Genomic DNA, 905,718 nt, shown 5'->3' on the forward strand with positions numbered 1-905,718 from the left:
TGCACATCGGTGCGCCAGGACGGGATCGCGATCTTCACGACAGGGCCGTTGCCGGCCAGCATGAAGCCGAGCCGGGTGAGGATCAGCTTAACTTCGACCAGCGGCACCTCGATGCCGGCGAGACGCTTGACCTCGCTGAGCGGGAAGTCGACCACGCGATCCTCGCCGAACTGCTTGCCGACCACGACGTTCTCGGACGGCGTGCCGCCGCACAGCTCCAGCACCAGTCTGGTCGCGAGCTCGAGCCCGGGCACCATGAAGGCCGGATCGACGCCGCGCTCGAAGCGGTAGCGCGCATCCGAATTGATGCCGAGCTTGCGGCCGGTCTGCGCGATGTTGATCTCGTTCCACAGCGCCGATTCGATCAGCACGTCAGTCGTGTTGTCGTCGCAGCCCGAGGCCTCGCCGCCCATGATGCCGGCGAGCGACTCGACGCCGTGCTCGTCCGCGATCACGCAGACATTGCTGTCGAGCGTGTAGGTGCGGCCGTCGAGCGCGAGCAGGGTCTCGCCGTCCTTGGCGCGGCGGACGCTGAGGTTGCCCGTCACCTTGCTGGCGTCGAACACGTGCAGCGGACGCGCGCAGTCGTAGGTCATGAAGTTGGTGATGTCGACCAGCGCGTTGATCGGGCGCAGGCCGATCGAGATCAGCCGCTTCTGCAGCCATTCCGGCGACGGACCGTTCTTGACGCCGCGCACCAGCCGCAGCGCGAAGCCTGGACACAGCGCGGCATCTTCCACCTTCACCTGGACGGGGCAGGGGAATTCGCCCTTGATCGGCCTGATGCCGGGATCCTTGAACTTGCCCATGTCGGCGGCGGACAGATCGCGCGCGATGCCGTGCACGCCGGTGCAGTCCTGCCGGTTCGGCGTCAAATTGATCTCGATGACGGGATCGCCGAGCCCGGCCCAGTCGGCATAGCCCTTGCCGAGCGGCGCGTCGGCCGGCAGCTCCATGATGCCGTCGTGGTCTTCGGAGATCTGCAGTTCGGCGGCCGAGCACAGCATGCCGCGGCTCTCGACGCCGCGGATGGTGCCGACGCCCAGCGTGATGTCTTTGCCCGGGATGTAGGTGCCGGGCGGCGAGAATACGCTGATCAGCCCGGCACGCGCATTCGGCGCACCGCACACCACCTGCACCGGCGCACCGCCGTCGCCGGTGTCGACCATGCAGACGCGCAGCCGGTCGGCATTCGGATGCTGCTCGGCCGAGATCACGCGCGCGATGGTGAACGGCGCGAGCGCCTTCGCCTTGTCCTCGATGTTCTCGACCTCAAGCCCGATCATGGTGAGCTTGTCGGCGAGCTTGTCGAGCGGCTCGTCGGTCTCGAGATGTTCCTTCAGCCAGGAGAGGGTGAACTTCACGGCTGCATGCCTCGGTTCTTGTTGGTGTTGACTAGATTAACTTGGTCGCTCGTTTCGCAATGTCGCGCTCACGCGCGGACATCACGTGCTGAGCCCGCCAGCGATCGTCGGGATGTCGAGCGGCTTGAAGCCGTAGTGGTTGAGCCAGCGGATGTCGTTCTCGAACAGCTGGCGGAGATCGGCGATGCCGTATTTCAGCATCGCGATGCGGTCGATGCCCATGCCCCAGGCAAAACCCTGGTAGATGTCGGGATCGATGCCGCAGGCGCGCAGCACGTTCGGGTGCACCATGCCGCAGCCGAGAATCTCCATCCAGTCCTCGCCCTCGCCGAAGCGGATCTCGCCCTTGTCGCGGCGGCACTGGATGTCGACCTCGAGCGACGGCTCGGTGAACGGGAAGAACGACGGCCGGAACCGCATGTTGATGTGGTCGACCTCGAAGAACGCCTTGCAGAACTCGTGCAGGATCCATTTGAGGTGGCCGAGATGCGAGCCCTTGTCGATCACGAGGCCCTCGACCTGGTGGAATTGCGGCGTGTGGGTCGCATCCGAGTCGATGCGATAGGTGCGGCCCGGGCAGATCACGCGGATCGGCGGCTTCTGGCTCAGCATGGTGCGCACCTGCACCGGCGAGGTGTGGGTGCGCAACAGCATGCGCGTGCCGTCCTCCTTCGGATTGAAGAAGAAGGTGTCGTGCATTTCGCGCGCCGGATGGCCGATCGGGAAGTTCAGTTTTGTAAAGTTGTAGTCGTCGGTCTCGATGTCGGGACCTTCGGCGACCGCAAAGCCCATATCGGCGAAGATCGTGGTGAGCTCGTCCCAGACCTGGCTCAGCGGATGGATGCGGCCGGTCTCCGCCGGCGTCTCGCGCAGCGGCAGCGTGACGTCGATGGTCTCGGCGGCGAGGCGCGCATCGAGCGCGGCCGCTTTCAACACGTCGCGCCTGGCAGCGAACGCCTGCGTCACCGCATCCTTGGCAAGGTTGATCCTCGCGCCCTCGGTCTTGCGCTCCTCCGGCGACATTTTTCCAAGGGTCGCAAGGAGCGCCGAGATCGAGCCCTTCTTGCCGAGCGCCGAGACGCGCACCGCCTCGAGGGCGGCCTCGTCAGCGGCCGAGGCGATCTGGTCGAGGATGGAAGTTTCGAGGGTTGCGAGGTCGGACACGGTCAATTCCTGCGCTGAGCATGATCCGGCGGGAAGAGCCGGCTTCCGAACCATGCGCCAAAATTCGGCTGGGTTGTCGCCGCCCGAAGGCCGTAACGTCAAGCAAAAAGCCGGTCATTTCGGGCTTGTGGCCGACTGCATTGAACCCCGCGCGGAGGTCGGGCTACCCAAGGGGAGTTCAAGGAGACCCACGCGATGTTGCTGCGATCTTGCCTGGCCGTGCCGGCGGTCCTGTTCATGCTCGGCACGGCGTATGCCGCGACCGAGGAATGTCCCGCCAAATCCACCCAGATGGACGACATCATCGCGGTGCTGGAGAAGGCGCCGAGCTGCAACCGCGCGATGAAGATCTTCGAGGCGTGCGAATACGGCGCCAGCGGAGACGTCCAGTTCGGTGCCGTGGTCGAGAAGAAATGCGAGGTGGACTTCCTGTCCGGCCTCAAGGGTGCGCCGAAGCGGGCGTATCAGCACGAGATGCAGGTCTGCGACCGCAAGTACCGGAATGAATCCGGCACCATGTACATCTCGTTTACGGCGTTCTGCCGGGCGCAGGTCGCCCAGCGCTATTCGCAGAAGGCGCTGAAAGCGGTCCAGAAGGCCCGCTAGGATCAGGCAGCCAGCGCGGCCTTGGCCTTCTCGGCGATCGCCTGGAACGCAACCGGCTCGTGGATCGCGAGATCCGACAACACCTTGCGGTCGACGACGACGCCCGACTTGGAGAGGCCGTTGATAAACACGCTGTAGGTCATGCCGAACGGACGGACCGCAGCGTTGATGCGCTGGATCCAGAGCGCGCGGAAGGTGCGCTTCTTGCGCTTGCGGTCGCGGAAGGCGTACTGGCCGGCCTTTTCGACGGCCTGCTTGGCAGTGCGGATGGTGTTCTTGCGGCGGCCGTAATAGCCCTTGGCGGCCTTGAAAACTTTCTTGTGCTTGGCGTGAGAGGTCACACCGCGTTTGACGCGAGACATGACGGAAATCCTTGAGATCTAGAAGAAGTGACGGGGCGCCGCGCCAGGCGCGGCCGGGTTCAAGCAGATGAGCGCGATCAGGCGTTCGGCAAGAAGTACTTCTTGACGTTGTCGCCGTCGGTCTTGAACAGCACGCGGGTGCCGCGGAGCTGACGGATCTGCTTCTTCGTCCGCTTGATCATGCCGTGGCGCTTGCCGCGCTGGGCGTGCATGACTTTGCCAGTGGCAGTCACCTTGAAGCGCTTTTTAGCGCCCGACTTGGTCTTCAACTTGGGCATTTAGCTCTCCTGTCGCCCAACACGAATATCGCCCAAAGAGGCGTTCGGCCGGCTAAAATGCTCGTTAGAGCGTTGAAAGTGCTATGGTTTTTTCCGAATTGAAAGAACCTGCACTGAACGTCGCCACGGCAGCCCTTGATCAGCCGGGCGGCGAAGGCCCGGCTTATGACAGAGGATCGGCGATTTTGCAACGTTTCAGGTAGCCAAACTACGGAGCCGTAGCCCGGATGGAGCGGAGCGAAATCCGGGGCCGGTCGAGCCGCGGACGCACCGTCCCGGATTACGCTGGCGCTCCATCCGGGCTACGGGAGCCCCTATCCGGGCTACGAAAAGAAACGGCCCGCCAGAGGGTCTGACGAGCTGCTCCATTTTCAGCAAAGCGACGAATTCGAATTAGCGCGGCGCCAGCACCATCACGACCTGGCGGCCTTCGAACCTCGCGTCCTGCTCGACCTTGGCGAACTCGGCAACGTCGGCCTTCACCTTGTCCAAGAGCTTGGTGCCGATCTCCTGGTGCGCCATCTCACGACCGCGGTAGCGCAAGGTGATCTTGACCTTGTCGCCTTCCTCGAAGAAGCGCTGCATCGCGCGCATCTTCACGTCATAGTCGTGATCGTCGATCATCGGGCGGAGCTTGATCTCCTTGATCTCGACGACCTTCTGCTTCTTGCGAGCTTCGGCGGCCTTCTTCTGCGCGGAATATTTGTACTTGCCGTAGTCCATGATCTTGCAGACCGGGGGACTGACGTTCGGCGAAATCTCGACGAGATCCATGCCGGCTTCCATGGCCATCTTGATGGCCACCATGGTTTCGACGGTGCCCTGGTTGACACCATCTGAATCAATCAGCTGGATCTGCGCGTTGCGAATCTCATCATTGGTGCGCGGCCCGTCTTTTGCGACTGTGGGCGGGGCTCTATTGGGACGGCGAATGGGTAACTCTCCAAAGTTGTGAAAGGGAAGGCGGATATTTTGAAGCAAGACGCTGCGACGGGCAAGCGAACTCGCTCTTTTACGCGGCAAAACCGTCAATTGCGAGGCATTTTAGCCACGCCCGGCACATATAGCGGGCGCGCCTGCTCTGCAAGGCGGGCCTGCTGCCGTTGACCGCTGCCGCGCGACGATTGAAAAGCAGGTCTCTGACACGCGAGTGACCAAACCATGAGCCAAACCGCCACATCCGAGCAGGAACCCGCCTTCATCGAGGTCGGCGAGGGCCTTGGGGCGCGTCGGATCGCGGTGCGCGCCCGTCCAGGCGGCGGCCCCGGCAGCGCAAGTGGCGCGCCCGGCAGCACAAGTGGCGCGCCGGGGTTGTTCTGGCTCGGCGGCTTCAAATCCGACATGACCGGCACCAAGGCGATCGCGCTCGATGCATGGGCGGCCCAGCATGGCCGCAGCTCGGTCAGGTTCGACTATTCCGGCCACGGCGAATCCGGCGGCGACTTCGCCGACGGCACGATCGGCCGCTGGCTCGAGGAGAGCGTCGCGGTGTTCTCGCAGTTCTGCCGCGGGCCGCAGGTCGTGATCGGGTCCTCGATGGGCGGCTGGATGGCACTGCTGTTGGCGCGCGAGATCGCCAGACGTGGCAATGCGGGCGGCGGCGGCAAAGCCCAGCTCGCCGGCCTCGTGCTGATCGCGCCGGCGCCCGACTTCACCGAGGAGTTGATGTGGAAGGGCTTCTCGCCGGAGATCCGCGCCGAGATCGAGACCAAGGGCGTCTGGCTCAGGCCCTCCGACTATGGCGACGGCTCGCCCTATCCGATCACCCGCAATCTGATCGAGGAGGGCCGCAACCACCTCTTGCTCGGAAGCAAGATCGACGTCGGCTGCCCGGTGCGCATCCTGCAGGGCGCGCAGGATCCAGACGTGCCATGGAAGCATGCGTTCGCGCTGGTGCATCGGCTGCCGGCCGAGGACGTGGTGCTGACCATGATCCAGGACGGCGATCACCGCCTGTCGCGGCCGCAGGACATCGCGCGGATCATCGCCGCAGTGGCGGAGATTTAGCCACGCCGCCGCCCTTCGAGGGCCGCTGAAGAAGCGGCCACCTCCAGCGACAACGGCTTCGCCGTTGCGCGGGGGTGACGGCTACGGATAGGGACGTCATCCTGAGGTGCGAGCCTTGCAGCGCACTTGCGCTGCTGGGCGAGCCTCGAAGGATGGCCACACGCACCGGGGAGAAACGCAATGGATACAACAAGCATGCTGCGCGCGTTCTGCGACGCGGTCGAACAGCGCAACGGCAAGGCCTTCGCGAGCCTCTTCACCGAGGACGGCGTCTACCACGACGTGTTCTACGGTGCGTTCGAGGGCCACGCCAAAATCGCCGAGATGATCGACGACTGGTTCTACCGGACCGCGACCGATTTCCGCTGGGTGATGCACGACCCCGTCACTGACGGCAAAACGCTCTACGCGCGCTACACGTTCAGCTACCGCTCGACCTTGCCGGAAGCCAAGGGGGCGCGTGCGATGTTCGAGGGTGTCGCGATCATGCGGCTGCGCGATGGCAAGATCACGGAGTACCACGAGGTCGCCAACACCGCGCCCGCCTTCGTCGACCTGAACTTCGCGCCGGAACGGATCGCCAAGATCGTCGGCAAGCAGGGCGCCGCGCTGCGGGCCCGGCCGGAGATGAAGCGGCATTTGGATTGATCGAAGCCGCAATTTCTCTGTCGTCATTCCGGGGCGCGCGAAGCGCGAGCCCGGAATCCATCGGGCCGCATGCCCTGGCCGAGAAATGGATTCCGGGTTCATCGCTGCGCGATGCCCCGGAATGACGATCAGGGCGGCGGCGGATTGGTCATCGGCTTGCGCTGGGCGAGCGCCGCGACGGTGGAGGTGCCGATCGGGCCCTGCTCGTCATAGAGCCAGCATTCGCCGATCGCGATGCCGTCGGTGGCGTGATGGTTGACGACTTCGAAGCCGATCCAGTTGCTCACCGGCAAACGGTGCAGATAGATCGTGACGTCGCTGTTGATGTAGCCGAGGCCCTGGTCGCCGGCATTGGCGAAGGGACTGGCGAAATCCGCGCCGGTCGCGACATGGACGAACGGCGTCATCCTCACGCCCGCGACGAGCTCGCGGACTTCGCTCATCCAGAGCCTGCGCTCGCCGAGCGAGCCCATGTGGCCTGCGATCGGCCGCGTTTCCCATTTGCCGTTCATGCCGAGCCTCGGATCGGCCGGCTTCGGAATCTCCGCGGGCGCCGGCACGTTCCAGTTCGGCGGCGACCACACATTGCCGGGCGCATTTTCCGTCCTGCGCAACAACTGGCAGGAGGCGCGCGCCATGCTGGTGCCGCCGGAGACAAACTCGGCCTCGATCACCTTGATGCGGAGCCCATCGCGCACGAGCTTCGTCGTCACCTCGACCGGCGTCGTGATGTTGGGCAACCGGAACATGTCGACGGTGAGCCGTGCCGGGACGAAATCGTCGGAGCCGTGACGCTCCTCGATGACGAAGCCGAGCAGGCCGATTACGACGCGGCCGTGCATCGATTCCGGGCTCCACGGACCGTTGGCAACTGACGTCGGCATGAAGCCGTCGCCATCTCTGGTGAAGAAGGGCTGGTTTGTCATGGTCTGCGACCATGACGGGAACGGCGCGACGAAATCAAGAGGCGGCTGCCGCACGCCACTCCTGCTGCACGCTGATGTCAGGCTCGCCGCCGGCGCGTGACGCCAGCGCTGCGAACGCGTCGCGGGCGATCAGTTGCGACAGCGCCCACACCGCCGCGCCGCGCACCAGCGGGCTTGCATCGTCGAGCAGGCGCCGCGCCTCGCCGGCAAGGCTTGCGTCGCCGGAGTTGCCGATCGCGATCAGCACATTGCGGATGAAGCGGTCGCGGCCGATGCGCTTGACCGGCGATTTCGTGAACAGCGCGCGAAACGCGGCATCGTCGAGCCGCGCGAGATCGGCGAGCGCGGGCGCGCGCAACGTGTCGCGTGCGGCGAGCTTCTGCTCGCGGCCCGCCATCGCGAACTTGTTCCACGGACACACCGCGAGGCAATCGTCGCAGCCATAGATGCGGTTGCCGATGGCCTTGCGGAATTCGTGCGGGATCGGACCCTTGTTCTCGATCGTCAGATACGAGATGCAGCGCCGCGCATCGAGCTTGTAGGCGGAAGGAAACGCCGCGGTCGGGCAGATGTCCTGGCAGGCGCGGCAACTGCCGCAATGATCGGCTTCGCCCTCATCGCGCGGCAGCTCGGTCGCGGAATAGATCGCGCCGAGAAACAGCCACGAGCCGAATTCGCGCGACACCAGATTGGTGTGCTTGCCCTGCCAGCCGATGCCGGCGGCTTGTGCGAGCGGCTTCTCCATGACCGCGGCGGTGTCGACGAACACCTTCACTTCGTCGCCGGTCGCAGCAGCGAGCCAGCGCGCCAGAATTTTCAGCCGCTTCTTGATCACGTCGTGATAGTCGTCGCCCTGTGCATAGACCGAGATCGCGCCATGCGACCGGCGCGCGAGAATTTCGAGCGGATCATCGTCGGGCCCGTAATTGACGCCGAGCATGATGATCGAGCGCACGCCGCTCCACAGCACGCGTGGGTCCGTGCGCCGCTCCGGATTGGCCGCAAGCCAGTCCATCTCGCCATGGCCGCCGGAGCCGAGGAATTCCAAAAAATATTGTCCGGCCTCGCGCGTCGCATCAGGATCGGTGAAGCCGATGGCATCGAAGCCGAGTGCGCGCGCCTCGCGCTGAAGGGCGGCCTTGAGATCGGACGGAGAGAGCCGGACCGCCTGGTTCAGAAGTCGAGGTCCACATAGGTGCGCGACGCCGGCACCCCCGCCAGCCACTCGCTGAGCAGCGGACGGAACGACGGGCGGGATTTCACCCGCGCGTACCACGCCTTTGCCGCGTCGTCCTCGCTCCATGGCACGTCGCCCAGATAGTCGATCGCCGAGAGATGCGCCGCGGCGGCGAGATCCGCGTAGGTGAGGCGGTCACCGGCGAGATAGTTCCGCGTCTTCGCCAGCCAGCCGATATAGCTCAGATGATAGCGCACATTGACCTTGGCGGCGCGCATGATGTCGGGCGCCGGCGGACCGCCGCCATTGTCCTCGCTCATGAAGCGCTTGTAGATCCGCTCGGTCACCAGCGGATTGGAGGCTTCCTCGAAGAATTTCTCGTTGAACCACGCCATCAGCCGGCGCACCTCGACGCGCTCGGCCGTCGAGGTCGGCAGCAGCCGCCGCTCGCCGGCATCGAGGCCGTGCGTCTCGTCGACATATTCGGCGATCACAGGCGCCCCCGGAATCGGCGGAAAACCCTCGGCGATCAGAACCGGCGTGTTTGCCGCCGGATTGAGCGCCAGGAACGCCTCGCGCCGCTCCCAGACCCGTTCCTCCACCAGGCGCAGATCGAGGCCATACTCGCCGAGCACGAGGCGAATGAAGCGCGAATGCGGACAGAACGGATGGTGATACAGCGTATACATGAAGCCCTTGGTAGTGTCGTGGCGCTTAAGAAACCATCAACCTGTGTGACCTGACCTGTGAATTGGCCGGACCAGTTCCGCTCGTCTCTATGTCGCGTCGGCACGCAAACCGGTAGCCACCCCCGCCGATGGTGCGGGTCACAAAAACGCTATAGCCCAGCAAATCGGCCGGGTAACCCATTGTTTGACGATTCTTTGCGATTGCGGCCTATGTGCGAATAAGCGAGAAGAATTCGGTTTTCCACACAGGGCAGATCAGATCATGATGACGGATATGCTGCGGGCGGTGATTCTCGGCATCGTCGAGGGCGTCACCGAGTTCCTGCCGGTTTCTTCGACAGGCCACCTGCTGCTCGCGGAACGCTTCTTCAATCTCGGCGAAGGCAATTTCTGGAAGAGCTTCGCGATCCTGATTCAGCTCGGTGCGATCCTCGCGATCCTCGTACTCTACTTCACCAGATTGTGGCGCGTCGCGCTCGGCATGTTCTCCAATCCCGACGACCGTCGCTTCGTGATCGGCGTGCTGGTGGCGTTCCTGCCCGCCGTCGTGATCGGCCTGATCGCCGGCAAATACATCAAGGAATTCCTGTTCAATCCGTGGGTGGTCTGCTTCACGCTGATCGTCGGCGGCGCCGTCCTGCTCTGGGTCGATCAGCTCGATCTCAAGGTGTACGAGGACGACGCGACCCGGTTCCCGCTGTTGATGTATTTCTGGATCGGTGTCGCGCAGTGCATGGCGATGATCCCCGGCGTGTCGCGCTCCGGCGCCAGCATCGTGGCTGCGATGCTGCTCGGCGCCGACAAGCGCTCGGCAGCGGAGTTCTCGTTCTTCCTCGCGATCCCGACCATGGTCGGCGCGTTCGCCTATGATTTCTACAAGAACCGCGCCGACTTCTCGTCGGACAACCTCAGCGTCATCGCGGTCGGCTTCGTGGTCTCCTTCATCGTTGCAATGGTCGTGGTGAAGACGTTCCTCAACTACGTCACCCGCCACGGCTTCACGTTCTTCGCCTGGTGGCGCGTGATCGTCGGCACGCTCGGCCTGATCGCGCTGGCGATGGGACGGTAAAGGCGCGCTCCGCTGTCGTCCCTGCGAAAGCAGGGACCCATAACCACTGCTATTTCAGTCGCGAAGAGCTGTGGCCCCAGCGCTCTACACCCGCAGCATTTGTGGTTATGGGTCCCGGCTCGCGCGGAGCCTGTCATCGGGCGCGCGTTCGCGCGACCCGTTGGCTTGGCCGGGACGACGAATGAGAGCGCCTACGCGCTCTTCTTCTGGAACTGCCCCGTCGCGCGGAAGCGCCAGAGATATTGCGGGGCGATCGCTTCCATCGAATCGGGCGTGATGCCGAGACCCGCGAAAGTGAGACCGGCGGCCTTGGCGGCGTCGGATACCACATTGTCCGAGCGCAGCATCGCGACCTGATCCGGGGTCAGCGTGAACGGCCCCGGCGCGAATTGCAGGACATACGACTGCAGCTTGGCGAGGCCGAACGGCAGCGGCGCCAGCATGCGGTCGCGCTGGGTGATCTGAAGGATGATCTGCATCACCTCGCGCATGGTCAGCACTTCCGGGCCGCCGAGCTCGTAGGTCCCGCCCGGCTTCGCCTTGCCGTCCACGGCATCGGCCACGGCGTCCGCGACGTCGGCGACATAGGCCGGCTGCACCTTGTTGATGCCGCCGCCGACCAGCGGCAGCACCGGCGACATCCGCGCCAGCGCCGCAAAGCGGTTGGTGAACTGATCCTCGGGCCCGAACAGCAGCGACGGCCGCATGATGGTGGCCTGCGGCAGGGCCGCCTGCACCGCCTGCTCGCCTTCCGCCTTGGCGCGGTAATAGCCCGACAGCGAATCCCTATCGGCCCCGATCGCCGAGACGTGGACCATCCGCCCGCCCACGGCGGCCGCCGCCCTGGCGATGGTCTCGGCGCCCTTTACCTGCACGGCGTCAAAACTCTGCCCGCCGCCCTCGGCCAGGATGCCGACCAAATTGATGGCGATATGCGAATCACGCATCGCCGCCTCGACCGAGGCCGGGTAGCGCACATTGGCCTGGACGGCATGAATCTGCCCGACGCGGCCGAGCGGCTGCAGATGGCCGGCCAGTTCAGGCCGCCGCACCGCGACTCGCACGCGGTATTCGCGCTTGCAGAGCGCCCGGACCACGTTCCGTCCCAGAAAACCCGATCCGCCGAATACCGTGACGAGCGTTTCCAGGTTCGATGCCATGAGGTCCATTCCTGCCGGATTCGAGAGCGATTGGGCGTGTTTAGAGCCTCTCGCGATACGCCATCAGCCCAATCCTGTACAGGCTATTTGAATTTCCAATCGCGAATTTGACAAGCGCGTAACCGATCCTTACTAAGCCGCTCCACATGCCCAGGTGGCGGAATTGGTAGACGCGCTGGCTTCAGGTGCCAGTGGCTTAACGGCCGTGAAGGTTCGAGTCCTTTCCTGGGCACCACCCCCTTTTTAAGCGATTGAAATCGCTCAGCATCCGGAGGGTGGGTGCGGCGAAGCCGTGACCCGCCGGGGGGCGCGGCGCGACAGCGATCATTCGCTTCGTTCTGTGCGCCGAATCCCCGATTTGGAGTGACTGGTTTCCCGCCTGGCGTTGAGGAAAATCAGACTATGCCTCGATCAGGGGCAGGCACACCTTGAAGCCTTTCCCGTTGGGCTTCGAGCCACACCAAGCGTTTCATTGCCGACTTCTTTAGCGAGGCAGAAAGCTCAAGGTGCAATGCCCGAAATTCGGCGCGGCTGATCCAGCTATTCAGTTCGCGCAAGCTGAGTTCGGCCGCATCGGCCTCAGTTTGCGGTGATCGCGACCGTTTGCGCATTTTCCAGCGTCAGGCGAGACGGACGTGATCTCGTTCGATCCAAACGGAGTGCATGTAGCTTGGCTCCTGGACGACCTCGCCGACTTCGAGCTCGACCAGGCGTCCCTTGAGATCGACAATCGGAAAATGACGGCCGAGGCACCTCATGAATAGTACCCGCGTTTCGATGTCTTCCGGCAGCGCCTCCGGAACTGCCACGACTTCAACCCTATCCCCAATCTTCATTCCAGCGACCGCCCCTCACACCACCCGCCGCCCCGCACGCCGCGCGATCGGCCGCTGCACGAAATACATCGCGATCATCGAGATCATCGAGCTCGCCACGACGACATAGCCGATCCGGTCGAAATGCAGCAGCGAGCCGTCCGCATTCTCGGCGACGATCGCGGCTGCAGCCACCGAGCCCAACCCGCCCGACAGCTGCTGCACCGACGCGCTGATCGCGCTGAACGAGCCGCGCTGGCTGGCGTCGGGGATCGCCGACATCAGCGTCTGCGACGGGATCATGCGCGAGAAGATGCCGACGAACATCAGCACATTGACGATGATCGCGGTCAGCAGCGAGACGCGGCCGAGATGGGTGTAGATCAGCACCATGATGGCCGACACCACGCAGCCGAAGATGAAGGTCGGATATTTGCCGAACGCATCGCTGGCGCGGCCGACCAGCGGTCCCATCAGGATGCTGAACAGGCCGGAGACCAGGTAGATCGTCGGCAGATGGACGATGTCGATGCCGAGATTGTGCACGGTGAAGGCGCTGCCGAACGGCATCAGCATGAAGCCGCCGGTCGCCAGCAGCGTCGTCACCAGGAAGGCCAGCGTGTAGCGCGGCTGCGCGACGGTTGCGATCAAATGCTGGAACGGGTTGCTGTCGTGCTGCAGCTTGAGATGCCCGTCGACCGGCTCCATCACCAGCGCGATGGTGGCGATTGCCGCGATCGACAGGCCGACGATGGCCACGAAGCAGACGTGCCAGTTCCAGTGATTGGCGAGGAATAGTCCGGCGGGCACGCCGAGCACCTGGCTCGCGGCGAACGCAGTCTGGATGAAGCCCATCACGCGGCCGCGCAGATGCAGCGGAAACAGGTCGGTGACGATGGCGAGCACGACGGAGCCGATCACGCCGCCGAACAGGCCGGTGACGATGCGGCCGAGCAGCAGGACGTGGAAATTCTGCGCCAGTGCGCACAGCACGGTGCCGAAGGTGAAGCCGACATAGAAGAACAGCAACAGCCGCTTGCGGTCGAAGCGATCGGCAAAGCCGGCGGCGAGGATGCCGGAAATGCCCGCCGCGAACGCGTAGGCCGAGACCGCGACGCCGAACTGCCCTGCCGTGATGTTGAGCGACGGCATCAGGATGGCGCCGAGCGGCGACATGATGATGAAGTCGAGGATCAGGGTGAATTGCGTGAAGGCAAGCAGCGCGATCAGGAAGGCTTGATAGCGCGAAAAGCCGCGTTCCTGCGGCTCGTCGATCGGCGCGGCGATGGTCTGTTCCGACATAAGGCTCATTTCATTGCGAAGCGGGTCCGGGCCGGCAACAGATAGGGTGGGTACGGCCGGATTTCATGGGGCGCGCCGGCAACAGTTCCATCGAAATTGAACGCGTAGCGACAATGACTTGGCCGCGCACCCCACGTTGAGTGCTGCGAGAAATATGGGGGCTGCGGCGCACCCGGCCCGCACGGCAATTGTTTCTGGTTGTGTCGAGCGATAACTGCAACGGGTGAGTGCTGTACTTCACAACCTCGAAAGCGTACGCACGTCAAGGATGTGAATCGTGATGATACAGCTCATGGTTCCGCCTGTGGCGATCGCGCAACAGATCGCTGCAAATCGTCTCAAGCTTGAACGGAGCAGATCAGCCGACGCTGAGAGCGGGGCAGGGGGTCACAGGTGGCGTGAGGCCGGGGGGTCGGGTTCGCGCCGAGGTTGGAGTAAGGGCATGGTTTCATCGCGGCTCGCGGCGATCCTGTCGTGCACTTTGGGTGGCGGCTATCTTCTATCGGTATCGCAGGCGTTTGCCGCCTGCGATAGTCTTGCGCCGGCGAGCGGTCAGACGGTGACCTGCTCGACCGCAGCGCCGAATCCCTCGCCCGCTGGCGTGCAGGCCGCAGCCGGCAGCTCGAACGTCACCGTGAACGTGCTGCAGGGCGCCGGCATCACGCCGGGCGCCGGTGCGACCGCGATCGGCCTTGTCTCCCGCAGCACCGCCACCAACAACGGCACGCTGACCATCAGCGGCGGCGGCACCGGAATCTTCGGCAGCGGCGACGGCAATGTCTTCACCAATGCTACGTCGGGCGTGATCACGACCACCGGCGCCGGCAGCAATGCCATCGCTGCCAGCAGCAATGGCAACACGCTGATCAACAACGGCACGATCACGACCCAGAACGGCACCTCGCGCGGGCTTGCCATCACCGGTCTCACACAGCACAACAACAATACGCTGATCAATACCGGGACCATCACCACCCAGGGCCCGCAGTCGCACGGCCTCTATGTGCAGACCGGCGACAGCAACACCTTCACCAATAGCGGCACCATCACCACGGCCGGCGCCGGTGCGCGTGCGATCTTCTCCGCCGGACAATTCATGACCATCACCAACACCGGCACGCTGCTGACGACCGGCGGCGATGCCGGCGGCACCGCCAACAACACCGTCTTCATGCAAGGCAATGCCGCCGTCCTGCGCAACAGCGGCACTATCGAGGCGCGTGGCGTCAACGCCGACGGCGTGTTCTCCAACACGGCCGGTTCGTCGTTCACCGCCCGAATCGAGAACCTCGCCGGCGGCAAGATCATCAGCCAGAACGGGCCCGCGATCCGCACGCTCAACGGCGCCACCACCATCGTCAATGCCGGCCTGATCGCCGGCAACAGCGGCACGGCGCTCGCGGGCGGCGGCGGCGCGGTGACGATGATCCTGCAAACCGGCTCGCAGATATCAGGCCTTGCCGATGGCGGCGGCGGCAACAACCAGGTGCGGCTGCAAGGCAGCGGCACGGCCGACAATGCGTTCGCGCGATTCCAGACGCTGACGATGGAAGGCAGTGACTGGACCTGGGCCGGCACCGGCACCTTCGCCAACACCTTCATCAACAGCGGTTCGCTGACGCTGCAGACCTCGCTGACCGGCAATGTGTCGATTGCGGCGGGCACCAGCCTGCTGGCCGGTAACGGCGCGAACCCGTCGATCACGTCGTTTCCGGGCGGGCCGCCGATCACCGTCACCAACGCCGGCGTCATCAATCTCACCAATGGCGGCGCCACCGCAGCGAACAGCCTGACGATCGCGGGCAACTATGTCGGCGCTGGCGGCGGGCTCTATCTGCGCACCGTGCTCGGCGGCGACGGTTCGCCGTCGGATCGCCTCGTCATCTCCGGCGGCAATGCGTCGGGCTCGACCGCGGTGACCGTTACCAATGCCGGCGGCGCGGGCGCGCTGACCACCGCTGATGGCATCATGGTGGTGCAAGCTGTCAACGGCGGCAGCACGGCCGCCGGCGCATTCGGCCTCTCCAACGCCGTCGTGGCCGGTGCGCACGAATATCTGCTGTTTCGCGGTGGCGTCTCCGCCGGCAGCGCCGACAATTGGTATCTGCGCTCGCAGCTGTTGCCCGGCACATCGTCGCCGGCGCCGCCGGCTGCACCCGCACCAACGCCGCCGGCATCGCCCAATGTGGTGCCGCCGCCCGCGATGCTGCCCGCCGAGGATCTGTCGTCGCTGACGCCGCCGCCGGCAGGCGCCGCGCCGGTCGAGCTCTACCGCGAGGAAGTCGCGGTCTATTCGGCATTGCCGCAGGTCGCGCAGAAGCTCGGGCTCGCAACGCTCGGCACCTTCCATCAGCGCCAAGGCGATCAGGCCATGCTGACCATTGGCGGCGAACAGCCGGCGGCGTGGGCGCGCGCGTACGGTTCGCACAGCGCGCAGAGCTGGGCCGGCACGGTCAGTCCGTCCTTCGACGGCACCATGGCCGGCGTACAAGTCGGGGTCGACATCCTGCGCTTTGAGCCCGCGCCCGGGCATCATGATCGCGCGGGCTTGTTCTACGCGTATGGCTGGGCCAGCGGCACCATCAACGGCTTCGCGCTCGGCATGAACAACGTCCGCACCGGCACGCTCTCGATCGATAGCCAGAATGTCGGCGGCTACTGGACCCATATCGGCCCCTCAGGCTGGTACGTCGACGCCGTGCTGATGGGCAGCTTCTACGGTGCAAGCCCGCAGTCGGATCGTCAGGTCGGCGCGCTTGTGTCGGGCACTGGCGTCGCCGCGTCGCTGGAGGCCGGCGTGCCGCTACAGCTGAACCGCTTTCTCGCGATCGAGCCGCAGGCGCAACTGATCTGGCAGCGCCAGTCGTTCGACAGCTTCAACGACATCTTCTCGAGCGTCGCGCCCGGCAGCGCCGATACGCTGACCGGCCGGCTCGGCGTGCGCGTTCCCGCGACCTTCAGCGTCGGCACCGCCGAACTGCGCCCCTATCTCGAGGCCAATCTCTGGCACACGGCCGCGAACGACCGCAGCATCGCCTTTGCGACCACCGACCTGATCGGCGTGCAGAGCCGCGGCACCGCCGTCGAGATTGGCGCCGGCGTTATCGCGCAGCTCAATCGCACGATCAGCGCCTATGCGAGCGCGGGCTACACGACGTCGGTGGACAGCACCCGCCGTGACGACATCACCGGCCGGTTCGGGCTGCGCGTCAGCTGGCAATAATGGCGCGCCTGCGTGAGCGCTGTGGACTGCCCAAGCCATTGTCTCCGCTGCACAATGGCGCTAAACCCTGAACCATCTGTGCGTGCACGATGAGGTTCGCGTTGCCGGCGCTCCGCCCTTGATGGGCTTTGACGCCGAGACGCAAGCCAAAGGCTTGGACAACGAGGCTTGATGCACGCTCGCCTGTCGGGGAATTGAACGATAGCTTGTCCCGAGAGCGATTCGACGAGGTTTTTGACAGCATGACCATCCGCCTGCATCGCGGCGACCTGCCTGATCTGTCCCGCTATACCGATTCCGTGGCAATCGACACCGAGACCATGGGACTGCATCCGCACCGTGACCGGCTCTGCGTGGTGCAGATGTCGAACGGTGACGGCACCGCCGACGTGATCCAGATTCCGAAGGGGCACACCGACTCGCCGAACCTGAAGGCGCTGCTCGCGAATCCTGCGATCACCAAGATCTTCCATTTCGCGCGGTTCGACGTCGCGGTGCTCTACAACACGTTCGGCGTGATGCCGGCGCCGGTCTATTGCACCAAGATCGCCTCGCGCCTGTCGCGCACCTATACCGATCGTCATGGCCTGAAGGATCTGGTGCGCGAAGTGCTGAACGTCGAATTGTCGAAGCAGCAGCAGTCGAGCGACTGGGGTGCGCAAAGCCTGAGCGAGGCCCAGCTCGCCTATGCCGCTTCCGACGTGCTGCATTTGCATGCGTTGCGCGACAAGTTGAATGTGATGCTGGCGCGCGAGGGACGGACCGATCTCGCGAAGGCTTGCTTCGATTTCCTGCCGACGCGCGCCAGGCTCGATCTCGACGGCTGGGAGGCCGAGGACATCTTCGCCCATTCCTGATTTCGCCCGTTCATGATGGGCGCCGAATTCGTCGCGGCAGGGCCGGTTCCGCCCCGTTTCGGCCAAACTGTTCACGCGTGGTCCGCCTTGAAGTCGGCTTGGGGGGCGCGACGCGAGGTCCGGGCTGCATATTCGGGCGGCTCCGGCTAGAATAGGGGCAATTCCGCGCCTCTGGAGCTCAGGTGAACTCGGTTCAGAATCCAGCCCAGCATCCCGGCTATGTCACGGGCCTCGAGGCGCGCTTTGCCGCCGCCGCGCGGCACAGCCGCATGGTGCGGATCCTGCGCATCGCGGTGCCTGCGGTGGTCGGGCTGTCGATGGCCTCGATCATCTTCGTCTCGGTCTACAATCCATTCCGCGAGATGATCCCCAAGCTGCCGGTCGAGATGGATAACCTCGTCGTGTCCGGCACCAAGATCACGATGGAATCGCCGCATATCGCCGGCTTCTCGGCCGACGGCCGGCCCTATGAAATGTGGGCCAAGGCGGCGATCCAGGACGTCACCGATCCCGATCATGTCGAGCTGAAGACGATCCGCGCCAAGGTGGCGCAGCAGGATCAGTCGACGGTGACGATGGATGCGCGCACCGGCTTCTTCGACAACAAGAAGCAGCTGCTCGACCTGCGCCAGGATATCTTCCTGCAGTCGTCCACCGGTTATGAGGCCAAGCTGACGCAGGCCTTTGTCGACATCAACAAGGGCAACGTGTCGTCGGACGAGCATGTCGACGTCAAGCTGCTCGAAGGCACGCTGACCGCCGACCGCCTCAGGATCTACAACAGCGGCGAGCTCGTGCGGTTCGAAGGCAATGTCGTGATGAATCTGGACAAGCTCGGCGACAACAATCCGAGCCCGCCCGCCGAGCCCGCGCCACCTCCGCCGCCACCGAAGCCGCGCAAGTCCGCCAACCCGAAATGAATTTGATGATGAGACGTTTTCCGCACGGCATCGCAATTGCGGCCTTTCTGCTCACGCTGTTCGCAGCCGGCGCTGCGTCCGCGCAGGGCTCGATGAGTGGCGTTCCCAACGCCATGCAGGGCTTTTCGCAGAACCGCGACCAGCCGATCCAGATCGAGGCCGCCTCGCTCGAAATGCGCGACAAGAAGAAAGAGGCGACCTTCGCCGGCAATGTGAAGGTCGTGCAGGGCGACACCACCATGACCTCGAAGGTGCTGGTGGTGTTCTACGAGGACAAGTCGACGCCGGCGCCGGCGCCGACCACGGGCAGCACCAAGGCTGCCGCCACGTCAAAGGGCGCGCCGATCCAATCGGCGACCCCGGGACCCGGCGGCGCGTCCTCGATCAAGCGGCTGGAGGCGAAGGGCAATGTCGTCGTCACCCAGAAGGATCAGGTCGTCACCGGCGAGACCGCGATCTTCGACACCAAGACCAACCTGATCACCATGCTCGGCGGTGGCGGCGGCCAGGTGGTGCTGACCCAGTGCCAGAACGTGCTGCGCGGCGACCGCCTGCTGGTCGACATGACCACCGGTGTCTCGCGGGTGGAATCCGACAGCGGCAAGGTGCAGGGCCTGTTCATCCAGTCGCAGGGCGGACAGAACGGCAAGGGCGGCTGCGGCACGCCGGCGGCCCCCGGCGCGGCCCCTGCAGCCCCGTCGCCGCTTCAACTGCTTCCGGGCAGCAAGTCGAAATAGGCCTCCCAAAGTAAGCTTCACGTAAGGTGAAGTAGAATCAATAAGTTAGATAATATTTTGCGGCCGCGAGGTTGAAGCGCGCGGGGCGAGACTGTATCTACTCCAGCGGCCCGGCCGGACGATGTGCCTTTGAGGGGGAGTTATGTTGGCCGGGACAGGGGCATCCATTCATTCAAGGCGCGGGTGATCGCGCTTTGCCGTGTTGTTTGAGCATGATCTCCGCGCAGGCGCGTCCGCTTTTGTCGCGAAGGAATGTCGGTATCCAGTTTTCCGGCTCATGCTGGCGCCTTGGCGTGCGAATCGATCGGTCCGCAGGCAAGGTCGCGGGATCACCGTGAAAGGCTGAAGCGAAGCGGGGATGGTGGATTTTCTCGGCATGTTCCGGCGGCGCCCTGCGAAACGCAGTTCCGGATTTGCGCGCGCGCATAACGATATCACGGCGCTCGGCGACCAGTTCGGCGAGATGCTGACGTCACCGGTGCGCGACGCGCCGCCGATGGCGCGCGCCGCTCCGGTTCCCGCCGTCGAGCTGCCGCGATCCCAGCCCGCAGCCGCACCCGCCCCGGCGCGGGCGAGGCCGGCCAGGCACAACGCCGCTTCTGCGCCGCAGCTCATCAAGCGGCCGGGCTATCTGGCTGTGCATAGCGTGGAAAAGAGTTTTGGCAGCCGCCAGGTCGTGCGCGGCGTCAGCATCTATGTGCGCCGCGGCGAGGCGGTCGGCCTGCTCGGGCCGAACGGCGCCGGCAAGACCACCGTGTTCTACATGATCACCGGCCTGATCAAGGCCGATCGCGGCGCGATCGAGCTCGACGGCCACGACGTCACCAAGCTGCCGATGTATCAGCGCGCGCGGCTCGGCATCGGCTATCTGCCGCAGGAAGCCTCGATCTTCCGCGGCCTGACGGTCGAGCAGAACATCCGCGCGGTGCTCGAGGTCGTCGAGCCCTCGAAGAAGAAGCGCGAGCACGAGCTGGATTCGCTGCTCGACGAGTTCAACATCACGCGGCTGCGCAAGAGCCCGTCGATCGCGCTGTCCGGCGGCGAGCGCCGCCGCGTCGAGATCGCGCGCGCGCTGGCGACGCGCCCGAACTACATGCTGCTCGACGAGCCGTTCGCCGGCATCGACCCGATCGCGGTCGGCGACATCCAGGACCTCGTCCGCCATCTCACCAACCGCGGCATCGGCGTGCTCATCACCGACCACAACGTCCGCGAGACGCTCGGCCTGACCGACCGCGCCTATATCGTCTATGCCGGTGAGATCTTGACTGAGGGAAGCCCGGAGGAGATCGTTAATGATCCGGATGTACGCCGGCTTTACCTTGGCGAGGAATTCCGCCTCTAGCCCAAATTTTGCATCCGTCAAGCCGTGTACATCCCAAGCGGACTAAGATAAGCAAGAATCGAGCCAATTTTTGGGATCGATCTTGCCTCCATGGCGCTAACGCAAAGACTAGAGTTCCGCCAGTCGCAGTCGCTGGTGATGACGCCGCAGCTGATGCAGGCGATCAAGCTGCTGCAACTGTCGAACCTGGATCTGTCGGCCTTTGTCGAGGAAGAGCTGGAGCGCAACCCGCTGCTCGAGCGGGCCGCCGACGGGCCGGAACCGCCGGTGGCGGGCGAGCCGGCGATGGAGCGGCCGGACTACGGCGATTCCGACGGTTCCTCAAGCTACGGAGACGAGGGCGAGGCGTCCGACATGGCCGCGAGCTCAGGCGGCGAAACCGCCTTTGAGCCCGGCCAGGAGGAATGGCTGAACCGCGACCTCGGCACCCGCGCCGAGATCGAGCAGACGCTCGATACCGGGCTCGACAACGTGTTCTCCGAAGAGCCGGCCGAAGCCGCCGCGCGCGCCGCGCAGGACGCAGCCCCGTCGGTCTACACCGAATGGGGCGGTGGCGCCTCCAGCGACGACGAATACAATCTCGAAGCCTTCGTGGCCGCCGAGCTGACGCTCGCCGACCACCTCGCCGAACAGCTCGCGGTGGCGTTCTCGGCGCCCGCGCAGCGCATGATCGGGCAGTATCTGATCGACCTGGTCGACGACGCCGGCTACCTGCCGGCCGATCTCGGCCAGGCCGCCGAGCGCCTCGGAGCGTCGCAGCAGGCGGTCGACGAGGTCGTCGCGGTGCTCCAGAAGTTCGATCCGCCGGGCGTCTGCGCGCGAAATCTGAGCGAGTGCCTGGCGATCCAGCTGCGCGAGCTCGATCGCTACGATCCGGCGATGCAGGCGCTGGTCGAGCATCTCGATCTGCTCGCCAAGCGCGACATCGCGGCCTTGCGAAAGCTGTGCGGCGTCGACGACGAAGACATCACCGACATGATCGCGGAGATCCGCCGGCTCGATCCGAAGCCGGGGCTGAAGTTCGGCACGGCGCGGACGCAGACCATGGTGCCCGACGTCTATGTGCGTCCGGGTCCCGACGGCGGCTGGCATGTCGAGCTCAACAGCGACACTCTGCCGCGCGTCCTGGTCAACCAGACCTATTACTCTGAGCTGTCGAAGACGATCCGCAAGGACGGTGACAAGTCGTATTTCACCGACTGCCTGCAGAACGCGACCTGGCTGGTCCGCGCGCTCGATCAGCGCGCCCGCACCATCCTGAAGGTCGCAACCGAAATCGTCCGCCAGCAGGACGGATTCTTCACCTATGGCGTCGCGCACTTGCGGCCGCTCAATCTGAAGGCGGTGGCGGATGCGATCCAGATGCATGAATCGACGGTGTCGCGCGTCACCGCCAACAAATACATGGCGACCAATCGCGGCAGTTTTGAATTGAAGTATTTTTTCACCGCGTCGATCGCCTCCGCCGACGGCGGCGAGGCGCATTCGGCCGAAGCGGTGCGTCACCACATCAAGCAGTTGATCGACGGCGAGGCGCCGTCGGCGATCCTGTCCGACGACACGATCGTGGAACGTTTGCGCGCTTCAGGCATTGATATCGCCCGCCGCACCGTCGCGAAGTACCGCGAGGCGATGCGGATACCATCCTCGGTGCAGCGCCGCCGTGACAAACAGAGCATGCTCGGTAATGCCCTTTCGGCTCCTGCCTCCTCGCCCGACCGCTCGCGCGATACAGCCCCCGTTTAGGTTACTTCTTGAGTACGACCCCGTCCGAGTACGGGCAGGATCATGCCCTCGTTGCGTTCGCGTCAAATCGCGATAGTCTCAATCTTTCCTGGCGACGCGTCGTCCAGCAAGGGAGGTGACCGGAAGCCCAGCAAACATCATGCTCCTGCAAGAGTGATCGAGGCATCCAGCAATTGAGGCATCAAATGACCCTTCGAATCTCGGGAAAGAGCATCAGCATCGGCGAGGCGCTTCGCGCGCGCGTCAGCGAGCGCACCGACGAGGTCCTGCGAAAGTATTTTGATGGCAACTATTCCGGTCACATCACGCTGAGCAAGGATGGCTTCGGCTTCCGAACTGACTGCTCGCTGCATCTGGATTCCGGCATCATGCTGGAAGCCGAATCCAACGCCGCCGATGCCTATGCCAGCGCCGATGCCGCGCTCCTGATGATCGAGAAGCGCCTGCGCCGCTACAAGAGCCGGCTCAAGGACCGCTCGGCCCGCAAGACCTACACCGCGAACGCTGCGTTTGCCGAATTGAACGGCGTCGGGCTCGACGCGCCGAGCTACGTCATCGAGGCGCCCGAGAACGAGGACGAGGTCACCGAATACAGCCCGGTGATCATTGCCGAGGCAACCACCGCGCTGAAGCGGCTGTCGGTCAGCGAAGCCGTCATGGAGCTCGATCTGACCGGCGCCTCCTGCCTGGTATTCCAGCATGGCGGCAGTGGCCGGTTGAACATCATATACCGCCGTACGGACGGCAATGTCGGCTGGGTCGATCCGCCGGCGGTGAGCCCCTGAGGATAGTTGGCCCATGGCATTGACGTCCGAAGCCAGCCCTGCTTATGGTCCGCCGCCTCCAGGAATAAGGGGGCGGAACAGGGTTCGCAGGTGTTGGCACCGCCGATACGTTGGAGTAGAAGCCCTGCCAGCTGGACCCGGGCTAAGCCCGCATCCCACCTCAACTTCTTGACGCCGCCGCTGTAAAGCCTATTTCGCAACCTGACGGTTCATTCACCTCGGAACGTCCCAATGCCGATTACCGATTTGGTCGCACCCGAGGCGATTCTCCCGGCTTTGAAAGTCATCAGCAAGAAGCAGGCGCTGCAGGAACTCGCCGCGCGCGCTTCGGCTTTGACCGGGCAGAACGAACGCGCGGTGTTCGAAGTGCTGCTGCAGCGCGAGAAGCTCGGCACCACGGCCGTCGGCTATGGCGTCGCCATTCCGCACGGCAAGCTGCCCAAGCTGGAAAAGCTGTTCGGCTTCTTCGCTCGCCTCGAGCGCCCGATCGATTTCGAGGCGATGGATGGCCAGCCGGTCGATCTGATCTTCCTGCTGCTGGCACCGGAAGGTGCCGGCGCCGATCACCTCAAGGCGCTGGCGCGCATCGCCCGCCTGCTGCGCGACCAGGACGTCGCCAAGAAGCTGCGTGCCTCGCGCGACGCGCAGGCGATCTACTCGGTGCTCGCGCTGCCGCCGGCGAGCGCGGCGTAATCACTCGGCGCGCGATTATCTTCTGAGCAGTTGTCGGCTGTTGCGCGCTTGCGCATCGGCAATATGCGTCGCAATCAGGTCCGTAGCCCGGATGAAGCGAAGCGCAATCCGGGAATCTCGCCGTCGGTACGGATCCCGGATTTCGCTGCGCTCCATCCGGGCTACGAAACGCTTGCAGCGTCTCAGCAGATCGTCGGCAGCAGACGGCGGACTTCGTCGAGCAGATCGGGGATCGCCTTCTCGTCGCTGGCGAGGTGCCTGAGCAGCGCGCTCTGGAACAGGCCGTCGAATAGCGCGTAGAGCGCAGCCGGAGACGATGCCGGCTTCCTGTTGCCCAACTCTGCGTAGCGCGTGGCGATGCGCCAGATCATCGCCTCCAGGCTCTTGTCGATCTCGAGCACGTCCTTGCGAAACGCGGGCTCGAACATCGCCTGCGAGCGCAGATCGTACCAGAGCCGGTGCATGCGGGCTTCGTCCTGCAACGTCGCCGCGAGCTTGGCGAGGAAGCCTTCGGTCAATTCGTCGCGGCTTCGTGCCATCGTCACCACCTCGTCGTAGCGCGTGACGCATTTCGCCTTGTAGTGACGGACGCAGCAGCAGATCAGATCGAGCTTGTCGCTGAAGTAGTAGTGAAACACGCCGTGCGTGAAGGCGGAGTTCTGCGCGATCTCGCGCAGGCTGGTGCGCGCGAAGCCGAGTTCGCCGAGCGTTTCCAGCGCGGCCTCCGCAAGCTCGACGCGTCGTGCGTTGAACTTCTCGTCGCGCAGCGTCTCGGCCGCCACCGCCACGCGTTGGGCCGCTCCCGTCGCTTGCCGCGCCATCTCGTGCCTTTCCTGTCTCTTCCCTGCAGCAACTTATACCGCGCGAACCGCAGCGCGCTCCATCTCTTCACAATCATCCTCTTTGACACTTGTCAAATTCAGGCTTGACAAGTGTCAAGTTCCTGGACGAGGGTTGGCCCAATAATTTGGACAACCGTCAAGACGGCTGACCTAACGACATCAGGAGGAAATGCACTGCCGGGCGCGCCATCGCTGCGCCCTGCTGACGCCGGCCGTGACCACCAATGCGCACAGAATGCGCAAGGCCGCCGGGCGTGCTGTCGATCGCCAAAGCACCGATCAATCACAAGCAAAGGGAGGACTACGTCATGAGTGCGAAGAGCCTTGAAGGCAGGAAAGCCCTGGTCACCGGCGGCGCCCGGGGGATTGGCGCGGCGATCGCGCAGGCGCTGGCGCGCTCCGGCGCCGCGGTCATGATCGGTGATATTCTCGACGATGCCGGCAAGGCCAGCGCCGCCGAGATCGCCAAGGCCGGGGTGAAGACCGGCTTCGTCAAGCTCGACGTCACCGACGATGCGCAATGGGAGCGGGCCGTCGCCGCAACGGTCGAAACCCTCGGCGGTTACGACATCCTGATCAACAATGCCGGCATCGAGATCACCTCGCTGGTCGCCGACATCAAGGCTGAGGACGCGCGCCGCATGTGCGACGTCAACATCGTCGGCACCGTGCTCGGCATGAAGCACGCCTTCCGTGCGATGCGGCCGGGCGGAGCCGCGGGCAAGGGCGGCGCAGTCGTCAACATCGCCTCGGTCGCAGCGACGATCGCCTTTCCGAGCATCGCCGTCTACTCCGGCACGAAATCCGCCGTCGATCGCATGACGCGGGTCGGCGCGATGGAAGCCGGCAAGCTCGGCTATGGGGTGCGGGTGAATTGCATCTATCCCGGCCTGATCCCGACCGACATGGGCCTGCAGCTCGCCAATGACATCGTGAAGATCGGTCTCGCGCCCGACGTCAATGCCGCCGTCGGCTCCGTGGTGGAGCAGACGCCGCTCGGCAAGCTCGCCGAGGTCTCCGACATCGCCGACGCCGCGGTGTTCCTGTGCTCGAACGAGGCCCGCTTCATCACCGGCATCGGCCTGCCGGTCGATGGCGGCATGGGCATGTAGCAACGAAGCCGACAACAAGCATTTCGGAGGATCGCAATGAGCGAGAAGAAGCCCGTCATCGTCTATGGCGCTTCCGGCTACACCGGCCGGCTGGTCTGCGAATATCTGCGCGAGTACAACATCCCCTTCATCGCCGCCGGTCGCAGCGGCGAGAAGCTCAATGCCGCGATGAAGTCGAACGTGGCCGGCATCGAGACCGCCGACTACGAGGTGGTGACGGTGCCGCACACCGCGGCGGCGCTGACCGAATTGTTCAAGGGCGCCTCGGTCGTGCTCAACACCGTGGGTCCGTTCGCCAAGTTCGGCAACGAGGTGGTGCAGGCCTGCCTGGCTGCCAAGTGTCACTACACCGACACGACAGGCGAGCAGGACTGGCTGATCACGCTCGAACAGGAGTTTGGCACGAAGTTCGCCAGTGCCGGCCTGCTGCTGGCGCCGGGCATCGCGCAGATGTACACCACCGGCGAGATCGCCGCGCAGCTGTGCCTGGAGACGCCCGGCCTCGACACCCTGGACATCGCCGTGTTCTGGGGCGGCAGCCCGACCATCGCCTCGACGCAGACCATCCTGGTCAACGCCGCGATGGCCAAGGCCTACTACCTGGAGCAGAACAAGTACGTCGAGCATCAGCCGGATGCCGGCCTCTACAACCTCGCCATCCCCGGCCAGCACGAGCTGGCGCTGGCGCTGCCCTGGGGCGGCACCTCGCACCCGGTGTGGTTCAAGCGCGATCCGCGCGTGGCCAACGTGAAGGTGCTGGGCGGCGTGTTCAACCGCGCGCTGATGCTGGGCGTGCCGCAAATCGTCGCCGCGGCGCTGGAGGCGACCAAGGACATGAAGCCCGACGAGCGCTACGCCGCGCTGGCGCAGACCGCGGCCGGCGTGATGAACACCATGCCGCCGCGCGAGAACCCGCGCGTCAACAAGTCGTTGGATTCGGTGTATGCCTCCGGCCCGCTGGGGCGCGCGCACTGCGTCATCTACGGCAACAGCAACTACAAGCAGACCGGCATGCTGCAGGCCTTTGCCGCGGCGTACCTGCTGCAGCAGCCGCCCAAGCGCGTGGGCTTCGCCTCCGCCTGCCAGGCGTTCGGCCATCACGAGCTGCTCGGGCAATTGCGCAGTTTCGGCCTGGTCGGCAAGCCGGTCCTGACCGTGCACGATTGAGCTTGGGCCCCGATTGGCTCGGGGCCCAACACTCCGTTCCCTGAAGCGTTTTCGTCAGGCGGACCGATATCCAATCTGCTCGAAAACGCCGCCTCCGCGGGTGACGCAGTAGCGCGTCACCCGCCTCTTGCGCGAGACCTGCCATGCGCTTCATCGATTATCTCGACAAGGGTGCCTCGCTCGGCGCCGACGCGCCGTGCCTTACCATGGACGGGCGCGACCTCAGCTATGGCGAGGTGCAGCGGCTGAGCTACCGGATCGCGCGCGGGCTCGAGCGGTCGGGCATCGCGCCCGGCGAGAAGGTCGCGATCCTGTCCGGCAACGATCCGCTCGCGTTCGCCTGCGTGTTCGGCATCTCGCGCGCCGCCGCGGTGTGGTGCCCGATCAATCCGCGCAACGAGGCGACCGAGAACAAGTTCATCCTCGACCAGTTCGATTGCAGCCTGCTGCTGTTTCATTCGAGCTTCGCGCCGATGGTCGAAGCCGTCAGGCAGGATCTGCCCAAGCTGCGCGCGCTGGTCTGCCTCGATACCGAGCTGCCATTCGCGCCGTCATTCGACCGCTGGCTCGGCGAGCTCGCCGATGATGTCTATCAGCGAGAGACGATCGACGATCTCGCGATGATCCCGGGCACCGGTGGCACCACCGGGAAGCCGAAGGGCGTGATGCTTTCGGGGCGCAACATCGAGGCGATGACCGCGTTGACCCTGATGGGTTACCCGTTCAAGGGCCGTCCGATCTATCTGGCGCTGGCGCCGCTGACCCATGCCGCCGGCGTGCTTTGTTTTCCGATCATGACGTTGGGCGGCCGCGTCGTGATCATGCATCACCCTGACATCGGCGAGTTCCTCGCGCTGATCGAGCGTTATCGCGTCACGCATACCTTCCTGCCGCCTACCGTGATCTACATGCTGCTCGACCATCCCGGGCTCGATGCGGCCGATCGAAGCTCGCTGCAATGCTTCTGGTACGGCGCGGCACCGATCTCGGCGACGCGGCTCGCCGAGGCCCTGAAACGGATCGGGCCGATGGCCCAGCTGTTCGGCCAGACCGAGGCGCCGATGATGATCTCGATGATGGCGCCCGCCGATCACTACAATGCAGACGGCACCATCGCGATGGAGCGCCTTGCCTCCGCCGGGCGGATCGGTCCGCTGGTGCAGGCCGGCATCATGGATGGCGACGGCAAGCTGTTGCCCGCCGGATCGCGCGGCGAGATCGTGGTGCGCGGTTCGCTTGTCATGGAGGGCTACTACAAGAACCCGGAGGCCACGCGTGAGGCCTCGGCGCATGGTTGGCACCACACCGGCGATATCGGCTACATCGACGGCGACGGTTATCTCTACATCGTCGACCGCGCCAAGGACATGATCATCACCGGCGGCTTCAACGTCTACTCGATCGAGGTCGAGAACGCGTTGCGCGCCCACGAGGCGGTGCAGGATTGTGCCGTGATCGGGCTGCCCGACGACAAATGGGGCGAGCGCATCGTCGCGGTGGTGCAGCCGCGCGCCGGCCAGACCGTCGATGCGACGGCGCTGGCCGCGTTCGTCAAGCAGCAGGTCGGCAGCATCAAGACGCCGAAGCAGATTGAGGTCTGGGACGATCTGCCGCGTTCCAAGGTCGGCAAGGTGCTGAAGCCGGACATCCGCGCGCGCTTGACGGAGCGTTCAGGCGGCTAGAGCCTATCCCGTTCCGATTGAATCGGAACGGGGCTCTAGATTCTTGTTTTGACGCGTTTTCTTCACGCGAACCGGTATCCACTTCGCTCGAAAACGCTCTAGGCGGCGCTTGATGGTGACGCTGTGGACCTGACGCTGTTGCCGCATCAGGTTTTAAACGCTCGCTATTCGCCGGCTTTGAGCGTAGAGTCGCGTCATCACCGCCCATCCACGGCATCCACCGGTGACTGAGGGTAACGTAGGGCTCCCGCCAACAGATGAGGAGCATACGTGTCTGGGTTTCGTCTGGCCGATTGGATCGTGCCGCCGGTGATCGTTCCCCTGTTTCTTTTGCTCCTGGTGGCCGCTGCCGCCGTCTTGCATGGATAAGGCACCTCAACGATGAATTCGTCAGTGCCGGCGTTTGGCCACGCCAGGCCGACGCTTGATGCGACCGGCAACGCGCAAGCGCGCAGTCGGCGCACAACCAAAATCACGAAATGCTCAGTGTGATGATCGCCCGGAAAGGCACCTGTATGAGAACGCTGCTATTCGCCGCGGTTGCGGCCGGCCTGCTTGCACAAGGCGCGCTCGCCGCAGAACCGGCCTGCCACAAGATCGAAGGCACGGTCGGTCGTCTCGCCTGCTACGATGCCGCGTTCCCTCCGACGGTCAAGAAGCCTCCGGCCATCGATAGCAACGCGCCGCGATCCGAATACAAGGACCCGTTGATCGCGGAAGATGCCCGCGTTGCGGCGAAGCTGAAGAATATCTGCCGCGGCTGCTGAGATCTGCGACCACGCGCACGGGAGCGGGAGACAGCGAGGGCGATCGATGGTTTCGTCATATGCCCTGTCCGACGCGTTTCCAGCTTCGGCGCGATCAAGATTTCCGCGCCCGTTGTGACGACAAACGCTGCGTGCGGCGTTCGCCGCCGGCGTCAACCGCGTCTCTTGGCAGCACAAAGGAGCCTTCATGGCCCGCGAAACGACCTACGTCGTGCAGGCATTCAACGCCGGCAAGGGTGGGCATCTGAAGCCCGACTCTCCAATCGTCTGCAAGACGGCAAATGGCGCGCTGCGAACGGCAGAGCGCCTGGCGTTGAGCAAGCTCGCCGTCGTCGCATTCTCGTCCACCGGCGACCCCGAAATGGGCGACTATGATGATGAGCCCATGGTCTTCTTCCGGAAGGGTGAGCTTCCGGCCAATTTCGGCTGAATCCCTGGTTGCGAGTGAGCAGGTACGTACGGGAGGACCTAGATGAGCGAGCGACTTGAAACACTGAAGAAGGCCCGCGATCGCATGATCGAGGACAGGGACGCACACGCGAAAGTGCTGGCCGCTCCGTTCGATCGTGACAAGGCGGAGCGGGCCCGCAGCAAGTTCGTCGAAGTGCAGGCGCTGGTTGAAGCCTTGGACCGCGCCATCAGCGCGGAGGACTCCGCTACAGCAAGGGACTAAAGCCGGAAACCGCACGCGGCTGACGGAGCGCCAGCTCGCGATCGGCGTTCACCTCTTGCCGTATTCGGTGAAAACGTAATCGCGGTTTTGCACCACGGTGTGGCAGGCATAGCCGCACTTCGCGTCGTTCTCCTGTGGCGGATTGTCCGTCGTGGTGGCCGGCCTGAACACATCCGACGCCGCATCATACTCGAACGCGCCGTATCCCCATCCGCCGCTGTCTGCGAACCGCTTGCTGTCCTTCACCATGAAGTCGACGTCGTGCTGCGTACCCGGCACCGTCGGCTGACCGGGATACGCCTCCTGCTTTTTCGGGATCCAATGGATCTTCGCCATCCTGGCGCCGTCCGGAAACGGCTTGCTATTGCCGGGCACGCCCTCGCGGTAGGCACCGATCATCGCCGGATTGCCCAGGATCACGGCGATGACGCCTTCGTTCTCGCTGATCGCGATCACCGACCAGTCCTCGTATCCCCTGAACTCGGAGAACGCGAGCCCACCGGGCACTTGCAGACTGTATTTGTCCTGCGCGGAAATCGCGACACCGGTCGCGAGGACGGAAATCGAAACCGAAGCAACGAGATTGATCAGCGAGCTCTTCCGCATGGTCGTATCTCCCTCAATCGATTTGGCGGCGGATATTCTCTTGCTGGAAATTCCTCTTATCGCGTTGCCTTCTCCGAGGCCCAAGGCTGCGCGGACCGTTGGTCGCGGGAACGAATTACAGCATGGAATGGCGCGGAGCGAAATGGGGCCGCTGCCATGGTCCGCGGCCCGAAGCCACGGCGTGAGCACCTATTGACAACCGTCCCATCGCGCCAGAAGACTCAAGGGTCATCGTCGTGCATCCGACCCCAGGGGATTCCGATGTCCCTCGACTTTCGCTTCCATCGCACTCCCGTCGACGTTCTCGCTTACGAGCTCGCCGAGGAGAAGGCCTCCGCGCTCGGACGCATGGGCCGCGCGCTGGAGCAGGCTCTCGCTAGATTGCGCGAGTTCGATGCCGCTCATCCGCGCGCTGAAGCACCGACATCCGCCCAACAGGCGCGGCGCATCCTGGTGCGGGAAGCTGGCCATGCGCTCTGGATGTTCGTGGTGCAGCGGGAAGCGTGCGGCATGCGCGACAGCCGCGCGATCATGCGCACCTACAGCGTGCCCGGCGAAGTGCAGCACTGCATGGGGCCGATGCTCGCCACATCGACCGCATCGCCATAAAGGCGCGGACTGCCACCGCGCTGCAGCAGTCGTCGACGAGCATGTTCGACGGCCAGTGCCACAGACCAAGGTCGAATTTACCGGGCGGACCAAAGGACTAGATTTCGGATTGCAAGACCGTGTCATGAAGGGATGTCGTACTCCCGCGATGGCGATCGGTTAGGCCGCGCGCGATCCAGGACCGGCTTCCTTGAGGCCTGCATGGGCACGCCCCGCGATTTGCGGCCCTGCCCCAACCAAACAAATAACCGGGCATCGATACCACCGTCCACTGCCGTGGACGGGGGACGAAACGCATTCCAGATGGCCCGAACATGTCGGGCCAGGGAGATGTACAATGACGACATTGGACATTGTAGTCGCCCCGCTCCCGGAAGCCGAGCATCAGGCGCAATTGCGGCGCGCATTGATTGCCAGCACGGTAGGCACCACCATCGAATGGTACGACTTTCTGCTTTACAGCACGGTGACCGGCCTGGTCTTCGGCAAGCTGTTCTTTCCCAAGTCCGATCCTTTGGTCGGCGTGCTGGAGGCCTTCGCCATCTACACGGTGGGCTTCATCGCGCGGCCGATCGGTGCCGCGATCTTCGGCCACTTCGGCGATCGCATCGGCCGCAAGGCGACGCTGATCGCCACGCTGCTGTTGACCGGGATCGCCACCGCGGCGGTCGGCCTCGTCCCCACCTATGACCAGATCGGCATCTGGGGCGCCGTCATCCTGACCGTCATCCGTTTCCTCCAGGGTGTCGGCGTCGGCGGCGAGTGGGGTGGTTCGGTGCTGCTCTCGATGGAGTGGGCGCGAACCAACAAGCACCGTGGCTTCATCACCTCGTGGCCGCAGCTCGGCGGCCCCGCCGGGTTGCTGCTGGCAAATATCGCGGTGCTGGTGTTCAGCCGAATCTCCGGCGACCAGTTTCTGGTCTGGGGCTGGCGCATTCCGTTCCTGCTCAGCCTCGTGATGATCGCGATCGGGCTCTACATCCGGCTCGGCATCATGGAGACGCCGACGTTCCGGCGGATCGTGGCCGAGAATCGCGTCGCGCGCGTTCCGGTGATCGAGGTGATCAGGAGGCAGCCGCGGTCGATCATTCTCGCAGCGCTGGCGCGGATGGCCGAACAGGCGCCGGCCTACATCTATCTCGCCTTTGTGTTCGCCTACGGCACCCAGGTCATCCACCAAGACCGCGACTTCCTGCTGATCTGCCTGATCTGTGCCGGTCTCGTTTCACTCGTCACCATCCCGCTGGCCGGGCACCTGTCGGATCGCATCGGGCGCAAGCGGATGTATCTGATCGGCTCGGTCCTGACCGGGTTGTTCGGCTTCGTCTATTTCGGCCTGCTGAACACCGCAGCGCCGGCGCTGATCTTCATCGCCATCGTGCTGTCATTCGTGCCGCACGACCTGATGTATGGTCCGCAAGCGGCGCTGATCGCCGAATGCTTCACGCCGCGGCTGCGCTACAGCGGCTGCTCGATCGGCTACCAGCTCTCCTCGGTCATCTCAGGCGGACCGGCACCGTTGATCGCCACTGCGCTGCTGGCCGCCACCGGCTCCGGCTACGTGATCGCGCTCTACATTCTGTTCTGCGCGGTGGTCAGCATTGTCGCGACCGCGATGATGCCCGACTACACCAACAAGGACATTTCGGAGGAGCACGACAGGCCCTGATGGAGTGATCCAAACGACGTCCGCAAAAAAATGCGCGGGCCGCCTCGATCGGTGTCGAGGCGTGCCCGCGCATTGAACTCGCGGATGCTGAATTAGCCGTGCGCTAGTGCACGCTGACGGCCTGCAGCTCGTTGCTCCAGGCGTTCGCGATCGCGGCTTCGCGGCTGTCGGTCAGCATGATCGGCGTGCCGTCGGCGGCATGCAATGCGAACAGCTTGAGGCCCGGCGCGATCTTCGGCGCCTGCGGAAAGAGATCCGGCACGTCCTCGGAACGGACCTGCTTCACATAGGCGATATGGCCCTCGCCCAGATGGGCCAGCGCTTCCGGCGTGACGCTCTCGGATTGGAAGATGATATTCGCTTCACTCATGGTCTCGACTCCTCAGTCAGATAAGCGGTCGAGTCCGCTCGTTGTTTCTATTATTCGTGTTCATTGATAGCGATTGTCTTAACGACCCGTTCAGGTTCCGGCCTGGCCAGGTCGATCGACAACAACCCGTTCTTCAGATCCGCGCCCAGCACCTGCATCCCCTCCGCCAGCACGAAGGTGCGCTGGAAGTGGCGCGCGGCGATGCCGCGATGGATGTATTGCCGAGCCTTGTCGTCCTGCTGGCGGCCGCGGATGACGAGCTGATTTTCCTCAATAGTTACATCGAGTTGGTCGCGGGTGAAGCCCGCCACCGCCAACGTGATGCGCAACCGCTCGGGCTGCCCGTTGGTACGGTCGCACCGCTCGATATTGTACGGAGGATAGCCGTCAGCGCCCTTCACGACGCGGTCGAGCGCACGCTCGATCTCGTCGAATCCCAGAAGGAACGGACTGGACAACGATGGAACACGAGACATTACAAAGTCCTCTCGAAGCGACTTTGAGGGGCCCTTGCGGCACCCCATGCAACCGGCGGGCCGCTTGCCCGTCGGTCATAAGCCAATATGGGAGTGATCTGGATAGCGTTCAAGCGCTTCTGAAACCAGCGTAAATGCCGCCCGACGCATATCGGTTCTGATCAAATCAGGACCGATATATTCCACTTTTTGTTTTTGGGCGCGTTTTCTTCATGCGAACCGGTGTCCACTTCGCTCGAAAACGCGCCAGGATGGCCCCCGATCGTTCCTGATCGGTTACGGGCCGACGCGCTTGCGGCCGTCAGCGGTAAAAAGATGCAGTTTGTCGCGCGGCGCGACCGCCCGGATCTGCTCGCCGATCGCAGGCCCCGTGGCGCCGGGAACCCGGACGATCACCTCGCCCGGCGGCAGCTCGCCCGGATTGGCGGCGATGGCCCGTTCCTCGCGCTGGCGGCTGCCATAGACGAAGGTCTCGGCGCCGACATGCTCGATCGCCTCGACCGTCAGGCCGAGCGCGACGCCGCCGGATGCGGTCTCGCCGGTGATCACGAAATCCTCCGGCCGGATGCCGACGATGCCGGCACCATCGGCGCCCGCGATCTGGGATTGCAGCTCGTCCGAGCGCAGCGGCATCAGGTTCATCGGCGGGGCGCCGATGAAGGAGGCGACGAAGGTGGTCGCCGGCTTTTGATAAATCTCCAGCGGATTGCCGATCTGCTCGACCTGGCCGCCATTCATGACCACGAGGATGTCGGCGAGCGTCATCGCCTCGAGCTGGTCGTGGGTGACGTAGATCGAGGTGGTGTTGAGCCGGCGCTGCAGTTTGCGGATCTCGACCCGCATCGCGATGCGCAGCTTGGCGTCGAGGTTCGACAGCGGCTCGTCGAACAGGAAGACTTTCGGCTGCCGCACGATGGCGCGGCCCATCGCGACGCGCTGGCGCTGGCCGCCGGACAGCTGCCGCGGCTTGCGCTCCAGCATCGGCGAGAGCTCGAGCACGCGCGCGGCCTCCTCGACGCGGGTCTTGACCTCGGCTTCGGCCATGCCGCGGTTGCGCAGGCCGTAGGCCATGTTGTTGTAGACGCTCATATGCGGATAAAGCGCGTAGTTCTGGAACACCATCGCGATGTCGCGATCGGCGGGCTCGATCTGGTTGACGATGCGGCCGCCGATGTCGATCTCGCCGCCGGTGATGGTCTCGAGCCCCGCGACCATGCGCAGCAGCGTGGACTTGCCGCAGCCGCTTGGGCCGACCAGCACGCAGAACTGGCCGTCGCCGACGTCGACATCGACGCCCTTGATGGCCTCGAAGCCGCCGGGATAGGTCTTGCGGACGCTGCGCAGCGTGACGTTAGCCATTACTTTTCCGTCTCCACCAATCCGCGCACGAACAGTTTCTGCATCACGACGACGACGAACACCGGCGGCAGCATCGCGAGCAGCGCGGTCGCCATCACGACGGGCCATTCGGTCAGCGCGTCGGTCGTGGTGATCATCTTGCGGATGCCGACCTGGATGGTCTGCATGTCGTCGCGCGTGGTGATCAAAAGCGGCCAGAGATACTGATTCCAGCCGAGGATGAACAGGATCACGAACAGCGCGGCCATGTTGGTGCGCGACAGCGGCAGCAGCGTATCCCAGAAGAAGCGGAACGGGCCCGCGCCGTCGATGCGCGAGGCCTCCAGCAATTCATCCGGCACGGTCATGAAGAACTGCCGGAACAGCAGCGTTGCGGTGGCCGAGGCGATCAGCGGCAGCGACAGGCCGGCATAGCTGTCGAGCAGATGCAGGTCGGCGACGATCTTGTAGGTCGGATAGATGCGCACCTCGACCGGCAGCATCAAGGTGATGAAGATGATCCAGAAGATCGCCATCCGGAACGGAAATCGGAAATAGACGATCGCGTAGGCCGAGATGATCGAGATCGCAATTTTGCCGACCGCGATCAAGAGCGCCATGATCAGCGAGTTCAGCATCATGTTGAGCACCGGCTCGCGGGTCGAGCCGCTCGTGCCGACAAACAGCGTCTGGTAGTAGGTCTCGAAGAAGTGGCCGCCGGGCAACAGCGACATCTGGCCGTTGGCGATGACGGCGTTGTCCTGGGTCGAGGCGACGATCGCCAGATAGACCGGGAAGGCGACGATCGCGATCCCGATCCACAGGATGGCGTGAGCCAGATAGCGCTGGAAACCCTCCTCCTCGACCATCAGTAGGTCACCTTGCGTTCGACGAAGCGGAACTGGATGCCGGTCAGCACGATGACGATGACCATCAGGATGACCGACTGTGCCGCGGAGGAGCCGAGATTGCCGCCGAGCAGGCCATCGGTATAGACCTTGTAGACCAGCGTCTCGGTCGCCTTGCCGGGGCCGCCGCGGGTCATCGTGTCGATGATGCCGAAGGTGTCGAAGAAGGCGTATACGATGTTGATCACCAGCAGGAAGAAGATGGTCGGCGACAGCAGCGGGAAGATCACGGTCCAGAACCGCCGCATCGGGCGGGCGCCGTCGATCGCGGCGGCCTCGATCACGCTCTTCGGGATGCTCTGCAGCCCGGCGAGGAAGAACAGGAAATTGTAGGAGATCTGCTTCCAGGCCGCGGCGAGGATGATCAGGGCTGCGGCCTGGTCGCCGTCGAGCAGCGGATTCCAGTCAACGCCCATGGCGCGCAGATAGCGCGACAGCACACCGAGCGAGGGGTGCAGCATGAACACCCAGAGCACGCCGACCACCGGCGGGGCGACGGCGTACGGCCAGATCAGCAGCGTGCGGTACAGCGTCGAGCCGCGCAGCGGCTTGTCGGCCATCACCGCGAGCAGCAGCGCGAACGACAACGAGGACACCGCGATCGCAAGCGAGAACGCGAAGGTTCGGACGATGGCGGCGAAATAGGCCGGGTCCTTGAACAATTCGAGATAGTTCTCGAACCACACGAAGGTGGTCGAAAGGCCGAAGGCGTCCTGCAGCAGGAAGGATTGGATCACCGCCTGCGCGGCCGGCCAGTAGAAAAAGATCAGGACGATTGCGAGTTGCGGGGCAACCAGCGCGTAAGGCAACAGCTTTGACTGGAAAATCGCTTGCTTTTGCATGATCTCGGCAAAATGGCAGGCCGCGTTTGCGGCCTGCCGGTTGATGGTCTCAAGACATCATGTCAGTGGACGGCGGTCTTTTCAAACTGCCGCAGCATCTGGTTGCCACGTTCGACGGCCGAGTCCAGCGCCTGCTTGGCGGTCTTCTTGCCGGCCAGCGCCTGCTCGATCTCTTCCGACCACATGTCCCGCAGCTGCACCATGTTGCCGAGGCGCAGACCGCGGGAATTCTCGGTCGGCTCCTTGTTGGTGAGCTCGAGCAGCGGGGTCTCGAGATAGGGCTGGTCCTTGTAGAAGCCCTCTTCCTTGGCCTTGGCGTAGGCTGCCTTCGTGATCGGCAGATAGCCCGAGGCCTTGTGGATCCAGATCTGGCGATCGGTGTCGGAGAGGAAGGTCAGGAACTTGGCCACGCCCTTGTATTCTTCGGCCGACTTGCCGCCCATCACCCACAGCGAGGCGCCGCCGATGATCGAGTTCTGCGGCGCGCCCTTGACGTCGGGATAATACGGCATCGGCGCGGCGGTGAAGTTGAACTTGGCCTGCGCCTTGACGTTGCCGAAGAAGGCCGACGAGGTCAGGTAGATCGGGCACTCGCCCGCGGTGAAGCGGCCTTCGCCGGTGTTGGTGCGGCCGGCATAGTCGTAGGTCTTGTCCTTTTGCAGCTCGACCAGGTTCTCGAGATGCTTGACCTGCAGCGGACCGTTGAATTCGAGCACGGTGTCGAAGCCGTCGAGGCCGTTGGCCTTGCTGGCGAGCGGCACGTTGTGCCAGGCCGAGAGCTGCTCGAGATTGACCCAGGTGACCCACGAGCCGGAGAAGCCGCAGGTGGTGTAGCCGGCCGCCTTCAGCTTCTTGGCGTCCTCGAACACTTGCGGCCAGGTCTTCGGAATCTCCGCGATGTTGGCCTTCTTCAGCGCATCGAGATTGACCCACATCACGGTCGACGACGAGTTGAAGGGGAACGACAGCATCTCGCCCTTTGAGGTCGAGTAATAGCCGGTGATCGCGGGCAGATAGACGCTCGGATCGAACTTCTCGCCGGCGTCGGCCATCAGCTTGTAGACCGGTTTGACGGCGCCGGTGGCGGCCATCATCGTTGCGGTGCCGACCTCGAACACCTGCATGATGTGCGGCGCGTTGCCGGCGCGGAACGCAGCGATGCCGGCGTTCATGGTGTCGGCGTAGCCGCCCTTGTAGGTCGGGATCACCTTGTAGTCGGACTGCGAGGCGTTGAAATCGTTGGCCAGCTTGACGATGACGTCGTTGTTGGCGCCGGTCATCGCGTGCCACCACTGAATCTCCGTCACTGCAAACGCAGGCGACGCGAATACAAGCGTGGCAGCAGCTGCCGCAGCAGCGCCGAGTCGTCTGAAAATCATCAAAAGCCCCTCCCGGTTGGAACGTCATCTTTCGTTGCGCGCGTTAACAGCGCCGGATGACGTTCAAATGACCGTATAAACGAAAGCCATGGTACGGGGGAAGCCGAAGCAAAGGGAAGCGCTAAAAAAGGCGGAGAACGCAGCCGCGTGCGTGCGGTGCAACGCCGGACGCGACGTTGCACCGCAGGGGCTGACGGTTCTCGAAGACACGGACTCCGCATCACCTCGCCCCGCGTGCGGGGAGAGGTCGGAACGCATCGTTAGATGCGTTCCGGGTGAGGGGGATTCTCCGCAAACGCCGCTACTGTCGTATGCGCGGAGACAGCCCCTCACCCCAACCCTCTTCCCGTAAGAACGGGGCGAGGGAGTGCACCGCCATCGCGGTCGCTATTCGACGTGATCTCCTGACGCGTCAGCGCTGGCGCTGGGGACCGCAGACCACGCCCTTGTCGACCAGGCCGTTGATCTCGTCCTTGGAGTAGCCGAACTCGCCGAGCACTTCCGCAGCGTGCTGGCTGAACTTCGGTGGCGTGCGGCGCAGGCTCGGCTTGGTGCGTTCGAGGCGGATCGGCGAGGCGACGCCCCTGTACCAATCCTTCTCGATGACGTCGCCGCGATGGATCGTGTGCGGGTTAGTCAGCGCCTGGTCGATCTTCTGCACCGGGCCGGCCGGCAAGCCGGCGGCGAGCAGCCGGTTGCACAGCGGTTCGGCCTCGTGCTGGCTGAACACCGCGGCAAGCTCGGCCCGCAGCGCATCGCGGTTGGCGATGCGGTCCTTGTTGCGGGCAAAGCGCGGATCGGTGCCGAGCTCGGGCTTGCCGATCTCCTTGGCGAGCTTGCGGAAGGTGCCGTCATTGCCGACGCCGATGAAGATGTTGTCGGTCTTGGTCGGGAAGATCGCGTAAGGCACGAGGTTGGGATGCTCGTTGCCGGTGAGCGATGGCGGCTTGCCATGCATGAAATAGTTCGCGGTGTGCGGATGCATGATCGCAAGCCCGGTCTCGTACAGCGTGGTCTCGATGAACTGGCCGAGCCCCGAGCGCTGCCGCTCCGACAGCGCCATCAGGATGCCGATCGCCGCATAGAGCCCGGTCGTGATGTCGACCAGCGGCACACCGATGCGCATCGGGCCGCTCTCGGGCGAACCGGTCGCCGCGATCATGCCGGTCATCGCCTGGATGATCGCGTCATAGCCGGGATTGCCGCCGCGCGGGCCGTCGGCGCCGAAGCCGGAGATCCGGCAATGCACGAGGCGCGGAAATTTCGCGCGCAGCACGTCGTTGCCGATGCCCCATTTGTCGAGCGTGCCCGGCTTGAAGTTCTCGATCAGCACGTCGGCGGTTTCGAGCATCTTCATCAGCACCGCGCGTCCACCCTCGGAGGCGAGGTCGAGGCCGATCGAGCGCTTGTTGCGGTTGATGCCGACGAAATAGGCCGCGTCTTCCTCATGGAAGGGAGGGCCCCAGTCGCGCACCTCGTCGCCGGCGGGCGGCTCGACCTTGATCACGTCGGCGCCGTGGTCGGCAAGGATCTGGGTGCAATACGGGCCGCCGAGCACGCGCGTCAGATCGATCACGCGCAGTCCGGTCATCGCGCCCGTAGCCGCTGGGGTATTCATGGAAACAACCTTCGCTCAGTTGGGACTAGAAGACGAGGTCCCAGAGCTAACGGTCTTCAGGCGAGGCAGCAATGCTTCCGTCGGCGCAGGCCCATGCAGCAGGCGGCGCGTGCGTTCGCCAAGCGAACTGAAAAGAGCGAACTGGCATCCGCAATGCAATGCTCTCTTGAAATGCAATAGTCCGCCACGCGGGACGTGGCGGACTATCGGCAGTCGGTGAACTAGACGACGCTCAGCTTGACGTCGACATTGCCGCGGGTCGCGTTGGAATAGGGGCACACATGGTGGGCCTTCTCGACCAGCGCTTCGGCATCAGCGCGGGAGAGGCCGGGCAGCGAGACGGCGAGATCGACGGCAAGGCCGAAGCCGCCTTCCGAACGCGGGCCGATGCCGACCGTCGAGGTCACCGAGGCGTCGGCGGGAACCTTGGGGCCGCCCTGGGAGGCCACGAACTTCATGGCGCCGATGAAGCAGGCGGCATAGCCGGCTGCGAACAGCTGCTCCGGATTGTTGCCGGCGCCACCCCCGCCACCGAGCTCCTTCGGGGTCGTGAGCTTGACGTCGAGTGCGCCGTCGAGCGTTGCTGCATGGCCGTCGCGGCCGCCGGTTGCCTTGGCGCTGGTCTTGTAGAGCACGTTCACAGACATTGTGGTCTCCCTTGGGTTTGGACTTCAGTTCGAATTCGATGTGACATGTGTTGCATCCAATTAGATTGTGCGCAATATAAATTATGCGGCCTCACATTTAATTGTTCGCAATTGAATCCGCGGTCCTGTGAGCCCAGAATGACCCGGAAACGAGATGGATTCGATGGGAATCATGGTCAGGAAACAGACGGCGGCGGATCAGGCGCTGCGGCTCGATAACCAGATCTGCTTTGCGGTCTATTCGACCGCGCACGCCTTCAACCGCGTCTACAAGCCGCTGCTCGACCGGCTCGGGCTGACCTATCCGCAGTATCTCGTGATGCTGGCGCTGTGGGAGCGCGACAACGTGCCGGTGAAGGACCTCGGCGAGCGGCTGTTCCTGGATTCCGGCACGCTGACGCCGCTGCTGAAACGGCTGGAAGCGGCGGAACTGATCAGGCGAACCCGCAGCACCGAAGACGAGCGGGTGGTGCTGATCGCGCTGACGCCGCAGGGCCACGCGCTGCGTGAAAAGGCCAAGGCCGTTCCGCAGTCGATCCTCGCGGCCTCGGACTGTACGGTTGGCGAGTTGATGGCGATGAAGAACGAGATCGTCGCGCTGCGCGACCGGCTCAATGCGGTGCTGGGGGAGTAGCGGCCGCGAAACGGGGCGCGCTTGTTAGGGCTGCGCCGGCACTCTGCAAGTCGCGCACTGGAAATCACTGCCGCGCTCGTCGTGACGAATCTCGAAGCCCTCCGGGACCAGTTCGATCCGATTTCGGAAGGGCGTGATCTCCGAAAGCCGGGCATGGCCCGTGCGCTGGCACCTCGGGCACCGCAAGAATTCGGTCCAGCTGGAATCGCGCATGGCTTGGCGTCCGTTGGCACCGGAGAAGATAGCAACCAATGGACGCTCGAGCTTTGTTCTGGATCAAAAATGCGGCGCGGAGGTTGCTAGAGGCGCTTCTTGGCGAAGGCGCGGCCGCTATGGGACTTGAGGTATTTCTCGAACGCCAGGGCTTTGTACTTGTCGGGAAATGCGCAGTACCAGACGAGCTGCCACGGCTTGAATTTTGAGGTTTGCGCGGACTTGCCGGCGTTATGCTCGGGAATCCGCCGTTTCAGATCCTCGGTGGCGCCAATGTATTCTTGCTCAGGGAAGTTGATGCTGCGGATGATGTAGACGCACCACATTCGCTTCCACTGAGGCCGGACGGGAGTAGAACCCTTGGCAGTCCGTCTTCGCCCTTCGGGCTACGCCGGACACCACGCTTCGCCCTTCAGGCAACTCGTGGCTGCGCCACGCGTAGCCCGAAGGGCGGAGCGTGGTGGAGCCAGGCGGGATCGAACCGCCGACCTCTTGCATGCCATGCAAGCGCTCTCCCAGCTGAGCTATGGCCCCTTATCCAGTTGGGATGATCCTGGGGGATCGATCCCGGCCCGCGCGGCCTGGATGACTCGCGCGGCAGCACCGTTGATCATAGATCGGCGCCGATCTCAAGTCTCTTCGTCACCGCCGACGTCACCAATAATATCGGTCACGTCCTCATCGCCCTCTTCCTCGTCGGCGATGAAGGTCGAATCGTCGTCGTCATCGTCGTCGATGGTCTCATCGACCTCGATATCGTCCTCGGATTCGGGAACCACGGCCTTGACCTTGCCGGTGTTCTCCTCGGCATCGGCCTCCTCGAGCGAGACCAACTCTTCGGTCTCGGCCGCCTCGGGCATCTCGGCGGCGGTCGCAGGTGAACTGACGGTGGCGCCACGGCCGCCCCGCGGCGGGGCTACGGGCGCGATCGGCACGACCTCGCCGGTGTAGGGCGAAATCACCGGATTCTTGTTGAGGTCGTAGAACTTCTTGCCCGTGGTCGGGCAAATGCGCTTGGTTCCGAGCTCGGACTTGGCCAACGTGGTCATCCCAGAATTTTGCTGAAAAACGGTGCTTCACTTGGCTAGTTGAGGAGCCGCTGTCAATAGCGGTTTGCGCGCAAGTGACGGGCGCGTGACGCGGTGTTGCCTATGTGATACCTGCCGCGGCGCGAGAGGACACAATCTTGGCCCATTCCGACACCCCGACCCCGCTGGAATCGCGCGTTTGCGGCCCCCTGGCCGGCAAGGTCCGCGTTCCCGGCGACAAATCGATTTCCCACCGTGCCCTGATCCTCGGGGCGCTTTCGGTCGGCGAAACCCGCATTTCCGGCCTTCTGGAGGGCGAGGACGTCCTCAATACCGCCAAATCCATGCGCGCGCTGGGCGCCAAGGTGGAGCGGACAGCGCCCTTTGCCTGGTCGGTCTCGGGCGTCGGCGTCGGGGGCTTCGCCCAGCCCTCGGCGCCGCTCGATTTCGGCAATTCCGGCACCGGCTGCCGGCTGGTGATGGGTGCGGTGGCCGGCTGCCCGATCGCGGCCATTTTCGACGGCGACGCCTCGCTGCGTACGCGGCCGATGCGCCGGATTCTCGATCCCTTGGAGCTGATGGGCGCCCGGACCAGCGACGTCAGGGAGGGCGGCCGGCTGCCGCTCACCCTGCATGGCGCCCGCTATCCGGTGCCGATCGTCTACAAGACCCCGGTCGCCTCGGCCCAGATCAAGTCCGCGGTGCTGCTGGCGGGCCTGTCCGCGCCCGGCATCACCACGGTCATCGAGCAGGAGGCGAGCCGCGACCACACCGAGCTGATGCTGAAGCATTTCGGCGCCGAGATCTCCACGGAGAAGGAAGGCAGCCACGGCCGCAGGATCTCGCTGAACGGTGAGCCCGAGCTGCACGGCGCGGAGGTCGTGGTGCCCGCCGATCCGTCCTCGGCCTCGTTCCCGATCGTCGCGGCGCTGATCGTCGAAGGGTCCGACGTCGTGTTCTCCGACGTGATGACCAATCCGCTGCGCACCGGCCTGTTCACCACATTGCGCGAAATGGGCGCCTCGATCGAGGAGAGCGATCCGCGCGGCGATGCCGGCGAGCCGATGGCGCAATTGCGCGTGCGGGCCTCGAAGTTGAAGGGCGTCGAGGTGCCGCCGGAGCGCGCGCCGTCGATGATCGATGAATATCTGGTGCTGGCGGTTGCGGCGGCGTTTGCCGAGGGCACCACGATCATGCGCGGCCTGCAGGAGCTGCGCGTCAAGGAGTCCGACCGTCTCGAAGCCACCGCCGACATGCTGCGCGTCAACGGCGTCAAGGTCGAGGTTTCCGGCGATGACCTGATCGTCGAGGGCCGCGGCCACGTTCCGGGCGGCGGCCTTGTTGCCACCCATATGGATCATCGCATCGCGATGTCGGCGCTGGTGATGGGTTGTGCTTCGGATCGGCCGGTGAAGATCGATGACACCGCCTTCATCGCCACCAGTTTCCCGGATTTCATACCGATGATGCGCGCGCTCGGAGCTGACTTCGCATGATCATTGCCATCGATGGACCCGCCGCCTCCGGCAAGGGCACGCTCGGCAAGCGGCTCGCCCACCACTACGGCTACCGCCATCTCGACACCGGCGTGATCTACCGCGCGGTGGCCTATGCGATGATGGCGCAGGGCGCCGATCTCAACGATGAGGCGCTGGCGGTGGCCGTCGCGCTCGAGCTCGATCCCGAGAAGTTCGGCAATCCGATCCTGAAGACCCAGAAGGTCGGCGAGGGCGCATCTGTCGTCTCGGCCTTTCCCAAGGTGCGCGAGGCGCTGGTCAACTTCCAGCGCCAGTTCGCCGCCGATCCGCCCGGTGCGGTGCTGGATGGACGCGACATCGGCACCGTGATCTGCCCGGACGCCGACGTGAAGATCTTCGTAGTGGCCGATCCCCGCGTGCGGGCGCGGCGGCGCACCCTGGAGGCCCGCGCCCGCGGCGAGGACGCCGACGAGGAGGCGGTGCTGGCTGACATCCTCAAGCGCGACGAGCGGGACAAGAACCGTGCCGTTGCGCCGTTGCGGCCGGCGGCGGACGCCCACACGCTGGACAATTCCAATCTCGACATCGAGGCCGGCGTCCGCGCCGCCATCGCCATCGTCGAGGCGGCGCGCGCCCGGCGCTGATCCCGCCGCCAAGCCCCGGAAAAGAAAAAGCGCGATGACGAGGTCACCGCGCCAGGCGCACCTAGATCGTGTGGTTTTGGAGCCATTGGATCAGTTCTTCGACCAGTAGCGGTCGAACGGCAATTCCTGCTCGGCCATGCTGAGCAGCGGCTGCGCCACCGCGGCAGACGTGCCGTGTGCGGCCGGAGCAGCGCCGGGCATCCCGGCAATCGCATTTCCAATCGTCAGGACGGCAATCGCCGCCAGCACCATAAAGCTTTTCATTGGTAATCCCCCTGTTTTGAACGGTGCTATCGTATGGGGTGCTGCTTAAGGGTGGGTTCCGCGGCGTTCTCCTGCGGGGGCATTTCACGCGACTCGGTCAACAGCGCGTTGCGACGCCGGATCTGGAGCGCCGTCGGGGCGCGATTAGCCTTAAGCGCCCGCAAATCGGGCATTTCCGGCTTGCTCAAAATGGGCCCCGGAGCTATATCAGCGCCGTTCGGAGCGCCATCGACCGTGTCGAGGCCGTGTCTGAGCGGGCCGGCGCCGGGTTTGAGCCCTCGCCGCATCTGGAGGAACGCCCGCTCCCAGGTCTTGAAGGCGATATTTTCGTTTCAGGCTCCCGACAATTCAAACGTACCGAACGTGCAGTTTTACTGCCGGCCCGCTGTTGCACCTCCTGCAATGAGCGGTCGTCAGGGTTTGCGGAACCCTGACACTTCGCGCGCGGTGCGCCCATCAACCCGAACGGCCGGCATGATCCCGCATTTGGAGAACAAATGGCTTCGAATACTGTGTCTTCCTATACCCCCACCCGCGACGATTTCGCGGCGATGCTTGATGAATCCTTTGCCGGCGGCAATTTGCAGGAAAGCTCGGTCATCAAGGGCAAGGTGGTTGCAATTGAGAAGGACATGGCCGTCATCGACGTCGGCCTGAAGACCGAAGGCCGCGTGGCGCTGCGCGAATTCGCCGGCCCCGGCCGTGAAAGCGATCTGAAAGTCGGCGACGAAGTCGAGGTGTTCCTCGACCGGATCGAGAATGCGCTCGGCGAAGCCGTGCTGTCGCGCGACAAGGCGCGCCGCGAGGAAAGCTGGGGCAAGCTCGAGAAGGCGTTCCAGAACAACGAAAAGGTCAACGGCGTCATCTTCAACCAGGTCAAGGGCGGCTTCACGGTCGACCTCGACGGTGCGGTGGCCTTCCTGCCGCGCTCGCAGGTCGACATTCGTCCGATCCGCGACGTTGCGCCGCTGATGAACAACTCGCAGCCGTTCCAGATCCTCAAGATGGACCGCCGCCGCGGCAACATCGTGGTGTCGCGCCGCACGGTTCTCGAAGAGACCCGCGCCGAGCAGCGCCAGGAGCTGGTGCAGAACCTCGAAGAGGGTCAGGTGATCGACGGCGTGGTCAAGAACATCACCGATTACGGTGCGTTCGTTGATCTCGGCGGCATCGACGGCCTGCTCCACGTGACCGATATCGCCTGGCGTCGCGTCAACCACCCGACCGAGGTGCTGACCATCGGCCAGACCGTGAAGGTCAAGATCATCAAGATCAACCACGAGACGCACCGCATCTCGCTCGGTATGAAGCAGCTGCTGGATGATCCGTGGCAGGGCATTGAAGCCAAGTACCCGCTGGGTGCCCGCTTCACCGGCCGCGTCACCAACATCACCGACTACGGCGCGTTCGTCGAGCTCGAGCCGGGCATCGAAGGCCTGATCCACGTCTCCGAGATGTCGTGGACCAAGAAGAACATGCACCCCGGCAAGATCGTTTCGACCTCGCAGGAAGTCGAAGTGCAGGTGCTCGAAGTGGATTCGGTCAAGCGCCGCATCTCACTCGGTCTCAAGCAGACCATGCGCAATCCCTGGGAAGTCTTCGTCGAGAAGTTCCCGGTCGGTTCGGTGGTCGAGGGCGAGGTCAAGAACAAGACCGAGTTCGGTCTGTTCCTCGGTCTCGAGGGCGACGTCGACGGCATGGTTCACCTCTCCGACCTCGACTGGAAGCTTCCGGGCGAGCAGGTCATCGACAACTTCAAGAAGGGCGACATGGTCAAGGCCGTGGTGCTCGATGTCGATGTCGAGAAGGAGCGTATCTCGCTCGGCGTCAAGCAGCTCGAAGGCGATCCCTTCGCCGAGCCGGGCGACGTCAAGAAGGGCGCGGTCGTGACCTGCGAAGTGCTCGAAGTGAAGGAGAGCGGCATCGAGGTCCGGATTTCGGGCACCGAGTTCACCACCTTCATCAAGCGGTCCGAGCTGGCCCGCGATCGCAACGACCAGCGCGCCGAACGCTTTGCCGTCGGCGAGAAGGTCGATGCCCGCGTCATCCAGTTCGACAAGAAGGCCCGCAAGGTGCAGGTCTCGATCAAGGCGCTGGAAGTTGCTGAAGAGAAGGAAGCCATCGCGCAGTACGGCTCCTCCGATTCGGGAGCGACGCTTGGCGACATCCTCGGCACCGCGCTGAAGAACCGCGGCACCGACAAGTAAGCCTTCGTCTCGTTGAGGCGAACAATCGGGGCCCCGGCGCAAGCCGGGGCCCTTTTTGTTATCCCGTAATCCGTAGCCCGGATGAAGCGCAGCGAAATCCGGGGCTCTGTCCCCGCGACGATTCTTCCCGGATTACGCTGCGCTTCATCCGGGCTACGATGCAGGCAACATGACGGGCCTTGTTTTCTTCATATTGCGTCGCAATTGATGTATTTGGCTAAGCTGATAGTGACGCTGCGACGGCAAAACGCGCGGATTGCGCGCTGACTATTTCGGGAGAGATCGGATGTCGCTGGATTCAGACGTGATCGTCGACCGCCGCCGGATCAGGCGCAAGCTGACGTTCTGGCGCGTCGCCGCTGCGGTCATTGCAATCGCGGCCATCGTCGGCGTGGGCGTGATCGCCGCCGGCGGACGCGGCACCTTTTCGACGTCGAACACGATCGCGCGGATCAATATCGACGGCCTGATCCGCAGCGACCAGGAGCGCGTCGAAGCGCTGGAGCGGCTCGGCAAGTCAAGCTATGCGGCCGTGGTCGTGCACATCAATTCGCCCGGCGGCACCACTGCGGGCTCCGAGCAGCTTTACGACTCGCTGATGCAGCTGAAGGCGAAGAAGCCGCTCGTCGTCGTGGTCGAGGGACTGGCGGCCTCGGGCGGCTACATCACGGCGATCGCCTCGGACCATATCGTCGCCCAGCAGACCTCGCTGGTCGGCTCGATCGGCGTGCTGTTCCAGTTTCCCAACGTGTCCGAATTGCTCAAGACCGTCGGCGTGAAGATGGAGGAGATCAAGTCTTCCCCGCTGAAGGCGGCGCCCAACGGCTTCGAGCCGACCAGTCCGGAGGCCCGCGCTGCGATCGACGGCCTGGTCAAGGATTCCTATGCGTGGTTCCGTGGATTGGTGAAGGAACGGCGCGGCATGGACGACGCCCTGCTGGAGAAGGTCGCGGATGGCCGCGTCTTCACTGGCCGGCAGGCGGTCGATCTCAAGCTGATCGATCAGCTCGGGGATGAGAAGACCGCGATCGCCTGGCTGGTTGCGGAGAAGAAGGTCAAAAGCGACCTGCCGGTGCGCAATTACAAGCTCAATCCGCGATTCAGCGACCTGACCTTCCTGCGCACCGCGGCGTCGATGACGCTCGATGCGTTCGGCCTTGGCGGCATCGCGCGGCGGATCGAGCAGGGTGGCGTTGCCCAGGCGGTCGACCGGTTCGGGCTCGACGGCATGCTGGCGTTGTGGACTCCCGGAGGAACCGACTAGTCGAGAGCGAAAGGCGTACTGATCAGGGTATTCTCGCTCTGCGGGAATCGCCGCATGCCCCAATTGGGCTATTTGTCACGCGATTTCACGGCGTCCTAAATCGATTTAGCGTCTTGACAGTGCACGGCATTTTCACGGAAATGGGTTTCCGCAAGAGCCCGGATCCCATTTTCGATGATCAAATCCGAACTTGTTCAGCGTATCGCCGAGCACAACCCGCACCTCTATCAGCGGGACGTCGAGAATATTGTGAATGCGATTCTCGATGAAATCGTCGCGGCGCTGGCGCGTGGCGACCGCGTCGAGCTGCGCGGTTTTGGCGCTTTCTCGGTGAAGCATCGCCCGGCCCGTGCCGGCCGCAATCCGCGTACCGGCGAGCATGTGCCGGTCGACCAGAAGAGCGTGCCGTTCTTCAAGACCGGCAAGGAAATGCGCGAGCGCCTCAATCGCGACGAGGCTGAGGCGGGAGCCTCCAAGATCGACGCGCCCAAGGCTGATGCTTAAGGCTGACGCTTAGCGCGACGCCCGGCGTTGTCGTTGCTGCGAGCGATGGGCCCGCACTTTCTCCATCGCTGCGAGAGATGGTCATGCGAAAGTTCTTCACGGCAGTGGTCGTCGTTCCGCTCGGACTGATCTTCATCATCTTCGCCGTCGCCAACCGTCACTGGGTGACGGTGTCGTTTGATCCCTTCAACTCTGTGACGCCGACGGTTGCGGTCACACTGCCGCTGTTCGTCGTCATCATCGCGTCCGCCATTCTCGGCGTAATCGCCGGTGGTATTGGAACCTGGTTCAAGCAAGGGCGCTGGCGCCGCGCCGCCCGGCAGCATGAGGCCGACGCCCGCCACGTCCGCGCCGAGCTCGCCGACCTCAGGGCCACGGCCTCCCGGGACGACGCGCAGCGTCGTTCGGCCCCGGCCCAGCTGGGCTTTTACGGGCCCAATGGGCGAGACAAGCAGGGCGCGACGTTGTAGAACCCGCCCCGTCGGACCCGGGGCAACCCCTGTTCCGGCCGCCCGAAAACCCGTTTTTGAGACCCGTTTCGAGACCATGCCCCTGCTCGTCAAAATCTGCGGCCTGTCCACGCGCGAGACGCTCGACGTCGCGCTTGAGGGCGGCGCGGACATGGTCGGGTTCGTGTTCTTCTCCCCGTCGCCGCGCCATATCAGCCTCGAGACCGCGCGCGAGCTTGGCAGCCGCGCCAAGGGCCGCGCTGTCAAGGTCGCGCTGACGGTCGATGCCGACGACGCCACGCTCGAAAACATCGTCGAGACGCTGCGCCCGGATATCCTGCAATTGCACGGCAAGGAAACCACCGCGCGGCTGCGCGACATCAAGCAGAAGTTCGGCCTGCCGCTGATGAAGGCGCTGCCGGTCGAGACCGCGGCCGACCTCGCCCCGCTGCCGGGCTATGCCGGCGTCGCCGACCGTATCCTGTTCGATGCCCGCGCGCCGAAGGATGCCACCCGGCCCGGCGGTCTCGGCGCGCCGTTCGATTGGCACCTGCTGGAAAATCTCGATCTCGCGCTGCCCTACATGGTCTCCGGCGGGCTCAACGCCGCCAACGTCGCTGAAGCTGTCCGCGTCACCCGCGCCGGCGGGGTCGACGTGTCGTCGGGCGTCGAGCGCACGCCGGGCGTCAAGGATCCCGAGCTGATCCGCGCCTTCATCCGCGCCGCACGCGCAACCCAAGAACTGATGGTTCGATGAATCAAAACCTGCCCAATTCCTTCCGCAGCGGCCCCGACGAGCGCGGGCATTTCGGCATTTTCGGCGGACGCTTCGTCGCGGAAACGCTGATGCCGCTGATCCTCGATCTCGAAAAGGCCTATGCCGACGCCAAGGCCGATCCGGCGTTCCAGGCCGAGATGAATGTCTATCTAAAGGACTATGTCGGCCGGCCCTCGCCGCTCTATTTCGCCGAACGGCTCACCGAGCATCTCGGCGGCGCCAAGATCTATCTGAAGCGCGAGGAGCTCAACCACACCGGTTCGCACAAGGTCAACAACGTGCTCGGCCAGATCATGGTCGCGCGCCGCATGGGCAAGAAGCGCATCATCGCCGAGACCGGCGCCGGCCAGCATGGCGTGGCGACGGCGACGCTGTGCGCGCGGTTCGGGCTCGAATGCGTGGTCTATATGGGCGCGATCGACGTCGAGCGGCAGCAGCCCAACGTGATCCGCATGGAGATGCTGGGTGCCAAGGTCGTCCCGGTGCAGTCGGGCGCGCGCACGCTGAAGGACGCGATGAACGACGCGCTGCGCGACTGGGTCACCAACGTGCACAACACCTTCTATTGCATCGGCACGGTGGCGGGTCCGCACCCCTATCCGATGATGGTGCGTGATTTCCAGTCGATCATCGGCCACGAGACGCGCACGCAGATGCAGGAGGCCGAGGGCCGGCTGCCGGACTCGCTGATCGCCTGCATCGGCGGCGGCTCCAATGCGATGGGTCTGTTCCATCCGTTCCTCGACGATCCCTCGGTCGAGATATTCGGTGTCGAAGCGGCTGGTCACGGGCTGACGCAGCTGCATGCGGCCTCGCTCGCCGGCGGGCGCCCCGGCGTGCTGCACGGCAACCGCACCTATCTGTTGATGGACGCCGACGGTCAGATCGAGGAAGCGCATTCGATCTCGGCCGGCCTCGATTATCCCGGCATCGGCCCCGAGCACGCCTGGCTGCATGAGACCGGCCGCGTGAAATATCTCTCGGCGACCGACGAGGAAGCGTTGGCCGCGTTCCAGCTGCTGTCGCGCCTCGAGGGCATCATCCCCGCGCTGGAATCGGCACACGCCATCGCGAAACTGTCCGAACTCGCGCCGCAACGGCCGAGGGATCACCTGATGGTGGTCAATCTCTCGGGCCGTGGCGACAAGGACGTGCCGCAGGTCGGCGACATCTTGAAGGCGAGGAAGAAGTGACCACCCGTATCGACGCACGTTTCGCCGAGCTGAAGCAGCAGGGCCGCTCCGCTTTCGTCACCTTCGTGATGGCCGGCGACCCCGACGCAAAAACCTCGCTCGACATCCTCAAGGCGCTGCCGAAGGCCGGCGCCGACGTCATCGAGATCGGCATGCCCTTCACCGATCCGATGGCCGATGGCCCGTCGATCCAGGCCGCCGGCCTGCGCGCGCTCAAGGGCGGCATGACGCTGCGCAAGACGCTGGCGATGGTCCGCGACTTCCGCAAGGACGACAACACGACGCCGATCGTGCTGATGGGCTACTACAATCCGATCTACATCTACGGCGTCGAGAGCTTCCTGGCCGATGCCAAGACCGCCGGCGTCGACGGCCTGATCATCGTCGACCTGCCGCCGGAGGAAGATACCGAGCTCTGCATCCCCGCGTTGAAGGCCGGGCTGAACTTCATCCGGCTGGCGACGCCGACCACCGACGACAAGCGCCTGCCGGCGGTGCTCGCGAACACCTCGGGCTTTGTCTATTACGTCTCGATCACCGGCATCACCGGCGCTGCGACGGCCGATTCGAACGCGGTTGCGGAAGCCGTTGCCCGCATCAAGCGGCACACCAAGCTGCCGGTCTGTGTCGGCTTCGGCATCCGCACTCCGGAAACGGCGCGCGCGATCGCCGAGAACGCCAACGGCGCCGTGGTCGGCACCGCGATCGTCGACGTGGTGCGCGCCAATCTCGATGCCGAGGGCCGCGCGACGCCGAAGACCGTGAGCGCGGTGGCGGACCTGGTGTCCGCGCTGGCGCAGGGGGTCCGGGGCGCCAAGCAGGCCGCTGAATAAGCCACATTTTGCGGCAACAAGGCCGCAGACGGCGGCTTGCCGGGTTCGCCCGGCCCGCCATATATCCAGCTGGTGCGGGACCGACCCGCATTTCGGAGCGAACCATGAACTGGCTCACCAACGTCGTCCGGCCGAAGATCCGCAACATCCTGCGGCGCGAGACGCCGGAAAACCTCTGGATCAAGTGCCCGGATTCCGGGCAGCTGGTGTTCTACAAGGACGTCGAGGCCAACCAGTTCGTGATCCCCGGCTCGAACTACCACATGCGCATGGGCGCGGTGGCGCGGTTGAAGTCGATCTTCGACAACGAGACCTGGTTCGACGTCGCGTTGCCCGAGGTGACGGCGGATCCGCTGAAATTCCGCGACGAGCGCAAATATGTCGACAAGATCAGGGATGCGCGGGCCAAGACCGGCCTGAACGACGCGGTCAAGGTCGGCTACGGCAAGCTCGAAGGCACCGGCGTCGTGGTCGCGGTGCAGGATTTCGATTTCATGGGCGGTTCGCTCGGCATGGCCGCCGGTGAAGCGATCGTGCGCGGGCTCGAGCTCGCGGTCGAGAAGAAGTCGCCCTTCATTGTGTTCGCCGCGTCCGGCGGCGCGCGGATGCAGGAAGGCATCCTGTCGCTGATGCAGATGCCGCGCACCACGGTCGGCGTGCAGATGCTGCGCGAGGCGAAGCAGCCCTACATCGTGGTGCTGACCAATCCGACCACCGGCGGCGTCACCGCCTCCTATGCGATGCTCGGCGACGTCCAGATTGCCGAACCCGGTGCGCTGATCGGCTTTGCCGGCGCCCGCGTGATCGAGCAGACCATTCGCGAGAAGCTGCCGGAAGGTTTCCAGCGCGCCGAGTATCTGCGCGAGCACGGCATGGTCGACATGGTCGTGCACCGCCATGAGATGAAGGCCATGCTGGCGCGGCTGTGCCGCCTGCTGACCAAGGCGCCGGCGCTTGAAACCGCGTCCAAGCCCACGGTTGCCGTCACCGAGCCGGCCCAGATCGTCACGGCACCGGAGACGGTGCCGGCCGCGCCGCACGCGTGACCGCAAGCGCCGCCCCATCGCAACCCTCGTTCGAGGCGTTGATCGCGCGGATATCGGCGCTGCATCCGAAGCGCATCGATCTCAGCCTCGATCGCATGCGCGGCCTGATGGAGCGGCTCGATCATCCCGAGCGCAAGCTGCCGCCGGTGATCCATGTCGCCGGCACCAATGGCAAGGGCTCGACCATTGCCTATCTGCGCGCGATCCTCGAAGCCGCCGGCCTGCGCGTGCACGTCTTCACCTCGCCCTATCTGGTCCGGCTCAACGAATGCTACCGGCTGGGTGCCACGGGCGGCGGCAAGCTCGTCGCTGACGACGAGCTGCGCACGACGTTCGAGCATTGCGAGCGCATCAACGCCGGCAACCCCATCACCATCTTCGAGATGGAAACCGCAGTCGCGTTCTGCCTGTTCGCAAAGTATCCGGCCGACGTGACGCTGCTCGAGGTCGGCCTCGGCGGCCGGCTGGATTCCACCAATGTGGTCGAGACGCCGCTGGCCTCGGTGATTACGCCGGTCAGCATGGATCACATGGAATTCCTCGGCGATACGCTGACTTTGATCGCCGGCGAGAAGGCCGCGATCATCAAGCGCAAGGTGCCGGTGATCTCTGCCGAGCAGGCGCCGGACGCGATGGCCGTGATCGAGGCGGAGGCGAACCGCATGCGCGCGCCGCTGCATGCGGCCGGCCAGCAATGGCATGTCGGCGTCGAGCGCGGCCGGCTGGTCTATCAGGATGAGCGCGGCTTGATGGACCTCGCCGCGCCAAAGCTGTTCGGCCGGCACCAGTTCGACAACGCGGGCCTCGCGATCGCGACCTTGCGTGCGATCGACACCTTCAAGCTCAACATCGCGGCCTATGAGGCCGGCATCGTCAATGCGGAATGGCCGGCGCGGATGCAGCGGCTGGTCTCAGGTAGCCTGGTCTGCCAGGGGCCGCAGGGCTCCGAGGTCTGGCTCGATGGCGGCCACAATGCCGAGGGCGGCCGCGTTGCGGCGGCGGCACTCGGCGACCTCGAGGAGCGCGTGTCGCGGCCGCTGGTCGTGATCGCAGGCATGATGGCCAACAAGGATGCCAATGCCTTCCTCGCCAATTTCGCCGGGCTGACGCGCCACATCATCGCGGTCCCGGTGCCCGGCCGCGACAACGGCATGGCGCCGGACAAGCTCGCAGATGCCGCGCGTGCGCTCGGCATGCGGGTCGAGATCGTATCCGGCGTCGACGCCGCGTTGCAACGGCTCGCCAGGCTGGCCTACGAGGTGCCGCCGCGCATCCTGATCACCGGCTCGCTGTACCTCGCGGGTCCCGTGCTTGCGGCCAACGGCACGCCTCCTGCATAAATGGTCCCGCGTCCCGGATGCGGTGCGCATGTGGGAGGACGAGACACCATGCGTTTTGCTGCGATCGCCGACATCCACGGCAACCACCTCGCGCTTGAAGCGGTGCTGTCGGATATCCGCGCGCAGGGCATTTCCGACATCGTCGATCTCGGCGACATGGTGAGCGGGCCGCTCGACGCCCGGCCGACCATCGACATGCTGATGGCGCTCGATGCGGTCCATCTGCTCGGCAATCACGACCGCTATCTGATCGACCGCCCGCACGAGAAGATGGGTTCCTGGGAGCGGCTGACCTACACCCAGCTCGAGCCGCGGCATCTCGACTGGCTGCGCACGCTGCCGCCGAATGCGGTCTATCGCGACGAGGTGTTCCTGTGTCACGCGACGCCGCAGGACGACGAGACCTACTGGCTCGAGACGGTGCTGCCGGGCGGCGAAGTCTGCATGTCCACGCTGGAATCGATCGAGGCGCGGGCGGCCGGCGTGACGCAATCGCTGATCCTGTGCGCGCACACCCATACCGCGCGCGCCGTGCGGTTTCGCGATGGGCGGCTGATCGTCAATCCCGGCAGCGTCGGCTCACCCGGCTATCGCGCCGGCAAGCCATATCCGCATGTCGTGGAGGCCGGTTCGCCCGATGCGCGCTACGCGATTCTTGAACAGGTCGGTCGCGACTGGGACGTCACCTTCCGCCACATCCCCTACGATCACGCCGCGATGGCGGCGCTGGCGCGGCGCAATGGTCAAGCCGAGCTCGCCTCGGCGCTGGCGACGGGATGGATCAGGTAATCTGCCTGCGTGCAATCTTCGTCACACGCGGGCTTGACCCGCGTGTCCATCAATCTTCGTAAGTACCTCTTTTCCAAAGCGGATGGATGGCCGGGTCAAGCCCGGCCATGACGAGCGAGGATTCATCTCGCTCAAAACAAAACGGCCGGCATGACGCCGGCCGTGTCGCAATTCGGCTAATTCGAAACAGATCAGACCGCAGCGGTGATCCACTGCTGCAGCTTGGCCTTCGGCGCGGCGCCGACCTGACGGGACGCCATCTCGCCGCCCTTGAAGATCATCAGGGTCGGGATCGACATCACGCCATACTTCGACGCGGTCTTCGGGCTCTCGTCGACGTTGAGCTTCACGATCTTGACCTTGTCGCCCATCGCGCCGGAAATCTCATCGAGAGCGGGCGCGATCATGCGGCAGGGTCCGCACCACTCGGCCCAGAAGTCGACGACCACCGGCCCGGTCGCCTTGAGCACTTCGGCTTCGAAATCGGCGTCAGAAACCTTGCCAACGGCCATGTGAGTACCTCGTACGGTTGAGAAAAGGGCGCGGCGGAGAATCGCGCCCGGGGAGCATGGGTCAAACCTATGAACGCCCCCTTGCCGGGTCAAGCTCGCTCACGCCGACATGAACTTATGCCAGCCCGGCGTCCAGCGCGGGGGCGGAAATCTCCATGATTTCAGGTGTTTCGGTCCAAAGCAGCGCGGCCCGGACGGGCAGCTGGGGATAAAGCTTCGCCAGCACGGCCCGATAGAGCGCGAGCTGCCGCACATAGCCCCGTGGCGCCTCCGCGGCGGTCTTCGGCGGGGCGTGGTTGGTCTTGAAATCGACGATCAGGACGTCGGTCGGCGTCACCACCAGCCGGTCGATCTGGCCCGAGACCAGCGCCTTCGGCTGGCCTGGCCGCTCCAGCCGTCCGACGATCGAGACCTCCGCGCGGCTGCCGGGCGCGAACACCGCGGCGAAACGGGGATCGGCAATCAAGTCCAGCACCTGGTCAGCGAGCGCGGCTTGCTCCTTGTCGCTCCAGCCGTCGGCGTTGCGCGCGAGGTAGCCGAGCGCGGCGGTGCGCCGCCGCTCGGCGGCAATTCCGGGCAACGATTGCAGCAGGCGATGTACCAGCGTGCCGCGTTGCAGGGCGCGGGCGCGCAGCAGCACCGATTCGCCGGTTCGTATCGGATGGCTGTCGCCATCGGCCGGATCGGACGGGCGCAGTACGCCCGCGGCGAAAGCTTCAGGTGCGGCCGCGGTCCGCAGCCAGGACGGCAGTGCGATCGACGCTACGGCCGTTGACGCAACAGCGCCGGTGAGATCGGCAACGTCGTCGGGCCGCGAATAGCGCATCACCTTGCCGGCCGGCGTCTCGAGCTCTTCGAGCTTCAGCCCGGAATTGGCGAGCCCCTTGGTGATCAGATCGTACCAGGAGGATTTCCGCACCGTGTTCATGTTGCCGGGCATGCAGCCGCCGACGATCAGCCGGTCGGCCGCACGCGTCATCGCGACATAGAGCAGGCGGCGATACTCGTCCTCGGTGTCGCCGAGCATCGCCTTGCGCGCATCGGCGACATTGGGTGGATCCTCGGCCTTCTTGCCGGCCCACACCACGACGCCGGGCGCGTTCGGCGCGGCATTGCCCTGCGGTAGATGGATCAGCCGCAGCCGCTGCGTGTCCGACGGCGAGGTCGTGGTGTCGACCAGGAACACGACCGATGCCTCGAGGCCCTTGGCGCCGTGCACGGTCATGACGCGAACCTCGTCGCGCGAAATCTCCATGTCGCGCTTCACCTCGGTGTCGGCGGCGCGCAGCCAGGCGATAAAGCCCTGCAGCGAGGCCGGCGCCTTGCGCTCATAGCCCAGCGCGAGCTCGAGGAATTCGTCGAGCGCATCATTGGCCTCGTGGCCAAGCCGGCGCAGGATGCGCGCCCGTCCGCCGTCGCCGCCGAGCAGCCAGGCATAGAACGCGAACGGCGTCTCCTCGGTGAAGCGGCGCTCGCATTGTTCGAGGCGGCGCAGCGCGGCCGACAAGCGCTCATCGCTCGGCGCCTGTGCGGCCAACGCCTCGCGCAGCGCGCCGCGGCGCTGGTACGCCAGCTTGAACAGATCGTCGTCGGTGAGGCCGAACAGCGGGCTCTTCAGCGCCACCGCCAGCGCGAGGTCGTCCTGCGGCAGCAGCAGCGCGTCGGCGAGGTTCATCAGGTCGATGATCGCGATGTGCTCGGTCAGCTTCAGCCGGTCGGCGCCGGCAACCGGAATGTTGGCGTGCTTGAGCGCCTGGATCACCGCGTCGAACGCGTTGCCGCGCCGCCGCACCAGGATCAGCATGTCGCCATAGCGTAGCGGCTGTCGTCCGCCTTCACTGCCGGTCATGGTGCCGCTAGAGACGAGGCGCTTGATCTCGGCCTGGATGCGCCGTGCGAGCTTTACTTCGGGGCTGGTCACCGAGACGCCGTCGAACGGCGCGCGCCAGCCCTCGATGTCCTGGCGGTCGTCGGCTACGGCGAGATCCCAGAGCTCGATCAGGCTGGGGCCGGCGTCGGCCATCGCATTGTGGATCGGATAGCCGTTCTCCACCGCGTGGATGCTGCGGAAGATCTCCTGCTCGCGGAATACATGGTCGACCGAATGCAGGATCACCGGCCCCGAGCGGAACGAATAGGTGAACGACACCGGATCGAATTTCAGCCCGGCTTCCTCGAACCGCCGCTTCAGCTCGCGCCGCCGCAGATCGAACTCGCGGGGTGCTGCGCCCTGGAACGAGAAGATCGACTGCTTCTCGTCGCCGACCGCGAACACGGTACGCACCAGGCCGTCGCGCGCGCCGGCGCCGGAGGTGAATTCCGAGATGATATGCGCGACGATGTCCCATTGCCGCGGGCTGGTGTCCTGCGCCTCGTCGATCAGCACGTGATCGACGCCGCGGTCGAGCTTGTAATGCACCCAGCCTGAGGAGACGCGGTCGAGCATCGCCAGCGTCTTGTCGATCAGATCGTCATAATCGAGCAGGCCGCGCTCCAGCTTCTCGCGCCGGTAGTGCGCGGCCGCCGCGGTCGCGATGTGGATCAGCGCCTCGGTGCGGTCGCGCGCCACCACGGCGCGGCGGCGCTCGATCAGGGGACTAAGACGATCGACCTCCGCCTCGAACCGGTGGCCCGCGACGGCATTCTTCTTGATGAAGTTGTTGGTGATGACAGACGCGCGCGGCGCACGGTCATCGGTCAGGAAGACGCCGAGATATTCCTCGACCTGGGCTGCTCCGGTAAAGGTCAGCGCGCTCCGCAGCCGCTCGGCCTGCTTCTGGTCCGCCTTGCTGCTGGTGTCGAGGAGCGTCGCCAGCTCCTTCCAGCTCGACCGCGGCAGGTTCGGTCCATCGACGATCTCGCGCTCGACATCCTCGATGCGAATATCGGCCGGGACGCCGAGCGCGGCCGACATCTGCGCGGCGGCGGCTGCGGCGTTGCCGGCGGCATCGGTCCAGGCCATGAAATGGTCGCGGCTCAGACAAGCCTCGCGGACCACCTCCTTGAAGGTGACGTCGGCGGCATTCGCCATCGCCGTCCGCAGCGCGCGGCCGATGGGACTGTCGGGAATCCGCGACGCCTCGAGGAACACCGCGAGATTGGCGCGTTCCATCATTTCGTTCTGGTCGCGGTCGTCCAGCACGGCGAAGCGCGCCGGCACGTTGGCCTCGAACGGAAACTGTTGCAGCAGACGGGTGCACAGCGCGTGGATGGTCTGCACCTTCAAGCCGCCGGGCGTTTCCAGCGCGCAGGCAAACAGCTTGCGCGCCTCGCGCCGCAGCGAAGCGCTCGGATGTGCAATGCCGGCCTCGCGGATCGCGACGTTGAGCGCCTCGTCGTCGAGCGTCACCCAGTGGCCGAGCGTCGTGAACACGCGTTCGGCCATGTTGGCCGCGGCAGCCTTGGTGAAGGTGATGCAGAGGATCTTCTCTGGCGGCACGCCGGACAGCAGCAGGCGGATCACGCGCTGGACCAGCACGTGGGTCTTGCCGGAACCGGCATTGGCCGACACGAACGTCGACACCTTCGGATCGGACGCGCGCGCCTGCGCGTCGCGCACCGCTGGCGGGATGGGTCTGATAGCCTTCACCATTCCTCGATCCCCAGGCCGCCGGCCGCGGACCATTCCTTGATGCGCGCGAGATCGTCATAGGCGCCGTAACGGTTCGCCCACATCGAGAGGTTCAGCGAGGTGTAGGCCTGCTGCTCGTCGTCGAAGGCGCGGATCAAGGCTTCCAGCTTGCGCCGCGCGCTGTCGGCGGCCTCATCGGGCGGCTGCGGCGTGTCGTTGGTCTTGATCTTCAGTTCCAGCGAACGTTGCTCGCCCGGTGGGTTGTTGCCGCTCAGCCTGACATAGACGAGGTCGCCGACCGAAGAGTCCGCCGGAATGTCGGCGAAGCCGCCCTCGCGCAGGATCGCGGCTTCCAGCGTGAGCTGCGGCGACAGGCCCATGCGCACCTGCTTGCCGGTCGGCGGCTGGCCGGTCTTGTAGTCGAGGATCGCAAAGCTGCCGTCGTCGCGCCGCTCGATGCGGTCGGCGCGCGCCGAGAGCACGAATGTCCTGGCATCGTCGAGCGGAATGCCGATCTCGCCGCGAATCTCGGCCTTGATCGAATCAATATTGCCGCGCCGGGCTCGCTCCCATTCGGCAAACCATGCCGCGATACGCTGGAAGCGCGGCCACCACAGCGCGCGCGCTTCGGGCCGCTCCATCAGCGGCGCGAAATGCTTGGCCCCGATGTCGCGCAGCGCGCTCTTGATGTCGTCAGGCAGCGCGTCGGCGTAAGTTTGTGTGAACTCGCCGAGGGATTCGTGGATTGCGGAGCCGCGATCGGCCGCCGACAGCGGCATGTCGACGGGATCGAGCGGATCGAGCTTCAGGATGTAGCGCGCATAGATCGTGTAGGGATCGCGCAGCCAGTCCTCGATCGCGGTGACCGACATTTTCAGCGGCCGTGCCTCGCGCGGTGGCCGCGGCTCCGGCTGCGGGATCGGCTGGACTGTATCGGGTCGGTCGAGCTCGGCGGCGTATTGCACGTAAGCTTCGCCGGCCGATGTCGCAGCCTTCCAGCGCGCTTCGCCCGCCACCGCCTCTAACCGATGCAGGAAGCGCGAGGCGACCGCCGGCGCGCCGCCGACCTTGGCCGCATGGGTAAGGATCACCTCGTCATGGCCGAGCAGTTGGGTAAAGTCGTGCGCAGAGAGGCCGATGCGCCGTTCGGGAAGATCGAGCCCGAGCTCGTGCCGCATCGGCCGGCTCAGCCACGGATCGATCCGCGGCGCCGGCGGCCAGACGCCCTCGACCAGACCGCCGAGGATGACGCGATCCGACTCGGTCAGACGCGCCTCGAGCTGGCCGAAGATGTTGAGTTGCGCGCGCGCCGATTCCGGCCGCCGCACCATGCGGTCAGCGAATGCGGTCTGGAACACCTCGGGATAGTCTGACAGCGGCGTCATCAGCCCGCTCGGCTGCTGCTTGGCGAGCAGCTCGTCGAAGGCGGACGCGAGCGACGCGCCGGCGCGCTCCTCGAACACGATGGCGACGCCGTTCTGGTCGGCCGACAGCGCGATCAGCGCCTCGCGATGACGCGCGGCCAGCTCGGCGAAATCATAGGGCTTTGACGAGGCCATGCCTTCCAGCGGCGCCAGCGCCGCCTGCAATCTGGCGATCAGGTCCTGGGCCTGGTTGAGCTCGTTGTCGCGCAGCCGGGCGCGCGGCTCCATGGCGTGCAGCGACGAGGTCTCGCCGCCATGCAGCTTGACGAGCTCGGCGCGGAAACGCACAAAATCGCGCGCGAGGCCGTTGGTCGCAGCTTGCGGCCGTGTGCCGCGGAGCAGCGCGATCTCCAGCACCTCGATCGCGCGCTTCAGGGCGCCATGGGCGCCGCCGAGCCGGAACAGCGGATGCTTGAGCAGAGCGAGCAATGTCGGCGGTTCCAGCCCCTTGGCCGCGGCCCCCGCGGTGAGGCGGGCGAACACGCCGGGTGGCGTTTCCATCAGCGCATCGCCACCGGAATCGTCGAACTCCAGCTTCCAGCGCGTCAGCGAGGCCATCACGCGGCGTGCCAGCGCGCGATCAGGCGTCACCAGCGCTGCCGATTTGCCGAGATGCCGTGCCTCGCGCATCGCAACCGCGATCGCCAGCGCCTCCATTTCCGGATTGGGGGCTTCGACCACGGTGAGGTTGGTCATCCCGGCGGAAATCCGCGCCACGATCTCGGGCCGCTCCAGCCGGTCGTGCCACTGCGCGGTCGCGGTCGAGGGGCGCATCGTCTCCGACACCAGCACCTCGCGGCCGAGCGGCGCAGGCTCAGCAAGGCTCTCGACGTCGCGGCGCTTGATCCCGAAGCGGTCGAGCAAGGCGTGCATCGCGAATTGCGGGTGGTTGGACGAGGGCGGCGTGGTGAACCTGCCGTCGTCGCCGCGTTCGCCGCCGATCGTGTCCCAGGAGTCCTCGTCGAGATCGGTGTCGAGCCCGGGCAGCACCACGGCGCCGTTCGGAAGCTTCGCCACCGCGTGGAGGAATTTTGCGGTGGCCGGCATCGAGCCGGTCGAACCAGCCGCAATCACCGGGCCCGTGGGATGCGCGGTCAGCCGCGTCGCCTCTGCCTCGATCAGGAGATCGCGTCGCGCGGCCGGCTCGATCCGGCCGATCTCCTTGAGGTAGTTCGGCCAGGCGTCGCGCGCGATGCGCAGGAAGTCGAGCGAATGCTGCCAGTATTTGTCGAGCTGGTCCGGCACCAGGCGGTCGAGCGCGCGCCAGTCGACGCCGCGCGTTACCATGTCGTCCATCAGCCGCGCCAGGTCGCCGGCGAGCTGCAGCGTCGAGGCCGGGCCGCCGACCACCAGCGGCGCCGACACCGGCGTCTTCGCCCAGGCCGCGACCAGATGCGCCAGCGTCAGCCGGCGCTCGAGCTCGCCGAGTCTCGGCGGGATCTCCAGCGGCGCGGCGCCGCCGACGTCGTCGCCCTGGTCGGCGAAAGCGAGCTCGTCCTCATCGATCTCGCCGAGCGCGACGATGCGCGGCAGCACCGCGGCGTCGGAATCGAGCACATCGAGGAAGATCTCGCGCGCCAGCCGTCCGGCGCGGCGGGTCGGCAGATAGAGCGTGGCGCCGGCGAGTTTCGCCGGATCGTTGCGTGCCTCGAATCCCGCGACCAGCCGGCCATCGACCAGCGCCGAAATGACGGTGCGCAGGAACGGCGCAGAGACGGGAACGCTGAAAACGCGCATGGGCTGCCTGGTTCGAATCAGGCGCCAATATAGGGAGCGGCGGCCGTCGTTAGCCACCCCTGCGGGTCAGCCATCACCGCTGATTATCGCAGCCGGGCGGCGCAGCGATCGACGGCATCCAGGAACCAGCGCAGCGCCGGATCCTCAGCCGCGCGGACTGTATGGATCAGATCGATCGCGAAGGCAGGGATGTCGATCGGCGGCATCACGACGGCGATCTCGGCGAGATGCGTGAAGCGGCGGGCGACGCGCTCGGCCATCGTAGCGATCAGATCGGTGCCGGCCACGGCGAAGGGAACGGCCACCACATGGGCAAGCGTCACGGCCACCCGTCGCTTCAGCCGATGGCGCGCCAGCAGCGCGTCGATCACGCTCGGCAGCCCGTCGCCGCCGGCCGCGGAGAACAGTACATGCGGCAGGGTCGCATAATCTTCCAGGCTGAGCGCCTCTGATCGGCTTGCGCGCGTGCCATCACGGATGCAGACGAAGCGTTCCTCGAACAGCCGGTGCCGGACACAGCGTGGCGAGCCCGGCAGATGGCCGCCGATCAGCGCATCGAGTTCGGCGCGCTCGAGCTTGACCAGGGCCGCCGTCGTGTCAGTCAGCGGGCGCACGGCAAGGTCGATGCCCGGGGCTTCCAAGCGCAACAAGCGGCTCAGTTCCGGCACCAGAACGAGGTCGCCGTAGTCGGTCGCCGCGATGGTGAAGCGCCTTCGCGCGGTGGCCGGATCGAAGCCCCGATCGGGCGCCAGCGCGCCCCTGATTTGCCGCAACGCCTCTCCGATCGGCCCGGCCAGTGCCAGTGCCTTTTCGGTCGGCTGCATGCCGGCGCCGGCGCGCAGGAACAGTTCGTCCGCAAACAGCGCGCGCAGCCTTCGTAGAGCGCTGCTCATCGAGGGCTGGGCGAGGCCAATGCGCTCGGCCGCGCGGGTGACGTGGCGCTCCTCGATCAGCGCCTCGAAGGCGACCAGCAGGTTGAGATCGACGGCAGCTAAATTCATCATAACAATAATGCTTATAAGAACAATCGATTTCAACAATGATTTGCGTGCGCCTACGGTCGCGACCGACACGACCACGAGGCGAAAAGACTTGGGACGATCATTCGCGAAGCTGATGCCGCGCGGGCCGACCTTGCTGGTCATCGGCGTGCTGGCCGGGCTGGCTTTCCCGCCCCTCGCGGACGGCGCACGCCCGCTGATGGCGGCGGCGATCTTCGTTCTGGTTCTCGGTACCTTTCTCCAGGTCGACGGCGCGGCGTTCCGGCGCGCGCTGGGGCGTCCGCTGGTTTCGCTGCTGTTGCCGGCGCTGGCGATGCTGGCCTGTCCGCTTGCGGTCGGCTTCGCGGCGCGCGGCGCCGGATTTCGGCCGGAGCTGATCGTTGCGCTGGTGCTGTCGGTGTGCGCGCCGCCATCGACCGGCACGGCGGCGGTCGCGCGCATGCTCGGATTCGACGCGACCGTTCCGCTGGCCGTGACGTTGCTGTCGATGGCGCTGGCGCCGGTCACGGTTCCGCTGATCGCAGCGGGATTTGCCGGTCTTGCGCTCGATCCGCTGGCGCTCGCCGCGCGGCTGGCGCTGCTGGTTGTCGGTGCCGGCGCGCTGGCGTTGCTGCTGCGCCGTCAGGCCGCTGCACAATTGGCGCGGCATTCGCGCATCATCGACGCGCTTGTGCTCGCCTCGCTGCTCGTGTTCGCGATTTCCACCATGGCGGGGGTGCGCACGCAGATCGCAGCGCAGCCGGCCACCGCGCTGACTTTGGTGGGCCTTGCCTTCGCCTGCAATCTCGCGCTGCAAGCGCTTGGCGCGCTGCTGACGCCGGGTCCGCTGGCCGAGCGATTGACCACGGGCCTCATTCTGAGCAACCGCAACGTCGGATTGGTCTGGTCGGCGATGGGCGCGGCGGTGTCGCCGATGACGGCGCTGTTCTTCGCGGCCACACAGTTTCCGATCTATATGATGCCGCGCCTGATCGAGATGCTGGTTCGGCGCGAGCGCAAGGAGAACGCCCCATCATGAGCGCGACCATCCTGACCGAAGACCTCGCCGTCCGTTTCGCCCGCATCGCGCTCGGCCATGTCACACGCGAATATCCGAACAAGCCGGATCATGTGCTGGCGGGTCCGCAGGATGCACGCACGCCGCGCGAGCTGCATCCGGTGTTCTTCGGCAGCTACGATTGGCACTCCTGCGTCCATAGCTACTGGATGCTCGCCCGGCTGCTGCGCCGCTATCCGGCGTCCGAAGCGGCGGACGAGATCCGCGCCTTGTTCGACGCGCAGTTCGTCACGGAGAAGATCGCGGCCGAATGCGCCTATCTCGCAGCCCCGACCGCGCGCGGGTTCAAGCGGCCTTACGGTTGGGGCTGGCTCTTGAAGCTTGCGGCAGAGCTCGCGCTGCTCGATGAAACGCAGTGGCGCGAGCAAATCACGCCGCTTGCCGCAATCTTCGCGCAGCGCTTCCGCGATTTCCTGCCGCTCGCCACCTATCCGGTGCGGGTCGGCACGCACTTCAACACTGCGTTCGGGTTGCGCATGGCCGCCGACTACGCCGCAGTGACGCAGGACGATGCGCTCAGTGCGCTGTTCCGCGAGACGGCGCTGCGTTGGTACGGAGCCGATCACGATTGCCCCGCCTGGGGTGAGCCCAGCGGCGATGATTTCCAGTCGTCGGCGCTGATCGAAGCCGAATGCATGCGTCGGCTGCTGGCGCCCGGCGACTTCCTACCCTGGTTCGACCGCTTCCTGCCTCAGCTCGCGCAACGCGAACCCGCAACCCTGTTCCGGCCGGCAGCGGTCACCGATCGGTCGGACGGCAAGCTTGCGCATCTCGACGGGCTCAATCTCAGCCGGGCATGGTGCTGGCGCGCGCTGGCCGGCGCATTGCCGGAGGGCGATGCGCGGCGCCCGATCCTGCAGGATACGGCGCGAGGCCATCTCGACGCCGGCCTGCCGCATATCGCCAGCGACTATATGGGCGAACACTGGCTCGCGAGTTTTGCGGTGCTCGCCATCGACAGCGAAGGCTGAGGGGGTGGTCGCTTACGCGACGCTTTCCAGGAAAGCTTCTTCCGCGGCCAGGATCGCGTCGGGTGTCCCGACATGCATCCAGACGCCGTCGAGGCGCAGGCCGAACAGCCGCTCCTGCTCGTTGGCGCGGTCGAACATCTTGGTCAGCGAGAATTCACCGGCGGGGGCGTCGGCGAACAGCGCAGGCGATATGATCGCGGCGCCGGCATAGACGAACGGCACCACCTGGTTCTCCCGCCGCTTGCGCAGCGCGCCGTCCGGCAACATCGAATAGTCGCCGCGGCCGCTATAGCCGATGCTCGAGGCGGTCGGCGCCATCAGCAGCAGAATATCCATCCGCGCGGGATCGAAGGTCTCCGCCAGCCGCGCCAGATTGGAGCGCACGCCGTCGATCCACATCGTGTCGGCATTGAGATGGAAGAACGGCGCATCGCCGAGCAGCGGCAGCGCCTTCACCACCGCGCCGCCGGTGCCGAGCAACTGGTCGCGCTCATCCGAGATGATCACGCGCGGACTGCTGCGGGTCTTGACGTGCTCGATGATCTGGTCGGGCAGATAATGCACGTTCACGACCGCTTCGCTGACGCCGGCGCCGGCGAGCTTGTCGAGCACATGGTCGAGCAGCGGTTGACCGGCGACGCTCACCAGCGGCTTCGGCATCGTGTCGGTCAGGGGGCGCATGCGCACGCCGAGGCCCGCAGCGAGCACCATAGCCTTATGGGGAGTGACGGGCATTTTCCTGATGTTCTCGGTCATCATCTCTCGGTGCCGATCATATCACGGCGATTCGGCAAGCGCATCGATCAGACGCCATAGTCACAGGACATGACGGCCGTAAGACGGCAATGGCGACGATAGCCTAGACGTCGGCAGCCTGCGCGCCGCGTTTGGCAGTTTTCTTCTTCTTGTCGCCTTGTTTGAGGAAGTTGACGCCGATCTGGTCGCCATTGACCCACGCCAGTTCGCAGCGGCGATAAGCCAATCCTGTTGACGACAGCAGCAGAAAGAACTCCTTCAGGTTCAGGCCCTCGACCGAGCCGTCGACGGAGAGCTTGGCACCCGTCTCCGACACGTCTTCCATGGTGCAGTCGCGCCGCCAGGTGCCGTCAATGCCCATCATGTGCGCGGCTATGCCGCGCTCAAACGTGACACGATCGCCCTTGCGTCGTTCCGTCCCCATCGTGTGGTCCTGCTCCCGATCCGGCCGCGCCCTGGATCACATGCGGCCTCCGCAACCTTAGGAGACCCAAGGCTAACAACCCGTAAACTACGGTACTGGGGGAGGGACGTTGGCTGTGTACCAGATGCGGAAGGTGGCCAGTGCCGGATGGGCCAGCGACCGCTCGAGGTAGGTCCAGATCCGCGGCTGGTGCTTCAGATATTGCGGCTTGCCGTCGCGGCGGTTGAGCCGCGCAAAGGTGCCGAGCAGGCGGGTGTTGCGCTGCGCCGACATGATCGCATAGAGCTCGGCGAAGCCTGCGGGATCGAAGCTCTCGTCGGTGGCGCGCCGCGCCTTGATGTAGCGGGTCAGGAGCGACAGTTCGAGCTGCTCGGGCACGTCGATCCGCGCATCCTGCAGCAGCGACACCACGTCATAGGCCGCAGGGCCGAGCAGTGCGTCCTGGAAGTCGATGATGCCGACGCGCAGGATGCCGGTGCGCTCGGCAAGCCAGATGATGTTGGGCGAATGGAAGTCGCGGATCACCCAGGTCTGCGGCGCCGCGGCGGGCTTCTGCAGAAGGCCGCGCCACATCCCGAGGAAGTCGGTGCGGAGCTCATCGTCCGGCTGCACGCCGCGGTCGGGCAGGTACCATTCCAGCATCAGCCCGATCTCGATCAGCCAGGCGTCGATATCGAACACGGGGATGTCGTAGCTCTCGTCTGGTGTCACCGGCAGCGTATCGGGCAGCGCCTCGCGATGCAGCGCCGCCAGCATGTCGACGGCGGCCTCGTAACGCTCGGCGATCGGCTGCGGCGGATCGCCCTCGATCACGCCTTCGGCGCCGAGATCCTCGGTGATCAGGAAGCCGGATTCGAGATCGATGTGGCGGATCGCGGGAGCGGAGAAGCCGTGCTTGCGCAGGCCGTTTCCGATGGCGACGAACGGCCTGACGTCTTCGGCGAGATGCACCGCTGCACTGTAGGACCGGCCGTTGTAGATCGCCGGGCCGTCGGGGCGGCGCGGCGAGTTCATCAGGATGACGCTGCCGTCGTCGTTGCGCAGCCGCGCATAGGAGCGCGTCGAGGCGTCGCCCGGCATGCGCTCGCGCCGGGCGTTGAGGAAGCCGCCGTGCTCGAGGAACTGGCGCAGCTCGTTGAGCCGCGCAACCTTCGCAGCGCCTTTGCCATGGCCGGTGATCTCGGCGGCGCGTGCAGCCGACCCGAGCGCCGGGCGGTGGCTGAACGCGATGTCGATGCGGTCGGAGGGCATGGCGTCCGGCGCGCGTTCCGGCCACTCGATCAGCGCCACGATGTCGTCGGGCAATGGCGACAGCCCGATCTCCTCGAGCTCGCTGGCATCGTTGATGCGGTAGAGGTCGGCATGAACCAGCGGAAACGACGGCAGTTCGTAAGTCTGCGCCAGCGTGAAGGTCGGGCTCGGCACTTCCAGCGTCTCGTCCGTGGCGAGATAGCGGATCAGCGCGCGGGCGGCCGCGGTCTTGCCGGCGCCGAGGTCACCCGACAGCGTGATGACGTCGCCGGCGCCGATCAGGAGCGCGAGGTCGGCCATCAGCTCGGCCGTCGCGGTTTCGTTCGCGAGCGCCACCGAGAATGTCGAGGTCGCCGTCATTCCGCGGCGTTGCGATGTGCGGTCTGGTCGATCGGGAAGTCGCAGGTCACGGTCGTGCCGCGGCCTACGGTCGAATCGACGCGCACCCGTCCGCCATGCAGTTCGACAAAGGAGCGGACCAGCGACAGGCCGAGCCCGGCGCCGCGATGCCGCGAGCCGTGGGAATGGCTCTCGAACCAGTTGAACACCTTGTCGCGCATCTCGGCCGGAATGCCGGGACCGGCGTCGGTCACCGAAAACACCACGCTATGCTCGGTGCGGTGCGCGCTGATCGCGACGGTGGCGTCATGCGGCGAGAAGCCGACCGCATTGGCGAGCAGATTGTAGAGCACCTGCACCACGCGCCGCTCGTCGCCGACGAAGGCGCCGATGTTGGGCTCGATATCGACCTTCAGCGTGATGCGGTCGGTTGCAAGGCGGTCCTGGATGCCTTCGGCGGCGGCCTCGATCGCCTGGCCGATATTGACCGGGCCGAGCTCGAGCTTCATCGCGCCGGCGTCGATGGTGGCGAGATCGAGAATGTTGTTGGTCAGCGCCAGCAGTGCGTTGGTCGATTTGGTGACGTAGTCGAGATATTCGGCCTGCTTCGGCGTCAGCGGTCCGGTCGAGGGATCGCTGAGGAAATGCGCGAAGCCGATGATGGTGGTGAGCGGCGCGCGCAGCTCGTAGGAGACGTGGTGGACGAAATCCACCTTCATCTGGTCGGCGGCTTCCAGCGCCTCGTTGCGCTCGCGCAGCGCCCGCTCGACATTCTCGGTGTCGGTGATGTCCTGGAAGGCCAGCAAGGTCTTGCCGTCGGGCAGCGGGATGGTCATGCAATTCAGCACGCTGCCGTCCTTCCGCTCCAGCTTGAGCGCGACCTGGGCGCGGTTCTCGATCGCGGTGATCTGCTCGCGCAGCGTCCGCCAGGTCAGCGCATCGTCGAACAGCGGCCGGCACAGCGCTTCCACCGCCTCGATATGCGGTTCGCCCTGCAGCGCGTCGGCCGGCAGCTTCCACATCTTGGCGAAGGGCGGGTTGAACAGCTCGGCGCGGCCGTTGCTGCCGAACACCGCGACCGCCTCGCCGAGATTGTCGAGGGTCTCGCGCTGCACCCGCGTCAGGCGGTCGTAGCGGCGCGCGAGGTCGAGGCTCTCGGTGACGTTGTCGAACAGATAGGTGACGCCGCCCTCGAGGTTCGGCGTGGTGACGACGCTGATGGCGCGGCCGTCGGGCAGGAACCAGGTGTAGGTCTCGGATTCGACCGCGCGATAGGCCTCGTGCAGCTTGGCCTTCCAGGCGCGGAAGTCCGGCTGCTCGGGCAGCTTGCGGTTGGCGCGCAGCCGGTCCAGGACGCTGGAATCGTCGGGATTGCTGTCGAGGAAGGCCTGGTCGAGGCCCCACAGTCGCCGATAGGACTCGTTGTAGAAGGTGAGCCGCCGGTCGGCATCGAACACCGCGACGCCCGAGGATAGCTGATCGAGGGTGCGCCGGTGCGCTTCGACCATCCGCGCGATCGCCGCGCGCAGCGCCGCGGCTTCGCTGGCGTCGATCGCGATACCGGCGCTGCCGCCGGAGAGCTTGAGCGCCTGCACGTCGTAGATCCGCCGCTCGCCGCTGACCACGATCGGCAGCCGTGCGGCATAATTGGCATTGTCGTTCAGCGCGCGGGTCAGTTCGGTGCGCTGGTCGCTTTCGAGCAGTTCGAGGTTGCGCTGCAGCGCATCCGACACGCTCTTGCCCTCGGTGGCGCGGACATAGGCCGCGTTGGCATAGCGCAGATTGCCCTCGAGGCTCTTGGCCCAGATCGGCCATGGCGCGGCGGCGGCGAAATCGCGCAGCAGCTCGGTCTCCTCCTGCAGCGTCTTGTAGCGCAGGTTGGATTCGGCGAGCTCGCGGCGCAAGCCGCCGAGCTCGCGGATACGCAGGATGGCCTGGCCGCCGATCGCGCGGCCCATCGCCTCGATGGCGCGGCCGGCCGAGGTCGAGAGGTTGAGCAGGAACGCCTCGCCCTTCTCGCGCAACGCGTCGACCGCGTGGTCCATCTGCAGCGCCGGCTCGGGCGGCAGCCAGGTTCCGAAGGCGAGGATGCGCTGCGGCGCGCTTTCCTGCGACATCACCAGCGAGACGTCGCCCGAGATCTGCGGCCGGTTGTCACCCGCGGCCCAGGAGATCAGGACCTGCGGTTCGACGAACAACAGGGCACGCAGCCGGTCCGATTGCGCCTGCAGGTCCGTGATCTCGGACTGCAGCTGCTCCTCGTTCCGCGTCGCGCGCTGGCGGGTGCGCATTAAGAGGATCGCGGCGACGGCGGAGAAGCCGACCAGCGCGAACGACGTCGCGAGAACCGCGACCTCCTGATGATTGAAGCCGAAATGATCCGACAGCGCCTGGGTCACCAGGCTCTCGGCGGCAAACGAGGCGCGGGCCGGCAGCAATGCGGTGATGGCGAGCCCAAGCATGCCGTCGCGCGCCAGTGAGGTGCATGACAGCAGGGTTCGACGCATTGCCGCGACTACGCCCGACATATGTTGCCCCAGAACGCACAAACCTTAAGGCATGATCCGGAAAACAGGAGACCGGTATTCCCCCACGGCAAACGTATAACGTTTGTCCGGGGATCATGCCCAAGCAGGACCCAACAGCCCGACGAAGACCCCCCGTCGCGCTCGAATCAATCCAGAATAGTCCCAACCGGACTCGGCGAGTAAGAGTCCAGACCGTGAACGCAGAATCCGCTGTGAAAAAATGCGGCGGCTGACGTGGATTTTATGCGAATTGACTCCGTATTCACGCGGAGAGCGCGCCCGAAGCGTGATCTCCCGGAGACGGCCGCACACTTCTCCGGTCGCGTTCTAGCGTCCGGTCGAGCCGAAGCCGCCGCTGCCGCGATCGGTCGGCGACAGCACGTCGACCGGAACCAGCTCGGCCCGGGTGACCGGCGCGATCACCATTTGCGCGATGCGCTCGCCACGCCGGATCGAAAACACCTCCTGGCCGTGATTGATCAGGAGCACATTGATCTCGCCGCGATAGTCGGCGTCGATCGTGCCGGGCGAGTTCAGCACCGTGACGCCGTATTTGGCGGCGAGGCCGGAACGCGGCCGCACCTGCGCCTCGTAGCCCGGCGGCAGCGCGATCGTCAGCCCGGTCGGAACCATCTCGTAGCGGCCCGGCAGCAGCAGCAGCGGCGCCGACCGCGGCACCGCGGCCAGGAGGTCGAGCCCCGCTGCGTCGGCGGTCTGGTAGATCGGCAGCAGAAGATCTGCGCCATGCGGCAATTGGTGGACTTCAACCTTGATGGTGGCGCTCACGATGCGGTTCCTACGGCTCTCGCGATGCGCGACACCAGCGCGCTCGCGACTTCTTCCTTGGTCATGACCGGCCAGGAGTCGACGGTGACGTCCTTGCCCTCGCGCGAGAGCAGGTGAACGGTGTTGCGATCGCCGCCCATCACGCCGGTCGCCGGCGAGACGTCGTTGGCGACGATCCAGTCGCAGCCCTTGCGCGCGAACTTCGCCTTGGCGTTCTCGATCAGATGCTCGGTCTCGGCGGCAAAGCCGATCACCAGCGGCGGCCGCTTCTCCTTCAGCTTGGAGATCGTCGCGAGGATGTCGGGGTTCTCGACGAGCTGCAGCGGCGGCATCCCGGCCGCCGTCTTTTTCAGTTTCTGGCTGCCTTCGGTTGCGACCCGCCAGTCGGCGACTGCGGCGGCAAAGATCGCGACGTCGACCGGCAGCGCGGCCTCGACCCGGTGCAGCATGTCGCGCGCGGACTCTACCCGCATGACGGAGATGCCCTGGGGATCGCCGAGCTCGACCGGGCCGGTCACCAGCACGACCTCGGCGCCGGCGGCGCGCGCGGCGGCGGCAATGGCAAAGCCCTGCTTGCCCGACGAGCGGTTGGCGATGTAGCGGACCGGATCGATCGCCTCATGGGTCGGGCCGGCGGTGATCAGCACGCGCTTGCCGGCGAGCGGGCGCGGCTGCGGCGGCCGCAGCATGCGGTCGGCGGCGGCGGCGATCTCGGTCGGCTCGGCCATCCGCCCGACGCCGGCCTCGCCGGCTTCCGCCATCTCGCCTGCATTCGGACCGACGGTGTGGACGCCGTCGCGGCGCAGCTGCAGCACGTTGCGGCGGGTCGCCGGATTGTTCCACATCAGCGGATTCATCGCCGGCGCCAGCAAGATCGGCCGGTTGGCCGCAAGCAGCGTGGCGGTGGCGAGGTCGTCGGCATGGCCCTGCGCCATCTTGGCCATCAGGTCGGCAGTCGCCGGCGCCACCACGATCAGATCGCAGTCCCGCGCCAGGCGGATATGGCCGGCGTCGAACTCGCTCTCGGCGTCGAACAGGTCGGTGTAGACCCGCTCATGCGACAGGGCGCTGGCGGCGAGCGGCGTAACGAACTGCTGCGCCGCCTTGGTCAGCACGCAGCGGACCTGGATGTGCCGCTCCTTGAGCCGCCGGATCAAATCCAGCGCCTTGTAGGCCGCGATCCCGCCACCGATGATCAGGGTCACGCGGGGCTCGCCGGCCACGCTGGCGACCCGTGGAGCAGCGGCTGCAACCGTCAGGGAACCCGGACTGGGCGCCTCCGCGGGCGCCGTACCGCCCTCTGCGAGCTCCCGGAGGATCACCCGGATCTCTTCCTCGACCGAGCGCCCGTTTTTGGCGGAGCGGAGCCGCAGATAGGCCTTCAGCGTGTCGTCGAGTTTGCGGATGGTCAGGCTGGCCATGGCGTGCCCCCAGCATCATGCTCAAGAATGATAGCGATGCTATCACATAGTGCATGCATTGCAATCAGTGGGCTCGAATGGCGAAAAAGATTGCGATCAGGGCGGCGGCAATGACCCAGAGGCCGACGGTCTGCACCCGCGCCTTGCGGGCCTCGGCGCGGGCCATTTCGTCGATCGAGTCCGACGACAGCATGTGGCCCTCCCGCGTCATGGTCTCGAGCTGCTCGAGCACCGTCACGGCGCGGCTGGCGATCGATGGCAGGTTGGCGATGACGCGGCCGAGCTCGCCCACACCCGATATCGCGCCCTGGATGCGTCCGGCCGGACCGAGATTGTGCGTGATCCATTCGCGCACCACCGGGTCTGCGACCTTCCAGATGTCGAGCTTGGGATCGAAGCCGCGCGCCACGCCCTCGACCACCACCATGGTCTTCTGCAGCAGGATCAGTTCGGGCCGTGTCTGCATGTCGAACAGTCCGGTGACCTCGAGCAGAAGCGTCAACAGCTTCGCCATCGAGATTTCCTCGGCAGTGCGGTTGTGGATCGGCTCGCCGATGGCGCGGATCGCCTGCGCGAAATTCTCCACCGAATGATGGCTCGGCACATAGCCGGCCTCGAAATGCACCTCGGCGACGCGGCGATAGTCGCGGGTGATGAAGCCGAGCAGGATCTCGGCAAGGAAGCGCCGCTCCTTCAGCCCGAGCCGTCCCATGATGCCGAAATCGACCGCGACCAGCCGGCCGGCCTCGTCGAGGAACAGATTGCCCGGATGCATGTCGGCATGGAAGAAGCCGTCGCGCAGCGCGTGGCGCAGGAAGCTCTGGATCACCTTGCGGCCGAGATCGGGCAGGTCGACCTGGGCCTCCGCCAGCCGGGCGTGGTCGTTCAGCGCGATGCCGTCGATCCATTCCATCGTCAGCACGCTGTGGGCGGTGCGATCCCAATCCACCGCGGGCACGCGGAAATCCGGATCGTCGCGGATGTTCTCGGCCATCTCGGACAGCGCGGCCGCCTCGAGCCGCAGGTCCATCTCCATCGCTACCGAGCGCGACATCGTGTTGATGACCTCGATCAGCCGCAGACGTCGCGCCTCGGCGGAATGCGCTTCGGCCTTGTGCGCGACAAAGAAGAAGTCGCCGAGGTCACGGCGGAAGCGCGCCGCGACGTTGGGCCGGAGCACCTTGACCGCAACCTGATGCCGGACGCCGTCGCGCTCGACCTCGGCGCGGTGCACCTGCGCGATCGAGGCTGCGGCAACCGCCGGACCTAGATGCACAAAGGCCTGCGACAGCGGCCGTTCCAGCGATTGCGTGAGGACAGCTTCGGCCTCTTCCTGCGCGAATGGCGGCAGCCGGTCCTGCAGGGCTTCGAGATCGCGCGCCATCGCCACGCCGACCACGTCGGGCCGGGTGGCGAGGAATTGCCCGAGCTTGAGATAGGCGGGCCCGAGCCGGGTCAGCGCGCGCGACAGCCGCGGACCTGACTTGGCGGAGCGGCGCTCGATCAGCCGCGCCAGCTTCAGCGCGAGCTGCCCGGGCGGCGGCACCAGCGAGGGATCGACGACGCCGAACACGCCCTCGCGCGCAAACACGAAACCGGCGCGGGCAAGGCGCGCGATGTGGGTCAGTGCAGAGATCACAAACGCCAGCCCGAATGCAGCGCCACGATGCCGCCGGAGAGGCTCTGCCACTTCACGCGCGCAAAGCCGGCGGCGCCGATCATCTCGGCGAACGCGTTCGGCCGCGGGAATTTGCGGATCGACTCGACGAGATATTGATAGGACTCGGCATCACCGGTGACGGCGCGGCCGAGCGGCGGGATCACCTTGAAGGAGAACAGGTCGTAGATCCGGTCGAGGCCGGGCACATCGACAGTGGAGAATTCCAGGCACAGGAAGCGGCTGCCGGGCTTGAGCACCCGGTAGGCTTCGCGCAGCGCGAGCTCGATCTGCGGCACATTGCGGATGCCGAACGCGATGGTGTAGGCGTCGAACGAACGGTCGGCAAAGCCCAATGCCTCGGCATTGCCCTCGACGAACGACACGCGGTCATCGAGGTGCTGTTTGGCGGCGCGTTCGCGGCCGACGGCGAGCATGTCGGTATTGATGTCGCAGACCGTGGCATGGAAGCCGGTGCCCGCGGTCTTGGCCGCCCGGAACGCGATGTCGCCGGTGCCGCCGGCGACATCGAGCAGCGCGAACGGCCGGTCGCCCTTCGGCGGGTCGAGTGTCGTGATCATGACGTCCTTCCATGCCCGGTGCAGGCCTACCGACATCAGATCGTTCATCAGGTCGTAGCGCGACGCCACGCTGTGAAACACCTCGTTCACCAGCGTCTGCTTCTCGCCCAGGGGCACGTCCCTGAAGCCGAAATGGGTGGTTTGATCCGGCCGATCCATCACTCAGAACTCTTACCTTTTGGTCGCGTTTTCTTCACGCGAACCGGTGCCCGCTTCGCTCGAAAACGCTCCAGCCAGACCATAGCGCGGCGGCCGCAATGGCGCTATCACGTCACTTCCAAAAGGTGAATGCCTCCTATGCCGGAATTACCCGAAGTCGAGACCGTCCGCCGCGGCCTGCAACCGGCCATGGAAGGGTCCAAAATCCTCAAGGCCGAGGCCCGCCGCAAGGATTTGCGGTTTCCGTTCCAGAAAGACTTCATCGCCCGGCTCGAGGGCCAGACCATCACCGGGCTCGGCCGCCGTGCCAAATATCTGATGGCGGACCTGAACTCCGGCGACGTGCTGCTGATGCATCTGGGCATGTCGGGCTCGTTCCGCGTGCTGAAGCAGGACGGCGCGGCGGCGCCGGGGCAATTCCATCATCCGCGCAGCGAGGATCGCGCGCATGATCACGTCGTGTTCCACATGTCGTCCGGCGCGGCCGTCGTCTTCAACGATCCGCGGCGCTTCGGCTACATGAAGATCATTGCCCGCAACGCGATCGAGGATGAACCGCTGTTGAAGGGGCTCGGTCCCGAGCCGCTCGGCAATGAGTTCGACGCGGCGATGCTGGCGCGCTCCTGCCACAACAAGAAGACCAGCCTGAAGGCCGCACTGCTCGATCAGCGCGTGGTGGCAGGACTTGGCAACATCTATGTCTGCGAGGCGCTGTTTCGCTCGCATCTGTCGCCGCGGCGATTGGCCGCGACGCTTGCAACCAAGAAGGCCGAGCCCACCGACCACGCCAAACGGCTGGTCGACGCGATTCATTCGGTGCTCAACCAGGCGATCAAGGCCGGCGGCTCCTCGATCAGCGACCATCGATTGACCAACGGCGATCTCGGCTACTTCCAGCATTCCTTCCAGGTCTACGACCGCGAAGGCGAGACATGCCGCACGTCGGGCTGCGCGGGCATCGTCAGGCGCTTCACCCAGAACGGCCGCTCCACGTTCTGGTGCCCGAAGTGCCAGAAGTAACATGTTCGAGACGCCACGCATCGAGACGCGACGCCTGATCCTGCGGCCGCTTGCGCTGTCGGATGCCGCGGCGATCCAGCGTCACTTCAACAATTGGAACGTGATCAAGACGCTCGCCACGGTGGTGCCGTGGCCGTATCCCGACGACGGCGCGGAAAGTTTCATCAAGCGCGAGTTGGACAAGATCGCGGCCGGCGAGGAAAGCTATCAATGGGTGCTGGTGCTGCGCGCCGGTGATGGCGAGGCGATCGGCAACATCAACTTCCGGCCGCGTGCCGACGGCCGCAAAGGCAATCGCGGGTTCTGGCTTGCCGAGCCTTACTGGAATTGCGGCCTCATGACCGAGGCGATCGCCGCGGTGAATGACTTCGCCTTCCTGACGCTCGGCCTCGATCACTTCCACGTCTGCAACGCGCAGTCCAACGTCGCCTCGCGCCGGGTCAAGCAGAAGACCGGAGCCGAATTCGTCGGCTTCGTCGAACTTGCACACCACAATGGCGAGTCCCGAGCGGAGAAGTGGAAGGTCACGCGCGAAACCTGGCTGCGCGATCGCCCGGCGACGTGACGCCGTTTGCGAATGCCGCCGTGGGGAAATTCGCGGCGGCTTGACCGCGGATGCGAGGCCGCAGAACATGGGTCCCATCGCTCCATCAACAACGAGAACACAATGGCGATGAACGGCAACTGGCGCGATCGCGCCGCGACAAGCTTTCAGTGCGAGAAACAGCCGGCCACCAGCAGCCGCGGCATGGTGGTGAGCAATCATCCGCTGGCATCGAGCGCAGGCGCCGAGATGCTGGCTGCCGGCGGCAATGCGATCGATGCGGCGATTGCGACCCTGTTCACGCTGACCGTGGTCGAGCCGATGATGGTCGGCATCATTGGCGGCGGCATGGCGCATATCCGCCTCGCCGACGGCAGCCATCGCTTCATCGACGGCCAGAGCACGGTGCCGAAAGCGGTGCGGCCGGATACCTATACCTCGAAGCCCGGTTCGGCGCATGACGTGTTCGACACCGTCGGCAACGAGAATTTGAACGGGCCGAAGGCGGTCGCAGTGCCGGGCTCGCTGAAGGCGTGGTGCGAAACGCTGCGCCGTTTCGGCACCATGAGCCTCGCCGACGTGATGCAGCCCGCGATCAAGCATGCCGCACGCGGCTATGCGGCGACGCCCTACTTACACGAATGCATCACCGATGGCGCCGAGGAGATGCTGAAGGACAAGCCGATCGCGGCGATCTATCTGCCTGGCGGCACCCCGCTGAAGCCGGGCGAGCGCGTGGTGCAGGCCGAATATGCCGAGACACTGAAATACATCGCCGACCATGGCGACAACGCGCTCTACCAGGGACCGCTCGGCGACATCCTGGTCGACTACATGAAGAAGCATGGCGGCTTCGTCGCGCAGGAGGATCTCGCGGCCTACAAGACCGTCGAGCGGCAGCCGATCCGCTGCGACTACCGCGGTTGGGAAATTCTCGGGCCGCCGCCGCCAGCAGCATCGGGCGTGCACATCACGCAGATGCTGAACATCCTCGAAGGCTACGACGTCGCGCGCCTCGGCTTCGGCACGACCGAGACGATCCATTATCTCGCCGAGGTGCTGAAGATCGCCTTTGCCGATCGCGCGGCGGCGAGCGGCGATCCCGCCTATATCAACGTGCCGGTGGAGCGGCTGACCTCGAAGGCCTATGCCGACGAGCGCCGCCGCGCGATCGATCCCGACCGCGCGCAGGCCTGGGGCGCCGGCGTCAGCCAGCTCGAGAGCGCGCACACCACGCACATGACCTCGGCGGATGCGATGGGCAATGTGGTCGCGACCACCCAGACCATCAACAATCTGTTCGGGGCCAAGATCCTGATCCCGGGCCTCGGCGCCGTGCCGAACAATTACATGAACCTGTTCGATCCGCGGCCGGGACACGCGCTGTCGCTCGCCGCGGGCAAGCGCGTCACCACCTCGATGTCGCCGATGATGGCGCTGCGCGACGGCAGGCTGGTTTACGCGCTCGGCCTGCCGGGCGGGAAGCGCATCTTCCCGAGCGCGATGCAGGCGCTGATCAACCTGATCGACCACGGCATGGACCTGCAGGAGGCGGTCGAGGCGCCACGGGTGTGGACCGAGGGCAACGCCCTGGAGGTCGAGCAGGCAGTCCCGGAGAGTATCCGCGCCGCGCTGTCGGCGAAGGGCCACAAGGTGCAAGCGGTGCCGACGGTTGCCGGCGGCATGAACGCGATCCAGTTCCACGCTGATGGCACGATGTCGGGCGCGGCCTGCTGGCGCGCCGACGGCACCCCGGTCGGCATCGCCGGCGGTCTGGCCCGCGCCGGAGTGCGGTTTGCGTTGAGGTGACGCCGACTACGCTGTTTGATAGGTTGAACCGAGAGCCATCCTCAACGTCGTCCTGGCGAAAGCCAGGACCCATTACCCCAAATCTCATTGTTGTGCGACGCCGGGGCCGCGATCCAATTTCATTGCTGAATGCGGTGGTTATGGGTCCTGGCTTTCGCCAGGACGACGTGTGGGAAGAGTCGTGGCTGAATCACCGGAGTGTCTGGAATACCCGATCGCCCGCATGCGCGGGCGACGACCGCATTCTACTTCCTCACGCAGATCACGCGGACGACGGCGGCCTTGGCGTCGGCCGATTCGCCTGACGCGTTGACGCCGTGCGCTTTCAGGAAGTTGCGCACCGTGTCGGCCGGCACCAAAGCCGCCTGCGCCGGCGGTGCCGCGTTTGCTGGGCCTGCAACGATGACCGGTTTCAGCACCGCGATGCCGGCAAATTTGCCGCCGCCGTCGAGTGCCGCCGCGCCGGAGAATCCGATCGCGGGCGGCGGTGACAGCGCCTGATCGCCGCCGCCGAGTTGCGCCACCGAGGCCTTGACGCTGCTCGCGGCCGCGCCGCCGCCCTGGTTCTGCGGATCGGCGATGCCGGTGATGTCGAGCGCGGTCTGCGTCGCCTGGCCTGCGATGTTGAGCGCCTTCAGCCCGCGTGCGCCGTAGATGCGCAGCAGTGCGAGATCGTGCTCCTTGTCCGCCGCGACCCGATCGGCATTGCCGTAGCCCGGGATCGTCAGTGCGATGCAGTCGTCGGTCGCCACGCGGTCGGTGACAACAGCACCATCGTCGCTGACCACGACGCCGGTGGCATATTCGACGGTCTTGCGCGGCGGCGGGCCGGCCTGCACGCCGGACGGAAATGCGTTGAAGGCGCTCGACATCGCGATCACCACCGGCTCGACGGTGGTCTGCATCGCCTGATCATAGAGAATGGTGAGGATGCGGACTTCGTCACCCTTCAAGGTGCCGCGCAGATAGAACTTCTTCAGCCCCTGCATGCCCGACAGCACGAAGAAATCCGGCTTCACCACGGTGTAGTCGATGGTGCGGCCGGCCGGCTCCTTCTTTTCCTGCTCGGCAAGCTTTGCGGTGGTCGGGCTCGCTTCCTTGCGCCGGGTCAACAGCACCTGGACGGTACCGGTCGGCGAAGTCCATTTGGCGCCGGAGGCGTCGCTGGTGAGCTGTGGCACCAGCTTGGTGGGAATGCCGAGCCGCGCTCCGGTGGCAGGCTCGGTGACGACCCTCCAGCCGACGCTCTCCTGCTTCCGCCGCGCGGTGTCGGCGAGCACGCCGCGCTCCTGCGGATTCAGCACGCCGGTCGGCTTGCCGCCGCGGTTCTTCTGGAATTCCTTGATCGCATTGACCATGCGCTCGCTGACGTCGCCTGTGATCGCGCCGTTATATTCGCCGACCCAGGCGAGGTCGGATTGCAACGCCAGCCGCTCGGCCTGCGCCATCGCATTGGCGGTATCCTCAGGCTTCTGCAAAGCGGGGCGAACCGGCACCGTCGTCACGGTCTTCGGCTTGGCCCCGGCCGTCGTCGGCGGCGTCAACTGGGCGTTCGCGGCGCCTATGCCTGCGGCCGTCACGGACGCGACCATCAATGTTGCCGAAAGCACCAATCTCATGACAAATCCGGGGGAAATGACTGATACCATTGACGTCCACGCAATTAAGCACATCTGCTTGGTCGGCAACAACCGCGCTCCGGTTCAGGGAACAGCGCGCAGGACATAAAGATGCTGAGTGCCGACGAACTTGAACGCTATGCCCGCCACATCGTGCTGCGCGAGGTGGGCGGCCCCGGTCAGAATGCGCTGAAAGAGGCGTCGGTACTGGTGATCGGCGCCGGCGGTCTTGGCGCGCCGGTGCTGATGTATCTGGCCGCCGCCGGCGTCGGCCGGCTCGGCGTGATCGATGATGACATCGTCTCGCTCTCCAACCTGCAGCGCCAGATCATCCATACGACGTCGGATATCGGTCAGCGCAAGGTCGACAGCGCGGCGGCGCAGATTGGTGCGCTCAACCCGCATGTGGCGTTCGAGGCGCATCCAGTGCGGCTCACCGCCGACAATGCGATGGCGCTGATTGCGAATTACGATCTTGTGCTCGACGGCTCCGACAATTTCGAAACGCGATACCTCGTCGGCGATGCCTGCTTCCTCGCAAAAAGGCCGCTGATCACCGCGGCGCTCGGGCAGTTCGACGGTTCGCTGACCACGATCCGCGCGCATGAGAAAAATGCGGACGGCGTGTTCAACCCGACCTATCGCTGCTTGTTCCCGGAGGCGCCGCCGCCCGGCACGGTGCCGGCCTGCGCCGAGGCCGGGGTGATGGGCGCGCTCGCAGGCGTCCTGGGATCGATGATGGCGCTGGAGGCGATCCGCGAGATCGTCGGCTTCGGCGAGGGCCTGGTCGGTCGCCTCCTGATGGTGGACGCGCGCGCGATGCGGTTCGAAACCCTGCGCTACGCGCGCGATCCGCAGAACCCGCTCAACGGTGATGCACCAGGGATCACCGATCTGAGCGGGCATCTGTAGAGGTCAGGACGCAGTCACGGACTTCTCGCTGTCCATGTGCCGGAGGTGCTCCTCCGGATAGCGCCCGCCGGCGGCAGCACCAGGCGGAAACGCTTCGGCGAGTGCGGCGAGATGCGCCGCGGTCAGTTTCACATCGCGCGCGCCGAGTGCCTCGGTCAGCCGCTCGCGCCGCCGCGCGCCGACCAGCGGCACGATGTCCTTGCCTTGCGCCGCGACCCAGGCAATCGCGACCTGGGCCGGGGAGGCGCCGATCTCGCCGGCGATGCCGCGCAGCCGATCGGCGAGAGCGAGGTTGGTGTCGATGTTGCCGGCCTGGAAGCGCGGGCTCATCAGGCGGAAATCTTTTTCGCCTGCCTGGTTCTTCGACCAGTGCCCGCTGATCAGCCCGCGTGCCAGCACGCCATAGGCGGTGACGCCGATGCCGAGCTCGCGGCAGGTCTTCAGGATGTCGGTCTCGATGCCACGCGAGATCAGCGAATACTCGATCTGCAGATCGGTGATCGGATGCACCTTGTGGGCGCGGCGAATGGTGTCGGAGCCCACTTCGGAGAGGCCGATATGCCTGATCCAGCCGGCCTTGATCATGTCCGCCATCGCGCCGACAGTGTCCTCGATCGGCACGTTGGGGTCGAGCCGCGCCGGGCGATAGATGTCGATGTGGTCGACGCCGAGCCGCTGCAGCGAATAGGCGACGAAATTCTTCAGCGCATTGGGCCGGCAGTCATAGCCGAGAAAGCCGTAGTTGCGATCGCGCAGCGCGCCGAACTTGACGCTGATCACGAGATTGTCGCGGCTGCGGCTCTTCAGCGCCTCGCTGATCAGCATCTCGTTGTGGCCCATGCCGTAGAAGTCGCCGGTGTCGAGCAGCGTGATGCCGGCCTCGAGCGCGGCATGGATAGTCGCGATGCTCTCGCCGCGGTCGGTCGGACCGTAGAAGTCGGACATGCCCATGCAGCCGAGGCCGATCAGCGAAACCGTCGGGCCGGTGGAACCGAGTTTACGTGTGTCCATGATGGTGTTCCCAAAACATTGCAGCGGATGATCCGCTGCCGCTGATATGGGCCGGTTCGGTTTTTGGGATAAGCTGGACAATCCCGAATGGGTTGTTCACTATATCGAACAATGCAGGATTTCGACCTTCGCGACCTCGATGCCTTCGTGGCGGTGGCGCGCACGCGCAACTTCCGGCGTGCCGCGCTGGAGAGCCGCGTCTCGGTCTCGAGCCTCAGCCAGCGCCTGCGCGACATGGAGGAGCGGCTCGGCGTCCGCCTGATGAACCGCACCACCCGCAGCGTTGCATTGACCGAGGCCGGCGAGTTGCTGCTCGCCCGTGTCGCGCCGGCAATGGTCAACGTTGCCGACGCGATCACCGAGGTGCGCGGCCTGCGCACCGAGCCGTCGGGCCGCCTGCGCATCAACGCGCCGCCGCCCGCGGTCGATCTCGTGCTGGCGCCGATGGTCGCGCCGTTCCTCGCCAGATATCCGCAAGTCGATCTCGACATCGTCGCCGAAAGTGCGTTCGTGGACATCGTCGCGCAGGGCTTCGACGCCGGCGTGCGCTATGGCGAGCATCTTGCGCAGGACATGGTCGCGGTTCCGCTCGGCGCACAGCAGCGCTACGCGGTGGTGGCGTCGAGCGATCATGTCGCAAAGCACGGCCGACCGATGCATCCGAAGGATCTGCTGAAGCACGCCTGCATCCGCACCCGCTTCGGCAGCGGCGCGATCTTCGATTGGGAGTTCGAGAAGAACGGTCGCGTCGTGAAGGTTTCGCCACCAGCCAGGCTGATCGCGACCTATCTCGGCCTCGCGCTGCGTGCGGTCCATGACGGCGTCGGCTATTGGGCGACGTTCGAGGGCTATGTGCGTTATGGCGTCAAATCCGGCGCGCTGGTCAGCGTGCTCGACGATTGGTGTCCGCCGTTTGACGGGCCGTTTTTGTACTATCCGAGCCGCCGCCAGCCGCCGCCGGCGCTCGCCGCGTTCGTGTCGTTCGTTGCCGACTGGCGCAAGCAGGCGCGGCGGAAGACGAAGTCGAGCTAGACCCACATCGTCGTCCCGGCCTTGAGCCGGGACCCGTAACCACAGCTCTTACAATTACGAACGCTGGAGCTCCAGCTCGGTGCAACCATGAACATCGGTGGTAATGGGTCCCTGCTTTCGCAGGGATGACACCGAATGTTGGTCGGCCGCACCGGCTACTTTGCATGGGGTTGTTTTCGATATTTTGGCGGCTAGCCCTGCGACGGCAGGGCTAGCCACGTCCCGTAGCCCGGATGAAGCGAAGCGCAATCCGGGGGCGGTCCTGACGCGGCGATGCTGTCCCGGATTTCGCTGCGCTCCATCCGGGCTACGAACCCTACAACATGCTCGGCAGCACGCGATCCGGCGGCTTGTGGGCGTCGAGGAAGGTTCGGATGTTGATGATCACCTTCTCGCCCATTTCGACGCGGCCTTCGATCGTGGCCGAGCCCATATGCGGCAACAGCGTCACCTTGCCGGCTCTGGCGAGCCGCACCAGCTTCGGGTTTACCGCGGGCTCGTGCTCATAGACGTCAAGGCCTGCGCCGCCGACATCGCCGGCTTCGATCAGCTTGATCAACGTGTCCTCGTCGATCACCTCGCCGCGCGCGGTGTTGACGATATAGGCTTCCTTCCGGATCAGCTTGAGCCGCCGCGCCGAGAGCAGATGATAGGTCGCCGGCGTGTGCGGGCAGTTCACCGAGATGATGTCCATCCGCGCCAGCATCTGGTCGAGGCTTTCCCAATAGGTCGCCCCCAACTCCTCGGCGATGACGGGCGCGACCGGCCGGCGGTTGTGATAGTGGATCTGGAGGCCGAAAGCGCGGGCGCGGCGCGCCACGGCCTGGCCGATGCGGCCCATGCCGATGATGCCGAGCCGCTTGCCGCCGATGCGGTGGCCCAGCATCCAGGTCGGCGACCAGCCGGCCCAGTGCTGCTTGCCTTCGGTCAGGATCGCGGCGCCTTCAATCATGCGCCTCGGCACCGCAAGGATCAGCGCCATGGTCATGTCGGCGGTGTCCTCGGTCAGCACCTTCGGCGTATTGGTCACCGTGATGCCGCGGGCATGCGCGGCGGTGACGTCGATATTGTCGACGCCATTGCCGAAATTGGCAATCAGCTTCAGCTTGCAGTCGGGCTGATTGATCACGTCCTCGCGGATCATGTCGGTCACGGTCGGCACCAGCACGTCGGCGGTCCTCGCCGCCTCCGCGATCTGCTCCGGCGTCATCGGCGTGTCGTCGAGATTCAGTCTGGCATCGAACAGCTCGCGCATCCGGGTCTCGATCGAGTCCGGCAGCTTGCGGGTGACGACGACGAGAGGCTTTTTCTTCACCGACATGTCCTGCTTTCATGAGGCGCGCGGCCCGTCAAAAACCGAGCCGTTGAGGCCTCATTAACCCGGTTGTTCGACACTGCTGATAGCCGCGCTGTCCCGGCGTTTCCTTCGCGTTTCCTAGGGTTCCCCGATACTTGCCCCGGCTGTCGCCAAGGGGAGACAACGGGAAATTCGGGTGTTCTGGCTCTCAGGCGTTCCGTCCTCTCTAGCAGAAGGCCGGGCCAAGACAAGAACCCCTCGGATCGATGCGGGCAGGGACGCGCAGGGGCCTTCGGGCACGGGTTTGAATTTGGGTTCGGGTTGCAGCTCGCCGAATGCGGGTTGGGCATCTCGGCAGGAGACGAGTTGATGGTCTGGCGTTTGGGTTCATTGGTGGCTTTGGTCGGGAGCATGCTGAGTGCGTCGGTCATGCCCGGACATACCGCCAAGGATCTGAGCCCCACCACCAGCGGCCTGCCGATTCCGCGCTATGTCAGCCTGAAATCCGATCACGTGAACGTCCGGGCCGGCCCGACCAAGGACAATGACGTCGCCTGGGTCTACACGCGGTCGGGGCTGCCGGTCGAGATCACCGCCGAGTTCGAGAACTGGCGCCGGGTGCGCGATTCCGAGGGCGCCGAAGGCTGGGTCTATCACTCCCTGCTGTCCGGCCGCCGCACCGCGGTCGTCACGATGAAGAACAAGGACGATTTGGCCTCGCTGTACGATCGTCCCGACGCCACCAGCGCAATCGCGGCGCGCCTGCAGGCCGGCGTCGTCGCGCAGGTCAAAAAATGCGCCAATAACTGGTGCCGGGTCACCGGTAACGGGTTCGACGGCTGGATCGAGCAGCAACGCCTGTGGGGCGTCTACGCCGACGAGAAGGTGGACTGACGTCTGTTGTCGTCCCGGCCAAGGCCGGGACCCATACCGCGTGATTTCTCGATAGCGCGCGCTGGGAGTCGCCTTAGTAGACAACGAAGATTTGTGGTTATGGGTCCCGGCTTTCGCCGGGACGACGAGTTAGCGCTTCTTGCGCAGCCGTACGACCATGTCGACGCGGGAAATCTCGTAGCCATCAGGCACGTTGGGCATCTTCGACAGCACGAGGTTCGGGTCGGGAATGTCGACCAGCTCGTGGTTGTGCTCGAGATAGAAGTGGTGATGCGTCGACACGTTGGTGTCGAAATAGGTCTTGGTGCCATCGACGCTGACCTGGCGCAGCAGGCCGGCATCGGTCAGCTGGTTGAGCGTGTTGTAGACGGTCGCCAGCGACACCGGAACCTTGGCCAGCGTGGCTTCCTCGTACAGCATTTCAGCGGTCAGGTGGCGGGCTCCCTTGCCGAACAGCAGCCAGCCCAGCGCCATGCGCTGACGGGTCGGCCGGAGGCCGGCAGACTGCAGCATCTCGTTGACGTCATGCCACGGACAACCGGTCAGGGCAGGGTGGTGCCCAGCGCCCCGGGCAGCCGGGTGCACGGCATCATCGTTCACAGCCGGTACTTCGTCGTTCATATCCACTCTATGCACCCAACTCAGGCAATATTCCTCATAAATATAAAAAGGATGCCCATCAGATGCAAGTTTTTCGCAACTAGAACGAATCCAAGCTGCGGTAGAAACCTAAGGAGAAACGGCAATTTATCATCGGAATGCCGCTTTGCCGCCCAGTTAGCCCTATGTTAGAGAGCGCGCGGACCACATATGCGCTTTCGGCAGGGATAACAGGCCGGTAGCGTACCCAGGTAGCGCCAAGATGCGGGACGGGATATTCCGGTTCCCGTGGGTAGATTAAGGTCCGACCAAGCAAAGCGCTTCATCGGGACATCAGAGGTGGAAAGAGGATGCTGGATCGGCGCGGCGGTTACGAATACGAGGATTTGCTGGCTTGCGGGCGGGGCGAGCTTTTCGGTCCCGGCAACGCCCAGTTGCCGCTGCCACCGATGCTGATGTTCGATCGCATCAGTGAGATCTCGCAAACCGGCGGCGAGTACGGCAAGGGGCTGGTGCGCGCCGAGCTCGAAGTGAAACCGGATCTCTGGTTCTTCGGCTGCCATTTCAAGAACGATCCGGTAATGCCGGGCTGCCTCGGCCTCGATGCCATGTGGCAAATGGTCGGCTTTTACCTCGGCTGGATCGGTGGCGAAGGTCGCGGCCGCGCGCTCGGCCTCGGCGAACTGAAGTTCTCCGGACAGGTGCTGCCGCACGCGCGCAAGGTTGTGTACAACATCGATATCAAGCGCGTGATGCGGTCAAAGCTCGTGCTTGGAATTGCCGACGGGTGGCTTTCCATGGACGACGAGATTATCTATCGCGCCAAGGACTTGAAGGTCGGATTGTTCAAGCAGGGCACAGCGCCATCTTGAGCAGGATCATCATGCGGCAACATAAAGGCAGGGCGAGGCGAACATGAGGCGGGTTGTCATCACGGGGATGGGGATTGTCTCGTCCATCGGTAACAACACCCAGGAAGTGCTTGCGAGCCTCTACGAGGCGAAGTCGGGCATTTCGCGCGCGGAGAAGGCTGCTGAGCTCGGCTTCCGTTCGCAGGTGCACGGTGCGCCGACACTCAATCCCGCCGAGGTGATCGATCGCCGCGCGATGCGGTTCCTTGCCGAAGGTGCTGCGTGGAATCACGTCGCCATGGAGCAGGCGATCCGCGACTCCGGCCTCGAGGAAAATGAAGTCTCGAATATTCGCACCGGCATCATCATGGGATCCGGCGGACCGTCGACGCGCACGCTGGTGGAGGCCGCCGACATCGCGCGCGCCAAGGGCCCGAAGCGTGTTGGCCCGTTCGCTGTCCCGAAGGGAATGTCCTCGACCGCGTCGGCAACGCTCGCGACTTGGTTCAAGATTAAGGGCGTGAACTACTCGATCTCCTCGGCTTGCGCGACGTCGAACCATTGCATCGGCAATGCCTACGAGACGATCCAGATCGGCAAGCAGGACATCATCTTCGCCGGCGGCTGCGAGGAACTCGACTGGACGCTGTCGGTGCTGTTCGACGCCATGGGCGCCATGTCGTCGAAGTATAACGACACGCCGGCGACCGCCTCGCGTCCCTACGACATCAGCCGCGACGGTTTCGTGATCGCCGGCGGCGCAGGTGTCGTGGTGCTCGAAGAGCTCGAGCATGCCAAGGCACGCGGCGCCAGGATCTACGGTGAGGTCGTCGGCTACGGCGCGACCTCGGACGGTTACGACATGGTGGCGCCGTCGGGCGAGGGCGCTGAGCGCTGCATGCGCATGGCGATCTCGACGGTGGACACGCCGGTCGATTACATCAATCCGCACGCCACTTCGACGCCGGCCGGTGATCCACCGGAGATCGAGGCGATCCGCAAGGTGTTCGGCACCGGCGACAAGTGCCCGCCGATCTCGGCGACCAAGGCGCTGACCGGCCACTCGCTCGGCGCCACCGGCGTGCAGGAGGCGATCTACTCGCTGCTGATGCTGAACAACGGCTTCATCTGCGAAAGCGCGCATATCACCGAGCTCGATCCGGTGTTCGCCGACATGCCGATCGTGCGCAAGCGCATCGACAACGCCAAGCTCACGACCGTGCTGTCAAACTCGTTCGGCTTCGGCGGCACCAACGCCACGCTGGTATTCAGGCGGCTTGATGCCTGATTTCGCCTCTCCTCGCTTGCTGAGGGAGGTCCGCAGGCAGCGAATGGGGATATTGCAACGATCCGGAATGGGGTGGGAATGATTATTGAACCGCGCGTGCGAGGCTTCATCTGCACGACGGCACATCCCGTCGGCTGCGCCACGAATGTCCGCGAACAGATCGCCTACGTTCTCAAGCAGGGTCCGGTCGCGGACTGTCCGAAACGCGTTGCCGTGCTCGGCTGCTCGACGGGCTACGGCCTCGCGAGCCGCATCGTGGCGACCTTCGCCGGCGGCGCCGACACGATCGGCGTGTCGCTGGAGCGCGAGCCGTCGGAAAAGAGAAGCGCCAGCGCCGGCTGGTACAACAACCGTGCCTTCGAGATCGAGGCCGAGAAGATCGGACGCTCGCCGCTCACACTGGAGGGCGATGCCTTCTCCGACGAGATGAAGAAAGACTTCATCGAGCGCGTGCGCGAAAAATTCGGGCAGCTCGACTTGCTGGTCTACAGCATGGCGGCGCCGGTCCGCACCGATCCGGACACGGGCAAGACCTACCGCTCGGTCATCAAGCCGCTCGGTGCGCCGGTCGAGATCAAGACGCTCGACACCGAGACCGGCGAGGTGTTCCAGACCACCCTTGAACCGGCGAACGAGGAGCAAACCGCGGCCACGGTCGCGGTGATGGGCGGCGACGACTGGAAGCGCTGGATCGACCAGCTGGCTGACGCCGGCGTGCTGGCGCCGGGCTTCCGGACCCTCAACTACACCTATATCGGCAGCGAGCTGACCTGGCCGATCTACTGGAACGGCACGCTCGGCCGCGCCAAGGTCGATCTCGACAGCAAGGCGGAGGCAATTCGGGGCCGGCTCGGTGCGGACGCCGCCCGCGTGGTCGCGCTGAAGGCCGTGGTCACCCAGGCGAGCTCGGCCATTCCGGTGGTGCCGCTCTATGGCACGGTGCTGTTCAAGGTGATGAAGCAGCTCGGACTCCATGAGGGCTGCATCGAGCAGATCGACCGCCTGTTCCGCACCCGCCTCGGCAAGGGCGTCGAACTGGACGATGCGCAGCGCATCCGGGTCGACGATTGGGAGCTTTCGCCCGAAGTGCAGACGGAAGTGTCGCGGCGCTGGCCGCTGCTCACCACCGAGACGCTCGGCGAATTGGCGGACCTCGGCGAATACAAGAGCCAGTTCCTCCGCCTGTTCGGCTTCGGCATCGACGGCGTCGACTACACGCAGGACGTCGATCCTCGCGTCGTCCCGGGCTAGGCCGTTCGAAATTCGTTACTTCGTAGCCCGGATGGAGCGGAGCGCAATCCGGGACAGACGTTGACGTGGAGATAGTTTCCCGGATTTCGCTTCGCTGCATCCGGGCTACATCGCGTTACCCCGCCGCGATCTTCTCTGCGCGCTGGAACGCGGGCCGCGCCACGCAGCGGTCGATATAGGCCTCGAATGACGGCCGCGACGGCACCATCTTGAACACGCGCACCGCAAAGTTCAGTCCCGCCCCGATCGCGATGTCGGCGGCCGAGAACTGATCGCCGAGAATCCATGGCCCCTTCTGCAACTCGGCATCGAGCACGTCGAACACCTGTGCCGCGCTGCCCCATGCTGCGGTGCTGGTCGGCACCTCGAGCTTGGTGAAGAGCTGGATCAGCGCCGGCTCAATGCAGCTCGGCGAGAAGAACAGCCATTGCAGATAGCGTGCGCGTTTCGGATCGTTGGTGGCCGGTGCGAGCTTGGTTTCGGGATAGCGGTCGGCGATATAGGCGCAGATCGCGGCGGCCTCGGCGAGCTTGGCATCGCCGTCGGTCAACGCCGGCACCTTGCCCATCGGGTTGATCTTGAGGAAGTCCGGCGACTTCTGCGCGCCGGTGCTGATATCGGTCAGCACCCGCTCGTAAGCCAGGCCGGATTCTTCCAGCAGCCAGATGGCGGAGAACGAGCGCGAGCGCGGCGACCAGTACAGCTTGATCATGGTGCGGTCCCTTTCTTCGGCATGGACGAAGAGTAGGCGAATTTCGCTCTCTTCCACCGGTAGTGCTTCATCATGAAGCCGGTGACCGGATTGGGCGCTTCCTTCTCGAACACAAAGCCTTCGCGCTCGTACCAGCGCCAGGCCTTCTCGTTCTCGCGGACGCATTTCAACCAGATCTCGTCGGGCATCTGCTGGCGCGTGAAGGCGAGCAGATGGCGTCCGAGGCTCTGGCCCTGATGGGTGGGCACGACCATCAGCTGGTCGAGCAAAAAGGTCGGCAGGTGCAGCGCCAGCATGGCGGCGATGGTGCCGTGATCGTCGGCGACAAACAGGCTCCAGCCGCCCGCGATCTCGCGCGGCAGACGGGCGCGCAGATCGTTCAGCAGACCTTCACTTGCCTGCGAGAGCCCGGTCGAGACCCAGCTGTCCATCCAGGCGCGCGCGATCGCATCAAGTTCGTCAGGACGGGCAGGGCGGATGATCGGCAGCGTCATCGTCGATCCCCTTGGCGTTCGGCACCGGCGGTGCGAAGCTGCGGACGTATAAAGGTGGAAGCCCCGCGAAGCGATCGCGGGGCTTCCAAGCCTAGAGCATCTTCGGTTCTGATTGAATCAGAACCGAAGCTCTAGATTCTTGTTTTGACGCGTTTTCTTCACGCGGACCGGCGTCCACTTCGCTCGAAAACGCTCTAACGCAGTTCGTTGCGACCGGCGAGCCCGCGGCTCACACGCCGAGCGTGCCGGCCTTGGCTGCGGCATAACGCTCGGCCACGGCCTTCCAGTTCACCGTATTCCACCACGCCTTGAGGTAATCGGGCCGCCGGTTCTGGTAGGTCAGGTAATAGGCGTGCTCCCAGACGTCGTTGCCGAGCAGCGCGCGTTTACCGTCCATGATCGGATTGTCCTGGTTCGGCCGCGTCTCGATCGCGAGCTTGCCGTCCCTGGTCACGGTGACGAACACCCAGCCGGAGCCGAACACGCGCCCGCCGGCGGCGTTGAAATCGGCCTGGAGTTTTTCCAAGCCGCCGAGGTCGCGGTCGATCGCGGCGAGCACGTCGTCGTCGGGCTTGCCGCCGTTCGGTCCCATGATCTGCCAGAACATCGTGTGGTTGGCGTGGCCACCCATGTTGTTACGAACGCCGGTACGGATCGCGTCCGGCACGCTGCCGAGATTGGCGAGCACCTCGGTGACCGGCTTCTCCGCGATCTGCGGATTGTCCTTGGCGAATGTGTTGAGGTTGGTGACATAGGCTTGGTGATGCCGGTCGTGATGGATTTCCATCGTCTTGGCATCGATATGCGGCTCCAGCGCATTGGCGGGATAGGCCAGCGGTTCGATCTTGAACGGTCCGGCCGGGGCCTGTGTCGTGGCCTGCGCGAACGCGAAACGTGGCGCTGCCGCGGCCGCGGCGGTCGTAGTTGCCGCGAGCACGAGATGGCGGCGGGATATAAGTGACATCGATTCCTCCTGGCCTGTAGCTCCAGTGTCCCCGTCGACAGAGCATAGCGAGATACGCGCGAGCCACCGTATGCCGTTTCGAAGACGGTCATTGTGACGCTGCGTCGGAATCTCGCATTGTCTGACAGGGCGCTGGCCCGTTCGAACATCCCATCAAACAAAAAGGGCGGCCTTTCGGCCGCCCTTCGTCGTTTCATTTCAAACAAGCTTACTCGCCGGCAGCTTCGCGCGGGGCCGGGGCGTCGGTCTTCTGCTTGGCCTCGAGGTCCTCGCCGGTCTCCTGGTCGACCGCCTTCATCGACAGGCGGGTCTTGCCGCGATCGTCGAAGCCGAGCAGCTTGACCTTGACCTTGTCGCCTTCCTTGACGACGTCGGAGGTCTTCTGCACGCGGCTGGCCGCGAGCTGGCTGATGTGGACGAGGCCGTCCTTGGCGCCGAAGAAGTTCACGAACGCGCCGAACTCCATCACCTTGACGACGGTGCCCTCGTAGATCTGGCCGATCTCCGGATCGGAGGCGATCGACTTGATCCACTTGATCGCAGCCTTCATCGCCTCGCCGTCGTTGGAGGCGACCTTCACGGTGCCGTCGTCCTCGATGTTGACCTTGGCGCCGGTCTTCTCGACGATCTCGCGGATCACCTTGCCGCCGGTGCCGATCACTTCGCGGATCTTGTCGGTGGCGATCTTGAAGGTCTCGATGCGCGGCGCGTATTCGCCGAGCTCGGCACGCGCCGCGGTCAGGGCCTTGGACATCTCACCCAGGATGTGGATGCGTCCTTCCTTGGCCTGGCCGAGCGCCACCTTCATGATCTCCTCGGTGATGCCCTCGATCTTGATGTCCATCTGGAGCGAGGTGATGCCCTGGTCGGTGCCGGCGACCTTGAAGTCCATGTCGCCGAGATGATCCTCGTCGCCGAGGATGTCCGACAGCACCGCGAAGCGCTGACCTTCGAGGATCAGGCCCATGGCGATACCGGCGGTCGGCCGCTTCAGCGGCACGCCGGCGTCCATCAGCGACAGCGAGGCGCCGCAGACCGAGGCCATCGAGGACGAGCCGTTCGACTCGGTGATCTCGGAGACCACGCGGATCGTGTACGGGAACTCGTGATGCGGCGGCAGCACCGGGTGGATCGCGCGCCAGGCGAGCTTGCCGTGGCCGATCTCGCGGCGCTTGGTGCCGCCGAGGCGGCCGGTCTCACCGACCGAGTAGGGCGGGAAGTTGTAGTGCAGCAGGAACGTTTCCTTGTACGTCCCCGACAGCGCGTCGATGTACTGCTCGTCCTCGCCGGTGCCGAGCGTGGTCACCACCACCGCCTGGGTCTCGCCGCGAGTGAACAGCGCCGAGCCGTGGGCGCGCGGCAGCACGCCGGCTTCGGCGACGATGTTGCGCACGGTCTTCGCGTCACGGCCGTCGATGCGCTTGCCGGTGTCGAGGATGTTCCAGCGAACGATCTTGGCTTCCAGTTCCTTGAACACGCCGGCGACGCGGAGCTTGTCGTATTTCGGCTCCTGGCCTTCCGGGAAGAAGTGCGCGAGCACCTTCTCCTTGACGGCACCGACCGCGGCATAGCGTTCCTGCTTGACCGGGATCGCGTAGGCCTTGCGGAGATCCTGCTCGGCAATGCCAAGCATCTCCTTCTCGATCTCCGAATTGTCGATCGTGGTGACTTCGCGCGGCTCCTTGGCAGCCTTCTCGGCGAGCTCGATGATCGCGTTGATGACCGGCTGGAAGTGGCGGTGGCCGAACATGACCGCGCCGAGCATCACGTCTTCGTTGAGCTCCTTGGCTTCCGATTCCACCATCAGCACGGCGTCGGCCGTGCCGGCGACGACGAGATCGAGCTGGGTCTCGGTCATCTCGTCGAGCGTCGGGTTGAGCACGTATTCATCATTGGCGAAGCCGACGCGCGCGGCGCCGATCGGGCCCTTGAACGGCGCGCCCGACAGCGTCAGGGCGGCGGAGGCGGCGACCAGCGACACGATGTCCGGATCGTTCTCCATGTCGTGCGACAGGACGGTGACGATCACCTGGGTCTCGTTGCGCCAGCCGTCGACGAACAGCGGACGGATCGGGCGGTCGATCAGACGGGAGACCAGCGTCTCCTTCTCGGTCGGACGGCCTTCGCGCTTGAAATAGCCGCCGGGAATGCGGCCCGCGGCATAGGTCTTCTCCTGGTAGTCGACCGTGAGCGGCAGGAAGTCGACGCCTTCGCGCGGCGTCTTCGCGGCGACGACGGTGGCGAGCACCACGGTCTCGCCGTAGGTGGCCATCACGGCGCCGTCGGCCTGGCGGGCGATCTTGCCGGTTTCAAGTTTGAGGGGACGTCCACCCCAGTCGATCTCGACGGAATGCGAATTGAACATTTCGGTTTTCTTTCATGGTTTCACGAAAGCACGGCGCCCTGAAACACAAAGACCATGCCAAGACGGCGAGACACTGATGCGCTGCTGCGGTCAGCATCCGGCGATCCTGCCATGGTCCCTGGATTTCGGATGGCGTCCATCCTTTCGGTCATCTGGGCATCTTGCCCGGTCCAGCGGCCGGATTGCTGCTGGACGCTAGTGTGCATGGCGCGATGGCCATGCTGTTGCGCATGATCATCTTTCGACAATTCGAAAGCCCGATTTCACGGACGACCATACGAAAACGCGCGCGAACCTCGCGCGCGTGCTTCTCAAATCAACGACGGATGTTGTGCTTCTCGAGCAGCGCCTTGTAGCGCGCCTCGTCCTTGCGCTTGATGTAGTCAAGCAGGGAGCGACGCGTCGACACCAGCTTCAGGAGGCCGCGGCGTGAATGGTTGTCCTTCACATGGCTCTTGAAGTGCTCGGTGAGGTTATTGATGCGTTCCGACAGGATCGCGACCTGAACCTCGGGCGAGCCGGTGTCGCCGGCTTTGTTGGCATTCGTCTTGATGACTTCCGCTTTGCGTTCGGCGGTAATCGACATCGTCAGTTACTTTCGTTGTTGCGAGCCGGACTGGCAGTCAGTCCGTTCAGGTTGAACACGCGCTTGGGGATGAGTTCGCCATTGCCAATCTCGGCAAGCGCGAGAAGTCGGCCTGCCACCGTGACATAGACTGTGCCGCTGGTATTGGGCGCATCCCGTCCGCGCAACAAAACGGCCTGGCCCCGGTGGAGCCTTGCCGCATCAGCCCGTGTGACGGCCAGTGCCGGGATGTCGTCCAGCGCGGTCTCAACGGGCAAAAGCGCGTCGGCGAGGCTGCCCTCGCCAGACGCGGCTCTATTGCATAAAGCCTCCAACTGTTCCAGCGGAATCATGTCCCGCTCGGTAAACGGACCGACCAGGGTCCGCCGCAGGGCGCAGATATGGCCGAAACAGCCCAGAATCCGGCCCATATCGCGGGCCAGGGCTCGGACATAGGTTCCCTTGCCGCACTCGGCCTCGAACACGGATTGTCCGTTATCTCCGTGTTCTACAAGGGTTAATTCGTGAATCTCGACCGGACGGGGCTTCAATTCCACGGTCTCGCCGTCGCGTGCCAGATCATAGGCCCGCTCACCCTGCACCTTGATGGCCGAATATTGCGGCGGGATCTGCTCGATCACCCCGGTGAAGCGCGGCAGCAATTGGCGGATCGAATCGGCGGTCGGCCTATTCTCGCTGGTCCTGACCGGCCGTCCCTCGGTGTCGTCGGTGTCGCGCTCCTCGCCCCAGCTGACCGTGAAGCGGTAGCGCTTGCGGCCGTCCATCACGAACGGCACCGTCTTGGTGGCCTCGCCCAGCGCGATCGGCAGGCCGCCGGAGGCGAGCGGATCGAGCGTGCCCGCATGGCCGGCGCGCTTGGCCTGGAACAGGCGCTTGAGCACGGCAACGGCCTGTGTCGAGGTCATCCCGATCGGCTTGTCGAGCACCACCCAGCCATGGACGTCGCGCTTGTCGCGGCGCGGCTGCTGGTTCTGCCTGCCGTGCTTCTGGCGCGGGTCGTTGTTGGTGCGGCGCGTATCGTCGGTGCGCGGCCCGGCAAAAGCATCCCGCTCAGCGTCGCGCGCATCGGCATCCTTCGCGTCGATCACGCTGTTGGTCGTCATCACAGTCATCACTCGTCGTCCGAATCGGGTGCAAGGTCTCGCTGCACCGCAGGTGTCCGCAGTAGTTTCTCGATGCGCTCCGCCTCGTCGAATCGCTCATCGACGCGGAAGCGAATGTCGGGTGCAAATTTCAGGTTGACGCGATGCGCGATCTCGCCGCGAAGGAACTTCTTGTTGCGCTCGAGCGCTGATATCACCGCGCCGGTGTCGCGTCCGCCGAGCGGCATCACGTAGACCGTGGCGAGCTTCAGGTCCGGCGACATGCGCACCTCGGGAACGGTGATGATGTGGCCTTCCAGATCGGGATCGTGAACCTGACCCTGTGACAGAATCTCGGCAACCGCATGGCGAACCGTTTCGCCGACGCGCAGCTGACGTTGCGATCCGCCGGGGCTGGAACTCTTCTTTTGACGGGGCATGACCTTCTTCCAAAACCGTCGCGCCCGCCGGCCTTGGCCGCGGGCATCAATGTCTAGCTTTGCTTTCAATCGGACGATGCGCCGGTGGCCGGACTAAAAGTCCGGCCACGTCGTCGCATTTTCAGTTAAATGGACCCAACGCTTAGTAAGATCTGCGCTTCGTAAGATTTGGACTTACAGAGAGCGCTGGATCGTCTCGATGCGGTAACATTCGATCACGTCGCCGACACGCATGTCGCCGTAGTTCTCGAATGCCATGCCACACTCCTGGCCGGCGACCACTTCCTTCACTTCATCCTTGAAGCGCTTCAGCGTCGACAGCTTGCCTTCGTGCACCACGACGTTGTCGCGGATCAGGCGAACATTGGCGCCGCGTTCCACGGTGCCGTCGGTGACGCGGCAACCCGCGACCTTGCCGACCTTGGAAATGTTGAACACTTCCAGGATCTGCGCGTTGCCCAGCATGGTTTCGCGCAGCGTGGGCGCGAGCAGGCCGGACATCGCCTTTTTGATGTCATCCACGAGGTCGTAGATGATGTTGTAGTAGCGGATCTCGATGCCGTTGCGCTTGGCTGCGGCCGCCGCTTCCTTGTTGGCGCGGACCGAGAAGCCGATGATCGCGGCGTTGAAGCCTTCCGCGAGCGTGACGTCGGACTCCGAGATGCCGCCGACGCCGGCATGCAGGATGCGGGCGGCGACTTCGTCGGTGCCGAGCTTCTCGAGCGAACCCAGGATCGCTTCCAGCGAGCCCTGCACGTCGGCCTTGACGATCAGCGGGAACTCCTTGCGGCCCGCGGTCTTGAGCTGCGACATCATCTGCTCGAGCGAGCCGCGCATGCCGGAGATCGAGGCAGCCGCGTTCTCGCGCTTCTGGTGCGCACGGTAGCTCGTGACCTGGCGGGCGCGGGCTTCGTTCTCGACGACAGCGAGACGGTCGCCGGCTTCCGGCGGACCGTTGAAGCCGAGCACCTCGACCGGCACCGACGGGCCGGCCTCGTCGAGATTCTCGCCCTGGTCGGAGATCAAGGCGCGGACGCGGCCCATCTCGGCACCGGCCACGATGATGTCGCCGATCCGCAGCGTGCCGCGCTGCACCAGCACGGTCGCGACCGGACCGCGGCCACGATCGAGCTTGGCTTCGATCACGGTGCCTTCCGCCGGACGCTGCGAATTGGTCTTCAGGTCGAGGATTTCAGCCTGCAGCGCGATCATCTCGAGCAGCCGGTCGAGATTGGTCTTGTTCTTGGCCGAGACCTCGACGTCGACGACGTCGCCGCCGAGCGATTCGACCTGCACCTCGTACTGCAGCAATTCGGTGCGCACGCGCTCCGGCCGCGCATCGGGCTTGTCGATCTTGTTGATCGCCACGATCATCGGCACCTTGGCCGCCTTGGCGTGGTTGATCGCCTCGATCGTCTGCGGCATCACGCCGTCATCGGCCGCGACCACCAGCACGACGATGTCGGTGACCTTGGCGCCGCGGGCGCGCATCGCGGTGAACGCGGCGTGGCCTGGCGTATCGATGAAGGTGATCTTCTTGCCGCTTTCCGGCGAAGTCACCTGATAGGCACCGATGTGCTGGGTGATACCGCCGGCTTCGCCCGACACCACGTTGGCGTGGCGCAGCGCGTCGAGCAGCGAGGTCTTGCCGTGGTCGACGTGACCCATGACGGTGACCACGGGCGAACGCGGCTCGGTGTCGGTGGAATTGTCGACGACGTCGAACAGGCCTTCCTCAACGTCGGATGCGGCGACGCGCTTGACGCTATGGCCGAGTTCTTCGGCGATCAGTTGCGCCGTGTCGGCATCGATCACGTCGGTGATCTTGTGCATCGCGCCCTGCTTCATCAGCATGCGGATGACGTCGACCGCGCGCTCCGACATGCGGTTCGCGAGTTCCTGGATCGTGATCGCTTCCGGAATGACGACTTCGCGGATCAGCTTTTCCTTCTGCTCGTTCGCGGCGTGACCCTTCAGACGCTGGGTACGGCGGCGGAACGAGGCGATCGAGCGCTCGCGGACGTCGTCGGCGGTGAGCGCCGTGACGACCGTGAGTCGTCCGCGCTGCTTCTGCGGGCCGGGCTTCTGGGTGGTCTTCGGGGCCGCGACGGGACGCACGGCGCCGCCGGGACGGCGCACCAGGCGCGGACCTTCGTCTTCGTCCGTCGCATCTGCGGCAACCCCCGGGGGCCTCGGCGCGACGACCGGTGTGCGCGCAGGCGTTGTGGTCGTGGTGCGGGCTGCCGGCGCCCGGGCCGCCGGAGCAGACGCGGGTGCGGCCGTGGCAGGCCTGGCCGGTGCAGCGGCAGGCGCTGCGCCGGGCTTGGCTTCGCCCTCGCCGAAGCGGCGCTTGGCCTCGACTTCGGCCTTGCGCTTGGCCTCTTCCTCGTGGCGGTGGCGTTCCTCTTCCGCCTTGCGGCGGGCCTCGGCGGCCTCGCGCTCGACCTTCTCGGCAGCCTCGCGGACGGCGCGACGCTTGGCTTCCTCTTCGGCTTGACGACGCTCCTCGATGTCGCGCTGACGGGCGTCGGCAAGCGCGCTGGCGCGCGCGGAACGCTCGTCTTCAGTCAGGGTCGGCAGCACCACGCCGGAGCGGGTGTTGCGCTGTTGCTGGCCGGGAGGCGGACCCGAGGGGCGGCCCTGCGGCGGCCTCGGGGCGGGCGCCACCGGCTTTGCAACCACGGGTTCCGGCGCATGCGCCTCGCCGGGGCCATCGCCACCGACGCGACGCTTGCCGCGTTTCTCGACCACGACCTGCTTGGTCCGGCCGTGGCTGAAGCTCTGGCGCACGGTGCCCGTCTCGACGCGCGGCTTCAGCGACAACGTCTTGCTCGGGACACTCAGAGTCTTGTCGCCAGGGGTCTTGGTATCAACCATTCAGCAGTCCTAATCTCGTTTCGCTGTGCGTATGCCGCACAAATCCTTCAACTGTCGTCGTTTGCTGAGCATGATCCGGTCGGAATGACGGCGTCCGCCTTCCTGGATCAGGCTCTGGAATTTCTGGCCGCTTCGGCGGTCTTGTCGTCGTCGGCCATCCGGTATCGGACCAGCAACTGGCAGCGCGACAGGAACGTCTTGCTCGCCGGGCCCGCGAGCAGCGCAGCATGTATCACATTTGACCGCCCAAGTGCCAAATCCAATTCTTCCGACGTCAAAACATTGACGACGGCGATTACCGGCGATTCACCACGTTTTTCGCCCCTTTGCCTGACGATCGCGTCCAATTTGCGGATTCCGTCCGCTGCGCCGTCCGAAGCGTGGATCAGGGCTGCGGTTTCGTTCCGGTTGAGTGCGTCCTCGACCTTGCCGAAGCCCGCGACGACCTGCCCGGCCTTGGCGGTCATCGCCAGGGCCTCGGTGACGCTGCGGACCAGGAGGGCGTCGGTGTCGGCGGGAAGGGTCGGCGCGACGCGGACATCGCGCTTGAATCCCTTGCTAAATTGGTGACGACGGACCGCTTCCGCAACGCTGCGCCGCGATGCGGAAACCCACATTCCGCGGCCCGGCAGCTTGCGCTTGAGATCCGGGATCACCTCGCCCGTGGGCGCGATGACGAACCGGATCAGTTCGTCGATCGGACGCACCTCGCGGCTGACCGCGCACATCCGCGTGGTCGCGGACTTCTGTGTCCGCGGCCCATCGTCGAGATCGGGGTCAGCCTGAGCGAGCATCCGTGGGGCATCTCCCTACGACGCCGTTTCTGCTTCGGCGGCCTCGGCCTCCTCAGCAGGCTTGGCAAGGTCGGCCTCGGTGATCCAGCCGGCCTTCAGACGGGCCTGCATGATCAAGGCCTCGGCCTCGTCGCGCGAGACCTCGATGCCATCGAGGAACCCGGCATGCTTGGTCGGCTCGCCGCCTTCCTTGCGCTCGGTCCAGCCGACCAGATCGTCGGTGGCACAGCCGGCCAGATCCTCGACGGTCTTCACGTCGTTCTCGCCGAGCTTCACCAGCATCTTGCCGGTGACGCCGGGCACGTCCTTCATGGCGTCCTCGACGCCGAGTTCCTTGCGCTTGGCCTCGAGTTCAGCCTCAAGCTGCTCCAGATATTCGCGGGCGCGGGTCTGCAGCTCGGTGGCGGTCTCCTCGTCGAAACCTTCGATACCGGCGAGTTCCTTGACATCGACCAGCGCGAGTTCCTCGACCGAGGTGAAGCCTTCGGAGGCGAGCAGCTGGCCGACCACCTCGTCGACATTGAGCGCTTCCATGAACACGCGGGTCGAGTTCTCGAAGTCGGCCTGGCGGCGCTCCGACTCTTCCTGCTCGGTCAGGATGTCGATGTCCCAGCCGGTCAGCTGCGAAGCGAGGCGGACGTTCTGGCCGCGGCGGCCGATCGCCAGCGAGAGCTGGTTGTTGGTGTCGGGAACCACGACCTCGATGCGCTCGCGGTCTTCGTCGATCACGACCTTGGCGACTTCAGCCGGCGCCAGCGCGTTGACGACGAAGGTCGCAATGTCGGGCGACCACGGGATGATGTCGATCTTCTCGCCCTGCAGCTCGTTCACCACGGCCTGCACGCGCGAGCCGCGCATGCCGACGCAGGCGCCGACCGGATCGACCGAGGAATCGCGCGAGATCACGCCGATCTTGGCGCGCGAGCCCGGATCGCGGGCGACCGCCTTGATCTCGACGATGCCGTCGTAGATCTCGGGCACTTCCTGCGCGAACAGCTTCGCCATGAACTGCGGATGGGTGCGCGACAGGAAGATCTGCGGACCGCGCGTCTCGCGGCGGACGTCGAAGATATAGGCGCGGACGCGGTCGCCGTTGCGGAACACTTCGCGCGGCAGCATCTCGTCGCGGCGCACGATCGCTTCGCCACGGCCGAGATCGACGATCACGCTGCCGTATTCGACGCGCTTGACGATGCCGTTGACGATGTCGCCGATGCGGTCCTTGAATTCCTGGTACTGCCGGTCGCGTTCGGCCTCGCGCACCTTCTGCACGATCACCTGCTTGGCGGATTGCGCGGCGATACGGCCATATTCCAGCGGCGGCAGCGTGTCGGCGATGGTGTCGCCGACCTGGGCGCCCGGATTGGCGCGCTGCGCATCATGCAGCGAAATCTGGTTCGACGAGTTCTCGACGACATCGACCACCAGCATGTGGCGGGTCAATCGCAGCTCGCCCTTCTTGGCGTCGATCTCGGCATGGACGTCGGTCTCGCTGCCGTAGCGGGCACGTGCCGCCTTGGCGATGGCGTCTTCCATCGCCGCGATCACGATGGAGCGGTCGATCGACTTTTCGCGCGCAACTGCGTCTGCGATCTGCAGCAGTTCGAGTTTGTTGGCGCTGACTGCCATGGCTTAGTCTCCTTCGAATGGATCGATCTCGCCACGGCGCGCGCGTTCGGCGGCCAGGCGGTGCTTTTTGGTGTTGGTCGGGGCCGGCTTGATGCCGGGCTTCTGAGCAGGCTTGGGTTTCGGCTTCTGACTCTTCGCAGGATCGCCCTTCTTGGCGTGGGCCGGCTGCGGCGGCGCGAGGCCGAGCTCGCGGCGCAGCTCGCGCTCGGCGGCCTTGCCGCGGCGCATCGATTCCTCGATCAGTTCGTCGGTTAGCACCAGCCGCGCGTCCGAAATGTCCTCCATCACCAGGAGAACTTCAGCGTCCTCGGTGGGACGTGAATCATCGCGCTTGATGCGCACCGCGTTGCCTTCGACGCCGTCGAGCAGGCCGCGGAACCGCTTGCGGCCCTGATGCGCCACCGCCATCTCGATCTTCACCAGATGCCCGGTGTAGCGCTCGAAGTCGGAGCGGCGCACCAGCGGCCGGTCGATGCCGGGCGACGAGATTTCCAGCCGGTAGGCGCGCTCGATCGGGTCGGCGACATCGAGCACCGGCGACAGCGCGCGCGAGATCGCCTCGCAATCCTCGAGCTGCATCGAGCCGTCGGGACGCTCCGCCATGATCTGCACGGTGCAGCCGGCGTCGCCCGAGACCTTGATGCGCACCAGGCGATAGCCCATGCCCTGCAGCACCGGGACCGCGACGGCGGCGACGCGTGCCGCAACCCCGGGCTCGACGACAAGCCGCGGCTCGGCGAGCAGTTCGGTGTCCACTGACGTGGCGGTCGGATCGGTCATATCCAGTGTCAAAGGCTGTCTAAGGTCTATGGGTTGTCTGAGGTCTGTTGTGTTGTTCAGGTGGCCTTAAGGGGCCGCTAACGCTACCTAAACTGGACCCGGCCTCGCTGGGTCCCGTCAGGTAATAAAAAAGAGCGGGTCCCGGGGGGCCCACTCTCCTACGCGATCGTATGAGATACCATAAGTTGCGGTGGATATAGCCCTTTTGCCGGGGTCCGGCAAGGCCTCCGGGCCCGGCGGAGGGCGATTTTGCGGGCTCCGGGGTGCGGGTTTGACCTAACCCTCCGTTTACGAACGGGGTCATAGATTGCCGAAAATCGGCAGAAGTCGCCGGTTGGACAAGGCTCATGACGACAGCCCCCGCGCTGATCCCCGAACTCGACGACATCGTTCGCCGCGGCGACCCCAAGCGCCGCGCCGAGGCCGCGCGGCGGCTCGGCGAGCTGTTCCTGCAGGGCGCCGCGAGCTTTCGTCCCGATCATATCGACCTGTTCGACGGGGTGCTGACCAGTCTGGTCCCGCATGCCGACCTTGCTGCGCGGATCGATCTCGCCGAACGGCTTGCGCCGCTCGCCAACGCGCCGCGGCATCTGCTCGGGCAACTCGCCCGCGAGGACGAGGTCGCGATCGCGGGGCCGGTGCTGCGCCAGTCGCCGGTGATTGACGACAAGGTGCTGGTCGAGATCGCCAATGCCAAGGGCCAGGGCCATCTGCTGGCGATGGCCGAGCGCTCCAGGCTCTCGACCGCGCTGACCGATGTCATCGTCCGTCGCGGCGATCGTGATGTCATCCGATCCGCGGCCGGCAATGCGGGTGCCGCATTCTCGGACGCCTCCTTCACGACGCTGGTGCGGCGCGCCGGTCAGGATGGCGTGCTGACGCTGCGGATCGGCCGCCGTGACGATCTTCCGCCCGTGCATCTGAAGAGCCTGCTGGCCGGCTCGATCGACGTGATCCGCCGCCGGTTGCAGGTCGTCGCCAAGCCGGAGCGGCAGGCCGAGATCAAGCTGGCGCTGAACGAGATCGAAGGCGTCGTCGCGCAGGTCGAGGGCCGCGACTTCGCAGCTGCGCAGCGCGCGATCCTGGCATTGCATCGCGCCGGCGAATTGAACGAGGCCGCGGTGGCAGGCTTCGCCAAGGCCTTCAAATATGAGGAATGCGTGGCGGCGCTCGCGGCGCTGACCGGCGTGAAGATCGTCACGCTCGATCGCCTGATCTCCGGCGATCGCTACGATCCGATCCTGATCGCCAGCAAGACGATCGGTTTCGAATGGCCGACCGTGCGCGCCCTGATCCTGATGCGGCTCGGGCCCAACCGCGTGCCGTCGCCGGCCGATATCGAAGGCGCGCGGGTGAACTTCGTCCGCCTGATGCCGTCCACCGCGCAGCGTGTCGTGGATTTCTGGAAGTCGCGCTAGGGTCGAGCGCCAACGTTCAAACCCGCCATCCTGAGGAGCGCCGCAGGCGCGTCTCGAAGGGTGTACGGCCCGGCTGGTGGCCGTCGACCCTTCGAGACGCGCGCAAGAGCGCGCTCCTCAGGGTGACGGGACCATCAAATGCCTCCCAATTTCAAAATGAGCCGCTATGCTTTCCGCAAGGCGCGACACAGCGCAAACGGGGAGATCGCCATGCTGACGGACGCCGACATCCAATCGCACGCCGAGCGGATCCGCGACGACGGATATACCGTGATCGGGCGCGCCGCCTCGCCGGACCTGGTCGAGGGATTGAAGGACGCGGTGCAAAGAATCGAGAGCGAACACAATCTCGCACCTGCCAGGACGTCGTTCGAGGGCTTCAAGACGCTGCGTATCAACAACCTCCTGACCTATGACGATCTGTTCTGGGAGGTGCCGCTGCATGAGAACGTGCTGCCGGTGGTCGAACGCGTGCTGGACAAAGAATGCCTGCTGTCGTCGTTCTGCTCGCTGGTGCTCGGTCCCGGCCAGGAGGCGCAGCCGATCCACGAGGACACCCAATTGATCCCGCTGCCGCGGCCGCATATCCCGATCACGATCAATGCGATCTGGGCGCTGTCCGATTTCCGCGACGACAACGGCGCGACGCGCATCATTCCGCGCAGCCACACATTCGATTCGTCGCCGGAATACGGCAAGGATTACGACGCGGTCACCGCGACCATGCCGGCAGGCAGCGTGATGCTGTTCGACAGCGCGCTGTGGCATGGCGGCGGCGCCAACACCAGCGACGCCAGGCGCTTTGCCTTCTCCTGCGCCTATTGCTGGGGCTGGATGCGGCAACAGGAAAACCTGCAGCTCGGCATTCCGCGCGAGACCGCGGCCCGCTTTCCGCGCCGCCTGCAGGAATTGTGCGGCTACAGCGTCTACAAGGGCCAGTTCGGCCACATCGACAATCACGATCCGATCGAGCTGCTCGGTCGCGAACGTGGCAAACGCATGGTCTGGGAAGCGACCGACGTCAGGAAGGCGCGGATGGCGGGGCAGGGGTAACCGGTCGTCATTCCGGGGCTCGCGACTGCGTCGCGCCCCGGAATGACGATTAGGGCAAGCGCTTGAATCGCAGATATGCCGCCTTGCGCCCTTCGCGCTCGGCCTTGGCGCCGTAGCGCGTCATGGTGTAGTCCGGCCACGGCTGCTGCCAGTCGATCGCACGCTCGGCGAGCCAGGCGAAGTCGGGCGAGCGCATCAGATGTGCGAGCGTCCAGGCGCAGTAATCGTCGATATCGCTGACGAAGCGGAATTCACCGCCCGGCGGCAGCAGCCGGGTCATCGCCGCGACCGTTGCATCCTGCACGAAGCGCCGTTTCCAGTGCCGCCGCTTCGGCCAGGGATCGGGATGGATCAGGTCGATGCGCGCCAGCGAGCGCGCTGGCGCCCAGGCCAGCAGCTCGGCGGCGTCGCCGGCGAACAGGCGGATATTGCCGATATTGTGCGCCTCGATCTGGGTCAGGATCTTGGCCATTCCGTTGACATAGGGCTCGCAGCCGATGAAGCCGGCCGCCGGAAATGCCTGCGCTTCCGCGATCAGATGCTCGCCACCGCCGAAGCCGATCTCGAGCCTGACATCCGCAGTGCCGTCATCGAACAGTTCGGTCAGCGCCTCGGGCGCGGGCGCCGAGATGTCGAGCGAAAGATGCGGCAGCAGATTGTCGATCAGGTCGGCCTGATGCGCGCGCAGTTTGTGGCCCTTGCGCCGCCCGAAGAACGAGCCGCGCGAATGGGCCATCGCGCCATCGTCGGACGAATCGCGATCGCCGCCGTCGTTCGGAGCCGGGGTCATCGCAGCGTCTGGTAGAGACGGTAGAGCAGGCGCGCGCGGGGCTCGATCGACGAGATGTAGAGCTGCTCGTAGTGGGTATGCGCGCCCTTGCCGTCGACGCCGAGGCCGTCGAGCGTTGCAGTATGCGGTGCGGTGAAATTGCCGTCGGAGCCGCCGCCGGTGAACACATCGATCAGCTCAAAGCCGAGTTCGCCTGCAAGCTCCCTGGCGTGTTCGTAGAGCGCGGCGCCGGCATTGCTCTTCTCATAGGGCGGACGATTCAATTCCCCGGTCACCGTCACGCTGACGCCGTCGGTGCGCGAGGTGATGCCGAGGATCTTCGGCACCAGCTCGTCGGCATCGGCCATGGTCGGCACGCGCATGTCGACTTCGGCGTAGGCCTCTTCGGCGATCACGTTCGGCTTGGTGCCGCCGCGGACCACGCCGACATTGACGGTGACGCCGCGCTTGAGATCGTTCATCGCCTCCAGCGCCAGGATCACATGGCCGAGCTCCCGGATCGCGCTGCGGCCATCCTCGGGGCGGGTGCCGGCATGTGCCGGCGCGCCCTTGATATGCACGTCGAAGCGCGCGACGCCCTTGCGCCCGGTGACGATCTTGCCGCCGTCGCGCGCCGGCTCGGTCACCAGCACGTATTTGGCCTTGCGGCCTTCGGCCTCGATCAGCGCCCGCGAGGTCGGGCTGCCGATCTCCTCGTCCGAGACGTAGAGCTGGGTGATGCCAAGCGGCGGGCGCGTGTCATCGGCGCAGATCTGCCGGAACGCGTGATAGGCGAGATAGGCGCCGCCCTTCATGTCGTAGATGCCCGGGCCGAACGCACTGTCGCCTTCGATCTTGAATGGTAACCGTTCGATGAATCCCATCGGATGAACTGTGTCGAGATGGCTCAACACCAGAATGCCCGGCGCGTCCTGCCCCCAGGACGAGCGCGTCACCAGGTGATCGCCGCAGCCGTCGCGTCCCGCAACGCGGTCGACGGTGGCCGGCAGGTCGCGATAGCCTGACGCGACGAGATCAGCCAGTCTGTTGACCTGATCCGGACGCTCCGTCGGAGATTCGATCTCGACCCAGCGGCGAATGCCGTCGAGGATATCAGCGGTTTCGAACGGGTTGCTGGCCATGTTGTTGTCGTCGCCTGTGAATTCGCTTTGTCATTCAGCGCACGCTAGAGCCGTTTCCGTTCCGATGAATCGGAACGGGGCTCTAGATTCTTGTTTTGACGCGTTTTCTTCACGCGAACCGGTGTCCACTTCGCTCGAAAACGCTTTAGGGCATGATCCGGAAAAGTGTGACCCGGTTTTCCGAAAGATCATGCTCGATCAAGGAGCTAGAGCGCGACGAGATTCCATCGGAGCCCGTCACGCCTGAACGCGCGCCGGAATGACATATTCCAGATTTGACGATCTCTCAAACGGATATGGCCGGATCAGACCTGCTCGGCCGCCTCGCGCGCCGCGATCTGCTCGACCAGTTCGACGATGCTGCGGCGAAGCTTGGCGTCCGCGATCCGCGTGAACGCACGGGTCAGGGCCAGGCCTTCGGCGGTTGCCAGAAAATCGGACACATAGGCCGGCGAGGAGCCCTCGCTGAAGCCGTCGGCGGTCTTGACCCCGCTCGGGCCGCCGTCGAACAGGAAAGAGACCGGCACCTGCAGGATTTCGGAGATCTGCTGCAGCCGGCTGGCGCCGACACGGTTGGTGCCCTTCTCGTATTTCTGCACCTGCTGGAACGTCAGGCCTAACGCCTCGCCCAGTTTTTCCTGGCTCATGCCGAGCATGATGCGTCGCATACGGACGCGGCTGCCGACATATTTGTCAACAGGATTGGGCGCTTTGGTGGACATTTCCAACTCTCCTAAGGGATTGCGCGCCCGGGGGGTGAGGCAAGTTGGACGTGGAGTATGCCTCAGGCGCCGGTGCCGTCAAATCCTGCAAGGAGGATCGGGACGAAATGCGGACAATTTGCGCAAAGGGGCTGACTTGGCTTGTGATTTCGCGTGGACCCGTACAATGCGAAGTGCACGGTCGATCTGTCAACAGGTGGAATCACGCTGAGGTAAATTTCGACACTTTTTCGGGTTCGTGTGACAACCGGCGATAAGGCCGTCAGGCCTTTCGCCTGACAAAACGCCTCCGCAATACGATTGCGAGGGCAACTAACACAATCACAGCGGCGGGGATGTTGCCGACACGCGCATAGATCGTCGGCGCGATCGCCGCCGGCAGGCCGGCATCGAGCACGCCTTCGATGCCGAGCCCGAGTCGGGCGACAATCCGCCCGAGCGGGTCGATGATGGCCGAGATGCCCGTATTCGCGGCGCGCACCATCGGCAGGCCTTCCTCGATCGAGCGCAGCCGGGCCTGCTGCAGATGCTGATAGGGGCCGGTCGAGATTCCGAACCAGCCGTCATTGGTGACGTTGATGATCCAGCCGGGGCGGTCGTCGCGGCTCACGACGTTGCCGGGGAAGATCGCCTCGTAGCAGATCAAGGGCAGCGCGCGCGGCGCGTTCGGAATATCGAGCGTCCGGCGGATCGTGCCGGGAATGAAGCCGCCCTGCACCTTGGTGAGCTGCACGAAGCCGAGCTTCTCCATCCAGTCCTGGAACGGCAGATATTCTCCGAACGGGACAAGGTGAAGCTTGTCGTAGACCGCAAGCACGCTGCCGTCATGGTCGATGACGTAGATCGAATTATACGCGCGCGTGACGCGGACGCCGGGCGGCAGATCGGGCGCGCGCACCGAACCGGTGATCAGCACCGTTCCCTTCGGCAGCAAGTCGGCGATCTGCGCCATCGCGTCGGCTTCCTTGGTCAGGAAGAACGGAAACGCGGATTCCGGCCAGATCAGGATGGTGGAGTCGCTCACGCCGGTGGAGTGCGGTCCGGACGCACGATCCGACAGAGTGAGATATTTCTGCATCACCGCCGCCTTGGCGGAGTAGTTGAACTTGGCGTCCTGCTGCAAATCGGGCTGCATGATGCGCAACTTGACGCCGTTGACCATGCTGGTCGGCTGCTGCGAGAGGCGCACCGCACCGAACGCCAGCATCGCGGCGAGAACCAGCACCGCGGCCACCGGCGCGCGCCACGGCTTGCGGCCGCGCGAGGCGCTGTCGATCAGCACGGCGGGACTTGCGAAGATCGCGACTGCCAGGAACGTCATGCCCCACAGCCCGATCAGCGATGCGGTCTGGGCCAGTGCCAGGGGTTCGGTCAGTGCGTAGCCGAACGCGTTCCACGGAAAGCCGCTGAGGAGATGGCCGCGCAGCCATTCCGAAATCGTCAGCCCGACAGCCAGCGCCAGCACGCGCGAAGCGTCGCGCGGCCAGATCAGCCGTGCCAGCGCGAAGCCGAAGGCGGTGAACAGCGCGAGATAGGCCGGCAGGCCGAGCACCGCGAACGGCGTCAGCCAGGCGAAAGTGTCTGCATCGACGAAGAAGGCGTAGCCGATCCAGTACAGTCCCGGCACGAAATAGCCGAGGCCGAACCAGAAGCCGGACAGCGCTGCGGCGGGTACGCCGCGCCAGCGTCCCGCAGCGCTGCCGTCGATCAGCCAGACCGCAATCGAAAACGTCAGAAACAGCACCGGCCAGGCGTTGAACGGCGCCATCGCCAGCGAGGACAAGGCGCCGGCTGTGAGCGCGAGCACGACGCGCTTCCATCCCCAGGTCAGGATGACGGCGAGACCGATCGATCGGAGCTTGTCGGAAAGCCTCACTGCGGACCGGCTCCCTCGCCGGGCGGCGGCATGTTGTCGTTCGCCTGCGGGTTGCCGGAGTCCGGTGCCTGCTCGCGGCGCCGCTCGCGCTCCTTGCGCGGCGCCGGCCGTTCCTTGCGCGTCGTGATCCGCACGCGCTTGACCCGCCGCGGATCGGCGTCGAGCACCTCGACCTCGTAATTGCCCGGACCGGAAATCACCTCGCCGCGCACCGGCAGGCGGCCGACGAACGACACGAGATAGCCGCCCAGCGTCTCGACCTCCTCGCCGGCCTCGCCGGTGACGAAGTCTTCGCCGATCACCGAACGGACATCGTCGAGGCTGGCGCGCGCGTCGGCGATAAAGGAGTTGTCCGGCTGGCGGACGATGGACGGCGGCTCGTCGGAATCATGCTCGTCGTCGATCTCGCCGACGATCTGCTCGACAATATCCTCGATCGACACCAGCCCATCGGTGCCGCCATATTCGTCGACCACCAGCGCGAGATGGATGCGCGAGGCCTGCATCTGCGCCAACAGGTCGATCGCGCGCATCGACGGCGGGATGTAGAGCAGCTTGCGGATGATGTGGGCGTCCGCCAGCGGGAGCGCGAGATCGACGCTGCGCAGATCGAGCCCGGCCGGGAACGGCTTCTTGCGCTTCGTCTTGGTCGCGTCGGTGACGCGCGCCTTCGCGGTCATGAAGGCGAGCAGGTCGCGGATGTGCACCATGCCCTCGGGGTCGTCGAGGGTTTCGTTGTAGACGACGAGCCGCGAATGCGCCGCGCTCTCGAACAGGCTCATCAATTCGCCGAGCGGGATGTCGCGCTTGACCGCGACGATGTCGGCGCGATGGATCATGACGTCGGCGATCCGCCGCTCGTTCAGCGACAGGATGTTGCGCAGCATGGTGCGCTCGATCGCCGAGAAGCCGACGTCGTCGGGCGTCGAGGCGTCGAGCACCACCTGCAAATCGTCGCGCACCGAGCCGGCCTTCCAGCCGAACAGCGTGCGGATCGCGCGGACCAGCCAGCCTTCGGCCGCCGGGCGCTGCACCTCGCCTTCATGCACGACGGCAGGCAGGTTGCTCACATTGCGCGGATTGTCATGGGTCGGGTCGGAATCCGGCATGTCAGGCGATCCGATCCGCATAGGGGTCGGGAATGCCGAGGGAGGAGAGGATTTCGCGCTCGAGCGCTTCCATGTCCTCGGCTTCGTCGTCGTTCTCGTGGTCGTAACCGATCAGATGCAGGAAGCCATGCACTGCGAGATGGCTCAAATGATGGTCGAACGGCTTCTGTTCCTCATCGGCTTCCCGGCGCGTCGTCTGATAGGCGATCGCGATATCGCCGAGCATGCGCGGGGCATCGTCGGCTCCGCCGGCGCCTTCCGGCTGCAGCGCCGGAAACGACAGCACGTTGGTCGGCTTGTCGATGCTGCGCCAGTTGGCGTTGAGGGTGCGGATCCCGGCGTCGTCGGTCAGCATCACTGCAAGCTCGGCATCCGCGACATCGGCATCGGCGATTGCGGCGGCGGCCTCGATGGCGCGGTGAATCACCGCGTCGGCATCGGGCTCGGCCTGCCAGCATTCGGCGGTGACGAGAACCTCGGTTGCAGGAAAAGCAGACACGTTGGTTTCAAAATCTGCGTTAGGGCCGGAACCCGCATCGCGCGGGCTCGCGGCCGAAGCTATTGGTCTCAAGATCTGGCGTTTGCCGGCTTTTGCGGCAATCCCTCATAGGCGGCCACAATGCGCGCCACCAATTCATGGCGGATGACGTCCTCGGCCTTGAAATGCACCTGCGCGATGCCTTCGACGCCGTCGAGCAGCTTCACGGCTTCGGTGAGCCCCGAAGCCTGGCCGTGCGGCAGGTCGACCTGCGACGGGTCGCCGGTGACGATCATCCGGCTGTTCTCGCCGAGACGCGTCAGGAACATCTTCATCTGCATCGTCGTGGTGTTCTGCGCCTCGTCGAGGATGATGGCGGCATTGGTCAGGGTGCGGCCGCGCATGAAGGCGAGCGGCGCGATCTCGATCTCGTTACCCTGCAGCGCGCGCTCGACGACGCGGGCATCCATCAGATCGTACAGCGCATCGTAGATCGGGCGCAGATACGGATCGACCTTCTCCTTGAGGTCGCCGGGCAGGAAGCCGAGCCGCTCGCCGGCCTCGACCGCAGGCCGCGTCAGGATGATGCGATCGACTTCCTTGCGCTCGAACAACTGTGCCGCGTGGGCGACCGCGAGCCAGGTCTTGCCAGTGCCGGCCGGGCCGATGCCGAATACCAGCTCGTGCCGCTTCAGTGCGCGGATGTAGGAATCCTGTGCCGCGGTGCGGGCGCGCACCGGGCGCTTGCGCAGATTGATCGTTTCGAACGTCGGCTTGGCGGTCTTGTTGTCGAATTCGAACAGCGAGCCCTGCGCGATCACGGCGCGGATCGCGCCTTCGACTTCGCCCTGATCGAGGTCGTGGCCTTCGACAGCCTGCGCATACAGGGTTTCGAGCACGCGCCGCGCCGCATCGCAGCCGTCGCGGGAGCCCGCGATGGTGAGATGATTGCCGCGGGAATCGACCACGACGCCGAGCCGCCGCTCGATCAGCGCCAGATTCTGTCCGTAGGGGCCGACCAGCGCCGATGCGGCACGGTTGTCATCGAAATCGATGACGACCTGAGTTTCAGGGGGCCGGGTCTCAGGTGGCATTTGCATGTCGCGGTCAGGTTTGCGGCTGGGAGCGAGCGAAGATGAATCCGATGCGCTTTTGGGCAAGGATTTCAGGCTCCAATGGTCTGCGAAATGAGGCCGGGTGCGGATTGGGACGCGAGCTCGCCGATCAGGCTGTAGCGCTCGAGGCTGCCGATCCTCACCGGGAGGACCTTGCCGATGATGTCAGGCGACGCCATCACATGGGCGGGCTGCAGATAGGCGGTCCGGCCGACGATCTGGCCCGGATTGCGTGCGGCGCGCTCGAACAGCACATCGACCGTTGTGCCAATCGCAGCCCGGTTGAAGGCCGATTGCTGGCTGTCGATCAATTCCTGAAGCCGCCCCAAGCGCTCGTCCATCTCGGCTGCTGACACCGTCTCCCGCATCTCCGCCGCCGGCGTGCCTGGCCGAGGCGAATACTTGAATGAATACGCCGCAGCGTACCCGATTTGCGTGACAAGCGCGAGAGTGGCGGAAAATTCTTCCGCGGTCTCGCCGGGGAAGCCCACGATAAAATCTGATGAAAAAGCAATGTCTTGCCGCGCGGCCCGGAACCGGTCGATGACGCGCCGGTAGTCATCGGCGGTATGCTTGCGGTTCATGGCGGCCAGGATCCGGTCCGCCCCCGATTGCACCGGCAGGTGCACGAACGGCATCAGCTGCGGCAAATCGCGATGCGCCGCGATCAGGTCGTCGTCGACGTCGCGCGGATGGCTGGTGGAATAGCGCAGCCGCGTGACGCCGGGGATTTCGGCGAGCCGCTGCAGTAATTTGCCGAGCGGCCAGGCGCGGCCGTCGGGGCCTTCGCCGTGATAGGCGTTGACGTTCTGTCCGATCAGCGTGAATTCGCGCACGCCATTGTCGGCGAGCTGCTTGACGTCGTCGATGATCTTCGCAACTGGACGCGAGACCTCCGTGCCGCGCGTATAGGGCACCACGCAGAAGGTGCAGAACTTGTCGCAACCTTCCTGCACTGTGACGAAGGCGGAGATGCCGCGGGCGCGGATCGCAGCCGGCTTCGGCTGCGGCAGGAAGCTGAACTTGTCCTCGACCGGAAACTCGGTTTCGAGCGCGCGGCCGCTTTCCTGGGCGCGCTTCAGCAGCGCAGGCAGATGATGATAGCTCTGCGGTCCGACCACGATGTCGACCGTCGGCGCACGATGGATGATCTCCGCGCCTTCCGCCTGCGCGACGCAGCCGGCGACCGCGATCTTCATCTCGCGGCCCTGGCGCGCGGCCTCGTCCTTGGCGACGCGCAGCCGTCCGAGTTCGGAATAGACCTTCTCCGACGCCTTCTCGCGGATGTGGCAGGTGTTGAGGATCACGAGGTCGGCGTCTTCGGCGCTCGCGGTCTCGACAAAGCCCTCGCCGGCCAGCGTGTCCACCATGCGCTGCGCATCGTAGACGTTCATCTGGCAGCCATAGGACTTGATGTGCAGCTTGCGCGGCGTCGTCATGGAACCCTGAGTGCGGAAATGGAAACGGCGCCATCAGGGCGCCGTTGCTCAAATATAGCTTAAACGGGGGAAAATCCAGCGTCCTACGACGTCATTCCGGGGCGATGCGGCAGCATCGAACCCGGAATCTCGAGATTCCGGGTCTGTCCTTCGGACCATCCCGGAATGACAGCGTTTGTTTGCTCACGTCGCCGGGGCCACGGCACCCACCTGGGCGATCAAATCAGACAATTGGCGCATATCTGCAAAGGTTATGGCCGCGCCGGCCTGGCGCAGCAGGTCCTCATGTCCCGCCGTGCAGTGGCTGCCGCCGTAAAAGCCGAGCACCGTCATCCCGGCCGCGCGGGCGCCGGTGACGCCGGCCACGCTGTCCTCGATCACGATACACCGCGCAGGGCTGGCGCCCATTTGCCCGGCCGCGAACAGGAAGAGATCGGGCGCCGGCTTGCCGCGCTTGACCTGGGTGGCGGAGAAAATATGCGGCGTGAGCTGGTCGTAGAGCCCGGCACAGGTCAGGCCGTGATGGATCTTTTCCGGCGTGCCGCTCGACGCCACGCATTTCGGCAGATCGAGCGCGGCGATCGCCTCGCCGACATGCGCGATCGCATTGAGATCGTCGGCATAGAGACTGAGCGTCGCGTGCTTGATCTCGGCCTCGAAGCTCTCGGGCAGCGCGCGGCCGATCTCGCTCTCGACGATCCGCCGCGCCTCGCGGTCGGACACGCCGAGGAAACGCTTCAGCACGCCGTCGGGTGTGATCGGAAAGCCGTGCCGTGTCAGCGTGTCCGCATGCGCGCGACAGGAGATCACCTCGCTGTCAACAAGCACGCCGTCGCAATCGAAGATGACGAGTTCGAAGCTCACCCGGCTTACGACTTGCTGTCGTCGTCGAGCGGAACGCAATAGAGCTCGAGACGGTGATCGACCAGCTTGTAGCCGAGCTTGCGCGCGATCTCGGCCTGCAGCTTCTCGATTTCCTCGGAGGTGAACTCGATCACCTTGCCGTCGCGCAGATTGATCAGATGGTCGTGATGGCTCTCGGGCATCTGCTCGTAGCGCGCGCGGCCCTCGCGGAAGTCGTGACGCTCGATGATGCCGGCATCCTCGAACAGCTTGACGGTGCGATAGACCGTCGAGATCGAGATCTTGTCGTCGACCGCCACGCAGCGGCGGTACAGTTCCTCGACATCGGGATGATCCATGGCTTCCGCCAGCACCCGCGCGATCACGCGGCGCTGTTCGGTCATGCGCATGCCGGTCGCGGCGCAGCGCGCCTCGATGCCAGTATTTTTATGCGCAGGCGGGATTTTCACCGTGGTCATGGGTTTCGGGCCGTATTCTTCAAACCTTGGGTGGCAGAGCGGGGGGTGTTCTGCCATCGCGCCGATGTTACGACAAGTCGCGCCGCATCAGAAGCGCGTTCAAATGTTCCCCACCGGGCTGCTTGTAATAGCGTTCGCGGCGGCCGATCACGCCGAATCCGGCCCTTTCATAGAGCCGTCGCGCCGGCTGATTGTTCTCTTCCACCTCGAGGAAGATGGTGCGGATGCCGCGGCCGGCAAGGTGGCCGAGATGGGTCAGCAGCAGGTCGCGCGACAGGCCGCGCCCGCGCTGACTGGAATCGATCGCGATCGACAGGATTTCCGCCTCATCCGCCGCCATCCGCGAGACCGCAAAGCCGATCACCCTGCGTCCCTGGCGCAGCCGGTGCACCAGCGTGTTGCGCTCGGTCAGCATCGCCTCGAATTCGCCTTCGCCCCAGCCGCGATGAAACGAGGCGCCGTGCAATTGGGCGAGCCGCGCCGCATCGCGCAAGGATGCGGGCTCGACCGCGGGCGTGCCGCCGCCCCACCATCGCGACAGCCAGCCGATCATGTCGATGGCGGCGCGCTGATGACCAGGCGATCCTTCGGCGGCTTCGCGTCGGGTGCGCGAAGATAGAACGGACGCGGCGGTGCAGTGTCGGGATCCACCGCGGCGCCGACCCAGGCGACCCATATAATGTCGGGTGCGGGCTGCCTATCGACCTTGACCGGCGGAGCTGCATCCGCAGGCCAGCGCTCGGCGAGGATGTTGGCGGCGTTGCCGACCAGATGCAGCGCGCCGAACTGCGCGGCCTCGAGCGCTTCTGCGATCGGCGCAACCTTCGGCTTGAGCATCAAGCTGCCGTCGCCGCCGACGAGCTGGAAATAGACGTGATCATGCCGCGCATCGATCGCCGACAGGATCGGGTGCGCGCCATTCTCGGCAACCACAGGCGCGGCGTAGGCGGCGAGCGTCGACAGTCCGACCACCGGCTTTTCCGCAGAGAGTGCGAGGCCGCGCGCTGCCGAGAGCCCGACGCGCAGGCCGGTGAAACTGCCGGGGCCGGTGGTGACGGCAATGCGGTCAAGCCCGGCAAAGCCGATGCCGCTCTCCTTCATCACGCGCGCGATCAGCGGCATCAGCGCCTCGGCATGGCCGCGCTGCATCGCCTGGGATTCGATGGCGATGGTGTTGCCGGAGTTGGTGTCGAGCACCGCTGCGGAGCAGGCGTCGAGCGCCGTATCGATCGCGAGAATGATCATGGGAGGGCGAATGGCGAATACGAAATGGCGAACCGGGAATTCGAGGAGAACGCTGTTCGCGATCCGCCATGCGCCATTCGCCGCTCCATCACATCGGCCGGACTTCCTGCACGTCGGGCACGAAGTGCCGCAGCAGGTTCTGGATGCCGTGTTGCAGGGTCGCGGTCGATGACGGGCAGCCGGCGCAGGAGCCCTTCATGTTGAGATAGACGATGCCGTCCTTGAAGCCGCGGAAGGTGATGTCGCCGCCGTCATTGGCGACCGCCGGACGAACCCGGGTCTCGATCAGGTCCTTGATCTGCTCGACCGTCTCGGCGTCGGCCTCGTCGAAGAACTCGTCTTCCTCATCGCGGGCGTCGTCGCTGCCAGCGGTCCCATCGGCGAGCAGCGGCGCGCCGGACATGTAGTGCTCCATGATGGCGCCGAGGATCGCGGGCTTGAGGTGCTGCCAGTCGCCGTCCGCTTTGGTCACGGTGACGAAGTCGGCGCCGTAGAACACGCCGGTGACGCCTGACACGGCGAACAGCCGTTCGGCGAGCGGCGAGCGCGCGGCGGATTCGGGCGAGGAGAATTCCATCGTGCCGCTGTCGAGCACCGTGCGGCCCGGGATGAATTTCAGGGTGGCAGGATTGGGCGTGGCTTCGGTCTGAATGAACATTTGCTGTCTCCGGCGTCGCCGGTTCAAGGCCGGCGCGTTGAGGTTCCCCTACCAGATGGCAATTAAAAAGCCTGCGATCAAGCTGCAAAACCGCGGTTCCAGGCCCGCAACGGCGGATTCTGAGTGACAGGGCGGCGATGAAGCCGGGCCTTACGCCTCATACTCGTCATGCCCGGCCTTGTGCCGGGCATCCACGTCTTCGGTGCCACTTGCGAGAAAGACGTGGATGGCCGGGACAAGCCCGGCCATGACGGAAGGTTGTGCATCTTCCCTAGGACAGGGCGTCGATCTCGGCGTCGGTCAGGCCGCCGGGCACGATCGTCACCGGGATCGGGAACGCCCCCATGGTCCTGGCCATGGTGGTGATGATCGGTCCGGGCCCCTCGGCGCCCGGATTGGCGGCCAGCACCAGCATGGCGATATCGACGTCCTTGTCGATCACGTCGAGGATCTGCTCGGTCGGGTCGCCCTCCCGAATCACCCGCTCCGGGGTGATCGCGGCGATCCCGTTGGCGCGCCCGGCGGCGCGGTCGAGCGCCTCATTGGCGGCCTCCTCGGCCTCCGCGCGCATGATGTCGGCGACCCCCAGCCATTGCTGGTTCTGGTCCTCGGTTTCGATCACTCGCAGCATCAGAACGCCGCCGCCGACCCGGATCGCCCACCGGCTGGCGTAATAGACCGCGCGGTCCCATTCCGCGGTGTCGTCAACGATGACGAGGCATTTCGGCTTGTGACCTGTCTCGTAGCTTCGTCGCTGGGCGGTCATGCATGTCCCGGTGCTGAACCAACGGCATGATCCGGAAAAGTGCGCAGCGGTTTTCCGAAAAGATCATGCTCAAACCTGGCCCATGCTGCCACACTCCCTCCCTGTTGGGGAGAGGGCGCGCGCAGGTCTGCCGGTGATGTCAGCGCGGGCGGATGAAGCCGACGATGTCCTTGGTCATGCGCATGGTCTCATCGGCGATGCCGCGGGCGCGGTTGGCGCCGTCGACCAGGATCGAATCGACATGGCCAGGATCGGCAACCAGCTTCTTCATCTCGGAGGCGATCGGCGCCAGTTTTGCGACGCAAACCTCGACCAGCGCGTTCTTGAAGCTGGAGAACTGCCCGCCGCCGAACTGCGTCAGCACCTCCTGCTTGGAGACGCCGGCGAGCGCCGCGTAGATGCCGACCAGATTGTCGGCCTCGGGGCGGGTCTCAAGGCCCTTTTCCTCCGACGGCAGCGGCTCCGGATCGGTCTTCGCCTTGCGGATCTTCTGCGCGATGGTGTCGGCGTCGTCGGTGAGGTTGATGCGCGAATTGTCCGAGGCGTCCGACTTCGACATCTTCTTGGTGCCGTCGCGCAGGCTCATCACCCGCGTCGCCGGCCCCGTGATCAGCGGTTCCGGCTGCGGGAAGAACAGGCCGTCCGCAAAGCCGTGGCCACGGATTGAATCGCCGAAGTCGTTGTTGAACTTCTGCGCGATGTCGCGGGACAGCTCCAGATGCTGCTTCTGGTCCTCGCCGACCGGCACATGGGTGGCGCGGTACAACAGAATGTCGGCGGCCATCAGCACCGGATAGTCGTAGAGACCGACGGAGGCGTTCTCGCGGTCCTTGCCGGCCTTCTCCTTGAACTGCGTCATGCGGTTCAGCCAGCCGATGCGCGCGACGCAGTTGAAGATCCAGGTCAGCTCGGCGTGGCCGGCGATCTGGCTCTGGTTGAACACGATGTGCTTCTTGGCGTCGATGCCGGAGGCGATGAAGGCCGCGGTCACCTCGCGGGTGTTGCGCGCGAGCTCGGCCGGGCCGCCCCAGACCTCGACGCCCTGCGTGATCGCGTGCATGTCGACGACGCAATAGATGCAGTTGTGGGTCTGCTGCATCTTCACGAAGTTGACGATGGCGCCGAGATAGTTGCCGAGGTGCAGATTGCCCGTCGGCTGGACGCCTGAGAAAACCCGTTCAACGAACGCCATGGTCTCGATTCCCGGAAATAGGGCTGCTTTTGCCGGGTCGTTTGCCACTTAAGCCCTGCGCGCGCAAGTCAGGCGGGGCGCCTTTGCCTGACGGCGTTAACCGCCTGTCGCCAGCCGGTGACGCCGAAAGCCGACAAAAGCAGTCCGTAGCAAGCGATACCGGCGCAGATCAGCACAAGCAGGCAGGCCGCCTGCACGAAACCGTGGCTGCGGGCCGCCGGCAGCGCGCCTGCCGCGAGCCAGAGCAGGGCGCCCATCGCGAGCGCTGCGGCCAGGATGCGCGGCAGCCGGCGGCGCGCCTCGGCGTCGATCGAAAAGCCGAAGGTCGCAGCGCCCTTGCGGATCAGCGCCAGCGCGTTGCTCCAGGCGCCGAGCGCAATACCGGCGGCGATTCCGCTCGCGCCGAACATACGGCCGAGCAGGAAGGCCGCCGCGATCGCCACCACGATGGCCTTCAGCGTCGCAAACAGCGGCGTCAGCGTGTCCTCGCGCGCGAAGAACGCCGGCGACAGTGCCTTCACCAGCACGTGTGCCGGTAGAGCCAGCGTCAGCCAGATCAGGGCTTGCGCGGTTGCCGCGGAATCCTCCGCAGTGAACGCGCCATGCTCGAACAGCATCCGTACGATCGGCTCGCTCAGCACCATCAGGCCGAGCGTTGCGGGCAGCGCCAGCCCGACCGCGAGTTCGAGCCCACGCGATTCCGCATGCGCGATCGCGGCATGCTCGCCGCTACGCACCGCGCGCGTCATCTCCGGGATCAGCACCGTGCCCATTGCGACGCCGACAATGCCGAGCGGCAGCTCGAGCAGGCGGTTGGCGAAATAGAGCCAGGACACCGCCGATGGCGAGGTCGACGCGATCACCGCGCCCGCCACCATGAGCCATTGCGGCGCGCTGCTCGCGACCATGCCGGGGACAGCCCGGCCGAGAAAGCCGCACATCTCGGGATCGAAGGCGATGCGGAGCGGCGCGGCGCGTTTTGCGCCGCGCAGCGCCAGCATCGAGAGTTGCAGGAAGCCGGCGATGCCGATCGTCGCCGCCATGACCAGCGCGGCCTGCACCGGCTCCTGCTGCCGCACCAGCAGCACGGCCATCACTGATATCAGCGCGATGTTGAACAGCAGCGGCGAGAACGCCGTCAGCGCAAAGCGTCCCTGCGCGTTGAGCAGCGCCATCATCACGGTGACGGGGCCGGCGAAGGCAAGATAGGGCAGCATCAGCCTTGCGTCGTCGACGGCGAATTGCAGCGTGTCGCGGCCGACGAAGCCCGGCGCGATCGCCGCGATCACCAGCGGCATCAGCACGCCGATCACGAGCGCGGCCACAATGACCGCGGCGCTGACGGTGCCGAGCACGCGGCCGGCAAAGGCTCGCGCCGCCGCTTCACCATCGCTATCGCGAACCTTCAGCCAGGCCGGCACCAGGGCGGCATTCAATCCACCCTCGGACAGCAGCCGTCGCACCACATTCACGAGCTGGAATGCCGCCAGGAACGCATCCGCCACCGGCCCCGCGCCGAGCAGCGCCGCGATCACGGAATCGCGCACGAAACCGAGCAGTCGCGAGGCCAGCGTTCCCGAGGAGACCGTGAGGAAGGAGCGGAACATGGAGCCTGTATAGCAGCCGCGCGCATTGCCGCCACCGCCACGGTACCAAACCCGTCATCCTGAGGTGCGAGCGGAGCGAGCCTCGAAGGATGAATCGGCCCGTACTGTGGCCGTCCATCCTTCGAGGCTCGCCGAAGAGGCTCGCACCTCAGGATGACGGGCTAACAGGCGAGAGGATGACGGAACAACGAGCGCGGCTTGCTGCCCCGAGGCGTAACGTGATAGGTCGCGGCTCTTGTTGGGTGGCGTTAACACAGGGCAGGTCTATGGCTGACGCAAAATACGACGTTCTCGGGATCGGCAATGCGATCTTCGACGTGCTGGTGCAGACCGACGAGGCATTCCTTGCCCGTCACGGCATGACCAAGGGCTCGATGCAGCTGATCGACGAAGCGCGCGCCACCGCGATCTACAGCGACATGGGCGTGGCGACCGAGATGTCGGGCGGCTCGGCTGCCAACACCATCGTCGGCGTCGGCAATCTCGGCGCCCGCGCGGCCTATGTCGGCAAGGTCAAGGACGACCAGATCGGCAAGCTCTACGTCCACGACATCCGCGCCGCCGGCGTGGCCTTCGACACCGCGCCGGCCAAGGTCGGCCCGGCCACCGGCTGCTCCTACATCCTGGTGACGCCGGATGGCGAGCGCACCATGAACACCTATCTCGGCGCCGCGCAGGACCTGACGCCCGATGACATCGATCCGGCCCAGATCGCAGCCGCCGGCATCATCTATCTCGAGGGCTATCTCTGGGATCCGAAGAACGCCAAGGACGCCTTCGTGAAAGCGGCCGATATCGCGCATGGCGCGGGCCGCCAGGTCGCGCTGACGCTGTCGGATTCGTTCTGCGTCGATCGCTACCGCGACGAATTCCTCGCTTTGATGCGGAAGGGCACGGTCGACCTCGTTTTCTCTAACGAGTCCGAGCTGCACTCATTGTACCAGACCTCGGATTTCGACACCGCGCTGAAGCAGTTCGGCAAGGATACCAAACTCGGCGTCGTCACCCGCAGCGAGAAGGGCTGCGTGGTGATCTCAGGCGATGGCGTCGTATCGGCGCCCGCCTCTCCGATCGACAAGCTCGTCGACACCACCGGCGCCGGCGATCTGTTCGCGGCCGGCTTCCTGGTCGGTCTCGTGCGCAATGTCGGCCATGAGAACGCCGGCCGCCTCGGCGCGCTCGCCGCCGCCGAAGTGATCCAGCACATCGGCGCCCGGCCGCTGGTGTCGCTGAAGGATCTGGCGAAGGCGAAGGGGCTGTTGGTGTAAGCGGCTGTCTGCCGGGCTTAACTCGGTCATCTCCGCTCGGACCGAATGCACCGGATCTTCATGCCGGGGCAGTGCCGGTCCGCCTGCCTTTGCGCTCGTGTGGGAAGGTTCTTTGGGCCCGAATTCGGTCCAGCAGAACGATCGCCGGCTCGTCTTGTGGGTCCTGAGGCACCAACTCGCCTTTGAACGCCTTGGTGAGGATGGAGGCTTCCATTCGATCGAGAAGCACGCGGGCGCGCGCACTTTCCGCTTCAAGGTGATCCGCGTGGGCGAACACGGTACTTAGGCGTTGCAATATCTCGGCTTGTTCATCGAATGGCGGAAGTGGAATGCCCAGCGCCTTGAGCTTCGATCCATTAACGTTCGCCTGGCCAACCTGTTGGTTTGCCACACGTTCGATCCATGATCGCGCGAATGGCGAATTAAGATAAGCGGAGAGCAATTCAGGCAATACGCCGGAAGGTCGAATCCTGATCAGGTAGGAAGCAAACGACGTCGGTTTGTCCAGTCTCTTGTAAACAGCTGTTTTGCCCACGAGCTCCAAGCTGTTCGTTCGATTGAACAGCACATCACCTTCATTGAGCAAAAGATCAGGAAACTCATCATGATCTCTGGGGAGATATTTCAGATCGGTGAGATCAAGTTTTCCCCGCTGAATATTCCCCATCCGTAGAACCGGAACACCGCTCGAGTCGGACGTTGTCTTGGCCGACGATCCGTACTGGACTTGAGCGACGACCTGATCAATTGAAACCCAGCGCCACGAGGACGGGATATCGAAGCTAGGGCGCCAATCGATCTCGGCTGGAGGTTTTCTGCGAAGCGAGCCTGCCTCGATCCGGTAGGCCTGATCCAGTGCGTCGTCCGTAACGATTTTGGAATCGCCCCTCGCCATACGCCAATCAGCTGTGAGGGATCCATCGAAAGCTCGGCTTACGGACCGCTTCCGGAGTTGCTTGGTGAGCGCTGGAATGCGATCCAGCTGGCCGCGCGCATCGGCGAGGCGAGCTGTTAGTACGTCCAACTTCGCCACAATGCGACGTTGCTCCGCAAGCGGAGGCAACGGGAGAGGTATCTCAGCGAGCGTACGCGAAGAGAGGTGTTTAACCGTAACTGAACTCGTATTGTCGTTTATCAGCCTTAGATACGGCGGCAATATGTACTCTAAGAATTCCGATGAATAGGCGTCAGGGTCGGTAGTAATCTTGCAAACGCGCTGATTCAATAATCCGCGATCAGAGTTCCATCGGCGCAAGTTAAAGTCGCCGTCCATTCCCACGAGTAGGTCGCCCTGCTCGATCCAAAATCCGTCAACGGTCGGTCCGTTGTAGAACGTTTCAGTCATTCCGGTCGTTACGTCGCGAATTCGGATCAGTGCCACACCAGTGGTGTTGTCAAAATATTTCGATTTCCACGGGTAGCCATTTAAGATAGTCGCAACCTGCCCAAGAGGTATTCGCGCCCAAGAACCGGCCTTAGATAGCGCGGGATCAAGTGCCTCATTCACGAGCGAGCGTATATCTTCGCCAAAGCTCATGATGCAGTCTCTTCAAGTTGGACATCTTCTGCGCCTAGATCTTCAACAATCGCACGAACTTCCACCAGCGCAGATAGGAGATGTCCTTCGATTGCGGCAGCGATCTCTTCTGGAGCTTCAAGGCTGTCCTCGACATCGTCGCCTAGGTCCTTCAACCAAGTGATGTCGAGATTATCGTCGCGAGCGGCGATTTCCTCTCGAGTGAATCGGCGAAAACGACCAGTTTCACCTTCGTCTTTTCGCCTCGCCCGGCCGAACGGGTCACTGCCAAAAGCACGGATAAAACCCTCAAAGTCAGTCTGCTTCAGCGGATTAGTCTTGCCATACGCGGGCGCATTGGTGCGCATGTCGTAGATCCAGACCGCTTTTGTGGCATCCTTGGTCGGAGCTTCTTCATCGGCTCGGGCGAAGTACAGGACGTTGGTCTTCACCCCCTGGGCATAAAAAATACCCGTCGGCAGCCTCAAGATGGTGTGCAGGTCGCACCAGTTCATCAGCCGTTGGCGCAACTGCTTTCCGCGCCCGTCATCGAACAACACGTTGTCAGGCACGACGACCGCGGCGCGGCCGCCCAGCTTGAGCGCGCGAATGCAGTGCTCGACGAATGGCAGTTGGTAGGACGACACTCGGTCGGTGATGGTCAGGTCGTCGCGGGTCGGCGGCCCGCCGGCCGGGCCGAATGGCGGATTGGTGAGGATCAGATCAGCATCCTTGAACTTGGACTGCGCGCCGCTCGGCGAAAGCGTGTCGGCAAGATCAAGGTGATCCGGGTCGATCTTGTGCAGATGCAGGTTCATCAACAGCAGGCGGAACGTGTCCTGCACGTTCTCCAGGCCACGCAATGCCAATTGAAGTTGGAATGTTTGCTGCTTGGGTGAAAGCTCGAAATAGTCATCGGTCGCCGCACGCATGGCGCGGTCGGCCGCGATCAGGAATCCACCGGTGCCGGCGGCCGGATCCTGGATCACTTCCCCTGGCTTCGGCTGCATCAGGCGAACCATGACCTCGATCAGCACGCGGGGAGTAAAATACTGGCCGGCGCCGCGCTTGGTCTCCTCGGCCATCTTCTGCAACAGGCCTTCGTAGGTGTCGCCGAAGGCATCGCGTTCCTCACTGAACCAGTGCAGGCCGTCGATGGCGTCGATCAGCTTGCGCAGGTTGGCTGGCTCGCGGACGATCGTGGCGGCGTTCTGGAAGATGGCGACCACCGAGCGATCGGCGATCTTGGTGCCGTCGCCGAGGTCGATCAGCGCCTGGCGATAGCGTTGCAGCACCTCGGTCTCGCTGGCCGACTTGAGCGCGCCCCAGCGATACTGTTCCGGAATGCGGCTCTCATCCTTCTGCTCCGAGGCCATTTTCAGGAACAGCAGGTACGTCAGTTCGGTGACGTATTGCTGGTAGGTGACGCCATCCTTGCGCAGTAATGCGCAGAGCCGCCACAGGCGATTGACGAGATCGATTGATGGATTCATTGATTCTCTGGCCTATGCAGCGGGATGATCCCAGATCGCGGAATTGAGGTCCTTCAGCACGTCACCTAATCCATGATCGAACTCGCGGTCCACCATTTCGAAGCCGCCAGCCTGTGCAAACAGGGGGTCGGCAAGGATTTCAGGATCGCCCACGGGCTGTTCCCTCAGGGCGCGACCGATACGATTGAGCCATTGCCGTTGCTTGGCAGTCCAGTTTCTGCTGGCAATAATCTGTTGCACGCCGTTCTCGACCCGCGTCGCATATGGCACCAGCGGATCGCCGATCGCCGCCTGGCGCACGAAACCAATGATATGGGCCGCGATGTCGGCATTGCGGGCACGGCCGTACGCCTGCCGCAAGTTGGCCTCCGAGAATCCGTTCTCGTCGAGCAGGACGGCAAGCGCCTTCAGTTCCTTGCGGGTCAGTTCGCGTGGCCGCTGGGTCGCTGCGATCAGTGCCGGCGCCGCGTTCATGTTGGCGCGCACGAAGGTCTCAAAGCTCTCGATGTAGTCGCCCGGGCTGGCATTGCCGCCGTAGTCGTCCTCGACGCCGACCAGCTCGTCTTCATGTTCCGAAATATAAACGCCATCGCCCTTTCGGGCCGGATTGGCGGCATCAAGGATCGACGCCAGCAACGGATGTTGTTCAAACAGGGCGAGCGTCTCCGCAGGTGGCGCAGCCTTGAGCTTGTCCGCAAGGTCTGCCAGCGGGCCGAGTACAGTCTCCAGCGCCTCGCGCCGGGTGCTGTCGATATGCTTGATGCGCTGGCGCAGCTTGACGACGATCTGGTCGCGGACCAAGGCGCGATCTTCATCCGTTGACGCGCGTTGGAGGTCGCCCACGAGCGTGGCGAACGACAGGGCCGGGTCGACCACCACGGGCCGCATGTCGGTGACGTCCTGAAGATTGGCGTAGATGTCGACCGCGTCGAAGATGCGGAAAAATTCCTTCCCGATCTCATCGCAGCGGCGCGTGGCGCGGCCGATCATCTGGTCATAGAGGATGCGGCTGTTGACCCGGCGGACGAAGACGAGGTTGGCGATCGCCGGCACGTCAATACCGGTGGTGAGCAGGTCGACCGTCACAATATATTTCGGGCGTGGATCGTTCTTGAAGGCTTTGATCCGATCGAGCGGCTTGTCGACCGACCCGGTGATCTTCTCGACCAGGTCATGCGGCTGCGGGCCATATTCCTCGATCAGTGCCGCGCGCAGTTCCTCCACCAGAATGTCGGCATGGTCGTCGCGCGCGGCGAACAGCAGCGTCTTGCCGCGCTCCGTCGGGGGGCATTCCCGTGCGACGGCGTCAGCTACGGCGCGATTGAAGGCGCGGGTGTAGACTTTCTTGTTGAACTCGGCGACTTCGAAATCGACCTGATCTTCCAGGTTGAACAGGTCGACCTGGCCGGTGCGCGGGTCAATGATATTGACCTCTTCTCCCTGCTCGAAACTGATGCCGGTCTGGCTCAGCGCCGTTGTGATGCGACGCGGCGGCCGGTGATCAATCAGATAGCCATCGATGACCGCCTGCCTGTAGCCGTAGCGGAACACGGGGGCGCCAAAGATTTCTCGGGTGTGCAACGCCGGGGTTGCGGTCAATGCGATCTGCGTTGCGTCGAAATAGTCGAGCACCCGCCGGTAGGCCGACAGGTAGTCGTCGAGGTTGCGAAAGCCGAGATCATCCTCACGCAATTCGGCATCCAGCGTGTAGCCGCGGTGTGCCTCGTCAACGATGATGAGATCATAGGTTCCGGGCGTCGGCCGGCTTGTGTCCGGATCATCGAAGATGCGCCGGATCATGGCCTGGACGGTAGCCACCTGGACCCGATCGGTCGCCTCCGGAAACTTGCGCGCGAGGTCGGCGACAGGGAATACCTGATCGAACTTCAGGAAGCCTGCGGTATCCGTTGTGCTCATCGCATCGAGGGTTTGGCGGCCGAGCGCGTTGCGGTCAACGAGAAACAGGATTCTACGGAACCGCTTGCGACGAAGTAGCTCGTACATCAGCGCGATGGCCAAGCGGGTCTTGCCGGTGCCTGTCGCCATCGCGAGGAGGATATGCCTCTGGCCAGCCGAGATCGCCGTTTCCACGGCGGAGATGGCTTCATCCTGATATGGCCGCAAGCCAGTGACGCCCAGTTCGCGGTCGGCAATCTCGCGCAGCTCGCCGGTCTCCTGATCGAGCCGCTCCGACAGGTCGCGTGGCGAAAACCACTCGGAAAGCGCGCGAGGCTCTCCGCCAGCAGGTCGCGCATCCCAAAACCAGATACCGGACTTGGTCGCGAGTTGCTTCACGTAGGGGCGACCGTTGGTCACAAACATGAACGGCACGCGGAATTGGTCGAGACCCTGAATCCATGGGCCACCAACGCTGGTTTCGTCGGGCGTGAGCTTGATGTCTCGCGCGTAGCGTTTTGCCTGCCCGAGCCGGCCGGGGACGTCCTTGACGCCGCGCTTGGCCTCGATCACACCGACACAGCGCTCCTCGATGAAGAGAGCATAGTCCACGGGACCGCTCTCGGTTGGCCATTCCGAGATTGCGATCGATTGTCCGGGCTGCGGCCTTGTCCCGGCCGAATAGCGGAGTTTGGCGCTATCGACATCCCATCCGGCCGCGCGAAGCTGATCGTCGATCAGGATGCGGGTTGTCGCTTCATCCAGTTCGACCTTCTCTGCCTGCTTGTTGGCAAGCTGGGTCAGCAGATCAAGTTGCAGCGGCGGGGTGGCTTCGGCGGTGGCTTGGGCCTTCTTGAGAGCCGCTTCGGTCTTCCGAAGACCGGCGTCCGTCTCGGCCGCGTATTTCTCCCAGAATTCGCGTTCTTTCTGATGAGCTTCAGCGGTTGATAACGCCTCAAGACGAGCGGTCTCGGACTCCTGATAAGCCAAAAGTGCCTTGGCCTCATTGTCCGAGCTGACGCGCGCCTGCTTGCGAAGCTCCTCGATGTCCGCTTTCAGCGCTTTGGTTGCGTCGACGGGTGCGGCCGGCGGCACGAAGGGCCCCGGCTTGAAGCCAGGAGATCCGCCATAGCTTTGGTGGAACCAAATCGCGGCTGCGCGTGCAATCTTGAGCGCGGAGAATGCCTCGGCCGTTGTACCAGCGTTCTCGTGGACCGCTGCATTGCCCAAACGCTTGATATGAAAGAAAAGGTCTGCGATCTCGCGTGGGAGGATCGACCTGACTTTCAAGCTGCGCAACACTTCATCGAATGTCGCGGAGCTTGTCGGCAAAAGCCCATGACGAGCTGCCACGTCCTTTGCGATGAACTCGGCAAGTTGTCGCAGCTTGATCAGGGTCGACGGCGCATCGTCGAAAAAATACCGTTCGGCAAGGGCACCCAAGCGCGCAAGACGCTCATCCTGCGCGGCAAGAAAGGTAAAATTGCTAGAGACCCCCATGTCCGCAAAACTATACGGTCTGCCAGCAAGCTCAAGCGGTGGTTGCGTCGCAGTGGGTTGGCACTTCTGCTAATCTTACTCCATTCTGGCGAATTTTTCTCAGAAGAATCCTATGATATTTCAAGGCGTTACCTTCCGATCGTGCGTCTCGGCGCCCGTGGCGGCGATTCTGCCAGACGAGCCCGATCGTGACAACGCGGAAACGTCGGTTGTAAGAGTCCGCGCGTGCCATACGCGGCGGCCTGGGGCGAAGAAGCGATTTCGGGATAATCGAATAATGCCGCTGAGTTGCCCGACATGTCAAGTCGTCGTGTCGAACGCCGGCAGCCGCCGGCTACTGCGCATGGGGTTGTTTTCGATATTTTGACCGTGTGCCCCTGCGGAGGCGGCCCCTCACCCCGCCTTCGCCCGAAGGCGGGCTTCGGCGGACAAGAGGGCGGGGCGAGGGAGGAGAGTTACGCCGTCTTTGCCGCCTTCAGCCCGAGTCGCTGCTCGACCGCGTCGCGCATCACGAATTTCTGGATCTTCCCGGTCACCGTCATCGGGAATTCGTCGACGAATTCGATATAGCGCGGGATCTTGTTGTGGGCGATCTGGCCCTGGCAGAAGGCGCGGACTTCGTCGGCGGTCAGCGTCTCGCCTTGGCGGACCCTGACCCAGGCGCACAGCTCCTCGCCATAGCGCGCGTCGGCGACGCCGAAGATCTGCACGTCCTGGATCTTGGGATGGCGATAGAGGAATTCCTCGATTTCCCGCGGATAGAGATTTTCGCCGCCGCGGATCACCAGGTCCTTGATGCGGCCGACGATGTTGCAATAGCCCTCGTCGTCGATCACGGCGAGATCGCCGGTGTGCATCCAGCCATTGGCGTCGAGCACCTCGCCTGTCTTTTCCTTCTCGTCCCAATAGCCTGACATCACGCTGTAGCCGCGGGTGCAGAGCTCGCCGCGTTCGCCGCGCGGCACCACCTTGCCGTCGAGGTCGACGACCTTGACCTCGACATGCGGATGGATGCGGCCGACAGTCGAGACGCGGCGCTCCAGCGGATCGTCGGTCGCGCTCTGAAAACTCACCGGGCTGGTTTCGGTCATGCCGTAGGCGATCGTCACCTCGCGCATGTTCATCTCGGTGTTGACGCGCTTCATCACCTCGATCGGGCAGGGCGCGCCGGCCATGATGCCGGTGCGCAGCGACGACAGATCGAAGCGCTTGAACTCGGGATGGTCGAGCTCGGCGATGAACATGGTCGGCACGCCGTACAGCGTCGTGCACTTCTCCTGCGCGACGGTCGCAAGCGTCGCCAGCGGATCAAAACCTTCGCCGGGATACACCATGGTGGTGCCGAGCGTGACCGATGCGAGGTTGCCCATCACCATGCCGAAGCAGTGATAGAGCGGCACCGGAATGCAGATGCGGTCCTGTTCGGTCAGGCGCATGGCGCGGCCGGTGAAGTAGCCGTTGTTGAGGATGTTGTGATGCGTCAGCGTCACGCCCTTCGGGGAGCCGGTGGTGCCGCTGGTGAACTGGATGTTGACGGGATCGTCGAACTGCAGGCTTGCGCCGAGCGCCGCAAGCTGCTCGCGATGGCGCTCTCCGCCCATCCGCGCGACCGCATCGAACGGAATTGTGCCCGGCGCCGCCGGTCCGCCGATCTGGATCACGGCGCGCAGTTGCGGCAGCCGCGCCGCGCGCAGATGGCCGGGCTCCGAGCTCGCAAGCTCGGGCAGCAGCGTGTTCAGCATCTCCATATAGGCCGAGGTCTTGAACGCGGTCGCGGTCACGATCGCGGCGCAGCCAACCTTGCCGAGCGCGAATTCGAGCTCGCTCAGCCGGTAGGCCGGATTGATGGTGACGAGGATCAGGCCGGCCTTCGCGGCGGCGAATTGCGTCAGCGTCCATTCCGGCCGGTTCAGCGACCAGATGCCGATCCGCTCGCCGCGCTGCAGCCCGAGTGCGAGGAAGCCGGCCGCCAGGGCCTCGACGTGACAGGCGAATTCGTTCCAGGTCCAGCGCACGTTGTGGCTGGGCGAGACCAGCGCCTCGCGATCGCCCCAGCGCGCGCGTGCGCGGTCGAGGCTGCGGCCGATGGTTTCACCGAGCAGCGGCGTATCGGAAATGCCGCAGACATAGCTGTCTGCCTTGGGTGTGGGTGCCAAGATCGTCCTCCTCCTGGTCGTGTTTGTGTCGTCACGCTTTTTTGCGCGATCTTAGTCGTTTGGCGCCGACAGGACAGGCCCGACCTATGGCGGGTATGAAAAATCCCTCCCCGTGAGGGGGAGGGATGAAGCGCCGAAATGGAACAGCAGTCTCCGCTTCACCTCGCCCCGCTTGCGGGGAGAGGCATAGGCCGCCTTCGGCGGCCGTCATTAAGAACGCCGGAGCTAAGCTCCGGCTATGCCGCATCGTTAGATGCGTTCCGGGTGAGGGGGTACAGGCCTTACAGCGATCACAACTCGCGGAAGCAGCCCCTCACCGCAACCCTCTCCCCGTAAGAACGGGGAGAGGGAGTCGATCGTGCTGGCGTCCCTCAGGCCGCTCGCTGTCCGCTGCCGGCATCGAGGCCGGCATAGATGCCCTTCTCGAAGCCTGCGAAGGCCTCCAGGCTGTGCTTGTCGGCGAACGGCAACAGCTGGGTCAGGATCACGCCGCAGACGTCGCGCGACGGATCGATCCAGTAATAGGTGTTGGCGAGGCCCGCCCAGGCGAGGCTGCCGGCGCTGCGGCCTTCCGGCGTCTTGGCGGTGTTGATCAGGAAGCTCAGGCCCCACTTCTTGACGATGTCGGGCCAGAGATCGACGTCATTGGTATACATCGGTGCCGCCGTCGTCATCTTGCCGACGGTGAGATCGCCGATGTGGTTCTGCCCCATCGTTGCGACGGTCTCGGCCTTCAGCACCTGATTGCCGTTGCCTTTGCCCTTGTTGAGGATCATCTGACAGAACTTGATGTAGTCGGCGGCGGTCGAATAGAGGCCGCCGCCACCCATGTGGAATTCAGGGTTCTGCTCGAGCTCGAACGGGATCGCCGCAAGCGCTCCGTCCTCGCCGCGCGCGTGCATGGCGACCAGCCGCTTGCGCATGTTGTCCGTGATCTTGAAGCCGGTATCGCTCATGCCGAGCGGCGCGAACATGTTGTCGCGCAAGTACGCATCGAGCTTCTTGCCGGATGCTGCCTCCACGGCCTTGCCGACGAAGTCGATATTGATACCGTATTCCCAGCGCGTGCCGGGATCGCTCGCCAGCGGCGTCTTCAGTGCGGCATTCGAGCAGGAGATGATCCCGGGCGTACCGGTCTTCTCCATATATTTCCCCATGTCGGCATTCCACAGGTCGTAGCAGAAGCCGGCAGTATGGGTCATGAGCTTGCGCAGTGTGATCGGCCCCTTGGCAGGCCGCAGCTTCGGCTCGCCTTTGGCATCGAAGCCGTCGAGCACCTGCACGGCGGCGAGATCGGGCAGCAGCTTGCCGATCGGCTCATCGAGCGAGAGCTTGCCCTGCTCGACGAGCTGCATCGCGCCCGCGGAGGTCACTGCCTTGGTCATCGAGGCGATCCAGAACACGCTGTCCGCCGTCATGGGATCGCTCTTGGAAAGGTCGCGCTTGCCGAACGCGCCCTCGTAGATCACGTCCTTGCCGGTGGCCGCGATGGCGACCACGCCGGGAATCTCCTTTGCCTCGCTCTTCTGCCGCAATACCTGATCGATCTGAGCCTTGCTCTGCATTGGGGGCGTCCTCCGGTGGGTTTATTGTTTTGAAGTGGGCGGATCATCCTCCCGCTTTTCCGCTCCCGCAAGGCGGGTGCGATGCGATGGTGTCGCGATGTCGTGACAGCCGGGCCATTAGGAACGGCCGTGCTCAACAGATGTTCACCACGCGCGCAGATTTTGCGGTGGACTCCGCGCAAGTCCCGGTGACCTCCGACGACGGCCACGGTAACGTGATCAAGGAATGATTTTCGTACCTGATTATTTGCATTAACGCATTCAGATCGCTGCATAAACGGTGCGGCGAATTGGGATGGATTTGACGAAAAGATTCGTCATTTCGCGCCTCGCGGGGACGCAGCAATGATTTCGACATGGAGTGAATGGAAGCGCTATCCGCGGCCAGGCCGCGGCGAGAATATCGAGGCGCCGATCAGCCCTGGTCTCTATGAAGTTCGCTACGCGGGTACCGGTGCGCTGCACTCGTTTGAGGCAGTCGAGAATGTCGCCCAGGCGCTGGCGCTGCTGCAGACCGGCGCCAAGTCCTGGTTCGGCCGCCGCGATGCGCGGGCGCAGGCCGACCTCGAATACCGGACCTGCGCGACCTCGACCAAGGCGGATGCCAAGGCCGCGGCCGAACGCATGATCGGCCGCCGCGAAGCCTACATGTCGGGCGGCGCGATCTGACACGCTGCTGTCATTCCGGGGCGATGCGCAGCATCGAACCTCGGATGCACAAGGGCGCACCTGAGGTCTGGTCCTCCGGGCCATCCTGGAATGACGGTCTTCCGCAACGGCGCCGCGTTTGCGTCCAAGCAGGGTCGCGCTGGCCGCCAGTGCATCGCCGCGGCTTTCCGCCTATATAGGCGGCGAATACCCCTCCAAAGAAATTCCAGGAGTAACGCCATGACCCCGCCCGTTGCCGCACGCGCCACGCAATCCGCAGCCACCTCCCTGCAAAGCCGCCTGAAGGACCCGTCGCTGCTGCGCGATCGCTGCTACATCGACGGCGCCTGGGTCGGCACGCCGGAATTCGCCGTCAACAATCCGGCGACCGGCGTCGAACTGATCAGGATTCCGCAACTGGGCGCTGACGACACCACCGGGGCCGTCGAAGCCGCCCAGCGGGCGTTTCCGGCCTGGGCCAAGCTGACCGCCAAGCAGCGCTCCAATATCCTACGCAAATGGTTCGACCTGATCATTGCCAATCGCGAGGATCTCGCGCTGATCCTGACCTCCGAGCAGGGCAAGCCGCTGGCGGAAGCGCTCGGCGAAGTCGATATCGGCGCGGCCTATGTCGAGTTCTTCGCGGAAGAAGCGCGCCGCGTCTATGGCGAGACGATTCCGACCCAGCGTCCGGATGCCCGCCTGCTCGCGATCCGGCAGCCGATCGGCGTCTGCGGCGCCATCACGCCGTGGAATTTCCCGAACTCGATGATCACGCGAAAAGTGTCGCCGGCGCTGGCCGCCGGCTGCACGGTGGTGCTGAAGCCCGCCAACGAGACGCCGCTGTCCGCGCTCGCGCTCGCGGTACTGGCTGAGAAGGCTGGCGTGCCGAAGGGCGTGCTCAACATCGTCACCGGTGATGCGCCGCCGATCGGCAAGGTGCTGTGCGAGCATCCGGCGGTGCGGTTCGTCGGCTTCACGGGTTCGACCAATGTCGGCAAGATCCTGTACCGGCAAGCATCGGTCGGCGTGAAAAAGCTCGGCCTCGAGCTCGGCGGCAACGCGCCCTTCGTGGTGTTCGACGATGCCGACATCGACGCCGCGGTCGAAGGCGCCATCGTCTCCAAGTATCGCAACATGGGCCAGACCTGCGTGTGCGCCAATCGTCTCTACGCGCAGGACAAGATCTACGACCAGTTCGTCGAGAAGCTGTCGAAGAAGGTCGCCGAGATGAAGATCGGCGACGGCACCGAGCAAGGCGTGACCCAGGGACCGCTGATCAACATGAAGGCGATCGAGAAGGTCGAGCGGCACATTGCCGACGCCGTAAAGGGCGGCGCCAAGGTCGTGACCGGCGGCAAGCGCTCGGCGCTGGGCCGCAGCTTCTTCGAGCCGACCGTGCTGTCGGACGTGAGACCCGACGCGCTCGTCGCGCAGGAGGAGACCTTCGGCCCGCTCGCGCCGGTGATCCGCTTCAAGGACGAGGCCGATGTGATCGCGATGTGCAACGCCTCGCCGTTCGGTCTCGCCTCCTACTTCTATTCGCGTGACATCGGCCGCGTCTGGCGCGTCGCCGAAGCGCTGGAGTCGGGCATGGTCGGCGTCAACTCCGGCCTGATCACGACCGAGGTCGCACCGTTCGGCGGCGTCAAGGAATCGGGTCTGGGCCGCGAAGGCTCGCGCCACGGCATGGATGAGTATGTCGAGATCAAATACGTCATGATGGCCGGCGTCTGATCGCGGAGTACCGTGTCCCTTCGCCCTTGCGGCGAGGGGACGCATGCCGGCGAACCCATCGATCGTCCTTGTCGATCGCTCCATCTGCCGGCGTGCGACAATTCACCGCGTCCGCCGAACGATGGCGGTCCGATCGCGACGGCGATCGCATCAAGAATCTTTCTAATCTCGAAGCGAGCTTTCAGAATCTAGCTGCGTACGCGCGGTGCCACGCAACGGAAGCATATTCGAATCTTGGAATCTGCCGCGTCGATATCGCCTCGCGCAGCAGGCTTCATCCCCGTTTCCTAGATACGTTCTAGTTGGCGTCGCAGCGCATGCTGCTTATGCCCCGGTGGTCGCGCTCGAACTCTGACGATGTTCGAGCCGAAACCAAGAACAAGAATCCGGGGACCTTATGCTCGTCACTTCAAACGTTCCGTGCGCATTCCGACTCGTGTGCGCGTCTCTCCTCCTGACCACGGTCCCTTCGCTCGCGCAGTCGCCGGAGCAACCACCCGCAAGCGGTGCTGCGCCGCTTCCGCCGGTCGTCGTGGCCGCGCCACAGCATCGCGCCACGCCGGTCCGGAGGCCGTCATCGTCACGAGCGGCGCGCTCGTCGGCATCGCATCAGGCGAGCCGGCGTGAGCACGCGCCAGCACCCGCGGCCACGCCCACCGCCGGTGCGCAGCAGGCGGCGTTGCCCGTGCCCTATATCGGCGGCCAGGTCGCGCGCGGCGGGCAACTCGGCCTGCTCGGCAACAAGGACTATATGGATACGCCATATAGCCTGACGAGTTATACTGAGAAGACGATCCGCGATCAGCAGGCAACCAGCGTCGCGGAAGTGCTGACGAATTCCGATCCGTCGGTGCGTGCTGCGATCGGCAGCAGCAACCGTTACGACGCGCTGACCATCCGCGGCTTCCGGGTCGAGAACAGCGAAATCGCGTTGAATGGGCTTTACGGCCTCGTTCCGGCCTATCGCGTCAACCCGGCTCCCATCGAGCGCATTGAGCTGCTCAAGGGGCCGGGTGCCTTCCTCAATGGTATGGCCCCGCAAGGCAGCATCGGCGGTACGGTCAATGTCGTGACCAAGCGGGCGGCGGAGGACCTCACGCGCCTGACCGCGGGCTACATTTCCGACGGACGTTTCGGAACGGAGCTCGACCTCGCACGCCGCTACGGCGAACAGAAGGAGTGGGGCGTTCGCTTCAACGGCGGGATCGATGGCGGCAACACCTCGATCGATCGGCAGTCCACGCGCAACGGCGTGGGTTCGCTCGGCGTCGACTATCATGGCGAACGCTTTCGCTGGTCCGCGGACATCATCTCCCAGGACGACTGGATGAAGGCGGCCCAGCGTGGCTACACGCCGGTGCCCGGCATCGCCATGCCGAAGGCCCCCGATCCGCGCATCAATCTCGCGCAGCCGTTTGACCGTGCGCGGTCGCAGAGCCTGACCGGCTTGACCAGGGCCGAATACGATCTCAGCAACAGCGTCACCGTGTTCGGCGCGATCGGCGCCAACCAGTTCCGCTACGACAAGCAGGAAGATCCGGGCGCGACGATTCTCAACACCGCGGGCGATGCCCGGGGCACGTCCCGATTCCAGACCGGCAAGTCGGAGGGCGTCTCCGGCGAGGCGGGCGTCCGTGCGCGTTTCGACACGGGACCCGTCGGCCATGAGGTCGTGGTCAGCGGCAGCGCGCTCGACCGGACCGATTGGCTCGGGCAGACCAACTACGCGACTTACCTCACCAACATCTACCGGCCGACCTTGTTGGCGAGTCCGGGAACTCCGGTATCGACGTTCCCGGAGGGCAAGTCGGGATTCCTCGGGCTGCGCAGTGTCGGCGTTGCCGATACCATCACGACCATGGGCGGCATGCTGCAAGTGATCGTGGGCGCGCGCCAACAGCAGGTGATCGCGAGCAGCTTCGATCCCGTCAGCGGCCTGGAGACCACGCACTACGACGCAAGCGCAACGTCGCCTTCGATCGCGCTGGTGGTGCGGCCGATCAAGGAGTTTTCGCTCTATGCCAACTACATTGAAGGCCTGACGCCAGGGCCGACGCCGCCTTCCGGCGCGGTGAATACCAATGCGGTGTTCGCACCCTTCAAGACCCGGCAGGTCGAAGTCGGCACAAAGCTCGATCTCGGAGGCTTCGGCGCGAGCCTCTCGGCGTTCCAGATCAGCCTGCCGAGCGGTGTGATCGATCCCATCACCAAGATCTACAGCCTCGATGGCGAACAGAGAAACCGCGGCGTCGAGCTCAATACATTTGGCGAGGTCGCGCCCGGCGTCCGCGTGCTCGGCGGCGTGACCTGGCTCGATGCCCGGCTCACCCAGACGCAGGGCCACCTCTACGACGGCAATCGCGCGATCGGCGCGCCCGACCTGCAGGGCAATCTCGGCGTCGAATGGGATACGCCCTTCGTGCCCGGCCTCACCGCGACGGCACGAGCCATCTACACCAGCCGGGCCTATGTCAGCGCCGACAACATCCAGAGCGTCCCCGCTTGGGCGACCTTTGACATCGGTGCGCGTTACGCGACGAGCCTCGCGGGGCGCCCGACCACGTTCAGGGCGTCACTGACCAATCTGTTCGACAAGCACTACTGGATCGGCAATCCAACCGGCTATGTGATCAGCGGCATGCCGCGGACGCTGTGGCTTTCGATGACGGTCGACTTCTAGGGGAGCGTCGAAAGGCCCTCGCGCGCCGCAAGCTGATGCGCGGTGGCCATTCAACCGTCGCGGTTAAGTCTGCGAAACATCCGTCGCGATCCGGTGATTACCGGTCACACGCCCTTGTCGTTCGGATTGGCCACCGCGTCCTTCAGCGGCGCCGTCATCGGGAAATTCAGGTTCACGTTCTTCGGCGGGATCGGCCGCGTGAACCATTTTGCGTAGAGCTCCTGGAATTCATTGCTCTTCATCATGGCGACCAGCGTCCGGTCGACCAGCGCCTTGAATTCCGGATCGCCCTTGCGGATGATCAGCCCGTAAGGCTCGGTACGCAGGCTATCGTCGATGATGCGCCAGTCCGCGGGATTGGTGCTGCCCGCGATCAGGCTGGCGAGCAGAATGTCGTCCATCACGAAGGCGTCGCTGCGCCCGGTGGTCAGCGCCAGGAACGACGCGGCATGGTCCGGGGTCAGGATGTTCTTGGTCTGAAAGTTCTTCGCCTGGGCGCGCGCGCTCAACAGTCCGATCGAGGTCGAGCCCGAGGTCAGCGAGACCGGCCTTCCGCCGAGATCTTCGAAGGTCTTGATCGGGGCGTCCTTCTGCACCACCGCGCGGATGCTTGACACGAAGATCGTGGTGCTGAAGGCGACGACTTTCTGCCGCTCCAGCGTGTTGGTCGCGGGACCGCAGACGATGTCGATGGTGCCGTTCTCGATCAGCGGTATCTGGGTGGAGAGCTGGATCGGCTGCAGTTTGGTCTGCAGCGCCGGCAGCTTGAGCTCGGTCTTCACCGCGTCGACGATCCGCGCGCAGAGGTCCATCGCGAAGCCGACCGGCGTCTGGTTGTCGTCGAGATAGGAGAACGGGACCGAGACGTCGCGGTGCCCGAGCCGGATTTCGCCGGCGTCGCGGATCTTGGCAAGCGTGCCGCCGGGCGATTGGGCCTGCGCCGGTGTCGCTATCGCCGTCGCGAGAAAGGCTAGGTAAGTCAATTGCTTGAGTGCTTTATTCATCAGGTGCTCGCGAACGCAGGCTGAATTGGATACGATAGATCAAGATTTTATACACAGGATTGCATAATCTGCAATCCGATTTTATACAATCGTGGCCAAGTCGGATACCATGGCATGGCACCAGCGAGAGAGAAGCCGGATGGAACCAGCGACCGCCGCCAACCATCGAGGGGCCGGACCTCACGGTTCCGCGCCGGACGCCGTGCGCGAGGCGCTGCGGGCCGCGATCAGTTCCGGCGAGCTCGCGCCCGGGCTGCAACTCCGTCAGGACGAGCTTGCTGCCCGGTTCGGCACCAGCCGCATCCCGGTGCGCGAGGCGCTGCGCCAGCTCGAGGCCGAGGGTTTTGTCACGTTCTTGCCCAACCGCGGAGCGGTGGTTTCGGATCTCTCGATCGACGAGGTGATCGAGCTGCTCGAGATCCGCATCGCACTCGAATGCCACGCGTTGCGATTGGCGATCCCCGCAATGGGTGAGATCGATCTCGAGGCGGCGACGAAAATCCTCCGCGCCTACGACGCCGAACCTGATCCGGCGCAATGGGGCGCCTTCAATTGGAAATTCCACGCCACGCTCTACGCGCCGTGCAATCGCCCGCGTCTGCTCAGCATGATCGAGGCGAATTACGGCCACGTTGGCCGCTTCACACGGGCGCTGGTGTCGCAGGCGACCGGCAAGGAGCGTCCGCAGCGCGAGCACTACCGGCTGCTCGAATTCTGCCGCGACGGCGAGGTCAAGAAGGCCGTCCGCCTGTTGCGCGATCACATCGAGGAGACGCAGAAGACGCTGCGCTCGGCGCAGCGCCAGGCGTTGCGCGATGCGGGCCTGGAACGTCCGATCTGATCGCTGAGACAATTCAAATCATCGCAGGCCCCGCTGCGGGCCTTTGGGAGACCACGCGTGAAGACCAATGACGTCGAAATCCTGGTGATCGGTGCGGGCATCGTCGGCATCGCCACGGCCTACTACCTCGCCGTCCAGCACAAGCGTGCGCGTCTGTTGATCGTCGACGAAGGCCAGCCGATGGCGCTGACCTCGGCGCAGTCCGGCGAGAACTACCGCAACTGGTGGCCGCATCCGACGATGACCGATTTCACCGATCATTCCACCGACCTGATGGAGGAGATCGCGCGCCGCAGCGACAACCGCATCCACATGACGCGGCGCGGATATCTTCTGGTCACCCGCGAGGAGAAGCCTGAGGAATTGCTGCAGCAGCTCTACGCCGGCTATGGCGAGCACGCTGCGAAGCTGATCCGCCTGCATGAAGGATCGGGCCGCGGCTACGTGCCGCCGCATTCGGCGGACTGGCAGAGCGCACCTGACGGCGTCGACGTTCTGCTCGGCCGCGATCTGATTGCGGCGCATTACCCGACCTTCGACAAGGAGGTCGCAACCGCGCTGCACATCCGCCGGGCGGGCGACATCAGCGGTCAGCAGCTCGGCCAGTACATGCTGGAGACCATGCGGCCGCTGGGTGTGCAGTTTCAGCGGGCGAAGGTGGCCGGCATCGCAAAGACCGATCGCTTTACCGTCGACGTGCTGGCCGATGGCGCACGGCAGACCATCAAGGCAGATATCATCGTCAATGCCGCGGGGCCGTTCGCCGCGCATGTCGCGGCGATGCACGGCGAAGCGCTTCCGATCGTCAATGTGCTGCAGCAGAAGATTGCGTTCGCCGATCGCAACCGCGCGGTCGATCGCAAGATGCCGTTTGCGATCGATCTCGACGGCCAGACGCTGGCCTGGTCCGATGACGAGCGCGAGGCGCTGTCAGCGGCGCCGGAATTCGCGCGCCTGCTGGCGCCGATGCCGGGCAGCATCCATTGCCGGCCTGATGGCGGCGATCACGGCGAGTGGATCAAGCTCGGCTGGGCCTTCAATACCGAGCAGACCACGGCGCCGGTGCGCGAGCCGGAGCTGAATCCGTATTTTCCCGAAGTCGTGCTGCGCGCGGCGAGCCGGCTGCAGCCGCGACTCGCGCAGTATCTCGGCGCGCTGCCGCGTGGCCGCGTGCATTACGGTGGCTACTATCCGATGACGAAGGAGAATTGGCCGTTGATCGGGTCTGCGAAAACGCCGGGCGTCTTCCTCGCCACGGCGCTGTCGGGTTACGGCACGATGGGCGCCTGCGCTACCGGCGATCTCTGCGCGCGCGCCGTGGTCGGCGCGCCCGTCCCCGCATTCGCCCGCAGCCTCTCGCTCGCGCGCTATCAGGACAAGGCGCTGATGGAGCAACTTGAGGCGACCGCCAGCGGCTTGCTCTAGCCGAGGCTCTCCATGAAGGCGCGCAGCCGCGGCGCCCATTTATGCGCGTCGCGGCCCGATGCGGAGTGGCCGTAGTCGCTGTCGAGCAGAAAATAATCGGCGTCGACGCCGGCGGCCTTCAGCGCCGGCATCACCTGGGGCGCAAGCTCAGGCGGGAACAGCTTGTCGGTCCGCGACAGGACATAGAGCACCTTGGCCTTGATCTGCCCGAACTGCGCCGTGACGTCGAAGCCGCGCAGCGCCCTGGCCAGAGTCAGCAGCGAATTGGCGTCGAACCCCCTGGCCCATTCCGCCGCCTCGGCGCGGATCGCGGCCTCGATGTCAGCGGGATCGGTCAGCGTATCGCGCAGCCGCGTCTCGATGCCGTAGCTCTTCAGCGTCGCGGTGCGGATCTGGATCATGCTTTCGAGCACGCCGCCGTGATCGTAATAGTCGCCGCCGTTCCAGTTCGGATCCTGCGACAGCGCCGCCATCAGGCGCGCGACATTGCCCTCGGCACGCTCGCGCGGCACCAGCGGCGCGGTGACGACAGCGGCGATGCCGCGCATGGCGTCGGGATAGTTCACTGCCCATTGCAGTGCCTGGAAGCCGCCATAGGACGGACCGACGATCGCCACGAACTTGTCGATGCCGAGCTCATCCAGCATCGCGCGCTGGGTGGCGACGATGTCGCTGACGGTGATGTCAGGGAAGCGCGGCCCGTAGCGGCGGCCGGTCCGCGGGTCGATGCTTGCCGCGTTGGTCGAGCCGTAGGACGAGCCCAGCATGTTCGGGCAGATTGCGAAGTAGCGGTTGGTGTCGACCGCCTTGCCCGGGCCGACGATCTCGTTCCAGCTGCCTTCGCCGGTCGATCCGCTCGGATCGATCATCTGCGGCCCGCTGGTGTTGCCGTGGGTGATCAGCACGACATTGTCGCGGTTGGGCGCCAGCATGCCGACGGTGCGGTAGGCGATGGTGACTTCGCCCAGCACGCTGCCGTTCTCCAGGCGGAAATCGGACGTGGTGAATGTCTTCAGCTCGGTTGCGGGCATCATGGGTTTCCGGATGGCTGGGCCAGCTCAGCACGTTCGCGGCAGGAACGCAAAGCCCTGCGCTTAGGCCTTGAGCTTAAGCACAGCGATGGTGCAATTCGCAGACGTCAACCATTCCCGACCTCATTGCCGAATGCGCCGTGGCGACCGATGCCCGAGGCGAAGCGCGTCGCACCCGACAGCGTTTCGCCCGACGCGATCACGTCGAGGCCGCCGCGCATTTCGTTCCTGATCGCCTCTTCCTCGTCGAGGTCCCATTGCCGCAACGCCGACAGGCGGTCGGCGCGCATGCAGTTCTGCGGGAATTTCGCGATGTCCTTGGCGAGTGCGATGGCATGCGCGCGCGTCTCGCCCTTCGGCACCAAGCGGTTCGCGAGCCCCATGCGAAGCGCCTCGGGCCCTGCGACCGGGCGTCCGGTGAGGATCAAATCGATCGCCTGCGAGTGACCGATCAGCCGCGGCAGGCGGATGGTGCCGAGATCGATCAGCGGCACGCCGAAGCGACGGCAGAACACGCCGAAGGTGGCGTCCTCGGCGACGACGCGCATGTCGGCCCATAGCGCAAGTTCCATGCCGCCGGCGACCGCAAAGCCCTCGATCGCGGCGATCACCGGCTTCGACAGCCGCAGCCGGCTCGGTCCCATCGGCGCGATGGTGTTGTGGCCGCCGACCTCGCGCTTTTTCTCGGGATCGCCTGATGCCACTGCCTTCAGGTCGGCGCCGGCGCAGAAATATCCGCCGGTCCCGGTGAACACCGCAACCGATGCGCTCGCGTCGGCGTCGAAGGCCAGAAACGCGTCATACAGCTTTCGCGCGGTGGCGCCATCGACGGCGTTGCGGTTATGCGGACGGTTGATGGAGATGATGGTGATGGGACCATCGCGCTCGACGAGCACGGTATCGGCATCGGACATGGGTCGCTCCCTGAGGTTGTTGGTTGGAGCCAACCTAACGGTCCCCGTCAGTCAATGCCATCACGAACGAAGGCGACTCGGATGGTCGGATCCCCAATCGCCTCGTGCGCATCCTCGAAACGAACGCGGCGGGTGATCACTTCCTCCGGATGGAAATGTCCTGCCGTCACATGCGCGACGCAGTCGGGCACTTCGGCGCGAACGTTGACGCGGCTGACCTTCAACGTGATGCCGACTCCATACATATGCCGCAGCGGCACCGGCGTGGTCTCGGCAAAGTCGCCATACATGCGCTGGCAGATGCCGTTGGGTTCCGTCGCGCGGAATGCCAGCAGGATGCTGGCGTCGGTCGCAGCTGCATCGATCACAATCGGGAAGAGGCCGGGCGGCTCCATCGACAGGCCGCTTGGGGCTTCGATGATGTCGGCACCGAGCGACTTCGCCTTGGCGAGGCGCGGCGCGTGGTCGTCGAGATAGACGACACGTCGCGCGCCACACGCTACCGCCGCCTGCACCGCGAACAGCGCGAGCGACTGCGCGAAGCCGCCGATCACGAGCACCTCGGCGCTGGGCCGTTGCGCGAGCCAGCGCGCCACTGCGCTGAACCCGTCGGTCGCGCCGTCGGCAAATCCTGCCGTCTGCGACAGGGCATGGCCGTTCGGCTGACGGACCAGCATGTGATCGGCAAACGGCACGCGGATCAGGTCGGACAGGCCGCCGCCATATTCCACGCCGCAGACAGGCTTCAACCCGTAGGACGAGCGAAACGGCACCGCCGTGCAGGCATTGGTATGGCCACGCCGGCAGCGGTCGCAAGTGCCGCAACTGATCTGGAACGGAACGATGACGAGATCGCCGGGCGCGAAATTCTTCACCGCACCGCCGACGTCGACGATGCGGCCGGCGGTCTCATGTCCGAGCGCAAACGGACCTGCGAGGCCCGATCGGCCGTGCACGATCGCAAGATCGAGATCGCAGCGCGTCACCGCGAGCGGCTGCACCAGCGCGTCGCGGTCATCCTGAAGCCTCGGCGGGGGAACGTCCCACCATTCAACCTTGTTGCCGCCGATATAAGTCAATTGCCGCATCGTGCACCCTCCGCTTTGCGCCGAGAGTGCAGGGAGGCTGACGCGACGACAAAAGGTTTGTCTTCAACAGGGGTGAATTGGATTCACCTGGCCTAACGGGATCGCACGATCAGTCGATGCAGCCGCAACGCCCCTCTCCCCGTCATCCTGAGGTGCGAGCGGAGCGAGCCTCGAAGGATGCACGGCCACCAGCCGGGCCGTCGACCCTTCGAGGCTCGCTTCCGCGAGCACCTCAGGTGACGGTGATAGGTCGGGGTGTAAAGACAGCAGCTAGACCTTCAGCTCGCTGCCCGTCACGCGGCGATACGCTTCGAGGTAGCGCTTGCTGGTCGCATCCACCACGCTCGCCGGCAGCGGCGGGGGCGGGGCGTCGCCGTTCCAGCGGCCGGCGTGGCGTTCGACGTCGAGATAGTCGCGCAGCGGCTGCTTGTCGAAGCTCGGCTGCGGCTGGCCGGGCTTGTAGGCATCGACCGCCCAGAAGCGCGACGAATCCGGCGTCATCACCTCGTCGATCAGGATGATGCGGCCGTCGCTGTCGCGGCCGAATTCGAACTTGGTGTCGGCGATGATGATGCCGTGGGCGCGGCTGGTCTGTTCGCCGTAAGCGTAGACATCGCGCGCCAACTTCTCCAGCGTCGCGGCAACGTCGTCGCCCAGGATCTCGCGTACCCGCTTGACCGTGATGTTCTCGTCATGGCCGGCCTCGGCCTTGGTCGCCGGGCTGAAGATTGCGGGCTCGAGCTTTTGGCTTTCGACCAGGCCCGCCGCCAGCTTCTCGCCGGCGAGCGTGCCCTCGGCGGCGTATTCCTTCCAGGCCGAGCCGGAAATGTAACCGCGGATCACGCATTCGATCGGAAACACGGTGGTGCGCTTGCACAGCATCGCGCGGCCGAGAATGTCGGCGCGATGGTTCTTCAGCTCAGGCACCGCGCGGATGATCTCGTCGGCGTCGGCGCTGATCATGTGATGCGGCACGGTGCCTTCGAGCTGCCGGAACCACCAGGCGCTGATCTGGGTCAGCACCGCGCCCTTCATCGGAATGGTCTCCGCCATCACCACGTCGAATGCCGAGATGCGGTCGGTGGTGAGCAGCAGCACGCGATCGTCGCCGACGGCGTAGATATCGCGCACCTTGCCGCGGCCGATCCGGGGCAGGGGCAAATCGCTGGAGAGCATCGCGGTCATGGCATGGTCTTTCCGGGCTCGTTTTCTCAAAGACGCGGGTGTTCAAAGACGTGCGCCCGCACGAGGCGTGCGGGCGCCGCAGATTAACACAGGAAATAGCTCACTCCGGCAGCGGAATGAACTCGTGTTCGTGCGGAACCTGCGCGAAACGCCCGGTTTTCCAGTCCTGTTTGGCCTGCTCGATCCGCTCCTTCGACGACGAGACGAAATTCCACCAGATGTGGCGCGGCCCTTCCAGGGCATCGCCGCCGAGGAACATCATGCGGGTCGGCCGCAGCGTCTTCACGGTGATGCGGTCGCCGGGCCGGAAGATCAGGAGCCGCGGTCCCTCGTGGCGATCGCCCGCGATCTCGACCTCGCCGTCGACGAGATAGATCGCGCGCTCCTCGTGATCGGGGTCGAGCGGCACCGAGGCGCCGGCCTGCGCGGTCACCTCGGTGTAGAACCACGGCGAGACCATGCTGACCGGCGAGCTGATGCCGAATGCCGAGCCGGCGATGACGCGCGCGGTGAAGTCGCGCTCCGAGATCATCGGCAGGTCGCCCGCGCCATAATGCTGGAACGACGGCGCGATCTCCTCCTTGCCGGCCGGCAGCGCGATCCAGCTCTGTAACCCAAGCATCTTCTGGCCGTCGCGGCGCTGCACGTCGGGGGTACGCTCGGAATGCGCGATGCCGCGTCCGGCGGTCATCAGGTTCATCGCGCCGGGCTGGATTTCCTGGATGTTGCCCTCGCTGTCGCGGTGCATGATGCTGCCGTCGAACAGATAGGTGACGGTGGCAAGCCCGATATGCGGATGCGGCCGTACATCCATGCCCTTGCCGGCGAGGTATTGCACCGGGCCGAAATGGTCGAAGAAGATGAAGGGCCCGACCATCTGCCGCTTGCCATGCGGCAGCGCGCGGCGCACCGCGAAGCCGTCACCGAGATCGCGGGTGCGCGGCACGATGATCAGATCCAGCGCGTCGCAGGTCTTGGGATCGCCGAGTTCGGGATCGGTCGAGGGCTGCCAGCTCATGTCGGACTCCTTGCAGTTTTGCCGGATCATACTCTTTTGCCGCGATCATACTCTATCCGTCGTCCCGGCCAAGCGAAGCGCGAGCCGGGATCCATAACCACAAATGTCAATTGTTGCGCTCGCTGGGGCCACGGCTTGCTTCAACAACGCAACCCTGTGGTTACGGGTCCCTGCTTTCGCAGGGACGACGAAAGTGCGGCTCTGGCGTGCGTCTCATGACAACGGCATAATTCCGGAAACTGGAGCATGTGATGGTTTCTCTGATCAAGCCGGGCGCAAAGCTGCTGCAGGTCGATGGGCCCGTGATCGAGACGTCGCGTCTCATCCTGCGGCCGTGGCGCGCGTCCGACATCGCGGACAACACGAAAATGCTGTCCGATCCCGAGACGGCGCGCTTCATCACGCCGGATCATCAGCCGGTCACCTCGGAGCTGAAGGGCTGGCGCAACGCCGCGGTCATCTCGGGCCATTGGGCGCTGCACGGCTTCGGCATGTTCGCGGTCGAGGAGAAGTCTTCCGCCCGCTACATCGGCCGCGTCGGGCCGTATTATCCGCCGGAATGGCCGGGCTTCGAGGTCGGCTGGGGCATCGCCAGGGAGTGTCGCGGCAAGGGCTATGCGGTGGAGGCGGCGCGTGCCGCGATCGACTTTGTGTTCGCGAACTTCACCGTCGACCGCATCATCCATTGCATCGATCCCGCCAATTTCGCCTCGCAGGCCGTGGCGCGGCGGCTGGGTGCTGTCAATGAGGGCCCGGGCAAGCTCGAAGGCGAAGTCGTCGATATCTGGGTCACGCAGCGCAGCCGCTGGCCGCGCGATGGTTCTTGAAAAAGCCGGCGTGACGGACGATTCTCTGCTCACCTTGGAGATCGCATCGACCGATGACCTTTGCCGCAACCGAACTGTGCCTGCGCGCCGCCACCGTGACGCTGCTGCTGGTGCTTGCGGCCTTGATGTTCGCAGATTTCCGCACGGTGCTGGCCGGGCGGCTCGCGATCGCCTTCGCGCTCGGCTCGGCCGCGCATGCGGTGACCGCGTCGATGGGTGCCGGGCCGCCGGTCTCGGACTGGCATGCGCCACTGATCGCGCTCTCGACCGGCGATATCGTGGTGTTCTGGCTGTTCACGCGTGCGCTGTTCGATGACGCGTTTCAGCTGCGCTGGTGGCACGGCCTGATCTGGGCTGCGGTCGTCGTCTACAGCTTCGTCAATTGCATGTGGATCGCACCGGACGGTCACGCGCGGATCGCGATCATCATGGTCAATTCGCTCACGCTCGTCTTCGTTGCGCTCGCCGTGGCGCAAACCATCGGATCGTGGTCGGCAGATCTGGTCGAGCGCCGCCGCCGTGTCCGCGTCTTCATCGTCGCCGCGTCTGCGCTGTACGGCGGCATGAACGCGCTGCTTCAGATCGCCTATGCCGGCAGCCGCGTGACCGTGGAATGGGCCAATTTGCTGAACGCGGCCGTGCTCACCGCCGTCGTGGCCGCGATCACCTGGGCGATGATGCGCGTCGACGGCGCCGACCTGTTCACGGTGCCGGCGGAGGCCGTCGTGCTGACGAAGCCGGCCGCGGTCGAGGAGGCGGCGGACCAGAGACTGGTCGATGCCCTGATGCGGCTGATGGCGGACGAGCGCATCTATCGCCACGACAACGTCACGATCGGCACGCTGGCAACCCGGCTGAAGATCCCCGAATATCGTCTCCGGCGGCTGATCAACCAGCGGCTCGGCTACCGCAACTTCAACGTCTTCCTCAACAACCACCGGATCGAGGAGGCCAAGGCCGCGCTCGCCGATCCCTCGCAGGCTGAAGTCCCCGTTATCACCATCGCAATGGACGCCGGCTTCCAGTCGCTAGGCCCCTTCAACCGCGCCTTCAAGGCGACGACAGGCGTGACGCCGACGGAGTATCGGAAGCTGAAAGCGAGCGCCGTGTAGGCGTCGGCCCCCACTGCACCCTCCCCCCTTGTGGGAGAGGGTGGCTTCGATGCGGTAGCATCGAAGCCCGGGTGAGGGGTCGGTTTCCGCGGATAGAGACCCCTCATCCGTCGCGGACTGCGTCCGCGCCACCCTCTCCCACAAGGGGAGAAGGGAAGCGCTGCCTCGGTCGTAGGCCTGTGTAATCGCAGCACATTTTCAGATTCGGCGAGCGGCCCCGAGTTCTCGACTAGCCTCATTTCCAAATCCGGCGAGCGCTTGCGCGCCCGCTCCGGCCTGATCTCCGCCACGCGCCCCATGCGCCATGCCGGAGGATCCCGTGACCCGTCGAAAGCTCGCCTTCATTCTCATTGCCACCACCGCCTGCGGTGCGCTGGCGCTGTCCGCCGCCCGGGCCCGCGATGTGCCCAAGGTCGCGACTGGCTTTGTCGCCAACGTCGTCTGCTCGGAGACCTTCGTCAGCGGGCTCGACCCCCGGCGAAACCTGGCCGAGACCACGGACGCGATGCCGGGGGCCGGCCTGATCACCTGGGCGATGGACACCGAGGTCGACCTCGATCGCAAGGACGTCACCGTAACGCTGTTCGGGCTTGGCCGCAGCCATGCGGTCTATCGCGAGGGCATGGGCTGCACGCTCGATCATGGCGAGACGCTGGCCGATACCGCGCCTCCGCCCTCGAAACCGCAAGCCGCATCGCTGCCCGAGATCGCAGGTCCTGCGCTCGTCGCGCCGCAAAGCCCGCAGCTTGGGGCCGCGCTCGACCGCGCCTTTGCCGAGCCGGCGGAGCCGCCGTTCCGCCACACCCGCGCTGTTGTCGTGATGAAGGACGGTCGCATCGTCGCCGAGCGCTACGCCGACGGCATCCGCATCGAGACGCCGCTGCTCGGCTTCTCCATGAGCAAGTCGGCGATCTCGGCCCTGATCGGAATCCTCGTCCGCGAGGGCAGGCTGACGCGCGACCAGCCGGTCCCGATCGCTGCCTGGCGGAATCCCGACGATCCGCGCCACGCGATCACGGTCGACGAGCTGCTGCGCCACACCGCAGGGCTTGCGCTCGGCAGCTCGCTGCAGGCGTCGCTGGCGTCCGTGCTCGAGCCGGTCAACCGCATGAAGTTCATGGAATCGGATATGGCCGCCTTCGCCGAGAGTGCTCCGCTGGAGAGCGCGCCTGGCCAGGTCTGGAATTATCATGACGGCAACTACCTCATCCTCTCGCATCTGATCCGCAACGCCGCCGGCGGGCACGCGGCGGACGTCATCCGCTTCGCGCGTGAAAAGCTCTTCGGTCCGCTCGGCATGCGCAATGTCGTGATGCAGTTCGATGCTGCGGGCACGCCGGAAGGATCGGGCGCGATGATGGCGAGTGCACGCGACTGGGCGCGTCTCGGCCAGCTCTACCTCAACGACGGGATGGCCGGCGACAAGCGCATCCTGCCGGAGGGCTGGGCGGCCTATTCGGCTTCGGCCACGCCGAATGCCTGGGTCGGCTACGGCGCGGGCTTCTGGACCAATCTCGGCAACAGTTTCGGCGCCAACCATCGCATCGCGCATGGCTGGCCGCGCGATGCGTATTTCGCCAAGGGCACGATCGGGCAGTATGTGATCATCGTGCCGTCACAGCGGCTCGTCATCGTCCGCCTCGGCCGCTCGCCGAACATGCCGCCCGAGGTGGACGGCGTGTTCGATCTGGTTCGCGATGTGGTGACGGCGACCTCCACAAGCGCGCGGCTCGCGGGCGGCAATTGATGGAGACGTCACACACCACCCGCGCGATCGTGAATTGAATCTCGGCCTCCGGAATTTTCTGATGCTGTGGCGCATCTCGCAGGAGGTGCGCCACAGTTCCTTAAGATTACCTCAGCCGGAGACCATCATGCCGAAAGCCTACTGGATCGTGCACGTCACGGTGCACGATGAAGCTCGCTATCCCGAGTATCTCGCCGCCGCGATGCCGGTATTTGCCCGATACGGCGCCCATTTCATCGTGCGCAATGGCTCGTATGAGGTGATGGAAGGTGCGACGCGCCAGCGCAACTTCGTCATCGAGTTCAAGGATCGCGCCACCGCGATGGAGTGCTACACCTGCCCCGACTATCAGGCCGCGAAAGCAATCCGGCAGAAATACTCGGACGGGGATTTTGTGATCATTGATGGAGCGGAGTAGGTCTCCGTCATTCCGGGCTCAGCCCTTCGGGCTGCCCCGGAATGACGAGGGGTCGGAACGCGCCTGCCACCGATTTGCCCGACGACGCAAGCCCCCGCAGCAATTGCGCCTCATCCCCATCGTCGTCCTGGCGAAAGCCAGGACCCATTACCCCAAATGAGAATTGGTGCGCGACGCTGGGGCCGCAGCTCACTCTCACAACGCAACCCTGTGGTTATGGGTCCCCGCTTTCGCAGGGACGACAGCTGTGGGCGCGGCGTGCAGCCTTTGCAGTAACGATAGATCCGCCTACTGCCGCCCCAGCTGCGTCGCCTTCTCCACGCGGTCGAACCGCTCCAGCGTCAGGATCGCGTCCGCGAGCTGGTCGGCGCGCTTGTCGAGCACCGGGCGGGCCAGCGTCAGGAACTTCTGCTGCATCGCCTTTGCATCCGGGAACGAGGTCGGTTCGCCGGATGGATCGGCATAGAGGCGCTCATGGGTGCCGTCATCGGTGGTGATCGAGACGCGGGCGCCGAACGGATGGGTACGGCCGACCTCGAGGCGGTCGTCCTGCACCACGTCGAACTTGTCGGCGAGCGCGTCGATCGCCGCATCACCGAGCCGGTCGTAATCATCCCAGCCGAAATGGCCCTGGTCGAGCGCGATCGCGCCGGTGAAGAACATCGAGAACTGGCCGCCGACCACCGAGGTCGGGTGACGCTTGGTGGCGGCGTCGCCGGTCAGCGTGATGCCGTTGCGGTGCAAGCCGATCTCGACCTTCCTGATCTGGTCCGGCGTCAGATTGTGCTCGCGCCGCATCGCGATCAGCGCGTCGATCGCGGCATGGGTATAGCGGCAGCTCGGATACGGCTTCACGCCGATCTTCAGCGTCTCGTAGGTGTGGCCCAAGCCCGCCACCGCCTTGTCCGGATGGGCGTCATCGGTATAGCCGACCAAAAGGCCGTGCTTGCCCTCGACCGACTCGCTCGAGCCGATGAAGTCGTTGCGCGCAAGCGTCGCTGCGATCACGCCGTTCATCGCGGCGGCGCCGACCTGGTAGCGCTTGTTCCAGGCGCCGTTGACCAGGAATTGCAGCGAGCCCGCGGCCTGGCTGCCGGAGACGCCGAACGCGGAGATGATCTGTTCCTTCGACAGTCCGAACAGTTTTGCCGCCGCCGCGGCGGCGCCATAGGTGCCGGCCGTCGCGGTCGGGTGGAAGCCGCGGGCGTAATGCGAGGTCGGGTCGAGCGCGTTGCCGAGCCGGCAGCACACTTCATAACCGGCAACGATTGCGGTCAGCACGTCGCGGCCGGACGCGCCGACCATCTCGCCGATCGCGAACGCGGCAGGCACCACGGGTGCGCTCGGATGCAGCGAGGAATCGGCGTGGGTGTCGTCGAAGTCGAGCGAATGGCCGAGCGCGCCGTTGAGCAGCGCCGCCACCGCGGGCGTCCAGGTCTTGGTGTCGCCGAACACCGTGGCCTCGCCCTTGCCGTCCAGCGCCAGCGCTTCCAGCATCTTCATCAGCGAGGGCGTCGATTCCGCATCGCGGCGGGCGCGGATGGTGCTGCCCAGGAAATCCAGCGTCAAAACCTTGGCACGCTCCAGCACCTCCGGCGGAATGTCGGAATATTTCAGGTCGGCGACGTAGGCGGCGAGCGTTGCGGTTTCGTGGGCCATCGTGTTTCCTCAATTTTGCGGCGCAGGGTAGGCGGGCGGGTTTGGCCTTTCAAGCCACCTTGCCGCCGCGGGCAGCAGCCATGCTTACGGTCGCTGGACGTCAAGTCATGTAACACGGGCCTTTCCATTGATTGCGGATCAGGGTGCATGAGGACCTTCGCAAAACGCATGTTCGACCAGCTCTGGACCCGCAGGACGCAGTTGGCGCTGGCGGTCCGGATCGCATCCGCCGGCGTGGCCGCCTATACCATCGCGCTCGCGTTGCACCTCATGCTGCCGCTATGGGCGGTGCTGACCTCGCTGATCGTGACCCAGATGAGCGTCGGCCGCTCGCTGAAGGCGACCCGCGACTACATGCTCGGCACCATCGGCGGCGCCATCTATGGCGGCGCGATCGCGGTGCTGATCCCGCATTCCGGCGAGGGCAGCCTGCTGGCGCTGCTGGTGCTGGCGATCGTGCCGCTGGCGTTCATCGCCGCGCTCAATCCCAGCCTGAACTCGGCGACGGTGACGGCGGTGATCGTGCTGCTGCTGCCGACGATGCATCATTCCAATCCGCTGGACTCAGCGATCGACCGCGTCCTCGAGGTCACGGTCGGTGCGCTGACTGGCCTTGTGATCTCGTTCCTGGTGCTGCCGTCGCGCGCGGTCAGCCAGATCAGGGTCAATGCATCGAAGCTGCTGGAACTGCTCTCAGCAGCGTTCGCCGAATTGCTCGCCGGCCTGACCCGCGGGCTCGACAACGACGCACTGCACCGGATCCAGGATGGCATCGGCACCGCGGTGACCAATCTGCACGCGACCGGCCTCGAGGCCGAGCGTGAACGCACCATGCATCTGTCATCCGGGCCGGACACCGGTCCGCTGCTGCGGACCATCCAGCGGCTACGGCACGACGTTGTGATGATCGGGCGCGCCTGCGTGGTGCCGCTGCCGGCCGATATCCAGGCCAGGCTGGCGCGGCCATTGGCCGACGTCAGCCATGCCATCGTGACTTACATGGTGGCGGTCGCGACCGCCCTGCGCGCCGGCAGCGGCCCGGCCGACATGGCGCCGGTCGATGCCGCGCTGCATGCCTACAGCGAGGAGGTTGCCGCGGTGCGCAGCGAGGGCCTGACCCGGGGCCTTCCGGTCGATGCCATGGAGCGGTTCTTCGCGCTCGGCTTTTCGCTCGACCAGATGCGGCAGAACCTGAACGACCTCAAGCGCTGCCACGGCAATTGGTGCACGAACGAGGATTCTTCCGAGAAGATCGTTGCGGAAACTTCGGAGAAGAGCGCGGCATGACCCGTGGCTATGCCGTGCGGCGCGTCAGGCCCTTGCTCTCCATGCGCCAGATCAGGAGATCGATACGGTCCTGACCGAAGAACGGTTCGTTGGCGAATACAAAGGTCGGCACACCCCAATGGCCGGAGGCCGCATGCGCGTCCTCGTTGCCCTTGATGACCGCTTCATGGCGATCGGGATCGGCCGCGATCGCCGCATCCATCGCGGCGAGATCGAAGCCTGCGGCATCGGCCGCTTTCGCCAGATGATCGCCCTCGTTCCAGCCCTTCACCGAGCCGTCCCACAGCACGCGGCTGATGGCGGAGGTGAAGGCAAGCGACCGCCCCTCGAGCTGCGCGGCGGCGCCGAGCCGGGTCAGGCGGTGGATGTAGGGCTGATGCGTGGCGACGTCGAGCGTCGTCATGTCTTGCACGATCGGGTCCGGGCGCGGAAAGCGGAACGGGATGTTCTCGTGCTTGGCGACGCGGCTGGAATCCAGCACGACATAGCGGGCGAATTGCGGATTGGTCTTCTTGAAGAAGCCGGGCACGCGCACCGCGAGCGGATAGACCGGCCGCAAATTCACCGCGACATCGTAGTCGGCGACCATCTTCAGCGTCTTCGGCAACGCCAGATAGCTGTACGGACTGCGGAACGAGAAGAACAGGTCGACCGACAAGGTCATGCGCTAGCCTCCGTTCGGTGTGACCTCGTCGACCTTCATCCGGCAACCTTCATCCTACCAGTCTGCGTGCCAGCAGGCGGAAACGCAAGATCAGGAGGGTCGCGTAGACCGCAGTTCCGAGCGACAATCCGATCCAGACGCCGGGGGCGTTGAGGTTGGCCCAGAAGGCCAGCGCAGAGGCCGACGCAAAGCCGATCAGCCAATAGCTGATGACGGCGAACAGCAGCGGCACCTGGGTGTCGTTCATGCCGCGCAGCGCGCCGGCGGTGGTGGTCTGCACGCCATCGGCGATGAAGAACGTCGCGCCGATCAGGAGCAGCATTGCGGTGAGCTGCGCGGTGGCGTCGGAGGCTTCGCCGAGGAACAGGGCCGCGATCTCGAAGCGCGCCAGAATCACCGCGAGCGTCATGATGCTCATGAAGACGCCGGAGAGCGCGACCGCGACGAAGCCGGCACGCTGCACCGCGTCGGGGTCACGGCGGCCGACGGCGTGGCCGACCCGCACGGTGGCGGCCATGCTGACGCCGAACGGCACCATGAACAGGATCGCCGCGATCTGCAGCGCGATCTGGTGCGCCGCCAGCGCCGTGGTGCTGATCAGCCCCATCAGCAGGCCGGCCGCGCCGAACAAGCCGTACTCCAGCAGAAAGGCGATCGAGATCGGCGCGCCGACGGCGACAAGCTTGCCCATCAACGGCCAGTCGATGCGCCAGACGCGGCTGAACACATGGTACTTGCGGAACGGGCGGCGCCGCGCCGCGAACCACGCGCCGGCGAGGAAGGTGCCGAGATTGACGATCGTGGTCGCAAGTCCGGCGCCGAACATGCCGAGTTCGGGCATGCCCCCTTTGCCGTAGAGCAGAAGATAGACCATCAGTGCATTGGCCGGGATCGCCGCGAGCGTGATCCACAGCACCGGCTCCGGCCGGTTCACCGCGCTCATGAAGCCGCGGATCGCAATGAACCACAGCGCCGGCAGGATGCCCCAGGCGAGCCCGAACAGATATTGCTGCGCCAGATGCGCGGTGGCCTGGGTCTGGCCGAGCGCGAGCAGGATGCGCTCGCCATGGAACGGCAGCGCCATCAGCGGCAGCACCATGAAGAACCCGGTCCACAGGCCGACGCGGAGCGCGCGCCGCATCACGCGCGGGTTGCGGGCGCCGAATGCCTGCGCGGCCAGCGGCGAGACCGCCGACATCATGCCCATGCCGATCGTGAAGCTGACGAAATACACGGTGTGCGCCAGCGCCGCCGCGGCGACGTTCTCGCTGCCGAGCCGGCCGATGAAGGCGAGATCGGTCGTCATCATCGCGATCTGCCCGAGCTGTGTCAGCGCAAGCGGCACGGCGAGCTTCAGCGTTTCGGCGAGCTCGGCCGTGAGCAGCTTGCGAGAGGGGACGACGGCCGCGCGCGCCGCGGCCGGGTCGATCTTGTCGATGCAGGTCATGACGGCACGCTTAGCACGGCAAACCGGCCGGAAGGATGGCCAAACTGCCCAAACGCGACGATCTCACGCAGAGATCATCGCCTCCCAAATTGTCGTTTGAGCATGGTCCGACCGGAAGAACGCTTCACGTTTTTCCGGATCATGCCCGGATCACGATCGCGCTGGTATCCGCTTGATCTTGGCGCCGAGCGCGTTGAGTCGTTCGTCGATCCGCTCATAGCCGCGCTCGATCTGGTCGGCATTGTTGATGGTGGAGGTGCCGTTGGCGCACACCGCGGCCAGCAGCATCGCCATACCGGCGCGGATGTCGGGCGAGTTCATCGGCGCGCCGCGCAGCCGGCTCGGACCGGCCACGATCGCGCGGTGCGGATCGCACAGCACGATCCGGCCACCCATCGCGATCAGGTTGTCGACGAAGAACATCCGCGACTCGAACATCTTCTCGTGCATCAGGATGACGCCGTCGCACTGCGTCGCGGTGACGATCGCGATCGACATAAGGTCCGCCGGGAAGGCGGGCCAGGGCTGGTCCTCGAGCTTCGGCACGTGGCCGCCGAAATCGTCCTGGATCTTCATGGTCTGGTTCGACGGCACGACGAGGTCGTCGCCCTCGACGCCGCAGACGATGCCGAGCCGTTCAAAGCCCATCCGGATCGAGCGCAAATGCTCGACGCCGGCGCGCGCGATGCGCAGCGGCGAGCGGGTCACCGCGGCAAGCCCGATCAGCGATCCGACTTCGATATGGTCGGGCTGGATCGCGTAGCTCGTGCCGCCGAGCGTCGCCTGGCCGTGCACTGTGATGGTGTTGGTGCCGATACCTTCGATCTTCGCGCCGAGCGCGACCAGGAAATTGGCGAGGTCCTGCACATGCGGCTCGGAGGCCGCGTTGCGCAGATAGGTGGTGCCGCGGGCGGCGACGGCGGCGACCAGCGCGTTCTCCGTCGCGGTGACGCTGGGCTCGTCGAGGAACACATCGGCGCCCTTCAGGCGCGCGGCGCGGAATTCCAGCCGGTGCGTCGCGGTGACCGTGGCGCCGAGCTGCTCGAAGGCCAGAAAATGCGTGTCGAGCCGGCGGCGGCCGATCACGTCGCCGCCGGGCGGCGGCAACGCGACCTCGCCGCAGCGGGCGAGCAGCGGACCTGCCAGCAGGATCGAGGCGCGGATCCGCGCGCACAGAGCCGGATCGAGATCGGCGGCGCGGATCTCCTTGGCATGGATCTGCAGCGTGTTGCGCTCGGTCCATTCGGCGCTGGCGCCGACCGAGCGGCACAGCTCGACCAGCGTTTCGGTGTCGCGAATGCGCGGCACGTTGGTCAGCGTGACCGGATGCTCGGTGAGCAGGGCAGCTGCGATGATCGGCAGCGCGGAGTTCTTGTTGCCCGACGGCTCGATGGTGCCCGAAAGGCGGCGGCCGCCTTCGACGATGTATTGGATCGGCGGCACGCGGAATGTCCCCTAACGCATCATCCAGACTTGGATTCGAATGTGGCCACGCGAAATTCCGCAACGGAATCAATGGCTGTCCGGCACCGTAACACAACTCCCGGCGCAGCTTCCACACGAAAGGTAGCCGCGCGACGGTGCGAAGCGCGCGGTCACGGACACGTCATCTCGGCCGAGCCGTCGCGTCGGCAGCGCATGTCGGCCTGGCCGCCGGGAGCAGGTCCCTAGATGTCGATGGTGGCGCTGAGCGAGTTTTCCTGGATGAAGTCGCGGCGTGGTTCGACCACGTCGCCCATCAGCTTGGTGAAGATATCGTCGGCCTCGTCGACCTCCTTGATCTTCACCTGGAGCAGCGAGCGCGCCTCGGTGTCCAGCGTCGTCTCCCACAGCTGCTCCGGGTTCATCTCGCCGAGACCTTTGTAGCGCTGCAGCGAGATGCCCTTGCGGGCGGCATCGGTCACGGCCTCGAACAGGTCGATCGGGCCGTGAATGGTCTGCTCGGCATCCTTGCGCCGGAGCTTGCCCGCCCGCACGTAGATCTCCTGCAGCCTGGTCGCATACTCGTCGAGCTTGCGTGCATCGGCCGAGCCGAGAAACGCGTCGTCGATCACGGCCACTTCCTTGACGCCGCGCACGGTGCGCTCGAACTGGAAGCCCTGTCCTTCCGTGAAGGTGCCGATCCAGCCGCGCTCCACTTCGTCGGCAACCGCATCCAGCCGCTTGGCGATGTAATCAGCCGCGGAGTTGGCGGTCGCGATATCGCTGGTGATTCTCGGGGTCAGCACGCCGGCGATCGCGGCCTGCTCGATCACCGCGCGATTGTAGCGGCTGTGCAGGTTGCGCAGCACGGAGCGGATCGTCCGGGCGTCTTCGACCAGCGACAGCAGGTCACGGCCCGAGCGGTCTTCGCCGGAGGCCGGCTTGAAGACGCATTCGTCGAGCCCGGTCGAGATCAGATAATCCTCGAGGGCGCGCTCGTCCTTCAGATATTGCTCGGACTTGCCGCGCGAGACCTTATAGAGCGGCGGCTGGGCGATGTAGAGAAAGCCGCCATCGATGATCGAGCGCATCTGGCGATAGAAGAAGGTCAGCAGCAGCGTGCGGATATGGGCGCCGTCGACGTCGGCGTCGGTCATCACGATGATCTTGTGGTAGCGCAGCTTGTCGACCGAGAAGTCGTCGCTGATGCCGGTGCCGAGCGCGGTGATCAGCGTGCCGATCTGCTCCGACGACAGCATCTTGTCGGGGCGCACGCGCTCGACATTGAGGATCTTGCCGCGCAGCGGCAGCACCGCCTGGAATTCGCGGTTGCGGCCCTGCTTGGCGCTGCCGCCTGCCGAGTCACCCTCGACGATGAACAGTTCGGACTTCGCCGGATCCTTCTCCTGGCAGTCGGCGAGCTTGCCGGGCAGCGAGGAGACGCTGAGCGGATTCTTGCGGGTCAGCTCGCGTGCCTTGCGTGCAGCCTCGCGGGCGGCGGCGGCCTGGATCACCTTGCCGACGATTTCCTTGGCTTCCTTCGGATTCTCCTCGAACCAGGCCGCCAGCGCCTCGTTCAGGACGTTCTCGACCACCGGTCGAACCTCCGAGGACACCAGCTTGTCCTTGGTCTGCGACGAGAATTTCGGATCGGGCACCTTCACCGACAACACCGCGGTGAGGCCTTCGCGGCAATCGTCGCCGGTCAGCGCGATCTTTTCCTTCTTCGCATTGGCCTCGGCATAGCCGTTGACCTGGCGCGTCAGCGCGCCGCGGAAGCCGGCCAGATGGGTGCCGCCGTCGCGCTGCGGGATGTTGTTGGTGAAGCACAGCACGTTCTCGTGGTAGCTGTCGTTCCACCACAGCGCGGCTTCGACGCCGATGCCGTTGGCTTCCGCGCGCACCATGATCGGCGCCGGCACGATCGCCTTCTTGTTGCGGTCGAGATATTTGACGAATTCCTCGACGCCGCCGGAATAGTGCATCTCCTCGCGCTTCTCGACCGCGTGACGCATGTCGGACAGCACGATGTGGACGCCCGAATTGAGGAAGGCGAGCTCGCGCAGCCGGTGCTCGAGCGTCGCGAAATCATATTCGATGTTCTTGAAGGTCTCGGGCGAGGCGAGGAAGGTGACCTCGGTGCCGCGCTTGCCCGGGGCATCGCCGACCACCTTGAGCGGCGCGACGGCATCGCCGTGCGCGAATTCGATGTAGTGCTCCTTGTCGTCGCGCCAGATCCGCAAGCCCAGCTTGCTGGACAGCGCGTTGACGACGGAGACGCCGACGCCGTGCAGACCGCCGGAAACCTTGTAGGAGTTCTGGTCGAACTTTCCGCCGGCGTGGAGCTGGGTCATGATGACCTCGGCCGCCGAGACGCCTTCGCCCTTGTGGATGCCGACCGGAATGCCGCGGCCGTCGTCGTACACGGTGACGGAATTGTCGGCGTTGAGGGTGACCAGGACGCGGCTTGCATGGCCCGCCAGCGCCTCGTCGATCGCGTTGTCGACGACCTCGTAGACCATGTGGTGCAGGCCGGAACCGTCGTCGGTGTCGCCGATATACATGCCGGGCCGCTTGCGGACGGCGTCGAGGCCCTTCAGCACCCGGATCGATTCCGCACCATATTCGGCCGGAATGGGATGCTCAGATTCGGCAGGGGTCTGCCGGGCAGGTTCAGTCATGTGAGGCCTTCGAGGATGTCCCGAATCAGCTGCACAAAATGAGGCGCTGATTCCGCTATTTGTGCCATGAAAGAGCAGTTGCGCCTAGCGCAAAGTCTCTGTCTACAAACTATTGAATAAATAGGATTTTTTCGACCTGTTTCAAGGCTCTCAAAGGCCGATTCCGGAGGCTCTGAAAAGCCCGATTCGAAGGCAGATTCGAGCCCCTTTCGGAGACGATTCCCCGCCCTTAGGCGCGCCGTGTGGCGCGGCCGGATTCGACGTCGAAAATCTCTCCCGTCGGGCCGATATCGACGAAGGCGGCAGGGTCGGCGCCGGTCATCCAGACCTGTGCGCCGAGCTTGGCGAGCTCGTCGAAGAGCGCCTTGCGCCTATTGGGATCGAGATGGGCGACGACCTCGTCGAGCAGCAGCAGCGGCACGATGCCGGTCATCTCCGCGACCATCGTGGCATGCGCCAGCACCAGCCCGATCAACAGCGCCTTCTGCTCGCCGGTCGAGGCGTCGCGCGCCGGCATGCTCTTCGGCGCGTAGATCACCTGCAGATCGGTCAGATGCGGTCCGTCGAGCGTGCGCCCGGCGGCGGCGTCGCGCGGACGGCTGGCGCGCAGGATCTCGCGGTAGCGGTCCTCCACCGCGGTCGCGGGCTCCTGCAGCAGCGCGTTCTCCATCCAGCCGTCGAGCATGATCTCGGCGGAGGGGAAGGCCGAGGCGGCGCCGCGCTCGTGCAGCATCGCGGCGAGCTTGGCGGCGGTCTGGCCGCGCGATGCGGCGACCGCGACCGCAAGCTCGGCGGTCTCGCGCTCGATCGCGTCACACCAATGGTCGTCGTAGTTGCGCACTTCGAGCAGCCGGTTGCGCGAGCGCAGCGAGCGCTCCAGCGCCGAGACCCGGCTGGAGTGCTCGGAATCGATCGCCAGCACCAGGCGGTCGAAGAAGCGCCGCCGCTCGGAGGCGGCGCCCATGAACAGGCCGTCCATCGCCGGCGTCAGCCACACCATGCGCAGGTGGTCGCCGAACGCGGTCGCGGACCCCACCGGTTCGCGATCGATGCGGCAGCGTCGGCTGTTGCTCGCCTCGCCGGTCGGGGGATCGATGCCGGTGCCGAGCGTGGCGAGGCCGAGCGCACCCTCGACTTCGGCCGAGACCGCCCAGGAGCCGTCGCCCTGATTGTCGGCGATGTCCTCCAAGGTCGCGCGGCGTAGCCCGCGGCCCGGCGACAGGAACGAGACCGCCTCCATGCAATTGGTCTTGCCGGCGCCGTTCGGCCCGACCAGCACCACCATGTCGCCCGCGACCTGCAGCGTCGCCGTCCGGTAATTCCGAAAATGCGTCAGCGACAGGCGATGAATGCGGGATGGGGTCATGTTACCTTGTCATTGCCGGGCTTGACCCGGCAATCCATCGTCCGCGCTAGCGGACAATTTCACCATATAAGTCTCGCCAGTCGGGATTGCCGGCAACGATCAGATCAATCTTCCACTCACGCGACCAGTGCTTGATGTTTTTCTCGCGCTGAAGCGCCGCGGCGATTGTCTCATGGGCCTCAAAGTCGACGAGGGTCTTGATGCCGTACCGCTTGGCAAAGCCTTCGGCGAGACCCTCGCGATGCTCGTAAACTCGCCGGACCAGATTATTGGTCACGCCAACGTAGAGAGTTCCACCGGGCTTGCTCGCGAGGATGTACACCCAATAGGTCATCTCTTGTTCGATGGATGGCCGGGTCAAGTCCGGCCATGACGAGAGGAGAAATCACACCCGCATCGGCATCAGCACGTAGAGCGCGCCCTTGCTGTCGCGGTCCTGCACCAGGGTCGGGGAGCCGGGATCGGCGAGCTTCAGCACCGCGACCTCGCCCTCGATCTGGGCGGCGATGTCGAGCAGATAGCGCGAGTTGAAACCGATATCGAGCGCGTCCGAGGCGTACTCGACCTCGAGCTCTTCGGTGGCGCTGCCGGAATCCGGGTTGGTGACCGAGAGCACCAGCTTGCCGGCGGACAAGGCCAGCTTCACGGCGCGGCCGCGTTCGCTGGAAATGGTCGAGACGCGATCGACGGCGGCCTCGAAATCCTTCTTGTCGACCACCAGTTCCTTGTCGTTGTTCTGCGGAATGACGCGGCCATAGTCCGGGAAGGTGCCGTCGATCAGCTTCGAGGTCAGCACCACATTGCCGAGCGTGAAGCGGATCTTGCCATCCGACAGCTCGATCGAGATCTCGGCGTCGTCGCCCTCGATCAGCCGCTGCACCTCGCCGACCGTCTTGCGCGGGACGATCACGCCGGGCATGCCGGTCGCGCCCTTGGGCAGCGGGAGGTCGATCTGCGCCAGACGATGGCCGTCGGTCGCAACCCCGCGCAGGGTCGCAGCCTTGGCGCTGCCGGCGGCGTGCAGATAGATGCCGTTGAGGTAATAGCGGGTCTCTTCGGTCGAGATCGCAAACTGGGTGCGGTCGATCAGCCGCTTGATGTCGGATGCCGGCAGCGAGAACGAATGCGTCATGTCGCCGGCGGCAAGGCCCGGGAAATCGCTCTCGGGCAGGGTTTGCAGCGTGAAGCGCGAGCGGCCGGCGCGCACCGCGAGCACCGAGCGGTCGCCGTCGGCCTCGAGCACGATCTGCGAGCCGTCGGGCAGCTTGCGGACGATGTCATAGAACATGTGCGCGGGCACCGTGGTCGAGCCGGCGGTTCCGGTCTCGGCGGCCAAGGTCTCCGTCACCTCGAGATCGAGGTCGGTTGCCTTCAGCGACAATTTGGCGCCCTCGGCGCGGATCAACACGTTGCCGAGGATCGGGATGGTGTTGCGGCGCTCGACCACGCGGTGAACGTGACCCAGCGATTTCAGGAGTTGCGCGCGCTCGACGGTGACCTTCATTGCAATACCCGCCAGATCCCTCAGATGAAAAAGCCGGGCGGCCGTTCAGGGCAGCACCGCAGCATTGGAAACCCGATAAGCCGGATCAATACCGGATTTGATCAAACCCACGGGGGGACCGCAAGGTGGCGCGGATGGGCGGCCGGTGCAAGGGATACGGGCGCGAAACGGGCCCCGTTCCCCACGTTTTGGGTCGGAAAAAAGTTTAGCCCTCCCCTCTTGATAAAGGGGAGGGCCATGGAACGAGCCGGCCAAATGAGGCGGCCTTATTCCTGCAGTCTTATTCCTGCAATTGACGCTTCAGCGATTCGACTTCCTCTGACAGCGCCGTGTCCTTGGCGACCAGTGCCTCAATCTTGCGCACCGCGTGCAAAACCGTGGTGTGGTCGCGGCCGCCGAAGCGCCGGCCGATCTCCGGCAGCGAACGCAGGGTCAGCGTCTTGGCCAGATACATCGCAACCTGGCGCGGACGCACCACGTTGGCGGTGCGGCGGGACGACAAGAGGTCGGAGCGGCTGACATTGTATTGCCGGGCGACCACGCGCTGGATGTCCTCGATCTTGATCCGCTTCGGCTCCTGCGGGCGGATCAGGTCGCGCACCTCGCGCTCGGCCATCTCCAGCGTCACCGGCTGGTTGTTGAGCTTGGAGTGCGCCAAGAGGCGGTTGATCGCGCCTTCGAGGTCGCGGCCGTTATGGGTGATGGTGCGCGCCAGATAGTCGAGCACTTCCTCCGGCACATCGAATGTCGCATGGTGGGCGCGGGCCGCGGCGACGCGCGACTTGAGGATGCCAAGCCGCAGTTCCTCGCCGAGCGAACCCATCTCGACCACCAAGCCACCGGCGAGCCGCGAGCGCACGCGGTCGTCGAGGCTTTCGAGGTCGGACGGCGGACGGTCGGCGGCGATCACGACCTGGCGGCCGGCGTCGATCAGCGCGTTCAGCGTGTGGCAGAACTCGGCCTGCGTCGACTTGCCTTGCAGGAACTGCAGATCGTCGATGACCAGCACGTCGATGCCGCGCAGGGCCTCCTTGAACGCCAGCGCCGTCTGCGTCTTCAGCGCCGCGACGAAGCCGTACATGAACTTCTCGGCAGTGAGATACAGCACCTTGCGCTCGCCGCCGGAATTGCCGGCCCAGGTCACGGCCTGCAGCAGGTGCGTCTTGCCGAGGCCGACGCCGGCATGGATGTAGAGCGGGTTGAACATCACGGGATCGCCGCGGCGACCTTCCGCGACCTGGCGCGCAGCCGCATGGGCCAGCGTGTTGGAGCGGCCGACGACGAAGCTTGCAAAGGTCAGGCGCGGATCGAGCGGCGAGCCGCCAAGCGCGTCATGGCTGGCGGACACCGGCGCCGTCGCGAACGAGCGCAGTTCAGGCGCGGGACGGCCGTCATTGCGTTCGACACGGCGCACTTCGGCCGGCGCAGCCGCTTCCTTCACAGGGGCCATCGCGCGGATCGCCGAGCGCACGGTGAGGTCGATGCGATGCACTTCGGGCATCTCGGCCTGCCAGCAGGAGAGCACGCGTTCGGCGTAATGCGCCTGGATCCAGCTCTTGAGGAACCGGGTCGGAACCGACAGATGCACGCTCTCATCGTGCACGCTCTCGAGATCCATCCGCGCGAACCAGCTCGTGTAGACGTCCTCACCAACGCTCGTCCGCAAACGTCCCTTTACCCGCGACCAGCGATCCTGTTCCGTGTTCGTCATTGCCTTCGTACTTTTCCAAAACTGAGAGATGATGATTGCGAAAGCGCCGCGCAGGGGTCCTGCCACGACGCGACCTCTAGCGGGCGCGGTCTGCTCCGGACAAAGCTCTCCCGTGTGGCGGCCATGCGCCACGCGACAGGTCAGCTGTTTGGAGAAGATGCGTCCCGCGAGGTCAGCGCGTACTCGACGGCCTCTGCGGGTAAGAGCCAGCGTCCGAGGGGTTGATTACGGCACCACAGGAAATCTGCACTTGGGCTGTCGTTGGTTCGACTGCAGTGATGATACCGTAAGACATAAGTCCTCCCCCTCCCACCGCGACGTATCGCGGCAAGTTGTCAGCTTGCTGGTGTCTTCAAAATCGAACTGCCGCTACCGAACACCGAAATGCCCGGCGCTTCGCCGCCGCGTGTCGTCGTCAATCCGTTCGCTTGCGCCGCGTTCCCGCTGCCAGATTCCGACTGACGTCCTGGTCTCTCTTGTTCGATCCCCCAAATTGCCGGGGACATCGCGGGAGATATTTTGACACAGGTCGACCGTCCTCATATCGCTATGAGCCGTCAATCTAGCTTCGCTTGGAAAGCGTCGCTAACGCGCACACCGCCGCCGATTTGCACGTCCGCCCTTGGGTCTCAAACCGCGCTGATCTGGAGAGCCGTGGGCGTCGCGAACAAGAAATAAATACACCAAGCGCATTTTCTGACAATCCGTGGATTCGACGGGGGTCGAGACTCTTGGCGACTGTTGCGGTGTTGTCGACGCTGAGTTGCGAAAGCAAGGTTTTGAATCAGCGCACAGATTCACGCGTGTCACAAACGACGGTGCAATACCAAAAATTTTTCATAGAAAATTTACATTTGGTCTCGCGCCGGTCATTTTTCCAATCGCTGTTCGGCGCTATGTGCATAAGTAATTCGCGAGACGTCATTTTTCGCGATTACTTTTGCAGGGTAACCCCGCTGCGCAATTTTCAACGCGAGATATTCGCGCGCTATTCCATCTATCTAGCTTAGCGCAGAACAATCTGTACGCGAGTGCGGCACGTTAAGCATGTTGAGCCGGTAGAACTACGGACGCGACGAAACATGACACGCAGTTCGTTGCGCGGCAACGCCGAGTCTTCTCGCGCTACGAAACTTCCACGACAAAATGCGAGACCAAAACAAAAAGCCCGGCGCGAGCCGGGCTTGGTGACAAATGTGTTCTTCGGTCAGCTCACGCGGCGAGCTGTACTCCGCAGGCTTACTTGGCGAGCTTGGCGATGCTCTGCGCGAGGCGAGACACCTTCCGGCTCGCGAGGTTCTTGTGAATGATGTTGCGCTGCGCTGCCTTCATCAGTTCGGGCTCGGCCTTGCTCATCGCCTTGAGTGCCGCCTCGCGGTCGCCGCTCTTGATTGCTTCCTCGACGGTGCGCACCGCGCCACGCATCTGCGTGCGGCGCGACTTGTTGACGATGGTGCGGCGGGCAATCTTGCGGGTCGCCTTCTTGGCGGAAGTGGTGTTGGCCATGATTCTCTAACTGTCCTTCGGCGGTGATCGCTCGGTGGTCGGGCTTGCGCGCACCGGCCGGTTCAAATCTCAACTCTGATGTATTTGTCCAAGGTGTCCTTGAGGCGGCCATGCCAAGGCGCATAATGCTGCCCCCGCATGCGGCACTGTCCAAAGAACAGCGGCGGCAGGATTGCGCCCGCCGCCATCGGCCGGTCTTATAGATGGCGCAGGCTTAACCGTCAACGCTTTCGGGACCGAAAATGGGCCTGAAATCGGCCTCGCGAGAGCCAGATAAGCCGCTGAAGAGGTTGAATTTCCGGGGGGCGCCCGGTAAGGCCTGTCGACGCGTGGGGCGTGACAGGGAGTTAGGGTGACGCATGATCCGCGGCTTTTTCCGCCTGATCGGCCTTTTGCTGCTGGCCGGCAGTTTCATCTTCATGGTCTATGACGGGGCCCGCTACGTCGCCGACCAGAGCCTGCGGTTCACCCAATTCGGCCAGTTCTGGAACGATATCCATCAGTCGAGCCAGCAGGCGTTCCATGCCTGGGTGGATCGCTTCGCGCCCTGGCTCTGGAACGGCGTGATCCGCGTGCTTCTGGAGCAGCCGGTGTTCGCGGTGCTCGGCATTGCCGGCATCCTGCTGATGATCCTGTTCCGGCCGCGCAAGCCGCTGATCGGCTACGCACGCGACTGAGCTGGCTGCAGCCCTCTTGAGCTTCTCTTGGCCGCTGCCGTCAGTAACGGGGCTGCCATCATCCGCGTAAGGACATATATAGGTGACAGCCGGCCCGCAGGCCGTTGCCGCGTCGGCCGATGTCCCGCCCGGAGGTATCCATGTTGTTCATGCGCAAGACCACCGCGTTGCCGAGCGCCGCCGAGGCGCTGCCTGGCCGCGCGACGCCGATCCCGACCGCGACCACGCACTTCGTCAGTGGCAGCAAATTGACGCCGCCTTATCCGCAAGGCCTCGAGCAGGCCGTGTTCGGCCTCGGCTGCTTCTGGGGCGCGGAGCGGAAGTTCTGGGAACTCGGCGACGGAATCTACACCACCGCGGTCGGCTATGCCGGCGGCCACACGCCGAACCCGACCTATGAAGAGGTGTGCTCGGGACGCACCGGCCACACCGAAGTCGTGCTGGTCGTGTTCGACCCGAAGAAGATCTCCTACGAGAAGCTGCTGAAGACGTTCTGGGAGAACCACAACCCGACGCAGGGCATGCGTCAGGGCAACGACATCGGCACGCAGTATCGTTCTGCGATCTACACGTTCAGCGACGCGCAGCACAAAGCCGCCGATGCGTCGCAGGCGATGTATCAGAAGGCGCTCGCTGCCAAGGGCCTCGGCGCGATCACGACGGAAGTGGCACCGGCCGGCGAGTTCTACTTCGCGGAGGACTACCATCAGCAATACCTCGCCAAGAATCCGGCGGGCTATTGCGGGCTTGGCGGCACCGGCGTGTCCTGCCCGATCGGCGTCGGCGTCACCGCCTGATCGCTCTGTCATGCGCTAAATCGAGGGGGAGGCGGGCTTTCCGGCTCCCCACTCGGTTCTCGAAAACCCTTTATTAACCATAAGTGGTGCAAGACTGGGCTTGTCTCGCCGTTGAGGGATAGGTCCGGTGCCGGTTGCACGCGCGTTACGATTGCCGATCACTGCCGTTGTGGCTGCGCTCGCGTTGTCTGGCTGCATGAGCACGTCGGGTCCGGTTGCCATGGGCCCGCAAGGTTTGGGCCCGCAAGGTGTCGATGCCGTCACCTATGGACCGGCTTACGCATCCGCTCCGGTTGCTGATGCCGGCGGTGGCGGTGCGATCAGCGCTCTGCGTTCCGCCTTTGCCAGTGCTTCTCCTGGTTATGGCTATGCCGCCCCGGGCGCCGCTCCGGTGGTTTATGCCGCCGCACCGGGTGGGCCCGCCGGTTACGACAACTCCTATCATCTCGGCCCGGGCGACAAGCTCCGGGTCGTGGTCTACGGCCAGGAAGGCCTGACCAACTCCTACGCGATCGACGCCGCCGGCTCGATCACCATGCCGCTGATCGGCTCGGTGCCGGCGCGCGGCCGCACGCCGGCCGGGCTCGCCGGTGAAATCTCGGCACGGCTGCGCAACGGCTTCATCCGCGATCCTTCGGTGGCGGTCGAGATCGAGTCCTACCGGCCGTTCTTCATCCTCGGCGAGGTCCAGGCTCCCGGCCAGTATCCCTATGTGCCGAACATGACCGTCGAAAGCGCGGTCGCGATCGCCGGCGGCTTCTCGCCGCGCGCCAAGCGCGACCAGGTCACCCTCACCCATACCGATGCGTCCGGCTCCGGCCGCTTCGTGGTGCCGCTGGGCACGCCGATGAGCCCGGGCGATACGGTGTTCGTCGGCGAGCGCTGGTTCTGACGAAGGACAACGTCCTTCGTCATTCCGGGGCGATGCGCAGCTCGAACCCGGAATCTCGAGATTGGCTCGCGCCTCGCGCGTCCCGGAATGACGGTGGAATAGGGGTGCGCCCTATTTCCGCAGATGCTTTCCGAAAAATTCCATGCTGCGCGGCCAGGCGGTGTCGGCGCTCGCCTTGTCGTAGCTTGCGCGCTCGTCGCAATGGAAGCCGTGCTGCGCGCCCGGATAGATGAAGACCTCGACCTCGGGCCGCTTCGACTTGATGGTCTCGACATCGCTCAAAGGAATGCCGGCATCCTTCTCGCCGAAATGCAGTTGCGTCGGCACGGCCGGCTTGTCGTCGGCGAAGCGGATGACGGCGCCGCCGTAGTAGCCGATCGCGGCCGAGAGCCCGGTTAGCTTGGTGGCGGCCGCATAGGCGATGCTGCCGCCGAGGCAGAAGCCGATGATGCCGACCGGCCCGGCCGACTTCACCGCGTCGATCGCTGCCTGGCTGTCGCGCAGCATCGCGGCAAAGTCCGGATTGGCGACGAACTTGCGCGCTTCGGCCACCTCATCGGGGGAATAGCCGCTCTGGAAGTTCGGCGTGATGCGGTCGAAGATCGACGGCGCAACCGCGACATAGCCTTCCTTCGCCAGCCGGTCGCAAACCGAGCGGATGTGGTGGTTGACGCCAAAGATCTCCTGGATCACCACGATCGCGCCCTTTGGCGCGCCAGCGGGATCGGCGCGATAGGCGCCGAGTTCAAATCCGTCCGAAGCCTTCAGCTTGATGTCTTGTCCCATAGTCCATCCTTGTCATGTTGGGGGTTGCATGAAGCTTTCGGTGATGAGGTTTAGCGCCACATCCAGTTCTCGCCCCAGTCGGCCTTCCAGCCGGCGAGCCGGCCTTTGCGGAATTGCAGATAGAGACGATCATGGTGCGGAAACAGCCCGCTGCCGCCGAGGTCGCGGAAGGTCAGGAAGATCTCATTGCCGGGCCGTCCGCTGACATGAGTGAAGGGGGTGCCCAGCGCGCGCTGCGCGTCCGCGACGTCCATGCCGAACACGAGCGGTGTGTGGTTCGACAGCGTCGCGGTGAAGGTTGGCGTGGCCGAGTCGGCGAACGGCCGCAGCTTCTGGGCGTTCGCTCCTGTCGCGGCCGCCGTCAGCAACAAGGCGACGACAATCGGCTTCATGAGGCGGCCTTTCCCGGCGCGTTGGCCTCGAGGCCATCGAGGAACGGCAGCACGGCGGCGATGAAGGCCTGCGGCTGGTCGATGTTGACGGCATGGCCGGCGTTCGGAATCACCGCCTTCTGCGCACCCGGGATCTTTGCCGCCATGTAGTCGGACGCCGCCAGGAACGGCGTGTCGTCGGCCCCGACCACAACCAGCGACGGCACCTTGATTTCGGGCAATGACTCGATCACCCGCGCATCGCGCTGCGCCAGCATGCCGCGCGCGGCGAGCGCCAGGCCCCTGGCATTGCGATGCGTGACCGACGCACGCTCGGCGCTCAAGGACTTCAACACCTCGAGCCCCTCACGGTCGAAGCGGTCGCCGGTGTCGCGGGCGCGCGTGTTCCAGACCTCGCGGGCGTCGTCCTTCTTGAATCCCGGGCCGGTGTCGATGATCAAGAGCGCGCGCACCCGCTCCGGATGGGCGCGGTGGAAGGCAAGCGACATGTAGCCGCCGAGCGACAGGCCGCCGACGATCGCCTTGTCGGCGCCGGCAACATCGAGCAGGGCGGCGATGTCGCCGACCGTCGCCGCTTCACTATAAGCATCCGGACTGTCGGGATAGTCGGACTGGCCGTGTCCGCGCATGTCCCACAGGATCAGCCTGTGCCGCTTCGACAGCGCCTCGATCTGGCCGTGCCACATCGCAGAGGTCGACGAATAGCCGTGGGTGAGGATCAGGGGCGGGCCGCTGCCGTGAATCTCGTAGTAGATATCGACGCCGCTGCGGTTGAGCTTGGCCATTGACGGGCTCCTTCTGTTGTCGATGTCAGGTCCGGCAGCGCTACCGACCTTGGTAGGAGTGATCGATACGGCATCAATACTGGCATTTCAAAAGCTTCATGCCGTTGCCGCATCGCACAACGGGTAGTTTCCGAAATTTATTCCTTTCGAGCAATTCCAAATTGGATTGCCTCCAGCCGGGAACCGGATCATTGTTTCGGCAACTGTCGCTTACCCGGTGGGCGCCGGCCATGACCCAACAGTGAGTTGCCGCCGTAAGCGGCTTCCTACACCGGAAGGGGAGAGAGATGCCAAATCTCAATATCAACGGACGGAATACGTCCGTCGAGGCGGCCAATGACACGCCGCTGCTTTGGGTCATCCGCGAGCAATTGCAGATGACGGGCACCAAATTCGGTTGCGGCGCCGGTCTCTGTGGCGCCTGCACGGTTCACCTCAACGGCGAAGCGGTGCGGTCCTGCCAGACCTCACTCGCCGACGCCGTCGGCAAGAAGATCACCACCATTGAAGGCCTCTCCGCCAAGGGCGAACATCCCTTGCAGAAGGCCTGGGTCGCCGAGCAGGTGCCGCAATGCGGCTACTGCCAGTCCGGCCAGATCATGCAGGCGGCAGCGCTGCTGTCGAAGAACACCAACCCGACGAAGGAAGAAGTGGTCGCGCATATGGACGGCAATCTCTGCCGTTGCATGACCTATTCACGAATCCAGAAGGCGATCATGCGCGCTGCGTCCGACATGCGCACCGCATCGGCCACCGGATCCGAGCGGAGGGCCACATGAACAAGCACGTGAAAGACCTCGCCCCCGAGACGACCGATCTCAGCCGCCGTTCCTTCCTGGTCGGCACCGCTGCAACCGGTCTCGTGCTCGGCTACGCCGCGTCCGGCATCGACCACGCGCTCGCGGCACCCGCGCCCGCTAACGTCGAGCCGAGCGTCTGGTACTCGATCGCGCCCGATGGTCTCGTCACCGTGACCTGCGGCAAGGCCGACATGGGCCAGCACGTCGCCTCGACGATGGCGCAGATCGTGGCCGAAGAGCTCGGCGCGAACTGGAAGGACATGCGGGTCCAGCTCGCCTCCAACGATCCGAAGTTCAACGATCCCGTGTTGGGCGCGCAGATCACCGGCGGCAGCTGGTCGACGATGATGAACTTCGACGCCATGAGCCGTGCCGGCGCTGCCGGCCGCATCGCATTGACCGAGGCGGCGGCGGCCTCGATGGGCGTGCCGGCCAGCGAGCTGGTGGTGCGCGCGTCGACGATCAGCCATCCGAAGTCGAAGAAGTCGATGTCGTTTGCCGAAGTGGTGAAGAGCGGCAAGGCGACCAAGACGTTTACGGCGGACGATCTGAAGGCGATCAAGCTGAAGTCTGCCGACCAGTACACCATGATCGGCGTCTCGGTGCCGCAGCTCGACATTCCGTTGAAGGTCAACGGCACGGCCAAGTACGGCATCGACGTGATGCTTCCGGGCATGGTCTACGGCGCGCTGGTCACTCCGCCGGTCCGCTACGGCGCCACCGTGAAGTCGGTGGACGATAGCGCGGCCAAGAAGGTGCCGGGCTTCATCAAGGCCGTCACCCTGGACGACAAGACCACAACCACGACCGGCTGGGTCGTCGCGGTCGCCAACACCTACGCCAACGCCAAGAAGGCGGCGGCGGCGCTGAAGATCGACTACGATGGCGGTCCGAACGCCAAACTTTCGAGCGAATCGCTGTTCGCCGAGGCCAAGCGGCTTCAGGGATTGAGCGATTCCGGCGAGTTCTTCGTCAAGGACGGCGATCCGAACGCAGCCTTCGGCACGGCGGCCAAGGTGTTGGAGGCGGAATACACCACCAACATCAACATCCACGCGCCGATGGAGCCGATGAACGCCACCGCGGAGTTCAAGGGCGACATCCTGCACATCTATTCCGGCAACCAGTTCGCGACGCGCTCCGGTGCGATCGCGGCCGGCGCCGCCGGGATCGATCCGAAGTTCGTGGTGATGCATCAGATGTGGCTGGGCGGCGGCTTCGGCCGGCGTCTCGACGCGGACATGATGGTGCCCGCGGTGCAGGCGGCCAAGGCCGTCGGCAAGCCGGTCAAGGTCATCTACACGCGCGAGAACGACATGACGATGGATTTCTCGCGTCCGCTGACTTACCAAAAAGTAAAGGCTGGCGTGGACGGCGACGGCAAGCTCGTCGCATTGAGCCACGACGTCGTCTCCGCCTGGCCGACCCAGCGTTGGGGTATCCCCGACTTCCTGTCGCCCTCGGTCGACAAGAAGGGACCACTCGATGCTTTCACGGTGAACGGTTCGGACTTCTTCTACACCGTTCCCAACCACTATGTGCGGGCGATCAAGAACGAGATGGCGCACAACGCCACCCCGTCGGGTCAGCTCCGTTCGGTGGCGCCGGGCTGGACGTTCTGGGCGGTCGAAAGCATGGTCGATGAGATCGCGCATGCGACCGGCAAGGACCCGGCCCAGCTTCGCGTCGAACTGCTCGACGGCAAGGGCAAGAACGACGGCGGCGCGCAGCGCCTCCGTAACACCTTGCTCGCCGCGATGGGTCTCGCCGGCTACGGCACCAAGAAGCTGCCCAAGGGCGAAGGCATGGGCGTTGCCTGCGTGTCGTCGCAGGAGCGCGCCACGGCGAGCTGGACCGCCTGCGTCGCCCACGTCGCCGTCGCCCCGTCGGGCGAGGTGACGGTGAAGAAGCTGACGGTTGCGACCGACGTTGGTACGCAGGTGAATCCCGACGGCATCCGGGCCCAGGTCGAGGGCGCGGCGCTGTGGGGCATGTCATTGGCGCTGTTCGAGAAGGCGACGTTGAAGGACGGCGGCATCGAGCAGACCAATTTCGACACCTACACTCCGCTTCGGATGAGCCAGCTGCCGGAAGTCGCGGTCAACGTCATCGCCAATGGCGAGAAGGCGACCGGCGTCGGCGAGCCCGCCGTGACGGTGGTGGCGCCGGCGATCGGCAATGCCGTCTTCAACGCGGTCGGTGCCCGCGTCCGCGGCCTGCCGATCACCGCGGAGGCCGTCAAGGCTGCGATGAAGGCGTAACGCCCTGAACCAATGAAGACGCCGGAGCGCTTGACCGCTCTCCGGCGTTTTCCTTTGCCCCAAGCGTCCGCCGGATGGTAGCGGCGTCGACGCCTTTGACGCTGCAAAAATTCATGATTCGCCGGCGCTGCAGCCGGCCGCCTGCTTTTTCGGCGGGCCTGATTCTGCTGGCGGATTTGGCGGTTCCTCAAATTGTATCCATTGCGCTTAACCGCCGTTCAGCATCCCCATTAAGCCGGAGGGAACGCATCGTCAGATAGCGTCCACTGTCGGTCGTTACCGCGACGGGGATGTCATGACTGCCTTGGCCAATAACCAGACTTCGAAGCGCCGCCTGCTGCTGGCGTCAGATCGAAGCGATCAAAGCAACGAACTCGCCAGCATCCTGCGCTCGGTGGGCGAGGTCGATACCGTGCCGACCTCGGACATTCCCGAGCAGCCGGCTCGCGACCTCTCCGGCATCGTGGTCGATATCAACCTGCGCTCGCCCGAAGCCGTGCAAATGGTCCGCGCCAAGCTGCAGACCGACGCCTATCGCGAGATGCCGCGGCTGTTCGTGCTGGCGGATGCGTTGCATCACGCCTCGATGCAGGCCTGGGCGCTCGGCGCCACCGACACGATCTCGCGGCCGTTCGACGCGCGCGGCATCCTGCAGCGCATCCGCGCCGCGTTTCCCGACAACAGCGGCTATGACGAGACCGACCGCGGCAAGGCGCTCAATCGCGGCGTCGAAGCCGCGCATGGCGTCATGGTCAAGATGTTCGAGCGGATGCGCGCCGGCGAGCCGCTTAGGTTCGAGGACATCGTTGCCGCCGAAAACAAGATCCTGAAGGCGATCAAGCACAACTCGCTGCGTGAATGGCTGACCACCGTCGGCTGCCATCACCAGGAGACCTATCGCCACTGTCTGTTCGTAACCGGCTTTGCGGTGGCATTCGCGCAGCATCTCGGCATGCGCGACGACGACCAGCGCCGGCTCGCCCGTGCCGCACTGCTGCATGATGTCGGCAAGGCGTTCGTTCCGGTCGCGTTGCTCGACAAGCCCGGCTCTTTCACGGTCGAGGAAATGGCCGAGATGCGCGAACATCCGCGCCGCGGCTACGAGGCGCTGTCGGCGCAGGGCGGCTTCCCGCCGGAAATGCTCGACGTGATCCTGCATCATCACGAATTCCTCGATGGCACCGGCTATCCGAACGGGCTCAGCGGCAACCAGATCAGCGACATCGTCCGCGTCACCACGATCGTCGATGTCTATGCCGCCTTGGTCGAGAAGCGCGCCTACCGTCTGCAATTCACCCACGCCAAGGCGTTCTCCATGATGGAGGAGATGGGCGGCAAGCTCGACCAGCAATTGCTGCAGGCGTTCCGCCCGGTGGCGTTCGGGCATTATTGAGCCCGCCGTCATCACTCCGCCACGCCGCGCAATAGCGTGTGTGGCGCGGCGTTTAGCCAATCAACGCAAGTCGTCTTCCTTACCTCCGCCTAGATTTCGGCGATCATCGGCGCGACCGGTGCTTCGGCAGGTGAGGACGATCATGGGCACGACAACGACCGGGGATCTCGATATCCCCGCCAACATCGCGGAAACCCTCGTCGATCCCGTCGCCTATGCCGACGACCGCATCCACGACAGCTATCGCTGGCTGCGCGCCAACAACCCGCTCGGCATCGCGCGGCCTGACCGCTTCGATCCGTTCTGGGTGGTGACCAAGCACGCCCATATCCAGGCGATCAGCCGGCAGAACGAGCTGTTCCACAATGCCGACCGCCCGACCACGCTGACGACGCAGGCGCTCGAGGAGCGGGTGCGTAAGATCACCGGCGGGCCCAATCTGGTGCGCTCGCTGGTGCAGATGGATGCGCCCGACCATCCGAAGTACCGCGCGCTGACGCAGGGCTGGTTCATGCCGGCCAATCTCGGCAAGTTCGAGGGCCGCGTCCGCGAGATCGCGCGTGCCACGGTGCAGCGCATGCTCGACCGCGGCGGCGCCTGCGATTTCGTCGAGGACGTCGCGCTCGGCTATCCCCTGCACGTCATCATGGAGATCCTCGGCGTGCCCGAGGCGGACGAGCCGCGTATGCTCAAGCTGACGCAGGAGCTGTTCGGCCCGCAGGATCCCGACACCGCGCGCGTCCGCGAGGCGCTGAGTGCGGAACAGGTCTCGGCGATGTTGCAGGCGATCGTCGCCGACTTCTCCGCCTACTTCCGCAAGATCACCGAAAATCGCCGCCAGAACCCGCGCGACGATCTCGCCACCGTGATCGCCAATGCGAAGATCGGCGGTGACTACATGCCGGAGCACGATCAGACCAGCTATTACATGATCGTCGCGACCGCGGGCCACGACACCACCTCATCCTCGACCGCGGGCGCGATCTGGGCGCTGGCCAGGGACCCCGCGGAATTCGCCAAGGTGAAGGCCAACCCGGAATTGATCCCGGGCCTGGTCGACGAGGCGATCCGCTGGATGACGCCGGTCAAGCATTTCATGCGCTCGGCCACCGCGGATACCGAGCTCGGCGGCCGCAAGATCGCCAAGGGCGACTGGCTGATGCTGTGCTACGCCTCGGGCAACCGCGACGAGGAGGTGTTCGCGGACCCCGATCGTTTCCGCAGCGACCGCAAGCCCAATCGCCACGTCGCGTTCGGCTATGGCGCGCATCTCTGCCTCGGCCAGTATCTGGCCAAGCTCGAGATGCGCATCCTGTTCGAGGAGCTGCTGCCGCACCTGAAATCGCTGTCGCTCGACGGCGAGGTGAAGATGACGCAGGCCTATTTTGTGAGCGGCCCGAAGAAGCTGCCGATCCGGTTTGAGGTGAATTGAGAACTTCGCGTCATTGCGAGGAGCGAAGCGACGAAGCAATCCATACTTCAGCGTATGCGGAGCGGTGGATTGCTTCGCTTCGCTCGCAATGACGGCGAGGCAAAGCGCTGTTCTTACTCCAGCATCTTCCTCAACTCCGCCTTCGCAACCTTCTCCAGCGTCGAGCGCGGCATCTCGTCGACGAAGCGGATTTCCCGCGGCACCTTGAAGTCGGCGAGCGCGGAGCGGCAGGCAGTCATGACCTTGTCGTGCAGGTCAGCGGGCAGCGCCGCGACGCCGGTTTGCGGGATGATGAAGACGACCGGCACCTCGTCCAGCATCGGATGCTTCTTCGCCACGACGGCGGCCTCGCGGACGCCCGGCACCACCGCGATCACCTGCTCGATCTCGGAGGCCGCGACATTCTCGCCGCCGACCTTGAGCATGTCCTTGGAGCGATCGCCGAACCTGACATAGCCGCGTTCCAGCATCGTGACGCGGTCGCCGGTGATGAAATAGCCGTGCTCGTCAAAGCTCTCGCGCGTCGCCTTCTCGTTATGCAGATATTCGGCGAACAGCGACAGGCCGGGGATGCCCTTGATCAGGAGATTGCCGGTCTCACCGACGCCGGTCGGCGTACCATCGTCGTTGGTGATGCGGATTTCGTATTCGGGCGCGGCGCGGCCGATCGACATCGGCGGGTTCGGCTGGTCGACCTCGCCGATGATGCCGTGGGTGATGGTTTCGGTCATGCCCCACCAGCCGATGATCTTGATGCCGAACACGGCGAATGCCGGCGGCTCGTTCACGGCCGTGCCCCAGAGCCTGAACTTGTGGTTCTTCGGAACCTCGTGCTCGAGCAGCGCCTTCATGCAGAACGGGATCGTCGAAGTCCAGGTCGAGCCGTGCTCGAGCGCCACCGGCCAGAAGCGGCTCGCCGAGAAGCGCGGCTGGATCACGCAGGTCGCGCCGACCCACAGGCTTGCCAGCATCGAATAGGCCAACGCGTTGGTGTGGAACAGCGGCAGATAGGTCTGGTGCACGTCGGTCGCGTGCAGATCCTGATGCGCGGCGTTGATCTTGGCGCCCCACAGCGCGTTGGCATGCGTCCATAGAACCGCCTTCGGCCGCGACGTGGTCCCCGAGGTGTATTGCACGCTGCACGGTGCGAGCGGATCGATTGGGCGTTTCGGCCGGTCGGCGCTGTCGGCGAACAGTGCGTCAAAGCTATCGCCGCGCGCGGGTGCTTGTGCTGGCGCCTGGCCCGCATCATGCGAGGTCACCGCGATCCAGCGCAGCCCCTTGCAGTTGGCTGATAGCAGTTCGGCATAGGCCGGCTGGGTGATCGCGGCGACCGCGCCGCAATGGCCGGCAAAATAGTCGATCTCGGCCGCAGCCGAGCGGGTGTTGGTGGTGACGGCAATGGCGCCAAGTTCGGCGCACGCGAACCACGACATGATCGCCTCGACGCAGTTGTCGAGGTGGATAAGGACATAGTCGCCCTGCCTGATGCCGCGCTTGGCGAGGCCCGCCGCGAGCGCGCCGACACGCTCATGGAATTCGCCGTAGCTCCAGCGCCGCGCCGGCGCATCGAACGGCGCCCAGATCAGGAACGGATGATCGCGGCGCACCTCGGCGCGCATCCTGAGCAACCATGGCACGTCGAGCCCCGCAAACGGTCCGACGATGCCCGGCACTGGCTGTGAAGTCGTCATATGTCCTCCCGCGCAGCCTTGCCGGCCGCCATTGATCTTGGTTGGGAGCAGTTCTGCCATCGGCGTGCGCCGAGAGCAAATCGGGATTTGCAAAGTCATTTTGCGCTGATGCGACGAAGCAATTCCGTTCCGCCGCACGGAACGGATGGGTCCATTCGCGCTGCCTGTCACGGGGCGCGCATTCGCGCGAACAGCCAGCTCGCAGTGACGAATGACAGCTAGCTTGGATCCCTCTCATACGACGAGATCTCGATCAGGCTGCCGTCGGGGTCGCGGCAATAGACCGAGCGCAGCGTGCCGCGCGCGCCCTGCTTGGCGACGGGGCCTTCCTCGATCTTGACGCCATGGGCCTTCAGATGCGCGACCACCGCCTCGGGCGTGCTCGAGGTGAGGAAGCAGAGATCGTCGCTGCCGGCCGCTTCATGATCGGCGGTGAACCAGTCCACCTTGTCGGCATCGCGCGGCCGCACATTGATCTTCTGGTTGCCGAACACAAGCGAGGTGCGCGGTGTCTTGCCCTTGCCGGGGTCGAACACCTTCACCTCCATGCCGAGGATCCTGCTGTACCAGGCAACCGAGCGCACCACATCGGTGACATTGATCACGAGATGGTCGAGCCCATTCACCTTGACGGACATGATCGATCCTCTTCGGTCCAGAGTCTTAAACAAGAATTCAACGCTTCGGGTCTGATGCAGAGCCGAGGCTTAGCCTTTCGTCGCGGTCGGTGTCGCACGTGTCGCACTGGCCGCTTCAGACATTGTTTGTTAAAACCGCGCCGCACGCAACGCAACAGAAACGGGCAGGGGTCAAACCCTGCGAGATTGGGAGAGACTTCATGATTTCACGCCGCGCCGCGCTGGGCCTGATCGGGTCGGGGATTTCGACATTCGCGATCGGCCGCGCTTCGGCTGCCGACTATCCGGCGCGACCGGTGCGCTGGATCGTGGGCTATCCGCCGGGCGGCGCCACCGACATCATCGCGCGCCTGATCGGGCAGCGGCTGTCGGAGAAGCTCGGCCAGCAGTTCGTGATCGAGAACAAGCCGGGCGCCGGCAACAATATCGGCACCGAAGCTGCGATCAATGCCGAGCCGGACGGCTACACCGTGCTGCTGGTCAATCCGGCGAACTACATCAACGCCTCGCTGTACGCCAATCTGAAGTTCAATTTCGTGCGCGATGTCGCGCCGGTGGCTTCCTTCAACCGCGTGCCGAACGTGATGACCGTCAACAAGGACGTGCCGGCGAAGAACGTCGCCGAATTCATCGAATATGTGAAGGCCAATCCCGGCAAGGTGAACATGGCCTCTTCCGGCAACGGCACCTCGGTGCACCTCTCCGGCGAGATGTTCATGTCGATGACCGGTTGCAAGATGCAGCACGTGCCGTATCGCGGCGCCGCGCCTGCGATCACCGACATGCTCGGTGGCCAGGTGCAGGTGATCTTCGACAACATGCCTTCGATCATCCAGCACATCCGCTCCGGTTCGCTGCGCGCGCTCGGCGTGACCACGACGGAGCGCTCCTCGCAATTGCCGGACGTGCCGGCGATCGCCGAGACCGTGAAGGGCTATGAGGCAAGCGCGCTGTTCGGCATGGGCGCGCCGAAGAACACGCCGAAGGACCTGATCGCCAAGCTCAACACCGAGATCAACGCCGTGCTCGCCGAGCCCGACATGAGGAAGCGCCTGGTCGAGCTCGGCGGCGACTCGCTGATCCAGGCGCCGGACGCTTTTGGCAACGACATCAAGGCCGAGACCGACAAGTGGAAGAAGGTGGTCGAGTTCGCCGGCCTCAAGGTCGAGTAGCCTCACACTGAACGGGTGGGACGAGTCCGGCCGCGAGCGCGGACTTGTCCTGCACCCTGCTGCAAAAGTTGAGCGATCCTGATGCGGAATAAAGTGGCCTTCAGGAACCATACCGGTTATGCCGCGCTTGATTGACTGCGGCTCTTGAGGACCGGAACGGGTGGGATCATGCGCACATTGCGATTGGCAGTGCTGATGTTGGGAACGATGACGCTGGCCGCCGTGGCCGGCATCGATCGCGCGTCCGCCGATCCCTATGATTACCCGTGGTGCGCACAGGGCCCGAGCCTCGGCTATCCCGGCGAATGCGCCTATCGGACCTACGATCAGTGCCTTGCGAGCGTATCGGGACGCTTCCTTGCTTGCGGAGAAAATCCGCGATTCCTGTTTCGCGAGCAGCTCGAGCCGGAGCAGCCTCGGCCGCACCGTCACCGGCATCGGCACCACCGGCAGTAGCCGCCGGCTGAGAGGGCGCTTCTGCTCTCCGCCTGCGATCGTCCCAACCATCCGGCGTCGTGGCGCCCCGGCATTGACGTGATCGTGAAGCCGGGCGCTTGACGCCGCGTCGTTTGCGTCTATACTAAACCACATGGTTAAGTATCAGGACGAGACGCTGGACCGCACCTTTGCGGCGCTTTCCGACCCCACCCGCCGCGCGCTGCTGGCGCGGCTCGGTGAGCAGGAAAGCCTGTCGGTGAGCGAGCTGGCGCAGCCATTCGCGATGTCGTTGCCGGCGATCATGAAGCATCTCGACGTGCTCACGGATGCGGGCCTGGTCGCGCGCGAAAAGACCGGCCGCACGGTCGCGTGCCGGCTCACCGCGAGGCCAATGGAGCAGGCGATGAACTGGCTCAATCGCTATGCACAATTCTGGTCCGACAATCTCGACCGCCTTGCCGCTTTTGTGGAGGAAGACTCATGGCAGTTAAATTGGCAAACCAATCCGCAGCCGACGCCGGCCTTGCCGCGCGCCCAAGCCTCACCCTCACGCGGCGCCTCCGCGCCCGGCCGGAAAAAGTCTACGCCGCGTGGACCGATCCGGAAAACCTAATGCAGTGGTTCGGCCCGGGCCAGGTCAAGCCCGGCACGACGCAGGCCGAGCTCGATGTCCGTGTCGGCGGCCGCTACCGGATCAAGTTCACCGGCACCAACGGCGAATATCACGAGGTCGGCGGCATCTACCGCGAGGTGGTGCCGAACCAGAAGCTGGTGTTCAGCTGGGCCTGGCATTCGACGCCGGAACGCGAGTCCGAGGTGACCGTGTCGATCAAGCCCGACGCCGGCGGCACGTTGCTCACCTTCCATCACGCGCAGTTCGTCGACGAGACCGCGCGCGACAACCACCAGCGCGGCTGGACCGAATTCCTCGGCAATCTGGCACAGTACGTCGACGCCTGAACCGCAAAGGAGCATCTCATGCAACAGCACAAGATCGTCTCGCGCGAAGAATGGATCGCAGCCCGCAAGGCATTGATGGCCGGCGAGAAGGAACTCACCCGGGCCCGCGAAGCGCTGAGCCGGCAGCGCCGCGAACTGCCGTGGGTGAAAGTCGACCAGGACTATGTGTTCGACGGACCTGACGGCAAGGTGACGCTCGGCGATCTCTTCAAGGGCAGACCGCAGCTTGTGGTGCAGCATGTGATGTTTGCGCCCGAGTGGGACGCAGCCTGCAAGAGCTGCTCGTTCTGGGTCGACGGCTTCGAGCGCATGGTTCCGCATCTGGCCGCGCGCGACACCACGATGGTCGCGGTCTCGCGGGCGCCGCTGGCCAAGCTCGAGGCTTTCAAGCAGCGAATGGGCTGGACTTTCGACTGGGTCTCCTCGGGCGCCAATGACTTCAATTACGATTACGGGGTGTCGTTCACGCAAGGGCAGATCGATGCCGGGGACGCGAAATACAATTATGGAACGACCCCGCTCTATGGTCCCGAACTGCCCGGCATCAGCGTGTTCTTCCGCGACGAGAACGGGAGCGTGTTCCACACTTACTCGACCTTCGCGCGCGGCCTCGACATGATGAATGCGGCCTACCACTATCTCGACCTGACGCCGCTCGGCCGCCACGAGGAGGGCTTGCCCTATCCGATGGATTGGGTGCGGCTACGTGACCAATACCAACCGGCACCGGTTCAGGCATCCTGCTGTCACTCCTGATCGTCATTGCGAGCCAACAGGTCGCGCGAGCGCGCGCCCGTTGGCTCCTCGCAATGACGGGGAACCAGACAACAGGAAACGCCAATGCCTTACGTCGATGGTTTCGTGGTCGCCGTGCCGAAGAAGAAACTCAAGGTCTACGCCCAGCTCTCCAAGAAGGCCGGCAAGGTCTGGCGCGAGCATGGTGCGCTGGATTATCGCGAATGGGTCGCCGACGACGTCAAGCGGGGCAAGCTGACCTCGTTTCCGCAGAGCGTGAAACTGAAGGCCGGCGAAACCGTCGTGTTCGCCTGGATCACTTACAAGTCGCGTGCCCAGCGCGACAGGATCAACGCCAAGGTGATGGCCGATCCCCGCCTGGCGTCGTCGATGGATCCGAAGACGGCGCCGTTCGACGTCAAGCGGATGATCTATGGCGGCTTTGCGAGCCTGGTGAAGGTCTGAGGCGGCACGCTTTCGCCGCAATCCGCGCAGTAACCGGCTGTTAAACATCACGCTCGGCACGCCGCGCGATGCCGCTTGCGTTTACTTGGCGATCCCGTATACTTTGCAATACAAAGTTCGGACAAAACATGCGCGACCTCGACAAGGCGTTGGCCGATATTCTCGCGATCCGCAGCCAGATTGCGGCCGGAACCGCGTTCCGCGGCTACGGTCCGGCGACGGTCGCCGCCACCAGCGGCATCGCGCTGGTCACGGCGCTTGCGCAATATCTCTGGCTCGATGATCCGACTCATCATCCGATCTTGTTCCTCGCGGGCTGGGCCGCAGCCGCGTTGCTCTCTGCGGTCTTGATCTGGATCGAGATGCAGGCGCGCTCGCGGCGGCATCATTCGGGCCTTGCGGATGCGATGATTCAGCAGGCGATCGAGCAGTTCGTTCCCGCTGTGATCGCCGGCGTGCTGCTCGCGATCCTGCAATGGAAATTCGCGCCCGAGACGCTGTGGATGCTCCCCGGCCTGTGGCAGGTGCTGGTCAGCCTCGGCGTGTTCGCCTCGGTCCGCCTGCTGCCGCGCACGATCGCGCTCGGCGGCGCCTGGTATTTCCTGTCGGGCTTCACGGTGCTGCTGATCGCAAGCCAGAGCCACGCACTGTCGCCCTGGACCATGGGCCTGCCATTCGCGATCGGCCAGTTGCTGCTCGCAGCACTGTTGTATTTCGCTTCCGGAGGCAATGATGTCGAAGACTGACGTGACCACCGCGCCATTCGCCTATGATGGCCTCGACCGCGTCATCCACGAGAAGGCGCGGCTCGGCCTGCTGACCTCGCTGATGGCACATCCGAAGGGGCTCGCCTTCGCCGATCTCAAGCAGCTCTGCGGCCTGACCGACGGCAATCTCAGCCGGCATCTGCAGGTGCTGCAGGAGGCCGGCCTCGTCGACGTCATCAAGGGCTATGAAGGCAATCGCCCGCACACCACCTGCCGTTTGACCAGGAGCGGCCGCCGCCGTTTCCTCGATTATCTCGCCGTGCTCGAGCAACTGGTGCGCGATGCGGCCAGCGCCGCCGGCAAAGACGAAGGCAGGTCTCGCCGCCTTGGTATCCAGCCGATTTGATCATCCCATTTTTGTCCGGAGACTTTGTGATGCAAAGTAACGTCGCGCTCAAGCCGGAGGTAGCCGGACGGCTCCACGTCGGCATCATCATGGACGGCAATGGCCGCTGGGCGACACGGCGCGGCCTGTCGCGCCTGCGCGGACATGAGGCGGGCGTCGAGGCGATCCGCCGCATCGTCGAGGCCGCGCCGGACCAGGGCGTCGGCACGCTGACCCTCTACGCGTTCTCGAGCGACAATTGGCGCCGCCCGAAGGCCGAAGTCACGGCGCTGATGGGGCTGCTGCGGTTCTATCTCGCCAACGAGATCGCAGCCCTCGTGCGCAACGGCGTTCGCCTCACCGTGATCGGCCGCCGCGACCGGTTGCCCGACGGCATCGCCGCCGCGATCACGCGGGCCGAGGCCGAGACCGCCGACGGCACCACGCTGCATCTGCGCATCGCGATCGACTATTCGGCGCGCGACGCCATCCTGAACGCCGCCGCGCGCGTGGCCGGCGCAGGCCCGCTGAGCCGCGAGGCCTTTGCCGATCTGATCACAGGCGAGGCCGGCCTGCGCGATGTCGACCTGATCATCCGCACTTCGGGCGAGAAGCGGCTGTCGGACTTCCTGCTCTGGGAGGGCGCCTATGCCGAGCTGCATTTCACCGAGCGGATGTGGCCCGAATTCGATGCCGACGATCTCGCCGACGCGCTTTCTTCGTTCCATCGCCGCGAACGCCGTTTCGGCGGGCTGACCGCGATCATGCCGGCGGAGGTGCCGAACCTCTAGCGCGTCAAGCCGCGCCAACTGCTCTCTTCTCAAAGCCCGGCCGGGGGTTGGGCTCTCTTCCACAAGATGCGGGGACGAACGATCACGCCAACCAAAGCGGGAGCGATCATCCATGCGCATTCTTCTCATCAACGTGCCGCATCCGGCGATCGGCAGCCGGATTCCCGACGACCATTTGCCGCCGCTCGGCCTGCTGTCGATCGGCGGTCCCCTGATCGACGACGGACATGAAGTCCGGCTTCTCGATGCCGAGTTCGGGCCAATGCCGCTTGCCGCCATCCTGGCGGAGGCATCGCGGTTTTCGCCGGATGCGGTGTTGTTCGGCCATTCCGGCTCGACCTCGGGCCATCCCGTCATCGCAGAGGTGGCGCAGGCGATCGTCAGGGCCGTGCCCGGGGCGCTGATCGTCTATGGCGGCGTATTCCCGACCTATCACTGGCGTGAAGTGCTGCGCGAGGAGCCCTACGTCACCGCGATCGTGCGCGGCGAGGGCGAGGAGACCGCGCGCCGCCTGATGCGGGCGCTGGAATATGGCGGCGATCTTGCCGGCATCGACGGCATCGCATTCCGCGACGATGATGAGCCACGTGCCACGCGGCCCGCGCCTGTCATCCGCGATCTCGATGCCTATCGCGTCGGCTGGGAGTTGATCGATCACGCGCGCTACAGCTACTGGGGTGGGCTCCGCGCCGTCGTGGTGCAGTTCTCGCGCGGCTGTCCGCATCTCTGCAATTATTGCGGCCAGCGCGGCTTCTGGACGCGATGGCGACACCGCGATCCCGTGCGCTTTGCCAGGGAATTGGCACGACTCCATCGCGAGCACGGCGTCAAGGTGATCAATTTTGCCGACGAGAATCCCACCGTCTCGAAGAAGGCCTGGCGGGCTTTCCTCGAGGCCCTGATCGCGGAGAATGTCGATTTGATCCTGGTCGGCTCCACCCGCGCCGACGACATCGTCCGCGATGCCGACATCCTGCATCTCTACAAGAAGGCGGGCTGGCAGCGCTTCCTGCTCGGCATGGAGAACACCGACGAGAAGACGCTGGAGTTGATCCGCAAGGGCGCGACCACCACGATCGATCGCGAGGCCATTCGCCTGATGCGCCAGCACGGCATCCTGTCGATGGCGACCTGGGTAGTCGGCTTCGAGGAGGAGACCGATCGCGATCACTGGCGCGGCTTGCGGCAGCTGTTGTCCTACGATCCCGATCAGATCCAGATGCTCTACGTCACGCCGCATCGCTGGACGCCGTATTTCCGTCTCGCGGCAGGTCGGCGCGTCATCCAGACCGATCGCCGGCTCTGGGACTACAAGCATCAGGTGCTGGCGACGCGGCACATGGCGCCGTGGCGCGTGCTGCTGTGGTTCAAGTTCACCGAGATGGTGTTGCAGTGCCGCCCGAAGGCATTGCTCCGCGTGCTGCTGCATCGCGACACCGGACTTCGTCATGCGATGCGCTGGTACACGCAGATGGGGCGTCGGGTCTGGCCGCACGAGATTCTCGGCTTCCTGCGCGCCCGCAGGTTGAAGCACGGGCCGACGGTGCGGGAATTTTGGGGCGCGCCGCAGGATATGGAAGAGGAATCGATGTCGTCGCAGCGGCCCGAGCGCCGCGTCGGCACATCACGCGCAGCGTAAATCGATACCGTCATGCCGTCTCTGGATAACTGGCGCTGATGACTGGACGCCTGAGTCATCAGCGCGATAATTTCCAGATCGGCTGCGCAGAACAAAAAGAACCGTGGCGGTCGAGGCGTCGAGTTGAGCATACAGGTTGCGATCTTAAAAATATTGGCCAGTCACGTCAGCGGCAGAGCTACGCTCGATTCACTCAAGCACGACCTCGCTATCCTCTCGTCGAGCGGCGAGGATTGGCATGCGCGGATCAAGCGCCTCGCGTCGCGGGTTCCCGAACTCGACATCTTTAGCAATGGCTACGTGCTGCGTGACGCCGAAGGCTGGGAGATCACAGCGGCCGGTCGTGAGTTCCTGCAGGCGCTGGAGGCCGTCACCCAAGACAATCTGCCGCCTGAGCCATTGGCCGAGGCCGCGATCCGCGAAGAAGGCAAGCTGATCGTGGTCGGTCACCGCTTCAGGAACAGGGCACGGCCACAGCGTAGCCCGGAGCCGAGCGCATCGGTGCGCCGCCGGCCGTTCCGCGAGCCGCGTTGAACCTCATAGCTCTGCGCGCGACCTAACTTCGGGACGTGGCTCTGGAGGTCGCAAATGACTGCTTTGGCTCAATCGATCGCACGCGTGTTTCCGGCCAATTCGCTTCGGAGCAGCATCGCCCGGCATGTCCTGTTGTTCGGCTTTGCGGTCCTGTTCGTCGCAGTGCTCAGGGCGAGCTATGGCCTCGATCTCAGCGCGGGCTTCTTCTAGATATTCCGGCGGCACGTCATATTGGGTTAACCGGACCGGGATAGCTAGGCACACGCTTTCCCTGCATCTCGAACCCGGGCCGACCTTCCATGGACAAGCCGATGCGCTGCCAGTGCGGCAGGACGCGCACCATTGTGCTCGACAAGCATTTCCGGACCGCGCTGGTTTGCCCCAAATGCGATGAGATCGAGCTGGCCGGGCCGGCCAAGCCGGAGGAAGGGGCATTGACCGAGCGATAGCGCGGTCGTTTTCGGCGTCGAAACACGCTAGGTTCCGTCTGACGAAACGGTCCAAAGCGAAACCCGATGCCGCATCCTTCCGATCCTACCGCCGTAACTCCTGCTGACGTCACTCTTGCTGACGTGCGCCGTGCCGCCGACGTGATCCGGGATTCGGTCATGGTCACGGCGTGCAGCGAGAGCCGCACGCTGGGCGAGATCTGCGGCTGCCGCCTGTTCCTCAAATTCGAGAACCTGCAGTTCACCTCGACCTTCAAGGAGCGCGGTGCGCTGAACCGGCTGCAGGCGCTGTCCCCCGAAGAGCGCAAGCGCGGGGTGATCGCGATGTCGGCCGGCAATCACGCCCAGGGCGTGGCCTATCACGCCAAGCGGCTCGGCATCCCCGCCACCATCGTGATGCCAATTGGCACGCCGATGGTGAAGATCGAGAACACCAGGCGGCACGGCGCCGAGGTCATCATCACCGGGCAGACGCTGGAGGAATGCTTCGCGTTCGTCAGCGCGCATGCCGCCGAGCGCCGCCTGATCCTGATCCATCCCTATGACGATCCGCTGATCATTGCCGGACAGGGCACGATCGGGCTCGAAATGCTCGCGGCGGTGCCGGAGCTCGATATTCTGGTGGTGCCGATCGGCGGCGGCGGGCTGATCTCAGGCATCGCCACCGCCGCGAAGGCGATCAAGCCGTCGGTGCAGATCGTCGGCGTGCAGGCCCAGCTCTATCCGTCGATGTACAATGCCGTCAAAGGCGAGCAACTGCCGATGCGCGGCGACACGCTCGCCGAAGGCATCGCGGTCAAGGCGCCCGGGCAGATCACCACCAGGATCGTCCGCGACCTCGTCGACGACATCGTGCTGGTCAGCGAGGACCAGATTGAGCGCGCGGTCGCGACCCTGATCTCGATCGAGAAGACGGTGGTCGAGGGCGCCGGCGCCGCCGGCCTCGCGGCGGTGCTCGCGGCACCCGGCCGCTTTGCCGGCCGCAATGTCGGCCTCGTGCTCACCGGCGGCAATATCGACACCAGGCTGATCGCCTCGGTGCTGACCCGCGAGCTGGCGCGCGAGGGACGGCTGACCCAGCTGGCGCTCGATATCGTCGACCGGCCCGGCCAGCTCGCGGCGGTGTCGATCCTGCTCGCGGACGCCGGCGCCAACATCATCGAGGTCTCGCATCAGCGCACCTTCTCCGACCTGCCGGCCAAGGCGACGCTGCTCGAGCTCGTAATCGAAACCCGCGACCGCGCGCATCTGGAAGAGGTGCTGGCGAGGCTCGGCGCCGAAGGATTTGCGGTGCGGGAGAGCTAGCAATGCTGTTCCTATCCGCGAGTCAAAGCACCTAACCCGTCATCCTGAGGCGCGAGCGGAGCGAGCCTCGAAGGATGCACGGCCCGGCTGGTGGCCGATTTATCCTTCGAGGCTCGCCGAAGTGGCTCGCACCTCAGGATGACGGGGTTGGGTTCTCGGACTAGGCTCAATCATCACCCGCCGCGAGCTCGGCGAGCTTCGCGATCGTGTTGATGTTGCGCGCGGTGCCGTTGGCGGCGGCGGGGATCTTCAGCTTCGAGCGGCGCATGCCGCTGCCATAGGCGACATAGATCTCGCGCTTGCCGAGCCGCATCTGCTCGTCCTGCTGGCCCTTGATGTCCTTCAGGGCGTCCTTGGGTGGCGGCGCGTCGAGAAAGATCGCGACCGTCGTGTTCGGCGGCGCTTTCGGAAACGGATTGGCTTTCAGCACCGCGGCGATCTCGTCCGCGCTCCGCACTGCGACGCCGACCGGCTTGCCGGCATAGGCGTGCAGCCGCTTCTCCAGCGCGGCCTTGACCTTAGGCGCGCCGAGCTTCGAGGAGAACACGACATTGCCGCTGGCGATATAGGTCTGCACGTCGGCAAATCCCTCGTCGACGCACATTGCCTTCAACTCGGTCATCGGCAGCTTGCCGGTACCGCCGACGTTGACCGCGCGCAGCAAGGCGACATAACGCGGCATCACGATCTCACGTCAGCAGCAGCGCCATGCCCGGATCGCCCTTCTGCATCGCGCGCTGATAGGCCGGGCGCGCGGCGATGCGGCCGAGATAATTCCTGATGTTGGGGCGGTGGCCGAGATCGTAGGGCAGGAAATAGCGCATCGTCGTCAGCGAAAAGCCGATCATGATATCGGCCGTCGTGAACACATCGCCCGCAAGATATGTGGCGTCGCGCACCCGCGCCTCGATCAGATCGAACGAGCGGTCGACCCGCGCCCGGGTCGCGACCAGCATCGGATTGTCGGCCGCGAGGTTGAGCCGGTTCAGGATCATGCTGCGGCCCATCTGCGCCTGCAGCGTGCCGTTGGCGAAGTGAAACCAGTACAGGAACTGCGCGAAGTCGGGATGGTCTGATGTCAGCGTCAGCCGTCCATTGCCATACCTGGCGACGATATACTCGACGACCGCGCCGGATTCGGCGAGCACCAGCGCGCCGTCGGTGATGACGGGCGCGGCGCCGATCGGATGCAGCGCCTTGTAATCGGCCGGCGCCAGCATCGTGACTGGATCGCGCGTGGTGCACTTCAGCTCGTACGGAATCTCCAGCTCCTCGCAGAGCCAGACGATCCGCTCCGATTGCGACTTGCCGAGATGGTGAACGGTGAGCATGCGCGCTCCTTAGCTAAGCGTCCTCTTTCTTCTTCGCAGGCTTCTGGGCCGGCGGCGGCTCTTCCATCGCCTTCTTCATGGCGCGGGCATAGGCGTCGGCGGCGTTCTCCGCGGAATTCTGCAACCGCTTGGCGGTCGCGGTCGCGTTCAGGATCGTGCTCTTGGCCAGGAAGCGGAAGCGCGCCTTGGTCTCCTTGTCCTTGGCCTTGGCGGCGCGCGCGACCCAGACGGCCTGGCGCTTCTTGGCAGCCGCCATCACGGCCTTGGTCTGCGCTCTTGCGGTTTGCCGGATGACGGCGTCGAGGTCGGCTTCGGCCATTCAGATACACTCATTGACTGGACGTACGCCGGGGTGGGCGCACGGTGGGAGGAGGGGAGGTATCACTAGCGCAACCCGCGCCGTTTGAACATGCGATCCTTTGCGATGCCCCCGAGGGGTGTGGCAGATGGTTGCGCGCTCTCTATCCAGGCCAGGCGCACCGCTTCGACTTCGCGGACAATGATCCAATGACGGCCGATGCAGTTAACCGTGTTGCCGGTTTCTTCCAGGCCCGTCTGAATGCGGCTTGAGTCTCAGTCGGCAGACGAACCCGGCGGCACCTTGGCGCCGGCGAGCAGTCCGGCCAATTCCACCTGTCGGCCGAGCCCGGTCTTCGCCAGCACGGCCTTGAGCTGGTTGCGCACGGTTTCGCGGGAGATGCCGAATGCGATGGCGATGGCCTCGACGGTGCGTCCTTCGCCGATACCGCGCGCGACGCGCGCCTCGGCCGGCGTCAGGTCGAACAGGCCTTGCAGCACTTCCGCGGTCGGCACCTCTGATGGCACCACCGGCGTCACGATCACGATCGCCAGCGCCCGGTCGAACAGGTCGCGCGCGGCGCCCTGGATCGGGACCAGATGCACGATCAGCGGCGGACGATCGTCCTGTGCCGCGATCGGGACCGAGCGGACCTCGGCGCTGATGAGACCCTGATCGAGTGCCGCCACTGCCTGCGCGAACAGCGCGTCGGCGGTAGCTGCCGCCAGCGTCAGGCGATCGGTACGATCCTGCATCACATCAGGCACCAGGCGGTCGAACAGCGGGTTGGCCGCCATCAGACGGCCGCCGCGCCGCAGCACCGCCGCGGGCAGTCCGAGCATCGCCAGTGACTCGGTTGCCGCCCTGGCGCGCTCCATCCCGAGCCGCGCCGACAGCAGCGCCGCCCGCGCCAGATGCGGGCGTAGCGCATCGAGCTGCTCGATCGCTTCCCGCTCGATCGGTCCGTGCTGGTATTCGCGCTCGACGCTGTAGATCAGCACGTCGCCGCTCGGCACCGGGATCGCGGTGCCGGCACCCCATCCGAGCCCGCGCGGGCGGAAGAACTCGCGGATCTGGAAATCCTGCTGCACTTCCTCGGGCGTATCGAACACGTCGATGTCGCGCAGGAAGCCGGCATGATTGGCCGCCAGCAGGCGTGGCAACCGCCCGTTGCGCTCGTGCCAGCCGCCTTCGACATAGGCAACCGTGTCGTCGTGCATGTCGGGGGATGCGACCCAGCGGACGTCGTGCGGGGCTGCCGTCAGCAGCACGATACCGCGCGCCCGCGCGATCGCGCCGACCTGATGCAGCACATTCGGCCAAAGCTCGGGGACGACCGCGGCCTCATAGGCCAGTTCAATCAGATGCTCGTGCAGGTCGTTCGCCATCGGCCATTCCAGGAAAATGATGTCAACCAAGAGATAAACCCATCGACCCCGGAATTATTGCCTAGAGCAATTCGGCCCTGCCCACGAGTCCGGGCTATTCCGGGGCATTTTACAGCATCGCGCAGCCGCCGGCGCGGCCTGCGTCGGACAACCGCAGTTGGGGAGCAGATGAATTGGTCGAATGGCGAAGCGGATGCAGGGAACGGCTCTTGCCTGATGCTGTTGGGAGGGCACCTCGGTGTCCTCCCAACATCGCATTTAGTTGCAGCCGCAGCCGTGCGAGCGGCCGCCGCCGAGGATACCAGACAGGATGTTGGTGTTCTTGAGGCTGATCGGCAGGATGGCCGACGCGCCGAAGGCCGCCGATGCCAAGGTCGCCGAGATCAAGCCCAAACCTGACGATCATCGCCGCATGTGGCGAAATTGAACCCGCGTGACAGTCAGAAATATTTCCGAAGCGTCTCGAAACGTATTCGGCATGAATCGTCGCGGGGCGAGACCTGCAAGCGTCACACGTTTGCAACGCTGCGCGCGATCATTCGACCATGAACATCCTTTAATTTGTATCCGCGCGACTTGTCGCGCCTGCTAGGCGGCGATCTGTGACATGCAGTCGAGCCATCGGCGGCTCGGGGAGGGCCGATGATCAGCCGCAGGGCGCTTTCCGGATTGTTGATGACGCTGGTCGGCCCCTCATCGGTCACCGGCAACACGCTGTCGCTGAGTCGCTGCCGGGGATCGTGCGCGAATGTCGATCTGCCGGCTCTGGGCTACGATACGTTCTGCCGTTCGTTCTTCGATATCGCGACCAGGGGAAAGCTGCGTGCAGTCGCCACCGGCCCGGACATTCGAAGGGAGATGCACTCGCTGTTCCGGGAGCGGCGGCTTTATCGGCCATCGCGCGACGAGATCCGGATTCTCTGGCGCGGCACGGCGGACGGATTCTCGGTCGTGAAGGTCGAGTTCGATCTGGAATGCGGCGTGCCGGTGCGCGGATGTCTCGGGATTCCCGACAGCCCGTTCAAGGGATTGATCCTGCTCGGCCACGGCATGGCGAGTACGCCGGAGCGGTGCTTCGATGATGCCGACAAGGATTACATGAACGCGCTCGGCAAACAGCTTTGCCAGGACGGCTATGTCGTGTGGTGTCCCTACATAGTTCAGATCGGAAATCAGGAAAGCCAGAACAACATCGCCGCGATGTTGGCATCCCATGGCATCTCGGCGCACAACGTATCGTGCGCATCGATCGATGCCGGTGAAACCGTCTGCCGGAAGCTGACCGGAGCGGCTGGTCTGAATGTCGGCGTCTATGGGGTGTCCTCGGGCGCCTTTCTCGCGCTGCACCTGGAAGCGGCGACGGGGCGGATGCGGCCGACCGTCGCCTCCGGATATATGCGTGACGAGAAGAAGTTTCTGACGTCGTCCGCCATCAGCAAGAACCTCGGCATCGAACTTGCGGCCTACATTCATTTCGCCAACAGCCGCGCCAAGTATACCGGCGCGGAGCTCGCGTATCTGCTCTGTCCATGTCCGTTGTTCGTCGAGATTGGCAGCCGCGATGCTGCAAACGCGATCGAGCTCGGGCGGGATGAGAAGTTCGCGGAAATGCAGGCCGTCTATGCATCATCGGCCCATCCGCATCTGATCGACATGGACGTCTTCGACGGCGTGCACGAGGCGAGTGGCAAGCGCGCAAGGCCATGGCTGTACGGCCATCTGGCGTCGCCGGCCTATCAAGAGACGTCGCGTTTGAAGAACGCGATCGCTTTGTGAGCCATGCGGGCCGCCGGTCGCACGTCATCGCGCCGCTGACTTCGACCATGCGGAAGTAGCGCGCACATCACATGCATGAGAGCTTTCGGCGTCCGCGACGCGCCACGGGGCGGGACGGCATGGTTGCCATCGCCATGCATCGCAGCGTCGCGACGTTTCTCGAAGCTGCCTGTTGCCGCGATCAGCGATATGGGGCGATCAGGTTACAGGATTGTCTGATTGGCCGCGTTATGATCTCCTGTGATGCATCTCGCCTATCCTGACCTTCTCGGTCTGAGGGAACTCGACGTCATATCCGTCTCGTAGAGCTTGTTGGTAGCCGAAGGGTTGGACAGCATGAGTGGTACGGAACGAATGCTCAGTGGCTTGGCAGGACTTCTGGTATCGGCGGGATTGGCGGCTATCGGGATTTCGGCAGCCTATGCGCAGGCGGGGCCGCCCGGGCCTCCTGCCGTGGGCGTGTTCGAGGCGGTGAAGCGGCCAATCACCGAAACCAATGAATTCCTGGGGCGCATCGAGGCCCCCAACCGCGTCAACGTGGTGGCGCGCGTCACGGCGTTCCTTGAGAAGCGGAATTTCGTCGAGGGCGCCGAGGTCAAGGCCGGGGACCTGCTGTATCAACTCGAGCGCGGTCCGTTCGAGGCCGACCTGGCATCGAAGAAGGCGCAGGTCGCCCAGTTGCAGGCGACGCTGGTCAACGCCAAGCTGACCGCCGACCGCGCCAAATCGCTGCTCGGCGGACCGGCCGGCCAGCAATCGAGCGTCGACGCCGCAGTTGCCAATCAGCAGAGCCTCGAAGCTCAGGTGCAGGCTGCGCAGGCGCAGGTCGACCTGTCCCAGATCAATCTCGACTATACCGAGATCCATTCGCCGATCGACGGCAGGATCGGACGCGCCGCGGTTACCGAGGGTAACGTCGTGACACCGAGCTCGGGAACCCTGACGACCATCGTCAGCCAGGACCCGATGTATGTCACCTTCCCCGTGCCGGTGCGCGAGGCGCTCGATCTGCGCGACCGTTATGCGACGCGCGGCGGCTTCAAGGCCGTCGTCATCCGCGTGCGCCTGCCGGACGGCCGGCTGTACGAGAAGACCGGTGAGCTGAATTTCGTCAACAACACGATCGCGCAGAACACCGATACCATCTCCTTGCGCGGCACCATCCCCAACCCGTCGACCTACGACTCCGTCGCAGCCGGCGGCTCGGTCCGCGAGCTGACCGACAATGAGTTCGTGACCGTGCTGCTGGAAGGCGTGCAGCCGGTCGAGGTGCTGGCGATCCCGCGCTCGGCGGTGCTGTCGGACCAGCAGGGCGAATATGTCTACGTCGTCGGCGCGGACAACAAGGCCGAGCAAAAGCGGATCCAGCTTGGGCAATCGACCTCGACGATTGCCGCGGTGACGAGCGGCATCGCGCTCGGCGACAAGGTGATCGTCGAGGGGTTGCAGAAGGTCAGGCCGGGCGATGTGGTAGCGCCGGGACCCGCCAGCGCGCTGATCCAGTCGAGCATGAAGGTTTCTGCGGACGGCGGCGCCAGCAGCACGCCGAAATCGACGGGCAATAACCCATGATTTCCGCTGTCTTCGTCGATCGTCCGCGGCTTGCGATCGTCATCGCGTTCGTGATCACGATCGCGGGCGCGCTGGCGCTGATGCAAATCCCGGTCGCCCAGTTCCCGGACATCGTGCCGCCGCAAGTGACGGTCTCGGCCGTATTCCCCGGTGCTTCGGCCGAAGTCGTCGAATCGAGCGTCGCCCAGCCGCTGGAAGCGCAGGTCGTCGGCGTCGACAAGATGCTCTACATGAAGTCGACCAGCGGCAATGATGGCAGCTATACGCTGACGGTCTCGTTTGCGCTCGGCACCGACCCCGATATCAACACCGTCAACGTCAACAACCGCGTGCAGAGCGCGCTCGCGCAATTGCCGACCGAGGTGCAGGCGCAGGGCCTGACCGTGCAGAAGAAATCCTCGGCCGTGCTGCAGTTCATCGTGCTCTACAGCAAGAGCGGCGAGCAGGACCCGCTGTTCATCACCAACTACGCCATCATCAACGTGCTGGACGCGATCTCGCGCACGCCCGGCGTCGGACAGGCCTCGCTGTTCGCCAAGCTGAACTATTCGATGCGGGTCTGGTTCGACACCCAGCGCCTGACCAGCCTCAATTTGGCGCCGTCGGACGTGATCGCCGCGATCCGTGCCCAGAGCGTGCAGGCGCCGGTCGGCCGCATCGGCGCGCGTCCGATCAGCAACGACCAGCAATTCCAGTTCAACGTGCAGACCCAGGGCCGCCTGACGACATCCAAGCAGTTCGGCGACATCGTGCTACGGGCCAATCCGGACGGATCGGTGCTGCGGATCAGGGATGTCGCCCGCGTCGAAATCGGCGCGCAGAACATGGATTCGGAATCGCGGATCGACGGCAATCCCGGCGTGCCGATGGGCATCTATCTTGCACCCGGCGCCAACGCCGTGACCACGGCCAAGGCCGTGCAGGCCACGCTTGCGAAGTTGTCGGAGCGGTTCCCGTCGGGGCTGACCTACCTCGTGCAGTACGACTCCACGACCTTCGTCTCCGATACGATCAAGGAAGTGATGAAGACGCTCGGCGAGGCCTTCGTGCTCGTCGTGATCGTGGTGTTCCTGTTCCTCGGCAATCTGCGCGCCACCGTGATCCCTGCGGTCGCGGTTCCGGTCAGCCTGATCGGCGCCTTCGCGGTGCTGCTGGCGCTCGGCTATTCCGCCAACACGGTCTCGCTGCTGGCGATGGTGCTTGCGATCGGCATCGTGGTCGATGACGCCATCGTCGTGGTCGAGAACGTCGAACGCGTCATGGAGGAGGAGCCGGAGCTGTCGCCGGCCGACGCCACCAAGAAGGCGATGGCGCAGATCACGGCGCCGATCATCGCGATCTCGCTGGTGCTGCTCTCGGTGTTCGTGCCGATTGCGTTCATTCCCGGCATCTCCGGTACGCTGTTCCGCCAGTTCGCGGTGACGATCAGCGCCGCGATGGTGATCTCGGCGCTGAATGCGCTGACGCTGTCGCCGGCGTTGTGCGCCGTATTCCTGCGTCATGGCGGGCCGCGCCGCGGCATCATGGGACGGGTGCTCGGCGGCATCGATTGGGTGCGCGACGGCTATGCCGGCGTGGTGCAGCGGCTGGTCCGCGTGGCGGTGTTGTCGCTGGTCGCGGTGCTGGTGTTTGCCGGTGCGGTGTTCGGCGTGTCGAAGATCACGCCGACCGGCTTCCTGCCCGAGGAAGACCAGGGCGCCTTCTTCATCGCCGTGCAACTGCCTGACGGCGCCTCGGTGGCGCGCACCAGCGAGGTCACCAAGCAGGTCGAGGCGCTGTTGAAGAAGAACCCGGCGGTCGACCACGTGCTGTCGATCATCGGCTTCTCGCTGCTCGACGGGGCCAGCGAGCCGAATTCCGCTTTCATGGTGGCGCGCATGAAGGCGTTCGCCGACCGCAAGGCCGTCACCGAATCGGTGCAGGCCGCGATCGGGCAGACCTTCGTCGGGGGATTGCAGATCCGTCAGGCCTCGGTGCTGCCGTTCAACCTGCCACCGATCATCGGGCTCTCGACCTCCGGCGGCTTCGAATATCAGCTCGAGGCGCTGGAAGGGCAGGATCCGGCTTCGCTCAGCAGCGTGATGGGCGGACTGATCGGCGCTGCGAACCGCAATCCAAACCTGGCCCGCGTGTTCTCGACCTTCACCGCGACCAACCCATCGGTCTATCTCGATATCGACCGCGCCAAGGCGCAGGCGCTCGGCCTCAACATGGCCGACGTCTTCACCGCGCTGCAGGCCACGCTCGGCGGCATCTACGTCAACAATTTCAACCTGTTTGGCCGTACCTGGCAGGTCAACGTGCAGGGCGATGCGGCCGACCGGCGCGACATCCCCGACATCTGGCAGATCTATGTGCGCAACACCGGCGGTGAGATGGTGCCGATCCGCTCGATCGCAAGCTTGCGGATCGTCACCGGCCCGCAGGTGATCACGCGCTACAACAATTATCGCTCGGTCACGGTGAACGGCAGCCCGGCGGCGGGCGTGTCCTCGGGCACCGCGATCGCGACGATGGCCGACCTGTCCAAAACGACGCTGCCTTCAGGCTATTCCTATGAATGGACCGGCACGGCCTATCAGGAGCAGGCGGCTTCCGGCCAGACCGGTATCATCCTCGCGCTTGCGGTGCTGTTTGCCTATCTGTTCCTGGTGGCGCTGTATGAGAGCTGGACGATCCCGATTCCCGTGCTGCTGTCGGTCACGGTCGGCGTGCTGGGCTCCTATCTCGGCATCAAGCTCGCGGGCCTCAATCTCGATCTCTACGGCCAGATCGGCCTCGTGGTGCTGATCGCGCTCGCCGCCAAGAACGGCATCCTGATCGTCGAATTCGCCAAGGAGCAGCGCGAGGCGGGCCGGCCGATCGCGGAGGCCGCGACGATGGGTGCGCAGATGCGTTTCCGCGCCGTGATGATGACCTCGATCGCTTTCATCCTCGGCCTGGTGCCGCTGGTGGTCGCGACCGGCGCCGCGGAAATCAGCCGCCGTGCGGTCGGCACCGCGGTGTTCGGCGGCATGCTCGCCGCCAGCTCGATCGGCATCTTCCTGGTGCCGATGCTGTTTGTCACCTTCCAGGGCTGGCGCGAGGGTGTAAAGAACCGCTTCGGCCGTCGCGGCAAGGCGGAACAGCCGGCATCGCATTAGCGCATAGTCCGGAAAGATCATGCGTGAACGACGAGCCAATGCGCGATGACGATCAATCTAATCCCATCGCGCATTAGCGGCGCAGATGAGGCGGGGCTATACTGCCCGCCTTATCGATGGAGTTCCGGATTGAGCGTTGCCTTTACCAAGGAAGAAAGTGCCGAGACCGCGTCCGAAACGCTGTTGCCGGACCGCCCCATATCGCCGCATCCCAATCTGGTGACCGAAGCAGGACGCAAGGCGCTGGAGCGCCAGCTCCTGGAGGCACGCGAGGCCTATGAGGCCGCGCAGCAGCTGGATGACGTCAACGAACGGCGACGGCAGTCGGCGGTTCCGTTGCGCGACGCCCGCTATCTCACGGAAAGGCTCCGCACCGCGCAGGTCGTCCCCGACCCCACCTCGACCGAAACCGTTGCCTTCGGCAGCACCGTGACGTTCAGCCGCGCGGATGGCCGCGTGCAGACCTATCGCATTGTCGGCGAGGACGAGGCCGATCCAAAGGCAGGCTCGATCTCGTTCGTCTCGCCGGTGGCGAGGTCGTTGATGGGCAAGGCTTTGGGCGACATCGTCCGGGCTGGCGCCCAGGAGCTGGAGATCGTGGCGATCGCTTAGCGGATCGCAGATCCCGATCACGCCGCCGGCAGGGCCAGCCGCTCGATCGTCTGAATATGCCGCGCGAGCAGGCTGCAGGCTTGCTCGATGTTGCGCGCGCGCAGCGCTTGCAGGATCACGCGATGGTCCTGGCTCGGCCGCGGCCGCCAGCCGGCGTTGCGGGCCATCGCGAACACCAGCCGTGAATTTGCGAGCTGCAGGCCGTCGAGGCTCGCGAGCAGACGCGGCATCGCGCAAGGCGCCACCAGCGCGTGATGAAAGGCGCGATTGGCCAGTTCGAATTCCTGAACTGTCTCGGCGTTGTCGCCTTCGATCAGCGCGACCTCGATCCGTGCCAGATGGGCCGACGTGAATTTCGGCGCCGCATTGCGCAGCGCGACCACCTCGAGCGCGGCGCGCATCTCGGCGATCTCCTTCACCGACTTGGTGTCGAGGGGAGCAACCCGCACCCCGCGCCGAGGCACCGCAACGACCAGATGCTGCGCCTCCAATTGCCGGAACGCCTCGCGCACCGGGACGTGGCTGGAATGGAATTCCCGCGCGACATGGTCCTGCCGTAGCGGAGCATCCGGCGGCAATGCGCCGCTGATGATGCGCTCGCCGATCGCCTCGGCAATGCGCCCGGCGGTCGTCGTGTTCTCGCCCTCGCTGGTCATAGATTATCTATCATAAAAAGGAGTGCGCTCTTGTCTGGCCTCGGCTAGCATCATTCTAAGTCCAATATCATAGATAATATACATAATTATCTATGATCCACGCAAGCAAGAAGGCAAACTCGATGGTTGATGTCGTTGAGATCGAACGGACCGATAGCCGCCGCAGCGCACCGCCCCGCAAGAACTGGGAGCGTGCCGAGGCCGAGACGCTCTATAACTTGCCGTTCGCGGACCTGATGTTCCAGGCGCAGGGCGTCCACCGCGCCAACTTCAATCCGAACCACGTCGAAACCGCGAGCCTGCTCAGCATCAAGACCGGCGGCTGTCCGGAGGACTGCGGCTACTGCTCCCAGAGTGCGCATTACGACACCGGCCTGAAGGCCACCCGCCTGATGCCGCGGGCCGAGGTGGTCGCGGTCGCGCAACGCGCCAAGGACGCCGGCGCAACCCGCTTCTGCATGGCCGCGGCCTGGCGCACCCCCAAGGACCGCGATCTCGATCAGGTCTGTGACATGGTCAGCGCGGTGAAGGGGCTGGGCATGGAAACCTGCGTCACGCTCGGGATGCTGACGCCGAACCAGGCCGAACGCCTCTCCGACGCCGGGCTCGATTTCTATAACCACAACGTCGATACCTCGCCGGAGTACTACGACAAGATCATCACCACCCGCACTTTGCAGGACCGCATCGATACGCTTGCGCATGTGCGCGACGCCGGCATCAAGGTCTGCTGCGGCGGCATTATCGGCATGGGTGAACAGGTCGAAGACCGGCTCGGCATGCTGATGCTGCTTGCCAATCTCCCCGGCCATCCGGAGAGCGTGCCGATCAATCTGTGGAACGAGGTCAAGGGCGTGCCGGTCAATGACACCGCCGAGCGTCCCGATCCGATCGCGCTGGTGCGGCTGGTTGCGACGGCGCGGATCATGATGCCGAAGAGCGTGGTGCGGCTGTCGGCTGGACGGCAATACATGACCGATGAACTTCAGGCGATGTGCTTCCTCGCCGGCGCGAACTCGATCTTCATCGGCGATGTGCTGCTGACCACCAAGAACCCGCAGCGCGATCGCGACGCCGATCTGCTCGACCGGCTCGGCATCACATCCCGCCTCGCCTGACCGTAACCTCCGGCACGCGCGCGGCGTCATTCGCCGCGCGACCAACCACCATCCTGAGAGTAAAGCATGAGCGCAATCCATGCGGCCAAGGCCGCTGATTACGCCGCGGCCTTGCACGTCCTGAGCAAGGACGATCGGCTGCGCGGTCTCAAGCCGCGCGCGGGCATCGATTTCGTATCGAACGACTATCTGGCGCTGGCGAGCGCGCCACGCATCAAGCAGGCCGTCGCGGCCGCGATCGAGGCCGGCACGCCGGTCGGCGCCGGCGGGTCGCGGCTGTTGCGCGGCAATTGCGAGGAGCACGAAAGGCTGGAAGCCGAGGCCGCTGCGTTCTTCCGCGCCGAGACCGCGCTGTTCTTCGGCGGCGGCTACGTCGCCAATTTCGCCGTGCTGACGACGCTGCCGCAGCGCGGCGATCTGCTTGTCCTCGATTCGCTGGTGCACGCCAGCATCCACGAAGGTGCGCGGGCCGGCCGGGCCGAGTTCCGGTTCAGCGCGCACAATGATTCCCAATCGATCGAAGACACCATCCGCGGCTGGCGCGCCGAGGGCGGAACGGGCCGGGTCTGGATCGTGGTCGAAAGCGTCTACAGCATGGACGGCGATGTCGCGCCGCTCGACGACCTCGTCGCCATCGCTGACCGGCACGACGCGTTCCTGATGGTGGACGAAGCGCACGGCACCGGCGTCTACGGCGAACAAGGGCGCGGGCTGACGGCGCCCTATGAGGGGCGCGACAATCTCGTGGTCGTTCATACCTGCGGCAAGGCGCTGGGCGCCGCCGGCGCGCTGGTCACGGGCTCGACCGTGCTGCGCGACTTCATGATCAATCGCTGCCGCCCGTTCATCTTCGCCACCGCGCCGTCGCCGCTTGTGGCCGTCGCCGTGCGTGAAGCACTTCTGATCTTGCGAGAGGAGCCCGAGCATCAGCAGCGCCTCGCAAAGCTGGTTGCGTTCACGCATCGCGAGCTCGATCGGCGCGGCTGGCGCCGTCCGTCGAACTCGCAGATCGTGCCCTATATCGTCGGTGACAATGCGCGCGCGATGCAGCTTGCCTCAGTGCTGCAGGCGCGCGGCTTCGACATTCGCGGCATCAGACCGCCGACCGTGCCGGCCGGCACCGCGCGGCTGCGGATTGCCCTGACCCTCAATGTCGACGAGGATGACGTGCGCGCGCTGCTCGATGCGCTCGTCGAGGAGACGAAAGGCTGGTCGCGATGAGCTGCCGGATCGTGGTGACCGGCACCGATACCGGAATCGGGAAGACGATCTTCTCCGCGGGCCTCGCCGGCTTTCTCGGCGCGAGCTACTGGAAGCCGGTTCAGTCCGGCCTTGAGGACGAGACCGATGCGCAGTTGGTGGCCCGGCTTGCGGGTCTCGCGGCCGATCGCATCGTGCCGGAGCGTTACCGGCTTCGGACGCCGGCTTCGCCGCATCAGTCCGCCGCGATCGACGGCGTCCGCATCGATCCTGCCGCGCTCGACTTGCCTGACGCCGGTGACCGTCCGCTGGTGATCGAGGGCGCCGGCGGGCTGATGGTGCCGCTGAATGACGACACGCTCTTTATCGACATGTTCGAGCGGTGGCGGCTTCCGGTCGTGCTGTGCGCCCGCACGGCGCTCGGCACCATCAATCACTCGCTGCTGTCGGTCGAGGCGCTGCGCAAGCGCAACATCGATATTCTCGGGATCGCCTTCATCGGCGAAAACAATCCCGAGAGCGAGCGCGCTATCTGCGACATGGGACAAGTGCGCCGGCTGGGCCGGTTGCCCTGGCTGTCTCGGCTTGCCGCAGACACGCTGCAAACAGCTTTCGGCGCCTCGTTCCGGCGCGACGATTTCAACCCATGACATCAGCTCAGAAATCGCCGATCTGGCACCCGTTCACCCAGCACGCTCTGCACGGCGAGATGACAAGGATCGTGCGCGGGGAGGGCGCCTATCTCTACACCGCGGACGACCGCCGGATCATCGATGCGATCTCATCCTGGTGGGTGGTGACCCATGGCCATTGCCATCCGCATATCGTACGCGCGATCCAGAACCAGGCGGAACAGCTCAACCAGATCATCTTTGCCGGCCATACCCACGATCCGGCGGAAGAGGTTGCGGCGCAGCTCCTGAAGCTGGCGCCGCGTGGCCTCGACTATGTGTTCTTCTCCGACTCTGGATCTACCAGCGTGGAAGTGGCGCTGAAGATGGCGCTCGGCTACTGGCACAATATCGGCGTGCCGCGCATGCGCATCATCGTCATGCAGCACTCCTACCACGGCGACACCGTGGGGACGATGTCGGTCGGCGCACGCGGCGTCTTCAACAAGGCCTATGAGCCGCTGCTGTTCGATGTCGAATCAATCCCGTTTCCGGCCGCCGGCCACGAGCAGGCGACACTCGATGCGCTCGACGCCGCGTGCAAGACGGAAGCCGCGGCCGCATTCATTGTCGAACCGCTGATCCTCGGCGCGGGCGGGATGCTGATGTATCCGCCCTGGGTGCTGAAGGAAATGAAGCGCATCTGCGAGGCCTCCGATGTGCTGTTCATTGCCGATGAGGTGATGACCGGCTGGGGCCGCACCGGCACATTGTTCGCGTGCGAGCAAGCCGACGTCACGCCGGACATCGCCTGCTATTCGAAGGGCCTCACCGGCGGATCGCTGCCGCTCGCAGTGACGCTCTGCCGCGCCGAGATCTACGACGCGCATTATTCCAGCGATCGTTCGCGAACCTTCTTCCATTCCAGTTCCTATACGGCAAACCCGGTCGCCTGCGCCGCCGCAAGGGCAAACCTCGAACTCTGGCAGCGCGGCGCGGGCGAGCGCACAGCCCCGCTCGCCGCGATGCAGGAGCGCCTGATCGCACCATTCCGCGCCGACGCACGCTTTGAGAACGTCCGCCGCACCGGCACCATCACCGCGCTTGACTTGAAGGCAAGCGATGCCGGCTATCTCGCAGGCATCGGTCCAAAGCTTCAGGCCTTCTTCGCGCGTCGAAACCTGCTGCTGCGCCCGCTCGGCAACACAATCTACGTCATGCCGCCCTACTGCGTGACGGAGGCTGATATCGTTGAGATTTATGCCGCGATCGCGGACGCAGCCGAGGAGCTGGCCTGACGGTACGCCTTGCGCTCCTGAAATCCCGTGACTGACGATTTGCATCGCGTGCTGTTCTGCACGCGATGGGTTCTCATACGAAATCGGCGTGCCGTTGCGGGCACGCCGATAGGCTGGATCACGCGTGCCTGTGTGGCGCTGGCCGCGCAGCGGGATGCTGCGGCCGCGGCGCAGGATGGGGCCGCGGAGCCGGCCGCGACACATGCGGTGGCGGCGGACGCCGGGGCGGCGGCGGAGCCCGGTGCACAGCCGCTTGCGCGACGCGCGGCGCCGGCGGATGCGCGGCCGGGCGTGGCGCGGGTGGTGCGTGCTGTGCGATCTGCGGTCTCGGCGCATGCACGGCTGGCGCTGCGACGGGCGGTGCCGGAGCGGGATGGTTGACGGCAACAGGCCGAGCGTGTCCCGTCGGCAGTGCGTGTACAGCCGGCGAAGCGCTTGCCGCAGGCAAGGCGTGTCCCGTTGTCGACGCGTGTGCCGGCGGTAGCGCGTTTCCGGCCGGCAGGGCGTGTCCTGTCGTCGTTGTCTGTGCTTGCGGCAGCGCGTTTCCGGAAGGCAGGGCGTGCCCCGTCGGCGATGCAGGTGTTGCCGGCAGAGCGTTTCCGCTCGGCAGAGCGTGTCCTGGCGGCAGGGCATTTCCTGTCGGCAGGGCGTGTGTTGGCGGCAGCGCATTCCCTGACGGCGGAGCGTGTCCTGTCGCGGGTTGCGCATGCCGGGGCGGCGGCGCCGCGATCGGCTTGCCCGGGTGCGCGGCGATCACGCCGGCGCCGCTGAACCGTGCCGCGTGCGCGGTCGCCGCGATCGCCGGGTGACCATGATTGCTGGCGAGCGCCAGCGCCGGATCCTTCATCGCCGCTTCGGCGTGCCGCGTCTGCTCGCCGGTCGCAGCCACGTGGTGCTCGCTCGCGGCCGCGACCTGCTGCGGCGTCGGTCTCACCGTGGTGCCACCGGTGCCGCCGTTGTAGCTGACGTTGGTCGTGTTGTTGACGACGGTCTTGTTGTAGACGTTGGTGACCGAGACATTCGTGATGTTGGTGACGGAGCGGTTGTAGAAGAAGCTGCCGCCGCGCCAATAGCCGCCTTCATAGCCGATGCCGGTGTAGCCGAAGCCATAAGAGATGCCGCCATAGAAGCCGACGGTCGCTCCCCAATAACCGGCGTGGAAGGCGTAGACGCCATCGTTCCAGCCCCAATAGCCGGGTGTCCAGAGCAACTCAGGCGCGGGCGGAAGCACCCACGTGCCGGGAACCCAGTAGTAACCGATATCGTCGCTCCACGCCCAATAGCCGGGAGTCCAGATGTAGCCCTCGCCGGGGATCGGCGGCTGCTCGTAGACCGGCAAGGGCGGCGGTGCTGCATCGACGCTGATGCCGATGCCGATGGCAAGCTGCGCGCGCGCAGCGTGAGGTGGAGAGAGACAGCAGAGGCTGAGAGCTAAGGCGAAAGGCAGTCCGGCGATGCGGCGCATGGCACATACTCCAATCTTCTTCCCCCAGCGTTGGAGTCGAATAGTGGCGCCGACATGAACCGGTTGTGAATGTTTGTGCTGACACCGTGATTTCGAGACCGCGCGACAGCGGGATCGTTAACGACGGCGTACGCAAGTCAGCTTGGTGTCAGGATGGAACGCGATCGTGCCGCTCGCGTCAGCTTCATCACTGCGCCAAATAGTCGAATTTTCGTTTTGAATTGGACGACGCCCCCCTGCGCGTCATCAATCGATGATCGGAACAGCCGGCTCGCACAAAGCCGGGCAGGGAGGTTTGGAATGGCGCGATCCGCCGACATCGACATCAACGCGGGCGCGCGCCTCGACAGGCTGCCGATCTGCGGATTCCACTGGCGTATCCTGGCCCTGATCGGCGCCGGCATGTTCCTCGATGCATTCGACATCTATCTGGCCGGCGGTGTGCTGGGCGCGGTGCTCAAGGAAGGCTGGTCGACGCTCGAGCTCAACGCCGCATTTGTCTCCGCGACCTTTGTCGGAATGACGATCGGCGCCTGGTTCTCCGGCATCCTTGGCGACCGCTTCGGTCGCCGCTTCTCCTACCAGATGAACCTTGCGATCTTCGGCCTCGCGTCGATCGCCGCCGCCTTCGCGCCCAGCATGACGGTTCTGATCGGCCTGCGCTTCATCATCGGCATCGGCCTCGGCGCCGAGATCGTGGTCGGCTACGCGACCTTGACCGAGTTCGTGCCGGCCACCTCGCGCGGCCGCTGGATCGGGCTGCTCGCCGTGATCACCAACTTCTCGCTGTTCGCGTCATCCATGATCGGCCTGTGGGTGATCCCGACGCTGGGGTGGCGCTACATGTTCGCTCTCGTCGGCCTCCTCGCGATGATCGTCTGGTTCTTGCGCAAGTCGATGCCGGAATCGCCGCGTTGGCTCGCCGCCAACGGCCGCGCCGACGAGGCCGAGGCAATTCTTTCGGCGATCGAAGCGGAGGCCGCGCGCAAGGGAACGCTGGCTCCCGTCGCCGCCGGCGCGCCGGCGCAGGAATCGCCCGGTGCGGTCTGGCGCCTGTTCCAGCCGCCGTATCTCGCGCGCACGCTGCTCGGCAGCCTGCTGCACATCGTCGTCGGCTTCAGTCTCTACGGGTTCATCGGCTGGCTGCCGACGTTCATGGTCAAGGGCGGCCACAGCGTGGTCTCCTCGCTGGGCTACACCACCGTGATGGCGCTGGGTGGTCCGGTCGGATCGCTGATCGGGCTCGTGCTGGCGGACCGGCTCGGACGCAAGCTCTCGATCGTCTGCTCGTCGATTGCGGCTGCCGCGCTCGGCATTGCCTATCCGTACATGCCGGACGGTGTTGCACTCGCGGGCGTCGGCTTCCTGCTGGTCACCGCGATCTACGTCATGCTGGCGACGGGATTTGCAATGCATGTCCCCGAACTGTTCCCGACGCGCTACCGGCTTCGCGGCACGGCGATCTGCGCCACGTCCGGACGGATCGCGACCGCGCTGGTCCAGTACGTCGTTGTCGCGATCTTCGCCTGGCAAGGGTTGACCGGCGTGTTGACGACCCTGGCCGGCATCCTCGTGTTCCAGGCCGTGGTGTTTCTCATGTTCGGATTCGAAACCAAGGGACGCTCGCTGGAGGACGCGTCGGCCGTCACGAACGCCGAGGCAGGACATCCATCGTCGATCGCACGGAGGCCGGCGGACATCGGCGCCTAACTCAGATCGGAGCAGGCCGCCCTGAGCCGATCGCGGAGCCAGCCGTTGGCATTGCTCTGATCGTATCGGCGATGCCAGTACAACATCCAGTCGAACGGTGCGGACTCGAACGGCAGTTCCTCCATCCGCAGACCGTCGTCCATCAACACGGCGGCGAGATGCCTCGGCATCACCGCGAGCAGATCGGTGCTTTTCAAGACATGAGGTACGACCAGCCAATGCGGCACGTTCAGCGCGATGCGTCTCCGATGGCCGCGTTCGGCGAGCACGTCGTCGACGAAACGAAGGTCGGTTGGGCTCATCGAGACCTTCATGTGCTCCTGCGCGATGAAGCGCTCGAAGGTCAGCCGCCCGCGCTTGATCTGGTGACCGCTCCGCATCAGGCAGACCATGCGGTCGTGCAGCAGCGTCTCGGAACGGATCGATGCGGAATGCTCGAGCCCCATGCTGACCGCGACGTCGATCTCGTCCCGTTCCAGCGCATCGATCGTCAAAGCGGGTGGCAGATGGATCGTGTTGTAGGAAATCCGCGCATCGGGCGTCCGCGCCGCGGCGAGTCGCGGCAGCAGCAGGCATGCAAGAATATCCGACATCCTGATCGTGAAGGTGCGCTCCGTCCGGTTTGGATCGAAGCCGGCGTCGCTCGCCATCACCCGCTCGACCTGGCGCAGCACCTGGCGCAGCGGCTCCGCCAGTTCGGTGGCGCGGGGCGTCGGCTTCATCCCGCTCGTCGTCCGCACCAGCAGCTCGTCCTCGAACATCGCACGCAGCCGGTTGAGTGCGTTGCTCATCGCAGGTTGACTGAGGCCGACGCGGTCGGCTGCCTTGGTGACATGACGCTCGGTCAGCAGTGCGTCCAGCGCGACGAGCAGATTGAGGTCGATGGATCGGAGGTTCATGCCGTCATTCATATCGTGAATAACGAGAGATCACAAATCCATTTCATTTATGGCGATGCGGCGCGTATCCAATCGATCTGAACCAAGGAGGCACCAATGGATTCCGAGACGATCAAGCGCGAAGTGAAGATCTGCATGTTCGATCAGTACGGCACGGTCGTCGACATGCAGGGCGGCCTGACCAGGATCGCGACGCCGTTCCTTCAGAAGAAAGGCTGGAAGGGCGATCCGAATTCCTTCGTTACATGGTGGCGCCGCACCCATTTCGAGAACTCGATGATCGATGCGCTGCTGCATCGCGAGCACACGCCCTATCGCGAGATCGGGCATCGCGCGGTGTCGCACGTGATGGATCGCGCCAAGATCGACTACACGGTGGATGAGGTGCGTTATCTCGTCGGCGAGATCGAGAAGCTGGTGCCGTTTCCGGAAGTGCCGGAAGCGCTCGCGCGGCTGCAAGCCAAATACAAGCTGGTGGTGCTGTCGAACGGCGATCCCGACATGCTCGAGACCGCAAAGCAGTACCACAAGGTCCCATTCGATCGCGTGATCTCGGTGGCGGAAGCGAATTCGTTCAAGCCGCATGTCGCGACCTACACCAAGGCTGCCGAGATCATGGGCGTGAAGCCCGATCGAGTGCTGTTCGTGGCCAATCATGCCTTCGACTGCATCGGCGCCAAGTCCGCCGGCATGCGGACGGCCTTCATCGACCGGCGCAGCCGCCCGTTCGGCATCACGCCACACCAGCCTGACATCCTGGTGCCGTCGATGAAGGACCTCGCCGATGCGATCGTCTGATCGCGAGCCGCTCTCCGGCATCAGGGTTCTCGACCTCTGCCGCGTGGTCTCCGGCCCCTTTGCCACGATGCAGCTCGGCGATCTCGGCGCCGACATCGTCAAGATCGAGGATCCGCGGCAGGGCGACGAAAGCCGCCGCTACGGGCCGCCCTTCATCGGCGGCGAGAGCGCGTATTTCCTGTCGGTGAACCGCAACAAGCGCAGTTGCGCCATCGATCTGAAGTCGCCGGCGGGGCGCGATGCGGTGCTCGATCTTGCGTCCGCGGCCGACGTCGTGATTGAGAATTTTCGCCCGGGCACGCTCGACAAATGGGGGCTCGGCTTCGACGTGTTGCGGGCCCGCAAGTCCGACATCATCCTGTGCAGCATCTCGGGGTTCGGCCGCACCGGTGCGGACGCCTTGCGCCCCGGCTACGATCTGATCCTGCAGGGCGAATCCGGCGTGATGGACATCACCGGTGATCCCATGGGGCCGCCGACCAAGGTCGGCACCTCGATCGCCGATCTCGTCACCGGGTTGTATGCGTCGCATTCGGTGCTCGCCGCCTTGATGCGGAAGAACCGCACGGGCGAGGGCGGACGGGTCGACGTCTCCATGCTCGACGCCATGGCATCGCTGCTGACGTTCAACGCCGGCATGTACTTCGCCACGGGGCAAAGCCCGCGGCGCCGGGGCAACGTCCATCCGACCATCAGCCCGTACGAACCGTTCGAGGCGAGTGACGGCTGGATCAATGTCGGGGTCGCGAACGACAAGTTCTGGGCGGCCTTTTGCGACGTCATCGGCCGGCCGGAGCTGCGCGAAGATAGCCGCTTCGCAACCGCCCCGAAGCGCGCGGCGAGCCGGAACGATCTCGTCGCGGTCCTCGCCCCCATCTTCGCCGGCAGGAGTCGCGCCGATTGGCTGCAGGCGCTCGCCGTGGCCGGCATTCCGTGCGGTGCGATCAAGTCGGTCGGCGAGGTCTGCGAGACGCCGCAACTTACCGAGCGCGGCATGGTCCAGACCGTCCGTCATCCGGCCGCGGGGGATGTGAGGTTCATAGCCCGGCCGACGCGGTTCGGCGACGAGCCGCCGGCGCCGTCCACGCCGCCGCCGATGCTCGGCGAACACACAAGCGAGGTGCTTGCGGAATGGTGCGGCTGGACCGACGATCGGCTCGAGAGATTCGCGGTCGAAGGCGCGTTCGGAGACTTTGGACGGAGCTTCGTGCGATCGCCCAAGTGAATATCGTGATCAAGCGAGTGTCGTCATGAGAGATATCGCCGAGCAGATGATGCGTCGCGCTGTCGCGGACGAGCGGCAGGAATTCGGGTCGTTCTTCCTGTCGCGCTTCTTCGGCCTCGAGATCGCCTACCAAAGCGAGGCGTGCATCGTCTCGTTCGACATCGAGGGGCCGCTGTTCAACCCGCAAGGCACCTTGCACGGCGGGGTTCTCGCAACCGCGCTCGATATCTCGATGGGGCATCTGGTCAACCACGTCGCCGGTGCCGGCACCACGCTCGAGATGAAGGTGCAGTATCTCGCCGCGGTCCGCGAAGGGCGCGTGACCTGTCACGCGACCTTCCTGAAGCGCGGCCGGAAGACCTTCTTCGTGCAATCCCAGGCCTCCACCGCAGCCGGCGAGCCGATCGCGCATGCCACATCGACTTGGCAACTGCTGAGCCGAGGCTGAGAAGCGCGGCCGGTTCGCGTCGGGTCGTTGTCGCGCTGCCAAAACTGTGGGTTTCGCGGCGGAGCGGACCCTGGCGCGAATCTCCGATGTCTGAAAGCACGACCTCCCGAGGCCCCGTTTCTTCGTACGAAACGGCCACGAGCATTGCCAGGATCATGATCCGGTTTCATACTCCGAACGCCGGAAGCGCATCTCCACGGCGCGGCCGGCGCGAAGATGCGAGAGGCGATACCTCAAAAGCGGAAAGACGGCGATGCGGTTTCATCTCGCATTTGCCCTTGTATCGATGGCGGCGCTGCTCGTTGATCCGACTGCCGCCACGTCGCAGGACATGTTGCGCAGCGTCGACCTCGATAGTCCCGAGATGACGACGTCGGAGATGACGCGCGCCGAGGTCGACGCGCTCCTCAAGGCCGTGCCTCAGGGGGACCGACGCAGCGCAGATTTGGAAGGAAAGCGGCTGTCGCACCTCGATCTCTCGGGCCTCGACTTCTCCGGCGGCAACCTTCATCTCGTCAAGCTCAACCGGACCAATCTGAAAGCCGCGCGCTTCGATCGGGCCGTGCTGAACCAGGCTTGGCTCATCGACGCAGATCTGACGGGGGCGTCGCTCGTCAAGGCGTCGCTGCTCGGCACGCAGATGCAGCGCGCCAAGCTTGGCGGCGCCGATTTGAGCGGCGCTCGCATCACCGGCGATCTATCCGGTGCCAACCTGATCGGGGCCAAGCTCGCGGGCGCGGATTTGAGCGCCGATATGCGCAACCAATCGATGGGCCTGATGCGTGGCGTGCTCAAATCCGCCGATCTCCGGAATGCGGATCTGAGCGGCGCCAATCTCGCGCGCGCTGATCTCGAATTCGCGCAGTTGCAGAACGCCAATTTGGCGAACTGCAACCTCAGCAAGGCTGACCTTGCGGGAGCCGATCTATCTGGCGCCAATCTCGCCGGCGCCGATTTCACCGAGACCGACCTCGCGTCGACCCTCTTGCCGAGCGCGGCCGCGCTAGCAGAGGCCCGCAATCTGGACAAGGCCCGGAACTTGAACCTGGCGCGGCGGCCAGATTAGAGCGTTTTCGAGCGAAGTGGATACCGGTTCGCGTCAAGAAAACGCGTCAAAACAAAAATCTAGAGCCAACGGCTCTAGGGATCGAATTGCGGTGTCCTGCACCAGGACCTATATTTTGCCTTGAGAACCACGCAGCCGCTCATCGTGCGGCGGGGAGGGACCACGGTGGATGGTTGCATGTCGCACCGGAGGTGACGCCATGACCATTTCTCCCACACTGCACAAATATCTCGCAGCGGAAAACATCGCGTACGACGAAATCCCGCATGTGCTGACGATGTCGTCAGCCCTGACCGCCCAGGCATGTCACGTCCCGGGTGACCGCCTAGCCAAGGCCATTGTATTGCGCCGCAATGGCGGCTACCTGCTCGCCGTGTTGCCGGCATCGCATCACCTCAGGCTGGCGGATCTGAGGGCGAGCTTCGGCGATGATATTGCGATGGCTGCTGAAAGCGAGATCGATCGGCTGTTCGCGGACTGTGCGCACGGGGCGGTTCCCGCTGCCGGCATCTGCTATGGGCTCGACGTTATCGTTGATGACAGCATCCAGATGCAGCCCGAGATCTATATCGAAGCCGGCGATCATGAGACGTTGCTTCATCTCGGTCGTGCGCAATTCGCGCGCTTGACCGCCGGTTGCCTGCACGGCCGCTTCAGTACGCACGACTGAGGGCGTGATAGCCGGACCACCTGTCGCTGCGCGCTGACCAGGGCGCAGCACACATGCGGTCACGCCCGATCTGCTGTATAGTTGCAAGCGAGGGGGCTGCTGCCTTGCAAAGGAGGTCCTCCATGAAGGTCAAGGACGTGATGCACAGGGGCGTCGATTGGGTCAGCCCAGATACCCCGATCACTGAAATCGCAAAATTGATGCAAGGGCACGACGTCGGCTGCATTCCGGTCGGACAAGACGATCGTCTGATCGGAATGGTGACGGATCGCGACCTCGTCTGCAAAGGTCTTGCGAGCAAGAGCTTCAACTCTGCGCGCACCACAGCGCGCGATGTGATGACCGAAGGCATCCACTGCTGCCGGGAAGACGACGATCTGGCGAAAGCGGTGCATCACATGGAGACGCTGAAGATCCGCAGGCTGCCTGTCATCAACAAGAGCAAACGGATGGTCGGCATGGTCAGCCTGGGGGATATCGGCCACTTTGCCGGTGCCGATCTCATGTCCCAATGCATGAAGAGCGTGTCGGCTCATCATTGAGGCGAGGCCGGTCTGCTGGAAACCGGCAGATCGGCCGGCACCATGGCCGGACATCGAAGCGGACAAAAAATCGAAGTGGCGCACCCGACACGATTCGAACGTGTGACCTTTGCCTTTCTGTTCGCTGAGCGCCGTGGACGAGAAACTGCTGGCCGCAGAAACGCCGCTGCGCACCTGGCCGGGGCTCAAGCCCTTCGCGGCACCTCGCATCGTGCCCTTGCCCGATGGGTTGGCGCGCCAGCGGCCGGCTCCTTCTGCCGATCCAGCAACCGAGGAATTCCTCATCCGTTGTTGCAAGGCGCTGATCGCCGCCGAGGCCGATCTGAACGCGCTCGATGCCAGGGCAGGAGATGGCGATACCGGAACAACGCTCGCCAGCGCAGCGCGCAACTTGATCCAAAACATCGATCAACTTCCGCTGTCGGACCCCATGCAGCTCTATCGCGCACTCGGGCAGGAGCTTAGCCAAACCATGGGAGGCTCTTCGGGGGTCCTGCTCGCGATCTTCTTCGCTGCCGCAGGGGATGCGGTGTCAAACGGGCATAGCCCGATGGAGCGCTCAAGGTTGGACTGGCGAGGATGCAGGAGGTGGGTGGCGCGCAACCGGGCGACAGAACCATGATCGATGCGCTGCTGCCCGCGCTCGATGCGTTGTCACAAGGGTTGGCCTACGCAGCTCGCGCAGCAAGAGAGGGCGCGAACCGGACGGCCGCCATGTCCAAGGCGCATGCTGGAAGAGCCACCTACATTAGCGCGGAACAGCTGCAAGGACATGCTGATCCCGGGGCAGAGGCCGTTGCTAGATTGCTCGAGAGCTTGTGCTAAGCTGTTCGCATACTGCTGCGAAAAAAATCCCCTCCCGGCCGTAGCTCGAACGATGAGTTTTGGTCTAGGAAGTTCGAGAATGCTTGATCTTTCTAATAGGGATTGACTGGCACTCTCTCCGCCAGCTCCTCCGCACCTACGAGATACCGCGCACTGACCCATCGGTACAGGTCGACTACGCGCGCGTCGTAGATTTGGATATTGCGGCGAGCAAATCGGACAACCTCTTCGTCACTCGCCGCCCACGGATGGCACCGCGGCTTGTCTTCGCTCGCGCGCCATGTCGGCGTGCGCGTTGATGTCCAAAACATCATTCGGGCGGACGCGGGCGAGAGGGTAGCGTGCGACACAGGGATGCGCTATTTTCGAAGCGAGCCGATATAGGCGGCGATATCGCCGGCTTCATTTCGGCTCAGCGGGAAATTGGGCATCTTCGGATGGGGATCCAGCAAAAAGAAGGCGAGCTTCTCGGCGCTGAAATCCAATTTGTTTGCTATTGCAGGGAAGGGTGGGACGTCCGCACTCGCCTGTTTCTGTCCGCTGTCGACGACGTGACATGAAGCGCACCAGCGCTTTGCGAGTTCTGCGCCGTGATTTGCATCGGCCGCCTTTGCCGGCGACAAAATCAGACCGACCATGCCGGCAACAACAGGCAGATATTGGCCCGGGGTCGTCCGCTTGCGACGGATCGCTCGGATCCGAACCGATGGATATCGCAGTCGTCTCATTCGATCACCTCTCTTCGCGCGGCCCAGCGCCTTTGACCTGGCAATCTTACTCCTTTTCGCGTGTCATTGCTGGACGAATTGCCCGCTCTTCGGACGTCGGGACGTTGTTTGCCGTTGCCTCGCCGTCGAGCGCTTTCGGATATGGCCGCTGTTGACGAGAGCCGGACTGTTACTCAGGTCCTCTCAAAGCCCCCACCTGCGAATGAACCACACTTTCACAAGATGAGTGAGCATAGCGTATGTCACCAGCATGGTAGCGACCAGCGGCCAGTAGTGCCAGGGGAGCGGCTCGAAGCCTAGCGCGGAGCCCGCCCAGGTGAAGGGTAACGTCATTCCGATCGTGCAGATGACTATTGTGGTCGCAATAAGCGCAGGGCTTGCATGGCTCTCGATGAACGGAATCCTGGCCGTTCGGATGATGTGGATGATGAGGGTTTGGGTCAGAAGGGATTCGACGAACCAACCGGTCTGGAACAACGACGGATTGTTCCAGGCATGGAAGACATAGAGCATCATGGCATAGGTAGCGTAGTCAAATATCGAGCTGATAGGACCGATGAACACCATGAATTTGAATATGTTGCCGATATCCCATTTTCGCGGCGACGCCAGGTACTCCTCGTCGACGTTATCCGTTGGAATTGTTGTCTGCGAAAAATCGTAGAGAAGATTGTTCGTCAGGACCTGAATGGGCGCCATCGGCAGGAACGGCAGGAATATGCTTGCCCCAAGTACGCTGAACATGTTTCCGAAGTTCGAGCTCGCACCCATCTTGATGTATTTCGTGATGTTCGCAAAAACCTTGCGGCCCTCGGTCACGCCTTCCTGGAGGACAAGAAGGCTCTTTTCGAGCAGGATGATGTCAGCAGATTCCTTGGCGATGTCGACCGCCGTGTCGACCGAAATGCCGACATCGGCGGCCTTCAACGCGGGGCTATCATTGATTCCATCGCCAAGGAATCCGACCACATGTCCATTGGCGTGAAGGGCCTGTACGATCCTTGCCTTTTGCGCAGGAGTAAGCTTTGCAAAGACCGTCGTGCGGTCGACAATTTCGGCAAGCTCAGCGTCGCTCATTTGAGCGATCTTCGCGCCAAGCAGGATTTTGCCCGGGTCCAGTTGGACTTCGTTACATACCTTGCGCGTGATGATTTCATTGTCGCCGGTAAGGACCTTGACCTGAACCCCCTTGCATGCCAGCGCGGCAATTGCTTCCCGCGTGCTCTCTTTTGGCGGATCGAGAAAGGCGACGTAGCCTAGAAGCGTCAGATCGGCTTCATCTTCGACCGAATACACGGTCTTCGACGGATCAACCTCCTTGTAGGCTACTGCGACAACACGAAACCCATCGGAGTTAAGCGCGATTGTTTGCCGTTGGGCGGCGTCAAAATGCTGTTCGTCAAGGCGTCTCACTTGTCCGTCGAGAGTGTATCCCGAACACACGGCGAAAACCTCCTCAACGGCGCCTTTGCAAATGAGGACATGCTTGCCGTCCTCGCGTGCGACCACCACCGATAAACGACGGCGCGAGAAGTCGAAGGGAATCTCGTCGATTTTTGAAAAGCCGCCGCCAATGTTAAGGGCGTGCTCGAGTTCGACATGCGCCAAAACTGCTTCATCGAGCAGGTTCCTTAGCCCCGACTGGAAGTGGCTGTTGAGAAACGCGTACTGGAGCACGCGCTCGGATTCCTGCCCCTGGATGTCGAGATGCCGCTTCAGGATTATCCGGTCCTGCGTCAGGGTACCGGTCTTGTCCGTGCACAGTACGTCCATCGCACCAAAATTCTGGATGGCGTTCAGGCGCTTGACGATCACCTTCTTGCGCGACATTGCAATCGCGCCCTTGGCGAGATTCACTGTGACGATCATCGGCAGCATTTCAGGTGTGAGGCCGACCGCCACTGCCACCGCGAACAGCAGCGCTTGCAGCCAATCATGCTTGGTCAAGCCGTTGATCAGAAAGACGGCGGGGACCATGACAAGGATGAAACGGATCATCATCCAGGTGAATCGATTGATGCCCTGGTCGAAGGCAGTCGGAACGCGCCGTCCGGCAACCTCATGGGCAAGTTGGCCGAAGAAGGTCCTCGAACCAGTCTGCAAGACCACCCCGGTGCCGTACCCGGACACGACATTCGCTCCCATGAAACAGAGATTCGGCATCTCGAACGCGTTATCAGAAATCGACGCGCTGGCCTCGGCATGCTTCTCGGCCGGCATGGACTCGCCGGTCAACGCAGATTGATTGATGAACAGGTCCTTGGCCTCGAGCAGGCGTAGATCGGCAGGTATCATGTCTCCCGCGGAGAGCCGCACCACGTCGCCTGGCACGATTTGATCGATCGGAATCTCGGAAAACGGATCATCCGATTGACACGGGCGGCGCCTGACGCTTGCGGTCGTGTGCACCATGGCGCGCAACCGGGCTGCAGCCTCGTTTGACCGGTGTTCCTGAATGAATGCGGTCGTGATCGCCAGCACGACCATCACAGCGATTACAATTGCCGCGCGGACGTCGCCCAAGAAATATGAAACGAACGCGAGCGTCAGCAGCAGCGCGTTCAATGGATTGCGCGCGCGGCTCCAGAGCTCTTCGGGAATAGAGGCCTTACGTTCACGTGCGACGAGGTTCGGTCCGAATTTCTTCAAGCGCGCGTCGGCCTCGACGCCAGATAGGCCGTCAAATGCAGAACCTGCTCTTGCACAGGCTTCGAAAGGGTCAAGTCGGCTTGCTGCAACAAGCAGATCGCCGCTGGCTGAGTGTTCCACGCCGATGGAGCCGGCCTCCTTGGTCAGGTTGGAGAACATGTTCACGAATGGACGCAAGGTATCGGCCAGCAGCACGACGTCTCTCCTCGTTCGAACGATGCGGCTCTTGGCCGATCAGCCGGTGCTCCCAAGCAAGCTTTGATCCTGGTGCGCCCGAGTTACCGGTCGCCTATCAAGCCGTTGCCGGCTCGCTCATGTCCAGCACCATGCGCCCTTGGACCTTGCCGGCCTTGAGGTTGGCAAAGATCGTGTTGATGTCGGTCAAAGGAGCCGTCTTGATCTCGGCCAGAACCTTGCCCTCGACAGCAAACGCGACGGCCTCGTCGAGGTCACGGCGGGTGCCAACAATGGAGCCGCGCACGGTGAGGCGCTTCAGGACAACGTCGAAGATCGGAGTCGGAAACTCTCCGGGTGGTAGACCGACAAGGCTGATGGTTCCCCTGCGCCGCACCACCTGCAACGCTTGAGAAAAGGCGGGCGGAGACACGGCCGTCACCAGAACGCCATGGGCGCCGCCGTCAGTGGCCTGGAGGATTTGCGCTAGCGCATCTGCCGATTGTGCATCCACCGCGACATCGGCGCCGGCCGCCAGGGCGAGCGCGAGTTTGTCCGGAGCGATATCAAGCGCCGCGACGTGCAGTCCCATCGCCTTGGCATACTGGATCGCCACCTGCCCGAGGCCGCCGATGCCGGAGATGGCGACCCATTCGCCCGGCCGTGCTTCGGTTTCCTTCAGCCCTTTGTAGCTTGTGACTCCGGCGCACAGGATCGGCGCAATCTGCGTAAAGTCGACGCCAACCGGCAACCGTGCGGCAAACGGCGCAGCAGCGATCACGTACTCCGCGAAACCACCATCACAGCTGTATCCCGTGTTGTGCTGATGCTCGCACACGGTTTCCCAGCCGGTCTCGCAGTATTCGCAGCGCATGCAGGCGTCATGCAGCCATGCCACGCCGACCGGATCGCCGGGCTTGAAATCGGTCACGCCCGGGCCAAGGGCAGCCACGACGCCGGCGACCTCATGGCCCGGGATGAACGGCAGTGCGGGCTTTACCGGCCAGTCGCCTTCGGCGGCGTGGAGATCCGTGTGGCACACGCCGCATGCCATCACCTTGACCAGGATCTCTCCCCGGCCCGGCACAGGCACGGGCACATTCTCTATCTTCAGCAGTTGCCCGAACTTGTGCACCACTGCAGCCTTCATCATCTTTGTCATGGCCGAACATCCATTATCATTTGGGTTGGATCAGCTGCGCCAGAGGGCGATGAGTTGATTTGATCATCGCGGAAGGAGCGTCTGATCGGGCTACACGTCAGTTTGTCCTAGCCGAAGCGCCCGGCAATGAAGCGCTCGGTCCGCGGATCGCGCGGCGTCCTGAAGATCTCGCTGGTGGTGGTGAACTCGATCAGTTCACCGAGGAACATGAAGCCGGCATAGTCTGAAACCCGCGCTGCTTGCTGCAAATTGTGGGTCACGATGACGATCGCATGTTCCCGCTTGAGTTCGAGGATCGTATCCTCGATCTTTGCCGAGGAGATCGGGTCGATGGCCGAGCACGGCTCGTCGAGAAGCAAGACCTCTGGACGCAGCGCCAGGGTGCGCGCGATGCTGAGACGTTGCTGCTGCCCACCCGAAAGGCTGGTGCCACTGCGATGGAGATTATCCTTCACCTCGTCCCATAGCGCAGCGCGACGAAGCGCGCACTCGATCTCGACGTCGAGATCTGCTCGCGAAATCCGCCTGTGCAATCGAATGCCAAACGCAATGTTTTCATAGATGGTCATCGGGAAGGCCGTCGGTTGCTGAAAGACCATACCAATTCGGGCCCTCAGCTGGCTTAGATCATGCTTTTGCGTCAGGATGTTCTGGCCGTCGAACAAGACTTCACCTTCCGCGCGCTGCCCGCGATAGAGGCTGTAGGTGCGGTTGAAAATGCGAAGAAGGGTTGACTTGCCACAGCCTGACGGTCCGATCAGCGCGGTGGCGTGTCCCGAATAGACCGGCATCGAGACATTCTTCAGTGCCTGTTTTCCGTGCTCGTAATAGAAGTTGACGTTGCGAACGCTGATCGTTTCGAGCGGTGACTCGGACAGCATGAAAGCTTCGGAGAGCGCAAACGCCGCGCCTAGATGGGCGTCAAAGAGGGTTGATGGCCTCAGGTCCGCGGCGATCATGTTATGGCGCTCCCGCTTGGATGATGGCTTCGAATTACCCCCGCGAAGGTTTCACTGTCTTGATCAACATCAAACGAGCGGTGCTTGAACGACCCCAACGACTATTTGCATCAGTCGCGTCATGATCTCTATCTTCGATCTGTCATCGTTGTGTCATAATGCGAGCGTCCGCGAGCCGTAGGAGCGCTATCGGTGCGCGGAGAAGTCTCTCCGCTGAGGCGACGAGGACGCGGCGTTCCCGCCCGGAACCACGCTCATGCAATGACGTGGAAGCCCTGATCGGCAAAAGTAACGGAGCCTGTTAGTGGTGCACCGGCTTCGCTGGCAAGGAATACTGCCACGGCACCGATTTGGTCGATCGTCACAAGCTGGTTGGCGGGGGTGCGCTCGCGCACGCGGTCGAGCAGTTCGTCGAACCGGTCGATGCCGGACGCCGCGCGCGTTTTGACAGGACCTGTCGACAGCGCATGCACGCGAATGTTGCGGGTTGCGAGGTCGGCGGCGAGTGTGCGAACGGTGGATTCGAGTGCCGCTTTCACCGGTCCCATCAGATTGTAATGATCCACGACCCGATCCGCCCCAAAGAAGCTCACGGTTTGCAGACTGCCGCCTGCCGTCATCAAGGGGGCGGCAAGCCTGGCCATACGGATGAAGGAATGGCATGACACATCCATCGCCATGGCGAAGCCTTCCGCGGAGCAGTTGACAAGGCTGGTGTGGAGGTCGTCGCGTGGCGCAAAAGCGATCGAGTGAAACAGGAAATCGAGCCGCCCCCACTCCCTGGTGATCCGGTCGAACACCGCTTCCAGTTCGCCGGTGATACGAACGTCGCAGGGCACAATGATGGATGTGTTGAGCGCTTCCGCGAGCGGCCGCACGTAAGGCTCCGCTTTGGCATTGAGATAAGTCACGGCGAGGGTAGCCCCCGCGGCGCGGAATGCGCGTGCGCAGCCATAAGCGATGCTGCTCTCGTTGGCGATGCCGACAACGAGGCCGCGTTTTCCGGTCAGATCCACCATAGGCGTCATCCGATGGGTTCCTTTGCTGCGAGGATCGAGCAGGTCTCGTCTGCGATGATCTGCTCTTCATCAGTCGGGATGACAAGAACGGCGATCTTGCTTCTGGAGCCGTCGATCCGCGTCGCATTGTCCGAATTTGCGGAATCGTCGACCGCGACCCCGAGCCAGGCAAGATGACGGCAGATGGCGTTACGGATCTGCGGCTGATGCTCGCCGATACCCCCGGTGAAGACGATGCCATCGAGCCCGCGTAGCGTTGTGGCGAGTGCCGCGATCTCACGTGCGATGCGCAAGGTGAAGAGATCCAACGCCTCTTGGGCTTCCGGAGCGTCGCTAGCGATCAGGTCGCGGCTGTCGGCGCTGATGCCGGATGTGCCAAGCAGACCCGAACGATGATAGAGCATGTCCTCGATCGCATCGATCGATAGCCCGCGTTGCTTCACCAGATGGATCAGGACACCGGGATCAAGCGCGCCGCAACGCGTCGCCATCGGAATGCCGTCGAGCGTCGAGAATCCCATGCTGGTGTCACGACTGATACCGGCCTCCAGAGCGCAAAGGCTCGCTCCGCTACCCAGATGCGCCGCGACGACGCGGCCGCTGGCAACATCCGGCGCGATCTGCTGCAATTGCCCGGCGATGAATCTATAGGACAGGCCATGGAAGCCGTAGCGTTTCACGCCCTGATCGAACAGTGTGCGGGGCAAAGCGAAGCGGCGCACGAGGTCGCTCTGGCTGCGATGGAACGCCGTATCAAACGATGCGATCTGCGGCAGGCCCGGACGCAGATGGCGGACGGCGCGGATCAGGCGGATGCTTTGCGGTTGGTGCAGTGGCGCAAGCGGCACGAGGGCTTCGACCGCATCTAGCATGGCGTCGGAGATCGCCTCGGGGCCGGCAAACCGGTCGCCACCATGGACGACACGATGTCCGACGGCAGCAAGGGTATTTACCGAGAAATGCCTTCTCAGCCAGCTGAGCGTTTCGTCGATCACCTCATGCAGGTCATCCGTCACAGTTGCCTTCAGCGAAATGTCGGTCGCCACGATCCCTTCAATGACGTGAAGCGCCAGAGGCCTGTGTCGCAGGTCGATAATCCCGCTGCCGAGGCGACACGGCCTGTTCGCCTCGATCGCAAACAGACCGAGCTTGATGGTCGAGGAGCCCGGGTTGAAGGTCAGCAGAATTTCACCGTTCATGGCGTCGATAACCCGGACTTGCGGCGTGCGGATGCGAGCTTGGCGAGGGCTGCCGAAGCCAACCGAACCCTCTGCGAGTCGGAGCGGCTCGTCAGGATGATCGGCACGCGGGCGCCGAGCACGAGGCCCGCCGCATCTGCGCCGGCAAGATAGATCAGTTGCTTGGCCAGCATGTTGCCGGCTTCGAGATCCGGAACAACAAGGATGTCGGCTTGTCCCGCCACGGGAGAGATGATTTCCTTGATGCGAGCCGCGTTGAAGCTGATGGCGTTGTCGAACGCCAGGGGTCCGTCGACCGCAGCGCCATTGATCTGGCCCCGCGCGGCCATCGCGGTCAATGCCGCGGCGTCCAGCGTTGCCTGCATCGCCGGATTGACGGTCTCGACGGCGGCAAGGACCGCGACCAGTGGTTTGGCGATGCCGAGAACATGCAGGAGATCGATCGCATTCTGACAGATGTCGCGCTTCTGTTCGAGCGTCGGGGCGATGTTGATGGCCGCGTCGGTGATGATCAGGGGTTTGGGATAGGTGGGGACGTCAAGGACATAGACGTGACTGATACGCCGCTCGGTTCGCAGCCGTGATTGCGTGGCGATGACAGCGCCCAGCAGTTCATCGGTGTGCAGGCTGCCTTTCATGAGGGCTTCGACTTCACCTGTTGCCGCCATTTCGACGGCACGCGCGGCTGCGGCGTGGCTATGTTCGGTCGCTACCAGTTGGAGCCCAGAAATCGAGAGTCCGGCCTGCTCGGCGGCCGCATGGATCTTGTGGTCCGGGCCGACCAGCACAGGGGTGATGAGACCCTCGTCGCGAGCTTCGATCGCCGCCTGAATGGCTTCGCCGTTGCAGGGGTGGACGATGGCCGTCAGCAGCGGTGGCAGGTCGCGCGCCTCCTGCAGGAAGCGCTCGAAACGATCGTGTCGGCGCAACGCGACCTCGGGCAGCGCAGTGCGGGGCAGCGACACCTTTTCAGTGGGGGCGATCACGGTCGCCGTTCCGGTCAGGACCTCTTCGCCTCGCTGGTTCGTACAACGGGTGTCGAACAGGACAATCCGTTTCTCCGGGCGCTTTTCCTGGACCGTGACGCTAGCGGTGATGGTGTCGCCCGGGGCAACGGGTTTCCGAAAGTGGAGATCCTGACCGAGATAGATCGTGCCAGGCCCGGGCAGCTCGGTGCCGAGCAGGGTTGAAATCAGCGCGCCGGTCCACATGCCGTGAATGATCACGTGGCCGAAAATATCGCTTGACGCATACTGCGCGTCGAGATGGGCCGGATTGACGTCACCCGACATCGCGGCGAATAGTTTGATGTCATCAGGTTTGACGAGGCGTACCAGCGAGGCTGTCTCGCCGATGGCAAGCTCGTCAAAGGTGCGGTTCACCAGCAGTGTGCCGGTCGCGGAGATGATGTTCATGGTTGCAACACGTAGGTGCCGGGAGCGTCGGTCTGTGGCGTAGAACCAATCCCTATCCCCATCGCAGGTGGCGAAATCTTTGGCGAGCTGGAACGCCCGGCCAGCCAGGCTGTCCAGGCGGGCCACCACGATCCCTGCTGTGTGGGCGTGGCAGCGACCCATTCGTCGGCGCTCAGGCAGGGATCGGTCGCAGCCTTGGACGCGATCCGGAAATGTCGGTGCGGATGACCGGGCTCGGTGACGATGCCCGCATTGTGACCACCGCTCGTCAACGTGAAGGTAACTTCGGTGTCGGAGAAGTAGTGAATTTTGTAGACCGACTGCCATGGAGCGACGTGATCGCGCTCGGTGCCGACGGCGAAGATTGGCACGCGGATATTCTGGATGGCGATCGCATGGCCGTCGACCACATAGCGGCCAGAGGCGAGATCGTTGCCGAGGAAGAGCTTGCGCAGATAGTCAGAATGCATGCGAAACGGCATTCGCGTCGTGTCCGCGTTCCAGGCCATCAGGTCGATCATCGGCGCACGCGCGCCCATCAGATATTCGCGGATCAGGCGAGACCAGATCAGGTCATTTGAATTCAGAAGCTGAAAGGCGCCTGCCATCTGCGTGGCGTCCAATGTACCGTTCTTCCACATCATGCTTTCGAGAAAGGAGACCTGGCTGTCGTCGATGAAGATATCCAACTCACCGGGCTCGCTGAAGTCCGTTTGGGCCGCCAGCAGAGTCATTGTCTTGAGGCGGTGGTCCCTCGTTTCGGCCATGGCGGCACCGGCAAGTGCCAGCAAAGTACCTCCGAGGCAGTAGCCCGCCGCATGCACCTGCTTGCCGGGGACGATGGACGCAATTGTGTCGAGTGCCGCCATGACTCCGAGCCGGCGGTAGTCCTCAAGAGAAACGTCTCTGTCATCCGCCGTGACGTTGCGCCAGGAAATGCAGAATACGGTGTGGCCTTGGCTGACCAGATAGCCGATCAGCGAGTTCTTGGGCGAAAGATCGAGAATGTAGTATTTCATGATCCATGCCGGCACGATCAGCACCGGCTCCGGATGCACCGTCGCGGTGGCGGGTGCATACTGGATCAATTCGATCAGATGATTGCGAAAGACCACCCGGCCGGGTGTCGTGGCGAGATTCTTGCCGACCTTGAACGCCTCCGTGCCTGCAGGCGGCCGTTTGGCGAGAACACGGCGGACATCGTCGCTCCAGTTGACGAATCCGGCGAGCAGATTCCGGCCTCCCGTGCGGAATGTCTCCTGTGCGACTTCGGGATTGGTCCACGGCAGGTTCGACGGCGAGAACATATCGAGCCACTGACGGGCCGCGAAGGTCACCACATCCGCATGATGCGGTGAGACGCCTGCGACGTCACGCGTGGCCTTCCGCCACCATTGTTCGGTCAGGAGAAAATTCTCGTACCAGAGCCGGTAAGGAAATTGTTGCCAGGCATCGCCACGAAATCGGTCGTCTTGAAGCGATCTCTCGGACTGATGGTCCGCTGCCGGCTGCATCGCTTCGCCGAAAAGCCGCGTCCAGTCCTGCCACAGATCAAGCGCCAACTCCAATTGCTTGCCGGGGGCAGCGCCAAGATGCATCGCCCAATCGGAATAGGCCAGCCAGAGGGCCGCCGGCGATAGCCCGCCGGTGATGCGCGCCATGGCGGCGGCCGTCGCTCGGTCGAGATCGCGAAAGGCTTCGCGCGTGAGTGAGGCTCGGTCTGCCGCGCGTTCGACTGGCGGGATGACCAGACTTGAGACAGTCTCGATCGCATCGCCGTGAAGTAGTGCGGTTCCTGTCTGGGCGTTCATGTCGGGCTCATTTCAGCGTCTTGTTTATGGGTTGGTTTCGGTTTGCCGTGGCCGTGCGCATGATGCTCGGCGCGCCATTGCTCTATTTCGGCGAGTTCGGCCTCTGGCCGTGTCACGCAGATTTCACGTCGCCCTTGATAGATGCGGCCGCTGTCTCCATCGATGGAAATCCAGTCGCCGCCCGAGATCGTTGTTCCTGCAAGGTGGGCGCGATCGGCCGCCGCCTCGATCGTCATGCCGTTGCAGCCGACGATGCAGGGTTTTCCCAATTGGCGCGCCACCAGCGCGGCGTGAGCAGTGCGGGCGCCGACCGCGGTCACGATCCCTGCCGCGACGGCAAAGCCCGCGACGTCAGCGGTACTCGTATCGGGGCGCAGCAAAATTGCCGGCTCACCAGAGGAGGTCAATCGCAGTGCGCTCTCGGAGTCGAATGCGGCTCGGCCAATGGCGATGCCGCCAGATGCGCCGATCCCGGTTATCAGCGGATCTCCGGTTACGGCCAACTCGGTTTCGGTCACGGCGTCGAGGTCTATTCCATCAATCCGCTGCAGCGCCTCGCGAGGCGTGATGAGCTTCTCGTGCACGAAATCGATAGCGATTCTAAGTGCCGCGCGCGGCGTCCGCTTTGCAGACCGCGTCTGAAGAATCCAGAGTCGTCCGTCTTCGATGGTGAATTCGATATCCTGCACGTCGCCGAATTCCCGCTCGAGCCGCTTGAGAATATCGCCGAGTTCGGTCTCGATCGCAGGCAGCAGGCGGGCGATCGTCTCTTCGGTGTCAGGCGTTCGTCGGCCCGAGACGACGTCCTCGCCCTGTGCGTCGAGGACGAGGTCGATCATGGGGCGCGGCAGCCCCGTAGAGGGATCGCGAGAGAACGCGACGCCGGCTCCGGACGTAAGTCCGCCATTGCCGAATACCATGGCCTGAACCGTGACGGCGGTACCGCGAAGATCCTCGAGCTTCTGGAGGCGACGATAGGTTTGCGCCCGCTCGCTCGTCCATGATCGATAGACGGCCCTGGCCGCGCCGTCGAGTTGCGCCGTCGCATCCTCGAGCCAGCCGTCATCCAGGTCTTCGATCAACCCCTGTTCGTCGGTGGCCAGACGCTCGAGCGCCTCGCTATCGAGTTCACGGAGGCCGGCAGCGGTTTCACGGGCGGTCAGTTCGGCAAGGCGCGCTGCGAATGGCGCAGGATCGAAACCCAGCACCGTCTCCGCGTAGCTTTCGAGAAAACGCCGCCGGCAGTCCCACGCCAGCCGCGGGCGGCCGGTGGTCCGGATCAGACCATGCACAGCGTCCGAGGTACAGCCGACGTCGAGTACCGTATCGAGCATGCCCGGCATCGATCGTGCAGCTCCCGACCGCACCGACACCAGAAGCGGGTGCCGGCGGTCGCCGAAACGTTTTCCGGTCGCGCGTTCCAGGAACTCGATACCTTCCTTCAATCCGTCGCGCAGGTGGCGTTCCGCGTGGGCGTCGCCATCGATGATGGCGGCGCACAGCTTGACCGGAAGTACGAAGGCTGGCGGAACGGGCAAACCGAGGGCCGCCATCCGCGTTAGATTGGCAGCCTTGGCACCGATTGCGTCGGCCGAATGCCGCTCTGTCGATCCATCGCCGATACGCACGATATGCATCGGTTAGTCCTTCCTAAGCTGATAAATTTGTCATGACATGGCGCCGCAGCAGATGGCCGAATCCAGCCAGCCGGTCAGTTGCGCGCTCGATAGCGCGGGCCAGCTCAAGAACCGACAGCGATATCGCCAAGTCGAAGCCGCCGGCGAATACTCGTGCAGTGACATTGCGCTCGCACGAATCCGCCGCGTGCTCGGCCTCAATGAGACGAACGACGGTGGCCAGCGCGTCCTCGGCGTCGGCGCGGCGTCCCTCCGGAACATCGGTGGCGGCAGCCATGCCCGAGGCTGCGGCCTCGGCACCGGATAGGGCGACCTTGCACAACTCGGCAAGTGCCAGCAGCAGCTCTGGAGCTAGTCCGGGCGGCACCAGCGAGGCGATGAAGGCGGCCTGTTCCAACTCATCAATGGCTTCCTCGATGCGGTCGATCAGTTGCTCGACGGTCGGATCAGCGTTGAGGCGTGTCACTTCGTTGCGGGCTTCAATCGCGATTCGATCGGCCTTTTGCTCGATACGGCCGGCACGGGCCGCAAGGAGCTTGCCGTCAGCCGGGCGGCCGGCCTGCAGGGCGGCGACATGGTGGACGAGAGCGGCGGCGATGTCGTGAGCCAATCCCGCCTGTCGCACGACGATAGCAAGCAGCGCGCTGTCGACACGCTCCAGATGCCTGACCAGATCGGCTTCAATTTGATCGCGGACCAGCCGAACGGATCGCCCCGCGCTTAACCCGTCGGTCGAGGCGCGCAGCGTGGTCTTGAGAAAATCGACCGCGGCGTCGCGTCCAAGTGCCTGATCCAGACGTTCGCCGAAACCAATCCGCGTCGGCGCTGCATTTCGCACGGCGGCGCCGATCAGTTCGCCGCCGCCAAGTTCCAAGAATGCCCGATGTCCGACCCGCTGTCGCGCGGCCCAGCCGAGAATGCCAACCGCGTCATTCTTGGCAACCCAGTTGCGCAGCAGTTTGCGGGCCTTGTTCCAGTCGATCAAGAACACCAGCGCCGCGCCGGTGGCGGAGAGAAACGCATCGCGCTCTTTGGCAGTTGCCGCCTGATATTGCCCGGTTACGAGATAGAAGTTTCCGTCATCGCTGAGGCCATCAGCCGAATGACGATCGAGACCGCTCCATTGGGCAGGGAATTCCTCAAACAGGCCGACAAAGAATTTGGCGCGCGCCCGGTGCACGTCGGTGTAGGTGACAGTGACCGCGTCATCCTTGACGGTGATGACCACTACATGAGCATCGGTGGTCCCGATATCGTTCTGAATCAGCAACCGGTCGCCAGATCGCGTCGCCATCGTATCAAGACCTGGATGATCGAATTTTAGCTCTCGGGTCTCCTCGAGCCCCCGCATGAAGCTTTCCACGGATTGATGGTCGTCCGGGCGCAAGCCGAAGACGTGAGCGCCTGCGACGATCTCTTCAGCGCAACCTGCTGCCAATCGATTGAGCACCTTGTGCAGATCCATTACCAGGCGATGTAGGCTGTCGCTGTCATCTTCCGTCACCCCGGTCAGCTTGGCGATCCGGGATGCTTCGATTTCGTTCGAAGCTTCCAACAAGCCTGAGGTCTGGATTGCCGAAAGGCGCGCGCTCATGGTTTCGCCCGCTGGCGGATCGCCGGCCTTCACGGCACGAATCATCGCCGCTACGTCGTCAAGGATGTCCTTCATCAATTTGGCGAGGTTGGGCGCAACGATGCGTCCTTCGCCGACGGTGTGTGCTCCATCGATCAGTGCTGCGATCGCGGCTGGCGCAATTCCGGCCGCGCGGCATTCAACCTGCAAGTCTGAAGCCGGATGGTCTGGCTGGAAGGCGCGGTGGGCCGCGGCCTGGAGGGCGCTCATGCGGACCTTGATGCAGTCATTGGCTGCGAGCGCATCCGCAATGAAGGACGGTAACAGAATGTCGGCTTGGCCGAGCTGTTCGACAATTTGAGACTTCATGGTTCACCGACTGAAATTCGATGACGCCTATATGCCTCGCGTTTGCGGCAGTGTTATTGCGCTACATCATTCATGAAACTGTCGTATTTCGTCGGAGATTGCCGCTTAAGCCGAGGCTCCGCTTGAATACCATCGATGAGGACGCCGCGCGATCTTGCAAATGAGATGAAGAGCCGAGCCACCGGCAAGATCGTCCGAGAGACACGGACCGTGCCGGGCGCCGAGGCGCGAAAGCGTGCCAAATAAATTTCGAAGAATACCCCAGCGACACTTACCTCACAGAGATCGAGAACTGGCGCATGTGTCGGGGTGGACCCGTCGAGTCGACAGTGAAGCGGCTTGACGCTCCCTTCGACGAAGCAGATCAAACGAAAAAAATCGATCAGTCTTGAAAAGATCGGTCATTGACCGGATGGAGTACGACAAAACAAAGCGTTGTTGAGGAGGATTTTCAGGTACTCGTGTCCACTCGCGTTGCAGCGCGAGCGGCCCAGCCACCGCCGAGAATTGCGCCGGTGAAGCCGCCGCCGCCGGTGAAGGCCGAGGCTAGGTACAGCCCGTCGATCGCGGTGACGGCCGAAGGCATGAATCCGCGCGATTCTGGAGCAAAGCCGTAGAGCGAACCGCCGGGGGTATTGAGGTATTGCTGGAATGTCTCCGATGTCGACATCTCGCGATGGACGATGGTTGCGGCAATACCGGGAAATTGCCGGTCGAGATCGGCGATGATGCGATCCATCCAGCGATCCTTGCGCGCACGCTTCGCCTCGGGCGTGAGACCTGCCCAGTTCTGAACCCGATCGAGGCCGACCACCGCTGCAAGATAAGGGCCATCGAAATTCAATCCGGAATCGATCTGATCGTAGGCGACGAAGCCATACGGCGTGATTCGGTTTTCCGACTCCTCGCCCAGAATGGCGGCGGCGTCGCGAAATCCTGACAGCGTCGTGAGCCACGCTGGCAGGACGCTGGTTGAGTAGTGCGCCACCCCGAAGTCGTGCGAATGCCGTTTCAGCCCGAGCGACATGGTCCATAGCGAGATTGACGGACGCCGGCCCTGGTACCGCAACAGGAAGTTGGCGCGCCTGTCCTCGGGCAGCATCGTCGCCAGCACTGTGGGCGCCGCGTTGCCGAAAACGATCGGCGCCAGCTCTTCTCCAACGTCGCCGGTCTTGCGCCCGCGGTGCCGCACCCCGCTGGCGCGGTTGCCGTCCAGCAGGATAGTCTCGACCTCGCGGCCGGCCTCGACCTCGCCGCCGGCTTCTCGAATGATGGCGACCAGCCGGTCGCTCAGCACCTGCGAGCCGCCGCGAATATAGTGGCCGCCCCCGGCGAGATACGACGCCTGCGGAACGGCGAAATGGATGAACGGCATCGTGTCGGGATTGTCCGTGTAGTATCCGAGGTTGGACGCCACTGCGAGCTTGACTGCCTCGTTGTCACCAAACAGCCGACCGAACACTTCGCTGACCGTGCCGTGGCGGTCGCGAATCAGAGGCCACAGCCGCCACGGCAAGGTCGGCGCGTTCCAGAGCCACCAGCTGCGATCATCCTGGTGTTCGCTCATCGTGGCCACGGCTTGCCGGACTGCATGGATACGATCGAAATATTGCTCAATGCCCCTGGAGGCTTCCGGAAAATGCGCCTTGCACGCGGCAAGTGCTGCTTCGAACCCGTGCGGCATCACGAACGGTTTGTCGAATAGCGGGCTACGCACCTCATGCAGGTCGCCGACATCGACGAACGGAATATCACTGGAAAGCCCAAGCGCGCGAAGAATCGGTGCCTTGGGATCGCTGACGTCGAGACCGTCGATCTCGTGCAGCGACGCTTCGATGGCCAACGCGCCGTGACGATAGACCGTGGCGGCGCCGCCAAAACTTTCATTGCGCTCTAGCACTAAAACCTTGTGTCCGGCGCGGGCGAACAGCGCCGCCGCAGTCAAGCCGCCGAGTCCGGATCCGATCACGATGGCATCGAAGTTGCGGGGCACCAACAAATCTCCCGTAAGAGTCGTTCGAGCTATCCTCGATCGTCTCGCTTGACGAGATTCCGCGCACGATAGAACGCGTATGTCTCGGCGTCGGCGATCGACATCCGAACCGCCCGCTTCGAGAGCGAAATAGCACCAACCGTCAAGCCGACCTGCGCACTGCCCGGCAGTCGTCGGCAGAACACCAGATCAATGATGGTACATTCCAAAGGTTGCCAAACCATCGTCGCAGATTGGAGCCCCGGACACGATTGCCGGGGCTCCCGTCAACTCCTCAGCCGCCTCTGTCGAGCGGTCGGCACCCTCATCGGGCGGTTCGGCGGTGACATTGCAAATTCTTTACGACGGGGACCATTACCGCATTGAGCGACATCAAAGGTCCGGGCGGGAGCCTCAACTTCCAAACTGCGACACCATCGAACTTGGGCGCGTCACCTGATCGCTCACGCCCTCGACGTGATGCAACAGGAACACGAGTCGTCCGTCGGTGTCGTGGATCGGCGTGTTGATCGGTTGCCAGTAGCGTTCCACGAAGTCTCCGGCCGGACCCTTGATGTCGTAGCGCTGGACGGACATGGCGTGGGGGCGCCCGGTCTTCGCGACGGTCTTCAGTGAATTGTAGAGATTGCTTACCCCGTCCGCAAAGGGATAGTCCGGATTGTCCGGAAAGACGTCGAACAGCGACCGCCCCAGGATGTCGTTCCGCTGTGTGAGGGTCGCCGTCGCGTAAGCGGCGTTGACGTCGACGATCACCAGGCCCGGACCCGGATCGAGCAGCAGGTACGGGTAGGGCGAATGGTCGAAGTCTGACAGAAACTGCTCCCGGATCCTCGATGCATCTACCGACCGTCTGGGTTGGCGCGCGACCGACGCGACGTCGGCGCCGACCTGTGCGGCGTCCAGCATCGCCAGTTCGCGATTCTCTCTGGCCAGAAGCCGCTCGAGCGTCGTCTTCTGGGTAGAATCCCTCGCGTCCTTCAATAACTTACTGAAATGCGCGACATTCTGCTCGCAGATGAATCTCTTCATGTCTTGGCCTGCTGCGCATCGTTGCGACATGCCACGCTCCGCCTGAGGAGGCCCCGTGGCGAGCAGGCCGCGGGACATCGCATTCGAGGACCATCTCACCAGTCGCTTACTTGCTACGAATGAGACAAAGCCGAATTTCGGTTCGGAGGCCGATTAACGCGATGTCAGACAAAGAAAATCTGGCGCGCCACGGCCGACGAAGATGGGCACTATTGCTTCGCCGTGGCGCTATGATGCGGCGGCCGCCCAAGCGATCCGATTTGCAAATTTACGACGGTCTACGATTTCTCACTCCTGTGGAGACTTCCTCTTAGAGTATGCCTTTGGATCCAAGAAGGCAGCAAAAGCGTAGCAGAGACCGAAGACAATGACGAAAGGAACCGCAAGAGCCCACCCTGCTATAGGGGACAATCTCCTTGCGCGATCGACTATCGACTTCTGGATGGGCATGGCTCGGGTAAGCCAGTCAGGGGTGCCCAAATGGCGCAGCGCTTCAATTCCACCCGACAGGTGATTCTCTCGAAACTGAGCGTCGCTAAACTGTCCTGGATTGGCCTGATACCACTCCAAGCTATGTGCAATTTCCTGCTGCAGCTCGGCGCCGTTTGGCAAGCGAGCAGCAAGGGCCAATTCCCGGCGGAAGCAGATTGCCTCGATTCTCGTCCGCAGTTCCTGCTTGTATTCGATACCGTATCGTTCCAACCTTGCGTGCGTGGCTTCATGCACAATTGTTGATGCGATCCTCTCGACGGTCGTCGCGGAGTCTGCCACGTATCGCTCGTCGAGGATACAGGCCTTGAGTGAATGCCTGTACTCGCCAAGGCCGTGGACCGTTAGGTGCACCCAAATTCGTTCAAGCACTCCGGTGATCCGGGCGTAGTCCAGCGGACTATGCTGCTTGATCAGCGACAGCGCACCTTCCACGCGCGTCAGGTCCTCCGGTGAACCCCGCCAGCTTCCGATCCAAACCCCATCAAAGTGGCGGGACGTGGATATCGCCAACTCAATTCTGTCGACGAGGCGCAGGCGAACCTGAGGCGGCTTGTGGCGTTGCTTGCGCATCCTGAACTCGGCGTTCGATCTCTGATTGATACGATACGGTACTTTCGGCCCGTTTACCGGCACGGCTAAAATTCTTAGCGGTTGCGTTAGGGATCGCTAAATGCAGAAACAGCGCAGATGAGGACGGCTAGATAAAAGCGACGGTGTCGCTCCGGGCGGTCGGGGGTCGTAAGTGTTTGTCTGCACATTGTTTTGGATGGCACTACAGCGGCACCGTATGAAGGGGCCTGGTGCCGCTCGAACCGCAAAAGCACTCAAAATCAACGCTCCGGGCGCCATCGTTCGCAGCGTAGCGTCTTGTTGCGCGTACTCGGCAGGATGTCTGGCCATGATCGCATGGGAGGCCGCTGCCGGACCAACGGTGCGCCGTCAAGGCTCGCGCTGCGCGCGACCGGCTCCGCCGGCTTACGGCCTTGACTGCGCTCCGTTGGCCCGGCTCTTTGCCGCCATGCGCTCATGGCTTGCTGTGCGCGATTGCGCTCAAGCTGCAGAGGAGGTGCGAGGTCGCAGCGCTGCAGCGTGACATGGCGTGGACTTCGGCCGTTCTGCCGATCGCCCAAGCTTGCCACAGTGGCGCCATGGCTTCCTCCCAAGAATCGCGACGACCACACGCGCCCGCATCGCTAGACGATCTCTACGACTATGCGGCGGCGCCCAGTCGTCCTGACCGACGACGGGCGAAGCGCGATTCGACAACGTGGATAGTGACGGACAACTGGCCGAAGGACGTGCCGGTGACCGAAGCCGAGATCGATGTCTTCGAAGCCTGGTTCGGTAATCTGTTCGACGAGTTGTTTGGAAAGGGCTAAGGGGGCATCACCATGGCGGCAATAGTTCGGGCGGCTCTCTACCTCCGGGTCTCGACGGGGCGGCAGGCCGATCCCGGACCAGCGCCGCCAGGCGAAGGGCTATTGCGCGTCGCGGGGCTGGGAGATCGTATCCGACTATGTCGAGCCGGGTGCGTCCGCGACCGACGATCGGCGGCCGGAATTCCAGCGCATGATCGACGCGGCGACGACCAAGCCGCCGGCATTCTGGTCCATAGCTTCAGCCGCTTTTTCCGCGACCAGTTCCAGCTTGAGTTCTATGTCCGCCGGCTGGCCAAGAACGGCGTGCGGCTGGTGTCGATCACCCAGGAGCTCGGCGACGATCCGATGAGCAACATGATCCGTCAGATCATGGCGCTGTTCGACGAATACCAGTCCAAGGAGAACGCCAAGCATACGTTGCGAGCGATGAAGGAGAACGCCCGGCAAGGCTTCTGGAACGGCGCGCTGCCGCCGATCGGCTACCGCGTCGTGGAAGCCGCCGAGCAGCGCGGCCACCGCACCAAGAAGACACTTGAGATCGATCTCATCCAGGCCGAGACCGTGCGGCTGATCTATCGCCTGGCGCGCGAAGGAAGCGGTTCGTCGGGTCCAATGGGCGTCAAGTCGATCGCCAAACATCTGAACGAGTCTGGCATTCGAACGCGCGATGGCGGACGCTGGGGCGTCGATGCCGTGCACAAGGTGCTGACGCGAACGACGTATATCGGCCGCCACCGCTTCAACACCAAGCATTGGAAGAGCCGCGAGCGCAAACCGGAGACCGAGGTCGTCGAAATGGCGGTGCCGCCGATCATTGACGCCGCGGAGTTCGAGGCCGTCCAGATGCTGCTCAAAACGCGCTCCCCGGCTCTAACCGCGCCGCGCGTCGTCAGCGGCCCGACCCTCCTTACCGGCATCTGCTTTTGCGCTGCCTGCGGCGGGGCAATGACGCTGAGGACCGGAAAGAGCGGGAGATACAGGTACTACACCTGCTCGACCAAGGCCCGGCAGGGCGAGACCGGCTGCAAGGGTCGCACCGTTCCGATGGAAAAGCTCGACAGCGTGGTGGCCGAGCACATCGAGCAGCGCCTTTTGCAGCCCAAACGTCTCGAGGAAGTTCTGTCGGCCGACCTACACCGCCGGAAAGAGCGCGCGGAGCGCCGAACGGCGCATATCGCCGAATTGCGCAAGCGTGCGGCCGAGGCGGAAGCCAAGCTCAAGCGGCTTTACGATGCGATCGAAAACGGAATCGCCGACGTCTCCGACCCGATGCTCAAGGAGCGCGTGACCGAGCTGAAGTCCGTCCGAGATCAGGCCCGCGCTGACGCCGAGCGGGCCGCGGGTGCGCTGGATCGGGCTGGGCCGAGCATCACACCCCAGGCGCTCAAAACCTTCGCCAGCCAGGCCCGCAGGCGGATGCGAACCGAGGCCGGCGGCTACCGCCATGACCACCTCCGCGCGCTGGCACAGCGGGTGGAAGTGGACGCGAGAGAGATTCGCATCATGGGGTCGAAAAGCGTACTCCTGCGCACGCTTGTCGCGGCGTCGAGCGCAAAAACGGCAGGTTTTGGAGTGCCCAGTTTTGTACCGAACTGGCGCACCCGACACGATTCGAACGTGTGACCTTTGCCTTCGGAGGGCAACGCTCTATCCAGCTGAGCTACGGGTGCGTACCGGCCACCATTTAGCTGATTGGCTCCGGGTCGGCAACGGCGTTGTCCGGCCGGTTGAGGGTTGTAAACTGCCTGCGCCAATATGACAGGCTGCCGGAAGCGGCCGTCTTTCGAGGGAGTTTGCCCATGCGTCCGCTGGAATTCGGCTGGTATCTGCCCACGCATGGCGACACCACGGCCTATGGCCTGATGGAGGCACAGGTCGCGGGATCGCCGGAACTCTGCGACCGCGTGGTCAAGGCGGCCGAGGACGCCGGGTTCGAATATCTTCTGATCCCGGTCGGCTCGGTGTGCTGGGAGGCCTGGATATCCGGCGCCTTCATGGCGGCGCGCTCGGCGCGGATCAAGCCGCTGATTGCGGCAAGGCCGGGCTATATCAACCCGGTGCTGATGGCCAAGATGATCTCGACCTTCGACCAGATGTCGGGCGGGCGGATCTGCATCAACCTGATCGCCGGGCAGAACGAGAGCGAGGTCGAGGCCGAAGGCGTGCGCTACGCGAAGGAGGAACGCTATGCGCTGATGGAGGAGGAGGTCTCGATCCTGAAGGCGTTGTGGACGACGCGCGGGCCGGTGAACTTCCAGGGCAAGTTTCACACGATCTCGGGCGCGCATATCCGGCCGCGTCCGCTGCAGCAGCCATTTCCAAAATTCTATCTCGGCGGCGGCTCGCGGCAAGCCTGGGAGGTGTCGGCGAAGCATTCCGACATCCATCTGTTCTGGGGCGACCTGCCGGAGCGCATCGCGGACAACATCGCCGAGATCCGGCGGATGGCGCGGGCGCATGACCGCGAGGACGCGATCGGCTTCGGCATGCGGCTGCAGGTGATCTGCCGCGAGAACGAGGCGGATGCCTGGGAGGCGGCCGACCAGCTGGTGCGTCACGCCACCGAGCGGCAGAAGCAGGAGATGAAGACGCTCTACGTCCGCTCCGAGGCCAACCAGCGCGTGCAGCAGCTCGCGCGCGACTATGGCGATCTCCTGATGCCGCATCTGTGGACCGGGATCACGAGGGTGCGGCCCGGTGCCGGCATTGCGGTTGTCGGTAACCCCGAGCAATGCGCCGCGACCTTGCAGGAGTTCATCGACGCCGGCTGCCACTCGTTCTGCCTGTCCGGCTATCTGCACGACGAAGAGGCCGAGCGTTTCGGCCGCCTGATCCGCCCGATCCTCGCCGCGAACAATCGCGGACGGCTCGCGGCGTGAGGTGTATCCGGAAGCTTTCCGAAAATTCATGGGTGAATCGGCGCCCGACGCGCCATGATCCAGCCGGATTGCATCGTGCCTCGCGGCATTAATGGAGACTGAACCATGCATCACGGAGCCTGGCTTGCGGCGTTGACACTGCTCATCGCGACGGTTCACGCGCCGATCGCGTCGGCAACGCAGGCGCAGATCGAGCGCGACCAGAAGCCGGTCAAGGAGATCGCCGGCGGTCGCATTGCCGTCGGCAGCGCGACCTTTCCGGTTTACCTCTCGGCCGATTGGTCCAATCCGCTGCCGGACGTCACCCGCGCGGTGCTGGTGCTGCACGGAGTGTTGCGCAACGCCGACGACTATTTCCGCGCGGCGCTGAGCGCGCAGGCCGCCGCCGGCGATGTCGGCAAGAGCACGCTGATGATCGCGCCGCAATTTTTGATCGAGCCTGATGTCGAGGCGTTCAAGCTGCCGGCGGAAGCGCTGCGCTGGAGCCTCTATGGCTGGCAGGGCGGCGAGCCCGCGGTCGCGCCCAACCCGGCGAGCTCGTTCGAGGCGCTTGATGCGATCCTGGCCAGGCTCGGCGACCGCAAGCTGTTTCCGAACCTGAAGCAGGTCGTCGTGTTCGGCCATTCCGGCGGCGGCCAGGTGGTGCAGCGCTATGCGATCGCGGTGAAGGGCGATCAGGTGCTGCTGCGCGAGGGCATCGGCGTGCGCTACGTGGTCGCCAATCCGTCCTCCTACGCCTACTTCACCAAGGAGCGGCCGGAGCCCGCGATCGCGGCGAAGTGCGAAGGCTACAACAGCTGGAAGTTCGGCATGGACGACCGTCCGCCCTATCTCGCCGAGCCGACCCCGGCCGCGTTGGAGCAGGCCTATGTCGCGCGCCGCGTGATCTATCTCCTGGGAACGCTCGACACCAACCCCAATCATCCCGCGCTCGACAAATCCTGCATGGCGGAAGCCGAGGGGCCATATCGCTACGCGCGCGGCCACGCCTATGTCGCGGCGATGCAGGCCCGCGACAACGGCACGCCGAACCACAGCGTGTGGGATGTGCCCGGCGTCGGCCACGAGGGCGGCAAGATGCTCAACTCGCCCTGCGGCCTGACCGCGGTGTTCGACATCCCCGGCTGCGAGGCCGCGCGCTAGAGTTTGCGCGAAAGCCCGCCGATCGCGATGTGGTCGCCTTACGCCGGTACGATCACCTTGCCGATCGGCCACAGCGCGATGCCGGCAAGCTTGAGATGCGCCCAGGCGAAGGGGATGCCGATAATGGTCACCGCGAGCAGGATCGCGGTGATCACATGGCCGATCGCAAGCCACCAGCCGGCCAGGATGAACCAGATCAGATTGCCGATCACGCCGAGCGGTCCGGTTCCGATATCGGACATGCCGGTGACCTCATCGCGCCGCACCGCGCGCGAGCCGAACGGCAGCAGCGTGTAGACCGCGATGTTGAAGGCGGCGCGCGCCCACGGCAGCCCGATGATGGTGACAGCCATGATGACAGCGGCGATCAGCCAGCCGAACGCCATCCAGGCGCCGCCGATCAGGATCCAGAGGATGTTCAGGAGGATAGACACAGGCTGCATGGCTGACACCTTCGCGCCGCTTCGGACGCCCCCAATATAGGCTGATATCGGGCGTGGCGGTAGGTGCGGCGCGAAAGCGCACTCGCCGCGTTGCATCTCTTTTGATCGCGACTAGAGTTTCGGTTCTGATTGAATCAGAACCGAAGCTCTAGATTCTTGTTTTGATGCGTTTTCTTCACGCGAACCGGGCCCACTTCGCTCGAAAACGCTCTAAGCTCGCGCGGCTGTGCAGGACGATGAGAAGCCTGCATCGGAAAGGGAGAGCAACAATGAGAAAATTACTTGGGGCGGGCGTTCTGGCAGTCCTGGCGTTGACCGCGCCGGGCGCTGCGCGAGCCGAGGACGCCGTGCGGTTCGCGCCGCTCAGGGCCGAGGAACTGTCGCCGCCGCAAGAGGCCTGGGCCGACCTGATCAGCGCGCCGCCGCGCAACGCCAAGTTCACCGTGCCGCCCTACCGCGCCTATATCCGCAACCCCGATCTGGCGCCGAAGCTGTCGAACCTGTCGGACTATCTGCGCTGGAACACCTCGCTGCCGCCGCGGCTGAGCGAAATGGCGATCCTGATCACGGCGCGGCACTGGACCGCTCAATATGAATGGTCCGCGCACTATCCGCTGGCGATGAAGGGCGGGCTCGATCCGAAGATCGCAGACGGCATCGCCAAGGGCACGCGGCCCGAAGGCATGAAGGATGACGAGGCCGCGCTCTACGATCTCGGCATCGCGCTCTATCGCGACAGGAAGGTCAGCGACGCAATCTACAAGGCCGCGCTGGAGAAGTTCGGCGAGCGCGGCATCATGGATATTATCGGCATCATGGGCTACTACGACCTGGTCTCGATGACGCTGATCACGATGCAGGCCGGCTCCGCCAATGAGAGCGTGCCGCCGTTGCCGGTGCTGGAGAAGTAGGGCGGCCTTCTCCCTCGCCCCGTTCTTACGGGGAGAGGGCCGGGGTGAGGGGCTGTCTCCGCGAGTTCCGACCGAGGTGAGACTTGTACCCCCTCACCCGGAACGCATCTGACGATGTGTTCCGACCTCTCCCCGCAGGCGGGGCGAGGTGAAGCGACAACCAGCCATCGCCTGCTTGAAACGAAGTGGTCTTTACCGCCTGAAACCGCTGGCGCGCGAGTAGCTCTGCCGGCCTTCCTGGGCCGGGCGCGACGCCATGCTGGCGCGGGTCTCGCTGGCGACCGGCGTCGCGGGCTTCAGGTCCTCGAGGAAGATCGGCTTGGCGAAGTAAAAGCCCTGAGCGTAGCGGATCTTGGTCGCCGCCTGCAGATAGGTGAGCTCCTCGTAGGATTCGATGCCCTCGGCGATCACGGTCATGCCGAGCGCTTCGCTCAGCGATTCGATCGCGCGCAGGATGCCCTGGCTGCGCGGCCGCTTATGGATGTCGGTGATGAACGAGCGATCGATCTTGATCTCGTCGGCGGTGATGTCGGCGAGCGCCGACAGCGACGAATAGCCGATGCCGAAATCGTCGATCGAGATGCCGACGCCGATGCCGCGCAGGATCGGCAGGATCTGGTCCTGGAAATGCGACCGGGTCACAAACGCGTCCTCGGTTACCTCGATCATGAAGCGTTTCGGGAAGCCGGTCTCCTCGATCGCGTGCGCGAAGCGGCGCATGAACTCGACGTTGGAGGCCTGCTTGGCGGCGACATTGATGCTGATCGTCGCCGTGGGGCCGAACGTGTCGTTGATCAGGTCGATTGACTTGACGATCTCCGCCAGCACCAGAAACGTCAGCTCGTCGATCAGGCCGAGCTCCACGGCGAGGTTGATGAAGGTGCCCGGCGCCTGGATCACGCCCTCGTCGTCGCGCAGCCGGACCAGCGCCTCGATGCCCTTGATCTCCTGGGTGCGGATATCGACCTTGGGCTGGAATGCGCAGCAGAAGCGCTTTTCCAGGATCGCCAGCCGCAGCGACTGCTCGATCTTCATCCGCGCCAGCGCCTCGCGCTCCATGCTGTTGTCGAAGAACGCGGTCGCGCCCTTGCCGTTGTTCTTGACGCGGTACATCGCGATGTCGGCGTTCTGGCGCAGCGCCTCGTAGCTCCTGCCATGCATGGGGTGGAGGCTGACGCCGATCGAGGTCGAGGCGAAGATCTCGGAGTCCTCGATGAAGAACGGCGCCTTCAGCCGTTCCTGCATGACGTGGATGAATTCCGCGACCTCTTCATTGCCGCTGATCGGGTTCAACAGCAGCAGGAATTCGTCGCCGGAGATCCGTGACAGGATATCGGTCTCGCGCAGCGCGTGGCCGAGCCGCTTGGACAGTTCGACCAGTAGCGCATCGCCGATCGCGTGGCCGTAATAGTCGTTGATGTGCTTGAAGTTGTCGACATCGAGGAAGGCCAGCGCGAAATGGCTCTCCGCGGAGTCGCGGATCAGGCCGCTGACGCGATGCTCGATCACCCGCCGGGTCGGCAGGCCGGTCAGTTCATCGTAATAGGCCGAGCGGAACAGCTGGTCCTCGAACGCCTTCTGCTCGCTGATGTCGGTCGAGGTCGAAATCAGGAGATTGCGCCCGGCGATCTGGACCGGCCGGTGCGCGGTGAGGAACACATATTTGGATGCGCCGCAGGCGAGGACTTCCTCGAGCACCACCGGACGGCCGCTGCGCAACAGCTCCAAATTGGCGGCGTGGCGTTCGTCGACCGGCGATGGCTCGCTCGCGCCGGCGGCCAACTGCAACTGGCTCGCTGCCGCTTCGTTCACCAGGATGAATTGGCCCTGCTCGTCCTGGACGGTGACCCCGGCCGGCAGCAGCTGGAGAAGATCGCGCAAGATGTGCAATTCATTGCTGGAAATGTCGTCTTGCCCGGTCGCTGCCGTGGCCGCCTGAAAATCGTTTTTGGTGAAACTATGCATGCACCGACCTTGGCAAAGTCCGTTGTAGTTTTGGTTAAGCGGACTTGCGAAATGCCGTGACAGAAAGAGACCCGGGCTGCTTTCGCAAGCCGTCGCGGCAATCGTCATTAACAGAGTATCAATGGCGGCATCGGTCGCCGGTGAAAGCGATTGCGGCGCGCGCGGTTGCATTGACACGCGCAAATAAAGCGCGTGTACCGAAAAGCAGACTTATCAACAGTTGGGCAGATTGCACTGCATGATGCAGTGAACACCGGTCTTCAGGTAACTGATCTCGGTCTTGCCGTCGAACGGCCGCAGCGCCGACTTCAACAGTTTGGTGCCGAAGCCGGCTTCGCCGATGACCTCGACCACCGGTCCCTCGGTTTCGTCCCAGATCACGTTGAGACGCCCATCGTCCACCGTCCATGACACCTGCAGAAATCCGCGCGGCGAGGAGAACGCGCCGTATTTTCCGGCGTTGGTTGCGAGCTCATGGAAGATCAGCGCCAGCGAGACGGCGAGCTTGGCGGGCAGGAATAATTGCTCGCCATTGAGATTGAACCGCACATGGCCGTAGGGCCCGAGCTCGGAGCGCAGCAAATCCTTGATATCGCAGCCATAGCCGTCGACCCGCGCGATCAGATCGTCGGTTGCCGCGAGCGCGCGGATGCGATGGTCAATGCGCTGCCAGACGTCGGGCCGGTCCTGCAGCGCCTGATGCAGCACCGCATGAATGGTCGAGGACTTGTTCTTCAGCCGGTGCTGCAATTCATCGACCACGATCTTGCGGTACTGTTCCTCCTCGATCAGCCGCTTGGAAACCTCGCGCTGCTGCGCGACCAGGGAACGGTAGTGCTCCACCCCCCAGATCGCGATGCCGCACACCACCCAGAAGATCATCAGCAGCGCAAAGCGCGCCGGGTCGGCGTGCGCGCCGCTGAAATTGAGCAGGACGCCGAGCAGGCCGCTGGCCAGCGCGGTGGCGATCCCGATCCGGAAGCCGCCAAGGGCGGTCGCGAAGAATACCGCCGGGAAATAGGGCGTGAAGAACACGTCCGGCCTGATCTGGGCGAGCCCGAAGCGCGCGGCCGTGGCCAAAACGAGACAGAACACGGCGAACGCAACCGCAAGCAGCAACGACGGCTGCGCATCGCCCCGCCAACTCGCCCTGAAATCGTCGATCCATCTCGCCATCGGTCGCTCCAGTTCACGTGAACAGGCGACCCAAAATAAGGCCGCTGCGACCGAAAAACCGCAGTTGTGGCCTTCTGGCCACAGGCGGACCTCGCCGGCCGTTAACCGCACCTGCGCTTGCGTTGTCAGGAGCTGCTGGGGAATATCCGCAACATCAAACGTCAAGGGGGATCGGCATGGGACGGCTGGACGGCAAGGTCGCGGTGATTACCGGGGCGACCAGCGGCATCGGGTTACGCACGGCCGAGATCTTTGTCGCGGAGGGCGCGAGGATCGTGATCGCCGGGCGCCGCGCGCCGGAGGGCGAGGCACTGGCGCGCCGGCTCGGCGGCAACTGCATCTTTCGCCAGACCGACGTCACGGTCGAGGAGCAGATGCAGGCGCTGATCGCGCTTGCGGCGGAAAAATTCGGTCGGATCGACTGCCTGTTCAACAACGCCGGCGGCCCGGCGCAGACCGGCGGCATCGAGGGCCTCGACGTCGAGCGGTTCGACGCCGCGATGGCAACCCTGGTACGCAGCGTCATGCTCGGCATGAAGCTTGTTGCGCCCATCATGCGCCAACAGGGCTCCGGCAGCATCATCAACAATGGCAGCATCGCCGGCCGGCTTGCCGGCTTCTCGTCGTCGATGGTCTACGGCGCCGCGAAGGCCGCGGTGATTCATTTCACCAAATGCGTGGCGATGGAGCTCGGCGAGTCCGGCATCCGCGTCAACTCGATCTCGCCCGGCGCGATCGCCACCGGCATTTTCGGCAAGGCACTGGGGTTGTCGACCGAAGCCGCCGAGCAGACCCCGGCTGTGATGCGCGAGGTCTTCAAGGCGGCGCAGCCGATCCCGCGCGCGGGCCTGCCCGACGACATCGCGCATGCCGCGGTGTTCCTGGCGAGCGACGAATCGAGCTTCATCAACGGCCATGACCTCGTCGTCGACGGCGCCATGACCGGCGGCCGCAACTGGAGCCAGCAGCAGGCGGGCTACGTCGCGCTGCGCAAGGCGTTCGATCAGGGAGCAGGGTAGTCGCATCCGTCATTGCGAGCGAAGCGACGAAGCAATCCATCGTTCCGCTGGCCGGGAAATGGATTGCTTCGTCGCTTCGCTCCTCGCAATGACATGGGGAGAGCACACGATGGCATACGCAATTGCGATCTGCTGTTGGCCGTGTTTCGCATGAACGCGAAGCTTGAACGCCGGCTGCGCTATCTCGTTGCCGTCATTGTCGCGGGCGCGGTGGCGAGCATCGGAATCAATCTCGTGCAAGGCCGTCATACGCTAGGGCCGCTGGTTGCAGGATTCGCTTATGCCTTCGTGACATGCGTGGCGATCGGAGTGGTCGAACTTTTCATCCTTCAGGGCCCGATGATGGAACGGCTGAATCGCTTGTCCTTCGTCGGGCTTCTCGCTGTACGCAGCACGATCTACGCTGTCATCATCATCGTCATACAATTGCTCCAGGTCGGCGAACGGGTTGCCGGGTTTCCGCTGCAAACCTCGATCGCGGATTTTGGCGTCAGCATCGCCTATTCCGCCGCGGTCTCGGTGCTGCTGAACCTGGGTTTCAGCATCGCCAATCTGATCGGCCCGCGCGTCTTCATGAACTTCGTCTCCGGCCGCTATCACTCCCCGGTCGAGGAGAATCGCTTCGTGCTGTTCGTCGATATCGCGGGGTCGACCGGGCTTGCCGAACGGCTCGGCGGCATCGGCATTCACCGCTTTCTCGATCGTACGTTTCGTCTGCTCACGGAATCTGTCGTGGATTATCGCGGCGAGGTGCTGAACTATGTCGGCGACGAAATCATTGTGACCTGGCCGGAGCACCATGGGGCGATTGATTGCCGGCCGCTGCGCTGCTTCGTGGCGATGCGCGCAGCGCTGCAGAAGGCGGCGTCGCAATTCGAGCGCGAGTTCGGCGCGGCCCCGCGGATCCGCGGCAGCTTGCATTTCGGTCCCGTGATCATCGGCGAGATCGGCGACGTCAAGCCGGCCATCGTGTTCAACGGCGACGTCATGAACACCGCGGCGCGGCTGGAGGAGTTGAGCCGCAAGGTCGACGGCGGCTTCCTCGCCTCGCGCGCGGCAATGGCGCGCTTCGCCGCGCCGCCGCCGTTTCCGGTGAGCGATCTCGGCCGGCTTCCGATCCGCGGCCGTGTCGACGGCATCGATGTGGTGGGGATCGGGGCGGTGGCGTAGAATTGCCGATGCTCCACGATGGCGAGCAGATTGACGCAGGGGAGGCGCCTGATTGATGAGCCGCTTGATCGAATTGTTTTTCTCGGACGAGGCTGACAGCTTCAAGGTCTGGATTTTCGCCGAGGACTTGCGAACTCGAAGCGTCTGGGCTGGGTTCGCTGCCTATGGCCGAGGCTGATGCCGTGAAAAACTTCCTGCGAATTCGAGAGATAAAAGCGAGCAAGCTGAAAAGGTGTGTCGAACTAGTCGGTGAACTAATCGACAGGCACTACATGCGTGAGCACGTGACGGTTCAACAAGGGAAGATAGAGTGAGCGCTTCCAATGTCGTCAGTCGGCATGCAAGTCTAACTTTCGTTCAGGGTCACAAGGCGTATAGACCAGAGTCCCGGGGATGTCAGGGCTGCGACAAATTAATACGACGTGCAAAATTCCGCTTCGCGTTTGATCCAGCTCAGATGTTCAAAATATACGGCTCACCCGATCGAGGGGCGGGTCGCGATCGTCACGAACGTGGTTCGAGATACTGTGGACGCGGAATGCGCAGCCGACGAATTTGGCTGATAGGCCGCGCCACATACTCAACGTCGTCCCGGCGAAGGCCGGGACCCACAACCTCAAATGCTGCTATTGTGCGATGCTGGAACGACGAGCCCCACCAACAACACCCGCCGCGGCGTTTGGGTCCCGGCCTTCGCCGGGACGACAGCGGTGGTGCAACCTGGCTCTCTTTCCATTCCTCTAGGCGAGGACGACAAATCACACCTTCTGCTTCGCCGCTTCCTTTGCGAGGTCGGGCACATTCACGGCCGGGATCGCGACGCGGCCGGTGCCGGTATGCTGAAGCGCGGCGGCGGCCTTGTCGTTCTGCATGATCTTGGCCATGACAGCCTGGCCGGCGCGCTCGAACACCGCGCGGTTGTCGATCACGAACTGGCGCGACTTGCGCAGGCCGTCGATATAGCCGTTGATCTCCGGCACGACATAACGCGCGACCATGTCCCAGCTGCGACGGGTGTTTTCGAGGTTGGCCCAGTCATGGGCGAAGCCGATGATCGAGCCGACGCCGCCGGAGACGTCGACCAGGTTCTTGATCATCTTGATCAGGTCATCCGGCGTGCCGATGGTGGACGCAGCACCTTCGACGAAGGCGGTCTTGTCGACGGCTTCGTCCGGCGAGGCGAACGCGGTCAGGCCCGGCCGCATCAAGGTGCCGACGTTATATTCGTTGTGCCAGCGCAGCAGCCCGGCGCCGGCCTCGTGCCGCGCCTGCTCGCGCGTTTCGGCGATGTGCCAGGACAGCAGCACGCGCCAGTTGGCGCGGCTCACCGTGGTGCCGGCCTTCTTGGCGGCGTCCTCGGCGAACTGCCATTGCTGCGGCAGCGCCATCAGGCCCTGGGTCGACATCGAGCCGAGCGAGATGATGCCGATGCCGTATTTGCCGGCGAGCGTCATGCCCGACGGCGAGATCTGCGATGCCACCACGAACGGCATGTCCTCCTGCAGCGGCAGGATCTGCAACGCAGCATCGTGCATCTCGAACCAGTCGGTCTTGGCGGTGACGCGCTCGCCGTTGAACAGGCGGCGGATCACCGCGATCGCCTCGTCCTGGCGGTCGCGCTGGGTCATCGGGTCGATACCGAGCGTATGGGCGTCGGAGGCGAGCGCGCCCGGGCCGGAGCCGAAGATGGCGCGGCCGCCGGTCATGTGGTCGAGCTGCACCATGCGCTGCGCAACGTTGAAGGGGTGGTGATAGGGCAGCGAGATCACGCCGGTGCCGAGCTTGATGCGCTTGGTGCGCTCGCCGGCGGCGGCCAGGAACATTTCCGGCGAGGCGATCGTCTCCCAGCCTGAGGAATGGTGCTCGCCGCACCAGAATTCGTCGTAACCGAGCGCGTCGAGCTGCTCGACGAAATCGAGGTCGCGGCGGAATTGCAGCATCGGATGCTCGCCGATCGGGTGATGCGGGGCGAGGAAGGCTCCGAACTTGAGGCGCGCCATTGGTCGTTCTCTCCGGATGATTGTTGTCGGGGGCTTTCCGCCAACCTACGGGGTGGCCGGAGGCAAGGCAATGCTCCGGGGTTGCGGCGCCCGCATGGTTGTTGCGCAAATCGGTGACGATTGCCGCCCTCCGGAATGTTTCCCAGCGCATCAACGCAAATTGGCGCCGGTGCTGCGGATGGGAGGACGGGCCGTGGATGACGCACCCGTGAATGAACGCCTACGTCTGAGGTAATCGATGGGATGACCAGTATCTGCTGATGTCGGCCGCAACGTCATTTCGGGCAGGACCACAGCATATGCACCAGATCGTTTCGACGCGCGCGGAGACCTCCCGCCGCTGGTGGGTGCTTGCGATCGTCGTCGCCGCGCAGTTCATGTTCGGCGTCGATGCCTTCATCGTCAACGTCGCGATCCCGACGATCGCGGCGGAGCTGCACGCGACGCCGGCGCAGATCGAGGCCGTGATCGCGATCTATCTGATCGCCTATGCCACGCTGGTGGTCACCGGCGGCCGGCTCGGCGACATCCACGGCACAAGGAACGTGTTCATCGCCGGCGTCGCGGGCTTCTCGGTGACCTCGCTGTGGTGCGGTCTCGCGCAGTCCGGACCCGAGCTGATCATCGCACGGCTGGCACAGGGCGCGACGGCGGCGCTGATGGTGCCGCAGGTGCTGGCGACGCTGCATCTGCTGTTCTCCGATGCCGCCCGTGCACGGGCGTTCGGCATCTACGGCATCGTGCTGGGGCTGGCCGGCGCAGCCGGCTTCCTGCTCGGCGGCGTCTTGGTGACGCTCGATCTCGCCGGCCTCGGCTGGCGCGCGGTGTTCTTCGTCAACGTGCCGTTCGGCATCATCATCATCGCAGCCGCGCTGAAGATCATGCCGACGGTGCCGCGCAGATCCGGCACACGGCTCGATATCCCCGGCGCGATCGTGCTGTTTCTGGGTCTGTTGTGCCTGATCGGCCCACTGCTGTTCGGCCACGATCTCAATTGGACGGCGTGGATCTGGCTGGTGATGGCGGTGGGCGTCGCCGTCATCACGGCCTTCGTGCGGCTCGAGCGCAGCGTCGCGCGCCGCGGCGGCATGGCGCTGATCGACCTGTCGCTGTTGTCGGATCGCGCCTTCATGCGCGGCCTGGTCGCGGTGTTTTTCTTCTTCTTTGCCAACCTGTCCTTCTACCTGATCATGACCATGTTCATGCAGAAGGGCTTGCAGATCCCGCCATTGCAGGCCGGGCTGGTGTTCGTGCCGCTGGCGCTGACCTTCGTGATCGCCTCGCGCCACAGCGGCATGTGCGCGAGGCACCGCGGCACGCTGGTGCTGATCGAGGGCTGCGCGCTGCAGATCGTCGGCCTCGGTGTGCTGGTCGCGACGATTCAGACGATCGCATCGCCATCGGCGCTCCTGCTCGCGCTGGTGTTGATGATCTTCGGCTACGGTCAGGGCCTGGTGATGGCGCCGCTATCGAGCGCGGTGCTCTCGAGCGTGAAGCCTGCGAGTGCCGGCGCCGGCTCCGGGATGTATGGCACGACGACGCAGATCGGCAACGCGGCCGGCGTCGCCGCGATCGGTGCGGTGTTCTTCGCCGTCGAAAGTGCGACATCAGCACGTCTGGCGCTGTTTGCGGCATGCGCATTGTTTGTGCTGTCGATCATTATTTCAGCCGCATTTCTGTCATGGATGCGCCGCGCGAGCGCATGAATCCGCAGGGATCTGGCGCCGATTTTCGAAAAGTTCACGTTCGAACAAGGTGCTACGGCAACTATTTCGATCGGTCCTCGGTGCGATCACGCGTTAACGCCGATTCTCACATTTCCGCAGGGAAAGACAGCGCACGATCTTTTCATTTTGCAGTGCAGCAATTATCTGATCGGGTGACACGGAAGAACAAATCACCTCAGGAGTTGCTGTTGTCCCTGGTCAACAACGTCGAATTTTTGCGTCATCTGCCCAAGATGAACGCGTTCAACGGTCTCGGCGCGCTTGCGCCGGCCGTGCCGACGCCGCTCGTCGAGACGACCGAATTCGGCGTCAACCCCGGCGATCTGAAGATGTACTCGTTCGTGCCCGCGCAGCTGGCGCGGTCGCCCGCGCTCGTCGTGGTGCTGCATGGCTGCGGCCAGACCGCTGCGTCCTATGATCTCGGCGCCGGCTGGTCGACATTGGCGAAGCATTACGGCTTTGCGCTGCTGATGCCGGAGCAGCAGGCGATCAACAACGGCAACACCTGCTTCAACTGGTTCAATCCGCAGGATATCGCGCGCGGGCAGGGTGAAGCCGCTTCGGTCCGGCAGATGATCGCGCACATGGTCGGCGCGCATCAGATCGACCCGCGGCGCATCTATGTGACGGGGCTGTCCGCCGGTGGCGCGATGGCCTCGGTCATGCTCGCGACCTATCCGGATGTGTTCGCGGCGGGCGCCGTCATTGCCGGCCTGCCGTTCGGCGTCGCCACCGATCTGCGCGAGGCGCTCAATGCGATGATGCATGCGAGCGCACTGTCCGCGCCCGAGCTCGGCGGTCTCGTCCGCAACGCATCGACGCATAGCGGCGCCTGGCCGCGGATTTCGGTGTGGCACGGCAGCGCCGACCGCACCGTGCATCCCGGCAACGCCGATGCGATCGTCCGGCAATGGCTCGACGTGCACGGCCTGCCGCTGGCTGCGATGTCGAAGGCGGATGTCGACGGCCATCCGCGCGAGGTCTGGTGGAACGTCGACGGCGAAACGCTGGTCGAATCGTTCAGCATCACCGACATGGCGCATGGCACACCGCTCGGGCTGGCCGACAATGACGAGCGCTATGGCGTGGAGGGCGCCTTCCTGATCGAGGTCGGGATCTCCTCGTCGTATCACATCGCGAGCTTCTTCGGCCTGACCGACAAGATCCGTCAGCCGCATATCGCGCCGACCGGAATCCCGCGCGAGCGCGCCGACACGATCTCGATGACGATACCGGTGCCTGCCGAAGCGCCCGAGGCTGTATCCGGCCGCAAGAGCGACCGGCCGCGCAAGCGACGGAGCAAGGGTGTCGACGTCGGCGGCGTCATCACGCGGGCGCTGACCGCCGCAGGCCTGATGAAGTAACGGTTGATGAAGTAGCTACATCTCGCCGGTCAGGAACGGATTCGTCATCCGCTCCTGGCCGATGCTCGATCCGGCGCCATGGCCGCAGATGAAGCCGACATCGTCGCCGAGCGGCAGCAGCTTCTCCTTGATCGACTGGATCAGCGTCGGATGGCTGCCGCCGGGCAGGTCGGTGCGCCCGACCGAGCCGGCAAACAGCACGTCGCCGACATGGGCGAAGCGCAGCTCCTTGTTGAAGAACACCACGCTGCCCGGTGAATGGCCGGGGCAGTGCAGGATGTCGAAGGTGAGGTCACCGATCGAGACCTGGTCGCCCTCGTCGAGCCAGCGATCCGGGCCGAAATTGCGCACCCCGGTCATGCCGAAGCGCTCGCCGCTCGAGACCACGTTGTCGAGCAGATATTTGTCCGCGATATGCGGGCCCTCGATCTTGACCTGCAGCGCATCGCGTAGGTCGGCGGCGCCGCCGACATGATCGATATGGCCGTGGGTCAGCCAGATTTTCTCGACCGTCACGCCGGTCTGCTTGATCGCGGCCTGGATCTTCGGCACGTCCCCACCAGGGTCGATCACCACGGCCTTCTTGGTCGGCTCGTGCCAGATGATGGTGCAGTTCTGCTCGAACAGCGTCACCGGCACGATGATCGCGCCGGCCTTCGGTTTCGTGTCGGTTGTCTCGTTCATGGGGGCACCATAGGCTACCGGAAAATGCCGTCAACACGCTCGGGAAATGCTTTTGCCCCGGCGTGTGATCCCAAAACGGACCGTGATAAGGTCACCTCCAGCAGAACACCTTCGTGAGCAGGCCGGTACGCGGTTGCTCTCGATCATGCGTTAAGTCCTCGCAGTCCGGAACTTCATGACCCAGGCCCCCAACTCACCGCTCGGCGGACCCCGGACCACCGCCCGCGCCTTCTTCGTCGCGGACCGCATCAACACGTCCGGCCTCGAGCGCGGCGACGTGCTGGCCACGACGCCGCTGGCGTTTCGCGTCAACGACAATGGTGTGGCGATCCTGTTCCGCTATGGCGTCGTCGTCCTGATCGGTCTCAACGCGCTGGAGGAGGATGAATTCCTGCGCAGCCTGCAGTCGCGCATGACCGGATTGTTCACGCGGCGCGAGGAGGAGATCGCGATCATCGAACTTGCGGCTGACAGGGAAGACCAGATTCCGCCGGGCGGCCCGATCTATCTGCAAAGCCTGTCGCCGGAGCGGCTGATCCTGGTCGGTGAAGCGCTGGCCAAGAGCGTGGTGCTGGCGCGGCATGAGCGTGAGGTTCGGGCCGTCTTCGACACGACCGAGCCGTTGGCGCGCGAGCTCGCCAAGGGCGGCCAGGTCCGTGGCGGCCGCGTCGCGATCCTCAAGCACATCGGCAACGCGCTGTTGGTGCGGCATCGCGTGGCCGGACCGGTCGAAGTGTCGGAGAAGCCCGACATCCTCTGGGACAAGCCGCATCTCGAGCGGCTCTATGCCCGGCTCGAGGACGAGTATGAACTGAAGGAGCGCGCGGAATCGCTGAACCGCAAGCTCGCCGTCGTGGCCGAGACCGCGCAGGTGCTGACCGATATCATCGACACCAGCCGCTCGCTGCGGCTGGAGTTGATCATCGTCTTCCTGATCCTGTTCGAGGTGCTGATCACGATTTATCAGCTCGCAATCGCCCGCCACTGACGCATTGCAGCCATTTTTCCGTCCCGAATTATGCGTCATCCCTGAACCGACAGACCGCCCCGGGGCGCGGGGCGGCCTGGACCGGGCTGCGAGCTTGGGGGGACGGGATGGATCGGGACGACAGGGACTGGTGGCGACGTGGCATCTTCTATCAGGTCTATCCGCGCTCATTCGGGGATAGCGATGGCGACGGCGTCGGCGATCTCAGGGGGATCATCGCGCGACTGCCCTATCTGACGCGGCTTGGCGTCGACGCGGTCTGGCTGTCGCCGATCTTCCCGTCGCCGATGGCCGATTTCGGTTACGACATCTCCGACTACACCGGCATCGAACCGCTGTTCGGGACGATGGAGGATTTCGACGAACTCGTCGCGGCCGCGCACGATTCCGGCCTCAAGCTGATCCTCGACCTGGTGCCGAACCATACATCCGATCAGCATCCGTGGTTCGTCGAGGCGAAGAGCTCGCGCGATAACCCGAAGCGGGACTGGTACATCTGGCGCGACCCGGCGCCGGATGGCGGTGCACCGAACAACTGGCTGTCGGAGTTCGGCGGCAGTGCCTGGACGTATGACGTGGCCTCTGGCCAGTACTATTATCACGCGTTCCTTACCCAGCAGCCCGATCTGAACTGGCGCAATGGCGAGGTCAGGGACGCGATCTATGACGTGATGCGCTTCTGGCTGCGCAAGGGCGTCGACGGTTTTCGTGTCGACGTGATCTGGCACCTGATCAAGGATGCCGAATTCCGCGACAATCCGCCGAACCCGCATTATCGCGAGGGCCGGCCGCCGCACGAGAAGCTGCTGACGCAATATTCGACCGATCAGCTCGAAGTCCACGCTGTTATCACCGAGATGCGCCGCGTCACCGAGGAGTTCGACAACCGCGTGCTGATCGGCGAGATCTATCTGCCGCTGCACCGGCTGGTCGCCTATTACGGCAACGATCTGCGCGGCGCGCAGATGCCGTTCAATTTCGCGCTGCTGTCGACCTTGTGGAGCGCGCGCTCGGTCGAGCAGATCATTGCCGATTATGAAAAGGCGCTGCCGCCGGGCGCATGGCCGAACTGGGTGCTCGGCAATCACGACCGGCCGCGGGTGGCGAGCCGGGTGGGGCCTGCGCAGGCGCCGGTCGCCGCGATGCTGCTGCTGACGCTGCGCGGCACGCCGACGCTATATTACGGCGACGAGATCGGCATGCGCCAGGTTGCGATTGCCCCTAGCGAGGTGCGTGATCCCTTCGAGAAGAACGTGCCTGGCATCGGCGTGGGCCGCGACGGCTGCCGCACCCCGATGCAGTGGAGCGCCGAGCGCTATGCCGGCTTCTCGACGGCGAGGCCGTGGCTGCCGCTGGCGCAGGATTTCGCACGCGACAATGTCGCGAGCCTGGAGGCGGAGCGGGCGTCGATCCTCAACTTCTACAAGGCGCTGATCGCGCTACGGCGAAAGCTGCCGCAGCTCGTCCACGGCAGCTACGAGCCGGTGACGGCGCACGGCGATGTCCTGCTCTACCGGCGGCGCAGCGCCGAGGGCGTGGTCGTGATCGCGCTGAATTTCGGCGCGGCCCACGCGTCGGTCTCCTCCAGCGCCATCGGCTTCAGCAACGAGGTCCTGCTGTCGACCTCGATGGACCGCCAAGGCGAGAAGGTCGAAGGCGTGCTCGATCTGCGCGGCAATGAAGGCGTGATCCTCGGGCCGCATCGGGATGACTAACCGTGCCTGCGGGGCTCGTTGGTATCGATATCGCTGCGCTTGAGCAGATAGTCGAGCCCGCCGACCCGGTACCAGCGATAGCCATAGGCTTCGATCAGAAGCTTGTGACGGCCGCCATCGTCGGCGCGGCTGTGATCCTCGGTCAGAAGGTTGACGAGGTGATTGCCGGCGTCGTCGGGCAGCCCAACGTCGAACGATATCTCGAGCGGCTTTTCCGCGAAATTGTGTACGAACAGCACCGAGTTGTTGCGCCAGTCGTAACGAATGATCAGGACGGCAGGATTTCGGGTTGCGATAATCTTGAAGTCTCCCCAGCCAACCTCGGGGACTTCCTTGCGCATGCGGATAATGCGCTCGGTCCAGTTCAACATCGAATTGGGGTCGCGTCGCTGCTTGGCGGCGTTGACGTGTTTATAGCCGTAGGGTCCCTTGTCGATCACTGGCACGCATGGCCGATCGCTTTCGGTAAAGCCGCCGTGCGGCTCGGTCGACCATTGCATCGGCGTGCGCGCGCAAGCGCGCTCGGGCAGGTCGAGATTATCGCCCATGCCGAGTTCGTCGCCGTAGCGGATCACGGGCGTGCCGGGGAGCGTGCACATCAAGCTATAAGCGAGCTCCAGACGTCGGCGATCGCCGCCCAGCATGGGCGCAAGGCGCCGACGGATGCCGCGGTCGTAGAGCTGCATGCTCTTGTCAGGTCCGAATGCCTTGAACACCGTCTCGCGCTGCGCCTTGGTGAGGCGACCGAGGTCGAGTTCATCGTGATTGCGCAGGAACAGGCCCCATTGCGCGGTCGGGGGGCGTGGCTTGGTCGCCGTCAGTGCTTTCGCCAATGGTTTCGAATCCGCTGACGCCAGCGCGTAGAACAGATGCTGATTGACGTGGAAATTGAACATCATTTGCATGCGGTCGCCGTCGCGACCGAAATACTCCATGTCCGTCTCGGGCAAGACATTGGCTTCGGCGAGGATGATCGCGTTGCCCTGGCGCCATTGCAGGAATTCGCGGAACGATCGCAGCATGTCGTATTGCTCGACGGGCTTGCGCACGGAAGCGCCCTTGGTTGCGATCACGAAGGGCACTGCGTCCATGCGGAAGCCCGAGACGCCGAGCTGGATCCAGAACCCCATGATCTTGAGGATCTCGGCCTGTACGTGCGGGTTCGACGTGTTGAGGTCCGGCTGGAAATCGTAGAAGCGATGGAAGTACCAGGCGCCTGCCTGCTTGTCGCGCGTCCAGGTCGATTTCTGGACCCCGGGAAACACCATGCCCGTGTTGGCATTGGCAGGCTTCTTGTCCGACCAGACGTACCAGTCGCGGTAAGGCGAGTCCTTTGCGCTGCGCGCCGATCGAAACCAGGCGTGCTGGTCCGAGGTGTGATTGACGACGAGGTCGATGATCACGCGGATGCCGCGTTGCCGGCAGCCATGGGTGAATTCGACGAAATCGCCCAGCGTGCCGTAGCGCGGATCGACGCCGTAATAGTCCGAAATGTCGTAACCGTCGTCCCTGCAGGGTGAAGGCTGAAACGGCATCAGCCAGATCGCAGTGATGCCGAGCCCGTGCAGATAATCCAGGCGCCGCAGCAGGCCGCTGAAATCGCCGATGCCGTCGCCGTTGGCATCCATGTAGGTGCCGACGGAGAGGCAGTAGATCACGCCGTTCTTGTACCAAAGGTCGTCGATCACCAGGCAGCCCTCATCGATCCGCCGATGGTGGCGGCCGTGGGATAAGCGGCGAGGCGGCGGCGGGTTCCTGGCCGGAGCGCCGCTGCACTTTTCCGGATCATGCTCTCGCGGAATCGGCTATTCTGGAGCGATGGAATCGTCCGCCCGCCAGATCGCGCTTGTGCCCGCGCCCGACCGACGCCAGTCGGAGACTGCGCTGGCGATCGCGCGCGGCACCGCGCGACTTCTGAGATCGCTGGGATTCTCCTGCATCGGCGAATTGCCGCTGCCGTCCGGCCGCCGCGCCGATCTGGTCGCGCTGAACGAACGCGGCGAGATCTGGATCGTCGAGATCAAGTCATCGCTCGAGGATCTGCGCGCCGACCAGAAATGGCAGGACTATCGGATGCATTGCGACCGGTTGTTCTTCGCCTTCACGCAGGATCTGCCGTGCGAGATTTTTCCCGCGGACACTGGCCTGATCGTCGCCGACGCCTATGGCGCGCATCTGCATTGCGAGGCGCCGGAGCACCGCCTGCCGGCGGCAACCCGCAAGGCGATGACGGTGCGCTTTGCGATGGCGGCAGCGCAGCGGATCAACCGGCTGGTCGATCCGCAAGGGCATGAGTTTTAAGAGCAAGCACTATCGTGATCCGTCATCCTGAGGAGCGCGTAGCGCGTCTCGAAGGATGCACGGCCACCAGCCGGGCCGTCCATCCTTCGAGGCTCGCTGCGCTCGCACCTCAGGATGACGGGTTGAAGTTACGTAGCCCGGATGGAGCGCAGCGCAATCCGGGTGAGTCTTGCCGCGGATCGCGCTGCCCCGGATTTCGCTTCGCTCCATCCGGGCTACAGGAGATCGAATGCTACGAAACGACAAAAGCAAATGGCCGGGACAAAGCCCGGCCATCGTAAAACCATATGAAACGCCGCTTAGCGTGGCGCGCGCTTGGCCAGGATGCGCTGCAAGGTCCGGCGGTGCATGTTGAGGCGGCGCGCGGTCTCCGAGACGTTACGGTTGCACATCTCGTAGATACGCTGGATGTGTTCCCAGCGCACGCGGTCCGCCGACATCGGATTGGCCGGCAGCTCGGACTTCTCGGTGCCGGTCGCGAGCAGCGCGGCGACGACGTCATCGGCGTCGGCGGGCTTCGAGAGATAGTCGACGGCGCCCATCTTCACCGCGGTGACGGCGGTGGCGATGTTGCCGTAGCCGGTCAGCACGATCGCGCGCGCCTCGGGGCGCTTGCGCTTCAACGCCGAGACGACGTCGAGGCCGTTGCCGTCGCCGAGCCTGAGGTCGACGACCGCAAAAGCCGGCGCGGCGCGGCCGATCTCGGCGAGACCATCGGACACCGTGTCGCATGACTTCACCGCGAAACCCCGCGTCTCCATCGCGCGCGACAGGCGTTCCAGGAACGGCTTGTCGTCCTCGACGATGAGGAGCGAGCGGTCGGCATGGTCATTCAGTTCAGTGATGGCGTTCACGGTCCATTTTTCCCTGTGGCAGACACCTATTATATGGGGTCCTACTGCGGCGCTGCCAAGGCAGCCGAAAGTCGCGTGCAACTCTGGAGAGAGCGATGCATCCGGTATGCCAGAGTTGCGATTAAGAATCGTTCTTAGGTTTCGGTTTCGTCGGCCGGCGCGGCTTCCTCGAAACGCTCGCGGGGCCAGACGATCTGCACCACGGCGCCGTGATCGGGGAACGTGCGATTGGTAAACGACACCTTGGCGCCGGTGCGTTCCAGCAGCGTCCTGGCGATGAAGACGCCCAGACCCAGGCCGCCACGGGCATTTTGGGCCTCATCTGCGCCCCGGCGGCGCGACAAATACGGCTCGCCGATCCGCTTCAGCATGTCAGGCGCGATGCCCGGGCCGTCGTCGGAGACGACGATCTCGATGGTTTCGGCGTTCCACCACGCGTTCACCTCGACGGTCTGGTGCGCGAAATCGACCGCATTTTCGAGAATGTTTCCGACGCCATAAAGGATTGCCGGATTGCGCGCGGCGACCGGTTCGCGCGTTGCTGCGACAGCAAGCCGCACCTTGATGTTGATGCCGAAATCGCGATGCGGCGCCACCGCCTCCTCAATCAGGGTCGACAGCTTCATGGTGTCGAACGGCGCGCCGCTCGATGACAATTGCGCAATCTTGCTCAGGATGTCGCGGCAGCGCTGCGCCTGCTCGCGCAGCGTCTTGAGGTCGTCGGCGATCGCCGGGTCGTGCACCGTCTTCTCGAGCTCGCGCGATATCAGGAAGATCGTCGACAGCGGCGTGCCGAGTTCATGCGCGGCGGCGGCGGCAAGACCGTCGAGCTGGGTCAGATGCTGCTCGCGCGTCAGGATCAGCTCGGTCGCGGCAAGCGCATCGGAGAGCTGGCGGGCCTCCTCGGTCACCTGGAATGCATAGAGGCTGGTGACGCCGATCGCGAGCAGGATCGAAAGCCAGACGCCGATCAGATAGATCGGCGGCAGCACCAGCGGATCGTCGCCGTCCCACGGCAGCGGCAGATGGTAGAAGAACAGCGCCGAGGCGCAGGCGACCGCAAGGCAGCCGAGCGCGATCGTCAGGCGGATCGGCAGCACCGTGGCCGAGATCAGGACCGGCGCCAGAAACAGGAACGAGAACGGGTTCTGCAAGCCCCCGGTGAAGTACAGCAGACCGCCGAGCTCGACGATGTTGAAGGCGAGCAGGGCCGCGGCATAGGCTGGCTCCAGCCGCTGCATCGGGTTGAACGCGATCTGCAGTGCCAGATTGAGCAGCGCCGAGAACGTCACGATGATGACGCAGGGGACGATCGGAACGTCGAATTCCAGTCCCTGGGCCACGATGAAGATCGCGACGAGCTGGCCGAGCGCGGCGAGCCAGCGCAGCCGCAGGATCGTATCCAGGCGGACATAGCGGCGAGGTTGGCGGAAATCGGAAGCGAAGTCGGTCATCTCTGGACTTTAGCTGTGCCGTGGGCGGCGCACAAATTCGCGACTTAGCGCAAGCACGCGGGGCAAGCCTTGCGCTTATTGTCGCAATGGCTCAATGACGGCCATATGCAACAGCGCGGGACAGGTCAGGCGCAAGCGCCTGCGGCCAATCAAACGGCCAACCAGGCGCCCGCGGCCGATCAGGACGGATCGGCCGCGATCGACGTTGCGCATCTGGTCAAGGTCTACAAGACCACCCGCGCGGTCGACGATATCTCCTTCCGGATCGCGCGCGGCAGCATCACCGGCCTGCTCGGCGGCAACGGCGCCGGCAAGACCACGACGATCGCGATGATCATGGGGCTGGTGCTGCCGACCTCGGGCAGCGTCACTGTGCTGGGCGCGAAAATTCCCGACCAGCGCTACGACGTGCTCGGCCGGATGAATTTCGAGAGCCCCTATGTCGACATGCCGATGCGGCTCACGGTGCGGCAGAACCTGACCATCTTCGGCCGCCTCTATGCTGTAAAGCATCTGCGCGAGCGGATCGAGCAGCTCGCGGCCGATCTCGATCTCAAGGAATTCCTCGACCGCTCCAACGGCAAGCTCTCCGCCGGGCAGAAGACCCGCGTCGCGCTGGCGAAGGCGCTGATCAACGAGCCGGACCTGCTGCTGCTCGACGAGCCGACCGCATCGCTCGACCCGGATACCGCCGACTGGGTGCGGCAGCATCTTGAGACCTACCGCAAGACCCATAACGCGACCATCCTGCTGGCCTCGCACAATATGCTGGAGGTCGAACGCCTCTGCGACCGCGTCATCATCATGAAGCGCGGCAAGATCGAGGACGACGACAGCCCTGAGGGGATCATGGCGCGCTACAACCGTGACACGCTGGAAGAGGTGTTTCTTGACGTGGCGCGCGGCCGCCTCCGGGAGGGCGCGCCAGAGGACACACCATGAGCGAAATGGTCAGCCATCAGCCGCGCGGCATTTCACTGCAACGCATCAACGCGATGGTGCTGCGCTATTGGTATCTCTTGATGTCGTCATGGCCGCGGCTGCTGGAGCTGGTCTACTGGCCGGCCTTGCAGATCATCACCTGGGGCTTCCTGCAGAACTACATCTCGCAGGCATCCGGCTTCTTCGCCAAGGCGGGCGGCACGCTGATCGGTGCCGTGATCCTGTGGGACATCCTGTTTCGCGGCCAGCTCGGCTTCTCCATCTCGTTCCTGGAAGAGATGTGGGCGCGCAATCTCGGCAACCTGATGATGAGCCCGCTGAAGCCGATCGAATTCCTGCTCTCGCTGATGATCATGAGCCTGATCCGGCTCGCCATCGGCGTGATCCCGATGACGCTGCTGGCGCTGTTCTTTTTCGGCTTCAACTTCTACGCCATCGGGCTGCCGCTGATCGCGTTCTTCTGCAATCTGATCTTCACGAGCTGGTCGGTCGGCGTGTTCGCCTCGGGTCTTGTGCTGCGCAACGGGCTCGGCGCCGAGAGCATCGTCTGGACGCTGATGTTCGCGGTCATGCCGCTCGCCTGCATCTACTATCCGGTCGAGGTGCTGCCGGTCTGGCTGCAGTATGTCGCCTGGACGTTGCCGCCGACCTACGTGTTCGAGGGCATGCGGTCGCTGCTGATCGATCACGTCTTCCGTGCCGACCTGATGGCATGGGCGCTGGTCATCAACGCCATCCTGTTCGTTGCCTCTTTTGCAGTCTTCCTTGCCCTTTTGCAGAGCGCCAAGCGCAACGGATCGCTGCTCGGGGGTGGTGAATAAATGTCACTTTCACGTGGATTCTCGGTGTTTTAGCCCGATATCGCCCCTACATTCGGCTAGCGTCGCATTGACGCATTGTTACGCATTGGTCAGTATGCTGCGACGCAAAACAGGGGTCTGAAAACGTTATGCCCATCGGTGAATTTGGCGGTGCCCCGCCACTAGCGGCGGAAGGCAGCCCGGCACTCACGACGCCGCTGTACTGGATGTATGAGATGGCGCATGCGTCGCTCAATCCGGTACGCGCCGTCACCGACGCCACCAAGATCCTGTTTCAGAATCCGCTCAATCCGTGGACGCACACCGAGTTCGGCAAGTCGGTCGCCGCCGGCTGCGAATTGTTCGAGCGCACCACGCGCCGCTACGGCAAGCCGGATTGGAACCTGCCGACGACCGAGGTCAATGGCATCCGCACGGCGGTCGAGGTTCGCACCGTCTGGGAAAAGCCGTTCTGCCGTCTGCTGCATTTCGATCGCAAGCTGACGCGTCCGCTGCGCTCGCCGCAGCCGCGGGTGCTGATCGTGGCGCCGATGTCGGGCCATTATGCGACGCTGCTGCGCGGCACGGTCGAGGCGTTCCTGCCGACGCATGAAGTCTACATCACCGACTGGGCCGATGCGCGCATGGTGCCGCTCGCGGAGGGCCGGTTCGATCTCGACGACTATGTCGACTACGTGATCGAGATGCTGCACGCGCTTGGCGGCAACATGCACGTCGTCGCGGTGTGCCAGCCCTCGGTGCCGGTCGTTGCGGCCGTCTCCGTCATGGAAGCCAACCACGACCCGTTCGTGCCGCTGTCGATGACGCTGATGGGCGGCCCGATCGACACCCGGCGCAACCCGACCGCGGTCAACAACCTCGCGGGAGAGCGCGGCATCGAATGGTTCCGCAACAATGTCATCACCAAGGTGCCGTTCCCGCATCCGGGCGTGATGCGCGACGTCTATCCGGGCTTCCTGCAGCTCAACGGCTTCATCAGCATGAACCTGGATCGGCACATGGACGCGCACAAGGCGTTGTTCGCCAATCTGGTGAAGGGTGACGGCGATCTCGTCGATAAGCACCGTGAATTCTATGACGAATATCTCGCGGTGATGGATCTCACCGCCGAGTATTATCTGCAGACCGTCGACCTCGTCTTCGTCAAGCATGCGCTGCCGAAGGGCGAGATGACCCATCGCGGCAAGCCGGTCGATCCGTCGAAGATCCGCCGCGTCGCGCTGATGACGGTCGAAGGCGAGAAGGACGACATCTCCGGCCTCGGCCAGACCGAGGCAACGCACGCGCTCTGCACCGCGATTCCGAACCATCGCCGCGTGCACTACGTGCAGAAGGGCGTCGGGCACTACGGCGTGTTCAACGGCTCGCGGTTCCGCTCCGAAATCGTGCCGCGGATCTCCGATTTCATGGTTTCGGCGGCCAATACGCGGCTTTCCCTGGTCGCCGCCGCCGAATAGGTATCGCCCCGGCCGCGATTATCGCGGTCGCGCAAGTCACTGATTTAACTAAAAGAATCTCAAATCAGCCAAGGCTCAAGTGATGAATTTAATTTCATCTCTTGGGCCTTTTTCGTGACTCCGATTCATCGGAAAAAATCCGGTTCCGCCCCCTGCCAGTAGAGGTCAATTAACGGCCAACCCCTGTATATTGGGCAAATGATTTGTTTTTGCGCCGAGCGCTTTCCCTGGCGGCGGATATGGCAAAGTTCGGGCGAACTCCTGCTCCCCGGACTCTCAGAAATGGCTACTCGCGCGCTCCTCTATCGGCGGCCTGCCGAACCCGCGACCGTATTGGTCAGACACGGCTCCCAGTTCTTCACCGTCAGGCTGCGCCGGCACCGGCGCGCGCGCCGCTATACGCTCAGGATTCATCCAACCGATCGCGAAGCGATCCTGACCATGCCGCCGCGCGGCACGATCGTGGAAGCCAAGGAGTTCGCCAATATCCATGGCGGCTGGATCGCTGCCCGTCTTGGCCGTTTGCCGAAGGCCGCGCCGTTCCAGCCCGGCACCGTGGTGCCGTTGCGCGGCGTGCCACATCGGCTGGTGCACCGCTCGGGCGAGCGCGGCACGGTCTGGACCGAGACGCGCGACAGCGGCGAGAAGATCATTTGCGTCGCCGGCGGCGTCGAGCACATGGATCGCCGGGTGCATGACTTCCTCAAGCGCGAGGCGCGCAAGGATCTGCAGAAGGCGGCGCAGCTGCACGCCGCGGAACTCGGCGTACGGGTCCGTCGAGTCTCGATCCGCGACCAGTCGAGCCGTTGGGGCTCGTGCACCTCGGCGGGTTCGCTGTCGTTCTCGTGGCGGCTGATCCTGGCGCCGCCCTTCGTGCTCGATTACCTCGCCGCCCATGAGGTCGCGCACCTCGTCGAGATGAACCACTCGGCGCGGTTCTGGCGGGTGGTCGACAAGGTCTGCGCGTCGGTGACGCGCGCCAAGAACTGGCTCGACACCTACGGCAACGACCTGCATCGCTACGGGATTCAGGAGTAGGCGGCGCTGTCGTAGGATGGGTAGAGCGCAGCGAAGCCCATCATGGCGTGTGCAAGAGGCGATGGGTTTCGCTGCGCTCTACCCATCCTACGGACTGAGTGTGAATGAAAGCGCGGTGCGTAGCCCGGATGAAGCGAAGCGAAATCCGGGGCAGCTTTCACCAATGGCGCGACCGATCCCGGATTTCGCTTCGCTTCATCCGGGCTACGTAGTCAGGGACTAGAGGCCTACCGAAACAACCGATCCGCCAACCATCCATCCAGCCCCGCCGCCGCCTCCGGCCGCGCGTTCGGGTTGGGTGGCGCCGAGGCGCGGGCCGGCGTCGGCGGTGGCTGGCGATAATAGCCGCCGCCGGACGGAACCGGCGCGGGCGACGGCGCCTGCATCGGCGGTTGAATCTGCATCGGTGCCGCCGGTGCTGAAGGCGCTGATATCTGCGACGAGATCTGCATCAGGTTCGCCGGCGCCCAACTGCCCTGCGAGTTCGGGATCGCCGCGACCGGCACGCCCTGATGCGCGGCCTTCATGAAGCGGGTCCACACTTCGACCGGCAGTCCGCCACCGGTTGCCTTCTTGGTCGGCGAATTGTCGTCATTGCCGAGCCAGACGCCGGTGACGAGCTTGGCGGTGTAGCCGATGAACCAGGCGTCGCGATAATCCTGGCTGGTGCCGGTCTTGCCGGCAGCGGTCCAACCGGGGATTTCGGCCTTGCGCGCGGTGCCCGAGATCAACGTCTCGCGCATCATGCTGTTCATCATCGCGTCATAGCGCGGTTCGATCACCTGGTTAGGCGGCTCCGTCGGGCGATCATAGAGCAGCTTGCCGGAGCTGGTGCGGATCTTGGTCACCACATGCGGCGACACTGCGTAGCCGCCATTGGCGAACGGCGCATAGGCGCCGACCAGCTCGATCACGGACACTTCCGACGTGCCGAGCGCGATCGAGACGTTGGGCTCGAGCTTGGAGGAGATGCCGAGCCGGTGCGCGGTGCGCACCACATTCTTGGCGCCGACCTCGACGCCGAGCCGCACCGCCACCGTGTTCAGCGACATCGCCAGCGCCTGGGTCAAGGTCACCGAGCCGAAATATTCGTGGGTGTAGTTCTCCGGCTTCCAGCCCTTGATGTCGAGCGGTGCATCGGTGCGGATCGTGTCCGGCGTCAGCCCAGATTCGACTGCGGTGAGATAGACGAACGGCTTGAACGACGAGCCCGGCTGCCGCTTCGCGGTGACGGCGCGATTGTACTGGCTCTCGGCATAGTTCCGGCCGCCGACCATGGCGCGCACCGCGCCGTCGGGCGTCATCGCCACCAGCGCGCCCTGGCTGACATTGAATTTCACGCTCTTGGCGGCGAGCTCGTCGATGACGGCGGCTTCGGCGACGTTCTGCAGCTTCGGATCGATCGTAGTCTGCACCACGATGTCCTGGTCGATCTGGCCGACCAGATCGTCGAGCACTTCACCGATCCAGTCGGCGACATAGTTCACGGTGCCGGCGCCGGCCGGCTTCACCGCAATCGAGGGCTGGCCGATCGAGGCCTTTGCCTGCGCTTCGGTGATGAACTTGGCGTCGGCCATCGCCGCGAGCACGACCTGCGCGCGCTGCTCGGCGCCCTCGGGGTTGCGGTTTGGCGCCAGCCGCGACGGCGACTTGACGAGGCCCGCGAGCATCGCAGCTTCCGGCAAGGTCACGTTCTTCGCCGACTTGCCGAAATAGCGTTGCGCCGCGGCCTCGACGCCGTAGGCGCCGGAGCCGAAATAGACGCGGTTGAGGTAGAGCTCGAGGATCTCGTTCTTGGAATGCTTGCGTTCCAGCCACAGCGCGAGCTCGGCCTCCTGCAGTTTGCGCTGCATGGTGCGTTCCTGGGTCAGGAACAGGTTCTTGGCGAGCTGCTGGGTCAAGGTCGAACCGCCCTGCGATACACCCCGATGCAGCACGTTGGTGACGGCTGCGCGCAAAATGCCGAGCGGGTCGACGCCGAAATGCGAATAGAAGCGGCGGTCTTCAATGGCGATGAACGCCTTCGGCAGATAGGGCGGCAGGTCCTTCAACGCGATGTTGGCACCGGCCATTTCGCCGCGTTGCGCCAGCACGCTGCCGTCGATGCCGACGATCTGGATCGTCGGCGGACGCTTGGGAATTTCCAGGGACTGGATCGGCGGCAGATGCGCGCCGACCCACACCACGACACCGATCACAGCAATGCCCGCCCACAGGCCGAGCACCGCGGTCCAATAGAACAGGCGGCCGATGCCGAAACCGCGCGACTTGCTGCGCCGCTTGCTGCCGCTGCGCGACGGGCGCGGTTTCTCGCTACCGGAATCGCTACTTTTGGGTTTGGATTTGGCGGGCGTATCGTCGCCACCGCCGGGAACGCGATCGGAGGGCGACAGTCGGAGGTCGGCAAGCGCGGCCGGAAGCCCGAACAGCGGCTCCTTGCGCGCACCGCCTTTTTTACGTCCCCACGCCATCCGCAACGCTCACACCCTGACAGGGGCGCACGCTAGCGTTCCCGGTTTAAGGGGCGGTTACGCAAAGCTTAACGGGGGATTAGGAGGTGAGGCGGCGCGTGTTAGATAGAGATGGAACAAGGGAAAAAAGGAGCACCGCATGGGCCATATCGATCCGACCAAGGACGTCTTCGCGCAATTCCGGGACAACAACCGGCCGGGCCCGATCCACATGCTCAATCTGGTGCGTTTACGCGAATGGGCTGCCTATCCCGACGGCCGCAAGGCGACCGGCGCGGAGGCCTATGCCGCCTATGGCCGCGAGAGCGGGCCGGTGTTCGAACGCCTCGGCGGCCGCATCGTCTGGCAGGGCCGCTTCGAGCTGATGCTGATCGGTCCGCAAGAGGAGCGCTGGGATCACTGCTTCATCGCCGAGTATCCGAGCGTCGCCGCCTTCGTCGAAATGATCCGCGATCCCGTCTATCGCGAGGCGGTGAAGCATCGCCAGGCCGGTGTCGAGGATTCGCGGCTGATCCGCCACGCCGTGCTGCCGGTCGGGAAGAATTTTGGTGAGATCCCGGAGTGAGCGCACGAAGCGAGATTTCTATCCCGTCATGCTGAGGTGCGAGCGGAGCGAGCCTCGAAGCATGCACGGCCCGGCTGGTGGCCGTCGACCCTTCGAGACGCCGCTTCGCGGCTCCTCAGGGTGACGGGGATAGATGGTGTGGAAGGCCCAAAAACAAAATCGGCGGCCTGCAGGCCGCCGATTGCATCTCAACTCTGTGCGAACGACTAGCCCGCCGGGCCGGCGTCCTCGAGGATCGGGCCGAACAGCTCCCAGCGCTCGCCGTTGAACTTCATCATTTGCAGCTGCTTGTTGACGCGATAGTCGTTCGGCGTGGTGTTGCCCTTGATGCCGGGCAGCGCCATGTCGAGGTCGACGTTCTTCAGGTTGGTGGCCTGCTTCAGCACGTTCTCGCGCGTCAGCTCGTCGCCGCACTGCTTCAGCACATGCACCATCAGCTGGGCCGTGGAGTAGCCGTAGGTATTGAAGTTCGAGTTCTTGTCACCGTCGGGATAGTACTTGGCCATGAAGTCGAAATAGCGCTTCATGCCCGGATCGTCCTTCCACTGCGGATCGGCGGGATCCTTGCCGTAGTTGGTCGAGATCAGGCCCTTGGAGGCTTCCAGGCCCGCCGGCTGCAGCACGGCGCCGACCGAGGTGGCGTTGATGTCGACGATGTGGACCGGATGCCAGCCGAGCTCGGCGATCTTCTTGATCGCCTGCGCGGCCTGCTTCGGCGTCGAGGCCGAGAAGAACAGGTCGGCGCCGGCGTCCTTGATCTTGATCACCTGGGAATCGATGGTCGGGTCGGAGACCTCATAGGAGGCTTCGGCCACGATCATCTTGGCGGCCTTGTCGCCGAGTCCGGCCTTGATGCCGTTCAGGTAATCCTTGCCGAGGTCGTCGTTCTGATAGAGCACGCCGATCTTGGCGTTCGGATGCTCCTTCAGGATGTACTGGCCGTAGATGCGGCCTTCGACGAAGTAGTTCGGATTGAAGCCGAGCGTCCACGGGAAGTTCTTCGGATCGGTGAACTTCGAGGCGCCGGTAGCCGCGAACAGCTGCGGCACCTTCTTGGCGTTGAGATATTTCTGCACGGCGGCGTTTGACGGTGTGCCGACGATCTGGAAGGTCAAGAGCACCTCGTCGCTCTCGACGAGCTTGCGCACCTGCTCGACAGCCTTCGGCGGCGAATAGGCGTCGTCATACTGGATCAAATTGATCTTGCGGCCGTTGATGCCGCCCTGATCGTTGATCATCTTGAAATAGGCCGCCTGTGTCTTGCCGATCGAGGCATAGGCGGAAGCCGGTCCGGAGAAGGGGACGGTCTGGCCGATCTTGATCTCGGTGTCGCTCGCGCCGGGATCGTACTTCTTTTGCGCGGAGGCCGACGTTGCAGACAGCGCGATCGCGAGCGCCGTTCCCGTGACCAGGTGGAAAATCCCATTCCTCATAATGCTGTTTCCCTCACGTGACTGATGGTTGGCCGATGATCTTGTCCGCGGGCTCAAGGTCCCGCGGTCGCCATCGCTGGGCCGGGATACTGGAGGAACCGTTGCTGCGATGCAAGACGACGGATGCCGAAAAGCCGAGCAATTTCAGTCAACGAAAGTAGGGGGCGGCGCAAAAAGAAACGGCGCAGCGGGGATGCCGCGGGGCTGCTCCGTACACCTCGCCCCGCTTGCGGGGGGAGGTCGCATCGCATCGAAGATGCGATGCGGGTGAGGGGGAGTCTCCGCGAGTGTCTCTATCGCCGAATGCGCGGTGAGAGCCCCTCACCCCAACCCTCTCCCCGCAAGGGCGGGGCGAGGGAGTGGATCGCGTCTTAGGCGCGACCTAGCCCGCCGGTCCGGTGTCCTCGATGATCGGGCCGAACAGCTCCCAGCGTTCGCCGTTGAACTTCATCATCTGCATCTGCTTGTTGATGCGATAGTCGTTCGGTCCGGTCGTGATCGACATGCCCGGCAGCGCGAGGCTCGGCACGAACTTCTTCAGGCTGGTCACCTGCTTCATCAGGTTCTCGCGGGTGAGGTCGTCGCCGCACTGCTTGAGCACCTGGATCAGGAGCTCGGCCGTCGAATAGCCGTAGGTGTTGACGGTGTTGAGCTTGTCGCCCTCCGGGTAATACTTGTCCATGAAGGCGAAATAGGCCTTCACGCCGGGATCGTCCTTCCACTGCGGATCGGCGGGGTCCTTTCCGTAATTGGTCGAGATGATGCCCTTGGAGATGTCGAGGCCGGCCGGCTTCAGCGTCGCCGACACCGGGCTCGCATTGATGTCGAGGATGTGCACCGGGTGCCAGTCGAGGTCCGCGACCTTGCGGATCGCTTGAGCTGCGAATTTCGGCGTCGACGCGTTATAGAGCAGGTCGACGCCGGCGGCCTTCAGCTTGACGATCTGGGAATCGACGGTCGGGTCGGTCAGCTCGTAGGACACCTCGGCGACGATCATGCTCGCGGCCTTGTCACCGAGCCCGCTCTTCAGGCCGGTGATGTAGTCGCGGCCGAGATCGTCGTTCTGGTAGAAGATGCCGATCTTGGCGTTGGGGTGATTGGCCAGAATGTATTTGGCGTAGATGCGTCCCTCGGACTGGTAGTTCGGGTTGAAGGCGATCGTCCACGGCGCGTTCTGCGGATCGGAGAAGCGCGACGCGCCGGTCGAGGCCAGCAGCTGCGGCACCTTCCTGGCATTCAGATATTTCTGCACGGCGGCATTTGAGGGTGTGCCGATGATCTGGAAGGTGAACAGCACCTCGTCGCCCTCGACCAGCTTGCGCACCTGCTCGACCGCTTTCGGCGGCGAATAGGCGTCGTCATACTGGATCAGGTTCAGCTTGCGGCCGTTGATGCCGCCCTGATCGTTGATCATCTTGAGGTAGGCCGCCTGGGTCTTGCCGATGCCGGCATAGGCGGATGCGGGGCCCGAGAACGGCACGGTCTGTCCGATCTTGATCTCGGTGTCGGTCGCGCCGACGTCGTATTTCTTCTGCGCGGTGGCCGATGTAACCGACAACGCGATGGCAAGCGCTGTCGCAGCGAGCAATTGCACGCTCCTCATGTCCGTGACCTCCCATGTTGCCGGTGATCTTGTCCGCAAGCATTGGCCGGCGGATGTCACCGTTGAACGGGATGATGGAGGAACGGTGAGGGCATTGCAAGACGATGCCCCCTGCGCGCGATGTCGCGTCAGGCCAGCCAGAGCAGGATCAGTGCGAGCGCCGCGGGTGCCGCCTGCACATAAAGGATGCGCCGGCTCACGGTGGCGGCGCCATAGGCGCCGGCGACGATCACGCAGAGCAGGAAGAATGTCTTGATCTGGAAGGCGAAGGCGGCATTGCCGTGCACCAGGCCCCAGATCAGCCCGGCGGCGAGGAAGCCGTTATAGAGCCCCTGATTGGCGGCAAGCACCGCCGAATCGGTCGCCTTCTCGATCGAGTTGCGGAAGGTCTTCAGCCCGAGCGGCTTGGTCCACAGGAACATCTCGAGCACAAGGAAATAGACGTGCAGCGCGGCCACCACCGCGACCAGGACATTGGCAAGCAAAAGCATATTGCGGTCCCCCCCCAGAGCTTCGGTTCTGATTGAATCAGAACCGAAGCTCAAGATTCTTGTTTTGACGCGTTTTCTTCACGCGAACCGGTGTCCACTTCGCCCGAAAACGCTCTAACCGGAATTCGGGTGGACGCTAGCACGCGCACGGTGAATTGTATGCCGAGCGACCCGTTTCCAAAGCGATGACCTTCCAGAGCGACTGATATGGCCGACCGCAAGACCGCACAGACCTTCAACCTCGATCGCCTCAAGACGCCGATCGGCACCGCGCTGCTGGTGACCGACGACGACGGCGTGCTGCGCGCGCTCGACTGGGACGACTATGAAGAGCGCATGCTCGACCTGCTGCGGCTGCACTATGGCGCCGTGACGCTGTGGGACGGCCGCGCGCCGGCTGCGATGCGCAAGGCGCTCGGCGATTACTTCCAGGGCGATCTCGATCGGCTCGCCGATGTCGAATGGCGCGTCGCGGGCACGCCGTTCCAGCAGAAGGTCTGGCACGCGTTGCCGAAGATTGCGCCGGGCACCACCATGAGCTACGGCGCGCTGGCGGCGAAACTGAAAGTGCCGAACGCGATGCGCGCGGTCGGCCACGCCAACGGCTCCAACCCGATCAGCGTCGTCGTGCCCTGTCACCGCCTGATCGGCGCCAACGGCTCGCTGGTCAAATATGGCGGCGGACTGGAGCGCAAGCGCTGGCTGCTGCGGCACGAAGGCGTGGAGATATAGCGGCCGAACCCGGCCGTAACGAGACGATCAATCGATATCCTCGCGCGGCATGTTTCGCAGATTGCGCACGATGTAGAGGAATACAATGAGCGAAGGCACCCACGCGAGGATCGCTCCTACCAGCATCGCATCGACCGTCGTCATCGGAGCTCCCTTGAGCGTTGTTCGCGCATTTTCGAACGAAGTGGCCGCCGGCTCGCGTGAAGAAAACGCGTCAAACAAAAATCTGGCCTTCGCCGTCAGCTCAGCTTTTTCGATGGGCCGCCGGTTCTCGGAGGGGATAGAGCCACTTCCAATAGACCTTGTTGCGCTCCAACTGCCGCTTGTAGATCTCGCGGCACTTCGTCGAGCAGAACTGCTCGAAGTACCAGCTATGCCGGATCAGTCCGAAGGGCCGCCGGCATCCTGGATTGCCGCAACGGCCTGTCATGAAGCTGCCTCCGCATTCGCCCGCCAAAGCCAGCGAATGAAGTTCTCCTGACCCTTGTGAAGACAGAGCCGTCCGCAGTAGCGTTCACCCGCCGGATTTCGCAAGCAGATGATCTTGGCATCTTCACTGTCACACTGGGCGCAGCGCGGTTCCGTACGCATTGGCGACTTCCCTCCGAGGAATTGCCATTTGCCAATCAAGAATGTCTGATGCTGTCGTTGCCATCGGTCTTCTTGAGGGACGGCGCTGCGAAATCTCGCGCTGCCACCGTCGATGTGCAACTTGTCCAGATGTTTCTCGGCATCATCCTTGCGTATACTCGATTTGAACTCACGCGCTCGTCGCTGTGCCGCGCTGTGCCAGAGCTGCATCGAGGCATTTGACCAGCGTGTCTCCGTCAAACGGCTTGATCAGAAAGCAGATCGCTCCCGCCTGCATGGCTCGGGCCCGATCGGCTTCGACGGAGAAGGCCGTGATGAAAATGAACGGAAGGCGCCGGCCGTCGGCAATCAGGCGCGCCTGCAGGTCGAGCCCGCTCATGGCCGGCATCCTGACATCGGCTATCACGCAGGATGTGTCGTTCAGTTGCGGCGAATGCAGGAATTCTTCGGCCGACGCGTAGGTCTGGACCGCGTAGCCAAGCGACCTGACCAGATTGTCGGTCGCGGTGCGGACCGACATGTCATCGTCGACGATCGATATCACCGGGTTGGACAAGAAGGCTTTTCCTGGAACGGCCAGAGGGGCCTCTGGTGTCTGCGATCACGGAGCCACAGTGCGTCGTCGGCCGCGGCCGGAGAATCATACTTAGGTTTGTGCGCCGCCAGATGCCTGCTTGAACCCGAGGATCTGCGCCATCCTGACCAGATCCGGCAACGACTTCGCCGCCATTTTCCGCATAATGTGCCCGCGGTGTATCTTGACTGTGATCTCGGCTACGCCGATTTCGGCGGCGACCTGCTTGTTCATGAGCCCCGCGGTGACGAGGCTCATGATCTGGCGCTCACGAGGGGTCAGGGTCGCGAAGGCTGCGCGCAGGTTTGCGAGCGCCTTGGCCTCATTGCGGCGAGTTCTGTCGCGTTCGATCGCAGTCGTGACGGCATCCAGCATGTCCTGATCGCGGAACGGCTTGGTCAGGAAGTCGACGGCTCCGGCCTTCATGGCTCTGACCGTCATCGGGATATCGCCATGGCCGGTCATGAAGATGATCGGAATATGAATGTCGGCTTTGGCCAATTCCGCCTGGAAGTCGAGGCCGCTCAGCCGGGGCAGCCTGATGTCCAGGATCAGGCAGCTTGGGACATCGGGGAGCTTGTGCTGCAGAAATTCATGGGCCGACCCGAACGCCGCGGTCCGCAGGCCGACCGACCGGAAAAGATTGCTCAACGCGTCGCGCACCGACACATCGTCGTCGACGACGAAGACGGTCGGATCCTCGGCGTTCGCGAGGGCGGGAGGCGATGCCGCGCGTCCAATCACCATGCATGATCCTCCTGACGCAGCGGCAGGGTGAACTGGAACGTCGTGCCGGGGCCGATATTTCTGGACATTGACAGGCGCCCTCGGTGGGCTTCGACGATCGAGCGGCAGATCGACAGCCCCATTCCCATGCCGCTGGCCTTGGTGGTGTAGAAGGCGTCAAACAGCCGTTCGGCATGCTCTGTCGCAACCCCGACGCCACAGTCGGTGACCGTGACCAGGATCTGCCCGGTATCGTCATGGCGGGTCCGGATCACGAGTTCCCGTGGCCTGTCCGTGACCGGCTGCATTGCCTCGATGCCATTGACGACAAGGTTGAGGATGACTTGCTGCAGCTGGACGCGGTCGGCAACGACAGGCGGGAGCGCGGGAGCGAGGTCGAGCTGCAGGGATACAAGGTGGTTCTGCAGTTCATGCTGCACCAGGCCGATCACCTCGTTGATGGCTTCATTGATGTCGAGCGGCGCCATCTGACCGGTCGTCTTGTTCACCAGTGCGCGGACGCGCTGGATGACTTCGCCTGCCCGGTTGCCGTCGCTGATGATCGACCTGACCGCCCCGCGCGCTTCATTCAGATCGGGAGCCGCCCGGTTGAGCCAGCGCAGGCATGCCGCGGCGTTGGCGACCACGGCGGCGAGCGGCTGGTTCACTTCATGGGCGATCGATGCGGCGAGCTCGCCGAGTGCCGTCACGCGCGTGACGTGCGCGAGGTTGGTCTGCGCTTCGTGCAACTCCGCCTCGGCTCGCTTGCGGGCGGTCACGTCGGTGACCGCTCCGATGAATTCGGTGTCGCCCGAGGGGGTGGTCACCGCATGCGCCCTGGCGTGAACATATTTGATCGCGCCGTCCGGCATCAGCAATCGGTAGCCGTGCTCGAAGTCCCTGCCGTTGAGCGAGACGCTGTCGACGGTCCGTTGCACGCGGGCGCGATCATCCGGATGGATGCGTTGAAGGACCGTGGCATGCTTGATGGAAGGAGCCCTGTCGAATCCGAAGATCCTGAACGTCTCTTCCGACCAGATCACCTCACCGCTGGCGACGTGCCAGCCAAAGCTGCCGGTGTGGCTCAATCGCTGGGCTTCGCTCAGGTACATTTCGCTCTGCTGCAGCGCGTTTTCGGCCTGTTTGCGCTCGGTGATATCCTCGCATGCGATCAGCACGATCAATCGGTCGTCCTGCCGCCGCACGGCCTTGGCATTTTCGCGAACCCAAAGTCTTGAGCCGTCCTTGCGGATCTTCCGGATTTCCCAATTGTGGGTTTGGCCGATGTTCTCGAGGCACGCCGCGACGTTGCGCTGTACCATCTCTCGGTCTTCGGCGGCAAAGACCCGCAGCACGGATTGTCCAAGCAATTCGTCGACGGTGTAGCCGAGTTGTGCCGCGCCGAACGTGTTGACCGACAGCACGAGACCCGTGGCGTCGACCATGAAGTACATGACCGGATTGTGCTCGAACACCTCCTTCCATTGCGCTTCGCTGTTGCGCAGGGCCTCTATTGCGCGCTCTTCGCCGCTGGCCCGGCCGCGCAACATGGCTTCCATCTGCCTGTGGGTGCGCCCCACCACCCCCATCATCAGCAACGCGGCGGCAAGCGAGGCGATCAGCAGCGCCAGCGCGATCAGATGGGCGGAAGCTGCCGGCTGCGGACCAAGCAGCAGCCCAATGCAGGTTGCGGCCAAAGCCAGCACCATGCCGCCGAGCAGCCATTGCTCGGCCGACCAGGATTTCGTGGTCGGGATGCGCATCATCGGCAGCACCAGCACTTGGCTATCCAGCACTTGGCCGTCCAGCACTCGGCCGTCATGGGCCGCGCTGCGTCGCTAGGTGACCGCTACCATCAGCGGCGACAACGTCGCCCTCCTCACAAACTCCATACTAGCAGCTTTCTCGACGTTCGAACGGGATCGTGGGGGCGATTTTGGCGATCCGCTCGCGTGGCGTGAGATCGCGCGGAAAGCGCAATCGCCGGACGAACTCAGGCCCAGGTTGCGGCTAAACCAAAGTATGTCGTCCCCATCCGAATGTAACGGCCGGATCAACCTCCGTTCAATGGCCGGTTTCCTGCCGGTGGCTACGCTTATTGGGTAACTCGATGACAGTAGAGGCCTTTCGGGGTTCAGCAATCGCCAATCAGAGACGGGAGATTGAAATGCCCAACACGCGCCTGCATCTGATCCTTTGCTCCGACGACGTCGCGCGCGAGACGACGTCTCAGAGCCGTAACCGCAGCTTCCAGCCCTCCGTGATCGACGGCGGCAAGCAAGCAGCGACCGTGCAGGCCGACAATTCCTGGATCGATCTGCTCGACGTCTTCGATTTGAGCGTTGTGCTCTGCCAGGCGAGCTACCTGGCCTTGCTGGGGGCAAGCCTCGCGGCGCTGCAGCCGCAATTGAACGTGCCGGATCCAGGATCGTAGCCCGCTCTGGATCCAAGTCCGGCAGGCTGCCGGGACCGACGCGCTGGCTGCTCACGCCTGGGTCGCGCAAAACGGGTCCGACAACAGCCTCCGTGAGAGCCCGGAATCCACTCCCCGTCTAGCCCCGGCCCTGATGGATTCCGGGCTCAGTTCCTTCCGTCGTCATTCCTCGATGCGCAATTTAGCATCGGGGAATGACGAGTGGAGCGAGGCGACGCGTCACGCCGCCGGCTTCGCCGCCTGATCCTCGCTCGACAACAGATGCAGCAGGGCGCTCTTGATCGCGGCCTGCCGGGTCGGCGCGGTGATCTGGGCGCCGAGCAGGTCGGTGACATAGAACACGTCGCGGGCGCGTTCGCCGAAGGTCGCGACATGCGCCGAGGCGATGTTGAGGTTGAGCTTCGAGATCGCTGTGGTCAGCTGGTAGAGCAGGCCGGGGCGGTCGAGGCCGGAGACCTCGATCACGGTGTAGCGGTCGGACCACTGGTTGTTGATGGTCACTTCGGGCTCGACGATGAACGGCCGCGCCTTGCTGCGCACCGCGCGCTTCGCCACCGCCTCGGGCAGCCTGAGCTTGCCTTCCAGCACCTGCTCGATCATCTCGCCGATCCGCGTCGCGCGGCGGCCCTCGTCATCGTCGCGATCGTACTCGCGCGAGATCGAGATGGTGTCGAGCGCGCGGCCGTCGGTCGTGGTGTAGATCTGCGCGTCGACGATGTTGGCGCCGGCCGAGGCGCAGGCGCCCGCGATGATCGACAGCAGCCAGGGATGGTCGGTCGCCAGAATCGTGAGCTCGGTGACGGCGCGGACCTCGTCGAAGCCGACATTGATCGCGAGCTTGTGGCCGGCCTGCTCGCTGGCGCGGATGAAGCGCGCCTGGCGGATCTTGCGTTGCAGCTCGACCTTGAGCCAGTACGCCGGGTAGTGTCGGCCGATATAGGCGTTGAGCTCGACCTCCGGCCATTCGGTGAAGGCGCGGCGGAATTCGGCCTGCGCCACCGCGATGCGCTGGGCGCGGTTGACCTCGGAGAAGCCGCCGGTCAGCACCGGCTCGGTCTCGTAATACAGCGTGCGCAACAGCTGCGCCTTCCAGCCGTTCCAGACGCCCGGGCCGACGCCGCGGATGTCGGCGGTGGTCAGGATCGTGAGCAGCTTCATCTGCTCGACCGACTGCACCACGGCGGCGAAATTCTCGATGGTCTTGCGGTCCGACAAATCGCGCGATTGCGCCACCGTCGACATCGTCAGATGTTCCTCGATCAGCCACGCCACCAGCTCGGTGTCGGCGGCCGAGAAGCCGAGCCGCGGGCATAGCCGCCGCGCCACCTTGGCGCCAGCGATCGAATGATCTTCCGGGCGGCCCTTGGCGATGTCGTGCAGCAGGGTCGCGATATAGATCACCGGGCGGTGCTCGGGGCGAATCTTGCGGAACAGGTCGCTGGCGACCGTGAACTCCTCATTGCCGCCGCGCTCGATGTCCTGCAGGAAGCCGATGCAGCGGAGCAGATGCTCGTCCACCGTATAGTGGTGGTACATATTGAACTGCATCATCGAGACGATCTTGCCGAAGGCGCGGATGAAATGGCCGAGCACGCCGGTCTCGTTCATCCGCCGCAGCACGGTCTCCGCATCGTTCGAGGTCAGGATCTCCATGAACAGGCGGTTGGCTTCCTCGTTGTCGCGGAGCTGGGTGTTGATCAGCTTCAGTGAGCGCGTCACCGTGCGCATCGCATCGGGATGGAAGGCGAGGTTGTTCTGCTGCGCGAGGCGGAAGATCCGGATCAGGTTGACCGGATCGTGCTTGAACACATCGGGCGCGGCGAGGTTGATGCGGTTGTTGTCGACGATGAAGTCGTCGCTGCCGGCCACCCGCCGCCGCTTGGCGCCGGGCCGCAGCCGCGCCACCATCCGGCTCAACACCGGCGCCGGCTTGTTGTGCTCCTCCTCGAGCTTGGCGCACAGGATCGCGGTGAGGTCGCCGACGTCCTTCGCGATCAGGAAGTAGTGCTTCATGAAGCGCTCGACGTCCTGCATGCCGGGATGCGAGGTGTAGCCGAGGCGCACCGCGATCTCGCGCTGCATGTCGAACGACAGCCGCTCCTCGGCGCGTCCGGCGAAGAAGTGCAAATTGCAGCGCACCGACCACAGGAAGTCGGCGCAGCGGCGGAAGGTGCGGTACTCCTGGGCGTCGAACACGCCGCGCTCCAGCAGCTCGTCGGTCTCGCGCACGCGGTAGACGTATTTCGCGATCCAGAACAGCGTATGCAGGTCGCGCAGGCCGCCCTTGCCGTCCTTGACGTTGGGCTCGACCAGATAGCGCGACTGGCCGGCGCGGCGATGCCGCTCCTCGCGCTCGGCAAGCTTGGCGGTGACGAATTCAGCCGCGGTGCCCTGCACCACTTCCTTGTCGAAGCGTTCGACTAGCTCGTCATAGAGCGGCTGGTCACCGGTCAGAAAGCGCGTCTCCAGGATCGCGGTGCGGATCGTCATGTCGCCGCGCGCCTGGCGGATCGATTCATCGACCGAGCGCGTGGCGTGGCCGACCTTCAGCCCCATGTCCCAGAGGCAATAGAGGATGGCTTCGGCGACTTGCTCGCCCCAGGCGGTCTGCTTGTAGGGCAGGATGAACAACAGATCGATGTCGGATTCCGGCGCCATCAGCCCGCGGCCATAGCCGCCGGTCGCGACCACGGCCATGCGCTCGGCGCCCGAGGGGATCGGCGAGTGATACAGATGCCGGGTCGCCGCCGCGTAGAGGATGCGGATGATCTCGTCCTGCACGAAACAGAGTCGTTCCGCGCAGTGCCGGCCGTGGCGGTCCTTCAGCAGCAGCGTCTGCGCCGTGGCGCGCGCCGCGATCAGCTCGGCCTTGAGCAGCTGCGCCATCGCGGCGCGGAACTGGTCCTCGCGCCCGGCATGCTGTTCGGCGAGTGCATTGACCGCCGCGGTGATCCGCTCGGTCTCGAAACGACCATCCGCTTCAGGGCGGACTTCGGCTACGACGCTGTCCATACGTTCATCCGATATCGGACCAAGCTGTTGCTGTCACTGACCAAAGTATATGGACAGCAGCTCCATTCTGTTTCCTGGGCACCCAGAGCAAGTCTGTGCTCGCGCCGCAAAACAAAGGGTAGAGATTTTCTCGTTGACCGCAAGGCTAACTCATTGAATTAAAAGTGTGTTTTTTAATCAACCCAAGGGGATCGACGAATGCAGAATTTTTCCCGGCGCGCGTTTGCGGCGCTGCTCGCGGTCTCGACATTCTTGCCCGGCGCGGCGCTCGCCGCCGACGCGCTGAAGGAGATCCGGATCGACTGGGCGACCTACAATCCGGTGTCGATGGTCCTGAAGCAGAAGGGCCTCTTGGAGAAGGAGTTCGCCAAGGACGGCATCAGCATCGTCTGGGTGCAGTCGGCCGGCTCCAACAAGGCGCTCGAATTCCTCAACGCCGGCTCGATCGATCTCGGATCGACCGCAGGCTCCGCCGCCTTGGTCGCCCGGATCAACGGCAACCCGATCAAGTCGATCTACGTCTATTCGCGCCCCGAATGGACCGCGCTGGTCACCACCAAGGACTCCAAGATCGCGTCGGTCGCCGACCTCAAGGGCAAGCGCGTCGCGGTGACGCGCGGCACCGACCCGCACATCTTCCTGGTCCGCGCGCTGCTCGGCGCTGGTCTCACCGAAAAGGACATCACCCCGGTGCTGCTGCAGCACGCCGACGGCAAGACCGCGCTGATCCGCGGCGACGTCGACGCCTGGGCCGGCCTCGACCCGATGATGGCGCAGGCGGAGGTCGAGGACGGTGCCAAGCTGTTCTACCGCAAGGCCGACGCCAACACCTGGGGCATCCTCAATGTGCGCGAGGAGTTTTTGAAAGCGCATCCGGACATCGTCCGCCGCGTGCTCGCGACCTACGAGGAAGCACGGAAATATTCGCTGGCGAACTATGACGAGCTGAAGAAGACCTTCATCGCCGTCACCAAGCTGCCGGATGCCGTGGTCGACAAGCAGCTCAAGGAGCGTACCGAGCTGACCCACAGCCGGATCGGTAGCCCCCAGCGCGAGTCGATCCTGGCCGCCGGCCTCGCCTTGCAGCAGGCCGGCGTGATCGACGCCAAGACCGACGTGAAGGCCGCGCTTGACAGCCTGATCGACGATCAAGTCCCGCTGCCGACCAACTAACCATTGTCGTCCCGGACAAGCGAAGCGCGATCCGGGACCCATAACCACAGGGCGTTGTTATTGAACAAGGCTGTGGCCCCAGCTTGCTCTCTCACCACGCTCGGTGGTTATGGGTCCCGGCCTTCGCCGGGACGACGTAGGATGGAGTGGCGCGATCCCGACCTTGCAATCCCGCCGGAAGAATAGTTCTTGCTATGGCCATGACCGTTGACCTGCCCGCGCTGGAACAGACGGCCGCGCCGCGTGCGGCGTCGGCGCGATGGTCGCGTTATGCGCGCCCGGTGCTCGGGCTCGCGCTGCCGGTCGTGCTTGCGCTGGGCTGGGAATTGGTCGTCCATCTCGGCTATTCCAACGGCCGCCTGGTGCCGCCGCCGTCGAAGGTGTTCGAGACCATCGTGGCGCTCGCCAGAAGCGGCGAGCTGTCGCGCCATATCCTTGCCACGCTCCGGCGCGTCGGCGCGGGCTTTGCGCTCGGCGTCGTCGCCGGCACCATCATGGGCGCGATCTCCGGCTATTGGGGCCTGGCGCGGCGGCTGCTCGATCCGACCGTACAGGCGTTGCGCGCGATCCCTTCGATCGCCTGGGTGCCGCTGTTCATCCTGTGGCTCGGCATCTTCGAGACCTCGAAGGTCGCGCTCATTGCGGTCGGCGTGTTCTTCCCGATCTATCTCGGCGTGATGGGCGCGATCCTGTCGGTCGATCGCAAGGTGGTCGAGGTCGGCCGCGTGTTCCGGCTGTCCGGCTTTGCGATGATCCGCCGCATCCTGCTGCCGGCGGTGCTGCCGGCCTATGTGGTGTCGCTCCGGGTCGGGCTCGGATTGGGGTGGATGTTCGTGGTCGCGGCCGAATTCATGGGCGCCTCCGAAGGGCTCGGTTATCTCCTGATCGACGGCCAGCAGCTCGGCAAGCCGGCGCAGATCCTCGCCGCGATCGTGATCTTCGCGATCCTCGGCAAGCTGACCGACTGGCTGATCGAGTTCGCAACCGCGCCGCTGCTGCGCTGGCAGGATGCGTTTGGCGCGCGGGGAGGGCAGTGATGCTGGCGCTGAAGGATGTCGGCAAGACCTATCCGAACGGCGTTCACGCGCTGGAGCGCTTCTCGGCCGAGATTTCGCCCGGCGAGATCGTCGCGATCATCGGCGGCTCCGGTTGCGGCAAGTCGACGTTGCTGCGCGCCATCGCCGGCCTCGATCGCGCCAGCACCGGCAGCGTGACGCTCGACAATGCCGTGATCACGTCGCCGCACGCCGAGATCGGCATCATCTTCCAGGAGCCGCGGCTTTTGCCCTGGCTCAGTGTCGCCGACAATATCGGCTTCGGTCTCGCCGATCTTCCGGCTGAGGTGAGGCGCGCGCGGGTCGCGGCGGCGCTGGCTCGTGTCGGCCTCGCTGACAAGGCCGACGCCTGGCCGCAGGAGCTCTCCGGCGGGCAGGCGCAGCGGGTCGCGATCGCCCGCGCGTTGGTGCCGCAGCCGGAAGTGCTGCTGCTCGACGAGCCGTTCTCGGCGCTCGATGCCTTCACGCGGCGTGACCTGCAGGACCATCTGCTCGATCTCTGGGCCGACACGCGGCCGACCCTGATCCTGGTCACCCACGACGTCGACGAGGCCGTGGTGCTGGCCGACCGCGTGCTGGTGATGCGGTCGCGGCCGGGCCGGCTGTTCGAGGAGATCACTATCAATCTGGCGCGGCCGCGCGACCGCAAATCGGAGCTGTTCGACACCTTCAAGCGCCGCGTGCTGACCGCGCTCGACCGCTCGCTGGACCGTTCGGTGCGTGACGTCACGGACAAATCAAGCGCCGGCGAGGCGATGTGGTGGTGACATCGGCGCCATAAGGCCTTACATCGGCATAAAGAAGAATAGCCGGGAGACGAGACCATGGACTCCGCCGAACTCCGCGCAATGCAGGCCCCGATCAAGGAGCGCTACAAGAGCGATCCCTCGGCCGCCGTGATCACCCTGAAAGCCAAGGGCACGATCGACAACGAAAGCCTGTCCTGCAAGGTCGAAACCGGCCGCGCGCTCGCGGTCGCCGGCCTGCACCCCGCCACCGGTGGCTCCGGGCTCGAGCTTTGCTCCGGCGACATGCTGCTGGAAGCGCTGGTCGCCTGCGCCGGTGTCACGCTGAAATCGGTCGCAACTGCCGTCGAGGTGCCGTTGAAGGTCGGCAATGTCTTCGCCGAGGGCGATCTGGATTTCCGCGGCACGCTCGGCGTCGACAAGGAGGCCCCGGTCGGCTTCCGCGAGATCCGCCTGCGCTTCGACGTCGGCACCGACGCGCCGCAGGACAAGCTCGACCTGCTGCTGAAGCTCACCGAGCGCTATTGCGTGGTCTATCAGACCATCAAGAACGGCCCGAAAGTGTCGGTCACGATGCGGCGGGTGTGATGTCTCGCTTACCCTCCCCTGGAGGGGGAGGGTCGCCGCGAATGCAATGAGCGGCGGGGTGGGGTGAAAGTCTCTCCACCCGATCAGCGCCCGTGTTGAGAGATCACCCCACCTCGTTTCGCATTTTGCTTCGCTGCGTGCGAAACGATCCTCCCCCTCCAGGGGAGGATAAGAAAACAAGAAATGTCCCCCGAACTCCACTTCGTCCTGCTCCTCGTGCTGCGCATGGCGGTTGCCGCCGCCTTCGTGGTCAGTGCGTCCATCATCACGGAACGTTCGGGGCCGGTGATCGGCGCGCTGATCGCCACCCTGCCGATCTCGGCCGGGCCGTCCTACACCTTCCTTGCGCTCGACCATGACGCGGCCTTCATCGCCGAAGGCGCGCTGTCGAGCCTGCCGGTCAATGCGGCGACGATCTTCATGGGCCTCACCTACGCCGTGCTGGCGCAGCGCCGCGGCATGTGGATCAGCGCGGGCTCCGCGATCGCGTTGTGGCTGGTGCTCGGCACCATCATCCGTCAGTTCGCGTGGACGCTCGCCGGCGGTTTGATCCTCAATGCGATTGCGTTCGCGATCTGCATTCCGCTGCTGAGGCCCTATCGGCACGTCGCGAAAATGCCGCTGATCGCGCGGCGCTGGTACGACATCCCGCTGCGCGCCGCGCTGGTCGCGAGCCTGGTCGGCACCGTCGTCACCGCATCGACCTGGGTCGGTCCGCGCGTCACCGGCGTGATCGCGCTGTTTCCGATCGTGTTCTCCTCGATGATGCTGATCCTGCATCCGCGGATCGGCGGCCCCGCCACCGCCGCCGTGCTCGCCAACAGCGCCTGGGGCCTGCTCGGCTTCGGTCTCGGCATCGCGGTGCTGCATGTCGCGGTCGCGCAATTCGGCTCGGCGATCGGGCTGAGCTGCGCGCTCGCCACCTGCATCATCTGGAATCTGGTGCTGTGGCAGATCGGACGAAGGAAGAAGGCGCGAGCCTAGCCGTCATTGCGAGGAGCGAAGCGACGAAGCAATCGATCGTTCCGCATCCTCGAAGCGATGGATTGCTTCGCTTCGGTCGCAATGACGGGTGAGACATCCGGGCTACGCAATTACTGCTTTGGCAGTTTCGCCCTCAGCGCATACAGCGCATCCAGCGCCTCGCGCGGTGACATCTCGTCGGGGTGCAGTGCCTTCACCGCCTCGACCAGCAAATCCGCCTCGCTCGGCGGCTTGTCCTCACTGGCGGCGCGGGAGGGCACGGCGAACAGCGGCAGGTCGTCGGCCAGAGCGCGGGCGGTCTGGCCGCGGTCCTGGGCTTCGAGTTTGGCCAGCACCGATTTGGCGCGCGTGATCACCGCGGGCGGCAGGCCGGCGAGCTTGGCGACCTGGATGCCGTAGGAGCGGTCGGCGGAGCCCGGTAGCACTTCGTGCAGGAACACGACGTCGCCCTGCCATTCCTTGACCCGCACCGTGGCGTTGAACATCCGCGGCAGTTTGGCCGAGAGCGCCGTCAACTCGTGATAGTGGGTGGCAAAGAGCGTGCGGCAGCGGTTGCCCTCATGCAGATGCTCGATCGCGGCCCAGGCGATCGACAGGCCGTCGAAGGTCGCCGTTCCCCGGCCGATCTCGTCGAGGATCACCAGCGACCGCTCGCTCGCCTGGTTCAGGATCACGGCGGTCTCGACCATCTCGACCATGAAGGTCGAGCGTCCCCGCGCCAGATCGTCGGCGGCGCCGACGCGCGAGAACAGCCGGTCGACGATGCCGAGCCGTGCGCGGGACGCCGGCACATAAGAGCCGATCTGCGCCAAGAGTGCGATCAGCGCATTCTGGCGCAGGAAGGTCGACTTGCCGGCCATGTTCGGACCGGTGATCAGCCAGAGCTGGCCGGATTTCTGGCCGGGCGCCGGAGAGAGATCGCAGGCATTGGCGATGAACGGCTGGCCGTCGCGCTTCAGCGCCTGCTCGACCACCGGATGCCGGCCGCCCTCGATCGCAAAGCCGAGCGAGCCGTCGACGTCGGGCCGCACGTAATTGTCGTCGATCGCAAGCTTCGCCAGCGAGGTCGCGACGTCGAGCATCGCAAAGGCATGCGCGGCGTTGCGTAGATCGTCGCTGGCGGCAAGCGCCAGCGCGCTCAGCCGCTCGAAGATCTCGAGCTCGAGATTGAGCGCGCGCTCACCGGCATTGGCGATCTTGGCCTCGATCTCGCCGAGCTCGGCGGTGGTGAAGCGGACCTGTCCGGCCAACGTCTGGCGGTGGATGAAGGTCTCGTTCAGCGGCGGCGCGAACAGCTTGTCGCCGTGCTGCGCGGTGACCTCGACGAAATAGCCGAGCACGTTGTTGTGCCGGATCTTCAGCGTCTTGATGCCGGTGTCCTCGGCATATCGCGCCTGCATCGCGGCGACGACGAGGCGCGAGGCATCGCGCAGATTCCGGCTCTCGTCGAGCGCGGCCTCATAGCCCTCGCGGACGAAGCCGCCGTCGCGCTTGATCAGCGGCAATTGCTCTGACAGTGCCCGCGTGAATTCCCGCGCGAGGTCGCGCGAGGGGCGCTGCAGCGCCGCCATCACGGTCGACACCTCGGCCGGCGGATTGGCAAGCTGCGCCAATAGCTCCAGCGCCTGGTCGGCGGCGAGGATGCCGTCGCGCAGGCTGGCGAGATCGCGCGGACCGCCGCGGCCGACCGAGAGCCGCGCCAGCGCGCGCGACATGTCGGGCGCTGCGCGCAGCACGGTCCTGATGTCCTCGCGCGCGGCCGAGTCCGCAACGAAAGCCGAGACCGCATCGAGCCGCCGCGCGATCACGGCAACATCGGTGAGCGGCGCGGCAAGGCGCTGCGCCAGCAGCCGTGAGCCCGCCGCTGTCACGGTGCAGTCGATCGCATCGAGCAGCGAGCCGCGGCGTTCGCCGGCCAGCGTGCGGGTCAGTTCGAGGTTGGCGCGGGTCGCCGGGTCGATCGCCATCGTGGTGCCGGCAGCCTCGCGCGCCGGCGGCGACAGCGGTGGACGCTTGCCGACCTGGGTGCGGTCGATATACGTGACGGCCGCGGCAGCGGCGGTCGCTTCCAGCCGCGACATCGCGGACAGGCCGTCCATGGTCGCGACCGCGAAATAATCGCACAGCCGCCGCTCGGCGGTAGCGCTGTCGAACACGTCGCGGGTCAGCGGCGTCACCGAGGGTAGCTCGCGCAAGGTCGGCGCCAGCTCGTTGTCGCTGTACAGCGCATCGGTGACGATGGCCTCGTTCGGATTGATGCGCGCCAGCGTCGCCGCAAGCTCTGATGTCGCGCACTCCGTCACCATGAATTCGGAGGTCGAGATGTCGATCCAGGCAAGGCCAAGACGATCCGCGCCGGCCGAGCCGCGGGCGCGCGCGATCGCGATCAGGTAATTGTTGGTGCGGGCGTCGAGCAGCGTGTCTTCGGTCAGCGTGCCCGGCGTCACCAGCCGCACCACGCCGCGGCGGACCACGCTCTTGTTGCCGCGGGCCTTTGCCTCCGCGGGATTTTCCGTCTGCTCGCACACCGCGACGCGATGGCCGGCGCCGATCAGGCGGTGCAAATAGTCCTCGGAGCGTTCGACCGGAACGCCGCACATCGGGATGTCCATGCCCTGATGCTTGCCGCGCTTGGTCAGCACGATGCCGAGCGTCTTGGAGGCGATCTCGGCGTCCTCGAAGAACAACTCGTAGAAATCGCCCATCCGGTAGAACAGCAGCAGGCCGGGGTGGGCCGCCTTGATCTCCAGATACTGTTCCATCATCGGCGTAACGCGCGACGGCGCCTCGACGGCGGGAGTTGGCTCAGGCGGAACGGGGATGGGCTGCTGAATGGTCATGAGGGCCGGGAAGCTACAAAATTTCGCCGCGCGGTCCTATCCAAGAGGAGGGGGTTTTCCACCCTGTCCACGACCCGAGATATGACAGGGCATCACGGTAATGCGTGGAGGGCCCGCAGCCGCGTCAATTGACCTGCCGCGGGCACGCTCCTAAAACTCACCTCAAGTTCCAGCCTATCCAGCGCCTAAGTCGCGGCATTCAGGGAGAGATTCAATGCGTGATGTCTATATTTGCGATGCCGTCCGGACTCCGATCGGCCGTTTCGGCGGTTCGCTCGCCAAGGTGCGCGCCGACGATCTCGCGGCGGCCCCGATCAAGGCGCTGATGGCCAAGCACCCGACCCTCGACTGGAATCAGGTCGACGAGGTGTATTTCGGCTGCGCTAACCAGGCTGGCGAAGACAACCGCAACGTCGCGCGCATGGCGCTTCTGCTCGCCGGCATGCCGGAATCGGTTCCCGGCCAGACCCTGAATCGGCTCTGCGCCTCCGGTCTCGACGCGGTCGGTGCCGCGGGCCGTGCCATCCGCGCCGGCGAGATCGATTTCGCGATCGCAGGCGGCGTCGAATCGATGACGCGTGCGCCGTTCGTGATGGGCAAGGCCGCGGAAGCCTTCTCGCGCTCGTCCGAGATCTACGACACCACGATCGGCTGGCGCTTCATCAATCCGCTGATGAAGGCGCAGTATGGCGTCGATGCGATGCCGGAGACCGGCGAGAACGTCGCCGAGGAATTCCAGGTCTCGCGCGCCGATCAGGATGCGATGGCGATCCGCTCGCAGCAGCGCGCCGGTGCGGCGATCGCGTCGGGCTATTTCGCCGAGGAGATCGTGCCGATCCAGGTGCCCGGCGGCAAGGCCGGTCCGATCACCGTCGACAAGGACGAGCATCCGCGTCCGGAGACCACGCCCGAAGCTCTCGCCAAGCTGAAGCCGATCGTGCGCAATCCGGGCACGGTGACCGCGGGCAATGCGTCCGGCGTCAATGACGGCGCCGCCGCGATGATCCTCGCCTCTGAGCTAGCTGTGAAGAAGCACGGCCTGACCCCGCGCGCAAAAATCCTCGGCCTTGCCTCGGCCGCGGTGCCGCCGCGCATCATGGGCATCGGCCCGGTGCCGGCGACCAGGAAGCTGGTCGAGCGTCTCGGCATCAAGGTGTCGGACTTCGATCTGATCGAGCTCAACGAGGCCTTTGCCTCGCAGGGCATCGCCTGCCTGCGCCAGCTCGGCGTCAAGGAGGATGCCGATTTCGTCAATCCGCATGGCGGCGCGATCGCGCTCGGCCATCCGCTCGGCATGAGCGGCGCGCGGCTGGTGCTGACCGCCGTGCACGGCATGGAGAAGCGGGGCGGGAAGCTTGCCTTGGCAACTATGTGCGTCGGGGTCGGCCAGGGCGTCGCGGTCGCCATCGAAAAGCTGAACTAATCCAATGGCTTGGAAGGGCTGAAAACAGCCCTTCCCCATTTTGGTTATGCATTATAATGATCTGATGTGAGCTCACGGGGCGCGTGGGCCGCGGAGGAATTCGCCATGACCTTGTTGTATCCGCTGCAATCGCTTGCGGCCCATCCGGCGCGGCTCTCGCCGGACTATCGCTCCACCGTGAAGCGCTCGCCGCAGAAGCCGCTGATCCCGATGCGGCACACGCTCTCCGAATTGACCGGGCCGGTCTATGGCCACGAGACGGTGCGGGCGCACGACAACGATCTCACCATTCAGGCCAAAGGCGAGCCGCTCGGCGAGCGCATCATCGTGCATGGTCACGTGCGCGACGAAGACGGCCGCGGCGTGCCCAACACGCTGGTCGAGCTGTGGCAGGCCAATGCCTGCGGCCGCTACATTCATGTCGTCGACCAGCATCCGGCGCCGCTCGATCCGAATTTCACCGGTGCCGGCCGCACGCAGAGTGACGCGCAAGGCTATTACAAGTTCATCACCATCAAGCCCGGCGCCTATCCGTGGGGCAATCACCATAACGCCTGGCGGCCCGCGCATATCCACTTCTCGGTGTTCGGCCACTCCTTCGTCTCGCGTCTGGTGACGCAGATGTATTTCCCCGGCGATCCACTGTTCCCGTTCGATCCGATCTTCAATTCGGTGACGGATGAGAAGGCGCGGGCGCGGATGATCTCGTCGTTCGATCTCGAGAACACCAAGCCGGAATGGGCGCTGTGCTACCGCTTCGATATCGTGCTGCGCGGCCAGAGCGCCACGCCGATGGAGACCAAGTAAGTGTCGAACCAACGTCCTGATGGAATCACGCCCTCGCAGACCGTCGGTCCCTATTTCAAATACGGCCTGACGCCGAACGGCGAGTATGAATGGAACGACGCCTTCACCAACAACCTCTTGACGCCTGACGTGTCGGGCGAGCGGATTCGCGTCGAAGGCAAGGTCTACGACGGCGACGGCGCCGTGATCCCGGACTGCATGCTGGAGATCTGGCAGGCCGATAGCCAGGGCCGCTTCTCCGATCCGCAGGATGCGCGCGCGCTGCCGAACTCCTCCTTCAAGGGTTTTGGCCGCTGTGGCACCGACAAGAGCGGTTTCTATGCCTTCGACACCATCAAGCCGGGCTCAGTGCCCGATCCCGACGGCAAGCCGCAGGCGCCGCACATCGTGCTCGCGGTGTTCGCGCGCGGCATGCTGCTGCATCTCTACACCCGGATCTACTTCGACGACGAAGCCGGCAACGCCGGCGATCCTGTGCTCGCATTGGTGCCGGCCGATCGCCGCGCCACGCTGATTGCGAAGCGCAAGGCCGGTGCGGGCAACACCTACACGTTCGACGTCCATCTGCAGGGTGACAACGAGACCGTGTTCTTCGACGTCTAGCCGCTGACCGCGCCTGGCGGCGCGCAACTCCAGCATTGAAGGGACGACCCAATCCGCTGCGCGCCTTCGCCGCAGCGGATTTCGCTTGACTATGCGCAATCAGTTATATAGCAAGTTAGTTATATAACCGATGCGAGATCAAGCATGCCCAGCCTCGACGCCGCCTTTTCCGCGCTCGCCGACCCGACCCGCCGGGCGATCCTCGCGCGCCTCGCCCTCGGCGAGGCGACGGTGATGGAGCTGGTCGAGCCGTTCGAGATGACCCAGCCGGCGATCTCCCGCCATCTCAAGGTGCTCGAGGGCGCGGGCCTGATCGTCCGGCGCGTTGAAGGCACCAAGCGGCCGTGCCGGCTGGCGCCGACGGCGGTCGCCGAGATCGATCAATGGCTCGGCATGCTGCGGCGGGCGCTGGAAACCAATTACGACCGGCTGGACGGAGTGCTGGCCGCCATGAAGCCTGAGAAGTGAAGGGTATCCCATGAGCAAGTTGACGCTGAAGACCGAAGGCGACCGCTACATCGTTGTCACCAGGCGCTTCGTCGCGCCGCCCGAGGCGGTGTATCGCGCGCATACCGAGCCGGAGCTGCTGCAGAAGTGGCTGCTCGGCCCGGAAGGCTGGACCATGCCGATCTGCGTCAGCGATCTCAGGCCCGGCGGCAAGATCCGCTACGAATGGACCGACGGCAAGGGCGGCGGCTTTCATCTGACCGGCGAGTATGTCGCGCTCGAACCGTTCAGCCGCATCGTGCATGTCGAGCGCATGCACCTGCCGGACCCGACGCCGGACAATCATGTCGAGACGCGGTTCGAGCCTGACGGCAGCGGCACCGTGATGACGATGCGGATGACATTGCCGGATGCCGAGACGCGCGCGGCGATGCTCGCAACCGGCATGGAGCACGGCATGGAAGACAGCTATGCTCGGCTCGACCGCATGAGCTGAGCACACACGTGAGGGACAATGCGCGATCGTTTCCTGACCGGTCTGATCGGGTATCCGATCGCGCATTCGGCGGCACCTGCGATGCACGAGCAGGCCGCCGCAGTGCTCGGCGTTCGCTGTCACTACCAGCTCATCGAAGTGAAGGGCGCCGGGCGGGACGATCTGCGTGCGATGCTGGAGGGCGTCAGGCGGCTCGGCTTTGCCGGCGTCAACGTCACGTTTCCGTACAAGGAGGCGGTCGTCGATCTGCTCGATGAGCTCGCGCCCGATGCGCGCGCGATCGGCGCGGTCAACACCATTGTCTCCGACGGCGGGCGTCTGATCGGGCACAACACCGATGCGACCGGCTTTGCGCGTGCGATCGAACCGCTGCTTGCGTCAGCGCCGCGCGGCCCGATCGCGCTGACCGGTGCCGGCGGCGTCGGCAAGGCGATCGCCTTTGCGCTCGCCGGCCTCGGCGTCGCCGGGATCAGAATCTTCGACGCCGATGCCGCCAAGGCCGCACAGCTTGCAGCCCAGTTGCGGGATCGCCATGCGGTCCACGCCAGCAGCGTCGCGATCGCGGTGGATGGCGCCACAGGTCTCGTCAACGCAACGCCGGTCGGCATGCTGCCGAGCCGCGACACGCCGGTGCCGGATGCGCTGCTGCATCGCTCGATGTGGGTCGCCGACGCCGTCTACACGCCGCTCTGGACGCCGCTGCTGACCGCGGCCAAGGCCAAAGGCGCAAGCGTCCTGACCGGACGGGACCTCGCGATCAACGCCTCGGCCGACGCATTCAAGCTGTTCACGGGATTGGCGCCGCCGCATGCGGCGATGGGAAATGCGTTCGACGCCGTGATGGCTGCACGCTACTCTCCGCCCGCCTGAAGGGCGGAGATATTAATGACAAAAATCAGGATCGGTCTGGCCGGCTGCGGCTTCGTGTCGGAGCTGCATATGGTTGCGTACCGGCGGGTCTATGGCGTCGATGTCGAGGTGAGTGCGGTGGCGGCGCGCGGCGATCACGCGGTCGAGTTCGCGCGCAAGCACGGAATCCCGAACGCCTATCGCAGTTTCGCCGAGTTGGTCGCCGACCGTGAGCTCGACGTCATCGACATCTGCACGCCGCCCAACCTCCATGCCGCGATGATCGTCGACGCAATGCAGGCCGGCAAGCATGTGATCTGCGAGAAGCCGTTCAGCGGCTATTTCGGCCGCGACGGCGACAAGGCGCCGATCGGCAGGCACGTTCCGAAGGCGCTGATGTACCAGCGCGTGATGGAGGAGATGGAAGCGACCCGCGCCGCGATCGAGCGCAGCGGAAGACTGTTCATGTATGCCGAAGACTGGATCTACGCACCCGCGGTGACAAAGACAGCGGAGATCATCCGCGCCACAGGCGACAAGATCCTGTTCATGAAGGGCGAGGAGAGCCATTCCGGCTCGCATGCCGCGCACGCCGCAGAGTGGGCGATGACCGGCGGCGGCTCGCTGATCCGGATGGGCTGCCATCCGCTGTCGGCCGTGCTCTATCTCAAGCAGGTCGAGGCCAAAGCGCGCGGCGAGGCGATACACGTTGCCAGCGTCACCTGCGATGTCGGCAATGTCACCGCCGGTCTCAAGCCGGAGGAGCGCGCCTACATCAAGGCCAATCCGGTCGACGTCGAGGATTGGGGCACGCTGACCGCGACCTTCTCCGACGGCACCAAGGCCACGGTATTCTCCGGCGACATGATCATGGGCGGCGTGCGCAATCTGATCGAGACCTACACGTCAGGCGGCTCGCTGTTCGCCAACATCACGCCGAACACGCATCTTGTGAGCTACCAGACCTCCGAGGAGAAGCTCGCCTCCGTCTACATCACCGAGAAGGTCGATCGCAAAACCGGCTGGCAATACGTCTGCCTCGAGGAGGAATGGACCCGCGGCTATCTCCAGGAGATCCAGGATTTCATGGAGTGTGTGGCGACCGGCCGGCAGCCGCTCGCCGACCTCGCGCTGGCGTATGAAACCACCAAGGTGAACTACGCCGGCTATTGGGCCGCGGATGAGGGACGGCGGGTGGTGCTGTAGGCTAAGGGCAGCAGCGGGGTGATTGCTCTCGTCCCAAGGGTGCGTATGCCAGACCCGTCATCCTGAGGTGCGAGCACTTGCGAGCCTCGAAGGATGAACGGCCAACAGCGGGGCCGCGCATCCTTCGAGGCTCGCTCCGCTCGCACCTCAGGATGACGGGGATGGTTCTCAACAAGCCGCAGTAAACGATCGATTTCTACGCCCCGTACACCGATCCCTTCGGCAGCGGAAACACCGGATCTTGCGTCCGGATGTTGGTCGGCCACACCACGGTGATGCGCTCGCCGGCGTTCTGCATCACGACGGGTGTCGAGCGCTCGTTCTGGCCGGACATCGGCGTGCCCGGCGGATAGAATTTTACGCCATAGCCCTGGATGGTGCCGCCCGGCGGGATGTCGACATCGAGCGCGGCCTTGCGGATCGCCTCCGGATCGAAGCCGCCATACTTGTCCTTGGCGACCGGCAGCACATTGTTGAGCAGCACCCAGGTCTGGTTGAAGCCCATCGAGCAGTGCGGCGGCACTTCGGTGGCGCTGGTCTTCTCGCGGTAGCGCGCGACCATCACCTTGGTGAGATCGCCGACCCCCGGCGCCAGCTTGGCGGGATCGAGCAGCTGCGCCGGAACGGGGTCGATGTTGCAGAAATTGTCGATGTCGGCGCCGAACGTCGTCCGCAGCTTGTCGAGCTGGCTGTAACCGGCGCCGGCGCCGAACAGCATCTTGAACTTCAGCCCGCTTTCGCGCGCCTGGCGCAGGAACAGCGTGATATCGGGGTTGTAGCCGGCATGCGAGATGATGTCGGCCTTGGCGCGCTTCAGCTTGGTCACCAGCACCGAGAGATCGGGCGCGGAGGCCGAATAGCCTTCCTTGAGCACGACCTGCAGCCCGGCTTCCTTCGCGAACATCTCGTCGGCGGCGGCGACGCCGACGCCGTAGGGACCGTCCTCATGGATCAGCGCGACCTTGACGTCCTTCGGCTCCATGCCGAGCCTGGCCTTGGCGTGCTCGCCGAGGAAGCCGCCGAAGGCCTGGCCGTACTGGTCGGAATGGATCTGGGCGCGGAACACGTATTGCAGATTCTTGTCCTTGAACACGGCGGTCGAGACCGCGGTCGTGATCCAGAGGATGCGCTTCTGCTGCTCGACCTTGGCGGCGAGCGGCACCGCGTGCGAGCTCGCGAACACGCCGTTGAGTATATCGACCTTCTCCTGATCGATCAGGCGATTGGCCTCGTTGATCGCGACATCCGGCTTGCTCTGGGAATCGACATTGACCGGCGCGATCTTGTACTTGCCGCCGACGCCGCCCTTCTCGTTGACGAGATCGATCGCGATCTGCGTGCCGATCGAGGAGGCGACCGAGCCGCCGGCGGCAAACGGGCCGGTCAGGTCGTAGATCACGCCGATCCGGACCGTTTCGGCCTGCGCCTGCGCGCGCGTCCAATCGAAGCTGAAAGCAGCGGCGGCAGCCGCTGAAGTCTTCAGCAGCGTCCTGCGTGAAGTCGGCATCGCGTCCTCCCCTGAAGCCGTCATTTGCGACGGGTACTTGTTTTTTGCGAAGTATTGGGAGGAGGCCCCGGAAAGTCAACGCGATTACGGCGGCAGTGTCTTGCGCTTTCGGAGGGGGAGCTTGGCTTCCATCGTCGTCCCGGCGAAGGCCGGGACCCATTACCCCAAATGTAAATCGTTGCGCGACGCTGGGCTGCAGTCCCTCTTACAACACGCCCCTGTGGTTATGGGTCCCGGCCTTCGCCGGGACGACGATGATGGTGGACTGCGAAAACCTACTCCATCACCGCGGCATGATCCGGCGGCGCCGACTGCGCGCGCAGCGTGGCCTTGGTCGAGCCGATCATCAGCGCGAGCGGGATCGAGACCAGGATGAACAGCATCACCAGCTGGTAGTCGTGCGAGAATGCGATGATCTGCGACTGCGCGGCCACCATCCTGTCGGCCATCGCGCGGCCGGCATCGGTGTTGAGGTTGATCATGCCGGCGACATCGGGCATCTGCAGCGCGTGGTTGAACGGATTGATCTGCTCCGACAGCTTTGCGTAGATCCGCCGACCGCCTTCGGTGAGCTGCGCGATCACGATCGAGATGCCGACCGAGCTCGCGACGTTGCGGAACAGCGTCAGCATCGAGGTGCCGTCGGTACGCAATTGGTTCGGCAGAGTCAGGAACGCCACCGTCGACAGCGGCACGAACACGAGGCCGAAGCCAAAACCCTGGATCACGCTGACGACGATGATCTCTCTTGCCTGGGTCATGTCGGTCCAGCCGGTCATCTGGAACAGCGATGCCGCGGTCAGCGCGAGGCCGGAGACGATCAGCGTCCGCGCCTCGATGTAGCGCATCAGGCGGCCGACCAGCATCATCGCGACGAAGGTGCCGGCGCCGCGGGTCGCCAGCAACAGGCCGGCAGTAATGATTGGATAGCCGACCACGTTCTGCAGATAGGGCGAGGACAGCGCCATGGTCGAATACAGCACGAGGCCCATCACCGTCATGAACACGACGCCGCCGAGAAAATTGCGGTCCTTGAAGATCGCGAACTGGATGAACGGCTTGTCGGTGGTCAGCGAATGGGCGAAGAAGAAATAGGCGCCGACCGCCGCCACAATGAACTCGATCATGATCTCGTTGGATTCCAGCCAGCCGAGCTGCTCGCCGCGGTCGAGCGCGAGCTGCAGCGCGCCGATCGCGACCGCGAGCGCGCCGAAGCCGAACCAGTCGAAGCGCAGCGCGTGGTCCTGCCTGGTCTCGTCCATGAACACCGCGAGGCCGAGCACGGTGAAGGCGCCGAACGGCAGATTGACGAAGAACACCCAGTGCCACGAATAGGTCTCGGTCAGCCAGGCACCGAGCGAGGGGCCCATGATCGGGCCCATCATCACGCCCATGCCCCAGATCGACATCGCCTTGGCGCGCTCATGCAGCGCGTAGGAATCGAGCATCACCGCCTGCGACAGCGGCACCAGCGCCGCGCCGAACACGCCCTGCAACAGGCGGAACAGCACCATCTGGTTGATGTCCTGCGCCAGGCCGCAGAACACCGAGGCGACGGTGAAGCCGGCCGAGCAGATGATGAAGATGCGCTTGCGGCCGAAGCGGTTGGCGATCCAGCCCACCGGGGCGGTCATGATCGCGGCCGCGACGATGTAGGAGGTCAGCACCCAGTTGATCTGGTCCTGCGAGGCCGACAGCGAACCCTGCATATAGGGCAGCGCGACGTTGGCGATCGTGGTGTCGAGCGCTTGCATGATCGTCGCGGTCATCGCGCAGATCGTCACCATGTTCCGGCGCATGCCGGGCACGGCGGATGGTGACGGTGCATTCATCGCGTCTTAGTCCTGATGGTCCGGGTGCGCGGAGGCCGAGCGCAGCCCGAGCAGGCCGGCCAGCGTGCGGCGGTGGTTGGTGTCGATCGTCGCGTAGACGCTCATGCCGGCCTTCAGCTTCTTCACGAACGGATCGTTCTCGTCGAAGTAGATCCGCACCGGCACCCGCTGCACCACCTTGACGAAGTTGCCGGTGGCGTTCTGCGGCGGCAGGATCGCGAACTGCGCGCCGGTGCCGGGCGACAGCGAGCCGATCTTGCCCTTGAATTCATGGTTCGGGAACGCGTCGACGTCGAGCGTCACCGGCTGACCGACCGCGACATAGGTGAAGTCGCTTTCCTTCGGATTGGCGTCGACCCAGGGGTGGTCGACGTCGATCACCGAGAACACCGGTGCGCCCGCGGCGACGAAGCGGCCGAGCTGGATCTGATCGACCTGGGTCGCCACGCCGTCCATCGGCGCGCGCAGTACGGTGTGATCGAGATTGCGCTGGGCGTCGTCGAGCTTGGCCTTGGCCTGGGCGTAGGGCGGGAAGCGTTCGATCGGCAAGTCGACATCGCCGAGCAGCTGCGTCTTGGCGTTGGAGATCTGCTGCCTGATGTATTGAGCAAGGCTCTCGGCCGTGACCTGCGCGTTGGCCGCGTTGTCGAGGTCGAGCTGCGAGCCGAAATTCTGCTTGGCGAGCGTCGATTTGCGATCGACGTCCTTCTTCTTCAGTTCGATGCTCTGCTGGGCGAATTCCAGCATCCTGGTGTTGATCTTGATGTTGTCGACCAGATTGTCATAGGTGGTCCTGGTCTGGTCGAGCGCCGCCTTGGCCTGGTCGACCGCGAGGCGGTACGGCACCGGATCGATCTCGAACAGCTCGTCGCCCTTCCTGACGTGCTGGCCTTCCTTCACGACGATCTTGTCGATCTTGCCGGAGATTTCCGGCGTGATCAGCACCTTCTGCGCGCCGACATAGGCGTCGTCGGTGCCGACATAGCGGCCGCCATTGAGATAGAACACGCCGCCGCCGATCACCGCCACGATCGGCAGCACGACGAGCAGCAGCACCCGGCGATAGCGCCGCAGGCCTGCCATCAGGCGACGGCGCGGCGCGCGGCTCGCCTTGCCCGACGGCGCCGGCTCGCCCGGATTGCTCTTCTGTTCGGGGGCCAGCTTGAGGACGGGTTCAGCCATAGCGTTGTTCCTTTCGGGAGGGCTCGCCGGCTGGGTTTTGGATGGCATTGCGAACGTTTTCCTTGATCGATTCCAATTGAGTGAGCAGGCGGTGCGCGTCAGCGGGGCTGATGCCCTCGAGCGCGGTCGCGGTGAGTTCGGAGCGCAGGCCGGCCAGCTTCCCGAGCAGCGGGCGCGCGGCCTTTTTCAGATAGAGGCGGTTGACGCGGCGGTCGTTCTCGTCGCTGCGGCGCTCGATCCAGTCATTGTCGCAGAGCTTGTCGATCAGCCGCGTCAGGGTGATCGGCTGCATCTCGAGCAGCTCGGCGAGCTCGGTCTGCTTCAGCCCTTCCTGGCGTTCCACCTTCGACAGCACGGCCCATTGCGCACGGGTAATGCCGTAGCGCGCGGCCTCCTTGTCGGCGTAGACGCGGATCAGCCGGAACAATTCGCCCAGCGTAAACATGAAGTTCGCGTCCACAGAACTGCGCATCAATGTTGTCTCCATAAGCTTGCAATATAATAAGCTTGCTTATGAATTCTGCATGCCAGGTTAACGGGGGGCTGCCCCGCATGGCGCACATGGCTGCAAGGCGGTGAGGGACTGGCTTCGGTATTGGGCTTGGGCCGGGCTATGGGAACGGGCGCAGAAATGCTACATATCCGGGCAATGAGCCTCGCCAAGCCGACATTTCCTGCCCCCGACCACGATCACGGCCGCTGCGCCGCGGACGCGATGGCGCATGCCGAACAGGTGTGCGCGCGCCGCAGCCAGAAATTCACCTCGATCCGGCGTCAGGTGCTGCAGGCGCTGCTGTCGAGCCATCGACCGCTCGGCGCCTATGAGGTGATCGACGAACTGGCCAAGACGATGCCGCGCCCGGCACCGATTACCGTCTATCGCGCGCTCGACTTCCTGATGGAAAACGGCCTCGTTCATCGCATCGAGAGCCGCAACGCTTTCCTCGCCTGCGCGCACGATCATGACGAAACCTCGATGGTGGCGTTCCTAATCTGCGACCATTGCGGCTCGGTCGGCGAAATCCCCGCTGCGCCTGTCGCGCAAAGCCTGACCGCCGCGGCGCGGGCCTCGGGCTTCATCCCAAAGCTCTCCGTGGTCGAGATCGCCGGCACCTGCGCGCATTGCCAGAAATGATCGTTCTTGGCCGAGACCCTTCTCCCGTCATTGCGAGGAGCGAAGCGACGAAGCAATCCATGCCTCGGCAAGTGGCGAAATGGATTGCCTCGCTCCGCTCGCAATGACGATCCAAGCGACACGCGAAGACTAGCAACAACAGGCCGATAGGCCGGCCCGCGAGGAAACATGTCGACCCAAGCGATCACAGCCCACGTCACGAGGCCGGTCAGCGTCGGCCACGGGCTGCCGCCCGGCGCCATCGCATTGATGCTGATGCTGTGCGTGAGCTGGGGCTTCAACCAGCTGGCGGTGAAGCTTGCGCTGCCTGATGTGCCCCCGATGTTGCAGGCGCTGATCCGCTCCTCAGGCGCGCTGCCCGTGATGCTGATCGTCGGCCGCCTGCGCGGCGTCAAATTCTTCGAGCGCGACGGCACGCTGCTGCCGGGCGTGATCGCCGGGCTGATGTTCGGCTGCGAGTTCGTGCTGATCTTCACTGGCCTCACCTTCACCTCGGCGTCGCGCGCCTCGGTCTTCCTCTACACCGCGCCGTTCTTCGTCGCGCTCGGCTCGCACCAGTTCCTCGGCGAGCGTCTGTCGACCGTGCAGTGGAGCGGGCTGGCGCTGAGCTTTGCCGGCGTCGCGCTCGCGATCGGCGTGCCGCAGCCGAATGTCGACGCCAAGGTGCTGCTCGGCGATCTCATGGTGGTCGGCGGCGGCGCGCTGTGGGCGGCAACCACGCTGGTCGCCAAGGGCACAAACCTGCGCAGGGCCGCGCCGGAAAAGGCGCTCGGCTACCAGGTCGCGATCTCGATCCCGATTCTCGGCCTCGCCGCCTGGATCGCGGGCGAGCGGATCGAGCACGTGCCGAGCGCGCTGTCGATCTCGCTGCTCGCCTATCAGGCGGTCTGGGTGGTGGGCTGCACTTTTGTCATCTGGTTTGCGATGGTGAAGACCTATTCGGCGAGCAAGCTGTCGGCCTTCACCTTCGTCACGCCGCTGTTCGGCGTGGTCGCGGCCTATTTCATCATGCACGACACGCTGACGGCGGTGTTCGGCGTCGCCGCGCTGCTCGTGATCGCCGGCCTCTATCTCGTCAACAAGCCCGACCCGAAGGTGACGCCGGATCCGAACGTTCCGGCGTGAGGCTCAGGCGCCCGACGATTCGAGCGTCGTGTCGCCCTAGCAAGGCTCGGACAGATCATGTCGCGAGAATGCGAAGCTGCGTCCCAGCCCACCCTGTCATCGCCCGGCTCGACCGGGCGATCCAGTACGCCGCGGCCTCTCGATTCAAGCACTGGCGTCTCTGGAATACTGGATCGCCCGGTCGAGCCGGGCGATGACACCGAGATGAGGTGCGCAATAGCGGTGCGCGGTATCGCACGAAATCGATCGTCAGCGTCGTCCTGGCTTTCGCCAGGACGACGGAGGAGGAGGCTTCACGCCTCCGTCCACTATCCGACCTCGATCGGCAGCGACTCATCCTTCGCCCATTCGCCCATCGAGCCGTCATAGAGCGTGAGGTTGTCGTAGCCGAGCCGATGCAGCTGAAACAGGTCGATGGTTGCGGAGATGCCGCCGCCGCAATAGGCGACGACGCGCTTGTCTTTGGTGATGCCTTGCGCGGCGAAGGTTGCTTCCGCCTCCGCAAGCGGCACGAACGTCTTGCCCTTGGGATCGATCAGGCTTGCTGCCGGCACGCTGACGCTGCCGGGGATGCGGCCGGGCCTGCCGTATCGGCTTGGCTCCAGTCCCCTGTAGAATTGCGGGCCGAGCGCATTGACGATCACGGTGTCGCGCTCCGTAGTCGCGGCGAGCACGTCACGCTTGCCGACGAACATGCCGTCCTTCGGCCGCGCCGAGAACGTGGCCTGCGGATAGCCGCCGGCAAGCCCGGTCTCGATGTCGCGTCCCTCGGCGGTCCATTTGTCGATGCCGCCGTCGAGCACTGCGGCGCCGTCAAAGCCGAGCGAATGCAGCATCCACCAGAACCGCGTCGCCCACATCGCCGTCCCGATCGAATAGAGCACCACGCGGCTGTTGGCCGAGATGCCGTGGCGGCCGAAGGCGGCCTCGAGCTGGGCCGTCGGCGGCATCATGAAGCGCAGCTCGGTGCGGGGATCGGAGAATTCGGCCTGCAAATCGAGGAAATTCGCGCCAGGGATGTGGCCGGCCTCGAATGTCTGGCGGCCCGAGACGACGACATAGGGAATGCCGCTGCCGGCCGGGGCCGGCTCCAGATAGGTCGTGCAGTCGAACAGGCGCAGCTCGGGCCGGGTCAGGATCTCGGCAAGTTCCGCCGTGGTGATCAGCTCGCTATGGCCGGCCATGTCACGCCCTCCGGGAATGATCTTAAGGGGATGCTAGTGCATGATCCGAAAAAGTGGGTACCGGTTTTTCGAAAAGATCATGCTCAAACCAAAGGAGTCCGCCGGATCACATGAAAAGCTGTCACTTTGCCCTTTGATTCACCCCAATTCGGCCCAATATAGCTAGCCATGCAGGACGCCGCTGCATGGCTTGCGTTTGGCCTCAATCGGCGTCATAAGCTGTTGAATTCACTCCGAAACATCACCGTTTGGCCCGTCTTGCGCGAGGCCCATCGCCCCCTTGGTGAATGTCACCAAAACCTGATATTCGAGACGCCATGAACAAGCCCGAGATTTTGCCGCAAGACGACGTCGCCGGTCCCGCGCCGCGGCACCGAACCACGCAGGTCATGGTCGGCAACGTTGCCGTCGGCGGCGGTGCGCCGATCGTCGTGCAGTCGATGACCAACACCGACACCGCCGATATCGACGGCACCATCGCCCAGGTCGCCGCGCTCTCGCGCGCCGGCTCCGAAATGGTGCGCATCACCGTCGACCGCGAGGAAGCCGCTGCCGCCGTGCCGCACATCCGCGACGGCCTGCGCAAGCGCGGCATCACCACGCCCTTGATCGGCGACTTCCACTATATCGGCCACAAGCTGCTCGCCGAATATCCGGCCTGCGCCGAGGCGCTCGACAAGTACCGCATCAATCCCGGCAATGTCGGCTTCAAGAACAAGCGCGACACCCAGTTCGCCGACATCATCGAGATCGCCAACAAGAACGGCAAGCCGGTGCGCATCGGCGCCAATTGGGGCTCGCTCGACCAGGAGCTGCTCACCAAGCTGATGGACGAGAACACGGCATCGGCCAATCCGCGCGATGCCCGCGCGGTGACCCGCGAGGCGATGGTGCAGTCGGCGCTGCTGTCGGCGGCCCGCGCGCAAGAGCTCGGCATGCCCAAGAACAAGATCATCCTGTCGGCCAAGGTCTCCGCCGTGCAGGACCTGATCGCGGTCTATCAGGAGGTCGTGCGCCGCTCGGATTATGCGATCCATCTCGGCCTCACCGAGGCCGGCATGGGCTCGAAGGGCATCGTGGCGTCCTCCGCCGCACTCGGCATTCTCCTGCAGCAGGGCATCGGCGATACCATCCGCATCTCGCTGACGCCGGAGCCCGGCGGCGACCGCACGCTGGAAGTGCAGGTCGCGCAGGAATTGCTGCAGACCATGGGCTTCCGCACCTTCGTGCCGCTGGTTGCGGCCTGCCCGGGTTGCGGCCGCACCACCTCGACCACGTTCCAGGAACTGGCGCGCTCGATCCAGGATTTCATCCGCGACGAGATGCCGGCCTGGAAGACCAAGTATCCGGGCGTCGAAGAACTCAACGTCGCGGTCATGGGCTGCATCGTCAACGGCCCCGGCGAATCCAAGCACGCCAATATCGGCATCTCGCTGCCCGGCACCGGCGAGGCGCCGGCTGCGCCTGTCTTCGTCGACGGCAAGAAGTTCCGCACCCTGCGCGGTCCGGGCATCGCCGCCGACTTCAAGGCGCTGGTGATCGACTATATCGACCAGAAGTACGGCGCCGGCGCCAAGATGCCCGAGCCCGCGGGCGCCGCGGAGTAATTTCACTTCGCGCGTAACCCACACTCCACCGTCGTCCCGGCGAAAGCCGGGACCCATAACCCCAGGCGGCGGTTATGGCGCGAGATGCGGGTTACCAGCCTTCGCAAAACACAATCCTGTGGTTATGGCTCCCGGATCTGCGCTCCGCTTCGCTGCGCTTGTCCGGGACGACGGATATGCTTGCGGCGCGGATTGCGCTTCGCTCCATCCGGGCTACCATGCTCCAATCAAGAACCATCGGGAGAACGCCCATGAGCTCGCTGTCCGGCAAGCAGGGTCCGCGCTACCGCCACCTGGCCGACCAATCCGAGCCCTATGAGACCATTGGCGTCGAGAAGCTGACGCCGATCATCGGTGCGGAAATCTCTGGCGTCGATATTGGCAGACTGGTCGGCGACGATGCGCGCTCCAACCGGCAGATGGACGAGATCCATCGCGCGCTCGCCGAAAACCTCGTCATCTTCTTCCGCGACCAGCACATCAGCCCCGACCAGCATCTCGCCTTCGGCCGCAAGTTCGGCGAGCTGCACGTGCACCCGGCCGCGCCCAATGAGGGCGATCCGGCGCTGATGAAGATCTATGCCGACAAGGATAGCCCACGCGCCAATGGCGAAGGCTGGCACACCGACGTGTCCTGCGATCTCGAGCCGCCGATGGGCTCGATCCTCTACATCAAGCAGTGCCCGCCGCGTGGCGGCGACACGCTGTTCGCCAACATGTACGCCGCCTATGAGGCGCTGTCGGACCGCATGAAGGCCTATCTCGACGGGCTGACCGCGCTGCACGACGGCGAGCAGACCTATCGTGGGCTGTACGCCAATTATGGCGTCGCCGACAAACGGGAATATCCCCGCGCCGAGCATCCGGTGGTCCGCACCCATCCGGTCACCGGCAAGAAATCGCTCTACGTCAATCGCGGCTTCACCCGCTTCATCGTCGGCATCCCGCGCGACGAGAGCGACGCCATGCTGGCCTATCTCTACCAGCATGCGGAGAACCCGCTGTTCCAGTGCCGCTTCCGCTGGACCGAGAACGCGATCGCGTTCTGGGACAATCGCTGCGCCCAGCACCGCGCGATGTGGGACTACTGGCCGCACACCCGTTCCGGCACCCGCGTGACCGTGAAGGGCGAGCGGCCGGTGTGAGGACAGCGTCGGCCTTGCGCCGTCGCGCCGGCCGCGGCTGAGCTCGATGCTTCAGTCTGCCCAAAGCTGCGCGGTTAACAGGGGTAATCCTTGCGGGTCATAGTATCCGTGAGCCGGTGAGCCCTATGATGCCCGATCATAATGGGCGATATCACCATGCGGCAGGTGATACTGGACGCGCGCAGACATGAGAGCATCGTCATTCGCGTCGACGGGAACTCAGCTTGTGAAAGTGCCGGCTCGCGCGTCAGATCGGATCGAGCGCCATTTGCTCCGAGGATGATGCGCCGGGCGGCTCCGCTATGGTGCGCAGCAACCCTCGCGCTGACGTGTCCTTCGGATGGGCCGGGTTCTGGCGGCGTCGCGCACGCGCAGTCCAACGGCCTCGCCGGTAATTCCCCGCAACTTGCACAAGCCAAGACGAACCCTGCGAGGGACGTTGGTCCAGCTGCAGAACAACCGCAAAGCGCGGACGTGCTCGCCCGCGAACTCGCGACAGCGCGGCGAGACATTGAATTGTTGCAGGGCTTGCTGACCAAGGCGCGCGATCTCTATGCGAAGGCTGAGGCCGGTGAATCGAGGGGGCAAGGCGCATTCAAGGCGCTGCGTTGATCGAACGATCTTTGCAGCAAGAGCGAACGCGCTGACGGGATGTCGTGCAAAGGAGCTGGTCGATGAAAAGGTCTACCGGATTGCGTCCGCTGTTTCTGCTTGCGGCCCTGGTGTCGCTGCTCCTTGCGCCGCAGCCGCCCGCGGTGGATGCGGCGCCGCAGTCTGGTCGACCTCACAAGGCTCGCTTGATCCGGGCCGAACCGCCTCCGCCCAAGCCTGAAGTTCTGGCCATGAATGCCTGGGTCGTCGGCCTCGCCGGCGGTCTTCTCGAGGGCGCGCCGATCCGCCTGGCCGCGGAGATAGCCCGTGTGACCGATGACGGCGACAATCTGCACGTTCTGCCGGTGGTGACGCGAGGGGCCGTGGAGAATCTGAACTCGCTGCTGTACTTGCGCGGCATCGATGCGGCGATCATCAACTCCGACGCACTCGAGGAATACAAGAGCCAGGTGCCGGACATCCAGCGACGGATCGCTTATGTCCTGAACCTGTTTCCCTCCGAGCTGCATATTTTCGTTCGGCCGGAGATTCAGAGCCTGAGCGACCTCGCCGGCAAGAAGGTGAACTTCAACAACCAGGGTACCGCCGCAGCCTATTCAGGTCCGCTGATCTTCAGTCGTCTCGGCATCGACGTCGAGAAGACCTTCATTCCGCACCAGATCGCACTCGAGCAGATGCGGAAAGGCGAAATGGCGGCCGTCGTCTTCATTACATCGAAGCCGGTCGATGCCTTTGTGAAAGGCCGGTTTGAATCGGGCTTCAAGTTCCTGCCCGTACCGTATGACAGCAAGTTCGAGGACTATTATCTGCCGGCAGCTCTTGATGCCGCCGACTATCCAAATCTGATCAAGCCGGGTGACCGCATCACCACGATCGCCGTGCCGACCGCTCTCGTTGCCTTCAATTGGCCGGCCAGCACCAACCGCTTCGAGCGTGTTGCACGCTTCGTCGATCATCTGTTCTCGCGCATCGACAAGCTGCAGGGGCCGGGCTTCGACCCGAAGTGGAAGTCGATCAACCTCGGAGCGACGGTGCCCGGTCTCACGCGCTTTCCTGCCGCGCAGGCGTGGCTCGATCGTCAGTCGGCACGGGCATCGCAATGACCAGGCTCGCCGTCCCGCTGCTAGCCGCAACCACCGCCGTCAACGGCGTTGCCCTGGCGCAAGGGATGGAAGACCCCATGGCACAGCTACGCGCCTGTTCCCAGCTGCAACGTGAAGCGCGCCTGGAATGCCTCGACAAGTTGTCGCACGCCACTGCGCCGACCCGCCGCGAGGCGTCGAGAGCCGATAATTGGACGATCAGCGAGACGACGTCGCCCGTCGATTATTCACCGATCGCCACTGCGACGACATTCGATTCGGTCGAATCGTCGATCAAGCTGTCGATCCGGTGTCGCGGCGGGCGGACCGAATTGTCCTTCGCGGGACCCGCTATCTCGGGCCGCGGCGACGGCTATGCGATCTCCTATCGCATCAACGACGGTCAGCCGACGCAGGTCGCGGCAACTGTGCCGGCGTTTGGTTCCGGCGTCGCCGTCGCAGGCGATGCGGTTCGCTTGTTGCAATCGCTTCCCGATAACGCGGTCCTTGTTGTCCGCCTCTCACCCGGTACCGGGGCTGCCCATGACGCAAGATTCTCGCTCGCGGGGCTGGACGCGATGCGAGCGAAGATGGCCGCGATCTGCAAATGGCCGCTCGCTGTCGCAAGGCCCAGCAACTGAGAAGTGTGTTCGACGATTTTTCGAGATGGAGATCTGTAATGTGCAATTTTGAGTCTGTAGCGAAATTTGTTGCGATGGCTGCCATCGCGATGCTGGCTTCCACGTCCTTGGCGGTGGCCGAGCAAGGCGGAAAATACTGGGTGCCGGGCGAGCAGTCCGCAACTTACCGGACAAGCGACGCCCGGAAATCTGAAACGCCGCGATCCGCCGCCGAAACGCGCAAGCGCGCCGCATATGCGCGTATGCATGATCCGGTGGCGCCGAAGGGGAAGGAGCATCATCTGGTCTTGCAGGTGAACAGCAATGATCCTGCCGCCATGAATCTCACGCTCAACAACGCAACGAACGTGACCGAATATTACAAGGGCCTTGGCGAAAAGGTGAAGGTCGAGGTGGTCACGTTCGGCCCGGGCCTGCACATGCTCCGCGAGGATACGTCGCCGGTGAAGGCTCGCATCGAGGAGATGGCCCTCAGTTCACCCGAGGTGTCGTTCAAGGCCTGCGGCAACACCCAGGAGAAGATGCAGAAGGCCGAGAACAAGTCGATCCCGATCATCAGGCAGGCGGAAGTCGTGAAGTCCGGCGTCGTGCGCGTGATGGAACTGCAGGAGAAGGGATGGGCTTACGTGAAGCCGTGAGCCGGAAGGCCAGCCTGCCTTGAACCACTCTGCGCGGGCACGGACCGGCCGGCGCAGAGAACGGGTGTAAATCCATCAGTGCGCGGGACAGGGCTGCCGGCCGCGCAGCCAATCGCATTGACGCCGCGCATCGGCTACGCCAAGCTCCGGGAAAATCAAAAACAACTCCCGGGGAAATGCCATGCTCCGCGCCGAAGACAACAAATTCCTCACCGAATCCGGTGCCGGAACGGGAATGGGCGAATTGCTGCGCCGGTTCTGGATTCCGGTGCTGCTGACGGAAGAGCTGCCGGAGCCGGACAGCGACCCGAAGAAGATCGTTGTCATGGGCGAGGAGCTGCTGGCCTTCCGCGACTCGAGGGGCGTGGTCGGCGTCATCGATCAGTATTGCCCGCATCGCGGCGCCAATCTCTGGCTCGGCCGCAACGAGGAATGCGGCATCCGCTGCGTCTACCACGGCTGGAAGTTCGACACCGACGGCCGCTGCGTCGACATGCCGACATCCTATCCGGACCTCAACGCCAAGGACCTGATCCGCATCAAGTCCTATCCGGTGCGCGAATGGGGCGACATGATCTGGGCCTATATGGGCCCGGCCGATCAGATGCCCGAATTGCCGGCGCTGGAGATGGCGCTGCTGCCGGCCTCGCATCGCTTCGTCACCAAGAAGTGGCAGGACTGCAACTGGGTGCAGGCGGTGGAAGGCTCGATCGACACCGCGCATTTCACCTTCGCGCATCTCTCCTTTGATAAGGGGGAGAACGAAATCCTCGACATCAAGAAGCACTTCGTCAACCCGCTGACGCGGGTCGCGACCGACCACATGCGCTGGATCGCCGAGGATCCGCGGCCGGTGATCAAGATCAATCCGCATGAGGCCGGCCTGACGGTTGCGGGCGGACGGTTGACCGGCAGCGACAACATCTACTGGCGCATCGCCCAGTTCCTGATGCCGTTCCACAGCTATGCGCCGAGCTCGATGCCGGGCGAGAACATGTTCGGCCAGACCTTCGTGCCGGTCAGCGACACCAATTGCTGGATCTACACCTATGCGTGGAATCCCGACCGGCCGCTGACCGATGCCGAACGCGACGGCTATGCCAATGGCAACGGCGTGATGGCTGTCGTCGACGAGAACTATGTGCCGCTGCGCAACAAGGCAAACGACTATCTGATCGACCGCCAACTGCAGCGGACCAAGAGCTACACCGGGATCAAGGGCGTCTCCGAGCAGGACGCCGCGGTGCAGGACAGCCAGGGCCCGATCGCCGACCGCACCCGCGAGCATCTCGGCCCGACCGATCTCGGCATCATGCATTTCCGCAAGCTGGTGCTGGAGGCGGCCCGCGCGCTGCAAAAGGGCGAGGCGCCGCCGCACGCCAGGCATCAGGATCGCTACACAGTGCGCTCCGGCGCCTGCGTCACCAGCAAGACCAAGGATCTCACGGCCGTGATGATCGAACGGTTCGGCGATCCCGCGGGCTTCGTCGGCGGTCCCGGGCAGAACGCCGCGGCGGAGTAGGCTCCTTGCTGTCGTCCCGGCGAAGGCCGGGACCCATAACCACGAATGCAGATTGTCTTGAGACGCTGTGGCCACAGCGCATCTCAACAATTTCCAACGGTGGTTATGGGTCCCGGCCTTCGCCGGGACGACGTGGGATAGAGTTCGCTACAACGGTATCCTGCGATACTCCCGGTTGGAGAGGCTCGCCTCCTCCAGATCGAGGTCGCGTTCGATGCGCCGTCTGGTCTCGTCGGTGATCTTGCCGTCGCGCAGCAGCATGTGGATGAACTTGCGCTCGGAGGCGATCAGCTCCCGTGTCAGCGCGGTGCCGGCGGCGGAGACGTCGTGCTTGTCGGGATCGAGCGTATCAGGCAACTGGTTGATGCGGATTTCGTGGCGCGACCGCAGCAGCTTGATGACCTCGTCGGAGAGCTCGCGGTCGTCGGTGATGGCGTCGAGCGATTTCAGCGCGGCGTTCAGCGCCTCGCGCCGCGCCTCGATTTCCTGCTCGTGCTCGGCGATATGCTCGCTGCGCCCGTCCTTGGCGAGGCCGAGCACGCGCACCACCGGCGGCAATCCGAGACCGAGCCCGACCAGGGTCACGAAGATCACGCCGAAGGCGACGAACAGGATCAGGTCGCGATACGGGAAGGCCTCGCCGCCAGGCAATGTCAGCGGCAGCGCAAGTGCCGCGGCGAGCGAGACCGCGCCGCGCACGCCGGTGAAGGCGACCACGAACACCGCCCGCCACGACGGCAGCGGATCGCGCTCGCGCACGCGGGCGCTGATCCAGCGCGGCAGATAGGTGCCGGGAAACACCCACAGGAAGCGCGCGACGATCACGATGACGGCGACCAGCACGGTGGCGGTCAGGATGTCGTGCAGCGGGAACGCCTTCGACTTCTCGTACAGCGAGCGCATCTGGAAGCCGGTCAGGAGGAACAGCAGGCCCTCGATCAGATAGATGATCAAATCCCAGAAGAAGATGCCCTGCAGGCGCGTCGCGGCCGAGATCAGCAGCGGTCCGTTCCAGCTCATATAGAGGCCGCAGGCGACGGTTGCGATCACGCCGCTGCCGCCGAAATGCTCGGGGATCCAGTAGGCGAGATAGGGCGTGATCAGCGACAGCGTGATCTCGACCTGCGGATCCCGGGCGCGGCGGCGGGCGCGCAGGCTGAGCCAGCCCACCGCCGTGCCGAACGCGATCTCGCCGGCAACGATGACGAGGAACGTGCCGGTCGCCTTCGGCAGCGAGAACAGCCCGGTGGTGATGGCGGCGAGCGCGAAGCGGTAGAGGATCAGCGCGGTCGCGTCATTGGCGAGCCCTTCGCCCTCGAGCACCACCAGGATCCGGCGGGGCATGCCGAGCTTGCGCGCGATCGCGAGCGGCGCGACCACGTCCGGCGGCGCGACGATCGCCCCGAGCAGGAAGCCGATGCTCCAGGGCAGGTCGATCAGATAGTGGGTCGCGGCCGCGACCATGAAGGCGGTGAAGATCACGCAGCCGACCGACAGCAGGATGATCGGCCGCAGATTGGCCTTGAACTCGCGCCAGCTCATCGCGACGCTCGCCGAATAGATCAGCGGCGGCAGCACCACCAGAAGCACGAGCTCGGGCGGCAGTTCCAGCGACGGCATGCCCGGCACAAAGGCGAGCACGATGCCGACCAGCAGGAGCAGGATCGCCGGCGCGATGTCGGTCCGCCGTGCAACCAGGGCGGTTCCCGCCAGCACGCCGAGCAGAGTGAGAAAGATCTGAAACTTGGCTTCCATACTGGGCTCAATTCGCCCGGAAAGCAGCGCCAGTCAATGCGGTCCGGCCGGAGCCGGACCGCCGGGGCGTGTCATAAAGCCGTCGCAGGGATGCGGTGGGCCGCCCGGTCAGTCCCGCTGATCGTAGCGGTAGGACTTCGAGACGATCTGCCAGCCGTCGGCGAGCTTCATTGCGACGAGGTAGTCGGTGAAATAGCGCGGCGGCAGCTGGCAACGCACCTTGATGAAGGCGGTGTTGTCGTCCGACCGGTCGATGGTGACGATGAAGTCCTCGCGCGGCTTGCCTTCGGCCTTCGCCGACGGCCGCTTGCGCACCAGAGCGAGCCAGTCCGGCACGCTGAGGACCTTCAGCTCGCCCTTGTCCACCCAGCGCAGATCGGCGCTGGGATGAAAGGCCGTCGCGAGCTTGTCGGCATTGCTCTCGTAGAGGCCGTCGAAATAGGTTTGCACGACGCTTTCGACGCTGGATCGTTCTTGACTCATTGGTTAGCCCTCCCGGCAGGATTTGAACTACTAGAGCGTTTTCGAGCGAAGTAGGTACCGGTTCGCGTGAAGAAAACGCGTCAAAACGAGAATCTAGAGCCCCCCGTTCCGATTCAATCGGAACGGAAAGGGCTCTAGGATTTAGCCATGAACTGCCGGATTGCGCCATGGCCGGCGATAAAATTCCGCGTGAGGAGTGAGTTGTGACCGCATCTGCAAATTCGAACGAGACGATCCTGACCGGCGAATGCTTCTGCCGCGACGTGCGCTATGAAGTGGCCGACGCGTTCACCTATGCGCTGAATTGTCACTGCTCGAACTGCCGGCGCACCACGGGATCGGCGTTCAAGCCGTTTGCAGGCATCGTGCGCGAGAAGTTCACCGTCACCCGCGGCGCCGAGGGTCTTCTGATCTACGGCGATGAGCTCACCCACGACGCGCATTGCGGCCGCTGCGGGTCGCTGCTCTATTCGCAGGTCCGCAACGGCGCCTATGTCCATGTCACGATGGGTACGCTGCGCGATGCGCCGACGATCCGGCCGACCGCGCATATCTTCGTCGGCTCCAAGGCGCCCTGGTACGAGATACTGGACGACCTGCCGCAATATCGGGAGCACGTCACGCAAGGCGGGGAATAAATTCGCTCAAGGCAAGTTCTTGCCCTGAGTTGGGTCCGCTTGCACCACTGGTGTCTCGGACGGCCCCAGCGAGAACGCGAGCACGACGTTGTCGGCGCGCTGCTTGAATTCCTTGCCGACTGCGGTGCGCGCTGCGTCGGCAAGTTCCTGCAATGGCTTGTCCTGGAGCAGGTTCGGGAAGGTAACAGTCACCGATGAGAGCCGGCCATTGTGCCAGTTGAAGCCGACCGCCGGTTTGACCCCCACCATCGCAAAGAGGTCGTTCTCGACCGCTTTGGCGTGCTTGAAGCCGTCGAACACGGCGTCGACCAGGCCGCATCCCGCGACGCAGCCGGCCAGCAGCGCAAGCGCGAGGAGATTTCGGGCCATGCCGCCGATCATGCGCGATCGGCCGGCTGGAACCGGTGCGCTTGTGCCCTGCATGACGTCCTCCTTGTTCTCGTTGCTGCTGATCGTGCACGAAATGTCGCAGCCCGCCAAATGCGAACCGGTGGCCGCTTCCGCCGACTAATCGTCAGGATGGCATGGTCCACGCCGGCACCGATCGTGAGGTGCCTCACAAAGCCCGCCGCTTGCTTCTGGTAATTGGACCGGCATGCTAGGAAACGGCGAGAGTGTCGCCATGAACGGGTCTGGGCCCTTGAAACTGAAACGACTGCTTCTCGCCGTCGCGGCGTTGCTGCTGATCGCCTGCCAGCCGGCCTTCGCCGAGAAGCGCGTGGCGCTGGTTCTCGGCAATTCGGCCTATCGGAACACCGCGCCGCTGGCCAACCCGGTCAACGATGCCTCGGTGATGGCCGCGACGTTGAAGAATGCCGGCTTCGACGTGGTCGACTTCCGCAGGGACTTGCCGGCTATCGAGACCCGCCGCGCGCTGCGCGAGTTCGCCGACCTCGCGCGCGATGCCGATATCGCGCTGGTCTACTATGCCGGCCACGGCATCGAGGTCGACGGCGCCAATTATCTGATCCCGGTCGACGCCCGGCTGGAGCGCGATACCGACGTCTATGACGAGGCGTTTTCGCTCGATCGTATCCTGGTCGCGATCGAGCCGGCGCGGAAGCTGCGGCTGGTGATCCTCGATGCGTGCCGCGACAATCCGTTTGCCAAGACCATGAAGCGGACGCTGGCGACCCGGGCGATCGGGCAGGGGCTCGCCAAGGTCGAGCCGACCAGCCCGAACGTGCTGATCGCCTATTCCGCGAAGGCCGGCTCGACCGCGGCCGACGGCGACGGCAAGAACAGCCCGTTCACGATCGCGCTGTCCAAGTTCCTGCCGACCCCCGGCCTCGATGTCCGCCGCGCCTTCGGTTATGTCCGCGACGAGGTGCTGAAGACCACGAATAACCGCCAGGAGCCGTTCGTCTATGGCTCGCTCGGCGGCGAGGACGTGCCGCTGGTGCCGGCACCGGCCAAGCCGGCCCCCGCCGCTGCCGCTGCCGCCGCCGCGCCCGTTGCGCCCGCACCGACGCCGCAGTCGGAGGCCCGTCGCGATTACGAGCTGGCGCTGCAGATCGGCAACAAGAGTGCGATGAACGCCTTCCTCGCCCAATATCCGAGCGGCTACTACGCCAACCTCGCCAGATTGCAGCTGGAGAAGTTCACCGCCGAGGACGCGCGCGTGGCCGCCACCGAGAAGGCGCGTCTGGCCGAGCAGGAGCGCGCCCGGCTCGCCGCCGAGGGCGCGCAGAAGGCGCAGCAGGCCAGGGCCGAGGCCGACGCGAAGGCTGCCGAAGTGGCGCGTCTTGCCGCGGAACGGGCCAAGCAGGTCGCACAGGACCAGGCCGCGGCCGCCGAGCAGAAGCGCCAGGCCGATACCGCGCTCTCCGATCGTGCCGCGACGAACAAGGCTGTTCCCGATCAAGCGGCAACGCAGGCTGCGGCCGCACCGCCGGCGCCTCCCGAGAAGACCACGACCGTAGCCGCATTGGCCACCGGGTCACCCGAGGTGGACGTGGTCAAATCGGTGCAGGCCGAGTTGCGCCGCGTCGGCTGCCTGACTGGCACCGTCGATGGCGACTGGAATGCAGCCTCGCAGCGCTCGCTGACGCTGTTCAACCGCTATGCCGGCACCAAGCTCGACATCAAGACCGCGAGCGTCGACACCCTCGATGCCGTCAAGCTGAAGCAATCCCGCGTCTGCCCGCTGGTCTGCGAGCACGGCTACAAGGCTGACGGCGATCGCTGCAGCAGGATCGTGTGCGCCGAGGGCTCGTTCCTCAACGACGACAATGAATGCGAGAAGCGGCGTGAGCGGAAGCCGGTCGCCAAGCGCGACAGCGACGAGCGTCTGCCGCGCCGTGACCGCGAACGCGCCTTCCGTCCGCAGCGCGAGCCACAGGTCCCGTCCGCGGACATTCCGCGTCCGCAGGGCCGCGCCAGGGCGGAAGGCGGCGGCAGCGGTCAGATCATGTGCGATGCGTATCTGTGCCGTCCGGTCAGGCATGGCTGCCATCTCGAGTACCGCGGCGGCGGCGGCCCCGGCGGCAACGTCGGCAATGTCGAGGTCTGCAACTAGCGAGGCATGAGATCGGCTCGAATAGCGAGCGCGACGGTGCTGCGCTCCCTCGCCCCGTTCTTACGGGGAGAGGGTTGGGGTGAGGGGCTATCTCCGCGTATTCGGTGATGGCTGAGTTTGCGGGGGCTCCCCCTCACTCGGAACGCATCTGACGATGCGTCATAGCCGAAGCTTTGCTTCGGCGTTCTTGAAAACGGCCGCCGAGGGCGGCCTATGCCTCTCCCCGCACGCGGGGCGAGGTGAAGCGGAGCCCGCAGCTAGATCGCGCTCGCGGCAATATTCACCATCAGCGCCAGCAGCGCGGTATTGAACATGAACGAAATGATGCCGTGCACGGTCGCGGTGCGGCGGATGATCTTGTCGGTGATGCCGACGTCGGACACCTGCGCGGTCATGCCGATCACGAACGAGAAATAGACGAAGTCCCAGTAGTCGGCGTCGGTATGCTCGTCGCCGCTCGGAAACTGCAATCCGCCGGGCGTCTTGCCGCGGTAGAACTCGTGGGCATAGTGCAGCGCGAACGCGGTGTGGACCACCGTCCATGACAGCGTGATGGTGACGATTGCCACCGCCAGTCCGGCCGGGTTGCCCTTGGATGCGCCGAGTTCGAACACGATGGCCAGCAGGCTCGCCAGCGCGCCGAACGCGGTCAGCAGCAGGATCAGGAAACGGCCATCGTCCTGCAGGATGGCGCTGCGCTTGATGTGGGCGACGCCACAGCGCAGCATCATCACATAGGCAAGCGCGAGATACAGCGCGGCGAAGGCGTCCCAGCCGGCCAGCATGCGGGTGACGAGGCGCATCGAGCCGGGGATCAGCAGCGCGACGGCGATGCCGACCGTGATCGAAACGAAGGTGCGCGGCCGGCCCACCACCACGCGGACCGGCATCGGCAGCTTGCGGAAACGAACAAGGCGATCGTCGAACTCCTTGCTCATTTCGCGGTTTGCTTTCGGCTAGTTCTTGCGCTCGGCGACGAAGCGGGCGGCTGCGCGCAGCACGTCGCCCCGGTTCCCGAACACCGACAGCGCGGCGTCGGCGCGTGCCAGGAGGTCGCGCACGCGCTGCTTGGCGCCGTCGATGCCGAGCTGGGTGACGAAGGTAGTCTTGCCGAGCACCGCGTCGGCGCCTGCCGGCTTGCCCAGTGCGGCGGCGTCGCCCTCGACGTCGAGCAGATCGTCGGCGATCTGGAACGCTTCGCCGAGCGCTTTGCCGTAATCGTCGAGCGCCTGGTATTCCTTCTGCGAGGATTGGCCGAGGATCGCGCCGGCGATGCAGCCGAAGCGGAGCAGCGCGCCGGTCTTCATCTGCTGCACGCGGGCGACGTCGACCGGCTCGCGGTCGCCGAAGCGGCCTTCGCCGGCGAGGTCGAGGATCTGGCCGCCGGCCATGCCGCCGACGCCGGAGGCGCGCGCCAGTGCGCGGGTCAACAGCAGGCGCACCTGGGCGTCCTTGTGGATCGCATCGCGGGTGATGATGTCGAAGGCAATCGTCAGCAGCGCGTCGCCGGCGAGGATCGCGGTGGCGTCGTCATAGGCCTTGTGCAGGGTCGGGCGGCCGCGGCGCAGGTCGGAATTGTCCATTGCGGGCAGATCGTCGTGGATCAGCGAGTAACAGTGGATGCATTCGAGCGCGGCGCCCACCAGCAGGGCGGATTCGCGCGGGATGCCGAACACCGCGGCGCTCTCGACCGCGAGGAACGGCCGCAGCCGCTTGCCACCGCCGAGGCTCGAATAGCGCATCGCCTCGATCAGCCGCTTCGGGCGCACGATCTCGTCGCTCTCGGTCGCATCGGACAGCAGTTTGGCGAGCAGGGCTTCGGTATCCTCCGCGGTCTGGTCCAGCCGCTTGGAAAACTCTGCAGTACCGGTCGTCATTAAGAATTGCTCCAGATCGATTTTCGGCCGGACAATCGTTGATGGGATCGGCTTCGTCAATTCCCGCCCTGCGACGGATTGCGCCTTAAAAGTGCTGGAAAAACCGTGAATTATCCCACAGACGTCTGATGGCGCCGGCCGTGTTCTGGCGGGCGGGTCCTATAATCCTCCCTGGAAGGTCCTCCCCGGAAACCCCAGCTTTGCGCATTGTCCGGATTTTATTGCTGCTTTTGCTGGCCCTGCTGTTGCTGCCCTACCTGGTGACGCCGTTCTACCGCACCGGTCGGCCAGTTTCGGCCCTGATGGCGTGGCGGACCCTGCGAGGGGCTCCGGTGACGCGGCATTGGATCGATTTCGGCGCCATGTCGCCCTCGCTGCCGCGGTCCGTGGTCGGCTCGGAAGACGCCCATTTCTGCAAGCATCGGGGCATCGATTGGGGGGCGCTGCGCGAGGTGATCGACGACGCCGGGGACGGTGAGGCGGCCCGTGGTGGCTCGACCATCACCCAGCAGGTGGCCAAGAACCTGTTCCTGTGGCCCGGCCGCAGCATGATCCGCAAGGGGCTGGAACTGCCGTTGGCGCTCTGGATCGATTTCGTGCTGCCGAAACAACGGATCCTCGAAATCTACCTCAACATCGCGGAAATGGGGCCATCCGGGCAGTTTGGGGCCGAAGCCGGTGCTCAATATGCCTTCGGCCGGTCGGCTGCAGAGCTGTCACCCAGGGAGGCGGCGCTTTTGGCGGCGATCTTGCCGAATCCGGTCAAAAGGAGTGCCCGGAACCCGGGTCCGGGGGTCCGCAGGCTGTCCGGCACCTATATGGCCCGGGCCAACACCGTGACGCGCTGCTGGCGCGAAAATCGCGGCTCTTGAGCGCGATTTCGGGCGGATTTTGCTGTCTCCGGGCCTAGATTTACGCGGTCCCTTCCTCTATAAGCGCGGCCTTACCGGCATCGCAGCTTGCGCTTCGAAGCGCTGAGCCCGTCCGCATTTCGGACGATGCCTCCGCAACACCCTAGAGGACACCGTCATGGCCGTTCCCAGAAGAAAAACCTCGCCGTCGCGCCGTGGCATGCGCCGTTCGGCCGATGCGATCAAGACCCCGACCTATGTCGAGGACAAGGACTCCGGCGAGCTGCGCCGTCCGCACCACCTAGACCTGAAGACCGGCATGTACAAGGGCCGCCAGGTCCTGAAGGCCAAGAAAGAGTCCTGATCGGACCTTCGGCTTCCGCGCCGCTGGCGGGAGCATGATCGGGAAAATTGCGTAGCGGTTTTCCCTCGCGACAAACGCCAAAGGCGTTTGCGCGGAGATCGTCCTCCGATCAAGACGGCGCTGCGCCTGAATTCGGCCAACGAGTGCGGCCAAGACGGGCGCGTCGGCGGCGGGGCCAATGAGCATCGCCGCATTGCTGGTTCTCCCTGAATTAAGGCGCAAGCCCCGATGGTCGGTTTTCCGCTGCTGCTCGTTCCGCTCGCGGTCTACAACATCATCGCCTTCCTGATGCCCGGCGTGTCCTTCACGGACCCGCTGATCAGGCTGACATTGCTGTCGGGCGAGCAGTGGCAGATCACGCTCAGTGACATGCTGCTCGCCGCCGGCGTGCTGCTGTTGCTGCTCGAGGTCATGAAGGGCGCGCGCCCCGGCGCGAAATATCTCACCGACCATCTGCTGTCGCTGATCGTGTTCGGCGCGGCGGCCGCCGAATTCGTGCTCTGGCCGAATTCGGCAACTCGACCTATTGCCTGCTGACGCTGCTGGCGCTGGTCGATTTCATTTCCGGAATTGCGCTGCGCACCCGCCGCCGTGCGGTGGTCGCGCCCGCGGCACCGGCGCCGGTCAGCAAGTCACAGCCCGCCGCGGTCGAGACGCCACGGCCCGCGCCTGCGGTGGAGCCTGCCCCGCCGCGGCCCGAGCCAGCACCTGTCGCAACGCCGGCGCCCGCTGCGCCGGTTCCTCCAGCGACGTCAGTTGCGGAGTCCGTGCTGCTCGATCAATCGGTGCCAAAGCCCACGGTCAATTCGCCGGATTTGCAGCCCGGCGGCCAGCCATCTCCGGACACGCCACAACGCTAGAGCGTTCTCGAGGACGATCATGAGCGGAGAAACGGCCCTTCCGATCGCCGATTCGACGACCACTCGATCGATCTTCGACTGGCTGGAACGGTTCGCCGCCTGCGTCAGGGCGGTCGACTATGCGGCCGCCCGTCCGTTCTGGCATTCGGACATCATCTCGTTCGGCACCTATCAGGAACTCATCCAGGGCCGTGCGCGCTGGACCGAGATGCAATGGGACAATGTCTGGCCCCGCACCGCGGATTTCGCCTTCGATCTCGCGCATACGCAGGTGCTGATCAGCGCCGACGCCGGCATGGCGACGGTGATCACGCCATGGACGAGCACCGGCTTCCGTGCGGACGGCAGCCGCTTCGATCGGCCGGGACGGGCGACGATCATTCTTGTGCGTCAGGCGGACGGGCGCTGGCTCGGCATCCATTCCCACATGTCGCTGCGCCGCGGCGTGCCGCAGGACAGCCACGGCAACCGGCCCGTCAAGGCCCATTGATCGCGAGATGATGAGCTAGATGATTTGCCTGGTCCGCCGCGCGACGCTGCGGCGTTCGTCGAGATGCGGGCCGTAGGCGCTCTGCGCGTCGGCCAATGACCCACGCCGTTGTCCGCGCGTCTGCGGCTCGTGGGCGGCGGTGGCGATCAGTTGGGCCACAAACGACGGATCGGCATGCGGCAGCGGGATCTTGGGCGCCCAATGGGTGGTCGCGGCCAGCGGCACCAGAGCCGTGCCGGTCGCCCCGGCAGTGTCGGTGAACTCGCCGTCCAGGACCTCTGATTGATCGATATCGCGCATCGCCTGCGACCCGTTGGAGCGTCATAGTCTGGGACGTTGCGTCCCTCTGCAACACCCTCATGGCAAGGGTCATGCCCGCCATCCCCAGTTCGTTCCGCGGCAGTCGAAAACGTGGTTTCCAGATTATTTATCAAGTTCTTCTAGCGTTGGATTCGCCGGAACCACTATCTTGAGGGTGTATAGAATCACCGGGTGCCGTCCCAAATCGAGACATGTTCGATGCCCCCTGTCCCGCCAGCTGCCAGCATCCTCGCCTCGCTCGGCCAAGCGACATTCGCCTGGGACCTGGCGACCGACGCGATTGCCTGGAGCGACAATGTGGCGACGGTCTTCCCGGATATCCCCCTCGCGGCGCTCGCAAGCGGCACCGAGCTCGCAAAGCTGATCGAGCCCATGCGCTCGGTCCGGTCCGATGCACTGGGCCAGACTGGAACGGCGCGGGGCGGGGAGGGCGTTCCCTACCGGATCGAATACGGCGTGCGGGCCGTCACCTCAGCGCCGTTGATCTGGATCGAGGAGACCGGCTGCTGGTTTGCCGGCGCCGACGGCAGGCCGGCGCGCGTGCAAGGCGTCGTTCGCATCAACAATGAGCGGCACGCCCGCGACGAGCAGCTCGTGAAGCTGTCGCGGCACGATCCGCTGACCAACGAGCTCAACCGCACCCATCTGATCGCCTCGCTCGCCGAGTCCATCGAGGAGTGCGCGCGCTTCCGCACCTCCTGCGCCTTCATGCTGATCGGCATCGATCATCTGGCACGGGTCAACGATGCGTTCGGCTTCGATGTCGCGGACGCCGTCATCGCCGAGGTGGCGAAACGGATTCGCGCCCGGCTGCGCAGCGGCGACATGCTCGGCCGCTTCTCCGGCAACAAGTTCGGCCTGATCTTGCGCAACTGCACCGTCGACGACACCAACGTCGCCGCCGAGCGCTTCCTCGCCGCGGTGCGCGACGAGGTGGTGCCGACCAGGTCCGGCCCGGTATCGGTAACGGTCTCGATCGGCGCCGTCACCATCCCGCGCCATGCGAAGTCGGCGGAGGAGGCGGTCAATCGCGCCCAGGAGACGCTGGACGCGGCCAAGGGCCGCCGCGCCGGATCGTTCGCGCTGTGGAAGCCGAATGTCGAGCGCGATGCCCAGCGCCGCGTCAACATCCGCGTCACCGACGAGATCGTCACCGCGCTGAACGAGCGCCGTATCGTGATCGGCTTCGAGCCGGTGGTCGATGCGCGCTCGCGGCAGCCTTCGTTCTACGAGTGCCTGGTCCGCATGGAGCAGGAGGACGGCCAGGCGCTGCTCGCGCCCGATATCGTGCCGGTCGCCGAGCGGCTCGGCCTGATCCGGATGGTCGATCATCGCGTGCTGGAGCTTGCGATCGCCGAGCTCGCCTCTGCCCCTGGCGTGCAGCTCAGCCTCAACATCTCGCCGGACACCACGATGGATCCGGACTGGTGGGCCACCATCGAATCGCTGATGCACGCGCATCCCGGCGTCGGCGAGCGGCTGATCGTCGAGATCACCGAGACGGTCGCGATCCAGGATATCGACGACGTCCGCGGCTTCGTCACGCGGCTGAAGAATTTCGGCAGCCGGATCGCGATCGACGATTTCGGCGCCGGCTACACCTCGTTCCGCAATTTGCGCAAGCTCGGCGTCGATATTGTCAAAATCGATGGCGCCTTCGTGCAGAACATCGTGCGATCGGCCGACGACCGCGCCTTCGTGCAGACGCTGATCGATCTCGCGCGCCGCCTTGAAATCAAGACCGTCGCCGAATGGGTGCAGGACGAAGAAGCCGCCGTGATGCTGCGCGAATGGGGCTGCGACTTCATCCAGGGCCGCCTCATCGGCCTCGCCTCGCCGGACCGGCCGTGGAACGCGTCGGCGGAGAAGGTTGTGCCGGCTGCGGGTTAGGACGACGCGCCACTATAGACCCGTCATCCTGAGAGTCTGACTCCAAATGAGCTGAGTATTTTCAGGGCATAGCGAGGCGTCTGGTCAAGAGCCTGAGATGGGCTACGAGGAGCCAGGCGACCTCAGTTGAGGCGGAGCCCTCGAAATCTCTGGAGAGGCGGCGACACCTGCCGAACCACGCGAAGGTGCGCTCGACGACCCAGCGTCGTGGTAAGAGCTGGAAGCCTTTGACCCCAGGCGGCCGCTGAACGATCTCAATGGTCCATGGCCCGCAATGGGAGAGCGCGCCAACAAGCTGCTTTCCGCGATAAACCCGGTCAGCAAAGACATGACGCAGCTTCGGAAAGCGCTCTCGCACGCGCTCCAGTAAGGGGACTGCACCATGCACGTCCTGAACATTGGCTGGGTGAACGTGGACGGCCAGCAAGAGACCGTTGGTATCGGTGACGATGTGCCGCTTACGTCCGTTAACACGTTTGCCCGGATCGAAGCCGCGCGGGCCGCCGGCTTGTGTCGTCGAAGCGCTCTGACTGTCGATGACGGCCGCCGTCGGTGTCGGCTTGCGGCCGAGTTTGCGCCGTGCCTGTCGGACCAGAGCCTTCACGATCCTGTGCCATCGGCGAGTATCGCGCCAAGTATAGAAATAACCTTGCACCGTCGAGTACGGCGGGAACTCCCGCGGCAGAGCGCGCCATTGGCAGCCGGTGGACAGAATGAACAAAATCGCCTCGACCACCTTGCGCAGATCAACCTTCCGCGGTCGGCCCAATCGACGCCGACCTGGCAACTTCCTGGCTATCAGACGCCACTCCGCGTCGGTCATGTCGCTTGCATAGCGCAGTCCGTTCCGCAGATACTGAGCACGAGTGATTTTGGTCCATGGCATGGTGCACTCCCTCGAATCTTCGCAAATCCGAAGGAATCACAGCCGACTGAAATCACTCACTGCTTTTTCGGTCAGGCTCTGAGGAGCGCGTAGCGCGTCTCGAAGGATGCACGGCCCGGATGTGCAGGCGCATGCAATTCCCTTGCTGCACGAGCGAGGCCGTCGACCCTTCGAGACGCGCGCTGTGCTCGCTCCTCAGGGTGACGGATCACAAAGCTGAACGCGCTGCGCGACGCTACGCCTACTCGTCCTTCTTCGCCGGCTGCGACATGCGCTCGAGGCGTTCCTGCATGTCCTTCATCTGGCGGCGAAGGTCGTCGATGTTGCCGTCGTCGGCCGCGGGCTCCGGCGCCTTCTCGGCTTCAGTGCCGCCACGTTGCGGCACGAACGGCTTGAACATGGAGAAGGTCTGCTGGAACAGCTCCATGTTGCGGCGGACCTGTTCTTCCAGGGGAGCAAACGGCGTCCCGCTCAGGGCGCCCGCGATCTGCTTGCGAAATCTCTCCTGTTCCCGGGTCAGCGTATCGATCGACTGCTCGAGATATTTCGGCACCACCATCTGCATGCTGTCGCCGTAGAACCGGATCAGCTGGCGCAGGAAGGTGGTCGGCAGCAGGTTCTGCCCGGCCTTGTTTTCCTGTTCGAAGATGATTTGCGCAAGCACGGAGCGGGTGATGTCGTCGCCGGTCTTGGCATCATAGACGAGGAAATCCTCGCCTTCCTTCACCATCGCCGCGAGATCCTCGAGCGTCACATAGGTGCTCGTACCGGTATTATAGAGCCGCCGGTTCGCGTATTTCTTGATCGTGGTCGGTTGTTCAGATTTTGCCATGGGCTCACACTTCAACACCGAAGGACCTGGAACCCGGCAGCATCGCCGCTGGGCTAAATGCAACGCATCGCAGCAAAGGTAAGCATTTTCAAAGCCGTTCGGCTACCGTTTTGTGCTGCACGGTTAATCCCAAAGCAAAGGTATTGCTCAGGAAAGTGCCAAGGACGTCATTTTGAGTGCGTCGCGGCGCGATTTGCGCGTCAGCGCGATTGACATGGCTCAATGAGGTTTACAGGATAGTCGTTAAGAGACAGGTCCGCCAAACCGGCCGCCCGCCGTCGAGAAACCCAGCTACAACCCATAGGAGATGTCCATGTCAGACGATGTCGTCATCGTCAGCGCCGCCCGCACCCCCGTCGGTAGCTTCAACGGCGCGTTCGCCACCATGCCGGCCCACGACCTCGGCGCGATCGCCATCAAGGCGGCGCTGGAGCGGGCCGGTGTCGAGGGCGGTCAGGTCTCCGAAGTCATCATGGGCCAGATCCTCACCGCCGCCCAGGGCCAGAACCCGGCCCGCCAGGCCTCGATCGCGGCCGGCATTCCGGTGGAAAGCCCGGCCTGGGGCGTCAACCAGCTCTGCGGCTCGGGCCTGCGCACGGTGGCGCTCGGCTACCAGGCGCTGCTCAACGGCGATTCCTCGATCGTGGTCGCGGGCGGCCAGGAGTCGATGAGCATGGCCCCGCACGCGCAGTATCTGCGCGGCGGCGTCAAGATGGGTGACCTTCAGCTGATCGACACCATGATCAAGGACGGGCTGTGGGATGCCTTCAACGGCTACCACATGGGCAACACCGCCGAGAACGTCGCCAAGCAGTACCAGATCACCCGCTCTCAGCAGGACGAGTTCGCGGTCGGTTCACAGAACAAGGCCGAGGCGGCGCAGAAGGCCGGCAGGTTCAAGGACGAGATCGTCCCGGTCACCATCAAGTCCCGCAAGGGCGATATCGTGGTCGACGCCGACGAGTATCCGCGCCATGGCGCCACGATCGATGCGATGGCCAAGCTCCGCGCCGCCTTCGAGAAGGACGGCACCGTGACCGCCGGCAACGCCTCGGGCATCAATGACGGCGCCGCCGCCGTCGTGCTGATGACCGCCAAGGAAGCTGCCAAGCAGGGCAAAAAGGTGCTCGCCCGCATCGTCTCGTGGGGCCAGGCCGGCGTCGACCCCAAGATCATGGGCACCGGGCCGATCCCGGCCTCGCGCACCGCGTTGAAGAAGGCCGGCTGGAACATCGCCGACCTCGACCTGATCGAGGCCAACGAGGCGTTCGCCGCGCAGGCCTGCGCCGTCAACAAGGACCTCGGCTGGGATCCGGCCAAGGTCAACGTCAATGGCGGCGCAATCGCGATCGGCCATCCGGTCGGCGCGTCGGGCGCCCGCGTGCTGGTGACGCTGCTGCACGAGATGCAGAAGCGCGATGCCAAGAAGGGCCTCGCGACGCTCTGCATCGGCGGCGGCATGGGCATCGCTATGTGCGTTGCACGCGACTGAACAAGAGGCAGCGAGGTCGGTTAGGTGATGAAAAGATCATCTGTCAACCACGGCGCGAGCTGATAGAAAAGATGCCCGGCTTTGTGCCGGGCATTTTTGTTTCGAGAGCATGATCCGGAAAAGTTTGAAGCGGTTCCCAAAAGGATCGTGCTCAAAAAAAGGGAGCTAAAGCGGGATGACGATTCAGCCTAATCTCATCGCGCTTTGTTGAGTGAGTGCGAAGACCGGAGTGATCCGGTTATAAAAGACGGCCAAGGAGGAGACGGACATGGCACGTGTTGCATTGGTGACGGGCGGAACGCGGGGCATTGGAGCTGCAATCAGCAAGGCGATGAAAGCGGCGGGCTACAAGGTGGCGGCAAGCTACGCCGGCAATGACGCCGCGGCGGAGAAGTTCAAGGCGGAGAGCGGCATCCCGGTCTACAAGTGGGACGTCGCATCGTTCGACGCCTGCGCGGCCGGCGTGAAGCAGGTCGAGGCCGATCTCGGTCCGATCGATGTGCTCGTCAACAATGCCGGTATCACCAAGGACACTGCATTCCACAAGATGACGTTGGAGCAGTGGACTGCCGTGATCAACACCAACCTCGGCTCGCTGTTCAACATGACGCGCCAGGTGATCGAAGGCATGCGCGCCCGCAAGTTCGGTCGCGTCATCTCGATCTCCTCGATCAACGGCCAGAAGGGCCAGTTCGGCCAGGTCAACTACTCTGCGGCAAAGGCCGGCGACATCGGCTTCACCAAGGCGCTCGCGCTGGAGAACGCCAAGGGCGGCATCACCGTCAACGTGATCTGCCCGGGCTACATCAACACCGAGATGGTGCAGGCGGTGCCGAAGGACGTGCTCGAGAAGAACGTGATCCCGCAGATTCCGGTCAACCGGCTCGGCGAACCCGAGGAGATCGCGCGCGCCGTGGTCTTCCTCGCGGCTGACGAGGCGGGCTTCATTACCGGCTCGACGCTGACCATCAACGGCGGCCAGTATCAGGCCTGACGCGAGAAGCGTCGTCGCGTCGCAGAGGTTCCCAATCAAGTCGTGATGCCCGGCCTTGTGCCGGGCATTTTCGTCGTTACAACCGCGAGGCGCGAAGCAGAGACGTGGCTGGCCCGGCCACGACGGATTGAACTCAGATGACGACCCGAACTGCCACCCTTGTCGGACTGACCGCCATCCTGATGTGGTCGCTGCTGTCGGTCATGACGGTGGCGACCGGGGCGATCCCGGCGTTCCAGCTCGCCGCCATGACGTTTGCGATCGGCGCCGCGGTCGCGTTCGCAAGCTTCCTGTTCCGTCCCGCAGCGTTCGACGCACTGAAGCAGTCGCCGGTTGCCTGGCTCGTCGGTGTCGGCGGGCTGTTCGGCTATCACGCGCTGTATTTCCTCGCGCTACGGTTCGCGCCACCGGCCGAGGCCGGCCTGCTCAACTATCTCTGGCCGCTGTTGATCGTGCTGTTTTCGTCGCTGCTGCCGGGCGAGCGGCTTGCGATCCATCACATCATCGGCGCGCTGCTTGGCCTTGCCGGCACCGTGCTGCTGTTCGCCGGCAACACCGGCGCCTTCACAAGAGCGCATATTCCAGGTTTCGCGGCGGCCTTCGTCGCGGCGTTCGTCTGGGCCGCCTATTCGGTGATGTCGCGCCGGCTCAAGGCAGTGCCGACCGACGCGGTGGCGGGCTTCTGCCTGGCCACGGCCGCGCTCGCCGCGCTGGTGCACATGATGGTGGAAACCACGGTGTGGCCCGCGACACCGCCGCAATGGCTCGCGGTTGCAGCACTCGGCATCGGTCCGGTGGGCGCTGCGTTCTTCGCCTGGGACATCGGCATGAAGCGGGGCGACATCCGCGTGCTCGGCGCCGCATCCTACGCCACGCCGCTGCTCTCGACCGCGTTCCTGATCGCCGCGGGTTTTGCCAAGCCCAGCGCCAACATCGCAATCGCCGCGATCCTGATCGCCGGTGGCGGCCTGATCGCGGCGAAAGACATGGTCTGGAAACACTAGGCGGCTGGCCGCCAGCCAGGCGGCTTGTAAGCGCCTTCCGGAATTTGCCCGAGCACGGAATGCTTCAGCTTCTGGGGCGACAGGCCATAGAACTGCTGAAAACTCATGATCAGCGGTCGCCATTTGTCGGGATCGATGCGGTCGGTTTGGCCGTCCATCAAAATTCCCGGATGAGCGTGCACGCGGGTCACGCGCACCTCGATTGCCATGAGATTGCCGCGCCAGACCTCGTCCTCCTGCGCCATTCTGTGGACGTGGGCGACCTTCGCCTCAATCTGTACCGGGCACTCGGCGGCGCGCGGGGCGGCGACGGTCTCGCCGTGCAATCGCGTCAAGCCGCTGATGTCGAACTTGTCCCGTTCGTGCCGATAACCGCGCTTGATCTTTCCTGCCGGCACTGGGTTCGAGCCGGTGGTGCGCGCCAGAGCATTGACGGCATCGACAAGATCGACCGATGGGAGATTGAGCACGCATTCGCCGGTGCGGATCATGTTCTCGGTGGTCTTGGAATTGCTTGCGAGGCCAAGCATGCATCGCCAGCCAACCCACCATGCCGACGACATCGGCGCCAGATTGGGCGAGCCATCTTCATTGGTCGAACCAATCAGAACGACGGGTGTCCCGAAGTAGAGTATGGCCGGCTCAATGCTCCGCGATTCCGCAGTGCGTGTGATATCGATGGTGCTGAGCATGCTGGCTTCCTCATGTGAAGCCTAGAGCTAATGGCTTGGTGCCCGCTTACCCACCCGATTCCCGAGTACCTTTTTTCAGTTGCCGGGGAACCAATCGGGCTTTGCCATCTCGAACTTCGCAAACTCAAATCCCGGCGCCACGGTGCAGCCGACCAGCGTCCAGTCGCCGCCGCTTTCCGCGGCCTGCCAGGCGCCTGCCGGCACGATCGCCTGTGGCTGCTCGCCGTGCGCGACATCAGGCCCGAGCGTGATCGCATGCGGTAGGCCGCCGTCCTGCGCGATCTTCAGCGTTAGCGGCGCGCCGGCGTAGTAGTGCCACATCTCGACAGCGTCGATGCGGTGCCAGTGCGAGCGTTCGCCGCGCGCGAGGAGAAAATAGATCGCGGTCGAATGCGCACGTCCACTGGCATCACAGCGCTCGTCGCGAAACGTCTCGCGATAATGGCCGCCTTCGGGGTGCGGCTGCAGCGCGAGCCGCGCGATGATGTCGGCAGCCGAGAGCTGTGACATCAGGACTTGTTCTTGCGCTCGCGGAGCTCGCCGAACACCAGCGCCGGGTCGGCGCCCTTCATGTGCAGCTTGGCCGCGACCGCCGGCTCGTCGGCCCGCAGGAACACGTTGGCCTTCTTCTCGTCGCCCAGCAGCACGGGAATCGTCGGCTTGTTCTCGGCGCGCAGCTTCGTCACTTCCTCGGCGCGGGCCTGCAAATGCGGATTGTCGCCCTCGATGGTGAGCGCGAACTTCACGTTGGAGGCGGTGTATTCATGGCCGCAATAGAGACGGAAATCGTCCGGCAGCGAACGCAGCTTGAGAAGCGAATCCCACATCATCGGATAGGTGCCTTCGAACACCCGGCCGCATCCGATCGAGAACAGCGTGTCGGCGGCGAACACCGCCTTCTCGCCGTCGAACACATAGGAGATATGGTCGAGCGTATGGCCGGGGGTCTCGACCACGCGCGCGAGCAGGCTGCCGACCTTGATGACGTCGGCATTGGCGGCGCGCAGATCGACATTGGCGATCTTGGCCGACTGGTCGTGCGGCGCGACGACGCGGCATCCATATTTCTGCTTCAGCTCGGCGACGCCGCCGACATGGTCGCCATGGTGATGGGTGATCAGGATGTCGGTCAGCGTCCAGCCTTCGTGCTCCAGCGCCTTGATGATCGGGCCGGCCTCCGGCGCGTCGATCGATGCCGTCGCCTTGGTGGCGGGATCGTGGATCAGGTACCCGAAATTGTCGGTGAGGCAGCTGAAGGTGCGAATTTCGGCGGTCATGATATCTCCACGAACAAACGGGACGGACATTTCAGAGCATGGCCTTTTCGAAAAGCCGGCGTCGCCGTTTCCGGATCATGCTCTTACCGCGCCCAATATAGGGGTGAAATATGGCGTTAACGCTCCGGCAGCAACGCAAATTTCGGCGCTCCCCGGCTGCAGGGGGCATGTTAGGCTGGGATCATGGACGTCATCGACCTCCGCGACTTCTATTCGCAGCGCCTCGGCATCGTGGCGCGGCAGCTGATCAACCGTGGCATCCGTGCGCGGTGGCCGAACGCGGAAGGCCTGCGCGTGCTCGGCCTCGGCTATCCGACGCCTTACCTCGGCCTGTTCCGTGATACCTGCGAGCGCTGCATTGCCTTCATGCCGGCGGCCCAGGGCGTGCTGAAATGGCCGACCGGCCGGCCTGCGCTGGCGACCCTGATCGACGAATTCTCGATGCCGCTGCCGGATGCCGCGGTCGACCGCGTGCTGCTGGTGCATGCGCTGGAGATGTCCGACGATCCGGAGCGGCTGCTGCGCGAGGTGTGGCGGGTGCTGTCGCCGTCGGGGCGGCTGATCGCGATCATCCCGAACAGGCGCGGCGTCTGGACCCGCACCGATGCCACGCCGTTCGGCCATGGCCGGCCCTATTCGCGGGCGCAGATCACCCAGCTGTTGCGGCAGACCTGGTTCACGCCGGCGTCATGGGGTGAGGCGCTGTTCATGCCGCCGGTGCAGGGCAGCTGGTTCCTGCGCTCGGCGATGGCGTGGGAGCGGGTCGGCGCGGCGCTGTCGATGCCGTTCGCCGGCGTGCATATCGTGGAAGCGAGCAAGCAGGTCTATCGCGCGATCCCCGCGCGCCGCGAACGGACGCAGCTGATCCCGTCATTGCGTCCGGTGCTGGTGCCGTCCTCGACGGCGACGCGCAAATCCAGTCACGCGGAGTCGTAGGAAGACGCGGAGTCGTAAGACGACTCGGAGTCGCGACGCGGATCATTCACCCTCCCCGTGAAGGGAGGGTGACAGATTTTCAGGGGTTACTCGTTGCCCGGATTGAAGTCGTCGCTCGGCGCCGGCTGCGCCGCCATGTCGGGGCGCGGGCCGTGCGGACGGCGGCGCCGGCGCGGAAAGCGCTCGCTCCGTTCGCCGCGTTCTGCGCCGCCATTGTTGGTTTCATAGGGGCCACCGTTGACCTGCGGCTGCGCGCCGCCGGTGATGAACGAGGGCAGGCGATCGACGCCGCCGGCATCGGCCAGCACCGGCTGCGGCTGGTTCTGCGGTAGCGGTTGATACTGCGGCTGCGGACGATGCTCGCGTTCGCGGTGCTCACGCGGCTGCTGCTCGCGCGGTGGCTGGTCACGCTCGCGATGCTCCCGCGGCTGCTGGTAGGGCTGCTGGCCGTTGTCGCGCATGAATGGCTGTTGCTGCTGCGGCACGAAGCCCGGCTCCTGGCCGAAGCTCGAATAGCCGTCGCTGTCGTCGTCGCCGTCTTCGGTCTGCGTCACCTCGGCGTCGGGGCGCGGCGGCTGCTGATTCTGCCGGAACTGCTCCTGCGCGGTCGCGATGATCCGGTAGTAGTGCTCGGCGTGCTGGTAGTAGTTCTCAGCTGCCACCGGATCGCCGGAGGAGCGTGCATCGCGCGCAAGCTGGACGTATTTCTCGGCCACGTGGGAGGCCGTGCCGCGGATCTTGATGTCGGGTCCGTTCGATTCGTACACCCGTGTCAGGGGATTCTGGCCGCGCCGGTTATTATTGTTGTTGTTATTGTTGTTGTTATTCCGGTTGCGCATCCGCTTGTTGTTCTGACCGTTTCTCATCTGTCGCCTTTTATTCCAGCCCTGAAGTTATTGCAGTCCACAGTCCGATTTCTCAGAAGTCCGATTCCCAGATTCCGATTCGGCGCGCGTCTAGGCGCACGGAATCGCAATACCGTTCGAAGTGGCATCGATGTCGCCGACCATCTCGTTCAGCAAAGTCGCGTTCAGCAAAGACGCGTTCCCCAACCGCCGCCGGCCAAACACGCCAGCGACAAAATCATTCCGCCCGTTGAGACAGGCCCAGTTCTCGTGCGTAAGTGTTCAAGCGCAATAACAGGCTTTCGTTCGCTTGGCGGTCGAGAGCAGCACAGCTTCGGCTATTGCGCTCAATGAGACCTGCGTTCCTGGAACCTTTCGATCGGCGGGCTCTGCTGAACCCTGGTCATCACCCGTAACGGTTACGGGGCCAGCACCGATGTTGTGGGCGGAACGTAGTCGTTCCCGGGGGATATTCCAAGAGGTTTTTTTGCGTTCCAATAGGACTTTATCGGGGCAGCCGGCGGGCTGAAACGGCCCTTGGAACGCCCCCGAGATCGGCCTTGGGCGGCCCCGTTGGGGATAACCCGGAAGCCGTCATCAGCGCTTCAACGTCGCCGCTCTGGCCCTGTCCGACTTCCACAACCAGAAATCCACCCGAGGTCATAAGACCCGCAGATTGCGAAATCAGCGCGCGGTAGGCGTCGAGCCCGTCGGCCCCGCCGTCGAGCGCCGCGCGCGGGTCGTGCGCGCGGACCTCGATGTCGAGACCGGCGATGTCGGCCGAGGGGATGTAGGGCGGATTGGACACGATCAGGTCGAACGCGCCGGTCAGCGCGCTGCCGTAGTCGCACGCGATCCATGTCGCGCGCTGGCTAAGTCCGAGCTCGGCCGCGTTCCGGCTCGCCGTCTGCAGCGCCTCCGCCGAGATGTCGGTGCCGAAGCCATGCGCGTTCGGCAGTTCCGAGAGCAGCGCCAGCAGGATCGCGCCCGAACCGGTGCCGAGATCGGCGATCCGCAGCGCGCGCTCGGCCGCGCCGTCGGCGCACAGCAGCTCGAGCGCGCGCTCGACCACGGTCTCGGTGTCGGGACGCGGCACCAGCGTCGCGGCGGTCAGATGCAGCGGCAGTCCCCAAAATTCCTTGATGCCGAGAATGCGCGCGACCGGTTCGCCGGCGAGGCGGCGCCGCGCCAGGTCTTCGAGGCGATCCGCTTCGTCTTGGGTCAGCGTACGTTTCGCTGCCGTGACCATGCCGGTCAGATCGAGGCCAAGCGCCGCGCCGACCAGCAGCCGTGCATCGAGTTCGGCGGAGTCGTTGCCGGCCGATTGCAACTGCACGGCAAGTGCGCGGCGGGCCGTCTCGACTGTTGCGTTGACCACAGGCGCCATCACGCAGTGTCCTCGCGCAACACCAACCGCCCGTCGTCCCCGCGAAAGCGGGGACCCATACGCCGCGGCCCTTCGATCTGGGCGGTCGGGGTCGATATCGGGATCAACAATGACGCCCTGTGGTTATGGGTCCCTGCTTTCGCAGGGACGACGACGATCAATGGAGCCAGCAGCCGGATCGGTTCACGCCGCCGCGCCCTGTGCCGCGAGCTGCGCGGCCTGGTGCTCGGTGGTCAGCGCATCGATCAGTTCGCCGAGCGCCTCGCCCGCGATCACCTGCGGCAGCTTGTAGAGCGTCAGGTTGATGCGATGGTCGGTGACTCTCCCTTGCGGGAAATTATAGGTGCGGATCCGCTCCGAGCGGTCGCCGGAGCCGACCTTCTCCTTGCGGTCGGCGGAGCGCGCGGCGTCGACGCGCTGGCGCTCGGCGTCATAGATGCGCGAGCGCAGGATGTTCATCGCCGACGCGCGGTTTTTGTGCTGCGAGCGGCTGTCTTGCATCATCACCACGATGCCGGTCGGCAGATGGGTGATGCGGATCGCGGATTCGGTCTTGTTGACGTGCTGGCCGCCGGCGCCGCCGGCGCGCATGGTCTCGATCCTTAAGTCGGTGTCCTTGATGTCGACGTCGACGTCCTCGACCTCGGGCAGCACGGCGACCGTGGCGGCCGAGGTGTGGATGCGGCCTTGCGTCTCGGTGTCGGGCACGCGCTGCACGCGGTGCACGCCGGACTCGAATTTCAGCTTGGCGAAGGCGCCACGGCCCTGCACCTCGGCGATGATTTCCTTGTAGCCGCCGACGGTGCCTTCGCTCGCCGAGATCACCTCGACCTTCCAGCCCTGCAAGGCCGCGAAGCGCTCATACATCCGGAACAGGTCGCCGGCGAACAGCGAGGCCTCGTCGCCGCCGGTGCCGGCGCGGATTTCCAGCACCACGTTGCGGTCGTCCATCGCGTCCTTCGGCAATAGCGCGATCCGGATCTCCTGTTCGAGCTCGCCGATGCGCGCCTGCAGCGTTTCCATCTCCGCTTCCGCCATGCTGCGCATCTCGGGATCGGTCCCCGCATCCGCCAGCATCGCCTCGGCGTCAGCGAGTTCCGACCGGGCGGAGCGATAGACCTTCACCGCATCGATCAGCGGATTGAGCTCGGCGAGCTCGCGGGTGATCTGCACATAGCGCTCGGAGTTGACCTGGCCGAGCAGCTCGGCCTCCAGCGAGGCGTGATGGGCGAGCAGGACGTCGAGTTTGGCTTCGGGTAGCATGGCGGAGTCTCGAATTGCTGAAAGCGCGAAGGGGTGGCAGAGGCGCGGCAGCGTCGCTACAAGGCCAGCCCCTCGGTTTCCGCAAACTTCGTCAGCGCCTCGCGGATCGACACGCTGCCAACCGGCGCGTCCACCAGCGGATTGATCATCGCTTCAGCCTTCTTGGCGTCGAGGTCGAGGATCAGCGCCTTGACCGGGCCATGCGCAGTTGCTGACAATGAAAGCGAACGGTAGCCGAGCGCGATCAGCGCCAGCGCGCCGATCGGCTTCGACGCCATCTCGCCGCACAGCGACGCGGCCTTCTTCGCGATCTTGGCCTTGCGCACGATGTCGCGCAGCGCGCGCAGGATCGGCGCCGACAGGGTGTCGAAGCGTTCCGAGACCTTGGCATTGCCGCGATCGACCGCGAACAGGAACTGGAACAGGTCGTTGGAGCCGACCGACACGAAGTCGACCTTCTTCAGCAGCTCGTCGAGCTGGTAGAGCAGGGCCGGCACCTCGACCATGGTGCCGATATCGATCCGCTCGGGCAGCGAATGGCCGTGCTGGCGCAGATAGGTCAGCTCGCGCTCGACGATCGCCTTGGCCTGGTCGAACTCGGCGATGTCGGAGATCATCGGGAACATGATCTTCAGCGCACGGCCGCCGCCGGCGCGCAGCAGCGCGCGGATCTGGCCGCGTAGCAGGCCGGGGCGGTCGAGGCCGAGCCGGATCGCGCGCCAGCCGAGCGCCGGATTTTCCTCGACCACGGTCTCCATATAGGGCAGCGCCTTGTCGCCGCCGATGTCGAGCGTGCGGAAGGTGACGGGCTTGGCGCCTGCGGCGTCGAGCACGGTGCGGTACAGCGCCAGCTGGTCGCTCGAACGCGGCAGGCTCGGGCTCACCATGAACTGCAATTCGGTGCGGAACAGGCCGATGCCGGCGCTGCCGGTGTCCTCGATATGCGGCAGGTCGATGGTCAGGCCGGCATTGATCAGGAGCTCGATCGGCTGGCCGTCCTTGGTCACGCAAGGCTTGTCGCGCAGAGCCGAATATTGCGCCTGCCGCCGCGCCCGGAACCGGACGCGCTCGGCGTAGGCGGATTCGATCTCGGCGGACGGGCGGACATAGATCTCGCCGGAAATGCCGTCGACGATGATGGCATCGCCCGGATCGGCAATGCCGGGCGCGTTCGGCACCTCGCCGACCGCGGGAATGCCGAGCGCGCGCGCCACGATCGAGACGTGGGAATTCGCGGTGCCTTCCTCCAGCACCAGGCCGCGCAGCCGCTTGCGGTCATAGTCGAGCAGCGCCGCGGGGCCCATCGCGCGGGCGATCAGGATGGCGTTGTCGGGCAGCTGCTCGCGCGTCGGCGCATGGTCCTGGCCGACCAGTTGGCGCATCAGGCGATGGCCGAGATCCTCGAGATCGTGCAGGCGGTCGCGCAGATAGGGATCGGTCGAGCGCAGCATGCGCGCGCGGGTGTCGGACTGCACGCGCTCGACGGCGGCTTCCGCGGTGAGGCCGGTGGCGACCGCCTCATGCAGCTTGTGCGACCAGCCCTGGTCGTTGGCGAACATGCGGTAGGCTTCCAGCACCTCGCGGTGCTCGCCGCCTTCGGCAACGTCGCCACGCTCCAGCATGCGGTCGAGATCGGCGCGCAGATTGGCGAGCGCAGTGTCGAGCCGCTTGATCTCCTTCGGCAGGTCCTCGGCGATATAGTTGGTGATGACGACGCGCGGCTCGTGCAGCACGACATGGCCGAGCGCGATGCCGTCGGAGAGCACCGCGCCGGTCTTGTGCAGCGAGTGCCGCGCGGCGGGCTCGGCGCCGGGCTGGGCCAGCGCGGCAAGCTCGCCGGAGGCGATCATCTCCGCCAGCACCATGGCGGTGGTCTGCAGCGCCTCGACCTCTTCCTCGACATAGGTGCGCTTGGCGCGGTTCTGCACCACAAGCACGCCGAGCGTGTTGCCGGCGCGCAGGATCGGCACGCCGAGGAACGAGTGGTAGATCTCTTCGCCGGTCTCCGGGCGGTAGGCGAAGGCGGGGTGGCTTTGCGCGTCGGAGAGATTGAGCGGCGTCGCCTCGCTGGCAACGAGGCCGACCAGGCCCTCATGCGCGCTCAGCACGGTGCGATGCACGGCGTCGCGGTTCAGACCCTCGGTGGCGTAGAGCTCGAGTGTGTTGTCGATGCGCAGCACGTAGCAGGAGCAGACCTCGGCCACCATGTTGGCCGCGATCAGCACCACGATCTTGTCGAGGCGTTCCTGGGCGGAGACTTGCTCCGCCATGGTTTCGCGGAGCCGTCTCAACAGGACGCGGGGGCCTCCCGACGCGCTCCGCATGTGCTTCAGTCCCTCCCCACGAGGCCAGCGCACGGGGCCGGCTGGCCGTTGGCGCAAAACTCGTCAAAAACAACAATTTTAGTCATTCGGCGTCGCCGCTCGCGCCAGTTCCCGCCGATTCGGGATCGCACAAACTGTGCCACAGTTTGCGACAGCCCACCTGACTGGCCGTATAGCCAATCGAGGCTCGCTTTGCCAAGCAAAACGCCTGCCAGTAGCAAATAACGTCTGCGTCAGCCCTATGCTGCGCCCGCTAAGAGAAATTCTAACTCCGGGATGTGGGTACCGGAGGACGGCCAATGCTCCGCCTCGTCATTCCCCGGTGCGCAATTGCGCACCTGAGGGCTCTCGCGTCGCGGGCCCCGGAATGACGAAAGGAAGGGGCCCCGGAAAGCCCTACGCCTGGTCCAGCCCGTACAGCGTGTGCAGCGTGCGGACCGCGAGTTCGGTGTAGGCGGCGTCGATCAGGACCGAGAACTTGATCTCGGAGGTGGTGATGGCGCGGATGTTGATGTTGCGGTCGGCCAGCGCCTTGAACGCCTTGGCGGCGACACCGGCATGGCTGCGCATGCCGCTGCCGATCACCGAGACCTTGGCGACGTCGGTCGCGGTGTCGAGCCTGATATAGCCGATCTTGGCCTTGGCGGAGGTAATGGTGTCCCTGGCGCGGTTGTAGTCGGTGGCCGGCACGGTGAAGGTGAGGTCGGTGGTCTTGCCGTCCTCCGACACGTTCTGCACGATCATGTCGACGTTGATGTTGGCATCCGCGAGCGGCCCGAAGATCGCCGCGGCGACGCCGGGCTTGTCCTCGATCTGGCGCACAGAAATCTGGGCTTCGTCCTTGGAGAAGGCGATGCCGGTGACGACGTGCATTTCCATGATTTCCTCCTCGCTGCAGATCAGCGTGCCCGGCGGCTGGTTGGCGTGCGGGTCGATATCCTCTGGCTTGTCGAAGCTGGAGCGCACGAAGATCGGCATGTTGTGCACCATGCCGAGTTCCACCGAGCGAACCTGCAGCACCTTGGCGCCCTGCGAGGCCAGCTCCAGCATGTCCTCGAACGCGATCTTGTCGAGCCTGCGCGCCTTCGGCACCACGCGCGGGTCGGTGGTGTAGACGCCGTCGACATCGGTGTAGATGTCGCAGCGGTCGGCGCGCAGCGCGGCCGCGATCGCCACCGCCGAAGTATCCGAACCGCCGCGGCCGAGCGTGGTGATGCGGCCGGTATCGGGATTGATGCCCTGGAAGCCGGCGATCACGGCGACTTCCTTGCGCTCCTTGAAGCGGGTGATGATCTCGCTGCCGTCGATATCGAGGATGCGCGCCGAGGCATGCGCCTCCGAGGTCTTGATTGGAATCTGCCAGCCCTGCCAGGAGCGCGCCTGGATGCCGATGCCCTGCAGCACGATCGCGAGCAGGCCCGAGGTGACCTGTTCGCCGGAGGCGACCACCGCGTCATATTCGCGCGCGTCGTGCATCGGCGAGGCCTCGGTGCACCAGGCCACCAGTTCGTTGGTCTTGCCGGACATCGCGGAGACGACGACGGCGACCTCGTGGCCGGCGTCGACCTCGCGCTTCACGTGCTGGGCGACGTTGCGGATACGATCGATATTGGCGACGGACGTACCGCCGAATTTCATCACGAGGCGGCCCATGACGACGCGTCTATTCCTTTAAGAGGATAAGTAGGTTAACCCACGCCGAAAACCGCAAGCGCGGGCACCGAAAGGCGCGTATACATAGCGCCGCGCCCGGGGGCAAGCCGGTTGGTAGGGGTCCCCGGAAGGTCTTTTGGGGGTGTTTTGCCGGTTGCGGGCGGGCTGTGGCGCAAGGGTGACTCGCGGGTAATTCGAAGGCGGGATTGGATGGGACGCTATATCGACGAAATCCTGCAGCCCGGCGAGAAGGTGCTGTATTCCACCAATGCGCACTGGATGTTCTATCTGCCGGCGATCTCGGCCTGGGTCGTGGTGCTGGCGCTGCTGATCCTGTCCCGGATGACGACGGTCGACGCCCTGGTGCTGGCCTGCCTGGCGGCCGCCGCCGTGGTCGCGGTCGCGGCGCTGTACTGGACCGGCGCGGCCTGGTTCCATCGCTGGACCACGGAAACCGACGTCACCAATTTCCGCGTGGTGCACAAGAGCGGCTTCATCAAGCGGCGCACCTTCGAGATGAGCCTCGACAAGGTCGAGAGCGTCGACGTCAACCAGAGCATCATGGGGCGCCTGCTCAATTATGGCGACGTCACCATCCGCGGCGTCGGCGAGGGCATCGAGACCATCAAGACCATCGCCTCGCCGCTGTCGTTCCGCAATTCGATCACCGCGCGATAGGGGCGCGCGCAATCATGGCTACGCAAACAACTCTTTCAAATTCCTCCGCCAATGCCTCCGCCCACTCGGTCGATCCGGCCGAGGTCGCGAAATTCTCAAAACTGTCGGATGAGTGGTGGGATCCGCGCGGCAAGATGGCGCCGCTGCACAAGATCAATCCGCTGCGCCTGACCTATATCCGCGACGCCGCCTGCCGCAAGTTCGAGCGCAACGCCAAGAGCCTGAGCTGCCTGTCCGGCCTGCGCCTGCTCGACATCGGCTGCGGCGCCGGGCTGTTGTGCGAGCCGTTCACGCGGCTCGGCGCCCAGGTGATCGGGATCGATCCCTCCGCCACCAACATCGCGGCCGCGAGGCTGCATGCCGACAAGGGGCATCTGTCGATCGACTACCGCTGCACCACGGTGGAGGAGATGGACGCACGCGAGCGCTTCGACATCGTGCTGGCGATGGAGGTGGTCGAGCACGTCGTCGATGTCGGCGCCTTCATCAAGCGCTGCGCCGTCATGCTCAAGCCGGGCGGGCTGATGGTGGTCTCGACCTTGAACCGCAACTGGAAGAGCTTCGCGCTGGCGATTGTCGGCGCCGAATACGTGCTGCGCTGGCTGCCGCGCGGCACCCATGACTGGAGCAAGTTCGTCACCCCCGCCGAGCTCGAGCGCTATCTCGGCGACGTCAACCTCGCCGTCACCGAACAGGCCGGCGTGGTCTACAACCCGCTCGCCGACAAATGGACCGTCTCGTCCGACATGGACGTGAACTACATGGTGGTGGCGGAGGAGGTGTAGCCTTCACCTCCCCCGCCCATGGGGGAATCCGTAGCCCGGATGGAGCGCAGCGCAATCCGGGACTCCTTCGTCCGCGGTTAAGCTGGCCCCGGATTGCGCTGCGCTTCATCCGGGCTACGGGGAGTTTGCGGCTCGATCGCAATCCAGTCATGCGCCGGCTCGGTTGACCGCGTCGGCGGCAATCGGCACGTTGTGCGCGTACTCCCGCCCCGGCGCACTTTCCTCGTCCCGCATGTTCTCAATCGCCTCGCTCTGGATTCCCTTCACCATTGTCGCTGCGTTCGGGCAGGTGGCGCGCAATGCGATGCAGCGGCATCTGACCGGGCCGCTCGGGACCTGGGGCGCGACCAATATCCGCTTCCTGTTCGGGCTGCCGTTCGCGGTGGTGTTCTTCGCGCTGGCGGTGCTGCTGACCGGCGATCGCGTGCCGTGGCCGGCGGCGTCGTTCTGGCCGTGGCTGTTGTCCGGCGCGCTCAGCCAGATCGTCGGCACCGGCTTCATGCTGCTGGCGATGAACGACCGCTCCTTCGTGGTGACCACGGCCTATATGAAGACCGAGGCGATCCAGACCGCGATCTTCGGCTTCATCTTCCTCGGCGACCATCTGACGACGCCTAAGGTGATCGCGATCGTGATCGCCACGATCGGCGTCGTCGTCACCGCGCTCAGGCCGGGCGGCTCGAAGAGCTTTGCCGATCTGCGGCCGACCGTGCTCGGCCTCGGCGCCGCCGCGGTGTTCGCGATCTCGGCGGTGAGTTTTCGCGGCGCGATCATTGCCGTGCCCGGCGTCTCGTTTGTGACGGCGGCCTCCTACACGCTGATGTGGAGCCTGTTCGTCCAGACGCTGATCCTGTCGGTCTATCTGCTGCTGCGCGCGCCCGACGTGCTGCGAAAAATCCTCGGCCTGTGGCGACCGTCGATGTTCGCGGGCTTCATGGGCGCGTTCTCCTCGCAGTTCTGGTTCCTGGCGTTCGCGCTCACCGCGGCCGCCAACGTGCGCACGCTGGCGCTGATCGAGGTGCTGTTCGCGCAGGGCGTGGCGTATTTCTCGCTCAAGCAGCCGTTCTCGCTGCGTGAGGTTTTGGGCATCGTCCTGATCGTGATCGGCGTCGCGCTGCTGATCGCGGCTTAGATCAACCCTTCACGGCGATCAGCACCGCGCCGGCCGAGATCAGCGCGATCCCGATCCAGCCATAGGGCGAGGGGCGCTCGCCGAGGAATACGGCGCCGAACAGCGCCACCAGCACCACGCTGAGCTTGTCGATCGGCGCGACCAGCGTCGCGGGGCCGAGCTTCAGCGCGCGGAAATAGCAGATCCACGACGCGCCGGTGCCGAGCCCGGACAGCAGCAGGAACAGCCAGCTCTTGCCCGAGATCGGTCCGGCCTGGGTGAATTGTCCGGTCGCGAACAGGATCGCCGACAGCGTGATCAGCACGACCACGGTGCGGATCAAGGTGGCGAGATCGGAGTTGATGCCCTCGACGCCGACCTTGGCGAAGATCGCAGTCAGCGCGGCGAAGACGGCGGAGAGAAACGCCCAGACCTGCCAGGAGGTGAAGGTGTCAGATGGCATGAGGCGGACCTTGAGACAGGCTGGAGAGAATCCTCGGTGCAATGTCTTGCAACTTACCCTGCAGCTTAGGGTTGGCGAGATCGTGGATCGCCGCGCGAACAATTTTGTCGTGATTGGGTTCGATCCGGATGTCTTCGCGGCATTCGATTAAGTTCGCCCACGCCTCGACGGCCGTAGCGTTGATTCTGCCGCTCGTATATCGTTCCAGTACGTCGGCGATGTGCCGACGCGTCAACGTCACAACTTCATCAGAATCCCACCCGAGCGATCGGAGGCGCGCCTCCAAATCGGGGATGGGTGCATCAAAATGAATGAGTGATTGAAGAGCGGCGTGTCGGTTCATGGCGGATTGGAGAGCACCTCGTCCACCGATCCAGTACCCTAGTTCCGGTCTTCCGGCAGCGTCGGCAGCGGCGAGACCTCGACGCCTTCGTCGATCAGCGCGCGCGCCTCCTCGGGCGAGGCCTCGCCATAGATCGGCCGATGCTCGATATCGCCGTAATGCATCTTGCGCGCCTCGTTCGGGAAGCGGTCGCCGACATTGTCGGCGTTCTTCACGATGTGGTCGCGCAGTTCCTTCAGCTTGCTGCGCAACTCGCGCTCCTGCGCCATCATCAGCGATGTCGATTCGGGTGGCGTCGCCTCGACGGGGGCGACCGGCGCCGGCCGGGCCGGTTCGCGGCCCTTCTTGCTGACGATTTGCGGCGCCATGATCGCGCGCTCGATCTTGTCAGAGCCGCAGGACGGGCAATCGATCAAATGACGCCGCTCCTGCGATTCATAGGCCGATGAGCTCTGGAACCAGCTCTCGAACTGATGGCCGCGCTCGCAGCGCAGCGTGTAGCGGATCATGCCGAACCCCGGACGAGGTGCAGATGCTCCGGGCCGGCCTTGGGGTCGGCGATGCCGAAACGCCTGCCGTGCTGAAGTGAAGGGATGGTCTTGCGCGCGGTCTCGACCTTGGTGGGATCGATCTCGGCCAGGAATACGCCGGGCTCGACGCCGCCCTCGGCGAGGATCTCGCCCCAGGGATCGATGATCAGCGAATGGCCGAAGGTCTCGCGCTTGTTCTCATGCAGGCCGGCCTGCGCCGCCGCGAACACGAAGCAGCCGGTCTCGATGGCGCGGGCGCGCAGCAGCGTGTGCCAATGCGCCTCGCCGGTCTTGCGGGTGAAGGCAGACGGCACGGTAAGGAACGACGCGCCGGCTTCGGCGAGCGCGCGATAGAGCGCCGGGAAGCGCACGTCGTAGCAGATCGTCAATCCGATCCGGCCCCAGGGCAGGTCGGAGATCACGGCGGTTTCGCCGGGCTGGTAGTTGGCCGATTCGCGATAGCTCTCGCCGCCCGGCAGATCGATGTCGAACATATGGATCTTGTCGTAGCTCGCGAGCACATTGCCCTCGGGCCCGATCAGGAACGAGCGGTTGACCGCCTTCTCCGGCGAGTAGCGCAGCGCCAGCGAGCCGATATGCAGATGGATCTTGAGTTCGGCGGCCAGCGCGCGATAGGCCTGCAGCGACTTGTCGTCCTCTTCGCTCGCCAGATGCTCGAACAGCGCCTTGCGGTTCAGCTGCATCATGTTGCTGACCTCGGGGGTCAGCACGTATTTGGCGCCCTGCGCCGCCGCTTCGCGGATCAGCCGCGTGCCCTGCGCCAGGCTCGGCTCAGGCAGCAATCCGGTGCGCATCTGCACCATGGCGGCGGTGAAAATGTTGTCCGTGCTCATCAGGCGCCGCCTCCGTTGCTGAGCAGGCCATCGAGCTTGCCCTCGCGGTCGAGCGCGTAGAGCTCGTCGCAGCCGCCGACATGGGTCTTGTCGATGAAGATCTGCGGGAACGTCGAGCCCGCGCCGGCGCGATCGTACATCTCGTCGCGGTACGCCGGGTTGCTGGCGACGCTCAATTCGGTGAACGCGGCGTTCTTGCGCGTCAAAAGGGATTTGGCCGCGGTGCAATAACCGCAGCCCGGGCGGGTATAGATTTCGATGGCAGCGGTCATGGTGTGCTCGGTTGAACCAGAAGTTACAGATTATATGGGAGCACGGTGGGTATCGACAACCCGGGCAAACACCAGCACGTCGACCTGTGCGGCTTTGGCGCGCAACAGCGCCCGCGCGCAGGCGTCCACTGTGGCGCCCGAGGTCAGGACGTCGTCGACCAGGACCACGCGGCGGCCCTGGATGTCAGCCTTGCGTTCATCGGCGACCCCGAATGCGCCCTGCACATTGCTGGCGCGGTCCTTGCGCGACAGCCCGATCTGCTGCTCGGTGGCGCGGGTGCGCCGCAGCGCCTCGGACACCATTTTAACGCCGCTCTGGCGCGCGATCACCTTGGCGAGCGCGCCGGACTGGTTGTAGCGCCGGCTCCAGCCGCGCCGCCAATGCAGGGGAACCGGCACCAGCATGTCGGCATCCCCCAGCAATTCCTTCCCCGCGCGCGCCATCCAGCGGCCCATTGTCGGCGCCAGATCGGTGCGATCCTGGTATTTCAATGCGTGCACCAGGGTGCGCGCGACGTCGTCATAGCGCACCGCGGCGCGGGCGCGCTGGTAGGAAGGTGGATTGGCGATCGCCTCCATCGACAGCAGCTCGGGACCGGGATCGTAGACAAAGGGAATCCCGAGCCGTGGGCAGAACGGCGGCGCGATGAACGACAATTTGGCCCAGCAGGCCGCGCAGACGCCCTCGCCATGAACCGGCTCGCGGCACGACACACACAGCGTCGGCAGCGCGATGTCGAGCGCCAGCCGCGCGGTGCGCAGCCAAGCGCCGCCGACCACGTCGAGCGCGCGCTGAAAGTGTCCGGTAATGGAGCGTGTCGGTGATGCCTCGGCGTCCATGGCTGATGAGGCTAGCGTTTGAGCCGCACGGGCTCAAGGCGCATTGCCTGCGGCAGCGGTCCGGCGTAACCAGCGCGGATGGCAACGACCCCGGCCACGGCCCCGATCCTGTTCGATCGCGCATTGCTTGGCGCGCGGCTGGCGCGCGCGCGGCGCGAGGGGGCGGCGACGTTCCTGCTCGAGCGTGCCACAGAGGACATGGCCGACCGCTTGCTGGCGGTGTCGCGCAGCTTCTCTTCCGCGGCCGACGTCTGGACGCCGGGGGATGGGCTCGCGGACGCCCTGCGTGGGCGAGTCGGATCGGTCGATACGATCGGTTTCGCTGAGACGGAAGCGCTCGGCCTGCCGCCCGAGTCGCTCGATCTCGTGGTCTCCGCGCTGGCGCTCCAGTTCGTCAATGATCTGCCGGGCGTGCTGGCGCAACTTCGCCGGGCGCTGAAGGGCGACGGGCTGCTGCTCGCGGCGATGCTCGGCGGCGATACGCTGACCGAGCTCAGGCAGAGCTTTGCCGCGGCGGAGGCGGAGTGCGAGGGCGGCGTGTCGCCGCGCGTCGCGCCGTTCGCCGATTTGCGCGACATCGGCGCGCTGTTGCAGCGGGCCGGCTTTGCGCTGCCGGTCACCGATGTTGATCGCGTCGTGGTGCGCTACGCCAGCGCGTTCGCGTTGATGGCCGATCTCAGGCGCATGGGCGCGACCAATGTGCTGCGCGAGCGCCGCCACACCCCGACCCGCCGCGCCACCATGCTGCGCATGGCGCAAATCTACGGCGAACGCTTCGCCGACCCCGACGGCCGCATCCGCGCCACCTTCGACATCGTCTGGCTGTCCGGCTGGGCGCCGCATGAAAGCCAGCCGAAGCCGCTCAAGCCGGGTTCGGCGAAGGCGAGTCTCGAGGCGGCGGTGAAGGCTTCATCCTCCCCCTTCAGGGGAGGATGAAGAGATCACAGCAGCAAATCCATCAGATACGGCAGCAGCGGGATGTCCGCGGGCCGCATCGGGACTGTGGCCGTGGCAGAAGTCCGCACAGATGCCATAGCGATCGCCCCCGTGGCGGCGGTTGCTTGCACGATTTCGGAATATTGGAAAAATACCCGTGAGTTGCCCGACGTGTCAAGTCGCCTGGTCGAACGCCGGCCGCCGCCGGCTACTGTGCATGGGGTTGTTTTCGATATTTTGGGTAGCCGCGCTTTCCCCGCAAGCGGGAGAGGCCAAGAAGATCACAGCAGCAGATCCATCAGATGCGGCAGCAGCGGAATGTCCGCCGGCGGCATCGGGTAGTCGCGCAGCTTGCTGGCGCGGACCCAGGCGAGGTTCTGGCCCTCGCGCGCCACCGCCATGCCCTCCCAGCGCCGGCAGATGTAGAGCGGCATCAGCAAATGGAAGGTTTCGTAGGCATGGCTGGCGAAGGTCAGCGGCGCGAGGCACGGCTCGCTCACGGTGATGCCGATCTCCTCATGCAACTCGCGGATCAGGGTCTGTTCCGGCCGCTCGCCGGGCTCGATCTTGCCGCCGGGGAATTCCCACAGTCCCGCCAACGCCTTGCCTTCGGGACGCTGCGCCAGCAGCACGCGCTTGTCGGCATCGACCAGCGCGCAGGCGACGACGAGGGTCAGCTTGATGTCAGCCATGCAGCACGAATATTCCTTCTTAGGTTGCAAGCTTTCATTAACCAGCAACGCGCCGTCAGCCAAACGATTTGTGCCTGCGCGCTTTTTCCGCATTCGCGATAAGTCGGCCTTAATGCGCAGGCGGTAGGGTGAAGGTCCTGATTTATCAGCCCATCATTTTCTCTGCCGACATAACCCATGCGCACCTTGCTCCGGACCGTCAGCCGTTTCCGCCGCGATCGCTCCGGCAACATCGCGATGATCTTCGGCCTGGCCTCGCTACCGCTCCTCGTCGCGGTCGGATGCGCGGTCGACTATTCCCGCGCCAACCAGATCCGCAGCAAGCTGATATCCGCCGCCGACGCGGCGAGCGTCGGATCGGTCGCCAAGGCATCGCCCGGCTTCATCGCAGCCGGCGCCATGACCTCGGACGGCGAGATCTCGGCCGGCGAGGCCGACGCGAAGAAGATCTTCAACGGCAACGTCTTCAACCAGAACGGCTTCACGCTGACCAGCGTGACGCCGACCATGATCAAGAGCGGCGGCACCATCACCTCGACGGTCCAGTTCACCGCCGATGTCCCGACCATGTTCCTCGGCGTGTTGGGGCGGAGCAAGGTGTCGGTGTCGGGCACCTCGACCTCGACCGCGAACATGCCGCTCTATATCGATTTCTATCTGCTGCTGGACAATTCGCCGTCGATGGGGGTCGGCGCCACGCCGACGGACGTCGCCAAGCTGGTCACGGCCACCACCGGCAACAGCTTCAAGCCGAACGACCAGTGCGCCTTCGCCTGCCACGACTACAACGACCCCAACAACTACTACAACCTGGCGAAATCGCTTGGCGTCACGACGCGGATCGACGTGCTTCGCAGCGCGACCCAGCAATTGATGGACACCGCGGCGGCGACCCAGACCTATTCGAGCCAGTTCCGCATGGCGATCTATGACTTCGGCGCGTCCTCGGCGACCTATGGCTTGCGAAGCCTGTTTTCGCTGTCGTCGAGCCTGTCGAGTGCAAAATCGGCGGCCGGCAACATCGATCTGATGGGCGTCTACGGCAACAACGATTCCTACACCGCGGACAAGGACAGCCAGTTCACCGCGATTTTCCCCCAGATCAACAACGCGATCGCAAACCCGGGCGCCGGCACGTCGTCGGCGCCGCTCAAATATCTGTTCTTCGTATCCGACGGGGTCGCCGACGAGCCAAATTCAAGCTGTCTTAAGCCGATCACCGACAGCAATCGCTGCCAGTCGCCGATCAATCCGGCGCTCTGCGATGCGATCAAGAAGCGCAACATCAAGATCGCGGTGCTCTACACCACCTATCTGCAGCTGCCGACCAACAACTGGTACATGACCTGGATCGATCCGTTCAATCAGGGCCCGTTCGGCCCGTCGCCGAACAGCCAGATCGCACAGAACATGCAGGCCTGTGCGTCGCCGGGCTTCTATTTCGAGGTCAGCCCGACGCAAGGCATCGCGGACGCGATGAACGCGCTGTTCAAGAAGGCGGTCGCCGACGCGCGGATCTCGAGCTAGCGAAAGCTCACGCTCTCTCTCCGTCACCCTGAGGAGGCCGCGAAGCGGCCGTCTCGAAGGGTCGACGGCCCGGCTTTCTCCACGCGGCGCTATCAGGGCCGTCCATCCTTCGAGGCTCGCTCCGCTCGCACCTCCAGCGACAAAGGCGAAGCCTTTGCGCGGGGATGACGGGACTCACACCGTCATCGCGAGCGAAGCGAAGCAATCCATCTGTCCGCATGCTCGGACGGGTGGATTGCTTAGTCGCTTCGCTCCTCGCAATGACGGAGGTGATGGGGAAAGCGATTACGACCTGTAATCGCCGTTGATCGCGACATATTCCTTGGTGAGATCGCAGGTCAGCACGCGGTCGCGGGCTTTGCCGAGGCCGAGCGCGACCTTGATCTGGATCTTTGGCGCCTTCATCGCCTCCGACACCTCTTTTTCATTGTAGGACGGATCGCGCGCGCCGCTCTTGGCGACGCGGATGCCGTTGAAGGAGATCGAGAGCTTGTCGCGGTTGGCGGGCTCGCCGGCCTTGCCGACCGCCATCACCACGCGGCCCCAATTGGCGTCCTCGCCGGCGATCGCGGTCTTCACCAACGGCGAATTGGCGATCGACATCGCGATTCTGCGCGCCGACGGTTTTGTCGCCGCGCCCTCGACCACGACCTCGACCAGCTTGCGCGCGCCTTCGCCGTCGCGAGCCACCTGCTCGGACAGATTGGCGAGGATCTGCTGGAACGCCTTGGTGAAGGCCTTCAGCCGCGGGTCGCTGGCGCGCGAAATCTTCGGCGCGCCATTGGCAGCCGCAGCCCCGGTCGCAAACGCGAGCAGGGTGTCCGAGGTCGAGGTGTCGCCGTCGATGGTCAGCGCATTGAAGGTGTCCTCGACGCCGGCCTTGAGCAGCGATTGCAGCACCGACGCCGACAGCGGCGCATCGGTGAAGACGAAGGACAGCATGGTCGCCATGTCGGGCATGATCATGCCGGCGCCCTTGGCCATGCCGTTGATCGTCACCTTGGCCTTGCCGAGCTTGACGGTCGCGGTGGCGACCTTCGGGAAGGTGTCGGTGGTCATGATCGCCTTGGCCGCGTCCATCCACAGATCGGGGGTCGCGGTTTCCGCGAGCTGCGCCAGCACGCCGTCGAACTTGGTGGCGTCGAGCGGCTCGCCGATCACGCCGGTGGAGGCAAGGAAGACGTCCGACGTCGAACAGCCGACCGCCTTCGCCGCGATCTGCGCGGTCAGCGCGGTGGACGCCTTGCCGGTCTTGCCGGTGAAGGCGTTGGCGTTGCCGGAATTGACCACCAGCGCGCGCGCAGCCCCGCCCTTCAGCCTGGCGCGGCACCATTCGACCGGCGCCGACGGGCACTTCGACTTGGTGAAGACGCCGGCCACCGTGGTGCCCTTGTCCATCAGCGCGAGCAGCACGTCGGTGCGGCCCTTGTAGCGGATGCCGGCGGCAGCGGTCGCAAGCCGCACACCCGCGATCACGGGCATCTCGGGAACGTCAGGCGGGGCGAGGGGGGAGACGGCGGTGGACATGGGAGGCTTCCGGCTACGGGGAGGGAAGCGCTGCATAACATCTCGCCGGCTGAAGCGGGAGAGGGCTGCGATGGTGTCATCAATTGTTCAAGGAAGCCGTAGCCCGGATGAAGCGCAGCGTAATCCGGGAAAGTCCATCCTCGGCGGCAGGCGCCCCGGATTGCGCTGCGCTTCATCCGGGCTACGTACGCATCGCCCGCAAAAGCAAATGGCCGGGACGAGCCCGGCCATTGCAACTGCAACAACGTTCGCGAAGCTTACTTCTTCGCCGGCGCCATCTTGTTGTCGGCGGGCTTCGGCGCGTCCTTGGCGGCATCCGCCGGCGCCGTCGCGTCCTTGGCCGTCTCGGCCGGCTTGTCCAGGCGCTCGACCTTGGCGGCCTCGCGCAGCTTGGCGACATAGTCGGCCTGGGCCTTGCGGGTCACATAGGTCTCGATCTGGGCCTTCACCTGCTCGAAGTCGGGCGCCTTGCGGTTGCGCTTTTCCTCGACCTTGATGATGTGCCAGCCGAACTGCGACTTGACCGGATCGGAGATCTTGCCCGGCTCGAGCGTGAAGGCGACCGCGGAAAATTCCGGCACCATCTGTTCCTTGGTGAAGAAGCCGAGGTCGCCGCCGTCGGAGGCGCCGGGATCCTTGGACTTCTTCTTGGCGAGCTCGGCGAAGTCGGCGCCCTTGTCGAGCTCGGCCTTGATCGCCTTGGCCTCGTCCTCGGTCTCGACCAGGATGTGGCGGGCGCGCACCTCCTGCTCGCCGGTGATCTGCTTGGAGGCCTCTTCATAGACCTTCTTCATGGCGTCGTCGGTGGTCGCGGCCTTGCCCTCGCTGGCAAGCAGGCTGTCCATCAACAGGCGGTTGCGGGTGAAGGCGAGCCGCTTCTTGAAGTCGTCATTGTTCTCGATCTTCTTGTCCTCGGCCGCCTTGGACACGATCTTCATGTCGATCAGGAAGGACAGCACGTTGTCCTTGCGGGTCGAGGGGTCCATCTGCTGCAGGCTCGGGCCGAGTTCCTCCTCGGCGAGCGCGACGTCGCTGGCATGGATCTCGGAACCGTTCACCTTCGCCAGCACCGGGTCGGATTCCGCGGCGCGGACCGGGAGGCCGGCAGCCAGCACTGCGACAAGACAGCCCGTGGCGGCCAGGGTGGCGAGGCCGAGGCGCAGGCCGGTTTTGGTTTCCGGAGGCGAGGTGGTCATGCAAAATCCTTGTCTCAAAGGGGGGAAGCTCGAGCGGGGCGGACACTCGCCCAATCGTGTTACATTGGCAACGCGAAAGTCTTGTCAAAATGATGAATTCCTTGACATCTTGGCGGCGTTGACAACCCCCCGACCGGGCCATATCTCTGGCCGACCGTGTCAGTGGTGAGAGCGCTTATTTTGCTGCGTTTTTCGCCGTTGAACCCAGGATGGCCTGTTTCCCACTCAATTGGCGGAGGAGCTCCGGGTCGGGGCTCGAACCGTAGCGCGTCACGGTGAGTTGATAGGCAATCCGGCGGACCATCTCAGGCTGTATTCCAAGACTGAAATTCAAGACTGAAATTCAAAACCGAACCAAGACCGAACTCGAGACCGAAGAACAGGAATTTCGCATGATCGGCGCGCTCGCCCGCAAGTTTTTCGGCTCCGCCAACGACCGTCGGGTCAAGGGGTATCAGTCCCGCGTCAGCGCCATCAACGCCCTGGAGCCCGACCTCGTCAAACTGACGGACGACGAACTCAAGGCCCGCACCGCCGAGTTCAAGCAGCAGCTCGCCGGCGGCAAGACGCTCGACGAGCTCCTGGTTCCGGCCTTCGCCACGGTGCGCGAGGCGGCCAAGAGGACGCTCGGCCAGCGCCATTTCGACGTCCAGCTGATCGGCGGCATGGTGCTGCACGAGGGCGACATCGCCGAGATGAAGACCGGCGAAGGCAAGACGCTGGTTGCGACGCTCGCGGTCTACCTCAACGCGCTCGCCGGCAAGGGCGTCCACGTCGTCACCGTCAACGACTACCTCGCCCGCCGCGACTCCGGCTGGATGGGCCAGATCTATTCGTTCCTGGGGCTGACCACCGGCGTGATCGTGCACGGCCTCGACGACGCCGAGCGCAAGGCCGCCTATGCCTGCGACATCACCTACGGCACCAACAACGAATACGGCTTCGACTATCTGCGCGACAACATGAAGTACCGCCTGGAGGACATGGTCCAGCGCGAGCATTTCTACGCGATCGTCGACGAAGTCGACTCCATCCTGATCGACGAAGCGCGCACGCCGCTGATCATCTCCGGCCCGCTCGACGACCGTTCGGATTTCTACAACACCATCGACACCTTCATGCCGAAGCTCGCCAAGAAGGACGACTTCGAGGTCGACGAGAAGCAGCGCACGGTGACGCTGACCGAAGGCGGCATGGAGAAGCTGGAGAACCTGCTGCGCGACGCCGGCCAGCTCAAGGGCGAGTCGCTGTACGACGTCGAGAACGTGTCCGTCGTGCATCACGTCAACCAGGCGCTGCGCGCGCACACGCTGTTCACGCGCGACAAGGACTACATCGTCCGCGACGACGAGGTCATCATCATCGACGAGTTCACCGGACGCATGATGCAGGGCCGGCGCTATTCGGAAGGCCTGCACCAGGCGTTGGAGGCCAAGGAGCACGTCACGGTCCAGCCCGAGAACCAGACGCTGGCCTCGATCACCTTCCAGAACTATTTCCGGATGTACCAGAAGCTGTCCGGCATGACCGGTACGGCGCTGACCGAAGCCGACGAACTGTTCGACATCTACAAGCTCGAGGTCGTGGAGATCCCGACCAACCTGCCGGTGGCGCGTCTCGACGAGGACGACGAAGTCTACCGCACCCAGAACGAAAAATACGCCGCGATCCTCGCCGAGATCGAGCGCGCCAACAAGCGGTTGCAGCCGGTGCTGGTCGGCACGGCGTCGATCGAGAAGTCGGAAGTGCTTGCCGAGTACCTCAAGAAGCACGGCTACAAGCAGATCGATTTCGGCGCTGAGTCCGGCATGGACAAGCTTTATGCGGCGGCGCGCGCGGGCAAGCCGGCGAAACTGTTCGCGGTGCTGAACGCGCGCTTCCACGAGCAGGAAGCCTACATCGTCGCGGAAGCCGGCGTGCCGGGTGCGATCACGATCGCGACCAACATGGCCGGCCGCGGTACCGACATCAAGCTCGGCGGCTCGCTCGAGATGCGGATCCAGCAGGAGACCGCCGCGATCACCGACGAAGCCGAGAAGGCGAAGAAGATCGAGCTGATCAAGGCCGACATCGAGCGCTTCCGCGAACTGGTGCTGAAGGCGGAAGAGGATTTCGAGGTCGAGCCCGCCAAGGGCAACAAGCCCGCCAAGACGGTGAAGAAGCCGGGCGGCCTCTACATCATCGGCTCCGAGCGCCACGAATCCCGCCGCATCGACAACCAGCTGCGCGGCCGTTCCGGCCGCCAGGGCGATCCCGGCCGCTCGAAATTCTTCCTGTCGCTGGAAGACGATCTGATGCGCATCTTCGGCTCCGACCGGCTCGACAGCATGCTGCAGCGGCTCGGGCTGCAGGAAGGCGAAGCCATCATCCATCCCTGGATCAACAAGGCGCTCGAGAAGGCGCAGCAGAAGGTCGAGGCGCGCAACTTCGACATCCGCAAGAACCTCTTGAAGTTCGACAACGTCCAGAACGACCAGCGCAAGGTGATCTTCGACCAGCGCATCGACCTGATGAAGGACGACAGCGTCGTCGAGACCGTGACCGACATGCGCCATGCCTTCGTCGAGGACGTGGTCGCCAAGCACATCCCCGAGCACGCCTATGCCGAGCAGTGGGACACCGCGGGCCTCAAGGAAGAGTTGAAGCGCGTGCTCGATGTCGATTTGCCGGTCGACGAATGGGCCAAGGAAGAGGGCATCGCCGACGAGGAGTTGCTCAACCGCATCGAGAATCATGTCGACGAGCGCATGGCGGCCAAGGTCGCGCAGTGGGGCCCCGACGTGATGCGCTACGTCGAGAAGACCATCCTGTTGCAGACGCTCGACCATCTCTGGCGCGAGCACCTGATCATGCTCGACCATCTGCGCCAGGTGATCGGCCTGCGCGGCTACGGCCAGCGCGATCCGTTGCAGGAGTACAAGACCGAAGCCTTCAATCTCTTCCAGGAGATGAGCGCGCATCTGCGCGAGGCCGTCACCGCGCAGCTGATGCGGGTCGAGATCGTGCCGCCGGATGAGCCTGCGATGCCGCTGCCGCCGATGGAAGCGCACAAGCTCGATCCCCACACCGGCGAGGATGAGTTCGCCCAGGCCCGCCTGACCGAGGCCACCTACGCCCAGGCCTCGCTGGCGCCGGGGATGCCCGCCGCCGACCGCAATCCGAATGACCCGACAAGCTGGGGCAAGGTCGGCCGCAACGAGGACTGCCCCTGCGGGTCAGGCAAGAAGTACAAGCACTGCCACGGCCGCTACGCGTAAGCCGCCGCAAGCCCTGACGCGGCGGGCGATGCGCCCGCCGTCGAGGCTACATCGCCGTCAGCCGGCGAAGGCCTTGTCGAGATCGGCGATGATGATCTTCTGCATCTTCAGCATCGCCTGCATCGCGCGATCGGCCGCCTTGCGGTCGGGATCGCCGAGATAGCGGCTCAGCGCCGTCGGGATCACCTGCCAGGACAGGCCGAAGCGGTCCTTGAGCCAGCCGCAGCGCGATTCCTGGCCGCCGTCGGTGAGCTTCTCCCAGAAGTAATCCACCTGCTCCTGGGTCTCGACGCTGAGGAAGAACGACACCGCCTCGTTGAATTTGTGCTGCGGGCCGCCATTGAGCGCGTAGAACCGCTGCCCCTCGAGCTCGAAGCTCGCCATGAAGTCGCTGACGGTCTCGATCTTGGCGTTCGGAAACACCGATTTGTAGAAGGCGATGGCGTCGCGGACGTTGTTGTCGAGCCAGAGGAACGGCGTGATCGAAGTCATGACGGGGGAATCCTTGTGATCGATGAGGAGGATGAGCCGGAACCGCGCGCACAGCGTTAGCGCATTCGGAGGACGCGCCCGCGACCGGCACTCCGACATGTTGACCGGACTTTTTGTTGGAGCCTCCCGGCATGGCTGTCTGTCGGCGAGGCGGTATTTTCGCGATTTGGGGTTCTCCGGTAACCCTGCGCTAAGCCCGCCGACGGTCCGGCCACTGCCCAAAGTCGGAGTTGGCTCGTCCAATCAATCACTTGTTAGTGCTCTGTGCTTCAATATTGCCGGGCGCGTCGGGTGAGCCGCCAACGCGCATCAAAGCGTCTCTTTGATCAAGGCTCGATCAGGAGGCCGCGCCTTGCAGACCGCGACGACTATGCCGGGCCGCTACTATCCGGCGATCTTCGTGCTGGCGTCGGCCACGCTGGCCTATCAGATCCTCATTACCCGCTTCTTCAGCGTGATGGTGCATTACCATTTCGCTTTCGGGGCCATCGCGCTTGCGATGTTCGGGCTGACGCGCGGTGCAATGAAGGTTTATGAGGACTCCACCCGTTATGCGCCGGAGCGTGTGGCGCCGGAATTTGCCCGTCATGCCGTGCGGTTCGCGATCAGCGGCGTCGCCGTCATGGTCGCCTTTCTGTATGCGCCGCTGGTCGTGCCCGACGCATATGCCATGTCCGCGCTCGCCGTGGTGGCGCTGGCTTTCACCATTCCGTTTGCCGAGGGCGGCATCTGCATCACGCTTCTCCTGACCCGGCTGCCCAATGTCGGGGGCTGGCTTTACGCTGCCGATCTGGTCGGCGCCGCGGTCGGATGCCTCGGCATCATCTTCGTGCTGTTGGTGATCGATCCGGTCAGCGCAACGCTGTGGATCGGCGCCTGCGCCGCGGCCGTCGGCTGGTTCGTGGTCGGTCACGGCGAAGGCCGAAGCGATATGCGCCTGAGCCGCAACGCCGCGCTTGGTCTCGCCGCGCTCGCCGCCGTTCACACCGCGCTGGCCGCAACCGGCGGCAGCCATCTTGGCGTGATCTGGGCCAAGGGCACCCAGCAGACCGGAACGTTGTTCGAGCGCTGGAACACCTATTCGCGCATCCGCGTGACCGATCTCGGGCTCACGCTTCCGTTCGGCTGGTCCTTCTCGCGCACCCCGGATACCAGGATCGAGCAGCTCTATCTCGACATCGATGCCGACGCGGCGACGCCGATCACCCGCTTCTCCGGCGATCTGACGAAGGTTTCCTATCTCAAGGACGACGTCATCAACGCGCCCTATCTGGTGCAGCAACGGCCGGGTGACGTGGCCGTGGTCGGCGTCGGCGGCGGCCGCGACATCCTCTCCGCCCTCTATTTCGGCGCCCAGCGAATTCACGGCATCGAAATCAATCCCGCGATTTTCGAAGTGCTGACCGACAAGTTCGCCGATTATTCGGGTCATCTCCATCGCCAGCCCGGCGTGTCGCTGGTCAATGCGGAAGCGCGCAGTTACATCAACCACTCGCCCGATCGCTACGACCTGATCCAGATCTCGCTGATCGACACCTGGGCCGCCACCGCGGCCGGCGGGCTGACGCTGACCGAGAACCGGCTCTACACCGTGGAGGCGTGGGACGATTTCTTCCGCGCATTGAAGCCGGGTGGCATGCTCTCGGTGTCGCGCTGGTACGAACCGACGGCCTATCGCGGCGAGTTCTATCGCCTGATTGCGATCGCGGCCGAGGCGCTGCAGCATCAGGGCGTGCCGATGACCGAATTGTCGCAGCATGTGATTGCGGCGAATGTCGGCAGCGTCGTCACGGTCATGACCCGGCCCGAGGCGTTCACGGCGGCGCAATGGCAGGGCGCGCGCGACCGGCTGGAAGCACAGGGATTCAAGCTGCTGCTCGGGCCTGGCATCGCGTATGACAGTGTGACCTCGACCCTTCTATCGGGCAAGGCCGACCAGAGCTTCCTTGATTCATTACCGGCAAACATCGCGGCCTCGACCGACGACAAGCCATTCTTCTTCTATACCGCGCGACTTGCCGATCTGTTCCTCAAGAACGGCTTCGAGGCGCAGAACAACGCAGCGCTCGGCATCATCAAATGGGTGCTCGTCTTCCAGTTCGGCATCTGCATCTACTACATCGGCATTCCCTTCACGCGCCTGATGCGGCGGATGCCGGTGGCCACACTGGCGCCGCCGGTGGCCTATTTCGCCGCGATCGGCATGGGCTTCATGCTGATCGAGATTTCGCAGATGCAACGGCTGATGGTGTTCCTCGGCCACCCGGTCTACGGGCTCAGCGTCGTGCTGTTCACGATCCTGCTGTTCGGCGGTATCGGCAGCGCCACGGTGGGTGCCGCGCCTTCGCGGCCGGCCATGTTGATCGCTCGCCTCGTGGCGCTGGGCGCAACGCTGGTGGCCGCAGGCCTGCTGACGCCGGCCGTCACCGCTTGGGCGCGCTCCGCGCCGACCGACATCCGCATCCTGGTGTCGGTCGCGCTGCTGGCCCCGCCGGCTTTCTGCATGGGCATGATGTTCCCGCTGGGCCTCGGCATCTGGCGGCGGCATGACAGGCTGCTGCCTTTCTTCTGGAGCACCAACGGCATCACCTCGATGCTTGCTTCCGTGCTCGGCATGGCGCTGTCGATCCAGTTCGGCATCACCACGACATTCGCACTCGGCGTCTGCTGCTATGTGGTGTGCGCGATCATGATCGTCGGCAACCGGCTGGCCCATCCGGTCGCTGATACCGCCCTCAAGCCGGTGCGGCCGGCGGGCCTTGTGGCGCAGGACGAGGTGGCGTCGTAGCGGAGGCTGTTGCCTCAGTTCGCGCTGCCGATCAGGCTTTCCAGCAGCCGCTTGAGCTCGGTGGTCGACTTGTCGCCATAGCTCTCGACGATATGCTCTTCCTGGCTCACCGCCAGCGAGTTCAGCCGGCGGCACAGCGCCTTGCCGCGGTCGGAGACGAACATCAGCACCTTGCGGCGATCCTTCGGATCCTGCACGCGATAGACGAGGGCGTCCGACACCATGCGGTCGATCATCTTGGTCAGCGTCGGATGGTTGAGCAGCACCGCGTCGGCAAGCTCGCCCATCGAGTGTCCGTTGCCGTCGGACAGCACTTTGAGGATGCGCCACTGCTCGACCGGCACGCCTTCCTTGGCCAGCCGCGTCTCCAACTGCCGGTTGATCTCCCGGTTGGCTTGCGCGAGCAGGTAGGTGAGGTGTTCGGTGATCGGGGAATTTTCTTTCGGCGGTTTAGCCACGGCGTGAGACCTGGTTCCTGACCCGGTGAATGAATGTCCGGCAACTCATGCCATTTCTATATGCACTTCAATTGTTGAATATTCAATATTTTCCCCTAGGATATTCCCCCAACCAAGGGGCGGATGCCGCGACCGCCCGCTGGCTGCGTTGCGTACTGCTTCCCAGACAGGAGTTGGCGTGCTCTCGACGGTCTCCTTCCAGGCGTATGGCGGCATGCCCGTCGCGCCGCCGCACCTGTTTCGAAATCCGTCGTCCTGTGCGGCCGATCTCGCTTTGACCGTCAAGCCGGGGTCCTCGCGCCGTGGCGGCACCGACGGCAAGCTTAGGATCGGCAATTTCATCACCTTCTCCGGCGCGCCCGGAATCTGGGGGCCGATCTCGGCCAACAGCGTCATGCTCGCGGTTGCCGAGATCAACCGGCGCGGCGGCATCCGCGGCCGCGAGGTCGAATTGTCGATGTACGACGCCGGCGGGCCGATCGAGGAGGTGGTGCGCCGCGCCGAGCGGGCGATCGCGTTCGACGAGATCGACGTCATCATGGGCTCGCATATCTCGGCGGTCCGCCTCGCGCTGCGCAAGGTCACAGCCGGCCGCATCCCCTATGTCTACACGCCGGTCTATGAGGGCGGTGAGCGGACGCCCGGCGTGATGGCGATCGGCGAGACGCCGCGCGCTGAAAGCCGCCCGGCGATCCACTGGCTCACCGAGGTCAAGAAGGCGCAGCGCTGGTACCTGATCGGCAGCGACTATGTCTGGCCCTGGCAATCGCATCGCGCGGTGAAGCGCTACATCAAGGAGGCCGGCGGCCAGGTGGTCGGCGAGGAATTCGTCCCGCTCGGCGAGGACGATCACGAGCCGCATCTGGCGCGGATCCGCGCCGCACGGCCCGATGTCGTGCTGATCACCCTGATCGGGACCGATAGCATCACCTTCAACCGCGCCTTCGCCGCCGCAGGGCTCGCCGCCACCACCTTGCGTTATGCGGGCGCGATGGACGAGACCGTGCTGCTCGGCATCGGGCCGGACGCGACCGAGAATTTGTTCTGCGCCTCCGGCTATTTCGGCTGCGTCGATTCGCGCGCCAATGACGAGTTCCAGATCAGCTACCGCGCGATGTTCGGGGCGCACGCGCCGCCGATCGGCTCGGTCGGACAGTCGAACTATGAGGGGATGCGCTTTCTCGAAGCGGCGGCCAACCGGGCCCGCTCGCTGTCGACGGGCCCCTTGTCCGCTGCGGCGCGCAACCTCGTCTATAGCGGCGCCCGCGGCACCGTGACCATTCGCGACGGCCGTGCCGAAATGCCGATCTATCTTGCCGAGGCCGACGGTCTCGACTTCAATGTGATCAAGACGATCTAGCGTGGCACCGTCGCCCGTGAGGGCGATGCCGTGAGCGGCGTGCGGGTGCCGGACAGGAGCAGGTGTGCATTCGACGCCCAACGTCATGGCAAGAAACCTGAACCACAGGGGTGGCGGCCTCCCGTTCCCGCCATCCCTGCTGTTCAGGAACTTGGCGTCGGCGGCCTCCGATCGCCTGCTTGCGCCGATGGATCGTGGCGGGTTCGGTCCGCGCGGCGCGCGCAACCGGCTGCGGATCGGGGGCTTCGTCTGTTGCTCCGGTTCGCCCGGGATGTGGGGGCCGGCCGCGACCTCGACCGCGCAGCTCGCCGTTGCGGAAATCAACCGGCGCGGCGGCATCCTCGGCCGTGAGATCGAGTTCTCGGTCTACGACGCCGGCGGCCCAATCGACGAGGTGATCGACCGCGCCGAGCAGGCGATCGCCTCCGACGAGGTCGATCTCATCATGGGCATGCACACCAGCGCGGTGCGTGTCGCGCTGCGTAACCTCATCACCCGCAGCAAGATCCCCTACATCTACACGCCGGTCTATGAAGGCGGCGAGCGGACGCCGGGCGTCATTGCGATCGGCGAGACGCCGCGCTGGCAGAACCGGCCGTCGATCCACTGGCTGGCCGAGGCGAAGCGCGCCAAACGCTGGTACCTGATCGGCAGCGACTATGTCTGGCCCTGGCAGTCGCATCGTGCGGTGAAGCGCTACATCAAGGAGACCGGCGGCCTCGTGGTCGGCGAGGAGTTCGTGCCGGTCGGCGAGGACGATCACGAGGCGCATCTGGAGCGGATTCGCGCGGCGAAGCCCGACGTCGTGCTGATCTCGCTGATCGGCACCGACGGCGTGACCTTCAACCGCGCCTTCGCCGACGCCGGGCTTGCCGCCACCACGCTGCGCTTTGCCGGCTGTTTCGACGAAACCGCGCTGCTCGGCATCGGCGCCGACAAGACCGAGAACCTGTTCTGCGCCTCCGGCTATTTCCCCTCGGTCGGCTCGCAGGCCGGCGACGATTTCAGGGACCGCTATCGCGCGATGTTCGGTCCGTTCGCGCCGCCGGTCGGATCGTGCGGCGAGTCCGCCTATGAAGGTTTCTGCCTGTTAGAGGCTGCCGCCAACCGCGCCGGCACGCTCGACCTGCGGCCGCTGCTCGCGGCGGCGGACAATCTCGTCTACCGCGGCCCGCGCGGTCCGGTCATGGTACGCAATGGCCACGCCAGGATGCCGATGTATCTGGCCGAAGCCGATGGCCTCGACTTCAGGGTGATCAAGGCGATTTGACGCCGGATGCGACAGCCTGCCTAACCGATCCATGAAATAATACTTGAAAAGGAAAATATTTCCGTTTTCAATACAACAACGGGGTGAGCGGTTCGCGCGGGGCAAACGCGCCGCTGCTGCTTCGTGCCCAAGGGATCCGATACAGGAATCAAATCCCAGAGATCAAAAGCTTCAGGAGAGCGCCGTGACCGTCGTCCTTCCCACGCCAACGCAACTTCGTGCCGTCGCCGAGCAGTGCGGCCTGTCCCTGACCGATGAGGACGTGGCCTCGTTCCGCGGCCTGATGCAGGGCTCGGTCGATGCCTACAACCTCGTCGCCCAGATGCCGGACGAACTGCCCGAGGTGAAATATCCGCGCACGCCCGGCTATCGTCCGGCACCGGAAGACAACAAGCACAACGCCTGGTACCGCAAGTCGACGGTGAAGGGCGCGGCCTCCGGCAAGCTCAAGGGCAAGACGGTGGCGCTGAAGGACAACATCATGCTGGCAGGCGTGCCGATGACCAACGGCTCGTCGACGCTGGAAGGCTATATCCCCGATTTCGACGCCACCATCGTCACCCGCATGCTGGATGCCGGCGCCGAGATCGCCGGCAAGACGCACTGCGAGCATTTCTGTCTGTCCGGCGGCAGCCACACCGGCTCCTACGGGCCGGTGCACAATCCGCACAAGATGGGCTATTCGGCCGGCGGCTCGTCGTCGGGCTCGGGCGTGGTGGTTGCGCTCGGCGAGGTCGACATGGCGATCGGCGGCGACCAGGGTGGCTCGATCCGCATGCCGTCCTCGTTCTGCGGCACCTACGGCATGAAGCCGACCTGGGGCCTCGTGCCCTACACCGGCATCATGCCGATCGAGATCTATGTCGACCACACCGGCCCGATGACCGCGACCGTGGAAGACAACGCGCTGCTGCTCGAAGTGCTGGCCGGCGACGACGGCTATGATCCTCGGATCAAGGCGCCGAAGGTCGACGACTACACCAAGGTGCTCGGCAAAGGCGTCAAGGGCATGAAGATCGGCATCGTCAAGGAAGGTTTTGAGCAGCCGACGGCGGAGGCCGCGGTGAATGAGAGCGTGCATGAGGCGGCCAAGCGCTTCAAGGACCTCGGCGCCAGCGTCGAGACGGTGTCGATCCCGATGCACATGCTCGGCGGCGCGATCTGGACGCCGATCGGTACCGAAGGCCTGACCCAGACCATGATGTTCGGCGACGGCTACGGCCTCAGCCGCGGCGATCTCTATTCGACCTCGCTGATGGATTTCCATCGCGGCTGGCGCCGTCAGGCGGATTCGCTGTCCGAGACCACGAAGCTGTTCATGATGCTCGGCACCTACATCAACAACACCTTCGGTCCGCGCTTCTACGGCAAGGCGCTCAACATCTCCCGCCGGCTGGCCGCAGCCTATGACAAGGCCTTTAAGGACTACGATCTGCTGCTGATGCCGACCACGCCGATGAAGGCGACGAAGTTGCCCGAGGCCAATGCCAGCCGCGAGGAGTATGTCGCCCGCGCGCTGGAAATGATCTCCAACACGGCGCCGTTCGACATCACCCATCACCCGGCGATGTCGCTGCCCTGCGGCATGGTCGATGGCTTGCCGGTCGGCCTGATGCTGGTCGGCCGGATGTTCGAGGAATCCACCATCTACCGTGCCGCGCACGCCTTCGAGCAGGCCGGCGACTGGAAGAAGATGTGAGGCGCCGCTTGTCGCAGAAACAGGCCGAACGGATCGGGCACCATGGCTAGCACCTTCGCCGCGGTGTTCGAGATCGTGAGCTTCGGCGCGATCATCGTGCTGGTCGTGCTCGGGCTCGGCATCATCGCCAGCATGATGGGCATCTTTAACTTCGCGCAGGGCGAATTCGTTCTGCTCGGGGCCTATGTCACCTATCTGGCCTACGCCCATGGCGCACCGGTCTGGGTCGGCATGGTTGCCGCGCCCTTTGTGGTCGGCGCGCTCGGCTTTGTGCTGGAGGCGCTGATCATCAGGCGGTTCTATGCCGCGCCGATCGTGGCGATGCTCGGCACCTATGCGCTCGGGCTGATCATCCGCGAAAGCGTCCGCGGCCTGATCGGCGGCTTCTATCTCACGGTGCCGGAGCCGATCGGCGGTTCGATCGACCTCGGCTCCGTCCACATCTCGGCCTGGCGCTTCACCATCATCGTGATCACGCTGCTGGTGATGGGCGGCTGCTATCTGCTGCTGGCGCGCACGAGCTTCGGGCTTCGGGTCCGCGCCACACTGGAAAACCCGGCGCTGGCGCGCGCGTCGGGCATCTCGACGCCGCTGATCTACGGCGCGACCTTTGCGTTCGGCGCGGCCTTGGCCGGGCTTGCCGGCGCGCTGATCGTGCCGGTGTTCAGCCTGTTTGCCGATCTCGGCATCCGCTTCCTGATCCAGGGCTTCGTCGCCGTGATGGTCGGTGGGGTCGGCTCCTTCATCGGTCCGGTCGCCGGCGCCGGCGTCATCGGCACGCTCAGCGCGGCGCTGCCATGGGTCATGTCTCCCGTCGTCGCCGACGTCCTCGTCTTCGTGCTCGCCATCGCCTTCATCAAATTCCGGCCGCAAGGCCTCATTGCTGGGAAAGGGGTCTAATCACCATGTCGATTGAACGCATGAATCTCACGCGCCGCCGCTTCATGAGCAATTTTGCCTTTGCGACCGGCGCGCTCGCGACCGGGGTCGGAAGCTGGGTGGTGAGGCCCGATTGGGCCAACGCCGCCGAGGGCCCGATCAAGGTCGGCATCGCGACCGACCTGACCGGCCCGATCGCCTATGCCGGCAATGCCGACGCCAACGTCGCCAAGATGGTGATCAAGGAGATCAACGCCGGCGGCGGCCTGCTCGGACGGCCGCTCGAGCTCTACATCGAAGACACCGCCTCGAACGAATCGGTCGCGGTCGGCAACGTCCGCAAGCTGATCCAGCGCGACAAGGTCGACATGGTGCTGGGCGGCATCACCTCGTCGATGCGCAACGCGATCAAGGACCCGATCGTGGCGCGCGGCAAGACGCTCTACATCTATCCGCAGCTCTACGAGGGTAAGGAGTGCACGCCCTATCTGTTCTGCACCGGACCGACGCCGGCGCAGCAATGCGATGAGTTCATTCCCTGGCTGATCAAGAACGGCGGCAAGAAGTTCGCGCTGCCGAGTGCCAACTATGTCTGGCCGCATACGCTCAACGTCTACGCCCGCAAGGTGATCGAGGATAACGGTGGCGAGGTCGTGTTCGAGGAGTATTACCCGCTCGACCAGGTCGACTTCTCGTCGACCGTCAACCGGATCATCTCGAACAAGGTCGACGTGGTCTTCAACACCGTGATCCCGCCGGGCGTCGGCCCGTTCTTCAAGCAGCTTTATGAAGCCGGCTTCCTCAAGAACGGCGGGCGGCTCGCCTGCGTCTACTATGACGAGAACACGCTCAACATCAATCAGGCCAGCGAGATCGAGGGGCTGGCGAGCTGCCTCGATTACTTCAAGGTGCTGACCAAGGAGGATACGTTCAACGCCAAGATCCAGGCGGCCTATGAGAAGGATTTCCCGGGCAACTTCCTGTTCGCGGCCGGCAGCGCCGCCACCGGAACCTATCGCGGCCTCAAGCTGTGGGAAGCCGCGGTCAAGGAAGCCGGCAAGGTCGACCGCGACTCGGTTGCAGCCGCGCTCGACCACGCCAAGATCGCCGAAGGGCCCGGCGGACCCGCCGAAATGGTTCCGGGCAAGCGTCACTGCAAGATGAAGATGTACACCGCTGTTGCCAAAGGCGGGAACTATGAGATCGTGGCGCGCAGCGCCGGTCTCGTCGATCCCAAGGAATGCTGAGCAATCCATGGGTGGAGCAGAGCAGGCCGTCGCACGCATCGGTGAGGAACCGGATGTCGTGACAGGTGAGGGTGCACCGGCCGCGCGCGCGCCGGCGGGACAGGCATCGGCAGGATGGAAGGTCCTGCCGATCGTGGAAGGGCTGGTGCTCTTGATCGCACTGGTCCTGCCATGGGTGCTGCAGGATTATCTCACGGTGTTCGCCACCCGCGTAGTGATCCTCGCGCTGTTCGCGCTGTCGTTCGATCTGGTGTGGGGCTATGCCGGCATCATGAGCTTCGGCCAGGCGCTGTTTTTCGGCGCCGCCGGCTACGGCGTGGCGCTGATGGCGCGCGACCTCAACGTCACCTCGATCCTTCTGATCCTGCCTGCCGGCATGTTGATCGGCCTCACCGCGTCGCTGCTGCTCGGCGGCTTCCTGCTGCTCGGGCGCTATCCCTCGAGCGTGATCTTCGTCTCGCTCGGCACCCTGACTGGCTCCTATGCGGCCGACCGGCTGGCGCGCGGCTGGTATTATCTCGGCGGCCAGAACGGCATCCCGTCGATCCCGCCGCTCACGCTCGGCAGCTACGAGTTCGAGGAGGGGCCGGTCTATTACTACATGGTGCTCGGCATCCTCGTGGTCGTCTATCTACTGTGCCGGTTCCTGGTCCGCTCGCAATTCGGCCTCGCGCTTGCGGGCCTGCGCGAGAACGAGCAGCGCATCGCCTTCTTCGGCTACAAGGCGCAGCATCTGAAGGCGATCATCTTCGCGGTCGGCGGCACCATCGCCGGCCTCGCCGGCAGCCTCTATGCCTTCCACGAAGGCTTCGTCTGGCCCAACATGCTGGGCGTCGTGTTCTCGACCCAGGTCGTCCTCTATGTGTTGTTCGGCGGCTCCGGCACGCTGATCGGCGCGGTGATCGGCACCGTGATCATCGAGGGCGTCAGCTTCTGGCTGTCGGACAATTACCGCGATGTCTGGCCGATCATCCTCGGCGTGCTGCTGCTGCTCGTGATTATGTTCCGCCCGCTCGGGCTGGTCTCCTTCGTGCTCGGCGAGCGCGAGCGGGTCGGCAGCTTCGGCAAGGGACCAAACAAGAAGGGCCCAAACAAGGCGCCAAAGCCAAAGGAGACCGGCAATGCCGCTCCTTGAGGCGCAAGGGATCAGCAAGGTGTACGGCAAGCTCACCGCGCTCGACGGTGCGGCGCTGACCGTCGGCGAGAACGAGTTTCACGGCCTGATCGGCCCCAACGGCTCGGGCAAGAGCACGCTGATGAAGTGCGTCGCCGGCGCCGAGGTGCCGACCACGGGCAAGGTCTCGTTCGTCAACACCGACATCACGGCATTCACGCCGACCGAGCGCGCCCGCGCCGGCATGAGCCTGAAATTCCAGATCACCTCGGTGCTGCCGACGCTGACGCTGTACGACAACATCCTGCTGGCGCTGCAGGCGCATTCGTCGCTGTTCGATCTCGTGCTCTCGCGCACCCGCAACAGGCTGCACGATCAGGTCATGACGATGCTGACCCAGTTCCGTCTCGCCGACCGCGCGCATGATGCCGCGGCCGCGCTGTCGCACGGCCAGCAGCAATGGCTCGAGATCGCGATGGCGCTCGCCGGCAAGCCGCGGCTGTTGCTGCTGGACGAGCCGACCGGCGGCATGAGCCTCGAGGAGCGCCGCGTCACCGGCGAGCTGTTGCAGCCGATCAAGCAGCATTGCTCGCTCGTCATCGTCGAACACGACCTCGATTTCATCCGCGACATCTGCGACCGCCTCACGGTGCTCGACCAGGGCAAGGTGCTGGCGTCGGGCACGGTCGCGGAAATCCAGGCCAACAAGAGTGTCCAGGAGATTTATCTTCGCCGTGCCTGACCAGTCCTTCCTCGATATCCGGCATCTCGATGCCGGTTATGGCCGCAGCCAGGTCCTGTTCGATGTCAACATCGGCATTCCCTGGCGCGGCGGCGTCGCCGTGCTCGGCCGCAACGGCGCCGGCAAGACCACGCTGATGAAGACCATCGTCGGCGAGCTCGCGAGCTCGCAGGGCGAACTGTTCTTCGACGGCCGCGACATCACCCGCCGCCGCACCGAGGAGCGCGTGCGCTCCGGCATCGGCTATGTGCCACAGGAGCATTCGGTGTTCGCCCGCCTGTCGGTGCGCGACAACCTCGCGGTCGGCTCGCTGACCAATTCCGATATGAGCGCGGTCGATCGCGTGCTCGAGATCTTCCCCAAGCTCGGCCAGCGCCTCGACCAGCCGGCCGGCACGCTGTCCGGCGGCGAGCGCAAGATGCTGGCGATCGGCCGCGCCATGCTCGGCAATCCGAAATTGCTGCTGTTGGACGAGCCGACCGAAGGCGTCTGGATCGGCGTGATCGAGGAGATCACCGAGCGGCTGATCGAGCTTGCCAAGAGCATCTCGGTCGTGATCGTCGAGCAGCACCTCGACCTCGCGCTGCGCGTCGCCGACTATGCCTATGTGCTGGACCGCGGCCGCGTCGCGCTGCAGGGCGGCGCAGGCGAGGTGCGCAACGACCCGGAACTGCTGCGGTATCTGGCGCCGTAGCCGTACGGGAAGCGGCTGTTTGCGGCGGGATCGGTTCTGCCTGGCAAAGGCGTCTGCGGTGCAGTGGTCTGGCCTTCCCATTCCCGGCTCAGCTCTGAGCGTCCCGGCCCCGCGATGATCAAAGCCGTCACCAAGGCTTCGCTATTTTGACAAGGGTCAACGCAGACCCGGCAGGAGAGTGCTGAATGCCTCGCGGGCTCCCAGCTGTGTCCTGGAGCCGCAGCCGATTTTTTGCGCTTGTTGGATCTGGCTGATCGAGCGGGGATAATCTTGACGAAGGAACGGCAGGCAGAAGATGCGGCGGATGCATTCCGGCTCCTGCGGGCCTTTCGCGCGATCCGGGACCGTGCCGCACGACGACGCATCGTCGAGACGGTTGAAGCGATCGCTAATGATCGCGCACCGGCTGGCGATGCAACGTCGTTCGCCATTGACCAAAAATAGAACGCGACGAGCCAACCCATTATCGGGCTCCCAGGCGGCTGACTATTGGCCCGTTGCGAAGGCAGGCGGCCAGCCTTTTCGTCCGGTGCGGCCATGTCCCTCGCGGCTGCGGCCGCCGCCGTCTCGCGCGCGCCGGCGGACCCCTGCAAGGGCCTCAGGGATCCCAGCCGAAGCAGTGGAATCCCGGTTCCCCAGGAACGAAGAGCCCCGGCTGCCGTTGGGCCGCGGGAGGAATTCACCGATGCGTTATCTTTCGATCATAACCCTTTGTGTCGCTGCCGTGATGAGCAGCAGTGCCGCGCTGGCGCAGCATGCCGGCACCAAGTCCGAACAATCCGCGTGCTCGCGCGACGCACAGCGCTTCTGCCGCAAGGACCTCGGCAATGACGGCGCCGTACAAAACTGCCTTCAGATGAAGCGGGCCAGCCTGAGCTCAAGCTGCAAGAAGGTCTTCGAAAGCCACGGCATGTAACCGTCACGGCGCAGAACTTCCTGTCGATCAAGGCGACGGCGTTCCGCCGACGTGCTCGATGAGGTGTGCCCGCGAGGGCGACGGCTCGAACCGGTCGGCGAAGTATTGCGTTTCGTGGACGACCAGCCCGTCGCGGAATTCCATGATGCTCACCGAGTAGGACGGGATGCCGTCATAGGTCAGCACGAATTCGGTGACCCAGAGATCGCCGCCGCCGATCATGCGCTGGACCGTGAAGCGCTTCTTGCTCGGCTGAACCGTCCGGCTCTGCTGAATGTTGCGCCGGCCACGGATCCGCTCGCCCGATTGCGGATAGTCGAGCACTGCATCCTCGCGATAGATCTCGTGCTCGCGCTCGAAATCGCTCGCGTCCGACGCCTCCCAATGGCGCTCCAGCGCCATCCGCAGGGTTCGATCATCCATCGCAATCTCCCGGCTGTGCCCGCGTGCATGATCTGGCGATCATCTACGCGTGGTTGGCAAGAGGAATGTGGTGGCGAAGGGAGGCTATGATTGAGAGATCATGTCGCGAGAATGCGGAACCCCACTGGCCGCGCGACACATTCGGTGTCGTTCCGGCCTTGAGACGAGACCCATAACCACGAATGCGAATTGTCTTGAAAAGCTGTGGCCACAGCGCGCTTCAACAACACGGCGTGTGGTTATGGGTCCCTGCTTTCGCAGGGACGACACCTTGTGCTGTTCGAAGTGCTGATCGGAGACGACGAGCGCCGCGGCGCAAGACGGCCGCGCTTACTTCACCGCGGAGAAGCGGGTGTCGAACGAGTTGGTCTGCACGACCGGCGCGGAGCCGGCGAGCTGGGTCGACGACGCCGCGGGGGCCGGCGCGGCGGCCGCAGTGTTGGTTGTCTGCGGCTTCGGCGCGGGCTTGGCGGCCTGCTTCGGCTCGGCCTTGGGTGCGACGCGAACCACCGATTGCGGCTTGGCCTCGGCGACCTTCGGCTTGGCCGGTGCCGCAGCGACCGGAGCCGGCGGCGATGCCGTCATCTTGCTGGCGTCGGCGGTGCCGCCGATGCCGACCTTCTGGGCAAAGCTCGAGAAGAAACCCTCGGACTTGTCGGACGTGTTGGCCGAGGCAACGCGGGCAGTCGACGACGTCGTCGCAACGACCGGCTCGTCCTGCTGGACCGCGAGATTGGGTTTGGGCGGATTGACCGTGCCGGGGATCGTGCCGGGCGCGCGCGCCAGCGACATCGACTGCAGCGCCTGGCTGTCGCCGCCTTCGGACAGACCGGTGTTTCCTTCGGGAATCTTCGAGGCGAAGATCGCGTTCATGCCGCCGTCGATGCCGGTGTTGAGGCGCGCCACCGGCGTGCCCTTGGACACCAGCTTGGCGGTCTCGGCGGCGTCCTGCTGCTCCCTCTCGCGCACGGCGCTCGCGATCTCCTCGGGGATCACATAGGCCGGACACTTCGCGGAGGCGTCGAACACCGGATCGCGCGTTGCGTTCGGCGCCTTGACGGCATCGAACACGTACTTCTTCTCGCAGAAGTCGACCCTCGGCTCCTGCTTCGTCACCTCGAAATGATCATAGCCTTCCTTGATCATCTTCCAGAAAGGCATGTTCGGATTGTTGCGGTGCTTGGCCATGTTCACCGGCGTCATCCGGAACGGATAGGCCTGCAGCTGGAACGCCTTCTGGCCGCCGAAGAACGACTCGCGGCCGAGCGAATAGATTTCCGCGATCTGCTCGTCGGTCATCGCGTAGCAGCCGCGCGAGGAACAGTCGCCATGCACCATTAGCTGCGAGCCGGTGCGGCCGAGCGCCTTGTCGAACGCGTTGGGATAGCCGGTGTTGAACGACAGGTAATAGGCCGACTGCGGATTCATCTGGCTCGGATTGATCGAATAGAACCCTTCGGGCGCCTGGCGGTCGCCCTCACGGACCTTCGGGCCGAGATCGCCCGACCAGCGGCAGATCGGATAGGTCTTGAGCAGCGCGAACTGGCCGGAGCGGGTCTGCTTCCAGACCTCGAGCTCGGCCTCCTGCTTGAACAGCCGCACCAGGATCGGCGACTGCATGTCCATGTCCTTCTCGGTCATGGCAGCGACGAGCTTGGGCGGGACCGGCTGGTTGGCCTTGGCGTTCTGGGCGAGCGAGATCTGGTCGCTGTCACAGCCGGCGAGCATGACGCCCGCGGCGAGGACCGCCGAAGTCAGAAGCGCGCGTACGAGCGTGCGATGAGTCAAGTCCGAGCTCCACACCCACCGGGCGATTTTCGCGACCCCAACACGGCGAATATGCCCTGAAGCCATTGTGTAAAATATTAGCCTTCGACGCCCCCTGCTCGCAACCTGAACGGAGGCTGACACCGCTCACGGTAGCAGGCATGGTTCAAGGAACGTTAAAGACCCGTCTCGGGGCCCAATTACGGCAAAATCGGCTGATTTGGTCGAAAATTCGCCCGTTTGGGCGGCTCAGCCCAGCTTGCGGCCGATATCCAGGAACTTCTGGCGCCGCTGTTTGCGAATCGCGTCCGGATCAAGATTTCGTAGGTCGTTGAACGCCTGGGCGATGGCATCGCCCGTGGTCGTGATCATCGCGGCGGGGTCGCGATGAGCGCCGCCGGAGGGCTCCTTCAGGATCTGGTCGATCACGCCGAAGCGCAGCATGTCCTGGGCGGTGATCTTCATGCTGTTGGCGGCTTCCTGCGCCTTGGTGCCGTCGCGCCACAGGATCGAGGATGCCGCCTCCGGCGAGATCACGCTGTAGATCGCGTGCTCCATCATCAGCACGCGGTTGGCGGTCGTGATGGCGATGGCGCCGCCCGACATGCCTTCGCCGGTGACGATCGCGACATTGGGCACGCCGAGCGACAGGCAGGCGTCGATCGAGCGCGCGATCGCCTCGGCCTGGCCGCGCTCCTCGGCGCCGATGCCGGGATAGGCGCCGGCGGAATCGACGATCGACAGCACCGGGACGCCGAAGCGGTCGGCCATCTCCATCAGGCGCACCGCCTTGCGGTAGCCTTCGGGACGCGCCATGCCGAAATTGTGCTTGATGCGGGTATCGGTGGTGGCGCCCTTCTCCTGGCCGACCACGCAGATGCTCTCGCCGCGGAAGCGGCCGAAGCCGCCGATCAGGGCCTCGTCGTCGGCGAATTTGCGGTCGCCGGCCATCGGGGTGAATTCGGTGATCAGGCCGCCAATGAAATCGGTGAAGTGCGGTCGCTGCGGATGCCGCGCCACCAGCGTCTTCTGCCACGGCGTCAGATTGGCATAGAGGTCGGTCAGCGCCTGCGCCGCCTTATCCTCGATCCGCGCGACTTCGTCGCCGATGTCGCTGCCGCTCGCGGCAAGCGCACGCAATTCGTCGATCTTGGATTCAAGCTCGGCGACGGGTTTTTCGAAGTCGAGATAGCTGCGCATCGGGTCGGGCATCAACTCAATATAGGGAGGAACAATGCGAGGGGCGAAGCGGTTTTGGCGGTGGCAAGAGAAGTTTTGTAACTTCAATCGGTTAACGCGCATTCGGGCGGAATGCACGCTTCGGGATCGCAGGCAGGTGACGCTCTTTCTGCGGAGACGACGCGGAAGTCAAGGTGGATCGCTTGTAGCCCGGATGGAGCGAAGCGCAATCCGGGATAGGTATTTCCGCGGATATCGCTCCCCGGATTACGCTTCGCTCCATCCGGGCTACGGATTGCTACGACTTCTCGGCCAGCGGATGCAGGTCGCGGACCAGGCTCTTCAGCCGCTCCTCGACCACATGGGTGTAGATCTGGGTGGTCGAGATATCGGTATGGCCGAGCAGGGTCTGCACGATGCGCAGGTCCGCGCCATTGTGCAGCAGGTGGCTGGCGAAGGCGTGGCGCAGCACGTGCGGGGACACCAGCCGCGGCGCGAGGCCGGAGGCGCTCGCGAGCTCCTTCAGGTCGCGGGCGAAATGCTGCCGGGTCAGGTGGCCGCTCTCGCCGGAGGACGGAAACAGCCATTTCGGCGGTGCGGCCTTCTTCGCCTTCGGCTGCATCACCTCCAGCGCGGCGAGATAGTCAACCATCGCCTGGCGCGAGGCATCGTTGAGCGGCACCAGCCGCTCCTTGTTGCCCTTGCCGCGCACCACGATCATCCGCGCGTCGCGCCGCGCCGCGGAGATCGGCAGCGACACCAGCTCGGAGACGCGCAGCCCGGTGGCGTAGAGCACCTCGAGCAGGCAATACAGCCGCAGCGCGCGCAGCCGCTGTGCCGGCGAGACGTCGGTCTGGGTCAGCTCCTTGGCGCGGGTCAGCAGGCGGTCGACGTCCGCGATCGACAGCACCTTGGGCAGGCCGCGGCCGCGCTTCGGGCCGGACAGGATCGCGGCCGGATCGTCGCCGCGGATCCGCTCGTTGAGCAGGAAACGGTAGAGATGCCGCATCGCCGACAGCCGCCGCGCCACGCTGGTCGACTTGAAGCCGCGCGTATCCAGGTCGGCGAGGTAGCCGCGCAGCGCCTCGGTGTCTGCGCTCGTGAAATCGGCGCCGGCATGGGCGAGGAAATCGGAGAAATCGGTGAGGTCGCGCCGGTAGGCGTCGAGCGTGTTGACGCCGGCGCCCTGTTCCGCGGCGAGCATGTCGAGGAACAACGCGGTCAGCTTGGCGTCGGAGGACCTGATTTGGGTCTTGGCGGGTGTCTTCACAGGAGCTTTGGCAGCAGCGGGCATGCCAGAATCATAGCGGCTATTTCTTGAGGAACTTATCCGGCGGGATGGTCACGCTCATTTCCCGCGGTTTCGGATGCACGAAATTGGCCAGCGCGAAGACGATGCCGTAGCCGATCCCGAAAATCACGGCGACGACCGTCAGGAAGCGGAACAGGCTGGGCATGGAGGCGACTCAGGCGGCGAATTAACCAATGAAATCATCCAACATGTTCCCCGCGCCGTTGCAAGAGTCGCTGGTAACGGTATCGCCGGGGGTAGTATAGGTGGCTCGAATTCTGAACAAATCGTCCCAATATCCGAGCTTTTTGATGTCCGACGCAGCCGTCCCGGCGCCCACCCATCCGACCCTGGAGGCCGATATCACGGCCGCCCTGGGGACGCGGTCGATCGTGCTAGTGGGCATGATGGGGGCCGGCAAGTCGACCATCGGCCGGCGGATGGCGCTGCGGCTCAAGCTGGCGTTCACCGATGCCGACACCGAAATCGAGGCGGCGGCGGACATGACGATCCCGGAGATTTTCGAGACCCATGGCGAGGCTTATTTCCGCGACGGCGAGGCGCGGGTGATTGCCCGCATCCTCGACAGCGGTCCGATCGTGCTGGCGACCGGTGGCGGCGCCTTCATGCGTGAGGAAACCCGCAAACGGATCAGCGACAAGGCGATCTCGATTTGGCTCAAAGCCGACAGTGATATCATCATGCGCCGGGTCCGCCGCCGCGCCGATCGTCCGCTGTTGCAGACCGCCGATCCCGAGGCGACCGTCAACCGGCTGCTCAGCGAGCGCGAGCCGGTCTACCAGAACGCCGATCTGACGATCGCCTCGCGCGACGTGCCGCACGATCGCATTGTCGACGAATGCCTCGAGGCCCTGCATGCGCATCTGTGCGGCGTGCGTCCGGCCGGCGAGCCACCATCTGATGGATTGAACGCGACCTCATGACTGCGCCCTTGAAACACTCCGCCTCGGTTACCGTCGACGTCGCGCTCGGCGATCGCGCCTATGACATTGTCATCGGCCGCGACGTGCTGGCCTCGCTGGGCGAGCGCGTCGCGGCGCTGCGGCCCGGCGTGCGGACCGCCATCGTCACCGATCGCACCGTCGCGAAACACTGGCTGGAGCCGGCCGAGGCATCGCTTGCGGCCGCGGGCGTGCCGACGTCGCGGATCGTCGTCGAGGAGGGCGAGGGCTCGAAGAGCTATGCCACGCTGACGCAGGTCAGCGAGGCGCTGATCGCGGCGAAGATCGAGCGCAACGATCTGGTGATCGCGCTCGGCGGCGGCGTGGTCGGCGATCTCGCCGGCTTCGCGGCCGCGATCCTGCGTCGCGGCGTCGATTTCGTGCAGGTGCCGACATCGCTGCTGGCGCAGGTCGATTCCTCTGTCGGCGGCAAGACCGGCATCAACTCGCCGCAGGGCAAGAACCTGATCGGCGCATTCCACCAGCCGGTGCTTGTCATCGCCGACACCTCGGTGCTCGACACGCTGTCACAGCGCCAGTTCCGCGCCGGCTACGCCGAGGTCGCGAAATACGGCATCCTCGGTGACGAGGCCTTCTTCGCCTGGCTCGAAAAGAACCACGCCGACATCTTCTCGGGCGGCGCAGGGCGCGAGCACGCGATTGCGACCTCCAGCCGCGCCAAGGCCGCCATCGTCTCCCGCGACGAGCGCGAGACCGGCGAGCGCGCGCTGCTCAATCTCGGCCACACCTTCGGTCATGCGCTGGAAGCCGCGACGGGCTTCTCCGACCGCCTGTTCCATGGCGAGGGCGTCTCGGTCGGCATGGTGCTCGCGGCGGAATTCTCCGCGCAGCTCGGCATGATTTCGACGGACGACGCGGCCCGCATCGCGCGTCATCTTTCCGCGGTAGGATTGCCGACGCGCCTGCAGGATATCGCAGGCTTCACGCAGGAAGGGCTTGCCGATGCCGACGCTCTGTTGGCGCTGATGGCCCAGGACAAGAAGGTCAAGCGCGGCAAGCTCACCTTCATCCTGCTGGAGGCGGTCGGCCGCGCCGTGATTGCCAACAATGTCGAGCCTCAGCCGGTGCGCGACTTCCTGCAAGCCAAGCTGAAGGCCTAAACCACGGATCAAGCCAGTGGGCTGGTTAACCTTCTCGATCGTGCTGCTCTGTCTGCTCGTCTCCGCCTTCTTCTCGGCGAGTGAGACGGCGCTGACCGGCGCCTCGCGCGCCAGCATGTTGCGGCTGTCGAAGCAGGGCAACAGCGAAGCCACGGTGGTCTCGAGCCTGATCGCGATGCGCGAGCGGATGATCGGTGCGCTGCTGCTCGGCAACAACATCGCCAATATCGGCGCCTCCGCGCTTGCCACCGGCATCTTCACCGCCTGGTTCGGCGATGTCGGCGTGCTTTATGCCACCGGTGTGATGACGGTGCTGGTGGTGATCTTCGCGGAAGTGCTGCCCAAGACCGTCGCCATCAATGCGCCGGACCGGGTGTCGCTGCTGGTGGCCCGGCCGATGCGGCTGACGGTGTTCGTGCTCGGGCCGCTTCTCACCATCATTGAAGGGATCGTCCGCGCGCTGATGCGGCTGCTTGGCATCAAGATCGGCGCGCACCAGGCCATCCTGTCGCCGACCGAACGCCTGCGCGGCGCGGTCGATCTGCTGCATCACGAAGGCAAGGTCGAGAAGCAGGACCGCGACATGCTCGGCGGGTTGCTCGACCTCAGCGAGCTGCAGGTCTCCGACGTCATGGTCCATCGCACCGAGATGACCATGGTCAATGCCGACCTGCCGCCCGAGGAGTTGGTGCGCGAGGTGCTGGCCAGCGAATACACCCGCATCCCGCTGTGGCGCGAGAAGCCGGAGAACATCGTCGGCGTGCTCCACGCCAAGGATCTGCTGCGGGCGATGCGCGCCAACGAGGGCGACATGTCCGCGATCGATGCCTCCGCGATCGCGTTGCCGCCCTGGTTCGTGCCGGAGATGCGCCCGGTCTCCGAACAGCTGAAGGCGTTCCGCCGCCGCAAGACCCACTTCGCCCTGGTGGTCGACGAGTATGGCGAGGTCGAAGGCATGGTGACGCTGGAGGACATCCTGGAGGAGATCGTCGGCGACATCTCCGACGAGCACGATGTCGTGGTCGCGGGCGTGCGCGCCCAGCCGGACGGCTCGGTCGTGGTCGACGGCTCGGTGCCGATCCGCGACCTCAACCGCGCGATGGACTGGCGCCTGCCGGACGAGGAGGCGACCACGGTTGCCGGCCTCGTGATCCACGAGGCGCGGTCGATTCCCGATCGCGGCCAGAGCTTCACCTTCCACGGCTTCCGCTTCCGCGTGCTCCGCCGCGAGCGCAACCGCATCACCGCGCTGCGCATCGTCGCCGTCCCGCGCGAGGCCGCCGAGCTCGACGAGAAGAAGCCGAAGCGGGCGGGAACGGCGTTCTAGTTCGCGTAGGCAGTCTGCATGCACCGTCACCCTGAGGAGCCGCGAAGCGGCGTCTCGAAGGGTCGACGGCCCGGCTGGTGGCCGTGCATCCTTCGAGACGCGCTACGCGCTCCTCAGAATGACGGGTCTGGCGATTATTCCGAATGCTACTCGATATCGATCGAGATGCCCGACAGCTTCCACGCGCCGTCGGAGGGGATGAAGCCGAGCTGATACTTCACCTGCTTGGGCGTGGTGTCGAAATGGCCCTTCAGCCGCAACACGCCCTTGTCGTCGATCTTGGCGTCCTCATCGAGCACGATCGGCTTGGCGACGACGGCGTCGAACACCGCATGCTTGTCGACCAGATCCTTGAAGATCGTCTTCAGCTTGTCCGGCGAAAACTGGTCGCGGAACGGCTTTGAGATCTTGGCGTGGAACACGGTGAAATTGTTGGCGGCCACCGCATCGTTGAGCGAGACTAGGATGCTCTTGATCAGCACCTCCTGAACGAACGGGCTCGGCATATCCAGCGCCGAGGCCGGGCGCATCGCGCAAATCAGGAGCAGGCCGGCGGCGGCGACAATCGACCGGAAACGTGGCCAGCAAGGGATCATCAATGGCCCCATATCAAGCGTGGCGATACGATCCATCATTTGCCTGCTCACATATGGCGCAGGTCCGCCGCCCGAGGTCCCATTCTCATAACGGAAAACCACTGCTTCGTCTTGAGCCAAGCGCGAGCTAGCGCGGCTTTTCCCCGGGGCCGTGGGCGTGGATCGCCAGCGCGTGCACCGAGCCGGCGAGTTCCTGCGCCAGCGTCGCATTTATCATGCGATGGCGTTCGATCCGGCTCTTCCCTTCGAAGGCCGGAGACACAATATATACCCTGAAATGCGTCTCGCCGCCTGGCCTGTGGCCGGCGTGGCCCTCATGCAGATGTGACTCGTCGACGACGTCGAGGCTTTCGGGCAAGAAAGCTTCACGCAACTTGTTTATGATAGCGTCTTTGGTGCTCATGGCGGCGGAGTTAGGTCCGCGACGGCTTTTCGTCAATGGTGCAAGCGGGAAACGAGGTCTGCGCAATGTCAAGACTTGAAGATTTGTGCATTGCGTAGTCAAAGAGAACATGCCGATCGATTCATCAAAATTCTTCGACTCCATTCGCATCAAGCCGACCAAGGTGAGTGCGAAGCGCCAGGCGCAGGCCGGCGAGCAGGCCGTCGCCTGCGAGTGGGCGGGTTGCCAGAATAAGGGCGCGCACCGCGCCCCGAAGGGCCGCGAGAATTCGCGCGAGTATTGGCATTTCTGTCTCGATCACGTCCGCGAGTACAACCAGTCCTACAATTTCTTCCAGGGCATGAATCCTGACGACGTCGCGCGCTACCAGAAGGATGCGCTGACCGGCCACCGTCCGACCTGGAAGATGGGCCCCAACAACGGCAAGAAGGAGAGCGGGCTCGACGCCGCCTCCGATCCGTTCCACGTGTTCTCCGAGCTCAACGGCCGCGGCCGCTGGCGGCCCGGACCGGGTGGCGCGGAGCCCAAGCCCGAGACGCGCAAGGTCATGAACGCCGAGCGCAAGGCACTGCTGGTGATGGGGCTCGGCGCCGGGGCGACACTCGAAGACGTCAAGTCGAAGTACAAGGCGCTGGTGAAGCAGCACCATCCCGACGCCAACGGCGGCGATCGCTCCACCGAGGATCGCCTGATCGAGATCATCAAGGCATACAATTATCTGAAGACCGTGGTGCGCGAGGCGTAAGCTGTCGCCTCCGTCGCCCCTGCGAAAGCAGGGGCCCATAACCACCGGCGGCTATTGGTGCATTCAGATGTCGACCCCATCGTGCCATTGATGGGCCGCGGCGTATGGGTCCCTGCTTTCGCAGGGACGATGGCGGAGCTTTTGGCGTCGCCATCGTCCAACGGTGCGGCTTTGTAGCCCGGACGGAGCGCAGCGCAATCCGGGGCTCTTCCATCCGTGGTCACACCGCTCCCGGATTTCGCTGCGCTCCATCCGGGCTACGGTTAGCTCTCAGTCCTTCGGCACCGCACCGACATACGAAGAGCTCGGCCGGATCAACCGTCCGGTACGCCGCTGCTCCAAGGCGTGTGCGGTCCAGCCGGCGGCGCGGGCGGTGGCGAAGATCGGCGTGAACGCCTGCCGCGGGATTTCCAGCCCATCGAGCAGGATCGCGGTGAAGAACTCGACATTGGTCTCGAGCGGCCGCTCCGGGTTCTTCTTGCGCAGCGCTGCGCGGATATAGGCCTCGACCTCGCCGGCAAACGGCAGGTCGGCGCCGCTGGCCTCGAGGCGTTCGATGGCGATCTTCAGCACGTCGGCGCGCGGGTCGCGTACGCGATAGACCCGATGGCCAAAGCCCATCAGCCGTTCGCCATGCGCCAGCGCGCCGTCGACCCAGGGCTTGATGCGCTCACGGGTGCCGATTGCGTCCAGCATCTCCAGCACCGGCTCCGGCGCGCCGCCATGCAGCGGGCCGGTCAGCGCGCAATAGCCGCCGGTGATGGCCGCGAACAGATCGGCCTGGGTCGACGCGATCACCCGCGTCGTGAAGGTCGATGCGTTCATGCCGTGGTCGCAGACGGTGACGAAATAGGCGTCGAGCGCCGCAACCTCGCGCGGCTCGGCCTTGCGCCCCCGCAGCATCCGCAGCGTGTCGGCGGCGTGGCTGGCATTCGGGTCCGGCGCGATCGGGGCATGTCCCTTGGCGTGCTGCGCCAGGGCGCCCGCGATCACCGGGAAGGCGCCGACAATGGTCGCCTCGTGCTCCAGCCCGTTCTCGCCGCGCAGGCCGGCGATCGCGGCCCGGAAGCCGTCGACGATCGACATGCCGCGCGTCGCCGGCAGCAGGTCCGGCAGCCGGGCGAAGGCGCGTTCGCGGGCGGCGCCGAGGCTGGCGCGGACGTTGGCTTCGCTCAGCGACTTGCCGGTGGCGCCGTTCCACAGCCGCGCCGTGACGCCCTCGAAGCTCGACTTGCCCGCGAGGCTGGCGACGTGCTCGCCGGCGATGATCAGTTCGCCGCGCTCGCCGTCGACATGGCTCAACACGGTCTCGGCGGCGGGAACGCCGTCCAGACCGATCTGGCTCTTGGTGAGAATCATGTTCATGGCCCGATCTCCTTGCTTCACCCCTTCAAGGTCGGGCCTCTCGACGGGTTGATCAATCTTGATTATATCAATCAATATGAAAAAATCCGCCGAGCTTTACCTCTCCGCCCGCGAGGCCGCAGCCGAGCTCGCGATCTCGCCGGCGACACTTTACGCCTATGTCAGCCGCGGCCTGATCCGCTCCGAGCCATCGCCGGATTCGCGCAGCCACCGCTACCGCGCCGAGGACATCAGGGGGTTGAAGGAGCGCCGCGTGCCGTCACCGGAGCCGCGCGGCTTTCGCAATTTCGACGCCGACCTGCCGGTGATGGATTCCGCAATCGCAACCATCACCGAGCAGGGCCCGATCTATCGCGGCGTGAACTGCGTCGATCTCGCCCAACGCGACACGCTGGAGCACACCGCGACGCTGCTGTGGGACGTCACCGGCGTCGATCCGTTCGCGTCGGACAATTGCCCGCATGTCTCCGATGAAATGCGTGCGATCGCCGAGGCCGCGCGGCGCGCCCAGCCGATCGACCGCACGGTCGCCGTGCTGGCGCTGGCGGCGAGTGCCGATCCCGGCGCCTTCACCCGCGCGCCGGATGGACGCGCGATGGTCGGCGGGCGCATCCTGCGGCTGCTGGTTGCGACCATGCTGAACGCTGTGCCATCGGCCGAGCCGCTGCATGAACAGGTGGCGCGGGTCTGGACGCCGGATAACAAGCACGCGCCCGACCTGATTCGCCGCGCGCTGGTGCTGCTCGCCGATCACGAACTGAATGCCTCCACCTTCACGGCGCGCTGCGCGGCATCGACCGGCCTCAATCTGTACGACTCTGTGATCGCGGGTCTCGTCGCGCTGAAGGGGCCGATGCATGGCGGCGCCGGCGTGCTCGCCTCGCGTCTGGTCAAGACCATGATTGACAACGACGTTGCGCCTGTGGTCCGCGAGCGGGTTGCGCTCGGCGAGCGTTTCGCCGGCTTCGGGCACGGCGTCTACAAGAAGGGCGATCCGCGCGCGATCTCGCTGCTCGAGGCCCTGACGCGGGCCGGCGCGCCGCGCAAATTCACCAGGGAAGTGCCTGATCGGATCGCGGAAGCAACCGGCGAGTTCGTCAACATCGACTACGCGCTGGCGGTGCTGGTCCATGCGCTGCGGATGCCCGCAGGCAGCGAGCTCGCGCTGTTTGCGATGGCCCGCAGCGTCGGCTGGATCGCGCATGCCAGCGAGCAGCTTCAGCTCGGCAAGCTGATCAGGCCCCGCGCGCGTTATGTCGGCCCGGCACCGGGGCGGGCCGGCACCACCAACAGCATTTAGCTATTTTGCCGGCTTGGCCGGTTCGATCAGTCCGCTGCCATGCCGGCGGCGGATGGTCCAGATCGCCAGCGACAGGATGACGGCAGCGCCGGCGACCGCGAACATCCAGAGATGCTTGCCGACATGTTGATGATGCGGCAGGCCGGCATAATCGTGCAGCGCGGTGACGGCGAGCACGCCGGGCAACACATGCGCCGGTGCCCAGAGCAGGATCGCGGGGATGTTGATTGCGTAGAAGCGCGCCGGCGGCATGTCGAGCGCGCCGGCGGTGATCGGCACAAAGGCGCGAATCGGCGGCACGAAGCGGGCGAAGAACACCGCGAGCACGCCCCATCGGTTGAAGAAGGCCTCGCTCTGCGCGACCACCCGCGGATAATTGGAGAGCGGCCAGGCCGACAGGATCTCGCGCTGGCTGCGATGGCCGATCAGATAGGCCGTGCCGTCGCCTAGCATCGCGCCGGCGGCAGCGGCGGCGAGCACTGGCACGAGCTTCAATTCGCCGCCCGGGACCAGCGCGCTCAGCGCCAGGATAATGGTCGAGCCCGGCACTAGCGAGCCGACCACCGGGACTGCTTCCAGCAGGGCGGCCAGAAACAACGTCAGATAGGCGAGCCAGGCATGGGCCGAAACGAACGCGATCAAAGGGTCAAGGAATGAAGTCACAGAATTCCTGGGTGGCGATGAAACAGGTCCGAGAGCTAACAACTCCCCGCCGGGCTGAAAAGTGCCTGCGGACAAGCCGCCGTGGCGCTGCGGCGAAAGTACGGCGGGATTTGCAGAGCAGCCTTCCAAAAACCGAGTTTCGCGCCTATCTTTATGATACAACAACGGAACTTTGATTTGCCCGTGGGCTTCTGCCGGCCGATGCTCTCTGCTAGGCTTGTGCGTAGCACCCCATCCGCAGCCAAATGACCTAAATCTGGTTTCGGGAATGCCCGGGACCTCGGAGGATGAATGACGACGGCCGTCCAGACCAAAGCGCAAGAACCCGTCGGGTTGCCCGACATGAAGGTGTCGGTTCGGCAGGTCTTCGGGATCGATAGCGATCTGGAAGTTCCCGCCTATTCCGCGGTCGATCCGCATGTGCCGGAAGTCGACAGCGACTATCGCTTCGACCGCGCCACCACGCTCGCGATCCTCGCCGGCTTTGCCAGGAACCGCCGCGTGATGGTCACCGGCTATCACGGCACCGGCAAGTCGACTCACATCGAGCAGGTTGCGGCCCGCCTCAACTGGCCCTGCGTGCGCGTCAACCTCGACAGCCATATCAGCCGTATCGATCTCGTCGGCAAGGATGCCATCGTGGTCAAGGAGGGCAAGCAGGTCACGGAATTCCGCGACGGCATCCTGCCCTGGGCGCTGCAGCACAACATCGCGCTGGTGTTCGACGAATATGATGCCGGCCGCCCGGACGTGATGTTCGTGATTCAGCGCGTGCTGGAAGTCTCCGGCCGCCTGACGCTGCTCGACCAGAACAAGGTGATCAAGCCGCACCCGGCGTTCCGCCTGTTCTCGACCGCCAACACGGTCGGCCTCGGCGACACCTCGGGCCTCTATCACGGCACCCAGCAGATCAACCAGGGCCAGATGGACCGCTGGTCGATCGTCACCACGCTGAACTACCTCGCCCATGACGAGGAAGTTGAGATCGTGCTGGCGAAGGCGAAGCACTATCGCACCCAGGAAGGCCGCGACATCGTCAACAAGATGGTGCGGCTGGCGGATCTCACCCGCAACGCGTTCGCCAATGGCGACCTGTCGACGGTGATGAGCCCGCGCACGGTGATCACCTGGGCCGAGAACGCGGACATCTTCAACGACATCGGCTTCGCGTTCCGCGTCACCTTCCTCAACAAGTGTGACGAGCTGGAGCGGCCGCTGGTCGCCGAGTTCTACCAGCGCTGCTTCAACGTCGAGTTGCCGGAATCCTCGGTCAACGTGGCGCTCAGCTAGTCCATGCCGAAAATCTCCGTCGAGCGCACAGTCACACAGACGAAGAAAGCGGTGCTCGGCGGATTGCTCCGCTACAACAACGAGAAGATGGGGAAGCAGAAGTACAAGCGCTTCGCCATCTCGCTGCGGCAAGGCGACGAGATCGTCGGTGGCATCGTCGGCGAGGTCTGGACCGCGGTGTTGTTCATCCAGCTGTTCTGGATGGAGCAGAAGTTTCGCAACAAGGGTTTTGGCGCGAAGCTGATCAAGGCGATCGAAGACGAGGCGCGGCGCTTCGGAGCGACGCAATCCTATCTGGATACGATGAGCTTCCAGGCGCCGGGCTTCTACCGCGCCAATGGATATAAAGAGTTCGGTTCGATTGAGGGGTATCCCGGCGGCGTCACGCGCCACTGGTTTACGAAATCGCTATGACAACCTCCAATATCAAATTCCGTCCCGGATCGAAGGAAGCGCCTACCGAGCCGTTCAAGCGCTCAGTGTCGGCGTGCCTGAAGGCGATCGCCAAGAAGCCGGAGCTCGAGGTCACCTTTGCCGCCGAGCGGCCGGGGCTTGCGCCCGGCAAGGCGCGGCTGCCGGAGCCGGCGCGCAAGATGACCAAGCGCGATGCGGCGATCGTACGCGGCCACGCCGACTCGATCGCGCTCAAGATCGCCTGTCACGATCCCAAGGTGCATCGCAAGCTGATGCCGGGCAATCCGCAGGCGCGCGGCGTGTTCGAGGCGGTCGAGCAGGCGCGCGTCGAGGCGATCGGCTCGCGGCGGATGGCCGGCGTTGCGAAGAACCTCACCGCGATGCTGGACGATCATTTCCACCGCGGCAAGTATGACGAGATCACCGATCGCGCCGATGCCCCGTTGTCGGATGCGCTGGCGATGCTGGTGCGCGAACGCCTGACCGGCATGGCGCCGCCCGCGGCCGCCAAGAAGATGGTCGATCTCTGGCGTCCGACGCTGGAGGACAAGATCGGCTCGCGGCTCGACCAGCTCGGCCGTTTCACCGAGGACCAGGCGAGGTTCGGTGACCTGGTCCACGATCTGTTGTCGGCGCTCGATCTCGGCGACGACCGCAACATGGATTCCGACGACGACGATGACCAGGACGAGAACCAGGACGGCGAGAACGATCAGTCCGGGGCCGAGGGTTCGCCTGATTCCGACGCCGCGCAGGAGATGAGCGCCGACCAGGCCCAGACGAGCGCGGAAGAGATGAGCGAAAGCGCGATGGAGAGCGCGCAGGCCTCCACGTCAGACACGTTCGACGACGGCGAGCTCGGCGACGACGAGACGCCGGGTGAGGCGACACGGCCGAATTCGCGCGGCCAGAACGAGCCGCGTGGTCCGGAATATCATGCGTTTGCGCCGAAGTTCGACGAGGTGATCGCCGCCGAGGACCTCTGCGATCACGACGAGCTCGAGCGGCTGCGCTCCTATCTCGACAAGCAGCTCGCGCATCTGCAGGGCATCGTGGCGCGGCTCGCCAACCGCCTGCAGCGCCGCCTGATGGCGCAGCAGAACCGCGCCTGGGATTTCGATCTCGAGGAAGGCATCCTCGATCCGGCGCGGCTGTCGCGCGTCGTCACCGATCCCTATCATCCGCTGTCCTTCATGCATGAGAAGGAGGCGACCTTCCGCGACACCGTGGTGACGCTGCTGCTGGATAACTCCGGCTCGATGCGCGGTCGTCCGATCACGGTTGCCGCCACCTGCGCCGACATCCTGGCGCGCACGCTGGAGCGTTGCGGCGTCAAGGTCGAGATCCTGGGCTTCACCACCCGCGCCTGGAAGGGCGGGCAGTCGCGCGAGGCGTGGCTTGCGGCCGGCAAGCCGGCCAATCCCGGCCGCCTCAACGATCTGCGCCACATCATCTACAAGTCGGCGGATGCGCCGTGGCGTCGTGCGCGCAAGAATCTCGGTCTGATGATGCGCGAGGGCCTGCTCAAGGAGAACATCGACGGCGAGGCGCTCGACTGGGCGCACAAGCGCTTGCTCGCGCGTCCCGAGCAGCGCCGCATCCTGATGATGATCTCCGACGGTGCGCCAGTCGACGATTCCACGCTGTCGGTCAATCCCGGCAACTATCTCGAGCGGCACCTGCGCCACATCATCGAGGAGATCGAGACCCGCTCGCCGGTCGAGCTGATCGCGATCGGCATCGGTCATGACGTGACGCGTTATTATCGCCGCGCCGTCACCATCGTGGATGCAGAAGAGCTCGGCGGCGCCATCACCGAAAAGCTCGCCGAGCTGTTCAGCGAGACCCACGGCTCGGCGCCCGCACCGGGCACGCGGCGCCGCCTCCACTCGTGAGACATGCGCTCACCGCCTAGAGCGTTTTCGAGCGAAGTGGATACCGGTTCGCGTAAAGAAAACGCGTCAAAACTAGAATCTAGAGCCCCGTTCCGATTCAATCGAAACGGACAAGGCTCTAGCCGTCGCCATTTCCTGAGAGGTGTGGCGGCGGGGTTGTCGGCCGCGGCATTGCCGAGCCTTGCCCAAGCACAGGGCGCGAGCCAGCCGGCGCTGACGCCGGGACCGCCCGGCAGGCCGGGCCGTCACCGCGTCGACGAACCCGCCGCGGTCGAGGTCAACGCGCGGCCGCTGCCGTCGTTCGATATCCGCGATCGCGGGCGGGTGCGGTTCGGCGCGCTGGAATATCGCAGCGGCCTGATCCTGACGTCGTCGTTCGCCGGCTTCGGCGGCCTGTCCGCGCTGCGGCTCGATGCCAAAGGCGAACGCTTCATCGCGGTCAGCGACCAGGGCACCTGGTTCAGCGGCCGCATCGTCTATCGCGGCCGGGAGATGGCCGGGCTCGACGATGTCGAGGCGGCGCCACTGCTCGACGCCCACGGCAAGCCGATTACCGCGACCCGCGGCTGGTACGATTCGGAATCGCTCGCGCTGGACGGCTCCATTGCCTATGTCGGGCTCGAGCGGGTCAACCAGGTGCTGCGCTACGATTTCGCCAAGGGCTTCACCCGCGCGCGTGGCGAGGTGGTGCCGCTGCCCGCGGCGGCGCGCAAGCTGCCCATCAACAAGGGGCTCGAGGCGCTCGTCTTCGTGCCTAAGGGTCTGCCGCTCGCAGGAACGTTGATCGCGCTGTCGGAGCGTGGCCTCGATACCGGCGGCAACCTGATCGCCTTCCTGGTCGGCGGCAGGACGCCGGGCCAGTTCAGCGTCCGCCGCACTGAGAATTTCGACATCAGCGACGCGGTCCTGCTGCCGTCGGGCGATCTGTTGATTTTGGAGCGGAAATTCTCCTGGCTCGGCGGCGCCGGCATTCGCATCCGCCGCCTCGCTTTGTCTGATATCGCGCCCGGCGCCGTCGTCGATGGTCCGGCGATCTTCAATGCCGATCTCGGCAACGAGATCGACAACATGGAAGGCATCGACGCCCATGTCACTGATGAGGGCGAGACCGTGCTGACGATGGTTTCCGACGACAATTTCTCCCTGATCCAGCGCAATTTGCTGCTGCAGTTCACGCTGGTGGACTGAGGTGCCGGCCTGCGGGGCCCCGTTATCGCATTGCTGATCTGCCCCGGCCCGTTCGGCGACCGCGGCAGTTGGTGATCGCGGCGGCCGCCTCTATCTTATCCTGGCCGTTTCCCCGATCCCGGATACCCCTCGCATGAGCACCCTGTTTTCCCCGATCGAACTGCGCAGCCTCAAGCTCTCCAACCGGATCATGGTCTCGCCGATGTGCCAGTATTCGGCCGTCGACGGCTCCGCCAATGACTGGCACTTCACCCACATCAACATGCTGGCGCTGTCGGGCGCCGCGATGTTCTGCATCGAGGCCACCCATGTCGAGGATATCGGGCGGATCACGCCGGGCTGCCTCGGCCTCTACAGCGATGCCAATGAGGCGGCGCTGAAGCCGATCCTGGCCTCGGTGCGCAAGCATTCGAAGGCCGCGGTCGCGATGCAGCTCGCCCATGCCGGCCGCAAGGCTTCGAGCCAGCGTCCCTGGGAGGGCGGGCAGCTGATCCCGGTTGCCGAAGGCGGCTGGCAGACGGTTGGGCCATCTGATGTCCCGCACAAGGAAAGCGAGGCGCCGCCGCTGGCGCTCGACGACGCCGGCCTGAAGCGCATTCGCGAGGCCTTTGTCGCGTCAGCGAAGCGCGCAGACCGGCTCGGCATCGATGCGCTCGAGCTGCACGGCGCGCATGGTTATCTGCTGCACCAGTTCCTGTCGCCGATCGCCAACAAGCGGACCGACCGCTATGGCGGTTCGCTCGAAAACCGCATGCGCTTCCCGCTGGAAGTTTTCGACGCGGTGCGCGCGGTATTCCCGGATCACAAGCCGATCGGCATGCGGGTGTCGGCGACCGACTGGGTCGAGGGCGCCTGGGATCTCGCGCAGACCATCGAATTTGCCAAGGAGCTGAAGAAGCGTGGCGTCGACTGGATGGACGTCTCCTCCGGCGGTGTGTCGCCGCTGCAGAAGATTCCGCTCGGTCCGGGCTACCAGGTGCCGGCGGCGCAGGCGGTGAAGGAGGCGACCGGCGTCACCACGATGGCGGTCGGCCTGATCACCGAAGCGAAGCAGGCCGAGGAGATTGTCGCGTCGGGGAAGGCCGACATGATCGCGCTCGCCCGCGGCATGCTCTACGACCCGCGCTGGGGCTGGCACGCCGCCGCCGAGCTCGGCGGCGAGGTGAGCGCGCCGCCGCAATACTGGCGCTCGCAGCCCTCAACGCAGAAGGCGCTGTTCGGCAAGACCACGTTCGGGACGCGCTGAGACGCCGTCTCGCCTGGCCTCGCCTGCGAGGTCAATGCGTCGCGGGTCCGAACCAGCGCGTGAGCGCGGCGTCGAGGCCCGCCAAGTCCTCGCCGTCGGCCACCCAGGCGATGCAGGCATCGGGGCGGATCAGCAGCGATGGGCCGGCGCGCCTTGATGCGCATCGGACGAACATGTCCCAGCGAGCCGCGATTGCTGACGCGGCCCCGCCCGTTGCATCGACCAGCACGGCTCTGCCGTCCTCCATCTGATCGAACAGCGTTGTTTCCGCGCCGTCGCCGAGCGCGAAATTGCCGGAGAGCCGGCCGACCGATGCATGATCGCTGCCGAGGTCGTAGCGGATCTTGATGCCGCTGATCATTTCGCCGAAGTAGCGGGTGCCCTCGTCGCCGCTCATCAGGTCGGCTACGATGTCGCGCAGGGCGTCCGTCATGACATCCGGCCGCATCAGCGCAACCTGGGCGCGGGTGTTGGCGAGCACCTTTGCCGCGATCGGATGGCGCTCTGCCGTGTAGCTGTCGAGCAGGCTTTCCGGCATGCGATCGCAGACGACCGCCGCGAGCTTCCAGCCGAGATTGGCCGCATCGAGCAGGCCGAGATTGAGGCCTTGTCCGCCGAACGGCGAGTGCACATGCGCGGCGTCGCCAGCCAGCAGCACACGACCCCTGCGATAGCTGTCGGCCTGTCGCGCATTGTCGGTGAAGCGGGTGGCGGTCTTGACGGCGGTGACACGGACGTCGGCGCCGCTGATCCGGCGCAGGGTGGTCTCGATCTCCTCGCGCGTCACCGGCGCGCTGCGATCCGCCGGCGGTCCGTCGAACTCGGCCAGGAACACCCGGCCGGGAATCGGTCCATAGGCCATCATGCCGACGGGCGTTCGCCGCCAGCCGACCGGGAGCAGACGATCCGGATGATCGAGGTCGACGATGGCCTGGTGTCCGGTGAGGCTCGGTTCGGTGCCGGGAAAATCAAAGCCCGCGCGCTTGCGCACCGCGCTGCGTCCGCCGTCGCAGCCGACCAGATACGCGGCGTGCAGCTCGACATCGCCGGACGCGTCCCTTGCCCTCGTCAGCATACCGTCTCCGGTATCCTCGAAATCGGTCAGCTCGCAGCCACGCCTGATCGCGATGCCGAGTGCGCAGGCGCGCTCGCCGAGCATTTTCTCCAGCGCTTGCTGGTTCACGCCCCGCAACCGCCGGTCCGGCTCGCGCTGACGCGTCTGGTCGATCCCGAAGATACCGGAGAAGTGACCGCCGAATTTCTTGAACGGCAGCTCCGACTCGCCGTCGGCACTCTTCATGAGCCTTGACATGCTGTCCGCCATGCTGCGTTCGACCGCATTCATCGCCTCGGCAAGGCCACGGCGCTGCAGCGCTTCGCCGGCGAGGGCGCCGATCGCGCCGGCCTTGATGGTCTGGTCGGGCTCCGCCAGCCGCTCGATCACGATCACGTCGGCGCCGCCCAGGGTCAGTTCGATCGCGAGCAGCAATCCGGTCGGCCCGGCGCCGACCACAACCACATCCGTCCGTTCACGCGTCAAGTCGTCACCATAATTTATACTCAGTACAATATTTTGTATGATACAAATTCCTGCATGTCAAATCGGGACGGATTGCGGGAGCGGAAGAAGGAGGCGACGCGCCAGGCGATCTCGGACGTCGCCACCGAGCTGTTCGTGGCGCGCGGCTTCGACAATGTCTCGGTGGCCGAGATTGCCGAGGCCGCCGAGGTCTCCCGGATGACGGTGTTCAATTACTTTCCGCGCAAGGAAGATCTGTTCTTCGACCGTGAGGAGGAAAGCCGCCAGATTCTGAAGGCCGCTTTTGCCGAGCGACCAGCCGGCGAAGCGCCGCTGATGACGCTGCGCAAGCTGGTGCAGAACTTGGCGGATCGGGCGCATCCTTTCGCGAAGTTCACCGATGCAACGGCGAAATTCTGGCGCACCGTCGCCGAAAGCCCGGCGCTCTCGGCGCGGGCGCGCGAGATGCGTGACGAGTTGATCGATGATCTTGCGACCGTGCTGGCGGGCGCCATCAAGCGGCCGCTCGCCGATGCCGACGCCCGGCTCGCCGCATCGATGGTGGTCACGGCTGTGACCGTCGCCTATGCGGAAGGGCTTCGCGAGCACAAGGCGCGCCGATCGGCGGCCTCGACACGCGAGGCCTTCCTGCAGATCATGGAGCGCAGCTTTTCGGGTATCGCGGTCATGCTGAAGGGAACGCCCTACGCCTAATTCCCGGCCGGGCCGCATGCGACAAAGCCATTGTTCTGCCGTAGCCGGGGCAGGTACTCTCCGGAGCGCGTGCGGAAGACACGTATCGAACAAAGAGAGGAAACCCATGGAACTCGGATACTTCGCGATGCCGTCGCATCCGCCGGAGTGCGGATTGAAGGAGGGCCACGACTGGGATCTGCAGGTGCTGCGCTGGCTGGACGAGCTCGGCTATCAGGAAGCCTGGATCGGCGAGCACCACACCGCGCCCTGGGAGCCGCATCCGTCGCCCGACCTGCTGGTCGCGCAGGCACTGCTGCAGACCAAGAACATCCGCATCGGCCCCGGCGGCTTCCTCCTGCCGTATCATCATCCGGCCGAACTCGCGAACCGCGTTGCGATGCTCGATCATCTCTCGAACGGACGGCTCAACTTCGGCGTGGCGGCCTCAGGCCTGCCGAGCGACTGGGCAATGTTCAATGTCGACGGCATGTCAGGCCAGAACCGCGACATGACCCGCGAGGCGCTCGAGATCATCCTGAAGATGTGGACCGAGCCGGCACCGTGGACCCACAAGGGCAAGTTCTGGACGGTGACCAAGCCGGACACGATGTTCGACTTCCTCAAACCGCACATCAAGCCACAGCAAGCACCGCATCCGCCGATCGGCGTCGCGGGCCTGTCGAAGAACTCGGATACGCTGAAGCTCGCAGGCGAGCGTGGCTTCATCCCGATGAGCCTGAACCTCAATCCCGCCTATGTCGGCAGTCACTGGGACTCGGTGGAAGCCGGCGCCGCCAAGACCGGCCGCAAGCCGAGCCGCAAGGACTGGCGGATGGTGCGCGAGGTCTTCGTCGCGGACACCGACGAGGAGGCATGGAAGCTCTCGACCGGCGACATGATGGGCCGGATGATGGGCGAGTACTTCCTGCCGCTGCTCGGCCACTTTGGTTTCAAGGATTATTTGAAAGCGTCGCCCGACGTGGCCGATAGCGACGTCACGGTCGAATATTGCGCCCGCAACAACTGGATCGTCGGCTCGCCCGCGACCGTCACCGAGAAGATCGAGAAGATCTATCAGGAGGTCGGCGGCTTCGGCGTGCTGCTGGTGTTCGGTTTCGACTACAAGCACAAGCCCGAGGCCTGGCACAATTCGCTGCGGCTGCTGAAGCAGGAGGTCTTGCCGAAGCTGAAGCACCTCGACGCCTCGGTCGGCCGCGCGGCGTAGTTTGACGGTGAGGATCATGCGGGCAGCGGCAACGCTCCCCGCATGTCATGACGGATCGCCGGCCTCAGGCCGTTCCGAGCCAGAACCGGGTTTCGATTTGCGCCCAGCCCTTGCCGATGCGGTTGCTCAGCCACGTGTCGCTGCGCTTCAGACCCTTGTCCTTCTGGCCTTCCGGCGTGTTGCGCCAGGCCTGCCAGCGATACTGGCCGTAGATGCTGATGATGCGCGCGGCGTAGGTCAGCGCCAGCTGTGAATCGCCTCTGATGATGACGAGGTTGTCGTCGTTCTTGGTGCTGGCGCGGTCGGAGAAATTGTGCGAGCCGGTCATGACCACCGGGTTCTTGCCGGCCGGATCCAGCACGATCACCTTGCTGTGCACGGCGATCATGAATTTTCCGGTGTTCTTGATCTGGTGCTGCCACCAGTCCGCGGTCTTGTCGATGCCGGCGGGCCGGATCACGTCGGCAATCTGCTTGCCCTTGAAGACCTGCTGCTGGCCGCTGCCGGCCAGCAGTTGCAGCTGATCCTTCGGACTGTCCTTGCCCTGCGCCGGGAAATTGTTGAGCACCCCGCGTACATAGAGATTCCTGTCCTGCGCCTTCTCCAGGATCGGGCCGAGCAGGCCCTTGTTGCCGGGATTGAGCATCAGGCACACCGCGCCATGCTCGGCGTCCTCGATCATCTTGGTCGCTTCCTTGAGATCGCCGCTCTTCGTGGTCGGCGTGAACCAGACGCTGACGTTCGAGTTGCCGATCGTGAATGGCCATTCGTGATCGCCGGCGACAGCCAGCGCCTTCGGCGACTTGCTGCCGTCGGCGTAGATCGCCTTCCAATGCTCGTGATAGGCCGCCGCGATCTTGTCGTCGGTGATCTCCAGCCCATTGTTGTTCTGGGTGCACAGCCCGGTCCGGGTCCAATTGGTGCTGCCGGTCCAGACCACTTTCGGTGTCTCGGCGCCGTTGCAGAACACCGCGAACTTGTTGTGGGCGTAGCGGCTCGGTGCGATCTTGCGGCGGACGATGTCGACGCCCGCCTTCTTCAGCACGCCGGCGTTCTTCTCGGTCTCCTTTGCGGTGGCGTCGGACTTGCCGGTGCTGTTGCCGAGCACGACGTGGGCCTTGCCCTTCAGCGCAGTCAGCGCGGCGATCAATTCGGGATCGTTGAGCTCGTAAAGCGCGACATAGACGTCGACTTTATCCTTCTTGGCCCCGGCCAGCAGGATGAGGAGGCGCGCGCCAAGCTCGCCCTTGAGGAAGTCGCGGATCTTGTTGCCCTTGGTGGAGATCGCCTTCTCCAGGGTCTGGGAGGCTTTCGGCGTAGTACCGATCGCGCGCGACAGCCATTGTGCCGAGATCGTGCCGCGGTTGAACCATGGCTTGAGCGGGCCCGACGGCGTGGCCGAGATGTAGTCGGTCCATGTCGCCGGCGCACTGTAGGCGGGCTTCACCTTGGTGGCGCCGTCCTTGAGAACCGGAACGACGCCATAGCGGACCGGTGCATCGGCCGGGGCCAGGAAATCGGTCCAGTTCGTTTTCTGCACCGGCCATTCGGTGCTCGGACGATGATCTCCCGCCTTGTGGCCTTGCACCTGATCCTCGAACCCGACCCAGGTGTCGACGACGGCCGCGCTCTTGCCCTGCTGCTGACGATAGAGCGCAAAGCCGAGGCAGTCGGGGATCATTGCTGCGACCTCCCAAACCACGAAGATGCCGTCGGTGGTCGGAAATGCCTGAATTGTGGAAATCATGGTGATGCCTCCAAATCACTGATGAGAAGTATCCGGTCGATATGAATCTGGCGCGTCAGGGCTCAGGGAATCCGGGATGTCGCGTCGGATCGCTCCGGACGCCCGGCGGCCCATCTAGCAGGAGGAGTATGGAACAAGGCATGCAACCGAAACTATCGGCTGGATCACAGATGGATCACGCCGTGCGGACCGGTCCGCCGCGACTGCGGCTGCCTAGAGCAGCTTCACCGTGACCTTCGCCTTGCCCTTGTGATCGCCGTAGAACCATTTGTAGATCCAGGGCAGGCCGATCACGGCCTGGTTGACGTAGAGGAAGATCTCGCCGCTGCGATCGGCGGTGAACCTTGACTTGTAGACCTGCGGATCGGTGTTCGGCGCCGCAAAGGGATCGAGGAAATACTCGTCGACCCCGGTTTCGCCGACCCGCGCGATCAGCCTGAACCAGGGCCGGAACAGGACGCGCCGCAGGAAGATCGTGGCGTATCCGCGCCACCGTTTCGCGCCCTCGATGGTCGAGGTCCGGTATCCAATCGGCGTCACCGCGCGCCCGGCGTCCTCCCACGGCTCCGACATCGTGATCGCGATCTCGTAACTGAACCCGGTGCGGACCTTGAGGCCGGTCGGCGCGCAGATCGCGTTGGTGTCGAAGTCGGCTGCATCCTGCGGGATGCCCTTGTCGACGGCGACGAGATTGTCGGCCGCGCTCCCCTTGCAGAAGGCGCCCATCGAATCTGCGGCATTGAACAGGAAATGGCTGAGTAGCGTCGCGCCGAACCAGACCAGCAAGGCTGTCAGTGCAAACGGCACGACATGCCGCTTCCCGACATTGAGGATCCACTGATAGATCGTGCTGGTACGGAATCGATAAATCGCATCGTGCATGAACCCGGAGAGCGGCGCCGGGTTCGCGCGGTCACGCCAGACGATCCGCATCCTGTCGCTGATCGTTGCGCTGAGCGAATTGCCCACAGCCATCAGCACGAAAACGGCGATGATGCCGCCGGCGAACCATTCCGGGTTGCCGGCATACCAATCGGTCCACCAATGAAACGAAGCGGGCAGGAATGACTCGATGAAGCGCACCAGCTCCGAGATCATCCTGACGTAGGAGCTGAATTCGTGCTCCTTGTGCTGGTTATGGAACAGCCAGAACGCCGCCAAATGCAGCGACGCCGCCAAGGTGGCGAAGTAGGCGATCCGCCGCATCCAGACGAAATTCCACAGCTTCTCCTGTGCGGCATGACGCGCCGGTGCGCCGGCGGGCGTTTCAAACGTGGTGGTGCCCAGCGGTGTCACCTGGCCGCTGCGGGAGACGACCACATAGCTCGGCGGAAGTCCGATCGGGGCATAGGCGTTGGCGCCGCTGTCGATCCGTTCGAACACACTTTCGTGGACCTTCGGCATCGGCACGCTGACGCCGGCGTAGGGATCGTTGCAGAGATCGGCGACCTTGCGAGGACCGTACCGATAATAGGCGCCGAGGCCGGCCCGCGAATCATAGAGGCGGCCATCCTTGTCCTCGGAGGACCTGATCGCCTTGATCGCATCGGGATCGGCAATCGGCGCGCTCTTGAACACGAGCCCGCGCTTGACGGCTTCGTCGACCAGCCAGGCCAGCGGTACGAACGCGACGGCGTCGTCCGGATAGCCGCCGCCGACATTGGCATGCATGCCGACGAACCACACCTGGACGAGACGCTCGTCATCGATCGTTGCCGGCACGGCCGGTGCGGGCTGTCCCGGCTCTTGCTCCGTCCAGAGCACCGGATGAAAGGTCGTGCGCTCGTCATCGAGCGCCAGCGCATGCCGTGCCCACTTGACCTTCGGGCTGAGAATCCGGTTCGGCAGCTCGAGCGGCCACACCCAGTTCGAGATGCCGCGTGTCATCTCGTCGATCGGCAGGCCATAGGCCGCGACGGTGTCCCAGATGCCGATGAATTCGATCGCTGGCACCGGCTTCCGTGCGATCTCCGCATAAGGCTTGTTACGCTGAAGGCGGTCCAGCACCGGCACAAGGATGTAGTCGCGCAGCGCGCGGAACAGCACCTCGATGCGCCAGATGGAGTGGTAGCCTGCGGCCCGGTACGCGCGATAGGCCTTCACCGCGCCGTCGTGCAGTTCGGCTTCGGTGCCGGCGACGATCAGGCCTTGATCGAGGATGAGTGCGGCGAGTGTGCGCACGGTGAAGGCACCACGGCTGAATCCGAACAGGTAGATCTGCGAATCGTTCTGGTGGTCGTAGTTGCGGCAGATGAATTTGTAGGCATCCAGGATATTGCGCTTAAGGCCGTAGCCGAAGGCGCCGCCGAGCAGCGCAAGCGGAACGAAGGACGACGTGCCGACGCCGTCATCATACTTGGCGGCCTGCGCGTTGCCCTGCAAATCCAGCGACTGGAATATCCGCCAGACATTGGTGCGCCAGACGCTGGAGGCGGCGTTGCCGGTGCCGTCGGACAGAATAATGATCTTGGGGCTCGGCATTGAAATGACGCTCGCTGAAATGAATGAAGCGGATGGCGCAGCGCAGTGGTAGCGGATTCGATTGCTACCTTGGATCGATATTTAGTCATTCTGTGCCACGATAGATGTGAACTGGCGTACAAAAGCGTCACGAGGTCGCGGCCATTTGAGGCGAGACGACTTTCGCGGCGTAACGAAAAGGCCTAGCCTGACCGGTGGCGCAATTCATTGATGAGGCACAGCAATGCGCAGCCGCGTCAGAAAATTTGCCCATATCCTGGAGCGCTTCGGCCTTGCCCTGGCGGGGGCTGCAAGCGGTCTGTTCGTCGCCATCCATGTCGGCTCCAGCGTGTCGGCGCTGACCTCGCAGGCGTTCCTGCTGATCATGATGCTGGGCGGTGCGATCGGATTCTATGTCGGCATCGACACGCCGCCAAAGCTGTTCCATCCGAAGGACGGGAGCTCGACGCGCAAGATCGACGCGGCAGAGCTACTGAGCGCGATCGGTACCTTCCTCGCGACCATGGTCGCGTTCTTCTCGGTTGGTGTCGTCGTGCTACGCAGCGAGCCGGACATCGCCTGGACCGCGGCGATCATGGCGGGCTGGGTGCTCGGCGTCGCCATGCAGATCGTCGCCGGCACGATCGCCCGCACCCGGGTCTGACTACCCGCCGCGCGTGACGCCCAATCCCGCAAGGTGCGTGTCGACGAACTGCGCGAGGCGCTCGCGCAGCTGCTCCGGCGGCACCGCGACCATGCGCTCCTCGAGGCCGAGCGAAATGATGCCGTGGACCGCGGAGAACATCATCCGCGACAGCAGCGCGACGTCGTCTGGGTCGCGATCGGGCAACAGCCGCACCAGCGGCGCGTGCATCAGCGCGAACGCATCCATCACCATCGCGAGGATGTCTTCCGGAAACGGCCGGTCATCCTCCATCCGATGCTCGAACAGCGAGCGCAGCAGATTGGCGTGCTCGGTGGCGAAGCCGAGATAGGCGTCCGCAAGCCCGTGCAGCTGGCGCAGGGGATCGTCGGCCGGGACTGCCGTGAGCCGTGCGGTCAGGGCCTGAACGGTCTCCCGGTTCACGGTCAGGATCAGGCCGTCGAAGTCGCCGAACTCGTTATAGACGCTGCCGATGGAGCAGCCGGCGGCCTCGGAGACATCGCGAACTTTCAATGATCTCAAGCCTTTAGCTGCAATATACCGGCGCGCGATCTCGATCAGCAGACTTCGCCGCTGAAGTTTCTTTCGGTCTCGTCGCGATTCTTCTTGAACAATGTTCATTTTCATATTACTAATTTGAGCGTTGCTCAAGTTGGTATAGGAGGCCACTCACATGCAGACCCTAGCACTTCAATTGACCACCACCCTTGTCGATGAGGCGATCGAGCTCGTGGCGGGCTTTGGCCGCGCCATCTTCGCACTGGCGATGGCGCCGATCGAGCGGATCGCCCGCGCCTGCGACGTCGCAGGCGTGCTGGAGCAGCGGCGCGCCGATCGGCGCGCGCCGCGCCCGGCGGCCCAGCGGGGTAGCTGGCGCAAGTCACGCCGCTGCCGATGGTCGCCGTTCGGCGGCTTGAGTGATCTGACCTGACGCGCCCACTCCGCAATTGTCGCCGAAACCTCAACGAAGCACTCACTATGTCCCTCGCGAGCCCGTTTCGATGTCGATCGACCACAACCCTGGATAAGGTCTCGTACATTTCTGCCGGGCATTGTCGCGGCGCCCGGCGCGGCCGATCCGCGCTGGTTCGAACCGATACGTTGCGGAAAAGACTAAAGGCTGCGGCATCTTCGTCATTTTCACTACGCCCACCCTTCTCTGCCACCCGAATTCGCAGACCTGCCAGCGCCGTGCGCGCTAACCCAAGGAACCGGTCATGATCAAGGAATTGATGACGTCCCGCCGCTTCGCGCCGCTGTTCTGGTCGCAGTTCTGCTCGGCGCTGAACGACAACGTGCTGAAGAACGCGCTGGTCATCATGCTGCTATATGGCATCGCCAACGAGCAGGGGCCGGCGCTGGTCCAGCTCGCGGGTGCGGTCTTCATCGCTCCGTTCTTCGTGCTGTCGGCGCTCGGCGGCGAGCTCGCCGACCGCTACATCAAGTCCGTCGTCGCGCGCCGGCTGAAGTTCTTCGAGATCTTCGCCGCGGCCTTTGCGGCGGCCGGCTTCTTCACCCATTCGATCCCGCTGCTGTTCATCGCGCTGGCGCTGTTCGGCATCGTTGCCGCGCTGTTCGGCCCGGTGAAATATGCCGTGCTGCCCGACCAGCTGTCGGTTTCCGAGCTCGCGACCGGCAACGCGCTGGTCGAAGGCGCAACCTTCATGGCGATCCTGATCGGCACCATCGCGGGCGGCATGTTCGTCGCCGGCGCCAGCCACATGGGCTGGATCTGTGCCGCCGTGGTCGGTCTGTCGGTGCTGTCCTGGGGATTTGCGTCGCGCATTCCGGTGACGCAGCCCTCCGCGCCGGATCTGCCGATCACCAAGAATCCCTGGACCTCAACGGTGCGCCTGTTGAAGTCGCTCTATGCCGAACAACGGCTGTGGGACGGCATGGTGATCGTGTCCTGGTTCTGGATGGTCGGCGCGATCGTGCTGTCGCTGCTGCCCGCGCTGATCAAGGAGGGCGTCGGCGGCACTGAGGGCGTGGTCACGCTGTGCCTCGCCGTATTCGCGATCGGCATCGCCGCCGGCTCGCTGTTCGCCGCGCAATTGAGCCATGTTCGCCCGAATCTCGCGCTGGTGCCGATCGGCGCCATCGTGATGGGCGTGATCGGCCTCGACCTCGCCTGGGCTATCGCCACCACCTCGCTCGGCAGGGACGTCACCGCGGCCGCGTTCGCGTCCTCGTTCGGCGGCTTCCGCATGCTGGCCGACTTCTTCCTGTTCGCGTTCGGCGGCGGCCTGTTCGTGGTGCCGTCGTTTGCGGCCGTGCAGGCCTGGACCGCGCCGTCCGAGCGCGCCCGCATCATCGCTGCCGGCAATATCCTGCAGGCAGGCTTCATGGTTGCCGGCGCGGTGTCCGTCGGCGCGCTGCAAGCTGCCGGCCTGCCGATCGCCTGGATCTTCTTCGGCCTTGCGATCGCGAGCTTCGGCACCGTCTGGTTCGTGCTGAACAAGTGGGGCAAGGAAGGCGTGCGCGATTTCGGCGCGCTGCTGTTCCGTGCGCTGTTCCGGCTCGAGGTGCGCGGCATGGAGAATTTGCCTCCATCAGGCACGCGGATGCTGATCGCGCCCAACCATGTCAGCCTGGTCGACGGCCCGCTGCTGCACGCCATGCTGCCGATCGACGCGAGCTTCGCCGTCGACACTGGCATCGCCAAGGCGTGGTGGGCCAAGCCGTTCCTGAAGATGATCAAGCACTACACGATGGACCCGTCCAAGCCGCTGGCCGCGCGCGACCTGATCAAGCTGGTGGCCGCCGGCGAGCCGGTCGTGATCTTCCCGGAAGGGCGCATCACGGTCTCCGGTTCGTTGATGAAGGTCTATGACGGCACCGCGATGATCGCCGACAAGGCCGATGCGGTCGTCGTTCCGGTCCGCATCGAGGGCGCCCAGCGTTCGCATCTCAGCTATCTCAAGAATGGCGAGATCAAGCGCTCCTGGTTCCCCAAGGTGACGATCTCGATCCTGCCGCCGGTGAAGCTGCCGATCGACCAGTCGCTGAAGGGCAAGGCGCGCCGCAATGCCGCCGGCGCCGCGCTGCAGGACGTCATGATCAACGCCATGGTCCAGAACGCGATGCTCGACCAGACGCTGTTCGAGGGCCTCGGTCATGCCTGTCGCGACCGCGACACCGGCAAGCCGATCATTGAGGACGCGCTCGGCACCAAGCTGACCTATCGCAAACTGATCCTCGGCGCGCAGGTGTTGAGCCGCAAGCTCGAGCAGGGCACCACGGTCGGCGAGAATGTCGGCGTGCTGCTGCCGAACTCGGCCGGCGTTGCCGTCGTCTTCATGGCGCTGCAGACCATCGGCCGCGTGCCGGCGATGCTCAACTTCTCGGCCGGTCCGGTCAACGTGCTGGCCGCGATGAAGGCGGCGCAGGTGAAGACCGTGCTGACCTCGCAGGCTTTCATCGAGAAGGGCAAGCTCGACAAGCTGATCACGGCGATGGCGGGCCAGGCGCGCGTCGTCTATCTCGAGGACGTCAGGGCCGACGTCGGCCTCGCCGACAAGATCGCAGGCTTCCGCGCCGGCATCGCTCCGCGCGTCGCCCGCCAGGCCAACGATCCGGCGGTCATCCTGTTCACCTCGGGTTCGGAAGGCACGCCGAAGGGCGTCGTGCTGTCCCACCGCAACATCCTTGCCAACGCGGCGCAGGCGCTGGCGCGGGTCGATGCCAATGCCAACGACAAGGTGTTCAACGTCCTGCCGGTGTTCCATTCGTTCGGTTTGACCGGCGGCATGATGATGCCGCTGCTCGGCGGCATCCCGATCTTCATGTATCCGTCGCCGCTGCACTACCGGATCGTGCCCGAGCTGATCTACCAGACCGGCGCGACCATCCTGTTCGGCACCGACACCTTCCTCACCGGCTACGCCCGCTCCGCGCATGCCTATGATTTCCGCACGCTGCGGCTCGTCATTGCTGGCGCCGAAGCGGTGAAGGAGCGCACCAGACAGATCTACATGGAACGCTACGGCATCCGCATCCTCGAGGGCTATGGCGTCACCGAGACCGCGCCGGTGCTCGCAATGAACACCCCGATGGCGAACCGCCAGGGCACCGTCGGCCGCATTTCGCCGCTGATGGAATACCGCCTCGATCCGGTCCCCGGCATCGAGGAAGGCGGCCGCCTGTCGGTGAAGGGCCCGAACGTGATGCTCGGCTACCTCCGCGCCGAAAATCCAGGCGTGCTCGAGCCGCTGCCCGAGGGCTGGCACGACACCGGCGACATCGTCACGGTCGACGCTCAGAGCTTCATCGCGATCAAGGGCCGCGCCAAGCGCTTTGCCAAGATCGCCGGCGAGATGGTCTCGCTCTCCGCGGTGGAGACGATGGCATCGGCGCTGTGGCCGCAGGCGATGTCGGTTGCGGTCTCGATCCCCGACGCGCGCAAGGGCGAACGCATCGTGCTGCTCACCACCGAGAGGAATGCCGATCGCGCCGCGATGCAGCGCCAGGCCAAGAGCGTCGGCGCCTCCGAGCTCGCGGTACCCGCCGACATCCGCGTGGTCGACAAGGTGCCGCTGCTCGGCACCGGCAAGACCGACTATGTCGGTGCTACTGCGCTTGCGAAGGAACTCGCCGCGGCGCCTGCGGTGCAGGCGGAGCCCGCCGCCGACGAGGCCGAGCCGGACTCGCTGCGGCAACACGTTGCATGAGTCTTGGCATGATGGTTGTGCTTTTCGGGAGCATGTTGTCAGATAGTCGGCAACTGCTCCTGAGAAAGCACGATCATGCTGGACAAACTGAACCCGGCTACAGAGGATGCGCCTGAACTGTTAGCCGAGCGATGGATCGGCGCGCTGGATGTGGCGCTCGCCAGCCGCTCCCTTGATGCTCTCTCCGCGCTGTTCGCGCCCGACAGCCACTGGCGCAACATCTTCGGCATCTCCTGGCATTTTGCGACCTTCAGCGGGCAACAGCGCGTCGTTGCCGAGTTGCTCGCACGTGCTGCCGCCGTGAACGCGCGCGCATTTCGTCTCGACGATCGTGCCTTGATACCGCGGCGGGCCGTGGTGGCCGGATGCGAGGTGATCGAGGCGGTCTTTACCTTCGATACGTCGAATGGCCCTGGCACCGGCGCGGTCCGCTTGTTGCGCGGCGCGGACGGAAATTCCGCGGCGTGGACGTTCTCCACGATGCCTGACTTCGACCGCATCTGCGACGCGCGCGCTACGCACACCGCCGAACAATCCCACGCGCGCGATTTCGCCGCACCCGATTGGCTGGAGCAGCGGCAGGCCTCGCGCGCCTATGCCGACCGCGAGCCCGATGTGCTGATCGTCGGTGGCGGCCATGCCGGCATCGCGGCCGCCGTCGAGTGCAAGCGGATCGGGCTCGATGCCCTGATCGTCGATCGCCAGCAGCGCATCGGCGACAATTGGCGGCTGCGCTATCGCGGCCTCAAGCTGCACAACAAGACGCCGGTCAATCTGTTTCGTTATCTGCCGTTCCCGCAGACCTTTCCGGACTACATCCCGAAGGACAAGATCGCGAACTGGCTGGAAAGCTATGTCGACATCATGGAGGTCGACTTCTGGACCGAGACCTCGTTCGAAGGCGCGCGCTACGATGAGATGACGCAACGCTGGACGGTGACGCTGCAACGGCCTAACGGCCCGCGTACGCTGCATCCGAAGCACATCGTGCTTGCGACCAGTGTCAGCGGCACGCCGAATATCCCCGCGATCCCAGGCATCGAGCGCTTCGAGGGCCGGGTGCTGCATTCCAGCGCGTTCGTGGCAGGACGCGAATGGGCCGGGCGCTCGGTCGTCGTGTTCGGCACCGGCACCAGCGCGCATGACATCTGCCAGGAGCTGCATGCCGCCGGCGCCGACGTCACGATGATTCAGCGCAGTCCGACCCTGGTGGTCAATGTCGAGCCGGCGCAGCTCTACGACAAGACCTATCTCGGCGACGGCCCGCCGATCGAGGTGCGCGACATCCTCAATTCCGGCGTGCCGCTGCCGGTCATGAAGATCGCGCACCGGATCATCACCGACGAGGTCAAGCGGCTCGATGCGCCGTTGCTGTCGCGGCTGGAGCGCGCCGGCTTCCGGCTCGAATTCGGCGAGGACGGCACCGGCTGGCCGCTGAAGTTCCGCTCCCGCGGCGGCGGCTATTATTTCAATGTCGGCTGCTCCGAGCTGATCGCCGACGGCAAGGTCCGCCTGATCCAGGCCGCCGACATTGCTGATATCACCGCTGATGGCCTCGCGCTGAAGGACGGCACGTCGCTCGCCGCCGAGCTGTTCGTGCTCGCCACCGGCTACAAGGGCCCTGACCATCTGGTAGGCAGGCTGTTCGGCGAGGATGTCGCCCGGCGCGTCGGCCGTGTCTGGGGCTTCGACGATGCGACGCAGGAGCTGCGCAACATGTGGAGGCGCACGGGCCAGCCCGGCCTCTGGTTCACCGGCGGGGCGTTCTCGCAGGCCCGTATCTATAGCCGCTTCATCGCGTTGCAAATCGCCGCGATCGAGGCCGGCAGCCTTTCCAAGCATCTGACCTGAACTGCAAGCACCTGTCCTGTAAGCGCTGACTTAGAAGGATTCCCATGCCGCTTCCGCTCGATCCCGTCATTGAGACGATCATTCCGCTGCTGCCGCTGCGCGAGCCCGCAACCATGACGCCGCAGAGCTGCCGCGATTCGCTGCGGGCGCTGGCCGAGGCGCGCAAGGAGGTGCCGCCGCCGCCGGTCGATGTGGCTGATGATATCGCGGTCGCCGGCGCTGCGGGCAAGCTCGCGGCGCGGCTCTACCGCAACGGCCGTGGCACGGCGCCGACCGTGATCTTCTTCCACGGCGGCGGCTGGGTCGCCGGCGATCTCGAGACCCATGACCGCCAGGCCCGCAACCTCGTGATCGAGACCGGCGCTGTCGTGATCTCGGTCGATTACCGCCGCCCGCCGGAGACGCATTTTCCCGGCGCCTTCGAGGATGCATTCACTGCTGTCCGCGACGTCGTCGCGCGCCTCAGTGAATTCGGCGGTGATCCTTCGCGTATCGGCGTCGCCGGCGATTCCGCGGGCGGCAATCTCGCCGCCACCACGGCGCTCGCCTGCCGCGACGCCGGCATCAGGCTGGCCGGGCAATTGCTGGTCTATCCCGTCACCGACGTGGTCGGCAGTTTTGCCGATCCCGCGCAGAACGCGAAATTTCCGTCGCGCGCCGAGAATGCCGAGGGCTACTTCCTGACGCGTGCGACGATGCAGTGGTTCGCGGGGCATTATCTCGCAGATCCCGCGCAGGGCTCTGACTGGCGCGTCTCGCCGCTGCGCGCGAAGTCTCTCGCCGGTGTCGCGCCGGCTGTCGTCACCACGGCCTGGTTCGACCCGCTGCGCGACGAGGGCCACGCCTATGCCAAGGCGTTGCAGGCGGCCGGTGTGCAGGTCGCGTATCACTCCGGCGAGGGCCTCATTCACGGCTACTTTGGTCTCGGCGATGCCTCGGAGGCGGCGCGCGCCGAGGCACAGCGGGCGCGGGCGGATTTTCGGGTGTTGCTGGAGCGCGGAGTGTAGCCTCCTCGTCGTCCCGGTGGTTGTTAACGAGGGAGTCCAACCTCCGCGTCGTCCCGGCGAAGGCCGGGACCCATTACCCCGAATGTCGATGGTGTACGATGCTGGGGCCACAGCCTGCTCCAACAACGGGCTGCGGTGGTTATGGGTCCCGGCCCCGTGCGCAATTGCGTACTCGGCCGGGACGACGATGTGGATAGTTCAGCCTTCAATCACATCCCTCAATCATTCCCGATGGTGTCGCCGAACAGCTGCCAGGTCTCGCCGTTGAACTTCTGCAGCCGCATCGCCTCGACCGGGAAGTAGTCGGTCGGCGAGGTCTTCACCCTGATGCCGGGCAGGAACATCGGCAGCGCGATGTCGAGGTTGGCGGCCTGCTTCATGATATTCTCGTGGGTGAGGTCGTCGCCGCATTGCTTCAGCACCTGCACCGTCGCCTCCGCCACCACGTAGCCGTAGACGATCAGCTGGTCCTGCAGATTGCCGTCCGGGAAGTACTTCTTCATGAAGTCCTGCCAGGCGATCACGTCCGGATCCGTCTTCCATTGCGGATCGTTCGGATCCTTCAGCGAGTAGGACGAGATGATGTCCTTCGAGTATTCGAAGCCGGCCGGCTTCAGCACCGAGGACACCGAGGTCGAGGTCGCCGCGAGGAAGAACATGTCGGGCTTCCAGCCGATCTCGCCGATCTTCTTGATCGCCTGCGCCGCCTGCTTGGGGATCGCGTGCATGAACAGCACGTTGGCGCCGGAGGCTTTCAGCTTCACGATCTGGCTGTCGACCGTCGGGTCGGTCGATTCATAGGTCGTCTCCGCCACCACCATCCTGGCGGTGTTTTCCGGCCCCAACCCCTTCTTGAAGCCGTTGCCGTAATCCTTGCCGGCGTCGTCGTTCTGGTAGAACAGCGCGATCTTGGCGTCCGGCTTGTTGGTCAGCACATATTTGGCGTAGACCGCGGTCTCGGCCTGGTACGACGGCTGGAAGCCGATCGACCACGGATAATGCTGATAGTCGCCCCACAGCGTGGCGCCGGCGCCGACGAACAGCTGCGGCACTTTCTTGTCGTTGAGATATTTGCGCACGGCAAGGCCGGTCGGCGTGCCCAGCGGATTGAGGATCGCGGCGACCTCCTCCTGCTCCACCAGCTTGCGGGTCTGCTCCACCGTCTTCGGCGGCGAGTAGCCGTCGTCGAGGGTGTTCAGATTGATCTTGCGCCCGTTCACGCCGCCCTGGTCGTTGATCATCTTGAAGTAGGCGGCCTGCACCTTCGCAATCACGCTGTAGGCCGACGCCGCGCCCGAGAACGGCGAGGTCTGTCCGAGCTTGATCTCGGTGTCGCTGGTACCAGCGCCATATTTCTTCTCGGCGGCGTGCGCCTGTGTCGCGAGCGCAAGCGCGAGTGCTGCCGTGATGGCCTTCCAGATCATCGTGAGCCTCCCTGTGGCGTTCTTATTGTTCGCGAGGGAGAGCTTACGCAGGTCGAGGGAGGCAGGCTTGCGACGAGACGCCGGGGCAGGGATGCGAAAATGCGGCGGGTGTAATGCCGAGGTTGGCGAACTCAACGAGTGTGCGGTGGCCTGCCGCGATGTGGAATGATTCTCAAAATCTCCCCGCGTGCGGGGCGTTTCTTAGCTCGCCCCGCTTGCGGGGAGAGGTCGGATGGCATGGAGCGTAGCGCAATGCGATCCGGGTGAGGGGGTACAGGTCTATCAGTGACCTATCGTGTGGAAAGAGTCCCTCACCCCAACCCTCTAAGAGCGAGCTTCGCTCGTCTCGGCCCCGCAAGAGCGGGGCGAGGGAGAACTCTTGATCTCAGCGGTAGCGCACGCTGCCGGTGGTGACCGGATCGGTCGGCAGCACCGTGGCGCCGGCTCTACTGGCGGCGGCGGAGGTGATCATGCCGGGCTCGGCCGCGGCCTGCACATTGCGGGGCGGGTTGAATTCGAGGATGACGAGGACTGCCGTGGCCAGCACCGCCACGGCGGCGGTTGCGAGCGCAGGCACCAGTCTTCCGCGCGTATCGGCTGCGCGAACTTGCATTGACCAATTCCTTTATTGGGGTCGTTCTTCGGACGTGATGTAAGAACGGCCAGGCTTCTTCCCAAGAGTGCGGCGCACATGCCTCACAATCAGTTGTGCCGGCCGTGATGTCCCTCACGGTGTTCGAGCCGCGCGGCGGTCGCCGCGTCGAATCGCATTCGTGTCGGACGGCTTGTTTGCACACCCTGAGTTGGAAGAGATCGTGGCGTTTTGCATGTGCCTCATGCGCTCGTGATTGATCGCGTGAGGTTGTGATTAACGCCCGCCTTCGCCAAGGCTTCGGCGCGACAAGCCGCTGCGACGAGCCGTTTTTGCCGTGATTTAGAGGCATTCTGCGTTGTGCGAGGCGCGTGCGTTAAGGCTTTTTTCACGCGCTTTCGACGCATCACGCAGAGATTCGTGTGATGTGCGCGTGATGGAAGCGATGACACCGCTGTCATTGGCAGCAGCTGTCAGCTGACTTGCCATAGCGCCGTCGTCATTGCGAGGCCTGTCGCGCCGTCTTGTCCGCCGAAGCCTTGGCGAAGGCGGAAGCTTTAGCGAAGGCGGAAAGCAATCCATCTCTCCGCGCGCGACACGATGGATGATTTTACTTCGCACGTCATTGCGCAAAGAAGAATCCACCTCGCCAGCGCGCAGCGCCTGCACGCGCGTCGGTCGGATCGATTCACCTGTCAGACAGCGGGAGAGGGCGTGCGCGCGTCATCTCGCGGCGCGATCGGCCCGAGCTTTGCGGCAGCTTGACCCTCGCTGATGAAGCAGAGGGCGCAGGGAACGCCGGGTGCCAGCACGCACCCATGGGTCCCGAGCAACAAAAAGCTCGGGAGGTAGGACCACAGGTACGGCCGGGCGATCCCGGCGTTCCCCGCGCGGATGGGTTACGGCTTATACGTGCTCTCCCCGGCGAGACCGGGCTTGTTTGCCACCGCTTCCGCAGAAGCGCTTTCGCGCCTTGCGGGAGGACACCAGCCACTGGGGCGTCAGGACCACACGCTTTCACCGTCCGCGATGAAGTGCGCTCGTCTCGCGCGCCACTCGCGTCCACCGCATCCCGCACCCAACGTCCGTGACGATCGCGATACGCCCCTCTCAGAGGAGGCGGGACGCGCTGCTTGTAATGCTGAGTTGGGGCCTCAGGGAAGAGGAATATTTTCTTCGCGAGGTCTGGACAGGGTGTGTCGCTTTGAATTTGCTGACGAAATTCGCCTTCCGGCGCACCGTTGTCGCAGCCGTGGAACAAGCGCTGCGGCATCGACTTGATGCAGCGGGCTGGATTGCCGGCCTGCACGGCCCTGCAATTCCCCTGCCCCCAAAGCCAGGGCCGTGCACTTCCCCTGGGGTGCCAGCTCCCTTCAAGTGGTCGCGGTCGATTTCCTTCGCTGTGTTCACTAGTGCACCGTCCGGCCACGCCCCGCAGGCGTAGGCTCGGTCCATCACCGCGCGAATATCCGGCATGGCCGGTGACCGAGAACGCCAGTTGCGCTCCCGCCTTCGGATGGAATGGAGCAGCGTGATGCAGAACAGCCTTCCCAACCCGCGCAGGTCCCCCGAGCAACGCCTTGCGGATGAATCGATCCGCCTCCGCGGCGAAGCCCGTGTCATGCCTCCCGGCGTCGCACGCGACCGCCTGATCCGCATGGCCCGCCAGGCCGAGACCGCCTCGCACATCAACGCGTGGGTGATGTCGCCGGGGCTGCGCTCGCCGAAGTGAGACGGGCGATGGCGCGATGCGTCTCGTCCTCGCAGCGCGTCACGACCTGGAGCGCTCGTCTCGCGCGCTTCTCGCGTCCACTGCATCCTGCACCCAACGTCCGTGACGATCGCGATACGCCCCTCTCAGAGGAGGCGGGTCGCGCTGCTTGTAATGCTGAGTTGGTGTCTGGGAATAGGAATATTTTCGTAGCGGACGCTGGACGGGCGGTGTCGCCTTGAAAAGGCCGGCCGCTTAAGCCGAAAGTTGCTCTCGATCTCTCTAGGCTTCTTCGGAAGTTGTTGGTATCTAAGGAAAGTTTTGCTCTACCTTAGGTATATTCATTGTTCCGATTTGGCCAAGTAGCCGTATGACCGCCCCAGACACGGTGCTCGATAAGATTGATCCGGGCGATGAAGTAGCGCAGCGATTTTTCTATCAGCACTGCTACGCCGCCATAAATGCGATCCGCCTTATCACCGATCCGGAGGGTGTTGCAGAGGTTATATGTGAAAATCACGAAGACATCTTGATCAAGCGGCCGCAGGGTAGCTTCGTGGGAATGCAAATTAAGACGCGTGCACTAAATCAGCCATCCTTCAAATCCAGCGATGCTCAGGTCAAAACTGCTCTCGTAGGATTCTGTCTGCTTGATAGGACATTTCCGAGTGCGTTCGATGCGTTCGATCTCACAACGAACCATACGTTCTGGAACGATGCAGATTCGAGTGCCAACTTGCACTGGTTGCTTAGCAGCATACAAGCAAGAGGGGGTGTAAGGGGGCTTCGAAGCAACAACCCACTTCGGCTGTTTGTGGAGGGGATTGCTGACGCTGCCGGGCTGAGCTCGACCGAAGTCTCGGGTACACTTCTCAAGACAACTCTGAGAGGACACGGGTCCGACATTTATTCGATCCGCGCTCATGTGCGGGAGGCTCTGTCAGAATGTCCGGGTGTTAGCGGCCTGCCATATCTTACAGTGGCTCAGATTGCTGATGCGATAATCGCGTTGGCGCGTGACGCTTCCACGAAGACGCTGAAGGGAACATTGGCCGACCTATACGCGCCCGGCACCGATCTTGCGAAATTGATCGATGATCAAACCCTTGCGGGCAAGTGCATTTCAAAAGCCGACATCGTCGCAATAATCGATCAGTTCAAGAGCGGTGGTGCCGCTTACGAAGATAGGCTTTCGTTTTTCCACGGCGAGATGTCTACGGGGAAGTCAACGATTGCCGAGTTGATCGACTATTGCTTAGGCGGAGCATTGCAAAAAACACCAGCAATACAAAGTGAGTTAGTTGGAGTTCAGCTTCAAGCTGCCGTCGGCAATTCAGAATTACTAATTGAGAGAAACCCAAGCACAAGTACGACGGTTGAGCTAACGTGGGAGGCTGGCGGTGATTATGGACGAGAAAATCTTCCACTCGCGGCAGGGCAGCAGCCAATCATCGGTGACGATATCTACAACTATAGCGACTTTCTGTTGCGTCAGCTGGGGTCGCCGCTTCTAAAAGTGAGAAAACGGAAAGGGGATCCAGAATCTGATCTTCAGAGGCTCGGCTTCCGTGACTTCTACAAGTTCTGTTATCTGGATCAGCCCGATCTGGACTCAAGTTTCTTCTTGTTAGAACAGCCTATCCAAGATTTCCAGGAGGAGCTTCACCAGCCGGCTAGCAGCTATGAGAAGTCCCAGGATCTCTCGAATAAGGCGCGCCCGACGTGCGAATTTCTTCGACATACGGACAACTCCAATACTCTGCCCGTCAGCTACCTGCGATGCCACAACTGGAATCGCCAACCGAGAGAGACCTATTCAACATAAGCAATCAAAAGGCGTGCAAGCGTTCCCAAAGGTAAGCGTGCAGCCACGCGAAGCAGGTCATTGCTAACGAGCTAATCAAAGATGGTGTGTGGCGATCGGGTTGCAAGGCGCCCTTGAGCGCTAGGCCCCTTGCCATCCAGATCGCTCGCCCCAAAACGAAAACGGCCGGGTCATCGACCCGGCCGTTCAAAACTCTCTCCGCGAATTCCGCGTTCGGTTGAGCTCAGCTCGCCTTCTTCACGAACACCGGCTTGCCGACCTTCTTCTCGATCGCGCGCTTGAGATCGAGTGCGCGGGGCGACAGCACCTCGGCCTTGGCCTTGAGCAGGTAGGCGTCGAGGCCGCCATTGTGGTCGACGCTCTTCAGCGCATTGGTCGAGACGCGCAGGCGCACGTTGCGGCCGAGCGCGTCCGAGATGAAGGTCACGTTGGCCAGGTTCGGCAGGAAGCGCCGCTTGGTCTTGATGTTGGAGTGGCTCACCTTGTGGCCCGTCTGGGGGCCCTTGGCCGTCAGTTCGCAGCGCCGGGACATTACCAAAATCCTTATTGCATCCCCGCTTCGGGCGGCACGTGCGATCACGCGGCCCGCGCGGGGGTTTTGAATTCGCGTCCATTTTCCAGGAACCGCGGGTGTATAGGGGGAGAATACCCAAGCGTCAAGATTATATCGCCGCATGGACGTCACAGGAAATGGCGGTTCATAAGCGCTACCAGCCACTTAACGGCGGATATCGCAACCATATAAAGGGCGTATTCGGCTGCAAGTCTTGGTTCCATAACAGACGCGCACGTTGTCCGGCCGAATTGAAGGACCAGATGGGCAACGAACAGAGCGCCGATAGCAGGACCGTCAGGTAGGTTAAGTGACCACCGCCATTGCCTTTTTGCCCCCGCTCGGCCGGCTCATCGGCCTGTGCGCCGGTGCCCTCTTGCTGTTTTGCGCCGAGCGCGCGAGCGCGCAAGGGCGGCTCGACGCCCAGTATGAGGCGACGCTCGCCGGTATCCCGGTCGGCAAGGGCACCTGGACCATCGAAATCGGCGACGACACCTTCTCGGCCTCGGCCCAGGGCGGCACCGCGGGCCTCCTGAAGGCGTTCTCCGGCGGCAGCGGCGGGGGCGCCTCGCAGGGCCGCGTCGTCAACGGCGCGCTGGTCGCCTCCTCCTACACCGCGACCACCACCACCTCGAAGAAGTCGGAGACGATCCGGATGGTGCTGGCGGGTGGCGGCATCAAGGAATCCACGATCGAGCCGGAGCCGCCGGTCGATGCCGACCGCCTGCCGGTCTCCGAGGCGCAGAAGAAGAACGTGTTCGACCCGATGACCGGCTCGTTCCTGCGCGCGCCCGGCAATGCCGAATTGATGAGCCCGGATGTCTGCCGCACCGGCGCCGGCGTGTTCGACGGCCGCATGCGCTACGACCTCAAGCTCGATTTCAAGCGGGTCGAGATCGTCAAAGCCGAGCGCGGCTATCACGGCCCGGCGCTGGTCTGCGCGCTCTATTTCGTGCCTGTTTCGGGCTACATCCCGGATCGTCCTGTCATCAAATATCTCGCCGCCCAGCGCAACATCGAGATCGCCTTCGTGCCGATCGCGGGCACCCGCCTTCTGGTGCCGTTCCGCATGACGATCCCGACCCCGCTCGGCCAGGCCATGCTGGAAGCCACCTCGTTCGTCACCACAGCCGCGCCGCCGCGCGTGGCGAAGACGCAGTAGGGGCCGGGGGCTACGCTGCTCGACCGTCACCCTGAGGTGCGAGCGGAGCGAGCCTCGAAGGGCGACGCCACTAGCCGGGCCGCGCATCCTTCGAGGCTCGCTGCGCTCGCACCTCAGGATGACGGGTCTGAAAGGGATGGCGGCCCTGCGGAATGCAACAAACGTCACCGGAATCCAGTTGACTCTTGCCCGCTTCTGATTCGACTCGGTCGCCCCTGGAATTTAAGGAATTCAGTCCGCATATCCCATGCTTGTGGAGCCCTCTCAAACTTGATCTAGTGCCGCCGCCGTCAGCCTGCCCGAGATGTTGCGGTGAACGTTTCAGGTCTGGAATGGAGTCACCGATTCGGGCGCGATTCGTTCCGGAGTCGTTCCGAAGCTTAAGGGCGGCGCAGAAAGCGTCGCATTGTGAGACAGATTTTGCGAAACACGCTGCCAATGCGAAACATGCAGCCAGACCGTCACCCTGAGGAGGCCGCGGAGCGGCCGTCTCGAAGGGCGACAGCCCCGCTCCGTCCGCGAGAGGAACGTCCGATCAAAGCGCGCGGATAGATCTCGGCCGTGCATCCTTCGAGGCTCGCTACGCTCGCACCTCCAGCGACAAAGGCGAAGCCTTTGCGCGGGGATGACGGGACAGGGAGCGCCCCAACAATTCAAGAAACACCTGCAAAATATGGCTTTCTCAACTTCGTTCGGAAATGACCGCGTGCCCGGCGCAGGCGTCACTGCGGTGCTGGGGCCGACCAACACCGGCAAGACGCATCTCGCGATCGAGCGCATGCTGGCGCATTCGTCCGGCTTGATCGGGCTGCCGCTGCGGCTGCTCGCGCGCGAGGTCTACAACAAGATCGCAGCTCGCGCCGGCGTCGACAATGTCGCGCTGATCACCGGCGAGGAGAAGATCAAGCCGAAGGCGCCGCGCTTCTGGGTCTCGACCGTGGAAGCGATGCCGCGCGATCTCGATGTCTCGTTCCTCGCGGTCGACGAGATCCAGATCGCCGCCGATCTCGAGCGCGGGCACGTGTTTACCGATCGCATGCTCAACCGCCGCGGCCGCGACGAGACGCTGCTGCTGGGCGCCGCCACAATGCGGCCGATCATCGAGCGGCTGTTGCCCGGCGCCTCGATCGTCACGCGGCCGAGGCTCTCGCAGCTCGAATTCGCCGGCGACCGCAAGATCACGCGGCAGCCGCGGCGAACCGCGATCGTCGCGTTCTCCGCCGATGAGGTCTACGCGATCGCCGAGCTGATCCGCCGCCAGCATGGCGGCGCGGCCGTGGTGCTGGGCTCGCTCTCGCCCCGCACACGCAATGCGCAGGTCGAGATGTTCCAGAACGGCGATGTCGATTATCTCGTCGCCACCGACGCGGTCGGCATGGGGCTCAATCTCGACGTCGATCACGTCGCCTTCGCCTCCGACCGCAAATATGACGGCTATCAGTTCCGCCGGCTGACGCCGGCCGAATTCGCGCAGATCGCGGGCCGCGCCGGGCGCGCCACGCGCAACGGCACCTTCGGCACGACGGGCCGCTGCGCGCCGTTCGAGCCGGAGCTCGTCAACGCGCTGCAGAACCACACCTTCGACAGCGTCAAGATGCTGCAATGGCGCAACGCCAGGCTCGATTTCGCCTCGCTCGGCGCGTTGCAGGTGTCGCTGGCGCTGACGCCCAATCATGAGGCACTGACGCGGGCCCCGGTGGCCGAGGATCTGCGGGTGCTCGAACATGTCGCACGCGACGCCGAGGTGCGCGAATTCGCGCATGGGCCGGCCGCGGTGGAGCGGCTGTGGGAGGCCTGCCAGGTTCCGGACTACCGAAAGCTGGCGCCGGCCGCCCATGCCGAACTCGTGACCACGCTGTATGGCTTCCTGATGCAAAAGGGGCGTATCCCTGACGCATGGTTTGCCGCCCAGGTCGACCAGGCCAACCGGACCGACGGCGATATCGACACGCTATCGGGCCGGATCGCGCAGATCCGGACCTGGACCTTCGTTGCCAACCGGCCCGACTGGCTCTACGACCCGGACCACTGGCAGGGGATCACGCGCGAGCTCGAAAATAAATTGTCCGATGCGCTGCATGAACGGCTCACGGAGCGTTTCGTTGACAGGCGGACCAGTGTATTGATGCGCCGCCTGCGGGAGAACTCAGTTTTGAATACGGAAATTGGCAAGACCGGTGAAGTGATCGTGGAAGGCCACGCGATTGGCCGGCTCGATGGTTTCACCTTCGCACCTGATGCGGCCGAGGCCGGCAGCGACGCCAAGGCGCTGCAAGCCGCCGCCCAGCAGGTGCTGGCGCGCGAGATCGATACGCGTGCCGAGAAACTGGGCGCCGCTCCCGACGAGCAGTTCGTGCTGACCTCCGACGGCACCATCCGCTGGACCGGCGATGCGGTGGCCAAGCTGGTGGCCGCCGACGACGCGCTGCATCCGCGACTGCGGATCATCTCCGACGAGCGGCTGACCGGCGCCTCGCGCGAGGCCGTGCAGACCCGGCTCGATCTCTGGCTCAAGACGCATATCGAAAAGCTGCTCGGGCCGCTGTTCGAACTGTCCAAGGCCGAGGATATCCAGGGCATCGCCCGCGGCATCGCCTTCCAGCTCGTCGAGGCGCTCGGCGTGCTCGAGCGCAGCAAGATCGCCGCCGAGATGAAGGATCTCGACCAGCCCTCGCGCGCCGCGCTGCGCAAATATGGCGTGCGCTTCGGTGCCTATCACATCTATTTCCCGCAGCTGCTCAAGCCTGCGGCGCGCTCGCTGGCCTCGCTGCTGTGGGCCGAGAAGCAGAGCAATGTCGACATGGGCGCGCTGTCGAATGTGCAGCATCTCGCCTCCAGCGGCCGCACCTCGTTCCCGGTCGACAAGGCCCTGCCGCGCGACGGCTATCGCGTGCTCGGCTATCGCCAGTGCGGCGAGCGCGCGGTGCGCGTCGACATCCTGGAGCGGCTCGCCGATCTGATCCGTCCGGCGCTGGCGTGGCGCGAGACCTCGCCGGGCGAGAAGCCCGCCGGCGCGTTCGACGGCCGCGGCTTTGTCGTCACCCAGGCGATGACTTCGCTGACCGGCTCCGCCGGTGAGGACTTTGCCTCGATCCTGCGCGCGCTCGGCTACCGCATGGACCGCCGTCCGCCGCTGCCGCCGAAGGCTGTCGAGGTTGCGCCGGTCGAGACCGCCGAGACCGTCGCCGCGGAGGCGCCGCCGGCTGAGGCGACATCTGATGCCGCCGCAGATGCGCCCGTCGATGCCGCCGCTGAGGTGGTGGCCGATGCGCCGGAGGCTGCCGCTGCGCCCGAGGCCGAAGCTGCCGTCGACCAGCCGGTATCCGGCGATCCCGCGCCGTCGGCCGCACTGCTGCCCGATGTCGGCTTTGCCGAGGTGGTCGCCAGCGAAGCGACGCCCGTCGTTATCGAGACCCAGCAGGATGCGGTGGCCGAGCGCGCTGCGCCGGTCGATGAGCCCGCTGTTGCCGAAGCGCCCGCTGCTGAAGTTGCAGCCGAGCCCGCGCCCGCCGTTGAAGCCGCTGCGGAGACGCTGACTGAAGCCGTTGCCGCAGAGACAGCGTCAGAGCCCACCGCCGAAGCGCCCGCGGAGACCGCGAGCGCTGACGCAGCAACCGCCGAGGCCGCTCCCGCGGCCGCGGAGACGCCGGCCGAGCCGCAAATGGTCGAAGTCTGGCGTCCCGGTGGTCGCTCCGACGAGCGCCGTCCGCATCATCGCGGCCACGACCGCAACCGCGGCCGTCATCAGAACAAGCCCGCCGAGGGCGCGCAGGCCGCTGAGGGCGGCGGCGAGGGCGAGAAGCGCGAGCATCATCGCCGGCCGCGTCGTCACCAGGACTTCCGCGTTCCGCGCCCAGCCGCGCCCGCTGACGGCGCTGCGCCGGTCGCTGCCGCGCCTGCCGATGGCGCGCCGCGCGAGGACAAGGGCCAGCGCCGCGAGCGCTTCGAGGGCAAGGGTCGCGATGAGCGTCGCCGCGACAACAAGTTCGGCGGCGGAGATCGCAAGGGCGGCGATCGTGACCGCGGCGGCCGCGATTTCGGCAAGGGCGGTCGCGACAAGCGCGAGGGCGGCCCGTCGCATCGGCCCTACGCGTCGAGCGCGCCGCGCGAGCGCGACCGTCCGATCGATCCGAACTCGCCGTTCGCCAAGCTCGCTGCCCTGAAGGAGCAGCTCGCCGGCCGGAAGGAATAATCCAACCCTTGGTGCTAGTTCTTGGTCTAGTTCTTGGTCTGACGCTTGGACAGACAGCGGCTCGACAAATGGCTGTGGCACGCGCGCCTGGTGAAGGCCCGCACCAGCGCGGCTGAACTCGTCGCATCAGGTCATGTTCGTATCAACGGCACGCGCGAGAAATCGCCGGGCCATGCCGTGAAGGCGGGCGACGTCATCACCGTCGCGCTCGACAACAGCGTCCGCGTGCTGAAGGTCACGGGCTTCGCCGAGCGGCGCGGCGATGCGCGTTCGGCGCGCGTGCTGTACCAGGATTTGCAGGCCGGCAATTTGCAAGCCGGTAAGGAGTAGTTATCTAGCGCTTGCTATCTCAATTGAGCATGATCCGGAAAAGTGGGGTCCGGTTTTCCGATCAGGATCATGCTCCAAATAAAATCGGTGGCAGGGTCGTGAGAATACTGGCGTTTTTCGGGTGCGGCTTCCCTTGCGGCCCCGGTATTCCTGCGCTACGCAACCCCAGAAAAGTTGATCGTTCCGGAGTTTTGGATGACCTACGTCGTCACTGAAGCCTGCATCAAGTGCAAATATACCGACTGCGTCGAGGTCTGCCCCGTCGATTGCTTCTACGAGGGCGAGAACATGCTGGTCATCCATCCTGACGAATGCATCGATTGCGGCGTGTGCGAGCCGGAATGCCCGGCTGACGCCATCAAGCCGGATACCGAGCCGGGGCTGGAGAAGTGGCTCGAGGTCAACACCGAGTATGCCAAGAGCTGGCCGAACATCACCCAGAAGAAGGACTCGCCCGAGGACGCCAAGGAGTGGGAAGGCAAGGAAGGCAAGTTCGAGAAATATTTTTCTCCGAATCCGGGCAGCGGCGACTGATTCGCTAACGTTCGCAAGCAGCCGTCGGGACTACCCCGATAAGGGCGGGCTTGGGCCCGCCGCGGCCCTCCGTTCGGCCGCCGATTTAACCCTAATGACGGACATATGACCTGAGGATGCCCTGTTATGCCCGGAATCGGGCGTAAACCATTGATTTTTGCGGAAAATGTGCTATATCTGCACCATTACAGGCCAAGAACCCCCTGCCATGCGTACCTTGTGGCTTCGAGGTTCCCGCAAACATCGAACAGGGGCGTGGCAGTTTCCGCGCGCAGGCTGTGTCACAGAAAACGCGTAAAAAGAGTGCTTCAAAGACGACAAAGAAAGCCGCTGTCGTTGCTCGCAGCGCAACCAAGGGCCGTGCCAAGGCGCCCGTGAAGGGGGCCAAGAAGGCGGCGGCTGCAAAGTCCTCAAAGAACAAAAGAAGCGTGATGCCAGAAAAGACTGCCAAGACTGCCGCGAAAGCGGCAGCTGCGAAGCCCGCTGCTGCGAAGGTCGCCCCCAAGACTGCTGCTGTTGCGCCGAAGCCGGCCGCCCCGAAGGCTGCCGTCCCCGCCGCTGCTCCGAAGGTTGCCGCCAAGCCGGCCGCTCCGTCCCGCCCGGAAGAGAAGAAGGTCGTGACCCAGCGCCAGGGCTTCAAGGCCAATGAATTCGTCGTCTATCCCGCTCACGGTGTCGGCCAGATCCTGGCGATCGAGGAGCAGGAGATCGCGGGCGCCAAGCTCGAGCTGTTCGTGATCAATTTCATGAAGGACAAGATGACGCTGCGGGTGCCGACGGCGAAGGTCGCCAATGTCGGCATGCGCAAGCTGTCGGAGCCGGCGCTGGTCAAGAAGGCGCTGGAGACGCTGAAGGGCCGCGCCCGCGTCAAGCGCACCATGTGGTCGCGCCGCGCCCAGGAATACGAAGCGAAGATCAATTCGGGCGACATCGTCGCGATCGCCGAGGTGGTCCGCGACCTCTATCGTTCGGAATCGCAGCCCGAGCAGTCCTATAGCGAACGCCAGCTCTATGAAGCAGCGCTCGACCGTCTGTCGCGCGAAATCGCTGTCGTGCAGCACTCGACCGAGACCGAGGCGATCAAGGAGATCGAAGGCCAGCTCGCCAAGAGCCCGCGCCGCGGCGCCAAGGCCGAGTCCGCTGAAGGCGAGGCCGAGGGCGATGCCGACGGTGAGGATCTCGACTCTGATGGTGACGATACCGCCGTCGAAGACGAAGCCGCCTAAATAGCGCTGCAACATTACAGACGGAAAGCCCGGTCACAACGACCGGGCTTTTTGTTTTGGTGCACGATCTCGCTGGGCACGGAAGCGGCGTTGTGCGTACGGCCTTGCATATCGCCTTGCCGCAATCGCCCCTTGGCTGATCGCCGCGACTCATGACCTGCTGCGCCACGCTGGCGGCGAGATCTTAGGACCAGCGAGGGGCGCGGCATGCTTGCAGGACGGTCGCTGGGGCGCGGTTACGACTGGCTGTGGACCGCGTTTGCGGTCTCGACCTTCGGCACCTGGATCGCCTTCGACGCGTTCCCGCTGCTTGCCATCCTGGTGCTGCACGCAAGGCCGGAGGCGGTCTCGGCACTTGCAGCGGTCGGCCTGCTGGCCGGGGCCGCGGTGGCGGTGCCGCTCGGGCCCTGGATCGAATTCCGCCGCAAGCGGCCGGTGATGATCGCGATGGATCTGATCCGCTTTGCCGCGACGATCAGCGTTCCCATCGCGTTCGTGCTGGGACGGTTGACCTTCGTCCAGCTCGTCGTCGTCGCCGTCATCATGGCCGCCGCAGATATCGCGTTCCGAGCGGCGAGCGGCGCCTGTCTGAAGGCACTCGTAAAACCGGACGATCTGGTGATCGCGAACGGGCGGCTCGAAGCCACGACCTGGACCGCGACCGCGATCGGCCCGCCGCTCGGCGGCGCGGCGATCGGCGTGCTCGGCCCTGTTGTCACCGTGATCGCCAATGCGGTCAGCTTCCTGCTCTCGGCGCTGGCCATCCGGCGGATCGGCGGGAGCGAGCCTGCGCCCGCCCAGTGCCATGCCCGGGGATTTCGCTCGGCCGAATTGATCGAGGGATGGCGCAGCATCCTCGCGCATCCGGTGCTCCGCCTGCTGTTCTTCAACACCGTGCTGGTCAATGGCCTGATCATGGCGACGGCGCCGCTGCTCGCGGTGCTGATGCTCCGCGATCTCGGCTTTGCGCCGTGGCAGTACGGGCTCGCATTCGGGGCGCCCTGTATCGGCGGCCTGATCGGCGCACGGCTCGCGCCTGCGCTCGCCGCGCGCTTCGGGCAGTACAATGTGTTGCTCGCGGCCGGTGCGCTGCGTGCGTGCTGGTCGCTCGGCCTCGCTTTCATGCCGAACGGTGCGGCGGGCATCGCCGTCGTCTTTGCGCTTCAGTTCGGTCTCGTCACCTGCGCCGGCATCTTCAATCCGGTGTTTGCGGCCTATCGTCTGGCCCAGATCGAGATGGAGCGGACCGCGCGGGTGCTCTCGGCCTGGACCATCACCAGCAGCGCAACCATCGCGGTGCTGACCGCGCTCTGGGGCGTGCTGGCGGGCTTCGCCGGTGTCCGGACGGCGATCGCGCTGAGCGGGCTGCTCTTGCTGGCGACGCCGCTGCTGCTGCCGCGCCGTGTGCTCAATACGAGCGCTGCTTGATGCCCCAGCGGCCATCCTCCGACGTCACGATCCACGGATTACGGTGACGGCTGGCAATCGATCCGTCGGCGCGGTCGCGGCTGTATTCGACCACGAGATGCACCTTGCGCGGACCGACCAGCACGGGCTCCCCGCGCTGATAGGTGCTCTTCGCCCACCCCGTGGTGCGCGCCAGATCGTCGAAGAACGACGCCGGCAACTGGCCCGGCCGTTCCCGGATCACGAGCTGCTCGCCGGACAGGATGACGTGCGGGAAGTGCAGCAGCGCATCCATGCCGGCGAGATCGCAGGCGTTGAAGCGGTCGGTGAAATCGTCGATGCAGCGGATCGCCGCCGCGATCATGGTGGCGTCGTCGGCATCATCGGTGCCGGGTTGGAACAGGTCGTCGGCGTAACTCATGCTGTCGCTATACACCGGCACCGGAGTGAGCGGCAACGGCGTGTGCACGCGGCTCTCCAATCGTAGCCCGCATGAAGTGAAACCTCTTGATCGCGGTGAGGCGCGGACCTCCGGGCACCGAACGGCTGAAAGCCACGTAAGCAATCCTGACCAGAATCGTGCTGTGTTGTTTCACGGATGACGACGGTGATCGGAGCGCGGCGTGCTATGCTGGCTGCCCGGCCGCTATTTGATCGACATTAAGGTGACCCATCAATTTGCAGCGAGGAGAAATCCGATGACATCCAATGTTGAGGCAACCAGGAAGGGTTATGAGGCCTTTCAACGTGGTGACATTCCGGCGCTCATGAGAGATCTGATCGATGACGACTGCACGTGGATAACGCCAGGTCCCCAGGATAAATTGCCTTGGGCCGGGACCTTTAGAGGAAAGCAGCAGATTGCAAACTTCTTCGTCCAGGTCGGCGAGAATCTGGAATTCAGCGAGTTTGCACCGCGTGAGATGATTGAGCAGGGCGACACTGTCGTGGTCTTGGGTGCGCTCACGGCGCGGGCAAAGAGAACAGGCAAGACCGTCAAGAACGAATGGGCCCATGTTTTCAAGTACCGCGGAGGAAAGGCGGTCTATTTTCAGGAGTACATTGACACTGCGGCGGATGTCGCCGCGATGACGTGACGGAGCGGGAGGCGGCCGGCTGAAGCAGGCGCGGATTCGCGTGCTTCGTTGGCATCATCCGCCTCTATCGTCTACTTCACCCGCTGCTTCTCGAGCTTGCGCGCCAGCGTCCGGCGATGCATGCCGAGCCTCCGCGCGGCTTCGGAGATGTTGAAATCGGTCTCCATCAGGGTCTGGTGGATGCGCTCCCATTCCAGCGTCTTGATCGAGGTCGGCCGCGCGCCGACCTCGATGGCAGCGTTGCCGGCGGCCTTTTGGAACGCGGCCTCGATGTCGTCGGTGTTCGACGGCTTGGCCAGATAATGGCAGGCGCCGAGTTTGATCGCTTCCACCGCGGTCGCGATGCTGGCGAATCCCGTCAGCACCACGATCAGCATGTCAGGGTCATGCGCGTGCAGCGCCTCGACGCAGGCAAGGCCCGACGCGCCGCCGGCGAGCTTCAGGTCGACGACGGCATAGCCGGGCGATTGCTGCTCGAGCAGCTCGCGGACCTCGTCGAGCGAAGCCGACACCGCGACGCCGTAGCCGCGGCGCTCGAACGAGCGTTTCAGTGTGCGGGCAAAGCCTGCATCGTCCTCGACGATCAGGAGCTGGCGTTCATCCGTCAAGATGGTCTCCGATCGCGAGCGTCGAGAGCGGCAGCTCGAGCCTGACCGCGGCGCCGATGTCCGGCCGGTTGCGCGCCGTCACCACGCCGCCCAGCTTGCGCACGACATTGACGACCAGGAACAGGCCGAGGCCGCTGCCGGAGCTGCCCTTGGTGGACTGATACGGCTTGCCGACATGCGCCAGCATCTCGCGCGAGAAGCCCGGACCGCGGTCGGTCACCGACAGCACAAGCTTGTCGGCATTGCGTTCGGCCATCAGCTCGATCCAGTCACGCGAGACCTCGGCGGCATTGTCGAGCACGTTGAAGATCGCCTGCTTGAGCGCGATGTCGGAGACGATCGCCAGATCGGCGCCGAAGGCGTTGCGGAAATACAGAGTCGCCGACGGCCGCGTCGTCCGCCATTCCTCCACCAGCGCCGTCAGGAACGCCGCGACCGTGGTCGGCGAGGAGCCTTCGCCGCGGGCTTCGCCAGCCGACAGCAGGATGCCGGTCACGATCGACTTGCAGCGCTGCACCGAGATCTCCATCTCGCCGAGGTCCTGCGAGAGCTCGGGATCGGAGGCGAGCGCCGGCATCCGGCGCCAGTCGCCCAGGATGACCGAGAGCGAGGCGAGCGGCGTGCCGAGTTCATGCGCGGCGCCTGAGGCCAGAAGGCCCATCTGCACGATGTGGTCCTGCTCGGCCGCGTGCTGGCGCAGCGCCGCGAGGCGGAAGTCGCGGTCGCGCAGGTTGCGGTTGATCCGGGTCATGAACACCACGAGCAGCACGGCGTCGAGCACGAGCCCGATGAACGTGCCGGCGATGTAGAGATTGAAGGCCTCGGCAAAGCCCTGCGGCAGCTCCAGCGGCCGGTAGTAGCTGGTCAGCCAGGCGAAGTTCATGCAGACCAGCGCCACCAGCGACCAGGTCGAGGGCGCATCGAGCAGCACCGCGCCGAGCGTGACCTGCAGCAGATAGAGCGACGTGAAGGGATTGGTGGCGCCGCCGCTGAGATAGAGCAGGGCGGTCAGCGCCGCAACGTCGAGCGCCAGCGCGACCAGCAGCTCGCGGTTGTTGATGTCGGCGCGGTAGCGCAGCCACAGCAGGCTGACGAGATTGAGCGCGACGAGCCCGAAGATCACGGCGGCCATCGGCAGCAGCGGCAGCGCGACGCCCATCCAGAACTGCACGAAGCCGATGGTGGCGATCTGCCCGATCACGGCGATCCAGCGCAGCTGGACCAGCAGGGCCATGTTCTTGCGATTGGTCGCGAGGTCGGCGGGCGCTGCGAGATCGAGCGGCATGCCGGCTGCCGCGCGCATGGCGGACGGCATCACGGTCGCGGCGTTTTCGTCATGCAGATCCGATGTGCGCTCGAGCATCTGGGCCTGTGTCGCGAGACAGATTGCGGGCTGCGCCGATCAGGCGGCGCACGGCGGCGCGCCTTGAGCCCCACCTTGGATCGGGGGCGCCGGCGCGGCCCCTGCCGCTGATGACGCGCAGGAGCGCGCCGGCCAGCATAAAGGCCAGCGCGAACCATGTCAGCGCGTAAATCAGGTGGTTGTTCGGAAACCGCACGATCGTGAGCCCGCCGACCGGATACCCGCCCGGATTGGGCGTCGCATCGGCGTCGATGAAGAAGGGGGCTACCTGCGACAGCCCGTGCGTGGCGGCGATCGCGGCGACGTCGCGGGAATACCAGCGGCCGGCCGAAGCGTCGTTGCTGCGCAGGAAGCCGCCCTTCGGCTCCGAGATCCGCAACAGCCCGGTCACGCGGACAACGCCCTGCTGCTCGCCGTCGCGCCGCGTCGCGGGATCGCGCCGCTCCGGCGGAACGAAGCCGCGATTGACCAGCACCGTGGTTCCGTCAGCCATTTGCAGCGGGGCCAGCACCCAGAAGCCAGGGCCGTCTGCCGTGACCGCCTGCACCAGCGTCTCGTCGGCGTTGAGGAAGCTGCCGCGCACCGTGACGCGGCGGTATTCGTCGCTCGCGGCCGTGACCGCCGGCCATGACGAGGCAGGCGGCGGCGCTGTCGGCGCCGCATGCATGCGCTGCTCGACCCGCTCGATCAGCGCCAGCTTCCAGGACCTGCGTTCGACCTGCCAGATACCGAGCGCGCTCAGCAGCACCACGCCCAGCATGCCGAGCGTGAGCAGCACAAGCGATGGTCTGGCAGACCGCATCGTCACGGCATCTGGCTCATGTCATGGATCGGCATCATGTTGACGTTGAGATGATGCATGACCCACAGCGATCCGGTCAGCGCGATCACCACCATGATCACGGTGAAGATCATCGCCATCATGGTCCAGCCGTTCTCGGACCGCGTGTTCATGTGCAGGAAGTACACCATGTGCACGACGATCTGCACCGCGGCCAGCACCAGCACGATCAGTGCGGTGACCTGCTTGTCGGCGATCGCGCCGCTCATCACCAGCCAGAACGGCACCGCGGTGAGGACGACGGAGAGGCCGAAGCCGATCAGATAGCTCTTCAGCGAGCCGTGGGCGGCGCCGCCATGGTCATCATGGCCGTGACCGCCGGCATGGGCTTCGAGAGTGCGGGCTTCTGTTGTCATCGCAGCATTCCCAGGAGGTAGACGAAGGTGAAGACGCCGATCCAGACCACGTCGAGGAAGTGCCAGAACATCGAAAGGCACATCAGCCGGCGGCGGTTGGCTTCGGTGAGGCCGAAGCGCGCGGTCTGCACCATCAGCGTCACCAGCCAGACCAGGCCGAAGGTGACGTGCAGACCGTGGGTGCCGACCAGCGTGAAGAACGACGACAGGAAGGCGCTGCGCTGCGGCGTCGCGCCCTCATGGATCATGTGGGCGAACTCGGTCAGCTCGATGCCGAGGAAGGCGAGGCCGAACAGCCCGGTGATGGCGAGCCAGGCCTGCGTTGCGCCGATCCTCGATTTCTCCATCGTCAGCATGGCAAAGCCATACGTGATCGAGGAGAGCAGCAGCATCGTGGTGTTGAGCGCGACCAGCTTGAGGTCGAACAGGTCCTTCGGCGCCGGGCCGGCGGCATAGTTGCCGCCGAGCACGCCGTAGGTCGCAAACAGCATCGCGAAGATGAGGCAGTCGCTCATCAGGTAGATCCAGAAGCCCAGCATGGTGCTGGCGCCTTCCGGATGCGCGTGCTCGTCGATGACGTGGAAGATCGGTTCGGAGCTTTGTGTGGAGACGGTAGCAACGGTCATGTCTGGGCTCCTGCGGCGAGAACGCGCGTCCGCGCGTCTTCGGTCCGCACCACCTCATCCGCCGGGATGTGGAAGTCGCGGTGATAGTTGAAGGTGTGGCCGATCGCGACCGCGAGCAGCGCAACGAAGCTGACGGCGGCGAGCCACCAGATGTACCAGATCAGGCCGAATCCCATCACCGTCGCGAGGCCAGCGAGGATGACGCCGGTGCCGGTGTTGGAGGGCATGTGGATCGGCTTGAAGCCGGTCAGCGGCCGCCTGTAGCCGCGGCGCTTCATGTCCCACCAGGCGTCGTTGTCGTAAACCACCGGCGTGAAGGCGAAGTTGTAATCCGGCGGCGGCGACGAGGTCGCCCATTCCAGCGTGCGCGCGTCCCAGGGATCGCCGGTGGCGTCCTTCAGCTCTTCGCGGCGCAGGATGCTGACTGCGAACTGCACCAGCATCGCACCGATGCCGAGCAGGATCAGGAAGGCGCCGAAGGCCGCGATGACGAACCAGATCTGCAAGCTAGGATCGTCGAACACGCGGAGCCGGCGGGTCACGCCCATCAGGCCGAGCACATAGAGCGGCATGAAGGCGAAGTAGAAACCCGAGACCCAGAACCAGAACGACAGCTTGCCCCAGAACGGATCGAGCCTGAAGCCGAACGCCTTCGGGAACCAGTAGTTGATGCCGGCGAACAGGCCGAACAGCACGCCGCCGATGATCACGTTGTGGAAATGCGCGATCAGGAACAGGCTGTTATGCAGCACGAAATCGGCCGGCGGCACCGCGAGCAGCACGCCGGTCATGCCGCCGATCACGAAGGTCAGCATGAACGCCACCGTCCACATCATCGGCAGCTCGAAGCGGATGCGGCCGCGATACATCGTGAACAGCCAGTTGAACATCTTCGCGCCCGTCGGGATCGAGATGATCATGGTGGTGATGCCGAAGAACGAGTTGACGCTGGCGCCGGAGCCCATCGTGAAGAAGTGATGCAGCCAGACCAGATAGGACAGGATGGTGATGACGACCGTGGCGTAGACCATCGAGGTGTAGCCGAACAGCCGCTTGCCGGAGAACGTCGCGGTCACCTCCGAGAAGATGCCGAACGCCGGCAGCACCAGGATGTAGACCTCGGGATGGCCCCAGATCCAGATCAGGTTCACGTACATCATCGGGTTGCCGCCGAAGTCGTTCGTGAAGAAGTTGGTGCCGACGTAGCGGTCGAGCGACAGCAGCGCCAGCACCGCGGTCAGCACCGGGAAGGAGGCGACGATCAGGACGTTGGTGCAGAGCGAGGTCCAGGTGAACACCGGCATCTTCATCATCGTCATGCCCGGCGCGCGCAGCTTGACGATGGTGCAGACCAGGTTGATGCCCGATAGCGTCGTGCCGACGCCGGCGACCTGTAGTCCCCATATGTAATAATCTACGCCGACGTCGGGACTGTAGCCGATGTTCGACAGCGGCGGATAGGCGAGCCAGCCGGTGCGGGCGAATTCGCCGACGAACAGCGACATCATCACCAGCACGGCGCCGCCGACCGTCATCCAGAAGCTGAAATTGTTGAGGAAGGGGAAGGAGACGTCGCGGGCGCCGATCTGCAGCGGCACCACGTAGTTCATCAGGCCGGTGACCAGCGGCATCGCCACGAAGAAGATCATAATCACGCCGTGGGCGGTGAAGACCTGGTCGTAGTGATGGGCCGGGAGGTAGCCGTCGGAGCCGTTGAAGGCGATCGCCTGCTGCAGGCGCATCATCAGCGCGTCCGCGAAGCCGCGCAGCAGCATCACGATGCCGAGGATCATGTACATGATGCCGATGCGCTTGTGGTCCACTGTGGTGAACCATTCGCGCCACAGATAGGTCCAGAGCCGGAAGTAGGTGACGATGGCGAACAGCGCGAGGCCACCGGTCGCGACCACCGCGAAGGTGCCGACCAGGATCGGCTCGTGCAGCGGCAGCGCGTCCAGATTGAGGCGGCCGAAGATCATCTTGATGAGATCGGGATTCATGCGGCGCTCCTCAGGAGTCTGATTTCGGGCGCTGGCCGAGCAGCAAGGATGTCGACGACGGATGGGCGGGAGAGAACGGCGGGCGCTTCAGCCCGACGCCACGCAGCGGTGTCAGGTCGAGCGGCGCGAGAACGTCGCGCGACGGCGCGTCCTTGATCTCGTCCATCGCGCAGATGCCGGCGACGAAGGTCGGTGAGGCGCCGAGCGGCGCGCCGCGGCGGGCGTATTTGTCGTAAGTCAGCGGCAGCGTGTTGTTGAGGCCTTCGCGGCCGAGGCCGCCCTTGGCGTCAATCGCCATCATCTCGCTCATGCACATCTTGCCGGGCTCGACGCACATGTTGAGGATCGCCTTGTAGAGATCGCGATCGACCGAGCGGTAGAGACGGACCGGATCGTTCTGGCTCGGACGCTCGAGCTGCAGATAGTCGGTGCGGCCGAGCATGCTGCCGCTGGCCCTGGCGGTGCCGATCCACTTGTCGAAATCGGCGGTCGACAGGCTCTTGAACTCGAAGTGCATGCCGGAGAAGCCGGCGCCGCTGTAATTGGCGGAGAAGCCGCGGAAGGTGCCCGCCTTGTTGGCGACCGCGTGCAGCTTGGTCTCCATGCCGGGCATGGCGTAGATCTGGCCGGCAAGGGCCGGGATGTAGAACGAGTTCATCACGGAAGACGCCGTGATGCGGAAGCGGATCGGGCGATCGACGGGCGCTGCGAACTCGTTGACGGCGGCGACGCCATAGTCCGGGTAGATGAACAGCCACTTCCAGTCGAGCGCGACCACCTCGACATTGAGCGGGGCGTCCTTGCTCTCGATCGGCTTGTCGGCGGCGATGCGGCCGAGCGAGCGGTAGGGATCGAGCAGATGCGTGCCCATCCAGGTCAGCGCACCCAAGCAGATGATGATCAGAAGCGGCGCCGACCAGATCACGAGCTCGAGCTGGGTGGAGTGATCCCACTCCGGCTCATAGGGGGCTGCGGTATTGGACTGGCGGTAGCGCCAGGCGAAGAAGATGGTCAGCGCCATCACCGGAAGCACGATGATGAGCATCAGGACGGTGGAGATCACGACAAGGTCGCGCTGCTGGATGGCGACGTCCCCGGCGGGGGCAAGGACGACGAAATCGCACCCGCCAAGGAGCGCCGCGAACGGCAATAAGGCCAATAATTTCAAGGCGCGCACGGCTCACCCCACTTGAATTTTATGAGTTCCGCCAAGGGGTAGCTGCGATGCAGCAAAGTTGACATTGGACAATTTGTCCAATGTTGCGCTGCGGGATAGACCGTCAGAAGGTGAGGTGGACCGCGTGGCATAGGCTGCCCGTGGCCTCATCTCTAGTCTGAGCATGATCTGTTCGGAAAACCGGTTTCGACTTTTCCGGATCAGGCTCCAAAGGACGGTTCTCCGGCGATGGCACAGGCCCCAGCAATGGCTCACGGCACCCCGACGGCATCAGGTCACGGGCAGGCGAAACCTGGCGAAATCGCCATCGGCGTCATCATCGGGCGCACGTCGGAATTCTTCGACTTCTTCGTCTACGCGATCGCCTCGGTGATCGTGTTTCCGAAGCTGGTGTTCCCGTTCGTCAATGAACTGACCGGCACGCTCTATTCATTCGGGATCTTCGCGCTGGCCTTTGCCGCGCGGCCGCTCGGCACCGTCATCTTCATGGCGGTCGACCGCCGCCACGGCAAGGGCGCCAAGCTCGTCATCGCGCTGTTCCTGCTCGGCACCGCCACGGTCGCGCTCGCGTTCCTGCCCGGCTACGACACGATCGGCGTCGCGGCGATCTGGCTGCTGGCCGCCGCGCGGGTCCTGCAGGGCATCGCCTGGGGCGGCGCGTGGGACGGCCTCGCCTCGCTGCTCGCGATGAACTCGCCGGCGAATCGCCGCGGCTGGTACGCGATGGTGCCGCAGCTCGGCGCGCCGCTCGGCCTGATCGTGGCGAGCGCGCTGTTCGCGTTCTTCGCCGGCAACCTCTCGGCGGACGATTTCTTCGATTGGGGCTGGCGCTATCCGTTCTTCGTCGCCTTCGCCATCAACGTGGTGGCGCTGTTCGCGCGGCTGCGCATGGTGGCGACCGATGAATATTCCGAGCTGTTCGAAAGCCGCGACCTCGAGCCGGCGCGCGTCGGCGAGACGGTGGCGCAGGAGGGCCGCAATATCCTGCTCGGCGCCTTTGCGCCGCTGGCGAGCTTTGCGCTGTTCCACATGGTCACGGTGTTCCCGCTGTCCTGGGTGTTCCTGTTCACCAGGGAAAGCCCGGTGCGTTTCCTGATCATCGAGATGATCGGCGCCATGGTCGGCGTCGTCGCGATCATCGCCTCCGGCATGATCGCCGACCGCGTCGGCCGCAAGCCGCTGCTGCTGGGCTCTGCGGTCGCGATCGCGGTCTATAGCGGCTTTGCCCCGCAGCTGCTCGACGCCGGTGCGTTCGGCGAGACGATCTACATGGTGCTCGGCTTCGTGCTGCTCGGGCTGTCGTTCGGCCAGTCGTCGGGTGCGATCGCCTCGAACTTCGCGCGGACCTATCGCTACACCGCCTCGGCGCTGACCTCGGATTTCGCCTGGCTGTTCGGCGCCGGCTTTGCGCCGCTCGCCGCGCTGCTGCTGGCGACGCATTTCGGCCTGATCTCGGCCGGCGCGTATCTGTTGTCGGGGGCGGTGTGGACGCTGCTCGCGCTGTGGCTGAGCGGCCTGCGCGAAGCCGAAGTCAATTAGTCCCGTAGCCTTTCTCCTTCCCTTGTAGCCCGGATGCAGCGCAGCGAAATCCGGGACCGCTCTCACCGCGAATGGTTCTGCCCCGGATTGCGCTGCGCTGCATCCGGGCTACAGAGCTTCGCTTAGCGAAACAGCCCGTCGACGCGGAACGAATAGCCGAGACCTACGATGTAGTTCGGCGAATTGCGGTTGAGCCCGAACGCGACGTGGAGATCGAGCTGCTGGGTCGGTGTAAGCCGGTACATGCCGCCGGAATTGATCAACTGGGTCGGCCGCGCGCCGTCGGGATAGTCGCCGACATATTCGGTGAACACACTGATCCGCTCGGTCAATTTCTTCTCGATCACGAAGGTCGTTTCCGACATGTGCTGGCCGGTCAGCTCGGCGGGGCGGAAGAATTCCGTGAACATGCCGCTGACGCCCCAGCCGTCATGCAACTCCCATGACCATGGCAGCTGGATGTAGGGCTGCGCGCCGCGCCCGGCGATGGCGGCTGCGCCGGTCGGCAGCGCGACGCCGGCGGTGATCGACAGGTCGACCTTTCCCGGCACCGGGCTGATCTGCCATTTCAGTCCGGGAGCGACGTCGGAGAAGCCCGCGGCGCCCGGCGATCTCATAGTGCCGGTATAGCTCGGCAGGTCGATCAGGACCTCGAGGCAGGGCGCGATGCCGAGCCGCCAGCGGCTGTTGCTGCCGTCGATGCTGCGGCCACTGTTGCGGCCGGTGAGGTTGATGCCGTTTTCGCTCTGCAGGCTCCCGACCGGCACGACGATACTCGAATTGGTGACGTCGGGCCGGTCGGTCGCAATTTCGTCGCTCGGCTTGGGACAACCGTCCGCGCGCGCGGCGGTGGCTGCTGCGAGGGTGATCGCAGCAAGCACGCACCCGAGTTCGGCAAGTCGAGCGACGGCGCCGAACCGATTGTGAAACACTGGGGATGCTCCAAAAACCCGGCGCCGCTGCGGAGGTGGCAGCTTGAATAGAGATCGGCCGATGACGCGGATATTCCTCGCGGGCGGAAAAAACTTCAACAAGAAGTGCGACTGTCGGCGATCGATGCGGCCGGCGTCCAGCGCAATTATGGGTGGGGGAATTTCGGGGAATAGAATGGCGGCCTGGCGGCTCCTGTTGTGGTGGCAAACAGGAGACCCCCGGAATGACCATTCGTTCGATCGCAGGCGTGCTGGCGCCGCGGCAGGCCAAAATCGCCGCGATGGCGGCTATCGCGATCTTGCTCGCGCTGAACAGCGCCCGCGCGGCGGGCGATCCGGCGCGCGGCGCCACGCTGTACCAGGGCTGCGGCGATTGCCATTCGATCGAGAAGAACGACGTCGGTCCGATGCACAAGGGGGTGGTTGGCCGCCTTGCCGGCTCGGTCGCGGGCTACAATTACTCGCCGGCGCTGAAGGACTCGAAGATCGTGTGGACCGAGGCGAATCTCGACAAATGGCTGACCGGTCCGGACGCGATGGTTCCGGGCACCAAGATGTTCTACGAGGTTCAGGATCCGAAGGATCGTGCCGACATCATCGCCTTCCTCAAGGAGAAGGCGAAGTAGAGCGTTCTCTCTCAGCGTCGTCCCTGCGGAAGCAGGGATCCATAAGCACAGGAATATGTTGTTGGGGCGCGCTGAGGCCCCAGCTTTTTCCATCAATCGATAACGGTGGTTGGGGGTCCCGGCGTTCGCCGGGACGACGGTGGTGAGGGTGCGTGCAGCCTCAATCCACCACGATCTTGACGCGGTCGCGCGGCTTCACCTGGGCGTGGGCGTCGAGGCCGTTGAGCACGCGGAAGCGCTCGGCCGGGTGATCGATGCCGGCCATGCGGTGCGACAGCGATTCCACGGTGTCGCCGGGCTGCACGTTGATGACCTTGATGCGCAGCGGGCGCGCGGCCTGGATCTCGTCAAGGGTCAGGCGGCGGAACGAATTGACGGTCTCGCGCGCGTTGCGCTCGCTCTCGGTGGATTTCTGCTTGGCGGCGAAGATGAAACGGTAGACGTCGCTGCCGAAGCGCAGCGCGTAGACCTTGAACTGCCACTGGTCGCCATGCGCGGTGGCCGATGCCGCCGGAAAGCCGTTGATGTTGAGGTCCTCGGTCGAGGACTTCTCGACGCCTTCCATCCACCCGGAATTCAGGTAGTCGCCGAGCGACTGTTCGGCCGGCACCCGCACCACGTCGAAGCGCATCGCCTGGCTGCCGCCCTCGCGCACGCCGATCACCGCCTGCGCGGTGTTGTCGAGCGTGAAATTCTCGGGCGCGGTGAAGGTGAAGCCGAGCTTGGGATGCAGGAAGCGGCGGCCGCGCACAAAACCTTCGCTGGGATCCTCGCCATAGACGATGTTGTCGATCGCGGCGAGATAGGTCTCGCGGTCGCGCTCGTTGCTCTCGGGCGACGAGTATTGCCGCGCGGTGGTCTGCGCATTGGAGATGCGCTCCGGCGTTGCCGGATGCGACGAGGTGAAGTCCTGCGCGCGCGGATCGAGCGCGGTCTTGCCGATCTTGAGCGCGGCATTGCGCTCCATCGCGGTCAGGAAGCGCGCCGCGCCGTAGGGATCGAAATGCGCGCGGGCGGCGATCCCGACGCCGATGCCGTCGGCCTCGAACTCCTGCTGCCGCGAGAAGCTCGCCATCGTCAGCTTGGTCTTGGCGAGCGCCAGCGCGGTGAGATCGGGATCGGTGCTCATGTCGGTGACGACGCGCGTCACCACCGCCGCCTGGCGCGCCTGGTCCTCGCGCATCGCGGCGTGCTTGGCCAGCACATGCGCCATCTCGTGGCTCAGCACCGAGGAGAGCTCGGAAGTGTCGCTGGCGAGCGCAATCAGGCCGCGCGTGACGTAGAGCTGGCCGGTCGGCAACGCGAAGGCATTCACCGCGCCGGAATTGAGGATCGTGACCTTGTAGGCCTGGTCGGGCCGTTCGGACGCGGCGACCAGCCGGTCGACGGTCTTGCCGATCAGCGCCTCGAGCTTCGGGTCGTCATAGGCGCCGCCATAGGACGACAGGATGCGCTCATGCTCGCGCTCGCTGTTGGGCGTCTGCTGCACCACCCGGTTCGGCTTCACCGGCGCCGCCGCCGCGGTTGGCGCGACCTGCTCGAAGCGGCCGACATTGCCGCAGGCCGACAGCGTCAGGGCCGCGCAGACGAGCGCCAGCGCAGCCGAAAGCCGGCGGCCAGTTCCATCTTCACGCGGTCCAGCGCGCTCAATCACGTCAAAAACCCACAACTTGTCCCGTAATCGGCCAGGCCGTGACCTGTGGGCCCCTAGTTCCCGCCGAGTACTTCAATCTGCCCCACCCGGAGCAATTCGATTCGCGGCCCACGTCGTGCTTCCACCCAGCCTCGGACACGAATCCTACGATTTTCCAGAGACTTGGGCGCAAGGCCAGCCGCCTCAAACGCAGGGACTATGCGCCTTGAAATAGTCAGAGCAAAGTCCCGTGTCCAGTTTCGGCCGAAATTCAGGTAGGTCGTCGCCCCCGCCTGGCGCACGGACAAAACCCTGCCCTCGACCACGGTAAAGCGCCCAATCCCGGCCAAAATATCGTCCGGACTTTCGGCGTTTTTTATGACGGCGGACTCGGCCCAGGTTCCCGATCGGGCGGCCCGCGCCTCGGCCTCCGCTGCCATCAGCGCCACAGCACAGTCCTTGTCGGCAATCTCGGACGACACCAGCGCGAGGCCCTGGCGCAGCAGCTCGCTTTGCACGGGATGCTCGCTGCCTTCGAGGAATGCGTAGGCCGACTGCCGGCCGTAGCGGTCCGGCGTGTCGTCCTGTCCGCGCAGCGTCACCTCGCGGCCGACCAGCAGCGCCGACAGCGCTGCCATGGCCTTCGCCCGGTCCGCCACCTCGATGCCGGCGAGCTTGACCTCGCGACCGTCATCCAGCCGCAGGCTGCGCGCATCGATCACAGCAGCGACGCGACCTTCGCCCTGAATCTCGAAATTGCATCCGGCCGCATGACTTGCCCCGCAGGCAAGCAGCATCGTGTAGGCGAGGAGAGTGCCGCGAGCCAGCATCGACAGATTCTGCATCGACAATATCTGCATGGCTCGATCTTCGCACATCTTGACCATTCCGTTCAGCGGAAAACACGTGTCAGCTCCGCGGCTTGCCGCTCTGCATGGCATGCGGCATGATCCGGCCCTCGACACGGACCTGATGGAATGAGGTCTGTTCTTCAAGGGAGGATCTGAATGAGACGGGTTTTGGCCGGCGTGTTGGCCTGTGTGTTTGCGATCTCGGCGAATGCGTCGCTGGCGCAGGACAAGCCTCCGCTGAAGCTCGGCGGTATCCTCGATATGTCGAGCCTCTATGCCGACATCACCGGTTCCGGCAGCGAAACCGCCGCCAAGATGGCGGTGGAGGATTTCGGCGGCACGGTGCTCGGCCGCAAGGTCGAGATCGTGGTCGGCGACCATCTCAACAAGGCCGACCTTGCCGCCAACATCGCCCGCGACATGATCGACAACCAGGGCGTTGAGATGATCTTTGACGTCGCGGCGTCCGCGACCGCGCTCGCCGCCGGCGAGATCGCCAAGGCCCGCGGCAAGATCATCATGTTCAACGGCCCGGGCTCGATCCGCCTCTCCAACGAGGCCTGCGGCCCCTATACCGTGCATTACGTGTTCGACACCTTCGCGCAGGCCAATGTGACCGGCCTTGCCGCGGTGAAATCCGGCCTCGACACCTGGTTCTTCCTGACCGCGGACTACGCGTTCGGCCAGGATCTGGAAAAGGACACCAGCAATGTCGTGGCGAAGTCGGGCGGCAAGGTGCTCGGCAGCGTGCGGCATCCGATCAACACCTCGGACTTCTCCTCCTTCCTGCTGCAGGCGCAGGCCTCGAAGGCCAAGGTGATCGGGCTCGCCAACGCCGGCGGCGACACCATCAACGCGATCAAGCAGGGCGCCGAGTTCGGCATCACCAAGGGCGGCCAGAAGATCTCGCCGCTCTTGGCTTTCGTGACCGATATCGACAGCGTCGGGCTCGAGACCGCGCAGGGGCTGCTGCTCGCGGAAGCGTTCTATTGGGATCTCAATGATGACACCCGCGCCTTCACCAAGCGCTTCATGGAGCGCACCAAGCGGGTGCCGACCTCGGCCCAGGCCGGCGTCTACTCCTCCGTGACGCATTACCTGGAGGCGGTGAAGGCCGCCGGCACCACCGATGCGGCCGCCGTGATGAAGGTGATGAAGGAGACCCCGATCAACGACATGTTCGCCAAGAACGGCCGGATTCGCGAGGACGGCCGCATGGTGCACGACATGTATCTGTTCGAGGTCAAGAAGCCCTCGGAGTCGAAGGGCCGCTGGGATGATTACAAGCTGCTTGCGACCGTGCCGGGCGACCAGGCGTTCCAGCCGCTGTCGGAGTCGCGCTGCCCGCTGGTGAAGAAATGACGAAGTCATCCCGGGGCGATGCGCAGCATCGAACCCCGGATCTCGAGGTTCCGGGTCTGGTGCTTGCGCACCATCCCGGAACGACGGGGTAACCAACAACAACGAAAGGCAAAACGCCATGACCGATAATCAGATGGTTCTCCAATCCCTCGACAAGGGCCTGCTCACCATCACCATGAACCGCCCGGATCGGCGCAATGCGCTCAATCCGGACATGACGCGCGGCCTGGTCGAGGCGGCGCGGCGGGCGCAGGACGATACCGAGGTGCGCGCGGTGCTGATCCGGGGCGCCGGCGGCACCTTCTGCGTCGGCGGCGACGTCAAGTCGATGGCGGAAGGCCGCGCGCCGCTGCCGTTTGAGGCCAAGATGGCCAATCTGCGCCGGGGCATGGAGGTCTCGCGCATCCTGCACACGATGCCGAAGCCCGTGGTGGCGCAGCTCGACGGTGCGGCGGCCGGTGCCGGGCTCTCGATCGCACTGTCCTGCGATCTGCGCGTCGCCAGCGCCTCCTGCAAGATCACCACGGCTTTTGCCAAGGTCGGCTTCTCCGGCGACTACGGTGGAACGTATTTCCTGACCAAGATGCTCGGCAGCGCCAAGGCGCGCGAGCTCTACATGATGTCGCCGGTGCTGTCGGCGCAGGAGGCCTATAACCTCGGCATGGTCTCCAAGGTGGTGCCCGATGCCGAAATCGAGGCCGAGACGCTGGAGCTGGCGCGGTCGCTGGCGCAGGGCCCGTCGGTGGCGCTCGGCTACATCAAGCGCAACATCAACAATGCCGAGACCATGACGCTGGAAGCCTGCTTCGACGGCGAGGCGATCCACCACACCCGTGCCGGCGAAACCACCGACCACAAGGAAGCGGCCAAGGCCTTCGTCGAGAAGCGCAAGCCCACCTTCCAGGGGCAGTAGGCCGTGACCAATCTCATGGCCGAGTACATGCGGTTGCGCCAGATCTGCCTGGTGGCGCCGCAGCTCGCGCCGGTGATCGCGGACATTTCTGCGATCATGGGCCTCGATGTCTGCTATCGCGACGGTAACGTCGCCAAATACGGCCTCGAGAACGCGCTGCTGCCGGTCGATACCATCCTGCTGGAAGTGGTCGCGCCGTTCCAGCCGGGTCCGGGCACCGCGGCCGGCCGCTTCATCGAGAAGACCGGCGGCCGCGGCGGCTACATGGCGATCTTCTGCTGTGAAGATCCCGACGCGCGGGGCGCCAAGGCCAATGCGATCGGCGTGCGCACCGCCAACGTGATCACGCACGCGCCCTATCACGGCGTGCAACTGCACCCGCGCGACTGCCGCGCTGCCTTCATCGAGTTCAATCACACCGACGGCAGCGACGATATTCTTGGGCCATATCCGCCGGCCGGCCCGGACTGGCAGAAGTCGATCCGCAAGGACACGACTTTGGCGCTGACCGAGGTCGAGATGCAGAGCCCCGAGCCCGAGGGGTTGGCGGTGCATTGGGGGAAGATCGTCGGCATTCCCGCGGCTGATGCCGTGGTGAAGCTGCCGAACGCGACCTTCCGCTTCGTCAAGGGCGACGGCGAGATCATGAGCGGCTTGACCTTTAAGGTCGCCGACAAGGCGAAGGTGCTGAATGCCGCGAAAGCGAGGGGCTGTGCGGTGAAGGGCGATGAATTCCAGCTTTGCAGCGTGACGATCAAGCTGACGGCATGATGTCGTAGCCCGGATTGCGCTCCGCTCCATCCGGGCTACGCGAAGATATCCTTCCCCGTCATCCTGAGGTGCGAGCGGAGCGAGCCTCGAAGGATGCACGGCCACAGACGGGCCGATTCATCCTTCGAGACGGCCGCATTGCGGCCTCCTCAGGATGACGGGGTAAGGTTGAGCCCGCGGCCACGATCCAATATCGTTGAGCGCAACAAGAACAATTGGAACACGCCCCCATGCCGCATCCGCTCGATTCCTTCTTCGCCCCAAAGAGCATCGCGCTGATCGGCGCCTCGCGCGATCACGAGAAGATTCCCGGGCGGCTGCTCGCGATGCTGCGCAAGAACGGCTATCCGGGCGGGCTCTATCCGATCAATCCGAACTATGACGAGATCGACGGGCTGAAATGTTTCAAGTCGATCGCCGACGTCGTCGCGCCGATCGATCTTGCCGTCATCGTCATTCCAGCGCGCGCGGTGCTGCCGGCGCTGGAGCAATGCGCGGCTGCCGGCGTCAAGAACGCGGTCATCATTTCGTCCGGCTTTGCCGAGGAGGGCGGCGACAGCGCAGACATGCAGGACGCGATCGTGGCGCTGGCGAAGCGGACGGGGATGCGGATCTCCGGTCCGAACGCCGAAGGGTTTTACAGCCAGGTGCAGAAGGTCGCCGCGACCTTCAGCCCGACCGTCGACGTCAAGCCGGATGCACCTGACTTGGCTGCGAGCCAACGGCGGATCGGTATCGTCGCGCAGAGCGGCGGCATCGGCTTTGCGATCTATCATCGCGCCAAGGCGCTCGGTGTCGCGCTCAGCTATGTCGTGAGTGCCGGCAATGAGAGCGATCTCGGCGCCGGCGAGTTCCTCGACTACATGGTGCAGGATCCCGCGACCGACGTGATCCTGCTCTTCATCGAGGGCATCCGCGACGTCGACAAGTTTTTGGCGGCGGCGAAGCGCGCGGCAGAGCTCAGGAAGCCCGTCATCGTAACTAAAGTGGGCCGTTCCGGCGCCGGCGAGCGCGCGGCGGCCTCGCACACCGCGAGCATGGCGGGCTGGTCGGCGGCTTATGACGCGGTGTTCGCGAAATATGGCTTCATCGTCTCCAACGACCTCGACGAGGCGGTGACGATTGCGGCCGTGTTGACCACCAATCCGCTGCCGAAGGGCGATCGCGTCGCGGTGCTGACGGTGTCCGGCGGCGCCGGCATCTGGGGCGCCGATACGGTGTCGATGCAAGGCCTGCGTGTGCCGGAGCTCTCGGCCACGATTCAGAGCCAGATCAAGCAATGGATGCCGTCCTATGGCGCGGCGGGCAATCCGGTCGACGTCACTGCGCAGGGCGTCTCCTCCGGCGGCCTGCAGAAGAGCATCGAGCTGTTCGACGCGTCAGATGAAGTGGATGCGACCCTGGTCGTGCTGTCGCTGTCGAGCGAGACGCGGATGCCGTTCAAGGAGGCCGAGCTGAGGCCTCTGATCGCGGCGCAGAACAAGCCAGTGGTGTTCTATTCCTACACGCTGCCGTCGCCATTCGCGCGGCAGGAGCTCGCGAAGTCGGGCGTGGTGGTGCTCTCCGGGCTGACCCACGTCGGCGTCGCGATGCGGCGGCTGGCGGATTATGCCGCCTTCAGGCCCGCCCCCGAGATGGCGGCATCGGCCTCGCGGACGCACGATCTCTCCGCGCATCTCAGGGCGAAGACGCTGTCCGAACATGACAGCAAGGCGGTGTTGCGCGCGGCCGGCATCGCATTGCCGGACGAGGTGCTGGTGACCGACCGCGACGGGCTCGACGCGGCGATCGATCGGGCCGGATTTCCGCTGGTCATGAAGATTCAGTCGCCTGACATCGCGCACAAGAGCGAGGTCGGCGGTGTCCGCGTCAACATCGCCGCCAAGGGCGCCGCGTTCACCGCCTATCGCGATATGCTGGAGAGCGTGCAGCAGCAGCGATCTGAAGCAAAAATCCAAGGCGTGCTGGTCGGGCCGATGGCCAAGAAGGGCGTCGAGATCATCGTCGGCACCATGACGGATGCGACCTTTGGCCCGATGGTGATGGTGGGGCTCGGCGGCATTACCACCGAGCTGTTCAAGGACGTGGTCTATCGTCCGGCGCCGGTGAGCCCGCTAGAGGCGACCGCGATGCTGGAGACGCTGCAAGCCGCGCCGCTGCTGCACGGCTTCCGTGGCGCGCCGAAGGCCGATGTCGCGGCGCTCGCGCGGCTGATCTCGCAGATTTCAGTGCTGGCGGCGCAGCACCGCAGCGAGATCGCCGAGATCGAGGTCAATCCCGTGCTGGTACATCCGGAGGGGCAGGGCGTGACGATCGTCGATGCGCTGGTGGTGCCGAAATAGCTTTCTCTTTCGTGACCCCGATTCTTGAGCCGCCGCGCAAACTGTGCGGCGGCTCAAGGGTTGTGAACCGGCTTGCCTGGCGCTCGGCGCTATTTTCCGAGAGCGATCCGGACGAGGTCCTTCAGCGCGAAATTGGGGCCGGATCCGGGGAACCAGTTCTTGTTCATGTTGAGGATCGAGCTGTTGTCACCGAACATCAGCCCGACGAAGACTTCCGCGACGATCCGCCCGCCGACCGGTCCGAGCCGCGGCGTCGTCACCTCGACGTCCGATTTGACCGGAATTTTCACCTTCACCGCGTGATGCATCGCCTCGGCGAGAATGTAGGTCCACAACGGACAATTCTTGCGGAAGACCGGATCCACCGAGAGGATGTTCGGCAGTGCGGTGTCGGGCTTGTCCACGCCCTGACCGATCAGAATCTCCTCGTCGTTGAGCGGCTGAACGCCCATCGCGTAGGCGATGTCCTGGCCCGACGGCAGGCCCAGTCGCCAGCCACGCAGCAGGTTGCGCTCCGCAAGCACCGACGGGTTGGAAGCGACCGCGGGGGGTAGATTCGCCAGCGGATTGACCAGCGCAGTATCGATGCGATAGGCGAACTGCAGCCGCTTGGCCTTGACCGCGTCGTCGCCGTCATAGTCGCGCGTGTCGATGTCGATGAAGCGGCCCCAGTCGATGGCCCAGGCCGGGTTCATCTCGCGGAAGCCGGTCAAGCCATCCTTGTTCTGGCCGCTCGGAAAGATCGGAAGCAGGACGCCGTCGTTCAAACGGTATCCCGGCCGGATCATCGAATGACCGAGCCGATAGCCCGCAACCGAGAACTCGACGGGCATGAAGGGCTCGTTCTTCCAGTGGAAGTATTTCAGCTTCGACTGGTCATATCGTCCGCCGGTCTTGAGCTGGTCGAGCACGCCGTGATCGACGATCCGCGGCAGGAAGTCGTACAGCACTATATACTGGTAGTAGTGTCGCACGATCCGTTGCAGGTCGGAGAATTCGGCGTCGGGGTGCCGCTTCAGCATCGCATTGTGAAAGCGATGAAACAGGCCCTGCAACTGCGAGACGATCGCGTTTTCGTCGTTGCGCGGATCGCCGATCAGGGCGCGTTTCACCGGCGCTTCGTTCCTCGGGAGGTCGTGGGCGTCCGGGTCGCTGGCGCCATGTATGGGGTTGCCGAGCAGGAAGCCGTTGCTGCCGTCATACAGATAGGGCTGGTCGTCCGGGCCGCGGCCGTAGATGCAGTCGAGATCGAATGCAGGCGTCCGGTAGTCGGTCAACGCATCCGGGTCGTTGCGCTTCTGCAGTGAGCTGTTCGGGTCGAATGTCAGGTCGTGGTCGATGAACTGGCCGAAATACGTATAGAGCGCGGGGATCCCGCTTTCCTCGTCGTCGCGTCCGTCCTTCGCATCATCGGGGGGCGACGTCATCGCCTTCGCAAGCTTGGCAAGCGCGTTCTGCGCCTCGGTGTCGGTCTTTCCAAATGTCGCGGGCTCCATGCGGAACATGCGACCGAAGCGACCCTGAAAAAGCGGCGAACTGGCCGTTGTGGACAGCCCGCGAACGGGAACGGAATGCTTGGCAGTCATTGCGTTGCTCCATGCTGTGACGAATACGGAGCGCCCAATGTCGGACTGTATGGCCGGTAGCGGACTTCAAATGTGAATTATCTCTCAGGAGTCGCATAAATACATAATACCACTCATGATCGTGCGAATGGATTGGTCGGCGATCACGCGTGATGCATGCATCGCCGAGATTGAGGTTAATCCCGTGCTGATGCCATCCGGAGGGGCAGGGCGTGACGATCGTCGATGCGCTGGCGGTGCCGAGAAGTTAGCGAGCCATCTCCCGAGCGTCGTCCCGGGCTTGACCCGGGACCATACGCCGCGGCCCGCGGAAAGGGCACAAGGGGAGACGGCTTGTCTCGCCACTCCCATCGGTGGCTACGGGTCCCGGCTTTCGCCGGGACGACCGTGTTGATAGAGCAGCGCTTGCGGTCTCACCGGCCCTTGAAGTTCGCGACGCGGCGCTCGGCGGTGGCTTTGACGCCTTCCTTGAAGTCTTCGGTCGCGCGCAGCTTGGTCTGCTCTTCGAGCTCATGGTTGGTCGCGGCGAGCACGCGGTCGGCGAGGCCGGCGCGCATGGTGGCGCGGGTTGAGACCAGGCCGAGCGGCGAGCATTCGGCGATCTCCTGCGCGAGCTTCATCGCCTCGGCGCGCACTTGGTCCTGCGGCACCAGCACGTTGGCGAGACCCCAGCGATAGGCCTCTTCGCCGGTGACGCGGCGGCTGGTGTAGAACATCAGCTCGGCGTTGTTCTTGCCGATCAGTTCCGGCAGCGTGGTGGTGAGGCCGAAGCCCGGATGGAAGCCGAGCTTGGTGAAGTTCGCCGCGAAGCGCGCCTCGGGGCAGGCGACGCGGAAGTCGGCCGACACCGCAAGGCCGAGGCCGCCGCCGATCGCGGCGCCGTGGATCGCCGCGACGATCGGCTTCTTGTTGCGGAAGATGCGCACCGCTTGAACATAGAGATGGTTGATCGGCAGGTTCGAGGCCGGATCGCTCTTGGCGCGCTCTTCCTGTTCCTGGCGGACAGGATCGCCGAAATTGGCGCCGGCGCAGAACGCCTTGCCTTGGGCGGCGAGCACCGAGGCGCGGATCTCGATGTTGTTGTCGAACTCCTCCAGCGCGTCGGCGATCTGGTTGATCAGCGCGACGTCGAAGAAATTCAGCGGCGGCTTGCGGATCTCGATCAGGCCGACATGGCCGTGGGTTTCGACGCCGATATCAGTATATTTGGTCATGATCTGTCCTCGTTGAATTAACGCAAGCCCAAACCGCGGGCGATGATGCCGCGCAGCACTTCGGTGGTGCCGCCCTGGATCGTCAGCTTGGGCGCGGTCTTGATGGCGAAATCGAGCTGCTTTTCCAGCGTCTCGCGATTGGTCGCGGTCTCCTCGACGAACGCCGCGAGATCGCGGACGCGATGCGGCAGCTGCTGCTCCCACACCGTGCCGATGTCCTTGACGATGGAGGCCTCCACGACCGGCTCCTTGCCGGCCTGCAGCATGCCGGCGACCGACACCGACATGCGGCGCATGGTGTGCACCTGCGCCACCAGGCGGCCGATGCCTTCGGCGCTGCGGGTGTCCGGGTTCTTGCCGACGGCGCGCACGAGCTCGGTGAGCACGTAATAGGTTTCGAGGAAGCGCTCGGGGCCGGAGCGTTCATAGGCGAGTTCGGACGTCGCCTGCTTCCAGGCGCCGTCGACTTCGCCCAGCACGTGATCGTCGGGTACGAAGTAGTCGGTGAACACCACTTCGTTGAATTCGAACTGGCCGGTGATCTGGCCGATCGGATTCACCTGGATGCCGGGCTGCTTCATCTTGACCAGGAACTGGGTCAGGCCGTGGCGGCGGTTTTCCTTGGTCGGCGGCGAGGTCCGGAAGATCGCGATCATGTAGTCGGCGATGTGCGCCGACGAGGTCCAGATCTTGGTGCCGTTGATCAGATAGCCGCCATCGGTCTTGGTGGCGCGGGTCTTCGCCGCGAACAAATCGGAGCCGGAGTTCGGCTCGCTCATGCCGATCGCGAAGCAGACCTCGCCGCGGCAGATGCGCGGCAGGATATCCATCTTGATGTGCTCGGGCGCGTATTTCAGAAGCACCGGCCCGCTCTGGCGATCGGCGACGAAGAAGCGCCGGGTCGGCGCGTTCGCCACCCGCATCTCCTCGGTCACCACATAGCGTTCGAGGAACGAGCGTTCCTGGCCGCCATATTTCTTTGGCCAGGTCATGCCGAGCCAGCCCTTGGCGCCGACGCGGCGGGAGAATTCCGGCGCGTCATTGTCCTCGCGGTTCGGCGCGTGGGGATCGAAGGTGCCGGCGGCGATTTCCTCGGCGAGGAAGGCGCGCACCTCCTTGCGGAGCTGCTCGCACTTTTCCGGCAGGCGGATCGGATCGAAACGAAGGGCTGCAGTCATGATGTCCAGTCCTGATCTTTCTGCCTGATCTCAGCGCGAAGCCACCAGAGGCCACAATTCATCGGCGCCACGCTCGGCGACGAGCTTGCCGAGCTCGACCGCCCAGTAGCTCTCCGAGCCGAAATCGTCGCGCCACGCCAATGCGCGCAGCGAATAACGGTGCAGGATGTGCTCGTTGGTGAAGCCGATCGCGCCATGCACCTGGTGCGCGATGCCACTGCCTTTCTCGGCGGCTTCCGAACAGCGAATCTTGGCCGCCGCCGCTTCGAGGAACACCGCGTCATTGTCGAACGATGCCGCACTGGCGATGGTGTCAGCCGCGGACGTCGCGGCGGCCAGCGCCGCGGCGGACTCGCCGGCGAGGCGGGCGAGGTTGTGCTGCACCGCCTGGAACTTCGAAATCTTCTTCTCGAAGGCGACGCGTTCGTTGGAATAGCGCACCGAGATGTCGAGCATCGCTTCCAGCGCGCCTGCGATCTGGAGCGCCCGCACCACCCCGCCCATCAGCATCAGCGTGGTCTGGTCAAAACCCTTCGGCGCCGATTTGGTCGTGACCGGCTGCACCTTGTCGAGCGTGACGGTGTCGTTGTGATCGCCACCGAGCCCGATGCCGGATTCGATCCGGCACTTCGCGGCATCGACCAGCGCGATCGAGATGCCGCCATTGCCGCTCGCCAGCACCGCGAAATGTTTCGCGTCTTTCGCGAACGGTACGCCGCGGGCGCGACCGGAGAGCGAGCCGTCAGCGCCAACCGTGACGCGGTCCTTCGGGCTTGCCGGCAGCACGGTCATCTCGCCTTCCGGGGAGGTGATCTTGGCTTGCGTCAGCAGCCAGCCGGCCAGCATTGTTTCGGCCAGCGGAACAGCGATCGCATGCCGTCCGGCGACGTTGAGGACGCTGAAACCTTCCGCGAGACTGGCGCCGGAACCACCGAGATCATCGGGCACCCAGGACAGCGGCAGGCCGGCTTCGGTCAGCGCCCGCCACAGCGGCGCCTTCCATGCGCCGTGCTTGTCGTGATTGATGGTTTGGGCATCCGCGAGATCGGCGAAAATCTTTTCCGCGGTCTCGGCGACGATGTTCTCACTCTCCGCCACAGCGTTCCTCGTGTTGATTGGCTTGGGGCTCGCCGTTCGGCTGGCCCTGCTTGCGATGTTGTCTTGCGCTCAATGATGCGGAAAAGCCATAGCCGTGACAAGCGTTGCCCGCAGGGCCACTTGCGCGGATGGCATGAAGCCGGACGAGGCGCATGAATTCCGCATAGTGAACTTTCGACCGCCCCGGTTTGTATGCCACGCGCGGCAGTAAATTGACGGGCAACATGCGTTCAGTCCGCCAGATGAAACTCGATCGCCTTCCGCATCAGGTCGGCGAACTCGGTTTCCTGGGTGACCAGCGCATCGTTTAATCCGGCCACGCACAGCACCAGCGGCTCGTTCGATTCCGCTGATGGCGGCAGGTTCATGGCAACGGCGCCGGCGCCCGGCGTGACCAGGCCGAGCGAGAAGGCATGCCCCTTGGCGCGGACCTTCTTCAGCTCCAGCAGCAACGCCTTGATGTCGATCTGCCGATCAGGTCGCGGCTCGTTGGCGTTGATCAGGCGCACCAGGCGGCGGACCTCCTTGTCCGGATAGGCCGACAGCAGCGCGTAACCCGATGCGGATCGCGCAAGCGGCCGCAGCGTTCCGGCCTTGACATAGAGCCGCATCGGCAGTCTGGCCTGAACGATATGGACATATTGCGCGCTGAGCCCGTTGCGCACCGCGAGCATGATGGTCTCCCCGGTTTTCTCGGAGAGCTCGTTCATCAGATTGATCAGGCGCCCCCGCGTGAACAGAGCCGGGCTCAGCCAGTGCCCCAGCATCGAGATCCGCGGCGTCGGGATATAGGTGCGGCGGCTGGTGTCGTAATGCAGATAGCCGAACGCGGTCATCGTCCGCATCAGCGCCGAGGTGCTGGACTGCGGGAATTTGAGCGCGGCTGCGACCTCGATGGCGGAAGCGGCGCGCTGGTGCTCCTCGAAGAATTCGAGCACGTCGAACACGCGCCGCGCCGACTTGACCGCATTGTCCATCTTCGGCAGGTCGCGCGAGGTATCACCGGGGAAATCGGGGCCGTCGAAAGACCGCAAGCCGGCGGTCGCGCCGGCTTTCGCTGCATCTTTCTTCGCCACCGGCATCGCTATCGTCCCTGCTGTGCCACCCGCCGCTTCAGCCACCAGCCATATTGCTCGGGCCAGCTCGTCCACTCGGGATCGCATCCGAGCGCGAGTGCCGTCTGCGCGGGCCAGTTCGGATTCCACAGCAGTTCGCGGCCGAGTGCAATAAGCGTCGCCTTGCCGTCCCGCAAGATGGCTTCGGCGTAGTCCGGCTCGCGGATCAGCCCGACCGCGACCGTCGGCATGCCGGCCTCCTTCTGGATGCGCTCGGCGAACGGCACCTGGAAGCCCGGGGTGCGTGACACCAGCGAGTTGCCGCGCGGCAGCTTCATGCCGCCCGAAGAGCAGTCGACCATGTCGATCCCGATCGCCTTCAGCTCGGTGGCAAATGCGATCGAGTCTTCGATCGACCAGCCGATGTCGACGCCGTCGACCGACGAGATGCGGACGAAGGCGGGCAGGTGGTCGGGCCATTCCTCGCGCATGATGCCTGCGATCCGCAGCGGCAGGCGCATGCGATTTTCGCGCGACCCGCCGTATTCGTCGTTGCGGTTGTTGGCCAGCGGCGACAGGAAGGAGTGCATCAGGTAGCCGTGCGCGCAGTGCAGCTCGATGACGTCGTAACCGGCAGCCCTGGCACGGCGAAACGCCTGGCGGTAGTCGTCCACCAGGGCATCGATCTGCTCTGACGTCAGCATCTGCGGTGCCGGCCAGCCGTCGTCGAACGGAATGCCGCTCGAGGCCGCGATCCGCCACGGGCCTTCACCGCGGGCCGTGATGTCGGCTTCGCCGAGCGGATTGCCGCCTTCCCACGGCCGCTGCGCCGAGCCCTTCCGGCCGCCATGTGCGATCTGGATCGCGGCCTTGGCGTTGAAGCTGTGGATCAGCGCGGCGAGGGCGGCATGATCTGCGATGTGCGTATCATCCCAGATGCCGAGGCAGCCATGGGTGATGCGTCCCTGGATGTTCACCGAGCTCTGCTCGACGAACACGAGGCCGGCGCCGCCGGCGGCGAGCTTGCCGACATGCGCGGTGTGCCAATCGGTCGCGCGCCCGTCCTGCGCCGAATAGGTCGCCATCGGCGAGACCATGATCCGGTTCTTCAGTTCGAGGTCGCGGAGTTGCAGCGGGGTGAAGAGCAGCGGCAGTTCGGTCATGCGATATCCAGCCTTGCTTGTGATGTCTTGCCTGTGGTCCTGCGAATTCGTGAGAGCATCATTTCTTCAGCAGCGGACATGCGCTCTCCTCCGGCGTCGCAAATGCCTCCTTGCCCGGGATGACCTGAACCAGCTTCTCGTAGTCCCAGGCGCCCTTGGATTCGGCCGGCGATTTCACCTGCACGAGATACATGTCGTGGATCAGCTGGCCATCCGCGCGCAGGAAGGCATTGCGGGCAAAGAAGTCATCGATCGGCATGTCCTTCATCTGCGCGATCACCTTGGGACCATCGTCGGTGCCGGATTTCTCCACCGCCTTGAGGTAATTCATGACTGCGGAGTAGAGCCCGGCCTGCACCATGGTCGGCCGCTTGTTGGTCCTGGCCATGAAACGCGCGGCGAAGTCGCGGGTCTTGTCGTCGAGATCCCAATAGAACGCGGTCGCGAGTTGCAGCCCCTGGGCGGCCTGCAAGCCGATCGCGTGGATGTCGCTGGTCTGCATCAGGAAGGCCGCCAGCTTCTGCTGCTGCGCCAGCCCGAATTCCTGCGCCTGCCGGATCGAATTGGCGAGGTCGCCGCCGGTGTTGGCGAAGGCGATCACATCCGCCTTCGAGCTCTGGGCCTGCAGCAGATACGACGAGAAATCCATGCTGTTGAGCGGATGCCGCACCTCGCCCGCGATCGTGCCGCCGACCTTCTCCACGGTCTTGGCTGCATCGTTGCGCAAAGCGTGCCCGAAGGCGTAGTCGACCGTGACGAAGTACCAGCTCTTCGCGCCTTCCTTGGCCAGTGCCCGAACTGTGCTGTTGGCGAGCGCATAGGTGTTGTAGGTCCATTGCACCGAATTGGCCGAGCAGCCCTTTCCGGTCAGATCGGAGGAGCCGGCCGACGACACCAGCATCGCCTTGTTCTTCTGCTTGGTGAGTTCGAGCACGGCGAAGGCGACGGCGGAGTTGGCGAAATCGACGATGACGTCGACATTCTCCTGCTCGTACCAGCGCCGCGCGATGCCGGCGCCGATGTCGGCCTTGTTCTGATGGTCGGCATCGACCATCGCGATCGGCTTGCCCAAAACCTTGCCGCCGAAATCCGCGATCGCCATCCGCACCGCCTCGACCGCACCGGGGCCGGCAGCGTCGGCATAGAGGCCGGCCTGATCGGTCAGCACGCCGATCTTCACCACGTCGTCGGAGATCTGCGCGTGCGATGGCGCTGCTGCGAAGGTGGCCGACAGGATTGCAGCGCCCGCGGCGATCCATCCGTAACTCGATGTCATTGTCCCTGGTTTCCTCTAGTTCGATTGCCTTATGGCGTTGGTCTTTTCTTGCCGCAGGTCGATCATGCCGGGATGCGACAGCGGGTCTTTGTCCGGGCCGAGCAGCGTGTGCTTCTGGATCTTGTTGGTCGAGGTCAGCGGCAGGTCGCCGACGAAGGCGATCCACGCCGGCAGCTTGAACGGCGCGAGGCGCTCGTGGCAGAAGTGGAAGATGTGCTGCGCAAGTTCGCGCGAAGCGGCGGCGCCGTCGTTGATGACGATGAAGGCCGCAACCTCCTCGTCGCGGATCGGATCGCGCGCGGCGACGACGGCCGCCTGTTTGACCAGGTCGGATGTTGTCAGGACGGCCTCGATCTCCGCCGCCGAGATGTTTTCCCCGGCGCGCCGCACCAGATGCTTCAGCCGGTCGACGAACACGAACGCGCCATCCTCGTGCTGCCAGGCGCTGTCGCCGGTATGAAACCAGCCACCGCGCCAGGCCTGCTCGGTGGCCTCGGGGTCTTTCAGATAGCCCGAGAAGAAGCCGCGCCGCGGCGTCGGTGCCGAATGGCGCACGCAGAGTTCGCCGACCGCGCCCGGCGGCAGCGCATTGCCGTCGGCATCGAGGATGGTCATCTCGAGGCCCGGTACGCTGCGGCCGATCGTGTTGGTTTCGAGATGGCGCGGCTCGGCCGTGTTGAAGGGGCTGCGTCCGGTCTCCGTCATGCCCCAGCCCTCGACGAAGGGGATGCCGAAGCGTTCGCGGGCTCGCGCGCGTTGCTCGGGGTTGGCGCCGACGCCCATCGAGAAGCGCAGCGCATGGGCCTTCTCGTCCGGCGTTTCCGGCTGGGCGAGCAGGGCCGCGACGATCACGCCGAGATAATGCAGCACGGTTGCGCGGCAGCAGACGATGTCGCGCCAGGCCGATTTCGCGTTGAAGCGCTCCGGCAGGATGAGGCAGCCGCCGGTCAGCATCATCGCGATCGGGGTCAGCGTCAGGCCGGCCATGTGGAATAGCGGCAGCGGGCTGTAGAGGCGCTCCGCTCCGGCATGATACGTTGCCTCGCCGCCGTGGCTGACGTACCAGCGGCCGGTCGAGACCACGTATTCGTTGGTGAGGATGCAGCCCTTCGGACGCGCCGTTGTGCCCGACGTGTAGAGCAGCGCGGCCTCGGTCTCGCTTCCCGGCTCGCCGGCGTGCGGTGGCGGTCGCCGGACAAGCGGGATTTTCTGCACACTCGCGCCGAGATCGTCGCCGGACACCTCGAGCACCGGCACCGCGCCGGTCAGTGCCTTCTGCAATTCCTTCTGATCGTGCAGCGTGACGATCAGGTCGGGCTCGGCATGCGCAATGAGATACGCGATCTCCGCCGCGCGATAGGCCGGGTTGATCGGAACGATCGAGACCCCGAGGCCGTTGAGCGCCAGCCAATGCACGATGAAATCCGGCCGGTTCTCCAGCAACAGGCAGGCGCGGTGTCCGTGACCGAAGCCGGCTGCGCGGTAGTGTTCGCGCAATGCGCAGACCTGCCGCGCAATGTCGCCATAGGACAGTTCGACGCCATCGGGAAAATAGCCGCGGTCGGGACGCGCGGGAATACAGAGGAAGGGTTTGAACGCTGCCGCATCTGCAGTCGCAGCGAACACGCTGAACACGGTGTACATCGTGACGAAGCTTCCCTCTGGCGGCCGCAGGTCGATGTCAACGATGCCGGTCCATAGAGAGCTGCTTCGTTGAGCGCGTTGCCGCGATCGCGGCGTTGCGCGGAAGCTATAAGGGCGGGTAATGTGCTGTCAAATTGATAATGAGTTTCCAAAAAACTCATATGTAGTTTGGGGCCAAATCGGGAGGTAACGAGATGAAGATGCATATGCTGTCGGGCGGGCGTTTGCGGATGTCCAGGCGGACCTATTTGCCTGATGCCGCACGCGGCGAGATGATCGATCTGCCGGTCGCCTGCGTGCTGTTGCGGCACACGCAGGGCAATGTGCTGTTCGACACCGGATGCCATCCCGATGTCGCGACCGATCCCGAAGGGCGGCTCGGCACGCTCGCCAAATACATGCAGCCGATCATGCCGGCAGACGATCATGTGCTGACGAGCCTGAAGGCCGTTGGCCTTGGCCCCGACGATATCGATGTGGTGATCTGCTCTCACCTGCACACCGATCATTGCGGCTGCAACGCCTTCTTCAAGAAGGCGACGATCTTCGTTCACGCGCTCGAGGTCGAGGCCGCGAACGCCGATAACGCGCTCGATCGCGGATACATCAAGGCGGATTGGGATCATCCGCTGAAGATGGAGATCTTCGACCGGCAGATGGATGTGTTCGGCGATGGCAAGTTGACGCTGGTCCCGCTGCCGGGACATTCGAAGGGAACGACCGGCGCGCTGGTCAAGCTGGATCAGAGCGGCGAATATCTGCTGGCGTCCGACTCGCTCAGCGTGCGCGCCAACCTCGATCAGCGGACCTCACCGCGCAACAGCCTCGATGTCGACCAGTTCCTGAACTCGCTCGACGAGATCGCCAGGCTCGAGGCATCCGGCGTCAAGATCATCTGCGGGCATGACGACGCACAGTGGGCCAGCCTGCAAAAGGGTCCGAACGCGTATACCTGAGGCCCTGTACGTGAGGTTTTGGCGCGGTTTGCAGATGGCATCCCGCGCGATATGGTATGCCGCCGCCGGAGTTCATCTGGCTCACAACAACAAGGAAAATGCAGATGTCCAAGGATGGTTTGTGCGCGATCGTGACGGGATCGGCATCGGGCCTCGGCGCCGCCACCGCGCAAATCCTCGCCACGCCGGGCGCGCGCCTCATCATCAACTATTCCAACAGCAAGGCGGAAGCCGAGGCGACCGCGGAAGCCTGCCGCAAGCAGGGCGCCGAAGTGCTGGTGGTGCAGGGCGACGTCTCGCGCGACGAGGACTGCAAGAAGATCGCAGCCGCTGCGCAGCGCTGGGGCCGCCTCGACGTGCTGGTCAACAATGCCGGCACCACGAAGCATGTGCCGCATCACGATCTCGACGGCCTGACGGCGGAGGATTTCCAGCGCATCTATGCCGTCAACACCATCGGCCCGTTCCAGATGGTCCGTGCCGTGCGCGCTCTGCTCGAGACCGGTGCAAAGGCATCCGGCCGTCCCTCGGCGGTGGTCAACGTCTCCTCGATCGCCGGCATTTCCGGCGGCGGTTCGTCGGTGGCCTATGCCGCGAGCAAGGGCGCGCTCAACACGATGACGCAGTCGCTGGCGCGCGCGCTGGCGCCGTTGATCCGCGTCAACACGGTGTGCCCGGGCTATATCGATACGCCCTGGTTCACCAAGGGCCGCGGCGAGGACGGCGCGAAGCAGGTGCGTGATACCGTGATCGCGCGTGTCCCGCTGAAGGTCGCGTCAACGGCCGAAGATATCGCCAATCTCGTCTGCTTCCTGGCGAGCCCGGCGTCGAGCAACATGACCGGCGAATTCGTCCGCATGGACGCCGGCATGCATCTCATTCAGTGAGCTAGCCATCCACGTCTTCGGAGTGGTTGCAGAAACGAAAATGCCCGGGCAGGCCCGGGCATTTTGATTTTGAACCAGTGTTCGGCTACGGCGTCACCTGTTGCCGATGTCCGGGATCACGCGCGCCGCGACCAGCCGGTTCCAGATGAACAGCACCACCAGCGCGCCGATCGTGGCGGTGATGAAGCCGGCGCCCTGTTCAGGACCGTAATGGCCGATGGCCTGGCCGATGAAGGTCGCGAGAAACGCGCCGACGATGCCGAGCACGGTGGTGAGAATGAAGCCGCTTGGATTGTTGGGTCCCGGCGACAGGAGCCGCGCAATGATCCCCGCGACAAAGCCGACGATGATGACCCAGATGATGCCGCCCATGACTGTCGTCCTCCTCAGATGGAATCAACCCGGCGCTAAAGCCGGCCGCTCAGCTCGTCGCCGCTCGGCAGCCGGCCGTCCGGCGTCAGATGATTGATCGCGTCGGGCAGATACTGGCTCAGGCCCTGCAGCAATTGGTCGCGCGACATGCCGCTCTGCGACGCCAGCGAGTCGATCTGGTCGGCGCCGAGAGCGTTGGCAAGATCGCCGGGCGCGATCTGCTTGTTGGGGCCGTTGCTGACCCAGGAATTGGCCGCGTCGCCGTGGCCCTTCTGCTGCAATTGGCTGAGCAGATCGCCGAGGCCGCCGCTGAGCACGGTGCCGGCTGCGCCGCCGGCGAGCAGGCCGCCAAGGCCGCCCTTGAGCAGATCACCGAGCCCGCCACCACCGGCGCCGCCGGGCAGGCTCGCGGTGACGTTGCCGGGGAGTGACGGCGCTTGCGCTGGCGTCGGCGGAGGGGCGGTTGCGCCCGGTTGGCCGCCGGAGAAATGCTTGACCGCCTTCCAGGCGAGCAACGCCAGGATAGCCATCGTCATCGGCGACATTCCGCTTCCGCCGCCGCTGGAGCTGTCGGATGGTGTGCTTGGCGCGCTTGGACCGCGTGGGCCGTTCTGCATGCCGTTGAGTACGTCGAGTAAACCCATGATCGTCTCCTGCCGCAACCGTGCCCCGAGCCGGAAACATAGCTTCGGGCCATGACGGTTACAAGGCGGGCCACCCGGGGCGGCGGCGCGTGGAAATAGGCAGGCAACCCCAGTTCTGCTATCGAGCTCTGCTATCGAGGTCTGCTATCGAGCCCTGATGAACGGACATTTAGCCAGATGAACGCGGACCGGCCGATCGCCATCGCGGGCGCCGGAAGCATCGGTTGCTTCGTCGGCGGCATGCTGGCTGCGTCCGGCCGCCGCGTCGTGCTGCTGGCGCGGCCGCGGTTGATCCAGGAGATCGCAGGCAACGGCTTGCGGGTCAGCAGTTTCGACGGCTCGGAGCGGATGGTATCCGCGGACCGGCTCGTTCTGTCCGACGATCCGTCGAGCCTGCGCCACGTCGAGACGGTGCTGGTGACGGTGAAGAGCGCCGATACCGCCGAGATCGCCGAATTGATCGCGCGCCACGCGGCTGCCGACGCCGCGGTGATCAGCCTGCAGAATGGCGTCGGCAATGTGCCGCTGCTGCGCGACCGCCTGCCGGGCCGCAAGGTGCTCGGCGGCATGGTGCCGTTCAATGTGGTCGCGCTCGGCGACGGCCGCTTCCATCGCTCGACCTCGGGCGACATCGTGATCGCGCAGGACGATGCCGGCACCGCCGCGCGGCTTTCGGCGCCGGGCCTTGCGATGAAGGCGACCTCCAACATCGACGGCGTGCAGTGGGGCAAGCTGATCGTCAATCTCAACAACGCGCTCAACGCGCTGTCCAACATTCCGCTGCGGCAGCAGCTCGCACAGCGCAGCTGGCGACAATTATTCGCCGACCAGATGGCCGAGGGTTTGGCCGCGATCCGTTCCGAAGGGATTGTGCCGGTGTCGCCGACGCCGCTGCCTTCGAGCTGGATGCCGGCATTGCTGCGGCTGCCTGACGCGCTGTTCGACATGCTGCTCGGCCGCACCATGAAGATCGATCCCGAAGCGCGCTCCTCGATGTGGGAGGATCTGCAACGTGGCCGGCGCACCGAGATCGACTATCTGCAGGGCGTGATCACCGCGATCGCGGATCGCCGCGGGCTGGAGGCGCCGCTGTCGAGACGTATCATCGCGCTGATCCGGAAGGCGGAGGCCGACGGCAAGGGGTCGCCGGGGCTGACGCCGGAGCAGATTCGCGATGGCCGCTGACCGTGAGCGCCGACGATCGTCTGGCATAGCGTTCGGACAACCGAGGAGGTGACATCATGAAACGATCCTGCATCATGCTGCTCACGTTTGCTGCGCTTGGCACCGTGCCGGTCCGCGCCGCGCCGCCGACCGTGACACCTTCACCAGGCTATGATGCGCGTTTGCAGGAGCAGCGCGCGGCGGCGGCGTCGAGCCAATCGGTCAGGCCTGCGCGCAAACCGGTCACGCATCGACACAACAAGCGCGGTCGCGCGCACTGATCCATTGCAGAGAAGACCTCAGATGAAGCTGCTGTTCCTCGCGCTCACCTTCGTGCTCGGCATCGCTACGACTGCCGACGCCGCCGACTATGCCGGTTCGATCAGTGCCTACCGACGCGCCAACGGCATGCCTGCGGTGAAGCTCGACGCGAAGCTGAATGCGATGGCGCTGAAGCAGGCGCAGGCGATGTCGGCGACCGGATCGGTCAGCCACTCCGCGGGCGGCAGCTTCTTCACCCGCATCGCGCCGCTGAAGAAGCAGCGCGCCGCCGAAAATATCGGCGCCGGTTTCATCGCCTTCGCCGAGATGCTGCAGCAGTGGGAGAACTCGGCGGGGCACCGCGAGAATCTGCTGATGCCGGGCGCGAAGCGCGTCGGCGTGGCCTTCGTCGACAATCCGAAGTCGCCGTACCGCAGGTTCTGGGCGATGGTGATTACCGATTGACCATAGCGTTTTCGAGCGAAGTGGACGCCGGTTCGCGTGAAGAAAACGCGTCAAAACAAGAATCTAGAGCACTTCGGTTCTGATTCAATCAGAACCGAAGTGCTCTAGCGTCAGTTTCGCTTCGCAACCTTGGTCGGCGGCGGAGATGCCGGCGTGAACAATTTCTTCAGGCCGTCCAATCCTTCGGAAAGCCGCGGCCATTCGCAGGAGAACGTACCCTTCACGCAACTCGCTGCCTGCGGCCGTACCCTGGGAAGAGGGGCAGCAGCAACCCGCGGCTTGACCGGCCGTGCGACCGGGGCCGGGACTTTCGCCGGCTCGCTGTGCACCGGCTCGCCGTGCAGTGACGCCTGCTGAAGCGGCGGCGGCCGCACCGGCTGCTTTTCCTGCCGCTCGAGCTGCTTGGCATTGAACGCCGCGACGATGCTCGAGCGGCGCTCCTTCTCGAGATAACCGGTATATTCCTGGTCGATCTTCCTCTGCTCGTCCGGCGTCGGATTGGGGCCGGCGATGTCGAAGCTGCGGTCCTGCATGAAGTCGTAATAGGTGTAGCCGCCGCCGGGCTTGCGGCGTCCGGCAAACTTGGCATTGCAGTCGGCGAGTTGCGCGGTCTTGTCTTCCCTGGACTTCGCCTTCTCGGCGAGGTCGGCGCAATCCTCAAAATCCTTCGGCGCGCTGCGCCACCATTGCGCGTGCGCGGTCGTCGGCGCCAGCGCGAACGCGGCGACAAAAGTGGCAATAGCCAACGTCGATGATCGTGACGGCATCACGGACATTGCAACCAAATCCGAACGACACAGAGTGACCAGATTGTCGCCATTTTAGTGACGCTTGTCACCCCGGAACCGGACGATTTCCCTGATCATTTAAGTCGCAGATCAGCCGTTGGGCTGATCGAGTAATCGCTGTACGCAATTGCAATTTATCAAGAATTCTTACCGTAACGGCGCGCCGGAAATTGGAACAATTCGCCTCGAATAGTTCATTTCACCCGGTGCAGCAATGCGACGAGTTCCGCCTGCCGATGCGTGCCGGTCTTCTGGAAAATCGTCTTGAGCTGATTGCGCGCGGTGGCAAGGGCAATGCCGGCTTCCCGTGCGGCCGCCTCGATCGAATCGCCGCGCGCAAGTCGCGTGGCAAGGCGCGCTTGCGCCGGCGTCAGCTCGAACGCCGCCGCCAGCAGCGCCTGATCGAATGCGGCGTTGCCCTCGAGATCACGGATCAACAGGATCGCGCGCGCGCCCAAGAACGGTGAGCGTGCGGCCGGAGGCACCGGCTGCATCTGGATCACGATCGGCCGCTTGTCGATCCTGCGCACCACGATCGGCGATGTCGGGAGCGGGTGCAGGTCCGAGCTGTGGGCCAGCAGATCGATCAGCCTGGTCAGATCGATATTGGCCTGCCGGTCGAGCAAAGTGAGGCGGTTGTTGCGGATCGCAAGTTCATGGCCGAGGCAGGCTTCCGCCTGGCTGTTCATGCCGATGACGGCGCCGAAGCGGCCGACGGCAATCGCCGCGACCTGGATCAGGTCGAGCGCGCTGGTGATGCCCGAGATTGCGGAGCGCCCGACGACGGTGGACAGCGTCGCGGCTTCGGTCAGCCGCGCCGATATTCTCGAGAGTGCCTTGACCTCGTCGGCATCGAACATGCCTTCCTTTGGCGTGCGCTGGATGCTGAGTGCCCACAATGCCGGGCCGGCGCGGAAGCCGATCCCCGCGAACCATTTCAGCCCGAACTCGCCGAGCGTGGCATAGAGCGGGTCGCGCAGCATCTCGGTTTCGCCGCCGAACAGGTCGGCGTCGGTGATGACGTTGGTGCCGGCGAGCATCAGCGGCACGCCGCGCGCCGCGCGAATGTCGGTGAGATGAAAATTCTGCGGGAAGTAGGTCTTGGTGAAATAGTCGGTGATCGATTGCGTGCGCGGAATGTCTTCGGTGCGGATATCGCTCTGAAGCATCGCAGCCCCGGTCGCGCCGACGGCCGCGCAGACCTCGTCCATAAAGGACGGCCAGGTCGCGGGATCGAGAACCACGTCGCCAAGGCGCGCGGTCACGTCGTCCAGCCTGTGCACGTCGACCAAAGGCTCAGCTCCGCCTGATGCTGTTTTTGTTGTTTCACAGGACGAAACAGGTCGGACCCGTTTGCTCCCGCTACCGTGCATAAGAAAGCCCGGACCGCCAGATATGCAAGCTAAATCAGCGGCACGGCCGAGGGGCGGGCCCGCAAACCCTGACGAAACATGATCGAAAATCGGCGAGTGGCGCGAGCCCACCGCTACAGCAAATGCAGATCCCGGCGGCGATCGGCCTCGGTCAATGCCACGCGGCAGAAGCTGGCGGCGATCGCGACGACGTCCTCGACGGCTTGCGGATATTGCTTCGAGACCCAGCGCAGCGCGATCGAGATGACCGCGCCGACCATGCCGATCGAGAGCAGCGTGGCAGCCGCGGCCTTGTCGCCGTGTTTGGGATCGAGCGTCGGCGGCACCAGGATGTCGCTGAAGACGCGCAGGGCGTCGAGCTTGACGGCGTCGACCGCCGGACTGATGCCGGAAATCTCGAGCAGGAAGACCCGCGCGGGCTTCGGGTGCTCCTTCAAACGCGTGAAATACAGCGTCAGCGCGGCGCGCAGCCTCATCTCGGCATCACCGCCGGCGGCCGCCGCGGCAGCCGTCATCTCCTCGTGGAGGTGGCCGACGACATGGTTGTAGGCGGCGATCAGCAGGGCTTCGCTGTTGGAAAAGGATTCGTAGAAATAGCGTTCGGTGAGCTCGGCCGCCTCGCAGATCGCCTTCACGGTGGCGACCCGATAGCCGACCTCGCCATAGACCTCGATCGCCGCATCGATCAGCTTCAGCCGCCGCTCGGCGCGGCGTTCCTCGGCGTCCATACCGCCATAGAGGCGGGCTTTCCGGCTGCTTGCCATGAAATGTGTATTGACACGCGCCATTGTCAGATGTCAAGTTATCTGACAATACAGATTGTCAATTCTGTCGCGGGAGGGTCAGGGCATGTCTGCTCATTTCGACGTGTTGATCGTGGGTGCCGGGCTGTCGGGCATCGGTGCCGCCTATCATCTGCAGGCCAACTGCCCGGACCGCAGCTACGCCATTCTCGAAGGCCGCGATTGCATCGGCGGGACCTGGGACCTATTCCGCTATCCCGGCATCCGCTCCGACTCCGACATGTACACGCTCGGCTATTCGTTCCGGCCCTGGACCGAGCCGAAGGCGATCGCCGATGGCCCGTCGATCCTGAATTATGTGCGCGAGACCGCGCGCATGTACGGCATCGACAAGAACATCCGCTTCAACCACCGCGTGGTGCGCGCCGACTGGTCGTCGGCCGACTCGCAATGGACAGTCGAGGTCGAGCGCGGGCCGGAGAAGACGATCGAGCGTCTCACCTGCAGCTTCCTGTTCATGTGCAGCGGCTACTACAAGTATGAGCACGGCTACACGCCTGACTTCCCCGGCATCGCCGATTTCGCCGGCCGCGTCGTCCACCCGCAGAAGTGGACCGATGACATCGACTATGCCGGCAAGAACGTGGTGGTGATCGGCAGCGGCGCGACCGCGGTGACGCTGGTGCCGGAAATGGCCAAGACCGCCGCCCATGTCACGATGCTGCAGCGTTCGCCGACCTATGTCGTGGCGCGGCCCGACGAGGACAAGGTCGCCAACTGGCTGCGGGCGCGGCTGCCCGCAAAACTCGCTTACGGCCTCACGCGCTGGAAGAACGTGCTGTTCGGCATGTATTTCTACCGGCTCTGCAAGCGCGATCCGGAGCGCGTGAAGAAGCTGATCCTCGGCGGCGTGCGCCACGCGCTTGGCCCCGATTACGACGTCGCCACCCATTTTACGCCGAGCTACAATCCGTGGGACCAGCGGCTCTGCCTGGTCCCGAACGGCGATCTCTTCCAATCGCTGCGCAGCGGCGGCTCGTCTGTCGTGACCGACCAGATCGAGACCTTCACGCGTGGGGGCATCAAGCTCAAGAGCGGCAATGTGCTCGATGCCGACGTCGTGGTGACCGCGACCGGCCTCGATCTTCAGGTGCTCGGCGGGCTCGAGATCAAGGTCGACGGCGTGCCGGTCGATCTGTCGAAGACCATGAACTACAAGGGGCTGATGTATTCGGGCGTGCCGAATCTCGCCGCGGCCTTCGGCTACACCAACGCATCCTGGACGCTGAAATGCGACCTGACCTGCGAATATGTCTGCCGCATGCTCAACCACATGAAGGCGAACGGCTACGCGCAAGTGACGCCGCGGCGGAACGATCCGACCGTGGCCGAACTGCCCTGGGTGGATTTCTCCTCGGGCTATATCCAGCGCGCCGCCGCCAGGTTCCCCAAACAGGGCTCGCGCCGGCCGTGGCGGCTCTACCAGAACTATGCGCTCGATATCATGACGCTGCGTTTCGGCTCGCTGAAGGACGAGGCGATCGAGTTTCTGCCGGCGCGCCGGGCCAGCGCGGCGAATGCTGCTGCGAATCCGGCCCGGCAGGTGGCGTAGCGCGCGCAGCGCCGAACTCAGCGCAACTTCGCGCCCGCCTCGAGCAGCGGTTCTGATTGGATCAGAACCGCTGCCCTAGCTTCTTGTTTTGACGCGTTTTCTTCACACGAACCGGCGCCCACTTCGCTCGAATACGCTCTAGTGTGGCGCGGGCTGGCGATCATTCGGCACCTCTGCTATGGGAGGGCGACGCCCGCATGCTTTGCAGCGGGCGGTGCGGTCCCGTAGCTCAGCCGGATAGAGCGACGGTTTCCTAAACCGTAGGTCGGAAGTTCGAGTCTTCCCGGGATCGCCATTTTTCCGATGAAAGAAACCCAACATTTACCGGCGTGCTTTGCGATTTCGCTTTTTGTACGGCCGTTGACGCGTCGGACCTCGCGAACCGTTCGGGGGCGTATTGGGGGCACGGCGCGAAGCGGGCGTGGGGTCGGATTGGAATAATGTCATGTCGTTGATGCCCTGCTTCAAGGAGTCCGAGGCCTTTCAGGAGGGCGTCATACTCGGGCGGTTGCTAGCCGGCTACGGCGAAGTCGAGACCTCGATGCTGAACTGCCTCGTCGACGTGGAAGGCCAGTTCGTCACTCCAATCAAGGAGCTGTTCGGCGTCAGGTCTGCCGAGCGTAGGATCACGATTGCGGGCAAGCTGCTCACGCCCGAATTGACCAAGGCGGGGCTACAAACTGAGCTCGCAAATGTGCTCGATGACATGGATTGGTGCCGGCAGATCAGGAACCAGTACGCGCACTGCACATGGTACTGGACCAGCCATGAAGGCCTGTGCTTCGTCAATCTTGAAGAGCTGGCGGGGCAGGGCTCATTCACGAGCCTCTTCGCCAACAAGCAGCCCATCGACGTCGCACTGCTGTCCGCCCAAGAAGACTTCTTCAACTACGTCAAGGAAAGCTTCTTCCATCTTGGGAGCGCGTATAAAGATTGGGACATGAAGCGGGTTGACTCTAGGCGAACAGTCTACGTTTTCCCGAAGCCTCAGCTGGTATCTCGCCCAGCTTTGCACAACTGAGATTATCGTTCGGGCGATCCAGAGATCGCCCGAACGCGCCGTATCAGTTTACGCCGAGCGTCTTGAAGCAGCGATCTGCTTGCTTCCGACGTGCGCCTTCTCCTTCAGCACGTGGTTCACAGCGCGCACGTTGATGACATAAGCAGCGGCGATCTGGTGCTGGTACTGACCGGCCCAATATCGCAGCCACACGTCGATGGCTTCGTCCTCAGTGAACTTGGTCTTGTTCAACGTCTCGGTCCTCGTATCGGACCCTTGACCTTTCCGAATCACAGACGCACTGTTACCTCTGGTGAACACAGAAGGTCTTAGGGCCTCAGGTGTGGACATGAAGACCGGGCAGCCTGGGGAGGTGTCGCCCGGTTTTTTCATGAGCAGGCGAATCGCCACCTACCAAGGTCAATTCTACGCATGCGGGAACCACGGAGTCCCGCTTTGTTCGCTTTTCCCGGTTATGCACAGGCCGCGACAGAGGTCTGGAAAACTCTGCTGCCGAGCAAGTGGCCGGTTGGCCGCCGCCGCCCACCGCGAGGCGCAGGTACCTGCGTTCCCGGTCTGCCGGGCGTCCGCCCCTCAGTTCACCCCAAATTAGGGAAAGCCCGGGACAATGGGGAGGGGGCCACCGGAAAACCGCGCGCATGCGAGCCAGCGTTCCAGAACGGGTTGAAGAGGGCGGCAGCGACGCCCTTCGCGATCCGCTGCGCTCGAAGGGCCGGCCGCTCGTTGTCGATGTCGACGAGGTGATGGTCCCGCGAAGCTCCTTCCCGGCGGATATCGCTTCCGAGATCGCTGGCCGCTTTCGCGCCGTCACCACGGCGATCGCCACCGCCTTGGGACTGGCAGCGCGTATTGCCGATGCATCGGGCTTCGATCCATCCCGCGCACGGTTCGACCACGACGTTGTGACCTTCCTTTTGCAGGTGCTGGGCGAAGGCCGCCCGGTCTATCTCTGTTCGGAAACCCATCCCGAGCCGTTCGTCAGCGCGGTTGCCCAGCATCTCGGCGTCTTCACAGCCTGGGCTGCCGCTTCGGGCGGCCGTTCGCCCGCTTCGCGGAGCGACGACCTGCCGCCCGTGCTCCGGCACGGCTTCGACTACATCGGCGGCGAAGCGGTTGCGCTGCCCGGCTTCGCGTCACGCGTGGCGGGCCCCGGTCGATCCGCCCCGGCTGCACCTGCGCCGGCCGGTGTGCGCAGCTGGCTGAAGCTGCTTCGGGTGCATCAATATGCGAAGAACGCTCTCGTGCTGGTGCCGTTGCTGACCGCGCATAAATTTGCATTCGGGTCGGCGGCGACGTCGCTGTTTGCGGTGATCGCATTCTCGCTCTGTGCGTCGGCCGCCTACATCCTGAACGACATTCTCGACATCAACGCCGACCGCGCCCATCCGGCCAAGCGCAACCGTCCGATTGCAAGCGGCGCCATCGCGGCGCCGCAAGCTGCCGGCGCGATGGCCCTGGCATTAGTCGCCGCGTTCGTGATCGCACTGTGCATATCGGTCGAATTCAGCGGCGTCCTGCTCGGCTATTTCGCGCTGACCACATCCTATTCATTGTGGCTCAAGCGCATTGCGATCGTCGACGTCGTCGTGCTGGCGACGCTTTACACCGTCCGCGTGATCGGCGGCGCGGTCGCGATCAGCGTGCCGATGTCGGAATGGCTGCTCGCGTTCTCGCTGTTCATCTTCATGTCGCTGGCGCTGGTGAAGCGCCATATCGAACTCGCGAGCCAGCCGGACGGCGCGGTGCTGGCTGCGCGCGGCTACCGGATCGAAGACAAGTCGATGGTCGCGATCCTCGCCGCCGCGTCGGGCTTCAATGCCGTCGTGATCTTCACGCTCTACATCTCGTCCGATACGGTTCGCGCGCTCTACAGCCATCCGCAACTGCTCTGGGCCTGCTGTCCGATCCTGATGTACTGGATCGGCCGCGTGATGCTGTTCGCGCAACGCGGATTGATCGATGATGATCCGGTGATGTTCGCGCTCCGCGATCGCGCCAGCTGGGTCGCGCTTGGCGCGATCGGCGTCATCATGCTCGCCGCCATCTAGCGATGCCGACCGTAGCGTTGTCAGGACGTGCAAGCGGGATCTCCGATCCAGGCGGGATTCGTCTCTCCGGCTGGGGCAACTATCCCAAAATATCGACCGAACTGCTGGCGCCGCAGTCGCCCGCAGCCGCACGGGATGATCTGCTCGGGCGCTCCGGCGTCGTCGCCCGCGGAGCGGGCCGCGCCTATGGCGATGCGGCGATCGGCACGCAAGCCACGATCTCGTCGCGCGGCCTGAACCGGATGCGGCGCTTCGATGCCGCGACCGCCCAGTTGACGATTGAAGCCGGCGTGACCATCGCCGACATCCTTGCCGCGTTCGAGCCGCGCGGCTTCTTCCTGAAAGTCGTGCCCGGCACGAAATTGGTGACGGTCGGGGGCGCGATCGCGGCCGACGTTCATGGCAAGAACCACCATCGCGACGGCGGCTTCGGCACGATCGTCGATTCATTCCGCCTTGCGTTGCCCGGCGGTGAGATCGTTTGCTGCTCAAGGTCGGAGAACGTCGCGCTGTTCGCGGCGACGCTGGGCGGCATGGGCCTGACCGGCATGATCCTCGACGCGACACTGCGGCTGCTTCCGATCGAGACGGCCTGGCTGCGGCAGGACACGCGCGTCGCCGGCAATCTCGACGCGGCGATCGATCAGTTGGAAAGCAACGCGTCCTCGACCTATTCGGTGGCATGGATCGACTGCCTTGCGCGCGGCGCGGCGCTCGGACGGTCGCTGGTCTATCTGGCCGAGCATGCCACGCGCCGCGACATCGATAGGTTGGGGCCCGACCTCGCGCCGTTCCCCAACCCTCGCACCCAGCGTCTGTCAGTGCCGGAGCTGTTTCCCGCTTGGTTGCTCAATCGCGCATCGATGCGGATGTTCAACGAGCTGTATTTCCGTCGCGGCGCCGCGCACCAGGGTGAGCCGCGGCTCGTCCACTGGAATCCCTATTTCTTTCCGCTCGATGCGATCGCCGACTGGAACAGGATCTACGGCCGGCGCGGCTTCGTGCAGTACCAATGCGTGATCCCGCTCGAGCGCGCCCGCCGCGTGCTTGCCGACATCCTGGATCGGGTGTCCCGGCGCGGCGATGCGTCGTTTCTTGCGGTGCTCAAGCAGCTCGGCGACGGCGGCGGGCCGATGTCGTTTCCGCTGCGCGGCTACACCCTGACGATGGACTTTCCCGTCAGCGACACGCTGTTCGCGTTTCTCGATCAGCTCGACGCGCTGGTGGTCGATGCCGGCGGCCGGCTCTACCTCGCCAAGGACGCGCGGCAATCCCGCGCGACATTCGAATCCGGATATCCCGGCCTTGCGGCCCTGCGGGACATCCGCCAGCAGACCGGGGCGACCACGCGCCTTGCGTCCCATCTTTCAGCACGGCTTGGAATTTGATGACCGGCACAAAATCAATTTTGGTGATTGGCGGCAGCTCGGATATCGGGCACGCGACTGCGCTGCGTTATGCGAAGGAGGGGTGGCGCGTGACGCTCGCCGCCCGCGATCTTGCGGCCGCGCAGCGCAACGCGGACGATATCAGGACGCGAAGCGGCGTCGACACAACGGTTCAGTCGCTCGACGTGCTGCAGACCGGGCAGCTTGCCGGCTTCGTCGCCGGCCTTTCCGTGCTTCCGGACACCGTCGTGTGCGTTGTCGGAGAACTCGGCGATCAACTGCGTGCCCAGACCGATCCCGAGCTTGCGACGACAATCATACGGACCAATTTCGAGGCCCCCAGCCTGCTGCTCGAACAGTTCGCGCAAGCCTTCGCGGCGCGCGGCTCGGGAACGATTGTCGGGGTCAGCTCGGTCGCCGGCGATCGCGGGCGGGCGTCGAACTACTACTACGGCGCGGCCAAGGCCGGCTTCACGCAATTCCTGTCCGGCCTGCGCAACCGCCTCGCGCTCGCGGGCAAGGTCCGCGTCGTCACCGTCAAGCCCGGATTCGTGCGCACCAAGATGACGGCGCATATGAAGCTGCCGGCGCCCCTGACCGTGCAGCCGGATCGGGTCGCGGAGGATATCTACCGGGCCGACGTGACGAGGCCGCGGGACGTGATCTATGTGGCCAGGCGATTTTGGCTCGTGATGGCGATCATCTGCGCGCTGCCGGAGACGATCTTCAAGCGGATGCGCATCTGACGCTGGCTTCGCTGATTGCTTCCGCTCTTGAGCTGCGTAGCAGCACAATTCCGACAATGAGCGCGATCAGCGGAATGATCGCGAAGCCGCCGATCGAGAGCGTGCCGAGTGACTGCGCACCCGGGTGAGCGGTCGTCATCTGCGTCGCTTGCAGGTAGCCGAACGCTCCGATCGGGATCGGCAAGGCGTAGATGATGCCTCGTTCCCACTCTCGCGCGCTCGCCAGCAGCGCCGGCAACAGCAGCGCCAGGCCGACGCTGAAGATCAGAAAGTCGTAGTCGTAGGCGTAAGGGCTGATGCAAACCGACACGATCGCAACCAGGCCGAGGCGCTCGCGCGCAGGTATCGCCCGGAAGGCGGCGATGAGAACGACGGCAAGCGCCAGGACCGCAACAGTGCCCTGGGCGACAAACGCTGTCGACGCGGACATCCCTGCCGTTCGCAACGCGGCATAGATCGAGATCATGCGATGCATCGGGTAATTCCCTTGCCCCAGGAACACCGACGAATCGCGCACGCTCTGCAGGAACGCGCTCCAGATCTCCGCGCCGAAAACCGCCGTGCAGATCGCTGAGCTGATCAGCACGACGGCGGCCGCAATTATCACCACGATCCAGGAACGCCGCAGCATGGCGTAGACCGCGAACGCGATGGCGAGATGCGGCTTGATGATCATCAGACCGAGGGCGGCCCCGGCGAGGATTGGCCGCTCTTCAAAAAACAGACAGACCATTCCGATCAGCGCGGCGGTCAACAGGCCGTTCTGTCCGCAGGCCAGCGTGATCCCGATGGTCGGAAAGAAGACGATGAGCAGGAGCACAAAGTTCTCGCCTGCGAGACGGCGCAGCACGGCAAGGTAAAGCGCCAGCGTCGAGGCGGCGAACAGCAGATAGGCAATCCCGACCGGAATCAGCGCGAACGGCGCCAGCAGCAGGCTGAACTGCGGCGGATAGGTCCACGACATGAAGCCATCGTGCCCGCCCGATGCCTCCCTCTGGATGACGATAAGCTTCGCGAACTGATAGGCCTGATCCACGGTGCCCAGCCACACCAGCTTTGCGGTGATGTAGAAGGCGGCAAAGTCGACGAGCTCGCGGCCATGCCCGAGCCCCACTTGGGTGAGCCACACCGCCTTGAAGACGATGGCGATGACCAGGAGCGCGAGGATTCCACGGATGTAGGCGGTCCGCTTCGACGTGGTCGACCGAATTGCTTCGAGGGTAGTTGCGAACATCAAGCCGGGCCCTGTTTCGGCCGTTCAGGCTAGGTCGAATAGGTTAAGCAGTCGAAAAATCGCGCAGGAGAGCGTGGTTCGGCGCCTGTCGCCTGACAGCCGCCGGGACACATCACATCGGCCCGTGCGGGCGTTGCCGGAACCGGGCGGTATCTTGGTGCAGGGGTGCGACTTTCGCTGGAGCTCCGTCGGCGGCAGTGATAACGGCTGGGGAAACCATCTCATGACGGGCCGCATGCCGAAACCTCCGCCTCCTTCCCATCGCGGGCCCAGCCCACCCCCGGCTCTGCAACGCGCCATGGTCGCGTTGCAGATGGGGCAGGTCGTCGAAGCCGAGCGGCTGGCGGCGGAGGTGTTGAAGGCAAACCGGACCGATGTCGGCGCGGCCTCGATCCTGGCACGGGCGCTGATGGCCCAGCGGCGCAACGAGGAGGCGATCGCGCCGCTCGAGCGCGCCACGCGCCGCGTCGAGGATGCCGGCCTCGAAACCCTGCTCGGCGCGGCACTCGGCGGCGCCGGTCGCCGCAGCGAGGCAATCGATCTGTTGCGGCGAACCACCGCGCGGCGGCCGCCGTTCCTTCCCGCATTTCAGGAGTTGGCAGGGCAATTGGCCGCGGCCGGCCGCTTCGACGAGGCGGTTGCCGTCATCGATAGCGCGCTTGCTCTCGCGCCCGCAAGCCTCGAATTGCAGCTCCTGCTCGCGCAGATCCTGCCCCATCGCAATGAGCGCGGCCGCGCGCGCGAGATTCTGGAGAAGCTGCGCACGGTGGCGCCGGGCCATCCCGATATTCTGGCCGCGCTCGCGCGCGTGCTGCTGCTCGATGGCGAATACGCGGCTGCGGCGGATCTCTACCGCCAAGTGCTGGCGCAGCGCCCCGACGATCCCCTGACGCGTACCAGCTTCTCCGCCTGTCTCCTGGAAATGGGCGACCGCGCTGCCGGCGAAGCCAATCTGCGTCTGGCGCTGCGCGGCCGGCCGCAAATGATCGGCCGCACCACGTCCGCGCTGGCCATGGCATCGCATGGCCGCTTCTTCTTCCGTCCCAGCGCAGTTGCGAAATTTCTGAGCTAAGCAAGGCTCGGGCAAATCGTGTCGCGAGACTGTGGGTCTATGATTCACAAGCGGCGCAACACACTCGGTGTCGTCCCTGCGCAAGCAGGGACCCATAACCACAGCTAGTCATTGTTGTGCGATCGTGGAATGACGAGTCTCGTTCACAATTCGGGCCGCGGAGTATGGGTCCCTGCTTGCGCAGGGACGACGAATGGAGGGAGCCGCCCCGAACGCGGCCACGCCCGCCCGCTCTAGGTCCGAAACTGGCGGCGATAGAGTCCGGGCTCGCGGGCCATCCTGTTGGACAGTTCCTGTGCGCGCGACGTTTCATCCGGCGTCATCGCCGCGGTCTGCGCGACCCAGTTTTCGCGCTTCACCGGGAAACATTGCGCAACCGGCGTGCCCTTGGGCAAGGTGCCGCTGAAATTGGTGTCGTGCCAGCGCGCCGGGAAATGAATCCAGCTGTCGTGAAACTGATCGCAATCGACCATGCCGGTCAGTGTGGTGAACGGCAGGTCGAACCGATTGACCGGATGGGTGAAGAACAGCGAGTAGCCCGCCGGCGCCTCGATGGTCCACAGATTGACGAACTTGATGAGGAAGCGGTCCTGTTCGAACAGCGGCGAGCCGATCACCTGGCTTTCGTCGTGGAATCCGACCGGCGAGCGCGGGAATTCGAGCACGCCCCCGGACGGAAGGTCGTTGTCCCATGTGATCTCGCCATTCTCGATCTTGAGATCGCAGACCAGCGGCATCAGGAAGCCCGATGTCATCGCATCGACGAATGGCGGGCAGCGCTTGACGGTATCCTCCTCGCGGTTGCTCATCGCATTGAAGGCCTGCGTCGGCATCGCCTTGAGCCATCCGGGAAGGCCCAATGACGCAGGCACTGGCGCTGGAATCTTACCCTCGAGCTCCGCTGGGCAGCGGAATTTGATGGCTAACGCTTCGTTGTTGTTGGACACGGTTTGGCCCTTGGTTCGTTCAGTGTCGGCAGCGCCCTTGCGCCAGTCGATGCTGATCTAGCACGCGATGAGGGGGCGGAGAAAGCAGCCGCATCTCGCGCAGCGCGAGCCGCGGTGTAGATCTATAAGTAGTTGTTATCATGACGGATAAGGTACGCCCTCAATTCTCCGTGCGGCGCGCATGCCGATCCCGTTTTGACGCGTCTTTTCGTTCGCCGGTGTGCAAGACTTTGCCGATAGGCATTGGCTTTCGATGCCTGTCCGGCGCATCATGGCTGGTGTCGCCGACGACGAGATCTGCAGCAGGTAACGGAGGGACAGATGGCCGAATCGAAGGTTGAGACCGCCAACACTGCAGGCGCCGCGCCACCCTCCGGCGACAGCGGCGGCGTCAGCGAGCTCGCGATCGCGACCGTCCGCACCGTGCCGATCGAGCAGGCGCAGTCCCGCACCGAGCACGATCTGCTCGGCGAGGACGATGTGCCGGCCAATGCGCTGTGGGGCATCCACACCAAGCGCGCGGTGGTGAACTTTCCGATCACCGGCGTGCCGGTCGGCCATTTCCCGGAATTCGTCCGCGCGCTGGCGCTGGTGAAGCAAGCGGCCGCCCGCGCCAACAAGCGGCTGGGTTATCTCGCGCCGGAAAAGGCCGATGCGATCGACAAGGCCTGCACCCAGATCGCGACCGACAAGGTCTATGCCGAGTCCTTCGTCGTCGACGCGATCCAGGGCGGCGCCGGGACCTCGACCAACATGAACGCCAACGAGGTGATCGCCAATGTCGCGCTGGGGCTGATGGGCAAGAAGCCCGGCGACTATCACGCGCTGCATCCGAACGACGACGTCAACATGGCACAGTCGACCAACGACGCCTATCCGACAGCGCTGCGGCTCGCGGTGATCTTTGCCACCCAGCCGCTGGTGCGGGCGCTCGATGACCTCGCCTATGCCTTCAAGGGCAAGGCGGTGGAGTTCGCCGATGTCCTGAAGATGGGCCGCACCCAGCTGCAGGATGCGGTGCCGATGACACTCGGCCAGGAGTTCGACGCCTTCCATGCCACCGTGAAGGAGGACGTCGCGCGGCTGAACGAGATCTCCAGCCTGTTCCGCGAGGTCAATCTCGGCGCCACCGCGATCGGGACCGGCATCAATGCGGATCCGCGTTATGCGGCGCTTGCGGTCGAGGAGCTGTCGCGGCTGTCGGGCCAGCCCATGGTGCTGGCTTCGAACCTGATCGAGGCAACCTCCGACCTCGGCGCCTTCGTGCTGTTCTCCGGCGTGCTGAAGCGCGTCGCAGTGAAGGTGTCGAAGATCTGCAACGACCTCCGCCTGCTGTCGTCGGGGCCGCGCACCGGCATCGGCGAGATCAGGCTGCCCGCGGTGCAGGCCGGCTCGTCGATCATGCCCGGCAAGGTCAACCCTGTGATTCCGGAGGTGGTCAACCAGGTCGCCTTCCTCGTGATCGGGCACGATCTCACGGTGACGATGTGCGCCGAAGGCGGCCAGCTCCAGCTCAATGCCTTTGAGCCGACCATCGGCTATTGCGTGTTGAGCTCGCTGCGCATGCTGACGGCGGCGATCGATACGCTGACCAAGCGCTGCGTCGATGGCATCGAGGCCGACCGCGAGCGTTGCCGCAGCCTGGTGCAGGGCTCGATCGGCCTGATCACGGCGCTGGCGCCGGCACTCGGCTATGAGGCCTCATCGCGCGTGGCGCGCCGCGCGCTGAAGGAGAACCGCTCGGTCGCCGACATCGTGCTGGAGGAAAAGCTCCTGACCGAGGAGCAGCTCAACCAGTTGCTCGAGCTCGAAGCCATGACCCGCCCGGCGCGCCGTCAGCCCGTGCCGAAGTTGAAGGACAGTTGAGAGCAGGCGTTACCGATCCCGCGCGACGAACATCCATTTTGACCTTTGCAGGACGGACCTGCCGGCCGCATGCCGACGCGTCCGTGATGGCGCTTTGTGAAGCCGATCACACGTCCATCGGAGATGTATGATACGATGAAGCAACTTTAGATAATTGATGTACCGCGCTCGCGGCACAGGGATTGCGAGGTTTGCCATGGCCACGCCGAACCTGCCGACGCCAGATTTTGCCTTCGATCCCGATCAGCCCGGCGCCTGCATTGCCGGCGTGCGGCCTTATCGCAACGGATCGTACCGGCTCGATGCCGAAACCATCTCGCAGAGCTTCATCGTGCATAATTACGGCCATGGCGGCGCCGGCATCACGCTGAGTTTTGGCTGCGCCGCGAAGGTCCGCGACATCGTCAGGGATCATCTGGCCGCAAGCCGTGGGGTCACCGAAGCCGCCGTGCTCGGCGCCGGCGTGATGGGTCTGACCGCCGCGACATTGCTGCTCGATCTCGGGCTCAAGGTCACGGTCTATTCCGATCGCGCGCCGCTCGAGACCACCTCCGCGAAGGCCGGCGGCCAGTGGGCCGTCTCGGTGGTGGAATTCGCCGGCAAGGAGCGCGAGCTCACCGACATCATCAAGAGCGCCTATCGTGCGTTCAAGGATCGGATCGGGCAGGGGTTCGGCGTGTTCGAGCGGCCGAACTACACCGCGACGCGTGCGCACAATCTCGACATCGTGCTGCAACTCGCGCCCGGCCTGATCCCGCCGCGGCAGCCGCTGCAGCGCTTGCCGTTCGCGCACCACACCAAGCCCGGCTTCGTTTACCAGACCCTGCTGATTGAGCCGCCGGTCCTGCTCGCCAGGCTGAAGGCCGATCTCGACCAGCGCGGCGTCAGCTTCGTGTCGAAGCGGTTCGTCAACCGTTCGGATATCCTGGCCAGCGTGCCGCAGCCGATCATCGTCAACTGCACCGGGCTCGGATCGATGACGCTGTGGAGCGACACCAAAATGATGCCGATCAAGGGACAGCTTGCGCTGCTGCGGCCGCAGCCGGCGCTGCAATATCTCTACGGCCAGAACGGCTACCTGTTCCCGCGCAGCGATCACGTCGTGATCGGCGGCACCTTCGAGCCCGGCGTCAACAACGAGACCCCGGACAAGGCGGTGTGCCAGGGCCTCGTCGATCACATCGCCTCGCTGTTCGGCAAGGCACCGGCGAGGCCGCTGCCCGACATCCATATCCACAACCCCGTCCACGCGCCGATCGTCAACCCGGCAATTCCCGAGGTCTGAGGGGTCGCCATGGAACATCCGCTTCGCGTCGGCGAGTTCTTGCCCTCCGATGCGCCGGTTGCCGCCGCCGACGCCGAGATCGCCGCGCCGCCGGCGGAGGCCGTGGCACCGCTGCCGCCATTGCCGAACCTGCCGGCGACCGACGTTGAGTTCCTGCGGCCGCAGGACGCGCACTATGCGGATTACCTGCCTGCCGCGAGCAAGCGCAAGCAATTGGCACCGGCGCTGCGTGCGGTCTGCAAGACCGAGCACGCGGTTGCCGTGATGGTCGACTGGGTGCGCAGCAACGGATTGAGCTTCGCCGTTCGCTGCGGCGGGCATTCCTATGAAGGCCTGTCGCAATCGTCCGGGGTTGCGATCGACGTGCGTGGATTGAAGCAGATTGTGGTCGACAAGGCCTCGAACCTCGTCACGGCAGGCTCCGGCGTATCGCTCTACGAGCTCTATTCCGCGTTGGCCGCCCAGGGCCTCGCACTGCAGGCAGGGAGTTGCCCGACCGTCGGCATCTCCGGTCATCTCACCGGCGGTGGCCACGGCCTGCTCGCGCGCTCGCATGGACTGACCTGCGACGGCCTGCTGCAGGCGAATGTCGTCGACGCCCAGGCGCGTGTGCTGCAGGCCAATGCGACATCGGAGCCGGACCTCTGGTGGGCCTGCCGCGGCGGCGGTGGTGGCAGCTTCGGCATCGCGACCGAGTTCAGGATCGAGGTGTTTCCCCTGAAGACGGCGCGGGTGTTCGGTGTCTCCTGGAAACTGTCGCAGGCCCACGCCGCGCAATTGTTCGCCGCCTGGCAGGACTGGGCGCCGAATGCGCCGTCGAACATCACCTCGATCATGAAGGTCGGCCCGGCCGGCCACGGCCTGATCACGATGCGCTGCATTGGCCAGTCGGTCGGCAGCGAGAGCGAGCTGCGCAGCGAACTCCGGCGATTGACGGCGGTGCGGCCGCCGTCATCGGCGCTGTCGGTGCAATCGCTCGCCTTCCTCGATGCGGTCAAGCACTTTGCCGGACCGCTCGCCTACGAGTCGGTGCTGATGAAGGCGAAGTCGGACTACGTGCTGACGCCGCTCGCCTCCGACGGCATCGAAGCCATGATGGCGGCGGTCGCGCCGATCGCGCCGGGCGGCATCGTGCTGCTGTGCGATTCCTATGGCGGTCGGATCGCCGATGTTGCCGCCGACGCCACCGCATTCCCGCGCCGCGCCGGCACGCAGTACTGTATCCAGTACTTCTCGAGCTGGAGCCGATCCGCCGACACCGCGGCGCATCTCGCTGACGTCGCGAGGGTCTATGCGGCGATGCGCCCTTTCATGCCGGGCGCGTCCTACGTCAATTATTGCGATCTCGACCTCGACGGCTATGCGTCAGCCTATTGGGGCAACAACCTCGCCCGGCTGGTCGCGGTGAAGCAGCAATACGATCCCGATGATCTGTTCCACCACGCCCAAAGCGTGCCGCTCAGCGTCCCGACGGCATGAGGAGCAGGCCGAAGCTCAAAGCGTCTTGATGAACTCGATCAGGGCGCGGCGCTCGTCTTCCTTCAACTCCGGCCCGATCACGCCGAGGCGCTTCTCGTTCGAGAATTCGTGCCCGGAATTGCTGTTGCCGCGTTTGCTGGTGTCGAGCACGAAGGCGTTCTTGATATTGTCCTTCCAGACATGGCCGAGATCCTTGGGGTCGTACTCCCGGTTGCCGAGATAGAAGGTCGAGGGACGATCCTTCACCGGCGACAGCAGCGCGTAGATGGAGGGCACCGATCCGTTGTGCAGATAGGGCGGGGTGGCCCAGATGCCGTTGAGCGGCCGGACCTTGTAGGCCAGCGGCGCCTGGATCTCGTTCGGCCGGTAGCCGTTGATGCGCTTGCGATCCTCCGGCGGGGTCTTGTTCTGGTCGTACCAGGTGTCGACGGTCTTCTCGACCAACTCGCCGAGCGCGGGTCCGAAACCACCGTCCTTGATCTTCAGATTGGCGGGCGTCTCGACGGTGCGGCTCGCAAGGCCCTCGGCCTGCGCGCTGTCGGTGCCGATATGGCTGATCGGAATCATCTCGACGTCGAGCAGCGGCTGGCCGGCGTCGTTCTTGATCCAGCGCTTCTTGTCCTTGAACAGCGCAAAGGCTTCGCTCGCGGGCAGCGCCTTGCTGTCGATCGCCGGGCCATGGCAGCCCTGGCAGTGCGTCTTGTAGAGCTCGCCGCCCTTCTTCGCGAGATCCATGTTGATCTGCCCCAGGATATTCTCCGGCCATTTCGGCGACGCCAGGCCGCCAAAGCCCTTGTCCTCGCTGGGCGGCTCGCCGGCGATCATCCGCTCCATCTCGTGCAGCACGTCGATCCGCGCGCTGGATTTGAACAGGCCCCTGGACTCGTCGAGCAGATTGAGCTCGGCGCTGACGCCGAGCGCCTCGCCGGCATTGCGCACCATCGGCTGCATGATCGAGCCGTCATACTGCACCCAGCTGAACCACGGCGCGTTCCAGATCCGCGGGAAATGCACCGGCGCCGAATGCGAGGCATAATTGTTCGGATTGTTCAGATCGATCGAGAACACCTGGTTGCCGATCCGGTTCAGTGCGTCGAGCCGCGCATAGCCTTCCTCGACGCTGTTGGCGGCGACCTTGGTCTCCAGTGCATTGATGTTGGCGTATTGCTTCAGCACGAGATCGAGCTGGCTGCGCAGCGCCATGCGCTCGTCGAGGCTGGCATCCTTGCCGAGGATCTCGTCGGCGAAGCGCGAGAAGCGGCCCGGCCAGAACCGCGTCAACAGCAGCGAGACGCCGACGCTCTTCTGGAATTCGAACAAATTGGTGTTGGCGGGCCCGCCGTCGATCACGATCTCGGTGCCGCGGTAGCTGAAGCTTCCGGTGTGGCAGGCGGAGCAGGTCAGCCCGACCCCGTTCATGTCGGCCTTGCTATGCGGGTTGCGCCAGGGCGCGCCGTTGGCGTCGGCCATCGGGCCACTCGGCGCGAAGCCGATCGGCAGTGCATCGGGGCTACCCGGAATCACAGTGTCGGGAATAAAGCCGAAGCGGCCGAGATAATTGGTCTCGCTGAGCCGCGGTGCCGCTGTGAGCAGTGGCCAGATCGTCGGCTGCTCCAGCGCCATGAACCATTCAAGGGGAATGCCGAAAGTCCGCGTGCCCTGGTCGGCGTGATAGAACCAGCGCAGCCGCTCGGCGCTGACGTTCTGATCCAGCCACACCGTCTTTGCCGGCGGCTGGTAGTCGACGACCTTGACGCGGAAGCCGCTCGCCACCGTCTCGATATCGTCCTTGAGGTAGAGGACGCCGGCGACAATCAGCAGCCCGATGAAGAAGATCGTCTTGCGAGGCATGCCCCATTCCCCAATTCGCGGTACTCGCGCGTCATATTGATGAGATATTAAAAATCGCCGAAACAGGTTCGCGTTAAGCGTGTGATGCGCTGTGTGCCATCCTACAGTGGCGGCGCTCGGTCTACCAACGGAAATGTTGCAAAGGAAATGTTGGTTGGCTGTGAGCCAGTTCACTTGCGGCGTGTTCGCCTCGGCGGCATTTGCGCGCATGGCTGCCCGCGGCTAGAAATGACGGAGCAACAATTCTTCGAGATGTCATCTTGAACGCGCCAAGTGCACAACCGCTCACGATCACGGTCTCGGACGACAACTCGGTGTCCGCACTGCTGCTGCGCCCGGCGCAGGCCCGTAGCGCCTATGTGTTCGCGCATGGCGCCGGCGCCGGCATGGCGCATCCGTCGATGGAGACGATTGCGGTCGGCCTCGCCGAGCGCGGCATCGCGACCTTGCGCTATCAGTTTCCCTACATGGAGAGGGGCAGCAAGCGGCCCGATCCGCCCGCCGTCGCGCAGGCGACGGTGCGCGCCGCGGTGGCGGAGGCCGCGCGCCGTTGCGGCGAACTGCCGCTGTTCGCCGGCGGCAAGTCGTTCGGCGGACGCATGACCTCGCAGGCGCAGGCCAAAGCGCCGCTCGCCGGCGTGCGCGGGCTGGTGTTCCTCGGCTTTCCCCTGCATCCCGCCGGCCAGCCGTCGAGCGAGCGGGCCAAACATCTCGCCGAGGTCAAGGTCCCGATGCTGTTCCTGCAGGGCACGCGCGATGCGCTGGCCGAGCTCGATCTGCTCGAGCCCGTCGTGAAGGGGCTGGGTGCGCGCGCCACGTTGCAGTTGGTGCAGGAGGCGGATCACTCCTTCCATGTCCTCAAGCGTTCCGGCCGCAACGACCGCGAGGTGATGGCCGAGGTGCTCGATGCGTTCGCGGCCTGGGTCGCGAAGCATGTGTAGGTGGGTAGCCCGGATGCAGCGAAGCGAAATCCGGGGCCGGCCTTTCCACCTGTGACACCGTCCCGGATTGCGCTTCGCTCCATCCGGGCTACTAATCTCGACTCATGACCAAGATCCTGATCGTCAATCCCAACACCACCGCGTCGATGACCGCGACGATTGCCACTGCGGCCCAGGCGGTTGCCGCTGATGGTACCGAGATCGTGGCCGTCACATCGTCGATGGGACCCGCCTCGATCGAGGGCTTCTACGACGAGGCGTTCGCCGTTCCCGGGCTGATCGACGCATTGCTGAAGACGCCGGACGCTGATGCCGGCATCGTCGCCTGCTTCGACGACACCGGGCTCGATGCCGCGCGGTCGGCAGCGCGTTATCCGGTGGTCGGCATCTGCGAGGCGGCGCTGGTTACGGCCGGGCAGATCGCCAAGCGCATCGGCATCGTCACCACGCTGCCGCGCTCGATCGTGCCGCTCGAGGAACTGGTCCGCCGCTACGGCTTTGCCGATCGCGCCACGGTCACCGCCTGCGACGTCGCGGTGCTCGATCTGGAGAAACCGGGTTCGGGCGCCAGGCCAAAGCTGGAGGCGGAGATCGCCCGCGCACTGGAGAAGGGCGCCGACGCCATCGTGCTCGGATGTGCCGGCATGGCCGATCTCGCCCATGAGCTGTCCGCGCAATTCGGCGTGCCTGTCGTCGACGGCGTGGCCGCCGCGGTGAAACAGGCGGAAGCGCTCGCCGGCCTCAAGCTCACGACTTCGCGCCGCGGCGCCTATGCTTCGCCTGGAGTGAAGAGATACACGGGTCTGCTCGAAGGATTCGCACCAGGTCTCAAGGAATGACCTCGTCATTGCGAGGAGCGTAGCGACGAAGCAATCCATTTCTCGGCAAGTGGTGATATGGATTGCTTCGCTTCGCTCGCAATGACAGTGAGATCGTTATGACGCCGCGCCGCCATAGATCCGGTCGCGCAGGCGGCGCATGCCGGACAGCCAGCGCTCGCGATTGGTGGCCTTGCGCTGCATGTATTCCTGCACCTGGGGATGCGAAAGGATCAGGAAGCGCTCCTCGGCCATCGCCTCGATCACCATCCGTGCCACTTCGCCGGGTTGCAGCACGCCGTCGACACGCGCCGCGCTCGGGCCCGGCGTGGTCATCCCCGTCTGCACCGATTGCGGGCAGAGCACGGAGACGCGGATGCCGCGATCGCCATACTGGATGGCGAGATGCTCGGCGAGCGCGACCGCCGCGTTCTTGGTTACGCCGTAAGGCATCGAGTTCAGCGAGGCCAATAGCCCCGCCGCCGACGCGGTGTTGATGAGATAGCCGGAGCCGCGCGCGAGCATGCCGGGCACCAGCGCGCGCGCCGCGAACACATGGCTCATCACATGCACCCGCCAGCTCACGTCCCAGTCGGCATCGGACGCGGCTTCCTGTCCCTTGCGCGACAGCCCGGCATTGGAGAAGAACACGTCGACCGGGCCATACTTGTCCTCCGCCGCGGCGATCAGCGCCTTGACGTCCTCCTCGAGCCCGACATCGGCGGTGACCGCGAGCCCGTCGATGTCGCCGGCAACGCTGGCGAGCCGGTCGCGCGAGGTCTTGAGATCGGCGACCACGACGCCGCGGGCGCCGGCGTCGGCATAGGCCCGCGCCACCGCTTCGCCGATCCCGCTCGCGCCGCCGGTGACGATGCAGACCTTGTCCTTGACTTGCATGGTTCGATATCCCTGCTTGTTAGCGTCGTGGGGCGGATTGTCAGCTCTGATAGAGCCCCTTGTCACGCGCCTTCTGGATCGCGAGCGCGGCCATCAGGTCGAGCATCGGGGTCGGAAGGTTAGCTGCGCGGGCAAACGCCGCCGGTGCGCGCACCAGCACATCGATCTCCATGGCGCGTCCGAGCTCGTAGTCCTGCAGGATCGATGGCTTGTGGTCCGGCGCCGGGCCTGAGCGGGTGACGCGCTTGACCTCGGGAATGTAGTGCGTCGCCACCGCATTGGCCTCGTCGAGCAGGCGCGGGATCACGTCCTGCATGTCAGCATCGTCGCGGACGCCGCGTGCGGTCAACCCCGTCAGCAGGCAGAGCACCGACATCGACATGTTGGTCAATAGCTTCGACCAGATCGTCTCGCGGATCTCGTTGACCGCGGGCGATTCGATCGATGCGTCATTGAGTGCCGCACGCAAATTGGCGATGCGCTCGCTCCGTCGGTCGTCGCATTCGCCGATCAAAAGCCGGTTGCGATCCGGCGACAGGTTCGCCGCCACGCCGGGCGCAACCACCTCATTGGAGGAGAAGATCACGCCGCCGATGATCCGCTCCTTCGGGATGGCGCTGCGCAGGCGCCCGCCGGGATCGAGGAAGCCGAGATCGGGGATGGCGGGATGCCGCGGCGGCAGGCCGAGATCGTACCACCAGGGAATGCCGTTCTGCGCGAACACGATTGATGTGTCGTGCTGAAGCAGCGGCGGCAGTCCGGTTGCGAGCGCGCCGATGCCGGTGGCCTTCAGCGTGCTGATGACGACGTCCTGCGGCCCCAGTTCGGCAGGATCGGCCGACGCCTTCACCTTCGCGGTGACGCTGGTGTCGCCGACCTTCAGCGTCAATCCGCGGGATTTGACCGCGTCGAGATGCGGCCCGCGCATCACGCAGGACACATCGTGGCCGGCGCGTGCCAGCCGGACTGCGAAATGGCTGCCGACCGCGCCCGCGCCGAAAATGCAGATACGCATGGGTGGAACAATTCCTTCCAACGTGCCGCATCAGTTTCCACAAGCGCAGGGCATCGCGCAACCCGTCATGCGCGGGGCGCGGTCGCACGCGCTCGAAAGTGATGGATCAAGCCATCTCCGCTCGCCATAGTGCAAGGCTAGTACAAGACAGCAGCAATACCGAACGAGGGAGAAACGTCATGTCGGCCAGCCCAGTCCTGTGGAGCCTCGATGCGCGCGGGGTCGCGACCGTCACGCTGAATCGCCCCGAGGTCAACAACGCCTATGACGGCGCACTGATTGCGGGCGTGCTGGCCGCGATCGACGATCTCTCGACCAGGCCGGTGCGCGTCGTCGTGCTGAACGGCAACGGCAAGCATTTCCAGGCCGGCGCCGACCTGAAATGGATCAACGGCGTGCGGCCGAAATCATCCGAGGAGAACGAGGCGGCGTCGCGCGCCACCTTCGAGGCCGTGCAGCGCCTCAACACGCTGCCGGTGCCGACCGTGGCGCTGGTGCAGGGCGGTTGCTTCGGCGGCGGCACCGGCGTGATCGCGGCCTGCGATATCGTGATCGCGGCCGACAACGCGCTGTTCTCGATCACCGAGGTGCGCTGGGGCCTGACGGCTGCGATCATCATCCCGCAGCTTTGCGACGCCATCGGCGCGCGCCAGGTGCGCCGCTACGCGCTGACCGGCGAACGTTTCGGCGCTGAGGATGCCCGCCGCATCGGCCTGGTCCATGAGGTGGTGCCATCAGCCGATCTCGAGAGCGCAGGTGCCAAGGTCGTCGAGCAGCTGCTCGGCAACGCGCCGGATGCGATGGCCGAGACCAAGAAGCTCGCGATGGAGAGTTCGTTCGGCGGCATGGGCGTGGATGATGAGGCCTACAAGCGCCTCGTCCATCTGCATTCGGCCAAGCGGCAGACCGCCGAGGCGGCCGAAGGACTCGCGTCCTTTGCCGAGAAGCGCGCGGGCCGGTGGGGCGGCGGCGGGGCATAGGCCCGGCCGCTCAGCTCAGCAGCCGCGGCAGATGCCACGCATGCTGCGATAGACCTCTTCGTCGTCACGACGCATCTGCTGCAACTGATCGAACGTCTTCGATTCGCTCGACTGGGTGATCGGCGGCGGCTCGGGCTTGCGCTTCGCCGCCAGCTCCTGCTCCTGGCGATGGTAGCAGGCCTCGCGCTCCGGCTTGGCCTCGATGAACCGGCAGGTCTCGATCGCCGCCGCGGGCCCGGCGGCGAGGATGAGGCCAAGCGACACTGACATCAGGAGTTTCAAAGCGGGGGATCCTTTGGCGTCCTTGTCTCAGGTCCGTATGCGAGGGCAAGACCATCTCGCATCACAGCGATTGCGCCAGTGACTTTTTCAATGTCTTCAGCAGCGCCTGCACCGCGGCGGCATTGATGCGGCGCTCGGGAACGGCGGCCTTCACCCACAGTTCCGGGATCGGAAACTCGGCGAGGATCGGCTGCAAGGCGCCGTCGCGCAGCGCGTCCGCGACCAGATAGTGCGAGAGCAGCGCGATGCCATTGCCGGCGATCGCGCTTTGCGCCAGCACACGGCCCTCGTTCGACGAGAGAATCGGGCGCACCTGGACATTGATGCGGCCGCGTGGTCCCTCGAACGGCCATTCCGGTCCGGTCGGCAGGAAACTGAGGCAGCGGTGATCGACCAGGTCGCGCGGATGTTTCGGCGTGCCGTGCTTCTTCAGATACGCTGACGAGGCGCACAACAGCCGCGGCAGCCGGCACAAAGGCTCGTCGACGACGCCACCGAAGGAATGCGGGAAGGCGCCGATCGCGATGTCAAAACCTTCGGTCACCGGATCGACCGGACGGTCGATCATCACGATCTCGAGCTTCACGCTTCTGTTCTGCTTCTGGAAGATCGTGAAGGCATCGGCGAGCCGCGCGACCGTTAGCGAGGTCGGCGCCTTCACGCGCAGATGATCGGTGAGATCGCGCTGCTTCTCGCCCATCCGCGACAGTAGATCGCCGACATCGGCAACCACGCCGCGGGCGCGATGGACATATTGCTGCCCGGCCTCAGTCAGCCGCAACTGACGGGTCGAGCGGTGGAACAGCGCGGTGCCGATCCGCTCCTCGAGCTGGGTCACGCGCTTGGCGACGACCGACGTCGCGACGTTGAGCTTGCGCGCCGCGGCGGAGAAGCCGCCGGCGTCGGCGGTGGCGAGGAAGGCTTCGAGATTGACCAGCGTATCCATCTGCGCTTCCCAATAGCCTTTCTCGATTCGCGAAAGCTGATTACATAATTTGGTGGATTGTACTGCAATCCGCATCAATTCATAGTTGGCCCAATCAACTTTGTTCAGGGCGGAAATGATGCTGATGAGCACGATCGAAGAACCTGCGCGACAGGTCCCGGTCTATGGCGAATATGATGTGGTGGTGCTTGGCGGCGGTCCGGCCGGCATCGCGGCAGCGGTCGGCGCGGCACGGGCCGGGCGGCGTACGCTCTTGATCGAGCGCTACGGCTTTCTCGGCGGCATGGGCACCGCGGCGGGCGTGACGAACTTCTGCGGGCTGCACGCCAACATCTTCGGCGAGATGCATCGCGTGGTGCAGGGCATCGCCTCCGACCTGCTGGCGCGGATCGACCGGCTCGGCGGGTTGAACGCGCCGCATCTGATCCTCGGCAAGATCCTAGCGCAGGCCTATGACACCGCGGCCTACAAGATCGCGGCGGACGATCTCTTGGCGCATCACAAGGTCGATATCCTGTTCCACGCGCTCGGCGCCGGCGTCGTCATGGATGGCGCGCACATCCGCGCGCTGATGGTGGAAACCAAGGCCGGCCGGCAGGCCGTGCGGGCCGGCATCTTCATCGACTGCTCCGGTGACGGCGACCTCGCGGTGTGGGCCGGCGCGTCCTATGAGGTCGGCGACAACCAAGGCGGAATGCTCTACCCCTCGATGATGTTCCGTCTCAATGGCATCGATCCGGCGAAAGCCGGCGATGCATGGCAGACGATCCCGGCGCTGATGGCGGAAGCCGAGGCCGCCGGCACCCGCAAATTCCCGCGCAAGTCCGCGATCGTCCGGCCGCAGAAATCGCAGATCGAATGGCGGGTGAATTTCACCCAGGTGACGCGGAGCGATGGCGGCGCCATCTCGGGCATTGATCCAGATGACATGACGCGCGGTGAGATCGAGGGCCGTCGCCAGGCGGTCGAGGCCTTTGCGTTCCTGCGCACGGTGCCCGGATTCGAGAATTCCTACATCGTCGATCTGCCGCCGCAGCTCGGCATCCGCGAGACGCGGCGCGTGATCGGCGGCTACATGCTGTCCGGCGAGGACGTCTTGGGCTGTGCCTCGTTCGAGGACTCGATCGGCGTCAATGGATGGCCGAAGGAATCCCACGTGCCGGGCGACGTGATCTTCGAGTTTCCGCCGATCCCGGAAAGCCGCGGCTATAACGAGTTACCGTATCGCATGCTGGTGCCTGATGGCGTCGACAACCTGCTGGTCGCCGGCCGCTGCGCTTCGATGACCCATGAAGGACAATCGGCGGCGCGCGTCTCCGGTGCCTGTTTCGTGATGGGCGAGGCGGCGGGAACCGCGGCCGCGCTGGCACTGTCGGGCAATACGATTCCGCGCGACATTTCCGTCGAAAAGTTGCAACAACAGCTTGGCAAGCAGGGTGCGTTTATCGGCCGCGATCAGGCCGTGCCCGAAGGACTCTAGAGCGTTTTCAAGCGAAGTGGACACCGGTTCGCGTGAATAAAATGCGTCAAAACAGGAATCTGGAGCCCCATTCCGATCTAATCGGAACGGAAACGGCTCTTGGCGGAGGACGACAATGAAGGGTTGGGCGCGGCTCGCACTCGCGGGTCTCTTGGTGTGGGCCGCGAGTGGGATTGCACGGGCCGATGATCTCCTGAAGGCGAAGGTCGGTGTCTTGCGCCTGTCGTCCTCGGCGCCGGTGTTCATCGCTCAGGACAAGGGCTATTTCCACGACGCCGGGCTCGACGTCGAGCTGAAGTTCTTCGACGCGGCGCAGCCGATCGCGGTCGCGACCACATCGGGCGATGTCGATTTCGGCATCACCGCTTTCACCGCGGGGCTCTACAATCTCGCCGGCAAGGGCACGCTGAAGGTGATCGGCGGCATGAGCCGCGAGAAGGCCGGCTATCCCTTGATCGGCTATTTCGCCAGCAACAATGCCTATGCCGCCGGCCTCAAGACCCCGAAGGATCTCGCCGGCAAGCGCGTGGCGGTGACCCAGGTCGGCTCCAGCTTCCACTATTCGCTCGGCCTGCTCGCCGACAAATACGGCTTCAAGCTGTCCGACGTGAAGGTCGTGCCGCTGCAGTCGCTGTCGAACGCGGCCGCGGCGCTGAAGGGTGAAACCGTCGACGCGGCGCTGTTGCCGGTTTCGACCGCGCGGACGCTGATGGACTCCAACGGCGCGAAATTCCTGGGCTGGGTCGGCGACGAGACGCCGTGGCAGTTAGGGGCCATCTTCGCTTCGCCGAAGACATTGGCCAATGCCGCTTTGGTGACCAGGCTGCTCACCGCGCTCACCCGCGCCGACCACGAATACCACGACGTGATCCTGACCGCGATCAAGGACGGCGTGGTACCGATCAACGACAAGACAAGGCCGCTGCTCGAGATCATCGCCAAATACACCAATCTTCCGGTCGAGCAGGTGGTGGGCAACTGCGCCTATGTCGATCCCGACGGCAAGCTCGACGTGAAGAACGTCGGCAACCAGATCGAATGGCTGCAGGAGCAGGGCTTCGTCGACAAGGGCTTTGACGCCGGCACGATCATCGCCAAGGATCATGTGAAGGCGGATTGATGCGGACACGTAACGAACCGTCATTGCGAGCGAAGCGAAGCAATCCATCGTGCCACATCCGCGGATGGATGGATTGCTTCGTCGCTTCGCTCCTCGCAATGACGAGCTCTATTGCGAGCAGTGCATAGCATGGACCTGATCGCCGACCATATCAGCCATCGCTTCGGCGCGCTCGACGTGCTCGATGATGTCTCCTTCACGGTTCGTGCCGGCGAGATCGTCGCGATCGTCGGGCCGTCCGGCTGCGGCAAGAGCACGCTGCTGTCGATCCTCGGCGGCCTGCTGCGGCCGGCCGCGGGCGCGGCCGAGTTGCGCGGGGTGCCGCCGGCCGGCAGCCTCAATCCGTTGACCTTCGTGTTCCAGGACTTTGCCTTGCTGCCGTGGAATACGGTCGAGGAGAACGTCGCGTTTCCGCTGCTGCACGCCGCCTTGAGCGCCGGCGAGCGCAGCGCCGTGATCGACGATGCGCTGCGCCGCACGGGCTTGACGGATTTTCGCTCGGCCTATCCGAAGCAGTTGTCCGGCGGCATGCGCCAGCGCGTCGGCATTGCGCGCGCACTCGCGGTTCGTCCGGCGATCCTGTTGATGGACGAGCCGCTGTCGGCGCTGGATTCACAGACCCGCGAGCTCCTGATGGAGGATTTCGTCGGCCTGCTCGCCGACGGCGCGATGGGCGCGGTCTATGTCACGCATAACCTCGAGGAAGCCGTGCGGCTTGCCGACCGCGTCGTGGTGCTGTCGCGCCGCCCCGGCCGCATCAGGGAGATCGTGACCATCCCGATGACGCGCGTCGAGCGCGGCGCGGCGGATGCCCGCGGCCAGATGGCTGCCTTGCAGGGCGAGTTGTGGTCGCTGATTCGGAAAGAAGCGATCGATGCCGAGCGCGAGGTCCAGCATGCTTGACCGCTCCCCGCAGGAGACCAAGGACCAATCGGCAGAAGCGACGCGGCCGGTCACGTTTCGCGGCGCCGGCTTCACTCCTGGCGGCAGCCGCTATGCCGGCTGGATCGCGCTCGCGCTCGTCATCGCGGTCTGGCAGCTTGCCGGCAGTGCGGGATTGGTCAACCCGCTGTTCCTGCCGGCGCCGTCGGCGATCGCGGTTGCGATCTATAAGCTCGCGATGTCGGGCGCGCTGTGGCAGCATTTGTCGTGGTCGATCATGCGGATCGGCACCGGCTGGATCATCGGCACGGCAGTGGGCGTCATCGTCGGCTTCGCGATCGGGCTGTCGACCATGGCGCGTGGCGTCGGCATCACCTTCATCTCGGCGCTGTTCCCGATTCCGAAGATCGCGCTGCTGCCGCTGCTCATCCTGTGGCTCGGGATCGGCGAGGAGCCGAAGATCGCGACCATTGCGCTCGGGGTGTTCTTCTCGACCGCGATCTCGGTCTATAGCGGCGTCGACGCGGTGCCGCGCAATCTGATCCGGATGGCGCAGAGCTTCAACGTGCCGTTCCGCGCCATCGTGCGCCGCGTGATCTGGCCGGGCGCGCTGCCCTCGATCCTCGCCGGCTTCCGCATCACTTCGTCGGTCGCGCTGTTGCTCGTCGTCAGTGCCGAGATGATCGGCGCGCAATACGGCATCGGCGCCTTCGTGCTGCAGGCCGGCAATCTGATGCAGACCGATCAGCTGCTCGCCGGCGTCGTGATCCTGTCGCTGTTCGGGCTTGTGGTCGGGAAGCTGATCAACCTGCTCGAGGTGAGGCTGCTGCACTGGCGGTGAGGGCCACACTGCCGGCCACACCCAAGGTGTCGTCCCGGGACCCATAACCACAGGGCGTGGTTGTTGGGAAAAGCTGGGCCCAAGCGCGTTCAACCAATCGAGAGTGGTGGTAATGGGTCCCGGCCTTCGCCGGGACGACGTGGGGTGGGTGCTGCGTGCCTTGCGACGACGGGCCTTATGCGTTGCCGCGATCCTCGCGGAACAAATCCAGCTTCTGCTGCACCGGGCGGTCGGAGAACGAGAACAGCACGGAGTCGGCGTCGGCCTCGTGGGTGACCCAATGCCAGCTCGGCACCACGAACAAATCGCGCGGGCCCCACTCAAATGTCTGGTCGCCGACCCGGGTGCGGCCCTTGCCCTCGATCGCCGCGAACACGGTGGCATCGGTTGACCGATAGCGCGCGGTCTTGAAACCCTTCGGCAGCAGCTGGATGAAGGTGCCGATGGTCGGCATCGCGAAATCGCCGGTCTCGGGATTGGAGAATTTCAGCTTCAGCCCATGGCAGGCGTCCCACTCGTTACTGACCCTGGCCTTCTCTAGCGCCTCGCGGGTGTATTCATATGGATAGTTGAAGATCGGCGAGGTCTTCGAGGTCCGCTTCTGGTCGATCGGCAACAAATTGTGGCCGTAGCGCGCGAAGCTGGCGCCGGCGGGCTTGGAGATCGACTGCTGATCTTCCTTGGCGCCCTCGGCGAACGAGCAATCGAAGAACTGCACCATCGGGATGTCGAGCCCGTCGAGCCAGAACATCGGCTCACTGGTTTCGTTGGAATGGTCGTGCCAGGTCATCGACGGCGTGATGACGAAGTCGCCCGGCGCCATCGCAGTGCGCTCGCCATCGACCGCAGTGAAGGCGCCCTTGCCCTCGAGCACGAAGCGCAGCGCCGACTGGGCATGGCGATGGGCGGGGGCGATGTCGCCCGGCACCACCATCTGCACGCCGGCGAACAGCGAGGTCGTGATCTTGGACTGGCCGCGCAGCCCCGGATTTTCCAGCACCAGCACGCGGCGCTCGGCTTCCTTGGCCGTGATCAATTTGCCGGCCTCGTTCATGTAATCGCGGATCTGGTCGAACTTCCACAGATGCGGGCGGCAGGCGCTCTTCGGCTCCGGCGTGATCAGATCGTTCATCACGTTCCACAGCGCCGAGAGGTTCTGGCCGTCGATCTTCTTGTAGAACGCTTCGCGCTCGGGGGTCTTCTGCACGGCTTCCATGGCAAGCCTCCCATCATCATTCTTGTCGGTTCAATTGATTGACAGTATACTTACAATACGGCTAGCGTCAATGAAGCCGGAGCGTTTTCGAGCGAAGTGGATACCGGTTCGCGTGAAGAAAACGCGTCAAAACTTGAATCTAGAGCTTCGTTCCGATTCCATCGGAACGGAAAAGCTCTAGCCAATGAGGAAATGCAAGGGAGGTTCCGATGAAGCTGCATGGCTATTTCCGGAGCAGCGCGTCCTACCGGGTCCGGATCGCCCTCAATCTGAAGGGGCTGACGTCAGAGCATCTGCCGCATCATTTGCGCAAGGGCGAGCAATGCGCGCCGGCCTATCTCGCGATCAATCCGCAGGGGCTGGTGCCGACCTTGGAGAGCGACGCCGGCGCAATCCTCACCCAGTCGCTTGCGATCATCGAATGGCTCGACGAGACCAATCCCAATCCGCCGCTGCTGCCGAACGACCCATTGCGGCGCGCCAAGGTGCGCGCGTTCGCACAGGCGATCGCCTGCGACACCCACCCGGTGCAGAATCTGAAAGTGCTGGCGCGGCTGCGCCAGCTCGGCCTGCCTGAGGAGCAGGTGACGGGATGGGCGGCCTGGGCCAATCGCGAGGGCCTTTTGGCCTGCGAGACCTTGATCGCGGCGGAGGCCGGGCCATTCTGCTTCGGTGATGCGCCGACGCTGGCCGATCTCTGCCTGGTGCCGCAGCTCGCCAATGCGCGGCGCTTCGGCGTCGACGTCTCGGCCTATCCGCGCCTGCTCAAGGCAGAGGCCGCGGCAAAACAAGTCAAGGCGTTCGCCGACGCCGCCCCGGACAAGCAGCCCGATGCCGAGTAGCAAGCCAACACCCGTCACGATGGACGCGGTCTACACCGCGCCCGGCTATCTGTTCCGGCGCATGCAGCAGATCGCGGTCGCGCTGTTCATCGAGGAGTGCAAGGCGTTCGACCTGACGCCGGTGCAATACGCCGCGCTGGTCACGATCTCGACCCATCCCGGCATCGATGCCACAAGGCTTTCGGCGGTGATCGCGTTCGACCGCTCGACGCTCGGCAATGTGATCGAGCGCCTGCAGGCCAAGGAATACATCGTCCGCAAGCCGGCGCCCGAGGACAAGCGCGTCAAGCTGCTCTACCTCACCAAGGCCGGCGCCGCAGTGCTCAACGACATCATGCCCTCGGTCGACAAGGCGCAGGCGCGGATGCTGCAGCCGCTGAAGCCGGCCGACCGCAAGACGCTGCTGGCGCTCTTGACCCAGCTCGTCGACCTCAACAACGAGGCCTCGCGTGTGCCGCTGCGCGCCGAGGATGCGCTCGAGCATCTCGGGAGGTCAGGCTGATGGCGGAGGGCAAGCCGGTCCTGATCGCGGGCGGCGGCATCGGCGGTCTCGCCGTGGCGCTCGGCCTTGCGCAGAAGGGGATTCGCTCCATCCTGCTGGAGAAAGCTTCAGCACTCGGCGAGATCGGCGCCGGCATCCAGCTTGGGCCGAACGCGTTCCACGCCTTCGACTATCTCGGTGTCGGCGAGGCCGCGCGCAACATGGCGGTCTATATCGACCAGCTGCGGCTGATGGATGCGCTGACCGCCGACGAGATCACGCATATCGACCTCGGCGACAGCTTCCGCGCGCGGTTCGGCAATCCCTATGCCGTGGTGCATCGCGGCGACCTGCATGGCGTGTTCCTGCGCGCCTGCCAGAGCCATGAGCTGATCGAGCTGCGCGTGTCCAGCGAGGTGACAGGCTACGCGCAGGATGGTTCGTCCGTGACCGCAAACCTCGCCAATGGCGAGCGCATCACCGGACGCCTGCTGATCGGCGCCGACGGGTTGTGGTCCAACATCCGCAAGCAGGTGACGGCGGATGGCCCGCCGCGCGTCTCCGGCCACACCACCTATCGTTCCGTGATCCCGACCGAGCAGATGCCCGAGGATCTGCGCTGGAACGCGGCGACGCTGTGGGCCGGTCCGAAATGCCACATCGTGCATTATCCGCTGTCGGGCTGGAAGGTGTTCAACCTCGTCGTCACCTATCACAACGATGCGCCGGAGCCGGTCGCGGGCAAGCCGGTCTCCGAGGACGAGGTGATGAGGGGTTTCACCCACGTCCATGAGCGGGCGCAGAACATCATCCGGCACGGCACCAACTGGAAGCTCTGGGTGCTGTGCGACCGCGACCCCACCGAGCGCTGGATCGACGACCGCGTGGTGCTGCTCGGCGACGCCGCGCATCCGATGCTGCAATATTTCGCGCAGGGCGCCTGCCAGGCGATGGAGGACGCGGTGTGCCTGTCGCACATGCTGGCCAATCACGACGATCATGCGGCCGCGCTGGAAGCCTACCGCGCGCAACGCTTCCCGCGCACCGCGCGCGTGCAACTGATGTCACGCGCAATCGGCGAGCACGTCTACCATCCCGCCGGCGACCACGCCCGCATCCGCAACGCAATCATGAGCGCAAAGTCGCAGACGGAATGGTGCGACGACATCGCGTGGCTGTATGGCGGGACCGGGCTGGGCGGCTAGCTGCTCGATGTGAGATGCGCAACATGCGGCACATTCTCCGTCGTCGTCCCGGACAAGCGAAGCGCGATCCGGGACCCATAACCACCGATAGCTGTTGTTATGACTAGCTGTGGCCCCAGCCTGCTCGCCACAAGCATTTGTGGTTATGGGTCCCGGCTTTCGCCGGGACGACACCGAATTTGCGGTGGCCGCGTCCATCGACCCGCCCCTCACATCCGCATCACCGCCTGGCGATCGATCTTGCCGGTGCCGGTCTTCGGCAGCTCGTCGATGAATTTTACCTCGCGCGGATATTTGTACGGCAACAGCTTTGCCTTGACATAGTCCTGCAGCCGCCGCGTCGCTTCATTGGCGTCGAAGCCGGCCTTGTTCATCACCACCACGGCCCGCAGCGTCATGCGGCGGTCCGGCAGCTCAGCGGCGTAGACGGCGCACTCGCGGACATCGGGGTGATCGGCAAGACACAGCTCGACCTCCAGCGGATAGACCCACTGGCCGGAAATCTTGACCAGATCGTCGGCGCGGCCGCGGAAGAAATGAAAACCGTCGCTGTCGCGCACAAAACGGTCGCCGGTGTAGATCCAGCCGTCCTCGCGCACGGTCTCGGCGGTCTTGTCCGGTCGGTTCCAGTACAGTGGCGTCGCGGAATCGCCGCGCACCCACAAAATGCCTTCCTCATTGTCGCCGACCTCGCGGCCGTCGCTGTCGCGCAGCATGATCTCGTAGCCGGGCACGCGCAGGCCGGCGGCGCCGAGCTTCTTCTGCTCCGCGCGGTTGCTGAGATAGACGTGCAGCACCTCGGTCGAGCCGAGCCCTTCGATGATCTCGAGCCCGGTGAGCCGCTTCCAGCCGTTGAACACGTCGGCCGACAGCACCTCGGCGGCCGAGACCGCCATCCGCAGCGAGGAGAGATCGGCCTGCTCGGCGCCTTCGGTCTTGGTCAGGGTGATGTAGAGCGTCGGCAGGCCGAAGAACACGGTCGGCCGGTACTGCGCAATCGCGGCGAAGATCGCGGCCGGCTTCGGCTGGCCCGGCAACAGCAGCGTCGCGGCGCCGACCGAGAAGGGAAACGTGATCGAATTGCCGAAGCCGTAAGCGAAGAAGATCTTCGGCACCGAGAAGCAGATGTCGCCGGGCGAAAGCTTCAGCACGCTGCGGGCAAAGGCCAGCTCGCTATAGGCCATATCGTGCTGCAGATGCACGATGCCCTTGGGACGGCCGGTCGAGCCCGACGAATACATCCAGAACGCCATCTCGTTGCGGTGGGTGTCGGCCGCGTCAAGCTCGGTCGGAAACGCTTGCAGCCAGTCGCCGGCGTTGCGCGCCTCCGCGACGGCATGCCCGGTACCCGTGCCATTGACCACGACCAGCGTGCGCAGCGACGTGTCCTTGCAGGCCTCGGCGTCGAAGCGCGAACAGAACTCCGCATCGGTGACGGCGACCTGCGCGCCGGCATCGGACAGATAGAATTGCAACAGCTCCGGCGTCGTCAGCGTGTTGATCAGCAATGGCACGAAACCGGCGCGCACCGCGCCGAAGAACGCTGCCGGATAGGCTGGCGTGTCGTCGAGGAACAGCAGCACGCGGTCGCCGCGCTTTAGCCCAAGCGACTGGAAGGCGTGGCCCCAGCGCGCCGCCTCGGTGCACAGTTCGCGATAGGTCCGCGTGCCGGCGGGACCGGTCAGCGCCAGGCGGTCGGCATTGCCGTTGCCGAGATTGTCGAACAGGATGCGGCTCGCATTGTAGCGCTCGGGAAGCGCAAAGCCGATCTCGCGCGCACCGGGATTGTCCTGCGGAACCAGGTCGGCGATCCCAGTCATGAGCGTCCCTTTGCGGCCTCAAAACGGGCCATGAAGGCGGGCGACATCGCGCGCAACCGCGCATCGTCGATCCGGCCGGAGCGGGTGATGTAGCTGTAGGCGAAATCCATCAGGCCGCGCTTCATGTGCGCGGGGAAATGCTCGTACCAGTCGGCGCTGGTCCGCGCTGCGGTAACGAGCTTCTTCACGATCGGCTTGCGCTCGGCCTCGTAGCGGGCAAGCGCAGCGGCGATGCTGCTTTCGGTCTCCAGCGCCTTGGTCAGCGCGATCGCATCCTCGATCGCAAGCCGGGTGCCCGAGCCGATCGAGAAATGCGCCGAATGCAGCGCGTCGCCGATCAGCACCATGTTGCCGTGCGACCAGCGCTCGTTCCAGATCCACGGGAAATTGCGCCACACCGATTTGTTCGAGATCAGTCTGTGACCGTCCAAGGTCGCGGCGAATACGTCTTCGCAGATCGCCTGCGATTCCTCGATCGTCTTGTCGGCGAAGCCGTAGGCCGCCCAGGTCGCCGCGTCGCATTCGACCAGGAAGGTGCTCATGTCCTTTGCATAGCGATAATGATGGGCGTTGAAGTTGCCGCGCTCGGTCGCCACGAACGTTTGCGACAGTGTCGCGAAGGGTTTGCTGGTGCCGTACCAGGCGAATTTGTTGGTCGAATGCGAGACCGACGCGCCGAATGCGGCCTCAAAATCGCGGCGGACCATCGAGTTCAACCCGTCGGCGGCGACGATCAGGTCGTAACCCCTGAGTTGGTCGACCGATTGCACCACGGTGTCGAAGCGCGGCGTGACGCCAGTGCTGCGCACGCGCTCCTGCAGGATCGTCAGCAGCGCCAGCCGGCCGATCGAGGAGAACCCGACGCCGTCGATCTCGACGCTCTCGCCGCGCAGATTGAGCCTGATGTTCTTCCAGCTCTCCATCCGCGGCGCGATGGCGTCGACCGTCTCGGGGTCGTCGGCGCGCAGGAACTCCAGCGCCTGTTCGGAGAACACCACGCCGAAGCCCCAGGTGGCGCCGGCGGCGTTCTGCTCGAACAGATCGATCTCGGCGTCAGGATGACGCTTCTTCCAGAGATAGGCGAAATAGAGCCCGCCGGGCCCTCCGCCAATCACGGCGATCCGCAACGTCTGCCTCCCAGATTGACAGTGTACTTACTATTTGGGTCCAGACTAATCGCCCTCTGGCGGGAACGCCAGAGGGAAAATGCACGCGGCGACTAGAAGCGTGGCCGCGAACGGCTCAGTAGCAGCGGCGGACCTTGACCCCGCCGACCCACACCCAGCGGCAGCCGGCGACCACGGGCTTGCGGACGACCACCGCGCCGCGCGTGCTCGCGCATCCGGCACGATAGGGGCCGCGTCCGCACACCACGGCGTTGGCATCGGAGGACTCGAAGGTCATGGTCGCGGCAAAGGACAGCAGGGCCGCAGCGATCAGCAATAATGAGCGCATGATATTCCCTCTCCCGGAGTGAGGTTGGTTGGCCTGTTTGTGACAACAAGGTGCTGCGGCTCCGTGCCCGGCAAATCACCGCGCAACTATCGTCTCACCGCCTGCGCGGCTATTTCTTTTCCGCTGCCGCCAGCACTTTCTTGCAGGCGGGCGTCAGCTTGTCGCTCTCCTTGGCAAGACAGGCGATGATGCGTCCGCCGCCGGGCGTCACGCTTTTGCAAAACTTCTGATAGTCGCCCATGCAGGCGTCGCGTTGCGCCGATGTCAGCTCCTGGGCGTAGACGGCGGTCGAGCCGCAAAGCAGAACGGCGGTCAGGACAAGACGCAGCATCGATCGCTCCCTTTTCCGATCAGTCGCATGACAATAGGGTTACCGCGCCGCGAACGGCGCCAGCACCTCGCGGCACGCCGGCGACAGTGAGCCGGCATTGGTCGCCAGGCATTGCACGATCCGCCCGCCGCCCGGCTGGACGCCGCCGCAGATCGAGCGGACGTCGGCGCCGCAGGCCGAACGCAGCACGAAAATCTCTTCGCGCGGCCGCAGCGGCCGCAACGCGATCGCCGCCGGTGCAGCCGCCGGAGCTGCCGTTGTCGCGGCACCCGCGGCCGGCGCAGAGCCACCGCCGGCGGCGGCCGCCACGGCCTTCTCGCAGGCCGGCGAAAGCTTCTCCTTGTTCTTCTCGAGGCACTGCAGCGCCGGCGCACCGCCGGTCGGCACGCCCGCGCAGACCTTGGGATAATCGGCGCGGCAGGCGCTGCGGATCGCGGAGATCTGCGCGCTGCTTGGCTTTCCTGCGGCGGTCTTCGGAGCGGCCGTCTCCGCGGGCTTGGCCGCCGTCGCCGCCGGAGCCGCGTCGGTCTTGGCTGCTGCGGGTGCAGCGCTTGGAGCTTCCACGGCCTTCACGGCGCTGGCGCAGCCAGGGCCAAGGCTTGCCATGTTCTTCTGCAGGCACTGCAGTGACGCTTCGCCGCCGGGCGGAACGCTGGAGCAGTGTGCGATGTAATCGTTGCGGCATTGCGACTTGATGGCGTCGCGCTGCGCCTGGGTCGGCGCCTGCGACAAGGCCGGTGCGGTGCTCATCAGTGCCGCAAGCGCGAGCCATGCGGACAGCCTCGTTGCACGTGTCAACGCGTTGATCATTTGAATAAATCCTCTCGTCGCGCCGGAAGCCTCCGGCTCAACTGAACTGAGTCTGAAAAAGTTTTGCTCTAACAACCTTCGCGAGCGACATCATTTTCGCTTTCGAGTTCCGCTGCAAGCGGATTGTTGCTATGGAATACGTCGGCTGAATTTTTTGCTCGCTTCTATATCTTTGAATTAAGACATTTGAATTGAGGCTCGGAAATGAGGCATGCGCGCGCGTCGGCACATTTCAGTCAGAGCGATTTTGTGCGGCTGCGAAATGCGCCGCTTCCGCGTATCGCCTTCGTCGTAGCGGCCCTTGTCAGTTTAAGTGCCTGCGAGCAAAACAGTTTTGTTGCGCCGCCGCCGCCCAAGGTCGAAGTCGCGCCGCCGGTGCAACGCGCCATCACGCGCTACCTGGACGCCACCGGAAACACCGCGCCGATCAAGACCGTCGATCTGGTCGCGCGCGTGCAGGGTTTTCTGCAGTCGATCAACTATCAGGACGGCTCGCCGGTGAAACAGGGGACCACCCTGTTCACGATCGAGCCCGAGACCTACAAGCTGAAGCTGGAGCAGGCGCAGGCCGCGGAGGTCGGCGCACAAGCAACGCTGAAGCAGGCCGAGTCCGATTTCAAGCGGCAGCAGGATCTGGTGCAGCGCCAGGCGGTCTCGCAGGCGACGCTGGAAAACTCGACCTCGACGCGGGACAACGCGCAGGCCAACCTGCAGCAGGCCCAGGTCAACACCAAGATCGCCGCGGTCAATTACGGCTACACCAATGTGGCCGCCCCGTTCGACGGCATCGTCAGCAACCATCTCGTGTCGGTCGGCGAGCTGGTCGGCGTGGCCTCGCCCACCCAGCTTGCCACCATCGTGCAGCTCGACCCGATCTATGTGAATTTCAACGTCAGTGAGCAGGACGTGCAGCGGGTGCGTGACGAAGCGCGTCGCCTCGGCATGACGGTCAACGATATCAGGCAGTTGCCGGTCGAGGTCGGCCTGCAGACCGAGACCGGTTATCCGCACAAGGGCAAGCTCGATTACGTCGCACCAACCGTCAATCAGTCGACCGGAACGCTTCCCGTTCGTGGCTTAATACCCAATCCGGATCGCGTGCTGCTGCCGGGATTCTATGTCCGCGTTCGCGTGCCCTTCACCAAGCAGGAGAACGCGCTGCTGGTGCCGGACGTTGCGATCGGCAGCGACCAGGCCGGCCGCTACGTGCTGGTGGTCAATGCCGACAATGTGGTCGAGCAGCGCAAGGTGACGATCGGTCCGCTCGACGAAGGGCTGCGCGTCGTCGAGAGCGGGCTGAAGGCCGATGACCGCGTCGTGACCGCCGGATTATTGCGCGCGATCCCCGGGCAGAAGGTCGATCCGCGGATGCAGAAGGGCGACGCGACGCCGGCACCGGCCAAGTGAGGGGCGCGCCATGATCTCGAAATTCTTCATCGAGCGGCCGGTCCTTTCCAACGTCATCGCGATCCTGATGATCCTGATCGGCGGCGTCGCGCTGTTCAATCTTGCGGTCGCGCAATATCCCGATGTGGTGCCGCCGACGGTCCAGGTGACGACGCGCTATCCCGGCGCGTCGGCAAAAACCGTGATCGACACCGTGGCGCTGCCGATCGAGCAGCAGGTCAACGGCGTCGAGGACATGCTTTACATGCAGTCCTACAGCGGCGCCGACGGCACCTACACGCTGACGGTGACCTTCAAGATCGGCACCGACCTCAACTTCGCGCAGGTGCTGGTGCAGAACCGCGTCTCCTCGGCATTGTCGCAACTGCCGACCGCGGTGCAGAACCAGGGCGTCACGGTGCAGAAGCGGTCGACCTCGATCCTGCTGTTCGTGACGCTGACCTCGCCGAACAAGACCTACGACAGCCTGTTCCTGTCGAACTATGCCACCATCAACATTCGCGACGAGCTGTCGCGCCTGCCAGGCGTCGGCAACGTCACGGTGTTCGGCGCCGGGCAGTATTCGATGCGGGTGTGGCTCGATCCGAACAAGCTGCAGGCGCGCGGGCTGATGCCGCAGGACGTCATCCAGGCGATCCAGCAGCAGAGCCAGCAGGTCACCGCGGGTCAGGTCGGCGCGCCGCCCGCGCCGCAGGGGCAGGCGTTCCAGTACACGCTGAACGTCAACGGCCGGCTCGACGATGCGAGCCAGTTCGAGAACATCATCGTCAAGACCGGCAATGTCGGCGACGTCACCCGCGTCCGCGATCTCGGCTCGGTCGAGCTCGGCGCGCAGACCTACAGCCAGGTGTTCTCGCTCAACCAGAAGCCGGCCACCGGCATCGGCGTGTTCCTGTCGCCGGGCGCCAACGCGCTGCAGGTCGAGAAGGAAGTGCAGAAGAAGGTGGCGCAGCTCGCCAAACAGTTCCCGCAGGACATCAAGTACGACACGCCGTTCGACACCACCAAATTCGTCCAGGCCTCGATCGACGAGGTGTACCGGACGCTGATCGAGGCCGGCCTGCTGGTGCTGGTGGTGATCCTGGTGTTCCTGCAGGACTGGCGGGCAATGCTGGTGCCGGCCACCACGGTGCCGGTCACCATCATCGGCGCGTTCGCGGCGATGGCCGCGCTCGGCTTCACCATCAATCTCTCGACGCTGTTTGCGATCGTGCTGGCGATCGGCATCGTGGTCGACGACGCCATCGTGGTGGTCGAAGGTGCCGCGCACAATATCGAGCGCGGCATGTCCGGGCACGATGCCGCGATCAAGGCGATGGACGAATTGTTCGCGCCGATCGTCGGCATCACGCTGGTGCTGATCTCGGTGTTCCTGCCGGCGGCCTTCCTGCCGGGGCTGACCGGCCGGATGTACGCGCAATTCGCCCTGGTGATCGCGGCGACCGCGCTGCTCAGCGCCGTCAATGCCGCGACCTTGAAGCCGACGCAATGTGCGCTTTGGCTGCGCCCGCCGGTACCACTGGCGCAGCGCAATGTCTTCTACCGTGGCTTCAACGCGGTCTATGACCGGGTGGAGCGGGGCTACACCCGGATGATCGGCGGCATTGCCGGCCACGCCAAGACCTCGGTCCTGGTCGCGCTGGTTCTGATCGGAATTGCCGGCTACGGGCTGTCGCGGGTGCCGACCGGCTTCATTCCGATCGAGGACCAGGGCTACCTGCTGGCCGCGGTGCAGCTGCCCGACGGCGCCGCGATCGATCGCACCCAGCGGGTGCTCGATCAGGTCACCGAGATCGCTCGCAAGACACCGGGTGTCGAGCAGGTGGTCGCCATCGCAGGCATCTCCGCGCTCGACAACTCGTCGAGCCTCGCCAATGCCGGCGTCGCCTATGTCATCCTGAAGGATTGGGGCTCGCGCAGCCCCGGCGAGGATCTGCGCTCGCTGGTCTACGGGCTCAACGACAAGCTTGCGGTGATCCCGGAGGCGCGGATCCTGGTGATCCCGCCGCCGCCGATCCAGGGCATCGGCAATGCCGCCGGCTTTGCCATGCAGGTGCAGCTCCGTGACGGCAACGCCGATTACGGCAAGCTGCAGGCGGTCACCGGCGCCGTCGTCGGCAATGCCCAGACCCAAAGTGCGCTACAGCGCGTGCAGTCGTCGTTCCGCTCGATGGTGCCGCAGTTCGACGTCCAGATCGACCGCATCAAGACCGAGACGCTGCACGTCACCACCGACCAGATCTTCTCGACGCTGTCGTCCTATCTCGGTGCGAGCTACGTCAACCAGTTCACCAAGTTCGGCCGCACCTTCCAGGTCTACACCCAGGCCGATGCGCAGTACCGCCTGACGCTGCGCGACATCGAGAACATGATGGTGCGCAACAGCAATGGCGACATGGTCCCGCTCGGTACCGTGGCGAAGATCACCCCGTCGGTCGGGCCGTCGCTGATCAGTCTCTATAACCTCTATCCGTCCGCGACCATCATCGGCCTGCCGTCGCAGGGCTACAGCTCCGGCCAGTCGATGGCGCTGATGGAGGAGATCGCCGCCAAGACGCTGCCGCCCGGGACCGGCTATGAGTGGACGGCGATGTCGTACCAGGAGAAGGAGGTCGGCAGCCAGATCTACTATGTATTCGCGCTGGCGCTGCTGCTGGTCTATCTCGTGCTCGCCGGACAATATGAGAGCTGGTACGCGCCGATCTCGGTGATCCTGGCGGTGCCGCTGTCGCTGCTCGGGCCCATGCTGGTGCTGACGTCGCTTCGGATCGAGAACAATCTCTACACCCAGATCGGCACCATCCTGCTGATCGCGCTGTCGGCCAAGAACGCGATCCTGATCGTCGAGGTCGCGCTCGAGCATCACATCCGCGACGGCAAGCCGGTGCTGGAATCGGCGATCGACGCGGCCCGCGCCCGGTTCCGGCCGATCCTGATGACGTCGTTCGCCTTCATCCTCGGCGTGCTGCCGCTGGTGCTCGCGACCGGCGCCGGCGCCAGCGCCCGCAAGTCGATCGGCATCACGGTGTTCTCCGGCATGATCGCCTCGACCTGCCTCGCGGTGCTGTTCGTGCCGGCATTCTTCGTCGTGGTGCAGAATTTCGAGAACTGGCGCAAGGCAAAGAAAGGCAAGGCGGCCACGCCGCAAGCCGCACCGCAGGCGTCGGGGACCGTGCATTAGGGCCGCGCGCACCAAACCCATCCCCGTCACCCTGAGGAGGCCGCGAAGCGGCCGTCTCGAAGGGTCGACGGCCATCAGCCGGGCCGTGCATCCTTCGAGACGCGCTTCGCGCTCCTCAGGATGACGGGTTTGAGAGCGCTTCCCGCTACACCCTCACCATGCGCTTGCCGCGGTTCTCGCCGGCCAAGAGCCCGATCAGCGCCTGCGGCGTGTTCTCGATGCCGTCGATGACGTCTTCCTGGACCTTGAGCTTGCCCGAGGAGACCCAGGATTGCAGGTCGGCGAGCGCGGCATCGCGCTGGTCCATGTAGTCCATCACGATGAAGCCCTGCATGACCAGCCGCTTCACCACGATCAAGCCGGGCACGCCGCGCGGGCCGTGCGCGGAGGGCACGCCGTCATATTGCGAGATCGCGCCGCAACAGGCGATCCGGCCGCGATTGTTCATCTGCGCCAAACAAGCTTCGAGGATGTCGCCGCCGACATTGTCGAAATAGACGTCGATGCCCTTGGGCGCCGCTGCGCGCAGCGCCTTGTAGGTGGCGCCGTCCTTGTAATCGACCGCGGCGTCGAAGCCGAGCTCCGAGGTCAGCCAGTGGCACTTGTCCTTGCCGCCGGCGATGCCGACCACGTGGCAGCCCTTGATCTTGGCGATCTGGCCGACGATCGAGCCGACCGAGCCGGCGGCCGCCGACACCACCACGGTCTCGCCCTCCTTGGGCTTGCCGACATGGAGCAGGCCGAAATAGGCGGTCAGGCCGGCAATGCCATAGACGCTGAGCAGATGCGTCATCGGCTCGAGCTTCGGCATCCTGGCTAGGTGCTTGGCGGGCACGGCGGCATAGTCCTGCCAGCCGGTGTCGCCGAACACGATATCGCCCGGCTTCAAGCCGGGGTCATTCGACGCCACCACTTCGGCGATGCCGCCGCCGGCCATCACGGTGTTGGCTTCCACCGCGGCGCGGTAAGTGGCGCCGTGCATCCAGGCGCGGTTGGCGGCGTCGAGCGAGATGTAGCGCGTCCGCACCAGCGCCTCGCCGTCCTTCGGCGCGGGGACCGTGCCCTTGGTCAGGCGAAAATGCTCGGGGCCAAGCTTGCCGGTCGGCTTCTCAACAAGCAGGATCTGGCGATTGACGGTGTCGTTCATTGGCGGTGTCTCCCCTCTTGGCTTCCCTTGGCGTTGGTCGTTTCGCATGCAGTTTGACTGCACTGTGCGCAGCTCATTGCACAGATTGTGCGCTGCATGAACGCTAGTCCGCGCGCTGGCATTCCACAACGGGAACATATCGGCAAAGTCCCGCTCGGCGCGAAGCGTGTTGCGTAGCTGCGTAAATCTGCCACACTTGCCCTTCGCCGGGAACTTACGGGGGTAAGAGAATGTCGAACAGGTTTACGCAATACATCCTGCTTGCGATGGTCCTTGGCATCGCAATGGGGACGATCGTCTTCAACTACTTTCCTGACAGCCGTGCCGAGATCGCAGCCGACGTCAACCTGATCGCAATGCTGTTCCTGCGCCTGATCAAGATGATCATCGCGCCACTCGTGTTTGCAACCCTCGTCGGCGGCATCGCCCATATGGGAAGCGGCGCCAAGCTCGGGCGCATCTTCGCCAAGACCATGGGCTGGTTCGTTTCCGCCTCGTTCGTTTCGCTGCTGCTCGGCCTCGTGATGGTCAACCTGTTGCAGCCCGGCGCCAATTTCCCCGGCACGCTGCCCGACAAGGCCCAGTCCACCGGCCTGCCGGTCTCGGCCTTCTCGATCGAGAAGTTCCTGACCCATCTGATCCCGACCTCGATCGCGGATGCGATGGCGCAGAACGAGATCCTGCAGATCGTGGTGTTCGCGGTGTTCTTCGCGGTGGCGCTCGGCGCCATGCCTGAGCGCGCCAAGTCGATCATGAGCCTGATCGACGATCTCGCCCACATCATGCTCAAGGTCACGAGCTATGTGATGCTGTTTGCACCGATCGCGGTGTGGGCCGCGATCATGGCGACCGTTTCCAAGAACGGTCTCGGCGTGCTCTGGAAGCTGATCGTCTTCATGGGCGGTTTCTATCTGTCGCTGCTGATCCTGTGGGCCATCCTGGTCGCGGTCGGCTTCGTCGTGATCGGGCCGCGTTACAGCCATCTGCTGCGGCTGATCCGCGAGCCGCTGATGATCGCGTTCTCGACCGCCTCCTCGGAGGCGGCCTATCCGAAGACGCTGGAAGGGCTGAACAGGTTCGGCGCCTCCTCGCGGATCTCGGCCTTCGTGCTGCCGCTCGGTTATTCCTTCAACCTCGATGGCACGATGATGTACTGCACCTTCGCGAGCATCTTCATTGCGCAGACCTACCACATCGAGATGTCGCTCGGCACGCAGTTCGCGATGCTGGCGACGTTGATGATCACCTCGAAGGGCGTGGCCGGCGTGCCGCGCGCTTCGCTGGTGGTGATCGCCTCGACGCTGTCGCAGTTCGGCATCCCCGAGGCCGGGCTGCTGATGATCATGGGCATCGACACCTTCCTCGACATGGGCCGCAGCGCCACCAATGTGATCGGCAACTCGCTGGCCACCTCCGTGGTCGCGAAGTGGGAGGGCGAGCTGAAGGCCGAGCACGAGCTCGGGCCCGACGACGCGGTGCCGCAGGATGCGGTGCCCGGCGCCGTGATGGCCGGTCATTGACGGGAGGGATGCATGCATCGCGCCCGCTGGAGGCCGATACGGGCTGAGGCGCCTCTACTGTCGACATGCCTGCTGTCAGCATGTCTGCTGGCGGCAAGCCTGCTGATCGGACCGGTGTCCGCACAGCCGGTGGGCGAGGGGCTCAGCCCCACGCTCGCCAACATCAAGGCCACGCACGCGGTGCGTATCGGCTATCGCGAAAGCTCGCCGCCGTTCTCGTTCCTCGATCACTCCAACCGGCCGATCGGATACAGCCTCGAGCTGTGCGATGCGATCGTCGACGAGATCGCAGCCGAGGTCGACGACGCCAACCTCAAGGTCGACTACGTCAAGGTCACCTCCGACGACCGCATTCCGGCGGTCGTCGACAAGAAGATCGATCTGGAGTGCGGATCGACCACGGCGAATGCCGAGCGCGGCAAGCAGGTCGCATTCTCGCCGCTGATGTTCGTGGCCGGCACCAAGCTGATGGTGCCGAAGGCCTCCGGCGTCAACCAGGCCGCCGACTTGAAGGGCAAGACGGTGGTGGTGACCAAGGGCACCACCAACGAGCAGGCGTTGCATAATGTCGACGCCAAGCAACAGCTCGGCCTCAACATCGTGACCGCCGGCGACCATGAGCAGTCCTACCAGATGCTGGTGGACGGCAAGGCGGATGCGTTCGCGACCGACGACATCCTGCTCTACGGCCTGATCGCGCGGCACAAGTCGCAGGACAAGTTCCGCGTCACCGGCGACTATCTGTCCTACGATCCCTACGGCATTATGTACCGCAAGGGCGAGCCGCAGATGAAGGACGTGGTCGAGCGCGCCTTCCGCAAGCTCGCCTCGAACCGTGACATCATCCCGCTCTACAACAAGTGGTTCGTCGCCCGCCTGCCGACCGGCGAGAAGCTCAACGTCGCGCTCTCACCGCAGCTCGAAGACGCCTTCAAGGCGCTCGACGATTCGGCGGGCGGAGCGAATTAGCCGCGAAGTCCGGGTGAGGGGTTCGGGTCTGTCCTCGAGCGAACGTCCCCGTGAGACCGAGACCGCTGACCCGGATCGCATTCCGCTTCGCTTCATGCAATCCGGCCTCTCCTACAAAGGGAGGGCCCCTAAATCAATGCGTAGGCGTCGGTGTAATTTTCAGCGAGACGGGCCGTGCCGGCCATAGTAGCGGCAGTGCTATTTGTAGCCCGGTCATGGCAATCGCGATCCGCTAGGATCAAATTTGATCTCTATGATGTCCACTGCCGTTCCCGTCTGGTCGCCGCGCCTCCGCGCAACTTTGGCCTCATCCTCCGTATCATACGTGCGGCTGCTAGGGTGAAACTCGCCGGCAAGTGGCCCGAGCGGGTCTGCTTTGAAGATTACAATCCACTGTCTCTTGAGGAGCATGCGAAGCTCGTTTCTCTCGAAGGTCTCAACTATTGGGGTATCTTCAAGCGTTGAAACACACGCACGACTCGTGCCAGTTAAGGTTGTTTCCTCTCTCCAGGAGCTTGCTGAATGCTCAATTCTATTACCTTAAGCTTCACTGAAGTTGTTGAGCCGATCACGCTTTCCGAGCAGACGGCAGGAATTCCATCCATCCTTTTCATTAATGCTCAGAACAAGCAGACCATCCAAGACATCATCGGGCCCCTACGTACGTTCGGTGTGCCCGCTGCGGCCATAACCGACATTGATATTCTAAAGGATGGCGGGAACACGTGGACCGGATGGCTTGGAGCCTCCCAAGTACCCGAACCGCTTCATCTGGGATTGGGGCAGACTAGGTCTGCAGTTCATAAGCTGTTCACGGATAGTGAACTCAACATGAAGGAGTGCGGAGTAGATGGTCTCAGAAATATCAAGGATGGAGCCGCAGCAAACGATCTGTTCGACAAGCTTGCTGAGTACGGCATATTCGTCACCCGAAAAGGTGAACTAGAAAAGTGGCTGCTAACTCTAGGGGTGAAGGGAAAGAAGACCGACTGGACGGTCTCCATGCTAAAAAGGCTGGGGGATGACCCCGCGCAAGACGACTATGTCAGACCGGCAATTGGCGACGTTTGGGAATTTTTGCGAGGCATAGTTGAATGGGTAAAGAACCCGGCTCGAAAAGGTACGATTTGAACGCTGGTCACCCTTTATTTTTCGCGAACGCTGAATCCAGCGCCGCGGAATATGCTGCCTCAGCATCGCATCTAGCGAGTCCGATCCGGGAATGTGTTTGCTGACCTTCGCGCCGCGATGCGGCCGTGCTGAAGGGTGGGACGCCTGCTCGCGCGGCGATCGAAATGGTCCCGAACTGTCGCGACGAAGCGCGGCTTCGCTCATCGCCAATAGCGATGCGACAAATCCAGGCACTGCCGGACCCAGAACCCGTTCACGTGGATCAACTGGCATGTGCTCGGCGGCGGCTCCTTGATGATCGGATAGCCGTGGATGTCGATATTCGTCGGAGCCGTGACGCCACGCCAAAATACGGCGTTGGCGGCCGGAGGGTTGAAGGCAGCGGCGAACGCCGTGACGGCGAGGAGGCTCAAAAGGAGTTTGCGCATAATCTGGATCCGGATCGATTAATGCGGGTCAGCGTACTCCCTTGGGCGGGAGGAGCAAGCCGCTGAATGGATCAAAATGGCGGCGAGAATTTTGCGGCAAGCTGTACTGCCGCATGCGCGTAGCCGCCGTGGACCGCCATAGAAGCGAGGGCAACGATGCCGACCGCCGCCAGAACAACCATGACCTGGAAAATCGCGCGTCCAAGGATCGCTCCCATCAAAACTCCATTGATCCGGCGGGGATCTTGGTTCGAGTTTCCGCGCCGCGATCTCTGGAGCATCATCGGCAGGCGAGATTCCGCTGTTGAAGTCTGCGAACTCGTCGCTTCACCAGCTGGAGCGTTTTCGAGCGAAGTGGATACCGGTTCGCGTGAAGAAAACGCGTCAGAACAAGAGTCTAGAGCCCCGTTCCGATTCAATCGGAACGGGATAGGCTCTAGTGTCGCTCCGCGACAAGCCGATCGACCTGCTGCTTGAGCTCTGCTTCCATCTCGGAAACGATATCGTGCGGCAGGCGAGCGCCAAAGGGATCGCCAAGCGAACCGGTCGTCTCTCGCTCCATCGCCTGATACCGCATGTCATTGGCATCCGGGACCAGGTCTTCGACCCGTCGTCGAGAGGATAGATAGCTGGGCGCGCCAGCCGCCGCGTCGGCTTTGTAGGGTTCAGAACAATCCTGATCCGACCGTACAGCGTTCTTCATCAGCTTTGCCTCCTGGCACGACTTCCTGTCCCCAGGCCCGAACCATCTGGCTCTTCTCTCATCAATGACGCCGCAAACTCGAATGTTGTTCCGCTCGGAACTTGCAAACGTCCGCCGGAACCTGCCGGTTATCGAGCCTGGAACCAGAACTTTAAGCGTCCTCAGTCATTGAACACTGGGGTTGACCGTTTGGAGGTTGCCATGGGCTACACGAGGTCAATTCACCAAACCGCAATTGTGGTCGAAGACGACACGATCCAGCGCGACATGATTGCGTTGTTGTTGAAGGAAGGGCATTTCGACGTCATCCAATGCGAGGACGGCGAGACGGCTGCGCTTGCCATCAAGATGCGTCACCCGTCACTGCTGGTCACCGACGTCAAGCTCACGGGCAGAATGAACGGCATCGAACTCGCACAATGGGCGCTGGATTGTGACCCGAGAGTGCGCGTGCTCGTGATCTCGGGCCTGGCGCCGCCCAGCGATCTGCCTGACGGCGTCAAATTTTTTGCCAAACCGGTTTATCCATCCACTCTGCTGCGCGAGCTGGCGTCGTAAGCCCTGGCCGATCGAGACATAGATCCATGCAAGACGATCCCGAAATCGATTGGCACCGCGAGCAGATCACGAGGAATCGTGAACTGCTCGCGGAGTTGCAATCCGGAAATACGGCAGGCGCTGGCGTGTTTCCGGAGACGCAAGCCGAGATCGACCGTCTCACCGCACAGGTCGAGCAATCGGAACTGATCGTCGCTGCCTATGAGAAAGAGCACCCGCGAGAATGATCGGAGGCTCAAGGCGAGCGCGTCGCACGTCGCTTACGCGAACACGGCGTCCAGCGCAGCGTGATACGCCGCCTCGACCAGCGCCGGATGGCGGCGGCCCAGTGCCTCCATCTTCACGCCCGAATTCACTTCCAGCACCTGCCACGCGCCATCAACGTGCACGACGTCGATGGAGGCGAACCGGATGCCGACTGCCTGCGCGGCCTCGATCGCGAGCGCGACGCAAGCGTCGCGTGTCGCAACATCGGTGAGCAGCACCGGCTCGGCGCCGGCATCGAGGTTGTGCCGCCAGTTGAGCAGAAGCCGTTCGCCGGCCGGCGGAACGGCGTCGAGCGCGGCGGCATCGACATCCTCGCAGAGGGCCTTCAGCTGTTCGGCCGGCGCGGTCGCCTGCGCCAGCGCGCGCAGCGAGCGGACGCCGTCGCCAACCACCGACGGCCGTGTCTTGCGGTAGACGATCAGCGCGCGATCATCGAGCAGCACCACGCGAACCTCGTCCCTGATCTCGACGTAAGGCGAGATCGCAAGGCTCGGATGCGCGGCGAGGATGCGGGCGACCGCGGTCTCCAGCTGCGTTCGTGTCGTCACGCGGAAGACGAGCTCGCCGGAGGTCCCCTCATTGGGCTTGACGACGAGGCCGCGCGGATGCTGGTCGAGCAGAAGCAACATCGTATCCAGCGAGTCCGATCCGGGGATGTGCTTGCTAAGTTTGCTGCCGAGAAACAGGCTGTGCGGAATGGCTGATATGCCAGCCGATGCCAGCACTTCGGCGCAGGCCGATTTGTCGTTGGCGACCTGATGCGCGACCGCGCTGTTCAGCCCGATGTCATAGCCGATCGCAAGCCGCCGCGCGTCGCCCTTGGTCATGATGACCAGCCAGCCGCCGGACCGCACCTCGACGGCAATGGAGTGCGCCAAACAATATTTTTTGATGGTTTCCAGGAAGATTCGCTGGCTGATCAGGACCACGAGATCATTTTCCCTTCGACCTACGGTTTTCGTAGCAATTAATTGCCAGATCGGCGCCGATCTCAGCAAGTAAATTACCTGCAGCACCACGTGTTAACGATGTCGTGGCTGAACCTCTGCGCGAAATCGAACGACTGCCATTCTGAGATCGCAATTGCACGCCAGTTGATCTTGACTATCTCATGCATTGGCGCAATGGACACGCGGGATCTTCAATGATTTCGGCCACTTCAGCGCCGTCGCGAGCAGTCTAGAAATCAAACCATTCTAAATCTGATCAGTCGAGAAAACGAAAACCCATGAGCGCGTTCTATCGAGAGAAAGTTCTTTCTGTCCAGCACTGGACCGATACGCTTTTCAGCTTCCGAGCCACCCGCGATTCCGGTTTCCGCTTCCAGAATGGCCAGTTTGCCATGATCGGCCTTGAGGTCGATGGCCGGCCGCTGCTGCGCGCCTATTCGATGGCGAGCGCCAATCACGAGGAGGAGCTCGAGTTCTTCTCGATCAAGGTGCAGGACGGCCCGCTCACCTCCAAGCTGCAGAAGATCCGCGAGGGCGACACCATCCTGGTCGGCCGTAAGGCGACCGGCACGCTGATCACCGACAATTTGATCCCCGGCAAGCGGCTGATGCTGCTGTCGACCGGCACCGGCCTTGCGCCGTTCGCGAGCCTGATCAAGGACCCCGAGGTCTACGATCGCTACGATCAGATCCTGCTGGTCCATGGCTGCCGCCAGGTCTCCGAGCTCGCCTATGGCGAGGAGCTGGTCGCCAAGCTGCGCGACGACGAGCTGTTCGGGCCGCTGCTGTCGGAGAAGCTCTCCTACTATCCGACGGTGACGCGCGAGCCGTTCCGCAATCGCGGCCGCATCACCGACCTGATCACCTCGAACCAGCTGTTCACCGACCTGCATCAGGGCCCGCTCGATATCGAGACCGACCGCATCATGATGTGCGGCAGCCCGGCGATGCTGGACGAGCTGAAACAGCTGTTCGAGACCCGCGGCTTCAAGGAAGGCAGCGGCAACACCCCCGGTCACTTCGTGATCGAGAAGGCGTTCGTCGAGCGCTAGTTGTCGTCCCGGCCAAGCGAAGCGCGAGCCGGGACCCATAACCACCGTTGCTGATTGGACAAAGGCTGGGGCCCCATCGGGCTCCAGCCTTTTTCATTTGTGGTTATGGGTCCTGGCTCCTGTGCGCAATTCCGCACTAGGCCGGGACGACGATGGTGTTTGTGGCGCCGTCCAATCCCCCACTGCTATAACGCCCACCAACGCCGCGCAGCGGTTTCCCGAACGCGGCGATAAGGGAGCAGCACCTTGTCCATCACCGATCCGGATGCGCCGAAGACCGCCTTTGTGTTCGCCGGCGGCGGCAGCTTTGGCGCGGTCCAGGTCGGCATGCTGCAGGCGCTGGCCGCGCATGGCGTCGCCGCCGACATGGTGGTCGGCTCCAGCGTCGGCGCCTTGAATGGTGCGTTCTATGCCGGCGACCCGACGGTCTCGGGCGTGGCGCGGCTGGCCGAGATCTGGCGCGGCCTGAACCGGCAGGACGTGTTTCCGGTGAGCTGGCGGACGCTGGTGGGCTTCCTGTGGCGGCGCGACTTCCTGATCTCGCATGACGGCGTCCGCAAGTTGATCGACGATTACATCCCGTTCCGCAATCTCGAGGACGCGCGGCTCCCGATCCACATCGTCACGACGGACATCATCAGCGGCGACAGCGTGGTGCTGTCGGAGGGCTCGGCGGCCGAAGCGATCGTCGCATCGACCGCGATCCCCGGCGCATTCACGCCGGTACATTACCGCGATCACTACCTCGCCGACGGCGCGATCTCCAGCAACACGCCGGTCCGCGTCGCCGTGAAGCAGGGGGCCAAGCGCCTGATCGTGCTGCCGACCGGGCATGCCTGTGCCAACCAGGCGCCGCCGGTCGGCGCGCTCGCCAATGCGCTGCATGCGCTGACGCTGCTGATCGCGCGGCAGCTCGTCAACGAGCTCGAGAATATCGGTCCCGACGTCGAGTATTTCGTGGTGCCGCCGCTGTGCCCGCTGGTCGGCTCGCCCTACGATTTCTCCCGGACCTCCGATCACATCGCCCGTGCCCTCGACACCACCAACGCGTGGCTCGCCAGCGACGGCCTGAAGGCGGGGCATATCCCCCACGAAATGCGGCCGCACGTCCATTAGGCGAACAGTGCACTCTCCTTATCTCCCCGCAAGCGCACCCGCATGCGCGGGTGATGACACCGCGTGGGGTGATGCTTTGAATCGGGCACCATCCTCATCGTCGTCCCTGCCTAGTGCGCAATTGCGTACTAGGCAGGGACGACGTGTTGGAGGGCGCGGACTCAACGGCGGGCGCCTCGAAGGATGGCCACAGGGAAGTCCCGCACCAGGGTTTTCCCACATGTGATGCGACCTCGCCCACAAACGCAGGACGATAGCCTCGGGGCGAGGGACGTCTTTACGATTTCTGGATAATGGAAGAATGCCGCTGATTTGCCCGACGAGTCAAGTTGCCGGGTCCGCCGGCTACTTTGCATGGGGTTGTTTTCGATATTTTGGCAGTGCGCCCTGCCCGCAAGTGGGGGAGGGGGCGCAGTCTTTGTGGAGCTCCACTGCGTTGCACTGCAAAAGGCGATTTCGTTTCAATTTGACTGGTGCCGTACCCGCCCATCCGGGCGGTTGTCACATCTGTGACTGCTCGGCCGTATAACCGTAGTGCACTTGTTCCGCGAGTTGGATTAGCTTACGGCCGACGGGGTATTCAAGGCAGACCGGAGGGATTTGATGGATACGATGCTGCTTCCGTTCTCGCCGCGCTTCATCGTGCTGACGATCTGCGCCGTCGTCACCGCGCTCCTGCTGCTGGTCGGGATTTTCGACCACAAGGTCTTCAAGATCGTTGTGGTCCCGCTGGCGATCTTCGGCGCGCTGACATTGCTCGGCATCCGCGACCTGACGCAGAAGAACCATGCGGTGCTGCGCAACTACCCGATTTCGGCGCATGTCCGCTTCCTGCTCGAGGAAATCCGCCCGGAGATGCGGCAATATTTCTTCGAGAGCGAGAAGGACGGCATGCCGTTCTCCCGCGACACCCGCGCGGTGGTCTATCAGCGCGCCAAGATGGTGCTCGACAAGCGGCCGTTCGGCACCCAGGAGGACGTCTATCGCGAGGGCTACGAGTGGATGCACCACTCGGTGGCGCCGAAGCCGCATGCCGACCAGAAATTCCGCATCACCGTCGGCGGCCCCGACTGCACCAAGCCGTATTCGGCCTCGGTCTTCAACATCTCGGCGATGAGCTTCGGCGCGCTCAGCCCGAACGCGGTGCGGGCGCTGAATGCCGGCGCCAAGAAGGGCGGCTTCGCCCACGACACCGGCGAGGGCGGCGTCAGCCCCTATCACCGCGAGATGGGCGGCGACATCATCTGGGAGGTCGGCTCCGGCTATTTCGGCTGCCGCAACCGCGACGGCACCTTCAATCCGGAGCTGTTCGCAAGCGTCGCCGGCGACGACCAGATCAAGATGGTCGAGCTCAAGATCAGCCAGGGCGCCAAGCCCGGCCATGGCGGCGTGCTGCCGGCCGCGAAGGTCTCCGAGGAGATTTCCAAGATCCGGGGCGTGCCGATGGGCGAGGACTGCATCTCGCCGGCCTATCACAAGGCGTTCTCGACGCCGCTGCAGATGATGGAATTCGTGGCGCAGATGCGCAAACTGTCAGGCGGCAAGCCGGCCGGCTTCAAGATGTGCATCGGCCATCCCTGGGAGTTCCTGGCGATCTGCAAGGCGATGAAGGAGAGCGGGCTCTATCCCGACTTCATTGTGGTCGACGGCAATGAAGGCGGCACCGGAGCCGCGCCGCTCGAGTTCATGGACCATCTGGGCATGCCGATGCGCGAGGGCGTCAGTTTCGTCCACAACGCGCTGATCGGCATCGGCGCGCGCGACCGCATCAAGATCGGCGCCTCCGGCAAGATCGCGACCGCTTTCGACCTGGCGCGCGCAATGGCGATCGGGGCCGACTGGTGCAATTCGGCGCGCGGCTTCATGTTCGCGCTCGGCTGCATCCAGTCCCTGAGCTGCCACACCGATCGCTGCCCGACCGGCGTCACCTCGCAGGACCCGATCCGCAACCGCGCGCTCTACGTGCCGGACAAGATCGAGCGCGTGTACAACTACCACCACTCGACCCTGCACGCGCTGACCGAGCTGCTCGCGGCCGCCGGCCTCGAGCACACCAAGGATCTGCGCCCGATCCACTTCTCGCAGCGGAGCTCGACCACCGACGTCCGCACCTTCGCGCAGCTCTATCCGGCGCTGCGCCCGGGCGAGCTGCTCGAAGGCACCCAGGATCCCCGCTTCCGCGAAGCCTGGGCAATGGCGCGCGCGGACTCGTTCCAGCCGGCGGGGTAGGGACGAAAACGTCGCGCCCGTAGCCCGGATGGAGCGTAGCGAAATCCGGGGCCGCTCTCTCTGCGGATCGACCGATCCCGGATTACGCTTCGCTCCATCCGGGCTACACTCACGATATACCGCCAGGCACGCCGAACCATTTGGTCAGCGCCTCGGCGAGGCGCAACTGACTCCGGTCTCCGACCCACGCCACGTAGCCGTCGGGCCGGACCAGCACCGCGCCGGGTGCCGGAACCGTTCCGAGGGCGGGAAGCTCCCACGCGCCGGCGTAATCGGCGTCGACCAGCTGAACCCGATCTCCCCATCCCGCGATGTCGAGGCTGCCGGGCTCGCCAAAGTTGAGCAGCGCCGGCCGCGCCTGGTGCAGCAGCGCGAAGACCCGCAGCGGGCCGTTGGTCGTCACCAGATCGAGATCGGGCATGCGGCGTCCGAGCAGCGGATGGCCATCGCCGAGATCGTAGTGCAGGTCCAGGCCGGACATCATCGCGGCGAATTTTCGGCGCGGCTCGTCCATGCGCAGCAGTTCGGAGACGATCTCGTGCAGCGCCTTGCTGCGCGGGTCGGTCCGGCTGAGCGCGACATGCGCCATGGTGTTGCGCAGCACGCGTGCCGCGACCGGATGCCGTTCGGCCTGATAGCTGTCGAGCAGGCCGTCCGGCGATGTCAGCTTGACCACCTGGGCGAGCTTCCAACCCAGGTTCACCGCGTCCTGCACGCCGATATTGAGGCCCTGACCGCCCATCGGCGGATGCACATGGGCGGCATCGCCGGCCAGCAGCACGCGCTGCTTGCGATAGGTCACGGCCTGCCGGGTCATGTCGGTGAAGCGTGATATCCAGACCGGGCTATGGATGCCGAAATCGGTGCCGTACACGGCGACCAGCCTCTCGCTGACGTCACCCAGGGTCGGCTCCCTGTCGGTGCCGAGTTGCCGCTCGGTCAGCACGAGCCGCACCCGTTCACCGTCTTCCACCTTGCCGATGGCATAGATGCCGGCGTCGTCGTGGCGAAAGCCCCATTCCGGCTCGTCCGATATCTCGGCCTCGGCGATCAGCCAGCTCCTGGTCGGATCCCATCCGGCGAATTCGATGCCGGCCGCCTTGCGGACGATGCTGCGGCCGCCGTCGCAGCCGACCAGATACCGTGCGCGGAGCAACTGGCCATCCGACAGCGCGACATCGACGCCATCGTCGTCCTGCGTGAAGCCGGTCACGTCGCGCCCGCGATCGATCGGCACCGCCAGTTGTTCGGCCCATTCGCCGAGCACGCGCTCGATATGGTTCTGCCGCAGCCCCAGCGTGAAATTGCGCCGGGTCGGGAAGTCGCCGATCTCGAGCGGAACCAGATGGGAGTGGAACAGCACGGCCGGATGGCGCGTCCCCAGCGCGACGAAGCGGTCGCCGACGCCGCGCTGATCGAGCACCTCGATGGTGCGCGCGTGCAGACCGCCTGCCCGCGCGCCGATCAGGTCCGGATTCTCGCGCCGCTCGACAATCGCAACGTCAACGCCGGCCAGCGCCAACTCGCACGCCAGCGTCAGCCCGGTCGGTCCTCCGCCGGCAATCACCACAGCATGTTCCCGCATCGCGCACTCCTCCGTTCGATTGGGCGCGCGTTCTACGGGATGACCCCGGGCTTGCGGCAAGCCCGGGGGGTCTACATATATTTGAGTGGGGAGAGGGCTTTTGTTGCCCGAACCAATTCAGCCGTCATTGCGAGGAGCGAAGCGACGAAGCAATCCATGCTTCTGCGTGCCCGGAGCTATGGATTGCTTCGCGGCGCTCGCAATGACGGTGAGGCTTCGTAGCCTGGATGCAGTGAAGCGAAATCCGGGGGCCGGTCTATCGACGAGAGAGCAGATCCCGGATTGCGCTGCGCTGCATCCGGGCTACGTGATCTCTCAAAACTCGCCGTGGATGCGGCCGGAGAAGATGTGCACCGGGCCGCGATCGGTGTTGTAGGCGGGGTTGGTGATGAACTGATAGTCCGCGGTCAGCGTCAGGCTCTTGTTCACCTGATAGGCATAGTAGGTCTCGAAGATCCGCTCCGGACTGTAGTTGAGCGCGCCGTCGCCGATCAAAAGGCCGAGGCCGCCGGCGGCGAGGTAGTCGCGATGGGCTGACGACAGTCCGTTGACCGCGCCGCCGATGCCGATCGTGTCGTTCGCCCGGCCCCAATAGCTGCCCTTGATCGACACGCCGCCGGAGACGCTGCGGTCGACGTCGGTGAACGACAGGATCTCGTTCCGGCCGTCGTTCCAGCTCAGGCGGCCGAACAGGCCGACATCGGTTGCGATCTGCTGCTCGCCGTTCAGGTAGAAGCCGTATTTGGTGTTGTCCTTGCGGATACCGGCCATCACGTCGTTGATGTCGAGCCCGGGGTTGGCGTCCTCGATCGCGAGCGCCTGGCGATAGTTGCCGGTGTTGCCGCGATTGCCGAACACGCCGACGCGCAGCTTGCCGGGTTGATCGAAGATCGAGTAGCGGCCTTCGAATTCCACCACCGCGCCGCCATTGTTGGCGTTGGAGATCAGCACGTCGCTGTTCGGTGCATTGGGCACCTGGAACACGCCGGCGCGCACCGCCCAATCCTTGCGGTTGAGCTCGACCACGGCGCCGCGGGTGTACCCTGGCAGATCGGCCGGGAAGTCGTAGGCGGCGGAGGCCCACATCGCCCAGTTCATGAAGTCGGCGCGTGGGTCCTTGGCGTAGGAATTGCCGTCGAAGAAATCGCCCACCGCAAAGCGGCCGACGATGATCGTGAGGCGGTCGATGTCGCGCTTGCCCGCGATCTGGTTGGGGCCGTCGGGGACGTCTTCCTGCTCGCCGCCGAAGCCGAAGGTCTGCTTGAAGTAGTAGCGCTGCGGCCGGATCTTCGGGAACGCGGCGCCGGCCTTCTGCGCCTCGCCGTTCGAGAAGCCGGCGAGGCCGAGCGTGCCGTTGAGGCCGAAGCCCTGCGCCGTCTCCGGATTGAAATAGAACTCGCCGCCTTCCCAGAGCCGCACGCCGAGGAATGCCGTCGTGGTCCAGGTCTGTTGCATTTGCCCCGGGCCCGGAAGGCTGTTGGTGCCGGTATAGGGCGCGCGGAACGACGGATAGCCCTGACCGAGCAGCGTCGTCTGTCCGTGCACGCTCCAGTCGCTGGACTCAGGCAGCGCGGTCCGGGTCGGCGTCGCCGACCAGGGCGAATCGCCGAGCTGGTAGTTCAGGCCGAACTTCAGGAGGTGAATGCGCGGGTCGATGCTGACGCCGGGCATGCCGAAATCGTTGAGACCGAGCGTGCGGCGCGACAGGTCGATGTAGTCGTATTCGACCTTGGCCGTCCAATTGCCGCTCACCGCGAATTCGGCACCGGCGCCGACGGTCCAGCCGGTCTGGTACTGGCCGGGCTGCGAGATCACATTGCCACCGGCATCATTGACCCTGACCTCGGTGTGTCCCCAGGCGAAGCCGCCGGTCACATAGGGCATCCAGGTGCCGAAGCTGTAACCGGCGCGGCCGCGCAGCGTGCCGACATAGTCGATCGACGAATTGAAGGGCCCCGGCACGCGCCGCGGCTGGTCGGTCGGGCCGGTGAAGGTCGCATCCGCCTCGATGCCGAGCACGAAGCGGTTGGCGAATTCCTTGTTGTATCCGGCCTGGAAGCCGCCGATCCCGCCGGTGATCGTGGGCGGGAAGAACACGCCCTGTTCCAGGATCGGATTGGTGCCCGGACCCAGCGTGCCGTCGCCATAGCCGACATGGCCGCCGACATAGAAGCCGGTCCAGCTGTAGACCGCCTTGGCGGCGGGGGACTTGACGGGCAGGTCGGCCGCAGACGCCGGCGTGCCGAATGCTGCCGCACCGAGCGCTGCGCCGGCGGCGATCCGAACCCGGAAGAGACGGACGCAGGTCATGACGCGGCTTTCCGCGAACGGTTGGCGGTTTTGCCCGGCATTGCAGATTTGGCGGCCACTTGCCACCCGAGATTTGAATTCATCGCCCGCCGTCCCCGGTCCGATCCGTGTCGTCCCATCCAAAGCCAGATCAGCACCTAGCATCCTCAGCGACTTGTTGCAAGTAATTCGCAATAGCAACTGAGGCGCGACGGATACCTCTCCGATTTGCACGCCACTATGACAGTCGCGTAACACCCCGAGGCCGTGGGCCTCATCCGCTGCGATCGCCCGCACATCTGTGGCAAATCGGTCGAGAACCGACCGTTCAATCGAGGCCACCATTGTCTTCGTCCCTTGTCTTGATGAATGCCGGCTGTGAGGTGCTGCCCAGCACGACCCTCGCGCCGGCCCGTTCGACGCATCGCGCCATCGACAGCGCCGTCCGCAGGTCGGCGCCTGAAATCACACGCCGCCGATAGAGCGCGGTGGCGCCGCGCAGGATGGCGCTTGCCAGCCTGAACAACACGATCGCGCCCCATCGTCGGCCGCGGCCGAGTCTCGTCACGCCCCCACCGTGGCGAGCTGGACGATCCGCAGCAGCACGAGCCCGGCGGCGATGACCAGATAGCCGCGCAGCACCAGCATCCAGATCCGGCTCAGCGGGCTGAGCCGTGCCGGCGGCAGCCGGTCGAGCGGCGGCATCCGCCAGGTGTCGCGGTCGAACAGCGGCGGCTTGTGCGTGAAACGGGAGGACGCGCGACCGTGCGACAGCATCTCGTACAGCTTGACCGCCGCGGTGACTGCGAGCGCAAGCAGGCTGCCGCCGACCAGGATGCCGATGATCCATTGCTCGCTGAGATCCGGGAACAGCACCGCGGCGGTCAGGATCACCGACAGCATCACGAGGCCCGCCACCACCGCGCCGGTGAACAGGTTCAGCCTGACAGAGTTGACCCACGGCCCGAGGATGTGGCGGTCGTTGCACAGCAAGAGCAGGAACACGGTCGCGCTCGGCAGCAGCACGCCGGCCAGCGTCTGCACCGCGTTGGTGAGCAGTCCGAGCGGCGTGCCCGGCGTCAGCACCAGCACGGCGGCGAGCACGATCAGCCCGCAATAGACGCCGTAGAAGCCCTTCGCATCCCACGGCTTGCGGTGCAGCGAGTGCTTGACCGCGAACACGTCACCGATCGCATAGGCAGTCGAGAGGGAGACCGCGGCCGCGCCGATGATGCAGGCATCCAGCAGTGCGAGGGCAAACAGCACCGCCGGCAGCCGGCCGGCATATTTCTCGAGTCCGACCGCGGTCCCCAGCGCGTCGGTGTAATTGCCGAATTCGGGCTTTCCGGCGAACACTTCGGCGCAGAACGAGATCATCGCCACGGCGCCGACCACGACCAGCACGATGCCGATGCACAGATCCGTCCGCTCATAGCGGATGAAGCGCGGGGTGATCCGCTTGTCGACGATGTAGCTCTGCTGGAAGAACAATTGCCACGGCGCCACCGTGGTGCCGACGATGGCGACGATCAAAAGCATCACCTCGCTGAGCTTGGCGTCTTGCGGCATCTTCGGCACGAAGAAATCAGCTGCGATCTGCCCGATCGGCGGATGCACCATCAGGATGACGGGCACCAGCAGCAGGCTGCCTGCGACCAGCACGATGCCGAAGCGTTCGAAACGGCGGAAGTCCCCGGTCGAGACCGCCAGCATCACGATAACAGCCGAGGCCAGCACGCCCCAGAACTGCGAGACGCCGAGAAAATGAAGCGCGAATGTGATGCCGATGAACTCGGTGACGATGGTCAGCGCGTTCAGCACCAGCAGGTCGATGACGCTGAAGGCGCCCCAGAACTTGCCGAAGCGCTCGAAGATCAGCCGCGCATGGCCGACGCCGGTCACGGCGCCAAGCCGTACCACCATCTCCTGGTTGACGTAGAGCACGGGAATCAAAAGCAGCAGCGTCCACAGCAGCGTGGTGCCGTAATTCTGACCGGCCTGGGTATAGGTGCCGAATGCGCCGGCATCGTTGTCGCCGACCATCACGATCAGGCCGGGGCCGACGATCGCCAGCAGGGTCTTCAACCGGGCCAGCAAGGTCGCGCGCGGCCCGGTGTCGTCCCGCGCGATGCTGCCGAGCGCGCCGCGGATGTCGCCGGCATGCGCGGTGTCGAGAATGGCGGTTTGGGTGGACTTGGTTTCGGTCATATCGCGTCTCCTCGCCGCCCTTCGGGCACGGCAAGGGACGCGGACCGTCAGGCGCGCACGTCTCCGCTACCGTGAGCAGCGGCATTTCCGGATGTGATGCAGGTCGAGGGTCCCGCTGCCGCGCCGCAATGGCGCGCAACGGGACGACTAGGTCCTTCGTCCATATTGGCCTCCTAAGCGCACCGCCGCGGCTTTGCCGCGGCGTGACGCGCAGTTGTCGCGCGCGGGCCAAGATGCCGGCCCGCGCGCCGCTGATGATCGAAATCACCGCTGGTGTCGTCGACGGTCCACCGGCATTCCAGTTGGCCGTCGATCAGGATCCAATGACAGGCCGGGGTTGGACGCCGGCGATCCGGCGGGCGGCGAAAACCCGGCAGGTTGTCATTGGAATAGGTGGCCGCCCGCGGCGGGATCTGCCGCGGCTCAAACGGCCGGAATTTTGCGAGCTTTTCGAACATCGCTCACCTCCACTTCCGCTGTCTCGCGGCAGGCCGGTGAGGAGCAGGCGGTTACGTGAGGCGTGACCACCCATCCACGCAGGCGAAATCTGCGCGATCAGTCTTGCTGTGTTGCGGCGTCAATAGTCCCGTCAGCGGTCTACTGTCGCCTGAGTTGCTACTGCCCATGTGCCTTCTGTGTTGGCTCGTGGTCGGGTTGATGTCCGGGGTCAGACCCCGGTGCGGAACGCATGTTCCGACGATCGGGCACTACGCCTGCCACAATGGCCTGTCAAGCCGATTCTGCTATCCTCCGGGGAGGATCATGATTATCCTCCAGGGACGATAGGAGAACCGCATGCCAGACGACCATCCGCACGCAGCGATTGCCCGGCGCCTGAAGCGCGCCAACGGCCATCTCGAGACCATCGTCGAGATGATCGAACAGGGCCGGCCCTGTGCGCAGATCGCCCAGCAATTGCAGGCGGTGGAGAGTGCGATCGAGAGCGCCAAGAAGGCGCTGATCCACGATCACATCGGCCACAGCCTGGAGGAGACGCTAAAGGTATCGGGCCCGAAGGGCCGCAACGTGCTGCGCGACTTCCGACTGATCGCAAAATATCTGTGATCGCCGCCTTCAAGAATCGACCCGCCCGGGGGGATCACCGGACGGGTCGTGTGCGACACGGGGTGGATGAGGACCCGTGCCGAACGCAGGATCCGCAGCCTTCAAAAATCCCGTCGATCAGTAGCAGGAGCGCACGCGGCCGATGTAGTTGCCGTAGGCGTCGAACTGGCGGACCCAGGCGCAGCGCCGATAGCCGCCGTCGTAATAGCCGTCACTGGCCGCGATCGCGCTGCCGACGATGGCGGCGCCGACGAGGCCCGCGCCGACGCCCCAGCCCCAGCCATACGGCTTAGCGTTGGCCTGCGACGTCGTGGACGCGATGGTGCCGGTCACGGCGAGCGTAGTGAGGGCGAGGGCGGCAAACTTGGTCTTGATCGACATGGGATACTCCATCCTGTTTGAGCGCGGCGCCGGTATGGTCCGCATGCCCGTTGGACGGAGGCTTTTCGGTTCCGGTTCGAAGGCCGTGCCGGAAATATGGTTTCGTGGATTGTTTCGTCGCCTCCGCCAGGACGAAGGAATTCCCGGTCAGTCGCCCCGAAATACGCCCAGATCGAACCTGTCGACGTCGGCCAGCAGCTCGCAGAACGCACGCGCGCCGTGCTCGAGCAGCTGCTCGCCCTTCGCGGCCGAGGCCTTGGTCGCATCGCCGATCGCGCCGCTCGGATTGAGGTCCTGCGCCTGCCAGGCGAACGGCGCTGGCCGCTGGGTCGACAGCAAGCGATGGTCCTTCTCGATCTGTACGCTCGCCGGCTTGAAGTCCGCGATCGCATCCTTGCGCACATGTTGCGGATACTTCGCCAGCATGATCGAGGTCTCGACCGCGCCGCCATGGATGCCGTGGCGCAATTCGTCGGCATCGAACAGCCCGTCCGGCGTGCCGAAGCGCGACCAGCTCGTGGTCACCACCAGCATCTTGTGTTGCGCGTGCAGGTCCTGCGCCACGAGCTGCATCGCGGCGGAATTGCCGCCATGGCTCGTCACCATCACGAGCTTCCTGACGCCGGCGCGCGCCACGCTCTCGCCGAGCGCCATCCAGCTGTTCAGCGCCACCTTGGTCGGGAGGGTCAGCGTGCCCGGAAAATCGATGTGCTCGGTGGAGATGCCGACCGGCTGCAGGGGCAGGAACGTCGCCGGTATGGCCGCCGGCAGCAGCTCCCGAACCCGTGCCAGATACGCCTCACCGATCATGACGTCGGTTCCGAGCGGCAGATGCGGCCCGTGCTGCTCGGTCGCGGCCAGCGGCAGCACCGCGATCCAGCGCGCGGCCGCACCCTTGGCGAGGTCGGGCCAGTGGATGGCGGTCCAGTCACGGGGCGGAAGCTGAGAAGTCATCAAAGCCGGTCGTTTCAATACAAGCGTTTCATGGGATGGATTTGCAGGCTAGTTTGTTTAACATCGGTGAGGCGTTCGCGTCTCCGGGCGCGGTCCACCTCTTCCCGCCTTCCATCATGGGCCATAATGATCGACGGAGTCCAACCATGATCCCGGCCTTTTTGCCGCGAGCGTTAACCACGGCCCTTCTGGCCGCCACCCTCGGCGTTTCCGCGGGCCTCCTCCCGGCGCGGGCGCAGACTCTGGACAAGGTCTCGTTCGGCACTAACTGGGTCGCCGAGGGCGAGCATGGCGGGTTCTTCCAGGCGCTCGCCGACGGCACCTACAAGAAATACGGCCTCGACGTGTCAATCGTGCCCGGCGGTCCCAACGAGAACAACCGCATGCTCTTGATCGCGGGCAAGCTCGACTTCTTCATGAGCGCGAACTCGCTGCAGACCTTCGACGCCGTCACCAACAACGTGCCGCTGGTCGCTGTCGCGGCGATGTTCCAGAAGGACCCGCAGGTCTTCCTGACCCATCCTGAGGTCAAGGTCAGCAAGATCGAGGACCTGAAGCCGCTGACGCTTTTGATCTCGAAGGAAGGCATCACCAGCTACTTCCAGTGGCTGAAATCCGAATACGGCTTCGACGAGAACAAGGTGAAGCCCTACACCTTCAACCCGCAGCCCTTCATCGTGAACAAGCAGACCGCGATGCAGGGATATGTCACCTCGGAGCCCTTTGCGGTGGAGAAGACCGCCGGCTTCAAGCCGAACGTGCTCCTGCTCGCAGACTACGGCTTCAACTCCTATTCGACCCTGATCGAGACCCGCCGCGACCTTGTCGACAAGAAGCCGGATCTGGTGCAGCGCTTCGTCGATGCTTCCGTTGTCGGCTGGTACACTTACGTCTACGGCGACAACTCGGCCGGCAATGCGATGATCAAGAAGCTCAATCCCGAGATGAACGACGAGCTGCTGGCCTATTGCGTCGCCAAGATGCGCGAACACGGCATCGTCGATTCCGGTGACTCCATCAAGAACGGCATCGGCGCCATGACCGACGAGCGGATGGCGAGCTTCTTCGATAAGATGGTGCGCGCCGGTGTGGTCAAGAGCACCATCGACTATCGCCAGGGCTACACGCTGCGCTTCGTCAACAAGGCGGTCGGCGTCGAGCTCAGGCCGAAGAACTGACGGGGTGCGGACGCGCGATGGCGGAGCCTGCGTTGTCTGGACCTGATGCCGGATGGGCGGTGCGCCTGCGCGGCGTCACCAAGACCTATGACAGCGGGGTGATGGCGCTCGGGCCGCTGGACCTCGACGTGAGACGCGGCGAGTTCGTCTCGCTGCTCGGGCCCTCCGGTTGCGGCAAGTCCACCGCGCTGCGCCTCATTGCGGGGCTTGCCACCCCAAGCGCCGGCACGGTCGAGCTCTCACATCAAGGCGCCGAGCAGCGCGGCAGCCACAGAGTAGGCTTTGTGTTTCAGGAGCCGACGCTGATGCCGTGGGCCAATGTGCGCGACAATGTCCGCCTGCCGCTGAAGCTCGCCCGCGCGCCGGCGACTGACGCCGATGCGCGCATCGATGCGGCGCTCGATCAGGTCGGGCTGGCGGAGTTCGCGACCGCCTATCCGCGCGAATTGTCCGGCGGCATGAAGATGCGGGTGTCGCTGGCGCGCGCGCTGGTCACCGATCCCGATATCCTGCTGATGGACGAGCCGTTCGCGGCGCTCGACGAGATCACGCGCTTTCGCCTCAACAACGACCTGCTGTCGCTGTGGCGCAATTTGCACAAGACCGTCATTTTCGTGACGCACTCGGTGTTCGAGTCGGCCTATCTCTCGCAGCGCGTGATCGTGATGACGGCGCGCCCGGGCCGGATCGGCGCCGAGTTTCGCATCACCTCGCCCGAGCCGCGCGGCGAGGAGTTCCGCACCTCGGCCGAATATGCCGCGTTCTGCCGCGAGATCTCGGCCGCGCTGGCGCCGTCTTATGCAGGGCAGGCGGGCGCATGAAGTCTCCACAGGATCTCGTCCGCTTTCTGCTTCCGCTTGCGGTGTTCGCCGCGGGCCTTGTGCTCTGGGAAGCGATCGTCCGCGGCTATGGCATCCAGCCCTATGTGCTGCCGAGCCCGCTATTGGTGCTGAAGACGCTGGTTGCGGACTGGCCGGTGCTGTCGCAATCGCTCGGCGTCACATTGCTGACCACGCTCGAAGGCTTCGCCGCCGCCGCGATCGGCGGCGTCGTGCTGGCGCTGCTGTTCAACCAGTCGAAATGGCTGGAATATTCCCTGTTCCCTTACGCGGTGGTGCTGCAGGTCACGCCTGTGATCGCGATCGCGCCGCTGCTCCTGATCTATCTGCAGCAGCAGACCGCCGTGATCGTCTGCGCGTGGATCGTGGCGTTCTTTCCGGTACTGTCGAACACCACGCTCGGCCTCAACTCGGTCGATCGCAACCTCGCCGGATTGTTTCAACTTTATGGCGCATCACGGCTGCAGACGCTGCTGTTGCTGAAGCTGCCCGCGGCGCTGCCCTATATCCTCGGCGGCCTGCGCATTGCCGGCGGTCTGTCGCTGATCGGCGCTGTGGTCGCGGAGATCGCGGCGGGCAGCGCCGGCGCCGGCTCGGGCCTTGCCTTCCGGATCGCTGAATCGGGCTACCGGCTGAATATTCCCCGCATGTTCGCAGCACTTCTGCTGCTATCGCTGGCCGGGATTGTCATCTATGGGGTGCTGGCGTTAGTTTCGCACCTTCTGTTGCGGCGTTGGCATGAAAGCGCGTTAGGAAAGGACAATTGATGGCCCCGATTTCTTCCGAAAAGATCGATCTCCTGATCTATGGACCGATCCGGCCAATCCTCGAAAACGGCTTCTCCGATCAATACGTGCTGCACCGGGCCGAGAGCCGCGGCGACCTCGAGCGCCTGACTCCCGACACCATGGCCAAGATCCGCGGCATCGCCGTCACCTATCACACGATGGCGACCGACAAGACCGCGATGGCGATGTTTCCAAAGCTCGAGATCGTCGGCAGCTTCGGCGTCGGCTACGACCACGTCGATTCCGCCTATGCGCGGGATCACAATATCGTGGTCACCAATACGCCCGACGTGCTGACCGAGGAGGTCGCCGACGTCGCGATGGGCCTGTTGATCGCGACGCTGCGCGAATTCGTCAAGGCCGACCGCTATGTACGTTCCGGCCTGTGGCAGACCCAGAACTATCCGCTCAGCGTTGGCTCCTTGCGCGACCGCAAGATCGGCATCGTCGGCATGGGCCGGATCGGCCAGGCGATCGGGCGCAGGCTCGAGGCCTCGCGCGTGCCGGTGTCCTATCACTCGCGCAATCCGTCCAAGGACGTCGCCTACAAGCACTATCCCGATCTGATCGAGATGGCGAAGGCGGTCGATACCCTGATCGTCATCGTGCCGGGCGGCGCCTCGACGGCGAAGATGATCAACGCCGACGTCCTGAAGGCGCTCGGCCCGCGCGGCGTGCTGATCAATGTCGCGCGCGGCTCGGTGGTCGACGAGCCGGCGCTGGTCGCGGCGCTGAAATCCGGCACCATCCTGGCCGCCGGTCTCGACGTGTTCGCAGCCGAGCCGAACGTGCCGGACGAATTGAAGGCGATGCAGAACGTCGTGCTGCTGCCGCATATCGGCTCGGCCTCGGTGGTGACGCGCAATGCGATGGACCAGCTCGTGGTCGACAACATCACGAACTGGTTCGCCGGCAAGCCGCCGCTGACGCCGGTTGCGGAAACGCCGGTGAAGGGCCGCTGATGTCATTGTCCCGCTTCAGCGTCGTGCTGCTTATGCTGCTGGCCGCGTGCGGTCCGGCCGCCGCGCAGGACGCCTCGACGTTGAAGAAGGACATGATCGGGCAGTGGGAGCTCGCCACCACCGAGCGCAGCAAGACCTGCGTCGTGACGCTGAAGAGCGATGCGACGCCGCAAGGTTTCAAGCTCGAGCTCGAGCCGGCCTGCGCCGCCGCGCTGCCTTTCACCAAGGACATCACGGGCTGGAGCATCAAGGGCCTCGGCGACATCGTGCGGCTGCAGAATGCGGCCGGCGACGCCGTGATCGATTTCACCGAGGTCGAGACCGGCATCTTCGAGGGCATGCGCACCAATGAGGGCGTCTACATCCTGCAAAACCTCGCCGCTGCCCGCGCGCTCGCCAAGTCGATGGACCAGATGATCGGCGACTGGTCGATGGTCCGCGGCAACGGCCAGGCGATCTGCGCCCTGGTGCTGACCAACACCGACGCCGGCAACGACAATTTCCAGCTGTTCCTGAAAGGCAAATGCGATCCCGCGGTCGCAGCCTTCAACCCGACGCTGTGGCGGCTCGACCACGGCCAGATGATCCTGATGTCGCCCAAGGGCGAGACCTGGCAGTTCGAGGCCGACGACAACGCCCAGTGGCGCCGCGTCCCCGACAGCGCCGACCCGCTGATCATGCTGCGGGAGCAGTGAGAGACGGCGTTCCGCCCCCTGTCGTAGCCCGCATGAACGCAAGCGACATGCGGGACTTCTCGTAAGGTCTGTCCCCGGGTATCGCTCCGCTCACCCGGGCTACGATGGGGCGGTACGATCTGCTTCTCGCCGGCACCTCCAAAAATAATTCCCTTTTCCTTGTCGATCCGGCATGCCCCGGATCGTCGTTCCCCATAGCGAGCCGGTTTTGCGGCGATGACCGTCGCTTCTCGCCCAACAGGAGTTTTCCGATGCGGTTCATGTATATCGTCACCTCCGCCCAGCCCCCGCGCCCGCCGACGCCGGCCCTGATGGAGGCGATGGGCAAGCTCGCCGAGCGGGAGATCAAGGCCGGCCGCATGATCGACACCGGCGGGTTGCTGCCGGTGGCGATGGGTGCCCAGGTCCGCATCACCGACGGCAAGCTCAACGTCATCGACGGGCCGTTCGTCGAGGCCAAGGAGATGATCGGCGGCTACGCGATCTTCGAGCTCCGCAACAAGGAAGAGGCGGTGGCCGCCGCGGTGGAGTTCATGCAGCTGCACAAGGAGCATATGCCCGGTTGGGACGGCACCTGCGAGGTGCGCCCCTTCGCCACCCCGGGCGTCGACGGCGCCTGCCAGGTCGATGTGTCCGCCATCGCCTGATGCGCCGCGGACAGGGCGCGTTCACGCGAGGCGGCCTCCGGTTCGCGTGAGGAAAGCGCGTCCAGACGGCAACCCAGGTCGGCGGCGATGACGGCCGCCGACATCCAGGCGACGATCCTTGCGGTGTGGCGCATCGAGCAGCCGCGGCTGATCACCAGCCTGTCGCGGATGCTGCGCGATGTGCCGCTTGCCGAGGACCTGACGCAGGAAGCGCTGATCGCGGCGTTCGAGCACTGGCCGCTCGGTGGCGTGCCGGAGAAGCCGGGTGCGTGGCTGATGGCGACCGCCAAGCGGCGTGCGCTCGATCATATCAGGCGCAACCGCATGCGAACCGAAAAGCACGGCATGCTGGCGCATGATCTGGTGCGGGAGCAGGAGACCATGCCCGATTTCGATTCCGCGCTCGACGACGACATCGGCGACGAACTGCTGAGGCTGATCTTCACCGCCTGCCATCCGCTGCTGTCGCGCGAGGCCCGCGCCGCGCTGGCGCTTCGGATGATCTGCGGTCTCACCACCGAGGAGATCGCGCGCGCCTTCCTGCAGGCGGAGGCGACCATCGCCCAGCGTATCGTGCGCGCCAAGCGCACGCTGTCGGAGTCAGGTCTTGCCTACGAGACGCCGCGTGGCGAGGCGCTGTCGGAGCGGCTCGCCTCGGTGCTCGAGGTCGCCTACCTGATCTTCAACGAGGGCTATACCGCGGCGAGCGGCGACGAATGGCTGCGGCCGCAGCTCTGCAACGAGGCGCTGCGCATCGGCCGCGTGCTGACTTCGATCGCGCCGCACGAGCCGGAGGCGCACGGCCTGCTGGCGCTGATGGAGTTCAACGGCTCGCGGATGGCGGCGCGCACCGATGCGGCCGGCGAGCCGATCCTGTTGATGGACCAGAACCGCGCGCTGTGGGACCGCCTGCAGATCCGCCGCGGGCAACTGGCGCTGGCGCGTGCCCGCGAGCTCGGCGGCGCCGGCGGCTTCTACGCGCTGCAGGCCGCGATCGCCGCCTGCCACGCCGAGGCCGATACGCCTGACGCGACGGACTGGCGCCGCATCGCCGCGCTCTACGGCGACCTCGCCGCGCTGCTGGATTCGCCGGTGATCGAACTCAACCGTGCGGTCGCGATCGGCATGGCCGAAGGGCCGCTGGCGGCGCTTGCGATCGTCGACGGTCTCGCGGACGAGCCGGCGCTGAAAGCCTATCATCTGCTGCCGAGCGTGCGCGGCGATCTGCTGCACCGGCTGAGCCGCTTCGCGGAGGCACACACCGCGTTCGAGGCCGCCGCCGCATTGGCCGGCAACGCGCGCGAGCGCGAGTTGCTCAAGCGGCGCGCCGCGGTCGCGGCACGCGCCGCGCAGGATCACGACGGCCGTTGAATGGCTTCGCGATTTCGACGCAAAGCGCCGGCATGTTCGCCGAATCGCAATGCGTCAGGGAACCGCGACCATGACGAAACGATCCGTGCTGGCGATCGGGCTCGACCCCACCTTCGTCGATCTGTCCGTCATGCCGCAATTCACGCCCGAGCTCGTGCGAAGCTACATCGACGCGCAGATCGAGGGCCTGCGGATGCTTGGCTACGATGTCGAAAGCTGTCTCATCGACCTCGGCGATACGGCCGAAGCGGTGACGGCGGCGGCCCTCAGCGCGCGCCGCTACGATTGCGTCGTGATCGGTGCCGGGTTGCGCGAGCCGCCGGAGCGGCTGCTGCTGTTCGAGACGATCCTCAATCTGGTGCACCGGCTCGCGCCTGGTGCCGCCATCTGCTTCAACACCAACCCAGCCGACACCACTGCTGCCGTGCAGCGCTGGGTCAAGCCTTAGCGCCCGGCGCGGCAGGTTGACACGAGGTCCGGGCCCACCACGAAGGCCCGGCGGTTGTTGCCAGCCCCAACCTATCTATGACAACATTCAAAATTCTGAATTGTCATGGTTTTTGGGACCCTATGCCGCGTCGCAAATATACCTGGGAGAAGCTCACGGATGCACAGTTGCTCGAGCAACGCCTCAGCAGTCTGAGGGTTGCGGTCGAAGGCACCTGGCTCGCGGATTGTGTCAGCACGCTCTACGAAGAGCTCGAAGAGCGGGGGATACGGCTGCGGCCGCACGCATGGATCTCGAGCGAATGGTTTAGCCCGGCCGATGTGCCCGGCATCGCCATTCCGTTCTATCTCGCCCATCCGCGCCTGATGAAGCTCGAGAAGAAGATGATGCTCGACGTCGAGGGCGCCTCGTGGTCCGAGTGCATGGCCATTCTCCGCCACGAGGCGGGGCACGCCATCCAGCACGGCTACCAGCTGCAGCGCCGCCGGCGCTGGCAGCAGCTGTTCGGTCCATCGTCGCAACACTATCCGCGCTACTACCGGCCCAATCCGGCCAGCCGCAATTATGTCCAGCATCTCAGGCTCTGGTACGCGCAGAGCCATCCGGACGAGGATTTCGCCGAGACCTTCGCGGTGTGGCTGCGGCCGCGCTCGAACTGGCGGACGCGCTATGCCGGCTGGCCGGCGCTGAAGAAGCTCGAATATGTCGACGAGCTGATGGGCGAGATCGCCGGCGAGCGGCCGCTGCTGACGACGCGCGAGCGGGTCGATCCGCTGCATACGCTGAAGCAGACGCTCGGCGAGCACTACAAGAAGAAGCAGGCGTTCTACGCCTTCACGCCGCCGAAGACCTACGACCGCGATCTGTCCAGGCTGTTCTCTGCCGATCCGCGGCATCACCGGCATCCGCCGGCTGCGTCCTTCATCAGGCGGCACCGCGCCCAGATCAGGCAGCTGGTCGCGCGGTGGACGGGCGAGAACCAGTTGACGCTCGATGCCGTGCTCGATGACATGATCTTGCGCTGCCGCGAGCTCAATCTGCGTGCCGTCGGCCCCGAGCAGAAGCTGGTGACCAATTTCACCATCCTGCTGACAGCCAAGACCATGCACGCGCTGTTCGGCCCGTCGCGCCGCAAATGGATCGCGCTATGAAACACTTTCGCATTCTGGTGCTGATGCACCCGGACTGTGTGCCGCCGGACTCCAGCGACGGATACTCGGCGCGGGAAATCAACGAGTGGAAAACCGAATACGACGTGGTGAGTACCCTGCGCGCGGCCGGCCATGAAGTGCGTCCGCTCGGCGTGCAGGAGGAAATCAAGCCGGTGCGCGACGAGATCGAGGGCTTCAAGCCGCACGTGGTGTTCACGCTGCTGGAGGAGTTTCACTACGACGTCGTGTATGACCAGCACATCGCGAGCTATCTCGAGCTGATGAAGATCCCCTATACCGGGTGCAATCCGCGCGGCCTGATCCTGGCGCGCGGCAAGGATCTGTCCAAGACGCTGGTGCATCACCGCCGCATCCCGGTGCCGGCCTTCGCCGTGTTCCCGATGCGCCGCAAGGTCAAGCGGCCGCCGCGGCTAGCGCTGCCGCTGATCGTCAAGAGCCTGAGCAGCGATGGATCGCTCGGTATCTCGCAGGCGTCGATCGTCGATACCGACGAGAAGCTCGCGGAGCGAGTCGCCTTCATCCATGAGCGGATCGGAACGGCCGCGATCGCCGAGCAGTTCATCGAGGGACGCGAGCTCTATGTCGGCGTGATCGGCAACAACAGGCTGCGGGTCCTGCCGGTTTGGGAATTGAAGTTCGGCAGCATGGGCGGCCCCGCCGCACGCCAGATCGCCACCGAGAAGGTCAAGCACGATACCAGCTACCAGGAGCGCATCGGAATTGCGGACGGGCCGGCGGAGGACCTTACGCCGGAACTATCAGCGCATATTCAACGGCTGGCGAAGCGGATCTACCGGACCTTGGGGCTCGACGGCTACGCGCGCATCGACTTCCGCCTGTCCACCAACGGCGTTCCGTATTTCATTGAAGCCAATCCCAATCCCGAAATCGCCAAGAGCCAGGAGTTCGCGACAGCCGCCGGGCATGACGGACTGGACTACCCGGTTCTGTTGAATCGCATTGTGGCGCTCGGGATCAGCCGCGCCAAGGCCGGCGTATCCCTGGGCTGAAACGAAGCGGTTAGAGGCTGCGCTGCAGCGCGTGGCGTCGCGCGTCCCTGGGGATGAACATCGCAAACGTTTCCCTAACGCGCGCCGCCGGCGTCGCGGCGGCAGTGGCTGTGGGAGCGGGTGCCGCCTCCGGACGAAACGCATCCGGTTCCGGCCAGCGCCGTGCAATCACGTCGCTCACGGCAGTCGCCCTGAGCAAGCCGTCGCTGCGGCAGGCATCGTAGACGTACAAAACGGCAAGAAAAATCGATACGACAACAAGGATCGTCTTGAAAATCGGCATTGTGATTGCGCCTTCTTGATTGAGGCGAACAATGCCCGGTCACGGTGAACCGCGCGTTTAGCGCGCCGGCCGATCGGCCGATACGGTTCCCAACTCATGAACGGGCTTGCGTAAACGGCTCGCTTACCAACGCCTTCAAGGTTGCGGCAACCAGCTTTCCTCACCGGCGGGAAAGAAGTCTCTGGCATCAAGAGACCAACAAGAAGACTGAGGAGGCACCATGTTCGTCGCCATTCGAGTCATGATCCTGATCGCCAGTGCTTACGCCGGCTCGGCCGTCGCGGAGATGCAGTTCGCGCCGCTGCCGAGCCTTGCGGCGTCGTCCGCGCCGTAGCACCGGCAACCGACGCAGTGCCCCGGCGCTTTACGCCGGATTGGGTGTTGCCGCGGCAACCCCGATTGCGCGGGCGGCGTTTTCCGTCATCCGGGTCGCCGTTAGCCGGAGGAAATACAGCGACAACCCCGGATTGCGTTCGCACAGCTTCCGCAGTGCGCCGTCGCTGATCCACAGCAAATCCACATCGGTTGCTGCCATGGCCGTCTGCGTGCGGCGCCGTTCGAGGGAGAACAGTCCGATCTCCCCGAACAATTCGCCTGCCGAGACCCCACGATCGATCTCGGGAAACCTGACGTCGCCCGATACGACCATGTAGAGCAGGTCGGCGTCGTCGCCTTTCCTGAAAATCGTTTCTCCAGCCCTGACGTGCTTCGTGTGCATGAACGGTTGCAGCCAGTTCGGAGAAAGGTCCGTCGCGGCAGCGCGCCTGGCCTTGCGAAGCAGCCGAACCATCTGGAACAGCAACACCACGTTCAGCGGCAGCAGAATGATGTGCAGGATGAGCACCGGGTAGATCCGGTCGCCCAATCCATAGCTGATGAATGCCAGATTGCTGAATATCGCGACGGTGCGCAGGCTCAACATCGTGCTCATGCAGAACGTCAGCAACACAAGAGCCGACACCAGGTAACCCAAGCCATCGATCAGCGTCATGACAGCGCCTCGTCGGAAATGAATTGCAAGAAATGCGCTCTGAAAACGACTGGAAACATGTACGAGTGCGCTTATTCTCTTGGGCAGAAATGAGGCCGAGCCGCCATGCATCTCAAACGACTGGCCGTATCGATCCTGAGCGGAGTGCTGCTCGCAGCCTCGGCCTGGTCAGGCGCAGCCCGCGCGGAGGGCGCCGCCGATCCGGCGTGGCCGACCCGGCAGTGGCAGAGTTCGACGCCGGAAGAGCAGGGGATGGATTCCGCCGCGCTGGCGCGGCTCGTCAACTTTGGCGCGGCTCACAGTTTCGATAGCCTCCTGATTGCGCGTCATGGCCGGATCGTGCTCGACGCTTACTATGCGCCGTACACGCCGGAGATCCCGCATCTCTTCAATTCCGTCACCAAGGCGGTGACCGGCACGCTGGTCGCGATGCTGCTCAGGGACAATTTGCTCGACAGCCTCGACCATCGCATGGTGGATTTCTTCGGCGACCGCACCATCGCCAATCTCGATGACCGCAAGCGGGCAATCACGATCCAGACCATGCTCGACATGACCTCGGGGATGGCCTGGACGGAGGGCGTCGAGGGCGGCAGGCCGGAGTCGCTGATCGAATGGGGGCGCAGCCCCGATGCGATCCAGTTCATCCTGGACCGTCCGATGGCGAAGGCGCCAGGCGAGGCGTTCTACTACAACACCGGCAATCCGCAGCTGCTGGCCGCGATCATCAACAAGCTCACCGGCGTGCGCGCGCGGGATTATGCGGTGACGAAACTGTTTCGTCCGCTCGGGATCGCCGCGCCCTACTGGCACAGCATCGGGCCGGGGCTGACGCAAGGCGGCGGCGGGCTGCTGCTCGCGCCGCGCGACGCCGCCAAGATCGGGCTGCTGTATCTGCATGACGGCGAATGGGAGGGGCAGCGGCTGCTGCCGTCCGGCTGGGTCGATCGCATCAAGCACGCGACGACAGAGATGCACGCCTCGTTCGATCGGTCCCTGCGCTATGCCAATTTCTTCTGGGTGATGCCGAAGCAGCAGGCCTTCATGGCGGTCGGCGACCGCTGCCAGCTGATCATGATCCTTCCCGCGCTCGACATCGTCACGGTCGTGACCGCGCGCGACTACTGCTCATTCGGCCGGATGGCCGACGACATTTCCGGCGCCGTCAAGTCCGACACGGCGCTGCCGGTGAACTCCGCCGGCGGCAATCAGCTTGCCGCGGCGCTGCGCGATGGCGCGACGGAAAAGCCGTCGGCGGTTGGTGCGGTGCCCGAGACTGCGGCCGCCATCTCGGGCAAGACCTGGCGCTTCCCGCCCAACGGCCTCAATCTGCGGGCGCTGACGCTGCATCTGACCGATCCGTCCGCGCACTACGAGCTGGAAACGGCGACGCCGGATCCGGCGAGGCCGGTCATCAAATTGGCGGGACCGATCGGGCTCGACGGCACCTATCGTCTCGGCCAGCCAACGCCGCTCGGCGTGATGGCGCTGAAAGGGACGTGGCAGACCGGTGAGACGTTTGCGATCGACCTGCGTCTGGTCGGCGATGATACCGACCGCAGATGGCTGCTCACGTTCGACGGCGGCAAGGCCAGGCTCAGCGGCAAGGATCGCTTCGGCCACGATGTGCAGGTTGATGCGGAAGCGCAGGGCGCGCAATAACGATTCGCTATTTTGAGGCAACGCGCACGGTGCAATGACGGTGATGTGTGCACGCACCCGACTTTCCCTGCGCCCTCTGTTCAAGAGAGAGGGCGGAATGAGATGCAAAACTCGGACGAAACGCGCCGCGAGAATGCGGACGCATGGTCCGCAGGCGGTCCAACAAACGCGATGTCGTCCTGGCGAAGGCCGGGACCCATAACCACCGAAGATGATTGTTGCGCGACGCTGGGGCGACAGCCCTCCTCAACAACACGACCCTGTGGTTATGGGTCCTGGCCTTCGCCAGGACGACAGTCGTGTGTGGTACCCGCACTGTCATCGCCCGGCTCGACCGGGCGATCCAGTACGCCCCGGCTTCTCGGCTCAAGCCCTGGCGTCTCTGGAATACTGGATCACCCCGCATGCGCGGGTGATGACACCGAGTAGCTGTTTGACAGGTGAATCGGAATCGCCTCGTCGTTCCCGCACGGTGGCCTCGCCGTCGTGACCGGAGCAGGGCGCATCACGACTGACGCACGCCAACGCGCACGCCGGCCATTGTCAGATGGCCGCGCGGGTCAGCAATGCTGCGGAGATTGTGCGCCCTCGCGTCGCGGCGCGGCAGCGCGCCTAGTGGTCGGTCTTCGGCGTCTTGGCTGCGAAGTCGAGGCCGAGCCGAAGGGCGCGTTCCTGGCGCTCTTCCGTCAGGAACTGCAGCTCCCGCTCCAGCGACCGCGCCACCTCGTCCTGCGTTTCCTTGGAGTGGCGGCGGGAGCCGCCTTGCGGTTTGGCCGATTGGGCAGTCACGGGAGAATCCCTGTCATCGCAGTGTCACAGGCCCTGATGCCACGGCCGGAGTCCGGCGGACAATCAAAAAGAATTCAGCGGGGCCCCTTTGGAATGTTTGTTGTGCATCTGACTCAAATTTAAGCAGGAAATTCTCCCGGCCTTGTCGCGAACGCCGAAGCCGTAGACCCGCGGTCTCATCAATTCGGATGAGACGGCCCGGTTCCCACGAAATCATTTCTGGATTCGCACGAAGACGTCCCGAAACCGACAAGGTCTAACCTTAGTAGCGTTGTGAAGGACGGGTGTCTGGTGAGACGCTGACGATTGAGGTCGTGAGATTCACGACCGAGGTTGTAAGGTTCGTCGGTGCACCTGAGACGTTGGGGATGATCTCGGAAATGAAGAAGCCGAATGCTGTGCCATATGTCTGGGCGGCCGCGCTGATCGCGGTCGTGGTCTGGGGCGTGAGCGGCACCCCGCAGATGGCACATACCTCTGCCAGCAGCACGCATCTGGCCCGGGCGCGCTAGCGCGATTTCAAGCGAAGCGGCTTCCGGCTCGCGTCAAGGCAACGCGTCTCCACAAAAGCCTAAAGCTTCGGCCGCAGCGAGCGCTGCATGTCCATCGTGTAGGTGTAGCGCCCTTCCGGGTGCGTGGTGATGGTGACCTCGAACAGTTCCTCGCGCAGGCCGTAGTAGCGGCGTACCACGGTGAGCGCCGGCGATCCGGTCTTGACGCCGAGTGCCTTGGCGATCGGCGCCGGCATGCCCCGCACGAAGATTTCCATCTGCGCGCGCTCGGTGACCTGGCCATACATCTTGGCGATCTGCTCATGCACCGGAGTGCGGCCGTGGTCGGGCCGCGTCACGACATCGGCGAACCGGCGCAGCACGTAGATCTCGGTCCAGCCGAGCGGTGCTGCGAACTGGTCGGAGCGGCGCACGGCCTCGATCAGGAACCAGCTCTTGCCGGGCTCGCATTTCAGGAGCGCAGCCAGCTTGCGGTCGGCGACGATGTCGCTGCTGCCAACCACGTCGCGGTAGGTCTCGTTGGAATAGCGCAGCCACTCGCCGAGCGACTTGACGCTGTGGGTGAACAGCACCGGCGGCTCGGAGGCGATCACCACCGAACCGAGGCCGGCGCGGCGCACGATCAGGCCCTGGTCGATCAGGATGCGCAGCGCCTCGCGCACGGTCTGGCGGCTTGCCTGATAGCTCGCCATCAACTCGGTTTCGGTCGGCAGCAGATTGCCGACCGCGTAGGTGCCGAGACGGATGTCCTTCTGCAGCCCGGTGGCGATGTCGCGGTAGCGGGACGATCTCGCCCTCTCCGGTTGTTCAGACATGGCGGATCACTGGTATGCCGTATGGCAGGCAACCGGATGTCCAGACTGCATCGACTGCAACGCGGCCTCGAACGCGGCGAGCGTAGCCAGCACATCTGCTTCGGGCGCCGGGAACGGCAGCTTGCGTTCGACCGCGTCGGCAAAGGCCGCAAGTTCCGCGGTGAGCGTGTTAACCGCCGGATAGCGCGTCGTCGCAGGCGCCTCGCCGGATTTCCGTAGCACCATCGTCCCCTCGTCGAGCACCTCTGCGGATCCCTTCGTCCCGAACATATGCACGCGCCAATAGAACGGTGTTGCGCGGACCGTAGCAAGGGTTGCACTCACGCCATTCACAAATTCAATCGCTAAAGTTGCAGTGTCGAGCGGCGGCGGTCCGGGCTCGCGTTCACTCAACCGGGCATAAACCTGTCGGGCAGGACCAAGGAGGCTGACGAAGCCGTCGAGCACATGCAGTCCCGCGCCGGTCAGCCCGCCGCCCGGCGACTCCTCGGGCGACAGCCGCCAGCCCTGCGTGATGCCTTGCGAGTTCTCGTTGCTGTTGTGGCCCTCGACATGCAGGATCGTGCCGAGCTCGCCGCTGGCGACAATCGCGCGCAGCGCCTGCATCGACGGCCAGAACCGGCGGTTATGTCCGACCGCGAGCAGCACGCCGGCGTTGTGGCAGGCCGCGAACATCTCGGCCGCATCGCGACGTTTGAGCGCCAGCGGCTTCTCGCAAAACACCTGCTTACCGGCCGCGGCGGCCGCGATCACCTGGCTCCTGTGCAGCGAATGCGGTGTTGCCAGCAGCACGGCATCGATGGCGGGCTCGGCCAGCACGGCCTCGAGGCTGGCCGCGGGGGACAGACCGTGCGCTGCGCAAAAGCTCGCGGCGGCGCTCATGTCGGGTTCCACCGCGCGGACGATCCTAAGCCGCGGCTCGCCCTGCGCAGCCTCGACCAGCGCGCGGCCCCAGCGGCCGAGGCCCGCGATCGCACAGTTGATCATGTGTGTTCCCTGTCCTGATCGCGTCCGGCTCGGATCGCCTCGATGACCGCGGCGCTGTCGCTGTCCGGGCCTTGAAGCGCGATCGCCTTGCGCAGCAGCTCGGCCTGTATCGAGGTCAGCGGCAGAGGCAGGCCGTGCCGGCCGGCTTCCTTCAGGATCAGTTCGGCGTCCTTCAGGGTCTGTGCGATATGCGATTGCGGCGCGAAATCCCGCGCCAGCATCTTCGGTCCCTTGCTGTCCATCACGGCGGAATATGCCGCCGATTGCCGTGCCGTCGCAAGGAACGTCGCGCCGTCGAGGCCGAGGCTCTCGGCAAAGGCGATGCCTTCGGCGAGCGCGGCGCGGTTGTTCTGCAGGATCAGGTTGATGGCGAGCTTGGTGCGGCTGGCATTGCCGATCGCGCCGACATTGATCCGTTGCGGGCAGAGGATGTCGAGCGTCGCCGCGGCGGCTGCGATCACGTCGCGATCGCCGGCGACCAGCGCGGTGGCCGTCCCCGCGCGGACCTCGGCGCTGGTGCCGGAGATCGGCGCTTCGATGAAGGAGAGGCGCGAGCGCGCGGCGAATTCGGCAATCGTCGTGATCTCGCCCGGCGCGCAGGTCGTGGCGCAGATCACGAGCGGCGGCGGCTCGGCGTTCGCAAGGTCCGGCAGCAAGCCCGTGACCTGGGTCGCGTCGTACACCGCAATGACGATGGTCCGGCACCGCGCTGCCACATCGGCGGCGAAGGCCGCGAACTCGGCGCCGCTGGCCCGCAAGCCGTCGCTCTTCGCGGCATCGATGTCGAAGCCGATTACGCCTAAGCCGGCATCGATCAGCCGCGCGGAAAGCGCCGATCCCATCAGGCCCAGGCCAATCATGCCGACAGGTGTCTCGCGAGCCATGATGCAATGCCGCTTCGCGCTATTGCGGCTGGATGCCGGCCGCCTTCACCTCGGCCGACCAGCGCACGACCTCGCTCTTGACGAAGGCGCCGAACTCGGCCGGCGCCAGCGGCGCCACCATCACGCCGACATCGGCGAGCTTCTTCCTGGTCTCCGGCATCGCGAGGTACTTTGCGCACTCGGCGTAGATCTTGTTGACCACCGGTTCCGGCGTCCCGGCGGGCGCGAACAGCCCGTACCAGATGGTGGCCTCGAAGCCGGGCATCGCTTCCGAGAGCGCGGGCAGGCCGGGCGTCAGCTCGTTGCGGGTCGCCGATGTCACGGCGATCCCGCGCAAGGTGCCGCCCTGCATCTGCGGGATCGCGACCGAGAAGTCGCCGAAGGTCAGGTCGATGACCCCCGCCATCACGTCGGTCATCGCTTGCGGCACGCCGCGGTAGGACGCCGCGATCAGCGACAGGCCGCCGCGCGACTGCAGCTGCGCGATCGAGATCTGCGATGCGCCGGAGCCGTAGCCGGCAGTCAGATTGGCGGTGGCCTTGGCGTAGCTGAGGAACTGCGGCAGGTCCTTGGCCGCGAGCTTGGGGTTGACCAAAAGCACCATCGCCGTGGTGGTGGTGCGGATCACCGGCGCGAAATCCTTCACCGGGTCGTAGGGCAGGCTCTTGAGCGTCGCGACGTTGCTCGCATGGGTGGTGTTGGTGCCCATCAACAGCGTGTAGCCGTCGGGCGCGCTGCGAGCCACTTCCTGGGCGCCGATGCTGCCGAGCGCGCCGGCGCGGTTCTCGATCAGCACGGTCTGGCCGAACGCGTCCTGCAGATGCTGGCCGACCAGCCGCGCGACGTTGTCGGGCCCGGCGCCGGCCGGGAAAGGCACGATGATCTTGATTGGCCGTAGCGGGAAATCGTCCGCCGCGAAAGCCGGCAAGGCCGGAAGCGCAGCGAGCAGGACGACGAGCAGCCCCAGCCGTAACTTCATCCCGGTCCCCTCCGCCTCTGCTTTTGGCAGATTTATACGGACAAATAGCTCGGAAAGGCAAGTATCAAGCCTATCCGAATATTGAGGTGCGGCATATTTATCCGTATAAATAGCCCATACAGGGGAGCCAGACGACGATGGTGGACACCAGCGATCTCCATGCCCGCGGACTGCGCCGGCGCCAGAAGATGTTCGGCGAGGTCGATGTCGCCAAGCGGATGGCGGCCGCCGGCGATTTTGGCACGCCGCTGCAAAACATCATCAATGCTTACGTCTATGGCGACGTCTGGGAGCGCAGCGGGCTGTCCGACCAGATCCGCAGCCTCGTGATGCTCGGCATCACCGCGGCGAGCAGCAAGCCGACCGAGTTCCGCGTCCATGCCAAGGGCGCGCTGGCCAATGGCTGCACCGCCGCGCAGGTGCAGGACGTGCTACTGCTGGTCGCGATGTATTGCGGCATTCCGGCCGCGATCGAGACCAGCAAGATCGCAGCCGAGGTGTTCGGCGAGGCGCCGGCGGAGGGGTAGGGCGCGGGCCTGCGCCGTGATAGGGACGTTGCCGACTGCGAACGGCAACAGGATTTGCCCATGTCCGCCTTCCCGACCTCGACCACCGTGCTCGATTCCGTGCTGTTTCGCGATGCCTTCGGCACAAGCGCGATGCGTGAGGTGTTTTCCGACCTGCGGCTGCTCCAGCGCTATGCCGAGGTCGAAGTGGCGCTCGCGAAAGCCGAAGCGCGTTGCGGCGTGATCCCCGCGGAAGCGGCCGAGGAGATCGCAAAGCGCACCGATGTCACCGCGTTCGATTTCGATCTGCTGCGGCAGGAAACCGATGTGGTCGGCTATCCGATCCTGCCGCTGGTGCATCAGATGGCGAAGCAGTGCGGCGAGGCCGGCCGCTATGTCCATTGGGGCGCCACCACGCAGGACATCATGGACACCGCCGTGGTGCTGCAACTGCGCGATGGCCTGAAGATTATCGAGGATGACATCGCTGCGTTGCGCGACATCCTTGCCGACCTCTCGAAGAAATACCGCGACACGCCGATGGCCGGCCGCACCCATCTGCAGCAGGCGCTGCCGGTGACCTTCGGCTACAAGACCGCGATCTGGCTCGCCGCCTTCGATCGCCACGCCGCGCGGCTGGCGGAGCTGAAGCCGCGCGTGCTGGTCGGCCAGTTCGCCGGCGCCGCCGGCACGCTGGCCTCGCTGGGTGACAAGGGCTTCGAGGTCCAGCAGGCGCTGTGCGAGGAGCTCGGCCTCGGCATTCCAATCTCGACCTGGCATGTCGCGCGCGACGGTCTGGCGGAAGCGGTGAATTTCCTCGCGCTGGTGACGGGGACGCTCGGCAAGATCGCGCTCGACATCATGATCATGGCGTCGACCGAGTTCGGCGAAGTCTACGAACCGTTCGTGAAGGGACGCGGCGCCTCCTCGACCATGCCGCAGAAGCGCAACCCGATCTCGTCGGAGCTGATGCTTGCCGCTTCCAAGGCGGTGCGCCAGCATGCAGGGTTGATGCTGGACGCGATGGTGCAGGATTTCGAACGCGCCACCGGCCCGTGGCACGCCGAATGGATGGCGATCCCGGAGAGTTTCGTACTGACCGCCGGCGCCCTGCACCAGGCCAGGTTCGCGCTTGGCGGCCTGATCGTCGACGAGAAGCGGATGGCCGGCAATCTCGACATCAGCCGCGGGCTGATCGTCGCTGAAGCCGTGATGATGGGCCTCGCGCCCGCGATCGGCCGGCAGGAGGCGCATGATGTGGTCTACGACGCCTGCCGTGTCGCCAACGACAGGGGCCTGACGCTGGCCGAGGCGCTGGCAGCGGATGATCGCGTCGCGAGCCGGATCGACCGGGCGACGATCGACCGCCTCACCGCGCCGAAAAACTATCTCGGCCTCGCGCCCGAGATGGTCGACCGGGTGCTGGCGTCTGTGAAGCGGTAAAATTCGCGGCAATTGCTCGCCGTCGCGTGATCGGGTGCGGCGGGCGGGAACCTTGCGAATGCGGATCGAATTGGACTACGAATCCTTTAAAGCCCTCAAACGACATGGCCGGACACTTCATGACTGCACACCAACGCAACCTTTCCGCCTCGATCGATCCTGTAAAACTCGATCGGCTCGCCGAAGTCGCGATCAAGGTCGGCCTGCAGCTGCAGCCGGGACAGGATCTGCTGCTGACGGCGCCTGCGGCGGCAATGCCGCTGGTGCGGCGGGTGGCGGAGCATGCCTACAAGGCCGGCGCGGGTCTCGTGACCCCATTCTTCTCGGACGAAGAGCTCACGCTGGCGCGCTACCGCTACGCCAACGATGCGAGCTTCGATCGTGCCGCGAGCTGGCTCTACGAGGGCATGGCGAAGGCGTTCGGCGCCAACACGGCGCGGCTTGCGATCGTCGGCGACAATCCGATGCTGCTGTCGGGCGAAGACCCGACCAAGGTGGCACGCGCCAGCAAGGCCAATTCGATCGCCTACCAGCCGGCGCTGCAGAAGATCGTCAATTTCGACACCAACTGGAACATCATCGCCTATCCGAGCACGTCCTGGGCGAAGCAGGTATTCCCCGATGATGCCGAGGACGTCGCGGTGGCGAAACTCGCGGACGCGATCTTCTCCGCGTCCCGGGTCGATCAGGACGGCGCCGTCGCCAACTGGGAGCAGCACAATGCCAGGCTGCGCGAGCGCACCGAATGGCTGAACGGCCAGCGCTTCCACGCATTGAAATATTCCGGTCCCGGCATGGACCTCACCATCGGCCTTGCCGATGGTCATGAATGGGAAGGCGGCGCGTCGACCGCCAAGAACGGCATTGTCTGCAATGCCAACATTCCGACCGAAGAAGTGTTTACGACGCCGCACTGCCGCCGCGTCAGCGGCCACGTCGTCAGCTCCAAGCCGCTGTCCTATCAGGGCACGCTGATCGACAACATTTCGGTCAAGTTCGAGGACGGCCGCATCGTCGAGGCCAAGGCCTCGCGCGGCGAGGAAGTGTTGAACAAGGTGCTCGACACCGACGAGGGCGCACGCCGCCTCGGCGAGGTCGCGCTGGTGCCGCATTCCTCGCCGATCTCGAAGAGCGGGCTGTTGTTCTTCAACACGCTGTTCGACGAGAATGCCGCCTCGCACATCGCGCTCGGCCAGTGCTACTCGAAATGCTTCGTTAACGGCGACAAGCTGACGCCGCAGCAGATCGCCGAGCAGGGCGGTAACAAGAGCCTGATCCATATCGACTGGATGATCGGCTCCGCCCACACCGACATCGACGGCATCCACGCCGACGGCCGCAGCGTGCCGGTGTTCCGCAAGGGCGAGTGGGCGTAGCAGCCGCTACCACTCAGTCCCGTCATCCTGAGGTGCGAACGAAGTGAGCCTCGAAGGATGCACGGCCCGGATATCGCGGTGCGGAGAGACCTCGGCCGTTCGCCCTTCGAGGCTCGCTTCGCTCACACCTCAGGGTGACGGGGAAAAATTAGTGTGCTCGAACCATTACAAAAGGCCGGCTAGTGGAATCGCAGCTCACGCGCGGCGAGCAATTCGCCTCGCGGTGCGCTGAAGCGGCAGGTCTCGTGCTGGGGCCGGAAGCCGAGCCGGCGGTAGATCTTCAGCGCGGGTGCGTTGCGGCTCGAGACGTTGAGCCAGCAGGGATGTTCGACCGACACGTCGTGTGCGGCCAGCACGCGATAGACCAGCAGCTGGCCGAGCCCGCGTCCCTGCCGTGCCGGGTCGACGGCGACCGACTCGATCCACATCGAGTTCCGCTCCGGCTCGGTCAGGCAGAAGCCCGACATCTGGCCATCTTCCGACGCGATCCAGACTTCGCTCTCGGTCAGGACCTGCGCCATCTCCTCCGGCGAATACCGGCGGAACGCGGAGTCCGAGGCATAGGCGGCGTTGTGGAGGCGCGCCACCTCGCCGGCGCAGGCGGTGACGTCGCTGACCTGTTCGATGGTGGCGCGGGCCGCCGCGAGCGTGCGCGCCGGCTGCAACGGCTCGACGCATTTCATCCCGATTTCGGACTCGACATGAACAAAGCCGAAAGCGGCCACGAACGCCATTCCCGCCGGCCAATCGCTGCTCACCAGCGTCTGGACGGTGAGATCGGGATCGGTGTCGATCGCAAGCACGTCGTCGAACAGCGCGAGGCCAATCCGCCGGCGCCGGACCTCAGGCGCGACGACGATCTTGAGGAACCGGGAATGATGCGCGCCCTGATCGCGCAACGATGACTCAGCGAGGCCAAGGAGTCGGCCGTTCCGCTCGGCAATGCGGAAGTCGCGGCCGCCACGGTTCTGCGGCAGTTTCAGGAACTGATCCCACTGCGGCAGCGTGACAGGGCCCAGCCGCGGTTCCACCGCAGCCGCCTTTGCGTAGAGTTCGACCACCGCTTCTGCATCAGCCTCACGAAGCGGCCGGATGGTGATGCTGTCATCCATGAGTCGCAAGTTTACCCGATATCGAGCCGATAGACATCCTTTGCCGTCTGCAAGAACAACGCCGTCTTCTCGGCTTCGCTATATTGTGATGCAAGTCGTTTAAAGGTGTTGAAGATCACCTGATAGCTGCACTGTCCCTTATCAGGTGGGAAGTTGCTTTCGAACATGCAACGGCTCGGGCCGAACGCCTCGATGCAGGTCTCCACATAGGGCCGCCAGGCGGCGGCGAGTTCCTCCGACGACGGCGGCCTGGGGCGGAGGTGGAAGTCGTAGCCGAGCAGGCACATCGCCAGCCCGCCGAGCTTGACCACGACGTTCGGGCATTTGGCGATCTCCTGGATCGACGCCTTCCAGACCGGAAAGGTCTCCTCGCGCTTGCCGGCGAAACGGCCGGTGCCGACCGGACCGCCGCAATGGTCGAGCACGATCCGGGTGTCGGGAAAGGCGCGGGCGAGGTCGGTCAGCTGGCCGATCTGCGGGTGGAACAGCCAGGCATCGAAGCTGAGGCCGAGCGGCGCCAAGCAGGCGAACCCCCTACGAAAGGTGGCATCCAGCAAGATGCCCTTCGGGCGATTGGCATACATGTGGGCGACATTGGGGTCCTCGTCCCAGGCCGAGGAGTGGCGGATGCCGCGGAACCGGCCGTTGCCGGCGGCGATCTCAGCCTCCAGCACCGCCTTGGCCTGGTCGCCGATCAGAAGGTTAACGTGGCTGACGATGCCGGCGCAAATCGCCGCCTTGCCATAGCCGCCGCTCGCCGCCATCGCCGCGACGCCGTTGGCGAACTCGACCTCGCCGACCGGCCGGAACGCCTCCGGCCCGTCGGCGCGATACATCGACCGGCAGTCGACATAGACGGTCGCCACGATGTTGTGGCCCGAGGCGATGTCGTCGCGCATCTCCTCGATCAGATAGCGCAAGCCCCCGCGGTCCCAGAGATGATGGTGCGGATCGACGATCGGCCTGTTGGGATCGATGATCTCCTCGGTGTATTGGGCGAGCCAGTCTTCGCGCGGATTGGCATAGAGCCCGCTCGCAGAGGCGGGCAGAGTGCTGGCCATGGATGATGCTCCCTGTTCTTGCTCTTGTCGGCCGCCGATCCGGTGTCGGCTGCAGGGAGGATAACGAGCCGCGCGCGAACAGGTCAAATGCGCAGGCGTGGCGCCTCGTGCCCTGTCACCATCCACGCCACGCCGGCGCCAGCGAACTGGACGAGGCTTCCGGCGATCATCGTGAGCAGCAGGCCGTGGCTGCCGCCGCCGGTTGCCGCGTAGCACGCGCCGAGCACCGCAACCCCGATCGTCGCGCCGCTGATCCGGGCCACGTTGATCAGCGCCGCAGCCGTACCGGCCCGCGCGGCGGCGACGTCGCCGACCGCCATCGCCGAGAGCGGCCCGGCCGCGAGGCCGAGCCCGAGGCCGGTGATGGCCAGTCCGAACTCGGCCAGGGCGATGTCCGGTCGCAGGCCACCAAGGCCAATCATCAGGAGGCCGACACCCATCAGCGTCACGCCGCCCGAGGTGGCCGCGCGCAGCCCGAGCTTTTCCGACTGCATGCCGGAGAACGGTGAGACCATCACGAAGACCAGCGACATCGGCAGCAGCGCGGCGGCGCTTGCCGCGGCATCGAGCCGTCCGCTCGACTGCCACGCCAGCGGCAGCACGAAGACCATGCCGTACCCGCCGAATGTCATGCCCGTGGTGGCGATCATGGCGGCGCGGAACCGGCGTGCGCTGAGGATATCCGGCGACAGCAGCGCCTCCGAGCCCTTTCTCCTTTCGACCGCGATCAACAGGGTCGCTGAAAGCGCAGCAACGAGCAGCGCGGCGGTCATCGCGCCCGGCGCCGATTGTGCGCCGATGGCGGCATAGGTCAGGCTTCCAAGCGCCAATGCACCGCAGAGCTGGGCCGGAATGTCGACCGCGCGCCGCTGCGGGTTCACCGATTCCGGGATCGTCGACCCAGCCATCAGTACGACGAGCAGGCCGAACGGCACGATCACCAGGAAGATGCTGCGCCAGCCCAACCATGGGATCAGCAGCCCGCCAAGGCTCGGTCCCAGTGCCATGGCGACGCCGTTGCAGGCGGCCCAGATACCAAGCGCACGGGCGCGCTCCTCCGGCCGGTCCCAGACCACCCGGATGATCGCAAGCGAGGCCGGAATCATCAGCGCGCCGCCGGCGCCGGTGAGGGCGCGACCGCCGATCAGCACCAGCGCGGACGGCGCGGCCGCGCACAGCAGCGACGCGAAAGTGAAGATCAGAGCGCCGCAGATCAGGATTCGGCGCCGGCCATATCTGTCCGCGAGCATTCCGCCGGTCAGCAGCGAGACCGCGTAGACCAGATTGTAGCTGTCGACGATCCATTGCAGCTCATCGACACCCGCACCGAAATGATTACCGATCGCGCGCGCGCCGAGATTGACGATGAACGTATCGATATGCGCGATCGTGACGGCGAGGCACAGCGTCAGCAGCGTCAGCCGCTGCGATGCGCGCATGGCAAAGGGTTTACGCCGAAGCATATCGTCCATCGCGGATCCTGCTATTCGATGTCGGGTTGGGCGTTCAGGCCCTGGTGGCGGACCGCTTGGCGCGGGCGCGCTGCTGTGGCGAGACCTTGGGCCGCGTGCCTGCCGCGACCCACTCGTCGTAGAACTCGATCTTGGCGTCGACCAGCGCGAGCGCTTCGGTCCATTTGGCGATCATGGCCCGGACGCGGAGCTGGTGCTCGGCGAGCAGCGCGCGGCGCTTGCGCAAGGTCGCGCTGCCCTGCTTCACGAGCGTGGTATAGTCGCGAAGCTGCTTGATCGACATCCCGGTCAAGCGCAGCCGCTCCATCAGATCGAGCCAGCCGATGTGATAGTCGTTGTAGACGCGGCGGCGGCCGCGGTCTCTGACGACGCCGGGCATCAGGCCCTGCGCTTCATACCAGCGGATGGTATGCACGCTTCGGCCGGAGCGCCGCGCGATGTCGCCGATGTAGAGTGCGTTCGGCGTCGCCTGCAAATTGGGTGTCCGGGCGTCCATCACAGATAGACCGCCTTCATCGCGCCGGCCGGATAGCGCTCACCTGCCGCGGCGCCGGCCGGGATGGCTGCTGAGATCCGTGCCAGCTCGTCCGGCGAAAGCACCACGTCGAGGGCGTCGATGTTCTCGTCCAGCCGGCTACGCTGCTTGGTGCCGGGAATCGGCACGACGTCCTGTCCCTGCGCCAGCAGCCAGGCGAGCACGAGCTGAGCCGGTGTGCAATTCTTCTCGTGTGCGATCGTCACGATGCCGCTGACGAGATCGCGGTTGCGGGCAAAATTATCGCCGGCGAAGCGCGGATGGTCGCCGCGGCGATCGCCCGCGATGTCGGCCTGCGACTGGATCTGGCCGGTCAGGAAGCCGCGGCCGAGCGGCGAATAGGCGACGAAGGCGATGCCGAGCGCCCGCGTCGTCTGCAGGGTCTCCTCGGCCTCGCTGCGGTACAGCAGGGAATATTCGGTCTGCACCGCGGCCAGTCTGTGCACCTTGTGCGCGCGGCGAATGGTTTCAGGGCGCGCCTCGCACAGGCCGAGATGGCGAACCTTGCCTTGCTCGACGAGGCGCGCCATCGCGCCGACCGTATCCTCGATCGGAACGTTCGGATCGATGCGGTGCTGGTAGTAGAGATCGATAGTTTCGATGTTGAGCCGCTTCAGGCTCGCCTCGCAGGCTTCTTGGACATAAGCGGGCCGTCCGTCCACGCTCTGTCCGGTCGCGGTCTTCACCTGACCGAATTTGGTCGCGATCACGACCCTGTCGCGCAGGCCCTTCAGCGCGCGGCCCAGCAATTCCTCGTTGTGGCCCCAGCCATAGAGATCGGCGCTGTCGAGGAAGTCGATGCCGCGGTCGATGGCGTAGCGGATGAAGTCGGGCGTCGCCGTATCGTCGTTGGCGCCGTAGACGCCGGACAGCGACATGCAGCCGAGCCCGACGGCGGAAACCTGCGGGCCGTCATTGCCGAGTCTGCGGTGCGGGAGCTTGCTTGAAGGTGTCATGCGATTGGTCCTCGTGGCCGGGTGTTACCGGACAATCCCGAGTGAACAAGCTAGAGTATACTCTAGGTCAAGCGCGAAAGTGCCGGCGCACGAAATCGTGTCAGGGGCAGTCGGGCGCCTTACACGCCGTCGAGGATGATCACCGTTGGGGTCGCCGGCAGCGTGTCGCGCGAGATCCGCAAGGTGTGCTCGCCGCCGCGGCGGTCGATCTCGAATTGCTGGCCGATCAGGCGCATGAACTCGTCGAGCGGGGTGGCGAACCGGTGCATCGGCAGCACGACGGCGGCGCGCAACCGCTTGGTGATCTCGGAGATGCCGTCGAGCGACATCGTATAGGTGCCGTCGATCGGCACCATCACGATGTCGAGCCGGCCGATCGCCGCGAAATGGCTGTCGTCGAGCTTGACGTGGAGGTGGCCGAGATGGCCGATGCAGAGGCCGGCGACCTCGAAGATGAAGATCGAGTTGCCGTCCTTGATCATCTCGCCGCCGGAGTCCTCGCCCCAATAGCGGCGGATGTCGGTGGTGACGTTGCGGATATAGACGTCGCCGATCCGCATCCCGTAATGCGCGGCCTGGCCCTTCTCGCCCCAGCCATGCAGCACGTGCGGAATCCCGGGGTCGGGAAACAGCGTGTAATGCGTCGCGTGGGCCCGGTTCATGGTGGCGATGTCGGGCAGCCGCCCGGTCTGATAGACGCCGTTGTAATCGGTCGCGATCCTGATGCCGCCGGGCGTGTCGATGTAATAGGTCGAATGGCCGGCATAGGTGATCGCGACCTCGTCGGCTTTGGCCGCGATGCGCCGGTAGTTCACCGGGACGGCGCGGGGCGGCGCATTGGCCATCGCCAGGCACTCGCTGCGCTCGGCATCCTGCGCCAGGGTGTGGCTGGTGAACGTTCCCAGCAAGACGAGCGCGGCGAGCAATCTCAGCATGACCTGTTCCGCCTTCGGCGATATCCGCCGGCATCAGACTATCGCGCAATTGGCGTGCCGTCATGATGAGGCGGGCGCATCGCTCCATGGCGTAGGCTGCAATACGATCCGGGCGATTATTTCATTGGCAGGCGCTATCATGCCGCGCAGATCACAGCGATCAGGGAGTTCTGCGTGACTGACAATAGCTCCGCGCCGCGCGCATCATCCACCAAACGGCTCGAGCCATTGCGCCAAGTCGACGCAGGCGTGCTCGACATCGCCTATTATGAGGCTGGCCCGGCCGACGGTCCCGCCGTCATGCTGATGCACGGCTTTCCCTACGACATCCATTCCTATGTGGACGTCGCTCCGCTGCTGGCGGCGCAGGGCTGCCGGGTCATCGTGCCCTATCTGCGTGGCTACGGCCCGACGGCGTTCCGCGACAAGGCGACGCCGCGCTCGGGCGAGCAGGCGGCGGTCGGGGCCGACCTGATCGCGCTGATGGACGCGCTCGACATCAAGCGCGCGGTGGTCGCCGGCTATGACTGGGGCGGCCGCGCCGCCTCGATCGGTGCGGCGCTGTGGCCGGAGCGCTGCATCGGGCTCGTCTGCACCAACGGCTACATGATCCAGGACATCGCGCATGCGATGGTGCCGGCGCGCCCGGAGCGCGAGGTGCCGCTGTGGTATCAGTACTACTTCCAGCTCGAGCGCGGTCGCGCCGGGCTCGCCGCCAACCGGCGCGGCATTGCACGGATATTGTGGTCGCAATGGTCGCCGAGCTGGGTATTCGACGATGCGTGCTTCGAGCGGACCGCGGTCGCATTCGACAATCCCGATTATGTCGACGTCGTGATCCACAGCTACCGGCATCGCTTCGGCCTCGCCGATGGGGATCCGCGATATGCGGATTTGCAGCGGCGGCTGGACGCGCTGCCGGTGATTACGGTCCCCACCATCACGCTCGACGGTGCCGATGACGGGGTGACGCCTGCGCGCGACGGCAGCGCCAGCGCGGCAAGATACACCGCCCGCCCGGCGCATCGCGTGATCCCGGGCGCCGGACACAATCTGCCGCAGGAAGCGCCGGAGGCGTTCGCCGCGGCGGTGATGGAGCTGGTGAAGGGTTAACGTGGTTCTTACCCACGCCGCGGGCTGATCTTCCAGGCGATGGCGAGTGTCAGCAGCGTCAGAAGGCCGCTGACGAGCGCGGCCATCGGGATCGTCAGGGCCAGGGCTGCGGTTGCGGCCCAGCCGATCGAGGAGAAGGCTTCCGCGAAGGTGGCGATGCGGGAGGAGGTCTGGCGCCGGCGGAACTGGCTGCGCTTGGCCTGCGCGCGGAACCAGAGCTGGACCGCGGCGGCGGATGCGGTCGCGATGACGATCGCGATCGCAGTCACCGCGGCCTGCCCCGGCGAAGCGAACGCCAGCGCGGCCACCAGCGGCGCGAAAACCGCGGCGATCGCAAGCAGGACGACCTCGACCTTGGCGCGGATCACACGCGACGGCGGCAGCGGCGCCGTCGCCACCAGATCGGGCGCGTCTTCGCCCGAGATGGTCAGCCACGCCAGTCCGCCGGCGAGCTGGCCTGCGGCCATCACGATGACAGGCGTGATCAGCACGATCGCGGTCGACGTACCGGAGAAACTTCGCCACAGCATCAGCGCCGGCGGCACCAAATAGAGCATCTGCATCAGGCTCTGCGACAGCAGCCACGGATCGCGGCGCAGCAGCAGGACTTCCTTGCGCCGCAGCGCCTGCTGCCGCGAGCCGGTCCGGAACGCGCGGGCCCGTCCCTGCGTGACCGCAGCCGGATTGGCGGCAACGCGCGCGACGGTGTCGGCAAACCGCGGCGCGAACACCGCCATCACGACGCCGAGCAGCACGAGCGCGGTGGAGAGCAGCAGCATCATGATGTCGACATCGCCGAGCGACGCGCGGGCCGGCCACCAGACGAGGCTGTCGGGGGCCGGGGCAATGCGTGCCGCGGTCTCCGAGGTCAGAAAGGCAAAGCGCGACAGCGTGCCGTAGGACAGCACGGCGACGACCTGCAACGCGATGACGAAGCCGGCGCCGATGACGGCGGAGACGATCTGTGCCACCAGCCGCGTCCGGCCCGGTCCGATCAGGCGAAACAGTAACGCGGTGACGGCGATCGCCGCGGCCGCCGCCGACAGCCCGATCGCAAGGACGACGCCGAAGCCGGCAAGCCAGCGTGCACCGCCGAGATACACCAGTACGTCGATGAACGGCGTCGACAGCAAGAGCGCCATGCTGCTCACGGTCAGCGCGATCGCGGCGATCCGGATCGAGAAGATGTTGGTGAGTTTTGCCGGCGACGACATGATCAGATCGAGATCGGCGCGGGCGTAGAACACCCGTGTCACCGACTCGATCGCCTGCGAGAGCATCAGCGCCCAGGACAGGAAGATCGTCGCGGTCAGCACGATCAGCGAGGACGGATCGAGCGGAAACCGCAGGTCGACATAGCGGGCGACCACGGCATAGGCCGGCAGATGCAGGATCGCCGCGAAGATCAGCAGGCCGATCACGGCGCGATTGCGCCGGCGCCGGCCGCCGGTCATCATCGCCAGCCATTCGCGCCACGCCAGGCGGAATTCGTGGCGGGCGAACCAGGTGAGATGGGCGGTCGAGCTCACGCGGCGGCCGCCTCGGTATCGACCAGCGCGATGAACATGTCCTCGAGGGTGGTGTCGTTGCGGCCGTTCTGCTCGCGCAGCTCGGCCAGCGTGCCCTCGGCGATCAGCCTGCCGGCCGCGATCACGCCGATCCGGTCGGCCATGCGCTCGGCGACCTCGAGAATGTGGGTGGTCATGATCACGGTGCAGCCGGCGCGGACGCGCTCCTGCAACAGCCCCTTGACGTGACGCGCCGACAGCGCATCGAGGCCGGTCAGCGGCTCATCGAGAATGATCAGGCGGGGATCGTGCACCAGCGCACCGGCGAGCGCCACCTTCTGGCGCATGCCCTTGGAGAAGCCTTCGCAGCGCGCGTTGAGATGGGGCTCGAGCCCGAGCGACCCCAGGAGATCGCGCGCCGACTTCTCCGACGTGCGGGGATCGATGCCCCACAGGCCGGCGACGAATTCGAGATATTCGAGCGGCGTCAGCTTGTCGTAGATCATCGGCTCGTCGGACACCCAGGCCATGATCTGCTTGGCTGAGACCGGGTCGGCCAGTGCATCGATGCCGAGGATCGACACCGAGCCGGCATCGGGCCGCAATAGCCCCGCCACCATGCGCAACGTCGTGGTCTTGCCGGCGCCGTTCGGCCCGAGCAGCGCATAGAATTCACCGACACGGACGGTGAGATCGAGCGCGTCGACCGCCGGGCGGTCAAAACGCTTGGTTAACCCTCGCACGGCGAGTGCGGACAGTTCCGAAGTCATGGTGCGTTGGCGATCCGGGAGTTCGCTCGTCGGTTGCGCAAGCTTGGACAAAAACCGTTTCGGTGCAGTGAATCGCACGGGGCAAATCGAACGCGATATCCGTATTAGTCCGTGCTGCGGCATATCTCCGCAAATGTGATGATACAGCCGGATCAGCGGTTTGTTGACAGGGATCGGGCCTTTTGGCTCAATCCGAGCGGACATAGGCAGCTTTCAGCGCTTCCGACACAAGGGCGTGAAGGCGGGATGCAACGAGCGATCGGGAAGAATCGCCGGGCATCGGGGAGGGAACGATGCTGGACTTTGTTCAGCAGCTCGTCAGCGGCATCGCGCTCGGCTGCGTTTACGGCCTGATCGCGCTCGGCTTCGTGCTGGTCTACAAGGCAACCGAGGTCGTCAATTTCGCGCAAGGCGATTTGATGATGCTGGGCGGCTTTTTCGCCTTCACCTTCATCGGCATGCTCGGGCTGAATTACTGGGTCGGCTTCGCCGGCGCGGTGATCTGCATGGCGCTGTTCGGCATGCTGGCCGAGCGGGTCGTGGTGCGGCCGATCCTCGGCTATCCGCAGTTCTCCATCATCATGGCGACGATCGGGCTCGGCTATTTCCTGCGCTCGGTCGCCGGCATGATTTGGGGCACCGACGACTTCAAGATCGAAACGCCGTTCAGCCAGGGCGTCCTGCGGATCGGCAGCCTGGTGCTCGCCTATGACAAATTGTCGGTGATCGCGGCGACCATCATCCTGTGCGCGCTGCTCTACCTGTTCTTCAACCGCACCACGCTCGGCACCGCGATGCGCGCCAGCTCCGAGAACATGCTGGCTGCCTATTACATGGGCATTCCGGTCAAGCGCGTGGTCTCGATCGTCTGGGCGATCTCGGCGGCGGTGGCGACCTGCGCCGGCGTGCTGCTGGCGCCGATCACCTTCATCCATTCCAATGTCGGCCTGGTGCTGGGGCTGAAGGCGTTTCCGGCGGCGGTGCTCGGCGGCTTCGGCTCGATCCCGGGTGCCGTGGTCGGCGGCGTCCTGATCGGCGTGATCGAGAGCATGGCCGGCTTCTATCTGCCGCAGGGATGGAAGGACGTCGCGCCTTACATCGTGCTGCTCGCAGTGCTGCTGCTCAAGCCCGAGGGCCTGTTCGGCCTTCATGTCCGCAAGAAGGTTTGAGGGGTAACACATGCGGTTTCTCTTCAAGACCGACTATGAAGACGACATCAGGTTGTTTCCGCATTCCGGCTATCTCTATTCCTACGGCCTGCTGCTGGCGGTGCTGCTGATCGCGCCCCACGTGCTCTCAAGCTATCTGATGAGCCAGCTGGTCTTCGTCTGCATCTATGCGACCGTCGGCGTCGGGCTGTTGATCCTGACCGGCTTCACCGGACAGGCCTCGCTCGGCCATGCCGCGTTTCTGGCGATCGGTGCCTACACGGCGGCCTATCTGCAGCAGTTCAACGTGCCGTTTCCGGTCTATTTCCTCGCGGCGGGGCTGTTGACCGGCGTGGTCGGCGCGCTGGTCGGATTTCCGGCGCTGCGGCTGCAGGGCATCTATCTCGTGATCGCGACGATCTCGTTTGCCTTCATCGTCGAGGAAATCCTGGCGCGCTGGGAAAGCGTGACCCACGGCAATGAGGGCATGCGGGTCAAGACCATTCAGCTGCTCGGCACCACGGTGTCGCGCGACGGCCCGACCTTCTACTATCTGTGTCTCGCGGTGCTGGTGCTGACCATCGTCGGCACGCTCAACCTGCTGCGCTCGCCGACCGGGCGCGCCTTTGTCGCGATCCGCGACAGCGAGACCGCGGCGCGCAGCATGGGCATCAACGTCGCGCTCTACAAGGTGAAGTCGTTCGCGATCTCGGCGGCGATCACCGGCTTTGCCGGCGTGCTGTTCGCCCACAAGCTGTCCTTCATCTCGCCCGAGATGTTCACTTTGCAGCTCTCGATCGAGTTTATCATCGTGATCCTGATCGGCGGCACCTTCAGCCTGCACGGCGCGGTGCTGGGCGCGATCTTCCTGGTCATGATCGATCCGTTCCTGACCTATCTGAAGGACGACATGCCCGGCGTGATCAGCGGCGTCGCTGCCACGCTCGGCGCCGGCGCGGAACGCGTGGGCCACATCCAGGATGCGGTCGCGGCGTTTGCCTCGGCCAACGGCCTGAAGGGCGCGATCTACGGCATCATCATCGTGGTGTTCGTGTTGTTCGAGCCACTCGGACTCTATGGCCGCTGGCTCAAGATCAAACTCTTCTTCCAGCTGTTCCCGCTGTACAAGCGCGCGACCTTCAAGCGGCAGAAGATCTACGTGAAATCGGAGCGGAACCGATGAGCTATTTCCGCGCCGAGAACCTGTCCCTGCATTTCGGCGGCCTCAAGGCCGTCGATGCGGTCAGCTTCGCGGTCGAGAAGGGCGAGATCCTCTCGATCATCGGGCCCAATGGCGCCGGCAAGAGCTCGATCTTCAACCTGATCTCGCGGATCTATCCGCCGACCTCGGGCAAGATCTTCTTCGAGGATCAGGACATCACCCAGCAGCCGGCCTACGACATCGCCAGGCTCGGCATCGCGCGCACCTTCCAGAACATCGAGCTGTTCGAGAATGCGACCGTGCTGAGCAATCTCCTGGTCGGCCGCCATCGCCATTCCACCACCCGGCTCTGGCAGGAGCTGTTGTTCCTGCCGAGCGTCCGGGCCGGCGAGAAGGCGCATCGCCGCCGGGTCGAGCAGGTGATCGAATTCCTCGATCTCGAGCCCTACCGCGACAAGCTGATCTCGGGGCTGCCCTACGGCGTGCGCAAGGTGATCGAGCTGGCGCGGGCGCTGTGTTCGGAGCCGAAGCTGATCCTGCTCGACGAGCCGTCGTCCGGCCTCAACGTCGAGGAGACCGACGACATGTCGTTCTGGATCCGCGACATGAAGAGCGAGCTCGGCATCACCGTCTTGATGGTCGAGCACGACATGACGCTGGTCAACCGGGTCTCCGACCGCGTCATCGCGCTGAACTACGGCCGTGTGCTGGCGATGGGCTCGCCGTCCGAGGTGCAGCACCATCCCGACGTCGTCGCAGCGTATCTCGGCGCATGAGGATGATGCCATGAGCGCAGCAGACATCATCCTGAAACTCTCCAACATCGAGAGCTATTACGGGCCGATCATGGCGATCCGCGGCATCAGCCTCGAGGTGCCGCGCGGCCGGATCGTGACGCTGCTCGGTGCCAACGGCGCCGGCAAGACCACGGTGCTGAAGACGATCTCCGGCATCCTCGATCCGCAGAAAGGGTCGATCGAATTCCTGGGCAAGCCGATCCAGCGCATGGAGGCCGACCGGATTGTGCGGCTCGGCCTCAGCCACGTGCCGGAGGGACGCGAGGTGTTTCCGTTCCTGTCGGTGCGTGAAAACCTGATGATGGGCGCCTTTCTGCGCAAGGACCGCGACGGTGTGGCGCAGGACCTCGAACGCGTCTACGGCTATTTTCCACGGCTGAAGGAGCGGCTCGGCCAGCCGGCCGGACAGCTTTCGGGCGGCGAGCAGCAGATGCTTGCGATCGGGCGGGCGCTGATGAACCGGCCGACCTTGCTGCTGCTGGACGAGCCGTCGCTTGGACTGTCGCCGATCCTGGTGAAGGAGATATTCACGATCATCCGACGCGTCAATGAGGAGCAGGGCATGTCGATCCTGCTGGTCGAGCAGAATGCCAAGATCGCGCTGGAGACGGCGCATTACGGCTATGTGCTGGAGATCGGCCGCGTCGTCATGAACGACACCTGCGAACGGCTGTTGAATTCGCCCGATATCCAGGAGTTCTACCTCGGCGCCAAGGAAGCGGGTGCGCGGGGCGAGCGGCGCTGGAAAAAGAAGAAGACGTGGCGCTGAGAGGTAAGGCTGCCGCAGACGAAGGTTGGCGTCGACTAAAGTTGGCCGAGGAAGGTTTGGCGCTGAGAGCGAGTTGGAGCTAGATTTCGGGCCTGCTTCGCGAACAAGACCGGCCTTCGAGCCGGCGGGTGAGGCAAGCGGCAGAGGAGGGAGCGCGCATGGCAGGACCAGCGGTGCTGACGGTTGCCGACACGATCGCGAGGAGCTTTCTGCTCGCGGTGCAGACGCGTGGCGAGCGGCCCGCGATCCGCGAAAAGAAGTTCGGCATCTGGCAGCCGACCAGCTGGCGCGAATGGCTGCAGATATCCAGGGACATCGCCTTCGGCCTGCATGCGACCGGCTTCCGCCCCGGCGACGTCGCCTCGATCATCGCCAACGCGGTGCCGGAGTGGGTTTATGCCGACATGGGCATCCTGTGCGCCGGCGGCGTGTCCTCTGGCATCTATCCGACCGATTCGGCGACGCAGGTCGAATACCTGGTCAATGATTCCCGGACGCGGGTGATGTTCGTCGAGGACGAGGAGCAGCTCGACAAGGTGCTGACCTGCCGGTCGCGCTGTCCGACGCTGGAAAAAATTGTCGTGTTCGACATGGAGGGCCTCTCCGGATTCTCCGATCCGATGGTGCTGTCGCTCGCCGAATTCACGGCGCTCGGCCGCAATCATGCGCAGGGCAATGATGCCTTGTGGGATGAGATGACCGGCAGCCGCACCGCCTCCGATCTCGCGATCCTGGTCTACACCTCGGGCACCACAGGCCCGCCCAAGGGCGCGATGCATTCCAACCGCAGCGTCACGCACCAGATGCGCCACGCCAATGATCTCTACCCCTCGACCGACAGCGAGGAGCGGCTGGTGTTCCTGCCGCTCTGCCATGTCGCCGAGCGGGTCGGCGGCTACTACATCTCGCTGGCGCTGGGTTCGGTGATGAATTTTGCCGAGAGCCCGGAGACGGTGCCGGACAATCTGCGCGAGGTGCAGCCGACTGCATTCCTTGCGGTGCCCAGGATCTGGGAGAAGTTCTACTCCGGGATTACCATCGCGCTGAAGGACGCGACCCCGTTCCAGAACTGGATGTATGCCCGCGCGCTTGCGATCGGTAACCGGATGACCGAGTGCCGGCTGCAGGGCGAGACGCCGCCGCTGTCGCTGCGGCTCGCCAACCGCGCCGCCTACTGGCTGGTGTTCCGCAACATCCGCCGCATGCTCGGGCTCGACCGCTGCCGGATCGCACTCACAGGCGCGGCGCCGATCTCGCCGGATCTGATCCGCTGGTATCTCGCGCTCGGCATCGACATGCGCGAGGTCTATGGCCAGACCGAGAATTGCGGCGTCGCGACCATGATGCCGGCGGAGCGCATCAAGCTCGGCTCGGTCGGCAAGGCCGCGCCCTGGGGCGAGGTCATGATCTGCCCGAAGGGCGAGATCCTGATCAAGGGCGACTTCCTGTTCATGGGCTATCTCAACCAGCCGGAGAAGACCGCCGAGACGATCGACGCCAAAGGCTGGCTGCACACCGGCGACGTCGGTGCGATCGACAATGAAGGCTATGTGAAGATCACCGACCGGATGAAGGACATCATCATCACCTCCGGCGGCAAGAACATCACCCCGTCCGAGATCGAGAACCAGCTGAAATTCTCGCCTTACGTTTCCGATGCGGTCGTGATCGGCGACAAGCGGCCGTATCTCACGTGCCTGATCATGATCGATCAGGAGAACGTCGAGAAATACGCCCAGGACCAGGACATCCCCTTCACCAACTACGCGAGCCTGTGCCGTGCCCGCGAGATCCAGGACCTGATCCAGCGCGAGGTCGAGGCGGTCAACGCCAAGTTCGCGCGCGTCGAGACCATCAAGAGATTCTACCTGATCGAGCGCCAGCTCACGCCCGAGGACGAGGAACTGACGCCGACCATGAAGCTGAAGCGCAATTTCGTGAACAAGCGCTACGCGGCCGAGATCGACGCCATGTATGGCGCGCGGGCGGTGGCATAGCCAACGACGAGGAAATTGGCGAAGGAGCGAGCAGGCCCGACCCTTCGCTCAACATGGGCCATGTAAGGAGGAGACTGCAATGTCGAAATCGCTGAAGGCGCTGGGCCTTGCGGTGAGCGCGCTGGCGCTGACCTGTCTGCCGGCCGCAGCCCAGACCAAGGTCACCAATGAAGGCATCTCGCCGACCGAGATCGTGATCGGAACGCATCAGGATTTGTCCGGCCCGATCAAGGTCTGGGGCGTTCCGGTGTCCAACGGCATGAAGATGGCCGTTGAGGAAATCAACGCCAGCGGCGGCATCAACGGCCGCAAGATCAAGATGATCCTGGAGGACAACGGCTACGACCCGAAGAAGGCCGTGCTGGCCTCGCAAAAGATGGTCGAGCGCGACAAGGTCTTCGCGATGATCGGTCCGATGGGCTCGCCGACCGTGCTCGCCGCGCAGGACATCCTGTTCGATGCCGGCGTGCTGCAGCTGTTCCCGCTGACCGCCGCCGAATTCACCTTCAAGTTCGATCCCGCCAAGCCGCAGGAGCGGCTGAAGTTCAACAACCTGCTGCCCTATGTCGAGAGCACGCGCGCCGCGATCAAATACATGATGGAGTGGAAGAACTTCAAGAAGCCCTGCATCATGCACCAGGACGACGAGTACGGTAAGAACGTGCTCGACGGCTTCACCCAGCAGCTCGGCGCGATGAAGGTGCAGCCGGCCTCGGTCACGAGCTACAAGCGCGGCGCCTCCGACTTCTCGGCGCAGGTCGCCAAGATGAAGTCCGACGGCTGCGATCTCGTCGTGCTCGGCACCGTGATCCGCGAGACCATCGGCGCGATGAACGAGGCGAAGAAGCTCGGCTGGGACGTCACCTTCCTCGGCGCCACGCCGACCAACGTGCTCGAAGTGCCGGCGCTCGGCAAGGAAGCCGTCGAAGGCCTCTACGCAGCGTCGGGCTTCGAGATTCCCTACGAGGACACGGCCAAGGGCAAGGTGAAGGACTGGCTGGTCAACTACAAGAAGATGTTCAACAGCGAGGCCAACACGCAGGCGATCATCGGCTACAACGCGGTGATGACCTTCGCGTTCTACGCGCAGAAGGCGGGCAAGGATCTCACCGGCCAGAAGATGCTCGACGCGCTGGAGTCAGGCGACAAGTTCCTCGACATCTTCAGCTCGCCGCCGACCAAGTTCTCCAAGACCGATCATCTCGCCAACACCATCACCCAGGTGCAGCAGGTCAAGGGCGGTCGCTGGGTGCTGGTGAAGGACAATTTGATGTTCTGAGGGTAGGCGCTCCTCTCGATTCAGTCGTCATTGCGAGGAGCGAAGCGACAAAGCAATCCACCTTTCCGCGGAAGGATGGATTGCTTCGCTTCGCTCGCAATGACGGAAACTATGTCTGGCGATCTCTCAGTTCACCGCCGCCGTCGGCCGCCACGCGGCCTCGATGACGAGCGGCGCATCGACATAACGGCTGACACCGTTGTGGTCGATCACGAAGGTCGGCCGAAAGCGCCTGATGTCGGCATCCTCGATCATCGCCATGCGGCGGTTGTCGAGCGTCAGCCAGTGGCCGTCGAGCCGCGCCGCGACCACGGCATGATCCTCGCCACCGAGCAGGTCATGCATGACGACGATGCGCAAATCTTCCGGCGCGACGCCGGCCTTGCCGAGCGCCACGAATTTCGCGATCGCATAGTCTTCGCAATCGCCGCTTCCTCGAGCAAACGTGGCGAGCGGCGTGGCCCAGACGTCGGGCTCGCCATAAGTCGCGAGATCGCTGCCCGGGCGGATCGCCAGATTGATCGCGCGGTTGATCTCGCCGAGACGGGCGCGGCCGGTGCGCGCGCGTCCGGCATCGACGATCGCCAGGAATCGCAACGCCTCCGGCGACGCACACCCCGCGCGGTCGCTCTCGCAGGCTGCGAGCTGCACCAATTCGTCGGCAAGCTGGCGCTGCACGCCGAGCCATTTGTCGCGCAGGCCGCCGTCGGCAAGCAGGCTGGTCGACAGGCCGAACGGCTCGGTCGACTTTCTGAGCAGTGTCGCCGGGCCGGGCGAAAGCACCGAGGCGGCATTGAGCTCGGCAATTGGCCCGGCCAAGGCCAAGCCGAAGCCCAGCATGATGGCGCGCAGCGCAAACGAGCGAAGCGAGTTACCCATGTGACACCCCCTGTCCGCTCATCGACCGGTGGATACTGCACCGCGCACGCGACCGGATCGTTTCATGCCGACAGCATGGCAACGATCCCTTCGAATCGACTTAAGATGTGGGGAAACCGGGCAGGAGGCTAAAGGGCGTCTGCTCCGGGTCCCGAAAACTTTACTGGTTTGTGAAACGAACCGGCGAACCTTTTTCCACCGCAAAACGCCTCATCCTTGCCTTCTGGTTAACCCGGCCGGTCCGCGCACGGGATAGCTGCGATTTGTAAGCCAGGTCACAGCTTTAGCCGGAAAATTGGGGTCAAATGCCCTCTCGGGGCTCCGGGGAAATAAAGGCAAGTAGAGAAATGCCAGTCAATACCACGAATACGTGGCGCAGTACCCATCTTGGCTCGAATCCCATCTCATGGTACCGTCAGATCAGTCTGAACTACACGACTCATGACAGCGTGAGCCAAGTCACACCCAGTCAAACCGCGCGATCAGAGCACCTTGCGAAAGCACAGGATGGTTTCGCGAAGCTTTATCCGATGATATGCAGGCGTAATCATCTGGATATTCTACCAATATTAACCTTCGTGCGGTGATCCGCAGTGAACTTTGTCGAGAAATTCGACGGCTATTTGCCGAACACGGACGCTTATGCCCGTGGATCGGTGCATGTCGACAGCGTTTCCACGCACGCTCCGCCCGGCGCGATCACCGTCGACGACGGGCAATTGCTGTTCACCGGCGACTTCAAGCGGGCCGGGCTCGATCTCGTCATCTCGAAGGACGACCGGGAACTCGTCCTGCACGACTACTTCAAGGGCGAGAAACACGCGGCCCTGGCGTCGCCTGAAGGCGCGCATCTCACCGGCGACCTCGTCAAGGCGCTCACCGGCCACACCCAATATGCCCAGGCCGGCGGCGCGGTGGAACCGGCGAAGGTCATCGGCCATGTCACCAAGCTGGCGGGCAACGCCACCGCAATCCGCAACGGCGTCTCGATGGTCCTGAACCAGGGCGACAACGTCAACAAGGGTGACGTGGTTCAGTCCGGCAGCGACTCGACGCTCGGCATCACCTTCATCGACGGCACCGTGTTCGGTCTCGGGCCGAACGCCAAGATGGTGCTGAACGAGATGATCTACGACCCGAACGGGTCGAGCAATTCGTCGTTGATGAGCCTCGTCTCGGGCACCATCTCGTTCGTTGCCGGCGCGACTGCCAAGCATGGCGACATGAAGGTCGATACGCCGGTCGCGACCATGGGCATCCGCGGCACCGCGGTGCTGGTCGAGATCGATTTCGACGTCCAGGGCACGGGTGGTGTGCCGCCGGCCAAATTTCAGGTGCTGGTCGAGCCCGACGGCGCCACCGGCTCCTACATCCTGTTCGACAAGACGACGCTCAATCCGATCGCAACCGTCGATCAGGCCGGCACCCAGACCATCGTCAACGGCCAGGGCAGCGTCAGCTTCGTCTCGTCGGCGCAACTGTCGACCGATGCGCAGAAGCTGATCTCCGACGTCTTCGCGCTGAAGTTCACCGACAATTCGAATCCCAACACCAAGCTCACGACGAACTTCACGGACAGCGTCGTCCCGGTCACGATCGGCCTGAAGCTCGCGACCGGCGACGCCTTCGTGCCGATCAACTTTCTGCTGGGGTTGACCAACAATTCCGGATCGCAGGCCGCTGCCCCCAAGTCCGACCACATCGCCGGGGCGCCGCATGTCGTGACACAGAATGCGGCGTTCAGCGAACAGGCCGGGCAGACCCATAGCGGACTGCCCGACACGGTGAGCGGCCAGATCACGTGGGTGGATGTCAACCTCGGCGACAAGCCGACTGCAACGATCAACTTCAGCTCGTTCAGCTACCACGACGCCAGCGGCAACGACGTCACCTCGTCGCTGACGGCGGCGGAACAGGCGGCCATCGCGGCCGTCGAGGTCCCGGTGCTGCTCGACCCCAATCCGCTGAACAACAACATCGGCTCGGCGACCTGGACCTACAGCCTTGCCGACGGCGCCTTCGACTTCCTCGCCGCCGGCGAAACGCTGACGCTCACCTATATGGTGCGTGTCGATAACAACTACGCGCTGAGCAACGAGACCGCGTTCAAGACCATCACCATCACGATCACCGGCACCAACGACACGCCGGTCGTGACGTCCTCGGCACAGGTCGGTTCGATCACCGAACTGCCATGGACGACGAATTCCGCCGTGCACGATACGGCGCATGGCACGGTGACGTTTACCGATGCGGATTTGACCGACACGCACACGGTCGCCATCACCGGCGTCGCGGCGACCGGCTTCACTGGCGGAATTCCCAACCCGGCCACCATGCTGAGCTGGCTGTCGCTGGGCGCACTGACCGATTCGACCGACGGCATGACGGGATCGCGCTCCTGGACGTTCTCGGCCGCCGACAAGAGTTTCGATTATCTCGCCGCCGGCGAGACGCTGACGCTGATCTACACGGTCCAGATCGACGACCATCATGGTGGCGTCGTCACGGTCCCGATCACGATCACGATCGTCGGCACCGACGACAGGCCGGTGATCACCTCGCCGACCCAGGCAGCCGCCATCACCGAGGCCGAGGGCGTAACCGGTTCGGCGAATTCCGATACCGCGTTCGGCACCGTGACCTTCACCGATGCCGATCTCAGCGACACCCACAGCATCACCGTGGCCAGTGTCACCGAAACGGGCGTGACCACCGGGCTCCCCGATCAGGCGACGATCCTGAGCTGGCTCTCGCTCGGCACGCTGAAGGACACGACCGGCGGCGTGGCCGGATCCAATGCCTGGACGTTCTCGGCCGCCGACAAGAATTTCGACTATCTGGCGGCCGGCGAGAAGCTGACGCTGACCTACCTGATCCAGGTCGACGACCACCATGGCGGCGTCGTCACCCAGCCGGTCACGATCACCATCACCGGCACCAATGACACCCCGACATTCGCGTCGGAGCCGTCGACCACCTCGGTGCCCGAGGCGATCGGCGAGACCGGCTCGACCAAGCCGGACGTGGCTCAAGGCGTGGTGGCGTTTGCCGACGTCGATCTCAGCGACACCCATACCGTGTCCATCACCGGTGTCGCGGAATCCGGCACGACCAGCGGCCTGCCGGAGGACCAGTCCACGGTGCTGAACTGGCTCTCGCTGGGGGCGCTGACGGATTCGACCGGCCGTGTGAACGGATCGCAGGCCTGGACCTTCTCGGCCGCGGACCAGAATTTCGACTATCTCGCCGCCGGCGAGACGCTGACGCTGACCTACACAGTCAAGATCGACGACCATCATGGCGGCGTGATCAGCCAACCGGTGACGATCACGATCGTCGGCAGCAATGACGCACCCACCGTCACGTCGGCGCCGCAGACCGCCACCATTCCCGAGCAGCCCGACACGACGGGTTCATCCAAGCCGGACGTCGCATCGGGCGTGGTGGGATTTGCCGATGTCGATCTCAGCGATAATCACACCGTATCCATCACCGGCGTGATCGAATCCGGGGCGACCGCGGGCCTGCCCGAGGACCAGTCCACGATCCTGAACTGGCTTTCGCTGGGGACGCTGACGGATTCGACCGGTCATGTGAACGGATCACAGGCCTGGACCTTCTCGGCCGCGGACCAGAATTTCGACTATCTCGCCGCAGGCGAGACGCTGACGCTGACCTACACGATCCAGATCGACGACCATCATGGCGGCGTCATCACCCAGCCCGTGACGATCACGATCAACGGCGCCAACGACGCACCCACGCTCGCCGACGTCAATGCCGGCACGCTCACCGACACCGCTGCTAACGACACGTTCAGCCCGCTCACCGGCGCGCTGCACGGCCATGACGTTGACGACGGCGAGACGGCGACGCTGACCTATGCCGCCCTCAATTCGGACCACGTCGCGGTCAACTCCTCGATCGCGGGCCTCTACGGCTCGCTTACGGTCAACGCCGACGGCACCTACAGCTATGTTCCCGACGCCGCCGCGATCAACGCGCTGGCCAAGGGCACCTATGCCGACACGTTCACCGTCGAGACCATCGATGCCCATGGCGCGACCGGGACTGCGACGCTGACGGTCGATGTCGTCGGCGCCAACGACGCGCCGGTGATCCATGCTGACAACATCAGCATCACCGATAATCCCAACGGGACCGAAACGATCTCCGGCTTGACGGTCACGGATGTGGATGCCGGCGCCAACGAGAACTTCACCCTGGCGGCCGCGACCAACCCCGGATCGGGCAGCAGCGTCGCGCCGCCAGCGTTGGTCGGCCATCTCCCGGATATCAACACCGCGCTCGGGTCGCCCGGCCTTGTCTACAATCCGGGCCAGACCCCGCCGGCGACCGACAAGATCGCGCTCTCCGTGACCGACGGCCACGGCGCGAGCGATACGGTCAACCTGATCTTCAACGTCCAGCAAAATCCGCCCCAGCCGGTGACGCTGACGGGCACCAGCGACAAGGACGTGTTCTTCGGATCGGGCTATCAGGACAAGTTCGTGTTTGCGCCGAACTTCAATCACGACACGATCCTGAACTTTACGCCGGGCCAGGACCAGATCGACCTGTCCACGGTCGTCTCGACAAGCACCTTCAGCAGCTGGTTCGATCAGCATGCGACGACGTCGCCGACGAATTCGGCGGATACGCTGATCACGGTCGACAGTGCAGACACGATCACGTTGCACAATGTCTCGAAGGCGAGTTTGCATCAGAGCGATTTCATCATTCATTATACCTGATGGGCGTCGGCCTCCTGAAAAAGGCCGGCTGGATCCTGCATTGCGCAACGTCTGCTCGATTGGAACAACTCTCCGCGCGTGATATCCAGACGGTATGAGACGGCTGAAGGCGATACGAAGGTGGTTCGGACGGCGCTTCGGCTATGCGCGGCTGGCCTGCGTGGCGCTGTTGATCGGCATTGCCGCGCTGCGGATCGCGGATCCGGCTCCGATTCAGGAGCTTCGCGTCAGGACGTTCGACACATTCCAGGTGATCGAACCCCGCCAGAAGACCGCGCGGCCCGTCACCATCGTCGATATCGACGAAAAGAGCCTCGCCGATCCCCGGCTCGGGCAATGGCCGTGGCCGCGGACGCGGCTCGCCGACATCGTCATCAATCTCACCCGGCTCGGCGCCGTGGTGATCGCGTTCGACGCGGTGTTCTCCGAGCCCGACCGTCTCAACCCCGATATCGCGGCCGATACGTTCAGCAGCCTCGACGAGGAGATGCGCGCCAGGCTGCGGCAGCTGCCGAGCAACGACAGCATCCTGGCCGACGCCATCAAGAACTCGCGTGTGGTGCTCGGCGAGTCCGGCGGCCCCAACGTGCGCGCCGACCTCAACGAAAAGCTGCCGGTCACCGGGCTTGCGATGCTCGGCGAGGAGCCGCAGAGCTTCATGTTCCAGTTTCCGGGATTGTTGCGCAACGTTCCGGTGCTCGAGGAGGCCGCGGCCGGGCGAGGCCTGTTCACGATCAGGCCGGAACGCGACGGCATCGTCAGGCGGGTGCCGATGATGATGGTCGCGCAGGGCATCACCATGCCGTCGCTGACCTTCGAAATGCTGCGGGTGGCGGGCGGTTCGGGCACCATCCTGATCAAGGCCGACAAGGCCGGCATCAAGAGCCTCGGTATCAAGGGCTTTGCGATCCCGACCGACCTCTATGGCCAGCTCTGGATCCACTACGCACGCCGTGACCCCTCGATCTACGTCTCGGCCGTCGACGTGCTGGACGGGCGGGTGCCGCCCGACAGGATCGCCGGCAAGCTGATCCTGATCGGCACCTCCTCGGTCGGGCTCAACGACATCAAGACCACGCCGGTGACACCGGCGATGCCCGGGGTCGAGGTTCACGCCCAGGTGCTGGAGAGCGCGCTGACCGGCGACGTGGTTTCGCAACCGAACTACGGCATCGGCATCGAGTTCTTCGCCGCGCTGATCATGGGGCTGCTGGTCATCGCCTTCGCGCCGAAGTTCGGTCCGATCACGCTGGTCGTCGTTGGCGGGATGTTCGCCTCGGTGCTGACCGGCACATCCTGGTATTTCTATTCCCAGCATCGGCTCCTGATCGATTTTACCTATCCGCTGATGTCGACCACGGCGATCTACCTCACGCTGATCTTCTCCGCCTTCGTGCGCGAACAGCAGCAGCGCCGGCAGATCAGATCGCAATTCGTGCAGTACATGTCGCCCGCGCTGGTCGAGCAGCTGGCGCAGTCGCCGGAGCGGCTCGTGCTCGGCGGCGAAGAGCGCGAGATGACCATCATGTTCTCGGACATGCGCGGCTTCACCTCGATCTCGGAAACCTACAAGCGCGATCCGCAGGGCCTCACGGCGCTGATGAACCGTTTCCTCACGCCGCTCACCAACGCGATCCTCGCCCGCAAAGGCTATATCGACAAATATATGGGCGACGCCATCATGGCGTTCTGGAACGCGCCGCTCGACGACAAGCAGCACCAGCTCAACGCCTGCGACGCCGCGCTTGACATGCTGGAGCACGTCGGCGACCTCAACCGCAAGCGCGAACAGGAAGCGCAGGACGGTGGCCACGTCTATGTGCCGCTCAACATCGGCGTCGGCCTCAACACCGGCACCTGCGTGGTCGGCAATATGGGGTCTGATCTCAAGTTCAATTATTCGGTGCTCGGCGACAGCGTCAATCTGGCGGCGCGGCTGGAGGGGCAGTCCAAGGAATACGGCTTCCCGATCATCGTGGGATCGAAGACCGCGCTCGCGGTGAAGGAGAAGTTCGCGATCCTCGAACTCGACTTCATCATGGTGAAGGGCAAGAAGGAGCCCGAGGTGATCTATGCGATCGCCGGCCGCGAGGACGTGGCCGGTTCTGGCCGCTTCCAGCGGCTGCGCAACCTGACCATCGAGATGCTCGCCTGCTACCGCGGCCGCGACTGGGACGGCGCGCTCGCCGCGATAGAGCGTGGCCGCAAGACCGACGAGGCGCAGACGCTGCAATATCTCTACCGCCTCTATGAGGCGCGCATCCGCGCCTTCCAGAACGAGCCCCCGCCGGACGATTGGGACGGCGCCTTTGCGTTGACGACGAAATAGGCGCCGCAAACGCAGTGTCGTCCCGGCTGACGACGAAATGGGCGCCACAAATCCGGTGTCGTCCCGGCGAAGGCCGGGACTCATATGCCGTGGCCGGCGTAGTGGGCAAGCGGCCAGACGGCTTTCTAACAACACCCATTCGTGGTTATGGGTCCCGGCCTTCGCCGGGACGACGAGAGACCTACTCCAGACCGATCTGCGTCAGATCCTGGAACCAGTGCTGCGCCTGCACGAAGGTTTTCACCTTCGGCGACAGCGCGTGCGGATTGGTGTCGTGCACCACCCACACCAGCGCAGCATCGTCGACGATCAGCGCGTGCGCCTGCGCCAGCAGCGCATCCTGTTTCGCGCTGTCGAAGGTCTGTTTGGCCTCGTCGATCAGCGCGTCGACCTTCGGATTCTTGTAGCCGCCCCAGTTAACGCCTGTCGGCGCCACCTGGCCGGAATGGAAGAACCGCACGATGGCGTAGAGCGGATCCGAGGTGACATAGGCGATGTTGTTGGCGGTGATGCCGGCGTTCATCTCGTCGGCCGCGCCCTTGCGCCAGTGCGAATAGAGTGTCTCGAGCTCGACGACCTTGAAGTCAATATCGATGCCGATCTCCTTGAAACTCTGCTGCAGGAATTCGTTCATCGGCAGCGACAGCATCTGCCCGGTGCCACCCTGGGCGATGATGAAGGTGGTCTTCAGCGGCTTGTCCTTTGAATAGCCGGCTTCCTCCACCAGCTTTTTGGCGGCCGCGAGGTCGTATTTCAGTTCGAAGCTCGGCTTGCCGAACCACGGGCTCGACGGGTCGACCTGGCCCTTGGCCGGCTTGGCCAGGCCGTTCATCAGGCCAACCACCGCATCGCGGTCGATCGCGAGGTTGAGTGCCTTGCGCAGGCGGATGTCGGTCCAGGGCGAACCCGGCAGCACGCTCAAGTGATAATTCCAGACATGCGGCGTCACGTTGTCGACGATCCTCATGCCGGCGGCCTTCAGCTGCGGCACGGCGTCGGGCGCCGGTGTTTCGATCAGGTCGACCTGGCCGGCCAGCAGCGCGTTGGTGCGGGTCAGCGCCTCCGGCATCGGGATCAGGATCATCTTGTCGACCTTCGCCAGCCGCTTCTTGTCCCAATAGTCCGGGTTCTTGGTCAGCTCGGCGAGCTCGCGCGGCACCAGCTTGGTCAGCTTGAACGGGCCGGTGCCGGAGGGCTGGCTGGCGAACTTGTCCCAGTCCCTGCCGAGCTTCTCATATTGCGCGGGGCTCGAGACCAGGAACCAGAGCATCTGGTAGGGGAAAAAGGAGTCGACCGTCTTGGTGGTGATCTCGATGGTCTGGTCGTCGATCTTGGCGTAGCTCGCGACCGAGGGCAGTCGGGTCTTGACCTGCGCGCTTTGCCGCTTGTCGAATTGCGGTGCCTTGTCGTTCAGCACCTTGTCGAGATTCCAGATCACCGCGTCGGCGTTGAAGTCGCTGCCGTCGTGGAATTTCACGCCCTTGCGCAGGGTGAAGCGCCACTTGGTCTTGTCGTTGTCATCGACCTTCCATTCGGTCGCAAGCCCGGGCACCAGTTTTCCCGGCCGGTCGGCCACGTCCATCTCCCAGGCCACCAGCGGATCGTAGATCGTGTAGGCCGTGAACTGATAGGCGCCGGCGCCGCGATCGGGCTGGCCGGTCGTCAGCGGAATGTCGGCCATCGAAATGCCGTAGCGCACAATGGACTCTGCTCGCGCCGAGGTGGCCGGCCAGCCCGCGGTCAGGGCGAGCGCCATTGCCGCCGTCAGGATCGAATTGCGCGCGCGCATATGAAGGCTCCGTTGGTGGGAAGTCGGGGCCAAATCCTGCAAGCATGATGCCAGAATAGGCATCTTCGCACGGTTGGGGCGCGAGGTGGGAAGAAATGACGCGCCCAGCGGTTATTTGCTGAAGAACTATTCCTCTTGGCACAGGCATTGCATACGCTTGCCCAAGAAATAATCACTAAAACGTCACCAGACTTCGAAGGGTTGCTCAGATGCGTAACAGGAAGACCAATGCGACGGCGATCATGCTGGCGCTTGCGATCGCCAACTGTGTGCCGGCGATCGCCAGCGCCGAGACCGTGCTGCGCATTGGCATGACGGCTGCCGATATTCCGCGCACGCTCGGGCAGCCCGACCAGGGTTTTGAGGGCAACCGTTTCACCGGGCTCACGATGTACGACGCGCTGACGATGTGGGACCTGTCGTCGTCGGACAAGGCGAGCGCGATGATCCCGGGCCTCGCCACCGAGTGGAAGGTTGACGATGCCGACAAGACCAAGTGGGTCTTCAAGCTGCGTCCCGGCGTCAGCTTTCACGACGGCTCACCGTTCAATGCTGACGCCGTGGTCTGGAACGTCGACAAGGTGCTGAAGCAGGACGCGCCGCAATACGATGCGAGCCAGGTCGGCGTTACCGCCTCGCGCATGCCGACCTTGGTCTCCGCGCGCAAGATCGACGACATGACGGTGGAGCTGACCACCAAGGAGCCGGACAGCTTCCTGCCGATCAACCTCACCAATATGTTCATGGCGAGCCCGGCCAAGTGGCAACAATTCTACGACAAGGCCGAAGGTGCCGACGCCAAGGCGAAGTCGCAGGCCGCATGGGCCGCGTTCGCCAAGGACGCTTCGGGCACCGGCCCCTGGAAGATGTCGAGCTTCACCCCGCGCGAGCGGCTTGAGCTCGTGAAGAACGAGAACTACTGGGACAAGGCCCGCGTGCCGAAGACCGACAAGATGGTGCTGTTGCCGATGCCCGAGGCCAACGCGCGCACTGCGGCGCTGCTGTCGGGGCAGGTGAACTGGATCGAGGCGCCGGCGCCCGACGCGCTGCCCGAAATCAAGCAGCGTGGCTTCAATCTCTATTCCAATGAGGAGCCGCATGTCTGGCCGTGGCAGTTCTCCCGCGTCGAGGGCTCGCCGTGGAATGACATCCGCGTCCGCAAGGCCGCCAATCTCTGTGTTGATCGCGAAGGGCTGCGTGACGGCCTGCTCGCGGGGCTGATGGTGCCGGCCACCGGCACGTTCGAGCCCGGCCATCCCTGGCGCGGCAACCCGACCTTCCAGATCAAATACGACAAGCCGGCCGCGCAGAAGCTGATGCAGGAGGCCGGCTTCGGTCCGAACAAGAAGCTGACGGTCAAGATCCAGACCTCGGCGTCGGGTTCGGGCCAGATGCTGCCGCTGCCGATGAACGAGTATCTGCAACAGGCTCTGGCCGAGTGCTACTTCGATGTGCAGCTCGACGTCATTGAGTGGAATACGCTGTTCACCAACTGGCGGCGCGGCGCCAAGGATCCGTCGGCCAACGGATCGAACGCGACCAACGTCACCTATGCGGCGATGGATCCGTTCTTCGCGCTGGTGCGCTTCCTGCAATCGGGCATGGCGCCGCCGGTCTCGAACAATTGGGGTTTCATCAACAATCCGAAGTTCGACGAACTGGTGAAGAAGGCCCGCCAGACCTTCGAACCGGCGGCGCGCGATGCTGCGCTCGCCGAACTGCACGCCGCCTCGGTCGATGATGCGGCGTTCCTGTACGTCGCTCACGACGTTGCGCCGCGTGCGATGAGCCCGAAGGTCAAGGGCTTTGTGCAGCCGAAGAGCTGGTTCGTCGACTTCTCGCCGGTCTCGGTTGTGCCGTGAGATAACCCGCGGCGCTCTTGGGTACCCTCTCCCCTTGTGGGAGAGGGTGGCTTCGCGAGAGCAAAGCCGAGTGAGGGGTTGTCTCCGCGGGCACTCCTCGCTGAAATGAAATGACTGTATCCGCGGATAGAACCCCTCATCCGGCGCGCTCTGCGCGCCACCTTCTCCCACAAGGGGAGAAGGAAGAAAGAACCCAACGTGCTCGCCTATACGTCCAGACGGATCGTCTACGTCATTCCGATCGTGCTCAGCGTTGCGCTGGTGTGCTTCCTCTTGGTGCACATCACGCCCGGCGATCCTCTGGTCGCGGTGCTGCCGGCTGACGCCTCGCAGGAGCTCGCCGCGCAATTGCGCAGCGCTTACGGCTTCGATCGCCCATTGCCGGTGCAATTCGGTCTGTGGCTATGGCGCGCGATCCATGGCGATCTCGGCAATTCGATCGCCACGGGACGGCCGGTGCTGTCGGAAGTGATGCGCGCGGTCGGCAACACCGTGATGCTGGCGATTGCGGCCGCGATGATCGGCTTCACGCTCGGCCTGCTGTTCGGGCTGATCGCCGGCTATTTCCGCGACACCTGGGTCGACAAGGTCGCGACGTCAGTTGCCATCGCCGGCGTCTCGCTGCCGCATTACTGGCTCGGCATGGTGCTGGTCATTATCTTCTCGGTGCAGCTCAACTGGCTGCCCGCGGTCGGCGCAGGTCCCGGCGGCTCCGGCGCCTGGGCATGGGACTGGGAGCATCTGCGCTATCTGGTGCTGCCCGCGATCACCACCTCGGTGATCCCGATGGGTATCGTCACCCGCACGGTGCGCGCGCTGACCGGCGATATCCTGAGCCAGGATTTTGTCGAGGCGCTGCGCGCCAAGGGCCTGCGCGAGACCGGGGTGTTCCGCCACGTCATCAAGAACGCGGCGCCGACCGCGCTTGCGGTGATGGGTCTGCAACTCGGCTACATGCTCGGCGGCTCGATCCTGATCGAGACCGTGTTCTCCTGGCCGGGCTCGGGGCTCCTGCTGAACTCGGCGATCTTCCAGCGCGATCTTCCGCTGCTGCAGGGCACGATCCTGGTGCTGGCGCTGTTCTTCGTGCTGCTCAATCTCCTGGTCGATATCGCGCAGGCCGCGATCGATCCGCGCATCAAGCGGAGCTAGCCATGAGTGCGATGTCAGATACTGCATTGCAGGCCGCCCCCGTGACCAAGGCACGCGGCTACTGGGCGACGGTTGGGCGCCGCATCAGGCGCGACAAGGTCAGCATGGCCTGCGCCACCATCCTGGTGCTGATTTTCGCCTCCGCGCTGCTGGCGCCATGGCTGCATCTCGCCGATCCCTATCAGGGCTCGATGATCCGCCGTCTCCGCCATATCGGCACGCCGGGCTATCCGCTCGGCACCGACGAACTCGGCCGCGACATGCTGGCGCGGCTGATCTATGGCGGACGGCTGTCGCTGGTGATCGGCATTCTGCCGGTGATCCTCGCCTTCATGATCGGCACCTCGCTCGGCCTCGTCGCCGGTTACGTCGGCGGCAAGCTCAACACCGCGATCATGCGCACCGTCGACGTGTTCTACGCATTTCCGTCGGTGCTGCTGGCGATCGCGATCTCGGGAGCGCTCGGCGCCGGCATCACCAATTCGATCGTATCGCTGACCATCGTGTTCGTGCCGCAGATCACCCGCGTGGCCGAAAGCGTCACCACCGGTGTCCGCAACATGGATTTCGTCGAGGCGGCGCGCGCGTCTGGCGCCGGTCCTTTCACCATCATGCGCGTGCACATGCTCGGCAATGTGCTCGGCCCGATCTTCGTCTACGCCACCGGCCTGATCTCGGTGTCGATGATCCTCGCGGCCGGTCTCTCCTTCCTCGGGCTCGGCACCAAGCCGCCGGAGCCGGAATGGGGCTTGATGCTGAACACGCTGCGTACCGCGATCTATGTCAATCCATGGGTCGCGGCGCTGCCGGGTGCGATGATCTTCGCGGTCTCGATCTGCTTCAATCTGCTCAGCGACGGCATGCGCAGCGCCATGGACATCAGGAACTAAGGCATGAGCGAGGCAAATATCCCCGTCGATATGCTGGAGCCGGTCGCCGATATCGGCGGCGCCGCGCAGCCGCTGCTGCAGGTCAAGGGGTTGACCAAGCACTTCCCGGTGCGCGGCGGGCTGTTCAGCCCGCGCAAGACCGTGCGTGCCGTCGACGACGTCAATTTCGCGGTCATGAAGGGTGAGACCGTCGGCATCGTCGGCGAATCCGGCTGCGGCAAGTCGACCACCGCGCGGCTGCTGATGCACCTGATGGCGCGCGATGCCGGCGACATCATCTTTGACGGCCGGCAGGTCGGCCCGGCGCTCTCGCTGCGCGATTTGCGGCGCGGCGTGCAGATGGTGTTCCAGGACAGCTACGCCTCGCTCAACCCGCGCCTCACCATCGAGGAGTCGATCGCCTTCGGACCCAAAGTCCACGGCATGGCCGACGACACGGCGCGGACGCTGGCGCGCGAGCTGCTCGGCAAGGTGGGCCTGCGGCCAGAGATCTTCGCCAACCGCTATCCGCACGAAGTGTCCGGCGGCCAGCGCCAGCGCGTCAACATCGCCCGCGCGCTAGCGCTGTCGCCGCGGCTCGTGATTCTCGACGAGGCGGTTTCTGCGCTCGACAAATCGGTCGAGGCGCAGGTGCTCAATCTGCTCGCCGACTTGAAGCGCGAATTCGGCCTGACTTATCTGTTCATCAGCCACGATCTCAACGTGGTCCGCTACATCTCCGATCGCGTGCTTGTGATGTATCTCGGCGAAGTCGTCGAGCTCGGCCCGGTCGGCGCGGTCTGGGACGCGCCGGCGCATCCCTATACCCGCGCGTTGCTGGCGGCGATGCCGTCATCCGATCCCGACAGGCGCACCGAGGTGCCCCCGATCTCGGGCGATCCGCCCAATCCGATCGATCCGCCGGCCGGCTGCCGGTTTCACACCCGTTGTCCGTTTGCGGAGCCGCTCTGCGCAAACGACACGCCAAAACTCAGCGATCTCGATACAATGGGCCATCAAGCGGCGTGCTACATGGCCATTCCTGGCTCGGGGCACAGCCGCGCGCCGGCAAAAGCAAAAGGAGAAAACGCGGCATGACCAGACCAACTCCCAAAGACGTCAAGGTGATCGCGCACGTCGCCGACGTGCCTGCCGATGACGATGTCGCCACCCGCATCGCCAACTCGATCGGCCCCGCATTCGACGGCTTCGCACCGATCTCGGGCACGCTGCCGTTCGATCTCGAACCCGCGAGCTTCCTGCTGGCGCAGAAGGTGTCGAAATGAGCACCGAGCCAGCCCTGATGACGCTGACCGCGGTCGCTAAGGCGATTGCCGACAGGAAAGTCTCCTCGCATGAGGTGACGCGCGCCGTGCTGCATCGCGTTGCGGAATGGCAGCCGCGCCTCAACGCCTATATGGCAATCGAATCCGAACAGGCGCTTGCGGCCGCCACGGAGGCCGATGCCGCGCTCGCCAAGGGCAACAGCCGCGGCGCACTGCACGGCGTGCCGCTGGCGCACAAGGACATGTATTACGAGGCCGGCAAGGTCGTGACCTGCGGCTCGCTGATCCGCCGCGACTTCGTGCCGAAGACGACCGCGACGGCGTTGCAGCGGCTGAAGGATGCCGGGCAGGTCCGGCTCGGCTCGCTGCAGATGGTCGAGTTCGCCTATGGGCCGACCGGCCACAACGTGCATTACGGCGCGGTGCGCAATCCCTGGAATGTCGAGCACATCACCGGCGGTTCGTCGTCGGGCTCGGGCTCGGCGGTCGCCGCGCGGCTCACCTTTGCCGCGCTCGGCTCCGACACCGGCGGCTCGGTCCGCATGCCCGCGCATTTCTGCGGCGTCACCGGCCTCAAGACGACGGTCGGCCGCGTCAGCCGCGCCGGCGCGATGCCGCTGTCGCAGTCGCTCGATACCGTCGGCCCGCTGGCGCAGACCGCGGAGGACTGCGCGCTGCTGCTCGGCCTGATGGCCGGCGCCGACCCAGAGGATCTGACGGCGTCGACGCAGCCGGTGCCGGACTATCTGGCGGCGACAAGGCAGTCGCTGAAAGGTCTCAAGATCGGCGTCCCGACGGCGTTCTATGTCGACGACCTCGATCCTGAGGTGGCGCGCATCCTCGATGAGACGGTGGCCACCTTGAAGAAGGAAGGCGCCGAGATCGTCAAGGTCGAGCTGCCCGATCAGCGCCAGCTCAGCGCCTCGTCGCAACTCGTGCTCGCGGCCGAGGCCGCGGCCTACCACAAGCGCTGGATGATCGAGCGGCCGCAGGATTACGGCGCGCAGGTCCTGATGCGGCTGCAGAATGGTCTCACCATTCCCGCGGTCACCTACCTTGAGGCGATGCGCTGGCGCGGCCCCGCACTCGCCGCGCACAATGCGGCGGTCAGCGGTGTCGATGCGGTGATCGCGCCGTCGGCCCCGGTGCCGGCCCCGACGATCGCCGAGAGCGACGTCGGCAATGGCCCGGGCGCGGAAGCGGTGATCCAGCGGCTGACGCGGTTCACCCGCCCGGTCAACTATCTCGGCCTGCCGTCGCTCTCGATCCCTTCGGGCTTCACCAAGGCGGGTCTGCCGGTCGGCATGCAGCTGATCGGCCGCTCGTTCGAGGAAGCGGTGTTGCTCCGGATCGGCGCCGCCTTCCAGCGCGCGACCGACTTCCACGCCAGGGTGCCCAAGCTCGCATGACCAATCTCGTCGAGATCAACAACCTCAACATCCGCTTCACCGGAGATCGCACGGTCCATGCCGTGAACGACCTCAGCCTACTGCTCGGCGAGGGCGAGGTGTTGGGGCTGCTCGGCGAGTCCGGCTCGGGCAAGAGCGTGACGCTGCGCGCGCTGATGCGGCTGTTGCCGAAGAAGCGCACGCAGATCACCGGCAGCGTCAGTGTGCTCGGCCGGGACGTGCTGGCGATGGATGACGAGGCGCTGTCCGCATTCCGCGGACAGACCGTCTCGATGATCTTCCAGGAGCCGGCGCTGGCACTCGACCCGGTCTACACCATCGGCCGCCAGATCGCTGAAACGGTGATGCGTCACGAGGGCAAGAGCGAGCGCGACGCCACAGCGCGCGCGCTCGAGATGCTCGAAGTGGTGCGGATCCCCTCCGCGAAACGACGGCTCGACTCCTATCCGCACGAGATGTCGGGCGGCATGCGCCAGCGTGCGATGATCGCGCTGGCGCTGGCGTGCAAGCCGAAGATTCTGCTCGCGGACGAGCCGACCACGGCGCTCGATGCCACCGTGCAGATTCAGATCCTGCTGCTGCTGCGCGAGCTGCAGCGCGAGTTCGGGATGTCGGTCATCTTCGTCACTCACGACATCGGCGTTGCCATCGAGATCTGCGACCGGGTCGCGGTGATGTATGCCGGCCAGATCGTGGAGCAGGGCGCCTTGCGCGATATCGTGCGCACGCCGGTTCATCCCTATGCGAAGGGCCTGCTGGCCTCGACCATTCACAGCGCGATGCGCGGCCAGCGGCTCGAGACCATTCCGGGCACGCCGCCCTCGCTCGATCACGCGCCGGCCAGTTGCTCGTTTGCGCCGCGCTGCAAGTTCGCCGAGCCGCGCTGCAGTGAACAATTGCCGCCCAGCGTGCAAACCGCGCCCGGGCATCTGGCGCGCTGCGTTCTCGCAGAACCGGCAGTCGCCGCGGTTTAGCTTGCCCGCTCCACCGCGTCGGCGATCCAGCGCCGCACCGCCGCGATCCGCCGGTCTCGTGCCTGCTCGGTGCGGGAGATCAGGTAGATCGTCTCGTGATGCGCGGCCTCGAACGCAAACGGCGCCACCAGCCGCTTGCCGAAGCCCGGCCGGGCCTTGATCAGGGGCGCCATAGCGAGCGCCACGCCGAGCCCGTGTTCGGCGGCCTCCAGCATCGCCGGCACGCTGTCGAGCCACAGATGCCCGCGCGGGGCGAGATGCGGCAGCCCGGCCTCCTTCAGCCAGGCCGGCCACGCCCGCGGTTGCGTCGTGACATGGATCAGCACCTCGCGCGACAAGTCCGCGGGGCTCCGAAGCCCCGCCTTGACCATCGCCGGCGTGCAGACCGGCAATCCCTTGACCTGGACCAGCGGTTCGACCTTCAGCCCGGCGGCATGTTCCCGCCCGTAGCGGATCGCGACGTCGACGCGCGAGCCGTTGAAGTCGGCATATTGGTGCGTGGCCTCGATCCGCAGCGTCAGTTGTGGATGGCGCTGCTTGAACTCTGGCAGCGCCGGCAGCAGCACGGCGCTGGTGAAGAACGGCAGTGAGCTGATCCACAGCTCACCGCTGGTCTCGCCGCGTTGCCGCAGCATGTCGCGGCTCGCCTCCTGCAGCGTCGCCAGCGCGGCCGACACCTTTGCAAGATAGCGCTCGCCGTCCGCGGTCAGCCGCACCGAGCGCGCGCCGCGGACGAACAGCTTGGTGCCGAACTGCTGCTCCAGTCCGCGGATCTGATGGCTGATCGCCGACGGGCTCAGCGACAGGTCGCGCGCGGCGCGGCGAAAGCTGAGCTGGGTTGCCGCGCGCTCGAAGGCGAGCAGCGCCGGCAGCGGTGGGATGGCCCGTGGATCCGGGGCATCCAATGGGTGAATTCTGTTCACCTGAAGTGATGGATGGCCTTTTGTCATGGTCGCTATTCTTGGATCAGATTGCTCCCACGCTCAATCCTGCTCACCTCAGGAGATATCATCCGCCTTGGCCATCTTCGAACCGCTCGCCACGCCGCATCACTGGAAGCCCGCCGCGCTGGCGGCGGGGCCGTTCGCTGGCCTCCAGGGCGGAGCGGTCGCAAGCCTCTTGACCGCCGAGGTCGAGGCGATGGCAGGTCCGCGCAACTGGGGCACCGCGATATCGGCGTCAGCCTGGTTCCTGCGGCCGACGCCGATGGCGGAATTGCGCACGCAAGTCGCCGTCGTGACCGAGGGCGGCCGGGTCAGCGTCGTCGACAACACGCTGTGGCCGGCCGGCGAGGAGCAGCCCTGTGCGACGGTGCGCGTGACGCTGTCGCGCGAACGTGCGGTCGAGGTCCCCGGTTTTCACGGCAGCGCAGCCGACCCGGTGGATCCCACGGTCTTTCCGTTGCGCAGCCCGCACGCCGTCCACGGCCGCAGCTGGTTCATGGACGCGATGGAAGCCCGTGCCGGCGGCGACGTCGCCTGGTTTCGTATGCATCATAGCGTGATCGCGGATGCCGGCCCGCTGGCGCGCGTGCTCGGTCCGGCCGACTGGACCCACGGCATCGCGCGCCCAGTGCAGAACGTGGTGGCCGACCCCAATCCGAACCTCGCGGTGCAGCTGTTCAGGCCGCCACGGGGCGCGTGGATCGGTATTCGCGCCGAGGCCCGCTGGCGCCCGGAGGCCGGGCTTGGCGTCGGCAGCGGGGTATTGCTCGATGTGGATGGCGAGATCGGCCGGGTCTCAATGTCGGTCATTCTCGTGCCCTTTCCAGGAAGCGCACCTGCCTCAAGCCCGGGTTCCGCGGCGGGCTAACGCTAATTATTCCTTCAACTGTCTGTGGCATCACAAAAATAGGCCGCGAACCATGCTTTGGTCGGCGCGACTTGAATTGGACGGTGGTCGCAAACGTCTATACAACGTGGTGATCACGTAGCCCTTTTGATTTGCAGAGATCGGTTTTTATGGCAGTCGCGCCCGCTGTCCGGCGTTCCGAACTGGCTGAGGCGCTGCGCGCATGCCGCAGTGCCTTTATCGGCGTCGGCCTTATCAGCTGCATGATCAACCTGCTCTATCTGACAGGTTCGATGTTCATGCTGCAGGTCTACGACCGCGTGCTGCCGAGCCGCAGCGTTCCGACCCTGGTCGGCCTCGTCGTCATCGCCGCGGTCCTCTACATGGCCCAGGGCGTGCTCGATCTGTTGCGCGGACGGATCCTCGGCCGCGTCGGCACCTCGCTCGACGAAGCGCTCAATGCGCGGGTGTTCGACACCATCGTGCGGCTGCCGCTGATGGCCGGCAATCGCAGCGAGGGCCTGCAGCCGCTGCGCGACCTCGACAATGTGCGTTCCTTCCTCGGCAGCATGGGTCCCGGCGCGTTCTTCGACCTGCCCTGGCTGCCGTTCTACATGCTGATCTGCTTCGCGTTCCATTGGCTGCTCGGCGTCACGGCGCTGGTCGGCGCCGTCATCCTGGTGACGCTGACGCTGATCACCGAATACATGTCGCGCACGCCGGCCAGGGAAGCGATGTCGCTCGCGGCGCGGCGCAACGATCTCGCCGCCTCCAGTCGCCGCAACGCCGAAGTGCTCGTGGCGATGGGCATGGCCGGGCGGATGAACAAGCGCTGGAACGAAGCCAACGAGGAGTATCTGTCCGGCAACCAGCATGCGAGCGACGTGAGCGGCGGGCTCGGTGCGGTCGCCAAGGTGCTGCGCATGATGCTGCAGTCGGCGGTGCTCGCGGTCGGTGCCTATCTCGTGATCCATCAGGAGGCCACCGGCGGCATCATCATCGCCGGCTCGATCCTGAGCGCGCGGGCGCTGGCGCCGGTCGATCTCGCGATCGCGCATTGGAAGAGCTTCGTCGCCGCGCGGCAGAGCTGGCAGCGCCTCAACCGCCTGCTGCAGCAGATTCCGGCGCGGCCGGAGCAGACGCTGCTGCAGGCGCCGCAGAAGAAGCTCTCGGTCGAGGCGGTGACCATGGTTGCGCCGGGCGACCAGCGCCCGATCGTGCAGGATGTCACCTTCGCCGTCGAAGCCGGCAGCGGCGTCGGCGTGATCGGCCCGAGCGGTTCCGGCAAATCGTCACTGATCCGGGCGCTGGTCGGCGTCTGGGTGCCGGCGCGCGGCAAGGTACGGCTCGACGGAGCCGCGCTGGATCAGTGGTCGTCGGACCAACTCGGCCGCCATGTCGGCTATTTGCCGCAGGACGTCGAACTGTTCGCCGGCACGGTCGCGCAGAACATCTGCCGGTTCGATCCCGACGCCAAGTCCGACGGCATCATCGCGGCGGCCAAGGAGGCCGGCGTGCATGAGATGATCATCAAGATGCGCGAGGGCTACGACACCCAGGTCGGCGAGCAGGGCACTGCGCTTTCCGCAGGTCAAGCGCAGCGCGTCGCGCTGGCGCGCGCGCTCTACGGCAATCCGTTCCTGATCGTGCTGGACGAGCCGAACTCCAATCTCGACAGCGAAGGCGACGAGGCGCTGACCCGCGCGGTGCGTGGCGCCCGCGAGCGCGGCGCCGTCGTCATCGTGGTCGCACACCGGCCGATCGGCATCGAGGGCGTCGACCAGCTGCTGGTGCTCAAGGACGGCCGCATGCAGACCTTCGGGCCGAAGGAGACCGTGCTCGCGCAGGTGCTGCAGCGCGTCGCGCCGCCAGCGCCCACACCGATCAAGATCGTCGCCGATGCGGGGGCGACCAAGTCATGAGCGACCGCATGACCGATCAGCCGCGCAACGCACATGCTTCGATCAGAAAGCACCTCGTGGTCGGCCTCGTCGTGGTCCTGGTTCTGGGCGGCGGCGTCGGTGGCTGGGCCGCGACGGTGCCGATTTCGGGCGCGCTGATCGCGCCGGGCTCGGTGGTGGTCGATACCAACGTCAAGAAGGTGCAGCATCCGACCGGCGGCGTCGTGGGTGAAATCCTGGCGCGCGACGGCGACACGGTCAAGGCGGGCGACGTCGTCGTGCGTCTCGACGAGACCGTCGTGAAGGCGAGCCTTGCGATCGTGGTCAAGACGCTGAACGGTCTCTATGCGCGTGCGGCCCGGCTCCAGGCCGAGCAGCAGGGCCTCGACAAGATTGCGTATCCGCCGCAGCTCACCGAGCAGGCGCGGGATCCCGACGTCCGCGATATCATGGCGAACGAAACCAAGCTGTTCGAGGTCCGGGTCAACGGCCGCGCCGGCCAGAAGGCGCAGCTGCGCGAACGCGTCACCCAGCTCAACGAGGAAATCGCCGGCCTGCAGGCGCAGGAAACCTCCAAGGACAAGGAGATCGCGCTGGTGCAGCAGGAGCTGGTCGGCGTCCGCCAGCTGTATGAGCAGCATCTGGTGCAGCTCACCCGCCTCACCACGCTGGAGCGCGACGCGGCGCGGCTCTCCGGCGAGCGCGCGCAGTACATTGCGTCGCGCGCCCAGGCCAAGGGCAAGATCACCGAGACCGAGCTGCAGATCATCCAGGTCGACAAGGACATGCTCTCGGAGGTCTCCAAGGACCTGCGCGAGGCCAACGACAAGATCGGCGAGTTCGTCGAGCGCAAGGTCACCGCCGAAGACCAGCTCCGCCGCATCGACATCCGCGCGCCGCAGGACGGCGTGGTGCTGCAATCCACCGTCCACACGGTCGGCGGCGTCGTCACCGCGGGCGATGCCATCATGATGATCGTACCGAGGGCCGATGACCTGTCGGTCGAAGCCAAGGTCAATCCGCAGGACATCGACAAGCTCCAGGTCGGACAGAAGACCGTGCTGCGGCTCTCCGCCTTCAACCAGCGCACCACGCCGGAGCTGAACGGCGTCGTCACCCGCGTCTCCGCCGACGTCAACACCGACCAGCGCACCGGGCAGAGCTATTACACGATCCGCGTCTCGATGCCGCCGGAAGAAGTCGCGCGCCTCGGCAGCGAGGTGAAGATCATCCCCGGCATGCCGGTGGAAGCCTTCGTCCAGACCGGCGACCGCACCATGATGTCGTACCTGATGAAGCCGCTGAGCGACCAGTTCATGCGCTCGTTCCGCGAGAAGTAGGTTCTCGCGAGTCTTCGTAGCCCGGATGAAGCCAACGGGTCGCGCGAACGCGCGCCCGATGACAGGCTCCGCGAAATCCGGGGACGGTTACGCGGCGGATGCAGCTGCCCCGGATTGCGCTTCGCTCCATCCGGGCTACGGCCCCTTAACCCAGAGCGGGCTCTTTCCCCACGTCGTCCCTGCGAAAGCAGGGACCCATAACCACCGTCGATCATTGCTGCGCAACGCTGTGGCCGCAGCGTTCTTGAACGATGGCATCGTGGTTATGGGGCCCGGGTCGCGCTGCGCTTGCCCGGGACGACGGCGGAAAACTATTGCGCCAGATTCTTCAGCAGCAGCTCCAGCGCCGCCTTCGCGAACGCCTGCATGTTGGCCTGTCGGTCGCCGCTGGCAGTCTCCAGCGTGATCACCTGTTGCCGGGGACCTGCGACCGCCATGCAGCTATGGCCGGCGGCATCGCCGTAGCGGTTGCCGGTCGGGCCGGCGGCGCCGGTTTCGGACAATCCCCAATCGGTCGAAAGGCGTTCGCGGATCTGGCGTGCCAGCAGTTGCGCGTAGGGTTCCGACGACGAGCGGAGGCCGCGCATGGCGTCGTCGGGAATGTCCATCAGCGCGCGCCGCGCATCGCGGGTGTAGATCACGCCGCCGCCGAGGAAATAGGCCGACGCGCCGGGCACGGCGAGCAGCGACGCCGAGATCAGCCCGCCGGTGGACGATTCCGCGACCGCAATCGTCTGCTTGTTCGCGATCAGCTTCGCGGCGACCTGCTCGGCGATGGATATGAGTGCGTTCATCGGCGCTCTTTCTCGTTGCTTGCCATGAAAATCCCGTGGGGCGTTCTGCCTTCCTAGCACACCACACCGGCCCCTGCCGAGTTGCGGACCGCAGCCCGGCCTGATTGAATATCGGACAACAACCAAGCGGCGCCCGACAAGTTGTTGTGAGAGCGTGCGCCGGAGGAAACACCATGACGTTGCCGATCGCGGGTGGCGTGGATTGCGATCTGCATCCCGCCGTGCCTCACCTCACCAGCCTGCTGCCGTACATGAACGACTACTGGCGCGACCAGGTGACGACGCGCGGCATGACCGACCTGATCTCGCAATCCTATCCAACCAATTCGCCGATCGCCTCGCGGCCGGACTGGCGTCCCGCCCAGGGCAAGCCGGGTTCGAGCCTTGCCGACATGCAGCGCCAGGCGCTCGACCGGTTCGGCACCGCCACCGGCATCTGCAATCCGCTCTATGGCGTGCAGATGGTGTTCTCCGAGGACATGGCCGATGCCTTCTGCCGCGCGCTGAACGACTGGCTGGTCAGGGAATGGCTCGACAAGGACGATCGTCTGCGCGGCTCGATCGTGATCCCCGTACAGAGCATCGAGAAGGCGGTCGCCGAAATCGAGCGCTGTGCGCAGGACAAGCGCTTCGTGCAGGTGCTGATGCTCGTGATGGGCGACATGCCACTCGGCAAACGTCATTATTGGCCGATCTACGCCGCGGCCGAACGGCTCGGCCTGCCGGTCGGCATCCATGCCGGCAGCGCCTATCACAACCCGCCGACCTCGGTCGGCTGGGGTTCCTACCACATCGAGGATTATGTCGCGCAGGCGCAGGCGTTCCAGACCCAGCTCACCAGCCTGATCGTCGAGGGCGTGTTCGCGCGCCATCCGAACCTGAAAATGGTGATGCTGGAGTCCGGCTTCACCTGGCTGCCGCCGTTCTTGTGGCGGCTGCATAAGTTCTGGCGCGGCGTGCGCATGGAGACGCCGTGGGTCGACCGCGCACCGCTGGAGATTGTGCGTAGCAACATCCGTTTCTCGCTGCAGCCGGTCGATGCGCCGCCGGACGGCGACACCCTGAACCGGCTGTTCGACCATATGCAGTCGGACGAATTGATCCTATTCTCGACCGACTACCCGCATTGGCAGTTCGACGGTGACGAGGTGCTGCCGAAGGGGCTGTCGCAGGATCTGGTCCGCAAGATCATGATCGACAATCCGCACGCGACCTATGGCCGGTTGAGGGTGATGGAGACGACGCCATGAACATCCAGATTCGGGAACGTCCCGACGCGGCTGCGTCAGCCGGCATCAAGACCGCGATCGCCGATTGCGACATCCATCCCGCACGCGCGACCAAGGACGAGCTGTATCCTTATCTGCCCAAGCGCTGGCACAGCCATCTCGAGACCTTCGGCGTCCATCCCTATCAGGGCATGATGGAAGGCCCGCCCTATCCGAAGGCGCAGCCCAATGCCTCGCGCCGCGATGCCTATCCGCCGGAAGGCGGCCCGCAGGGCTCGTCGCTGTCCTTCATGCAGAAGCAGCATCTCGATCCCAACAATGTCGCGCTCGGCGTGCTCAACCCGCTCAACACCGGGCAGGGCATCCGCAACCAGGATCTCGCGGCCGCGATCTGCTCTGCGATCAACGACTGGCAGATCGAGAAATGGACAGCTAAGGACTCGCGCCTGAAGGCCTCGGTCGTCGTCGCCAATGAGGACGGCGTGTCGGCCGCGGCCGAAATCCGCAGGCGCGCAGGCGATACGAATTTCGTCCAGGTGCTGCTGCTGAGCCGCAATGTCGAGCCGCTCGGCCAGCGCCGTTACTGGCCGATCTATGAGGCGGCGCAGGAGGCCGGTCTTCCGATCGGCGTGCACGCCTTCGGCTTCGGCGGCAACCCGATCACCGCGTCGGGCTGGCCGAGCTATTACATCGAGGAGATGGTCGGGCATTCGCAATGCCAGCAGACCGCGCTGGCGAGCCTCGTGCTCGAGGGCGTGTTCGAGCGTTTCCCGAAACTGAAGATGGTGATGGTCGAGGCCGGGTTCGGTTGGGCGCCGTCGTTGGCGTGGCGGCTCGACAAGGTGTTTGCGCGGCTGCACGCCGAGGTGCCGCATCTGAAGCGCAAGCCGTCGGAGTATATCCGCGATCACATCTGGTGGACGACGCAGCCGATGGAGGATCCGGAGAGCCGCGACCATCTGTTCCAGACCATCGAGTGGATCGGCTGGGACAAGCTGCTGTTTGCGACCGATTACCCGCACTGGGACTATGACGAGCCGTCGCGTGTGCTGCCGGCCGGCGTCAGCGACGCCAATCGCCAGGCATTCTATCTCGACAATGCGAAGCAGCTTTACGGTATCTCATAGATGGCCCGTCATGTGATCGCCCCGGTGGACGAGCTGCCGCCGGGGTCGCGAAAGTTCCTCGAGATCGACGGGCGGCCGATCGCCGTCTTCAACGTCAAGGGCGAGTTCTTCGGCTTGCTGAACCGCTGCCCGCATCAGGGCGCGGCGTTGTGCGAGGGGCCGCTGATCGGGCTTGCGTCGTCGTCTGACCCCGGCGAGATCGAATACACCAAGCTCGGTGAGATCCTGCGCTGTCCCTGGCACGGCTGGGAGTTCGATATCCGCACCGGCCAGTCCTATTGCGACCCGCGCCGCTTCCGCGTGCGCGCCTATCCTGTGAGCGTCGAGCCGGGCACCAATGTGGTGAAGGGGCCGTATGTCGCCGAGACCATCAAGGTCGCGGTGGAAAGCGACTACGTGGTGGTGGATCTCTGACCACCCGTCATTCCGGGGCGCTGCGAAGCGGCGAGCCCGGAATCCATTCCACCGCCTGTTCGGTGGCCCGATGGATTCCGGGCCTGCGCCTTCGGCGCATCCCGGAATGACAGGATGCGGGTGAGCCGGCGTAGCGCAACCCACCCTACATCCTTACTCATTCCGCCATCATCTGCCGTTCGCGCGCGTAGCGCACCAGCGCGACGAAGCGGTAGATGCCGTGCACGAATTTTCCGTAAGGCATGGTGATGAACAGCGCGAACACCACGCCGAGATGCAACGCCAGCAGCGGGCCCATCGCGGCGCTCTCGCGCCACAGCAACAGGGCAAGACCGGTGACGCTGGTCAGGAACAGCATCAGGATGAACGCGGTGTCCATGCCCATCTGCTGTTCGTCAACCAGCACGCGGTCGCGTTTCCATTTTTCTGACAAGAGCCCGATCGGGCCGACCACGAGGCCGATGCCGCCGAGTGTACCGAGCACCACCGGCAGGTCCCACCACGCATAGGGCGCTTCGCGCGCCAGCAGATAGTGGTACAGCGTGCCGACGCAGGTCGCGGCGAAGCACAGCACGAAGCCGTAGAAGGTGAAGTGGTGATACAGCTTGCGGCGGTCGGTCGGGTGGTCGTCCTCGTTGAAGCAGCCGACACCGCCGCCGTCGAGATAGCGCAGCTCGCCGGCGTCGCGGACCGCCTGCAACAGCGACTTCGCGTCCGTTTTCATGCCGACGGGCTCGCCGATCGCGCGCCAGAATGCGCGCACGCCCATCACCAGCGCGAGGATCGCATAGAGCAGGGCGGCGCCGAACAGCAGCGCCATCGCATTATGCGGCATCAGTTTGTAGAACGCGCCGGGGCCGGTGTGGATGCCATAAAGCACGCCGCGGTCGTTGATCGCGGCGAAGCCGAAGATGAACGCGGCGACGCTGAGTGCGGCGATCAGGCTGATGACGAGGCCGTTGCGCGCAAACGCGCCGGCAAATGCGCGCGGCCAGGCATAGGCGGCGTAGGACTCGGCGCGCGCCACCGCCAGCGTCTTCGGGACATTGACGTTGAATTCGTGCGGTGGCGAGAACTGGCAGTCGGTGTAGCAGGCGCCGCAGGCATGGCAGAGATTGGCGAGATAGTTGAGGTCGCCGTCGGAGAAGGCGCGGCGCATCTCCATCGCGGGAAACACCGCGCACAGGCCCTCGCAATAGCGGCAGGAATTGCACACCGTCATCAGACGGTCGGCTTCCTGCAAGATCCTCGTCCCGTGCATCTCGCCAGCCTTGTCCTCAGTTCCGCGCATTCTTCGCCGCTTCCCGCCCGGCGACGCGGCCGAACACGCTGCCGATCGTCATGCCGATGCCGGCGGCGTAGCCCTTGCCGAGCACGTTGCCGGCCATGATCTCGCCGGCCGCGAACATGTTGGCCGACGGCTTACCGTCCTTCATCAGCATCCGCGACTGCTTGTTCACACGGGTGCCGAGATAGGTGAAGGTGATGCCGGGCCGCACCGGATAGGCGAGATAGGGCGGCGTCTCGATCTTGCGCGCCCAATGTGTCTTCGCCGGCGTGATGCCTTGGGTAGCGCAGTCGTCGAGGATGGTGTGGTCGAACGTGCCGGGCTGCACCGCGGCGTTGAAATCGGTGATGGTCTTTTCCAGCGCTGGCGCATCGAGCTCGAGTTTGCCGGCGAGTTCGGCGATCGTTGCGCCCGCGATCGGCGGAAACAGCGTCGGCATGAAGCTCGTCACGACGGTCGAATCGAAGATGATGTAGGCGATCTGGTCCGGCTGCGCGGCGACCAGGCGGCCCCAGATCGCGTAGCGCTTCGGCCAGATGTCCTCGCCCTCGTCGTAGAACCGCTCGGCGTGCTTGTTGACGACGATGCCGAACACGACCGAGTCGTGGCGGGTGATGATGCCGCCGTCGAATTTCGGCGCACGCGCATCGATCGCCACCGCATGGCATTGCGTGGGATCGCCGATCTCCTGCACGCCCTTGGCGAGCAGCATCTTCAGGATCGCGCCGCGATTATAGGGTGTGCCGCGGATCAGGAAATTGTCGGCGGCCTCGCCCCAATATTGTTTCAGCCATTCGATATTGGCCTCGAAGCCGCCGGCCGCCGCGACCAGCGTCGAGGCGCGCACCTCGGTCCTGCCGCCGACCGGCTGCTTCAGCTGCGCCGACAGGAACATGCCGTTCTCGATCACGAGATCGATCACCTCGGCATCGTAAAGGACGTCGACGCCGAGCTCCTCGGCGGTGCGATAGAGCGCGTTCAGCATCGCGCGGCCGCCGCCGAGGAAGAACGAGTTGGTGCGGCCGAGGCTGAGCGTACCGCCGAGCGAGGGCTGCCAGCGTACGCCCTGTTCGACGATCCAGTTCAGGATGTCCTTGGACTCGCGGATCATGAAGCGGGCCAGTTCCTCGTCGGTCTGGCCGCCGGTCACCAGCAGCAAATCCTTCCAGAACTCCTCCTCGGTGTAGGGACCGGTGAGGATCTCGGTCGCCGCGTCATGGGCGCAGCGCATGTTGCGGGTGTGGCGGGTGTTGCCGCCGCGGTAGAATTTCGGGGCGCCCTCCAGCACCAGCACGGAGGCGCCGGCGCGCCGTGCACTGATTGCGGCGCAGAGGGCGGCGTTGCCGCCGCCGATCACCAGCACGTCGAACCTGCGCGTCAGATCAGCCATGCGCTCTTGTTATCGTTGTTGGCATGGAAAGCAACATGTCGGGGCAGGCGATCGGCCTGCCCCGAATGCATATGCCAATTACGCCGCAACCGTCTCGCGCTGCTCGATGGTCTGGCCGCCACGGTAGACGATCAGCGCGGCGATGATGCCGAGAACAGCGCCGAACATCAGCCAGTAGGCCGGCGAGGCCTTGTCCTGCCCGGTCATGGCGATCAGCTTGGTCGCGACGAAGGGAGTCGACGTGCCGAATATGCCCGCCGCCAACGCGAACGCGATCGAGAAGCAGGTGGTGCGGACATGCGCCGGCACGATCTCGACCAGGCATCCCAGCATCGTGCCGCTGTAGACGCCGAAGTAGAACGAGAACATCATCTGCACGGCCAGCAGTTTTCCTAGCGTGGGCTCATGTGCGAGCCACGACAGTGCCGGGTAGGCGGTCACGAATGACAGGCTCGCGATCGCGATCAGCACCGGCTTGCGGCCGATCCGGTCCGACAGCGCGCCGCCGACCGGATTCCAGATGAAATTCGTCACCGCAACGAGCAGGGTCACCAGCAGCGTCCCGGAGGCCGAAAGGTGCAGCTCCTTGCCGAAGCCGGGCGCATACACGGTGATGAAATAGAACGTCGTGGTGGTCAGAACCGCGATCATCATGCCCAGGATCACGATGCGCCAGTTCTCCAGCGCCGAGGCGAACACTTCGCTTGGCGTCGGATGCTTCTTCATGGCCAGGAAGGCCGGCGTTTCCTCGAGCGAACGCCGCAGCATGAAGATCACGGGAATGATGAGGCATCCAATGAAGAACGGGATGCGCCATTTGGCGACGCCGCCGCCGATCGCATCCAGGAAGGTGTCGCCCGGGATCACTTCTCTCAAGACGAAGCCGATCACGGCTGCGACGAAGATCGCGACCTGCTGGCTGGAGGATTGAAACGAGGTGTAGAAGCCGCGGTTGCCGGGCGTCGCGATCTCGGAGAGATAAACGGAGACGCCGCCCAATTCGACGCCGGCTGAGAAGCCCTGTATCAGCCGGCCAATCAGCACGATGATCGTTGCGGCAATGCCGATCGATGCATAGGACGGGCAGAACGCAATCACCACCGTGCCCAGCGCCATCAGCGCGAGCGTCACGATCAGGCCCTGGCGGCGGCCGATGCGATCGATATAGGAGCCGAGCACGACCGCGCCCACGGGACGCATCAGCGCGCCGAGCCAGAACACGCCATACGCATTGAGCAGCGCCGCGGTCTCATTCTGGGCGGGGAAGAATGCTTTCGCGATGTCCTGCGCATAGAAGCCGAACAGGAAGAAGTCGAATTGCTCGAGGAAATTGCCGCTGGTCGCGCGCAGGATGGCGCCGAGACGCGACTTGATCTGCGGGACTTGCGATGAACTCGACTGCGACATAACGCCCTTTCCTCCCCGTGACAAAACGGCCGGCGCAAATTGTGTCGCCGGCCAAGGCAGTTAACTGCCATATGCGGCAATTTGGCACGGCTGTCCGGCGCGACCAACCCGAAATCGCGCCGCCGCTATGGGAAAAAAGCCGTAGGTGGAATTTGATGAGAGCGTTTTCGAGCGAAGTGGGCACCGGTTCGCGTGAAGAAAACGCGTCAGAACAATAATCTCGTGCGGCGTGCGCCGCATCAAGGCGTCGTATGCGCCGCAGCGCCGAGCCAGGAGCGGAATGCAGAGAGCTTCGGGGAATCGGCGCGTCCCTGCGGCGTGACCAGATAGAAGCCGGCGTCGGCGGGCAGCGCGATCTTGAAGGGAACCACGAGGCGGCCCTTGGCGATGTCGTCCTGCACATAGGAGGTGCGGCCCATCGCAATGCCGATGCCGTCGATCGCAGCCTGGATCGTCACGAACAGCAGGTCGAAGGTTACCCCCGGCTGCTTGGAGATGTCGGTCGCAAGGCCCGCAGCGGTCAGCCACAGCCGCCAGTCGTCGCTGTTGGCGTTGCTGGTGTGCAGTAGCACATGGTCCCTGAGGTCTTCGGGGCATTTCAGCGGCCTGGTTCCATCCAGCAGCGACGGACTGCACACCGGAAACAGTTCGTCCGCCATCAGCCAGTCCGAGCGCAGGCCGGCCCATTGTCCGCGGCCGTAGCGGATCGCCGCATCGACCTTGTCGCGCTGGAAGTCGACCAGGCTGGTCGAGGTGGTGATGCGGACGTCGATGCCGGAATGCGCCTCCTGGAACGCCGACAGTCGCGGCAGCAGCCATTTGGCGGCGAGCGATGCCAGCGTCGAGACGGTCAGCACATGATCGTCGTCCCGGCGCAGCAGGCGGTCGGTCGCGAGCCTGAGGTCATTGAAGGCCGCGCGGACGCCGGGAAGGTATTCGGCGGCCTCCGGCGTCAGGCTCAGTGAGCGGTTCTGGCGGACGAACAGACGAACGCCGAGCTCTTCCTCGAGGCGCCGGATCTGATGGCTGATCGCGGTCTGCGTCACGTTCAATTCGGACGCTGCGACCGTGAAGCTCATATGCCGCGCGGCGGCCTCGAACGCCCTCAGGCCGTTCAACGAAGGCAGGCGGCTGGTCATGTCAGATGGTCTCCAAATGCATGATTTTAATTCATGCGAAGCGGTACAAAGTGTCGTTTGTGAACAGGCCGAATAGCTCCGATATTACCGCCAACAGATTACCGATAGGAGCCGCAGATGTCCATTTTCACCCATGAATCGATGACAAATCATCATACGCTTGGGTTGCTGAACCAGGTCGGCGAGACCCTGCACGTCTGGTGGGATCGCTACGAGCGCCGCCGCGAGCTGTCGCAGTGGACCGAGCGCGACCTGCACGACATCGGCATGTCCCGCAGCGACATCGTTTTCGAGACCGACAAGCCGTTCTGGCGGGCCTGAGAAGGACGCCATCGCCGGCGCCGCCTCGATCGAGGGGTGTCGGCTAATTCTTCACCCGAGGAGCGTGTCATGACTGCGCTGCATCTCGACGATCTCAAGCAATACTCTGACGTGCTGCGCGCCAAGAACGGCAGCGAGATCAAGGTGCGCTTCGTCGAGCCGCGCGATCGTGAAGAGCTGCAGAATTACATCCGCTCGCTCTCCGCCGGGTCCCGTTACAACCGCTTCCTGGGTGCACTGAGCGAGCTGCCGAAGATGGAGCTCGAGCGCTTTATTCACGTCGGCGAGGCTGACCGGTTCACGGTGGTCGCGACGATGGTGGTCGATGGTTTTGAGACCATCGTCGGCGAAGCCCGCTACGCCTTCCATGCCGGTACGTCGAGCGTCGAGTTCGGCCTGTCGATCGATGACCGGTGGCAGGGCCACGGCATTGGCAAGGCGCTGCTGAAGAATCTCGAATGCCGCGCGGCGTCTTTCGGAGCCGAGCGCATCTTCGGCGACACGCTGCGGTCCAACGCCACGATGATCGGTCTCGCCCGCAAGTCCGGCTATGCCTTCACTGCAAGCCCCGGCGATTGGAAGCTGGTGCGCTTTGCGAAAGAGATCTACGTCGAACCACAAGACATTCCCTGTGCCAGCTGGCGGCTTGCCGCTACTTCCCGCTCGGCCACGATGTCCTCGCTTGCGGTTTGACTGACTAGGCCCGGTTCTGGCCCCTCCAGAACCGGGCCCTTTTCTTTTTTGCTTGCTCGGAACCTGTAGCCCGGATGAAGCGCAGCGCAATCCGGGACAAGTCTCGCCGCGGTAAGGGCTGCCCCGGATTGCGCTGCGCTGCATCCGGGCTACATTTCTTCAACCAGAGTTGCCGGGTTACCTTCCCTTGAAAAGGGGAGGTCGCTTTGCTCGTCAGAGCAAAGCGGGTGGGGATCTGCTCTCTCCACGAGCAATGGTGCGTGTGGCTGGACCCCCATCCCGACCTTCCCCCTTTCAGGGGGAAGGAGAAGACGCGCCTAATTGCCCCGGAACACCGGCTTGCGCTTCTCGATGAAGGCCTGCACCGCCTCCTTGTGATCCGCCGTCGCGGTGAGGCGGATCAGCCGCTCGGCCTCGTGGTCGCGCGCGGTGGCGAAGTCGAATTGCAGCGCCTCGTCGAGATTGTCCTTCATGTAGCGCAGCGCCAGGGTCGGGCCTTCGGCCATCGACTTCGCCAGCGCGAACGCCTCGTCCTGCAGCGTCTCGTCCGGCACCACGCGGTTGACGAGACCGATCTGCTCGCATCTGGTGGCATCGACCTTCTCGGACGTGAACATCAGCTCGCGGGCGCGCGAGGTGCCGACCAGGCGCGTCAGCAGCCAGGCCATGCCGTAGTCGCCACTCAGCGCCACGCGCAGATAACCGGTCGAGATGAAGGCGGATTGCGCCGCGATCCGGATGTCGCAGGCCATCGCGATCGCAAGGCCGGCGCCGACCGCCGGGCCGGGCAGCGCGGCAATGGTCGGCTTGCGTACCGAGGCGAGCGCGCCGGTCAGCAGGCGCTGGCGCTCCTGCAGGTCGGCGACCTTGTCCTCATAGGACATTTCGAGCTTCTTTGGATCGCGATTGGCGCCCATGCCCTTGACGTTGCCGCCGGCGCAGAACGCCTTGCCGGCGCCGGTGACGAGCAGCACGCCGACCTCGGGGTTCTCGCCGCAGGTCCGGATCATCGTGCGCAGCGCCGGCGTCAGCGTGTCCGACAGCGAGTTGCGGGCGTCCGGGCGGTTCAACGTGATGACGGCGACGCGGTCGCGGATCACGCAGAGCAGTTCGTCGGTGCCGGTCTCGATCTTGATTTCAGCGGTCATGATTCCTTCCCCTGTTTCCTTCGTCATTGCGAGCGCAGCGAAGCAATCCATGCTGCCACGCGTGGAGAAATGGATTGCTTCGTCGCTTCGCTCCTCGCAATGACGGACGGCGCTCGAGCCAGCCTACGCCGCTTGCATGATCTCCGTCATCTCAAAACTTCTCAACCCAGGGCCGCAATTCCAGCTCCCAGGTCCAGGCGTTGCGCGGCTGCTGCAGCACGTTCCAGTAGCTCAACGCGATCGCGTCGGGATCGAGCATCGAATCCGGGCGGTCGGCGGGCTCGGCGCGCGCGGAGCTGCGGATGCCGCCGTCGATCACGAAATGCGCGACATGGATGCCCTGCGGCGACAATTCGCGCGCCATGCTCTGCGCCAGCCCGCGCAATGCGAACTTGCCCATCGCGAACGGCGCCGATTGCGCATAGCCCTTGACGCTGGCGGAGGCGCCGGTGAACAGGATCGCGCCCTTCTTGCTGGGCAGCATGCGCTTCGCCGCCTCCTGCGCCACCAGAAAGCCGCCGAACGCCGAGATCGCGATCGCCTGCTCGACCTCGGAGGGGACGAGTTCAACGAAGGGCCCGCGCGAGCGGCCGGAGGCGTTATAGACCACGAGATCAGGTGTTCCGATCTCGCGCTCGACCAAACCGAACAGACGTTCGACGTCCTCGGCCTTGGTGGCGTCGCAGGCATAGGCGCGCGCGCCGGTCTCCGTGCAGAGCGCGCCGAGCTTCTCGATGCTGCGCGCGCCCAGCGCGACGCGAATTCCCTCCCGCGAAAATAGCCGCGTCAACGAGGCGCTGAGGCCCTCGCCGGCGCCGACGATCAGGGCGATCTTGTACTTCGGAATATCCATTGGGCTTTCCTTTGCTCGGCCGGAGGAGGATAGTCGTGCCCAAACAAATGAGCACCGCAGCCGGGAATTCAATGCAGCCGCACAAGCAGGATCTGAAAACGTCGTCCGCCAGCCAGCCGGGCCTTTTGGCGCCTGACACGACGGGAATGAATTTCTACCGGGCCGATCCCGCGCTGACCGATCTTCTGAAACTGCATCTGCCCGAGGCGTTGTTCCGCCACATCGAGCCGCATCTCGACCGGCTCGGCGGATTGGCCGGCGGCTATCTCGACGAATGCGCGCGGCTTGCCGACCGGCATACGCCGGTGCTGCACCAGCGCGACAAGTTCGGCCGCGACGTGCAGCACATCGAATATCATCCCGCCTATCGCGAGATCGAGAAGGCCGCGTTCGGCGAGTTTGGCATTCACGCGCTGTCGATCCGCAAGGGCATCATGGGCTGGCCCGACAAATATCCCGTGGTGGCCAAGCACGCCTTCACCTTCCTGTTCAACCAGACCGAATTCGGCATGGGCTGCCCGATCAACGTCACCGATGGTTGCGCAAAACTGCTGGCGAATTTCGGCAGCGAGGCATTGAAGGCGAAATATCTCGACGGCCTGACCCAGACCGACATGAGCAAGCTGACGCAGGGCGGCCAGTTCATGACCGAGAAGGAGGGCGGCTCCGACGTCGGCACGCTGACCACGCGCGCGGTGCAGGAGGGCGACCACTGGCGGCTCTATGGCGAGAAGTGGTTCTGCTCGAACGCCGATGCCAAGGTGGTGATGCTGCTGGCGCGCCCCGAGGGCGCGGGGCCGGGCACCAAAGGCGTCGGCCTGTTCCTGATGCCGCGTTTCCTCGATGACGGCTCGCAGAACCACTACCGGATCGTGCGCCTGAAGGACAAGCTCGGCACCCGCTCGATGGCCTCGGGCGAAATCAAGTTCGACGGCGCGATCGCGTATGCCGTCGGCAAGCTCGATCGCGGCTTCGTGCAGATGGCCGAGATGGTGAACTCGTCGCGGTTGTCCAACGGCGTGAAGTCGACCGCGCTGATGCGCCGTGCCTGGCACGACGCGATCACGGTCGCGAAGGGCCGCGTGGTGTTCGGCCAACGGATCATCGACCTGCCGCTGGCGCGGCGCCAGCTGATGAAGATCATGCTGCCGACCGAGCAGGCGCTGTCGATGAGCTTCCTGACCGCCGACGCGCTCGACCGCGCCGAGGCCGGCAGCCAGGACGCCGCGGCGCTGCTCCGCATCCTCACGCCGACCCTGAAATTCCGCGCCACCCGCGATGCCCGCAAGGTCTGCGGCGACGCCATGGAGATGCGCGGCGGCATCGGCTACATCGAGGAATTCGTCACGCCGCGGCTGCTGCGCGATGCGCATCTCGGCTCGATCTGGGAGGGCACCGGCAACATCGTCGCGATCGATACGCTGAAGCGCGCGGTCGGACGCCATGGTGCCGACAACGCGCTCGCCGCCGATCTGCATGCGCGGCTCGATGACAGCCCGAATGTGCCGCAAGCCTGGCGCAACCGGCTGCGTGATCTCAGCGATCGTGCGATCGGATTTGCCCGCGAGATCGCAGGCCGCATCGACAATGAAGGAGATGCGCGGCGCGCCACCAGCCTGCTCTATCACGTCGCGAGCGCCGTGGCGCTGGCGTGGGAGGGCGGACGCATCTACGAGATGCGCGGCGATGCGCGCCGGCTGCTGCTGTCGCGGATGGTGATCGATCACCGCGTGACGCCGGGCGATCCGTTCCGGCTAACGGAAAATACCGTTCAGCGCAGGATGACCGAGCACCTGCTCGGCGATCGCGCCGTCGGCATGGTCGAGGTTGGCGAATTGCTATCGGCAGCGTAGTCTGCCGCGCGAGCGCACCGTTCAAACAATCAAAAACGCCAAGGGAGACCCCGATGAAGGCCGCCGTCCTGCATGAAGTCAATCAGCCGCTGGTGATCGAGGATGTCAGCGTGCCCAATCCGGGGCCGCGCGAGGTCCTGATCCGCACCGCGGTTGCGGGCCTCTGCCATTCCGACCTGCACTTCATGGAAGGCCTCTATCCGCATCCGCTGCCGGCGGTGCTCGGCCATGAATCGGCCGGTGTGGTCGAGAAGGTCGGCTCCGACGTCAATTACGTGAAGCCCGGCGATCACGTCGTCACCTGCCTGTCGGTGTTCTGCGGCACCTGCGACAATTGCACCACCGGCCGCACCGTGCTGTGCACCGACACCACGGTGAAGATGCTGCCCGGCGCCTCCAACCGCCTGTCCTGGGGCCGGAAGGAGAAGCTCAACCAGTTCCTCAATCTGTCGTCCTTCGCCGAGCAGATGCTGGTGCACGAGAACGCCATCGTGAAGATCAAGAAGGAGATGCCGCTCGATCTCGCCGCGCTGATCGGCTGCGGCGTCATCACCGGCTATGGCGCCGTGGTCAACACCGCGAAGGTCACCGCCGGCGAGACCGTGGCTGTGATCGGCTGCGGCGGCGTCGGCATGGCCGCGATCAACGGCGCGCAGATCGCCGGCGCCGGCCGCATCATCGCGATCGACACCAATCCGGCGAAACTGCAACTCGCGACCAAGCTCGGGGCCACCGACATCGTTGATCCCGCGCGCGGCGACGTCGTCCAGCAGGTGCGCGAGCTCACCGGCGGCGGCGTGCATCACTCCTTCGAGGTGCTCGGCCGCAAGGAGACCGCCGAGCAGGCCTTCGCCATGCTGGCGGCAGGCGGCACCGCGACCATCGTCGGCATGATCCCGTTCGGCCAGAAGATCGAGCTGCACGGCTTCGACTTCCTGCGCGAGCGCCGCATCCAGGGCTCGTCGATGGGCTCCAACCACTTCCGCGTCGACATGCCGCGCCTCGTCGACTTCTACATGCGCGGCAAGCTGCATCTCGAGGACTGGATCTCGGCCAAGCTCAAGCTCTCCGAGATCAACGAGGGCTTTGCCAACATGAAGGCCGGCAAGACGCTGCGCAGCGTGATCATGTTCGACAGCTGAAGCGCCGTCGTCCCGGCCAAGCGAAGCGCGAGCCGGGACCCATACGCCGCGGCTCCGCTTTGGGCACGAAGGTGGACGACTTTCTTTACTCGCCACAGATGGCGGTGGTTATGGGTCCCGGCCTGCGCCGGGACGACACCTGAATCGTTCACCGTGCGACGTGCGCAGACACCGCGAGCCATTTCCCGTTCTGCCGTGCCCAGCAATCGGTGTAGCGGCCGTGCGCGGGCTCACCGTCCGCGCCGGTGTAGCTGGTCTGGGCGTGGATGATGGCGAAATCGCCGAGGATGCGGATCTTGACGTCCTCGGCCTTCAGTCCCTTGATCTTCACCGGGATCGCCGTCTGCTTCAGGAAGGCGGCGCGATCGACCAGGCTCTTGTCGGGATTGGTGCAGTAGAAGTCCTGCGCCAGGATTTCATCGAAACGCTTGACGTCGCAGTTCTGAACTGAGTCGACGTAATCCTTGTTGAGCTTTGTCAGCTCTTCGAGGTCCTTGCTCATTGGTGTTCTCCCTGTTGTCGTCATTGCGAGGAGCGGAGCGACGAAGCAATCCATCGTTCCGCGTACGTTGCTATATGGATTGCCTCGCTTCGCTCGCAATGACGGCAGCAACCCACCTAATCGTCGAACATCTTCGGCGGCACGAAGCCGCCAAACTCGCGCTCGATCAGCTCTGCGAGCTTCAGCGGCGTGCGGTCTTCCAGCATGGGACCGACGATCTGCACGCCGACCGGCAGTCCGTCGGGCGCAAAGCCGGTCGGGATCGCAGTCGAAGGCAGGCCGGGCAGCGTTGCGATGCCGGGCCAGGCGAGCTGGTCGGTGTAGACGTGCGGTTCACCGTCGATCAGGATTCGCCGCTGCTCCTGGTCCGGCGAATGATCGTGCGGATAGGCCGGCGTCGGCATGATCGGACAGATCACGGCGTCGAACGATTTGAACAGCTCGCGCCATTGCGCGCGCAGCCGCGCGCGGGCGTAGGTTGACTGCACCCAGTCGCGATGGCTGAGCGCGATGCCGCGCAACCGCTCGGCACCCAGGCTGTTATCGCTGGCCGGCAGCGCCGCCGCAGCTGCGCAGGCGCCGGCATAGACCTCCGGCGGGAAGCTAGCTGCGAGGAACGATAGCAGCATCCGCATATAGAGTCGCGAGGAGGACGCGAAATCGGGCAGCAGCGGGCTCGAACGCGATATCTTCGCGCCGGCCTTGTCGAGATTGCTGGCGAGCTTGTCGATGCTGCCGCGAACTGCCCTGTCGGTCGGCAGCACCGGATCGGTGTCGATGACGAGGATGTGGAAATCCTTCAGGCTCGTGTGGCGCGCCGCGGGCAGCTCGAGACGATAGGCCTTACCGGTATCGAGCGGGTCGGGGCCGGCCATCACATCGAGCAGCAGCGCGAGGTCGGCCGCGCCGCGCGCCATCGGGCCGATCACCGCAAGGTCACGCTCGTAGATCAGCGGCGGCGCCGGCGGCGCGGTGTGGCCGCGAGACGCCAGCAGATCGAAGGTCGGCTTGTGCGCATAGATACCGCAGTGGAATCCCGGCACGCGCAGCGAGCCGCCGATGTCGGAGCCGAGCGACAATGCGCCGTAGCCCGCGGCAAGCGCCGCCGACGATCCGCCGGAGGAGCCGCCCGGCGTGCGGCCGAGGTCGTAGGGGTTGTTGGTGGTGCCGTAGATCTCGTTGTAGCTCTGCCAGTCGGCGAGGGCGACCGGCACGTTGGTCTTGCCGAGGATGACGCCGCCGGCGTCCTTCACCCGCGTGATCGCGAGCGCGTCTTCCGCCGGCACGAAATCCTTTTGCGGCGGGAAGCCCCAGGTGGTCGGCAATCCGGCGACGTTGAAGGATTCCTTCACCGTCATGGGAATGCCGAGCAACGGCTTGTGCTCGCCGCGCGCGATCGCGGCATCGGCAGCGCGGGCCGCAGCGAGGCCGCGCTCGAAATCGCGCACGCAAACCGCGTTGACCTTGCCGTCATGGCGCTCGATGCGGCCGATCGCGTCTTCTGCGAGCTCGACGGCGGAGACCTGCTTGTTGTGCAGGGCTTTCGACAGTTCGACGGCGGTCTTGAAACTGTATTGCGATTTGGCCACGGCGTGCTCCCTGATTTTGGCGGCGATCATGCGCAGAATGGAGCGGGCGGGCAAGACCGGCTTGATCGCAATTGCGCTGGCGCGGCGCGTCGACGTCACACATCGCCTAACGCGATCGTGATCATCGGGCTCTGCCGGATGCTGACGCGCGCCTAATAAGGCGTGCTGCGCGCGGACAGATGCGCCATTGGATTGATGGGGCCGCTCGCGCTGGCGCGCTCGCTGCTCTCCTTGGTCCCGGGCACCGGGAAGGCGTATCCGATGATGGTCTTGACGACGAGCCGGTCGGATGCCCGCGTCAGGCCGTAGCCGACGCCGAAGTCGATGTCGACGTCGCCCACCTTGAAGTCGGTCACCGCGAACAATGTGTGCTGCTGCTCGGCGAGCGGGCTGAAGGCGCCGATCTTGCCGAAATCGGCGTAGTATTCGAGGCCGACATACACATCATTGTTGAGCTTGCGCGCCACACGAGCGGCGGGAGCGAAGTCCGCCTCGCCGTATTTGCCGAAACCGACGTCGACAATCGGATTGACGATGAATTCATAGTCCGCGTTGCGCACGCCGATGATCGGCCGGATCTCAAGGCCCCAGCGGGTCTGTGCGAATTTCGGCATCTGGTAGCTCAGCTCGAAATTGATGCCGTAGAACAAATTGCGCTTGTCGGCGTTCGGCGAGACGAACAGCGTGCGTAGCTTGAATGCGTCGGACAGGAATTGCCGGTCCTGCACGGCAAACGGCAGATAGAGCCCGAGCTCCCACCAATCGGTCATGCCATAGGCAAACTCCGGCGTGCCGTTGAGGCTGCCCTTGGAGGGAAAGCCGCCGGGGAAGGGCGGATCCTTCTGCCCGATGCCGACATAGTTGAGATGCTGCTGGATGGTGAACTGGCCGACCGCCGCGATGCCGGCATTGTAGACTTGGATCTCGTCGGTCGCCTGCGCGCGACCGCTGCATCCGAGCGCGCCCAGCATGGTCAATGCTGTGCCGGCCAGAACGCGATGTTTGCGGAGACGGGACATCGGATACCTCGATTCCGCGCTACGCCGCGCCGATCAATATGCCGACCGCGAGCACGATCGCGCCGCCGAGCACGATCTGGAACACCGCCTGCAGGAACGGCGTATCCATGTAGCGCGAGCGGATGAAGGCGATCGCCCACAACTCGAAGAACACCACGATGCCGGCGATCGCAGTCGCGATCCAGAATGCGTTCGGCCAGGCGTCGGGCACCAGATAGGGAATGGTGTGGCCGAGACCTCCGAGCGTCGTCATCAATCCGCAGGTGATGCCCCGCAGCCAGGGCGAGCCGCGGCCGGTCAGCGAGCCGTCGTCGGACAGCGCTTCCGCAAAGCCCATGCTAATGCCGGCGCCGATCGAGGCCGCAAGGCCGACCAGAAAGGTCTGCCAGTTGTGATGCGTGGCGAAGGCGGCGGCGAACAGCGGCGCCAAGGTCGAGACCGAGCCGTCCATCAGTCCGGCGAGGCCCGGCTGCACATATTGCAGCACGAACATTCGCCGCCGCGTGCGGTCTTCCTCCGCGCGCACGTCGGGCTTGAGGATCTCGCCGGTCAGGCGGACGGCGAGCTTCTCGTGGCCCTTCTCCTCCTCGGCGAGATCGCCGAGCAGCCGGCGCACGCCGACATCTTCGGCCCTTTCGGCGGCGCGGGCATAGAAGCGCTCGGCCTCCAGCTCCATGGTCTCGACTTCCTTGCGGATGGTGTCTAGCGGCAGGTTCTTGGTCAGCCAGATCGGGCGCCGGCGCAGAAAGCCTTTGACGTCCTCGCGCCGGATCGGTGGCAGATGCGGGCCGAAGCGCTGCTCGTAGGTTTCGAGCAGACGGTGGCGATGGCCGCGCTCTTCCTCCGCCATCTCCTCGAAGATCTTTGCGGTATCTGGATAGCGTTCGGTGAGGTCCTCGGCGAAGGACATATAGATGCGGCTGTCCTCCTCCTCGGAGGCAATCGCGACCGCCAGCACCTCGCGTTCGGTCAAATCGGCGAAATTCTTCACGGCAACGCCTTGTTTACGGAGTTTAGAATTAGAATAATTCTAATATTTGCTCGTCAGGCCGAGGTCAATCCTGGATGGGTGCGTCTCTGCCCGTTCGTGATCAAGATCAGGGGAACTAGGCTGTGCTACGTCCGTTCGAGTTCCTGCTGTGCACGAGAGGATGCCATGGACACCGTCAAATTCCGTCTGAATGATGCGCGACTGGCGCCGCGGCGGACGAAACTCGAGATTCCGGGCTGGGCCGGCAACCGTGAGCCGCGCAGCGATGGTTCGCGCGAGCAGGTCTGGCATTGCGTGCCGTTCTCGGAAGGCGCGCAATACGGGATCGAGCTGTTCTATCCCTATGATTTCGAGCTGCACGTCACCACGAAGGACGGAAGGTTACAACTCGACGCCGACTGGGGTGAGCCGCCGGACAGCGGCGTGCAGTGGCCGCCGTTCCGGAATTTCGGCGACGCGTTCTACACCTATCAGATATTGCTCGATCTCAAGGTCGAGAAGGGCATGGCGATCCGTACCGAACCGCATCCGCGCTTCTACACCGATCGCTCCGACACCGTGCCGATCGCCGTTCCTGCGCTCGTGCGCAATTGGTGGCCGATGATGTTCTTCACGGTGTTCAAGGCGCCGGCGGAAGGGCGCACCCACATTTTCCGGCCGAACGAGCCGTTCGCCCAGATCATCGTGATTCCCGAGGAAGCGAACTTTCAGCTCGAGCAGATGGGCGAGGAGGAGGCCGCCGAACGCGAATTGCAGGCGCGCCGCATCTACAACAATCGGCCCAAACTGGCCGCCGGAACGGAATGGACGTCGTCATCGGACACGGTGTTCGACGGCACATATCGCCATCTGCACCGCGCCGCAAAGGAGAAGGCGCGCAACGATTGAGCGAGATGCCGCATCATGGTTGACAAAACAACGGGGCCCGCGGGCCCCGTTGTGGTATCGCCGATCGGTCGCCATCGCTCAGTAATCGCGACGGTAGAAGCTGTGATGGTGATGGTGGTGATGATGGTGATGGTGGTAGCGCCGATAGCGCGGCACCACGATGACCGGGCGGTCGTAGTAGTCGCGGCGATAGTAGCCGTGATGATGGTGGTGGTGGTGATGGTGGTGGTGGTAGTACTGCGCAAGCTGCACGTTCTCGCGGACCGGAGCGGGCGCAGCCTCGTCGAGCGCCTGCAGCTTTGCGGAGGCGTTCGAGATCGGCTCCAGCAGGTCCGCGTATGAGTTCGCCTGCAGAACGTCGGCCGGGTTCGGCCCAGGCGCAGCTTCGGCGGCACCGACCGCGCCGAACGCGGCCACCGCTCCCAGAAGTCCAGCGATTTTCCTATCCATCTTTGCTCTCCTCAAAAAGTCGCCGGACCGAGCGCCGGTTTGTAGCAACGCCAATCATTGCCCAATGTTTCGTGAACCGCGCATTAACGCCCTGTGACGGGATCGTGGCGGCAGGCACCCGCATCTGACACGGGACGGATGCCGATTCGCGCAAAGAAAACCTGCCAAAACAAGAATCTAGAGCGACTGATTCGATCAGAACCGAAGTGGCTCTAGCTTGCACGCGCGAGGAACTGAAGCAGCAGCCGGCTCACTTCGTCCGGCTGCTCCTGCTGCACCCAGTGGCCGGCGCCGTCGACCAGATGGCAGCCGATCATTTTGGTACAGGCCCTGGTCTGCATCGTCTCGAACACGCCGGGCCGCTGATAGGTGCCCCAATCCTGCTTGCCCGAGATGAATGCGGACGGCTGGTCGATGCTGCGGCCGCTCCAGGTTTGCAATTCCGGAGTGAACGCGCCTGACGTCCCGCAGCGATACCATTGCAGCCCGCCCTGGAATCCCGTGCGCTGATACTCCGCGCTGTAATAGGCGAGGTCGCGGTCCGGCAGCCATGCGTTGGCGGCGATCGCCTCGCGCGACGGCATCTCCTCGGCCACCGTCGCAGCCATGTCCTTGGCGAGGTCCATCACATAGTAGGTCGGCAGTTTGGCCAGCTCCCCCGCCGACCAGGATTGCAGCGGATAAGGCTTGTTGTCTTTCCAGTCCGCGCTCTTGTGATGGTAGTAGGCGCGCAGGAAGTCGTGCACGCCCTGTGGGGCGCGATGCATGTCGGCATTGGCCGGACGTGTCGAATAGTACCATTGGTAGTGCTTGCGCGGACGCGGCAGCACCGCCAGCTCGCGATGCACGGGGTCCTCGCTCACGGGGTTCGCGGGCTCACTTGCGGTGTTGAACGGCAGCGACGGCGTTCCTCCGAACGGCGCGCTCATCATGACGACAGCGCGGAACACGTCGGGGCGGATCAGCGCGCACCATGCCGCGACCGACGAGCCGAAATCGTGCCCGATCACGGCATCGACGTGCGTGTAGCCGAACGCTGCGACCAGCCCGAGCGCATCGCGCACCAGATTGGGCAGGCGGAATGATGTGAGGTCGCCGTCATAATCCGCGCTCCAGCCTGTGGTGCGGCCATAGCCGCGCTGGTCCGGCGCGATCACGTGATAGCCGGCCGCGGCGAGCTTCGGCATCACCTTGCGCCAGGAAAACGCCAGCTCCGGAAAGCCGTGCAGCAGCAACAGGCAGGGCCGGCCGGCTGTTTCGAAGCCCGCCTCCAGCACATGCATCCGCAGGCCGTTGATCCCGTCGACATAACGTGAGCGGATGGTGGCGGGGAGCGGGACGTCGGGGAGCGTTTCCATCGTGCAGATCACCTGTTGGGCATCGCCGCAGAACCAGCGCATTTTGCTGTATGCTGGCGGCCATTGATTCACGATAGCAACTTTGGCCACGGGATGCATACCGCATGCGCCACGCGAGGATTGCAGAGCTGCCCGGCTGGATGTCGCGTCTCGGCCTGATGATCGTAGCCGCCGGCCTGGTGCTGATGCCTGCGGTCCGTGCGGCCGACATCAAGGAGCTCACCGAAAAATTGCCGCGCGCCTATATCGGCGAATTCCTGTGGGATGGCGACAACACGGTGCAGAACGTCGTCATCACCTTCGACAAGGTGCAGGCCCTGAACGAGCAGAATGCGGAGGCACGCGGCTGCGGTTCATATGAGGTCGGCCGTCACGTGACCAGGATCGGCGTGCAGATGTTCATCCGGCTGTCCGATCTCGAGGTCGAGATCTTTGAACAATCGCCCGATGGCAATGGAGCGTTCGAGACCGACGGCAGCCATCGCGGCAAGCTGTCGGAAGATTTTCAGCAGATCGACGCGCAATGGACCAGCACGGCATCAGGCAAGCACGGCCAACTGCACCTGCGTGCTGCGGCGTCGGTGGCATGCGGACCGGCGGAGGACTTGTAGTGCTGCATAACGCTAGAAGCGTTGTCCATCCTTCACCCTCCCCTGGAGGGGGAGGGTCGGCTCACAGCGAGCGAAGCGAGATGTGAGGCGGGGTGGGGTGATCTCTCAACACGGCAAGTCACCGATACGAGGGACTTTCATCCCACCTCGGTTCGCATTCCATGCGAACCGATCCTCCCCTCCAGGGGAGGATAAGAGGAATCACGCCTTGGCTGACGCCTTCGGCCAATAGCGGTCACGCAGATGCCGCTTCACCAGCTTGCCCGTCGGGGTGCGCGGCAGCTCTTGCTCGAAATCGATGCTCTTCGGGCATTTGATCGGCGACAGATGCTGGCGGCAGAATGCGATCAGCTCGGCCTCGAGCTCCTTGCCGGCCCTGGTGATGTCGTGCGGCTGCACCACGGCCTTGACCTCTTCGCCCATCTCCTCGTTCGGCACGCCGAACACCGCGACGTCGGAGACCGCGGGATGCGTGATCAGCACGTCCTCGGTCTCCTGCGGATAGATGTTCACGCCGCCGGAGATGATCATGTAGCTCTTGCGGTCGGTGAGATAGAGGAAGCCCTCTTCGTCGAGGTAGCCGACGTCGCCGAGCGTCGACCAGCCCTTGGCGTTGTAGGCCTTCTTCGTCTTCTCGGGATCGTTGTGATAGGTGAACGCGGGCGCGTCGGCGAAATAGACCTGGCCGATCTGCCCGGTCGGCGCCTCCTCGTCGTTCTCGTCCAGAATCTTGACCTTGCCGACCACGGCGCGGCCGACCGTGCCGCGGTGGGTGAGCCATTGCTGCGAGGTCGAGACCGTGACGCCGTTGCCTTCGGAGCCGGCGTAATACTCGATCAGGATCGGCCCCCACCACTCGATCATCTTCGCCTTGACGTCGACCGGGCAGGGCGCCGCGGCGTGGATCGCGCCCTTCAGCGATGAGATCTTGTAGCGGGCGCGTACCTCGTCGGGCAGCTTCAGCATGCGCACGAACATGGTCGGCACCAGCTGCGACTGCGTCACCTTGTGCTTCTCGACCTGCTTCAGAAATTCCTCGGCGTCGAAATGCTCCATGATGACGGAGGTGCCGCCCAGCACCGTTGCCATCATGTTGAAGCGCAGGGGGGCCGCGTGATAGAGCGGCGCCGGCGACAGATAGATGCTGTCGGCATTCATGCCGCACATGTCGGCGGTGAGAATCCGCAGGAACGGGCTCGGCACGTCAATCCGGTTGCCCTCGAACTCCCTCTTGATGCCCTTGGGCCGGCCGGTGGTGCCGGAGGAATACAGCATGTCGTAGCCGGCGACCTCGTCGGCAACCGGCGTGTTCGGCTGCGCGGCGGCCTCCTTGTCGTAGGAGCGGAAGCCAGGGGCCGGCTCGTCCATCATGTAGAACAGCGGCTCGCCCGCCTCGCCCTTGATCAGGCCCTTCACCTTGTCGGCGCACTGCGGCGTGGTGATGAATACCTTGGCTCCGCAGTCTTTGATGATGTAGGCGATCTCCTCTTCGGTCAGGTAGCGGCTGATCGCGGTGTAATAGAGCCCCGAGCGCTGCGCCGCCCAGCAGATCTCCATGAAGGCGAGGCGGTTTTCCATCAGTAGCGCGATGTGGTCACCGGCCTTCAGGCCGAGCGAGCGGAACAGATGCGCGCCCTGGTTCGAGAGCTCGTCGAGCTCGCGATAGGTGATCGCCTTGCCGGACGCCGCCATCCGATAGGCGATCTTGTTCGGATGGTTGCGCGCGTGGATGGACGGATGAGTCATTGTGTTTCCTCGGAGCATCAATAGTGGTCGTCCCGGCCTAGTGCGCAATTGCGCACGGGAGCCGGGACCCATAACCACCGATTTTTGTTGTTGGACTGGGTTGTGGCCCCAGCCGGGCCTAACCACAAACGGCTGTGGTTATGGGTCCCGGCTCCCGTGCGCAATTGCGCACTAGGCCGGGACGACACTTTTTTCGTGGAGGCCCTTCGGACCTAATCGAACGCTTCTTACAGCCGCTCGACAATCGTCACATTCGCCATGCCGCCGCCTTCGCACATGGTCTGCAGGCCGTAGCGCTTGTTGCGCTGCTTCAGGGCATGCAGCAGCGTCGTCATCAGCTTGGTGCCGGAGCCGCCGAGCGGATGGCCGAGCGCGATCGCGCCGCCATTGACGTTGAGCCGGGCCGGATCGGCGCCGGTGGTCTTCAGCCACGCGGTCGGCACCGAGGCGAAGGCCTCATTGACCTCGAACAGGTCGATGTCGTCGATTGTCATGCCGGCCTTCTGCAGCGCGCGCTGGGTTGCCGGCAGCGGCGCTTCCAGCATGATCACGGGGTCGCCGCCCATCATGGTGAGGTGATGGATGCGCGCCATCGGCTTGACGCCGAGCGCCTTGAGGCCCTTCTCGTTGACGACCATCACGCCGGATGCGCCGTCGCAGATCTGGCTGGCGCTGGCCGCGGTCAGCTTGCCGTTCTCGGCGATCAGCTTGACGCCCTTGATGCCGTCGAGGCTGGCGTCGAAGCGGATGCCTTCGTCGATGTGGTGGGTGTCGGTCGAGCCGTCGGCGCGGGTGATTGTCACCGGCACGATCTCGTCCTTGAAGTGGCCGGCTTGCGTTGCCGCGATCGCGCGCTGATGGCTGTTGTAGGAATATTCGTCGAGTTCGTCCTTCGACAGGCCGTACTTCTCGGCCATCATCTCCGCGCCGGTGAACTGGCTGAACACGATGTTGGGATACTTCGCCTCGATGCCCGGGCTCTTGTAGTGGCCGAAGCCGTTCTTGGCGGGCAGCGAGGAGGCGAGGCCCATCGGCACGCGGGTCATCGATTCCACGCCGGCCGCGATCACGCAGTCCATGGTGCCGCTCATCACGGCCTGCGCCGCGAAGTGCAGCGCCTGCTGCGAGGAGCCGCACTGGCGGTCGATCGAGGTCGCGGGCACGCTCTCCGGCAGCTTCGAGGCCATCACCGCGTTGCGCGCGACGTTGTTGGACTGCTCGCCGGCCTGCATCACGCAGCCCATGATCACGTCCTCGACCTGCGCCGGGTCGGCACCTGATCGTTCGACCAGCGCATCGAGCACGGTCGCGGCCAGATCGGCCGGATGCCAACCGGAAAGACGCCCTCCCTTGCGGCCGCCGGCGGTGCGGGCGGCGGCGACGATATATGCCTCGGCCATGTCTGATCTCCCTGGTGTTTCTGGATTGGGCGGTTTCAAAGCTGGGCCGGATTTAAGGGGCGGCTCAGCATTTAGTCAATCAATCAATTAACTCTTGAGTGCAGCCCCGCCATGGGCTTATGTGCGGCCTCGATTTACCGGCGAGCCAAGAAACAGCCGGGGACACAGAGCGGGACCAGAGCGCAGTTGAACACCAGCGTACCGACGAAACTTCCGGCCGGCAAAAATGCCACTGCCGACAAGCTATTGGTCGCAGCCAGCGAGCTGATGATCGAGCGCGCCTCGATCGAGGTTTCGCTGTCCGACATCGCCCAGAAGTCGGGCGTCAACGCCGCGCTCGTGAAATATCATTTCGGCAACAAGGACGGGCTGTTGCTGGCGCTGCTCGCGCGCGACGCCGCCACCGAGATATCGCAACTCGAATATCTCCTGGCGCAGCCGATCACGCCGTCCGCGAAACTGCGGCTGCATATCGGCGGCATCATCCGCGCCTATCACCAGTTCCCCTATATGAACCGGCTGATCCATTATCTCCTGCACGAGAGCTCGACTGCCGCCGCGAACGAGGTGTCGAAATTCTTCGTCGCGCCGCTTTTGGATTTTCACCGCCGGCTGCTCGCCGAGGGCATCAAGGCCGGCGAATTCCGCAAGATCGATCCGGTGCTGTTCTACACCAGCCTGATCGGCGCCTGCGATCACCTGTTCTTCGGCCGCCACGCGATGTCGCGCGCGGTCGGTGTCGGTCCGGTCACCGACGAGGTCTGCCGCGAATACATCAGGCACATGGAAGCCTTGATCTTCGGCGGCGTGCTGGAAGCGAAGGAATCGCGGATGGCGAATAGCGAGTAGCGGATTGGGAGAGGTCATCTTTTCCACTCGCCATTCGCTGCTCACCATTCGCCATAACAAGTCTAGAGAAGAAACGCCCAAGGAAAGGTTGTTCCCATGCAGTTGAAAGACGTTGCCGTTCTCATCACCGGCGGTGGCTCCGGCCTCGGTGCCGCCACCGCGCGCGCCATGGCCGCCAAGGGCGCCAAGATCGGCGTGATCGACCAGAACAAGGAAAACGCCGAGAAGGTCGCCGCCGAAGTGAAGGGCGTTGCCCTGCACGCCGACGTCACCGACGAGGAAGCGATCAAGGCGGCGATCGCCAAGGCCGAGGCCGCGCACGGCATCGCGCGCGTGCTGATGAACTGCGCCGGCATCGGCGGCTCGCAGCGCATCGTCGGCAAGGACGGCGTCTATCCGCTGGCAAAGTTCGTCCGCATCATCAACGTCAATTTGATCGGCACCTTCAACGTGCTGCGCCTGTTCGCCGAGCGCCTCGCCACCGAAGCCCCGATCGGCGAGGAGCGCGGCGTCGCGATCAACACCGCGTCGGTCGCGGCCTATGAAGGCCAGATCGGCCAGATCGCCTATTCGGCCTCGAAGGGCGGTGTCGTCGGCCTCACGCTGCCGGCCGCGCGCGACCTCGCCAGCCTGAAGATCCGCGTCAACACCATTGCACCCGGCCTGTTCCTGACGCCGCTGCTGATGGGTCTCAACGAGGAAGCCCGCAAGAGCCTGGGTGCCCAGGTGCCGCATCCGGCCCGCCTCGGCGATGCTTCCGAATACGGCAACCTCGCCGTCCATATCGTCGAGAACCCGATGCTCAACGGCGAAACCATCCGCCTCGACGGCGCCATCCGCATGGCCCCGCGCTAGCGGCGAGTTCCACTGTCGTCCCTGCCTTGCGCGCAATTGCGCGCTGGAGCAGGGACCCATACTCCGCGGCGTCTGTAACAGGCAAACCTGGCAGACGTCGCGCAAAACAACAAAAGCCTGTGGTTATGGGTCCCGGCTCGCGCTTCGCTTGGCTGGGACGACGGTCGGGAGGACCAAGCGCGTGTCTCAGCCGCTGCTGATCGAACATCACGATGGAGTCGATTGGGTCACGCTCAATCGTCCCGAAAGCCTGAACGCGCTCGATCCCGCGCTGATCGATGCGCTCAATACCTATTTCCAGGGCCTGCAGCGCAATCGCGACACCCGCGTCGTGGTGTTGAAGGGCGCTGGCGCGAATTTCTGCGCCGGGCTCGACCTCAAGCACGCGATGGCGCGCCGCGGCGGCCAGGCCGAGCCGCCTGGTGTCACGGAGTCGCTCGACTCGCAGCGCCGCATTGCCGACATCGTGATGCTGATGCGGCGCTGTCCGCAGCCGATCATCGCGCTGGTGCAGGGCGCGGCCGCCGGCGGCGGCTTCGCGCTGGCGCTCGCGGCCGACATCCGCATCGCGGCCAAGAACGCGCGGATGAACTGCGCCTTCATCAAGCTCGGCCTGGGCGGTTGCGACATCGGCACCAGCTACTTCCTGCCGCGCCTCGTCGGCGTGTCGGTCGCCTCCGAATTGATCCTCACCGGGCGCTTCATCCATGCCGACCGCGCGCTTGCGGTTGGCCTGGTGTCCGAGGTGGTCGAGGCGGCCGATCTCGACGTCGCGGCCAATCCTTACGTCGAGGCGATGATGACGGCCTCGCCGACCGGTCTCCGCCTGTCGAAGGAATGCCTCAACATGAGCGTCGATGCCGGCTCGATCGAGGCCGTGATCGCGATGGAGGATCGCAATCAGGTGCTGTGCAGCCGCTCGGAAGATTTCCAGGAAGGCATCAAGGCCTTTCTCGAGAAACGAAAGCCTGTCTATATCAGGCGCTGAGAACAGATCCTCAAAAGGACAAGAATTCCGGGAGACGCAAAATGGATGGAGACGCGGCGATGCTGACGAAGCTTGCCTTTCGCAAGGTGGACTGGCTCGCACGTGACATCGCGGTCGAGCGGCGCGCTGACGGTACCGTCGTGCTGAAGTCGCGGATTCCGCTGCAGGCCTACGAACCGCATATCCCGGCCTATCTCGCCAAATGGGCCGCGCAGGCGCCGGAGCGGATCTGGCTGGCGCAACGCGGCGGTCCCGACCGGCAATGGCGCAAGGTCTCCTACGGTGAAGCCAAGCGCACCGTCGATGCGCTGACGCAAGGCCTGCTCGATCTCGGCATTGGCGATGGCCGGCCCGTCGCGATCCTTTCAGGCAATTCGATCGAGCACGCGCTGATGACGCAGGCCGCGATGCAGGCACGGCTGCCGGCGGCGCCGGTGTCGCCCGCCTATTCGCTGATGAGCCAGGATCACCTCAAGCTCAAATATCTGTTCAATCTGATCAAGCCCGCCGTCGTCATGGTGCAGGACGGCCCGACCTTCGAGAAGGCGCTGAAGGCGATCGACCTCAGCGGCATCACCGTCGTTCACGTGCTGCGTCCCTGCGAAGGCATCAAGAGCGTGGGCTTCGCCGAGCTCGCGGCGACGAGGGTAACGGCCGATGTCGGCGCGTCGATTGCGAAGATCACGCCCGAAACCGTCGGCAAGCTGCTGTTCACCTCGGGCTCGACCGGCATGCCCAAGGCCGTCATCAACACCCAGCAGATGATGTGCGCCAATGCGGCGATGATGATGCAGGTACGCCCGCGTGAAACGGCGGGTCCGATCCCGACCGTGCTCGACTGGATGCCGTGGAATCACACCATGGGCGGCAACGCCGCCTTCAATCCGGTGCTTGTCGACGGCGGCACGCTCTATATCGACGACGGCCGGCCGATGCCGGGCCAGCTCGAGGAGACCATCAGGAACCTGCGCGAGGTGTCGCCGACCTATTACGCCAACGTGCCGGCAGGCTATGCGGCGCTCGCGGCCGCGATGGAGAAGGACGCGGCGCTGTGCGCGAGCTTCTTCAAGAACCTCTCGATCATGGCCTATGGCGGCGCCCGGCTGCCCGACGATCTCTATGACCGGATGCAGGCGCTGGCGGTGAAGACCACGGGCGAGCGCATCGTGTTCTACACCGGCTGGGGCTCGACCGAGACCGCGCCGACCTCGACCGGCACCTATTGGGACACCGAGCGCGTCGGCCTGATCGGCCTGCCGTTCCCCGGCGTCGAGCTGAAGATGGTGCCGTGCGGTTCGAAATATGAATTGCGGCTGCGCGGCGTCAACGTCACGCCGGGCTATTTCGGCCAGGCGGACCTCACGGCCAAGATGTTCGACGAGGAAGGCTTCTACTGCATCGGCGATGCCGGCGTGTTCGTCGATCCCGATGATCCGCTGCAGGGCATCATCTTTGCCGGCCGCGTGGTCGAGGATTTCAAGCTGACGACCGGCACCTTCGTCCATGTCGGCTCACTGCGCACCGATGCTATATCAGCTGCGACGCCGGTCGTGCATGACGCGCTGGTCGCGGGGCAGGATCGTGAGTTCATCGGCCTGCTGTGCTGGCCCAACCTGCATGCCTGCCGCCAGCTCGTCGGCAATGCGGATGCGAGCTACGAGGACGTGGTCCGGCATCCCGAGGTGGTCGATTGCCTCAGGAAGGGCTTGCAGGCGCACAATGCATCTTGCACCGGCAGCAGCATGCGCATCGCGCGTGCGATGCTGATGGCCGAGCCGCCGTCGATCGACGGCAATGAGCTCACCGACAAGGGCTACATCAACCAGCGCGCCGGCCTCGAACGCCGCGCCGCGCTGGTGGAGAAGCTCTATGCCGACAAGCCCGGTGATGAGGTGATCGTGCTGTGATGAAGCTGATGCTCTCTCAACACGTCATTCCGGGGCGCGCGAAGCGCGAACCCGGAATCCATTTTGCAGCGAGTCCGGAGCCCGATGGATTCCGGGCTCGCGACTTCGTCGCGCCCTCAGATGCGCAATTGCGCATCGGGGAATAACGAAGAACAAGTGACCGCAAGAAAAAGGTAGCCGCCATGAATTTCGATTTCTCCGACGAACAGAAGCAGATGCGTGACGAGGCGCGGAAGTACCTCGCCGAGCAGTGCCCGCCCAAGGCTGTGCGCGAGGTGCTCGATGGCAAGGTGCCCTACGACAAGGCGCTGTGGAAGGGCCTCGCCGAGATGGGCTTCCTCGGCGTCGCGATCCCGGAGAAGTTCGGCGGCGCGGGTGCCGGCCATCTCGAGCTCTGCGTGATCGCGGAAGAAATGGGCCGCGCGCTGGCGCCAGTGCCGTTCTCCTCCACCGTGTATCTTGCGGCCGAGGCGATCCTGATCGCAGGCAGTGACATGCAGAAGCAGAAGTGGCTGCCGAAGATCGCCTCCGGCGATGCCATCGGCACGCTGGCGCTGTTCGAGGGCAAGGGCAACCCGTCGCCGAAGGCGGTCAAGGTCACGGCCAATGGCGGCGTGCTCAATGGCGTCAAGAAGCCGGTTGCTGATGGTGCGATCGCCGATTTCGCCGTGGTGGCCGCGCGCGCCGGTTCGAGTGGGCGCGAGTCTGATATTTCCTTGTTCATCGTCGATCTCAAGGCCGGCGGTGTCGCGGTCAAGTCGCTGACCAACATCGATCTGACCCGCGGCCAGGCCGAGATCACCTTCAAGGACGCGAAGGCCGAGCCGCTCGGCGCGGCCGGCGAGGGCTGGAGCGTCATCACCCAGGTGCTGGATCGTGCAGCCGTGTTGATGGCGTTCGAGCAGGTCGGTGGTGCCGACCGCGCGCTCGAAATGGGCCGCGACTATGCGCTCGACCGCATCGCGTTCGGCCGTCCGATCGGCTCGTTCCAGGCGGTCAAGCACATGCTGGCCGACATGTATGTGTCGGCGACGCTGGCGCGCTCGAACTGCTATTACGGCGCCTGGGCGCTCTCGACCAATGCCGGCGAACTGCCGGAAGCGGCCGCTGCCGCGCGCATCAGCGCGACGCAGGCGTTCCAGCACTGCGCCAAGAACAACATCCAGGTCCATGGCGGCATGGGCTTCACCTGGGAGTTCGACTGCCACATGTACTATCGCCGCGCCAATGCGGTGGCACTCGGCCTCGGCAGCCTGTCCTATTGGGAAGACGCGCTGATCGACCGCATGCGCAAGAAGAACGCGGCGTAACCTAGCGCGTCATTCCGGGGCGCGACGAAGTCGCGAACCCGGAATCTCGAGATGAGAAAATAGCCTCTAGATTCCGGGTTCGAAGCTCCGCTTCGCCCCGGAATGACCGAAAGAGAACCGTCATGAATTTCGACGACACCCCGCAGGAGGCCGCATTCCGCGCCGAGGCGAAAGCCTGGATCGCGGCCAATGCGCCGAAGCAATATGAGGACGAGCTGCGCAAGGCCTCGCTCGGCCGCGTGCAGCTCAAGGGCGCCAACATTCTCGAGGTCGCCAAGGCCTGGCAGAAGAAGAAGGCCGATGCCGGCTGGGCCTGCCTGCACTGGCCGAAGGAGTATGGCGGCCGCGGTTCGTCACCGATCGAGCGCGTGATCTGGCAGCAGGAGGAGGGCCCGTTCGGCCGCCTCAGCTCGATGTTCATCATCGGCCACGGCATGTGCGGCCCGACCATGATGGCGTTCGCCGGCGAGGAGCAGAAGCGCAAATATCTGCCGCCGCTGGCCTCCGGCGAAAAGGTCTGGTGCCAGCTGTTCTCCGAACCGGCCGGCGGCTCCGACGTTGCAGGCCTGCGCACCCGCGCCGAGAAGCAGGGTGACGAATGGGTGATCAATGGCCAGAAGATCTGGACCTCGGGCGCGCATTATTCCGACTACGGCATCCTGTTGACTCGCACCGATCCCAATGTCGCGAAGCACAAGGGCCTCACCATGTTCTTCCTGGACATGAAGAGCCCGGGCGTCGAGGTCAGGCCGATCAAGCAGGCGAGCGGCGCCTCCGACTTCAACGAGGTCTATTTCACCGACGTGCGCATTCCGGACTCGCAGCGGCTTGGCAATGTCAATGACGGCTGGAACGTGTCGCTGACGACGCTGATGAACGAGCGCATGTCGATCGGTGCGGGCGTTGCCACCGGCTTCCCCGAGCTGTTCGACTTCTGCAACAGCCTGATGCTGGAGGATGGCCCCGCGATCGAGAACCGCGCGGTGCGCGCGAAGCTCGCGAACTGGGCGGTGAAGGCGAGCGGGCTGAAATACACCAGCATGCGCGCGATCTCCGCGCTCTCCCGTGGTGAACGCCCGGGGCCCGAGAACTCGATCGGCAAGCTGGTCGCCGGCTCGATGATCCAGGACGTCGCAACCTACGCGCTCGACCTGCAAGGCGCCGCCGGTGCGCTCAACGGGCCCGAGGATGCCGAGGTCGCCGGCAAGTTCCAGGCGATGCTGCTGCGCGCGCCGGGTACCCGCGTCGAGGGCGGCACCGACGAGATCATGCGCAACATCATCGCCGAGCGCGTGCTGGGCCTGCCCGGCGACATCCGGGTCGACAAGGACGTTCCCTTCAACAAGATCCCGACCAAGGGTCGAGCATAGAAAATCGTAGGGCGGGTTAGCGCAGCGTAACCCGCCATTTCGCAACAACGTTTCGATGGAATCGGTGGGTTACGCCTTCGGCTAACCCACCCTACGCAAAAAAAGAGGTTCGCCATGAATTTCGATGACACGCCGCAGGAAGCCGAATTCCGCAAGATCGCGCGCCAGTGGATCGCGGCCAATGCTCCGAAGGAGTTCGAGGAGGAGTTGTCAAAATCCTCGCTCGGCCGCATCAGGCTCGCCAAGCACGACATGGTCGAGGTCGGCAAGGCCTGGCAGAAGAAGAAGGCCGAGGGCGGCTGGGCCTGCCTGCACTGGCCGAAGGAATATGGCGGCCGCGGCGCCACCCCGATCGAGCGTGTGATCTGGCAGCAGGAAGAGGGCGTCTACGGCAAGCTGACCCAGCCGTTCCAGATCGGCGAGGGCATGTGCGGCCCGACCGTGATGGCCTGGGGCTCTGAAGACGCCAAGCGCCGTTATCTGCCAAGGCTCGCCTCCGGTGAGGAGATCTGGTGCCAGCTGTTCTCCGAGCCGTCGGCCGGCTCCGACGTCGCCGGCCTGCGCACCCGCGCCGAGAAGAAGGGCGACAACTGGGTCGTCAACGGCCAGAAGATCTGGACCTCCGGCGCGCATTACTCCGACTACGGCCTTCTGATCGCGCGCACCGATCCGAATGTGCCCAAGCACAAGGGCCTCACCATGTTCTTCCTCGACATGAAGAGCCCGGGCGTCGAGGTCAGGCCGATCAAGCAGGCCAACGGCATGCAGGAGTTCAATGAGGTCTATTTCACCGACGTCGTGATTCCGGACAGCCAGCGCCTCGGTACGGTCGGCGAGGGCTGGAGCGTGTCGCTGACCACGCTGATGAACGAGCGCATGTCGATCGGATCGCGGCTCGCGACCGGTGTCCCTGAAATGTTCGAGTTCTGCTCCAATCTGATGCTGGAGGATGGCCTCGCGATCGACGATCCGGCGGTGCGCTCCAAGCTTGCGAGCTGGGCAGTGAAGGCGAGCGGGCTGAAATACACCAGCTACCGCGCGATCTCGGCGCTGTCGAAGGGCGAGCGTCCGGGCCCAGAGAACTCCATCGGCAAGCTCGTCTCCGGCCTGATGCTGCAGGACATCGCGACCTACGCGATGGACCTCGAGGGCGCCGCGGGCAGCCTCACCGGCACCGATGAGGAGCAGGCCAACGGCCAGTTCCAGCAGATGCTGCTGTCGTCGCCCTCAATGCGTATCGCCGGCGGCACCGACGAGATCCTGCGCAACATCATCGCCGAGCGCGTGCTCGGCCTGCCGGGCGATATCCGCGTCGACAAGGACGTGCCCTACAACAAGATCCCGACCAAGGGGCGTTAGGGGAACGTAGGGTGGGTTAGCGAAGCGTAACCCACCATTGGCTATCAACCACGTGCGATAGAGGCGGTGGGTTACGCCTTTGGCTAACCCACCCTACGCAGACAATGGGATGCGCAATGGACGCTGCAGTGAACCAACAAGAACGCATTGACGTACTCCAAAGCCTGCTCAACGAGCGCTACTCGGTGCGCGCGTTCCAGCCGCGCGAGGTGCCGCGCGACGTCATCGAGCACATCCTGACGACCGCACAGCGCACCGCGTCGTGGTGCAACAGTCAGCCCTGGGAGGTCCTGATCGTCTCCGGCGAGGCCAAGGAGCGCTTTCGCAAGGCGATCTATGCCGAGGCTTCGCGCGGCCTCGGCGAGGACTACGACTTCACGCCGCCGCGCGAATATGTCGGGGTCTATCTGGAGCGCCGCCGCGAGAGCGGGTTCCAGCTCTACAACACGCTCGGCATCGCGCGCGGCGACAGGGTCGCTTACGCCAAACAGGCGCTGGAGAACTACAATTTCTTCGGCGCCCCGCACATTGCCGTGATCCATACCAACGAGCCGCTCGGCATCTACGGTGCGATCGATTGCGGCGGCTATGTCTCGAACTTCATGCTCGCCGCCCAGGCGCTCGGGCTCGGCACCATCCCGCAGGCCGCGATCGCGCGCCATTCCGGCCTGATCCGCCGCCATTTCAACCTGGCTGGGGATCGCCGGGTTGTCTGCGGTATCTCGTTCGGCTATGCGGATCATGCGCACAAGGTGAACAGCTACCGCACGTCGCGCGCAACTGTGGCGGATACTGTCACATTTGTGGATGTATAGTTTCCTCAAGGCGGGAAGGTCGGTTCACCCTCCCGCCGAGGACAAGAAGAAACGACAAGAAGAACGACTAGAACAACAATGGCGAATAACGCCTCCCTGACGCCGGCGGAGATCAGCTGGCAACTGCACCGTCTGCCTGCGCTTGAGCGCGACGCGTTCATCGCCGCGCATTACTTGGGACAGCCCGTCGCCTGGCAGACCCGCTTCTTCGATGCGATCGACTGGGGCGCGGGCTCCGTGCTGCAATTCAGCTTCCTGCAACGCGGCTGGCATCGCCATTCCCGGCTCGACAACCCGATCTATGCCTATATCGACATCGAGCAACATCCGGAAACACGCGGCCTGCGCCGCGGCCGGCGGATCGACCTCGAGGGCACGATCAAGGGCGTCGACTTCGTGACCGGGATTACGCTCACGCTCGACCGGTTCGAGATCTTGCCCGTCAACTTTCTCGATCGCTTCGTCATCAACTCCGACAGCCGCTATTAACGCCGGGCCGCGCGGCGCGACGGCGCGTCCACATAGCGCGCGGCCATCGCGCCCGCCAGCTCCGCCATCTTCTCGCGCAACTCCGCGGGCGCGATCACCTCGGCCTCGGCGCCGAGCCGCAGCAATTCGGAGGCGGCGTGCCACACCGTCTTACCGACCGGCATGGTGGCGATCCGCCAGCCGTCGGTGTCGGCGGCTTCAGCAAGCCGCATCCGCGCCTTCACGTAAGGGTGGGCCAGCGCATCGAACAGTTGCAGCCCCAACGGCGACAGCCGCACCGTGGCCTCGTTCGGATGCAGCTCGGCCTCGAGCCGCGCGATCGAGGCGCGCCAGTAGGTGGCGAGATCGAACTCCCCCGGCCGCGCGAACGGCGTCTCCAGTGCGGTGCAATCCAGCACCCGCGCGACCCGGTAGGTGCGCACATTGCCGTCGACGAGGCCGGCGAGATACCAGCTGCCGCCCTTCAGCACGAGGCCGAGCGGCGCCACGCGCCGCCGCTTCTCGGCCTTCCAGCTCTGGTAGCGGATCTCGATCAGGGTCTCGCGCAGCACCGAGGCTGCAATGGCGCGCAGATGCTTCGGCTCCTCGGTCTCGCCGAACCAACCCGGCGCGTCGAGATGGAAGCGCTGCTGCATGCCCCGCGCGTTGGGGCGAAGATTCTCCGGCAGCGCCGCCATCAGCTTGGTCTGCGCCGCCGCCATCGCGACATCGAGGCCGAGTGCGGCGGCGGGGCCGGGCAGGCCGGCCATGAACAGCGCCTCGGCCTCGCCCTGCGACAGCCCGTTGAGCCGCACCCGATAGCCGTCGAGCAGGCGATAGCCGCCCTCGGCGCCGCGGTCGGCATAGACGGGGACGCCGGCGGCCGAGAGCGCATCGATGTCGCGATAGATCGTGCGCACCGAGACCTCGCAGGCTTCGGCCAGCTCGGGTGCGGTGACCTGTCCCCGTGCCTGCAGGGTGGTGAGGATGGAAAACAGCCGGCTCGCGCGCATGGAACGATCATACCTGACACAAGATGTCAGGTATAGGCGCACATAAGGAGGCCACGCCCCTGACGGCGCAAGGAGACCCGCTGATGACCACCGTTGCCCCCACCGACCGCGTCACGCTGTATTACTCGCCGCAGAGCCGCGCCACCGGCACCCGCGTGCTGCTGGAGGAACTCGGCGCGCCTTATGATTTGCATATCCTCAACATGAAGGCGGCAGAGCAGCGCAAGGACGCCTATCTCGCGATCAATCCGCTCGGCAAGGTGCCGGCGATCCGTCATCGCGATGCGCTGGTGACCGAGCAGGTCGCGATCTTCATCTACCTTGCCGATCTGTTCCCGCAGGCGGGCCTGACGCCCGCGCTGAACGACCCGCGCCGCGGCCCCTATCTGCGCTGGATCGCCTATTACGGCGCCTCGTTCGAGCCGGCGGTGATCGACCATTTCATGAAGCGCGAGCCGGCGCCGATCACGCAGTCGCCCTACGCCGATTACGACACCATGCTGGGCACGCTCGAGGCGCAGCTCGCAAAGGGGCCCTATCTGCTCGGCGAAGAGATCACGGCGGCGGACATCCTTTGGGGCATCGCGTTCAGTTGGACCATGATGTTCGGCATCGTGCCGAAAAGGGACGTCTTCGTCCGCTATTCCGAACGCATCGCCGCGCGCCCGGCTTTCATCCGGATCTCGAAGGCCGACGACGAGATGGCGGCGCAGCATGCAGCCGCCGCCGGAGTGTGATACGGATCGTGCCGATGGCGAAACCCCTGTACAGCACCAACTGCTTCAACACCCTGATCCGCGTCGCCGAGGATTGCCCGGCGCAGCGCGGCGAGGAGCCGCAGCTGCGTGGCGGTCAGCCGACGGTTGCCGTGCTGCAATACCGGATGATCGCCGGAGCGCCCTACAGATACACCTCCGACGACGTGGTGTTCGCGACCTCGTCGGCCGGCCGCGCGCTCGATGCGAAGGCGGCGAAGAAGGCGCGCAGCCTCGCCCGCGAGACGTTCTTCTCGCGCGGCCAGGCCTGCATGCGCGCCTCGCCGCTCGGCAAGCGTTTCGGCTGGGGCGTTCACGCCGACGCCGACGGCCGCATCGCAATCTACGCCGTCGACAGCAAGCGTTATCAGGCGCTGGCCGGTGATCCGGAGATTGCGCAGACGCGCGCGATGCGGTCGAAGCGGGCGTGACGCTTTTTATCCTCCCCTGGAGGGGGAGGATCGACGCGAATGAAATGAGCGGCGAGGTGGGGTGAAAGTCTCTCCAATCGGGCACTGCCCGCGTTGAGAGATCACCCCACCCCGTCTCACATTCCGCTGCGCTCCATGTGAGCCGACCCTCCCCCTCCAGGGGAGGGTGAAGCATCGGTGCATCCTCCCAGTCCCGTCATCCTGAGGTGCGAGCGCAGCGAGCCTCGAAGGATGAATCGGCCACCAGCCGGGCCGTCGACCCTTCGAGACGGCCGCTTCGCGGCCTCCTCAGGGTGACGGTAGTTAGAGCGCGAAGGGTCCGCTAAAACCTCGGCGCCCGCTTCTCGGCGAACGCTTTGATGCCTTCCTTGATCTCATCGCCGTGCATGCTGTCGCTGTGGCGCTGGTCGGCGGCGGCCTCATCCAGCTCGCCGCGGGCGAATTCGTTGATCGCGCGTTTCATGCCGGCCATCGCCTTCGGAGCATTGCCGGCCAGGATCGTGGCGAGCTTGTCGACCTCTTCGTCGAGCAGGTCGAGCGACACCATCGCGGTGAGGTAGCCGATCCGCAGCATCTCCGGCGCTGTGATCTTCTGCGCGGTCAGGAACAGCAGCTTGGCGTTGTCGACCCCGAGCCGTGTGACGTAGCGCCGGATGCCGCTCTTGTAATAGTGCAGCCCGAGCCGCGCCGCCGGCATGAACATCTCCGCGGTATCGACGCCGATGCGGAAGTCGCAGGCGAGCGCCAGGTCGGTCGAGCCGCCATAGACCCCGCCATTGAGCCGGCAGATCGTCGGCACGCTCAGATCCTCGAGCCGGTTCACCACCACCTCGAACGCTGAGCCCGCACTTTGCTGCTCGCTCTCGCTCACCGCGCGCTCGGCCACCGAGTTGAGGTCGTAGCCGGCGGAGAACGCGCGGCCGGTTCCGGTCAGCACCAGCACGCGGATCGCGGGATCGGCCTCGATCCGGTCGAACAGCCTGACCAGCTCGCCGAGATCCTCGGCCTGCAGGCGGTTGAGATGCTTCGGCCGGTTGAGGCGGATCGTGGCGCGTGCGCCCGCGATTTCTAGCACGGGTCCGCTGGCGGTGTTGGCCGCGTCGGCCATCTTGGTCTCCATCATTGGTTCTCACGTTCGCGCCGCTTCGCCTCGGCGTCGATGGTCTCGGCGAGATCGGGATGCCTTGCCATCAACAGGCGGAAATCGACGAGGTCAAGCACCAACAGCCGGGTCACCTTGCTGGTCGAGACGCTGGCGCCCCGCTTGGCGTTGCCGAGCAGCGCCATCTCGCCGAAGAATGCGCCTTCGCCGAGCTTCACCTTGCGTCCGGGCAGGTCGACCTCCACCTCGCCGGCGGCGACGAAATACATGCAGTCGCCATTGGTGTCCTTGCGGATGATCATGGTGCGCGGCGGCAGGTCCATGGTCCGCAGCACCTGGGTGACGTCGGCGATCGCGGCCGGGCCGAGATGCGCGAAGAACGGCACCTTGCTGACGGTCTCCCAGGTTCTCAGAAAATTGTCGCGGCGGGTTTCCGCGGCAAAGCCGGTCGCCAGAATACCGGTCCACAGCCCGAACACGCCGAGGCCCGAGATCATCACCATGGCAGCGACCATGCGGCCGAGCGGGGTGATCGGCACCACGTCGCCATAGCCTGTCGTGGTCAGCGTCACCACCGCCCACCACAGCGCCGCCGGCACGCTGCCGAAGGTCTGCGGCTGGACGTCCCGCTCCAGGAAGTATTCGGCGACGGAGGCCAGGAACACCACCATCAGGAAGATCACCAGCACGCTGAGCAGCGGGCCGGATTCCACCACGAGCACGCGCCGGAGCTGGCGCAGGCCGGGAATGCCTGGCACCACCTTGAGCATCCAGAGCACACCGAGCAGCCATGCGGTTTTCGGCTCGATGCCGCTGAGCAGGGCCAATGGCACCGCCAGCGCACCGACCGCATCGACGACGCCAGCGCTTGACAGCGCGTAGAACCAGAGCTTGTCCTGCCGCCGCATGTGCCGCAGCCGCACCAGCCATTCGAACACGAAATAGGCAAGGCAGGCCCACAGCAGCGCATCGACCCAGTGCGGGACCGTGTCATAGGCCGGCGCGACCGTCAGCAGCGTCATCATGGCGACACCGACCGTGACCGCGACATAGGCCGCCGTGGTCATGTTGCGGCCGGCGGTGGCGGAAACGAAGCGCGTCAAGGCCGGAAGGACGATCGGCTTGGACATCGGAACGGAGCTTGCCTGTCGCTGAACTACTGGAATTGAGGCGCCCCTGCGAATGGCGGAGCCTGTGTCACAACGTGCCTCTCCCGGTTGAGGCCGTCAACGCGCAGGCGGTGGCGGGATGGTCGCGGCGAAAGTCCCAAATGTTGGACGAATGGCCTAACCATGTTGGCCCGTTTTTGCGCCCGCGAATGTGAGAAATCAGACAAATCGTCGCTTTTTCACCGTATATCAGGGATGCTGGTCACCGATGCGACCTCGGCCGGAATGAAGCGACTAATAAGGCGATCTTGTTCACTTCTTGAGAAATTGGTTGGTTTCCGATGGATACCTCACATCTCGCGGAGCACGCCGGCGCCGCCGGCAGTTTCTTCGCATCGATCTTCGTGGTCGCCACGCTGTCGATGCGGACCATGATCCCGTTGCGCGTCTTTGCCATCCTGACCAACATCATCCTGATCGCGACCGCCGTCCCGACCCATAATTACGCGACGCTGATTCTGCATGCCGTGCTGCTGCCGGTGAACACCTATCGTCTGCACCAGATGCTGCAACTGGTCCGCAACGTGAAGAAATCGGTCAACAGCGATCTGTCGATGGACTGGCTGAGGCCATTCACGACGGAGCGCAAATGCACCGCGGGCGAAGTCCTGTTCTACAAGGACGAGAAGGCCGACAGCATGTTCTACATTGTCAGCGGCCGCTTCCGCCTGGTCGAATCCGGCATCGAGCTGCCGGTCGGCGCCCTGGTCGGCGAGTTTGGCATGCTGTCGCCGTCGAACACCCGCACCCAGACGCTGGAGTGCGTCGAAACCGGCATGGTGCTGTCGGTGACCTATGACCAGGTCGAGCAGCTTTACGTTCAGAACCCGGCGTTCGGCTTCTACCTCCTGCGTCTGTTCAGCGCCCGCCTGTTCGAGAATATCTCGACGCTCGAGCAGCGGCTCGCGCAGCACGCCACCCCACAGGTCGCGGAGCCAAAACCTGCATGAGCCCCGCGACGAGTTCTGGAGGCGCCGCAGTGCCGGATGACGACAGTCTGCTGGCTTCGCTTCGTTACCTCTTTGCCGATATCATCGGCGATGAGGACGAGGGGCCGCCGGTGCTGCCCGACGCCTGCCCGGACCACCTCGGGCCCGCGGTCACCGATGCCATCCATCTGTTGATCGCCTATCAGAGCACGAGCTACGCCCAGCTCTACATCGACCGGCTCAAACGCTTCGTCGGCCGCCGCGGCGTTGACGACGCCCTGCTTGCCGAGATCGCGCGGCTGATGGCCGAGCGCATGGCCTATGAGGACGCGATCCGCATCGCGCAGCTCAAGCTCGGCGAAGTCAACGCGGCGGGCGGCCTTGCGGCGCGCTCGGCCGACGACGTCAAGAAACTCCGCCTCGACGAGTTGATCGACGCCCTGCCGGAGATGGTCGCCGATCCGGTGCTTGCCGTGCTCGACCGGCTCGGCTGGCGCCGCCGCCGGGTCTCGATCCGTTTCAGCGCCAACACCCGCTTCAGCGTTCGCCGGCTCCGGATCGAGGCCGGCCTGAAGCGCTGGCGGCTGTTCTCGGGGCGCTACGCCAAGGAACGCATCTGGGTCGAGCGCTGGCTGCACATGATCGATCGCAGCTTGACCAAGCAGCCGGGCGCGGTCTCAGCGATTGTGCAGACCGCGACCATGATCCAGGGCTACGGCGATCCCTATCGCCAGGGCATCGCGGACTGGCACGTGATCATCGACGGACTGGTCAAACCGACCTTCGACGGCGTGCTCGCGCTTCCCGATCTTGCCGCCGCCATCACCGAGGCCCGCGCCGCCATCATGCCCGATCCGCGGCAGGCCTCGCTGAAGCGCAAGATCGCAGAGATTCGCGCGCGGGTGCCGGCGGCGGCGCCGTAAGAGTGCAGACATTCTCGCTTGCAATGACGTGGAGAACGTGGACCGTCACCCTGAGGTGGCCGCTTCTTTAGCGGCCCTCGAAGGGTCGACGGCCTGACTGTGGCCGTGCATCCTTCGAGACGCGCTGCGCGCTCCTCAGGATGACGGAGCTAGAGCTTTGTTACGCGCCGTCCGAGCCGACTCACCGCTTGATATGCGGCCGCTCGTCCTAGCCGGTACGCAGTGTCGTCCTGGCGAAAGCCAGGACCCATTACCCCAAATGCAAATTGTTGCGCAGCGCCGGGGCCGCGATCCCGTTCAGCACCGAAAGCAGTGGCAATGGGTCCTGGCTTTCGCCAGGACGACAGTGGCGGATGTGGCGCGACCGCCTCACCCGTTCGCGGTCTTCACAACCACGAGATTATCATCGACTGCCGGTGGGTGGCGCTTGAGATGGTCGCGGCGCAGCGCGATCTCGTCGCGGACCAACTCGTAGCCGAGCTTGAAGGTGTCGAGGCCGTCGCCGGAAACGGTGCCGTCGCGCAAGCCGATCACCGCGCCGCGCAGGATCGCCTCGAGCTCGTCCTGCAATTCGTCGAGATGCTCGGCGCAGGTGGTGTGCTCGACGCGCTCGCCGATGTCGAGGATCCGGCCCGCCAGTTCGCTGGCCTTCTCCGGCGCGACGCGGGTGATCTTGGTGTAGATCGCAGCGAAGATCGAGCCGATGATGCTGAGCGCGGCGGCGCCGAGATACATCACGTCGCTGTAGCGATCCATGAACGATTTGGTATCGTCATTGATGTATTCGGCCGCGCCCTGATGGGCGACGATGAAGGCGTCCTTGTCGGTCGCCGCCGGCTCGATCTTGGAGGCGAAGCCGTCGTCGAGCGCGAGCTCGGACTTGTTCTCATAGACGATGCGCGCGAGCTCGGCCGCCGTGGTCGTGGACATCGAGGATTGCGCGACCAGCAGCCATTCCAGCCCAATGCTGTCCACGTCGTCGTCGGGGATCGCCGGCGAGGACGACAGCATGCCGGTCGAGATCGTCTCCTCCGAGATCGCCGGATATTTGCGCGCCAGCGCCTTGGCCTCGTCGATCGCGTTCAAGGTGAAGCCGCCGGCGCGCTTGGCATATTGCTCGTAGGTCTTGTCCTTGATGATCTTCGAGGCATGTTCGATCACGACCACGGCGGCGAAGCCCGAAGCGAACAATTTGTCGAACGGCGTGTTCGGCGGCGCCTGCTGCACCCGCTGCGCCGCATCCGGGCTGTCGGAAATCTCCAGCGCGCTGCGGACGAAATTGACGCTGTTCTCGCCGTCGCCGACGACTGCGATCTTCCTCCTCTTCAGTTCGGTCAGCGACTTGATCTTCTTGCCGCCGGGGCTCAGCACCAGCACCACATCATGCTCGAGGATCGCGATGGCGCGGGCGCGCGGCGGTACCTTGGCATCGGTGCGCAGGATCGCAAGCGTTGCGGCGCGACGATCGAACTGCACCAGCGCCTTGGCGTTGTCGGGGTTCGGCGCGATCTTCAGCCGCAGCCGCGACGAATTGTTTTTCAGCACGGTGGCGAGGCGGGCGGCGAATTTGGCCTCCGGGCCGTTGGCATCGCCGACCGCGAACACCAGCGTTTCCGAATTGCGCAGCCAGACCCGGCCGCCGATCACGGTGATCGCGCTCAAGAACAGCGTCAGCATGGTGAAGATGATGATCTGCGCGCGGTTGCTCTTGGCGACCGGAGGGCGTGGTCGCGGCAGCACTGGCGAAGGCGCGGGGGCTTCGGCACTCATGGCTGATCACCCGTCCGGGACGGCCCGTTGCCGCAACGGCGCGGCGCTGCCCGATGAATCCGTAAATGACTATAAAAGAAAGAAAATTTCCTGTGCCGCCGACGATATACCTCCGCGGCGGGAATGCAAACCGGCCACCCGCCGTAACCTTAATCCCGATTGACCTGCGCCGCGATGCCACATGACCATCGCCACTATCGACGTCCGAACCCAGATGTGATTTTCGGGGGACCGCAGGTGCATTCCGCCGCCGGAGATGTCATAAATGACACAAGCTCCGCTTTGCGGAATTGTGCTGACGGCCTGACCCGGATTTCTTGCAATCACATTCATCGAAGTAAAAGGGCGTCAGCTTGTTGTTTCCTTCCATGTCATCGTCGGTGTCGGTTGGTGCCCTGGTGGGATGGATGTTGCTTCTCACCGCAAAGCACATCATCGCTGACTTCATGCTGCAGAACGCCTGGATGGCGATCGGCAAGGATCAGAAGACCGGCTGGGCCATGCCGCTGCTCGCGCATTGCCTGGTCCATCTCGCGGTCGCGCTGGCGCTGATCCTGGTGGTGGCGCCGCGCTTCTGGTACGTCGCCTTCGTGGACTTCGTGATCCACATCATCGTCGATCGCTGCAAGGGCATCTGCGCCTCGCATTTCGGCGTGACGCTGGAGTCCGGCCATCCCTGGTTCTGGACCCTGATCGGGGTCGACCAGGCGCTGCACCACCTCACCGGATTCGCGCTGTCGATCTACATGGCCGCGAACTGAGCGGCGCGCGGACGCTTCCTCCTACATTTCAGACCATGACCGGGCCGCAAGAGCCGCTTCCATTCCGATGGAATCGGAAGGGGGCTCTGGATTCTTGTTTTGACGCGCTCTCCTCACGCGACCGGTATCCACTTCGCTTGGAAACGCTCCAGCGGCGGGCGGATGTGATTCGCGTGCAACGGGCAAGGGCCCCCGGAGGCGACCGGAGGCCGTGGTTAACCTTTCGTTAGAGGATTGCGCGGCATCTTCCCGATCGAGGGGGATTTGCAAATGTTTTCAAGCCGCGACGCGTTCGAGAACGATGCCTGCCCAGTTGCGGACGACCTGCTCGGCCAGATGTACCGCGCCAATCCGAACGGGCTTACGCTGCTGGTTGCCAATGTCGCGCCCGACGTCAGGGCGATGCTCGCGCTGTTCTGCTATCGCCGCAGCCATCTGCACGCACTCGCGGTGGCGATTGCGTCGAGCTGCAGCGAATGGGAACTGGTCAATTCCGGCGGCCGCGTCGGGTCGACGCTGTACGCATTGTCGCGTGAGCCGGCCCGTGTTGCGACCGTATCGCATGGCGGCCGCAAGCCGATCACGCTGTCGACCAAGCCGCTGTCGAGCTTCGCGCCTGTTGTCGATGACGAACTCGACGACGAGGACGTCAGCGAGACGGTGACTGTGACGGCTTAAGCATGATCCGGAAAAGTGGAAACCGGTTTTCCCTCGCGACAAACGCGGAACGCGTTTGCGCGGAGATCATGCGCAAATAAAGGAGCCGTGCTCAATCCGGCTGCGCGCTCGGGATGAGCGGCAGCCCGTGCCGGCGCCGTGCCATCGCGCATTCTGCGTCGCCCGGCAGACAGGTTCGGCACACCTCCGGCCGCACCGCATAGACCTCGCAGCGCGTTGCTTCGCCCACCCGGCCTGACAGCGCCGAGCAGCGGTCGCCCTCGCAGCGCATCCCTGATTGTCGCGCGTTGACGAATTGCGCTGGGATCAGATCGAGCTGCGCGTCGTCTTCCACCGTGAAGCGCGGCCAGTTCACCGAATAGCTGCAGCAGGCGCCGCAGGACTGGCAGGGGCTCGCGTCCGCCGCGTCGATCGCGTTGCCGGTCATCAGGTGTCCCTCGGTGCTTCCCACACCAGGCTGCGCCGCCAGCGCGCCCTGAGCAGGTCGCGCCGCTCCGGATATTTCTCGTCGTGATAAACAGCGGTGACCACGCGGTCGGTGCGGAAGCTGCGGAAATCCTTGCGCAGCTCGCACCAGGCGGCGAGCAGCCGCACCGCCTCGTGATAGCCGACCGCGATCGGCCAGATCGTGCGCTCGCTATCGCGGCCATGCTCGTCGCGATAGTTGAGCGTGATCTTCTTGCCTTCGTGGATCTGGCTGCGGGTCCTGACCATGTCGATGCGGTCGGGCTCCCGGTTCCAGGCGGAGCGGGCGCGGCTTGCCGGCTCCAGCACGAATGGCCGCAGGCGGTCGGGCACGGTCTCGGCGATCTTGGCCATCAGGTCCTCGGCCGCGCGCGCCAATGCCGGATCGGCGTGACCGACCACCCATTGCGCGCCGAGCACGCAGGCCTCGATCTCGTCGGGTGTCAGCATCAAGGGCGGCAGGTCAAAACCCTTCTCCAGGATGTAGCCCATGCCGGCCTCGCCGCGGATCGGCACCCGCTGCTCGATCAGGCTGGCGATGTCGCGATAGATGGTCCGCTTCGATGTCTCGAGTTCGGCTGCGATCGCATCCGCGGTCAAAGGCTTACGGGTGCGGCGGAGCACCTGGATGATCTGAAACAGCCGGTCGGCGCGTCTCATGGCAATTCTCTTGGTCGCTCTCTTGGTCGCTCTGTTGGCAGTCGTTTTGGCAGCTGTCTTGACGAGTGTCTTGACGGGTCTCGCAGGCTCTCGGCGCGTCGGCTTTTCGTGCCCCCTGTCACTGCTGCTGACAGCATGTTGGCAGCAGGTGGGGGCTATAGCAGGACAACACCTCAAGTGAAGGGAATTTGTCCATGACGAATCTTGATGAACTCGGTTTCCGGCAGGCGCAGAGCTTCGCGCTGGAACAGCTGGTCACGGTCTACTCCACCTCCGGCGACCTGCGCTGGGCCCTGGTCGCTCTGGTCGCACAGTCGATCAGTGCCGCCTGGTCCTACGGGCGGGCACGGCTGGTCAAGCGCGTTCGCGAGGCGGTTCGCCGCCTCGCGCCCGTCGGCCCGCTCGACACTGAATGCCACTACTGCTGACACCATGCTGGCAGCAGGGGGCAGCTAGCTTCAATTCACGACCACAGGCGATCGGGAGCTTCATATGATTACGCTTTTTGGCTTTGGCACGGGCTTCGGCTTGCCGGAAATCAGCCCCTTCGTGACCAAGACCGAGGTCCAGCTCAAGATGGCCGGGCTTGAGTATCGCAAGGAGAAGGCGACGCCGCCGGCCTCTCCCAAGGGCCAGTTGCCCTTCATCGCCGATGACGGCGAGACGATCGCCGATTCGACCTTCATCCGCGCCCATATCGAGGGCAAATACGGCTTCGATTTCGACGCGCCGCTGAGCTTGCAGGCGCGCGCGCAGGCCTGGGCCTTCGAGCGCATGATCGAGCATCACGTCTACTGGGCGCTGGTCGGCGCGCGCTGGGTCGACGACACCAATTTTGCCAAGGGGCCGGCGCATTTCTTCGACGGCGCGCCCGACCACATGCGCGACAAGATGCGCGAGGACGCCCAGTTCCGCGTCGCCGAGAACTATCTGTTGAGCGGGCTTGGCCGCCACGGACCCGATGAGGACGTCGATCTCGCGCTCCGCTCGCTGTTTGCGCTGTCGGTGCAGCTCGGCGACAAGCCGTACCTGATGGGGAACGCGCCGTGCGGCACCGACGCCACCGCGTTCGGCGCGCTCGCGGGAATCCTGACGCCGTTCTTCGATTCGCCGCTGCGCGAGCGCACCGAGAAATTCGACAATCTCACCGCCTATGTCGGCCGGATGATGCAGCAATATTATCCGGAGTTCGCCTGGGCGCCGCTGCAGCAGCAGGCGGCCTAACCGGCTGGGGCTGGAGCGGGCTCGCCCTTCAACGCGGCGAGCTCCGCCTCGAGCTCGGCGATGCGCTGGTCGCGCGAGGCGAGCGCGCTGGCCACATCGGCCGCATCGAACTTCTGTGGGATGTGCTGCGGGCAGTTGGTGTCCCACGCCGCGACCTTGAACAGGATCACCTGCTCGGGCCGCGCGCGATAGCCCTGCGGCATCAGCGAACGGGTCAGCGCCGGATCGTCTTCAACCACCCGCGCCTCGCCCCAGATCTTCACGCGCTGCCGGTACGCGTAGTTCATCACGAAGATGTAGGCCTTCGGGTTCTCCGAGAGATTGCCCTGGGTGATGAATTGCCGGTTGCCGCTGTAATCGGCGAACGCGATGGTGTGCTTGTCGAGCACCTTGATGAAACCCTTCGGCCCGCCGCGGTGCTGGATGTATGGCTGGCCGCCGGCCGAGGCGGTGGCGAGATAGAAGCTGTTGGTGTTGGCGAGGAAGGCGGTGAGGTTCTCGTCGACCTCGGTTTGCCAGCCGCCATGGGCCTCGACCTCGGCATAGGTCTCGCGCGAGCCCTTGCGGGTCTGAATTTCCTTCACCGCCGGGGTGAACCCGACATCGCTCGAATAGCTGCGAACCTCTGACATCTCAGCCTCCCGCCCACGGGCGACAAAGCGGCCGTCCTCGGCCCGCTAAGGTGGGTATTTCCGGATCGTAGGCAATCTTGGGAATTGACACTTCACTGTTGCCGATTATGCAATAGTGTCATGGACCGGATCGACGCCATGCAGGCCTTCGTCGCGGTGGCGGACCTCGAGGGGTTTGCCCCCGCCGCCCGCAAGCTCGGCCTGTCTCCGTCAGCCATCACGCGGCTGATCGCGGCGCTGGAGGAGCGGCTCGGTGCGCGGCTGCTGCAGCGGACCACGCGGCAGGTGACGCTGACCGACGCCGGCTCGCGCTATTTGGAGCGGGCGCGGCGGATCCTTGCCGACGTCGAGGAGGCCGAGGACGCGGTAGAGAGCGAGCGCACCCGCCCCGAAGGCCGCTTGGTGATCTCGGCGCCGTTCGGCTTCGGGCGGCTCCATGTCAGCCCGGTCGTGACCGCCTACCTCAAACGCTATCCCGATGTTGGCGTCGACCTGCGGCTGTCGGACCGCCGGATCAACCTCGTCGAGGACGGCGTCGACCTCGCGGTCAGGCTCGGGCACTTGCCGGATTCGACACTGGTGGCGCGGCATGTCGGCCAGATGCGCCGCATCGTGGTGGCTTCGGCCGGCTATCTCAAGCTTCGCGGCGAGCCGAAGCGGCCGGCGGACCTCACCGCCCATGACACCATCCAGTTCGGCGCGATGACCGCGACGCCGGATTGGCGCTTCGTTGAGGACGGCCAGGAGATCCGCATCACGCCGACGCCACGCTTCACCAGCAACAGCTCGGACGCTGCCATCCAGTACGCCGAGCAGGACGGCGGGCTGACTCGGGTGATGGCCTACCAGGCCGCCGAATCGCTGAAGGCGCAGCGGCTCAGGATCGTGCTCGCCGAATTCGAGCAGCCGCCGGTGCCGATCCATGTCGTCTACCCGACATCCCGGCTGTTGTCGGCCAAGGTGCGGACCTTCATCGATCTCGTCACCGAGATCACCGACTGGCACTTCGGCTAGCGCGAGACGCCTAGCTCGCGGGCGCCTTCTTCGGCACCACGCGGAACGTGCCGCTGGCGCGCGCGATCGTGACGCCGTCGGCCTTGATCAGGCTCTGCGCGAAGCAGATCGTGCTGCCGGTCTTGATCACATCGCTCTCGATCGCGAGCCACTGCCCGACATTGGCGGAGCCGACGAAATCGACCGTGAGCGAGATCGTCACATACGAGGTGGTCCAGCCGGTTGCCTGGCCGCAGCTATAGCCCATCGCGTTGTCGGAGAGCGCCGCGATCAGCCCGCCATGGATCAGGCCGCGGCCGTTGGTGTGCGGCCGTGCCAGCCGCAGGCCGATGATAACGGCCCGCTCGGTCTTCTTCTGGTACAGCGGCTCCCAGGGCTCGGTGAGCGGGCTCTTGCGGAACAGCGGCTCGAAGCCCTCGGGGACATCTTGGGAGTTGTCTTGGGGAATGTCGGGGGCGATTTGCGTATCAGGGGTCATCTGAATCTCGTGCATGGCGTTGCGTTGACGCCATTGAACGCGATGTCGAACGCGGTTTCACCGCCTACAAAGTTTTAAACGGGATTTGCGTGGGTGTTTGAAAGCGCGACGCGCCGACTGGTCACGCCGGCAATTCGTAGCCGACTTCGCTCTCGACCTCGATCGTCTTCTGCACCGCCGGGCGCGCCATCATCTTCTCGTAATGCGCCGTGAGGTTGGAGAACGTCTCCAGCGGCAGCTTCAGCGAATTGGCGAGCCGCCAGTACAGGCGGAACAGATGGATGTCGGCGATCGAATAGCTGCCGATCGCCCAGCCGTGACCGAGCCGGCGGTCGGCGATGCCCCAGACCGCCTTCGCGTAGTCGAGCCCGCGCGCCCTTGCCGGATGCAGCGTCGAGGCGATGAAGGACATCCACGACAGCGCCTGCGCCTCGGCCTCGATATCGTCGCGCGGCAGCAGCTCAGCTTCGGGGAATCGCCTCGCGAGATAGAACAGGATCGCCGCGACCTCGGTCATCGGGCGGCCGTCGATCAGGAGCGTCGGGACCTTGCCTTCCGGATTGAGCGCGAGATAGTCGGGCGCTTGCATGTCGTTGCGCTTGAACGACATCGGGCGCGCCTCGAAGCCCGTGCCGATCTCGTGCAGGGCGATATGCACGGCCATCGAGCTGGCGCCCGGTGCGAAATAGAGGGTGAGCATGGCGGCTGCTCCTAGCCGGGAACACTCGCGATGCTAGGGCTTTCAGGAGGGACTGCCTAGCGGCGAGCGAAATTCTATCTCCGTCACCCTGAGGTGGCCGCTTCTTCAGCGGCCCTCGAAGGGTCGACGGCCCGGCTGGTGGCCGTGCATCCTTCGAGGCTCGCTCCGCTCGCACCTCAGAGCCTGACTGATAAATGGGGGTGAGTGATCCCAGCGAGGTGTGATTCCATCGGATTTGCAAAGATTCGAAGGAGATCACGATGCCCTGGACTGAAATCACTCGAAAGCAATATCGGCGGGACGACCTGCGTTATGCAAGCGATATGACAGATGCGGAATGGAGGCTGATCAGGCGCCTTCTGCCGCGAGCACACCGGCGTGGCCGACCGCGCCGAACCGATCTTCGTAGTGTTGTGGAGGCGGTTCTCTACATTCTATCGACAGGATGCCAGTGGCGGGCACTGCCGCAGGAGTTCCCACCCTATTCGACGGTGCAGGGTTATTTTTACGCGTGGCGAGATACGGGTCGATGGCAGAAGATCGCCAGCGTTCTTGTTCAGCGGGCGCGAAAAAAGCTGGGACGTGCTTCAAAGCCGACAGCTGCCGTGATCGACAGCCAAAGTGCGCCGACCACGCAGGCCGGCGGGCCTCGTGGCTACGACGCGGGGAAGCGCATCTACGGCCGCAAGCGGCACATTGTGACCGACACCAATGGCCTGCTCCTCGGAGTTCATGTGCATCCGGCCAACGTCCAGGACTGCCATGGTGCGGTACCGTTGCTGAAGATGGTACGGACGCAATTCCCTCGGCTGGGACACGTTTTTGCCGATCGGATCTATCGTGGGAAGCAGCTTCTCGACGCCCTCTCGGACTGCGGTCCATGGACCATCGAGATCGTCGAGCGGCCTCAAGGCGTCAAAGGCTTCCAGCTGCTGCCGCGACGATGGGTTGTTGAACGGACATTCGCTTGGTTCGGCAGATGTCGACGTCTCGCCAAGGACTTCGAGGCCGCCACAGCCACCGAAGTCGCATGGTTACTCCTCGCCCACATCAGGCTCCTGACCCGCAGACTTGCCGCCGCTCATAGCGATTGACGGCATTATGAGTCAGACTCTCAGGATGACGGGACGAAAATTGCAAGCAAAGCAAGCAAAGCCGCTCCCGCTAGAACGGCAGCCCCACATAGTTCTCCGACAGCGAGGTCGACGCCGCCTTCGAACTGACGAGATAGTCGAGCTCGGCGATCTGGATGCGCGCGGCGAATTCGCCCTCGTCGGGGAATTTGTGCAGCATCGAGGTCATCCACCACGAGAAGCGCACCGCCTTCCAGACCCGCGCCAGCGCTTTCGCCGAATAGAAGTCGAGGCCATCAGAGGATTTCTCGTCGTAATATTCGCGCAGCGCCTGCGACAGATAATGCACGTCGCTGGCCGCAAGGTTCAGCCCCTTGGCGCCGGTCGGCGGCACGATGTGCGAGGCGTCGCCGGCGAGGAACATCCGGCCGAACCGCATCGGTTCGGCGACGAAGCTGCGCAGCGGCGCGATGCTCTTTTCGATCGACGGGCCGGTGATGATTTCGTCGGCGGCCTTCTGGTCGAGCCGCCGCTTCAATTCATCCCAGAACCGCTCGTCCGACCATTGATCGACATGGTCGTCGAGCGGGCACTGCACGTAATAGCGGCTGCGATGGGTCGAGCGCATCGTGCAAAGCGCAAAGCCGCGCGCATGGTTGTTGTAGATCAGCTCCGGCGAGACCGGCGGCGTCTCCGAGAGGATGCCGAGCCAGCCGAACGGATATACCCGCTCGTAGCTGGTGATCGCCGACGCCGGCACGCTGGCGCGGCTGACGCCGTGGAAGCCGTCGCAGCCGGCGATGAAATCGCAGGCGATCTCGTGGGTGACGCCGTCCTTGACGTAGGTGACGCGCGGATGATCGGTGTCGAAATCGTGCGGCGTGACGTCGGCGGCGGAGTAGACCGAGGTCAGGCCGGCCGCCGTGCGGGCGTTCATCAGGTCGAGCGTGACCTCGGTCTGGCCGTAGATGGTCACGGTCTTGCCGGTCGCCGCATGCATGTCGATGCGGTGCCGCGCCCCACCGAACGCCAGCTCGACGCCGTGATGAACCAGGCCTTCCTGGTGCAGCCGGGCGGCGGCGCCGACGCTGTCGAGCAGCGACACGGTGCCTTCCTCGAGCAGGCCGGCGCGGATCCGCCCCAGCACGTAATCCGGGGTCTGCCGCTCGAGAATGACGTTGTCTACGCCGAAAGTATGAAGTAGTTGCCCAAGCAACAGTCCGGCCGGACCTGCGCCTATGATTGCTACTTTTGTCCGCAACACCTGCTCCTCCCGATCGGATAGGTTTTCAGCAGGCGCCCGCGCCGGGGCGGTCGCCATCAACTTGCCAAGGCAACTATATCATATAACAGTTTTGGCAAGGCGGATTTGCACGGGACCTGCGTTCGCCGCAGCGCAAGATGCCGGAAGGCCGGGTGCGACCAGGCGTCCTCCCTGCGGATTTCGTCTTGAATATCCGCGCGAATTAGATAACATGTTAAGTAATGAGACCGGGCACGAAGCCCGTCCTGGAGAGGAGGAGAGGTGATGAGGAAGAGTTTGTTGGCGCTGCTGATGGCAGTCGCCGCCATCGTGCCGGCCGCAGGTCCTTCGCAGGCGCAGGACAAGACCGTCAATCTCAAAGTGTCGCTCTGGGTGCCGCCGGCGCATCCGCTGGTGCCGGCGACGCAGGCCTGGGCCGCCGATATCGAGAAGGCATCGGGCGGCACCATCAAGGTCACCGTGTTTCCGTCCGAGCAGCTCGGCAAGGCGTTCGACCATTACGACATGGCGCGCGACGGCATCGCCGACGTCACCTACGTCAATCCCGGCTATCAGCCCGGCCGCTTCCCGATCGCGGCCGCGGGCCAGCTCCCGTTCGTGTTCTCGGACGGCAAGAAGGGCACGCTGGCGCTGAACGAGTGGTACCACAAATACGCGCCAACCGAGATGAAGGATACCAAGCTCTGCTTCGCCTTCATCCACGATCCGGGCGCGCTGCACGGCAAGAAGAAGATCCTGCTGCCGAGCGATCTCTCCGGCGTGAAGGTGCGGCCCGCGCAGAGCACCATCGGCGAGATGGTGAAGATGTTCGGCGGCACCAATGTGCAGGCCTCCGCGCCGGAATCGCGCGACGCGATCGAGCGCGGCGTCGCCGACGAGATCACCTTCCCCTGGGGCTCGATCTTCCTGTTCGGCATCGACAAGGTGGTGAAGTACCACATGGATGTGCCGCTCTACACGACGGTGTTCACCTACAACATTAACCTCGCCAAATATAATGCGATGTCGGATGTCCAGAAGAAGGTGATCGACGATCATTGCACGCCGGAATGGGCCTCCAAGGTCACCGATCCCTGGACCGATTTCGAAGCCAATGGCCGCACCAAGATGAAGGCGCTGCAAGGCCACGAGGTCTATCCGCTGACGGCGGATCAACTCGCCGAGTGGAAGAAGGCGGTCAAGCCGCTGCGCGACAGCTGGGCCGAGGCCGTGAAGAAGGCCGGCGGCGATGCGGAGAAGATCGAGGCCGATCTGCAGGCCACGCTGAAGAAGTACGAAGCGGGGATCTGATCCCGTTGCCCCTTCACCTCTCTCCGCTTGCGGGGAGAGGTCGGATCGCATCGTCAGATGCGATCCGGGTGAGGGGGTACAGGTCTCACCGCGTTCACAACTCGTGGAAGCAGTCCCTCACCCCAACCCTCTCCCCGCAAGAGCGGGGCGAGGGAGTTCATCGAAGCAACGCATGACGCAATCTGCCGAAGTTTCCCAGGACGGCGCGATCACCGGTCCACCCGAGCCGGTGCGCAAGAATTTCATGGACCGCTTTATCGATTCGATCGAATGGGTGGCGGCTTTCTTCGTCGGCGTCGTCGCGCTCAACACCTTCACCGCGGTGTTCATGCGCAAGTTCTTCTCGGTGACGATCCCCGACTACTACAATTTCGGCCAGTTCCTGCTCGGCATCCTGATCTTCTGGGGCATCGCGGCGACGAGCTATCGCGGCACCCACATCACCGTGGATCTGGTCTGGGCCAATGCCTCGCCGCGCTATCAGCGCTGGATCGACATCTTCGCGACACTTGTGCTGCTGTTCGTGGTGACGGTGCAGACCTACACGCTGGTCGACAAGGTGATCGACACCAGGAACAGCCACATCGTCACCATGGATCTCGGTGTTCCGGTCTGGCCGTTCTTCCTGGTGTCGTGGCTCGGCGACGTCTCCGCGGTGCTGCTGATCGCGATCCGGACCTACCGCCTGATCTTCCATCCGGAAGATATCCATGATGCCAAGATCAAGACTGCGGAGTAGACGGCCATGAGTCTCGATTTGAGTCCCGAGGCCGTCGCCGTCATCGGCTTCGTCTGCCTGTTCGCGCTGATGCTATTGCGCGTGCCCGTCGGCATGGCGATGGGCCTCGTCGGCATCACGGGCTTTGGCTATCTCACCGGCTTCGCCCCGGCGCTGAAGCTGGTCGGCCAGACCACGATGCGCACGGTGACGGATTATTCCTTCGGCGTGATTCCGATGTTCCTGCTGATGGGCGCCTTCGTGTCGGTTTCGGGCATCAGCCGTGAGCTGTTCCGCGCCGCAAACACTTTTGTCGGCCACTGGAAGGGTGGGCTCGGCATTGCGACCATCGCCGCCTGCGGCGGCTTTGCCGCGATCTCGGGCTCGTCGGTTGCGACCGCCGCGACCTTCTCGGCGGTGGCCTATCCCGAGATGCGCCGCTTCGGCTATCCGCAATCGTTCTCGACCGGCGTGATCGCGGTCGGCGGCACGCTCGGGGCGATGCTGCCGCCATCCACCGTGCTCGCGGTGTACGGCATCATCACCCAGCAGGACATCGGCAAGCTGTTCATCGCGGGCGTGGTGCCGGGCCTGCTCGCGATCGCGATGCACATGATCACGATCGGCATCATCGGCGTGACGCGGCCGGGGTTCCTGCCGGCAGGCAAGAAGGCGTCGTGGCATGAGCGCGCCATGGCTATGCGCGACGTCTGGTCGCCGCTGCTGCTGTTCCTGTTCGTGATCGGCGGCCTCTATGGCGGCTTCTTCGTCCCGACCGAAGCGGGTGCGGTCGGCGCCGTCGGCGCCTTCATCATCGGCATCCTCCGCGGCAAGCTGACCAGGGACGGCATCCTGCAATCGCTGCTGCAGGCGACGCGCACCGCGGCAGCGGTGTTCACGGTGCTGATCGGTGCGCTGTGCTTCGGCTACTTCCTCACCATCACCCAGACGCCGCAGAACGTCACCGAATTCCTCACCGGGCTCGGCATCGGTCCTTACGGTGTGCTGGCGCTGATCCTCCTGATGTATCTGGTGCTCGGCTGCCTGATGGACGCGATGGCGATGGTGATCCTCACCGTGCCGATCGTGTTCCCGGTGGTGACCGCGCTCGGTTTCGACCCGATCTGGTTCGGCATCATCATCGTCATGACGGTGGAACTCGGACTGATCCATCCGCCGGTCGGCATGAACGTGTTCGTGATCAAGAGCGTGATCAAGGACGTCAACATGTCGACAATCTTCGTCGGCGTGCTGCCGTTCGTGATCACCGATTTGATCCGGCTGGTGATCCTGATCCTGTTCCCGCTGCTCGCGACCTGGCTGCCGCAGCGCATGATAGGTTAGATCCATGACCCCGGAGCTTCACACCAGATATGTCTTCACCATCACCGCCCGGATCGCGGAGGTGACCTCCGCCGGCGACATCGGCACCGGCGTCCGCCGCATCATTCCGATCATCGGCGGCGAGGTGAGGGGCGAGACCGTCAACGGCAAGGTGCTGCCGTTCGGCGCCGACTTCCAGATCATCAGGCCCAGCGAGCTGATCGAGCTGGAGGCAAAGTATGCCTTCGAGACCGACGACGGGGCCGTCGTCTATGTCGAGAACAAGGGCATCCGCTTCGGGCCGGTCGATCTGCTCGAGAAGCTCAAGCGCGGCGAACCGGTCGACCCCAAGCTGATCTATTTCCGCACCGTGCCGAAATTCGAAACCGGCGCCGAAAAGTACCGCTGGCTGATGGAGCACATCTTCGTTGCCTCCGCCGCCCGCCACGCCGACCGCGTCGTGATCGACGTGCATCAGGTGTTGTGAGGCTCCGCTCCCATCCTCCCCTGGAGGGGGAGGATCGACGCGCATGAAAATGCGCGGCGAGGTGGGGTGATCTCTCCACACGGGCACTGTCCGGGTGGAGAGAGCGTCACCCCACCCCGCCTCACATTCCGCTTCGCTTCATGTGAGCCGACCCTCCCCCTCCAGGGGAGAGTGAAGTCCTGCGCCGCCACGCCCGTCTTGACTCCTGTGATGATAGTTATAAAACATAACTATTCTGAATAGGAAACAATAACGCCATGGGAAACGCTGCCGACGCGGGTGATGCCTCGCTGCTCAGGATCGAGATGCGAGGGGCGGTGCTGACCGTCGGTCTCAACCGGCCGGCCAAGCGCAATGCGCTCAACGACGGCATCATCCTGGCGCTGCGGGACTGCTTTTCCGCGATTCCCGACGCGGTCGGCGCCGTCGTGATCCATGGGGTCGGCGATCATTTCTCGTCCGGCCTCGATCTCTCCGAACTCACCGAACGCGACGCCACCGAGGGGCTGGTGCATTCCCAGATGTGGCACCGCGTGTTCGATCGCATCCAGTATTGCCGCGTGCCCGTGATCGCGGCGCTGAAGGGCGCGGTGATCGGCGGCGGGCTGGAGCTGGCCTGCGCCGCGCATATCCGGGTCGCCGAGCCGTCGGCCTATTTCGCGCTGCCCGAGGGTCAGCGCGGTATCTTCGTCGGCGGCGGCGGATCGGTGCGGCTGCCGCGCCTGATCGGCGTGCCCAGGATGGCCGACATGATGCTGACCGGCCGGGTCTATTCGGCGACCGAGGGCGCGGCCTACGGCTTCTCGCAATATCTCACCGAGGCCGACGGCGCGCTGCCGAAAGCGCTGGAGCTTGCCGAGCGCGTTGCCGCCAATGCGCCGCTGACCAACTTCGCGGTGTTGCAGGCGCTGCCGATGATCGCCGAGGCCAATCCGCAGACTGGCCTCTTGATGGAATCGCTGATGGCGACGGTAGCGCAGAGCGACAAGGAAGCCAAGAAGCGCATCCGTGCGTTCCTGGATCGCAAGACCGCCAAGGTGAAGCCGACATGAGCGCCAAGGCTGATATATCTGCGTCTGCGTCCACTACGAGTGCGCATCCGCTGCGCCCGATCTCGTTCGGCAACCCCGACGTCACCGTCGAGCGACACGACGACGGCACGATCTATCTTCGCCCCAAGCTCAAGCTCGCCGATTATCCAGCTCGCCTCACCGACCGGCTGCATCACTGGGCAAACGCCGAGCCGAACCGCGTGTTCATGGCCGAACGCGCCGCCGGCGGCGGCTGGCGCCAGATCACCTACGCGCAATTGCTGGAGACGACCCGACGCCTTGCGTCCGCCCTGATCGCGCGCGGGCTGTCGGCCGAGCGGCCGATCGTGATCCTGTCGGGCAATTCGATCGATCACGCGCTGATCGCGCTCGGCGCGCTCTATGCCGGCATTCCGTTCTGCCCGGTCTCGCCGGCCTATTCGCTGGTGTCGCGCGACTACGGCAAGCTCGGCTTCGTCATCAAGCTTCTGACGCCGGGCCTGGTCTTCGTCGACGACGCCGACAAATTTGCCGACGCGCTGCGCGCCAATGTCGGACCCGATGTCGAGATCGCGGCAAGCCGCGGGACCGTGCCCGGCCGCGAGGTGACGCGGCTCGCCGATCTGATGGCAACGCCGGAAGAGCCGCGGCTCGACGCGACCCACGCCGCCATCGGTCCGGATACGATCGCAAAGTTCCTGCTGACGTCGGGCTCGACCGGCAATCCCAAGGCCGTCATCAACACCCAACGCATGATCTGCGCCAACCAGGTGATGCTGCGCGAGACATTGGCGTTCCTGAAGGACGAGCCGCCGGTGATTGTCGACTGGCTGCCGTGGAATCACACCTTTGGCGGCAACCACAATGTCGGGCTGACGCTCTATAACGGCGGCTCGATGTATCTCGACGAGGGCAAGCCGATGCCCGGCGGCATCGAGGAGACCGTGCGAAACCTGCGCGAGATCTCGCCCACGGTCTATTTCAACGTGCCCAAGGGCTATGAATCGCTGCTGCCCTATCTCCGCGACGATGCCGGCCTGCGGGCAAAGTTCTTCCACCGGCTGCATGCGATGTTCTTCTCGGGCGCCGCGCTGTCGCCGTTCATCTGGAACAGCCTCGATGCGCTCGCGGTGCAGGAGACGGGCTATCGCGTGCCCATGCTGACCGGGCTCGGCGCCACCGAGACCTCGCCGTTCTTCATGTCGGTGCGGCCCGATACCAGCCGTTCCGGCCATGTCGGACTTCCGGTGTCGGGCAATGACGCGAAGCTGGTGCCCAACAACGGCAAGCTCGAAGTGCGTGCCAAAGGCCCGAACGTGACGCCGGGTTACTGGCGACAGCCCGAGCTGACCGCCAAGGCATTCGACGAGGAGGGCTTCTACAAGTTCGGCGACGCGCTGAAGCCCGCCAACACTGGTGATCTCGATGCCGGGTTCGATTTCGATGGCCGCATCGCCGAGGATTTCAAGCTGGCAAGCGGCACCTGGGTCAGCGTCGGGCCCTTAAGGGCGCGCTTCGTCGGCACCTGCGCACCGCTGGTGCGCGATGTCGTGATCGCGGGGCTGAATCGCGACGAGCTGGCGGCGATCGTGATCCTCGATCTCGATGGCTGCCGCCTGATCAATCCACAGCTTGCCTCTGGTGACATCGCGGCTGCGGCCAACGACCCGCTGGTGCGTGCTGCCTTCCGTGAACGTTTCGCGCGGGTCCTTGCGAGCGCCACCGGCTCGTCGAACCGGATTGCGCGGGCGATCCTGCTCGACACGCCGCTGTCGATCGATCGCGGCGAGGTCACCGACAAGGGCTCGATCAACCAGCGTGCGGTGCTGGAGCATCGCACTGACATCATCGAAGCGCTCTATGCGCCGGTGCCGCCGGCATCGGTGATCAAACTCGTCTGACCAATTAAGGAGAGAATGCCATGCAGTTGAAGGACCAGGCCGCCATCGTCACCGGCGGCGCATCGGGATTGGGTGCTGCGACCGCGCGCCGTCTGGCTGCGCAGGGCGCCAAGGTCGCGGTCTGCGACCTCAACGCCAAGCTGGCCGAGAGCGTCGCCACCGAGATCGGCGGCATTCCTGTGGTCTGCGACGTGGCCGATGCAGCGGCGGCCGAAGCCGCGGTCGCTGCTGCCGCCAAGGCGCACGGTCCGGCCCGCGTGCTTGTCAACTGTGCCGGCATCGGGGTGGCCAAACGCGTGATCGGCCGCGAGGGGCCGATGGCGCTCGCTGACTTCGACAAGGTGATCAAAATCAATCTGATCGGCTCGTTCAACATGCTGCGGCTTGCGACCGCCGAGATGGCGAAGCTCGAACCGCTCGCGACCGGCGAGCGCGGCGTCGTTATCTCGACGGCTTCGGTCGCGGCCTATGACGGCCAGATCGGGCAGGCGGCCTATTCGGCCTCCAAGGGCGGCATTGTCGCGATGACCTTGCCGATCGCGCGCGAACTCGCGCAATTCGGCATCCGCGTGCTGACCATCGCGCCCGGCCTGTTCATGACGCCCTTGCTGGCCGGCCTGCCGCAGGAGGCCCAGGATTCACTCGCTGCCGCGATCCCGTTCCCGCGCCGGCTGGGGCATGCCGACGAGTTCGCCTCGCTGGCGCTGCACATGATCGACAATCCCTATCTGAACGGCGAAGTGGTGCGGCTCGATGCCGCGCTCCGGATGGCGCCACGCTGAAGCATGATCCGGAAGAGCGCAAAACGCCCTTCCGGATCGATCACGCTCAACCGAGGATAGACCATGTTCGTCAACCGGCGCGACGTGCAGATCCAGTGGGGTGATTGCGACCCCGCCAACATCGTCTACTATCCGCGCTACTTCGCGATGTTCGACGACTCGACCTCGATCATGTTCGAAGCGGCCGGTTGCTCGAAGCAGGACCTCGTCCACAAATACGGCCTGGTCGGCATTCCCATGGTCGACACGCGGGCGAAATTCCACATCCCGTCGACCCATGGCGACTGGATTACCATCGAGAGCCGGATCGAGAGCATCAAGCGCTCGAGCTTCGAGGTGGTGCACCGCGTGTTCAAGGGCGAGGCATTGGCGATCGAGGCATTCGAGACCCGGGTGCTGGTCGGCCGCCACCCGGACGATCCCGCCAAGCTGAAATCGGCGCCATTTCCGCAGGAGATCATCGACCGCTTCCTGAAGGGCTGACTTGTTCAGGGCTGACTTGCGGCCCCTCATGACCTAAAGAAGGGGGGTGAATTGGCCCGCAAAACTGGTTTAAACCCAAAGAACATATCCGCAGGGAGGAATGAATGAGGAAGGCCACTCTCGCCGCAGCAGTGCTCGCAGCTGCTATCGCGCTGCCGGGCGCGTCAGCACTGGCGCAGACCAATGAAATCACCATCGGCATCTCGATCTCGACCACCGGCCCCGCCGCAGCGCTCGGCATTCCTGAGCGCAACGCGCTCGATTTCGTGCCGAAGGAGATCGGCGGCGTGCCGCTGAAGCTGATCGTGCTCGACGACGCCGGCGATCCGACGGCAGCGACCACCAACACGCGACGCTTCGTCACCGAGTCCAAGGCCGACATCATCATGGGCTCCTGCATCACGCCGACGACGATCGCGGTATCGACGGTCGCCAACGAGGCCGGCATCCCGCATCTCGGTCTCGCGCCGTTCCCGATCAATGAGGCCCGCGCAAAGTGGTCGGTCGACCTGCCGCAGTCGATTCCGATCATGGGCAAGGTGCTCTACGAGCACATGAAGGCGCACAACATCAAGACCGTCGGCTATATCGGCTATTCGGATTCCTACGGCGATCTCTGGGTCAACGACTTCAAGGCGCAGGCTGTGCCGATGGGCCTGACCATGACCGATGAGGAGCGCTTCGCGCGTCCGGATACGTCGGTCGCGGGCCAGGTGCTGAAGCTCGTCGCCGCCAATCCCGACGCCGTCCTGGTCGGCGCCTCCGGCACCGCCGCGGCGCTGCCGCAGACCGCGCTGCGCGAGCGCGGCTACAAGGGCCTGATCTACCAGACCCACGGTGCCGCCACGATGGACTTCATCCGCATCGCCGGCGCGTCGGCGGAAGGCGTCATCATGTCGGCGGGCCCGGTGATGTCGCCGGAAACCCAAGCCGACAGCGCGCTGACCAAGAAGCCGGGCCTGACGCTGAACGCGGCCTATGAAGCCAAGTACGGCGCCAACAGCCGCAGCCAGTTCGCCGGCCATTCCTTCGACGCCTTCGAGGTGCTGAAGCGCATCATCCCGACGGCGCTGAAGACCGCCAAGCCCGGCACGCCGGAATTCCGCGAGGCGATCCGCCAGGCGTTCATCTCCGAGAAGGAGATCGTGGCGAGCCAGGGCGTCTACAACTGGACCGAAAAGGACCGCTACGGCCTCGATGACCGCTCGCGCATCCTGCTGACGGTCAAGGACGGCAAATACGTCCCGGCGATGTGAGCTGGTCGCGATCTGCGGAAACGAAGAGCCGGTCCCGATGAGGGGCCGGCTTCTTCACGAGCGGGGCGCTGGCGCCTAGATCGCGCTCTCGCCTTCGAGCTGGAAGCCGAGATAGCTCGCGGCGACGCCCTTGTTGGCGGCGATCTCCTTCGCGGAGCCGCTGAGCACGAACTCGCCGAGCTCCATCACATAGGCGCGGTCGGCGATCTGCAGCGCGGCCTGGGCGTTCTGCTCGACCAGCAGCACTGAGACGCCGGCTGCGCGGAGCTCGCCGACGATGCGGAAGATGTCGGCGACGATGATCGGGGCGAGGCCGAGGCTCGGCTCGTCCAGCATCAGCAATTTCGGCGCGCCCATCAGCGCGCGGCCCATCGCCAGCATCTGCTGCTCGCCGCCGGACAGCGTGCCGGCGAGCTGCTTGCGCCGCTCCTTGAGCCGCGGAAACAGCGTGTAGACCCGTTCCATCGAGGCCGCCGCGGTTGCCTTCGCGATCCGGAAGGCGCCGAGCTCGAGATTGTCCTCGACATTCATGGTGCCGAACAATTCGCGATGCTCGGGCACCAGGCTGAGGCCCGTTGCGACGCGGTCCTCGATGTCGAGCGGCGCGATGTCGACGCCGGCGAAGGCGGTGCGGCCCCGCAGCGGCAGTACGCCCATGATGGCGTTGAGCAGCGTGGTCTTGCCGGCGCCGTTGGCGCCGATGATGGTGACGATCTCGTTCTCGGCAACGTCGAGCGAGACGCCGCGCACGGCTTCGACCTTGCCGTAGGCGATATGGACGTCGGCAACCGTCAGCAGAGCACTCATGCGGCGGCTCCGAGATAGGCCTTGATCACGTCGGGGTTACGCTTGATCGCGGCCGGCGTGCCCTCGGCGATCTTGGTGCCGAAATCCAGCACCACGATGCGGTCGGCGAGATCCATCACGAACCCCATGTCGTGCTCGACCAGCAGCACCGACATGCCGCCGTCGCGCAATTGCCGGAGCAGCGCGGCCAGCCGCTGCTTCTCCATGTGGCGCAGCCCGGCCGCCGGTTCGTCCAGCAGCAGCAGCATCGGGTCGACGCACAGCGCACGCGCGATCTCGACGATGCGCTGCTGCCCGAGCGACAGCGAACCCGCGAGCTGGTCGATCTGGTCGGACAGGCCGACGCGCGCGATCTGCCGCGCGGCTTCCGCCAGCAGTTTCGCCTCGTCGGTGCGGTCGAGCCGCAGCATGCTGGAGACCGCCCCGGAATTGCCGCGCAGATGCGCGCCGATCGCGACGTTCTCCAGCACGGTCATGTCGGGCACCAGCTTGACGTGCTGAAACGTGCGGGCAACGCCCAGCTTGACCACCTCCTGCGGCGGAGCGTTCGCGACCTCGTTGCCGAGCACGGCGATCTTGCCGCTGGTCGCGCCCAGGACGCCGGTGATCAGGTTGAAGGTCGTGCTCTTGCCGGCGCCGTTCGGGCCGATCAGCGCGACGATCTCGCGGGCGTTGACGTCGAACGAGACGTCGTTCACCGCGAGCACGCCGCCGAACTGCTTGCGCGCCTTGTCGATGTGCAGCAGGACCGGAGACGTTCCCGCCGCCCGTTCACGGTGTTCCAGCTTCACCGATGTGTCCGGCGTCTTGCGCGCCGGCTTGAACGGCAGGTGCGACATCAGCCAGGGCCAGACGCCCTGCGGTGCGAGCTGCAACAGCAGTACCAGCATGATGCCGAACACGATGGTCTCGAGCTGGCTCTGGCCGCCGAAGATGTAGGGCAGGTAGCTCTGCAGCACCTCTTTCAGGATCACGACGATGCCGGCGCCGAGCACGCCGCCCCAGACGTAACCGGCACCGCCGACGACTGCGATGAACAGATACTCGATGCCGGCCTGCGCGCCGAACGGCGTCGGGTTGGCGGCGCGCTGGAAATGCGCATAGAGCCAGCCGGACAGGCCGGCCAGCACCGCCGCATAGATGAACACCAGGAGCTTGGCGCGCGGCGTCTGCACGCCGAACGCCTCGGCCGCGATATGGCCACGCCGCAACGCGCGGATGGCGCGCCCGGTGCGGGAATCCAGCAGGTTCATGGTCAATAGCGCCGAGAGCAGCACCGCAACCCAGATCGCGTAGTAGATCGTGTCCGGGCTCAGCATCTTGAACGAGCCGATCGAGAGCGGCGGGATACCCGAAATGCCGTCGTTGCGGCCGAGGAATTCCAGCTTGCTGAACAGGTAGAACAGGCCGATGCCCCAGGCGATGGTGCCGAGCGGCAGATAGTGGCCTGACAGCCGCACCGTGACGATGCCAAGCAGCACCGCGGCAATGCCGCTGACCACCAGCGAAGCCGGCAACGTCAGCCACGGCGAGACGCCGTAGGCGGTGGTCAGCACCGCCGTGGTGTAGGCGCCGAAGCCGCAGAACGCGGCCTGTCCGAACGAGGTGAGGCCGCCGACGCCGGTGAGCAGCACCAGCCCCATCGCGACCAGCGCGGCGAGGCCGATATTGTCGAGTAGCACGATCCAGAACGGCGGAATGCCCGGTAGCAGCGGGATCACCGCCATTACGAGCGCGAAGATGATGAGAGGAAGCCGCTGTGTCATCGCGCTCAGTCCTTCTCTTCCTCGACCTGGGGCGCTGCGAGCGAGCGCAGCACCAGGACGGGAAGGATCAGCGTGAACACGATGACTTCCTTGAAATTACTGGCGTAGAATGACGAGAAGGCCTCGACGATGCCGACCACGATGGCCGCGACAGCGGTCAGGGGATAGCTGACCAGGCCGCCGATGATGGCGGCGATAAAACCCTTCAGGCCGATCAGGAAGCCGGTGTCGTAATAGAGCGTCGTGATCGGCACGATCAGGATGCCGGAAATCGCGCCGATTACGGAGGCGAGCAGGAATGCGATCTGGCCCGACAGCGTGGTGCGGATGCCGACCAGGCGGGCGCCGAGGCGATTGACCGCGGTGGCCCGCAGCGCCTTGCCGGTCTTGGTGTAGCCGAAGAACAGCCACAGCCCGACGATGAAGCCGATCGTCAGGCCGTAGACGGCGAGGCTCTGGCCGGTGAAGCGCAGCGGACCCGCGGTCACCGCGGCGCTCGACAGCGCCGGGGCGCGCAGGCCTTCGGCGCCGAAGAACACCAGGCCGAGGCCTTGCAGCGCCAGATGGCAGCCGACCGAGGCGATCAGGAGCACCAGCACGGAGGTATGCGCGATCGGCTGGAAGGCGATGCGGTAGAGAAACAGCCCGATCGCCGCCACGATCAAGAGGGCCAGCGCAATGTTGACGGCGATCGGCGTGTTGGGACCAACCAGCGCATAGACGAGGCCGAGCAGCGCTGTGGGAAAGACGATATTGAGCGCCACCGAGCGGATCACCAGCCGGGCATGCAGCGCCTTGCGGGCGAAGAACAGATCGAGCGCGAACGCGACGAGGCCCATCGCGACGGCAAGGCGCACGGTGCCCGGCACCTGGCCGGTCGCCAGCATGGCGTAGCTCAACGCGCCGTAGGTGACGAATTCGCCCTGCGGGATCAGGATCACCCGCGTCACCGCGAACACCAGCACCAGGGCCAGCCCGAGCAGTGCGTAGATCGCGCCATTGGTGATGCCGTCCTGCAGCAGGAACAGCATGATCGTTGTGTTCAAGGCCGAGCGCTCCCCCTCAAGCGTCGGACCGCCGCAGCCGGCTGTGCCGGTCGGGTCGGCCGAGATCGGCTGTTGATAGCCGTCGATATTTGATATGGTGCATAACGATTATTAGATATAATCTCAAGGTCCCCGAGCGTCCCGCGGGGTTTTTTGTACCGGGATTGCGAGCCTGGAGCGATGACTGTTTCCAAAACCGCCTCCGATGCCGTCAGATCGTCGCGTGCCCTGCGCAGGGAACCGGTCGATCCTGCCGGGGACGACAGCATGCTGCAACTGGGCGAACTGTCCGGATTGCTCGGCTATTCGTTGAAGCGTGCGCAGCTCAAGGTGTTCGAGGACTTCCTGCGCTGCGTCGCGCCGCTGCAACTGACGCCGGCGCAGTTCTCGGTGCTGCTGCTGCTGGACAAGAATCCGGGCCGCAACCAGACCGAGATTGCCAACACGCTCGGCATCCTCAGGCCGAATTTCGTCGCCATGCTCGACGCGCTCGAGAGCCGTGACCTTTGCGCGCGGATGCGCTCCACCAATGACCGCCGCTCCCACATCCTGGTCCTGACCGACAAGGGCCGCGCCGTGCTGGCGCGCGCCAAGAAGCTGGTCGCCAATAAGCACGAGGCGCGGCTGATCGAGGTGCTCGGCCCGGCCAACCACGCCGCGCTGCTGGAGATGCTGGCCAAGCTCGCGCAGGAGTTTTGAGGCCCTGTCATTCCCCGGTGCGCAATTGCGCACCGGGGAATGACGAAGGTGGATCAATCCACCAGGATCACCCGCACGTCGTTGACGTTGGTCAGGGTCGGGCCGGTCAGCAACAGATCGCCGGTCTGCGCGAAGAAGCCCGTGGCGTCGTTGTTTTGGAGATAGGCCCTGGGATCGAGGCCGATCGATTTCATCTTCGCGAATGTCGCCTGATCGATCACGGCCCCGGCGGGATCAGTGGCGCTGCCGGCACCGCCATCGGCACCATCGGTGTCGGCGGCGAGCGCCGAGATGTCGGGCGTGTCCTTGAGCAGGTCGGCCAGCGCCAGCGCGTATTCCTGGTTGGGGCCGCCGCGGCCGTTGCCGCGCACCGTCACCGTGAGTTCGCCGCCGGAGATGATCGCGACGCGCTTGCCCTCACCGCGGGCTTTCAGTGCGAGCCTGGCGTGCCCGGCCGCGACGTCGCGGGCCTCGCCTTCGAGATCGGCGCCGAGTGCGATCGTCTCGTAGCCGGCGTCCTGCGCGACCTTCACCGCGGCGTCGATCGAGGCCTTGGGCTTTGCCAGCAACTCGAATGTCGCCCGCGCAAAGGCGGGATCGCCCGGCTTGCAGCTCTCGTTCCTGGGATCGTCGAGCGCGCGGCGGACCGCGTCATCGACCGAGAGGTTGTACTTGGCGACCAGCGCGCGGGCATCCGCGAGCGTGGTCGGATCCGGCACCGTCGGCCCCGAGGCGATCGCGGAGGGATCGTCATGCGGCACGTCCGAGATCGCCAGCGTCACGATCTCGGCGGCGTGCTGGCCGGCGCGTGCCAGCCGCCCCCCTTTGATGCGCGACAGATGCTTGCGGACGATGTTCATCTCGCCGATCGGCGCGCCGGAGCGCAGCAGCGCGCGATTGACCTGCTGCTTCTGGGCAAAGCTCACACCCTCGACGGGCGCGATCCAGTTCGCCGAGCCGCCGCCGGTCAACAGCACGAGCAGAAGATCATCAGGCGTGGCTTCCGCCGCCAGCCGCAGCGTATCGTCGGCCGCACGCAGGCCGGCCTCATCGGGCACCGGGTGGCCGGCCTCGACCACCTTGATGCGACGGGTCGGCACGCCATGGCCGTGGCGGGTGGTGGCGATGCCGACCAGCCGCGACGGTTCGAGGCCGAGCGTGTCGAGATAGTGCCGCTCCGCCGCCGCGGCCATGGCGCCGGCGCCCTTGCCGGCGGCGAGGCAGATCACGCGTCCCTTCGGCGCCGGCCGAAGCCGCGATGCCAGCACGACATCGGGATGCGCAGCCGCCACCGCGGCATCGAAGATCGAACGCAGGAAGGGACGACGGTCGGTCATGGCTGTGCTTTCGTTACGCGGTCAGTTTCCGGCGACTTCGCCGCTGATGACGTCGCCGAACAACTGCCAGCGCTCGCCTTTGAACTGCATCAGCTGCAATTGCTCGATCGGCTGGAAGTCGGCAGGACCGGTCGACAGCGTCACGCCGGGCAGCAGGCCGCCCTGCGCAAACTGCTTCAGGCTCGCCGCCTGCTTCATCACATTGGCGCGGGTGAGGTCGTCGCCGCAGCGGCGCAGCACCTCGACCATCGTGGTCGCCATATTGTAGCCCGTCATCGCCGAGGCATCGACGCGGTTGGTGTCGGGCATGTACTTGGCGAGCAGTTCGTCGAACGCCTTCATGCCGGCGTCGTCCTTCCACTGCGGGTCGCTGGCGTCCTTGGCGTAGGCCGCCGAGATCACGCCCTGCGCATTGTCGAGCCCGGCGGGACGCATCACCGTCGCGGTGGAGGCCGAGACGTTGGAGACGATGGTCACCGGCTTCCAGTTCATCTCACCGAGCTTCTTGATCGCCTGGGCGCCGAATTTCGGCGTGGTGAAGAAGATGATGACGTCGGGGTTGGCGGATTTCAGCCGCACCACATGGGAATCGATGGTGGGCTCGGCAACTTCGTAACTCTCCTTGGCGGCGATCCGCGCCGGATCGCTGGCGAAGCCGTCTTCCAGGCCCTTGAGGTAATCCTTGCCCATGTCGTCGTTCTGGTAGAGCACCGCGACTTTGGCGGCGGGCTTCTCCTTGAGCAGATATTTCGCGTAGATCCGCGACTCGCTCTGGTAGCTCGGCAGCCAGCCCATGGTCCACGGGAACGCTTTCGGATCGTTCCACTTGGTCGCGCCGGTGGCGACGAACAGCTGCGGCACCTTCTTGGCGTTGAGGTATTTCTGGATCGCGGTGTTGGAGGCGGTGCCGAGCGTGCCGAACAGGAACAGCACCTCGTCGCTCTCGACCAGCTTGCGCGCCTGCTCGACCGCCTTCGGCGGCGAATAGGCGTCGTCATAGGAGATGAAATTGATCTTGCGGCCGTTGATGCCGCCATCGTCGTTGACCTTCTTGAACACCGCCGCCATCGCCTTGCCGACCACGCCATAGGCCGACGCCGGACCGCTATAGGGCACGATGTTGCCGATCTTGATCTCGGTATCGGTTGCACCGGTGTCGTATTTCTTCTGCGCCCATGCGGCATTGCAGCTCGCGGCGGCGACGGCGAGGCCGAGCAGGGCGGTTGCGACACGGTGACGGATCGGCTTCGGCATTTCCCGAAAACTCCTTGTTGTTGCCGGCGCGCTGGGGGGCCGGGTTCTCTTCGGTTGTTGCCGGTTTTCCTAGCGCATTGCCGGGCAAAGTGTAAGCAGGCATTGCCCCGGGCCGGTCGCCCCATGATGAATGAAAAGCCCCCTGCGACGGTATCGCAGGGGGCCATTGTCGGTCGATTGTCGGCAGGAAATCAGCCGCCGACGTCGGCGCTGATGACGTCGCCGAACAGCTCCCATTTATCGCCCTTGAACTTCATCAGCTGCAACTGGCTGATCGGGGCGAAATCGTTTGCGGCGGTATTGATCTTGATGCCGGGCAGCAGCACTTCGGTGCGGAAGTCCTGCAGGCTCGCCGCCTGCTTCATAATGTTCTCGCGGGTGAGGTTGTCGCCGCACTGCTTCAGCACCTGAACCAGGGTCTGGGCCACGCCGAAGCCGACCACGGTGCCGCCGTCGAGCTTGTCGCCCTCGGGGAAGTCCTTGGCCATGAAAGCGTAGAATTCCTTCATGCCGGGATCATTGTCCCATTGCTTGTCGGAAGCGTCCTTCAGGTAGGCGGCGGAGATGATGTCCTGCGCATTCTCGAAGCCGGCCGGTTTGATCACGCTGCCGACTGAGGCCGACACGTTGTTGAGGAAGTGGGTCGGCTTCCAGCCGATCTCGGCGACCTTCTTGATCGCCTGCGCCGCGAATTTCGGCGTCGCGATGTCGATGAAGACGTCGGCGTTGCTGGCCTTCAGCTTGACGATGTTGCTGTCGATGGTCGGCTGGGAAGTCTCGAAGCTCTCCTCGGCGACGATCATGCTGGCGGCCTTCTGGCCGAGACCGTCCTTTAGTCCCTTCAGATAGTCCTTGCCGTAATCGTCGTTCTGGTAGAGCACGGCGATCTTGGCGTTCGGCATGTTCTTCAGGATGTACTTTGCGTAGATCTGGGTCTCGCTCTGGTAGTTGGGCTGCCAGCCCATGGTCCAGGGAAGGTCCTTCGGATCGTTCCACTTGGTGGCGCCGGTGGCGACGAACAGCTGCGGCACCTTCTTGGAATTCATGTATTTCTGGATCGCCGAGTTCGACGGCGTGCCGAGCGAGTTGAAGATCAGCAGTACCTCGTCGCTTTCGACCAGCTTGCGGGCCTGCTCCACGGCTTTCGGCGGCGAGTAGGCGTCATCGTAGGAGATGAAGTTGATCTTGCGGCCGTTGATGCCGCCGGCGTCGTTGATCTTCTTGAAATAGGCGGCCTCGGTGCGGCCGATGATGCCGTAGGCGGAGGCAGGTCCGCTGTAGGGCATGATGTTGCCGATCTTGATCTCGGTATCGCTCGCGCCGGTGTCGTATTTCTTCTGGGCAAGCGCAGCGCTGCTGGATGTCGCGACGAGCGCGAGCGCGGCCCCGAGGACCGCAAGTCTTGTGGTGGCGGACATCTATGTCTCTCTCCCTGTTGTCAGACGAATGCGTCGCGGCCCCCTGTTTCGAGGACTCTCTTGTTATTCGGTGAAAATACCATCTTACCCGGGTCGCCTCAATGAAAAGCCCCTGCGACAACGCCGCAGGGGCTCTCGTCTTTAGTCGACAATTCCGGGTTAACCGCCGACGTCGCCGCTCAAAATATCGCCAAAGCGCTCCCAGGTCTGGCCCTTGAAGCGGATCAATTGCAGTTGCGAGAGCGGCGCGAAATCGATCGCCGAGGTGTTGACCTTGACACCCGGCAACAGGCCGCCGGGTTCGTAATCACGAATGCTGGCCGCCTGCTTCATGACGTTCTCGCGGGTCAGGTCGTCGCCGCACGCCTTGAGCACATGCACCAGGCCCTGCGAGACGATGTAGGCGTACATCACGGAGGCATCGGCGCGGTTCGCTTCCGGATAGTATTTATCGAGGAACTCGTTCCAGGCGATCATTGCCTTGTCGGTCTTCCACTGCGGGTCGGTCGGGTCCTTGAAATATTGCGACGAGATGATGTCCTGGGCGTTCTCGAAGCCCGCTGGCTTGATCACGCTGCCGATCGATCCGGAGACGTTGTTGAGGAAATGCAGCGGATGCCAGTTGAGTTCGGCGTTCTTCTTGATCGCCTGCGCCGCGAATTTCGGAGTCGTGATGTTGAAGAACACGTCGGCGCCGGAGGCCTTGAGCCTGACGATGTGGGAGTCGATGGTCGGCTCCGTCACCTCGTAGCTGTCCTCGGCGACGATCATCGATGCGGCCTTGGCGCCGAGCCCGTCCTTGAACCCCTTCAGATAGTCCTTGCCGTAATCGTCGTTCTGGTAGAGCACCGCGATCTTGGCGTCCGGCTTGTTCTTCAGGATGTACTTTGCGTAGATGATGGACTCGCTCTGGTAGTTGGGCTGCCAGCCCATCGTCCAGGGAAATTCCCTCGGGTCGTTCCACTTGGTGGCGCCGGTGGCGACGAACAGCTGCGGCACCTTCTTCTGGTTCATGTATTTCTGGATCGCCGAGTTCGGCGGCGTGCCGAGCGAATTGAAGATCAGCAGCACCTCGTCGCTCTCGACGAGCTTGCGCGCCTGCTCGACGGTCTTCGGCGGCGTGTAGGCGTCGTCATAGCTGATGAAGGTAACCTTGCGGCCGTTGATGCCACCCTCGGCGTTGATCTTGCGGAAATAGGCCTCCTCGGTCTTGCCGATTACGCCATAGGCGGAAGCCGCCCCGCTGTAGGGCATGATGTTGCCGATCTTGATTTCGCTGTCGGAGGCACCGATGTCGTATTTCTTCTGCGCGACGGAGGGACTCGTGGTCGCTGCGAGCAATGCGAGGGCAGCCGAAAAGGCCCCCAACCGCAAACGGATAGCAGGCATTTTGATCTCCCTTGGATCACGGTGAATGTGTCACGATTTTTGGAGTGGGAGCACTTTGCGGCTCCTTTCGGCATTGAATACCTTTCGTCAGGTGCCAGCAACAGAAAGCCCCCCCGCGGCGCTGCCGCGGAGGGCGTCATTTAGTCGAACGCGTTGCGAGGAAAGCCGGTGCCGCGAAATCGCTTCGCAACACACGCGAAGCGTTTGCGTGGAGATCGTGCGTCGTCCTAGTTGCTGAGCCCGCTCGAGATGATGTCGCCGAACAGCTCCCACTTCTCGCCCTTGAAGCGCATCAGCTGCAACTGCTTGATCGGCGCGAAGTCGGTCGCCGAGGTGTTGATGCTGATGCCCGGCAGCAGCGTGCCGGGGACATAGTCCTTCAGACTCGCGGCCTGCTTCATGATGTTGGCGCGGGTGAGATCGTCACCGCACATCTCCAGCACCTGCGCCATGGTCTGTGCGGCGGCGTAACCGTAGGAGGTGGCACCGTCGAGCTTGTTGGCGTCGGGATAATCCTTCTTGAGGAAGGCAAGGAATGTCTCCATGCCCGGATCCTTGTCCCATTGCGGATCGGCGCCGTCCTTGAGATAGGACGCCGACAGGATGCCCTGCGAGTTCTCGAAGCCGGCCGGCTGCATGACGCCGCCGACCGAGGCTGAGACATTGGCGACGAATTGCAAGGGGGTCCACGCGATTTCGGCGGCCTTCTTGATCGCCTGTGCCGCGAATTTCGGTGACGTGATGCTGATGAAGGTATCGGCGCCAGCGGCCTTCAGCTTGACGATATGACTGTCGATCGCAGGCTCCGACGTCTCGTAAGCTTCTTCGGCGACGATCATCGAGGCCTTGTCGCCGAAGGCGTCCTTCAGGCCCTTGAGGTAGTCCTTGCCGAAATCGTCGTTCTGGTAAAGCACGGCAATCTTGGCGTCGGGCTTGTGCTTCATGATGTATTTTGCGTAGACCCGCGCTTCGTCCTGGTAGGACGGCTGCCAGCCCATGGTCCATGGATAGTTCTTGGGGTCGTTCCACTTGGAGGCGCCGGAGGCGATGAACAGCTGCGGCACCTGCTTTTCGTTCATGTATTTCCGGATCGCCGCGTTGCCTGCGGTGCCGACCGAGCCGAACAGCAGCAGCACCTCGTCGTCCTCGACCAGCTTGCGCGCCTGCTCCACCGTCTTGGGCGGCGAGTAGCCGTCGTCATACGAGATGAACGTGATCTTGCGGCCGTGGATGCCGCCGGCCTGGTTGATCCTCTTGAAGTAGGCCGCCTCGGTCCTGCCGATCACCCCATAGGCCGAGGCGGGGCCGCTGTAGGGCATGATGTTGCCGATCTTGATCTCGGTGTCGCTGGCCCCGGTGTCGTATTTCTTCTGCGCCAGCGCGACATTGCAGCTCGTCAGGATCAGAGCCAATGCGGACAAGAGCGCCGTCAGGGACGGACGTGCGGCAGTCATGGTTTCCCCACCTCGGGTTCTTAATTTGGAGTATTCAATACCATCGGCGCAGGGCGTCAACAAAAAGCCCCCGCGACTGATATCGCGGAGGCTGCTGTTTTATTCCCGCAGTGCAACCTCACTCGGAGGGCACGTCGCCGGAAATGATGTCACCGAACAGTTCCCACTTCTGACCCTTGAAGCGCTGCATCTGCAGCTGGGCGATCGGGGCGAAGTCGGTGGCGGCGGTGTTGATCTTGACGCCGGGCAGCAGGGTGTCCGGCGTAAAGTCCTTCAGGCTCGCCGCCTGCTTCATGACGTTGGCGCGCGTGAGATCATCGCCGCACATTTCCAGCACCTTGGCGAGCGTCTGCGCGGCGCCATAGCCGTAGACATAGCCGCCGTCGGTCTTGTCGGCGCCCGGCATGTACTTGTCGAGAAACTCGGACCACTTCTTCATGCCGGGGTCGTTGTTCCACTGCGAGTCGGCACCATCCTTGGCGTAGGCTGCCGACAGCACGCCCTGCGCGTTGTCGAAGCCGGCCGGCTGCATCACGCTGCCGACCGAGGCCGACACGTTGGTGATGATCTGCAGCGGCTTCCAGCCGAGCTCGGCGGTCTTCTTGATGGTCTGCGCGCCGAACTTCGGCGTGGTGTAGATCAGCAGCACGTCCGGATTGGCGGCCTTGATCTTGACGATGTGGCCGTCGATCGACGGCTCGGACACCTCATAGCTCTCCTCCATGATGATGCTGGAGGCTGCCTTGGCGCCAAAACCGTCCTTGGTGCCCTTGAGGTAGTCTTTGCCGAAATCGTCGTTCTGATAGAGGATCGCGACCTTGGCGTCGGGCTTCTCCTTCATCAGCCACTTGGCGTAGATCTGCGCTTCGCTCTGGTAGCTCGGCTGCCAGCCCATGGTCCACGGGAAGTTCTTCGGATCGTTCCACTTGGTGGCGCCGGTGGCGACGAACAGCTGCGGGATCTTCTTGGAATTCAGGTATTTCTGGATCGCGGTGTTGGACGGCGTGCCGAGCGGGTTGAAGACCAGCAGCACTTCGTCGCTCTCGACCAGCTTGCGCACCTGCTCGACCGCCTTCGGCGGCGAATAGGCGTCGTCATAGCTGACGAAATTGACCTTGCGGCCGTTGATGCCGCCGCGGTCGTTGATCATCTTGAAGTAGGCTTCTTCGGTCTTGCCGATCACGCCGTAGGCGGAGGCCGGTCCCGAATAGGGGATGATGTTGCCGACCTTGATCTCGGTATCGCTTGCGCCGGTGTCGTATTTCTTTTGGGCGAATGCGGCAGTGGACGTCGCGGCAACAGCGACGATCGCCGCGGAAATCGCGGCGATCCGAACGGTAGAAAGCATAATGTCTCCTGGTTTGGTTCTAAAGATTCTTAGTTTTTCTTGAGCTTTGCGGCCAGTTGCTGGGCAACGATCGCAACCTGCCTGGCGCCGTGCGGCACGAGGAAGATGACGAGGAACAGCAACACGCCGAACACCGCGCCGGAGAGGCCCTTCGAGATGCCTTCGGCGATGTTCGGCACGAAGATGATGAAGGCGGAACCTACGATCGAGCCGGGCAGCCAGCCGACGCCGCCGACGACCATGCCGAGGAACAGCGAGATCGCAAGCTGGATAGTGTAGCCGTCGGGCGCCACGAACTGCACCGCGATGGCGCCGAGACCGCCGGCAACGCCGGTGATGCCGGCCGAGACGCCGAACGCCAGCGTCTTGTACAGCGCGACGTCGACGCCCATCGCGGAAGCCGCGATCTCGTTGTCGCGGATCGCCATGAAGGCGCGGCCGGAGCGCGAGCGCAGCAGGTTCACCGAGGCGACGTAGATCGCGATCGAGACCGCCAGGGTGAAGTAGTAGAGCCACATGTCCTGCCCCATCGGCAGCCCAAACGGGGCATCCGGCTTGGTGACGACGAGGCCCTGCACGCCGCCGGTCCAGTGCTCGAAATAGCCGAGCTTGAGGAGCTGCGGCATTGCGGTCGCGAGCGCGAAGGTCGCGAGCGCCAGATAGACGCCGGATAGCCGCAGCGCCGGCTGGCCGAACAGGAAGCCGAAGCCGAAGCAGACGATGCCGGCGACCGGCAGCGTCAGGGCATAGTTCATGCCCGCATGCTCCATCAGGATCGCCGACGTATAGGCGCCGACGGCATAGAACGCGCTCTGGCCGAGCGAGAACTGGCCGCTTCCGCCGGTCAGGATGTTGAGCGCCATCACCGCGAGGGCGTAGATCAGAAGCATCGTCATCTGGAAGATGATGAAGTTCTTCACGAACAGCGGGATCAGGATCAGCGTGGCAAGCACGACGAGCGAGGTGCCGTAGCCCAGCGTCATGGCACGCTTGGGCACAGCCTCGACGGCGGGGGCTTCTGTGACGATTTCTTCAGCGGCGCTCATGATCAAACTCGCTTGACGATGGCGCGGCCGAACAGGCCTGCCGGTTTAACGACCAGGACGACGATGATCAGCGCGAGCGCGATCGGAAGTTTCAGTTCATTGCCGACGCCGGGGATGTAGGTGCCGACGAGGTTCTCGAAGATGCCGACCAGGAAACCGCCCATCACGGCGCCGAACGGCGAGGTCAGGCCGCCGAGCACGGCTGCGGCGAATCCGTAGATCAGCACGCCGAGCATCATGTTCGGCTCGAGGAACACCACCGGCGCGATCATCATGCCGGCGATCGAGCCGATCGCAGACGCCATGCCCCAGCCCAGCGCGATCATCCAGGAGGTATTGATGCCGACCAGCCGGGCCGATTCAGGCAGCGAGGCGGCCGCCCGCATCGCAAGGCCGACCCGGGTGAAGCGGAAGAAGAAGAACAGCAGCGCCAGCATCAGCAGCGTGATGCCGATCATGCCGGCCTGGTGGGTCGAGATCAGCTGGCTGCCGAGGAACGGCGAGGAGCCGAACGGCGTCGGATACTGCTTGATGGTGAAGTCCCAGATCAGGCCGGCGACCGAGTTGATGATCGCATACAGCGCGATGAAGCCGGCGACATTGGTCAGGATCGGGGCCTTGGCCAGCGGCTTGAACAGCAGCCGCTCGATGACGATGCCGGCGGCAAACGAAAACGCGACGGTGAGCACGAAGGCGCCCCAATATGGCACACCCCATTGCATCAGCTGCCAGGACACGAAGGTCGAGAACATCGCCATTTCGCCCTGGGCAAAATTCAGGTGGTCGATGGCCTGGTAGATCATCACGACCGCGAGCGCCATGCAGGCATAGATCGCGCCCGTGGCGATGCCGGCCAGGACCTGGTTGGCAAAAAGCTCCATTGTGCCAGCTCCTCAGTAGCCGAGATAGGATTTGCGGACGTCTTCGTTGTTCGCGATGTCCTTGGCATTGCCCGACATCACGATCCGTCCGGTTTCGATCACATAGGCCTGGTCGGCGAGCTCGAGCGCGAGCTGCGCGTTCTGCTCGACCACCAGGATGGTCACCTTTTCCTCGCGATTGATCTTGCCGAGGATGCGGAACAGGTCGCGTACGATCAGCGGCGCGAGGCCGAATGACGGCTCGTCGAGCAGCATCAGGCGCGGCCGCAGCATCAGCGCGCGCGCCACCGCGAGCATCTGCTGCTCGCCGCCCGACAGCGTGCCGGCCTGCTGGGTGTAGCGCTGCTTCAGCACCGGGAAATGTTCGTACATCCGCTCGATGTCGGCGCCGATGGCGTTCTTGTCGGAACGGCTGATGGCGCCGAGCTGCAGATTTTCCTCCACCGTCATGTTGGTGAAGGTGCCGCGGCCCTGCGGCACATGGGCGATGCCGAGGCGGACCACGTTCTCGGTGGAACGGGTGCCGATCGGCTTGCCCTCGAACTCGATCGCGCCGGTTGAACGCACCATGTTGCAGATCGCCCGCAGCGTGGTGGTCTTGCCGGCGCCGTTGGCGCCGAGCAGGGTGGTCAGCGAACCCTCGTTGAGCGAGAAGCTGAGGCCGTGCAGGGCCTGGACCTGGCCGTAATAGGCGCGCAGGTCCTTGACGTTGAGCATCGCGGTCATTGGTCCTTGCTCCCCAGATAGGCCTTGATGACGTCGGGGTCGGCCTGGACCTGGGCCGGCGTGCCTTCGGCCAGCTTGCGGCCGAAATTGAGCGCGACGACGTGGTCGGCGATCGACATCACGAGACCCATGTGATGTTCGACCAGCAACACCGTAATTTTACGGTCATCGCGGATTTTGCGGATCAAATCGCCGAGCACATAGACTTCCTCGTGATTGAGGCCGCCGGCCGGCTCGTCGAGCAGCAGGATCTTCGGATCCGCGGCCAGGGCGCGCGCCAGCTCGACGCGCTTCTGGGTGCCGAACGGAAGTCCCGAGACCACGGTGTGGGCGACGTCCTCGAGATCCAGATAACCGAGGATGTCGTGCACCTTCTTGTTCATGTCGTGCTCGCCGCGGCGAACCCAGGCGAGACGCAGCGAGTCGCTGACGATGTCGCTCGAGGTGCGGGCATGCGCGCCGACGCGCACATTGTCGATCACGGACAGATTGGGAAACAGCGCGACGTTCTGGAAGGTGCGGCCGATGCCGATCTCGGCAATCCGGTGCGGCGGCCGCGACAGGATGCTCTTGCCTTCCATCAGGATGTCGCCGGACGACGGCTGGTAGAGCCGCGACAGGCAATTGAACAGCGTCGTCTTGCCGGCGCCGTTCGGTCCGATCAGGCCGAGGATCTGCCCATGGCGCATGTCGAACGACACGCCATTCAGTGCAATGATGCCGCCGAACACGACGCTGACGTCGCGAACCGCGAGCAGGGGATCGTTCCCCTGCGCGAGCTGTGCCTGCGTCATCTCGTCTCGCCCGCCATCTCTGAGCGGTGCGAGCGGCCCTGCGATGGATTTCGCCGGACGCGATGGAGGCTATCTGATCCCCTCGGCCAAACGTGCAACTTTCCCTCCTACTCTAGACTTTTTGCTTTGTTCTTTTTTGGATTGCGGCGCTATTCCACCGAGCGCCTGCTCGATGTTCCTTACCATCGCGACAAGGCGAGGTCCAATGTCGTTGAGTAATCTATCTTCCGTGAAGCGGAATGCCGGCGCGCCGCAATTGAAGGCGTAAGGACCGGTTCCGTCGTTCAGTCTCAATGCAACGCCAACCGCGGCGACGTCGTCCTGCCAGTCGCCGGTAGACATGGTGAAGCCGTACTTCGCCACCGTCTCGCCGGAGCGCTCGATGCCGTCGCGCATCTTGGCCCAGCGGCTGCCATAGTGATCCCGCAGCTCGCGTAATAAAGCCGCACGTTCTTCGGGTGGCAATGCCCAAATGTAGGCACGGCCCATCGCGGTGGTCGCGATCGGCACCCGCGAGCCGACGTCGAGCTGCACGCCAAGCGCTAGGCCGTTCCGGCTCTGGCCGAAATAGATCATGCTGTGACGGTCGCGGCCGCCGACCGCGACCGCGCCGCCGGTCGCGCGCATCACTTCTTCTCGATACGGCTCGGACAAATGCCGAACGCCGAGATTGGCGAGCGCGGCATAGCCGAGCGCCATCGCCGACGGCGCGAGCTGATACTTTTCGAATTTCGGTACAGGTGTAAGGTATCCCAGCTTGGTCAGCGTGTAGGTCAGCCGGGAAATGGTTGGCTTAGGTAACTTGGTGCGGGCTGCAATCTCCTGATTGCCGAGCAGCCCGTCATTGGGTTGAAATGCACGCAGGACATCCAGTCCGCGGGAAAGCGCGACAACGAAATTGCGATCGGTCGCTGCTTTCTTGCTGGCGCGCTTCATTCCCTGCCCTTGTCATGCTCGTTGACAAGGCTCGTGCTTCAAAATAACCCTCCGTGTCAAGATGTGGAATTAAATTTCGCAGTGCGAAATTGGTCTAATCTAGCCGCTCGACGCCAGTCGCGCAGCTACTCAACGCAAGTTCAAGAACAAAGCATCCAGGGAGAGTCCCGGTGAGTGAAGTCGTCAAGCTCGAACGTCATGACAACATTGCCGTCGTCACGGTTAACAGTCCGCCTGTAAACGCGCTGAGCGCCGCCGTGCGCGGCGGCATCTTCGATTGCGTCAAGAGCGCGATCGATGACGCGCAGGTCCAGGGCATCGTGCTGACCTGCGCCGGCCGCACCTTCATCGCCGGCGCCGACATCACCGAATTCGGCAAGCCGCCGAAGCCGCCCGGCCTCGCCGAAGTGCTGAGCCTGATGGAGAGCTCGCCGAAGCCGATCGTTGCCGCGATCCACGGCACCGCGCTCGGCGGCGGCCTCGAGGTTGCGCTGGCCTGCCACTATCGTGTCGCCACCAAGGACGCCAAGCTCGGCCTGCCCGAGGTAAAGCTCGGCCTGCTGCCGGGCGCCGGCGGCACCCAGCGTCTGCCGCGTGCGGTCGGTCCCGAGCTCGCGGTCAAGATGATCGTCGGCGGCGATCCGATCGGTGCGGATGCCGCGCTGAAGGCCGGCCTGATCGACGAGATCGTCGAGGGGCCGGCGTCGGGCGGTGAGGCATTTGCGCGCAAGGTGGTCGCCGAGAAGCGTCCGCTGCGCAAGCTGCGCGATGACGACAGCAAGCTCGCCGCGGCCAAGGCCGACCGTTCGATCTTCACCAATGCCGTTGCCGCGCTGACCAAGAAGTCGCGCGGCCTCGAGGCGCCGTTCGCCGCCGCCGACGCCGTCGGCGCCGCGATCGACCTGCCGTTCGACGAAGGCCTGAAGAAGGAGCGCGAGGGCTTCCTCAAGCTGATGAACGGCGAACAGTCCAAGGCGCAGCGTTACGCCTTCTTCGCCGAGCGCGAAGCCGCCAAGATCTCCGGTGTTCCCGAAGGCACCAAGGGCCGCAACGTGGCGCGCGTCGCCATCCTCGGCGCCGGCACCATGGGCGGCGGCATCGCGATGTCGTTCGCCAATGCCGGCATCCCGGTCACCCTGATCGAGACCGGCGAGGAGCAGCTCAAGCGCGGCATGGGCATCATGCAGAAGAACTACGAGGCGACCGCCGCGCGCGGTGGCATCCCGGCGGACGCGCCCGCCAAGCGCATGGCGCTGATCAACGGCGTCGTCGGCATCGAGAACATCGGCGACGCCGATCTGGTGATCGAGGCGGTGTTCGAGACCATGGCGGTCAAGAAGGAAGTGTTCGGCAAGCTCGATCAGTACGCCAAGCCGGGCGCGGTGCTGGCCTCCAACACCTCCTACCTCAACATCGACGAGATCGCGCAATCGACCAAGCGTCCGCAGGACGTGCTCGGCATGCACTTCTTCTCGCCGGCCAACGTCATGAAACTGTGCGAGATCGTGCGCGCCGACAAGACCGCGCCGGATGCGCTGGTCACCGCCGTCTCGATCGCGCGCAAGATCGCCAAGGTGCCGGCCGTGGTCGGCGTCTGCGACGGCTTCGTCGGCAACCGCATGCTGGCGCAGCGCGGCAAGCAGTCCGAGAAGCTGTTGTTCGAAGGCGCGCTGCCGCAGCAGGTCGACGCGGTTGTCACGAAGTTCGGCATGCCGATGGGCCCGTTCGCGATGGGCGATCTCGCCGGTCTCGATATCGGCTGGCGCTCGCGCAAGGACCGCGGCATCAAGTCGGAGGTCGCGGACGCGCTCTGCGAAGCCGGCCGCTTCGGCCAGAAGACCGGCAAGGGCTACTACAAGTACGAGCAGGGCTCGCGCGCGGCGTTGCCCGATCCGGAGGTCGAGAAGCTGATCGACGAGACGCTGGCGCGGCTCGGCCGCAAGAAGCGCGTCGTCAGCGACGACGAGATCCTCGAGCGCATGATGTACCCGATGATCAACGAAGGCGCGAAGATCCTCGCCGAGGGCATCGCGGCGCGTCCGTCTGACATCGACGTGGTCTGGCTCTATGGCTATGGCTGGCCGATCTATCGCGGCGGCCCGATGTTCTGGGCCGACACCGTGGGCCTCAAGCACATCGCCGATCGCCTGGCCTTCTATGCCAAGGAGACCAACGATCCCTCGCTCGAACCGGCGCCGCTGCTCAAGAAGCTCGCCGACGAAGGCAAGACCTTCGCCTCGCTCGCCGCCGCGTCGAAGGCGGCGTGATCGGCCGAAGGCCTGATCACATGTCGTTCCGGGCATCGCGAAAGCGATGACCCCGGAACCCGTCGCGCCTCGGCGCGTGTGGATTGATGGATTCCGGGCCTGGCCCTTCGGGCCATCCCGGAATGACGACTTCATAGAGTCCCTGCGAAGGCATCCATGACCTATCCCGGCGAACAATATTATCCCAAGGGCGTGCAGTGGAGCGACGAGATCACGCGCGGCACGCTGCCGGACCTGCTCTCGAATGCCGCCGCCGAGTTCGGCGCGCGTCCGGTGCTCGAATTCCGCGACCAGCAGATCAGCTACGGCGAACTCGAGGCGCTGGTCGAGACCGCAGCGGCCGCCTTCATGCGCGCCGGTTACGGCAAAGGCACCTCGGTCGCGCTGTTTCTCGGCAACTCGCCCGACCATCCGATCAACTTCTTCGGCGCGCTGAAGGCCGGAGCACGCGTCGTGCATCTGTCGCCGCTCGACGGCGAGATCGCACTGTCGCACAAGCTCTCCGATTCAGGCGCACGGGTGCTGGTCACCAGCAACCTGTCGGCGCTGTTGCCGACCGCGCTGAAATTTCTCGCCAAGGGTCTGCTCGACCGTCTGATCGTCTGCGAGGATGACAATTGGGGCAAGGTTGGTACGCCGCAGACCGCGTTGCCCGATAATCCCGCGATCATCACGCACCGGCAGTTCATCGACGGCGCAGTCAAGCCGTCGCAATGGCCCGCCGTCGACGTCGAGGACGTCGCGCTGCTGCAATATACCGGCGGCACCACGGGCCTGCCCAAGGGTGCGATGCTCAGCCACGGCAATCTCACCGCGGCCGTGTCGATCTATGATGTCTGGGGCAAGCCAGGGCGGCTCGAACGCAATGCGATCGAGCGCGTCATCTGCGTGCTGCCGCTGTTTCATATCTACGCGCTGACCGTCGTGCTGCTGTCGGTAATCCGGCGCGGCCATCTGATCTCGCTGCATCAGCGCTTCGACGTCGAAGCCGTGATGCGCGATATCGAGGTCAAGCGCGCGACGGTGTTTCCCGGCGTGCCGACGATGTGGATCGCGATCGCCTCGCTGCCGGACCTCGACAAGCGCGATCTGTCCTCGCTGGTGGTCGCCGGCTCCGGCGGCGCGCCGTTGCCGGTGGAGGTCGCAAAGATCTTCGAGCGCCGCGTCGGCATGAAGCTGAAGAGCGGCTGGGGCATGACCGAGACCTGCTCGCCCGGCACCGGCCATCCCAAGGAGGGGCCGGAGAAGCCGGGCTCGATCGGGCTGATGCTGCCCGGCATCGAGATGGACGTGGTGTCGCTGGAGGATCCCACCAAGCTGATGCCGGTCGGCGAGGTCGGCGAAATCCGCATCCGCGGCCCGAACGTGACCAAAGGCTACTGGAACAGGCCGGCGGAGACCGCCGAGGCCTTCGTCGGCGACCGCTTCCTGACCGGCGACATCGGCTACGTGGATGCCGACGGCTATTTCTATCTGGTCGACCGCAAGAAGGACATGATCATCTCCGGCGGCTTCAACGTCTATCCGCAGATGATCGAGCAGGCGATCTATACGCATCCTGCCGTGCAGGAAGTGATCGTGATCGGTATCCCTGACGACTATCGCGGCGAGGCGGCAAAGGCCTTCATCAAGCTGCGCGACGGCGAGAAAGTGTTCTCGATCGACGAGCTGCGCGCGTTCCTCACCGGCAAGGTCGGCAAGCACGAACTGCCGGCCGCCGTCGAGTTCGTCGACGAACTGCCGCGCACCCCGGTCGGCAAGCTGTCGCGGCACGAGTTGCGCCAGCAGCAGCCCAAGGTATCTCCAACCCAACCGCAACAAACCGCATCAGGATCGCGCTCATGATGGACGATATGGTGCAATGAATCCGTCGTCCCGGCGAAAGCCGGGACCCATACGCTGCGGCCTGTGTAAGAGGCACGGTGGCAGCCGGCTTTGCCAATCCCGACGGCCGGTGGTTATGGGTCCCGGCTTTCGCCGGGACGACATCGAGAATGATGAGGAAGTTGAACTTCAAAAGGAGGATCCGATGGATCTCGCTTTCACCAAGGAAGAGATAGCGTTTCGCGAGGAGGTACGGGAGTTCTTCAAGAACAACGTGCCGCCGGAGACCCGGCGCAAGCTGCAGGAAGGCCGCCATCTGTCGAAGGACGAGATGGTCGCCTGGTGGCGCATCCTCAACAAGAAGGGCTGGGGCGTCACCCACTGGCCGAAGGAATATGGCGGCACCGGCTGGACCACCGTGCAGCACTACATCTTCAACGAGGAGCTGCAGTCCTATCCGGCGCCGCAGCCGCTCGCCTTCGGCGTCAGCATGGTCGGCCCTGTCATCTACACCTTCGGCAATGAGAAGCAGAAGAAGGAATATCTGCCGCGCATCGCCAATGTCGACGACTGGTGGTGCCAGGGCTTCTCGGAACCGGGCTCGGGGTCGGACCTTGCATCGCTGAAGACCAAGGCCGAGCGCCGTGGCGACAAATGGATCATCAACGGCCAGAAGACCTGGACCACGCTCGCCCAGCACGCCGACATGATCTTCTGCCTCTGCCGCACCGACAACAACGCGAAGAAGCAGATGGGCATCTCCTTCATCGTGTTCAGCATGAAGTCGAAGGGCGTCACCGTGCGCCCGATCCAGACCATCGACGGCGGCCACGAGGTCAACGAAGTGTTCTTCGACGACGTCGAGGTGCCTTACGAGAACCTGATCGGCGAGGAGAACAAGGGCTGGGATTACGCCAAATTCCTGCTCGGCAATGAGCGCACCGGCATCGCCCGGGTCGGCGTGTCGAAGGAGCGGCTGCGCCGCATCCGCGCGCTGGCCTCCAAGGTCGAGTCCGGCGGCCGTCCGGTGATCGAGGATCCGTCGTTCCGCGAGAAGCTCACGGCCTGCGAGATCGAGCTGAAGGCGCTCGAGCTGACCCAGCTTCGCGTCGTCGCCGACGAAGGCAAGCACGGCAAGGGCAAGCCCAATCCGGCTTCCTCGGTGCTCAAGATCAAGGGCTCCGAAATCCAGCAGACCACCACCGAGCTTCTGATGGAGATCATCGGTCCGTTCGCCGCGCCCTATGACGAGCACGGCGACGCCGGCTCGAACGAGAGCATGGATTGGACCGCGCAGATCGCGCCGAGCTACTTCAACAACCGCAAGGTTTCGATTTACGGCGGCTCCAACGAGATCCAGCGCAACATCATCAGCAAGGCGGTGCTGGGGCTGTAGGCCTCACCATTATCGTCATTCCGGGGCTTCGCGTAGCGAAGAGCCCGGAATCCATAACCACCATCGTGAGTATGGATTCCGGGCCTGGCCCTTCAGGCCATCCCGGAATGACGCCGCGGATGGCATCAGCACTTTGACAATAGGAAACGAACATGGATTTTGATCTGTCCGAGGAGCAGCGGCTTCTCAAGGAAAGCGTCGACGGTTTGCTGGCGGATGCCTACGACTTCGATGCGCGCAAGAAGTACATGAAGGAGAAGGGCGGCTGGAGCAAAGCGCTCTGGGGCAAGCTCGCCGAGCAGGGCCTGCTTGGTCTGCCCTTCGCCGAGACCGACGGCGGCTTCGGCGCCGGCGCGGTCGAGACCATGATCGTGATGGAAGCGCTCGGCAAGTCACTGGTGGTCGAGCCCTATCTCGCCACCGTCGTGGTCGCCGGCGGCTTCCTGCGCCATGGCGGCTCGGCCGAGCAGAAGGCCAAGTACATCCCCGGCATCATCGACGGCAGCAAGACCTTCGGCTTCGCGCAGCTCGAGAAGAATTCGCGCTACGATCTGTTTGACGTCGTGACCACGGCGAAGAAGAAGGGCGACGCTTACGTGATCGACGGCGAGAAGTTCGTCGTGCTGAACGGCGAGAACGCCGACACCTTGATCGTGACCGCCCGCACCAAGGGCGGCCAGCGCGACAAGGCCGGCATCGGCGTGTTCCTGGTTCCGGCCGACGCCAAGGGCGTCACCAAGAAGGGCTATCCCACCCAGGACGGCCTGCACGCGGCCGACATCACCTTCACCAATGTCGAGGTCGGTGCGGATGCTGTGATCGGCGATCCCGAGAACGGCCTGCCCCTGATCGAGCGCGTGGCGGACGAAGCCCGCATTGCGCTGTGCGCGGAAGCCGTCGGCGCGATGGACGAGTCGCTGAAGGAGACCGTCGAGTACATCAAGACCCGCAAGCAGTTCGGCGTCGCGATCGGCTCGTTCCAGAGCCTGCAGCACCGCGCGGCCGACATGTTCGTGGCGCTGGAGCAGGCCCGCAGCATGTCGATGTTCGCGACCATGGCGTCGGACTTCAGCGATGCCAAGGAGCGTTCGTCCGCGGTCGCGGCCGCCAAGGTGCAGGTCGGCAAGTCCTTGAAGTTCGTCGGCCAGCAGTCGATCCAGCTTCATGGCGGCATCGGCATGACCATGGAAGCCAAGATCGGCCACTACTTCAAGCGGCTCACCATGATCGAGAACACGCTCGGTGATACCGACTACCACCTCCGTCGCGTCAGCGAGGGCGGCGGGCTGTTGGCGTAGCTCTCATCCGTCATTCCGGGGCAGCCCGAAGGGCTGAGCCCGGAATCCATTCCACCACGAACCATGCGGCTCGATGGATTCCGGGTTCTCGCTTCGCGAGCCCCGGAATGACGCCTTGGAGGAACAACAATGAAAAACACCCCGTTCGATCTCACCGGCCAGGTTGCGGTCGTCACCGGCTCGAGCCGTGGCATCGGCCGCTCCTCCGCGGAGTTGCTCGCAAAACTCGGGGCCAAGGTCGTGATCTCCTCGCGGAAGGCGGATGCCTGCCAGGAGGTCGCCGATGGCATCAAGAAGGCCGGCGGCGATGCACTCGTCATCCCCTGCAACATCGCGCGCCGCGCGGAGGTCGAGGGGCTGATCTCCGGCACGATCAAGCATTACGGCAAGATCGACATCCTGGTCTGCAACGCTGCGGTCAATCCCTATTACGGCCCGCTGCTCGACATCACGGACGAGGCCTTCGACAAGATCATGGGCTCCAACGTCAAGAGCAACATCTGGCTTTCCGCGCTGGCGATCCCGCAGATGGCCGAACGCGGCAAGGGCTCGGTCGTGATCATCTCCTCGATCGGCGGACTTCGTGGTTCTACGGTGATCGGCGCCTACGGCATCTCCAAGGCGGCCGACTTCGCGCTGTGCCGCAGCCTCGCCGGCGAATGGGGCCCGAAGGGCGTGCGCGTCAATTGCGTGGCGCCGGGCCTGGTGAAGACCGATTTCGCCCGCGCGCTGTGGGAGGATCCGGACAATCTGAAGCGCCGCACCGCATCGACACCGCTCCGCCGCATCGGCGAGCCCGACGAGATCGCGGGCGCGGTGGCCTATCTTGCTTCCGATGCCTCGACCTTCATGACCGGCCAGACCATCGTGGTCGACGGCGGCGTGACGACGGCTGCGACGTAGTTCTCAAGAGAAGCCATCGTGGCCGGGTTAGCCCGGCCACGACGCGTGTTCGCCTCAAACCTGGTTCAGCGCCCGCTCAAAATCCTCGATCAGATCGTCGGGATGTTCCAGCCCGGCCGAGAAGCGAATAAAACCTTCGCTGATACCGAGTTCGGCACGGGCCTCCGGCGCCAGGCGCTGATGGGTCGTGGTCGCGGGATGCGTGACCAGGCTCTTGGCATCGCCGAGATTGTTGGAGATGCGCGAGATCTTCAGCGCGTTGAGGCAGCGGAAGGCGCCGGCCTTGCCGTCCTTGACCTCGAAGCCGACCAGCGTCGAGCCGGCACCCATCTGCTTCTTCACCGTCTCGGCCTGCGGATGATCGGGGCGGCCGGGGTAGACCAGCCGCGTGATCTTCGGATGCTTCGCCAGCGCCTCGGCGATCTTCGCCGCGTTTTCGGTCTGCGCGCGGACCCGGATGCCGAGCGTCTCCAGCCCCTTCAACAGCACCCAGGCGTTGAACGGCGACAGCGACGGACCGGTCTGGCGCATGAAATTATGGATGTGCTCGGCGATAAAGGCTTCCGACGACAGGATGACGCCGCCGAGACAGCGGCCCTGGCCGTCGATATGCTTGGTCGCGGAATAGACCACGACGTCGGCGCCGAGCGACAGCGGGCTCTGCCAGATCGGCGTCGCGAACACATTGTCGACGATCAGCCGTGCGCCGCCGCTATGCGCGATCTCTGCGATCGCGCCGATGTCGAGCACGTCGAGCGTCGGATTGGTCGGGCTCTCCAGGAAGAAGGTCTTGGTGTTCGGCCGCAATGCGCGCTGCCACTGGTCGAGATCGAGGCCGTCGACCAGCGTCGTCTCGATGCCGTAGCGCGGCAGCAGGTCCTGCACCACATAGAGGCAGGAGCCGAACAGCGCCTTCGACGCCACCACGTGGTCGCCGGCCTTCAGCGGCGCGAGGATCGCGGTCGTTACCGCGGCCATGCCGGTCGCGGTCGAGCGCGCGGCTTCCGCGCCCTCGAGCTCGATCATGCGGCGCTCGAACATCGCAATGGTCGGATTGGAATAGCGCGAATAGATGAAGCCGGGATCCTGGCCCTTGAAGCGCGCCTCGCATTGCTCGGCGGTGTCGTAGACATAGCCCTGGGTGAGAAACAGCGCCTCCGACGTCTCCCCGAATTGCGAGCGGAGCGTACCGCCATGGACGAGGCGGGTTTCGGGACGGTAGCGGGCGGTAGACTTGGATTCAGAAGACTTGGATTCAGAAGACTTGGATTCAGACATGTGACCTCCGAAGTGGCCATTTCCCTCGGAAACTGGCCACAAAAAAACCGGCCTGGAGAAACCTCCACAAGCCGGGATCACACTGTCCCCGGCCTGTTTAGCGACTTATTTAACGTGGCTGCAAGCCGGCCGGCTCAAATCACCACGGGATAAGTGCAGCTGATATTCCCTCGCGCCCTTTCCGTCAAGACGGTCATCGGATAACCCGTAAAAGCCCATAATTTGGGGCTTGGTGGCCGCTCAGAGTATGATTTTGGGCCATCTTGAGGGACCGTGCCGTGTCGTTCACGCTGGAAGATGAATCCAACGGAATCCTGCCCGACCGCATGATCGCGGAGATGGCGGAGGCTGGCCTCATCCTGCCCGCCTACGACTTTGTCGAGAGCCAGATCCAGCCGGCGAGCCTCGATCTGCGCCTCGGCGACATCGCCTACCGCGTCCGCGCCAGCTTCCTGCCGGGGCCCGGTGCCACCGTTGCCGAGCGGATCGACCAGCTCAAGCTGCACGAGATCGATCTGTCCGACGGCGCGGTGCTGGAGACCAATTGCGTCTACATCGTGCCGCTGCTGGAGAGCCTCGCGCTGCCGCCGGAGATCGTGGCCGCGGCCAACCCGAAGAGCTCGACCGGACGGCTCGACGTGTTCACCCGCGTGATCGCCGACGGCACCCGCCGTTTCGACATGATCGGTGCCGGCTATCACGGCCCGCTCTATGCCGAGATCAGCCCGAAGACGTTTCCCGTGCTGCTGCGCGAGGGCTCGCGGCTCAGCCAGGTCCGTTTCCGGATCGGCGAGGCGACCTTGACTGCCGATGAGCTCGACGCGCTGCATGCTGCCGAGCGGCTGGTCGATGCCGACAATGCCGACCTTACCCACGGCGTCGCGCTGTCGGTCGATCTGTCCGGCGAGAACTCGGGCGGCTTCGTCGGCTATCGCGCCAAGCGCCACACCGGCGTGGTCGATGTCGATCGCCGCGGCGGCTACTCGGTCGAGGAGTTCTGGGAGCCGATCAAGGCGCGGCCCGACGGCAGCCTCATCCTCGATCCCGGCGAGTTCTACATCCTGGCGTCGAAAGAGGCCGTGCAGGTGCCGCCGGACTACGCCGCGGAGATGGTGCCGTTCGATCCGCTGGTCGGCGAATTCCGTGTCCACTATGCCGGCTTCTTCGATCCCGGCTTCGGCTATGCCGGTGCCGGCGGCAAGGGCGCGCGCGCCGTGCTGGAAGTGCGCTCGCGCGAGGTGCCGTTCATTCTCGAGCATGGCCAGATCGTCGGCCGCCTCGTCTACGAACGCATGCTCGAGCGTCCCGACGCGCTCTACGGCCAGCGCATCGGCTCGAACTACCAGGCGCAGGGTCTGAAGCTCTCGAAGCATTTTCGCGTGTAACTCCGTTTCGCGCGCGTGTAATTCCGTAGCCCGGATGAAGCGGCTGCGAAATCCGGGACGGTGCATACGCGGATCGAGCTGCCCCGGATTGCGCTTCGCTGCATCCGGGCTACGATCGCGCATGCGAGCTCGACCTCGCCAACAAGAGCCAGGGAGCGAACATGACTGCAGGCGAAAGCGCGCAAGAAGCGCAGTGGCGGAAGTGGCGCAGCGTCGCCGATCTCTATCACGCCTTCTTCACCGGGCTGATCCTCACCGTCGTCACGCGGCGCGGCACCGCTGACGCCGCCGAGTTCGTGTTCCGCGTGTTTCGCCGCCAGCAGCAGGAGCGCTTCCTGCCCGGCTTGAAGAAGCTCGGCCTCGACGGGCTGCCGCCTGCGGTCGCGGCCGCGCAATATCACTATCTCTCCAACTGGATCGGCGGCGTGCATGTCGAATACATGTACGAGACCGACCGCAAGGCCTGGATCCGCTATCCGCCGCCGCGCTGGATCTGGAAGGGCACGGCGATCTGCGGCGTGCCCGGCGAGGTCTCGCGCGCGATGCTGCGCGGCTGGCACGCCAACAATGGCGTCGCGCTTGGCGATCTCAGGCTCGGCTTCGTCTGCACCAAGCAGAGTGTCGACGGCCAGGACGGGCTCGAGGGCTATTACTGCGAATACGATCATCCGCTCGAGCTCGACCAGCGACTGGTGTTCGCGCGCCACCTCGAGGCGCCGCTGTTCGATCCCAGAACCGCGCCGGCTTTGCCGGTCGACAGCTGGCCGAAGCCGCGGCTGGAAAAGGCCTATCGCAACTATGCGATGGAATATGTGAAGACCGCCGCGCCGGTCATCGTGCAGGTGTTCGGCCCCGAGGATGCGAGCTATCTGCTGCATCTCACCGGCAAGCTCATTGGCATGCAGTATTACGACGAAGTCGCCGAGGCGCTCGATGGCCGTCGTGGCCGTGCCGCGGAATTTGCCGCATTCCTGCGCGCGCTTTTCGAGTCGCAGGATGATGTCGCTGAAATCAGCGAGTCCGAGGGCCAGTTCGAGATCCGCCAGCAGGGCTGGAAGCTGATGGCCGACGTGGCCGATTATCACCCGGCCTGCGCCAGCGTCCTGACAGGCTTGTTCGAAGGGCTCGCGGCTGGCTGCGTACGGCATATTCCGGTGCATCTGAAGCCGAATGGCGCTGCCGGTGCGTCGTTCGTCTGGTCGATCGGCTAGATCAGAGGTTCACCTGCAATCACGCAGGCCCCCCTTGCGTCCCGCGCACGTGGAATCCATCGCTGCCATGGTAGGGAAACACCATGGCGCGGCTCCCGAAGATCGCGCGTGGGAGTAGAAATGTCCGACCTCGGCCTCGCCGAAATACCTGTCGACGAACAAGAACGGCCGCTGCCGCCGCCGGTGACCAGGCCGGCGCGCAATGCGCTGCTCGACGGGCCGATTTTGCGCACGCTGTTGTGGCTGGCGTGGCCGAACGTGATCGCGCTCTCCGCCGGCACCTGCGTCGTGATCGCGGAGACCTCCTATATCGGCCGGCTCGGCGTCGAGTCGCTCGCGGCGATGGCGCTGCTGTTTCCCTGCGTGATCCTCACCATGACGATGTCCGGTGGCGCGATGGGCGGCGGTGTCGCATCCGCGATCGCGCGCGCGCTCGGCGCCGGCGAGATCGAGCGCGCTTCGACACTTGCAATGCATGCGCTGCTGATCGGCCTGACGTTTGGTCTTACCTTCATGCTTGGCATGCTGACCTTCGGTCCGCGCCTGCTCGAATTGCTCGGCGGCCGCGGCAACGTGCTGGCGCAGGCGATCGCCTATTCGCAGATCTTCTTCGGTGGCGCGATCCTGCCCTGGCTGATGAACACGATGGCCGGCATCCTGCGCGGCACCGGCAACATGAAGCTGCCGTCGACCATGATCCTGTCCTCGGCGGTGTGCCAGATCATTCTCGGCGGCACGCTTGGGCTCGGCCTCGGGCCGGTGCCGCAATTCGGCATGCGCGGCGTCGCGGCGGGGTCGCTGATCGCCTATTCGATCAGCATCAGCGTGATGGGCTGGTATCTGTTCTCGGGCCGCGCCCGTGTGAAGCCGAAACTCAGGGGGTTGCGCGTGCAATGGGCGATGTTCATCGACATCCTCAAGGTCGGCGCAATCTCCTGCTTCTCGCCGCTGCAATCGGTTTTGACGATCTCGATCTTCACCCACATGCTGGCGCAGTTCGGCACCGCGGTGCTCGCCGGCTACGGCATCGGCGCGCGGCTCGAATTCATGCTGACCTCGGTGGCGTTCGCGGTCGGCATCGCCTCGGTGCCGATGATCGGCATGGCCGTCGGGGCCGAGCGCGTCGCGCGGGCGCGGCGCATCGCCTGGACCGCGGGCACGCTGTCGTTCCTCGCGGTCGGTGTGGTCGGCAGCTTCATCGCCGTCTTCCCCGACCTCTGGGTCAATCTGTTCACCAATGATCCGCATGTCCGGGCGACCAGCCATCAGTACCTGTCGACCGCCGCGCCGATGTACGCTTTCATCGGCCTCGCAATGTCGATGTATTTCTCCTCGCAAGGTGCTGCGAAGGTGCTGGGTCCGGTGCTGGCGCAGACCGCGCGGCTGATCTTCATCGGCGCCGGCGGCTGGTGGCTGTCGACCCATGAGGCGAGTGCGCAAGACTTCTTCGCACTCGCCGCCGCGTCGATGGGCGTGCTCGGCGTGCTCTCCTGCCTCAGCGTGATCCTGACGCGCTGGGGCAGATCTGCACCGGTCGCGGAAGTGCGGCCGGCGTTGTCTTGAATCGCTGAAAGGGCCGTCTGGGCTCTCACACCGTCGTCCTGAGAGAATGTGAATGTATTCAGCGTCGTCCTGGCGAAAGCCAGGACCCATTACCCCAACCGCTTGTTGTTGTGCGACGCTGGGGCCACTATCGCACTCTCAATCGAATTCGGTGGTTATGGGTCCTGGCTTTCGCCAGGACGACGGCGTGGGGAGGCGGCTCGCTACAATCACACATCGTCATCCCCGCGCAAAGGCTTCGCCTTTGTCGCTGGAGGGCCGCTGAAGAAGCATCCACCTCAGGGTGACGGTCACAGTTTGGGCGCGGCCTACAGGATTCACGCCGCGTTCTTCTCCTTGGCCGATTTGGCCTGTGCGGCCTGCATCGCCGCCGCGCCGAGGTCCATCTGCGCGTCCATGTAGGGCGCGATCTCGTGCGGCAGCACATCGGCGATCCACACCACCCGGCAGCGCGTATCGCCCTCGGCAAACACCTGCACCGAGGCGGAATGCTGCTTCACCCGCTCGCTGGTGATTGCATAGACCAGCCGACGTCGCGTGTCGTCGCAATCGACCAGCGTCTCGCGCGCCACGGTGCCGTTGGCGAAGCTGACGGTGCGGACGTCGCCGTCGCGTTGCGTGTCGGCGACGAAGCCTGGCACCAGCCGCGTATGCAGCGCGCCGAAATCGCGCAGTGCGTCCCAGACATGATCGGCCGGCGCGTCGATCGGGATATCCTTGTGAATGGAAGCCATCGTTAAGTCCTTGTTGGTTTCAGATGTGTCGTCATTGCGAGGAGCGTAGCGACGAAGCAATCCATGCCTCCTCACATGCGGCGCAATGGATTGCTTCGCTCCGCTCGCAATGACGGCGGAGTTTGTGGCATGCGCTAGGTAGACACCGCCTCGACATTGTTGCCGTCGGGGTCGAGCAGGAACGCCGCGTAGTAGGTCGGGCTGTAGTCCTTGCGATGGCCAGCCGCGCCGTTGTCCTTGCCGCCGGCCTTCACGCCTTCGCTGTGGAATGTCTTGATCGCGTCATGGTTCGGGGCGCGGAACGCGATGTGGGCGCCGCCTTGCGCCTTGCCCTTGTGCAGATGCAGCCAGAGCGCGGGTTCGCCCTTGGGGCCGAAGCCCGCACCGCTGTCGTCGCGCGAGCACAGCACGAAGCCGAGCGGCGCCAGCACCGCGGTGTAGAAACGCACGCTGGCGTCGAGGTCGGCGACGCGCAATCCGATGTGGTCGTACATGATGGGGTCTCCAGTCGTTGGGCGCGTCGATCGACGCGCGGACCGGAGCGAACCTAGCTATTGCAGCGCGAGACGTTCTTGGAGAATCTTGCGGTCGCCGCGGGAGGCCTGGCGGAATTTCAGTGGCGAGGCGCCGGCGGCGCGGTGGAAGCTGCGCACGAAATTGGAGAGATCGCCGAAGCCGACGTCATAGGCGATATCGGTGACCGGGCTGTTGTCGTCCACCAGGCGCCGCGCCGCATGCCGCAGCCGCGAACGCACGAGATATTGATGCGGGGTCACCCCGAGCACCGCGGAGAACAGCCGCAGGAAATGGAAGGTGCTCAAGCCGGCCTGCTCCGCGGCATCGTCGAGGTCGATCTGATGGTGCGAATTGGCGTCGATCCAAAGCGCCGCTTCAACGGCGCGGCGGCGGTCGCGCAGGCCGGCGGTGAGGGGCTTTGTCTTGCGATCGGATACCAGCTCGACAAGGCGGCTGGCGAGGAGATGGCCGATCTCGTCGAGGCCGACGTCGCTGTTGCCAGTTGCCGCCGTTTGGGCGAGCTCCCCGATCACCATCAATTCCGGCAGTGGCGGCACCGAGCCGACCTGCCAGACCGAGGTGCGGTCGCCGATCGTCTCGACGAGCTCCGGGTCGAGGAAGAACGACAGGCATTCGTCGCCGACCACATGGTCGTGCGTGCAGGTGTATTCGTCGCCGGGATGGCCGACCAGGATCGAGCCTGCCACCAGCTCATGGAAACGGCCGCGGCAATGGCAGCCAAAGCTGCCGCTGCGCACATAGGACACGGAGTGGCAGGCGAACTGCTCGACGAATGGCTTGTCGCCGGGCTCCGCCGTGCAGCGAAACTCGTTCACCGTGATGCGATCGCGCTGCAACAGCGTGGTCCGGGTCATACCCCGGATTTAGGCTTGCGGTCGGGGCCGCGCAACGGGCAGCAGCACGTCGAACAGGGCCTTGCTGATGGTCGGCTGGGCGCCTTCGATCGAGAGCAGCCGCCGCTTGGAGACGCTGCCGCCGTTCGGCGAGATCCGGTCGGCATAGTGGCCCGCCTCGAGCACGCGGTGGCAGGGCACGATGATCATGAAGGGATTGCGGCTGAGCGCCTGCGCCACCGAATAGGCCGCGCCGGACGTGCGCAGGGCGCCCGCCACCTCGTCATAGGTCCGGGTCTCGCCGTGGGGAATGCGGCGGACGGTCTGATAGACGCGCTGGCTGAAGGCCGGGATGCTGCTCATGTCGAGCGCAACGCCTGTGAGATCGGCATCGCCGCCGCGCAAGATCGCTGCAATGCCCTCGATCGCGACCTCGATCTCCTCGGGGGGCCGCATCTCGCGCGCGTCAGGGTAGTGCCGGAACAGCCGTTTGCGGGTTTCGATTTCGCGGAGCTCGGGAAGCTGCACACCGGCCACGCCGCCTTCGCCCCCATGCGATGCCGCATCGGCCGATTGCCGTGTCGAAAATGGTGTACCCACGCCCCGTCATGACGCCACCAACCCCCACATGCGACCATAGCATCGTCGCGGTTCGGCGCGTCCGGAATCTTGACGATTGGTTAAGCATGTCGCGGCCGGTGCTGTGTAACCCCGCCAACGTCCAGTCACGCATCCTCCGGTCACGCATCTTAAAGGCTTTGCCCGCTATCTGGTCGCCGGCATGCTGCTCCAGAAGACGATCGGCGGAACGATGACGAGCACGAGCGCCGAAGCCGCGCCCGGCAGCGCCGGCATGACCGGGCGCGCGAGCGGGCGTGTTCACCCGCTCTTCGCGCTGCTGCTGCTGGCGTTGGTGTTGCGCCTTGCGGCCGCCGTCTGGCCCAACGTGATCTATCCCGACGAGACCTATCAATATCTCGAGCCGGCGTGGCGGATGCTCGGCCATGACGGCATTTTGACATGGGAATGGCGCGACGGCATTCGCGGCTGGTTCCTGCCGACATTGATGGCCGGGCCGGTTGCCCTGGGCGACGCGATTGCGCCTGCCGGCGCAGGTGCGTTTCTGATGCCGCGTCTGAGCGCCGCATGCGCGTCGCTGTCGATCGTGGTCGGCGCCTGGTTCCTCGGCGCGCGGATCTCGCGCACCCATGCCGTCGTCGCGGCCTTCGCGGCCGCGGTCTGGTTCGAATTGATCATGCTCGCGCCACACACATTGGGCGAGCCGCTGGCGACCGCGCTCATCGTTCCGGCGGCGCTGCTGGTCACCGATCGTCCGTCACCGCGGCGTCTCGCGATCGGCGGCGCCTTGCTCGCCTTCGCCTTTGTCTGCCGCTTCCAGTTTGCGCCGGCCATTGCCGTGCTCGCGCTCGGGGCGTGCTGGACGCGCTGGCGAAACCTGGTTCCGCTGGTCGCCGGCGGGCTCGCTGCGCTGTTGATCGCTGCCGCGATCGACCTCGCGCATGGCAGCGTGCCGTTCGCCTGGCTGATCGCCAATATCAGGGAAAACCTCGTCCACGATCGCGCCATCGAATTCGGCGTGTCGCCGCCGTCGGCCTATCTCATCGACTTCCTGACCGTCTGGTCGGTGGCGATTCTGCTGCCGCTTGCTGCGATCTGGCGCGGCTGGCGGCACGCACCCCTGCTCGCGACGGCGGCGCTGGTCAACCTTGTCTTCCACAGCCTGATCGCGCACAAGGAATACCGCTTCATCTTCCTGTCGGTGGTGCTGCTCACCATCGTCGCGGCGCTGGGATCGGCCGATTGGGTCCAATGGCTGCGCACGAAGGTTGCGTGGCGCCGCTGGGCATTGCCGATCGTTCTCGGCGGCTGGGCGCTGCTGTCGGTGGCGCTGGCCGGCACCAGCGACGAGATGCGCGAGTACTGGACGCGCGGCGTCGGCGCTGCGCGGCTCGCGGCTGAGCTGCGCAGCGATCCGCAGATGTGCGGCCTTGCGCTTTACGACGTTCGCTTCCAGCAGTTGCCGGGGCGGGAACGATTGGTCGGCCCGGTGCCGCTCTATGCGCTGCAGTCCGCCGATCCGCTCGCCGAGATGATCCTGCCGCCGATGCTGCTGCGGGCAACCAAGCCGGCCTTCAATCGCATCCTTGCGCGGCCCGAGGCCGCAGGCGATCTGCCGGCGGATTTTTCTCGGCAAAGCTGCGCCCGCGTCGGCTTCAGCGATGCCTGCATCTATGCACGCGGCGGAAGCTGCGACGCATCCGCCGCCGCGCCCTTTGTGATCAATGACGTGCTTGTGAGGATGGGCTGGTAGAGGGTGGCGACGCTATGATCGGTGTCAATGCACGCTTGATCCTCTGCCTCGGCCCGGGCTATGGTCCGGCGGTCGCACCCATAAGGTCGACCTCAAGCAATTGAGATCGCGGGCGTAGTTCAATGGTAGAACGGCAGCTTCCCAAGCTGCATACGAGGGTTCGATTCCCTTCGCCCGCTCCAGCCCCAAGGTCAGCCCCAAGGCTAAATTGCGCGGGACAGTCCTGTCGGCGAGACAATGTATTTCGCGGCAATAGCGGGAGACTTGACGTGAGGTTGCTTGGAGCGCTGCTGCTCGCGCTGGGCGCGCTTTGCACGACGAAGGCGGCATCGGCACAAATGTACGATCCTCGCTATCCGGTCTGCATGCGTGTTTACGGGGAACTGGTCGGCGATCGAATGGATTGTATCTTCATGTCGATGAAGGAGTGCCAGGCCAGCGCTGCGGGGAATCCGGCAACCTGCCTGGTTAACCCTTTTTATGCACCAAGACCGGTGCATCGCGGCGGGCCCGAACGATGACCCTTCCGCTCGTATCCGCGAGCGTTCATTTGAGATCAATGTATGGAATGGTGGCTCTACGCACTGTTTGCGATTGTTGTGATCGGATGCGCATTTGTCGTTCGCGCCCGTCGCGGCAGGAATTCGAGCGAGGATCAGGAACTGAACCGGCGGATTGACGAGCATGTCGATCGCCTCGATCTCACGCGCCGCAATCGCGATCGGGATTCCTGACCTGCCTCGCGGAATGATCCCGGGATGTTACGGCGGTCTGTTCACGCAACGTCCGCGCCTAACGCACTGTACTCGACCTGTTCTTCTCACAAGGCGCAGTTATGTTTCCGTAGTTCTCCGCGTTTGAGAACGGAGTTCCGCCGGAATGCGAGAGCGGCCGGCAAGTGGCCGAGGTTGCGTCATCCTTCGGGGGTGATCAGCGCCATCCCATGGCGGGCGCGACGTGAGTCAAGATGCTCTCGATCACATGCGCGTTGTAGGCGACGCCGAGTTGATTGGGGACCGTCAGCAGCAGGGTGTCGGCCTCCGCGATCGCCTCGTCCGTCTTGAGTTGCTCGATCAGCTTCTCCGGCTCGGCGGCGTAGCCGCGGCCGAAGATCGCGCGGGTCCGCTCGTCGATGAAGCCGATCTGGTCTTCCTCCTGCCCGTTGCCGAAATAGGCGCGGTCGCGGTCGTCGACCAGTGCGAAGATGCTGCGGCTGACCGAGACCCGCGGCTCGCGGGTGTGGCCGGCCTCCTTCCATGCGGCGCGGTAGGCCCGGATCTGCGCGGCCTGCTGGATATGGAAGGCCTCTCCGGTCTCGTCGCTCTTCAGCGTCGAGCTCTGCAGGTTCATTCCGAGCTTTGCTGCCCAGACCGCGGTGGCGTTCGAACCGGCGCCCCACCAGATGCGCTCGCGCAAGCCTTCCGAGAGCGGTTCGAGCCGCAACATGCCGGGCGGATTGGGAAACATCGGCCGCGGATTCGGCTGCGCAAAACCTTGTCCGCGCAACATATCGAGGAAGATCTCGGCGTGACGGCGGCCCATGTCGGCGTCGGTCTCGCCTTCGCCGGGCTGATAGCCGAAATAGCGCCAGCCATCGATCACCTGTTCGGGCGAGCCGCGGCTGATGCCGAGTTGCAGGCGTCCCCGCGCGATCAGGTCGGCCGCGCCGGCGTCCTCGATCATGTAGAGCGGATTTTCGTAGCGCATGTCGATCACGGCGGTGCCGATTTCGATCCGGCTGGTCTTGGCGCCGACCGCCGCCAGCAGCGGGAAGGGCGAGGCCAGCTGGCGGGCGAAGTGATGGACCCGAAAATACGCGCCGTCCGCGCCGAGCTCTTCGGCGGCGACCGCGAGGTCGATCGATTGCAGCAGCACATCCGCGGCCGAGCGGGCCTGGGATTGCGGGGAGGGCGTCCAGTGCCCGAACGAAAGGAATCCGATTTTTTTCATGTCGGCAATGTAGGCATATCAGGCGCGAATTGCGATCCGTGGCGTGACCCGGCGATGACGGAAAATGTTTACCAACCGGGGAAAATTCGTGCGGCAAGTGTTGCGGGTTTTGCGGACCGCGCCGCCGTGCACGCGCTGCATGCGCGCTGGTCCTGCCGCCTGCGCCACAGTGCGGCTTGCGATCAGCTCGCGCGCCGCCTAGTTTTCGGCCACGATTTTCTCCCGCCACCACGTTCCCGCAGGACCCGATGTCGCAGCCGTTTCTGTTTCAGCCGATCACGCTTCGCGGCGTGACCTCCCGAAACCGCATCCTGATTTCACCGATGTGCCAGTATTCGGCAACCGACGGTCTCGCCAATGACTGGCACCTCGTGCATCTCGGCAAGTTCGCCCAGGGCGGCGCCGGGCTCGTGATGGTCGAGGCCGCGGCGGTCACCGCCGAGGGACGCATCACCCATGGCGATGTCGGTATCTGGAACGACGAGCAGATCGCGCCGCTCGAACGCATCGCCGCGTTCCTGAAGGACAACGGCGCGGTGCCCTCGATCCAGCTCGCGCATGCCGGCCGCAAGGCCAGCATGCAGCGCCCCTGGTACGGCAATGCCGCACTCGACGAAGCCGACCGCGCCCGCGGCGATCTGCCGTGGCGCACCGTGGCGCCGAGCGCAATCCCGATGGAGGAAGGCTGGCTGATGCCGCACGCCCTCGATGTGGCCGAGCTCGCCGCGTTGCGCGAGCAATGGCGGCGCGCCACCTTGCGCGCGGTGGAGGCCGGCTTCGAATTCGTCGAAGTGCATTGCGCGCATGGCTATCTCCTGCACGAATTCCTCTCGCCATTGTCGAACCGCCGCAGCGATGCCTATGGCGGCGACCGCGCCGGGCGGATGCGCTATCCGCTCGAGATCATCGAGACCGTGCGCGCCGCCTGGCCCGCGGAGCGGCCGCTGGCGGTGCGCATCTCCTCGGTCGATGGTGTCGAAGGCGGCCTGACGCTCGAGGATCAGATCGCATTCGCGCGCGAAGCCAAGGCGCGCGGTGTCGATCTGATCGATTGCTCGTCGGGCGGCCTGCTCGGCTCGGCAACCGCGGCGCGGATTCCGCGCGGCTATGGCTTCCAGGTGCCGTATGCGCAGGAAATCCGTCGCGCCGCCGAGGTCGCCACCATCGCGGTCGGCCTGATTCTGCATCCGCAGCAGGCGGAAGATGTCCTGGCGGGCGGCCAGGCCGATCTGGTCGCGATCGGCCGCGAGGCACTGTTCGATCCGAACTGGCCGCTGCATGCCGAGCTTGCGCTTGGCGGCGGAGGCGGCGAGGTGTTCGCGTCCTGGCCGAAGCAGTATGGTTGGTGGCTGGAGCGGCGCGAGCCGGGCCTGCGCAGGCTGGAAGGTCCGCCGCTGCCGTTCCGCAAGGCGTGACAGATCAAGCTGCGACAGATCATGAGGGAGGATTTGACATGACGATCTCGGCACAACGTCCCTATCGCGGCGTCTTCCCGGTGGCACCGACGATCTTCGACACTGGCGGCAACCTCGACCTCGACGGACAGCGGCGCTGCGTCGATTTCATGATCGACGCCGGCTCGCACGGCATCTGTATCCTCGCCAACTTCTCCGAGCAGTTCGTGCTGACCGATGCCGAGCGCGAGACCGTGATGCATGCGGTGCTCGAGCACGTCGCGGGCCGCATTCCCGTGGTCGTCACCACGACGCATTTCTCCTCGGCGGTGTGCGCCGCGCGCAGCCGCGAGGCGGAGGCCGCGGGTGCTGCGATGGTGATGATCATGCCGCCCTATCACGGCGCGACCTTTCGCGTCGGCGAGCCGGGCATCTACGAGTTTTATCGGGTGGTGTCGGATGCCATCAACATTCCGATCATGATCCAGGATGCGCCGGTCGCGGGCACGCCGCTCTCGGTGGACTTTCTGGCGCGGATGGCGAAAGAGCTCGCCAATGTCAGGTATTTCAAGATCGAGGTGCCGATGGCGGCCAACAAGCTGCGCGGCCTGATCGAGAAGGGCGGCAGCGTGATCGAGGGGCCGTGGGACGGCGAGGAGGCAATCACGCTGATGGCCGATCTCGATGCCGGCGCCACCGGTGCGATGACCGGCGGCGGCTACCCCGACGGCATCCGCCAGATCATGGATCCGTTCTTCGCCGGCCGCCGCGACGAGGCCGTGCAGGCCTATGCGCGCTGGCTGCCGCTGATCAACTACGAGAACCGCCAATGCGGGCTGCAGGCCTGCAAGGTGCTGATGCGCGAGGGCGGTGTCGTCAAGTCGGACGCGGTGCGGCACCCGTTGCAACCGCTGCATCCGGCCACGCGCGCAGGCCTGATCGAGATCGCGCGCACGCTCGATCCGGTCGTGCTGCGCTGGGGGCGCTGAGCGCGCCACCCGGCTGTTATGTTCACATAACCGTCAACAAGGGCATCTACCGTTCGCGTCGGTTAAGGGAAGCGGGGAACGTGCTCCGCGTGCACTCTGGATTGGTCGGAGCGGTCGGGCGGCAGCGGGATGATCGAAACCTTCCGGGTTGGTCGTTTTGCGATGCGCTACGGCCATTTCGTTCCGCGGCTCTACAATTACTGCCGGTCGCTCGGCTTTGAGCGGCAGCACATGCTGCCGTCGCGCGCCTTTTGCTCCGATGAGAGCCAGGGCTATCCGATCATGCTGCTGGCCCAGCATTTCGGAACCTTTCCGTTCGACCATGGACGGGTCGGCGGCAAGGTCGCGATCAACCGCCATGGGCCCTTTGCCCATCACGGCGAAGACCTGGTGCTGATCCAGGCCAGCCATGTCGGCTACGATCCCGACGACGGACGCTTCGGCGTCTATCAGCGCCACCGCACCGAAGGCTGCAGATTCGGCGATTGCTGCGGCAAGCTCTGCGGCGTGCTGCGCTGGTATGAGGACGAATACGCGCATGCCTGCCAGCAGGTGCAATGCGGCCGGCTCAATGGCGAGCCGGTGTTCCGGATCGACAATCAATATCTCGACGACAGCCGCAGCGAAGGTGTCTTTCTGTGGCTCGACCGCATGATCGAGACGCCGCTTCAGCCGCTGAGCGTGCTGGCCACGTCGAAGGTCTTTCGTGCGGGCCCAGCGATCCGCGAACGGCTCGGCGAAGCCTGCTTTCGCGAAACACCGGCGCCGATCGGCACGGCGCTGTCACCCGATCTGTTTCACTTCCGCCGTGCGCTGGCCGAAGGTCCCGAGGGCCATGACATTCTCGAGGCCGCGCTCGCGCCTGTGATGCCGGCGCTGGTGACGTCGCCGCATCCCGCATTGGATGCCGCCCGCTTCGTCACCCAGGCCGAGTTCGATCGCACCTATCGGAGCATTCTGCGTGAGCCGGCGTTTCAGGCCAAGAACGTGCTGTTCGTCTCCGGCCTGAACATCGACGTGTCGCCGCGCGAGGGATTCCCGTTTCCGTTCACCAAATTCGTTCCCTGGGCGGCCTATGCCCGCCTGCGTGACGGCCGCTCGTTCCTGCTGGAGCAGGAGCAGTTCGCCGAGACGCTGCGCCGGATGCCGGGTGAGAACCCGGATTGCCTGTCATTCGACAAGACGATCGAGCAGATGACCACGGCGCCGGAAATCCGCATTCCGATCGGCTGATGCCTATGACGACGCTCCCCGCCCTGCGTACGCACGCGCCGCCCGAACCGCGTCTCCAGCGCCTGGAATTCGCGGATCTCGGGCGCGGCTTGACCCGCCGCCACTTCATCTTCGGCTGCCTCAGCCTGGCCGCAAGCCAAATGGTGCGCCTGCTCGACAGGCTCCAGCAGTTGCCGCTGCTGCGAATTCGTTTTCCCTGACCTAAAGCCAGCGCGAGACGGAGAAGATCAGCAGGCCGACGAGCCCTCCGACGACGGTCCCGTTGATCCGGATGAATTGCAGGTCGCGTCCGACCTGCAATTCGATCCGCATGATCAGCGTTTCGGTGTCCCAGTTCTCGACCACCTTGCGGATGAAGGCCGCGATCTCCTGGCGCCGCGATGCAACGGCCCGCAATGCGGCGACGCGAAGCCAGCGGTTGATGCGATCGCGCATATCGGCATCGTCACGGACCCGTGCGGCAACCGAGATCAGCGCGGTTTCGATGGCGTCCGCGATCGCGGCCGAGGTCGCCGCGGAGTTCAGCCGCGCCTCGATGGCCTGCCACATTGCGTCGATCTGCCGGATCACCGCGGGATTGTCGAGCATCTGGTGCTTCAGTTCCTCGCCCTTGGCGAGGTAATCGGGATCGGTGGCGAGCCGGTCGATCAGACGCTCGATCTCGGCCTTGAGTTCGATCCGCCAGGGGTGGTTCGGCTCGCGCATCTCGTCGAGCGTCTGGCCGATGCCGGAGATGACGCGGTCTGCCACCATGCCATCGACCCATTTCGGCACGAACCGGTAGGAGCGTTGCGAAACCTTCTTGCGGATGGTTTCCTTGTTGCTGGCGAGCGCTACGCTCGCCGATGTGATCAGGCGCTCGACGAGGGCCTGCGCGTCACCATGCGCCCACAACAGCGCCAGCACCCGCGAGGCGAGCGGAGCCGCCGGAACCGCCGCGATCCCTTGCCGGGTCCGGCGCGTCAGAAAGGCGCTGAGGTCGGCGCTCGGCGTCGCCTGCAGGGCCTGATGGGCCGCCGAGACCGTGCGTTGTGCGGCGCTGCGGGCGTGCGACGGCCGCTCGATCCAGTGCGCCGCCCAGCCGGCGATATCGACGTCGCGGATGCGATCGCCGATCACGCGAGGCGACAGGAAGTTGTTGGCAATGAAGCGGCCCAGCGCCACCGCGATGCGCTGCTTGCTCTGCGGCACGATCGCGGTGTGCGGAATCGGGATGCCGAGCGGATGCCGAAACAGTGCGACGACGGCGAACCAGTCGGCGCAGGCGCCGATCATGCCGGCTTCGGCGAAGGCGCGCGGATAGGCCAGCCACGGCCAGTGCGGTTGCGCTATCGAGGTCGCCAGAAAAACCAGCAGCATGAACACGAGCAGGGCGGTGGCGAGCGCCCGCATGCGGCGAAGGTCGCGCAGCCTGGTGTCCTCAACCGGAAGCACGGAGCCGATGTCCAATTGCTGCCAAACGCCTCATGCCGTCACGACGCCGCGGCGTGGCGCGAGCCTCGCCGCGATCGCCGCATAATGTTGCCGAACGTCGGTGCTGCCATGGACCCGTTCCAGCCGGCGCACGGTGAAGTGCCCTTTCGCGATCTTCTGGAAATGGTCCATGAAGATGACATTGACGGTCGCGCCGAACGCTGCGCCGATGATCGGTACCGCGCCTGCCGCGGCCTTGTCCGAGACCACCAGCCCGAACCTCGAGACGATCTCGCTGACCAGATTGGAGATCACCGGGGCGGAAGCATCCACCGCGCCGCGCTCCAGGATATAGGCCGCCGCGTCGCTGGTGTATTTGCTGATCAGCGCGCGGGCGGCGTAGTAGCCGATGTCGACATTCTCATCGGTTCGTTTGGTGCCGTAGGCGAAGACTTCGAGACAGGCGAGCCTTGCCTCGATCCTGGAGAGATCCTCACCCTGGTGCCGCGCGATCTCGGCAATCGCGCGCAGCATCAATGTCGTCGTCAGCGGAAGCTCGACCGCGAGCGCACCGAAGCCGAACAGGCCGCTCACGCCTCCGGTCACCCCGGCGAGAAACGACGAGAAGGTCACCGCTGGTGATGGCGGCGGCTTCTCGTCGAGCGTGTCGACGGCAACTTCCAGCCCCTTCATGACCGCCGCGCGCACCAGCCCGCTGAGCTGGCGGTTGGCGGCCTTCGGCAGCAGGTTGAGGACGCGATTGACCGGGACGCCGGCATAGTCGGCGATCCTTGCCGCGAGGTTGGAGCTTTCGAGCGTCTTGATGGCGGCTTGTAGCGCGGCGTGATCGCCGGGAGGAAGAACTGCGAGCTGGGTGAGATCCTGGCTCATTGATAGCGCAAGATTGGCCGTATGCCGTTGAAGCTCGCCAGGATCGCCGAGCCATTGCTGATGAGCGCGGTGACCTCGGGCGTGATCAGGCCGCCGGGCAGGGCAAGGCCAAGCGCCAGCGTGTTGAGCGCGGCGACGATGGCATAGTTCTGCTTGATGAGGCTGACGGCGCCTTGCGAGATCTCGACCGCCTTGACGAGCTTCCAGAGCGAGTCTTCCATCAGGATGACGTCGGCGGATTCGTGCGTGACCTCGGCACCATGCTTCATCGCGATGCCGACGTCGGCGAAGCTGAGCGCGGGAGAATCGTTGATGCCGTCGCCGACCATCGCGACCCTGCGTCCCTGGCGTTGCAGCTGCTGGATGACATCAGCCTTGTCGGCCGGCAGCATGTCCGCGAAGTGCTCGGTGAGCCCGAGATTCTCGCAGACGGCGCGCGCCACCACCGCATTGTCGCCGGTCAGCATGATGCTGTTCTTGACGCCCAGCGCATGCAGCCGCTGGATCACCGAACGGCTCTCCTCGCGGATCTCGTCGGAGTAGGGCACGAGGCCAGCGAGCTTGCCGTCCACGGCGATGTAGAGGCTCGAATAGCCGCGCTCGTCGAGCGCTGCGCGATCGAGCGCCGAGGCGTCGACCGCGATCTCGCTCTGGCGCATGAAGCGCTGGTTGCCGACATGGACGTAGTAGCCGTTGACCTGGCCCTCGACGCCGAGGCCGAGGCGGTAGGTGGTCTCGTGGCAGGGCGGGATGTTCACCGCGAGCTGCCGGGCCCGCGTGCGCAGCGCTTCCGCGACCGGATGCTGCAGCTTGGTTTCGGCGGCCGCGGCGAGCCCGAGCAGGTGGTTCGGCGTGATCGAGTTCTGGTAGGAGATCACGTCGATGACGGCGGGCGTGCCGTGGGTGAGGGTGCCGGTCTTGTCGAACACCATGGTGTCGATCCCGGCGAGCTTCTCCATGTGGCCGCCGCTCTTGATGATCATGCCGGTGCGGGCGGCCAGCGTCATCGAGGACAGCACCGAGGTGGGCGCGGCGACGCGGATGCCGGTGCCGTAGTCGACGATGACAAGCGAGAGGAAGCGATTGAAGTCGCCCGAGACCATGGCGGTGCCGGTGGCGAGCGCCAAGGTCGGGGTCACGAGCCGGTCGGCGAAGCGTTCGGCATGGTTCTGCATGCGGGTGTCGCCGATCGGCGCGGATTCGATCAATCGCACGATCTGGCCGGCGGTGGTCGCGGTTCCGACGCGCAGCGCACGCAACGTGATCTGGCCCTCGCGGATCACCGTGGCGGCGAAGGCCGCCTCGCCCTTGCCGCGATGCACTGGCAGGCCCTCGCCGGTGATCGTCTTCTGGTCGATGGTGGCGGAGCCGTCGATGATCTCGCCGTCGACCGGGATCATCTCGCCGGGATACACCACGACGATGTCGCCGTTCTGCAGCTCGGCAGCCGGGATCGACACCACCTCGCCGTCGCGCAGCAGCCAGGCCGTCTTCGACTGGAATTCGAGCAACTCGTTGATCGCCCGCCGCGAGCCCGCAGCGGTCAGGTCGCGAATCCAGTCGCCGAGCTTGATCAGCCAGGTGACGATGCAGCCGGCCAGCGGGTTGCCCTGCAGCACCGAGGCTGTGATTGCGAGCGTGTCGAGGACGTCGATGTTCAGCCGGCTCTCGTTCGCCCACACCTTCCAGGCGCGCCTGGCGATCGGGATCGCGTTCCAGAGCATTAGCGGCATGTTGACCGCCGCGATCACCGGATTGGCGCTGAAGGCCATGAACAGCGATAGCGTCGGCAGTGCCAGCGGCGAGCGCTTGGAGACTTCCGGCACGCTGGCGCGTGGCGCGCCCGCGTCCTGCGCGGCGCTGGCGCAGAGCGCCTTGACGTCGGCCAGGCTCATGCTCCTGAAGCCGTTCAGCAGCGCGAGCAGCCGTTGCTCGTGAGCCGGATCGTATTCCAGCACGAGGCTCGCGCAGTCGTAGTTGATCCGCGCGGTCCTGATGCCGTCCTGTACCCGCAGCCACCCGAGGCAGATCTCGCCCAGCTTGCGGTTTTGCCCGAGCGCGGGAATGCTCAGACGAATGCGCCCTGGCATGGAGTGGCAGAAACTGAAGTCCATGACTTTGCGCTCTCGCCCCTGGCGGGTCAGGCCGTCGCGCCTGCCGGCTCCGCCTGCTCCGCGGCGGCCATGTTGGCCTGGATCATGTGGTTGAGGGCAAAGATCGCCAGCGTGACCCAAACCGGCGTCGCGGCATTGGCGCCGACCTCGAAGATGGTGAAGCCGGCGATGCCCGCGGCGAGCAAGATCTTCAGATCGACCACGTTTCCGGTGGCGACCTTGATCCCGTTGTCGAACTCCTTGAAGAAATCGACAACGACCCTGGCCGTATGCGAGTGTTCGGCGAGGTACTCGGCTTCCTGCTCGATCTTGGTTGCCAGCGCCTCGATCTCATTGGCCGGCGGCTTGTAGTGGCCGCCGGTGTGATGCTCCAGCCGGCCGTGAAATTCGTCGTGCCGGTCGGTGTCGTAGTGCAGCACGATACTGCCCGTCGCCGGGTTGACGATGACGTCCTCGATGCCGGGAATGACGCTGAAGGTTTGCTTGATCTGTTCGAGAAGCTCGGGGTTCTCCCTGGCCGACGGCACCTTCATGCGAATCCGGCCTGGAACCTGATGCGCAATCTGCAGCTTCATCTTGGTCATCGCATTCCTCTAACAGCGTTCCAACGCCGGCGCGGGGACGCGAATGATGCCGTTGTCGAACACGATTGCGCGCCGCGCCGGCGCCGCAAGGTCGATCATCGGCGCCTCGCCGCTTTACATCTGCCGGTCGAGGCCCGTTCAGGCCGCAGACGAAGCCCGGCCCTCAGCCGCTGCCTTGCCTTCCTGCGCCTGGTTCTCTGCCTTCACTTCCGCAACGATGTCGTTCACCTGCTCGTGGGCTTCGGCAAACATCTCGCGCGACTTCTGAGCGAACTTGTAGGTGCCACGAACGGTGGACTTGAACAGCGGATTGAGGGCGCCGGCGAGCTTCGGCAGGTACTTCGGCGCCGCGACGGCGGCAACGCCGAGTGCAAGTCCCGGGAGCAAGGCAGCCTCGAACACGGCAGCGCCGACAGCCACCACCGCGACGACCGCAACCGTCTTGTTGATGCCGCCGCCTTCGTCGGAATCCTGTTCGGGGGCGTCATGGTGGAAGGCGGTATCGTGACTGCTACCGTTGGTGTTCGGGTTCATCTGAAATCCCTTGTGACCGCACAACTGACTGCAGTTTCATCAATAACGGCGGATTGAAATGGATTCGTGACAGTTTGATTACAGCCGTCCGACCGGTTGCGGCGGCACGGTGTCGCAACGCAACAGGACAGGTATTTGCCCATCGAGGGAGCGCCCGCATGGGGCGCGGCAAGCCTCGGCGGGCGATCGTTTCATGTCTCGATGTGTCTGTGCTCGCATAGATCCGGGCGGCGCTACGTCCTACCGGTCCCACGTCACCGGCAAATCCAGCAGGCCGCGGAACGCCCAGCCGCCGATCCGGGGCGGTTTGTCCGCGATCAGGCGCAGATTGTTCAGCCTGTCGAAGATCGCTGGCAGCGCGACGTCGGCGACCATGGCGCGCGAGGCCCAGGCGCCCGCGCAGAAATGCGGACCGGCGCCGAAGGCGATGCTCTTGCTGGCGTCGCGGCGCACGTCGAATGCATCAGGCCTGTCGAAATGCTTCTCGTCGCGGTTCGCCGAGCCGAACATCAGGAACACGCGCTCGTTGGTCTCGAATGCGACGTCCCTGATCGTCCAGGGTTTTGCGATCCGCCGCGGCGACATCCCGATCGGCGAGATCCAGCGCGCATATTCCTCGAACACCTGCAGCCACGGAATCGCGCCGCTGACAGCCAGCGCCAGCTGATCCGGATGGGTCAGCAGCGCCCACACCGTGCCGGCGATCGCGTCGCGCGGCTCGTTCTGGCCCCCCGAGATTGCGAGCTTGATGTTGGCGCGCACGCTCTCCATCGGCATGTCGGTCTGCAGCAGCACGCCGAGCAGGCTGAGGTCGGGTGTCTTGCGCAGCCTGGGGACCATGTCGTCGATCGCGGCGTCGATGCCCGAGGTCGCCGCATGGCAGCGCGCCTCGATCGCGGGATCGCCGACATAATTCGCGATGCCGTCGATCATGCCCTGCGACCAGGCGTTCATGTCCTGGAAGCGCATGTTGGTGAGGCCAGTGATCGATTTCAGGCATTCGGCCGAGAACGGCAGCGCGAAGGCCTGCACGAAATCGACGACGCCGTCCGGCGTCAACTCGTCGAGGATGCGCGTCGCATGTCCAGCGAATTGTGCGGTCCAGTGCGATCTGACGGTCTTCGGCGAGACCGCCGGGAAGATCGCCTTGCGCTCGTTCATATGCGCATCGCCGTCCTTGCGCATCATGTTGTGGCCCATCAGCCTGTTCATCAGCCCCTCAGGCTGGTGCGACGAGAACACGTCGATCTGCTTCTCGGAGACGAAGATATCGTCTCGGTTGCACAGCAGCGTGCTGCCGAGCTGCGGCACGAAGGCGATCGGCGCCTCCTTGCGCATGCGCGCCAGGGTCGGATAGGGATCCTGCCAGAAGGCGGGGACGTCGATGTCGAAACGGGGAGCGGTGCTCACGACGTGATCTCAGGTTGGCCTCAGGTTTCCGAACCGAGCATAGGCTGGTGCACGCCACCGGTCTGTCCCTACCGTTGGGGACAGCGGGAGGCGGCGGCTCAGGCCCTTCAGTTCAGCTGGCGTGCCGACGCCATCAGGCGCAGTGCGATCGCGAACAGCTCGTTCTGCGAGGAGATGCCGAGCTTGTCATAGGCGCGCTTGCGATAGGTGAGGGCGGAGTGCAGCCCGATGCCGAGCTCGGCGGCGATCGCTTCCGAGCTGAGGCCCGAAAGGATGCCGAGGCACACCTCCTTCTCACGGCCGGTCAGTCTGACGAGCGGTTCGGCGGTCGCAAACAGGGTCTTCAGCCGCGCGACCGGATCGGCGTCCGCTGCCGGATCGCGCTGGAAGTGCCGCGCCACGGCTGCGGTCAACGCGGGCGCGACCGCGGCCAGGCGCGCGATCTGCTCGCGGCTGAAGCGGCCTTGCTCGGTGATCTGGTAGAAATTGACGTAGAAGCAGGTGTCGCCTGTCCAGATCGCCGAGGCGAACTTGTCGACGATGTCGGAATCGTCGAAGAAAATCTTGCGGTAGCCGTCGCTGTACATCCGGCGCCCAAAGGTCGGCAGCACGATCGGCACGGCCTGCGCCTTGCCCTCGAACACCGCGTCGCGGTTCGGGTCGGCCTGATGGAAATGTTCGGAATAGGCGATCCCGAGGTCGCGCCCGGTCGGGATGTTGCCGACATCGAGCAGGCACGCGGCGGAGCGCGGGCCTGTGAACGAGAACACCATACAGTGACCGACCCCGGCGACACGGCGCAGCGCGCCGATCAAGGCCTGCGAAAAGCTGTCGCGGCCGATCGCCAGCAGCGCCGGCGTGATGTCGCTGACGACAGAAGTCTTGAAGGCGAAATCTGCCTTCATGGTGTCCTCCCTGTGTTTCGGGAAGACTAGCAGCGACATTGCCAGTGTGGAAGCGGTTGGCGTCCTATCCTGTCCCCTCGTCATTCCGGGGCTCGCGAAGCGAGAACCCGGAATCCATCGGACCGCAAGCGCTGCGGTTGATATGGATTCCGGGCTCGACGCTACGCGTCGCCCCGGAATGACGGAGCCCATCAGGCGCCCGGCACCTGGTCGAGGAAGCCGGTGATGCTCCTGATCCGTCCTTCCTTCAACGTGGCGAAATCAGTGCCCTTGATCGGGCTGTCGACGCCGTCGGGCCCGAGGCCCCAGGAGAAGCGGACATGGTCGCCGAAGCCGTTCGGCTCGCCGATCAGCTTGAAGGTGAAATCCGGAAACTTCTGCTGCACGCCTGCGATCAGCGCGTCGACGCCGTCATGGCCGTCGCCGCTCATCATCGGATCGACATAACGCGCATCGGCGGTCCAGTTCTCGCTCAGCATCTCGCGCCGCCGGCTCGGCATCCGCTCGTTCCAGAGCTCGATATAGCGGCGGGCGATGGTCGTGTGGTCGGTCATGGTGCTCTCCTTCGATGTGCCGGACTGTGCGGCTGTCCCGACTATCGAAGGTTCGCCTGCGCCGATCGATTACCTCGGAGGTCATCGTGCAACTCATCGCGCAGGTCATGGCGCGATGGTCAGCACCGCCTTCATGTTGGGGTGGAAGCGGCAGTAATAGTCGACAGCACCGGCCTTGGTCAGAACCGACCTGGCCGTCTTCTTCGGTGCAATCGTCACGTCGAAGTCGCCGTTCTTCGCGGTGGCGGTGTGCGCCAATACGTCCTTGTTGACCCATTCGATGGTGTCGCCGACCTTGGCCGATACCTCGGCCGGCGAGATCACCAAATTCTCCATCACGATCTGGATGGTGGCTGCATGCGCCGGGACAGCCATCGCGCCGAGCGCGAGCAAAGCCAGCGTTGCGAGATAGCGTCCGGGCGACATCGCGCGCCTCCTTACTTCATGCTTGCCGCGACATGTTCGGCATGCTGCTCGTGGCCCTGGAAGATCTTCAGGCCGGTCTGCAGCAGGCTCTTCAGCTCGGGATTGCTGGCCGAGGGGATCAGCTGTGTCTCCAGCGCGGTGTTGACGGTCTTGTGGTAGGCGACCTCGTTGTCGATATAGGCCTTGTCGTAGGCTGCGCCCTTCAGCTTGCCGAGTTCGGCGAGCTTGTCGGCCGCCTGCTTCGACAGCGCCTTGCTGGTGTCGTTGTCCTCCGGCGTCACCTTCAGCTTCTTGACGAGGTCGAGCGCCTGCTTGTTCACCGCCTCATGGTCGCGTGCCATGTCCTTGGCGAACGCCTTGACGTCCTTATTGGAAGCTTTGGTCTCCGCCTGCTTGGCGGCATTGATGTCGATCACACCTGCCGTGTAGGCGATGTGCGCGATCTGCGGGTCGGTCAGCTTTGCGCCCTGGGCCAGCGCAGCGCCGGTGAGAACGCCGAGCGCGGCGACCGCAATGCTCAATCGAACGAACATGGTTTGACACTCCTGTTGAGCCGGGCGTAGCGCACGGCACGTCGTTGCTTGCACAGGAGTTGGATGGTGCTGATAGCCAGAGGTTCCCAAAAATCTATGCTGTGACGCCGAGCCGTTTCAGGACCGCCTCGGTCAATCGCTCGCAGCGCCGGCCCGCGAAGGGAAAGGCCTCCATCACGATAGGGCCGATCTTCCGCTCGACATTGTCGCGCAGCATGGTCCGGGCGCGGTGCAGGCGGGTTTTCACGGTCTCCGGCTTGAGGCCGAGGATATCAGCGGTCTCCTCGACATTCATGCCCTCGATCACACGGGTGATGAAGACGAGGCGGAACGCCTCGGGCAGCTCGTCGATCGCGTGCTCGACGACATGCCGGATTTCGCGCTGGGCCATGGATTTTTCCGGATCGTCCGCTGACGACAGCGGGAACGGGATGATTTGAGCTTCTACGGCGTCTTCCGGCAGCTCGGACCACTCCACGCTTGCGTGTTTGCTGCGCAGGCGGCCGAGCGCCTCGTTCATCGCGATCCGCGACAGCCAGGTCGAGAGGCTGGAGTCGCCGCGGAACTGGTCAAGATGGGTGAAGGCGCGCGCATAGGCGTCCTGAACCGCATCCTCGGCCTCGCTGTCATTGCGGAGGATGCCGCGTGCCAGCCGGAACAGCCGGCGATTGTTCGCCTGCATGATGGCACGGATCGCAGCCTCGTCGCGGGCGAGCGCGCGTTGCACGAGTTCGGCATCGCCGGAGCGGATCGGCGGCAGGGACGTTACATGGGCCTGGCGCATGGCGGGCTCGCCCTCACTGTTGGCGGTATATTACCATTGGATGCCGGCGGGCCGGACAGGTTCCCGAGAAAATGATGATCGGCCAAAATAGAGCCGGTCAGCGGCTACGGCCTGATGTAAGCCTCCGGATCACCGCGCGCGTGCGCTTCCATCGCATCGAGGAAGCAGCGCACCTTGGCCGGGACGAATTGCCGCGCCGGCAGCAGCGCGTGCACGTTGAGCGGCTCGCAGGCATGGTCCGGCAACAGCCGCCGCAACTGGCCGGCCGCGACCGCGGCGCGGGTGTAGCTCGCCGTGACCCGCAGCACGCCATGGCCGGCGAGCGCCGCCTGCAGGCGGACATGGGCGTTCGAACTGGTGAGGCGGGCGCGATCCACCGCGAGATGCTCGACCACACCGCCGGGAGCGGTGATCGCCCATGGCGGATCGCTGGGACCGGTCAGCAGCGGCAACTTTCTCAATTCATCCAGCGTGCGCGGCTCGCCGAACTTCTCCAATAGCGCCGGTGCCGCGAACAGGCCGCGCTCGAGGGTGAAGACGCGGCGGATCACGATGCCCGCCGATGGCAGCGGCGCCTCCAGCATCGCGAACACGATGTCGTAGTTCTCGGCGATCGGGTTGACGATGTCGTGCTCGACATCGATCCGGATCGAAAGCTCCGGATAGCGGCCCATCACGGCGCAGGCGACCGGCCCTGCGTGGTGCGCGCCGAATTCGTACGGCGCCTTGATACGCAGGGTGCCTGCGACGGCGCTAGACATCGCCAGCGCCTCACTGTGGGTGTCGTGCAGCGCGGCGAACAGCGGGCGCACCTTGCGATAGATGGTCTCGCCGGAATCGGTCAGCCGCAGGTGCCGCGTGGTCCGCTCGATCAGGCGCAGCCCGAGATTGGCCTCGAGACGCTGCACCGCAGCACTGAGGCTCGATTTGGGATGCCCGAGCACCCGCGCGGCCGCGGTGAAGCCGCCATGCTCGACAACCTCGCAAAACAGCTCCCAGTCGCGCCATTCCATGGCCGATTGTCCATCCAGCGGTACAGTGTGTCCAGCCAAATCGGATTATCCCGATGACCGGGATCACCTAACCTCATTGCAAGCAACATTGCATTGGGAGGCTGACATGGCCGATGACGGAATTTTCCTGCGCAACGCCTGGTATGTGGCGGCGCTGAACCACGAGCTGATCGACGGCAAGAAGCTGGCGCGCACCATTCTGGAGCGGCCGATCGTGATCTATCGCGGCGCCAGCGGAAAGGTGGTCGCGCTCGACGACCGTTGCTGCCATCGCGCCGCGCCGCTCTCGATGGGGCGCGTCGAGGGTGACGACATCAGGTGCATGTATCACGGCATGAAGTTCGCGGCCGACGGCAAGTGCATCCAGATCCCCGGCCAGGACGCGATCCCCGCCAAGCTCGGCGTGCGCAGCTATCCGGTGGTCGAACGCTACAACATGATCTTCATCTGGACCGGCGATGCCGAGAAGGCCGATCCGAAGCTGATCCTCGACTATCCGCCGCTCGAGGATCCCAAATGGCGCGGCCTGCCGGGCTACATGCACTACAAGGCCAACTGGCTCCTGATCGTCGACAACCTCAGCGACTTCGCGCATCTGGCCTTCGTGCACACCAACACGCTCGGCGGCTCCGAGGAATACGCCTACAAGACCAAGCCGGTGGCGATCGAGAAGCTCGATGACGGCTTCCGCGTCGAGCGTTGGCACATGGGCGCCGATGCGCCGCCCTACCACAAGAAGGTGATCTCCAACCGCGACGACAAGGTCGATCGTCGCAATATCGGCCGCATGATCGTGCCTGGCATCTTCACGCTCGACACGACGTTTGCGCCGGCGGGGCAGGGCGTGGAGAAGGGCGTTCAGGTTCCGGGCACGCGGCAATACCGCAACGCGCAGTTCATGACGCCGGAGACACGCTCCTCGACCCACTTCTTCTGGAACTACCTGCACGATTTCGACATCGACAATCCGAACATTTCGCTGTCGCTGCGGCATTCCCTCGAGGAGGCCTTCAACGAGGACAAGGATTTCATCGAGGCGCAGCAGAAGGTGCTCGACGTCGATCCGGATTATCAGCTGCTGGCGATCGGCGCCGATGCGCCGCTGACCTATTTTCGCTGGCTGTTCGCACGCAGGCTCGATGCGGAGAAGGGCACGGCGCGCGCCGCATAGCCGCCGAAGCGATGGTGTCCCCGCCTGGCTGCAAGGCGTGCCGGGATCGCGAAATCGTGACGTCCCGGCGTGGCTGCCGTCCCGGCGGGTTTGGCGTAGAGTGACCAACGTGAATTCGTCGGTTCTTGATCAGGGTCAAGGCTTCGATCCGTGCCGGTCGGACTATTCCGGTGGCGATCAATCGGTGAATGAGCTTGCACGAAAAGACGGACCCATCGGAACGAAGTGCCAGCGCCGACTGGGTGCAGCACGCTTGGCTATGGCCGTTTGAAGCCACGCGATTGGCGCTCGATATCTACTCGCAGTGGTACCCCGGTCGCGCGCCCGAACCGATTGATGCGGCGGACGAAGTGGCGGCGCTGCCCTGGACGACGGCCAATTCGGTGGCGCTGCAACTGCCGTCGATGCGTCTGCTGGACTTCTCGAGAGCTGGCGAAGGCCAGCCGCTGCTGGTCTGCGCGCCCTATGCGCTGCACCGCGCGAAGATAGCGGATCTTGCGCCCGGCCACAGCCTGATGGAGGCGTTACGAGGCGCGGGTATTGCACGTCTCTATCTGACGGATTGGCTCTCGGCGGCACCGGAGATGCGATATTTCTCGATCGACACCTATCTGTCCGATCTCAACGTGGCCGTCGACACGATCGGGCCGCCCGTCGACCTTGCCGGTCTCTGTCAGGGTGGCTGGCTGTCACTGCTCTATGCCGCGCGCTTTCCCGGCAAGGTGCGGCGGCTCGTGCTAGCGGGCAGCCCGGTCGACGTCTCTGTGCCGTCGGAGCTTTCCAGGATGGTCGCCTCGCTTCCGCAGCAAGGTTTTGAGGCGCTGGTGCGCCAGGGGAATGGAATCGTCAGTGGCAGGCAGATGCTGCAGGTCTGGAGCGTCCCGCTCAGCAGGCTTGACGTGGAAGCGGCGCTGCAGCGGCGGCTCGACGACAAGTCGGAGGATGCACGGGCGCTGCTCGATTGCTTCACGCGCTGGAACAGCGAGCCGCTCGATCTGCCGGGCACCTACTACCTCGAAGTGACCGACTGGATCTTTCGCCAGAACCGGATTGCGGCCGGAGACTTCGTCGCGCTTGGCTGCAAGATCGATCTCGCTGCAGTGAAGCAGCCCGTCTTCCTGCTCGCCGCAGAGAACGACATCGTCGTTCCGCCCGACCAGGCATTTGCGACATTGCGGCTCTTGGGTACGCCGCCCGCGTGGCTGCAATGCGACACCGAGCCGTGCAGTCACCTCGGGCTGTTCATGGGTTGCAAGGCTCTGGCCGGTCCGTGGCGCCGGATTGCCCGCTGGCTTCAGTCCGACCTCGGCGAGGCCGCGGGCGAGCGATCGCAGATCAGCGCCTGAGTGCCAAATGAAATGCCCCGAACTGCAATTTTGCAATCCGGGGCATCGGACTCCATGGCATGATCCGCGTCGCGTCTATTTCGCCGCGACGACCATGATCTCGACATTGTACTGCGGCGCCGCGAGCTTGGCCTCAACGGTGGCGCGAGCCGGGGTGTTACCCTCAGAGACCCAGCCGTCCCACACCGCGTTCATTTCCGGGAAGGTCTTCATGTCGGTGATGTAGATGGTCGCGCTGAGCAGCTTCGACTTGTCGGTGCCGGCCTTGGCGAGATGGCCGTCGATGATCGACAGGATGTCCTTGGTCTGGTCGGTGACGCTGCCGCCCGCGGCCTTGCCGGCGACAACGCCGGCGAGATAGACGGTGTTGCCGTGCACGACGGCCTGGCTCATGCGCGGGCCGGTTTCGAAACGCTGAATGCTCATTTGGGTCTCCACTTGAATGGCGGGCATGTCCATAGCGTTTTCAAGCGAAGTGGCTACCGGTTCGCGTGAAGAAAACGCGTCAAGACAAGAGATCGAGAGGTTTGGTTCTGATTTGATCAGAACCAACCCTCTAGCCTGTCACGGCGACCACCGCCACTGCACAATTTGCAGCACCGCTCACGGAAATCGCGCGAAGAACGCCCAAATCGTGTCGGCGCCGTCGATGTCGCCGTTTTGGGGGCCGAGCAGCGTCGCCGCCAATTTCGTAAAATGCGCGTCCGGGAAGTGGCCGGGCATGCGATGACCGCCGCCATTCACGCGGTAAAGCACGACGTCACGTCCCTGCGGGCAGGCCGAGTCGATCCGCGTGACTGTCGATTGATCGGACGGATTGCGGTCGGGCAAATCGGTGGTTGCGGCGTCTTTGGTCTCGCAGCCATCGACACGTCGCCAGAATTCCAGTGTGCGTTCGGTCGACCAGAATCCGTCGGCTGCAAAATAGCTGGTGCCGCGGCCGCCTTGATAGGGGATCAGCGGGTCGACGGTGCCGTTCATCAGCAGCATCGGTACCGGACGCGCGGGCCGGCAAGCCCCAGCTGACTCATCGGTCAGGTTCATGACGACGCTGGCCGCCGCGGCGAACAGGTCGGCGCGTTCGCAGGCCAGCGTCATGGCCATCGCGCCGCCGTTGGAGATGCCGGTGACATAAATGCGCTTCGGATCGGCGGTGCCGTCGCCGACGAGCTTTGCGATCAACTGGGTGATGAAGGCGACGTCGTCGGTGCCTTCCGGCGGCGGATTGCCGGCGCGGCGTGTGTCCGGCCGGGAGTCGGCCCAGGCGCGGTTCAACCCGTCGGGATAGACCGCTGCAAAGCCGTCGCGCCTGGCGATCAACGGCCACGACGTCCGCGTGATCATGTCGGCGCTACTTTGGGTCTTGCCGTGCAGCACGATCACGAGCGGCGCCGGCTTGGTGGCTGGAGCCTGCAGCGTGAAGGTTCGCGTCGTGCCGTTGACGACGAGCGAATCCGCAGCCGCCGGCCCACTGCTCAACGCGAGTTCGCCAGCCAAAACCAGTAAGCCGATTGGGCACCGTCGCATCGCCAAAGAAACCCGCCTTATTGCGACGATTGCAGCACGCCGGCGAGGCGGGTTCAACCAGTCTGTCCGGAGCGTGGCTTCACGATCCGGTCGGTGCGTCCCGCGTATCGGCCCAGCGCGCGAACAGCGCGATCTGTTCGGCCGGCCAGGCGCCGTCGCACGGCATGGTGCCGGCCTCGAGGCGGGCCAGGATCTGCCGGCAGTGATTGGTGACGTCCGCCTTGTTCCAGAGATCGAAGGCGAACAGCATCGAGTTGCGGTCCATCGGCCGGAACAGCGGCCGGATGTGTTGCTCGAATTGCACGGCCTCGCCGGGGCCGGGCAGCGCGACGCTGGCTTCGTTCTGGGCCTGCGCGTCGCCTGCGATTGCGGACGGCCGCGCAGCCGGCGTTGCGTTGCAGACCCACCACCAGCGCGGCACCGGCATGTTCGGTGGCGGTTTCGCGTCGGCGCCGGAATTCTCCACCGCGATCCGTGAGCCCCATTCGATATAGGCGACGAACGCGGCGCGGAATTCCGGATCGGACGGCAGCCCGGCATCGTCGGCGCTCTGCACCATGTAGGTGGCCCACAGCGCGCGCTGCTCCGGCCGGATCTCCTTGCCGATGTGCTGCGACACCATCCGCCGATAGCCGCCATAGCGTTCGGTGTAGAAGCGCGGGCCGCCGAACACCTCGCTGAGCCAGGCCGCCACCCGTTCGGGATGATCCGGCGACATCTCGGCGAACAGCGGGCCGAGCAGCGGATCTTCCGGCACGTAGCGGCTGTAGAAGATGCGCGTCATGTCGAGCAGTGCGGGATAGCCGCCGGCCCATTCGAACAGCGTCGGCTCGCGCATCGGATCCGGAACCGGATCATGAAATCCGACGTTCCAGTGCATGCCGCTGCAGAACGGCTTGTTCAGCGACGAGCCGCAGCGGCACAGGCTGACATGCTCCTGCGACGCGCCCGCATTCCCTGTGATCGGCGCGCCATCCTCGTCGACCAGTTCGATTTGGCCGGTGACGCGATAGGGGCCATCCTTCGATACTTCGATCTGCGGCGGCCGGTCGACGTCGGACAGGTTGGCGTCCCGCGCGGGGCCGATGCCGATGCCGAGCGCGCCCGACGGACATCGGCGCACCGCATTGATGAGGTCGTCGAGGCGCGCCCCGCTCGGCGCGATGAACGGTTCCTCGCCGAGATGGAACACCGAGTTGAGCCGGTCGGTGCAGAAGCCGGAATGCGCGCAGGTGCCGCGATTGTCGAACACGTAGGCCTGCTGCCCCGCATAGACGTCGAGCTTGTCGGGCACCTGCCGTGGATCCCTGGCGCCGGTGAAGCCGCGCGCGATGTGGCTGTCGTCGCAGAACGGCTTGGTCTGCGATTGCCCGCAGCGGCAGAGCCGCACCGGCGCCTCGGCGGTAACAGGCACACCGAGATGATCGACAATCGGAATGCCGGGGTCGGGTTCGTAGGGCCCGTTGCGTCTGACGATGATGCGCTTGCGCGGATGTCGCTCGCCGCTCGGGCCTCGGGCGGAACTGTCCTCTGTCATGCCTTGCAATGATCCCTGAACTCGCCCAACCCGTGCAAAGCGTGCTTAGATGGATCGACGGCGGCTCTCAACGAACCAGATGGAAAGTGCCGCGGGAGAGTTGCGATGATCCGCAAGACCAAGCGCAAATATGGTTGCCCGGTCGAGTTCTCGATCGATCAGCTCAGCGGCAAATGGAAGACCGTGATCCTGAGCCGGCTGAAGGTGCGGCCGATGCGCTACGGCGAATTGCGCCACGACATTCCGCAGCTCAGCGACAAGGTGTTGACCGAGCGCCTGCGCGATCTCTGCAATTCAGGCTTCGTCAAGCAGGAGCGCGGCGGCGGCTCCTCGCGTTATTGCCTGACCAAACGCGGCGAGATGCTGAAGCCGATGCTGCAGGCGCTCTACGACTGGGGCGAGGCCAACGCCGACACGTTCGGCGTCCGCTTTCTCAGCGCGGAGGCGGATTAGGGCCGCTGCGTAAGGGCTATGGGCCAATAGCAGACCTCTTAGAGGACTTCGGCGAGAATCGCTATGGTTTCACAAACAGCACGGTGATGAGCACTGTCAGCGCGAGTCCGAAAATCGCCCAAACAACAAACCCGATCAGAAACTCGACGAACAGGTTCGATTGCAATCCACAAAGTGCCAGCACTCGTCTTCCCGTGTGAGCGACCAGCGCGTCCAATACGGCTTCGATGAGAGCGCCGATTGCGCGAATGACAAATTCGGCCATTTGGTCCTCGGGCGTTTCGGGGTCAAAAGCGAATGTCCAGCACTCCGACGGACATGCTAAGGGCCAAAACTGGAGCGGCGGCGGCCATAGCCCGATGGCATTTTTCGCTTACGTTGATCGCGGCTTCAATCCCGATCCATCCCGGCAATGACGCCAAGAAACCAGCCACTGAAGAAAGAGGCACCAAGCATCATGAGATTGGTCGTTGCGGAGAGACCAAGCTTGTCTTGAACATGATCGAATCCGATCAGCACCACCAGCGTACAAATTAGAGCGCAGAATGCGGGCCCAAGTGCCCGCCGCCGCGCTACGAGCCGCTGGGCCGGGGCAGCCCCCCGAGAGTTCCGTGATAGATGCCAGGATCGACGAAACGATACCTCGAAACTCAAGACGACCACGATCAGACAGGCGGTGAGGAAGTACATGGACATAATCCTTCGTGCCTGAAGGCTTTATCGGCTCGTTCCAAAGAAAGACTTGCCGAGCCGATCAAAGTTTATCAATTGCGATATTGGCTCCGTAACCGAACGCGATGCGCACGAAGTCCGCTGTGGATCAAAAGCCGTCGATCGCGACCGAACAGGGAAGCTTCCGGTTGACCTCGAAGAGCGGACGTTCGCGGCGATTATGCAGACCGTCAGCTATGGGCCAGGAAGCGACAGCGCATTTGGCTTGTTGCCCAGATTGCTGCGCGTCGGAAACTCTTCCTCAACCCGTAGATGTTGTAAATCTCTCAGCCACATCCAAGGAGCGGAATGTCCAAAATGGGAGCATCGATCGGCGATACCGCCTCCACAATCCTGTCGATCACGCTCCTTGTTCTGGGGTTCGTCGCAACGGTCCTGGGGGGCCGTCCTTCGAGCGGCTCGGCGACGACGTTGAGGCCCCGTATGTCTTCAAGCTGGTCGGCATCGGGCTGATCGCGTTCTTCTTGATCGCACTCACCTTCAGGCTCATCTGAACAAAACCCCTTGGAAGGGCGGCACCGGGGTTGGCGGGCGGCCCGAGGTTGCCGAAAGCTCCCGCTCCATGGGAGTTCGCAAATCCCGGCCGGGTCACGATCTTCAATCCATGCGGATGGCTTGCTGCGCTCCGGCAAAGCGGACGTCTTTGGCGCAGACTCCGGCGTCGGGTATCCTGCCGCCGAGGCCCTGACCGGCGCCAAGATCGTGCCGGGCGCCTTCTCAGTTTGACCCAAAGCTGACCTTGTGCAGTGCACATCCCCATTGATATGCTCGATCCATTCAGTCAGCGGGGAGCCCCGAACGATGTCCGGTATCTCGCGTCGGGACGTGACACTTGGCGCAGCCGGTGCTTATGCCGCGTTTGGACTCGACAAGCCGATCACGTTTGTCGACGCGGCTCACGCTCAACAGTCCGTCACGCAACCTTTCCGCAAATACAAGGTCGGCGACATTGAAATCTTCTCTCTGATCGATGGCATGCGTGACGTTCCGCTGCGGGAGGGCATGGTCAGGAATGTCAGCGTCGAACAGGTCAAGACCGTGTTGCGTGGCGCCGGTTTTCCCGACAATCAGGCGCCACTGCGGTTTATCGTCATGGCGCTCAAGCTGCGCGATCAAGTGGTCCTCATCGACTCGGGTACGGGCGGTCATCCGATTTATGGTGAGGGGAACGGCCGGCTGTTCGAGAGCATGGCGGCGGCAGGCCTTGACCCCAAGGCAGTCAAGACGATTCTCATCTCCCATCTCCACGGCGACCATATTTATGGCCTCATGAATAATGAGACCAATGCGCAAGTCTTCCCGGATGCCGAGATCGTGGTGCCCGCTGCGGAGTTGAAATGGTGGACACGCCCGGGAGTGGAGTCGATCGATCTCGGACCGACGCGCAAAGGCCTTGCCCGGCGCATTCAAGCTACCGTGGCGACGTGGAAAAACGTCAGACCTTTTGAGGGAGAATCAGAGCTTCTGCCCGGCGTACGCGCCGTAGAGGCGCCCGGCCACAGCCCGGGGATGGTGGCGCATCTGGTGTCATCCGGCAGCAAACAGTTCCTGATCAGCGCCGACGTGGTCAATCTTTCGCCCCATATTCAAACAAATCCGGAATGGCAGCTTGCCATCGACCAGGATCCGCAAATGGCTGTCGAAACGCGTAAGAAAATCTTCGATCGCGCGGTCGCCGACAAGCTCACCATTTCGGGTACTCACTGGTTGATGCCGAACGTCGGCACGCTGGCCAAGGATGGCAACGGCTACGTATTCGCAGCCGAAGGGTAACATCTCCGCGACGCTACCCGTTGCTGGCCAGGTGTGCGACGACTCTAGACCATGGGCGACCCGGTCGGCGTCTGCGTCAGCTCTTGGCCCTTTTCGGAAATGCCGCGCTTGCTATCGAAGGTCCGGTGTCGGGGGTCAAGCGGACGTCACAGCGCTTCGGCGTGCAAGAACGTCGAACGCTAGCCCGGCCGGTCTTAGCGTTCGCGCTCCCAGGTGAGGGTTCCGACCACCTTCTTGCCGGGATAAACGGCACTGGCTTGTTCTGCCGTTCGAATGGTCAGCTTGTCGCCCTGCAACTTGAAAAATCTCACCTGGTCCTGCCCGGTCAGAAGCTCATTCCAGGATATATCGACCTTGGTTGTGAACTTGTCGTCCTCGATTGTGAATGGGCCGGTGTAAACCATCAGCGTCTTGAGGAGAGCTGCCGACTCTGCATCGTTTGCCGCCGGTTTGCGATTTGCCGCCGCGATGACGAATGCCGCGTACCCGTCCGGCGTGATGAGCGCCCTGCCTTTCGGATTGCGACCAAACGGTTTGGTGACGTCTCCACCGATGATCTGAATGGTCCACGAAGTCAGCTTCCAACTGCCGGCCAGCTGCCTCGCTGTGTCCTGCGCGAAAGCCAATCCAGGCGTAAAATAGCAATACACGACAACAGCGAGGGCGAAGAAGCGCATATGCCGTCCTCCCATGAAAGGAACAGACTTCGAGAATGGCCATACTAACCAGGGGGAATGAATCTGCGAGCCCTTCGACGACTGCCTCATGGCCCGCCACGCCAAGTCCTTCGGGCAGCGGAGTGGCAACAGGTCCGGTATTGGCCCAAGGCGGACTTGGCGGCCTTTATCTTACCCGTCTCGCCCGTGCATGGTAACGTCCGGGTGCTTGACTGATGCTATCAATCCTCCCTTTGGGATACCAATGACTTTGCGAGCAATCTTCGCCGCATGCGCTGTTGCGGCCTTTGGATCGTTCATGATGACAATCGACGCGCTTGGTCAGAAGCAATCGCTAAAAGATCAACTGGTTGGTACGTGGACGCTGCTCTCGTGGGAGCAAAAGAAAGGCGACGGCACCAAGATCGAGCGTTATGGGGCCGCTCCGAAGGGCATCGCGTTCTTTGATGCGGGTGGGCGATACATCATCACGGTGATGCGCTCGGATCGAGCCAAATACGCGAGCAATACCCTGTGGCAGGGCACGCCCGAGGAAAACAAGGAAACCGCCGACGGCACGATAACCTACTTCGGAACGTATTCTGCGAACGAGGCAGATAGCAGCATCGCAATCCACGTCGAAGGCAGTTCCTTTCCAAACTGGAATGGCACCGAACAGAAGCGCTTTGTCGCGATTGCGGCAGACCGACTGACGCTGACCGTTTGTCCCCCGGCGGGAGATATAGTCGACGTAATTTGGAAACGAGCGAACTGATTGGGCTATCGCGTCTGCTGTTGGCTCATCGTGACTTATTGCGCCGCGGTACGAACCTGGTCGCTATGAGAGCAAAGCGGACGTGTCACATGCCGGGCTTATGGGTGCACGGCCTGGCGCAGGATGGGATCAAGTTGTGGCGAGACATTTGCATTAATTCTGAATAATAGAAATATATCCCTGAGTTGCCCGTCGCGTCAAGTGGCTTGGCCGAACGCCGGCCACCGCCGGCTACTTTGCATGGGGTTGTTTTCGATATTTTTGGCAGCGCCCCTAGTGACGGGGTTCCAAACGTTGCGCACTCGATGATTTGCAGAATCGATCTCATGACTTGCTGCGGTTTATCCTGAGAGCTTCGTCGACAAGCAGCGGCATCAGCCGACCGACTGCACTCAGGACAGGCGCGGCAAATCGGTCGCGCAGCAGGTCCGAAGCGTGTCCCTCACCGAAATACAGCCCGTCCGAGACGAGAAAAGTCATGCGGGTGAGATCGCCGGTCGGCGGAGCCTTGCGTACCCTGTCCCATGGACCGTAGCGGTTCACCACGAATTGCGATGCGCTCAAAACCTTGTCCAGACAGGCTGACAGCGGGGAAGGGGTACTCTCGAAGATCGCCATCTTTCCAGTATGATTGATGTAGCGCAGGCGGTGGTCGAGATAGATCGCCAACGTGTCGATCCCTCCATGCAGCGGCATCTCGACGATTGTACCGAGCAACCGCTTGCGCGGGACCGATGCCTTCATGGCGCGCAGACGATTGAACGCCAGGACGCGGGTACGGCTTTCGACATCAAGGTCGTTGCCGATCCGATCTAGCGTCTCCCGATCGATGTTGTCGGACAGGACTGCGCCGAGATCACCCTGCTTGGACTGCTGGTTCAGCAGGGAAATATTGTCGCAGAACAGCAGATTGTAGATTTGGTTTGCCGAATCGTCCCGGTACGGTCGATAGAACGGGCCGGGCTCGACGGCGCCGCCTTTGCGTCGAAACCAGTTGCCCAACATCGCTGCGCTCCTAGCCCACCGCCTTCGCAGCAGCTCGTCCCGCATTCCGCCCCGAGAACAGGCAGCCGCCGAGGAACGTGCCCTCCAGCGAGCGATAGCCGTGCACGCCGCCGCCGCCGAAGCCGGCGGCTTCACCGGCGGCGTAGAGCCCGCGGATGATCTGGTGATCTCTGCCGAACACGCGTGAATCGAGATCGGTCTCGAAGCCGCCGAGCGTCTTGCGGGTGAGGATGTTGAGCTTCACCGCGATCAGCGGGCCGTGTTCGGGATCGAGAATCCGGTGCGGCTTCGCGGTGCGGATCAGCCTGTCGCCGATATAGCGCCGCGCATTGTGCAGGTTCATCACCTGCGCATCCTTGACATAGGGGTTGGTGATCTCGCGGTCGCGCGCCTCGATCTGGGTCTTGATGGCGTCGAGCTGCAAGAGGTCGTTGCCGGCGAGCTTGTTCATGGCGCCGACGAGGTCGGTGAGATTGTCGCGCACGATGAAGTCGGCGCCGTGCTGCTTGAAGGCTTCCACCGGCGCCGGCGCGCCCTTGTTGGTGGCGCGCTTGATGGTCATGCGCCAGCTTTTTCCGGTGAGGTCGGGGTTCTGCTCCGAGCCCGACAGCGCAAATTCCTTCTTGATGATGCTCTGGGTCAGGATGAACCACGAATAATCGTAGCCGGTGCCCATGATGTAGTGCAGCTGCCCGAGTGTGTCGGAGCCCGGGAACAGCGGCGCCGGCAGCCGCTTGCCCGTGGCGTCGAACCACAGCGACGACGGTCCCGGCAGGATCCGGATGCCATGACGTGGCCAGATCGGGTTCCAGTTCTGGATGCCTTCGACATAGTGCCACATGCGATCGCGGTTGATCAGCCGGCCGCCTGCTTGCTCGGTGATGCCGATCATGCGGCCGTCGACATGTTCGGGCACGCCCGAGATCATGAACTTCGGCGGCTCGCCGAGCCGCTTCGGCCAGTTCTGCCGCACCAGATCATGATTGCCGCCGATGCCGCCGGAGGCGACGATCACCGCTTGCGCGCGCAGCGAAAAATCACCGACGACGTTGCGCGAGGAACTCTTGCCGCGTTCGACGCCTGACGGTTCCAGGATCGCGCCGCTCACGCCATCGACCGTGCCGTTGCTGATGCTGAGCGCATCGACGCGATGGCGGAACTTGAACACCAGTTGTCCGTTCCTGGCAGCCTCGCGCGCGCGCCGCTCGAACGGCTCGACGATGCCGGGGCCGGTGCCCCAGGTGACATGGAAGCGCGGCACCGAATTGCCGTGGCCCATGGCGTCGTAACCGCCGCGCTCGGCCCAGCCGACCACCGGGAAAATGCGGTGGCCCATCGCGCGCAGCCAGTTGCGCTTCTCGCCCGCGGCGAACGCGACATAGGCTTCGGCCCATTTGCGCGGCCAATGATCCTCCTCGCGATCGAAACCGGCGGTGCCCATCCAGTCCTGCAACGCGAGTTCGACGGAATCCTTGATGCCGAGGCGGCGCTGTTCCGGCGAATCGACCAGGAACAATCCGCCAAACGACCAGAAGGCCTGGCCGCCGATGCTCTGTTCCCCTTCCTGGTCGAGCACGATGACGCGCTTGCCGGCGTCGGCGATCTCGGTCGCGGCGACCAGACCGGCAAGTCCGGCGCCGATCACGATCACATCTGCATCGTCAGCCATTTTGATTTCCCCCGTCCCAACGGGATTCAAGACCGCGTCGTTGTGCGCGGTCAACGCCAAATGGACCTTGCCTGTGGCGGCGAGGCATCAAATGGTTGCGGCAAGTTGTTCCAGTTTGGGACCTTTTCCACACGCCACTGCAGCGCCCGCGCAACACCCAATTTGAATTTGTTTTGACCGGCTTCGCTCGTCTGGACAAAAATCCGCGGCCGCAACACGCTCACGATTGTCTTGCATCACAGACCAAACAGATTCGGTTTCGACTGGGGCTGGCCAAAATGAAGTTGATGACGGGGTTGCTCGCTGCGGTTCTCCTGCTGGCGGGAATGGGGGCGTCTCAGGCAGTGGTCAGGATCGCCGATGATCGCGGCGGCAAGATCGGCATCTATGTCGACAAGTACCAGGACCTGCGCACCTCCGGTGAGACCGTGATCATCGACGGGCTGTGCGCCTCGGCCTGCACCATCGTGCTCGGCAAGGTCCCGCATGACCGGATCTGTGTGACCTCACACGCCAGTCTCGGCTTCCATGCCGCCTGGGATTACGGCGACAACGGCCGCCCGGTCCCCAATCCCGAAGCCACCCACATGCTGTACCTGATGTACCCGCCGGCGGTACGCAGATGGATCGCGGACCGCGGTGGCCTGACCCGGCACATGATCTTCCTGCGCGGCAAGCAACTGCAGGCGCTGTACAAGCCGTGTTACCTCAACGCCCAGGCCTCGGCGCCCAAGCCCGCCGAGCCCGCGCGCTGAGCCCGATCTCGGCGAGCGTCCTCTCTCGTCATCGCCGGCAGACCGGGCATGACGAGGTAAGGGCCCGGAATCGCCTCGCTATCATTTGACGGCCTGCGATGGCCATTGCGCTTGCTGCCTGCCGGAACCCGGCTTATCTCAACCGCATGGTTCAGCCGATCTCCACCCGATCCGAGCTCGTGACGGCTCCGCAGGGCCGGGTGGCAACTGCGATCCTGTGGGGCGCTGCCGGAATCGGCGGATTGGCCTCGCTCGCCGCTGCCGCGCTCTGGTTCCACTACGGGACCGCGGTGTTTTTCGAAATGATCACGGCCGGCATCGCCGCCTGCTTCTGACAAGGACGCCCTTGCATCATGCCCCGGACCACGCGCCCATTGGTGATCTTTGCTGCCTTCGCGGGCAGTCTGGCGGTCGGCCTGTTCCTCATGTTGTGGGCGGTCGGCGGCTTGCGCACCGTCGCCGCGCCAGCCGCGATCGGCGGCCCGTTCCAGCTCACCGACCAGTCCGGCCAGACCGTCACCGACAAGAACCTCCAGGGCAAGCCGACGCTGATCTTCTTCGGCTTCACCCATTGCCCGGACATCTGCCCGACCTCGTTGTTCGAGATCTCGGAGGTGCTGAAGGCGATGGGCAAGGACGCCGACCGCGTGAACGCCTATTTCGTCTCGGTCGACCCGGAACGCGACACCGCCACGGCGATGAAGGACTACCTTTCGAGCTTCGATCCGCACCTCAAGGGCCTGACCGGCGATCCCGCCGCGATCGCCAAGGTGCTGTCGAGCTACCGGGTCTACGCCAAGAAGGTGCCGCTGAAGGATGGCGACTACACGATGGATCACACCGCGCTGATCTATTTGATGGACCGCGACGGCCATTTCGTTGCGCCGTTCAATCTGAAACGCACGCCGGAAGAGGCGGCGACCGATCTCAAACGGTATCTCTGACCCCTTTTTCCGGTTCAGAATTAACCCATTCGGCGCTCGCATCACGCGCCGGATGGTCTATAAGCCGTTCAATTCCCTAAAATTGCCGGTTATGCCAGATTTATCCGCCCAGCCCTTTGCCGTCCGCTCGCGCCAGCTTCGCCTGGCCGTAGGGATGATGGCGGCCGCCCTGCTGGCCTTGGCGGAGCCTGCGCTGGGGCAGACGCCCTCGGCACCGCTGACACCGGCGGCCAAGCCGGCGCCTGCGCCAGCCCAGCCCGCCAGGCCTGCCCCCGCACAAGCGGCACCAGCGACGCCCCCGGTAGCAACGCCGCCAGCAGCTGCCGCCCCGTCGCCTCCGAACCAGCCGCCCAAGGCCGCCGAGGCCGCGCCGCAGGCGGTGCCGGGCTTCTGGGACCCGCGGCGACGGCCGGATCGGCCGGACCTGTCGCGCCTCACCGTGATCCGCTTCCTGACCGAGACCGATTATCCGCCGTTCAACTTCACGGGGCCAGACGGCAATCCCGCCGGCTTCAATGTCGACCTGGCGCGCTCGCTCTGCGACGAGATCAAGGTCACCTGCACCATCCAGATGCGTCGCTTCGAGACCCTGATCGATGCGCTGGCCACCAACCGCGGCGATGCCATCATCGCGTCGATGGCGGTGACGCCGCAGCTGCGCGCCAAGGTCGATTTCACCGATCCCTATTACCGCGCGCCGGCGCGCTTCGTGTCGCGCCGCGACAACGTGATGCCGGAAATCCGCCCGGAATATCTCGAGGGCAAGAAGATCGGCGTCATCGCCGGCACCTCGCACGAGGCCTACCTCAAGGCGATGTTCACCGACGCCGAGATCCATTCCTATCCGGATAACGACGCGCTGCGCGCAGCGCTGCGCCGCGGCGAGGTCGACTTCATCTTCGGCGATGCGATCTCGCTCGCGTTCTGGATCAACGGCACCGATTCCGCCGAATGCTGCGCGTTTTCGGGCGGGCCCTTTGTCGAAAGCCGCTATTTCGGCGAGGGCGTCGGCATCGCCGTGCGCAAGGGCAATGATCTGCTGCGGCAGTCGCTGAACTGGGCGCTGTTCCGGATCTGGGAAAAAGGCCGCTTCACCGATCTGTGGCTGCGCTATTTCTCGATCAGCCCGTTCTGACGCTGTGATCTTCACCTCGCCCCGCTTGCGGGGAGAGGTCGGAATTCAAGCGCAGCTTGAATTCCGGGTGAGGGGGGCCTCCGCGAATTCCTCTCTTGCCGGTTACGCGGATAGAGCCCCTCACCCCAACCCTCTCCCCGCAAGGGCGGGGCGAGGGAGCGTCGTTTTGCATTTTGCCGCGAAAGCGTTAGTTTTCGCGGCCATTTTGGAGAAAGCCTGAAGAAATGTCCGTGATTGATCTTGCTGCCAGCCCGAGCGACCTGCGGGCGCTCGCCGAACAATCCAACGCCTGGCCGTTCGAGCAGGCGAAAGCGATTGTGGCGCGGCTGAAGAAAAATCCGAAGGACGAGGTGCTGTTCGAGACCGGCTATGGCCCGTCCGGCCTGCCGCATATCGGCACGTTCGGCGAGGTCGCGCGCACCACGATGGTGCGCCATGCCTTCCGCGTGCTCACCGAGGACAAGATCAAGACGCGCCTGCTCGCCTTCTCTGACGACATGGACGGCCTGCGCAAGGTGCCGGACAACGTGCCGAACAAAGAGATGCTGGCGCAGCATCTCGGCAAGCCGCTGACCAAGGTGCCCGATCCGTTCGGCACCCATCCGAGCTTCGGCCAGCACAACAATGCGCGGCTGCGCGCCTTCCTCGATCAGTTCGGCTTCGACTACGAGTTCGCGAGCTCGACCGAGTATTACACTTCCGGCCGGTTCGATGCAGCGCTGCTGCGCATGCTGGAGCGGATCGAGAAGGTGATGGCGATCATGCTGCCGTCGCTGCGCGAAGAGCGCGCCGCGAGCTACTCGCCGTTCCTGCCGATCTGCCCGCGCACGGGCCTCGTGCTTTACGTGCCGGTGACGGCACACGACGCCAAGGCCGGCACCATCTCCTATGAAGATCCCGATACCAAGGAGAGCGTCACCGTTCCCGTCACCGGCGGCCGTTGCAAGCTGCAATGGAAGCCGGACTGGGCGATGCGCTGGTATGCGCTCGGCGTCGACTATGAAATGGCCGGCAAGGATCTGATCGACTCGGTGAAGCTGTCCGCCAAGATCTGCGCGGCGCTCGGCGGCACGCCGCCGGAGGGCTTCAACTACGAGCTGTTCCTCGACGAGAAGGGCCAGAAGATCTCGAAGTCGAAGGGCAACGGCCTGACGATCGACGAATGGCTGCGCTACGCCTCACCGGAATCGCTGTCGCTGTTCATGTATCGCGAGCCCAAGGCGGCGAAGCGGCTCTATTTCGACGTCATCCCGCGCAATGTCGACGACTACCAGCAGTTCCTCGACGGCTTCACGCGGCAGGAGGCGCGGCAGCAGCTGCAGAATCCGGTCTGGCACATCCATTCCGGCAAGCCGCCGCAGGCCGACATGCCCGTCACCTTCCAGCTGCTGCTGACGCTGGTGTCGTCGTCGAATGCGGAGAATGCCGAGACGTTGTGGGGCTTCATCGGCCGCTATCGTCTGGGCGTGACGCCGCAGACCCATCCGAAGCTCGATGCGATGGTCGGCTACGCCATCAACTACTATCGCGACTTCGTGGCGCCGACCAAGCAGTTCCGCGAGCCCACCGAAGGTGAGCGCGCCGCGTTGCAGGACCTGCGCGATGCGCTCGCCAACATGCCGGCTGACGCGACCGCGGAAGATATCCAGAACGTGGTCTACGAGATCGGCCGCCGCGAGCCGTTCCTCGACACGGTCAAGAAGGGCAAGGACGGCCGTCCCGGCGTCTCGCTCGACTGGTTCAACATGCTCTACCAGGTGCTGCTCGGCCAGGAGAAGGGCCCGCGGTTCGGCTCCTTCGTCGCGGTCTACGGTGTGCAGAACGCCGTCAACATGATCGACGGCGCGCTGGCGCGGTCGTCGTAGGTGGGCGGACTCTGACTGTTGTCGTCCCTGCGAAAGCAGGGACCCATAACCGCAGGATCGTGTTGTCAGGGCGAGATGTGGCCCCAGCCTTCTTCAGCACGATGAGTGGTGGTTATGGGTCCCGGCTCAAGGCCGGGACGACAGGAGTGTTTGCGGCGACAAGGCCGCAAAATGCGGATAGCTGGCCAGCGGCATTGTCAGCGGAGGCCGCAGCCGGCTTGCGCTACACTCGCTCCATGAAATCAGCACGGCCTCCGCCGAGAGGCCGGCACAGATGGGAGCATGCGCATGCAGTTCAGGGTTTCGCCGACATCGTTGCAGGACAGTTCGAGCGCCGAGGAATGGCAGGCGCGGGTCGACCTCGCGGCGGCGCATCGGCTCGCCTACAACCACGGCTTTTCGGAGGGTATCTTCAACCATCTCACCTTCGTGGTGCCCGGCCGGAGCGACCGCTACTACCAGATCCCGTTCGGCATGCACTGGTCGGAGGTCACCGCGTCGTCCTTCATGGAGGTCGGCATCGACGATGCCGAGGTGAAGCGTGGCGAGGGTGAGGTCGAGCGCTCCTGCTATTGCATCCATGCGCCGATCCACAAGGCGCTGCCGCAGGCCAAGGCGGTGTTCCACACCCACATGCCGTATGCGAGCGCGCTGACGCGGCTCGAGGATCCGCGCATCAAGGAGATCGGCCAGACCGAAGTCGGGCTGTCGGAGGCGATCGCCTATGACGATCTCTACACCGGCCCGGCGCTGGATCCCGAGGAAGGCGCGCGGCTCGCCAAGGTGATCGGCAACAAGACCATCCTGTTCATGGCCAACCACGGCATCTCGACCGTCGGTGAGACCATCGCCGACGCCTATGACCGGCTCTATTACATCGAGCGCGCCGCGCAGGTGCAGATCTATGCGATGTGGACCCAGCAGCCGCTCAAGCAATTGCCGGAGCATGTGGTGGAGAAGACCAAGCGCGATTTCCGCGACGACCATCTCTACAACGGCCCGAGCCCGTCGCAGCGGCATTTCGATGCACTGAAGCGGATGCTGGACCGCAAGGAGCCGGACTACGCGACGTAGGGGGTGGCAGCGCCGCAAATTTCACCGTCGTCCCGGCCTTCGCCGGGACGACACTGGTTTTGTGGCGACTGAAACTCCTCAGCTACTGGCTCGCCCACACGACGCGCGCGATCCACGTGACCTCCTCGGCATCGAGCATGCGGTCGGGGTGTTCCGGATTGAGCGATGCGAGTTCCAGCACCTTGCCGGTGCGTCGCTTCAGTTCCTTCACCATCACCTCGCCGCCGGTGGTGCGAACCACCACGCGGTCGCCGCGGCGGATCGCGGTCGCGGGTGACACCACGATGATGTCACCTTCGCGATAGGCGGGCTTCATCGAGTCGCCCTCGATCTCCAGCGCATAGGCGTGCTCGTCTGATGTCGCCGGCAGCGCCACTTCATCCCAGCCCTTGCCGGCGGGAAAGCCGCTGTCGTCGAAATAGCCGCCGGCGCCGGCCTGCGCGAAGCCGAGCAACGGCACCGACTGGCCGGCGCGCGGGCCATCGCCGAGCAACTGCACGAAGGTCTCCATGCTGGCATTGCTCGCGGCCAGCGCCTTGGAGAGCGATTCGGTCGACGGCCAGCGCTCGCGTCCGTCGCCGGTCACGCGCTTGGACTTGTTGAAGGTGGTGGGGTCGAGACCTGACTGCTTGGCAAGGCCGGACGGCGACAGGCCGGCGCGTTCGGCGAGCCGGTCGAGCGCGGCCCAGACCTGCGCGTGGGTCAGCGGTCGGGCGGCTTTGGACTGTTTGGCCATCGAGGACACCCCGGATGGTAGGAATTATTACCTGAAACCTGGCGTTTCCGCAAATCTGCCGTCGGATGTGTCCCGCCACCGCTTGAGTTGCGCCGCTGCCGCCGATACGGTCCCTCGCTCGCCATATGGCGTCTGGGGCATTTCCCCTCAAATCCGGATAAAACCCCAAGAGACTCAAGGACAAAAGGGAAGGCCGGGCCGTGCCCATGATCTACAAAATCACTCCCGCTTCGGCCTGGCGCGAGGCCGAGCGGCAGGGCGTCTACCGGGGCAGTGCAGGCGACAATCGCGACGGCTTCATCCATTTTTCCACCGCCTCCCAGGTGGCGGAGACCGCGCGCAAGCACTATCACGGGCAGACGGGCCTGTTCCTGGTCGCGGTCGATGCCGATGCGCTCGGCGACGCCTTGCGCTGGGAGCGCTCGCGCAATGACGAACTGTTCCCGCATCTCTATGGCGAACTCGACCTCGGCGCGGTCACCGAAATCTTCAGCCTTCGCGCGCGCTCCGACGGCGGCCACGACGTTCCGGAGCTCAAGCCGTGATCCGTGCCTTCGACGCCTTCTCGCTGCCGCTGCTGCGCTGGTTCGATCCTGAAGATGCCCATCGCATGGCGATCCAGGGCCTGAAGCTGCTGCCGCCGATCCGGCAGCGGCTGGATGATCCCAAGCTCGCGGTGCGCGCCTTCGGGCTGAACTTTCCGAACCCGATCGGCATGGCGGCGGGTTTCGACAAGAGCGCCGAGGTGCCCGACGCGCTGCTGCGGCTTGGTTTCGGCTTTGTCGAGATCGGCTCGGTGACGCCGAAGCCGCAGGCCGGCAACCCGCGGCCGCGGCTGTTTCGCCTCGAGCGCGACGAAGCCGTCATCAACCGCATGGGCTTCAACAATGACGGCGCGGAAGCGGTGCTGCGCCGGCTCGCCGCGCGCGCCAGCGGCGGCGGCATCATCGGGGTCAATGTCGGGGCCAACAAGGATTCGACCGACCGCGTCGCCGATTATGTGAAGCTGATCGAAACCTTTGCCCCGGTCGCGAGCTATTTCACCGTCAACGTCTCCTCGCCGAATACGCCGGGCCTGCGCAATCTGCAGCAATCGGCGGCGCTCGACGATTTGCTGGCGCGGGTGATCGATACCCGTGAGCGCGTGCGCAAGAACGCCGGCGATTCACCGGTCCTGCTGAAGATCGCGCCGGATCTGAGCCTCGCCGAGCTCGACGATGTCGTGCATATCGCGCGCTCGCGGCGCGTCGACGGCATGATCGTCGCCAACACCACGCTGGCGCGTCCCTCGACCTTGCGCGAGGAGAACCGGGCCAGGGAGCAGGGCGGCCTGTCGGGCCGTCCGCTGTTCCGCCTCTCGACGCGGATGGTCGCCGAGACCTATGTCCGCGTCGAAGGCGCATTTCCGTTGATCGGCGTCGGCGGCATCGATTCGGGCGGCGCCGCGCTGACCAAGATCCGCGCCGGCGCCAGCCTGATCCAGCTTTATTCCTCGCTGGTCTACAAGGGCATCGGCCTGGTCGACGACATCAAGCGCGATCTGTCCTCGACCTTGCTGCGCACCGGCCGCGACTCGCTGTCGGAAATCGTCGGGGCCGATGCTGCGACCATCACGGCCGAGGATTGGCCGGTGCGGTAGGGCTGTAGCCCGGATGGAGCGAAGCGCAATCCGGGACAGTGTTACCGCGGATAGGGTCCCCGGATTTCGCTTCGCTCCATCCGGGCTACAGAGCTACGCAGTCTTGAACGACTTCCTCAGCAGCGCCGGATAACGCAGGCCCTGCAACCCGCCGCGCGCGACGTAGAAGCCGAGCAGCGCGATCCACAGCCCGGTGTTGCCGAACGAGCTGAGCGCCCACCAGGCGGCGAGGAAGATCGCGAGCGAGGCCAGCATCAAATTGCGCATCTCGCGCGCCCAGGTCGCGCCGACATAGATGCCGTCGAAGCCGAAGGCGAACACGCCGGGCAGAGGTGCCAGGATCACGAACACCAGGAACTCGCGCGCATAGCGGCGCACGTCCTCACTGGTCGTCATCAAATTGATCAGCGCCGGTCCGAACAGCGCGAACAGCACCGACACCACCAGCGCAAAGCCGACACCCCACAGCAGCACCAGCCGGGTCGAATCGGCAAAGCCACGTGCATCGCGGGCGCCGAAGGCGCGGCCGCAGAGCTGCTGGGCGGCGTTGGCGAGGCCGTCGAGGAAGAAGGCGCTCACCAGCAGGAAATTGTTCAGCACCGAATTCGCCGCCAGCGTCACGTCGCCCTCGCGCGCGCCCTTGGCGGTGAAGAACAGGAACACGACGATCAGCGCCGCGGTGCGGACCATGATGTCGCGGTTGACGGCCAGCATGCGCATCAGCTTGGCGCGGTCGAACAGCGTGGCCGCAGGAACGGCAAAGCCGCCTTGCGAGATCCGCCACGCCACGACGATGCCGACGGCAAAACCGGTCGTCTCGGCAAGCACGGCGGCGATCGCGGCGCCTGCAATGCCGGCGCCGTAGACCTGCACCAGCAGCACGGTTGCCGCCATGTTGATCAGGTTGATCACGATCTGCAGCGCCAGCGCCAGATTGGCGCGCGCCTGCCCGACCAGCCAGCCCAGGATGACGTAATTGGCGAGTGCCAGCGGCGCCGACCAGATCCGGATCATGAAATACGTTTTGGCCGCGCGCGTGACGCCTTCGCTGCCGCCCATCAGCTGGAATGTAACCGCGGCCAGTGGCAGCTGCAGCGCGATCAGCGCAGCGCCGATCAGGCCGGCGACGATGAAGCCGCGCACCAGGATCGCGGCATATTCCTGCGGCTCGCCCGCGCCCTGCGCCTGCGCGGTGAAGGCCAGCGTGCTCATGCGCAGGAAGGCGAACAGCCAGAACAGGCAGTCGAAGATCACCGAGGCCATCGCCACCCCGCCGAGCAGCGCGGCATCGTCGAGGCGGCCGATCGCGGTGGTCGAGACGATGCCGATCAGCGGCGTGGTCAGGTTGGCGACCATCGCAGGACCGGCGATCGCGAATACCTGGCGGGTCGTGATCTTTGGGTGGACGGGTGCGTGCATGGCTACAGTTGCAAGGAATAGGCGTTTCTATCGCGACATCCGTCGGGCGACCATGCCGGAATTGTACTCAGAGCAATGCGGTGGCGGAGGGGCGGCCGACGAGGCATGGCATGGTCAGAACACCACGACCATGCCGTCGCTCGCCGCCATGTACGGCAGGTTGTCGACGCGGCCGAGCATGTCGTCGCTCATATGGGTCAGCACCACGCGCCTGGCGTTGATGGCCGGCAAATGAGCCTCCAGCGTTTTCAGGCTGAGATGGTTCTTGACCATCTTGTCGTAGGTATAGGCCTCAGTGATGAAGAGGTCGGCGTTTTGCGCGGCCGGGATCAGCGCGTCGGTCCACTCGGTGTCGGCGCTGTAGCTGACGACGCGGCCTTCGGCCTCGACGCGATAGGCGAGAAACGGCCCGCCGGATTCGCCATGCACCACAGGATAGGGCGTCACGCTCACCTCGCCAAAGCTGCGCCGCTCCCGCGGTGTCAGCGTGACGACGGACAGATCGAAGCGTTGTCTGGTTTTGGAGGAATGCTCGAACATCACCTCCATCACCTCAGGCAGCTTCGTTTCGATGCCTTGCGGCCCGGCGATCACCAGCGGCCGGGTGCGGCGGGAGAATTGCGCGTCGAGCAGGAAGAACGGCAGGCCGGCAAAATGGTCGCCGTGGAAATGTGTGATCAGGATCAGGTCGATCGCGTCGCGGTCGATCTCGAGCCGCTTCAGCGCGGGCAGCGAGGAGGCGCCGCAATCGATCAGGAAATTGACGCGCTCGCCGCTGAGATGGAAGCAGGTGTTGAAGCGGCCCCCGGAGCCGAATGCATCGCCGCAGCCGACAAATTGCAATTGCATCGGCTGCGGGCTTTCCCTGGGATCAGCGGCCGCGCGGTGCGCCGAACAGCCGCGACAACAGCCAGATCGGGACCACGATCACGGCGCCGAGCAGGAAGTAGCGCCACGCCCAGTTGACTGCGTCGAAGCCGAAATCCCAGAGGCTCTGGAACAGCCGGCGGACGCTGTACAGAATGTTCCACGGGTCGAGTCCGATCGCGGCGAGCACGACGCCGACTAGGATCGAGAGCAGGATCAGCCGGAACGCCACCGAGAGCGGCGATCCGCCGAGAAAGCGGTACAGGCCGTCGCTCTGGCCGGCCGGCAAGTCCCGGATGTTGTCTGGCATCACTCTCTCCTCGCGGAATCGCCCGCATTATAGGTCACGGCGCAGCACATGGGAAACCCGTGAGCCGCGATCAATGGCTGCGATGTGGCTTGCGGGTTTAACTTCCTGTCATGGAGATTAACATCCGTTCAAGTGTCTCCAGCCGGTCGGCCTCGCGCGGCGGCTTGTCCCAGCGCAGGCGGCTGATCCGGGGAAAGCGCATCGCGACGCCGGATTTGTGACGCGGCGAGCGCTGCAAGCCCTCGAAGGCGACTTCCAGCACCAGCCCCTGATCCGGCTCGTGCACGACATGCCGCACCGGGCCGAACTTCTCGGTGGTGTTGCGGCGGACGAAGCGATCGATCTGCAGCAGTTCCTCGTCGGTGAAGCCGAAATAGGCTTTGCCGACCGGCACCAGCTCGTCGCCGGCATCGCCACGAGTCCAGACCCCGAACGTGTAATCGGAATAATAGGACGAGCGCTTGCCGTGGCCGCGCTGGGCATACATCAGCACGGCGTCGATGATGTGCGGGTCGCGCTTCCACTTCCACCATGGGCCCTTCGGCCGTCCGGGCAGATAGGGCGCGTCGCGCCGCTTCAGCATCACGCCTTCGACCGCGTCGGCATCGTCGCCGGCGCCCGCGCTCTTCGGATCGGCACGCGCCGCGGCCAGCTCTTCCCAGCTCGCGAACGGGATCGTCGGCGACAGATCGATGCGCGGATCGTTCAGCTTGGCGACGAAGGCTTCGAGATGCGCGCGGCGTTCGGTGAACGGCAGCTCGCGCAGATCGTTTTCGCCGTCGCCGAGCAGGTCGTAGGCGCGCAGATGGATCGGAAATTCCTTGATCAGCTTCGGCGAGACCACCTTGCGGTTCAGCCGCTGCTGCAACACGTTGAAGGTCTGCACGCGGCCGTCGCGCAGCACCAGCAATTCGCCGTCGATCGCGAATGAAGCATGATGCCGAAAAGTGTGAAGCGGCTTTCGGGAGTCATCATGCTTCAGATCTAGAGTATCTTGCAGATGCAGCGACGGCACGAGGTCGGGGAAGCTGCCGGTGATGTCCTCGCCGGTGCGTGAATAGAGCCGCGCCTGGACGTGGCCGCGCGCGTCGTGGCCGGCCACAGCCTGCACGCGGATGCCGTCCCACTTCCATTCCGCGCTGAAATCGGCAGCGTCGAGATTGGCGAAATCGCCATCCTCGATCGCATGCGCCAGCATCACCGGGCGGAACGGCGTCGGGTCGCTATTGACCGGCTTGTCGCCGCGCCCTTCGAGCCAGGCGAACAATTCGAGATAGGGCGGCGACAGGCCGGGCCACATCAGCTCGATTTCGTGCGGGTCCTTGTCGTCGAGCGCCGCCGCCGCCGTCTTCGCCAGCCGTGCCGAGATTCCGATCCGCATTGCGCCGGTGACGAGCTTCAGCAGCGCCCAGCGTCCGGTCTCGTCGAGCTCGTCCAGCCAGCGCGCCAGCTGTGCCGGCAGTTCGGCCTTGCCGAGCGTGCGCAGCGTGGTGACGACCTCGGTGAGGGTGGGAGGAGGCGGGTTGTTGTGGCCTGGCAGCTCCGCCTTCGGCCACATCAGCGCGACGGTTTCGGAGAGATCGCCGACGTAATCATAGGAATAACCGAACAGCACCGGGTCGGTGCGTTCGGTGATCAGGTCGCGGATCAAGCCCGGCTTGGCGTGCTTGAACGACAGCGCGCCGGTCAGTGCCGCCAGCGCGTAGCCGCGGTCGGGATCCTCGGTCTCGCGGAAATAGGCAACCAGCAGCTTGATCTTGTTGTTGCGGCCCGGCTCGTAGGCGAGCCGGTCGAGCAGTTCGGCAAAGCGGTTCATGTTTCGGCCTCGCCGGCGGGCTGTGCCTCGCCGGTGGGCTCCGCCTCGCCGGTGACCGCCGCCGTCTCGCCTTCGTCCTCGTCGCCATAGCCGACCAGATCGAGCGGCCGCGCGGCAAGGCCCTTGCTTTTGCACCAATGCACCAGCGCGTCTTCCTGGCCGTGGGTGACCCAGATCTCGCCGGCGCCGGTGGCAGCGATCGTCGCCGTCAGCCCGTCCCAGTCGGCATGATCGGAGATCACCAGCGGCAGCTCGATGCCGCCCTGCCGGGCGCGAGCGCGCACGCGCATCCAGCCCGACGCAAAAGCCGTGACCGGATCGGGGAAGCGCCGCGTCCAGACATCCGATGTCGCGCTCGGCGGCGCCAGCGTGATGGTGCCGGCGAGCTCGGCCTTCTTCATGCCGCGCGCCGGCCTGAGCTCGCCGAGCGGAATGCCGCGCTCGTGGTAATAATAGGTGATCTTCTCCATCGCGCCGTGCAGATAAATCGGCGCGTCGTAGCCGGCCTCGCGCAACAGCGCGATCACGCGCTGCGCCTTGCCGAGCGAATAAGCGCCGACCAGGTGCGCGCGCTCTGGAAACAGTTTTGCGGACGCCAGCAGCTTCTTCACCTCATCGGCGGCATCGCCATGGCGAAACACCGGCAGGCCAAAGGTCGCCTCGGTGATGAAGACGTCGCAAGGGACGAGCTCGAACGGCGCGCAGGTCGGGTCGCGTGCGTCCTTGTAGTCGCCGGAGGCGACGATGCGGGTATCCGTGCAGGTGACGGATATCTGGGCGGAGCCCAACACGTGGCCGGCGGGATGAAACGTCACCGTGACGTCGCCGAGCTTGATCTCCTCGCCATAAGCGACCGCCTGAGTCGACCCGGCGAAGTTCTCGCCGTAGCGCAGCCGCATCATGTCGAGCGTTTCCTGGGTCGCGAGCACTGCGCCATGCCCCGCCCGCGCATGGTCGGAATGGCCGTGCGTGATCAGGGCTCGCTCGACCGGCCTGACAGGATCGATGTGGAAGCCACCGGGCTTGCAGCAAAGCCCGGCCGGGACGGGCATCAGGATGTCTTGCGGGCGCATTGTCCCTATATAGGCGATCGATCCGCGATGTTTAGCCGTCATCCGCGGGCTTGACCCGCGCTTCCATCTCCGGAAAAAGTTCGTGTTCTAATGGACGGCCAGACTTGGCCAGGATCCCTAAGACAAGATCGGTTCCGTAAGAAAAAATGGCCCCCCGCCTGTTTCTGTCCTCCGGCGACCTCGTTGCCGACCGCCGCTACGAGTTCGCGCGCGACCTGCAATTGAAGGGCGATCTGCCGGCTGCCGCCGAGCTGCTCGAACAGGCCATCGAGCTGGTGCCGAAATTCCCGTCGGCCTGGTACACGCTGGGCAAGATCCGCCTCGAGCTCGGCCAGCGCGAGGCCGCGATCGCAGCCTTCCGCGCCGCGCGCGATGCCGATCCCGAAGACCGCCATGGCGCCGGTCTGCATCTGATGCAGCTCGGCGTCGAGGCCATCAGCGCGATGCCGCCGGGCTATGTGCAGACGCTGTTCGATCAATATGCGCCGCGCTTCGAGGCCGCGCTGGTCGGCGATCTCGGCTATCGCGGCCCGGCGTTGCTGTTCAAGGCGGTGCTGTCGGTGCGCGCCTCTGCGAAGAAGCCGGCGTTCTTCAAGCGCGCGATCGATCTCGGCTGCGGCACCGGCCTCGCGGCCGCTGCATTCGCGCAGCACGTCGATCGCTTCATCGGCATCGACCTGTCGCCGCGCATGATCGACAAGTCGCGCGCGACCGGGCTCTATGCCGAGCTCGAGGTCGACGACATGCTGAAGGGCATTTCGGGCAAGCCGGATGCCAGCGCTGAATTGATCCTCGCTGCCGATGCGATGGTCTATGTCGCCGATCTCGCGCCCGTGCTTGCCGAGGCCGCGCGCGTGCTGGTGGGCGGCGGCGTGCTCGCCTTCACGACCGAGACCCATGACGGCGAGGGCGTCATCCTCGGCGAAGGGCTGCGCTACGCCCACAGCGCAGCTTATGTGCGCGCCTCCGTCGCCGCCGCGGGGCTGACGCTGGCGCTGCTCGACGACCTCTCGGCGCGCAATGAGGACAACATCCCGGCGCCCGGGCTTGTCGCCGTCGCCGTCAAGCCGTGACTGCTTGACCTTCTCCCCTTGTGGGAGAAGGTGGCGCGAAGCGCCGGATGAGGGGTCTGCATCCGCGGAGACAGACCCCTCACCCGGCTACATCTCGCTCCGCTCGATTTCGCCACCCTCTCCCACAAGGGGAGAGGGTGCCTGGTCATCTGCCGCCCTCAAACTTGAGTCTACACGCTACGCATTTGCCGTGACGCGGCATTGCGCCGCAAAGCCGTGACTTCGCGCTTGCCCGGCGCAGGGCGGAATGCGAGAGCTTTTCGCCTCAGGGAGAGAAACAATGAAAAAACATACGCGGCGCGAGTTCGGCGCCACCGCATTGTCCGTGATCGCTGCGTCCGTGCTGCCTGCGCCGTTCGTCCGGGCCGCCGACAAGAAGTACGATCCGGGCGCGAGCGATTCCGAGATCAAGCTCGGCCAGACCGTGCCGCATTCCGGCCCCGGCTCGCTCTATGGTGTGCTGGGCCGGGTCGGCGAAGCCTATTTCCAGATGCTGAACGACAAGGGCGGCATCAACGGCCGCAAGGTGAAATTCCTCACCATGGACGACGCCTACAGCGCGCCGAAATGCGTCGAGGCGACGCGCCGCCTGGTCGAGCAGGAAGAGGTGCTGGCGCTCTATGGCTCGCTCGGCACCGCGCCGCAGACCGCCGTGCACAAATACCTCAACTCCAAGGGCGTTCCCCAATTGCTGTTGAACACCGGCGCCTCGAAATGGAACGATCCGAAGAACAATAAATGGACCATGGCGGGCCTGCCGCTCTATCCGACCGAAGCCCGCATCCTTGCCAAGCACGTCGTCAGCGTGAAGCCGAACGCCAGGATCGGCATCCTCTACCAGAACGACGATTTCGGCCGCGACTTCCTCGGCCCGTTCAAGAAGGTGCTGGCCGATGCCGGCGGCAAGGCACAGGTGATCATGGAGCAGACCTACGATCTCACCGATCCGACGGTCGATTCCCAGCTCATCAATCTCTCGAAATCGGGTGCCGACGTGTTCTACAACATCACCACCGGCAAGGCGACGTCGCAGTCGATCCGCAAGGTGGCCGAGCTCGGCTGGAAGCCGTTGCAGCTGTTGTCGGCAGGCTCGACCGGCCGCTCGATCCTGAGCGCCGCGGGCCTCGAGAACGCCAAGGACATCGTCGCGATCCGCTACAACAAGGAAGTCGGCGTGCCCCGCTACGAGAAGGATGCGGATGTGGTCGCGTTCGAGGAACTGCGCAAGAAGTACCTGCCGAACATCGATCCCGACAACACCATCGCCTTCGCCGGCTACGGCCAGGCGGCGACGATGGGTGAAATCCTGCGCCGCTGCGGCGACGATCTGACCCGCGCCAACGTGCTGAAGCACGCCACCACGCTGGCCGGCTTCCACTCGCCCTATTTCCTCGACGGCATCAATTACAGCTATACGCCCGACGACTACACGCCGATGAAGACGCTCTATGTCTCGATCTTCAACGGCAAGGACTGGGATCTCTTGGGCGAGCCGATGACGGAGTAGGGGGCAGAAGCTTTCTCTTCTCCCTCTCCCCGTTCTTACGGGGAGAGGGTTGGGGTGAGGGGCTCTCTCCACCAGGCAATGTGAGCTGAGACACCTGTACCCCCTCACCCGGATCGCATCTGACGATGCGACATAACCGAAGCTTCGCTTCGGCGTCCTTCTCAGGACGGCCGCCGGAGGCGGCCTATGCCTCTCCCCGCAGGCGGGGCGAGGTGACTTCCGGGTGCTTCGCAGCCCACAGAGCGAGATGATCGCCCCTGCCACCTGCCGCCATTTCCGTCCTGCCCTCGACGAAACCCGCTGAACCACCTACCTCTTGGGCGTGTCGACGCTCGATCTCTTTTCCGTCACGCCGTCGGAAACGGCCGATCTCTTGCCGCGCCGGTTTCGCGACTGGTTCGCTTCGCGCGGCTGGTCGCCGCGCGAGCATCAGCTCGCGCTGCTGGCGAAGGCGCGCGAGGAGCGTTCGGCGCTGCTGATTGCGCCTACGGGTGCGGGCAAGACGCTGGCGGGTTTCTTGCCGACGCTCGTGGAGTTGAGTGGGGAAGGGCAGGGCAAGACTTCTCACCTCCCCCTGAAAGGGGGAGGTCGGCGCGAACAGGCGCGCGACAGCGCGGCTGACCCCAACCCTCCCCCTTTCAGGGAGAGGGAGCCTGACGACCTCGCAAGCGGCAAAATTGAACCGGCGGTAATCCGGCCCAACCTCATCTCCACCGGCCGCGGCGTTCGCCGCAGCGGCGGGCTGCATACGCTCTACATCTCGCCGCTGAAGGCGCTCGCGGTCGACATTGCGCGCAATCTGGAGACGCCGGTTGCCGAGATGGGCTTCCCGATCAAGATCGAGACCCGTACCGGCGACACGCCGGTGTCGCGGCGGCAGCGGCAGCGGCGTTATCCGCCGGATATTCTGCTCACCACGCCGGAGCAGCTGGCGCTGCTGCTCGCCTCCGACGATGCGCCTTTTCTGTTCTCTTCGCTGAAGCGCATCGTGCTCGACGAGCTGCATGCGTTGGTCACTTCCAAGCGCGGCGATCTGCTGTCGCTCGGGCTTGCGCGGCTCTGGACCATCGCGCCGCAGGCGCGCGCGATCGGTCTCTCGGCGACGGTGGCCGAGCCGGAACAGCTCGCGCGCTTCCTGGTGCCGCAGCCGGGCGGCGAGAGCGTGTCCGCCGACGTCGTAATCGCCGGTGGCGCCGCGCCGCCGGTGGTCGAGATGCTCGACACGCGGGAGCGGCTGCCGTGGTCGGGCCACAGTGCGCGCCACGCGCTGCCCGAGGTCTATGAGCTGATCAAGCGCAACAAGACCACGCTGGTGTTCGTCAACACCCGCAGCCAGGCCGAGATGCTGTTCCAGGATCTGTGGCGCATGAACGACGACGGGCTCGCGATCGCGCTGCATCACGGCTCGCTCGATGTCGCGCAGCGCCGCAAGGTCGAGGATGCGATGGCCGCGGGCCGCTTGCGCGGCGTGGTCTGCACCTCCTCGCTCGATCTCGGCGTCGACTGGGGCGATGTCGATCTCGTCATCAATATCGGTGCGCCGAAGGGCTCGTCGCGGCTGATGCAGCGGATCGGCCGTGCCAACCACCGCTTCGACGAAGCCTCGCGCGCCGTGCTGGTGCCGGCCAACCGCTTCGAGGTACTGGAATGCCGCGTCGCGATCGACGCCATTGCCGAAAATGCGCAGGACACGCCGCCCTTGCGTTCGGGCGCGCTCGACGTGTTGGCTCAGCACGTGCTCGGCTGCGCCTGCGGCAAGCCGTTCCTGTCCGACGAACTCTACGATGAAGTCAGGACCGCGGCGCCCTATGCGTCGCTGACGCGAACCGATTTCGACGATGTGGTCGACTTCGTCGCGACCGGCGGCTACGCGCTGAAGACCTACGAACGCTTCGCGCGGATCAAGCAGGACAAGCAGGGCCGCTGGCGCGTCACCAATCCCAAGGTACGGCAGAGCTACCGCCTCAACGTCGGGACCATCGTCGAGGAGACCATGCTGAAGGTGCGGCTGGTGCGCTCGCGTGCCGGCGGCCAAGGAAAAAGTAGCGGTTCGACCGGCGCGATCGCCCGCGGCGGCCGGATGCTCGGCGAGATCGAGGAGGTCTTCATCGAGGGCCTCGTGCCCGGCGACACTTTTGTCTTTGGCGGTGAGGTGGTGCGCTACGAGGCATTGGTTGAAGACCAGGTCTATGTCTCCCGCGCCAATGATAAGGATGCAAAAGTGCCGTCCTACATGGGCGGCAAGTTCCCGCTGTCGACCTATCTCGCCGAACGCGTGCGGAAGCTGCTCGACAACAGCCGGGCCTGGAGCGGATTGCCGGATCAGGTGCACGACTGGCTGTCGCTGCAGCGAAAGTTCTCGCGGGTGCCTGCGGTGCGCGAGCTGCTGGTGGAAACCTTTCCGCGCGGTGGCAGCCATTATCTGGTCTGCTATCCGTTTGAGGGCCGGCTCGCGCACCAGACGCTCGGCATGCTGCTGACGCGCCGGCTGGAGCGCGCCCGCGCCCGCCCGCTCGGCTTCGTCGCCAATGAATATGCTCTGGCGGTGTGGGGCGTCGGCGATCTCTCCTTCATGATCCGGCACGGCAGACTCGACCTCAACGCGCTGTTCGACCCCGACATGCTCGGCGACGATCTCGAAGCGTGGCTTGCGGAATCCGCGCTGATGAAGCGGACCTTCCGCAACTGCGCCATCATCTCGGGGCTGATCGCGCGCCGCTTCACCGACGAGGAGAAGTCCCGCCGCCAGGTGCTGTTCTCGACCGATTTAATCTACGACGTGCTGCGCAAGCACCAGGCCGATCACGTGCTGCTGCGCGCCGCGCGCGGCGATGCCGCCACGGGATTGCTCGATCTCCGCCGCCTCAGCGACATGCTTTCGCGCATCCACGGCCGAATCACCCACAAGGACCTCGACCACGTTTCTCCGCTTGCCGTGCCCGCGCTGCTGGAAATCGGCCGCGAGTCAGTTTATGGCGAAGCATCCGACGAGCTCCTGGCCGAGGCGGCCGAGGAACTCGTGCGGGAGGCGACGACGTAACGCTGGTATTTTGGGGAACAGCACGTGGCGGCAAGCGCGCTAGCTTTGCGAGACGGTGACGACATGCGCGTTTCGACGGTCACGGTGGCGGATGTCGGCTTCGTGGCGGATTGCTCCGGCGCGCTGTTCTGGGAAGAGCAGCGCCTGCTCGTGGTGTCCGACCTGCATCTGGAAAAAGGCTCGAGCTTCGCTGCCCGCGGCGTGCTGCTGCCACCCTACGACACGGTGGCGACGTTGAGCCGGCTTGCCACTGTGATCGCGCGGCACGATCCCAGGCAGGTGATCGCGCTCGGCGACAGCTTTCACGACCGCGATGCGCATGCGCGACTGTCGGAGCCGGATCGCGAGGCGCTGGCGGCGCTGCAAATGCGGCGCAACTGGATCTGGATTGCGGGCAATCACGATCCGGCGCTGCCGACCAGTCTCGGCGGCGTGGTCGCGACCGAGGTCGCGATCGGCCCGATCGTATTCCGCCATGAGCCGACCGGCGCTGCCGGCGAGATCGCCGGCCACCTTCACCCCAAGGCACGGGTGCCGACCCGTGGCCGTTCGATCGAGCGCCGTTGTTTCGCATCCGACGGCGAACGCGCGGTGATGCCGGCGTTCGGCGCCTATACCGGGGGCTTGAGCATCCGCGACGCGGCATTCGCACGGATTTTCGGATCGCCGGGTTTCATGGCCCACGTGCTCGGCGACAACCGCGTCCACGCGTTCGTGGCGTCGCGGTGTTATTGAGACATCCAAGCATTTCTATCACCGTGATCCTGAGGTGCGAGCAGAGCGAGCCTCGAAGGATGCACGGCCACCGTCCGGGCCGTTCATCCTTCGAGGCTCGCAAGCGCTCGCACCTCAGGATGATGGGATGGAGACTGTAGCATCGCCGCTACGCCGCCTTCGCCTGCACGCTCTCGCAATACTCCGCGAGCCGATCCGCCAGCCGCAGCGTTGCGGGGCTGGCTTCAGGGGCGGCGATGAGGGCGACTTCGGTCCGCTCGATCGGGGCAAAGCCGTCTTTTGCCGTCAGCACGCGATGCTCGGCCTGGATCGACATCTCCGACAGGATGCTTAAGCCCAGGCCCGCGGCGACTGCGGCCTGGATGCCGGCGAGGCTGGAGGAGGTGTAGGCCATGTGCCAGTTACGGCCCGCGCGCTCCAGCGCATGGATGGCATGGGCGCGATAGAGGCAGCCCGAGCCGAAGCCAATCAGCGGCACCGAGCCGGTCGCCGTGTCGCGTGGATGGCTCTTGCTGGTGACCCAGTGCACCCGTTCCGGCCACACCGCGATGCCGCCCTTCTCGCTGGCGGCGCGCTTGATCAGCGCGAGATCGAGGTCGCCGCGCTCCAGATCGCGGTACAGGAACAGGCTTTGGCCCGAGCGCACGTCGAGCCGCAAATTCGGGTGGCTGCGCGCGAAGGTCGCGAGCAATCTCGTCAACCGATAGGCGGCAAAATCCTCGGTGATGCCGATCCGGATCGCGCCTTCGCTGCCGGGGCGCGAGAGCACGTCGCGGGCCTCTTCCGCGAGCGACAGCAGCCGCCGCGCATAGGTCAGGAGCCGCTCGCCGGCCTCCGTCGGGGTGACGTCCTTGCCGCTGCGGATCAGGAGCGGCTGGCCGACATCCTCCTCCAGGCGCTTGATCTGCTGGCTCACCGTCGATTGCGTGCGGTGGACGCGCTCTCCGGCGCGGGTGAAGCCGCCGGCATCGACCACCGAGACCAAACTGCGCAGGAGCTCCAGGTCGAGCATCGCAGCCTCCATTCATAAATCCACTGGATGTCAGTCTATCATTTAATTTCCAAATGGCAAGGCGCGGGCCTAGATCATGAGCGAAGGCGAAATCGCCAGGAGAAGCTCCCATGTCCGCCGCAACCTCGATGTCCGTCCCCCGCACCCGCTTCAACACTCTGCCGCTGCTGATCGCCCTGTTCTGCCTGCTCTGGAGCTACGCCTTCGTCGCCGGCAAGATCGGCGTCACCGATTGTCCGCCGCTGATCCTGCTCGCCGCGCGATTCTCGCTCGCTGGAGTCCTGATCCTCGGCATCTCCTTGCTGCGCGGGGATCAATGGGATCTCACCTGGCGTGACGCGGCGGTGTTCGCCGTGCTCGGCGTCGCCAACAACGCGCTCTATCTTGGCCTCGGCTATACCGGCCTGAAGACGGTCTCTGCCGGGCTCGGCGCGCTGATCGTCTCCGCCAATCCGGTCTTCACCGCCATGCTGGCGGCGATGTTCCTCGGCGAGAGCATGACCTTGCGCAAGGTGGTGGGCCTCCTGCTCGGCATCGTCGGCGTCGCGTTCATCGTCTGGCATCGCATGAAGGTCGGCACCGACAGTCCGCACGGCATACTCTTCACATTGGCCTCGCTTGCCTCGATCGTCGCCGGCACCGTCCTGTTCAAGCTGCTGGCGCCGAAGGGCAGCCTGTGGATCGGCAACGGCATCCAGAACATCGCCGGTGGCCTTGCGGTGATGCCGTTCGCCTTCACGCTCTCCAGCGTTAGTGACATCGTGCCCAGCATGCGGCTCGCCGGCGCCTTCGCCTTCCTCGTGCTCGGCGGTTCGATCCTCGCCTATCTGCTCTGGTTTCATCTCCTGAAAGTGTGTGGCGCGACCGCTGCAAGCGCCTATCACTTCCTGATGCCGCCGCTCGGCATGCTGTTCGCCTATCTCGTGCTCGGCGAGCATGTCGAATTTCGCGATTTGCTCGGGATCATTCCGGTCGCGCTCGGCATTTACCTGGTGACCCGCCCCGCCGCGGCTTCGCCCAAGAGGAGTGTGACGTGAGCATCACCATCACCCTGATCGGAGGCCCAACCGCCCTGATCGAGATCGACGGGTTCCGCCTGCTCACCGATCCGACCTTCGATGCGCCCGGCGACTATCAACTGCCGCATGTGAAGCTGGAGAAGCTGACGGGGCCCGCGCTCAGCGCGCGCGATGTCGGCGAGATCGATGCGGTGCTGCTGAGCCATGACCAGCATTCTGACAATCTCGACCATTCCGGACGGGATTTCCTTAAAGAGGCGAAGCGCGTGCTGACGACGGAGGCCGGCGCCAAGCGGCTTGGTGGCAACGCCGAGGGTTTTGCGCCCTGGGCCTCGACCGCACTGACGAAGGGCGGCCGGACGCTCGCCGTCACCGCGACGCCGGCGCGGCACGGGCCCGCGGGCATCGAGCCGTTGTCCGGTGACGTCATCGGCTTCGTCCTGGAGCCGGCGAAGCCCGGCCGTCCGGTCTATGTCAGCGGCGACACCACCTGGTTCGACGGTGTCGCCGAGGTCGCGCGGCGCTTTACTTGCGGCGTGGTGCTGCCGTTCGCCGGTGCTGCACAGACGCGCGGCCCGTTCCATCTCACCATGGACACCAACGACACCATCGAGACCGCGCGCGCCTTTGCGGACGCAGTCATCGTGCCCGTTCATACCGACGGCTGGGCGCATTTCCGGCAGAACGCGAGTGACCTGCGCGCGAGCTTCGATACGCTCGGCTTCGGCCGCCGTCTGCGCATCCTCGCGCCCGGCGTCGCCACGGACATCGAGGGATAGGTTTCATCCCAGGAACCTTGGCGGCATCCGGCCCGTTGTCAGACGGCTGGAACCGGACATGACGCGGCAAGAGACGATCTCGCGACACGACAAGGATGAAGATGCGCCGCCGGCAAAGCCGCGGCGCGAGCCGTTCAGTTTCAAGCGCATCGTGAAGTCGCTCGGCCCCGGCCTGATCACCGGCGCCTCCGACGACGATCCTTCGGGCATCGGCACCTACAGCCAGGCCGGCGCGCAACTCGGTTACGGCATCGGCTGGACCATGCTGCTGACCTTCCCGCTGATGACCGCGATCCAGGAAATCTCGGCGCGGGTCGGCCGTGTCACCGGGCACGGCATATCGGGCAATGTCTGCCGGCATTATCCAGGCTGGCTGCTGATCATCGTGGTGACGCTGCTGTTCATCGCCAACACCGTCAACATCGCCGCCGACCTGTCGGCCATGGCGGACGCGACCAAGCTCCTGATCGGCGGTCCGGCCATCCTCTATGTCGTGCTGTTCGGCGTGACCTCGGTCGCCGCCCAGATCTTCATGAACTACCGGCGCTACGTCGCCGTCCTGAAATGGCTGACGCTCAGCCTGTTCGCCTATGTCGCGGCGCTCGCCTTTGCCAAGGTGTCGTGGATGCAGGCGCTGGCTGGCGTGCTCGTTCCGCGCCTGACCTGGAACTCCGATTATTTCACCACCATCGTGGCGATCTTCGGCACAACTATCTCGCCCTATCTGTTCTTCTGGCAGGCCTCGCAGGAGGCGGAGGAGCAGCGGGTCGACGTCACCAAGCATCCGTTGATCGAGAAAGCTTACGGCGTACGGAAGGAATTTTCCCGCATTCGTGCCGACACCATCACCGGCATGGCGTTCTCCAACCTGATCGCGCTGTCGATCATCGTCACCGCCGCCGCGTCGCTGCACGCTGCCGGCAAGACCGATATCCAGACCTCGGCGCAGGCCGCCGAGGCGTTGCGCCCGATCGCCGGTCCCTTTGCCGAGGTGATCTTCGCGCTCGGCATCGTCGGCACGGGCCTGCTGGCGATCCCGGTGCTCGCAGGCGCGACGGCGTATGCCGTCGGCGAGGGCCGGCGCTGGCCGGTCGGACTGGCACGCAAGCCGAAGGAGGCGATGGCGTTCTATTCGGTGCTGGCGCTGTCGGGCGGCATCGGCATCGCGCTCAACTTCACGCCGATCGATCCGATCTCGGCGCTGTATTGGAGCGCGGTCGTCAACGGCGTGCTCGCGGTGCCGGTGATGGTGCTGCTGATGGTCATGGCCCGCCACAAGGCGGTCATGGGACGCTTCGTGATCGGCGGGTGGCTCTACTGGCTCGGCTGGCTCTCGACCGCAGCGATGGCGCTCAGCGTGATCGCGATGGCGGTCGGGGTGCTTGTTTGATCTTTGCGTTCAGAACAGGGCGCTGTCGATCTTCGTCGTCGATTTGACCTTCCGCAGGATGATGGTCGTGCGGTAGCTCGCGATATCGGTGTCGGGATGCATCAGGCGGTCGAGGATGAACGATTGATAGCTTGCGAGATCTGAGGACACGACCCGCAGCGCGTAATCCCAGTCGCCGGCAATCATGCAGCATTCGACGACCTCCGGAAGGTCGATCACCTTTTTCTCGAAACGCGCGAAGGATTCCCTGTTCTGCTGCTTGAGGCGGAGTTCGACGATCACGTCGAACCCGAGTCCAATTCGCGCAGGGTCCACCAATGCCACATAGGAATTGATGACGCCGGTCTCTTCCAGGGTCCGGACGCGTCTCATACAGGGGGCCGACGAGAGGCCGATCCGCTCGGCCAGCTCGAGGTTGGTGATGCGCCCCTCGACCTGCAGCACGTCGAGGATTTTCCGGTCCATCTCGTCGATCACGATCGTAGTTCCCATTTCTTTCGCATTTGCCGTCTTTTGCGCAATTGATTGCAGAAGCACGGGCAAATTGCATCTCAAATCGCAATGTCATTGCTGTGTGGGATGCATAAGATGCGCTGCAAAGGTCGTTCATCGCGGCGACCGAGCAGCAAGGAAACGGGCATGGCCGGAAACGACGACAAATCCTTCTGGGATCGCGCGCGGCGTCACCTCATCCGCTATGGCGGGACGTTCGCTCCCGTCATCATCGAGCGCGCCTCCGGATCCTTCGTCTATGACGCCGACGGCCGCGCCATCCTGGATTTCACGTCCGGGCAGATGAGCGCCGTGCTTGGTCACGGTCACCCGGAGATCGTCAAGACCATCGGCGAGCATGCCGAGCGGCTCGACCATCTGTTCAGCGGCATGCTGACGCGTCCGGTCGTCGCGCTCGCCGAACAGCTCGCGGAGCTCTTGCCACCGGGGCTCGATCGCGCCTTGCTGCTGAGCACGGGGGCCGAGTCGAACGAGGCGGCCATCAAGATGGCCAAGCTCGCCACCGGCCGCTTCGAGACCGTCGCGTTCGCGCAGTCCTGGCACGGCATGACATCGGGTGCAGCCGGGGCGACCTATTCGGCCGGCCGCAAGGGCTATGGTCCGGCGCCGGTCGGCTCGCTCGCGATCCCAACGCCGAACCCCTATCGGCCCCGCTTCGGCAATGCGGCCGACTGGCGGGCCGAACTGGCCTACGCCTTCGATCTCGTCGACCGCCAATCGACCGGCTCGCTTGCCTGCATGATCGCCGAGCCGATCCTGAGCTCCGGCGGGTTGATCGATCTGCCGGAGGGCTATCTCGCCGCGCTGAAGGAGCTGTGCCGCGCGCGCGGCATGCTGCTGATCGTCGACGAGGCGCAGACCGGGCTCGGGCGAACCGGCGCCATGTTCGCCTTCGAGCGTGACGGCGTCGTGCCCGATATCCTGACCTTGTCGAAGACGCTCGGCGCCGGGCTGCCATTGGCCGCGGTGGTCACGTCAGCGGAAATCGAGGAGCGCTGTCACGAGCGCGGCTTCCTGTTCTACACGACGCATGTATCGGACCCGATGCCGGCCGCGGTCGGGCTGAAGGTCATCGAGATCATCCTTCGCGACCGATTGGCCGAGCGCGCGGGGATCGCAGGCGCGCGGCTGAGGGATGGGCTGCTCGCGCTTCAGAACCGGTTCGAATGTATCGGCGACGTCCGCGGCCGAGGGCTGATGCAGGGCATCGAGATCGTGCGCGACCGCTTCAGCAAGGAGCCCGACGAAGCGCTCGGCACGCTTGTATCGCAGCGCTGCCTGGAGCTCGGACTGAGCACCAACATCGTGCAGTTGCCGGGCATGGGCAGCGTCTTCCGCATTGCTCCGCCGCTGACGATCAGCGACGACGAGATCGATCTCGGCCTCTCGATCCTGAGCGGAGCGTTCGAAAGCGCGTTGCAGCAGATGCGTGACTAGAGCCCCGTTCCGAATGAATCGGAACGGGCTCTAGATTCTTGTTTTGACGCGTTTTCTTCACGCGAACCGGTATCCACTTCGCTCGAAAACGCTCTAAATCAATCCTTGCGGAACACGATCGAGGCCATCCAGCCGGTCATCAGCGCCATGAAAGCGGTGACGAGGCCGTAGACCAGGCCGTTCTGCCGCGCGGTGGTGGCGACGAACTGCTCGAAGCCGACCTTGACGATCTCGAAGGCGGTCTCGGTCTTGGTCACCAGCGCGCCGTCGGAAAACAGCTTGATCTCGACATTGTAGGTGCCGATCGGCACCTCCGCCGGCAGCGGAATGCCGGTGCGGAACAAGGTCGGGGTCAGGAACGTCACCGCCGAGGTGGCTTCGCGGTACAGCCCGTGTTCGGAGCGCAGCCGGACGAAGGCGCTGCGGAACGGATCGTTCGGCACCACGTCGGCAAAGTCGGGCCCGACCCGCTGCATCAGCAGCACGTTGTTGAGCCCGAGCTGCTGCCGCCGCTGCACCTCCGGCGAGGCGATCTGGTCGAACGGACGATTGGAGAACAGCGCGAGATAGCCCGGTACCTGCAGGAACTGCCGCGAGTCGGTGTTGATCCAGATCCCGAATTTGCGCTCCTTGCGCCGCGTCACCATGTCGGCGCGCGGACCGGCCACCGTGACGACGAGATCGTAATTGCCGCGATTGGACGGCGTCTTGTCGTCCTTCTCGACCGAGCCGAACAGCACGAGCTCGCCGCCGGAATAGTTCGGCGTCACGGTGACGCGGTGGTTGGAGACCGACACGATCAGCCGCTCGGCGCGCGCGGGTGTGGCCACCAGGCTGGCGGCGAGGCCGATGATCGCAAGCGCCGCGCGCAGCCTCATGGCGGGGCCCCGCCGGTTTCGCGGATGCTGAACAGGTCCTGCGGCCGGATCACCAGCTCGACCGCAAAGCGGATGCCGACCGCGAGCACGAGCAGGCCGAGCAAGAGCCGCAGATGCTCGCCGCGGATCTTCTGGCCGGCACGGGCGCCGAACTGCGCGCCGGTGACACCGCCGATCATCAGGATCAGCGCCAGCACGGCGTCGACCAGATGGTTGGTCACCGCGTGCAGCATGGTCGCGAACACCATGGTGACGAGGGTGAGCACCATCGAGGTGCCGATCACGGTCGAGGTCGGCACCCGCAGCACATAGATCATCAGCGGCACCAGGATGAAGCCGCCGCCGATGCCCATCACCGCACCGATGAAGCCGATCACGAGCCCGACCACGACGACCGGGATGACCGAGAGGTAGATCTTGGAGCGCTTGAAGCGCAGCTTCAGCGGCAGGCCGTGGATCCAGCCATGGCTGCCGGGCTTGCGCAGCGTGACCGGGCCGCCGCGCCGGGAACGCAGCATCGCGCGCAGGCCTTCCCAGAACATCAGCCCGCCGACCGTGGTCAGCAGGATGACGTAGGACAGCGCGATCATCAGGTCGAGCTGGCCGAGCGAACGCAGGAAGGTGAAGGTCCACACCCCGAGCGCAGTGCCGATCGTGCCGCCGACCAGCAGCACCGCCGCCAGCAGCGGGTCGATCGCGCGCCGGCGCCAATAGGAGATCGCGCCGGAGAATGAGGAGGCCGCGATGTGGCTGGCGACCGAGGCAACCGCGACCGCGGGCGCGATGCCGACGAAGATCAGCAGCGGCGTCATCAGGAAGCCGCCGCCGATCCCGAACATGCCGGAGACGAATCCAACCGCCGCACCCATCGCCAGGATGAGGAAGACATTGACCGGAATGTCGGCGATCGGGAGGTAGAGCTGCACGCGCGTTGCTTCTTGTCGGTTCGCCACATGCTGGGGCGCAAGGCCGCATCACGGCGTGATGTCGTTCTGGTCGGGCATTCTCCGGCTGAACGAATCCGGTCGGCGCGCAAGAAGCAGGCGAACGCGGGTCGATTGCCGCGTTCTTGCATAACCGAAATCGGCGAGGGGAGGGACTAAAGAATCCGCTCTCGATGGCATTTTTCGCCGCACGTGGCCGCCCCGCTGCGGACGTGGTTGATAATTCAGATTAATGACGCCGGTGTCGGCTGGTTTGAGCATGATCTTTTCGGAAAACCGCTCCGCACTTTTCCGGATCATGCTTCAGGGCCGATCGACCGGCCTGGTGATCAGGTTCAGCGCGAGCGCTTCCTTCGGGCTCAGCCAGCGGATATCCGAGGTCTGCGACATCGCTTCCACGATCCCGGACGAGACGCCCATCTTGGTCATGTAGCCCAGCACCATGCCCTGGATGCGTTGCGCCTCGGCGAGGGGATCGTTGACCGGTGCGCTGGTCGTGAAGCGATGCACGCCGAGCCGTGAGCCCGCGATGCCATAGCGGGTCTGGCCGCCGGCATAGACCAGCACACAGGCGCTGGCACAGGCGGCGGCGCGGAGCTTGCCCGAGGCGTCTGATGTGGCGACGGCGGTGACGAGCCCATGGGTGCGGATGACCTCGCCCATGATCGCGGCCTGGTTCAGCGCACCGCCCTGCGACGACAGCAGCACGGCGTCACCAGGGACGAGACGCGCCTCGGTGAGCCGGTCGCGGAACCAGCTCGCGCTGGCCGAGCCGATCGTGCCGCTGATCGCAAGCGCACGCCGGCCGCGGCCCGACCCGTCGATGTCGACGTCGGGAATCACCGCCGAATTCATGCTCGCCGCGATGTAGGTCTCGCGCCAGAAGTCCCACGCGCCGGGCTTCGACAGGTCGCGATAGGCCTGAATGGCGACGCTCGACAACAGCAGCACGAAGATGATGACGGACAAGAGCGAGAACCGGAACGTGCCGGGCGGCGATGCCACGTTCTCTTGTCCTTGCCCTTGCGGGGGCGGAGGCCGAGGAGAAGGCCGAGCCTTGGGAGGAGGCGCGGCAAATGGCGACGGCGTCTGACGCGGCGGCGCGACGCGGGGACCGGTCGGCGACGAACGATGGCCTGTTCCATCATCCTGACGATCGTCGACAGACAAGCCTGACCCTCCGGAGCGCGTGCGCCGTTGGCGCGGGGTTTGCGCCTATCTACACGGCGAAAGGGCGGAGGGATAGGACAGCGGCGCCGTCAAGGCGCCGCAGCAGCTTTCAAATGAGTGCGATTAGTGTGCGGCCAGCGCCGCGGTCCGCTTCGACGGTGGCTTGACGGACTTCGCCGCCGCGGGCTGCACCGGCGCGCCGTCCCAGCCGCCGGCCGGGGCCGGCACGTTGACTGCATCGCTCGGCTGCGGCTCGGGGGTAAAGGTCTGGATCGCAAGCTTCGCTGCGGCCAGCGACTGCGGGTCGAGGCGCTTGGCGATATCGTCGCGCTTGTGGCCGGCGTCGGCGTCGCCCTGTGCAGCCGCGAGGCTGAACCACTTGAACGACTCGGCGAGGTTCTGTTCGACCCCGATGCCGCGGGCATAGAGGATGCCGAGGTTGACCTGGCTGTCGGCGACGCCGCGATCGGCCGCCTTGCGGAACCATTGCGCGGCGCTCTTGTAATCGGCGCCCTTGCCGCCGCCATCGGCGTCGAGCACCGCGAGATTGTGCATCGCCTTGGCATTGCCGCGCTCCGCAGCCTGCACGTAATAGCGCCGTGCGACATCGAAATCGCGCTTCACGCTCAGACCCTTCTCGTAGAACGTGCCGAGCCGGAACATCGCGGGCACCACGCCGGCCTGTGCCGCGCGGCCATACCATTTGGCAGCTTCGTCGACATTGGCGGGCACGCCCTTGCCTTCGGCAAAGCGGACGCCGACCTCATAGGCCGCGGCCGCATCGCCCCTGATCGCGGCCGTGCGCAGCGCCGGACCGCCGATCGCGTCGGGCAGCTTCTCGCCCGCCGGAATTTGGACCATGGCAAGCTTGCCGCCGAGCGGCGGTGCGGTCGGAATCGTGCCGGTGATATCACTGGCGGCGGCGATCGGTGCCGCAGCCGGCTCCGGCGCCGCGACGGGCGCGGGCGCTTGAGGGATCGTCACCTGCGCGCTGTCGAGCGTGTTAGGCGCGGCCGTATTGTTGGACTGGCGGCCGAGCGGCGTCGGCGAGGTCATCGACGGCCCGGGCGTGCCGGACGGCGCAGCCGGCGTTGGGACGACAGAGTTCTCGGCAGGCAGCTGCACGGGCGGCGCGGCCGGCTCGCTGTGCTCGATCGCCGGCGTCTGCGGCGCGGAGCTGGTATCGAGCAGGTTCATCGCCATCTTGGCGGTCGAGAGCAGGATCACGACCACGCTCGCGCCGACCAGCAGCGATCGGATCTTGGAGGTGATGGTCGAAGGCTGGGCCTCCGGCGCGCCAGTCGCCGCCGCACCAGTCGCGGGCACGCCGGCCTTGCCGGCAGCGGCCTTCGCAGCCTTGTCGGCCTTCTCCTTGGCCTTGGCGGCGGCCTTGCTCGCGGCGCGCGCGGCCTTGTCGTTGACGGGCTGTGCGGCGGCGGCCTGCGCGGCGCGGCGCGCGGCGGCGATGAAGCTCGAGGTCGAGACCGGCTCCTTCTTGCCGGCGGGTAGATCGCTGATCGCGCGTTCGGAATCCGCGATCCGCTCCGACGGCGACGACGCGCGGCCCGTAGGGCGCGTGCCCGGCTCGAGCGGATGATCCGGCGGCAGATCCGGCGCGATCGCGGCGCGCGCGGAGGCGGCATGCGGCTCGAGGATCTCGCTGATCGCGCGCGGCGGCAGCGGCGGCGGCGCGGTCTCGACCGGCTGCGCGGCATGGAATTCGCGCGGCGCGGACATGAAGTGCTCCTGCGCCAGCGCAGGATTGGGCAATTCGGGCCTGTACGATTCAGGCCGGTACGATTCAGGCTTATATGATTCAGCCTTGTATGATTCAGGCTGCGCGGTCGGCTGCGGCATCGCCGCGCGCGGCATCTCCATCCGCGGTGCTTCCATCCGCGGTTCGGCATAAGCAGGGGCGGGCGGAGCCGGCGGCGCGGTGCGGACCGCGCGCAGATCGTTCTCGATCATCGCCAGCCGATCGACGACATGGCCGAGCGTGTTGTGAACGGTCTCCAGCGAATCCTGGGTGCGGCGATCGGTCTCCGACTGGCTGAAGCGGATGTCGGACAGTTCGCGCTTCACCAGGTCGACGATGCCGCTGTCCATCATCGGCTGCGGCGAGGAGCTGCTGACGTTGTTGCGGGTGGCGTCGGCGAGCGAGGCGATATGGGCGTGCTGCGCCTCGAGGTGCCGCATGATGTCATGCAGCCCTTCCTCGACCCGGCCGAGGTTGCCGGAGCGCTGGTCGGCGGACTCCAGGCGTTCGAGCAGATACGAGACGCGCTGCTCGAGATGGGTGAACGCCGACGAGCTGTCGTTGCCGACCTGCAGGCGGTCGATCCGCTCCGACAGCGAGCGCAGGGCGCCCTCGATGGCGTCGGTATTGTCGTAGCCAGCGACCGGCCGCTCGCGGGTCTCCAGCGTCGACGCCAATGCGGCGATGCGCTGCTCGATTCCGGCGAAGGCATCGACGTGGGACTCGGCGCGCGACATCTGCGACAGCTGGTCGACCTTCGCGGCCAGCGCATGCACGTCCCCGGAGAGCTGCAGCAGCGCGTCGTTGGAGGCGACGTTGGAGACGATGGCGCGCAGCGCGGCGATCGCGCTCTCGAGCTGATGCACCGTCGACGGATCGTCGTTGGCGCGCAGGATCATGTCGAGCTTGGCGCCGAGATTGCGGATCGCCTCGTCATAGCCGGTGAGCTGCTCGGCGGGCGTCAGCGTGCGCAGCGCCTCGCGGATTTCCGCCAGCGCGCGTTCGATGCCGGTAATCACCTGGACCTGGCCGTTGCTGCTGTCCTGGCGGATCTCGTCGATCCGGTGATGCAGCGAACGGATCTCGTTCTCGATCGATTCGATCGCGCGGCGCGGCATCGCCTCGGTGATCGCCTGGCGGATTTCGGCAAGCTCGCCGCGGAAGGCCGCGATCGATTGCTCGATATGATCGGGCCGCTGCAGCGCCTCGATCTGGCTCGTGATCTTGAGCAGGTGCCGCTCGAGCGAGGAGAAATCGGGCCCGGCCGGCGCAGCCGGCGGCGGCGCATAGGCGGCCATCGGCGGAGCCGCTTGCAGCATCGGCTGAGCGTTGCGCGGCGGCATCTGCCGTTGCGCTGATCCGTCGAGCTCGTTCTGACGTGCGGCGATCTCCGCGATCGCGGAATCGAACGACGCCGGGCTGAGCGGCGGCGAGGGGCGGTAGACCTGGGCTGCGGCGCGCTCGACCGCTTCCGCCTGGCGCAGCCTTTCCTCCAGTTGCCGGTCCTGCATCTGCGGCTCCCGCTGCATCTGCGCTTCACGCATCGGCTGGGGTTGCGGCTCGCGCGTGGGCTGCGGTCGCGAAATCTGCGACAGCCGCGCATCGAGGCGCGAAATCGCGTCGTTCAGCTGCCGTGCGACGGCGGGCTGGCCGCGCGGCACTTCGGCGCGCACGGCTTCGGCGCGCGACATTGGCTTTGCAATCTGTTCGATCTGGCGGGTGATCGCGTCGAGCCGCTGATGGATATCGGCGACCTCGCGGCTTTCCCGGCTCGGCATCGGCTGCCGTTGCTCGGGCGCCGTCCGCCAATCCGGCGGGCTCGGCTCGCCGACGGTGGAATTGAGCCAGTCGTTCAGCGACATGCCGGCGCGGCGCGCAGCCGCCTCGGCCCTGTCGCGGACGGAGGGATCGATGCCGTCAACACTCCACGATACGCGCGAATTCATGATTCCGTCCGGTCCCGACTCCGGCGCTACACCTTGCGCCCGCAGCCTCCCCGCGCATTCCCGTTAAGAGACAATCGAATTCTGCGCTGGTCGTCTGCTTCAGCTGCTGACTTTTTCCCGTCACGGTAAATAACGGGTTAAGGAATGCGGCCGGCGGGCCTTAAAGTTAGGGAATCCGGGAACCTGTTGCGCCGGATCAGGACACGCCTATCGCTTTCCGGCAAAGCGGATTCCGCGTCGCGTGCCGGCATGCGCAAAGCATGACCTGAGATTTGTTTCTAGCCGTTGCCTTCGCGCTTGCCGTCGTCGAGCGACAGCACATTGCCGCGACCGGACATCGCCGAGAGCGCGTCGAGCGCCTCCTCGCACCACTCCACCACCATGTGCTCATGGCGCATCCCGAGGCGCAGACTGAGCATCTTGCCGACATCGGCCGGCGGCGCGGTGCCGTCGGGGAAGCGCTTGTTGAGCAGACGCTCGTAGCGCTCGTAGCGGTCGCGATGATGCTCCAGCCGCGCCATCAGGTCGGTGCGCAGCGGCTCGATGTCGACGCAGTCGAGCGCATAGAGCCGGACCAGCAGGTCGTCCTTGATCGAGGGCGGAACGCTCGGCCGCGCCGCCCAGTGCTTCAACGCCGCGCGGCCCTCGGCCGTCAGCGTATAGACCAGCTTGTTCGGCTTGCCGGATTGCACCACCTCGCGGGCCTGGACGTGGCCCTTGTCGCGCAGGCGAGAGAGCTCGCGGTAGATCTGCTGATGGTCGGCCTTCCAGAAGAAGCCGATCGAGGCGTCGAACGTCTTGGCGAGCTCATAGCCCGTCATCGGACGTTCCGTGAGGCATGCGAGGATTGCGTCACCGAGTGCCAACGCCCACCTCCATCTCAGTTCCCAGGAAGACCATTCTGAAGTTCGCTTGACTTTATGCGTTACTGTGCATATGCGTCAATATGCATATGGTGATCGGCGTGCCGCCTTGTCGCGCGCGGCCGATGTTCAGGCCTCTCAACCCCCTGCCGCAGGAGACGTCCGAATGAGCAAGCCGGGCCTCGACAAGTGGTACGCCTACATGAAGTCCCACGACACCGTCGCTCTGTGGGATCTGCTGCATCCCGACGCGGTGTTCGAAAGCCCGGTCGTGCACACGCCGCAGCGCGGCCGCGACATCGCCTTCAAATACCTCACCAGCGCCGCCAAGGTGCTCGGCGGCCCGACCTTCAAGTATCTCGGCGAGTGGCGTAACGACACCGGCGCGGTGCTCGAGTTCGAGAACGAGATCGAAGGCATCAAGCTCAACGGCGTCGACATCATCACATTCGACGGTGACGGCCGGATCACGCATTTCAAGGTGATGGTGCGTCCGCTCAAGGCGATCAACCTGCTGCATCGGATGATGGGCGAGGAGTTGATGAAGCAGAGCGGCGCAACGTCGCAATCACAGTCTCGCTAGGACCTGCCGCGGACCTTCCGAACCGGATAAGGTCCGTTCCAACAAACCCAAGGACAGGCTGCGCAGCATCGGTCGCGCGTGCGACCGCGAGCCAGCCGGGAGATCAGCATGCCGACCTACAAAGCCCCCGTCGAAGACGTCAGCTTCCTGTTGAACGACGTTTTCCAGATCGACCGCTACGGCAATCTTCCCGGCTTCACCGATGCGTCGGCCGATGTGCGCGAGGCGATCCTCGGCGAAGCCGCCAAGCTCAGCGAAGAGGTGTTGCAGCCGCTCAATCGCACGGGCGATCTCGAAGGCTGCAAGCGTAATGACGACGGCAGCGTCACCACGCCGAAGGGCTTCAAGGAAGCCTTCAGGCAGGTCGCCGAAGGCGGCTGGCTCGGCCTGTCGGCGCCGACTGAATTTGGCGGCCAGGGCCTGCCGGTGACGCTCTCGCAGGCGGTCAACGAATTCCAGATCTCCGCCAACATGGCGTTCTCGATGTATGGCGGGCTGACCATGGGCGCGACCGCCGCGCTCCTGGTGCACGGCACCCCCGAGCAGAAGAAGACCTACGTGCCGAAGATGGTTGCCGGCGAGTGGACCGGCACGATGAACCTGACCGAGCCGCAGTGCGGCACCGATCTCGGTCTGCTCCGCACCAAGGCGGTGCGCCAGGCCGACGGCAGCTTCAAGATCACGGGCACCAAGATCTTCATCTCCGCCGGCGAGCACGACCTCGCCGACAACATCATCCACCTCGTGCTGGCCCGCATCGAAGGCGCGCCGGCCGGCATCAAGGGCGTCTCGCTGTTCGTCGTTCCCAAGGTGCTGGTCAATGCCGACGGCTCGCTCGGCCAGCGCAACGGCGTCACCTGCGGCTCGATCGAGCACAAGATGGGCATCCACGGCAATTCCACCTGTGTGATGAACTACGACAACGCCACCGGCTGGCTGATCGGCGAAGAGAACAAGGGCATGCAGGGCATGTTCGTGATGATGAACGAGGCTCGCCTCGGCGTCGCGGTGCAGGGCCTCGCGCAGTCCGAGGTCGCCTATCAGAACGCGGTCGCCTATGCGCGCGAGCGCCTGCAGGGCCGCGCGCTGACCGGCGTCAAGGCCGCCGACAAGCCGGCCGATCCGATCATCGTGCATCCCGACGTGCGCCGCACGCTGCTCACCATCCGCGCCTTCAACGAGGCGGCGCGCGCCATGGTGGTGTGGACCGCGCTGAAGAGCGACGTTGCGCACCGCTCCAACGACCCGAAGGATCGCCAGGCCGCCGACGACCACATGGGCCTGATGACGCCAGTGCTGAAGGGCGTTCTGACCGACACCGGCTTCGCCAACACGGTCTCGGCGCAGCAGATGTTCGGCGGCCACGGCTATATCGCCGAGCACGGCATGGAGCAGTTCGTGCGCGATGCCCGCATCGCGATGATCTATGAGGGCGCCAACGGCATCCAGGCGCTCGACCTGGTCGGCCGCAAGCTGCCGCGCGACGGCGGCCGTGCCGCGATGGCGTTCTTCGGCGAGGTCACGGCCTTCGCCAAGGAGCATGGCGGCGACGAGGCGATGAAGCCGTTCATCACCCCGCTCTCCACCGCGCTCGGCCATCTGCAGCAGGCTACCGGCTGGCTGATGCAGAACGCGCTGACCAAGCCCGACAATGCCGGCGCCGCCGCGACCGACTTCATGAAATTGTTCGGCCTCGTCGCGCTCGGCTACATGTGGGCGAAGATGGCCAAGGTGGCGCAGGACAAGGCCGCCGCCGGCGCGACGCCCTATCTCAACACCAAGCTCGTGACCGGCCGCTTTTTCATGGAAAGGCTGCTGCCGGAGACCGCCGTGCATCTGGCCCGGATCCAGAGCGGCAGCGCCACCACGATGGAATTGGCCGCGGAAGCGTTCTGAAGCGTTTTCCAGCGAAGTGGATACCGGTTCGCATGAAGAAAACGCGTCAAACAAGAAAGCCTTGAAAATTGCCGCCGCACCCGTGCGGCGGCGCTTCCTTCCGTATATATTATGATCCTCATATCAAGGAGGGCGTCATGCCTGAGGCATACATCTACGATCACGTTCGTACTCCGCGCGGCCGCGGCAAGGCCGATGGCGCGCTCCACGAGGTCACCGCGCTGGCGCTCGCCACGGTGCCGCTGACGTCGCTCAAGGAGCGCAACAATCTGCCCGAGGACTCCGTCGACGACGTCATCCTCGGCGTGGTCGATCCGGTCGGCGAGGCCGGCTCCGACATCGCCCGCTTCGCCGCGCTGAAGGCCGGCCTCGGCGAGAAGGTGCCGGGCGTGCAGATCAGCCGCTTCTGCGCCTCCGGCCTCGATGCCGTGAACTTCGCCGCGGCCCAGATCATGAGCGGCCAGCATGAGCTCGTGATCGGCGGCGGCGCGGAATCGATGAGCCGCGTCGGCATCGGCGCCTCCGGCGGCGCCTGGCCGATGGATCCCTCGATGGCGGTGCCGGCCTATTTCATGCCGCAGGGCATCTCGGCCGATCTGATCGCGACCAAATACGGTTTTTCGCGCGACGACGTCGACGCCTACGCCGTGCAGAGCCAGCAGCGTGCGGCCAAGGCCTGGGACGAAGGTCGCTTCAACAAGTCGGTGGTGCCGGTCAAGGACATCAACGGCCTGACCATCCTCGCCAAGGACGAGCACATGCGCCCGACCACGACGATGCAGTCGCTGGCGCAGCTGCAGCCGTCCTTCGCGGCGATGGCGGCGATGGCCGGCTTCGACGCGGTGGCGATCCAGTCGCATCCCGAGGTCGAGAAGGTCAATTACGTGCATCACGCCGGCAATTCCTCCGGCATCGTCGACGGCGCCGGCGCGGTGCTGCTCGGCAGCAAGGAGGCAGGAGCCAAACACGGGCTGAAGCCGCGTGCCAGGATCCGCGCCTTCGCCAATATCGGCTCGGAGCCGGCGATGATGCTGACCGGCCCGGTCGACGTCACCGAAAAGCTGTTCGAGCGTTCCGGCATGAAGAAGTCGGACATCGACCTGTTCGAGCTCAACGAGGCCTTTGCTTCGGTCGTGCTGCGCTACATCCAGGCCTTCGACATCGACAACGCCAAGATCAACGTCAATGGCGGCGCGATCGCGCTCGGCCATCCGCTCGGCGCGACCGGCGCGATGATCCTCGGCACCGTGCTCGACGAGCTCGAACGCACCAACAAGGAGACGGCGCTGGTGACGCTGTGCATCGGCGGCGGTATGGGCACCGCCACCATCATCGAGCGCGTGTAACGCTGCTGCGTAGGGTGGGTTAGCCGAAGGCGTAACCCACCATGTCACCGCGAGAGAGATGGTGGGTTACGCTTCGCTAACCCACCCTACGAGATCGAGACGCAACCGCCGCGCCTGAGATCGGCCGCCGGCACCGAGGGAGCAAAAGATGGCTTACAAGAATTTCAAGTTCGACGTCGACGCCGACGGCATTGCGCTCGTCACCTGGGACATCCCGGGCCGTTCGATGAACGTGTTCGATGAGGTCTCGACGCAAGAGATCGGCGAGATCATCAAGCAGACGACCAGCGATGCCGCGATCAAGGGCGTCGTGATCACGTCGGCCAAGGAGGCGTTCTGCGCCGGCGCCGACCTTTCGATGCTCGAGGGCATGAACCGCAGCTACGCGCAGCTCTTCAAGGAGAAGGGCGAGGAAGCCGCGAACCAGATGCTGTTCGAGCAGAGCCGCCAGATGTCGCAGTCGTTCCGCGCGATCGAGACCTCGGGCAAGCCGTGGGTCGCCGCGATCAACGGCCTCGCGCTCGGCGGCGGTTTCGAGATCACGCTGGCCTGCCACTACCGCGTCGCGGCCGAGAACCCTAAGACTCGCCTCGGCCTGCCCGAGATCAAGGTCGGCCTGTTCCCGGGCGCCGGCGGCACCCAGCGTGTGCCGCGCCTGGTGTCGCCGCAGGACGCGATGCAATTGCTGCTCAAGGGCGAGGCGGTCAATCTGACCCGCGCCAAGGCGCTCAATCTGATTCACGCCGTCGTGCCCGCGGCCGATCTGATCAAGGCCGCGAAGGACTGGATCAAGGGCGGTGGCAAGGCCGTCGCGCCGTGGGACGAGAAGGGCTTCAAGCTGCCCGGCGGCCCCGTCTTCTCCAAGATGGGCATGCAGATGTTCCCGGCCGGCAACGCGATCTATCGCCGCGAGACCTACGACAATTATCCGGCCGCGCGCGCCATCATGAGCTGCGTCTATGAAGGGCTGCAATTGCCGATCGACGCCGCGCTGCGGGTCGAGTCGCGCTACTTCACGAAGGTCCTGCGCTCGAAGGAAGCCGCCGCGATGATCCGCTCGCTGTTCCTGTCGATGCAGGAGCTCAACAAGGGCGCGCGCCGCCCGGCAGGCGTGCCGCCGACCAAGGTGAAGAAGCTCGCCGTGATCGGCGCCGGCTTCATGGGCGCCAGCGTCGGCTATGTCTCGGCGCAGGCCGGCATCGACGTCGTGCTGGTCGACCGCGACCAGGACAGCGCCGACAAGGGCAAGGGCCACGCCAAGACCGTGGTCGACGGCCTGGTCGCGAAGGGCCGGATGAAGCAGGAGGCGGGCGACGCCATCCTCGCGCGCATCTCGGCCACGGCGGACTACAACGTGATCTCGGACTGCGACCTCGTCATCGAGGCCGTGTTCGAGGACCGCAAGGTCAAGGCCGACACCTATGCCAAGGCGCAGCCGCTGCTGAAGCCGGGCGCGATCTTCGCCTCCAACACCTCGACCCTGCCGATCAATTCGCTGGCCGAGGAGTTCAAGGACCAGGGCAAGTTCATCGGCATCCACTTCTTCTCGCCGGTCGAGAAGATGATGCTGGTCGAAATCATCCTGGGCAAGAACACCGGCGACGTCGCGCTGGCGACCGCGCTCGACTATGTCCGCGCGATCGGCAAGACGCCGATTGTGGTGAACGATTCCCGTGGCTTCTTCGCCAATCGCTGCGTGATGCGCTACATCTCCGAGGGCAATGAGATGTTGCTCGAAGGCGTGCCGCCGGCGATGATCGAGAACACCGCCAAGATGGCCGGCATGCCGGTCGGGCCGCTGTCGCTGCAGGACGAGGTCGCGCTCGATCTCGGCCTCAAGATCACCAAGGCGACCGAGGCCGATCTTGGCCCCAACGCGATCGACCAGGCGCAGAAGAAGCTGATGGTCGAGATGGTCGAGAAGCAGGGCCGCTTCGGCCGCAAGAACGGCAAGGGCTTCTACGACTATCCGGAGAAGGGCAAGGGTCAGAAGAGCCTGTGGCCGGGACTGGCCGATTTGCAGCCGAAGCAGCTCGATCCCGACACGCTCAGCGTCGAGGAATTGAAGCAGCGCTTCCTGGTGGTGCAGGCGGTGGAAGCCGCGCGCACCGTCGAGGATCACGTCATCACCGACGTGCGCGAGGCGGATGTCGGCTCGATCCTCGGCTTCGGCTTCGCGCCGTTCACCGGCGGTGCGCTGTCCTACATCGACTTCATGGGTACCAAGAATTTCGTTGTGCTCTGCCACGCCTTCGAGAAGAAATACGGTTCGCGCTTCACGCCGCCGAAGCTGCTCGAGGAGATGGCGGCCAAGGGCGAGACCTTCTACGGCCGTTTCCCGCCGAAGAAGCAGGCGGCGTAGGCGTCGTTACGTTCTGAGCCAGTTCGCACAGGATCAAGCCGGTCATTGATCCGACTTGATCCTGTTGCGTGACGGTCGCGCAGGTCAAAGTCCCGCCACGCTTGCTCCCCACTGGCACCATGCTGCTGGCATCACTCTTGCTGGTCGATCGCCAAGACGATCACCAAAGATGACGATCAGGGTTGGGGTGTCCTGCAATGCATTCTATGCTCAAGGAAGGTGCCGCTGAGGCCGCGGGCAAGCATTCCGTCTTGCTCTCACCGCCGCGACGAGGCAATCCGCTGCGCTTGCGGGGCAAAGGTCCTTCCTGGTTCGGCCTGGTGCTATTCTTTCTGGCCGTGGACCTTGTGCTCGCGGCGGCCGCGTGGAATGCCGTCGACTTCTTCCGCCATTGAGCCGTCATGGCCCGGCGAGAGCACAGCGCCGGTGAGATAGGCGATCTGGTTGAATACGAGGCAGGCGACGACGATCGGAGCGCCGGTGGCAAAGGCATAGCCGTCGGATTGGAGCACGATTGCCGCGAGCACCGCGACCAGCGGCGACACCAGCATCAAGGTCCAAACCCGAAAGTACAAACTGGTTGCCAGCCCGACGAGCGTACTGGTCAACAAAACCGTAAAGGCGATCGTCACATTTTTGGACCAGTTGGAGCGGAGGGCGCGCCGCAGGTCATAGTCGGTCAGTCGGATCGCTCGAACAAGGACAAGAACGCCCTCAGCCGGAAGTACACCGACTTAGTCTTAATCGGTACAATGTGGATCAAATCTGATTTGTTCCAGCGCGTGCCGAAAGTTTGCACCGCTCATTTCTCCCGTGGTGCGCTGGTTGAAGTTGGTGAAGCGCAGCACCGCTGATGCGCCCAGCTTGAGCTGATCGGTATCTTGCGGCGCAACATGCGCGATCGACGCGGTGAGCTGGCCGCGTTCGTCGAGCAGCCGCGCCGAATCTCGATGCAGCGCGGTGATGCTTGCCGCGACCTCTTAGGTCGCGCGTAGAAAAAAGGGCCGGATCCTTGATCCGGCCCTTTCACGTCTGATGAAACTGGCGCGAAATCTCAGGCAGCCTTCAGCAGGCCTTCCTTCTTCAGTGCTTCCTGTACCTTCGGGCGCGCGGCGACGCGGGCCTTGTAGGCCATCACATTCGGCAGGCCGGAGAGATCGAAGCCCAGCCGGTCGGTGGCCCACATGATCATGGTGAAGAGATAGCCGTCGGCGACCGTGAACTGGTTGCCCATCAGGTATTCGCGCCCGGCGAGCTGGCTCTCGACATACTTGAATTTGCCCATGGCGCGGTCCTTGAAGAACGCCTTGGCGTCGTCGGCGAGCGCGGGCGAGAACATCGGGCCGAGATTCTTGTGCAGCTCGGTCGTGATGTAGTTCAGCCATTCGAGCAGCTTGTAGCGCTCGTTGGAGTCCCGCGCCGGTGCCAGCTTCCTGTCGGCGACCTTGTCGGCGATCATCTGGATGATGATCGGCCCTTCGGTGACCATCTCGCCGGTATCCAGCGCCAGCGCGGGCACCTGGCCCTTGGGGTTCACTTGCAGGAAATCGTCGCCGTTTTCGAGCTTCTTGGCGCGCAGATCGACCTTGACCAGGTCGTAGGGCAGGCCGGCCTCGAGCAGGGCGATGTGGGGGGAGAGGGAGCAGGCACCGGGGGAGTAATAAAGCTTCATGGGGGTATTCCTTCCCTTGTTCTTGGCGTCCGGAGAGGGATTGCCTACATGCACCTGCATGAAATAGTCAAGATTGATGCAGATGCATTCAGTGCGGTACACTCGGTTCCGGGACCATATGGGCTAGACGATGAAACGCAAGCTATCGAGCGAGGCGACGGCCGCCTGGATCCGCCTGATGCGGGTGCCGAGCCGGGTGCTGGACTGCGTCGAGCAGGATTTGAAGAAGGCCGGCTTTCCGCCGCTCGCCTGGTATGACGCCTTGCTCGAGCTGTCGCGCGCGCCGTCGGGCGAGCTGCGCCCGGTCGAGCTCGAGCGGCAGATGCTGATCCCGCAATATTCGACCTCGCGGCTGATCGACAAGCTGGTCGACGAAGGGCTAGCGGCCCGCCGCGAATGCAAGATCGACAAGCGCGGCCAGTTCGTCGAGATCACCGAGGCCGGTCGCGAGCTCCAGAAGAAGATGTGGAGCGCCTATTCCTCGGCGATCGACAAGCATGTCGGCTCGAAATTGTCCGATGCCGACGCGGCCAGGCTGTGCGGTCTGCTCGACCGTCTGGGCTGCTCCTGCGGTGACGCCAAAGGTGACACCAAGGTCGATGCAAAGAGCGATACCAAGGCCGCGCCGGCGCGAGACGGCGTACCTGCCCGATGATATTCCTGACCCCATCATCCGCGGCCGTTGTGGCCCACGGATGTCCCTGCCACCGCGCGCCTTCGATCGAAGCGCCCTTGAGTTGGATTTTCTATGGCGCGTGACCAGATCGACATGACGCCGCTGCAGTCGCGCGACGAACTCGTGGCGTGGATTGAAGCCGGCGTGAAGCCCGAGTCCGAATTCCGGATCGGTACCGAGCACGAGAAGACCCCGTTCACGCTTGAGGGCCATCACCCCGTGCCCTATGAAGGCGCGAAGGGCATCGGCGCGCTGCTCGAGGGCATGAAGCTCTTGCTCGGCTGGGAGCCGATCATGGAGCGCGGCAACATCATCGGGCTCTATGACGTCACCGGCGGCGGCGCGATTTCGCTCGAGCCGGGCGGGCAGTTCGAATTGTCGGGCGCGCCGGTCGAGACCGTGCATCAGACCCAGTCGGAGCTGATGGCGCATCTGGCGCAGGTGCGGGAGATAGCGACCCCGCTCGGCATCGGCTTCCTCGGCCTCGGCATGACGCCGTCCTGGTCGCGGGCGCAGATCCCGGCGATGCCGAAGGGCCGCTACAAGATCATGAGAAATTACATGCCGAAGGTCGGCAAATACGGCCTCGACATGATGTTCCGGACCTGCACGGTGCAGACCAATCTCGACTTCTCCTCCGAAGCCGACATGGTGAAGAAGCTGCGGGTGTCGCTGGCGCTGCAGCCGATCGCGACCGCCTTGTTCGCCAACTCGCCCTTCACCGAAGGCAAGCCCAACGGTTTTCTGTCGTTCCGCTCCGAGATCTGGCGCGACACCGACAATGCGCGCTCTGGCATGATTCCGTTCGCCTTCGAGGACGGCATGGGCTTCGAGCGCTACGTCGATTACGCGCTCGACGTTCCGATGTATTTCGTCAAGCGCGGCGAGGAATATATCGACGTCTCCGGCTCATCGTTCCGCGATTTCTTCGCCGGCAAGAATGCCGCCATCCCCGGCGAGCGTCCGACCCTGTCGGACTGGGCCAATCACCTGTCGACGATCTTCCCCGAGGTGCGGCTGAAGCGTTACCTTGAAATGCGCGGCGCCGACGGCGTGCCGTGGGGCCGGCTGCCGGCGCTGCCGGCGTTCTGGGTCGGGCTGCTCTACGACAATGACAGCCTCGATGCCGCCTGGGACATCGTCCGGCATTGGACCGCGCCGGAGCGGCAGGCGCTGCGCGACGACGTGCCGCGTTTCGGCTTCAAGGCGCGGATCAAGGACCGCTATCTGTTCGAGATCGCCAAGGAGTGCCTGATCCTGTCGCATGCCGGATTGCGGCGGCGCGGCCGGATCGATCATCTCGGACGCGACGAGAGCCGCTTCCTCGAACCGCTCGAGCGCATCATCGAGACCGGCCGTTCGCCGGCGGAGGAGATGCTCGAGAAGTTCAACGGTCCGTGGAAGGGCTCGGTGGAACCGGCCTATCAGGAGTACGCGTTCTAGTCCCCGCTCAGCCTGAATTCGGGTCCGGAACGCGCGCGGACGGCGGTGGTGTCGCACCCGCCGTTCATCAGCCGTACAGGTTCATGGCGTTCAAATGACGCCCCGTGGAGTGCGCGGGGCTGTGCGAATTTGGAAGCAATGTCATGGGGATAGGTCGCCTCTTTAGGGCGTGGATGGTGGTGTTTGCGGTTTTTGCGGCCGCTTTCGTCGCACGCCCGGCATTGGCGCAGACCAATTTCGACCGTCCCGGCGGCGACTACCTGAATGCGCCGGTGACATCAGGCGATCCCGCCGATTGCGCGCTCACCTGCGAGCGCGACCGCCGCTGCCGCGCCTGGAGCTTCAACTATCCGACCGACGCCAATAATGGCGCGGTGTGCTGGCTGAAGAACAGCGTGCCGGCGCGGGTGCAGGACGTCTGCTGCGTCTCCGGGGTGCGTGGCGCGGGCGTGGTCGAACCGCGCAACGGCGCCATCGAAACCTCGATCGACCGCCTCGGCGGCGACTACAAGAATTTCGAGCTGAAGAGCAGCGACGGCGACGAGGCCTGCCAGGCCGCCTGCACCGCCGACAACAAGTGCCGCGCCTGGACCTACGCCCGGCCCGGCTATGCCGGCCGCGACGCGCATTGCTTCCTGAAGAAGGAGATCAAGCCGCCGCGCCGCAAGGCGGGGTTCACGTCGGGCGTGGTGCGGTAGCGCCACCGCGCATCGTCGGTGCGTGACCTGATCCGGGAAAAGGGGCGACGCCCTGGCAGGCGCTCGGGCTCCCGGATGCGTCGCTGGGTGTTGACCGGCCTCTGGACGCGATGATCGCCCATCCGATCCGCATCAACCGGCCGCTCTCAGGTTACCCCGGCCGCGCGCTGAATTGGCATGGCCAACGCGGCCTCCGGAAAGCGAAGGCAAGCGGTCGTTCCCTGTCCACGGTTCGACGCAATGACGAGCTCACCGCCATGTGAGGCCATGATCTCCTGCACGATCGACAGGCCGAGGCCGGCGCTGTTCCTGGCCGTGCCGCCGGTCTGGAATGGCTCGATCAGCTTGCGCTCCGAGCCCGGAGCGAGTCCGGCGCCGTCGTCGCTGATCGATACGCGGCCGCGGCTGAGGCTGGCCCTGATGCATCGGGCGCCCCGGGCGTGAATCAGTGCGTTGCCGACCAGGTTGGCCAGCGCGCTCCTGATAGCAGCTTCGACGCCCTGTACCGTGGTGGCCGGTTCGTCGCTGTGTTCCAGCGAGAGTTCGATCCCGGCGTCCAAAGCCGACGGGCTGAAATCTGCCAGCACGTCGCGCGTCACGGTCGCAAGGTCGATCGGCCGCTTTTCGAGCGTCCCGTTTTGCAGCCGCGCCAGGTCCAGCATGGCCGAAACAAGCGAGGTCAGCCGGCGGACATCGTGAATCAGCTCCACCCGCAAGGCGGGATCGGTCACGTCCTCGACCCTGGCGCGCAACAACGTCAGGGGGGTGCGGAGTTGATGGGCGGCATTGCCAAGGAACCGGCGCTGCATCCGGATATAGGCGTGGATCTCATCAAACGCGCGGTTCAGCGCTGTGGCCAGCGGCTTCAGTTCTGCGGGGACCCGATCGAGCGAAATCGATCCCTGCGGCGCGGCCGGATCGATCGCGAGCGCAAGCTTCGTCACCCGTTCGATGCTGCGCGCCACGAAGCGCGCGGCGAGGAACACGCCGATCGCCACGATCAATACGTACCCCGCCGCGTAGAGGGAAATCTCCAACAGATTTTTCAGGATGAACCACATCGCGATCTGGTCAGGACGGACGTGGGCGTTTCCGATCATCATCACGAGTTCGGGGACGTGGCCGGTGTGCATGACGACCATGCAGAACGAACTTTTCTTGTCGAGCGACTTGAGCATGGAAAGACCGCTCGGTCCGATAAAGGGCAGCGAAACCGGAAGCGGCGGCCTGCGTTCACGTCCGAACTCGCTTGTCATATCGCCGTAAGCCACGACGTACCACAGATCCGGACTTTGGGATTTCAGCTCTTCCAATCGGGCGGTGGGGCGGACTGTGACCCCGTCGCCGGGGTTGACCTCGGTGGCGCGACCAAGAACGTAGGCGGCCGCAAAGCAGCCGCTGCGTTCGGGCTCCTTCGCGACGAACAGCCAGAAGACGAGGCCGAGCGCGGCGAAGAAAATCACGGCGGCGGCCATCCCGAGCGAGAGCGTCAATGTCCGTGCGATCGACGTCATCGGATATTTGCCATCCTGAGAATGTAGCCGATGCCGCGCATGCTGCGGATCTCGACGTTGCTGCCAAGTTCGGACAGCCTCTTGCGAAGCCGAGACACCTGCGACTCGAGCGTGTTGGATTCGATCTCGTCGTCGAATCCGTAGATGGCCTCGATCAGTGCCTCGCGGGCGATGACGCGGTCGCGTCGCATCAAGAGCGCCTCGAGGATCAAGGCCTCGCGGCGCCGGAGCAGGACCGTGTGACCGGCGACGGTCGCCTCGTTGGTGCCGATCTTCAGTTCGACATTGCCGAACGAGAGCATTGACGACACGGATACGCGGGGCCGCCGCAGCACGGCCCGTGCTCTCGCGATGAACTCCTGCGGCTCGAAGGGCTTGCCCAGATAGTCGTCGGCGCCGCCGTTCAGCCCGTCGATCACGTCTTCCTTGGCGTCCTTGGCGGTCAGCATGATGATGGCCGGCCTGTCCGGCTGTCGGCTCAGCGTCGTGACGATATTGAGCGCATCGCCATCGGGCAGCATTCGGTCGACGATCGCCAGATCGTAGTTGAAACTGCTGAGCGCATGTCTCGCATCCGTAACGGATTCGACGATGTCGATAACGCCGCCGAGCTGTCCGAGCAGCCGGTCGAGATAGGCGGCGATTTGCGGTTCGTCTTCGATCACGAGAAAGCGCACAGACCTTCCCTCGCATGGTCGGCCGATGATCTTGCAGACGATTGTGTCGGCATCGCGCCAGCGATGGTTCAGCGCTCACAGCACCTATCGACAGTCCGCTTTGACGAGACAAGCCACGAATCTTTCGCGTCTTGCGCGCGCTCGCGGCGCGGCAATCTTCGGGCAATGTTCACAGGCCACCTACCCGCGACCATGCAGCAACCCTTCCCACAAGGCCCAGGTCAGAGGTTTTGAGCATTCCGCCATGCGAGAGTTCTCCCGTTCTTGCGCGGCGAAGGCCGCGCGTCGTGCCGTCGTTGCTGCTCTTCCTGCCGCATTCGGCGTTGTCGCGGCCTTTCCCGGTCAGGCTGCCGCGCAAACCGCGTTCACGTTGCCGGCTCCGCCTTTTTCAGTCCCTTTCCTGCCCTCGGTCTCGGGCAACTGGACTGTGATGATTGGCGCGAGCGGGGCGTCCAGACCGGACTTCGAGGGTACAAACCACAGCAAGTTCGCCCCGGTCCCGATTTTCGCGATCCGTCGCCCCGGCACCGTCGACCAGTTTCGCAGCCCGCGCGACAACGCGAGCATCGCGATCGTCGACTTCGGTGATTTTCGGGCCGGCCCCGTCGGCAAGTTCGTGACGTCGCGAAGAGCGAGCAGGTATTCCGAGCTCAACGGTCTTGCTGACGTCAGCGCGGCCTTCGAGCTCGGCGGATTCGTCGAATACTTTCCGGTCGACTGGTTTCGTGTGCGCAACGAGACGCGCCAGGGCCTTGGCGGGCACCACGGCATCGTTTCCGACTTCTCGGCGGACTTCATCGTGCCGGTGTTTGGTGGCTTCACCGTTTCCGCCGGACCGCGCTTCACGGTGGAGACTGCGAAGGCGGTCTCGCCCTATTTCAGCATCGATACCGTGCATGCGATGGCGACCGGGCTGCCGGTCTTTGACGCCAAAGGCGGGGCGCATTCGGCCGGCGTCGGCGCGCAGCTGTCGTATCGGATCAATCCGAAGTGGGAAGTTCATTCCTATGTCGAATATGATCGACTGCTCGGCGACGCCGCGAAGAGCCCGATCGTGACGGTCCGCGGCTCGGCAAATCAGACCACGTTCGGCGTCGGCGCCTCCTATTCATTCGACGTCAAGGTTCAATGAGAGCCCATGCGCCGCAGCGGTCGATGTGCGAGCTTCGTGGCGGTCGTTCTTGTCGCCGCAAATGTGGCCGGGTGCGCGACGTTTGCGACCAGCGAAAGCAAGCTGCAGGCGGTCAAGACCGTCGGCATCATTTCGGCGGTCGGCGATCAAGTGACCGTCGCCAAGGGAGGGCTCACGGGCCTGGACAATGGTAGCAAAAGCTTCCCTATCGAGCCGTGGGGACTTGATGATCTGATCGTCCAGCAGGCGACGGCGGCGCTGGGCGGCCGCTTTCAGGTGCAGCCGGTCACCTACAGCCGTTCCGCCTTTGCCGCGATCAAGGATTCCGTGTTCACGCCCGCCAACCTTGTTCGCGGCGATCCGTTCAAGCAGCTGGTTCGAACCGAAGTGTCTCCGCAAGGGCTCGATGCGTATATCGTCATCACCAAGGCGCAGGCGGTCTACGGTGGCGGCCACCGAAAGGTCGAAGGCGTCGGCTTCATCACTTACCGCACGGTGACGGAATCCTACAGCCAGATCTATGCGCTCTACGAAATCAGAGTGATCGACGGCAAGACGTTTGACGTCATCGACAAGAAGGCGGCCCAGCCGCTGGGCAATGCCGGGAATGTCCCGCTCGCCGGTCCGAGCCGGCCGGTCGACGGGAATTTTCCGATCAGCTCGGGCGATGGCAACGATGAGGGCCTGCACCGGGCGATTGTCGACCTCATTACGCGTAGCCTGCCGACGACGTTGGGCGACATGCATCTCGCGGCTGTCCGCTGATACCAATCAACAAGCTGGGAGAACTCCTTTGGAGACGTCGATGTTTGACCGGTACTGGTTCCTGCTGTCCATCTTGCTTGGCGTTGCCGTGATTTTCCTGGTGAGTCTGAGCTTGATCATCTACGCCTAGATCAGGCACGCAGCATCGCAAGGCGGGGTTCACGTCAGGCGTGGTGCGTTAGGGCCGCACATACATCGTCGTCCCTGCGAAAGCAGGGACCCATACTCCGCGGCGGACGTGGCGAATGGGACTTGTCATTTCAGGACCGCCCAACAACCTCCATCTGTGGTTATGAGTCCCTGCTCCCGTGCGCAATTGCGCACTAGGCAGGGACGACAGGCTACTCCGGCGCCAGCACCGTGACCTCCGGCCACAACGCCTTCCACCGCGCGGCCTTGTTCGCATAATTCGCCGCGGAAAAATTCGCGGTGAGGTTCGGCCGCACGATCATGCCGGCGACATCGTCGAAACCGTTCGGCGCATAGACGTCGTAAACATCGGTGCTGCGGCGGATACCGATCTGCGTGGTCGCGGTGAGGAAGCGATCGATGCCGTCGGTTGAGCGCGACAGCGCGGGGTAGGGCAGGCCGTGCTTGTCGGGATACCAGAGATGGACGCGGGCCTGGTTGCGCGCCTCGATCGCGACACCGAGATGACCAAGCCGCGCCTTGAGGTCGCGGATGACGACGTCTTCGGCATCCCACGACGTATCCGGATCGAAATAGAAGATGTCGTAGTCGCTGATGCCGTGATCGATCGGCCGGCTGGTCAGCGCATTCCACACGGTCTGCACCAGGCAGCCGGACACCAGCCAGGCGTCGGGCAGGGCAACGCGGTGCAGCTCGTCGGTTATCGCTTGATTGACCGGGTTGCGCAGCACAGCAGTGAGGAATTGGTCTTGCGTCACGATGGAACGGTCGCGTCGTAATCCCTGGCCGCTTTCTTCGATGCCAGCGTGCGCCAGTGCCGGCGCAGCAGCGGCTCGACGGTCGTGCGCTTGGCCTTCGACAGGCGGATCAGCACGATCGGATAGTCGTGGTAGTGATCAGTGAAGTAGAACGCCGTCGGCTGGCTCTCGACCAGCATGTCGTGCTCATCGGGCGGCACGCCGGGCATCACCAGGCTGTCGCCGTCTTCCTTGAGCCGCACCAGCATCTTCTTGCGCACCTTCAGCGCCGGCGTGCCGTAGGAAGAGCCGTCCTCGACCTCCGGCCACGCCAGTGCAATGCGCCTGATGTCGTCGAAGGTCACGGCAATCATCCCATAAAGAATGTAGCCCGGATGGAGCGAAGCGAAATCCGGGACATCTTGCCGAGCGAGAGATCCCGGATTGCGCTGCGCTCCATCCGGGCTACGGGTCCGTTAGAGCTTACTGCACCGAGGTGAAGAAGCGTGCGAGGCGGAAGCCGGAGAGCCAGGTCCAGACCGGTTGGCTGCGGATGCCCATGTCCCAGGAGCCGACCACCGCATCGGCGCGGCCGATCAGATTGTCGATCGGCAACAGGCCGACGCCGCCATCGCGCACCGGCACGCGGCTGTCGGCGGAATTGTCCCTGTTGTCGCCGAGCACGAACAGATTGCCTGCAGGCACCGTCACCTCGGCCGTGTTGTCCAGCCTGCCATTGTCGCGGATCTTGAAGATCGCGTGGCTGACGCCGTTCGGCAGCGTCTCGATATAACGATAGGCGTCCTCGCCGCCGCCGCGATCGTCCTCGGCAAAGCCGGTGCCGTCGGGCTTCAGCGCCGCCGGATGATCGTTGATGAAGAGCTGGCCCTGCCGCATCTGGATGCGATCGCCGGGCAGCCCGACCACGCGCTTGACCCAGGCCTGCGAGCGGTCGCCCGGCCAGCGGAATACGACGACGTCGCCGCGCTTCGGCGTCTCGCCGAACACGCGGCCGGTCTCCGGCAGCGTGATCTGGATCGGCAGCGACGCCGCACCATAGCCATAGGGGAATTTCGAGGCGACCAGCGCGTCGCCGATCAGCAGCGTCGGTTCCATCGAGCCCGATGGCACGTAGAACGGCTCGGCGATCGCGCCCTTGGCGAGGAACACGACGGCCACGATCGCCGCCAGTTGCACGGCCTGCCCGCGCCAGCTGGTCGGCTTGGCCGCCACGACTTCGTTTCCGCTGCTCACTAGCCCGTTCCTCCGACCGTAATCCGTTCCATCCTGAGCGTCGGCTGGCCGACGCCTACCGGCACGCCCTGGCCGTTCTTGCCGCAGGTGCCGATTCCCGTGTCCAGCGCAAGATCGTTGCCGATCATGGTGATCCTGTGGAGATCGGTCGGTCCATTGCCGATCAGCATGGCGCCCTTCAGCGGCGCGCCGAGCTTGCCGTTCTCGATCTTGTAGGCCTCGGTGCACTGGAACACGTACTTGCCCGAAGTGATGTCGACCTGGCCGCCGCCGAAATTGGCGGCATACATGCCGTTCTTCACCGAGGCGATGATCTCGGCCGGGTCGCGGTCGCCCGACAGCATGTAGGTGTTGGTCATGCGCGGCATCGGCACATGGGCATAGCTCTGCCGGCGGCCGTTGCCGGTCGGCTTCATGCCCATCAGGCGGGCATTCTGGCGATCCTGCATGTAGCCGACCAAAACGCCGTCCTCGATCAGCACGGTACGGTTGGTCGGGGTGCCCTCGTCGTCGATCGACAGCGAGCCACGGCGCGACACCATGGTGCCGTCGTCGACCACTGTAACGCCCTTGGCCGCGACCTGCTGGCCCATCAGGCCGGCGAAAGCGGAGGTCTGCTTGCGGTTGAAGTCGCCCTCGAGCCCGTGACCGACGGCTTCATGCAGCATCACGCCGGGCCAGCCGGCGCCGAGCACGACGTCCATCTCGCCGGCGGGCGCGGGCACCGATTCGAGATTGACCAGCGCCTCGCGCAGCGCGCCGTCGGCGGCATCGCGCCAGGCCTTGGTCTCGATGAAGCGCGCGTAGCCCTCGCGGCCGCCATAGCCCTTGCTGCCGCTCTCCTGCCGGTCGCCCTGGCCGGCGACCACGGAAATGTTGACGCGCACCAGCGGACGGATGTCGCGATAGCTCTCGCCGTCGGGCCGCAGGATTTCCACCACCTGCCAGGTCGCGGTGAGGCTGGCCGAGACCTGCCGCACCCGCGGGTCCTTGTCCCTGACATAGGCGTCGATCTCGCCGAGCAGCTTGACCTTGGCCTCAAACGCCGGGCCATCCAGCGGGTTCTCGTCGCCATAGAGCCTGACATTGGTGTGGGCCGGCGCCGCGGCGAAAGTCCCGGCATAGCCGCCGCGCACCGCCGCCACCGCGTCCGCTGCGCGAATCAGCGCCGGGATCGAGACGTCGGAGGAATGCGCATAGCCGACCGCGTCGTCCTTGACGGCACGCAGGCCGAAGCCCTGCGAGGTGTCGTAGGTAGCCTGTTTCAGTCGGCCGTTGTCGAACACCAGAGCCTCGGTCTGCCCGAACTCCAGGAACAGCTCGCCGTCGTCGGCGCCTTCGAGTCCGCGGGACACCTCGCGGCGGACGGCATCGCGGTCCAGATTGGCGCGGTCGAGCAGGGAGGTGGTGGCAGGATTGGTCATGGTCACTCCGACGCAGTGCGATTCCTTAGGCGTTCCTTGTCATCCTTGCCTGAAGCGCAGCTGATTGCCAGTGCGGAACCCGCAGCAGGACTTTCGGGCGATTGAAGCAGAGACGAGCGGAAAACTCACCTTACAACCCGGAAACCTGTGCCGGTCCCGGTTCAGGCCTGGACGGCGATCGGCAAAGATAGTGTTTGGGGCGGCAAACCGGGAGTGCCCGCGGCTATGCGGTCGATCACGGCAGCCCCACGCGATTGTCACCTTGTCGTCATCACCCCGCGCCGATCCGCCTTCCGCGGCTGGCTTTCCGGCTCGTCGGCATCGCTCGATTGCGGTGCCGGCTTCGGCTGCGCGCCACCGGCGGCGCCCTGCGCCGAGGTCGGGAAACCATGCTCCTGCGCCCACCGGTACAGTTCATCGAACACCGGTTTGAGCGCCTTGGCTGACGGCGTCATCTCGTACTCAACCCGCGGCGGCACCTCGGGATAAACCGTGCGCTTGACCAGGCCGTTGGCCTCGAGATCGCGCAGCTGGGTGGTCAGCATGTGCTGGGTCACGCCGGGGATCGCCTGCCGCAATTCGCCGAACCGGCGCTTGCGCTCGACCAGTTGCCAGAGGATGTCGCCCTTCCATTTCCCGGCCAGCACCGACAGCGCCCGATGAAATTGCGCCGACAGGTCGCCATTGCACGGCTCGGACGCCGCCGGAGGCTCGGCGGGCTCAATAGTCAGTTTTTTCATACTACCTCACAAAAAGCATCCTACTTGTCCTTTTCATCTTACTCCCGAATTTAGTGCATCGAAAGCCGTGGGTCGGTCGCCGAATGGGCGGCAGGGCCGCGCGGTCCGGTCGATTCGAACCTTGGTTCGAGTACTTGGGGAGTCACCAATGTCAGTTGCCGTTGTCGCCGCGCCGTCGCGCTGGAAATCCGTCACCCTCTGGGTCGTGAGGGGCCTGCTCGCGCTGGCCTTTGCCGCCGCGGGCGCCGCCAAGCTCTATGGCGTGCCGATGCTGGTCGCGGAATTCGAGCATATCGGGCTCGGCCAGTGGTTCCGCTATTTCACCGGATCGCTCGAGCTGCTCGGTGCGGTCTTGATCCTGGTGCCCCCGGTCGCGGCCTTCGGCGGCCTGCTGCTGACCTGCATCATGATCGGCGCCACCATCACGCATCTGTTCCTGATCGGTGGCTCGCCGGTGCCCGCCCTGGTGCTGCTGACGTTGAGCGCGATCGTCGCCTACGCCAAGCGCAGCCAGTTCGCCCTGGTCCCGAGCGCACCGTGAGGTGGGTGCGATGCGAGTCTCTCGCCGCATCCTGACGCTGGCCGCGGGGGTCGTACTGGCCTTCGCGGTGCCGTTCGCCGTGACATTGCTGCTCACCGGTTCGGTCGCGGCGGTCTCCAAACCCGAGCACAAAACGCTTGAGGCGAAGAAGCCCGAGCCGCGCGTGCACCATGTGGTGCTGCCGATCAACAGCGACGACCCGACCACGATGCGGGCCCTGATCTCGACCGCGCTCAACCTCCCGAAATATTATCGGGAGCGCAACGAGCCGTTCGAGATCGAGGTCGTTGCCTACAATGCCGGCGTCCACATGCTGCGCGCCGATACCTCGCCGGTGAAGGATTTGTTGCGGGTGGTGCGGGGGCTCACGCCGGACATCCGCTTCGTGGTCTGTGAAGCCACCAAGCTCGGCATGGAACGCGCCGAGGGACATCCGCTGGTCCTGCTCGACAATGTCGATCTGGTGCCGAACGGGCCCGGACGCATCATCGAATTGCAAGAAGCCGGCTGGTCCTACATCCGGTCCTGAGCGAACAAGCCCGAGCGGAGAACTCCAACATGACGTCAGTTCGCGTGCCCACCCGCCGCGCCTTCGTCGCCGGCATGATCGGCGCCGGCGCCGCGCTCGCGATGCCGGCAGCACGGACGCGCGCCGCGTCTGGACCGCCGCCATTCGGCACCATCCGGCATCAGTTCACGCTGGTTCAAGGCGCGCGCCCGGTGCCGCCGGTGGCGATACCGGCGCTGGCCGGCGGCGCGATCGACCTCACTGCATTCAAAGGCAGGCTGGTGCTGGTGAACTTCTGGGCCACCTGGTGCGCCGCGTGCCGGACCGAGCTGCCGATGCTGGATCGCCTCGCCGCCAGCGGCCGCAGCGATCTCGCGGTCGTCGCTGTCAGCACCGATCGCAACCGCGCGCTGGTCGCGCCCTACGTCAGGCAGCTCAAGCTTCGTCACCTCACGATCGGCTTCGATCCCGGCGGCCTCGTCTCGCGCGTCGACGCCGCCCAGCTCGACACGCCGTTCGCGCTCTACGGCATGCCGATCTCATTCCTGATCGGCATCACCGGACAGGTCGAAGGCTACATGACGGGCGAGGCGGACTGGCTGTCCGCGGAGGCGAGCGGGTTGTTCGACTATTATGCGGGCGGTGGGCGGTGAGATGGCGTAGCCCGGATGAAGCGCAGCGAAACCCGGGACCGCTCCAATCGCGGATTGACTAGCCCCGGATTGCGCTGCGCTCCTTCCGGGCTACGTGCTGCTGTGCCTTGTGACGCAGCAGGGTGAGTCACCCTACGGCAATTTGTCATAGCCCTCAGCCAGCCCGTTCAGGCTGAGCGGAAAGCCGATGCCCTCTTCCGGGGTCTCGAAGATGATGAACGTCGCGGTCTTGGCGTTCTTGAGCTGGCCGAGCAGCTTGTCGTCCATCACGACCTCGGCGACGCAGCCATTGGGCAGGCAGCGGACAAAACCGGCGCGGCCGACGTCCTGGTTGTCGAGCTTGAGGCCGAGGCCGGAGGGCAGCAGCACGCCGAGCGGGGCGACCACGCGCATCAAGCGGCTCTTCTGGTCGGCGGTCTTCAGCACGATCACGGTCAGGCCGGCATTGGAGCGGTCTTCGGCTACCACGCTCTGGATCAGCGCGCATTGCTCGGCCTGGGCGCCCGGCGGGGTGTCGCAGCGGATCTGCCAGTCGCCATGGACCGAGCGCACCGCGCCCTGCGCGTTCGCCGGCTGGGTCAGGCCAAAGGAAAGGGCCAGAAACAGCAGCCCGCCGAGCCAGCCGGCCTTTCGTCCTGCCTGAATGTTCGAAGCGCCCATCCGGGGTCGATCCTTTGATTGTTCGGTCGGTCCGGCCGTCGAGGCCGCCGGGTAGCACGCATCAGTCGACTGATACCGCAATTGGGCGCCTTGAAGGCGATCTTGAAGCCGTTCCCGCGCCGGATTGGGGCAGCCCGCAGCGAATCAGGTTCCTGCGGGCTATCCCGTCTGTGCCTACATCCGGTAATCCCCCTGTCAACAGTGCGCGGCGTTGTTTCGGCGACTTTCGCTTGATTCTGCGGGAAAAATCGCAAGCGGCAGCTTCATCGCACGCGCATGGCTTTCGGCCGTACTACTGCATTGCGAGCGCCTGCGAATTATGGTTTGAGAGGCTGGATTTCGACGCGTTCTAGCGATCTGGCTCCCGTACCCACCTTGACTCAGAGACGGGTATGTCCGGAAGGCCATTTGTCAGGGCGGATCGTGCTGTATCTCCGGTCAATTGCCGGGGGTGCGTTGGGGAATAATGCAAGGGAGCGCGAACGGCATGAAGATGTCGATTGGCCGGTTGGGCAGGCAATTGCTGGGGTTGGCGGTGGCGGGTGTGGCGTCAGTCGCCGCGGGATCGGCCTTCGCCGAAATGGGGCAGCCGGCGCCGTGGGAACACACGCTGCAGGAAGCTGCGACCCCGGTGATGGAAAACATCATCTGGTTTCACAATTTCCTGCTGGTGCTGATCACCGTCATCACCCTGTTCGTGCTGGCGCTGCTCGTCATCGTGGTGGTGAAGTTCAACGCCAAGGCCAACCCGGTCCCCTCCAAGACCACCCACAACACCCTGATCGAAGTGGCCTGGACGCTGATCCCGGTCCTGATTCTGGTCGGCATCGCGGTGCCGTCGTTCCGCCTGCTGTTTCTGGAGCTCGACGTGCCGAAGCCGGACCTCACCGTGAAGGTCACCGGCAAGCAGTGGTACTGGTCCTACGCCTACCCGGATAACGGCAAGTTCGAGTTCGACTCGCTGCTCGACAAGGACAAGCAGCCTCGCCTGCTCGGCGTCGACAACGAGATGGTGGTCCCGGTCAACAAGGTGGTGCGGATCCAGACCACCGGCGCCGATGTGATCCACTCCTTCGCGGTGCCGGCCTTCGGCGTGAAGATCGACTCGGTCCCCGGTCGCCTCAACGAGAGCTGGTTCAAGGCCACCAAGACCGGCGTGTTCTACGGCCAGTGCTCGGAACTGTGCGGCAAGGACCATGCCTTCATGCCGATCGCGGTGCGGGTCGTCAGCGACCAGGAGTTCGCGACCTGGGTTGAAGGGGCCAAGAAGAAGTTTGCGACCAACCCGGCGAATTCCTACGCCTCGGCTGGTCAGGCGGCGCAGTAAGCCTGACGGCTCACGGCGCGGACGGAATAAGGGCGACGGGACCGCAAGGTCCGAGAGGGACTGCAAGGCAGGATTTTGAACATGGCGACAGGCGCAGCGACACACGACGATCACGCCCATGATGATCACGCCCACCATCCGACCGGATGGCGGCGCTATCTCTACTCCACGAACCACAAGGACATCGGTACGATGTACCTTGTCTTTGCGGTGATCGCGGGCATCATCGGCGCTGCGATGTCGATCGCGATCCGTGCCGAGTTGATGTACCCGGGCGTCCAGATATTCCACGAAACCCACACTTATAACGTGTTCGTGACCTCGCACGGTCTGATCATGATCTTCTTCATGGTCATGCCGGCGATGATCGGCGGGTTCGGCAACTGGATGGTGCCGCTGATGATCGGCGCGCCGGACATGGCGTTCCCGCGCATGAACAACATCTCGTTCTGGCTGCTGCCGGCTTCGTTCGCGCTGCTGCTGCTCTCCACCTTCGTCGAGGGTGAGCCGGGCGCCAACGGCGTCGGTGCGGGCTGGACCATGTACGCGCCGCTGTCGACCTCGGGCCATCCCGGTCCGGCAGTCGATTTCGCGATCCTGTCGCTGCATCTGGCCGGTGCGTCGTCGATCCTCGGCGCCATCAACTTCATCACCACGATCTTCAACATGCGCGCGCCGGGCATGACCCTGCACAAGATGCCGCTGTTCGTTTGGTCGATCCTGGTGACCGTGTTCCTGCTGCTGTTGTCGCTGCCGGTGCTCGCCGGTGCGATCACCATGCTGCTGACCGACCGCAATTTCGGCACCGCCTTCTTTGCGGCTGACGGCGGCGGCGATCCCGTGCTGTTCCAGCACTTGTTCTGGTTCTTCGGCCACCCCGAAGTGTACATCCTGATCCTGCCCGCCTTCGGCATGGTCAGCCAGATCGTCTCCACCTTCTCGCGCAAGCCCGTGTTCGGCTATCTCGGCATGGCCTACGCCATGGTCGCGATCGGCGGCATCGGCTTCGTGGTGTGGGCGCACCACATGTACACCGTCGGCATGTCGTCGGCGACGCAGGCCTATTTCGTCGCCGCCACGATGGTGATCGCGGTGCCGACCGGCGTGAAGATCTTCTCGTGGATCGCCACGATGTGGGGCGGCTCGATCGAGTTCAAGGCGCCGATGATCTGGGCGATCGGCTTCATCTTCCTGTTCACCGTCGGCGGCGTCACAGGCGTGGTGCTGGCCAATGCCGGCGTCGACCGCGTGCTGCAGGACACCTATTACGTGGTGGCCCACTTCCACTACGTGCTGTCGCTCGGCGCCGTGTTCGGCATCTTCGCCGGCTGGTACTACTGGTTCCCGAAGATGTTCGGCTACATGTACTCGGAGCGGATCGCCAAGGCGCACTTCTGGTTCACCTTCATCGGCGTCAACCTGGTGTTCTTCCCGCAGCACTTCCTCGGCCTGTCGGGCATGCCGCGCCGCTACGTCGACTATCCGGATGCGTTCGCCGGCTGGAACCTGATCTCCTCCTGGGGCTCCTACATCTCCGGCATCGGCGTCTTGATCTTCATCTACGGCGTGATCGATGCGTTCGTCCGCAAGGAGCAGGCCGCGAACAATCCGTGGGGTGCGGGTGCGACCACACTGGAGTGGACGCTGACCTCGCCGCCGCCGTTCCACCAGTTCGAAGTGCTGCCCCGCGTGCAGTAAGTCCAAGACAACGCGGCGCACCCTGGGTGCGCCGCGCCTTTTGAGAGAAGTGAGACCTGATCTTGTCGGTTGTCGATCACAACGCCATCGAGCTGCCCCGGATTTCCGAGGCCGAAGTGGGCGACTACATCGCGCTGTTGAAGCCGCGCGTGATGTCGCTGGTGATCTTCACCGCGCTGGTCGGGCTGATGATCGCCCCGGTGCATGTCCATCCGGTGCTGGCGTTCACCTCGATCCTCTGCATCGCGGTCGGCGCCGGCGCCTCCGGCGCGCTCAACATGGCCTATGAGAGCGACGTCGACGCCTTGATGTCGCGCACCGCCAACCGGCCGATCCCGCGCGGCCGGATCACCCCGGCCGAGGCGGCCGCCTTCGGCCTGACGCTCGCCTTCTTCTCGGTGATGACGCTCGGCATCCTGGTCAACTGGGTGGCGGGCGCGCTGCTTGCCTTCACCATCTTCTTCTATGCCGTCATCTACACGATGTTGCTGAAGCGCTGGACCGCGCAGAACATCGTGATCGGCGGTGCTGCCGGCGCGCTGCCGCCGGTGGTGGCATGGGCGGCCGCAACCGGCTCGCTTTCGGTCGAGCCGATTCTGCTGTTCCTGATCATCTTCTTCTGGACTCCGCCGCACTTCTGGGCGCTGGCGCTGTTCCGCAGCGACGACTATGCGCGCGCCGGCATCCCGATGCTGCCGGTGGTCGCCGGTCCCGACGCGACCCGGCTGCAGATCCTGCTCTACACCGTCGTACTGGTCGCGATCGCGCTGGCGCCGTGGCCGCTCGGCTATTTCGACGCGATCTACGGCGTCACTTCGCTGGTTCTCGGCGCCGGCATGCTGTGGCTTGCCATGGAGGTCTATCGCCGCCGTGAGGGCGTTGCAGCCAACCGCGCCACGCGCCGGCTGTTCGCCTTCTCGATCCTCTATCTGTTCGCGCTGTTTGCCGTCCTCCTCGCCGAGGTGGTGGTCCGCGCGATCCTGCCTGTCTTCATCGGGTAGGGACGCCGGGGGGCAAGATGGGGGCGCATGGGATACCAATGGACGAGAAACGCGAACCAGAAGGAATCGTCCTCACCGAGGCGCAGCTCAAGAGCCGCCGCCAGCGCTCGATCGCCATTGCGCTCGCGCTCGGCGTCATGGTCGTGCTGTTCTTCGCCGTCACCCTCGTCAAGGGGCCGGCCGTGCTGGTGCGGCCGCTGTGAGTGAGATGGCAAACCAGGGCGCACCGCAGGCTCCGCAAGGCGAGGGCGCCAAGGTCACGCGCCGCATGCTGACACGCGACGCCGTGGTCGCGTCGATCTGCGGCTTCGTGGTGGTGCTGATGGTCGGCGCGTCCTACGCGGCCGTGCCGTTCTACAACTGGTTCTGCCGCACCACCGGCTTCAACGGCACCACCCAGGTCGCGACCTCGCTGCCGACGGATGCGCCGCTCGCGCGCACCATTTCGGTCAGTTTCGATTCCAACGTCGCGCCGGGCCTGCCCTGGAAGTTCGAGGCCGAGCAGAACACGATCGACGTCAAGATCGGCCAGGTGGTCACGGTCTATTACACCGTGACCAACCAGTCGGCGCGCACCACGACCGGACAAGCCGCCTACAACGTCGCGCCGCTGACGGTCGGCGCCTATTTCCAGAAGATCAACTGCTTCTGCTTCACCGAACAGACCATGGCGCCGGGCGAGAAGCGCGAGATGGCCGTGGTGTTCTATGTCGATCCTGCGCTGGCCAGGGACAGCGAGAACGACACGCTGAAGAACATCACTTTGTCCTACACCTTCTTCCCCGTGCGCGACGCCACGCCGAAGCCCGTGGCTGCGGGCGAGGCGGAGCAGCGCAAGGGCGGCTAGTTCTGGAATATCAAGATTAAGACGTGCCTTGCGGCACGCGAATGGAGAGACGGCAATGGCTGAGGCGCAAGTCAAGCATCACGACTATCATCTCGTCGACCCGAGCCCGTGGCCGGTGGTCGGCTCGGTCTCGGCCTTCATCATGGCGCTCGGGGCGATCGGCTGGATGCACCACATGTTCTCCGCCGCGCCGATCGTGTTCGGCGTCGGCACCATCGGCGTGCTCTACACCATGGCGAGCTGGTGGGGCGACGTGATCAAGGAAGCCCAGTACAAGGGCGACCACACCCGCGTGGTGCAGATCAGCCACCGCTACGGCATGATCCTGTTCATCGCCTCCGAAGTAATGTTCTTCGTCGCCTGGTTCTGGGCGTTCTTCAATTCGGCGCTGTTCCCGGCCGATGCGGTGCACGCGACCCGCGATGCGGTGTTCGGCTGTGGCGCCGGCACGGCGATGGGCGCCTGCTCGGTCCCCGGCACGTGGCCGCCGCATGGCATCGAGACCTTCGATCCCTGGCATCTGCCGCTGCTCAACACGCTGCTGCTGCTGACCTCGGGCACCACCGTCACCTGGGCGCACCATGCGCTGCTGGAGAACGACCGCCAGGGCCTCAAGCAGGGCCTGATCCTCACCGTGATCCTCGGCGCCCTTTTCACCTGTGTGCAGGCCTATGAGTACGCCCATGCGACGTTCTCGTTCGGCGGCAACGTCTACGGCTCGACCTTCTTCATGGCGACCGGGTTCCACGGTTTCCACGTGCTGGTCGGCACCATCTTCCTGCTGGTCTGCCTGATCCGCGCTTATGCCGGCCACTTCACGCCGAAGCAGCACCTCGGCTTTGAGTTCGCCGCCTGGTACTGGCACTTCGTCGACGTGGTCTGGCTGTTCCTGTTCATCTGCATCTACGTCTGGGGCCACGGCGCTGAGTCCATGGCTCACGGCGCACACTAACCTCGCTGACGTGCTAAGAGGGGGCGGCCTGATGGCCGCCCCCTTTGCTTTTGAAGAGAACCGATGACCGACACCCCGCCCACTGTGACCGAAAGCGCGTTGCGCGGCATCGCCTGCCGCTGCCCCCGCTGCGGCAAGGGCAAGCTCTATTCCGGCTTCCTGACGCTGGCGCCGCGCTGCCAGGCCTGCGGCCTCGACTTCGCCTTCATCGATGCCGGCGACGGGCCGGCGGTCTTCATCATCATGCTGGCCGGCGCCATCGTGGTCGCGGCGGCGCTGATCGTCGAGGTGAAGTACCAGCCGCCGTTCTGGGTGCATGCGGCGTTGTGGCTGCCGTTGATCGTGGTCACCACGATCCTGCCGCTGCGTTCGATGAAGGCGCTTCTGATCGCGCTGCAATTCCACCACAAGGCCGCCGAAGGCCAGTTGATCGAGCGCGACCCGGAATGAATGACACGACGAACAAGGCGTTTTCCAGCGAAGTGGATACAGGTTCGCGCCAAGAAAACGCGTCGAAAGGTTCTACTCGGCCGAGCGCGGCCGGCTTCGGCATTTTCACGCTGATCCTGATCGCGGTGTTCATCGCTCTCGGCGTCTGGCAGTTGCAGCGCAGGGTCGAGAAGCATGCGCTGGTCGCCGCACTCGACGAGCGGCTGGCCGCCCCGACCGAGGCGCTGCCGCCGCCGTCGGCGTGGCCCACGCTGACCTCGGCGAGGGACGAATTCCGCCGCGTCACCCTGACCGCGACCTACGCGAAGCAGCCGGACGCGATGGTCTTCAGCTCCGGCTCCGCGGTGCGCGACGACGTTTCGGGGCCCGGCACCTGGGCGTTCCTGCCGGCCAAGCTCGCCAGCGGCGAGAGCGTCGTGATCAACACCGGCTTTGTCCAGAACACGATGCAGGACCGTGCCTTCGAGGATCGCGTCACAGGCCGCCTCGTCACCGGCGCGCCGGTTGAGCTCACCGGCTATATCCGCTTTCCCGAGCCGCCGGGCCGGCTGACGCCGAAGGAAGATCTGCCGAAGCGGCTGTGGTTCGTGCGCGACCATCGCGCGATGGCGCAGACGCTCGACTGGGGCAAAGATGGAGCTCAAATCGCGCCGTTCTATATCGACCTCGAGGCGCCGGTGCCCGACAGCGGCACGCCGAAGCCCGGACCGCTCAAGGTTCGGCTCAAGGACGACCACATGCAGTACGCCATCACCTGGTTCTCGCTGGCCGCCGCGGTCACGATCGCCTTCGGCCTGTGGTGGCGCGGCCAGCGCCGCCGGGCGGCTTGAGGTCAGGTCGAGAGCGCGTGGCCGGCTCCGATCAGGCGGATCAGCATGTCGCCCCATAGCGCGCCGAGAATCCCGGTCAGCACGAACGCGGTCCAGAACAGCGCGGGACGCCCGATCCGCGCCCATCGGGCCGCGGCCACCGCCGGCAGGCCAATCGCGACGGCCAGCAGCACGATCGACGAGCCGGTCTGGCCGGGGTCCACTACCCAGTCGGCCAACGAACTGGCGAATGCCTGCGCCAGCATCGCGACGATCCAGAACGGAGCCTGGTCGCGGACCGAGCCGACGCAGAGAAATCCCGTTGCTCCCGCCACCCGGGCCCAAACGATCAGGGCGAGCGCGAACAGCGCCGCCAGCTGAACGGAGGCGACAAGATCGCCGATCCCGAGCGACCGGTCCGCCATATGGGCCAATGCCGCGCTGAGGACCAGGACGCCGACCAGCACCGGCCAGAAGGCGATCCGACCGGCACGATCGCGCGCGTACAGGACCCCGATCGACACCACGCCGGCCGCGGCCAGGACGTGGCTGCCCTTGCCCGCGACCGCATGGCCTCCGATTTCGCCCAGCGCTGCGGCAAAGGTCCGGATCGCCCAGAAGCGGAACGCGGCCTCGCGAACTGCGCTGGTCCCTCGCATCCCTACATGACGCATGTCCATGCGCGTCTCCCCGGCAGCGTTCAGGTCGACAATGTCGGATGTGCCGCAGGCTCACCCGAACGGCCGCGGCGCATGCGGTTGATCCACTGGGTCAAGCCATCGAGATAGATGTACACGACCGGCGTCGTGAACAGCGTCATCAGCTGCGAGACGATCAGCCCGCCGACGATGGCAAAGCCGAGCGGCTGACGCAGCTCCGATCCGGTGCCGGTGCCGATCATCAGCGGGACGCCGCCGAGCATCGCGCACATCGTCGTCATCAGGATCGGGCGGAAGCGCGCCTTGCAGGCCATGTAGACCGACTGCTCGGCAGGGAGATGCTGGTGGCGCTCGGCCTCCAGCGCGAAATCGATCAGCATGATGCCGTTCTTCTGCACGATGCCGATCAGCAGGATGATGCCGACGAGCCCGATCACGTCGAGCCCGAAGCCGAACGCCCACAGCGCGAGCAGTGCGCCGAGCCCGGCGGACGGCAGGGTCGAGAGGATCGTGATCGGATGGATCGTGCTCTCATAGAGCATGCCGAGGATCAGATAGACGGCGACCACCGCGGCAAGGATCAGGATCGGCGTCGACGCGAGCGCCGCCTGGAACGCCTGCGCATTGCCCTGGAAGCTGGTGATCACGGTCGACGGCACGTGCAGGTCGGCGGTCGCCTTCTGGACCGCCGCGACCGCGGTTCCCACCGCTGTGCCCGGCGCCAGATTGAAGCTCAGCGTGACCGACGGAAACTGGCTCTGGTGGTTCACCGAGAGCGGCGCGGTGCCGTAATCGATGCTCGCGATCTGGCTCAAGGGCACCATCGTCCCCGCGGACGAGCGGACGTAGATGCGGTTGAGCGCATAGGGGCCGAGCTGGAACGACGGATCGACCTCGAGGATCACGTAATAGGTGTTGAGTGTCGTGAACAGCTGGGCGACGTGACGCTGGCCGAATGAATCATAGAGCGTGTTGTCCACCGCGGCCGGATCGATGCCGAGGCGGGAGGCCGCGTCGCGGTCGATCTGCAGCTTGAGCTGACGCGCGGCGTTGGCCTGGTCGGTCGCGACGTCGGCCAGTTCCGGCAACGTCTTCAGCTTCTGATACAGCTTGCCGGCCCACAAATTGAGCTCGTCCTGGTTCACGTCGGTGAGGGTGAACTGATACTGCGTCTTGGACAGGCGGCTGGCGAGATTGATGTCCTGCGTCGCCTGCATGAACACCGACATCCCCTTGATCTTCTGCAGCGCGGTGTCGAGCTGCCGGATCACCTGGTCGGCGGATGCATTGCGCTCGTTGCGCGGCTTCAACAGCACGAACAGGCGGCCGTTGTTCTCGGTCACGGTCGGGCCGCCCGGTCCGATATAGCCGGTCGCATTGGCAACCGAGGGATTCTTGGCGATGACGTCGATGACACTGCGTTGCAGCGTCGCCATCTGCGCCGGCGAGATGTCCGCCGAGGCCTCGGTGATGCCGGTGATCATGCCGGTGTCCTGCTGGGGAAAGAAGCCCTTGGGGATGCTCACGAACAGCAGGCCGGTCACCACGACGCTTGCCAGCATGACCGACAGGGTCGTGGCCTTGTAGCGCAACGCCCTGGCAAGCACGGCCTCGTAGGCCGCCTGGATCGCGACGAAGCCGCGTTCCAGCGTGCGCGACACTGCGCCAGCATTGGCGCCCTGGTGCGGCGACAGCAGATAGGCGCACATCATCGGCGTCAGGGTCACCGAGACGATCACCGACACCACGATGGCAACGCAGACCGTGACGGCGAATTCCTGGAACATGCGGCCGATCACCCCGCCCATCAGCAGCAGCGGAATGAACACCGCGATCAGCGAGACCGAAATCGAGATGATGGTGAAGCCGATCTCGCCGGCGCCCTTCAGGGCGGCCTGCATTGGAGAGAGACCTTCCTCGATATGCCGCGAGATGTTCTCGATCATCACGATGGCATCGTCGACGACGAAGCCGACCGCGATCGACAGGCCCATCAGCGACAGATTGTCGAGGCTGTAGTTGAGCAGATACATCACGCCGAAGGTGCCGATCAGCGAGATCGGGACCGAGACCGCGGGGATGATGGTCGCCCACAGATTGCGCAGGAACAGGAAGATCACGCCGACCACCAGCGCAATGGTCAGCACCAAAGTGAGCTGAACGTCGGCGACGCTGGCGCGGATGGTCTGGGTGCGGTCGGACGCAATCTGGACCTTGATGTCGGATGGCAGGCTCGCCACCAGCTGCGGCAGCAATTTCTTGATGCCGTCGACCGTGCTGATCACGTTGGCGCCGGGCTGGCGCTGGATCGCGAGGATGATGGCGGGCTTGTCGTTGTACCAGCCATGCAGCGTGATGTCCTCGGCCGCCACCACGGCGTGCCCGATATCGCGCAGGCGGACCGGCGCGCCGTTGCGATAGGCGATGATCAGATCGTCATACTTGCTCGCGACCAGCACCTGGTCGTTGGTGGCGAGCGTATAGGCCTGCTGGCTGCCGTAGAGCACGCCCTTGGGCTGGTTCACGGTGATGTTGCCGAGCGTGGTGCGCAATTGCTCGAGATCGAGCCCCGCGGCGGCGAGCTTGGCCGGATTGACCTGCACCCGGATCGAGGGCTTTTGCATACCGCCGATGGTGACGAGCGAGACGCCCGGCACCTGCGACAATTTCTGTGCCAAAATGCTGTCGGCATAGTCGTCGACCTTGGTCAGCGGCTCGGTGTCCGACATCAGCGCGATCAGCAGCACCGGCACGTCGGCCGGGTTGACCTTGTGGAAGGTCGGGGGCGACGGCATGGTCTTGGGCAATTGCCCCGATGCCGCATCGATCGCGGTCTGCACGTCCTGCGCGGCCGCATCGACGCTGCGGTTCAGCGCGAATTGCAGCGTGATCTGGGTGTTGCCGAGCCCGCTGCTCGAGCTCATGCCGGTGAGGCCTGCGATCTGGCCGAATTGCCGCTCCAGCGGTGTCGCGACTGAGGAGGCCATGGTCTGCGGATCGGCGCCGGGCAATTGCGCGGTGACCTGGATGGTCGGGGTATCCACCGTCGGCAGCGCCGAGACCGGCAGGCGCACGAAGGCGATCATGCCGACCAGCACGATGGCGATGGCCAGAAAGGCGGTGGCGACGGGCTTGCGGATAAAACCTGCGGAGATGTTCATGGCAGCATGCCTGCGCTTGCGGTGGTTGCGTCCTGGACCTGGTCTTTCTTGTCATCGGGCACGATCTCGACCGTCGTCCCCGGATTGAGCCGGTACTGGCCCGCGGTGACCACGGTCTCGTTCGCCGCGAGGCCCTGCTCGATCAGGATCTGCCCGTCGCGCGATTGGCCGGTGGTGACATTGCGGATGCTGACGACGTTGTTCGCGCCAACCACATAGGCGAAGCCGCCGTCCGGTCCCTGGCGCACCGCCGTCAGCGGCACGGTGAGCGCGTCGTGGCGGACGGCGATCGTCAGGTGGACGTTGACGAAGGTGCCGGGCCACAGCGTGTTGCCGACATTGGGAAAGGACGCCTTCAGCTGCACTGTACCGGTCGTGCTGTCGACCTGGTTGTTGAGCAGCATCAGACTGCCGTGGTCGAGCTTGCGCTTGTTCTGTGCATCATAGACCTCGACCGAGACGTCTCCGGACGCCAGCGCCTGCCGCACGCCCGGGATCTCGCCGGACGGCAGTGTGAAGATCACCGCGATCGGCTGCAGCTGGGTGAGGACCACGAGCCCGTTGGTGTCGGTCGGGTGCACGATGTTGCCGGGATCGATGCGGCGGATGCCGGTGACGCCGTCGAACGGTGCGGTGATCGTGGCGAAGCTCAGCTGGGTTTGCGCGGCTTCCAGCGCGGCCTTGTCGAGCGCGACGGTGCCTTCGCCCTGCGTGACCTGCGAGTCCTGGGTGTCGAGCAGTTGCTGGGTCGCAAAGCCGCGATTGGCGAGCGGCTGGGTTCGCGCCAAATTGGTCCTAGCGTTCTTCAGGCTCGCCTCGTCGCGCGCCAGCGCGGCCTCGGCCTGGTCGACCTGGGCCTCGTAGACCCGCGGGTCGATCTTGGCGAGCACATCGCCGCGCTTCACCTGCTTGCCCTCGACGAAATCGACGCTGTCGAGCGTGCCCTGCACCTGGGTGCGTATGGTGGCGGTGTTGATCGGCGTCACCGTGCCCAGTCCCTCCAGCACGATCGGCACATCATGCTGCAGGACCTTCGCCGCCGTCACCGGAACGACGGGTGTGGCCGCGGCGGACTGCGTCGCCGCTGCTGCATGGTCCGCTGCATCGTCCGGCCGATGCACGACATAAGCGCCGGCGCCGATTGCGGCGGCGGCCACCAGGCCCGCGCAAGCGATCTTGAAGGCTTTGGATATCATAGGTCACCAGCTCCATCGGTTGTCCGGCGGCCGATCGTTGCGACCAGCTCTAGGACAAAGGTTTCAGTTGCGCTCGCGGCGGCCGCTTCCGTTCCGCGGCCGGCGGTCAAATCGAGGTGGATGATGCGTGCGTCGAGATCGGCGGCGCGCAACGCGCCGATCAGGCTGCCTTGCGGCGCATCGTCGTTGCGATGAACGACGAGCCGGATCGCGGTCACCGTCGGCACGATGTGAAACGGCAGTGCGTCGGAGGCGACGTCGATCGCGACAATGCCGCCGCAGGGCAGCTCGCCCCGCAGCGCCAGTTCGAGCATGCGCCGCGCGACCGATCCCTCGCCGATCAGGATCAGCTGCCGCGGGATCATGTCGACGCGATCGAGCGCGGCGGCGACGCCGCTCAGGATGCCGGCATAGCTGGTTTCGCGAAGGTCGATCGGCAGCCACGTCGCCAGCGGCGTCAGCCGGCGCCAGCGCGTGAAGGTTTCCGGCATGGCGATGGACGCGGCATCGGGGGCGACCAGGACGCCGACCAGCACGCCCGTGGTGGCGCGACGGGGTCGGGCTGCGATTGCGCTGTGCGGGCTTTCGGACATACCCGGAGGCTGGGCTCTAGCCCGATATTATTCAAATGAATTGTCTTTATCCACCAATTCAGATCATGCATGATGACGGCATGCGGATGCGCAATCTCGATCTCAATCTGCTCTTGGTGTTCGACGCCGTCATGCGCGAGCGCAGCGTGGTGCGCGCGGCCGGCGCGCTTGCCATCAGCCAGCCCGCCGTGAGCCACGCGCTGAACCGGCTGCGTCATGCGCTGAAAGACCAGCTGTTCGTCCGCACGCCGTCGGGCATGCTGCCGACGCCGCGGGCGGAAGCGTTGGCGCTGCCGGTTCGCAAGGCGCTCAACGAGCTGCAACTCGCGGTCGAGGGGGATCGTTTCGATCCGGCGCAGGCGGAACGGCGCTTCACCATTGCCGTCAATAATTATGCCGCGGTGGTCGCGGCCGGCTCGATCATCGCGGCGGTGCGCGCGCAGGCGCCGAAAGTGCGGCTGACGCTGGTGCCGAGCGGGACGCTCAATCTCGCCGACAGGCTCGATCGCGCCGAGCTCGATCTTGCGATCTCCGCCCGCGCGCTGGAGGGCGAGCGGTTTGCCGCCTGCCGATTGATCGAGGACCGCTTTGTCGCCGTGCTGCGGGCCGGTCACCCGGCCTTGCGCAAGAAGCTGACCGGCGAGACGCTGGTCGAGCTGCCGCACCTTGCGATCACCTCCAGCGGCGAAGATCTGGATTTTATCGATGCCTGGCTGCGGGCCCGCAAGGCGAGCCGCACTATTGCGTCAGATGTGCCGTATCTATCCGCAGGCTCGGTCCTGGTGCAATCGAACATGGTGGCGATCCTCGGGCGCAAGCTCGCGCTCGAATTCCGCCGCGCCTATCCGATCGAGATGCGGGAGCTGCCGTTCGATGCATCGAAATTGCAGAGCGTCATGAGCTGGCACCGCCGCTTCGACGATCTGCCGGCGCACCGCTGGCTGCGGGACACGATCATTGCCGCTACGCGCGGGATCTGATCTGCGTCGAAACGATCTCGAATCAATACGCCCGCGCCGATCTGCGGCGCGGGCGTATCGCGGTTGACCTCTGCACTCGTCAGTGGCCGACGGGGGCGGGGCCGCCGAGCTTGACCTTGCGCAAGGTCAGCGCCAGCGGGATTGCCGAGAGCGAGATCAGCATCAGGACCCAGAACGCATCCATGTAGGACAGGAACGAGGCCTGGGTCTGCACCTGCTGCCCGATCCACTGGATCGCCTGTTGATGCGCCTGCGCCAGTGAATTGCCCTGGGCGACGAAGAAATCGGTGACCTGGTGCAGCGTGTCCTGATATTGCGGACTGGACGGCGTCACCTGCTCGACCAGCCGGCTCTGGTGGAATTGCTGGCGATGCGTCAGCACGTTGGAGACGATCGAGACGCCGATCGAGCCGCCGGTGTTGCGCGCCGCGTTGATCAGCGCGGACGCCTGGTCGGTCTTGTCGGGCGGAATGCCGTCATAGGACGCCGCCATGATCGGCACGAAGATCAAGGGCAGGCCGACGCCGATCAGCATGCGCGAGCGCGCCATGAACCAGAAGCCGAGATCGGCATACACGTTGGTCATGCTGTACATCGAGGCGGCGATCACCAGTGCGCCGGCGACGATCAAATATTTCGGCTGCACCTTGGCGGCGAGCCGGCCGACCGCGAACATCATCACCATGGTGACCACGCCGCCGGGCGAGAGCACAAGGCCGGCCCAGGTCGCGGTGTAGCCGAAATCCTGCTGCACCAGCTGCGGCAGGAACTGGGTGGTCGCAAGCAGGATGGCGCCGGTCGCCAGCATCACCAGGAAGCAGGCGCCGAACTGCCGGGTCGCGACCATGCGCAGGTCGATCATCGGATTGCGGCGGGTCATCTCCCACGGGATCATCAGCACGAACGCCGTGGCGCTGATCGCCGCAAAGGTGATGATGAAGGGCGAGCCGAACCAGTCGTCCTCGAGGCCGCGGTCGAGCGTCACCTCGAGCGCGCCGAGGAAGGTCGCGACCAGCGCGAAGCCGATGAAGTCGAAGCTGTTGTTCTGCGGCTGCGCGGCCTTCTGCGCTCCTTTGGCCTTCGCGGGCTCCTGCAGCACCGCTGCGATCAGCGCGATCGCAAACACGCCGACCGGGGCGTTGATCAGGAAGCACCAGTGCCAGGACAGATTGTCGGACAGCCAGCCGCCGAGCGTCGGGCCGACCACCGGCGCCACCACCACGGCGATGCCGAACACCGCAAACGCCTGGCCGCGCTTGGCCGGCGGGAAGGCGTCGGCGAGGATCGACTGCGCCACCGGCACCATGCCGCCGCCGCCAAGTCCTTGCAGGATACGGAACAGCAGCAGCGCGTTCAGATTGGGTGCGAAGCCGCACAGCACCGAGCTCACCGTGAAGATGCCGAGGCAGATCAGGAAGAAGGTCTTGCGTCCGAGCATACGGGCAAGAAAGCCCGAGGCGGTCAGGATGATGGCGTTGGACACCAGGTAGGTCGTGACCACCCAGGAGGCTTCGTCCTCGCTCACGCCCATGCCGCCCGCGATATAGGGCAGCGCGACGTTGGCGATGGTGGTGTCGAGCACCTCCATGAAGCTCGCGAGCGCAACCACGATGGCGATCAGCCAGGGATTGACGGCAACGCTCGGAGCAGGGAGGCTTTTGGCATCGATTGCTGCTGCACTCATGACAGCCTCCCCGGATCAGAGCTTTCCAAGACGCTCGAGCAGCGACGGCGTCGGATTGATCCGCACCGTCGGGACGACAGACATGCCCGGGCCGAGCGCGACGTCGGTCGGCGGATTGTCCATCACGATCTTCACCGGCACGCGCTGCACGATCTTGACGTAGTTGCCGGTGGCGTTCTGCGCCGGCAGCAGCGAGAACGCAGTCCCCGATCCCGGCTGCACACTTTCGACATGGCCGTTGATCGTACGGCCCGGATAAGCGTCGATCTTCAGTGTCACCTTCTCGCCCGGACGCATCTGGTCGAGCTGGATCTCCTTGAAGTTCGCGGTGACCCAGGTCTGGTCGGGTACGAACATCGTGAGGTTGGTGCCGGCCTGCGCGAACTGGCCGACCGCCGCCGACAGGTTGACGACGCGGCCCGGCTGCGCCGCGGTCACGGTGGTGTAGGACAGATTGAGCTCTGCCTGGTCGCGCTGCGCCTCGGCCTGGGCAAGGGTTGCGACCGCGCTCTTGCGCTGCGCCTTCAGCGATTCCACCTGGCGCTGCGCGAGGTTGAGCGTCGCTTGCGCGCTCAGCAGAGACGCCTGCTGCTGATGCAGTTGCGAGGTGTACTGCTCGGAATTCTGCACGGTGCCGTAGCCGGTCTGCTCCAGATGCTGATAGCGCGTGGCCTGCTGCTGGGCGAAGGTCAGCGCCGCCTGGGCCTGGTCCACCTGGGCCTGGTTGGCTGCGATCTGCGCCTGTTGCACGTCGAGCTGCGCATCGACATTCTGGATGCTGGCCTGGGCGGCCGCGACCTGCGCCGCGGCCTGCGCCAGCGCGACGCGATAGTCGCGGTCGTCGATGCGCGCGATCACGTCGCCGGTGGCGATGTGCTGGTTGTCGGTGACCGGAACCGCAGTGATGTAGCCGGAGACTTTTGGCGCGAGCGCGAACTGCCGCGCCGCGATGAAGGCGTCGTCGGTGGATTCGAAATGCCCGGTGTAGTCCATGTAGAGAGTGCCGCCGCCGAGCGTAGCGGCGAGCAGCACGGCGCCGATCGCGGAGACCACCGGACGGCGACGCAGGAAGCCGCGCCGCTGTGGGGCGACTTCCGGCGGGACTGTTTCGGGCGGGGCGGGTTCCTTGCTTGCGGGGCGCTCCTGCGCGGGAGCCCGCGCGGTGACCTCCGGCCGCTCGGATGTGACGTTGGGCTCGTGTGAGGCCGGCGCCGAGGGCGAACCCTCGATGCTCTCGTGCCCTCCTTGGTCGCGCTCCAAAACAGTGTCTTCGAACATGATGGCTGCTCCTGCTGTCGGGCGAGGTCTGCATGGCCTTCGCAGAAGGGAACGGTACCGTTCCGTTCTGCGCGGCAAATAGTCTCGTGGCAGCGCAACGTCAATAGAAACGGAACTGTATCGTTCTATTTATAACTAGATGTGATAGGGCTATATTGCTTGATGTTGCCGGCCGGACCGGCCCATGGAACCCGGGGAAGACTGATGACCACCAGTACCCTGAAGATGCCGCGGGCGCCCAAGACCAGGACGGCGATCGGGCCAGCCGAAGTACGCGCCGGCCGGCCGCCAAAGGAATTCGCCGGCGAGGTCGACGCGCGCATCCTCGATGCCGCGCGCAAGGTCTTCCTGCAGCGCGGGTTCGAAGGCGCCAGCATCGACGAGATCGCCGAGGCCGCGCGTTCCGGCAAGCGCACCATCTATGCGCGCTTCCGCGACAAGCGGGCCCTGTTCACCGAGGTGGTGACGCGGGACATCCTGTCACGCATCGCGGAGTTCAAGGCGGACGCGCCGCTCGGCGCGACGGTGGAGGAGCGCCTCACCAGCGTCGCCTCGACCCTGTTGCATTGGGGCCTCGACGCCGACCGGATCGGCCTGATGCGGCTTGCGATCGCGGAGGCGCATCGCTTCCCGGATCTCGCCGCCACCGTCAACCGCAGGGCGCGCGCGCTCGCCACCGAGCTCGGCGTTCACCTGCTGCGCGACCTGACGCAATCCGACGAGCTCGGCAAGCTGCCGGCCTTCGCGCCGGAGCACCTGCCGACCACGGCGCGCCTGTTCCTCGACATCATCGCGGTGCCGATGCTGCTCCGGGCCCTGTACGAAGTCGACTTGAAGGCGCTCGATCCCGAGCTCGATGAGCACGTCGCGCGCGGCGTCGCGTTCTTCGTCGCGGCATGCAGGAGCGGCTATCGGTTCGGCGTCGATTGATTCCGGCCGGTCCGCTCAACCGGTTGTGAGCGTGGTCAGTTGCAACTTGGCCACAGATCGCGGAAAAGAATAAAATTCGAGTGAGACACGCTGTCGCATTCCCTCCTCTCATGGCAGAGACGTGCGTCGCTGGCTTGGCCAGCGCAAGGGGAATGGAAGTGCGTCGTTTTGGAATCATTAGGACTAGCCTGCTCTTGATCACTGGGTTTGCAGGCGCGGCATCAGCCGCTGACTTGCCGGAGCGTAGCTGGACCAAGGCTCCGCCATTGGTGGCTCCAGCGTTCAACTGGTCCGGATTATACGCCGGCGTGAATGTGGGCGGCGGCTGGTACGATGGTGGGAATATCACGACCGGCAGCAATGTCACCTCGCTCGTCGCCCCCGACAACATCGTCCGTATCCCCGTCTCGAACAACAACCAGTCGGGTGTTACCGCTGGTGGATTGCTCGGATACAATTATCAGTTGGACAGGATCATCCTCGGGGTGGAAGCTGATTTCAACTCCGCCGACCTGAAGTCCTCCCGGGGTGGAAGCACCACCGCCGTTTTCGATGTCGGTCGTTTTGGTGGTCGAGGCGGGGGCGGCGGGCGATTTACCACCGTGACCGGAAACTACAATTTTCAAACCGCCAGCAAGATCGATTGGTTCGGCACCGTGCGGGGCCGCATCGGCTTTGTGCCGGCCGAGCGCCTGCTGATCTACGGGACAGGCGGTCTGGCCTATGGCGAGGTGAAGACCCATATCGCCAATTCGGAAGTTTTTTCGAATGGCGTTTCGCGGCTCTGGCTTGGCGACAACTCCGATGTCCGCGTCGGTTGGACCGTCGGTGGCGGCCTCGAATATGCCTTCACCAACAACTGGACGCTGCGCGGCGAATATCTCTATGTCGATCTCGGCAGCAGCGGCGTTACGGCGACATTCCAGGGCGCGGACCCGCTGCAGAGCCAGATCCGCTACAACGCAAGCCGCGAGAACAGGTTCAGCGTTGCTCACGCCGCATTGAGCTACAAGTTCTGACACGGCTTGAGCAAAGCGCGCTCGGATCGCTCAGCCCGGCGCGCGCTCCACGGCGTGGCGCAGCCAGACCATGCCGCCTTCCAGCGTCTCGCAGTGGGTGAGTCGGAGCGACTGTCCGGCGCCGGGGCGGTCGCCTTCCGGGCCGTGATAGTCGACGATGCTCTGCGATCCCGCGACGCCGTCGACCGCCGGATGGATCAACGTGCTGAACTCGTCGATCAGTCCCTGCTTGAGGAACGCGCCATTGATCCCGCCGCCGCCTTCGAGCAGCAGCGTCTTGGCGCCGAACAGCGCCGCGAGCTGCGTCATCGCGCTCGCCAGATCGTCGCCCTTGCGGCCTGCGAAGATGTAGGACGCGCCGTCCTCGCGCAGCTCGGCGAGATGGCTGTCAGAGACCTGCTCGCCGAGCACCGCAACGGCGTGATCGCCGCCGACATTGTCCTTGCCGAAATGGACGCGGCCCGACGGATCGATGCCGACAGCGAGCTTGCGGCCGTTGCGGTTGCCAAGATGCGGCTCGCGCGGCAGCTTGGGCGCATTGGCGAACTGCCGCTCGGTTCCCTTGGCCATCTCGTTCATGGTGACGCGGCCGATGATCCATCCATCGGCATTGAAGCCGTCATGAATCCTTTCATAGTGGGAGCGCAGCACGTCGGCCGGGATGCCGGCGGCCGGCTTGGTGAAGCGGCTGGGATGCAGCCGGCCGTCGATCGACGTGCCCATGTGGCAGATGATGTGGGGTCGCATAGACTAACTCTTCGGTAGAGCGGCGCGGTGACCGCGCCCGGGGGAGGGGCGAGCTCTGATCTAGAATGGCGGGGGCGCGTTCTCAATGCCGATAACGCAGCAGTGTTTGGCAACATGCCCGCCGAATGGAACCAGCAGCGCCGCTCCACGTGTCTCCTTACGTTTCCTTCGCGTATTGCTCGTAAAGCCGGGCTGCATTGTCCCAGCGAATGGCCTCCATGTAGACGTCGACATAGCGTGCCGCGGCGGCACCGAAGTCCATATGATAGGCGTGCTCGTACATGTCGAGCACCAGGACCGGACGGCCGCCGGCCAGCGTCGTCGTATGATCCGCGGCCCATTGATTGACCAGCCGCTTGTCGCGGGGCGAGTAGGCGAGGATCACCCACCCCGAACCGCCACCTTCTGCCTTGCCCATCGCTGCGAATTCCGTCCGCCAGCGCTCCATGCTGCCGAAGTCGCGCGTAATCGCCTCGGCGAGTGCTCCGTTCGGTTTGCCGGCGCCGCCGAGTCCATCGAAATAGACTTCATGCAGGATCATCGAGTTCGCTGCGATCAGCTCCTCGCGCTTCAGACCGTTGATCACAAAGTTCGGCGCCTTGGCGAAGTCGAGTTCGGCAAGCTGCGTGCCGATGGCATTCAGCCGCTTCACCGCACCGGCGTAATTGTTCTCGTAGTGGCTGACGAGAATCTTCTCCGAGATGCCGCTAATCGATTTTGGGTCGAACGACATCGGTTTTGCCTGATAGGACATGGCCCTGGTTCCTGTCTGCTGGTTGGTTTCGGCAGCGGCTTGGTTGGCGCCCAGCACGACTGCCGATGCGGTGGCCGCGCCGACCGCTGTGATGAAGTTTCGGCGCTCGGTGTTGATGGTCATGGGTCCTCCTGATGTTGAGCAATGCCGGTACGTTTGGATCCAAGGCGCAAAGTTTCGCGCTATTCCTTCGTGAGCCCGACGATGGTCCGGAATCCGGAGATGTCCTGCACCGAGAACGCGACGGGGTCGCCGAAACGGACGGCGTTGAAGAGCAGGCCGTCCTGAACCTTGAACGGTTCGGTCCTGTCCGGTGCGAGGCGTATCCTGATCGTGTCGCTGCGTTCGTCGATGCTGTCGACGACGCCGCGCAGGGTCTCGGTCGCCGGCGGCTGGACCGCCGCCGTCGCGGCCAGTGCGGCGACGGCTTCCTGTTGCTCGCTGCCGTCGGTCGGCGTCGCGAGAGCCATTGCGGGCCAAAGCAGGGCCACGCACAGGGCCAAAGTTGATCTGGGCATGATCGTTCCTCGTTCAGTTCGATTGTGGTGATTTCGCCAGGACCTCAGTCCTGCTCCTTGATCTGACCGCTGCTGTCGATCACGAGCCGCATGGGCTTGCCGTTCTTCATCGCCTTCGCCGTGATGCCCTCGGCCGTCGACTTGACGTCGCTGATGTTCCCGTAGCCGGCGGCTTGAAGCTTCGCGACAAGCTCGTCCTGCGTCAGGGCGTTGGCGGGCATCGCGCCGGCCGCGATCGCAAGCGCGAGGATCAAATGCGAGAGGGTTGCTTTCTGCATGGTCGTTCTCCTGGTTGTGTCGGGCTGCCCCAGGTTTATCGAGATGGCGTCGCTTGGTTCAGATCACGCCTGCCAGGCGCAACAGCACGCCTGCGGTGCAGGATGCGGCGAGGACGCTGAGCATCCCCACATTGAAACGGAAGATCGCAATCGCTGCAGCGATGGACAGCGCAAGCGCAGGCCAGTCGACGCTAGCAGGCACCGGCGCGTCGAACGACAGGCCGAGCCCGTGCACCGGGAAGGTCTGCCGGAACAGCGTATGCAGCGCGAACCAGATCGACAGGTTGAGGATCACGCCGACCACGGCCGCGGTGATCGCCGAAAGCGCGCCCGCCAGCACCTTGTTGCCGCGCAGCGCTTCGATGTAGGGCGCGCCGACGAAGATCCACAGGAAGCACGGTGTGAACGTCACCCATGTCGCCAGCAACCCGCCGAGCGTGGCAGCTAGCATCGGCGACAGGCCGCTTGCCTCGCGGAACGCGGCCATGAAGCCCACGAACTGAACCACCATGATGAGCGGGCCGGGCGTGGTCTCGGCCATGCCGAGGCCGTCCAGCATCTCGCGCGGACTGACCCAGTGATAATATTCGGCGGCCTGCTGGGCGACATAGGCGAGCACGGCGTAGGCCCCGCCGAACGTCACCAACGCCATCTTGCTGAAGAAGATTGCGATCTGGGTGAACACGTCGCCGGGCCCCAGGGCAACGAGCAACGCGAACACCGGAACCAGCCAGAGCGCGAGCCAGACGGCGCCGACCCGCAAGGTGCGGGAGGCATTGGGACGGACATGATCAGGCACCTCTTCGCCCAGCATGCTGTCGATCACGGCAGAATTTTTCCCGCCATGTTCGACGGCGGCAAATTCGCTCCGGCCCAGGCGTGCGCCGATCAGTCCTGTGACGGCGGCAGCGCCGATGATCAACGGAAACGGCACGGCGAAGAAGAAGATCGCGACAAAGGCGATGGCCGCGAGCGCGATCATCGCCCGGTTGCGCAGCGCGCGTTTGCCGACCCGCACGACAGCCTGGATGACAATGGCAAGCACCGCGGCCTTCAGGCCGAAGAACAGGGCCTCCACAAACCCCACATTGCCGTACGCGGCGTAGACATAGCTGAGGCCCATGATGGCGAAGATGCCGGGCAGGATGAACAATCCGCCCGCCACGATGCCCCCAAGCGTCCGGTGCAGCAACCAACCGATATAGGTCGCAAGCTGCTGCGCTTCCGGTCCCGGCAGCAACATGCAATAGTTGAGGGCGTGCAGGAAACGCCCTTCCGATATCCAGTTCTTCTCCTCGACCAGAATGCGATGCATCACCGCGATCTGGCCGGCCGGTCCGCCGAAGCTCAGGATCGCGACACGCATCCAGACGAGCAGCGCCTCGTGAAATGAGATGCCGTGCGCGTGCTCCTGTCCGCGCGCCCTTGATGTTGTTGCGACGTCCGTCATGGCTTCACCTTGCTGGTCGGCCAGTTGTGCGTCTCCCGCGTCGCGTCGCGGCACCAGCGATAGAAGGCGTCGTAGAGCAGCATGCCGGCGCTCAGTTGTTCGAGGTCGTCGTCGAACATGCGCGACAGGCCGAGCGAAGCGGCGAGCAGCCCCGGTGCCTCCGGCGAAAGATCGAGCCGCGCGGTATCCGCGGCCCGCACCATCGTCGCGAGCCGCTCCAGTGCAGGCGTCGACAGGCCGAACTCCCTGACCATCACGTCGAAGGTGCAGAGCTCGCCGCGATGGCTCCAGAACACGTTCTCGATGTCGAATGGTGTGGCGTCGAAGCGTTCGGCGACGGCCTCGACTTCCGCCGATGTGACGAACAGGAACACGGCCGCGGGATCGACAAAGCGGCGGATCAGCCACGGGCAGGCGATGCGATCGATCTTCGGCCGCGATCGCGTCACCCAGACGGTGCGGCCGCGCCCGTCGCGTTTCGGAATCCTGTCGACAGGAACAGTCGGAAGCTCCGCGGCCTTCCAGGCGAGGTGGCCGCCCTCGAGAACTTCGGCAGCAATGTTGCCGCACCGGAGCCAGGCGGCGGTGCCTTCGCTGAGCTTCTGTCCCTTCTGGCAGATCACGACCACGGACTGGCCGGAAAGGCGGGAAGCCCAGTCCTGGACATCGAGATGGGAGTGCCTGATGGCGCCAGGGATCAAGCGCGGATCGGCGGCGAAATCCTCATCGAGGCGAACGTCGACGAGCGTCGGCGCTTTGGCGGTGCCGATGAGACGAGACAGTTTTTCGGATGAGATCGATGTGTATGATGACATGGTGCGTCCTTGGTGAACAGGACGCGATTCTTGGGCATGTCGCCTCGCGGGGAGATCGCACATCCCCGTGCCCCGGAATTAAGACCTTGTGTTGATCGATGTCAACCGAAGTGCGCCCGCGGTCACCGGCGAAACGTCCAGGTCACTGTCACGAACAGTTCACCTGCGCGGTTTTGGAACAATGTTCCGACCGCGATGCAAGACTCAGACGGTCAGGGTCGCTGCGATCTAGAAGCCGCAATCCCTGAATTGCTTTGCGCCGACGTGAAATCGCGAGCCTTGCTCGACGAAGTCCACGTCCAGGCACTGGTTGCCCCGACGGAACGCGCCGATGCCGTTGCATCGGAGATACTCGAGGTTTATCCGCCAGCGTTTTTCACGCGGCGAGTAGGTCGCGAAGTCGTGTTGGGCGCTGGCTGGTCCTCTGCAAATCCCTGCGATGTATTGCCGGACTTCGGACGGCAAACTGTCGATGTGATCGGAATTCCAGGGGCCGTCATTATGCCCGATGCTGCTCTTGGACACGGCCGGCAGCTCGCTCGAAAGCAGGATCGGGAGAGCCAACATCAGGATGTGGACTTTCACGCGACGCCTCCCTTGCCAGTTGTTTCGTGACCCTTGTTCCTGGATTGACCGGATTCAATGCCGTCGGCGCCGCGATGTAAAGCGCGGGCCAGGCAACCCAGCGTGGGCGCGGCCGCGCCCGCGCACCCCACCGGGTCCCGAAGCGGGTTGACCAATATAGGGTACCCCCCTATATTATAGCCATGTCGCACACGATCAAGCACAAGTCCAAGCTCGTCGGCCGGGTTCGCCGCATCAAGGGTCAGCTCGAGGCCGTCGAGCGGGCGCTGGAGTCCGAGATCGGCTGTGCCGACGTGTTGATGCTGGTGGCCTCGGTTCGTGGCGCCATCAACGGCCTCACCGCGGAACTGCTCGAGGATCACATCCGCCATCACGTGGTGGATCCGGCCCGGGAAAAGGATCCCGAGAGAGCGCAGGGCGCGGCCGACCTGATCGACGTCGTTCGTACCTATTTGAAGTGAAGCACATGACCGATCTGTCCCAGCTGCTCCAGCAGAGCAGCGCGCATGCATGGCTGTTCATCCCCAGTGCGATCGTGCTCGGCGCGCTGCATGGTCTCGAGCCCGGCCACTCCAAGACGATGATGGCGGCCTTCATCGTCGCCATCCGCGGCACCGTGGTGCAGGCGGTGCTGCTCGGCTTGTCGGCCACGATCTCGCACACGGCCATCGTCTGGATCATCGCGCTGGCGGGGCTTCACTTCGGCCAGCAATGGTCCGGCGAACGCAGCGAAGCCTGGCTGCAACTGGCCTCGGCGGCGATCATCATTTCGATCGCAGCCTGGATGGCCTGGCGCACCTGGTGCGAGCAGAATTCGGAACACGACCATCACCACGATCATGACCATGATCACCATCATCACGACGGAACGCGCCAATTGACCCTGGCCGGGCAATCGCTGTCGCTCGAAGTCTTCGAGGACGGCGTGCCGCCGCGCTGGCGGCTGCGAAGCGAGGCCGGGGCGCTTCCGGCAGCCGGCGAGGTCGATGTCGTGACGATCCGCGCTGACGGCAGCGAACAGCAGTTCCGCTTCGCCGCGCGGGACGGCTATCTGGAAAGCATCGACGAAATTCCGGAGCCGCATGCCTTCAAGGCCCGCGTGTCGGTCCGCGCGGACAGTGCGGAAGTCCTGTTCGAGGAGCATGACCATGCGCATATGGAGCTCGGCGACGCGGACGATGCGCATGCGCGCGCGCACGCCGCCGACATCCGCAAGCGCTTTGCCGGACGGACCGTCACGACGTGGCAGATCATTCTGTTCGGCCTGACCGGCGGACTCATTCCGTGTCCGGCGGCGATCACCGTGCTGCTGCTCTGCCTTCAGCTCAAGCAGTTCAGCCTCGGCTTCGTGCTGGTGCTCTGCTTCGGCATCGGGCTTGCGATCACCATGGTCTCGGTCGGTGTCGCGGCGGCGCTCAGTCTGCGTCATGTCGAGCGTCATTGGGGCGGCTTCAGCCGCTTTGCCCAACGCGCGCCCTACGTGTCGGCTGCGCTGATCGTGCTGGTCGGCCTCTACACGGGCTGGCTGGGGTTGCACGGGATCACGGCCTGATCTCGGATCATGATATGATCCCACTTCCATCTTGAAACCTGCGCGAGGTGGTCTAGAGTTCCTGCCAAGGGGACAAGGCAGACTCCCCGTGAGACCTCGGTCCAAGCTCTGCGCGACACTCAACCGTCGTGGAGCTTTCATATGGACACCGAACCACACACGTCCCGTCGTTCCAAAATCGCCATCCTGTGGCGTGGCGATGCCGCGTCGCGCCGGGAGGCGACCCCACAAAACAGCCGTTTCGTTCGCGTCTTCGACGCGCTTGCCGCTTTCGGCATCGACGCTTTTCCCGTCGTCTATGACGAGGCCGTCGCCGATCTCGTCCGCGACCAATTGCTGACCGCGGACGGCGTTCTCGTCTGGGTCGATCCGATCCATCAGGGCAAGACCCGCGCTGTGCTCGATCCGCTGCTGCGCGAGGTCGCGGCGAAAGGACCGTGGGTCAGCGCGCATCCCGAAATCATCCTCAAGATGGGCGTCAAGGACGTGCTCTTCCGGACACGTCATCTGGGCTGGGGCGCCGACACGCATCGCTACGCCACTGTGGACGCCTTCCGTGCCGAATTCCCGTCGCGCCTTCGCGCGGCCGGGCCGCGCGTGCTCAAGCAGAACCGCGGCAATGGCGGGCAGGGCGTCTGGAAGGTGGAGGCGTTGCCGAATGCGGACGCGACCGTCCGCGTGCTGCACGCGCTGCGCGGCAGCCAGCCCGAGCAGATGCCGCTGGACGCTTTCATGGCGCGCTGCGAGCCGTATTTCGGTTGGGGCGGCTGCATCATCGATCAGGCATTCCAGCCGCGGCTGCCCGAGGGCATGATCCGTTGCTATGTGAGCGGATCGAAGGTCGCGGGCTTCGGACACCAGCTGATCAAGGCCCTGATCCCGCCGCCGCCGGAAGGCCCGGATTCACCGCAAGCTCAACCCGGACCGCGCATCATGCACGGTCCTGATGCCGCTCAATTCCAGACGCTGCGGCGGCTGATGGAAGACGAATGGATTCCGGGGTTGATGGCAGCGCTGGCGATCGATGCAGCGTCGCTGCCGGTGATCTGGGATGCGGACTTCCTCTACGGTCCGCGCGATGCTGTTGGCGCCGACACCTATGTGCTCTGCGAGATCAATGCGAGCTCGTGCTTTGCGATACCGGATGAGGCGCCGGCGGCGATTGCACGGACGGTCATGTCGCGAGAATGCGGTTGTATGACTCACAAGCCGCGCCACGACACTCACCGTCGTCCCGGCGAAGGCCGGGACCCATAACCACGAATGACTATCTTGCGCGACGCTGGAACAACGAGTCCCGCTCACAACAGCTGCTGCGGAGTATGGGTCCCGGCCTTCGCCTGGACCACGCCTGGAGGGCGCTGTGGCGTCGCGACTCAAGCACTGGCGCCTCTGGAATACTGGATCACCCGCATGCGCGGGTGATGACACCGCGTTGTTTGACGTCTTGAACTGCGATCCATCCTCATCGTCGTCCTGGCGAAAGCCAGGACCCATTACCCCAAAATGCGTATTGTTGTGCGACGCTCGAACGACGAGTCCCGCTCACAGCATCCGCTGCGGCGTATGGGTCCTGGCTTTCGCCAGGACGACGATGCGGAGATTCCCTACATTGCCTTCGCCCGCATCGCCTCGGGCGTATCCGGCTGCGCGGAGGGATGCGCCTTGGCGAACGCCGGCAGCGCCATCGCGGTGTCGTGGATGCGCTTCACGGTCGGCCAGGGCGACAGGCTGATCTGCTGGTTGATCGCCGCGGTGACATGGCCGACCAGGCAGATATCGGCGAGGGTCGGCGCATCGCCGTGACAGAACTGGCCCGTTGCCTTGTGGCCGGCGAGGTGGCCCTCGAGCGCCGCCAGCGTCTCGACCGTCCAGTGCCGCCGCCACGCGTTCTGCTGGCTGTCGCGCAGATCGAGCTCGCGGTCGAGATAGCGGCGCACCCGTGGCGTCAGCAGCGGATGGCCCTCGCAGGCGACGATCAGCGCAAGCCCGCGCACCCGGGCGCGGCCGAGCGCATCGGACGGCAGCAGCGGCGGGCTCGGATAGGTCTCGTCGAGATAGTCGATGATCGCGAGCGACTGGAACAGCACCGTGCCATCCTCGGTCACCAGCGCCGGCAGCGCCATCTGCGGATTGATCTTGCGATAGGCATCGGCGCGATGCGCGTCCGCATCGATGTCGACGAACACGACCTCCGCCGGCACGCCCTTCAGATTGAGCGCGATCCGCACCCGAAAGCTCGCCAGCGATCGCCAGAAGGAGAAGAACTGCATGGGGAAATTCTCACTGCGCCAAACGACGCGGCCCGTAGCCCGGATGAAGCGCAAGCGTAATCCGGGATCGGTCGTCGTTCCGTCGCAGTCTATCCCGGATTGCGCTTCGCTGCATCCGGGCTACGGCATCGCGGATGCCTACCCCGCACCCACCTTCTTCTTCCGCCAGGCGAGGTGCACCGCGCAGGTGCAGCCCTGCGGATGCGAGGCCAGTTCCCGAGACTCCTCATCGTTGGCGGGCGTCGCGGCGGGCGCGATCGCCTGGCCCTTGGCGCCGTCCTGCGATGGGATGTAGTTCAACACCGGCGCGAGCCAGCGCTCGACCTCGGCGACCGTCATGGCCTTGCGCGCGGCGTAGTCCTCGACCTGGTCGCGCTCGATCTTGCCGACGCCGAAATAGAAGCTTTCGGGGTGCGAGAAATACAGGCCCGAAACCGACGAGCCCGGCCACATCGCGTAGCTCTCGGTCAGCTTCACGCCGGACGTGTTCTCGGCATCGAGCAGCGCGAACAGCGTCCGCTTCTCGGTGTGGTCGGGCTGCGCCGGATAGCCGGGCGCGGGGCGGATACCGTCATATTTCTCGAGGATCAATTCGTCCGGCGACGAGGCCTCGCCGGGCGCATAGCCCCAGAACTCCTTGCGCACGCGCTGGTGCATGCGCTCGGCAAAGGCTTCCGCGAGACGATCGGCCAGCGCCTTGCACAGGATCGAGGAGTAATCGTCATTGGCGTTCTTGAAGCGGTCGGCGACCGCATCCTCGCCGATCCCCGCGGTGACGACGAAGCCACCGATATAGTCGGCCACGCCGGTCTCCTTTGGCGCGACGAAGTCGGACAGCGCGGCGTTGAAGCGGCCCTCGCGCTTCTCCAGCTGCTGGCGGAGCGTGTGGAAGGTCGCGATCTTCTCGCGTCGCGTCTCGTCGGCATAGACCTCGATGTCGTCACCGACCGCGTTCGCCGGCCAGAAGCCGATGGTGGCCCGCGCAGTGAACCACCTCTCCTTGATGATCGTGTCGAGCATCTTGCGCGCGTCGGCATAGAGCGAGCGCGCGACCTCGCCGACCTTGGGATCGTCGAGGATCGCCGGGAAGCGGCCGGTCAGCTCCCAGGTCTGGAAGAACGGCGTCCAGTCGATGTAATCGGCGAGCTCCGCGAGGTCGTAGGCGTCGAAACTCTTCAGCCCGAAGAAGGTCGGCTTCTTCGGCGGCACTGCCGCAAAGTCGATCGCGACCTTGTTGGCGCGGGCGACGTTCAGCTTCAGCCGCTTCTTGTCGGCCTGGGCGCGGAAATGCGCCGTCGAGATTTTTGCGTATTCGGCGCGCACCTCGGCGGCATAGGCCTGCTTCTTTTCGGCCGACAGCAGCGAGGAGGCGACGCCGACGGCGCGGCTCGCGTCATTGACATGCACGACCGGACCGCCCGGATAGTTCGGGTCGATTTTCACGGCGGTATGCACCCGGCTGGTGGTGGCGCCGCCGATCAGCAGCGGTACGTTCATGCCCAGCCGTTCAAGTTCGCCCGCAAGGAAGCTCATCTCGTCGAGCGAGGGCGTGATCAGGCCGGACAGGCCGATGATGTCGGCGCCCTCGGCCTTCGCGGTCTCGATGATCTTGTTGGCGGGCACCATGACGCCGAGGTCGATGACCTCGAAATTGTTGCACTGGAGCACGATGCCGACGATGTTCTTGCCGATGTCGTGGACGTCGCCCTTCACGGTCGCGAGCACGATCTTGCCCGCGGCGTTGCGGCCGCCGGTGATGCCATTGGCGAGGTTGCGCGCCTTCTCCTCCTCCATGAACGGCATCAGGTAGGCGACCGCCTGCTTCATCACGCGGGCCGACTTCACGACCTGCGGCAGGAACATTTTGCCGTCGCCGAAGAGGTCGCCGACCACGTTCATGCCGGCCATCAGCGGCCCCTCGATGACGTCGAGCGGACGGGACGTGTTCTGGCGGGCGGCCTCGGTGTCAGCCTCGATGAACTCGGTGATGCCGTGCACCAGCGCGTGCGACAGTCGCTTCTCGACCGGCCATTCGCGCCAGGCGAGATCCTGCTCCTTAGTCTGCTTCTCCTTGCCGCGGAATTTCTCGGCAAGCGCCAGCAGCCGCTCTGATGCGCCCGGATCGCGGTTGAGGATGACGTCCTCGCAGGTCTGGCGCAGCTCGGGGTCGATGTCGTCATAGACGATCATCTGCCCGGCATTGACGATGCCCATGTCCATGCCGGCATGGATGGCGTGATACAGGAACACCGAGTGCATCGCCTCGCGCACCGGCTCGTTGCCGCGGAACGAGAACGACAGGTTGGAGACGCCGCCGGAGATGTGCGCGCCGGGCAGGTTCTGCCGAATCCAGCGCGTCGCCTCGATGAAGTCGACGCCGTAATTGTTGTGCTCCTCGAGGCCGGTCGCGATCGCAAAAATATTCGGATCGAAGATGATGTCCTCGGGCGGGAAGTCGAGCCGGTTGACCAGCAAGTCGTAGGCGCGCTTGCAGATCTCGGTCTTGCGCGCGAACGTGTCGGCTTGCCCGGTCTCGTCGAACGCCATCACCACCACGGCGGCGCCGTGACGCTTGGCGACCGTCGCCTCGTGCAGGAACTTCTCCTCGCCTTCCTTCATCGAGATCGAGTTCACGATCGGCTTGCCCTGGATGCATTTCAGGCCGGCCTCGATGACGTGGAATTTCGAGGAGTCGACCATCACGGGCACCCGCGCGATGTCGGGCTCGGCGGCGACGAGGTTGAGGAACGTCACCATCGCCGCTTCGGAATCGAGCAGGCCCTCGTCCATGTTGACGTCGATGACCTGGGCGCCGTTCTCGACCTGGTCGCGCGCGACCTGAAGCGCGGCGGTGTAGTCGCCCGCGGTGATCAGCTTGCGGAAGCGCGCCGAACCGGTGACGTTGGTGCGCTCGCCGACGTTCACGAAGGGAATCGCGTCGGTCAGCGTGAACGGCTCGAGGCCCGAGAGCTTGAGCCGCGGTTCGATCTCGGGCACGACGCGCGGCTTGTGCGGAGCGACAGCCCTGGCGATCGCCGCGATATGGTCGGGCGTGGTGCCGCAGCAGCCGCCGACGATGTTGACGAGGCCGGCGGCGGCGAATTCGCCGATCAGCCGCGCCATGTAGTCCGGCGTCTCGTCATACTGGCCGAACTCGTTGGGCAGGCCGGCATTGGGGTAAGCGCAGACCAGCGTGTCGGCGACGCGGCCGATATCGGCGATGTGCGCGCGCAAATCCTCGGCGCCGAGTGCGCAGTTGAAGCCGATCGTGATCGGCTTGGCGTGCCGCACCGAATGCCAGAACGCCTCCGGCAACTGCCCGGAGAGCAGGCGGCCGGACTTGTCGGTGATGGTGCCGGAAATCATCACGGGCACGTCGATGCCGCGCTCCTCGATGAGCTCGGCGATCGCGTACAGCGCCGCCTTGGCGTTCAGCGTGTCGAAGATGGTCTCGACCAGCAGCAGGTCGGCGCCGCCGTCCAGCAGGCCCTTGGCCTGTTCGCCATAGGCCTTGCGCAGATCGTCGAAGGTCACCGCGCGATAGCCGGGATTGGAGACGTCGGGCGAGATCGAGGCGGTGCGGTTGGTCGGGCCAAGCGCTCCGGCGACGAAGCGCGGCTTGCCGTCCTCGGCGCTCACCCGCTCCGCGGCCGCACGCGCCAGCCGCGCGCCCTGCAGGTTGAGCTCATAGGCGAGGTCCGACATGTCGTAGTCGGCCTGCGCGATCGAGGTGGAAGAGAAGGTATTGGTCGCGACGATGTCGGCACCGGCACGCAGGTAGGCGGCGTGGATGTCCGTGATCGCCTCAGCCTGGGTCAGGATCAGGAGATCGTTGTTGCCCTTGATGTCGCGGTGGAAGTCCGCAAAGCGCGCGCCACGGAAGGCGGCTTCGTCGAACTGCAAGCCCTGGATCATCGTGCCCATGGCGCCGTCGAGCACCAGGATGCGCTCGCGGGCAGCCGCGAGCAAAGCGTTACGCTTGGGGGAAACGGGAACGGACATCGATTGCTTTCTGGTCAGGCAGCTTTTTGGGCACCGGTCGGCCGGATGCCGAGCAGGTGGCTGATCGCGAACACGAGGTCCGCGCGGTTCATGGTGTAGAAGTGGAAGGTGTCGACGCCGTGCTTGAACAGCTTCTGCACCTGGCCGGCGGCGACGGTGGCGGCGACCAGCTTGCGGGTCTCGGCGTCGTTGTCGAGGCCCTCGAACTTCTCGGCGAGCCAGTCCGGCACGCTGGTGCCGGCGCGGGTGACGAAATTGCGGGCCTGCTTGAAATTGTGCATCGGCATGATGCCCGGCACGATCGGAATCTCGATGCCGCGTGCGCGCACCCGGTCGACATAGCGATGGTAGAGGTCGTTGTCGAAGAACACCTGGGTGATCGCGCGCGTCGCTCCGGCGTCGACCTTGGCCTTCAGCGTGTCGATGTCCGTGTCGAAATCGGCGGCTTCCGGATGCTTCTCCGGATAGGCGGACACCGAGATCTCGATGTCGGCGTGGCGCTTCTTGATGGCGGCGACGAGCTCGGCGGAGCTCTGGTAGCCGTCCGGATGGGTGAAGTAGGGCGTGCCGATGCCGCCGGGCGGATCGCCGCGCAGCGCCACGATGTGGCGGACGCCGACCTCATGATAGCGGTCGACGATCTCGTCGATCTCACCGCGCGAAGCACTGACGCAGGTCAGATGCGCGGCCGGCAGCAGATCGGTCTCGCGGAGGATGCGGCTGATGGTGGAATGGGTGCGCTCGCGGGTCGAGCCGCCGGCGCCGTAGGTGACCGAGACGAAGTTCGGCGTCAGCGGTGCCAGGCGATTGATGGTCTCCCAGAGACTGCGCTCCATCTCCTCGGTCTTCGGCGGGAAGAACTCGAAGGAGATTTTCGGCACTTTCGGCGCGCGCTGCCCGTTCGGCAGGGAGGAAATGGTCTCGGTCATGATACGCAAGGGCTCCGCAACTGGAGGGCAGACGTCCGGCCTGGATATGGAGGCCTCAAGATAGGCGAAACCGGTGGGCCGAAACAGCCCATCGGATATGGGAAATTGCCCATTAAAGACGATGATGTGCTCAAAATGAGCGGTCGAGAACGAGTGGTGGGCTGCGCCATCAATTGGCGAACAATGGAATTAATTCATTGAATTATATGAATAAAAACATTATTCTGGAATCAGTTGGATGCCCGTATCTGCCGTGGGCAGAACTGCATGTTAACGAATCTTCGTGTTTCGTCCCAAGAGCTGCGATGACCCGCGCCGACTTTCCGGTGCGGGACTGGTCTGCGCGGCCGGCGTCTTTGTCGCCCCGTGGCGCCGCATTAGGTTGTCGGCCATGATCCCGCTCTCCGTCCTCGACCTGTCCGTCGTCACCACAGGCACCAGGCCCGCCGCTGCGCTCCGCAACAGCATCGACCTGGCGCGCCATGTCGATGGCCTCGGCTACGTCAGATACTGGCTCGCCGAACACCACAACCTCGCCTCGGTCGCGAGCCCGGCGCCCGATCTGATGATCGGGCAGATCGCGGCGGTGACGCAGCATATCCGCGTCGGCTCCGGCGGCGTGATGCTGCCCAACCACGCGCCGCTCGTGGTCGCCGAGCGTTTCAAGATGCTGGAAGCGCTGTTTCCCGGCCGCATCGATCTCGGCCTCGGCCGTGCGCCCGGCACCGATGGCGCCACCGCCTACGCGCTGCGCAGCCGGCTCGATCGCCGCGAGGGCGACGATTTCCTCGAGCGGCTGCATGAGCTGACCTTGTGGGAGACGCGCGATTTCCCGGCGGGCCATCCCTACAACAATGTGATTGCGATGCCGGACGATTCGCCGCTGCCGCCGATCTGGCTGCTCGGCTCGAGCGACTATTCGGCCGAGCTCGCCGCGCAGGTCGGGATGGGCTTTGCGTTCGCGCACCATTTTGCCACTCACGACGCAATTGCGGCGATGACGAATTATCGCGCGCATTTCAAGCCGTCGGGCTGGCGTGCGGCGCCGCAGTCGATCCTGGCGGTCGCGGCCGTTGCGGCGGAGACCGACGCGGAAGCCGAGCGGCTTGCGATGTCGATGGATCTCAACCGGCTGCGCCGCGATCGCGGCCAGTATCTGCCGCTGCCGAGCGTCGAGGAGGCAGAGGCCTATCCCTACACCGACGCCGAGCGCGCCTCGATCGCGCGCAACCGCGCACGCTTCTTCGTCGGCAGCCCCGCAACCGTGATGACGAAGCTAGAGCCGCTGATCGCGGCGAGCCAGGCGGATGAGCTGATGGTGATCACTGCGGTCTACGATCACGCGGCGCGGAAGAAGTCCTACAGCCTGCTTGCCGAAGCGTTCGGGCTCGCGAAAAAGGAAGCCGCATCATGATCGTCGTCCCGGCGAAAGCCGGGACCCATTACCACGAATGAAAGTTGTTACGCTTCGCTGGGGCCGCTATCGCTCCCACGACCCAAGCCGGTGGTTATGGGTCCCGGCTTTCGCCGGGACGACGTGTGGAAAGATTGCGCTCGCCTGATTCAGTCCTGCGTTTCGCTGAAGGTCGCGCGGAACGGATGGCCGGGATAGACGCCGACGATGCGGAATTCGCGCGAGAAGAATTTCAATTCCTCGAGCGCGAAGGCGAGTCCACGGTCGTCAGGATGACCGTCGACATCGGCATAGAATTGCGTGGCGAAGAAATTGCCGTCGACCATGTAGCTTTCGAGCTTGGTCATGTTGACGCCGTTGGTGGCGAAGCCGCCCATCGCCTTGTAGAGCGCGGCGGGCAAATTGCGCACCCGGAACACAAAACTGGTGACCAGCGGCCCGGAGCCCTGCGCGGCCCATTTGGCCTCGCGCGCCAGCACCACGAAACGGGTGGTGTTGTGGGCCTCGTCCTCGATGTCCTCGGCGAGAATGTCGAGGCCATAAATATCGGCGGCGAGGCGCGAGGCAATCGCCGCCACGCTCTTGTCGCCGCGCTCGGAAATATCGCGGGCGCTGCCGGCGGTGTCGCCGGCGACGATTGGCCGGACGCCGAGCTTGCGGATGATGCGCCGGCACTGGCCGAGCGCATGGACGTGGCTCTCCACGCTCTTGATGTCGGCGAGCCTGGTGCCCTTCACCGCCATCAGCTGGTGGCGGATCGGCAAGAACCATTCGCCGACGATGAACAGGCCCGAGGCGGGCAGCAGATGATGGATGTCGGCGACGCGGCCGGCGACCGAATTCTCGATCGGGATCATGCCGAGATCGGCCTCGCCCGAGGAAATCGCGGCCAGCGCATCCTCGAAGGTCGGGCAAGGCATCGGCTCGGCGTCGGGATAGGCCTCGGCGATCGCGATATGGGAATTGGCGCCAGGCTCACCCTGGAACGCGATTTTCAGCTTCTTGGTCATGGGTGGCCTTTTAGCAGCGGCTTAGGCTTTTGCCAGTATCCGCCGGGCGGTTTCGAGGTCGGCCGGAGTGTCGACGCCGCGGGGCACGGTGTCGACGATGGTGATGTCGATCCGCATCCCCGCCTCCAGCGCGCGCAGCTGCTCGAGCTTCTCCTGCTGCTCCAGCGGCGAGGGCGGCAGCCGCACGAACCGCTCCAAGGCGGCACGGCGGTAGGCATAGAGGCCGATATGGTGGTAGCGCGGTCCGTCACCATAAGGTGCCGTGGCGCGGGTGAAATAGAGCGCGCGCAGCCGGTTCGGGCCAATCGGCGAGCCGACCGCCTTGACGACGCTGGGGGCCCGATCCTCCTCCTCGCTATGGATGCGCGAGGCCAGCGTCGAGATGTCGACGGTGGGGTCGGCGAGCGGCGGCATCACGCTGCGGATCGTTTCAGGGGTGATGGTCGGGAAATCGCCCTGCAGATTGACCACGATCTCGGCAGCACCGTCCGGGTCGAGGATCGTCATCGCTTCATGGATCCTGTCCGAGCCGGAGGGATGGTCCGGGCGGGTCATCACCACCTCGCCGCCCGCAGCCTTCACTGCGGCTGCGATCTCGGGCGCGTCGGTTGCGACTGCGACCCGGCCGATCCCGGCCGCCTCGGCCCGTCGCAGCACATGCACGATCATCGGCGCGCCCGCGATATCGAGCAGCGGTTTGCCGGGGAGGCGCGTGGCGGCCATGCGGGCCGGAATCAGCACCAAGGTACGGGGTTGGGTCATTCGTGTCGGGGCCCGTCCGGCCTGCGGAAATTGGCGGGGAGGAGGTTGAATTCGGCGCGTTTATACGGGTTGCCAGAGCGCGGGCAAACCGATATCTCAACCCTGCTTGGGGCGGTGCGATAAGGCCGATTCCCAGGTCTTTCCCCGCGGCCGTATTCCCGGCCTGAAGTCGACATTCAAGGCCCGGAGCCTGACCGAAATGGACTCCTTCGAACTCAACAAAATCCTCGGTGCGGTTCTCGGCACCTGCATCGTCGTCCTGGTGATGAGCTTTGCCGCCAGCGCGAAATTCGCGCCGAAGCTGCCGGAGAAGCCGGGTTTTGAGATCGCGGTGAAGGAAGAGTCCCATGGCGGTGGTGGCGAGGCCGCTGCGGCCGCCTCCGAGCCGATCGAGAAGCTGCTGCAGACCGCTTCCGCCGAGAAGGGCGCAGCCGCCGCCAAGAAGTGCCAGGCCTGCCATACCTTCGAGAAGGGCGGCCCCAACCGCGTCGGTCCGAACCTGTTCGGCATCGTCGGCGAGAAGAAGGGCGAGGGCCGTGGCTTCAATTTCTCGGCCGCGATGAAGGGCAAGGGCGGCGACTGGTCCTTCGACGACCTGAACAAGTTCCTGACCAACCCGAAGGGCTTCGTCCCCGGCACCGCGATGGGCTTCGCCGGCGTGCCGAAGGACAGCGAGCGCGCCGACATCATCGCCTATCTGAATTCGAACTCGGAGCACCCGGCTCCGCTCCCGACCGCTTCGAAGTAACGACTTGATCCTCACAAGCATGTGGATGAAACGGCCAGGCACCTGCCTGGCCGTTTTCGCATGGGGAATCCGCTGTCGCGGGGTTGTTATCGGGACGTTTCGCCGCACCGATATTGTTCCCGGGCCAATATCATGAGGAAAAAGCAACGTAATTTGTCGAACCGTTGCCTTATATTGGGTCCCATGTAACCGGGGCCGCAAGCAGGAAGACCGAATTGGCGATCACCCGACGACACCTCCTTCAAGGCAGCGCACTGGCGGCACTCGCTCCGGCGCTCGGACTGAACTCCGGCCTGTCGGCGATCACGCCGGCACTCGCCGATGATGCCCCCAACGGGCTGAAATGGCGCCACGGCCTGTCCACCTACGGCGAAATCAAGTACCCGGCCGACTTCAAGCGTTACGATTACGTCAAGCCGGACGCGCCGAAGGGCGGCGTGGTTCGGCTGTTCCAGCCCGGCACCTATGACAGCTTCAACCTGGTCGTTGCGGGATTGAAGGGCACGGTCGCCGCGGCGGTCACCCGCATATACGACTCGCTGATGGAAGCCTCGCTCGACGAGCCCGATACCTATTACGGCGAGCTCGCCGAAGGCGCGGCCTTCCCCGACGATTTCTCTTACGTGATCTACCGCCTCCGTCCCGGGTCGCGCTGGCACGACGGCAAGCCGGTCACGCCTGAAGACGTGATCTTCTCCTTCGAGGCGCTGAAGGCGAACAGCCCGATGTTCAGCGCTTACTACCGGCATATCGCAAAGGCCGAGAAGATCGGCGATCGCGACGTCAAGTTCACCTTCGACAGCCCGGGCAACCGCGAGCTGCCGATGATCACCGGTCAGCTCGTCATCCTGCCCAAGCATTGGTGGGAGGGCACCGACGCGCAGGGCAAGAAGCGTGACATCACCGCGAGCACGCTGGAGCCGCCGCTTGGGTCGGGCCCCTACAAGATCAAGGAATTCGTTGCCGGACGATCGGTCGTGCTCGAGCGCGTCAAGGATTACTGGGGCAAGGACATTCCGATCGCGATCGGGCAGAACAATTTCGACGAGCTGCGCTACGAGTATTTCCGCGACGACACCGTCGCGCGCGAGGCGCTGAAGGCCGACCAGTTCGATTGGTACAACGAGCGCAGCGCCAAGGAATGGGCGTCGGCCTACGACGTTCCGCCGGTGCGCGAGAACCGGCTGCTCAAGGAGCTCTTCACCGTCCGCAATCAGGGCCGGATGCAGGGCTGGGTGTTCAACCTGAGGCGCCCGAAATTCGCGGACCCCAGGCTGCGCCGGGCCTTCAACTACGCGTTCGATTTCGAAGAGATGAACCGCGTGCTCTCGACCGGCGAGTACCATCGCGATTCAAGCTATTTCGACGGCATCCCCGATCTGATGGCGACCGGCCTGCCGGAAGGCAAGGAGCTCGAGCTGCTGGAGACGCTGCGTGACAAGGTGCCGCCGGAAGTCTTCACGACGCCCTACACGAACCCGGTCGGCGGCACACCGGAAAACGTCCGCGCCAATCTGCGCGAGGCGACGCGGCTGCTGAAGGAAGCCGGCTTCGAGATCCGCGATCGCAAGCTGGTCGATTCCTCGGGCCAGCCGTTTACGGTCGAGATCCTCGGCAACAGCGGCGATTCCGGCATGGAGCGGATCACGCTGTTCTACAAGCCGAGCCTGGAGCGCCTCGGCATCACCGTCAATCTGCGCGCCGTCGACACCGTGCAGTATCAGAACCGGGTACGCGATTTCGATTTCGAGATGGTCACCCAGGTGTGGGGCCAGTCGATCTCGCCCGGCAACGAACAGCGCGATAATTTCGGCTCGCAGGCCGCCGACCGGGCGGGCTCGAACAATCTTCCCGGCATCAAGAATCCGGCCGTCGATGCCATCATCGAGCGCATCATCTTCGCCAACAGCCGCGCCGATCAGATCGCCGCCGCCAAGGCGCTGGACCGGGTTCTACTCTGGAACTTCTATTGCGTTCCACACTTCAACTACGACAAGCAGCGCTATGTCTATTGGGATCGCTTCAGCCATCCCGATCCGCTGCCGAAATACGCGGTTTCAGGTTTCCCAAATCTTTGGTGGTACGACGCCGACAAGGCAGCCAAGCTCAAGCGTTCATAAGCTCAAGGATCCGCGCATGGCGCTATTCTCCCGTCGGCACGCACTCGGTCTCGGCATCGGCGCGTTGAGTGCTGCAGGCCTGCGGACTGCACCGGCAGTGGCCGACAACGGAGCCGAAATGCACGGCATGTCGGTGTTCGGCGACCTGAAATATCCCGCGGATTTCCAGATCTTCGACTACGTCAATCCGAAGGCGCCGAAGGGCGGCGCCTTCTCGGTGATTCCGTGGGTGCGCGCCTACAACCAGTCCTACTACACCTTCAACTCGCTAAACGCCTACGTCCTGAAGGGCGAGGGCGCGCAGGGCATGGACATGACGTTCGCGGCGCTGATGTCGCGCGCCAATGACGAGCCCGACGCGATGTACGGCTTTGCCGCGAAGTCGGTGCAGATCTCGCCCGACAAGCTGACCTACCGCTTCACCTTGCGCCCCGAAGCGCGCTTCCATGACGGCTCGAAGCTGACCGCGCAGGACGTCGCCTTCTCACTCAACACGCTGAAGGAAAAGGGCCACCCGCTGATCCAGGTGCAGCTCCGCGACTTCGTCAAGGCCGAGGCGCCCGATGACGCGACCGTGGTGGTGACCTTCGCGGCGGGTCGCGCACGCGACGTACCGCTCTATGTCGCGAGCCTGCCGATCTTCTCCAAGGCCTATTACGCGACGCGATCGTTCGAGGAATCGACACTCGATGCGCCGCTCGGCTCGGGGCCGTACAAGGTTGGCCGGTTCGAGGTCAACCGCTACGTCGAATACGACCGCGTCAAGGACTGGTGGGGCGCCGATCTTCCGGTCAATCGCGGCAGCTACAATTTCGACACCGTGCGCTACGAATTCTATCGCGACCGCGATGTGGCATTCGAGGGCTTTACCTCGAAGAGCTATCTGTTCCGCGAGGAGTTCACCGCGCGGGTCTGGGCGACTCGCTACGATTTTCCCGCGGTCAAGGACGGCCGGGTCAAGCGCGAGACGCTGCCCGACGACACGCCGTCCGGCGCGCAGGGCTGGTTCATCAACATGCGCCGCGACAAGTTCAAGGATTCTCGCGTGCGCGAGGCGCTGATCTGCGCCTTCGACTTCGAGTGGACCAACAAGACCATCATGTACGATGCCTATGCGCGCACCGTCTCACCGTTCCAGAACTCGGACATGGTGGCGGAAGGGCCTCCCTCGCCGGAGGAACTTGCGTTGCTCGAGCCGTTCCGCGGCCAGGTGCCGGACGAGGTGTTCGGTTTGCCGTTCGTGCCGCCGATGTCCGACGGCTCCGGTCAGGACCGTGCGCTGCTGCGCAAGGCGGTGCAGCTGCTCAACGAGGCCGGCTGTGTGGTCAAGGACGGCAAGCGCGTGCTGCCGAACGGCACGCCCATTACCATCGAATTCCTCAACGACGAGCCCTCGCTGCAACCGCACCACGGGCCATACATCAAGAATCTCGGCACGCTCGGCATCGATGCGACGTTCCGCCTGGTCGACGCGGTGCAGTACCGCGCCCGGGTGGAAGACTTCGACTTCGACATGACCATGCAGCGCTTCAGCTTCTCGGCGACGCCCGGCGACAGCATGCGGCCGTTCTTCTCCTCGCAGGCTGCGAAGACCAAGGGCTCCTACAATCTCGCAGGCATATCCAATCCCGCGATCGACGTGTTGATCGAGAAGATCATCAGCGCCAACAGCCGCCATGAGCTGACGATCGCCTGCCGCGCCTTCGACCGGGTGTTTCGCGCCGGCCGTTACTGGGTGCCGCAATGGTACCGCAACACGCATCCGATCGCCTACTGGGATCAGTTCGGACATACCGAGAAGCTGGCAAAATATACCCAGGGCGTCGGTGCGCCGGAGAATTGGTGGTACGATGCCGCCAAGGCCGCGAAGCTCGAGCAGGCGAAGTAGCCGATGAGCGCCTATATCGCCCGACGTATCTTCCTGATGCTGCCGACGCTGCTCGGCATCCTGTTCGTCTCCTTCGTGGTCGTGCAGTTTGCTCCCGGCGGTCCGGTCGAACGCGTCATCGCGCAGATCAACGGCGCCGACACCGGCGGCACCTCGCGCGTCTCGGGTGGCGGCGGCGATTTCGGCGCGCAGCGCGGCCAGGGCGCGGGGGCGGCCGGCGCCGTCAACTCGAAATATCGCGGCGCGCAAGGGCTCGATCCTGATTTCATCAAGAAACTCGAGGTGCAGTTCGGCTTCGACAAGCCGGCGCCGGAGCGGTTCGCGCTGATGGTCTGGAATTTCGCGCGGTTCGATTTCGGCGAGAGCTATTTCCGCAGTGTCAGCGTGCTCCAGCTGATCAAGGAGAAGCTGCCGGTCTCGATGTCGCTCGGCATCTGGATGACGCTGCTGACCTATCTGATCTCGATCCCGCTCGGCATCCGCAAGGCGGTGAAGGACGGCTCTCGGTTCGATACCTGGACCTCGGCCGTGATCATCGTCGGCTTTGCGATCCCGGGTTTCCTGTTCGCGATCCTTTTGATCGTGCTGTTCGCCGGCGGCTCGTTCCTCAACATCTTTCCGCTGCGCGGCCTCACCTCGGACGGCTGGTCGCAATTCCCCTGGTACTGGAAGATCATCGATTATTTCTGGCACCTGACGCTGCCGCTGGTGTCGATGGCGCTCGGCGCCTTCGCGACGATGACCTTGCTCACCAAGAACTCGTTCCTCGACGAGATCCGCAAGCAATATGTGATGACCGCGCGCGCCAAGGGCTGCAGCGAGCGCCAGGTGCTGTACGGCCACATCTTTCGCAACGCCATGCTGATCGTGATCGCGGGCTTCCCGGGCGCGTTCATCCACGCCTTCTTCTCGGGCTCGCTGCTGATCGAGACCATCTTCTCGCTCGACGGGCTCGGCCTGCTCGGCTTCGAGAGCGTCCTGAACCGCGACTATCCGGTGGTGTTCGGAACGCTGTTCATCTTCTCGCTGGTCGGACTGGTGGTCAATCTGATCTCAGATCTTGCCTATATGTGGATCGATCCGCGGATCGACTTCGAGGCGCGGGAGGTCTGATGACGATGCTCGCGCCCCAACCGGTCGAGACCACGACGCAATCGCCGATGGGCGAGGCGGTGCCCGCCACCCGCCGCGGTTTTTCGCCGTCGCCGCTGAACAAGCGGCGCTGGCAGAACTTCAAGGCGAACCGTCGCGGCTACTGGTCGTTCTGGATCTTCCTCATCCTGTTCGTGGCGTCGCTGTTCGCCAATTTCATTGCCAACGACAAGCCGCTGGTCGTCAGATATGACGGCCGTCTCTACTGGCCGGTCGTATTCACCTACGCCGAGACGACTTTCGGCGGCGACTTCGAGACCGCAGCCGACTATCGCGATCCCTATCTGCAGAAGCAGATCGCCGCCAAGGGCGGCAGCATGATCTGGCCGCCGATCCGCTATTCCTACGACAGCCGCAACCTCGACCCGCCGACGGCGGTGCCGTCGAAGCCGACCTGGCTCCTGACCGAAAAGCAGTGCGCGGACGTGGTAAAGCGGAAGGGGCTGACCGGCTGCCGCGACCTCGAATACAACTGGCTCGGCACCGACGATCAGGGCCGTGACGTCGTCGCGCGGCTGATCTACGGCTTCCGCATCTCGGTCTTGTTCGGCCTGACGCTGACCATCCTGTCCTCGATCATCGGCGTTGCCGCCGGCGGCGTGCAGGGCTATTTCGGCGGCTGGATCGATCTCGGCTTCCAGCGCTTCATCGAGATCTGGACCGCGATCCCCTCGCTCTATCTGCTGCTGATCATCTCGGCGGTGCTGCCGCCGGGCTTCTTCATCCTGCTCGGCATCCTCCTGCTGTTCTCCTGGGTCTCGCTGGTCGGCCTGGTCCGGGCCGAATTCCTGCGCGGCCGCAACTTCGAATACATCCAGGCGGCGCGTGCGCTCGGCGTCTCCAACCGCGTGATCATGTTCCGCCATTTGCTGCCGAACGCGATGGTCGCGACCATGACGTTCCTGCCCTTCATCGTCTCGTCCTCGGTGATGACGCTGACGGCGCTGGATTTCCTCGGCTTCGGCTTGCCGCCCGGTTCACCCTCGCTTGGTGAATTGCTGTCGCAGGGCAAGGCCAATGTGCAGGCGCCGTGGCTCGGCCTCACCGGCTTCTTCTCCGTCGCGATCATGCTGTCTCTCCTGATCTTCATCGGCGAAGCCGCGCGCGACGCCTTCGATCCGCGCAAGACGTTCTCGAAGGGCTGACGCATGGACGCGACCAACCAGCCCCTGCTCGACGTCAGCGACCTCTCCGTCGCCTTCGGCCGCTCGCTTGCGGTCGATCGCGTCTCTTTCTCGATCAAGCGCGGCGAATGCACGGCGCTGGTCGGCGAGTCCGGCTCGGGAAAATCGGTCAGCGCGCTGTCGGTATTGAGGCTGCTGCCCTATCCGGCGGCGTCACATCCCTCCGGGGCGATCCGTTTCAAGGGCCGCGATCTCCTGGGATCGTCGGAACGCGAGATGCGCGGGATTCGTGGCAACGACATCTCGATCATCTTCCAGGAGCCGATGACCTCGCTCAATCCGCTCCACACCATCGAATCCCAGATCGGCGAGATCCTGTCGCTGCACAGCGGCATCAGCGGTGCGGCGGCGCGGGCGCGGACGCTGGAGTTGCTGGGCCAGGTCGGCATCCCCGAGCCGGAGACGCGGCTCAAGAGCTATCCGCATCAACTGTCCGGCGGCCAGCGCCAGCGCGTGATGATTGCGATGGCACTTGCCAACGAACCCGATCTCTTGATCGCGGACGAGCCGACCACCGCGCTCGACGTCACCGTGCAGGCGCAGATCCTGGCCTTGCTGGCCGAGATCCGCGCGCGGCTTGGCATGAGCCTGTTGTTTATCACCCACGATCTCGGCATCGTCCGCCGCATCGCCGACACCGTCTGCGTGATGAACAACGGCAAGATCGTCGAACAGGGCCCGGTCGAGCAGGTCTTCACCGCGCCGAAGCATGCCTATACGAAGGCGCTGCTGGCGGCCGAGCCGAAGCCCGATCCGGCGCCGCCGCAGCCGGACGCGCCGGTCGTGATGTCGGCGGACAATCTCAAGGTCTGGTTTCCGATCAAGCGCGGGCTGATGCGCTCGACCGTCGGCCACATCAAGGCCGTCGATGGCGTCAGCCTTGCGGTGCGCAAGGGCGAGACGCTCGGCGTCGTCGGCGAATCCGGCTCCGGCAAGACCACGCTCGGGCTCGCGCTGCTCCGGCTGATTTCGTCCGATGGCCCGATAGTGTTCCTCGGCAAGGACATCCAGGGCCTGCGCTTCAAGCAGATGCTGCCGTTCCGCCGCGACATGCAGATCGTGTTCCAAGACCCGTTCGGCTCGCTCAGCCCGCGGATGTCGGTCGCCGACATCATCGCCGAGGGGCTCGAGGTGCACCAGAAACAGCTGTCGCGCGAGGAGCGCGAGGCGCGAGTGATCAAGGCTTTGAAAGATGTCGGGCTCGATCCGGACTGGCGCTTCCGCTATCCGCACGAATTCTCCGGCGGCCAGCGCCAGCGCATCTCGATCGCGCGCGCAGTCGTGCTGGAGCCGAACTTCGTCGTGCTGGACGAACCGACCAGTGCGCTCGACATGCTGCTGCAGGCCCAGATGGTCGATCTTCTGCGCGACTTGCAGCGCAAGCGCGACCTGACCTACATGTTCATCTCGCACGATCTGCGCGTGGTGGCCTCGCTCGCGAGCCATCTGATCGTGATGAAATCCGGCAAGGTCGAGGAGGAGGGGCCGGCCTCCGAGCTGTTCAAGAATCCGAAGAGCGACTACACCCGCGCGCTGTTCGCCGCCGCGTTCCGCATCGAAGCGGCCAGCGACGGAACGGTGGCGACGTAGCCCTCTCTCGTTCCACGTCACCCCCGCGCAAAGGCTTTGCCTTTGTCGCTGGAGGTGCGAGCGGAGCGAGCCTCGAAGGGGGCGTGGTCCGAGTGGGGCCGTCGATCCTTCGAAACGCGCTTCGCGCTCCTCAGGATGACGGGATGAAGTTGGGTCGCCTTGTAGGATGGGTAGAGCGAAGCGAAACCCATCATGTCTCCGCGCGGTTGCAGCTTGATGGGTTTCGCTGCGCTCTACCCATCCTACGAGATCGGCTCAAAGCCGCTTGATCGCGGCGACCTCGCTGCCGGCGGCCTTGATCCGCGCGATGGCGGCATGCGTGCTCTCCACCACCGTTGCCATGTGATGCGCGTTGGCGTGCACGATCGTCGTCGCATCGCGCACGATGGCGACATGGCCCTTCCAGAAGATCAGGTCGCCGCGCTGCAGATGTCTCGATTCCGCGGTCGTCAATTCGCGGCCGAGCCCGTCCTGCTGCATGTCGCTGTCGCGCGGGCAGCCGGTGCCGGCGGCGGTCAGCGCGATCTGGACCAGGCCGGAGCAATCGATGCCGAGGCTCGACTTGCCGCCCCAGAGATAGGGCGTGCCGACGAACTGCTCGGCGATTGCGACGAAATCCTGCGCCATCGTGTCGAGAGGGGCGAGATGCTGGCGTGGCAAATGCCAGCCCTCGCGGGTCACTGCGAAGGGACCGTCCTCGCGGGTGATTGCGAGCCTGGTCCCCATCGCCAGCGCCTCGACCGGCGGCAGCTTGATCGATGGTCCCGGAAACGCCAGCGTGCGCAGCGCCGTCACCTTGTGCGTCGGTGCCGCGCCCGGCGCCGTCAGCGCGGCCTCGGCAATCCAGCCGACATAGCCGTCATCGGCAAGCTGGCCCCAGGCCCAGCCTTCGCCGTTGCGGTCGTACACCGTGACGCATTCACCCCTGAGTGCCTGCGTCATCTGTTCGGCATCGGCCGCCGGCGCCCGCCGCAGCGGCGCGATGGCATCCCCGACCTCAAGCGTCTCGCCGTCGACGAAGCGCGCCGCCTTCACCTTGCCCTCGAGATATTTTGCCGCGACGTCCTCGCGGGCCGGCGTCAGTCTGACATCATGCATAGCGCTGGCTCAGCAGTTTGTAGATCGCGCGCGCAGCCTGGCATTCGCCGCCTTCGGGGCGGCCGGGCTTTGCCGACGGCGTCCAGCCATAGATGTCGACATGCAGCCAGCTCCTGGCGTGCTCGACGAAGCGCTGCAGGAACAGCGCGCAGGTGATCGAGCCGGCGAAACCGCCCGACGGCGCGTTGGTGATGTCGGCGGTCTTGGAGTCGAGCCAGGCATCGTAGGCCGGCCACAGCGGCATCCGCCACAACGGGTCGTTCTCGCTCCTTGCAAACGCAGCAACGTCGCCGGCGAGCGCCTCGTCATTGGTGTAGAACGGCGGCAGATCCGGGCCGAGGGCCACGCGCGCCGCGCCGGTCAGCGTGCCGAGATCGACCAGCAGGTCCGGCGTCTCCTCGTCGGCCAGCGCCAGCGCATCGGCGAGCACCAGCCGCCCCTCGGCGTCGGTGTTGCCGATCTCGACGGTGATGCCCTTGCGCGACTTGAAGATGTCGAGCGGACGGAACGCATTGCCGGCAACCGCGTTCTCGACCGCCGGGATCAGCACGCGCAGCCGCACCTTCAGCTTCGCGTCCATCACCATCTGCGCCAGCGCCAGCACGTTGGCGGCGCCGCCCATATCCTTCTTCATGATCAGCATGCCGCTCGACGGCTTGAGGTCGAGCCCGCCGGTGTCGAAGCAGACGCCTTTGCCGACCAGCGTCACCTTTGGATGCGCCGGATCGCCCCAGCTCAGATCGATCAGCCGCGGTGCGCGCGTCGATGCCATGCCGACGGCGTGGATCAGCGGGAAGTTCTGCGCGAGCTCGTCGCCATCGATGCAATTGAAGGCGGCGCCGAATCGCGTTGCGAGGTCGCGCGCCGCCTCGGCGAGCTGGGCCGGGCCCATGTCGTTGGACGGCGTGTTGATGAGGTCGCGCGCCAGCGCCGCGGCATCCGCCATCCGCGCGATCTCGGCCGTGTCGACGCCATCGGGCGGCACCAGGCGGACCTCGGGGGTCTTGTTCTTGCGATAGCGGCCGAAGCGGTAGCAGCCGAGCGCGAAGGCGAGCGTCGCAAGCCGCGTGTCATGCGGCGCATTGGCAAAGCGGTAGACGCCTGGCGGCAGCAGGCCGGGCAGGGCGCCGGCACGGAACGGATCGCGCGCCTTGTGGTCTGCATCCTCGAGGCCGAACAGCACCTGCGCGATGCCGCCATCAGCTGCCGGCAGCGCGAGCGCCTTGCCCGGCTTGGCCGCAAAGTCATTGGCCTCCGCGAACTGGCGCGCCGGCGCCGGCAACTCGCTGCGGATCGCATCCCATGTCGCCTTGCTGACGAAGGTGATCGGCGTGACGGCGGTCGTGGAGGCGGTCTCGAACACGGATGGCATGCGGCTCTCGGCTGTTCTGGCGTCGTTGCTGGTGACTAACACGCCTTTCGCGGTGGATGGTAGCGCGCCCGCGGTTGACGCGACCTGCGGGATTGGAACCGGCGCGCCGGCCGCCGGTGCCGCAGTTAACCAGACGTTAGGGTTAACAGTCTATTGCTGGCACGCTCGGCTCGATCCATTTGCCCGATTTCGTGAGTCACAGTGCCATGCGTCGACAGTCCATTTTGACCCGGCATCTTAGTTCCGCAGCCCTCGTGGCGGTCCTCGCCGCCGGGCTTGGCGGTTGCCAGACCATGTCAGACGTCACCGGATCGATCGCGTCCCGGTCCGATCCGGTGCCAGACGATCCGCGCCGCAATCTCGAGGTTTATGGCGAGCGCTACCGCAAGAATCCCAAGGATGTCGACGCCGCCATCGCTTACGGGCAGGCGCTGCGCATGACCGGACAGCGTTCGCAGGCCTGCGCCGTGCTGGAGCAGGCCACACTCGCCAGCCCCGGCAGCAAGCCGCTGCTCGCCGCCTATGGCCGCGCGCTCGCCGACAACGGTAATTCGCAGGCCGCATTCGACGTGCTGAGCCGCGCGCACAGTCCGGACAATCCGGACTGGCGGATCCTGTCGGTGCAGGGCACCACGCTCGACAAGTTGAACCGGCACGAGGAAGCGCGGCGCTACTACGCCAGTGCGCTTCGACTGGCCCCCGACGAGCCGTCGGTGCTGTCCAATCTCGGCCTGTCCTACATGCTGACCAAGGAATTGCCGAAGGCGGAGCAGACGCTGCGCCAGGCCTATGCCAGCGCCCGCGCCGACACCCGCATCCGGCAGAACCTTGCGCTCGTCGTCGGCCTGCAGGGCCGCTTCGCGGAGGCCGAGACCATCGTCAAGGCCGACCTGCCGGCCGATGAGGCGGCGGCCAACGTCGCCTATCTGCGCGACATGCTGAACCGCAAGGACGGTCCGCGGATTTCATCGCGCGCCGCACCTGTCGTCGCCAAGGACGATTAACGCTCGTTTATGGCGTCTGACAGCGAAGCGCTCGGCTTCGCAATCCATATCTGCCCTAACGCGCACAAAAAGAAACGCCCGGCGTTTGCCGGGCGTCTTGGTAATGCGCTGCGGCGCGGCTCAATGCATCGTGGCGATCTTGATGTAGGACGGCCCGAGGATCACGATGAACAGGCAGGGCAGGAAGAACAGGATCATCGGCACGGTCAGCTTGGGCGGCAGCGCCGCCGCCTTCTTCTCGGCCTCGTTCATGCGCATGTCGCGATTTTCCTGCGCCATCACGCGCAGGCTCTGGCCGAGCGGCGTGCCGTAGCGTTCGGATTGCTGCAAGGCCATGCACACCGATTTCACGCCTTCGAGCCCGGTGCGGCGCGCCAGGTTCTCGTAGGCGGACTTGCGGTCCTGCAAATAGGACAGTTCCGCGGTCGTCAGCGCGAACTCCTCCGACAGCGCGATCGACTGCCCGGCGATCTCGTTGGCCACCTTGCGGAACGCGACCTCGACCGACATGCCCGACTCGATGCAGATCAGCAGCAGGTCGAGCGAATCGGGGAAGGCGCGCTTGATCTGGAGCTGGCGCTTGGAGATCGCGTTCTTCAGGAACAACATCGGCGCCTGCAGGCCGGCATAGGCCGCGCCGACGCAAATGCCGATCTTGAGCGTGAGCGACCAGTTCGCGCCCGCGATGAAGAACGTATAGACGATGGCGCCGAGCAGCAGCACGATCGGCGTCACCGCGCGGGCGAACAGGAAAGTGACGTAGGGGGCGTGGCCGCGATAGCCGGCCATCACGAGCTTATCGAGCGCCGCTTCCTGGGCGAGCCATTTCGTGAGGTTGAGATCATCCACCACCCGGGAGACCACCTGCTTCGGGGTCTGCCGCAGCGCCACCTTCTCGGTCTTGGCGAGACGCTCGCGCTCACGCTGCCGGAGACGCTCGCGCTCGCTGGCGACGGCCTTCATGCGCTTGTTGAGGTCGCCGCCGGCGAGCAGCGGCATCACCAGCGTGTAGACCGTCGCGCTTGCCGCGACGAAGGCAAGCAGCATGGTCATGAACCTGACGTCGTGGAGCTTGGCGACCAGAATATCAATCATGCTGCACCGTCAGAAATCGAAGTTGATCATCTTCTTCATCACCAGCACGCCCATCGACATCCAGACGACGCAGGCAACCAGCATGAGCTGGCCCATCGAGTTCGTCCACAGCAGGGCGATGTAGTCCGGCGTCGTGAGGAACACGAGGATCATCACGATCGGCGGCAGCGAGCCGATGATGGCGGCGGAAGCTTTCGCTTCCATCGACATCGCCTGGATCTTCTCGGCCATCTTCTTGCGGTCGCGCAGCACCCGCGACAGGTTGCCGAGCGCTTCCGACAGATTGCCGCCGGACTTCTGCTGGATCGCAATCACGATGCCGAAGAAGTTCGCTTCCGGCAGCGGCATGCGTTCGTAGAGCCGGGCGCAGGCCTCGCCGAGCGGCATGCCGATCGCCTGGGTCTCGATGATCGCAAGGAACTCGCTGCGCAGCGGCTCCGATGCGTCGTTGACGACCGCCTTGAGCGATTCGAACAGCGGCAGGCCGGCCTTGATGCCGCGCACGATGACGTCGACGGCGTCGGGCAGCGCTTTCAAAAAGGCTTTTTCCCGCCGCTTCTTCAGGAAGCCGAGCAGCCAGCGCGGCAGGCCGAGACCCATGGCAAAGCCGATGCCGGCCGCGCCGAGCAGGCCTCCGCCGACCATGAATGCCGCGCCGAACCCGAACAGGCCGAGGGCACCGGAGATCATCCAGAATTTCTGCTCGGACCACTCCAGTCCGGCCTGCGAGATGCGCACGCCGAGCGGGACTTTCTTGTCCTTTTGCCGACGCGCCTCGAGCTCCTTGAGCGATCCTTCGACCTGCTCGCGGCGGGAGCGCTGCGTGCGGTCCGTATTTCGAGTCGTCGACGGTTCGCTGCGCGCCACCGATGCGCGGCGCGACTCGGCCTTCTTTTCCCCCGAGAGGTAGGGATAGAGGAAGACCCAGGCGATGCCGCCCACGGTGGTGGCGGCGAGGAAGGCCAGGGCAAGGGTTTGCGTCTGCATCCTGCGTTCCCCTAGACCGGCGCCGGCGAGTCGGAGGCATCCAGCGCCGCCGCAAGCCGCTTCTCTTCATTGTAGTAGCGCGCACGCTCCCAGAAGCGCGGCCGGCCGATGCCGGTCGAGCGGTGCTTGCCGATGATCTTGCCGTTGGCATCTTCCCCGACCACGTCGTAGAGGAAGATATCCTGGGTGATGATGGTGTCGCCTTCCATGCCCATCACCTCGGTGATGTGGGTGATGCGGCGCGAACCGTCGCGCAGGCGCGCGGCCTGCACGATGATGTCGACCGAGGCGCAGATCATCTCGCGAATGGTGCGCGAGGGAAGCGAGAAGCCGCCCATGGTGATCATCGATTCGCAGCGCGACAGCGCTTCGCGAGGATTGTTGGCGTGCAGCGTGCCCATCGAGCCGTCATGGCCGGTGTTCATCGCCTGCAACAGATCGAACGCTTCGGGTCCGCGGACTTCGCCGACGATGATGCGCTCGGGGCGCATACGCAGGCAGTTGCGGACCAGTTCACGCATCGTGACCTGGCCCTCGCCCTCGATGTTCGGCGGCCGGGTTTCCAGCCGCACCACGTGCGGCTGCTGCAGCTGAAGTTCGGCGGCGTCTTCGCAGGTGATGATGCGCTCGTCGTGCTCGATATAGTTGGTCAGGCAGTTCAGCAGCGTGGTCTTGCCCGAGCCGGTGCCGCCCGAGATGATCACGTTGCAGCGGACACGGCCGATGATCTGCAGGATGGTCGCCCCGTCCGGCGTGATCGCGCCGAACTTGACGAGCTGCTCCAGCGTCAGCTTGTCCTTCTTGAATTTACGAATGGTGAGCGCGGGCCCGTCGATCGCCAGCGGCGGCACGATGGCGTTGACGCGCGAGCCGTCGGCGAGGCGGGCGTCGCAGATCGGCGAGGATTCGTCGACGCGCCGGCCGACCTGGCTGACGATGCGCTGGCAGATGTTGAGCAGCTGCTGGTTGTCGCGAAAGCGGATGCCGGTGCGCTGGATCTTGCCGGCGACTTCGATGAACACGGTGCCGGCGCCGTTGACCATGATGTCGGCGATGTCGTCGCGCGACAATAGCGGCTCCAGCGGTCCGTAGCCGAGCACGTCGTTGCAGATGTCGTCGAGCAGCTCTTCCTGCTCGGCGATCGACATCACGATGTTCTTGATCGCGATGATCTCGTTGACGATGTCGCGGATTTCCTCGCGCGCCGACTCGCTGTCCAGCTTGGCGAGCTGGGCAAGGTCGATCGCCTCGATCAGGGCGCCGAAGATCGTCGCCTTGACCTGGTAGTAGTTGTCCGAGCGGCGGGCTTCGACGGCGGGAGCAGGCGGTGGCTTGGCCGGGGCCAGCGGCGGCGACGATATCGTCGGGGCGGCGGACTCGCGCGCCATCGGCGACGAGCCGGCAGGCTCCGGCGTCTGAAAGGCGGGCTTGAGTGCCCGCATATCCCCATCGTTTCCGCTACGCTTACCAAACACGACGTCTTGACTCCACGCGGACCACTATTTGGACCGCAGCTTTTCGAGCAGGGGCGACAGGAAGGACCCCCTCGGCTTCTTGGTCTCGCCGCGGCCTGTCAGCCGCTGCGCCATCTGCAGAAACATCTCGACTGCGCGGTGATTGGCCGAGATTTCCGCGATCATCTGGCCGTTGTTGGCGGCCGAACCGAAGATCTGCGGATCGAACGGGATGGCGGCGATCGGCGGGCTTTCGATCGCCTTGGCGAATTCGCCCGCCGCGATCTCCGGCCGCTTCGGCACGCCGACCTGGTTCAGGCAGTACAGCGGCGCGCGGTCGTTAGGCCGCGACGCCTTCAAGAGGTCGAACATGTTCTTGGCGTTGCGCAGGTTGGCGAGGTCGGGCGCCGCCACGATCAGGATGTCGTCGGCCGCGATCAGCGCGCGCTTGGTCCAGCCGGACCATTGGTGCGGCACGTCGAGCACGATGCAGGGCATCGTGGTGCGCAGCGTGTCGAAGATCGCATCGAACGCTTCGGCGCCGAAATCGTAGACCTTGTCGAGCGTGGCCGGCGCCGCCAGCAGGCTCAGATGGTCGGTGCATTTCGACAGCAGGCGGTCGACGAAGGCGGTATCGACGCGGTCCGGCGAAAACACCGCATCCGCGATGCCTTGCGCCGGGTCCTGGTTGTAGTTGAGGCCGGCGGTGCCGAATGCAAGGTCGAGATCGGCCACGACGGAATCCAGCGCCAGATCGCGGGCGATCGCCCAAGCGATATTGTGGGCGATCGTCGAGGCACCGACGCCGCCCTTCGCGCCGACGACGGCGACGACGCGGCCGACTGCCTTGGCTTCCGGCGCCGAGAACAGGTTGCAGACCGCGCGCACCACGTCGATCGCATGAGCCGGCGCAATCACGTAGTCGCTGACGCCGCGGCGCACCAGCTCGCGATACAGCGTGACGTCGTTGACCCGGCCGATCACGACCACCCGCGTGCCGGCGTCGCACACCGTGGCGAGCTGGTCGAGCCCCGCCAGGATGTCGCTGCGGCCCTCGGTCTCGAGAATGATGACATTAGGCGTCGGCGCCGAGCGATAGGCCTCGATGGCAGCCGCCATGCCGCCCATCTGGATCTTGAGGTGGGCCTTGGCCAGCCGGCGATCCTCGCCCGCCGACTGTACGGCGGCAGCGGTCTCGACCGTCTCGCAGAACGCCTGGACCGAGACCCGCGGCGCCGGAGCAATATGGTCGTCCACGGCCTGCGGCGGGGCGTCCGTCTGCTCTTCGGAGTTTTGCTGCGCGTAGGTGATCATTTTCCTGTGTCGCTTAGCTTGGCCCTGTCGGACTCGGGATACGTCGTGGCGGTGGTGGTGCCCTTGCGATATTTGTCGAAGGCGATATTGCGGCGCGACGTGTAGGCAGGGGTCTCCGCGCGCGGCTGCACGAGGTCAGTCGGGTCTTCGACCATGGCTGCGAGGTTGCGCTGATTGGCGCAGCCGAAATTGTAGTATTGCTTGTTCTGGATGTAGGAACCGTTATGCATCGACGGGCCGAGATCTTCCGGCCAGATGCCGCACGGCCCGGCCTCCGCCTTCATCTTTGGATAGTTCACACGGATCGCAGGCATGAGGCGCGGATTCTCGGGATGGTATTTGCGCACGAGGATCCCGCGCGGCGGCACGCCGGCGGCGGCGAAGGTCGCCTGGATCTCGCGCAACGATTCCTGCGCGGGCCGGGCGTTCGGCGTGTCGGCGGGAACGTCGATGGTGACGGCGCCGGTGCCCTCGCGCATCCAGTCCTGCGCCATCCCCATCACCTCGGCGCGCTGCTCCGCGGTCAGGCCGCCGCGGCTGCGGCCGACGAAGACCACGATCGAGCGATCGGCCTCGGTCACGGCGATCGGGTGACGCTGGCGATAGTCGGCCGGCGAGTCCACCATCGCGAAACTGTTGTCGGCAGCGTGCTGGCAGGCGCCGAGCGTCATGGCAAGGCCGACGAGCACTCCGGCGAGACCGGCGGTGCGCTTGTAATCGGCGGATGTTCTGGGTGTGGTCTGTGTCATCGTCCGCCTCAGTCGGTAATAAAGCCGTAGGTGCCGCGGTAATTCCGCGCCGGCTCGGTGCGGCCAGGCACACCGTAGACGCGATTGATGCTGCCGAGCAGATCGGCCTGCGGATCGGACGCGTTGGCGAAGCCGTCATCCGGACGCGACAGGTCCTTCTGCGCCACGGCGCGAACGACATAGGGCGTCACCAGAACCATCAGTTCGGTCTGGTTGTTGACGAAGTCGCGGCTGCGGAACAGCGTGCCGAGCACGGGCAGCGACGCCAGCCCGGGAAGGCCGTTGATCGCCTGCTTGGTCTGGTCCTGGATCAGGCCGGCCATGGCCATCGAGCCGCCCGAGGGAATTTCCAGCGTGGTCTCGGCGCGCCGGGTCTTGATCGATGGGATCGTCGTTCCACCCGCGCCGCCGGTCAGCGCGTTTTCGGTCGAGACTTCTGACACTTCCGTCATCACGCGCAGACTGATGCGCCCTTCGGTCAGCACCACCGGCGTGAAGTTGAGCGAAATGCCGAACTTCTTGAAGCTGACGGTCTGGACGCAATTCCCGATCGCGCCCGTCGACGAGGTCTGACAGGTCACGCCGGTCGGAATTGGAAACTCGCCGCCCGAGATGAAGGTCGCCGATTCGCCCGATATCGCGGTCAGGTTCGGTTCGGCGAGCGTCCGCACGACACCGGCGCTTTCCATGGCGCGGATCGTTGCCGACACCGACGATCCGAACGACGTGGTGAGATTGTTGCCGGACACCAGCGGTGAGCTGTTCGCGGTGAACGGGTTGCTGTTGGCGAATTTGACCACGGTCGTGCCGTAGTTGAGGTTTGCCGTGAGGTCGATGCCGAGCTGCTTGATCAGGCTGCGCGCGACTTCTGCAACCGTGACCTTCAGCATCACCTGGTCGCGGCCGCGAACGGTGATGGAGTTCACGACCTTGTCGGGGCCGCCGACCAGCCGCGTGGCGATGTCGCCGGCCTGCTGTGCGTCGATCGGGCTCGCTGCGCTTCCGCTCAGCATTACGCCGTCGCCGACGCCCTCGATCTGGATATCGGAATTCGGCAGTGCTGCACGCAGCGCGGCGCGCACGCCGTTGAGGTCGCGCTTGACGGCGATGTCATAGGCCGCGATCTGCTGGCCGGCGGCGTCGAAGAACACGATGTTGGTCTGGCCGACGGTCGCGCCGATGATGTAGGCGCGTTGCGCCGAGCGAACCACGGCATTGGCGATCTTGGGATCGGCGACCAGCACGTCCTTGATGTCCCTGGGCAGGTCGATGACGATCGATTTGCCGACGCCGAGCGAGAGGAAGCGGGCATTCATCTGGCCGCCATCGGCCGATGCGGCGGGGGCAGGCGCGGCGCGGTAATCGCTCGCCACCACCGGTGTCAGCGCCGGATTGAGCGTGAGCGCCGCGACGGCCGAGAACGACAATGCGCGGACCATGAAGGCCCGCATCGTCCGTTGAGTTGCCCCGCCCTTCATCACGTGTGTCCTCATGGTCACTTCTGCATCGTCGCCTGGTTGGCAACGCCAAAGCGGATGACGTTGATCGTGTCACCGCGCCTCTGCCGGTTGTCGTCGGTCTTGGTTTCGGGCGCGTTGTTGTCGGCGATGCTGCGCAGCGCCAGCGACAGGACGCCGCTCTGGCGCGCGCGCGCCAGCGTCTCGGTCTGTTCGGGCTTCAGCTCCAGCGTCACCGTCTTGCCGATCAGTGCGTTGGTGCCGTCCTTTTCCTTCGGCGCCTGGTCGATCGCGAGCACGCGGACGTTGGTCAGGATCACCTCGGAGTTGACGATGTCGGCGCCGCTGCGGTCCGGATTCTTGTCCCGCTTCGACAGCAGGACGTCGACCCGGTCGTTCGGCAGGATGAAGCCGCCGGCGCCGGTCTCGGGCGAGATTTCGGTCGATACCGCCCGCATGCCGGTCGGCAGGATCGCGGCCATGAAGCCGCTGCCGTCGGCCTTGACGAGCTTCTGCTCGCGAATCGGTTCGCCCTGGATGAACGGGGCGCGCGCGATCGAACCGGTCACGTCCTTGATCGCTTCGGCGTTGCTGTCCCTGCGCATGAAGCTGGCGCTGGCGGTTGCCGCCGGCCAGGTCTGCCATTGCAAATCTTCGGGCTTCACGGCCTGGCCGAGGCCGATGTCGGTTTTCGCGACCAGGATGTCGACGGTGGGCAGCTGCGCGACCGGCGGAGCCGGCGCCGGCTTGTCGTCGCTTCCGCTCGCCAAATAGAGCGCCGCAAGGCCGGCGCAGCCTGCGATTGCCAGGACCAGAATGCGGGCCTTATCCATTACGCTTCACTTTCCACATGACGCCGCGACGCTGCCGCCGCCGTGATGGGAGTTGACCAGCTATTCGTCAAAGCATGGTTAATGAGGCGTATCTAAATCGCCTTAACGGGCGGTTACCGCTGCTTTCTCAGCGCATGGCGAAGTGCGCGAGATCGATCGTCTTGATCCAGTCCGTCTCGGGATAGATCAGCAGGGCGCCGAGGGCGAGTGCGATGCCGTAGGGAATTCCGGTCTGCTTGTCGTGCAGCCGGCTGAGCCAGGCCTGGTTCGCGAGCGCATAGGGCAACGGCCATTGCCGGAGCTGCAGCAGCAGCACCGTCAGCGCGCCGCCGAACAGCGACGCGAAGACCAGATAGGGGAGCAGATGCTCGAACCCGAACCACAGGCCGGCCGCGGCCGCGACCTTGGCGTCTCCGCCACCGACCCAGCCCATCGCAAACATGCCGAATGCCACCACCAGAACCAGCGCGCCCGCGCCGGCATGGTTGAGGATCTCGTGCACGCCCATCCCGGTCAGCGGCGCCAGGACGAAGAAGCCGGCCGCCAGCGCCAGCGAGATCCGGTTCGGGATCGTCATGGTCAGGAGATCGCTCGCCGCCGCAAAGGCCATCAGGGCCGGAAACAGCATCAAGCGTGCGATGTCGAGGATCATGGATTCATGCCGTCAAGCTGGAGCTGCGGTCGAGACCCGACGCTAGCGGCCAATGGTGAACAATCGGGAAAGGTCGGCCGTGGTCGCCATCAAGGCGCCGACGGCCGGTCCGCCAAATAGCAAAGGTCCCGGGGGTGCCGGGACCTTTGATGCGAGTTCCTGGGAACCGGATTACTTCAGCGAGCTGGCGACCGTGTTGAAGGTGCCCGAGAGCTTGGTGCCGACGCCGTTGACGGCAGCGATGATCGCGATGGCGATACCGGTGGCGATCAGGCCGTATTCGATGGCGGTCGCGCCCGATTCATCCTTCACGAAGCGCGAGACGAGGTTCTTCATAAATAGCTCCTGTGTACACGTGGCTGGTCGAACTAGGTTTGGTCTCGTCGGCGTTCTCAGCACCGTGACCATTGCGGCACCCTACGGTTCGACAATTTCGGCGCAGTTAATTTGATCGTATAAACACAGCGGGAACCCGCAGTTGTTGCGCACAGTAAATTTGGAATTAAGCGGTCCGCTAAGATTGCAGATTGTTGCCGGGGCCCGCTATCGGCACCTGTTCACGGCTCCTTAAGCGCACATCTATACCCATGGGGCTTCCGTCAGATGAGGCCGTCATGCCCAGCCTTCCCTTTGAAGTCATCGAGATGATCGGCCAGACGATGATGAAGGTGGTGCCGATCACGATCGCGCTGGCGCTGTTCTTCACGGTGCTCACTCATTTCTGGGCCTGCAATCCCGGCAAGCCGTGGTGGCAGAAGCGTGAGCTGGTCACCGACATCTGCTACTGGTTCTTCGTGCCGGTGTTCGCCCGCGTGCTGCGGATCGGTCTCCTGGTGGTGGGCGCAGCCGTGGTGTTCAACGTTCACGACGCCGACGATCTGATCGCGTTCTACGAGAACGGACATGGCCCTCTGGCGCAGCTTCCGCTCTGGCTGCAGTCCATTATCTTCCTCGTCGCCTCCGATTTCATGCTGTACTGGCTGCACCGGATGTTCCATGGCGGCGGCTTCTGGAAGTACCACGCCATTCATCACTCTTCCGAGGACCTTGAATGGATCTCGGCGGCACGCTTCCATCCGGTCAATCTTCTGATCGGCACGATCACTGTCGATGTGATCCTGCTGATGGCGGGCATCTCGCCGAACATCATGCTGTGGGTCGGCCCGGTCACCACTTTCCATTCGGCATTCGTGCACGCCAACCTTAACTGGACGCTCGGCCCGTTCAAATACGTGATCGCGACGCCGGTGTTTCACCGCTGGCATCACACCGGGCTCGAGGACGGCGGCGACACCAATTTCGCGGGCACGTTTCCGCTCTGGGATATTCTGTTCGGAACGTTCCGGATGCCCGAAGGCAAGCTTCCGGAAGATTACGGTGTCGATGCCGAGCAGGGCGTGCCGTCCGAGATCGGCGGACAGTTGGCCTATCCGTTCCGGCAATGACGCCGCCAGCCGGCCGGTGCGATCATGAGCGCTGAGACCGCGACCTTCCCGCGCGCGAAAACCTCCGTGTTCGCCGAGCTTCCAGCCTGGTTCTGGATGGCGTGCGGCGTCTATGCGCTGCTGCTGTTCGTCGGCGACAGGCTGCTCGCCGATTCCGACACCTACTGGCAGATTGCCGTCGGCCGCTGGATCCTCGACCATCGCACGCTGCCGTCTGTCGACATCTACTCGTTCACCAAGGCCGGTGAGCCGTGGGTGTCGTCGTCCTGGCTGGCGCAGGTTCTGTTCGCGAAGACCTATGACCTCGCCGGGTGGACCGGTCCGGCGGCGCTGGCGGCCGTCTGCGCCGCTGCCAGCTTCGCGCTGCTCACCGCCATCCTCAGCCGCGCGTTGCCGACGATCTACGCGAGCCTGATCGCCCTTGCGGCGCTGGTTCTGACCTGCGGGCACCTGCTGGCCCGTCCGCATGTGCTGGCGATGCCCATCATGATCGTCTGGGCGAACGGCCTGATGACCGCCAGCGAACGCCGCGAGGCGCCCTCGTTCTGGCTGCTGCCGCTGATCGCGCTGTGGGCCAATCTGCACGGCGGCTTCCTGTTTGGTTTGGTGCTGGCCGGCGCATTTGCGCTCGATGCGATGTGGAATGCCTTGCCGGCTCAAAGGTCGGCGCTGGCGCTGCGCTGGGGGGCGTTCGGCATCGGCGCACTGGCTGCGTGCTGCGTGACCCCTTATGGCTGGGGCTCGATCCTCGCCTCGCTCAGGATTCTCGGCCTCGGTGAATTGTTGCATCTCATCGCGGAGTGGAGGCCGGTGACGTTCGGCGAGATCGACCCGTTTGGACTATCGATCCTCGGCCTGCTCGGCGCTGCGCTCTATTGCGGGGCGAGGTTGCCGCTGCCGCGAATCATCCTGGTGCTGGGCTTGCTGCATATGGCGCTGTCCCATGTCAGAAATCTCGAGCTGCTCGCCCTGCTGCTGCCGCTGGCCGTGCTGACGCCGGTCGCCACCCAGTTCAGGCTGCGTGCCGCCAGCGCCGTCCGCCCGAGAGTTGCTCCGGCCGCAATCCTTATCGTCGGGCTTTGCGCGTGGACCGCAGTCGTTGCCGCGCGCCAGGTGATATCGCCACCGCCGATCTATTCGCCGGCTGCCGCCGTCGACGCGATGAAGGCGCACAACGTCAAGCGCGTGCTCAACGATCTGCAGTTCGGCGGCTACCTGATCTGGCGTCAGATGCCGGTGTTCATTGACGGGCGCGCCGAGCTCTACGGCGAGGCGTTCGGCATGAGCCTGGCCCGCGCGCTCCAGCTCAAGGACGTCAACGGTTTCCTCAATCTGCTCGCGACCCATGACATCGATGCGGTGATGCTCGATCCGACCACGCCGGCGTCCAAATTGCTGGATCACATCGGAGGATGGCAGCGCCTCTACGCCGATGAGCACGTGGTCGTTCACGTCCGCGCCGCCAGTTGAAGCCGCCGCGGCTCTTAAGCTTGCCTCAGCGCACCGCTTCCCACCCAATGGCGGGACGAGGGGATCGGCGACCGGATAGTCCTCCGCGAGGTAGCGGACGGTTGGCCGATCTGCTCGGGAAGTCGTGACATCCGCGCAATTCGGCGGTCGATCTTTGCTCTTCCTAAATGAATTGCCGTCAGATTTGCCAGCGTCGGGCGCCGGTCCGCAGCGTATCGTCTTTGCCGGCCAGTTAACGTCCCGGGGTAGAGTATGTCGTTTCAGTCCCAGCGTATTCGCGCCGTCACGCGCATTGGTTTCATCTCGATGGCCGCAGCCATGCTGCTGGGGCCCGCACTCGCAACGGCAGCGCCGGATCCCGATCGGATCGCGGTCAACGTCGATCAGGCCAAGCTCGTCAGGCTGCCCGGCGGCATCGCCACGATCGTGGTCGGTAATCCCCTGATCGCCGACGTCACCCTGCAGAATGGCGGGGTTGTCGTGGTCACCGGCAAGGGTTATGGCGCGACCAATTTCATCGCACTCGACCGCTCCGGCCAGGTGCTGGTGGATCGCCAGATCCAGGTCGAAGGTCCGTCCGACCAGCTGGTCACCGTCTATCGCGGCATCGATCGCGAGACCTATAGCTGCATGCCGGTTTGTCAGCGCCGCATCACCCTCGGCGACGGCGACGCCTATTTCAAGACGACGATGGAACAGGCCGGTACGCTCAACAATCAGGCCTCCGGCTCGGGCGGCGGCGCGAAGCCGCAGAACTGACGTGCGTCCGCTCGGGCGCTTCACACGCCGGGGCCTTGGCCGCAGGCGGTTCGCCCGACATGCTTAATCAAGGCCTAACGGATCGGGTCGCTCGGTCTCGATCCGGCGAAATACTTCGACAATGACTCTTCGGTAGTTGTTGCCACCATGTTGATCCGGGGTCGTTGATGCCGCTGCCCGCTCATTCTTTTGCGCGCCTCCTCCGTCGCTTTCGCCGAAACCGCCGTGGTGTGACCGCGGTCGAATTCGCGTTGGTCGCGCCGCTGTTTTTCGCGTTGCTTTTTGCGATCATCGAAGTGGCACTGATCTTCTTTGCCAGCCAGGTGCTTGAGACGGCGACGCAGGATTCGTCCCGCTTCATCATGACCGGCCAGGCCCAGGGCGCGAGCTATACCCAGGCGCAGTTCAAGGCCTACGTCTGTGGCCGGGTCACCAATGCGCTGTTCGACTGCAACAACGGCATCTATGTCGACGTCCGCAGCTATCCGTCTGCGACAGGCTTCAGCAGCGTCAACATCACGCCGATCTCCGATCCTACCCAGGTGAAATGGTGTCCCGGCAAGGACGGCGACGTCGTGGTGGTCCGGCTGTTCTATCAATGGCAGCTGTTTGTCACCCAGCTCGGCTTCAACGCCTCGAATCTCCCCGGTGGCAAACGGCTCCTGATCGCGACCGCGACATTCAAGAACGAGCCATCCGGAACCGCAGGGACCACATGCTCATGAGCAAGGTCGTGAAAACCCTGTCTGCGGCCTTGCTGCGCTCAGTTGCTGCTCTCGCGCGTGACCGCCGGGGCCTCGCCGCCGTCGAGTTCGCTTTCGTCATGCCGCTGATGCTGGTGATGTTCTTCGGCACCGTTGAATTTTCATCCGGTGTCGCGGTCGACCGCAAGGTAACGCTGATGGCGCGCGCCGCGTCAGATCTCACCTCGCAGGCGACGCAGGTGGTGGATACCGACCTGCAAAATTTCTTCAGCGCCAGCGTCGGCATCATGACGCCCTACGATCCGTCACCGACCAAGGTCACGCTGTCGGAAATCTACGTCGATAACTCCAACATCGCGCACATACAGTGGAGCAAGGCGGGGGTGATGAGTGCGGGTGCCACGCAGGCGACGCTGACGGCCTCGACGCGCAGCCAAGGTGACATCGTGACAAGCGTCGTTCCGTCGGCGCTGCTGGTTGCAGGCACCTATCTGATCTTCAGCGAAGTGAGCTACAAATACGTTCCGACGATCGGCTATGTGATGGCCAAGACCGGCATCAATCTCGCCGACGTTGCCTTCACGCGGCCGCGGCAGTCGGTTTGCGTGTTCTATGCCCCGACCTCCGCCACCATGCCGACGACCTGCTCGACTTACTAGAGCGCTTCGGGCGAAGTGGCTACCGCTTCGCGTGAAGAAAATGCTCGACGCAGCGCTGCCATAGACGCGATCCAGACAAAAAGGGCCGCACCCGGAGGTGCGGCCCTTGATGCTATGACGGCAATTTCCCGGAGCTTCGCGCTCCCGGAAATCGGCTTATCCAGCGGCGCGCAGATTGTCGGCCGAGGATTTGCCGGAACGGCGGTCAGCAACGATCTCGTAGGAGATCTTCTGGCCTTCACGCAGAGTGCCAAGGCCGGCGCGCTCGACTGCACTGATGTGCACGAACACGTCGTTCCCGCCTTCATCCGGCTGGATGAAGCCGTAGCCCTTGGTCGCGTTAAACCACTTCACGGTTCCCATGCTCACGTGGGTAGTCCCTTCTCAGATATACAAGTTCAAGACCCGCTTGTCGGCGGGGTGGTGAGATCGAATTTTTGGAAGGGTCGTCAGCGTCTGAACCGGCTGTACCGGTATTGGCTAATGTCGTCCGGCCGAAAATCGATGGGTAGGATATTATTCGATAGAAGGGCTCAAAACAATCCTGACGTGCGCGATTTTTTGGCCGGCGGAGCCGCCGGCCAATTGTTGCGCAGGACATCAGGACGTCATGCGCGCAACAGTTGCAGTGCGCCTGTTATCGGCGGCGGAACTGACCGCCGCGCTGCGCGCCGCCCCGCGGCGGACCGCCGGGTGCGCCACTCGGGCGTTCGTCCTTGTGCCGGAAAATCAGGCGACCCTTTTCGAGATCGTAGGGCGACATTTCGATCGTGACGCGGTCGCCGGCCAGCGTCTTGATGCGGTTTTTCTTCATCTTGCCGGCGGTGTAGGCGACGATCTCGTGTCCGGCATCGAGTTGCACCCGGTAGCGAGCGTCGGGGAGGATTTCGGTCACCAGTCCTTCGAACTGGATCAGCTCTTCCTTAGCCATATGGTTCTCCAGATCGAGCGACGGCTAGTGCTTCGGTCGGTTGTTGCGGTTGGGTTGCGGATTCGGCCGGCTCTCGCGATGCAAGAAGGCGACGCCCTGAATGCCTTCGCTGCTGCCGGCCTGCGACGGACGCGGCGACTCGCCCCGGCTCGTCTGCGGCGCGCCATTATTACCACCTCCGCGGCGGCGGCGGCGAGGCCCTTTTGCACTCGGAGCGGGCTCATTCCCACGGACATTATGCGCGCGCGGCGCAGAGCGGCCGCCCCGATGCGGGTGGGGGGCCTGCGCCGGCGCGGCGGCCTCGCGGCTGCCCTGCGTACGGCGGTCTTCCCGCGGCACGGTAATCCGGATCAGCCGCTCGATATCGCGCAGATAGCCCATCTCCTCGGCACCGGCGACCAGCGAGATCGCGATGCCGTCGGCGCCGGCCCGCGCGGTGCGGCCGATGCGGTGGACGTAGGTTTCCGGGATGTTGGGCAGGTCAAAGTTCACGACATGGCTGACGCCGTCGACGTCGATGCCGCGGGCGGCGATGTCGGTCGCCACCAGCGTGCGGATCTCGCCGGAGCGGAATGCCGCCAGCGTGCGCTCGCGGTGGTTCTGCGACTTGTTGCCGTGGATCGCATTGGCCTCGATGCCGGCCTTGGCAAGGCTCTTCACCACCTTGTCGGCGCCGTGCTTGGTGCGGGTAAACACCAGGGCACGATTGACCTGCTCCTGCTTCAGGAGCTGGGCGAGAACCGTCGGCTTGGCCGCGAAATCGACCTGGATCGCCCGCTGGGCGATGCGATCCACCGTCGAGGCCACCGGCGTCACCGCCACGCGGGCGGGGTCGCGCAGCATCGCCTCGGCGAGCTCGGCGATGTCCTTGGGCATGGTGGCCGAGAAGAACAGAGTCTGCCGCCGGATCGGCAACTTGGCGACGATTTTGCGGATGTCGTTGATGAAGCCCATGTCGAGCATGCGGTCGGCTTCATCGAGCACCAGGAACTCGACCTGGTTGAGCTTCAGCCCGTTGCTCTGCACGAGGTCGAGCAGACGGCCGGGGGTGGCGACCAGCACCTCGACGCCCTGCATCAGGGAACGGACCTGGCGGCCCATCGGCACGCCGCCGATGGCGAGGGTCGAGGACAGCCGGACGTGGCGGCCATAGGTGTTGAAGCTGTCGAGGATCTGCCCGGACAGTTCGCGGGTCGGCGAGAGCACCAGCACGCGGCAGCTCTTGGGCTGCGGGCGGATGCGGTTCTCGAGCAGCCGGTGCAGGATCGGCAGCGCGAAGGACGCGGTCTTGCCGGTTCCGGTCTGGGCGATGCCGACGACGTCGCGGCCGGCGAGTGCGAGCGGGATGGTCTGGGCTTGGATGGGGGTTGGCGTGAGATAGTTTTCTTCTCGAAGCGCGCGGGCGATGGGATCGGCGAGGCCGAAATCCTGAAAGGAGGTCAAAAGGTGGTTCTTTCCATAAAAGCCTTCATCGTCCCGGCCAGTATCGGCCGGAATCGCATGAAGGCATTCGGGGACACCCGCGTGTCTGGGGCGTCAAGCTGGGTTAGCTGAAAGGCGAGCCAGAAGCCGCTTGGGGCGGCTTGAACACGCAGCTCGCGAAGGCACCGCGATGTCGCGGGCATGGCGAGGATATGGACCAGGAACTGGGCGGTTTCAAGATGATATCGTCGGGATTGGTACGCCGAATGCGCCGAACCATCGCGCAAACTGTCACAAATCGGTGCCGGAAATTTAGCCAAGAAGGCAATTTTGCCTACAAAATAACCTGATTGCTCTTCCGGCAGTCAAGTTGACGGCTCAATGATTGGGCAATCGGTTTCCGTATTCGCCCGGAACTCATGAAATTATCCAGTTGGTTCATCGGCTTACGGTGTCCACACACCGTGGCACAGTTCTTGCGATTCCCTTAACCGCAGGCGGCCAAGCGGCCGTTCGCAAGCGTTCCACGCCTGCGTCAGGGAGACGACATTTCATGCTTACTCAGCTTACTCACAAAATAACGACGATGACCCGCCGCCGCGCGCTCGCGGCGATCGCCGGCCTGGTTTTGGGTCTGGCTGCGTCCTCGCCGTTCGCGCCCGCCCAAGCGGCCGACGACACCATCAAGATTGGTATTCTTCACTCGCTGTCGGGCACCATGGCCATCAGCGAAACCACGCTGAAGGACACGATCCTTTTCCTGATCGACGAGCAGAACAAGAAGGGCGGCGTACTCGGCAAGAAGCTCGAGGCCGTCGTGGTCGACCCCGCATCGAACTGGCCGCTGTTTGCCGAAAAGGCCCGCGAACTGATCACCAAGGACAAGGTTGCGGTCGTGTTCGGCTGCTGGACCTCGGTGTCGCGCAAGTCCGTGCTGCCGGTGTTCAAGGAGCTCAACAACATCCTGTTCTACCCGGTGCAGTATGAAGGCGAAGAGTCCGAGCGCAACGTGTTCTACACGGGTGCTGCGCCGAACCAGCAGGCGATCCCCGCCGTCGACTATCTGATGAAGGAAGAAAAGGTGAAGCGCTGGGTGCTGGCCGGCACCGACTACGTCTATCCGCGCACCACCAACAAGATCCTGGAAGCCTATCTGAAGTCGAAGGGCGTCGCCCAGGACGACATCATGATCAACTACACGCCGTTCGGTCACTCCGACTGGCAGACGATCGTGGCCGACATCAAGAAGTTCGGCTCGGCCGGCAAGAAGACCGCCGTGGTCTCCACCATCAACGGCGACGCCAACGTTCCGTTCTACAAGGAGCTCGGCAACCAGGGCATCAAGGCGACCGACATTCCGGTGGTCGCGTTCTCGGTCGGCGAAGAAGAGCTGGCCGGCATCGACACCAAGCCGCTGCTCGGCCATCTCGCCGCCTGGAACTACTTCGAGTCGATCAAGACCCCGGCGAACGAGAAGTTCATCAAGGAGTGGCAGGCCTACACCAAGAATCCGAAGCGCGTGACCAACGATCCGATGGAAGCGCACTACATCGGCTTCAACATGTGGGTGAAGGCGGTCGAGAAGGTGAAGTCGACCGATCCGGACAAGGTGATCGACGCGCTTCCCGGCACCGAGGCGCCGAACCTGACCGGCGGCACCTCGAAGATGCTGCCGAACCACCACATCACCAAGCCGGTGTTCATCGGCGAGATCAAGGGCAACGGCCAGTTCGACGTGGTCTGGAAGACCCCGGGCCTGGTGGCCGGCGATGCCTGGTCGAAGGAGCTCGAGGGCTCCAAGGACCTGATCGGCGATTGGGTCGGCAAGAAGTGCGGCAACTACAACACCAAGACCAACAAGTGCGGCGGCCAGGGCTCCTGAGCACCTGACTCGACAACGACACAACACAACCTTCCAAAACCGGAGAAGGCGGCATTGTTCGCCGCCTTCTCCTCCACTCCTGCCGGGGTACTGACGTGTTTGCCAATTGTATTGATCGCTTTCGCACTTTGTTTCTCTCGATCCTGCTGCTGAGCTGCCTTGCTGTGCCGGCGCTGGCCGGCCCGTTCGAGGATTCGGTCGCCAAATTCGCCAATGACGAGTTCTCCGACACCGAGGCTGCGATCGGCGAGATCGCCGCATCGGGCAATGCGCTGGCTTCGCCCATCATCGCAGCGTTGCAGGACGGCCGGCTGTCGGCCGATCCCGACAGCAAGAAGGTCTTCATCACGCAGGCCGACGGCAAGATCGTCGACGCCGCGACCGGCGCGGCCGTCGACAAGCTGCCCGACAGCGCCGCCGCGGTTCGCCTCAACAACCGCCTGCGCCGCACCGTGGAGGCCGCGCTCGGCGGCCTGACGCTGCTGTCGCCGGATCCGGCCAAGCGGCTGGCGGCTGCGCAGTCGGTGTTCAAGAGTCACGAGGAGAACCTGCTGCCGACGGTGGAGGGCGCGCTCGCCAAGGAGAGCGTCAAGTCGATCAAGCAGGCTTTCGCCGAGGCGCGGGCTGCCGTCATCCTGTTCAAGCCGGATGCGTCCGACAACGACAAGCTCGACGCCGTCGCCGTGGTCAAGGCGCGCGGCGACCAGGAAGCGCTGGCGCTGCTCACCGGGCTCGGCGACCAGCCGCCGCCGGTCACCAAGGCGGCGGCTGCCGCGGTCACCTCGATCCAGAGCAATCTTGCGATGTGGTCGATGGTGCAGAATGCCTGGTACGGCCTGTCGCTCGGCTCGGTGCTGCTGCTCGCCGCGATCGGGCTTGCCATCACCTTCGGCGTGATGGGCGTGATCAACATGGCGCATGGCGAGATGGTGATGCTTGGCGCCTACACCACCTTCGTGGTGCAGGAGGTGATCCGCACCCGCTATCCCGCGCTGTTCGACTATTCGCTGCTGATCGCAGTGCCGCTCGCCTTCCTGGTCGCGGGCTTGATCGGCGTCGTGATCGAGCGCACCATCATCCGCTTCCTGTACGGCCGTCCGCTGGAGACGTTGCTCGCGACCTGGGGCCTGTCGCTGGTGCTGCAGCAGGCGGTGCGCACCGCGTTCGGCCCGACCAACCGCGAGGTCGGCAACCCCTCCTGGATGAGTGGCGCCTTCGAGCTCGGCCAGATCACCATCACCTATAACCGGCTCTGGATCCTCTGCTTCACGCTCGCGGTGTTCGCCATCCTGCTCGCGATGCTGCGCTACACCGCGCTCGGCCTCGAGATGCGTGCGGTGACGCAGAACCGCCGCATGGCGGCCTCGATGGGGATCGCCACCTCGCGCGTTGACGCGCTGACCTTCGGCCTCGGCTCGGGGATCGCCGGCATTGCCGGCGTGGCGCTGTCGCAGATCGACAATGTCAGTCCGAATCTCGGCCAGAGCTACATCATCGACTCATTCATGGTCGTGGTGTTCGGCGGCGTCGGCAATCTCTGGGGCACGCTGGTCGGCGCCTTCACGCTCGGCATCGCCAACAAGTTCCTGGAGCCGGTGGCAGGTGCGGTGCTCGGCAAGATCGCGATCCTGGTGCTGATCATCCTGTTCATCCAGAAGCGGCCGCGCGGCCTGTTCGCGCTCAAGGGCCGGGCGGTGGAAGCATGACGCCGCATATCCTGACCCGCTCGCTCGACCGCGCCGCGACCGCGTTCGTCCTGCTCGTCGCCGCGGTCGGCGTGTTGATCCCGCTGTCGAACCTGCTGCTGCCGCAGGGCTCGATGTTCCAGGTACCGACCTATCTGGTGGCGCTGTGGGGCAAATATGTCTGCTACGCCATCCTCGCGCTCTCGATCGATCTGATCTGGGGCTATTGCGGCATCCTTTCGCTCGGCCACGGTGCGTTCTTCGCGCTCGGCGGCTACGCGATGGGCATGTACCTGATGCGGCAGATCGGCAGCCGCGGCGTCTACGGCAACCCGATTCTGCCCGACTTCATGGTGTTCCTGAACTGGGACAAGCTGCCCTGGTACTGGTACGGCTTCGACAAGTTCTGGGTCGCTGCGTTGATGGTGCTGCTGGTGCCGGGCCTGCTTGCCTTCTGTTTCGGCTGGCTCGCCTTCCGCTCGCGCGTCACCGGCGTCTATCTGTCGATCATCACGCAGGCGATGACCTATGCGCTGCTGCTGGCGTTCTTCCGTAACGATTTCGGCTTCGGCGGCAACAACGGTCTGACCGACTTCAAGGACATCCTCGGCTTCAACGTGCAGGCCGAAGGGACCCGTGCCGCGCTGTTCCTGCTGAGCTGTTTGGCGCTGATCATCGCCTTCCTGATCTGCCGCGCAATCGTGACCTCGAAGCTCGGCAAGGTCCTGATCGCGGTGCGCGATGCCGAAAGCCGGACCCGCTTCCTCGGTTATCGCGTCGAATCCTACAAGCTGTTCGTGTTCACGCTGTCGGCCTGCATGGCCGGCGTCGCCGGAGCGCTCTACGTGCCGCAGGTCGGTATCATCAATCCGAGCGAGTTCGCGCCCGGCAATTCGATCGAGGCGGTGATCTGGGTCGCGGTCGGCGGTCGCGGCACGCTGATCGGCGCCGCGCTCGGCGCCGTCGTGGTCAACTACGCCAAGACGTTCTTCACCTCCGGGCCGCTGGCGCCGTACTGGCTGTTCATGCTGGGCGCGCTGTTCATCCTGGTCACGCTGCTGTTGCCCAAGGGCATCGTCGGCACCTTCAATAGCTGGTGGGAGACGCGGCGCAGCGCGGCCCTTGCGGCCGACAAGGAAAGCGCCGCGCGCGAAGACGGCGTCGGCGCACCGAACCTGGCGGAGTAGGCAGATGAACGTCATGGATACCCGCGCCACTTCGGCCATGCTCTATCTCGACGGCGTGCACGTCTCGTTCGACGGTTTTCACGCCATCAACAATCTGTCGCTGACGCTCGCGCCCGGCGAGATGCGCGCGATCATCGGCCCGAACGGCGCCGGCAAGACCACGATGATGGACATCATCACCGGCAAGACCAAGCCGGACGAGGGCACCGTGTTGTTCGACGGCACCGTCGACCTGACCCGGCTCGACGAGACCCGCATCGCCGAGCTCGGCATCGGCCGCAAATTCCAGAAGCCGACGGTGTTCGAGAGCCAAACTGTGCAGGACAATTTGCTGCTCGCGCTCAATGTCGATCATTCTGTGCGCGGCACGCTGTTCTGGCGCGGCAGCAAGGCGGAGTCCGAGCGCATCGACAAGGTGCTGGAGACCATCCGCCTGACCGATGCGCGCAACCGCCTCGCCGGCAGCCTGTCGCACGGCCAGAAGCAGTGGCTCGAGATCGGCATGCTGCTGGCGCAGGACCCCAAGGTGCTGCTGGTCGACGAGCCGGTCGCCGGCATGACCGATGTCGAGACCCATCTGACTGCGGAGCTACTCAAAGAGATCAACAAGAACCACACCATCATGGTGGTCGAGCACGACATGACCTTCGTGCGCGAGCTCGGCGTCAAGGTGACCTGCCTGCACGAAGGCACGGTGCTCGCCGAAGGTTCGATCGACCAGGTGTCGTCGAACGAGCGGGTGGTCGAAGTGTATCTGGGGCGCTAGGCGATGCTGAAGATCGACAACATCAACCTCTATTACGGCGCGGCGCAGGCGCTGCGCGGCGTGTCGCTGACCGCCGAGCCGGGCAAGGTCACCTGCGTGCTCGGCCGCAACGGCGTCGGCAAGACCTCGCTGCTGCGCGCCATGGTTGGCCAGTATCCGATCGCCTCCGGTGCGATCAATTTCGACGGCAAGGACATCACCGCGTTAAAGCCCTATGAGCGGGCGCGGTGCGGCATCGGCTTCGTGCCGCAGGGCCGCGAGATCTTCCCGTTGCTGACGGTGGAGGAAAACCTCAAGACCGGATTCGGCCCGCTGAAGCGCGAGGACCGCAACATCCCCGACGACGTGTTCTCGCTCTTCCCGGTGCTGCAGACCATGCTGGGCCGCCGCGGCGGCGACCTCTCCGGCGGCCAGCAGCAGCAGCTCGCGATCGGCCGCGCGCTGGTGATGCGGCCAAAGCTCCTGCTGCTCGACGAGCCGACTGAAGGCATCCAGCCCTCGATCATCAAGGACATCGGCCGCGCGATTTCCTATCTGCGCAACCTCGGCAACATCGCAATCGTGCTGGTCGAACAATATCTCGACTTTGCCTGCGAACTCGGCGACAGTTTTGCCGTGATGGACCGGGGTGCGGTAAAGTATGCCTGCGATCGCGCAAGCCTCGATCCCGCCGAGATCAGCCGCCAGATGGCGCTGTGAAGATGGTGTGACGCCGCCGCGCGCGGCGTGAGTCAAGGGAGCGTCGGGGGAATGCGGACCGGGATCGCAGGCGCGGCAGCGGCAACGTTTGCGGCAAACCGCGCCCAGGGCGCGGTCAGGTTCGGCGTGCATCGTAAGGATGGCACCACCCGCCGCGGTGATCTCCATGAGTCAGGTTCGCTGCGCGTGCGTTTCCCGTCGCCGGAGGACGACGGCCTGTCGGCGATGTTCGTCAACACCGCCGGCGGCATTGCCGGCGGCGACCGCTTCGAGATTGCAATCGCAGCCGGCGAGGGCGCTCGCCTGACCCTGACCACGGCGGCCGCCGAAAAGGTCTATCGTGCACCGTTAGCGTTTTCGAGCGAAGTGGGTACCGGTTCGCGTGAAGAAAACGCGTCCAAACAAAATGAGGGCATGGAGCGATCCGACCGGATCGCACCATGCCCAGCGGTGGCGCGGCTCGATATCGCGCTGAAGGTCGCTGATGGCGCGCATCTCTCCTGGCTGCCGCAGGAGACCATCCTGTTCGACCGCGCCCGTATTCATCGCGGCTTCGACATCGATCTGGCCGAGGGCGCCTCGCTTTTGCTGTGCGAGATCGTGGTGTTCGGCCGTGCCGCGATGGGCGAGACCATGCGCCACGGCGAGTTCGTCGACCGCTGGCGGATGCGGCGCGGCGGCCGGCTGGTGTTTGCCGAGACCATCCGCCTCGACGGCGAGATCGGCGAGAAGCTCGCAAGGCCCGCGATCGCGCAGGGCGGCTGCGCGATCGGCACCGCGCTGATCGTGCCGGGCGACGAGGCGCTGGTCGAGCGCATCCGTGCGGCGTCTGACAGCTTCGGCGCCGAGGTCGGCATCTCCGCCTGGAATGGCTTTGCAATGGCGCGCTTCTGTGCCCAAGATGCAGCCCGGTTGCGCGCCGACATGATGACGGTGCTCGGCCGCGCCTCCTTAGTCCCGCTGCCGCGGCTGTGGCTCAACTAGACCTTTCAAGAACGATCAGAGTGCTCGCATGAATCTGTCTCCCCGCGAAAAGGACAAGCTCCTGGTTTCGATGGCGGCCATGGTGGCGCGCCGCCGGCTTGAGCGTGGCGTCAAGCTGAACCATCCCGAAGCGGTGGCGCTGATCACCGATTATATCGTCGAGGGCGCGCGCGACGGCCGCACCGTCGCCGAGCTGATGCAGGCCGGCGCGAAGGTCCTGACCCGCGCGCAGGTGATGGATGGCATCCCGGAGATGATCCACGACATCCAGGTCGAAGCGACATTTCCCGACGGCACCAAGCTCGTCACCGTGCACGAACCGATCCGATAGGAGCGCGACATGATCCCCGGCGAACTCTTCATCAAGGACGGCGAGATCGAGCTCAATGCCGGCCGCAAGACCGTGACGCTGTCGGTCGCCAACACCGGCGACCGCCCGATCCAGGTCGGCTCGCACTATCATTTCTTCGAGACCAACCCGGCGCTGAAATTCGACCGTAAGAAAGCCCGCGGCATGCGCCTCGACATCGCCGCCGGCACCGCCGTCCGCTTCGAACCCGGCCAGACCCGCGACGTCCACCTTGTGGCACTCGCCGGCAAGCGCGTGATCTACGGTTTTCGAGCCGAGGTGAAGGGGAAGTTGTAGGCCCGATGCTTCCCGCGCTACGCATGGTCTCCGAAGCTGCCGAGCTTGCTGCGCACCGTCACAACGGCATGGCGCGCAAGGGGCGGGGGAACGAGCCGTACATCAATCATCTGGCCGAGGTCGCGAACCTGCTGGCGCAGGTGACCGATGGTGCCGATGCCGAGCTGGTGGCGGCCGGCTGGCTGCACGACACCATCGAGGACACCGAGACCACGCGCGAGGAACTCGCGGAGAAATTCAGCGAACGCGTTGCCGCGCTGGTGGTCGAATGCACCGACGACATGAGCCTGCCAAAGGCCGTGCGCCGGCAAAAGCAGATCGAGGACGCTTCGCACAAGTCGCCCGGCGCAAAGCTGATCAAGACCGCCGACAAGGTCAGCAATATCGGCGCGCGGATCGTGCCGCATCCAAACAACGACGAGCGCGACGATCTCGCCGACTATGCGGCCTGGGCCGACAAGGTCGTTGCCGGTTGCCGGGGGATCAATCCGCGGCTCGACCGCATTTTCGACGACACCATTGCGCGCGCCAAGGCCGCGCTGGCTGAAACTGGGGGCTGATATGTCCGTGAAGATCAAGCGTTCCGTCTATGCCGACATGTTCGGGCCGACCACCGGCGACAAGGTGCGGCTGGCCGACACCGATTTGATCATCGAGGTCGAGAAGGACCTCACCACCTATGGCGAGGAGGTGAAGTTCGGCGGCGGCAAGGTGATCCGCGACGGCATGGGGCAGTCGCAGGTGACCAACGCGCAGGGCGCGGCCGACACCGTCATCACCAATGCGCTGATCGTCGATCACTGGGGCATCGTGAAGGCCGACGTCGCGATCAAGGAGGGCATGATCGCCGCGATCGGCAAGGCCGGCAATCCGGACATCCAGCCCAATGTGACCATCATCATCGGGCCCGGCACCGACGTGATCGCGGGCGAGGGCAAGATCCTCACCGCGGGCGGATTCGACAGCCACATCCACTTCATCTGCCCGCAGCAGATCGAGCACGCGCTGATGAGTGGCGTCACCTCGATGTTAGGCGGCGGCACCGGCCCGTCGCACGGCACCTTCGCGACCACCTGCACGCCCGGCCCGTGGCACATGGGGCGGATGATCCAGTCGTTCGACGCCTTTCCGGTGAACCTCGGTATTTCCGGCAAGGGCAACGCCTCGCGCCCGGCGGCGCTGGTCGAAATGATCAAGGGCGGCGCCTGCGCGCTGAAGCTGCACGAGGACTGGGGCACCACGCCGTCGGCGATCGACACCTGCCTCTCAGTGGCTGACGATTACGACGTCCAGGTGATGCTGCATTCGGACACGCTGAACGAATCCGGCTTCGTCGAAGACACGGTCAAGGCGTTCAAGGGCCGCACCATCCATGCCTTCCACACCGAGGGCGCCGGCGGCGGCCACGCCCCCGACATTATCAAGATCGCCGGTCTGAAGAACGTGCTGCCGTCCTCGACCAATCCGACCCGGCCGTTCACGCGCAACACCATCGACGAGCATTTGGACATGCTGATGGTGTGCCATCACCTCGATCCGTCGATCGCCGAGGACTTAGCCTTTGCCGAAAGCCGCATCCGCAAGGAGACCATCGCGGCCGAGGACATCCTGCACGATCTCGGCGCGCTCTCGATGATGTCGTCGGACTCGCAGGCGATGGGCCGGCTTGGCGAGGTGATCATCCGCACCTGGCAGACCGCCGACAAGATGAAGAAGCAGCGCGGAGCGCTGCCGCAGGACAAGGGCAACGACAACGACAATTTCCGCGTCAGGCGCTACATCGCCAAATACACCATCAACCCGGCGATCGCGCATGGCGTGTCGAAGCTGATCGGTTCGGTGGAGAAGGGCAAGATGGCCGATCTGGTGCTGTGGTCGCCGGCGTTCTTCGGCGTCAAGCCGGACTGCATCATCAAGGGCGGCTCGATCGTGGCGGCGCCGATGGGCGATCCCAACGCATCGATCCCGACGCCGCAGCCGGTGCATTACCGGCCGATGTTCGCCGCCTTTGGCAAGGCGCTGACCGCGTCCTCGGTCGTGTTCACCTCGAAGGCTGCGGTCACCGGCGGTCTCGCCCGCAAGCTCGGGATCGGCAAGAAGCTCTACGCGGTGCAGAACACCCGCGGAAAGATCTCCAAGAAGAGCATGATCCACAACGATGCGACCCCGAAGATCGAGGTCGATCCGGAGACCTATGAGGTACGTGCAGACGGCGAACTCCTGACCTGCGCGCCGGCCGAGGTGCTGCCCATGGCACAGCGCTACTTTATGTTCTAAAACCACTCCCGGTAACTGGAGCGTTTTCGAGCGAAGTGGATTTCCGGTTCGCGGAAAGAAAACGCGTCAAGACAAGACCCAAGCCAGAACAGAAAACCGGGAGGAATTTCCGTGATTTACGTCGTTGCCACACTGACCATCAAGCCCGAGACCCGCGCCGAATTCATCGCTGCGGCGACGGCCTGCATCAAGGAAACCCGCAAGGAGCCCGGCAACATCGCCTACGACTTGCACGAGAGCGTCACCGACCACAGCAAGATGGTGTTCGTCGAGCAGTGGGAGAACGCCGAGGCGCTGGTGCCGCATCGCACCGCCGAGCACATGAAGACGTTCGGCCGCGTTGCGGTGAAGTGCATGGCCGCGCCGCCGAAGATCGAGGTGATCACGCCCGAGAAGGTCGACGTCCGCTAACAAGAACAAGAACGGGAGAAACACCATGATCTATGTCATCGCCACCACGCCGATGAAGCCCGAGAACAAGGACGACTTCATCAGGGGACACAAGGCGTGCATCGCCGAGACCCACAAGGAGAAGGGCTGCCTCTCCTACGAGGGCCATGTCAGCGTCAATGATCCCAATCTGTATGTGGTGGTCGAGCGCTGGGAAACCCGCGACGACCTGACCGCGCACAGCAAGGCGCCGCACATGAAGGTGTGGCGCGAATATTCCGCCGAAATGAAGACGGGCCCGACGGTGATCGAGATCATCAGCGACGCCAAGGTTCAGAAGCTCTGAGGCAAACGATGATCCGCGCAACCAAAGTCCTGGGACAGCATCGCTGGACAGAAGCGGCAGCCGACACCGTCGTGCTCGATTTCGACGACCGGCACCGGCGGCGAATGGCAATGACCGGGACGCGCGGGCTCGAATTCCTGCTCGATCTCGAAAACGCCGTCGCGCTGCGCGGCGGCGACGCAATGGTGCTGGAGGACGGCCGCCTCATCGAGGTGGTCGCTGCTCCAGAGCCGCTCGCGGAAATCCGCGGCAGCGATCCGCATCATCTGATCCGGGTCGCCTGGCATCTTGGCAATCGCCATCTCCCGACGCAGATCATGCCGAAGGGCCTGCGCATTCGCAGGGATCACGTGATCGAGGCGATGGTGAAGGGGTTAGGGGCCCGTGTCATCGAGATCGAGGCGCCGTTCGATCCCGAAGGGGGCGCCTATGCCGAGCATGCGCATGCCGACGATCACGCGCATGGTCACACCGGGCACGATCATGCCCATGGCGACGCGCACGATCATGGTCACGACCACGGTGATGGACAACACCATGACCATGGGCATGACCACGACCACCACCATCATCATGATGAGCATTGCGACCATGCCCATCATCACCACGACCACTCCCATGCTCATGACCACAAATGAGCCTGATCCCGCTGCGGTGCGCGGCGGGATGGCGGAGGACGAGGCGGCCGCGCTGTACCGGCTGATGACGTGGCTGTCGCCGTCCTTTCCGGTGGGGGCGTTCGCCTATTCCAGCGGCATCGAATGGGCGGTCGAGGCCGGCGACATCACCGATGCCGCGTCGCTGCGCGGCTGGCTCGCGGCGATGCTCACCGACGGCAGCGGCTTTTGCGACGCCGTGTTCCTTGCGCAGAGCCATCGCGCGGCGTCGGAGCCCGGCTACGCGGGATTGAAGGAGATCGCTGAGCTCGCGGCCGCCTTCGTGCCGTCGCGCGAGCGGCAGCTCGAGACCACGACGCAAGGGCGCGCCTTCATCGAGATCGCGCGCGCAGCCTGGAATTCGTCCGGCCTCGACGCGATGATCGCGGCCTGCGGCGGGCCGATCGTGTACCCGGTCGCGGTCGGTATCGTCAGCGCTGCGCATGGCATCCGGCTGGCGCCGTCGCTGCATGCCTTCCTGCATGCCGTGCTCTCGAACTGGATTTCCGCAGGCAGCCGGCTGATCCCGCTCGGCCAGACCGACAGCCAGCGCGTGCTGGCCGATCTCGAGCCGGTCGTTGCCGCGACCGCGGCGCGGGCCAACGCAGCCTCGCTCGACGATCTCGGCAGCGCGACCTTTCGGGCCGACCTCGCTAGTCTGCGTCATGAGACACAGTACACGAGGCTGTTCCGGTCATGATGCGCGCTCCGCTGTCGTCCCGGCGAAGGCCGGGACCCATAACCACTGGCCTTCGTGGTTATGCAAGACTGCGGCCCCAGCCTCGCGCAACAATTGAATTCGGTGGCAATGGGTCCCGGCCCCCGTGCGCAATCGCGCACTAGGCCGGGACGACGATAACGGAGAGAGCGCCTCATGCCTACTTCTCATGGCCCGTTGCGCGTCGGCGTCGGCGGTCCGGTCGGCTCCGGCAAGACCGCGCTGATGGATCTGCTCTGCAAGGCGATGCGTGAGCGCTACGACATCGCCGCGATCACCAACGACATCTACACCAAATGGGATGCCGAATTTCTGGTGCGCTCCGGCTCGCTGACGCCGGACCGCATCGCCGGCGTCGAGACCGGCGGCTGCCCGCACACCGCGATCCGCGAGGACGCCTCGATGAACCTCGCTGCGGTCGCCGACATGCGGGCGAAATTCCCCGATCTCGACCTGGTCCTGATCGAATCCGGCGGCGACAATCTGGCGGCGACCTTCTCGCCGGAATTGGCGGATCTGACGATCTACGTCATCGACGTCGCCGCCGGCGACAAGATCCCCTCCAAGGGCGGCCCCGGCATCACGCGGTCCGACCTTCTGGTGATCAACAAGATCGACCTCGCGCCCCATGTCGGCGCGTCGCTCGAGAAGATGGACACCGACGCCAGGCGGATGCGCGGCGAGCGGCCCTTCGTGATGACCAATCTGAAGAAGAGCGAGGGCCTCGACCGCATCATCAGCTTCATCGAGACCAAGGGTGGCCTTCGGTCGCAGGGTCCAGGCAAGACGGCCGCCCGTTAATCATTGTGGCGGACCGTGGTGCGCTTCACCGTCACCCTGAGGTGCGAGCGGAGCGAGCCTCGAAGGGTGAACGGCCCCACTGTCCGGGCCGTTCACCCTTCGAGACGCGCTTCGCGCTCCTCAGGGTGACGAACGACGAGAGGGGAGCGCACTCCGCCGCAAAAAAGCTGTGCAATCGCCGGAACAATTTCCAACTTTGACGATTAGCAACCTTTGGTGCCGCCAAAGACCGCCGGATGGCGTCGTCGTTAATGTTGCCGACCGGCTCCTGTTGCGTACCGATGATCGCTATTCCATATTCCTTTGCGGCTGGCGTTCATCGCACCCTGATTTGTCGCCGCCCCCGCAGAAGCCAGATGCCTACCGTCCCCTTTCGCCACCCCCTGATTGCCGAGTAAGCGTGTGGTTCGACTGGGCTTCATCGTTGCATTGATTGCGCTGATCGGAGTTCTGCTCTCCGGTCTTGCCGCCTATCGGGTGCACGATCAGGAGCTCGCAATCGACGGTATTGCGCTGGCGCGGGCGATCGACGTCCATGCCAGCCTGGTGCAGGACCGCCTGACCGAGCGCGAGCTGCTGGCGCGGGTGGCCTCTGGACTTTTCCGGACCCCGTCGATGGTGAAGGCCAACATGCTGCAGCCGCTGCGCTCGGCGATCTACGCCTTCAAGACCGATTTCGTCGTCGCCGCTTGGATCGCGCGGCTCAAGCCGAACGAGCTGACCGCGGCCGAGGCGGAGCTGAAGGCCGCCGGCTTCACCAATCCCTCGATCCGCGATTTCGACGACCAGGCGCTCGACATCAAGGCGCTCGACAAGCCAATCAACGTGCTGATGGATGTCGAGCCGCGCAATCCGGAAACCCTGAGCATCCCGGGCCGCGCCTTCGACCGCCACTCGGTGGTCGGTCCGATGCTGGCGCGGGCAATGGAGAACGCCAAGCCCGTGGCCTCGGACCCGGTGCCGCTGCTGCGGCAGAACGGCCCGGTCGGCGTCGTGCTCGCCGCGCCGGTGTTCCAGGAGGGTGGATCGGAGCCGGCCGGCTTCATCACCTTTTCCTACGAGCTGTCGTCGCTGATGCTGACCAACGACGATTCCTCGCTGTTCGCGGTGGCGTTGAAGGACCCGCGTGATTCCAATGACGAGTTCACCGCCAACGAGCAGGGCATCGTCACCTCGCGCGCGGTGCGCCAGGACGGCCCGCTGCCGTCGATGGTCCGCACGGTGACGTTCGGCGGCCGGGACTGGTCGCTCGACTATTACGCCAAAAGCAACGCCACGGTACGTGCGCAGCAGACCGCGACGATCGTCGCGGCGATCGGCCTCGCGCTGACCGGCATCGTCTGCGGCCTGTTCGGCTATGTCGCCTACAACAATTTGCGCCTTAGCCGCGAGATCGAGGTCCGGATCGGCTTCGAGCGCCGGCTGACTGCGGTCATCGACGAGCTCAACCATCGGGTCAAGAACATCCTCGCGGTGATCCAGTCGATCGTGACCCGCACGCTGCGGCACGGCGCCGACATCGACGTCGCGCGCGAACTGTTGATCGGGCGCATCCACGCGATGTCGAATGTCGTCACGCTGCTCAGCGAGAGCCAGTGGCAGGGCGTCAAGCTGAAGGGCCTGTTCGAATCGCGCGCGATTCCGCATGCCGACCGGATCGCGGTGAACGGTCCCGACATCACCGTCAGCGCCCGCGCCGCGCAATCGCTGTCGCTGTTGTTTTTCGAGCTCGCCTCGCACTCCGACGAAGGGCTGTCGCTGGTCGGCAAGCATCCGCACATCGTCGCCAACTGGGAAGTCGCCGGCGAGGATGCGGACTCGGTCTTCCATTTCCGCTGGGAGGAGTTCAACACCAGCCAGGCGACGCGGCGGGCCGACAGTGATTTCGGCCTGATCCTGCTCGACCGCGTCGCGCCGGAGGCGCTGGGCGGCGCCGCGAAGCGGTACTTCACCGACGTCTCCTATGTCTATGAGCTCACCGCGCCGATGGACACGGTGGTCGACATGACCGAGCGCGACCGCACCGAGCAGCTCTCCGCGCCGGTCCGTCCGGCGAAGAAGTAGAGCGCCCCACGAAGTAGATCGCCGTGGCCGCCTTAGGTTGAGTGGCTATGTTATTGCGCGGTTTGATCGAAACCAGGCGCGCCGAGCGACGCTCAAATGATCTGTGACGGAATCCGGCATCCGTAATAGACCGCAACCGAGCGTTAAAACTTCGTTGAACATGCTTGGGCATATACCGAGCAGGATACCGTCTGAGGACCCCGATGAGGCTTTGGGTCAGCCTGACCTTGCTCGCGGCAGTTTTGCCTGTCGGGCTGTCGCTTGCCTTGACCCCGGCGACGGCGCCGCGCGACCCTGCGACAATTCGTGCCAGCTATCGCCGGCCCGACGTGGTTCCCTTCCCGAGCAGCAATCCCTATTCGGAGGCGAAATCCGCGCTTGGGCAGATGCTGTTCTTCGATCCGCTGCTGTCGCGGTCCAAGACCCATTCCTGCGCGAGCTGCCACAAGCCGAGCCTGTCGTGGGCCGACGGCCTTCCGCGCGCCATCGGTGAGGATCCGAAAGGCTTGCCGATCCGTTCGCCGACGCTGATCGATGTGGCCTTCTTCGAGCCGCTGGGATGGGACGGCAAGTTCAAGGATCTCGAATCCGTTGCGTTCGGGCCGATTCTGAGCCCGATGAACCTCAACATGACCGAGCCGGAATTGACCGCGCGTCTCGCGGCGATCCCCGGCTATGTCGATGCATTCACCCACGCGTTCGGCGACGGCGCGATCACACGGCCGAGGATCGAGCAGTCGCTGGCGACCTTCGAGCGCTCCATCGTCGCAGGCGAAGCCCCGTTCGACCGCTGGATCAAGGGTGACGAGAGCGCGATCAGCGCAACGGCCCAGCGCGGCTTTGAGCTTTTCAACGGCAAGGGACGTTGTTCGTCCTGCCACAGCGGCCCATCCTTCTCCGACGGGTCCTTCCAGGATATCGGCACCGCCAAGGGCCACGACATCGGGCGCGGACGTTACTTTCCGACCTCGGCGAAGCTGAAATATGCGTTCAAGACCCCGACATTGCGCGACGTCGCGCGCCGTGCGCCCTACATGCACGACGGATCGGTCGCAACGCTGGAAGATGTCATCGAGCTCTACAACAAGGGCGGGATCGAGCGGCCGAGCCGGTCGCCCGACATCAAGCCGTTGTCTCTGACGGCGGGCGAGAAGAAGGACCTCATCGCCTTCCTGCAATCCCTGACCGCCACGGCCCCGCCGGTGGCGGGGATCCCGAAATTGCCGCGCTGAACGCAGCAGAGGGTTTGGAACGGGGGCTCGTCAGGCGAGGTGCGGTAGTGCGGCCCCAAGCAGGCCGAGGCCGACGATCAGGAACGCGCCCGCGCAGGTCTCGAGGGCCGCCGTGCGCGACGGGGACGATTTTGTCACATAGGCGAGGGCTGACCCCACCCCGATACTCACGACGCTCAACACTCCGAACATATAACCGGCCTCCCGATCCGATTTGTCCGGGTTTCACTACGACAGTTGAATTGAGCGCCCGTGCCGGAATTAGCTAAAATTCGATGGAACCGCCTGAAAAAGATGCAATGAGGGACGGGTTGGGGCCTGCCTGCCGCAATTAACCACAATGCAACCAGCGGATGTCCAGAGGCAGGCGCAAAGCGTAAAATTTGATATAAGTTAAACAAGTCCTTAAGCGTATGTGTGTGTGTGGGCGGTTGGTTCAATGTTTAATGGGCGGGAGCGAGATGCCGCGTCGGCTGTGCGCTCCTTTTTCGCCACGTGTCTTGCAGCGGTTTTGTTTTGCGTCGTAGCCGCGCGCAGTGCCGAGGCACATGTCAAATGGTTTTGCGCTTACGATGTCGCCGGTCAGCCCCGCGGACTCGAGAATGTCCTTTGCCTCGATTTTGAACTGCTGCTCGGTGTCGCCGTCTTCTGGCTGTTTGCGGGCTGCCTGATCGAGCCGACGTCGCTCGGCGATGCGACCATTCGCGTGCTGGACCGCATTACCGAGGCACTTCGGCTGCACACCGAACTGATGATGCGCGCGGTCTGCGCGTTCTTCTTCATCTCGATCTGGGCCGTGGGCGGGATCCTGCTGACCCCCGAGTTGAAGACGTCGTCACCGCTGGTGGGCGCGTTGCAGCTCGCCATCGCCGCCGGCATGCTGTCGCGGCGCACGCTGCCGCTGTCGGCCGTGGGGATGGCGATCCTGTTCGGCATCGGCGTTCGCGGTTACGGCGTCTTCCATCTCGCCGACTACCCGATTTTTCTTGGTGTTGCCGCCTATTTTGCGCTGATCGGGCTGAACAAGGATCTGTTCGGAATCCGGCCGATCGACGTGATGCGGTATGCCGCGGCCGTGACGCTGATGTGGGCCTCGATCGAAAAATGGGCCTATCCGGAATGGAGCTTTCCGCTCCTGATCGAGCATGCCGGGATGACCCTCGGCTTCGACAATGAGTTCTACATGCGCGCTGCGGGCATGGTGGAATTCACGCTCGCCTTTGCCCTGATCTGGACGCCGCTGATCCGGCGCTGCGCCGCCGCCGTGCTGGTTGGGATGTTCATCAGCGCGTGCTTCGAATTCGGCAAAATCGACACCATCGGACACTCGGCGATCATCGCCGTGCTGTTTGCGATTCTCGCCGACAACAAGGTGTTGCCGCGCGATCGTCGCGCGCCGTGGCTTGCCCCGGTCGCGCTCTGCGCCGCGCTGTCGCTGACGCTGTTCGTCTACTATTTCGGCCACGCCGCGATCTTCAAAACCTCGGTCCTGTAGATCGTTGATCCCCGAGGGGGGACTATTTGACGACGTGGACCGCGAGCTTCATCTTTGGATGAATGCCGCACAGCACGGTGTAGTCGCCGGGTACGGAAAATGTGACGTCGAACTTGCTGCCAGGCTGCTGGTCGCCCGAGTCGAAACTGAAGGTATCGGTGCTCAAATAAGCGTGATGCAGCAGTTCGCCGTCATCGTTAATGAATCGTAAAATCTCGCCGCGCTTGATTGATATCTCTGCGGGCTTGAATTCGCGATCCTTCTGCGAAATGACATAAGGCGCCGCACCCAGAGCGGCGCCGGCTAGCGCTCCCGTGACAATCGCGGCCACTAAAGGCACGCCTCCGGACCGGCCGAGGCGCAGGATGCGCAACAAGCCTGACTGCATGAGACCCCCGCTTGGAATTCCGACGCCGGCCAATCTAGCGTGCAAATGATGCGTCCCGCGTTTACCTGTAAGGGTGATTATCGCCAGCTGATCTTAACGATTTCAGCATGAGTTGCAGTCACTACTAAAGCAATTTTGAGCAGACAGTCATTTTTCCGCAAGCGCTGCGCGTTTCTGCGTAGCTTGAACAGCGAGCACTACGGCGAAACGCGGGTATGGATAGCCTATTGGGCAACCTCAAGGTAAAGAGCGGTGCAGCCTTTCGGCTCGCAACCGGCGGCCTGTCGCGTCTTGCCCTGACCACGGGTTCGATCCGTACCCAGATTCTGATTTTTTGCCTCGCGATGAGCGCCGTTGCCGTCGCGCTCGGCGGATACTCCATCCTTGGCATCCGCCATGCCGGCGATCTGGTGGCCAAGACGTTCGACGAATCCCTGATGTCGATCAATTACGCCCGCGCGGCCGGTGCGGACTTCGCCACAATGCGGGTCGCGTCGTCGCAGCGTCTGCTGACCACGGATCCGGAAATTCATGCCAGCCTCGACAGCCAGATTGAAAAGCTCGCCAAGACGCTCTCGGAAGACCTGACGATCGCCGCCGACCGCTCGCAGTCCTCGCGCGCCGCGCAAGCCGCGGCAAAGGTTCAGGAAGCCGCCGACGCCTGGATGGCGCTGCATCGCCGGGCGATCGGATCGTCGCTCGAGGGGAATTCGGCGGCTGATCCGCATGCATCGGGGACGACGGTCGGCGATGTCGATCGCTACTCCAAGATCGTCAGCCAGCAGGTCGAGCTCTTGGTCAACTACACCGCCGGCGACGGCTTTCTGTTCCGGCAAAAGGCGCTCTCGACGATCAAGCGGGATCTGCAGCTCAACGTCGCCGGGCTGACCGTCGCGCTGTTCCTGTCGGCGCTGTTCTCGTGGGTGTTGGCGCGCCGGATCATCGGGCCTGTCGCCATTGCATCGCGGGCCGCGCGGAGCATCGCCGGCGGCGACCTCGACGCGACCGTCCCCAAGGGCGGCACCGACGAACTCGGCACGCTGCTGACCGCCATGGAAACCATGCGCGACAACATCAGGCGGATGGTCGATCAGGAGGTCTCGCAACGCCGCTCCGCGCAGGCGCGGCTTTCCGATGCGCTCGAAACGTCGCACGAAGGCGTCGTGCTGCTCGATGCGGATGGCCAGATCGCGCTGGCCAATTCGCGCGCCAGCGAATTCATCCGTCTCTCGCCGCAGCTTCTGCGGTCGGATCGGCTCGATGCGCCCAGCCTGGCGCTGGCCGACAGTGACTTCGATGGTTTCGCGAGCGAGGCGCAGCTTTCCGACGGGCGCTGGCTGCGTGTCAGCCGCAGCGAGACGCAGGAGGGCGGCGTCGTTCTCGTCTACAGCGACATCTCCGCGCTGAAGCAGCAGAAGGCCGAGCTGCATGAAACCAATCTGCGGCTCGATGCGGCGCTCACGCACATGTCACAGGGGCTGTGCCTGTACAACAGCGAGGCGCGGCTGCAGGTCGCCAACCGCAGGTTCTGCGAGATCTTCGACATTTCGCCGGAGCTCGTCGTTCCCGGAATGACCATGGAGGACGTGCTCGGCCTCAGCGTCGCCGCCGACAATCATGGTGACCAGACCGTCGCCGACCTGCTGGCGGAACGCGAACGATCGATGGCCCAGCACGAGGGCAACTATCTGCAGCATCTCAGCGATGGACGGATCATTGCCATCGCGCAGCGGCCGACATCCGACGGCGGCTGGCTCGTCACCTGCGAGGATGTCACCGAACAGCAGCGGGCGGAGTCGCAGATCGCGTTCATGGCCCGGCACGATGCCTTGACCAGGCTGCCGAACCGGACGTTGCTGGCGGAACGGATCGAGCTGGCGGTCGCTCAGGTCGGCCGCGGATCCGGCTTCGCGGTGTTCTGCCTCGATCTCGATAATTTCAAGCAGGTCAACGATACGCTCGGGCATCCGGTCGGCGACGAACTGCTATGTGCGGTCGCCGACCGCCTCAACGCCTGCGTCCGCGAGGTCGACACCGTCGCGCGTTTGGGCGGCGACGAGTTCGCGGTCATTCAGTGTGGCGTCCAGGCCGGAGAGGAGGCCGAGCGCCTCGCTCGCCGCATCGTGGAATGCGTCGGCGCTCCGTACGAGCTGAACGGGCATCGTGTCGTGGTCGGATGCAGCGTCGGCATCTCGATGTCGCCGGTCGACGGCAGCACCGGAGAGAAGCTCCTGAAGAACGCCGACGTCGCTCTGTACCGCGCCAAGATGGAAGGCCGGGGTACCTGGCGCTTCTTCGAGCCCGCGATGGACGCCAGCCTGCAGCGGCGCCGGGCGATCGAGCTCGATCTCCGCGAGGCGATGGCCAAGGACGAGTTCTCGTTGTACTACCAGCCGCTTTACGATCTCCATCTCGACCGCATCTGCGGCTTCGAGGCGCTGCTGCGCTGGCATCACCCGAAGCGGGGAATGGTGGCGCCGGACCAGTTCATCCCGATCGCGGAAGAGATCGGCCTGATCGGCCCGTTGGGAGAATGGGTACTCAATCGCGCCTGCGAGCAGGCCGTCACCTGGCCTACCGAGATGAAGCTCGCGGTCAACGTCTCGGCGGTCCAGTTTCGCGATCCCGACTTCATCGACGTCGCCGTCAACGCGCTTACGGCGTCAAAATTGTCGCCGCGCCGGCTGGAGCTCGAAATCACCGAATCCGTCTTCCTCGCGAACAGCAGCGAGACGCTTGCAACGCTGCACAAGCTGAAGGCGCTGGGACTGCGCATCGCGCTGGACGATTTCGGCACCGGCTATTCGTCGCTGAGCTATCTGCGCAGTTTTCCGTTCGACAAGCTCAAGATCGACAAATCCTTCGTGCGCGACTTGACCGCGACGCATGGATCGAAATCGATCGTGCGCGCCGTCATCAGCCTTGGCAGAAGCCTCGGCATGACCACGATCGCGGAAGGCATCGAGACCGTCGAGCAGCTGGACCACATGCGGGCCGAGGGCTGCAACGAGGCCCAGGGCTTCCTGTTCAGTCATCCGGTCCCGGTGACCGAGATCGCGGGCAAGATCCTCGAATTGAGAAACGGCTTCAAGCCGACTGCCGTCAAGCAGGCGATGGCGGGCTAGGCTGTTACGCCGGGTGTCGCGAGGACGCGCGAAGCGACGGCCCGCGAGATCCCTTGCAAAAGAAAAGGCGGCCCGATCGGGGCCGCCCTTCCGTTCTAGCATCGCGCTTGTCTAGCCGCCATTGCCGCCGATCACGGCGCGCACGGTGTTGTCGGGGCCGAAATCCTCGGCGCTGTCGACATAGAGCAGCGCGGAGAGCTTCGATCGCGCGCGGTTGACGCGGCTCTTGATGGTGCCGACCGCACAGCCGCAGATCGCCGCGGCATCCTCGTAGGAGAAGCCGGAGGCACCAACCAGGATCAACGCCTCGCGCTGGTCCTGCGGCAGCTTTTCGAGCGCCGCGCGGAATTCCTCGAACTCCAGATGCGCCGTCTGCGACGGCTGGCTCTTCAGGGTCTTGGCATAATTGCCCTCGGCATCCTCCACCTCGCGCCGCCGCTTCCGGTAGTCGGAGCGAAACAGGTTGCGCAGGATCGTGAACAACCACGCGGGCAGGTTCGAGCCGGGCTGGAACGAGTCGATATTGGCTATCGCGCGCAGCAGGGTCTCCTGCACCAGATCGTCGGCACGGTCACCATTACCGGACAGCGAGATCGCGAACGCGCGCAGGCTCGGGACCGACGCCAGGATGTCGTCGCGAAGTTCATTGGTGAGAGGCATTAGTCCCCTCCATTGTTCTTGTCAGTATCGCCCCCGGCCACAGCCGCCGCGGCAGCCTCGGGTCCGTCGAGTTTGCGGATCAGCTCCGCAAAGCGGTCGGGCACCCCCTGCCGCACCACGTCGTCGTACATGGCGCGAAGCTGGTGGCCGATTCTCGATTGAATCTCGGCGTTGAGACCGCCCTGCTTCTTTACTTCCTTCATGATGTGATCCACGCTTCCCCGGGAGTGAAGTCTCTGATTTTCAAGTCGATTCCTCGAAAAAAGAGGCTGGCCGCGTTGCCTCGTCGGTCAGGAGCTAATGCAAAGTTGCGCAGAAAGTTCCGGAAGCCTGGAACTATTTCGTGGAACTTTTTCGGCGCTCGCGCGTAGTCGGGCATGCAGGGGAACCTGGGGCGCCCCAAAATGGTACGCCGCCCCAGAGTACGGGCTTCAGGCCGGTTGGCCTCACGAACAAGGATGGAGTGGGAATGTCCCGATCACAGATCGTTGCCGAACATCTTCCGCTGCTGCGCCGTTATGCGCGCGCACTGACCGGAAACCAGGCGTCCGGGGACGCCTATGTCGGGGCCATGCTCGAGGCCCTGTTGCAGGACGGATCATTGCTGGACCAGAGCCACGGTCCGCGCGCCGGCCTGTTTCGGCTGTTCACCCAGATCTGGAATTCGGTGTCGGTGAACAACAACGACAATGCCGACGTGGCGACGCTCTCGCTGCCGCCGGAGCGCCGGCTCTCCAACATCACGCCGCTGCCTCGGCAGGCCTTCCTGCTGCTTTCGCTGGAAGGCTTCTCGGAGGAGGAGGTCGGCTACATTCTCGGCACCGATATTGCCGAGACGCGCAAGCTGACCGATGCCGCCGGCCGCGAGATGGCCGCCGAGATCGCCACCGATGTCCTGATCATCGAGGACGAGACCTTCATCGCCATGGACCTCGAGAGCCTGGTGAAGAATCTTGGCCACAACGTCATCGGCGTCGCGCGCACCCATTCCGATGCGGTGGCGCTCGCGAAGAACAAGAAGCCCGGCCTGATCCTCGCCGACATCCAGCTCGCCGACGGCTCGTCGGGCCTCGATGCGGTGAACGAGCTGCTGCGCACGTTCGAGGTGCCGGTGGTGTTCATCACGGCCTATCCCGAGCGCTTCCTGACCGGCGAACGGCCGGAGCCGGCGTTCCTGATCTCGAAGCCGTTCCAGCCGGCAATGGTGTCGGCGGTGGCGAGCCAGGCGCTGTTCTTCCAGCGCAACTCGCGCAACCGCACGCCGCGCGCGGCGTCGGCATGAGCTGAGTTTACGCAAGAGGGCAAAATGCAAGCCGGCGTACCGAAAGGTACGCCGGCTTTTTCTTTGAGAAGAATCGATGCGTGGCGGAGATCGACCAGGTCGCACGCTTAGGAACCGAGATTGTCGGAACGAGTTTATTTCGTTGTTCGGGCTTGGGCGGATCCGTTGTGTCGATATTTAGAACCCCTGCTATTTCGCGTGGCGAGGCCATCGAACGTCTTTTCATCGGCAGCAGCGAGCTCGCCGGATTGCTCCGGCATCTGGACTGGGCAGGCACATCGTTAGGCCCGCCCGAGGCATGGCCGGATAGCCTCAAAACCGCGGTGCGCATCATGCTCACCTCGCAGCAGCCGATCTGGATCGGTTGGGGCGACGAACTGACCTTCCTCTACAACGATCCGTACAAATCGATCATCGGTGGCAAGCATCCGCGCGCGCTCGGCGAGCCGACCCGCGTGGTCTGGCGCGAGATCTGGGATGACATTTCGCCGCTCCTCAACAAGGCGATGGGTGGGAGCGAGGGCACCTATGTCGAGGCCCAATTGCTGATCATGGAGCGCAACGGTTTCCCCGAAGAGACCTACTACACGTTCTCCTACAGCCCGATTCCCGATGCCGACGGTCTGCCCGCCGGAATCTTCTGCGCCAACACTGACGACACGCAGCGTGTGATCAGCGAACGCCAGCTCTCGCTCTTGCGCGAGCTTGCCAGCCGCGCGGCTGAGGCGCGAAGCGTCGGCGAGGCTTGCGAACGCAGCGCCGCGGCGCTTGCGACCGATCCTCAGGATTTGCCATTTGCGATGATCTATCTGATCGATTCGCAGGAGCAGGTTGCACGGCTGGCCGCAACCAGCGGCATTGATAGGCATCATATCGGGGTGAAGTCGCAGCTGGCGCTCGACGGCAGCGAAGTGTGGCCGATCGCCGAGGCGCATGCGGGCCGTGACGGCGCGCTAGTGCAGAACTTGAAAAGCCTGTTCGGTCTCGATTTTCCATCCGGTGGCTGGCGTCAGGCGCCGGGGCAGGCCGTCGTCCTTCCGGTACTTGCTGCCGGTGATGCAGTTGCCGGCTTCCTGATCGCAGGCCTCAATCCATTCCGCCTCTACGACGAACGCTACACGAGCTTCCTCGGATTAGTATCGGCGCAGATCGCCGCCGCAATCAACAATGCCCAGGCCTACGAGGAGGAGCGCCGCCGCGCCGAGGCGCTGGCCGAGATCGATCGCGCCAAGACCACCTTCTTCTCTAATGTCAGTCACGAATTCCGCACGCCGCTCACCTTGATGCTGAGCCCGCTGGAAGAACTGCTGTCCGAGGGGGCGGGCCACCTGCTTCCCGCGCAGCGCTCGCTGGCCGACATCGCTCACCGCAACGGACAGCGCTTGTTGAAGCTGGTCAACACTTTGCTTGATTTCGCGCGAATTGAGGCAGGCCGCGTTACCGCCAGCTTCGAGCCCGTCGACCTCGCAGGGCTGACGTCCGATCTCGCCTCGAACTTCCGCTCGGCGATCGAAAAGGCGGGCATGCGACTTGCAATCAGGAAAGAGCCACTGCCGGACCTCGTCTATGTCGATCGTGACATGTGGGAGAAGATCGTCCTCAATCTGCTGTCGAACGCGTTCAAGTTCACGTTCGACGGCGAGATCGCGGTCGCGGTCAAGGCGACGCCCGAGGGTGCCGAAGTCACCGTGAGCGATACGGGGACCGGCATTCCCGCATCGGCGCTGTCGCATGTGTTCGAGCGTTTCGAACGCGTCGAGAGCGCGCGCGGCCGCTCCTTTGAGGGCAGCGGCATCGGCTTGGCGCTGGTCCGTGAGTTGGTGAAGCAGCATGGCGGCCAAATTCGGGTCGAAAGCGAGGTCGATCGCGGCACCTCGTTCACCATCATGCTTCCGTTCGGGACGGATCATCTCCCCGCCGATCAGGTCAACACGACTGCGCCGGCGCCTCGGAGCAGCGCCCGTGCCCAGGCCTATCTCGACGAGGCGCTCGGATGGCTGGACGGGAGCGGCGCCGCCGACCGGCCTGATCCATCTTCGCCGGAGGATCTCGGCGTCGCCGCGCCGACCGCCTCCGGACGCCGGCAGCGCATTCTGCTTGCGGACGACAATGCCGACATGCGCGAATATGTGCGGCGGCTGCTCGAGCCGTTTTACGATGTCGAGGCGGTCGAGGACGGAAGAGCCGCGCTGGAGGCGGCATGGCGACGTCGCCCCGATCTTGTGCTGAGCGACATCATGATGCCGCGGCTCGACGGCATCAGCCTTCTCAATGCGCTTCGCGCGGACAAGGACATGAGGGGTTTGCCCGTCATTTTCCTGTCGGCGCGCGCCGGTGAAGAGGCCAAGGTCGAAGGCCTGCAAATCGGCGCCGATGACTATCTCGTCAAGCCGTTCAGCGCGCGCGAGCTGCTTGCGCGTGTTGCCGCCAATCTTGAGCTGTCGGCTACGCGGTCGGAGCGGGCGGTGCGCCTTGAAGAAGAGGCCCATGTGCTCGAGCTCTTGAACAAGGTAGGCAGCACGGTTGCGGGCGAACTCAATCTCGATCGCGCGGTTCAGATCGTCACCGATGCGGCGACCGAATTGACCGGCGCAGCGTTTGGCTCGTTCTTCTACAATGTGATCAACGACAGGGGCGAGAGCTACATGCTCTATACCCTGTCCGGAGCGCCGCGCGAGGCGTTCTCCCGGTTTCCGATGCCGCGCAACACGGCGGTGTTCGCGCCGACCTTCAGCGGCGAGGCGATCGTGCGGTCCGACGATATCCTGAATGATCCGCGCTACGGCAAGAACGACCCGCATTACGGGATGCCGCAAGGGCATCTGCCGGTGCGCAGTTATCTTGCTGCGCCCGTGGTGTCGCGTTCCGGCGAAGTACTGGGAGGTCTGTTTTTCGGTCATCCGGAGCCTGGCATTTTCGGCGAGCGTGCAGAGCGGCTGCTTGCCGGCATTGCCGCGCAGGCCGCAACCGCGATCGACACTGCGCGGCTGTTTCAGGCCGCCGAGCGCGAGGTCTCCGAGCGGCGCCGTGCCGAAGCCGCATTGCAGACCCTCAACACCACCCTGGAGCAGCGGGTCGTGGAAGAGGTTCAGGAGCGCACCAAGGCCGAAGAGCAGTTGCGCCAGATCCAGAAGATGGAAGCCGTAGGCCAGCTGACCGGCGGCATCGCCCACGACTTCAACAACATGCTGGCCGTGATCCTCGCGGGCCTCAATCTGATCCAGCGCAAGCTTGCCAAGGGGGAAAACGACGTCGGGCGATTCGTCGAAGCCGCCGTCGACGGCGCGCAGCGCGCCGCGGGCCTGACCCAGCGCCTGCTTGCGTTCTCCCGTCAGCAGCCGCTTGCGCCGGTGACGCTCGATGGCAACAAGATGATCTCCGGCATGGCCGACCTGTTGGCGCGCACGCTTGGCGAGACCATCAGTTTCGAGACCGTGCTGACAGCAGGGCTGTGGCGGGTTCGCGCCGACCCCGGCCAGCTCGAAAACGCTATCCTCAACCTCTGCGTCAATGGCCGCGACGCGATGCCGGGCGGCGGCAAGCTCACGCTGGAGACCGCCAACGCCTATGTCGATGAGGCCGCGGCGAGGGCGTATGCGATTCCGCCAGGTCAATACGTGATGACAGCGGTTGCCGATAACGGCAGCGGCATGAGCCAGGAGGTCATCACCAAGGCATTCGACCCGTTCTTCACCACCAAGGGCGTCGGGAAGGGCACCGGTCTCGGGCTCAGCCAGGTCTATGGCTTCGTGCGCCAGTCCGGTGGCCACGTGAAGATCTACTCGGAGGTCGGGGTCGGCACGACCGTCAAGATCTACCTGCCGCGGCACCGTGGCGATGACGGTCCAGATCCTGTCAGGCGCGCACCGATCGCCTCGTATCGCGGACAGAAGGACGAGGTCATTTTGGTGGTCGAGGATGAGGATCGCGTGCGTAGTCTCTCAGTCGAGGCGCTGCGCGAACTCGGTTACACCGTGGTCGACGCGGCCAGTCCTCGCGAAGCCTTGCGACTGCTGGACGACGGGCTTTCGGTGGCTTTGCTTTTCACCGACGTGGTTATGCCCAGCATGTCCGGCCACGAGCTCGCCGTGCGGGCGCGAGAACGAATTCCAAGCCTCAAGTTGCTTTACACCACCGGCTACACCCGCAACGCCATCGTCCACAACGGGATCCTCGATCCCGGCACCAACCTCCTGCCGAAGCCGTTCTCGATCGATGAACTGGCGACCAAGGTTCGCGAGGTCCTTGACGGGATCTAGCGACCAATCGTGCGCTTCCTTGTAGCTATTTGCGGACGACGCGGACCGGCATCGTGCTGAGCGCCCGCAGGCCCGAGCTGTCGCGGAAGGCAACGAGCCCCGCAATGTCGAATTGCTTCACGCGGCTGGCGAGCGCTGCGATCACGGCCTCCGCCTCCAGCCGCGCCACCATCTGCCCAACGCAGCCGTGGATGCCGACACCGAAGCCCATGTGTCCGGACAGCCGCCGTCTGACGTCGAACTGGTCGGGATGCTCCCAGCGCGTCGCGTCGCGGTTGGCGGAGGCGAGCAGCAGCAGCACCTTCTCGTGCTTGCCGATCGCAACGCCTGCAATTTCGGTGTCGTGCGGCGTGGTGCGGAACACGAACGGCGCCGGTGAATCGAAGCGCAGCGTCTCGTCGAACGCCGCGCGCGACAGCGAGGGGTCGGCTGCGAGCAATGCCCATTGCTCCGGATGGCGCGCGAGCGTGTACAGCGCCATGCCGATCGCGCTGATCGTGGTGTCGAGCCCGGCCGAGAGCAGCGAACGCACCAGCAGCGGAGCTTCCTCGGCGCTGATCTCGCCGGTGTCGGCCGCCTCGTAGACCTGCGCGCCAAAGCTGCCCGGCCGCAGCGCCTCGCGCTGACAGCGCGCCGCCACCCAGGGCAGCACGCGCGGCGCCTCTTTCATCAGGTCGCGGAAATAGTCGTTCTCGGGCCCGAAGCCGGCGAACACCATCGCGCCATAGGTCAAGAAGTTCTCACGGCCCTCCTGGTCGATGCCGAGCGCGTCGGGAAACACGCTGACCGGAAACACCTCCGCGATGTCCTTGATCGCATCGAACGAGCCTCGCTCGACCAACCCGTCGATCAGCCGCGTCGCCGTGGCCTTGAAATCATCCGCGAGCCGTCGCATCGCGCCAGGTGAGAGGATCCGCGCCAGCACCGCGCGGGTCCGCGTATGCAACGGCGGATCGGCTTCCAGCACGATGCTCGGCGGCCGCCACGGCGTTTCCTTGAAGTGGTTCGCAAGCCCGGCGCCGCCGGCGTTGCTGAAATTGACATGGTCTCCGAAGATCGTCTTGACCTCGGCAAAGCGCGGCACGGCCCAGATGTCATATCTGGTCAGGCGAACGACCGGCGCCGCGGCGCGCAGCTCCGCATAGGTGCCGTAGGGATCGGCCCGCGTCGCCGGGCTGAACGGATCGAAATCGCTGCGGACAATTTCGCCGGCGAGGGGGCTCGCAAGGGCGCTCATTGCATCCTCCCGTTTCATGGTCAGTTAATTGACCATAGTCAATTAACTGGGGTATGGCAAGGGGGAGCCTCGTTTCGATTCCATCGGAGCGGAAAAGGCTCTAGAGCGTTTTCGAGCGAAGTGGGTACCGGTTCGCGTGAAGAAAACGCGTCAACACAAGAAGCTAGAGCTTCGGTTCTGATTCAATCACAACCGAAAGTGCTCTAGGAGACGGCAATGTCGATCGAGGAGCGATCCAGCAAGGGCGCGCGGCGCTTTCAGCGCAGGGCGCGTCAGGAGGCCGACAAGGAGGCGCTGAAGGCGCTGATCCTCGAGACCGCGCGCAAGGAGTTCGCCGCCGGCACGCTCGAGACCGTCTCGATCCAGAAGATCGCCGACGCGATCGGCTATTCGAAGGGCACCGTCCTCAAATATTATCCGACCAAGCTGCTGCTGCTGCTCGCGGTGAAGCAGCAGAATCTCGAGGCGGTTGCCGAACAGCTCGAACGGGTCCGCGCGCAGACCGCCGACAGCGATGCGCGGCTGCGGCGGGTGATGGAAACCTATCTCGACTACTGGGCCGACAATCCCGATCATTTCCGTTCGCTGTTCTCGATGTCCGGCACGGTCGAGGACCGCCGCTTTCCCGACGGCGTCTATTTCGGCGAGACCGAGATCGCGCGCCGCAGCTACGAATTGTTCGTGATCTCGGTGCGGGAATATCTCGCGGCGCAAGGCGCCGATCCGGCGTCCGGCCTGCCGCCGCGGCTCGCAACTGCGCTGCTTGCGGCCGTGCACGGCGTGATCGCGCTCGCGCTCGGCACGCCGACCATGAAACTGCCCGACATGCGCGGCACCGGCCGTCTGCTGATCGCAAGCCTGATCGATGCCTGGACCAGCAAGCTTGCCGCCGCGCGGAAAAGCGAGGGCTGGCCGCGGGTCTCGATCGGCACCTTTGCCTGACGGAATGGTATCCGAAGGTACACGCCGGCGCGGCATGCGCGCTGCGAAGTGGAATCGCGTGTCTCCGCCTGCTAAGCGCGGCCGATGGATAAGACGCAACGCGACCGAACGATCGGCTTTCTCTGCCTGGTGGTGACGGCGTTCGGCTGGGCCCTGAACTGGCCGCTGATGAAGCTGTTGCTGCAGCAATGGCCGCCGCTGTTCGCCCGCGGGCTGGCCGGCACCTGCGCGGCAGTGATCCTGGGCACGCTGGCGCTGGCCCGCGGCCAGTCGCTCGCGGTGCCGCGCGAGGCGCTCCCGCGGCTGCTGTTCGCCTCCTTCACCAACGTCTTCGCCTGGATGGGCTTTGGCACCATCGCGATGAAATTCGTCACGGTCGGCGAGGGGGCGCTCCTCGCCTACACCATGCCGATCTGGGCGATGCTGTTCGCCTGGCCGGTGCTGCACAGCCGCCCGACGCTGCGGGATCTGGCGGCGCTGGTGCTCGGCGTCGCCGGTGTCGCACTTTTGCTCGGCGGCAACGGCTTTGCGTTCAGTGCCGACAAGCTCACCGGCATCGCGCTTGCGCTCGCCTGCGCCATCCTGTTCGCGCTCGGCAACGTGCTGAACCGCAAGCCGCTGCCGATGCCGCCGCTCGCGGTGGTCGCCTGGCAGGTCGGCATCGGCTGTCTGGTGATGCTGCTGCTCGGCGTTCTGTTCGAGCACCCGAACTATGCCGCGATCACGCCGTTCGGCCTCGGCTGCTTCGCCTACATGACGTTGATGCCGATGGGTATCTGCTATCTCACCTGGTTCGAGACGCTGCGCCGCCTGCCGCCGACATCGGCGTCGACCGGCATGCTGCTGGTGCCGGTCATCGGCGTGATTTCGGCCGCGATCATCCTCCGCGAGGCCTTGGGGCTGCGTGAGATCGGCGCGATGGCGCTGACGCTTGGCGGCGTGACGCTGGCGCTGCAGCGGGCGTGAGAAGGCGACCGAGGGAACCGACGTTCACGCGACGCGTTCTCCTGAAAAGGGAGCTTGGCCATGCGCAAGGCGATCGCGCGGCTTGATGCGGAGCAGAAGGCGCAGCTGCTTTATCTCGCAGATCTCGGTACGGCGATGTTCACGTCGGCGCTTGTGGTCTGCACCCTGAAAGCGGTCGTGGACCTCTTCGTCGCCGGCTGAACCGTCGCATCAGCGCCAACGCGCCATCACTCCTGCGGCGCGTCTCCTTGGGTGTGCCCATCCGGCCCCCGGTTAAACACCCCATACTCGCTCGACTTCACCCCGGCCCCTCCATCGACGCCGTTGCCGGCAAGACCGAGCCTGAGCAGCTCGCGCACTGCCGCGGCACGGGTCGGCATGCGGTGCCTGAAGCGGAAATCGTCGAGAGCCGATAATTCGTCGGGGGAAAGCATGACTTGAAGACGTTCAGCGCGAAGCTCATTCATCGCAAATCGCCCAGAATTAGTTAATTGAGTATTTTGCTAAACGAACCAATTCGCGGTGGGTTCCGCACCTTGAGATAAAAACGTCGATTGAGTAAGTTAATCAAGCAAAATCAATAGCTTAGAAGAAAAATCAAGGGAACGATCCGGCTGCCTCTCCGTTGTCTGGCGGGAGTGACGCCATGACCAATCACGTCAAGCTGCCCCGCAAGCTATCCGAGGAGCCGGAAGCGCCGGAACCGCGGCGCCCGAGCCACGCACGGGTGATCGATCAACTGGACCGCTGGGCCAATAGTCCCGGTCTGCAACCGCCAACGGTGAGTGATGCAGAAGACGATTCGGAAGCGGAAGCGATCTGAACCCCACACCTTCGAGCAGCGGCTCGAAGAGCATCGCGTGCGGCTCGAGCGCCAGCTCGCGGAATTGCCGCGCGGCGCCAAGCGCGAGCAGATTGCCGCGCGCATCGAGCAGCTGCGGACCGCCCTCGAGTTGAACACGATGCTGTCGATGAGCGAGTGAGCCAACACCGGCGCGGGACGCCCACTTGCTCCCGCTGCTCCGTTTGCCTACCATCCCTGCGTTGATGGGGATGGAGTCCCCCGATAACCGCCGCAAGGCTGATGACTCCTACCGGGCGCGACAGCGTCGGTAGGAGCATGCGCCACCGCCGATCCGCAGCGCGCGCCCCGCGAATGAGAAGGGGCAGAGCATGACGGGTCTTCCTGGTTCACTCTCAATCGCATTGTCGCTGGTCGGGTCGATCTGGCTCGTTGGTGTCGTCGCCCTGCTGGTCGGCGCCCCGGGCGAGCTGGTCGCCGCGACCTTTGTTGTTGGGCTTGTGACAGGCGTCGCCGAGTGGCGCGGCATGATCCGGAAAAGTGGATGCCGGTTTTCCCAGCGACAAACGCGAAGCGTTTGCGCGGAGATCATGCCCAAACTTGAAGCAGAGCACGATGACAGGTCATCGTGCTCCGGAAAGGCAGAATCTTGAACGTTCAGTTGTTGGCGGCGGTCGCGATCGGCGGTTCGCTGGGATCGGTCGCACGCTATCTGGTGGCGATCGGCGCGGGGCGCCTGGTCGGCACCGATTTTCCATGGGGCACGCTGGTGATCAATATCGTGGGCTCGTTCCTGATCGGCGTCTTCGCGGAGTCCTTTGCGCTGAGCTGGAATGTCAGCCAGGCGGTGCGGGTGTTTCTCACCGTCGGCATCTGCGGCGGCTTCACCACCTTCTCGACCTTCTCGCTCGATGCGATCGTGCTGATGCAGCGGGGCGAGCTATGGCCGGCCGCTGCCTACGTCGCGGCCTCCGTTGCGCTCTCGATCCTCGCGCTGTTCGCCGGCCTGCTGCTGGTGCGGGCGTTCGCGGCTTGATCGCTTGAATGGCGGCCGGTGTGCGGGCTCGTCGTCCGGTTCGTGCGGGCGCCGTTCCAAAAAAGTGAAGGGCTGGAGGTATCGTCTGCCGCCGGAATCCTTGGCGCGCCCGGGGCCAGCCGGTAGGATGGAACCCGGATTGTGGTCAGGGATCAAGGGAAAGACTGGGGAATGAAGCATGTCGACGTCGCGGTGATTGCTGCCACGCTGTGGCTGCTGGCGTCGATGGTGCTGGACATCCTGACGCCGAAGTCGATCACCGCACTGATGATCGCCGCCGCGCTCGCGCCACCGTTCCTGATCGGGATCGGCATCCATTTCGCACGCGAATATTTCAAGGCGAAGCGGCGCAGCTACCGGCCGCCGCAATGGGACGAACGCTTCAGGAACTAAGCGGGGCAGGACTGCAAGAAGGGCTGCATCGGCCGCATTGAACTGCGCACATGGCTTGCTAAGCTTGCGCCATGACCGAGCATCTCCCCGATACGATCAGCCGCCTCTACACCGTAGCAGGCGAATATGTCGACAGCGACCATCCCGCCGTCGAGGCGTTCGCCCGCGCTGCCGTCCCCGCCGACGCCGGCGCCCGCGACATAGCGAGCCGGCTCTACACCGCGGTGCGCGACGGCATCCGCTACAACCCCTATGTCAGCATGCGTTCGCCCGAGAGCTACCGGGCCTCCAGCGTGCTCGCCGCCGGCAATGGCTACTGCGTCGGCAAGGCGGCGCTCTATGCCGCGGCCTGCCGGGTCAACGGCATCCCGGCCCGGCTCGGCTTCGCCGACGTCCGCAACCATCTCACCACCGAGAAGCTGCGCCAGAGCATGGGCTCGGACCTGTTCACCTGGCACGGCTTCACCGAAGTGTTCGTCGACGGCGCCTGGCGCAAGGCGACCCCGACCTTCAACGACACGCTGTGCGCCAAGCTCGGCGTCCAGCCGCTCGATTTCGACGGCCATTCAGATGCGCTGCTGCACCCCTTCGACGGCGCAGGGCGCGCCTACATGCAATATGTCAACGACCACGGCACCTATCACGACGTCCCCGCCAAATTCCTGATGCGCGAGATGGCGCGCGAATACGCCAACATGCAGGGCGAGGACATGTCCGGCCGCGACATGGAACGCGAGGCGGCGGAGCAATAGCGCGGGCGTGCCGCGGCAAGCGGCGCGCTGACGGAAGCCGTCCTGGGTGAACGTGCGCAGGCTGAAGGGGCGGTGTCATGGATGCGGAACTGCCGAAAGGGTCAGTGAGCCGCCCGGTCACGGGCTGGGAGGACGCGGTCGCGCTGACCGGATTCATCCTGGTCGCGGTCGGGCAGGCCTCCAATCAGGTGCTGGCGCGCGGCCTGGCCGGCTCGGTGCCGCCGTTCTCGCTGGCCTTCTTCCGCTGGAGCATCATCGCCATCGGCCTCGCGCCGTTTGCGATCGCGGCCGTGAGGGATGGCAAGATCCCGCTGGCGCAGAATTTCTGGCCGATCCTCGCCGCGGGCTTCCTCGGCATGTTCCTGTGCGGCGGCCCGGTCTACATCGCCGGCATCACCACCACCGCGATCCATATCGCACTGATCTTCGCGCTGTCACCGATCATGGTGCTGTTGATTTCAGCCGCGCTCGGCATCGAGCATATCGGTCCGCTGCAATGGCTGGGCACGGCGCTGGCGCTCGCCGGCGCGCTTTTGATCGTCTCGGGCGGCCATCTGGAAACGCTGATGCAATCGAGCGCGGCCTGGGGCGATCTCCTGGTGGTGTGCGCGATGCTCGGCTGGTCCGGCTACACGCTGGTGCAATCGCGCGTCGCGCCGCGCGCCTCGCTGCTGGCGCGGGTCAGCCTGTTCTCGGCGGCCGGCGCGCTGTGCTCGCTGCCGCCGGCGCTCCAGGAAATGTGGGCCACGCCGGCTGCGGTCTTCAACGCCCGGGCGTTCGAGGCCTATGTGTTCGCCGGTCTCGTGCCGGGCCTGATCGCCTATGCCGGCTTCGCCTGGCTCGGCGCACGGTTCGGGTCGGTGCGGACGTCGCTCGTGCTCTATGTCGCGCCGATCGCGAGCGCACTGTTGTCCTGGATCATCCTTGGCGAGCCGCCGAAGCTGATCCACCTGGTTGGCGGCTTGCTGATCCTCGGCGGCGTCTGGGCGAGCCTGCGCAAATAGATCCAGCTCCTTCCGGGGTGCAACCTTTTCCAGCCTCGTGCGTTGAATCCAGCGTTGATTCAAGAACTTAGTTGGAGGTCGTATGAATCTTACTCCCCAGCAGCGCAAGGTTCGTAGCGAGCAGCGTCAGCAAGACGCATCGCAGGCGATGAAGGAGCACCTCGCCCACGAGAAGGCGTTCTACAACAACTTCCACCGCCTCAAGGCCGAGCGGCAGGCGCGTGAAGCCGCGGAATCACGGAAGCCATCCGCTGCAAAATAAGCGCAGTGAGCCACATCCATCGTCCGGATTGCACGGATCTGACAGACCGAGAAGGAGCCGAAGCGAGGGGGGCGGGCGCAAGCGAGTTCGCCCGAATGACGCGATGAAATCTCCAGGCTTATGGAGGACGTCAGATGTATTTTGCCGATAAGAAAACGGTCACTTGCAAATGCGGCGAGCCCTTGAGCGAATTGATGCTCGTCGACGACCAGACGACTGGAATCAAGTTTCACGTCGGTCGTTGCCTGTCCTGCCGTGAAGTGACGGTCGTTCGATCCCAGGACATGCCATCAAACGATAGTGCCTGATGCAGACGGTCCTCTCGCTTGGCGGAAGGACCGCTCCTTCAGCGCCGGGCTTCAATTGCGACGGCTGAGTGACAGGCCGGCTGACGCATCGTTCGCGGCACGGCCGAAAAAAGAGCAGGGCGCGACCGGCATCACCACGGTCGCGCCCTACGTCGCCGGTCAATGGGGCAGGGGGAATAACCGGCTCTTCCAATGACTCGCAGACCCCCGGACTCGTTCCGCGCGAATCAAAATTTTTTCGTACACGGTTAAGTGATGGCTGGACGCGAGAACCCCACAGGTTTCGCTCGCGTTGTGTCCGTGATCGCCAACGGGAATTTCCATGGGGCGAGGGACATCACCATGTCAAAGATTCAAAAGGGAATTTTCGCTGCGTTGGCGGCTGGATTGACGCTGGGCGCGGTCCAGCTGGCGTCCGGCCACGATCTCATTGGCGGACAGCAGGTCACCACCCAATTGGCGCCGGAGAGCGCGGTCAATCGCGCCGCCAAGACCGACCGTGCCGCGGTTCCGATGACCGGCTTGCCGAGCCGGACCGTCGCGCTGAGGGTTGATCGGCTTCCCGATACGTCGGTCCTGGTCCGTGTTCCCGTGGCGCGGGAAGAGGCCCGCAATCACCCCCTCGCAGCGCCGGCGCGTGCGCGGCCCGGCGACACCCGTAAGGTGGCCTGCGAGCCCGTGGTCAGCGTCCTGACCGAAGTGGCCAAGCTGCTGCAGCCCGGCCGCTGCGTGACCTGAGCAGGGGGCGCGCAGTCGGTCCAATATCGACGGCGTCACCGCCCGGCTTGACCGGGCGATCCAGTACGCCGCGGCCATCGGCTCAATCACAATCGTCTCTGGAATACTGGATCGCCCGGTCAAGCCGGGCGATGACATCGTTGGTTGCGGTTTGCACCTTGCCGGGCAACGCAGGCTATTCCGCTTCGTCCGGCTCGCTGCTGCTGCCAGCGGCGCTGCGGCTTGCCATCAGGCCGAGCGCGAGGCCGCCGACCGCCAGGATCGGGATCAGCCGCTTCACGCCGATGGCTCGCACGATCTGCAGGCCGGTGGCGATCAGTGCGGGGTCGGCGAGCATTGTCGCCGCGGCCGATTTCGCAGCCCTGGCCGCTTTCTCCGCGCGGAGGCGCATCTCTCGCTTGCGCGCCATGTAAACGGCAATCGCGATCAGCGTGACGACGAGGAACACCGCGGCGCCGGACAGGCACGCTTCCACCGGACCATAGTGCTGCAGCACATAGACGAAGGCGGCGGCGCACAGGAACGCGATGGTGATGAACAACGCGATCGCGGCGGCGGCCGCGAGCGAGGTCAGCCGCAGCGCGCTGCCGGTGGACTGCTTGACGTCATCGATCAGCCGCTGAAGCATTGACCAGCCTTGTCCTGTAAAGCCCTGCTTTGAGCCTTGCCTTGAAAAGCGCGTCGACAAACGAGGCGGCGACGCGCCAGCGCTGCCATCGCGTCCAGAACGGTGGTTTGCGCATGACCTAGCGCCGCCAAGTGACGCCGATCAAAAAGCCGAGGCCGAGCGCAAGGCCGACGGTCGCCAGCGGCCGCTGCGTGATCACCTCTTCCAGCGATTCCTCGATCGAGGATGCCGCATCCTGCGCCGCGCCCATCATCGCGCTGCCGCGCTCCGACATGTCGTCGAGCGTCGATTCCGCGTTGGCGCGCACATCCTTGTAGCGGCGGCGGGCCTGCTTGCCTGCGTTGTTGGCAAACGAGTTGAGCGCGTCGGTGATCTGTTCGGTGAGGGCTGCAATATCGTTCTTCACGGCAGTGACATCCTTTTCGAGGCGTTCGTAGGTCGCTTTGTCCGTCATGTTCTTGATCCCAAATGTGCTGTCCGTGCTCGACATCGAAAGCTCCCGGAGAACGTGCCTGTTCGGAGAAAAACGCTTCGCACCTCGCAAGGTTCCAGATGCGAAAGCGAGGTTAGTCCTCGGGCAGCTGCGGCGAATTGACCGGCATCAAATGCTCCTTGACGATCAACGCCACGATCAGCAGCGGCGACGACAGGAAGGCGCCCATCGGGCCCCACAGCCAGGTCCAGAATGCGAGCGCGAGAAAAACCGCGAGCGCATTCAGCGACAGCCTGCGGCCGACGATCGTCGGCGTCACGAAATGCCCTTCCATGAAGGTCACGACGGCAAAACACGCCGGCGCGAGCAGCCCGGCGCCGATGGTCGGCGAGGTGATGATGCCGACCACAACCAGCACCACGAACATCGCGACCGGCCCGATGATCGGAATAAAGTTCAGCGTCGCGGCGAGCGCGCCGAGCCCCGCCGGGTTCGGCATTCCCGTCGCCGCGCAGATCGCACCGGTGACGATGCCGATGCCGACATTGATCATCGTCACCGTCAGCAGATAATTGCCGAGATTGGTCTCGACCTCGTTGAGGATACGCAGCGTGCGCAATCGTGCCGCGCGGTCGCTGAAGGTCATCACCAGCCCGCGGCGCAGATCCTTCCAGCTTGCGATGAACAGGATCAGGGTCGCGATGAACAGCAGGAATTCGGCGAAGGTCGGCGACACGAATTCCAGCGTCGGCTGCACCCATTCGAATTTCGGCAGCTGGAGGTTGGCGAGCGTGTCGGGGGCGCCGACCATGCTCTGCAGCTCCCGCCACAGCGCAAGCGGCCGGTCGAACACATGCAGCTTCTCCTTCAGGATCGCGCCGAGCTCGGGCAGCCGCGAGCTCCATTCCATGACAGGCGAGGCGATCAGTCCGACCATGAAGGCGACGGCGGCGCCGACCGCGACCACGATCAGCATGGCGCCGAGCGCGCGCGGGATCCGGTAGCGCTCGAGCAGGCTCGCCGCCGGCGACAGCATGGTGCCGACGATGAAGGCCATGGTGATCGGAAGGAAGAAGGCCCGTGCGAGATAGAGCACCCCGACGATGACGATCACCAGCAGTGCGACCAGCGCGAAGGCGACGGCCTCGGCGCGGCTGATCATCGGCGGCGTTTCGGCTTTGCTGTCGGGGAGGGGCGTGCCTTCGGGCGCGTTGCCAAGCATACGTTCACCCGGAAAGGCGCGCACCAGACTCCTCCCGAACGGGGACAAATGAATTTCGCGTCAAATTACGCACGACAACGGCCGTGCCCCGGCAAAGGTTCCATCGCGCGCTCGTGAGACGTGGCGGGTTGACAATCGCGGCTTTGCGACGATTCGCAGCGGAACTGTCTCACGGCTACGCGCGTTGGTTGGGCATCGCATCACCTTGATGCGCATCCCGTCCAGGGGCAGCACATGACACAGCAGTCTCTCTCCAGCCGCCGGCTTGCGTCGCGCGCCGCGCGCACCCTCGTCCGCACCTTTGCTTTCGCCAGCGTCCTGCTCGCGACGCCATTCATTGTCGCCAATTCGGCGAGCGCCCAAGTGCGCTCCTCTGCGCTGGGCTATGCGTCGACGCAGCCGGGCGCATTCCCCTCCGACGAGGTGATGAACGATCCCTCGACCGAGGACGGCGCGCTGCCGGAGCGGCTGCGCCGCGCCACCGTCGCGCTCAACACGTCGGAGCCGCCCGGCACCGTCATCATCGATACCGGCAACACCGCGCTCTATTACGTGCTCGGCGCTGGCCGGGCGATCCGTTACGGCGTCGGCGTCGGCCGCGAGGGCTTCACTTGGGCGGGCACCCAGACCATCAGTAACAAGGCGGAATGGCCGGACTGGCATCCGCCGGCCGAGATGATCAAGCGCCAGCCCTATCTGCCGCGTTTCATGGCCGGCGGCCCGGGTAACCCGCTCGGCGCCCGCGCGATGTATCTCGGCTCCAGCGAGTACCGCATCCACGGCACCAACGATCCGTCCACCATCGGCAAGTTCGTGTCGTCGGGCTGCATCCGCCTGACCAACGAGGACGTCACCGACCTGTTCAACCGCGTCAATGTCGGGACCAAAGTCGTGGTGCTGCCGAAGAACGGGCCGCATATCGCCGCGCGCGAGCTCGGCCCGAGCACGACGCAGATCTCGGTCCGGCCGGCGCCGATGCAGCCGCGACCCGCGGTGATGACGCTGCCTTCCGGCCGTCAGGCGTTGAACATCCCGGCGACTTCCTCGTTGTACTGAGGAGTGCCGTAGCGAGGGGTCGGCGATGGTGAAGCGATATTCCAGGCGGTGGGCGTTCGGGACGGCGGCAGTGCTCGGCCTGTCCCTTGCGCCCGCGGCGCAAGCCCAGGATTTCTTCTCGCAACTGTTCGGCGGCTTCATGCAGGGCCGCCCGCCGGTGATCCGGATGCCGTTCGATGACGGCCCGGCGCCCATGCCGCGGGCCGAGCGTCGCGCGCGCTATGACGGCGGCCAGGCTTATTGCGTGCGCACCTGCGACGGCCGCTATTTCCCGCTGGCTGCGACCGGCAATCAGAGCAAGGCGGAGAGCTGCAACAGCTTCTGCCCGGCGAGCACGACCGAAGTGGTCTATGGCGGCAACATCGACAACGCCGCAACCGACGACGGCAAGCCGTATTCCGAGCTGCCGAACGCATTTCGCTATCGCGACGAGATCGTTTCGGGCTGCACCTGCAACGGCAAGGACCCCGTCGGACTCGCCGCGGTGAAGATCGAGGACGATCCGACCTTGCGCAAGGGCGACATCGTCGCCGGCAAGGATGGGTTGATGTCGGTCGGCCGCCCGGACCGGCGCGGGGCATCTCTCAATTTCACGCCGGCGCCGGATCGCATCCGCGCCAAGTATCAGCGCGCGCCGGTGCTGGCGCGCGAATAGCGTCGCTCACGCGAGACCGGCCACTTTCGGTTCCGTTCGCTGGAACCGGCCTTGCTCTCGCACGTTAGCAACGGGCGAATAGCACATTCACCGATGCCATCAGGGGGCCCCGCATGCTCGTCGGCGTACTCGTCACCTTCCTTGTCGTTATTCTCGTTCTTTATCTCATCAACATGCTGCCGCTCGACGGCCGCGCCAAGCAGATCGCGCGCGTCGTCGTCATCATCATCGGCATCGTCTCGCTGCTGAAATATTTGGCCGTGTTCTAGACTCGCAATTGCGAGCCACCGGGTCGCGCGAACGCGCGCCCGATGACAGGCTCCGCGAAGCAATCCATCTCACCGCGCGAGTGGAGCAATGGATTGCTTCGTCGCTTCACTCCTCGCAACAACGTCGATGCAGCACCATGAGGGTCTACAGTTCAGCCGCGAAACAAGGCGCATACCCTCGTCCACCACTGTCATCGCCCGGCTCGACCGGGCGATCCAGTACGCCGCGGCTCCTCGATTCAAGCACGGACGTCTCTGGAATACTGGATCACCCGCGCATGCTTTCGCGGGTGATGACGCTGCGAGGGGTGTCCGCAGGATTTCTGAATAATAGAAGAATATCGCTGATTTGCCCGACGAGTCAAGTTGCCGTATCCGCCGGCAGCCACCGGCTACTTTGCATGGGGTTGTTTTCGATATTTGGCAATGCGCCCCTGCGGCGGCAGGCTATTGCATCCGGCTCCTCTAGCGCCGCCTGTGGCGCCAACAAAAAAGCCCCGGCTCATCGCCGGGGCTTTTGCTTGTCGTTGGGACCTGCGGATCAACCCGCGGCCTTGGCCTCGCGGCGGCGTGCGGTGAGGATGTATTCGGTATAGCCGTTCGGCTGCGTACGTCCTTCGAACACGAGGTCGCAGGCCGCCTTGAAGGCGACGCCGTCGAACGCTGGCGCCATCGGCTTGTAGAGCGCATCGCCGGCGTTCTGCTTGTCGACGACGGCAGCCATGCGCTTCAGCGATTCCATCACCTGATCCTTGGTGATGACGCCCTGATGCAGCCAGTTCGCCAGATGCTGGCTCGAGATGCGCAGCGTTGCGCGGTCTTCCATCAGGCCGACATCGTGGATGTCGGGCACCTTGGAGCAGCCGACGCCCTGGTCGATCCAGCGCACGACGTAGCCCAGGATGCCTTGGCAATTGTTGTCGATCTCCTGCTTCACATCGTCCGGCGCCCAGTTCGACTGCGACACCGGAATGGTGAGGATGTCGGAGAGTTTTGCACGCGGCCCGCCCTTGGCGAGCTCCTGCTGCCGGGCGATCACGTTGACCTGGTGATAGTGCAGGGCGTGCAGCGTGGCCGCGGTCGGCGACGGCACCCAGGCGGTGGTGGCGCCGGCCTGCGGATGGCCGATCTTCTGCGTTAGCATGTCGGCCATCTTGTCGGGCGCCGCCCACATGCCCTTGCCGATCTGGGCGTGGCCGGGCAGGCCGTCGATCAGGCCGTTGTCGACGTTCCAGTCCTCATAGGCCTTGATCCACGGCTGCGCCTTCATGTCGTTCTTGCGGATCATCGGACCCGCTTCCATCGAGGTGTGGATCTCGTCGCCGGTGCGGTCGAGGAAGCCGGTGTTGATGAACATGATGCGCTTGGAGGCGCGCTGGATGCAGGCCTTGAGGTTGACCGTGGTGCGGCGCTCCTCGTCCATGATGCCGACCTTCAGCGTGTTCTCCGGCAGGCCGAGCATCTTCTCGACCTCGGCGAACAGGTCGCAGGTCAGCGTCACCTCGTCGGGGCCGTGCATCTTCGGCTTGACGATATAGGCCGAGCCGGTGCGGCTGTTCCTGACCTTGGAATTGCCCTTGAGGTCGTGGATCGCGAGCAGGCCGGCGACCGCGGCGTCCAGCAGGCCTTCGGGGATCTCCTCGCCCTTGGCGTCGAGCACCGCGTCGGTGAACATGTGGTGGCCGACATTGCGCATCAACAGCAGGCTGCGGCCGTGCAGCTTCAGCTCGCTGCCGTCGGGCTTCTTGTAGACGCGGTCGGCATTGAGCGAACGCGTCAGCGTCTTGCCGCCCTTGTCGAAATCGGCCGACAGCGTGCCGTTCATCAGGCCGAGCGTGTTGCGATAGACCAGCACCTTGTCCTCGGCGTCGACGGCGGCAACCGAGTCTTCCATGTCGAGAATGGTGGAGACCGCCGACTCCAGGATCATGTCGGCGACGCCGGCCGGATCGTCCTTGCCGATGAAGTTGTTGCGGTCGATCTTGAGCTCGACATGCATGCCGTTGTTGACGAGCAGGATCGCCGAGGGCTGGGCGGCGTTGCCCAGATAGCCGGCGAACTGGGCGGCGTTCTTCAGCGCGGTCGAATTGCCGCTCTTCAGCTTGACCGAGAGCTGGCCCGCGATCACGCCGTAGGAGGTCACGTCGGTGTGGCTTCCGGTCGCGAGCGGCACAGCGGCATCGAGGAACGCCTTGGCCTTCGCGATCACCTTATCGCCGCGGGCCTTGTTGTAACCCTTGCCACTCTCGCTCGGATCATGCGGGATCGCGTCGGTGCCGTAGAAGGCATCGTACAGCGAACCCCAGCGCGCGTTGGCGGCGTTCAGCGCGTAGCGGGCGTTGGTCAGCGGCACCACGAGCTGCGGGCCGCAGATCTTGCCGATTTCCTCGTCGACATTTGACGTCTCGACCTTGTGGGTCGCGGGCTCTGGCAGCAGATAGCCGATGTCCTTGAGGAACGCGGTGTAGGCGTTGATGTCGAACGCCTTGCCCTTGTTGGCGCGATGCCAGTCGTCGATCTTGGCCTGCAGCGCGTCGCGGACCGCGAGCAGCTCGCGGTTCTTCGGGCCGAGCTTCTGGATGATGGTGGCGAGTCCTGCCCAGAACGCGTCAGGCGCGATCCCGGTTTTCGGCGTCGCCTCCTTGGCGATGAAATCGAACAGGACAGGGGCGATCTTCAATCCATGGGCATCGACACGAGTCATGATGGGCTTTCTCAAAGAAATGGGGCGTTTAGGGGCTGTTTTCGAAAGAAATCAGCAAAAAACGCGCCAACGGCGGCGTTCATGGCCCTTTTTGCCCTAAAGCCACGGCTCTGAGAAGGCCCCTTTCCCCCGGGCGCTGCACCGGCAGCCGCCGTGAATTTCTAAAGCCCGATCCAGTCTCGTAAGGACGCCGTTACGGCGCCCTGGTCCGTACCTTGGTGGCGATCAGCAATGCGGCGAGCAACAAGGGAATTGCGCCTGCCACGAACACGGCCGCCGCGCCCATCAAATCGAGCACCAGCCCGCCGCCGGCTGCGCCCATGGTGATGCCGAGGAAGATCGAGGCTACCGTGAGGCCAGTGCCGCTTTCGGTCTCATCGGGCACCATGCGGGTGATCCAGGTCGTCGTCGCCACCGGTACGCCGCTGAAGGCAAATCCCCAGAGTGCGACCAGCACCAGCGCGGGAATGACGTCCTTGCCGTAGACCGAGAGCAACAGACCGAGCACGCTGATCGCCAGCGGCATCGCGATCAGCGTAAGCTTGATTGCGCTCGGCCATCAGCCCGCTCGCGAAGGAGCCGACATAGTTGGCGACGCCGAAAGCGAGCAACGTCGCTGCGACGCCGGCCGCGCCAAGCCCGGTCACGCTTTCAAGGAAGGGACGGATATAGCCGAAATAGCCGAAGTGTCCGGTGAACACCAACGTAGCCGCGAAGATGCCGGCGCCGATCCCCGGCCGGGTCAGGATGTCGACCAGGGTGCCCAGTCCGGCTTCACCCTTCGGGGCCAGACGCGGCAAAGCCAGCGCCTGGACGACGAACACCGCTGCGCCCAATGCCGTCGCGAGCAGGAACACGACGCGCCAGCTCGCCACCTCGCCGAGATAGCTGCCGAGCGGAACGGCAATGATCATCGCGGCGGGAATGCCGCTCATCACGATCGACAAGGCCCGTGCAACCAGCGACGGCGGCACCAGCCTGATCGTCGTGGCTGCCGCCATCGCCCAAAAGCCGCCAATGGCAAGGCCAAGCACGATCCGCGCCGCCAGCAGGAACGTGATGCTCGGCGCCAGCGCCACCAGCAGGTTGGAGATGACCAGGAGAATCGAAAAGCTCAGCAGCACCGGCTTTCGATTGAAGCTGCGCGTCAGCCTCGGCGTGAACAACGCCCCGACCAGGCCGGCCAGCGAGGTCGCCGTCACGGCCTGACCGGCGAGGCCCGGGCTCACACCGAGATCGCGCGCCATCGGCGTCAACAGACCGGACGGCAGGAACTCCGCCGTCAGAAGTGCGGTGACACCCAGCATCATTGCGACGACAGCGCCCCAGGCGGGCTCAGGCGTGAGCGGCTCGTCACCAACCTTGAGAGCGATTTCGCCCGGCATCAGCGCAACGGCATCGACACGTTGCTCGTGCGCCAGCCGGAAATCGAACCGATGCTGAAGGCGATGGAGCGCGAGACCTGCACGCCGCGGGCCGGCTCCGTCGGCGTGATGGCGCGGCTCGCCGATGTTCTCGCCGCGTCGATCGTGCGCGGCTGGGTCGAATGCGGCGGCGCCAACGCCATGGGCTGGTTCGAGGCCTTGCGCGATCCGCGTCTCGGCCGCGCCATCGGCGCGCTGCATCGCGCTCCCGGCCGCAACTGGACCGTTGCTGAACTGGCGGCGGAGGCGGGTTGCTCGCGGTCGCTGTTCGCCGAGCGCTTCCAGTCAATGACCGGGCAGTCGCCGTTGCGCTACCTTGCCGAGCTGCGCATGCGCCTCGCGACACAGTGGATCGGGGACGAGCGCCAGCCGATCGATGTGATCGCCCAACGGCTGGGCTATGCGTCGCAAGCGGCCTTCAGCCGCGCGTTCAAGCGTATCACCGGGCAATCGCCGGGGATGGTGCGGCACGGAGCTGGAAGTCAACGCGCGGCGGAATAGGCATCCACACCGCCGTCATGCCTCGCTTCAAGCGGGGCATCCAGTACGCCGCGGCCTCTCCGCTTGAGCACCGGCGTCTCTGGAATACTGGGTCGTCCGGTCGAGCCGGACGACGACAGGTGAGCAAGGTCAGATATTCGCCGCGAGGTCGGTCAGTTCGTCGAACAGGATGCCGGTCGTGGCCAGCATCCGCTCGATCGCGTCGGTGGCATCGCTGACCGAGCGGTTCGAGGTGTCGATGGTCAGTTCATTGCCGGTCGGCGGCTGGTAGTCGTTGGTGATGCCGGTAAAGGACGGCAATCCGCCCGAGCGCGCCTTGGCGTAGTGGCCTTTGGGATCGCGGGTCTCGCAGACCTCGGCAGGCGTGGCGACATAGACCTCGCGGAATGCGCTGTCGGCGATGCGGCGGGCTGCCGCGCGGTCGGCGGTCGACGGCGAGACCGCGGCGACGATGGCGATATGGCCGTTGCGCGCCAGATGGGTCGCGACCTCGGCGAGGCGGCGGATGTTTTCGGCGCGATCCTGCGGCGAGAAGCCGAGGTCGCTGTTCAGCCCGGCGCGGAAGGTGTCGCCATCGAGCAGGATTGGCGAGCCGCCATTGCCGAACAGGCGCCGTTCCAGCGCCCGCGCCAAGGTCGACTTGCCGGAGCCGGGCAGGCCGGTCAGCCAGATCACCGCGCCATTGTGATGGTAACGCGCCGAGCGCTCGTCCGGCCGCAGCGCGGATTCCACCGGCACGATGTCGATCGGCACCGCAGGCCGGCCAGCGTCGACCGACAGCACGAGGCCGCCGCCGGCGATGCGCCCGTTGACCTCGATCACGAGGCGGCCGGTGCGCGGATTGTCGGTGTAGGGATCGGTCGCAACCGGCTGCGCCAGCGAGATGTCGATCTCGCCGACGTGGTTGCGCGCGATCGCGGTATTCTCTTCGTTGGACAACGCGCCGGGATCGATCGCCTTTTCGATCGCGACCACGGTGGCGCGGCTTTCCCTGGTGCCGAGCCGGATCAGGATCTGCTCGCCTGTGGTCAGCGGCTTGTCGTGCAGCCAGAAGATCCGCGCGCGGATGCGGCGGGTATCGCGCGGGCTCTGCCCGCTATGTCCGATGACGTCGCCGCGCTCGAGGAACAGCTCGCGGTCGAGCGTGATGCCGACCGAGCGCCCGGCGCCCTGCGGGCCGTGCACGGGCGTCACCGGCCAGCTCTCGACCGTCTTGATCTTCGCGATCTTGCCCGTGGGCATGATGACGATCTCGTCGCCGGCCTTCAGGCTGCCGGACTCGATGCGGCCTGCCACGATGCGGCGGTCGTCGAATTTGTAGATCGCCTGCACCGGCAGCCGCAGCGGCAGCTCCGCCAGCTGTGGTGCCGGCTCGAGCGCATCGAGCGCCTCGACCACGGTCGGGCCCTTGTACCATCCGATCCGCGGCGTGTGTTCGGCAACGCCGTCGCCATCGCGCGCGGAGATCGGGACCACCGCGGTCGGCGTCACGCCGAGACCGATCAGATGCGCGGAAATCTCGTCGCTGATCTCCTTGAAGCGATCGGCACTGAAATCGACCCGGTCCATCTTGTTGACGACGACCGCGACCTGCTTCACGCCGAGCAGATGCAGGAGATAGCCGTGCCGCCGCGTCTGCGAGCGGACGCCTTCGAGCGCGTCGATGATCAACACCGCGCCGTCGGCCTGCGAGGCGCCGGTGATCATGTTGCGCAAGAACTCTGCATGGCCGGGCGCGTCGATCAGCACGACGTCGCGCGAGCGGGTGCGGAAGCGGATCTGGGTGGTGTCGATGGTGATGCCCTGGTCGCGCTCGGTCTGCAGCGCGTCGAGCAGGAACGACCATTCGAACGGCATGCCGCGCCGCGCGCTGACCGCCTTCAGCATCTCGAGCTTGCCGTCCGGCAGGCTGCCGGTCTCATGCAGCAGGCGGCCCACCAGGGTGGACTTGCCGTGGTCGACATGGCCGACGATGACGATGCGCACCTGGGGACGTGTGGTGCCGTTGGGGGTCGCCGAGATCGAGGCGGTGGGAAGAATCATGTTCATCAGAGCACTCACGCCAAACTGGGATCAGAGATAGCCGGCGACACGCAGTCGCTCGAACGCATCCTCGGTTTCGTGATCGAGCGCGCGGCCGGCGCGCTCCGGGATCTTGGTGTTCTCGAGCTCATCCAGGATTTCATCGATGCTGGATGCGGTCGAAGCCACCGGGTTGGTGATGTCCTGATCCCCCAGCGAGCGATAGCGCTTGCCGTCCTTGGCGAGATAGAGCGGGATGATCGGAATGCCTTCGCGCTTGGTGTAGGCCCAGATGTCGGCTTCGGTCCAATGCAGGATCGGATGGATGCGTAAGTGAGCGCCTTGCGGCGGCGAGGCGTTGAAGTGATCCCAGAATTCCGGCGGCTGGTCGCGCACGTCCCATTCGCCTTCGAGGCCGCGCGGCGAGAATACGCGCTCCTTGGCGCGCGTTGCTTCCTCGTCGCGGCGGATGCCGGCAATCAATCCGTCAAAGCCGTATTTAGTGAGCGCGAGCTTCAGGCCCTCGGTCTTGCGCGCGGCGGAGCGCGCGGCCGGCGGCAGGGTCGGGTCGACGCTGTCGATCGGCGGGCAGGGCTCGACGCGCAGGTCGAGATCCCATTCCTTTCCGAAGCGGTCGCGGAACGCATACATCTCCGGAAACTTCTTGCCGGTGTCGACGTGCAGCGCCGGGAAAGGGACGCGGCCGAAGAACGCCTTGCGCGCCAGCCAGATCATCACGTTGGAGTCTTTGCCGAGCGACCACAGCAGCGCGAGCTTCTTCAGCCGGGCGAACGCCTCGCGCAAAATATAGATGCTCTGGGCCTCCAGCTCATCGAGATGATCCATGGTCGGGGCGGCCTGATGGGCCGAAATTCCCGGCACGGAAGATGCTTTACCAAGCGCTACGGAGCGCGTTCCGGCGGCAGCGGATTCGTTGTCGAGAAGATGCATCTCTTGGCCTTGGCCTGTGGAGTTGAAAATTCTAAAGTTGCGCTGCAATAGAGAAGAAATAATTTTCTCTTTGCTGGGCTTGATCGAGAGATAAATAGAAAATAATTTCAGTCAACCCCCAAATTGGGGAAGCGAGTGTCTGATGCGATATCTGCCGGTGTTTCTGGATCTGCAAAGCGGCAAGGTGCTGCTCGTTGGAGCGGGCGAGCTCGTGCGCGCCAAGTTGCGGCTGCTCGCAGCTGCCGGCGCCGCGGTTCGCTGGTACGCGACCGACGGCGATCATGAGCTCGCCGGTATCGCGGCGGAGGACGCCGCGCGCATCGAGCGCGCCGAAGGCGATCCGCTCGCAGCCGATCTCTCCGATGTCATCGCCGTGCTCTGCGCCGGCGCAGGCGAGGTCGGTGTTGCGTTGTCGGTGCGCGCCAAGGCGATTGGCCTGCCGGTCAACGTGATGGACGACCTCGTGCACTCCACCTTCATCATGCCTGCGATCGTCGATCGCGGCGATGTCGTGGTCGCGGTCGGAACCGGCGGCACGTCGCCGGTCGTAGCGCGTCGCATCCGCGAGAAGATCGAGGCGGTGCTGCCGGCGCGGATCGGCGATCTCGCCGGCTTCATCGGCCGCTTCCGCAAACCGATGCATGCGCGGATTGAAGAATTTCCGCTGCGCCGCCGCTTCTGGGAGCGCATCGTCGACGGTCCGATCGGCGCGCTGGTGCTGGCCGGCCGCAACGACGAGGCCGAGCACGCGCTGAACGCGATCGGCGATCCCGCCTCATTCGCCGGCGCTGATACGGAAGGCAAGGCTGTTGGCCATGTGACGCTGGTCGGCGCCGGTCCGGGCGATCCGGATCTGCTCACCGTGAAGGCGCTGCGCGCGCTGCAGGACGCCGACGTCGTGTTCTATGACGAATTGGTGTCACCAGAAATTCTCGACCGCATCCGGCGCGATGCCGCGCGGATTCCGGTCGGTCGCCGCATCGGCAAGCCCGGCATCGGCCAGGACGCCATCAACCGCCTGATGATCGAGGCGGCGCAGTCGGGCCAGCGCGCGGTGCGGCTGAAGGGCGGCGATCCCTTTGTGTTCGGTCGCGGCGGCGAGGAAATCGAGGCGTTGCGCGACGCCGGCGTCGCCTACTCCATTATTCCCGGCATCTCCGCCGGTCTGGGCGCGGCCGCGCAATTCGAGGTGCCGCTGACCTTCCGGCACGAGGCGCTGCGCATCACCTTCCTGACCGCGCACAAGGCGCGCGATGCCGAAGTCGTCGACTGGTCGGTGCTGACCGACACCAAGATGACCGTCGTTGTCTACATGGGCATGACCGCGGCGCCCGCGATCCGCGAGGGTATGCTCGCCGCGGGCCGCTCGCCGGAGACGCCGGTCGGTGTGTTCGCGCGCGTGACGCGGCCGGACGCCAAGGCCGCGGTCGGCACGCTGGCGCGGCTGCCCGAGCTGGTCAAACAGGTCGATGGCGGTCCTGCTGTCCTCATCATCGGCGACGTGGTCGCGCATTCCGCGCCCTGGAGCCGATCCAACGTCACCCAACTGTTCTCCAACCAGATGTTCTCCGAACTGCTGAAAGCTGCCGAATGACCTCTCCGCTCGAACAGAAGAAAATCAGGATCACAGGCCCCTCGATGGTGACCGCCAACCGGACCTGGGACGGTGCCGTGGTGTACCGAACCGCCGAGCAAGGCTGGTCCACCGAACTCTCCGACTCTGCGATCGTGACCACGTCTGACGAGGCCCGCGCGCTGCTGGCCGAAGCCACCGCCGACGACGTCGGCGCGGTCGGGCCCTACATCGCGCCGGTCGAACTCAAGGACGGCGGCAAGGTCAAGCCGGGCAATCTCCGCGAACATATCCGCGCCAAGGGCGTCACCATCGATCTCCAGGTCCCCGCGTAAGGCGCGCCGGCGTAAGGCTCATCGAACATGTATGCTTATGACGAACTCGACCGCACGCTGATCAACGAGCGTGTTTCGGAATTCCGCGATCAGGTGAAGCGCCGTCTTTCCGGCGAGCTCACCGAGGACGAATTCAAGATCCTGCGTCTGCAGAACGGCGTGTATTTGCAGCTGCACGCCTACATGTTCCGCGTCGCGATCCCTTACGGCACGCTGTCGTCGAAGCAGCTGCGCCGGTTCGCCCATGTCGCGCGCCGCTACGACCGCGGCTATGGCCACTTCACCACGCGGCAGAACATCCAGTTCAACTGGATCAAGCTCGCCGAGCTGCCCGACGCGCTGGCCGATCTCGCCGAAGTCGGCATCCATGCGATGCAGACCTCCGGCAACAACATGCGCAACGTCACCTCGGACCAGTGGGCCGGCGTCGCGCCCGGCGAGATCGAGGATCCGCGGATCTGGTCGGAGCTGATCCGCCAGCACACCACGCTGCATCCGGAATTCTCGTTCCTGCCGCGCAAGTTCAAGATCGCGATCACTGCCGCCGAGCACGATCGCGCCGCCATCAAGATCCACGACATCGGCCTGCGCCTGCACAAGAATGCCGACGGCGAGACCGGCTTCGAGGTGCTGGTCGGCGGCGGCCTCGGCCGCACCCCGTTCATCGCCAAGACCATCAAGCCGTTCGTCTCCGGCCGCGATATCCTGAGCTACATCGAGGCGATCCTGCGCGTCTACAACCAGTACGGCCGCCGCGACAACATCTACAAGGCGCGCATCAAGATCCTGGTGCACGAGCTCGGTATCGAGAAGTTCGCCAAGGAAGTCGACGAGGAGTGGAAGGCGATGGGGGATGTCGGGCTGACGCTCGATCACACCGCCATCGAGGAGGTGCGCTCGCGCTTCTCCTACCCGGCCTACGAAAAGCTGCCGCACATGCCGGACGAGCTGAAGCAGGCCGCGCATGACAAGCTGTTCGAGCGCTGGCGCAAGAACTCGGTCTCGGCGCACAAGGTGCAGGGCTATTCGATCGTGACGCTGTCGCTGAAGCCGGTCGGTGGCCCGCCCGGCGACGCCACCGCCGAGCAGATGGACGCGGTCGCCGACCTCGCCGATAAATATTCGTTCAGCGAGATCCGCGTCGGCCACGAGCAGAACCTGGCGCTGCCGCACGTCGCCAAGCGCGACCTGCCGGCGCTGTTCAAGGCGCTCGACCGCCTCGGCCTCGCGACGCCGAACGTCAATTTGGTGACCGACATCATCGCCTGCCCGGGGCTGGATTACTGCTCGCTGGCCAATGCGCGCTCGATCCCGATCGCGCAGGAGCTGACGCGGCGTTTCGCCAACCACGACACCGCCGACCTGATCGGCCGGCTGCACATCAACATCTCCGGCTGCATCAATGCTTGCGGCCATCACCATGTCGGCCACATCGGCATTCTCGGAGTCGAGAAGAACGGTGAGGAGTTCTACCAGATCACGATCGGCGGCCGCGCCGACGAGAACGCGCAGTTGGGCACCTTGATCGGCCCGGCCGTTCCCTATGCGGAAGTCGCCGACGTGATCGAAGACATTGTCGAAGCCTATCTCGCGCTGCGCGACCGTCCCGAGGAATTGTTCGTCGATACGGTGAAGCGTCTGGGCGTCGAGCCTATCAGGGAGCGCGTCTATGCCACTCGTTAAGCAGGGAAGACTGACCACCGATCTGTTCGTGCATGTCGCCGACGGTGCCGAGCTGCCGGGCGACGGCGCGGTGCTGGTGACGGCCGAGCGCTTTCTCGCCGATCCGGAGGCGCTGCTGCGCCGCCCCGGCAAGCTGGGGGTGATCTGGCCGAACAACCGCAACCTCGACGAACTCGTGCGGCATCTCGATCGCCTCGCCTCGGTCGCGCTGGTGTTCCCGACCTTCCGCGACGGCCGCGCCTACAGCCAGGCCCGCCTGCTGCGCGAACGCTACGGCTATGACGGCGAGCTGCGCGCCACCGGGCAGATCCTGCGCGACCAGTTTGTGTTCATGACGCGCGCCGGCTTCGACGCCTTCGAGGTGAAGAAGGATGCTGACGCCGATGCGTTCGCCCAGACGATGAAGCGCTATTCGGTGTTCTATCAGCCGACCGGCGACGGCCGTGTCACCGCGCTCAACCGCCGCATGCAGCTGCGTCACTCGGAGAGCGCCGGCCAGTGAGCGCGCTTGTACCAGAGCTTGCAGCGGCGCCGGCCGCATTGCCCGCGGCCGATACGCTCGATCGCGCGCTGCGCAAAGCGTCGCCCGCCGAAGTGATCGCGGCCGCATTGCAGACGGTCGGCCGCGAGAGGCTGGCGCTGGTGTCGTCGTTCGGCACCGAGTCCGCCGCGCTGCTCAAGGTGATGGCGGACGTCGATCCGGCGATCCCGGTGGTCTTTCTCGACACCGGATGGCTGTTCGAGGAGACGCTGGCCTATCGTGATACGCTGATCAAGACGCTCGGCCTCACCGATGTGCGCTCGATCAAGCCCGACGAGCAGGCGCTGTCGCGTCTCGATCCGGACCGCGAATTGTGGTTTAGCGATCCCGACGCCTGCTGCCGCATCCGCAAGGTGGAGCCCCTGGCGCGCGCACTGAAGCCGTTCGCCGGCTGGATCAACGGCCGCAAGCGCTTCCAGGGCGGCGCCCGCGCCGACATCCCGGTCGTCGAGGACGACGGCGTCAGGCTGAAATTCAATCCGTTCGCCAACGTCTCGCGCGAGGAGATCGAGGCGATCTACACGCTCGGCAAGCTGCCGCCGCATCCACTTGTCGCATCGGGATATCAGTCGGTCGGGTGTATGCCATGCTCGAGCCGGGCAGCAGCCGGCGAGGATGCACGCGACGGCCGCTGGCGGGGCCGGGCCAAGACGGAATGCGGCATCCATACGATGAAGATGTCGTAGGGCACCGCGCCAGATCGCGATGGTTCATCGCGATTTGGCGACGTGACAAAGCCTTCGCGGTGCGGCGAGTTCGTAGCACAAGCGCGCTGCGCCGCTGAAAACAAAGAAAACCGGTTTCGTTGACTTAGGGCCACTTCACCGTGAGTTATGTCTTGCGTGTTCCCTGACATTCTCAGGTTGAATGGAGACAGAAATGATCCGTCGTATGCTGCCGCTGGTCGCGGGATTGTTGTGGGCGAGCTCGGCCTTCGCGGCCGACTATTCGCTGCTCAACGTGTCCTACGATCCGACGCGCGAGCTCTATGTCGATTTCAACAAGGCATTCGCCGCGGCCTATCAGAAGGAAACCGGCAAGAGCGTCGAGATCAAGCAGTCGCATGGCGGCTCGGGCTCGCAGGCGCGCTCGGTGATCGACGGATTGCAGGCCGATATCGTCACGCTGGCGCTGGCCTATGACATCGACGCGATCGCGGGCAAGGGTCTCATTGCCACCGACTGGCAGAAGCGGCTGCCGCTCAACGCCTCGCCCTATACCTCGACCATCGTGTTCCTGGTTCGCAAGGGCAATCCCAAGGGCATCAAGGATTGGGACGATTTGATCAAGCCCGGTGTTGCCGTGATCACGCCGAACCCGAAGACCTCGGGCGGCGCGCGCTGGAACTACCTCGCCGCCTGGGGCCATGCGCAGAAGAAGCTCGGTTCGGCCGACAAGGCGAAGAAGTTCGTCGCCGATCTCTATCAGAACGTGCCGGTGCTCGACACCGGTGCGCGCGGTTCGACCGTGACCTTCGTCGAGCGTGGTGTCGGCGACGTGCTGCTCGCGTGGGAGAACGAAGCGTTTCTGGCGCTGCGCGAATTCGGTCCGGACAAGTTCGAGATCGTGGCCCCGGCGCAGTCGATCCTGGCCGAGCCGCCGGTCGCCGTCGTCGACACGGTTGCCGACAAGAAGGGCACCCGCGCGGTCGCCGAAGCCTATCTGAAGTACTGGTACACCAAGGAAGGCCAGGAGATCGCCGCGCGCAACTCCTACCGGCCGCGCGATCCCGAGATCGCCAAGGAGTACGAAAAATCCTTCGCCAAGGTTGAACTTTTCACCATCGACGACGTTTTTGGTGGTTGGACCAAGGCGCAGAAGGAACACTTCGCCGAGGGCGGCATCTTCGATCAGATCTACAAGAACTGATCGAGATTTCAGGGGGATATGTGAGCACAGCGGTTGCAAGGCGCAGTAGCCTGCCGGGGTTCGGTCTCACCATGGGACTGACCCTGACATGGCTCTCCGTTATCATCCTGATTCCGCTGGCCGCGCTGTTCCTCAAGACGTTCGAGCTCAGCCTCGATCAGTTCTGGGGCATCGTCACCAGCCGCCGCACCCTGAACGCCCTCAAGATTTCGTTCGGGCTTTCGTTTGCGGCCGCCTGCGTCAATCTGGTGATGGGCACCATCATCGTCTGGGCGCTGGTGCGCTACCGTTTTCCGGGCCGGCGGCTGTTCGACGCCATCGTCGACATTCCGTTTGCCTTGCCGACGGCGGTCGCAGGCGTGGCGCTGACGCAGCTGTTTGCCCAGAAGGGCTGGCTCGGCGCGCCGCTCGCCGAGCTCGGCATCAAGGTCGCGTTCACGCCAATCGGCATCTTTATCGCGATGGTCTTCATCGGCATTCCCTTCGTGGTGCGCACGGTGCAGCCGGTGCTGATCGATCTCGATCCCGAGATCGAGGAGGCGGCGGCGAGTCTCGGCGCCAATCGCTGGCACACGGTGTTTCGCGTCATCCTGCCGAGTTTGATTCCGGCGCTGCTCACCGGCTTTGCGCTCGCCTTTGCCCGCGCCATCGGTGAATACGGCTCGGTGATCTTCATCGCGGGCAACCTGCCCAACGTCTCCGAGATCGCGCCGCTCCTGATCGTGATCCGGCTGTCCGAATTCCGCTACGCCGATGCCACCGCGATCGCGGTGGTGATGCTGGTGGCCTCGTTCCTGATCATCTTCCTGATCAACCGGCTGCAGCGCTGGGCGCAAGCCCGCATTCCCGTGCATTGAGGTTCGAGATGTCGATGCAGACGGGATTGGCGACCTCGACCACACAGCTGCGGACCTACGCGCCCGCGACTGATGTCAGCGTTGCGGCCCCGGCGCCGCGGCTCGAGATCGCGCGGGCGGAGCCGGTCGCGGCGCGGCGCAACCCCCGCACCGAGCCGGGTCCGATCCGCCTCATCATCATCGCGCTGGCGATCGCCTTCCTCAGCATCTTCGTCGTGCTGCCGCTGGTCGTCGTGTTCGCCTCGGCCTTCTCGAAAGGCATCGTCGCCTATTTCGCGGCGCTGGCGGAGCCCGAGGCGCTCGCTGCGATCAAGCTGACGCTGCTGATCGCGGCGATCTCGGTCACGCTCAACCTCGTGTTCGGCGTGGTCGCGGCCTGGGCGATCTCGAAATTCGAATTCACCGGCAAGACCTTCCTGATCACGCTGATCGACCTGCCGTTCTCGGTCTCGCCGGTGATCTCGGGCCTGGTCTTCGTGCTGCTGTTCGGCGCACAGGGCTATTTCGGGACATGGCTGCAGGCGCGCAACGTCCACATCCTGTTCGCGGTGCCCGGCATCGCGCTGGCGACGATCTTCGTCACCTTTCCGTTCGTGGCGCGCGCGCTGATCCCGCTGATGCAGGAGCAGGGCACCCAGGAAGAGGAGGCGGCGATCTCGCTCGGTGCCTCCGGCCTGCAGACCTTCTTCCGCGTCACGCTGCCCAACATCAAATGGGGACTGCTCTACGGCGTCCTGCTCTGCAACGCGCGTGCGATGGGCGAGTTCGGCGCGGTGTCCGTCGTCTCCGGCCATATCCGCGGCGAGACCAACACGATGCCGCTGCTGGTCGAGATTCTCTACAACGAATATCAGTTCGTCGCGTCGTTCGCGATCGCGTCGCTGCTCGCGATGCTGGCGCTGATCACGCTGGTGGCGAAAACCGTTCTCGAGCGGCGGCTCGACGAGGCAGAGGTGCCCGATGGCGATTGAAGTCAAGAATATCGTAAAGAAGTTCGGCAGCTTTGCCGCGCTCGACAATGTCGATCTCAAGGTCGCCGACGGCGAGCTGCTGGCGCTGCTCGGCCCGTCCGGCTCCGGCAAGACGACGCTGCTGCGGATCATCGCAGGGCTGGATTGGCCTGACTCGGGTGAGGTCGCGATCGACGGCGAGAATGCGCTCTCGCGCGGCGCCAGCGAGCGTCAGGTCGGCTTCGTGTTCCAGCACTATGCGCTGTTCCGCCACATGACGGTGTTCGAGAACGTCGCGTTCGGCCTGCGCGTGCAGCCGCGCGCGATCCGCAAGGACGAGGCGACGATCCGCGCCCGCGTCAAGAACCTGCTCGATCTGGTGCAGCTCGACTGGCTTGCCAACCGCTATCCGAGCCAGTTGTCCGGCGGCCAGCGTCAGCGCATCGCGCTGGCGCGTGCGCTTGCGATCGAGCCACGAATCCTGCTGCTCGACGAGCCGTTCGGTGCGCTCGACGCCAAGGTGCGCAAGGAGCTCCGGCAGTGGCTGCGCTCGCTGCACAACGAGATCCATGTCACCTCGATCTTCGTCACCCACGACCAGGAGGAGGCGCTCGAAGTCGCCAACCGCGTCGTGGTCATGGACAAGGGCAAGATCGAGCAGATCGGCTCGCCCGGCGAGGTCTATGACAATCCGGCGACCGCCTTCGTGCACAGCTTCATCGGCGAATCCATCGTGCTGCCGGTCGATGTGGCTGGCGATGCCGTGCGGCTCGACGGCCGTCCCCTGAACATTCCGGCGCTGGGTGCGGCATCGGGCGCGGCAAAACTGTTCGTCCGCCGCCACGACATGGCGGTCGGCCCGGCGGGAACCGGGGCGCTGGAAGGCGCCATCCGGCATGTCCGTTCGTTCGGACCGATCCAGCGCGCCGAGGTGGCCCTCGCGGGGAGCGAGGGCAGGACCGTGATCGAGATCGACGCCCCCCGCGACCGTGAGCTGCAGGCCGGCGAAATCGTCTCGCTACAGCCCCGCCGCTACCGGATCTTTGCCGCCCAGGAGTAGGGCCCAGCCGGCGCACGCAAACCTCCCCTTGAAAAGGGGAGGTCGCTTTGCTCGCCAGAGCAAAGCGGGTGGAGATCCTCTTTCTCCACATCCAGCGTCGCCTGCGGCCGACCCACATCCGACCTTCCCCCTTTCAGGGGGAAGGAGAAGCGGACCGCTCGCTGGAGCTCCGTAGCCCGGATGGAGCGGAGCGAAATCCGGGGCTTCGTTCCTCGGATCGACTGTTCCCGGATTACGCTTCGCTTCATCCGGGCTACAGGCGCCGGAGATCGGTGGCTATTGATGGCCAAAAGTTAGCCGCTGTTCACCATTCAGCCACGGTTGGTATGCAACAACGACGGGCCAACCTTGGGGGTTTTCAGTAGTGAAACGGACGACGGTCGCCCTGTTCGGGCTTCTGGTGCTTGCCGGCTGCGGCACAGACACCAAAATCCCGGAAGAACCGGCCATGTATCTCAACATGGCGCAGCCCGGTGCCGTGCTGGACAGCCAGGCCGCCGCGATCATGTTTTCGCAGTACCGCCAGAACAATGGTCTCGGCACCGTCGTGGTCGATCCCGACCTGACGAGGCTCGCCGAGCAGCAGTCGCAGGCGATGGCCGCCCGCAACAAGATGGACCATGACGTGAAGGCCCCGCTCGGCAAGCGGCTGGAGGCCGGCGGCTACCCGGCGACGGTGGCGGTCGAGAACATCTCGGCCGGCTATCACACGCTCGCAGAGGCATTTTCGGGCTGGCGCGATTCACCGCCGCACAAGGCCAATATGCTCAAGAGCGGTGTCACAAAAATGGGCATCGCAGCCGTCTATGCTCCGAATACCAAATACAAGGTGTTCTGGACGCTCATTTTGGCGGCAACCTGAGCTCGATAAATTCCGCGTGATCTCCGCTCCATATCTCGTTGATTGACGCGGCTGCGAACAGCCGCCACGGTGCGCCCTTAAAGTCATTTCGAACCGAACGGTTACGAATGGATACTTCGGATTCCGCGCCCGGCCCGACGCCGGCGCAAGCGCAGCGTGTGCTGGTGCTTCAGGGCGGCGGTGCGCTCGGCTCCTATCAGGCCGGCGCCTTTCAGGCGCTCTGTCACGCAGGCTTCGAGCCGGAATGGATCGCAGGCATCTCGATCGGCGCCATCAATGCCGCGATCATTGCCGGCAACGAGCCGGACATGCGCGTGCCGCGGCTGAAGGAATTCTGGGATATGGTGTCGGCGCCGGTGCCCTGGAATCCGGTCTCCAAGCATGAGCGCGCCCGCTCGCTGTTCAACGAGACCAGCGCCGCCATCATCGCGACCTTCGGCGTGCCCGGCTTCTTCACGCCGCGGATTCCGCCGGCGCCGCTGTGGCCGCCCGGCAGCTCGCAATCGCTGAGCTATTACGACACCGCGCCGCTGAAGAAGACGCTGGAACGGCTGGTCGACTTCGATCGCATCAACGATCTGAAGACGCGGCTGTCGGTCGGCGCAGTCGGCGTCACCTCGGGCAATTTCCGCTATTTCGACAATTACGAGTTCAAGAAGCTCGGCAAGAAGATCGGCCCCGAGCACATCATGGCCTCCGGCGCCCTGCCGCCAGGCTTTCCCGCCGTCGTGATCGAGGGCGAGCATTACTGGGATGGCGGCATCGCCTCCAACACGCCGCTCGACTTCGTGCTCGATGAGGAGATCAGCCGCGATCTCCTGATCTTCCAGGTCGACCTGTTCAGCGCGCGCGGGCCGTTGCCGGAGACGCTGCTGGAGGCCGCCGAGCGCGAAAAGGATATCCGCTTTTCCAGCCGGACGCGGATGAACACCGACAAGAACAGGCAGGTCCACAACGCCCGCATGGCGGTGCGCGACCTGATCGGCAAGCTGCCCGATTACCTGAAGAACGATCCGTCGGTCGAACTGTTGCGCAAGGCCTCCAAGGAGAACACCGTCACGGTGGTTCACCTGATCTACAAGAGCAAGAATTACGAGAGCTCGTCGAAGGACTACGACTTCTCCCATGTTGCGATGGTCGAGCACTGGGGCGCGGGCGTCCGCGACGTGCATTTGTCGATGCGTCACAAAGAATGGCTAGAACGGCCACAGTCCGGCGAAACCATGGTGACTTACGACCTCACGGGGGACGAACCCACGCCCCCTGAAACGAAGTCCCCTGCAAGCAAATAGGAGCGAAGAACAATGGGTACGTTGACAGGCAAGACCGCCGTTGTGACCGGCTCGACCAGCGGCATCGGATTGGCTTATGCGCGCGCCTTCGCCGGCGCCGGCGCCAATATCGTGCTCAACGGCATGGGTGTGCCGGCCGACATCGAGAAGGAGCGTTCCGGCATCGAGACCGACTTCAAGGTCAAGGCGGCCTATTCGCCGGCCGACATGACCAAGCCGGCCGAGATCGCCGACATGATCGCGCTCGGTGAGAAGACCTTCGGTTCGGTCGACATCCTCGTCAACAATGCCGGCATCCAGTTCGTCTCGCCGATCGAGGAATTCCCGCCGGAGAAGTGGGAAGCGATCATCGCGATCAATCTGTCGTCGGCGTTCTATGGGATTCGCGCCGCGGTGCCCGGCATGAAGAAGCGCGGCTGGGGCCGCATCATCAACACGGCTTCGGCGCACTCGCTGGTCGCATCGCCGTTCAAGTCGGCCTATGTCTCGGCCAAGCACGGCATCGCCGGCCTCACCAAGACCGCCGCGCTCGAGCTCGCGCAGTTCAAGATCACCTGCAACTGCATCAGCCCGGGCTATGTCTGGACCCCGCTGGTCGAGCACCAGATTCCGGAGACCATGAAGGCGCGCAACATGACCAAGGAGCAGGTCATCAAGGACGTGCTGCTCGCCGCCCAGCCGACCAAGGAGTTCGTCACCTCCGAGCAGGTCGCGGCACTCGCGCTGTTCCTGTGCGGCGACGACGCCGCGCAGATCACCGGTGCCAATCTCTCGATCGACGGCGGCTGGACCGCGGAGTAGCGCGCGCGTCGCTGAGCTCGATGTTCGTCATGGCCGGGCTTGTCCCGGCCATCCACGTCTTTGGTGCCGATGGATTCTGAAGACATGGATGCCCGGGACGAGCCCGGGCATGACGCGGGGGAAGACCGAAGCTATTTCCCGAACGCCAGCACGTGCAGCCCGAGGCGCGAGCGCACCACGTAGAACAACAGGATGGTCTCGAAGATCAGCGACAGCGAGGTCGAGGCGGCCGCGCCCATGCCGCCATAGCGCGGCACCAGCGTCATGCAGAGCCCGACATTCATGAAGAACGACACGGCATAGGCGGTCGCGCAGATGCGCTGGTGGCCGAGCATGTTCAAGAGGCGCTCCACCGGCCCGATCGCCGAGCGCACCACGAGCCCGATCGCGGCGACGAACATGATGCTGTAGCCATCGACGAATTTCGGGCCGAACAGCCACAGCAGCGGCTTGCCGAAGGCGAGCAGGGCGATGGTCGCGAGCAACGAGGGCCAGAACGTCCAGCTGATGGCGTGTGCGACATAGGCCGACAGCCGCTCCTTGTCGCCGAGCGCGTTGTATTCGGCGAAGCGGTGCGCCGTCGTTGCCGACATCGCGTAGTGCACGAACGACACCAGCGCCAGCGTCTTCACCACGGCGAAGTAGATGCCGACCTCCTCGGAGGAGCGGAATTGCTGCAGCATCAGCACGTCGGTGTAGCCGAGCAAGAGATAGAAGCTCTCGACCAGCATGATCGGCAGCGAGATCGCGAACCAGCCCCTGACGTCGTAGGTCTTCTCGCCCGGCCCGAGATGGGCTTTGAGGCGGCGGTTCAGCACGATCATCTGGCCGATCGCCGCGATGTACACGGCCGCAGCACTCGCGATCATCGCCGCGGTCGCGCCGAGATTGAGGCCGAGCGCCAGCGCGCCGGCGGTCAGCGCGATGATCAGTCCCTGCCGCACGATGAACTGCGGCATCAGGCCGAGCTGCATCCAGTCATGCGCGCGCGAGATGCCGTCCTGGGTGTTGGCAACCACGAAGGGCGGCAAGGTCAGGCAGCCGATATAGAGCGGCACCACCGCGTTGGGATCGATCCAGGGCGAGGCGAGGTGGATCACGCCGGCGAGCAGCAGCGCCACCGTGCTCGACGCGGCAAGCACCACCCAGCGGCCGCCGGAGAGGAAGCCGCGCAGCGCGGCGAGGTCGCCGCGCGCGCGATATTCCGGGATGATCTTCTGCGAGGACGGCGCGATGCCGAAATCCATCGTGCTGCCGAGCAGCAGCACCCAGGTCCAGACATAGACATAGATGCCGTAGTCCGAGCCGCTCATCCAGCGCGCCAGCAGGATCTGCGCAAGATAGGCGATGGCGGCACTGACGACGCGGATGACGAAGATCATGCCGGCGAGGCGCTTGGTGACCGAAGCCTCCTTGGTGCCGCCGAGCAGGCGCGCGGCGAGGCCGCGCAGGCGTGCGGCCGGGCCCGATGGCACGGAGGTTGCGGATTGTGTCTCCATCACAGCCAAGGCGGAAAATTCCTAAAGCGCCGCAAGCCGGCAATGGCCCCGATCTATCAACGAAACGTTAAGATTGGGTTGGGTGACGGATGTTCCCATCTTGCGTCATCCCGGCGAAAGCCGGGATCCATAACCACAGGGAACAGTTGGTGCACACAGCTTGATCCCCAGCGTGCCTCAGACTGCAGCTGCGGCGTATGGATCCCGGCCCTGTGCGCAATTGTGCACCAAGCAGGAACGACGCCGCGCCGTCAGTTCAAATTGATATTGAATTCGTAGCTTTTGTCGCCGCCGACCAGCGTCAGCTTCAGCGCGGCGCCGTCCGCTTTGGCACCCGGCGGCAACCCGTCGAGCTCGAACGAGAAGCGCTTCACGCCTGGCGGCGCGTGCTCGACGAGCTTGGGCACGGGGAGCGCCCAGTCGGGCGTCGGGCCCTCGACGAACAGGCTGAGGTCCTTGGTTTCGGGCGCGGCGACATCGACCAGCACGTTGTTGCCGTCGCGCTTGACGTCGCGGATCGTGACCGGGGTGGGGTCGCCGATATTGGCGGGCTTCGGCACCGCATTGAGCGCCTCCGACAGCGCGGCGTCCTCGGTCGAGGCGACGCTGGCGAACGCGAGCTCGGCCTTCGCCTCCACCGGCACGCACAGCTTCTCGCACACCGCGTAGTTGATGTCGGCGCGCAGCACCAGCGGCTTGTCCGGATTTTTCGCCACGATGCGCAGCGGCAGCACCACCTGGTGCTTGTAGCCGAGCGAGGTACCTCCGGCGCCGTCGTCGAACTGGCGCGGCGCCGGCCACATCACCGTGACCGCATCGACATTGTCCGACCTGGAGAAATCGAATCGCGGCGGCACGCCGGAATCGCCTGGCGTGCGCCAGTAGGTTTTCCAGCCATCCTGCAACTGGAAGGCGATGCCGCCGAGCAGCACCGCGCCGCTGCGCGATCCCGCCAGCAGCCTGACCGCCGAATGCGTGTCCTGCTGCCACGGCGAGGCGTCGTCGGCGCGAACCTCCATTGCCACGGATGCGACGGAAAACAAGGCGGCGACGGCAAATGCGGCACGCATGGGAACTGTGACGACCATGAGACGTCTTTACCTGCAACTTTCGTTGCAAACCATTGAATTGCTTGTGATGCATCGCCGCACTGCGGCCGAAGGTTGATTGACAGAACGGCGACCCAATATCAGGATGCCAAATCAGCAGGAAAGGCCTTTGCGGATGCGCCCTGAAGGCAAAACAGGCAAGACTCGCAAGACCGCCGCCGGCAGAAGCCCGGCCGTCGGTCCCCATGCCACCGAAGATGGCTATCTCGATGGCCAGATGCTGATCGCGATGCCTGTGATGAACGACCCGCGCTTCGAACGCTCCGTGATCTACATGTGCGCGCATTCCTCCGAGGGGGCGATGGGGATCATCGTCAACCGGCCGGCCGGCAGCATCGATTTCCCGGGGCTGCTGGTGCAGCTCGACATCATCGAGAAGTCGGACCAGATCACGCTGCCGGAAAACGCCGAGATGATGAAGGTGATGAAGGGCGGCCCGGTCGACACCGGCCGCGGCTTCGTGCTGCATTCCAGCGACTTCTACATCCAGGATGCGACGCTGAATATCGACGACGGCATCTCGCTCACCGCGACCGTCGACATCCTCAAGGCGATCGCCAAGGGCTCCGGTCCCAAGCACGCGATCCTCGCGCTGGGCTATGCCGGCTGGGCGCCGGGCCAGCTCGAGAACGAGATCCAGCACAATGGCTGGCTGCATTGCGACGCCGATCCGGAGCTGATCTTCGGCACCGATGTCGACGAGAAATATGCACGCGCCCTGCGCAAGATCGGCATCGAGGCCGGCATGCTGTCGAACGACGCCGGCCACGCGTAGGTTGGCACGAGCGTAGCCACGATCTCTCCACGTTTTCGGTGTCGTCCCTGCGAAAGCAGGGACCCATAACCACAGGGCGTACGGATGGAGCGCGCTGGGGCCACAGCCTTCGCCATCACATGCATTCGTGGTTATGGGTCCCGGGTCGCGCTTCGCTTGCCCGGGGACGACGGCTGTGGGGTTGGCCACGCCAGCGGTGAGTTTGGCTATGACGGCTATAGGGTTGGCTACGATGGCGGAGCCCGCTACTCCGCCGCCTCCTGCGCCACCGTCGGCTGGGTGCCGGCGACCGTGGCGCGGCGCATGTCGCGGGGCTGCGACTGGTCGTAGCGGCGCACGCGGTGCACGGTCTGGCGGTTGTCCCACATCACAAGGTCATGCACCGTCCATTTGTGCACATAGACGAACTCCGGCAGCGTGGCGTGCTCGGTGAGATCGCGCAGCAACAGCCGCGCTTCCGGCATGCTCATGCCCCTGATGGCGCCGGCATGCGAGGACAAATACAGCGACTTGCGGCCGTGCACCGGATGGGTACGTACCAGGCGCTGCAGCACCGGCTTGAACATCTCCTTCTCCTCGTCGGTGTAGTCGAGGAAGCCGAGCGAGCCGCGCGAATACATCAGCGAGTGCTCGCAGATCATGTCGTCGATCTCGGCCTTGGTCTCGTCGTCGAGCGCGTCATAGGCCGCGCGCATGTCGGCGAACTCGGTGTTGCCGCCCTTCGGGTTGACGATGCGGGCCGACAGCAGCGAGAATTTCGCCGGGATCGGCCGGAACGAGCTGTCGGAGTGCCACAGGCAGTTGCCGAGATTGAACAGGTGGGTGCGGTGATCCTTCGGCAGCGGCTTGCCGTCCTTGCCGAGATTGGAGACATCGTTGAGCCCGGAGGAGAGGCGGTAGTCTTCCTTCTTGGTCACCGTGCCGCCGCGCGCGTTCTCGCGCTCGCCGAAGTTCAGCGCGAACGCCATCTGCTGTTCGTCTGATATGTCCTGGCCGTGGAAGATGAGTACGGCGTATTTGTCCATGCCGGCCTCGATGTCGATCACTTCCTGCTTCGTCAGCGGCTTGCGCAGATCGACGCCGGAGACCTCGCCGACGAAATGCTTGTGAAGCTGCCGGATCAGGACCGTCATTGGCGCATCTCCCCGTATCTCGCGGGCGGTTGTCCCGCTTCGTTTGACGAGAAGGCTACTCCCGGCGCGCGCCCTGTCAACGCTTCGCGGCCAGACGCGGGTCAGGCATTCCGCGCCATCAACCCGCCGTCGACGGGAATCACCGCGCCAGTCAGGAAGGATGCCGCGGGCAGGCAAAGGCTCAGCGTCATGTGCGCGACCTCTTCCGGATCGCCGTAACGGCCGAGCGCGGTGCGGCGCTTGGCGTAGATCGTCTTGTGCTCCTCGGAGATGCGGTCGGTGATGGCGGTGCGGATCGGGCCCGGGCAGATACAGTTCACGGTGATGCCTTCGCGTCCCAGCTCCACCGCGAGCGAGCGGGTCAGGCTGGTGACGCCGCCCTTGGCCGCGGAGTAGGGGCTGTGCAGCCCGGTCGCGCCGAGCGCCTCGGTCGAGGCGATGTTGACGATGCGCGGCGAGCGCGACTTGCGCAGGTACGGCAGTGCGGCGCGGATGATGCGCGGATGCGCCGTCAGCATCACCGCGATGCCCTTGGCCCAGGCGTCCTCGTACCCGGGATCGTCGATCGCCACGCGTACCGAGATGCCGGCATTGTTGACGATGATGTCGAGCCCGCCGAAATGCGCGGCGACATCGTTGACGACCCTGGTGATGGCGTCGCGATCGCTGACGTCGAGCGTCCAGGCCTTTGCCGAGCCGCCGCTCGCTGCGATCTCCTTCGCCACTGCCTGCGTGCCCTCCTCGGTGAGATCGGTGACCGCGACATTGGCGCCCTCATCGGCGAACACGCGCGCGGTGGCGCGGCCCATGCCGCTGGCGGCACCGGTGACGAGAACGGTGAGGCCCTTCACCGAGCGGCTGAGCTGTTTGAATTCGGACATGACGGATTCTCGCGAGATGAAATTTGGCGCGTTGTGAGACCGGCAACGCTGGCACCGATCCGCAAAGACGTCAAACCGCTGATCCGCTATCGCCGCGCGCGCAGCGCGTTAACGCAAGTTCTGCGTTGGCTTTTCGAAAAGGATCATGCTCAATCAAGAAAACAGCACGGGAGAGGAACGCGATGAACGAGCTCGATTTCGGCGGCAAGCAGGTACTGGTGGTCGGCGGCTCCAGCGGCATCGGCAACGGCATCGCGCAGGCCTTCCGCGCCAAGGGCGCGCGCGTCAGTGTGTACGGCACCCGCGCGCAGGCGAGCGATTACTCCGCAGAAGAAGGCTCCCATCTCGATGGCCTTGCCTATGCGCAGCTCGACGTCAGCAATCCGCAGGCGATCGAAAACCTCACGCCGTCGTTCGATCGGCTCGACGTGCTGGTGCTGGCGCAAGGCGCGGTGATTTACCGCCGCGGGGAATTCCAGATGGAAGGTTTCCGCAAGGTGATGGAAGTCAATTTGATGAGCCTGATGGCCTGCGCCACCAAATTCCACGCGATGCTGAGCGCCGCCAAGGGATCGCTGATCATCGTGAGCTCGACCGCGGCCTATCATTCCACCATGGGCAATCCGGCCTACAACGCCTCGAAGACCGGCGCGGTTGGTCTGACCCGCACGCTCGGCGAGGCCTGGGCCGAGAACGGCATCCGCGTCAACGGCATCGCGCCGGGCCTCGTCGACACCAAGATGACCAAGGCGACGACGGCGAATCCAAAGCGGCTCGAAGGCGCGCTCGAGCGCATTCCGCTGAAGCGTCTCGGCACGCCCGCCGACATGGCCGGCGCCGCGCTGTTCCTGGCCTCGCCGCTCGCCTCTTACGTCGTCGGCCAGACCATCATCGTCGATGGCGGGCTCATTCTTTAGCTCCAGGAACTTGTGCGAGGTTCCGCGGTTGGCCTCCTGACAGTTTCAGGGAGCACGTTATGGACAAGGATCGGATTTTAGGAACGGCGAAGGAATTCGCAGGCAAGGCCGAGGGCGCCGTCGGCGATGCGGCCGGCGACGCACAGACCCAGGCGTCGGGCCGCGCGCGCGAGGCCGCAGGCGCGGTGCAGGATCTCTACGGCCAAGCCAAGGACGCGGCGCGCGACGCCGCCGACACCGCGGTGAACTACGCCAAGGATGCTTATGAGAACCGCGGCGAGACCGTTCGCAGCGGACAGAGGGCGATGGCGCAAACGGTGCAGGACAATCCGCTCGGTTCGCTCCTGATTGCCGGCGGCATCGGTTTTGCGCTGGCGCTGTTGATGACGCGCCAGCCGCGCCGCCCGCCGGCACGCTGGCGCTACTACGGTTGAGCGCCGTTACTTCGTAGGGCGGGTTAGCGGTAGCGTAACCCGCCGTTTCTCCACGCATGCGATATCGGCGGATTACGCCTTCGGCTAATCCGCCCTACAAATTCCGCCTACTGCCAGGGATTCCCCGGCACCGCGGCACGCTGTCCGACATTGCGCGGCGGGCGCGGTGGCGGTGCGACCAGCGGGCGCTGCTGCTGCGGCGCGCCGAATCCGAAGATGTCACGCAGCCAGGGCTGCGTCTGCGGCTGCTGTTGCGGCTGGGCCTGGGCCGGACGGAACACGCGCCTTGGCGGCTTCGGCGCGGTGATGATCGAGCCGTCCGGCGCGATCGCTGTGGTCGAGGGCGGCGGATTCGCAGGGCCACCCGCCGGGGCGGCCGGCGTGGTCGCGGCAACCGGCACGTCGCCCTTGGCCTGCTCGCGCCCCATCTCGCGGCGCGGCCAGGCGAAATCATCGGCCCGGCCGGCCGGCGGCGCCAGCGCTTCGCCCTTCACCAGCGTGCGCGCGGCGAGCGCGTCGACCGCGGCAGGCCGCGATCCGGGGCCGCCGAGCAATTGATCGGTGCCGACCGTGGAGGCGACCAGCGGCAGCACGGGGCCGGCCAGCGGCCGCGGCGCGGGCTTGCCGGGCTCGGTGCTGGTCTCGGGCGTTGCCGGTTCGCTCGGCAGCGCGATCGGACCGGTGCGCACCGCGAGCAGGCGCGTCACCTCGCGCTCGACATAATGCGCGAGCTTGCGCGCGCCGGCCTTGGTGAAGAACACGCCGTCATCGGAACGCAGCTTGCGCGGCTGGCCTTCGAAGTCCGGGCCCTTCGGCATGAAGCGGCCGGCCTCGTCGACAAAGCCGTCCCAGACGTCGACATAGGTGATGCCGGCCTTGCCGGCACCGTCGCGATAGAGCGCGTCGAGGAACAGCATGTCCGACGTGCCCTTCTGGCCGCGGATCGCGGGCAGGCCGACCCACAGCACCGGCACGCCCTTGCTCTTCAGCACGTTGATCAGCTCCTCGATCTTCTTGCCGTAGAGCTCGACCCAGCGGTCGTCGCGGAAGTCATAGAGGCCATTGGGCGAGCGCGCGGTCTTTTCCGGCGCGGCCTGTGAGTCCGTGTCGGCGTCATCGGCTGGCAGCTCGGCATCGGCCGGCTTGCTGTCCGCCTTGCTATCGGTCTTGCCGTCAGTCTTGCCATCAGTCTTGGCGGCGGCATCGGGCTTGTCGCCGGGCTTGGCGTCCGGCTTGGCGCGCGCGTCTTTCTTCTCGTCCTTCTTGTCGACCTTCTTCTCCGCGACCGGTTCGCGGATCGCGGTGCGGTCGTTGAGGCCGAGCATCACGACAATGGCGTCGGGGTTCTCGGTGGCGAGAATGCCCTTGGCGGCCGCCGCCCAATCCGCCGGATCGCCCTTGGGCTGATAGCGGATCAGGCCGGAGACCGTCTTGTGCTTGCGGATCACGCCCATGTCGGGCTGGTCGGAATAGGCATCTTCCAGGCCATAGGCGAGCCAGTCGGCCATGGCGTCGCCGATCACCAGCACGTTGCGCTCGGCCGCGGCTTCGCGCTTCGCCGGCGGCGGCGCGCGCGAGAAATCCTCGCGCGGCCGCTGCGGCTGTGATGATTGCGGCTGCTGCTGGAATGGCGCGAAGAAATCGCCCCCGAACCAGCCGCCACCGCCACCGTGCTGCGGCGGAGCGCGGCGCTGCGGTTGCGGCGGTCCGCCACCGAAGCCAGGGAAGCCGAAGAACTGCGCCGAGGCGGGCTCGGCAATGCCGATCAACAGCGCAAGCGCTACCGTCAGCACGACCAGCGGACCGGCTTCGGTGAATAGGCGCAGGAAGGATTTCGGCTTCGCCATCGAGTTCGTCGCAATGATTAGGAAGTACGTGAGCATATTAGCGGAATCGGGCCGCAAGCGGGCACCTTTTCCACCATAAATCGGGTGCCTCCGGCCGCCGTCAAGGCGCCGGGCAAATATCGGAATTCACGGTTAGTTTTGGGGGGAGGAGCACGTACCTCGTCATTCCGGGTTCGCTTGGCGCCCCGGAACGACATCGTTGAGCTGTTGTAGCCCGGATGGAGCGCAGCGTAATCCGGGACCAGACGAGCCGCATGGCGAGAACCCCGGATTTCGCTGCGCTTCATCCGGGCTACGGGCAGCCTGTGACCTCGACCCTACCGCCCCCGCAGCCGCTCCAGCACCTCTGATGTGGCGAAACCGTCGGCCGGCGCCCCGATCGACACCTGGAAGCCGCGCAGCGCCTCGCGGGTCTGGCCGCCGAACTGGCCGTCGGGCGTGCCTTTGTAGAAGCCGCGCTGGGCGAGCAGCTGCTGCAATTCCAGCCGTTCGGCGCGTGACAGCACCCGTTCCTGGCGCGGCCAGGGCTGCACGAAGGGCTGGCCGCCGCGCAGGCGATCGGCGAAATGGCCGATGGCGAGCGCATAGGCTTCGGCCGGGTTGTACTTCATGATCACCCGGAAATTCTGCAGCATCAGGAAGCCCGGACCTTCGGCACCGGCGGGCGCCAGCAGATAGGCCTTGTCGGACGGCCGCGGAAACGGCTGGCCGCCCGGCCGCTTGACGCCGAGTTGCTCCCATTGCGACAGCGGCATCGCCTTGGCGCGGTCGGCCAGCATGTAGTTCAGGCCCTGCGGCAGCACCACCTCGTAGCCCCAGCTCGCGCCGGTCTGCCAGCCGTCCTTCTTCAGATTGTTGGCGGTCGAGGCGATCAGGTCGCTCGGATCGTCGACGACGTCGCGGCGGCCATCGCCATCGCCGTCGACAGCGTAGCGCTTGAACGCGGTCGGCATGAATTGGGTCGGGCCGAACGCGCCGGCCCAGGAGCCGCGCATTTGTTCGGGCCTGAGATCGCCGCGGTTGAGAATTTCCAGCGCCGACAGGAACTCGTCCTTGAAATAGGCCTGGCGGCGGCCGATGCAGGCGAGCGTCGCGGTCGACTGCACCACGCTGCGGTCGCCCATCTGGGTCGAGTAGTTCGACTCGATGCCCCAGATCGCTGCGATGATGTAGCGATCGACGCCATACGCCTTCTCGGTCGCGTCGAACTGCGGCTTGTACTTCACAAGGATCTCGCGGCCCCTGGCGAGCCTGGTGTCGCTGACGAGAATGTCCAGATAGTCCCAGATCGCCTTGGTGAATTCCGGCTGCGAATCCAGCAAATCCATGATGCGCAGGTCGGGCTGCAGGCCCGCGGTGAAGCGCTCGAAATTTTGCTGGGTGATGTTGCGCCGCGCGGCATCCGGCCACATCGCCGCGACGCAGTTCGGGAAGTCGGATGCGGCCTGGCGGATCGCGGCAGCCGTCATCAAAGGATGGCCGGAGGCGCCGTCTTCTCCGCTCCAGGGCGGCGCTGCGCCGTCCTGTCCGGTTGCGGCCTGCGGCGGCGTCGCGGCGTTCGGAGAGAAGATGCTGTCGATCAGGTTGGTCAGGCCGTTGCCGGCCGATTGGGCTTGCGTCGCGCCCGGCAGCAGCAGGGCCAGCGCGATCAGGCTCGCGCTGCAAAGCCTGGTCCTTGATGTTCCGGTCGCGCGCATATGTCGTGTGCCTGTCAAAATCGTGCCGTCCCAGAAGGCCCCGTCACGGTTTCCAATAGCTTAACAAAGGGCGGCATTTGGGGCGTGACGAAATCGCGCGCGATGTTTGACCGGGACAATTGTCCGGCTGCGTCAACCGGCTTTGGCCTGTTCTCTGAGATCGGCCAAGACAGCTTCGGCGTTTTCGAAGCAATCGCCGCCCGGCGGCGTGGCTTCGATCCGGGCGATCACGGCCTCGAGCCCGGCCTGGGTTTCAGCCAATCGGCGCTGCAAGGCTGCGACCTCGACCACCTTGGCCTTGAGCGCGGCCACCAGTCTGTCGCGGCTCCAGTCTCCCTTGCCGTGCGGCGGCAGCAGGTTCCGGATCTCGTCGAGCGAAAATCCGGCCTGCTGGGCCATCACGATGATCTCGAGGACGTGCCTGGTTCCGCGCGAATACTGCCGATAGCCATTCAAGCCGCGATCGATCGACCCGATCAGGCCCTCTCGCTCATAGAAGCGGATGCGCGACGGCGCCAGGCCAGACTCCCGAGCCAGTTCCCCGATCTTCACTGCCGTGCTCCTCGCTGCTTGACCTTAAAGTTTACTTTAAGGTTAGGGTGCGTGCAGATCAACAAGGAACTCGATTAAGGAACCTGGCTCATGTCGCCGTTCGATTCCCTCACTCTGCCCAACGGAAGCACCGTTCCCAACCGCATCGCCAAGGCGGCGATGGAGGAGAACATGGCTGATGCCGGGCATCTCCCGTCCGCCGAACTGCTGCGCCTCTATCAGGCCTGGGCCGAGGGCGGCGCCGGCCTCATCATCACCGGCAATGTCATGATCGATCGCCGCGCCATGACCGGACCGGGTGGCGTCGTGCTGGAGGACGGCACGCCGCTTGAGGCGTTCCGAAACTGGACCCGGATTGGCCGGGCCAGGGGCGCGCAAATCTGGCTGCAGCTCAGTCATCCGGGGCGGCAGATGATGAAAAACATGGGCCAGCAGACCCTGGCGCCCTCGGCGGTGGCGCTCGATCTCGGCAAGCATTCGAATCTGTTTGCGATGCCGAGGGCGATGACCGAGCACGACATCGACGAGGTGATCGCGCGCTTCGTCACAGCCGCGAAACTCGCAGAGCAGGCCGGCTTCTCCGGCGTGCAGATCCATGCGGCGCATGGCTATCTGATCAGCCAGTTCCTGTCGCCCTTGAGCAACCGGCGCACCGACCGCTGGGGCGGCTCGCTGCAAAACAGGGCGCGTCTCTTGATCGAAACCGTCAAGGCCGTCCGCGCCGCGGTGTCGCCGGGCTTCTCGGTCGCGGTCAAATTGAACTCGGCCGATTTCCAGCGCGGCGGCTTCGATGCAGCCGATGCGAAGACGGTCGTCGAGATGCTGAATGAATTGCCCGTGGATCTGGTGGAACTGTCGGGCGGCAGCTACGAGGCGCCGGCGATGCAAGGCGATGCACGCGACGGCCGCACGCTGGCGCGCGAGGCCTATTTCCTCGACTTCGCGCGCGATATCGCAGGGGTCGCCAGGATGCCGGTCATGGTCACCGGCGGCATTCGCCGCATCGGCATCGTGCAACAGGTGCTTGACAGCGGCGTCGCCATCGCGGGTATCGCCACCGCGCTTGCCGTCAGGCCGGATTTGCCGAATGCGTGGCGTAGCGGCGAGGATCTGCGGCCAGAAGTCGCGCCCATCCGCTGGAAGAGCAAGCCACTGGCCTCGCTTGCCGCCATGGCCGTCGTGAAATTCCAGCTGCGGCGGTTGAGCCGGGGCGGCACGGCCAATCCGAACGTTTCGCCGCTGAAGGCGTTGGTTCTCGCCCAGTTGCGCACGGCGTCGCTCACCCGCAAATATCGCCGCTGGATCGCGTCATCGGCCGCCGCAACGGCTGCGTCTCGCGGCACGTCGGTTTTGTCACGCGCGAACGCGCGGGCCGTCGGGATGCCTCGGTAGGCCGGCTATTCGGGTCGGAAATGCTCGGGTGGAAGAGGCGGATGAGTGCACATCACACATCCGCCTTTGTTCTCGGCTGCAAACCGGATACGAAGAAGCGATTGAATTTAGCGCCGCCGTCCCACCCGTTTCAAGGCTCCCGATAAATCCCATGAAGATCCGCAAAGCCGTATTTCCCGTCGCCGGTCTCGGCACCCGCGTGCTGCCCGCCACCAAGGCAATGCCGAAGGAGATGCTGACGATCGTCGACAAGCCTCTGATCCAGTACGTGGTGGATGAGGCCCGTGAGGCCGGCATCGAGCACTTCGTGTTCGTCACCGGCCGCAACAAAGGCGTCATCGAGGATCACTTCGACCGCATGTTCGAGCTCGACACCACGCTCGCGCAACGCGGCAAGAAGACCGAGCAGGACATCCTGGCGCAGAACCAGCCTGAAGCCGGCGCGATGAGCTTCACCCGGCAGCAATCGCCGCTCGGGCTCGGCCACGCGGTGTGGTGCGCGCGCGACATCGTCGGCAACGAGCCGTTCGCGGTGGTGTTGCCGGACGAGCTGGTGCTGAACACGCCGGGCTGCCTGAAGCAGATGATCGACGCCGCCAACAAGCTCGGCGACAAGTCGAACGTGATCGCGGTCGAGGCGGTGCCCGACGAGCTCACCCATCAATACGGCATCTGCGGCGTCGGAAAACGCACCGGCAACATCTTCGAGGTCGACGGCATGGTCGAGAAGCCGCAGCAGGGCACCGCGCCGTCCAACCTGTCGATCACCGGGCGCTACATCCTGCAGCCGGAAATCTTCAACATCCTGGCCACGCAGGAGCGCGGCGCCGGCGGCGAGATCCAGCTCACCGACGCGATGATCGGGCTTGCCAAGACGCAGAAGTTCTACGGCGTCGAGTTCGAGGGCGAGCGCCACGATTGCGGCTCCAAGCCCGGCTTCCTGCGCGCCAACATCGCCTTCGGCCTCAAGCGCCCCGAGCTGCGCGACGGCCTGATCGCCGAGATGAAGAAGTATCTGGAGAAGTAGGGGCGCTGCCTCATCTCGTCATTCGCCGCGAGAATGCGGAGGTCGATTCACAGACCGCGCAACATATTCGATGTCGTCCCTGCGAAAGCAGGGACCCACACTCCGCAGCAGGCGTAGTGAATGGGACACGTCGTCCAGAATTGCTCAACAATGAACATTCGTGGTTATGGGTCCCTGCTTTCGCAGGGACGACAGCTGTAAGTATGGCGCGACGTGTGCGTCAAACACGGACGGCATCGTCTCCGCCGCACCCCGACCCAATCACGCCACCTTCCTTCGCCCCGCCCGTTTCATTGGCTCTTTCGCGCCATCACCCTTCGGTGCGCGAAGCTCGCGAGCGGCGAGGCTGACCACCTCGGCGATCTGCTGCAGCTGCGCGGCGAGCGGAGAGGTCTTGCGCCAGACCATGCCGATGGTGCGCGAGGGCTGCGGGTTCTTGAAGCGCGAGACGGTGACGGGCGCGGAGCGCGTCTCGACCGTCACCGCCATCTCGGGGATCAGGGTGACGCCGATGCCGGCGCCGACCATCTGCACCAGCGTCGACAGCGAGCTCGCATCCAGCACCTCGCGCGGCGGCGAGGATTGCATGTTGCAGAACGACAGCGCCTGGTCGCGGAAGCAATGGCCTTCCTCGAGCAGCAACAGCCGCATCTCGCGCAGCATCTCGGCGCTCGGCACCGGCGTCTTGGCGTCCTCGCCCGGCCGCACCAGCAGGAAATTCTCGGAGAACAGCGCGACCTCGGTCAGCGACGGTTCATGCACCGGCAGCGCCACGATCGCGGTGTCGAGCCGGCCCTCGGCGACTTCCTTGATCAGCTTCGGCGTCAGCGTCTCGCGGACATGGATGTCGAGCTCGGGATGCAGCCGCGCCAGGGTCTCGATCACCCGCGGCAGCAGATATGGCGCAATGGTTGGGATCATTCCGACGCGCAGCCGCCCGGCGAGCTTGTCGCGCGAGGCGCGCGCGAAGTCGCCGAGCTCGTCGACCGAGCGCAAGATGTCGCGCACGCGATGCAGCAGGTCCTCGCCGAAGGTCGTCAGGGTGACCTGCCGGGCATTGCGTTCGATCAGCACGCCGCCGACCGCACGTTCCAACTCGCGGATCTGCATCGACAGCGCCGGCTGCGACACCGCGCAGGCATCCGCGGCGCGCCCGAAATGCCCGTGCTGCGCCAGCGCATCGAAATACCTCAGTTGCCGGAGTGTGACATTTATCATCAGATTATCTTATCGACGCGATCACTAAAGTCAATTTCACCTGATGGATTGGGGCGCGTAGAATCATTCTTGGAAGAGCTCCAGCGCATTCCAGAATCCATCACCTCGGAGAAGAAACATGGACGCAAAAACCGACGACGGCGCGGGCAAATGCCCATTCACGGGCGGGCCCCGCGGGCACGCGAATCGCGACTGGTGGCCGGAGACGCTCGACGTTCAGGTGCTGCATCACAATTCCAACCTGTCCGATCCGATGGGCAAGGGCTTCGACTACGCCAAGGAATTCAAGTCCCTCGATCTCAACGCCGTGATCAAGGACCTCACGGCCCTGATGACGACGTCGCAGGAATGGTGGCCGGCCGACTTCGGCCATTACGGTGGCCTGATGATCCGCATGGCCTGGCACTCGGCGGGTACCTATCGTATCACCGACGGCCGTGGCGGCGCCGGTGCCGGTCAGCAGCGTTTCGCCCCGCTCAACAGCTGGCCCGATAACGCCAACCTCGACAAGGCGCGCCGGCTGCTGTGGCCGATCAAGCAGAAATACGGCCGCAAGATCTCCTGGGCCGACCTGATGGTCCTCGCCGGCAACGTCGCGCTGGAATCGATGGGCTTCAAGACGTTCGGGTTTGCCGGTGGCCGCGCCGACGTGTGGGAGCCGGAAGAACTGTACTGGGGTCCGGAAGGCACCTGGCTCGGCGACGAGCGCTACAGCGGCGAGCGCCAGCTCTCCGAGCCGCTCGGCGCGGTGCAGATGGGCCTGATCTACGTCAACCCGGAAGGCCCGAACGGCAATCCGGACCCGGTTGCCGCCGCGAAGGACATCCGCGAGACGTTCTTCCGCATGGCGATGAACGACGAGGAGACGGTTGCGCTGATCGCCGGTGGCCACACCTTCGGCAAGACCCACGGTGCGGGCGATCCGTCGTTGGTCGGTCCGGAGCCGGAAGGTGGCGCGATCGAGGATCAGGGCTTGGGGTGGAAGAGCAAGTTCGGCACCGGCGTCGGCGCTGACGCGATCACCGGCGGTCCCGAGGTGACCTGGACCCAGACCCCGACCAGGTGGAGCAACCACTTCTTCGAGAACCTGTTCAAGTACGAATGGGAGCTGACGAAGAGCCCGGCGGGTGCGAAACAGTGGAAGGCAAAGGGCGCGGACGCCGTGATTCCGGACGCGTTCGATTCGTCGAAGAAGCATGTCCCGACCATGCTGACCACCGACCTGTCGCTGCGCTTCGATCCGGCCTACGAGAAGATCTCGCGCCGGTTCTATGAGCATCCGGATCAGTTCGCGGACGCCTTCGCCCGCGCCTGGTTCAAGCTCACGCACCGCGACATGGGTCCGATCGCGCGCTACCTCGGCCCGCTGGTGCCGAAGGAGACGTTGATCTGGCAGGATCCGGTGCCGGCGCTCGATCACGCTGTGATCGACGACAAGGATATCGAGGCGCTCAAGGCGAAGATAACAGCCTCGGGTCTCTCGGTCTCCGAACTGGTGTCGACTGCCTGGGCTTCGGCCTCCACGTTCCGCGGCTCCGACAAGCGCGGCGGCGCCAACGGCGCGCGCATCCGTCTTGCTCCGCAGAAGGACTGGGATGTCAACGAGCCGGCCCAGCTCAAGGGTGTGCTGTCCAAGCTCGAAGCCATCCAGAAAGAGTTCGGCAAGAAGGTCTCGCTCGCCGATCTGATCGTGCTTGGCGGCGCGGCTGCGATCGAGAAGGCGGCGAAGGACGGCGGCACCATTGTGAAGGTCCCCTTCACGCCGGGCCGCACCGATGCGACGCAGGATCAGACCGACGTCGAATCGTTCGCTCCGCTCGAGCCGCGGGCTGACGGCTTCCGCAACTACATCAGCGGCAAGCATCAGTTCCTGCAGCCCGAGGAGGCATTGGTCGACCGTGCGCAGCTCCTGCGGCTGACCGGACCGGAATTGACGGTCCTCGTCGGCGGCCTGCGCGTGCTCGGCGCCAATGCCAAGAAGTCGAAGCACGGCGTCTTCACCGGCAAGCCGGGGACGCTGACCAACGACTTCTTCCTCAACCTGCTCGACATGGGCACGGTGTGGAGCGATGCCGGCCAGGGCGTCTATGAGGGCCGCGACCGCAAGACCAAGGCGGTGAAGTGGACCGGCACCCGCGTCGACCTGATCTTCGGCTCGCACTCGCAGCTGCGCGCGTTCGCCGAAGTCTACGGCTCGTCGGATGCCAAGGAGCAGTTCGTGAACGACTTCGTCGCGGCCTGGGCCAAGGTGATGAACGCCGATCGCTTCGACCTCGCGAAGTAAGCGACCGGTACGCAACGGCAATCAGGGCGGCGCTTCGGCGCCGCCCTGTTTCATTTCGGGGACGCAATTTGGAAGACGAAAGGCTTTCCGCAGCTTTGCTCAGTCGTGCAGCTTCATGTCCCGGATCATCTCCTCGAACTCCGCCTGCGTCGGAATCGCCGGTGGCGATTGCGCCGCGCTGCTCATCACGATGGGAGCATCGCACTGCAAGGCCCCGCGCGAAGGTTCGAAGATCGCGGTCAGGCTCGCCCAGCACACCAGGAGAGCCACGATCCAGTCCAGTACATTGGATGCCATCATTGCAGCACCAGCATCAGCATTTCCATGCGCTGATGGTGCAGCCTGTGCGACGCTTGCGCAATTCGGAAGCTACGAAACGTGACTTCGGCGTGGCCGAGCGAAGTACCGAAGGCTGGACGCTATCCGGTCCGCGCCCGACGCCCCTCGATCGGATAGGCGGGATCGTTGAAGCCCGGCGTCGAGGGATGGCCGGCGACGACGAGGCGGTCGATCAGGGCTTCGTCCTCGGCGGTGAAGCGATAATCGAGCGCGCGGATGTAATCGTCCCATTGCGCTTCGGTGCGCGGTCCCGCAATGACCGCGCTGACGAACGACGAGTTCAGCACCCACGACACGGCGAACTGTCCGGCGGTGATGCCGTGGCTCTCGGCGTGGCACTTGATTTCCTGCGCGAGCTGCAGCGATTCCGGCCGCCACTCGGTCTGCATCATGCGCTTGTCGTTGCGGCCGGCGCGCGTGTCGGCAGGTGGCGCGGCATCGGGTGCGTATTTGCCGGTCAGCACGCCGCGCGCCAGCGGGCTGTAGGGCACGATGCCGAGGCCGTAATAGGCGCAGGCCGGGAAATGCTCGACCTCCGGCATCCGGTTCATCGCATTGTAATAGGGCTGGCTCGCGACGGGACGGTCGATGCCGAGCCGGTCGCAGATGTTGCAGATCTCGGCGACGCGCCAGGCGCGGTAGTTGGAGACGCCGAAATAGCGCACCTTGCCGGCGCGGATCAGGTCGCCCATCGCGCGCACCGTCTCGTCGAGCGGCGTCGCGTGGTCTTCCTTGTGCAGGTAGTAGACGTCGATGTAGTCGGTGCCGAGCCGCTTCAGGCTTTCGTCTGCGGCCTGGAACACCCAGCGCCGCGACAGCCCGCCATGGTTGGGATCGTCGCCGATCGGGTTGGCGAGCTTGGTCGCGAGCACCCAGTTCGACCGGCTGTTCGAGATCGCGCGTCCCACGACCTCCTCGGACTTGCCGCCATTATAGGCGTCGGCGCTGTCGATGAAGTTGATGCCGGCCTCGCGCGCCTTCGCCACGATCCGCGACGAGGTCGCTTCGTCGGTCGGTCCGCCGAACATCATGGTGCCCAAGCAGATCGGCGAAACCTTCAGGCCGCTGCGGCCGAGCTGGCGATATTGCATCGATCGTTCCTCCGGGGCATTCCGGGATGTCCCGAAGGACCAGACCCGGCACATCGGGATTCCGGGCTCGATGCTGCGCATCGCCCCGGAATGACAGGATCAACTCTCGTTCTTCAGGATCTTGAACACACCATTGGCCATCGCGATGCAGCGCTTGTCGACGGTCACCTCGGCCGTGATGAAGATCAGGCTGCGGGTCGAGCGTACCACGCGCGGCCGCGTCGTCAGGATCTCGCCGATCTTGCCGGCCTCGACGAAATGGGTGTCGAGCTGCACCGTCGCAAGCGTCGGCTTGCCCGAGACGAAGCGCGCGGCCATGCCGCAGGCGCGGTCGGCGAAGGTCATGATCACGCCGCCCTGCACCAGGCCGCGACGGTTGTGGTGCTTGTCTTCGGTGATCAGCGCGAGTTCGACCGCACCGTCCTTCAATCGCTCCCACAACGGGCCGATCAGCGTCAGGAAACCCGTGGTGTCGGCGATCTTCCAGCCGTCGGATTTGAGTTTGTCCGCGGCCTTGGCTGTCATGAGGAGGGATCCCTTGCTTGCAAATGATTGATCGCAGGAGGCATGTCGTTCCGCTCATTTCATCAAACGCTGTTGTGTTGTAGTCAAGCTCCATGGCCCGCACATTTGACGATGCCACCCGGCGGAATATCGCAGAGCTCTGCGCCGCGTTCGCGCGCCTCGCGCCGGCCGATGCCGCGCCGACGCTGAAGCGCGCGGCGGTCGCGATTGCGCTGACTGAAGGTGATGACGGCAACGGCACCGCCTTCCTACTGACCCGCCGCAGCGCGCGCCTGCGCGCCCATAGCGCGCAATGGGCGCTGCCGGGTGGACGCTGCGACGCCGGCGAAACGCAGCCCCAGGCCGCGCTGCGCGAGCTGCACGAGGAGCTTGGGCTGGCGCTGTCCGAACGCGATGTGCTCGGCATGCTCGACGACTATCCGACGCGGTCCGGCTATCTGATCACACCGGTCGTGGTCTGGGCGGGCGCGCATGCGGCGATCGCGCCGAACCCGGACGAGGTTGCGTCCGTCCATCGCATCGGCCTTGAGGCGATCGAGCTCGACGATGCATTCACCTTCGTCACGATCCCGGAGAGCGCGCGGCGCGTGATCCGCTTCCGGCTCGGCGGCCAGCAGATCCATGCGCCGACCGCCGCGCTGATCTATCAGTTCCGTGAGGTGCTCGCCGGCCGCAACACCCGCGTCGCCGATCTCGAGCAGCCGGTGTTCGCATGGAAGTAGGCCGCAACGATGCGGCTATTTGTGACGCCGCTTGCGGGCGTTCATCTTCGTTACCTTCTCTTGCGCAACAGGCGGATGCGTTGCGCTCTCGGGTTCCGGCGGCGCCCACGACACATTCTCGTAACAGGAGAACCGTGAGCGCGTATCCGGAAACGATCCGCAATCCGGACGCTCGGCGTGCGCAGGTGTGGCGAGCGTCAGCGCGGCGGCGGCGAGCCAGAGTGCCATTCTCATCGCAATCTCCACGGCGTTTCACCGGAGAACACCGCATTGTGGCGAAAATTCTGGACCTGATCGCGGCATCCGGCCGCTTGCGCTCCGGACATTTCCGGGCTGACTTCGCGGCGGCGCTTGCTACAACGAGGCCATGCGCCCGCAATTGATTCGCCTCGTTCCTGGATTTGTCGCGCTCGCGCTCGCCGCCAGCGCGCCGTCTGTATTGGCCGGCGAGGCCGATACGTTGCCGCCGTCCGTCGCCAATGCGATGGCGCAGGCCTCGCCGCAGGCGATCATGGAATATCGCCGCAAGCTGCAGGAATACGAGGAGGCGCGAGCCGCCTTCGAGCAGGACGCCAGCGCCTATTGGAGCGCGATCGCCGACAAGCGGCGTGGCCGCAACGCCAAGCGCCGCGACCGCGTGCAGATTTCGCTGGACGATTACGTGCTGCAGCAGCCGCCGGTCTATGAGGGCCCGAAGCGGCCGGTCAACCCGGCGCCGGAAGAAGAGGGCGGCAAGCCGCCGCGTCCGCCCAAAACCATTCCGGTGGTCTCGGATCTGGTGAGGGCGGCGGCCGAACAATTCCAGTTCACGCCGCAGCGGCCGTCGAGCGAGGTCGAGTTCAAGCGCGCCTATGCCCGCTACGCGCGAGCGGCGGGGCTGACGCCGGAGCAGGCGGTGCGGGTCTATTCGTTCGAGACCGGCGGCACCGGCAATTACGACGTGCAGGCCGGCATCGAGCACGGCGGCAAGCGCGCCATCTCCACCGCGATGGGCTACAACCAGTTGCTCACCACCAACACCGTCGAGCTCCTGGCCGAGCAGGGCCATGAATTCGTGCGGGATCTGACCGCGCGGGTGGCGGCGACACAGGGGCCGGCGCGCAAGGCGATGGAGCACAAGCTCGCGGTGCTGAAGAAGATGGTTGCGTTCACGCTGACCGTGCCCGACGACTGGTCGGCGCATCAGCGCCTGGCCGATACGCCGCAGGGCTGGGCGTGTCACGCCATGGTGCTCGACATCGATATCGGCCCGATGCTGCAGACCCACAAGCTGCTGACCTCGGTGATCTTCGCGCGCAACAAGGGCTACACCAGGCCGCTGACCGCGGCCGAGCTCGAGATGATGAACCTGACCGGCGACGGCACCGGGCTCGACATGGTGACCATGCCGCAGGCGATGCGCGAGCAGGTGCCGACCACGAATTTCTTCCAGCGCTCCGGCTACGAACGCAATCCGGTCGCGATCCGTCACAACACCGTGGCCAAGCTGCTCGCCATCACCAACGAGCGAATGGATTCCAACAGCAACAAGCCCGGCGCGAGGGAATTGGCCGCGGCGTTCTGAGGTCTATCGAAGACATCAGAGCATTGTCGGTTCTGATTGAATCAGAACCGAAGCTCTAGACCTTCTCTCGACGCGTTTTCTTCACGTGAACCGGCGTCCACTTCGCTCGAAAACGCTCTAATTCGAGCCGAACATGAACTTGCCGTCGCCCTCGAGATAGGGCCCGGAGCGCATGTAGAGCTGGCCGTTGTGGCCGATGAAGAACAGCGTCCCCTTCGGCACCTTCTTGGCGCCCTTCAGCAGTGTGTTGGCATTGCTGGTCCCCATCTTGTAGGCCCAGGTCTTGCCGTCCTTGTCATAGGCGTAGCCCATGTCGGTCTTCAGCTCCCAGGGAGCAGCCTCCTGCGCGAATGCGCATGTCGTCAGCGCCGCAAGCGCCGCAGTCGCAATAAAGGTCTTGGTCAAAAAATGCGTCATGATCCACCTCCGGCCGAGAAAAACGGCGTCGTCCCCACGTTCTTGAACAAATCACGAACGGCATTTGCGCGTCAATACGACAATCGGCGCGACCGCTATCGTCCATCAGCGACTTTGTGATTTCCCGCATCAAGCTTGGCGACTATCTTCGCGTTACCGTTTACAAACGCTTCGATTGCCGGAAACACTACCTGGGGATGATCGGGATGAACCACGTCATGAAGATCGGTATCGGTGTCGCTCTGTCGTTCATGGCGCTGGCGTCAGTCGCGCAGGCGGACCAGTTCAAGCTCTCCAACAACCAGCGGATCTCCTGCAGCCGCGGCCTGTCGGCCGGCAAGCTCAACACGTCGACCTGTAAGTCCTATGCCTATCTGTTCAACGCCAAGACCTCCGAATATTTCCGCTGCCAGGTCTCGCTGGCGCTGACGCGGGACAACAAGGAAGTCATCAACGTGCAGGCCGACGGCGGCTGCACCAAGAAGCCGCGCATCTTCGAGACCGATGGCAATTACACGTTCGACGCCACCGAGACCGAGCCGCCGAACACCAATTCGTTCTTCGGTCCGGGCGGCTATGCGATCTGGGCCAGCGATACCAACACCCAGAAGATCCGCGGCTGCATCACCATCTCGTCCGGTCTCGGCTCCGACATCTCGAAATGCCTCGACATGACGTTTCAGTGACGGCTGTGCGTGATGCGCAAGCTGCGCCCGGCCCCGCTGTGCCGCTCCTGGCTGTTTCTCGAAGGCGCCAACGAGGCGGTCCTGCAAGGCGCGGCCGCCAGCGGCGCCGACGTGCTGATCCACGAGCTCGAGGACTTCACCCCGCCGCCGCTGCGCCCGAAGGCGCGGGCGCTGGCGGCCGAGCTCTACGCGGCCTGGCGCAACCACGGCGTGGTGGTCGCTGTCCGCGTCAATCCGTTGGACCAGGACGGCATGGACGATCTTGCCGCCGTGATGCGCGGCCATCCTGACATCGTCGCGCTGCCGAAGGTCGCCGAGCCGCACCATGTCGCGAGACTCGACGAGGCGGTGACACGGTTCGAGCGCGACTATGGCATCGCCGAGGGATCAACGTCGCTGTTACCGAACATCGAGTTCGCGCGCGGCCTGGTGCAGACCGGCGCGATCGCTGTGGCGAGCCGGCGTACCATCGGTTGCCTGATGGCCGCTGAAGACCTCGCCGCCGATCTCGGCGCCGAGCGCGGCAGCGATGGCCTGGAGCTCGCTTATGCGCGCCAGCGCTTCATCGTCGAATGTCGCGCCGCCAATGTCGTCGCGGTCGATTGTCCCTACACCTGGAGCGACGCTGCGGGCGTCGAACGCGACACGATCTGGGCCCGACGGCTGGGTTACACCGCAAAGAGCCTGGTCGATCCTGCGCATGCCGTCATCGTCAACGGCGTGCTCACGCCGAGCGTGGATGAGTTGCGCCAGGCGGCCAGGATCGTAGCTGCGTTCGAAGCGGCGCGGGCACAGGGCCTCGGGCGTGTCGAACTTGACGGCTCGCTGCTGGAAGTCCCGACCTATTCCAACGCAAAGCGCCTGATCGCGCGGGGCGAGGCGCTGCGCGCGATCGATCACAACGGTCAAGCCTGACCGGAGGCCATGCCTCAGGACGCCGGCTGTTTCTCCGAGAAGTGCATGCGCGAGCGGGCGAACTTCTTGACGCCCATCGGCTTGCCGAACAGGTAGCCCTGGACCTGATCGAAATCCATCTCGTGCGCGGCAAGAAAGTCCGCGCGCGTCTCGACCCCCTGCGCAATAACCTGCGCGCCGGCGTCGTGTGCGAGCTCGACGATACGCCGGCACACTGTCTGCTTGAGGCGCTGATCCGCGCATCCAGTGACGTATTGATGGTCGACCTTCAGCTGGACGAACGGAAAGTTCGGCAATCCCAGCAAGGATGGCCAGTTCGCGCCGACATTGTCGATCGAGATGCCGATATTGTGCAGGCGAACGCGCCGGGCGACATCGATCGCCAAATCGAGATTGTCGACCACCTCGGCGCTGTCGATCTCGATCAGCAGGCCGGCGAAGGCGGCATGATCCGGAATCCGGTAACAAAGCTCGCGCACCGCAGCATCGTCGGCGAGAAACGAGATCGGCAGGTTGATCGAGAGATCGACCGGTCCGATCTGTTCGAGCAGATAGCGCCAGTCTTCGATGGCGCGCGCGATCACGAACTCGGACAGCGCATGAAAATGCGGATCGCTTTCGTCGGGGATGAAGTAGGCAGGCGGCACGACGCCCCATGCGGGATGGCGCATCCGGATCAGCGCCTCGGCGCCGCTCGGAACCAATGTCCGGAGATGAATTTTCTGCTGATACCACAGCTCAAGCCAGCCGGCCTTCAGCGCTTCGGGCACATCCACTGCCGGGCTCGGTGCGGGCTCGAGCGGCATCAATGACGCAAGACTGTCACGAAGGGTTCCGGCGCTGAACGGGGTGGAGAGGGCCGGCAGCATGGCGATACCGTACTCATCGCCGATCTGCCGGACCGCTTTCACGATGATGGAGTCCGGTTGGCCGATGACAAGGACCTTGCCGCCGTAGTCCTTTCTCACCAAAGTCTCGAGAATTTTACTGACTTCGATGCCGTCCACGGACACGCCGAGCACCAGAAGATCGGGCCGTTCCGCGTCCAGCACGGTGTCGAGTTCCAGGGCCTGGCCGCATTCGCTGGTGATGAAGCCGAGGTCTTCCAGCGCCTCTGCGAGGAAGGTCCGAAGGTGTTTTTTGCTGTCCGCAATGCATGCGCGTGGGGTCAGCTTGCGATGTCCGAACCAGCCGGCTCGCGTTTGTCCGATGTGACTGATGTGGTTCATGCCCCGCCTTATCCGTAATTACCCCGGCCTGACTCGTACATCCATGAGCGGCGGCAATCATGGAAATTTCTGGTTCATACATTGATTGGTTCGCTAACCTTAAAGGATTCAATTCGACTCAAATGATCCCGGAATCGCCGCGTCTTGTCGCGGTTACAGGCGCAACAAATGCGTCATCTGGCGTTCATGAGAGCAATTGTGTCTGACTTTGCACCGCACCGGAAACATTGCGCGCGTGTGTCATCGCGAGACGACGTTAATGACTGTGGTGTCGGGTCGATGCCGATGCGGAATTGCACCATTGTCGGACATCAAATCGAGTTGCCGCCGCGCACCAACCGCGAATCAGATCATCCGTTCTGCGATGCCAATGCAGTCCTGCGTGATGTCGTCGTTGCCGTTCGCAACGTCTCCGGCATCAACGCGCAGTAGCCGATCAGCCCGGCACAAGCGACGGCCGCAAGGAACAGAAATGCGGCGCTGTAGCCCGCGTGGACGATGACGAAGCCGCCACAACAAAGATCGGCTCGCGGTCCCAGGCGTCGACCTTGCGTCCGACCAGCATCGTGACCGGCCCCGTCACCAGCTGCGCCGCAATGATGCAGGTCGACATCAGCAACGTCCCAAGGTTGCGATTGACCAATGCGAGCTTCTGTCCGACCGATGGCAGCATCGCCGCATTGGCAAAATGACAGATCACGGTCGAGACCGAGAAGATCAACAGCGGCTTGCAGGTCAGCCGCACGCGAAAGCCGGATCGCCGGTCATGTAACGTGCCACGATCCCGGCGATCGCCGTGATCGACATCACCGACCCGATCGAGGCCTCGTCCCACCTCCGTTCGGTCAGAAGATAGATCGCCAGATAAGGGCCGAGCCCGTCCCGCACGTCGGCGAGGAAGAAGTTCAACGCGTCAAGCGCGCGCTCAACAGGCGTCCCGGACGGCTGCAAGTGATACCTCGCGGCGAGATTGCGCATCTCAACCCGGCGGCGCGCGCAGAGTTCCCGTGCAGGTAAAGTGGTGCTGCTAGCAGGGATTTCGGCCCTGCATGCGTCATTTGGATGGGTTGACCCGGCAGGGGCGTGCGGCCAATTTCCGGCCCGGCTTAGGGGAGAATAATACTCATGAATTCAAGGTTGATGGCTGCCGCGATCGTGGCCGCCAGTGTTTTGTCCGCGCCTGTCGCACAGGCCCAGCAGTTCATTAACGTGCTCACCGGCGGCACCTCGGGCGTCTACTATCCGCTCGGCGTCGCGATCGGGAAGATCTACGGCGACAAGATCCCCGATGTGAAGACCCAGGTGCAGGCGACCAAGGCCTCGGTGGAGAACCTTGTGCTGCTGCAGCAGGGCAGGGGCGAGATCGCCTTCACGCTCGGCGATTCGCTGAAGGCCGCCTGGGAAGGCGACGCCGAGGCCGGCTTCAAGAACAAGCTCGACAAGCTGCGCACCATCGGCGCGATCTATCCGAACTACATCCAGATCGTCGCCACCGCCGAAAGCGGCATCAAGACGCTCGCCGATCTCAAGGGCAAGAGCCTGTCGGTCGGCGCGCCGAAATCCGGCACCGAGCTCAACTCGCGCGCGATCCTCGCGGCCGCCGGCATGAGCTACAAGGATCTCGGCAAGGTCGAGTATCTGCCGTTCGCCGAATCGGTCGACCTGATGAAGAACCGCCAGCTCAACGCCACGCTGCAGTCCGCCGGCCTCGGCGTCGCCTCGCTGAAGGACCTCTCGACCTCCAGCGACATCACCGTGGTCGCCGTGCCGAAGGAGACCGTCGACAAGATCGGCCCGCCCTTCGTCTCCGTGATCATTCCGGCCAACACCTATACCGGCCAGGACAAGGACGTGCCGACCGCTGCCGTTGTGAACTACCTCGTCACCTCGAGCGCGGTGTCGGACGATCTGGCCTATCAGATGACCAAGCTGATCTACGAATCGCTGCCGGAGCTCGCCAATGCCCACGCCGCGGGCAAGGAGATCAAGCTGGCGGCCGCCGCGACCGGCAGCCCGGTGCCGCTGCATCCCGGCGCGATCCGCTATTACAAGGAAAAGGGCCTGATCAAGTAGGAGAGGGCCGGACTAACCACCGTCATTGCGAGGAGCAAAGCGACGAAGCAATCCATCTCTCAACGCGCCGAGGGATGGATTGCTTCGCTTCGCTCGCAATGACGGCGGCCCGATTTTTCCCGGTTTCGGGACAGAAGCCAGGTGGCTATAAGCGTCGCGGGCACGGCGGGGGACTAATCATATGCAGCAGCAGGTTGCGGGCGAGCAGCCCATCAAGGTTGAGTTCGACAATTTCGAACATGGTTTTCCGGAAGGTTTCGGTCCGGGCGCCTGGGGGCATCTGGCCTATGCCATCGGTCTCGCCTTTGCGGTGTTCCAGCTCTATGTCGCGGCCTTCAATTATTTGCCGAGCCAGGTGGTGCGCGGCGTCCATGTCGGCTTCCTGATCCTCCTGACCTTCGGCCTGATCGGCAATTTCACCGCCAGGACCGATTTCGGCCGCGCGGTGAGCTGGATCGTCGGCGCCGCCGGCTTCCTCTGCGGGCTCTATCAGTGGATCTTCTATGCCGACCTGATCGCCCGCGACGGCGATCCGACCAACATGGACCTTGCGGTCGGCACGCTGCTCGCGACCCTGATCTTCGAGGGCACGCGGCGGCTGATGGGGGCGGCGCTGCCGCTGATGTGCGGTGCCTGTCTGCTCTACTGGTTCTTCGGACAATATCTGCCGTCGCCGTTCAACCATCGCGGCTATGACTTCGACCAGATCGTCACCCATCTCTCATTCGGCACCGAAGGCTTCTATGGTGTGCCGATCTATGTCTCGGCAACCTACATCTTCCTGTTCATCCTGTTCGGCTCATTCCTGGAACGTGCCGGCATGATCCAGCTGTTCACCGACGTCTCGCTCGGCCTGTTCGGCCGCACCCGCGGCGGACCGGCCAAGGTCGCGGTGTTCGCCTCGGGCATGATGGGCACGATCTCAGGCTCCGGCGTCGCCAACGTCGTCACCGTCGGCCAGTTCACGATTCCCTTGATGATCAAGTTCGGCTATCGCCGCGCGTTCGCCGCCGGTGTCGAGGCCACCGCCTCGATGGGCGGCCAGATCATGCCGCCGGTGATGGGCGCGGTCGCCTTCATCATGGCCGAGACGCTTGGCGTTCCCTATTCGGAGATCGTCAAGGCCGCCGTGATTCCGGCGATCCTGTATTTCGCCTCGGCGTTCTGGATGGTGCATCTGGAAGCCGGCAAGCATGGCCTCGTCGGCATGAAGCGCTCCGAGATCCCGAGCGCCTGGAAGGCGCTGGTCGCCCGCTGGTATCTCGTCTTGCCGCTCGCGGCGCTGGTCTACATGCTGTTCGAGGGCTTCACGCCGCTCTATGCCGGCAGTATGGGGCTCGCGTTGACGGTCGCGCTGATCCTCGGCGCCAGCATCACGCTCGGCTTCTCCAACACCGTCGTGCGCTACATCTTCTGGATCGGCCTCGCGCTGGTGGTTGCCGCGGTCTCGCGCCACGGGCTCGAGATCGTTCCGGTCGCCAGCGTCGTCGCAGGATTGATCGTGATCGCGGCGATCACCCGCGGTGGCCGCGCCACGCTCCGAGCCTGCCGTGACTCGCTCGCCGACAGCGCCAAGTCGGCGCTGACCGTCGGCATGGCCTGCGCCATCGTCGGCACCATCATCGGCATGATGACGCAGACCGGCGTCGGCACCATCTTCGGCAGCTGGATCATCGGGCTCGGCGCCAAGAGCCTGTTCCTGGCGCTGATCATGACCATGCTGCTGTCGATCCTGCTCGGCACCGGCATCCCGACGATCCCGACCTACATCATCACCGCGGCGCTCGCCGCACCTGCGCTGGCCAAGCTCGGCGTGCCGCTGATCGCAAGCCACATGTTTGCGTTCTACTACGGCATCATGGCCGACCTCTCGCCGCCGGTCGCGCTGGCGGCACTGGCGGCGGCACCGATCGCCAAGGAGAATCCGGACAAGATCGGCTGGGAGGCGATGCGGATCGCGCTTGCCGGCTACGTCATTCCCTTCATCTTCGTCTATTCGCCGGCGCTGATGCTGCAAGGCAATGATCCGACGGCTGCGCAACTCGGGTTCTATGGGGCGGTGGCGCTGGCGACCTTCAAGGCGCTGGTGGCGATCGGGTTGTTCGGCATCGTCGCGATCGGCTTCCTGTTTACGCGGCTGACCTTGATCGAGATCGTGGTCGCCTTCGGCGCCGCGCTCTGCCTGCTCGGCGATTTCCAGTTCTCGGACACGGCGGGATTCACGCTCGCGGCCGCTGTCGTGCTTTGGCAATGGCGGCAGCGTCCGCGCAACGCGGTGGCGGCGGCTTGAGCCTCTGCCTTGCATCCGCGGGTGTCGTGAAGACGCTGTCGATCGCAGCCTTCACGCTGGCCTGGACGCATTCGATCGAGAAGACCGCCTGGCAGGAAGACTGGCTGGTCACGCCGGCCGGCCTGACGCTGCAGCAGGCGCGCATCAAGGGCACTGGCGCCGGCATGGAGCCGCCGCCGGAAGCGCGCCTCACTGGCGGTTGGTTTCAATGGTCGCCGCCGCCGGTGCCCAGGCCCGAGGTCGTGCTAGGCAATTCCGGCGCCGCGGGTGAATGGCACCTGTGCAATGCGGGAAGCTGCCAGACGCTATCGGAGATTTTCGGACATCCGATCGGTGCTAATGTCACGACGATGAGTGTGTGTCGCGATCCGTAGCCCGGATGGAGCGAAGCGTAATCCGGGGCCAGTGTTCCCGGATTTCGCTTCGCTCCATCCGGGCTACAATGACAACAACAAGCGGGAGAACGAACGATGGACCGGCTCAAGGGCAAGGTTGCGATGGTGGTCGGCGCGGGCTCGATCGGGCCCGGCTGGGGCAATGGCAAGGCGACCGCCGTCACCTTCGCGCGCGAGGGCGCCAGCGTGTTCTGCGTCGATCGCAACGGTGCGGCGGCCGAGGAGACGGTCAAGATCATCACCGGCGAAGGCGGCAAGGCGGCCGCATTCACCGCCGATGTCTCGCGCGCCAGCGAGGTCGAGGCGATGATCGCGGCCTGCCTGAAGACCTATGGCCGCATCGACGTGCTCGACAACAATGTCGGCATCGCTGAGGTCGGCAGCGTGGTGGAAGTCGCGGAAGCCGACTGGGACCGCGTCTTCGCGGTCAACCTCAAGAGCGCCTATCTCTCGATGAAGCACGTCATTCCGGTCATGATCAAGCAGGGCGGCGGCTCGATCATCAACATCTCGTCGATCGCCTCGATCCGCCATGTCGGCATTTCCTATGTCAGCTACAATGCGAGCAAGGCGGCGATGAACCAGATGACGCGCTCGACCGCGGTCGAGTTCGCCTCCAAGCATGTGCGCGTCAACGCGATCCTGCCGGGATTGATGAAGACGCCGATGGTCGAACATTCGGCGGGGCTGGCGCAGAGCTACGCCAAGGGCGATGTGGAGGCGATGTGGCGCGCCCGCGACGCGCAGGTGCCGATGGGGCACATGGGCGACGCCTGGGACGTCGCCAATGCCGCGCTGTTCCTGGCGTCGGACGAATCGAAATATGTCACCGGCATCGAGCTCGTGGTCGACGGCGGCATCACCTCGAAGTCGGGTGCTTGAGAGGTCGCTGAAGGAACTACGCCTCGACGCTGAGCTCGGCGCGGTCGAGCTCCTCCTCGACCAGATGGAATGCGTCGTCGCCGATGGTCTCGGTGCGGCGTAACCTCGAAGTCGGGTGCTTGAGAGGTCGCTGAAGGAACTACGCCTCGACGCTGAGCTCGGCGCGGTCGAGCTCCTCCTCGACCAGATGGAATGCGTCGTCGCCGATGGTCTCGGTGCGGCGTAGATTGAGCAGCGCCTGACGCGCGGCCGCGATGGCGCGGCGGCGTATCGGATCCGACGGGAGCTCGCGCGAGGTCAGGCCACCGTCGGGGTCGTTCTCGGCATGCATGAGCACGGCGCGATATTCGAGCCGGAGGATCTCGGCTTCTTCCGACGGGTCGGCGTCGATCTCCTCGAGCGCTGCGCGAAAGACCACGCCGCGGGCATGGGCCGCCTCGCGCCCGACCGGATCGTCGTCATCGAAATTCAACGCCAGGATCAGCGGCCGCAGGGTCAGCCCCTGGATCACGAGCGAACCCAGCACCACGGCAAACGCCGTCAGCTGGATCAGATCGCGATATGGAAAATACTCGGGCAGCGCGAACGCGGCCGCCAGCGTAACGATGCCGCGCATGCCGCACCACGACACGATGAAGCCGCGCTTCAGGGTCGGCACTGCCTCCACCACATGGGTGGGCAGCCAATTGCGCGCCTTCAGCGTGCGCAGCAGCGCGCCGTAGGGCATCACCCAGAGGATGCGGGCAAGGATCACGACGGCGAGGATCGCGGCGGCAAAGCTGCAATATTTCCAGCGCACCTCGTCGTCGAGCTCCGACCAGATCGGGCGCAATTGCAGGCCGATCAGCATGAAGGCGAGCACGTTGAGCACGAACACGACGGTCTCCCACACCGCATAGGACGACACGCGCAGCCGCGCCGAGGTGCGGGCCGGCGCGGTGCGGGCGATGGTGATCGCATAGGCGATGATGGTGAGGATACCGGACAGCCCGAGGTGCTCGGCGACGATCCACACCATGAAGGTGCCGCCGAATTGCGTGATGATCGCGCTCGGCGCCTCGGTGATGCGGCGGGTGATCATCATCCATACCCGTGCGAACAGGTATCCGGCGGCGAGGCTGCCGACCAGCGCGACCGTGATCGACGGCACGAATTCGCGGATCTTCATGTGCTCGGCGGCGACCAGGCCGACCGCGACGCGATAGATCAACAGCGAAGTGGCATCGTTGAGCAGGCTTTCGCCTTCGAGGATCTTCTGGATCCGGTAGGGCAGGTTGACCTGGCGCAGGATCGCGGTGGCCGCGGCCGCGTCGGGCGGGGCCACGATGGCACCGAGCGCGATCGCGACCGGCCAGGGCATGTCCGGGCGCAGCCAGTGCGCGACCACCGCGACGGCCGCCGTCGTGACGCCGACCGCGACCACCACCAGCGTCGAGACCGGCAGCCAGTTGTTGCGGAGATCGCGCAGCGAGGTGTCGTAGGCGGCATCGAGCAGCACTGGTGCGACGAACAGCGCCAGCGCCAGTTTCGGTTCCAGGGCCCAGGTCGGGGCCCATGGCAGCAGGGTCAGCAGCACGCCGCCGAGCGCAAGAAAGGTCGGGTAAGGCACCTTGATCCGCCGGGCCAGCGCCGACAGCGCCACCGCCGCGAGCAACAAGCCGATGATCCATTCGAATGTCAGCACGCGAACCCCCAAGTACGGCTCCAAGTGCAGCCGATCGTCGCAATTGACGTATAATCCAGCGTGTGGTTTTGCGGCAAATGGCGCGCTGCCGGACATCAGAGGTCGGTGGTGCGGGCGCGGGAGAGGGATGTCTTGTCGGCGATCGGGATGCGACGCAACTCTGCGAATCTTGCCTTCAATCTGGCTCTGGCGCTGCTGTGCGCTTGCCTGTCAGGCGCGCTGACATCAGGCGTTGCGCGCGCGGCCAGCAGCGAGCCCGGCAAGGATGTGCAGGCCGATGCCGGACCCTGCATCGCTGCGGCTGCGGCAACGGATGACGACAAGACCGTCGATGCCTGCGGCGCGCTGATCGACAATGAGAAGGCGGCCAAGCCGGATCGAATCAGGGCGCTGATGGCGCGCGCGAGCGCCTATGACCGCAAGCAGATGATCGACCGCGCGATCGCGGATTATGACACCGTGCTCCGGCTCGATCCATCGCTTGCCGACGCCCACAATGCGCGCGGCGAGCTGTGGCGCCGCAAGGGTGACCGGCCGAAGGCGATCATGGATTTCGGCGCCGCCGTCAAGCTCAACCCCGATCACGCCGCCGCCAAGGCCAACTACAAGTCGTTGTCGCTGGAGCTCGAGAGGATCGGCGCCATGATGGCGGTGGCAGGCAAGCCGAGCTTCGATTGCCGCAAGGCGCGCCGGCCGGTGGAGAAGGCGATCTGCGCCAATCCGGCGCTCGCCGATCTCGATCGCGAGATCGGCGCATCGACTTTCCGCACGGTGCGCGAGGCGCAGGACCCGCGCCAGGCGCGCGAGCTGCAGCGCGCGCAGGATCAGTTCGTCGCCCGCCGCAACGCGGAATTCGGCAAGCCGGACTATGACCTGCAAAAGGCGATGCGCGAGCGGTTGCGGCAGATCAACGGGGTCGACGGCTACTAGTGCTAACGTCGGTAAGTTTACGGCTTGAATTATCGGCCGCGCCCATGACAATGACCGCCAAAGAGAGCCAACCATCCATATCCGTCATGCTCGACACGACGATGGAGGCGAGGGAGAAGCGCAATGAACGTCCAGCAGCAGAGCCGGTATCATGAGGTGTATGCCCGCTCGCTTCGAGACCCCGAGGGTTTTTGGGCGGAAGCGGCGCGCGAGATCGACTGGATCGAGCCGGCGAAGAAAGTCTTCGATCCGTCCATGGGCGCCTATGGACGCTGGTTCGCCGGCGCCGTGGTCAACACCTGCTACAATGCGCTGGATCGCCATGTCGCCGGCGGCCGCGCCGGCCAGGTCGCTCTGATCCACGATTCCCCGCTCACCAACTCGATCACCAAATTCACCTATTCCGAGCTTCTGACGGAGGTGCAGACGCTGGCCGCGGTCATGCAGGATTTCGGCGTGGCCAAGGGCGATCGCGTCATCCTCTATATGCCGATGGTGCCGGAGGCTGTCGTCGCGATGCTCGCCTGCGCGCGGATCGGCGCGGTGCACAGCGTGGTGTTCGGCGGCTTCGCGGCCAAGGAGCTCGCGACCCGCATCGACGACGCCAAGCCGAAGCTGATCTTCTCGGCGAGCTGTGGCATCGAGCCCGGGCGTATCGTGCAGTACAAGCCGCTGCTCGACGAAGCGATCCGCCTCGCCGGCGCCAAGCCCGACACCTGCATCATCCTGCAGCGGCCGCAGCAGGCCTGCGAGCTCACCGCGGGCCGCGACCACGACTGGGCGACGCTGCGCCGCGCTGCGTTCGACGCCGGCAAGGCCGCGCCCTGCGTGCCGGTCGCCGCGACCGATCCGCTCTACATCCTCTACACGTCGGGCACGACCGGAATCCCGAAGGGCGTGGTGCGCGACAATGGCGGGCATCTGGTGGCGCTGAAATGGTCGATGCACAATCTCTACGGCGTGAAGCCCGGCGAGATCTGGTGGTGCGGCTCCGACATCGGCTGGGTGGTTGGCCACTCCTACATCGTCTATGGCCCGCTGATCCACGGCGCGACCACGATCATGTATGAGGGCAAGCCGGTCGGTACGCCGGATGCCGGCGCGTTCTGGCGCGTGATCAGCGAGCACAAGGCGGTCGCCTTTTTCACGGCGCCGACCGCATTCCGTGCGATCAAGAAGGAAGACCCCGAGGGCAAGCTGCTGAGGAGCTACGACCTGTCGCGCTTCCGCACGCTGTTCCTCGCCGGTGAGCGCGCCGATCCGCCGACGGTGGAGTGGGCGGAGCAGCAGCTCAAGGTGCCGGTGATCGATCACTGGTGGCAGACCGAGACCGGCTGGTGCATTGCCGGCAATCCGGTGGGGCTCGGCCAGTTGCCGGTCAAGCACGGCTCGCCGACGGTGCCGATGCCGGGCTATCAGGTCGACATCGTCGACGAGGCGGCGAAGCCGGTGCCCGCGGGCACCATGGGCTCGATCGTGATCAAGCTGCCGATGCCGCCGGCCTGCCTGCCGACGCTGTGGCAGCAGGACGATCGCTTCAGGGACGCCTATCTCTCGGAATTCCCCGGCTACTACAAGACCTCGGACGCCGGCTATAAGGATGGGGACGGCTATGTCTGGGTGATGGGCCGCACCGACGACATCATCAATGTCGCCGGCCACCGGCTCTCCACCGGCGGCATGGAGGAGATCCTCGCCTCGCATCCCGATGTCGCCGAATGCGCGGTGCTCGGCGTCAAGGATGCGATCAAGGGCGAGGTGCCGTGCGGCTTCCTGGTGCTGAAGGCCGGCGTCACCAAGACACCGGATCAGGTCGAGAAGGAGGTCGTGGCGCTGGTGCGCGAGAAGCTCGGGCCGGTCGCCGCGTTCAAGCTCGCGATCACCGTGGCGCGGCTGCCGAAGACCCGCTCCGGTAAGATCCTGCGTGGCACCATCAAGAAGATCGCCGACGACGAGCCCTGGACCATGCCCGCGACGATCGAGGATCCCAAGGTGCTCGACGAAATCGGCGAGGCGCTGAAGGGCAAGGCGTAGCTCTTGTCGCCTCGCCCCGCCTGCGGGGAGAGGCCGGATCGCATGGTAATGCGATCCGGGTGAGGGGGAGTCTCCGCACACTCGCTGCATTCATTTTGTGGAGGCGGCCCCTCACCCCAACCCTCTCCCCGCAAGGGCGGGGCGAGGGAGCGCTGGCACTTCCCGCGCCTGAGGTCGCCACGCGCGGAACAAGACCTGCGCATTCGGAAGCAAAATGGCCTTGATTTTGATGGATTGCCGGGTCATCCCGGCCTTCCCTGTCATACGCCACGAGATACGGACCACCGGATGCGATCCATTTCCGCACGCGCGCCTCTCGCTTTGCTGCTCGCACTGCCGCTGCTGGCAGGCTGCCTTGAGCGCGGCCGATCACCGATCGCGGAGAGCATGGGCGACGACGATCAGTACTGCCAGGCTGGCGGCAAGGTCGCGGTCGGCTCGCCCGAATATGTCGCATGCCGCAAGGATCGCGACGTCCAGCGCCAGAATGCCGAAGCCCGCACCGATCGGCGGCAACGCGATCTCGGCGAATACATGATGAACAATCCGGACCGCCACTAGGCGCCATGGTCACCGCCCGTCCGGCGAGGTATGCGTGGTCGGCCGCCGGACCGAATTCCGTCAAGATATCGGCTCGCCGCATGCGATCACGAGCGGCTGTTTTGGATGAGACCTGGTCCTGTGCTTGTGGAAGGCGAGCTCGCGTTGGAGCGTGACAGGATCGGAGAGCTCGACGGGCTGCGCGCGATCGCGCTGCTGATCGTCGTCATCTGGCACTATTTCGGCGCGCCGGACGGTCCGCAGGGCTGGCCGTGGAAACTGCTGCATGTCGGCCGCTTCGGCGTCGACCTGTTCTTCATTCTGTCCGGCTATCTCATCACGGATATTCTGCTGCGCCACCGGGCGGCCGAACGGTATTACTCAGCCTTCTACGGCAGGCGCGCGTTTCGCATCTGGCCGCTCTACTACCTGATGTGCGGTTGCGCGGCGGTCGGGTGGTATTTTTCGCTAAGCCCTGATCTGTTCGACACCAGGGGCGTGCCCGGCTGGCTGTACCTGTTCGGCTTGCAGAACTTCGGCATGGCCAAGGCGCAGACCGACGGCGCTTTCTGGCTGGCCGTAACCTGGTCGCTCGCGATCGAGGAGCAGTTTTATCTGCTGTTTCCGTTGCTGGTGCGGAACATCCCGACCGAGCGGCTGTTCGCGATCCTGCTCGTGCCGATCCTGATCTGCCCGATCGGGCGCCTGATCGATAGCGCGCTGCCGGACGCTTACGGCTGGTACGTGCTGCCGCAATTCAGGATCGATTCGCTTGCGATCGGCGCGCTGATCGCCTGGTGGCGCCTCTATCGCAAGCCGGATGCCGAGGTCTCCAGACGCGTCGCCGCCATCCTCAAATGGTCGAGCATGTCGCTTCCCCTGCTGTGGCTGTTCGGGTGGAAGCGCTGGTCGGTGGCGTTCTCGCATACACAGGTCGAGATCTTCTTCGGTTCTCTGCTGTTCGTCGTTCTGGAAAATCGCGGCTCGCCAAAACTCGCACTGCTGCGCAGTTCGGTCGCGAACTTCTTCGCCAAGACGTCCTACGCGGCGTATCTCACCCACCACGTCATCGTGTACCTGCTGTTCGCCGTACTGCATCAACCGAGAACGGTCGAGAGCCTCGCCGGCCTCTCGCTGACCTTCAGCGCGCTCGCGCTGACGTTCGCCCTGTGCGCCCTGAGTTATCGTTATTTCGAACGTCCGCTGCTCGACTTCGCCCACCGGCGCTTCTCGTTCGGGTAAGCGAAGGCGGGCCGCCAGCGCGTCTCTTGCGGGATCAAGGCTCCGCATGCCCCAAACAAAAACGCGGCGGGTTGCCCTGCCGCGTTTCGTAGTCCGGTCCTCGAGAAACGCAGCCGGCGGCTACTCCTCGTCGTCGGCCTTCTTGCCGCCGATCGTCTTCAGCTTGGCGAACACGGCATCGACATTGAGATCGTCGTGCCGCTCGATCGGCTGATCGTCCAGCTCGTCCTTGCGCGTGGTCTCGGAGGCCGGCAGCAGCGTGGCGCCGCCGTAGACGGTCGTGGTCGGCTTCTCCTTGGCGGCGCGCTGCACCTCGAAATCGAGCTCGATCTGCGAGCAAAGGCCGAGCGTCACCGGGTCCATCGGGGTCAGGGTCGAGGCGTTCCAGTGGGTGCGGTCGCGCACGCTGGCGATCGTGGTCTTGGTCGTGCCGACCAGACGCATGATCTGGGCGTCCTTCAGCTCGGGGTGGTTGCGCACCAGCCAGAGGATCGCGCTCGGCCGCTCATGGCGGCGCGACACCGGGGTGTAGCGCGGGCCCTTCTTCTTGGCGGCGGTCGGCAGCACCACCTTGCTCTCCTGGAGCCTGAGGCGGTAATTCTGGTCCCGCTCGCCGCGCTCGATCTCCTCGCGGGTCAGCTGGCCGTTGGAAATCGGGTCCATGCCCTTGATGCCCTGGGCGGCGTCGCCGTCGGCGATGGCACGCACCTCCAGGGGGTGCATTTTGGTGAAATCGGCCACCTGATCGAACGTCAGGGCGGTATTATCGACCAACCACACGGCAGTCGCCTTCGGCATCAGCGGTGCGTTGCTCATGGCAAATCTCCTTTGTGCTTCGCCCACCTCTGTAGAGGCGAAGCTGGTAGTCATCGGCGATGACGGGAATTATAGGGCCTATATAAGCCCTCCGGGGGGAATGGCGCAATGGGCCA

At 64.7% G+C, this 905,718-nt stretch carries 837 protein-coding genes, 5 tRNA genes, 6 pseudogenes and 2 riboswitches (1 of these 850 cut by a window edge); of the genes and pseudogenes, 449 read left to right on the plus strand and 399 right to left on the minus strand.

Translation table 11 applies throughout. The features are described from left to right. Positions 1-1,364, minus strand: the 5' portion of a protein-coding gene (gene pheT, locus AAFG13_RS26990; RefSeq protein ID WP_212312648.1) for a phenylalanine--tRNA ligase subunit beta. The gene continues 1,045 nt to the left of window position 1, outside the view; 1,364 of the gene's 2,409 nt are visible here — the first part of the coding sequence; it begins with the start codon at positions 1,362-1,364; its stop codon lies off the left edge, out of view. Between the two features lie 81 nt (positions 1,365-1,445). Further along, positions 1,446-2,528, minus strand: coding sequence for a phenylalanine--tRNA ligase subunit alpha (pheS, locus tag AAFG13_RS26995; protein ID WP_212312646.1), 1,083 nt, complete (start codon positions 2,526-2,528; stop codon positions 1,446-1,448). A 195-nt stretch (positions 2,529-2,723) separates the two neighbouring features. Here pheS and AAFG13_RS27000 point away from each other — a divergent pair, with 195 nt between their 5' ends. Then, positions 2,724-3,134, plus strand: coding sequence for a hypothetical protein (locus AAFG13_RS27000; RefSeq protein ID WP_342708726.1), 411 nt, complete (start codon positions 2,724-2,726; stop codon positions 3,132-3,134). Positions 3,135-3,136: 2 nt separating this feature from the next. Here AAFG13_RS27000 and rplT read toward each other — a convergent pair whose 3' ends face one another. The 3 genes from rplT to infC all read right to left on the minus strand — a co-directional run bounded on the left by rplT (position 3,137) and on the right by infC (position 4,707). Beyond that, complete coding sequence (rplT, locus tag AAFG13_RS27005) at positions 3,137-3,496, minus strand: 50S ribosomal protein L20 (protein WP_029081033.1); 360 nt, start codon at positions 3,494-3,496, stop codon at positions 3,137-3,139. A gap of 77 nt (positions 3,497-3,573) precedes the next feature. Continuing rightward, the gene (gene rpmI, locus AAFG13_RS27010; protein ID WP_008539890.1) at positions 3,574-3,774 is read right to left on the minus strand and encodes a 50S ribosomal protein L35; all 201 of its coding nucleotides are present in this window, start codon (positions 3,772-3,774) and stop codon (positions 3,574-3,576) included. A gap of 393 nt (positions 3,775-4,167) precedes the next feature. Continuing rightward, a complete protein-coding gene (infC, locus tag AAFG13_RS27015; protein WP_092126381.1) occupies positions 4,168-4,707 on the minus strand; it encodes a translation initiation factor IF-3 in 540 nt (179 codons plus the stop codon). 228 nt (positions 4,708-4,935) lie between these two features. Between infC and AAFG13_RS27020 the strand changes: the two genes are divergently transcribed. Next, complete coding sequence (locus tag AAFG13_RS27020; RefSeq protein ID WP_342708727.1) at positions 4,936-5,781, plus strand: alpha/beta hydrolase; 846 nt, start codon at positions 4,936-4,938, stop codon at positions 5,779-5,781. 180 nt (positions 5,782-5,961) lie between these two features. Next, positions 5,962-6,429, plus strand: a complete 468-nt coding sequence (locus AAFG13_RS27025; protein WP_212312633.1) for a nuclear transport factor 2 family protein — start codon at positions 5,962-5,964, stop codon at positions 6,427-6,429. A 128-nt stretch (positions 6,430-6,557) separates the two neighbouring features. Here AAFG13_RS27025 and AAFG13_RS27030 read toward each other — a convergent pair whose 3' ends face one another. The 3 genes from AAFG13_RS27030 to AAFG13_RS27040 are packed head-to-tail and all read right to left on the minus strand — an operon-like array spanning position 6,558 to position 9,221. After that, positions 6,558-7,355 (minus strand): acyl-CoA thioesterase domain-containing protein, encoded by a 798-nt coding sequence (locus tag AAFG13_RS27030; protein WP_212312631.1) that lies wholly within the window; start codon positions 7,353-7,355, stop codon positions 6,558-6,560. Positions 7,356-7,389: 34 nt separating this feature from the next. Further along, the gene (gene queG, locus AAFG13_RS27035; RefSeq protein WP_342708728.1) at positions 7,390-8,580 is read right to left on the minus strand and encodes a tRNA epoxyqueuosine(34) reductase QueG; all 1,191 of its coding nucleotides are present in this window, start codon (positions 8,578-8,580) and stop codon (positions 7,390-7,392) included. Further along, positions 8,529-9,221 (minus strand): glutathione S-transferase family protein, encoded by a 693-nt coding sequence (locus AAFG13_RS27040; protein WP_212312627.1) that lies wholly within the window; start codon positions 9,219-9,221, stop codon positions 8,529-8,531. The genes queG and AAFG13_RS27040 overlap by 52 nt, the downstream gene beginning before the upstream one ends. Before the next feature lie 262 nt (positions 9,222-9,483). On the opposite strand from AAFG13_RS27040, the gene AAFG13_RS27045 reads away from it, so the two are divergent. After that, positions 9,484-10,290 (plus strand): undecaprenyl-diphosphate phosphatase, encoded by an 807-nt coding sequence (locus AAFG13_RS27045; protein ID WP_212312625.1) that lies wholly within the window; start codon positions 9,484-9,486, stop codon positions 10,288-10,290. A 191-nt stretch (positions 10,291-10,481) separates the two neighbouring features. Here the strand turns inward: AAFG13_RS27045 and AAFG13_RS27050 are convergent, their stop codons facing one another. Beyond that, positions 10,482-11,450, minus strand: a complete 969-nt coding sequence (locus AAFG13_RS27050; protein ID WP_342708729.1) for a complex I NDUFA9 subunit family protein — start codon at positions 11,448-11,450, stop codon at positions 10,482-10,484. A 148-nt stretch (positions 11,451-11,598) separates the two neighbouring features. On the opposite strand from AAFG13_RS27050, the gene AAFG13_RS27055 reads away from it, so the two are divergent. After that, positions 11,599-11,685 (plus strand) — tRNA-Leu (locus tag AAFG13_RS27055). A 385-nt stretch (positions 11,686-12,070) separates the two neighbouring features. Here AAFG13_RS27055 and AAFG13_RS27060 read toward each other — a convergent pair. After that, positions 12,071-12,286: a hypothetical protein gene (locus AAFG13_RS27060; protein ID WP_212312621.1), complete on the minus strand. Its 216-nt coding sequence runs from the start codon at positions 12,284-12,286 to the stop codon at positions 12,071-12,073. Positions 12,287-12,301: 15 nt separating this feature from the next. Next, positions 12,302-13,567: an MFS transporter gene (locus AAFG13_RS27065; RefSeq protein WP_342708730.1), complete on the minus strand. Its 1,266-nt coding sequence runs from the start codon at positions 13,565-13,567 to the stop codon at positions 12,302-12,304. Between the two features lie 442 nt (positions 13,568-14,009). Between AAFG13_RS27065 and AAFG13_RS27070 the strand changes: the two genes are divergently transcribed. The 8 genes from AAFG13_RS27070 to ptsN all read left to right on the plus strand — a co-directional run bounded on the left by AAFG13_RS27070 (position 14,010) and on the right by ptsN (position 23,873). Beyond that, positions 14,010-16,790, plus strand: coding sequence for an autotransporter outer membrane beta-barrel domain-containing protein (locus AAFG13_RS27070; RefSeq protein WP_212312610.1), 2,781 nt, complete (start codon positions 14,010-14,012; stop codon positions 16,788-16,790). Positions 16,791-17,032: 242 nt separating this feature from the next. Further along, the gene (locus tag AAFG13_RS27075) at positions 17,033-17,647 is read left to right on the plus strand and encodes a ribonuclease D (RefSeq protein ID WP_212312608.1); all 615 of its coding nucleotides are present in this window, start codon (positions 17,033-17,035) and stop codon (positions 17,645-17,647) included. 182 nt (positions 17,648-17,829) lie between these two features. Next, a complete protein-coding gene (gene lptC, locus AAFG13_RS27080; protein WP_342708731.1) occupies positions 17,830-18,567 on the plus strand; it encodes an LPS export ABC transporter periplasmic protein LptC in 738 nt (245 codons plus the stop codon). An 8-nt stretch (positions 18,568-18,575) separates the two neighbouring features. Further along, complete coding sequence (locus AAFG13_RS27085; protein WP_342708732.1) at positions 18,576-19,304, plus strand: LptA/OstA family protein; 729 nt, start codon at positions 18,576-18,578, stop codon at positions 19,302-19,304. A gap of 358 nt (positions 19,305-19,662) precedes the next feature. Next, positions 19,663-20,649: an LPS export ABC transporter ATP-binding protein gene (gene lptB / locus AAFG13_RS27090; RefSeq protein ID WP_212312602.1), complete on the plus strand. Its 987-nt coding sequence runs from the start codon at positions 19,663-19,665 to the stop codon at positions 20,647-20,649. A gap of 90 nt (positions 20,650-20,739) precedes the next feature. Then, positions 20,740-22,395: an RNA polymerase factor sigma-54 gene (gene rpoN / locus AAFG13_RS27095; protein WP_342708733.1), complete on the plus strand. Its 1,656-nt coding sequence runs from the start codon at positions 20,740-20,742 to the stop codon at positions 22,393-22,395. 185 nt (positions 22,396-22,580) lie between these two features. Then, a complete protein-coding gene (gene raiA, locus AAFG13_RS27100; RefSeq protein WP_092120840.1) occupies positions 22,581-23,180 on the plus strand; it encodes a ribosome-associated translation inhibitor RaiA in 600 nt (199 codons plus the stop codon). Between the two features lie 231 nt (positions 23,181-23,411). After that, on the plus strand, positions 23,412-23,873 hold the full coding sequence (ptsN, locus tag AAFG13_RS27105) for a PTS IIA-like nitrogen regulatory protein PtsN (protein ID WP_029082506.1): 462 nt from the start codon (positions 23,412-23,414) through the stop codon (positions 23,871-23,873). 182 nt (positions 23,874-24,055) lie between these two features. On the opposite strand, the gene AAFG13_RS27110 is transcribed toward ptsN, so the two are convergent. Continuing rightward, the gene (locus AAFG13_RS27110; RefSeq protein ID WP_342708734.1) at positions 24,056-24,694 is read right to left on the minus strand and encodes a TetR/AcrR family transcriptional regulator; all 639 of its coding nucleotides are present in this window, start codon (positions 24,692-24,694) and stop codon (positions 24,056-24,058) included. Between the two features lie 329 nt (positions 24,695-25,023). On the opposite strand from AAFG13_RS27110, the gene AAFG13_RS27115 reads away from it, so the two are divergent. The 6 genes from AAFG13_RS27115 to AAFG13_RS27140 all read left to right on the plus strand — a co-directional run bounded on the left by AAFG13_RS27115 (position 25,024) and on the right by AAFG13_RS27140 (position 30,116). Beyond that, the gene (locus tag AAFG13_RS27115; RefSeq protein ID WP_092120835.1) at positions 25,024-25,827 is read left to right on the plus strand and encodes an SDR family oxidoreductase; all 804 of its coding nucleotides are present in this window, start codon (positions 25,024-25,026) and stop codon (positions 25,825-25,827) included. Positions 25,828-25,863: 36 nt separating this feature from the next. After that, on the plus strand, positions 25,864-26,994 hold the full coding sequence (locus tag AAFG13_RS27120; RefSeq protein WP_212312598.1) for a DUF5938 domain-containing protein: 1,131 nt from the start codon (positions 25,864-25,866) through the stop codon (positions 26,992-26,994). A gap of 143 nt (positions 26,995-27,137) precedes the next feature. Continuing rightward, positions 27,138-28,676 carry an AMP-binding protein gene (locus AAFG13_RS27125; protein ID WP_212312596.1) on the plus strand — a complete coding sequence of 513 codons (1,539 nt, stop codon included), beginning with the start codon at positions 27,138-27,140 and terminating at the stop codon, positions 28,674-28,676. A 515-nt stretch (positions 28,677-29,191) separates the two neighbouring features. Beyond that, the gene (locus tag AAFG13_RS27130; protein ID WP_249132099.1) at positions 29,192-29,443 is read left to right on the plus strand and encodes a type VI secretion protein; all 252 of its coding nucleotides are present in this window, start codon (positions 29,192-29,194) and stop codon (positions 29,441-29,443) included. Positions 29,444-29,630: 187 nt separating this feature from the next. Continuing rightward, positions 29,631-29,873: a hypothetical protein gene (locus AAFG13_RS27135; protein ID WP_171947927.1), complete on the plus strand. Its 243-nt coding sequence runs from the start codon at positions 29,631-29,633 to the stop codon at positions 29,871-29,873. Positions 29,874-29,915: 42 nt separating this feature from the next. After that, positions 29,916-30,116 carry a hypothetical protein gene (locus AAFG13_RS27140; RefSeq protein WP_212312592.1) on the plus strand — a complete coding sequence of 67 codons (201 nt, stop codon included), beginning with the start codon at positions 29,916-29,918 and terminating at the stop codon, positions 30,114-30,116. Between the two features lie 48 nt (positions 30,117-30,164). Here the strand turns inward: AAFG13_RS27140 and AAFG13_RS27145 are convergent, their stop codons facing one another. Further along, positions 30,165-30,722, minus strand: a complete 558-nt coding sequence (locus AAFG13_RS27145) for a cytochrome P460 family protein (protein ID WP_342708735.1) — start codon at positions 30,720-30,722, stop codon at positions 30,165-30,167. A 261-nt stretch (positions 30,723-30,983) separates the two neighbouring features. Between AAFG13_RS27145 and AAFG13_RS27150 the strand changes: the two genes are divergently transcribed. Both AAFG13_RS27150 and AAFG13_RS27155 read left to right on the plus strand, forming a co-directional pair. Next, positions 30,984-31,331, plus strand: coding sequence for a DUF6665 family protein (locus AAFG13_RS27150; protein ID WP_342708736.1), 348 nt, complete (start codon positions 30,984-30,986; stop codon positions 31,329-31,331). Positions 31,332-31,668: 337 nt separating this feature from the next. Further along, positions 31,669-33,000, plus strand: coding sequence for an MFS transporter (locus tag AAFG13_RS27155; protein WP_342708737.1), 1,332 nt, complete (start codon positions 31,669-31,671; stop codon positions 32,998-33,000). Positions 33,001-33,103: 103 nt separating this feature from the next. On the opposite strand, the gene AAFG13_RS27160 is transcribed toward AAFG13_RS27155, so the two are convergent. The 8 genes from AAFG13_RS27160 to AAFG13_RS27195 form a co-directional block, all read right to left on the minus strand. Continuing rightward, the gene (locus AAFG13_RS27160) at positions 33,104-33,370 is read right to left on the minus strand and encodes a DUF1150 domain-containing protein (protein ID WP_176534635.1); all 267 of its coding nucleotides are present in this window, start codon (positions 33,368-33,370) and stop codon (positions 33,104-33,106) included. Between the two features lie 50 nt (positions 33,371-33,420). Beyond that, positions 33,421-33,846, minus strand: coding sequence for an Hsp20 family protein (locus tag AAFG13_RS27165; protein ID WP_092120814.1), 426 nt, complete (start codon positions 33,844-33,846; stop codon positions 33,421-33,423). Between the two features lie 276 nt (positions 33,847-34,122). After that, positions 34,123-35,205, minus strand: coding sequence for a sn-glycerol-3-phosphate import ATP-binding protein UgpC (locus AAFG13_RS27170; RefSeq protein ID WP_342708738.1), 1,083 nt, complete (start codon positions 35,203-35,205; stop codon positions 34,123-34,125). Beyond that, entirely contained in the window at positions 35,205-36,053 is an 849-nt protein-coding gene (ugpE, locus tag AAFG13_RS27175) for a sn-glycerol-3-phosphate ABC transporter permease UgpE (protein WP_223971514.1), read from the minus strand. Before ugpE ends, AAFG13_RS27170 begins: the two co-directional genes overlap by 1 nt. After that, entirely contained in the window at positions 36,053-36,934 is an 882-nt protein-coding gene (gene ugpA, locus AAFG13_RS27180) for a sn-glycerol-3-phosphate ABC transporter permease UgpA (protein WP_212312565.1), read from the minus strand. Before ugpA ends, ugpE begins: the two co-directional genes overlap by 1 nt. Before the next feature lie 62 nt (positions 36,935-36,996). Continuing rightward, positions 36,997-38,313, minus strand: a complete 1,317-nt coding sequence (gene ugpB / locus AAFG13_RS27185) for a sn-glycerol-3-phosphate ABC transporter substrate-binding protein UgpB (RefSeq protein ID WP_212312564.1) — start codon at positions 38,311-38,313, stop codon at positions 36,997-36,999. Positions 38,314-38,725: 412 nt separating this feature from the next. After that, entirely contained in the window at positions 38,726-39,931 is a 1,206-nt protein-coding gene (locus tag AAFG13_RS27190) for a CaiB/BaiF CoA-transferase family protein (protein WP_342708739.1), read from the minus strand. Between the two features lie 221 nt (positions 39,932-40,152). After that, on the minus strand, positions 40,153-40,578 hold the full coding sequence (locus AAFG13_RS27195) for an organic hydroperoxide resistance protein (protein ID WP_076863571.1): 426 nt from the start codon (positions 40,576-40,578) through the stop codon (positions 40,153-40,155). 172 nt (positions 40,579-40,750) lie between these two features. On the opposite strand from AAFG13_RS27195, the gene AAFG13_RS27200 reads away from it, so the two are divergent. Then, positions 40,751-41,212, plus strand: coding sequence for a MarR family transcriptional regulator (locus AAFG13_RS27200; RefSeq protein WP_342713403.1), 462 nt, complete (start codon positions 40,751-40,753; stop codon positions 41,210-41,212). 299 nt (positions 41,213-41,511) lie between these two features. On the opposite strand, the gene AAFG13_RS27205 is transcribed toward AAFG13_RS27200, so the two are convergent. The 3 genes from AAFG13_RS27205 to AAFG13_RS27215 form a co-directional block, all read right to left on the minus strand. Continuing rightward, positions 41,512-41,751, minus strand: coding sequence for a GIY-YIG nuclease family protein (locus AAFG13_RS27205; RefSeq protein WP_342708741.1), 240 nt, complete (start codon positions 41,749-41,751; stop codon positions 41,512-41,514). A gap of 132 nt (positions 41,752-41,883) precedes the next feature. Continuing rightward, positions 41,884-41,959, minus strand: a tRNA-Ala gene (locus AAFG13_RS27210). Between the two features lie 95 nt (positions 41,960-42,054). Next, positions 42,055-42,465 (minus strand): TIGR02300 family protein, encoded by a 411-nt coding sequence (locus AAFG13_RS27215; RefSeq protein WP_092126373.1) that lies wholly within the window; start codon positions 42,463-42,465, stop codon positions 42,055-42,057. A gap of 146 nt (positions 42,466-42,611) precedes the next feature. Between AAFG13_RS27215 and aroA the strand changes: the two genes are divergently transcribed. Both aroA and cmk read left to right on the plus strand, forming a co-directional pair. Continuing rightward, positions 42,612-43,949, plus strand: coding sequence for a 3-phosphoshikimate 1-carboxyvinyltransferase (aroA, locus tag AAFG13_RS27220; protein WP_342708742.1), 1,338 nt, complete (start codon positions 42,612-42,614; stop codon positions 43,947-43,949). Then, positions 43,946-44,575, plus strand: coding sequence for a (d)CMP kinase (cmk, locus tag AAFG13_RS27225; RefSeq protein WP_176534641.1), 630 nt, complete (start codon positions 43,946-43,948; stop codon positions 44,573-44,575). Before aroA ends, cmk begins: the two co-directional genes overlap by 4 nt. A gap of 90 nt (positions 44,576-44,665) precedes the next feature. Here cmk and AAFG13_RS27230 read toward each other — a convergent pair whose 3' ends face one another. Beyond that, the gene (locus AAFG13_RS27230) at positions 44,666-44,839 is read right to left on the minus strand and encodes a hypothetical protein (protein ID WP_342708743.1); all 174 of its coding nucleotides are present in this window, start codon (positions 44,837-44,839) and stop codon (positions 44,666-44,668) included. Positions 44,840-45,336: 497 nt separating this feature from the next. On the opposite strand from AAFG13_RS27230, the gene rpsA reads away from it, so the two are divergent. The 10 genes from rpsA to AAFG13_RS27280 all read left to right on the plus strand — a co-directional run bounded on the left by rpsA (position 45,337) and on the right by AAFG13_RS27280 (position 55,242). Continuing rightward, positions 45,337-47,046, plus strand: a complete 1,710-nt coding sequence (gene rpsA, locus AAFG13_RS27235; RefSeq protein WP_050404279.1) for a 30S ribosomal protein S1 — start codon at positions 45,337-45,339, stop codon at positions 47,044-47,046. A gap of 286 nt (positions 47,047-47,332) precedes the next feature. Then, positions 47,333-48,310: a signal peptide peptidase SppA gene (gene sppA / locus AAFG13_RS27240; RefSeq protein WP_212312556.1), complete on the plus strand. Its 978-nt coding sequence runs from the start codon at positions 47,333-47,335 to the stop codon at positions 48,308-48,310. Positions 48,311-48,484: 174 nt separating this feature from the next. Then, entirely contained in the window at positions 48,485-48,814 is a 330-nt protein-coding gene (locus AAFG13_RS27245; RefSeq protein ID WP_050426527.1) for an integration host factor subunit beta, read from the plus strand. 83 nt (positions 48,815-48,897) lie between these two features. Next, entirely contained in the window at positions 48,898-49,284 is a 387-nt protein-coding gene (locus AAFG13_RS27250) for a LapA family protein (protein ID WP_207834248.1), read from the plus strand. A gap of 76 nt (positions 49,285-49,360) precedes the next feature. Next, a complete protein-coding gene (locus AAFG13_RS27255; protein ID WP_212312554.1) occupies positions 49,361-50,020 on the plus strand; it encodes a phosphoribosylanthranilate isomerase in 660 nt (219 codons plus the stop codon). Continuing rightward, positions 50,017-51,234, plus strand: a complete 1,218-nt coding sequence (gene trpB / locus AAFG13_RS27260; protein WP_342708744.1) for a tryptophan synthase subunit beta — start codon at positions 50,017-50,019, stop codon at positions 51,232-51,234. The genes AAFG13_RS27255 and trpB overlap by 4 nt, the downstream gene beginning before the upstream one ends. Further along, positions 51,231-52,067, plus strand: a complete 837-nt coding sequence (gene trpA / locus AAFG13_RS27265) for a tryptophan synthase subunit alpha (protein WP_173639758.1) — start codon at positions 51,231-51,233, stop codon at positions 52,065-52,067. Before trpB ends, trpA begins: the two co-directional genes overlap by 4 nt. Before the next feature lie 104 nt (positions 52,068-52,171). Next, positions 52,172-53,113 (plus strand): acetyl-CoA carboxylase, carboxyltransferase subunit beta, encoded by a 942-nt coding sequence (gene accD, locus AAFG13_RS27270; RefSeq protein WP_212312550.1) that lies wholly within the window; start codon positions 52,172-52,174, stop codon positions 53,111-53,113. Further along, positions 53,110-54,453, plus strand: coding sequence for a folylpolyglutamate synthase/dihydrofolate synthase family protein (locus AAFG13_RS27275; protein WP_342708745.1), 1,344 nt, complete (start codon positions 53,110-53,112; stop codon positions 54,451-54,453). The genes accD and AAFG13_RS27275 overlap by 4 nt, the downstream gene beginning before the upstream one ends. 48 nt (positions 54,454-54,501) lie before the next feature. After that, entirely contained in the window at positions 54,502-55,242 is a 741-nt protein-coding gene (locus AAFG13_RS27280) for a metallophosphoesterase family protein (protein WP_342708746.1), read from the plus strand. Between the two features lie 191 nt (positions 55,243-55,433). Here the strand turns inward: AAFG13_RS27280 and trxA are convergent, their stop codons facing one another. From trxA to AAFG13_RS27300, 4 genes are all read right to left on the minus strand, one after another. Next, on the minus strand, positions 55,434-55,754 hold the full coding sequence (trxA, locus tag AAFG13_RS27285) for a thioredoxin (protein WP_016847387.1): 321 nt from the start codon (positions 55,752-55,754) through the stop codon (positions 55,434-55,436). Between the two features lie 115 nt (positions 55,755-55,869). Continuing rightward, entirely contained in the window at positions 55,870-59,346 is a 3,477-nt protein-coding gene (gene addA, locus AAFG13_RS27290; RefSeq protein WP_342708747.1) for a double-strand break repair helicase AddA, read from the minus strand. Then, on the minus strand, positions 59,340-62,486 hold the full coding sequence (gene addB, locus AAFG13_RS27295; protein WP_342708748.1) for a double-strand break repair protein AddB: 3,147 nt from the start codon (positions 62,484-62,486) through the stop codon (positions 59,340-59,342). Before addB ends, addA begins: the two co-directional genes overlap by 7 nt. A gap of 83 nt (positions 62,487-62,569) precedes the next feature. Continuing rightward, a complete protein-coding gene (locus tag AAFG13_RS27300; protein WP_342708749.1) occupies positions 62,570-63,631 on the minus strand; it encodes a LysR substrate-binding domain-containing protein in 1,062 nt (353 codons plus the stop codon). On the opposite strand from AAFG13_RS27300, the gene AAFG13_RS27305 reads away from it, so the two are divergent. After that, positions 63,579-64,505, plus strand: coding sequence for a hypothetical protein (locus AAFG13_RS27305; protein ID WP_342708750.1), 927 nt, complete (start codon positions 63,579-63,581; stop codon positions 64,503-64,505). The genes AAFG13_RS27300 and AAFG13_RS27305 overlap by 53 nt on opposite strands. Beyond that, positions 64,502-65,515 carry a DUF2891 domain-containing protein gene (locus tag AAFG13_RS27310; RefSeq protein ID WP_342708751.1) on the plus strand — a complete coding sequence of 338 codons (1,014 nt, stop codon included), beginning with the start codon at positions 64,502-64,504 and terminating at the stop codon, positions 65,513-65,515. Before AAFG13_RS27305 ends, AAFG13_RS27310 begins: the two co-directional genes overlap by 4 nt. Positions 65,516-65,527: 12 nt before the next feature. Here the strand turns inward: AAFG13_RS27310 and AAFG13_RS27315 are convergent, their stop codons facing one another. The 8 genes from AAFG13_RS27315 to ubiE form a co-directional block, all read right to left on the minus strand. Further along, complete coding sequence (locus tag AAFG13_RS27315) at positions 65,528-66,250, minus strand: nucleotidyltransferase family protein (protein WP_342713404.1); 723 nt, start codon at positions 66,248-66,250, stop codon at positions 65,528-65,530. A 124-nt stretch (positions 66,251-66,374) separates the two neighbouring features. Next, a complete protein-coding gene (locus tag AAFG13_RS27320) occupies positions 66,375-66,695 on the minus strand; it encodes a PilZ domain-containing protein (RefSeq protein ID WP_163156892.1) in 321 nt (106 codons plus the stop codon). Between the two features lie 87 nt (positions 66,696-66,782). After that, a complete protein-coding gene (gene tsaE, locus AAFG13_RS27325) occupies positions 66,783-68,306 on the minus strand; it encodes a tRNA (adenosine(37)-N6)-threonylcarbamoyltransferase complex ATPase subunit type 1 TsaE (RefSeq protein ID WP_342708752.1) in 1,524 nt (507 codons plus the stop codon). Beyond that, the gene (locus AAFG13_RS27330) at positions 68,303-70,813 is read right to left on the minus strand and encodes an ATP-binding protein (RefSeq protein ID WP_342708753.1); all 2,511 of its coding nucleotides are present in this window, start codon (positions 70,811-70,813) and stop codon (positions 68,303-68,305) included. The genes tsaE and AAFG13_RS27330 overlap by 4 nt, the downstream gene beginning before the upstream one ends. 327 nt (positions 70,814-71,140) lie before the next feature. Then, positions 71,141-71,599, minus strand: a complete 459-nt coding sequence (dut, locus tag AAFG13_RS27335) for a dUTP diphosphatase (protein ID WP_342708754.1) — start codon at positions 71,597-71,599, stop codon at positions 71,141-71,143. Beyond that, on the minus strand, positions 71,596-73,020 hold the full coding sequence (gene coaBC / locus AAFG13_RS27340; protein ID WP_212312521.1) for a bifunctional phosphopantothenoylcysteine decarboxylase/phosphopantothenate--cysteine ligase CoaBC: 1,425 nt from the start codon (positions 73,018-73,020) through the stop codon (positions 71,596-71,598). The genes dut and coaBC overlap by 4 nt, the downstream gene beginning before the upstream one ends. Before the next feature lie 64 nt (positions 73,021-73,084). Next, a complete protein-coding gene (gene ubiB, locus AAFG13_RS27345; RefSeq protein ID WP_342708755.1) occupies positions 73,085-74,659 on the minus strand; it encodes a 2-polyprenylphenol 6-hydroxylase in 1,575 nt (524 codons plus the stop codon). Beyond that, complete coding sequence (gene ubiE, locus AAFG13_RS27350; RefSeq protein ID WP_342708756.1) at positions 74,656-75,417, minus strand: bifunctional demethylmenaquinone methyltransferase/2-methoxy-6-polyprenyl-1,4-benzoquinol methylase UbiE; 762 nt, start codon at positions 75,415-75,417, stop codon at positions 74,656-74,658. Before ubiE ends, ubiB begins: the two co-directional genes overlap by 4 nt. 138 nt (positions 75,418-75,555) lie before the next feature. On the opposite strand from ubiE, the gene mutM reads away from it, so the two are divergent. The 3 genes from mutM (at position 75,556) to ggt (ending at position 78,790) form a co-directional block, all read left to right on the plus strand. Further along, positions 75,556-76,437 (plus strand): bifunctional DNA-formamidopyrimidine glycosylase/DNA-(apurinic or apyrimidinic site) lyase, encoded by an 882-nt coding sequence (gene mutM, locus AAFG13_RS27355; protein WP_212312508.1) that lies wholly within the window; start codon positions 75,556-75,558, stop codon positions 76,435-76,437. Between the two features lies 1 nt (position 76,438). After that, positions 76,439-77,002: a GNAT family N-acetyltransferase gene (locus AAFG13_RS27360; RefSeq protein WP_212312506.1), complete on the plus strand. Its 564-nt coding sequence runs from the start codon at positions 76,439-76,441 to the stop codon at positions 77,000-77,002. A 108-nt stretch (positions 77,003-77,110) separates the two neighbouring features. Continuing rightward, the gene (gene ggt, locus AAFG13_RS27365) at positions 77,111-78,790 is read left to right on the plus strand and encodes a gamma-glutamyltransferase (protein ID WP_342713405.1); all 1,680 of its coding nucleotides are present in this window, start codon (positions 77,111-77,113) and stop codon (positions 78,788-78,790) included. A gap of 245 nt (positions 78,791-79,035) precedes the next feature. On the opposite strand, the gene AAFG13_RS27370 is transcribed toward ggt, so the two are convergent. Continuing rightward, positions 79,036-80,409 carry a serine protease gene (locus AAFG13_RS27370; RefSeq protein WP_342708757.1) on the minus strand — a complete coding sequence of 458 codons (1,374 nt, stop codon included), beginning with the start codon at positions 80,407-80,409 and terminating at the stop codon, positions 79,036-79,038. 111 nt (positions 80,410-80,520) lie between these two features. On the opposite strand from AAFG13_RS27370, the gene moeB reads away from it, so the two are divergent. Beyond that, on the plus strand, positions 80,521-81,321 hold the full coding sequence (gene moeB / locus AAFG13_RS27375) for a molybdopterin-synthase adenylyltransferase MoeB (protein WP_342708758.1): 801 nt from the start codon (positions 80,521-80,523) through the stop codon (positions 81,319-81,321). A 3-nt stretch (positions 81,322-81,324) separates the two neighbouring features. On the opposite strand, the gene AAFG13_RS27380 is transcribed toward moeB, so the two are convergent. Next, a complete protein-coding gene (locus tag AAFG13_RS27380) occupies positions 81,325-82,332 on the minus strand; it encodes an aldo/keto reductase (protein ID WP_342708759.1) in 1,008 nt (335 codons plus the stop codon). 111 nt (positions 82,333-82,443) lie between these two features. On the opposite strand from AAFG13_RS27380, the gene AAFG13_RS27385 reads away from it, so the two are divergent. Then, positions 82,444-83,364, plus strand: coding sequence for a LysR family transcriptional regulator (locus tag AAFG13_RS27385; protein WP_342713406.1), 921 nt, complete (start codon positions 82,444-82,446; stop codon positions 83,362-83,364). A gap of 316 nt (positions 83,365-83,680) precedes the next feature. Here the strand turns inward: AAFG13_RS27385 and AAFG13_RS27390 are convergent, their stop codons facing one another. Further along, positions 83,681-84,685 (minus strand): D-glycerate dehydrogenase, encoded by a 1,005-nt coding sequence (locus tag AAFG13_RS27390; RefSeq protein ID WP_212312485.1) that lies wholly within the window; start codon positions 84,683-84,685, stop codon positions 83,681-83,683. A gap of 345 nt (positions 84,686-85,030) precedes the next feature. Between AAFG13_RS27390 and AAFG13_RS27395 the strand changes: the two genes are divergently transcribed. Next, positions 85,031-85,555, plus strand: coding sequence for an SH3 domain-containing protein (locus AAFG13_RS27395; RefSeq protein ID WP_097671295.1), 525 nt, complete (start codon positions 85,031-85,033; stop codon positions 85,553-85,555). A gap of 129 nt (positions 85,556-85,684) precedes the next feature. Here the strand turns inward: AAFG13_RS27395 and irrA are convergent, their stop codons facing one another. Further along, complete coding sequence (irrA, locus tag AAFG13_RS27400; protein WP_163156898.1) at positions 85,685-86,176, minus strand: iron response transcriptional regulator IrrA; 492 nt, start codon at positions 86,174-86,176, stop codon at positions 85,685-85,687. Positions 86,177-86,505: 329 nt separating this feature from the next. Between irrA and fabA the strand changes: the two genes are divergently transcribed. The 3 genes from fabA (at position 86,506) to fabV (ending at position 89,545) form a co-directional block, all read left to right on the plus strand. Further along, positions 86,506-87,027, plus strand: a complete 522-nt coding sequence (gene fabA, locus AAFG13_RS27405; protein WP_028343922.1) for a 3-hydroxyacyl-[acyl-carrier-protein] dehydratase FabA — start codon at positions 86,506-86,508, stop codon at positions 87,025-87,027. Between the two features lie 43 nt (positions 87,028-87,070). Next, the gene (fabB, locus tag AAFG13_RS27410) at positions 87,071-88,294 is read left to right on the plus strand and encodes a beta-ketoacyl-ACP synthase I (RefSeq protein ID WP_212312483.1); all 1,224 of its coding nucleotides are present in this window, start codon (positions 87,071-87,073) and stop codon (positions 88,292-88,294) included. Positions 88,295-88,372: 78 nt separating this feature from the next. Beyond that, positions 88,373-89,545, plus strand: coding sequence for an enoyl-ACP reductase FabV (fabV, locus tag AAFG13_RS27415; protein ID WP_342708760.1), 1,173 nt, complete (start codon positions 88,373-88,375; stop codon positions 89,543-89,545). Between the two features lie 115 nt (positions 89,546-89,660). Here fabV and AAFG13_RS27420 read toward each other — a convergent pair whose 3' ends face one another. The 11 genes from AAFG13_RS27420 to rimP form a co-directional block, all read right to left on the minus strand. Then, complete coding sequence (locus AAFG13_RS27420) at positions 89,661-90,257, minus strand: glutathione S-transferase family protein (RefSeq protein WP_342708761.1); 597 nt, start codon at positions 90,255-90,257, stop codon at positions 89,661-89,663. Then, positions 90,254-90,751 (minus strand): GNAT family N-acetyltransferase, encoded by a 498-nt coding sequence (locus tag AAFG13_RS27425; RefSeq protein WP_212312471.1) that lies wholly within the window; start codon positions 90,749-90,751, stop codon positions 90,254-90,256. The genes AAFG13_RS27420 and AAFG13_RS27425 overlap by 4 nt, the downstream gene beginning before the upstream one ends. A 229-nt stretch (positions 90,752-90,980) precedes the next feature. Beyond that, positions 90,981-91,715 (minus strand): superoxide dismutase, encoded by a 735-nt coding sequence (locus AAFG13_RS27430; protein WP_249132092.1) that lies wholly within the window; start codon positions 91,713-91,715, stop codon positions 90,981-90,983. Positions 91,716-91,923: 208 nt separating this feature from the next. After that, positions 91,924-94,080 carry a polyribonucleotide nucleotidyltransferase gene (gene pnp, locus AAFG13_RS27435; RefSeq protein ID WP_212312469.1) on the minus strand — a complete coding sequence of 719 codons (2,157 nt, stop codon included), beginning with the start codon at positions 94,078-94,080 and terminating at the stop codon, positions 91,924-91,926. Positions 94,081-94,396: 316 nt separating this feature from the next. Beyond that, positions 94,397-94,666, minus strand: a complete 270-nt coding sequence (gene rpsO / locus AAFG13_RS27440; RefSeq protein WP_016844725.1) for a 30S ribosomal protein S15 — start codon at positions 94,664-94,666, stop codon at positions 94,397-94,399. Positions 94,667-94,668: 2 nt separating this feature from the next. Then, positions 94,669-95,778 carry a tRNA pseudouridine(55) synthase TruB gene (gene truB, locus AAFG13_RS27445; protein WP_342708762.1) on the minus strand — a complete coding sequence of 370 codons (1,110 nt, stop codon included), beginning with the start codon at positions 95,776-95,778 and terminating at the stop codon, positions 94,669-94,671. Beyond that, positions 95,778-96,188, minus strand: coding sequence for a 30S ribosome-binding factor RbfA (gene rbfA / locus AAFG13_RS27450; RefSeq protein WP_212312459.1), 411 nt, complete (start codon positions 96,186-96,188; stop codon positions 95,778-95,780). Before rbfA ends, truB begins: the two co-directional genes overlap by 1 nt. Before the next feature lie 174 nt (positions 96,189-96,362). Next, on the minus strand, positions 96,363-99,065 hold the full coding sequence (gene infB / locus AAFG13_RS27455) for a translation initiation factor IF-2 (protein WP_342708763.1): 2,703 nt from the start codon (positions 99,063-99,065) through the stop codon (positions 96,363-96,365). Between the two features lie 107 nt (positions 99,066-99,172). Further along, positions 99,173-99,859, minus strand: a complete 687-nt coding sequence (locus AAFG13_RS27460) for an RNA-binding protein (protein ID WP_342708764.1) — start codon at positions 99,857-99,859, stop codon at positions 99,173-99,175. A 15-nt stretch (positions 99,860-99,874) separates the two neighbouring features. Continuing rightward, positions 99,875-101,488, minus strand: coding sequence for a transcription termination factor NusA (nusA, locus tag AAFG13_RS27465; RefSeq protein WP_207834312.1), 1,614 nt, complete (start codon positions 101,486-101,488; stop codon positions 99,875-99,877). Positions 101,489-101,491: 3 nt separating this feature from the next. Beyond that, positions 101,492-102,268, minus strand: a complete 777-nt coding sequence (gene rimP / locus AAFG13_RS27470) for a ribosome maturation factor RimP (protein ID WP_342708765.1) — start codon at positions 102,266-102,268, stop codon at positions 101,492-101,494. A 347-nt stretch (positions 102,269-102,615) separates the two neighbouring features. Between rimP and AAFG13_RS27475 the strand changes: the two genes are divergently transcribed. Further along, positions 102,616-103,686, plus strand: a complete 1,071-nt coding sequence (locus AAFG13_RS27475) for a DUF2336 domain-containing protein (protein WP_342708766.1) — start codon at positions 102,616-102,618, stop codon at positions 103,684-103,686. A 210-nt stretch (positions 103,687-103,896) separates the two neighbouring features. Then, a complete protein-coding gene (locus tag AAFG13_RS27480; protein ID WP_342708767.1) occupies positions 103,897-104,739 on the plus strand; it encodes a phytanoyl-CoA dioxygenase family protein in 843 nt (280 codons plus the stop codon). 49 nt (positions 104,740-104,788) lie between these two features. On the opposite strand, the gene trmB is transcribed toward AAFG13_RS27480, so the two are convergent. The 16 genes from trmB to murJ form a co-directional block, all read right to left on the minus strand. After that, positions 104,789-105,529 (minus strand): tRNA (guanosine(46)-N7)-methyltransferase TrmB, encoded by a 741-nt coding sequence (gene trmB, locus AAFG13_RS27485; protein WP_342708768.1) that lies wholly within the window; start codon positions 105,527-105,529, stop codon positions 104,789-104,791. After that, entirely contained in the window at positions 105,526-106,650 is a 1,125-nt protein-coding gene (locus AAFG13_RS27490; RefSeq protein ID WP_342708769.1) for a M20 family metallopeptidase, read from the minus strand. Before AAFG13_RS27490 ends, trmB begins: the two co-directional genes overlap by 4 nt. A gap of 305 nt (positions 106,651-106,955) precedes the next feature. Continuing rightward, complete coding sequence (locus tag AAFG13_RS27495; RefSeq protein WP_021082652.1) at positions 106,956-107,372, minus strand: helix-turn-helix transcriptional regulator; 417 nt, start codon at positions 107,370-107,372, stop codon at positions 106,956-106,958. A 262-nt stretch (positions 107,373-107,634) separates the two neighbouring features. Further along, positions 107,635-109,248, minus strand: coding sequence for an apolipoprotein N-acyltransferase (gene lnt, locus AAFG13_RS27500; RefSeq protein WP_342708770.1), 1,614 nt, complete (start codon positions 109,246-109,248; stop codon positions 107,635-107,637). Beyond that, the gene (locus AAFG13_RS27505) at positions 109,245-110,357 is read right to left on the minus strand and encodes a hemolysin family protein (RefSeq protein ID WP_171947917.1); all 1,113 of its coding nucleotides are present in this window, start codon (positions 110,355-110,357) and stop codon (positions 109,245-109,247) included. The genes lnt and AAFG13_RS27505 overlap by 4 nt, the downstream gene beginning before the upstream one ends. Position 110,358: 1 nt before the next feature. Further along, on the minus strand, positions 110,359-110,856 hold the full coding sequence (gene ybeY / locus AAFG13_RS27510) for an rRNA maturation RNase YbeY (protein WP_212312439.1): 498 nt from the start codon (positions 110,854-110,856) through the stop codon (positions 110,359-110,361). 68 nt (positions 110,857-110,924) lie between these two features. Then, positions 110,925-111,935, minus strand: coding sequence for a PhoH family protein (locus AAFG13_RS27515; RefSeq protein WP_018269255.1), 1,011 nt, complete (start codon positions 111,933-111,935; stop codon positions 110,925-110,927). Positions 111,936-112,000: 65 nt separating this feature from the next. After that, the gene (gene miaB, locus AAFG13_RS27520) at positions 112,001-113,389 is read right to left on the minus strand and encodes a tRNA (N6-isopentenyl adenosine(37)-C2)-methylthiotransferase MiaB (protein WP_342708771.1); all 1,389 of its coding nucleotides are present in this window, start codon (positions 113,387-113,389) and stop codon (positions 112,001-112,003) included. 183 nt (positions 113,390-113,572) lie between these two features. Further along, positions 113,573-114,253 carry an HAD family hydrolase gene (locus AAFG13_RS27525; RefSeq protein ID WP_342708772.1) on the minus strand — a complete coding sequence of 227 codons (681 nt, stop codon included), beginning with the start codon at positions 114,251-114,253 and terminating at the stop codon, positions 113,573-113,575. Positions 114,254-114,258: 5 nt separating this feature from the next. After that, a complete protein-coding gene (locus tag AAFG13_RS27530; RefSeq protein ID WP_092120651.1) occupies positions 114,259-114,711 on the minus strand; it encodes a Fur family transcriptional regulator in 453 nt (150 codons plus the stop codon). Between the two features lie 67 nt (positions 114,712-114,778). Continuing rightward, positions 114,779-115,264 (minus strand): ribosomal protein S18-alanine N-acetyltransferase, encoded by a 486-nt coding sequence (gene rimI / locus AAFG13_RS27535; protein ID WP_342708773.1) that lies wholly within the window; start codon positions 115,262-115,264, stop codon positions 114,779-114,781. Continuing rightward, positions 115,261-115,956: a tRNA (adenosine(37)-N6)-threonylcarbamoyltransferase complex dimerization subunit type 1 TsaB gene (gene tsaB / locus AAFG13_RS27540; protein WP_212312432.1), complete on the minus strand. Its 696-nt coding sequence runs from the start codon at positions 115,954-115,956 to the stop codon at positions 115,261-115,263. Before tsaB ends, rimI begins: the two co-directional genes overlap by 4 nt. An 88-nt stretch (positions 115,957-116,044) precedes the next feature. Continuing rightward, positions 116,045-116,614: a NifU family protein gene (locus tag AAFG13_RS27545; RefSeq protein WP_092120642.1), complete on the minus strand. Its 570-nt coding sequence runs from the start codon at positions 116,612-116,614 to the stop codon at positions 116,045-116,047. Between the two features lie 271 nt (positions 116,615-116,885). Further along, positions 116,886-117,380, minus strand: coding sequence for a universal stress protein (locus tag AAFG13_RS27550; RefSeq protein ID WP_342708774.1), 495 nt, complete (start codon positions 117,378-117,380; stop codon positions 116,886-116,888). Positions 117,381-117,519: 139 nt separating this feature from the next. Further along, on the minus strand, positions 117,520-118,572 hold the full coding sequence (gene trpS, locus AAFG13_RS27555; RefSeq protein ID WP_212312422.1) for a tryptophan--tRNA ligase: 1,053 nt from the start codon (positions 118,570-118,572) through the stop codon (positions 117,520-117,522). A gap of 68 nt (positions 118,573-118,640) precedes the next feature. Further along, complete coding sequence (murJ, locus tag AAFG13_RS27560; protein WP_342708775.1) at positions 118,641-120,179, minus strand: murein biosynthesis integral membrane protein MurJ; 1,539 nt, start codon at positions 120,177-120,179, stop codon at positions 118,641-118,643. 266 nt (positions 120,180-120,445) lie between these two features. Between murJ and AAFG13_RS27565 the strand changes: the two genes are divergently transcribed. Then, positions 120,446-121,447, plus strand: coding sequence for an adenosine kinase (locus AAFG13_RS27565; protein WP_342708776.1), 1,002 nt, complete (start codon positions 120,446-120,448; stop codon positions 121,445-121,447). A gap of 58 nt (positions 121,448-121,505) precedes the next feature. Here the strand turns inward: AAFG13_RS27565 and AAFG13_RS27570 are convergent, their stop codons facing one another. The 5 genes from AAFG13_RS27570 to AAFG13_RS27590 form a co-directional block, all read right to left on the minus strand. Continuing rightward, positions 121,506-122,984 carry a restriction endonuclease subunit S gene (locus AAFG13_RS27570; protein WP_342708777.1) on the minus strand — a complete coding sequence of 493 codons (1,479 nt, stop codon included), beginning with the start codon at positions 122,982-122,984 and terminating at the stop codon, positions 121,506-121,508. Beyond that, a complete protein-coding gene (locus AAFG13_RS27575) occupies positions 122,981-124,456 on the minus strand; it encodes an N-6 DNA methylase (RefSeq protein WP_342708778.1) in 1,476 nt (491 codons plus the stop codon). Before AAFG13_RS27575 ends, AAFG13_RS27570 begins: the two co-directional genes overlap by 4 nt. Before the next feature lie 12 nt (positions 124,457-124,468). After that, the gene (gene hsdR / locus AAFG13_RS27580) at positions 124,469-127,852 is read right to left on the minus strand and encodes a type I restriction-modification system endonuclease (RefSeq protein WP_342708779.1); all 3,384 of its coding nucleotides are present in this window, start codon (positions 127,850-127,852) and stop codon (positions 124,469-124,471) included. A 455-nt stretch (positions 127,853-128,307) separates the two neighbouring features. Then, entirely contained in the window at positions 128,308-130,008 is a 1,701-nt protein-coding gene (locus tag AAFG13_RS27585) for an AMP-binding protein (RefSeq protein ID WP_342708780.1), read from the minus strand. Positions 130,009-130,379: 371 nt separating this feature from the next. Beyond that, a complete protein-coding gene (locus AAFG13_RS27590; protein WP_342708781.1) occupies positions 130,380-131,573 on the minus strand; it encodes a serine hydrolase domain-containing protein in 1,194 nt (397 codons plus the stop codon). Positions 131,574-131,918: 345 nt separating this feature from the next. Between AAFG13_RS27590 and AAFG13_RS27595 the strand changes: the two genes are divergently transcribed. From AAFG13_RS27595 to AAFG13_RS27605, 3 genes are all read left to right on the plus strand, one after another. Continuing rightward, entirely contained in the window at positions 131,919-132,242 is a 324-nt protein-coding gene (locus AAFG13_RS27595) for a hypothetical protein (RefSeq protein WP_212312406.1), read from the plus strand. Positions 132,243-132,461: 219 nt separating this feature from the next. Continuing rightward, positions 132,462-133,958 (plus strand): NAD-dependent succinate-semialdehyde dehydrogenase, encoded by a 1,497-nt coding sequence (locus AAFG13_RS27600; RefSeq protein ID WP_342708782.1) that lies wholly within the window; start codon positions 132,462-132,464, stop codon positions 133,956-133,958. Between the two features lie 436 nt (positions 133,959-134,394). Next, entirely contained in the window at positions 134,395-136,638 is a 2,244-nt protein-coding gene (locus AAFG13_RS27605; RefSeq protein ID WP_342708783.1) for a TonB-dependent siderophore receptor, read from the plus strand. 104 nt (positions 136,639-136,742) lie between these two features. Here AAFG13_RS27605 and AAFG13_RS27610 read toward each other — a convergent pair whose 3' ends face one another. Beyond that, complete coding sequence (locus AAFG13_RS27610; protein WP_342708784.1) at positions 136,743-137,642, minus strand: amino acid ABC transporter substrate-binding protein; 900 nt, start codon at positions 137,640-137,642, stop codon at positions 136,743-136,745. A gap of 139 nt (positions 137,643-137,781) precedes the next feature. Here AAFG13_RS27610 and AAFG13_RS27615 point away from each other — a divergent pair, with 139 nt between their 5' ends. Continuing rightward, a complete protein-coding gene (locus AAFG13_RS27615; protein WP_212312398.1) occupies positions 137,782-138,483 on the plus strand; it encodes a GntR family transcriptional regulator in 702 nt (233 codons plus the stop codon). Positions 138,484-138,540: 57 nt separating this feature from the next. Beyond that, on the plus strand, positions 138,541-139,908 hold the full coding sequence (locus AAFG13_RS27620; RefSeq protein ID WP_342708785.1) for an FAD-dependent oxidoreductase: 1,368 nt from the start codon (positions 138,541-138,543) through the stop codon (positions 139,906-139,908). Here AAFG13_RS27620 and AAFG13_RS27625 read toward each other — a convergent pair. From AAFG13_RS27625 to AAFG13_RS27645, 5 genes are all read right to left on the minus strand, one after another. After that, positions 139,905-140,939 (minus strand): alpha/beta fold hydrolase, encoded by a 1,035-nt coding sequence (locus AAFG13_RS27625; RefSeq protein WP_342708786.1) that lies wholly within the window; start codon positions 140,937-140,939, stop codon positions 139,905-139,907. The two genes, AAFG13_RS27620 and AAFG13_RS27625, sit on opposite strands and share 4 nt — an antisense overlap. 107 nt (positions 140,940-141,046) lie before the next feature. After that, entirely contained in the window at positions 141,047-141,853 is an 807-nt protein-coding gene (locus AAFG13_RS27630) for a crotonase/enoyl-CoA hydratase family protein (protein ID WP_342708787.1), read from the minus strand. A 47-nt stretch (positions 141,854-141,900) separates the two neighbouring features. Beyond that, positions 141,901-142,941, minus strand: coding sequence for an alcohol dehydrogenase catalytic domain-containing protein (locus AAFG13_RS27635; RefSeq protein WP_342708788.1), 1,041 nt, complete (start codon positions 142,939-142,941; stop codon positions 141,901-141,903). Between the two features lie 270 nt (positions 142,942-143,211). Further along, on the minus strand, positions 143,212-144,126 hold the full coding sequence (locus AAFG13_RS27640; RefSeq protein WP_342708789.1) for a phosphoribosylaminoimidazolesuccinocarboxamide synthase: 915 nt from the start codon (positions 144,124-144,126) through the stop codon (positions 143,212-143,214). A gap of 100 nt (positions 144,127-144,226) precedes the next feature. After that, complete coding sequence (locus tag AAFG13_RS27645) at positions 144,227-145,144, minus strand: pirin family protein (protein ID WP_212312381.1); 918 nt, start codon at positions 145,142-145,144, stop codon at positions 144,227-144,229. A gap of 251 nt (positions 145,145-145,395) precedes the next feature. Here AAFG13_RS27645 and AAFG13_RS27650 point away from each other — a divergent pair, with 251 nt between their 5' ends. From AAFG13_RS27650 to AAFG13_RS27665, 4 genes are all read left to right on the plus strand, one after another. Next, positions 145,396-145,971 carry a GNAT family N-acetyltransferase gene (locus AAFG13_RS27650; RefSeq protein ID WP_212312379.1) on the plus strand — a complete coding sequence of 192 codons (576 nt, stop codon included), beginning with the start codon at positions 145,396-145,398 and terminating at the stop codon, positions 145,969-145,971. 53 nt (positions 145,972-146,024) lie between these two features. Continuing rightward, positions 146,025-147,083 carry a helix-turn-helix domain-containing protein gene (locus AAFG13_RS27655; protein ID WP_342708790.1) on the plus strand — a complete coding sequence of 353 codons (1,059 nt, stop codon included), beginning with the start codon at positions 146,025-146,027 and terminating at the stop codon, positions 147,081-147,083. A gap of 319 nt (positions 147,084-147,402) precedes the next feature. After that, positions 147,403-148,830 (plus strand): serine hydrolase, encoded by a 1,428-nt coding sequence (locus AAFG13_RS27660; protein ID WP_342708791.1) that lies wholly within the window; start codon positions 147,403-147,405, stop codon positions 148,828-148,830. Positions 148,831-148,957: 127 nt separating this feature from the next. Further along, a complete protein-coding gene (locus tag AAFG13_RS27665; protein WP_342713407.1) occupies positions 148,958-149,248 on the plus strand; it encodes a DUF1330 domain-containing protein in 291 nt (96 codons plus the stop codon). Between the two features lie 288 nt (positions 149,249-149,536). On the opposite strand, the gene AAFG13_RS27670 is transcribed toward AAFG13_RS27665, so the two are convergent. Further along, positions 149,537-150,907 (minus strand): MmgE/PrpD family protein, encoded by a 1,371-nt coding sequence (locus AAFG13_RS27670; RefSeq protein ID WP_342708792.1) that lies wholly within the window; start codon positions 150,905-150,907, stop codon positions 149,537-149,539. A gap of 147 nt (positions 150,908-151,054) precedes the next feature. Here AAFG13_RS27670 and AAFG13_RS27675 point away from each other — a divergent pair, with 147 nt between their 5' ends. Beyond that, positions 151,055-152,194 (plus strand): FUSC family protein, encoded by a 1,140-nt coding sequence (locus AAFG13_RS27675; protein ID WP_212312353.1) that lies wholly within the window; start codon positions 151,055-151,057, stop codon positions 152,192-152,194. 7 nt (positions 152,195-152,201) lie between these two features. Here the strand turns inward: AAFG13_RS27675 and AAFG13_RS27680 are convergent, their stop codons facing one another. The 9 genes from AAFG13_RS27680 to rpsT all read right to left on the minus strand — a co-directional run bounded on the left by AAFG13_RS27680 (position 152,202) and on the right by rpsT (position 164,495). After that, on the minus strand, positions 152,202-152,858 hold the full coding sequence (locus AAFG13_RS27680) for a DsbA family protein (RefSeq protein ID WP_342708793.1): 657 nt from the start codon (positions 152,856-152,858) through the stop codon (positions 152,202-152,204). Between the two features lie 49 nt (positions 152,859-152,907). Continuing rightward, positions 152,908-154,305 (minus strand): MATE family efflux transporter, encoded by a 1,398-nt coding sequence (locus AAFG13_RS27685; protein WP_342708794.1) that lies wholly within the window; start codon positions 154,303-154,305, stop codon positions 152,908-152,910. Between the two features lie 150 nt (positions 154,306-154,455). Next, positions 154,456-155,748 carry a UDP-N-acetylglucosamine 1-carboxyvinyltransferase gene (gene murA / locus AAFG13_RS27690; protein WP_212312341.1) on the minus strand — a complete coding sequence of 431 codons (1,293 nt, stop codon included), beginning with the start codon at positions 155,746-155,748 and terminating at the stop codon, positions 154,456-154,458. Between the two features lie 224 nt (positions 155,749-155,972). Continuing rightward, positions 155,973-158,408 carry a DNA topoisomerase (ATP-hydrolyzing) subunit B gene (gyrB, locus tag AAFG13_RS27695; RefSeq protein WP_092120563.1) on the minus strand — a complete coding sequence of 812 codons (2,436 nt, stop codon included), beginning with the start codon at positions 158,406-158,408 and terminating at the stop codon, positions 155,973-155,975. Between the two features lie 229 nt (positions 158,409-158,637). Continuing rightward, positions 158,638-159,774 (minus strand): DNA replication/repair protein RecF, encoded by a 1,137-nt coding sequence (recF, locus tag AAFG13_RS27700; RefSeq protein ID WP_212312337.1) that lies wholly within the window; start codon positions 159,772-159,774, stop codon positions 158,638-158,640. A 46-nt stretch (positions 159,775-159,820) separates the two neighbouring features. After that, positions 159,821-160,108: a GIY-YIG nuclease family protein gene (locus AAFG13_RS27705; RefSeq protein WP_342708795.1), complete on the minus strand. Its 288-nt coding sequence runs from the start codon at positions 160,106-160,108 to the stop codon at positions 159,821-159,823. A 51-nt stretch (positions 160,109-160,159) separates the two neighbouring features. Then, positions 160,160-161,278: a DNA polymerase III subunit beta gene (dnaN, locus tag AAFG13_RS27710; RefSeq protein WP_212312336.1), complete on the minus strand. Its 1,119-nt coding sequence runs from the start codon at positions 161,276-161,278 to the stop codon at positions 160,160-160,162. Between the two features lie 280 nt (positions 161,279-161,558). After that, on the minus strand, positions 161,559-162,989 hold the full coding sequence (dnaA, locus tag AAFG13_RS27715) for a chromosomal replication initiator protein DnaA (RefSeq protein ID WP_212312334.1): 1,431 nt from the start codon (positions 162,987-162,989) through the stop codon (positions 161,559-161,561). 1,239 nt (positions 162,990-164,228) lie between these two features. Then, a complete protein-coding gene (gene rpsT, locus AAFG13_RS27720; RefSeq protein ID WP_212312332.1) occupies positions 164,229-164,495 on the minus strand; it encodes a 30S ribosomal protein S20 in 267 nt (88 codons plus the stop codon). A 359-nt stretch (positions 164,496-164,854) separates the two neighbouring features. On the opposite strand from rpsT, the gene AAFG13_RS27725 reads away from it, so the two are divergent. The 3 genes from AAFG13_RS27725 to AAFG13_RS27735 all read left to right on the plus strand — a co-directional run bounded on the left by AAFG13_RS27725 (position 164,855) and on the right by AAFG13_RS27735 (position 166,861). Continuing rightward, entirely contained in the window at positions 164,855-165,172 is a 318-nt protein-coding gene (locus AAFG13_RS27725; RefSeq protein WP_092120555.1) for a hypothetical protein, read from the plus strand. Between the two features lie 140 nt (positions 165,173-165,312). Beyond that, complete coding sequence (msrA, locus tag AAFG13_RS27730; RefSeq protein WP_212312330.1) at positions 165,313-165,969, plus strand: peptide-methionine (S)-S-oxide reductase MsrA; 657 nt, start codon at positions 165,313-165,315, stop codon at positions 165,967-165,969. A 127-nt stretch (positions 165,970-166,096) separates the two neighbouring features. Continuing rightward, entirely contained in the window at positions 166,097-166,861 is a 765-nt protein-coding gene (locus AAFG13_RS27735) for a polysaccharide biosynthesis/export family protein (protein ID WP_342708796.1), read from the plus strand. Positions 166,862-166,972: 111 nt separating this feature from the next. Here AAFG13_RS27735 and AAFG13_RS27740 read toward each other — a convergent pair whose 3' ends face one another. From AAFG13_RS27740 to AAFG13_RS27750, 3 genes are read right to left on the minus strand one after another with little or no spacing between them, the layout of a single operon-like run. Then, the gene (locus tag AAFG13_RS27740; protein ID WP_212312326.1) at positions 166,973-167,647 is read right to left on the minus strand and encodes a dienelactone hydrolase family protein; all 675 of its coding nucleotides are present in this window, start codon (positions 167,645-167,647) and stop codon (positions 166,973-166,975) included. A 50-nt stretch (positions 167,648-167,697) separates the two neighbouring features. After that, entirely contained in the window at positions 167,698-168,039 is a 342-nt protein-coding gene (locus tag AAFG13_RS27745) for a hypothetical protein (protein ID WP_342708797.1), read from the minus strand. Then, entirely contained in the window at positions 168,036-168,824 is a 789-nt protein-coding gene (locus AAFG13_RS27750; protein WP_212312322.1) for an alpha/beta fold hydrolase, read from the minus strand. Before AAFG13_RS27750 ends, AAFG13_RS27745 begins: the two co-directional genes overlap by 4 nt. Positions 168,825-169,111: 287 nt before the next feature. Here AAFG13_RS27750 and AAFG13_RS27755 point away from each other — a divergent pair, with 287 nt between their 5' ends. From AAFG13_RS27755 to AAFG13_RS27770, 4 genes are all read left to right on the plus strand, one after another. Further along, a complete protein-coding gene (locus tag AAFG13_RS27755) occupies positions 169,112-169,603 on the plus strand; it encodes a (2Fe-2S)-binding protein (RefSeq protein WP_342708798.1) in 492 nt (163 codons plus the stop codon). Next, entirely contained in the window at positions 169,600-171,885 is a 2,286-nt protein-coding gene (locus AAFG13_RS27760) for a molybdopterin cofactor-binding domain-containing protein (protein ID WP_212312320.1), read from the plus strand. Before AAFG13_RS27755 ends, AAFG13_RS27760 begins: the two co-directional genes overlap by 4 nt. Before the next feature lie 295 nt (positions 171,886-172,180). Further along, on the plus strand, positions 172,181-173,278 hold the full coding sequence (locus AAFG13_RS27765; protein WP_342708799.1) for an HD domain-containing phosphohydrolase: 1,098 nt from the start codon (positions 172,181-172,183) through the stop codon (positions 173,276-173,278). A gap of 142 nt (positions 173,279-173,420) precedes the next feature. Continuing rightward, positions 173,421-174,710, plus strand: a complete 1,290-nt coding sequence (locus AAFG13_RS27770) for a cytochrome P450 (RefSeq protein WP_342708800.1) — start codon at positions 173,421-173,423, stop codon at positions 174,708-174,710. Between the two features lie 113 nt (positions 174,711-174,823). Here AAFG13_RS27770 and AAFG13_RS27775 read toward each other — a convergent pair whose 3' ends face one another. Further along, positions 174,824-176,404, minus strand: a complete 1,581-nt coding sequence (locus tag AAFG13_RS27775; protein ID WP_342708801.1) for an AMP-binding protein — start codon at positions 176,402-176,404, stop codon at positions 174,824-174,826. Between the two features lie 218 nt (positions 176,405-176,622). Further along, on the minus strand, positions 176,623-177,042 hold the full coding sequence (locus tag AAFG13_RS27780; protein ID WP_342708802.1) for a VOC family protein: 420 nt from the start codon (positions 177,040-177,042) through the stop codon (positions 176,623-176,625). A 200-nt stretch (positions 177,043-177,242) separates the two neighbouring features. On the opposite strand from AAFG13_RS27780, the gene AAFG13_RS27785 reads away from it, so the two are divergent. The 14 genes and pseudogenes from AAFG13_RS27785 (at position 177,243) to AAFG13_RS27850 (ending at position 186,622) form a co-directional block, all read left to right on the plus strand. Then, the gene (locus tag AAFG13_RS27785; protein WP_342708803.1) at positions 177,243-178,214 is read left to right on the plus strand and encodes a tripartite tricarboxylate transporter substrate binding protein; all 972 of its coding nucleotides are present in this window, start codon (positions 177,243-177,245) and stop codon (positions 178,212-178,214) included. Positions 178,215-178,382: 168 nt separating this feature from the next. Next, positions 178,383-178,670, plus strand: a complete 288-nt coding sequence (locus AAFG13_RS27790; protein WP_342708804.1) for a DUF3551 domain-containing protein — start codon at positions 178,383-178,385, stop codon at positions 178,668-178,670. A 133-nt stretch (positions 178,671-178,803) separates the two neighbouring features. Next, positions 178,804-179,265, plus strand: coding sequence for a metalloregulator ArsR/SmtB family transcription factor (locus tag AAFG13_RS27795; protein WP_342708806.1), 462 nt, complete (start codon positions 178,804-178,806; stop codon positions 179,263-179,265). After that, a pseudogene (locus tag AAFG13_RS27800) lies at positions 179,250-179,612 on the plus strand (SRPBCC domain-containing protein); the annotation flags it as partial. The gene AAFG13_RS27795 and the pseudogene AAFG13_RS27800, both read left to right, overlap by 16 nt. Positions 179,613-179,630: 18 nt before the next feature. Further along, entirely contained in the window at positions 179,631-180,368 is a 738-nt protein-coding gene (locus AAFG13_RS27805) for a thioredoxin family protein (protein WP_342708807.1), read from the plus strand. A gap of 84 nt (positions 180,369-180,452) precedes the next feature. Further along, positions 180,453-180,812, plus strand: a complete 360-nt coding sequence (locus tag AAFG13_RS27810; protein WP_212312277.1) for a DUF1428 domain-containing protein — start codon at positions 180,453-180,455, stop codon at positions 180,810-180,812. A 128-nt stretch (positions 180,813-180,940) separates the two neighbouring features. Further along, complete coding sequence (locus AAFG13_RS27815) at positions 180,941-181,558, plus strand: hypothetical protein (protein ID WP_212312275.1); 618 nt, start codon at positions 180,941-180,943, stop codon at positions 181,556-181,558. Then, positions 181,545-181,925, plus strand: coding sequence for a transcriptional regulator (locus AAFG13_RS27820; protein ID WP_212312267.1), 381 nt, complete (start codon positions 181,545-181,547; stop codon positions 181,923-181,925). The genes AAFG13_RS27815 and AAFG13_RS27820 overlap by 14 nt, the downstream gene beginning before the upstream one ends. Before the next feature lie 29 nt (positions 181,926-181,954). Beyond that, positions 181,955-182,695, plus strand: a complete 741-nt coding sequence (locus AAFG13_RS27825) for a di-trans,poly-cis-decaprenylcistransferase (RefSeq protein ID WP_212312265.1) — start codon at positions 181,955-181,957, stop codon at positions 182,693-182,695. A gap of 112 nt (positions 182,696-182,807) precedes the next feature. Next, positions 182,808-184,334 (plus strand): magnesium-protoporphyrin IX monomethyl ester anaerobic oxidative cyclase, encoded by a 1,527-nt coding sequence (bchE, locus tag AAFG13_RS27830; protein WP_342708808.1) that lies wholly within the window; start codon positions 182,808-182,810, stop codon positions 184,332-184,334. A 123-nt stretch (positions 184,335-184,457) separates the two neighbouring features. Continuing rightward, positions 184,458-184,868 carry an aminoacyl-tRNA deacylase gene (locus AAFG13_RS27835; RefSeq protein WP_249132090.1) on the plus strand — a complete coding sequence of 137 codons (411 nt, stop codon included), beginning with the start codon at positions 184,458-184,460 and terminating at the stop codon, positions 184,866-184,868. 54 nt (positions 184,869-184,922) lie between these two features. Continuing rightward, on the plus strand, positions 184,923-185,078 hold the full coding sequence (locus tag AAFG13_RS27840; protein WP_224943765.1) for a response regulator: 156 nt from the start codon (positions 184,923-184,925) through the stop codon (positions 185,076-185,078). Between the two features lie 89 nt (positions 185,079-185,167). Next, on the plus strand, positions 185,168-185,317 hold the full coding sequence (locus AAFG13_RS27845) for a hypothetical protein (protein WP_212312261.1): 150 nt from the start codon (positions 185,168-185,170) through the stop codon (positions 185,315-185,317). A gap of 66 nt (positions 185,318-185,383) precedes the next feature. After that, positions 185,384-186,622 carry a threonine ammonia-lyase gene (locus tag AAFG13_RS27850; RefSeq protein WP_342708809.1) on the plus strand — a complete coding sequence of 413 codons (1,239 nt, stop codon included), beginning with the start codon at positions 185,384-185,386 and terminating at the stop codon, positions 186,620-186,622. A 166-nt stretch (positions 186,623-186,788) separates the two neighbouring features. Here the strand turns inward: AAFG13_RS27850 and AAFG13_RS27855 are convergent, their stop codons facing one another. From AAFG13_RS27855 to AAFG13_RS27870, 4 genes are all read right to left on the minus strand, one after another. Next, entirely contained in the window at positions 186,789-187,304 is a 516-nt protein-coding gene (locus AAFG13_RS27855; RefSeq protein ID WP_342708810.1) for a DUF1697 domain-containing protein, read from the minus strand. A gap of 7 nt (positions 187,305-187,311) precedes the next feature. Further along, positions 187,312-187,953: a glutathione S-transferase gene (locus tag AAFG13_RS27860; protein WP_212312250.1), complete on the minus strand. Its 642-nt coding sequence runs from the start codon at positions 187,951-187,953 to the stop codon at positions 187,312-187,314. A gap of 13 nt (positions 187,954-187,966) precedes the next feature. Further along, complete coding sequence (locus AAFG13_RS27865) at positions 187,967-188,272, minus strand: hypothetical protein (protein ID WP_212312248.1); 306 nt, start codon at positions 188,270-188,272, stop codon at positions 187,967-187,969. Between the two features lie 254 nt (positions 188,273-188,526). After that, on the minus strand, positions 188,527-189,669 hold the full coding sequence (locus AAFG13_RS27870; RefSeq protein WP_342708811.1) for a helix-turn-helix transcriptional regulator: 1,143 nt from the start codon (positions 189,667-189,669) through the stop codon (positions 188,527-188,529). 612 nt (positions 189,670-190,281) lie between these two features. On the opposite strand from AAFG13_RS27870, the gene AAFG13_RS27875 reads away from it, so the two are divergent. The 4 genes from AAFG13_RS27875 (at position 190,282) to greA (ending at position 196,742) form a co-directional block, all read left to right on the plus strand. After that, complete coding sequence (locus AAFG13_RS27875; RefSeq protein WP_342708812.1) at positions 190,282-191,415, plus strand: hypothetical protein; 1,134 nt, start codon at positions 190,282-190,284, stop codon at positions 191,413-191,415. Positions 191,416-191,769: 354 nt separating this feature from the next. Beyond that, entirely contained in the window at positions 191,770-192,987 is a 1,218-nt protein-coding gene (locus AAFG13_RS27880; RefSeq protein WP_342708813.1) for an efflux RND transporter periplasmic adaptor subunit, read from the plus strand. Further along, positions 192,984-196,130, plus strand: coding sequence for a multidrug efflux RND transporter permease subunit (locus AAFG13_RS27885; protein ID WP_342708814.1), 3,147 nt, complete (start codon positions 192,984-192,986; stop codon positions 196,128-196,130). The genes AAFG13_RS27880 and AAFG13_RS27885 overlap by 4 nt, the downstream gene beginning before the upstream one ends. 129 nt (positions 196,131-196,259) lie before the next feature. Then, positions 196,260-196,742: a transcription elongation factor GreA gene (greA, locus tag AAFG13_RS27890; protein ID WP_342708815.1), complete on the plus strand. Its 483-nt coding sequence runs from the start codon at positions 196,260-196,262 to the stop codon at positions 196,740-196,742. Between the two features lie 17 nt (positions 196,743-196,759). Here the strand turns inward: greA and AAFG13_RS27895 are convergent, their stop codons facing one another. Continuing rightward, on the minus strand, positions 196,760-197,398 hold the full coding sequence (locus AAFG13_RS27895) for a GntR family transcriptional regulator (protein ID WP_342708816.1): 639 nt from the start codon (positions 197,396-197,398) through the stop codon (positions 196,760-196,762). Positions 197,399-197,520: 122 nt separating this feature from the next. Between AAFG13_RS27895 and bioB the strand changes: the two genes are divergently transcribed. From bioB to AAFG13_RS27915, 4 genes are all read left to right on the plus strand, one after another. Beyond that, positions 197,521-198,516 (plus strand): biotin synthase BioB, encoded by a 996-nt coding sequence (gene bioB / locus AAFG13_RS27900; RefSeq protein ID WP_342708817.1) that lies wholly within the window; start codon positions 197,521-197,523, stop codon positions 198,514-198,516. Positions 198,517-198,582: 66 nt separating this feature from the next. Then, positions 198,583-199,737 carry an 8-amino-7-oxononanoate synthase gene (locus AAFG13_RS27905; RefSeq protein ID WP_342708818.1) on the plus strand — a complete coding sequence of 385 codons (1,155 nt, stop codon included), beginning with the start codon at positions 198,583-198,585 and terminating at the stop codon, positions 199,735-199,737. Beyond that, positions 199,734-200,366 (plus strand): dethiobiotin synthase, encoded by a 633-nt coding sequence (bioD, locus tag AAFG13_RS27910; RefSeq protein WP_342708819.1) that lies wholly within the window; start codon positions 199,734-199,736, stop codon positions 200,364-200,366. Before AAFG13_RS27905 ends, bioD begins: the two co-directional genes overlap by 4 nt. After that, positions 200,363-201,625 carry an adenosylmethionine--8-amino-7-oxononanoate transaminase gene (locus AAFG13_RS27915; RefSeq protein ID WP_342708820.1) on the plus strand — a complete coding sequence of 421 codons (1,263 nt, stop codon included), beginning with the start codon at positions 200,363-200,365 and terminating at the stop codon, positions 201,623-201,625. Before bioD ends, AAFG13_RS27915 begins: the two co-directional genes overlap by 4 nt. A 118-nt stretch (positions 201,626-201,743) precedes the next feature. Here the strand turns inward: AAFG13_RS27915 and AAFG13_RS27920 are convergent, their stop codons facing one another. Continuing rightward, positions 201,744-203,090: a hypothetical protein gene (locus AAFG13_RS27920; RefSeq protein ID WP_342708821.1), complete on the minus strand. Its 1,347-nt coding sequence runs from the start codon at positions 203,088-203,090 to the stop codon at positions 201,744-201,746. 300 nt (positions 203,091-203,390) lie between these two features. Here AAFG13_RS27920 and AAFG13_RS27925 point away from each other — a divergent pair, with 300 nt between their 5' ends. Then, on the plus strand, positions 203,391-204,800 hold the full coding sequence (locus AAFG13_RS27925; RefSeq protein WP_342708822.1) for an MFS transporter: 1,410 nt from the start codon (positions 203,391-203,393) through the stop codon (positions 204,798-204,800). On the opposite strand, the gene AAFG13_RS27930 is transcribed toward AAFG13_RS27925, so the two are convergent. Continuing rightward, positions 204,797-205,699 carry a LysR family transcriptional regulator gene (locus AAFG13_RS27930; protein ID WP_342708823.1) on the minus strand — a complete coding sequence of 301 codons (903 nt, stop codon included), beginning with the start codon at positions 205,697-205,699 and terminating at the stop codon, positions 204,797-204,799. The genes AAFG13_RS27925 and AAFG13_RS27930 overlap by 4 nt on opposite strands. A 96-nt stretch (positions 205,700-205,795) precedes the next feature. Here AAFG13_RS27930 and AAFG13_RS27935 point away from each other — a divergent pair, with 96 nt between their 5' ends. The 7 genes and pseudogenes from AAFG13_RS27935 to AAFG13_RS27965 all read left to right on the plus strand — a co-directional run. Then, a complete protein-coding gene (locus AAFG13_RS27935) occupies positions 205,796-206,497 on the plus strand; it encodes a haloacid dehalogenase type II (protein ID WP_342708824.1) in 702 nt (233 codons plus the stop codon). Next, positions 206,484-207,722, plus strand: a complete 1,239-nt coding sequence (locus AAFG13_RS27940; protein ID WP_342708825.1) for a CoA transferase — start codon at positions 206,484-206,486, stop codon at positions 207,720-207,722. Before AAFG13_RS27935 ends, AAFG13_RS27940 begins: the two co-directional genes overlap by 14 nt. Before the next feature lie 25 nt (positions 207,723-207,747). Continuing rightward, entirely contained in the window at positions 207,748-208,170 is a 423-nt protein-coding gene (locus tag AAFG13_RS27945) for a PaaI family thioesterase (protein WP_342708826.1), read from the plus strand. A 253-nt stretch (positions 208,171-208,423) separates the two neighbouring features. Then, a complete protein-coding gene (locus tag AAFG13_RS27950) occupies positions 208,424-209,236 on the plus strand; it encodes a pentapeptide repeat-containing protein (RefSeq protein ID WP_342708827.1) in 813 nt (270 codons plus the stop codon). 199 nt (positions 209,237-209,435) lie between these two features. Continuing rightward, a complete protein-coding gene (locus AAFG13_RS27955) occupies positions 209,436-209,906 on the plus strand; it encodes a YbaK/EbsC family protein (protein WP_212312197.1) in 471 nt (156 codons plus the stop codon). 122 nt (positions 209,907-210,028) lie between these two features. Then, on the plus strand, positions 210,029-210,448 hold the full coding sequence (locus AAFG13_RS27960; RefSeq protein WP_212312195.1) for a CBS domain-containing protein: 420 nt from the start codon (positions 210,029-210,031) through the stop codon (positions 210,446-210,448). A gap of 208 nt (positions 210,449-210,656) precedes the next feature. Beyond that, a pseudogene (locus tag AAFG13_RS27965) lies at positions 210,657-211,273 on the plus strand (DAK2 domain-containing protein); the annotation flags it as partial. Between the two features lie 359 nt (positions 211,274-211,632). Here AAFG13_RS27965 and AAFG13_RS27970 read toward each other — a convergent pair. The 13 genes from AAFG13_RS27970 to AAFG13_RS28030 all read right to left on the minus strand — a co-directional run bounded on the left by AAFG13_RS27970 (position 211,633) and on the right by AAFG13_RS28030 (position 230,052). Beyond that, entirely contained in the window at positions 211,633-211,911 is a 279-nt protein-coding gene (locus AAFG13_RS27970) for a cytochrome c (RefSeq protein ID WP_212312193.1), read from the minus strand. A 273-nt stretch (positions 211,912-212,184) separates the two neighbouring features. Continuing rightward, positions 212,185-214,809: a magnesium-translocating P-type ATPase gene (gene mgtA, locus AAFG13_RS27975; protein WP_212312952.1), complete on the minus strand. Its 2,625-nt coding sequence runs from the start codon at positions 214,807-214,809 to the stop codon at positions 212,185-212,187. Positions 214,810-214,942: 133 nt separating this feature from the next. Further along, the gene (adhP, locus tag AAFG13_RS27980) at positions 214,943-215,986 is read right to left on the minus strand and encodes an alcohol dehydrogenase AdhP (protein ID WP_342708828.1); all 1,044 of its coding nucleotides are present in this window, start codon (positions 215,984-215,986) and stop codon (positions 214,943-214,945) included. A 107-nt stretch (positions 215,987-216,093) separates the two neighbouring features. Beyond that, positions 216,094-216,867 (minus strand): phosphate ABC transporter ATP-binding protein PstB, encoded by a 774-nt coding sequence (gene pstB / locus AAFG13_RS27985; RefSeq protein ID WP_342713408.1) that lies wholly within the window; start codon positions 216,865-216,867, stop codon positions 216,094-216,096. A 332-nt stretch (positions 216,868-217,199) separates the two neighbouring features. Beyond that, entirely contained in the window at positions 217,200-217,973 is a 774-nt protein-coding gene (gene fabI / locus AAFG13_RS27990; protein WP_212312184.1) for an enoyl-ACP reductase FabI, read from the minus strand. Further along, positions 217,970-219,163, minus strand: a complete 1,194-nt coding sequence (locus AAFG13_RS27995) for an acetate/propionate family kinase (protein ID WP_212312182.1) — start codon at positions 219,161-219,163, stop codon at positions 217,970-217,972. Before AAFG13_RS27995 ends, fabI begins: the two co-directional genes overlap by 4 nt. Then, entirely contained in the window at positions 219,160-220,578 is a 1,419-nt protein-coding gene (locus tag AAFG13_RS28000) for a bifunctional enoyl-CoA hydratase/phosphate acetyltransferase (RefSeq protein ID WP_212312180.1), read from the minus strand. Before AAFG13_RS28000 ends, AAFG13_RS27995 begins: the two co-directional genes overlap by 4 nt. Then, positions 220,575-222,389, minus strand: a complete 1,815-nt coding sequence (locus AAFG13_RS28005; protein ID WP_342708829.1) for an alpha/beta fold hydrolase — start codon at positions 222,387-222,389, stop codon at positions 220,575-220,577. Before AAFG13_RS28005 ends, AAFG13_RS28000 begins: the two co-directional genes overlap by 4 nt. Next, positions 222,386-224,026: a PEP/pyruvate-binding domain-containing protein gene (locus AAFG13_RS28010; protein ID WP_342708830.1), complete on the minus strand. Its 1,641-nt coding sequence runs from the start codon at positions 224,024-224,026 to the stop codon at positions 222,386-222,388. Before AAFG13_RS28010 ends, AAFG13_RS28005 begins: the two co-directional genes overlap by 4 nt. 13 nt (positions 224,027-224,039) lie before the next feature. Next, positions 224,040-225,968 carry a hypothetical protein gene (locus tag AAFG13_RS28015; protein WP_342708831.1) on the minus strand — a complete coding sequence of 643 codons (1,929 nt, stop codon included), beginning with the start codon at positions 225,966-225,968 and terminating at the stop codon, positions 224,040-224,042. Positions 225,969-226,419: 451 nt separating this feature from the next. Next, entirely contained in the window at positions 226,420-227,961 is a 1,542-nt protein-coding gene (locus AAFG13_RS28020; RefSeq protein ID WP_342708832.1) for an NAD(P)/FAD-dependent oxidoreductase, read from the minus strand. A gap of 393 nt (positions 227,962-228,354) precedes the next feature. After that, a complete protein-coding gene (locus tag AAFG13_RS28025) occupies positions 228,355-228,990 on the minus strand; it encodes a PAS domain-containing protein (RefSeq protein WP_342708833.1) in 636 nt (211 codons plus the stop codon). 288 nt (positions 228,991-229,278) lie between these two features. Beyond that, the gene (locus AAFG13_RS28030; protein ID WP_342708834.1) at positions 229,279-230,052 is read right to left on the minus strand and encodes a hypothetical protein; all 774 of its coding nucleotides are present in this window, start codon (positions 230,050-230,052) and stop codon (positions 229,279-229,281) included. Positions 230,053-230,576: 524 nt separating this feature from the next. On the opposite strand from AAFG13_RS28030, the gene AAFG13_RS28035 reads away from it, so the two are divergent. Beyond that, a complete protein-coding gene (locus AAFG13_RS28035) occupies positions 230,577-230,861 on the plus strand; it encodes a hypothetical protein (RefSeq protein WP_342708835.1) in 285 nt (94 codons plus the stop codon). Between the two features lie 12 nt (positions 230,862-230,873). Further along, the gene (locus tag AAFG13_RS28040) at positions 230,874-232,484 is read left to right on the plus strand and encodes a recombinase family protein (protein ID WP_342708836.1); all 1,611 of its coding nucleotides are present in this window, start codon (positions 230,874-230,876) and stop codon (positions 232,482-232,484) included. On the opposite strand, the gene AAFG13_RS28045 is transcribed toward AAFG13_RS28040, so the two are convergent. Beyond that, positions 232,455-232,531, minus strand: a tRNA-Arg gene (locus AAFG13_RS28045). The two genes, AAFG13_RS28040 and AAFG13_RS28045, sit on opposite strands and share 30 nt — an antisense overlap. A gap of 129 nt (positions 232,532-232,660) precedes the next feature. On the opposite strand from AAFG13_RS28045, the gene AAFG13_RS28050 reads away from it, so the two are divergent. Further along, on the plus strand, positions 232,661-233,740 hold the full coding sequence (locus AAFG13_RS28050) for an LLM class flavin-dependent oxidoreductase (RefSeq protein ID WP_342708837.1): 1,080 nt from the start codon (positions 232,661-232,663) through the stop codon (positions 233,738-233,740). Positions 233,741-233,845: 105 nt separating this feature from the next. Next, positions 233,846-234,883, plus strand: a complete 1,038-nt coding sequence (locus tag AAFG13_RS28055) for an alpha/beta fold hydrolase (RefSeq protein WP_342708838.1) — start codon at positions 233,846-233,848, stop codon at positions 234,881-234,883. Positions 234,884-234,921: 38 nt separating this feature from the next. Here AAFG13_RS28055 and AAFG13_RS28060 read toward each other — a convergent pair whose 3' ends face one another. Then, positions 234,922-235,326 carry a YccF domain-containing protein gene (locus tag AAFG13_RS28060; RefSeq protein WP_212312132.1) on the minus strand — a complete coding sequence of 135 codons (405 nt, stop codon included), beginning with the start codon at positions 235,324-235,326 and terminating at the stop codon, positions 234,922-234,924. Positions 235,327-235,595: 269 nt separating this feature from the next. Here AAFG13_RS28060 and AAFG13_RS28065 point away from each other — a divergent pair, with 269 nt between their 5' ends. Beyond that, positions 235,596-236,237: a carboxymuconolactone decarboxylase gene (locus AAFG13_RS28065; protein ID WP_342708839.1), complete on the plus strand. Its 642-nt coding sequence runs from the start codon at positions 235,596-235,598 to the stop codon at positions 236,235-236,237. A 192-nt stretch (positions 236,238-236,429) separates the two neighbouring features. Here AAFG13_RS28065 and AAFG13_RS28070 read toward each other — a convergent pair whose 3' ends face one another. Then, entirely contained in the window at positions 236,430-238,202 is a 1,773-nt protein-coding gene (locus tag AAFG13_RS28070) for an EAL domain-containing protein (protein WP_342708840.1), read from the minus strand. Positions 238,203-238,415: 213 nt separating this feature from the next. Further along, positions 238,416-239,378: an HWE histidine kinase domain-containing protein gene (locus tag AAFG13_RS28075; RefSeq protein ID WP_092120417.1), complete on the minus strand. Its 963-nt coding sequence runs from the start codon at positions 239,376-239,378 to the stop codon at positions 238,416-238,418. A 176-nt stretch (positions 239,379-239,554) separates the two neighbouring features. On the opposite strand from AAFG13_RS28075, the gene AAFG13_RS28080 reads away from it, so the two are divergent. Both AAFG13_RS28080 and AAFG13_RS28085 read left to right on the plus strand, forming a co-directional pair. Next, positions 239,555-240,397, plus strand: coding sequence for an SDR family oxidoreductase (locus AAFG13_RS28080; RefSeq protein WP_342708841.1), 843 nt, complete (start codon positions 239,555-239,557; stop codon positions 240,395-240,397). 150 nt (positions 240,398-240,547) lie between these two features. Beyond that, a complete protein-coding gene (locus AAFG13_RS28085) occupies positions 240,548-241,567 on the plus strand; it encodes an adenylate/guanylate cyclase domain-containing protein (protein WP_212312118.1) in 1,020 nt (339 codons plus the stop codon). Positions 241,568-242,325: 758 nt separating this feature from the next. Here AAFG13_RS28085 and AAFG13_RS28090 read toward each other — a convergent pair. Then, the gene (locus AAFG13_RS28090; protein WP_342708842.1) at positions 242,326-243,567 is read right to left on the minus strand and encodes an LLM class flavin-dependent oxidoreductase; all 1,242 of its coding nucleotides are present in this window, start codon (positions 243,565-243,567) and stop codon (positions 242,326-242,328) included. Positions 243,568-243,866: 299 nt separating this feature from the next. On the opposite strand from AAFG13_RS28090, the gene AAFG13_RS28095 reads away from it, so the two are divergent. Both AAFG13_RS28095 and AAFG13_RS28100 read left to right on the plus strand, forming a co-directional pair. Then, entirely contained in the window at positions 243,867-245,273 is a 1,407-nt protein-coding gene (locus tag AAFG13_RS28095; RefSeq protein WP_342708843.1) for an MFS transporter, read from the plus strand. A 209-nt stretch (positions 245,274-245,482) separates the two neighbouring features. Continuing rightward, the gene (locus tag AAFG13_RS28100; protein ID WP_212312106.1) at positions 245,483-246,658 is read left to right on the plus strand and encodes a PHB depolymerase family esterase; all 1,176 of its coding nucleotides are present in this window, start codon (positions 245,483-245,485) and stop codon (positions 246,656-246,658) included. Positions 246,659-246,673: 15 nt separating this feature from the next. Here AAFG13_RS28100 and AAFG13_RS28105 read toward each other — a convergent pair whose 3' ends face one another. Continuing rightward, a complete protein-coding gene (locus tag AAFG13_RS28105; RefSeq protein ID WP_342708844.1) occupies positions 246,674-247,342 on the minus strand; it encodes an MBL fold metallo-hydrolase in 669 nt (222 codons plus the stop codon). Positions 247,343-247,517: 175 nt separating this feature from the next. Between AAFG13_RS28105 and AAFG13_RS28110 the strand changes: the two genes are divergently transcribed. Beyond that, positions 247,518-248,330, plus strand: a complete 813-nt coding sequence (locus AAFG13_RS28110) for an RMD1 family protein (RefSeq protein ID WP_092120381.1) — start codon at positions 247,518-247,520, stop codon at positions 248,328-248,330. 107 nt (positions 248,331-248,437) lie between these two features. Then, a complete protein-coding gene (locus AAFG13_RS28115) occupies positions 248,438-250,045 on the plus strand; it encodes an alpha-amylase family glycosyl hydrolase (protein ID WP_342708845.1) in 1,608 nt (535 codons plus the stop codon). Here AAFG13_RS28115 and AAFG13_RS28120 read toward each other — a convergent pair. Then, complete coding sequence (locus AAFG13_RS28120) at positions 250,042-251,733, minus strand: alpha-amylase family protein (RefSeq protein WP_212312095.1); 1,692 nt, start codon at positions 251,731-251,733, stop codon at positions 250,042-250,044. The two genes, AAFG13_RS28115 and AAFG13_RS28120, sit on opposite strands and share 4 nt — an antisense overlap. 130 nt (positions 251,734-251,863) lie before the next feature. Between AAFG13_RS28120 and AAFG13_RS28125 the strand changes: the two genes are divergently transcribed. Further along, positions 251,864-252,346: an MmcB family DNA repair protein gene (locus AAFG13_RS28125; protein ID WP_212312093.1), complete on the plus strand. Its 483-nt coding sequence runs from the start codon at positions 251,864-251,866 to the stop codon at positions 252,344-252,346. A 299-nt stretch (positions 252,347-252,645) separates the two neighbouring features. On the opposite strand, the gene AAFG13_RS28130 is transcribed toward AAFG13_RS28125, so the two are convergent. Both AAFG13_RS28130 and AAFG13_RS28135 read right to left on the minus strand, forming a co-directional pair. Continuing rightward, on the minus strand, positions 252,646-253,200 hold the full coding sequence (locus AAFG13_RS28130; RefSeq protein ID WP_016845514.1) for an ActR/PrrA/RegA family redox response regulator transcription factor: 555 nt from the start codon (positions 253,198-253,200) through the stop codon (positions 252,646-252,648). A gap of 134 nt (positions 253,201-253,334) precedes the next feature. After that, a complete protein-coding gene (locus AAFG13_RS28135; RefSeq protein ID WP_342708846.1) occupies positions 253,335-254,654 on the minus strand; it encodes an ActS/PrrB/RegB family redox-sensitive histidine kinase in 1,320 nt (439 codons plus the stop codon). A gap of 105 nt (positions 254,655-254,759) precedes the next feature. Here AAFG13_RS28135 and AAFG13_RS28140 point away from each other — a divergent pair, with 105 nt between their 5' ends. The 4 genes from AAFG13_RS28140 (at position 254,760) to AAFG13_RS28155 (ending at position 258,912) form a co-directional block, all read left to right on the plus strand. Then, positions 254,760-255,596, plus strand: coding sequence for an ABC transporter ATP-binding protein (locus AAFG13_RS28140; RefSeq protein ID WP_342708847.1), 837 nt, complete (start codon positions 254,760-254,762; stop codon positions 255,594-255,596). After that, complete coding sequence (locus AAFG13_RS28145) at positions 255,593-256,417, plus strand: ABC transporter permease (RefSeq protein WP_212312087.1); 825 nt, start codon at positions 255,593-255,595, stop codon at positions 256,415-256,417. Before AAFG13_RS28140 ends, AAFG13_RS28145 begins: the two co-directional genes overlap by 4 nt. Positions 256,418-256,545: 128 nt before the next feature. Beyond that, on the plus strand, positions 256,546-257,874 hold the full coding sequence (gene phaZ, locus AAFG13_RS28150) for a polyhydroxyalkanoate depolymerase (RefSeq protein ID WP_207834434.1): 1,329 nt from the start codon (positions 256,546-256,548) through the stop codon (positions 257,872-257,874). 198 nt (positions 257,875-258,072) lie between these two features. Next, complete coding sequence (locus tag AAFG13_RS28155) at positions 258,073-258,912, plus strand: SprT family zinc-dependent metalloprotease (RefSeq protein ID WP_212312085.1); 840 nt, start codon at positions 258,073-258,075, stop codon at positions 258,910-258,912. 227 nt (positions 258,913-259,139) lie between these two features. Here AAFG13_RS28155 and AAFG13_RS28160 read toward each other — a convergent pair whose 3' ends face one another. Then, complete coding sequence (locus tag AAFG13_RS28160; RefSeq protein ID WP_212312083.1) at positions 259,140-261,383, minus strand: penicillin-binding protein 1A; 2,244 nt, start codon at positions 261,381-261,383, stop codon at positions 259,140-259,142. Positions 261,384-261,522: 139 nt separating this feature from the next. On the opposite strand from AAFG13_RS28160, the gene AAFG13_RS28165 reads away from it, so the two are divergent. Beyond that, entirely contained in the window at positions 261,523-261,948 is a 426-nt protein-coding gene (locus tag AAFG13_RS28165) for a DUF1330 domain-containing protein (protein ID WP_212312075.1), read from the plus strand. Positions 261,949-262,154: 206 nt separating this feature from the next. Here AAFG13_RS28165 and AAFG13_RS28170 read toward each other — a convergent pair whose 3' ends face one another. The 3 genes from AAFG13_RS28170 to AAFG13_RS28180 form a co-directional block, all read right to left on the minus strand. Then, positions 262,155-263,381, minus strand: a complete 1,227-nt coding sequence (locus AAFG13_RS28170; RefSeq protein ID WP_176534786.1) for an ABC transporter substrate-binding protein — start codon at positions 263,379-263,381, stop codon at positions 262,155-262,157. Positions 263,382-263,763: 382 nt separating this feature from the next. Further along, positions 263,764-264,984 carry an ABC transporter substrate-binding protein gene (locus tag AAFG13_RS28175; RefSeq protein ID WP_092120343.1) on the minus strand — a complete coding sequence of 407 codons (1,221 nt, stop codon included), beginning with the start codon at positions 264,982-264,984 and terminating at the stop codon, positions 263,764-263,766. A 128-nt stretch (positions 264,985-265,112) separates the two neighbouring features. After that, the gene (locus AAFG13_RS28180; RefSeq protein ID WP_092120340.1) at positions 265,113-265,475 is read right to left on the minus strand and encodes a DUF1304 domain-containing protein; all 363 of its coding nucleotides are present in this window, start codon (positions 265,473-265,475) and stop codon (positions 265,113-265,115) included. A gap of 207 nt (positions 265,476-265,682) precedes the next feature. Here AAFG13_RS28180 and AAFG13_RS28185 point away from each other — a divergent pair, with 207 nt between their 5' ends. Together AAFG13_RS28185 and AAFG13_RS28190 are read left to right on the plus strand one after the other, a co-directional pair. Next, on the plus strand, positions 265,683-266,207 hold the full coding sequence (locus AAFG13_RS28185; protein WP_342708848.1) for a methylated-DNA--[protein]-cysteine S-methyltransferase: 525 nt from the start codon (positions 265,683-265,685) through the stop codon (positions 266,205-266,207). A gap of 154 nt (positions 266,208-266,361) precedes the next feature. Next, positions 266,362-266,688 (plus strand): hypothetical protein, encoded by a 327-nt coding sequence (locus tag AAFG13_RS28190; RefSeq protein WP_342708849.1) that lies wholly within the window; start codon positions 266,362-266,364, stop codon positions 266,686-266,688. A gap of 279 nt (positions 266,689-266,967) precedes the next feature. On the opposite strand, the gene AAFG13_RS28195 is transcribed toward AAFG13_RS28190, so the two are convergent. The 3 genes from AAFG13_RS28195 to AAFG13_RS28205 all read right to left on the minus strand — a co-directional run bounded on the left by AAFG13_RS28195 (position 266,968) and on the right by AAFG13_RS28205 (position 269,690). Further along, positions 266,968-267,354: a response regulator gene (locus AAFG13_RS28195; RefSeq protein WP_283815126.1), complete on the minus strand. Its 387-nt coding sequence runs from the start codon at positions 267,352-267,354 to the stop codon at positions 266,968-266,970. A gap of 90 nt (positions 267,355-267,444) precedes the next feature. Continuing rightward, positions 267,445-268,119: a response regulator gene (locus AAFG13_RS28200; protein ID WP_342708850.1), complete on the minus strand. Its 675-nt coding sequence runs from the start codon at positions 268,117-268,119 to the stop codon at positions 267,445-267,447. Next, the gene (locus AAFG13_RS28205) at positions 268,113-269,690 is read right to left on the minus strand and encodes a PAS domain S-box protein (RefSeq protein ID WP_342713409.1); all 1,578 of its coding nucleotides are present in this window, start codon (positions 269,688-269,690) and stop codon (positions 268,113-268,115) included. Before AAFG13_RS28205 ends, AAFG13_RS28200 begins: the two co-directional genes overlap by 7 nt. A 575-nt stretch (positions 269,691-270,265) precedes the next feature. Here AAFG13_RS28205 and AAFG13_RS28210 point away from each other — a divergent pair. Beyond that, a complete protein-coding gene (locus AAFG13_RS28210; protein ID WP_212312063.1) occupies positions 270,266-270,532 on the plus strand; it encodes a hypothetical protein in 267 nt (88 codons plus the stop codon). A gap of 219 nt (positions 270,533-270,751) precedes the next feature. Here the strand turns inward: AAFG13_RS28210 and AAFG13_RS28215 are convergent, their stop codons facing one another. Continuing rightward, complete coding sequence (locus tag AAFG13_RS28215) at positions 270,752-273,544, minus strand: [protein-PII] uridylyltransferase (RefSeq protein ID WP_212312061.1); 2,793 nt, start codon at positions 273,542-273,544, stop codon at positions 270,752-270,754. A 198-nt stretch (positions 273,545-273,742) separates the two neighbouring features. On the opposite strand from AAFG13_RS28215, the gene AAFG13_RS28220 reads away from it, so the two are divergent. The 5 genes from AAFG13_RS28220 (at position 273,743) to AAFG13_RS28240 (ending at position 278,090) form a co-directional block, all read left to right on the plus strand. Continuing rightward, complete coding sequence (locus tag AAFG13_RS28220) at positions 273,743-274,717, plus strand: aliphatic sulfonate ABC transporter substrate-binding protein (protein ID WP_342708851.1); 975 nt, start codon at positions 273,743-273,745, stop codon at positions 274,715-274,717. A 200-nt stretch (positions 274,718-274,917) separates the two neighbouring features. Then, positions 274,918-275,754 carry an ABC transporter permease gene (locus tag AAFG13_RS28225; RefSeq protein WP_342713410.1) on the plus strand — a complete coding sequence of 279 codons (837 nt, stop codon included), beginning with the start codon at positions 274,918-274,920 and terminating at the stop codon, positions 275,752-275,754. Continuing rightward, positions 275,754-276,539 (plus strand): ABC transporter ATP-binding protein, encoded by a 786-nt coding sequence (locus AAFG13_RS28230; RefSeq protein WP_342708852.1) that lies wholly within the window; start codon positions 275,754-275,756, stop codon positions 276,537-276,539. Before AAFG13_RS28225 ends, AAFG13_RS28230 begins: the two co-directional genes overlap by 1 nt. Positions 276,540-276,596: 57 nt before the next feature. Further along, positions 276,597-277,106, plus strand: a complete 510-nt coding sequence (locus AAFG13_RS28235) for an OsmC family protein (protein WP_342708853.1) — start codon at positions 276,597-276,599, stop codon at positions 277,104-277,106. 183 nt (positions 277,107-277,289) lie between these two features. Next, complete coding sequence (locus AAFG13_RS28240) at positions 277,290-278,090, plus strand: hypothetical protein (RefSeq protein WP_212312053.1); 801 nt, start codon at positions 277,290-277,292, stop codon at positions 278,088-278,090. A gap of 110 nt (positions 278,091-278,200) precedes the next feature. On the opposite strand, the gene mutS is transcribed toward AAFG13_RS28240, so the two are convergent. Continuing rightward, positions 278,201-280,930, minus strand: coding sequence for a DNA mismatch repair protein MutS (gene mutS / locus AAFG13_RS28245; RefSeq protein ID WP_342708854.1), 2,730 nt, complete (start codon positions 280,928-280,930; stop codon positions 278,201-278,203). Between the two features lie 214 nt (positions 280,931-281,144). On the opposite strand from mutS, the gene pcaF reads away from it, so the two are divergent. From pcaF to AAFG13_RS28280, 7 genes are all read left to right on the plus strand, one after another. Next, positions 281,145-282,353 (plus strand): 3-oxoadipyl-CoA thiolase, encoded by a 1,209-nt coding sequence (pcaF, locus tag AAFG13_RS28250; RefSeq protein ID WP_342708855.1) that lies wholly within the window; start codon positions 281,145-281,147, stop codon positions 282,351-282,353. A 105-nt stretch (positions 282,354-282,458) separates the two neighbouring features. Then, on the plus strand, positions 282,459-283,160 hold the full coding sequence (pcaH, locus tag AAFG13_RS28255) for a protocatechuate 3,4-dioxygenase subunit beta (RefSeq protein WP_212312031.1): 702 nt from the start codon (positions 282,459-282,461) through the stop codon (positions 283,158-283,160). Next, positions 283,161-283,763, plus strand: a complete 603-nt coding sequence (gene pcaG, locus AAFG13_RS28260) for a protocatechuate 3,4-dioxygenase subunit alpha (protein WP_342708856.1) — start codon at positions 283,161-283,163, stop codon at positions 283,761-283,763. A 144-nt stretch (positions 283,764-283,907) separates the two neighbouring features. Continuing rightward, a complete protein-coding gene (locus tag AAFG13_RS28265) occupies positions 283,908-284,231 on the plus strand; it encodes a metalloregulator ArsR/SmtB family transcription factor (RefSeq protein WP_342708857.1) in 324 nt (107 codons plus the stop codon). A gap of 10 nt (positions 284,232-284,241) precedes the next feature. Beyond that, positions 284,242-284,706 carry an SRPBCC domain-containing protein gene (locus AAFG13_RS28270; protein ID WP_342708858.1) on the plus strand — a complete coding sequence of 155 codons (465 nt, stop codon included), beginning with the start codon at positions 284,242-284,244 and terminating at the stop codon, positions 284,704-284,706. Positions 284,707-284,724: 18 nt separating this feature from the next. After that, on the plus strand, positions 284,725-285,576 hold the full coding sequence (locus AAFG13_RS28275; RefSeq protein WP_342708859.1) for a shikimate dehydrogenase: 852 nt from the start codon (positions 284,725-284,727) through the stop codon (positions 285,574-285,576). A gap of 15 nt (positions 285,577-285,591) precedes the next feature. Next, positions 285,592-286,761 carry a Gfo/Idh/MocA family oxidoreductase gene (locus AAFG13_RS28280; RefSeq protein ID WP_212312024.1) on the plus strand — a complete coding sequence of 390 codons (1,170 nt, stop codon included), beginning with the start codon at positions 285,592-285,594 and terminating at the stop codon, positions 286,759-286,761. Positions 286,762-286,957: 196 nt separating this feature from the next. Here the strand turns inward: AAFG13_RS28280 and AAFG13_RS28285 are convergent, their stop codons facing one another. The 4 genes from AAFG13_RS28285 to AAFG13_RS28300 form a co-directional block, all read right to left on the minus strand. Beyond that, a complete protein-coding gene (locus AAFG13_RS28285; RefSeq protein ID WP_342708860.1) occupies positions 286,958-288,268 on the minus strand; it encodes an ABC transporter substrate-binding protein in 1,311 nt (436 codons plus the stop codon). Positions 288,269-288,543: 275 nt separating this feature from the next. Next, positions 288,544-290,100, minus strand: a complete 1,557-nt coding sequence (locus tag AAFG13_RS28290; protein ID WP_212312014.1) for an MDR family MFS transporter — start codon at positions 290,098-290,100, stop codon at positions 288,544-288,546. Between the two features lie 6 nt (positions 290,101-290,106). Further along, complete coding sequence (locus AAFG13_RS28295; protein ID WP_212312012.1) at positions 290,107-291,282, minus strand: HlyD family secretion protein; 1,176 nt, start codon at positions 291,280-291,282, stop codon at positions 290,107-290,109. Beyond that, entirely contained in the window at positions 291,275-291,757 is a 483-nt protein-coding gene (locus tag AAFG13_RS28300) for a MarR family transcriptional regulator (RefSeq protein WP_212312011.1), read from the minus strand. The genes AAFG13_RS28295 and AAFG13_RS28300 overlap by 8 nt, the downstream gene beginning before the upstream one ends. Before the next feature lie 174 nt (positions 291,758-291,931). On the opposite strand from AAFG13_RS28300, the gene AAFG13_RS28305 reads away from it, so the two are divergent. Then, positions 291,932-292,417 carry a transcriptional repressor gene (locus AAFG13_RS28305; RefSeq protein WP_342713411.1) on the plus strand — a complete coding sequence of 162 codons (486 nt, stop codon included), beginning with the start codon at positions 291,932-291,934 and terminating at the stop codon, positions 292,415-292,417. A gap of 249 nt (positions 292,418-292,666) precedes the next feature. Beyond that, the gene (locus tag AAFG13_RS28310) at positions 292,667-293,542 is read left to right on the plus strand and encodes a DMT family transporter (RefSeq protein WP_342713412.1); all 876 of its coding nucleotides are present in this window, start codon (positions 292,667-292,669) and stop codon (positions 293,540-293,542) included. A gap of 308 nt (positions 293,543-293,850) precedes the next feature. Here the strand turns inward: AAFG13_RS28310 and AAFG13_RS28315 are convergent, their stop codons facing one another. Beyond that, the gene (locus AAFG13_RS28315; protein ID WP_342708861.1) at positions 293,851-294,726 is read right to left on the minus strand and encodes a sulfurtransferase; all 876 of its coding nucleotides are present in this window, start codon (positions 294,724-294,726) and stop codon (positions 293,851-293,853) included. Between the two features lie 317 nt (positions 294,727-295,043). Here AAFG13_RS28315 and ispG point away from each other — a divergent pair, with 317 nt between their 5' ends. From ispG to AAFG13_RS28350, 7 genes are all read left to right on the plus strand, one after another. Continuing rightward, entirely contained in the window at positions 295,044-296,333 is a 1,290-nt protein-coding gene (gene ispG / locus AAFG13_RS28320; protein ID WP_212312005.1) for a flavodoxin-dependent (E)-4-hydroxy-3-methylbut-2-enyl-diphosphate synthase, read from the plus strand. Positions 296,334-296,584: 251 nt separating this feature from the next. Then, the gene (locus tag AAFG13_RS28325) at positions 296,585-297,478 is read left to right on the plus strand and encodes a TauD/TfdA family dioxygenase (protein ID WP_092120270.1); all 894 of its coding nucleotides are present in this window, start codon (positions 296,585-296,587) and stop codon (positions 297,476-297,478) included. 141 nt (positions 297,479-297,619) lie between these two features. Beyond that, entirely contained in the window at positions 297,620-298,090 is a 471-nt protein-coding gene (locus AAFG13_RS28330; RefSeq protein WP_342708862.1) for a hypothetical protein, read from the plus strand. 62 nt (positions 298,091-298,152) lie between these two features. Next, complete coding sequence (locus AAFG13_RS28335; RefSeq protein WP_212311992.1) at positions 298,153-299,193, plus strand: TAXI family TRAP transporter solute-binding subunit; 1,041 nt, start codon at positions 298,153-298,155, stop codon at positions 299,191-299,193. Beyond that, entirely contained in the window at positions 299,190-299,813 is a 624-nt protein-coding gene (locus AAFG13_RS28340) for a hypothetical protein (protein WP_212311990.1), read from the plus strand. The genes AAFG13_RS28335 and AAFG13_RS28340 overlap by 4 nt, the downstream gene beginning before the upstream one ends. A 38-nt stretch (positions 299,814-299,851) precedes the next feature. Next, a complete protein-coding gene (locus AAFG13_RS28345) occupies positions 299,852-300,451 on the plus strand; it encodes a DsrE family protein (RefSeq protein WP_212312939.1) in 600 nt (199 codons plus the stop codon). A 181-nt stretch (positions 300,452-300,632) separates the two neighbouring features. Then, complete coding sequence (locus AAFG13_RS28350) at positions 300,633-301,973, plus strand: Rieske 2Fe-2S domain-containing protein (protein WP_342708863.1); 1,341 nt, start codon at positions 300,633-300,635, stop codon at positions 301,971-301,973. A gap of 147 nt (positions 301,974-302,120) precedes the next feature. On the opposite strand, the gene AAFG13_RS28355 is transcribed toward AAFG13_RS28350, so the two are convergent. Then, positions 302,121-303,728, minus strand: coding sequence for a Na+/H+ antiporter (locus AAFG13_RS28355; RefSeq protein ID WP_342708864.1), 1,608 nt, complete (start codon positions 303,726-303,728; stop codon positions 302,121-302,123). Positions 303,729-303,836: 108 nt separating this feature from the next. Continuing rightward, a complete protein-coding gene (locus tag AAFG13_RS28360) occupies positions 303,837-304,211 on the minus strand; it encodes a nuclear transport factor 2 family protein (RefSeq protein WP_212311980.1) in 375 nt (124 codons plus the stop codon). A gap of 203 nt (positions 304,212-304,414) precedes the next feature. Here AAFG13_RS28360 and AAFG13_RS28365 point away from each other — a divergent pair, with 203 nt between their 5' ends. Further along, entirely contained in the window at positions 304,415-304,849 is a 435-nt protein-coding gene (locus AAFG13_RS28365; protein ID WP_342708865.1) for a GFA family protein, read from the plus strand. A 6-nt stretch (positions 304,850-304,855) separates the two neighbouring features. On the opposite strand, the gene AAFG13_RS28370 is transcribed toward AAFG13_RS28365, so the two are convergent. Next, a complete protein-coding gene (locus tag AAFG13_RS28370; RefSeq protein ID WP_342708866.1) occupies positions 304,856-305,230 on the minus strand; it encodes a hypothetical protein in 375 nt (124 codons plus the stop codon). 241 nt (positions 305,231-305,471) lie between these two features. Between AAFG13_RS28370 and AAFG13_RS28375 the strand changes: the two genes are divergently transcribed. Further along, positions 305,472-307,367, plus strand: a complete 1,896-nt coding sequence (locus tag AAFG13_RS28375) for a caspase family protein (RefSeq protein ID WP_342708867.1) — start codon at positions 305,472-305,474, stop codon at positions 307,365-307,367. Between the two features lie 257 nt (positions 307,368-307,624). Here the strand turns inward: AAFG13_RS28375 and AAFG13_RS28380 are convergent, their stop codons facing one another. Both AAFG13_RS28380 and AAFG13_RS28385 read right to left on the minus strand, forming a co-directional pair. Next, the gene (locus AAFG13_RS28380) at positions 307,625-308,305 is read right to left on the minus strand and encodes a DUF1345 domain-containing protein (protein ID WP_342708868.1); all 681 of its coding nucleotides are present in this window, start codon (positions 308,303-308,305) and stop codon (positions 307,625-307,627) included. A gap of 18 nt (positions 308,306-308,323) precedes the next feature. Then, the gene (locus tag AAFG13_RS28385; protein WP_342708869.1) at positions 308,324-309,244 is read right to left on the minus strand and encodes a polyprenyl synthetase family protein; all 921 of its coding nucleotides are present in this window, start codon (positions 309,242-309,244) and stop codon (positions 308,324-308,326) included. 128 nt (positions 309,245-309,372) lie between these two features. Here AAFG13_RS28385 and mtgA point away from each other — a divergent pair, with 128 nt between their 5' ends. The 4 genes and pseudogenes from mtgA (at position 309,373) to AAFG13_RS28405 (ending at position 311,809) form a co-directional block, all read left to right on the plus strand. Continuing rightward, complete coding sequence (gene mtgA / locus AAFG13_RS28390) at positions 309,373-310,116, plus strand: monofunctional biosynthetic peptidoglycan transglycosylase (RefSeq protein ID WP_342708870.1); 744 nt, start codon at positions 309,373-309,375, stop codon at positions 310,114-310,116. 157 nt (positions 310,117-310,273) lie between these two features. Next, positions 310,274-310,459, plus strand: coding sequence for a 50S ribosomal protein L32 (rpmF, locus tag AAFG13_RS28395; protein ID WP_021077536.1), 186 nt, complete (start codon positions 310,274-310,276; stop codon positions 310,457-310,459). A 228-nt stretch (positions 310,460-310,687) separates the two neighbouring features. After that, positions 310,688-311,319, plus strand: a pseudogene (locus tag AAFG13_RS28400) (hypothetical protein). 19 nt (positions 311,320-311,338) lie between these two features. Continuing rightward, positions 311,339-311,809 (plus strand): nuclear transport factor 2 family protein, encoded by a 471-nt coding sequence (locus AAFG13_RS28405; protein ID WP_342708871.1) that lies wholly within the window; start codon positions 311,339-311,341, stop codon positions 311,807-311,809. Positions 311,810-311,824: 15 nt separating this feature from the next. Here AAFG13_RS28405 and AAFG13_RS28410 read toward each other — a convergent pair whose 3' ends face one another. Next, on the minus strand, positions 311,825-312,109 hold the full coding sequence (locus AAFG13_RS28410; protein WP_342708872.1) for a hypothetical protein: 285 nt from the start codon (positions 312,107-312,109) through the stop codon (positions 311,825-311,827). 219 nt (positions 312,110-312,328) lie between these two features. Here AAFG13_RS28410 and AAFG13_RS28415 point away from each other — a divergent pair, with 219 nt between their 5' ends. Beyond that, entirely contained in the window at positions 312,329-314,020 is a 1,692-nt protein-coding gene (locus AAFG13_RS28415) for a bifunctional diguanylate cyclase/phosphodiesterase (RefSeq protein ID WP_342708873.1), read from the plus strand. Between the two features lie 61 nt (positions 314,021-314,081). Here the strand turns inward: AAFG13_RS28415 and AAFG13_RS28420 are convergent, their stop codons facing one another. Both AAFG13_RS28420 and phaR read right to left on the minus strand, forming a co-directional pair. Further along, a complete protein-coding gene (locus AAFG13_RS28420) occupies positions 314,082-314,906 on the minus strand; it encodes an IS5 family transposase (RefSeq protein ID WP_342708452.1) in 825 nt (274 codons plus the stop codon). A 241-nt stretch (positions 314,907-315,147) separates the two neighbouring features. Next, the gene (phaR, locus tag AAFG13_RS28425) at positions 315,148-315,738 is read right to left on the minus strand and encodes a polyhydroxyalkanoate synthesis repressor PhaR (protein ID WP_097671126.1); all 591 of its coding nucleotides are present in this window, start codon (positions 315,736-315,738) and stop codon (positions 315,148-315,150) included. A gap of 313 nt (positions 315,739-316,051) precedes the next feature. Between phaR and AAFG13_RS28430 the strand changes: the two genes are divergently transcribed. From AAFG13_RS28430 to AAFG13_RS28440, 3 genes are all read left to right on the plus strand, one after another. Next, complete coding sequence (locus AAFG13_RS28430) at positions 316,052-317,230, plus strand: acetyl-CoA C-acetyltransferase (protein WP_342708874.1); 1,179 nt, start codon at positions 316,052-316,054, stop codon at positions 317,228-317,230. 268 nt (positions 317,231-317,498) lie between these two features. Continuing rightward, positions 317,499-318,224, plus strand: coding sequence for an acetoacetyl-CoA reductase (gene phbB, locus AAFG13_RS28435; RefSeq protein ID WP_212311966.1), 726 nt, complete (start codon positions 317,499-317,501; stop codon positions 318,222-318,224). Positions 318,225-318,361: 137 nt separating this feature from the next. After that, entirely contained in the window at positions 318,362-319,228 is an 867-nt protein-coding gene (locus AAFG13_RS28440; protein WP_342708876.1) for an EamA family transporter, read from the plus strand. On the opposite strand, the gene AAFG13_RS28445 is transcribed toward AAFG13_RS28440, so the two are convergent. The 3 genes from AAFG13_RS28445 to gloB form a co-directional block, all read right to left on the minus strand. After that, complete coding sequence (locus AAFG13_RS28445) at positions 319,225-319,920, minus strand: flavin reductase family protein (protein WP_342708877.1); 696 nt, start codon at positions 319,918-319,920, stop codon at positions 319,225-319,227. The genes AAFG13_RS28440 and AAFG13_RS28445 overlap by 4 nt on opposite strands. Positions 319,921-319,995: 75 nt before the next feature. Next, complete coding sequence (locus AAFG13_RS28450) at positions 319,996-320,430, minus strand: cupin domain-containing protein (protein ID WP_212311963.1); 435 nt, start codon at positions 320,428-320,430, stop codon at positions 319,996-319,998. Continuing rightward, complete coding sequence (gloB, locus tag AAFG13_RS28455; protein ID WP_212311962.1) at positions 320,430-321,197, minus strand: hydroxyacylglutathione hydrolase; 768 nt, start codon at positions 321,195-321,197, stop codon at positions 320,430-320,432. Before gloB ends, AAFG13_RS28450 begins: the two co-directional genes overlap by 1 nt. 183 nt (positions 321,198-321,380) lie before the next feature. On the opposite strand from gloB, the gene AAFG13_RS28460 reads away from it, so the two are divergent. Further along, positions 321,381-322,133 carry a class I SAM-dependent methyltransferase gene (locus tag AAFG13_RS28460; RefSeq protein WP_207834498.1) on the plus strand — a complete coding sequence of 251 codons (753 nt, stop codon included), beginning with the start codon at positions 321,381-321,383 and terminating at the stop codon, positions 322,131-322,133. 86 nt (positions 322,134-322,219) lie between these two features. Here AAFG13_RS28460 and AAFG13_RS28465 read toward each other — a convergent pair whose 3' ends face one another. The 5 genes from AAFG13_RS28465 to AAFG13_RS28485 all read right to left on the minus strand — a co-directional run bounded on the left by AAFG13_RS28465 (position 322,220) and on the right by AAFG13_RS28485 (position 329,605). After that, positions 322,220-322,999 (minus strand): DUF4167 domain-containing protein, encoded by a 780-nt coding sequence (locus AAFG13_RS28465; protein ID WP_212311960.1) that lies wholly within the window; start codon positions 322,997-322,999, stop codon positions 322,220-322,222. A gap of 484 nt (positions 323,000-323,483) precedes the next feature. Continuing rightward, positions 323,484-324,365 (minus strand): peptide chain release factor N(5)-glutamine methyltransferase, encoded by an 882-nt coding sequence (gene prmC / locus AAFG13_RS28470; protein ID WP_342708878.1) that lies wholly within the window; start codon positions 324,363-324,365, stop codon positions 323,484-323,486. 183 nt (positions 324,366-324,548) lie between these two features. Next, the gene (prfA, locus tag AAFG13_RS28475) at positions 324,549-325,628 is read right to left on the minus strand and encodes a peptide chain release factor 1 (protein ID WP_212311958.1); all 1,080 of its coding nucleotides are present in this window, start codon (positions 325,626-325,628) and stop codon (positions 324,549-324,551) included. A 56-nt stretch (positions 325,629-325,684) separates the two neighbouring features. Further along, a complete protein-coding gene (gene ptsP / locus AAFG13_RS28480) occupies positions 325,685-327,952 on the minus strand; it encodes a phosphoenolpyruvate--protein phosphotransferase (RefSeq protein WP_212311957.1) in 2,268 nt (755 codons plus the stop codon). Positions 327,953-328,348: 396 nt separating this feature from the next. Beyond that, on the minus strand, positions 328,349-329,605 hold the full coding sequence (locus AAFG13_RS28485) for an aspartate kinase (RefSeq protein WP_342708879.1): 1,257 nt from the start codon (positions 329,603-329,605) through the stop codon (positions 328,349-328,351). A 210-nt stretch (positions 329,606-329,815) separates the two neighbouring features. On the opposite strand from AAFG13_RS28485, the gene AAFG13_RS28490 reads away from it, so the two are divergent. The 3 genes from AAFG13_RS28490 to AAFG13_RS28500 all read left to right on the plus strand — a co-directional run bounded on the left by AAFG13_RS28490 (position 329,816) and on the right by AAFG13_RS28500 (position 332,200). Beyond that, entirely contained in the window at positions 329,816-330,283 is a 468-nt protein-coding gene (locus AAFG13_RS28490) for a PH domain-containing protein (protein WP_342708880.1), read from the plus strand. A 14-nt stretch (positions 330,284-330,297) separates the two neighbouring features. Then, a complete protein-coding gene (ubiG, locus tag AAFG13_RS28495; RefSeq protein WP_342708881.1) occupies positions 330,298-331,068 on the plus strand; it encodes a bifunctional 2-polyprenyl-6-hydroxyphenol methylase/3-demethylubiquinol 3-O-methyltransferase UbiG in 771 nt (256 codons plus the stop codon). 232 nt (positions 331,069-331,300) lie between these two features. Next, a complete protein-coding gene (locus AAFG13_RS28500; RefSeq protein WP_212311953.1) occupies positions 331,301-332,200 on the plus strand; it encodes a DMT family transporter in 900 nt (299 codons plus the stop codon). A gap of 1 nt (position 332,201) precedes the next feature. On the opposite strand, the gene AAFG13_RS28505 is transcribed toward AAFG13_RS28500, so the two are convergent. The 6 genes from AAFG13_RS28505 to AAFG13_RS28530 are packed head-to-tail and all read right to left on the minus strand — an operon-like array spanning position 332,202 to position 335,481. Further along, entirely contained in the window at positions 332,202-332,642 is a 441-nt protein-coding gene (locus AAFG13_RS28505) for an EamA family transporter (protein ID WP_342708882.1), read from the minus strand. Next, positions 332,632-332,985: a hypothetical protein gene (locus tag AAFG13_RS28510; RefSeq protein ID WP_342708883.1), complete on the minus strand. Its 354-nt coding sequence runs from the start codon at positions 332,983-332,985 to the stop codon at positions 332,632-332,634. Before AAFG13_RS28510 ends, AAFG13_RS28505 begins: the two co-directional genes overlap by 11 nt. 38 nt (positions 332,986-333,023) lie before the next feature. After that, the gene (locus AAFG13_RS28515; RefSeq protein WP_342708884.1) at positions 333,024-333,494 is read right to left on the minus strand and encodes a DUF1178 family protein; all 471 of its coding nucleotides are present in this window, start codon (positions 333,492-333,494) and stop codon (positions 333,024-333,026) included. Further along, the gene (locus tag AAFG13_RS28520; RefSeq protein WP_342708885.1) at positions 333,491-334,369 is read right to left on the minus strand and encodes a carbon-nitrogen hydrolase family protein; all 879 of its coding nucleotides are present in this window, start codon (positions 334,367-334,369) and stop codon (positions 333,491-333,493) included. Before AAFG13_RS28520 ends, AAFG13_RS28515 begins: the two co-directional genes overlap by 4 nt. After that, positions 334,369-334,641 (minus strand): glutaredoxin 3, encoded by a 273-nt coding sequence (gene grxC, locus AAFG13_RS28525; protein ID WP_097671104.1) that lies wholly within the window; start codon positions 334,639-334,641, stop codon positions 334,369-334,371. Before grxC ends, AAFG13_RS28520 begins: the two co-directional genes overlap by 1 nt. 30 nt (positions 334,642-334,671) lie before the next feature. Next, on the minus strand, positions 334,672-335,481 hold the full coding sequence (locus AAFG13_RS28530) for a ComF family protein (RefSeq protein ID WP_342708887.1): 810 nt from the start codon (positions 335,479-335,481) through the stop codon (positions 334,672-334,674). 78 nt (positions 335,482-335,559) lie between these two features. On the opposite strand from AAFG13_RS28530, the gene AAFG13_RS28535 reads away from it, so the two are divergent. Further along, positions 335,560-336,417: a methyltransferase domain-containing protein gene (locus tag AAFG13_RS28535; protein ID WP_342708888.1), complete on the plus strand. Its 858-nt coding sequence runs from the start codon at positions 335,560-335,562 to the stop codon at positions 336,415-336,417. Between the two features lie 281 nt (positions 336,418-336,698). On the opposite strand, the gene AAFG13_RS28540 is transcribed toward AAFG13_RS28535, so the two are convergent. Further along, complete coding sequence (locus tag AAFG13_RS28540) at positions 336,699-337,109, minus strand: (deoxy)nucleoside triphosphate pyrophosphohydrolase (protein WP_212311948.1); 411 nt, start codon at positions 337,107-337,109, stop codon at positions 336,699-336,701. A 177-nt stretch (positions 337,110-337,286) separates the two neighbouring features. On the opposite strand from AAFG13_RS28540, the gene AAFG13_RS28545 reads away from it, so the two are divergent. Next, the gene (locus tag AAFG13_RS28545) at positions 337,287-338,636 is read left to right on the plus strand and encodes a TadE/TadG family type IV pilus assembly protein (protein ID WP_342708889.1); all 1,350 of its coding nucleotides are present in this window, start codon (positions 337,287-337,289) and stop codon (positions 338,634-338,636) included. A gap of 285 nt (positions 338,637-338,921) precedes the next feature. On the opposite strand, the gene argJ is transcribed toward AAFG13_RS28545, so the two are convergent. Both argJ and AAFG13_RS28555 read right to left on the minus strand, forming a co-directional pair. Then, positions 338,922-340,163 (minus strand): bifunctional glutamate N-acetyltransferase/amino-acid acetyltransferase ArgJ, encoded by a 1,242-nt coding sequence (gene argJ, locus AAFG13_RS28550; RefSeq protein WP_342708890.1) that lies wholly within the window; start codon positions 340,161-340,163, stop codon positions 338,922-338,924. 257 nt (positions 340,164-340,420) lie between these two features. Continuing rightward, positions 340,421-341,359 carry a peptidylprolyl isomerase gene (locus tag AAFG13_RS28555; RefSeq protein ID WP_212311945.1) on the minus strand — a complete coding sequence of 313 codons (939 nt, stop codon included), beginning with the start codon at positions 341,357-341,359 and terminating at the stop codon, positions 340,421-340,423. Between the two features lie 392 nt (positions 341,360-341,751). On the opposite strand from AAFG13_RS28555, the gene secA reads away from it, so the two are divergent. Then, positions 341,752-344,616: a preprotein translocase subunit SecA gene (gene secA / locus AAFG13_RS28560; RefSeq protein ID WP_342708892.1), complete on the plus strand. Its 2,865-nt coding sequence runs from the start codon at positions 341,752-341,754 to the stop codon at positions 344,614-344,616. Between the two features lie 57 nt (positions 344,617-344,673). Here the strand turns inward: secA and AAFG13_RS28565 are convergent, their stop codons facing one another. Next, positions 344,674-345,108, minus strand: a complete 435-nt coding sequence (locus AAFG13_RS28565; RefSeq protein ID WP_342708893.1) for a VOC family protein — start codon at positions 345,106-345,108, stop codon at positions 344,674-344,676. Positions 345,109-345,460: 352 nt separating this feature from the next. Between AAFG13_RS28565 and AAFG13_RS28570 the strand changes: the two genes are divergently transcribed. Further along, on the plus strand, positions 345,461-347,896 hold the full coding sequence (locus AAFG13_RS28570; protein WP_342708894.1) for a hypothetical protein: 2,436 nt from the start codon (positions 345,461-345,463) through the stop codon (positions 347,894-347,896). A gap of 14 nt (positions 347,897-347,910) precedes the next feature. Here the strand turns inward: AAFG13_RS28570 and AAFG13_RS28575 are convergent, their stop codons facing one another. Further along, positions 347,911-348,354 carry a MarR family transcriptional regulator gene (locus tag AAFG13_RS28575; protein ID WP_038387042.1) on the minus strand — a complete coding sequence of 148 codons (444 nt, stop codon included), beginning with the start codon at positions 348,352-348,354 and terminating at the stop codon, positions 347,911-347,913. A 178-nt stretch (positions 348,355-348,532) separates the two neighbouring features. Between AAFG13_RS28575 and AAFG13_RS28580 the strand changes: the two genes are divergently transcribed. The 10 genes from AAFG13_RS28580 to AAFG13_RS28625 all read left to right on the plus strand — a co-directional run bounded on the left by AAFG13_RS28580 (position 348,533) and on the right by AAFG13_RS28625 (position 358,275). Beyond that, positions 348,533-349,714 (plus strand): substrate-binding domain-containing protein, encoded by a 1,182-nt coding sequence (locus tag AAFG13_RS28580; protein WP_342708897.1) that lies wholly within the window; start codon positions 348,533-348,535, stop codon positions 349,712-349,714. Between the two features lie 85 nt (positions 349,715-349,799). Continuing rightward, on the plus strand, positions 349,800-350,984 hold the full coding sequence (locus AAFG13_RS28585) for a substrate-binding domain-containing protein (RefSeq protein ID WP_342713413.1): 1,185 nt from the start codon (positions 349,800-349,802) through the stop codon (positions 350,982-350,984). 184 nt (positions 350,985-351,168) lie between these two features. After that, positions 351,169-352,683, plus strand: a complete 1,515-nt coding sequence (locus tag AAFG13_RS28590) for an amidase (protein WP_342708898.1) — start codon at positions 351,169-351,171, stop codon at positions 352,681-352,683. Positions 352,684-352,725: 42 nt separating this feature from the next. After that, entirely contained in the window at positions 352,726-353,583 is an 858-nt protein-coding gene (locus AAFG13_RS28595) for a branched-chain amino acid ABC transporter permease (RefSeq protein ID WP_092120142.1), read from the plus strand. 5 nt (positions 353,584-353,588) lie between these two features. Continuing rightward, positions 353,589-354,809 (plus strand): substrate-binding protein, encoded by a 1,221-nt coding sequence (locus AAFG13_RS28600; RefSeq protein WP_342708899.1) that lies wholly within the window; start codon positions 353,589-353,591, stop codon positions 354,807-354,809. A gap of 7 nt (positions 354,810-354,816) precedes the next feature. Then, positions 354,817-355,944: a branched-chain amino acid ABC transporter permease gene (locus AAFG13_RS28605; protein ID WP_249132528.1), complete on the plus strand. Its 1,128-nt coding sequence runs from the start codon at positions 354,817-354,819 to the stop codon at positions 355,942-355,944. Next, complete coding sequence (locus tag AAFG13_RS28610; RefSeq protein ID WP_212311938.1) at positions 355,931-356,665, plus strand: ABC transporter ATP-binding protein; 735 nt, start codon at positions 355,931-355,933, stop codon at positions 356,663-356,665. The genes AAFG13_RS28605 and AAFG13_RS28610 overlap by 14 nt, the downstream gene beginning before the upstream one ends. Continuing rightward, positions 356,658-357,359 carry an ABC transporter ATP-binding protein gene (locus AAFG13_RS28615; protein WP_212311937.1) on the plus strand — a complete coding sequence of 234 codons (702 nt, stop codon included), beginning with the start codon at positions 356,658-356,660 and terminating at the stop codon, positions 357,357-357,359. Before AAFG13_RS28610 ends, AAFG13_RS28615 begins: the two co-directional genes overlap by 8 nt. 270 nt (positions 357,360-357,629) lie before the next feature. Then, positions 357,630-357,803 carry a hypothetical protein gene (locus AAFG13_RS28620; RefSeq protein ID WP_212311936.1) on the plus strand — a complete coding sequence of 58 codons (174 nt, stop codon included), beginning with the start codon at positions 357,630-357,632 and terminating at the stop codon, positions 357,801-357,803. A gap of 283 nt (positions 357,804-358,086) precedes the next feature. Further along, positions 358,087-358,275, plus strand: coding sequence for a hypothetical protein (locus tag AAFG13_RS28625; RefSeq protein ID WP_342708900.1), 189 nt, complete (start codon positions 358,087-358,089; stop codon positions 358,273-358,275). Positions 358,276-358,302: 27 nt separating this feature from the next. Here the strand turns inward: AAFG13_RS28625 and AAFG13_RS28630 are convergent, their stop codons facing one another. From AAFG13_RS28630 to AAFG13_RS28650, 5 genes are all read right to left on the minus strand, one after another. Beyond that, complete coding sequence (locus AAFG13_RS28630) at positions 358,303-358,698, minus strand: nuclear transport factor 2 family protein (protein WP_342708901.1); 396 nt, start codon at positions 358,696-358,698, stop codon at positions 358,303-358,305. Positions 358,699-359,028: 330 nt separating this feature from the next. Continuing rightward, positions 359,029-360,486, minus strand: a complete 1,458-nt coding sequence (locus AAFG13_RS28635; RefSeq protein ID WP_342708902.1) for a L,D-transpeptidase family protein — start codon at positions 360,484-360,486, stop codon at positions 359,029-359,031. Positions 360,487-360,714: 228 nt separating this feature from the next. Continuing rightward, positions 360,715-361,677 carry an acetyl-CoA carboxylase carboxyltransferase subunit alpha gene (locus AAFG13_RS28640; protein ID WP_212311932.1) on the minus strand — a complete coding sequence of 321 codons (963 nt, stop codon included), beginning with the start codon at positions 361,675-361,677 and terminating at the stop codon, positions 360,715-360,717. Positions 361,678-361,942: 265 nt separating this feature from the next. After that, positions 361,943-362,938, minus strand: a complete 996-nt coding sequence (gene xerD / locus AAFG13_RS28645; protein ID WP_342708903.1) for a site-specific tyrosine recombinase XerD — start codon at positions 362,936-362,938, stop codon at positions 361,943-361,945. A 16-nt stretch (positions 362,939-362,954) separates the two neighbouring features. Further along, entirely contained in the window at positions 362,955-363,101 is a 147-nt protein-coding gene (locus AAFG13_RS28650; RefSeq protein WP_050405944.1) for a hypothetical protein, read from the minus strand. A gap of 145 nt (positions 363,102-363,246) precedes the next feature. Here AAFG13_RS28650 and AAFG13_RS28655 point away from each other — a divergent pair, with 145 nt between their 5' ends. The 3 genes from AAFG13_RS28655 to AAFG13_RS28665 are packed head-to-tail and all read left to right on the plus strand — an operon-like array spanning position 363,247 to position 366,345. Beyond that, positions 363,247-363,879, plus strand: a complete 633-nt coding sequence (locus tag AAFG13_RS28655; RefSeq protein WP_212311930.1) for a shikimate kinase — start codon at positions 363,247-363,249, stop codon at positions 363,877-363,879. Then, positions 363,876-365,018, plus strand: a complete 1,143-nt coding sequence (aroB, locus tag AAFG13_RS28660; protein ID WP_342708904.1) for a 3-dehydroquinate synthase — start codon at positions 363,876-363,878, stop codon at positions 365,016-365,018. The genes AAFG13_RS28655 and aroB overlap by 4 nt, the downstream gene beginning before the upstream one ends. 16 nt (positions 365,019-365,034) lie before the next feature. Continuing rightward, positions 365,035-366,345 (plus strand): HlyC/CorC family transporter, encoded by a 1,311-nt coding sequence (locus tag AAFG13_RS28665; protein ID WP_092120105.1) that lies wholly within the window; start codon positions 365,035-365,037, stop codon positions 366,343-366,345. A 146-nt stretch (positions 366,346-366,491) separates the two neighbouring features. Here the strand turns inward: AAFG13_RS28665 and AAFG13_RS28670 are convergent, their stop codons facing one another. Then, positions 366,492-366,980: a hypothetical protein gene (locus AAFG13_RS28670; RefSeq protein ID WP_342708905.1), complete on the minus strand. Its 489-nt coding sequence runs from the start codon at positions 366,978-366,980 to the stop codon at positions 366,492-366,494. A gap of 88 nt (positions 366,981-367,068) precedes the next feature. After that, complete coding sequence (locus tag AAFG13_RS28675) at positions 367,069-367,344, minus strand: BolA family protein (protein ID WP_028338206.1); 276 nt, start codon at positions 367,342-367,344, stop codon at positions 367,069-367,071. Positions 367,345-367,453: 109 nt separating this feature from the next. Between AAFG13_RS28675 and AAFG13_RS28680 the strand changes: the two genes are divergently transcribed. Beyond that, entirely contained in the window at positions 367,454-368,089 is a 636-nt protein-coding gene (locus tag AAFG13_RS28680) for a DnaJ domain-containing protein (RefSeq protein ID WP_342708906.1), read from the plus strand. A 270-nt stretch (positions 368,090-368,359) separates the two neighbouring features. Here AAFG13_RS28680 and AAFG13_RS28685 read toward each other — a convergent pair whose 3' ends face one another. Then, the gene (locus AAFG13_RS28685; protein ID WP_342708907.1) at positions 368,360-369,454 is read right to left on the minus strand and encodes a citrate synthase/methylcitrate synthase; all 1,095 of its coding nucleotides are present in this window, start codon (positions 369,452-369,454) and stop codon (positions 368,360-368,362) included. A gap of 76 nt (positions 369,455-369,530) precedes the next feature. Here AAFG13_RS28685 and AAFG13_RS28690 point away from each other — a divergent pair, with 76 nt between their 5' ends. Then, on the plus strand, positions 369,531-370,754 hold the full coding sequence (locus tag AAFG13_RS28690) for a citrate synthase family protein (protein WP_212311927.1): 1,224 nt from the start codon (positions 369,531-369,533) through the stop codon (positions 370,752-370,754). On the opposite strand, the gene AAFG13_RS28695 is transcribed toward AAFG13_RS28690, so the two are convergent. Next, positions 370,755-371,417 (minus strand): DedA family protein, encoded by a 663-nt coding sequence (locus AAFG13_RS28695; RefSeq protein ID WP_212311926.1) that lies wholly within the window; start codon positions 371,415-371,417, stop codon positions 370,755-370,757. It abuts the gene before it with no gap. Positions 371,418-371,708: 291 nt separating this feature from the next. On the opposite strand from AAFG13_RS28695, the gene cobS reads away from it, so the two are divergent. The 5 genes from cobS (at position 371,709) to AAFG13_RS28720 (ending at position 377,450) form a co-directional block, all read left to right on the plus strand. After that, complete coding sequence (cobS, locus tag AAFG13_RS28700) at positions 371,709-372,707, plus strand: cobaltochelatase subunit CobS (RefSeq protein ID WP_092120091.1); 999 nt, start codon at positions 371,709-371,711, stop codon at positions 372,705-372,707. Between the two features lie 3 nt (positions 372,708-372,710). After that, a complete protein-coding gene (locus AAFG13_RS28705) occupies positions 372,711-373,121 on the plus strand; it encodes a GNAT family N-acetyltransferase (RefSeq protein WP_095731654.1) in 411 nt (136 codons plus the stop codon). Beyond that, a complete protein-coding gene (gene cobT, locus AAFG13_RS28710; protein ID WP_342708908.1) occupies positions 373,118-375,016 on the plus strand; it encodes a cobaltochelatase subunit CobT in 1,899 nt (632 codons plus the stop codon). The genes AAFG13_RS28705 and cobT overlap by 4 nt, the downstream gene beginning before the upstream one ends. A 144-nt stretch (positions 375,017-375,160) precedes the next feature. Further along, on the plus strand, positions 375,161-376,204 hold the full coding sequence (locus tag AAFG13_RS28715) for an esterase-like activity of phytase family protein (RefSeq protein WP_342708909.1): 1,044 nt from the start codon (positions 375,161-375,163) through the stop codon (positions 376,202-376,204). Positions 376,205-376,337: 133 nt separating this feature from the next. Beyond that, complete coding sequence (locus AAFG13_RS28720; protein ID WP_212311923.1) at positions 376,338-377,450, plus strand: NADH:flavin oxidoreductase/NADH oxidase; 1,113 nt, start codon at positions 376,338-376,340, stop codon at positions 377,448-377,450. Positions 377,451-377,481: 31 nt separating this feature from the next. Here the strand turns inward: AAFG13_RS28720 and AAFG13_RS28725 are convergent, their stop codons facing one another. Further along, positions 377,482-378,990, minus strand: a complete 1,509-nt coding sequence (locus AAFG13_RS28725; RefSeq protein WP_342708910.1) for an FAD-dependent monooxygenase — start codon at positions 378,988-378,990, stop codon at positions 377,482-377,484. 54 nt (positions 378,991-379,044) lie between these two features. Here AAFG13_RS28725 and AAFG13_RS28730 point away from each other — a divergent pair, with 54 nt between their 5' ends. After that, entirely contained in the window at positions 379,045-379,683 is a 639-nt protein-coding gene (locus AAFG13_RS28730; protein ID WP_342708911.1) for a TetR family transcriptional regulator, read from the plus strand. A gap of 106 nt (positions 379,684-379,789) precedes the next feature. Beyond that, positions 379,790-380,890, plus strand: a complete 1,101-nt coding sequence (locus tag AAFG13_RS28735; protein WP_342708912.1) for an LLM class flavin-dependent oxidoreductase — start codon at positions 379,790-379,792, stop codon at positions 380,888-380,890. Between the two features lie 64 nt (positions 380,891-380,954). On the opposite strand, the gene AAFG13_RS28740 is transcribed toward AAFG13_RS28735, so the two are convergent. Both AAFG13_RS28740 and AAFG13_RS28745 read right to left on the minus strand, forming a co-directional pair. Then, positions 380,955-382,637 carry a phospholipase D-like domain-containing protein gene (locus AAFG13_RS28740; protein ID WP_342708913.1) on the minus strand — a complete coding sequence of 561 codons (1,683 nt, stop codon included), beginning with the start codon at positions 382,635-382,637 and terminating at the stop codon, positions 380,955-380,957. A gap of 213 nt (positions 382,638-382,850) precedes the next feature. After that, entirely contained in the window at positions 382,851-385,118 is a 2,268-nt protein-coding gene (locus AAFG13_RS28745; protein WP_342708914.1) for a DUF2235 domain-containing protein, read from the minus strand. 223 nt (positions 385,119-385,341) lie between these two features. Between AAFG13_RS28745 and AAFG13_RS28750 the strand changes: the two genes are divergently transcribed. Beyond that, positions 385,342-385,761 carry a hypothetical protein gene (locus tag AAFG13_RS28750; RefSeq protein WP_212311918.1) on the plus strand — a complete coding sequence of 140 codons (420 nt, stop codon included), beginning with the start codon at positions 385,342-385,344 and terminating at the stop codon, positions 385,759-385,761. Here AAFG13_RS28750 and AAFG13_RS28755 read toward each other — a convergent pair whose 3' ends face one another. Then, a complete protein-coding gene (locus AAFG13_RS28755) occupies positions 385,762-386,382 on the minus strand; it encodes a TetR/AcrR family transcriptional regulator (RefSeq protein WP_342713414.1) in 621 nt (206 codons plus the stop codon). It lies immediately after the preceding gene. 52 nt (positions 386,383-386,434) lie between these two features. Here AAFG13_RS28755 and AAFG13_RS28760 point away from each other — a divergent pair, with 52 nt between their 5' ends. The 4 genes from AAFG13_RS28760 to AAFG13_RS28775 all read left to right on the plus strand — a co-directional run bounded on the left by AAFG13_RS28760 (position 386,435) and on the right by AAFG13_RS28775 (position 393,289). After that, positions 386,435-386,692 carry a hypothetical protein gene (locus AAFG13_RS28760; RefSeq protein ID WP_212311916.1) on the plus strand — a complete coding sequence of 86 codons (258 nt, stop codon included), beginning with the start codon at positions 386,435-386,437 and terminating at the stop codon, positions 386,690-386,692. Between the two features lie 286 nt (positions 386,693-386,978). After that, on the plus strand, positions 386,979-390,431 hold the full coding sequence (locus tag AAFG13_RS28765; RefSeq protein ID WP_342708915.1) for an acyl-[ACP]--phospholipid O-acyltransferase: 3,453 nt from the start codon (positions 386,979-386,981) through the stop codon (positions 390,429-390,431). A gap of 75 nt (positions 390,432-390,506) precedes the next feature. Beyond that, entirely contained in the window at positions 390,507-392,282 is a 1,776-nt protein-coding gene (locus AAFG13_RS28770; RefSeq protein ID WP_342708916.1) for an NAD(P)/FAD-dependent oxidoreductase, read from the plus strand. Positions 392,283-392,326: 44 nt separating this feature from the next. Beyond that, the gene (locus AAFG13_RS28775; RefSeq protein ID WP_342708917.1) at positions 392,327-393,289 is read left to right on the plus strand and encodes an alpha/beta hydrolase; all 963 of its coding nucleotides are present in this window, start codon (positions 392,327-392,329) and stop codon (positions 393,287-393,289) included. 218 nt (positions 393,290-393,507) lie between these two features. Here AAFG13_RS28775 and AAFG13_RS28780 read toward each other — a convergent pair whose 3' ends face one another. Both AAFG13_RS28780 and AAFG13_RS28785 read right to left on the minus strand, forming a co-directional pair. After that, positions 393,508-394,713, minus strand: a complete 1,206-nt coding sequence (locus AAFG13_RS28780; protein WP_342708918.1) for an ABC transporter substrate-binding protein — start codon at positions 394,711-394,713, stop codon at positions 393,508-393,510. A gap of 385 nt (positions 394,714-395,098) precedes the next feature. Next, positions 395,099-395,326 carry a hypothetical protein gene (locus tag AAFG13_RS28785; RefSeq protein WP_212311911.1) on the minus strand — a complete coding sequence of 76 codons (228 nt, stop codon included), beginning with the start codon at positions 395,324-395,326 and terminating at the stop codon, positions 395,099-395,101. Between the two features lie 1,513 nt (positions 395,327-396,839). On the opposite strand from AAFG13_RS28785, the gene AAFG13_RS28790 reads away from it, so the two are divergent. After that, positions 396,840-397,037 carry a hypothetical protein gene (locus tag AAFG13_RS28790; protein ID WP_342708919.1) on the plus strand — a complete coding sequence of 66 codons (198 nt, stop codon included), beginning with the start codon at positions 396,840-396,842 and terminating at the stop codon, positions 397,035-397,037. Positions 397,038-397,386: 349 nt separating this feature from the next. After that, positions 397,387-398,841: a dsDNA nuclease domain-containing protein gene (locus AAFG13_RS28795; RefSeq protein ID WP_342708920.1), complete on the plus strand. Its 1,455-nt coding sequence runs from the start codon at positions 397,387-397,389 to the stop codon at positions 398,839-398,841. A gap of 223 nt (positions 398,842-399,064) precedes the next feature. On the opposite strand, the gene rpmB is transcribed toward AAFG13_RS28795, so the two are convergent. Next, positions 399,065-399,373, minus strand: a complete 309-nt coding sequence (rpmB, locus tag AAFG13_RS28800; RefSeq protein WP_212311906.1) for a 50S ribosomal protein L28 — start codon at positions 399,371-399,373, stop codon at positions 399,065-399,067. A 373-nt stretch (positions 399,374-399,746) separates the two neighbouring features. On the opposite strand from rpmB, the gene AAFG13_RS28805 reads away from it, so the two are divergent. From AAFG13_RS28805 to AAFG13_RS28830, 6 genes are all read left to right on the plus strand, one after another. Continuing rightward, complete coding sequence (locus AAFG13_RS28805; protein WP_312011687.1) at positions 399,747-400,556, plus strand: DUF3108 domain-containing protein; 810 nt, start codon at positions 399,747-399,749, stop codon at positions 400,554-400,556. Between the two features lie 673 nt (positions 400,557-401,229). Beyond that, on the plus strand, positions 401,230-404,748 hold the full coding sequence (locus AAFG13_RS28810) for a helicase-related protein (RefSeq protein WP_342708922.1): 3,519 nt from the start codon (positions 401,230-401,232) through the stop codon (positions 404,746-404,748). 45 nt (positions 404,749-404,793) lie between these two features. After that, complete coding sequence (locus tag AAFG13_RS28815; RefSeq protein WP_342708923.1) at positions 404,794-405,078, plus strand: RNA-binding S4 domain-containing protein; 285 nt, start codon at positions 404,794-404,796, stop codon at positions 405,076-405,078. 195 nt (positions 405,079-405,273) lie between these two features. Beyond that, complete coding sequence (gene fdxA / locus AAFG13_RS28820) at positions 405,274-405,612, plus strand: ferredoxin FdxA (RefSeq protein WP_092120017.1); 339 nt, start codon at positions 405,274-405,276, stop codon at positions 405,610-405,612. 431 nt (positions 405,613-406,043) lie between these two features. After that, on the plus strand, positions 406,044-406,838 hold the full coding sequence (locus AAFG13_RS28825) for a CarD family transcriptional regulator (RefSeq protein WP_212311903.1): 795 nt from the start codon (positions 406,044-406,046) through the stop codon (positions 406,836-406,838). A gap of 207 nt (positions 406,839-407,045) precedes the next feature. Then, a complete protein-coding gene (locus AAFG13_RS28830; RefSeq protein WP_342708924.1) occupies positions 407,046-408,266 on the plus strand; it encodes an MFS transporter in 1,221 nt (406 codons plus the stop codon). Here AAFG13_RS28830 and AAFG13_RS28835 read toward each other — a convergent pair. Then, complete coding sequence (locus AAFG13_RS28835; RefSeq protein ID WP_342708925.1) at positions 408,247-408,714, minus strand: hypothetical protein; 468 nt, start codon at positions 408,712-408,714, stop codon at positions 408,247-408,249. The two genes, AAFG13_RS28830 and AAFG13_RS28835, sit on opposite strands and share 20 nt — an antisense overlap. 229 nt (positions 408,715-408,943) lie before the next feature. On the opposite strand from AAFG13_RS28835, the gene AAFG13_RS28840 reads away from it, so the two are divergent. Beyond that, positions 408,944-409,342 carry a nuclear transport factor 2 family protein gene (locus tag AAFG13_RS28840; protein WP_342708926.1) on the plus strand — a complete coding sequence of 133 codons (399 nt, stop codon included), beginning with the start codon at positions 408,944-408,946 and terminating at the stop codon, positions 409,340-409,342. Between the two features lie 71 nt (positions 409,343-409,413). Here the strand turns inward: AAFG13_RS28840 and AAFG13_RS28845 are convergent, their stop codons facing one another. Genes AAFG13_RS28845 through cyoA form a run of 7 tightly spaced genes read right to left on the minus strand, consistent with a single transcriptional unit; the run spans position 409,414 to position 416,313 of the window. Then, positions 409,414-409,950 (minus strand): response regulator transcription factor, encoded by a 537-nt coding sequence (locus AAFG13_RS28845; protein ID WP_212311899.1) that lies wholly within the window; start codon positions 409,948-409,950, stop codon positions 409,414-409,416. Further along, positions 409,940-411,253: an ATP-binding protein gene (locus AAFG13_RS28850; protein WP_249132551.1), complete on the minus strand. Its 1,314-nt coding sequence runs from the start codon at positions 411,251-411,253 to the stop codon at positions 409,940-409,942. Before AAFG13_RS28850 ends, AAFG13_RS28845 begins: the two co-directional genes overlap by 11 nt. Positions 411,254-411,284: 31 nt before the next feature. Continuing rightward, positions 411,285-412,115 carry an SURF1 family protein gene (locus AAFG13_RS28855; RefSeq protein WP_342713415.1) on the minus strand — a complete coding sequence of 277 codons (831 nt, stop codon included), beginning with the start codon at positions 412,113-412,115 and terminating at the stop codon, positions 411,285-411,287. 2 nt (positions 412,116-412,117) lie between these two features. Then, positions 412,118-412,510 (minus strand): cytochrome o ubiquinol oxidase subunit IV, encoded by a 393-nt coding sequence (cyoD, locus tag AAFG13_RS28860; RefSeq protein WP_342708927.1) that lies wholly within the window; start codon positions 412,508-412,510, stop codon positions 412,118-412,120. Next, positions 412,507-413,136, minus strand: a complete 630-nt coding sequence (gene cyoC / locus AAFG13_RS28865) for a cytochrome o ubiquinol oxidase subunit III (RefSeq protein ID WP_212311896.1) — start codon at positions 413,134-413,136, stop codon at positions 412,507-412,509. The genes cyoD and cyoC overlap by 4 nt, the downstream gene beginning before the upstream one ends. Then, the gene (cyoB, locus tag AAFG13_RS28870; RefSeq protein WP_342708928.1) at positions 413,133-415,136 is read right to left on the minus strand and encodes a cytochrome o ubiquinol oxidase subunit I; all 2,004 of its coding nucleotides are present in this window, start codon (positions 415,134-415,136) and stop codon (positions 413,133-413,135) included. The genes cyoC and cyoB overlap by 4 nt, the downstream gene beginning before the upstream one ends. Positions 415,137-415,146: 10 nt before the next feature. Next, a complete protein-coding gene (cyoA, locus tag AAFG13_RS28875; protein ID WP_342708929.1) occupies positions 415,147-416,313 on the minus strand; it encodes a ubiquinol oxidase subunit II in 1,167 nt (388 codons plus the stop codon). 246 nt (positions 416,314-416,559) lie between these two features. On the opposite strand from cyoA, the gene AAFG13_RS28880 reads away from it, so the two are divergent. After that, positions 416,560-417,852 (plus strand): MFS transporter, encoded by a 1,293-nt coding sequence (locus AAFG13_RS28880; RefSeq protein WP_092119979.1) that lies wholly within the window; start codon positions 416,560-416,562, stop codon positions 417,850-417,852. A gap of 122 nt (positions 417,853-417,974) precedes the next feature. Here AAFG13_RS28880 and AAFG13_RS28885 read toward each other — a convergent pair whose 3' ends face one another. Then, entirely contained in the window at positions 417,975-418,784 is an 810-nt protein-coding gene (locus tag AAFG13_RS28885) for a transporter (RefSeq protein ID WP_342708930.1), read from the minus strand. A 224-nt stretch (positions 418,785-419,008) separates the two neighbouring features. Here AAFG13_RS28885 and AAFG13_RS28890 point away from each other — a divergent pair, with 224 nt between their 5' ends. Continuing rightward, positions 419,009-419,410: a c-type cytochrome gene (locus AAFG13_RS28890; RefSeq protein WP_212311892.1), complete on the plus strand. Its 402-nt coding sequence runs from the start codon at positions 419,009-419,011 to the stop codon at positions 419,408-419,410. Between the two features lie 160 nt (positions 419,411-419,570). On the opposite strand, the gene AAFG13_RS28895 is transcribed toward AAFG13_RS28890, so the two are convergent. Beyond that, positions 419,571-421,064: a M48 family metalloprotease gene (locus tag AAFG13_RS28895; protein ID WP_342708931.1), complete on the minus strand. Its 1,494-nt coding sequence runs from the start codon at positions 421,062-421,064 to the stop codon at positions 419,571-419,573. A gap of 53 nt (positions 421,065-421,117) precedes the next feature. Then, a complete protein-coding gene (locus AAFG13_RS28900; protein WP_342713416.1) occupies positions 421,118-421,840 on the minus strand; it encodes a thermonuclease family protein in 723 nt (240 codons plus the stop codon). Positions 421,841-422,050: 210 nt separating this feature from the next. Between AAFG13_RS28900 and AAFG13_RS28905 the strand changes: the two genes are divergently transcribed. From AAFG13_RS28905 to AAFG13_RS28920, 4 genes are all read left to right on the plus strand, one after another. Beyond that, positions 422,051-423,256, plus strand: a complete 1,206-nt coding sequence (locus AAFG13_RS28905) for an ABC transporter substrate-binding protein (protein WP_342708932.1) — start codon at positions 422,051-422,053, stop codon at positions 423,254-423,256. A gap of 118 nt (positions 423,257-423,374) precedes the next feature. Further along, a complete protein-coding gene (locus tag AAFG13_RS28910) occupies positions 423,375-424,169 on the plus strand; it encodes an enoyl-CoA hydratase (protein WP_342708933.1) in 795 nt (264 codons plus the stop codon). Between the two features lie 15 nt (positions 424,170-424,184). Continuing rightward, on the plus strand, positions 424,185-424,940 hold the full coding sequence (locus AAFG13_RS28915; protein ID WP_342713417.1) for a hypothetical protein: 756 nt from the start codon (positions 424,185-424,187) through the stop codon (positions 424,938-424,940). Between the two features lie 230 nt (positions 424,941-425,170). Beyond that, entirely contained in the window at positions 425,171-427,282 is a 2,112-nt protein-coding gene (locus tag AAFG13_RS28920) for an acetate--CoA ligase family protein (RefSeq protein ID WP_342708934.1), read from the plus strand. An 89-nt stretch (positions 427,283-427,371) separates the two neighbouring features. Here AAFG13_RS28920 and AAFG13_RS28925 read toward each other — a convergent pair whose 3' ends face one another. The 8 genes from AAFG13_RS28925 to AAFG13_RS28960 all read right to left on the minus strand — a co-directional run bounded on the left by AAFG13_RS28925 (position 427,372) and on the right by AAFG13_RS28960 (position 437,496). Beyond that, complete coding sequence (locus tag AAFG13_RS28925) at positions 427,372-428,868, minus strand: heme peroxidase family protein (protein ID WP_342708935.1); 1,497 nt, start codon at positions 428,866-428,868, stop codon at positions 427,372-427,374. Between the two features lie 413 nt (positions 428,869-429,281). Beyond that, positions 429,282-430,082, minus strand: coding sequence for an enoyl-CoA hydratase/isomerase family protein (locus AAFG13_RS28930; RefSeq protein ID WP_212311886.1), 801 nt, complete (start codon positions 430,080-430,082; stop codon positions 429,282-429,284). A 17-nt stretch (positions 430,083-430,099) separates the two neighbouring features. After that, complete coding sequence (locus AAFG13_RS28935) at positions 430,100-431,260, minus strand: acyl-CoA dehydrogenase family protein (protein WP_018269158.1); 1,161 nt, start codon at positions 431,258-431,260, stop codon at positions 430,100-430,102. 30 nt (positions 431,261-431,290) lie between these two features. Further along, a complete protein-coding gene (locus tag AAFG13_RS28940) occupies positions 431,291-432,358 on the minus strand; it encodes an acyl-CoA dehydrogenase family protein (protein WP_342708936.1) in 1,068 nt (355 codons plus the stop codon). A gap of 230 nt (positions 432,359-432,588) precedes the next feature. Beyond that, the gene (locus AAFG13_RS28945; RefSeq protein ID WP_342708937.1) at positions 432,589-433,440 is read right to left on the minus strand and encodes a helix-turn-helix domain-containing protein; all 852 of its coding nucleotides are present in this window, start codon (positions 433,438-433,440) and stop codon (positions 432,589-432,591) included. Positions 433,441-433,442: 2 nt separating this feature from the next. After that, positions 433,443-434,576, minus strand: coding sequence for an NADH:flavin oxidoreductase/NADH oxidase (locus tag AAFG13_RS28950; RefSeq protein WP_342708938.1), 1,134 nt, complete (start codon positions 434,574-434,576; stop codon positions 433,443-433,445). 58 nt (positions 434,577-434,634) lie between these two features. Further along, on the minus strand, positions 434,635-435,852 hold the full coding sequence (locus AAFG13_RS28955; protein WP_342708939.1) for an ABC transporter substrate-binding protein: 1,218 nt from the start codon (positions 435,850-435,852) through the stop codon (positions 434,635-434,637). Between the two features lie 15 nt (positions 435,853-435,867). Next, a complete protein-coding gene (locus AAFG13_RS28960; RefSeq protein ID WP_342708940.1) occupies positions 435,868-437,496 on the minus strand; it encodes an AMP-binding protein in 1,629 nt (542 codons plus the stop codon). A gap of 194 nt (positions 437,497-437,690) precedes the next feature. On the opposite strand from AAFG13_RS28960, the gene AAFG13_RS28965 reads away from it, so the two are divergent. Next, positions 437,691-438,452: an N-acyl homoserine lactonase family protein gene (locus AAFG13_RS28965; protein ID WP_342708941.1), complete on the plus strand. Its 762-nt coding sequence runs from the start codon at positions 437,691-437,693 to the stop codon at positions 438,450-438,452. A 104-nt stretch (positions 438,453-438,556) separates the two neighbouring features. Then, complete coding sequence (locus AAFG13_RS28970; protein ID WP_342708942.1) at positions 438,557-439,339, plus strand: SDR family oxidoreductase; 783 nt, start codon at positions 438,557-438,559, stop codon at positions 439,337-439,339. A gap of 93 nt (positions 439,340-439,432) precedes the next feature. On the opposite strand, the gene AAFG13_RS28975 is transcribed toward AAFG13_RS28970, so the two are convergent. Further along, positions 439,433-439,711: a GlsB/YeaQ/YmgE family stress response membrane protein gene (locus AAFG13_RS28975; RefSeq protein ID WP_212311879.1), complete on the minus strand. Its 279-nt coding sequence runs from the start codon at positions 439,709-439,711 to the stop codon at positions 439,433-439,435. A 35-nt stretch (positions 439,712-439,746) separates the two neighbouring features. Next, complete coding sequence (locus AAFG13_RS28980) at positions 439,747-440,355, minus strand: YidB family protein (RefSeq protein WP_342708943.1); 609 nt, start codon at positions 440,353-440,355, stop codon at positions 439,747-439,749. 177 nt (positions 440,356-440,532) lie between these two features. Here AAFG13_RS28980 and AAFG13_RS28985 point away from each other — a divergent pair, with 177 nt between their 5' ends. Genes AAFG13_RS28985 through AAFG13_RS28995 form a run of 3 tightly spaced genes read left to right on the plus strand, consistent with a single transcriptional unit; the run spans position 440,533 to position 442,245 of the window. Further along, positions 440,533-441,540 (plus strand): 2-dehydropantoate 2-reductase, encoded by a 1,008-nt coding sequence (locus tag AAFG13_RS28985; RefSeq protein ID WP_342708944.1) that lies wholly within the window; start codon positions 440,533-440,535, stop codon positions 441,538-441,540. Positions 441,541-441,596: 56 nt separating this feature from the next. After that, complete coding sequence (locus AAFG13_RS28990; protein ID WP_212311876.1) at positions 441,597-441,800, plus strand: hypothetical protein; 204 nt, start codon at positions 441,597-441,599, stop codon at positions 441,798-441,800. Between the two features lie 22 nt (positions 441,801-441,822). Then, the gene (locus AAFG13_RS28995) at positions 441,823-442,245 is read left to right on the plus strand and encodes a CAP domain-containing protein (RefSeq protein WP_342708945.1); all 423 of its coding nucleotides are present in this window, start codon (positions 441,823-441,825) and stop codon (positions 442,243-442,245) included. Positions 442,246-442,355: 110 nt separating this feature from the next. Here AAFG13_RS28995 and AAFG13_RS29000 read toward each other — a convergent pair whose 3' ends face one another. The 3 genes from AAFG13_RS29000 to AAFG13_RS29010 form a co-directional block, all read right to left on the minus strand. Continuing rightward, the gene (locus tag AAFG13_RS29000) at positions 442,356-443,012 is read right to left on the minus strand and encodes a hypothetical protein (RefSeq protein WP_212312916.1); all 657 of its coding nucleotides are present in this window, start codon (positions 443,010-443,012) and stop codon (positions 442,356-442,358) included. Positions 443,013-443,227: 215 nt separating this feature from the next. Further along, on the minus strand, positions 443,228-444,325 hold the full coding sequence (locus AAFG13_RS29005; RefSeq protein WP_212311874.1) for a helix-turn-helix transcriptional regulator: 1,098 nt from the start codon (positions 444,323-444,325) through the stop codon (positions 443,228-443,230). Positions 444,326-444,519: 194 nt separating this feature from the next. Continuing rightward, positions 444,520-445,194 carry a TetR/AcrR family transcriptional regulator gene (locus AAFG13_RS29010; RefSeq protein WP_342708946.1) on the minus strand — a complete coding sequence of 225 codons (675 nt, stop codon included), beginning with the start codon at positions 445,192-445,194 and terminating at the stop codon, positions 444,520-444,522. A 61-nt stretch (positions 445,195-445,255) separates the two neighbouring features. On the opposite strand from AAFG13_RS29010, the gene AAFG13_RS29015 reads away from it, so the two are divergent. The 3 genes from AAFG13_RS29015 to AAFG13_RS29025 all read left to right on the plus strand — a co-directional run bounded on the left by AAFG13_RS29015 (position 445,256) and on the right by AAFG13_RS29025 (position 447,782). Continuing rightward, positions 445,256-446,761: an NAD(P)/FAD-dependent oxidoreductase gene (locus tag AAFG13_RS29015; RefSeq protein ID WP_342708947.1), complete on the plus strand. Its 1,506-nt coding sequence runs from the start codon at positions 445,256-445,258 to the stop codon at positions 446,759-446,761. Positions 446,762-446,979: 218 nt separating this feature from the next. Next, positions 446,980-447,056: transfer RNA gene (locus AAFG13_RS29020), tRNA-Arg, on the plus strand. Positions 447,057-447,206: 150 nt separating this feature from the next. Further along, the gene (locus tag AAFG13_RS29025) at positions 447,207-447,782 is read left to right on the plus strand and encodes a hypothetical protein (RefSeq protein WP_342708948.1); all 576 of its coding nucleotides are present in this window, start codon (positions 447,207-447,209) and stop codon (positions 447,780-447,782) included. Positions 447,783-447,830: 48 nt separating this feature from the next. Here AAFG13_RS29025 and AAFG13_RS29030 read toward each other — a convergent pair whose 3' ends face one another. Further along, a complete protein-coding gene (locus tag AAFG13_RS29030; RefSeq protein ID WP_342708949.1) occupies positions 447,831-448,013 on the minus strand; it encodes a hypothetical protein in 183 nt (60 codons plus the stop codon). Between the two features lie 407 nt (positions 448,014-448,420). On the opposite strand from AAFG13_RS29030, the gene AAFG13_RS29035 reads away from it, so the two are divergent. From AAFG13_RS29035 to AAFG13_RS29045, 3 genes are read left to right on the plus strand one after another with little or no spacing between them, the layout of a single operon-like run. Continuing rightward, complete coding sequence (locus tag AAFG13_RS29035) at positions 448,421-449,830, plus strand: UbiA family prenyltransferase (protein WP_342708950.1); 1,410 nt, start codon at positions 448,421-448,423, stop codon at positions 449,828-449,830. Positions 449,831-449,847: 17 nt separating this feature from the next. Beyond that, positions 449,848-451,218, plus strand: a complete 1,371-nt coding sequence (locus AAFG13_RS29040; RefSeq protein ID WP_342708951.1) for an FAD-binding oxidoreductase — start codon at positions 449,848-449,850, stop codon at positions 451,216-451,218. After that, on the plus strand, positions 451,218-451,964 hold the full coding sequence (locus tag AAFG13_RS29045) for an SDR family oxidoreductase (RefSeq protein WP_212311869.1): 747 nt from the start codon (positions 451,218-451,220) through the stop codon (positions 451,962-451,964). Before AAFG13_RS29040 ends, AAFG13_RS29045 begins: the two co-directional genes overlap by 1 nt. Here the strand turns inward: AAFG13_RS29045 and AAFG13_RS29050 are convergent. Then, a complete protein-coding gene (locus AAFG13_RS29050; RefSeq protein WP_342708952.1) occupies positions 451,945-453,198 on the minus strand; it encodes a glycosyltransferase family 87 protein in 1,254 nt (417 codons plus the stop codon). The two genes, AAFG13_RS29045 and AAFG13_RS29050, sit on opposite strands and share 20 nt — an antisense overlap. Positions 453,199-453,496: 298 nt before the next feature. Between AAFG13_RS29050 and AAFG13_RS29055 the strand changes: the two genes are divergently transcribed. Continuing rightward, a complete protein-coding gene (locus tag AAFG13_RS29055; RefSeq protein WP_092119914.1) occupies positions 453,497-454,270 on the plus strand; it encodes a tetratricopeptide repeat protein in 774 nt (257 codons plus the stop codon). Between the two features lie 233 nt (positions 454,271-454,503). On the opposite strand, the gene AAFG13_RS29060 is transcribed toward AAFG13_RS29055, so the two are convergent. Continuing rightward, a complete protein-coding gene (locus tag AAFG13_RS29060; protein WP_212311867.1) occupies positions 454,504-455,217 on the minus strand; it encodes a hypothetical protein in 714 nt (237 codons plus the stop codon). A 321-nt stretch (positions 455,218-455,538) separates the two neighbouring features. Here AAFG13_RS29060 and AAFG13_RS29065 point away from each other — a divergent pair, with 321 nt between their 5' ends. The 3 genes from AAFG13_RS29065 (at position 455,539) to AAFG13_RS29075 (ending at position 459,847) form a co-directional block, all read left to right on the plus strand. Continuing rightward, positions 455,539-457,083, plus strand: a complete 1,545-nt coding sequence (locus AAFG13_RS29065) for an aspartate ammonia-lyase (protein WP_342708953.1) — start codon at positions 455,539-455,541, stop codon at positions 457,081-457,083. A 196-nt stretch (positions 457,084-457,279) separates the two neighbouring features. Then, positions 457,280-458,368, plus strand: coding sequence for an FAD-dependent oxidoreductase (locus AAFG13_RS29070; protein ID WP_212311865.1), 1,089 nt, complete (start codon positions 457,280-457,282; stop codon positions 458,366-458,368). Positions 458,369-458,377: 9 nt separating this feature from the next. Next, the gene (locus AAFG13_RS29075; RefSeq protein WP_342708954.1) at positions 458,378-459,847 is read left to right on the plus strand and encodes an FAD-binding oxidoreductase; all 1,470 of its coding nucleotides are present in this window, start codon (positions 458,378-458,380) and stop codon (positions 459,845-459,847) included. Positions 459,848-459,862: 15 nt separating this feature from the next. Here AAFG13_RS29075 and AAFG13_RS29080 read toward each other — a convergent pair whose 3' ends face one another. Further along, entirely contained in the window at positions 459,863-461,698 is a 1,836-nt protein-coding gene (locus tag AAFG13_RS29080) for a cytochrome c (RefSeq protein ID WP_342708955.1), read from the minus strand. A 260-nt stretch (positions 461,699-461,958) separates the two neighbouring features. Here AAFG13_RS29080 and AAFG13_RS29085 point away from each other — a divergent pair, with 260 nt between their 5' ends. After that, complete coding sequence (locus AAFG13_RS29085; protein ID WP_342708956.1) at positions 461,959-462,639, plus strand: alpha/beta family hydrolase; 681 nt, start codon at positions 461,959-461,961, stop codon at positions 462,637-462,639. A gap of 104 nt (positions 462,640-462,743) precedes the next feature. Continuing rightward, complete coding sequence (locus AAFG13_RS29090; RefSeq protein WP_342708957.1) at positions 462,744-463,478, plus strand: aspartate/glutamate racemase family protein; 735 nt, start codon at positions 462,744-462,746, stop codon at positions 463,476-463,478. 96 nt (positions 463,479-463,574) lie between these two features. Here AAFG13_RS29090 and AAFG13_RS29095 read toward each other — a convergent pair whose 3' ends face one another. Then, entirely contained in the window at positions 463,575-464,354 is a 780-nt protein-coding gene (locus tag AAFG13_RS29095) for an SDR family oxidoreductase (RefSeq protein ID WP_342708958.1), read from the minus strand. Between the two features lie 40 nt (positions 464,355-464,394). Continuing rightward, positions 464,395-465,369, minus strand: coding sequence for a ketopantoate reductase family protein (locus AAFG13_RS29100; protein ID WP_342708959.1), 975 nt, complete (start codon positions 465,367-465,369; stop codon positions 464,395-464,397). A 179-nt stretch (positions 465,370-465,548) separates the two neighbouring features. Here AAFG13_RS29100 and AAFG13_RS29105 point away from each other — a divergent pair, with 179 nt between their 5' ends. Further along, positions 465,549-466,349, plus strand: a complete 801-nt coding sequence (locus AAFG13_RS29105; protein ID WP_342708960.1) for an enoyl-CoA hydratase-related protein — start codon at positions 465,549-465,551, stop codon at positions 466,347-466,349. A 15-nt stretch (positions 466,350-466,364) separates the two neighbouring features. On the opposite strand, the gene AAFG13_RS29110 is transcribed toward AAFG13_RS29105, so the two are convergent. Together AAFG13_RS29110 and AAFG13_RS29115 are read right to left on the minus strand one after the other, a co-directional pair. Then, complete coding sequence (locus AAFG13_RS29110) at positions 466,365-466,619, minus strand: hypothetical protein (protein ID WP_342708961.1); 255 nt, start codon at positions 466,617-466,619, stop codon at positions 466,365-466,367. Between the two features lie 73 nt (positions 466,620-466,692). Beyond that, entirely contained in the window at positions 466,693-467,577 is an 885-nt protein-coding gene (locus AAFG13_RS29115) for a LysR family transcriptional regulator (RefSeq protein ID WP_342708962.1), read from the minus strand. 118 nt (positions 467,578-467,695) lie between these two features. Between AAFG13_RS29115 and AAFG13_RS29120 the strand changes: the two genes are divergently transcribed. The 4 genes from AAFG13_RS29120 (at position 467,696) to AAFG13_RS29135 (ending at position 471,900) form a co-directional block, all read left to right on the plus strand. Next, a complete protein-coding gene (locus AAFG13_RS29120) occupies positions 467,696-469,057 on the plus strand; it encodes an FAD-dependent oxidoreductase (RefSeq protein ID WP_342708963.1) in 1,362 nt (453 codons plus the stop codon). A 115-nt stretch (positions 469,058-469,172) separates the two neighbouring features. Then, positions 469,173-470,177 (plus strand): ABC transporter substrate-binding protein, encoded by a 1,005-nt coding sequence (locus tag AAFG13_RS29125; protein ID WP_342708964.1) that lies wholly within the window; start codon positions 469,173-469,175, stop codon positions 470,175-470,177. A 129-nt stretch (positions 470,178-470,306) separates the two neighbouring features. Then, positions 470,307-471,080, plus strand: a complete 774-nt coding sequence (locus AAFG13_RS29130) for an ABC transporter ATP-binding protein (protein WP_342708965.1) — start codon at positions 470,307-470,309, stop codon at positions 471,078-471,080. After that, the gene (locus AAFG13_RS29135; protein WP_342708966.1) at positions 471,073-471,900 is read left to right on the plus strand and encodes an ABC transporter permease; all 828 of its coding nucleotides are present in this window, start codon (positions 471,073-471,075) and stop codon (positions 471,898-471,900) included. The genes AAFG13_RS29130 and AAFG13_RS29135 overlap by 8 nt, the downstream gene beginning before the upstream one ends. A 175-nt stretch (positions 471,901-472,075) precedes the next feature. Here the strand turns inward: AAFG13_RS29135 and gtdA are convergent, their stop codons facing one another. Further along, positions 472,076-473,116, minus strand: a complete 1,041-nt coding sequence (gtdA, locus tag AAFG13_RS29140; protein ID WP_212311852.1) for a gentisate 1,2-dioxygenase — start codon at positions 473,114-473,116, stop codon at positions 472,076-472,078. Between the two features lie 209 nt (positions 473,117-473,325). Here gtdA and maiA (AAFG13_RS29145) point away from each other — a divergent pair, with 209 nt between their 5' ends. Genes maiA (AAFG13_RS29145) through AAFG13_RS29155 form a run of 3 tightly spaced genes read left to right on the plus strand, consistent with a single transcriptional unit; the run spans position 473,326 to position 475,644 of the window. Continuing rightward, entirely contained in the window at positions 473,326-473,958 is a 633-nt protein-coding gene (maiA, locus tag AAFG13_RS29145) for a maleylacetoacetate isomerase (protein WP_212311851.1), read from the plus strand. Then, positions 473,948-474,460 (plus strand): MarR family transcriptional regulator, encoded by a 513-nt coding sequence (locus tag AAFG13_RS29150; protein WP_342708967.1) that lies wholly within the window; start codon positions 473,948-473,950, stop codon positions 474,458-474,460. Before maiA (AAFG13_RS29145) ends, AAFG13_RS29150 begins: the two co-directional genes overlap by 11 nt. After that, positions 474,460-475,644: a 3-hydroxybenzoate 6-monooxygenase gene (locus AAFG13_RS29155; RefSeq protein ID WP_212311849.1), complete on the plus strand. Its 1,185-nt coding sequence runs from the start codon at positions 474,460-474,462 to the stop codon at positions 475,642-475,644. Before AAFG13_RS29150 ends, AAFG13_RS29155 begins: the two co-directional genes overlap by 1 nt. Positions 475,645-475,853: 209 nt before the next feature. Here AAFG13_RS29155 and AAFG13_RS29160 read toward each other — a convergent pair whose 3' ends face one another. The 5 genes from AAFG13_RS29160 to AAFG13_RS29180 form a co-directional block, all read right to left on the minus strand. Then, the gene (locus AAFG13_RS29160) at positions 475,854-477,464 is read right to left on the minus strand and encodes a benzoate-CoA ligase family protein (RefSeq protein ID WP_342708968.1); all 1,611 of its coding nucleotides are present in this window, start codon (positions 477,462-477,464) and stop codon (positions 475,854-475,856) included. Continuing rightward, positions 477,461-478,591, minus strand: coding sequence for an FAD-dependent monooxygenase (locus AAFG13_RS29165; protein WP_212311847.1), 1,131 nt, complete (start codon positions 478,589-478,591; stop codon positions 477,461-477,463). Before AAFG13_RS29165 ends, AAFG13_RS29160 begins: the two co-directional genes overlap by 4 nt. Before the next feature lie 115 nt (positions 478,592-478,706). Next, entirely contained in the window at positions 478,707-478,919 is a 213-nt protein-coding gene (locus tag AAFG13_RS29170; protein WP_097671005.1) for a hypothetical protein, read from the minus strand. A gap of 109 nt (positions 478,920-479,028) precedes the next feature. After that, a complete protein-coding gene (locus AAFG13_RS29175; RefSeq protein ID WP_092119845.1) occupies positions 479,029-479,250 on the minus strand; it encodes a cysteine rich repeat-containing protein in 222 nt (73 codons plus the stop codon). 39 nt (positions 479,251-479,289) lie between these two features. Beyond that, positions 479,290-480,060 carry a cysteine rich repeat-containing protein gene (locus tag AAFG13_RS29180; protein WP_342708969.1) on the minus strand — a complete coding sequence of 257 codons (771 nt, stop codon included), beginning with the start codon at positions 480,058-480,060 and terminating at the stop codon, positions 479,290-479,292. A 249-nt stretch (positions 480,061-480,309) separates the two neighbouring features. Between AAFG13_RS29180 and AAFG13_RS29185 the strand changes: the two genes are divergently transcribed. Together AAFG13_RS29185 and AAFG13_RS29190 are read left to right on the plus strand one after the other, a co-directional pair. Then, positions 480,310-481,467, plus strand: coding sequence for an efflux RND transporter periplasmic adaptor subunit (locus AAFG13_RS29185; protein ID WP_342708970.1), 1,158 nt, complete (start codon positions 480,310-480,312; stop codon positions 481,465-481,467). Between the two features lie 10 nt (positions 481,468-481,477). After that, positions 481,478-484,648, plus strand: coding sequence for a multidrug efflux RND transporter permease subunit (locus AAFG13_RS29190; RefSeq protein WP_342708971.1), 3,171 nt, complete (start codon positions 481,478-481,480; stop codon positions 484,646-484,648). A 145-nt stretch (positions 484,649-484,793) separates the two neighbouring features. Here AAFG13_RS29190 and AAFG13_RS29195 read toward each other — a convergent pair whose 3' ends face one another. Further along, entirely contained in the window at positions 484,794-485,795 is a 1,002-nt protein-coding gene (locus AAFG13_RS29195) for an NADP-dependent oxidoreductase (protein WP_212311843.1), read from the minus strand. Positions 485,796-486,025: 230 nt separating this feature from the next. Between AAFG13_RS29195 and AAFG13_RS29200 the strand changes: the two genes are divergently transcribed. The 3 genes from AAFG13_RS29200 to AAFG13_RS29210 all read left to right on the plus strand — a co-directional run bounded on the left by AAFG13_RS29200 (position 486,026) and on the right by AAFG13_RS29210 (position 489,415). After that, positions 486,026-487,315 carry a dicarboxylate/amino acid:cation symporter gene (locus AAFG13_RS29200; RefSeq protein ID WP_212311842.1) on the plus strand — a complete coding sequence of 430 codons (1,290 nt, stop codon included), beginning with the start codon at positions 486,026-486,028 and terminating at the stop codon, positions 487,313-487,315. Positions 487,316-487,327: 12 nt separating this feature from the next. Next, positions 487,328-488,284 (plus strand): amino acid ABC transporter substrate-binding protein, encoded by a 957-nt coding sequence (locus AAFG13_RS29205; RefSeq protein WP_342708972.1) that lies wholly within the window; start codon positions 487,328-487,330, stop codon positions 488,282-488,284. Positions 488,285-488,806: 522 nt separating this feature from the next. Further along, on the plus strand, positions 488,807-489,415 hold the full coding sequence (locus tag AAFG13_RS29210) for a hypothetical protein (protein ID WP_342708973.1): 609 nt from the start codon (positions 488,807-488,809) through the stop codon (positions 489,413-489,415). Between the two features lie 200 nt (positions 489,416-489,615). On the opposite strand, the gene AAFG13_RS29215 is transcribed toward AAFG13_RS29210, so the two are convergent. The 3 genes from AAFG13_RS29215 to AAFG13_RS29225 all read right to left on the minus strand — a co-directional run bounded on the left by AAFG13_RS29215 (position 489,616) and on the right by AAFG13_RS29225 (position 490,546). Further along, the gene (locus AAFG13_RS29215) at positions 489,616-489,843 is read right to left on the minus strand and encodes a hypothetical protein (protein WP_342708974.1); all 228 of its coding nucleotides are present in this window, start codon (positions 489,841-489,843) and stop codon (positions 489,616-489,618) included. Positions 489,844-489,914: 71 nt separating this feature from the next. Then, on the minus strand, positions 489,915-490,061 hold the full coding sequence (locus tag AAFG13_RS29220) for a hypothetical protein (protein ID WP_342708975.1): 147 nt from the start codon (positions 490,059-490,061) through the stop codon (positions 489,915-489,917). Positions 490,062-490,279: 218 nt separating this feature from the next. After that, positions 490,280-490,546, minus strand: coding sequence for a hypothetical protein (locus tag AAFG13_RS29225; protein ID WP_342708976.1), 267 nt, complete (start codon positions 490,544-490,546; stop codon positions 490,280-490,282). 201 nt (positions 490,547-490,747) lie between these two features. Between AAFG13_RS29225 and AAFG13_RS29230 the strand changes: the two genes are divergently transcribed. Both AAFG13_RS29230 and AAFG13_RS29235 read left to right on the plus strand, forming a co-directional pair. Beyond that, positions 490,748-491,104, plus strand: coding sequence for a response regulator (locus AAFG13_RS29230; protein ID WP_342708977.1), 357 nt, complete (start codon positions 490,748-490,750; stop codon positions 491,102-491,104). 26 nt (positions 491,105-491,130) lie between these two features. Further along, entirely contained in the window at positions 491,131-491,331 is a 201-nt protein-coding gene (locus AAFG13_RS29235; RefSeq protein WP_212311837.1) for a hypothetical protein, read from the plus strand. 33 nt (positions 491,332-491,364) lie between these two features. On the opposite strand, the gene AAFG13_RS29240 is transcribed toward AAFG13_RS29235, so the two are convergent. Further along, entirely contained in the window at positions 491,365-492,300 is a 936-nt protein-coding gene (locus AAFG13_RS29240; protein ID WP_342708978.1) for a RimK-like protein, read from the minus strand. A 299-nt stretch (positions 492,301-492,599) separates the two neighbouring features. Between AAFG13_RS29240 and AAFG13_RS29245 the strand changes: the two genes are divergently transcribed. The 3 genes from AAFG13_RS29245 (at position 492,600) to AAFG13_RS29255 (ending at position 496,718) form a co-directional block, all read left to right on the plus strand. Then, positions 492,600-493,373: a ferredoxin--NADP reductase gene (locus AAFG13_RS29245; RefSeq protein ID WP_092119813.1), complete on the plus strand. Its 774-nt coding sequence runs from the start codon at positions 492,600-492,602 to the stop codon at positions 493,371-493,373. A 246-nt stretch (positions 493,374-493,619) separates the two neighbouring features. Further along, positions 493,620-494,489 (plus strand): patatin-like phospholipase family protein, encoded by an 870-nt coding sequence (locus tag AAFG13_RS29250; protein ID WP_212311834.1) that lies wholly within the window; start codon positions 493,620-493,622, stop codon positions 494,487-494,489. A gap of 603 nt (positions 494,490-495,092) precedes the next feature. Beyond that, on the plus strand, positions 495,093-496,718 hold the full coding sequence (locus AAFG13_RS29255) for an FMN-binding glutamate synthase family protein (protein ID WP_212311833.1): 1,626 nt from the start codon (positions 495,093-495,095) through the stop codon (positions 496,716-496,718). Positions 496,719-496,827: 109 nt separating this feature from the next. On the opposite strand, the gene AAFG13_RS29260 is transcribed toward AAFG13_RS29255, so the two are convergent. The 5 genes from AAFG13_RS29260 to AAFG13_RS29280 all read right to left on the minus strand — a co-directional run bounded on the left by AAFG13_RS29260 (position 496,828) and on the right by AAFG13_RS29280 (position 503,258). Next, positions 496,828-498,303, minus strand: coding sequence for an FAD-dependent monooxygenase (locus AAFG13_RS29260; protein WP_342708979.1), 1,476 nt, complete (start codon positions 498,301-498,303; stop codon positions 496,828-496,830). A gap of 315 nt (positions 498,304-498,618) precedes the next feature. Beyond that, a complete protein-coding gene (locus tag AAFG13_RS29265) occupies positions 498,619-500,613 on the minus strand; it encodes a carbohydrate porin (protein WP_342708980.1) in 1,995 nt (664 codons plus the stop codon). A 307-nt stretch (positions 500,614-500,920) separates the two neighbouring features. Further along, positions 500,921-501,160: a hypothetical protein gene (locus AAFG13_RS29270; RefSeq protein ID WP_212311830.1), complete on the minus strand. Its 240-nt coding sequence runs from the start codon at positions 501,158-501,160 to the stop codon at positions 500,921-500,923. Beyond that, complete coding sequence (locus tag AAFG13_RS29275) at positions 501,157-502,800, minus strand: NRAMP family divalent metal transporter (RefSeq protein WP_342708981.1); 1,644 nt, start codon at positions 502,798-502,800, stop codon at positions 501,157-501,159. The genes AAFG13_RS29270 and AAFG13_RS29275 overlap by 4 nt, the downstream gene beginning before the upstream one ends. A 173-nt stretch (positions 502,801-502,973) precedes the next feature. Next, on the minus strand, positions 502,974-503,258 hold the full coding sequence (locus AAFG13_RS29280; protein WP_342708982.1) for a hypothetical protein: 285 nt from the start codon (positions 503,256-503,258) through the stop codon (positions 502,974-502,976). 337 nt (positions 503,259-503,595) lie between these two features. Between AAFG13_RS29280 and AAFG13_RS29285 the strand changes: the two genes are divergently transcribed. Beyond that, on the plus strand, positions 503,596-503,865 hold the full coding sequence (locus tag AAFG13_RS29285; RefSeq protein ID WP_212311827.1) for a metal-sensing transcriptional repressor: 270 nt from the start codon (positions 503,596-503,598) through the stop codon (positions 503,863-503,865). A 117-nt stretch (positions 503,866-503,982) separates the two neighbouring features. Here the strand turns inward: AAFG13_RS29285 and AAFG13_RS29290 are convergent, their stop codons facing one another. Both AAFG13_RS29290 and AAFG13_RS29295 read right to left on the minus strand, forming a co-directional pair. Further along, complete coding sequence (locus tag AAFG13_RS29290; RefSeq protein ID WP_212311826.1) at positions 503,983-504,246, minus strand: hypothetical protein; 264 nt, start codon at positions 504,244-504,246, stop codon at positions 503,983-503,985. A 147-nt stretch (positions 504,247-504,393) separates the two neighbouring features. Further along, positions 504,394-505,200: a creatininase family protein gene (locus tag AAFG13_RS29295; protein WP_342708983.1), complete on the minus strand. Its 807-nt coding sequence runs from the start codon at positions 505,198-505,200 to the stop codon at positions 504,394-504,396. Between the two features lie 146 nt (positions 505,201-505,346). Here AAFG13_RS29295 and AAFG13_RS29300 point away from each other — a divergent pair, with 146 nt between their 5' ends. From AAFG13_RS29300 to AAFG13_RS29345, 10 genes are all read left to right on the plus strand, one after another. Next, entirely contained in the window at positions 505,347-506,378 is a 1,032-nt protein-coding gene (locus tag AAFG13_RS29300) for an ABC transporter substrate-binding protein (protein WP_212311824.1), read from the plus strand. Between the two features lie 17 nt (positions 506,379-506,395). Beyond that, positions 506,396-507,199 (plus strand): ABC transporter ATP-binding protein, encoded by an 804-nt coding sequence (locus tag AAFG13_RS29305; protein ID WP_212311823.1) that lies wholly within the window; start codon positions 506,396-506,398, stop codon positions 507,197-507,199. Further along, positions 507,196-507,984, plus strand: a complete 789-nt coding sequence (locus tag AAFG13_RS29310; RefSeq protein WP_212311822.1) for an ABC transporter permease subunit — start codon at positions 507,196-507,198, stop codon at positions 507,982-507,984. Before AAFG13_RS29305 ends, AAFG13_RS29310 begins: the two co-directional genes overlap by 4 nt. Continuing rightward, on the plus strand, positions 507,984-508,967 hold the full coding sequence (locus AAFG13_RS29315; RefSeq protein WP_212311821.1) for a 2-hydroxyacid dehydrogenase: 984 nt from the start codon (positions 507,984-507,986) through the stop codon (positions 508,965-508,967). The genes AAFG13_RS29310 and AAFG13_RS29315 overlap by 1 nt, the downstream gene beginning before the upstream one ends. Further along, the gene (locus AAFG13_RS29320; protein ID WP_212311820.1) at positions 508,967-509,662 is read left to right on the plus strand and encodes an AprI/Inh family metalloprotease inhibitor; all 696 of its coding nucleotides are present in this window, start codon (positions 508,967-508,969) and stop codon (positions 509,660-509,662) included. Before AAFG13_RS29315 ends, AAFG13_RS29320 begins: the two co-directional genes overlap by 1 nt. Before the next feature lie 251 nt (positions 509,663-509,913). After that, positions 509,914-510,309 carry a YciI family protein gene (locus AAFG13_RS29325; RefSeq protein ID WP_097670979.1) on the plus strand — a complete coding sequence of 132 codons (396 nt, stop codon included), beginning with the start codon at positions 509,914-509,916 and terminating at the stop codon, positions 510,307-510,309. 87 nt (positions 510,310-510,396) lie between these two features. After that, positions 510,397-511,680: a sigma-70 family RNA polymerase sigma factor gene (locus tag AAFG13_RS29330; protein ID WP_342708984.1), complete on the plus strand. Its 1,284-nt coding sequence runs from the start codon at positions 510,397-510,399 to the stop codon at positions 511,678-511,680. A gap of 70 nt (positions 511,681-511,750) precedes the next feature. After that, positions 511,751-512,128 carry a hypothetical protein gene (locus AAFG13_RS29335; protein WP_342708985.1) on the plus strand — a complete coding sequence of 126 codons (378 nt, stop codon included), beginning with the start codon at positions 511,751-511,753 and terminating at the stop codon, positions 512,126-512,128. 167 nt (positions 512,129-512,295) lie between these two features. Continuing rightward, a complete protein-coding gene (locus AAFG13_RS29340; protein ID WP_342708986.1) occupies positions 512,296-513,279 on the plus strand; it encodes a putative zinc-binding metallopeptidase in 984 nt (327 codons plus the stop codon). Beyond that, a complete protein-coding gene (locus AAFG13_RS29345; RefSeq protein ID WP_171947882.1) occupies positions 513,276-514,310 on the plus strand; it encodes an ATP-grasp domain-containing protein in 1,035 nt (344 codons plus the stop codon). Before AAFG13_RS29340 ends, AAFG13_RS29345 begins: the two co-directional genes overlap by 4 nt. Positions 514,311-514,320: 10 nt before the next feature. On the opposite strand, the gene AAFG13_RS29350 is transcribed toward AAFG13_RS29345, so the two are convergent. Further along, the gene (locus AAFG13_RS29350; RefSeq protein ID WP_212311814.1) at positions 514,321-514,593 is read right to left on the minus strand and encodes a hypothetical protein; all 273 of its coding nucleotides are present in this window, start codon (positions 514,591-514,593) and stop codon (positions 514,321-514,323) included. 364 nt (positions 514,594-514,957) lie between these two features. Then, positions 514,958-515,584 (minus strand): cyclic nucleotide-binding domain-containing protein, encoded by a 627-nt coding sequence (locus AAFG13_RS29355; RefSeq protein ID WP_342708987.1) that lies wholly within the window; start codon positions 515,582-515,584, stop codon positions 514,958-514,960. A 105-nt stretch (positions 515,585-515,689) separates the two neighbouring features. On the opposite strand from AAFG13_RS29355, the gene AAFG13_RS29360 reads away from it, so the two are divergent. Then, positions 515,690-517,246: a serine hydrolase gene (locus tag AAFG13_RS29360; RefSeq protein WP_342708988.1), complete on the plus strand. Its 1,557-nt coding sequence runs from the start codon at positions 515,690-515,692 to the stop codon at positions 517,244-517,246. Between the two features lie 612 nt (positions 517,247-517,858). On the opposite strand, the gene AAFG13_RS29365 is transcribed toward AAFG13_RS29360, so the two are convergent. Further along, positions 517,859-518,035 (minus strand): hypothetical protein, encoded by a 177-nt coding sequence (locus AAFG13_RS29365; RefSeq protein WP_212311811.1) that lies wholly within the window; start codon positions 518,033-518,035, stop codon positions 517,859-517,861. A gap of 314 nt (positions 518,036-518,349) precedes the next feature. Between AAFG13_RS29365 and AAFG13_RS29370 the strand changes: the two genes are divergently transcribed. After that, on the plus strand, positions 518,350-518,547 hold the full coding sequence (locus AAFG13_RS29370; protein WP_342708989.1) for a hypothetical protein: 198 nt from the start codon (positions 518,350-518,352) through the stop codon (positions 518,545-518,547). Positions 518,548-518,606: 59 nt separating this feature from the next. Here the strand turns inward: AAFG13_RS29370 and AAFG13_RS29375 are convergent, their stop codons facing one another. From AAFG13_RS29375 to AAFG13_RS29390, 4 genes are read right to left on the minus strand one after another with little or no spacing between them, the layout of a single operon-like run. After that, entirely contained in the window at positions 518,607-519,362 is a 756-nt protein-coding gene (locus AAFG13_RS29375; RefSeq protein ID WP_342708990.1) for a GntR family transcriptional regulator, read from the minus strand. 6 nt (positions 519,363-519,368) lie between these two features. Continuing rightward, positions 519,369-520,349: a Gfo/Idh/MocA family oxidoreductase gene (locus AAFG13_RS29380; RefSeq protein ID WP_342708991.1), complete on the minus strand. Its 981-nt coding sequence runs from the start codon at positions 520,347-520,349 to the stop codon at positions 519,369-519,371. Further along, complete coding sequence (locus AAFG13_RS29385) at positions 520,346-521,233, minus strand: NAD(P)-dependent oxidoreductase (protein ID WP_342708992.1); 888 nt, start codon at positions 521,231-521,233, stop codon at positions 520,346-520,348. Before AAFG13_RS29385 ends, AAFG13_RS29380 begins: the two co-directional genes overlap by 4 nt. A 19-nt stretch (positions 521,234-521,252) precedes the next feature. Continuing rightward, positions 521,253-522,212 carry a tripartite tricarboxylate transporter substrate-binding protein gene (locus AAFG13_RS29390; RefSeq protein WP_342708993.1) on the minus strand — a complete coding sequence of 320 codons (960 nt, stop codon included), beginning with the start codon at positions 522,210-522,212 and terminating at the stop codon, positions 521,253-521,255. Between the two features lie 137 nt (positions 522,213-522,349). On the opposite strand from AAFG13_RS29390, the gene AAFG13_RS29395 reads away from it, so the two are divergent. The 3 genes from AAFG13_RS29395 (at position 522,350) to AAFG13_RS29405 (ending at position 525,537) form a co-directional block, all read left to right on the plus strand. Continuing rightward, on the plus strand, positions 522,350-522,739 hold the full coding sequence (locus AAFG13_RS29395) for a carboxymuconolactone decarboxylase family protein (RefSeq protein WP_097670965.1): 390 nt from the start codon (positions 522,350-522,352) through the stop codon (positions 522,737-522,739). Positions 522,740-522,799: 60 nt separating this feature from the next. Then, the gene (pcaB, locus tag AAFG13_RS29400; protein WP_342708994.1) at positions 522,800-524,161 is read left to right on the plus strand and encodes a 3-carboxy-cis,cis-muconate cycloisomerase; all 1,362 of its coding nucleotides are present in this window, start codon (positions 522,800-522,802) and stop codon (positions 524,159-524,161) included. Between the two features lie 119 nt (positions 524,162-524,280). After that, complete coding sequence (locus AAFG13_RS29405) at positions 524,281-525,537, plus strand: aminopeptidase (protein ID WP_342708995.1); 1,257 nt, start codon at positions 524,281-524,283, stop codon at positions 525,535-525,537. A 179-nt stretch (positions 525,538-525,716) separates the two neighbouring features. Here the strand turns inward: AAFG13_RS29405 and AAFG13_RS29410 are convergent, their stop codons facing one another. From AAFG13_RS29410 to AAFG13_RS29435, 6 genes are all read right to left on the minus strand, one after another. Continuing rightward, positions 525,717-526,649, minus strand: coding sequence for a GNAT family N-acetyltransferase (locus AAFG13_RS29410; RefSeq protein WP_212311803.1), 933 nt, complete (start codon positions 526,647-526,649; stop codon positions 525,717-525,719). An 11-nt stretch (positions 526,650-526,660) separates the two neighbouring features. Continuing rightward, a complete protein-coding gene (locus AAFG13_RS29415; RefSeq protein WP_342708996.1) occupies positions 526,661-527,710 on the minus strand; it encodes an amidohydrolase family protein in 1,050 nt (349 codons plus the stop codon). Between the two features lie 83 nt (positions 527,711-527,793). Further along, positions 527,794-529,182 (minus strand): MFS transporter, encoded by a 1,389-nt coding sequence (locus AAFG13_RS29420; protein ID WP_342708997.1) that lies wholly within the window; start codon positions 529,180-529,182, stop codon positions 527,794-527,796. Positions 529,183-529,216: 34 nt separating this feature from the next. Then, entirely contained in the window at positions 529,217-529,678 is a 462-nt protein-coding gene (locus AAFG13_RS29425) for a MerR family transcriptional regulator (protein WP_212311799.1), read from the minus strand. Next, on the minus strand, positions 529,678-530,673 hold the full coding sequence (locus tag AAFG13_RS29430) for an aldo/keto reductase (RefSeq protein ID WP_342708998.1): 996 nt from the start codon (positions 530,671-530,673) through the stop codon (positions 529,678-529,680). The genes AAFG13_RS29425 and AAFG13_RS29430 overlap by 1 nt, the downstream gene beginning before the upstream one ends. 119 nt (positions 530,674-530,792) lie before the next feature. Continuing rightward, on the minus strand, positions 530,793-531,608 hold the full coding sequence (locus tag AAFG13_RS29435; RefSeq protein ID WP_342708999.1) for an MBL fold metallo-hydrolase: 816 nt from the start codon (positions 531,606-531,608) through the stop codon (positions 530,793-530,795). A gap of 174 nt (positions 531,609-531,782) precedes the next feature. On the opposite strand from AAFG13_RS29435, the gene AAFG13_RS29440 reads away from it, so the two are divergent. Next, positions 531,783-532,721 (plus strand): alpha/beta hydrolase, encoded by a 939-nt coding sequence (locus AAFG13_RS29440; protein ID WP_342709000.1) that lies wholly within the window; start codon positions 531,783-531,785, stop codon positions 532,719-532,721. An 8-nt stretch (positions 532,722-532,729) separates the two neighbouring features. On the opposite strand, the gene AAFG13_RS29445 is transcribed toward AAFG13_RS29440, so the two are convergent. Then, positions 532,730-534,250, minus strand: coding sequence for a permease (locus tag AAFG13_RS29445; RefSeq protein WP_342709001.1), 1,521 nt, complete (start codon positions 534,248-534,250; stop codon positions 532,730-532,732). After that, positions 534,247-534,999, minus strand: coding sequence for an ABC transporter ATP-binding protein (locus AAFG13_RS29450; RefSeq protein WP_212311794.1), 753 nt, complete (start codon positions 534,997-534,999; stop codon positions 534,247-534,249). The genes AAFG13_RS29445 and AAFG13_RS29450 overlap by 4 nt, the downstream gene beginning before the upstream one ends. Before the next feature lie 293 nt (positions 535,000-535,292). Here AAFG13_RS29450 and AAFG13_RS29455 point away from each other — a divergent pair, with 293 nt between their 5' ends. The 6 genes from AAFG13_RS29455 (at position 535,293) to AAFG13_RS29480 (ending at position 542,151) form a co-directional block, all read left to right on the plus strand. After that, on the plus strand, positions 535,293-536,168 hold the full coding sequence (locus AAFG13_RS29455) for a branched-chain amino acid ABC transporter permease (RefSeq protein ID WP_050423026.1): 876 nt from the start codon (positions 535,293-535,295) through the stop codon (positions 536,166-536,168). Positions 536,169-536,178: 10 nt separating this feature from the next. Then, positions 536,179-537,330, plus strand: a complete 1,152-nt coding sequence (locus AAFG13_RS29460) for a branched-chain amino acid ABC transporter permease (RefSeq protein WP_342709002.1) — start codon at positions 536,179-536,181, stop codon at positions 537,328-537,330. Next, positions 537,327-538,085, plus strand: coding sequence for an ABC transporter ATP-binding protein (locus AAFG13_RS29465; protein WP_342709003.1), 759 nt, complete (start codon positions 537,327-537,329; stop codon positions 538,083-538,085). The genes AAFG13_RS29460 and AAFG13_RS29465 overlap by 4 nt, the downstream gene beginning before the upstream one ends. Positions 538,086-538,095: 10 nt before the next feature. Beyond that, a complete protein-coding gene (locus AAFG13_RS29470) occupies positions 538,096-538,875 on the plus strand; it encodes an ABC transporter ATP-binding protein (protein ID WP_342709004.1) in 780 nt (259 codons plus the stop codon). A 158-nt stretch (positions 538,876-539,033) separates the two neighbouring features. Beyond that, the gene (locus tag AAFG13_RS29475) at positions 539,034-540,872 is read left to right on the plus strand and encodes an AMP-dependent synthetase/ligase (RefSeq protein WP_342709005.1); all 1,839 of its coding nucleotides are present in this window, start codon (positions 539,034-539,036) and stop codon (positions 540,870-540,872) included. 79 nt (positions 540,873-540,951) lie between these two features. Continuing rightward, the gene (locus tag AAFG13_RS29480; protein WP_092119682.1) at positions 540,952-542,151 is read left to right on the plus strand and encodes an ABC transporter substrate-binding protein; all 1,200 of its coding nucleotides are present in this window, start codon (positions 540,952-540,954) and stop codon (positions 542,149-542,151) included. 126 nt (positions 542,152-542,277) lie between these two features. Here AAFG13_RS29480 and AAFG13_RS29485 read toward each other — a convergent pair whose 3' ends face one another. Beyond that, on the minus strand, positions 542,278-543,030 hold the full coding sequence (locus AAFG13_RS29485; RefSeq protein ID WP_342709006.1) for a transglutaminase-like cysteine peptidase: 753 nt from the start codon (positions 543,028-543,030) through the stop codon (positions 542,278-542,280). Positions 543,031-543,623: 593 nt separating this feature from the next. On the opposite strand from AAFG13_RS29485, the gene AAFG13_RS29490 reads away from it, so the two are divergent. Both AAFG13_RS29490 and AAFG13_RS29495 read left to right on the plus strand, forming a co-directional pair. Next, positions 543,624-547,787: a VCBS domain-containing protein gene (locus tag AAFG13_RS29490; protein ID WP_342709007.1), complete on the plus strand. Its 4,164-nt coding sequence runs from the start codon at positions 543,624-543,626 to the stop codon at positions 547,785-547,787. 94 nt (positions 547,788-547,881) lie between these two features. Further along, positions 547,882-550,116 (plus strand): adenylate/guanylate cyclase domain-containing protein, encoded by a 2,235-nt coding sequence (locus tag AAFG13_RS29495; protein ID WP_212311786.1) that lies wholly within the window; start codon positions 547,882-547,884, stop codon positions 550,114-550,116. Between the two features lie 181 nt (positions 550,117-550,297). Here the strand turns inward: AAFG13_RS29495 and AAFG13_RS29500 are convergent, their stop codons facing one another. Then, complete coding sequence (locus AAFG13_RS29500) at positions 550,298-551,905, minus strand: ABC transporter substrate-binding protein (RefSeq protein WP_342709008.1); 1,608 nt, start codon at positions 551,903-551,905, stop codon at positions 550,298-550,300. Between the two features lie 242 nt (positions 551,906-552,147). Here AAFG13_RS29500 and AAFG13_RS29505 point away from each other — a divergent pair, with 242 nt between their 5' ends. From AAFG13_RS29505 to AAFG13_RS29535, 7 genes are all read left to right on the plus strand, one after another. Continuing rightward, positions 552,148-553,767 carry an ABC transporter substrate-binding protein gene (locus AAFG13_RS29505; RefSeq protein WP_342713418.1) on the plus strand — a complete coding sequence of 540 codons (1,620 nt, stop codon included), beginning with the start codon at positions 552,148-552,150 and terminating at the stop codon, positions 553,765-553,767. 198 nt (positions 553,768-553,965) lie between these two features. Next, complete coding sequence (locus AAFG13_RS29510; RefSeq protein WP_176528672.1) at positions 553,966-554,919, plus strand: ABC transporter permease; 954 nt, start codon at positions 553,966-553,968, stop codon at positions 554,917-554,919. An 11-nt stretch (positions 554,920-554,930) separates the two neighbouring features. Continuing rightward, entirely contained in the window at positions 554,931-555,809 is an 879-nt protein-coding gene (locus AAFG13_RS29515) for an ABC transporter permease (RefSeq protein ID WP_212312904.1), read from the plus strand. A gap of 3 nt (positions 555,810-555,812) precedes the next feature. Continuing rightward, entirely contained in the window at positions 555,813-556,886 is a 1,074-nt protein-coding gene (locus tag AAFG13_RS29520; RefSeq protein WP_342709009.1) for an oligopeptide/dipeptide ABC transporter ATP-binding protein, read from the plus strand. Then, positions 556,883-557,074: a hypothetical protein gene (locus AAFG13_RS29525; RefSeq protein ID WP_092119665.1), complete on the plus strand. Its 192-nt coding sequence runs from the start codon at positions 556,883-556,885 to the stop codon at positions 557,072-557,074. Before AAFG13_RS29520 ends, AAFG13_RS29525 begins: the two co-directional genes overlap by 4 nt. Continuing rightward, a complete protein-coding gene (locus AAFG13_RS29530) occupies positions 557,071-558,483 on the plus strand; it encodes an amidase (RefSeq protein ID WP_342709011.1) in 1,413 nt (470 codons plus the stop codon). The genes AAFG13_RS29525 and AAFG13_RS29530 overlap by 4 nt, the downstream gene beginning before the upstream one ends. Further along, on the plus strand, positions 558,480-559,457 hold the full coding sequence (locus AAFG13_RS29535) for an ABC transporter ATP-binding protein (protein ID WP_342709012.1): 978 nt from the start codon (positions 558,480-558,482) through the stop codon (positions 559,455-559,457). Before AAFG13_RS29530 ends, AAFG13_RS29535 begins: the two co-directional genes overlap by 4 nt. On the opposite strand, the gene AAFG13_RS29540 is transcribed toward AAFG13_RS29535, so the two are convergent. Further along, positions 559,454-560,362: a LysR substrate-binding domain-containing protein gene (locus tag AAFG13_RS29540; RefSeq protein ID WP_342709013.1), complete on the minus strand. Its 909-nt coding sequence runs from the start codon at positions 560,360-560,362 to the stop codon at positions 559,454-559,456. The two genes, AAFG13_RS29535 and AAFG13_RS29540, sit on opposite strands and share 4 nt — an antisense overlap. 112 nt (positions 560,363-560,474) lie before the next feature. Here AAFG13_RS29540 and AAFG13_RS29545 point away from each other — a divergent pair, with 112 nt between their 5' ends. From AAFG13_RS29545 to AAFG13_RS29555, 3 genes are all read left to right on the plus strand, one after another. Beyond that, on the plus strand, positions 560,475-561,269 hold the full coding sequence (locus tag AAFG13_RS29545; RefSeq protein WP_212311780.1) for an acyl-CoA thioesterase domain-containing protein: 795 nt from the start codon (positions 560,475-560,477) through the stop codon (positions 561,267-561,269). Positions 561,270-561,418: 149 nt separating this feature from the next. After that, positions 561,419-563,170, plus strand: coding sequence for a type I secretion system permease/ATPase (locus AAFG13_RS29550; protein WP_342709014.1), 1,752 nt, complete (start codon positions 561,419-561,421; stop codon positions 563,168-563,170). Then, positions 563,167-564,489, plus strand: coding sequence for an HlyD family type I secretion periplasmic adaptor subunit (locus AAFG13_RS29555; protein ID WP_342709015.1), 1,323 nt, complete (start codon positions 563,167-563,169; stop codon positions 564,487-564,489). Before AAFG13_RS29550 ends, AAFG13_RS29555 begins: the two co-directional genes overlap by 4 nt. Positions 564,490-564,800: 311 nt before the next feature. On the opposite strand, the gene AAFG13_RS29560 is transcribed toward AAFG13_RS29555, so the two are convergent. Next, positions 564,801-565,283, minus strand: coding sequence for a CinA family protein (locus AAFG13_RS29560; protein ID WP_212311778.1), 483 nt, complete (start codon positions 565,281-565,283; stop codon positions 564,801-564,803). A 173-nt stretch (positions 565,284-565,456) separates the two neighbouring features. On the opposite strand from AAFG13_RS29560, the gene AAFG13_RS29565 reads away from it, so the two are divergent. From AAFG13_RS29565 to AAFG13_RS29575, 3 genes are read left to right on the plus strand one after another with little or no spacing between them, the layout of a single operon-like run. After that, complete coding sequence (locus AAFG13_RS29565) at positions 565,457-566,533, plus strand: amidohydrolase family protein (RefSeq protein ID WP_342709016.1); 1,077 nt, start codon at positions 565,457-565,459, stop codon at positions 566,531-566,533. Then, positions 566,530-567,639 carry an amidohydrolase family protein gene (locus AAFG13_RS29570; protein WP_342709017.1) on the plus strand — a complete coding sequence of 370 codons (1,110 nt, stop codon included), beginning with the start codon at positions 566,530-566,532 and terminating at the stop codon, positions 567,637-567,639. Before AAFG13_RS29565 ends, AAFG13_RS29570 begins: the two co-directional genes overlap by 4 nt. Further along, entirely contained in the window at positions 567,640-568,053 is a 414-nt protein-coding gene (locus AAFG13_RS29575; RefSeq protein ID WP_016846808.1) for a Rieske (2Fe-2S) protein, read from the plus strand. It begins immediately after the preceding gene. A 157-nt stretch (positions 568,054-568,210) separates the two neighbouring features. Here AAFG13_RS29575 and tcuB read toward each other — a convergent pair whose 3' ends face one another. From tcuB to AAFG13_RS29595, 4 genes are all read right to left on the minus strand, one after another. Then, on the minus strand, positions 568,211-569,314 hold the full coding sequence (tcuB, locus tag AAFG13_RS29580; RefSeq protein WP_342713420.1) for a tricarballylate utilization 4Fe-4S protein TcuB: 1,104 nt from the start codon (positions 569,312-569,314) through the stop codon (positions 568,211-568,213). 16 nt (positions 569,315-569,330) lie between these two features. After that, on the minus strand, positions 569,331-570,722 hold the full coding sequence (tcuA, locus tag AAFG13_RS29585) for an FAD-dependent tricarballylate dehydrogenase TcuA (protein WP_342713421.1): 1,392 nt from the start codon (positions 570,720-570,722) through the stop codon (positions 569,331-569,333). 87 nt (positions 570,723-570,809) lie between these two features. Then, positions 570,810-572,138 (minus strand): MFS transporter, encoded by a 1,329-nt coding sequence (locus tag AAFG13_RS29590; RefSeq protein WP_342709019.1) that lies wholly within the window; start codon positions 572,136-572,138, stop codon positions 570,810-570,812. Positions 572,139-572,377: 239 nt separating this feature from the next. Further along, complete coding sequence (locus tag AAFG13_RS29595) at positions 572,378-573,277, minus strand: transcriptional regulator GcvA (protein WP_223966268.1); 900 nt, start codon at positions 573,275-573,277, stop codon at positions 572,378-572,380. 117 nt (positions 573,278-573,394) lie between these two features. On the opposite strand from AAFG13_RS29595, the gene AAFG13_RS29600 reads away from it, so the two are divergent. Both AAFG13_RS29600 and AAFG13_RS29605 read left to right on the plus strand, forming a co-directional pair. After that, complete coding sequence (locus AAFG13_RS29600; RefSeq protein WP_212311772.1) at positions 573,395-573,598, plus strand: DUF1127 domain-containing protein; 204 nt, start codon at positions 573,395-573,397, stop codon at positions 573,596-573,598. A gap of 69 nt (positions 573,599-573,667) precedes the next feature. Continuing rightward, the gene (locus AAFG13_RS29605) at positions 573,668-574,291 is read left to right on the plus strand and encodes a GNAT family N-acetyltransferase (protein ID WP_342709020.1); all 624 of its coding nucleotides are present in this window, start codon (positions 573,668-573,670) and stop codon (positions 574,289-574,291) included. 317 nt (positions 574,292-574,608) lie between these two features. Here AAFG13_RS29605 and AAFG13_RS29610 read toward each other — a convergent pair whose 3' ends face one another. Both AAFG13_RS29610 and AAFG13_RS29615 read right to left on the minus strand, forming a co-directional pair. Next, positions 574,609-575,439, minus strand: a complete 831-nt coding sequence (locus AAFG13_RS29610; protein ID WP_342709021.1) for an enoyl-CoA hydratase — start codon at positions 575,437-575,439, stop codon at positions 574,609-574,611. 151 nt (positions 575,440-575,590) lie between these two features. Then, positions 575,591-576,292, minus strand: coding sequence for an SDR family NAD(P)-dependent oxidoreductase (locus AAFG13_RS29615; RefSeq protein ID WP_342709022.1), 702 nt, complete (start codon positions 576,290-576,292; stop codon positions 575,591-575,593). Positions 576,293-576,363: 71 nt separating this feature from the next. Here AAFG13_RS29615 and AAFG13_RS29620 point away from each other — a divergent pair, with 71 nt between their 5' ends. Together AAFG13_RS29620 and AAFG13_RS29625 are read left to right on the plus strand one after the other, a co-directional pair. Beyond that, positions 576,364-578,145 carry an acyl-CoA dehydrogenase family protein gene (locus AAFG13_RS29620; protein WP_342713422.1) on the plus strand — a complete coding sequence of 594 codons (1,782 nt, stop codon included), beginning with the start codon at positions 576,364-576,366 and terminating at the stop codon, positions 578,143-578,145. A 53-nt stretch (positions 578,146-578,198) separates the two neighbouring features. After that, entirely contained in the window at positions 578,199-579,287 is a 1,089-nt protein-coding gene (locus AAFG13_RS29625; protein WP_092119616.1) for a Zn-dependent alcohol dehydrogenase, read from the plus strand. Positions 579,288-579,435: 148 nt separating this feature from the next. On the opposite strand, the gene AAFG13_RS29630 is transcribed toward AAFG13_RS29625, so the two are convergent. The 4 genes from AAFG13_RS29630 to mbfA form a co-directional block, all read right to left on the minus strand. After that, positions 579,436-579,789 (minus strand): nuclear transport factor 2 family protein, encoded by a 354-nt coding sequence (locus AAFG13_RS29630; RefSeq protein WP_212311766.1) that lies wholly within the window; start codon positions 579,787-579,789, stop codon positions 579,436-579,438. A gap of 116 nt (positions 579,790-579,905) precedes the next feature. Beyond that, positions 579,906-581,378 (minus strand): amidase, encoded by a 1,473-nt coding sequence (locus AAFG13_RS29635; protein ID WP_342709023.1) that lies wholly within the window; start codon positions 581,376-581,378, stop codon positions 579,906-579,908. 152 nt (positions 581,379-581,530) lie between these two features. Then, positions 581,531-582,397, minus strand: coding sequence for a hypothetical protein (locus AAFG13_RS29640; protein WP_342709024.1), 867 nt, complete (start codon positions 582,395-582,397; stop codon positions 581,531-581,533). Positions 582,398-582,416: 19 nt separating this feature from the next. Beyond that, the gene (mbfA, locus tag AAFG13_RS29645) at positions 582,417-583,388 is read right to left on the minus strand and encodes an iron exporter MbfA (protein WP_212311764.1); all 972 of its coding nucleotides are present in this window, start codon (positions 583,386-583,388) and stop codon (positions 582,417-582,419) included. A gap of 165 nt (positions 583,389-583,553) precedes the next feature. Here mbfA and AAFG13_RS29650 point away from each other — a divergent pair, with 165 nt between their 5' ends. Beyond that, positions 583,554-584,276, plus strand: coding sequence for a hypothetical protein (locus tag AAFG13_RS29650; RefSeq protein WP_176528698.1), 723 nt, complete (start codon positions 583,554-583,556; stop codon positions 584,274-584,276). A 78-nt stretch (positions 584,277-584,354) separates the two neighbouring features. On the opposite strand, the gene AAFG13_RS29655 is transcribed toward AAFG13_RS29650, so the two are convergent. Both AAFG13_RS29655 and AAFG13_RS29660 read right to left on the minus strand, forming a co-directional pair. Then, positions 584,355-584,726: a hypothetical protein gene (locus tag AAFG13_RS29655; RefSeq protein ID WP_163155478.1), complete on the minus strand. Its 372-nt coding sequence runs from the start codon at positions 584,724-584,726 to the stop codon at positions 584,355-584,357. A gap of 212 nt (positions 584,727-584,938) precedes the next feature. Further along, on the minus strand, positions 584,939-586,084 hold the full coding sequence (locus tag AAFG13_RS29660; protein WP_342713423.1) for an alpha/beta hydrolase: 1,146 nt from the start codon (positions 586,082-586,084) through the stop codon (positions 584,939-584,941). A gap of 104 nt (positions 586,085-586,188) precedes the next feature. Here AAFG13_RS29660 and AAFG13_RS29665 point away from each other — a divergent pair, with 104 nt between their 5' ends. Continuing rightward, positions 586,189-586,695: a hypothetical protein gene (locus tag AAFG13_RS29665; RefSeq protein WP_212311762.1), complete on the plus strand. Its 507-nt coding sequence runs from the start codon at positions 586,189-586,191 to the stop codon at positions 586,693-586,695. A gap of 201 nt (positions 586,696-586,896) precedes the next feature. Here AAFG13_RS29665 and AAFG13_RS29670 read toward each other — a convergent pair whose 3' ends face one another. Continuing rightward, complete coding sequence (locus tag AAFG13_RS29670) at positions 586,897-588,441, minus strand: acyl-CoA synthetase (protein ID WP_342709026.1); 1,545 nt, start codon at positions 588,439-588,441, stop codon at positions 586,897-586,899. 227 nt (positions 588,442-588,668) lie between these two features. After that, a complete protein-coding gene (locus AAFG13_RS29675; RefSeq protein WP_229170284.1) occupies positions 588,669-589,841 on the minus strand; it encodes an acetyl-CoA C-acetyltransferase in 1,173 nt (390 codons plus the stop codon). Positions 589,842-590,027: 186 nt separating this feature from the next. Here AAFG13_RS29675 and AAFG13_RS29680 point away from each other — a divergent pair, with 186 nt between their 5' ends. The 9 genes from AAFG13_RS29680 to AAFG13_RS29720 all read left to right on the plus strand — a co-directional run bounded on the left by AAFG13_RS29680 (position 590,028) and on the right by AAFG13_RS29720 (position 599,783). Beyond that, on the plus strand, positions 590,028-590,690 hold the full coding sequence (locus tag AAFG13_RS29680; RefSeq protein WP_212311759.1) for a TetR family transcriptional regulator: 663 nt from the start codon (positions 590,028-590,030) through the stop codon (positions 590,688-590,690). 96 nt (positions 590,691-590,786) lie between these two features. Beyond that, positions 590,787-591,545 (plus strand): SDR family NAD(P)-dependent oxidoreductase, encoded by a 759-nt coding sequence (locus tag AAFG13_RS29685; RefSeq protein WP_066513200.1) that lies wholly within the window; start codon positions 590,787-590,789, stop codon positions 591,543-591,545. Positions 591,546-591,726: 181 nt separating this feature from the next. Next, entirely contained in the window at positions 591,727-592,533 is an 807-nt protein-coding gene (locus AAFG13_RS29690) for an enoyl-CoA hydratase/isomerase family protein (RefSeq protein WP_342709027.1), read from the plus strand. Positions 592,534-592,574: 41 nt separating this feature from the next. Then, positions 592,575-594,440, plus strand: a complete 1,866-nt coding sequence (locus tag AAFG13_RS29695; RefSeq protein ID WP_342709028.1) for an AMP-binding protein — start codon at positions 592,575-592,577, stop codon at positions 594,438-594,440. Between the two features lie 182 nt (positions 594,441-594,622). Further along, positions 594,623-595,750, plus strand: a complete 1,128-nt coding sequence (locus AAFG13_RS29700; RefSeq protein WP_342709029.1) for an acyl-CoA dehydrogenase family protein — start codon at positions 594,623-594,625, stop codon at positions 595,748-595,750. Positions 595,751-595,872: 122 nt separating this feature from the next. Beyond that, positions 595,873-597,120 carry an acyl-CoA dehydrogenase gene (locus AAFG13_RS29705; RefSeq protein WP_342709030.1) on the plus strand — a complete coding sequence of 416 codons (1,248 nt, stop codon included), beginning with the start codon at positions 595,873-595,875 and terminating at the stop codon, positions 597,118-597,120. Between the two features lie 114 nt (positions 597,121-597,234). After that, positions 597,235-598,479: an acyl-CoA dehydrogenase gene (locus tag AAFG13_RS29710; RefSeq protein ID WP_342709031.1), complete on the plus strand. Its 1,245-nt coding sequence runs from the start codon at positions 597,235-597,237 to the stop codon at positions 598,477-598,479. Positions 598,480-598,595: 116 nt separating this feature from the next. After that, complete coding sequence (locus AAFG13_RS29715) at positions 598,596-599,294, plus strand: nitroreductase (protein ID WP_342709032.1); 699 nt, start codon at positions 598,596-598,598, stop codon at positions 599,292-599,294. 78 nt (positions 599,295-599,372) lie between these two features. Then, positions 599,373-599,783 carry a hypothetical protein gene (locus tag AAFG13_RS29720; RefSeq protein WP_342709033.1) on the plus strand — a complete coding sequence of 137 codons (411 nt, stop codon included), beginning with the start codon at positions 599,373-599,375 and terminating at the stop codon, positions 599,781-599,783. Here AAFG13_RS29720 and AAFG13_RS29725 read toward each other — a convergent pair. Continuing rightward, positions 599,780-600,775 carry a YafY family protein gene (locus AAFG13_RS29725; protein ID WP_342709034.1) on the minus strand — a complete coding sequence of 332 codons (996 nt, stop codon included), beginning with the start codon at positions 600,773-600,775 and terminating at the stop codon, positions 599,780-599,782. The genes AAFG13_RS29720 and AAFG13_RS29725 overlap by 4 nt on opposite strands. Before the next feature lie 83 nt (positions 600,776-600,858). On the opposite strand from AAFG13_RS29725, the gene AAFG13_RS29730 reads away from it, so the two are divergent. Together AAFG13_RS29730 and AAFG13_RS29735 are read left to right on the plus strand one after the other, a co-directional pair. Beyond that, positions 600,859-601,512: a glutathione S-transferase family protein gene (locus AAFG13_RS29730; RefSeq protein ID WP_212311750.1), complete on the plus strand. Its 654-nt coding sequence runs from the start codon at positions 600,859-600,861 to the stop codon at positions 601,510-601,512. Positions 601,513-601,526: 14 nt separating this feature from the next. Continuing rightward, complete coding sequence (locus AAFG13_RS29735) at positions 601,527-601,961, plus strand: DUF6157 family protein (protein ID WP_342709035.1); 435 nt, start codon at positions 601,527-601,529, stop codon at positions 601,959-601,961. 322 nt (positions 601,962-602,283) lie between these two features. Here the strand turns inward: AAFG13_RS29735 and AAFG13_RS29740 are convergent, their stop codons facing one another. Both AAFG13_RS29740 and AAFG13_RS29745 read right to left on the minus strand, forming a co-directional pair. Then, complete coding sequence (locus tag AAFG13_RS29740) at positions 602,284-603,069, minus strand: enoyl-CoA hydratase/isomerase family protein (protein ID WP_342713424.1); 786 nt, start codon at positions 603,067-603,069, stop codon at positions 602,284-602,286. An 11-nt stretch (positions 603,070-603,080) separates the two neighbouring features. Beyond that, positions 603,081-604,193 carry a cyclic nucleotide-gated ion channel gene (locus AAFG13_RS29745; RefSeq protein WP_212311748.1) on the minus strand — a complete coding sequence of 371 codons (1,113 nt, stop codon included), beginning with the start codon at positions 604,191-604,193 and terminating at the stop codon, positions 603,081-603,083. A 320-nt stretch (positions 604,194-604,513) separates the two neighbouring features. On the opposite strand from AAFG13_RS29745, the gene AAFG13_RS29750 reads away from it, so the two are divergent. Together AAFG13_RS29750 and AAFG13_RS29755 are read left to right on the plus strand one after the other, a co-directional pair. Beyond that, positions 604,514-605,182 (plus strand): Crp/Fnr family transcriptional regulator, encoded by a 669-nt coding sequence (locus AAFG13_RS29750; protein ID WP_176528717.1) that lies wholly within the window; start codon positions 604,514-604,516, stop codon positions 605,180-605,182. After that, positions 605,179-606,084, plus strand: coding sequence for a DUF6537 domain-containing protein (locus tag AAFG13_RS29755; RefSeq protein ID WP_342709036.1), 906 nt, complete (start codon positions 605,179-605,181; stop codon positions 606,082-606,084). Before AAFG13_RS29750 ends, AAFG13_RS29755 begins: the two co-directional genes overlap by 4 nt. A 369-nt stretch (positions 606,085-606,453) precedes the next feature. On the opposite strand, the gene AAFG13_RS29760 is transcribed toward AAFG13_RS29755, so the two are convergent. Further along, on the minus strand, positions 606,454-607,854 hold the full coding sequence (locus AAFG13_RS29760) for a TAXI family TRAP transporter solute-binding subunit (protein WP_212311746.1): 1,401 nt from the start codon (positions 607,852-607,854) through the stop codon (positions 606,454-606,456). A 407-nt stretch (positions 607,855-608,261) separates the two neighbouring features. Between AAFG13_RS29760 and AAFG13_RS29765 the strand changes: the two genes are divergently transcribed. Further along, the gene (locus AAFG13_RS29765; RefSeq protein ID WP_083991990.1) at positions 608,262-608,615 is read left to right on the plus strand and encodes a DUF3307 domain-containing protein; all 354 of its coding nucleotides are present in this window, start codon (positions 608,262-608,264) and stop codon (positions 608,613-608,615) included. Positions 608,616-608,885: 270 nt separating this feature from the next. Beyond that, entirely contained in the window at positions 608,886-609,293 is a 408-nt protein-coding gene (locus AAFG13_RS29770) for a hypothetical protein (RefSeq protein WP_212311745.1), read from the plus strand. 91 nt (positions 609,294-609,384) lie between these two features. Here the strand turns inward: AAFG13_RS29770 and AAFG13_RS29775 are convergent, their stop codons facing one another. Both AAFG13_RS29775 and AAFG13_RS29780 read right to left on the minus strand, forming a co-directional pair. After that, positions 609,385-609,720 (minus strand): YkgJ family cysteine cluster protein, encoded by a 336-nt coding sequence (locus AAFG13_RS29775; RefSeq protein WP_342709037.1) that lies wholly within the window; start codon positions 609,718-609,720, stop codon positions 609,385-609,387. After that, positions 609,720-610,418 carry a YafY family protein gene (locus AAFG13_RS29780; protein WP_028336549.1) on the minus strand — a complete coding sequence of 233 codons (699 nt, stop codon included), beginning with the start codon at positions 610,416-610,418 and terminating at the stop codon, positions 609,720-609,722. Before AAFG13_RS29780 ends, AAFG13_RS29775 begins: the two co-directional genes overlap by 1 nt. Before the next feature lie 194 nt (positions 610,419-610,612). Between AAFG13_RS29780 and AAFG13_RS29785 the strand changes: the two genes are divergently transcribed. Both AAFG13_RS29785 and AAFG13_RS29790 read left to right on the plus strand, forming a co-directional pair. Beyond that, entirely contained in the window at positions 610,613-610,846 is a 234-nt protein-coding gene (locus AAFG13_RS29785) for a hypothetical protein (RefSeq protein WP_212311743.1), read from the plus strand. A 64-nt stretch (positions 610,847-610,910) separates the two neighbouring features. Then, positions 610,911-611,642 (plus strand): glutathione S-transferase family protein, encoded by a 732-nt coding sequence (locus AAFG13_RS29790; RefSeq protein ID WP_212311742.1) that lies wholly within the window; start codon positions 610,911-610,913, stop codon positions 611,640-611,642. Here AAFG13_RS29790 and AAFG13_RS29795 read toward each other — a convergent pair. Then, a complete protein-coding gene (locus AAFG13_RS29795; RefSeq protein ID WP_212311741.1) occupies positions 611,639-612,274 on the minus strand; it encodes a pyridoxamine 5'-phosphate oxidase family protein in 636 nt (211 codons plus the stop codon). The genes AAFG13_RS29790 and AAFG13_RS29795 overlap by 4 nt on opposite strands. A gap of 120 nt (positions 612,275-612,394) precedes the next feature. Here AAFG13_RS29795 and AAFG13_RS29800 point away from each other — a divergent pair, with 120 nt between their 5' ends. After that, positions 612,395-613,288 (plus strand): LysR family transcriptional regulator, encoded by an 894-nt coding sequence (locus tag AAFG13_RS29800; protein ID WP_342709038.1) that lies wholly within the window; start codon positions 612,395-612,397, stop codon positions 613,286-613,288. Positions 613,289-613,298: 10 nt separating this feature from the next. On the opposite strand, the gene AAFG13_RS29805 is transcribed toward AAFG13_RS29800, so the two are convergent. Beyond that, positions 613,299-613,766, minus strand: a complete 468-nt coding sequence (locus AAFG13_RS29805) for a PaaI family thioesterase (protein WP_342709039.1) — start codon at positions 613,764-613,766, stop codon at positions 613,299-613,301. 121 nt (positions 613,767-613,887) lie between these two features. Further along, entirely contained in the window at positions 613,888-614,466 is a 579-nt protein-coding gene (locus tag AAFG13_RS29810; RefSeq protein WP_342709040.1) for a glutathione S-transferase family protein, read from the minus strand. Between the two features lie 260 nt (positions 614,467-614,726). Between AAFG13_RS29810 and AAFG13_RS29815 the strand changes: the two genes are divergently transcribed. Next, the gene (locus tag AAFG13_RS29815) at positions 614,727-615,560 is read left to right on the plus strand and encodes an IS5 family transposase (RefSeq protein ID WP_342708636.1); all 834 of its coding nucleotides are present in this window, start codon (positions 614,727-614,729) and stop codon (positions 615,558-615,560) included. A 70-nt stretch (positions 615,561-615,630) separates the two neighbouring features. Here the strand turns inward: AAFG13_RS29815 and pobA are convergent, their stop codons facing one another. After that, positions 615,631-616,800, minus strand: coding sequence for a 4-hydroxybenzoate 3-monooxygenase (gene pobA / locus AAFG13_RS29820; RefSeq protein WP_342713425.1), 1,170 nt, complete (start codon positions 616,798-616,800; stop codon positions 615,631-615,633). Between the two features lie 267 nt (positions 616,801-617,067). Between pobA and AAFG13_RS29825 the strand changes: the two genes are divergently transcribed. The 9 genes from AAFG13_RS29825 to AAFG13_RS29865 all read left to right on the plus strand — a co-directional run bounded on the left by AAFG13_RS29825 (position 617,068) and on the right by AAFG13_RS29865 (position 626,074). Further along, positions 617,068-618,093 carry a TRAP transporter substrate-binding protein gene (locus tag AAFG13_RS29825; RefSeq protein ID WP_342709041.1) on the plus strand — a complete coding sequence of 342 codons (1,026 nt, stop codon included), beginning with the start codon at positions 617,068-617,070 and terminating at the stop codon, positions 618,091-618,093. Positions 618,094-618,322: 229 nt separating this feature from the next. After that, complete coding sequence (locus AAFG13_RS29830; RefSeq protein WP_092126276.1) at positions 618,323-618,832, plus strand: TRAP transporter small permease; 510 nt, start codon at positions 618,323-618,325, stop codon at positions 618,830-618,832. 18 nt (positions 618,833-618,850) lie between these two features. Continuing rightward, positions 618,851-620,155 carry a TRAP transporter permease gene (locus AAFG13_RS29835; protein WP_212312880.1) on the plus strand — a complete coding sequence of 435 codons (1,305 nt, stop codon included), beginning with the start codon at positions 618,851-618,853 and terminating at the stop codon, positions 620,153-620,155. Between the two features lie 4 nt (positions 620,156-620,159). Further along, on the plus strand, positions 620,160-620,621 hold the full coding sequence (locus AAFG13_RS29840) for a DUF3237 domain-containing protein (RefSeq protein ID WP_342709042.1): 462 nt from the start codon (positions 620,160-620,162) through the stop codon (positions 620,619-620,621). Positions 620,622-620,878: 257 nt separating this feature from the next. Beyond that, positions 620,879-621,673 carry a crotonase/enoyl-CoA hydratase family protein gene (locus AAFG13_RS29845; protein WP_212311734.1) on the plus strand — a complete coding sequence of 265 codons (795 nt, stop codon included), beginning with the start codon at positions 620,879-620,881 and terminating at the stop codon, positions 621,671-621,673. After that, positions 621,670-623,553: a feruloyl-CoA synthase gene (locus AAFG13_RS29850; RefSeq protein ID WP_342709043.1), complete on the plus strand. Its 1,884-nt coding sequence runs from the start codon at positions 621,670-621,672 to the stop codon at positions 623,551-623,553. The genes AAFG13_RS29845 and AAFG13_RS29850 overlap by 4 nt, the downstream gene beginning before the upstream one ends. 20 nt (positions 623,554-623,573) lie before the next feature. Beyond that, entirely contained in the window at positions 623,574-624,335 is a 762-nt protein-coding gene (locus tag AAFG13_RS29855) for an SDR family NAD(P)-dependent oxidoreductase (RefSeq protein WP_212311732.1), read from the plus strand. A gap of 63 nt (positions 624,336-624,398) precedes the next feature. Further along, the gene (locus AAFG13_RS29860; protein ID WP_212311731.1) at positions 624,399-624,818 is read left to right on the plus strand and encodes a thioesterase family protein; all 420 of its coding nucleotides are present in this window, start codon (positions 624,399-624,401) and stop codon (positions 624,816-624,818) included. Between the two features lie 104 nt (positions 624,819-624,922). Continuing rightward, complete coding sequence (locus AAFG13_RS29865) at positions 624,923-626,074, plus strand: ABC transporter substrate-binding protein (RefSeq protein WP_212311730.1); 1,152 nt, start codon at positions 624,923-624,925, stop codon at positions 626,072-626,074. 75 nt (positions 626,075-626,149) lie between these two features. Here AAFG13_RS29865 and AAFG13_RS29870 read toward each other — a convergent pair whose 3' ends face one another. The 3 genes from AAFG13_RS29870 to AAFG13_RS29880 are packed head-to-tail and all read right to left on the minus strand — an operon-like array spanning position 626,150 to position 629,693. Continuing rightward, entirely contained in the window at positions 626,150-626,881 is a 732-nt protein-coding gene (locus AAFG13_RS29870; protein ID WP_342709044.1) for an ABC transporter ATP-binding protein, read from the minus strand. Beyond that, positions 626,878-628,647, minus strand: a complete 1,770-nt coding sequence (locus AAFG13_RS29875; RefSeq protein ID WP_342709045.1) for a branched-chain amino acid ABC transporter ATP-binding protein/permease — start codon at positions 628,645-628,647, stop codon at positions 626,878-626,880. The genes AAFG13_RS29870 and AAFG13_RS29875 overlap by 4 nt, the downstream gene beginning before the upstream one ends. A 5-nt stretch (positions 628,648-628,652) precedes the next feature. Then, positions 628,653-629,693 carry a branched-chain amino acid ABC transporter permease gene (locus AAFG13_RS29880; protein ID WP_212311727.1) on the minus strand — a complete coding sequence of 347 codons (1,041 nt, stop codon included), beginning with the start codon at positions 629,691-629,693 and terminating at the stop codon, positions 628,653-628,655. Positions 629,694-629,873: 180 nt separating this feature from the next. On the opposite strand from AAFG13_RS29880, the gene AAFG13_RS29885 reads away from it, so the two are divergent. Next, a complete protein-coding gene (locus tag AAFG13_RS29885) occupies positions 629,874-630,392 on the plus strand; it encodes a MarR family transcriptional regulator (RefSeq protein WP_097676731.1) in 519 nt (172 codons plus the stop codon). A 53-nt stretch (positions 630,393-630,445) separates the two neighbouring features. Here the strand turns inward: AAFG13_RS29885 and AAFG13_RS29890 are convergent, their stop codons facing one another. The 11 genes from AAFG13_RS29890 to AAFG13_RS29940 all read right to left on the minus strand — a co-directional run bounded on the left by AAFG13_RS29890 (position 630,446) and on the right by AAFG13_RS29940 (position 642,975). Continuing rightward, on the minus strand, positions 630,446-631,729 hold the full coding sequence (locus tag AAFG13_RS29890; protein ID WP_342709046.1) for a glycerate kinase: 1,284 nt from the start codon (positions 631,727-631,729) through the stop codon (positions 630,446-630,448). A gap of 21 nt (positions 631,730-631,750) precedes the next feature. Continuing rightward, on the minus strand, positions 631,751-632,983 hold the full coding sequence (locus AAFG13_RS29895) for an ABC transporter substrate-binding protein (protein ID WP_212311725.1): 1,233 nt from the start codon (positions 632,981-632,983) through the stop codon (positions 631,751-631,753). A 191-nt stretch (positions 632,984-633,174) separates the two neighbouring features. Continuing rightward, positions 633,175-634,401 carry an ABC transporter substrate-binding protein gene (locus AAFG13_RS29900; RefSeq protein ID WP_342709047.1) on the minus strand — a complete coding sequence of 409 codons (1,227 nt, stop codon included), beginning with the start codon at positions 634,399-634,401 and terminating at the stop codon, positions 633,175-633,177. Between the two features lie 159 nt (positions 634,402-634,560). After that, the gene (locus AAFG13_RS29905) at positions 634,561-635,790 is read right to left on the minus strand and encodes an ABC transporter substrate-binding protein (protein ID WP_342709048.1); all 1,230 of its coding nucleotides are present in this window, start codon (positions 635,788-635,790) and stop codon (positions 634,561-634,563) included. Positions 635,791-636,017: 227 nt separating this feature from the next. Then, the gene (locus AAFG13_RS29910) at positions 636,018-637,244 is read right to left on the minus strand and encodes an ABC transporter substrate-binding protein (protein WP_212311722.1); all 1,227 of its coding nucleotides are present in this window, start codon (positions 637,242-637,244) and stop codon (positions 636,018-636,020) included. A gap of 118 nt (positions 637,245-637,362) precedes the next feature. Next, positions 637,363-638,592 carry an ABC transporter substrate-binding protein gene (locus tag AAFG13_RS29915; protein ID WP_212311721.1) on the minus strand — a complete coding sequence of 410 codons (1,230 nt, stop codon included), beginning with the start codon at positions 638,590-638,592 and terminating at the stop codon, positions 637,363-637,365. Positions 638,593-638,621: 29 nt separating this feature from the next. Continuing rightward, the gene (locus AAFG13_RS29920; protein WP_212311720.1) at positions 638,622-639,638 is read right to left on the minus strand and encodes a branched-chain amino acid ABC transporter permease; all 1,017 of its coding nucleotides are present in this window, start codon (positions 639,636-639,638) and stop codon (positions 638,622-638,624) included. A gap of 2 nt (positions 639,639-639,640) precedes the next feature. Then, positions 639,641-640,519: a branched-chain amino acid ABC transporter permease gene (locus tag AAFG13_RS29925; RefSeq protein ID WP_163160471.1), complete on the minus strand. Its 879-nt coding sequence runs from the start codon at positions 640,517-640,519 to the stop codon at positions 639,641-639,643. A 12-nt stretch (positions 640,520-640,531) separates the two neighbouring features. Continuing rightward, positions 640,532-641,245, minus strand: a complete 714-nt coding sequence (locus AAFG13_RS29930; protein WP_092119454.1) for an ABC transporter ATP-binding protein — start codon at positions 641,243-641,245, stop codon at positions 640,532-640,534. Further along, complete coding sequence (locus AAFG13_RS29935; protein ID WP_029077896.1) at positions 641,242-642,039, minus strand: ABC transporter ATP-binding protein; 798 nt, start codon at positions 642,037-642,039, stop codon at positions 641,242-641,244. Before AAFG13_RS29935 ends, AAFG13_RS29930 begins: the two co-directional genes overlap by 4 nt. Before the next feature lie 69 nt (positions 642,040-642,108). Further along, positions 642,109-642,975, minus strand: coding sequence for an IclR family transcriptional regulator (locus tag AAFG13_RS29940; RefSeq protein WP_212311718.1), 867 nt, complete (start codon positions 642,973-642,975; stop codon positions 642,109-642,111). A 170-nt stretch (positions 642,976-643,145) separates the two neighbouring features. Here AAFG13_RS29940 and AAFG13_RS29945 point away from each other — a divergent pair, with 170 nt between their 5' ends. From AAFG13_RS29945 to AAFG13_RS29965, 5 genes are all read left to right on the plus strand, one after another. Next, positions 643,146-645,242, plus strand: coding sequence for a 3-hydroxyacyl-CoA dehydrogenase NAD-binding domain-containing protein (locus AAFG13_RS29945; RefSeq protein ID WP_342709049.1), 2,097 nt, complete (start codon positions 643,146-643,148; stop codon positions 645,240-645,242). 156 nt (positions 645,243-645,398) lie between these two features. Continuing rightward, positions 645,399-647,087 carry a dicarboxylate--CoA ligase PimA gene (gene pimA / locus AAFG13_RS29950; protein ID WP_342709050.1) on the plus strand — a complete coding sequence of 563 codons (1,689 nt, stop codon included), beginning with the start codon at positions 645,399-645,401 and terminating at the stop codon, positions 647,085-647,087. A 184-nt stretch (positions 647,088-647,271) separates the two neighbouring features. Then, the gene (gene pimC, locus AAFG13_RS29955; RefSeq protein WP_342709051.1) at positions 647,272-648,462 is read left to right on the plus strand and encodes a pimeloyl-CoA dehydrogenase large subunit; all 1,191 of its coding nucleotides are present in this window, start codon (positions 647,272-647,274) and stop codon (positions 648,460-648,462) included. Between the two features lie 152 nt (positions 648,463-648,614). Further along, a complete protein-coding gene (pimD, locus tag AAFG13_RS29960; RefSeq protein ID WP_342709052.1) occupies positions 648,615-649,760 on the plus strand; it encodes a pimeloyl-CoA dehydrogenase small subunit in 1,146 nt (381 codons plus the stop codon). A 129-nt stretch (positions 649,761-649,889) separates the two neighbouring features. Further along, on the plus strand, positions 649,890-650,663 hold the full coding sequence (locus AAFG13_RS29965; protein ID WP_092119436.1) for an SDR family oxidoreductase: 774 nt from the start codon (positions 649,890-649,892) through the stop codon (positions 650,661-650,663). Between the two features lie 54 nt (positions 650,664-650,717). Here AAFG13_RS29965 and AAFG13_RS29970 read toward each other — a convergent pair whose 3' ends face one another. Further along, positions 650,718-651,941, minus strand: coding sequence for an O-succinylhomoserine sulfhydrylase (locus AAFG13_RS29970; protein WP_342709053.1), 1,224 nt, complete (start codon positions 651,939-651,941; stop codon positions 650,718-650,720). A 76-nt stretch (positions 651,942-652,017) separates the two neighbouring features. Next, positions 652,018-652,097, minus strand: a riboswitch (SAM riboswitch). A gap of 122 nt (positions 652,098-652,219) precedes the next feature. Here AAFG13_RS29970 and AAFG13_RS29975 point away from each other — a divergent pair. The 3 genes from AAFG13_RS29975 to AAFG13_RS29985 all read left to right on the plus strand — a co-directional run bounded on the left by AAFG13_RS29975 (position 652,220) and on the right by AAFG13_RS29985 (position 656,100). Continuing rightward, positions 652,220-653,326, plus strand: a complete 1,107-nt coding sequence (locus tag AAFG13_RS29975; RefSeq protein ID WP_212319760.1) for a 2'-deoxycytidine 5'-triphosphate deaminase — start codon at positions 652,220-652,222, stop codon at positions 653,324-653,326. 161 nt (positions 653,327-653,487) lie between these two features. Continuing rightward, positions 653,488-654,537, plus strand: coding sequence for a hypothetical protein (locus tag AAFG13_RS29980; RefSeq protein ID WP_342709054.1), 1,050 nt, complete (start codon positions 653,488-653,490; stop codon positions 654,535-654,537). Positions 654,538-654,657: 120 nt separating this feature from the next. Continuing rightward, positions 654,658-656,100 carry an MATE family efflux transporter gene (locus AAFG13_RS29985; protein WP_212319764.1) on the plus strand — a complete coding sequence of 481 codons (1,443 nt, stop codon included), beginning with the start codon at positions 654,658-654,660 and terminating at the stop codon, positions 656,098-656,100. Positions 656,101-656,417: 317 nt separating this feature from the next. Here the strand turns inward: AAFG13_RS29985 and AAFG13_RS29990 are convergent, their stop codons facing one another. The 4 genes and pseudogenes from AAFG13_RS29990 to AAFG13_RS30005 form a co-directional block, all read right to left on the minus strand. Further along, on the minus strand, positions 656,418-656,834 hold the full coding sequence (locus AAFG13_RS29990) for an SRPBCC family protein (RefSeq protein ID WP_342709055.1): 417 nt from the start codon (positions 656,832-656,834) through the stop codon (positions 656,418-656,420). 134 nt (positions 656,835-656,968) lie between these two features. Next, on the minus strand, positions 656,969-657,328 hold the full coding sequence (locus AAFG13_RS29995) for a VOC family protein (protein ID WP_212319768.1): 360 nt from the start codon (positions 657,326-657,328) through the stop codon (positions 656,969-656,971). A gap of 57 nt (positions 657,329-657,385) precedes the next feature. Continuing rightward, a complete protein-coding gene (locus AAFG13_RS30000) occupies positions 657,386-658,225 on the minus strand; it encodes an AraC family transcriptional regulator (protein ID WP_342709056.1) in 840 nt (279 codons plus the stop codon). 9 nt (positions 658,226-658,234) lie between these two features. After that, positions 658,235-658,814: pseudogene (locus AAFG13_RS30005) on the minus strand (methylated-DNA--[protein]-cysteine S-methyltransferase). Positions 658,815-658,985: 171 nt separating this feature from the next. Here AAFG13_RS30005 and AAFG13_RS30010 point away from each other — a divergent pair. The 3 genes from AAFG13_RS30010 to AAFG13_RS30020 all read left to right on the plus strand — a co-directional run bounded on the left by AAFG13_RS30010 (position 658,986) and on the right by AAFG13_RS30020 (position 661,057). Continuing rightward, positions 658,986-660,536 carry a 4-amino-4-deoxy-L-arabinose transferase gene (locus AAFG13_RS30010; RefSeq protein WP_342709057.1) on the plus strand — a complete coding sequence of 517 codons (1,551 nt, stop codon included), beginning with the start codon at positions 658,986-658,988 and terminating at the stop codon, positions 660,534-660,536. Positions 660,537-660,644: 108 nt separating this feature from the next. Next, a tRNA-Gly gene (locus AAFG13_RS30015) sits at positions 660,645-660,718 on the plus strand. An 87-nt stretch (positions 660,719-660,805) separates the two neighbouring features. After that, on the plus strand, positions 660,806-661,057 hold the full coding sequence (locus AAFG13_RS30020) for a DUF3551 domain-containing protein (protein ID WP_342709058.1): 252 nt from the start codon (positions 660,806-660,808) through the stop codon (positions 661,055-661,057). 409 nt (positions 661,058-661,466) lie between these two features. Here the strand turns inward: AAFG13_RS30020 and AAFG13_RS30025 are convergent, their stop codons facing one another. Beyond that, positions 661,467-662,486: an LLM class flavin-dependent oxidoreductase gene (locus AAFG13_RS30025; protein ID WP_212319776.1), complete on the minus strand. Its 1,020-nt coding sequence runs from the start codon at positions 662,484-662,486 to the stop codon at positions 661,467-661,469. A 248-nt stretch (positions 662,487-662,734) separates the two neighbouring features. Here AAFG13_RS30025 and AAFG13_RS30030 point away from each other — a divergent pair, with 248 nt between their 5' ends. The 4 genes from AAFG13_RS30030 (at position 662,735) to AAFG13_RS30045 (ending at position 666,302) form a co-directional block, all read left to right on the plus strand. Further along, entirely contained in the window at positions 662,735-663,901 is a 1,167-nt protein-coding gene (locus tag AAFG13_RS30030; protein ID WP_342709059.1) for an NADH:flavin oxidoreductase/NADH oxidase, read from the plus strand. Positions 663,902-663,939: 38 nt separating this feature from the next. Continuing rightward, positions 663,940-664,869, plus strand: coding sequence for a dihydrodipicolinate synthase family protein (locus AAFG13_RS30035; RefSeq protein ID WP_342709060.1), 930 nt, complete (start codon positions 663,940-663,942; stop codon positions 664,867-664,869). A gap of 129 nt (positions 664,870-664,998) precedes the next feature. Beyond that, a complete protein-coding gene (locus AAFG13_RS30040; RefSeq protein ID WP_342709061.1) occupies positions 664,999-666,102 on the plus strand; it encodes a hypothetical protein in 1,104 nt (367 codons plus the stop codon). Positions 666,103-666,107: 5 nt separating this feature from the next. Further along, positions 666,108-666,302: a hypothetical protein gene (locus AAFG13_RS30045; protein ID WP_342709062.1), complete on the plus strand. Its 195-nt coding sequence runs from the start codon at positions 666,108-666,110 to the stop codon at positions 666,300-666,302. Position 666,303: 1 nt separating this feature from the next. Here AAFG13_RS30045 and AAFG13_RS30050 read toward each other — a convergent pair whose 3' ends face one another. From AAFG13_RS30050 to AAFG13_RS30105, 12 genes are all read right to left on the minus strand, one after another. Then, entirely contained in the window at positions 666,304-667,536 is a 1,233-nt protein-coding gene (locus tag AAFG13_RS30050) for a DUF445 domain-containing protein (RefSeq protein ID WP_342709063.1), read from the minus strand. Positions 667,537-667,566: 30 nt separating this feature from the next. After that, a complete protein-coding gene (locus AAFG13_RS30055; RefSeq protein WP_342709064.1) occupies positions 667,567-668,406 on the minus strand; it encodes an EcsC family protein in 840 nt (279 codons plus the stop codon). Continuing rightward, positions 668,403-670,520, minus strand: coding sequence for a heavy metal translocating P-type ATPase (locus AAFG13_RS30060; protein WP_342709065.1), 2,118 nt, complete (start codon positions 670,518-670,520; stop codon positions 668,403-668,405). Before AAFG13_RS30060 ends, AAFG13_RS30055 begins: the two co-directional genes overlap by 4 nt. A gap of 26 nt (positions 670,521-670,546) precedes the next feature. Further along, positions 670,547-671,104 carry an HMA2 domain-containing protein gene (locus tag AAFG13_RS30065; protein WP_342709066.1) on the minus strand — a complete coding sequence of 186 codons (558 nt, stop codon included), beginning with the start codon at positions 671,102-671,104 and terminating at the stop codon, positions 670,547-670,549. 138 nt (positions 671,105-671,242) lie between these two features. After that, positions 671,243-671,638 (minus strand): DUF5132 domain-containing protein, encoded by a 396-nt coding sequence (locus AAFG13_RS30070; protein WP_212319793.1) that lies wholly within the window; start codon positions 671,636-671,638, stop codon positions 671,243-671,245. A 240-nt stretch (positions 671,639-671,878) separates the two neighbouring features. Then, entirely contained in the window at positions 671,879-673,048 is a 1,170-nt protein-coding gene (locus AAFG13_RS30075; RefSeq protein WP_342709067.1) for a cytochrome P450, read from the minus strand. A gap of 107 nt (positions 673,049-673,155) precedes the next feature. Next, positions 673,156-673,953, minus strand: a complete 798-nt coding sequence (locus AAFG13_RS30080) for a helix-turn-helix transcriptional regulator (protein WP_342709069.1) — start codon at positions 673,951-673,953, stop codon at positions 673,156-673,158. Between the two features lie 191 nt (positions 673,954-674,144). Next, complete coding sequence (locus tag AAFG13_RS30085) at positions 674,145-674,507, minus strand: nuclear transport factor 2 family protein (RefSeq protein WP_342709070.1); 363 nt, start codon at positions 674,505-674,507, stop codon at positions 674,145-674,147. 105 nt (positions 674,508-674,612) lie between these two features. Further along, positions 674,613-674,933, minus strand: a complete 321-nt coding sequence (locus tag AAFG13_RS30090; RefSeq protein WP_212319799.1) for a cupredoxin domain-containing protein — start codon at positions 674,931-674,933, stop codon at positions 674,613-674,615. Between the two features lie 11 nt (positions 674,934-674,944). Next, positions 674,945-675,466, minus strand: coding sequence for a DUF4142 domain-containing protein (locus AAFG13_RS30095; RefSeq protein WP_342709071.1), 522 nt, complete (start codon positions 675,464-675,466; stop codon positions 674,945-674,947). A gap of 94 nt (positions 675,467-675,560) precedes the next feature. Further along, positions 675,561-676,250: an RNA polymerase sigma factor gene (locus AAFG13_RS30100; protein ID WP_212319803.1), complete on the minus strand. Its 690-nt coding sequence runs from the start codon at positions 676,248-676,250 to the stop codon at positions 675,561-675,563. Between the two features lie 104 nt (positions 676,251-676,354). Further along, complete coding sequence (locus AAFG13_RS30105) at positions 676,355-677,263, minus strand: LysR family transcriptional regulator (RefSeq protein WP_342709072.1); 909 nt, start codon at positions 677,261-677,263, stop codon at positions 676,355-676,357. 106 nt (positions 677,264-677,369) lie between these two features. On the opposite strand from AAFG13_RS30105, the gene AAFG13_RS30110 reads away from it, so the two are divergent. Then, positions 677,370-678,434 carry an aromatic ring-hydroxylating dioxygenase subunit alpha gene (locus AAFG13_RS30110; RefSeq protein ID WP_342709073.1) on the plus strand — a complete coding sequence of 355 codons (1,065 nt, stop codon included), beginning with the start codon at positions 677,370-677,372 and terminating at the stop codon, positions 678,432-678,434. A gap of 350 nt (positions 678,435-678,784) precedes the next feature. Then, positions 678,785-679,780: an alpha/beta fold hydrolase gene (locus AAFG13_RS30115; RefSeq protein WP_342713426.1), complete on the plus strand. Its 996-nt coding sequence runs from the start codon at positions 678,785-678,787 to the stop codon at positions 679,778-679,780. A 75-nt stretch (positions 679,781-679,855) separates the two neighbouring features. Here the strand turns inward: AAFG13_RS30115 and AAFG13_RS30120 are convergent, their stop codons facing one another. The 3 genes from AAFG13_RS30120 to AAFG13_RS30130 all read right to left on the minus strand — a co-directional run bounded on the left by AAFG13_RS30120 (position 679,856) and on the right by AAFG13_RS30130 (position 682,844). Further along, entirely contained in the window at positions 679,856-680,206 is a 351-nt protein-coding gene (locus AAFG13_RS30120) for a RidA family protein (RefSeq protein ID WP_028339041.1), read from the minus strand. 177 nt (positions 680,207-680,383) lie between these two features. Beyond that, a complete protein-coding gene (locus AAFG13_RS30125) occupies positions 680,384-681,307 on the minus strand; it encodes a PHB depolymerase family esterase (protein WP_342709074.1) in 924 nt (307 codons plus the stop codon). A 79-nt stretch (positions 681,308-681,386) separates the two neighbouring features. Then, the gene (locus AAFG13_RS30130; RefSeq protein ID WP_342709075.1) at positions 681,387-682,844 is read right to left on the minus strand and encodes a CDGSH iron-sulfur domain-containing protein; all 1,458 of its coding nucleotides are present in this window, start codon (positions 682,842-682,844) and stop codon (positions 681,387-681,389) included. A gap of 105 nt (positions 682,845-682,949) precedes the next feature. On the opposite strand from AAFG13_RS30130, the gene AAFG13_RS30135 reads away from it, so the two are divergent. Then, on the plus strand, positions 682,950-683,297 hold the full coding sequence (locus tag AAFG13_RS30135) for a helix-turn-helix domain-containing protein (RefSeq protein ID WP_163153530.1): 348 nt from the start codon (positions 682,950-682,952) through the stop codon (positions 683,295-683,297). A 61-nt stretch (positions 683,298-683,358) separates the two neighbouring features. On the opposite strand, the gene AAFG13_RS30140 is transcribed toward AAFG13_RS30135, so the two are convergent. Then, positions 683,359-683,562, minus strand: a complete 204-nt coding sequence (locus AAFG13_RS30140) for a hypothetical protein (RefSeq protein WP_212319813.1) — start codon at positions 683,560-683,562, stop codon at positions 683,359-683,361. 125 nt (positions 683,563-683,687) lie between these two features. Further along, complete coding sequence (locus tag AAFG13_RS30145) at positions 683,688-683,987, minus strand: hypothetical protein (protein ID WP_212319815.1); 300 nt, start codon at positions 683,985-683,987, stop codon at positions 683,688-683,690. 843 nt (positions 683,988-684,830) lie between these two features. Here AAFG13_RS30145 and AAFG13_RS30150 point away from each other — a divergent pair. Beyond that, positions 684,831-685,802, plus strand: a complete 972-nt coding sequence (locus AAFG13_RS30150; RefSeq protein ID WP_342709076.1) for an MBL fold metallo-hydrolase — start codon at positions 684,831-684,833, stop codon at positions 685,800-685,802. 194 nt (positions 685,803-685,996) lie between these two features. Here AAFG13_RS30150 and AAFG13_RS30155 read toward each other — a convergent pair whose 3' ends face one another. After that, a complete protein-coding gene (locus tag AAFG13_RS30155) occupies positions 685,997-686,479 on the minus strand; it encodes a lipocalin-like domain-containing protein (protein WP_342709077.1) in 483 nt (160 codons plus the stop codon). A gap of 298 nt (positions 686,480-686,777) precedes the next feature. On the opposite strand from AAFG13_RS30155, the gene AAFG13_RS30160 reads away from it, so the two are divergent. Further along, positions 686,778-687,233: a lipocalin-like domain-containing protein gene (locus tag AAFG13_RS30160; RefSeq protein WP_342709078.1), complete on the plus strand. Its 456-nt coding sequence runs from the start codon at positions 686,778-686,780 to the stop codon at positions 687,231-687,233. Between the two features lie 324 nt (positions 687,234-687,557). Here AAFG13_RS30160 and AAFG13_RS30165 read toward each other — a convergent pair whose 3' ends face one another. Beyond that, the gene (locus AAFG13_RS30165) at positions 687,558-688,238 is read right to left on the minus strand and encodes a hypothetical protein (RefSeq protein WP_212319824.1); all 681 of its coding nucleotides are present in this window, start codon (positions 688,236-688,238) and stop codon (positions 687,558-687,560) included. Between the two features lie 10 nt (positions 688,239-688,248). Further along, entirely contained in the window at positions 688,249-689,907 is a 1,659-nt protein-coding gene (locus tag AAFG13_RS30170) for an FAD-binding dehydrogenase (RefSeq protein ID WP_212319826.1), read from the minus strand. 278 nt (positions 689,908-690,185) lie between these two features. On the opposite strand from AAFG13_RS30170, the gene AAFG13_RS30175 reads away from it, so the two are divergent. The 6 genes from AAFG13_RS30175 (at position 690,186) to AAFG13_RS30200 (ending at position 695,680) form a co-directional block, all read left to right on the plus strand. Beyond that, positions 690,186-690,662 (plus strand): hypothetical protein, encoded by a 477-nt coding sequence (locus tag AAFG13_RS30175; RefSeq protein WP_212319829.1) that lies wholly within the window; start codon positions 690,186-690,188, stop codon positions 690,660-690,662. Between the two features lie 98 nt (positions 690,663-690,760). After that, on the plus strand, positions 690,761-690,997 hold the full coding sequence (locus tag AAFG13_RS30180; RefSeq protein ID WP_342709079.1) for a hypothetical protein: 237 nt from the start codon (positions 690,761-690,763) through the stop codon (positions 690,995-690,997). A gap of 18 nt (positions 690,998-691,015) precedes the next feature. Further along, positions 691,016-691,606 carry an SCO family protein gene (locus AAFG13_RS30185; protein WP_342709080.1) on the plus strand — a complete coding sequence of 197 codons (591 nt, stop codon included), beginning with the start codon at positions 691,016-691,018 and terminating at the stop codon, positions 691,604-691,606. A 91-nt stretch (positions 691,607-691,697) separates the two neighbouring features. Then, entirely contained in the window at positions 691,698-692,741 is a 1,044-nt protein-coding gene (locus tag AAFG13_RS30190; protein WP_342709081.1) for a transporter substrate-binding domain-containing protein, read from the plus strand. 224 nt (positions 692,742-692,965) lie between these two features. Next, positions 692,966-694,606: a lysine--tRNA ligase gene (locus AAFG13_RS30195; RefSeq protein ID WP_342709082.1), complete on the plus strand. Its 1,641-nt coding sequence runs from the start codon at positions 692,966-692,968 to the stop codon at positions 694,604-694,606. 288 nt (positions 694,607-694,894) lie between these two features. Then, a complete protein-coding gene (locus AAFG13_RS30200) occupies positions 694,895-695,680 on the plus strand; it encodes a class II aldolase/adducin family protein (protein WP_342709083.1) in 786 nt (261 codons plus the stop codon). Between the two features lie 82 nt (positions 695,681-695,762). On the opposite strand, the gene AAFG13_RS30205 is transcribed toward AAFG13_RS30200, so the two are convergent. Beyond that, positions 695,763-696,416, minus strand: a complete 654-nt coding sequence (locus tag AAFG13_RS30205; protein ID WP_212319840.1) for a helix-turn-helix transcriptional regulator — start codon at positions 696,414-696,416, stop codon at positions 695,763-695,765. A 200-nt stretch (positions 696,417-696,616) separates the two neighbouring features. Between AAFG13_RS30205 and AAFG13_RS30210 the strand changes: the two genes are divergently transcribed. Then, positions 696,617-696,961: a DUF952 domain-containing protein gene (locus tag AAFG13_RS30210; protein WP_342709084.1), complete on the plus strand. Its 345-nt coding sequence runs from the start codon at positions 696,617-696,619 to the stop codon at positions 696,959-696,961. Continuing rightward, positions 696,958-698,055 (plus strand): quinone-dependent dihydroorotate dehydrogenase, encoded by a 1,098-nt coding sequence (locus AAFG13_RS30215; RefSeq protein WP_342709085.1) that lies wholly within the window; start codon positions 696,958-696,960, stop codon positions 698,053-698,055. The genes AAFG13_RS30210 and AAFG13_RS30215 overlap by 4 nt, the downstream gene beginning before the upstream one ends. Positions 698,056-698,148: 93 nt before the next feature. Here AAFG13_RS30215 and AAFG13_RS30220 read toward each other — a convergent pair whose 3' ends face one another. The 5 genes from AAFG13_RS30220 to AAFG13_RS30240 all read right to left on the minus strand — a co-directional run bounded on the left by AAFG13_RS30220 (position 698,149) and on the right by AAFG13_RS30240 (position 703,540). Further along, positions 698,149-699,474: an MATE family efflux transporter gene (locus AAFG13_RS30220; protein ID WP_212319846.1), complete on the minus strand. Its 1,326-nt coding sequence runs from the start codon at positions 699,472-699,474 to the stop codon at positions 698,149-698,151. 114 nt (positions 699,475-699,588) lie between these two features. After that, the gene (locus AAFG13_RS30225) at positions 699,589-700,323 is read right to left on the minus strand and encodes an MBL fold metallo-hydrolase (protein WP_342709086.1); all 735 of its coding nucleotides are present in this window, start codon (positions 700,321-700,323) and stop codon (positions 699,589-699,591) included. Positions 700,324-700,345: 22 nt separating this feature from the next. Beyond that, complete coding sequence (locus AAFG13_RS30230) at positions 700,346-700,651, minus strand: DUF6460 domain-containing protein (protein WP_342709087.1); 306 nt, start codon at positions 700,649-700,651, stop codon at positions 700,346-700,348. A gap of 97 nt (positions 700,652-700,748) precedes the next feature. After that, positions 700,749-702,467 carry an ATP-dependent DNA ligase gene (locus AAFG13_RS30235; RefSeq protein WP_342709088.1) on the minus strand — a complete coding sequence of 573 codons (1,719 nt, stop codon included), beginning with the start codon at positions 702,465-702,467 and terminating at the stop codon, positions 700,749-700,751. Beyond that, positions 702,464-703,540, minus strand: coding sequence for a ligase-associated DNA damage response exonuclease (locus tag AAFG13_RS30240; protein WP_342709089.1), 1,077 nt, complete (start codon positions 703,538-703,540; stop codon positions 702,464-702,466). Before AAFG13_RS30240 ends, AAFG13_RS30235 begins: the two co-directional genes overlap by 4 nt. A gap of 146 nt (positions 703,541-703,686) precedes the next feature. On the opposite strand from AAFG13_RS30240, the gene AAFG13_RS30245 reads away from it, so the two are divergent. The 4 genes from AAFG13_RS30245 to pdeM all read left to right on the plus strand — a co-directional run bounded on the left by AAFG13_RS30245 (position 703,687) and on the right by pdeM (position 709,895). Next, positions 703,687-704,613 (plus strand): methyltransferase domain-containing protein, encoded by a 927-nt coding sequence (locus AAFG13_RS30245; RefSeq protein WP_342709090.1) that lies wholly within the window; start codon positions 703,687-703,689, stop codon positions 704,611-704,613. 280 nt (positions 704,614-704,893) lie between these two features. Further along, positions 704,894-706,120: an ABC transporter substrate-binding protein gene (locus AAFG13_RS30250; RefSeq protein WP_342709091.1), complete on the plus strand. Its 1,227-nt coding sequence runs from the start codon at positions 704,894-704,896 to the stop codon at positions 706,118-706,120. 322 nt (positions 706,121-706,442) lie between these two features. Then, complete coding sequence (locus AAFG13_RS30255) at positions 706,443-709,160, plus strand: ligase-associated DNA damage response DEXH box helicase (RefSeq protein WP_342713427.1); 2,718 nt, start codon at positions 706,443-706,445, stop codon at positions 709,158-709,160. A gap of 63 nt (positions 709,161-709,223) precedes the next feature. Then, positions 709,224-709,895: a ligase-associated DNA damage response endonuclease PdeM gene (gene pdeM, locus AAFG13_RS30260; RefSeq protein ID WP_212319861.1), complete on the plus strand. Its 672-nt coding sequence runs from the start codon at positions 709,224-709,226 to the stop codon at positions 709,893-709,895. A 148-nt stretch (positions 709,896-710,043) separates the two neighbouring features. Here pdeM and AAFG13_RS30265 read toward each other — a convergent pair whose 3' ends face one another. Next, on the minus strand, positions 710,044-710,907 hold the full coding sequence (locus AAFG13_RS30265; RefSeq protein WP_342709092.1) for a LysR substrate-binding domain-containing protein: 864 nt from the start codon (positions 710,905-710,907) through the stop codon (positions 710,044-710,046). A gap of 110 nt (positions 710,908-711,017) precedes the next feature. Between AAFG13_RS30265 and AAFG13_RS30270 the strand changes: the two genes are divergently transcribed. The 3 genes from AAFG13_RS30270 to AAFG13_RS30280 are packed head-to-tail and all read left to right on the plus strand — an operon-like array spanning position 711,018 to position 714,095. Further along, positions 711,018-711,944: a DMT family transporter gene (locus AAFG13_RS30270; protein ID WP_342709093.1), complete on the plus strand. Its 927-nt coding sequence runs from the start codon at positions 711,018-711,020 to the stop codon at positions 711,942-711,944. Continuing rightward, positions 711,941-712,705 carry an MBL fold metallo-hydrolase gene (locus tag AAFG13_RS30275; RefSeq protein WP_342709094.1) on the plus strand — a complete coding sequence of 255 codons (765 nt, stop codon included), beginning with the start codon at positions 711,941-711,943 and terminating at the stop codon, positions 712,703-712,705. The genes AAFG13_RS30270 and AAFG13_RS30275 overlap by 4 nt, the downstream gene beginning before the upstream one ends. A gap of 58 nt (positions 712,706-712,763) precedes the next feature. Continuing rightward, the gene (locus AAFG13_RS30280; RefSeq protein ID WP_342709095.1) at positions 712,764-714,095 is read left to right on the plus strand and encodes a divalent metal cation transporter; all 1,332 of its coding nucleotides are present in this window, start codon (positions 712,764-712,766) and stop codon (positions 714,093-714,095) included. Between the two features lie 9 nt (positions 714,096-714,104). Here the strand turns inward: AAFG13_RS30280 and AAFG13_RS30285 are convergent, their stop codons facing one another. Beyond that, positions 714,105-714,587, minus strand: a complete 483-nt coding sequence (locus tag AAFG13_RS30285; protein WP_212319870.1) for an Lrp/AsnC family transcriptional regulator — start codon at positions 714,585-714,587, stop codon at positions 714,105-714,107. 147 nt (positions 714,588-714,734) lie between these two features. On the opposite strand from AAFG13_RS30285, the gene AAFG13_RS30290 reads away from it, so the two are divergent. After that, positions 714,735-716,045, plus strand: coding sequence for an aspartate aminotransferase family protein (locus AAFG13_RS30290; protein WP_212319872.1), 1,311 nt, complete (start codon positions 714,735-714,737; stop codon positions 716,043-716,045). Between the two features lie 98 nt (positions 716,046-716,143). Here AAFG13_RS30290 and AAFG13_RS30295 read toward each other — a convergent pair whose 3' ends face one another. The 5 genes from AAFG13_RS30295 to AAFG13_RS30315 all read right to left on the minus strand — a co-directional run bounded on the left by AAFG13_RS30295 (position 716,144) and on the right by AAFG13_RS30315 (position 723,605). Next, on the minus strand, positions 716,144-716,923 hold the full coding sequence (locus AAFG13_RS30295; protein ID WP_342709096.1) for a TIGR02186 family protein: 780 nt from the start codon (positions 716,921-716,923) through the stop codon (positions 716,144-716,146). Next, on the minus strand, positions 716,920-717,849 hold the full coding sequence (locus tag AAFG13_RS30300; RefSeq protein ID WP_176528822.1) for a sulfite exporter TauE/SafE family protein: 930 nt from the start codon (positions 717,847-717,849) through the stop codon (positions 716,920-716,922). Before AAFG13_RS30300 ends, AAFG13_RS30295 begins: the two co-directional genes overlap by 4 nt. 321 nt (positions 717,850-718,170) lie before the next feature. Then, entirely contained in the window at positions 718,171-718,872 is a 702-nt protein-coding gene (locus AAFG13_RS30305) for a hypothetical protein (protein WP_342709097.1), read from the minus strand. 288 nt (positions 718,873-719,160) lie between these two features. Next, a complete protein-coding gene (locus tag AAFG13_RS30310) occupies positions 719,161-722,739 on the minus strand; it encodes a hypothetical protein (RefSeq protein ID WP_342709098.1) in 3,579 nt (1,192 codons plus the stop codon). Positions 722,740-723,017: 278 nt separating this feature from the next. Beyond that, positions 723,018-723,605 (minus strand): PadR family transcriptional regulator, encoded by a 588-nt coding sequence (locus AAFG13_RS30315; protein WP_342709099.1) that lies wholly within the window; start codon positions 723,603-723,605, stop codon positions 723,018-723,020. Between the two features lie 163 nt (positions 723,606-723,768). Here AAFG13_RS30315 and AAFG13_RS30320 point away from each other — a divergent pair, with 163 nt between their 5' ends. The 4 genes from AAFG13_RS30320 to AAFG13_RS30335 all read left to right on the plus strand — a co-directional run bounded on the left by AAFG13_RS30320 (position 723,769) and on the right by AAFG13_RS30335 (position 729,789). Further along, positions 723,769-724,185, plus strand: a complete 417-nt coding sequence (locus tag AAFG13_RS30320; RefSeq protein WP_342709100.1) for a nuclear transport factor 2 family protein — start codon at positions 723,769-723,771, stop codon at positions 724,183-724,185. A gap of 108 nt (positions 724,186-724,293) precedes the next feature. Next, positions 724,294-726,081 carry an acyl-CoA dehydrogenase C-terminal domain-containing protein gene (locus tag AAFG13_RS30325; protein WP_342709101.1) on the plus strand — a complete coding sequence of 596 codons (1,788 nt, stop codon included), beginning with the start codon at positions 724,294-724,296 and terminating at the stop codon, positions 726,079-726,081. A gap of 137 nt (positions 726,082-726,218) precedes the next feature. Further along, positions 726,219-727,427 (plus strand): acetyl-CoA C-acetyltransferase, encoded by a 1,209-nt coding sequence (locus tag AAFG13_RS30330; protein ID WP_212319888.1) that lies wholly within the window; start codon positions 726,219-726,221, stop codon positions 727,425-727,427. A gap of 148 nt (positions 727,428-727,575) precedes the next feature. Then, entirely contained in the window at positions 727,576-729,789 is a 2,214-nt protein-coding gene (locus tag AAFG13_RS30335) for a 3-hydroxyacyl-CoA dehydrogenase NAD-binding domain-containing protein (RefSeq protein WP_212319890.1), read from the plus strand. A 323-nt stretch (positions 729,790-730,112) separates the two neighbouring features. On the opposite strand, the gene AAFG13_RS30340 is transcribed toward AAFG13_RS30335, so the two are convergent. Beyond that, positions 730,113-730,364, minus strand: coding sequence for a hypothetical protein (locus AAFG13_RS30340; protein ID WP_249132706.1), 252 nt, complete (start codon positions 730,362-730,364; stop codon positions 730,113-730,115). Between the two features lie 479 nt (positions 730,365-730,843). Then, positions 730,844-731,461, minus strand: coding sequence for a glutathione transferase GstA (gene gstA, locus AAFG13_RS30345; protein ID WP_212319891.1), 618 nt, complete (start codon positions 731,459-731,461; stop codon positions 730,844-730,846). A 130-nt stretch (positions 731,462-731,591) separates the two neighbouring features. On the opposite strand from gstA, the gene AAFG13_RS30350 reads away from it, so the two are divergent. The 4 genes and pseudogenes from AAFG13_RS30350 to AAFG13_RS30365 all read left to right on the plus strand — a co-directional run. Beyond that, complete coding sequence (locus tag AAFG13_RS30350; RefSeq protein ID WP_212319893.1) at positions 731,592-732,116, plus strand: MarR family winged helix-turn-helix transcriptional regulator; 525 nt, start codon at positions 731,592-731,594, stop codon at positions 732,114-732,116. A gap of 93 nt (positions 732,117-732,209) precedes the next feature. Continuing rightward, a complete protein-coding gene (locus AAFG13_RS30355; RefSeq protein WP_212319895.1) occupies positions 732,210-733,580 on the plus strand; it encodes a glutamate--cysteine ligase in 1,371 nt (456 codons plus the stop codon). 173 nt (positions 733,581-733,753) lie between these two features. Next, entirely contained in the window at positions 733,754-734,278 is a 525-nt protein-coding gene (locus tag AAFG13_RS30360; RefSeq protein ID WP_342713428.1) for a PAN domain-containing protein, read from the plus strand. Between the two features lie 15 nt (positions 734,279-734,293). Continuing rightward, positions 734,294-734,424 (plus strand): annotated as a pseudogene (locus tag AAFG13_RS30365) (ArsC/Spx/MgsR family protein); the annotation flags it as partial. On the opposite strand, the gene AAFG13_RS30370 reads toward AAFG13_RS30365, so the two are convergent. Both AAFG13_RS30370 and AAFG13_RS30375 read right to left on the minus strand, forming a co-directional pair. Continuing rightward, positions 734,425-735,792, minus strand: coding sequence for a HAMP domain-containing sensor histidine kinase (locus AAFG13_RS30370; protein ID WP_342709102.1), 1,368 nt, complete (start codon positions 735,790-735,792; stop codon positions 734,425-734,427). Further along, positions 735,789-736,469 carry a response regulator transcription factor gene (locus AAFG13_RS30375; RefSeq protein ID WP_342709103.1) on the minus strand — a complete coding sequence of 227 codons (681 nt, stop codon included), beginning with the start codon at positions 736,467-736,469 and terminating at the stop codon, positions 735,789-735,791. Before AAFG13_RS30375 ends, AAFG13_RS30370 begins: the two co-directional genes overlap by 4 nt. 25 nt (positions 736,470-736,494) lie before the next feature. On the opposite strand from AAFG13_RS30375, the gene AAFG13_RS30380 reads away from it, so the two are divergent. Beyond that, the gene (locus tag AAFG13_RS30380) at positions 736,495-737,601 is read left to right on the plus strand and encodes a MipA/OmpV family protein (RefSeq protein ID WP_249132707.1); all 1,107 of its coding nucleotides are present in this window, start codon (positions 736,495-736,497) and stop codon (positions 737,599-737,601) included. 36 nt (positions 737,602-737,637) lie between these two features. Continuing rightward, on the plus strand, positions 737,638-738,366 hold the full coding sequence (locus tag AAFG13_RS30385; protein WP_342709104.1) for a hypothetical protein: 729 nt from the start codon (positions 737,638-737,640) through the stop codon (positions 738,364-738,366). A gap of 341 nt (positions 738,367-738,707) precedes the next feature. On the opposite strand, the gene AAFG13_RS30390 is transcribed toward AAFG13_RS30385, so the two are convergent. The 5 genes from AAFG13_RS30390 to AAFG13_RS30410 all read right to left on the minus strand — a co-directional run bounded on the left by AAFG13_RS30390 (position 738,708) and on the right by AAFG13_RS30410 (position 742,671). Further along, entirely contained in the window at positions 738,708-739,274 is a 567-nt protein-coding gene (locus tag AAFG13_RS30390; RefSeq protein ID WP_342709105.1) for a nucleotidyltransferase family protein, read from the minus strand. Then, entirely contained in the window at positions 739,271-739,618 is a 348-nt protein-coding gene (locus tag AAFG13_RS30395) for an MmcQ/YjbR family DNA-binding protein (RefSeq protein WP_342709106.1), read from the minus strand. Before AAFG13_RS30395 ends, AAFG13_RS30390 begins: the two co-directional genes overlap by 4 nt. 118 nt (positions 739,619-739,736) lie before the next feature. After that, positions 739,737-740,507 carry a signal peptidase I gene (gene lepB, locus AAFG13_RS30400; protein WP_092119164.1) on the minus strand — a complete coding sequence of 257 codons (771 nt, stop codon included), beginning with the start codon at positions 740,505-740,507 and terminating at the stop codon, positions 739,737-739,739. Continuing rightward, complete coding sequence (gene tldD, locus AAFG13_RS30405; protein WP_342709107.1) at positions 740,507-741,931, minus strand: metalloprotease TldD; 1,425 nt, start codon at positions 741,929-741,931, stop codon at positions 740,507-740,509. The genes lepB and tldD overlap by 1 nt, the downstream gene beginning before the upstream one ends. 257 nt (positions 741,932-742,188) lie before the next feature. Continuing rightward, positions 742,189-742,671: a helix-turn-helix domain-containing protein gene (locus AAFG13_RS30410; RefSeq protein WP_342709108.1), complete on the minus strand. Its 483-nt coding sequence runs from the start codon at positions 742,669-742,671 to the stop codon at positions 742,189-742,191. Positions 742,672-742,819: 148 nt separating this feature from the next. Here AAFG13_RS30410 and AAFG13_RS30415 point away from each other — a divergent pair, with 148 nt between their 5' ends. The 3 genes from AAFG13_RS30415 to AAFG13_RS30425 are packed head-to-tail and all read left to right on the plus strand — an operon-like array spanning position 742,820 to position 744,373. Beyond that, positions 742,820-743,212 (plus strand): DoxX family protein, encoded by a 393-nt coding sequence (locus AAFG13_RS30415; protein ID WP_342709109.1) that lies wholly within the window; start codon positions 742,820-742,822, stop codon positions 743,210-743,212. Between the two features lie 10 nt (positions 743,213-743,222). After that, positions 743,223-743,741, plus strand: a complete 519-nt coding sequence (locus AAFG13_RS30420; RefSeq protein WP_342709110.1) for a hypothetical protein — start codon at positions 743,223-743,225, stop codon at positions 743,739-743,741. Between the two features lie 29 nt (positions 743,742-743,770). Next, positions 743,771-744,373: a TlpA disulfide reductase family protein gene (locus AAFG13_RS30425; protein WP_342709111.1), complete on the plus strand. Its 603-nt coding sequence runs from the start codon at positions 743,771-743,773 to the stop codon at positions 744,371-744,373. Between the two features lie 132 nt (positions 744,374-744,505). Here the strand turns inward: AAFG13_RS30425 and AAFG13_RS30430 are convergent, their stop codons facing one another. Beyond that, positions 744,506-745,033, minus strand: a complete 528-nt coding sequence (locus AAFG13_RS30430) for an invasion associated locus B family protein (RefSeq protein WP_342709112.1) — start codon at positions 745,031-745,033, stop codon at positions 744,506-744,508. 487 nt (positions 745,034-745,520) lie between these two features. On the opposite strand from AAFG13_RS30430, the gene coxB reads away from it, so the two are divergent. From coxB to AAFG13_RS30470, 8 genes are all read left to right on the plus strand, one after another. Further along, a complete protein-coding gene (coxB, locus tag AAFG13_RS30435; protein ID WP_097676655.1) occupies positions 745,521-746,360 on the plus strand; it encodes a cytochrome c oxidase subunit II in 840 nt (279 codons plus the stop codon). 81 nt (positions 746,361-746,441) lie between these two features. Continuing rightward, entirely contained in the window at positions 746,442-748,058 is a 1,617-nt protein-coding gene (ctaD, locus tag AAFG13_RS30440; protein WP_176528842.1) for a cytochrome c oxidase subunit I, read from the plus strand. Between the two features lie 62 nt (positions 748,059-748,120). Then, a complete protein-coding gene (locus tag AAFG13_RS30445; protein ID WP_342709113.1) occupies positions 748,121-749,059 on the plus strand; it encodes a heme o synthase in 939 nt (312 codons plus the stop codon). A 38-nt stretch (positions 749,060-749,097) separates the two neighbouring features. After that, positions 749,098-749,262, plus strand: coding sequence for a CoxF protein (locus AAFG13_RS30450; RefSeq protein ID WP_176528844.1), 165 nt, complete (start codon positions 749,098-749,100; stop codon positions 749,260-749,262). Positions 749,263-749,267: 5 nt separating this feature from the next. Beyond that, a complete protein-coding gene (locus tag AAFG13_RS30455) occupies positions 749,268-749,906 on the plus strand; it encodes a cytochrome c oxidase assembly protein (RefSeq protein ID WP_342713429.1) in 639 nt (212 codons plus the stop codon). A 55-nt stretch (positions 749,907-749,961) separates the two neighbouring features. Then, complete coding sequence (locus AAFG13_RS30460; RefSeq protein WP_212319921.1) at positions 749,962-750,858, plus strand: cytochrome c oxidase subunit 3; 897 nt, start codon at positions 749,962-749,964, stop codon at positions 750,856-750,858. A gap of 63 nt (positions 750,859-750,921) precedes the next feature. After that, positions 750,922-751,308 (plus strand): DUF983 domain-containing protein, encoded by a 387-nt coding sequence (locus tag AAFG13_RS30465; RefSeq protein ID WP_212319923.1) that lies wholly within the window; start codon positions 750,922-750,924, stop codon positions 751,306-751,308. Beyond that, complete coding sequence (locus AAFG13_RS30470; RefSeq protein WP_342709114.1) at positions 751,305-752,138, plus strand: SURF1 family cytochrome oxidase biogenesis protein; 834 nt, start codon at positions 751,305-751,307, stop codon at positions 752,136-752,138. The genes AAFG13_RS30465 and AAFG13_RS30470 overlap by 4 nt, the downstream gene beginning before the upstream one ends. Before the next feature lie 2 nt (positions 752,139-752,140). Here AAFG13_RS30470 and AAFG13_RS30475 read toward each other — a convergent pair whose 3' ends face one another. The 4 genes from AAFG13_RS30475 to AAFG13_RS30490 are packed head-to-tail and all read right to left on the minus strand — an operon-like array spanning position 752,141 to position 757,726. Next, entirely contained in the window at positions 752,141-752,797 is a 657-nt protein-coding gene (locus tag AAFG13_RS30475; RefSeq protein ID WP_342709115.1) for a hypothetical protein, read from the minus strand. 20 nt (positions 752,798-752,817) lie between these two features. Beyond that, entirely contained in the window at positions 752,818-755,937 is a 3,120-nt protein-coding gene (locus AAFG13_RS30480; RefSeq protein ID WP_342709116.1) for an efflux RND transporter permease subunit, read from the minus strand. Next, positions 755,934-757,133 (minus strand): efflux RND transporter periplasmic adaptor subunit, encoded by a 1,200-nt coding sequence (locus AAFG13_RS30485; protein ID WP_342709117.1) that lies wholly within the window; start codon positions 757,131-757,133, stop codon positions 755,934-755,936. The genes AAFG13_RS30480 and AAFG13_RS30485 overlap by 4 nt, the downstream gene beginning before the upstream one ends. Continuing rightward, the gene (locus tag AAFG13_RS30490) at positions 757,130-757,726 is read right to left on the minus strand and encodes a hypothetical protein (RefSeq protein ID WP_249132710.1); all 597 of its coding nucleotides are present in this window, start codon (positions 757,724-757,726) and stop codon (positions 757,130-757,132) included. The genes AAFG13_RS30485 and AAFG13_RS30490 overlap by 4 nt, the downstream gene beginning before the upstream one ends. A gap of 80 nt (positions 757,727-757,806) precedes the next feature. On the opposite strand from AAFG13_RS30490, the gene AAFG13_RS30495 reads away from it, so the two are divergent. Continuing rightward, positions 757,807-758,706: a LysR family transcriptional regulator gene (locus AAFG13_RS30495; protein ID WP_342709118.1), complete on the plus strand. Its 900-nt coding sequence runs from the start codon at positions 757,807-757,809 to the stop codon at positions 758,704-758,706. Between the two features lie 79 nt (positions 758,707-758,785). Here AAFG13_RS30495 and AAFG13_RS30500 read toward each other — a convergent pair whose 3' ends face one another. Then, entirely contained in the window at positions 758,786-760,390 is a 1,605-nt protein-coding gene (locus tag AAFG13_RS30500; protein WP_342709119.1) for a DHA2 family efflux MFS transporter permease subunit, read from the minus strand. Positions 760,391-760,405: 15 nt separating this feature from the next. After that, positions 760,406-761,650, minus strand: a complete 1,245-nt coding sequence (locus AAFG13_RS30505; RefSeq protein ID WP_342713430.1) for an HlyD family secretion protein — start codon at positions 761,648-761,650, stop codon at positions 760,406-760,408. 222 nt (positions 761,651-761,872) lie between these two features. Between AAFG13_RS30505 and AAFG13_RS30510 the strand changes: the two genes are divergently transcribed. Next, a complete protein-coding gene (locus AAFG13_RS30510) occupies positions 761,873-762,598 on the plus strand; it encodes a TetR/AcrR family transcriptional regulator (protein ID WP_342709120.1) in 726 nt (241 codons plus the stop codon). 194 nt (positions 762,599-762,792) lie between these two features. Then, positions 762,793-763,617, plus strand: a complete 825-nt coding sequence (locus AAFG13_RS30515; protein WP_342709121.1) for an outer membrane beta-barrel protein — start codon at positions 762,793-762,795, stop codon at positions 763,615-763,617. Between the two features lie 30 nt (positions 763,618-763,647). Here AAFG13_RS30515 and AAFG13_RS30520 read toward each other — a convergent pair whose 3' ends face one another. The 7 genes from AAFG13_RS30520 to AAFG13_RS30550 all read right to left on the minus strand — a co-directional run bounded on the left by AAFG13_RS30520 (position 763,648) and on the right by AAFG13_RS30550 (position 768,764). Beyond that, positions 763,648-764,364 (minus strand): RibD family protein, encoded by a 717-nt coding sequence (locus tag AAFG13_RS30520; RefSeq protein WP_342709122.1) that lies wholly within the window; start codon positions 764,362-764,364, stop codon positions 763,648-763,650. A 157-nt stretch (positions 764,365-764,521) separates the two neighbouring features. After that, positions 764,522-765,118 (minus strand): Fe-Mn family superoxide dismutase, encoded by a 597-nt coding sequence (locus AAFG13_RS30525; RefSeq protein WP_212319969.1) that lies wholly within the window; start codon positions 765,116-765,118, stop codon positions 764,522-764,524. 182 nt (positions 765,119-765,300) lie between these two features. Continuing rightward, the gene (locus AAFG13_RS30530) at positions 765,301-765,636 is read right to left on the minus strand and encodes a copper-binding protein (protein ID WP_249132712.1); all 336 of its coding nucleotides are present in this window, start codon (positions 765,634-765,636) and stop codon (positions 765,301-765,303) included. Positions 765,637-765,680: 44 nt separating this feature from the next. Then, entirely contained in the window at positions 765,681-765,914 is a 234-nt protein-coding gene (locus AAFG13_RS30535) for a PepSY domain-containing protein (RefSeq protein WP_212319941.1), read from the minus strand. Positions 765,915-765,972: 58 nt separating this feature from the next. Then, entirely contained in the window at positions 765,973-767,364 is a 1,392-nt protein-coding gene (chrA, locus tag AAFG13_RS30540) for a chromate efflux transporter (protein WP_342709123.1), read from the minus strand. Next, positions 767,361-768,179 (minus strand): sulfurtransferase/chromate resistance protein, encoded by an 819-nt coding sequence (locus tag AAFG13_RS30545; protein WP_212319945.1) that lies wholly within the window; start codon positions 768,177-768,179, stop codon positions 767,361-767,363. Before AAFG13_RS30545 ends, chrA begins: the two co-directional genes overlap by 4 nt. Before the next feature lie 228 nt (positions 768,180-768,407). Continuing rightward, positions 768,408-768,764, minus strand: coding sequence for a hypothetical protein (locus AAFG13_RS30550; protein WP_212319946.1), 357 nt, complete (start codon positions 768,762-768,764; stop codon positions 768,408-768,410). 182 nt (positions 768,765-768,946) lie between these two features. Between AAFG13_RS30550 and AAFG13_RS30555 the strand changes: the two genes are divergently transcribed. The 3 genes from AAFG13_RS30555 (at position 768,947) to AAFG13_RS30565 (ending at position 771,573) form a co-directional block, all read left to right on the plus strand. Continuing rightward, complete coding sequence (locus tag AAFG13_RS30555; RefSeq protein WP_194461113.1) at positions 768,947-769,225, plus strand: metal/formaldehyde-sensitive transcriptional repressor; 279 nt, start codon at positions 768,947-768,949, stop codon at positions 769,223-769,225. A gap of 5 nt (positions 769,226-769,230) precedes the next feature. After that, positions 769,231-770,316 (plus strand): nickel/cobalt efflux transporter, encoded by a 1,086-nt coding sequence (locus AAFG13_RS30560; protein ID WP_212319948.1) that lies wholly within the window; start codon positions 769,231-769,233, stop codon positions 770,314-770,316. Positions 770,317-770,457: 141 nt separating this feature from the next. Continuing rightward, positions 770,458-771,573 carry a Cj0069 family protein gene (locus AAFG13_RS30565; protein WP_342709124.1) on the plus strand — a complete coding sequence of 372 codons (1,116 nt, stop codon included), beginning with the start codon at positions 770,458-770,460 and terminating at the stop codon, positions 771,571-771,573. Positions 771,574-771,923: 350 nt separating this feature from the next. On the opposite strand, the gene maiA (AAFG13_RS30570) is transcribed toward AAFG13_RS30565, so the two are convergent. The 3 genes from maiA (AAFG13_RS30570) to metF all read right to left on the minus strand — a co-directional run bounded on the left by maiA (AAFG13_RS30570) (position 771,924) and on the right by metF (position 777,520). Continuing rightward, a complete protein-coding gene (maiA, locus tag AAFG13_RS30570; protein WP_342709125.1) occupies positions 771,924-772,589 on the minus strand; it encodes a maleylacetoacetate isomerase in 666 nt (221 codons plus the stop codon). Between the two features lie 138 nt (positions 772,590-772,727). Further along, positions 772,728-776,591, minus strand: a complete 3,864-nt coding sequence (metH, locus tag AAFG13_RS30575; protein ID WP_212320520.1) for a methionine synthase — start codon at positions 776,589-776,591, stop codon at positions 772,728-772,730. 14 nt (positions 776,592-776,605) lie between these two features. Next, on the minus strand, positions 776,606-777,520 hold the full coding sequence (gene metF, locus AAFG13_RS30580) for a methylenetetrahydrofolate reductase [NAD(P)H] (RefSeq protein ID WP_212320518.1): 915 nt from the start codon (positions 777,518-777,520) through the stop codon (positions 776,606-776,608). Between the two features lie 391 nt (positions 777,521-777,911). On the opposite strand from metF, the gene AAFG13_RS30585 reads away from it, so the two are divergent. Continuing rightward, on the plus strand, positions 777,912-778,934 hold the full coding sequence (locus tag AAFG13_RS30585) for an LLM class flavin-dependent oxidoreductase (RefSeq protein ID WP_342709126.1): 1,023 nt from the start codon (positions 777,912-777,914) through the stop codon (positions 778,932-778,934). 149 nt (positions 778,935-779,083) lie between these two features. On the opposite strand, the gene AAFG13_RS30590 is transcribed toward AAFG13_RS30585, so the two are convergent. Both AAFG13_RS30590 and AAFG13_RS30595 read right to left on the minus strand, forming a co-directional pair. Further along, positions 779,084-779,944 (minus strand): prephenate dehydratase, encoded by an 861-nt coding sequence (locus AAFG13_RS30590; protein ID WP_212314273.1) that lies wholly within the window; start codon positions 779,942-779,944, stop codon positions 779,084-779,086. Between the two features lie 21 nt (positions 779,945-779,965). Further along, positions 779,966-780,706 carry a 3-deoxy-manno-octulosonate cytidylyltransferase gene (locus AAFG13_RS30595; protein ID WP_342709127.1) on the minus strand — a complete coding sequence of 247 codons (741 nt, stop codon included), beginning with the start codon at positions 780,704-780,706 and terminating at the stop codon, positions 779,966-779,968. A 199-nt stretch (positions 780,707-780,905) separates the two neighbouring features. Between AAFG13_RS30595 and AAFG13_RS30600 the strand changes: the two genes are divergently transcribed. The 6 genes from AAFG13_RS30600 to AAFG13_RS30625 all read left to right on the plus strand — a co-directional run bounded on the left by AAFG13_RS30600 (position 780,906) and on the right by AAFG13_RS30625 (position 789,388). Continuing rightward, the gene (locus AAFG13_RS30600) at positions 780,906-781,454 is read left to right on the plus strand and encodes a cytochrome c family protein (RefSeq protein ID WP_092119076.1); all 549 of its coding nucleotides are present in this window, start codon (positions 780,906-780,908) and stop codon (positions 781,452-781,454) included. Between the two features lie 215 nt (positions 781,455-781,669). Then, entirely contained in the window at positions 781,670-783,574 is a 1,905-nt protein-coding gene (locus tag AAFG13_RS30605; RefSeq protein ID WP_212314269.1) for an extracellular solute-binding protein, read from the plus strand. Positions 783,575-783,590: 16 nt separating this feature from the next. After that, positions 783,591-785,462, plus strand: coding sequence for an extracellular solute-binding protein (locus AAFG13_RS30610; protein WP_212314267.1), 1,872 nt, complete (start codon positions 783,591-783,593; stop codon positions 785,460-785,462). A 3-nt stretch (positions 785,463-785,465) separates the two neighbouring features. Next, the gene (locus tag AAFG13_RS30615) at positions 785,466-786,575 is read left to right on the plus strand and encodes a microcin C ABC transporter permease YejB (protein WP_342709128.1); all 1,110 of its coding nucleotides are present in this window, start codon (positions 785,466-785,468) and stop codon (positions 786,573-786,575) included. Then, on the plus strand, positions 786,575-787,759 hold the full coding sequence (locus AAFG13_RS30620) for an ABC transporter permease (protein ID WP_212314263.1): 1,185 nt from the start codon (positions 786,575-786,577) through the stop codon (positions 787,757-787,759). The genes AAFG13_RS30615 and AAFG13_RS30620 overlap by 1 nt, the downstream gene beginning before the upstream one ends. A 3-nt stretch (positions 787,760-787,762) precedes the next feature. After that, positions 787,763-789,388 carry an ABC transporter ATP-binding protein gene (locus AAFG13_RS30625; protein WP_342709129.1) on the plus strand — a complete coding sequence of 542 codons (1,626 nt, stop codon included), beginning with the start codon at positions 787,763-787,765 and terminating at the stop codon, positions 789,386-789,388. A gap of 255 nt (positions 789,389-789,643) precedes the next feature. Here the strand turns inward: AAFG13_RS30625 and AAFG13_RS30630 are convergent, their stop codons facing one another. Next, positions 789,644-790,486, minus strand: a complete 843-nt coding sequence (locus AAFG13_RS30630) for an NlpC/P60 family protein (protein ID WP_342709130.1) — start codon at positions 790,484-790,486, stop codon at positions 789,644-789,646. Then, positions 790,479-791,858, minus strand: a complete 1,380-nt coding sequence (locus tag AAFG13_RS30635) for a leucyl aminopeptidase family protein (RefSeq protein ID WP_342709131.1) — start codon at positions 791,856-791,858, stop codon at positions 790,479-790,481. Before AAFG13_RS30635 ends, AAFG13_RS30630 begins: the two co-directional genes overlap by 8 nt. 206 nt (positions 791,859-792,064) lie before the next feature. On the opposite strand from AAFG13_RS30635, the gene AAFG13_RS30640 reads away from it, so the two are divergent. After that, positions 792,065-792,862: a tetratricopeptide repeat protein gene (locus tag AAFG13_RS30640; protein WP_212314257.1), complete on the plus strand. Its 798-nt coding sequence runs from the start codon at positions 792,065-792,067 to the stop codon at positions 792,860-792,862. Between the two features lie 120 nt (positions 792,863-792,982). Here the strand turns inward: AAFG13_RS30640 and AAFG13_RS30645 are convergent, their stop codons facing one another. The 9 genes from AAFG13_RS30645 to AAFG13_RS30685 all read right to left on the minus strand — a co-directional run bounded on the left by AAFG13_RS30645 (position 792,983) and on the right by AAFG13_RS30685 (position 801,739). Then, a complete protein-coding gene (locus tag AAFG13_RS30645) occupies positions 792,983-793,957 on the minus strand; it encodes a type II secretion system F family protein (RefSeq protein WP_212314256.1) in 975 nt (324 codons plus the stop codon). Positions 793,958-793,966: 9 nt separating this feature from the next. Then, entirely contained in the window at positions 793,967-794,944 is a 978-nt protein-coding gene (locus AAFG13_RS30650) for a type II secretion system F family protein (RefSeq protein WP_212314255.1), read from the minus strand. Between the two features lie 11 nt (positions 794,945-794,955). Next, positions 794,956-796,419 (minus strand): CpaF family protein, encoded by a 1,464-nt coding sequence (locus tag AAFG13_RS30655; RefSeq protein WP_342709132.1) that lies wholly within the window; start codon positions 796,417-796,419, stop codon positions 794,956-794,958. A gap of 24 nt (positions 796,420-796,443) precedes the next feature. After that, complete coding sequence (locus AAFG13_RS30660) at positions 796,444-797,712, minus strand: AAA family ATPase (protein ID WP_176528876.1); 1,269 nt, start codon at positions 797,710-797,712, stop codon at positions 796,444-796,446. Beyond that, positions 797,709-798,461: a CpaD family pilus assembly protein gene (locus tag AAFG13_RS30665; RefSeq protein WP_212314253.1), complete on the minus strand. Its 753-nt coding sequence runs from the start codon at positions 798,459-798,461 to the stop codon at positions 797,709-797,711. Before AAFG13_RS30665 ends, AAFG13_RS30660 begins: the two co-directional genes overlap by 4 nt. An 8-nt stretch (positions 798,462-798,469) precedes the next feature. Continuing rightward, entirely contained in the window at positions 798,470-799,939 is a 1,470-nt protein-coding gene (locus AAFG13_RS30670; protein ID WP_342713431.1) for a type II and III secretion system protein family protein, read from the minus strand. A 17-nt stretch (positions 799,940-799,956) separates the two neighbouring features. Further along, positions 799,957-800,751: a Flp pilus assembly protein CpaB gene (gene cpaB / locus AAFG13_RS30675; RefSeq protein WP_212314252.1), complete on the minus strand. Its 795-nt coding sequence runs from the start codon at positions 800,749-800,751 to the stop codon at positions 799,957-799,959. Between the two features lie 127 nt (positions 800,752-800,878). Then, entirely contained in the window at positions 800,879-801,403 is a 525-nt protein-coding gene (locus AAFG13_RS30680) for a prepilin peptidase (RefSeq protein ID WP_092119029.1), read from the minus strand. Positions 801,404-801,574: 171 nt separating this feature from the next. Beyond that, positions 801,575-801,739, minus strand: a complete 165-nt coding sequence (locus AAFG13_RS30685) for a Flp family type IVb pilin (protein WP_173643703.1) — start codon at positions 801,737-801,739, stop codon at positions 801,575-801,577. Between the two features lie 278 nt (positions 801,740-802,017). Here AAFG13_RS30685 and AAFG13_RS30690 point away from each other — a divergent pair, with 278 nt between their 5' ends. The 5 genes from AAFG13_RS30690 to AAFG13_RS30710 all read left to right on the plus strand — a co-directional run bounded on the left by AAFG13_RS30690 (position 802,018) and on the right by AAFG13_RS30710 (position 806,440). Next, complete coding sequence (locus AAFG13_RS30690) at positions 802,018-802,848, plus strand: sterol desaturase family protein (RefSeq protein WP_212314251.1); 831 nt, start codon at positions 802,018-802,020, stop codon at positions 802,846-802,848. A 24-nt stretch (positions 802,849-802,872) separates the two neighbouring features. After that, positions 802,873-804,318 carry a hypothetical protein gene (locus AAFG13_RS30695; protein WP_342709133.1) on the plus strand — a complete coding sequence of 482 codons (1,446 nt, stop codon included), beginning with the start codon at positions 802,873-802,875 and terminating at the stop codon, positions 804,316-804,318. Positions 804,319-804,570: 252 nt separating this feature from the next. Then, positions 804,571-805,077, plus strand: a complete 507-nt coding sequence (locus tag AAFG13_RS30700; protein ID WP_212314249.1) for a pilus assembly protein N-terminal domain-containing protein — start codon at positions 804,571-804,573, stop codon at positions 805,075-805,077. 167 nt (positions 805,078-805,244) lie between these two features. Further along, the gene (locus AAFG13_RS30705) at positions 805,245-805,802 is read left to right on the plus strand and encodes a TadE/TadG family type IV pilus assembly protein (RefSeq protein ID WP_212314248.1); all 558 of its coding nucleotides are present in this window, start codon (positions 805,245-805,247) and stop codon (positions 805,800-805,802) included. After that, on the plus strand, positions 805,793-806,440 hold the full coding sequence (locus AAFG13_RS30710) for a TadE/TadG family type IV pilus assembly protein (RefSeq protein ID WP_312011541.1): 648 nt from the start codon (positions 805,793-805,795) through the stop codon (positions 806,438-806,440). Before AAFG13_RS30705 ends, AAFG13_RS30710 begins: the two co-directional genes overlap by 10 nt. Before the next feature lie 156 nt (positions 806,441-806,596). On the opposite strand, the gene AAFG13_RS30715 is transcribed toward AAFG13_RS30710, so the two are convergent. The 3 genes from AAFG13_RS30715 to AAFG13_RS30725 all read right to left on the minus strand — a co-directional run bounded on the left by AAFG13_RS30715 (position 806,597) and on the right by AAFG13_RS30725 (position 808,814). Beyond that, a complete protein-coding gene (locus AAFG13_RS30715; RefSeq protein WP_016842648.1) occupies positions 806,597-806,809 on the minus strand; it encodes a cold-shock protein in 213 nt (70 codons plus the stop codon). A gap of 268 nt (positions 806,810-807,077) precedes the next feature. Then, positions 807,078-807,371 carry a translation initiation factor IF-1 gene (infA, locus tag AAFG13_RS30720; protein ID WP_016842649.1) on the minus strand — a complete coding sequence of 98 codons (294 nt, stop codon included), beginning with the start codon at positions 807,369-807,371 and terminating at the stop codon, positions 807,078-807,080. Positions 807,372-807,395: 24 nt separating this feature from the next. Beyond that, complete coding sequence (locus tag AAFG13_RS30725) at positions 807,396-808,814, minus strand: DEAD/DEAH box helicase (RefSeq protein ID WP_342709134.1); 1,419 nt, start codon at positions 808,812-808,814, stop codon at positions 807,396-807,398. A 532-nt stretch (positions 808,815-809,346) separates the two neighbouring features. On the opposite strand from AAFG13_RS30725, the gene urtA reads away from it, so the two are divergent. The 17 genes from urtA (at position 809,347) to AAFG13_RS30810 (ending at position 825,126) form a co-directional block, all read left to right on the plus strand. Continuing rightward, on the plus strand, positions 809,347-810,675 hold the full coding sequence (gene urtA, locus AAFG13_RS30730; protein WP_342709135.1) for an urea ABC transporter substrate-binding protein: 1,329 nt from the start codon (positions 809,347-809,349) through the stop codon (positions 810,673-810,675). A gap of 95 nt (positions 810,676-810,770) precedes the next feature. Then, positions 810,771-812,381 (plus strand): urea ABC transporter permease subunit UrtB, encoded by a 1,611-nt coding sequence (gene urtB / locus AAFG13_RS30735; RefSeq protein ID WP_312011540.1) that lies wholly within the window; start codon positions 810,771-810,773, stop codon positions 812,379-812,381. Next, the gene (gene urtC / locus AAFG13_RS30740; protein WP_092119003.1) at positions 812,378-813,547 is read left to right on the plus strand and encodes an urea ABC transporter permease subunit UrtC; all 1,170 of its coding nucleotides are present in this window, start codon (positions 812,378-812,380) and stop codon (positions 813,545-813,547) included. The genes urtB and urtC overlap by 4 nt, the downstream gene beginning before the upstream one ends. 4 nt (positions 813,548-813,551) lie before the next feature. Continuing rightward, entirely contained in the window at positions 813,552-814,313 is a 762-nt protein-coding gene (gene urtD, locus AAFG13_RS30745; protein WP_050405363.1) for an urea ABC transporter ATP-binding protein UrtD, read from the plus strand. Between the two features lie 3 nt (positions 814,314-814,316). Beyond that, complete coding sequence (gene urtE, locus AAFG13_RS30750; RefSeq protein ID WP_212314243.1) at positions 814,317-815,012, plus strand: urea ABC transporter ATP-binding subunit UrtE; 696 nt, start codon at positions 814,317-814,319, stop codon at positions 815,010-815,012. A gap of 51 nt (positions 815,013-815,063) precedes the next feature. Further along, positions 815,064-815,996: an urease accessory protein UreD gene (locus AAFG13_RS30755; RefSeq protein WP_342709136.1), complete on the plus strand. Its 933-nt coding sequence runs from the start codon at positions 815,064-815,066 to the stop codon at positions 815,994-815,996. Positions 815,997-816,024: 28 nt separating this feature from the next. Next, on the plus strand, positions 816,025-816,327 hold the full coding sequence (locus AAFG13_RS30760) for an urease subunit gamma (protein ID WP_063695274.1): 303 nt from the start codon (positions 816,025-816,027) through the stop codon (positions 816,325-816,327). Positions 816,328-816,336: 9 nt separating this feature from the next. After that, positions 816,337-816,642, plus strand: coding sequence for an urease subunit beta (locus AAFG13_RS30765; RefSeq protein ID WP_038387566.1), 306 nt, complete (start codon positions 816,337-816,339; stop codon positions 816,640-816,642). Positions 816,643-816,647: 5 nt separating this feature from the next. Continuing rightward, on the plus strand, positions 816,648-817,202 hold the full coding sequence (locus tag AAFG13_RS30770) for an HD domain-containing protein (RefSeq protein WP_212314228.1): 555 nt from the start codon (positions 816,648-816,650) through the stop codon (positions 817,200-817,202). 1 nt (position 817,203) lies between these two features. After that, entirely contained in the window at positions 817,204-818,919 is a 1,716-nt protein-coding gene (gene ureC, locus AAFG13_RS30775; RefSeq protein WP_229168779.1) for an urease subunit alpha, read from the plus strand. A 111-nt stretch (positions 818,920-819,030) separates the two neighbouring features. Continuing rightward, positions 819,031-819,330, plus strand: coding sequence for a putative quinol monooxygenase (locus tag AAFG13_RS30780; RefSeq protein WP_024581875.1), 300 nt, complete (start codon positions 819,031-819,033; stop codon positions 819,328-819,330). A gap of 25 nt (positions 819,331-819,355) precedes the next feature. Continuing rightward, positions 819,356-819,655, plus strand: coding sequence for a putative quinol monooxygenase (locus AAFG13_RS30785; RefSeq protein WP_092118991.1), 300 nt, complete (start codon positions 819,356-819,358; stop codon positions 819,653-819,655). 8 nt (positions 819,656-819,663) lie between these two features. Continuing rightward, the gene (locus AAFG13_RS30790; RefSeq protein ID WP_212314224.1) at positions 819,664-820,293 is read left to right on the plus strand and encodes an urease accessory protein UreE; all 630 of its coding nucleotides are present in this window, start codon (positions 819,664-819,666) and stop codon (positions 820,291-820,293) included. Then, the gene (locus AAFG13_RS30795) at positions 820,274-821,011 is read left to right on the plus strand and encodes an urease accessory protein UreF (RefSeq protein WP_342713432.1); all 738 of its coding nucleotides are present in this window, start codon (positions 820,274-820,276) and stop codon (positions 821,009-821,011) included. Before AAFG13_RS30790 ends, AAFG13_RS30795 begins: the two co-directional genes overlap by 20 nt. A gap of 174 nt (positions 821,012-821,185) precedes the next feature. After that, positions 821,186-821,830: an urease accessory protein UreG gene (gene ureG, locus AAFG13_RS30800; protein ID WP_342709137.1), complete on the plus strand. Its 645-nt coding sequence runs from the start codon at positions 821,186-821,188 to the stop codon at positions 821,828-821,830. Positions 821,831-822,232: 402 nt separating this feature from the next. Further along, positions 822,233-823,894, plus strand: coding sequence for an HWE histidine kinase domain-containing protein (locus tag AAFG13_RS30805; RefSeq protein ID WP_342709138.1), 1,662 nt, complete (start codon positions 822,233-822,235; stop codon positions 823,892-823,894). Positions 823,895-824,097: 203 nt separating this feature from the next. After that, positions 824,098-825,126, plus strand: a complete 1,029-nt coding sequence (locus AAFG13_RS30810; RefSeq protein ID WP_212314221.1) for a cytochrome c peroxidase — start codon at positions 824,098-824,100, stop codon at positions 825,124-825,126. Positions 825,127-825,156: 30 nt separating this feature from the next. Here the strand turns inward: AAFG13_RS30810 and AAFG13_RS30815 are convergent, their stop codons facing one another. Continuing rightward, positions 825,157-825,285 (minus strand): hypothetical protein, encoded by a 129-nt coding sequence (locus AAFG13_RS30815; protein WP_283815087.1) that lies wholly within the window; start codon positions 825,283-825,285, stop codon positions 825,157-825,159. A 352-nt stretch (positions 825,286-825,637) separates the two neighbouring features. Here AAFG13_RS30815 and AAFG13_RS30820 point away from each other — a divergent pair, with 352 nt between their 5' ends. After that, positions 825,638-826,621, plus strand: a complete 984-nt coding sequence (locus AAFG13_RS30820; RefSeq protein ID WP_212314220.1) for a hypothetical protein — start codon at positions 825,638-825,640, stop codon at positions 826,619-826,621. 22 nt (positions 826,622-826,643) lie between these two features. Here the strand turns inward: AAFG13_RS30820 and AAFG13_RS30825 are convergent, their stop codons facing one another. After that, positions 826,644-827,009, minus strand: coding sequence for a methylamine utilization protein (locus AAFG13_RS30825; protein ID WP_212314219.1), 366 nt, complete (start codon positions 827,007-827,009; stop codon positions 826,644-826,646). Between the two features lie 215 nt (positions 827,010-827,224). On the opposite strand from AAFG13_RS30825, the gene AAFG13_RS30830 reads away from it, so the two are divergent. After that, complete coding sequence (locus AAFG13_RS30830; RefSeq protein WP_342709140.1) at positions 827,225-830,134, plus strand: EAL domain-containing protein; 2,910 nt, start codon at positions 827,225-827,227, stop codon at positions 830,132-830,134. 111 nt (positions 830,135-830,245) lie between these two features. Here the strand turns inward: AAFG13_RS30830 and AAFG13_RS30835 are convergent, their stop codons facing one another. Further along, the gene (locus AAFG13_RS30835; RefSeq protein WP_092118964.1) at positions 830,246-830,794 is read right to left on the minus strand and encodes a sigma-70 family RNA polymerase sigma factor; all 549 of its coding nucleotides are present in this window, start codon (positions 830,792-830,794) and stop codon (positions 830,246-830,248) included. Then, positions 830,794-830,997, minus strand: a complete 204-nt coding sequence (locus tag AAFG13_RS30840; RefSeq protein WP_018269610.1) for a NepR family anti-sigma factor — start codon at positions 830,995-830,997, stop codon at positions 830,794-830,796. Before AAFG13_RS30840 ends, AAFG13_RS30835 begins: the two co-directional genes overlap by 1 nt. Positions 830,998-831,263: 266 nt before the next feature. On the opposite strand from AAFG13_RS30840, the gene AAFG13_RS30845 reads away from it, so the two are divergent. Further along, complete coding sequence (locus tag AAFG13_RS30845) at positions 831,264-832,076, plus strand: response regulator (RefSeq protein WP_212314214.1); 813 nt, start codon at positions 831,264-831,266, stop codon at positions 832,074-832,076. A 167-nt stretch (positions 832,077-832,243) separates the two neighbouring features. Beyond that, a complete protein-coding gene (locus AAFG13_RS30850) occupies positions 832,244-836,335 on the plus strand; it encodes an ATP-binding protein (RefSeq protein WP_342709141.1) in 4,092 nt (1,363 codons plus the stop codon). Positions 836,336-836,360: 25 nt separating this feature from the next. Here AAFG13_RS30850 and AAFG13_RS30855 read toward each other — a convergent pair whose 3' ends face one another. Continuing rightward, positions 836,361-837,572 (minus strand): cytochrome P450, encoded by a 1,212-nt coding sequence (locus tag AAFG13_RS30855; RefSeq protein WP_342709142.1) that lies wholly within the window; start codon positions 837,570-837,572, stop codon positions 836,361-836,363. Positions 837,573-837,788: 216 nt separating this feature from the next. Here AAFG13_RS30855 and AAFG13_RS30860 point away from each other — a divergent pair, with 216 nt between their 5' ends. The 3 genes from AAFG13_RS30860 (at position 837,789) to AAFG13_RS30870 (ending at position 839,681) form a co-directional block, all read left to right on the plus strand. Further along, entirely contained in the window at positions 837,789-838,514 is a 726-nt protein-coding gene (locus tag AAFG13_RS30860) for a TetR/AcrR family transcriptional regulator (RefSeq protein ID WP_342709143.1), read from the plus strand. Positions 838,515-838,598: 84 nt separating this feature from the next. Next, complete coding sequence (locus AAFG13_RS30865; protein ID WP_342709144.1) at positions 838,599-839,480, plus strand: DMT family transporter; 882 nt, start codon at positions 838,599-838,601, stop codon at positions 839,478-839,480. Positions 839,481-839,540: 60 nt separating this feature from the next. Then, on the plus strand, positions 839,541-839,681 hold the full coding sequence (locus tag AAFG13_RS30870; protein ID WP_173643732.1) for a hypothetical protein: 141 nt from the start codon (positions 839,541-839,543) through the stop codon (positions 839,679-839,681). 26 nt (positions 839,682-839,707) lie between these two features. Here AAFG13_RS30870 and AAFG13_RS30875 read toward each other — a convergent pair whose 3' ends face one another. Beyond that, positions 839,708-839,947 carry a hypothetical protein gene (locus AAFG13_RS30875; protein WP_342709145.1) on the minus strand — a complete coding sequence of 80 codons (240 nt, stop codon included), beginning with the start codon at positions 839,945-839,947 and terminating at the stop codon, positions 839,708-839,710. Positions 839,948-840,126: 179 nt separating this feature from the next. Between AAFG13_RS30875 and AAFG13_RS30880 the strand changes: the two genes are divergently transcribed. From AAFG13_RS30880 to AAFG13_RS30925, 10 genes are all read left to right on the plus strand, one after another. Then, positions 840,127-840,303 carry a hypothetical protein gene (locus AAFG13_RS30880; RefSeq protein ID WP_342709146.1) on the plus strand — a complete coding sequence of 59 codons (177 nt, stop codon included), beginning with the start codon at positions 840,127-840,129 and terminating at the stop codon, positions 840,301-840,303. Positions 840,304-840,340: 37 nt separating this feature from the next. Beyond that, a complete protein-coding gene (locus tag AAFG13_RS30885; RefSeq protein WP_342709147.1) occupies positions 840,341-840,463 on the plus strand; it encodes a hypothetical protein in 123 nt (40 codons plus the stop codon). 57 nt (positions 840,464-840,520) lie between these two features. Further along, a riboswitch (Fluoride riboswitch) is annotated at positions 840,521-840,581 on the plus strand. 72 nt (positions 840,582-840,653) lie between these two features. Then, positions 840,654-840,935 (plus strand): hypothetical protein, encoded by a 282-nt coding sequence (locus tag AAFG13_RS30890; protein ID WP_342709148.1) that lies wholly within the window; start codon positions 840,654-840,656, stop codon positions 840,933-840,935. Beyond that, positions 840,932-841,318, plus strand: a complete 387-nt coding sequence (gene crcB, locus AAFG13_RS30895; protein WP_342709149.1) for a fluoride efflux transporter CrcB — start codon at positions 840,932-840,934, stop codon at positions 841,316-841,318. Before AAFG13_RS30890 ends, crcB begins: the two co-directional genes overlap by 4 nt. Positions 841,319-841,489: 171 nt before the next feature. Then, positions 841,490-841,711, plus strand: coding sequence for a hypothetical protein (locus AAFG13_RS30900; protein ID WP_092118943.1), 222 nt, complete (start codon positions 841,490-841,492; stop codon positions 841,709-841,711). Between the two features lie 71 nt (positions 841,712-841,782). After that, positions 841,783-842,463, plus strand: coding sequence for a transglutaminase family protein (locus AAFG13_RS30905; protein WP_342709150.1), 681 nt, complete (start codon positions 841,783-841,785; stop codon positions 842,461-842,463). Between the two features lie 77 nt (positions 842,464-842,540). Beyond that, entirely contained in the window at positions 842,541-843,467 is a 927-nt protein-coding gene (locus AAFG13_RS30910; protein ID WP_342709151.1) for a DMT family transporter, read from the plus strand. Between the two features lie 82 nt (positions 843,468-843,549). After that, on the plus strand, positions 843,550-843,729 hold the full coding sequence (locus AAFG13_RS30915) for a hypothetical protein (protein WP_212314197.1): 180 nt from the start codon (positions 843,550-843,552) through the stop codon (positions 843,727-843,729). 134 nt (positions 843,730-843,863) lie between these two features. Next, positions 843,864-844,037, plus strand: a complete 174-nt coding sequence (locus AAFG13_RS30920; RefSeq protein ID WP_212314195.1) for a hypothetical protein — start codon at positions 843,864-843,866, stop codon at positions 844,035-844,037. A gap of 342 nt (positions 844,038-844,379) precedes the next feature. Further along, a complete protein-coding gene (locus tag AAFG13_RS30925) occupies positions 844,380-844,775 on the plus strand; it encodes a hypothetical protein (protein ID WP_212314193.1) in 396 nt (131 codons plus the stop codon). Between the two features lie 175 nt (positions 844,776-844,950). Here the strand turns inward: AAFG13_RS30925 and AAFG13_RS30930 are convergent, their stop codons facing one another. From AAFG13_RS30930 to AAFG13_RS30940, 3 genes are all read right to left on the minus strand, one after another. Next, positions 844,951-845,403, minus strand: coding sequence for a hypothetical protein (locus AAFG13_RS30930; protein ID WP_342709152.1), 453 nt, complete (start codon positions 845,401-845,403; stop codon positions 844,951-844,953). Positions 845,404-845,521: 118 nt separating this feature from the next. Next, entirely contained in the window at positions 845,522-845,893 is a 372-nt protein-coding gene (locus AAFG13_RS30935) for a DUF883 family protein (protein WP_212314189.1), read from the minus strand. Positions 845,894-845,969: 76 nt separating this feature from the next. Beyond that, complete coding sequence (locus AAFG13_RS30940) at positions 845,970-847,082, minus strand: AI-2E family transporter (RefSeq protein WP_212314187.1); 1,113 nt, start codon at positions 847,080-847,082, stop codon at positions 845,970-845,972. A 210-nt stretch (positions 847,083-847,292) separates the two neighbouring features. On the opposite strand from AAFG13_RS30940, the gene AAFG13_RS30945 reads away from it, so the two are divergent. The 3 genes from AAFG13_RS30945 (at position 847,293) to AAFG13_RS30955 (ending at position 849,038) form a co-directional block, all read left to right on the plus strand. Continuing rightward, a complete protein-coding gene (locus tag AAFG13_RS30945; RefSeq protein WP_342709153.1) occupies positions 847,293-848,114 on the plus strand; it encodes a L,D-transpeptidase in 822 nt (273 codons plus the stop codon). Between the two features lie 25 nt (positions 848,115-848,139). Then, entirely contained in the window at positions 848,140-848,769 is a 630-nt protein-coding gene (locus AAFG13_RS30950) for a DUF2865 domain-containing protein (protein WP_342709154.1), read from the plus strand. 113 nt (positions 848,770-848,882) lie between these two features. After that, positions 848,883-849,038, plus strand: coding sequence for a Thivi_2564 family membrane protein (locus AAFG13_RS30955; protein WP_061880958.1), 156 nt, complete (start codon positions 848,883-848,885; stop codon positions 849,036-849,038). A 541-nt stretch (positions 849,039-849,579) separates the two neighbouring features. Here the strand turns inward: AAFG13_RS30955 and AAFG13_RS30960 are convergent. From AAFG13_RS30960 to AAFG13_RS30970, 3 genes are all read right to left on the minus strand, one after another. After that, complete coding sequence (locus AAFG13_RS30960) at positions 849,580-851,742, minus strand: malate synthase G (RefSeq protein WP_342709155.1); 2,163 nt, start codon at positions 851,740-851,742, stop codon at positions 849,580-849,582. A 193-nt stretch (positions 851,743-851,935) separates the two neighbouring features. Continuing rightward, a complete protein-coding gene (locus AAFG13_RS30965; RefSeq protein ID WP_249132011.1) occupies positions 851,936-852,130 on the minus strand; it encodes a hypothetical protein in 195 nt (64 codons plus the stop codon). After that, positions 852,117-853,127 (minus strand): MFS transporter, encoded by a 1,011-nt coding sequence (locus AAFG13_RS30970; RefSeq protein ID WP_249132005.1) that lies wholly within the window; start codon positions 853,125-853,127, stop codon positions 852,117-852,119. The genes AAFG13_RS30965 and AAFG13_RS30970 overlap by 14 nt, the downstream gene beginning before the upstream one ends. Before the next feature lie 63 nt (positions 853,128-853,190). Here AAFG13_RS30970 and AAFG13_RS30975 point away from each other — a divergent pair, with 63 nt between their 5' ends. Next, on the plus strand, positions 853,191-853,667 hold the full coding sequence (locus tag AAFG13_RS30975) for an AraC family transcriptional regulator (RefSeq protein ID WP_342709156.1): 477 nt from the start codon (positions 853,191-853,193) through the stop codon (positions 853,665-853,667). Positions 853,668-853,796: 129 nt separating this feature from the next. Here the strand turns inward: AAFG13_RS30975 and cysC are convergent, their stop codons facing one another. Together cysC and cysD are read right to left on the minus strand one after the other, a co-directional pair. Next, entirely contained in the window at positions 853,797-855,716 is a 1,920-nt protein-coding gene (gene cysC / locus AAFG13_RS30980) for an adenylyl-sulfate kinase (RefSeq protein ID WP_342709157.1), read from the minus strand. A 24-nt stretch (positions 855,717-855,740) separates the two neighbouring features. Next, on the minus strand, positions 855,741-856,535 hold the full coding sequence (gene cysD, locus AAFG13_RS30985) for a sulfate adenylyltransferase subunit CysD (protein ID WP_212314177.1): 795 nt from the start codon (positions 856,533-856,535) through the stop codon (positions 855,741-855,743). Positions 856,536-856,782: 247 nt separating this feature from the next. On the opposite strand from cysD, the gene cysG reads away from it, so the two are divergent. From cysG to AAFG13_RS31045, 12 genes are all read left to right on the plus strand, one after another. Beyond that, positions 856,783-858,234, plus strand: coding sequence for a siroheme synthase CysG (gene cysG / locus AAFG13_RS30990; RefSeq protein ID WP_342709158.1), 1,452 nt, complete (start codon positions 856,783-856,785; stop codon positions 858,232-858,234). After that, the gene (locus tag AAFG13_RS30995) at positions 858,231-858,548 is read left to right on the plus strand and encodes a DUF2849 domain-containing protein (protein WP_342709159.1); all 318 of its coding nucleotides are present in this window, start codon (positions 858,231-858,233) and stop codon (positions 858,546-858,548) included. Before cysG ends, AAFG13_RS30995 begins: the two co-directional genes overlap by 4 nt. Positions 858,549-858,575: 27 nt before the next feature. Further along, the gene (locus AAFG13_RS31000) at positions 858,576-860,231 is read left to right on the plus strand and encodes a nitrite/sulfite reductase (protein WP_342709160.1); all 1,656 of its coding nucleotides are present in this window, start codon (positions 858,576-858,578) and stop codon (positions 860,229-860,231) included. Beyond that, positions 860,218-860,733, plus strand: coding sequence for a DUF934 domain-containing protein (locus AAFG13_RS31005; RefSeq protein WP_212314173.1), 516 nt, complete (start codon positions 860,218-860,220; stop codon positions 860,731-860,733). Before AAFG13_RS31000 ends, AAFG13_RS31005 begins: the two co-directional genes overlap by 14 nt. Next, on the plus strand, positions 860,730-861,458 hold the full coding sequence (locus AAFG13_RS31010) for a phosphoadenylyl-sulfate reductase (RefSeq protein ID WP_212314171.1): 729 nt from the start codon (positions 860,730-860,732) through the stop codon (positions 861,456-861,458). Before AAFG13_RS31005 ends, AAFG13_RS31010 begins: the two co-directional genes overlap by 4 nt. A 193-nt stretch (positions 861,459-861,651) precedes the next feature. Further along, entirely contained in the window at positions 861,652-862,641 is a 990-nt protein-coding gene (locus AAFG13_RS31015; RefSeq protein WP_342709161.1) for a sulfate ABC transporter substrate-binding protein, read from the plus strand. Between the two features lie 50 nt (positions 862,642-862,691). After that, positions 862,692-863,498, plus strand: a complete 807-nt coding sequence (cysT, locus tag AAFG13_RS31020) for a sulfate ABC transporter permease subunit CysT (protein ID WP_212314365.1) — start codon at positions 862,692-862,694, stop codon at positions 863,496-863,498. A 14-nt stretch (positions 863,499-863,512) separates the two neighbouring features. Continuing rightward, positions 863,513-864,469, plus strand: a complete 957-nt coding sequence (cysW, locus tag AAFG13_RS31025; RefSeq protein ID WP_249132001.1) for a sulfate ABC transporter permease subunit CysW — start codon at positions 863,513-863,515, stop codon at positions 864,467-864,469. After that, positions 864,459-865,508 carry a sulfate ABC transporter ATP-binding protein gene (locus tag AAFG13_RS31030; protein ID WP_212314168.1) on the plus strand — a complete coding sequence of 350 codons (1,050 nt, stop codon included), beginning with the start codon at positions 864,459-864,461 and terminating at the stop codon, positions 865,506-865,508. Before cysW ends, AAFG13_RS31030 begins: the two co-directional genes overlap by 11 nt. Positions 865,509-865,872: 364 nt before the next feature. Then, positions 865,873-866,370: a CAP domain-containing protein gene (locus AAFG13_RS31035; protein ID WP_076860877.1), complete on the plus strand. Its 498-nt coding sequence runs from the start codon at positions 865,873-865,875 to the stop codon at positions 866,368-866,370. 107 nt (positions 866,371-866,477) lie between these two features. Further along, entirely contained in the window at positions 866,478-867,662 is a 1,185-nt protein-coding gene (locus AAFG13_RS31040; protein ID WP_212314166.1) for a DUF3734 domain-containing protein, read from the plus strand. A gap of 12 nt (positions 867,663-867,674) precedes the next feature. Further along, positions 867,675-868,463: a 3-hydroxybutyrate dehydrogenase gene (locus AAFG13_RS31045; RefSeq protein WP_092118875.1), complete on the plus strand. Its 789-nt coding sequence runs from the start codon at positions 867,675-867,677 to the stop codon at positions 868,461-868,463. Positions 868,464-868,594: 131 nt separating this feature from the next. On the opposite strand, the gene AAFG13_RS31050 is transcribed toward AAFG13_RS31045, so the two are convergent. Together AAFG13_RS31050 and AAFG13_RS31055 are read right to left on the minus strand one after the other, a co-directional pair. Continuing rightward, positions 868,595-869,962: an oligosaccharide flippase family protein gene (locus tag AAFG13_RS31050; RefSeq protein ID WP_342713433.1), complete on the minus strand. Its 1,368-nt coding sequence runs from the start codon at positions 869,960-869,962 to the stop codon at positions 868,595-868,597. Between the two features lie 251 nt (positions 869,963-870,213). Beyond that, a complete protein-coding gene (locus tag AAFG13_RS31055; RefSeq protein WP_342709162.1) occupies positions 870,214-871,050 on the minus strand; it encodes a protein-disulfide reductase DsbD domain-containing protein in 837 nt (278 codons plus the stop codon). Positions 871,051-871,186: 136 nt separating this feature from the next. Between AAFG13_RS31055 and AAFG13_RS31060 the strand changes: the two genes are divergently transcribed. Continuing rightward, on the plus strand, positions 871,187-871,846 hold the full coding sequence (locus AAFG13_RS31060) for a YqgE/AlgH family protein (protein ID WP_176528924.1): 660 nt from the start codon (positions 871,187-871,189) through the stop codon (positions 871,844-871,846). A gap of 245 nt (positions 871,847-872,091) precedes the next feature. Here the strand turns inward: AAFG13_RS31060 and AAFG13_RS31065 are convergent, their stop codons facing one another. Further along, positions 872,092-872,979: a TauD/TfdA family dioxygenase gene (locus AAFG13_RS31065; protein WP_342709163.1), complete on the minus strand. Its 888-nt coding sequence runs from the start codon at positions 872,977-872,979 to the stop codon at positions 872,092-872,094. A gap of 101 nt (positions 872,980-873,080) precedes the next feature. Continuing rightward, positions 873,081-873,860, minus strand: coding sequence for an SDR family NAD(P)-dependent oxidoreductase (locus AAFG13_RS31070; RefSeq protein WP_342709164.1), 780 nt, complete (start codon positions 873,858-873,860; stop codon positions 873,081-873,083). A gap of 182 nt (positions 873,861-874,042) precedes the next feature. Between AAFG13_RS31070 and AAFG13_RS31075 the strand changes: the two genes are divergently transcribed. Together AAFG13_RS31075 and AAFG13_RS31080 are read left to right on the plus strand one after the other, a co-directional pair. Further along, on the plus strand, positions 874,043-874,777 hold the full coding sequence (locus AAFG13_RS31075) for an SDR family oxidoreductase (RefSeq protein ID WP_342709165.1): 735 nt from the start codon (positions 874,043-874,045) through the stop codon (positions 874,775-874,777). 59 nt (positions 874,778-874,836) lie between these two features. After that, on the plus strand, positions 874,837-875,211 hold the full coding sequence (locus tag AAFG13_RS31080; RefSeq protein ID WP_212314159.1) for a CsbD family protein: 375 nt from the start codon (positions 874,837-874,839) through the stop codon (positions 875,209-875,211). 107 nt (positions 875,212-875,318) lie between these two features. Here the strand turns inward: AAFG13_RS31080 and AAFG13_RS31085 are convergent, their stop codons facing one another. The 3 genes from AAFG13_RS31085 to AAFG13_RS31095 all read right to left on the minus strand — a co-directional run bounded on the left by AAFG13_RS31085 (position 875,319) and on the right by AAFG13_RS31095 (position 879,307). Further along, positions 875,319-877,058 (minus strand): SGNH family hydrolase, encoded by a 1,740-nt coding sequence (locus AAFG13_RS31085; protein ID WP_342709166.1) that lies wholly within the window; start codon positions 877,056-877,058, stop codon positions 875,319-875,321. Positions 877,059-877,375: 317 nt separating this feature from the next. Continuing rightward, on the minus strand, positions 877,376-878,755 hold the full coding sequence (locus AAFG13_RS31090; RefSeq protein ID WP_342709167.1) for a lytic murein transglycosylase: 1,380 nt from the start codon (positions 878,753-878,755) through the stop codon (positions 877,376-877,378). Positions 878,756-878,887: 132 nt separating this feature from the next. Then, the gene (locus AAFG13_RS31095; protein ID WP_342709168.1) at positions 878,888-879,307 is read right to left on the minus strand and encodes a MerR family transcriptional regulator; all 420 of its coding nucleotides are present in this window, start codon (positions 879,305-879,307) and stop codon (positions 878,888-878,890) included. Positions 879,308-879,397: 90 nt separating this feature from the next. Here AAFG13_RS31095 and AAFG13_RS31100 point away from each other — a divergent pair, with 90 nt between their 5' ends. Beyond that, entirely contained in the window at positions 879,398-880,699 is a 1,302-nt protein-coding gene (locus AAFG13_RS31100; RefSeq protein WP_342709169.1) for an NADH:flavin oxidoreductase/NADH oxidase family protein, read from the plus strand. A 151-nt stretch (positions 880,700-880,850) separates the two neighbouring features. Then, a complete protein-coding gene (galU, locus tag AAFG13_RS31105; protein WP_342709170.1) occupies positions 880,851-881,726 on the plus strand; it encodes a UTP--glucose-1-phosphate uridylyltransferase GalU in 876 nt (291 codons plus the stop codon). Between the two features lie 261 nt (positions 881,727-881,987). Here galU and AAFG13_RS31110 read toward each other — a convergent pair whose 3' ends face one another. After that, positions 881,988-882,944 carry a hydrogen peroxide-inducible genes activator gene (locus AAFG13_RS31110; RefSeq protein WP_212314152.1) on the minus strand — a complete coding sequence of 319 codons (957 nt, stop codon included), beginning with the start codon at positions 882,942-882,944 and terminating at the stop codon, positions 881,988-881,990. Positions 882,945-883,062: 118 nt separating this feature from the next. Here AAFG13_RS31110 and katG point away from each other — a divergent pair, with 118 nt between their 5' ends. Then, a complete protein-coding gene (gene katG, locus AAFG13_RS31115; protein ID WP_212314149.1) occupies positions 883,063-885,228 on the plus strand; it encodes a catalase/peroxidase HPI in 2,166 nt (721 codons plus the stop codon). Positions 885,229-885,327: 99 nt separating this feature from the next. Here katG and AAFG13_RS31120 read toward each other — a convergent pair whose 3' ends face one another. The 3 genes from AAFG13_RS31120 to AAFG13_RS31130 all read right to left on the minus strand — a co-directional run bounded on the left by AAFG13_RS31120 (position 885,328) and on the right by AAFG13_RS31130 (position 887,183). Next, positions 885,328-885,528: a hypothetical protein gene (locus tag AAFG13_RS31120; RefSeq protein ID WP_212314148.1), complete on the minus strand. Its 201-nt coding sequence runs from the start codon at positions 885,526-885,528 to the stop codon at positions 885,328-885,330. Positions 885,529-885,647: 119 nt separating this feature from the next. Next, a complete protein-coding gene (locus AAFG13_RS31125) occupies positions 885,648-886,658 on the minus strand; it encodes an aldo/keto reductase (RefSeq protein WP_342709172.1) in 1,011 nt (336 codons plus the stop codon). 99 nt (positions 886,659-886,757) lie between these two features. Then, the gene (locus AAFG13_RS31130) at positions 886,758-887,183 is read right to left on the minus strand and encodes a PaaI family thioesterase (RefSeq protein WP_342709173.1); all 426 of its coding nucleotides are present in this window, start codon (positions 887,181-887,183) and stop codon (positions 886,758-886,760) included. Positions 887,184-887,275: 92 nt separating this feature from the next. On the opposite strand from AAFG13_RS31130, the gene AAFG13_RS31135 reads away from it, so the two are divergent. Then, positions 887,276-887,905: a CoA pyrophosphatase gene (locus AAFG13_RS31135; protein WP_342709174.1), complete on the plus strand. Its 630-nt coding sequence runs from the start codon at positions 887,276-887,278 to the stop codon at positions 887,903-887,905. A 15-nt stretch (positions 887,906-887,920) separates the two neighbouring features. On the opposite strand, the gene AAFG13_RS31140 is transcribed toward AAFG13_RS31135, so the two are convergent. Next, entirely contained in the window at positions 887,921-888,139 is a 219-nt protein-coding gene (locus AAFG13_RS31140; protein ID WP_342709176.1) for a hypothetical protein, read from the minus strand. 133 nt (positions 888,140-888,272) lie between these two features. Here AAFG13_RS31140 and AAFG13_RS31145 point away from each other — a divergent pair, with 133 nt between their 5' ends. Then, positions 888,273-889,469, plus strand: coding sequence for a hypothetical protein (locus tag AAFG13_RS31145; RefSeq protein ID WP_342709177.1), 1,197 nt, complete (start codon positions 888,273-888,275; stop codon positions 889,467-889,469). Positions 889,470-889,586: 117 nt separating this feature from the next. On the opposite strand, the gene AAFG13_RS31150 is transcribed toward AAFG13_RS31145, so the two are convergent. Then, positions 889,587-889,886 carry a hypothetical protein gene (locus tag AAFG13_RS31150; RefSeq protein WP_212314144.1) on the minus strand — a complete coding sequence of 100 codons (300 nt, stop codon included), beginning with the start codon at positions 889,884-889,886 and terminating at the stop codon, positions 889,587-889,589. Positions 889,887-890,092: 206 nt separating this feature from the next. Between AAFG13_RS31150 and AAFG13_RS31155 the strand changes: the two genes are divergently transcribed. Together AAFG13_RS31155 and AAFG13_RS31160 are read left to right on the plus strand one after the other, a co-directional pair. Further along, complete coding sequence (locus AAFG13_RS31155; RefSeq protein ID WP_212314143.1) at positions 890,093-890,572, plus strand: hypothetical protein; 480 nt, start codon at positions 890,093-890,095, stop codon at positions 890,570-890,572. Between the two features lie 12 nt (positions 890,573-890,584). Continuing rightward, complete coding sequence (locus tag AAFG13_RS31160; protein ID WP_342709178.1) at positions 890,585-891,487, plus strand: CoA ester lyase; 903 nt, start codon at positions 890,585-890,587, stop codon at positions 891,485-891,487. A gap of 14 nt (positions 891,488-891,501) precedes the next feature. Here the strand turns inward: AAFG13_RS31160 and AAFG13_RS31165 are convergent, their stop codons facing one another. Continuing rightward, positions 891,502-892,716, minus strand: a complete 1,215-nt coding sequence (locus AAFG13_RS31165; protein WP_212314141.1) for an EAL domain-containing response regulator — start codon at positions 892,714-892,716, stop codon at positions 891,502-891,504. A gap of 168 nt (positions 892,717-892,884) precedes the next feature. On the opposite strand from AAFG13_RS31165, the gene AAFG13_RS31170 reads away from it, so the two are divergent. After that, a complete protein-coding gene (locus tag AAFG13_RS31170) occupies positions 892,885-893,148 on the plus strand; it encodes a hypothetical protein (protein ID WP_342713578.1) in 264 nt (87 codons plus the stop codon). Here AAFG13_RS31170 and AAFG13_RS31175 read toward each other — a convergent pair. Next, positions 893,067-893,694: pseudogene (locus AAFG13_RS31175) on the minus strand (hypothetical protein). The gene AAFG13_RS31170 and the pseudogene AAFG13_RS31175 sit on opposite strands and share 82 nt — an antisense overlap. A gap of 147 nt (positions 893,695-893,841) precedes the next feature. Here AAFG13_RS31175 and AAFG13_RS31180 point away from each other — a divergent pair. The 4 genes from AAFG13_RS31180 to AAFG13_RS31195 all read left to right on the plus strand — a co-directional run bounded on the left by AAFG13_RS31180 (position 893,842) and on the right by AAFG13_RS31195 (position 898,356). Next, positions 893,842-894,789, plus strand: coding sequence for a TAXI family TRAP transporter solute-binding subunit (locus tag AAFG13_RS31180; RefSeq protein ID WP_342709179.1), 948 nt, complete (start codon positions 893,842-893,844; stop codon positions 894,787-894,789). A 181-nt stretch (positions 894,790-894,970) separates the two neighbouring features. Next, the gene (locus AAFG13_RS31185; protein WP_342709180.1) at positions 894,971-897,079 is read left to right on the plus strand and encodes a TRAP transporter permease; all 2,109 of its coding nucleotides are present in this window, start codon (positions 894,971-894,973) and stop codon (positions 897,077-897,079) included. After that, on the plus strand, positions 897,040-897,453 hold the full coding sequence (locus tag AAFG13_RS31190; protein ID WP_342709181.1) for a DUF1850 domain-containing protein: 414 nt from the start codon (positions 897,040-897,042) through the stop codon (positions 897,451-897,453). Before AAFG13_RS31185 ends, AAFG13_RS31190 begins: the two co-directional genes overlap by 40 nt. A 96-nt stretch (positions 897,454-897,549) precedes the next feature. Next, positions 897,550-898,356 carry a glucose 1-dehydrogenase gene (locus tag AAFG13_RS31195; protein ID WP_212314133.1) on the plus strand — a complete coding sequence of 269 codons (807 nt, stop codon included), beginning with the start codon at positions 897,550-897,552 and terminating at the stop codon, positions 898,354-898,356. Positions 898,357-898,495: 139 nt separating this feature from the next. Here the strand turns inward: AAFG13_RS31195 and AAFG13_RS31200 are convergent, their stop codons facing one another. Beyond that, a complete protein-coding gene (locus AAFG13_RS31200) occupies positions 898,496-900,040 on the minus strand; it encodes a sodium:proton antiporter (protein WP_342709182.1) in 1,545 nt (514 codons plus the stop codon). Positions 900,041-900,187: 147 nt separating this feature from the next. Here AAFG13_RS31200 and AAFG13_RS31205 point away from each other — a divergent pair, with 147 nt between their 5' ends. The 4 genes from AAFG13_RS31205 (at position 900,188) to AAFG13_RS31220 (ending at position 904,786) form a co-directional block, all read left to right on the plus strand. Continuing rightward, positions 900,188-900,970, plus strand: coding sequence for a hypothetical protein (locus AAFG13_RS31205; protein WP_212314128.1), 783 nt, complete (start codon positions 900,188-900,190; stop codon positions 900,968-900,970). A gap of 123 nt (positions 900,971-901,093) precedes the next feature. Then, positions 901,094-903,004: a propionyl-CoA synthetase gene (locus AAFG13_RS31210; RefSeq protein ID WP_212314126.1), complete on the plus strand. Its 1,911-nt coding sequence runs from the start codon at positions 901,094-901,096 to the stop codon at positions 903,002-903,004. A gap of 288 nt (positions 903,005-903,292) precedes the next feature. Beyond that, complete coding sequence (locus AAFG13_RS31215) at positions 903,293-903,565, plus strand: hypothetical protein (RefSeq protein ID WP_194458312.1); 273 nt, start codon at positions 903,293-903,295, stop codon at positions 903,563-903,565. A 105-nt stretch (positions 903,566-903,670) separates the two neighbouring features. Continuing rightward, positions 903,671-904,786: an acyltransferase gene (locus tag AAFG13_RS31220; protein ID WP_342709183.1), complete on the plus strand. Its 1,116-nt coding sequence runs from the start codon at positions 903,671-903,673 to the stop codon at positions 904,784-904,786. Between the two features lie 120 nt (positions 904,787-904,906). Here the strand turns inward: AAFG13_RS31220 and AAFG13_RS31225 are convergent, their stop codons facing one another. Next, a complete protein-coding gene (locus tag AAFG13_RS31225) occupies positions 904,907-905,602 on the minus strand; it encodes a cell cycle transcriptional regulator TrcR (protein ID WP_050405544.1) in 696 nt (231 codons plus the stop codon). Positions 905,603-905,718: the final 116 nt, after the last annotated feature.

Origin of the sequence: Bradyrhizobium sp. B124, assembly GCF_038967635.1 — a bacterium.
Classification (GTDB): Bacteria; Pseudomonadota; Alphaproteobacteria; order Rhizobiales; family Xanthobacteraceae; genus Bradyrhizobium.

Bases quoted from the DNA above. Each gene is read 5' to 3' on its own strand.
- AAFG13_RS28785 (WP_212311911.1), bottom strand. From the start codon at position 395,326: ATGCAAGTTCGCGCAGCCGATACGCGCGGAAGACTGGTGCCTGCGCTC.
- AAFG13_RS27065 (WP_342708730.1), bottom strand. From the start codon at position 13,567: ATGTCGGAACAGACCATCGCCGCGCCGATCGACGAGCCGCAGGAACGC.
- AAFG13_RS30500 (WP_342709119.1), bottom strand. From the start codon at position 760,390: ATGAGTGCAGCAGCAATCGATGCCAAAAGCCTCCCTGCTCCGAGCGTT.
- AAFG13_RS28850 (WP_249132551.1), bottom strand. From the start codon at position 411,253: ATGCGCGCGGCAGCCGGCATGCCGCTCGATCTCGCAGCGCCCGCCGAC.
- AAFG13_RS29135 (WP_342708966.1), top strand. From the start codon at position 471,073: ATGCTTGACCGCTCCCCGCAGGAGACCAAGGACCAATCGGCAGAAGCG.
- AAFG13_RS28880 (WP_092119979.1), top strand. From the start codon at position 416,560: ATGGCTCACGGCACCCCGACGGCATCAGGTCACGGGCAGGCGAAACCT.
- lptB (WP_212312602.1), top strand. From the start codon at position 19,663: ATGGTGGATTTTCTCGGCATGTTCCGGCGGCGCCCTGCGAAACGCAGT.
- AAFG13_RS29905 (WP_342709048.1), bottom strand. From the start codon at position 635,790: ATGCCTGCTATCCGTTTGCGGTTGGGGGCCTTTTCGGCTGCCCTCGCA.
- AAFG13_RS27230 (WP_342708743.1), bottom strand. From the start codon at position 44,839: ATGAAAAGCTTTATGGTGCTGGCGGCGATTGCCGTCCTGACGATTGGA.
- AAFG13_RS29620 (WP_342713422.1), top strand. From the start codon at position 576,364: ATGCAGCCGCACAAGCAGGATCTGAAAACGTCGTCCGCCAGCCAGCCG.
- fabB (WP_212312483.1), top strand. From the start codon at position 87,071: ATGAGGCGGGTTGTCATCACGGGGATGGGGATTGTCTCGTCCATCGGT.
- AAFG13_RS28085 (WP_212312118.1), top strand. From the start codon at position 240,548: ATGAACGCGAAGCTTGAACGCCGGCTGCGCTATCTCGTTGCCGTCATT.
- AAFG13_RS30290 (WP_212319872.1), top strand. From the start codon at position 714,735: ATGGCCGGAAACGACGACAAATCCTTCTGGGATCGCGCGCGGCGTCAC.
- trpS (WP_212312422.1), bottom strand. From the start codon at position 118,572: ATGGCGTTCGTTGAACGGGTTTTCTCAGGCGTCCAGCCGACGGGCAAT.
- AAFG13_RS29260 (WP_342708979.1), bottom strand. From the start codon at position 498,303: ATGCGGGAACATGCTGTGGTGATTGCCGGCGGAGGACCGACCGGGCTG.
- AAFG13_RS30135 (WP_163153530.1), top strand. From the start codon at position 682,950: ATGATCCGCAAGACCAAGCGCAAATATGGTTGCCCGGTCGAGTTCTCG.
- AAFG13_RS29650 (WP_176528698.1), top strand. From the start codon at position 583,554: ATGGACACCGTCAAATTCCGTCTGAATGATGCGCGACTGGCGCCGCGG.
- AAFG13_RS30585 (WP_342709126.1), top strand. From the start codon at position 777,912: ATGATCCCGCTCTCCGTCCTCGACCTGTCCGTCGTCACCACAGGCACC.
- ispG (WP_212312005.1), top strand. From the start codon at position 295,044: ATGAACAAGCCCGAGATTTTGCCGCAAGACGACGTCGCCGGTCCCGCG.
- AAFG13_RS30455 (WP_342713429.1), top strand. From the start codon at position 749,268: ATGGCAAACCAGGGCGCACCGCAGGCTCCGCAAGGCGAGGGCGCCAAG.
- AAFG13_RS30080 (WP_342709069.1), bottom strand. From the start codon at position 673,953: ATGAAGGCAGATTTCGCCTTCAAGACTTCTGTCGTCAGCGACATCACG.
- AAFG13_RS29845 (WP_212311734.1), top strand. From the start codon at position 620,879: ATGGGAAACGCTGCCGACGCGGGTGATGCCTCGCTGCTCAGGATCGAG.
- AAFG13_RS29895 (WP_212311725.1), bottom strand. From the start codon at position 632,983: ATGCCGAAGCCGATCCGTCACCGTGTCGCAACCGCCCTGCTCGGCCTC.
- trpB (WP_342708744.1), top strand. From the start codon at position 50,017: ATGAATCAAAACCTGCCCAATTCCTTCCGCAGCGGCCCCGACGAGCGC.
- cpaB (WP_212314252.1), bottom strand. From the start codon at position 800,751: ATGGATAAGGCCCGCATTCTGGTCCTGGCAATCGCAGGCTGCGCCGGC.
- AAFG13_RS29425 (WP_212311799.1), bottom strand. From the start codon at position 529,678: ATGGACGCCCGGACACCCAATTTGCAGGCGACGCCGAACGCACTCTAC.
- AAFG13_RS30680 (WP_092119029.1), bottom strand. From the start codon at position 801,403: ATGATCCTCGACATCGCACGCTTGATGCTGTTTCCGGCCCTGATGGCC.
- AAFG13_RS29090 (WP_342708957.1), top strand. From the start codon at position 462,744: ATGACCAAGATCCTGATCGTCAATCCCAACACCACCGCGTCGATGACC.
- AAFG13_RS30545 (WP_212319945.1), bottom strand. From the start codon at position 768,179: ATGTCATCATACACATCGATCTCATCCGAAAAACTGTCTCGTCTCATC.
- AAFG13_RS29120 (WP_342708963.1), top strand. From the start codon at position 467,696: ATGCTGATGAGCACGATCGAAGAACCTGCGCGACAGGTCCCGGTCTAT.
- AAFG13_RS30840 (WP_018269610.1), bottom strand. From the start codon at position 830,997: ATGAAGGAAGTAAAGAAGCAGGGCGGTCTCAACGCCGAGATTCAATCG.
- AAFG13_RS28275 (WP_342708859.1), top strand. From the start codon at position 284,725: ATGCGCGATCGTTTCCTGACCGGTCTGATCGGGTATCCGATCGCGCAT.
- AAFG13_RS28360 (WP_212311980.1), bottom strand. From the start codon at position 304,211: ATGAGTCAAGAACGATCCAGCGTCGAAAGCGTCGTGCAAACCTATTTC.
- AAFG13_RS27960 (WP_212312195.1), top strand. From the start codon at position 210,029: ATGAAGGTCAAGGACGTGATGCACAGGGGCGTCGATTGGGTCAGCCCA.
- pimA (WP_342709050.1), top strand. From the start codon at position 645,399: ATGACCTATCCCGGCGAACAATATTATCCCAAGGGCGTGCAGTGGAGC.
- gtdA (WP_212311852.1), bottom strand. From the start codon at position 473,116: ATGGAAGCCGTGCAGAAGACCCCCGAGCGCGAAGCGTTCTACAAGAAG.
- AAFG13_RS29570 (WP_342709017.1), top strand. From the start codon at position 566,530: ATGAACATCCAGATTCGGGAACGTCCCGACGCGGCTGCGTCAGCCGGC.
- AAFG13_RS28310 (WP_342713412.1), top strand. From the start codon at position 292,667: ATGCTGATGCTGTGCGTGAGCTGGGGCTTCAACCAGCTGGCGGTGAAG.
- AAFG13_RS28095 (WP_342708843.1), top strand. From the start codon at position 243,867: ATGCACCAGATCGTTTCGACGCGCGCGGAGACCTCCCGCCGCTGGTGG.
- urtE (WP_212314243.1), top strand. From the start codon at position 814,317: ATGCTGAAGATCGACAACATCAACCTCTATTACGGCGCGGCGCAGGCG.
- cobS (WP_092120091.1), top strand. From the start codon at position 371,709: ATGACGACGGCCGTCCAGACCAAAGCGCAAGAACCCGTCGGGTTGCCC.
- cmk (WP_176534641.1), top strand. From the start codon at position 43,946: ATGATCATTGCCATCGATGGACCCGCCGCCTCCGGCAAGGGCACGCTC.
- AAFG13_RS30475 (WP_342709115.1), bottom strand. From the start codon at position 752,797: ATGGACATGCGTCATGTAGGGATGCGAGGGACCAGCGCAGTTCGCGAG.
- AAFG13_RS30890 (WP_342709148.1), top strand. From the start codon at position 840,654: ATGACGGGTCTTCCTGGTTCACTCTCAATCGCATTGTCGCTGGTCGGG.
- ugpB (WP_212312564.1), bottom strand. From the start codon at position 38,313: ATGATTTTCAGACGACTCGGCGCTGCTGCGGCAGCTGCTGCCACGCTT.
- AAFG13_RS28595 (WP_092120142.1), top strand. From the start codon at position 352,726: ATGGCTAGCACCTTCGCCGCGGTGTTCGAGATCGTGAGCTTCGGCGCG.
- AAFG13_RS30700 (WP_212314249.1), top strand. From the start codon at position 804,571: ATGTCGTTTCAGTCCCAGCGTATTCGCGCCGTCACGCGCATTGGTTTC.
- AAFG13_RS27625 (WP_342708786.1), bottom strand. From the start codon at position 140,939: ATGCCCGCAACCGAGCTGAAGACATTCACCACGTCCGATTTCCGCCTG.
- AAFG13_RS29305 (WP_212311823.1), top strand. From the start codon at position 506,396: ATGGCGGAGCCTGCGTTGTCTGGACCTGATGCCGGATGGGCGGTGCGC.
- AAFG13_RS28105 (WP_342708844.1), bottom strand. From the start codon at position 247,342: ATGAACGAGACAACCGACACGAAACCGAAGGCCGGCGCGATCATCGTG.
- AAFG13_RS30520 (WP_342709122.1), bottom strand. From the start codon at position 764,364: ATGCGACCCCACATCATCTGCCACATGGGCACGTCGATCGACGGCCGG.
- AAFG13_RS30845 (WP_212314214.1), top strand. From the start codon at position 831,264: ATGTCCCGATCACAGATCGTTGCCGAACATCTTCCGCTGCTGCGCCGT.
- fabA (WP_028343922.1), top strand. From the start codon at position 86,506: ATGCTGGATCGGCGCGGCGGTTACGAATACGAGGATTTGCTGGCTTGC.
- AAFG13_RS28060 (WP_212312132.1), bottom strand. From the start codon at position 235,326: ATGCAGCCTGTGTCTATCCTCCTGAACATCCTCTGGATCCTGATCGGC.
- rpsO (WP_016844725.1), bottom strand. From the start codon at position 94,666: ATGTCGATTACCGCCGAACGCAAAGCGGAAGTCATCAAGACGAATGCC.
- AAFG13_RS29980 (WP_342709054.1), top strand. From the start codon at position 653,488: ATGACTGCAGGCGAAAGCGCGCAAGAAGCGCAGTGGCGGAAGTGGCGC.
- AAFG13_RS28115 (WP_342708845.1), top strand. From the start codon at position 248,438: ATGGATCGGGACGACAGGGACTGGTGGCGACGTGGCATCTTCTATCAG.
- AAFG13_RS29855 (WP_212311732.1), top strand. From the start codon at position 623,574: ATGCAGTTGAAGGACCAGGCCGCCATCGTCACCGGCGGCGCATCGGGA.
- AAFG13_RS27570 (WP_342708777.1), bottom strand. From the start codon at position 122,984: ATGAGCTTTGGCGAAGATATACGCTCGCTCGTGAATGAGGCACTTGAT.
- AAFG13_RS28325 (WP_092120270.1), top strand. From the start codon at position 296,585: ATGAGCTCGCTGTCCGGCAAGCAGGGTCCGCGCTACCGCCACCTGGCC.
- AAFG13_RS30480 (WP_342709116.1), bottom strand. From the start codon at position 755,937: ATGAACATCTCCGCAGGTTTTATCCGCAAGCCCGTCGCCACCGCCTTT.
- AAFG13_RS27170 (WP_342708738.1), bottom strand. From the start codon at position 35,205: ATGGCTAACGTCACGCTGCGCAGCGTCCGCAAGACCTATCCCGGCGGC.
- AAFG13_RS30045 (WP_342709062.1), top strand. From the start codon at position 666,108: ATGACGACGCTCCCCGCCCTGCGTACGCACGCGCCGCCCGAACCGCGT.
- AAFG13_RS29470 (WP_342709004.1), top strand. From the start codon at position 538,096: ATGAGCGCAGCAGACATCATCCTGAAACTCTCCAACATCGAGAGCTAT.
- AAFG13_RS29000 (WP_212312916.1), bottom strand. From the start codon at position 443,012: ATGCCGTCACGATCATCGACGTTGGCTATTGCCACTTTTGTCGCCGCG.
- AAFG13_RS30450 (WP_176528844.1), top strand. From the start codon at position 749,098: ATGGACGAGAAACGCGAACCAGAAGGAATCGTCCTCACCGAGGCGCAG.
- AAFG13_RS28905 (WP_342708932.1), top strand. From the start codon at position 422,051: ATGAGACGGGTTTTGGCCGGCGTGTTGGCCTGTGTGTTTGCGATCTCG.
- AAFG13_RS27420 (WP_342708761.1), bottom strand. From the start codon at position 90,257: ATGATCAAGCTGTACTGGTCGCCGCGCTCGCGCTCGTTCTCCGCCATC.
- AAFG13_RS28985 (WP_342708944.1), top strand. From the start codon at position 440,533: ATGAACGCGGACCGGCCGATCGCCATCGCGGGCGCCGGAAGCATCGGT.
- AAFG13_RS30970 (WP_249132005.1), bottom strand. From the start codon at position 853,127: ATGCCGGGCGAAATCGCTCTCAAGGTTGGTGACGAGCCGCTCACGCCT.
- AAFG13_RS29200 (WP_212311842.1), top strand. From the start codon at position 486,026: ATGTCGAACAGGTTTACGCAATACATCCTGCTTGCGATGGTCCTTGGC.
- AAFG13_RS27140 (WP_212312592.1), top strand. From the start codon at position 29,916: ATGAGCGAGCGACTTGAAACACTGAAGAAGGCCCGCGATCGCATGATC.
- AAFG13_RS27330 (WP_342708753.1), bottom strand. From the start codon at position 70,813: ATGTCGGGCGTAGTCGCGGCAATGCGTCGAACCCTGCTGTCATGCACC.
- AAFG13_RS28490 (WP_342708880.1), top strand. From the start codon at position 329,816: ATGGGACGCTATATCGACGAAATCCTGCAGCCCGGCGAGAAGGTGCTG.
- AAFG13_RS27945 (WP_342708826.1), top strand. From the start codon at position 207,748: ATGAGAGATATCGCCGAGCAGATGATGCGTCGCGCTGTCGCGGACGAG.
- murJ (WP_342708775.1), bottom strand. From the start codon at position 120,179: ATGTTCCGCTCCTTCCTCACGGTCTCCTCGGGAACGCTGGCCTCGCGA.
- AAFG13_RS28180 (WP_092120340.1), bottom strand. From the start codon at position 265,475: ATGCTTTTGCTTGCCAATGTCCTGGTCGCGGTGGTGGCCGCGCTGCAC.
- AAFG13_RS28215 (WP_212312061.1), bottom strand. From the start codon at position 273,544: ATGGACAGCGTCGTAGCCGAAGTCCGCCCTGAAGCGGATGGTCGTTTC.
- rpmI (WP_008539890.1), bottom strand. From the start codon at position 3,774: ATGCCCAAGTTGAAGACCAAGTCGGGCGCTAAAAAGCGCTTCAAGGTG.
- AAFG13_RS29800 (WP_342709038.1), top strand. From the start codon at position 612,395: ATGGACCGGATCGACGCCATGCAGGCCTTCGTCGCGGTGGCGGACCTC.
- AAFG13_RS27865 (WP_212312248.1), bottom strand. From the start codon at position 188,272: ATGGCCGAAGCCGACCTCGACGCCGTCATCCGGCAAACCGCAAGAGCG.
- AAFG13_RS30195 (WP_342709082.1), top strand. From the start codon at position 692,966: ATGTCCGTGATTGATCTTGCTGCCAGCCCGAGCGACCTGCGGGCGCTC.
- rbfA (WP_212312459.1), bottom strand. From the start codon at position 96,188: ATGCCCCGTCAAAAGAAGAGTTCCAGCCCCGGCGGATCGCAACGTCAG.
- AAFG13_RS27315 (WP_342713404.1), bottom strand. From the start codon at position 66,250: ATGCCCGTCACTCCCCATAAGGCTATGGTGCTCGCTGCGGGCCTCGGC.
- AAFG13_RS31145 (WP_342709177.1), top strand. From the start codon at position 888,273: ATGCGCCCGCAATTGATTCGCCTCGTTCCTGGATTTGTCGCGCTCGCG.
- AAFG13_RS30465 (WP_212319923.1), top strand. From the start codon at position 750,922: ATGACCGACACCCCGCCCACTGTGACCGAAAGCGCGTTGCGCGGCATC.
- tcuB (WP_342713420.1), bottom strand. From the start codon at position 569,314: ATGCACGGGACGAGGATCTTGCAGGAAGCCGACCGTCTGATGACGGTG.
- AAFG13_RS28990 (WP_212311876.1), top strand. From the start codon at position 441,597: ATGAAACGATCCTGCATCATGCTGCTCACGTTTGCTGCGCTTGGCACC.
- AAFG13_RS29050 (WP_342708952.1), bottom strand. From the start codon at position 453,198: ATGTTCGCAACTACCCTCGAAGCAATTCGGTCGACCACGTCGAAGCGG.
- AAFG13_RS29015 (WP_342708947.1), top strand. From the start codon at position 445,256: ATGTCTGCTCATTTCGACGTGTTGATCGTGGGTGCCGGGCTGTCGGGC.
- AAFG13_RS27770 (WP_342708800.1), top strand. From the start codon at position 173,421: ATGGGCACGACAACGACCGGGGATCTCGATATCCCCGCCAACATCGCG.
- AAFG13_RS27300 (WP_342708749.1), bottom strand. From the start codon at position 63,631: ATGACCAGCAAGGTCGGCCCGCGCGGCATCAGCTTCGCGAATGATCGT.
- AAFG13_RS29920 (WP_212311720.1), bottom strand. From the start codon at position 639,638: ATGAGCGCCGCTGAAGAAATCGTCACAGAAGCCCCCGCCGTCGAGGCT.
- AAFG13_RS28025 (WP_342708833.1), bottom strand. From the start codon at position 228,990: ATGAAGAGATTCATCTGCGAGCAGAATGTCGCGCATTTCAGTAAGTTA.
- AAFG13_RS29500 (WP_342709008.1), bottom strand. From the start codon at position 551,905: ATGCGCGCGCGCAATTCGATCCTGACGGCGGCAATGGCGCTCGCCCTG.
- phaZ (WP_207834434.1), top strand. From the start codon at position 256,546: ATGCCCATCGGTGAATTTGGCGGTGCCCCGCCACTAGCGGCGGAAGGC.
- AAFG13_RS30485 (WP_342709117.1), bottom strand. From the start codon at position 757,133: ATGATATCCAAAGCCTTCAAGATCGCTTGCGCGGGCCTGGTGGCCGCC.
- AAFG13_RS27385 (WP_342713406.1), top strand. From the start codon at position 82,444: ATGCAGGATTTCGACCTTCGCGACCTCGATGCCTTCGTGGCGGTGGCG.
- AAFG13_RS28675 (WP_028338206.1), bottom strand. From the start codon at position 367,344: ATGAGCACCAAAGACGCTATCATAAACAAGTTGCGTGAAGCTTTCTTG.
- AAFG13_RS28125 (WP_212312093.1), top strand. From the start codon at position 251,864: ATGGAATCGTCCGCCCGCCAGATCGCGCTTGTGCCCGCGCCCGACCGA.
- pnp (WP_212312469.1), bottom strand. From the start codon at position 94,080: ATGTTCAATTCGCATTCCGTCGAGATCGACTGGGGTGGACGTCCCCTC.
- AAFG13_RS29290 (WP_212311826.1), bottom strand. From the start codon at position 504,246: ATGTCGATCAAGACCAAGTTTGCCGCCCTCGCCCTCACTACGCTCGCC.
- AAFG13_RS27760 (WP_212312320.1), top strand. From the start codon at position 169,600: ATGAACAAGCACGTGAAAGACCTCGCCCCCGAGACGACCGATCTCAGC.
- AAFG13_RS28005 (WP_342708829.1), bottom strand. From the start codon at position 222,389: ATGAACGCCCAGACAGGAACCGCACTACTTCACGGCGATGCGATCGAG.
- AAFG13_RS27370 (WP_342708757.1), bottom strand. From the start codon at position 80,409: ATGAGATTGGTGCTTTCGGCAACATTGATGGTCGCGTCCGTGACGGCC.
- AAFG13_RS28920 (WP_342708934.1), top strand. From the start codon at position 425,171: ATGCCGCATCCGCTCGATTCCTTCTTCGCCCCAAAGAGCATCGCGCTG.
- AAFG13_RS29275 (WP_342708981.1), bottom strand. From the start codon at position 502,800: ATGACCGAAACCAAGTCCACCCAAACCGCCATTCTCGACACCGCGCAT.
- AAFG13_RS31140 (WP_342709176.1), bottom strand. From the start codon at position 888,139: ATGAGAATGGCACTCTGGCTCGCCGCCGCCGCGCTGACGCTCGCCACA.
- rpsT (WP_212312332.1), bottom strand. From the start codon at position 164,495: ATGGCCAACACCACTTCCGCCAAGAAGGCGACCCGCAAGATTGCCCGC.
- AAFG13_RS31170 (WP_342713578.1), top strand. From the start codon at position 892,885: ATGCGTCATCTGGCGTTCATGAGAGCAATTGTGTCTGACTTTGCACCG.
- tsaB (WP_212312432.1), bottom strand. From the start codon at position 115,956: ATGATCATTCTCGCGATCGATACGGCGCTCGACGCCTGCTCCGCAGCG.
- AAFG13_RS29410 (WP_212311803.1), bottom strand. From the start codon at position 526,649: ATGGATGACAGCATCACCATCCGGCCGCTTCGTGAGGCTGATGCAGAA.
- AAFG13_RS29815 (WP_342708636.1), top strand. From the start codon at position 614,727: ATGCCCTGGACTGAAATCACTCGAAAGCAATATCGGCGGGACGACCTG.
- AAFG13_RS27995 (WP_212312182.1), bottom strand. From the start codon at position 219,163: ATGAACGGTGAAATTCTGCTGACCTTCAACCCGGGCTCCTCGACCATC.
- AAFG13_RS30935 (WP_212314189.1), bottom strand. From the start codon at position 845,893: ATGTCGAGCACGGACAGCACATTTGGGATCAAGAACATGACGGACAAA.
- AAFG13_RS30430 (WP_342709112.1), bottom strand. From the start codon at position 745,033: ATGGGCGCTTCGAACATTCAGGCAGGACGAAAGGCCGGCTGGCTCGGC.
- AAFG13_RS29705 (WP_342709030.1), top strand. From the start codon at position 595,873: ATGAATTTCGACGACACCCCGCAGGAGGCCGCATTCCGCGCCGAGGCG.
- AAFG13_RS27495 (WP_021082652.1), bottom strand. From the start codon at position 107,372: ATGTCCACCAAAGCGCCCAATCCTGTTGACAAATATGTCGGCAGCCGC.
- AAFG13_RS28625 (WP_342708900.1), top strand. From the start codon at position 358,087: ATGAGCAGCAGTGCCGCGCTGGCGCAGCATGCCGGCACCAAGTCCGAA.
- AAFG13_RS27650 (WP_212312379.1), top strand. From the start codon at position 145,396: ATGGTTTCTCTGATCAAGCCGGGCGCAAAGCTGCTGCAGGTCGATGGG.
- AAFG13_RS30265 (WP_342709092.1), bottom strand. From the start codon at position 710,907: ATGCTCGACCTGGAGCTCCTGCGCAGTTTGGTCTCGGTGGTCGATGCC.
- AAFG13_RS27020 (WP_342708727.1), top strand. From the start codon at position 4,936: ATGAGCCAAACCGCCACATCCGAGCAGGAACCCGCCTTCATCGAGGTC.
- pcaB (WP_342708994.1), top strand. From the start codon at position 522,800: ATGTCCGCCTTCCCGACCTCGACCACCGTGCTCGATTCCGTGCTGTTT.
- maiA (WP_342709125.1), bottom strand. From the start codon at position 772,589: ATGCAGTTCTTCTCCTTCTGGCGATCGCTGGCGAGCTTTCGGGTGCGG.
- AAFG13_RS27125 (WP_212312596.1), top strand. From the start codon at position 27,138: ATGCGCTTCATCGATTATCTCGACAAGGGTGCCTCGCTCGGCGCCGAC.
- AAFG13_RS27885 (WP_342708814.1), top strand. From the start codon at position 192,984: ATGATTTCCGCTGTCTTCGTCGATCGTCCGCGGCTTGCGATCGTCATC.
- AAFG13_RS31135 (WP_342709174.1), top strand. From the start codon at position 887,276: ATGGCCCGCACATTTGACGATGCCACCCGGCGGAATATCGCAGAGCTC.
- AAFG13_RS29575 (WP_016846808.1), top strand. From the start codon at position 567,640: ATGGCCCGTCATGTGATCGCCCCGGTGGACGAGCTGCCGCCGGGGTCG.
- AAFG13_RS30490 (WP_249132710.1), bottom strand. From the start codon at position 757,726: ATGTCCGAAAGCCCGCACAGCGCAATCGCAGCCCGACCCCGTCGCGCC.
- AAFG13_RS29080 (WP_342708955.1), bottom strand. From the start codon at position 461,698: ATGCCTCGCAAGACGATCTTCTTCATCGGGCTGCTGATTGTCGCCGGC.
- AAFG13_RS27145 (WP_342708735.1), bottom strand. From the start codon at position 30,722: ATGCGGAAGAGCTCGCTGATCAATCTCGTTGCTTCGGTTTCGATTTCC.
- rimI (WP_342708773.1), bottom strand. From the start codon at position 115,264: ATGATCGGCTGGCTGTCGCGATGGTGGGGCGGCGGCACGCCCGCGGTC.
- AAFG13_RS30765 (WP_038387566.1), top strand. From the start codon at position 816,337: ATGATCCCCGGCGAACTCTTCATCAAGGACGGCGAGATCGAGCTCAAT.
- AAFG13_RS27195 (WP_076863571.1), bottom strand. From the start codon at position 40,578: ATGTCTGTGAACGTGCTCTACAAGACCAGCGCCAAGGCAACCGGCGGC.
- rpsA (WP_050404279.1), top strand. From the start codon at position 45,337: ATGGCTTCGAATACTGTGTCTTCCTATACCCCCACCCGCGACGATTTC.
- AAFG13_RS29070 (WP_212311865.1), top strand. From the start codon at position 457,280: ATGGCCACGCCGAACCTGCCGACGCCAGATTTTGCCTTCGATCCCGAT.
- AAFG13_RS30425 (WP_342709111.1), top strand. From the start codon at position 743,771: ATGACGTCAGTTCGCGTGCCCACCCGCCGCGCCTTCGTCGCCGGCATG.
- AAFG13_RS28995 (WP_342708945.1), top strand. From the start codon at position 441,823: ATGAAGCTGCTGTTCCTCGCGCTCACCTTCGTGCTCGGCATCGCTACG.
- AAFG13_RS30650 (WP_212314255.1), bottom strand. From the start codon at position 794,944: ATGCAGACGCAAACCCTTGCCCTGGCCTTCCTCGCCGCCACCACCGTG.
- AAFG13_RS28610 (WP_212311938.1), top strand. From the start codon at position 355,931: ATGCCGCTCCTTGAGGCGCAAGGGATCAGCAAGGTGTACGGCAAGCTC.
- AAFG13_RS28375 (WP_342708867.1), top strand. From the start codon at position 305,472: ATGAACGGGTCTGGGCCCTTGAAACTGAAACGACTGCTTCTCGCCGTC.
- AAFG13_RS27130 (WP_249132099.1), top strand. From the start codon at position 29,192: ATGAGAACGCTGCTATTCGCCGCGGTTGCGGCCGGCCTGCTTGCACAA.
- AAFG13_RS29110 (WP_342708961.1), bottom strand. From the start codon at position 466,619: ATGTCAGTGTCGCTTGGCCTCATCCTCGCCGCCGGGCCCGCGGCGGCG.
- AAFG13_RS29315 (WP_212311821.1), top strand. From the start codon at position 507,984: ATGGCCCCGATTTCTTCCGAAAAGATCGATCTCCTGATCTATGGACCG.
- AAFG13_RS28505 (WP_342708882.1), bottom strand. From the start codon at position 332,642: ATGCCATCTGACACCTTCACCTCCTGGCAGGTCTGGGCGTTTCTCTCC.
- AAFG13_RS30010 (WP_342709057.1), top strand. From the start codon at position 658,986: ATGCTGCTCCAGAAGACGATCGGCGGAACGATGACGAGCACGAGCGCC.
- AAFG13_RS29605 (WP_342709020.1), top strand. From the start codon at position 573,668: ATGACTGCGCTGCATCTCGACGATCTCAAGCAATACTCTGACGTGCTG.
- AAFG13_RS29985 (WP_212319764.1), top strand. From the start codon at position 654,658: ATGTCCGACCTCGGCCTCGCCGAAATACCTGTCGACGAACAAGAACGG.
- AAFG13_RS30295 (WP_342709096.1), bottom strand. From the start codon at position 716,923: ATGAGGCTGCGCGCGGCGCTTGCGATCATCGGCCTCGCCGCCAGCCTG.
- urtD (WP_050405363.1), top strand. From the start codon at position 813,552: ATGAACGTCATGGATACCCGCGCCACTTCGGCCATGCTCTATCTCGAC.
- gloB (WP_212311962.1), bottom strand. From the start codon at position 321,197: ATGACCGCCGAAATTCGCACCTTCAGCTGCCTCACCGACAATTTCGGG.
- AAFG13_RS27310 (WP_342708751.1), top strand. From the start codon at position 64,502: ATGAGCGCGACCATCCTGACCGAAGACCTCGCCGTCCGTTTCGCCCGC.
- AAFG13_RS27680 (WP_342708793.1), bottom strand. From the start codon at position 152,858: ATGACCTTGTCGGTCGACCTGTTCTTCTCGTTCCGCAGTCCGTACAGC.
- msrA (WP_212312330.1), top strand. From the start codon at position 165,313: ATGTTGTTCATGCGCAAGACCACCGCGTTGCCGAGCGCCGCCGAGGCG.
- AAFG13_RS29155 (WP_212311849.1), top strand. From the start codon at position 474,460: ATGGCGGAGGGCAAGCCGGTCCTGATCGCGGGCGGCGGCATCGGCGGT.
- AAFG13_RS27040 (WP_212312627.1), bottom strand. From the start codon at position 9,221: ATGTATACGCTGTATCACCATCCGTTCTGTCCGCATTCGCGCTTCATT.
- AAFG13_RS30085 (WP_342709070.1), bottom strand. From the start codon at position 674,507: ATGACCGACCACACGACCATCGCCCGCCGCTATATCGAGCTCTGGAAC.
- AAFG13_RS30040 (WP_342709061.1), top strand. From the start codon at position 664,999: ATGATCGAAACCTTCCGGGTTGGTCGTTTTGCGATGCGCTACGGCCAT.
- AAFG13_RS27060 (WP_212312621.1), bottom strand. From the start codon at position 12,286: ATGAAGATTGGGGATAGGGTTGAAGTCGTGGCAGTTCCGGAGGCGCTG.
- AAFG13_RS29795 (WP_212311741.1), bottom strand. From the start codon at position 612,274: ATGTCAGAGGTTCGCAGCTATTCGAGCGATGTCGGGTTCACCCCGGCG.
- katG (WP_212314149.1), top strand. From the start codon at position 883,063: ATGGACGCAAAAACCGACGACGGCGCGGGCAAATGCCCATTCACGGGC.
- AAFG13_RS29760 (WP_212311746.1), bottom strand. From the start codon at position 607,854: ATGAGTGCCGAAGCCCCCGCGCCTTCGCCAGTGCTGCCGCGACCACGC.
- AAFG13_RS29765 (WP_083991990.1), top strand. From the start codon at position 608,262: ATGTTGCTTCTCACCGCAAAGCACATCATCGCTGACTTCATGCTGCAG.
- AAFG13_RS29735 (WP_342709035.1), top strand. From the start codon at position 601,527: ATGGCGAAACCCCTGTACAGCACCAACTGCTTCAACACCCTGATCCGC.
- AAFG13_RS29775 (WP_342709037.1), bottom strand. From the start codon at position 609,720: ATGACCGGCAACGCGATCGACGCGGCGGACGCGAGCCCCTGCCAGTCC.
- AAFG13_RS28265 (WP_342708857.1), top strand. From the start codon at position 283,908: ATGCCCAGCCTCGACGCCGCCTTTTCCGCGCTCGCCGACCCGACCCGC.
- AAFG13_RS29360 (WP_342708988.1), top strand. From the start codon at position 515,690: ATGCATCTCAAACGACTGGCCGTATCGATCCTGAGCGGAGTGCTGCTC.
- AAFG13_RS30360 (WP_342713428.1), top strand. From the start codon at position 733,754: ATGGTGGTGTTTGCGGTTTTTGCGGCCGCTTTCGTCGCACGCCCGGCA.
- AAFG13_RS27460 (WP_342708764.1), bottom strand. From the start codon at position 99,859: ATGCTCGCTCAGGCTGACCCCGATCTCGACGATGGGCCGCGGACACAG.
- AAFG13_RS30810 (WP_212314221.1), top strand. From the start codon at position 824,098: ATGAGGCTTTGGGTCAGCCTGACCTTGCTCGCGGCAGTTTTGCCTGTC.
- AAFG13_RS30600 (WP_092119076.1), top strand. From the start codon at position 780,906: ATGGACTCCTTCGAACTCAACAAAATCCTCGGTGCGGTTCTCGGCACC.
- AAFG13_RS27750 (WP_212312322.1), bottom strand. From the start codon at position 168,824: ATGGCCAAGCTCAACCGCAGCGGCGTCGATATCTACTACGAGATTCAC.
- AAFG13_RS27780 (WP_342708802.1), bottom strand. From the start codon at position 177,042: ATGTCCGTCAAGGTGAATGGGCTCGACCATCTCGTGATCAATGTCACC.
- AAFG13_RS28430 (WP_342708874.1), top strand. From the start codon at position 316,052: ATGTCAGACGATGTCGTCATCGTCAGCGCCGCCCGCACCCCCGTCGGT.
- AAFG13_RS30355 (WP_212319895.1), top strand. From the start codon at position 732,210: ATGGCGCGTGACCAGATCGACATGACGCCGCTGCAGTCGCGCGACGAA.
- AAFG13_RS29725 (WP_342709034.1), bottom strand. From the start codon at position 600,775: ATGCGCGCGAGCCGGCTGTTTTCCATCCTCACCACCCTGCAGGCACGG.
- AAFG13_RS28780 (WP_342708918.1), bottom strand. From the start codon at position 394,713: ATGATCTGGAAGGCCATCACGGCAGCACTCGCGCTTGCGCTCGCGACA.
- AAFG13_RS27955 (WP_212312197.1), top strand. From the start codon at position 209,436: ATGACCATTTCTCCCACACTGCACAAATATCTCGCAGCGGAAAACATC.
- metH (WP_212320520.1), bottom strand. From the start codon at position 776,591: ATGTCCGTTCCCGTTTCCCCCAAGCGTAACGCTTTGCTCGCGGCTGCC.
- AAFG13_RS30025 (WP_212319776.1), bottom strand. From the start codon at position 662,486: ATGAAAAAAATCGGATTCCTTTCGTTCGGGCACTGGACGCCCTCCCCG.
- AAFG13_RS29940 (WP_212311718.1), bottom strand. From the start codon at position 642,975: ATGAAGCGCGCCAGCAAGAAAGCAGCGACCGATCGCAATTTCGTTGTC.
- AAFG13_RS27030 (WP_212312631.1), bottom strand. From the start codon at position 7,355: ATGACAAACCAGCCCTTCTTCACCAGAGATGGCGACGGCTTCATGCCG.
- AAFG13_RS30620 (WP_212314263.1), top strand. From the start codon at position 786,575: ATGACGATGCTCGCGCCCCAACCGGTCGAGACCACGACGCAATCGCCG.
- AAFG13_RS29415 (WP_342708996.1), bottom strand. From the start codon at position 527,710: ATGGCCAGCACTCTGCCCGCCTCTGCGAGCGGGCTCTATGCCAATCCG.
- AAFG13_RS29255 (WP_212311833.1), top strand. From the start codon at position 495,093: ATGGATACGATGCTGCTTCCGTTCTCGCCGCGCTTCATCGTGCTGACG.
- AAFG13_RS28600 (WP_342708899.1), top strand. From the start codon at position 353,589: ATGTCGATTGAACGCATGAATCTCACGCGCCGCCGCTTCATGAGCAAT.
- mutS (WP_342708854.1), bottom strand. From the start codon at position 280,930: ATGACCATTCAGCAGCCCATCCCCGTTCCGCCTGAGCCAACTCCCGCC.
- AAFG13_RS29810 (WP_342709040.1), bottom strand. From the start codon at position 614,466: ATGCTCACCCTCTATTTCGCACCGGGCGCCAGCTCGATGGCCGTGCAT.
- AAFG13_RS29910 (WP_212311722.1), bottom strand. From the start codon at position 637,244: ATGACTGCCGCACGTCCGTCCCTGACGGCGCTCTTGTCCGCATTGGCT.
- AAFG13_RS31110 (WP_212314152.1), bottom strand. From the start codon at position 882,944: ATGATAAATGTCACACTCCGGCAACTGAGGTATTTCGATGCGCTGGCG.
- AAFG13_RS28035 (WP_342708835.1), top strand. From the start codon at position 230,577: ATGGCGTGGACTTCGGCCGTTCTGCCGATCGCCCAAGCTTGCCACAGT.
- AAFG13_RS29685 (WP_066513200.1), top strand. From the start codon at position 590,787: ATGCAGTTGAAAGACGTTGCCGTTCTCATCACCGGCGGTGGCTCCGGC.
- AAFG13_RS28175 (WP_092120343.1), bottom strand. From the start codon at position 264,984: ATGAGGAGCGTGCAATTGCTCGCTGCGACAGCGCTTGCCATCGCGTTG.
- AAFG13_RS30900 (WP_092118943.1), top strand. From the start codon at position 841,490: ATGAAGCATGTCGACGTCGCGGTGATTGCTGCCACGCTGTGGCTGCTG.
- AAFG13_RS30865 (WP_342709144.1), top strand. From the start codon at position 838,599: ATGGATAAGACGCAACGCGACCGAACGATCGGCTTTCTCTGCCTGGTG.
- AAFG13_RS28380 (WP_342708868.1), bottom strand. From the start codon at position 308,305: ATGAGCAAGGAGTTCGACGATCGCCTTGTTCGTTTCCGCAAGCTGCCG.
- AAFG13_RS30880 (WP_342709146.1), top strand. From the start codon at position 840,127: ATGACCAATCACGTCAAGCTGCCCCGCAAGCTATCCGAGGAGCCGGAA.
- AAFG13_RS30615 (WP_342709128.1), top strand. From the start codon at position 785,466: ATGAGCGCCTATATCGCCCGACGTATCTTCCTGATGCTGCCGACGCTG.
- AAFG13_RS29870 (WP_342709044.1), bottom strand. From the start codon at position 626,881: ATGAGTGCTCTGCTGACGGTTGCCGACGTCCATATCGCCTACGGCAAG.
- cyoB (WP_342708928.1), bottom strand. From the start codon at position 415,136: ATGAATCCCGATCTCATCAAGATGATCTTCGGCCGCCTCAATCTGGAC.
- AAFG13_RS28680 (WP_342708906.1), top strand. From the start codon at position 367,454: ATGCCGATCGATTCATCAAAATTCTTCGACTCCATTCGCATCAAGCCG.
- AAFG13_RS30280 (WP_342709095.1), top strand. From the start codon at position 712,764: ATGACGCGGCAAGAGACGATCTCGCGACACGACAAGGATGAAGATGCG.
- bchE (WP_342708808.1), top strand. From the start codon at position 182,808: ATGCGCATTCTTCTCATCAACGTGCCGCATCCGGCGATCGGCAGCCGG.
- AAFG13_RS28140 (WP_342708847.1), top strand. From the start codon at position 254,760: ATGCAACAGCGCGGGACAGGTCAGGCGCAAGCGCCTGCGGCCAATCAA.
- AAFG13_RS28410 (WP_342708872.1), bottom strand. From the start codon at position 312,109: ATGCGCGATATCGATCAATCAGAGGTCCTGGACGGCGAGTTCACCGAC.
- AAFG13_RS30310 (WP_342709098.1), bottom strand. From the start codon at position 722,739: ATGAATTCGCGCGTATCGTGGAGTGTTGACGGCATCGATCCCTCCGTC.
- AAFG13_RS30320 (WP_342709100.1), top strand. From the start codon at position 723,769: ATGAGCAAGCCGGGCCTCGACAAGTGGTACGCCTACATGAAGTCCCAC.
- AAFG13_RS28945 (WP_342708937.1), bottom strand. From the start codon at position 433,440: ATGCCGGTGGCGAAGAAAGATGCAGCGAAAGCCGGCGCGACCGCCGGC.
- AAFG13_RS30760 (WP_063695274.1), top strand. From the start codon at position 816,025: ATGAATCTGTCTCCCCGCGAAAAGGACAAGCTCCTGGTTTCGATGGCG.
- AAFG13_RS29610 (WP_342709021.1), bottom strand. From the start codon at position 575,439: ATGACCGCTGAAATCAAGATCGAGACCGGCACCGACGAACTGCTCTGC.
- AAFG13_RS28355 (WP_342708864.1), bottom strand. From the start codon at position 303,728: ATGGAAGCCAAGTTTCAGATCTTTCTCACTCTGCTCGGCGTGCTGGCG.
- AAFG13_RS29935 (WP_029077896.1), bottom strand. From the start codon at position 642,039: ATGACGCAGGCACAGCTCGCGCAGGGGAACGATCCCCTGCTCGCGGTT.
- gstA (WP_212319891.1), bottom strand. From the start codon at position 731,461: ATGAAGCTTTATTACTCCCCCGGTGCCTGCTCCCTCTCCCCCCACATC.
- AAFG13_RS31185 (WP_342709180.1), top strand. From the start codon at position 894,971: ATGCAGCAGCAGGTTGCGGGCGAGCAGCCCATCAAGGTTGAGTTCGAC.
- prmC (WP_342708878.1), bottom strand. From the start codon at position 324,365: ATGGCGCCTGTGGTCAACGCAACAGTCGAGACGGCCCGCCGCGCACTT.
- AAFG13_RS28070 (WP_342708840.1), bottom strand. From the start codon at position 238,202: ATGCATAGTTTCACCAAAAACGATTTTCAGGCGGCCACGGCAGCGACC.
- AAFG13_RS27685 (WP_342708794.1), bottom strand. From the start codon at position 154,305: ATGACCTGCATCGACAAGATCGACCCGGCCGCGGCGCGCGCGGCCGTC.
- AAFG13_RS29355 (WP_342708987.1), bottom strand. From the start codon at position 515,584: ATGACGCTGATCGATGGCTTGGGTTACCTGGTGTCGGCTCTTGTGTTG.
- AAFG13_RS30950 (WP_342709154.1), top strand. From the start codon at position 848,140: ATGGTGAAGCGATATTCCAGGCGGTGGGCGTTCGGGACGGCGGCAGTG.
- AAFG13_RS27820 (WP_212312267.1), top strand. From the start codon at position 181,545: ATGTCGAAGACTGACGTGACCACCGCGCCATTCGCCTATGATGGCCTC.
- AAFG13_RS27250 (WP_207834248.1), top strand. From the start codon at position 48,898: ATGCGAAAGTTCTTCACGGCAGTGGTCGTCGTTCCGCTCGGACTGATC.
- AAFG13_RS27255 (WP_212312554.1), top strand. From the start codon at position 49,361: ATGCCCCTGCTCGTCAAAATCTGCGGCCTGTCCACGCGCGAGACGCTC.
- AAFG13_RS28055 (WP_342708838.1), top strand. From the start codon at position 233,846: ATGCATCACGGAGCCTGGCTTGCGGCGTTGACACTGCTCATCGCGACG.
- AAFG13_RS29235 (WP_212311837.1), top strand. From the start codon at position 491,131: ATGCAAGACGATCCCGAAATCGATTGGCACCGCGAGCAGATCACGAGG.
- AAFG13_RS27025 (WP_212312633.1), top strand. From the start codon at position 5,962: ATGGATACAACAAGCATGCTGCGCGCGTTCTGCGACGCGGTCGAACAG.
- AAFG13_RS29655 (WP_163155478.1), bottom strand. From the start codon at position 584,726: ATGGATAGGAAAATCGCTGGACTTCTGGGAGCGGTGGCCGCGTTCGGC.
- AAFG13_RS27045 (WP_212312625.1), top strand. From the start codon at position 9,484: ATGATGACGGATATGCTGCGGGCGGTGATTCTCGGCATCGTCGAGGGC.
- secA (WP_342708892.1), top strand. From the start codon at position 341,752: ATGATCGGCGCGCTCGCCCGCAAGTTTTTCGGCTCCGCCAACGACCGT.
- AAFG13_RS27795 (WP_342708806.1), top strand. From the start codon at position 178,804: ATGGTTAAGTATCAGGACGAGACGCTGGACCGCACCTTTGCGGCGCTT.
- AAFG13_RS27815 (WP_212312275.1), top strand. From the start codon at position 180,941: ATGCGCGACCTCGACAAGGCGTTGGCCGATATTCTCGCGATCCGCAGC.
- ureC (WP_229168779.1), top strand. From the start codon at position 817,204: ATGTCCGTGAAGATCAAGCGTTCCGTCTATGCCGACATGTTCGGGCCG.
- bioD (WP_342708819.1), top strand. From the start codon at position 199,734: ATGAGCTGCCGGATCGTGGTGACCGGCACCGATACCGGAATCGGGAAG.
- AAFG13_RS29170 (WP_097671005.1), bottom strand. From the start codon at position 478,919: ATGCGCTCATTATTGCTGATCGCTGCGGCCCTGCTGTCCTTTGCCGCG.
- pimC (WP_342709051.1), top strand. From the start codon at position 647,272: ATGGATCTCGCTTTCACCAAGGAAGAGATAGCGTTTCGCGAGGAGGTA.
- AAFG13_RS29965 (WP_092119436.1), top strand. From the start codon at position 649,890: ATGAAAAACACCCCGTTCGATCTCACCGGCCAGGTTGCGGTCGTCACC.
- AAFG13_RS31150 (WP_212314144.1), bottom strand. From the start codon at position 889,886: ATGACGCATTTTTTGACCAAGACCTTTATTGCGACTGCGGCGCTTGCG.
- AAFG13_RS28205 (WP_342713409.1), bottom strand. From the start codon at position 269,690: ATGATGGGGGTGGTGGGGCGCACCCACAGGCAGATGGAAGCCATGTTG.
- AAFG13_RS30925 (WP_212314193.1), top strand. From the start codon at position 844,380: ATGTCAAAGATTCAAAAGGGAATTTTCGCTGCGTTGGCGGCTGGATTG.
- AAFG13_RS28345 (WP_212312939.1), top strand. From the start codon at position 299,852: ATGTGCAATTTTGAGTCTGTAGCGAAATTTGTTGCGATGGCTGCCATC.
- AAFG13_RS29990 (WP_342709055.1), bottom strand. From the start codon at position 656,834: ATGGCTTCCATTCACAAGGATATCCCGATCGACGCGCCGGCCGATCAT.
- AAFG13_RS29300 (WP_212311824.1), top strand. From the start codon at position 505,347: ATGATCCCGGCCTTTTTGCCGCGAGCGTTAACCACGGCCCTTCTGGCC.
- accD (WP_212312550.1), top strand. From the start codon at position 52,172: ATGAACTGGCTCACCAACGTCGTCCGGCCGAAGATCCGCAACATCCTG.
- AAFG13_RS27430 (WP_249132092.1), bottom strand. From the start codon at position 91,715: ATGTCACTTATATCCCGCCGCCATCTCGTGCTCGCGGCAACTACGACC.
- AAFG13_RS30145 (WP_212319815.1), bottom strand. From the start codon at position 683,987: ATGTACTTCCTCACCGCCTGTCTGATCGTGGTCGTCTTGAGTTTCGAG.
- AAFG13_RS28145 (WP_212312087.1), top strand. From the start codon at position 255,593: ATGAGCGAAATGGTCAGCCATCAGCCGCGCGGCATTTCACTGCAACGC.
- AAFG13_RS29335 (WP_342708985.1), top strand. From the start codon at position 511,751: ATGACGAAACGATCCGTGCTGGCGATCGGGCTCGACCCCACCTTCGTC.
- AAFG13_RS28155 (WP_212312085.1), top strand. From the start codon at position 258,073: ATGATTTGTTTTTGCGCCGAGCGCTTTCCCTGGCGGCGGATATGGCAA.
- truB (WP_342708762.1), bottom strand. From the start codon at position 95,778: ATGACTGTGATGACGACCAACAGCGTGATCGACGCGAAGGATGCCGAT.
- AAFG13_RS27855 (WP_342708810.1), bottom strand. From the start codon at position 187,304: ATGCCGCGTTATGTCGCCTTGCTGCGCGCGGTCAACGTCGGCGGTACC.
- AAFG13_RS28555 (WP_212311945.1), bottom strand. From the start codon at position 341,359: ATGACCACCTCGCCTCCGGAAACCAAAACCGGCCTGCGCCTCGGCCTC.
- AAFG13_RS28830 (WP_342708924.1), top strand. From the start codon at position 407,046: ATGCTTGCAGGACGGTCGCTGGGGCGCGGTTACGACTGGCTGTGGACC.
- AAFG13_RS29825 (WP_342709041.1), top strand. From the start codon at position 617,068: ATGAGGAAGAGTTTGTTGGCGCTGCTGATGGCAGTCGCCGCCATCGTG.
- AAFG13_RS28705 (WP_095731654.1), top strand. From the start codon at position 372,711: ATGCCGAAAATCTCCGTCGAGCGCACAGTCACACAGACGAAGAAAGCG.
- AAFG13_RS27205 (WP_342708741.1), bottom strand. From the start codon at position 41,751: ATGTGGTGCGTCTACATCATCCGCAGCATCAACTTCCCTGAGCAAGAA.
- AAFG13_RS28200 (WP_342708850.1), bottom strand. From the start codon at position 268,119: ATGGTGATTGGACGCGCGGCATCGCCTCCCGCCCTCGCGAACGCCGAG.
- AAFG13_RS28270 (WP_342708858.1), top strand. From the start codon at position 284,242: ATGAGCAAGTTGACGCTGAAGACCGAAGGCGACCGCTACATCGTTGTC.
- AAFG13_RS28485 (WP_342708879.1), bottom strand. From the start codon at position 329,605: ATGGGCCGCCTCGTGATGAAATTCGGCGGTACGTCCGTCGCCAATATC.
- AAFG13_RS31195 (WP_212314133.1), top strand. From the start codon at position 897,550: ATGGACCGGCTCAAGGGCAAGGTTGCGATGGTGGTCGGCGCGGGCTCG.
- AAFG13_RS29035 (WP_342708950.1), top strand. From the start codon at position 448,421: ATGCGAGCCAGCGTTCCAGAACGGGTTGAAGAGGGCGGCAGCGACGCC.
- AAFG13_RS28135 (WP_342708846.1), bottom strand. From the start codon at position 254,654: ATGACCGACTTCGCTTCCGATTTCCGCCAACCTCGCCGCTATGTCCGC.
- AAFG13_RS29320 (WP_212311820.1), top strand. From the start codon at position 508,967: ATGTCATTGTCCCGCTTCAGCGTCGTGCTGCTTATGCTGCTGGCCGCG.
- AAFG13_RS28160 (WP_212312083.1), bottom strand. From the start codon at position 261,383: ATGGCGTGGGGACGTAAAAAAGGCGGTGCGCGCAAGGAGCCGCTGTTC.
- AAFG13_RS29405 (WP_342708995.1), top strand. From the start codon at position 524,281: ATGACTGCACACCAACGCAACCTTTCCGCCTCGATCGATCCTGTAAAA.
- xerD (WP_342708903.1), bottom strand. From the start codon at position 362,938: ATGCCCGCTGCTGCCAAAGCTCCTGTGAAGACACCCGCCAAGACCCAA.
- AAFG13_RS27565 (WP_342708776.1), top strand. From the start codon at position 120,446: ATGGCTGACGCAAAATACGACGTTCTCGGGATCGGCAATGCGATCTTC.
- sppA (WP_212312556.1), top strand. From the start codon at position 47,333: ATGTCGCTGGATTCAGACGTGATCGTCGACCGCCGCCGGATCAGGCGC.
- AAFG13_RS31130 (WP_342709173.1), bottom strand. From the start codon at position 887,183: ATGACAGCCAAGGCCGCGGACAAACTCAAATCCGACGGCTGGAAGATC.
- AAFG13_RS28080 (WP_342708841.1), top strand. From the start codon at position 239,555: ATGGGACGGCTGGACGGCAAGGTCGCGGTGATTACCGGGGCGACCAGC.
- AAFG13_RS27000 (WP_342708726.1), top strand. From the start codon at position 2,724: ATGTTGCTGCGATCTTGCCTGGCCGTGCCGGCGGTCCTGTTCATGCTC.
- AAFG13_RS29025 (WP_342708948.1), top strand. From the start codon at position 447,207: ATGTCGTTGATGCCCTGCTTCAAGGAGTCCGAGGCCTTTCAGGAGGGC.
- AAFG13_RS28855 (WP_342713415.1), bottom strand. From the start codon at position 412,115: ATGCGGTCTGCCAGACCATCGCTTGTGCTGCTCACGCTCGGCATGCTG.
- AAFG13_RS30565 (WP_342709124.1), top strand. From the start codon at position 770,458: ATGGACACCGAACCACACACGTCCCGTCGTTCCAAAATCGCCATCCTG.
- AAFG13_RS30205 (WP_212319840.1), bottom strand. From the start codon at position 696,416: ATGGCCAAACAGTCCAAAGCCGCCCGACCGCTGACCCACGCGCAGGTC.
- ggt (WP_342713405.1), top strand. From the start codon at position 77,111: ATGAACGGCAACTGGCGCGATCGCGCCGCGACAAGCTTTCAGTGCGAG.
- AAFG13_RS27135 (WP_171947927.1), top strand. From the start codon at position 29,631: ATGGCCCGCGAAACGACCTACGTCGTGCAGGCATTCAACGCCGGCAAG.
- AAFG13_RS29430 (WP_342708998.1), bottom strand. From the start codon at position 530,673: ATGACACCTTCAAGCAAGCTCCCGCACCGCAGACTCGGCAATGACGGC.
- AAFG13_RS29695 (WP_342709028.1), top strand. From the start codon at position 592,575: ATGGATGGAGACGCGGCGATGCTGACGAAGCTTGCCTTTCGCAAGGTG.
- AAFG13_RS28170 (WP_176534786.1), bottom strand. From the start codon at position 263,381: ATGAGGAATGGGATTTTCCACCTGGTCACGGGAACGGCGCTCGCGATC.
- pcaH (WP_212312031.1), top strand. From the start codon at position 282,459: ATGACCTTGTTGTATCCGCTGCAATCGCTTGCGGCCCATCCGGCGCGG.
- AAFG13_RS29915 (WP_212311721.1), bottom strand. From the start codon at position 638,592: ATGCTTTCTACCGTTCGGATCGCCGCGATTTCCGCGGCGATCGTCGCT.
- urtC (WP_092119003.1), top strand. From the start codon at position 812,378: ATGACGCCGCATATCCTGACCCGCTCGCTCGACCGCGCCGCGACCGCG.
- AAFG13_RS27640 (WP_342708789.1), bottom strand. From the start codon at position 144,126: ATGACCGCGATGCTCTCCAGCGATTTGCCCCTGCCCCGGATCGGCCGC.
- AAFG13_RS28465 (WP_212311960.1), bottom strand. From the start codon at position 322,999: ATGAGAAACGGTCAGAACAACAAGCGGATGCGCAACCGGAATAACAAC.
- AAFG13_RS28340 (WP_212311990.1), top strand. From the start codon at position 299,190: ATGACCAGGCTCGCCGTCCCGCTGCTAGCCGCAACCACCGCCGTCAAC.
- AAFG13_RS30975 (WP_342709156.1), top strand. From the start codon at position 853,191: ATGGAGCGCGAGACCTGCACGCCGCGGGCCGGCTCCGTCGGCGTGATG.
- AAFG13_RS28760 (WP_212311916.1), top strand. From the start codon at position 386,435: ATGCAGACCCTAGCACTTCAATTGACCACCACCCTTGTCGATGAGGCG.
- ptsN (WP_029082506.1), top strand. From the start codon at position 23,412: ATGCCGATTACCGATTTGGTCGCACCCGAGGCGATTCTCCCGGCTTTG.
- AAFG13_RS28740 (WP_342708913.1), bottom strand. From the start codon at position 382,637: ATGATTTCCACAATTCAGGCATTTCCGACCACCGACGGCATCTTCGTG.
- AAFG13_RS30510 (WP_342709120.1), top strand. From the start codon at position 761,873: ATGACCACCAGTACCCTGAAGATGCCGCGGGCGCCCAAGACCAGGACG.
- cobT (WP_342708908.1), top strand. From the start codon at position 373,118: ATGACAACCTCCAATATCAAATTCCGTCCCGGATCGAAGGAAGCGCCT.
- AAFG13_RS28890 (WP_212311892.1), top strand. From the start codon at position 419,009: ATGACCATTCGTTCGATCGCAGGCGTGCTGGCGCCGCGGCAGGCCAAA.
- AAFG13_RS30150 (WP_342709076.1), top strand. From the start codon at position 684,831: ATGTCCGGTATCTCGCGTCGGGACGTGACACTTGGCGCAGCCGGTGCT.
- AAFG13_RS27880 (WP_342708813.1), top strand. From the start codon at position 191,770: ATGCTCAGTGGCTTGGCAGGACTTCTGGTATCGGCGGGATTGGCGGCT.
- AAFG13_RS31190 (WP_342709181.1), top strand. From the start codon at position 897,040: ATGGCGGCAGCGTCCGCGCAACGCGGTGGCGGCGGCTTGAGCCTCTGC.
- AAFG13_RS30125 (WP_342709074.1), bottom strand. From the start codon at position 681,307: ATGCGACGGTGCCCAATCGGCTTACTGGTTTTGGCTGGCGAACTCGCG.
- AAFG13_RS27950 (WP_342708827.1), top strand. From the start codon at position 208,424: ATGCGGTTTCATCTCGCATTTGCCCTTGTATCGATGGCGGCGCTGCTC.
- AAFG13_RS28545 (WP_342708889.1), top strand. From the start codon at position 337,287: ATGCGCACCTTGCTCCGGACCGTCAGCCGTTTCCGCCGCGATCGCTCC.
- AAFG13_RS29100 (WP_342708959.1), bottom strand. From the start codon at position 465,369: ATGCGTATCTGCATTTTCGGCGCGGGCGCGGTCGGCAGCCATTTCGCA.
- AAFG13_RS28935 (WP_018269158.1), bottom strand. From the start codon at position 431,260: ATGACTGCAGCCCTTCGTTTCGATCCGATCCGCCTGCCGGAAAAGTGC.
- AAFG13_RS29595 (WP_223966268.1), bottom strand. From the start codon at position 573,277: ATGACCAGCCGCCTGCCTTCGTTGAACGGCCTGAGGGCGTTCGAGGCC.
- infA (WP_016842649.1), bottom strand. From the start codon at position 807,371: ATGGCTAAGGAAGAGCTGATCCAGTTCGAAGGACTGGTGACCGAAATC.
- AAFG13_RS27920 (WP_342708821.1), bottom strand. From the start codon at position 203,090: ATGCGCCGCATCGCCGGACTGCCTTTCGCCTTAGCTCTCAGCCTCTGC.
- argJ (WP_342708890.1), bottom strand. From the start codon at position 340,163: ATGTCCACCGCCGTCTCCCCCCTCGCCCCGCCTGACGTTCCCGAGATG.
- urtA (WP_342709135.1), top strand. From the start codon at position 809,347: ATGCTTACTCAGCTTACTCACAAAATAACGACGATGACCCGCCGCCGC.
- AAFG13_RS30165 (WP_212319824.1), bottom strand. From the start codon at position 688,238: ATGTTGGGCAACTGGTTTCGACGCAAAGGCGGCGCCGTCGAGCCCGGC.
- AAFG13_RS28910 (WP_342708933.1), top strand. From the start codon at position 423,375: ATGACCGATAATCAGATGGTTCTCCAATCCCTCGACAAGGGCCTGCTC.
- AAFG13_RS30995 (WP_342709159.1), top strand. From the start codon at position 858,231: ATGACCTCTCCGCTCGAACAGAAGAAAATCAGGATCACAGGCCCCTCG.
- AAFG13_RS30905 (WP_342709150.1), top strand. From the start codon at position 841,783: ATGACCGAGCATCTCCCCGATACGATCAGCCGCCTCTACACCGTAGCA.
- dnaN (WP_212312336.1), bottom strand. From the start codon at position 161,278: ATGAAGGTCACCGTCGAGCGCGCGCAACTCCTGAAATCGCTGGGTCAC.
- AAFG13_RS28900 (WP_342713416.1), bottom strand. From the start codon at position 421,840: ATGCTGCTTGCCTGCGGGGCAAGTCATGCGGCCGGATGCAATTTCGAG.
- AAFG13_RS27245 (WP_050426527.1), top strand. From the start codon at position 48,485: ATGATCAAATCCGAACTTGTTCAGCGTATCGCCGAGCACAACCCGCAC.
- AAFG13_RS27530 (WP_092120651.1), bottom strand. From the start codon at position 114,711: ATGACCACGGTGAAAATCCCGCCTGCGCATAAAAATACTGGCATCGAG.
- moeB (WP_342708758.1), top strand. From the start codon at position 80,521: ATGCTGAGTGCCGACGAACTTGAACGCTATGCCCGCCACATCGTGCTG.
- AAFG13_RS29330 (WP_342708984.1), top strand. From the start codon at position 510,397: ATGACGGCCGCCGACATCCAGGCGACGATCCTTGCGGTGTGGCGCATC.
- AAFG13_RS28650 (WP_050405944.1), bottom strand. From the start codon at position 363,101: ATGCCCAGCCTGTTCCGCTTCCTGACGGTCGTCGCCGTGATTTTCGGG.
- AAFG13_RS28075 (WP_092120417.1), bottom strand. From the start codon at position 239,378: ATGGCGAGATGGATCGACGATTTCAGGGCGAGTTGGCGGGGCGATGCG.
- AAFG13_RS31215 (WP_194458312.1), top strand. From the start codon at position 903,293: ATGCGATCCATTTCCGCACGCGCGCCTCTCGCTTTGCTGCTCGCACTG.
- AAFG13_RS29065 (WP_342708953.1), top strand. From the start codon at position 455,539: ATGGCCGAATCGAAGGTTGAGACCGCCAACACTGCAGGCGCCGCGCCA.
- AAFG13_RS28605 (WP_249132528.1), top strand. From the start codon at position 354,817: ATGGGTGGAGCAGAGCAGGCCGTCGCACGCATCGGTGAGGAACCGGAT.
- AAFG13_RS28335 (WP_212311992.1), top strand. From the start codon at position 298,153: ATGAAAAGGTCTACCGGATTGCGTCCGCTGTTTCTGCTTGCGGCCCTG.
- AAFG13_RS27845 (WP_212312261.1), top strand. From the start codon at position 185,168: ATGGACAAGCCGATGCGCTGCCAGTGCGGCAGGACGCGCACCATTGTG.
- tldD (WP_342709107.1), bottom strand. From the start codon at position 741,931: ATGACCAATCCTGCCACCACCTCCCTGCTCGACCGCGCCAATCTGGAC.
- AAFG13_RS28955 (WP_342708939.1), bottom strand. From the start codon at position 435,852: ATGACATCGAGTTACGGATGGATCGCCGCGGGCGCTGCAATCCTGTCG.
- AAFG13_RS31225 (WP_050405544.1), bottom strand. From the start codon at position 905,602: ATGAGCAACGCACCGCTGATGCCGAAGGCGACTGCCGTGTGGTTGGTC.
- aroB (WP_342708904.1), top strand. From the start codon at position 363,876: ATGACTGCGCCCTTGAAACACTCCGCCTCGGTTACCGTCGACGTCGCG.
- AAFG13_RS27165 (WP_092120814.1), bottom strand. From the start codon at position 33,846: ATGTCTCGTGTTCCATCGTTGTCCAGTCCGTTCCTTCTGGGATTCGAC.
- AAFG13_RS28655 (WP_212311930.1), top strand. From the start codon at position 363,247: ATGTCCGACGCAGCCGTCCCGGCGCCCACCCATCCGACCCTGGAGGCC.
- AAFG13_RS30525 (WP_212319969.1), bottom strand. From the start codon at position 765,118: ATGTCCTATCAGGCAAAACCGATGTCGTTCGACCCAAAATCGATTAGC.
- AAFG13_RS30055 (WP_342709064.1), bottom strand. From the start codon at position 668,406: ATGAGCCAGGATCTCACCCAGCTCGCAGTTCTTCCTCCCGGCGATCAC.
- AAFG13_RS28285 (WP_342708860.1), bottom strand. From the start codon at position 288,268: ATGCCGACTTCACGCAGGACGCTGCTGAAGACTTCAGCGGCTGCCGCC.
- AAFG13_RS27825 (WP_212312265.1), top strand. From the start codon at position 181,955: ATGCAAAGTAACGTCGCGCTCAAGCCGGAGGTAGCCGGACGGCTCCAC.
- AAFG13_RS28930 (WP_212311886.1), bottom strand. From the start codon at position 430,082: ATGACCAAATATACTGATATCGGCGTCGAAACCCACGGCCATGTCGGC.
- AAFG13_RS27505 (WP_171947917.1), bottom strand. From the start codon at position 110,357: ATGCCGGATTCCGACCCGACCCATGACAATCCGCGCAATGTGAGCAAC.
- AAFG13_RS29865 (WP_212311730.1), top strand. From the start codon at position 624,923: ATGAGGAAGGCCACTCTCGCCGCAGCAGTGCTCGCAGCTGCTATCGCG.
- gyrB (WP_092120563.1), bottom strand. From the start codon at position 158,408: ATGACTGAACCTGCCCGGCAGACCCCTGCCGAATCTGAGCATCCCATT.
- AAFG13_RS29180 (WP_342708969.1), bottom strand. From the start codon at position 480,060: ATGATCAACGCGTTGACACGTGCAACGAGGCTGTCCGCATGGCTCGCG.
- AAFG13_RS27190 (WP_342708739.1), bottom strand. From the start codon at position 39,931: ATGAATACCCCAGCGGCTACGGGCGCGATGACCGGACTGCGCGTGATC.
- fabI (WP_212312184.1), bottom strand. From the start codon at position 217,973: ATGACGCCTATGGTGGATCTGACCGGAAAACGCGGCCTCGTTGTCGGC.
- nusA (WP_207834312.1), bottom strand. From the start codon at position 101,488: ATGGCAGTCAGCGCCAACAAACTCGAACTGCTGCAGATCGCAGACGCA.
- pcaF (WP_342708855.1), top strand. From the start codon at position 281,145: ATGCGTGATGTCTATATTTGCGATGCCGTCCGGACTCCGATCGGCCGT.
- AAFG13_RS28925 (WP_342708935.1), bottom strand. From the start codon at position 428,868: ATGACTGCCAAGCATTCCGTTCCCGTTCGCGGGCTGTCCACAACGGCC.
- AAFG13_RS30110 (WP_342709073.1), top strand. From the start codon at position 677,370: ATGGCCGATGACGGAATTTTCCTGCGCAACGCCTGGTATGTGGCGGCG.
- AAFG13_RS29675 (WP_229170284.1), bottom strand. From the start codon at position 589,841: ATGGCCGAGGCATATATCGTCGCCGCCGCCCGCACCGCCGGCGGCCGC.
- AAFG13_RS29450 (WP_212311794.1), bottom strand. From the start codon at position 534,999: ATGACTTCGGAACTGTCCGCACTCGCCGTGCGAGGGTTAACCAAGCGT.
- AAFG13_RS29150 (WP_342708967.1), top strand. From the start codon at position 473,948: ATGCCGAGTAGCAAGCCAACACCCGTCACGATGGACGCGGTCTACACC.
- AAFG13_RS27940 (WP_342708825.1), top strand. From the start codon at position 206,484: ATGCGATCGTCTGATCGCGAGCCGCTCTCCGGCATCAGGGTTCTCGAC.
- AAFG13_RS30175 (WP_212319829.1), top strand. From the start codon at position 690,186: ATGAAGTTGATGACGGGGTTGCTCGCTGCGGTTCTCCTGCTGGCGGGA.
- AAFG13_RS28520 (WP_342708885.1), bottom strand. From the start codon at position 334,369: ATGAGCACGGACAACATTTTCACCGCCGCCATGGTGCAGATGCGCACC.
- AAFG13_RS27875 (WP_342708812.1), top strand. From the start codon at position 190,282: ATGATCAGCCGCAGGGCGCTTTCCGGATTGTTGATGACGCTGGTCGGC.
- dnaA (WP_212312334.1), bottom strand. From the start codon at position 162,989: ATGACGAACACGGAACAGGATCGCTGGTCGCGGGTAAAGGGACGTTTG.
- AAFG13_RS28965 (WP_342708941.1), top strand. From the start codon at position 437,691: ATGAAGATGCATATGCTGTCGGGCGGGCGTTTGCGGATGTCCAGGCGG.
- AAFG13_RS27785 (WP_342708803.1), top strand. From the start codon at position 177,243: ATGATTTCACGCCGCGCCGCGCTGGGCCTGATCGGGTCGGGGATTTCG.
- AAFG13_RS29210 (WP_342708973.1), top strand. From the start codon at position 488,807: ATGCTCAATTCTATTACCTTAAGCTTCACTGAAGTTGTTGAGCCGATC.
- AAFG13_RS30170 (WP_212319826.1), bottom strand. From the start codon at position 689,907: ATGGCTGACGATGCAGATGTGATCGTGATCGGCGCCGGACTTGCCGGT.
- AAFG13_RS29295 (WP_342708983.1), bottom strand. From the start codon at position 505,200: ATGACTTCTCAGCTTCCGCCCCGTGACTGGACCGCCATCCACTGGCCC.
- AAFG13_RS30670 (WP_342713431.1), bottom strand. From the start codon at position 799,939: ATGAAGGGCGGGGCAACTCAACGGACGATGCGGGCCTTCATGGTCCGC.
- AAFG13_RS29900 (WP_342709047.1), bottom strand. From the start codon at position 634,401: ATGTCCGCCACCACAAGACTTGCGGTCCTCGGGGCCGCGCTCGCGCTC.
- AAFG13_RS31120 (WP_212314148.1), bottom strand. From the start codon at position 885,528: ATGATGGCATCCAATGTACTGGACTGGATCGTGGCTCTCCTGGTGTGC.
- AAFG13_RS31125 (WP_342709172.1), bottom strand. From the start codon at position 886,658: ATGCAATATCGCCAGCTCGGCCGCAGCGGCCTGAAGGTTTCGCCGATC.
- AAFG13_RS27320 (WP_163156892.1), bottom strand. From the start codon at position 66,695: ATGGGGACGGAACGACGCAAGGGCGATCGTGTCACGTTTGAGCGCGGC.
- AAFG13_RS27705 (WP_342708795.1), bottom strand. From the start codon at position 160,108: ATGACCTATTGGGTGTACATCCTCGCGAGCAAGCCCGGTGGAACTCTC.
- AAFG13_RS30470 (WP_342709114.1), top strand. From the start codon at position 751,305: ATGAATGACACGACGAACAAGGCGTTTTCCAGCGAAGTGGATACAGGT.
- AAFG13_RS29045 (WP_212311869.1), top strand. From the start codon at position 451,218: ATGACCGGCACAAAATCAATTTTGGTGATTGGCGGCAGCTCGGATATC.
- fdxA (WP_092120017.1), top strand. From the start codon at position 405,274: ATGACCTACGTCGTCACTGAAGCCTGCATCAAGTGCAAATATACCGAC.
- AAFG13_RS29755 (WP_342709036.1), top strand. From the start codon at position 605,179: ATGAGCCCCGCGACGAGTTCTGGAGGCGCCGCAGTGCCGGATGACGAC.
- AAFG13_RS31040 (WP_212314166.1), top strand. From the start codon at position 866,478: ATGGATACTTCGGATTCCGCGCCCGGCCCGACGCCGGCGCAAGCGCAG.
- AAFG13_RS27515 (WP_018269255.1), bottom strand. From the start codon at position 111,935: ATGCAAATGCCACCTGAGACCCGGCCCCCTGAAACTCAGGTCGTCATC.
- AAFG13_RS29710 (WP_342709031.1), top strand. From the start codon at position 597,235: ATGAATTTCGATGACACGCCGCAGGAAGCCGAATTCCGCAAGATCGCG.
- AAFG13_RS29130 (WP_342708965.1), top strand. From the start codon at position 470,307: ATGGACCTGATCGCCGACCATATCAGCCATCGCTTCGGCGCGCTCGAC.
- AAFG13_RS29495 (WP_212311786.1), top strand. From the start codon at position 547,882: ATGAGACGGCTGAAGGCGATACGAAGGTGGTTCGGACGGCGCTTCGGC.
- AAFG13_RS29790 (WP_212311742.1), top strand. From the start codon at position 610,911: ATGATTACGCTTTTTGGCTTTGGCACGGGCTTCGGCTTGCCGGAAATC.
- tsaE (WP_342708752.1), bottom strand. From the start codon at position 68,306: ATGACGGCGACCTCGACATTCTCGGTGGCGCTCGCGAACGAAACCGCG.
- AAFG13_RS29925 (WP_163160471.1), bottom strand. From the start codon at position 640,519: ATGGAGCTTTTTGCCAACCAGGTCCTGGCCGGCATCGCCACGGGCGCG.
- AAFG13_RS30790 (WP_212314224.1), top strand. From the start codon at position 819,664: ATGATCCGCGCAACCAAAGTCCTGGGACAGCATCGCTGGACAGAAGCG.
- AAFG13_RS28765 (WP_342708915.1), top strand. From the start codon at position 386,979: ATGATCAAGGAATTGATGACGTCCCGCCGCTTCGCGCCGCTGTTCTGG.
- AAFG13_RS31060 (WP_176528924.1), top strand. From the start codon at position 871,187: ATGCGCCCTGAAGGCAAAACAGGCAAGACTCGCAAGACCGCCGCCGGC.
- AAFG13_RS28110 (WP_092120381.1), top strand. From the start codon at position 247,518: ATGACCCAGGCCCCCAACTCACCGCTCGGCGGACCCCGGACCACCGCC.
- AAFG13_RS30420 (WP_342709110.1), top strand. From the start codon at position 743,223: ATGCGAGTCTCTCGCCGCATCCTGACGCTGGCCGCGGGGGTCGTACTG.
- AAFG13_RS31005 (WP_212314173.1), top strand. From the start codon at position 860,218: ATGCCACTCGTTAAGCAGGGAAGACTGACCACCGATCTGTTCGTGCAT.
- AAFG13_RS28235 (WP_342708853.1), top strand. From the start codon at position 276,597: ATGGACTCCGCCGAACTCCGCGCAATGCAGGCCCCGATCAAGGAGCGC.
- AAFG13_RS28770 (WP_342708916.1), top strand. From the start codon at position 390,507: ATGCTGGACAAACTGAACCCGGCTACAGAGGATGCGCCTGAACTGTTA.
- AAFG13_RS27755 (WP_342708798.1), top strand. From the start codon at position 169,112: ATGCCAAATCTCAATATCAACGGACGGAATACGTCCGTCGAGGCGGCC.
- AAFG13_RS28210 (WP_212312063.1), top strand. From the start codon at position 270,266: ATGCCCAACACGCGCCTGCATCTGATCCTTTGCTCCGACGACGTCGCG.
- ugpA (WP_212312565.1), bottom strand. From the start codon at position 36,934: ATGCAAAAGCAAGCGATTTTCCAGTCAAAGCTGTTGCCTTACGCGCTG.
- metF (WP_212320518.1), bottom strand. From the start codon at position 777,520: ATGACCGAGACCATTTCCTCCCTGCCGAACGGGCAGCGCGCGCCGAAA.
- chrA (WP_342709123.1), bottom strand. From the start codon at position 767,364: ATGACGGACGTCGCAACAACATCAAGGGCGCGCGGACAGGAGCACGCG.
- AAFG13_RS27790 (WP_342708804.1), top strand. From the start codon at position 178,383: ATGCGCACATTGCGATTGGCAGTGCTGATGTTGGGAACGATGACGCTG.
- AAFG13_RS28295 (WP_212312012.1), bottom strand. From the start codon at position 291,282: ATGGCTGAACCCGTCCTCAAGCTGGCCCCCGAACAGAAGAGCAATCCG.
- AAFG13_RS27595 (WP_212312406.1), top strand. From the start codon at position 131,919: ATGATTTCGACATGGAGTGAATGGAAGCGCTATCCGCGGCCAGGCCGC.
- AAFG13_RS30535 (WP_212319941.1), bottom strand. From the start codon at position 765,914: ATGCAGAAAGCAACCCTCTCGCATTTGATCCTCGCGCTTGCGATCGCG.
- AAFG13_RS30560 (WP_212319948.1), top strand. From the start codon at position 769,231: ATGACCGATCTGTCCCAGCTGCTCCAGCAGAGCAGCGCGCATGCATGG.
- AAFG13_RS29310 (WP_212311822.1), top strand. From the start codon at position 507,196: ATGAAGTCTCCACAGGATCTCGTCCGCTTTCTGCTTCCGCTTGCGGTG.
- AAFG13_RS30915 (WP_212314197.1), top strand. From the start codon at position 843,550: ATGAATCTTACTCCCCAGCAGCGCAAGGTTCGTAGCGAGCAGCGTCAG.
- AAFG13_RS29665 (WP_212311762.1), top strand. From the start codon at position 586,189: ATGCGCCACGCGAGGATTGCAGAGCTGCCCGGCTGGATGTCGCGTCTC.
- AAFG13_RS30185 (WP_342709080.1), top strand. From the start codon at position 691,016: ATGCCCCGGACCACGCGCCCATTGGTGATCTTTGCTGCCTTCGCGGGC.
- AAFG13_RS31205 (WP_212314128.1), top strand. From the start codon at position 900,188: ATGCGACGCAACTCTGCGAATCTTGCCTTCAATCTGGCTCTGGCGCTG.
- AAFG13_RS30370 (WP_342709102.1), bottom strand. From the start codon at position 735,792: ATGACGTCGATCGCACGGACATTGACGCTCTCGCTCGGGATGGCCGCC.
- AAFG13_RS27600 (WP_342708782.1), top strand. From the start codon at position 132,462: ATGACCCCGCCCGTTGCCGCACGCGCCACGCAATCCGCAGCCACCTCC.
- AAFG13_RS29460 (WP_342709002.1), top strand. From the start codon at position 536,179: ATGCGGTTTCTCTTCAAGACCGACTATGAAGACGACATCAGGTTGTTT.
- AAFG13_RS31160 (WP_342709178.1), top strand. From the start codon at position 890,585: ATGCGCAAGCTGCGCCCGGCCCCGCTGTGCCGCTCCTGGCTGTTTCTC.
- AAFG13_RS30710 (WP_312011541.1), top strand. From the start codon at position 805,793: ATGCTCATGAGCAAGGTCGTGAAAACCCTGTCTGCGGCCTTGCTGCGC.
- AAFG13_RS29160 (WP_342708968.1), bottom strand. From the start codon at position 477,464: ATGACTGGGATCGCCGACCTGGTTCCGCAGGACAATCCCGGTGCGCGC.
- AAFG13_RS28535 (WP_342708888.1), top strand. From the start codon at position 335,560: ATGGCAACGACCCCGGCCACGGCCCCGATCCTGTTCGATCGCGCATTG.
- addA (WP_342708747.1), bottom strand. From the start codon at position 59,346: ATGGTGAAGGCTATCAGACCCATCCCGCCAGCGGTGCGCGACGCGCAG.
- AAFG13_RS27085 (WP_342708732.1), top strand. From the start codon at position 18,576: ATGAGACGTTTTCCGCACGGCATCGCAATTGCGGCCTTTCTGCTCACG.
- AAFG13_RS29350 (WP_212311814.1), bottom strand. From the start codon at position 514,593: ATGCCGATTTTCAAGACGATCCTTGTTGTCGTATCGATTTTTCTTGCC.
- AAFG13_RS29055 (WP_092119914.1), top strand. From the start codon at position 453,497: ATGGTCGCGTTGCAGATGGGGCAGGTCGTCGAAGCCGAGCGGCTGGCG.
- AAFG13_RS27360 (WP_212312506.1), top strand. From the start codon at position 76,439: ATGTTCGAGACGCCACGCATCGAGACGCGACGCCTGATCCTGCGGCCG.
- AAFG13_RS27395 (WP_097671295.1), top strand. From the start codon at position 85,031: ATGGTCTGGCGTTTGGGTTCATTGGTGGCTTTGGTCGGGAGCATGCTG.
- AAFG13_RS29555 (WP_342709015.1), top strand. From the start codon at position 563,167: ATGAGCGACCGCATGACCGATCAGCCGCGCAACGCACATGCTTCGATC.
- AAFG13_RS30835 (WP_092118964.1), bottom strand. From the start codon at position 830,794: ATGCCTCTCACCAATGAACTTCGCGACGACATCCTGGCGTCGGTCCCG.
- AAFG13_RS30140 (WP_212319813.1), bottom strand. From the start codon at position 683,562: ATGGCCGAATTTGTCATTCGCGCAATCGGCGCTCTCATCGAAGCCGTA.
- ugpE (WP_223971514.1), bottom strand. From the start codon at position 36,053: ATGGTCGAGGAGGAGGGTTTCCAGCGCTATCTGGCTCACGCCATCCTG.
- AAFG13_RS27615 (WP_212312398.1), top strand. From the start codon at position 137,782: ATGGAACCAGCGACCGCCGCCAACCATCGAGGGGCCGGACCTCACGGT.
- AAFG13_RS30100 (WP_212319803.1), bottom strand. From the start codon at position 676,250: ATGCGCCAGGCCCATGTAACGTCCCTGCCGCCGATCCGCTCCGGCGAT.
- AAFG13_RS29590 (WP_342709019.1), bottom strand. From the start codon at position 572,138: ATGTCGCAGTCGAGTTCATCGCAAGTCCCGCAGATCAAGTCGCGTCTC.
- galU (WP_342709170.1), top strand. From the start codon at position 880,851: ATGAAGATCCGCAAAGCCGTATTTCCCGTCGCCGGTCTCGGCACCCGC.
- AAFG13_RS29700 (WP_342709029.1), top strand. From the start codon at position 594,623: ATGAATTTCGATTTCTCCGACGAACAGAAGCAGATGCGTGACGAGGCG.
- AAFG13_RS28585 (WP_342713413.1), top strand. From the start codon at position 349,800: ATGGCAAGAAACCTGAACCACAGGGGTGGCGGCCTCCCGTTCCCGCCA.
- AAFG13_RS27390 (WP_212312485.1), bottom strand. From the start codon at position 84,685: ATGTCGGTGAAGAAAAAGCCTCTCGTCGTCGTCACCCGCAAGCTGCCG.
- AAFG13_RS29455 (WP_050423026.1), top strand. From the start codon at position 535,293: ATGCTGGACTTTGTTCAGCAGCTCGTCAGCGGCATCGCGCTCGGCTGC.
- AAFG13_RS30945 (WP_342709153.1), top strand. From the start codon at position 847,293: ATGACACAGCAGTCTCTCTCCAGCCGCCGGCTTGCGTCGCGCGCCGCG.
- AAFG13_RS29530 (WP_342709011.1), top strand. From the start codon at position 557,071: ATGAGCACCGAGCCAGCCCTGATGACGCTGACCGCGGTCGCTAAGGCG.
- AAFG13_RS28040 (WP_342708836.1), top strand. From the start codon at position 230,874: ATGGCGGCAATAGTTCGGGCGGCTCTCTACCTCCGGGTCTCGACGGGG.
- phaR (WP_097671126.1), bottom strand. From the start codon at position 315,738: ATGGCAAAATCTGAACAACCGACCACGATCAAGAAATACGCGAACCGG.
- AAFG13_RS28670 (WP_342708905.1), bottom strand. From the start codon at position 366,980: ATGATGGATCGTATCGCCACGCTTGATATGGGGCCATTGATGATCCCT.
- AAFG13_RS27775 (WP_342708801.1), bottom strand. From the start codon at position 176,404: ATGACGACTTCACAGCCAGTGCCGGGCATCGTCGGACCGTTTGCGGGG.
- AAFG13_RS30770 (WP_212314228.1), top strand. From the start codon at position 816,648: ATGCTTCCCGCGCTACGCATGGTCTCCGAAGCTGCCGAGCTTGCTGCG.
- mgtA (WP_212312952.1), bottom strand. From the start codon at position 214,809: ATGTTCTCCAACCTGACCAAGGAGGCCGGCTCCATCGGCGTGGAACAC.
- AAFG13_RS29485 (WP_342709006.1), bottom strand. From the start codon at position 543,030: ATGGGTAACTCGCTTCGCTCGTTTGCGCTGCGCGCCATCATGCTGGGC.
- ureG (WP_342709137.1), top strand. From the start codon at position 821,186: ATGCCTACTTCTCATGGCCCGTTGCGCGTCGGCGTCGGCGGTCCGGTC.
- AAFG13_RS27805 (WP_342708807.1), top strand. From the start codon at position 179,631: ATGCAACAGCACAAGATCGTCTCGCGCGAAGAATGGATCGCAGCCCGC.
- AAFG13_RS28090 (WP_342708842.1), bottom strand. From the start codon at position 243,567: ATGGCGCGCCTCAAGTTCGGAGCCTTCCTCGCCCCGCATCACCCGATC.
- AAFG13_RS30830 (WP_342709140.1), top strand. From the start codon at position 827,225: ATGGATAGCCTATTGGGCAACCTCAAGGTAAAGAGCGGTGCAGCCTTT.
- AAFG13_RS28970 (WP_342708942.1), top strand. From the start codon at position 438,557: ATGTCCAAGGATGGTTTGTGCGCGATCGTGACGGGATCGGCATCGGGC.
- AAFG13_RS29480 (WP_092119682.1), top strand. From the start codon at position 540,952: ATGTCGAAATCGCTGAAGGCGCTGGGCCTTGCGGTGAGCGCGCTGGCG.
- pdeM (WP_212319861.1), top strand. From the start codon at position 709,224: ATGCGCGTTTCGACGGTCACGGTGGCGGATGTCGGCTTCGTGGCGGAT.
- miaB (WP_342708771.1), bottom strand. From the start codon at position 113,389: ATGACGACGCCGCGCAAGCTGCACATCAAGTCCTATGGCTGCCAGATG.
- AAFG13_RS28290 (WP_212312014.1), bottom strand. From the start codon at position 290,100: ATGAATGCACCGTCACCATCCGCCGTGCCCGGCATGCGCCGGAACATG.
- AAFG13_RS27545 (WP_092120642.1), bottom strand. From the start codon at position 116,614: ATGTTCATTCAGACCGAAGCCACGCCCAATCCTGCCACCCTGAAATTC.
- AAFG13_RS28185 (WP_342708848.1), top strand. From the start codon at position 265,683: ATGGCCGACCGCAAGACCGCACAGACCTTCAACCTCGATCGCCTCAAG.
- AAFG13_RS29325 (WP_097670979.1), top strand. From the start codon at position 509,914: ATGCGGTTCATGTATATCGTCACCTCCGCCCAGCCCCCGCGCCCGCCG.
- AAFG13_RS29420 (WP_342708997.1), bottom strand. From the start codon at position 529,182: ATGGACGATATGCTTCGGCGTAAACCCTTTGCCATGCGCGCATCGCAG.
- phbB (WP_212311966.1), top strand. From the start codon at position 317,499: ATGGCACGTGTTGCATTGGTGACGGGCGGAACGCGGGGCATTGGAGCT.
- AAFG13_RS29195 (WP_212311843.1), bottom strand. From the start codon at position 485,795: ATGAACGACACCGTCAATCGCCAGATCCTGCTTGTTGAGAAGCCGACC.
- AAFG13_RS27575 (WP_342708778.1), bottom strand. From the start codon at position 124,456: ATGAATCCATCAATCGATCTCGTCAATCGCCTGTGGCGGCTCTGCGCA.
- recF (WP_212312337.1), bottom strand. From the start codon at position 159,774: ATGACCCCATCCCGCATTCATCGCCTGTCGCTGACGCATTTTCGGAAT.
- AAFG13_RS30705 (WP_212314248.1), top strand. From the start codon at position 805,245: ATGCCGCTGCCCGCTCATTCTTTTGCGCGCCTCCTCCGTCGCTTTCGC.
- AAFG13_RS30190 (WP_342709081.1), top strand. From the start codon at position 691,698: ATGCCAGATTTATCCGCCCAGCCCTTTGCCGTCCGCTCGCGCCAGCTT.
- mtgA (WP_342708870.1), top strand. From the start codon at position 309,373: ATGGCGCCGGCCGTGTTCTGGCGGGCGGGTCCTATAATCCTCCCTGGA.
- AAFG13_RS28240 (WP_212312053.1), top strand. From the start codon at position 277,290: ATGTCCCCCGAACTCCACTTCGTCCTGCTCCTCGTGCTGCGCATGGCG.
- AAFG13_RS28950 (WP_342708938.1), bottom strand. From the start codon at position 434,576: ATGACCGAACTGCCGCTGCTCTTCACCCCGCTGCAACTCCGCGACCTC.
- AAFG13_RS30240 (WP_342709089.1), bottom strand. From the start codon at position 703,540: ATGCGCCCGCAAGACATCCTGATGCCCGTCCCGGCCGGGCTTTGCTGC.
- AAFG13_RS29550 (WP_342709014.1), top strand. From the start codon at position 561,419: ATGGCAGTCGCGCCCGCTGTCCGGCGTTCCGAACTGGCTGAGGCGCTG.
- AAFG13_RS28515 (WP_342708884.1), bottom strand. From the start codon at position 333,494: ATGATCCGCTACACGCTGCGCTGCGAGCGCGGCCATCAGTTCGAGAGC.
- AAFG13_RS29285 (WP_212311827.1), top strand. From the start codon at position 503,596: ATGCCAGACGACCATCCGCACGCAGCGATTGCCCGGCGCCTGAAGCGC.
- AAFG13_RS27160 (WP_176534635.1), bottom strand. From the start codon at position 33,370: ATGAGTGAAGCGAATATCATCTTCCAATCCGAGAGCGTCACGCCGGAA.
- AAFG13_RS28915 (WP_342713417.1), top strand. From the start codon at position 424,185: ATGGCCGAGTACATGCGGTTGCGCCAGATCTGCCTGGTGGCGCCGCAG.
- AAFG13_RS29505 (WP_342713418.1), top strand. From the start codon at position 552,148: ATGCTGGCGCTTGCGATCGCCAACTGTGTGCCGGCGATCGCCAGCGCC.
- AAFG13_RS30870 (WP_173643732.1), top strand. From the start codon at position 839,541: ATGCGCAAGGCGATCGCGCGGCTTGATGCGGAGCAGAAGGCGCAGCTG.
- AAFG13_RS28305 (WP_342713411.1), top strand. From the start codon at position 291,932: ATGAGCCTCGCCAAGCCGACATTTCCTGCCCCCGACCACGATCACGGC.
- AAFG13_RS29840 (WP_342709042.1), top strand. From the start codon at position 620,160: ATGACCCCGGAGCTTCACACCAGATATGTCTTCACCATCACCGCCCGG.
- AAFG13_RS30755 (WP_342709136.1), top strand. From the start codon at position 815,064: ATGCGGACCGGGATCGCAGGCGCGGCAGCGGCAACGTTTGCGGCAAAC.
- AAFG13_RS30660 (WP_176528876.1), bottom strand. From the start codon at position 797,712: ATGATCACCTACGCGCAGCAAAACTCCGAAGAGCAGACGGACGCCCCG.
- ubiG (WP_342708881.1), top strand. From the start codon at position 330,298: ATGGCTACGCAAACAACTCTTTCAAATTCCTCCGCCAATGCCTCCGCC.
- AAFG13_RS30690 (WP_212314251.1), top strand. From the start codon at position 802,018: ATGCCCAGCCTTCCCTTTGAAGTCATCGAGATGATCGGCCAGACGATG.
- AAFG13_RS31085 (WP_342709166.1), bottom strand. From the start codon at position 877,058: ATGGCGAAGCCGAAATCCTTCCTGCGCCTATTCACCGAAGCCGGTCCG.
- AAFG13_RS29345 (WP_171947882.1), top strand. From the start codon at position 513,276: ATGAAACACTTTCGCATTCTGGTGCTGATGCACCCGGACTGTGTGCCG.
- AAFG13_RS30795 (WP_342713432.1), top strand. From the start codon at position 820,274: ATGCTCATGACCACAAATGAGCCTGATCCCGCTGCGGTGCGCGGCGGG.
- AAFG13_RS27200 (WP_342713403.1), top strand. From the start codon at position 40,751: ATGGTCAGGAAACAGACGGCGGCGGATCAGGCGCTGCGGCTCGATAAC.
- AAFG13_RS30065 (WP_342709066.1), bottom strand. From the start codon at position 671,104: ATGACCAAGATGAAGCTGCAGATTGCGCATCAGGTTCCAGGCCGGATT.
- AAFG13_RS28225 (WP_342713410.1), top strand. From the start codon at position 274,918: ATGACCGTTGACCTGCCCGCGCTGGAACAGACGGCCGCGCCGCGTGCG.
- AAFG13_RS27070 (WP_212312610.1), top strand. From the start codon at position 14,010: ATGGTTTCATCGCGGCTCGCGGCGATCCTGTCGTGCACTTTGGGTGGC.
- rpoN (WP_342708733.1), top strand. From the start codon at position 20,740: ATGGCGCTAACGCAAAGACTAGAGTTCCGCCAGTCGCAGTCGCTGGTG.
- AAFG13_RS28960 (WP_342708940.1), bottom strand. From the start codon at position 437,496: ATGTACACCGTGTTCAGCGTGTTCGCTGCGACTGCAGATGCGGCAGCG.
- AAFG13_RS30855 (WP_342709142.1), bottom strand. From the start codon at position 837,572: ATGAGCGCCCTTGCGAGCCCCCTCGCCGGCGAAATTGTCCGCAGCGAT.
- AAFG13_RS28630 (WP_342708901.1), bottom strand. From the start codon at position 358,698: ATGGATGATCGAACCCTGCGGATGGCGCTGGAGCGCCATTGGGAGGCG.
- AAFG13_RS28010 (WP_342708830.1), bottom strand. From the start codon at position 224,026: ATGCATATCGTGCGTATCGGCGATGGATCGACAGAGCGGCATTCGGCC.
- AAFG13_RS27630 (WP_342708787.1), bottom strand. From the start codon at position 141,853: ATGTCCGATGCCGATACCGTGCTCGTCGAGCGCGATGGTCCCATCACC.
- AAFG13_RS29205 (WP_342708972.1), top strand. From the start codon at position 487,328: ATGCATCGCGCCCGCTGGAGGCCGATACGGGCTGAGGCGCCTCTACTG.
- AAFG13_RS30590 (WP_212314273.1), bottom strand. From the start codon at position 779,944: ATGACCAAGAAGCTGAAAATCGCGTTCCAGGGTGAGCCTGGCGCCAAT.
- AAFG13_RS27895 (WP_342708816.1), bottom strand. From the start codon at position 197,398: ATGACCAGCGAGGGCGAGAACACGACGACCGCCGGGCGCATTGCCGAG.
- raiA (WP_092120840.1), top strand. From the start codon at position 22,581: ATGACCCTTCGAATCTCGGGAAAGAGCATCAGCATCGGCGAGGCGCTT.
- AAFG13_RS29770 (WP_212311745.1), top strand. From the start codon at position 608,886: ATGTTTTCAAGCCGCGACGCGTTCGAGAACGATGCCTGCCCAGTTGCG.
- AAFG13_RS29660 (WP_342713423.1), bottom strand. From the start codon at position 586,084: ATGGAAACGCTCCCCGACGTCCCGCTCCCCGCCACCATCCGCTCACGT.
- AAFG13_RS29125 (WP_342708964.1), top strand. From the start codon at position 469,173: ATGAAGGGTTGGGCGCGGCTCGCACTCGCGGGTCTCTTGGTGTGGGCC.
- AAFG13_RS27590 (WP_342708781.1), bottom strand. From the start codon at position 131,573: ATGCAGAGCAAGGCTCAGATCGATCAGGTATTGCGGCAGAAGAGCGAG.
- AAFG13_RS30060 (WP_342709065.1), bottom strand. From the start codon at position 670,520: ATGGACTTCAGTTTCTGCCACTCCATGCCAGGGCGCATTCGTCTGAGC.
- AAFG13_RS29435 (WP_342708999.1), bottom strand. From the start codon at position 531,608: ATGCTGAGATTGCTCGCCGCGCTCGTCTTGCTGGGAACGTTCACCAGC.
- AAFG13_RS30825 (WP_212314219.1), bottom strand. From the start codon at position 827,009: ATGCAGTCAGGCTTGTTGCGCATCCTGCGCCTCGGCCGGTCCGGAGGC.
- grxC (WP_097671104.1), bottom strand. From the start codon at position 334,641: ATGACCGCTGCCATCGAAATCTATACCCGCCCGGGCTGCGGTTATTGC.
- AAFG13_RS29515 (WP_212312904.1), top strand. From the start codon at position 554,931: ATGTCAGATACTGCATTGCAGGCCGCCCCCGTGACCAAGGCACGCGGC.
- AAFG13_RS31055 (WP_342709162.1), bottom strand. From the start codon at position 871,050: ATGGTCGTCACAGTTCCCATGCGTGCCGCATTTGCCGTCGCCGCCTTG.
- AAFG13_RS31000 (WP_342709160.1), top strand. From the start codon at position 858,576: ATGTATGCTTATGACGAACTCGACCGCACGCTGATCAACGAGCGTGTT.
- AAFG13_RS27970 (WP_212312193.1), bottom strand. From the start codon at position 211,911: ATGGTCGGTCTGATTTTGTCGCCGGCAAAGGCGGCCGATGCAAATCAC.
- AAFG13_RS31210 (WP_212314126.1), top strand. From the start codon at position 901,094: ATGAACGTCCAGCAGCAGAGCCGGTATCATGAGGTGTATGCCCGCTCG.
- AAFG13_RS29730 (WP_212311750.1), top strand. From the start codon at position 600,859: ATGACCACCGTTGCCCCCACCGACCGCGTCACGCTGTATTACTCGCCG.
- AAFG13_RS28720 (WP_212311923.1), top strand. From the start codon at position 376,338: ATGAGCACCCTGTTTTCCCCGATCGAACTGCGCAGCCTCAAGCTCTCC.
- AAFG13_RS31030 (WP_212314168.1), top strand. From the start codon at position 864,459: ATGGCGATTGAAGTCAAGAATATCGTAAAGAAGTTCGGCAGCTTTGCC.
- AAFG13_RS30380 (WP_249132707.1), top strand. From the start codon at position 736,495: ATGATCTTGCAGACGATTGTGTCGGCATCGCGCCAGCGATGGTTCAGC.
- AAFG13_RS28980 (WP_342708943.1), bottom strand. From the start codon at position 440,355: ATGGGTTTACTCGACGTACTCAACGGCATGCAGAACGGCCCACGCGGT.
- AAFG13_RS29720 (WP_342709033.1), top strand. From the start codon at position 599,373: ATGGCGAATAACGCCTCCCTGACGCCGGCGGAGATCAGCTGGCAACTG.
- AAFG13_RS28030 (WP_342708834.1), bottom strand. From the start codon at position 230,052: ATGCGCAAGCAACGCCACAAGCCGCCTCAGGTTCGCCTGCGCCTCGTC.
- AAFG13_RS31065 (WP_342709163.1), bottom strand. From the start codon at position 872,979: ATGACGGTCCTGATCCGGCAGCTTCACAAGCATTTCGTCGGCGAGGTC.
- AAFG13_RS28445 (WP_342708877.1), bottom strand. From the start codon at position 319,920: ATGCTCAGCACCATCGATATCACACGCACTGCGGAATCGCGGAGCATT.
- AAFG13_RS30640 (WP_212314257.1), top strand. From the start codon at position 792,065: ATGCGTCGACAGTCCATTTTGACCCGGCATCTTAGTTCCGCAGCCCTC.
- AAFG13_RS29970 (WP_342709053.1), bottom strand. From the start codon at position 651,941: ATGTCTGAATCCAAGTCTTCTGAATCCAAGTCTTCTGAATCCAAGTCT.
- AAFG13_RS27110 (WP_342708734.1), bottom strand. From the start codon at position 24,694: ATGGCGCGGCAAGCGACGGGAGCGGCCCAACGCGTGGCGGTGGCGGCC.
- AAFG13_RS29380 (WP_342708991.1), bottom strand. From the start codon at position 520,349: ATGATCAACTGTGCGATCGCGGGCCTCGGCCGCTGGGGCCGCGCGCTG.
- AAFG13_RS30910 (WP_342709151.1), top strand. From the start codon at position 842,541: ATGGATGCGGAACTGCCGAAAGGGTCAGTGAGCCGCCCGGTCACGGGC.
- AAFG13_RS28015 (WP_342708831.1), bottom strand. From the start codon at position 225,968: ATGAAGTCTCAAATTGTCGAACAGCTCGGCCAAGCCGACATTCTGTTA.
- AAFG13_RS29850 (WP_342709043.1), top strand. From the start codon at position 621,670: ATGAGCGCCAAGGCTGATATATCTGCGTCTGCGTCCACTACGAGTGCG.
- AAFG13_RS29220 (WP_342708975.1), bottom strand. From the start codon at position 490,061: ATGGGAGCGATCCTTGGACGCGCGATTTTCCAGGTCATGGTTGTTCTG.
- AAFG13_RS29385 (WP_342708992.1), bottom strand. From the start codon at position 521,233: ATGGCTCGCGAGACACCTGTCGGCATGATTGGCCTGGGCCTGATGGGA.
- AAFG13_RS30920 (WP_212314195.1), top strand. From the start codon at position 843,864: ATGTATTTTGCCGATAAGAAAACGGTCACTTGCAAATGCGGCGAGCCC.
- AAFG13_RS30350 (WP_212319893.1), top strand. From the start codon at position 731,592: ATGAAACGCAAGCTATCGAGCGAGGCGACGGCCGCCTGGATCCGCCTG.
- AAFG13_RS28810 (WP_342708922.1), top strand. From the start codon at position 401,230: ATGGCTTTCTCAACTTCGTTCGGAAATGACCGCGTGCCCGGCGCAGGC.
- AAFG13_RS29075 (WP_342708954.1), top strand. From the start codon at position 458,378: ATGGAACATCCGCTTCGCGTCGGCGAGTTCTTGCCCTCCGATGCGCCG.
- AAFG13_RS27810 (WP_212312277.1), top strand. From the start codon at position 180,453: ATGCCTTACGTCGATGGTTTCGTGGTCGCCGTGCCGAAGAAGAAACTC.
- AAFG13_RS29740 (WP_342713424.1), bottom strand. From the start codon at position 603,069: ATGGCCGACGCGGCCAACACCGCCAGCGGACCCGTGCTAGAAATCGCG.
- AAFG13_RS30530 (WP_249132712.1), bottom strand. From the start codon at position 765,636: ATGCCCAGATCAACTTTGGCCCTGTGCGTGGCCCTGCTTTGGCCCGCA.
- AAFG13_RS28565 (WP_342708893.1), bottom strand. From the start codon at position 345,108: ATGACTTCGATCACGCCGTTCCTCTGGCTCGACAACAACGTCCGCGAC.
- AAFG13_RS30325 (WP_342709101.1), top strand. From the start codon at position 724,294: ATGCCGACCTACAAAGCCCCCGTCGAAGACGTCAGCTTCCTGTTGAAC.
- AAFG13_RS28420 (WP_342708452.1), bottom strand. From the start codon at position 314,906: ATGCCATGGACCAAAATCACTCGTGCTCAGTATCTGCGGAACGGACTG.
- AAFG13_RS27930 (WP_342708823.1), bottom strand. From the start codon at position 205,699: ATGAACCTCCGATCCATCGACCTCAATCTGCTCGTCGCGCTGGACGCA.
- AAFG13_RS29265 (WP_342708980.1), bottom strand. From the start codon at position 500,613: ATGACCTGCGTCCGTCTCTTCCGGGTTCGGATCGCCGCCGGCGCAGCG.
- AAFG13_RS28385 (WP_342708869.1), bottom strand. From the start codon at position 309,244: ATGACGACCGGTACTGCAGAGTTTTCCAAGCGGCTGGACCAGACCGCG.
- AAFG13_RS27915 (WP_342708820.1), top strand. From the start codon at position 200,363: ATGACATCAGCTCAGAAATCGCCGATCTGGCACCCGTTCACCCAGCAC.
- AAFG13_RS29215 (WP_342708974.1), bottom strand. From the start codon at position 489,843: ATGCGCAAACTCCTTTTGAGCCTCCTCGCCGTCACGGCGTTCGCCGCT.
- pimD (WP_342709052.1), top strand. From the start codon at position 648,615: ATGGATTTTGATCTGTCCGAGGAGCAGCGGCTTCTCAAGGAAAGCGTC.
- AAFG13_RS30955 (WP_061880958.1), top strand. From the start codon at position 848,883: ATGCTCGTCGGCGTACTCGTCACCTTCCTTGTCGTTATTCTCGTTCTT.
- AAFG13_RS27905 (WP_342708818.1), top strand. From the start codon at position 198,583: ATGAGCGCAATCCATGCGGCCAAGGCCGCTGATTACGCCGCGGCCTTG.
- AAFG13_RS28450 (WP_212311963.1), bottom strand. From the start codon at position 320,430: ATGTCACAGCTCTCGGCTGCCGACATCATCGCGCGGCTCGCGCTGCAG.
- AAFG13_RS30960 (WP_342709155.1), bottom strand. From the start codon at position 851,742: ATGACTCGTGTCGATGCCCATGGATTGAAGATCGCCCCTGTCCTGTTC.
- pstB (WP_342713408.1), bottom strand. From the start codon at position 216,867: ATGCTGTCCGAGTCACCGCTCGAAACGATCAGCGTTCGCAACGTCAAC.
- AAFG13_RS28530 (WP_342708887.1), bottom strand. From the start codon at position 335,481: ATGGACGCCGAGGCATCACCGACACGCTCCATTACCGGACACTTTCAG.
- AAFG13_RS28370 (WP_342708866.1), bottom strand. From the start codon at position 305,230: ATGATCGGCGGCATGGCCCGAAATCTCCTCGCGCTTGCGCTGCTGGCC.
- AAFG13_RS27550 (WP_342708774.1), bottom strand. From the start codon at position 117,380: ATGACCGCCCAGCGACGAAGCTACGAGACAGGTCACAAGCCGAAATGC.
- AAFG13_RS29535 (WP_342709012.1), top strand. From the start codon at position 558,480: ATGACCAATCTCGTCGAGATCAACAACCTCAACATCCGCTTCACCGGA.
- AAFG13_RS30635 (WP_342709131.1), bottom strand. From the start codon at position 791,858: ATGCCATCCGTGTTCGAGACCGCCTCCACGACCGCCGTCACGCCGATC.
- AAFG13_RS30095 (WP_342709071.1), bottom strand. From the start codon at position 675,466: ATGTTCGTTCGATTGAGCATTGCGGTCGCCGCGCTCGGCGTTCTCACC.
- AAFG13_RS29875 (WP_342709045.1), bottom strand. From the start codon at position 628,647: ATGACACAGCGGCTTCCTCTCATCATCTTCGCGCTCGTAATGGCGGTG.
- AAFG13_RS30410 (WP_342709108.1), bottom strand. From the start codon at position 742,671: ATGAAAAAACTGACTATTGAGCCCGCCGAGCCTCCGGCGGCGTCCGAG.
- AAFG13_RS29390 (WP_342708993.1), bottom strand. From the start codon at position 522,212: ATGAAGTTACGGCTGGGGCTGCTCGTCGTCCTGCTCGCTGCGCTTCCG.
- AAFG13_RS30460 (WP_212319921.1), top strand. From the start codon at position 749,962: ATGGCTGAGGCGCAAGTCAAGCATCACGACTATCATCTCGTCGACCCG.
- rimP (WP_342708765.1), bottom strand. From the start codon at position 102,268: ATGACCGATCCGACCGCCACGTCAGTGGACACCGAACTGCTCGCCGAG.
- AAFG13_RS29780 (WP_028336549.1), bottom strand. From the start codon at position 610,418: ATGAGACGCGCCGACCGGCTGTTTCAGATCATCCAGGTGCTCCGCCGC.
- AAFG13_RS27475 (WP_342708766.1), top strand. From the start codon at position 102,616: ATGACGACAGCCCCCGCGCTGATCCCCGAACTCGACGACATCGTTCGC.
- AAFG13_RS31165 (WP_212314141.1), bottom strand. From the start codon at position 892,716: ATGAACCACATCAGTCACATCGGACAAACGCGAGCCGGCTGGTTCGGA.
- AAFG13_RS28440 (WP_342708876.1), top strand. From the start codon at position 318,362: ATGACGACCCGAACTGCCACCCTTGTCGGACTGACCGCCATCCTGATG.
- AAFG13_RS29175 (WP_092119845.1), bottom strand. From the start codon at position 479,250: ATGCTGCGTCTTGTCCTGACCGCCGTTCTGCTTTGCGGCTCGACCGCC.
- AAFG13_RS28755 (WP_342713414.1), bottom strand. From the start codon at position 386,382: ATGAACATTGTTCAAGAAGAATCGCGACGAGACCGAAAGAAACTTCAG.
- AAFG13_RS28500 (WP_212311953.1), top strand. From the start codon at position 331,301: ATGTTCTCAATCGCCTCGCTCTGGATTCCCTTCACCATTGTCGCTGCG.
- AAFG13_RS27925 (WP_342708822.1), top strand. From the start codon at position 203,391: ATGGCGCGATCCGCCGACATCGACATCAACGCGGGCGCGCGCCTCGAC.
- AAFG13_RS30785 (WP_092118991.1), top strand. From the start codon at position 819,356: ATGATCTATGTCATCGCCACCACGCCGATGAAGCCCGAGAACAAGGAC.
- AAFG13_RS28745 (WP_342708914.1), bottom strand. From the start codon at position 385,118: ATGCCGAGCCCCAAGATCATTATTCTGTCCGACGGCACCGGCAACGCC.
- rpmB (WP_212311906.1), bottom strand. From the start codon at position 399,373: ATGTCCCGGCGCTGCGAACTGACGGCCAAGGGCCCCCAGACGGGCCAC.
- ptsP (WP_212311957.1), bottom strand. From the start codon at position 327,952: ATGCGGAGCGCGTCGGGAGGCCCCCGCGTCCTGTTGAGACGGCTCCGC.
- AAFG13_RS31045 (WP_092118875.1), top strand. From the start codon at position 867,675: ATGGGTACGTTGACAGGCAAGACCGCCGTTGTGACCGGCTCGACCAGC.
- AAFG13_RS29190 (WP_342708971.1), top strand. From the start codon at position 481,478: ATGATCTCGAAATTCTTCATCGAGCGGCCGGTCCTTTCCAACGTCATC.
- AAFG13_RS31090 (WP_342709167.1), bottom strand. From the start codon at position 878,755: ATGCGCGCGACCGGAACATCAAGGACCAGGCTTTGCAGCGCGAGCCTG.
- AAFG13_RS29640 (WP_342709024.1), bottom strand. From the start codon at position 582,397: ATGTCCCGTCTCCGCAAACATCGCGTTCTGGCCGGCACAGCATTGACC.
- AAFG13_RS29600 (WP_212311772.1), top strand. From the start codon at position 573,395: ATGTCCATTTTCACCCATGAATCGATGACAAATCATCATACGCTTGGG.
- AAFG13_RS28540 (WP_212311948.1), bottom strand. From the start codon at position 337,109: ATGGCTGACATCAAGCTGACCCTCGTCGTCGCCTGCGCGCTGGTCGAT.
- cysW (WP_249132001.1), top strand. From the start codon at position 863,513: ATGCAGACGGGATTGGCGACCTCGACCACACAGCTGCGGACCTACGCG.
- AAFG13_RS29930 (WP_092119454.1), bottom strand. From the start codon at position 641,245: ATGACCGCGATGCTCAACGTCAAGGACCTGCGCGCCTATTACGGCCAG.
- fabV (WP_342708760.1), top strand. From the start codon at position 88,373: ATGATTATTGAACCGCGCGTGCGAGGCTTCATCTGCACGACGGCACAT.
- AAFG13_RS30130 (WP_342709075.1), bottom strand. From the start codon at position 682,844: ATGACAGAGGACAGTTCCGCCCGAGGCCCGAGCGGCGAGCGACATCCG.
- AAFG13_RS29750 (WP_176528717.1), top strand. From the start codon at position 604,514: ATGGATACCTCACATCTCGCGGAGCACGCCGGCGCCGCCGGCAGTTTC.
- AAFG13_RS30220 (WP_212319846.1), bottom strand. From the start codon at position 699,474: ATGCACGCACCCGTCCACCCAAAGATCACGACCCGCCAGGTATTCGCG.
- AAFG13_RS29785 (WP_212311743.1), top strand. From the start codon at position 610,613: ATGACGAATCTTGATGAACTCGGTTTCCGGCAGGCGCAGAGCTTCGCG.
- AAFG13_RS27860 (WP_212312250.1), bottom strand. From the start codon at position 187,953: ATGCTCACCGTTCACCATCTCGGCAAGTCGCAATCGGAGCGGATCGTC.
- AAFG13_RS28790 (WP_342708919.1), top strand. From the start codon at position 396,840: ATGCAGAACAGCCTTCCCAACCCGCGCAGGTCCCCCGAGCAACGCCTT.
- AAFG13_RS30285 (WP_212319870.1), bottom strand. From the start codon at position 714,587: ATGGGAACTACGATCGTGATCGACGAGATGGACCGGAAAATCCTCGAC.
- AAFG13_RS27655 (WP_342708790.1), top strand. From the start codon at position 146,025: ATGACCTTTGCCGCAACCGAACTGTGCCTGCGCGCCGCCACCGTGACG.
- AAFG13_RS28280 (WP_212312024.1), top strand. From the start codon at position 285,592: ATGACAAAAATCAGGATCGGTCTGGCCGGCTGCGGCTTCGTGTCGGAG.
- AAFG13_RS30595 (WP_342709127.1), bottom strand. From the start codon at position 780,706: ATGACCCAACCCCGTACCTTGGTGCTGATTCCGGCCCGCATGGCCGCC.
- AAFG13_RS27635 (WP_342708788.1), bottom strand. From the start codon at position 142,941: ATGCGGCAATTGACTTATATCGGCGGCAACAAGGTTGAATGGTGGGAC.
- AAFG13_RS30270 (WP_342709093.1), top strand. From the start codon at position 711,018: ATGTCCGCCGCAACCTCGATGTCCGTCCCCCGCACCCGCTTCAACACT.
- AAFG13_RS30860 (WP_342709143.1), top strand. From the start codon at position 837,789: ATGTCGATCGAGGAGCGATCCAGCAAGGGCGCGCGGCGCTTTCAGCGC.
- AAFG13_RS30555 (WP_194461113.1), top strand. From the start codon at position 768,947: ATGTCGCACACGATCAAGCACAAGTCCAAGCTCGTCGGCCGGGTTCGC.
- AAFG13_RS27380 (WP_342708759.1), bottom strand. From the start codon at position 82,332: ATGGACACACGTAAACTCGGTTCCACCGGCCCGACGGTTTCGCTGATC.
- AAFG13_RS28735 (WP_342708912.1), top strand. From the start codon at position 379,790: ATGGAACTCGGATACTTCGCGATGCCGTCGCATCCGCCGGAGTGCGGA.
- AAFG13_RS30155 (WP_342709077.1), bottom strand. From the start codon at position 686,479: ATGCGCTTCTTCGCCCTCGCTGTTGTCGTGTATTGCTATTTTACGCCT.
- AAFG13_RS27480 (WP_342708767.1), top strand. From the start codon at position 103,897: ATGCTGACGGACGCCGACATCCAATCGCACGCCGAGCGGATCCGCGAC.
- AAFG13_RS27850 (WP_342708809.1), top strand. From the start codon at position 185,384: ATGCCGCATCCTTCCGATCCTACCGCCGTAACTCCTGCTGACGTCACT.
- AAFG13_RS27675 (WP_212312353.1), top strand. From the start codon at position 151,055: ATGAGGACCTTCGCAAAACGCATGTTCGACCAGCTCTGGACCCGCAGG.
- AAFG13_RS30070 (WP_212319793.1), bottom strand. From the start codon at position 671,638: ATGAACCCGAACACCAACGGTAGCAGTCACGATACCGCCTTCCACCAT.
- AAFG13_RS28685 (WP_342708907.1), bottom strand. From the start codon at position 369,454: ATGAACATGATTCTCACCAAGAGCCAGATCGGTCTGGACGGCGTTCCC.
- AAFG13_RS29280 (WP_342708982.1), bottom strand. From the start codon at position 503,258: ATGTTCGAAAAGCTCGCAAAATTCCGGCCGTTTGAGCCGCGGCAGATC.
- AAFG13_RS30090 (WP_212319799.1), bottom strand. From the start codon at position 674,933: ATGTCGCCCGGACGCTATCTCGCAACGCTGGCTTTGCTCGCGCTCGGC.
- AAFG13_RS28415 (WP_342708873.1), top strand. From the start codon at position 312,329: ATGCCCCCTGTCCCGCCAGCTGCCAGCATCCTCGCCTCGCTCGGCCAA.
- AAFG13_RS29615 (WP_342709022.1), bottom strand. From the start codon at position 576,292: ATGGATATTCCGAAGTACAAGATCGCCCTGATCGTCGGCGCCGGCGAG.
- AAFG13_RS29860 (WP_212311731.1), top strand. From the start codon at position 624,399: ATGTTCGTCAACCGGCGCGACGTGCAGATCCAGTGGGGTGATTGCGAC.
- AAFG13_RS30225 (WP_342709086.1), bottom strand. From the start codon at position 700,323: ATGCAATTGCAATTTGTCGGCTGCGGCGATGCATTCGGCTCCGGGGGC.
- AAFG13_RS29565 (WP_342709016.1), top strand. From the start codon at position 565,457: ATGACGTTGCCGATCGCGGGTGGCGTGGATTGCGATCTGCATCCCGCC.
- AAFG13_RS28775 (WP_342708917.1), top strand. From the start codon at position 392,327: ATGCCGCTTCCGCTCGATCCCGTCATTGAGACGATCATTCCGCTGCTG.
- AAFG13_RS27610 (WP_342708784.1), bottom strand. From the start codon at position 137,642: ATGAATAAAGCACTCAAGCAATTGACTTACCTAGCCTTTCTCGCGACG.
- AAFG13_RS27665 (WP_342713407.1), top strand. From the start codon at position 148,958: ATGCCGAAAGCCTACTGGATCGTGCACGTCACGGTGCACGATGAAGCT.
- maiA (WP_212311851.1), top strand. From the start codon at position 473,326: ATGAAGCTGCATGGCTATTTCCGGAGCAGCGCGTCCTACCGGGTCCGG.
- adhP (WP_342708828.1), bottom strand. From the start codon at position 215,986: ATGACAAAGATGATGAAGGCTGCAGTGGTGCACAAGTTCGGGCAACTG.
- AAFG13_RS29560 (WP_212311778.1), bottom strand. From the start codon at position 565,283: ATGAACGCACTCATATCCATCGCCGAGCAGGTCGCCGCGAAGCTGATC.
- AAFG13_RS30415 (WP_342709109.1), top strand. From the start codon at position 742,820: ATGTCAGTTGCCGTTGTCGCCGCGCCGTCGCGCTGGAAATCCGTCACC.
- AAFG13_RS31075 (WP_342709165.1), top strand. From the start codon at position 874,043: ATGAACGAGCTCGATTTCGGCGGCAAGCAGGTACTGGTGGTCGGCGGC.
- AAFG13_RS29230 (WP_342708977.1), top strand. From the start codon at position 490,748: ATGGGCTACACGAGGTCAATTCACCAAACCGCAATTGTGGTCGAAGAC.
- cyoC (WP_212311896.1), bottom strand. From the start codon at position 413,136: ATGACCGTTGCTACCGTCTCCACACAAAGCTCCGAACCGATCTTCCAC.
- AAFG13_RS27115 (WP_092120835.1), top strand. From the start codon at position 25,024: ATGAGTGCGAAGAGCCTTGAAGGCAGGAAAGCCCTGGTCACCGGCGGC.
- AAFG13_RS30495 (WP_342709118.1), top strand. From the start codon at position 757,807: ATGCGGATGCGCAATCTCGATCTCAATCTGCTCTTGGTGTTCGACGCC.
- AAFG13_RS28750 (WP_212311918.1), top strand. From the start codon at position 385,342: ATGCGCAGCCGCGTCAGAAAATTTGCCCATATCCTGGAGCGCTTCGGC.
- AAFG13_RS29520 (WP_342709009.1), top strand. From the start codon at position 555,813: ATGAGCGAGGCAAATATCCCCGTCGATATGCTGGAGCCGGTCGCCGAT.
- AAFG13_RS30200 (WP_342709083.1), top strand. From the start codon at position 694,895: ATGCAGTTCAGGGTTTCGCCGACATCGTTGCAGGACAGTTCGAGCGCC.
- AAFG13_RS31180 (WP_342709179.1), top strand. From the start codon at position 893,842: ATGAATTCAAGGTTGATGGCTGCCGCGATCGTGGCCGCCAGTGTTTTG.
- AAFG13_RS28640 (WP_212311932.1), bottom strand. From the start codon at position 361,677: ATGCCCGACCCGATGCGCAGCTATCTCGACTTCGAAAAACCCGTCGCC.
- AAFG13_RS27120 (WP_212312598.1), top strand. From the start codon at position 25,864: ATGAGCGAGAAGAAGCCCGTCATCGTCTATGGCGCTTCCGGCTACACC.
- AAFG13_RS30160 (WP_342709078.1), top strand. From the start codon at position 686,778: ATGATGACAATCGACGCGCTTGGTCAGAAGCAATCGCTAAAAGATCAA.
- AAFG13_RS30695 (WP_342709133.1), top strand. From the start codon at position 802,873: ATGAGCGCTGAGACCGCGACCTTCCCGCGCGCGAAAACCTCCGTGTTC.
- AAFG13_RS29465 (WP_342709003.1), top strand. From the start codon at position 537,327: ATGAGCTATTTCCGCGCCGAGAACCTGTCCCTGCATTTCGGCGGCCTC.
- AAFG13_RS31070 (WP_342709164.1), bottom strand. From the start codon at position 873,860: ATGTCCGAATTCAAACAGCTCAGCCGCTCGGTGAAGGGCCTCACCGTT.
- AAFG13_RS31050 (WP_342713433.1), bottom strand. From the start codon at position 869,962: ATGGAGACACAATCCGCAACCTCCGTGCCATCGGGCCCGGCCGCACGC.
- AAFG13_RS29095 (WP_342708958.1), bottom strand. From the start codon at position 464,354: ATGCAAGTCAAGGACAAGGTCTGCATCGTCACCGGCGGCGCGAGCGGG.
- ubiE (WP_342708756.1), bottom strand. From the start codon at position 75,417: ATGGATCGGCCGGATCAAACCACCCATTTCGGCTTCAGGGACGTGCCC.
- AAFG13_RS28690 (WP_212311927.1), top strand. From the start codon at position 369,531: ATGAAAAAATCCGCCGAGCTTTACCTCTCCGCCCGCGAGGCCGCAGCC.
- AAFG13_RS28000 (WP_212312180.1), bottom strand. From the start codon at position 220,578: ATGAACATCATCTCCGCGACCGGCACACTGCTGGTGAACCGCACCTTT.
- AAFG13_RS30875 (WP_342709145.1), bottom strand. From the start codon at position 839,947: ATGAATGAGCTTCGCGCTGAACGTCTTCAAGTCATGCTTTCCCCCGAC.
- prfA (WP_212311958.1), bottom strand. From the start codon at position 325,628: ATGCTACCCGAAGCCAAACTCGACGTCCTGCTCGCCCATCACGCCTCG.
- mutM (WP_212312508.1), top strand. From the start codon at position 75,556: ATGCCGGAATTACCCGAAGTCGAGACCGTCCGCCGCGGCCTGCAACCG.
- AAFG13_RS29885 (WP_097676731.1), top strand. From the start codon at position 629,874: ATGACTGTTTCCAAAACCGCCTCCGATGCCGTCAGATCGTCGCGTGCC.
- AAFG13_RS27765 (WP_342708799.1), top strand. From the start codon at position 172,181: ATGACTGCCTTGGCCAATAACCAGACTTCGAAGCGCCGCCTGCTGCTG.
- AAFG13_RS29745 (WP_212311748.1), bottom strand. From the start codon at position 604,193: ATGTCCAAGCCGATCGTCCTTCCGGCCTTGACGCGCTTCGTTTCCGCC.
- AAFG13_RS30610 (WP_212314267.1), top strand. From the start codon at position 783,591: ATGGCGCTATTCTCCCGTCGGCACGCACTCGGTCTCGGCATCGGCGCG.
- AAFG13_RS27155 (WP_342708737.1), top strand. From the start codon at position 31,669: ATGACGACATTGGACATTGTAGTCGCCCCGCTCCCGGAAGCCGAGCAT.
- ctaD (WP_176528842.1), top strand. From the start codon at position 746,442: ATGGCGACAGGCGCAGCGACACACGACGATCACGCCCATGATGATCAC.
- coxB (WP_097676655.1), top strand. From the start codon at position 745,521: ATGAAGATGTCGATTGGCCGGTTGGGCAGGCAATTGCTGGGGTTGGCG.
- AAFG13_RS28220 (WP_342708851.1), top strand. From the start codon at position 273,743: ATGCAGAATTTTTCCCGGCGCGCGTTTGCGGCGCTGCTCGCGGTCTCG.
- AAFG13_RS27490 (WP_342708769.1), bottom strand. From the start codon at position 106,650: ATGGCCAGCAACCCGTTCGAAACCGCTGATATCCTCGACGGCATTCGC.
- AAFG13_RS31015 (WP_342709161.1), top strand. From the start codon at position 861,652: ATGATCCGTCGTATGCTGCCGCTGGTCGCGGGATTGTTGTGGGCGAGC.
- rplT (WP_029081033.1), bottom strand. From the start codon at position 3,496: ATGTCTCGCGTCAAACGCGGTGTGACCTCTCACGCCAAGCACAAGAAA.
- AAFG13_RS27840 (WP_224943765.1), top strand. From the start codon at position 184,923: ATGACTGCTTTGGCTCAATCGATCGCACGCGTGTTTCCGGCCAATTCG.
- AAFG13_RS30630 (WP_342709130.1), bottom strand. From the start codon at position 790,486: ATGCATGATGTCAGACTGACGCCGGCCCGCGAGGACGTCGCGGCAAAA.
- AAFG13_RS29630 (WP_212311766.1), bottom strand. From the start codon at position 579,789: ATGAGCAAGGACCTCGAAGAGCTGACAAAGCTCAACAAGGATTACGTC.
- AAFG13_RS31155 (WP_212314143.1), top strand. From the start codon at position 890,093: ATGAACCACGTCATGAAGATCGGTATCGGTGTCGCTCTGTCGTTCATG.
- AAFG13_RS27725 (WP_092120555.1), top strand. From the start codon at position 164,855: ATGATCCGCGGCTTTTTCCGCCTGATCGGCCTTTTGCTGCTGGCCGGC.
- AAFG13_RS28230 (WP_342708852.1), top strand. From the start codon at position 275,754: ATGCTGGCGCTGAAGGATGTCGGCAAGACCTATCCGAACGGCGTTCAC.
- cysC (WP_342709157.1), bottom strand. From the start codon at position 855,716: ATGAACATGATTCTTCCCACCGCCTCGATCTCGGCGACCCCCAACGGC.
- AAFG13_RS31080 (WP_212314159.1), top strand. From the start codon at position 874,837: ATGGACAAGGATCGGATTTTAGGAACGGCGAAGGAATTCGCAGGCAAG.
- trmB (WP_342708768.1), bottom strand. From the start codon at position 105,529: ATGACCCCGGCTCCGAACGACGGCGGCGATCGCGATTCGTCCGACGAT.
- AAFG13_RS28730 (WP_342708911.1), top strand. From the start codon at position 379,045: ATGTCAAATCGGGACGGATTGCGGGAGCGGAAGAAGGAGGCGACGCGC.
- AAFG13_RS29225 (WP_342708976.1), bottom strand. From the start codon at position 490,546: ATGAAGAACGCTGTACGGTCGGATCAGGATTGTTCTGAACCCTACAAA.
- AAFG13_RS29805 (WP_342709039.1), bottom strand. From the start codon at position 613,766: ATGACCCCTGATACGCAAATCGCCCCCGACATTCCCCAAGACAACTCC.
- cyoD (WP_342708927.1), bottom strand. From the start codon at position 412,510: ATGACAACAGAAGCCCGCACTCTCGAAGCCCATGCCGGCGGTCACGGC.
- AAFG13_RS28840 (WP_342708926.1), top strand. From the start codon at position 408,944: ATGACATCCAATGTTGAGGCAACCAGGAAGGGTTATGAGGCCTTTCAA.
- AAFG13_RS30250 (WP_342709091.1), top strand. From the start codon at position 704,894: ATGAAAAAACATACGCGGCGCGAGTTCGGCGCCACCGCATTGTCCGTG.
- AAFG13_RS29625 (WP_092119616.1), top strand. From the start codon at position 578,199: ATGAAGGCCGCCGTCCTGCATGAAGTCAATCAGCCGCTGGTGATCGAG.
- AAFG13_RS28330 (WP_342708862.1), top strand. From the start codon at position 297,620: ATGGGCGATATCACCATGCGGCAGGTGATACTGGACGCGCGCAGACAT.
- AAFG13_RS30965 (WP_249132011.1), bottom strand. From the start codon at position 852,130: ATGGTGCCCGATGAGACCGAAAGCGGCACTGGCCTCACGGTAGCCTCG.
- AAFG13_RS30930 (WP_342709152.1), bottom strand. From the start codon at position 845,403: ATGCTTCAGCGGCTGATCGATGACGTCAAGCAGTCCACCGGCAGCGCG.
- AAFG13_RS30030 (WP_342709059.1), top strand. From the start codon at position 662,735: ATGTCGCAGCCGTTTCTGTTTCAGCCGATCACGCTTCGCGGCGTGACC.
- AAFG13_RS30035 (WP_342709060.1), top strand. From the start codon at position 663,940: ATGACGATCTCGGCACAACGTCCCTATCGCGGCGTCTTCCCGGTGGCA.
- AAFG13_RS30000 (WP_342709056.1), bottom strand. From the start codon at position 658,225: ATGACCCGGACCACGCTGTTGCAGCGCGATCGCATCACGGTGAACGAG.
- cysD (WP_212314177.1), bottom strand. From the start codon at position 856,535: ATGGATCATCTCGATGAGCTGGAGGCCCAGAGCATCTATATTTTGCGC.
- AAFG13_RS28795 (WP_342708920.1), top strand. From the start codon at position 397,387: ATGACCGCCCCAGACACGGTGCTCGATAAGATTGATCCGGGCGATGAA.
- rpmF (WP_021077536.1), top strand. From the start codon at position 310,274: ATGGCCGTTCCCAGAAGAAAAACCTCGCCGTCGCGCCGTGGCATGCGC.
- AAFG13_RS29475 (WP_342709005.1), top strand. From the start codon at position 539,034: ATGGCAGGACCAGCGGTGCTGACGGTTGCCGACACGATCGCGAGGAGC.
- AAFG13_RS27670 (WP_342708792.1), bottom strand. From the start codon at position 150,907: ATGGCCCACGAAACCGCAACGCTCGCCGCCTACGTCGCCGACCTGAAA.
- AAFG13_RS27745 (WP_342708797.1), bottom strand. From the start codon at position 168,039: ATGAAGCCGATTGTCGTCGCCTTGTTGCTGACGGCGGCCGCGACAGGA.
- AAFG13_RS27075 (WP_212312608.1), top strand. From the start codon at position 17,033: ATGACCATCCGCCTGCATCGCGGCGACCTGCCTGATCTGTCCCGCTAT.
- AAFG13_RS27935 (WP_342708824.1), top strand. From the start codon at position 205,796: ATGGATTCCGAGACGATCAAGCGCGAAGTGAAGATCTGCATGTTCGAT.
- AAFG13_RS29105 (WP_342708960.1), top strand. From the start codon at position 465,549: ATGTCGGCCAGCCCAGTCCTGTGGAGCCTCGATGCGCGCGGGGTCGCG.
- AAFG13_RS29375 (WP_342708990.1), bottom strand. From the start codon at position 519,362: ATGTCTGAACAACCGGAGAGGGCGAGATCGTCCCGCTACCGCGACATC.
- AAFG13_RS29115 (WP_342708962.1), bottom strand. From the start codon at position 467,577: ATGGATACGCTGGTCAATCTCGAAGCCTTCCTCGCCACCGCCGACGCC.
- AAFG13_RS28405 (WP_342708871.1), top strand. From the start codon at position 311,339: ATGAGCGGAGAAACGGCCCTTCCGATCGCCGATTCGACGACCACTCGA.
- AAFG13_RS28315 (WP_342708861.1), bottom strand. From the start codon at position 294,726: ATGGCCGGCCATAGCGAGCTGATCACCACGGCGGAACTTGCCGAGATC.
- AAFG13_RS27150 (WP_342708736.1), top strand. From the start codon at position 30,984: ATGTCCCTCGACTTTCGCTTCCATCGCACTCCCGTCGACGTTCTCGCT.
- AAFG13_RS29245 (WP_092119813.1), top strand. From the start codon at position 492,600: ATGAGCGCGTTCTATCGAGAGAAAGTTCTTTCTGTCCAGCACTGGACC.
- AAFG13_RS29715 (WP_342709032.1), top strand. From the start codon at position 598,596: ATGGACGCTGCAGTGAACCAACAAGAACGCATTGACGTACTCCAAAGC.
- AAFG13_RS30645 (WP_212314256.1), bottom strand. From the start codon at position 793,957: ATGATTGATATTCTGGTCGCCAAGCTCCACGACGTCAGGTTCATGACC.
- AAFG13_RS30105 (WP_342709072.1), bottom strand. From the start codon at position 677,263: ATGGAATGGCGCGACTGGGAGCTGTTTTGCGAGGTTGTCGAGCATGGC.
- AAFG13_RS29525 (WP_092119665.1), top strand. From the start codon at position 556,883: ATGACCAGACCAACTCCCAAAGACGTCAAGGTGATCGCGCACGTCGCC.
- cysG (WP_342709158.1), top strand. From the start codon at position 856,783: ATGCGATATCTGCCGGTGTTTCTGGATCTGCAAAGCGGCAAGGTGCTG.
- infB (WP_342708763.1), bottom strand. From the start codon at position 99,065: ATGGTTGATACCAAGACCCCTGGCGACAAGACTCTGAGTGTCCCGAGC.
- AAFG13_RS30665 (WP_212314253.1), bottom strand. From the start codon at position 798,461: ATGACACAGACCACACCCAGAACATCCGCCGATTACAAGCGCACCGCC.
- bioB (WP_342708817.1), top strand. From the start codon at position 197,521: ATGGTTGATGTCGTTGAGATCGAACGGACCGATAGCCGCCGCAGCGCA.
- AAFG13_RS29010 (WP_342708946.1), bottom strand. From the start codon at position 445,194: ATGGCGCGTGTCAATACACATTTCATGGCAAGCAGCCGGAAAGCCCGC.
- AAFG13_RS29395 (WP_097670965.1), top strand. From the start codon at position 522,350: ATGGTGGACACCAGCGATCTCCATGCCCGCGGACTGCGCCGGCGCCAG.
- AAFG13_RS31100 (WP_342709169.1), top strand. From the start codon at position 879,398: ATGTCGCCGTTCGATTCCCTCACTCTGCCCAACGGAAGCACCGTTCCC.
- trxA (WP_016847387.1), bottom strand. From the start codon at position 55,754: ATGGCCGTTGGCAAGGTTTCTGACGCCGATTTCGAAGCCGAAGTGCTC.
- AAFG13_RS28825 (WP_212311903.1), top strand. From the start codon at position 406,044: ATGCCAGAAAAGACTGCCAAGACTGCCGCGAAAGCGGCAGCTGCGAAG.
- AAFG13_RS30685 (WP_173643703.1), bottom strand. From the start codon at position 801,739: ATGAAGAACCTCGTCTCGCGCTTCGTGAAGGATGAATCGGGCGCGACC.
- AAFG13_RS29670 (WP_342709026.1), bottom strand. From the start codon at position 588,441: ATGACTCATCCGTCCATCCACGCGCGCAACCATCCGAACAAGATCGCC.
- AAFG13_RS30230 (WP_342709087.1), bottom strand. From the start codon at position 700,651: ATGCCAGACAACATCCGGGACTTGCCGGCCGGCCAGAGCGACGGCCTG.
- AAFG13_RS29995 (WP_212319768.1), bottom strand. From the start codon at position 657,328: ATGTACGACCACATCGGATTGCGCGTCGCCGACCTCGACGCCAGCGTG.
- AAFG13_RS28165 (WP_212312075.1), top strand. From the start codon at position 261,523: ATGGGCCATATCGATCCGACCAAGGACGTCTTCGCGCAATTCCGGGAC.
- AAFG13_RS27645 (WP_212312381.1), bottom strand. From the start codon at position 145,144: ATGAGCTGGCAGCCCTCGACCGATCCCGAACTCGGCGATCCCAAGACC.
- AAFG13_RS27050 (WP_342708729.1), bottom strand. From the start codon at position 11,450: ATGGCATCGAACCTGGAAACGCTCGTCACGGTATTCGGCGGATCGGGT.
- AAFG13_RS30245 (WP_342709090.1), top strand. From the start codon at position 703,687: ATGGCCCCCCGCCTGTTTCTGTCCTCCGGCGACCTCGTTGCCGACCGC.
- AAFG13_RS27740 (WP_212312326.1), bottom strand. From the start codon at position 167,647: ATGGGACAAGACATCAAGCTGAAGGCTTCGGACGGATTTGAACTCGGC.
- AAFG13_RS28065 (WP_342708839.1), top strand. From the start codon at position 235,596: ATGAGAAAATTACTTGGGGCGGGCGTTCTGGCAGTCCTGGCGTTGACC.
- AAFG13_RS28350 (WP_342708863.1), top strand. From the start codon at position 300,633: ATGCTCCGCGCCGAAGACAACAAATTCCTCACCGAATCCGGTGCCGGA.
- AAFG13_RS29890 (WP_342709046.1), bottom strand. From the start codon at position 631,729: ATGACCGACCGTCGTCCCTTCCTGCGTTCGATCTTCGATGCCGCGGTG.
- AAFG13_RS30335 (WP_212319890.1), top strand. From the start codon at position 727,576: ATGGCTTACAAGAATTTCAAGTTCGACGTCGACGCCGACGGCATTGCG.
- AAFG13_RS30180 (WP_342709079.1), top strand. From the start codon at position 690,761: ATGGCCATTGCGCTTGCTGCCTGCCGGAACCCGGCTTATCTCAACCGC.
- AAFG13_RS31220 (WP_342709183.1), top strand. From the start codon at position 903,671: ATGAGACCTGGTCCTGTGCTTGTGGAAGGCGAGCTCGCGTTGGAGCGT.
- AAFG13_RS27280 (WP_342708746.1), top strand. From the start codon at position 54,502: ATGCGTTTTGCTGCGATCGCCGACATCCACGGCAACCACCTCGCGCTT.
- AAFG13_RS28460 (WP_207834498.1), top strand. From the start codon at position 321,381: ATGGACGTCATCGACCTCCGCGACTTCTATTCGCAGCGCCTCGGCATC.
- coaBC (WP_212312521.1), bottom strand. From the start codon at position 73,020: ATGGCCAGCCTGACCATCCGCAAACTCGACGACACGCTGAAGGCCTAT.
- AAFG13_RS28050 (WP_342708837.1), top strand. From the start codon at position 232,661: ATGCGTCCGCTGGAATTCGGCTGGTATCTGCCCACGCATGGCGACACC.
- AAFG13_RS28510 (WP_342708883.1), bottom strand. From the start codon at position 332,985: ATGAACCGACACGCCGCTCTTCAATCACTCATTCATTTTGATGCACCC.
- hsdR (WP_342708779.1), bottom strand. From the start codon at position 127,852: ATGGGGGTCTCTAGCAATTTTACCTTTCTTGCCGCGCAGGATGAGCGT.
- AAFG13_RS30235 (WP_342709088.1), bottom strand. From the start codon at position 702,467: ATGAACCGCTTTGCCGAACTGCTCGACCGGCTCGCCTACGAGCCGGGC.
- AAFG13_RS28975 (WP_212311879.1), bottom strand. From the start codon at position 439,711: ATGGGCGGCATCATCTGGGTCATCATCGTCGGCTTTGTCGCGGGGATC.
- AAFG13_RS30625 (WP_342709129.1), top strand. From the start codon at position 787,763: ATGGACGCGACCAACCAGCCCCTGCTCGACGTCAGCGACCTCTCCGTC.
- addB (WP_342708748.1), bottom strand. From the start codon at position 62,486: ATGCGCGTTTTCAGCGTTCCCGTCTCTGCGCCGTTCCTGCGCACCGTC.
- AAFG13_RS27425 (WP_212312471.1), bottom strand. From the start codon at position 90,751: ATGACGCTGCCGATCATCCGCCCTGCCCGTCCTGACGAACTTGATGCG.
- AAFG13_RS30330 (WP_212319888.1), top strand. From the start codon at position 726,219: ATGCCTGAGGCATACATCTACGATCACGTTCGTACTCCGCGCGGCCGC.
- AAFG13_RS30120 (WP_028339041.1), bottom strand. From the start codon at position 680,206: ATGAGCATTCAGCGTTTCGAAACCGGCCCGCGCATGAGCCAGGCCGTC.
- irrA (WP_163156898.1), bottom strand. From the start codon at position 86,176: ATGAACGACGAAGTACCGGCTGTGAACGATGATGCCGTGCACCCGGCT.